The sequence below is a fragment of the Streptomyces sp. Ag82_O1-12 genome (assembly GCF_900182715.1).
In the GTDB taxonomy this organism is placed as follows: Bacteria; Actinomycetota; Actinomycetes; order Streptomycetales; family Streptomycetaceae; genus Streptomyces; species Streptomyces massasporeus.
Window position 1 is genome coordinate 558,980 of the sequence record NZ_FXUW01000001.1, and the last position, 748,521, is coordinate 1,307,500.

Here is a 748,521-nt window from a genome sequence, read left to right on the forward strand (position 1 = left end):
CCTGGCACGTCTGCGCGAGCACCGGCCCGAAGACCCGCTGTTCTGCGCCGAGTTCTGGATCGGCTGGTTCGACCACTGGGGCGGGCCCCACCACGTGCGGGACGCGGCCGACGCCGCCGCCGACCTGGACCGGCTGCTGTCGGCCGGGGCGTCCGTGAACATCTACATGTTCCACGGCGGCACCAACTTCGGCTTCACCAACGGCGCGAACCACAAGCACGCCTACACCCCCACCGTGACGTCCTACGACTACGACGCCGCACTCACCGAGTGCGGCGACCCGGGCCCGAAGTACCACGCCTTCCGCGAGGTCATCGCCCGCCACGCGACCGTCCCCGACGAGCCCGTCCCGGCCCCGAGTCCCAAACTCCCGTCCACTTTCGTGGAGTTGAGCAGCCGGGCTCCGCTCCTGCCGCTCGCCGGTTCGCTCGCCCCCGCCGTACGCACCGACACGCCCGTGACCATGGGCGAGCTCGGGCAGCGCACCGGCTACGCGCTCTACCGCACCACCCTGCCGGCCGACGGTGACGGAGTGCTGCACTTCGCCCGCGGCGTCGGCGACCGCGCCCAGGTCTTCGTGGACGGCGCACCCGTCGGCGTGCTGGAGAGCGAACGCCACGACGAATCGCTGCCCGTGCGCGTGCCGCGCCCCGGCGCGACGCTGGAGGTCCTCGTCGAGAACATGGGCGGCGTCAACTACGGCCCCCGCATCGGCGCGCCCAAGGGCCTGCTCTGCCCGGTCTCCCTCAACGGCACGGACCTGACGGGCTGGGACTGCCACCCACTGCCTCTGGGTGACCCGGGGGCGGTGCCGTTCGCCCCGGCCGGCGAGACACCGGTCACCGTCCCGGCCTTCCACCGCGGCACCTTCGACGTCGACACCCCCGCCGACGCCTTCCTCTCCCTGCCCGGCTGGTCGAAGGGCCAGGCCTGGGTCAACGGCTTCCATCTGGGCCGCTACTGGAACCGCGGCCCGCAGCGCACGCTGTACGTTCCCGCTCCGGTGCTGCGTGCGGGCTCCAACGAACTCGTCCTGCTGGAGCTGCACGGCACGACCGCCACCCGCGCCCTGCTCACCGACACCCCCGACCTCGGCCCGGAGAACACGTGGTGACGCGTCTCCTGCGGGTTCCTCCGCCCGCCGCTCCCCCGCTGACCGGTCACCTGCCGTTCGCGGACGCCCCCGGCGTGCCCGACCCGATCGAGGTCACCAGCCGTTGGCTGACCCGGGGCGGCCGGCCCTGGTTCCCGGTCTCCGGCGAGTTCCACTACTCCCGCTACCCGAACGGGGCGTGGGAGGAGGAGCTGCTGAAGATGAAGGCGGGCGGGGTGAGCGCCGTCGCCTCCTACGTCATCTGGATCCATCACGAGGAGGCCGAGGGGCGGGTCCGCTTCGACGGCGACCGCGACCTCAGACGCTTCGCCGGGCTGTGCGCCCGCCACGGCCTGGACTTCATCCCCAGGATCGGCCCCTGGTCCCACGCGGAGGTACGCAACGGCGGCCTGCCCGACTGGGTCCTGGCGCGGACGCCCGCACCGCGCACCGACGACCCCGCCTATCTGTCGCCCGTACGCGCCTGGTTCACGCGGGTCGCGGCTCAACTGCGGGGTCTGGAACGCGCGAGCGGCGGCCCGATCGTCGCGATCCAGATCGAGAACGAGCTCTACGACCGGCCCGGCCACCTGCGCACGCTGAAGCGCCTGGCCCAGGAGGCCGGGCTGAGCGCGCCGTTGTGGACGTCGACCGCGTGGGGCGGGGTCCGGCTCCCTGGCGAGGAGCTGCTTCCGCTGTACGGCGGCTATCCGGAGGCTTTCTGGACGGAGGCCGACGGGGGCTGGCCCGACACCTGCCGCAAGCACTTCTTCTTCACCCACCAGCGCGACGACGAAGCCATCGACCCCGATCTGCGGCCCACGGGTGTGCCGGACGCCGGGCCCTGTGCCGATCGATTCCCCTGGGCCACCTGCGAGTTGGGCGGCGGCATGGCGGTGGCCTACCACCGGCGGCCCCGGGTGGAGGCCGCCGACATCGGTGCCCTCGGGCTCACGAAGATCGGCTGCGGGTCGGTGTGGCAGGGCTATTACATGTTCCACGGTGGCACGAACCCGCCCGGCGAGCCGGCCTCCCTCCAGGAGTCGCACGCCACCGGCTACCCCAACGACCTGCCCGTCCTGACCTACGACTTCCAGGCCCCGCTCGGCGAGTACGGACAGTTGCGGCCCTCGTACCACGAACTGCGCCTCCAGCACCTGCTGCTGGCCGACCTGGGACACCGGATCGCGCCGATGCGGTCCGTGCTGCCCGAGCAGACGCCGACCGGGCAGCACGACCGGGACACCCTGCGCTGGGCCGTGCGGACCGACGGCACCTCCGGATTCCTGTTCGTGACCAACCACCAGCCGCACGAGCCGCTGCCGGACCACCCCGGCACGGCCTTCACCGTCGACTTCCCGCTCGCGCCCCCGCTGACGCTGCCGAGCACCCCCGTCACCGTCCCCTCCGGCGCGTACTTCTGCTGGCCGCTCCGGCTGGACGTGGCCGGGCTGCGGCTGGAGTGGGCCACGGCGCAGCCCGTGTGCACCGTCGAGGCGGACGGTCGTACGGTCCTGGTGCTGGCCGCGACCGACGGCATCGCGCCCGAACTCGCCCTGGACGCGGACACGGTGGCGTCCGTCACCGTGCCGTCCGGGGAGATCACGCCGGTCGCCGGGCGGGTCCTGGTCAGCGGGGTGCGTCCCGGAACCGACGCCTTGGTCGAGGTGGAGGCGGCCGACGGTTCGCGCGTCGGGCTGCTGGTCCTGGACGCGGCGACGGCCCGTAGCGTCTACCGGGGCCCGGCGTGGGGTGCCGAGCGGCTGGTGCTGTGCGGGGACGGTGTCGTCTTCGACGAGGGCCGTGACGAGGTGCGGCTGCACAGTCCGGCCGCCGAGCCGTCGTTCGCGGTGCTGCCCGCACCGGATGCCGCCCCGGTGGCGGAGGGCGCCCATGTGCGGCAGGCCGCGGACGGTGTGTTCACGCGCTACACGATCGAGGCCGGGCCCCCCGCCGGCACCGCGGCGATGGTCACGTCCGTCAGACCGGGCGGCGGGGCGCCCCGGCCGGTGACCGGCGTGCGGGGTCGCGCGAGCGTGCCGCGCGAGGAGGACATCGACGCGGCGGCCGCGGCGTACCGGGTCGACGTACCGGAGGACCTGCTTCGGGACCCCGCGGGTGTGCTGCTGCGGCTGCGCTGGACGGGGGACCTGGCGCGGGCCTACGTGGGAGACGTCCTGGTCGCCGACCAGTTCTACTCGGGGCGGGTCTGGGACATCGGGCTGGACCGGCTGCCGGCCGGGGCGCTGCGCACGCAGGGGCTTCGGCTGCGGGTGCTGCCGCTGGCCCGGGACGCGCCCGTGCACGTGCCGGGGCAGTCGGGTGACGCCTGGCGGGAGGCGCGTGTGCTGGAAGCCGCATGGGTGGTCACGCGCCGCTGGAGCGTCCGGACCGGCTGAGACGTTCCGGGCACCCGCCCGGCCTATGCTGAGCTCCTGACGGGCGGGTTCAGCACCGCCGTACCGACATCGAGGATCACCCGCCATGACACCGAGCGCCCCCGACGGTCCCGTTCCCAAGGGCCGCAGCAGGCGCAACTTCGCGGGGGCGCGGCCGGTGATGGCCGACGTGGCCCGGATGGCCGGCGTCTCCAAGCAGACCGTGTCGCGGGTGCTCAACGACCATCCGGCCGTCCGTCCCGAGACGCGCGAGGCGGTCTCGGAGGCCATGCGCACCCTCGGCTACCGGCCCAGCCGCAGCGCGCGGTCCCTGGCCAGTGGCAGGACCCGGATGCTGGGGGTGATCTCCTTCGACGCCGCCCGGTACGGGCCCGCCTCGATCCTGACGGCGATCAACACGGCCGCGCAGGAGGCCGGTTACCTCGTCAGCTCCATCGCCCTCGACACGGCCGACCGCGCCACCGTCGTCGAGGCCGTGAACCGGCTGTCGGCCGAGGGCGCGGACGGTGTGATCGCGATCGCGCCGCAGCTGTGGGTGGGCCGGGCCCTGGCGGAGACGACCGATCTGGGCACTCCCCTGGTGGTGCTGGAGAGCCCGCTCGACGACAGCACTCCCCTGGTCACCGGCGATTCCCGCACCGGTGCCCGCAAGGCCACCGAGCACCTCCTCGCCCTCGGCCACACGACCGTGTGGCACATCGCCGGCCCGGCCGGCTGGACCTCCGCCGACCACCGGCTGACGAGCTGGCGGGCGACGCTCCGGGCCGCCGGAGCCGTCGTACCGGAGCCCCTCGTAGGGGACTGGAGCGCCGACTCCGGCTACGACCTGGGCCGTCGGCTGGCCCGGCGCCCGGAGGTGACGGCGGTGTTCGCCTCCAACGACCAGATGGCGCTCGGCCTGCTGCACGCCCTGCACGAGTCGGGGCGGTCCGTCCCCGGGGACGTCAGCGTCGTCGGCTACGACGACATCCCCGAGGCGGCGCACTTCCTGCCGCCCCTGACCACCGTCCGCACCGACTTCGCGGAGATCGGCACCCGTTCCCTGCGTCTCCTCCTGGACCGGATCGACGGCCCGGGCGAGCGGCCCCGCGCCGACACGCTCGTGCCCGTGGATCTGGTGACGCGGGCCAGCAGCGGTCCCCCACCGGGGCGCTGAGGGGCGTTCGTCAGCCGCTCTCCCCGGCGGCCCGCTGCCAGGCCCCCTCCCTCAGCAGCCGCAGCCCGTTCAGGCCGACCAGGACCGTGGAGCCCTCGTGGCCCGCGACGCCCAGCGGCAGCGGCAGGTCACCGGCCAGGTCCCAGACGACCAGTCCGGCGATGAACACCCCGGCGATCACGAGGTTCTGCACGACCAGCCTGCGGGCGCGGCGGGACAGGGCGACGGTGGCCGGGACCGCGGCGAGTTCATCGCGCACGACGACGGCGTCCGCGGTCTCCAGGGCCAGGTCGGAGCCGGCCCGGCCCATGGCGATCCCGGAGTGCGCGGCGGCCAGGGCGGGTGCGTCGTTGACGCCGTCCCCGACGACCAGCACCTTGCGGCCCGCGCTCTCCAGCTCCCGGACGGCGTCCAGCTTGTCCTGCGGCAGCAGCCCGGCCCGTACGTCGTCGATGCCGGCCTCGCCGGCGACGTGCGCGGCGGCCCGGGGGTTGTCGCCGGTGAGGAGCACCGGGGACCTGCCGGTGAGCCGGGCGAGGGAGGCGACCGTGGCGGCGGCGTCCGGGCGCAACCGGTCGGCGATGCCGAGCAGTCCGGCGGGGGCGCCGTCGACGACGACCAGGACAGCGGTACGGCCGGACTCCTCCAGTTCCGCGGCAGTCCGGCCGAACCTCTCGAGCTTCACGGCCGTGCCTTCGGCGGCGTCCAGCAGCCGGGCCGGTGCGCCCACCGCGACCGTACGGCCGCCGGCGACGGCGGTGACTCCCACGCCGGGCGCGGACGTGAAGTCCTGCGCTTCGGGCAGGTCGAGGCCGCGCTCGCGGGCCGCGTCCACCACCGCCCGGGCCAGCGGGTGCTCACTGGGCCGCTCGGCGGCGGCCGCCAGCGTCAGCAACTCCCCCTCGTCCAGGCCGGATCCGGGCAGCGGCCGGACGTCGGTGACCCGCGGGCTCCCCTCGGTGAGCGTGCCGGTCTTGTCCAGGGCGACCGCGTCCACCTGGCCGAGCCGCTCCATCACCACGGCCGACTTCACCAGCACGCCGTGCCGCCCGGCGTTGGCGATGGCCGACAGCAGGGGCGGCATGGTGGCCAGCACGACCGCGCACGGCGAGGCGACGATCATGAACGTCATGGCGCGCAGCAGCGCGTCGGTGAGCTGTGCGCCGAAGGCGAGCGGCACCAGGAAGACGGCCAGGGTCGCGGCCACCATGCCCAGCGAGTAGCGCTGTTCGACCTTCTCGATGAACAGCTGCGTGGGCGCCTTCGTCTCGGACGCCTCCTGCACCATGCGGACGATGCGGGCGATCACCGAGTCGGACGCGTCGCGCTCGACCCGGACGCGCAGCGCGCCGGTGCCGTTGAGGGTGCCCGCGAAGACCTCGTCGCCCCGCTCCTTCGGCACGGGCAGCGGCTCGCCGGTGATGGTCGCCTGGTCCACCTCGCTCGCCCCGTCCAGCACCCGGCCGTCGGCGCCGACGCGCTCCCCGGGACGCACGAGGACGATGTCACCGACCGTCAACTCCTCCACCGCGACGGCCTGTTCACCGCCGTCGGGAGTCAGTCGGGTGGCCGTGGCGGGGGCCAGGTCGAGCAGCCCCCGGACGGAGTCGGCGGTGCGGGCCGTGGCCAGTGCCTCCAGCGCGCCCGAGGTGGCGAAGATGACGATGAGCAGCGCGCCGTCCATGACCTGCCCGATCGCGGCGGCACCCAGCGCGGCGACGACCATCAGCAGGTCGACGTCGAGCGTGCGGTCCTTGAGCGCCTTGAGCCCCTCCCACCCCGGCTCCCAGCCGCCCGTGACGTACGACAGGGCGTACAGCGGTCCCCATGCCCAGGCCGGGGCGCCGGTCAGCTGCAAGGGCAGCGCGAGCAGGAAGAGGACGGTGGCCGCGGCGGCCCAGCGCGCCTCGGGGAGGGCGAGGACACGGGTACGCCGCCGGGCCACCGCGCCGGGGCGCTCGGGCTTCGTCCGTTCGACCGGCTGCGGCGTGAGGGTGGAGGTCATCAGGGGTCCTTCTGGCGGGGGCGCGTCGGCGCCTCCCACCATACAGGAACACATGAAGACTGATTCATATCTTCATTCGCTGGCCGAGGCGGCCTGCCCTAGTCGACCGTGCAGCGCACCCTGGTCACGCTGAACGAGGCCGGCTGGCTGCGGGCCAACCGCCGGGACACCACCCGCTGGGAGATCGGCGCCCGCGTCCTGGCCGTACGGCCCGCCGCACTCCAGGGCTCCAGCCTGTTCGCCGCCGCACGCGAGCCGATGCTGCGGCTGCGTGACGCGCTGAACGAGACCATCCACCTGTCGGTGCCCGACACCCCGCACGGCACGGTCGTCGTCGACCGCGTCGACTGCGACCACGTCGTACGGACCTTCCACGCCACCGGCGACATCTCACCGCTGCACGCCACGGCGACCGGGCACAGTGTGCTGGCCCACCTGTCCCGGGCCGAAGTCGACGCGGTCGTCGCACGCGGGCTGCAGAGCTACAGCGCGTCCACGCCGGTCGACGCGGCGCGGCTGCGCTCGGAGCTCGCCCGCGTGCGGGACGAGGGGTATGCGGTCAACCGCAACCAGTACCGCCCCGGCGTGTGCGCGATCGCCGCACCCGTCCTCGACGCCGACGGCACACCGCTCGCCTCCGTGGCGGTCTCCATGCCGGACTCGCGCTACGACGAGAGCCGACTGCCCGAGTGGGGCCGCATGGTCGCCGACACGGCGGCCGAGATCACCCAGCGTCGGCCGGGGGTCCAGTGCAGCTCCCGCACACGTGCGTGAACGACCCCGGCACCCCCGCCACCACTAGCGGACGGGCACGGCCACGTACTGGTACTCCAGGAACTCGTCGATCCCCACCCGGCCGCCTTCACGCCCGAGCCCGGACTGCTTGACGCCCCCGAACGGAGCCGCCGGGTTGGAGACGAGGCCGGTGTTCAGACCCACCATGCCCACCTCCAGTCCTTCGCTGACGCGCAGGCCCCGGTCCAGCCCCTGGGTGAAGACGTAACCCACCAGTCCCCAGGGTGTGTCGTTGGCGCGGCGCAGGACCTCGTCCTCGTCGTCGAAGGTGAGGATCGCGGCGACCGGGCCGAAGATCTCCGTGTCCATCAGACGGCTGCCGGGGTCGACACCGGCCAGCACGGTCGGCGGATAGAAGTGGCCCGGCCCTTCAGGCCTCCGGCCGCCCACGAGCACCTCGGCGCCGCGCTCCACGGCGTCGGCGACGAGCTCCTCCACCTTGGCGCGTCCGGTGGCGTCGATCAGCGGACCGACGTCGACGCCGTCCCGGGTGCCGGGGCCCACCACGAGGGCGCCCATCCGCTCGGCGAGCCGTCGTCCGAACTCGTCGGCGACCGAGCGGTGGACGAAGAAGCGGTTGGCGGCGGTGCAGGCCTCGCCCATGTTGCGCATCTTGGCGACCATCGCGGCGTCCACGGCGACGTCCAGGTCGGCGTCGTCGAAGACGATGAAGGGCGCGTTCCCGCCCAGTTCCATCGAGGTGCGCACGACGGCGTCGGCGCACTGCGCGAGCAGCAGCCGGCCGACGGCGGTGGAGCCGGTGAAGGACAGCTTGCGGATCCGGCCGCCGCGCAGCAGCGGCTCGCACACCTCACCGGCGCGGGAGGTGGTGACGACGTTCAGCACGCCGTCCGGCAGGCCCGCCTCCTTGAGGATCCCGGCCAGTGCCAGGCTGGACAGCGGGGTCTGCGGGGCGGGTTTGAGGATCATCGTGCAGCCCGCCGCGATCGCCGGGCCGATCTTGCGGGTGCCCATGGCCAGCGGGAAGTTCCACGGCGTGATCAGCAGGCAGGGGCCGACCGGACGACGCGAGAGCAGCATGCGGTTGCGCCCGTCGGGCAGCAGCCCGCAGCCGCCGTCGATGCGGACGGCCTCCTCGGAGAACCAGCGGAAGAACTCGGCGGCGTACGCCACCTCTCCCCTGGCCTCGGCGAGCGGCTTGCCCATCTCGGACGTCATCAGGTGGGCGAGCTCGTCGGTGCGTTCCAGGATGAGCTCGTGGGCGCGGCGCAGGATCTCGCTGCGGGCCCGGGGCGCGGTGCGGGCCCAGTCGGACTGGGCCTGGACGGCCGCCTCCTCGGCGAGCCGGGCGTCCTTGGGGCCGGCGTCGGCGACGTGGCAGAGGATCTCGCCGGTGGCGGGGTCGTCGACGGGCATGGTGGCGCCGTCCGCGGCGTCCACCCAGGCCCCGCCGATGAACAACTGGGTCAGTACCTCGGTCATGTCGTCTCTCCTGGTTGGTCGGCGGCGGGGTCGAGGAGTTCGGCGAGGTGCAGGGCGCGGACGCCCTGGTCGCCGGCGAGATGGTCGATCTGGGTGGCGCAGCTGAAGCCGTCGGCGATCACCGGCCGTCCGTCGAGGTTGTCGAGGCGGGGCTTGAGGGCCAGGTCGGCCACGGCGAGGGAGGTGTCGTAGTGCTCGGCTTCGAAGCCGAAGTTGCCGGCGAGTCCGCAGCAGCCCTCGGCCTCGTCGACGCTGCCTGCGCCCAGGCGGCGCAGCAGGTCGGCGGGGCGGCGGCCCTTGAAGGTGGCGTACTCGTGGCAGTGGGTCTGGAGCACGACGTTCTCGGGGAGGGGCGGCGGGGTCCAGTCCGGGTCGGCCAGGTCGCTCAGGGCGCCGGTGAAGGTCTGCACGCGGTCGGCCACGCGCCGGGCGGCCTCGGTGCCGAGGAGTTCGGGCACGTCGCGTTTGAGGGCTGCGGCGCAGCTGGGTTCGGCCACGATGATCGGCCGGTCGTCGCCGTCGTCGAGGGCGGCGACCGTGCGGCCCATGATCTTGCGGGCCGTGGCGAGCTGGCCGGTGCTGACCCAGGTCAGCCCGCAGCACAGGCCGTCCCGCGGGGTGCAGGGGACACCGGCGTCGGCGAGCACGCGGCTCGCCGCTCCCGCGACCTGTGGGCGGAAGGCACGGGTGAAGCTGTCGACGAAGAGGATGGCCTTGGCCGGTTCGGTGGTCTTCGCAGCGCGGAGGGACTTGCGCAGGGCGCGGCGGGAGGCGAAGGCGGGGATTGCGCGCTTGGTGGTGACGCCGCCCAAGCGGGCCAGGAGCTTGCCGATCGGTCCGCGCAGCAGCAGGTTGACCGGGCGGGCGGCGTATCCGGCCAGGGCGGAGGTCCGGGGCAGCCAGCCGAGGGAGTAGTGGGAGCGGGGGCGCAGGCGGCCCTTGTAGTGCTGGTGGAGGAACTCCGCCTTGTAGGTGGCCATGTCGACACCGACCGGACAGTCGCTGGAACAGGCCTTGCAGGACAGGCACAGGTCGAGGGCGTCCTTGACCTCGGTGGAGCGCCAGCCGTCGCTGACGGCTTCGCCGCGGACCATCTCCTGGAGCATGCGGGCCCGGCCGCGGGTGGAGTCGTTCTCCTCGCCCGTGGCCCGGTAGCTCGGGCACATCACCCCGCCGGCGTCACTGCGGCAGCGGCCGACCCCGACACAGCGACGCACGGCACCGGCGAAGCCGTCCTCGTCGTGCGGGAAGCCGAACGTCGTGTCCACCAGCGGCAGTTCACGCAGCGCCAAGTCCGCGTCGAGTGGGGCCGGGTCGATGATGACACCGGGGTTGAGCAGCCCTTCGGGGTCGAAGGTCTTCTTGAAGGCGGCGAACGCGGCGATCATGCGGTGGCTGTACATGACCTTCAGCAGTTCGCTGCGGGCACGTCCGTCACCGTGCTCACCCGACAGCGTGCCGCCGTGCTCGACAACCAACGCGGCGGCCTCCGACAGGAACCGGCGCATGACCGTCCGGCCTGCGTCCGTCGCCATGTCGAAGTCGATCCGCACATGGACGCATCCGGCGCCGAAGTGCCCGTACAGCACACCGGTCAGCTCGTGGGCGGCGAGCAGCTTGCGGAAACCGCGCAGGTAGGCGGCCAAGTCCGCCGGGGCGACTGCGGCGTCCTCCCAGCCCGGCCAGGACTCCCCGCCGTCGACGAGCCGGGCCGCCAGTCCGGCCCCGTCCTCCCGCACCCGCCACAGCGAGCGCCGCTCGGCCGGACTCTCCACGAGCCGTCCACCGGTCAGCCGTCCCAGGGCCTTGAGCGCCTCGAGCAACTCTTCGGCCAGGGCGTTCACGGTGGCCTGGTCGTCGCCTTCGAGCTCGACGTAAAGCCAGGCGCGGCCCTCGGGCAGGCCGGTGACGGAATCGGGGCCGCGGCGGGCGCGCATGGTGGCGACGATCGCCTCGTCCATGCCCTCCACCGCACTCGGCGAGAAGCGCAGGATCTCCGGCACGTCCTCGGCCGCCTGGACCACATCCTCGTAGCCCAGGGTCAGCAGGGTGGAGGCCTGTGCGGTCGCCACCAGGCGGACCGTCGCGGCGGTGACGACCGCACAGGTGCCCTCGGTGCCCACCAGGGCGCGGGCCAGGTCGAAGCCGTTCTCCGGCAGGAGGTGGTGGAGCTGGTAACCCGAGACCTGCCGCGGGATGCGGCCCAGCTCGGTCCGGAGCAGCGCCAGGTTCTCCCCGACCAGACGCTTGAGATCGGCTTCCAGCCGGGCGACCGGCCCGGCATCGCCGGGATCGACCGGGTGCAGCCCTGCGTGATCGGCGACGGCCCGCACGCCGTCGGCCGTCACGATCTCCAGCGACACCACATGCCCACTGGTCCGCCCGTCGCGCACCGACCGGTTCCCGCACGCGTCATTGCCGATCATGCCGCCGAGGGTGCAGCGGCTGTGTGAGGAGGGGTCCGGACCGAAGTCCAGTCCGTGCAGCGCGGTCGCACTGCGCAGCGCGTCCAGGACGGCACCCGCCTCGACCCGCGCCGTGCGCGCCTCGGTGTCGATGTCCAGGATCCGGTTCATGTACCGGGAGAAGTCGAGCACCACCCCCGGCCCGACGGCGTTGCCCGCCATGCTCGTGCCGCCGCCCCGGGCCGTGACCGGCACACCCGCCTCACGGCAGGCCCGCAGCACGCCGACCACATCCTCGGCGGAACGCGGGAAGGCCACCGCCCGCGGCGGCACACGGTAGTTGGAGGCGTCGTAGGCGTAGGGGCCGGTGGCCCCAGGGCCGGTCTCCACCCGCAGACCGGGCGCGAGCTCGGCGAGACGCGCCGTGAGACCCGCCAGGTCGCGGGTGGCCGTGGTCATCGCTCTCCGGCTCCCGACGTGCCGGCCTCGACCGCGTTCGCCCAGGCCCGGAGGCCCTCGTCGACGCCCGCCTCGTCGATCACGAGTGCCGGGATCATGCGGACGACCTGGTTCCAGGCGCCGCACAGCAGCAGGAGCAGGCCCTCGTCGATGGCGGCGCGCTGGACGCGGGCCGCGGTCTCCGGGTCGGGGCTGCCGTCCTCGGTGACGAACTCGGTGGCGAGCATGAGGCCGAGGCCGCGGACGTCGCCGATGCCCGGGGTCCGGTCGGCGACGGCTTCCAGGCCCTGGCGGAGCCGCTTGCCCATCGCCTCGGCGTTCTCCACGAGCTTCTCGTCGCGTACGACGTCCAGCGTCGCGCAGGCGGCGGCGCAGGCGACGGCGTTGGCACCGTACGTGCCGCCCTGCGAGCCGGGCCATGCCTTGGTCATCAGTTCCTCGGAGGCGGCGATGCCGGAGAGGGGGAAACCGCTGGCCAGGCCCTTGGCGGTGACGAGGATGTCGGGGGTGACGCCGAAGTGGTCGTGGCCCCAGAAGCGTCCGGTGCGGCCGACGCCGGTCTGCACCTCGTCGAGGATCAGGAGGAAGCCGTGCCGGTCCGCCCGCTCGCGCAGGCCTTCCAGGAAGGCGCGGTTCGCGGGGACGTAGCCACCCTCGCCGAGGACCGGCTCGACGATGATCGCCGCCGTGTCGGCGGGCGAGGAGATCGTCTGGAGGGTGTAGTCGAGTTCCTTCAGGGCGAAGCGGGTCGCGGTCTCCTCGTCCCAGCCGTAGCGGTAGGCGGTCGGGAAGGGGGTGACGACCACGCCGCTCATCAGCGGGGAGAACCCGGAGCGGAAGCGGATGCCGGAGGTGGTCATGGAGGCGGCGGCGACCGTACGGCCGTGGAAACCGCCGTGACAGACGATGACGTTCGGCCGGCCGGTCGCCTGGCGGGCCAGCCGCAGTGCCGACTCGACGGCCTCGCTGCCGGAGTTGGTGAAGAACAGGCTGTCCAGGCCGGCCGGCAGCACCTCGCCCAGCTTGTCGACGAGACGGCGCAGCGGCTGGTGCATCACGGTCGTGTACTGGCCGTGGATCAGCGTGCCCACCTGCTCCTGCGCCGCCGCCACGACCTTGGGGTGGCAGTGCCCGGTGCTGGTGACGCCGATGCCGGCGGTGAAGTCGAGGTAGCGGCGGCCGTCCTCACCGTAGAGGTGGACGCCCTCGCCCCGGGCCGCCACGACGGGCGTGGCCTGGCGAAGGTGCGGCGACAGTGCGGTCATGGTGTCTCCCGGCCGTACGACGAGGTGTGGTTGCTTGGCTCAGCTCCGGTGTCCGAGCATCCAGGCCGCCGCGACGGGCGACAACGCGTGATCTGTCCGGCCGGAACCCGTTGTTCGGACGTTGTGTCAACCGCCGGACCCCCCAGGCACCCCCTGTCCCACCCGTGGACAGCTCTTGCGCAGGTCAGCCCCGCTTGTCAGAGTGACCGGGCACGCAGGGAGGCACCGTGAACCAGCACCCCCCGACGGCCGGCCGTGATGCGGCCCCGGCCGGTCGCGCACCCACCCTCGGCGACGTCCTGGCCCTGCCGGTCCTGGCCGCGGGACAGCCCCAGGTCGTCACGGGGCTGGCTCAACTGGACCGGCCGGTGCGCTGGGTGCACATCACCGAGCTGACGGACCCGGCCTCGTTCCTCAAGGGCGGCGAGCTGGTCCTGACCACCGGCATGCCGCTGCCCGAGGACGCCTCGGGTGTCCGCCGGTACGTCGACGAACTCACCGAGGTGGGGGCGGCCGCCCTGGTCATCGAACTCGTACGGCGCTATCACCGGCCACCCGACGCCCTCGTGCAGGCGTGCCGGGCCCGGGGCCTCCCCCTGGTCACCCTCGCCCGGGACGTCAACTTCCTGGAGGTCACCCAGGTCGTGCACGCGCTGATCCTCGGCAACCAGGCCGACGCGATGCGGCGGACGCAGAGGATCCACGAGGCGTTCACGGCTCTGACGTTGCGCGGGGCGGGGCCACAGGACGTGGTGCGCGCGGCGGCGGAGATGAGCGGCCGGACGGTCGTGCTGGAGAACCTGGTGCACCAGGCGCTGATCTGCGAACCCTCGGGAAGCACGGTGGAGGAGGCGCTCGGGGACTGGGAGCGGCGCTCCCGGGCGGCCGAGCCCGGCGACCGCACCGAGGTGGGCGGCCCGGAGGGGTGGCTCACCGCGCCCGTCTCCTACCAGGGGGAACGCTGGGGACGTCTGGCGATGCTGCCCGCCGACGGGCCGGCCTTCGGTCCGGAGCACGTCACCGTCCTGGAGCGGACGGCGATGGCCCTGACCGTGGCCCGGCTCATCCACTCCACGCCGTGGGAGCACACGGCCCACCGCACCGTCCTGCGGGAGCTGGCGGAGCAGCGCCACCACTCCGCCGAGGACGTCCGCGCCCGCTGCGCCGCGCTGGGCCTGCCCACGGAGGCCGGTGTCTTCCTGGCGATCCTCGTGGATCCGGGGCCCGGCGGGCAGGACGCGGACCCGGAGGCCCGGCTGCACCGGGAGCTGCGGTCGGCCGGGGTCCCGGCCCTGGTCGGCGAGCTCTCCCCCGGCCGCCTCGGCGTCCTGCTGGCCCTGCGCCCCGACCGGCCCTGGCGGCCCGTGGCCGAACGGCTGAGCCGCACCGCGCTGGCTCTGGCCCCCAAGGCGATCATCGGCGTCGGCTCGGAGGCGGCGGACCTCGCCGACACCGCACGTTCCTTCCGGGAGGCGGCCCGGGTCATAGAGGCCACCCCGCCCGGCCAGGCCCCGCCCGAAGGCCGTTCCTTCCACGAGCTGCCGGACATCGACCTGCGCCGGCTGCTGTACGCGCTGCGCGAGGACACCCGGATCCAGGACTACACGGAACGGCGGCTGAGCCGGCTCGTCGACCACGACACCCGGCACGGCACCGATCTGCTGGCGACCCTGGGCCACTACCTCGACGCAGCCGGCAACAAGACGACGGCGGCCCGTCGCGGCGGCCTGTCCAGGGAGACCATGTACCAGCGCCTGCGCACCATCGAGCGCCTCCTCGACACCGACCTCGAATCCGGCGACCGCCGCACCGAACTGCACGTGGCGCTCACGGTGTTGCGGATCCTGCGCGCCGACCGGGGACCGCATCCCCTGTAACGCTTTACGCGTCCCGTTCCAAGAACTTCGACGGGCAGAGCGTGGTCGCCGTGACGGTCGCGCACGCGGTCATGCTCCAGGAGTTGCTGGGGACACCGAATCTGCTGCTCGTCCTGTGGACGCTGTCGTACGAGATGTGCTTCTACCTGCTGTTCGTCGCGCTCTTCACGGTGCGGCGGCATCAGCGGTCGGCGGCGGTCGCCGTCGTCTTCGCCGTGCTCGCGGCGGGAGCGTCACGGCGGGAGCCGGGTTGCCGGTCTCCGCCCTGTCGGGTGCGGTCGGCCACACAGGACGAGCGCCAGGGCTCCGCCCAGCACACCGCAGAACACCCGCAGTCCGGGCGTTCAACGGCACGGTCCCCCTGTGGGAGGGGCCTGGTGGTCCTCGCCGTGATGTTCCTCGGCACGGCCGTCCACCGTGCCGAGCACGGCCTGATCACCTGGCGGTGTGCGGCGGGCACCGCCGTCCTGGTGGTCGGGGGTGCCGTGGGCAGTGCCTACCGGTACGGCGACGGCCACCACTTCACGCGGCGGGGCTGGATCGTGGCCTTCCTGCTGGCCGTGCTCACCTTCACGGCCGCGTCGGCGTCGCGCCACCGCCGCATACCGGCGCTGCTGACCGGTCTCGGCACGATCAGCTACTCGGTCTATCTGGTGCATCCGGTGCTGCTGGCGGCGATCGACGGCACCGCTGGCCGACGGCGGCAGGACAGCCTCGTACACGAAGTGGCGTTCCTCGCCGTGCTGTTGCCCCTGTGCGTGCTGACCCACCGGTACGTCGAGACGCCCGCCCAGGCCTGGGGCCGGAGGCCTGCGTACCACCCGGGGGATCAGGTGTCGAAGTCCACCGTCAGCTCCTCGGACACCGGGAACGACTGGCAGGTGAGGACGTAGCCGGCGTCGACCTCGGACGGTTCGAGGGCGAAGTTGCGGCGCATGTCGGCCTTGCCGTCGGTGACCTGGGCGCGGCAGGTGCCGCAGACACCGCCCTTGCAGGCGAAGGGCAGGTCGGGGCGGGTCTGTTGGGCCCCTTCCAGGATGGTGCGGTCGCGGGGCAGCGGGGACGTGGTGGAGCGGCCGTCGAGGGTGACGGTGACCTGGCTGACCGGGCCGGTGGGGCCGGTCTCGGCGTGGTGGACCTCGCGGACGGGCTCGTCGTCGGCGTAGAAGAGCTCCTGGTGGACGCGGTCGGCGGGTACGCCGAGGCCGGTGAGGACCTCCTGGGCGGCGCGGACCATGCCGTGCGGGCCGCACAGCCACCAGTGGTCGGCGAACTCCACGTCGACCAGGGCGTCGACGAGGGCGGAGAGCCGCTCGGCGTCGAGGCGGCCGGAGAGCATCTCGGCCTCGCGGGGCTCGCGGGACAGGACGTGGGCGAGCTGGAACCGCGTCGGGTAGAGGTCCTTCAGGTCGGCGAGTTCGTCGGCGAACATCACCGTGCCGGTGCGGCGGTTGCCGTAGAGGAGGGTGACGCGCGAGCGGGAGTCGGCGGCCAGGACGGACTCGGCGATGGAGACCATGGGGGTGATGCCGGAGCCGGCGGCGATCAGGACGTGGTGGCCGTGGGTGGTCAGGTCGGGGGTGAAGGCGCCGGTGGGCGCCATGACCTGCACGATGTCGCCTGGGCGCACGTCCCGCACCAGCCAGGAGGAGAACAGGCCGCCCGGCAGCACCCGCACGCCGATGCGCGGTGCCGTGCCGGCGGGGGCGCAGATCGAGTAGGAGCGGCGCTCGTCCCGGCCGTCGATGTCGCGGCGCAGGGTGAGGGACTGGCCGGGCGCGAAGGTGAACTCCTCGGCCAGCTCGGCCGGGATGTCGAAGCTGACGGCTGCCGCGTCCTCGCACAGCGGCTGCACGGCGGCGACCCGCAGCGGGTGGAAGACCGGACGTCGGCGGGCACGCGGGCGCGGCGCCGGTGCGGGGGCCGGCTCGATCAGGTCCTCCATCAGATCTCCTTGACGTACTCGAACGGCTCGCGGCAGGCGAGGCAGCGCCACAGGGACTTGCAGGATGTGGCGCCGAAGCGGGAGGTCTCCTCGGTGTCGGGGTGACCGCAGCGGGGGCAGGGCACGGAGCGGCGGGGCGGCGACAGCACGAGCGGGACCGGGCCGGCGGCGCGCGCGGGGGCGGCGCCGGGTGGGGCGATGCCGTGCTCGGCGAGCTTGCGCCGGCCGTCCGCCGTGATCCAGTCGCTGCTCCAGGGCGGGTCGAGGACCGTGCGGATCTCCACGCGCTCGTACCCCGCCTCGCGCAGCCGGGCGGCCACGCCGGCGCGCATCTCGGCCATCGCCGGGCAGCCCGAGTAGGTCGGGGTGAGGCTCGCGACCACCGTGCCGTCCGGGGCCAGGCTCACCTCGCGCAGCACTCCGAGGTCGGCCAGGGTGAGCATGGGCAGTTCGGGATCGGGCACCTGCTCGGCGATGCGCCGGGCCCGTCGCTCGTCCAGGAGTGCCGTCACCATGTCGCCTCCGGGTGGGCGCGGGCCACACCCTGCAACTCGGCGAGCAGCGGGGCGAGATGCTCGGTGTGCTCCCCGGTGCGGCCCGAGCCGGGCAGCGGGCGGTAGACGGGCATGGGCAGCCCGGCGGCCTCGGTGACCTGGCGCAGCACGGTGACGACCTCGTCCCGGACGTCGTACGCCGTGAACAGCTCGCCCAGGTAGGGCGCGACCTGCTCCTGTGCCCTGCGCATCCGGCGGTGGGACTCCTCGGTGCCGTCTCCCAGGCGCACGGCCCACTCGGCCGCGTACTGGCGGTGGTAGGCCAGTTCCTTCACGCCCTTGGCGGCGATGGCCGCGAGCACCGGGTCGCGGTGTGCGGTGAGCCGCTCGAAGTGCGCGAGGCGCCAGCTGGCGAACACCAGCAGCCGCACGAGGGAGAACGCGAAGTCGCCGCACGGCAGTTCGGCGAGGCGTACGTTGCGGAAGTCGCCGGCGTCGCGGAAGTAGGCGAAGGCGTCCTCGTCACGGCCGGTGCCGTCGGCCTGGCCGGCGCGGGAGTAGAGCAGGCGGGCCTGGCCCAGCAGGTCGAGCCCGATGTTGGCCAGCGCGACCTCCTCCTCCAGCTCGGGGGCGCGCGTGGTCCACTCGGCGAGCCGCTGGGCGGAGACCAGGGCGTCATCGGCCAGGGTGACGCAGAGGGCGGCCAGTTCACCGGCGTCCACGTCGTCGGGCACGGTGGTGTCGACGCCGTGCAGGGGGTCCTCGAAGCCGGTGCCGTAGGCCCAGCGGGTGTCGTCGTCGTGTCCCTCGGCGAGGGTCATGTAGACGTGGTCGTCGCTCATGCCCTCTCCTTCAGATGTGCGGGACGTCGTCGGGGATGTCGTAGAAGGTCGGGTGCCGGTAGACCTTGTCGGCGCTGGGCTCGAAGAACGGGTCCTTCTCGTCGCGGGTGGAGGCGGCGATGTGCTCCGAGCGCACGACCCAGATCGAGACGCCCTCGTTGCGCCGGGTGTACAGGTCACGGGCGTGGGTGAGTGCCATGCGGTCGTCGGCGGCGTGCAGCGATCCCACGTGGACGTGGTTCAGGCCGCGCTTGCCGCGTACGAACACCTCGTACAGCGGCCAGTCCTGCTTGTCGGCGGTCATGCCACCGCTCCCTTCCGCGTCCGGGACGCCTGCTTGGCGGCGTGGGCGGTGGCTGCCTCGCGCACCCAGGCGCCCTCCTCGTGGGCCGTGCGGCGCCGTTCCACCCGCTGGTCGTTGCACGGGCCGTCGCCCTTGATGACTCGCATCAACTCGTCCCAGTCGGGCGTGCCGAAGTCGTGGTGGCCCCGCTCCTCGTTCCAGCGCAGCTCGGGGTCGGGGAGCGTCACGCCGAGCTTCCCGGCCTGGGGCACGGTCATGTCGACGAAGCGCTGACGCAGTTCGTCGTTGCTGTGCCGCTTGATCTTCCAGGCCATGGACTGCGCGGAGTTGGGCGAGGCGTCGTCGGGCGGGCCGAACATCATCAGCGACGGCCACCACCAGCGGTTCACGGCGTCCTGCACCATCTCGCGCTGCTCCGGGGTGCCGCGCATCATCGTCATCAGCAGCTCGTAGCCCTGCCGCTGGTGGAACGACTCCTCCTTGCAGATCCGCACCATGGCGCGTGCGTACGGCCCGTAGGAGGAGCGGCACAGCGGCACCTGGTTGCAGATCGCGGCGCCGTCCACGAACCAGCCGATCACGCCGACGTCCGCGAAGCTCAGCGTCGGGTAGTTGAAGATCGACGAGTACTTCTGGCGGCCCTCGATGAGGCGCTCGGTCAGGTCCGCGCGGTCGGCGCCCAGCGTCTCCGCCGCCGAGTACAGGTACAGCCCGTGCCCGGCCTCGTCCTGGACCTTGGCGAACAGAATGGCCTTGCGGCGCAGCGACGGCGCGCGGGTGATCCACTCACCCTCCGGCTGCATGCCGATGATCTCCGAGTGCGCGTGCTGCGCGATCTGCCGGATCAGTGTCTTCCGGTAGCCCTCCGGCATCCAGTCGCGCGGCTCGATCCGCTGGTCCCGCGCGATCGTCCCGTCGAAGTGCTGCTGGAGATCCGGCTCGGCGGCGTCCGTCCCCGCGGGGCTGGAGCGTGTCGTATCCATCCGTCCCACTTCCCAACCGACCATTCGTTCGGTCCATCGTAGGACACGTCGGCGCGCCTTGGTAAGACCCCTCGGGGAAGTCCTGGACCCTTGACAGGCGTCGAAGCGGCTCGATTACATGGCAACGCCAGCTAACCGAATGTTCGGTCGGTCCATGAGGTGGTGCGAGAAGTGACCCATACCGCTGACGCGACGACGCCACCCGCGGAGGCGATGTTCGCCGCGGACGAGGCCTCCCGCGGGCTCGGGATCGAGCTGCGGGAGCAGGGCGACGGGACCGCCGTGCTGCGGATGACCGTGACCCCGGCGATGGTGAACGGCCATGGGATCGTCCACGGCGGCTACGTCTTCCTGCTCGCCGACAGCGCCTTCGCCTGCGCCTGCAACAGCCACGGCCCGGTGACCGTCGCGGCGGGCGCGGACATCACCTTCGTGGCCCCCGCGTACGAGGGCGACGAACTCGTCGCCCGGGCCGAGGAGCGCACCCGTTACGGGCGCAGCGGCCTCTACGACGTGACGGTCCGGCGGGGCGACGAGGTGATCGCGGAGTTCCGGGGCCGCAGCCGGAGCATCAGGAGCACGAGGCCGGAGGAGTCCTAGATGACCAGCGAGACGACGGCCTCCGGAGCCACGGCGCCCGGGGGACAGCGGCGCGGCGAACCCCTCCCCCACGACCTGCTCGACGACACGGAGCGCCTGACGCGCGAGCAGCTGCGGGAGCTCCAGCTCGACCGCCTGCGCCGGAGTCTGCGGCACGCCTACGACAACGTGGAGACGTACCGGAAGAAGTTCGACGCGGCCGGGGTCTGTCCCGACGACTGCCGCTCGCTGGAGGACCTCGCCCGGTTCCCCTTCACCACGAAGGCCGACCTCCGGGACACCTACCCCTTCGGCATGTTCGCCGTCCCCATGGACCGGGTGCGGCGCGTGCACGCCTCCAGCGGCACCACCGGCCGCCCCACGGTGGTCGGCTACACGGAGCACGACCTGTCGATGTGGGCCGACCTCGTCGCCCGCTCGATCCGCGCCGCCGGCGGGCGCCCGGGCCACAAGGTGCACATCTCCTACGGGTACGGGCTGTTCACCGGCGGTCTCGGCGCCCACTACGGCGCCGAGCGCGCCGGCTGTCTGGTGATCCCGGCCTCCGGGGGCATGACCGCGCGCCAGGTGCAGATCATCCAGGACTTCCGGCCCGAGATCATCATGGTCACCCCGTCCTACATGCTCACCCTGCTCGACGAGTTCGAGCGCCAGGGCCTCGACCCGCGCGCGAGCAGTCTGCGCGTGGGCATCTTCGGTGCCGAGCCGTGGACGGAGGAGATGCGCCGCGAGATCGAGGAGCGGATGGACATCCACGCCGTCGACATATACGGCCTGTCCGAGGTGATCGGGCCGGGTGTCGCCCAGGAGTGCGTGGAGACCAAGGACGGGCTGCACGTCTGGGAGGACCACTTCTACCCCGAGGTGGTCGATCCGATCACGGGTGAGGTGCTGCCCGAGGGCGAGGAGGGCGAGCTGGTCTTCACGTCCCTGACCAAGGAGGCCCTGCCGGTCGTCCGCTACCGGACCCGCGATCTGACCCGGCTGCTGCCCGGCACGGCCCGGCCCGCGTTCCGCCGTATCGAGAAGATCACCGGCCGCTGCGACGACATGATCATCCTGCGCGGGGTGAACGTCTTCCCCAGCCAGATCGAGGAGATCGTGCTGCGCACGCCCGGCGTCGCCCCGCACTTCCAGATCCGGCTGACCCGGCGCGGCCGCATGGACCACATGACCGTCCGTGTGGAGACCCGTCCCGGCACCGGCCCCGAGCAGCGCGAAGCCGCGGCCGGGACGATCGCGAAGGCCGTCAAGGACGGCATCGGCATCACCGCCGAGGTGACGATCGTCGAACCGGAGACCCTGGAGCGCTCCCTCGGCAAGCTCCGCCGGGTCAAGGACCTGCGCGAGGCGTGACCCGGACCGGCCGCGGCTGCTCTCACGGGCAGCACTTCGCCTCGGGCACCGGGGCGGGAGCGGCCGGGCCGGGGCCGAGCGCCCCGGCCTTCTCCGCTTCCGCGAGCCGCGCGGCCGGCTTGCGGATGAGGAGCAGCGCCGCGTCGTCGTGCAGCCGGCCGCCCACATGGGCCAGCAGTTCCTCGTGGAGCGCGCCCAGGGTGTCGGACGGCTCGTGGGAGACGTGCCGTTCCAGGCCCTCGGCCAGGGGGTAGAAGGCGCGGCCGCCGTCGCGGGCCTCGGTGACGCCGTCGGTGTAGAGCAGCAGCTGGTCGCCGTCGGCGAAGGGGAGCACCTGGAGCGCCGGGGGGTGGCCCGTGAGGGCCCGCAGCCCGAGGGGCGGGGCCGGGTGCGCGGGCTCCACCGCGCTGATGCTCCCGGAGGCGCTCACCAGCAGCGGGGGGTTGTGCCCGCAGTTCACGACCTCCAGGTGACCGGCGCGCGGGTATCCGGCGACGACGGCGGTGACGAAGTCGTCGTGACCGAGGTTGCGGGCGAGGCTCCGCTCGATCCTGTCGACGACGGCGAGCAGGTCGGCCTCGTCGTGGGCGGCCTCGCGGAAGACACCGAGCACGAGGGCCGCGGTCCCGACGGCGGGCAGCCCCTTGCCCCGCACGTCGCCGACGATCAGCCGCACCCCGTGCGGGGTGGGTATCAGCGCGTACAGGTCACCGCCGATGCGGGCCTCCGCCGCCGCGGCGCTGTAGCGCACGGCCACCTGGAACGGCCCGACGGTCGACGGCACCGGCCTGAGCAGCGCGTGCTGGGCGGTCTCCGCGACCGAGCGGACGGCGGCGAGCACCCGTTCCCGGCGCCCGCGCAGGGCGCTGGCCAGGCCGCTCGCGAGGGTGACGGCGACCAGGGCCGACAGCACGGCGATCAGTTCCCGGCCCGGTACGCCGTCCCGGATCCCGAGGGTCACTCCGAGCACCGCGGCGAGGAACCCGACGCAGAGGACCCCGCGCGGCCCGTTGGTCGTGGCGGCCAGGGCGGGGCCGGCCACCAGCAGGGGCAGCCAGATCATCCCGGCTCCGCCGGCGAGGTCGGCACACACGACGAGGGCGACGACCAGGGCGGGCAGGGCGGGTGTTCCGACGGCCAGGTGTGCGACGGCGCGTCTGCGGGCCGAAGCCCCGGCACCGGCCACTCGGTTACTGAACGGCCGTACCGGCCGGTGGTCGACGCCATGGTTTCGGGCTTGGCTCATGTCTGGGTCCGCAGTCCTCACCTGTGCCGGGGCACATCCCGGAAATGTCTGACTTATCCAGAAAAAGGGGTGAGGGCAGTTCCCGGCAAGAAGCGGATTTTCAGATAGTGAGCGAGAGGCTCCGGGTCACGCGGCTCGCGGTCGGGAGCAGCCGCTCGCGGATCTCCGGGAGCCGGGCGAGCCGGTTCGACGGGAGCGAGACACCGAGGGAGCCGAGGGTGTCCCCGCTGTAGACCGGCACGGCGACGCAGACCGTGCCGAGGGCGTACTCCTCGAGGTCCGTGATGGCCGGGGCCAGGGGTGAGGTCTCCAGTCGCTGGAGGAGGACCGGGAGGCTGGTGATCGTCCGCGGGGTGAGGTCGGCGAGGTGGTGGCGGGAGAGGTACTCCTGGCGGGCCTCTTCGTCCAGCTCCCGCAGGACGGACTTGCCCAGTGCGGTGGCGTGCCCCGCGTCCTCGAAGCCCACCCAGAGATCGACGCGGGGGATGCCGGGGCCGTCGACGATCTCGGCTACCCGGATCTCTCCGTCCTCGTAGAAGGTGAGGTAGGCGGCCGTCGCGAGCTCGTCGCGCAGCGCGGCGAGGGTGGGCCGGACGCGGCTGAGCAGTGCCTGCGCACGCCCCGTGGACTGCAGGGTCTGGAGTTTGTCGCCGAGGACGAAACCACCGTCGTCCAGCTTCCGCACGTACCCGTCGTGCACGAGCGTGCGCAGCAGGTGGTAGGCGGTGGCCAGGGGCAGCCCGGTCTCGCGCGCCAGCTGCTTGGCCGGCGCACCGTTCTCGTGCGCGCTCACCGCCTCCAGCAGCCGCATGGCCCGCTGCACGGAGTTGATGAGCGTAGGGCCGTCCTGCGCACCCATACGAACAGCGTGCGTCAGGCGCCCGGCCCGGGCAAGGGGAGACTGCGCGCGGGCAGTGCGACAGCGCGCCGTACCGGGTGCGGCCCGGCAGGCGCCACGGGCCCGGGGCGCCACGGGCCCGGCGGGCCGTTGGCGGGTCTCCCGAGGCGTTGGCGCGCCGCGCGCGGTGGGGCCGTGGCGAGCACCCGAGGCGGAGGAGCGACGCGCACGACATGCCCTTGGCTAGCGCCCCGGGACGGTGGCCCGACCTGGGCGATGAGCCCTTGGCGGGCACCCCGGTACGGTGCAGCGGCATGGGCGACAGGGCCTTGGCGAGCTCCCAGGCGCGGTGGGGGCGCCGGTGGGCGACGATCCCGCGGCGGGCACCCCGGTGCCGGTGGAGCCACGCGCACATCGAGCCCTCGGCCGACTCCCCAAGACGGTTCCGCGCCATGGGCGAACGTCCCGCGACGGGCACCCCGGTGCCAGTAGAACCACGCGTACGACCAGCCCATCTCCGACTCCCCAAGGCGGTGGGTCAACCGCCGTAGGCAACGAGCCCGCGGCGGTTGCCCCGGCGCATCCGGGGACGTGGGCGACAGGCCCTTGGGAGCGCCCCTGCGCTCTGATGCCACCGGCACGTCGACGGCGAGGGAGACCGGCCCCTCGTCGATCGGCTCGGAGACGACGAATGCCGTCCACGCCCTGCTCCAGCAGCGACTCCACGGCACCGGCCATGCCTCCCGGGTCGCCTTCCAGGGTGTTGACGAAGCGGAGTGCGTAGCCGGCGTCTCGCGCGGCCCGCTCGACGCCGATCAGCAGCGACGCGGGGCCGTAGAGGGCGGTTCCCATGGTGACGACGCCGATGGAGCGGGTCCGCCCGGAGGCCAGGGCGCGGGCCGCGCCGTTCAGCCGGTAGCCGAGTTCCCCCGCCGCCGCGAGCACCCTGCGGCGTACGTCGTCGGAGACGTACCGCTCCCCGTTGAGGACCCGTGAGACCGTATTCTGCGAGACGCTGGCCAGCCGGGCCACGTCCACACTGCGCGGCGCGCTGCCGGCCCGCCCTCCGGTTCGCGTCATCGCCTGCTCCCCCGTGTTTGGCGGCCTGTCGTGGCCGCTCACGCCCAGCGTTCCGCACCCCCCACGCACCGAGCACACGCTCAGCGTCCGCGCCGGTACGTCACCTCGTCGAAGTCCGCGTGGTGCCCGCCCCCGGTGAGGTCCCAGGCCCACAGGCCGGCGAACGCACCCGTGAAGCCGAGGGAGCGGATCAGGCCGTCCTCGATGTGCTCGGCGTGCTCGTCGGACAGGACCGTGGCGTCCAGGACGGGCCCGAAGGGCTCCCAGCCGCTGCCGCTGTCGTGGCGGAAGCGCAGCTCGGCGCCGTCGACGTCCAGGCCCAGGCGCAGCCGCGTCGTGCGGCCGAGCCGCGCCTGGCCGGCCTCGTCGACGCTGAGCCGGCCGCGGTCGCAGCCCGCGACGCGCAGCACGGGTTCCCCCGCGTCGTCCGCGGTGACGTACAGGTAGTACCAGTTGCCGGTGTTGTAGTACGCGGTGATCCCGGCCAGGTGCTGGAACGTCCCGGGCCGGTACTCCATCGTCGCCTCGAACGAGCAGCGCGCCGCCGTCAGCCGGCGGGCCACCATGCTGGGTCCGATCAGGCTCTGGGGCGACCGGCCGCCGTGCAGCCTCAGGTGGGAGGGGCGTTCGGTGAGGGAGAGCCAGTCGGGGCCGGCGGGACGGCGCAGGGTCGACCACTGGGGGCCGAGGACGGCACCGTCGAATCCGTCGGTGCCGTCCACGTGGTGCGCGGTACCGGGCCCCGGGGGCAGGTCGGGCGCCGGCACCTCCGGGGCGGGCAGCCCGGTCTCGGTGCGCGGCCAGCCGTCGGCGGTCCAGGTGACGGGCGCCAGGGCGGTCTCCCGGCCCAGGACGCACGGCCCACGCCGCCCGTGGGGCCGGGCCACGAGGTAGGCCAGGTACCAGTGCCCGTCCCCGGTCTCCACCAGGCTGCCGTGCCCGGCCTTCTGCAGCGGCAGGTCGGGGTGGTCCCGGGCGGTGAGGAGCGGGCCGTTCGGGTCGCGTTCGTAGGGGCCCGTGAGGGTGCGGGAGCGGGAGACGGTGACCTGGTGGTCGTAGCCGGTGCCGCCGTCCGCGGTGAGCAGGTAGTACCAGGGGCCGCGGCGGTAGAGGTTCGGGCCCTCGATCCAGCCGGCCCGCGGCGGCAGCGCGACGGGGACCGGGTCACCGGTCAGGCGGCGCTCGGCACGGTCGTAGCGCCGCGCCTCGAGACCGGCCGAACCGCCGTGGCCCGGGCGCCAGTCGTGCACCAGGTTGAGCAGCCAGCTGTCCGCCCCGTCGTGGAACAGCGAGGTGTCGAAGCCGCGGGCGTGCAGCAGGACCGGTTCCGACCAGGGGCCCTCGATCGAAGGGGCGGTGATCACGTAGTTGGGACAGTCGGTGAAGCCGCCGGTGTACGTGGAGACGTTGCTGTAGACCAGGTGGAACAGGCCGTCCGCGTGGCTGAGGCTGGGCGCCCAGACGCCGCCGGAATCCGGGCATCCGGTCAGGTCGAGCAGCCGGGTGCCGGTCAGGGCGCCGCCGAGGGGGCGCCAGTGCACCAGGTCCGTGGAGTGGTGCAGGCGTACGCCCGGGTACCACTCGAACGTCGACGTCGCGAGGTAGAAGTCAGGCCCCACCCGCAGGATCGACGGGTCCGGGTGCGAGCCGGGCAGGACCGGGTTGCGGATGAGGCCCGCGGGCCGGTTGTGCATGGAAGGTCCCCTCGTGACGCCCGCCCCGGCGCGCGCCGGGTGATCACCGCAGGACCGTAATGTCGAATACGTTCGCGAGCAACGGCCGATCGGTAATGCGCGCAAGGTCCGCGTACCCGTTCGGCCGGAAGCAGTCCAGGACCGCGAAACGCCGCCGTGGTCCTTCACCGCCCTCCCCCGACCGGCGACCATGCGATGTCATGGACATCTTGCTCGTCGCCAGCGCGTTCAACAGCCTGTCCCAGCGTGTGTTCGCCGAACTGTCGGACGAGGGGCACCACGTGGAGGTCGTGCTCGCCTCGCACGGCCCCGACGCCGTCCGGGCCGCCGTACGCGAGGTGGGCCCGGAGCTGATCGTCGCCCCGATGCTCAAGTCGGCCCTGCCGGAAGACGTGTGGCGCGAGCACACCTGCCTGATCGTGCATCCGGGGCCACCCGGGGACCGGGGCCCGTCGTCGCTGGACTGGGCGATCGCCGAGGAGGCCTCCGAGTGGGGCGTGACGGTGCTTCAGGCCGAGGCGGCCATGGACGCGGGGGACGTGTGGGCCGACGGCACCTTCACGGTGCCTCCGGCGGGCAAGAGCGACATGTACCGCAACGAGGTGGCCGACGCCGCCACGGCCGCCGTGCTGCTGGCCGTGCGGCGCTACGCCGAGGGGTCGTACAAGCCGCGCCCGCAGAGCGAACCCGGGGCCCACGTTCTGTGGCGGGACTACTTCCGCCAGGAACAGCGGCGGATCGACTGGGAGAACGACAGCACGGCGACAGTGGTGCGCAAGCTGCGCGGAGCCGACTCGCAGCCCGGCGTCCGGGACGAGATCTGCGGCCAGGAGGTGTTCCTGCACGGCGGGTACCCCGAGGACCGGCTGCGCGGGGAGCCCGGGGAGTTGCTCGCCACCCGGGCCGGCGCGGTCTGCCGGGCCACTCGGGACGGCGCGGTGTGGATTCCGGAGCTGCGCCCCCGCAAGAGCTCCGGTGACCCCGCGCCGTTCCGTCGCCCGGCGGCCTCCGTGCTCGCGGACTTCCCGGCCCCGCCCGGCAGCAGCCCGGGCATGCCGGGTGCGTACGACCGCCCGTACTGGCTGCCCGAGATCGCCGTTCCGCTCGAACTGCCCCCGGACCGCACCACCTGGACCGACATCCGCTACCGGCAGAGCGGTTCCATCGGGTTCCTGAGCTTCTCGTTCCCGGGCGGGGCCATGAGCACCACCCACTGCCGCCGGCTGCTCGCCGCCTGGCGGTACGCCCTCACCCGCCCCACCTCGGTGCTGGTGCTCGGCGGCGCACGCGACTTCTTCTCCAACGGCATCCACCTCAACGTCATCGAGGCGGCGGGCGACCCGGCGGGCGAGTCCTGGTCCAACCTGAACGCCATGGACGACCTGGTCGAGGCGGTGCTGCGTACCACCGACCGGCTGGTGGTGTCGGCCCTCGGCGGCAACGCGGCGGCCGGCGGCGTCATGCTCGCCCTGGCCGCCGACGAGGTCTGGTGCCGCACGGGCAGCGTCCTCAACCCGCACTACCGGAACATGGGCCTGTACGGGTCGGAGTACTGGACGTACTCGCTGCCCCGCCGGGTGGGCGCCGAGACGGCCGAACGGCTGACGACCGAGGCGTTGCCGGTGAGCTCCGCGACGGCCGAGCGCATCGGGCTGGTGGACCGTCTGGTGCCGGTCGCGGCGCAGGAGTTCGCCCCCGAGGTCGAGCGCCTGGCCGCCGAGCTGGCCGCCGACCCGGACGTTCCGCGCCGGATCACCGCCAAGGCCACGTCCCGTCACGCGGACGAGCTCGCGCGGCCCCTCGCCGAGTACCGGCGGGCCGAACTCGCCCGTATGCGCGCCGTCTTCTTCGACCCGGAGGCTCCGTACCACGCGCTGCGGTCCGCCTTCGTCCGCAAGCTCCCGAACGGCTCCGCCCGGCCGCTGGTCACCGGGGAGGCGCGATGAGCGCGCGGCTCCTCGTGGCGGGGGTCGGCAACATCTTCCTCGCCGACGACGCCTTCGGCCCCGAGGTGATCCGCGCCCTGGACCAGGACCCGCTGCCGCCGCAGGTGCGGGTGCGGGACTTCGGCATCCGCGGCATGGACCTCGCGTACGAGCTGCTCGACGGCTACGACACGGCCGTCCTGGTCGACGCCGCCGTGCGGGGGCACGAGCCGGGCACGCTGTCCCTGATCGAGCCGGAGCTGCCCGACGGCGCCACGGCGGGCGCCCCTCCCGAGGCGCACGGCATGGACCCGGCGAAGGTCCTCGCCCTGGCCGCCCACCTGGGCGACGAGCCGCTCCCCCGCGTCCTGGTGCTGGCCTGCGAGCCCGAGCTGCGGGCACCGGCCGACGAGGACATCGCCCCCGGCATCAGCCCCACGGTGCGCGAGGCGGTCGGGCGGGCCGTCGCGGCGCTGCACATTCTGGTGCCGGTGCTGCTCGCCGACCCGGCGGCCACGCCCCCGTTGAGCCGCCCGGACGAATCCGCAGCCCTGTCCCCGGCCGGGCTGCCGGGCACGGTGAGCGGCGGCGCGGAGGATCGGTAGCGGAACGATTTCCCTACCGACCCGCGAGGAGCGGCGCCCATGTGCGATTCCGTGGACGAGATCACCCAGGCCGTCCTGGCGAAGAACGACGGTCTGGCCGCGGACCTGCGTCAGGAGCTGGCCCGGCGCGGGGTGAGCGTGGTCAACCTGCTGTCCAGCCCGGGCAGCGGCAAGACGGAACTGCTCGGGCGGGTGCTGGCCAGAGCGGTGGAGCGGAGCCTTCCGGTGGCCGCGCTCACCGCCGACCTGGCGACCGAGAACGACGCCGACCGGCTAGCCCGGTCGGGAGCTCCGGTGAAGCAGCTGCTGACGGACGGCCTGTGCCATCTGGAGGCGAGGCAGCTGCGCGGGCACGTGGAGAACTGGCTGCCCGCGGGCACGTCGCTGCTCTTCGTGGAGAACGTGGGCAATCTCGTCTGCCCCGCCTCGTACGACCTCGGCGAGAGCCTGCGGATCGTGCTCATGGCGGTCACGGAGGGCGAGGACAAGCCACTGAAGTACCCCACGGCCTTCGGCTCCGCCCATCTGGTGGTGCTGACGAAGACCGATCTGGCCGGGCCGGCGGGGTTCGACGAGACGGCCTTCGAGACGAACGTCCAGCGGGTCAACCCCGGGGTGGAGGTGGTGCGGTCCTGTGCCCGCACCGGCGCCGGGGTCGACGTTCTTCTGGAGCGCGTGCTGGCCGTCCGGGACGGGGCCCCCGTCCACCGGCCGCCCCTGGCGCCCCGCCCGCACACCCACAGCCACAGCCACACGGACGAGGGCGCCGAAGCCGGCCTCGTCCCGTGACGGCGCCCGCCACCCGGGCGGTGCGCCGGCGCGTCACCGTGCGCGGCACCGTGCAGGGCGTGGGCTTCCGCCCGTTCGTGCACCGCCTCGCCACCGACCTGGCGCTCGCGGGTTTCGTGAGCAACACGGCGAACGGTGTGCTCATCGAGGTGGAGGGCCCGCCGGACGGCGTCGCCGACTTCTGCGACCGACTCGCCGCGGAGCCTCCGCCGCTGGCCACCGTCACCGGCGTCGGCTTCGAGGACCTGCCCGCCACCGGCGCCGACAGCACCTTCGGTATCCGCTCCACCGACCGCTCCCCCGGCAGCACCCTCCTCCCGCCCGACACGGCGACCTGCCCGGACTGCCTGCGGGAGCTGCGCGATCCGGCCGACCGACGGCACCGGCACCCCTTCGTCACCTGCACCCACTGCGGCCCCCGCTTCACCATCGCCACGGGCATGCCGTACGACCGGGCGGTCACGACCATGGCCGGTTTCCCGATGTGCGCCGCGTGCGCCCGGGAGTACGGCGATCCCCTCGACCGCCGCTTCCACGCCCAGCCCGTGGCCTGCCCCGACTGCGGTCCCCGGCTGCGCCTGGTGCCGGCGGCCGGGAGCGGGGTCCGCCCGGCCCGGGACGCCGAAGCCCTGGCGTCGGCACGGGCGTTGCTGGCCGCCGGCCGGATCGTCGCCGTCAAGGGCCTCGGGGGCTATCACCTGGCCTGTGACGCCGCCGACGCCCGGGCCGTCGACGCCCTGCGCACCCGCAAGTCACGCGGCGGCAAGCCGTTCGCGGTGATGTGCGCGGACCTCGACGACGTACGGCGGATCGCCGAGCTCCCCTCGTCCGCACGGGCCGCCCTCACCGGCTCCCGGCGCCCCATCGTCCTGCTGCGCCGGCGCGGGGAGGCGAGCGGGATCGCACCCGGTGTCTGCCCCGGCAGCCCGCACCTGGGCGTGATGCTGCCCTACACGCCCGTGCACACCCTGCTGTTCGGCCTGCCCGGTGACCCGCCCGGCCCGCGCGTCCTGGTCATGACGAGCGGCAACCGCTCCGGGGAACCGATCGTCACGGACGACGACGAGGCGCTGACCCGGCTCGCCGGGCTGGCCGACGCCTGGCTCGCCCACGACCGGCCCATCGCCTCGCCCTGCGACGACTCCCTGCTGCGGGTGCGACCCGACGGCACCGCGCAGGTGCTGCGCCGGTCCCGGGGGTATGTGCCCCGGCCGCTGCGGCTGCCGGTCCCGGTGCGGCCCGCGCTCGCCGTGGGCGGCGACCTGAAGAACGCCCTGTGCCTCGGCGCGGGCGACCAGGCCTGGTTCGGCCCGCACATCGGCGACATGGGCGATCTGACGACCCTGGAGGCGGCCCGGCGGGCGGACGCGCACCTGCGGGCTCTGACCGGCGTGCGTCCCGAAGTGGTCGCCGCCGACCGGCACCCCGGGTACCACTCGACGCGGTGGGCCGCCCGACTGGCCGGGCACGCCCTGGTGCCGGTCCAGCACCACCATGCGCACATCGTCTCCGCGATGGCCGAGCACGGCCTGGACGGCACCACGCCCGTGATCGGTGTCGCCTTCGACGGCACGGGCTACGGCGACGACGGCACCGTCTGGGGCGGCGAGATCCTCCTCGCCGACTACACCGGCTTCCGGCGCTACGCCCACCTCTCCCCCGCCCCGCTGCCCGGCGGCGACGCGGGCGTCGCCAACCCGTGCCGTCTGGCGCTGGCCCGGCTGTGGGCGGCGGGACTGCCGTGGGACGCGGACCTGCCGTGCGTGAGCGCCTGCGCGCCCCAGGAACTCGCGGTGCTCCAGCGGCAGTTGTCCGGCGGACTCGCCTGTGTGCCGACCTCCAGCATGGGCCGGCTCTTCGACGCCGTGTCGTCGCTCGTGGGCGTGTGCCATCGCGCGGGGTACGAAGCGCAGGCCGCGCTGGAGCTGGAGGCGGCGGCCGCGTCGGCGTGGGGCGCCGACAGGGCCACGTACACCTTCGCCGACGGGTTCGACCCGGCGCCCGTGCTGAGTGCGCTGATCGCCGATCAGCGGCGCGGCACCCCCGCCGCCGTGCTCGCGGCCCGTTTCCACCGTGCCGTGGCGCGGGCGGTGGCGGAGATCTGCCGGCGCGCGCGTCAGGACACCGGACTCGCCACCGTCGCGCTCAGCGGCGGGGTGTTCGCCAACGCGCTGCTGGAGGAGGAGTGCGCGCGGCTGCTGACAGAGGACGGCTTCGCGGTGCTCCGGCACGGCGAAGTCCCGCCGAACGACGGCGGGCTGGCACTCGGCCAGCTCATGGTCGCGGCGCACCTACGACAGGAGGAGTGACCCATGTGTTTGGCAGTGCCCGGCAAGGTCGTCGCCATCGACGACAGCGCCGAACCGCTCACCGGGCTGATCGACTTCGGCGGCGTACAGAAGAAGGCGTGCCTGGAGTACGTGTCCGACGTGAAGGTGGGTGAGTACGTCATCGTGCACGTCGGTTTCGCGCTCCAGCGCCTGGACGAGGAGTCGGCCCTGGCCTCCCTGAAGCTCTTCGAGGAACTGGGGCTCCTGGAGGAGGAGTTCGGGGACGCCTGGGAGCAGGCGGCCAAGGAGGCGGGCGGTACCGCGGCGGTGGCGCCCCAGGACGGCGGGAGTGAGGGCCGGTGAAGTACATCGACGAGTTCAACGACCCCCAGCTGGCACGGCGGCTGCTGGACGAGATCCGTGCCACCGCCACCCGGCCCTGGGCCCTGATGGAGGTGTGCGGCGGACAGACCCACTCGATCATCCGGCACGGCATCGACCAACTGCTGCCCGAACAGGTCGAGTTGATCCACGGGCCCGGTTGCCCGGTCTGTGTCACGCCGCTGGAGGTCATCGACAAGGCGCTGGAGATCGCCGCGCGGCCCGGGGTGATCTTCTGCTCCTTCGGCGACATGCTGCGGGTGCCGGGCACCGACCGCGACCTGTTCCGGGTCAAGGGCGAGGGCGGCGACGTACGGGTGGTGTACTCGCCGCTCGACGCCCTGGAGCTGGCCCGCCGCAACCCGGACCGGGAGGTGGTGTTCTTCGCGATCGGCTTCGAGACCACCGCCCCGGCCAACGCGATGGCCGTGCACCAGGCGCGCAGGCTGGGCCTGACCAACTTCAGCCTGCTGGTGTCGCATGTGCGGGTACCCCCGGCCGTCGAGGCGATCATGACGGCGCCCGAGTGCCGGGTGCAGGGCTTCCTGGCCGCCGGGCACGTGTGCAGCGTGATGGGGATGGCCGAGTACCCGGAGCTGGCCGAGCGGTTCCGCGTGCCGATGGTGGTGACGGGCTTCGAGCCGCTGGACATCCTGGAGGGCATCCGCCGGGCGGTCCGCCAGCTGGAGCGCGGTGAGCACCGGGTGGAGAACGCCTACCCGCGTGCCGTGCGCGAGGAGGGCAACCCGGCCGCGGTGCGCATGATCGAGGAGGTCTTCGAGGTCACCGACCGGTCCTGGCGGGGCATCGGGCCGATCCCGGCCAGCGGCTGGCGGCTGACCGACGCCTTCCGCGCGTACGACGCGGAGCACCGCTTCGACGTGAGCGGTATCCGAACCGAGGAACCCGCGGAGTGCCGGGCCGGTGAGGTGCTCCAGGGCCTGATCAAGCCGACCGAGTGCGCCGCGTTCGGCACCACCTGCACGCCGCGCACCCCGCTCGGCGCCACCATGGTCTCCAGCGAGGGCGCCTGTGCCGCCTACTACCTCTACCGCCGGATGAACGCCCCGGCGCCGCAGGCCGGCGGCACCGCGCAGCAGGAGGTGACCCCCGTTGCCTGAGCGACTCGCCGATGTGGTCGACCCGGCCAACTGGACCTGCCCCGCCCCGCTGCGCGACCAGGGGGTGGTGGTCATGGGGCACGGCGGCGGGGGTGCGCTGTCCGCGGAGCTGATGGAGCAGATCTTCACCCCGGCCTACGGCAACGCCACCCTGGCCGGGCTCGCCGACTCCGCCGTCCTCGAACTGGGCGGCGCGCGGCTGGCCTTCTCCACCGACTCCTACGTGGTCCGGCCGCTGTTCTTCCCCGGCGGCTGCCTCGGCGACCTCGCGGTCAACGGCACGGTCAACGACCTCGCGATGAGCGGCGCGCGACCCGCCTACCTCTCGGCCGCCTTCGTCCTGGAGGAGGGGGTGGAGCTCACCGTCGTCGAACGGATCGCCCGCTCGATGGGGGCGGCCGCCGAGGCCGCCGGCGTCACGATCGCCACGGGTGACACCAAGGTGGTGGAGTCCGGGCACGGCGACGGGGTGTACGTCACCACCGCCGGGGTGGGGCTCGTGCCCGACGGGGTGGACATCCGGCCCCAGCGCGCCCGGCCCGGGGACGCGGTCATCGTCAGCGGCCCGATCGGACTGCACGGCGTGGCCATCATGAGCGTGCGGGAAGGGCTGGAGTTCGGGGTGGAGGTCGCCAGTGACACCGCCCCGCTGGCGGACCTGGTGGCGGCGATGCTGGCCGTCACTTCGGACGTGCATGTGCTGCGCGACCCCACCCGGGGCGGCCTGGGCGCGTCGCTGAACGAGATCGCCCGTGCCTCCGGGACCGGTGTCCGGCTTCAGGAGCGGGCGATTCCGGTGCCGGACGCGGTGGCGAACGCCTGCGGGTTCCTCGGGCTCGATCCCCTGTACGTCGCCAACGAGGGTCGGCTGGTCGCCTTCGTGCCGCCGTCGGAGGCGGAGGAGGTGCTGGCCGCGATGCGGGCCCATCCGCAGGGTGCCGGGGCGACACGGATCGGTGAGTGCGTCGCCGAGCATCCGGGGATGGTGGTGGTCGCCACCGGGCTCGGCGGCACGCGGGTGGTGGACCTGCCGCTCGGGGAGCAGCTGCCGCGCATCTGCTGACCGCCGGACAGGAGAAGGGCCCCGCCGACGGATCGGCGGGGCCCTTCTCCTGTCTATGCCGGTACCGGCTCGATCCCGGCGATCTCCAGTTCACGGCCGCTGCGCAGGTCGCTGGAGGGCTGGTCGCAGCGCGGGCACCAGAAGAACGGGGGCATGCCCACCGGGAACTCCTCGGCGCACGGGCCGCACCAGGCCTGCGCGGGAATCTGCTCGACGACGAGGTGCGCCCCCGCGAGGGCGGTGCCGTCGCGGGCCACCTCGAAGGCGAAACCGAGGGCGTCGGGGACGACGCCCGCCAGCTCGCCGACCCGGACGGTCACCTTCGAGACGGCGTCCGTCCCGTCCGCCCGGGCCAGCTCGTCGGCCCGCTCGATGATCGCGGTCGCGATCGACAGTTCGTGCACGGTCGGCTCACGGGTAGCGGTGGCCGGCGCGGAATCCGCCGGCCATCCGCCAGATCCGCACCTCGCGCCTCAGGCTGGGCCACTCCCAGGCAAGCAGGGCCAGAGCCACGCCGCCCATCAGGACGGCCTCGGCCTTCAGCACCCGCTGCCCGCTCATCCCGCCCCGCCTGCGCGCGACGGGTCTGCAACGTGTTCGTTTCATTGCGGCGACTCCCTGCTCGTCCTCATCACGGTGTTCAGCCCGGCGAGATGTTCGGCATGGTCTCCGCGAGGGCGTCATGCCGCTTCCAGTGGATCCCGGTGGAACGGCGCGCGTCGGCGGTGCCGTCCTCGTGGTGGCCCTTCTGCCGCTCGCGCGGTCCCTTGTTGCCCTGGTGCAGTCCGGCGACGTGCCCGGGCGTGTCGGGCTTGGCCTGGGGCCGGCCCACTCTGATGTTGCCCATGGGGTGCTCTCCTTCCTCGCCTCCGACCTGCGGAGTGCGTGGCTATGGCCGCTCGGTGAGGTCCTCGAAGAACTGCTCGACGGCCGGCCAGATCCGGCCACCGCCGGACATGCCGCGCCACTCCCGGCGCACGACGGCGATCATCCGGTAGCAGTCGTCGATCGGCACGATCCAGTGCTCGTCGAGGCCGTGGACGGTGTTCACCAGCAGAGCCTCCACGTCGGGTTCCACGGTTGCGAGCTGCGGACACGTCCCGGCCAGCTGCTGCCAGGCGGCCGTGTCCACCTCCCACCGCATGGCTCCCGCGGGGCTCGGGCCCTCGGCGGTGATGGTGCCGTCCGCCCGGGGCACGAAGAAGACCAGGCCGACGGGTACGCCCAGGACGGCCGTGTCGACCTTGGGCAGCCGGAGCCGGCGCCGGGGCACGAGCCGGTACTGGCCGTCCCCCGCCGCCGCGTCGGCGAACAGCACCGAGCAGGGGCCGCAGACGCAGCGCACCTCCTCCTGGCCGGTGTCGTACAGGTGGGCGTGCTCGTCGGCGACCGGTGCGGCGCACAGGTCGCACACCTCCCGCTCGGCCGCCGCCGTGCGGTCGGCCGAGGAACGGATGAGGCGGGCCAGGGCCCCGTCGGTGGTCACGGTGCGCTCCGGTGCGTCAGCGTGGTCAGCGGGACGAAGGCGGGGGCCGTCTCGGTCAGGGGCTCCACCGCCGTCAGCTCCGGCGCCGCGGCGAGCACCGCCGCACGGACCGCGTCGGTGACCTCGTCACCTCCGCCGCCGCAGCCGGACCCGCATCCGCCGCCGCCCGTGGTCAGACGCACCCGGGCGACCTGCCCCTCCACCCCGGCCCACTCCACGTCGCCGCCGCGTTCCTGCACGGCGGGCCGCAGCCGTTCGACCGCGCGGGCCGCCCGGCGTTCGGCGGGCTCGGGATGGATGTCGTGCAGCACCAGCAGGTGCCCCAGGAGCTCGTCCTCGGCCAGGCGTTCGGCCAGCTGCTCGTCCGCCCGGTCCAGGACACGGGCCAGGGCCTCGCCGTAGACCTCGGTCAGCAGGGCCACCGCCTCGGTCGCGGTGCGCGTCGTGGGGCCGGGTGCGGACTCGAGGCTGTCCAGCGCCCGGTCGAGCCGGACGAGCCGGGCCTCGACGTCCGGGTCCGCCAGCCGTGCCGTGGTGGCCTCAGCCATGGTTCGCCCCGTACGTCGGCGAGTGCAGGGTGGTCAGCGTCTTGCCCTTGCCGACGTACATGTGCACACCGCAGGGCAGACAGGGGTCGAAGCTGCGGACCGTGCGCATGATGTCGACGCCCTTGAAGTCGTCCGGCCCGTTCTCCTCGAAGATGGGCTGGCCCTGGACGGCGTCCTCGTACGGTCCCGGGGTGCCGAACTTGTCGCGGGGGCTGGCGTTCCACGGGGTGGGCGGGTACGGGTGGTAGTTGGCGATCTTCTTGTCCTTGATCACCAGGTGGTGGGAGAGGACGCCGCGCACCGCCTCGTGGAAGCCGCAGCCGATCGCCTCGTCGGGCACCTCGTAGTTCTCGAACACCTTGGTCTCGCCCGCGCGCACCATGCCCATGGCCTCTTCGATGAACTGCAGGGCCATGGCGGCCGCGTAGGCGACGAAGTACGGCCGGGCGCGGTCGCGTTCGATGGTGTTGCTCCACTGCGGGATGCGCCACTCCAGGGTGGTCTCCGGCAGCGACTCGCCCTTGGGCAGGGAGATGCGCACGCTGTGGCCGGTGGCCTTGATGTACGGGGTGTCGACCAGGCCGCTGAGCGCCGTCGACCACAGGCGGGCGAGGGGGCCGCCGCCGGTGTCGAGGGCGAGGTGGTCGCCGGTGCGCTGGTCGAACCAGCGGGGGCTCATCACCCAGCTGTACTTGTCGTCGAAGTCGCGCTTCTGCGGTACCGGGACGGTGGTCTGGTTCCACGGGTGGCGCATGTCGACGGGGTTGCCGAGCGGGTCGTGGGTGACGAAGGGCTGCTCGTTGACCCAGTCCTCGTAGTAGGAGCTGCCCAGCATGATGCGCAGGCCGAGGTTGATGTCCACGAGGTTGTTGGTGACCAGCTCACCGTCGACGATGATCCCGGGGGTGACGTACATCGCCTTGCCCCAGGTGTTCATCGTCTCGTAGCGGTAGTCGACGACCTTGGGGTCCTGGAAGGCTCCCCAGCAGCCCAGCAGGGTACGGCGGCGGCCGACCTCCTCGTAGCCGGGCAGCGCCTCGTAGAAGAAGTCGAAGACGTCGTCGTTCATGGCGACGGCCTTCTTCACGAAGTCGATGACCCTCATGAGGCGGCTGAGGTAGTCGGTGAAGACGGTCGGCTGCGGCATCGTGCCGACGCCGCCCGGGTACAGCGTGGAGGGGTGGACGTGCCGTCCCTCCATGAGGCAGAACATCTCGCGGGTGACCCGGCTGACCTTCAGGGCCTCCTTGTAGACCTCGCCCTCGAAGGGGTTGAAGGCCTTCATGATGTCGGCGATGGTCCGGTAGCCGTGGATCTCGCCGCGGGGGGCCTCGGTGCGTTCGGCGCGGGCCAGGACACCGGGGTTGGTGGCCTTGACCATCGCCTCGCAGAAGTCCACGAAGACCAGGTTGTCCTGGAAGATCGTGTGGTCGAACATGTACTCGGCGGCCTCGCCGAGGTTCACGATGTGCTCGGCCAGCGGGGGCGGCTTGACGCCGTAGGCCATCTGCTGGGCGTAGTCGGAGCAGGTGGTGTGGTTGTCGCCGCAGATGCCGCAGATCCGGGACGTGATGAAGCCCGCGTCGCGCGGGTCCTTGCCCTTCATGAACACCGAGTAGCCGCGGAACAGCGACGAGGTGCTGTGGCATTCGACGACTTCCCGGTTGGCGAAGTCGATCTTCGTGTAGATGCCCAGGTTCCCGATGATCCGTGTGATCGGATCCCAGGACATGTCCACGAGCTGTGGCGGCTTACGGTCCGTGGGACGGGCCTCGGTGGTGGTCATCTGCGGTACTGCCCCTCGCTGTCGGTGGTGTGGGGGTGGGGGGTGTGCCCGGTGGGCTTCATCAGGCGCGCCAGTGCGGGTCGTAACCGCTGGTCAGCTTGCGCTTGTTGTGGCGCCACCTGGGCTCGTGGTTGACCAGCTCGTTGGTCACGCCGCGCAGCCGGCGGATGACGGCTCCGTACGGCTTGATGACCAGGGACGACAGGGTGCCGCCGGGGGGTTCGTCCATGAACGGCATGAACGCGTCGGGGAAGCCGGGCATCGTGCAGCCGATGCAGATGCCGCCGACGTTGGGGCAGCCTCCGATGCCGGCCATCCAGCCGCGCTTGGGCACGTTGCAGTTGACGACCGGACCCCAGCAGCCCGTCTTGACCAGGCACTTGGGCGAGTTGTAGTCCGTGGCGAAGCTGGCCTGCTCGTAGTACGAGCCCCGGTCGCAGCCCTCGTGGACCGTCTTGCCGAACAGCCACTGCGGGCGCAGCATGTGGTCCAGCGGCGGCGGGGGCGCGGAGCCGGCCGCGTGGTAGAGGACCCAGACCAGGGTCTCCATGAAGTTCTCGGGCTGGATCGGGCAGCCGGGCACGTTGACGATGGGCAGGCCGGCCTGGGAGGTGTAGTCCCAGCCCAGGTAGTCGGCGAGGCCCATGCAGCCCGTCGGGTTGCCGGACATGGCGTGGATGCCGCCGAAGGTGGCGCAGGTGCCGGCGGCGACGACCGCCCAGGCCTTGGGGGCCAGTTGGTCGATCCACCAGTTGAGGGTCTGCGGCTCGCCGGTCTCCGGGTCGTTGCCGAAGGACGTCCAGTAGCCGTCGCCCTCGATGATGTTCTGGTTGGGGATCGAGCCCTCGATGACGAGGATGAACGGGCCCAGTTCGCCGCGTACGGCCGCCCGGTAGGGCGCGAGGAAGTCCTCACCGCCCAGGCTGGGCGAGAGCACCTTGTTGACCAGGTTCACCTTCGGCAGGCCCGGGATCAACCCGAGCACCAGGTCCTCGATGGAGGGCTGGTCGGCGGCGGTGAGCGAGACGGTGTCGCCGTCGCAGCTCATGCCCTCGGAGATCCAGAGGATCGTGATCTCGTCTATGCCCTTCCGGTCCTCGGACCGTTCGGGTTCCTTGCTGACTTCGGCGGTGCTGCTGTGGGTGGTCATGTCACTCGGCCTCCGCTGCGGGGGTCTCGGAGTCGGACGTGTGCCGCGCCGGAGCTGCGGCGGGAGCCGGTGCCGACGGCTCGTCCGGGGATCCGGCGGGCTCGAGGGGTTCGAGCTCGTCGGGCCGGAAGTAGTGGAAGCGGCCGTACCAGTTGTTCAGTTCGGCGGCGGGGTCGTCGTCGAGGGTGACGGCGAGGTGCACGCTGCCGTCCACGTCGTGGAAGACGGCGGCGACCTGGGCGGTCCGCCCGGCCAGGAACATGTCCTGGGCGTCCGCGCCGCGTCCCCGGGGGCGCAGCCGCACGCGGCTGCCGCCGCCGAGCGGGACGCCGTCGACGAGCACGGTGTCGGTGGTCGGGGACAGACCGTCGTCGGCACCCTCCTGCCACCAGGCGGGCCGGTCGGCGGACGCCGTGGGGAAGGTGACCGGCGCCGGAGAGCCGGCAGCGCCGGGCAACCGATCGGCGGACGCCGTGGGGGTGACCGGTGCCGGCGAGCCGAAGGCATCGGGCAGCCGGTCGGTGGACGGCGTCAGGGAGCGGACGGCGCCGGGCGACCGGTCGGCAGGCGCCGCGGCGAGGGTGACCGGCTCCGGAGAACGGACGGCATCGGGCAGTCGGTCGGTGGACGCCGCGGAGAAGGTGACCGGCTCCGGAGATTCGACCACGCCCGACAGCCGGTCGGCAGACGCCGTCGGGGTGGACGGCGTCAGGGAGCGGACGGCGCCGTGGAGTCGTTCGAAGACCTCCTGCGGCATGGTGTCGACCCGGTCGAGGATCGCCGCCGCCCGTGGGTCCGTGGCCCGCGCCTCGCGCTTCTCCTCGTCGGTCAGCAGCATCGTGCGCAGCGTGAGGATCTCGTCGATCTCGGCGGCGTCGTGCAGGTCGCCGGGGCTTTCGGGGGCGACCTGGGGGTGGTCGGGCAGGATGATCGGCGCGGACAGCAGGACAGGTCCGGTGTCGCCGGCCTCGCCGCCGAGCACGGGGAAGGTGAACTCGTTGCGGCACGCGCGCACGAGTGCTTCCAGGTCCGCCGGCGGGTCGATCAGCGAGACGAACTCCACCCCGTCGCCGCCGATGAGGGTGTGCGTGGCGATGAGGGCCCGGCGCAGTGCCTCGTCCCGCGGAGTGCGCGGTGCCGGGGCCGGCGCGGTGTTCGTGGTCCGTACGCGGATCCGGCAGAGGCCGTCGGAGAGCCACTCCGCGGTGACGGTGGTCTCGGCGCGGATCTCCTCGCGGCTGCGCACCACCCGCCCGGTGTCGTCGGGCAGCGGCTCGACGTCCTCCCCCGCCGCGGCGCTCACCGCGACGGTGCGTCCGCCCCGGAGGAGTTCGTCGAGCGGGGCCGCGATCTCGCACTCGCGCGGCAGGGCCTCGTCGAAGGTCAGATGCACCGTGCCGTCGTCGCCGCGCAGCGACTCGACGGGCCGGCCTGCTTCCTCCACCTGCTTGCGCTGCATCTGGAGGTAGCGGACCCGCACGCGTACGCGGGCGCTGTCCGGCTGCCGGACCCGCAGCAGGCACTCGGTCTGCTGGTACCAGGAGTCGGCGGAGCCGGAGACACCGGGGGTGACGGGGCCGTCCGCCTCCACCCAGTCCCGGGGGAACAGCACGCCGAACTGCCAGCGGATGCGGTTCTTGGTGGAGGAACGGCGGTAGGGGTAAAGAAGGTAACCCTCGTAGAGGACGGCGTCGGCGACGGCGCCGAGCTGCTCGAAGACGCCCGGGGACGGGCCGGCCCCGCCCGCCGTGGCAGCGCTGTTCGTGCCGCCTTCGGCCAGTGCCTCCGCCATCGCGCCTCCTCGTCACCGTGTGCACGCGCATTCCTTCCACCACGGTCACACCGGTCATCCACGGTCGCCTCCTCCGGCGCAGCGGGATTGGGCCGTTCGGGGTGGTCCGAGGCCGTGGCCGGGCGGCTCGGGTCGGTTCGCCCGGGTCGGGGCGGACAGCGACGGGCCCGTCGGCGCCGAGGCGCGACGGGCCCGTGTCGGTGGTGTGGAGGGCTGGGACGTGTTCAGCGCCGCACGTGGGAGAGCCTGCGCGCCAGCAGCGGGACGACGACCGCGGCGGCCACCGCATGGGACGCGGCGAGGACGATCTGGGTGGAGGTAGCGGTGTGCGGGGCGACGGCCGGGCCGACGAGGGACAGTGTGGTGAGCGCGACGGTCGTCACGGTGAAGGTGCGGGCGGGCCGCTTGGCCCAGCGCGCGAGGACGACCGCGAGGACGATTCCGGCGACCGACCAGAACAGCACCCCGCCGAAGAAGCCGCCGACCGGGATCTCCGCGGCCTCCGTGGCCCCGGGGCCCGCCGCTTCCATCGGGACACCGGCGGCCCGCGCGACGAGCGCGAACGCCTCCGTCACCACGGCTCCGGCGAGGGCGGCCAGAACGCCGACCAGCCACACGGGGCGTGTGGAGAGACGGCCGGACTCGGTCCGCTGTGCCTGGGTCTGAGGCGTCGTCACGCTCATGTCACTGTCTCCTGAGGGGCGTTGGGGCGCGGTGGGGTGTACGGAGAAATAGACCGGACGGCGGCGCGGAACTCATCGGTGACCGCGGGACGTTTTCACGGGGCCGGTGCTCATCAGGATGGTCCACGGAGCCGGTGATTCATCCGGATGGTCCACGGAGCCGGTGGTTCATCCGGATGGCACACGTCACCCGCACGAAACGGCGCGTCACGGGAAGGCGTTACCTCATGGATCAGCCGACGCATCACCCCCGCCCCACCACCAGCCCCGCCGTCACGACCCTGGCCGACCCGTTGGTCAACAGGGGCACCGCCTTCAGCCGGCGCGAACGCGAGGAGCTGGGGATCGACGGGTTGCTGCCGCCCGCCGTGGAGACCCTGGACGAGCAGGTCGCCCGTGCCTACGAGGCGTTCCGCGGCTACGACAAGCCCCTCAACCGGCACATCTACCTGCGGCAGCTCCAGGACACCAACGAGGTCCTGTTCTACCGGCTGGTCACCGAGTACCTGGAGGAGCTGCTGCCCGTCGTCTACACGCCGACGGTGGGCGAGGCATGCCAGAAGTTCAGCGAGATCTACCGGCGGCCGCGCGGGCTGTTCCTGACCTGGGAGGACCGGCACCGCTTCCGGGACATCCTGCGCAACCGCCCGCACCGGGACCACGACGTGGACGTCATCGTCGTCACCGACGGCCAGCGCATCCTCGGCCTGGGCGACCAGGGGGTCGGCGGCATGGGCATCCCCATCGGCAAGCTGAGCCTCTACACGGCGATCGGCGGCATCCACCCCGCCCGCACCCTGCCGATCCTGCTGGACGTCGGCACCGACAACGAGACCCTGCTCGACAACCCCCGCTACCTGGGCCGGCGCGACCGGCGGCTGACGGGCGCCGAGTACGACGAGATGATCGAGGCGTTCGTCTCCGCGGTCGAGGCGGAACTGCCCGGGACGCTGTTGCAGTGGGAGGACTTCGCCACCGCGCACGCCCAGCCGATCCTCGCCCGCTACCGCGACCGGCTGCTCACGTTCAACGACGACATCCAGGGCACCGCGGCCGTCACGCTGGGCGCCCTGTCCACGGCGGCGGACGTGGCCGGCACCCCGCTTCCCGAGCAGCGCGTGGTGATCCTGGGCGCGGGCTCGGCGGCGATCGGCGTCGCCGACATGATCCGTACGGCGATGGTCGACGAGGGTCTGCCGGAGGAGGAGGCGACGGCCCGGTTCTGGATCCTCGACGTCGACGGCCTGCTGGTGTCCTCACGCTCCGAACTGACCCCGCAGCAGCAGGCGTTCGCGCGGGACGAGAGCGAGGTGGCCGACTGGGACGGCACCGGCCTGGCCGAGGTGGTGCGCCGCGTCGAGCCGACGGCGCTCATCGGGTTGTCGACGGCGCACGGCGCGTTCACCGAGGAGATCGTGCGGCAGATGGCGTCGACCTGCGACCGGCCCGTCGTCTTCCCGCTCTCCAACCCCACCTCGCACTCCGAGGCCGAGCCGGCCGACCTCACCCGCTGGACCGACGGGCGGGCGCTGATCGCCACCGGCTCGCCCTTCCCGCCGCTGACCGTCGACGGGCGCGAGGTGCCGGTGGCACAGTCGAACAACGTGTATGTCTTCCCGGCGATGGGCCTCGCGGTGACCGCGAGCCGGGCCACCCGTGTCACTGACCGCATGCTGGTGGCCGCCGCCCGGGCCGTCGCGCGGTGCGCGGTCCGGGCGGCGGACGGCGACGACCTGCCCGTGCCGCTGCTGCCGCCGCTGACCGGGATGCGGGAGTCCGCCCGCGAGATCGCCCTGGCCGCGGCCCTCGCCGCCGTCGAGGACGGGGTGGCCCCGCAGGCGACGGAGGAGGAGTTGCGCGAGGCCGTCGCCCGGGCGCAGTGGACGCCCGTGTACGAGGACTAGGAGCGTATGACGGTGCTCCGGGGGCCGTACTGTCGAACGACACGACCGTCGCCCCCGGAGGCATCGGTTTCACCGTCGGGTCGCGCGGCATCAGGCGGTGGGACACGAAGGCCTCCGTGCGGTGAAGATTCGACACCTCCACCACACACGGAGGCCTTCGCCCTGATCAAGCACGGTCAGCGTCAACAACGCTCGTGATCGATACAGCCGGCGGCCGACGGCGTCCCTCACCCGACCCGGATGCCCACGATGCAGGTGTCGTCGTCGGTGTCCGACCTGCTGTAGGTCAGCAGGCGGTCCAGCTGCTGGTCGAGCGTGCTCGGTGCCGTGCGGGCGGTGGTCAGCAGGTGGGTGAGAGACTCCTCCACGGGCCGGTCACGGCGTTCGACCAGGCCGTCCGTGTACATCAACAAGGTGTCCTCCGGGGCTAGTTGCAGCTCGGTCTCCTCGTAGACGGCCTCGGGGACGGCGCCCAGCAGCAGGCCCTTGACCAGAGGCAGGGGGGCCGCTTCGGTGTCCCGGACGAGGACGGGCGGGAGGTGTCCCGCCCGGGCCCAGCGCAGCGTCCGCCGGACCGGGTCGTACAGTCCGCACACAGCGGTCGCGGTGACGGCGCCGGTCAGATGGTGCGCCACGATGTTGAGCCAGGACAGCAACTGGCCAGGGCCGGCGCCGGTCACGGCCAGGCCGCGCAGCGCGTTGCGCAGGACGACCATGCTGGTGGCGGCCTCGATGCCGTGCCCGGCCACGTCCCCGACGCACAGCAGCACCTTCCGGGACGGCAGGACGACGGCGTCGTACCAGTCGCCGCCCACCAACTGCTCGGTCTCCGCGGGCCGGTAGCGGACGGCGACCTGAAGGCCGGAAACCTGCAACGGCGCCTGTGTGGGAGGCATGATGGCGTGCTGCAACTGCAGGGTCAGCCGGTTGCGTTCGGTGGCCTGCTGCTCGGTGTGCGCCAGCTGGTCGCGGGTGGCCGCGAGCGCCACCTCGGTCCAGTGCTGGGCCGAGATGTCCTGGCAGGCGCCTCGGATCAGGAGCAGCCGGTCGTCGGTGTCCAGCACCGGTTCGGCGACGATCCGGATGTGCCGGGTCACCCCGTCCGGCCGCTGGAGCCGGAAGGCGGCGGCAGCCGGCCGCTGGTGGTGCAGCAGCGTGCGCAGGAAACGGCGGATGGAGACGCCGTCGTCCGGGTGGGCATGGGCCGGCAGCTCCTCCAGGGGCACCGGGGTGCTCGTCTGCGGGCGTCCGTAGAGGTCGAAGAGCTGCCCGTTCCAGGTGATCTCGCCGGTGAGCACGTGCTCCTCGAACCCGCCGATGCGGCCGAGCCGCTGGGCGTGCTGGAGCAGGCTGGCCAGTCGCGCCGTCTCGTCCTCGATGCGCCAGATGAGGAGGACGGACATGCCGTGGCGGCTGATGCTGATGTCCGCGACCGCCGAGAGGGGCACCTGGTCGACGAGGGCGGTGAGGTTCATCCGGCGGGCCCGGAAGGGCTCCCCGGTGGCGTAGACCCGCTCGACGCGCTGGAACAACTCGCTGTCCCCGGCGGCCATGGGGTAGGCCTCCAGGAGCAGCGCGCCGCTCACGACCGCACGCGGCCTGCCCGCCGGGTCGAGGAAGCGGCTGTTCACGTGCTGGATGCGGAAGTCGACCAGGTGTCCGTCGGCGTCGAGGTGCGGCACGAGGACGAGGGCGGGGTCGTGCAGTCCGTCGGCCAGGTCCATCAGCTCGGCGGCGTCCGGCAGGACGCGGGGCTCCTGGGCCGTTCCCTGGGACGGCGCGTGGGTCTCCAGCGTGTGTGCGCACAGTTCGGCGAGCGCTTCCACCTGGCGGACGATCTGCGGGCGCTGTGGGGTGAGCGGCTCCGGCCAGGCGATCTCCAGCACGCCGTGGATGCGGCCTCCGGTGCCGGCGGGCAGGGCGGCCCGGCCGCCGTCCGGGTGGTGGTGCAGGCCGATGGTGGGCAGCCCGGTCGCGCCGAGGGTGGTGATCCACTGCCCCTCGCGCTCGATGAGGCCCCGCCGCGCCACGGTCACCACGTCCGGCGGGACGTAACGCCAGCGCGCTGCCTCGGCCGGTGAGAAACCGGCGCTGCCCGCCAGGGTGAGCGAACCGTCGGCGCCCGCCGCCCATATGGCCACGGCCACCGCGCCGAGAGGGCGCAGCGCCTGCTCCAGCAGGGCGTCGGCGACGGCTTGGGTGTCGTCTGCGGCCAGTACGCCGCTCTCCGCCGCGCGCAGGCGTACGGCGGCCGACTCGTTCTCGGCCTCGTCGGCGGCCCGGGTGGCGGCGAGGAAGGCGTCCGTGACCTCGGACATCCGGTCCCGGGCGGCCTGGTTGATGACGTCGACGGCGAGTTCCAGGGGGGTGACCTGGGCCTGCTCGGCCAACTGGGCGAGCTGCCGGGCGGCCTGGGCCGGTCCGCACTTCAGCCGCTCGACCAGGACACCCTTGGCGAGCTCGATCAGGGCACGCCCTTCGGCCTCCGCCTGGGCGGCCCGCACCTCCCGGCTGAGCCGCTCCACGGTGGCGGCGAGCCGGCCCACCGGGGACGCGGCGCCGAGGTTCTCGAGGTCGGCGGCCGGGGCGTCCGGGGACTCCGACGGCTCCTCGGAAGCCGGCTCGTCCTCATCGGAGGCCTTCGGCTCCCCCTCGATGCTCAGGGGGAACAGGTCGGACGTCACCGACGGCGGAGCGGGCTGCGGGCCGGCGGCCGAGTCGTGCTTCGGCTCACCGCCGCGGCCCGGTTCGCGCGGCTGCTCGGACATGCTCACGGTGTGGAGGCTCCTCGGCTGGGGTGCCCTGGGGCGCGGGACGACGGGCGCTGCGGGGCGCCCGGGCCGCCGGTGCGGTGCTCGGGCGCCGGTGTGCTCATGCGGGCAGCCAGCGGCGGACGCAGGCCATGAGGTCGCGCGTGTCGACGGGCTTGGTGACGTAGTCGCTGGCACCCGAGGCGAGACTCTTGTCCCGGTCGCCCGGCATCGCCTTGGCCGTGACGGCGATGATGGGCAGTTCGGCGTACTGCGGCATCCGGCGGATCTCGGCCGTCGCGGTGTAGCCGTCCATCTCGGGCATCATCACGTCCATGAGCACGATGGCGACGTCCGGGTTGTTCATCAGTGTCTCGATGCCTCTGCGTCCGTTCTCGGCGTGCAGGACACGGAAGCCGTGCATCTCCAGGATCCCGCTCAGCGCGAAGAGGTTCCGCGCGTCGTCGTCGACGACGAGGACGGTACGGCCCGCCGTCGCGTCGTCGACGGAGGGCGGCGTCAGGTGCTGCGGCCCTTCGGTGCGCACGAGGGAGAGCACGTCCCCGGGTTCCTCGGCGGACAGGTGCAGGGCGATGCGCTCGCGCAGTTCGTCGAGGCTGGACAGCAGCTCCAGTGCGCCGCCGGCGGATCGGGAGCGCAGCGTCTCGTCCTGGGACACATCCCCGGGGTGGCTGCTGTGCACCAGCACCGGCACGCTCGTCAGCGCCGAGTCGCCTTCCAGGGCCTGGAGGAAGCGGGACGCCTCGTCGTCGCGCATGCCCAGTTCCAGGACGACGCAGTGGCACGGCTCGGAGGCCAGCGCGCCGGCCGCCTCCTGCGCGCCGACGGCGGTGATGATGTCGACCGCGGGCCGCTGGGCGCCGTCGGCGCGGCCGTGCGTCAGGTCGGCGACCACGCTTTCCGCGACGAGGGTCAGCAGACCGCGCGAGCGCTCCTCCACGACGAGCAGGCGCCGGGGCCGGGGGCCGGGCCCGATCTGGGGCACCGGCACCGAACCGGCCAGCCCCTGCGGCACGGGATCGGCCGAGGTCCGCTCGAGGGGCCTGCCGTGGCTGAGCAGTTCCTCGAAGTCGGGGCGGGCCACGGGCAGGAAGAGCGTGAACGTGCTGCCCTGGCCCGGTGTGCTGTGCACCGATACGGCGCCGCCGAGCAGTTGGGCGATCTCACGGGTGATGGACAGGCCCAGGCCGGTCCCGCCGTACTTGCGGCTCGTCGTGCCGTCCGCCTGCTGGAACGCGCCGAAGATCGTCTCCAGGTGCTGCTCGGGAATGCCGATGCCGGTGTCCTTGACGCGGAAGGCCACCACGGCGGCCCCCCGCACCACGCCCTCGGGCACCTCGCCGTCCGCCGCGGGCTCGATGCTCAGCTCCACGCCGCCCTGCTCGGTGAACTTCACGGCGTTCGACAGGAGGTTGCGCAGCACCTGGCGCAGCCGGGAGTCGTCCGTGAGCACGTCCGCGGGCGCGCCGGGGGCGGTCGTCACCGTGAAGTCCAGGCTCTTCTGCGTCGTCATGGGCCGGAAGGTGGCCTCGACGTACTCGATGAGCTGCCGCAGCGTCACCCGCTCGGGCGTGACGTCCATCTTTCCGGCCTCGACCTTCGACAGGTCGAGGATGTCGTTGATCAGCTGGAGCAGATCGGAACCGGCGGAGTGGATGATCTGCGCGTACTCGACCTGCTTGGGCGTGAGGTTGCGGGACGGGTTCTGCGCGAGCAACTGGGCGAGGATGAGCAGGCTGTTGAGCGGGGTGCGCAGTTCGTGGCTCATGTTGGCCAGGAACTCCGACTTGTACTTCGAGGCCAGCGACAGCTGCTGGGCGCGGGTCTCCAGCTCCTGGCGGGCCTGCTCGATCTGCAGGTTCTTCGCCTCGATGTCCCGGTTCTGCGCCACCAGCAGCGAGGCCTTCTCCTCCAGTTCCGCGTTGGAGCGCTGCAGCTCTTCCTGCTGCACCTGCAACTCGGTGGAGCGGGCCTGGAGTTCGACGGTGAGGCGCTGCGACTCGACCAGCAGCTCGTCGGTGCGGGCGTTGGCCACGATGGTGTTGACGTTGACGCCGATGGTCTCCATCAGCTGCGCCAGGAAGTCCCGGTGGATCTGGGTGAAGCGTGTGACCGACGCCAGCTCGATGACGCCGAGTACCTGGCCCTCCACCACGATGGGGAGCAGCACCAGCGCGGACGGCACCACCTGGCCGAGGCCCGAGGAGATGGTGACGTAGCCGTCCGGCAGTTCCTCCACCATGATGGTGCGCCGGCTGCGCGCGGCCTGTCCGACCAGGGTGCGGCCGAAGGCGATGCGGGCGGGACGGGTGCTCTCCTCCGGGTAGCCGTAGGAGCCGACGAGTCGCAGTTCGGGCCCGTCGTCGCCGTCCTCGGCGAGGTAGAAGGCTCCGTACTGGGCCGACACCAGCGGGACCAGCTCGTCCATGATCAGCTCGGCGACCACGGGCAGGTCGCGATGGCCCTGCATCAGGCTCGAGATCCTGGCGAGGTTCGTCTTGAGCCAGTCCTGCTCCTGGTTGGCCCGGGTGGTCTCGCGCAGGGACTCCACCATCGAGTTGATGTTGTCCTTGAGCTCGGCGACCTCGCCGGACGCCTCCACGTTGATCGACCGGGTCAGGTCGCCTTCGGCGACGGCGCTGGTGACCTCGGCGATGGCCCGCACCTGACGGGTCAGGTTGCCCGCCAGCTCGTTGACGTTCTCCGTCAGGCGCTTCCAGGTGCCGGAGACGCCCTCGACCTCGGCCTGTCCGCCGAGGCGTCCCTCGGTGCCGACCTCGCGGGCGACACGGGTGACCTCGTCGGCGAACGCGGACAGCTGGTCGACCATCGTGTTGATCGTCGTCTTGAGTTCGAGGATCTCACCGCGGGCGTCCACGTCGATCTTCTTCGACAGGTCGCCCCGGGCCACGGCGGTCGTCACCAGCGCGATGTTGCGCACCTGGCCGGTGAGGTTGTTGGCCATCGAGTTGACGTTGTCGGTGAGGTCCTTCCAGGTGCCGGCGACGTTCGGCACGTGCGCCTGGCCACCGAGGCGCCCCTCGGTGCCGACCTCGCGGGCGACACGGGTGACCTCGTCGGCGAAGGCCGACAGCGTGTCGACCATCGTGTTGATGACCTCGGCCAGCGCGGCGACCTCGCCGGCGGCCTCGACGGTGATCCGCTGCGACAGGTCGCCGCGCGCCACGGCGGTGGCGACCTGGGCGATGGAGCGGACCTGGCCGGTGAGGTTGGAGGCCATGACGTTGACGTTGTCGGTGAGGTCCTTCCAGGTGCCCGACACCCCGCGCACCTGGGCCTGTCCGCCGAGGCGTCCCTCGGTGCCGACCTCGCGGGCGACGCGCGTGACCTCGTCGGCGAAGGCGGAGAGCTGGTCGACCATCGTGTTGATGGTGCTCTTCAGCTCCAGGATCTCGCCCCGCGCGTCCACGGTGATCTTCTGCGACAGGTCGCCCTTGGCCACCGCCGTGGCCACCAGCGCGATGTTGCGGACCTGGCCGGTGAGGTTGCCGGCCATGAAGTTCACGGAGTCGGTGAGGTCGCGCCAGGTGCCCTTGACGCCCTTGACGTCCGCCTGGCCGCCGAGGCGCCCTTCGGTGCCGACCTCGCGGGCGACACGGGTGACCTCGTCGGCGAACGCCGAGAGCTGGTCGACCATCGTGTTGATGGTGCTCTTCAGCTCCAGGATCTCCCCGCGCGCGTCCACGGTGATCTTCTGCGACAGGTCGCCCTCCGCGACCGCCGTGGTCACCTGGGCGATGGAGCGGACCTGGCTGGTGAGGTTGCCCGCCATGTGGTTCACGGAGTCGGTCAGATCGCGCCAGACGCCGGCCACGCCGGGCACCTGTGCCTGGCCGCCGAGCCGTCCCTCGCTGCCGACCTCGCGGGCGACACGGGTGACCTCGTCGGCGAACGCGGACAGCTGGTCGACCATCGTGTTGACGGTCTCCTTCAGCTGAAGGATCTCGCCGCGGGCGGGCACGTCGATCTTCTGGGAGAGGTCGCCCTTGGCGACCGCGGTGGCCACCTGGGCGATGTCGCGGACCTGCGTGGTCAGGTTGCCCGCCATGGCGTTGACCGAGTCGGTCAGGTCGGCCCAGGTGCCCGAGACACCCGGCACCTCCGCCTGACCGCCGAGGGTGCCCTCGGTGCCGACCTCCCGGGCCACCCGGGTGACTTCGGAGGTGAACACGGACAGCTGGTCGACCATGCCGTTGAAGACCTTGGCGATGTCGCCCATGAGGCCGTCCGCGTCGTCCGGCAGCCGGGTACCGAAGTCCCCGTCGCGTACGGCCGTCAGGCCGGCCAGCAGCCGCCGCAGCTCCTGGTCGCCCGGCACCGCATCGACGACGCCAGTGCTGTCGCTGGTCATGCCCACCCTCGTTCCGCTCCCCAAGAGCCCTCGACAGCCGAGGACTCGGAACCCCCCGGGCCGATGTACGGCCCGGTTGCCGTGCATGCGTTTCCACGGTCACAGATGTGTATGTGGTGTGGAAATACGCCGCAGGTTAACTCACGTTTCAAGCACTCAACAAAGCAGGAGCCGCCATCCTCGGCCGAACAGCGGGTGCCGCGTCACCAGCCGTTTCCGGCAGCTGTGACACCGCCCCGCTCCGGAAACCCCCGCCCTGCGAAGGGCGACTCAGGAGACGGCGGCGTCATCCAGCGAGGTCCGCGTCTGCAGGACGCCGTCGACTCCGGTGATCTCGAAGAGCCGCTGGAGCTGAGGGGACGGCGCGACCACACGCAGGGTGCCCGCCTGGTGGGTGAGGATCAGCAGATTGAGCAGCATCGAGTCCGCGAAGGTGATGCCGGAGGCGTCCAGGACCACCTTCGGGTGCTTCCTGACCGCGGCCCCCAGGGCGTCCGACAATGGCGCGATCGAGTCCATGTCGTAGGAGCCGCGGGCGACGATGACCCAGGCCCCGAGCCATTCGTACTGCAGCACCGCGGCCCCTTCGGGGGCGTGCGTGGCGGCCTGCTCCGGCAGCGGCTCGGCGCCGGTGTCGCGCGTGAGTGCCGGCGCACCGGCCTCGTCCCAGGGCACCTTCGGGCTCCTTCTGTGGCTCTCCCCGATGGGAGCAGGTCATCAGTTGCATGAAAAGTATGTCACGTATCTACGTTCCGGCAATGCTGCCCCCTAAAATGCTGGGCATGGTAGGAGTGCCCGAGTCCCACAGCGGATGGACGTTCATCACCAGTCACGCGCGTGTACTGGCGGCCATCGCCGACAATCCGAACGCCCGCATCCGTGACATCGCCGCCCATTGCCGGCTGACGGAACGCGCCGTCTCGCGGATCATCTCCGATCTGGAGCAGGACGGTTATCTCTCCCACACCAGGGACGGGCGTACGAACACCTATCGCATCGAGCCGGACAAGGTGCTGCGCCACCCGGCCGAGGCCGGCCTCTCCGTGGCCGCCTTGCTCTCGCTGCTCGTCCAGGACGAGACCGACCGCGTCAGGAAACCCGTCGCCCCGTAGCGGGTGGCGGGGCCGGCCCGCGGACGACCCGCACCGAGGAAGAGGAGAAGCATGCGGTACCGCACGCTCGGCAGTTCCGACCTGAAGGTCTCGGAGATCTCCCTCGGGTCCTGGCTCACCTACTCCGGGGGCATCGAGGCGGACGCCACCCGCGCCTGCACCGAGGCGGCCTTCGACGCCGGCATCAATTTCTTCGACACCGCCAACGTCTACGGGCGAGGAGCCGCCGAGTCGGCATGGGGCGAGATCCTCTCCGCCCATCCCCGCGACTCCTACATCCTGGCCACCAAGGTCTACTTCCCGATGTCGGACGACCCGGCCGACCGCGGCCTGTCCCCCGACCAGATCTCCCGGCAGATCGACGCCTCCCTCGCCCGCCTCAGGACCGACCACGTCGACCTGTACCAGGCACACCGCTTCGACCCGTCCGTGCCGATCGAGGACACCCTCGAGGCGTTCCTCAAGGTGGTGGAGCAGGGCAAGGCCCGCTACATCGGCTTCAGCGAGTGGACGCCCGAGCAGATCCGGGCGGCGATCGACATCGCCGGCCCCGACCTGTTCGTCTCCTCCCAGCCGCAGTACTCCATGCTGTGGCAGGCCCCCGAGGCCGAGGTCTTCGGTCTCTGTGCCGCCCACGGCATCTCCCAGATCGTCTGGTCGCCCCTGGCTCAGGGCGTCCTGACCGGCAAGTACAGGCCCGGGCGGCCCGTTCCGGAGGGCAGCCGCTTCGCCTCCGCGGACATGGCGGTGTCCCAGGACCTCGTCTACAGCGACGCGACCCTCGACGCGGTCCAGCGCCTCGTCCCCCTCGCCGAGGAGGCCGGGATGAGCATGGCGACCCTGGCGCTCGCCTGGGTTCTGCGCCGCGGCGAGGTCGCCTCCGCGATCACCGGAGCCTCCCGCCCCGAGCAGGTCCGCAGCAACGCGGCGGCCTCGGCCGTGGAGCTCTCCGAGGACCTGCTGGCAGCGGTGGACCGGGCACTCGGCGAGGTGCCCGTATCGGAACCGACGCTCGCCCCCGCCGCGCAGCCGGGCGTCAAGCACCGCTGAGCCCGCGCCGGGCCCGGAGATCCCGTGGTCGGCCCAGGAGGAGTCCGCGTCCGCGATCCAGCTCTCCCACCAGCCGTCATCGCCGGACCAGCTGGCGCGCTGACCGGAGAAGTCGGCGTTCTCCCAGACGCGGAACCCACCGCTCGGGCAGTCGGCGGCGCTTGCTGTGCCTGCTGGGGTGGGAACGCCGGTGAAGAGGAGGAACAACGCTGCGACGGCCCGGAACAGCCCCGGCCAGCAGCACCGTGAGCACGGCGGCCACCACCGTCCCGTCCGCGACGCGGGCCCAAGCAGCGCTCATCTCCACGCCGCTCGGACGATCAAGAGCTGGCCGAGCACCGCGCGACGGCCCTTCTTCTCCTGGTCGGCCATCCGGACCGGCGGTGTCGATCGTCCGGTCGGTCCGCCGCGACCAGCGCCTCACCGAGGTCCTGATCGGTGCTCCGGCCGGGGCAACCGGAGTTCGCCGAGTGGGCGACGCTGCTCGGCGACGAGGGCGCCGCGACCCCGTTCCTGCGCTACCTGCCCGAGCGGCTCAACCCCCTCGGTGCACGCGTGGAGACGATCCTGCGCGAGCGCTTGGCGGAAGAGCCCTCCTTCGCCGCCTTCGAGGGCTACGACACGAGCGCGGTCCTGGCCGACGTGCTGCTCGCCGGGGGCGCGGGCCGGGCGCCCTCGGCCGCGGCATGGCCGAGCGTCACGGTCGACGGCACGCGCGGGCGCATCCAGTTCCCGCGCGTACCGGACATCAGCGTCTGGCAGTGGAGCGGTGCGCCGATCCAGGTCGTCGACCGGGATCCGTCGGCACCCGCCTTTCGGGTCCTTCACCGTGGCGGAGGGGACGGTGTCACTCTCCCGGCCCGGTCCGTTCAGGCCTGGCGGATCGCGGCCTCGATCTGGGCGAGGTGGGCGCCGAGGATCTCTTCGAACGCGGCATGACGATCCGCCCCGAGGGGACGGACGTCGCGGGCGAAGTGGGCCAGAGCCGGGAAGCGTTCGGGGTCGGCGCCCAGGACCGCCACGCGGAACAGCTCCATGCCCTGCTCGTGCTCTCCGGGGGTGACGGTGCTGATCCCGGCCTCGGAGGCGATCAGCGCGGCGATGAGGACCGCGAGCCGGTGGTAGCGCGCCGGGATCTCCTCGTCGGGCAGTCCCGACGCGCGCAGGGCCTGCAGCACCTCTTCCATGACCAGCCGGGAGCCGGTGCCGCTTGACGCGTAGCGCCCCCAGACCGCGGCGAGCTGGGGCTGCCGCCCGAAGGCCTCTCTCACGTGCAGGGCCAGCGACGTGATGCGCTGCTTCCAGCCACCCTCGGGGCGGTAGCCGTCCATCGCGGCCAGAAGGATCCGGTCGGCGACCGCGCGCAACAGTTCCGTCTTGCTGCGGAAGTGCCGGTACAGGCTCGAGGAATCGGTCCCGAGCGCCGCCGCCAGCTTGCGCACGCTGAACGAATCCGCGTCGCCCGTGCGCAGCAGTTCCGCCGCCGCGTCCAGGATCTCTTCGGTCGACCAGCGCCTTCGGCCCGCCATCTCGCTCCTCTCGCCGGATTTCAGCCTAACCCATGCACTTGGTGTTGCACGCACCGCGTGCATAATGAGGACATGGGAGCTGACCCCGGGAAACACGAAAGGACGCATGACGTGAAGAACGCACTGGATCACGCGGCACTGAACGCGGCCGTCGAGAACGTCCACCGCGCCGGGATGCCGGGACTGTTCGCCGAGGTGAGAGACGGCGACCAGGTCTGGCGCGGCGCCGCCGGGGTGGCCGATGTCGCCACCGGCCGTCCCGTCACCGCCGACATGCGGCACCGCGTCGGCAGCATCACCAAGACCTTCACCGCCGCCGCGGTGCTGCAGCAGGTCGAGAGCGGTCGGATCGGTCTCGACGATCCGATCGGCCGGTACCTGCCGAAGCTGGTTCCCGGAGCGCGCGGTGGCGCGATCACGGTCCGGATGCTGATCAACCACACCAGCGGTCTCGCCGAGTACCTCCCTTACGCCTACCCCTCCCTCAAGGCGTTCCCCGCCCTCGCGGACACCGACCCCCAGAGCCTGGACGACCACCGGTTCACCCGGTTCGACCCCGTCGAACTGATCGAGATGGGGGTGACCGCACCCGCCGTCGGCACCCCGGGCGGCACTCCGGGGGTGTACTCCAACACCAACTACCTGCTCCTCGTCCAACTCCTGGAGGAGGTGACCGGCACCACGGCCGAGCGGTACATCACCCGGAACGTCATCGAGCGCGCCGGGCTCCGGGACACCGAACTCCCCACCGGGCCGTACGTCGACGGGCCGCACGCCCAGCTCTACGAGGCGTGGTTCGGCATGATCGACCCACCGCGCGACTACAGCGTCTTCGACATGTCCTGGGTGGGGCCGTCGGCCTCGCTGATATCGACCGTCACGGACCTCAACCGGTTCTTCGGCATGCTGCTGGCCGGGGAGATCGTCAGCCCGTCGTCGCTCGCGCAGATGCAACGCACCGTCCCGGTCGTCTCCCAGGAGGGAAAGACCATCGACTACGGCCTCGGCCTGCACCCGATGGAGGGTCCCGGCAAGGGCACCTTCTGGGGCCATGGCGGCACGGTCTGGGGCGGTGGAGCGCTGGCCATGACCCGTGCCGACGGCGGTCGTCAGATGTCCGTCGCGGTGAACCTGCAGCGGTGGAACAGGCTCGACGCCTCCGGCAGGCCGCAGCCCCACCCCATCGACGACGCGCTGGTGACGTTGTACCGCGTGGCCATGTACGGCTGACCGGACGGGCAGCCGGTGACGCCCCTGCCACCGACCGGGGCTCGTCGCGACGGGGCCCGTCCTGGCGCGACCAGCCCGTGGTTCGGCCGAGGGAGGACGAGTACCTCGTCGCACCGCTACAGCTGCGAGAAGAGAATCAAAGGGCGAGCAGGGCGGAGTGAGTCCTCACTCATTGACGGAGTGAGGACTCACTCCGTACTATCGCAGTCATGACGGCACCTCAGGAAAACACGACCACCCGTCGCCGCGCCCCCGCCATGTCGCCGGAGCAGCGCCGCGAAATGATCATCCAGACGGCGATCCCGCTGATCGCCGAGTACGGCGCCACCGTCACGACCGCGAAGATCGCCCGCGCCGCGGGCATCGGCGAGGGCACGATCTTCCGGGTCTTCGCCGACAAGGACGAGCTGCTGCAGGCCTGCGTGGCCGAGGCCCTCTCCCCCGAGCACGCGGTCCGGGAACTCGACGCGATCGACGTGTCCCAGCCGCTGCCCGACCGGCTCGCGGAGGCGGCCGACGCGCTTCAGGCGCACCTGTCCAGGATGGGCGCGATCCTCGGCTCGCTGGGGCATGGCGGCGGCAAGCACCCCGGCACGGTGCGCGGCGCCGGCCGCACCGAGTCGGCGACCCGTATCCGCGCGGCCCTAGCCGAGCTGCTGGAGCCCGACCGGGCCGCCCTGCGCCGGCCGCCGGAGCAGATCGCGGCCCTCTTCTTCGGGCTGCTCTTCACCCAGCCGCGCACGGAGGACGAGCCCGACCTGACTCCGCTGGAGCTGGCGGAGATCTTCCTGCACGGGGCGCTCTCGGGGAGCGCCGGGTGAGTCCTCGGCGACGGCGCCTGGGGGTCACGGCCCTGACCGTCCTGGCTCCCGTCCTGGTGTGGCTGGTCGCGGACCCGTTGCTGGGGCACCGGCTGCGGATCACCGACGGCGAGCAGACGCTCGACATCGGCGCCGTGCCCGTAGCGGTCGTCGCACTGTTCGCGTCGCTCTCCGGCTGGGGGCTGCTGGCCGCCCTGGAGCGGTGCGGAGCACGGCGCGCCCGCGCCATCTGGACCGCGGCGGCCGGCGCCGTACTGGCCGTGTCCTTCCTGCCCCTCCTCGGCGGCGGCATGGACGGCGGCACCCGGACCTCCCTCGCCCTGATGCACCTGGCGGTGGCGGCGGTGCTGATCCCGGGGCTGGGCGGCAGGTTCCCCGAGACGGGAGCCGGAGCGGCCAGGGGGTGACCGCGACACCGAGGCCTTCTACGCCGACGACTCTCGAGACTCCTCGTCGGAGCGCCTGAGCGAGAGGGCCGCGATATCGTCGTCGAGCCTTCCGCCGCCGTGCCGGAGCAGATCCCGGTGCAGCGCGCCGAGCAGCTCGCGGGGCTGCTCCAGGTCCTGCAGCCGCATCCAGTCCGGCAGCGGAAAGAACCGGCCGGCGTGATCCCGGGTCTCCGATACGCCGTCCGTGTAGAAGAGCAACTGGTCCCCCGGGGAGAAGGCGACGCTGTCGACCCAGTAGCGGTCACCGATGAGCGACGCGAGGTTGAGGGGCGGGGAGGGGACGGTGGGGTCCAGAACACGGACCTTCCCGCAGTGCGCGATCATCGGCGGCGGATGACCACAGTTGAGAAGCCGGATCCGACCGCCGTCGGGCGGGATCTCGGCCAGGAGAGCGGTGGCGAAGTGCTCGGGCTGGTCCTGAGTGGGAAACGCGGCGCTGTGGCGGGTGACGGTGGTCTCCAGGCGGTGGATGATGCCCTGCAGGTCGGGCTCGTCGTACGCCGCCTCCCGGAAGCTGCCGATCACCGCCGAGGCCACCCCCACCGCGGACAGGCCCTTGCCCCGTACGTCGCCGATGAGCAGCCGGACCCCGTGCGGTGTACCGAGTGCCTCGTAGAAGTCGCCGCCGATCCGGGCCTGCTCCTGGGCCGCCAGATACAGCGACTCGATCTCGAGGTCCCCGATGCGGCGCGGCAGCGGGCGCAGCAGCACCTTCTGGGCCGCGTCGGCGACGAGCCGGAGCTGGAAGAGCACCTCCTCCCGCTGGAGTCGGACATGACTGCCGTAGGCGGCCGCCAAGGTGACCGCGACGATCGCGGCCGACGTGTACTGCGTCCCCAGATCGGTGTAGAAGAGGCTGAGGACCGTCATCAGCAGCAGACAGAACGCCCCCAGCAGCACCGTGGGGAGCACGGGCCACATAGCCGCGGCAAGGGCCGGAGCGGCGGGCAGCAGGCGGCTGAAGGCGATGTCCCGTGGCGTGGAGAACGCCAGGACGGCGATGAGGACGGTCAGGACCACGGGTGACAGCCGGGCGGCTTCCCATCGGCCGCTGTAGGCGGGGCGGCGGCGCCTCAGCCGTGCAGACATGATCACAAATGCATAATATCGGCCGAAACCGGCATCGGGCGCGGAGAGAATCATGCACCACACGCTCTGCGACGGGCAGCCCTGCCCAGAGGAACCGGCCTCCGCAACAGGCACGCCCGACCCTCGCAGACTCCCGTTGCCGACCGGGCGAGGATCAGGCGGAGCCTGGCCGCTCGGGATCACCAGTGTTAGAAAGGTCGCATGGCGGATCGCCTCGCCCGTCCTCGACGCCTCTCGGTCAAGCGCGTGATCAGCAAGAGCACGCGGAGCGTGGCCGGGCAGGTGTTGATCTTCCAGGTGGCTCTCGTGGTGCTGCTCGTGGCCTGCGGCGTTTTCGCTCTCATTCTGCAGTCGGAGCGGGACTCCGCCGCCGAGGCCAGGCACCGCTCCACAGCCGTGGCGCAGACCTTCGCGCACTCACCAGGCGTTCTTGCGGCCTTGCGGGCCCCGGACCCGAGCAGGATTCTCCAGCCGCTCACCGAGGAGGCCCGCCGGGCCGCCGGTGTCGACTTCATCGTGGTCATGGACACCAACGGCATCCGGTACACGCACCCTTTGCCGGACCGCATCGGAAGACAGTTCGTGGGCGAGATCGGACCGTCCCTGGCGGGCAAGGTCTTCGTGGAGAGCGTCGACGGCCCGCTCGGGCGCGAAGTGCAGGCCACGGTCCCGATCCAGACCGCCGGCGACGAGGTGGTGGGCCTGGTCTCGGCGGGGATGAAGGTCAAGAACGTCGAAAGCCAGTTGAACCGGCAGCTACCGATCATCCTGGGCGCGGGGGCCGGAGCGCTCGCGTTGTCCACCGGTGTGACGGCGCTGGTGGGCAGGCGGCTGCGACGGCAGACGCACAGCCTGGCCCCGGACGAGATGACCCTGATGTACGAGCACCACGACACGGTGCTCCACTCCGTCCGGGAAGGGGTCCTGATCGTGGCCGCCGACGGGCGGCTGATGCTGGCGAACGACGAGGCCAGACGGCTGCTGGAACTGCCCCCGGACGTGGAGGGACGGCTCGTCTCGGGATTGCCGGGCCTCGATCCCGAGACAAGGGCGCTGCTCGCCTCCGGGCGCGAGGCCACCGACGAGGTGCACCGCGCGGGAGAGCGGCTGCTCGCGGTCAATCAGCGGCCCACGGAGCACCGGGGAGGCACCAGGGGCACCGTGGTGACGCTGCGCGACTCCACCGAGCTACAGGCGGTGACCGGCAGGGCGGAGGTGGCACGGGAGCGGCTCGGGCTCCTCTACGACGCCGGGCTCCACATCGGTACCACCCTGGACGTGCTGCGCACCGCCGACGAGCTGGCGCGGGTTCCCATTCCTCGCTTCGCGGACTTCGTCACCGTGGACCTGGCCGACAGCGTCCTGCACGGCGATGAGCCGGCCCCCACGGCGACGGACATGCGACGCGCGGCCGTGTGCGGCATCCGGGACGACCACCCGCTCTCCGAGCAGGGCAAGCTCTTCGACTACGTTCCCTCCACTCCCCAGGCACGCGGCTACGGCAGCGGCCACTCGCAGTTGGTGAGCGATCTGCCGGCCGCCACGGGCTGGCGGTTGCAGGACCCGGAGCGTGCGCAGGCGATCATCGACTTCGGCATCCATTCCCTCATCACCGCGCCGATCCAGGCCCGTGGCGTCGTGCTGGGCATGGCCAGTTTCTGGCGCGGGCGGCAGCACGAGCCGTTCAACGAGGAGGACCTGTCGCTGGCGGAGGAACTGGTGGCCCGTGCCGCGATCAGCATCGACAACGCCCGCCGCTACACCCGCGAGCACGCCCTGGCCGTCACCCTCCAGCAGAGCCTGCTGCCGCAGGCGGTGCCCGAGCAGAACGCCCTCGACATCGCCTACCGTTACCTCCCCGCCCAGGCCGGCGTGGGCGGGGACTGGTTCGACGTGATTCCCATGCCGGGGAGCCGGGTGGCACTGGCCGTCGGCGATGTGGTCGGCCACGGCCTGCACGCCGCCGCCACGATGGGACGGCTGCGCACCGCGGTCCACAACTTCTCCGCGCTGGATCTGCCACCCGACGAGCTGCTGAGCCATCTGGATGACCTGGTCGGGAAGATCGACCAGAACGAGACGGCGGAGACCGCGGCGGGTGTCGTGGGCGCCACCTGTCTGTACGGGATCTACGACCCCGTGACGCGTCGCTACGTCGTGGCACGTGCGGGGCATCTGGTGCCCGCCCTGGTCCACCCCGACGGGTCCGTCACCTTCCCGGACGTGCCGGCCGGGCCGCCTCTGGGCCTCGGCGGCATGCCGTTCCAGACCGCGGAGCTGTGCCTGGCGGAGGGGACTCAGCTCGTGCTGTACACCGACGGCCTCATCGAGGACCGCAGGCGCGACCTGGACGTGGGCATGGAACTGCTGCGCGACGCGCTGACGGGCCACCCCGGCCGGCCGCCCGAGGAGACCTGCCAGGACGTGCTGGACAGCCTGCTCCCTGGGCGCCCCAAGGACGACGTCGCCCTGCTCGTCGCCCGCACGCGGGAACTGCCGCCGGACCGGGTCGCCGACTGGGACGTACCGTCGGACCCGGCCGCCGTCTCCGGAATGCGCGACGCCGTGTCGCAACGGCTCGAAGCGTGGGGCCTGTCGGAGTTCGGCTTCGCCATGGAACTCATCCTCAGCGAGCTCATCACCAACGCCATCCGCTACGGCGCCGGGCCCATCCACGTCCGGCTGATCCGCGACCGCACGCTGATCTGCGAAGTGGCCGACAGCAGCAGCACCTCACCGCACCTGCGGTACGCCGCGACGACCGACGAAGGAGGCCGGGGTCTGTTCCTGGTGTCGCAGATGGCCGAGCGCTGGGGCACCCGGTACACCCCGCAGGGCAAGATCATCTGGGCCGAACAGGCCCTGCCCGAGGGCATGCGGCAGCCTGCCCCGGGTCCGGTGGACGCGGACACACCCCTGGACGCCGAGACAGCCGACCCGTGAGGCAGGTCGTGGCAGGTCGTTGCGCGGTTGGGGGCGCCCGGCGCGTTCGGCGCCACGCTCCCGACCGTGCGCCGGGTGATCACGGCACTGAGCGTGAGGGAGGACGTGCGGGCGTGAGCCGCGTCGCATCGCCAGGGGTGGGACTTGCTATGCAACGAGTTGCATAGCACGATCGCCGTCATGGCGCTCGAGCACGCGATCCTGGTGTCGCTCCTGGAGAAGCCGGGCTCCGGCTATGAGCTGGCCCGGCGTTTCGAACGGTCCATCGGCTACTTCTGGACCGCGACCCACCAGCAGATCTATCGCGTACTGAAGCGCATGGAGAACGACGGCTGGGTCGAAGCCCTGGACGTCCCGCAGCAAGGACGGCCGGACAAGAAGGAGTACTCCGTCGCCGACCTCGGCCGGGCCGCGCTGTCCTCGTGGTTGCACGATCCGATCGAGCCGGAGAGCGTCCGCCACGACCTGGCGGTGAAGATCCGGGGCGCGGCCTTCGACGACCCGGCCGCCCTGATCCGCGAGGTGGAGCGGCACCGGCAGGCGCACCGGGACCGGCTGGCGCACTATCTGGCAGGCGAGGAGCGGGACTTCACGGGGCCCGAAGCGGGCGCGGCCGCCCCGGAAGCGCCGCCGGACGCGGAGCGGGAGCTTCAGCACGTCGTCCTGCGCGGCGGCATCGCGTACGAGCGGATGATGATCGGCTGGCTGGACGACGTTCTCGCCACGCTGGCCCGCTTCGGCCCGGGCCACTGACCGCGCTCCACCGCACCGGCCGCGGCTGCTGTGCCGCTCCGGGCGCCATACCTCTCGATTCTCATCCGTCCACCCGCCGAAAGAGGTCCTCCATGGCTGACCACCTGCTCTTCAACCCGCGCACGTACGACCCCGCGCACTTCGACCCCGAGACACGCCGCTTGCTGCGTGCCACCGTCGACTGGTTCGAGGAGCGCGGGAAGCGGCAGCTGATCGAGGACTACCGGACCCGCGCCTGGCTCGGTGACTTCCTCGCCTTCGCCGCGAAGGAGGGCCTGTTCGCCACCTTCCTGACGCCGTCGTCCAGCGCCGGGGAGGGGGAGACGGACAAGCGGTGGGACACCGCCCGTATCGCCGCGCTCAACGAGATCCTCGGCTTCTACGGCCTGGACTACTGGTACGCCTGGCAGGTCACCATCCTCGGCCTCGGCCCGGTCTGGCAGAGCGACAACACCGCCGCCCGCGCCCGCGCCGCGGAACTCCTCGCGCGGGGAGAGGTGTTCGCGTTCGGACTGTCCGAGAAGGCCCATGGCGCCGACATCTACTCCACCGACATGCTGCTCGAGCCCGACGGCGACGGCGGCTTCCGCGCCACCGGCTCCAAGTACTACATCGGCAACGGCAACGCCGCCGGTCTCGTCGCCGTCTTCGGCCGCCGTACCGACGTCGAGGGCCCCGACGGCTACGTGTTCTTCGCCGCCGACAGCCGTCACCCGAACTACCACCTGGTCAAGAACGTCGTCGACTCCTCCAAGTTCGTCAGCGAGTTCCGCCTGGAGGACTACCCCGTGACGTCCGACGACGTCCTGCACACCGGCCGCGCTGCCTTCGACGCCGCCCTCAACACGGTCAACGTCGGCAAGTTCAACCTGTGCACCGCCTCGATCGGCATCTGCGAACACGCGATGTACGAGGCCGTCACCCATGCCCACAACCGCGTCCTCTACGGCCGCCCCGTCACCGCCTTCCCGCACGTGCGGCGCGAGCTGACCGACGCGTACGTCAGGCTCGTCGGGATGAAGCTGTTCAGTGACCGCGCCGTCGACTACTTCCGCTCCGCCGGCCCCGACGACCGCCGCTACCTGCTCTTCAACCCGATGACGAAGATGAAGGTGACCACGGAGGGCGAGAAGGTCATCGACCTGATGTGGGACGTCATCGCCGCCAAGGGTTTCGAGAAGGACAACTACTTCAGCCAGGCGGCTGTGGAGATCCGTGGCCTGCCGAAGCTGGAGGGCACGGTCCACGTCAACCTGGCGCTGATCTTGAAGTTCATGCGCAACCACCTCCTCGACCCGGTCGAGTACCCGAGTGTCCCGACCCGTCTCGACGCGGCCGACGACGACTTCCTGTTCCGGCAGGGACCGGCCAGGGGCCTCGGCTCGGTGCGCTTCCACGACTGGCGCCCGGCCTTCGAGGCGTACGCGCATCTGCCCAACGTCGCCCGCCTGCGCGAACAGGCCGACGCGCTCTGCGAGTTCGTCGCCACAGCCGGCCCCGACGCGGAGCAGAGCCGTGACCTCGACCTCGTCCTCTCGATCGGGCAGCTCTTCGCGCTCGTCGTGCACGGGCAGCTCGTCCTGGAGCAGGCCGGCCTGACCGGACTCGACGAGGACGTACTCGACGAACTCTTCGCCGTCCTCGTACGGGACTTCTCCGGGCACGCCGTCGAACTGCACGGCAAGGACTCGGCGACCGAGCAGCAGCAGGAGTGGGCGCTGGCGTCGGTCCGGCGGCCGGTCGTCGACCAGGCGCGCACGGAGCGCGTCTGGCAGCGGGTCGAGGCGCTGTCCGGCACGTACGAGATGGCCGAGTAGGGGGGCCATCTCCATCACCGGTGGGCGGGCCGCGTGGGCCCGGCCACCGGTCGGCCCCCAGGCCGCAGTTCTTGATCTTGTAGTAGCCGTCTCCCGTACCTGACGCCTGGAGGGTGCGGTCCTGACAAGCGAAGCCACATGAACCATGCCAGAATGCGCGCATACCATAACCGAAGGGGAATTTTGGACGCCTTGTGAAATGGCCGCGCATCGCAGTGAGGGCAGCCGTCGCCCTGGCACTGGCCGGGACGACGGTGATGGCGTGCGGCGCCGACGGTGACGGTTCGAAGACGTTGACCTGGTCGATGTGGGCCGACGGCGGTGAGGAACAGCAGGTCTGGCACGCATTCGCAGAGCGTGTCTCCCGCGAGGATCCGCAGATCACGATCAAGCTCGAGACCTCGTCCTTCCAAGACTATTTCGCCGGGCTCGGCACCCGTCTGGACAGCGGCGACGGGCCCTGCATCGTCTCGATGCAGTCGCTCCGCACCGCCGGTTACACCCAGGGCATGCTGCCGCTCGACGATCTGATCGCCAAGAACAAGTTCGATGTGACGGACTTCGACAAGTCCGTCATGGAGGGGCTGAGTGCCGATGGGAAGCTGTACGCGCTGCCGTACGACGTCGGCCCGGTGATCCTCACGTACAACAAGAGCATGTTTCGGAAGGCGGGGGTGCCGGAGCCCAAGCCGGGATGGACCCTGGCCGAGTTCGAATCGGCCGCCCGCAAGCTGACCGGAGACCGGAAGTACGGGTTTGTGGCGGCACCTCAGGATGTGTGGATGTTTCCCATGGTGCTGACGAAGACCGGGGCGCAACCCACCGACGGCGCGGGCGGACTGCGACTGACCACCCCCGCCATGACCGAGGGCGTGCAGTGGTACGCCGACCTGGCGGCCAGGAAGAAGGTCGCCCCCCATCTACCGGAGCGCGATTCCGCGTTTTTCGCCGACAGTACTTTCCTCAGCGGCGATGTGGCCATGGGTACCAGCGGGCCGTGGGCGCTGCTGAACCTGAAGAACCAGGCCGGCTTCCAGGTGGGCCTGGCCACGATTCCCGCCGGCCCGGACGGCAGCAGGACGTATTCGGCCGGTTCCGGGTTCGGCATCTCCAAGTCCTGCCCGGACCCGGAGCGGGCGTTCAAGGCGATCACGCTGATGACCGCAAAGAAGCAACTGGAGTGGCTCGGCGGGGTGGGACGTGCCTATCCATCACGCGAGTCGGCACAGCACGCGTGGTACGAGAACGCCCACCTTGCCGGCGCCCGAGAGGTTCTCGAGGCCGCCAACGCCACCTCGATTCCGCTGCGCACGACGAAACACTGGGAGAAGGTCAACCAACTGCTCAACCAGAACGGGGCCAGGCTCTTCAACGGGGCGAGCTCCGCGAAGCAAGTCCTGGAGCAGGTGCAAGACCAGGCCGGGTAGAGGTGATCGGCGCAGGATGCCGCCCGCCGCCGAGCTCTGCCCAGGACGGCGGCGACGAGATCCCGCGGTTGCCGGATCGCACCCTCCCGGCCCGGCTATCCGTGCAGTTCGCGGTAGGCGGAGACCGCGCCCGGATGCAGGGGCACGGCTCCCGTGGAGATGAGGCTGCGGGCGTCGAGGAACTGGGTGCCGAGGGCCGGGGCGGGGACGAGGCGGGTGGCCCGGCGGACCAGGACGTGGGTGAGGGCGGAGGCCACGGGGCCGGGCAGGCCGGGGTGGCAGAGGAGGAGGTTGGCGACGCCGATCGTGGAGACCTCGGGGACGTTCCGGTACGCGCCCGCCGGGACCGTTACCGCCTCCAGGCCCGATCCGTCCCGGCCATCGTCGGCCCGCAGCCGGGGCAGCAGCGCGGACAACGACAGCAAGCGGATGCCGGGGTGCCGGTCGAGCCCGGACAGCACGGGCAGCGGAACACCGCCCGCGACGAGCAGGGCGTCGATCCGGCCGGCCTCCATCGCCCGGGCCGCCTGCGGCATCAGCAGATGCCGGACCTGTACGTCGGTGCCGGGCGTGAGGCCCGCGGCGTGCAGGAGGCGGTCGCCGAGCACGGCACCGCCGGAGTCGGGCGCGCCCAGGGACACGGTCCGGCCCGCCAGGTCGGCCACGGTGCGGACGGGCGCGTCGGAGCGCACGGCCAGTTGGACGTAGTTCTCGTAGACCCGGCCGATCGCGCGCAGCGGCACCCGGCGGCGAAACGGTGCCGTGCCGTCGTACGCAGCCCACGCGATGTCCGACAGGGCCAGCCCCACATCGGCCCGGCGCTCCCCCAGCAGCCGCACGTTGGCCACACTGCCCTCGCTGTTGACCACCGTGCAGGACAGCCGGGGGTAGGCCGCCGTGATCTGGTCGGCGAGGAGCCGGCCGAAGGCCGCGTAGAAGCCGTCGGACTCGCCGGTCGCGATCCGAAGCGTGCCCTGCGGGCCGGGGTCACCGTGCCGGGCGTCGGCCGCCGTAGCGGTCGCGAACAGGCCGGTGCCCGCCGCTCCGAGGGCGGCGCGCAGCGCGTTACGGCGGCTGGGACCGTTCACGGCGTGGGTCCCTGCGGCAGCACGACCCGGACGCGCAGGCCGTGCGGTCGTGCCGCCGCGAACTCGACGCGCCCGCCGCGCCCGGCGGCCAGCCGCTCGGCGATCGCCAGGCCGAGGCCGCTACCGCGCACCTCGCGGTGGCGTTCCGCCCGCCAGAAGCGGGTACCGGCCCGGGGCAGCTCGCCGCTGGTGAGGCCCGGACCGGTGTCGCGCACCTCGAACACCGCGTTCGGGCCCTCGGTGAAGCAGCGCGCCACGACGGCGGCGTCGCTCCCGGCGTACTTGATCGCATTGTCGAGGAGGATGTCGGCCGCCTGAGCCAGTTCCTCCTCCGCGCAGGTCATCGGGACGGCGGGGCCGGGGACGAACTCCAGGCGGACCCCGGCCCGCTCGGCCACCGGCTGCCACAGCAGAGCGCGGGCGGCGGCGACCTCGGTGGCGTCGCAGGACACTTCACGCGCGTCCGTGACGGCCAGTTCACCGGCCCGGTGTTCGGCGTTCGCCAAGGTGAGCAGGTCGTCGAGCAGGTGCTCCATGCGTTCCAGCTCGGCCGTCACCCCGGTATAGGTGCGGGTGCCGGAGGCGGCCAGGTGGGTCTGGAGCGAGTCGATACGCAGCCGCAGGGCGGCCAGCGGGTTGCGCAGCTGGTGCGAGGTGTCGGCCACCAGGCGGCGCTGCTGCTCCAGCGCGGTGGTGACCGACTCGGCCATGCGGTTGAAGCCGGCGGCCAGCTGCCGCAGCTCGGGCGGACCGCCCGCCCGGGCGTGCTCGGGCGGCAGACCGGCCGCCAGGGTCCCGACGGCGTGGTCGAGGCGGTGCAGCGGTCGTACGACCCATTGGGTGGCCCGGCGGGCCAGCATGACGCACGCCGCGGCGAACAGGCCCGCCCCGGCCAGGACGAGCGCCCAGCGCAGGGCGATGTCGTCCGCAGCGGTCCGCACCGAGGCGCGCAGCACCACCGCGCCGGACACCCGGGTGCCGGCGCCCACGGGACGGGCGAGCAGCCGGTCGGACCGGGTCCAGGGCCGCAGGGTCCCGCCGGGGGCGACGGGTTGGTTGCGCAGCGCCGCGTCCACGAGGCGGGCGACGGCCGGGTCGGCGGCGCGCAGGCCGCCTGTCTGCACCACCGGGGCGCGGCGGGCGTCGACGACCACGACGGCTTCGCCGTACAGCTCGGTGTAGCGGCCCACCTCGGCGGTGAGCGCGCCGTTGTCGTCGCTCTCGGCGGCCTGCTCGGCCAGCCCGGCGAACCGGTCCAGGTCGGCGGTGCGCGCCGCGACGAGCTGCTGTGTGCGCTGTGCGGCGGTGACGGCCAGCAGCGGGGCGACGAAGCCGGCCACCGCGAGGACCGCGAAGGCCAGGACGACGGTGAGGACGCGGGTTCGCATGAAGAAGGCCTGTGCGGGGCGCCGGCTCAGTCGCCGAAGCGGTAGCCGAAGCCGCGGATCGTGGTCAGCACCTCGGGGCGGCCGAGCTTGGCCCGCACCTGAGTGAGATGGACGTCGAGCGAGCGGGACACGGCGAGGAAGGCGTCGCCCCACACCTCGTCCAACAGCTGCTGGCGGCTGACCGCCGTGCCGGCCCGGGCCGCCAGCGCGGCCAGGACCTCGAACTCCTTGGTGGTCAGCCGCACCTCCGCGCCGCCGACCAGAACTCGACGGGCGTCGAGGTCGACCTCGACGTCACCTGCGCGCACGGTACGCGGCGCCGGGGCGGCGAAGGCGGTGGCACGACGGGTGACGGCCACGATGCGGGCGAGCAGCTCGGCCAGCCGGACCGGCTTGACCAGGTAGTCGTCGGCGCCCAGCCGCAGGCCGCGCACCACCGACCGTTCGTCGCCCCGCGCGGTGAGGACCACCACCGGCAGGGCGCTCACCGCGCGCAGCTTGCGCAGCACGTCCAGGCCGTCCATGTCGGGCAGGCCGAGGTCGAGCAGCAGCAGGTCCGTCTGTCGGTGGCGGGCGAGGACGTCCTCGCCGCGCCGGACGCGGGTCGGCAGGTGGCCGTTGTCGTAAAGGGCCTCCGTGAGCGCACCCGCCACACCGTCGTCGTCCTCGGCCAGCAGCACCCGCACCGTCGCCTCCTTACCGCGCAGTCAGTCCCGGGACGGGGAGGTGTCCTCGTCCAGCGGCGATCCGTCCGATGTCTCGCGCATCCGAATGTAGACGAGCAGCGAGACGAGGACGCAGGCGGTGACGTAGTAGAAGTACCAGTTCTCGTGTCCGGCGTTCTTGAACCAGAGGGCCACGTACTCGGCGGTCCCGCCGAACACCGCCACGGTCAGCGCGTACGGCAGGCCGACGCCGAGCGCCCGGATCGAGGTCGGGAACAGCTCGGCCTTCACCACCGCGCTGATCGAGGTGTACAGGGAGCTGACGGCCAGCGGCACCACCATGAGCAGGAACGCGTACACCGGGTCGCTGGTGTGGGACAGCAGCGTGAGCGAAGGCACCACCACCACGGTGCCCAGGACCCCGAACGCGATCAGCATCGGACGGCGTCCGACCCGGTCGGAAAGCAGTCCCATGACCGGCTGGAGCACCACGAACACCAGCAGGGCGCAGAAGTTGATCCAGGCCGCCGTCGGCTTGGCGATGCCGCTGGTGTTGACCATGAACTTCTGCAGATACGTCGTGTACGTGTAGAAGAACAGCGTGCCGCCCATGGTCAGCCCGACGACGACCAGGCACTGCCGGGGGTACGACAGCAGCGTCCGCAGGGTTCCGCGGTTCTCGCCGGCCTCGGTGGCCTTCGCGGCCTTCTCGAAGCTCTCCGACTCGTCCATCCCGCGCCGCAGCCAGAGCACGACGACCGCCCCGGCCGCGCCCACGACGAAGGCGATCCGCCAGCCCCACGCCTCCATCTGCGCGCCACTGAGCACCTGCTGGAGGACGATCTGAAGGCCGAGCGCGGTCAGCTGGCCTGCGATGAGCGTGACGTACTGGAAACTGGAGTAGTAGCCGCGCCGGCCGGGCGATGCCACCTCGGACATGTAGGTGGCCGAGGTCGAGTACTCACCGCCGACCGAGAGGCCCTGGAGCAGCCGCGCGGTCACGAGGAGGACCGGCGCGGCGACCCCGATCGAGCCGTACGACGGGGTCAGCGCCACGATCAGCGATCCGGCAGCCATGAGTGTGACCGAGAGCGTCAGTGCCGCGCGGCGCCCGTGGCGGTCGGCGTAGCGGCCCAGTACCCAGCCTCCGATCGGCCGCATCAGGAAGCCGACGGCGAACACCGCAGCGGTGTTCAGCAGCTGGGCGGTCTGGTCGCCGGCGGGGAAGAAGACCGAGGCGAAGTAGACGCTGAACGCGGTGTACGCATACCAGTCGTACCACTCGATCAGGTTGCCGATCGATCCGCGCAGGATGTTGCTGACGACCCTGCGTTCGTCGCGGCGGGGCTTTCGCCCGCGCTCGGTCGTGGTCTGGGTGGCCATCGGTACTCCTTTGTCTGCGGCGGCCGGGAGCACACAGCGTCGATGGCGGAACAGCGCAGCTCAACGCCGTGAACGAAGTCCTAACAGTCCCTTAGGTCGACGTGCGCCGCGCCGTCCGCCGCGCTCGTGCCCGAACGGGGAGGGGCGGCGGCTGTCCACACCGGCAGGGCCCTGACGCGCCCGAGCCGGGCGGAGAAGACACACCGCCGTGCAACGCGACGGGTTTCACCGTGTCCACAGCGGCGGCTGGGCGACCTCGTGGAGACGCGGCGCCGGTGGGCCGAAGTCCACCCGCGGCGTTGGCCGCCGCGCGGGCCGGATGCCTCGTTCATCATCGGCGAGTTCGTCCCGCGCCACGGCGCCGGACCCAGTGAGCCACGGCGCCCGGAGCCGGTGAGCCACGGCGCCCGGAGCCGGGGTCAGGACGCACGCCGACCCGGTTCAGCGTGCCGCGCGTTCGCTCCGACAAATAGTCACCGGAGCGTAACTTTCTCAGGTGTTACCGGCGTTAACTAACACTGCTAGTTTTCACGCACCCTGCAACGAAGCAACGCGAGGAGTGAACTGTGAGCCGCTACAGAAGCCGTCCGCGTTCCGCGGGCCACCGTCTGACCGCCGCCGCGATCGCCACCGTGGCCTGTGCCTGCGTCAGCGTGCCCCAGGCCGACGCCGCCGGGACCGACACCGAACCCGTCGTGTCCCGGGGAGTCACCATCCCGGCCTTCTACACCCCGCCCGCCCAACTGCCCGCCGCCAACGGCACCTTGATCCGGAAAGAGTCCCTTCCCCTGGGGCTCTCGCTGCCCGGCCTCGACGGCCGCCCCCTGCCGGGCACCGCCACCCGCCTGATGTACAAGTCCACCGACTCCAGCGGCCGCCCCGTCGCGGTGACCGGTGCCTACATCGAGCCGTCGGCTCAGTGGAAGGGCAACGGGCCCCGGCCCCTGGTGGCGGTGGCCTCGGGGACCATGGGCCAGGGCGACCAGTGCGCGCCCTCGTACGCCCTGGAACACCCGCTCACCGTCAGCGGGGAGACCCTGTCCGTCGGCTACGACAACCTGGCGATCTACCGTCTCCTGGCCACCGGAGCGGCCGTCGTCGTCACCGACTACGTCGGTCTGGGCGCCACCGACCGGCTGCACACCTACGTCAACCGCGTGGACGAGGGGCACGCGGTGCTGGACGCCGTCCGTGCGGCGCGCGCCCTCCCCGGTACGTCCCTCACCTCCGACTCCCGCGTCGGCCTGTACGGCTACAGCGAGGGCGGCGGCGCCACTGCCTCGGCGGCCGAACTCCAGCCCACCTACGCGCCCGACGTCCACCTCGCCGGCACCTACGCCGGCGCGCCGCCCGCCGACCTGACCGCCGTCATGAAGGGGATCGACGGGAGCGCTCTGGTCAGCGCCCTGGGCTGGGCGATCAACGGCTTCGCCCAGACGTACCCCGAGATGCGCAGCATCGCCGAGGCGAACCTCAACGACGCCGGACGCAAGGCCCTCGCCGGCACGTCGACCATGTGCGTCGGCGACGCGGTCATCCGCTACGGCTTCACCCGGAGCACCGCCTGGACCACCAGCGGAAAATCCGTCGCCGACATCATCGCCGCCGAACCGGGCGCCCAGGCCGTCCTCGACGAGCAGCGCCTCGGGACGCTCAAGCCGACCGGTCCGGTCCGTGTGGCCACCGGCGTCGAGGACGACATCGTGCCGCACCGCCAGGCCCGCCAACTGGCCGTGGACTGGTGTCGTAAGGGCGGCAACGTCACCTACGAGGCCGTCGACCTGCCCAACCTCGGCGACAGGATCCTCACCAACCACCTCGCCCCCCTCATCACCGACCAAGGATCAGCGATCTCCTGGCTCACCGACCGTCTGGAGGGCAAACCGACCGCGTCCAACTGCTGGACGATGCCCGTACAGCGCTGAGCGATCCATCCGGCGCCCTGCCCACCCGGTCTCCGGCGGAGGGCGCCGCACAGGACGCGAGACGGGGAACCCGGAGCGGGAGGAGTACACCTGATGCGCTCTTCCCGGTTCGCCGTTGAGCACACCGCCCTGCGTCTCCCCCGCAGGCGCGTTCTACCAGTTCCCGCGGTACGACCTCGATCTGCCGTCGACCGAGGTCGTGGCGGCGCTGCGCACGGTGTACGGCGTCGCCGTGCGGCCGGGCAGCGAGTTCGGCGCCCAGGACGAGGGGCACCTGCGGTTGTCGTACGCCGCCGACGCGGCGTCCATCACCGAGGGCGTCCGTCGCCTGGCCCACGGCCTCGCGGGCCTTCGGTGCACGCCGTTCCATGCCGACGGGGAGTCGACCCCTGCGCGGTGACACCCAGCGCAACCGCAGGCAGCTCATCAAAGCCGCGGCGCAGCTGTTCGAGAACTCGCCGACGCCGGTCAGCCTGGCCGAGATCGCCAAAGACGGCGAGGTGTCAGGGTCAACGACCGGCTCACGGCCGTCCCCCAGCCCGCCAAGGAACCCATGACCCGCTCACTCACCGTGGGCTCCTACCGGGGCACCAACCACACCTACAGCTACGCCATCCCGGCAAGCGCCTGGATCAGGTCCGCCGACGCCTTACCAGGAGCTGACGATCGACATCGCCAGCGGCTCCGGCGGCACGGACTACCTCAGTCCCGGGGTGTCCTACGACGCCATCGAGCTTGTGCCCTGAGCGGGGCGTCCTCGCGCGGTGGACCGGGATTGCCTCCCAGCGGGTGAAAACATACGTTGAGCACCGTTTCTTGTTCGATGGTTGGAAGGTGCCACCAGGTGGGCCGACGAGAGAAGCCGGTCGACCCGAGTGCCGGTCCGGTCCAGCGCCTCGCGCACGAACTGCGCCTGCTGCGGGATAAGGCCGGGAAGCCGCCGTACCGGGAGATGGCCGAGCTGGCGGGCTACTCCACGACCGCGCTGTCGCAGGCGGCGGCCGGTGACCAGTTGCCGACGCTCGCGGTGGTGCGCGCGTACGTGGAGGCGCTCGACGGCGACCCGGACGAGTGGGAGGCCCGCTGGCGGGAGGCGGACGCCGAGCTGCGCGCTCCCGCGGCCGACGAGCGGGCTCCCTACCGTGGGCTGGCCCGCTTCGAACCGGCTGACAGCGACCTGTTCTTCGGCCGGGACGCACTGGCCCGCGAACTCCTGCACCTGGCCCGCGCGCACCGGTTCGCGGCGGTGTTCGGGCCCTCCGGCACCGGCAAGTCCTCGCTGCTGCGGGCCGGCCTCGTCCCGCAGCTGCGGGAGAGCGACGGCGCCGGCCGACCGGCGGTGATCCGGGTCCTCACCCCCGGCGAGCGGCCCGCCCACACGCACGGGCCGGCGCTCGTTCCCCAGGATGGTGAGCTGGACACCTGGGTGATCGTCGACCAGTTCGAGGAGCTGTTCACCCTCTGCCACGACCGCGAGGAGCGGGACCGCTTCCTGGACCTGCTGCTCGGCGCGCGTGAGCCGGACAGCCGCCTGCGGGTCGTGGTGGCGGTGCGCGGCGACTTCTACGGCCACTGTGCCGAGCACCGCGAGCTGGCGGAGGCGGTCAGTCACGCGAACCTGCTGGTCGGGCCGATGAGCGGGGACGAGCTACGGGAGGTCGTCACAGGCCCCGCCACCGCGGCGGGGCTCAACGTGGAACGAGTGCTGACCGCGCGGGTCATCGAGGAGGTCGGCGACCGGCCGGGCGCGCTGCCGATGCTCTCGCACGCCCTGCTGGAGACGTGGCGCCGTCGCCGTGGCCGCACCCTGACGCTGGCCGCGTACGAGGAGGCGGGCGGCGTGCGCGGGGCGATCGCCGCCACCGCCGAGCAGGTCTACGGCGACCTGGACGAAGGCCAGGCCCGTACAGCCCGGCGCATCCTGCTGCGGCTGATCGCCCCCGGGGACCGCACGGCCGACACGCGCCGCCCGGCGTCCCGCTCGGAACTGGGACCGGAAGCGCTCGACGTCCTGGAACGACTGGCCGCCGCCCGCCTGATCACCCTGGACGGCGACACCGTCGAACTCGCCCACGAGGCCCTGATCACCGGGTGGCCACGCCTCGCCGGCTGGATCGAGGAGAGCCGGGAGCGGCTGCGCGCCCAACGGGCGCTCGGCGAGGCCGCCCGGGCCTGGGAGGAGCTGGACCGTGACCCCGGCGCGCTGTTCCGGGGGGCACGGCTGGAGCGCGCCGAGGAGCTGTTCGGCAGGCAGCGGGAGAAGGACGACACCGACGACCTCACCCTGTCGGAGCGGGCCTTCCTGACCGCCTCGGCCGCGGCCCGTGACGCCGAACGGGACGCCGTCACGCGCACCGCCCGCCGCACACGTGCGCTCACCGTCGGGCTCTCCGTCTTCCTCGTGCTCGCGCTGACCGCGGGACTCGTCGCCTGGCAGCGCGACCGGGTGGGCGAGGAGGAGGCCGCCAAGGCCGCCGCCCGCCGACTGGCCACCGTCGCCGAGAGCCTGCGTGCCACCGACCCCCGTACCGCGTCCCTGCTCGGTGCCGCCGCGTGGCGGATCGCCCCGCTCACCGAGACCCGCTCGGCCCTGCTGGGCGCGCTGGCCCAGCCGGAACGGGACGCCTTCACCGACCCGCAGACCGGCGAGGACGTCCAGCGCTTCCTCACCGACCAGGGCCGCACCCTGCTCAGGGCCGACGGCGGCCGCGTCACCGCCTGGAACGTGGCCGATCACCGCCGTACCAGCGCCTACCACGTGCCGAGCGACGCGGAGGCGTCCGACGCCGGCCCCGGCGGCCGGTTCCTCGTCCTGACCGGGGCGGGCAGCGACACCCTCTGGAACCTCCCCGAGGGGAGGTCCGTCGCCGACCTGGGCGACGCGGACCTCGGGGCGACCGCACCCGACACGGACGCGTACCTCATCCAGCCGTTCGACGGGCCCGGCCAGGTGCAGGTCCGCCGGACGGATGACGGCAAGGTCCTCTTCACCACCGGTGTCTCCCGCAGTATCACCACGGCGGCCCTCGCCGACGGTGGACGTCTGGCCGCTCTCTGCCCTGCCCAGGGGCCGCCCCAGGTGTGGGACACCGTGCGTGGCAGGCAGGTGCCCGGCGCTTGGCAGAAGGCGGACAAGACCGTGTGCGGCACCGGCTCGGGAGCCGACGGCGGGGACCGGCGGCTGCGCCTCAGCGCGGACGGCGGGCGGCTGGCCTCGGTCCACGGGACAGCGGTCACCGTCTGGGACGTCCGCAGCGGCCGCGTCGTCGCCGACTTCGCCAGCGGCGGCACGACCGGGTTCGCCCAGGCCGACCTCTCGCCCGACGGAGAGTTCCTCGCCACCACCGACGACCAGGAGATCGCCGTATGGCAGCTGGCGTCGGGGGGCGGGCAGGTCTTCCACCGGCCACTGGCCGGGGCGGAGGTCACCGGGCTGACCTGGACCCCGGACCACGGCCGCCGCGTCCTGCGCTACCTCGACCGCGCCACCGTCCACACCTTCGACCTCACCGACCGCCTCTCCGCACGCTGGCAGAGCACCCCGGCCGATGCCACGCTCCTCGGCCCGGACGGCACCACCCTCGCCACCGCCACCCGGTCCGGGCACGGCTACCGCTTCGAGCTGCGTTCCACCGGCACCGGCGCCGTCCTCGCCCGGAGCACGCTCGGCCCCCTGCCGAGCGACACCGGCGACGAAACCCCGCAGCTGGCCTTCAGCCCGGACGGCCGCACGCTCGCCGTCGCCGACACCACCTCCTCGGGAGGCTCCCTGCGGCTGCGGTTCTCCGTGTGGGACGTGGAGGACCGCACGGTCCGTACGAGTCTCACCACCTCGGGAGCGGCCGACCGCCCCGTGTCCGCGCTCGCCCTGGGCGCCGGCGGTGGCACGCTGCTGGCCGCGCGCTCCGCGAGTGGCGGCGACGCGGCGGAGGTCTGGGACACCCGGACCCACCGCAGGTCCCGCACCCTGCACGGCCTCTTCGGGCAGGCGGTGGCCGTGCGGCCGGACGGACGGCTGCTCGTCGGCTCCGCCGACCAGTACGCCGACGTGTCCTCCGGAAAGGTCACCGGGTGGGCGCTCGCCGACGGCCGCGAGGTCACCGCGCTCGCGTTCAGCCCCGACGGCACCCGGTTCGCCGTCGGCGACACCACCGGGCACGTGGCCCTCTGGGACGGCGACCTGCGGCACACCACGGGCGTCCTGACCGGCACCGCCGACACGGCCCCGAGCAGCCGGACCGAGGCCGTGGGCGCACTGGCCTTCTCCTCCGACGGCAGCACCCTCGCCGTGGGAGGAGCCGGCGGGACCCTCCGGCTGTGGGACACCGCCGGGCAACGGCTGCTCGGCGGCGACCTGCCCACAGCCGGGGACGAGATCCGCTCGCTCGCCTTCGGAAGGAACGACGGCATGCTCTACGCCACCGGCCCGAACGTGGTGCTGCAACGCCGCCCCATCGCCCCCGACGCGGCCGTCCGCGCCCTCTGCGAACGCGCCGGGGGCGGACTGACCCGGGCGCAGTGGCTGCGGTACGTCCCCGACGCGCCGTACCGGCAGGTCTGCCCAGCAGCACACTGAACGCGCACAAAAGGGGACAGAATACCTCCGGATCCGGCCCTGACATTGTTCACGGTGACCTCGGGGCTCGCTGAAAAACGCCCCTGACCAGAACGATCGGAGATCACAACGGCCGTCGGCGTCCCTCGGACGCGGCGGCCGCCCGGCGTCCGGTCCGCGACGCCCGGAAGGTCTCCTCCTCTCAGGTTCTGGTCACATGCGCTCTCACACCCTGCTCCCTGTCCTCGTGCTGCTCGGCTCGCTCACCGCGGCCTGTGCGCACGACTCGCCCGAACCGCCGGTCACGGCAGCCGACGGCGCACGGCCCGGCGCGTCGCCGTCCCCGGCCCGGACGGTCGACCCGTCGAAGATCAAGGGCCTGGAGATCGTCAGCGACGGAAGCGAGAACGGCTCCTGCTCCTTCGCGACCAGCTACCCGGATGTGCCCGGCGCGGAGGCGATGACGGCCGCGATGAAGAAGGACGTGGAGCGGCGCCTGGCAACCTTCCGCTCGGGGGCGTGCTCGGATTCGGGCGGCGCGGACGGCCGCGAGCTCAACATCAGCCACCAGTTCCTGGTCGCCTCCGGCGACGTGCTCGGCGTCCGCCTCACCACCCGGGACCAGAGCTCGGCGGGCGACGGGCTGTCCGCCAGGATGTACTGGTACGACGGCAAGGCCGGCGCCTACCGCACGACACTCGGACTCGTCGCCGACGGCTCCCGGGACGCCTTCCTCGCCGCCTTGGAAGATCAGCTCAAGGACCGGCAGGGCGTGGATGCGGCAGACCTGGACGACACGTTCTCCGTCCCGGAGAGCCGCGACGCCGCCCTGGACGACATGGCCTTCACCGCCGACGGCGGACTGCGGGTGCATTTCGACCGCGGCGACGTGGGCGTTCCGGCCGCCGGGGCCCAGACGGTGACCCTCCCCAAGAAGACGATCACGCCATGGCTGTCCGCGTTCGGCAAGCGCGCCCAGCGGCAGACCGTGAGCCCCAGCCGTTCACTCGACCTCGGCGCGCCCCACGTCCCCGCCCCGGCGGTCCCCACCCACACCGCCTCCGGCGACGACGACACCGACTGCAAGCAGGTCAAGTGCATCGCCCTGACCTTCGACGACGGCCCCGCCGCCCCCGAGACCGCGCCCCTGCTGACCCACCTCGCCCGGTACAAGGCGCGTGTCACCTTCTTCACCGTCGGCCAGAACGTGGCTGCCCACCCCGACCTCGTCCGCGCCGAGGCGAAGGCCGGTCACGAGGTCGGCAACCACTCCTGGAACCACCCCGATCTCACCAAGCTCTCCCCGGAGCAGGTCGCCTCCCAGCTGGGCCGCACCAGCGCGGCGATCAAGGCCGCCACCGGCAAGGCCCCCACCCTCTTCCGGCCGCCGTACGGCGCGGTCAACGCCAACGTGAAGGCCGCCACCACACTGTCGCCGGTGCTGTGGGACGTCGACACGGAGGACTGGAAGTACCGGGACAGCGCCAAGGTCGCTCAGACGGTCATCGCCAAGGCGCGGCGCAACAGCGTCGTCCTGATGCACGACATCCACCCGACGTCCGTCGCCGCCGTCCCCGAGATCCTTCGCTCCCTCACCGCCGCAGGCTTCCACTTCGTCACGGTGAGCCATCTGCGCGCCACGCTGTGATCAGGGGGTTGACGGACGGCCGACCAAAGTACTCGGCCCGGCGCGGAAAGAGGGAGATTCTTGATCCGGCTGTAGTCCCGGCAGGGCCATTCTGGTATTCCCGGCTGGGCCGACGTCGGCCCTGGTGCCCCCCTCCGTGCGGGGGAGGACGCCTCCCGCGGCGTGGGCCGGTGCGGAGTCTTTCCACCCCGTCAGCAAGTGAAGGAACACCATGGCAGGCATCACAGGCAGGACGGTTCTGATCGTCGGCGCCTCATCAGGGATCGGCGCGGAGGTCGCGCGCCTGCTGGGCCACGGCGGAAACCGTCTGGTCGTCACGGCACGGCGCGCCCCAGAGCTGGCAGCTCTGGCCAAGGACGTACGAGCCGCCGGCAGCGCCTGCCTGGACATTCCCGCCGACGCCCTGGACCCGCGGGCGGCCGCCGATGTGGTGACAGCCTCCGTCGCCGAGTACGGCTCCATCGACGTCGCACTGCTCAACGCCGGCCAGGGACCGGACATGTCGATGGACGAGGTCACCGTGGCAGACGTGGCACGGATCATGGCGCTGAACTACGACGTCGTCGTCAACTACCTCATCCCGCTGATCGCACAGATGGGAAGCCGGCCGCAGGGCGGCCTGATCGCCCACACCAACTCGCTGGCAGGGCTCATGGGCATCCCCCGCCAAGGCCCCTACTCCGCCGCGAAGGCGGCCGCCCGCACGCTCATCGACGCCGCCCGCGTCGAACTGGCCCCCAAGAGCATCCGGTTCACCAGCATCCACCCCGGCTTCGTGGCCACCGACCGGGTCAACGCCGACAGCCTGCCCAAACCCTTCCAGGTCAGCACGGCACGCGCGGCCCGCCACGTCATACGCGCCCTGGAAAAGGAACCGGCACAGGCGTACTTCCCCTGGGCGACGACCGCACTGGTCCGTACGCTGCGCGCCCTGCCCACTCCGGTCTCCTCAAGCGTCCTACGGAGACTGACCTCTCTATAGGCTCGCCCGGCCAGGGGTCGACTGCTCGGCCGGTGGCGTACCGCAAGGTGCCCGCCGATGGGCGCCTCAAGGTCGTCCAGAAGCCCCTGGCCGCTGAAGGGCCAGGGATCCGGCCGCTGTCTGGACATCACCGGCGGCTCCCAGGCCAACGAATTCGACCACGCTCGAACATCGGGTTTCGACAGAATCCTTGACGGCTCCTCAGCACCTCCCTACGCTCCGCGGGAGCGTTCCCATGCTCGTCTGAGTGAATGGTCACCCGCAGACTCTCAGGGATACCGGTCCACTCGACACCCCCCACGCATCGGAGGCCATCGTGACCGACGCGCACCTCGGCACCACGCCACCACCGCCAAGAGCCACGACGCGGTTTCAAGAAGCTGACCGCTCGGCGGCATCAACACCGTCGCACTGACCGGCACGCGCACCCCCGCCGCCGCGCCATGACGCCCGGTACCGCGTCGGCTTGGCATCACACCGCCGAGAACCAGCACCGCACCCTGGGTACTTCCGGGGGCAACCTGCCCACCCCGCCTCGCCCTGACGCCCGCACTGCCTGAGCCCCGCGCACCTGACCAGTGGTGGGGCACGAACCCAGGCGCGCTGACGTCGTGGGCAGCTGCGCGGCGGCGAGGCGGCTCGTCACCGGACCACACCTCTCGGAGCGCTCCCGCTCACATAGGAAGGGACCGGCATGCGCAGCACCCCGCACTTACCGTTCCTCCGCATTCTTCTGACTCTGCTTCTGCTCGCCCTCGGAGTGACCTTCGCGCCCGCGGTCGCTGCCGCCCCCGCGGCTCCCGTACGCATCATGCCGCTGGGTGACTCGATCACCGGCTCCCCCGGCTGCTGGCGCTCGGTGCTGTGGACCCGGCTGCGCAGTGCCGGTCACTCGAACATCGATTTCGTCGGTACCCTCAGCCAACAGGGCTGCCCCAGGCGTTCGACGGCGACAACGAGGGCCACGGCGGTGAGCTCGTGACCAACGTGGCGAACCAGAACCTGCTTCCCGCCCGGCTTTCAGCCACCCGTCCCGACATCGTTGTCATGCATGTCGGCACGAACGACGTCCGGAGCAGCATCGCGCCCGACCGCATTCTCACCGCCTACACCAAGCTGGTGACACAGATGCGGGCGTCGAACCCGAACATGAAGATCCTCGTCGCACAGATCATTCCGATGAACCCCGCCAACTGCACCGGCTGCGCCCGGCGAGTGGTCGACCTGAATACGCGGATCCCCGGCTGGGCCCGGACGACGAGCACAAGCCGCTCTCCGGTGACCGTGGTCGACCAGTGGACGGGCTTCAACACCTCGGGCGACACCTACGACGGGGTGCACCCGTCCGCCTCCGGCAACACGAAGATCGCCGCCCGCTGGTATCCCGCCCTCGCCGCCCTCCTCTGAAGGGCGTGCCGAGCGGCCCGGAGACCAGGATCCGTCTCCGCTGCCCGCACCGCCGCCGTCACCTGCACGGCACGAGCCACCGCCTGCTGAGCACACGGTCCTTCCCCGATTGGAGCCGCAGCCTTGAGATTCCGCACGCGAACCGCCCCACGAACGGCCGCCGTCCTGGCAGCTCTCCTGGGTCTCCTCGTCCCCCTGCTCGGTCTCGCCGCCCCGGCCCAGGCCGCTCCCACCGGCTTCCGCGTCCAGAACGGCCGACTGCTGGAAGCATCGGGCCACGACTTCGTGATGCGGGGCGTCAACCACGCCCACACCTGGTATCCGAACCGGATCAACTCCCTCTCCCACATCAAGACCAAGGGCGCCAACACCGTCCGCGTCGTCCTCGCGAGCGGTGACCGCTGGACTCGCAACAGCGCCGCCGACGTGGCCAACGTCGTCTCCCAGTGCAAGCAGAACCGGCTCATCTGCGTCCTGGAAGTCCACGACACCACGGGCTACGGCGACCAGAGCGGCGCGACCACCCTGTCCCGCGCCGCCGACTACTGGATCAGCCTGAAGACTGTCCTGACCAGCCAGGAGAAGTACGTCATCGTCAACATCGGCAACGAGCCGTACGGAAACGGCAACTACACGAGGTGGACGGCCGACACCAAGGCCGCCGTCCAGAAGCTGCGGAACGCCGGGTTCACCCACACGTTGATGGTGGACGCACCCAACTGGGGCCAGGACTGGGCGTTCACGATGCGCGACAACGCCGCGTCGGTGTTCGCCGCCGACCCGGACCGCAACACGGTGTTCTCGGTCCACATGTACGGCGTCTTCAACACGGCCGCGAAGGTCAATGACTACCTGAACCGCTTCGTGGCAGCGAAACTCCCCATCGTGGTCGGCGAGTTCGGCCACAACCACTCCGACGGCAACCCCGACGAGGACGCCATCCTGGCCACCGCCCAGCGGCTCCGCCTCGGCTACCTGGGCTGGTCGTGGAGCGGCAACAGCAGTGATGTGCGGTACCTGGACCTGGTCACCGACTTCGATCCCAACCAGCTCACCAGTTGGGGCCGGCGCCTCTTCAACGGAGCGAACGGCATCGCCGCCACCTCCAAGGAGGCCGCGGTCTTCTCCGTCGGCGCCACGAGCACCGACCCCCCGGCCGTTGCCCGGCTCCACCCTTGACGTAACTCCTCAGCCTGTCATGCGCACGCCATATCCACCCTGTCACCCGTTCAGCGCGACTCCCGTCACCACGACAAAGGCATGGAGGAACAGGACGATGCACTCGAGCATCACCGACGTCCCGGCGTCCGGCGACGCCCCCACCCGCCCGACGAGATCCGGCACGAGGAGCAGGACGGTGACCTTGAAGGCGGCCGTGGTCGCGGCCGTGACCGGCCTGATCACCGCACTGGTGGCGATCCAGCCGGCGTCGGCGCAATCGCCGTCGGCTGCGGCCAACCCCTACGAGCGGGGCCCGGATCCCACAGTGAGCAGCGTCGCGGCCCAGCGGGGCACGTTCGCCACCGCGGAGGTGACCGTGCCGCCCGGCAACGGCTTCAACGGCGGCAAGATCTACTACCCGACGGACACCTCTCTGGGCACATGGGGAGCGGTCGCGGCCGTGCCCGGTTACACCGCCCGGTGGTCTGCCGAAGGCGCGTGGATGGGGCCGTGGCTCGCGTCCTTCGGGTTCGTCGTCATCGGAATCGACACCAACAGCCCCAACGACTTCGACACCGCTCGCGGCACCCAGCTGCTCGCCGCGCTGGACTACCTGACCCAGAAGAGCCCGGTGCGCGACCGGGTCGATCCCAGCCGACTGGGCGTGATCGGCCACTCCATGGGCGGAGGCGGCGCCATCAGCGCAGCCGAACGCCGGCCGTCACTGAAGGCGGCCCTGCCGCTCGCACCCTTCTCCCCCTCACAAAACCTGTCCAGCCTGCGCGTGCCCACGATGATCATGGGCGCACGGGACGACGGCACGGTCACCCCGTCCTACCTCGACGGCCTCTACGGAGGCATGCCGGCCACCACGCAGAGCGCCTACATCGAGCTCACCGGCGGCGGCCACGGCTTCCCCACCTGGGGCAACTCGAACGTGACACGTCGTACGATCCCGTGGCTCAAGATCTTCCTCGACAACGACACCCGCTACACCCAGTTCCTGTGCCCGTCGCCGGCCGACCGCACCGGCGTCTCCCGGTCCCAGACCAAGTGCCCCTACGTGCCGCCCGGCACGACCACTCCTCCGCCGAGCGGTGGGCAGATCGTCGGCGCCGGCTCCGGCCGCTGCCTGGACGTACCGAACGCGTCGCAGACCAACGGCACCCAGCTCCAGCTGTGGGACTGCTCGGCCAATGCCAACCAGAAGTGGGCACGCACCGGCACTGGGGAACTGCGCGTGTACGGCAACAAGTGCCTGGACGCCGAAGGCGCGGGAACCTCCCCCGGTACACGGGTCATCATCTGGGACTGTCATGGCGGGCAGAACCAGCGCTGGAACGTCAACACCAGCGGCACCATCACCAGGGCGGATCCGGTCTGTGCCTGGACACGCAAAGCGACGGCACCGGGAACGGCACCAAGACGGTCCTGGGGAACTGCGATGGCGGGTCCGGCCAGCGCTGGACCGTCCGGTAGCGAGGACTGAATCCGACCCGAGGCAGATGGAGTCCGAAGCGCCGGTCATCGCCCGGCACTTCGGCCGTTGCAGGCTCTCCAATGGGCGGGTGCAGTCCTGGGCAGGGTCGTCGCACCGTTGTGTGGCTACCCGATGCGGCACGCTCGGTACGGCACTCGCTGTGTCTGACCGCCTCGGCCGCGTCTCGGCGACCGGTGACCGGTGACCGGCAGCGCCCGCAGCGGCGACGGCCGGCCCAGTCGCCTTCACCGGCTCGGGTCGCAAACGGCACGGGCACCCGCTCTCGCAACGGCCCCGACCGACCTCTCCGACTCGTCCCGACCGTCTTCCTCAAACGGCCGGACACAGGGCGACCGACAGGCGCCGAACTGACGCGGTGGCCCTTCGACCGACCGCCCGGTTGGACCTGCCGGTCAGTCCGAACAGCACCACCATCTGGGACGACATCTGCCATCGGCGCACAACGGGCCCGGGCCCACGCCCGACGCCCCCGGACACGCACACCGATCGAGGAGAACCCATGCTCAGACTCATCCGCGCGGTGCTGTCGGCGGCCCTGGTCGCCGCCGCGGTACCTGTCGCCCTCTTGCCGACCCCCCAGGCTCAGGCACTCGACAACGGCCTTGCCCGTACCCCCCAGTTGGGCTGGAACGACTGGAACAGCTTCGGCTGCAACGTGAGTGACCGTCTGATCCGGGAGACCGCCGACGCGATGGTCTCCAGCGGCATGGCCGCAGCCGGCTACCAGTACGTCAACATCGACGACTGCTGGTCGACGCGGAGCCGTGACTCCCGCGGCAACCTGGTCCCGGACCCGGTCAAGTTCCCCAACGGCATGAAGGCGGTCGCCGACTACGTGCACGGCAAGGGGCTGAAGCTCGGCATCTACTCCTCGGCAGGCCTGACCACCTGCGCCGGTTACCCCGCCAGCCTCGGCAACGAGCAGCGGGACGCCAACCTGTGGGCTTCCTGGGGCATCGACTATCTCAAGTACGACAACTGCGGTGACCACCAGGGCCGTAGCGGCCAGGAACGCTACACCGCCATGCGCGACGCACTGGCCAGGACGGGCCGCCCCATCCTCTTCGCCCTCTGCAACTGGGGCCAGGACCAGGTAGGCACCTGGGGCCCCGCCACCGGCAACTCCTGGCGCAACACCGGCGACATCCAGGCCAACTGGAATTCCGTGATGGGCATCCTGGACGCCCAACCCGGCTGGGCGGGCTTCTCCCGCCCCGGTGCCTGGAACGACCCGGACATGCTGGAGGTCGGCAACGGCCTGTCCGACACCGAGTCCCGAGCCCACTTCAGCCTCTGGGCGCTGCTCAACGCGCCTTTGATCGCGGGCAACGACCTGCGCACCATGAGCGCCGCCACCAAGTCGATCCTGACCAACACCGAGGTCATCGGGGTCAACCAGGACTGGGGCGGCCGGCAGGGCAACCGCCTCGTCGACAACGGCAACACCGAGGTGTGGACCAAGCCGATGGCCAACGGCTCCGTCGCAGTGGTCCTCCTCAACCGCGGCAGCGCCACGGCCACCGTCTCCACGTCCGCTCCACAGATCGGCCTCGGCTCGGCGTCCAGTTACTCGGTACGCGACCTGTGGGCGCACACCACCAGCACGACCAGCGGCTCCATCAGCGCCTCCGTCCCCGCCCACGGCGCCGCGATGTACGTGGTCTCCGGCGGCGGCACGCCCCCCGGCAACAGCACCCACTCGCTGAAGGGCCAGGGCTCCGGCCGCTGTCTGGACATCACCGGCGGCTCCCAGGCCAACGGAACCCTCGCCGGGATCTGGGACTGCAACGGCGCCGCCAACCAGCGGTTCACCAGCACCAGCGCGGGCGAACTGCGGGTCTACGGCGGCGCCAAGTGCCTGGACGTCGTCGGCGCCGCCACCGCCAACGGCACCGCCGTGAACATCTGGGACTGCAACGGCCAGTCCAACCAGCAGTTCCGCCTCAATACCGACGGCACCATCACGGCCGTCGGCTCGGGTAAATGCCTCGACGTCAGTGGCGGCGCCACCGCCAACGGCACCAAGGTCCAGATCTGGACCTGCGGCGGCGCACCCAACCAGAAGTGGACCCGCGTCTGACCGATCCTGCCGCCCGACACCGTCCGGGCCGAGACCACGGGTCCGGCCCGGACCGCCCCCTCCAGGATCTACGAACGCATGTGGCTGAGCCCTCAGTTGGCCCGCCTGAGCACCGTCGCCGGCCGGCCCGCCTTGGGGCTATCCGGGGATGGCGCCGAGGTCGACGCCGGTCAGGTCACGGCTTGCGTCCCACAACCGCGCCGCTACGGAGGTGTCGGCGAGGTGGTTCCACACCGGTTCATGTCGGGGCTTGCCCCGCAGGCTGAAGACGCGCGGTCCCCACAGCTGTCCTCCGCGCACGGTCGGGTCGAGCACCGCTCGGACCGCGGGCCATGCACCGGCGTGCTTGCCCTGGACGAGGAGGGCGGCTGGTGTCCCGCAGAGGCGCGCACCAGCGGTCCGCACATGGACTGGCGGCCGTGACGGGGTCAGGGAGTCCAGCGCGCCGCCGGGATGGACCACCACGCTCGCCATCGTGCTGTCGACGGCGCGCAGGTGGCGGTCGAGTTCGAGGCCGAAGTACATCTGCGCCAGCTTGGAGCGTCCGTAGGTGCGCTTGGGCCGGTAGTCCTTCCGGGACTGCAGGTCGTCGAAGTCGAGCCGCTCGGACTTCGCCGCGAAGCTGCCCATGGTCACGATGCGGGCCGCCGGTGCGGCCGACAACAGCGGCATCAGCCAGTGGGTCAACGCGAAGTGCCCGAGGTGGTTCGTGCCGAACATGAGCTCGTGACCGTCCTCGGTCTCCCGGCGCGGCGGGTCGTCGAGTGCGACGCCGGCGTTGTGGACCACCGCGTCGAGGCGTTCCACACCCAGTGATTCCACCGTTGTTCTGAGCGACGAGAGGTCGGCGAGGTCCAGCCGTACGGTCCGCACCCGCGCGCCAGGGACACGCGAGCGGATCGCTACCGTGGCGACTTCGGCCTTCGCGAGGTTGCGGCTGCCCAGTACGACAGTGGCTCCGGTTGCGGACAACTGCTCCGCGACGAAGTACCCGATGCCGGCGTTGCCGCCGGTGACCAGGAAGACGCTGCCATCGGCACGCGGCAGCCGTTGAACATCCCAGGGCAGGATGGAGGATGTGGACGACATGGCGGCAGGGCTCCCTTGCTGGTGAAGGCGGCTGCCCTGCGGGGCAGCTCGACGCCCACGGTTCCAGCGGCCCCCGACACATCGCCTACAGATCACCGACAGCCCCGCCGGACGGCCGAGGCCCTGCCGACGCGGTACTGGTCCGTTGCAGCCCGTCGTTGGCCCTGAGTGTCACAGTGGCCAGCGTCAGACGCGGCGCCGGCCCTCGGCTCCGTCGCGGACCGTTGCCCGCCCGGGTGCGGCCGGCGCCAGCCGGTACGCATTGCCCTCGCGCCGCACATGACCGGCGGTCGGCGGCGGGAAGTGGCTGCCGAGCAGCAGGGTCGAGGTGCCGGCCAGCGAGTCGAGCATCCGGTGCCGGGTCCGGGCGGCGAGCTCGGGTGCGATGTCCACGCAGCTGCAGAGTTCCGGATGTCCTATCTGGACCGGGTGGTGGATGCTGTCGCCGCTGATGAGTGCGCTCTCACCCTGGCTGCTCAACTCCACCGTGACCTGGCCCGGAGTGTGGCCGGGGCTGGGCAGCAGACGGACGCCCGGCGCGATGTCCGTGCCCGCGTCCGCGATGTCGACGAGGTCGAGGAGGCCCGCGTCCCGGACCGGGTGCACCGAGTCCTGGAACATCTGCTGTCGCGCGTCGTCCATCTCGACACCGGCCCAGTAGCTCCATTCGGCATGCGAGGTGAGATAGCGCGCGTTGGGGAAGGTGGGAACCCAACTGCCGCCTTCGAAGCGTGTGTTCCAGCCCACGTGGTCGGTGTGGAGGTGGGTCAGGATGACGAGGTCCACGGTCTCCGGTGAGAAGCCTTCCGCCGTCAGTCGCGCCTCGTAGTCGCTGTTCAGGTTGTGCCAGGCGGGATTGGCGCGCCGCTTTCCGTTTCCGATGCCGGTGTCGACGAGTATCCGCAGCCCGTCCACCTCGACCGCGAAACTGTGGCTTGCCAGCCGGAGGACTCCCGCTTCGTCGGCGAAGTGGGGGCGCAGCCAAGGGGTTCGGGTCACGACGTCCGCAGTCGCCCCGGGCAGCAGCCACGGGCCGGTCGCGGCGGGAAGAGCCGTTTCGTTGATACGTCGCACGGTGTGGTCACCCACGGACCATGCGGGGGCCTGTGCGGTGGCGGGGGCACTGGGTGGCGGGGTCGTGGACACGGTGATCTTCCCTTACGTCTACTAAAAGCAACTGGTTTGCTTTAAGCCACCGTAGGCCCTACCGTCACCTAAGGCAAACGATTCGCTTTTAGGTGTCGCGGGCCGTGGACAGTTCCCGGACCGATGCACCGCACAGAGCTGGAAGGACACCATGACCAGCGAACTCACTCCTCAGCAGGCAGCTCAAGGCGCGCTGCGGGCGGGACTCGCCCTCGGGGACGACCGTCACGAACGGGTGGCTGCGACCGCCAACCACATCCACTCCGTCATTGCCACACTGCGGGAACTCGACTTCGCCGACACGCCCCCTGCGGTCTCGTACCGTGCCGGACAGGAGAACGCCGATGCAGCCCTTTGAACTGTCCCTCGCCGAGGCGGCCCGCGCCCTCCGCGCACGGGAGTTGTCCCCGGTCGAGCTCACCGAATCCGTACTGGACCGCATCGGCGCGGTCGACGGACGGCTCCGCGCCTACGCCACCGTCGCAGCGGACGCCGCCGCGGACGCGGCGGTTCGCGCCGAACGGGAAATCTCCGAAGACGGACCGCGCAGTCCGCTGCACGGGATCCCCATGGGCCTCAAGGACCTGATCGACGCCGCCGGCCTGCCCACCACAGCGAGCTCGGACGTCCGGGCCGGGCACATCGCGGACCACGACAGCCAGGTGGCCGCCCGCCTGAAGGCTGCCGGGACCGTTCTCCTGGGCAAGACGCACACCCATGAGTTCGCCTACGGCCTGACCACCCCGCAGACCAGCAACGCCTGGGACCAGAGCCGCGTCGCCGGAGGGTCGAGTGGCGGCTCGGCGGTGGCGGTCGCCGCGGGCGAGGCGACGTTCGCCCTGGGCACCGATACGGGAGGCTCCATCCGGGTCCCCGCCGCGCTCAACGGCGTGGTGGGCCTCAAGCCGACCTACGGTCTCGTGTCCCGCTCCGGTGTGACCTCGCTGTCCTGGTCCCTGGACCATGTCGGACCCCTCACCCGCAGCGCGACGGACGCGGCTCTGGTACTGGCCGCGACGGCCGGGTACGACCCGCGCGACCCGGCGAGTGTGTCCGGCCCCCCGCTGGAGTTCACCGGCAGCGGAGATCTGAAGGGGCTCAGGGTCGGCATCCCCCGCAACCACTACTTCGACAGAGTCTCGCCCGAAGTCGAGGAGGCCGTACGCCGGGCGATCGATCGGCTGACGGAACTCGGCGCGAAGCTCGTCGAGGTTGAGATCCCGATGGCACGCTACGTCCAGGCCATCCAGTGGGGGCTGATGGTTCCCGAGGCCACGGCCTACCACGAGCAGTCGTTGCGGTCCGTCCCCGATCTGTACACCCCGGACGTACGCGTCCTGCTCGAGGCCGGCGAACTCACATCGGCCGGCGACTACCTGCGCGCCCAGCGGGCCCGCACCATGATGCGCGACGGCTGGGCTCGCATGTTCGACGAGATCGACGTCCTCGCCGCCCCGACGGTGCCGATGACAGCCGCGAAGTCCGGTCAGGACACGGTCGAATGGGCCGACGGCACTGTGGAAGCGGTGTCCGACAGTTATGTCCGCCTCTCCGCCCCGGCCAACATCACCGGCGTTCCGGCCATCACTTTGCCGGTCGGGCACGATCACGCCGGACTGCCGATCGGTATGCAGTTGATGGCGCGCCCCTTCCGGGACGCGACGGTGCTGCGCGTTGGGCGGGTCTACGAGGAGGCGGCCGCCGACGTGGGGCGGATCGCCCCGGTGGTGGCCTGAGGACCGGTGGTGGCCTGAGGACCGGTGACGGCCTGAGGACCGGCGGAAGTCCCTCGCGCTCGCCTCGGGACGCCCGACAGGGCTTCTCGGTCCGCCGGATTCAGATGGTGCGGGCCCAGGGCGGTGGCGGCGCCACCCCGGGCATCTGTCGCGGAGAACGGGACAGGTGCTGCTGCTAGAAGCAACTCATTCGCATTAAGGTGGCATGCATGAGCCCCAAGCCCATGACGCGCCCCGGCGGGCGCAGCGCCCGTGTGCAGGAGTCCGTTCATGCCGCGGTTCGTGAACTTGTCGGTGAGACCGGCCGCGAAGCACTGACCGTTCCCCTGGTGGCGGCCCGGGCCGGCGTGACACCTTCCACGATCTACCGCCGTTGGGGCGACCTGCAGGAACTCCTGTCCGACGTCGCAGTCGAACGGCTGCGTCCGGAGAGTGACCCCGTCGATCTCGGCAGCCTGCGGGCCGACCTCGACGCATGGGCGGAGCAGTTCCTCGACGAGATGGCCTCGCCACCCGGGCGTGCGTACATCAGGGATGCGCTCCTCGGTGACCCGGACGGCACCAATGCCGGCCAGTGCTCCGCCTACGCCGCGGAGCAGATCGACGCCATCCTGAGCCGTGCGACGCGGCGCGGAGAGTCAGTGCCAGAGACGGAAAGGGTGATCGACCGGGTCGTGGCGCCGATGATGTACCGCATTCTCTTCCGCCCCGGGCGACTGGACGCCGCGTACGCGCGCGAACTCGTGACGAACGCCCTCGACCGGCCCTGACAGCGAAGCCCACACCGGAGCGACCCGTACGGGTCGTCAACGCCTGGCGGGCCAGGGCGTAGGCCTCCTCCCCGAGCCACCTGCGGCGCTTCGACGACCCCCTGCGGCACGTCCTGCTCGCGGCCTCGCTTTCCATTGCCCCGGAGGTCGAGAAGCGGCTGCGCTTAGGGAGCGGCGCTCGACCTCCCCAGGCGTTGCGCCGCTCCCGACCAGCCCACGTCAGCTACCCGCAAACCCGCGCCCTACGTCCACTCAGACCGGCGGACACGTCACACGGCTCATCGACCGGGCCGGAGCACAGGATCCACTCGACCCGGCGAAGGCTTTCCCGGTGGCAGACCACCGAAGCTGGGGTGACCCTCAGTACCGGCGTCCACCCAAACACTGGAGGGCCCTGGCGCCGTACGGCGCCAGGGCCCGAAGGATTGCTACACCATCTGCCGGCTCTGGTACTGCGCCGGCCTTCTGTCTCCGCATTCCCGACCGAGATGCCGGCGGGGATGCTGGGATCGCGGTTGCTTGACCGGAGACCACCTCACTATCGATGTCCTGCGGTACCCGGGGCTCGAAAAGCCGCCCGGGCGATCCTGATGGCGTCCAACTCCTCCGTTCTTCCCTCGCTGTTCGTGCTCTTCGGCAGCCAGCCCCGTCAGCCGTCCTGCCACTGCTCTGGCTTGGAACCCCACTGCCGAACCTCCCGGTGCGCGCGTCCGCAGCCGACGCCTTCACCGAGGTACCACTCACTGATTCCACTGCGAGTACAGCGGGTACTGCTCGCGGCGGCCCCTGAAATCTGCGGGCCACCCGGTCCGGTCGTCAGTTCCGTCGCCGTCCTGCAACCACCCTGGCTTCGAAACTCCACCACCGCACCGTCCTGCGCACTGCAACTTCGGTACTGCTGCCCGGCAGTTCATGTCTGCCGGGCCCTTCCGCCTGTCTGGGCTACGAGAGAAACCATAACCACATCACTGACCAATGTCTACTCTGACAAAGATAGATTTTCGTGCGTGGGGGGCGCGGCCCGGTCGCGAGCGGCAAGGGAAGGCCGAGCCCGCCAGGACTCGCCGAGCAGGGCCCCGTCCACCACCGCCCGCCCGTGACCACGTGTCGGCGAGCAGCACTCGGCATATGGTCGTATGACCGTAATCGGCAAGGAGACGGCCCGCGCCTTCGTCACAGCGGGCTTCGAGGTGGTCGGAACCGGCCGCAGGACCTCCGGACTCACCCCGCCCGCCGGCGTGACCTACCTCGATCTCGACGTGGCCAGTGACGACTCCGCCACCGCCGCGGTCGCAGAGGTGATCGACCGGTTCGGGCGTATCGACGTCCTGGTCAACAACGCGGGCGTCGGCTCGGCAGGCACCGTCGAGGAGACCTCTCGCCCAGGTCCAGAACGTGCTGAACGTCAACGTCGTCGGCGTCATCCGCACGACGAAGGCCGTCCTGCCGCACATGCGTGCTCAGGGTGGTGGGCGCGTCATCAACATCTCGTCCGTCCTCGGGGTCGCTCCCCAGCCCTTCATGGCCTCTACGTCGCGTCGAAGCACGCCATTGAGGGCTACTCGGAGTCGCTGGACCACGAGGTTCGCGAGCACGGCGCCCGGGTCCTCCTTGTCCAGCCCGCCCAGCTTCGGCACCAACGCCGCACAGCCCGACACCCCGCTGCCTCTGTACGCGGAGCGGCGGCGCGTCTTCGACGAGGTGATCGCGGATGCGATGAGGGTCGGCGACGACCCCGCCGTCGTAGCCAAGGTGATCGTCACTGCGGCCACCGACAAGAAGCCGAAGCTGCGCTGCACCGCCGGTCCGCTTGCCTCACGCGTCACCGCGGCGCGCCGCCTCGTCCCCGCCGGAGCGTTCGACAGGCAGATCCGCAAGAACAACCGCATGGCCGGCTGACCTGGCTCCCGCCCGGTACATCCCCACGAACGCCCGTGACCAGCACCGACATGTAGAGGCGAGGTGTACTTGGACGACGTCGGCGATCGTCCGTCACATGTTGATCATGTGGCCTGCGAGGCCGTGGACGGCTTCCTTGACGGCCTCACCCAGGGTGGGATGCGCGTGGACGTTGCGGGCCACCTCGTGGACCGTCAGGTCCCACTGCTGGGCCAGGGTCAGTTCGGGAAGCAGTTCGGTGACGTCTGGGCCGATGAGATGAGCTCCGAGGAGCTCACCGTACGTGCCGTCGCTGATCAGCTTCACGAAGCCGGTCGCGTCGCCCAGACCGTGGGCCTTGGCGTTCGCCGTGAACGGGAACTTGGCGACCTGGACATCGAAGCCCTTCTCCCTCGCCTGCGCCTCGGTGTAGCCGAAGCTGGCGATCTGCGGCTGGCAGAAGGTGGACCGCGGGATCATCACGTAGTCCAGCTCCATGGTCTCGGCGTCCGCGATCGTCTCGGCGGCGACCACGCCCATCGCCTCGGCGGCGTGCGCGAGCATCAGCTTCGCTGTGACGTCCCCGATGGCGTAGATGTGCGGAACCGAGGTGCGGCAACGGCCGTCCACGTCGATCGCCCCGCGCTCGGTGACGCGTACACCCGTGTTCTCCAGGCCGTAGCCGGTGACATTGGGCGCGAAGCCGATCGCCTGCAGGACCTTGTCGGCCTCGAGGACCTGCTGGGCGCCGTCCTTGCCGGTGACTGTGACACGGACCTGCGGGCCGGACTCGTCGATCGATTCGACGCGGGTCGAGGTGAGCACGTCGATGCCCAACTTCCGGTACTGCTTGGCCAGTTCGGCGGATACCTCGACGTCCTCCAGCGGGGCGATCCGGTCCAGGAACTCGACGACGGTGACCTTCACGCCGTAGTTGTGCAGCACATAGGCGAACTCGACACCGATGGCCCCGGCACCGGCGATCACGATCGACTGCGGCAGGTCCTCGGCGAGGATCTGCTCCTCGTACGTCACCACGCGGGACGTGCGTCGGGTACCGGGCAGCAGCCTGGGGCTCGCGCCGGCGGCGATGACGCAGTGATCGAAGCCGATGCTGCGGGTGTTGCCGTCGTAGTCGGCCACCTGGAGTGTGTGCGGGTCGAGGAACGTGCCGCGACCGCTGATTTCCGTGATCTTGTTCTTCTTCATCAGGTAGTGGACGCCCTTGACCCGGCCGTCCGCGACCTTCCGACTGCGGCGGAAGGCCTCCCCGTAGTCGAAGGAGACCTGTCCGTCGACCTTGATGCCGAAGGTCTTCGCCTCGCGCGTGAAGATGTGTGCGAGTTCGGCGTTGCGCAGCAGGGCCTTGGTGGGGATGCAGCCCACGTTCAAGCAGACGCCGCCCCAGTACTTCTCCTCGACGACCGCGACGCGCTTGCCCAGTTGGGCGGCCCGGATGGCGGCTACGTATCCGCCGGGCCCCGCGCCGAGTACGACGACGTCGAAGTGTTCACCCTGCTCGTCCACGGACGGCTTCCTTTCCGCTGGGCAGCCGACTCCTGGGAGGGACCGGCTCGCTCCCGATCGTACGATCTGTTCATCAACTCGACAGCGGCCCGCCGGACATCTGCTTCAGCATCCCGGCACCGCGGCCCGCGCCCGCTCAGCCATCATCGACGGCGGGCCGAGGCTCCGCCGGCCTCGTCCGGACGAGACGTTCTCAGCTCACTCGGGCGGCCTCATGCGAAAGGCCGGTCCTGGGACACTCTCGATGTCTCTCGCTTGCACCGGGTGGCCTCGTTCGCAGCGAATCCGGGCGTCGGCATGGCCGCCGCACTCGCGGTGTCGCGCACGTCCCCGCACTGCGAGTCACGACCGAACCGCAACAGCGGCGCGCGGTCCGGCCGCCCCTGACACCCGCTACCGCCCAAGGAAGTCGAGGGCCTCCGCCACGAACTGCTCGTGGAACTGGAAGATGCCTCCGTGACCGGCGTCGGGGTAGACGACCAGGTCGGCGTTCGGCAGCCGTCGGGCCAGTTCGAACGAGTTCTTCGTCGGCACCATCCGGTCGCTCTCGCCGTTGGCGACGAGCACGGGCTGATGGATGACCGAGAGATCCTGGGGCTGCGCGAGTCCCCAGCGGTGAATGGCCTTGAGCTGAGCGAAGTACGACGTGAGGGAGATCGCTTTGTCCCTGTCGTGGGTGCGCTCCTTGAGGCGGGCGAGGAACTGTTTTCCGGCTCGGCGCCCGCCCGCGGTGCGGGTGAAGAAGAGGAACTGTTTCGGGTCCTGGAGGGTGAACAGGGCCCGTACGGTGTCGAGATGGGCCACCCGGCTCACGTTCTCGATGCCCTCGCCGCCCGCGGGGCCGGTGCCCGTGAGGATCAGCTTGCGGACGAGCTGCGGTTCGTCCTGCGCGATCACCTGGGCGATCATGCCGCCCATCGAGAAGCCATGAAGGTCGACATGCTCGAGCCCGAGCCCCCGGATGAACGTGACGGCGTCCTTCGCCATCTCCTCGATGGTCTTCGGTGTCGAGCCGCTGGAGGCGCCGACACCCCTGTTGTCGAAGGTGATGACGCGATGCCTGGCGGCGATGCCATCGACGATCCGGGGGTCCCAGTTGTCGAGGACAGCGGAAAGGTGGGTGAGGAAGACCACCGGGGTACCGGCCCTCGGACCGAGGTCACGGTAGGCGAAGGTCACTCCCCCGGCGGCGAGCGTACGGGTGGGCGCCTTGCTGTACGACGTCACCACGTCGCCTCGTACTCCTTGTGCGTCGTTCATGGCCGTGCCCTTCTCTGCATGGGGGTGTCTGGACTGCGCCTGCGGTCCGTGCGGTCGACGGCGGCAGGCCCGTAGAAGTCGGAGCCCTGCTTCGGTCGAGCCCTCCAGCATCACGCCGACTATTGAAGTATGAACGTAATTCAATGTGGCCGCAAGAGGTGCGCCGCATACGGTGACGGCGAGGCCGCGACACCGCGACACCGCGACACCGCGACACCGCGACACCGCGACACCGCGACAGCGAGTCGATTCCAACGGCGCGGTCCATCTCTCCCTCGCGGGGAGGCGGCCCAGCCGGTCGGTGAGCAAGAGCTCGGACGCGGCGAAGAACTACATGCAGCCACCGCAGGAGGGCAGGCACAGCCTGGGGAATCGGGAGGTGGGTGCGTTAAGCGCGCTGCCCGGCGTCCAGCAGGTCGAGGGCGTTGTTCACTCCCTGATCGAGGAGCTGATCGGACAGCCGGTTGTCGGTCAACGCCCGGGACAGCTGCAGCGTTCCCGCCATCAGGCCGAGGAGACTGAGCGCCTTGACACGAGCGGAGGACGGGTCCTCGGGTGCCATGCGGGCGGCAATGCCGTCGATGAGCACCAGGACGCCGTCGGTGTACGCCTCCTTGGTCGCATCGGCGCAGCGCCCGATCTCGTCGAGCAGAGCAGCGGTGGGGCAGCCCTCGCCAGGACTGTCGCGGTGCTGGGGCGACAGGTACCCGCGCACGATCTGCTCGAGTCCGGCACGGCCGGGCGCGGCCTGGGCGACGACACTCTCGGCCTGCACCTTCAGCTGGTCGGCGATGGCCGTGGCGACGAGGTCGTTCTTGGATTCGAAGTGGGCGTAGAAGGCCCCGTTGGTCAGCCCCGCGTCCTTCATGAGCGTCGAGACGCCGGAGCCGTCGATACCGTCCTGCTTGAACCGGCGCCCCGCCGTCTCGACGATCCGTCGCCTCGTCTCCGACTTGTGCTCTTTTCCGTACCGCGCCACAGCACACGCCCCTTCACCGGCCGCAAGGGCCGGTTGCCCCTCACAGACTTGCCCCAGCCTATGATATTGCGAACGTAATCCAAAGGTTCGTTCAGTGGTGGCGGAGGGCGTCACTCGCCACGTGCGCGCTGCGGACAAGGGCTGTGGTCGGATTTTCATCAGCGAGGTGTACGCCTCCGCACCCGCAGAGCGGGCCGCCACGCTCTGCGCTTCCGGAACCGCTTCCCCGGCCCACAGGCGCCGCTGGTGTTCCATGTCCCGCCGCGCGGCCGAGGACCCTGCTGCAAGGTCACGCCCGAACAGCGCCCACTCGGACAGTGCTCTCGCGGGCTAGATCGAGGCTCTCACAGAGCCTCCGGCGACGCCCTCATGGTGGCCGCACGCCACAGCCCGATACCAGGACGTGCGCATACCCGGCAAATCGGGAGTCACGGCGATGGTTTACCCTTTCGACCGGCCACTCGGCCTCACAGGCGGTGACAGGTTCTCGGACTGCCGGGAGTCATGGCTGAAAATGGTGTGTCGCTGTGTGACAGGTGATGCTTGGTGCTGATGTTACGGATGCGGCGCTTGGTTGTGCCGATCCGGGACTGAACCCGGTCGGCAGTGCATATCTGAGAGGGCGGCGGGGCGTGGAGTTGCTGGACGGGTCGGATCCGGAGACTGTTGGTGGCTATCCACTACTGGCGCGGCTCGGCGAGGGTGGCATGGGGCGGGTCTACCTGTCCCGGACGGTGTCGGGGCGTCCGCTGGCGCTCAAGACGGTGCGCTCCGAGTTCGGACGGGAGCCGGGGTTCGAGGAGCGGTTCGCGCGAGAAATCCGTAACAGCGACCGGGTGCGCTCCCCTTGGACGCCTGCGGTGGTGGACTACAGCCCTCCGGGGCAGCGCCCTCCGTGGCTCGCCACCGAGTACGTGCCGGCGCCGTCCCTGGCGGAGTGGGTGCGACGGTATGGCCCACTGCCGGAGCAGTGCCTCGTAGCACTGGCGGCCGAGCTTTTCGGGGCGCTGGGAGCGGTACACGGGGCGGGACTGGCCCACCGGGATGTCAAGCCGTCCAATGTGCTGTTGGGCCGCCGCAGTCCTCTGCTCATCGATTTCGGGATCGCGCGCGCGAGGGAGGACACACGTCACACGAGGACGGGCGGTGTGATCGGTTCTCCCGGCTATCTGGCGCCGGAGCAGGTGAGTGCCGGGGAATCGGGTGCACCGGGCGACGTCTTCTCGCTGGCTGCGGTACTGGTGTACGCGGCGACGGGACGGGGCCCGTTTTCCAACCCGAAGGACGAGTTCTCGCCCGCGGTGCTGCTCTACCGCATCGTGCATCAGGAGCCGAACCTCGACGGCGTTCCGGCGGCCCTGGTCCCGCTCCTGCGGTCCTGTCTGGCCAAGGACCCCGAGCAGCGGGCCACGCTCGACACCGTCAGCGTGCTGTTGGAACGCATGGGCGGGCGGTGCGGTACCTGGCCGCAGTTGCTGCCCGAAGGGCTGGAGAAAGATCTCGCCGTGCGGGAGGAGGAGGCGCACGCGTTGATCTCCGCAACAGTGCAACCGCCGTCTGTGGCGGCTGTGTCACGTGAGCCCGAAGAAGGCCCGGCTTCCGCCGACGTACAGACCGCCGTCCTGCCGCGTGTCGACGCCGTGCGACGGTGGGTGTCCGGCCGTACCGGCCGGGCGGTCGCCGGAACCATGGCCGTGGCCTTGACGGCCGCGGCGGGCACGTTCCTCGTGTGGCATTTCTCCGACGACGCCTCCGCCGGGACGCCTTCGCCGTCATCCACCGCCACATCGCTTCCCGAGGCCTGGGCAGGTACATGGGTCGGCACCGGGCCGGGCAATCCCACCTCTGACGGCTTCAATGAGCCCCGCACCAACCGGTTCAGCGTCGCTTTGACTCTCCACCCGGCACAACGAGGTGAGCCGGCGGGCAAGCAGGTCAGCAGGGTGACCGAAGTGAACACCAAACGTGAGCTGGGATGCACCGAGACCCTGCGACTGCAGGAGATACGCAAGGACTCGCTGGTCCTCAAGGCAACCACCAGCCACGCCACCGAACAGGGGGCCGAGGTCGCCTGCCCCAGCGGCAGTACCTACGTCGTCACGATGACCGGCCGAGACACCCTGAGCCTGAGTGACAAACGTGACCAGTCCGCCGGGGCGCCGTCCACCCTCACCCGGCGCTGACGGCTGCGCCCGCCGACAAGGCGACGCCGAGCTGTTCTCATCCCGTGCCGGCTTCGCTGAGGGCCGTCGCACTCTGGCGCCTCCGCGCTCGGCACGAACGTACAGCTGCGCCCTCTGAAGGGCGCCGCGTCGAGCCCTGACGGACAATCAGGAGTGGTCGGCAGACAGCCCGAAGCACGACGTCCAGGGGAGTATCCGGGCGACGCGGGAGCGAGGGGCGCAGAGGAAACACCAGGGCGCTGAGCCCGCGCCCCCGCCGCCTCGCACTGCCGCGCGCCGCTCAGTGGGAAGCAGGCCGGGCCCCGGGGCCCGGCCTCGCGCTGACCTGTCCAGGTGCGGTGATCTCGTGTCCTGAGGCGCAGGTCACCGTCGTGCGGACGGGGCTGCCGCAGTCGTGGTGGAGCAGGGAGATCGTGCCGGCGCCGTCCGGGACGATCCAGCGCTCGGCCCAGTCGTTGAGGGCGATCAGGATGGGCAGAAGACTGCGGCCCTTGTCGGTGAGGCGGTACTCGTCGCGTCCGCGCGCACCGGGAGCCCGGTAGCGGGTCTTCTCCAGGATGCCGTCGGTGACGAGGTCCCTCAGGCGGGCGGACAGCACGCTCGGGCTGATGCCGCAATGGCGCTCGAAGTCGTCGAAGCGGCGTGTGCCGTAGAAGGCCTCCCTGATGATCACACCCGTGGTCCGCGGGCTCAGGGACCGCAGGGCGAGATCCAAGTACACCGATGTCACACACCTGGGCACTGCCGGGGCGGTTTCGCCTGCGCGCGGAGATCCCGCCCGTTGGAGCAATCGCGGCGGAGCTACACCCGGCGATTTCACAACCGTTACAGTGATGCCGACCCTGTCCACCGCGCCGGAGCCCACCTTGCCGAACCTGTCCCACCTCGAGGAGATCTTCTCCGACGAGGGTGACGGCGCCGGCGGTTCCGTGCGCTCGCCCGGCTGGCAGAGCGACGTCTCACCCCAGGGACTCACGGTGACATTGATCGCCGACTACACCTTCCCCGGCCGGGCGTGGTTGCCGTCGGCGGCGATCGTGGCATTGCTCGGTGAGTTCCACGTGACCGCGGGCGCCGCCCGTACGACGATCAGCAGGCTGATGCGCCGTGGGGTGCTGGAGCGCAGCCGGCAAGGACGGTACAGCTCCTACCGGCTGACGTCGCAGGCCGCCGTCGACCTGTGGAGCGGCGCCAGTTCGATCGCCACCTTCACCACCCAACCCGACTCATGGGACGGTCGGTGGACACTGATCGCCTTCTCCGTCCCGGAACAGGAGAGCACGCGGCGGCGCGCACTGCGTACCGCGCTGCGCTGGCGCGGATTCGCGCCGCTGTACGACGCGCTCTGGGTGTCGCCGCACCCCCTGACTCCCAAGGGGCGGATCGAGGTGGCCGACCTGGCGCGGGGAGCGGTGACCGTGTTCCGCGCGCGACAGGAGGAACTGGACACGGAGGTCGACCGCAACCCGGTCCAGGCGTGGGACCTGCCCGGCATCGCCGAGCACTACCGGGCTTTCATCGACCGTTGGAGCGGCTTGGTTGCGCACATCAGCGCCGGCCGCGTCACCGGTGCCGACGCGGTGCGCGCACGGACCGAGGTCATGCACGCCTACCGGCACTTCCCCATTCTGGACCCGCTGCTCCCCATCGGGCATCTGCCGCCCGGCTGGCCCCGGTCGCGGGCGCGGGAAGTCTGCGTCGCGGTGTACGACGGTCTGCTTCAGCCGGCCCAGGACCACGTCCGCTCCGTGGTGACCCGATTCGCGCATGGACCGCACCCCGACGTCAGGGCCCATACGATCGCCGGCATGAGTGCGGGTATCGGCCACAGCTGACGGCGGGCCGCCGCGGGTGTGATCGGTCGGGCCTCGAAGACGTCACACCGTGCCTCCTGCGCCTGCGATCTGTCGAATGCGCGTCGAAGACAACAGAGTTGAGCGCCAATGATTGACAGATCCGCACCCGATCGGGAATGTACCTGTTGCAAGACATGTGGGAACGCTCCCAGAGGCGCAGCACACGACGAGCGGAAGGAGAGGCACCCCTGCGCCGTTTCCGCAGAAGCAACACCTCCCGTCAGATAGGTAAGCGGGTGGGCGCGGAGGGGCTACTCCTCGACGAGTCACGGTCCGGCCAGTGTTCAACGGCTCGCCGCGTCTCCTCCGGCAGGGCCACACCACGCCGATGACCACCACGGCCAGGGCCGGAACGTCCCACACCATGCGCGATCCGCCGACCTGACCTCCCCCCCCTCCCCCCCCCAACGACTACTTCCCCACCACCTAGGTCAGTCACCGCAGCGGCACCACCGACGCCTCTTCCTGGCACCTGACCGAGCAGCGCTCCGCCCCCCCACAGCAGGAGTCTTCATGACCATGCAACGGCGTAGTTTCCTGACCCCGAGCGCAGCCGGAGCCGCGGGCACAGGCATGTCCAAGGACGTCTCCGAGGTCATCACCCGGACCCCCGCCCTGAACACGGCCGGGGGCCAGCCGGCCGGACACATCAACACAGCGGTCGGCGTCGGCGTCTCCGGATGCGGTGGAGTCTGTACGGCGACACAGCGGCCCGCGACCGCCCTGGCGCCGACGCCACCTCCAGCACGACCACCTGGGAATCCGCCCTGAGCTGAGGAACCCACGCATGGCCCGGGTGCGCGCGGCTGCCGTGATCGCCGCGCATCCGGGCGGTGCAGGGTGCGGTGGCCGCCCACGAACGGAGGTCAGCCGCTACGCAATCGACTTTGCTCGTTTCCAGGCCGGCGTGGACGCCACCGCCCGAACAGCCGACGGTTCCGGCCGCTCCCATTCGTACAGACAGATCCACTTGAGGGTGCGACGCCCTCGAGGACGCGAGAGAGGAAAGCTCATGGCTTCACTAGCAGGGAAGATCAGAGTCATGTTCCTTGCCGTCCTGTTGGCGGTTGCCGCATCGGTGTACGGTACGGCGCCGCAGGCATCGGCCGATACCGCGGCACAGTCGAGCGCTTCGCAGATCGTGGCCGACATGGGCGCGGGATGGAATCTGGGGAACCAACTCGAAGCCACCACCAACGGATACCCCAGCGAAACAGCGTGGGGCCAGCCGTTGGTGACGCAGGCTCTCATCGACAAGGTGAAGTCGGCAGGGTTCAAGACGATCAGGATCCCGGTCTCCTACCTGGGGTACATAGGGCCCGGCCCGAATTACACGATCAACGCCTCCTGGCTGAACAGAGTCCAAGAAGTCGTCAACTATGCCTACAACAGGGGTCTGCATGTGCTGATCAACATGCACGGCGACGGGTACAAGAGCGTCAACGGCTCCTGGCTGATCTGCGATTCACCTTCCCAGGCGACGATCAAGGCCAAGTACGAGAAGGCTTGGCAGCAGATCGCGAACAGGTTCAAGAACTACGACCAGCGCCTGATCCTGGAGTCCATGAACGAGGAGTTCGACGGGCAGTACGGCCGCCCGACCCAACCGTGCTACTCGAACATCAACAGCTACAACCAGATCTTCGTGGACACCGTGCGGAAAACGGGCGGAAACAACAGTTCGAGGTGGCTGCTCGTGGCCGGCTGGAACACGAACATCGATTACACCGCGGGGAACTACGGCTTCGCGCTTCCGTCCGACCAGTACCGCTCCCCCTCCATTCCGGCAAATGAGCGGCGGATCATGATCTCCGTTCATCACTACGCTCCCTGGGACTTCGCCGGAGAGGAAAACGGCACCATCACGCAGTGGGGCCGAGCAGCGACCAACCCATCAAGGACGTCGACCTGGGGACAGGAGGACTATCTCGACGCGCAGCTCAAGATGATGCGCGATGTGTTCGTCACGAAGGGGTATCCGGTAGTGGTGGGCGAATACGGTGCCATCGACAAGTCATCGTTCGATTCGTCGAACAACAGGTATCGCGCGGACTTCGCACGGGCCGTCGTGGCCACGGCCAAGAAATACGGCGCGGCCAGCGTCTACTGGGACAACGGTGCAACCGATCGGTACGGGTTCGGGCTGTTCAACCGGCGCTCCCTCACGGTCACCCAGCAGGGCATCATCAACGCCATCATGAATGGCGTCAGCGGCAGTGTTGCCGGCTCCGGCCTTGCGTCCGGCACGTAGCAGGACCCGAATCTCGGCGACGAGTACGTACCTCTGCATGCCCTCGTGGGCGCACAGTTGGGCAGGGTGGCGATGCAGCACGGTGTGCCATCTCGTCAACTGCGCGCCGACCAGCCGGAGAAGTCACGCTGCTCCGCATTCGGGGAGCACGTTCGGCAAACGGACGACAGCGCCTTCATTCTGTCGGCTCTTTCTGTTCGAATGTGTGCGGGTGTGAGCCAACGAGAGGTCCCGTGCGCAGCCCCATCCTCGTCGCCGCACTCCTCTTGAAAGGGCACTTGAACTGGGCTGACTCCCGCCGTTCCGGGCAGCTCACGGCCGAGGCACGGCGAGCCCCCGCCCCACAGGGTCACACTTCTTCTTCCATGGATTGGTGAGCAATGGTTGACACCTTCGTGCCCGATCGAGAAGCTGCGCGATGTACCTACCTCTGTGATCGCTCACAGTCCCGCCCCGGAGGAGCGCCCTGGCACGCCATGGCCGCCCCCTTCGACACGTGCCACTCGTAAGCACTCCAGCCTCAGTTGTTGCCACCCCGAGGGAGGCGCATCGGCTGGGATCGCACGCGGCTACACGAACTCCAGGGGCCTGAGCGCCGGTTGCCCCCGCACCCGCCTCGCTCCTGGAGGTCTCTCACTGACCCGCTCTCCGCCCGCGACGTCTCACCCGCGGCCGACGGAAGGAAAAGACCGACCATGTTCCCGCAACCCCCCACACCAGTTGCCGGGCGCATCAGCCGGCGGACCCTGCTCAAGGCCACCACAGCCACCGCCGGAGCGCTCGCCACCGCCGTCGCGTTCGCCGAACTCGAGACTCCCGCCGAGGCCGCGGCGAGCTTCGTCAAGGGCGTCGACATCAGCTGGGCACCTCAGATGGAGGCGCGCGGCTACTCCTGGAAGAACGCCGGCGGGCAGACCCAGGACCTGCTGACCATTCTCAAGGGATACGGCATCACCGCGGTACGCCTGCGTACGTTCGTCAACCCTTCCAGCGACCCGGCCAACGGGCACTGCGGCATCAACGAGGTGGCCGCCTTCGCCAAGCGGGTCAAGGCCGCCGGCATGTCGATCATGCTGGACTACATGTTCGGCGACACCTGGAACTCCGTCGGCGTGCAGAACCCGCCCGCCGCCTGGCGGAACATGGGCTACAGCCAGATGCGCACCGCGATGGGCACGTACGTGAACCAGACCATGACGGTCATGAGGAACAACGACGTGCTCCCCACCTGGGTGCAGATCGGCAACGAGATCAACAGCGGGATCTGCCGCCCGGTCGGCAGCGTCTCCAACGGGGGGCAGATGACCGGGCTGCTCAACGCCGCATACGACCAGGTCAAGGCGGTGTCGCCGAACTCGACGGTGTGCATCCACCTGGCCCAACCGCAGAAGTACGACGTGATGACAACGTTCTTCAGCCGCTTCGCGGCGAGCGGGGGCAAGTGGGACATGTCAGTGTTCTCGTCCTACGGCAGTGCCGACCTCGCGGCCGGGATCGTGGGGAACATGAGGAAGATCTCCGCCGCGTACGGAAAGCCGTTCCTGCAGAGCGAGTTCGGTGGCCGGGTGGACCGGGTCTCCGCCACCCAGGCCTCGCTGGTCGCCTACATCAAGGCCCTCAAGGCCAATGGCGGGCAGGGCATCTTCTACTGGGAGCCGGAGTGCATGTCCCCGTTCACCGGCTACAACATGGGCGCCTGGGACTCCTCCAGCAAGCGGCCCACCGCGATCATGAACGGCTTCACCCAGGCCTGAGCGACCGGCCATGGACCTCAACCCGGGCAACTCTCCGGCCGAGAAGTGGGATTGGTGATTGTAGTGGGCATGACATGGAATCTCGAAGGGCACGGGGTCAGGCTGGGAGCAGTGGGTCTGCTGACCCTTGCGACGCTGGTCGGCACCGGTGCGGCGCATGCCGATGCCGCCACGCGGGCACTGCCGGCCGGTTGTTCCGGCACCGCGCCGATCAAGTGTCACTACGCGGTCTCCCCCGGCACCTACGACGTGACGGTCTCCATCGGTGGTGCCACTGCCGCCGAGACCGACATGTGGGTGGAGGCCCGGCGTCTGATGCTTCCGGCGACGAAGACGGCGGCCGGTGCCGCCGCCACGTACTCGTTCACGGTCAACGTGCGGCAGCCGGAGGGGCAGCCGACCGGCCAGGGCGGCACCGGAAACCCCGGTCTGGACATCCGGTTCGCGGGGACCAACCCGCAGGTGTCGGCCGTCTCCGTGAAACCGGCGGCCCAGCCGCTGGTCGCCTACCTGGCCGGTGACTCGACCGTGTGCGACCAGCCCGTGACCCCGTACACGGGATGGGGCCAGATGATCACGCCGGCGGTGGGTCCCGGAGCTTCCATCGCCAACTACGGGGACTCTGGGGAGAGTTCGGGCAGTTTCCTGAGGAACTCGGCGCTCTTGCCGACGCTGCTGGCGAAGGTCAAGGCACACGACGCGGTCTTCATCCAGTTCGGCCACAACGACAAGCAGACCAGCGCGTCGGCCTTCAGGAGCAACCTCACCTCCATGATCACGCAGGTCCGTGCGAAGGGCGGCGTCCCGGTTCTGGTGACCCCGCCGGTCCGCCGGCAGTTCAACGGCAGCCGGCTCACGGCAACGGCGCTGCATGTCAACGGCGTCGGCGTGAACCTGCCCGCCGAGATGCGCTCGCTCGGCGCGGCGCAGAACGTACCAGTGATCGATCTGACCACCAAGAGCAAGACGCTGGTCGAGTCCCTCGGCCCGTCCGCCTCCGCACAGCTCTTCCTGCGCTCATCCGTCGACGGTGTCACGGACAACACCCACTTCTCGCAGTACGGCGCGAGCCAGATGGGCGGGCTGGTGCTCCAGAGCATCCGCGAGCAGCGCCTGCCCCTGGCCGCGTACCTGCGCTGACCGACGCCCGGCGCCAGTCCCAAGGAGGGACCCGTTGAGGAACTTACGGATTCTCATCACGACCGCGCTCGTGATCGCCTTGTCGAGCCTCGGTCTCAGCGCCGCATCCGCGGCGGACCGCGTCGCCACGAACTGCACCAGTGCCTTCCGCGCCCAGGCACCGGCCGCACGGGCGGTCGCCGCGCCGGTCACCGTGTGGCTGGCCGGCGACTCCACCATGGCCAACCCGAGTTCCGGCCGTTGTCCGGTCGGCTGGGGAAGCCAGTTCGACGCCCTGTTCACCTCCGACGTCACCGTCAAAAACCAGGCCGTGGGCGGCCGCAGCATCCAGACCTGGCTGTACGAAGGGAACGTCAGCAGCACCAAGGGCTCGGACGGCGAATGCCGCCTCACGTCCACCACGTACTCGTCCCGCTGGCAGGCGATGCTGAACGCGAGCACCGGAATGAAGGCGGGCGACTACCTCTTCATCCAGTTCGGCATCAACGACTCCTCCTCGACCTGCCCCCGGCATGTCGGCCCCGCCCGCTACCGGCAGCTGATGACCACGATGGTGCAGGCCGTCCTGGCCCGGGGAGCGCACCCGGTGCTGCTCACCCCGGTGGCGGCCATCACCTGTTCCGGCGGCGCCGCGACGAAGAACCGCGGCTTCGTGAACGAGACCTTCGCCGTCGGATCCGCCACCAGGGCGCCGGTCGTCGACCTGCAGTCGCTGAGCGTCTCGCTCTACAACAGCCTGCGCTTCTGCCCGAACAACGGCGACTACGGGGGCAGCGGTCCCCTGGGCACCTTCTTCTGCAACGACCACACCCACTTCGAGACGTACGGCGCCCAGCGGATCGCCGGGCTCGTCGCCGGAGACGTGCGCCGCCAGAACCTCCCGCTCGCCGCGTATCTCAGGTAGCACGCGGCGGTGGGCGCGAACCGGTGTGGTGACAGGAGGCGAAGTCGGTTCGGCCCCCGCCCGAGCGATCAGGGAGTGGGCCGCTCACTCGGAAGGTGGTACACGCGTCCATGGCAGTGTCACGAAGGCGGTCCGCTCGGGAGATGACGCCGTGAGAACCGCGAAGTTCGGCACCCCTGCCCTTCTGCTCTCGCTGGTCATGGCGAGTTCCGTCGCCATGACCCCCGGCTCGGCGTCCACGAGCGCCGCGGCGGCCGGAAACACCTACTACGTCGCCCCGAACGGGAACGACGGAGCTGCAGGTTCGCAGGCCGCTCCGTGGGCATCGATCGCCCGTGCACAAGCCGTCGTCAAGGCGGGCGACACGGTCTACTTCCGGGGCGGCACCTACGCCTACACCCGCGCGAACAGCGCCTGTTCGAGCCAGACCGCCAAGGTCGACGCGATCGCCCTCAACAAGAGCGGCAGCTCGGGCAACCCCATCCGGTACTGGGCCCAGCCGGGCGAGAAGCCGGTCTTCGACTTCTCGCGGATGACGGACAACTGCCGTATCAAAGGCTTCAACGTCACCGGCAGCTGGATCCACCTCAAAGGACTGGAAGTCAAGGGCGTTCCCCAGAACAACAACCGCAACGCCGAGTCCTGGGGAATCTGGGTTTCCGGCAGCAATGATGTCTTCGAGCAGATCAACACCCACCACCACATGGGTACCGGCCTGTTCATCAACGGCGGGGGCGGCAATCTCGTCCTCAACTCGGACGCGCACGACAACTACGACCCGCGCAGCGTCGACGGACCCGGCGAGAACGCCGACGGGTTCGGTTCGCACTACACGCCGGCCGGCCGGCCCGCGAACGTGTTCAGGGGTTGCCGATCGTGGTGGAACGCCGATGACGGGTTCGACCTCATCTCCACCTACTCGCCCGTGATCATCGAGAACTCGTGGGCCTGGCGCAACGGGTACGTGCCGGGGACGACGACGCCCTCCGGCAACGGAGCCGGCTTCAAGTCCGGTGGCTACGGGGGCGACTACCAGGCCAACGCACCGAAGCACACCGTCAGCTCCTCGGTGGCATTCCTCAACAAGGCGGCCGGCTTCTACGCCAACCACCACCCGGTGGCCAACGACTACTTCAACAACACCGGCTACGGAAACCACCCCAACTTCAACATGCTGGGAATCGACTCACGCGGCGCCGCCGTCGGCCGGGGCAACCTGCGTAACAACATCGCCTACACCGGAACGGCGATGTCGAACATGAGCGGCACGAACGCCGCGTACAACTCCTGGAACCTCGGCGTCGCCCTGTCGGACTCCCAGTTCCGCAGTGTCTCGACGTCCGGCTGGGACGCGCCCCGCCAGGGCGACGGGGACCTGCCCGTGCTGCCCCACCTCCGTCTCGCGGCGAACAGTGCCCTGATCGACAAGGGCACCGCCGTGGGACTGCCCTTCAACGGAAGTGCGCCGGATCTCGGCGCCTTTGAGAGTGACGGAAGGTGACGTCTTGAGGCAACGATCGCGTGTCGTCTCGAAGTTCTGGAAGTTGGCCGCCGCCGCCCTGTTGTCCGTGGCGTTGGCGGCGCCGCTCTCGGCGAGCACCGCCGCGGCGGAGACATCCGCGCCGCAGAGACAGGCAACGGAGCTCCAGGACCAGGGGGCGGCTGCTGGACCGGTGGTGGATCGCGGCCTTGAGTCCCTGGTGTCCGACTACCAGACGCGCACTCCGACGAAATACACGGCTGACTCCTGGAAGCCCTTCGCCAAGGCGTTGACCGCCGCGGCCGAGGTGGCCGGCGACACTTCGGCCACCACGTCGGACGTCGCCGACGCGAAGACGGCACTGATGACCGCCGCCGCCGATCTGAAGGCCGCTGACGAGGGCACGTTCCAGACCATCACGAACAACACCTTCTGGAACGACACCAGCGGCAACCCCATCTACTCGCAGGGCGGCGGGGTCTTCAAGTTCGGCGACACCTACTACTGGTACGGCGTGCACTACACCGGCGCCGAGCTCTACCGGGCCAACGCGACGAGGAAGTACGACGGGAACGTCAGCTTCGTCTCGATCCCCGTGTACTCGTCCAAGGACCTGGTGAACTGGAAGTTCGAGAACCGCGTCGCGACGCGCTCCACCGGCGTGGGCAGCGGCGCCAACCTGAGTGGTGCCGGCTGGGTCGGGCGGCTCGGCGTTTCGTACAACGAGAACACCGGCAAGTACGTGCTCGCCGTGCAGATGTGGCACACGGGCAGGGGCGGCCACGGCGTTCTGCTGCTGCAGGGCGACTCACCCACCGACACCTTCGACTACGGCTACTTCCAGACCCAGATCACCAACTCGCCCACGACCGGCACCGGGGATCAGACCGTCTTCGCCGACGACAACGGCAAGGACTACTTGATCTTCTCCAACCGCGAAGGGCGGTCGCGCGGCTTCGTGGCCAAGTTCCGGGAGTCCGACTCGCTGCGGATCGAGCCAGCCGTGCAGATCCGCAGCGGCGCCGGTCGCGAGGGCAACGCCATGTTCAAACTCGACGGCAAGTACTACCACGCGGCGTCGGACCTGCACGGCTGGAACACCTCGGTCAACTACGTCAATGAGTCGACCAGCAGCAACGTCCAGGGCTCTTACAGCAGCGAGTACGTTCTTGCCGGCACCGAGATGGACTACAGCCACGTGACCCAGACCGGGTTCTTCGTGACGGTCAAGGGCACCAAGCAGAACACGGTGATCTACGCCGGCGACCGCTGGGCCGACTTCGCCTGGAACGGCATCGGGTACAACCAGTGGGTGCCGATAACCAAGACCGGTGCGAGGCCGCAGTTCCACTCGGTGAGCCAGTGGCAGTTCAACGCCACGACCGGAGAGTGGCGCGTCGGGCCGGCCAACAACTACATCCTCAACCCCGACATCCAGGCCGACCGCGTCATCGTCTCCAGCGTACGGGGATGGCGGAACCTCGGCGGTTCGGTGACCAACGTCAACGGTGGTGTGAACGGGTCTCGCTTCGCCCTCCAGGTGAGCAACAGCGGCGGCGTCGAGCAGCGGGTCGAGTCGGTGCCCGCAGGCACCTACGCCCTGGCCCTGCACACTCGGGGTAGCGCCGGACAGGTCGTGATCACCGGCGCCGACGGCAGCCAACGCACCCTCGCCATCCCGTCGTCGAGCGGCTGGACCAAGCGCGAGCTCACCGGCATAGCGCTGCCCGGCGGGGCCGCCACCGTCACCGTGCGGGCGTCGGGCTCGGGCGGCGTCACCGTCGACCAGCTCTCACTGGTCAAGACCTCTGCCGACGCGCCATCGGGACAGCGTTACGAGGCAGAGACCGCACCGGCGGTGTGCCAGGGCACGATCGACTCGAACCAAGCGGGCTATTCCGGTGCCGGGTTCTGCAACGGCACTGCCGCCGCAGGGGCCTACGCACAGTTCACGGTGACCCCGGCGACCGCTGGTACGGCGACGGTGGCGGTCCGGTTCGCCAACGGCTTCAGCAGCGGTGCGCGGCCGGCGAACCTGATCGTCAACGGATCCACGGTGGGGACCGTCTCGTTCGAATCCACCGGTGCGTGGACGACGTGGACGACCAAGACCGTGACGGTCCCGCTGAACGCCGGCAGCAACACCATCCGGTTGGATCCGACCACGGCAGCCGGACTGCCCAACGTCGACTACCTCGATGTCGGTGCCGCGGCCGGCTGACATCCCGTGCTCTGCCGGTCTCCTCGACCGGCAGAGCGTACAGAGCAGCCCATGCCGCACGTACGTCACCTCGTCAGGAGAAGGACATGAGCAGCAAGCGTCTGCCCCGCGCCATCGCGGTCACGACGACGTTGGTCACCATGGTGTCCGCGAATCTACTCATGGTGCCCACGCCGGCCCACGCGACCTTCGGAACCGCGGACATCAAGCCGATCGAAAGCAATATCGCTGCCAAGCCCTGGGCCGCGGCGACGGCCGCCACCGCCTCGTCGAACGCCCGTCTCGCCGTCGACGGCGACCCGGCGACGTCCTGGCGCCCGGATCGTGCCGGCGCCCGTCAGTGGCTCACCGTCGACCTCGGTGGAACCTACGACAACCTGCGCAAGGTGAAGGTGCTCTTCCCGGATCGTGGCGTGGCCCACCGGTACGTCGTCGAGGCTTCATCCGACGGCCGCCGGTGGAAGACCATCGCCGACAGCTCCCACAACCGAGCCGTGTCGCGAGGGGAGGTGCACCTGTTCACCCGGCCGGCAACGCGCTTCGTCCGGCTGACCTTCACAGGTGGGCCCGGCCGTGCCCGGGCAGGTGTCAGCGAGCTCCAGGTCTTCAACTACCTGCGCGACGACCTCACCCTCGGCGCCGATCTGTCCTGGATGGACGACGTCCAGGACCAGCAGTACTGGGTCGACCCCCTGGCCGAAGACCGCGGCGCCGGGCCACACCTGCTCGACGTGGCCAAGGATCGTGGCATGCAGCACACCCGGCTGCGGATATGGAACGAGCCGCGCAGCGAAAGCACCGGCCAACCGACCCCGATCCCGCGCCAGGGCCCGGAGCGCTCGCTGGTCTCAGCCAAGTCGATCAAGCAGCGGGGCATGGGTCTGGGAATCGACTTCCACTACGCGGACTCATGGGCGGACCCGAGCAAGCAACCAAAACCACGCGCCTGGGCCGAGCTGAAATTCGCCGACCTGTCCCATGCCGTGTACGACTACACCGCCGACTATCTGAAGCGGTTGATCCGGCAGGGCACCACGCCGGAGAAGGTGGCCGTCGGCAACGAGATCATCAACGGCTTCATGTACGGCAGCGAGGCGGCCCACATCGGCACACGAACCCGCCGTACTTCGTCGACCAGGCCGATGTGTATCAGTCCCAGCCCGGCGGTGGCCTGCTGTGGAAGTACTGGCGGTCGACCGACCCCTCGGAGCGGCAGCTCTACGACCAGTCGTGGGACCGGTTCACCACCCTGGCCGCGGCCGGGATCAAGGCCGTCCGCGACGCGTCACCGACATCCAAGGTCGAGATACACGTGATCGTCGACAAGGACAAGCTCGCCAAAACCATGGAGTTCTGGAACCAGTTCCTCACTCGGGTGAAGGCGAAGGGCCAGAACCCCGATGTGCTGGCCATCTCGTACTACCCGGAATGGCACGGTACGCCCGAGGCGCTGGATCTCAACCTCAACACCATGGCCACCACCCACCCCGGCTACGAAATCGACATCGCCGAAACCGCCTACCCCGCGTCGGGCGGCGATGGCTCGCCGTTGCCCAACTCGCCGTACCCGCGCACCGTTCAGGGGCAGGCGGACGCGATCCGGAGGGTCTTCCAGGCCGCCAACGACGTGGTCGACAACCGAGGTTCAGGTGTCCTGGTGTGGGAGCCGGCCGGCTACCAGCCCATGTTCCGGGCCGTGCCCGGACTGGCGAATACCTGGGAGCCGCACGCGTCCATCAACGTCTTCAACGCCGGCCGCGCCAAGCACATCCTCCAGGACACCGTCCACACCGCCACCGTGGTGGGAGCCGCCCCGAAGCTGCCCTCCTCACTCCACATGCTCACCACCGCGAACAACAAGATCATCACTGTCCCCGTCCGCTGGCAGCCGTTGCCACCTGGCGCGACCGACAAGCCGGGTGAGGTGACAGTCACCGGGACGACCGGCACAGGACCGGTCACGGCGGTCATCGACGTCATGCCCAGCCTCGGCGAACACGACGTGACCACCTCATAGCCTGCCTGGGAGAACCAGGCCGTGTTCGACCGGAACGGCCACACTCTCCCCGACATCCGGTGCGCCCGACCAACCGCACGCCGCTCCTGTCGCCCCTCGCGGATGACAGGAGCACCCACACCCGCTGTTGCGCCCTGCGCCCCGTCCGCCCGTCGGCCTCTGTCGCCGACGGGACGCACTCCGACAACGGGACCAGTCGAACGCCAAACCCCCCGCCCATCCCCGCACCCAAGGAGTCACCATGACCTTGCGACGACGGACCTTCCTCAGCATGAGCGCGGCCGGAGCGACGGGCGTGGGCCTGTCCCTGCTCGGCGCAGGGCAGGCACCGGCCGCCGCCGGGCCACTGGACACCGCGCCGACCACGCCGTTCGCGGTCGGCGTGCGCCGGTACAACTGGACCCGCGGCAGCCGCCCGTGCACCACCTACGTCTACTACCCGGCCACCGGCACCGCCGGCGGCAACCCGGTGACGGACGCCCCGGTCGCGGGCGGGGTCTTCCCCGTCTACAACATGACCCACGGCTACGGAAGCAGCCCGCAGAACTCCCTGTTCATCATCCGGGCCCTGGCCTCGGCGGGCTTCATCGTCCCCGCCCCGCACTTCAACCACAACTTCAGCGACGTCAACAACGGCAACACCTCCAAGGACGTCTCGCAGATCCTCACCAACACCCTCGCGCTCAACGCGAGCGGACCGCTGGCCGGGCACATCAACACCCGCATCGGCGTCGGCGTCTCGGGCCACTCCCTGGGCGGCATGGTCACCCACGGTCTGCTGACCTCCTGGCCCGACAGCCGGATCATCTCCGCCAACCCCCAGTCCTGCGTGGACATGGGCAACCCGTCCAGCTCGGTCTCGGCCAAGGTCCTGTTCGTCCACGGCGACCGGGACTCGACCACGCAGTACTCCTCGGCCCGGCAGGCGTACGCGGAGATCACCTGGCCCAAGGCGTTCCTCACCTTCGTCGGCGGCAGCCACACCAGTTTCTGGAGCGACCAGCGCTTCCCGAGGACCGTCGTCGACTGGGCCCGCTGGACCATGTACGGCGACACCGCTGCCCGGGACCGCCTCCCGGCTGACGCGTCCGGGTCCAACACCCGGTGGGAAGCCCAGCTGGGCGACTCGCCCGGCGGCCCGGGCCTCTACACCCTGCTGGCCCAGCACAGCGGCAAGGCCGCCGAGATCAACGCGGCCTCCACCGCCGCCGGCGCACAGCTCGTCCAGCGGACCACCAGCAGTCGCCCCAACCAGCACTTCGAGTTCGTCGACGCCGGTAACGGCCACGTCCGCGTCAAGGCACTGCACAGTGGTCTGTTCCTCCAGCCCACGGGCACAGCGACCGGCGCGGACGTCGTCCAACAGGCCGACACCGGTGCCACCAGTCAGCAGTGGCGCGTGGTCGACCACGGCGGTGGCGTGATCAGCCTCGTGAACCGGGAGTCCGGTCTGGCGATGGATGTCTGGGAGTACTCGACCGCCGACGGCGCCCGCATCGCCCAGTACACCTACAGCGGCAACCCCAACCAGCGCTTCACCCGCCGCCGGGTCTGACCGGGACCTGTCGATGGGCGCCGTTCGGGCAGCAGGGCCGGGCGGTGCCCGCGGCATGGGCGCCGACAGCCCTGGGCGAAATGACGATGCTGCCCACGCCATGGCGGCGACGAGGCCCCGGCGGCATACGCCGTATCGCAGGAGGCGCCGACCGGGGCCGGCTGACCGTCCGTCCCCGGACAACAGGGCGGGGCGGGGCGGATCCGGAGATCCAGCCGTGCCCCGCCCAGGCTCACCGCGTCAGGGTCACACGCTCCATGATTCCCTACCGCCGCAGCAGCGCTCGCCCGCGTGGTCCACGACCATCAGGGTCGCGCCGCCCCACTCACCGCCGATGGCGATGCCCTGCACCACGCGCAGGGTGATCAGCAGGACCGGGGCCCAGACACCGGCGTTGCCGTATGTGGGCAGCACGCCGATGAGGAAGTCGGCACCGCCCATCGGGCCCATCGTGAGCAGCAGCATGTTCTTGCGGCCGAGGCGGTCGCCGAAGTGGCCGAAGTGGCCGAAGTGGCCGAAGTGGCCGAAGACGATGCCGCCGATCGGGCGGGCCACGTATCCGGCGGCGAAGGTGCCGAACGCGGCGATCGTGCCCACGGCGGGGTCGCCGGGGAAGAACAGTTCACCGAACAGGAGTGCGGCGACCGTGCCGTAGACGAGGAAGTCGTAGAACTCGACGGCGGTGCCGAGCATGCCGGAGAGGGCGACCCGGCGGAGTTGGAGGGTGCGTTCTGACGCGGTGGGGGCCGGAGGAATCGCGCTCTCCCTTGAGCGGGGGAAGGACACCAGGAACTTAGGCTGTCTGATGACTGCAGTCAAGAATGTGCACAACATTAGCGAGGGTATGCGGGGAGCACGTGATGCGCGCCACTGGAACTCACCGATCTCCAGCGACAGTTACGAGCGTGACCACAGATGTGCGCACCCGGATACGCGCCAGGGGTCCGGACGCCCTTCGCGGAGCTCTACGACGAGTGCGCCCGCTCGGTGCGCGACCACGCCTTTCCAGCTGACCGACGCCGGTTCGCTGCGGCCCTGGCTGCTCGGCGTCGCCATGAACGTCTCGCTCCCACGAGCGCGGCAGCCGGCGGTACCGGGCAGCCGCGGACGCGGCGGCCGGGACGGGTGTCGCGAAGGCCGCCGACCACGCGGAGGAGATCGCCGGGCGGCTGGAGGACCGGCGCCGGACCGTAATCCGGCGGTGCGAGATCGAGACTGGAGAGCGGAACGTTGTCGCAGCCCTTCTGACCAGCGCCGCCGAGTGACCCGGTGTGGTCGAGGCCGCCGTTGAGTCTGCCGCTCGCGTCGACGGCGGCCGCGGTCCCGGTAGACCGAGCATGAATGCACCAAGGCCAGAGGGTCAGGTGAACGGCCGAGCCCTCCATCTACATGGCCGACGGCGCCGTGAAGCGGGAGATGTTGCAGCCGTTCTTCGACTACGACGAGGACGGCTGCTACCCACGTTGCGTGAAGGGGCAGCCGCTGGAAGCGCCTCGATGGCCAGTGGCCTGCCGGGACTTTCCGGTTCCGCTGCTCGCGGGCCCGGGGGCAGAGAAGGCGTGAGATCCACCGCTGCGTGAGCGCCGGCCCGGCCGGCAGCGACCGCAGACGAGCAGGGAAACCCGACGAGCTTGCGTGACGCCGCGCCTGACGTCCCATGAGGAGAAGCGCTTCGACGCGCACCCTTTCGAACTCGATTGAGCTTTCATGCGGATCAGTCCGTTCTCTCCGTCGTCAGGCTGCGCTAGGCTCCCGCAACGCATCGAAGCGCTTCGACGATGACGCGTTCGACATGGGGAAGGACTTTCGACTCAATGGAGAGTTCTATGCCGAGTTCAACCGGTTTCACTCGTCGCCAGGTCATGACGACCTCCGCGGCCCTCGCCGCCACGGCGTTGTCCACCCCGACGGCCGCCCAGGCCGCTGCCCGGTCCACTGCTTCCGCCGCGTCGGCGTCCGCGCTGGACGTAGTCGCGAACATGCAGCCCGGCTGGAATCTGGGCAACAGCTTCGAGGCCATCGGCGCCGACGAGACGGCGTGGGGCAACCCGCGGGTGACCCAGGCGTTTTTCCGCAGGCTGAAGGCGCAGGGCTTCAGAAGCATCCGGATCCCGGTGACCTGGGGCCAGCACGAGGGCCCGGCTCCGACCTATACCCTCGACCCGGTGTTCCTGGCCAGGATCAAGCAGGTGGTCGACTGGGCCTTGGCCGACGGCTTTTACGTTCTGATCAACATGCACGGCGACGCGTGGCAGTGGGTGCCGAACATGCCGACCCGGCATGACGCGGTCCTGGCCCAGTACACGGCCACCTGGCAGCAGATCGCGGCCACCTTCCGGGACGAGCCGCGCCGACTGCTTTTCGAGAGCATCAACGAGCCCTTCTTCACCGGCAGCTCCGGCGATCAGCAGAACGCCGTTCTGATGAACGAGCTCAACACGACATTCCACTCCGTCGTGCGCGCGACCGGCGGAGGCAATGCCGACCGCCTGCTCGTCATGCCGACCCTCGGGGACACCCCGGATCAGCCCAAGATCGACACCCTGCTCGCCACCTTCTCCGCGCTCGACGACCCCAACCTCGTGGCCTCGATCCACTACTACAGCTTCTGGCCCTTCAGCGTGAACCTCGCCGGCTACACGACCTTCAACGCGACCACCCAGCAGGACCTGACCGACACGTTCGACCTGCTGCACAGGGCCTTCGTGGCCAAGGGGATCCCGGTCGTCGTCGGTGAGTACGGGCTGCTCGGCTGGGACTCCGGCCCCGGCACGGTCGAACAGGGCGAGACGCTCAAGTACCTCGAGTATCTCGGCTACTACGCGCGCCACCGGGGCTTGACCACGATGCTGTGGGACAACGGCAGTCGCTTCAACCGCCGCACCCTGCTATGGAACGACCCGAGCCTCTATGCGCAGATACGGTCCAGCTGGACAAGGCGCTCCGGCACCGCGTCCACCGATCAGCTCTTCGTTCCCAAGGGCAGGACCCAAACGGACGCGACGATCACGCTGAACCTCAACGGCACCAGGCTGCTGAGGATCGATGTCGGTACCCGCCCCCTGATCCGGGGCGTGGACTACACCGTCAGCGGCAACACGCTGACGATCGCAGCGGCGACGCTCAGCCGGCTGACCGCGTCGCAGGAGTACGGCACGAATGCCGTCCTGTCCCTCCGGTTCACCGACGGAATACCTTGGACCGTCAACGTCATCACCTATGACAAGCCGGTCCTGACGAGCGCGACGGGTACGACAGCCTCGCTGGTGATACCCACCGCGTTCAACGGCGACAAGTTGGCGACCATGGAAGCCGTTTACGCCGACGGCACCGCCGCCGGTCCGCAGTCCTGGACGACGTACCAGCAGTTCAATGTGGCCTTCACACCGGACTACACCGCAGGCACGATCACCTTGCCGACCGCGTTCTTCGACGGTGTCACCGACAACACCACCGTGACCCTCACCTTCCACTTCTGGAGCGGGGCGATCTTGACGTACACGCTGACCAGGTCCGGCACCGCGGTCACGGGCACCTCTGCCTGAAAAACGGGTCCACCAGGAATGCGGCGATATCACGTGGTGAGTTCGGCACGTCTCTTGTAGCAGTCAGGCCGGCGGCGAGGCCAAGGAAGACGAGGAGGTGGCTGCCTTTTCGGTGCCCGCCTCGGACTGCGCGTTGCCGAACCTCCTGCCGCCCAGAGGCGGACAGCCGCTCCACCTCCGCGTGCGGGAGCCTGCGCAGCGAGTCCCGCTCGGTGGCCTTTTCCCGGAAGTCGGCGGCCAGTTCGGCGGCGACGGCGGGGGCCTCGTCGTCGCCGCCGATCACGGTCACTGCGCTTATCCGGTGACCGCCAGCAGGGTCGGGCGGCCCCCGAGAGCGAGCGAGAAGTGGTCGGTGACCTGGGCCAGGGCCCCGGCAGCGCCGGGCGCAACGGTCAGGGTGCCGTCGTCGTTCACGGAGATGTCCTTGTCGAGGGTGAACCAGCCCGGCGTGATGTGGGCGGCGCCCATGGAGTTCAGTACGGGGCGCAGGGCGTAGTCGATGGCCAGAACGTGGGCGGTGGTGCCGCCGGTGGCCAGCGGGAGGACGGTCTTGCCCGCGAGCGCGTACTGCGGGAGCAGGTCGAGCAGGGCCTTGAGCAGGCCGGAGTAGGCGGCCTTGTAGACGGGCGTACCGATCACGATGCCGTCCACGCGTTCGAACAGGGCGGTGGCCTCGACGATCGCCGTATGCCGGAAGTCGGCGTGCAGCAGGGCCTCGGGCGGGAGCGTGCGGACGTCGAACGGGATCACGTCGTGCCCCTGGGCCCTGAGCCGGTCGTCCAGGTGGCGCAGCAGCCGGGCGGTGCGGGAGGTGGCGGAGGGGCTTCCGGAGACGGACAGGATGGTGGCCATCGGAGGACCTTTCAGGAGTACCAGGTGGGCTGCGGCAGTTCGCCGGTGAGGACGTGGCGGCCGATCTCGCGGCGCTTGTAGGCCACCGGGTCGTGAAGCGTGTGGGTGCGGACATTGCGCCAGAAGCGGTCGAGGCCCTCGGCGGAGGCGGTGGCGCGGGCGCCGGTCACCTCGAAGATCCGGTTGGTGACCTCCAGGGCCACGTCGGTGGCCCGGGCCTTCACCGCGGCCACCCGCACCTCGAACTCGCCGCGGGCCTGCTCGGTGACCGCGTCCGGGGCGTCGTGCAGTTTCTGGCCCTCGACGGCCACGGCGTCGGCCAGCGCTTCGACGGCCCACAGCTTGGCGGTGAGGTCGCCGTAGGTGTCGATGACGTACGGCTCGTCCACGGCGTGCTCCTGACCGCTGTGCAGCCAGGCACGGGACTTGGTCCGGGTGTAGGTGACGGCGGTCTCCAGGGCGCCGGCGGCGATGCCGAGGTAGAAGTTGACGAAGACGAGCTGGATGGTGGGCACGTTCAGGGTGTTGTAGATGCGCGGCTGGAACTGCTTGTCCACGTAGCCCGCCGCGGCCGACCAGGGGACGCGTACGGCGTCAATGGTGACGCCGCCGCTCTCGGTCAGACGCTGGCCGATGTTGTCCCAGTCGTCGTGGAAGGTCAGGCCCTCGCTGTCGGACGGGACAATGGCGAAGACGTGGTCGTCGGTGCCCTCCAGGACGCCTTCGAGGACGGTGACGTCGGAGACCTTGCTGCCGGTGGAGAAGGACTTGCGTCCGGTGAAGGTGAGGGTGTCGCCCTCGTCCTTCACCGTCACGTCCTCGTCGCGCGGATTGACGGCGCCGCCGAAGAACCACTGATTGCGGGCGGCCTCGGCCTCCACGTGCTCCCACTGTTCGCGGGTGGCGACCAGACGGGCGGCCCAGTTCCACAGGTAGTGGTAGCCGAGCAGCTGGCCGATGGAGCCGTCGGCCTTGGCGACCTCGCGGACGACGCGGTAGGCGGTGGGCCAGTCCTGGCCGGCGCCCCCGTGCTCGACGGGGCCGAGGAGGGTGACCAGGCCGGAGTCCTTCAGCAGCTGGACCTCGGCGTACGGGGTGGCCGCGGCCTTGTCGCGGGCGACGGCGTCGGTGGCGAGGACGGCGGCGACCTCTGCGGCGCGGGCGATCCAGTCCTGGGTGGTCCGCGGGGCGGGGGCGGTCTTCCAGTCGGACGGTGTGGCGGTGCTCATGGTGAAGTCCATTCGTCTTGGGTGCGGATGCGGGTGCGGGTGGTGCGGTCAGGCGCGGGCGACGGCGACGGGCTCCGACTCGGCCTCCTGTGCCTCCAGTTCGCGCACGAGGGGCAGCACGCGCTTGCCGAAGTACTCGACCTCCTCGTGGTAGTGCAGGAAGCCGAGGAGGAAGAGGTCGACGCCGAGTCGCTTGTAGGCGACGATCCGTTCGGCGATCTGCTCGGGCGTGCCGATCAGGCCCGTACGGAAGCCGTCGTTGTACTGGACCAGGTCCTCGAAGCTGGAGTCCTGCCACATGCCCTTGCCGTCGGCGGTGGACGGACCGGCCTGCTGGACGGCGTCGCGGAAGCCGTGGACGGCCTCGGTGTTGGCCTTGGCGACGATCTCGCGGAGCGTGTCGCGGGCCTCGGTCTCGGTGTCGCGGGCGATGAGGAAGCCGTTGAGACCGAACTTCGGTGGCGTACGGCCCGCTTGGGCGGCCGAGGTGCGGACGTCGTTGATCTGCTCGGTGACGCCGTCGAAGTCCTTGCCGTTGCTGAAGTACCAGTCGGAGACGCGGCCGGCCATGGCGCGGGCGGCGGTGGAGTTGCCGCCCTGGAAGATCTCCGGATGCGGTCGTTCGGGTGTGTTGAGCGGCTTGGGCTTGAGGGAGAAGTCGCGCACCCGGTAGAAGTCACCGGCGAGTTCGGCGTGGTCCTCGGTCCAGATTTTGCGCAGGGCCGTGATGAACTCCTCGGCGCGCCGGTAGCGTTCGTCGTGCTCCAGCCACGGCTCGCCGAGGGCGGTGAACTCGCCCTTGAACCAGCCACTGACGACGTTGACGGCGAAGCGGCCGCCTGACAGGTGGTCGGCGGTGGCGCCGAGTTTGGCGAGGACGCCCGGGTGCCACAGGCCGGGGTGGACGGCGGCGATGACCTTCAGCCGCTGGGTGGCGAGCAGCAGGGCGAGGCTGAAGCTGGTCGACTCGTGCTGGAACTCGGCACCGTAGCTGGCCATGTAGCGGACCTGGCTGAGGGCGTAGTCGAAGCCGTTGTTCTCGGCGAGGACGGCGAGCTCGCGGTTGTAGTCGTAGCCCCAGTCGGTGCGCTGCTCGATGGTGCTGGTGACCAGGCCGCCGCTGACGTTCGGCACCCAGTAGGCGAAGCGGAGGGGGTCGGATCCGGGCGGTTCGGACATAGAGAACTCCTGGTGACAGAGCATGCAAGAGAGCGCATGCGAAAAGCGCGTGCGGCGACAGGGAAACGTGTTCGGTGCTCGGGATTCAGGCGTGCGGGCGCACTGTTCCCGGGAAAGCCGAAATCACGACGGAAAACGGCCGGCGGCGGAATGCACGAGGGGAGATCGGCGCGAGTGCGAGGATTTCCCTCGGAGGCTCAGCTGGTGCGCTCAGGCCCGACAGCGACAGCAGGAGCTGGAGACACGCGCGAGGTCGACGTGGCGTCGACGCGTGAGGTCCTGTCGCTTCATGTCACCGATAGAACCAGTGGAGAGTCCTGCAGGTCAAGAATTCCTGGCCGTGATTCCACATCCTGAGAGTCGGTATTCACGAGGTTGTGACAGGGTTTCCCTTGAATCCGACGCGGGACCGGCGCCAGTCTCCTGTCGTACGCATCGAACAGCTGGAATACATCGCCGCTGTCACGCGGTTCGGTTCGCTGAGGCGCGCCGCGGAGGAAGTGCATCTGTCCCAGCCCGCGCTCAACCGGACCGTCCGCAATCTGGAGCGCGAGCTGGGCGTGGATCTGCTGGAGCGCAAGCGGTCCGGGGCGAAAGATCAGCGACGAGGGCCGGGAGCTGCTGCCGCACATCATGAGTGTGCTGGACGCGGTCGACCGGTTGCGCGGCGCGGCCGACGAGCAGCACCTCATCAGCCGCATGGTCCGGCTCGGCACGGTCGACACGGCCACTGTCCCGCTGGTCATTCCGACCGTGCGTGAGTTCCGGGCCGCGCACCCGGTCACGCAGGTCGAGCTGGTGGGCGCGCAGCAGAGCGAGATCCACCGTGGGCTGCTGGGGGGCGTGTTCGACCTGGGGCTGGTGAACTACCTTAGCCCGCATCCCTCGCATCTCGACAGCCTCGGACATCTGAGGTGTTCACGCGTCTCGTTCCTCCTTCGTCCGGGCATCGGCGAACGCCGCGATGGCGGCGATCTTCGCCGCCGGGATCAGCGCGATCAGCTCGCTCGCCTCGATTTCGACGCTGCTGTCGCGCCGCCCGCTGCCGCAGTAGATGCGCCCCGCATCCGTCAGTCTCTCGTCGAAGACGACGACCGCCGACTCGTCCGCGCACACCGGGCAGATGCCGCCAGGCTGCATGTCCAGCTTCTCCAGCCGCTCGGCGGGCGCCGGCGTCAGATCCGCACGGCGGACTCCGGCGGCGCGGGCCAGTGGGCCATACCGCAGCCGGGCGTGGCCGGGCAGCGCGGCCAGCACCAGTCGGTCGTCGGGGGCGGTGAACGCCAAGGTCTTGACTGTTTGTTCCAGCGGGATACCCAGCGCGGCGCACACCTCTTGCGGCGTGTCGAGCGCGGGATGCGGGTGGAGGCGGAACGGGACGCCGCGGGCCGTCAGAATCGCCACCGGGTTGGAGTCGTCGACGGTCGGCGGGCCTTCGGGGGCATCGCTCGTGATGCCGGTGCCGGTAGCGCCCGGCCGACGTGCGACGAGGACGACGCTGGCCAGCACGGCGGCCAGGCCGATCAGCATGCTGGGGGTCAGCGGCTCGTCCAGCAGCAGCGCGCCCCACAGCACGCCGAACACCGGGACCAGGAAGGTCACGGTCAGTGCCGTGGCCGGTCCGTGCGCTGCGACGATCCGGTAGAAAAGGGCGAAGCCGAGCGCGGTGCAGGGCAGGGCCAGCGCCAGGACCGCCCAGGTACTGCGTGCGCCGGGCAGCTCCGGGGGTGGCGCGAACGGCAGCAGCGGCAGCAGCAGGGCGGCGGCGGCCAGTTGCTGGCCGGCGGCCACGGCGGTCGGGGGGACCGTGGTGAAGTGCCGGGCCGCGTACACCCCGCCCAGGCCGAGGCACAGCGCGGCCAGCAGGCTGGCGGTTACGGCGAGCAGCAGGGGCGCGTCCGGCCTGACGGGGCCCAGCCCGACGAGGACCGCGACGCCGCCCACGCCCACGAGCACGCCGCCGACGCGACGCGCCGTCAGCCTTTCCTGTCCCCGTGACGCGCCGATGAGCAGGGCGAACAGTGGAGTGGTGGCGTTGAGGGTAGCCGCCAAAGAGGCAGGCAGGCGCAGCTCGGCGGCGGCGATGAGCGTGAATGGCAGTGCTGCTGACACCGCGCCCAGCGTGAGGTAACGCCTCCCGCTCCCGTGCTGCCGCCAGCTGGGGCGCTCGTGGTGCAGCGCTCGCAGTACCAGCCACAGCGCGGCGCCCGCGAGCAGGCACCGGGCCTCGATCAGCGCGACTGGGCCCCACTGAGGTACGGCGACCCTGATGAAGAGGAACGACGCACCCCACAGGGCTCCCAGGGCGATCAGCGACGCGAGACTGCGCAGGTTCATGGGGAGCAGCGTCCAGCCGGATGCGAACATGAGGCAAACAGATGGCCTTCATATGAGGATGAAGAGATTTCATGTCACTTGGGCTTCGGCAGCTGCGTGCTTTCGTCGCTGTCGTGGACGCCGGCGGCTTCACGTCGGCGTCCGACGAGATCGGGCTTACGCAGTCGGCCGTCAGTCATGCCGTGGCCGCTCTGGAACGGGAGATCGGGGCGGCCCTCATCAGCCGTGGGCGTGACGGCGTTCGGCTGACCGGCCTGGGCGAGCGAATTCTGGTGCATGCCAGGGCCGCGCTGCGCCAGGTGGAACTGATCGAGGAGGAGGCGGCCGCCGTTCGTGGCCTGCGCCGCGGACGACTGCGCATCGGCGGCTTTCCTTCGGCCTGCCAACTGCTCCCGCCGCTGATCGCCGAACTGCGCCGGATCCACCCCGGCATTGAGGTCGCTCTGTGGGAGGGGACTGATCAGGAGGTCGCGCAGTGGCTTGCGGATGGGCTGATCGACCTGGGAATGCGCGCGAGCCTTGCGCCGCCGGCTGCCTCCGATCTGGTGCTGGCCGCCGACCGGATGGTGGCCGTCGTCGACAAGCGGCACCCGCTGGCGGCCGAGCCCGATGTAACCCTGGCGGACCTTCAGGATGACCCGCTGCTGCTCTCCGACGGCGGCTGCGAGCCGCTGCTCGACGAGCTGCACGCCGCGGCTGGTCTCCCACTGCGCGTGGCACAGCGGGTGCGGGAGATGGCCACTCTGCTGGCCATGGTGCGAGCCGGCCTCGGCGTCACCGTCGTGCCCGAGCTGAGCCTCGCCTCACGCCAGGGCATCGCGGCCCTGCCGCTCCGCCCGGCGTCCCGTCGCCGGGTCCTGCTCGACACCCCGGCTGGGTCCCCGCCACCTGCTACGGTCCAGGCGTTCCAGGACATACTCCGGAGGAGCGACGATGCCGCTGCCTCCCGCCGCGGCGCTGGTGAATTGGCCCGTGTACAGCACGCCTAGTACTGCCGGTGCTTGTGCTGAGTGCTGGGCAGTTTTCAGGGGCTGTGTCCGCGTCGTTCGTAGTGATTCAAGCGGGCCTGATATAGGCGTCGGCGGCGCCAGGTTGCAGCTTGCCTGACCGTCGGCGTCGGGGACCGCGGCGGGAGCGGATGGGCGGGATGCCACGGACCAGAGGGATGGGGGTCTGGCTGTCGTGAAGGTTGGCGGCGGAGATGCCGATCGACAGGGTCAGGCCCTGCCGGTCGACGATGAGGTGGATAGCCTTTCCACGAGCCAGCATGGTGGCCGCACGCATAGCGAACCCTCGAACTATGTTGCCCCGCCACATGTGCGCCTGACCTGCGGATTCCTACGGTGTGGCGACACGTAAACGTGCCCGTCACACCCCAGGAAGTGGTGCCGATGTCGTCGCCCGCAGCCGCTCCACCAGCCCCCGCCAGCCTCAAGCGCATCGTCGCCGCGTCCCTCATCGGCACCACCATCGAGTGGTACGACTTCTTCCTCTACGGCTCCGCCGCCGCGCTCGTGTTCAACAAGCTGTTCTTCCCGGACTCCGACCCGCTCGTCGGCACCCTGCTGTCGTTCCTGACGTACGCGGTCGGGTTCGCCGCCCGGCCGCTGGGCGCGCTGGTGTTCGGGCACTACGGTGACCGGCTCGGGCGCAAGAAGCTGCTGGTGCTGAGCCTGCTGTTGATGGGCGGGGCCACCTTCGCCATCGGGCTGCTGCCCACGCATGCCTCCATCGGGACGGCCGCACCGGTGCTGCTCACCGTGCTCCGGCTGGTCCAGGGGTTCGCGCTCGGCGGTGAGTGGGGCGGTGCCGTGCTGCTGGTGTCGGAGCACGGGGACGCCCGGCGGCGCGGGTTCTGGGCGTCGTGGCCGCAGACCGGCGCGCCGGCGGGGCAGCTCCTCGCCACCGGTGTGCTGTCGCTGCTCACGGCCCTGCTGTCGGACGCCGCGTTCGGCAGCTGGGGCTGGCGGATCCCGTTCCTGCTGTCCGGCGTGCTGGTGATCGTCGGTTTGTGGATTCGTCTGTCTGTCGATGAATCGCCGGTGTTCAAGGAGGCGTTGGCGCAGGCCGAAGCCCGCAAGGCGGACGTCGCGGCGGAGGCCGAGAAGCTGCCGCTCGTCTCCGTGCTGCGGCACCACTGGCGTGACGTGCTGGTCGCCATGGGCGCACGCATGGCGGAGAACATCAGCTACTACGTCATCACCGCGTTCATCCTCGTCTACGCCACCACCTCGGCCGGCGTCTCCAAGCAGACCGCGCTCAATTCGGTGCTGATCGCCTCGGCCGTGCACTTCGCGGTGATCCCCGCGTGGGGCGCGCTGTCCGACCGGATCGGCCGCCGGCCGGTGTATCTGATCGGTGCGGTCGGGGTCGGGCTGTGGATGTTCCCGTTCTTCTCGCTCATCGACACCGGCGGCTTCGGCAACCTGATCCTCGCCGTGACGGTCGGACTGGTCCTGCACGGGGCGATGTACGCACCCCAGGCCGCGTTCTTCTCCGAGATGTTCGCGACGCGCATGCGCTACTCCGGTGCGTCGATCGGCGCGCAGTTCGCCTCGGTCGCGGCGGGCGCGCCCGCACCGCTGATCGCCACCGCGCTGCTGTCCGACTACGGCAGCTCCACACCGATCGCCCTGTACGTCATCGCCGCCACCGTGCTCACCGTCATCGCGGTGGCGGCGGCCAAGGAGACGCGCAACCGGGACCTGGCCGACGTCGCGGTTCGCCCCGGACAGGGTGCGGACCGGACGGCCACCGCCCCGGAGGACGCCCGCACCGCCTGACCCGCCAGGAGCAGTGAACTCCGGCCCCCGTACGCAGGCCGCGTACGGGGGTCAGTACTGTGCCGGGGCCGACAACTGGTGCAGGCGCAACGCGAGCTGGATCTCCAGGGCCCGGGCCGGGCTCTGCCAGTCGTCGCCGAGGAGACGGCCGACGCGCTCCAGGCGCTGGGCGACCGTGTTCACATGGACGTGCAGTTCGTCCTTGGTGCGGGCGGGGCTCATGCCGCAGGCGAAGTACGCGTCGAGGGTCCGCAGCAGTTCCGTGCCACGCCGCCGGTCGTAGGCGACGACCTGGCCGATGGTGCGGTCGACGAAGCCCGGGATGTCGCGGTCGCCGGCCAGGAGCAGTCCCAGGAAGCCGAAGTCCTCGGCGGCGGCCCCGTCCCCGGCACGGCCGAGGACGCGCAGGGCTTCGAGGCAGCGGCGGGCCTCCGCGTAGGCCGTGGCCACGGTCTCGGGACGGGTGGCGAGGTCCTCGGCGGGCGCGGAAGCGCCGACGGTGACCGGTGCGTGGACCGCCGTGCCCAGCTGCCGGGCGGCGCGCCGGGCCAGGCCGGTCGCCGTGTCCCCGGGGCCGAGGGGCAGCAGCAGGACGGTGCCCCCGTCGCGGGCGGCGGCCAGGCCGTGCCGCGTCGCGGCCAAGTGGGACGCCGCCGCTGCCAGGCGTCTGCGGGCGTCCGCCTCCTGGTCGGCGTCGGCCGCGGTGTCCTCCAGCCGCGCGGCCAGCACCACGTGGAGCGCGTCAAGGTCGGCGTGCAGCCGGGCGGCGCGCTCCCGCAGCAGGCGCGGGTCGCGGTCGCGGGCGTCCAGCAGGTCGTCCAGGAGCTCGCCGCGCACCCGCTGTTCGGCCTCGGCGGCGGATCTGCGGGCCAGGAGCAGCAGGGAGGTGACCATGGCGGCGCGCTCCAGGGTGCGCTGGTCGACGGGGTCGAGCCCCGGGTGCCCGCGCAGGACCAGTGCGCCGAGCAGTTCGCCGCCGGCGGCGACGGCGGCGATCCAGTCGTCCTCGTGCAGCACCGCGTGTCCCTCCGCGCCGGACTTCTCCAGGGCGCCGGCGGGTGCGGCGGCGGCCTCGGCGAATTGCACCGTGCCGTCGAGGATCTCGGAGACCGCGGCGGCCACGTCGTGCACGCCTCCGCCGCGCAGGACGAGTTCGGCGAGACGGTCGTGCACGTCGGAGGCGCGCTCGATGACGCCGCTGCGGTCTCGGATGATCTCGTTCGCCCGCTCCAGGCCGGCGAGGGCCGACCGGGTCTCGGCGAGCAGGTTGGCGGTGTCGATGGCGGCCGCGGCGAGGGCGGCGAAGGAGCCGAGCAGGGCGATCTGCTCCCGCTCGAAGACCCGGGCGCGGCGGTCCGCGGCGAACAGCACGCCGATGACGTGGTGTCCGAGCGTCAGCGGCACACCGAGGATGGCCACCAGCCCCTCGTCCCGCACGCCCGCGTCGATGGTCAGCGTGTGCTGGAAGCGGTCGTCCTTGAAGTAGTCGTCGGTGACATAGGGGCGCGCGGTCTGGGCGACCAGGCCGCCGAGTCCCTCCCCCATGCCGAGCCGCAGCTGCTGGAACCGGGCCGCGACCGAGCCCTCGGTGACCCGCATATAGGTGTCGCCGCGCTCCGTGTCGTTCAGGCTGAGGTAGGCGACGTCGGTGCCCAGCAGCGAGCGGGCGCGCTGCACGATCGCCTGGAGCACGGCGTCGAGGTCGCGCAGCCCCGCGAGGTCGTGGGCGGTCTCGAACAGCGCGGACAGCTCGGCCTCGCGCCGGCGTCGCCCCTCCAGCTCGGCGCGCACGCGCAGGGCGAGCGGCTTGGCCTGCCGGAGCGCGGCGATCCACTCCGCCGGGCGCCCTTCGGCACGCGCGAGCAGCTCCGGCTGCTCATAGGCGTCGGCCGACGCGCCCCGGGCCAGCAGCTCGAGGAACGGCATCTCGGCGGACTGCACGTGATCGCTGGACATGCTCACAGGATTCACCATGACCGGCCGGTCCCGTCAGCCCTGTGGACAACTCCCCCGGGCGGACGGAAGCGGCCGCTCAGTGGGCGGTCCACCCACCGTCGAGCACGAGTGAGGTACCGGTCACGAAGGAGGCCTGTGGACTGCACAGGTACGCCACCGCCTCGGCGACCTCCTCCGGTTCGATCAGCCGTTTGACGGCGCTGTCCTGCAGCAGCACCTCGGACAGCACCCGTTCCTCGGGGATGCCGTGCGCCTGCGCCTGGTCGGTGAGCTGCTTCTCGACCAGGGGGGTGCGCACATAGGCGGGGTTCACACAGTTCGAGGTGACACCGTGGGGCGCGCCTTCGAGGGCAGTGGTCTTGGACAGTCCCTCCAGACCGTGTTTGGCGGCCACATAGGCCGACTTGTAGGCAGAGGCGCGCAGCCCGTGGACGGACGACACGTTCACGACGCGGCCCCACCCCTGCCCGTACATGTGGGGCAGGGCCCCGCGGATGAGCCGGAACGGTGCCTCCAGCATCACGGTGAGCACCGTGTGGAACACCTCGGGCGGGAACTCCTCGATGGGGCGCACCAGTTGGAGTCCGGCGTTGTTGACGAGGACGTCGGTGCCCGCGGCGGCGAGTTCGGCGGCGTCCAGGTCGGTGAGGTCGAGGACGTGCGGCTCCACCGTGCCGGCGAGGCCGCGCCCCTGGTCGGCCAGTGCCTCGAGACCCGAGGCGTCGCGGTCGACGGCTCTCACCTTGGCCCCGGCGGCAGCGAGCCGCAGCGCACAGGCACGGCCGATGCCACCGGCGGCGCCGGTGACGAGCGCGGTGCGGCCGCCCAGGTCGAGCGGGGAGGCGTGGGGGGCCAGGAGGGCACGAGGCGCGGTCATGGTTCGACCCTAGGCAGCGCCCCTACCCCACCCCATGTGGTCACGCCCCATAGTTCAACCGGAGGCAGTGGGGTCGAACCATGTGGGGTCGTCCGACAGGGCCTGCTTGATCCGGAGCAGGTCGGACTCATCCAGCTCGGGCAGCGCGTCGACGTCGAACCAGGCGACGTCCAGCGACTCGTCGTCGTTGACCTTCGCCTCACCGCCGACGGCACGGCAGCGGAAGGTGATGTCCATGTACTGGCAGGTGTCACCGTTCTCGTACGTGACAGGTTGCAGGGCCTGGACGAGGACGACCCGTTCGGCGACGCACCGTACGGCCGTCTCCTCGTAGACCTCCCGCACCGCGCATGCCGCGGGCTGCTCCCCCGGGTCCGGGATGCCGCCGATCACGGACCACTGGCGGGTGTCGGCCCGGCGGTTGAGCAGCAGCCGGCCCTCGTCGTCGAAGACGAGGGCGGTGACCCCGGGGAGCCAGAGCAGCTGATGACCGGCCGAGGCACGGAGGGTGCGGATGAAGTCGGGAGTAGCCATGCCGTCGACCCTAAGGGGCCGCCTCCGGCGCCCTGGCGCGATTCAGACCGCGTGCGGACCGCGTACGGCTACGCGTCACCGGCGCGTCGCCCGCGCAGCCCGGCGCCGACGGCCCAGCCGAGTCCGCCGGCCGCCACCAGCACAAGGGCGATCTCCGGCAGGACTCCGAGGCGTGTGGCGGGGGTCTGCGAGGACCGCAGCGGCACCTTCTGCACCAGCGAGTCGGCCACGAACATGCCGGTCTTCTGCGTGATCCTGCCGTCCGGCATGATGATCGCGCTGACACCACTGGTCACCGGTACCGTCACGGCTCGGCTGTGCTCGACCGCGCGCACGCGGGACATGGCGAGCTGTTGGTAGGTCATCTCGCTGCGGTCGAAGGTGGCGTTGTTACTGGGCACGGAGATCATCTGGGCGCCGTCGGTGACCTCGGAGCGCACGGTCCAGTCGAAGGCGGCCTCGTAGCAGGTGACGAGTCCGACCTTGGCGCCGTCCATGGTGAACACGCCCGGCTCGGTCCCCCGGCTGAAGTCCTGTCGGACCATGGACGTCCAGTTCTCGTTGATGGCTCCGACGAGCGAGCGCAGCGGCAGATACTCGCCGAACGGCTGGATCTGGCGCTTGTCGTAGGTGTCGACGGGGCCCTTCGCCGGGTCCCACAGGATCTGCTCGTTGTACAGCTTGCCGTCCCGCTCGACGACGCCGCCGACCGAGATGGGCACGCCGATGGACCTGGTCGCCGCGTCGATGACGGCACGGGCGTCGGGGTTGGCGAAGGGGTCGATGTCGGAGGAGTTCTCCGGCCACAGCACGAAGTCGGGCCGTGCGACCTTGCCGGCCCTGACCTCGGCGGCCAGTCGCTCCGTCTCACGCGCGTGGTAGTCGAGGACGGCCCGCCGCTGGGAGTTGAAGTCGAACCCGGCGCGGGGCACGTTGCCCTGGATCACCGCGACGGTGGCCTGGCCGTCCTCGGCCGTGTCGCTGACCAGCGGCCGGGCCGCGACGGCGCCAACGACGGGGACGGCCAGGCTCAGCAGGCCCATGGCAGCCGCGGCGCGCCGCACCTCACCGGTCCGCCGCCACCGCACGGCGAGCCGGACGACCTCGTACAGTCCGAAGCCGCACAGGACGACCGCGAAGCCGAGTACCGGGGTGCCGCCCACTGCGGCGAGCGGCAGGAACACACCGTCCGCCTGACCGAACGCGATCTTTCCCCAGGGAAAGCCGCTGAAGGGCGCACGCGCGCGTGCCGCCTCGCCGGCGATCCACACGGCTGCCGCCCACACCGGCCAGCCGGGCAGCTTCGACACGGCCGCGACACCTGCGCCGACCAGGGCGACGAAGAGAGCCTCGATCGCCACCAGGGCGAGCCAGGGGACCGGCCCGACCTCCACTCCCGTCCACACCAGCAGCGGCAGCAGGAAGCCGAGGCCGAAGAGGTAGCCGAGTCCGAGTGCCGCCTTCCAGCCGCGTCCGCGCAGCACCCAGCCGAAGACGGCGAAGGCCGGCAGGGCCAGCCACCACAGGGTGCGGGGCGGGAAGGAGACATAGAGGAGCAGGCCGGAGAGCGCGGCTGCGGCGGCCGGGACGAGACGTACGAGCCGCCGGGCCCACGTCCGCGCCCCGGGCGCGCTCCGCGGCTCCAGCTGGTCCGATTCGCCGACGGAGGTTGCGGTGACGGTCACTCCCGGAGTGTAAGGCGCGTGGCCTCGGGGCCGACAGCGCGGTAGGCGTGACGGGTGTCCTGTTCATTTCGTCACGACACATCCTCAAACCGTCCACAAGCCGTTACGGTGTGCCAAGCCTCAGTCGTACGGCCCGTGGCGGCCGGTGCGGCCGGGGTCTTCACAGGTCGGGGGCTTTGGGTGCGCCGGGGGGCGGGCGGGGTGGGTTCCAGTGGGATGACGTCCGCGTCCGGATCGGACGCGGACGGCGAGAGACGAATCGTTTCTGACGCGGCGGGGGTCGTGGTACTGGGCGCTTGCGCCGCCTGGTCCCTGATCACGGCGGCCCTGCACGACGGCAGGCCGGAGGGGGTTCTCCTGGCGGTGCTGGCCGTGGCAGCCGGGTACGCCGCCGGGCGGATCGGCGGGGCGCTGCTGCCGGTCGGCGCGCCCTTCGCCGGGGCGCTGGCGGGCATCGCGCTGACCGTGGCCGTTCCGCACCTGGCTCCGGGCCCGCAGATCGCCGCGCCCCTCGGGCATGCCGGGGCCACCGCGGCCGTACTGACGTTGTCGGCCGGGGCCGCGTGCTGTGCGGCCTGGGCCGCGCCGGTTCCGGCCGTTCGCCTCGGCCTGCGCCTGCTGGCCGCGGGGGTCGCGGTGCTGGCGGCCCTGCTCGGCTCGGCCAGCGGCCTTGTGGCCTGTCTCGCGGTGCTGGTGTGCTCGCTGGCCGCAGGCCGCACCCGTCAGCGCGGCGCCGCCATGGCCGTACTGGCCGCGGTCGCCGCCCTGGTGACCGGTCTGATCTGGGCGGTCGCCGCGCGGGCCGTACCGGGCGGGTTCGTGGCGGCTCTGGAGGGGCGGCTGACGCCGCACCGGGTGCAGTTGTGGCACGACGCATGGCGCCTGCTCGGCGACGACACCGCGCTGGGGGCGGGCCCGGGCCGCTTCGGGGAACTGAGCGCGACGTCCGCCCAGTCGCTGCTGTCCGACGGCAAGCCCCACTCGGCGCCCCTGCAACAGGCGGCGGAACAGGGGATCGTCGGGGTGGCCCTGCTGGCGGCGGCGTTCGGCTGGGTCCTGTACGCGCTGTGGCGCGGCCCGCGCCCGACCCCGGTGGCGCTCACCGCGGGTGCGGCCCTGACCGCGCTCGCCGCCATCGCCGCGATCGGCAACGCGTTGAGCTTCACGGCGGTGTCGGTGGGGGCGGGCCTGCTGGCTGGCATGGCCACGGCACGCCCCCTCGTCGACGAAGCGGCGGGCCGTACTCCGGAGATGCGGGCACGCGGTGCGGGGCGCGCCGCGGCGCGGTGACCGGTCGGATGCCCGGTGCTCGGCCGCGGGCACAGGACGCCGGTGATCACAGTCAGTGATCACTGCCGTCGATCACAACAGGTGACGAACAGCCGGTGGTTCAGTGCGCGGGAGCGCCCGGCTTGGTGGGCCGCAGCCGCGCCTCGATCACCCGTACGGCCGCCTCCGCGTCGTCCACGGTGACCGTGAAGGTGTGCCCGTCCCACAGCTCCAGTTCGACACCCTCACCGCGTCGCACCACCACCGCGGTGCCCTTCTCGGGCCGCCAGCGGTAGCCCCAGCCACCCCAGTGGCGGGGGGTGACATGGGAGATGTACGTGGCGCCGACCACGCTGGAGAGCGGGATACGGCGGCGGGGAACGCCGATGTGGCCGCAGCGCACCTCGAGGTGCTCCTCGTCGACCCGCAGGGCGACGTGCACGAACGCGAGCGTTCCGAAGAGGACCAGCAGTCCGGCGGCGATGCACCCGACGACGGCCATGACCAGCGGGGCGATGCCGGACGTCCATGCGGAGTCGACGGCGAGCTCGACGCCGAGCGCCATGCAGGCGGCGCCCACGAGCGCCAGCAGCCACTGCACCCGGTTGGTGGCGCGGCCGGTCCACACGTCCGTGTGCGGGTGGGGGGCGTTCTCGCCGTGGCGGTGGTCCCTCATGCCTTGAGGGTACTCAGGATTCGCTCCGCTGGTACCCCGTGGCGGAGCGTGACTGCGCCGGGTGGGCGTCACGCCGATTCGGCCACAGGGTGACCGTCGGTGACGGCTGCGGTCAGCGAGCGGGCGTGATCGCCTGCAGCAGACGCCCTTCGGCGTACGCCAGGGCGGGGGCGGGCAGCGTGCCCTCGCGTCCGCTGAGCAGCACGGTGAGCGTGCCGTGCGGGGTGGCTCCCGGCGCGGGCTGCTCGCCGAGCCGGCGCAGGGCCTGGGCGGCCACGGCTCCCGCGGAGCCGTGCAGCACGAGGGGCGCGCGGCCGGGGCGCTGGACGGCGGTCCGGATGCGCTCGGCGACCAGTTCGTAGTGGGTGCAGCCGAGGACGACGGTGGTCACGTCGTCCGGGGTGAGGGCGGCGGCCGCGGACACCGCCGCGTCGATCGCCGCCTCGTCCGCGTGCTCCACGGCCTCGGCGAGACCCCAGCACGGCACCTCGGTGACGGGCACACCGCCGGCGAAGTCGCGGATCAGGCCCTGCTGATAGGGGCTGCCGGTGGTGGCGGGGGTGGCCCAGATGGCGAGGTGCCCGCCGCCGGCCGCGGCCGGCTTGATCGCGGGCACCGTGCCGATGACCGGGATGTCCGGTTCGAGGCGGGCGCGCAGGGCGGCGAGGGCGTGCACGGTCGCGGTGTTGCAGCCGACGATCAGGGCCTCGGGGCGGCGCGCGGCGGCCGCCTCGGCGACGGCCAGGGCACGCCCGGTGAGGTCCCGCGTGGTACGCGGACCCCAGGGCATGCCGTCGGGGTCGAGGGAGAGCACGAGATCGGCGTCGGGCCGTAGCCGCCGAACCGCGGCGGTGGCCGCCAGCAGACCGATTCCGGAGTCCATGAGCGCGATCTTCACCCGATCACGATAGACGATGAGCCGTCCCGGACCGTCCGGGTGGTGCAGACTGCGCGCGTGAGTGCCGTTGTGTGGACTGCCGCTGGATCGCTGCTCGCCTGGCTGTGGCTGCTGCTCTGTCAGGGCTTCTTCTGGCGCACCGATGTGCGGCTGCCTCCGCGCGCGGAGCCTGACGCATGGCCGTCCGTGTGCGTCGTCGTCCCCGCCCGTGACGAGGCGGCCGTGCTGCCCGCCGCGCTGCCGTCGCTGCTCGCGCAGGACTATCCGGGGCGGGCGGAGGTCTTCCTCGTCGACGACGGCAGTTCGGACGGCACCGGTGATCTGGCGCGCGAGCTGGCGCGTCGGCACGGCGGGCTGCCGCTGACCGTGGGTTCGCCGGGCGAGCCCCCGGCCGGCTGGACCGGCAAGCTGTGGGCGGTGCGGCACGGCATCGCACTGGCACGCGCGCGTGAGCCCGAGTACCTCCTCCTCACGGACGCCGACATCGCGCACGCGCCGGACAGTCTGCGCGAGCTGGTGGCGGCGGCCCGCTCGGGCGGATTCGACGTCGTTTCCCTGATGGCCCGGCTGCGGGTGGAGAGCGTCTGGGAACGGCTCGTCGTGCCGGCGTTCGTCTACTTCTTCGCGCAGCTCTACCCCTTCCGCCGGATCGCCGGGACGGGGCGGACGGCGGCCGCGGCCGGGGGCTGTGTCCTGCTGCGGGCGGAGACCGCCGAGCGGGCGCGGATCCCGGACGCGATCCGGCAGGCCGTGATCGACGACGTGGCGCTCGCCCGGGCCGTCAAGCACGGCGGCGGCCGCGTCTGGCTGGGTCTCGCCGAGCGGGTGGACAGCGTGCGGCCGTATCCGCGGCTGCATGACCTGTGGCGCATGGTGTCGCGCAGTGCGTATGCCCAGCTGCGGCACAACGTCCTGCTGCTGGCCGGTACGGTCGCCGGGCTGGCGCTGGTGTATCTGGTCCCGCCGGTGGCGGTCCTGGCGGGCCTCGCCGCCGGCCGTGCGCCGGCCGCGGTGCTCGGGGGTCTCGCGTGGCTCGTCATGGCGGGGACGTACGCGCCGATGCTCCGCTACTACCGGCAGCCGCTGTGGCTCGCCCCCCTGCTGCCGTTCACCGCGTTCCTCTATCTCCTCATGACGGTGGACTCGGCGGTGCAGCACTACCGGGGGCGGGGTGCGGCCTGGAAGGGCCGCACCTACGCGCGCCCGGACGCCGTGCCCGACGAGGGCTGACGGCCGGCACGGGGAGTCACTTCCTCCCTGGGGTCCAGTTCATGCCCCACCCATAGGCGTGGTCGACGGTCCGCTGCGGGCTCACCCCGCGGTCGGGCACCAGGTAGCGGGCCTCCCGCTGGACGATCAGGTCTCCGCCGGTGTTGGTGATCAGGGCCAGAGCGCACACGAGGGAGGGGACCGTGCACTCGTCGAGGGAGAACTCGATCGGCGCGCCGTGCTGCGGCCGGAGCGTGACCGAGGCGTGCAGGTCGGCGAACGAGCGGGCGCCCTCGTAGATGGTGACGAAGACGAGGATGCGCCGGAAGGCGTTCCTGTGGTCGAGGTTGACGGTGAGGTTCTCACCCGTCGACACCGCGCCGGTGCGGTCGTCGCCGTCGAGGTGGATGTACGGAGGCTGATGCAGCGCTCCGAAGCTGTTGCCGAGGGCCTGGACGACACCCTTGCTGCCGTCGGTGAGTTCGTACAGCGCGCACAGGTCGAGGTCGAGGTCGGAGTGCATCGCCGTCGGGCGCCCGAGCTTGCCGCTCCACCCCGAGAACTGCTTGCGCACCTCCCAGTTGAGGTTCACGTGCAGGGCACCGGAGGTGCCGCCCTGCTTGGTGAGGGAGACGGAGGGGGACGCCTTGGTGAGCGTCACCTTGGTGAGGCGGACGGGCGCGGGCGGCGCGGCAGGCGGGGGCGGCGGCGCGGACCGGGGCATCGGCGGGGGTGTGTACGCGGCGGGCGGTGGGGCGACGGGAGGCGCCGGAGCCGTGACCGGTGCCGGTGCCGGTGCCGGTGCCGCCTGCTGAGGCTCGTCCACCGTGATGCCGTAGTCCGTGGCCAGCCCCTCGAGTCCGCTGCTGTAGCCCTGACCGACGGCGCGGAACTTCCAGGCGCCCTGGCGGCGGTAGAACTCGCCCAGCACGAAAGCGGTTTCCGTGGTGGCGCCCGGGTTGTCGAAACGTGCCACCGGCGCACCCTGGGCCGCATCCTGGACCTCGATGTACAGGTCGGGGACCTGTCCGAACGCGCCGCCGTCGGAGGAGGCGGCGAGGACCAGCGTCTCGATCTCGGGCTCCACGCGCGCGAGGTCGACGAGGAGTGTGTCGGTCACCCGGCCGCCGGCGTCGCGCTTGCCCTCGTGCCGGACGGCACCGGAGGAGTGCGCGGGCTGGTTGTAGAAGACGAAGTCCGCGTCGGAGCGGACCTTGCCGCTCACCAACAGCAAGGCGGAAGCGTCGGCGTCGGGCACTCCGGGTCCGGTTCGCCATCCCAATTCCACCCGCAGCGCCGCGGTGGGCACCGGAGTGTTTGAACCTTTCAGCATTTGCATGTCCGCCCCCCATTGCCTGTCACCGCGCCGGCCTGTCCCGGCCGTTCGTCGAGTTCCGTGCGCACAACCTATTCCTTGCAGCGGCGAAGTCCCATGCGCGACCGCCCGGAAGACCGCGGTCAACCGCTGGTAACCCCGCCCGGAACTCGGCCTTTACACGATCGGAGCCTCGTTCGGCGCCCCTTTTTGCCGAGTTCGCTCGCATTGGGGATCCCGGGTCACTGCGGACACGGAAAACAACCCTCTTATCGGTCTCCCCAACCAGCACATCGTGGGCTTAACTTATGTGCCATGACCTCCCCCCGCTCCACCTATGGCGGCGGCTACTACTCCGCCTCCTTCCCGGACACCCCGATCTACGACAGGCTCGTCGCCGAGCGGGGCACCCCGCAGATCGCCCCGATCCGGGTCCCCGCTCAGTACGACATGCCGGGCAGCCACCTGCCCGCGCTTCCCTCGGCCCTGCCCGCCCTTCCGGCAGCGCCCTCCCAGCCCGCCTACGGCTATCCGCAGGCGCAGCAGCCCGCACCGCTGCAACAGGCGCCCGCGGCGTACATCCCGCAGCAGGCCACCGCTCCGCGCGGCTATCCCGGCCCGCAGCAGCCGCGTCCGGCGGCCCCCGCGGGTTACGAGGCGATGCGCCCCGCCGCTCCCCGGCCGGCCCCGGCTCCCTATCAGGACCCGTACAACCAGCAGTACCGCGGGTACTGAGCCGACCTCCGGGGGCTGTCGGTGCCGGCTGGCACGATGGCCCCATGGGGAACGCTCACCTGCACTCGATCCACGTTCATCCGGTCAAGGCGGTCCGGGGCATCGCGCCCCGGGAGGCCGCCGTGGAGCCCTGGGGGCTTGCCGGAGACCGGCGCTGGGTGCTGATCGACGACGGGGGAAAGGTCGTCACGCAACGCGTGCTGCCGCGCCTCGCACTCGTCGCCGCCGAGCCCCGGCCCGGTGGCGCCGTCCGTCTGTCGGCGCCCGGCATGCCACCGCTGACGGTGCCCGTCCCCCGGCCGTCCGTCACCGTGCCGGTGGAGATCTTCCGCGACAAGGTCGAGGCGGTCGAGGCCGAGGACGAGGCCGCGCACGCCTGGTTCAGCTCCTGCCTCGGCACCGCGGTGCGACTGGCGTACATGGACGATCCGGCCACGCGCCGGCCCGTCGCCCCGGACTACGCGCGTCCCGGTGAGACCGTCTCCTTCGCCGACGGCTTTCCGCTGCTGCTCACCACGACGGCCTCGCTCGACGCCCTCAACTCCCGGATCGCGCAGGGCGAGTACGCCGGCGAGGGCCCACTGCCCATGAACCGCTTCCGGCCGAACGTGGTCGTGGCGGGCACCCCCGCCTGGGCCGAGGACGACTGGTCCCGCCTCGCCATCGGCGACGTGCCCTTCCGCGTGGCCAAGCCCTGCGGCCGGTGCGTGGTGACCACCACCGACCAGGACACCGGCGAGCGCGGCCGCGAGCCCCTGCACAGCCTGGGACGGCACCGCCGCCTCGGCGGCAAGCTGGTCTTCGGGCAGAACCTGGTGCCGCTGTCCCGCGGCACGATCCGGGTCGGGGACCCGGTCACGATCGTCGAATAGCTCTGCGAGCGGGGCGGGAACCGAGCCGCGGGCCCGGGCGTTGGGCTTGTGTGAGAAATTCGTGAGAGGCCCCGGGGAGAGGTGATGTGGCTCTCTCTTCGCCGGGACCGTGCGTGGACGGCTCCGCCGGGGAGTATCACGGAGCGGGAAGGGGGTGCAGGCGGTGCGAGCGATCAGGGGGCTCTGGCGCTGGCGGCGCAATCCGCTGTGCCGCGCGACCGACCTGGCCGAGGCCTGGGTGGCACTGGCCGCCCTGCTGCTGATCCTGCTGGCCGCCCCGGTGGTCGGCTCGCTCGTCGGGGACACGGCTCAGGACGCGCTGCAGCGTTCGGTCCGGTCACAGCACGAGGCACGGCATCTGGTGACGGCCACGGTGGTCCGCAAGCTGGACCGCAACCCGCTGGACTCCGACCCCGAGACCTCGTCGGGCAGGGATCTGCGCAACCGCGTCCTCGCCGACTGGACCGCGCCGGACGGCACCCCGCACCAGGGCCCGGTGCTGGCGAGCCTCAAGGACCCACAGCAGGGCGAAACGTTCCGGATCTGGACCGACCGGCACGGCCGGATGGTGGCCCGCCCGCTCGACTCCGCGACCGCCTCGACACACGCGGTCCTCGCCGGCTTCGGCGCCGCCCTGGCGGCGGGCGGTCTCATCGAGGGCGGCAGACGGCTGATCGTCTGGCGCATGGTCCGCCGCCGGTACGCCCGTTGGGACCAGGCATGGGACAAGGCGGGCCCGGACTGGGGCAGGACGGGCACCGGCAGCTGACCGCCTTCCGGCTCTGGTCAACCCACCACGCGCGCGCACGCTACGGTGGTCCGGCCGAACCGTTCGGCACAACCCGCGCGCGAGCGAGCCTCAGGGACGCGCCGGTGTCGATGCCGCGTGCGCGCCCAGGCCCGGAAGGGCGGGCTCGGCCGCGGTCGCGACCCCGGGGTGGAGCGCCCCGACGGCGGACGAGCCATCAGTACGACCGAGGTGGGGGCACAGCTACACCATGGCACAGGGCACGGTCCAGGTGACGCACACCGGCACGTCGCGGTGGCGGCGCCGCACGGGTGAGTACGCATCGCTCGCCGCCGCCCTGGAGGCCGCGGCCGACGGAGATGTCCTCACCGTCGCGCCCGGCACCTACCGGGAGAACCTCGTCCTGGAGCGCGCGGTGACCCTGCGCGGTCCCGAAAGCTCCCCCGGCTCGGTGCGCATCGCGCCCGTGGACGGTGTGCCGCTGACCGTGCGCGCCTCGGCGGTGGTGCAGGACCTGCACGTGGAGGGCCAGGACGCGACCGCCCCCGCCGTGCTGGTGGAGGAGGGCACCCCGGAGCTGCGGGACGTGCGGGTCGTGACGCGGTCGGCGGCCGGCATCGAGGTCCGTGGCAGCGCCCGGCCCACGGTGCGGCGCTGCGCGGTCGACAACCCGGCGGGCGTCGGCATCGCCGTACTCGACGGCGCGGGCGGGGTGTTCGAGGAGTGCGAGGTCGTCGCGGCCGGACAGGCGGGCGTCGCGGTGCGCGGCGGTGCCCATCCCCGCCTGGAGCGCTGCCGGGTGCACCACACCTCGGGCTCGGGCCTGTCGGCGACCGGGGAGAACTCCGCGCTGGAGGCGGTGGGCTGCGAGATCTACGAAGTCCGGGGCAGCGGTGTGCAGATCACCGGCCGGGCCACCGCACACCTCACCGACTGCGACGTGCACCGCACAACGGCCGACGGGGTCACGCTCGACACGGACGCCGTGCTGACGCTCGCCGACTGCCGGATCCACGACATCCCGGAGAACGCGGTCGACCTGCGTTCCCGTTCCGTCCTGACGCTCACGCGCACCACCGTGCGGCAGTTCGGGCGCAACGGCCTGTCGGTGTGGGACCCGGGCACCCGCGTCGACGCCAACCAGTGCGAGATCTTCGACAGCACGGGCGACTACCCGGCGGTGTGGGTCAGTGACGGCGCCACCGCCGTCCTGGACTCGTGCCGGGTGCACGACGTGCCGGACGCGCTGTTCGTGCTCGACCGCGGCTCGCGCGCCGACGTCGTCGACACCGACCTGTCGCAGGTGCGCAACACGGCCGTGTCGGTGAGCGACGGCGCGACCGCGCAGCTCGACGACTGCCGGATCCGGGACGCGGCGACGGGCGCCTGGTTCCGCGACCACGGCAGCGGTGGCACGCTCAGCAACTGCACGGTCGACGGCACCCAGACCGGCGTGATCGTCACCAAGGGCGCCGACCCCACCGTGGAGCGCTGCACGATCGACTCCCCCGCGGAGGCCGGCGTCTACGTCTCGGCCGGCGGCCGGGGAAGCTTCCTCAACTGCCGGGTGACGGGCAGCGGAGGCTACGGCTTCCACGTCATCGACGGCAGCCGTACGACGCTGCGGAAGTGCCGCACGGAGCGGTGCGCCCGCGGGGGCTACGAGTTCGCGGACAGCGGCGCGGACGCGGCGTCCGCAGCGAGCCCGCTCGTGGAGGACTGCACGAGCGACGAGAGCGCGGGGCTGCGCGCGCCCGCCGCGCCGGAGACGGCCGTGCAGACGGTGAGCCACTCCCCCGGCCTGCTGGGTGCGCTCCCCGGGCAGCGCACCGAACCGCAGCCCCCACTGCCGGCCGCCGAGCCCGAGCAGCCGGCCCGCTCCTCCAAGGACGTCCTCGGTGAACTCGACGCGCTGGTGGGCCTGGAGAGCGTCAAGCGCGAGGTGCGCGCCCTCACCGACATGATCGAGGTCGGCCGGCGCCGGCAGCAGGCCGGCCTGAAGGCGGCCTCGGTCAAGCGGCACCTGGTCTTCACCGGCTCCCCCGGCACCGGCAAGACCACGGTCGCGCGGCTCTACGGCGAGATCCTCGCCTCCCTCGGTGTGCTGGAGAAGGGCCACCTGGTGGAGGTGTCCCGGGTCGACCTGGTCGGTGAGCACATCGGCTCGACGGCGATCCGCACCCAGGAGGCTTTCGAGAAGGCGCGCGGCGGTGTGCTGTTCATCGACGAGGCGTACGCGCTGTCCCCGCAGGACGCGGGCCGCGACTTCGGCAAGGAGGCCATCGACACGCTGGTGAAGCTGATGGAGGATCACCGGGACGCGGTCGTGGTGATCGTCGCGGGCTACACGGCCGAGATGGAGCGCTTCCTGTCCGTCAACCCGGGTGTGGCGTCCCGCTTCTCGCGGACCATCACCTTCAGCGACTACGGCCCCGAGGACCTGCTGCGGATCGTGGAGCAGCAGGCCGAGGAGCACGAGTACCGGCTGGCGCCGGGCGCGGGGGACGGCCTGCGGAAGTACTTCACGGTGCTCCCCAAGGGCCCGGCGTTCGGCAACGGCCGTACCGCGCGGCAGACCTTCGAGGCCATGGTCGAGCGGCACGCGAGCCGGGTCGCCCAGCTTCCGGAGCCGAGCACGGACGACCTGACGCTGCTCTACACCGAGGACCTCCCCGAGGTGCTCTGAGGAGGCGCCCGCCTATGCGGCGGGCGGCTCGGGCTCGTGCCGTGGCGACGGCACGTCCTGCGCCTCCGGTCCCACCGGAGCCTCCCCCTCGGGGGCATCCGGCGCCTGAGGGGCCGTCGGCCGCAATCGGGCCAGTAACGTGCGGCGCTCCTCGGCGAAAACCGGGTCGGCCTGGTAGTCGGAGTGGCCGAGGATCGGGGCGGGCAGCGGCAGAAGCGCGGTGCGGCCGTAGGCGAGGGGGTCCATGAGGGGGGCGTGGTCGACCTGTGCGCCGGGCAGGCGCATCGGGCCGCCGATGGGGTCGGTGAGCCTGTAGAGGTTGCGCCAGCAGTCGACGTCCCGGTGCAGGGAACCGAGCGCGGCCGGCCCGAAGTGCGCCGGGAACCAGCGGCCGTAGAGGCGTTCCAGGGGGGAACCGTAGGTCAGCAGCGCGACCCGTTTGCGGGCGGACGGGGCGAGCTGCCAGGCCGCGGCGGCGGCGAGCACGCTGCCCTGCGAGTGCCCGGAGATGACCAGCCGTCCGCCGGTGGCACGCGTCCAGGTCGCCATGCGCCAGGTCAGGTCGGGCACCGCGCGCTCGGCGTAGCAGGGCGGGGCGAAGGGGTGGGAGGCGCGGGGCCAGAAGGTGCCGACGTCCCACAGGATGCCGATGGTGCGGCGGGCGGCGGCGTCCTTGTAGGCGCGCCGGCCCCAGGTGACGAAGAGTATGAAGCCGAGACCGATCATCCAGGAGCCGAGGGCCTGTGCGGTCTCGGCGGCGCCGTGGAGGACGGGGTAGGTGCCCTGCGCGGCCTCGTCCGGGGTCTCGTCGGTGGCGAGGGCGCCCACGAGGGCTCCGGCGCCGAGCAGCAGGGTGACGCCGGAGGTGACGGCGACGACGCGGGGTCCCCGGTCGGTGAGGGAGGCCATCGCGCGGGTGTAGGCGATACGCCGGGTGCGGGCGCGGTCCTGGGCCTCGTCCGGGTAGTCGAGTGCCACCGCGACGCGCTCGGCGCGGGCGAGCTGCCAGGCACGGTGGGCCAGCCAGCCGAAGAGCCCGAGCAGGACGACGAGCAGCGGCGGGATCACGGACGCCTGCCAGGTCAGCAGCACCGGCGGGCCGTCGATCGACGCCCCGGTGCCGTCCAGCCAGTCGGACACGCGCTGGGACACACCACCGGACATAACTCCGCCCAGGGCGCAGGCCAGCATCGCCACGGCCGGTCCGCCCAGGCCCCGCAGCACCGCCCGCCGGTCGGGGTCGGTGCGGTGCAGGACGTACGCCACGACGCCGAGGACGATCACCAGCAGGCCCTGCACCAGGGCGATCCCACCGAAGGTCGTGTCACCGGGAAGCCGGCCGTCCGACGTCCACCCCGGGCGCTCCCACCCGGCGTACAGCACGGCGAGGACGAGCAGGACGAGTGCGGCGAGCGGCAGGCGCCGTACGAAACGCTCGTCGAGCGTGCGGTCCAGGCGCTTCTCGCTGCGGCCGCGGCGGCAGACCACCCACACCACGGCGACGGCGCAGACGGCGAGAGCCGCTTCGAGCATCAGCCCCAGCGTGTCGAGTACGGCCGAGCCGCCGGGGCGTCGGTCGTGACGGGCGGCCGCGCTGCCGACCGCGGCGGCGACCGTGATCAGGCCGGCGGCGGTGTGTGCCGCACGCAGCCGGGCCACCAGCCGGCGCCCGTACCAGAAGCCGGGCCGGCCGAGTGCGGTCGGGCCGCCCTCCCCCTCGGGCTCGGGAGCACGCTCGATGGGCTGCTGGGACTCGTAGTCGCTCCACGTGCGCCGGGACAGGTACCAGAGCAGGACGGTCAGGGCGGTGGGCACGACGGCGGCGAGGGCGAGCCTGCGGCCGGGGGCGCTCCACCAGCCGCCGTTCGAGACGGTGGGTGAGAGGAAGCCCAGCCAGGAGTGGCGGTCCGCGCAGGCCGCGGTGCCCGCGCACTGCCAGGCCGCCAGGTCGAGCGCGACCTCGCAGGCCGCGGCGACGAGCAGCACCGTCAGCGTGAGCCCCGCGAGCCGCACCAGGAGGCCGTACAGGCGCACGGTGCGGCGGCGGCCGTGGGCGGTGGGGCGCATCCAGTGGGCGAGGTTGACGACCATGAACGGCAGGAGCAGCAGCCACAGGGCGCGGGTGCCGTTGCCGGAGGTGAGGTTGCACCAGACGTAGGCCTCGGGCACCGGTCCGTCGCGGCGGCGGTCGTCCGGGCTGTGCTCGGCGTCGACGTCGTCGGCGCGCCGGAAGACCGCCGCGGTGTGGTCGCCGGTGATCCGCACCGTCCGCGGGTCGTTCAGCATCTCCTGCGGCGTGGTGCCGCCCACGCCGTGGACCAGGAGTTCCAGGGCGGTCCCGGGCTCGCCGGGCCGCGCTGCGGGACCGTCCGGTCCGCCGGTCGAGGCCTCTTCCTGCGCACGTTCCACTGATTCGCACTTCCCCCGTGACACGCCGTCCGCTCCGCCCGTGCGGGCACAAGGATCTCCACTTCCGTGGCGCCCCACACCTGCTGTCACGGAATCTCCCCGATCCGTGATGAAGCGCAACGCGGAGACGAGCCGACTGTGGCGTGTGCGCGACGAGTGGCGCGGTGACGCTCTCCGCTGCGCGACATGCGAGGATGGGACGTCCTCGCACCGGAGCCAGGAAGAATGTCCTGGTCGGAGCCGGTGCAGGGTGTGTCGGACGGCATTGAGGCGAAAGGACCGGAGCGTACGTGAGCGAGAATCAGAACCTCCTCGCGGAGCAGCGGCGATCCCTGATCCTCGACGAGGTCCGCCGCCGGGGCGGTGTCCGGGTCAACGAACTGACCCGCAAGCTCGGCGTGTCGGACATGACCGTCCGCCGCGACCTCGACGCGCTCGCCCGCCAGGGCGTGCTGGAGAAGGTGCACGGCGGCGCGGTCCCGGTGGTCGAGGCGAGTACGCACGAACCCGGCTTCGAGGCCAAGTCGGGCCTGGAGCTGACCGCCAAGGAGGACATCGCGCGCGCCGCGGCCAAGCTGGTCGCGCCCGGCTCGGCGATCGCCCTCTCGGGCGGTACGACGACCTTCGCGCTCGCGCACCAGCTGCTGGACGTCCCGGACCTCACGGTGGTCACCAACTCGGTGCGGGTCGCCGACGTGTTCCACGCGGCGCAGCGCACCTCGGGCCCGCGGCAGGGCGCGGCCACGGTCGTGCTGACGGGCGGGGTGCGCACGCCCTCCGACTCGCTGGTGGGGCCGGTGGCAGACCAGGCGATCGCGGCGCTCCACTTCGACCTGTTGTTCCTCGGGGTGCACGGCATATCGGTCGAGGCCGGCCTGTCGACGCCGAACCTCGCGGAGGCGGAGACGAACCGGCGGCTCGTGCAGTCGGCCCGCCGCGTGGTCGTGGTCGCCGACCACACCAAGTGGGGCAAGGTGGGCCTGAGTTCGTTCGCCTCGCTGGAGCGGATCGACACGCTCGTGACGGACTCCGGCCTGCCGGACGAGGCGCGCGGGGTGGTCACGGAGCATCTGCGGCGGCTGGTGGTGGCCGGGGAGCCCGAGGACGACGCAGACATCTGACGGAGCGCCAGCTAGGGTGACGTTTCCGGCATCACCCGCTCCCGTCCAGGAGGGCTGCGTCCATGGCTCGTCGACTGCGCCCGGTGGGGCTCGACTTCGTCGAGGCCGCGCCCGTCCGGCACGTCTTCGTACGGGAGCTGGCCGCTCCGGTGGAGGCGGTCTACGGGGCGCTCGAGGACGTGCCCGGCTGGGCCGCGTGGTTCCCGCAGGTGACGGCAGCCCGCCCGGTCGACGGCGGTGCCGGGCGCGACATCACGCTCACCGGTGGCGTCCGGTTCCGTGAGTCGATCGTCGCGGCCACGGCGCCCGAGGTGTACGCCTATCGCGTCGACGTCACCAACCTGCCCGGTGTGCGGGCGATAGCCGAGGAGTGGCGTCTCGCGCCGGCCGGCACCGGCACCCGGCTGCGGTGGACGTTCGCCACCGACGGTACGGCCGCGTACCGGCTGGCCCTGAAGGTGGCGCGCGGGGGCCAGGCGCGCGCGTTCCGGGACGCCGTGCGGGCGCTGGAACGGCGGCTGGCGACCTGAGGGACCGGCTTCGGCCGGCCCCGGTCCGGAAAGGCCGGCCCCGGTCCGGAAAGGTCGGCGTCTCGGCCGGACAGGTGCCTGAGTCGGTCAGGTGCCTCAGTCGGGCCAGACGCCCGTCTCCAGAAGCGAGTCGATCGCGGCCGTGTACGGCCTTGTGTCGAGCCCCTGCGTGGCCAGCCATGCGTCCGAGTAGTACTTGTCGAGATACCGGTCCCCCGGGTCGCACAGCAGGGTCACGACGCTGCCCTGCCGGCCCTCGGACACCATCTCGGCGACGATCTTCAGCGCGCTCCACAGCCCGGTGCCGGTCGAGCCGCCGGCCTTGCGGCCGATGGCGCGCTCCAGGGCCCGTACGGCGGCGACACTGGCCGCGTCGGGCACCTTCATCATCCGGTCGATCGCGCCGGGCACGAAGCTCGGTTCCATGCGGGGCCGGCCGATGCCCTCGATGCGGGAGCCGCAGTCGCAGGTGACGTCCGGATCGCCGGTGGTCCAGCCCTCGAAGAAGCACGAGTTCTCGGGGTCGGCCACGCAGACGCGGGTGTCGTACTGCATGTAGTGGACGTAGCGCGCGAGGGTCGCGGAGGTGCCGCCGGTGCCCGCCGTGGCGACGATCCACGCCGGCTCGGGGAACCGCTCCAGGCGCAGCTGGCGGAAGATGGACTCGGCGATGTTGTTGTTCCCGCGCCAGTCCGTGGCCCGTTCGGCGTAGGTGAACTGGTCCATGTAGTGGCCGCCGGTCTCGGCCGCGAGGCGGGCGGACTCCTCGTACATCGTGCGCGGGTCGTCCACGAAGTGGCAGCGGCCGGAGTGGAACTCGATGAGGCGGATCTTCTCGGCGCTCGTCGTGCGCGGCATGACGGCGATGAAGGGCACGCCGATCAGCTTCGCGAAGTACGCCTCGGAGACGGCCGTCGAGCCGCTGGAGGCCTCGATGACGGGCCGGTCCGGCCGGATCCAGCCATTGCAGAGGCCGTAGAGGAAGAGGGAGCGGGCGAGGCGGTGCTTGAGGCTGCCGGTGGGGTGGGTCGACTCGTCCTTCAGATAGAGGTCGATGCCCCAGCGCTCCGGCAGAGGGAACTGCAGCAGGTGGGTGTCGGCCGAGCGGTTGGCGTCCGCCTGGACTCTGCGGACGGCTTCTTTGAGCCAGACCCGGTAGCCGGCGTCGCTGTGGTCGACGTCGAGGGTCACGCCGGTCCGGTTCTGCTGGGGAGTGCTCACGGGGGCTCCTAACGCTGCGCGCCGACGACGCGTCGCGCGGCCGACACCACCGATCATAGACACCCGGCGCACGCTTCTCACCTGCATAAACGCATCTTTGAGCCCCCCAAAGCGCCCCCAGGGGCAGGACCCGGGGCAAGGGGGCGCGCGGTCCCGGGGGCGCATTCGCGAGTGTGCTGCGGGCGCCCCCAGGCAGGGGGCTCGCGGGCACTGGTGCTCGGCGCCGGGCGGGGGCAGACTGCACGGCGGGACCAAGGCCCCGGACGGGGTCGGCGCAGGGCACGACCGCTTCCCGGAGCAGGCTTCCGGGCACCGGCACCACGCCCCCGGGGCGTGGGACGGAGGGGCACACCGCACGGCCGGGCCGGGGTGCGGACCGGGCGGGACGCACCACCCGGAGGGGACCATGCGTCCGAACGGGGCACACTGGATCAGGACACGAGCCCGTACCGGGCACCGCGCGCAGCGGGCCGGTACGCCGACGCGCACTAGGGGGCGGGTGGCATGGGAGAGCCGGAGTTCAGGGCCACGGGCGTGCGGATCGGAAAGCGGCTGCGGTCGCTCACCCGGGCCGGCCAGGTCCGGATCAGTGACGGCCGGCTCGAGCTGCTGACCAGCTACGGCAGTGAGATCGACAGCGCGCCGGTGCAGGCCGTGCGCGCCTCCAAGCCCTGGTTCGGCCCCGATGACCGGGCCACGGCGGATCTCAACGGCAATCGGTACCTGCTCACCCTGGGCGACCACGACCCCGCCCCGGGAGAGCCGGGCCCGCCGGCCGCGCGGCGTTTCATCGAAGCCGTGCGCCGGGCAGCGGGGCGTGGCGACTGAGATGTCCGCGAGTTGCGGTACTTCACACCCTGCGTCACTCTGGTCTCACGTCACTCTGGGTTTACCGGCGATAACGCTGCGAACCAGCCCGCCGGACACGACAGCAGGCGGCAGTGTCACGCAGGCGCCCTGCTGGATCCGAATCCCGTGTTCTTCCGGACCTCACGTCGGGGAGTCGCAGCCGTGATCAGCTACCCAAGCAGGCACTGCACGGTGGAGCTCCAAGCCCTGCCGTCGCGGATCGGCCAGGTCCGCAGAATCGTATCTGCGCAGTTGCGCTACTGGCATCTCGACCCCCTGATCGACCGGGCCTCGCTCGGCGTGACGGAGCTGCTGTCCAACGTCCATCGGCATGCCCAGCCGGACAAGACGTGCACCGTGGAGATGGAGCTGCTGCTCGACCGGCTCACGGTCTCGGTGCGCGACGGGGATCCGCGGATGCCCGTGATCGACGAGGCCGAGCCGCTGGCGACGTGCGGGCGTGGGCTCGCGATGGTCGCCGCCATGAGCGAGAGCTGGGGCGTCCGGCCGGACGGCGAGTCCGGCAAGGTCGTGTGGTTCACCCTGCCGACGTCCGCCCCCGTGGTGACGTCGCCGTCGCTCCGCTCGCGGCGCACGGTCCAGGAGAAGCCGGCGCGCCGGTTCGCCGAGGTCGGCGCTTCCACCGACGGGCTCCGGCCCGACCATGCTCCCGCCCGGTCCGCCGTTGCCGGTTGACCGGGCGGTGACCACCGTCCCCTCGGGGGCACCGGGGGCGCACACCGCAGGGTGTGCGCCCGGGGCGTGCGTCACTCCGCTGCGACGGCCCGCAGCACGTCCAGGCGTGCCGCGCGCCGGGCCGGGCGCAGCCCCGCGAGGGCGCCGGCGGCGAGTCCCACGAGGGCCACGACGGCCAGTTGGGCGGGTGGCATCGCGAAGGCGAACGCACTGTCGCTCGCGCCGTCCGAGGCCCTGACGAGGACCCAGCCGAGGAATGCGCCGAGGGCGAGCCCGCCGGCCGTGCCGAAGGCGGCGACCAGGACCGACTCCCAGCGGACCATGGCCCGCAGTTGGGCGCGGGTCTGGCCGACGGCCCTGAGCAGGCCCAGTTCGCGGGTGCGTTCGTGGATGGCCAGGGTCAGCGTGTTGGCGATGCCCAGGAGCGCGATGAGCACCGCGAGGGCGAGCAGCGCGTAGACGAGGGTGAGCATCATGTCGATGCCGCCCGCCGAGGACTGCGCGTACGCGTCGCGGGTCTGGACCTCCGGGTTGCCGTAGGGTGCGGCGGCCTTCTCCACCGCCGCCGTGCCCGCGTCCGTGCTGACACCGTCCGCGAAGGTGACGGCGACGAGGGTGTCGGAGTCCTGGGTGCGGTGCGGGGCCCAGGCGGCGCGGGTGATCACGTAGTCCCCGGCGAGTTCGGACCGGCTGTAGACCGCGCGCACCGTGAAGGTCTCCTTCGTGCCGTCGGTGAAGGTGAGTTGCGCCGTGCCGCCGGTGGTGAGGTGCTGCCGGTCGGCCTCCTTCTCGGTGACGGCGATGCCGTCGGTGCCGAGTCGGCGCAGCGAACCGTCGACGGTGCCGAGGTCGAAGGTGCGGGCCAGGGCGACCGGGTCGGTGACCGTCAGGACCCGGCCCTCACCGTCGACTTCGGCGACGCCGCGGCCGAGTCCGACGGCGGTGTCCACCTCGGGCAGCTTCTGGATCGACCCGGCCAGCCTCGGGCTGAGTCCGCTGCCGCCCGCGCCGAACGAGGGGGCGCTGACGGCGACATCGCCCGCGAAGGACCGGGACACGGTCTGGTCCATGGTGGCCTTCAGTGAGGCCCCGAACACCGTGAACAGCGACACGACGGCCACGCCGATCATCAGGGCACTGGCGGTGGCGGCCGTGCGCTTGGGACTGCGCAGGGCGTTGCGCCGGGCGAGAGCACCCGTGACACCGCGCAACCGGGCGAGCGGGCCGCCGAGGACCCGTACGGCGGTGGACGAGGCGACCGGGCCGAGCACCACGAACGCGACCAGGGCCAGCACCGCGCCGGTTCCCGCCAGCCAGATCGACGGGGTCACGAGGACGCCGGCGAGTGAGCAGGCGAGGGCCAGGGCCACCAGCGCGGTGCCGGCGATCGCACGCGGGCGGGACGCGCCGGAGGTGTCCACGGCCGTCTCGCGCAGGGCGGCCAGGGGTGCGGTGCGGCCCGCGCGGACGGCGGGCAGCAGGGCGGAGCCCAGACAGACCACGATTCCGACGGCCAGGGGCAGCGCCATCGACAGGCCGGTGACCACCAGGTCGCCCTCGGGGAACGGGAAACCGATGGCCGGGAACAGCGCCTGGAGACCGGCCGCGATACCGATGCCGCCCGCGAGGCCCGCCAGGGACGCGGTCACGGCCACGGCGCCGGCTTCCACGAGGGCGGCGCCGGTGACCTGCCGGCGGGAGGCGCCCAGCGCCCGCAACAGGGCGTTCTCGCGCGTGCGTTGGGCGACGACGATCGCGAAGGTGTTGTGGATGGAGAAGGTCGCGACCAGCAGGGCGACGCCGGAGAACACCAGCAGGAAGAGCGTGAAGACGCTCAGGAACCGGCCGGAGATCATCTCGTTGTTCTCCTCGGCCGACTGCTGGCCGGTGATGGCCTCGACGTCCTGCGGCAGCACGGGCGTCAGCCGGTCGACGAGTTCCCGCTGGGGCACGCCGGGCCCGGCCCGCACCTGGATCGTCGCGGCCTCACCCGGCCGGGCGGTGAGGTACTTCTGCGCGTCGGTCATGGTCATCCCGGTGAAGGTCACCTGTGCCATGCCGTCCTCGCCGCCGAACGTGGCGAGTCCCACGATCGTCACCCGGACCGGGTCCGGGGTGCGCAGGGTCGTGGTGTCGCCGATGGTCAGGCCGCCCTTCTCGGCGGCGCCCCGGTTGACGACGACCTCACCGGACTTCCGGGGCGCGCGGCCCTCGGCGAGCCGGTACGGGTTGAGCTCCGGGTCGGTGATCCAGTTGCCGGCGAGGGTGGGCGGACCCTGGCCGCCGATCGGCTCGCCGTTCGCGCCGACGAGTTGGCCGGCGCCCTGGACGTTGGGCACGGCGGCGGCCACGCCGGGGACCTTCTCGACGGTCCTGGCCAGGTCGGTGGCGACCGGCTGCCGTACGCCCTGGCTCTCGCCGGGTGTGGTGATGGCGTCGGCACTGCGGACGACGGCGTCCGTGCCGCCGGCCGCGTCGCCGAACATCGAGTCGAAGCTCGCGCGCAGGGTGTCGCCCATGACGAGCGTCCCGGCCAGGAAGGCCACGCCGAGGAACACGGCGAGGAACGTCCCGGCGAAGCGCCGCCGGTGGGCGCGCAGGGAGGAGGCGCTCAGGCGTACGGAGGCGTTCATGAGGGCACCTCGAAGGCTTTCATCCGGTCCAGGACGCGGTCGGCGGTCGGGGACTCCATGCGGTCGACCAGGCGCCCGTCGGCGAGGAAGACGACCTCGTCGGCGTGGGCGGCGGCTACGGGGTCGTGGGTGACCATGACGACCGTGCGGGCGGTCTGCCGCACCGCGCGTCCGAGCAGCCCGAGCACCTCGGCGCCGGAGCGGGAGTCGAGGTTGCCGGTCGGCTCGTCGGCGAAGACGACCTCCGGCCGTCCGGCGAACGCCCGGGCCACGGCGACGCGTTGCTGCTGTCCTCCGGAGAGTTCGGCGGGCCGGTGGTGGAGCCGGTCGCGCAGTCCGACGACGTCGATCAGCGCGTCGATCCACTCCGGGTCGCCCCGCCCGCCCGCCAGGCCCAGGGGCAGGGTGATGTTCTCCGCGACGGTGAGCGTGGGCACCAGGTTGTACGCCTGGAACACGAAGCCCACGCGGTCGCGGCGCAGCAGGGTGAGCCGGCGGTCGTCGAGGCCGCCGAGGTCGGTGTCGCCGATCCGGGCGGCGCCGGAGGTGAGGGTGTCCAGGCCCGCCGCGCAGTGCATCAGGGTGGACTTGCCGGAGCCCGAGGGGCCCATGATCGCGGTGAAGCGGCCGGCCGGGAAGGTCACGGTCACGCCGTCGAGGGCGCGTACGGCGGTGTCGCCACCGCCGTACACCTTCACCGCGTCGACGACCCGGGCGGCCGGCGTCGTGGTCGTCGTGGCGGTCGTCGTGGTCATGCCGCGCCTCCCTTGCGGCCGAACTCCTCGTTCAGCACGGACAGTCGGCGCCAGTACTCGTCCTCGTCGATCTCGCCGGAGGCGAAGCGGCGGCCGAGTACGGCGAGGGGCGAGTCGCTCTCGACGGTGGGCCGCCCCCAGGGGCCGCCGCGGCGTCCGCGCCACACCGTGCGGCGCAGCAGTACGATGCCGCCGCCGATCACCAGGGCCCAGATCACCGGGAAGAGCAGGATCCACGGGCCGGGCCCGCCGCCGTCGCCGAAGTTCGCCAGGGTCTGCATGTCGTCCAACTCCTCGATCGCTTCGTGTGCGGTGTCGCTTTCGAGAGTCGTCCGGCGAGGGGTCCCCGGTCGTCGTACGGCCAGCGGCACTGTGCGTACCCCGCGGGGAGTAGACGGGCGGGGCTCTTCTGCTCCCCGCACGCTCGACTTCTGTAACTACTGGTATGTACAGTAGCGCCATGAGCACCCCGGAACGGCTGATCGAGTCCACCCGCGAGCTGCTGTGGGAGCGCGGCTACACGGGCACCAGCCCCAAGGCGATCCTGGAGCGCGCGGACGCCGGGCAGGGCAGCATGTACCACCACTTCAAGGGCAAGCCCGATCTCGCCCTGGCCGCGATCCGGCGGACCGCCGAGGAGATGCGTGCTACGGCCGCGGGAGTACTCGACGGCCCGGGCACGCCCTACGAGCGCATCGAGGCGTATCTGCTGCGTGAGCGGGACGTGCTGCGGGGCTGCCCGGTCGGCCGGCTGACGATGGACCCGGACGTGATCGCGAGCCCCGATCTGCGCGCGCCGGTGGACGAGACGCTCGACTGGCTGCGCGGGCGGATCGCCGGGATCGTCGAAGAAGGCAAGGCGCAGGGCCGGTTCGCGCCAAGCCTGGACGCCGGGGAGATCGCGGCGGCGGTCGTCGCGACCGTCCAGGGCGGTTACGTCCTCGCCCGCGCCTCCGGCTCCCCCGCCGTGTTCGACGCGGGGGTCCGGGGGCTGCTCTCCCTGCTGGCACCCCGGACCTCTTGAGGAGACCTCCATGCACGCCATGCAGTACGAGATCACCCTGCCCGCCGGGTACGACATGGGCATCGTCCGCGACCGCGTCGCCGGCCGGGGGCATCTGCTCGACGGCTGGGAGGGGCTCGGCCTCAAGGCCTATCTGATCCGCGAGCGCGGCCTGCGCGGCTCGCCGGTCAACGCCTACGCCCCCTTCTACCTCTGGAACACGGTCGACGGGATGAACTCCTTCCTGTGGGGCGGCGGGTTCCAGGGAGTCAGCGACGACTTCGGGCGGCCCTCGGCACGCCAGTGGACGGGCCTCGCGTACGAGGAAGGCGACGGCTCGCACGCGCGGTTCGCGGTACGGCACCGCCAACCCGTTGCGGACCGCGCGCCGTTGGCCGCATCCGTGGAGGACGCGGTGGGCGAGGCCCGGCGGCTGGCGGCGGAGGAAGGGGCCCTGTGCGCCGCCGCGGCCGTCGACACGAGCCGCTGGGAGCTGGTGCACTTCAGCCTCTGGGAGCATGACTCGCCCAAGGCGGACGGCGAGGTGTTCGAGGTGCTGCACCTGTCCGCGCCGGGCCGGGACCGGCTGGCCCGGGGACGCCGGTGGTGAGCGCGGTCCGCACGGTGCTGGGGGACGTGCCTCCCGCCGACCTGGGCGTGTGCGACGCCCACGACCATCTCTTCTTCGGCAGTCCCCGGCTGCCCGGCCAGGAGCTGCGCAGCGTGGCGGCGGCGCGGGCGGAGCTGGTGGCGTTCCGGGAGCGGGGCGGTGGGGCCGTCGTGCAGTGGACGCCGTACGGGCTCGGGCGGCGGGCCGCCGATCTGCCGCCGCTGTCCCGGGAGACGGGCGTGCACGTGGTGGCCGCGACCGGTCTGCACCAGGCCGTGCACTACGACGAGGGCACGCTCGCCGGGCTGCGGAGCCGGCTCGCCGAGGTCTTCGTCTCGGAACTCACCGTGGGCATCGGGACGTCGGGGGTGCGGGCGGGGCTCGTCAAGGTCGCGGGCGGCTTCCACGCGCTGGACGCGCACGCCCGCTGGACCATGACGGCGGCGGCCGAGGCGCATCACGCCACGGGCGCGACGATCACCGTGCACCTGGAGATGGGCACCGGCGCGCTGGACGTACTGGACCTGCTGTGCGGGGAGTTGGGGGTGCCGCCGCACCGCGTGGTGCTCGGGCATCTCAACCGCTCCCCCGACCTCGTGGTGCACCGGCAGGCAGCCGAGTCCGGCTGCTATCTGGCCTTCGACGGGCCCTCCCTCACCCACCACGCCACGGACTGGCGGATGCCGGAAGCCGTACGGGCCCTCGCCGACGCCGGGTTCGGCGACCGGGTGCTGCTGGGCGCGGACACCACCACGGCCGCCGCCCGCTCGGTGGACGGCGGCCCCGGGATGCCCTACCTGCTGCGCCGGGTGCGGCCCCGGCTCGTGCACGCCGTGGGCGAGGAGCTGGTCGAGCGCATCCTCACGGAGAACCCGGGCCGGGCGTTCGGGACCGAGTGGCGCTGACCGGCCCGGTCAACGGGTCAGCCGCCGGCCTGGTCGCTGTCCTTCAAGGAGCCCCAGCCGTGCCAGCGGTCGACCTCGATCCAGGCACTGACCCGACGGCGCTCGCGCTCCGGGTAGGGCTTGCCGGTGTAGTGCCGGGCGAGGAGGTCGATGTCGGCCAGGTCCTCGTCGTCGTACATCTCGGTGACGCGACCGATGAGGGTGACGTGGGTGTACCAGTTGTCGCCGGCGAGGACGGTGAGGGTGACGCGCGGGTCGCGGCGCAGGTGCTTCAGCCGTACCCGGCCCTCGTCGAGGTTGATCAGGACACGGCCGTCCTGCCACGCGTACCAGGTGGCGGTGGAGACGGGTGCGCCGTCGGAGCGCAGGGTGGCCATGACGCACGGGTTGGGCCGGCTCAGCAGGTCGTCGGCCTCGGGCGGCAGCGGCGGCTTGGACATGGGGGAACCTCCTAGGAGTCGGTCTTCTCGTCGAAGCTGGCGAAGTAGGCCGCGACCATGTCCTCGTCGGCGTGGCCCTGGGCGGCGGCACGCTCCATGCGGGCGGCGGCCGCTTCGGCGACGTCCAGGCGGACACCGTGTGCGGTGCCGGCCTGGACGATCAGCCGGGCGTCCTTGGCGGCGGTGCTCACGGCGAACTGGGGCGGCGTGAGCTGGTCTTCGAGGACGAGGTCGGACTTGGCGCGCAGATAGCCCATGTCGAGCGGGCCCCCGGCGACGAGGTCGAAGAACCCGTGCGGATCGACGCCGAGGGCCTTGGCCAGGGCGAGGGCCTCACCTGCGGCGGCGGTGACGGCGAGGACCCAGCTATTGGCGACGAGCTTCAGCCGCGTGGCACCGCCCTGCGCCCCGTCCTCGCCGCTCCACACGGTGCGGGCGCCGACGGCGTCGAAGACCGGCGTCACCTTCTCGCGCCCCTCGGCGGGGCCGGCCGCGAGCACGGTCAGCTTCCCCGCCTCGGCGGGCTGGCGGGTGCCCAGGACGGGGGCGTCGTAGAAGACCAGGCCGTGCTCGCGGGCGAAGGCGGCCAGCTCGGCGACGCCCTCGACGCCCGCGGTGGTGGACTGCACCCAGGCGGTGCCGGGGCGCAGGGCGGGGGCGGCCTCGCGCATCGTGTCCAGCGCGGCGGAACCGTCGTAGAGGATGGTCAGGACGACATCGGCGTCCTGGACGGCCCGCGCGGGGGTGTCGGCGATCCGCACGCCCTCGGCGGCCAGCGGCTCGGCCTTGGCCCGGGTGCGGTTCCAGGCGTGGACGGTGTGTCCGGCCCGGGCGAGGTTGCGGGCCATCGCGGCGCCCATGATGCCGGTGCCCAGGACGCTCACGGTGAGTTTGTCGGTCATTGCGTCAACTTCCTCGGTGGTGCGGTGCGGACGGACTGCCTGCGACCCCAGCCTGCCCGCTCAGCGGCGCGCCTTCCCGGAAGCGGCGCGGCCAAGCCTGATACCGGTGGGGTCAGTCTCGCCGGATCACGGCCCGTGTCCGCTCACCCCTGCGCGGTCAGCGCTCCCAACGGGTCGTCCAGGACCGGCTGCCAGGCCAGTTCCGCCGCGCCGACCAGGCTGTTGTGGTCGAGGGTGCAGGGCAGGATGGGGACGCCGCCGCTCTGGCCCCACAGGCTGCGGTCTGCCACGACCGCGCGCAGCCGGCCGGGGTCGGCGTCGAGGAGGGTGCGGTGCAGCCCGCCGAGGACGATGCGGTCCGGGTTGAGGATGTTGACCAGGCCGGCGAGGCCCAGGCCGAGGCGGTCGATGAGGGCCTCGGCGGCGGTGCGGACATCCGGGTCGTCGTAGTGGTGGCGGATCAGGTCGATGGACTGCTGGAGCAGGGACACCTCGGGGCCCGGGTCGCGTCCGGCCTCCGTGAGGAAGGCCAACGGGTCGGTCTCCACGTCGAGGCAGCCGCGGCTGCCGCAGTGGCAGGGCCGGCCCTCGGGGTGCACGGTGAGATGCCCGACCTCCAGCGCGAGGCCCGAACTGCCCCGGTGCAGGCGCCCGTCGAGGACGAGCGCGCCGCCGACGCCGCGGTGGCCGGTGGCCACGCACAGCAGGTCGCGGGAGCCGCGGCCGGCGCCGTGCCGGTGCTCGGCGAGCGCGGCGAGGTTGACGTCGTTCGCGGCGAACGCGGGCCCGTCGAGGCCGGCCGCGCGTACCTGCTCGGCGAAGATGTCCCGGACGGGCGCGCCCGCGGGCCAGGCCAGGTGGAGGGGGTTCAGGGCCAGCCCCTCGGGTTCGGCGACGGCGGAGGGCACGGCGAGACCCGCGCCCACGCACCGCAGTCCGGTCTCGCGCAGCAGCTCGGCGCCGGCCGTGACGACGGAGGCCAGCACCTTGGCCGGGTCGGCGTCGACGACCTCACAGCCGGGCGCGGTGGCGACGATCCTGCCGCCCAGTCCGACCAGCGCCGCCCGGAAACCGTCGGCGTGCACCTGCGCGGCGAGCGCGACGGGCCCGTCGTCGGCGACGGCCAGCTTGTGGGAGGGCCTGCCCTGCGAACCGGCCGCCGCGCCGGGCCGGGCGTCGACCCGGATCAGCCCGAGTGCCTCCAGCTCGGCGGCGACCGCACCGGCCGTCGCCCGTGTCACCCCGAGCTCGGCGGTGAGCACGGCCCGGGTCGGCGCGCGTCCGGTGTGCACGAGTTCCAGTGCGGGCCCGAGTGCTCCGCGCCCCCGGTCCAGCCGCGCTCTCGGAGTGCTCCCGTTCCCCGCCTGCCGGGGGGCCGCCTTCCCGCTCATGAGGGCGAGTCTCCCATGATCCGCCGGGATGGTGGCCGAGCCTGCCTGCCGGGTGGCGGGAAGCGGCGGCGATGCGTGCGGCCGGGCATCACAGGCCGCTGACCCGAAGGGTGATGTTGAGCCGGCCCGTCAGGCCCAGTGGGGGCGGTGCCGTGCCCGCGTGGACGCGTGGGACCCCGTGGTAGGCCAGGCGGGACGGGCCGCCGAAGACGAACAGGTCGCCGCTGCGCAGCTCGACGTCGGTGTAGGGCCGGGTGCGCGTCTCGGTGGTGCCGAAGCGGAAGACGCAGGTGTCGCCGAGACTCAGCGACACCACCGGCGCGTCGGACTTCTCGTCGCTGTCGCGGTGCATGCCCATGCGGGCGTCGGCGTCATAGAAGTTGATCAGTGCGATGTCGTAGTCCGGCGCGGGCCCGCCGAGGGTGTCGCGGACCGCCCGGCGGCCCAGTTCGCCGAGCCACCTCGGGAACGGCTTGACCGGGGCGCCGTCCCCGTCGGCGACGGTGCGGGCGTAGGCGTACGGGTACCAGTGCCAGCCGAGGCTGACCTGCCGGGCGGTCATGGTGCCGCCGCCGGGTGTGCGGACCGTGCGCAGCCCCGCGGGCGGCCGGGCCCAGTCGCGGCAGGCGTCGAGCAACGCGCGCTGTTGTGCGGCGTCCAGCCAGTCGGGCAGGTGCACGGCGCCGGGCGCGACCTGCGTACGGGTCCTGGGGAACAGCTCGGCGTCCATGCCTTCCATGGTGCCCGACACGTCCTGAGCTGGGGCTCGGCTAGCCTGGTCGCACGATGAACGACCGTATGACGACGCCGTGGGGCGAGCCGGCGCTGACCCGTTTCCCCGAGGACCCGCGCGACAGGCTGCGCGCCTGGGACGCCTCGGACGAGTACCTGCTGAGGCACCTGGCCGAGGAGCGGGTGCCGCTGGACGGCTCGGTCGTGGTCGTCGGGGACCGGTGGGGCGCGCTGGTCACGGCGCTCGCCGGGCACCGGCCCGTGCAGATCACCGACTCCCACCTCGCGCAGGAGGCGACCCGGGCCAACCTCGCGCGGGCCGGCGTCGAGCCGGGTGCGGTGCGGCTGCTCACCACGCAGGATCCGCCGCCGGAGCGGATCGACGTGCTGCTGGTGCGGGTGCCGAAGAGCCTGGCGCTGCTGGAGGACCAGTTGCTGCGCCTGGCTCCGGCCGTGCACGCGGGGACGGTCGTCGTCGGCACGGGCATGGTGAAGGAGATCCACACCTCGACGCTGACGTTGTTCGAGCGGATCCTCGGCCCGACCCGCACCTCGCTCGCCGAGAAGAAGGCCCGGCTGATCTTCTGCGCGCCGGATCCCGCCCTGGAGCGGCCCGGCAATCCGTGGCCGTACGTCTACACGCTGCCGGACGGCATCGGTCCCGCCGCGGGAGGCACGGTCGTCAATCACGCCGGGGTCTTCTGCGCCGACCGGCTCGACATCGGGACGCGGTTCTTCCTTCACCATCTGCCCGAGGGGCGGGGCCGCCGGGTGGTGGACCTGGGGTGCGGCAACGGCGTGGTGGGCACCTCGGTGGCGCTGGCCGACCCGGACGCCGAGGTGCTGTTCGTGGACGAGTCCTTCCAGGCCGTGGCCTCGGCGGAGGCGACGTACAAGGCGAACGGCGTGCCCGGGCATGCCGAGTTCCGGGTCGGTGACGGGCTGGCGGGTGTGCCGTCCGGCAGTGTCGACCTGGTCCTGAACAACCCGCCGTTCCACTCCCACCAGGCGACGACGGACGCCACGGCCTGGCGGATGTTCACCGGGGCGCGGCGCGCGCTGCGGCCGGGCGGGGAGCTGTGGGTGATCGGCAACCGGCACCTGGGCTACCACGTCAAGCTGCGGAAGCTGTTCGGCAACAGCCGGCTCGTCGCGAGCGACCCGAAGTTCGTGGTGCTGAAGGCCGTCAAGCGGTAGCGGCGCCGAGGGTCTGGAGGGTCCTCGCCACCGCCCGTGTCATCGACTGCCGCGCGAGGGTCAGGTAGCTGCGCGGGTCGACCGCCTCGGGCCGCTCGGCGAGGAACTCCCGGATCGCACCGGTCAGCGCGATGTTCAGAGCCGTTCCGATGTTGACCTTGGTGATGCCGCCCGCGACCGCCGCCGTAAGTTCGTCGTCCGGGACGCCGGAGGAGCCGTGCAGGACGAGCGGGACGTCCAGTGCGGCCGACAGGCGCCCCAGCAGGGCGTGGTCGAGGGCCGCCGTGCGGGTGGTCATGGCGTGGGAGCTGCCGATGGCGACGGCCAGGGCGTCCACACCCGAGTCGGCAACGAAGACCCGCGCCTCGTCGGGGTCGGTGCGGGCGCCGGGGGCGTGCGCGTCCAGCGGGGGTCTGCCGTTCTTGCCGCCGATCTGGCCCAGCTCGGCCTCGATCCAGAGCCCTTGGGCGTGCGCCCGGTCGACCGCCGCCCGGGTCGCGGCGAGGTTCTCCGCGTAGGGGAGCCGGGCCGCGTCGTACATGACGGAGCTGAAGCCGGCGTCCGCGGCCTGATGCAGCAGGGTGTCGCTCTGCACGTGATCGAGGTGCAACGCGACCGGGACGGCGGCGTGTTCGGCGGCTGCGACGGCCGCGCGGGCGAGCGGGAGCAACTGTCCGCCGCGGAACTTGACCGCGTTCTCGCTGACCTGGAGGACGACGGGGGCGCGCACCTGCTCGGCCCCCGCGATGACGGCCTCGACGTGCTCCAGGGTGATGACGTTGAAGGAGGCGACGGCCGAGCGGGCGGCTGCGGCGGCGGTGACGAGGTCGCCGGTGGTGGTGAGGGGCACGGGGTCTCCAGGGTCAGGGTTCGAGGATCACCGAGCGCGTCAGGTGGCGCGGGGTGTCGGGGTCCAGCCCTCGGGAGGCGGCGAGGGCGACCGCGAGCCGGTGGACGCGGACGAGTTCGGCGAGCGGGTCCAGGACTCCGGCGATCCACAACGCGCCGGTGCCGCGCACCTGTTCGGCGAGACCGTCCGGTGCGTCGCCCAGCATCCAGGTGGCCGTGCCCGCGGTGCTGACGCTGATGGGACCGTGCCGGTACTCCATCGCGGGGTAGGACTCCGCCCAGGCCAGGGCGGCCTCGCGCATCTTCAGCCCGGCCTCGTCGGCCAGTCCGACGGTCCAGCCGCGCCCCAGGAAGGTGAACTGCCCGCACTCCACGATGCCTTCGGGCAGCGGCTCGGCCAGGGCGGTGCGCGCGTCGGTGACGGCGGTGTCGGGGTGGAGGCCGAGGTGGGCGCGGAGCAGGGTGAGGGCCGTGGTCGCGAACCGGGTCTGAACGACGGAGCGTTCGTCCGCGAAGTCCAGGACGGCGAGGGCGTCGGCGGCCGCCTTGACCGGCGTGTCCGGGTCGGCGGTGATCGCGGTGGTGGGGGTGCCGCCCTTCAAGCGGTCCAGCAGGTCCAGGACTTCGGTCGTGGTGCCGGAGCGGGTGAGGGCGACCACCCGGTCGTAGCCGCGGCCGTGGGGGAACTCCGAGGCGGCGAAGGCGTCGGTCTCGCCCTGGCCCGCACCCTCACGCAGGGCGGCGGCGGCCCGCGCCATGAAGTACGAGGTGCCGCAGCCGACGATCGCGACCCGCTCCCTGGGCGCCGGCAGCACCTCCACGAACCGGGGCGCCTCCGACGCGGCGCGCGCCCAGCACTCGGGCTGGCTGGTCAGCTCATCCTCGACATGCGTCATACCGCACCCTCCGCTCTGCTTGTTCCTGCAAGATATCGCCAGCTTTCGAGCATCATCAAGCATTCGGGCGGGATCGGGTGCGCTAAAGTCGCCGGAGATCGATACATGGAGGTGCGGATGTCGCGCGACGCCCGCTGGAAAGCGCTGCTGGAACTGCTCGTGGAGCGCGGCCGGCTGGACGTCGAGGACGCGGCGGCGGAGCTCGGGGTGTCGGCGGCGACGATCCGCCGTGACTTCGACGGGCTCGCCGAGCAGCAGATGCTCGTGCGCACCCGGGGCGGGGCGGTCGTGCACGGCGTGTCGTACGAGCTGCCGCTGCGCTACAAGACGGCCCGCCGCGCCTCCGAGAAGCAGCGCATCGCCAAGGCGGTGGCCGATCTGGTCGCGCCGGGCGAGGCGGTCGGGCTCACCGGGGGGACCACCACGACCGAGGTGGCCCGGGCCCTGGCCGTGCGCGGGGATCTGACGTCCGGGTCGCCCGCGCTGACCGTGGTGACGAACGCGCTGAACATCGCGGGTGAGCTGGTCGTGCGGCCCCAGTTCAAGATCGTGCTGACCGGCGGAGTGGCCCGGCCCCAGTCGTACGAGCTGGTGGGGCCGCTCGCGGACGGGGTGCTCGGGCAGATCACGGTCGATGTGGCGGTGCTCGGCGTGGTCGCCTTCGACGTGACGCACGGCGCCGCGGCGCACGACGAGGCGGAGGCCGCGATCAACCGGCTGCTGTGCGAGCGTGCGGAGCGGGTGGTGGTGGCAGCGGACTCCAGCAAGCTGGGGCAGCGGGCGTTCGCCTGGATCTGCGCGGCCGAGGCGGTGGACACGCTGGTCACGGACACGGCGGCCGACGCGGGAGCGGTGCGGCGCTTCGAGGAAGCCGGGCTGCGGGTCATCACGGTCTGACGGTGACTCCATGGCGGAGACCGTCCGGCGGCGGTCGTGCGGCAGCGGCGGTCTGACAGCGGCCGTCGACAGCAGTCGTCCGACGGCAGGCGTCCGACGGCAGGCGTCCGACGGCGGCCGTCCGTCGGCGCCTCTAGGCTGGGGCTGAGGCGCCTACCGGGCAGGGAGGCCGTCATGGGCGAAGCCGCACAGGACCGGGGCACACCGGGCGGCCGGCGCTATGTGCCGATCGCCGAGCACGGGCTGATCGGCGATCTGCGCAGTGTGGCCCTGGTGGGGACCGACGGCACCATCGACTGGTACTGCTGCCCGGCCTTCGACGCGCCGAGCGTGTTCGCGTCGGTCCTGGACGCGGAGCGCGGCGGCTGTTTCGAACTGGCGGCGTCGGTGCCGGCCCGGACCAAGCAGTTCTACTTCCCTGACACCAACGTGCTGATCACCCGCTTCTTCACCGAGGACGGGGTCGGCGAGGTGCAGGACTTCATGCCGGTCGGCGGTGGGCCGGCCGAGGCCGAGCGGCACCGGCTGATCCGGCGGGTGGTGTGCGTACGCGGCTCGATCCCGTTCCGCACGCGTGTGGCGCCCCGGTTCGACTACGGCTCCCTGCCGCACACCGTCCAGCTGACCGGCGACACCGCGGTGTTCGAGGCGACGGGGCTCGCGCTGGCGCTGACCGCGACCGTGCCGCTGGAGGCCGACGGGGCCGACGTGCGCGGCGACTTCAAACTCTCCGAGGGCGAGACGGCGGTCTTCGCGCTGGACAAGGTCGGCGGCGAGGTGACGCCCCGCCGGTGTGCGCGCACGGAGGCCGAGGAGCAGTTCGCGGCGACGGTGGCGTACTGGCGGCGCTGGCTGTCGGCGTCCCGGTACAAGGGCCGCTGGCGGGAGATGGTGCACCGGTCGGCCCTGACGCTGAAGCTGCTCACCTACGCGCCGACCGGGGCGATCGTGGCCGCGCCGACGACGAGCCTGCCCGAGGAACTGGGCGGCGAGCGCAACTGGGACTACCGGTATGTCTGGGTGCGCGACGCGGCGTTCTGCGTCTACGCCCTGCTGCGGCTGGGCTTCACCGGCGAGGCCGAGGCCTTCATGGACTTCGTGACCCGGCACATCAGCCCGGGCGACGGCAAGACCTCCGGCCCGCTGCAGATCATGTACGGCATCGACGGCCGCACCGAGCTGCCCGAGCGCACCCTCGACCATCTGGAGGGCCACCACGGATCGGCGCCGGTACGGGTCGGCAACGCGGCGGCCGACCAGCTCCAGCTCGACATCTACGGCGCGCTGATCGACTCGATCTACCTCTACGACAAGTGGGCCAAGCCCATCTCCAGCGGCCAGTGGGACGACGTGTGCGCGCTGGTGGACTGGGTGTGCGCGCACTGGGACCAGCCCGACGAGGGGATCTGGGAGACACGGGGCGGGCGCAGGAACTTCCTGTACTCACGGCTGATGTGCTGGGTGGCGATCGAGCGGGCCATCCGGATGGCCAACCGGCGCGGCCTGCCCGCCGACCTGCCGCGCTGGCGGGAGTGCCGCGACACGATCTACCGGCGGATCATGAGCCGGGGCTGGTGCGAGGAGCGCGGGGCGTTCGTCCAGCACGAGGACGGTGACGTGCTGGACGCGGCGGTGCTGATGATGCCGCTGACGAAGTTCATCGCCCCCACCGATCCCAAGTGGCTGTCGACGCTGGACGCGCTCACCGAGGAGCTGGTGTCCGACTCGCTGGTCTACCGCTACGACACCCGGTCCAGCCCCGACGGGCTGCGCGGCGACGAGGGCACGTTCTCCATCTGCTCGTTCTGGTACGTCGAGGCGATGGTGCACGCGGGCCGGATTGACGAGGCGCGTCTGGCCTTCGAGAAGATGCTGACCTACGCCAACCACCTGGGTCTGTACGCCGAGGAGATCAGCCACACCGGGGAGCAGCAGGGCAACTTCCCGCAGGCGTTCACGCATCTCGCGCTGATCAGCGCGGCGTTCAACCTGGACCGGGCGCTCGGCTGACGCTCAGTGCCCGTGGCCGTCCTCCGCATGCCCCTCGGGGGTACCGGAGCCGGCCGCCGCTCCCCCGGCGCGGACGGTGAACGCCGCCGTGTGGACCTTGCCGTCGTGCTTGAAGTCGAGGAACATGCGATAGGCGCCGGAGCTGGGGGCGGCGGCCGTGAACGAGATGTCCGGTCCCGGCTTGGTCGTGCCGTCGCCGGGTTCGCCGTTCGGGTGGACGTGCAGGTAGGCGAGGTCGCCGGAGCGCAGGGCGACCAGGTGGCCGTAGGCGCCGAGGTAGGGCTGGAGGTCGGTGACGGGCCTGCCGTCGCGGGAGACCTTCAGTTTCAGTTCGCTCGCCTTGCCCGGGTGCGGGGCGCCGGACAGCTTCACCTCGTAGCCGTCGACGCGGGCCGTGGCGCTCGCGGGCGGCAGGGGCCGGGCCTCGTACGGGCCGGAGGCGGCGAGGTCCGCGCCGAGGGTGAGGTTCTCGGCGTTCTTCCCGGCGGGGGTGAAGTCGGCGAAGACGCGGTAGTCACCCGCGCGGGGCAGGTCCACGGGGGTGCTCCAGGTGCCGTCGGCGGCGCGGGTGGGGTGCAGGTGGCGGTAGGTGACCAGGTCGCGTGAGGCCACGATGAGGTGCAGCTCCTTGTCGTGCTCGCGCTGGTAGGCCGTGACCGCTCGGCCGTCGGCGCCCCGGACGGTGAAGCGCAGGTCGGCCTGCTTGCCCGCGGTGACGCGCGGGGTGTCGAGGTCGAGCGTGTAGCCGCCCTCGGAGACCTGCAGCCCGCCGGCGGGGGGCGTGTCGTGCCCGCCGTGACCGCCGCCTTCCGCCCGCTCCCGCGTGGGCGGGGTGTGTTCGTCCTCGTGTTTCGGGGGGCTGTCGGCGACGACGGGGTCGATGCCCTGGCCGACGCCGTAGGCCGCGCCGAAGGTCGCTGCCAGTGCGGCGGCGAAGGTGGTGATCCTGAGTCCGGTGTTCATGGCCGTCGGCTCCTTCAGATACCGGCTCCCCGCTCCAATGCGGGGCCTCCATAAAGCTCACCATACCCCTGGGGGGTATCGAGTCAAAGTTGATTCGGCGCTTGCATCGTATACCCCTCAGGGGTATACCTGAAGTCGGTGCGGGAATACCCCCGCCCCGTATGCACCGCATCTGCCGAACCGCCCCGAGGAGGCACCCGATGCCCGCCACCACCTACGCCGTCTCCGGAATGTCCTGCGGCCACTGCAAGGCGACGCTGACCAAGGTCATCGGCGAGCTGACCGGCGTCAGCGGTGTCGAGGTCGACCTCGACAGCGGTCACATCACCGTCACCGGTGCCGCCGAGCCCGACGACGACGTGATCGCGGAGGTCGTCGACGAGGCCGGCTACGAGCTGACCGGGAGGGTCTGAGCCATGAGCACCGGTACATCGCCCGGCACCGACACCGAGGTGGAGCTCGCCATCGGCGGCATGACCTGCGCCTCCTGCGCCGCACGCATCGAGAAGAAGCTCAACCGCATGGACGGGGTCACCGCCACCGTCAACTACGCCACCGAGAAGGCCAGGATCAGCCACTCCGGGGGCGTCTCCGTCGGTGATCTCATCGCCACCGTCGAGGCCACCGGGTACACCGCGCAGGAACCCACTCCCCCCGCCGAGAAGACCGTCCCGCCCGAGGAGCCGGACGAACTGCGGCCGCTGCGCGAGCGGTTGATCACGGCGGTGGTGCTGTCGGTTCCCGTCGTCGCCATGGCGATGGTCCCGGCGCTTCAGTTCGAGTACTGGCAGTGGCTGTCGCTCACCCTGGCGGCCCCCGTCGTGACCTACGCGGCCTGGCCCTTCCACAAGGCGGCGTTCACCAACGCACGGCATGGCGCCGCCACCATGGACACGCTGATCTCGGTGGGCACCTCGGCCGCGTTCCTGTGGTCGCTGTGGGCGCTGTTCCTCGGCACCGCGGGCACACCGGGCATGACCCACCCCTTCGAGCTGACCATCGAGCGCACGGACGGCGCCGGGAACATCTATCTGGAGGCGGCCGCGGGCGTGACCGCCTTCATCCTGGCCGGGCGGTACTTCGAGGCCCGCGCCAAGCGCAAGGCGGGCGCCGCGCTGCGGGCGCTGCTGGAACTGGGCGCCAAGGACGTCACCGTGCTGCGGGCCGACGGCCGTGAGCAGACCGTCCCCGTTGGGGAGTTGAGGGCCGGAGACCGCTTCCTGGTCCGCCCCGGAGAGAAGATCGCGACGGACGGGACGGTCGAGGAGGGTTCCTCCGCCGTGGACGCCTCGATGCTCACCGGGGAGTCCGTCCCGGTGGAGGTGGGCGCGGGCGACCCGGTCACCGGGGCCACGATCAACGCCGGCGGGCGGCTCGTCGTGCGGGCGACACGGGTGGGCTCAGAGACCCAACTTGCCCGGATGGCCCGGCTGGTGGAGGACGCGCAGAACGGCAAGGCCGCCGCGCAGCGGCTCGCGGACCGGATCTCCGCCGTGTTCGTGCCGGTGGTGATCGCCCTGGCGCTCGGCACGCTTGGCTTCTGGCTGGGCAACGGCGCCGGGCTGACGGCCGCCTTCACCGCCGCGGTCGCCGTCCTCGTCATCGCCTGCCCGTGCGCCCTGGGGCTGGCGACACCGACCGCGCTGATGGTGGGCACCGGGCGGGGCGCCCAGCTCGGCATCCTCATCAAGGGCCCCGAGGTCCTGGAGTCCACGCGCCGGGTCGACACCGTCGTCCTCGACAAGACCGGCACCGTCACCACCGGCCGTATGACGCTGCTGGCCGTGCACACCGCCGAGGGCACGGACGAGACCGACGTGCTGCGGCTGGCCGGGGCGCTGGAGCACTCCTCCGAGCACCCGATCGCCCGGGCCGTCGCCGACGGGGCGCTGGAGAAGCTGGGCGCGCTGCCCACGCCCGAGGACTTCGCCAACGTGCCCGGACTCGGCGTCCAGGGCGTCGTCGAGGGCCATGCGGTGCTCGTCGGCCGGGAGCGGCTGCTGGCCGACTGGGCGATGCGGCTTCCCGGGGGCCTGGCCGGGGCGAGGGCGGCGGCCGAGGACGCCGGGCGCACGGCCGTCGCGGTCGCGTGGGACGGCGAGGCGCGCGCGGTGCTGGAGGTGGCCGACGCGGTGAAGGACACCAGCGCGGAGGCGGTCCGGCGGCTGCGGGCCCTCGGCCTCACGCCGATCCTGCTGACCGGCGACAACGAGGCGGTGGCCCGGTCCGTCGCCCGCGAGGTGGGCATCGACGAGGTCATCGCCGAGGTGCTCCCGCAGGACAAGGTCGACGTCGTCAAGCGACTCCAGGCCGAGGGCCGGTCGGTGGCGATGGTCGGTGACGGTGTCAACGACGCCGCGGCCCTCGCCCAAGCCGATCTGGGCCTGGCCATGGGCACCGGCACGGACGCCGCCATCGAGGCCGGTGATCTGACGCTCGTGCGCGGCGATCTGCGGGCCGCGGCGGACGCCATCCGGCTCGCCCGCCGCACGCTCGGCACCATCCGCTCGAACCTCTTCTGGGCCTTCGCCTACAACGTGGCGGCCCTGCCGCTGGCCGCCTCCGGCCTGCTCACCCCGATGATCGCCGGGGCGGCGATGGCCTTCTCTTCGGTCTTCGTGGTCGGCAACTCGCTGCGGCTGCGCACCTTCCGGGCCGCCGGCTGAGGCGCCGGCGGATCAGCGGCGGCGCCACACCAGCGTGTAGCGCCAGAACAGCCGGCGCCGCAGGCGCACGCCGGGGAGGACGGCCCGGGCCTCGCGCGCGATCTCGGTGAAGGTCAGGTCCGCAGGACGGGTGCGGGCCGTCATCGAGACCGGGCGCGGGGCCGTACGGCCCCGGTTCTTCAGCAACGCCATGACGATGTTGAGCGGGATCGACGCGACGCCGAGCAGGTGGTCGACGGGCGTCCGCTCCCGGGCCACACCGACGATCACCAGGGTGCCGCCGGGGGCCAGACGGTCGCGGAAGGTCTCGAGGGCCCGCGTGAACGGCAGATGGTGGACGACGGCGACACAGGTGATGACGTCATACGACCGATCACCGAGCCCGGTCAGCGCGTCGACCGCCGCGTACGTCACCGGGGCCGCCGCGGGCGTCAGCTGCCGCGCCCGGGCCGTGATCTCCGGGTCGGCGTCGATGCCGTGCACGCGCTCCGCCCGGCGGGCCAGCAGGCGGGCCAGGTCTCCGCTGCCGCATCCCACGTCCAGGGCACTGCCCACCCGCTCGGGGAGTCGCCGCAGGATCCAGCGGTGGAAATGGGCGTTGTGGTCCCAGGGGCGGGCGGCGTGGAAACGGTCCAGTGCGCGCAGGGCGCGGTGCGTCAGGAGTGGCATGCGGTCAGTGTCCCGGCTCACCGGGGTGGGCGTCCGCCGTCCGGGCACCCGGGAGGTACCGGCTCGCAGGGGCGCCGAGCGTGCGCCGGGTGTGAGCCGGTACCTTGCTGGGGAAGGCCACTGCGGGGAGAAGCACATGACCGATCCGAGGACCACGAACGCGGACGCCCCCCGTCCGCTCCAGAACACCCGGGACTCCGCGACTGGACCCGGCCGGCTCCTGGGCGCCGTGTTCGGCGATCTCAGGGCCGTGGACGGCGCCCTGTACGCGGCGGTGGCCGCCACCCCCACGCCGACCCTGGACCGCACGCTGCGCCGCCTGTCGCACGCGGCCGACCACTCCAAGATCTCCTTCGCCATCGCCGCCGCACTGGCCCTGGCCGGCAAGCGGCCGCGCAAGGCCGCCCTCGCCGGTGTCGGCGCGATCGCCGTGGCGTCGGCCTCCGCCAACCTCCTCGGCAAGCGGCTGGTGCGCCGGGCGCGGCCGGACCGGGAGGCCGCCCGGGTGACGGTGGACCGACACGTCAAGATGCCGACCTCGGCGTCGTTCCCGTCCGGGCACACCGCGTCGGCGGTCGCGTTCGCCACGGCCGTCGGCGTGGTGCTGCCCCCGGCGGCGGTCCCGCTCGGGGCGCTGGCCGGCGCCGTCGGCTACTCGCGCGTCCACACGGGCGTGCACTACCCGGGCGACGTGGCGGCGGGCGCGGTCCTCGGCATCGCGAGCGCGGCAGCGGCCCTGGCGGCAGCGGCGGCCACACCCTCGGCGCGGACGCAGGCTCTGCTCACGGCTGCCCGTTCCTGGCCGCGGATCGGCATCGCCGGCGCCCTGCGCCGGTGAACCGCGGGTCGGCCGGGCGCGGGGACACACCCCGCCGCCCGGCGCCCTCGCGGTGACGAACCGTCAGCCGAAGGCCCGCACGGCCTGGTAGTACGTCCAGGCCGTGCTGGTGCAGGAGGTCTTCATGCCGCCGCTGTAGGCCGCGCAGACCCTCTTGAGATCCTCGTGGAAGGCGCTGTCGAGCCGGGACTTGTTGGCGCTGAAGGTGCCCGCCGCCTTGTAGTTGCGGTAGCCGAAGTCGTGACGGGCGCAGGACATCGAGAAGGGGAAGCCGAACGGGTTGTCCGGCGAGGAGGAGCAGTAGTCGGTCGACCAGTCGAAGGCGTACGCGGCCCATGTCGCCTGGTTGGCCCGGGCGGCGGCCCAGGCGCTGTGGCTGGACGCGCTGGTCTGCGTCCAGTTCGCGAGCACCTGGGGCTTGTCGGCAGGAGCGGCGCTCGCGCTCGTGGCGGCGCCGACCACGGTGAGGAGGGTCAGAGTCGAGGCGGCAAGACCGGTGGCGAATCTGCGGTGCATCCCACACCTCCATGAGGCTGCGACCCGCCCATCGGGCCACAGGTTCATGACAAGAGGATGACCGGCTCGTCCCCGTACTCACACCTGATGAGCCCCAATAACTCCTGAACGTCCGGCTATTGAGGGAGAACGGCGGCGGACCGGCGCACGTCGACGGCAGTCAGCGCCAGGGCCAACGGTCCGGGGGCGAGGAAGGCCAGCGGCAGCAGCATCCAGGCGCAGAGCGCGGCCGTCGCCACGGCGAGCAGGACCAGGCCGCTGCCGCCCACATCCGCCACGGCGTCCCGCCCGGCCCCGCGCACCGCCGCACGCCAGTCGGTGAGCGACTCGGGGCGCCCGCAGGCCCGCAGGCCGACCAGCGCCGCGCACCCGCCGATCACCGCGGCCACGACCGCGAACAGCGGCGCCCCCGGCAACCCCGCCCGGGCCAGTGCCAGGTCGGCGGCGAGCAGCAGCAGGCCCGCGAGGGCCACGGCTCCCGCCACCACGTCACCCGCGCGCAACCGCCGCCGCAGCAGGGCGAAGTACCGCCCCGCCGTGCCGGGTTGGCCCTGCCCGGCGCCGCGCAGCACCGCACACGCCGTCGACAGCGCGGCCGGGACGGTGACGAGGGGCAGGCAGGCGGCCGCCGTGGCGAGTCCGACGCTCAGCACGTCGGCGAAGAGGGTCATGCGCGGGCCGAACACCTCGCCCGCCTCGCGTGCCGGCATCCCGCTCACCCCTTGACTCCGGAGCTGGCCATGCCCTCCACCAGGAACCGCTGGAAGGCGAGGAAGAACAGCACGATCGGCAGCAGCGCGATCACCGACAGGGCGAACATCGGGCCGAACGCGGAGGTGCTGGAGGCGTCCACGAAGGAGCGCAGGGCCAGGGTGAGGGTGAACTTGTCCGGGTCGAAGAGGTAGATGAGCTGTGTGAAGAAGTCGTTCCAGGTCCAGATGAACGTGAAGATGGCGGTGGTGATCAGGGCCGGCCGGGTGAGCGGCAGTACCACCTGGAAGAAGCTGCGGAAGGGCCCGCAGCCGTCGATCCGGGCCGCCTCCTCCAGCTCGCGCGGCAGGCCGCGCATGAACTGCACGATGAGGAAGACGAAGAACGCCTCGGTGGCGAGGAACTTGGGCAGGATCAGCGGCCAGTAGGTGTTCACCAGGCCGAGCTGGTTGAAGATGATGTACTGCGGGATGAGCACCGCGTGGTGCGGCAGCATGATCGTGGCGATCATGAAGGCGAACAGCGGCCCGCGGAAGCGGAACCTGAGGCGGGCGAACGCGTAGGCGGCCAGCGAGCAGCTGATGACGTTGCCGAGGACCGCGCCGCCCGCGATCAGCAGGGAGTTGCCGAGCAGCCGCCAGATGGAGACGTCGTTGACGCCGTCCAGGGCGGTCTCGTAGTTGGACCATTCCAGGTGGCTGGGCAGCAGGTCGAGGCTCGCGATGACCTCGTCGGCGGGTTTGAGCGAGGTGGCCAGCAGCCAGGCCAGGGGGTACAGCATGACCAGCAGGGCGAGCAGGCAGCCCACGTGCAGGGCGACGCGTCCCCACCGAACGGGCTTGTGCACAACAGTCGTAGAGGTCACCGGTCCCCCTCGGAGGCGTAGAAGACCCAGGAGCGCGAGGTGCGGAACAGCACCGCCGTGACGATGCCGATCACGAGGAGCAGCACCCAGGCCATGGCGGAGGCGTAGCCCATGTGGGAGGCGACGAAGCCGCGGTCGTAGAGGTACATCGTGTAGACGAGGGTCGAGTCGGCCGGTCCGCCCTTGCCCGCGCTGACGGCGAAGGCGGGGGTGAACACCTGGAAGGCCTGGATGGTCTGGAGGACCAGGTTGAAGAACAGCACCGGGGAGAGCATCGGCACGGTGACGGACAGGAACTGCCGCCACTTCCCGGCCCCGTCGACGGCCGCCGCCTCGTAGAGCTCGGCGGGGATCTGCTGGAGCCCGGCGAGGAAGATGACCATCGGGGCGCCGAACTGCCACACCGTCAGCAGGGCGACGGCCAGCAGCGCCCAGCCGGGCTTGTTGACCCAGCCGCCGGTGCCGAGCAGGTTGTCGACCGTGCCACCGTCGTTGAAGACCGCCCGCCAGACGAGCGCGATGGACATCGACGCGCCGAGCAGGGAGGGCGCGTAGAACGCGGAGCGGTAGAAGCCCTTGCCGCGCTTCATACCCTTCAGGGCGAGGGCGACGACGAGGGCCAGCGCGAGTTGCAGGGGCACCGCGATGACGACGTACGTCAGGGTCGTCACGACCGAGCGCCAGTAGCGCGGGTCCTCGGTGAACATCTGCACGTAGTTGCGCAGGCCCACCCACTTCGGCGGGTTGAACAGGTCGTAGTCGGTGAACGACAGGTACAGCGACACGGCCATCGGCAGCAGTGTCAGGACGATCGCGCCGAGCACCCAGGGCGAGAGGAACACCCAGGCGGCGCCCTCGCGTTCGCGCTTGGGGCGGCGCTTCGGGGCCGCGGCGGGGGCGCGCCTCGCCTCCGGGGGGATCGCGGTGGTGGTCATGACCTCAGCTCCGCCTTCGCCTCGGTGACGTAGTTCTCGGCCGCTTCGCGGGGCGACATGCGCGCGTAGGACACCTGGTCGTAGTCGCGCTGGAAGGTGCTCTGGAGGGCGTTGTCGCCCGAGGGCGGCGCCTGGGGCGGGTCCTTGAGTGTGCCCTCCAGGGACGCCTGGAAGCCGGCGATGGTCTTGTCGAAGTCCTTGAGCTGCGGACCGATTTCGGCACGGATCGTCTCGTTGACGGGGATGCCGCGGCTCGCGCCGAGGATCTTCGCGGCCTCCCGGTCGTTGATCATGAAGTCGACGAGCTGGGCCGCCTCCTTCGGGTGACCGGTGTTGGCCGAGACGCCCAGGAACATGGACGGCTTGAAGTACTGGCCGGGCGTGCCGTCCTCGCCGGACGGCATCGGGGCGAGCGCGACGCCGGTGGGGACGAGCGCGAGGAAACCGCTGGCCGGGGCGTCCCAGTTGGCGTCGGTGACGGACGTGCCGCGTCCCAGCGGGGTGTTCTCCACGGAGCCGTCGAGCTGGGTGGTCTGCTCGGCGGGCGAGACGGCGCCCTCGCGGCGCAGCTTGTCGGTGAAGGTCCACCAGCGGGTGAGGTCGCCGGCGCTGAAGCCGAGCCGGCCGTCCTTCGTGTACAGGGCCTTGCCCTGGCCACGCAGCCAGACCTCGAAGGCGTCCTCGCTCTGACCGGGGTCGGTCGCCCCGGGCTTGCCGGTCTTCTTCGCGAGGGCCCGCATGGTGTCGGCCCATCGGCTCCAGGTCCAGCTCTTGCCGGGCAGCGGGACGCCCGACTTCTTCCAGGCCTGGACGTCGTAGGCGACGGTCTCGGTGCCGCGGCCCTGCGGGATCGCGTATTGCACGTCGCCGACGCGGCCGGTGGCGAGCAGGCCCTGGTCGATCTCGGAGGTGCGCAGGACGGACTTCTGTTCCGCCAGGTCCAGCAGGACGCCGCCGGAGGCGTACTGGTCGATCTGGCGGTAGTCCAGCTGCATCACGTCGGGGGCGTCGCCGCCTGCGGCCTGGGTGGCGAGCTTCTGCTTGTAGGCGTCGTAGCCGGAGAACGACGTCGACACGTCGACGTTCGGGTGCTGTTTCTCGAACAGCGCGACAGCCTGCTCGGTGCGTTCCGCGCGGTCGGGGTTGCCCCACCACGTGTACCGCAGCACGACCTTGCCGTCTCCGGCGGACTCCCCGGATCCTCCGCAGCCCGCCAGCACGGCACACAGTGCCAGTGCGGCGGCCGACGCGCAGAACCCCTTCGTCCTGTGTCCGGGCATGCCGAGGTCACTCCTCTCCTCGGAGATTGGCTGAGACCCCCCGGTCCCCCCGTGCCGCCGCTACTCCTCCTGGTACGGCAGCGTGGCGCCCGGCAGCGCGTACTCGTCGCGCCGCCCGCACATACCGAAGCCGCCGAGCCGGGTGGGCGCGGCCTCGTGAGCGGTGGCCTCGCCGAGGTAGCCGGGATCGCCGGCGGCCAGGGCGTCGAGCTGGGCGCCGGTGCGCTCCGCGGTGGCCAGGGCGCCCTCCCGCCACAGCTTCCGCCAGGTGGGCACCTTGTCGCGCACGATCCGTGCGGCGGCGCTCTGGAACTCCAGGTACGGGCCGTTGTCCCCGGCGACGAGGGCCTCGCGCAGCCCGAGGTAGCCCTCGACGGCGAGGTCCCTGCGGCGCCGGGCGGCCGCCGCCGTCTCCGGTCCGGTGCCGGGCGGCAGGGCAGCGGCGGCGGCGTACCGGTCGGGGTCGGCGAGCACCTCGGGCGGGAAGGTGAACACGGCGTCCCCGGCCTCGGGCAGGCCGCTGTTCTGCATCAGTACGGTGATGCGCAGATCGCCGCCCTGCACCATGCGGTGCACGGTGCCGGGCGTGAACCAGGCGATCGAGCCCGCTTCGAGGGGGATGTCCCGGTAGCCGTCGGGGCTCAGCGTCTGGACCGCGCCCCGGCCGCCGGTGACGACGTACGCCTCCGTGCACACCAGGTGCAGGTGCGGACTGCCGCCGCAGACGCCGTCGGCGGCCTCCCAGTCGTAGGCGCTGAGGTGGGACAGGCCGATCGCGCCGGGCAGCGGATGCGGAAGGCCCGCCGGTTTCGGCTCGCTCACCACGGCAGGCCCTTCAGGTGGGTGCCGACCCGGTCGCGGTCCCAGGCGCCGTCGGCGACGACGATGCGGTACCGGTATCCGAAGGACTCGCCCGGCGGCAGCTCGAACTCCTCGAAGAACGCCCAGGAGAACGCGACCGTCGGGAAGGGCTCGGAGCGGACGAACCAGTGCGACTCGTGGATCGGGGACGTCCCGTCGAGGTTCTCGGGCGCGTGCGCGAAAACGAGGGTGGAGTGGCCGTCGACGTCGTCGTGCTCGGTGGTGAAGGCGAGCCAGGGGCCCTGGGTGCCCATCAGCTGGCCCGCGTCGGCGTCGGTGTCCGGGGCGAAGACCGTGCCGCCGGTGAAGTCGCGCGGGCCGCGCCACTGGAGTCCCGTGTAGCCGGCCATGTCACGGCCCGCGGTGGTCGGGGAGCCGAAGGCCAGTGGTTCGGCGCGGGTGTTGGTGAGGCGGATCGACCAGTCCAGGGCCCAGGAACCGGCCTCCTCGTCCACCGAGTGGACCGTCAGGCCGCGCTCCTCGCGCGCCCACTCCTCGCCGCCGTTCTCGATCCAGGTGAGGTTCTCGGTGAGGGCGAGGCGGTCGTCCTCGACGGTGAAGTCCGCGAAGCCGTCGTGCCGCATCGAGCCGACGCGCTCGGGCAGGGGGAGGTAGCCCTGGCCGTGGACGTAGCAGTTGCCGCCCCAGAAGTTCTGGCCGGACAGATGGCTCGCGGTCATCTGCAGGCCCTTGTGCCAGCGGTGGTCGTTCGGGCGGTAGCCGGTGACCGTGCGGCCCGAGAGGGTGCGCACGGGGTGCGCGTAGGGCTTGCGGGACTCGAAGGGGTCCGGGTCGGGGCGGTAGACGTAGCGGAGGATCTCCGTGCCGCCTGCGGTGACGGCGATGTCCTCGCCGTGCGTGTGGGTGACGCGGATGGTCATGCGCGCTCCTTGGGGGCCCAGTCGGGGTACTCGCCGTGCATGGCCTCGTAGAAGGGGTCGCCGGGGCCGATCTCCCCCGCGCGCACCGAGCGGCCGGTGAACGCCGCCTTGTACAGGGCGGCGGCGAACTCCAGGGTGGCGCGTGCGTCGTGGCCGCTGCCCGGGGGGCGGGTGCCGGTGTCGTAGGCGTCGAGGAGCGCGCCCAGCTGCGCGGTGTGCGAGCTGGGCACGTCGGCCGCGGGGGTGCGCCAGGCGGTGGCCCGCTCGGAGTCGACGTGCGGGGCCGGGGTGTAGGCCCAGCTGTCGTTGCTGTGGCCGTACAGGTGGGTGAGCTCGACCGTGGCGTCCGCGCAGTCGATGCGGATGCGGCTCACCTCGTCCGGGGAGAGCACGCTGTTGACGACGGTGGCGAGGGCGCCGCTCCTGAACCGCACCAGGGCGGTGGAGACGTCCTCGCTCTCGGTGTCGTGGACCAGGCGCGCGGCCATCGCGCTGATCTCCTGCCACTCACCGAGCAGGTGCAGCATCAGGTCGTACTGGTGGATGCCGTGGCCCATGGTGGGGCCGCCGCCCTCGCTGGCCCACGTCCCGCGCCACGGCACCGCGTAGTACGCGGCGTCCCGGTGCCAGGTGGTCTGGCAGTGCGCGACCAGTGGGGTTCCCAGCTCGCCGCTCGTGATCAGCTCGCGGGCGTGCACGGCGCCGGATCCGTAGCGGTGCTGGAAGACGACCGCCGCGTACGCGCCGGAGGCCTCCTCGGCGGCGGCGATCTCGTCGTACTCGGCGAGCGACAGGGTCAGCGGCTTCTCGCACAGCACCCAGGCGCCCGCCTTCAGCGCGGCCACCGTCTGGTCCCGGTGCAGGGAGGGCGGCGTGCCGATGAGGACGAGGTCGGGGCGTACGGCGTCCAGCATCGCGTCCACCGAGGCGAACCCGGCTACCTGCGCACCGGCCAGCTCGCGGAAGGCGTCGAGGCGCTCCTGGTCCACGTCTACGGCGGCCACCAGTTCCACCCGGTCGGAGTGGGCCCGCAGCGCGGGCAGATGGCTGCCGCTGACGATGGCGCCGGTGCCGACGACGGCCACGCGGCGGCGGGCGGGAGACCCTGGGGACACGGACATGCGGCGCTCCTCGGACGACCGGCGGACACGCGCTTGGAAAGCGCTTGCACTCGGAAGGGACCCTAGGCGCGAGAGAATGTCTGGACAACCCCCCTGCAGCGACCTGCACAAGGTCTGCCCGAGCGTTGTCCCAGCTTGGGGCGGAGATTCGGGTCGTTGCCGTCGCCATGGAAACGCATTTTCGGCCCGCACACCGAGGCGGTCCGCGCAGGGTGACCCCCCCCCCGCCCGGCCACGAGAAGGGGGCCGATCAGTACACGGTGCGGGACGTCCACGGTTCGGTATGCGCCGACGACACGGTCGAGCGGTCCTCGCCGGGGGGCGCGGCGCCGGCCGGGCACGGGACGTCGTCCGCGCGGCACGCGGGGAGTGGCACCGGCCAGGAGCCGCCGCCTCCGTGACGTCACCTCATACACCACATACAGTGTCCGCCTGTGAACGGAGGGTGACTTCCCGCCGTGCGGGACGAGCCCGTCGCCCTTCCCACCTCATCGGAGTCGCCATGACCCCGCCCACGCACGCTCCCCGCCCACGCCGCGCCGGGCCGTCGATCCTGCTGGTCCTCATCCCCCTCGCGGTCCTGATCCTGGCGGCGGTGTCCGTGGGGTCGTGGCTGCAGTACACCGAGCGGCAGGCGAAGGACACGGTGCACACGGTCGGACCCCGAACCGTCGACCGGGTGGACGTGGAGGCCACCGTCCAGAGCGTCGACGCCGCGGCCGGTGAGCTCGTCCTGCGCGTCAGGGTCAGCCCGCGCGGGGCCCTCGGCGAGGAGGAGGGGACCGCCCCGGTGGCCGACCTCAGCCTCCAGACGTCCGTGGCGACCCTCAGCGACCTGGCATTCGAAGCGCATGAGCGGCTCGCGCCCAAGGACGTACGGGTCGCGATCACGGGTGGATCGATCAGCGACTACCCGTTCGACACCTACGACACCGACATCGAGTTCTGGGCCGTGCAGGGCGGCAAACCGGTGCCGGTGCGGATGCTCTTCTCCAACGCCGACACCCTCTTCTCCGTCTCGGTGACACCCCCGCCCTTGGGGCAGGAGGCCGCCGTGGCGCTGAAGCTGTCCCGGTCGGGCAGCCTGCTCACCTTCGCGGTCTTCATGATGGTCGCGATGTGGGCACTGGCGTCGTCCGTGCTCCTCGGGGCCTGGTACCTGACGACCCGCCGACAGGGCCTGGTCTGGCCCGCCCTCGCCTGGATGGCCGCCACGCTGTTCGCCCTCGCCGCGTTCCGCAACACCGCCCCCGGCACTCCGCCGATCGGCTGCGTGATGGACTGGTTCGCCTTCTTCTGGGCCGAGGCCGTCATCGCTTCGTGCCTGATCGTCGTGGTCACCTTCGGCATCCGGACCGCCCTGCGCGCCGCCGACACGCAACGCGCCTGAGGCCCGTCGTCCGGAGGGCCGCTCGCGACAGCGAACGGCCCTGGTGGTCACCGCACGTGAGCGGTGACCACCAGGGCCGGACCGGCCGGGTCAGGACTTGACGATCTTGCGTACGTTCTCCACGGAACCGCACCCGGCCTTCAAATGACGCTCACGCTCCCGCACGAACGCCAGGCCGAGCTCCTCGCGGCGCTGCATCGCCACGTTCTCCCGGGCACCGTTGAGGATGGTGCGCTCCTCCTCGTCGGCGTGGTGCGTGACGGCCTCCACCAGCTCCTCGAGCTTCGAGTCCCACTCGTCGGAGCCGACCTCCTCGACCTCGAGGAGTTCCAGGAGTGCCTCGTTGCCCTCGTCGTGCTCGTGCTCGCCGTGCTCGACCTCTTCGTCATCGATGTTCTTGTACCGCTTGAGCGCCGGATAGACCTCGGCCTCCTCGGCCTGCGCGTGCGCGATCAGCAGGTCGGCGAACTCCCGCAACGCACCCGCCCGGTCGTCCTCGACGCTCCGCATGCGACGGAACAGGTCCTCCATGCGCCGGTGGTCCTGAAGAATGAGTTCTACGACGTCTTTTGTGTCGGCCATGGAAATGGAACGCCTTTCCCAGGAGAGAATCGGGTCACTTTCGTGTACCCCATTCCTGATGTTTTGCTCGCCGCAGGGCGTCAGCCGGTCTACCAGCGGTACCAGCGGCCCCTACGGCCACCACTGTCGGCGCTGCGCAGCACGAAGCCCAGCAGCCACAGCACCAGCACGATCACCGCGATCCACCACAGGGCCTTCAGCGCGAAACCCGCACCGAACAGGACCAGAGCCAGCAGCAGGACAAGAAGCAGGGGAACCATAGTCATCAACCTCCGATCCTCCTGTTGCCCTGTCCGCAGACGAACACGCAGTCGAATTCCTGAGTTTCTTCACAAGAATCACGGGAACTTGGACCGCTTTGCCCGGACGGGGAGAGCAAGGGAGAACAAGGGCCGGACGGAGTCCGAAGTTCCGCTGTACGCAGTGGAGCTGACCATCGCTCCGGGGGTAATCGGAGCGGCGGCCGGTGCACCGGCCCACTTCATCCGACGCTAGCCTCCGCGTTTCGGTTGGGAGTGATCAGCCGAGCTGATCGCGGCGAACCGTGGTTGTTGGCCGCTTGCCGTCGGGCGGGCATGGCTGAGGCCCGACGCTCGGGTCGGGTGCTCCAGTTCCTCGGGTCGTGGGTGGGCGGGGACGGTGTGCCGGTCAGGTCGCCGGCCGGGGCAGGGTGGCGAGGCGGACGAACGCTCTGACGAGCTCGTCTCGCCAGGGCCAGGTAGCGGAGATCCGCAGGTAAAGGCGGCGGCCGCCGCGGGTGATGCGGGCGGCTGCGTGCAGCAGCCGGTAGCGGAGCTTCTTCGGTTCGGCGGAGGCCAATTCGCCGTCCAGTAGCAGAACTTGGGTCCAGGCGAGTAGGTCGACGGCGGTCAGAGCCAGCTCCAGCCAGGCAGCATTGATGGCGAAGTGGCGGGAGGGGAAGCGGCCGAGACCGGCGTTCTTGCCGCAGCGGATGCGGTCCTCGACGCGGGCGTGCGCACGGTGGCGGACCTCCAGATGCCGCAGGGAGCCTTCGCCGTGGGGGGTGTCGGTGAGGAAGACCTGGTGGCACATGCCCTCGTCGAGATCGAACAAGGACAACTGGGAGCTGAGGGTATGCCCCCGGTGGTCTCGGCGGCCTGGAGCCAGGCGATCTCCCGGGCGACGGCTCTCGCCGAGCGCAGGCGAGTGAGTGCGGCCGAGTAGGCGCCAGGCAGTCGCAGTGGAGGCGACCGGGCCGAAAACCTCTATCTGGTCCCGCAGCAGGGCCAGGTCCGCTATTGCTTCGCCACCGTCGGCGAGCATCACCGCCAGATCGACCGCGATCCGCCCGGGGTCGTGCCCGGTACCGCGCGGTCGCAGCCTGCGCAGCCCGTCCGTGAACGCGCCGGTCAGGCCGATGCCATCGGCGAGATCGGCCAGCAGGCGGGATCCGGCATGGCTGACCACCCATGTATCAGGTGGTCGGGGCAATTGCTCGGGTGACGGCCGTGATCGCCGGGGTGGGGCGGCCGGGGAGCCGCGCCACGAGAACCCGGCGGATCTCGGGAGGTTCGCCTTCGACGTGCAGCAGGCTCACCCCGGGCGGCAGCACCGGCGAGAGCCGCGAGGGCACCGTTGTCACCCCGAAGCCACCGGCGACCAGCTGAAGCTTCGTCAGCCAGTCGCGCGCGCAGTGGACGATGTCCGGCCGACCGGGCAGGCCAGGCCAGACGCCGAGCAGTGGCTCGGCGTTCGACGCCGGGGCGGCAATCCACGGGACGTCGATCAATTCGTCGACGTGCACCGCGGTGCGGCCGGCGAACTCTCCGGTCGAAGGCACCGCCACGACAAGTTCGGTGTCCATGACGGTCTCGACGTGCAGGCGCGGCGACTCGCCGTCCAAGGGCCGGTGGGGCGGGCGGGACGTCAGCACGGCAAGGTCGATCGAGCCCGCGCGCAGTGCCCGGACCAGGGAGGGCGTGGTGCCCTCGGTGGTCGTGACCGTGATCTGCGGGTCGGTCGCCGCGAGGCGGGTGAGTGAGAGGGGCAGGATGGCCGCGCCCGCGCTCAGGAACAGTCCGAGCCGCACCAGTTCGGTACGCGAGACGGTGCCGGTGAGGTCGCGCTCGGCCGCCGACAGACAGTCCAGGATCGTGCGAGCGTGGCGCAGCAGAGTCAGACCCGCGGGGGTGAGCCGCACTCCGTCAGGGCGGCGTTCGAACAGGGTGGTGCCCGCGCTTCGTTCTAGGGCGGCGGCCTGGCGTGAGACCGCCGACTGTGTGTAGCCGAGCCGGGTGGCTGCTGCGGTGAAGCTGCCGCACTCGGCGATCTGCCGCAGGACCCGTAGGCCTGTGCTGGAGATGTCCATGCGGGATACGCATACCACAGATGCTTGATCGTCGCTTCCAGCATGCCCGCCGAGTTCCTAGTGTCGATCCCGACGAACACGGACGAACACGGAGGTCATCACGTGCGAGCAGCAGTTCTGACGCAGTTCGGCGCACCGCTCACGGTGCGGGAGGTCCCCGACCCCGAGGCCGGCGGCGGCGAGGTGGTGGTCGAGGTCCTCGCCGCCGGCGTGGCGCCCTACGCGGCTGAGGTCTTCAGCGGCGAGCGGAACTACCCCCTGGTCCCTCCCGTCGTGCCTGGGGCCGGTGGCGTGGGACGGGTCGTCCACGTGGGCCCCGACGCCACCCGGCTGCGCCCCGGCGACCTGGTGTGGTGCGACTCGACGGTGCGCTCGCGGGATGACGCCCTGACGCCCGACATCACGCTCCAGGGCTGGAGTTCCCGCGGCGAGGGCGGCGCGCGCCTCGCCCGGTACCTGCACGACGGGTCGTTCGCCGAGCTCATGCGGGTCCCGACGGAGAACGTCTTCCCGCTCCCCGCAGCGGCGGGGGACGACCCGGCCCGCTGGGCCGCGCTCGGCATGCACGTCATCCCTTACGGCGGGCTGCTGGCCGGCGGGCTCGCAGCCGGTGAGACGCTGCTCGTCAACGGGGCCACCGGCAACCTCGGCAGCAGTGCGGTTGCGGTGGCACTTGCCATGGGGGCGGGCCGCGTGGTCGCCCCAGGCCGCAACCAGGCCGCGCTCGACCTCCTCGCCGACCGGTTCGGTCCGCTCGTGCGCCCGGTTCCGCTCACCGGGGACGAGGCCGACGACCGCGCGGCGATGTCCGCGGCGGCCGACGGCCCGATCGACATGGTGATCGACCTGCTACCGCCGAGCGCACCCAGCTCGGCAGCACGCACGGCAGCCATGACCGTGCGCGAATACGGCCGCGTCGTTCTCATGGGCGGCGTCGGCATGCTCGGCCGCGACGACCTCGCCCTCCCGTACCCATGGATCATGCGCAACTCGATCACCGTGCGCGGCCAGTGGATGTACCCGCGTACAGCGAACGTCGGCATCATCCGGCTCCTCGCCTCGGGCACCCTGGGCCTCGCCACCGAACGGGTCCGGTCGTTCGGCCTCAACGCCGTCAACGAGGCCGTCACGTACGCCGCCTCACATGGTGGCCCGTTCGACCGCACCACCCTCACCCCACCGGCTCACTGACAAGATGGACTGATCCCTACATGTCAGCGTCACGTCCCCGCCCTCACGAGCGCAGGCCGCCATGCTGCTACTTCTCGCGAACAACCATGAGCCTCGAGATCACCAACTGCTGCCCCAACGGACGAAGATTCGCGCAAAACATTCTTTCACTCCGGCCGCCGCTGGCGTATCACTTCACGGACACTTTCATTCTGAAGAGTTTCTCCGCATTTCGGAACGCGATCTTTTCCTTGTCTTCGCGTGGCAAATCGACTCCGCGGAACCAGTCGGTCTGCTCCTTTATGTCCGCGAACGGGTAGTCGGTTGCGAACATCACTCGATCCACGCTTATGTACTTCAGCAGGAGATCGAGCAGTTCGGTCTGGGGGAATGCGCTGGTTGTGACCCAGAAGTTGTCCTGGAAGTATTGCGCGATGGGCTTCTCGAGCGATTCTTTCGTCGGCTCGCCCATGTCATTGACGATCCGCTCGTAGTAGAAGGGAAGACCTTCACCCATGTGGCCGATGATGATTTTCAGTTTGGGGAACCTGTCGAAAACCCCGTACGTGATCATCCGAATGCATTGGGTCAGCACCTCTTGGTGCCAGCCATATCCAGACCCACTAAAAATGTAGTCCTGGAACTCTTCCGTGTATTTAGACCGTGTGGTGCTGTAGTAGATCTTGAAGACCTCGTCAGCTGGATAGCCGGGATGCAGGTAGATCGGCACATCGAGAGCAACGGCACGTGCCAGCACAGGCTCGAAATCGGGATGATCGAGATACTTCTTCGTGATGTGTCCGTTGGTCAGTGCGCCCAAGAAGCCATCTTCCCGAACCGAGCGTTCCAGTTCGTCCGCCGCCGCCTCCGGGCTCTGCAAGGGCAAGGTGGCGAAAGCCTTGAAGCGACCCGGATATTTGGCGATTGGCCCGTCTACAAGTTGCCGGTTAAGACGATAGGCAAGGTCGATGCCCCTCTGACCAGGGACATTTTGTACGGAGGGTGTATGAGCAGAGAGGATTTGAACGTTGAGTCCCCCCTTATCCATATCGCCGATGCGGCGTTGGCCTAGATCCGAAAGACCAATTTCCTCAAGGAACGCCATGTGATCCTGATTGATGGAGTTCAGCTTCAACAACGTGGGAGTCGAAAAGGTCTCCTCCGTGCCGATGAAGGGCAGGTCCTGGTCCCGCCGTGAAATGTCCGAAGTCTTGTCCGAAGTCTCGTTCTCGCTCACTTCCGAGGCAATGGCGTGCGTGGACAAGCCGGCACCAATGCCAAGTGCCGTGCTGGCGGCGAGAAAGCCGCGGCGTCCCATGGGTTTCATGTCAGTCCCTCTCTTCAGGCGTTTGTGTGGCGAGGTATCCGTACGGCATCCGTCTGCGAGATGCTTCAGGGGGTCTTCGCGTCCTGCTCGCGCACCGCGGCAGCGCTCAGGTCGAGGAACCGCTCGCCGGTGCGCAGCGGCTGTGGTGGAGCTGACGACAGCCCGCGTGCGCGCTGTGCGGGCCGACCGCGGCGGGCCCCGCATGTTGTCGGCGTGTGACCCCGCATGCGGCGAACGCCGTCGCCAGCGCCCTGGTGGCCACCCCGAACCTCCGCAGTGGACTATCAGGTTTCTGCATGGCCTCAACGCTAGGCCCGATTCCGTTCTGTTTCGTCATACTGCGGTCGTCATCCCTCGGGAGACAGGCCTTACGACGTTACTCCGACGGGAGTACTCTCCGGAGCGCCATTCGACACCCGCACGACAATCAAGGCCCGTCGCAACTGGGCCCGAAGTCCAGGGGCTGCCGGAAGATTACGCGGCAAACGAGATCGACTGGTCCCGGGCGGTGATCGACGGCAGCCACATCGACACGAAAAAAGGGGGTCCCGGACCTTGAGTTCGCCCCCATTTCTAGCCCCCACGTGAGCGGAGTCGAGGAGCACGCGCGAGACGTCGATGAGGCCGGCGTCATCGAGTCGGTGCAGCACCGCCTCGTGCGGCCGGCCCCACACCCCGCCGCGACCAGATCGCTCAGACCGCCAAGCGGTCCGCGGAGTTCGCCGACTGCTAACAACGGATCGCGCACCGCCGGGGCAAGAAGATCGCCACCACGGCGATCACCCGCAAACTGCTCGCCCGCGCCTGGCACCTGCTGCACGAGGCGGAAGCCCGTCAACGGGCAGCGTGATGGCCGTTGACCGCCGACCGGACATCTCCGCAGGGAGGGACACTGACCCCGGGTGAGCTCGCATATACCCATGAGACGGCAGCGCCGCGCTCGATGACCTGAATGAGCAGCCCGGTCCCCGGAACCCGGTCATGTCGCAGGCCGCCCGCCGATGCCGAATGGGTGGATGCGAGTCTTTTCCGCACGACCACACCCCGGGGACAGCAAAGGCGTATCGAACCACCCTGCACGCACTACGAGTTCGGCCCTCCGGGCGGGCCGGCATTCCTCCGCCCAGAGGGTGCACTACGCCCTTGACAGGCCCAGCCCTCATGGTGGGTGTATCCGTCAGGTCTGGTGGATCGTGCGGTGGCCGCGTGCAGTCGGACGGAACAACGCAGACGCCTGCTGCCGCCCCGGCTGGTGATGTATTTCGTGCTCGTGCTGGCCCCTTTTCTCGCCGGCGCCGTATCTGGACGTGATGCGGCATTTGGTCGAGGGCCTTCGAGGTCAGGGCCTGCTGGGCGACTGGCACATCCCGGCGAAGTCGTCACTGTTTCGGGCCCGGCAACGGCTCGGCCCGGAGCCGCTGCGAGTGCCGTTCACCACGACCGCGAAACCGATGGGCACCGAGGCCACTCCGGGGGCGTTCTGGCGGGGGCTGCGGCTACTGGCGGTGGACGGGACCTGCTGGGATGTTGCCGACAGTCCCGCCAACGAGGCCGCCTTCGGCCGCCCCGACAACGCCCGCGGCCACGACAAGAGTTCCCTTCCCCAAGTGCGGATGGCCTGCCTGTCGAGGTGGGCACGCACCTCGTGCTGGACGCCGAGCCGGCCGACTGCCGCACCGGCGAAGTCACCCTGGTGGGCCGCCTGCCCCGCTCCTGCGACGCCGGTCAACTGGTCCTGGCCGACCGCGGGATGTGTGTCAGGTGCCAGGGCGAGCACGCCACGCTTCCTGGAGCGCCGGCTGCACGTCTTCCCCGAGAACGAGGTGTGTCGTCCTGCCCGGCAGGGTGGGCAGCTCAGCCCAGTGAGTCACCGTGTCATCGTCGGCAAGGCCGTAGGGCAGACGGACATATCCGTCAGAGTCGACGAAGCAGTCCCTGTGTTCCGTTCCGTCTTCACTGAAGTGCCGAGTCGTGAAGTACATCGGCCTTACCAGCCAGAACGCCTCCTTCACCGGGTTCTCGGACTCGGCGCTGTCAGCTGGGTACCGGCCCGTGACCGCCGCTGCCACCGGTACACCGTCCTGCGGCAGCCTTTCACGTGCGTCGATCCAGGTCGTCTGGGTGTTCAGATTCGCCATCCCTCTCCTCAGTCAAGCGTTCGGATGCCTGTTTTTCGCCCATGCGCCCGCACATCGGCAAGACCGTTGTACCGATCTCGGCATCCGGTAGGACTGCCCGGCGCTTGCGCAGGTTGAGTGAGCCGGGACATACGCGGACCGAACACTTCCGACTGTCTGCCCTCCCTCTCGGATCGCGGCAGATCACCAGCCGACGCCGCGACCTCATTTGCAACGATCAGTAAGAACTCCGGCCAGGGCTTCGCCGTTGTTGTCCAAGGAGCACAGCAGCGGGTGGTAGCCGAAGCCGCGCTTGTAGGTCGCCGCTGCCCGCTCCTTCTCGGAGTGGAAGGTGACCAGGGTGCAATGCCCGTGCAACCACGTGGAGTTGAGGGACCGTTCAACCGACCCCCGGAACGCAACCTGAACCCGCCCCGCAGTCGGCCCGAACTCAGACAGTCCCGGGTATCACAAGCCCCGACTCGTACGCCACGATCACCAGTTGCGCCCGGTCCCGCGCCCCCAACTTGCCCATGATCCGGCTGACATGGGTCTTCGCGGTCAGCGGGCTGAGTCCCAACGCGTCGGCGATCTCCGCGTTGTTGAGACCGCGCGCGACCAGCGCGAGCACCTGCCGTTCCCGTTCGGACAGCCCGCTCGGCCCGCCCACCGCGGGGGTCGTCCCGGTGTTCGGCGTGCGCAGAATGCGGGCGATCAGCCTCGAGGTGGGACCGGGCGAGAGGAGGGACTCCCCCGCGGCCACCGTCCGGATGGCGTCGAGGAGTTCGGCCGGCCCGATGTCCTTCACGAGGAAGCCGGACGCCCCGGCCCGCAGTGCCTCGACGACGTGCTCATCGGTCTCGTACGTCGTCAGGACGAGCACCTTCACCCCCGCGAGATCCTCGTCGGCGGCGATGAGCCGGGTCGCCTCGATCCCGTCGAGGTCAGGCATGCGGATGTCCATCACGATGAGATCGGCCCGCGCCGACCGGGCCAGCGCCACGGCCTCCCGCCCGGTGCCCGCCTCGGCGACGACCTCCATGTCCCCGGCCGACGAGACGAGCATCGCGAAGGAGGCCCGTACGAGGTTCTGGTCGTCGGCCAGCAGCACGCGGATGGTCATCGAACCTCGTCCTCCCGGGACAGCGGCAGTGTGGCGGTCACCTCGAAGCCCTCGGCGGGCCCCGGGCCGGCGTCCAGCGTGCCGCCCACGCTACGGGCCCGCTCCCGCATTCCGATGAGCCCGAACCCCGGCGTGCCGTCGGACCGGCCCGCTCCGCCGCCCGAGCCGTCGTCCCCGCCCGTCCCGTCGTCCCTGACACTCACCCGCAGTGCGCCGTCCGCGGTCCACAGACCCACTCGCACGGTGAGGTCCTCGCGGCCGCCGTGACGTACGGCGTTGGTGAGCGCCTCCTGCACGATCCGGTACGCGGCGGCGCCCACGGAGGGCGGGATGTCGTCCGCGCGGACGGACAGTTCGACCTTGGCCCCGGCCACCCGGCCGGTCTCCGCGAGATCGGCCAGTCCGTCGATCCCGGGCAGCGGCCCCCGCATGTCCCCGGCTCCGGAAACAGAACCGGGCGCCGGATCCGCGTCCACTCCCACGACCGTGTCATGCGCCCGCAGCACCTCCAGCGTCGTACGCAGTTCCCCCCGGGCCATCCGGCAGGTCCCCGCGATGTCGTCCAGTGCCTGGGCGACGGCCTTGCGGTCGAGGCGCTCGGGGTCGGCGGTGAGGACGTGGGCCGCCACGGACGTCTGGACGCCGATGAGCGTGATGCTGTGGGCGAGCAGGTCGTGCAGGTCACGGGCCATCCGCAGCCGTTCCTCGGCGACGCGGCGCCTGGCCTCCTCCTCCCGGGTGCGCTCCGCCCGTTCGGCCCGCTCCACGATGGAGGCGACGTACAAGCGGTAGTAGCGGACGTCGATACCGACGAACAGGACCGCGATGATCCAGCCGGAGATCTCCAGGGACTCCAGCGCCCCCTCCGAGTTGGTGAGGCCGTTGCTGATCAGTGTCGGGCCGAGGACGGCGACACCGGTGAGCAGCGTGCGGCGTACGGTGCCGGTCGCCGCCACGGTGTAGAGCGCCAGGACGATCGCGGGGGCGGGCAGGGCAGGGTTGTAGTCGAAGGCGTAGTACGGAGCCATGCAGGCCACCACCCCGAGCAGGGCCGCCAACGGACTGCGCCGCCGCCATACGAGGGGCACGTGCCCGGCGAGCAGCAGCATCCAGCTGAGATGGTCGGGCCGTGTCCCTTCGCCGCCCGTCAGGGTGATGGCTAAGGCGAGCACGGCGACGCCCAGCGCGAGGACCGCGTCGTTGCGGGTGCGGTGCGGTGCGGTCAGCGGTTCGCGGTTGACGGCGGACAGGATGCGCTCGACGCGACGGGACCGTCCGCCGCCACCGGCCGCCGTCTTCGCCGCCGACCGGTCGCGTACCTCTGTGGTCGTTCCCCGTTCTTCCACGGCTCCATCTTCCGGTACTCGTGCGGGAACCTGGGCGCCCCTACGGAAGGAGAGGCACCCGGGCGGGCCCGCGGATCAGCGTGCTGGATCAGAGCGTTCGATCAGCGTGCTCAGGGTGCGCCGACGGTTTCCGTCTGCCGCGGCGGCTCGGTCGGTCCGGCCGGCCCGGTCCGTTCGGCCGGCCCGGTCCGTTCGGCCGGCCCGGTCCGTTCGGCCGGCCCGGTCCGTTCGGCCGGCCCGGTCCGTTCGGCCGGCCCGGTCCGTTCAGCCGGCCCGGGCTGCCGTGAGAGCACGCCCGGCCACCACACCTTCCGGCCCAGGGCGACGCTGGCACTGGTCACCAGATACGTCCGTACGAGGAAGGTGTCGAGCAGGACGCCGACGGCGATCACGAAGCCGAGCTGGACCAGCTGTACCAGGCCCATGTTCGTCAGCACGGCGAAGGTCGCGGCGAGGACGAGCCCGGCGGAGGCGATGACGCCGCCGGTGGTGCGCAGTGCGGTGAGTGCCGCCGTGGCCGGTTCCGCTCCCGCCAGGGACTCCTCCCTCATCCGGTGCATGAGGAAGATGCCGTAGTCGACGCCGAGGGCGACCAGGAACACGAAGGACAGCAGTCCGAGCCCCGGATCGGTGCCCTTGAGGCCGAGGAGCGGTTCGAAGACCAGTCCACCGATCCCGAGGGAGGCGCCCCACACCGCGACGACCGCGACCACCAGGAGCAGCGGTGCGACCAGACTCCGCAGCAGCCCGATCAGGATGAGCATCACGAAGACGAGGACGAGCGGTACGACGATCTTCGTGTCCCGGGCGTTGGTGACCTCCAGGTCGATCTGCTGGGCGCTGTCCCCGCCGACGTAGGAGCCCTTCAGTTCGTTCCGCAGGGACTTGATGGTGGCGGTCTCCTCCGCCGACTGGGGTGCGCTCTTCGCGAAGACGGCGATCTCGGTCCAGCCGTCTCCCGTGCGCCCTTTCTCCGCGCTGCCGACGCCTGGTGTGCCGCGGACGGTTGCGAGGGTCTCGTCGGCGCGCCCCTGCGGGGTGATCACGTCGATGGGCTGGCTGCCCTGCCCGGGATAGGCCTTGGCGAGGGTCTCCATCGCGACGACGGCCTCCGGCTTCTTGACGAAGGAGTCCTCCTGCTTGAGCGGTCCCGGCAGGTTGAGTGAGCCGAGGGCGAGGGCGCCGAGCAGTACGGCACCGCTCGCGAGTACGGTCAGCGGCCTGCGCCCGGCAGAGCTGCCCATCGCCGAGAACAGACTGCGCCGCTGCTTGGGCGTGCTCCCGAAGGCGGGCACGAGCGGCCAGAACACCCGCCGTCCGGTCAGTACGAGGACGGCGGGGAGCAGGGTCAGCATCGCGATCAGCGCGCACAGCACGCCGACGGCGCCGAGCGGGCCCATGCCCCGGCTGCTGTTGAGGTCGGCGGCGAGCAGGCACAGCAGTCCGGCGGCGACGGTGCCGGAGGAGGCGAGCACGGCGGGCCCGCAGCCGCGCAGGGCGGCGACCATGGCCTCGTACGGTCGCTCGATGCGCCGCAGTTCCTCCCGGTAGCGCGCGATGAGCAGCAGCGCGTAGTCCGTGCCCGCCCCGAACACGAGGATCGTCATCACGCCCGCGCTCTGCCCCGAGACGGGGGTGCCGAACGCCTGATTGAGGCCGTAGGAGACACCCATCGACATGAAGTCGGCGATCCCGGCGACGACGAGGGGCACGAGCCACAGCACGGGGCTGCGGTAGATCAGGATCAGCAGTAGGGCGACGACGGCGACGGTGGTGTAGAGCAGCGGTCCGCCGAGCGAGTCGTAGACCGCGCCGGAGTCGGTGGCCAGCGCGCCGGTGCCGCCCACATCGACGCTCAACCCGCCCTCGTCCTGGGCGACTTTGCGAATGTCGGTTACGAGCTTGTCCTGCTGCTCCTCGTTCGCCCCGGGCTCGTTGCTGGTGACCGGGTACATCAAAGTCGTGCCGTCCTTGGACGGAATCCCCTTGGGAGTACCGCCGATCAGCTTGTGCTGTCGGGTGATCTCCGCTACCTGCCCGGCCGCGGTCTTCCGGTCGGCGGCGCTGAGCCCGCCGTCCCGGTGGTAGACGAGCACCATCTCGGTGGTCTCGCCCCCGGGCAACTTCTCCTCGATCTTCGCTACTTGCGTCGAGTCCGCGCTCGCCGGCAGGTAGTCGGTGACCTTGTCGTGCTGCACGCTGCCGAGCTTCGCCGCGAACGGCCCAACGAGCGCGATCACGGCAATCCACAGCCCGAGCATCGCCCATGGAACGGCTCGCCCGCGCCCCGTCCCCAGCCTCGTCGTAGCGGTTGTCTCTCCGGCCCTCATCGACCGATCTCCCTCCGGGTGACGTCTGCTTCGGTCCCCAGACTTCCGGTGAGAACCACGGCTTTCGTCGGGCGGGAGGGCGAGGTGACGCGTACTGCCGGGGGTGACGGCGGGTGCGGATTACTCCCTCGGGAGTAAGCGGCGGACGGCACGCCGCCCCGGAAGGGACGCGGGGAACCGCGCGACCAGCCCTCACCGACCCGCAGCAGAATCAGCCCCGAGGCTGCTATGTCGTGTCAAGCCGTTTGAGAGAGCTCTTCCTGGTCCGACTGTCCTGGTGGTCGTGGACCAGCCCGCCTCCATCGGTGCCCTGCCGCTGACCGTCGCCCGTGACGCCGGCTGCAAGGTCGCCTACCTGCCCGGACTCGCGATGCGCCGGATCGCCGACCTCTACCCGGGTGAGGCCAAGACCGACGCCCGCGACGCGGCCGTCATCGCGGACGCCGGCCGCACCATGCCCCACACCCTGCGCTCCCTCGAACTGGCCGACGAGATCACCGCCGAGCTGACCATGCTGGTCGGCTTCGACCAGGACCTGGCCGGCGAGGCCAACCGCACCTCCAACCGCATCCGCGGCTTGCTCACCCAGTTCCACCCCAGCCTCGAACGCGTCCTGGGCCCCCGCCTGGACCACCCCGCCATCACCTGGCTCCTGGAGCGCTACGGATCCCCGGCCGCCCTGCGCAAGGCCGGCCGCCGCAAGCTCGTCGAGGTAATACGACCGAAGGCCCCGCGCATGGCCCAGCGGCTCGTCGACGACATCTTCGACGCTCTCGACGAACAGACGGTGGTCGTTCCCGGCACCAGCACCCTGGACGTCATCGTGCCGTCGCTGGCCAAGTCGCTGGCCGCCGTCCACGAACAACGCCGGGCACTGGAAGCCCAGATCGAGACCCTGCTGGAGGCCCACCCTCTTTCCCAGGTCCTGACGTCGATGCCCGGCATCGGCGTCAGGACCGCCGCAGTCCTTCTGACCACCGTCGGTGACGGCAGCTCGTTCCCGAGCGCCGCCCACCTGGCCTCCTCCGCCGGCCTTGCCCCGGCCACTAAGTCATCGGGAACCTCGATCCACGGCGAACATGCTCCTCGAGGCGGCAACCGGCAGCTCAAACGCGCGATGTTCCTCTCCGCGTTGACCACTCCGTGACCGTCGGCCGAGACGACGAACTTGGGACGCGGGTAGTGTGCACGCAGAAAGTGCCTTCCTGCTGTGGTGACAGAGGCCCCTAGGCAAGCCTCAACGTCCCAGCTCACAAGGCACTTTCGTGTTTCCGCTCAAGATCCGGACATGACAGCAAGTGAAACGCGCAGGCTAGGGGGTTTCCATGGGCAGTTCCACGAGACGCGTCGGGGCGAGATCGAGCTGCGTGCTGGCGACGGCACTGGCGGTCCTGGCCGTCGGCGCCGGTCCGGGCGGCGCGGCCACTCCGGCACCGGCGGTCGCTACGGCGATCGCCAGAGCGAAGGCCAAGGTCAAGGCCAGCACGGAACCGGCGGACGCCACACTGGGCTACCGCGCCAACTCCCGTAACGACAGCTTCGTCGCCGGGGCCACGGCGGCCCCGCCGTTCACCAAGGCCTGGTCCGTCGACCTCGGCTCGGCGGTCTCCGCGCCGGTCGCGATCGGCGGGAAGGTCTTCGTGGTGGTGAACGCGGCCCAGGAGGAGGAGTCCGACGGCCCGCGCATGGAACTCGTCGGCCTGGACGCGGCCACCGGCAAGAGGCTGTGGCCGCAGCAGCTGATCACCGACAACGACCCCAAGGCCACCCTGGCCTACGGCGGCGGCCTCCTCTACACCCAGACCGGCAGGGGCGTCGTGACCGCCTGGGACCCGGCGACGGGCACGCAGCGGTGGACCCGCAGCATCGGCTCGGGTTCCTGCGAGTACCCGCCGACGTGGTACGACGGCACGCTGTACACCCAGGACGGCCGGGGCACGGCGCTGGCGCTGCGCCCGAGTGACGGAGCCGAGCTGTGGCGGGCTCCGCTCGTCGACTGGGGATGGTCGCCCGTGGTCGTCGACGACCACGGCGTGTGGTTCGGCTTCGACAACGACTCGTACCAGCTCCTGGACCGGCACACCGGCCGGGAGCTGCGCCGCTACGACGTGCCCGACCTGCTCGCACTCGGCGGCAACCCGATCGCGCGCGGCGCCGGGGCGCTGTGGCTGCGCAGCGACGACATGGACGACGAGCGGACCGTTGCGTACGACCAGAACACGGGCGCCGTACTGCGCTCCTTCCCCGCCGACGCCACGCCGGCGTTCGGCCCGGGCCGGGTCTACGTGGCGTACCGGGGCGTCGTGAAGGCGATCAGCACGACGACGTACAGGACGGCCTGGAGCTATCGCAGCCCGCGCGGGGCCGCGACCGTTCAGCTGGTCGCCGGCGGATACGTGTACGTCAGGGACGGCAACGGGAAGCTGGTGGTGCTGAGCGAGCGCACCGGCGCGGTGGTCTGGTCCCACCAGCTCTGGGCCGAGCCGCACCCGATGGAGAACGTGCTCGCGGAGGAGGACTGGCGCGGCTGGGTCAACCCCGGCATCGCGACCCACGGGGGCCGCGTGTTCGCGCCCGGTCAGGACGGCGTCCTGACGGCGTTCGCGCACTGACCGCCCCGAGGGGGCGCCGGGTGCCCGCACAGGGGACCCGGCGCCCCGGACGTGCCGCCGATCGCGTCCCGCGTCGGGCCGCCTGGCTCCTTCTCAGTCCGTCCCCACGACGATCACCTCGTCGGCGTCGGTCCAACGGCGCCGCTCGGACTTGGGCGGGTTGACCCGCACGCCGTACCCCGGCCCCGTCAAGGCGTCGTCGTGGCCGCGGTAGCCGATGGCGCACTCGCCGCGCCCGCGTGCCGCGGCCACGACGGTGGCGAAGGACGTCTCGCACCCGGGCAGCACGTAGTCGCCGGCCGGCCGCAGGCGGATGCCGGTGCCGTCGGCGGAGAACAGCTCCCCGAAGACCGCCGCGAGATGCCGGTTCTGGGAGATCTGTGCCATGAGCAGGCCGATGAGCTTGCCGCTGATGATCACGTCGGCTCCGGGCCCGAGGGGTGCCAGGGCCCGGTTGCGGTCGTCCACCAGCTCGGTGACGACGGGGAGTTCACGCCCGGAGGCTTCCTCGATCTGTCGCAGCAACAGCAGGGTGACGAGCGTGCGGTTGTCGGGTTCGTCCGGGGCCTGCCCGGGCGCGGGGTCCTCCCCCACGACGATCACGCTGTCGTAGGAGTGCACGTCCAGACGCCTCAGGGTCTCGGGGCGGGTGACGTCCCCCCGGTGGAGGGTGAGGGTCAGGCCGGTGCCGTGGGGCGCGTCCGACTCGCGCGCCTGGCGGATCGTGGCTTCGCCGCCGTCCGCCACCACATCGACGACCGACCCGGGCCGGGCGCGGCGGCGCAGCTGGTCGACCATGAGCGGCGCCCGGCGGTTCCAGCCGAGCAGCAGGACCCGCTCCGGCCGAGCGGGCGTCGCGGGGCCGGAGGCCATCGCCGCCTTCTCCACCCACTGCCCGCACTCCCCCGCCCAGGCGGTGTCGTCGTCGCGGGAGATGACGATGAGCAGATCGTCCTCGGAGAGGGTCGTCTGCGGCGGCGGGTTGAGCAGCGGGGTGTCGCCGCGCACCAGCCCGACGACGCTGGACGTCGGATAGGACAGCAGCGCGTCGCCGAAGGGGCGGCCCGTCAGGGACTCCTCGCCGACCAGGTAGAACTCGTCGCCGGCGAAGTCGAGGAGTTCCTGGTGGACGAGGGAGAGCCCGGGGCGGCGGGCGGCCTGGACGATCAGCCGGGCCGTGACGGTGTCGCTCTCCAGGACGACACCGCCCGGGCCCGCGGCGAGGCCGGCGGCCAGCCGGTAGCGGTCGTCCCGGACGGCGGCGACGACGGGCGGGCGGTTCTCCACCCCGGCCAGGGCCGCCCGCAGCGCCAGCAGCGTCTTGACGACCTCGGCATCGCCATCGGGCTCGTCGCGGGGCAGGACCAGCACGACACCGGCCGTCGCCGGACTGGTCAGGGTCAGCACGGCCGGGTCGGTGGTGGGGCCGCTGCGGCAGATCAGCCGCGTCCGGCCGACCTGTCCCAGCTTCGTGCCGAGTGCCTCCTCCATCGCGGTCTTGTCGCGGTCGGCCAGCACCACCACCGCCGCGCTCCGCTGGTTGGCGTTGGCGGCCACCAGCTCGCCGACGACCGTGAACACCTGTTCCGACCAGCCCAGGACCACGGCGTGCCCGTGTTCGAGCACGGTCGACCGGCCGCGCCGCAACGCGGTGAGCCGCTCCGTGAGCGCCGTCGTGATCAGGCCGACCAGCGTCGAGACGTACAGCAGCGCGACCAGGGCGAGCAGCACCGACATCGTCACGCGCAGCGGCGTGCCGGTCGCCCCGCCCAGCCGCAGGGTCTCCCCCGTGAGGCGCCACACCTGTGCCAGCCGGTCCGGCAGGGACTCCGGCGCGTGCGGGTCGGTCCACACCACCAGCGCACTGGCCGGGACGACGACGGCCAGACACAGCAGCGCCATCCAGCCGACCAGGGCGGAGGCACCGCGAGCCAGCGTGCTGTCGAACCAGTAACGGACCCGGTCACCCCACGCGGTGCGCCGCTGCGCCACCCTTCCCCCCTCGGTCGCCCCGGGCTCTCGTGCGGCCGGCCCGCGCCGCGCGGCGCGGCACGCCGGGCCGGAACGGCCGGAGAGCACGGTTGTGGATACGCAGTCGCAGTGTGGACGCTCGTTCGCGGTGGCGGAGGCGGTTCGCCGCGCGTTCATTCCTTCGGGTCGGGCGGGCACGCCGGGGCGGCGGATTCACCGTGACGTGAGGGTTTTGCCCCTGATTCGCTCCTTAGGGGCAACGCCCGGCCGAACGGCGGCACCACGCCACGACCACCGTTACAAAGATCGCCATGACAGATGATCACGCAGTGGTGCGCTCCGACTCTGGTTTCTCCCGGCGGGAGTTCGCGGCCGTGGCCGGCACGGCGACGGTGGCCACGGCCCTGACCGGCGGTACCGCCACAGCCCTGCCCGCGTCGGCCGCGCCGCTCGCCCCGGCCGCTCCCGGCGGCCCGCGCGGCGCCGACTCCGACCGGTGCCTGGCCGTCGCCCGTGCCCTGCTCGTCCTGGACTCCGACAACCGCCCCCTCGTCCCGCGCTACCTGAGCGTCCTGAAGGACGGACTGCCGGCGCGACAGACCAGGCCCAAGGACGTCCTCGTCATCGGCGCCGGCCCGTCCGGGCTGGTGGCCGCCTGGCTGCTGAAGGAGGCGGGGCACCGGGTGACGGTCCTGGAGGCCAACGGCAACCGGGCGGGCGGCCGCATCAAGACCTTCCGCAAGGGCGGCCACGAGGGCGCCGGGCAGCCCTTCGCCGATCCCGGCCAGTACGCCGAGGCGGGAGCGATGCGCATCCCCGGCAGTCACCCGCTGGTGATGGAGCTCATCGACCGGTTCGACCTGAAGAAGCGGCGATTCCACTACGTCGACGTCGACGAGGAGGGACGTCCCGCCGCCCGGACCTGGATCCACGTCAACGGCATCCGCCAGCGGCGCGCCGACTACGCCCGCTCCCCCCGGCGCGTGAACCGGTCCTTCGGCGTCCCGAAGGCCCACTGGGACACGCCCGCCGCGGCGATCCTGCGGGCCGCGCTGGACCCCGTGCGCGACGAGTTCAGCCACGTCGGCCGGGACGGCAAGCGGGTCGACAAACCGCTGCCGGAGCGGCTGCGGGGCTGGGCGCGGGTGGTGAAGCGGTTCGGCGACTGGTCGATGTTCCGCTTCCTCACCGAGCACGCCGGTCTCGACGAACGGACCGTCGACCTGATCGGCACCCTGGAGAACCTCACCTCACGCCTCCCGCTGTCCTTCATCCACAGCTTCATCGGCTCCTCCCTCATCAGCCCCGACACTCCCTTCTACGAGCTGGAGGGCGGCACGGCCGTGCTGCCGGACGCCCTGCTCGAACGCGTGCGCAAGGAGGTGCGGTTCGACCGCCGGGTGACGCGCATCCAGTACCACCACCCCGACCGGCCGTCCGCGGACGGCGGGCATGTGCGGAGCAAGGGCCCGCACGTGTGGGTGGACACCGTGTCCGAGGGCCGCGACGGCCCGGTCGTCCGCGAACAGTTCACCGCCGATGTCGCCGTGGTCACCGTGCCGTTCTCCGGGCTGCGCCATGTGCAGATCGATCCGCCGCTGTCCTACCGCAAGCGCCGCGCGGTCTGCGAGCTGCACTACGACAGCGCAACCAAGGTGCTGCTCGAGTTCAGCCGCCGCTGGTGGGAGTTCGACGAGGACGACTGGAAGCGCGAGCTGAACGCCGTCGACCCGGGCCTGTACGACGCCTACCGCACCGGCAAGGCCCCCGCGGACGGCAGTCTCCTCGGCGCGCACCCCTCGGTGCCCGGCGGGCACATCACACAGGCTCAGCGCACCCACTACGCCGCGAACCGCGCGATCGGCCGCGACCAGCCGGAGGCGGCCGGTGTCGTGGGCGGCGGCTCGGTGTCGGACAACGCCAACCGCTTCATGTTCAACCCGTCCCACCCGGTCCCGGGCAGCGCGGGGGGCGTGGTCCTGGCGTCCTACAGCTGGGCCGACGACGCGCTGCGCTGGGACTCCCTGGACGACGAGGCGAGGTATCCGCACGCGCTGTGCGGTCTCCAGCAGGTCTACGGCCGGCGCATCGAGGTGTTCTACACCGGCGCGGGTCGTACCCAGAGCTGGCTGCGCGACCCCTACGCCTACGGGGAGGCGTCCGTGCTGCTGCCCGGGCAGCACACCGAGTTGTTGCCCGTCATCCCCGAGCGCGAGGGCCCGTTGCACTTCGCCGGTGACCACACGTCCGTCAAACCGGCCTGGATCGAGGGGGCCCTGGAGTCGGCCGTGCGGGCCGCCCTGGAGGTCCACACGGATCGGTGACCGTTGATCGCGGGGGCCCCGGCGCGCGTGCGCGCCGGGGCCCCCGCACGTTCGGCCTCCACCCGTCGGCGCTTCCGGCGACCGCAACGACCACAACCTCCGTTGGTTCCGCAAGGCAGACAGTGCGGCGAAGCCCGGGCACGATGTGGCCCACGTCACCCTCCCCCACAGGGCCGTTACCTACCCGCATCGACGTACCGACAGGTGGTGGCACTCGTGCGCCTGCGCACCCCCCTCGCCCTGCTCGGGGCCGCCGTGCTCGTGCTCGTCGGACCACCGCTGCTGACCACCGGCAGCGGCTCCGAGACCGGCACGCAGATCCCGGGCCTGCGTTTCATGGTCCCCAACACCCCCGGCGGCGGCTACGACATCACGGCCCGCACGGCCGCGAAGAACGCCGAGGACGCCGGGCTCACCCACAACATCGAGGTGTTCAACCTGCCCGGCGCCGGCGGCACGGTGGGCCTGAGCCGGCTGGTGAGCGAGCACGGCAACGGCAAGCTCGCCATGTCCATGGGCCTGGGGGTCGTGGGCGCCGTCCGATCCAACGACGCGCCGAAGACGCTCGGAGACACCACGCCGATCGCCCGGCTCACCGAGGAGCAGGACGTGGTGGTCGTGGGGAAGGACTCGCCGTACAAGACGATCGACGACCTGATCGGCGCTTGGAAGGAGAACCCGGGCAAGCTCCCCGTGGGCGGCGGCTCGTCGCCCGGCGGACCCGACCACCTCGCGCCGATGCTGATGGCCCGGGCCGCCGGGATCCCCCCGAAGCAGGTCAACTACATCCCCTTCGACGGCGGAGGCGAACTGCTCGCCTCGATCCTCGGCAACAAGGTGGCCTTCGGTGTCTCCGGGGTCGGCGAGTACCAGGACCAGATCAAGGCGGGCGAGCTGCGCCTCCTCGCGGTGACCGGCCCCGAGCGCGTCGACGGGCTCGACGCGCCCACGCTGAAGGAGACGGGCTACGACGTGAACTTCACCAACTGGCGCGGCATCGTCGCCCCGCCCGGCCTGAACGACGGGGAGCGCGACAAGCTCGTGAAGCTGATCGAGGAGCTCCACGACTCGGACGAGTGGCGCACCTCCCTGCGGCAGAACGGCTGGGACGACGCCTTCCTCACCGGCGAGGAGTTCGGCGCGTTCCTCGACGCCGAGGACAAGCGGGTGGTTTCGGTGCTGAAGGAGCTGGGACTGTGACGACTCAGACCGACATTCCCCCCGCCGAGACCGGCGGCGAGCGGCGCTCGTGGCTGCGGGAGCACTCGGAACTCGGCGTCTGCGTCCTGCTGCTGGCGCTCGGCGTCCTCGTCCTGACCGACGCGCTCACCATGGACGTCGACATCGCCCAGCGCGGCCCGGTCGGCCCGAAGACCGTGCCGATCGTGGTCGGCGCCGGGCTGCTGGTCATCGCCGCCCTGCTCGCCCTGGACGTGCTGCGGGGCGGCCGGGGCCAGGCCGAGGGCGGTGAGGACGTCGACCTGTCCGAGCCCGCCGACTGGCGCACGGTACTGCTGCTCGCCGGCGTGTTCCTCGGCGCTGCCGTCCTGATCGAGCCGCTCGGCTTCCCCGTCGCGGGCGCGCTGCTGTTCTGGGGCGCCGCGTTCGCGCTCGGCAGCCGCAGGATCGACCGGGATCCGCTCATCGCGGCCGGGCTGTCCCTGGTCACCTACACCGTCTTCAACAACCTGCTCGGAGTGCCCCTGCCCGGTGGTCCGTTGATGGGAGTGCTGTGACATGAACGCCCTCAACTCCCTTCTGGACGGCTTCGGTACGGCCCTCACGCCGATCAATCTCCTCTGGGCCGTGATCGGTGTGCTGCTCGGCACGGCGATCGGCGTGCTGCCGGGCATCGGCCCGGCGATGGCGGTCGCCCTGCTGCTGCCGGTGACGTACGGGCTCGACCCGATCGGCGCGTTCATCATGTTCGCCGGCATCTACTACGGCGCGATGTTCGGCGGCTCGACCACCTCCATCCTGCTCAACACCCCAGGTGAGAGCGCGGCGGTGGTGGCGGCCATGGAGGGCAACCCCATGGCCAAGTCCGGGCGCGGTGCCCAGGCCCTCGCGGCGGCCGCCGTCGGGCATTTCGCGGGTGGTCTGATCGGCACGCTGCTGCTGGTGGCGCTCGCGCCGACGGTAGCGAAACTGGCCGTGGACATCGGCGCGCCGGACTACTTCGCCATCATGGTGCTGGCGTTCATCGCGGTGACCTCGGTGCTGGGCTCGTCCCGCATCCGGGGACTCGCCTCCCTGCTCATCGGCCTCACCCTGGGGCTGGTGGGCCTGGACCAGATGACCGGCCAGCAGCGCCTGACGTTCGGCTCGCTCCAACTCGCCGACGGCATCGACGTGGTGATCGTGGCGGTCGGGCTCTTCGCGATCGGCGAGGCCCTGTGGGTGGCGGCCCATCTGCGGCGCAGGCCGCCTGAGCCGATCCCGGTGGGGCGTCCGTGGCTGGGGCGCGACGACGTGAAGCGGACCTGGAAGTCGTGGCTGCGCGGCCCGTTCATCGGCTTCCCGTTCGGCGCGATCCCGGCCGGGGGCGCGGAGATACCCACCTTCCTGTCGTACGTGACGGAGAAGCGCCTGTCCAGGCACAAGGACGAGTGGGGCAAGGGCGCCATCGAGGGTGTCGCAGGTCCGGAGTCGGCGGCGTCGGCCTCGGCGGCGGGCACGCTGGTGTCGATGCTGACCCTGGGCCTGCCGACCACGGCGGTCGCGGCCGTGATGCTGGCCGCCTTCCAGCAGTACGGCATCCAGCCCGGTCCGCTGCTCTTCGAGCGTGAACCGGAGCTGGTGTGGGGCCTGATCGCCTCCCTGTTCGTCGGCATGGTGCTGCTGCTCGCGCTGAACCTGCCGCTGGCTCCGGTGTGGGCGAAGCTGCTGCGCATCCCGCGGCCGTATCTCTACGCCGGGATCATGTTCTTCGCGGCGGTCGGCGCGTACGCGGTCGGCGGTGAGGTGATCGACCTGGTGATCCTGCTGATCATCGGTCTGATCGGCTTCGGCATGCGCCGCTACGGGCTGCCCGTGCTGCCCGCCGTGATCGGTGTGATCCTCGGGCCGAACGCCGAGCAGCAGTTGCGGCGCGCCCTGCAGATCAGCGACGGCAGCGTGACGGGTCTGGTCAACACGCCGTTCGCGATGACCGTGTACGCGGTGATCGTGCTGCTGCTGGTGTGGCCGCTGCTGAGGAAGGCGGTGACGCGGAGCCGCGCGGCGGCCTGACCCGGTGTCACGGCACCCGTTCCCGGGTGCCGTCCGGGAAGCGGATCTCCACCTCCCCGGCCACGGCGACCCGCACGCGCGTTCCTGAACCTCGCGCGTGCGGGTCGCCGTTCACGTCCGGGTCGGCGCTCAGCACGACGAGGGTCACCAGGAGGTGCGTGCCGCCCGGGTGGGCGGACAGGGTGAGGTACGGGGTCGCCGAGTGGTGGCCGCAGGCGTTGGTGCCGACCGCGTGGGCCACGGCCGCCTCGGCGCCCTGCCATCCGTGCAGTCCGACGACCGTGCTGGTCAGCCCGTCCGCGCGCCGGGCCAGCGCCCGGGCCGGGCCGGTCCGGCCGGTCGGGGGTCCGGTGTCGTCCGCGACGGCCCAGCCGCCCTCGCGCACGGGCGTGCCGGGCGGCGCGTCGACGCGGTGCACGCGCACCTCCCAGGGGCCGTGGACCACGCTGACCGTCTCGATGCGATGCCCCTCACCGCTGCCCGGGAGCACGGCCCGGTGCCAGGAGGCGGCGCGGGCGCCTTCGGCTCCGAGGGGGTGGATCCGGCCGCGCGGGGTGGGTGTGCCGTCGGGGGCGAGCAGGGCGATGTGGTTGTCGGGGCCGGTGTGCGGTGGCGGTGGTGTCTCGGGGGCGGTGGTGCTGCTGTAGGCGAGCCGGGCGTAGTGCGGGCTGTCGTCCGATGTCGCCGGCGGGGGTGGGAGGCGGTCGCTGCCGTGGTTGACGAGCCGGGTGATCCCGTCGGACGCGGTGGAGTGCAGCAGCCAGCCGGGGGCGGGTAACGCGCGGCGGACGTCGCCCGTCTCGACCGGGCCGGGTTCCTCGGGCGCGGTCCACACGGGGTGGTCGGCGGGCAGCAGCAGGCCGAGGAAGGCCTTGCTCGCCCAGTACGGGGAGGCGGGGCCCGAGTACCGCTGGGTGACGGGGAGGAAGGGCCGGTACCAGCCGAGGGTGAGCAGCCCCCGCTCGTCGGGCACGCCCCGCTCCGCGAAGTGTTTCAGCGCCCCGGAGGCGAGGCGGCGGGTGCGGCCGGGCGGCAGCGGAGTGGCGTCGGCGAGCACCCCCGCCCACAGGGGCGCCGTCGTGCCGAACCGGTAGGTGAGGGAGCGGCCTTGGTGGACGGGAGCGCCGTCGGCGCCGAAGAAGTGCTGGTGGTCGTGGAGGAACGAGCGCAGGCGCGTGCGATGCTCCGCCACCAGCCGGGGGTCGGCGCGCGGCCCCGCGATACGGGCCCACAGCACGGGGTACAGGTGCAGGGCCCAGGCGTTGTAGTAGTCGAACTTGCGCCCGTCGCCGTCGGTGTACCAGCCGTCGCCCCGGTACCAGTCCTCCAGGCGGGCGAGCCCGGCGTCGATCTCCCGGCGGTCGTGCCGGGCGCCGACGGAGGCGAGGAACTCCTCGGTGATGACCTGGAACAGCCGCCAGTTGGAGTCGTTGACGACCGCTCCGACGAAGCCGCCCAGCCAGTCGGCGGTGCGCTGCCGTACGCGGTCGTCGAGCCGGTCCCAGATCCATGGGCGGGTCTCGTGCAGGGCGATCGCGAGGGACGCCGCCTCGACCATGGGCTGGCCGCGGTCGGTGATGGGCGGCCAGTGGTCGGGGCTGCGCGGGTCGGTGCCGGAGGCGAGTCCGGCCGCGTACCGCTCGATCAGGCCGGGGGTCTGACGCCCGCCCGAGCCGGCGATGCGGAACGCCGCCAGCAGGAAGGAGCGGGCGAAGCCCTCCAGCCCGTCCGACCAGGGCCCGGAGTGGCTGGGCGGCCCGGGGAGGCGGTACTGGGCCAGCCCCGGGGAGGCGTAGGGCGTCAGGGCGTCCAGGAGGCGGTCGGCGACGGCCTCCCAGTGGGCACGGGTCCAGCCGGTGACGGGCGAGGTCAGCGGGTCGGCGGGGGGCAGATGGGGCAGGTTGGGGAGGTGCTTCGGGTCGGGGAGCGACACGTGCGGCGCGCTCATACGGGTGCGGTTCCTCCGTTGGTCACAGGGCACGCCCGGGCGGGGGCGCGCCGACGCTGTCGCGGACGACGATGTGGGTGCCGAGCAGATGGTGGGCCCCGGCGGCGTGCTCGGGGTCGCGCAGGGCGATGCGCACGGCGGCACGCCCGAGTTCCTCGGCCGGGGTGCGGACGGTGGTGAGGGGCGGGTTGAAGTCCTCGGCGAGCGGGATGTCGTTGTAGCCGACGACGGAGAGGTCACCGGGAACGCTCAGCCCGGCGTCGGCGATGGCGCGCAGGGCCCCGGCGGCGACCATGTCGTCCCCGGCGAAGACGGCGGTGAACTCCCGTTCCTTCTTGAGGAGTTCGGTCATCGCGCGGTGGCCCGCGGCGCGTCCCAGTCCGCAGTCGACGACGTGCGCGGCGCCCGGCGGCAGTCCGTGCTCGGCGAGGGCGGCCCGGTAGCCGGCGACGCGGGCGTCGAGGGCGGTGTTGCCGGGCAGCCCGCCGAGGAAGACGATTCCGCGGTGCCCGGCCGACAGCAGATGGCCGGTGGCGGCGCGGGCTCCGGCCTCGTTGTCGAACTCGACGACCAGCGCGGGGATCTCGGGGCCGGGCGCGGGCCGGCCGCAGAGCACGAGGCGGGCCCCGGAGGAGTCGAGGGCGTGGGCGTAGTGGGCGACGCGCTCACGGTAGGCGTCGTCCTCGACGACCCCGCCGACCAGGATCACCAGCCGGGCGCCCTCCTCCCGCATGAGCTGCACGAACTCCATCTCGCGCTGCGCGTCGCCGCCGGTGGCGCCGACCACGCAGAGCCAGCCTCGGTCGGCGGCCTCCGCCTCCACGCCTTCGGCGACCTGGGCGTAGAAGGGGCTGGTGACCTGGCGGACCACGACGGCGGCCATCTTGCGGCCGCCGCCGACCAGGGCGCGGGCGTGCGCGTTGGCCACGTAGTCGAGGTCGCGGGCGGCGCGCAGGACCCGGGCCCGGGTCGCGGCGGGCACCGGGTGGTTGCCGCTGAGCGCGCGGGAGGCGGTCGCCGTGGACACGCCCGCCCGCTCGGCGACCTCGCGGATCGTGACCCGCCCCTTGGACCCCATGTCGTTCCCCATCCCCCGCGTCTCCTCTTCCGCCCACCGCTGTTCAGGTGTTGGCCGCGTAGTCCTTCGCGTACTCGTCGGCCATTCTGTCGCCGCCCCGGCTCCGCCACTTCTTCACCGCCGCGTCCCATTCCGACAGCGGCAGGCGTCCGGCGACGATCCCGGTGACGGTGTCGTCGAGGAAGGTCTTGAGGGTGGCGCCCTGGGAGTTGTTCGTGGCGGACTGCAGCCCGAAGGAGGCGTCGCGGATGGCGTGCGGCACGACCTCGCGCTGCCAGGTGTGCAGCGCCCGTACGGCGTCGGGCATGCCGGGCACGAACAGCACCTGGGGGCCTTCGGCGAGGTACTTCAGCGGCAGGTTCGTGTTGTTCTCGACCTCGCCGAGACGGGTGGGTTCGGGTGAGCCGTCCTCGCCCCGGGTGAAGTGGACGCCCTCGACGCCGTAGTGGACGAGCTCCCACTCCTTGCTGCCGAACGGCGCGGCGAGGTAGTCGAGGATGCGCAGGAGCAGCTGGACGCGTTCCTTCTTCGCCTTCTTGAGGACGGTGTAGCCGAAGGAGCGGCGGGCGGCGACGATGCCGCCGGGCTCCCCTCCGGCGCTGTACGGGAGGGCGGCCGCCGGCTTCATCTTGCCCCGGGACTCGCGGTACTTGGGCAGGTAGGCGCCGAACCCGTCCTGCATGGAGCCGACGGTGCCGTTGTAGTAGAGGGTCGTCAGGTCGATCTGGGAGATGGACGTGGCGTCGGGGTGGTAGGAGCCGTTCTTGCGCAGCTGCGCCTGGAAGGCGATCGACGCCTTGTAGCGTTCGTCGGCCGCCGCCGTCAGGAAGGTGCCGTCCGCGGTGACGGCCCAGCGCTGGGGCGCGTTGTGGGCGGCGGAGTGGAAGCCGTTGCCGAAGAGGGACCCGTTGGCGGCGCCGAGCATGTAGGTCCTGCCGCGTGTACCGCGTCGGGCCACGGCAGTGAAGTCCTGGGCGCTCCAGCCCTCCTTCATGCCGGCGTCGGCGAACATGTCCTGGTTGATCCACAGGGTCGATCCGGGCAGCGGTCGTTCCAGCGGGATGCCGTAGATGCGCCCGCCGATGCGGCCCATGTCGCGCCAGGCGTGGGTGGGGATGTTGGCGAGGTTGGGGTAGTCGGCGATCGCGTCGCCCGACAGGTACGAGGTGAGGTCCTGGGCGCGGCGCTGTACGAACTGCGCCTCCCGGGGCAGTGTGAAGCCGGTGAACATGTTGATGATGTCGGGCAGGGCGTCGGCGTCGCCGGCCATGACGGTCGCCATCTTCTTCTGGTAGTCGGCCTGGGAGATGATCGTGTACTCGATCTTCACGCCGAGGGCCTTCTCGACCGCCGCCCAGAAGCGGTTCGCGGAGGCGGGCTTGGGCGGTGTGCCGAAGGAGACGGTCATGACACGCACGGTGGAGCCGTCGCCGGGGGTGCGGGAGACCGACGTGACCAGGTCGGAGGGGTAGGAGGTGTATCCGGCCTGGACACCGGCGGCGGTGGGGGCGAGGTCGGGCTTCGGGCCCGTCGCCGGTTTGTACGCCGGCCACGGCGCGAGCTTCTTCCCGGCGTTGGAGACGTCGCCGTCGCCGGAGCCCGAGGAGCAGGCGGTCAGCAGAGCGGGGGCGGAGACGGCGGCGCCGCCCACGGCCAGGGAGCGCAGGAGGGTGCGTCGGGACATGCGGGGCATGGATGAACCACCTCGTGTCAGCTCTTGACGGCGCCGGTGAGTACGCCCTTGGTGAAGTACTTCTGCAGGAAGGGGTAGACCAGCAGGATCGGGACGGTGGCGATCACGAGCACCGCCATCTGCACGGTCTGCGGGGCGGTGGCGGTGGCCTCGCCCGTGGTCGCGTCGGTGAGTCCGGCCCCGGCCACCACGTAGGTGCGCAGCACCTGCTGGAGCGGCCAGTGGTCACTCTCCAGATACAGCGAGGCGTAGAACCAGGAGTTCCAGTAGGCGACGGCGTAGAACAGGCCGACGACGGCGAGTGCGGCCTTGGACAGGGGCAGCACCACCGACACCAGTACCCGCCAGTCCCCCGCCCCGTCCAGCCGGGCCGCCTCGTACAGCTCCTCGGGGATCGACTGGAAGAAGCCGCGCAGGACCACCAGGTTGAACACGTTGACCAGGACGGGCAGGACGAGCGAGGCGTAGGAGTCGAGCAGGCCGAGTTCCTTGACGAGCAGGAAGCTCGGGATCATGCCCGGCGGGAAGAGGAACGTGAACAGCACCAGCAGCAGTGCGGGTTTGCCGCCGAAGACGCCCGGGCGGGACAGCGCGTAGGCCAGGGTGACCGTGCAGGCGAGGCTGAGCAGGGTGCCGGCGATCGTCACTCCGGCGCTGACGCCGAGTGCGTGGGTGACGATGCCGCCGTCGAAGATGTCGCGGTAGGCGTCGAGCGTGGGCTCGCTGGGCCAGAGCACCCAGCCGCCGTTGTCGACGACCTCCCGGGTGGAGGCGAGGGACGTCGACACGATGACCAGGAACGGCACGCACACCAGGAGCACGACCGCGGTCAGGGCGAGGGCCTTCGCGGCCTGGGTGAGCGGCCGGGGTTTCTCCATCCAGCCGGGACGGGCGGACGCGCTCACCGGTAGACCCCCTGTTCGCCGAGGCGGTGGGCGGCCTTGTTGGCCGCGTAGACGAGGAGGGCGCCGACGAACCCCTTGAAAAGGCCGGCCGCCGCCGCGAACCCGTAGTCGCCGCCGACGATGCCCTGGTAGTAGACGAAGGTGTCGATGACCTCGGCGGCCTGCGGGCCGACAGCGTCGCGTTGCAGCAACATCTGTTCGAAGCCGACGGAGAGGATGTCGCCGAGCCGCATGATGAGCAGCAGCACGACGACCGGGCGGATGGCGGGCAGGGTGACGTGCCAGAAGCGCCGCCAGGGACCGGCACCATCGATGGCGGCCGCCTCGTACTGCTGCTCGTCGACCTGGGCGAGGGCGGCGAGGAAGATGATCGTGCCCCAGCCGGCGTCCTTCCAGATGACCTGGGCGACGACGAGCGGCTTGAAGGCGTCCGGGTCGCCGATGATGTCGACGGTGTGCAGGCCGGCCCCGCTGAGCCCGCTGTTGAGCAGGCCGGTGTCGCCGAGCACCTGCTGGAACAGCGCGACGACGATCACCCACGAGATGAAGTGCGGCAGATACGCCACCGATTGCACGAACCGGCGTACCGAGCTCCAGGTGAGGGTGTGCAGCAGCAGGGCGAGGCCGAGCGGCACCGGAAAGTAGAAGACCAGCTGGAGGACGGCGATCCAGAGGGTGTTGAGGACCGCGTCCCAGAAGGCGCCGTCCTCGAACATGCGCCGGAAGTTGCCGAACCCGGCCCACGGGCTGCCCCACAGGCCGTCGAACGGCACGTACTCCTTGAACGCGATGACGTTGCCCGCGAGGGCGCCGTAGTGGAACAGCAGGAAGTAGACGACGCCGGGGAGCATCAGCAGGAACAGGGTCCGGCTGCCACGTCCATGAAAACCTTTACGCTCGCGCTGCGACCCTCCGGACGGGCGGCGACCGGGACTCACCCCCTTCGCACCTGCTCGTTCCCGTAAGCCAGTTGCCACGGTTCCCCCTCACGTCGGCGAGTCCGGTGAAGGGAAGCTAAAACGCTTTCATTGCGCGGTCAACACTTCTGACACAGCCGGGACTTCGGCCCGTGGGCCCGGTCCGACGCGTCAGGCTGAGAGCAACTGGGCATCACGCCCTCGCGCTCTAGGCCGGTCCCCTCAGGGCGGGCGTCACGCCCCCACCGTCGGGGCCACTCCCCTCGGGGCGGGCGTCACGCCCCCACCGTCGGGGCCACTCCCTTCGGGGCGGGTGTCCCCCCCACCCCCCACCGTCGGGGCCGGTGTCACGCCCCACGGTCGGGGCCGGTTCCCCACGGCCTTGCGTCGGCTGCCACCCGGGCCCGCGTCAGCACTCACCCTGCCGCGCGGACGCGCACGGCCAGGACACGAGCGGGCGGGCCTCAGGCTGCCGTCCCAACCCTCCGCAGCAGACCCGGCGTCAGTCGGCGGAGTCGCCGAAGACCTCCGCGGTGTGCTCGCCGAGCGCCGGCGGCGGCAGCAGGTGGTGCGCCGGTGACGCGCCCAGCGTGATGGGGCACGCCACCTGCCGGGACCCCGCTCCGCCGTCCGTCCCGGGCACCGTGACGATGCCGGGCAGTCCGAGCCGCTCGGCGAAGGCGAACGCCTCGTCGAGTGAGTTCAGGGGCCGGCGGGGACACCGGCCGCCGACAGCACGCCGGTCCAGTGGTCGGCGCCCGCCGTGCGCAGCCGTGCGGCCAGCGCCCGACGCAACTCGGCGCGGTGGGCCACCCGTTCGGGATTCGTACGGAACCGGGGGTCGTCGGCGAGGTCCGGGAGGCCGAGCGCCCCGGCCAGTGCCGCGAACTGACCGTCGTTGCCCACCGCGAGGGCCAGCGGACGGTCGGCGGTGGGGAAGGTCTCGTACGGGGCGATGCTCGGGTGCGCGTTGCCCATCCGCCCGGGCACGACGCCCGCGACGGCGTACGCGGAGGCCTGGTTGACCATCGCCGACAGCAGCGAACTCAGCAGGTTCACCTCCACGCGCTGCCCCTCGCCCGTGGCGTCCCGGTGCCGCAGGGCCGCCATGATCCCGAGCGTCGCGTGCAGTCCGGTGATCACGTCGACCAGGGCCACACCGGCCTTCGTCGGCTCGCCCTCGGGCTCCCCGGTGACGCTCATCAGTCCGCCGACCGCCTGGACGAGGAGGTCGTAGCCGGGGATCGCGGCCCCCGCGCCCGCCCCGAAGCCGCTGATCGAGCAGTAGACCAGGCCGGGGTGGCGGACCCTCAGGTCGTCGTAGCCGAGGCCGAGCCGCTCCATGGTGCCCGGCCGGAAGTTCTCCACCAGGACGTCCGACTCGGCGACGAGGGCCAGCGCGTGTTCGCGGCCGGACTCGTCCGACAGGTCCAGGGCGACCGAGCGCTTGTTGCGGTTGACGCCGAGGAAGTACGTGGAGGTGCCGTGTTCGTCGGCCGGCGGACGCCAGTGCCGGGTCTCGTCACCCGTTCCCGGGCGCTCGACCTTCACGACGTCGGCGCCGAGATCGGCGAGGAGCATGGTCGCGTACGGCCCGGCCAGGACCCGCGAGAAGTCCGCGATCCGCAGCCCGCTCAGGGCGCCACGCTCCAGGTCCACGTCTGCCTCCGGGTGATCGTCGTTGATCGTTCTCGGTCGCCGGACCTCACCCTCTCATCACCACACCTCTTGACGCGTCAATGACAACGATGGCTTGATGTTGTGGGAGCGCTCCCACCTCCAGGGAAGGGATCACCATGCGCAGCACCCCTCACTCGTCCCCGCACTTACGGGTCATGTCCGTTCTCGGCCTGCTGGCCGCCCTGCTCCTCCCCCTCGGCATGACGCTCGCACCCCCCGCGACGGCCGCCCCCGCCGCCGCCCCCGTCCGCGTCATGCCGCTCGGCGACTCGATCACCGGCTCGCCGGGCTGCTGGCGGGCGGTGCTGTGGAACCGGCTGGTCGACAGCGGGTACACGGACATCGACTTCGTCGGCACCCTGCCCCCGCAGGGCTGCGGACAGGCGCACGACGGGGACAACGAGGGTCACGGCGGCGAGCTGGTCACCAACGTGGCGGACCAGAACCTGCTGCCCGGCAGGCTGGCCGCCACCCGTCCGGACATCGTTGTCATGCACTTCGGCACGAACGACGTCTGGAGCAGCATCTCCCCCGACCGCATCCTCGCCGCCTACACCACACTCGTGGCGCAGATGAGGGCCTCGAATCCGGACATGCGGATCCTCGTGGCGCAGCTGATCCCCATGAACCCGAGCAGTTGCGCGGCCTGTGCGCAGCGGGTCGTCGACTTCAACGCGCGGATTCCCGGATGGGCCCGGGTGACCGGCACCGACCGCTCCCCCGTCACCGTGGTCGACCAGTGGACGGGTTTCAGCACGGCCACCGACACCTACGACGGCGTGCACCCCAACGCCTCCGGCGACGACAAGATCGCCGCCCGCTGGTTCCCGCCCCTGGCGGCGGCCCTCGACGCCGGCGTACCGCCGGACCCCGGCGGTCCGGGTGGGCCGGGCGGGGACCCCGTCGCGTGCACCGCGCGCTTCCGGGCCGTCTCCACCTGGCAGGGCGGCTACCAGGGCGAGGTGACGGTGACGAACACGTCGGCCTCCGCGGTCCCGGGCTGGACGGCGACCGTCGTACCGGCGAACGGCGCACGTCTCACCCAGGTCTGGAACGGCGCCCTCACCACGGCCGCCGACGGTACGGCCACCGTCACGAACGCGGCGTGGAACGGCACGCTCGCCCCCGGCGCGAGCGCCACGTTCGGCTTCGTCGCCTCCGCCCCGGCAGCGGCCGGCACCCCGGCGGCGACCGTCACCTGCGCGGGCAGGGCACCGGCGGGATGACGACCGTGCCGGGGCGGCGACGTCCCGGCACCGGGCCCGTCCGCACCGAGCCCCGACGGCAGGACCCCGTTCAGCACGACAGCGCGACCGTCAACGCGCCCCACCCGACCCCCACTTCTGGAGCCCGTCATGAGACTCCGCCCCACACCCGCCGCCGCACGCCCGGCCACCGTGGCCGCCGCCCTGCTCGCCCTCCTGCTGTCCTTCCTCGCCCTGACCCCGCCGGCCGAGGCCGCGCCCACCGGCTTCCGGGTGCAGAACGGCCGGCTGCTGGAGGCCAACGGGAACGACTTCGTGATGCGCGGCGTCAACCACGCCCACACCTGGTATCCGGACCGGATCAGCTCCCTCGCCCACATCAAGGCCAAGGGCGCCAACACCGTCCGCGTGGTCCTCGCCAGCGGTGACCGCTGGACCCGCAACGACACCGCCGACGTGGCGAACGTCGTCGCCCAGTGCAAGCAGAACCGGCTCATCTGCGTCCTCGAAGTCCACGACACCACCGGGTACGGCGAGCAGAGCGGAGCGACCACCCTGTCCCGTGCGGCCGACTACTGGATCAGCGTGCAGAGCGCCCTGGCCGGCCAGGAGGACTACGTCATCGTCAACATCGGCAACGAGCCGTACGGCAACACGAACTACACGGCGTGGACGGCCGACACCAAGGCGGCCATCCAGAAGCTGCGGAACGCCGGGTTCGATCACACGCTGATGGTGGACGCACCCAACTGGGGTCAGGACTGGGCGTTCACCATGCGCGACAACGCCGCCTCGGTCTTCGCCGCCGACCCCGACGCCAACACCGTCTTCTCGATCCACATGTACGGCGTCTTCGACACCGCAGCCGAGATCAGCGACTACCTGAACCGGTTCGTCACCGCCAAGCTGCCCATCGTCGTCGGAGAGTTCGGCCACGACCACTCGGACGGCAACCCCGACGAGGACACCATCCTGGCCGTGTCCCAGCAGCTCCGCCTCGGCTACCTCGGCTGGTCGTGGAGCGGCAACGGCGGCGGGGTCGAGTACCTGGACATGGTCACGAACTTCGACCCGAACCAGCTCACGTCCTGGGGGCAGCGCCTCTTCAACGGCGCGAACGGCATCGCCGCCACCGCCGAGGAAGCCGCTGTCTACTCCGGCACCGGGGGCGGCGACACGACTCCCCCGACCGCTCCCGGCACCCCGACCGCCTCCGGGGTGACCTCGTCGTCCGCCACCCTGACCTGGGCCGCCGCCTCCGACGCGACCGGCGTCACCGGCTACGACATCGTGCGGGTCAGCGGCGGCACGGAGTCGGCCGTCACCAGCAGCACGCGGACCACCGCCACCCTCACCGGCCTGTCCCCCGCGACCTCCCACACCTTCGCCGTCTACGCCCGCGACGCCGCCGGCAACCGCTCGCCCCGCTCGGGCACGGTGACCGTCACGACCTCGTCCGGCGGCTCGTCGGCGGCCTGCGGCGTCGGCTACCGGGTGACGGGCAGCTGGTCCGGCGGCTTCCAGGGCGAGATCGTGCTGCGCAACACCGGCACGTCGGCGATCAACGGCTGGACGCTGCGCTGGACCTTCCCGGACAGCCAGCGCATCACCAATCTGTGGGGCGGTACGGCGACGCAGAGCGGCTCGGAGGTGAGCGTCGCGGCGGCGTCGTACACGGCGACGATCCCGGTGTCGGGCTCGGTCGCCCTCGGCTTCACAGCCTCCCGGTCTGCCGCCAACCCCAGCCCGACGGCCTTCACCCTGAACGGCGCGGACTGCTCTGTGAGCTGACCGGGCCCGGTGCGCGGACTGCTCCGCGAGCTGACCGGGCCCCGTGCGACGGTGCCGCCGCGCTCCGGCCCTGCGGCACCACCCTCGCTCTCCGTGCCGGCCGCACCACCCTCGCTCTCCGGCCCGGCGGCACCGTCGTTGCGCTCCGCCCCGGTGACACCGCCGCTGCTCTTCGGCCGGTGACACCGCCCTCGCTCTCCGGCCCCGGTGACACCGCCGATGTGCTCCAGCCCGGTCACCGCTGTTGATGTGATCCGCGCTACAGCAACGCAGAAAGCGGTTTACACCGCCCCGCAGTGGTCAGGCGGCGGGGATGTCGCACCGGCTCCCCACCGCCGTATTTCCGGCAGCACGCGTATCCGCCCGTCCGGGTTGCCCGAACCCCGCCCGGGAGGCGTGATGAGCGAGGACACCCTGCGCATGCGCGCGATCGCGACCGGCAAGGCGGAACGCAAGGCGCCGCCCGTGACGGAACCGGCCGCGCGGCGGGACGCGTTCTTCGACAACGCCAAGTACCTGGCGATCGTGCTGGTGGCGATCGGGCACTCCTGGGAGCCCCTGCGGGACGGCAGCCGGGCGGCCGGCGCGCTCTACATGGTGGTGTACGCGTTCCACATGCCGGCGTTCATCGTGATCTCCGGCTACTTCTCACGCTCCTTCGACGCGAGCCCCGGCCGGATCAGGCGGCTGATCACCGGGCTCGCGGTGCCCTACGTCGTCTTCGAGACGGCGTACACCCTGTTCACGCGGTGGACCGACCAGGAGCCGGACCGGCCGGTGAGCCTGCTGGACCCCCTCTACCTGACCTGGTTCCTGGCCGCCCTGTTCATCTGGCGGCTGACCACGCCGATCTGGCAGCGCGTGCGGTGGCCGCTGCCGATCGCCCTCGTCATCGCGATGCTGGCGACGCTCTCGCCGTCGATCGGCAACGACCTCGATCTCCAGCGCACGCTGCAGTTCCTGCCGTACTTCGTCCTCGGTCTGCTGTTGCGACCCGAGCACTTCCACTTGGTGCGGCGCCGCGCGGCGCGGATCCTCGCCGTGCCGGTGTTCGCCGGCGCGCTGGCCGTGGCCTACTGGGCGGTGCCGCGGATGAGCGGCGCCTGGTTCTACCACCGGGACAGCGCCGCGGAGCTCGAGGCGCCCTCCTGGTACGGGCCCGTCATGACCCTGGTGACCTTCGGCTGCTCGATGGTCCTGGTCGCCTGCTTCCTCGCCTGGGTGCCCGGTCGCCGCACCTGGTTCACCGTGCTGGGGGCGGGCACGCTCTACGGCTACCTGCTGCACGGCTTCGTCGCGCAGGGGTCCAAGTTCTGGGGCTGGTACGAACCGGCGTGGGTGCACCGGCCCCTGGGCGAGATCCTCGTGACGGTCGCCGCCGCGCTGCTCGTGACCGTCCTGTGCACCCCGCCCGTGCGGCGGGTGTTCCGCTGGGTGATGGAGCCCGACATGGCGTGGGCGTTCCGCAGTGAGGCGCGCGATCAGGCACGGGAGCGCAACGCCGTACGCGCGTGAGCGGACCGTCTCACGGCTCCTGACCGAGCCGGATCAGCAGCGCCCCGGGCGTGCGCGGCACGGACACCGTCAGTCCCTCCCCGTCCCATGCGGCCCCGCCCGCGTCCGCCGACGACGGGTGCAGGACGTCCGCCCGGACGTCCCTGCCCGCCAGGTGCCGGACGGGGATGCGCAGTTCCGCCGGTCTTCCTCGCCGCCAGACGGAGAGGTACGTCGTGGCGTCGCCGGGGGTCCGCAACCCCAGGGTCAGCCACTCGTCCGTCCAGCCGGGCAGTCCGAGCGGCCAGAACGGCAGGGCCCGGGCGAGGTCCCCGCGGATCGACTTGTAGACGTCGACGGCGTCCCGGACGAGGGCTCGCTGGTGGTCCGACATGCGGTCCAGATGGCCGGAGAGGTGAATGCGTCCCAGGAGTGCCCCGCCGAGGGTCCAGGTGATCAGGCCGTCGTCGTACTCGGGCTGCGGATACGCCCAGACGGCGCCCTGCTCGGGCGGGACGACGGTCGGCGCGGCGGCGGCGATGGGCGGGTAGCTCAGCGGGTCCTGCTGGTCGCTGGTGGACTGGAGCTGGGCGACCGCGAGGGTGGCGCCGTCCATGCGCATGCCGCCCGAGGCGCAGTTCTCGACGACGAGGCCGGGGTGGCGGTCCAGAACTCCGGAGAGCCAGTCCAGGTAGGCCTCTGCGTGGCCGAGCAGGCCCGCTCCCGGTGCGAGATCGCCGGGGGCCTGGGTGCCGGGGTCGACCACGATGTTGTAGTCGAGCTTGAGGTAGCCCACGCCCCAGTCGCCGGCGATGCGGTCGACCGTCTTGTCGAGGTGGGCGCGGGCGGCCGGGTGCCGCAGGTCGAGCTGGTGGCGGCCCTGCTCGGTGAGGCGTACGCCGTCGCGCCGGAAGAACGCCTCGGACGGCAGTTCGGCCGCGACGGGACTGCGCACCCCGACGACCTCAGGCTCCAGCCACAGCCCGGGCACCATTCCGCGCTCCCGGATTCGGTCCAGGACCGCCTGGAGGCCGCCGTCGGGGAAGCGGCGCGGCGAGGGCTGCCAGGCGCCGACGCTGTCCCACCAGCCCCGGGTGTCGTCGTCGTACCAGCCGGAGTCGATGCAGAAGTACTCGGCGCCGGCGTCGGCCGCGGCGTCGATCAACGGCAGCAGCTTGGCCGTGGTGGGGTCGCCCATGAGGGTGTTCATGTAGTCGTTGAAGACCACGGGGAGCGCGGTGTGGTCCGGGTGGGGGCGCCGGATCGCCCGGCGGTAGGAGGTGAGGGCGCCGAGCGCGCTGTCGAGGTCCGGGCCGAGGGCCAGGACGCCGGGGACGGTGGTGAACTCCTCGCCGGGTACGAGGCGGATCCGCCACTGGTGTTCCGCGTCCGTGGGGCCGTTCAGCGCCAGGTAGGTGCCGTGGGCGCGTTCGCCGAGGTCCCAGCGCCAGCCGGCCGGGGACTCGACCTGCCATGCCCAGGCCCGGCCGCCGTCCCGCTCGGTCAGCGCGCCCATGGCGAGATGGCCGTCGGTGGGCCAGCTGCCGCGCCCGGTGAGGGCGAGGGCGGCCCGGCTGTCGTGCTCGTGGACGTCGGTGTGGATGTCGGCGACGGAGGCGCGCAGCGGCTCGGCGTACCAACGGCACTCGGCGAGCCAGTCGTTGCGGGCCCGGTGGACGTCGAGGGCGTCCGGGGCGGGCAGGCCGCCGAGGAGCAGGCTGCTGACGGACTGGACGACCAGGGGCGCGCGGCCGTCGTTGCGGAGCCGGACGCGGGAGCGCAGGACGGGCAGGCCGGCGGGTGAGCTGAATTCGGCGTAGGCCGTCAACCCGGTGTCCGGGTCGTGGAGTTCGACGCTCAGCCGTTCCCAGCCGTCGCCGCTGCTCGTGTGATGGGCACGGTGGGCGAGCCGGCTGCCGAGGGCCGTGCCGGTGAAGCGGGGGCCGGACCAGCCGCTGCCGTGACCGAGGGCGGTGAGCTCCACCAGGGGCAGGGCGGACTGCGGCGTGGCCGCGCGTTCGTCGCCGGGGTGTGCCAGCCGGACCAGTCGCGGTGTTCCGTCGGGGGCGACGGCGAACCGGGCGTCGAGCGCCTCGTGTCCCCAAGTGAACTCGTGTGGCTGCTGGTTGGAGGCCATGTGCGCCGCATCCGCCGTGCCGGTCAAGGTGCTCCCCCTCCTGACCCCGCCCCGTTGCCGGGGAGCGGAGGCCCGCGTGAATCCCTCGTTACGGTCTCTTGACGACCCAAGTGTGACCGGTCACAATCCTCGCATGAATGTGACCGGTCACACAAGGCGCCCGGCGAGCATCAGGGACGTCGCCACGGCCGCCGGGGTCTCGTACCAGACGGTCTCGCGGGTGATCAACGGCCACCCCAGCGTCCGGCCCTCCACCCGGGAGCGCGTGCTGGCCGCCATCGAGGAACTGGGCTTCAGGCGCAACGCAACCGCCCTCGCCCTGGCCAGTGGCCGCACCCGCACGGTGACCGTACTGACCGCGAACACCACGCACTACGGCTACGCCTCGATCCTCCAGGGCATCGAGGAGTCCGCCCGCGCCGCGTCCTACGCGGTGGGGATCGGCGTTCTGGAGTCCGCCGAGGACGCGGCCGTCGCCGCCGAGGTGCAGCGGGCGGCGGACGCGGGCGGCGGGATCATCGTGATCGCCTACGATCCGGCCGGTGTGCGGGCGCTGGGAGCCGTGCCCGCCGGTCTGCCGGTCGTGGGGGTGGTCGAGACCCCGGCGAGTCCGCCCGGCGGCGAGAGCCCCTGGGTGTGGACGGACGACCGCGAGGCCGCCTACCAGGCGACCCGCCATCTGCTGTCCCTGGGCCACGAGACCGTGCACTACGTCGCCATCCCGTCCAGCACCCGCCGCACCAGCGCCCGCACCAGCGGCTGGCGGCAGGCGCTGAAGGAGGCGGGCGCCCCGGAACCCCGCCCGGTGCAGAGCAGTTGGGGACCGGCGGGCGGACACGCGGCGGCCCTGAAGCTGGCGCGGGACCCGTCCGTCACCGCGATCCTGTGCGGCAACGACGACCTCGCGCTCGGCGTGCTCCGCGCCCTGCACGAGGCGGGCCGCCCGGTGCCGGGCGAGGTCAGCGTGGCCGGGTTCGACGACGCCCCGCACTCCGCCTTCCTCACCCCGTCCCTGACGACCGTGCGCCTGGACTTCACCGGCCTCGGCCGGGCCGCCTTCGCCCTGCTGCACGGCGCGCTGGAGGAGTCCGCGCCGGTCGCCCCGCGTCCCGTGTCCGTGCCGGAACTGGTGGTGCGGGAGAGCTCGGGGCCACCGCCCGGCGACCGCTGAACAGCACCAGAGAGCACCGCAGTCGTGAGTCCCGCTTCCTGAACCGAACCGCCTGCTCGGAAAGGCTCGAGATGAACAGAAGAGTTCTCCCCGCCCTGGCGCTGATATGCGCCGCCGGCCTGACCGCCACCGCGTGCAGTGATCCGACGGCCGGGGACTCCGGTGCGGACGACGCCAAGCGGACGGCGGTCGACCCGACCGCACGGCTGGACGGCGTGAACCTGACCATGTGGACCGCGCAGAACACGGTCGACGCGCCCAAGCAGGTCATCGACGCCTTCGAGAAGGCCACCGGCGCCAAGGTCGAGACCCAGGCGATCCCGGACCTCTACGAGCAGAACGTGCCGACGAAGCTGGCCTCCGGCGACCGCCCCGACCTGATGTTCTGGCAGCCGTCCGTCTCCACCCTGCCGTTCGTCCAGCCGCGGCAGAACCTGCTCACCCTCGACGGCGAGCCCTGGGTCTCCAGGCTCGGTGACACCGAGAAGTCTCTCGGCGTCATCGACGGCAAGCGCTACGCGGCGATCGTGACCAGCCCCGCCATGCTCGGCGTCTACTACAACAAGGACGTCTTCAAGCAGGCCGGGCTGAGCGAGAAGGACTTCCCGACGTCGTACGACGAGCTGCTGGCGCTCGGCCGCAAGGTCACCGACAAGACCGACGCGGCCGCCTTCTACGAGGCCGGCGGCGACAAGTGGCCGCTCCAGTGGCAGATGCAGCTCCAGCTCACCGACCTGGACCGGCAGTGGTGGGCGGATCTCAACGCCAACAAGAAGAAGTGGACCGACCCGATCGTGGTCGGCGCGATCAAGAAGTACAAGGAGAAGCTGCTCGACGCCGGACTCGCCCAGAAGAACTATCGGACGGGGACGTTCACCGGGCAGGCCGACGCCCTCTGGAAGGGCGAGGCCGGCATGGTCCTCAACGTCACCTCCTTCCAGAGCCAGTTGCAGGCCAAGCATTCCACCGCCGAGATCGACAAGAAGATCGGCTGGTTCCCGGTCGCCAACTCCTCGGCCACCGGCCTGTACTCCCCCGACCAGACCAACGGGGTCGTCGCCTTCAAGACCGGTGACGACAAGCGGCAGGACGCGGCCCGGCAGTTCCTCGCCTTCTGGCTCGGGCCGGACTACCCGGACTACATCAAGGCGATGAAGATCCCGTCCGTCCAGCCGTCCGTGCCCACCCCCGGCGGACTTCCCGACACGTCCAAGGCCCAGGTCGCGGCCCTGCCCAAGGCCGTCGGCGTCTTCCAGGCCAAGGCCATCGTCGCCCCCGACACGCACCTCTACCTGGCCGACATGATCTTCGGCAAGAAGAGCCCGCAGCAGGTCGCGCAGGCGATCCAGGACCAGTTCGCGCAGGTGGCCAAGGCCCAGGGCGCGCCCGGGTTCTGACGATGGCGGACACGGTCGTACGTACACGCAAGCAGCCTGCCGCACCGGGCGCGCCCAAGGGCGTGGGGCGGCTTCCCCGGGCCGCCGTGCACCACCCCTGGTGGTTCGCGCTCCCCGCGATCGCCGTCTTCGCGGGCTTCTTCCTGGTGCCCAACCTGCTCAACTTCTACTACCCGTTCACCGACTGGTCCTCCTACCACGCGGACATCACCTTCACGGGCCTGGACAACTTCAGGACCATCGCCGAGGACGGCTCACTGCTGCGCGCCATCCGTACGACGCTGGTGTACGCGCTGCTGGCGGCGGTGTTCCAGAACGGTTTCGGGCTGGTGCTGGCGCTGCTGCTGGAGGACGACAGCCGCTTCAACCGGTTCTTCCGTGCGGTCTTCTTCCTGCCGGTGCTGATCTCCGCGCTCGCGACCGGTTATGTCTTCCGGGCGCTCCTCGACCAGGACGGGGCCGTCAACTCCGTGCTGGGCACGGACGTTCCGTGGCTGGGCTCGACGACCTGGACGCTGGTGATCGTCACCCTCATCCACGGCTGGAAGTGGATGGGCCTGTCCATGCTGATCTACCTCGCGGGACTGAAGGGCATCCCCGGCGACATGCTCGAGGCCGCCCGGATCGACGGCGCCGGGCCGTGGCGGACGTTCTGGTCGGTGCGCCGGCCGATGCTCGCGCCGGCCGTCACCTTCAATGTCACCACGGCGCTGATCGGCTCGATGAACACCTTCGACATCGTGCAGGCCACGACCGGCGGCGGGCCCGCGGCCTCCACCGAGGTCTTCAACATCTACATGTTCCGGATCTTCGGGCAGGGCCTGTACGCCCAGGCCTCCGCGATGAGCCTGGTGCTCTTCCTGGTCGTGGTCGCCGTGGCGATCCCGCTGGTCGTCGGGCTCCGGCGAAGGGAGCAGATGCTGTGACCCCGGTCTGGCGTTACGGGCGTCCCGTCCTGGTCCTGCTGCTGGCCGGGCTGGCCGTCGGCGTGCCGCTGTGGCTGGTCGCCGTCACCTCGGCCAAACCGCAGGCGGAGGCCATCAAGCCGAACCTGGATCCCCCCGGGCACTGGCAGCCCGCCGCCAACTACGCGGACGCCGTCAACGAGGGCGAGATGCTGCGCGGTCTGTTCAACTCGCTGCTGGTCGTGGTGCCTTCGGTGGTCCTGGTGCTGATCCTGGGCGCGGGCGCCGCCTGGGTCTTCGCGCGCCGGAAGTCGAAGCTGGTGTCGGCGGCGTACGCGCTGTGCATCAGCGGGCTGCTGCTGCCACCGGCCGTCATCACCATCGTGATGGAGCTGCGGCAACTGGGTCTGGCCAACTCCCGGCCCGGCATGATCGCCGTCTACACCGGCATGTACCTGTCGACGTCGATCTTCTTCATGACCGGCTTCATCCGCGCCATCCCCCTGGAGCTGGAGGAGGCGGCCCGGATGGACGGGGCGACGCCGTCGCGGATCTTCTGGCGGATCGTCCTGCCCCTGCTCCGGCCGGTCGTCGCCACCGCCACGATCATGGTGATGCTCTACGCCTGGAGCGACGTCTTCTACGCGTTCTTCGTCCTCGGCGGCGGAGACCGGGCGACCCTGCCGCTCAACCTCTACCAGGTCGCCAGCGCCCAGCTCTATCTCGAGAACTGGCATCTCGTCTTCGCGTACGTCGTGGTGATGAGCCTGCCCATGGTCGCCGTGTTCCTCGTCGGCCAGCGAAAGATCGTGTCCGGAATCACCAGTGGAGCCGTCAAGTGACCGGAGGTCCAGCGTGATCACCACCGCCCGCACGAGATCCCGTACCAGAACCGCCCTGTTCACAGCACTACTTGGAGCAGCCTTCATGGCAGCCACTCTCCCCGCGGCCGGTCCCGCCGCAGCCGCAGCCGCGGCCGACCCGCAACGCCTCACCGTCGACCTGGGCGCGTCCGAGGGCCGGGTGATGCTCGGCGCCAACGGCTCCCTCTACGGGCTCAGTGACGACGGGGTGCCCAGCGACGCCGTGATGGAGCCCCTGAAGATCACCAGCATCTCGCAGAAGCCGGAGGGCGGCGCCCAGCATCCCAACGGCGACGCGCTCACGGTCTCCAGGTCGTTCTTCCGCGCCGGCGGCGGCGAGATCAACGTGATGATGCAGGACATCTACGCGAAGTGGCCGTACGAGGACCTCGGCATCGACGACTACCTGCCCAAGGTCGACAAGATCGTCAAGGAGATATCGGCCGACCCGAACAGCGACCGTTTCGTCTACATCCCGTTCAACGAGCCCGACCAGATCTGGTACAAGCTCGGCGTCGAGGACCAGGCGCAGTACGAGAAAAACCGCGACCGGTTCTTCCAGGACTGGAAGACGGTGTACCGGCGCATCCGCGCGATCGACCCGGACGCGCGGATCGCCGGCCCGAACGAGGCCGCCTACCACTCGCGGCTGCTGAAGGACTTCCTCGCGTTCACCAAGCGGGAGAACGTGCTGCCCCAGGTGATGACCTGGCACGAGCTCGGCTCCGGTTCCCTGCGCGACTTCCAGGCGCACTACGACGACTACCGCTCACTGGAGCGGGCCGCGGGCATCGCCCCGCTGAAGATCAATATCGACGAGTACGCCAACCGCCGCGACCTGTCCGTGCCCGGGCAGTTGGTGCAGTGGGTGTCGATGTTCGAGCGCAACAAGGTGTACGCCAACATGGCGTACTGGGACGCCGCCGGGAATCTCAGCGGCCATGTGGTGCGCTCCAACATCCCCAACGGCGGCTGGTGGCTGTTCCGCTGGTACGCGGGCCTGACCGGGAACACCGTGAAGGTGACGCCGCCACAGCCGAACACCATCGACACCCTTCAGGGCCTCGCGTCCCTGGACACCTCCCGCCGCCAGGCCCAGGTGCTGCTCGGAGGCGCGGACGGCGACTCGGACGTGGTCGTGAAGCGCGTCCCCCGGTCCGTGTTCGGCCGTACGGTCACGGCGACCGTCGCCGAGGCGGCCTGGTCGGGCTACGAGGGGCAGCACGCGGCGCCGCGGGTCCTGGCGCGCACCAAGGTGAAGGTCGCGGACGACGGTTCGGTGACCGTCCCGCTGCGCGGCCTGCACAAGATGTCGGCGTACCGGATCGTCCTCACCCCCGGCGGCTCGGGCACCCCGTCCGCCGCCTCCGTCCCCTGGTCGGCGTCGTACGAGGCCGAGGACGCGGCCATCACCGACGGCACGGTCTACACCCAGGGCACCGTGAGCAACGCCAACGGATACGCGGCCTCCGGTACCAAGGACGTCGGCTCCCTCAACCAGCCCGGCAGCAAGGTCGCGTTCACGGTGAACGTGCCGAAGGACGGCACCTACGACCTGGCGATCCTCTACGGCAACCAGTCCGGCGGACCCGCCACACAGAGACTGCTCGTCGACGGCGCCGACCCGGTGACGGTCACCTACCCCTCCACGGAGAACTGGACCTACCGCGCCAAGCAGGACGTCGGCGTCCGGCTGAAGGCGGGCACGCACCAACTGGTGCTGGCCAAGGGCGCTGCCGAGGTGACGCTCGACCGGATCGACCTGACGACCCGCAGCGGTGCGGCCGTCGCCTCGTACGAGGCGACGCTGGCGGACATCAGCGGCAGGCCGTCGTACGACTACGCCTCCTCGGCGGGGGTGGGCACGGGCGCCCTGGTGCTGCGTTCGGGTGACAAGGCCGTCTTCGACGTCTACGCCCCGCGCGACGGCTACTACACGGTGACGCCGCGGACTTCGGCCGCGGTGAAGCTCGCGCTGCACGGCGAGACCGTCACGGCGGGGCCCGGTCGCCCGCTGCGGCTGTACCTGGTCGCGGGCAACAACCGGGTCGCGGTGACGTCGGGCCACTCCGCCGTCCGCTCCCTCGACGTCTCGGGTGACGGCTCGGCCTCGGGCACCCTCTCCTACGAGGGCGCCTCGGCCACGCTCGCGGGTGGCGCGAAGCTCGTCGACTCCCCGCACGCCTCCGCGGGCTCGTACATCGGATGGCTGGGCAACAGCCCTTCCAGCACAGCCGAGTTCACGGTCGACGCACCCAGGGCCGGCCGCTACATGCTGGTCGTCCACTACGCCCACAACGACCGCCGGGACAACGGCCACGCCTACAACACGGACATCATGTCCCGCACGGCGGACATCGGGGTCGGGGGCGCCGCGCCGCGGAAGGTCACCTTCAAGAACACCTGGAGCTGGGACGACTACTGGACCGTCGGGGTCCCGGTCGATCTGGCGAAGGGCGCGAACAAGGTGACGTTCGGCAACGCCACCGCCTGGGCGCCGAACATCGACCGGATCGAACTGGGCCGCGTCGTGGGCTGAGCCTCCGCAAGGTCAGCGGCTTCTGGTGCCGCGGTCCGCCCAAGGAGGCGGGCTGCGGCACCATCGCGTCGATTTCCCGTTGTCCGCCGGTGCGGCGCCATTGTGGCTTGTCGCGCAGTTCCCCGCGCCCCTGAGGCCGGGCCCGCCGCTCGGACACGCCGGTCAGAGCGGGGTCGCCGCGAGGAGGAAGAGGAGGACTGCGGCCGGGCCTCGGCGGGTTCCGGGGTGGGACTTCCCGTTGTCCGCCGGGTGCGGCGCCATTGTGGCTTGTCGCGCAGTTCCCCGCGCCCCTGAGGGCGCGCCCGTCGCTCAGACACGCCGGTCAGAGCGGGGTCGCCGCGAGGAGGAAGAGGAGGACTGCGGCCGGGCCTCGGCGGGTTCCGGGGCGGGACTTCCCGTTGTCCGCCGGTGCGGCGCCATTGTGGCTTGTCGCGCAGTTCCCCGCGCCCCTGAGGGCGGGCCCGCCAATCGGACACGCCGATCAGAGCGGTGTCGCCGCGTGGAGGATGAGGACCATCGTCACGGCCGCGTTCGCGGAGGACATCGCCGAGACGGCGGTTCCCGCCGCCGCGCCCCAGGCGGCCAGGCCGACCGCCGTGAACACCGGCGGCCAGTCGTGCACGGCGGGGGCCGGGCCCAGCAGTGCCGCAACCCGGCGCGGCACCGGGCCGGGAGCGGCGAGTCCCGCGAGCGTGGGCAGCGGGGTGCCCCGCGAGACGAGCGCGGCCGTGCCGATCGCCCTCGCCACCGTGCGGCGGCTGCCGATCGTCCGGGCCGCCTCCTCGTCCGCCCACCGCTCCGCCGTGTACGCCACGGCGGTACGCAGCGGCCGCAGGAACGGGTTGGCGCGGGCCGCCAGTCGCACGGCGAGCAGGAACCGGTCGTGGCGTGCGGCCAGGTGCGCCCGCTCGTGGGCGAACAGGGCCCGCCGCTCGGCCGGCCTGAGCCGGTCCAGCAGGGCCGTCGTCACCACGACCCGGCCGCGCCCCGCACCGCCGCTCGCCAGGCCCCCGCCCCGGCGTCCCCCGGGCGGCAGCGCGTACGCGTAGGGCACGGCGTCGGGCAGCACCGCCACCTCCGTCCCCCGCAGCCCGGCCAGGGCCAGGTGCGCCTGGCGGCGGACCCGCCCGTGCCGGCGCATCGTCCGGGCGCAGGCGACCACGACCGCGCACAGCGCGGGAATCGCGGCCTTGCCCACGATCTCGTCGTAGGGCACCGCCGCCCGCACCTCGGGGTCGGACCAGCCGTCCGGCAAGGGGTTGCCGGGGAGTTGGGCGGTGCCGACCACCATCACCAGCGCCAGGCACACGGTGCTGCACAGGGCCAGCACCACGGCCAGCACCGTCAGCAGCCGGGTCGCGGTCCGCGGATGCAGATGGTGTTCGGCGAGGCGTGCGACCGGCCAGGCCGTGAGCGGAAGGATCAGTGGCAGAAAGACGAAGACCCCCATGCGGCGTCAGTCTTCCCCTTCGCCCTGGGCCTGATCCAGCAGGTCGCGCAGCAGCCGCTCCTCGTCGGGGCCGAGGCCGGTGACGAAGCTGGCCAGCACGGCCCCGCGGTCGCTCTCGGCGTCCAGCACCTTGCGCATCTTCCGGGCGGCCAGGCCCGCCTGGTCCGAGTCCGGTGTCCAGGCGAAGGACCGGCCGACCCGCTCCCGGGAGACCGCGCCCTTGCCCAGCAGCCGGGTCAGGATCGTGATCACCGTCGTGTACGCGAGGTCACCGCCGAGGCGTTCCTGCACCCAGCCGGCCGTGGCCGGGCCGTCCGCCTCCCGCAGCGCCGACAGCACCAGCGCCTCCAGCTCACCCTGTCCCCGCCGGGGACGCTGCCCGGGATCCGTCACCGCCCTGCCTCGCTTTCGCCGCCCTGCGTTGCCCTTGCGGACATCGTATAGATCCGCAGGCCCGATCCCGCCTACTTCTACATTGCTGTAGATTCAGAGTGACATCCACACTGTCATCCACACCGCACGCGTCAATCGCTCAAGAAGGAGTAACCCGTGGGAGTTTCCCTGTCCAAGGGCGGCAACGTCTCGCTCAGCAAGGAGGCGCCCGGTCTCACCGCCGTCCTGGTCGGCCTGGGCTGGGACGTGCGCACGACCACCGGCACCGACTACGACCTCGACGCCTCCGCCCTGCTCCTCGACGCCTCCGGCAAGGTCCCCTCGGACCAGCACTTCGTCTTCTACAACCAGCTCAAGAGCCCGGACGGGTCGGTCGAGCACACCGGCGACAACCTCACCGGCGAGGGCGAGGGCGACGACGAGTCCGTCAAGGTGAACCTCGCCGCCGTCCCGGCCGAGATCGACAAGATCGTGTTCCCGGTGTCCATCCACGACGCCGAGAACCGCGGCCAGAGCTTCGGCCAGGTCCGCAACGCCTTCATCCGGGTCGTCAACCAGGCGGGCGGCCAGGAGATCGCCCGCTACGACCTGTCCGAGGACGCCTCCACCGAGACCGCGATGGTCTTCGGCGAGCTCTACCGGCACGGCGCCGAGTGGAAGTTCCGCGCCGTCGGCCAGGGCTACGCCTCGGGGCTGGCCGGCATCGCCTCCGACTTCGGCGTCAACGTCTGACACGGACCGACCCCGCCGCCGGGCCCGACCGCGTGTGGCCGGGCCCGGTGGCGGCCCCCAGCAACCGACCGGGAGACCATGTGGCCGACCCGTCCCGCCTCCGCCCGGACGACCGGGCGGACTTCGAAGCCGTACTGCACCACGCGCTGGGCACCGCGGACATCCGTGCCGCCCTGGGCGCCGACCCGACCGGCCGGGCGGCGGCGCACCTGCGCGCCCACGCACTCGCCCACGCCGACGACATCGCGGCGACGGCCGAGCGGCCGTACCGCTCCTACCTGGCCGTGCGCAGGGCCGCCCGCCATGAGACGCGGAGCCTGCTCGGCGCGGGCAGCCTGCTGCCGGCCCTCGCGGTGCTCACGCCGCTCGTGGCGGGCACGTCCGCCGCGGCGCTGCTCCTGATCGGCGGTCTGCTGCACGTCGCCGACGCGCTCGGCGCGCTGCCCGGGTCGCTCGTCGCGGCCGGCTGGACCCTGGCGCTCGTGGCGGCCGTGACCGGCCTCGTCACCCTGGCCGCCGTGCTGCACACGGCCCTGCGCCGGCGCGGTGTGCCACCGGCCGCCGACCAGGTGGAGCACGCCCGGCTGGTCTGGCGGCAGGAACTGCTCGACCGCGGGATGCTGCCGCACCTGCGCCGGCACCTGGGGCCGCACCCCGGGACGGTGATCACACCGTGCTCCCCGCCCGATACGCTCACGCCGTGCCCGGCCCGGGCGAGAGAGGACAGGACACCATGTTCGGACTGAGCGAGTTCGCGATCATTCTCATCGTCGTCATAGCCGTCATCGGGATGAAGAAGCTCCCCGAGCTGACCCGCTCGGCCGGCAAGGCGACCCGCATTCTCAAGGCCGAGGCCCGCGCGGCGAAGGACGAGGAGGCCGGGACGGCCCCCGCGCCGCGGGTGGTCCAGGGCGAGGTCGTCCCGCCGGACACCGGCACCACCCCGCCCGGCGCCCGGCCGGCGGGCGCCCCGGACCGCCCCTGATCCGTCCCCGTGACTACAGCGTGCGCTCCAGGCGGTCCGCCACGAGCCTGACGAAGCGCGCCGGGTCCTTGGGCTGGCCGCCCTCGGCGAGCACCGCCAGGGTGTGCAGCAGTTCGGCGGACTCGGCGAGCTCCGAACGGTCCTCGCTCGCCAGGTACGCCTGGTGCAGGCCCTTCACCAGCGCGTGGCCGGGGTTGAGCTCCAGGATCCGCTTGGTGCGCGGCACTTCCTGGCCCATCGCCCGGTACATGTTCTCCAGGGCCGGGGTCAGGTCGTGCGCGTCCGAGACGACGCAGGCCGGGGAGACCGTGAGCCGCGTGGAGAGCCGGACCTCCTTGATGTCCTCCTCGAGCCGCTCCCGCATCCAGCCGAGCAGCCCGGCGTAGTCCTCGGCCTGCTTCTCCCGCTCCTCGCCGGTCTTCTCCTCGTCCTCGGCGTCGAGATCGATCTCGCCCTTGGCGACGGACCGCAGCTTCTTGCCCTCGTACGTGCCGACGGCGTCGACCCAGACCTCGTCGACGGCGTCGGTGAGCAGCAGGACCTCGATGCCCTTGGCCCGGAACGCCTCCATGTGCGGGGAGTTCTCGATGCTCTGCCGGGACTCGCCGGTGATGAACCAGATGTCGTCCTGGCCGTCCTTCATCCGCTCCACGTACTGCGCGAGCGTGGTCGGCTCGTCGGCGGAGTGGGTGGTCGCGAACGAGGAGACGGCGAGGATGGCGTCGCGGTTCTCGGAGTCGGTGACCAGGCCCTCCTTCAGGGCCGTGCCGAACTCGCGCCAGAACGTGGCGTAGCGGTCGGCGTCCTTGGTCTTGATCTCCTTGACCGTGGAGAGCACCTTCTTGGTCAGCCGGCGCTGCATCATCCGGATGTGCCGGTCCTGCTGGAGGATCTCGCGGGAGACGTTGAGCGAGAGGTCCTGCGCGTCGACGACGCCCTTGACGAAGCGGAGGTAGGGCGGCAGCAGCGCCTCGCAGTCGTCCATGATGAACACGCGCTTCACGTACAGCTGGACGCCGCGCTTGAAGTCCCGCGTGAACAGGTCGTGCGGGGCGTGCGAGGGGACGAAGAGCAGGGCCTGGTACTCGAAGGTGCCCTCGGCCTGGAGCCGGATGGTCTCCAGGGGCTCGCGCCAGTCGTGGCTGATGTGCTTGTACAGCTCGTGGTACTCGTCGTCGGACACCTCGTCGCGCGAGCGCGCCCACAGGGCCTTCATCGAGTTGAGCGTCTCGGGCTCGGGCGTGCCCTCGCCGTCCTTCGCCTCCGGGACCATCCGGATCGGCCAGGTGATGAAGTCCGAGTAGCGCTTGACGATCTCCCGGATCGTCCACTCGGAGGTGTAGTCGTGCAGCTGGTTCTCGGGGTCGGCGGGCTTGAGGTGGAGCGTCACGGACGTGCCTTGCGGCGCGTCGTCGACCCGCTCCAGCGTGTACGTCGCCTCGCCGCGCGACGTCCAGCGCGTCCCCTGGCCCTCGCCGGCGCGCCGGGTCACCAGCGTCACCTCGTCCGCCGCCATGAAGCCGGAGTAGAAGCCGACCCCGAACCGGCCGATGAGCCCCTCGGTCCCGGCCGCGTCCTTGGCCTCCTTCAGCTCCTCAAGGAACGCCGCCGTCCCCGAGTTGGCGATGGTGCCGATGAGCTTGCCGACCTCGTCGTACGACATGCCGATGCCGTTGTCCCGCACGGTCAGGGTGCGGGCCTCCTTGTCGACGTCGAGCTCGATGTGCAGGTCCGACACGTCGGCGTCGAGGGAGTCGTCCCGCAGCTTCTCCAGACGCAGCTTGTCGAGCGCGTCGGAGGCGTTGGAGACGAGCTCCCTCAGGAAGACATCCTTGTTCGAGTAGACCGAGTGGATCATCAGCTGGAGCAGCTGACGTGCCTCTACCTGGAACTCAAACGTTTCGGTCGTCATGGTTCGCGAATCCCTCACAGGTCCCACAGTCGCCTGAACTGGTGGGTGTCACTGTAAAACACCAAGTCAGGCCGGGGCACCGGAAGTCAGACGAGGTGGGCGAAGACGACCAGGTTCTCGGTGTAGTCCCGGGCCTGACGGTCGTAGGAGCCGGAGCAGGTGATGAGCCGGACCTGGGCCGTGGGGGTGTCGCCGTACACGCGGTCACTGGGGAAGGCGTCCTTCTCGAACGAGTCCGTGGCGTCGACGGCGAACGTCGCCTTGCTGCCGTCGGCCCGCGCCACCTGGAACCGGTCACCCTTCTTCAGCGCGCTGAGCCCGGCGAACACGGCCGGGGAGGTCGCGGTGTCCACGTGCCCGGCGATGATCGCGGTACCGGCCTCCCCGGGCGTGTGGCCCTTGGCGTACCAGCCGACGAGGTTGGTGTCGTCCGCCGGCGGCGGCTCCAGCTGCCCGAAATCGTTGATGGCGAGGGCGGTGAAGGGCGCGTCGACCGAGATCTTGGGGATGAGCAGGCGCACCGGCCGGGACCGCGGCAGATGGGGGCCGGACGCGCCGGGCCGGTGAGGTGCCGCGGACGGGGACGGCGTGTCGGGCAGGTCGGGGACGGCCGAGGCGGCGGCCACGGCGGGTGGCGCGTGCGGCGGGCCGGCGGCGTCCGGCGACTCACCGTGGCCGCCGACCAGGTTCACGGTCAGGACGAGGGCGGCCACCACCCAGAGCACCGTCACGACGCGGCGGAACCGTCGCTTCGCCGGGGCGGGGCCGAGGTCGGAAAGAGCGGAGGGACTGGCTGCCATCAGGGACCACCTCATTCAGGCACGGCAGCGGGCACGGCACGCGGGAGGACCAGGAGGCTTCTGACGGATCTCCACGGCGTCGCGGAGATCCGTCAGAAGCCCCCTGGGTCGTGTCCGCGAAATCCCGTCGTTCGCCCCAGCGAGTGGGGGTACCCCCTGCTCGAGCGGAGTCGAGAGCTTGAGGGAGCGGGCCCGGCGTCGCGGGGCGGGCGGACGTTGCGGACACGGCCCAGGCCGGGCCGCCGCGACGCGAGGAGCACGTGCGGCGGCCACGGCTGCTATGTCAGGCACCGGTCAGGCGGCGCCCTGCGAGGCCCGCTGGCGACGCAGCGCGAACAGGCCGGTGCCGGCCACCGCCAGCACCGCCAGGCCGCCCGCGGTCACGCCCGGAGCGGAGGCCAGGCCGCCGCCACCGGTGTGCATGCCGCCGCGCGGCTTCTCGTGCTTGCCCTCCCAGGAGCCCTTGTCGTGCTTGCCCCCCTCTTCCTGCTTGTCGCCCCAGTCGCCCTTGTCGCCGGAGCCGCCCTCTTCCTGCTTGCCGCTCCAGTCGTCCTCGCCGTCCTTGTAGGTCTCCGGGTCGTACTTGGAGCCCTCCCAGTCGTCCGAGTTCACGGAGGCCAGCGCGCCGCCGCCGGTGTGCATCCCGCCGTGCGGCTTGTGGTGCTTGTCCTGCTTGCCCTCCCAGCTCTTCTCCTGCCCGTCGTCCTTGCCCTGCTCCTCGTGCTTGCCCTCTTCGTCGCCCTTGCCGCCCCAGTCGCCCTTGTCCTTCTCGGAGCCCTCCCAGTCGTCCGCGGTCACCGCGGACAGCGCTCCGCCACCCGTGTGCATCCCGCCGTGGGGCTTGTGGTGCGTGCCGTCCTTGTGGTGCTCCTTGCTGTAGGAAGTGGTGTCGTGGTCCCCGTCACCCATCGCGTCGGCGTAGGCGGCGGGTGCGGCGATCGCGAGGGCGGCCGTGGCGGTGGCCGTCGCGAGCATCATGCGGGCAGAGCGCATCGGTGAGTCCTTTCGTCGCGAGCCGGGCAGCTGACGCCTCGCCAGCTCACGAGACCCGGCCTCGACGTGAACCACCGTCAGTCGAGCCGGGCCGTCCCACCATCCAGGGCGTGCACACGGGTTAAGACGACACTCTGACGGCGGCACACCGCGGCTGTAGGGCCGCCTCCGGAGGGCCCCGGAAGAGCGCCCGCGTCAGCGCCGCCCGAACCCCCGGTGCGTCATGCGGGCCGGGTCCGGATCGGCCAGCTGCGCCGCCATGCCGACGAGGACGAGCCCGCCCGCGATGAGCAGCCCCTGGGCCAGGACGATGCCGGTGCCGAGCACGACGACGCCGAGTGCCAGCCCCCACCATGCGCCGGTCCGCCGGTACTCGCGGGGCCGGGCCGGCCGGCCGGTTCTCATGGCCCGGGTGAAACGGGGATCCTCCCGCTCGAGTCGTGCTTGGAGATCGGCCAGACGCTGGTCTTCGGACTGGGGCACGGCTTCTCCTTCCCGGAACCCGAGCGCTGCGAGGCAGGGCACGGCCGAGGCCATGACACGTCCTGGGGGGTCGGGCCCTGTGCGGTGCGGAGGGAGACAGGCCTGGGATGCGGCGGTACGCCCGGCCGCGGCTGTCTCACCAGGGCTTCAGCTTCTCCCCCCTCCAGGGGCTTCCACCATCGGGCCCCACCCTCATCCTTCCCGGTGGCCGCCCCCCATGAACGCCGGTCCGAAAGGCGTGTGTTCGGCCCGAGGATGGGTGCTGTCACGGATGGCGGCCCGGGCCCGGCGGCGTCCACGCTGCGTGCGGACGTCTCGAGGAGGAGCGGGCCACCAGCAGCGCCCGGGTGCTGTCCGCCCAGGAGGCCGAGCGGCGCCGTGTCGCGCAGGAGCTGCACGACGAGGTGGACCAGACCCTCACCGCCGTCCTGCTCGAACTCGAGCGCGTGGCCGGGCAGGCGCGACCCGGGCCGCGGGATGAGGTGCGCCCGGTGCAGGAGACGACCCGGGCCGGTCTGGACGAGGTCCGGCGGATCGCCCGCCCGCTGCGCCCCTGGGGTGCTGGACGAACTCGGCCTGGCCAGTGCGCTCAAGTCGCTCGCCACCGACTTCGGCGGGCCGTGTCCGTCCGTACGCCACCGGCTCGACGCGGATCTGCCGCCGCTCGGCCGGGAGGCCGGACTCGTCCTCCACCGGGTCGCGCAGGAAGGGCTGACCAACGTGGCCCGGCAGGCGCGGGCGCGGCACGCCGAGATCGTGCTGCGGCGTGCCGACACGGGGGGGCGCTGTGTGTCCGCGACGACGGGCACGGCACCGGCGACGCGGCGGAGGGCGCCGGCATCCGGGGTACGCGTGCGCGTGCGCTGCTCGTCGGCGCCGGTCTCGCCCTGGTCCCCGGCCCCGGCGGAGGCACCGAGGTCCGCCTCGCCGTCCCCACCCCCGTACACGATCCCGACCGGAACGGCCGATCATGACCGACTCCCCCACCCGCATCCTGCTCGCCGACGACCACGCCCTGGTGCGGCGCGGCGTCCGGCTCATCCTGGACGCCGAGCCCGACCTCACCGTGGTCGCCGAGGCGGACGACGGCGCCGAGGCCGTCGCCCGGGCCCGGGAGCACCGGCCCGACCTGGCCGTCCTCGACATCGCCATGCCGCGTCTGACGGGGCTCCAGGCCGCCCGGGAGCTGTCCCGGACCTGCCCGGAGACCCGGATCCTCATCCTGACGATGTACGACAACGAGCAGTACTTCTTCGAGGCGCTCGGCGCCGGCGCCTCGGGCTACGTCCTCAAGTCGGTCGCGGACCGCGACCTGGTCGAGGCGTGCCGGGCCACGATGCGGGGCGAGCCGTTCCTGTATCCCGGTGCCGTCGAGGCGCTGATCCGCGACCACCTCGACCGGGTCCGGGAGGGCGGCACGGGCTCCTCCCGGACCCTCACCGACCACGAGGAGGAGATCCTCAAGCTCGTCGCCGAGGGCCACACCTCGCGGCAGATCGCGGACCTGCTGGTCATCAGCCCCAAGACGGTGGAGCGACACCGCGCGAAAGTGCTCCAGAAGCTCGGTCTGAGGGGCCGTCTGGAACTGACCCGCTACGCCATCCGCGTCGGACTGATCGAACCCTGAGCACGCCGGGGGACGGCCGCCGCCCCGCTACCGTTCGGCCTCGGCGGGCTGGGGGACGGACGGTGTGCCGTCGCTCTCGGGCCCGACGTCGTACGCCGGGGCCGTACGGCGGCCGGGCAGGAGGTCCTGGCCCGCCCGGAGCGCGCGGGCGAGCAGGTGCGCGCGTCCGGCGGCGATGGGTCCGAGGACCGCGAGGACGAGGACGTACCCGGCGATGAACGGGGCGAGCCGGGTGTCGAGTCCGGCGCTGGCGGCCATGGCGGCCAGGATCAGCGCGAACTCCCCGCGGGCCACGAGGGTGGTGGCGATCTCGGCGGCGGGGTCGATGCCGTAGCGGTACACCCGGGCGACGAGGAGACCGGCGAGGACGTTCATGACGAGGGTCAGTGCGGCCGCCGCGGTGACCGGTCCGACGACGGAGACGATGTCGCCGGGGTCGATGGAGAGGCCGAAGGCGAAGAAGAAGATGGCCGCGAAGGCGTCGCGCAGCGGGTGCACCAGGTCCCGGATGCGCGGGCCGGAGGGGGTACCGGCCAGGATCAGGCCGACCATGAACGCGCCGATGGCGTCGGCGACTCCGAGGACCTCGGCGACTCCCGCCACCAGGACGGCCGCGCCGAGGAAGCTGATGACGAGCAGTTCGTTGTCGCGGGTCGCGATGAGCCGCCCGACCAGTGTGGTGCCGTAGCGGGCCGCCGCGGCCAGCAGCAGCAGGAAGCCGAAGGCCTTGGCGCCCTGCAGGACCATGTCGCCGACGCCCTGGGCGCCGCTGATGACGGGCTGGAGGGCGGCCAGGTACAGCGCGAGGAAGATGTCCTCGACCACGATGACGCCCAGGATGAGGCGCGTCTCCGGGCGGCCGATGCGGCCCAGGTCGATGAGGATCTTGGTGACGATGGCGGACGAGGAGATCCCGAGGACACCGGCGAGGACCAGCGCCTCCCGGACGCCCCAGCCCAGCACGAAGCCGAATCCCAGGCCCGCGCCGACGTTGAGCAGCAGGTAGATCCCGCCCGCTGTCAGCAGCCGCCGGCCGCCGCTCTTGAGGTCGTCGAGGTGGAACTCCAGGCCGAGGTAGAACAGCAGCAGCACCAGTCCGAGTGCGGAGAGCATCTCGAAGTCGTGTGCGTCCTGGACGATGACGAGGCCGGGGGTGTGGGGGCCGAGCAGGATGCCCGCGAGCATGAACAGCGGGATCGTGGGGAGGCCGATTCTGCCGCCGAGGCGGGCGAGGAAGGCGGCGGCCAGGAAGGCTCCGCCCATGGCGAGAAGGCTGTCAGCGTGTCCCACGGATCACCACCTTCGAGGGCGCGCAGGCAGATCGTTTCACCGAGCGGGGGTGGATAGGGGCTCCTCCTCCAGGGGAGTGTGACGGGCAGTGTCGTGCGCCTCTCCGGCGCATCCCCGAGGCCGCGGCCATGCCGATCGGCGCGGCAGCTCGGGCGGTGCTGCCAGCCTCACACGGCCCCGGGCCCGCCACCATCGGTGCCCGCACCCACATCCGGGTGGGGACGACACCCATCCTCGACGGCACCCGTCCTCGGCGAGGTGCGGCCCGTCACACCTGCCGGTGGTCGATGCCCAGCAGGCTCGCGGCCGCCCGGAAGTCGGCCGTGTGGTGGCCGACCGCGAGGGACCAGTGGTGGCCGACGCCCGTGGCGCTCCAGGCGTCGACCCATTCGCCGGGGTCGCGGCCGAAGGCGACGCGGCTGGTGGTGTTGCCGATCTCCAGCAGCGGTCCCGGTACGACGGTGCCCTCGGAGGTGACGAAGGACAGGCTGCCATCGGCGTCCTGGCCGAGGCCGAGCAGGGTGACGGGGCCGTGCCGGACGTCGAGCTCGACGCTCACGCCCCAGCCGCGTTTGCCGTGGTAGACGCCGAGGCCGCGCAGCAGGGGGTCGCGGGCGCCGAGCGCGAGGTGGGCGGGGCCGTCGTGGCCCATCTCCACGACGCCGTCCTCGAAGTCGAGGGCCTGAATCTCGGTGAAGGAGCCTCCGGCACCGACGCTCTGGGAGGCCAACTGGGCGACGGAGGTGCGCAGTTCGTACTCCCCTGCCGCGGGCACGCCCCGGGCGGTCAGCAGGGAGGCGCCGAGGATCATGCCGGCGGCGAGCCGCTCGTGCAGTTCGCCGTCGAGCCCGCGGTGGTAGTAGGCGAGGCTGTCGAGACCGAAGTCCGTGACCAGCCGGTCCAGGGCGACGGACACGGTCGCACCCCAGGCGAAGTCCTCCTCCACCACGCTCTCGTCGAGGGTGAACACCTGCCGGGCGAGCGCCATCCGCTCCCGGGTCTCCGCCTGCGTCACCTGTTCCACGCGGTGCCGCAGGTCGTCGAACTCCAGGACCTCCACGTGCGAGCCGAACGTCGTGGCGAGCAGCGTCGGGTCGGTCTGCACGTCGAGCATGCCCGGGTAGACGTGCCCCATGAGGCCGTGCCGGGCGTGCCGGAGCGCGGCCCGGATGTGCGCGGCCCGGATCCACTGCTCGATGCGCCGCCAGGCGGACTCCTGGTGCAGCCAGCCCGAGACCGACCGGAAGGGGATGCCCGCACGGCGGAAGACGTTGCCCACCTCGGGGACGGAGCACTGGGCGCAGTAGGCCAGCCAGTCCCCCGTGCCGAAGGTCGCGTGGTCCATCCTCTCCGACGGCTGGAGGTCGATGACCAGGACCGGGGTGTGCGAGCGCTGTGCGATCGGCAGCACCATCGAGGAGGTGAGGTACGTGGTGAGGAACAGCACGATGAGGTCGCAGTCGGCCCTGCGCAGCTCCTCGGCGGCGCGGGCGCCTTCCCGGGCGTCGGAGACGAACCCCGCGTCGGTCACCTCCGCGTCCATCTCCCGGAAGCGGTCGGCGACATACGCGGCCGATTCCTTCAGTTGCGGGAGAAGGCCGGGGAACTGGGGCCAGTACGTGCCGAGTCCGCCGGCGACCAGTCCGATCCGGGTGCGGCGCCGGGTGACCGGGGGGAGCAGGTCGCGCAGGGCGGCGGCCCGTACGGTCGTGCGGTCCGCGGTCGTCGCCATGGTCAGTGCTCCTTGTCGGAGAGGCCGGCGGGCCAGGTGCTGGGGACGCGCTGTTCGGCCGCGTCCCGCGTGGGGCTCGCGGATCGCGGGACCAGGACGCGGATGATGAACACGCCCGCGAACGCCGCCGCCGTCATGCAGGCGGTGATCGTCCAGAGCAGGACGGACGGGCTGTGGTCGGCCAGGGCCGGGGTGAAGAACGCCGCGACCGCGAAGACGCCCCGGGACAGGGCGTAGGTCAGGCCCTGGGTGGTGGCTCGGGTGTCCGCGGGCAGCGTGAGCTGCGACCACACCTTGTAGTTGGTCTCTCCGGCGAAGGGGTGGGAGAGCTGGTAGAGCACGAAGAAGACGAGCATGCCGGCGAGCGCGCCCGCGGTCAGTGACGCGATGACGAAGGCCAGGATCTGCACCACCGCGGCCACGTGGAACAGCCGGTCGCGCCAGGGGCTGTCGGCGACGCGCACGAAGGCGAAGGTGAGCAGCACGCCGACGGGGATGAAGGCCAGGTTGATCCCGGTGGCGAGGCTCTGCGAGGCGTCGCTGACGGTGACGAGCAGATAGGTGCCGAACTGGCCGAAGGTGTTGGCCCCGAGGCCCCAGGTCACGTAGAAGACGAAGGTCGCGGCCATCGGCAGCAGGGCGGCGCGGGTCCACACGCGCTTCAGGGGGACGCTCTCCGGCGCGGTCGCGGTGTCCGGCTCCGACAGCGCGTCGGGCAGTTTCAGCCGGGATCTCAGGGCCCAGGTGACCAGTGCGGCGACGGTGAGTTGCCCGGTGATGAGCCGGGCCCCGGTCATACCCGTGGTGGACAGGACGAAGCCGAGGAAGATGGCGACGGCGATGCCCAGCATCCACATGACCTGCGTGAACGCCACGAGTCTCCCCCGGGCCCAGGCGGGCGCGGCGTCCGACACCACGGCCAGCGACGTCGGCAGGTCGGCGCCGGCCGCGAGCCCCGCGACGAGGACGCCGACGAGCAGCGTGATGTCGTCCGGCGCGAGCGTGATGACGAGGGCGCCGATCGCGAAGCAGAAGATGTCCCAGTTGTAGACGCGGCGGCGGCCGAAGAGGTCGGCGAGCCGTCCGCCGACGAGGGACCCGACGGCGATGCAGCCGGTGACGATCGCGCTGATCGCCCCGGCCATCCACACGCCCATGTCGTAACTGTCGCGATAGATGGCCAGGTTGACGGAGATGCTCACGATCAGCCCGGCGTCGAGGTAGGAGGCCATGCCCGACAGGGCGGCGGCCTTCCAGAGTGGTGGGGGGATGGGGCGGGTACCGGCCATGATGCGACTCCGTCGTCTGGTGACATCGCGGTTCCGGGGGCCTGGTCGCAGCGAATATAGGGCGAGAAAAACGTTGCAACAAGGTGTCGCGCACGCATGGGCGACATGACGCCGAAATCCTCGGCCCTGTACGGGGATATGGCGTGGCAGCCCCAGCTCGCCTACGGTGAAAGCGGCCTGAAAACGTTTCAGGGGAAGGACCGTGTCCGTGATCTCCCCCGAGCTCCGGCGACTGTTCGACGATCCGCCCCGCGACTTCGGCCCCACTCCCCTGTGGTGGTGGTCGGGGGCGAAGGTGACCCGCGAGCGACTCGCCTGGCAGATGCGGGCGTTCGCGGAGGGCGGCGTCCACAACCTGGTCGTCATCAATCTGGCCCCGGCCGGCCCGACGTTCGGGGCCCGGGCCGACGATCCGGCATGGTTCGGCGAGGAGTGGTGGGCGCGCTTCACCGACACCTGCGAGATCGCCGCCGAGCTGGGCACGCGGCTGTGGTTCTACGACCAGATCGGGTTCTCCGGGGCCAATGCGCAGGGCGGTGTGACACGGCGTCATCCCGAGGCCGCCGGACTCGCGCTGCGCTGCCGTGACGTGCGCGTCTCGCGGGGTTCACTCGCCCTGACGGATGCCGAGACGCCACTGGCCGCGTACTCCCGGCAGGGCCGGCGGCTCGACCTCGACGCGGACGGGCGGACGGCCGCCCCCGACGGAACCGAGGTGCGGCTCGTCACCGCCGTCCCGACGGCGTTCGACTACCTGGACCCGCACGCCGTGGGCCTGTTGATGGACACGATCCACCACGAGTACGACCGCCGCGTGCCGGAGTACCTCGGCAACGTCATCGCGGGCAGCTTCCAGGACGAACTGCCCGGCACCAACGCCTGGAGCCACCGCTTCGCCGACGAGTTCCGCGCCCGGCGCGGCTACGACCTGCTCGACCACCTGCCGGCCCTGTTCGGCGCGGACGCCGGGGTGCCGGAGGGGAAGATCCGCTCCGACTACTACGCGGTCCGCGCGCAGCTGACCGAGGAGGCCCTGTTCCGGCCGCTCGCCGCCTGGCACCGCGAGCGCGGTCTGCTGCTGGGCAGCGACCAGAGCCATCCCGCCCGCGCGGGCTACCCGGCCCAGTGCACGCAGATCTACACCGACTACTTCCGCACCCACCGCTGGTACGGCGCGGCGGGCAGCGACCATCACGGCGACGCCAAGGTGCACTCCTCCATGGCCCACCTCCACGGCCACGAGCGCGTGTGGATCGAGGCGTTCCACTCCTCCGGCTGGGGCGGCACGCTGGAGGACACCTACGACTGGCTGCTGCCGTTCCTGCGCAGCGGCGCCAACCTGTACAACCCGCACGCCAGTTACTTCGGCACCGCGGGTGGCTGGTTCGAGTGGGCGCCGCCGTCCACCGACTGGCGCCAGCCCTACTGGAAGCAGTACCCGGCGTTCTCCCGGGCCGTGGCCCGGATCTGCTCGATCATGTCGTGGGGCGGCTACGCGGCCGATGTGGCGGTGTTGCATCCGACCGCCACCATGCAGGCGCTGATCCCGCTGGACGCGCCTGTCCGGCACTTCGGCGACGGGCGGCTGGGCGAGGGCCATGCCGAAGCCGACGAGACCCAGCGCCACTACCTGGACCTGTGCGGCTCGAACAACTGGCTGGGGCCGCACGCCGGTGCCCTGGACCGGCACGGCATCTCCTTCGACATCGTCGACGACGACTCCGTGCAGCGCGCCGAGGCCACCGGCGGCTCCCTGCGGGTCATGGGCCTGGCGTACAGGGCGGTGTTGCTGCCCTCGGCGAGCGTGCTGGAGGGGCGGACGGCACGGCGGCTGTCCGAACTGCTCTACGCGGGAGGGCGGGTGGTGGTCGTGGGCCGTCCGCCGGGGACGGCCGCGGGTCTGTCCGGTGACGACTCGGTCGTGGCGGCCCTTGTGTCGCATCCCCGGCTGGAGCGGGTGCGTGACCCCGAGGCCGCCGCCGAGGCGGTGGCCGACGCGGCCGGGCACGCGACGGGCGAGGTACCGCTGCTCGTCCGGAGAAGGGGGAACGAGGCGGTGGCCCTGGTCACATCGGCCTTCCCGGAGATCGGCGCGCATCCACTGCGCCCGCCCGGCACCGCGCCCGAGCCGGTCCGCGATGCGTCCGTCACCGTCCGGGCGTGCGTCGCGGAGGCCGAGGTCTGGAACCCGGCGACCGGCTCCCGGGACCCCGCCCGTGTCACGGTCTCCGACAACGGTGCCGTGTCGACCATCGAGGTGCCCCTGGACGGCGCCCCAGCGGCCCTGGTCGTCTGGCGGGAGGGCCGTCCGGCTCCGGCCCCGGCCCCCTCCGCGAGGAGGACCGCGGTGCGGACGGTCGACCTCTCGTCGGGCTGGCACGGCCGGCTGGTCCCCACGATGGACAACACCTGGGGCGACCTGGCGCTGCCCCCGGGAGCGTCCGTGGCGGAGCCGCAGATCTGGACCATGGAGTGGACCGAGGGCTCGGTGTGGGAGCGGATCCGGGTCACCTACGGCAACCGGGTCCGGGTCCTGCCCCCGGTGTCTCCCGATCGGGCTCCCGAACCTCTGGACGCCGCAGACGCGGAGCGGGTCCTGGCCGGTGAAATGCCCCTCGTGCCGCCGGACTCGGACTGGGAGAGCGGGGTGTACTCGTCGAGCCGCGGCCTCCCGGACCAGGGCGGACTGCTGGGCACCAAAGGGCTGGTGAACGAGGAGTTCGTACGGGTCCCCGTGCCCCTCGGCGGCAGGGCCGCCCGGGTCCGGGCGATCGTGGAGACCGGCCATCGGGGACCCGCCGAGCTGCACGTCGGCGCGGAGGCGGTCAAGCGGGTGTGGTGGAACGGGCAGCCGTTGAACCCGTACGACGGCGGATACCTCGCCTCCGCCCCGGTCACCGTGGCCCGCGACCTCAATGTGCTGGAGTACGAGCTGTCGGACGCCCAGGACCGGCCCTCCACCATCTCGGCAGCCGCCGGCACACCGCTCGGCAGCTTCTTCTGTCTCTCCGAACCGGGCGGGCTCGGTCCCCGGCCACGGTTCATGCGGCCGCCCGACGGGGTCCGGCCCGACGGCCGGGTCTCCTGTCGCGGACGGATCCGGGTGCCGGCCGGACAGGCGCGGGCGGTGCTCGTCGTGGGTGCCGCCTCGGCGGTGACCGTGTTGGTCGACGGGGAGGTGGTGGCACGGCAGGAGAAGGTGGAGTACTACGCGGCGGACTGGGGCGCCGTGCCGATGTTCTTCCGCCATGAGCCTCAGCTCGGGGCGGGCGAGCACACGCTGGAGGTCGTGGCCGACACCGCCGATGTCCGGGACGCCGTGTTCGTCGATCTCGTGGCGACTTCCGGGTCCGAGGTGACATCCCTGGTCAGTGGCGCCGGCTGGGAGGCCGGGACGGGCGGGTGGCGGGGCCTGACCGTCGAGGACACGTGCAGGCGGGGCGAGTTGCAGCATTGTCACGCCGCTGTACGGCCCCACCCGCTGCCGGACACCGCCTGGCTCAACGGGCGCCCGCTGCTCGGCGGTGCCGTACGGCCGTCGCGGACCACCGACGACGTCCGGCCGTCGCCGCAGCGCTTCCGGTTCACGGTGCCGGCGGGAACGGTGTCGCTGGAGCTGCCGCTGGCGCTGCCCGCGCGGGTGCGGGTCGGGGAAGGAGCGGAACCGGCCCGGGCAGGCGGCCGGCTGACGCTTCGGGAGCCGCTTCCGGCACCTGCCCGGGTCGAGGTGGTCACCGAGCCCACGGCGGTGCTGCGGGGTGGCTCCGCCTGGCACGGTCCGGTTCGGGTGCGGACCGTGGCGGCGCCGCTGGAACTGGGTGACTGGCGCGAGCAGGGGCTGGGCGGCTGGAGCGGGGGCGTTGCCTATGCGCGTGCGGTGGAGGTTCCGCCCGGGCCCGATCCCGTGCTGGATCTCGGGCGGGTGCGGGGCAGCGTGGAGGTGTCGGTCGACGGGGAGTTCGCCGGTGAGGCGTTCTGCGCGCCGTACCGCTTCCCGTTGCGCGGCACCGCGGGGCGGACCGTCCGGCTGGAGGTGACGGTCCGGGGCACGCTGGCGCCGTACCTCGCGCAGGCCACGCCGACCGACTGGGCTTTCCCGTGCCAGCTGCCGTCGGGGCTGTGGGGGCCGGTGACGCTGCGGATCCCGGCCGGGGGTCAGTCGTCGTAGGGCGACCGGGTGGAGTCGCGCAGGACGAGGCCGGGGGCGAAGACGCGGGTCTCGTGGAGGTGGTCGGCGCGGGCCTCGATCTCGTCGAGCAGCATCTCCACGGCCGCCCGGCCGAGGTCCTCGACCGGCTGCCGGACCGTGGTCAGGGTCGTCGCCCCGAAGGTCGCGGCGTCGAGGTCGCCGTAGCCGACGACCTGGACGTCCTCGGGGATGCGCACACCCCGCTCGGTCAGGCCCCGGCACAGGCCGGCGGCGAGGAAGTCGTTGGTGCAGAACACCCCGTCGGGCAGGTCCTTCAGCCCGCGGGCGATCTCCGTGCCGTACGCGACGGTCATCCGCTCGGCGACGACCTGGTCGAGCCGGGCCCCGCGGCGGCTGCGCACGGCCTGCCGGGCGCCCTGGTAGCGGTCGGCGCACTGGCGTATGCCGCGCTCGCCGTTGACGACGAGGATGTCGCGGGCCCCCCTGTCGAGGAGGTGCTGTACGGCGATGCGGCCGCCGGCGATGTCGTCGACGGAGGCCGAGCAGCCCTCCCGGTCGGGCATCGCGCGGTCGGCCAGGACGAGCGGGATACCCCGCTCGCGCAGCCGGGCCAGCCGTCCCGGGTCGGCGCTGAGCGGCACGACGACGACTCCGACGGCCCGCTGCCCGACGAGCATGTTGAGGTAGCCCTGCTCCCGTTCCGGGGCGTCGCCGCTGTGGCAGAGGACGAGGGCGTAGCCGTGGTCGTAGGCCGCGTCGGCGGCGCCCCGGGCGATGCGCGCGTAGAAGGAGTTGGTGACATCGGGCAGCACCAGCCCGATCGCGGAGGAGTGACCGGTGCGCAGGCCCGCGGCGCCCGGGTGGGGAACGTAGTCCAGCGCGGCCACGGCGCTGCGGACCCGCTCGGCGGTATGGGCGTTGACCCGCTCGGGCCGGTTGAGCACGTTCGACACCGTCGACACCGAGACACCGGCGGCCGCGGCGACGTCCTGGATGCGGGCGGGGCGTGCCGGAACGGCGTCCACCCCCTCGCTGTTGCGGCCGCGCGACCAGGCACGACGATGGCCTTCATGGGCGCCGCAAGTATAACGTGACCGGGCTTGGAACGTTTTTCTCGCCGGTGGTCGAGTGATCTCGTCGTAGAGGGAGACCCTGCGGGCGCGCGGGGTGACGACCGTGGCGACGACACCGGAACCGGGCGGCGCCACGGACGGGCAGGGCGAGCACGCGGCGCTCAGGACTGCGCCGTGCCGGTCGCCGCACCGCTCGGCGCCGCCGCCGAACCGCTCCCGAAGCGGATCCCCTTGGCCTCCTTGCCGAGGGCGCTCAGCAGGATCACCACGGCCAGGGTGGGCACGATGGTCCACGCCATCGCCGACGGGTACCCGTGGCGCTCGGCGAGGGCCTCCTGGATCGGCAGGTTGAGCGCGGCGATCAGATTGCCCAACTGGTAGGTGACGCCCGGGTAGAAGCCCCGGACGGCGTCCGGGCTCATCTCGGTCAGATGCGCCGGGATGACACCCCACGCGCCCTGCACGCACACCTGCATCAGGAACGACGACAGCATCAGCCAGCCGACGGTGGTGGACAGCACGAAGAACGGCACCACGACCAGGCCCCCGGCCGCCGCGACCATGATCGTCCGGCGGCGGCCCAGCCGCTCGGAGTACGCCCCGAGCAGCACCCCGCCGATCATGGCGCCGATGTTGTAGACCACGGCGATCGCGATCGCCGTGTTCGCAGACAGGTCGAGGCCCTTCTTCACGAAGGTCGGGTAGATGTCCTGGGTGCCGTGCGACATCCAGTTGAACGCGGTCATCAGCGCGACCAGGTAGACGAAGCGCCGCAGCACCGCCGGATTCCTGAACACCTGGTGTGCCGGTGTGCGGTTGAGCCGGACGCTCTTCTCCCACACCTCGCTCTCCTCCACCCGGCCGCGCACCCACAGCGCGACCAGGGCGGGCAGCAGGCTGAAGGCGAACAGGCCGCGCCAGCCGAAGGCGGGCTCGATGACGAAGAACGCCACGGCGGCCAGCAAGTAGCCCAACGAGTAGCCGCTCTGCAGCAGGCCCGACCAGAATCCGCGCCGTTCGGCGGGGATCTTCTCCATGGCCAGGGCCGCGCCCAGGCCCCATTCGCCGCCCATGCCGATGCCGTAGAGCAGGCGCAGCACCAGCAGGACCGTGTAGTTCGGCGCGAAGGCGCAGGCGAAGCCGACGATCGAGTAGAAGACGACGTCGACCATGAGGGGGACGCGGCGGCCCCGGCGGTCCGCCCACATGCCGAAGATCAGGGCGCCGACCGGCCGCATCACCAGGGTCGCGGTGGTGAGGAAGGCCATGTCGGTGAGGGAGACATGGAAGTCGTCGGCTATCTCGCTGTAGACGAGCACGACCAGGAAGTAGTCGAACGCGTCCATCGCCCAGCCGAGATAGGCGGCCACGAAGGCGTTGCGCTGGTCCTTGGTCAGACCCGCCGCCTGCCCTTTCACGGCATTCAGCACTGCGGCCTCCCGGAGTTCGCAGCCGAGGCTAGGCACGCGGTGGCGGGAATCGGGTAAAGCGCGGCCCAGTTTTGGACCAAGAGCGCAGGTGGGCCGTCAACGGCGTTCCGGGGGCCGTCTTCCCGGCGCCGCGACACCGCCGGAGGCAGCCGCGTCGAGCAGGCGGCGGAAGGTGGAGCACTCCAGGTGGCTGGGCGCGGGGCAGGCGGCGGCGTGCCGCAGGGAGTCCCGCAGGACGCCCAGGTCGCGGATCGTGCGGTCGAGTTCGTCAGCCTTGGCGGACAGCATGTCCCGGTCGATGCGCGGCCGCCCGTCCGGGGCGAACATCTGCGCGATCTCGTCGAGCGAGAACCCCGCCGTCCGCCCCAGCGCGATCAGCGCCAGCCGCTCCAGCACCCCGGGGTCGTACTGGCGGCGCAGGCCGCGCCGGCCGGTCGAGGAGATCAGCCCCTTCTCCTCGTAGAAGCGCAGCGTCGAGGCGGGCACTCCGGCGTGGTGCGCCACTTCTGCTATGTCCAGGTCTGTCATTGTCTTGACCTCAAGTCGACTTGAAGTAGAACGCTGTCATCCCGTCCCGCCGAAGACAAGCAGAGGGAGAAACGACGATGGATGCCTCACGCAGGTCCTACGACGAGCAGGCCGCCCGCTGGAACGGGCCCGCCGGCCACGCCTGGGTGGATCTCCAAGGGGTGCTGAACGAGATGTTCGGGCCGATCGAGAAGCTGCTCGTCGAGGCGGTGTCAGCCGAACACGCGGCCAGTGTGCTGGACGTCGGCTGCGGCACCGGCAGCATCACCCGGGCCGTCGCGCGCAGGGTCGGAAGTTGCGTGGGTGTCGACATCTCCGGCCCGATGATCGAGGAGGCGCGAGCGCGGGCCGAGCAGGAGGGTGTACCGGCGACCTTCGTCCAGGCCGACGCGCAGGAGTACGCGTTCGAACCCGCCGCCTTCGACGCCGTCATCTCGCGCTTCGGCGTCATGTTCTTCAGCGACCCCGTGCGGGCCTTCGCCAATCTGCGGAGCACGGTGAAGGACGGGGCCGGTCTGCGGTGCGTCGTGTGGCGGGGGCCCGAGGAGAACCCGTTCATGACGACGGCGGAACGCGCCGCGGCCCCCTTCCTGCCGGAGCTTCCCGTCCGCCGGCCGGACCAGCCGGGCCAGTTCGCCTTCGCGGCCCCGGAGCGGGTCCACCACATCCTGGCGGAGAGCGGCTGGGCCGGAATCGACATCGAGCCGGTCGACGTGGTCTGCACCCTGCCCGAGAAGGAGCTCGTCACCTACTTCACCCGGCTCGGCCCCCTGGGCACGGTCCTGCCCGACGCCGACGAACAGACCCGGGCGGAGATCGTCGAGGTGGTCCGGCCCGCCTTCGACCCGTTCGTGCGGGGCGCGGAAGTCCGCTACACCGCGGCCTGCTGGATGGTCTCGGCGCGGGCCGCCAACGCGAAACTTTCGTGAGGTCCGGCCCTCTTTTCCGATCGCGGGCGCCCGGCGCATAGTGAGATCACGATGACGCAGAAGAGAGCCCTGGTGGTCCGAGGCGGCTGGGAAGGACATCAGCCGGTCGAGGCCACGGAACTGTTCCTGCCCTTCCTCCGGGACAACGGATACGCGGTCCGTGTCGAGGAGTCGACCGAGATCTACGCGGACGCCGCCGAGATGGCCGGCACGGACCTGGTCGTGCAGTGCGTGACCATGTCGGAGATCACGCGCGACCAGCTGGCGGGGCTGAGCTCCGCGGTCGAGGCCGGTACCGGCTTCACCGGCTGGCACGGCGGCATCGCCGACTCGTTCCGCGCCTCCTCCGACTATCTCCACCTGGTGGGCGGCCAGTTCGCCACCCACCCCGGCAAGGAACCGTGCGAGCGTCGGGGGGCGGCGGACGACAACTTCCTGCCCCACATCATCGTTCTCACCGAGGCCGGTCGCGCGCACCCGATCACGGCCGGCATCGAGGACTTCGCGCTGGACACCGAGCAGTACTGGGTGCTCCACGACGACCTGATCGACGTCCTGGCCACCACCACGCATCCCGTCCGGCCGTGGCAGCCCTGGCACCGGCCGGTCACCTCACCGGCGGTCTGGACCCGTCGCTGGGGTGCCGGGCGGATCGTGGTGACCACTCCGGGGCACAGCGTCGACGTGCTGGAGAACCCCCAGGTCCGCACCGTCATCGAGAGGGGCATGCTGTGGGCGACGCGCACCGCGTCGGAGTCGTAGGGCTCGGTGTCATCTCCCGCGCGTACCTGGACACGCTCGTCGGCCGTCCCGGCGTGCGCGTCACCGCGGTCGCCGACCTCGACGCCTCCCGGTCGGCCGCGGCCGCCGCCGAACTGCCCGGCGCCCGGGCCCTGACGGTCGAGGAGCTGCTGAGCAGCCCGGACGTGGACACGGTCCTGAACCTGACCACGCCGGCCGCCCACGCGGAGATAGCCCTCGGGGCGATCGGGCACGGCAAGAACGTCTACGGGGAGAAGCCCCTGGCCGCGGGCCTGGAGGACGCCCGGGCCGTGCTGGAGGCCGCCGCGAAGGCGGGCACCGGTGTCGGCTGTGCCCCGGACACCGTGCTGGGCACGGGAGTTCAGACCGCGCGGGCGGCCGTGGAGGCCGGGGAGATCGGACGCCCCCAGTTCGCCTCGGCCGTGATGGTCACCCCGGGCCACGAACGCTGGCACCCCCACCCCGACTTCTACTACACGGCCGGCGGCGGCCCGCTGCTGGACATGGGGCCGTACTACCTCTCGTCCCTGGTGCACCTGCTGGGTCCGGTGCGTGCCGTGACCGGGGCGGCCGGGCGGCTGCGCGCCGAGCGCGTCATCGGTTCCGGCCCGCGCGCCGGCGAGCGCATTCCGGTCGAGGTGGACAGCCATGTCTCCGGAGTGCTGGAGCACGTGAACGGGACGCTGACGACGCTCACGACGAGCTTCGACGGCGTGGCCACCACGGCCGCGCCCATCGAGGTGCACGGCGAGAGCGGCACCCTGTCGGTCCCCGACCCGAACCGCTTCGACGGCGAGGTCCGCCTCCACGCGCTCGGCGACACCCGGTGGCGCGCCCTGCCGACGTCGGCGGGCTACGAGGACGGCGCACGCGGCGTCGGACTGCTCGACTTCCTCACCGCCGACGGACAGCGGGCGCCGCGCGCGAACGGTGAACTCGCCCTGCACGTGCTGGAGACGATGACCGCTCTGCTGCGGTCGGCGGCCGAGGGGCGGCGGATCGAGCTGACGACGTCGGCACAGGTGCCCGCGCCCGTGCCCCTGACCGCTGCCGCTCAGTGGCACGGCCGGCCTGGATGAGGTCAGTCCACGGGCCACGTGTGCGCGGGCGCGTTCATGTGCATGTAGTCCATGTACGTCCTGGTCATCTGCCGCAGTGCCTCCCGCCGGTCGGAGATGCCGGCCTTCTCCAGGTGGTGCACCATCTCCGCCTGCCACAGGGCGCCGTTGCGGCCGGCGACGCAGCGCTGCTCGATGATGCCCAGCAGGGGTTCGCGCCACGCGGCGTCCATGCCGGTCAGCTCCAGGCCCCGGTGGGCCAGGGGCAGCAGCCGCCGCAACACCAGTTCCGTGACCGGCACTTCGCCCACGCCGGGCCAGTACAGGCGGGCGTCGATGCCGTCGCGGGCCGCGGTGTGGAGGTTCTCCTCGGCGACCGAGAAGGACATCCGCGTCCACACCGGCCGGTCCTCGTCGACCAGGGCGCGGGTCAGTCCGTAGTAGAAGGCGCCGTTGGCGATGATGTCGGCCACGGTGGGACCGGCGGGCAGCACGCGGTTCTCGATGCGCAGATGCGGGCCGCTGTCGGTGACCGCGTAGATGGGCCGGTTCCAGCGGTAGATCGTGCCGTTGTGCAGGGTCAGTTCGCCCAGCTGCGGAACTCCGCCGCTGTCCAGTTCCTTCTGCGGGTCCTCGTCCTCGCACAGCGGCAGCAGGGCCGGGAAGTAGCGCACGTTCTCCTCGAAGAGGTCGAAGACGCTGGTGATCCAGCGCTCCCCGAACCACACCCGGGGCCGTACGCCCTGGGCCTTGATCTCCTCGGGGCGGGTGTCGGTGGCCTGCTCGAACAGGGGGATGCGGGTCTCGCGCCACAGCTCCTTGCCGAACAGGAAGGGCGAGTTCGCCGCGAGGGCGATCTGCACGCCCGCGATGGCCTGGGCCGCGTTCCAGTAGTGCGGGAACTCCTTCGGGGCGACCTGGAGATGGAACTGGGTGCTGGTGCAGGCGGCCTCGGGAGTGATCGTGTCGGCGTACGTCGACAGACGCTCCACGCCGTCGACCCTGATCCGCAGGTCCTCGCCCCGGGCCGCGAAGATCTGCTCGTTGAGCAGCCGGTAGCGCGGGTCTCCGGAGAGGGCGGACCCGCTGACGTCCGACTCGCCCAGGGTCGGCAGGATGCCGACCATGATCAGGTGCACGCCCACCGCGGCTGCGCGGTCCTCGGCGTGGTTGAGGGCGTCGCGGATCTCCTGCTCCCAGGAGCCGGGGCCGCCTGCCGTGAGCTGCCGGGGCGGGATGTTGATCTCCAGGTTGAAGCGGCCCAGCTCGCTGGACCAGGCGGGGTCGGCGATCGCCTGGAGCACGTCGGTGTTGCGCATCACGGGCAGCCCGGCGTCGTCCACCAGATTGAGCTCGATCTCGAGGCCGACCTGGGGGCGCTCGCTCTCGAAGCCCGACTCGTGGAGCATCCGAGCGAGCACCTCGAGGTCGGTGTGCATCTTCTCCCGGTACCGACGGCGGTCCTCCCGGGTGAACACCAGGGCCGGCACGTCACGTCCCATGTGCCCTCCTGCGCTCCTGCGGCGGCTGTGTCCGCTCCTCGGCGATGGGTCTCGTCCCAGAGTCGCACCTTGTCCTCGCCCCCGCACCCACCTAGCCTGCATTTGTGCCGCAAATAAACAAACCCCGAACGCACAGTGCCGTGCCGGGCAACGGCAACTCTCTGACCCGACTCCGCATCGCCCTCACCGTCTTCTTCGCCCTCGACGGCTTCGTCTTCGCCGGCTGGGTCGTGCGCATCCCCGCCATCAAGGCGCAGACCGGCGCCTCCGCCAGTGCTCTCGGCCTCGCCCTCCTGGGCGTCTCCGCCGGGGCCGTCATCACCATGACCCTCACCGGGCGCCTGTGCCGCCGCTACGGCAACCACCAGGTCACCGTCGTCTGCGCGGTGCTGCTCTCCCTCTCCGTAGCCTTGCCCCCGCTGACCCACTCGGCGCTCGCACTGGGCCTCGTCCTGCTGCTCTTCGGCGCCGCGTACGGCGGGATCAACGTCGCCTTCAACAGCGCGGCCGTCGAACTCGTGGCCGCGCTGCGGCGGCCGGTCATGCCGAGCTTCCACGCGGCCTTCAGCCTGGGCGGCATGGTCGGAGCGGGGCTGGGCGGGCTGGTCGCGGGGGTCCTCTCCCCCACCCGGCACCTGCTGCTGCTCACGCTGGTCGGCCTGCTCGTCACCGCGGCGGCGGGCCCCACCCTCCTGCGGCACGAGCCGCCGACGCCCCCGGAGCGGGACGTTCCCACCGGGGGAGCCCCGCGCCGCCTGGACGGCCGCACCCGTGCGCTGGTGATCGTCTTCGGCCTCATCGCGGGGTGCACGGCGTACGGCGAGGGGGCGCTGGCCGACTGGGGCGCCCTGCACCTCGAACAGGACCTGAACGCCTCGGCGGGTGCCGCCGCCGTGGGCTACTCCTGCTTCGCCCTCGCCATGACGGTGGGGCGACTGACCGGTACGACGCTCCTGGAGCGCCTGGGGCAGACCCGGACCGTCGTCGCCGGCGGCACCACCGCGGCGGCCGGCATGCTGCTCGGCGCCCTCGCCCCCTCCCTCTGGGCGGCCCTCCTCGGCTACGCGATCACGGGCATCGGCCTCGCGAACCTCTTCCCCGTGGCCGTGGAACGGGCCGGGGCCCTCGCCGGCCCCGACGGCGTCGCCACGGCCTCCACCCTGGGCTACGGCGGCATGCTCCTCGGCCCGCCCGCGATCGGCTTCATGGCGGACTGGTTCTCCCTGCCGGCCGCACTGACCAGCGTGGCGGTCCTGGCGGCGGTGGCGGCGGCCGTCGGAGCCCTGGTGGGGGCGTCCGCGCGGCGGACGGCCGGGGGCTGAGAGGAGGGGCACTGCCGGGGGGGATGCCGGTGATCCTGGGTACCCGTGGCCACGCCCGGCGTGATCACCGGGCCGTACGCCGCGGACGAGGAGGCAGACCCATGACCGAACAGCAGCATCCCGGAGAGCAGCACCCGACCCCGGAGTTTCCCTCCCAGGACCAGCCGCACCCGGGCTGGACGGGCCCGATGGACCCGCCGCCGGACCACGGCGAGGACTCCTACCGGGGCAGTGGCCGGCTGGCCGGTCGCAAGGCGGTGATCACCGGTGGGGACTCCGGGATCGGCCGGGCGGTCGCCCTGGCGTTCGCCCGTGAGGGAGCCGACGTGCTGTTCACCCATCTGGATGACGAGAAGGACGACGCCGCCGAGACGGCCCGGCTCGTCGAGGAGGCCGGCCGGCGTGCCGTGGCCGTCTCGTGCGACGTACGGGAGGAGGAGAACTGCCGGGCGCTGATCGACCGCGCCGTGGAGGAGTTCGGCCGGATCGACGTCCTCGTGAACAACGCGGCGTACCAGATGTCGCAGCCCGACGGCATCGAGGCGATCACCACCGAGCAGTTCGACCGGGTGCTGCGCACGAACCTGTACGGGATGTTCTGGCTGTGCAAGCTGGCCCTGCCGCACATCCCGGAGGGCGGCAGCATCATCAACTCCACGTCGGTGCAGGCGTACAAGCCCAGTCCGCATCTGCTGGACTACGCGACGACGAAGGGCGCGATCGTCACGTTCACACAGGGGCTGGCGCAGATGCTGATCGAGAAGGGCATCCGCGTCAACGCGGTGGCGCCGGGCCCGGTGTGGACGCCGCTGATCCCGGCGACCCTGCCGGACACGCAGACGTTCGGCAAGCAGGCCCCCATCGGACGGCCCGCACAGCCCGCCGAGATGGCTCCGGCGTACGTCTTCCTCGCCTCGCAGGAGGCGTCGTACATCACCGCCGAGATCGTCAACGCGACGGGTGGGACGCCGCTGCCGTAGCCCCCGGGGGCGGCCGCCGGAAATCCCCGGGCTTCGAGAGCGCTTCATGCGGCAGACTCGGCGCCATGGAGACCGCCGAGTTCCTTCAAGCACTGGAGACGGAAGGCCGGCTGCTGGCAGCGGCCGCCGAGGAGTCCGGGACGGAAGCGAAGGTGCCGACCTGCCCCGAGTGGCAGGTGCGCGATCTGCTGCGGCACACGGGCGCCGTGCACCGCTGGGCCGCCGCCTACGTCGCCGAGCAGATCACCGAGCGCCGCCCACTGGTCGAACCCACGGACCTCGACGGTGCGGAGCTCATCGCCTGGTACCGCGACAGCCACCGTCGGCTCGTGGGTACGCTGGCCGGCGCCTCGCCCGACGTGGAGTGCTTCGCCTTCCTGCCCGCGCCGTCCCCGCTGGCCTTCTGGGCCCGGAGGCAGGCGCACGAGACGGCCGTGCACCGGGTCGACGCGGAGTCCGCTCGCGGCGGCGCCCCGACGGAGGTCACCCCCGAGTTCGCGACCGACGGCATCGACGAACTGCTGCGCGGTTTCCACGCCCGCTCCAGGAGCCGCGTACGCACCCCCGGGCCGCGCGTCCTGCGGATCCGCACCGAGGACACCGGCGCGGTGTGGACGCTACGGCTGTCGCCGGAGCCGCCGGTGACCACGCGGGACGAGGCCGGGGAGGCGGAGTGCGAACTGTCCGCCCCGGCCGGGCAGTTGTACCTGGCGCTGTGGAACCGGGCGCCCCTGCCGAGCGCCACGGGCGACCAGGCACTCGCCACGCTGTGGCGGGAGGCGTCGGCGATCTGAGCGGCCACCGACGGACGGTCAGTCGTCGGTGAGCATCCTCGCCAGCACCGCGCGCTGCACGGGAAGCACCTCGCCGTGCAGCGCGCGCCCCTTCGCCGTGAGGCAGACCTTCACGCCGCGCCGGTCCTCGGAGCACATGCCGCGCTCGACGAGGCCCTCCTTCTCCAGCCGGGCGATCAGCCGCGACAGCGCGCTCTGGCTCAGATGGACCCGCTCGGAGATCTCCTGGACGCGGTAGGACGGCGTGCCCTTCGGCGTCCGGCATCCGGCGAGGACGTCGAGCACCTCGAAGTCGCTGGCGCACAACCCGTGGCCGTGCAGCGCTCGGTCGAGCTCGCACTGGGTCCGCGCGTGCAGCGCCAGAATGTCCCGCCACTGTTCCACGAGCGCCTGCTCGGCCTGCTGAGCCATGCGCCGCACCGTAACAGAGAACCGAGATTGTTGCACCTGAATTAAATGCGCTTGCATTTCATGCATGCGCATGTAGTGTCCGGGGTATGACCTCTCCGCTCATCTCCCCCACGTCCGACGGGCGTTGGACGCCACGGCTCTGGGGCACCCTGCTCGTGCTCTGCGCCGCGATGTTCCTGGACGCCCTGGACGTGTCCATGGTCGGCGTCGCCCTGCCGTCCATCGGCGCCGACCTCGGCCTGTCGACCTCGGCGCTGCAATGGATCGTCAGCGGCTACATCCTGGGCTACGGCGGTCTGCTGCTGCTCGGTGGACGCGCCGCCGACCTGCTGGGCCGGCGTCAGGTCTTCCTGGTGGCCCTGGGCGTCTTCGCGCTCGCCTCGCTGCTCGGCGGGCTCGTCGACTCGGGGCCGCTGCTCATCGCCAGCCGCTTCATCAAGGGCCTGAGCGCGGCCTTCACGGCGCCCGCCGGCCTGTCGATCATCACCACGACGTTTCCCGAAGGCCCGCTGCGCAACCGCGCCCTGGCCATCTACACCACCTGCGGCGCCACCGGCTACTCGATGGGGCTGGTCTTCTCCGGCCTGCTCACGGAGGCCAGTTGGCGGCTCACCATGCTCCTGCCCGCCCCCATCGCGCTCATCGCCCTGCTCGTGGGCCTGAAGCTGCTGCCGCGCACCGAGCGCGAGCGCGGCCAGGGCGGCTACGACGTCCCCGGCGCCGTCCTGGGCACCGCGTCGATGCTGCTGCTGGTCTTCACCGTCGTCGAGGCGCCCGAGGTGGGCTGGGGCGCGGCCCGGACCATCCTGTCCTTCGTCACCGTGGCGGTGCTCCTCGTGGCCTTCATCGCCGTCGAGCGGCGCAGTCCCAGCCCGCTGATCCGGCTCGCCGTGCTGCGCTCGGGGCCGCAGGTGCGGGCCCAGCTGGGCGCGTTGACGTTCGTCGGCAGCTACATCGGCTTCCAGTTCCTGGTCACGCTGTACATGCAGCAGCTGCTCGGCTGGTCCGCGCTGCACACGGCCCTGGCCTTCCTTCCGGCGGGCGCGCTGGTGGCGCTGTCCGCGACCAAGGTCGGCGCCGTCATCGACCGGTTCGGCACCGCCCGGCTGATGGTGCTGGGCTTCGCCCTGATGGTCACCGGGTACGTGCTGTTCCTGCGCATCGACCTGAACCCGGTGTACGCGGCGGTGATCCTGCCGACGATGCTGCTGGTCGGCTCCGGCTTCGCGCTGACCTTCCCGTCGCTCAACGTCCAGGCCACCAACGGTGTCGACGAACACGAGCAGGGCATGGTCTCCGGGTTGCTCAACACCTCCGTCCAGGTCGGCGGCGCGATCTTCCTCGCCGTGGTGACGGCGGTGGTGACCGCGAACTCCCCCGAGGGCACCCACCCCTCGCCGCAGGCCGTGCTCGACAGCTACCGGCCCGGTCTGGTGGTCGTGACGCTCGTCGCCCTCGCCGGTCTGCTGATCACCCTCACGGGCCTGCGCCCCCGCCGGGACCGGCCGTCCGGGCCGTCCGTCGTGGTCGCCAAGTCCACCCCCAAGGAGGCGGAGCGCGTCGCCGTGCGCGACTAGCGCGACCCGGGGGACGCCTCCGGCCGTGCGCCCGGCGGGCTGCCTTGCCCGCCGGGCGCACCCCTGCTTGACTCACCGTATGACCAGTCACGGGGGACGGCGCAGTCAGGCCGAACGCGACGCGATCACCGTCGAGATCGGGTACGCGCTGTGCAGCGCGGCCTTCGCCGCGGCGGTGGTGTTCGGGGCCGTGGCCGGGCCCGCGTTGCTCTTCGACCTGCCGGACATGGCCGCGCACCTGCTGCTGCGCGCCGGGGTGGTGCTCGCTCCGGTCCTCTTCGTCGCGCGGGTCGTCAGTGTCCTCGTCCGGTTCCGGACGGCGGATCAGCCCAGCCAGCCCGGCCGCACCAACCCCGACTCGTAGGCGAGCACGACCAGTTGGGCCCGGTCGCGGGCGCCGAGCTTCACCATCGTGCGACTGACGTGGGTCTTCGCGGTGAGCGGGCTGACGACCAGGCGGCGGGCGATCTCCTCATTGGACAGGCCGATCCCGACCAGCGCCATCACCTCCCGCTCCCGCTCGGTGAGCCGGGCCAGGGCTCCGGCCGCCGCCGGTTCCTTGGAGCGGGACGCGAACTCGGAGATCAGCCGCCGGGTCACGCCCGGCGACAGCAGCGCGTCGCCCGCGACCACCGCCCGGACGGCGCGCAGGAGTTCCTCCGGCTCGGTGTCCTTGACCAGGAAGCCGGAGGCGCCGGAGCGGATCGCCTCGAAAACGTACTCGTCGAGCTCGAAGGTGGTGAGCATGACGACCCTGACGTCCTCCAGGTGGGGATCGCCGGTGACCTGCCGGGTCGCGGCCAGGCCGTCGAGGGCGGGCATGCGGATGTCCATCAGGACGACGTCGGGGCGCAGTTCGCGGATCCGGCGCACGGCCTCCTCGCCGTCGGCGGCCTCCCCGGCCACCTCGATGTCGGGCTGCGCGTCGAGCAGCGCCCGGAACCCCGCCCTCACCAGTGACTGGTCGTCGGCCAGCAGTACGCGGATCAACGGTCCTCCTGTGTCGGGCTCGTCGGCCCCCCGGGGGATGTGCCGGCGGATGCCGTCAGCGGCAGCACGGCGAGCACCCGGAACCCTCCGTCCGGGCGGGGGCCCGCCTCGATGGTGCCACCCAGGGCCGCGGCCCGCTCCCGCATCCCGGCGAGGCCGTTGCCACTGCCGCCGGCGTCGTCCCCGGTCGCGGGCCCGTCGTCGTCCACGCGCAGCCGCAGCACGCCCGCATCGGACGCGAGGTGCACGCGCGCGTGCCGCGAACCCGAGTGCCGTACGACGTTGGTCAGGGCCTCCTGGACGATTCGGAAGGCGGCGAGGTCGGTGCCGGGCGCGAGGCGCGGCGGCTCCCCCTCGACGTCCACCGTGAGGCCCGCGCTCCCGGCCTGCTCCACCAGCTCGGGCAGCCGGTCGAGGCCGGGCGCGGGGGCGCGCGGCGCGTCACCGGGGGTGCGCAGGGTGTCGAGCACCTGGCGCACCTCGCCGAGCGCCTCCTTGCTCTGGTCCTTGATCGTGGTGAGGGCCGTGCGGGCCTGCTCGGGGTCGGTGTCGAGGAGTGCGAGGCCGACTCCGGCCTGCACGTTGATGACGGAGATGCTGTGGGCGAGGACGTCGTGCAGCTCCCGCGCGATCCGCAGCCGTTCCTCGTCGGCCCGCCGCCGCGCGGCCTCGGCCCGTTCGGCCCGTTCCCGGACCCACTGTTCGCGCCGGACGCGGAACAGCTCCGACACCGCCGCGATCGCCACGACCCAGGTGGCGACCACGATCTCCTCGCCCCAGGAGGCGGCCAAGTCGCCGGACGGTGGCAGCCACCGGAAGAGCCAGTGCGCCACCAGGACGTGTCCGGCCCAGAGCATGGCCATCGCGGCCCACGCCGCCCGGCGGTGCCCGGCGACGATCGCGCTGAAGCAGGCGAGGGCGACGGTGAAGAGCACCGGCCCGTAGGGATACCCGGCCCCCAGGTAGACCATGACAGCGGCCGCCGTGCCGAACACCACGGCCACCGGATACCGCTTCCGCCACAGCAGCAGCCCGCCGGCCACCAGCAGCAGCGCCCGCGCGAAGAGATCCAGCTGCGCCCGCTCGCCCTGCTGCCCGTGGGCGGCGAAGTTCGACCCGATCAGGACGAACGCGGTCACGAGGACCGTGGACCGCCACGGCCATCGCGGCTCGCGCCCCTCCCACCGGTCCCACCACGCGGGCCCGTGCCGCCACCACCGCGGCGAACCGCCCCGCGCCCGCTGTTCGTCCATACCGGCCACGCTAGACGCCACGCTCCCGCGGCCGCGTCACCCCGGCGTGGTGATCACGCGTACTCCCCGGGAAGTACGCCCGTTCACCGGGCCGGTGGCCTACGGGGAGGTGGGAACCAGCCCGACCCCTCGGGCGAGTTGCCCCGCCGCGTGCCGGAAGAACGTCTCCCGGTCCTCCACCACCCGGTTGAACTGGCCGAACAGCTCGAAGCCGACCAACCCGTAGAGCTGCGCCCAGGCCGCGACGAGTGCCGTCACGACCGCCGGGGGGAGGTCGGGGGCGAGGTCGGCGGCCATGCGTTCGGCCTCCGGCCGGAGGTCGTCCGGAGGCGAGGGAAGGGCGAGACCAGGACCCTGGTGGACGTCGCGGGCGATGCCGATGAGCAGGAGTCCGACGCGGGCGGCGGCCGGGACGGTGGCGTCGGGGGCCGTGTAGCCGGGGACGGGCGATCCGTAGATCAGCGCGTACTCGTGCGGATGCTCCAGCGCCCAGCCGCGTACCGCCTCGCAGACCGTGATCCAGCGTTCGAGGGGGCCGGCCGCCGGCTCGTGGGCCGCCTCGGCGCTCTCACCGAGGGAGTCGTAGGCGTCGATGATGAGGGCGGTGAGCAGGTCGTCACGGCTGGGGAAGTAGCGGTACAGCGCGGAGGAGACCATGCCGAGCTCACGGGCCACGGCCCGCAGCGAGAGCCGGGCGGCGCCCTCCGCCGCGAGCTGTCTGCGGGCCTCGTCCTTGATGGCCGCGGTGACTTCGATCCTGGCCCGGGCACGGGCGCCGTGTGCGGTGCTCATGCCGAGCAGTCTCCCATGGAAGAAGAGCAGTGCACACAAAAGAGAGCGGTGAACACATTCGAGAGCAGTGCTCTTGCTTTGACGCACGGCCCCGTGCAGACTGACACCAGAGCGAGAGCGGTGCTCACAGAAGAGAGCACCGCTTCGCCGCCACCCGAGGGGGCCCATGTCCACGCACGTCCAGAAGCCCGGCTGGTTCACCGTCAACGTTCTCAATCCCTTCGTGGCGTGGCTGACCCGCCGCGGCGTCAGCGTCTGGGGCTCCCGCGTCCTCGCCGTCCGCGGCCGCAAGAGCGGCCAGTGGCGCACCACCCCGGTCAACCTGCTGACCCTGGACGGCAGGCAGTACCTGGTCGCACCCCGAGGCCATGTGCAGTGGACGCACAACATGCGCGCCGCGGGCGGCGGCGAGCTGCACCTCGGCAAGCACGTGGACCCCTTCACCGCGGCCGAGGTGGCCGACGACGACAAGACCCCGATCCTGCGCGCCTACCTCAAGCGCTGGAAGGCGGAGGTCGGGGTCTTCTTCAACGGGGTCGGCCCCGATTCCCCGGACGACGAGCTGCGCCGCATCGCCCCGGACCACCCCGTCTTCGAGATCACTCGGACGAGCTGACCTCCGCGGCCGCGGAGGGACGGCGGTCCATCGCGGCCAGGGCACGCTGGGCGATCGGATACGTGCGGACGATCTCGCCCAGCGACGTCGAGCCCTGCGTGATCTCCTTGAACGCCCTCCACGCGGGGCGCAGGCCCGTCAGCGCCGCGTGGAACAGCCCGGGACGGCGCTCGAACGCCGTGAGCAGCCGCTTGCCGACGCTCATCTCCACCCCGAGCCCGGCCTTGACCGCGAACGCGTAGTTGAGAGCCTGCCGGCGCGTGTCCACGGCGTCGTGCGCCTCGGCGATCCGCACCGCCCACTCCCCCGCCAGCCGGCCGGACCGCAGCGCGAAGGAGATGCCCTCGCGGGTCCACGGCTCCAGCAGCCCCGCCGCGTCACCGCACACCAGCACCCGCCCGCGGGAGAGCGGCGAGTCGTCGGCGCGGCAGCGGGTCAAGTGCCCCGAGGAGATGCTCGGTTCGAAGCCGGCGAGGCCCAGCCTGCCGATGAACTCCTCCAAGTACCGCTTCGTGGCGGCGCCTTCGCCACGGGCCGAGATCACCCCGACCGTCAGGGTGTCGCCCTTGGGGAAGACCCAGCCGTAACTGCCGGGGATGGGGCCCCAGTCGATGAGCACCCGGCCCTTCCAGTCCTCGGCGACGGTCTCCGGCACCGGGATCTCCGCCTCCAGGCCGAGATCCACCTGGGCGAGCTTGACCCCGACATGCGCCCCTATGCGGCTGGCGCTGCCGTCCGCGCCGACGACGGCCCGGGCGAGCACGACCTCGCCGCCCTGCAGGACCACGGCGACCGTGCGCCGGTCCGGCACCGTCGAGCCGTGCTGCTCGACCCGCTGGACCGTGACACCTGTGCGCAGCTCGGCGCCCGCCTTCTGCGCGTGCTCGACGAGTTGCTGGTCGAACTCGGGCCGGTTGATCAGCCCGAAGAGCATCTGCCTGGAACGGCGCGTGCGGGTGAAGCGGCCGTTGTTCGAGAAGGTCACCGCGTGCACCCGGTCCCTGAGCGGCAGCTCGAAGCCGGGCGGCAGGGCGTCGCGCGAGGGGCCGATGATGCCGCCGCCGCACGTCTTGTACCGCGGCAGCTCGGCCTTCTCCAGCAACAGCACGCGTCTGCCGGCCACTGCCGCCGCGTACGCGGCCGAAGCGCCCGCGGGTCCCGCGCCCACCACGACGACGTCCCACACCTGCCGCGCGTCGTCCGCCGAAGAGTTCTCGCTGCTCACGATGGTCTACTGCTCCCGATCAAGCCGCCTGCCGCTGTCTCCCGCATCCTACGGCGGCGGTCACCGCAGGCCGCTGTGGGAGGATCGGCAGCGTGGGTGGCCCTTACACGGGGCCGCGCCCACACCACACGATCACCGCGTACCGAGAGGTACGCATCCGTACAACGTCGCACCCACGAGGAGCGTGCCCATGTCGTCGAATCCGGTCGCCGAGACCGTCGCCTCGCTGATGCCCAGGGCGAAGGAGGAGCTCGCCGAACTGGTGGCCTTCCAGTCGGTGGCGGACTTCGACCAGTTCCCCAGGAGCGAGAGCGAGGGCGCCGCCCGCTGGGTCGCGGACGCGCTCGCCGCCGAGGGTTTCCAGGACGTGGCCCTGCTCGACACCCCCGACGGCACACAGTCGGTCTACGGCTTTCTGCCCGGCCCGAAGGGCGCGAAGACCGTCCTGCTCTACGCCCACTACGACGTGCAGCCGCCGCTGGACGAGGCCGCCTGGACGACCCCGCCGTTCGAGCTGACGGAGCGGAACGGCCGCTGGTACGGGCGCGGGGCCGCCGACTGCAAGGGCGGCCTGATCATGCACCTGCTGGCGCTGCGCGCGCTCAAGGCGAACGGCGGCGTGCCCGTCCACGTGAAGGTGATCGCCGAGGGCTCCGAGGAGATGGGCACGGGCGGCCTGGAGCGGTACGCCGAGGAGCACCCGGAGCTGCTGGCGGCGGACACGATCGTGATCGGCGACGCGGGCAACTTCCGGGTCGGCCTGCCGACCGTCACCTCCACCCTGCGCGGCATGACCATGGTGCGCGTCCAGGTCGACACGCTCGCGGGCAACCTCCACTCGGGCCAGTTCGGCGGTGCCGCTCCCGACGCGCTCGCCGCGCTGATCCGCGTGCTGGACTCGCTGCGCGCCGAGGACGGCTCGACGACCGTCGAGGGGCTCTCCGGTGACACGGGCTGGGAAGGGCTCCAGTACGAGGAGGAGCAGTTCCGCCGGGACGCCAAGGTGCTCGACGGCGTCGAACTGATCGGCTCCGGGACGGTCGCCGACCGCATCTGGGCGCGGCCGGCCGTCACGGTCATCGGCATCGACTGCCCGCCGGTGGTCGGCGCCACCCCGTCCGTGCAGGCGAGCGCCCGTGCGCTGATCAACCTGCGGGTGCCGCCGGGGGTGGACGCGGGCGCGGCGACCAAGCTGCTCCAGGCGCACCTGGAGGCGCACACGCCGTGGGGTGCCCGGCTGAGCACCGAGCAGATCGGCGAGGGGCAGCCGTTCCGCGCCGACACCACCAGCCCGGCGTACCAGGCCATGGCGGCCGCGATGGCGGTCGCCTACCCGGGGCAGGAGATGCAGTACGCGGGGCAGGGCGGTTCGATCCCGCTGTGCAACACGCTGGCCGCGCTCTATCCGCGTGCCGAGATCCTGCTCATCGGGCTGAGCGAGCCGGAGGCCCAGATCCACGCGGTGAACGAGAGCGTGTCGCCCGAGGAACTGGAGCGGCTGTCGGTGGCGGAGGCGCTGTTCCTGCGCACCTACGCGGCGAGCTGACCGCTCTGCCCGCAGCAGAAGGCCCTCGTCCTCGGACGGGGGCCTTCCCTACGGTCGTCCCATGGACGTCATCGAAGTGTCCCCCCGCCTGCACCTGCTGCGCTTCCCGGTCGGCCAGGCCTACCTCTGGCGCGACGGCGGCGAACTCACCCTGGTCGACGCGGGGCCGGCCGGTTCCGGCGCCCCGATCGCCGAGGCGGTGACCGCCCTCGGCCGGCGTCCCCGGGACGTACGGCGGATCGTGCTCACCCACTTCCACGAGGACCACGCGGGCGGGGCGGGCGAGTTCGCCGCGCTGAGCGGCGCCGAGGTGCTGGTCCACCGGCTCGACGCGCCGTTCGTGCGCGGGGACCTGCCGGGCCCGCCGCCGGTGTTCGAGGACTGGGAGCGGCCGCTGCACGAGCAGGCGGCGACGTTCCTGCCCGAGGGGGACTTCGCCCGTCCGCCGCGGCTCACCGAGGTGTCCGGCGGTGAGGTGCTGGACATCGGCGGCGGGGCGCGGATCGTGCATGTCCCGGGGCACACGCACGGCAGCATCGCGCTTCATCTCCCGGAACACGGGGTGCTGTTCACGGGCGACACGGTCGCCGCGTCCCCCGTCGACGGCACGGTGATGCCGGGGGTGTTCAACCTCGACCGCCCGCAGGTCCTCGCGGCCTGCCGGCTCCTGGCCGAACTGGACGCGGATGTGGCCTGCTTCGGTCACGGAGCCCCGGTGACGAGTCGGGCGGGCCGCGCGCTGCGGAACGCGGCGCGCGGGTGATCCACCCCGTGGGTGACCCGCTCTAGTCGAGGGCCGGGTCCAGGACGATGTCCTCCTCGCGGGCGGTGAGGGACGGTTGCTCGGGGAAGTGGCAGGCGGTCAGGTGGCCCGAGGGGCTGCCCTCGACGCGCACGAGTCGCGGTTCCTCCAGGGCGCACTTCTCCTGTGCCTTCCAGCAACGGGTGCGGAAGCGGCAGCCGGAGGGCGGGTCGATCGGGGAGGGCACGTCGCCGGCGAGCCGGATGCGTTCGCGCCGGTCGACGGCGTCCGGGTCGGCCTCGGGCACGGCGGACAGCAGTGCGTGCGTGTAGGGGTGCCGGGGCCCGGTGTACAGCGACTCCCGCTCGGCGACCTCGACGATCTTGCCGAGGTACATCACGGCGACCCGTTCGGAGAAGTGCCGTACGACGGCGAGGTCGTGGGCGATGAAGACGAACGCGATGCCGAACTCCCGCTGGAGGTCCTGGAGCAGGTTGACGACCTGCGCCTGGATGGAGACGTCCAGCGCGGAGACGGGTTCGTCGGCCACGATCAGCTTAGGTCGCAGGGCCAGGGCGCGGGCGATGCCGATGCGCTGGCGCTGTCCGCCGGAGAACTCGTTCGGGTAGCGGTTGTAGTGCTCGGGGTTGAGGCCGACCGTCTCCAGGAGTTCCTGGGCGCGCTTCTTGTGGCCCTGGGGCGGGTTGACGCCGTTGAGCCGCATCGGCGTCTCGATGATGGTGCCGACGGTGTGCCGGGGATTCAGCGAGGAATACGGGTCCTGGAAGATCATCTGGAGGTTGCGGCGGGCCTGACGCATCCGCCCGGGCGGCTGGTGCGTGATGTCCTCGCCGTCGAAGACGACGCAGCCGCCGGTGGGTTCGAGCAGCCGGGTGATCAGGCGGCCCGTGGTCGACTTGCCGCAGCCGGACTCGCCGACCAGGCCCAGCGACTCGCCGGGTCCGACCGAGAAGTCGATGCCGTCGACGGCCCGGACGGCCCCGATCTGCCGCTGGAAGATGATGCCCTGGCGGATGGGGAAGTGCTTCCGCAGACCGCGTACCTCCAGGAGGCTGTCGCCGGCTGCGCGGTCGGTGCTCTGCCCGGTGAGGGGCTCGGTGGTGCTCACGGCATGGTCCCTTTCGTCCGCCGCCGTCACTGCGCGGCCCGTGCGGCCGCGGTGCCCCGGTCGTCCGGACCGGCCCCGACGCGGATCTCGTGTTTGGCGTCGTCGCTGAGATGGCACGCGGCGAGGTGCCGTTCGCTGCCGGAGACGAGACGCAGCTCGGGCCGCTCCGCCGTGCAACGGCCCTGAGGCACCCAGCCCTTGTAGGCGCAGCGGGGGTGGAAGGAGCAGCCGTCCGGCAGGTTGATCAGGCTCGGCGGGGTGCCGGGGATCGGGTCGAGCCGCTCGCCGACGTCGCCGTTGAGGTGTGGCATCGACTGCAACAGGCCCCAGGTGTAGGGGTGCTGGGGCTGCTTGAGCACGTCGCGGGTGGTGCCGTACTCGATGCGGCGGCCGCCGTACATCACCAGGATGTCGTCGGCGACGTCGGAGACCACGCCGAGGTCGTGCGTGATGATGACGACGGCCGAACCGAACTCCTGCTGGAGGTCGCGGATCAGGTCCAGGATCTGCGCCTGGACGGTGACGTCCAGGGCGGTGGTGGGCTCGTCGGCGATCAGCAGCTCCGGGTCGCACACCAGGGACATGGCGATCATGGCGCGCTGGCGCATGCCGCCGGAGAACTGGTGCGGGTAGTCCCTGACCCTGCGCTCGGGCTGCGGGATGCCGACCCGCTTCAGCATCTCCACCGCGCGGTCCCTGGCCTCCTTCTTGGAGACCTTGTGGTGCACCCGGTAGGCCTCGGCGATCTGGGATCCGACGGTGAAGAAGGGGTGCAGCGCGGAAAGCGGGTCCTGGAAGATCATGGAGACGGTGCGGCCGCGCAGGTCGCGCATCCCGGCCTCGGGCAGGGCGACGAGTTCCCGGCCGTCCAGCCAGATCTCGCCGGAGACCCGGGCGCGGGTGCCCTTGTGCAGTCCGAGCAGGGCCAGTGAGGTCACCGACTTGCCGGATCCGGACTCGCCGACGATGCCGAGGGTCCTGCCCTTCTCCAGGGTGAAGGAGACGCCGTCGACCGACTTGACGAGGCCGTCCTCGGTCGGGAAGTGCACCTTCAGGTCGCGTACGTCGAGGAAGGGTGCGGGCGCGGGTGCGACGTCCGCGGGCTGCGGTGAGGTCGATACGGACACGGGTGTTCCTAAGGACGAGGAAGGGCTCAGGCGAGGCGCACGCGCGGGTCGACGAGGCCGTAGACCAGGTCGACGACGACGTTGGCGATGACGACGAACGTCGCGGCGAAGAGCGTGGTGCCGAGGATGACCGGCAGGTCGGAGTTCTGGACGGAGTCGACCGCGAGTTTGCCGATGCCGTTGATGCCGAACACCGACTCGGTGATGACCGCGGAGCCGCCGATCAGGGAGCCGACGTCCATGCCGAAGATGGTGATGATCGGGGTGATGGCGGCCCGCAGTCCGTGCTTGAGGACGACGGTGGCGGCCGGCAGGCCCTTGGCGCGGGCGGTGCGCATGTAGTCCTCGGCGAAGACCTCCAGCATGGAGGAGCGGGTGAGCCGGGTGTACATCGCGAGGTAGACGATGACCAGGGTGGTCCACGGCAGGATCAGCCCCTGGAACCAGCCGGCCGGGTCCTCGGTGATCGGCGTGTAGCCGGAGGTCGGCAGGAGCTGGAAGTTGTCGACGAAGAGGTAGAGCAGCAGCAGACCGATGAAGTAGATCTGCACCGACACGCCGAACAGGGCGACTCCGACCGCGGCCTTGTCGGCGGCCCTGCCCCGGCGTACCGCGGCGACGGTACCGAGGCCGACGCCCAGGACCAGGAAGGCCACCGCGGCACCGAGGCCGAGGGAGAGGTCGGCCGGGAAGTCCTGGAGCAGGGTGGTCAGGACAGGGGTGTCGGTCTGGAAGGAGACGCCGAGGCAGGGCGCGCCGCAGTGGATGCGGACGCTCTGGTCGCCGAAGACACGGCCGGCGAACAGCCCCTTGAGGAACTCCCAGTACTGCGTGAGGTAGCTCTGGTCCAGGCCCAGCGAGTGCTTGATCTCCGCGAGGCGCGAGGGCGAGCAGGTCTTTCCGCAGGCCAGGAGTGCGGGGTCGGACGGCAGTGCGAAGAAGATGAAGAAGGTGATCGTGGTGATCACCAGCATGATCACGGCCGCTGCCAGCAGGCGTCTGATGAGGTAACGAAACATGGGGTGCCGGGACCTGACGTGAGTGGGATGCCCGCCGGCGGCCGGGGCCGCCGGCGGGGTGTGGTGGAGACGGTTCCGTCAGTGCTTGATGGAGACGTGGACCAGGCTCGGCTCGGCCAGGATCGTGTCCGAGATGACCCCGCCGACCTTGGAGCCGGACATGTCGCTGAAGTTCATGTACATCAGCGGAACCACGGCGGCGTCCTTGAGGATCTGCTCGTCCATCTGCCCGTAGGTGGCGTTGCGCTGGGCGACGTCGGTCATCTTGGCGGCCTTGTCGATCAGGACGTTGACCTTCGGGTCGTTCAGGTAGGAGAGGTCCTGGTTCGACTGCGGGTTCTTCTTGATCAGCCGGCCGTCGAAGAGGGTGGGCAGCACCGTGGAGGCGTTGGGCCAGTCGGCGATCCAGTCGCCCCAGGTCAGGTCGTACTGGTTCTTGGTGTTGTTGACGGTGCTGAAGTAGTTCGACGCGTCGATCGGGGAGATGTTGACGTGGATGCCGATGTGCTCCAGCGAGGTCTTCACGGCGTCGGCGAAGTGCTCCTCGGTGGGGGTGTTCTCCACGGCGATCGACATGGTCGGCTTCGGGTTGCCCGCCTGCTTCATCAGCTCCTTCGCCTTGGCGAGGTTCCCCGCCGGGTTGGCGCTGTACAGGTTGAACTTCTGGTAGCCGCCGATGCCGGGGCTCAGCATGGTGGTGGCGTAGTCGCCGTAGGCGGAGCCGCCGAAGGCACCGCGCACGGTGGTCTTGTCGATGGCGTACTCGATCGCCTCGCGGACGTGGATGTCCTTGACGCGGGTGGTGTTGATCGCGAGGTAGTTGATGCCCGGCGCGGCAATCTTGTAGTAACGGCTCTTCAGGGACGGGTCGCCCGCGAGCTGCGCCAGGTCGGATCCGGCGATGGGCCACTGCTGGATCGAGGTCTGGGCGGTGCCGGCGTCGGCCTTGATCTGCTGGTCGATGGCGGACTCGTCCTGGCCGAACCTGACGTCGATGCCGTCGACGTTCTGCTGCCGGATCGGGTCGGTGGCCTGGGACCAGTGCGTGTTGCGGGTGAGGACGAGTTCCTTGTTCTTGGTGTACGACTTGATCATGTACGGCCCGTCGGACCAGACCTTGGTGTCGTAGGTCGAGCCGGTGTCGTGGGCCTTGGGCACGGCGGACCAGCCGGTCATCGTGGTGGTCTCGTTGAAGTCGGCCACCGGCTGCTTCAGGTGGAAGACGATCGTGTACGTGTCCGGCGTCTGGATGGAGTCGAGTTGCTTGCCCTGGTAGGGGCCCTTGTAGTCGGAGCCGCCGACGAGCCACTGGGCCGCGTAGGGAGGGCCGCCGTTGATGTCGGAGGAGAAGCCGCGCTCGACGCCGTACTTGACGTCCTGCGCGGTGACCTCGGTGCCGTCCTGGTACTTGACGCCGTGCCTCAGGTGGAAGGTCCAGACGGTGGCGCCCTTGCTCGGCGTTCCGGTGTCGGTGGCCAGGTCGCCGACCAGCTTCGGCTTCGAGCCGCTCTCGTCCCAGCCCGTCAGGGTCCGGAGGATCTCCTGGTCCATGCTCTGGCCCTCGGTCGTATAGACGCGCTGGGGGTCCAGGTGGTCGAAGTCGGCCTTGTTCAGGACGGTGAGGGTGCCGCCCTTGCCGGGGGTGCCGCTGCCGCTGTCGCTGGAGGACCCTCCGCATGCGGTGGCTCCGAGGGCGATCACCACGGCGGTTGCCGCGAGAGCGACCGTACGGGATCTGCGCGTTCTGCGCGTCATGGGGGAAACTCCGTTCTTGCTACGGGATCGGCGGCCGTTCGTGGGACCGCCGGGCCGAAAACTCCGGGGTGGCTCGTCAGCCGCGCCGGGCTCGGGGGTCCAGGGCGTCCCGGACGCCGTCCCCGAGCAGGTTGAGCGCCAGGACCAGCAGGAGGAGCAGGACGCCGGGCACGAAGAGGTACATCGGGTCCTGGAGGAAGAACTGGGAGGCGTCCGACAGCACGGCTCCCCAGTCGGGGTTGGGCGGGATGACACCGACGCCCAGGTACGACAGCGCCGCCTCGGTGGTGATGTTCTGCGGGACGGCGAGCGCGAAGGAGATCAGGATCGGCGCCCACAGGTTGGGCAGCAGCTGGCGGAAGAGGATGTGCAGGCGTCCGGCGCTCATCAGCCGCGCGGCGTCGACGAACTCCCGTTCGCGCAGGGACAGTACCTGCCCGCGCACCAGCCGGGCGGTGTACGCCCAGGCGAAGACCGCGATGTTGAGGACCAGGACGAGCAGCCGGAGGTTCTCGTCGGTGCCGCCGTGGGTGTTGGTCTGGAGCGCGTTCTGGATCACCGGGGTGAGCGCGATGATGAACAGCAGCTGGGGGAACGCCAGCATCACGTCCATGGTCCGGGACAGCAGGGAATCGACCCAGCCGCCGAAATAGCCGGCGGCGAGCCCGGCCACGACTCCGACCGCGGTGGACAGTACGGCCGAGGCGAATCCCACGTAGAGGGAGGTGCGCAGGCCGTAGACGATGCGGGCGAACAGGTCGTAGCCGGTGCCCGGTTCGACGCCGAGCAGGTGCTCGGCGCTGATACCGCCCAGCGATCCATAGGGGAAATTGCCCGTGTCCGGATTGATCGCCTTGTTGTCGGGGGTGATCGGTCCCCAGCCGGTCACCGCGGTGAGGACCGGCGCGAGGAGCGCGATCGTGATGAACAGGAGGGTGGCCACCAGAGCGGCCGTGGTGACCTTGTCCCGCCTGATCCGCCGCCAGGCCATCCGGGCCGGTGAGCGGCCGGCGACAACCGTGCCGCCGGGTCTGGAGTCCTGCGTCGACGGCTCGGTCAGCAGCGCGGTGCCGCCGCCGGTGTCGACCGGCTGGTGTTGCGTGGTCATCGTACGGACATCCCGGATCTGCCCCTGGGGCAAGGAAATTGGGTGGCGGTCGTTGCTTCCGCCATGAGACTCTGCGGACTTTCGCAACGGCGTGCGAGTCCGGTCAAGCCGCGCAGGGGCGAGAAAAGGGATTGTTTGCGGACATGGAAAAGTGTTGACGAGAGTGGGGAATGCGATTACCCGCCGCGTGAGTGTTCGCGGGAGATTCCTTGGGCAGCGATTGGCCGTACCCCGGGGGCCGTTTCCTTTTGCTTTTCCCTCGGAATCTCCCGCGCCGGGTAAAGGGCGCGCGCGGCGGGCCTGGTGTCAGCCGACCGGCACCCCGGCCTCCAGATAGAGCGCCGCTCCGCGTTCGCGGGCCCGCAGGGCCCAGCGCAGCCGCTCGTAGCGCACCGGGGGCAGCAGGTCGGCGGCCTCCTCCTCGGTGACGAACCGCCAGGCGCGCAGCTCCGGGCCGGGCAGCAGCAGTCTGCCCGCCTCGGCGGAGCGCAGGAGGCCGCCGTCGAAGAGGAGCCGCAGTCCGCCGAACCCGGGGGGTGCGGGGCGCTCCCAGTCCACGACGAGCAGGCTCGGCACCTCGTCGAGGCTGATGCCGGTCTCCTCGGCGACCTCGCGGATCCCGGCGCGCGCGGGAGCCTCCCCGGGTTCGACGACGCCGCCGGGGAACTCCCAGCCGGCCTTGTACGTGGGGTCGACGAGCAGCACCCGGTCCTGCTCGTCGAAGAGGAGCACTCCGGCGGCGACGGTCTCGGCGGTGGGCTCGGGCGTCTGCACGATGTCGCAGACCGGCACAGTACCGCCGGCGACGGCCTCGGCGATCTTGACGGCCGTCTCGTACGGCGTGAGGTCGCTGGTGTCGACGGGATGGGCGTCGGCGGTGAGCCAGGAGGCGAGAGCGGCTCGGTACGGCTCGATGTGGTCGAAGGACCACTGGCGTATTCGCATGTCGCCGTCGGGGAGGTCGCGCGGGACCTCACGGCCCGCTATGCGCTCCCGCAGTATCGTTTCGGCCGGAGCGAGCAGGATGTGGCTGACCGGGATCCTGCGCGCGGCCAGGCCGCCGAAGATCTCGTCGCGGTACTCCTGGCGCAGCAGGGTCATGGGGACGACGAGGGTCCCGCCGAGCTCGGCGAGCATCGCGGCCGCCGTGTCGATCACGAGCCGTCGCCAGATCGGCAGGTCCTGGAAGTCGCCGACCTCGGCGAGGCGTTTCGGCGGCAGCAGGTGGGCGAGCGCGCCGCCGATGACCTCCGGGTCGAAGAGCGTGCTGTTCGGGATCAGTTCGATCAGTTCCCGTGCGGTGGTGGTCTTCCCCGCACCGAACGCGCCGTTGATCCAGACGACGGTCACAGGTCCCCCTCTTCTGTTGGCCCCCTGAGGCTTGCCCGCTCCACCCTGCCATGAAAACCAGCCGCAGTTGAGGGCGCATGACGACGGCGCCGGGCCCCCTCACGCGGGAGCGCCGGCGCCGTGGCTGTGAGGCCGTGCGGCTCGTCAGCCCTTCTTCTTCGCCTGGGCGCCGTCCTCCCGGTCCAGGGACAGGCTGTCCTTGGCGACGGTGTCGTCGAGGGTCTTGAGGGTCTCGTCGACGCTGAGGGTGCCGAGGCCCTCTCCGAGGGCCCCGAGGGCGTGGGAGGGGGTGACCGCCGCGACGACGAAGCCGGTGGCGAGGGAGGCGATGGCGAGCATGCTGCGCTTCTTCATGCCCGGCTCAACTGCCGGACCCGCCCCGGGGTCACGCCGCCGCGTACGACCGGGACGGAGCCGGCGCTACGCCGAGTCGCCGTCCCGGTCGGCCGCCCACGCTCCGGGACCGCCGCCGCGCCACTCGATCAGGCCCGTGGCCGCCACGTACGCCTCGTCCGCGTCCTCGATCCCGGCTCGCCGCAGGAACTCCGCGATGTCGAGGGGCCCGTAGGCGATACCGAGGAACTGGTCGTCCACACGGACCCGCCGTCCGCCGTCCGCGGCGGGCGGGTAGACCACGACGGGTTTCACGGACGCCATGGCACCAGGGTGCGCGGGGACGGCGCCGGCCGCGCGCCGGGATGGGCCGTTCAGCCCGCCTTCCGCGTCGGCCGGAACTCGTGGACGTCGGCGGTGAGGGTGCCGTCCTGCTGCTCGTAGTGCGACAGGGCGAGGCCGAGACCGAAGAAGGTGGGTGCCCACTCACCGACGAAGATGCCCCAGCGGTCGGCACGGGCGACACCGGTTCCTGCTTCCATCTTCCTGGAGCCCATCCAGGCGACGACGCTGAGGCCGATGGAGGCCATGCCGGCCAGGTAGGCGTGCTCGCTGCGGACGCCCATCTCATGCATCTTCTTGATGATCATCAGTGGCTCCGTTCCGTGGGGGATTCAGGAGACGGAGTGCCCTCACCGGATGCCAATATTCGCCCTATTTGTTCTCAATGTCCGACATGGCGGCCGTCAGGCCGTGAGGCGGGTCCCGGAGCACGCCGGGCGGCTCGCCTCGCGGCCGTACGGACATCCCTCAGGCGCCCACGTAGGCCGCCAGATGCTCCCCGGTCAGCGTGGAGCGGGTCTCGACGAGGTCGGCCGGGGTGCCCTCGAAGACGATCCGGCCGCCGTCGTGACCCGCACCGGGGCCGAGGTCGATGATCCAGTCGGCGTGCGCCATGACCGCCTGATGGTGCTCGATCACGATGACCGACTTGCCGGAGTCGACGAGCCGGTCGAGCAGGCCGAGCAGCTGCTCCACGTCCGCCAGGTGCAGACCGGTGGTCGGCTCGTCGAGGACGTAGACGCCGCCCTTGTCGCCCATGTGCGTGGCCAGCTTGAGGCGCTGCCGCTCGCCGCCGGACAGCGTCGTGAGCGGCTGGCCGAGGGTGAGGTAGCCGAGCCCGACGTCCGCGAGCCGCTCCAGGATCTTGTGCGCGGCCGGGGTGCGGGCCTCGCCGCTGCCGAAGAACTCCACGGCCTCGGACACCGGCATCGCCAGCACCTCGCTGATGTCGCGGCCGCCGAGGCGGTACTCCAGCACCGACGCCTCGAACCGCCTGCCCTCGCACTCCTCGCACGGGGTGGCGACGCTCTGCATGATCGCCAGGTCGGTGTAGATGACACCGGCGCCGTTGCAGGTGGGGCAGGCGCCCTCGGAGTTGGCGCTGAACAGCGCCGGCTTGACCCCGTTGGCCTTGGCGAAGGCCTTGCGGATCGGGTCGGCCAGACCGGTGTAGGTCGCCGGGTTGCTGCGCCGGGAGCCGCGGATCGGGGTCTGGTCGATCGCGACGACACCCTCTTCGGTGGGGATCGAGCCGTGCACCAGCGAGCTCTTGCCGGAGCCCGCGACACCGGTGACGACGGTGAGGACGCCGAGCGGGATGTCGACGTCGACGCCCTGGAGGTTGTTCGCCGAGGCGCCCCGGATCTCCAGCGCGCCGGTGGGCTTGCGAACCGTCGCCTTGATCTTGGCGCGGTCGTCGAGGTGCCGGCCGGTGACGGTGCCGCTGCCCCGCAGCCCTTCCAGGGTGCCCTCGAAGCAGACGGTGCCGCCCGCCGTGCCGGCGCCGGGGCCGAGGTCCACGACATGGTCCGCGATGGCGATCGTCTCGGGCTTGTGCTCCACGACCAGCACGGTGTTGCCCTTGTCGCGCAGGCGCAGCAGCAGGTTGTTCATCCGCTGGATGTCATGGGGGTGCAGGCCGATGGACGGTTCGTCGAAGACGTACGTGACGTCCGTGAGCGAGGAGCCGAGGTGGCGGATCATCTTGGTGCGCTGCGCCTCGCCGCCGGAGAGCGTGCCCGAGGCCCGGTCGAGGGAGAGGTAGCCGAGGCCGATCTCCACGAACGAGTCGAGGGTGTGCCGGAGCTTGGCGAGCAGCGGTGCCACCGACGGCTCGTCGAGTCCCCGGACCCACTCCGCGAGGTCCCGGATCTCCATCGCGCAGGCGTCGGCGATGTTCACCTTGCCGATCTTCGAGGAGCGGGCGAGCTCGCTGAGCCGGGTGCCGTCGCAGTCGGGGCACCGGCTGAAGGTGACCGCCCGGTCCACGAAGGCCCGGATGTGCGGCTGCATCGACTCTCGGTCCTTGGAGAGGAAACTCTTCTGGAGCTTGGGGATCAGCCCCTCGTAGGTGAGGTTGACCCCGTTGATCTTCACCTTGACCGGCTCGCGGTACAGGAAGTCGTGCCGCTCCTTCTTGGTGTACTCGCGGATCGGCTTCTCCTTGTCGAAGAGGCCCGACTCCGCGATGACCCGTACCACCCAGCCGTCACCGGTGTAGGTGGGGATGGTGAACGGGTCCTCGGACAGCGACTTGGAATCGTCGTAGAGCTGGGTGAGGTCGATGTCGGAGACGGTGCCCCGGCCCTCGCAGTGCGTGCACATGCCGCCGGTGCGACTGAAGGACACCTTCTCGGTCCTGGTCTTGTCGGCACCGCGGTCCACCGTGAAGCCGCCGCTCGCCGAGACCGAGGCGGTGTTGAAGGAGAAGGCGCCGGGCGGGCCGATGTGGGGCGTGCCGAGCCGGCTGAAGAGGATCCGCAGCATCGCGTTGGCGTCGGTGGCGGTGCCGACGGTGGAGCGGGGATCGGAGCCCATGCGCTGCTGGTCGACGGCGATCGCGGTCGTCAGCCCGTCCAGCACGTCGACCTCGGGCCGGGCCAGGTTCGGCATGAACCCCTGCAGGAAGGCGCTGTAGGTCTCGTTGATCAGCCGCTGCGACTCCGCCGCGATCGTGTCGAACACCAGCGAGCTCTTGCCCGAGCCGGAGACGCCGGTGAACACCGTGAGCCGGCGCTTGGGGATCTCGATGCTGACGTCCCTGAGGTTGTTCTCGCGCGCGCCGTGCACGCGGATCACGTCATGGCTGTCGGCAACGTGCGGCCCGGGCGACTGTCTGTCCGTCGTCGTGGCCTTGCTCATGGTGTCTCCATCTGTCGGGCGGGGCTGCCGTGCTCGGACGTTGTCGTTCCCCCGCGCCGCTCCCTAGGGGCGGCGCGGGGGGGTGCGGTGCGGGGCTGTTATGACGCCTTGAGCTGCTGGATGCGGACCATGTTGCCCGCGGGGTCGCGGAAGGCGCAGTCGCGGACGCCGTAGGGCTGGTCCACCGGCTCCTGGACCACCTCGGCGTCGCCCGCCTGCACCCGCTCGAAGGTGCCGTCGACGTCGCTGGTGGCCAGGACGATGCTGGCGTAGGTGCCCTTGGCCATCATCTCGGCGATGGTGCGGCGCTCGTCCTCGGTGATGCCGGGGTCGGCGGCCGGCGGGTGCAGCACGATGTTCGTGCCGGGCTGGCCGACGGGGCCGACGGTGATCCAGCGCATGCCCTCGTATCCCACGTCGTTTCTGACCTCGAAGCCGAGGGTGTCGCGGTAGAACGCCAGGGCGGCGTCCGGGTCGTCGTGCGGAAGGAAGCTGGCGTGAATGTGAAGGTCCATGGCCCTCACGCTAGTTTCGGCTCGCGGTGGGCGCTTCTCGATTCCTGACCGGTCGGGTCACCTGCTTCGACACGCACGAGGGAATGCCCGCCGTGGCGCGCGCCGCCTCCCGCCGGTAGGCACTGGGCGGCATGCCGACCAGCTCGGTGAAACGGGTGCTGAACGTGCCCAGTGACGCGCAGCCGACCTCGAAGCACACCTCGGTGACACTGAGGTCGCCCCGGCGCAGCAGCGCCATCGCGCGCTCGATGCGCCGCGTCATGAGGTAGCTGTACGGCGACTCGCCGTACGCCTGCCGGAACTCGCGGCTGAGGTGCCCGGCCGAGATGTGCACGCCGCGGGCGAGGGCCTCGACGTCGAGAGGCTTCGCGTACTCCCGGTCGATCCGGTCCTTGACGCGACGCAGTCGGGCGAGGTCACGCAGGTGCTCCGAGGCGGGTCTGCTGCTCACACATGCGATCGTGCCACATCACACGGACATGCGGTCGATTTCCGGAGGTCCCGGACCGGGCCCTCCCGGAGGGGGAGAGCGGGGTGGGAGGACACGGTCAGGACTCCGGGTTCTCCCGGACCGGGCCCTCCCGGAGGGGGAGAGCGGGGTGGGCGGACGCGGTCAGGACTCCGGGTTCCCGCCGCGCGCCTGCGTCAGGAACCGCGGCGCCTCGGGGGACCGCCGCCTCGAAGCCCCGCCGCACTGCCCTCTGCTGCCCGGCCGCCTCACCAGACCACCGCGCCGGACCACCGGATCGCCGCCCCACTGGGCCGACGCACCGGTCTGCCCGGCCGCCCGAGCACCGGACCAACCACCCGACCGCCCGACCAACCACCCAACCACCCGACCGCCCGGCCACCGCCCCACCGGCCCACCGGCCCACCGGCCCACCGGCCCACCGCAGGCTGAACGTTCCTGCCGGACCGGCCGCGCCCCCGGCTCACACCCCGGCCGCCGCCTCCGTCCGCTTCGCCAGTGCGGCCGCCGCCGCGCCCACCAGCCCGGCGTCGGTGCCCATCTGGGCCGGCGCCACGGTCAGGTGCCGGACGAAGGACAGCGTCGCGTAGGTGCTCAGGGCCTTGCGCAGGGGGTCGAACAGGACGTCGCCCGCCTTGCCCACTCCCCCGCCGATCACCGCGATGTCGATCTCCACGAGGGTCGCGGTGGCGGCGATCCCGGCGGCCAGCGCCTGGGCCGCCCGCTCGAAGGAGGCGACGGCCACCGGATCGCCGGACCGGGCGGCGGCGGCCACCGCGGCGGCGGAGGTGTCCCCGTCGGGGCCGGGCAGCCAGCCGTTCTCCAGCGCGCGCCGGGCGATGTTGGGGCCGCTCGCGATGCGCTCCACGCAGCCGTGCGCGCCGCACGGGCACAGATCGCCGTCGAGGTCCACGCTGATGTGACCGATGTGGCCCGCGTTGCCGGTGGGCCCGGGGTGAAGCCGGCCGCCGAGCACCAGACCGCCGCCGACGCCCGTGGAGACGACCATGCACAGCGCGTTGTCATGGCCCCGGGCGGCGCCCTGCCAGTGCTCGGCCGCCGTGATCGCCACGCCGTCGCCGATCAGCTCGACGGGCAGGTTCCCGGCGGCGGCCCGGACCCGGGCGACGAGCGGGTAGTCGCGCCAGCCGGGCACGTTGACCGGGCTCACCGTGCCCGCGGAGGCGTCCACGGGCCCGGCGCTGCCGATCCCCACAGCCGTGGCACGACCCCACAGCGGCGACGCGGTGAGCTCGCCGAGCACCTCCTCCACGGCCCGCATCACGGTGTCGCCGTCCTCCCGGGCGGGCGTCGGCCGCTGGGCGCGGACCTGTATCCGGCCGCGGCCGTCCACCAGAGCGCCGGCGATCTTGGTGCCGCCGATGTCGAGCGCGGCCACGAGGTCGGTGTGCATCAGAGTCGGATCTCCCCGTCGGGCATGCATGAGAAAAACGCCGAGAAAGCCATCAAGCAGGGCAAGCAGCAGACCGGCCCCGTGGCGGTGCGCGGGTCCGGAGAGTGCGGTGGACAGTCTCCCCCGAGCCTGACAACGTTGTCCAGGCTCTATGCTCGACGCCACATCCTCATACAAACCCAGGATCGACGCACCCCCCGTGGACGACAGGACAGGACACCGCACCGTGCCCCAGACCCCCCTCCGATCCGCAACGCGCTACGGCACCCGGCCGACCATGAAGGACGTGGCGGCACGCGCCGGAGTCGGCCTCAAGACGGTCTCCCGTGTCGTGAACGGGGAGCCGGGGGTCACCCTGGAGACGGAGCGGCGGGTCCAGGAGGCGATCGACGCGCTCGGCTTCCGCCGCAACGACAGCGCGCGGGTGCTGCGCAAGGGCCGCACGGCGAGCATCGGCCTGGTCCTGGAGGACCTCGCGGACCCGTTCTACGGACCCCTGAGCCGGTCGGTCGAGGAGGTGGCCCGCGCGCACGGCGCCCTGCTGATCAACGGCTCCAGCGCGGAGGACCCCGAGCGTGAGCAGGAACTGGTACTGGCCCTGTGCGCGCGGCGGGTGGACGGGCTGGTGGTGATCCCGGCCGGGGACGACCACCGGTACCTGGAGCCCGAGCTCAAGGCGGGTGTCGCCACGGTGTTCGTGGACCGGCCGGCCGGGCACATCGACGCCGACGTGGTCCTGTCGGACAACTTCGGCGGCGCCCGCGACGGCGTCGCCCACCTCATCGCCCACGGGCACCGCCGGATCGGCTTCATCGGCGACATGCCCCGCATCCACACCGCCGCCGAGCGGCTGCGCGGGTACCGGGCGGCGATGGAGGACGCGGGCATACCGGTGGCGGGCTCCTGGATGTCCCTCGGCGTCACCGACCCCGAGCGGGTGCGCAGGGCCGCCGAGGAGATGCTGACCGGCGCGGAGCCGGTCACGGCGATCTTCGCGGGCAACAACCGCGTGACGGTCACCGTCATCCGGGTGCTCGCCGAGCAGGCCCGCCGTGTCGCCCTGGTCGGCTTCGACGACATCGAGCTCGCCGACCTGCTCCAGCCGGGCGTCACGGTCGTCGCCCAGGACGCCTCGGACATCGGCCGCACCGCGGCGGAACGTCTCTTCCGGCAGCTGGACGGCACCCTCGTCACCCCCGAGCGCATCGAGCTGCCGACCCGGCTGATCACCCGCGGCTCGGGCGAGATCCCGCCGGCGGACTGAGCGGCCCATGGACGACGCCACCGATCGCACCCTGCGGGCACTCGGCCTGGCCGAGGCGCCGCGTGAGCACCCCCTGCTGTATCCGGGGGCGTGGCCCGCGGATTCCGGGCTCCTCGACGGCGACCGCTTCCTGCCGCCGGAGCGCCTTGTGTACGAGGACCGCACACCCGTCATCGCCATCGGCTCCAACGGCTGCCCGGGGCAGTTGCGGCACAAGATGACGGAGTTCGGGATCAGGTCACCGCTGCCGATGGTGAAGGCACGGGTGACGGGCCTCGACGCGGGTGTCTCCGCGCACGTGAGCCGCATGGGATACGTGTCGGCGTCGCCGGTCGGCGCCCCGGGCACCGTGCGGGAGTTGTTCGTCCTGTGGCTCGACGCCGAGCAGCTCGCGGTGATCGACGCGAGCGAGGGCGTGCCGGTGCCGGGCGGCAACTTCGACCGGGCCTGGCTGCCGTCGCCCGATGTCCGGATCGACCTCGCGGACGGCACCCGCCTGCCCGGGGCCTACGCCTACGTCAACCGGCACGGCGTCCTCCACGACGGCACGGGCACGCCGCGCACACACCCGGGTGAGCGGCAGTTGCTGACCGAGCTCCTCGTCGGACTGCCGCGCCTGCGGGAGCTGTTCGGTGTCGTGCCCGAGGAGTTCTGCGCACGGGCACGCGGCGACCGTCGGCTGTGCGAGCGGGGCACCCGGTTGTTCATCGAGGAGAAACTGGTGACGGCCTCCGGTCTGGAGCGGTACGTGGCCGCCTCGGCGCGGACTCAGCAGAGCGGGAGCCCGGGGACGGGCGCGTCGTTGTCGCCGCCCTTGATGTAGACGTCGCTGACCCAGACGTCCGTGTTGCCGCTGTCGTCGTCGGTCTTCGCCCACCAGACGTTGGTCCACTGGCCGGAGGTCTCGCGGCGGCCCAGATTCTGCTGGCAGTAGAAGTAGTTGGTGCCCGCCTTGAGGATGCCGGCCTTGGTGCCGGAGGCGGTGTAGGAGTCGGCGGTCTTCCAGACCTGGCAGTTGTACGTGCCGCCGCCGATGGGGTGGCAGACCGGGGCCGGGGTGGTCGAGCCGCCGCCCGTCGTGGCGCCGCCCCCGGAACCGCTGCCGGAGGTGCCGCCGTCCGGCGCCCCAGCGCCGCCGGTCGACTTCCCGGGGGCCGGGGTGGTCGTCCGGCCGGTGGGCTCGGGGTCCTTCTTGTCGGCCGGTTTCTCCGTGGGAGCTGTGCCCTTGTCGTCGCCCTGTTGGGTGGCCCTCGGGGCGTTCGAGCCGTCGTCCGCTGCGCCGGGCTCGGAGGACCCGGCCTCCCCGCGGGCCGCGTCGGTCCGCGCGCCGGTCTCCTTGCCTCCGGAGTCGTTGAGGAGGGCGATCGTGGTCCCGGCGGCGGCTAGGACGAGGGCGACGGCCGCGGCGGCCGGCAGGAGGCGCGCCCTGCGGCGGGAGGCGGTGCGGTCGGGGGTCATCGGGGTGGTCGGGGCGGAGGCGCCGGGGGTGGCGCTGCCGGGGTCGAGCGGTCCGAAGCCCTGAGGGCCGGTGCCCGGGTTCTGCGCGCCTGGGCCCGCCGGAGCGGGGTGACCGGGGCCCGGGGCCTGCGCGCCGGGGTCGGTGCGTCCTGGCCCGCCACGGTCCACGGTCCCCGCCGCCCCCTCGGACGCGCCCGCCGTGCCGAAGCCCGGGGTGTTCGTCCCCTCCTGAGGCCCGGCCGCGCCCTGCTGCGGAGGCCCGAACCCCGGCGGCACCGACGGGACGCTGCGTTCCGTCTCCGCGCGCGGGGGTGTGGCCGCCGGACCCCGCAGGGTGGACGTCGGCGTGTCGGTGCCGCCCGTGTCCGCGACCGCCTGGAGCAGTGCGCGGGCCTGGTCGGCCTCCGGGCGGGACTCGGGGCGCTTGTCCATCAGCCGTTGGAGGACCGGCCCGAGGGGACCGGCGCGGCGGGGCTCCGGCAGCGGCTCGGAGACGATCGCGGTGAGCGTGGAGAACGTGGACGTGCGTCGGAAGGGCGAGGAGCCCTCGACGGCCGCGTACAGCGTGGCGCCCAGGGCCCAGATGTCGGAGGCGGGGCCCGGGTCGGCGCCCTGGGCCCGCTCGGGGGCCAGGTAGTCGAGGGAGCCGACGAGTTCGCCGCTGCGCGTGAGGTGCGTGGCCGAGCCGTCCCCCGGATCGTCCATCGTGGCGATGCCGAAGTCGGTGAGGACGACCCGCCCCGAGCGGTCGAGCAGGATGTTGCCGGGCTTGACGTCCCGGTGCAGGACGCCCGCGCGGTGGGCGGCGGCCAGCGCGTCCATGACCTTCGCGCCGATCCCGGCCGCCTCACCCGGGCCGAGCGTGCCGCGCTCGCGCAGGACGTCGTCCAGTGACGGCCCGTCGACCAGTTCCATGACGATGAGCGGGCGGCCGTCGACCTGGGCGATGTCGTGCACGGCGATGACACCGGATTGGCGTACCCGGGCCGCCGCGCGGGCCTCGCGCTGCATCCGCAGCTGAAGAGCGGCCAGTTCGGGGCCGGCCGCGTCGGTGTAGGTGCGCAGTTCCTTGACCGCGACCTCACGGCCGAGGACCTCGTCGACAGCCTTCCAGACGATGCCCATGCCGCCGCGCCCCAGCGCCGCCGTGACGCGGTAGCGGCCCGCCAGCAGCCGCCCGGCCCCGTCCGTCTGCCCGTGCTCCCCCGTCGACACCGCTGCCCCGTTCCTGTGACCCCACCGGATGCGCCGGCGGACGACTCCGCCGGTGCGTGGCGTACAGACTAAGGGGCGGCGGTGACGGCGACAGCCGCCGACGACGGCTGTGACAGGGCCGGTACGTGCCGGCGGATCCGGCGTGCGGAAGCCGTCAGGCGGAGGCCGTCAGGTCCCCGCGCCGGGGCGCCGCGAAGCTCTCCAGGTCCGCCCGGGTCAGGCCGGCCAGGCGGGCCACCTCCCCGATGTCGAGGGCGCCGCAGTCCAGGCCCCGCAGCAGGTAGCCGCTGAGGGCCTTGGCGGTGGCGGGCTCGTCCATGACGTCACCGCCGGTGCCGTTGGCGTAGCGGGACAGTCGGGCGGCGGCCTGCTCGAAGCCCTCGCGGTAGAAGGCGAAGACGGCCGCGTAGCGGGTGGGGAGGTGGCCGGGGTGCATGTCCCAGCCCTGGTAGTAGGCGCGGGCCAGGGCGCGGCGGGTGAGGCCGTAGTGCAGGCGCCAGGCGTCGTGGACCTTCGCGGTCGGGCCGACCGGGAGGACGTTCGTCGAGCCGTCCGAGACGCGCACGCCCGTACCGGCCGCCGCGACCTGCATGACGGCCTTGGCGTGATCGGCCGCGGGGTGGTCACTGGCCTGGTGGGCGGCGGAGACGCCGAGGCAGGCGCTGTAGTCGAACGTGCCGTAGTGCAGTCCGGTGGCGCGGCCGTCGGCGGCCTGGATCATGCGGGCGACGGTGGCGGTGCCGTCGGCGGCGAGGATGGACTGGCTGGTCTCGATCTGGATCTCGAAGCCGATCCGGCCGGGCTCGAGCCCGTGCGCCTTCTCGAAGGCGTCCAGGAGTCGTGCCATGGCGGTGACCTGCTCGGCGTAGGTCACCTTCGGCAGGGTGAGGACCAGGCCGTCGGGCAGGCCGCCGGCCTCCATCAGGCCGGTGAGGAAGATGTCGAGGGTGCGGATGCCCCGGGCGCGTACGGGCGCCTCCATGCACTTCATGCGGATGCCCACGTAGGGGGCGGCGGTGCCTCCCCCGGCCTCCGTCCGGGAGGTGCCCCCGGCGTGGGCCTCGGCGACGATGCGGGCGGCGCGAGCGGCGGCCTCGTCCTCCTCGGCGTCGGGGCGGTTGCCGTAGCCGTCCTCGAAGTCGACGCGCAGGTCCTCGATCGGCTCGCGCTCCAGCTTGGCGCGCACGCGCGCGTGGACGGGCTCGGCGAGTTCCTCGGAAAGGCCGAGGACGGCGGCGAAGGCCGCGGCGTCCGGGGCGTGCTCGTCGAGGGCCGCGAGGGCCCTGTCGCCCCAGGAGCGGACGGTGTCGGCGGCGAAGACGTCGCCGGGTACGTAGACGGTGTGGACGGGCTGGCGGGTGCCGGGGTCCCCGGGGTAGCGGCGCTCCAGCTCCGCGTCGACCGGCGCGAGGGAGGCGCTGATCTCCTCGCTGACCGCGCCCGCGAGGCTCGTCGCCACCTTCTCCTGCTGGCCCTGACCCATTCCGAGACCCTCCTCTTTTCCGCTGTACGGAATCAACAATCCGTAGAGCGAAGCTATCGGCCGACCTTCGGCCTGGTCAACACCGTCGTGAAGTGGGGTTCCCCATCCTTCACCCGTGGTCACCGCCGACCCGCCCTCATCTTCCGTATTCAGAGGGCAAGCTTCATCCTGACGTGCAAGGGGAGGGAGACCACGTGCCGAACGAGGCCGGAGTGACGCGCCGCCACGGGCTCAAGGCGGCTGCGGCCGCCGCCATCGCAGGACCGCTGCTCACCACCGCGGGCCCCACACAGCCCGCTGCCGCCGGCGAGCACCCGGGCGCTCTGGACGTCATGACGTTCAACGTCCGCTTCGGGACCGTCGTCGACACGACACCGCGCTGGGAGGTGCGCCGGCCGGTGATGCGAGAACTGCTGCGCCGCGAGCGACCGCACGTCATCGGCACCCAGGAAGGGCTCTACCGGCAAGTGCGCGCGATCGAGAAGGATCTCGGCGAGCATTACGACTGGATCGGCACCGGACGCGGGGGCGGCAGCAAGGACGAGTTCATGGCGGTCTTCTACGACACGCGCAGACTCGAGCCGATCGAGTTCGATCACTTCTGGCTGTCCGACACCCCGTACACGATCGCCTCGAACACCTGGGGCGCGGACTGGCTGCGCATGGTGACCTGGGTCCGTTTCGTCGATCTCGGCGACGGGGGACGGGAGTTCTACGTCCTCAACACCCACCTGGACAGCGTCAGCCAGTACGCCCGGGAACGCGCGGCCGGACTCATCGGCGAGACGATCGCCGGGTGGGACCGGTCATTACCGGTCATCGTCACCGGCGACTTCAACGCGGCCGCCCACGACAACCGGGCGTACGACCTCATGCTGGACATCGGGCTGGTGGACGCCTGGGACGCGGCGGCCTCGCGGGGTCCGGCGTACGGGACGCACCACGGCTACCGGGCGCCCAGGCCCGGCGGGCGGCGCATCGACTGGATCCTCACCACCCCCGGGGTGACCACGCACCGGGCCGGGATGAACACCTTCAGCAGGGACGGGACGTATCCGAGCGACCATCTGCCGGTGCAGGCCTCGATGACCCTGGGATGAGAAGAGCCCCCGTGACCGTTCGCGCGGTCACGGGGGCCTTGCACGGCCGGGGGCCGATCAGCCCTTGCGGGTCTTGATCTCCTCGGTGAGGGCCGGGACGACGTCGAAGAGGTCGCCGACGACGCCGTAGTCGACGAGGTCGAAGATCGGGGCCTCGGCGTCCTTGTTGACCGCCACGATCGTCTTCGAGGTCTGCATACCGGCGCGGTGCTGGATCGCGCCGGAGATGCCGTTGGCGATGTACAGCTGCGGCGAGACGGACTTGCCGGTCTGGCCGACCTGGTTGGTGTGCGGGTACCAGCCGGCGTCCACCGCGGCACGCGAGGCACCGACGGCCGCGCCGAGGGAGTCGGCGAGGGCCTCGATGATCGCGAAGTTCTCCGCGCCGTTGACGCCACGGCCACCGGAGACCACGATCGCGGCCTCGGTCAGCTCCGGACGGCCCGTCGACTCACGCGGCGTACGGCCGGTGACCTTGGTGCCGGTGGCCTGCGCGGAGAAGGTGACGTTCAGGGCCTCGACCGCGCCGGCGGCCGGGGCGGCCTCGACGGCGGCGCTGTTGGGCTTGACCGTGATGACCGGGGTGCCCTTGGAGACACGGGACTTGGTGGTGAAGGACGCGGCGAACACCGACTGCGTGGCCACCGGGCCCTCGTCGCCGGCCTCGAGGTCGACGGCGTCGGTGATGATGCCGGAGCCCAGACGCAGCGCCAGACGCGCGGCGATCTCCTTGCCCTCGGCGGAGGACGGCACCAGCACGGCGGCCGGGGACACGGCCTCGTGCGCGGCCTGGAGGGCGTCGACCTTCGGTACGACCAGGTAGTCGGCGTACTCGGCGGCCTCGTGGGTGAGGACCTTGACCGCGCCGTGCTCGGCGAGGGCGGCGGCGGTGTCACCGGCGCCGTTGCCCAGCGCGACGGCGACCGGCTCGCCGATGCGGCGGGCCAGGGTCAGCAGCTCCAGGGTGGGCTTGCGGACGGCGCCGTCCACGTGGTCGACGTAGACGAGAACTTCAGCCATGGGACTTCTTCTCTCCTGCTTGCGAAAGATGAGGGGCGGTCAGCGAAAGGGCTCAGATGAACTTCTGGCCCGCGAGGAACTCAGCGAGCTGCTTGCCGCCCTCGCCCTCGTCCTTGACGATCGTGCCCGCGGTGCGGGCCGGACGCTCGGACGCGCCGTCGACCTTGGTCCAGGCGCCCTCCAGGCCGACCTCCTCGGCCTCGATGTCGAGGTCGGACAGGTCCCAGGACTCCACCGGCTTCTTCTTGGCCGCCATGATGCCCTTGAAGGACGGGTAACGGGCCTCGCCCGACTGGTCGGTCACGGACACGACCGCCGGGAGGGAGGCCTCCAGGCTCTCGGAGGCGGCGTCGCCGTCGCGGCGGCCCTTGACGGTGCCGTCCTCGACGGAGAGCTCGGAGAGCAGGGTGACCTGCGGGACGCCCAGGCGCTCGGCGAGCAGGGCCGGGACGACGCCCATGGTGCCGTCGGTGGAGGCCATGCCGGAGATGACCAGGTCGTAACCGGCCTTCTCGACGGCCTTGGCCAGGACCAGGGAGGTGCCGATGGCGTCGGTGCCGTGGATGTCGTCGTCCTCGACGTGGATCGCCTTGTCGGCACCCATGGACAGCGCCTTGCGCAGGGCGTCCTTGGCGTCCTCGGGGCCCACCGTCAGAACGGTGATCTCCACGTCGTCGTCGGAGTTCTCGGAGATCTGCAGCGCCTGCTCGACCGCGTACTCGTCGAGCTCGGAGAGCAGACCGTCCACGTCGTCCCGGTCGACGGTCAGGTCATCGGCGAAGTGCCGGTCGCCAGTGGCGTCGGGCACGTACTTCACAGTGACAACGATCCTCAAGCTCACGCCGGCTCTCCTACTGCATCGTCATTTCCATGCTGCCTACTTGCAGGCAGCATAGGCGCCTCTAGCGTCCGATCCCGGTCGGGGCGAACCCACGCCTCGAGCGAAATATTACTCGTCAGTACACCCAGTTCGTTCCCGCTAAGCAAGCGCTTTGAACTGTGACCTTCGCAACGCAGCGTAACCGGAACTCGACGGTCACGCAGCCCGGGGGACGCCCCGTTCAGTCACGCAGGCGCTGGAATCGTCCCTGGTGGTAGAGGAGCGGACGGCCGGCGCCCGAGGGGTCGCCGTGCACCACCTCGGCGAGCACGATCCGGTGGTCCCCGGCGGGTATGCGCGCCACGACCCGGCCCACCAGCCAGGCCACCACCCCGTCGAGGACCGGGACGCCCTCGGGCCCTTCCCTCCAAGCGGTGGGCGGGCCGAAGCGGTCGGCGCCGCTGCGGGCGAAGGTGGCGGCGAGTTCCTGCTGGTGCTCGCCGAGGATGTGGACACCGACGTGGTCCGCCGCCGCGATCGCGGGCCAGCTGGAGGAGCCCGTGCCGACGCCGAAGGACAGCAGGGGCGGCTCGGCGGAGACGGACGACAGGGAGGTGGCGGTGAAACCCACCGGTCCGGCCTCGCCACGAGCGGTGATGACGGCGACTCCCGCCGCGTGCCGCCGGAAGACCGAGCGCAGGAGGTCGGGCGTGGCGAGAAGGTCCGCAGGCATGGGGTCAGGCTGACGATAAATGGTATGCGCAGTCAAGTTCGTTCCGTGATGTGGGAGATGACTCACTGGCGGCGTCACACCCGTCACACCGCCTCCCCCAGCGCGGCGATCACGTCGGCCTTGCGCGGCTGCCCCGTGGCCCGCCGCACGACGCGGCCGTCGGCGTCGAGGACCAGCACCGTCGGCGTCTTGAGGATGTCCAGCCGCCGCACCAGGTCCAGCTGGGCCTCGGCGTCGATCTCGACGTGGGTCACGCCGGGCACCACCGCGGCGACCTCGCCGAGGACCCGCCGGGTCGCCCGGCAGGGCGCGCAGAACGCACTCGAGAACTGCACGAGCGTGGCCCGCTCGCCGAGTTCCGCACCCAGTTCCGCCGCATCGAGCCGCTTGCCGTCGTCCCGCCCGCGCACCCGCGCTCTCCCGCTCCGCCGCCGTTGCAGCACTCCGTAGGCGCTCGCCACCGCGAGCACCACCACGCACACCACCAGTCCGGTCATCACCTGCTGCAAGCGTTCACGAGACCGCAAAGATTCCCGGCCCCTGCGCACGGCCGGGCTGCGGAATGCTTGGTTCTCATGGACATCGATGTGAGGGGGCCGCGCTTCGGCGCGGCCGTCACGGCCGCCGTGCTGGCGGTCGTTCTGGTCACCGGGAGCGCCTGGCTGCTGGCCTGGCAGACGCTGGCGTTCCTGCTCGGCGCGGCGGGCGGGGTCCGACGCTCCCCCTACGGCCTGCTGTTCGCCAAGGCCGTACGGCCGCGGCTCGGGCCGCCGAGGGAGTTCGAGGCGCCCGAACCACCGCGCTTCGCCCAGGCGGTGGGGCTGCTTTTCGCCGGACTCGGGCTCGTCGGCCTCACCCTGGGACCCGGCTGGCTGGGACTCGCAGCGACCGGCGCCGCGCTCGCCGCCGCCTTCCTCAATGCTGCGTTCGGGTACTGCCTGGGATGCGAGTTGTACCTGCTCGCGCGGCGGGTGACGGTGCGCGCGGGGTAATGGGAGAGCAAAAGCACGAGGTGGGAAGCGCGGGGCGACGTGACGAGAATCTCGCCGCCGTCGGGCACGAGGACTGGCTACCCGGCCGTTCTTCGGGCACGATCTGCGACAAGCCGTAAACCTACGGCTGCGTAACTTCCACTGGGAATCCCTTCCCAGGCAGAGCAGGAAGGGTCCGACCCGCCCATGGCAGAGCTCGTCTACCGTCCCGTCGTCGGTTTCGCCCGCACGCTGTTCAAGGTGTGGGACCTCAAGATCGACCTCCAGGGTTCGGAGAACATCCCGCGCTCGGGCGGCGCCGTGCTGGTGAGCAATCACATCAGCTACCTGGACTTCGTCTTCGACGGCCTGGCGGCGCTGCCGCAGAAACGTCTCGTGCGTTTCATGGCGAAGGAGTCCGTCTTCCGGCACCGGATCTCCGGCCCGCTGATGCGCGGCATGAAGCACATCCCGGTGGACCGCAAGCAGGGCGAGGCGGCCTACGCGCACGCCCTGGACTCGCTGCGATCGGGCGAGATCATCGGGGTCTTCCCGGAGGCGACGATCTCGCCGTCCTTCACGCTGAAGAGCTTCAAGTCGGGCGCGGCGCGCCTGGCCCAGGAGGCCGGCGTCCCGCTGATCCCGATGGCGGTGTGGGGCACGCAGCGGCTGTGGACCAAGGGCCACCCGCGCAACTTCAAGCGCAGCCACATCCCCATCACCATCCGGGTGGGCGAGGCGATCGAGGCCTCCCGCGACAAGTACGCGGGCGCCATCACGCGCCAGCTGCGGGAGCGCGTCCAGGAGCTCCTGGAGGCCGCTCAGCGCGCCTACCCGGTCCGCCCCAAGGGTCCGGACGACACCTGGTGGATGCCCGCGCACCTCGGCGGCACGGCCCCGACGCCGGAGCAGGTGCGGGCGACCGAGGCGCACTGACGCCCGTCCCGCCGGGGCTCAGGCCGTGGGCTCCGGAGCCCGGACGGAGATGTCCGCTCCGGGGCTGAACTGCGCCAGCAGTCCGGCGAGTTCCGCCGCGGCCGCCGTCACCTCGGCGACCGGCATCGGCGCCAGGCTCTCCAGCAGGAAGACGCCCGACGTCGTCTTCTCGGTGAGCCGGGTGCGCGGGCCCTGACGCCAGTTCCAGCGCCGGCAGGTCACGCCCGCGTCGTCGCACCACACCACTTCGCCCGCGTCGGGGTGCTCGACGCTCTCCTCGCCCCCGGCGACGGTCACGAACTCCTCCCGCCCCGTGGCGCGGATGAGCCGCATGCCGCCCTCGATACGGTCGATGTCCTCGCCGCCCACGGGGATCAGATGGGCGACGGAGACGGCGTTGTAGAGGTCGGCCAGCGCCTCCGCCGAGTTGCGGGTCCGGGACGGCTTCGAGCCGAACGCCGTGTAGACCTGGCGCCAGGCGGCCATGTGCGGGTCCTCGTGCGGGGCGCGGCCGTCCAGTCGTGCGGCGAGCCGGCGGGCGGCGTCGTCCAGCAGGGCCGAACCGGCCTCGCTGCTCGGCCCGTTGACCAGGCCGTGCGCCTCGATCGCGACGTGGGTGAAGCCGGGCGCGAGGGCGCGTACGTCGTCGGACACGGTCAGCGTGAGCGTCATGGTCGTCGCCTCAGAGTGCGGTGGGGAGCGTCTGCCACAGGTGCCGCCGGTCGCGAGCCGCCGTGAGGGCGTCCAGCACGACCGGATGCGGTGCTGCATACAGTACCGGGTAGTCCAGTTCACTGGACGCCGGGTCGGGCGTGAAGGCGAGCCGCTCACCGTCGAGGGAGAACCGGGCGTCGACACCGGGTTTGTTGCCCCGGGGGTCCTGCCGGTGCCACGCGCCGTTGAACCGCACGGCGACCAGCCCGTGCACCACGTCGAACTTCTGGTAGCACAGCGCGGTGGGGATGTCCTCGGCCCGCAGCAGGGCGGTCAGCGCGTGGGCCTTGGCGTAGCAGATGCCGGTGCGCCGCTCCAGGACGTCGGAGGCGCGCCAGGTGACGCGGAGATCACCGGAGTCCTGTGAGTGCGGGATGGTGTCGCGCACGAACTCGAAGGCCATCCGCGCATACTCATACGAGTCGGCCACCCCGTCGGCGAGCCTCGCCGCCGTCTCGCGCACGAGCGGGTGGTGGTGGTCGATCACCTCGTCGGCGGCCAAGTAAGCGGAGAGGTCGGGCGCCTGCTGGATCATCTGCATGCGCGCAGAGCTTAGGAAGTGACCCACTCCCGAGTCAATCACTTTCCGTACTTCCGTATACCTATGCATCACGGAGAAGAACGGCTGAACACCGCCGCAACCAGTCGCGCCGTCACAACCCTTCCGCCGGGCCGCGGGTCTCGGGACCGCGGACCAGTGACGAGGAGAAGACATGAGACATCTACAGCGCATGCTCGGAGCGGCTGTCGCCTGTGGCGCACTGGCGGCGGCCGCTGCCGGGACCGGGCCCGCCCACGCCCTGGACAACGAGTTGTGGATCAGCGCGCCGTACGAGACGGTGCTGCCCGGTGCGGACGCGGGCGGCGGCGCGCCGGAACGCAGCCTGGACGTGGCGGTCAGTCGCGATGTCGCCGACGGCCGAGCGCCCGCCGGGCAGCTCACCGTCGACGTGAGCGAGATCGCCGGCTTCGCGCGGGTGTCGTGGCCCGCGAACTGCGAGCCCGAGTCGGAGACCCGGGCGGTCTGCGCCTTCCCGGAGATGCCGACCGGGACGGACAGCGTGCGGGCGGCCACGTTCGGGCTGCGCGCGCTGCCGGGGGCGGATGTCGGCTCCTCGGGCCAGGTGCGGTATTCGGCCACCGCGGGCGACCTGACGTCCCACGCCGGTGAGACCCGGGTAGGCGTGGGCAACGGACCGGACCTCGGGCTCAGCGAGGCACCCCACCAGCGGGACCTCAGACCGGGCACCGTGACGAGCGTCCGCGCGACGCTGTCCAACAGCGGGAACCGCACCGCGGAGCGCACCCTGCTGTGGCTCGACGCCTCCTACGGGCTGCGCTTCACGGAACGGCACGCGAACTGCGAGTACCGGGAGCACGACACCGGCACGGGAGCCCTGTGCGTGCTGGACGAGGCGGTGGCACCGGGACAGCGGTTCGCGCTGGACACGGAACTCGGCGTCGGCCGGAAGGCGTTGTACGAGCGGTTCGACCACTCCGTGCAGCCCTACTCGGACGAGGCCCTGGCCGAGGCCCGCGGCGAATGGACATGGACCCGGGGCACGGGCACCGAACTGGACCTGCGCCCCGCGGCCGGTGCCAGGGCCTCGGCGGCGGAGCCCGACATCGACCCGCAGGACAACTACGGGTCCGTCATCCTCGACGCCCGCAACACCGCCGACCTGAAGCTCACCGGCAGCCGGGTGCGCGGGGCCGCCGGTGACACGGTGACCGCCAAGATCACCGTGCACAACCGCGGGCCGGCCTGGGTGGCGTCGCTGGGCGCGGGCGCCGCCGTGGCCACCGTGCGCTTCCAGGCCCCGGAGGGCACGTCCGTCGGCACCCTGCCGGAGGACAGGTGCTGGACGGCGGAGGACGGCACGTCCCCCACCACGCACTACTGCCGGACGCCGATCCACCTGCACGACAAGGCGTCCTACACGTTCGAGATCCCGCTGCGGATCGACCGTGTGGTGCGCGGGGCGCACACCACTGTCGTCACCCTCAACGACGATCCCGAGCTGAGCATCAGGAAGTTCGACCCGGACCTGCGCAACAACAGGACGGAGATCGTCGTCAACCGGTGAGCCCGCGGGTCAGCGGGCCATCTCCTCCTTCAGTGCCGCCACGAACGTGTCCACGTCCTCCTCGGTCGTGTCGAAGGCGCACATCCAGCGGACGTCGCCCGCGGCCTCGTCCCAGAAGTAGAAGCGGAACCGCTTCTGAAGGCGCTCGCTCACGTCGTGGGGCAGCCGGGCGAAGACCGCGTTGGCCTGCACGGGGTAGAGGATCTCCACCCCGTGCACGGCCCGCACGCCCTCGGCGAGGCGCTGGGCCATCTCGTTGGCGTGACCGGCGTTGCGCAGCCACAGGTCCCGGGCGAGCAGGGCCTCCAGCTGCACCGACACGAAGCGCATCTTGGAGGCGAGCTGCATGGACAGCTTGCGCAGGTGCTTCATGTGGCTGACGGCGTCCTGGTTGAGGACCACGACGGCCTCACCGAACAGGGCGCCGTTCTTCGTGCCGCCCAGGGAGAGGATGTCGACGCCGGCCGCGTTGGTGAGCGTCCGCATCGGGACGTTCAGGGTGGCGGCGGCGTTGGCCAGCCGCGAGCCGTCCAGGTGCACCTTCATGCCGTGCGCGTGGGCGTGCTCGCAGAGGGCGCGTATCTCGTCCGGCGTGTAGACCGTGCCCAGTTCGGTGGCCTGGGCGAGGGAGACGACCTGCGGCATCGCGCGGTGCTCGTCGTCCCAGCCGTACGCCTGCCGGTCGATCAGCTCGGGCGTGAGCTTGCCGTCGGGCGCCGGAACGGTCAGCAGTTTCAGGCCGCCGACCCGCTCCGGGGCGCCGCACTCGTCGACGTTGATGTGCGCGCTCTCCGCGCAGATCACCGCGCCCCAGCGGTCGGTGACCGCCTGGAGCGCGACGACGTTCGCGCCGGTGCCGTTGAAGACCGGGAACGCCTCGGCCGTGGGCCCGAAGTGACTGCGGACGACCTGCTGGAGGTTCTCGGTGTAGGCGTCCTCGCCGTAGGCGACCTGGTGCCCGCCGTTGGCCAGGGCCAGGGCGGCGAGCACCTCCGGGTGCGCCCCGGCGTAGTTGTCGCTGGCGAAACCGCGGACCTCGGGGTCGTGATGACGGCGGGCGTCGGTCTTCGGCGGGTTCACGGCTTCTCGGTGAGCCACAGACGGTTTCCGTTCACTTCGGCGGCGGGCTTGTCCCAGACCTCGGTGATGGCCTCGGCCAGGTCCTTGACGTCGGTGAAGCCCGCGAACTTCGCGTTGGGCCGGTCGGCGCGCATCGCATCGTGGACCAGCGCCTTCACCACCAGGATCGCAGCAGCCGACGTCGGCCCCTCGGCGCCCCCGGCCTTGCGGAAGTAGTCCGCCATGGCCAGCGTCCAGGCCTCGGCCGCCGCCTTGCCGGCCGCGTAGGCGGCGTTGCCCGCGGTGGGCTTGCTGGCGCCCGCGGCGCTGATCAGCACGTACCGACCGCGGTCGCTGCGCTGGAGCCCCTCGTGGAAGGCGAGGGACGTGTGCTGCACCGTGCGGACCAGCAGCATCTCCAGGAAGTCCCAGTCGTCGAGGCTGGTCCGCGTGAAGGTCTCGCTGCCGCGCCAGCCGCCCACGAGGTGGACCAGGCCGTCGACGCGGCCGAAGTCCTTCTCGATGCGGGTGGCCCAGTCGCGGGTGGCCCCCAGGTCCAGCAGATCGACCGTGTCACCGGTGACGGTGGCGCCGCCGGACGCGAAGCTCGCCGCGTCGACCGCCTCCGCCAGCCGCTCCGGATCGTTGTCCGAGCCGATGACGGTGGCTCCCGCCTCGGCCAGCCTGAGCAGCGCGGCCCGGCCGGCGGGTCCGCCCGCTCCGGCCACCGCGATCACCGCACCGCTGAGCGCCCCGTTCCCCATGATCTTCGCCTCCTGAGCAGTGTTCCCGGTACGCCGATCGCTCATGCGGCGATCCGCTCTGCGCCGTCCGCCGTGATGCCCTTGGTGGAGGCGATCACGTTCTTCAGCTTCTTGGACAGTGCCTCATAGAACATGCTCAGCGGAAACTCGTCCGGAAGCACGTCATCGACGAGTTTGCGCGGCGGCTGCGTCGTGTCCAGGGCGTCGGGACCCTTGGCCCACTTGGAGCCCGGGTGCGGGGAGAGGTAGGTCGAGACCAGCTCGTACCCGGCGAACCAGTGGACGAGCTTCGGGCGGTCGATGCCGTCCCGGTACAGGTCCTCGATCTCGGCGCACAGCTGGTTGGTGACCTGCGGGGCGCGCTCCCAGTCGATGGTGAGCCTGTTGTCGGTCCAGCGGACGACGTCGTGCTTGTGCAGGTAGGCGAAGAGGAGCTGGCCGCCGAGACCGTCGTAGTTGCGGACGCGCTCGCCGGTGACGGGGAAGCGGAACATGCGGTCGAAGAGGACCGCGACCTGTACGTCACGGGCCTGCGGGACGCCGTCCGCCGCCAGCTTCACGGCCTCCTTGAAGGCGGTGAGGTCACAGCGCAGCTCCTCCAGGCCGTACATCCAGAACGGCTGGCGCTGCTTGATCATGAACGGGTCGAAGGGCAGGTCGCCGTGGCTGTGGGTGCGGTCGTGGACCATGTCCCACAGGACGAACGCCTCCTCGCAGCGCTTCTGGTCGTGGACCATGGCGGCGACGTCCTCGGGCAGCTCCAGGCTCAGGATGTCGACGGCGGCGTCGGTCACCCGGCGGAAGCGGGCGGCCTCGCGGTCACAGAAGATGCCGCCCCAGGTGAATCGTTCCGGCGCCTCGCGCACGGCGATGGTCTCGGGGAACAGCACGGCCGAGTTGGTGTCGTAGCCGGAGGTGAAGTCCTCGAACTTGATGCCGCAGAACAGCGGGTTGTCGTAGCGGGTGCGCTCCAGCTCGGCCAGCCAGTCCGGCCAGACCATCCGCAGCACGACCGCCTCGAGGTTGCGGTCCGGATTGCCGTTCTGCGTGTACATGGGGAAGACGACGAGGTGCTGGAGGCCGTCCGCACGGTTGGCGGCGGGCTGGAAGGCCAGCAGCGAGTCGAGGAAGTCGGGCACCTGGAAGCCGCTGTCGGCCCACCGGGTCAGGTCCTTGACCAGGGCCTCGTGATAGGCGCCGTCGTGCGGGAGCAGCGGAGAGAGCTCCAGGACGGCGTCGGCGACCTCGCGGACCGCGAGCTCGGCGTCGGCCGGGTCGGGCGCGCCCTCGGCGTCGAAGTGGATCGACCCGTCCTTGGACTGCCATGGCCGGATCCGCTCCACGGCATCCTTGAGCACGGGCCATGCCGGGTGCTCCACCACCCTGGCCACGGGAGGAAGACCTTCCTCCGAACCCACCTGCACAAGAATTTCCGTCATGTCCCACCTTCCACGGGAGAATCTCACGTATGCAGACCGTATACACACGAGGTTCCTCCCAGCAAGGGTGAACCCGGGAAATTATCCTGCCTGACCCTCTCCTTCACCGCACTTTTTCCTGTCGGTCATGCTTCTGCCCGGATGCACAGCGACCATGCCCTCACTCTCTGCACAGGGCGGGTCCAGGCGATACGGTCAGGGGGGCCGTCAGGCCCCCAGTGCCGCCTGTCGACGGAAGAGAGTCGCGTCTTGAACTTCCTCACCATCGGTCACCGCGGAATCATGGGTGTGGAACCCGAGAACACCCTCCGGTCCTTCGTCGCCGCCCAGGAGGCGGGGCTCGACGCCATCGAACTCGATCTGCATCTGAGCAAGGACGGCGCGCTCGTCGTCATGCACGACACGGATGTGGACCGCACGACCGACGGCACCGGCCCGATCGCCGAGAAGACCCTCGCCGAGCTGCGGGCCCTGGACGCGGGCCGGGGCGAGCGGGTGCCGGTCTTCGAGGAGGTGCTGGACGCCGTCCACACGCCGCTCCAGGCGGAGATCAAGGACAAGCAGGCGGCGCGGGCGCTGGCCGAGGTGATGAACCGGCGCGGGCTGGCCGACCGGGTGGAGGTGTCCTCGTTCCACGACGAGGCGATCGCCGAGATCAAGCCGCTGGTGCCGGGCGTGCGCACCGCGCTCATCGCCAGCCGCTACGGCACGGACATCGTGGACCGCGCCGTCGAGGCCGGTGCCGAGACCGTCTGCCTGAACATCCGCCGGCTGACCCTGGAGATCGTGGAGCGGGCCCGCAAGGCCGACCTGAGGATCATCGGCTGGGTGGTGAACACCCAGGACCAGCTGCGGCTGGTCCGGGCGTTCGGCCTGGACGGCGCGACCACTGACCACCCGGACATCAAGCGCACGGGCCGATTCACGGCGTAGCGGTTAGGGGGGCTTCTGACGGATCTCCGCGGAGGAAGGAGCGGCGTCCGGTGCGGCGAGAGCGCGTGCCGGGCGTCGCGACGCCGCGGAGATCCGTCAGAAGCCCCCTAGGCCAGTTCCTTGACCAGCAGCTCGAACTGCAGGTCGTCGCGCTGTGGGACGCCGAAGCGCTCGTCGCCGTACGGGAACGGGGTCATCCGTCCCGTACGGCGGTAGCCGCGCCGCTCGTACCAGGCGATGAGGTCGTCGCGCGCGGAGATCACGGTCATCTGCATCTCCCGCACGCCCCAGGTCGCGCGGGCCTGCCGCTCCGCCTCCGCGATGATCACCTTGCCGAGTCCCGCGCCCTGGAGCAGGGGACTGACGGCGAACATCCCGAAGTAGGCGTTCTCGCCCTGGTGCTCCAGCTGGCAGCAGGCGACGATCCTGCCCTCCCGCTCCACGGCCATGAGCCGGCTGTCGGGGGACTTGATGACCTCCAGCACCCCCTCCGGGTCGGTCCGCTGCCCTTCGAGGATGTCGGCCTCGGTGGTCCACCCGGCTCGGCTGTCGTCGCCCCGGTACGCCGACTCGATCAGGGCGACCAGTTCGTCGACGTCGGCGTCGGTGGCATCGCGGAAGGTCAGGGCGGTGGTGGCGGTCTCCATGGGCGTACGTCTCCGTTGTCCGGCACGGCTCGGGCAGGGATGAGCGTAACGCCGCCACTAAGCTCCGCTGCATGGTGCATGTACTCAGCAGCCGGATCCTGCTCCGCCCCACCGACCCCGAGCGTTCCCGGGCCTTCTACGGCGAGCAGCTCGGCCTCGCCGTCTACCGCGAGTTCGGCACGGGAGCGGAGCGCGGCACGGTCTTCTTCATGGGTGGCGGCTTCCTGGAGGTCTCGGGCCGGTCCGAGAGGCCCCCGGAGCCCGCGGTACGGCTGTGGCTGCAGGTGGACGACGTGGCCGCGGCACAGGAGGAACTGCGGGCGAAGGGCGTGGACGTCGTGCGGCCGCCGGTCAAGGAGCCCTGGGGGCTGGTCGAGATGTGGATCGCGGATCCGGACGGGACGCCGATCGTGCTGGTGGAGGTGCCGGCGGATCACCCGATGCGCTACCGGCCGGGCATCTGAGCTCGCTCCGGGCGGTGCTCCCACCCTCGGTCGGTGCGGGTGAGTTCGCGAAAGCCCGCCCCGGCCAGGAGGGCGAGCGGGACACTGTCGGCGGCCGATTCGTAGGCGGCGAGCCGGTCGACGCCGCACAGCCGCAGCCAGTCGGCTGCCCGGGCGAGGAGCCAGTGCTCCAGGCCGGTGCCGTGCTGCGCGGGGTCCGTCGCGGTCGGTCCGGCTGAAAGGGCGCACCTCGGGCGCGGGCGTGGGGACCTCCGGGCCGGGTGAAGGGAGCTGGAGGCCGTCACGCGGTGCGGTACGGGGCGAGGGTACGCCGGGGCCGCGGCGGCACACCAGTGGGTTTCCCCGGATGGCAGGCAGGCCGGGGAGCGGCTTAGCGTGCTGGAGGGGGACCCCGGGGGTCTGCCCCCGCCGCTCGTGGAAGGAACGCCATGAAGCTCGACGCACCGGTGACCGGTGGCCCCTGCTGGAGCGAGCTGGGGACCAGCGACCTGGACGCGGCCCGGCGGTTCTACACGCGGCTGTTCGGCTGGCGGCCCGAGACGGACGCGCGTCAGGAGGCCGGCGGCTACACCGTCGCGCACCTCGGGGACGCGGCCGTGGCCGCGCTCGCCCCGCTGTACCAGCCGTCGCAGCCGGTCGCGTGGAACGTGTCGTTCGCGGTGACCGACGCGGACGCCACCGTCCGCGCGGTGACCGAGGCGGGCGGGACGCTGCTGCTGGGCCCGATGGACGTGTTCGACGTGGGCCGTTTCGCGGTGGCCGCCGATCCGGGCGGTGCCGTGTTCCAGCTGTGGCAGGCGGGGACCTTCCCGGGTGCCGGGCTGTTCAACGCGCCAGGCTCGCTGGGCTGGGTGGAGTTGATGACACGGGATCCGGAGGGGGCCGTGTCCTTCTACACGCGGGTGTTCGGCTGGACGGTGGCTCCGTCGGACCGCTACACCCAGTTCGGCATCGGCGGCGCGGACTTCGGCGGCATGGTGGCGATGGACGAGAAGTTCCCGCCCGAGGTCCCGGCCCACTGGCTGCCGTACTTCGCCGTCGCCGACGTGGACGACACCACCGCCGTCGTCCAGCGGCACGGCACGGTCCTGATGGTGCCCACCTCCGTTCCCGACGGGCCGCGCATCGCGGTGCTCCGGGACCCGCAGGGGGCGATGTTCGGCGTGTACCGGGCGGGCGACGAGGGCTGAGACGGCTGTGTGCGACGCGGGGGGCTGCTGTGACTTGCGCTGAAGTGCGCTCCAGCACCTAGCGTCCTGCGTACGACCTGCTCGGAGGGGACGAGAGCGTGCGTTACACACTGTTCGGCAAGACCGGTCTGCGCGTGAGCGAGCTGAGCCTCGGCGCCATGACCATCGGGGACGACTGGGGCTGGGGCGCCGGAAAGGAGACCAGCGCCCGGATCGTCGACGCCTACGCGGAGGCCGGCGGCAACTTCGTCGACACCGCCAACAACTACACCGACGGCAGCTCGGAACGGATCCTCGGAGAGCTGCTCGACGGGCGGCGCGACAGGTTCGTGCTGGCCAGCAAGTACACCTGCGCCATCCGCGACGGCGACGTCAACGCCGCGGGCAACCACCGCAAGAACCTGGTCCAGTCGGTGGAGGCGAGCCTGCGACGGCTGCGCACCGACCGGCTGGACGTGCTGTGGGTGCACGCCCGGGACAACTTCACACCGGTCGAGGAGGTCATGCGGGCCCTGGACGACCTCGTCCGCACGGGCAAGGTGCTGTACGTCGGTGTCTCCGACTGGCCCGCCTGGGAGATCGCCCAGGCGAACACCCTGGCGGAGCTGCGCGGCTGGACCGCGTTCGCCGGTTCGCAGCTGCGCTACAGCCTGCTGGAACGGACCCCGGAGCGCGAACTGCTGCCGCAGGCCCGGGCGTTCGACCTGGCCGTGCTCGCGTGGGCACCGCTCGGGGCCGGGAAGCTCACCGGCAAGTACCGCAAGGGCGAGGCCGGTCGGCTGGACACCACCGGCGCGGACGCCGACCCGCGCGAGGAGGCGGTGATCAGCGCCGTGCTGGAGGTCGCCGAGCAGGGCGGCTGGAGCCCGGCCCAGGTGGCGCTGGCCTGGCTGCTGGCCCGGCCGGGCAACGTGGTGCCGATCATCGCGGCGACCAGGGAGAGCCAGCTCGCCGACAATCTGGGCAGTGTCGGCGTCCGCCTCGACGCGGACGCCCTCGCCCTGCTCGACGAGGTGAGCGCGGTGCCGCTCGGGTTCCCGCACGACTTCGTCCGCGAGCCTGCCATCACCCGGAACATCTACGGCGACCGCTGGGCGGCCGTCGACGACCGCCGCTCCACGCATCGCCGCACCGTGCACGAGGTGCTGTGACCGGTACGCCGACACGCCCCGGCCGGGGCCGGTTCAGGTCCGCAGCGCGCCGAGCCGCCCTTCGAGCTGGCTGAGCAACTCCCCGAGCAGTGCGGAGAGTTCGCCCTGCTCGGGGCCGTCCAGGCCGGACAGCACGGCGGTCTCGTAGGCGAGCTGGACGGGCAGGATGCCGTCGACCAGGTCGCGTCCGGCGTCGGTGAGGCGGAGGTGGACGACCCGGCGGTCACGGGTGTCCCCGCGCCGCTCGACCAGACCGCGCTCGGTCAGCTGCTTGAGGCGTTTGGTGACGGCGGCCCCCGAGGAGAAGGTCTCCCGGGCCAGGTCCCCGGGCGTCAGCTCGTGACCGGTGCGACGCAGCGCACCCAGCAGATCGAACTCGGGCCGGCTGAGCCCCGCCCGGCGCAGCGGAGCGTCCTCGGCCTGCTGCAGCAGCGCGGCACAGCGGTTGATGCGCCCGATGATCTCCATCGGCCCGGTGTCGAGCCCGGGCCGCACGGCCTGCCACTGCCGGACGACGGCGGCCACGGTGTCGCCCCTGCGGCCGTCGCCGGGATCGGCTCCGCCGTGGAGCCCGACGTCCGGGCCGGCTTCGCCGGTCATGTCGCGAGCCGGATCCCCGGCGGCGGTTGCCCGCTCCTCGGCCGAAGGCCCGCCGGGAACATCGCCCGCGGCGGCCCGGGCGCCGCCGACGGGCTCCCCTCCGGCCGCCGCGTCGGTCGCCCGTCCCTCCGCCACCGGTTCCGCCTCGTCGCCCGGCTGCTGGGCCCGTCCCCCGGCGCTCCCCGTGGGCGATGGTCCTTCGGTCGGCGTCATGGCCGTGCGTCCTCCGTTTCGGTGGCCGGGTCCCGGTCCGGGAGCAGGCCCTGGCGTCGGGCCGTCGCGGCGAGCGTACGGTGTCCGAACTGTTCGGCGAGCACGACCCGCTCCTGGGGCAGGGCCCGCTGCCACCATTCACCGGCGGCGGCGTCGGCCGTGGCGCGCAGGTCGGACAGGGCGACGGCGAGGCCGCGGCGGGCGGATTCCAGGGCCGCGGGGCCGGGGTCCGGCTCGGCCAGGAGACGGGCGGCGTGCTCACGGGCCCGGTCGGTGGTGGTCAGCGCGCGTTCGACGCGGTCACCCGCGCGCCGGTTGGTGACCGCGACGGCGGCGACGAACCCGACCAGCGCGCCGACGACGGTGTCCACGATCCGTTCCGTCATCAGCGTCCCGGCCGTCTGGTATCCGGCGAACTCCGTGATGAGCAGTGCCATGGGCGTCACGCAGACGCTGCCGAGCCAGTAGTTCCGGCTGATCAGCACCTCCGCACCGAAGCTGAACGCCAGGCAGCACAGCACGAGCGCCGGCGGGCCCAGGTGCGCGAGCGGCACGACGGCAAGGAAGACGAGCACGCCGACGACGTTGCCCACGACCCGCTGGACGGCCCGGCTCCAGGTCAGCGCGATGTTCGCCTGGTACAGCGAGGCGGCGGTGACCAGGGCCCAGTAGGGGCGGCCGATCCCGAGGGCGAGGGAGGCGTAGCCGGCGAGCGCGCAGCCGAGCGCGGTACGTGCCGCGAGCGGGGTCAGCGGGCCCAGCCGCGCCCAGAGGGGCCGGGCCGCGTCCACGCCGAGCAGTTCGTCGGCGGCCGCGCGCGGAAGTCCGGCCTCCGGGACGGGGCCGGTGCCGCGTAGCGAGCCCGCCCACGTGCGCAGCCGGCCCGCCTCCGCCTCCGTCGGCGCCGCGAGGGCGACCTCGGCGCGGACGACGAGCCGTTCGAGGGCCCGCCGGGTCCGGGAGGGGGCGCTGGTGGACAGCAGTGACTGCCAGGCGGCCTGTACGGCGGCGTAGCCCGCGGCGCGGGCCCGGGCGTGGCCCTCCCCGGTGCCGCCGGTGTCGGCGTACGCGGCGGCGGCCCTCAGGGCCGTGGCGGTGGCGCGGCGCTCCGGTCCGTGCGGCCGGACCAGCGCGGGCGCCATGCAGACCAGCCAGGCCCACGTGCCCGTCGCGGCGGTCAGAGCCAGATGGCCGGGCACCTGGGCGAGGGTCTGCGGTGCGAACAGGGAGGCGGAGCTGACGAAGGTGAGGACGACGTTGCCCGGCGGGCCGACCCGGGTGGCGTCGCACAGCACCTTCTGGGCTGCGGCGAGCAGCGCGCCGACGGTGACCAGGACGGCGGCGCTGCCGGTGAGCGAGGCCGAGACCAGCGCCACGGCCACCCCGCCGAGCATGCCCAGCACCACCCACACCAGGACCCGGGCCCGGGCGGCGTAGGGCCGGTTGTGGGCGTACAGCGCGCACAGGGACCCGGCCATGGCGTACATCACGAGGTCGAGCCGCCCGAGCGCCAGGAGGGTGAAGGCGGGCGGGGCGATCGCCGCGACCACGCTCAGCGCGGGCTTGAACCAGATCTCCGAGGGCCTGCCCAGGCGCAGCACACCCGCCAGGGAGAGTCGCCGGGCGGGTGGGGCGGAGGGGGTGGGGGGCGCACTGCTCATGACGGCAAGATTAACAGGTGTTTTATCAGTAAAGCACCTGCGCCCGGCTGGCGTGCTCCGTCGAATGCTCCCCGTGTACATCCTTGCGCTCGCGTGCGCGCCGCATGACCCGGGCATCGAATGACCGACCGTCGAACGGGGAGGTGCGCGTGCACGGACCGGCTTCGTCCGGCTGGCTGCTGGTGGCGCTCTGCGCGGTGACCGGCACCTACTGCCTGGCGCGGATGCGCAACGGCGCCGAGGAGCAGCGCGGTGCCGCGGGTGGCGAGGCGCTGATGGGATTCGGGATGGCCGCGATGGCCGTCCCCGCGGCGGTGTTCACTCCGCCCGCGTGGGCCTGGCCCGTCTACGCGGCGGTGTTCGGGGCGGCGGGGGTCCACGCGCTGTGGGCGGCGCGGACCGGCCCGCACCATCTCCACCACCTGGTGGGAGCCGCGGCGATGGTCTACATGTCCCTCGTCATGGCCGACTCCCCCGGACACGCGCACGGTCGGGGCGGATCGGGAGTCCCGCTCCTGACCGGGGCGCTGCTGCTCTACTTCGCCGCTTACGTGCTGCTGACCGGCGTCCGTCTGGTGCCGGTCGCCGCCGTGGCCGGGGGCGGTGTGCGAGCCGGATGGGGCGACCGGCCGGAACTGGCGCGCGCCTGCCGTCTGTCCATGGGGATCGCGATGGTGGCGATGCTGCTGGCGTTGTGAGTGGGACCGTCCCGCGCCCCACGGATCCGTTGCCTGCGTCACTTTGACACCACAAGGCGTACCCCTGGGCGGGGCCGCGCTCATAGGCTGCCCTCATGATGCTCACCGCCGCGCTGCTGCTGCTCGGCGCCGTGACCGCCGTGGTCGCCCCCCGGCTGCTCGCCCGGGCGGACTGGCCGGACCGTGAGCCGGTGGTGGCGCTGTGGGTGTGGCAGTGCGTGGTGGCGGCCGTCCTCGTGTGCTGCGCGCTGTCCATGACGCTCAGTGCGGCGGCGGCCTGGCACGCGGTCGGCGGGCACCTCTTCGCGACGGCCCCGCGCGCGGTCGTGGAGGCCTACGCCCTCGGCACGGCGGGGCCCTGGGCCGCGACCACGGCGGTCGCGCTGGCCGGCGCCGGGCTGTGGAGCGCGGCGATGCTGGTCCACGAGATCGGCAGGGCCCGCGCCCGGCGCCGCCGCCGCCGTGCCGATCTGCTGGTCCGGGCCCCGCTGCTGCCGGGCGAGGTGGCCGTCTCCGGCCGGCTCGTCGTCCTGGAGAGCGAGCAGCCCGACGCCTGGTGGCAGCCCGGCACTCCCCCGCAACTGGTCGTCACCACCGCCGCGTTGCTCCGGCTGAAGGGCGGGCAACTGGACGCGGTGCTGGCCCACGAGCAGGGCCACGCCCGGGCCCGGCACGACTGGCTGCTGAACTGCTCCTCGGCTCTCGCCGGCGGCTTTCCTCAGGTACCGGTGTTCGCCGCGTTCCGCGACGAGATGCACCGTCTGGTCGAACTCGCCGCCGACGACACGGCATCGCGCCGCTTCGGCCGCCTCACGACGGCCCTGGCTCTGGTCGAACTGAACGAGCACCGCGGCGTGTTCGGGCCCTGCCCCACTCCGCAGGCCCATGTCCCGGCCCGGGTGCACCGGTTGCTCACTCCCCCGGACCGGCTGACCGCGACCCGGCGTCTGCGGCTGACGGCGGCGGCCGCGCTGGTGCCCGTGGTGCCGGTGCTGGTGGCGTTCGTGCCGGGGCTGCGGGCGCTGGGGTAGCCGAAATGCCCGAGCCCGGCCCGCTCCTGGCGGCCGCGGGCTCGCTCGGCACGGGCGCTGGACGCCGGGCCGCTGCCCTCGCGTGCCCGAGCGCCCCGAGCCTCCCAGCACGGGGCGCCCGGTCGCCCTCCGGCGGGTCCGGCCTGGCCGACACATGCCGTCCCGGTGACGGAAGATCTTCCCCGTACTGGATCCGGACCCCCCGGTTCGGCGAGGATCGCTGTATGCACACCTCGTCCGTCGATTCCCCGCCCCGTCCGGAGCACCGCGCCACCGCCGGTCTCGCCGGCGCCCTGGCCCTGTGCTCGGCGCTGTTGCTGACCCTCGTCGCGGCGAGATGGAGCCCGTTGATCAGCGCGGACGGGGAGATCGCCGACACCACCCACCGCTGGGCGGTCGACGAACCGGCCCTCACCCAGGCGTGCCGCATCCTCACGGACTGGGTGTGGGACCCGTGGACGATGCGCCTGCTGTGCGCGGCCGTCGTCGTGTGGCTGGTGGTGCGCTGGGCGGCGCGCTGGACGGCGCTGTGGCTGGCGCTGGCCGTCGCGCTGGGCACGCTGCTGCAGCAGGGCGTCAAGGCCGCGGTGGACCGCCCCCGCCCCGTTTGGCCCGATCCCGTCGACTCGGCCCACTACTCGGCGTTCCCGTCGGGCCACGCCATGACCGCCACGGTGGTGTGCGGTCTGCTGCTGTGGCTCCTGCACCGGCACGGCGTCGGCCGGGCCGTGTGGCGTACGGCCGTGGCCGTGGCTGTCGTCTCCGTGGTCGGGGTCGGGCTGACCCGGATCTGGCTCGGTGTCCACTGGCCGTCGGACGTGGTGGGCGGCTGGCTGCTGGGCACGATGGTGGTGGCCCTGGCGGTGTGGGTGCACCGGCGCCGGCAGCCCTGAACCCGTCGCCGCCTCACCGGTCTTCGTTCGCGGCGCACCGCGGCCTCGTAGGATCGCCCCATGACCGCCGTGCTCTTCGACTTCTCCGGAACGCTCTTCCGCGTCGAGTCCACCGACTCCTGGCTGCGGGGCGCCCTGGCTGCGGCCGATGTCCGGCTCACCGAGGCCGAGTCGACCGCCGCGGTCCGGGCTCTGGAGGCGGTGGGGGCGCTGCCCGGCGGCGGTGATCCCGCGCGCGTGCCGGAGGAACTCGCGGACGCCTGGCCGCTCCGGGACCGCAGCGCCGCCCTGCACCGGGCGGCCTACACCGGTCTCGCCCGGCAGGTGCCGCTGCCCGACCCGGCGCTGCACGACGCGCTGTACGACCGCCACATGACCCCGGCCGCGTGGGCCCCGTACCCGGACGCCGCCGAGGTGCTGCGCGCGTTGCGGGAGCGGGGCGTTCCCGTCGGGGTGGTCAGCAACATCGGCTGGGACCTGCGACCGGTCTTCCGCGCGCACGGCCTGGACCCGTACATCGACGCGTACGTCCTGTCGTTCGAGCACGGCGTGCAGAAGCCCGACCCGCGGCTGTTCGGCATCGCCTGCGAGGCGCTCGGCGCCGACCCGCGCACCACCCTCATGGTCGGCGACGACCGCCGGGCGGACGGCGGTGCCACCGCTCTGGGATGCGGGGTGCACTTCGTGGACCATCTGCCGGCGGCCGACCGGCCGGACGGGCTGCGGCCGGTCCTGGACCTGGTGAGCTGAGACGGACGCGCCGCCCACGGGGACGGTCAGCCGCTTCGGAAAGTAGCCCAAGGCCACTACTGGGGCGGAGTGCTCGCCCGCCTCGGACGATCCCCCGCGTCGCCCGAGGCAGACGGCATCACCGGCCCAGACCTGACAGGTCCTGGCCGGATCCCTCTGAGTATAGTTGGCTGGCAGCCAGTCAACACAGGAGTTGCAGCATGTCTCCGCGTAGCGCCTCGGTGAACGAAGAGTTGCGGCGGCGTTCCCGGGAGCGGCTCCTGCAGGCGGCGGTCGAGCTGGTGGGTGAACGCGGTTACGAAGCGACCACGCTCGGCGACATCGCGGACCGGGCCGGATCGGCCCGGGGCCTGGTGTCGTACTACTTCCCCGGCAAGCGCCAGCTGGTGCAGTCCGCCGTGCACCGGTTGATGCACCGCACGCTGGAGGAGGCGCTGGAGCGCGAGCCGCGCACGGAGGACGGCCGGGAGCGGATGGCCCGGGCCATCGACGCGATCCTGGGGCTGGCCCGGGACCGGCCCGTGCTGATGCGCCAGCACATCGCGGGGATCCTGCAGGCCGAGGGCTTCATGCAGTGCCCGGAGCAACGGCGGCTGGCCGAGCTGCTGCGGGAGACCGTGGCCGGGCACGGGTCACCGGACGTCGACAGCGACTACCCGATGATGCGCGCCCTGCTGATGGGCTCGGTGTACGCGGCCCTGGTGCCGGGGGCACCGATGCCGGTGCCGGTGCTGCGCGCCGAGTTGTTCAAGCGCTACCGGCTCGGCTGGGAGCTGGGCCTCCCGCCGGAGACCGGAGCCTGCGGCGGGAGGGACGACAAGGATCTGTCGCGGTTCTTCGCGACCGGGGCCGCACCGGAGTGCGACCCGCGGGGTCAGTCGAAGTAGTCCGGCTGAGTCTGGACGTTGAGCTCACGCTGGTGGACCCGGCGGGCCGGGTCCGTGCGCCGGTCGTCGATCTTCAGCACGTCGAAGCCCCGGGCGTACTCGTTCGAGTAGATGTAGCCGTTGTAGTAGTACGCGGACCACGAGCCGCCCGACTTGATCGTGTCGGTGGTCAGCGGGCCGCGGTCGAAGTAGGCGATCTCCTTCGGCTTGGCCGAGTCGGTGAACTCCCAGACGGAGACGCCGCCCTGGTACCAGGCCTGGACCATGATGTCCTTGCCCTTGACCGGGATCAGCGAGCCGTTGTGGGCGACACAGTTCTCGGTGTCCGCCTGGTGGCGGGGGATCTTGAAGTAGCTGCGGAAGACGAGCTTGCGCTTGTCGCCCTTGCCGACGATGTCGTAGATGCCGTCGGCACCGCGGTCCGGGCCGATCTCCGCGTTGCAGGTGGCCGCGCCGCCACCGCCCAGCTCGTCGGTGTAGACGACCTTGTTCGCCTTCTGGTTGAAGGTCGCCGAGTGCCAGAACGCGAAGTTCACGTTGTCCTGCACGCGGTCGATGACCTTCGGGCGTTCCGGGTCCTTGATGGAGAACAGGATCCCGTCGCCCATGCAGGCGCCCGCGGCCAGGTCCTTCGACGGCAGCACGGTGATGTCGTGGCAGCCGGTGGTCTTGGACACGCCCGGGTTGGTGGGTCCGCCCGGGTTGCCGCCGCCGTCCGGCCCCTCACCGGGGAACAGCACGGGGAAGCCCACGACCTTCGCCTTCTCGGGGGCCTTGCGCGGCACCTTGATGACGGAGATGCCGTCGTGCGGCGGCCGGCAGTCGGGGTAGGCGGCGTTCGGCGAGTACGAGGAGACGTACACGTAGACGTTGCGGCGCTCGGGCACCAGCGTGTGGGTGTGCGAGCCGCAGGCGGTCTCGACGGCGGCGACGTACCTCGGGTTGCGCTTGTCGCTGATGTCGAAGACCTTCATGCCCTCCCACGAGGACTTCTCGGTCGCCGGCTGGGTGGTGCTGGAGCAACTGCTGTCGCTGCGCGAGGAGTCGGTGGACAGGAACAGCAGGTCGCCGGAGACGGAGATGTCGTTCTGCGAGCCGGGGCACAGCACCTGGGCGACGGTCTTCGGCGCCTTGGGGTTGCTGATGTCGAAGATGCGGAAGCCGTCGTAGTTGCCCGCGAACGCGTACCTGCCCTGGAAGGCGAGGTCCGAGTTCGTGCCCTGGAGCACGTCCTTGGGGACATGGGCCAGGTGCCGGATGTTGTCGGAGTGGACGATCTCGTCCTGGCCGGGTATGTCGCCGTCCCGGATGGCCTCCCGGACCTCTGCCTGGTCACTCTTGGAGACCTTCTTCGGCGCGGGCGGCGCGTCCCCCGGGTCGGGGGTGGCCCCTGCCGGTGCCGCTGTGAGGAGCGCGGCCAGCAGCCCGGCGGCGGCAGCGGCAACTCCCAAGCGTCTGCGGCGTGTTCTACGGTCGTTCAACAGGATCACTGTTTTCCTCCCTGGTTCCGTTCACTGCGGAACGGTTCACGCACCACGCAGTATCGTCTTCGCCATGCACATACCAACAGAGGGCAACAGAATCGCAATGAAGTTTTCCGATCAATGACCCGCGGAAACGTGCGTGTACGTCGTCCGCAACCCGCGGTGCGTCCCAACCCGCTTGCCACAGGAGGTCGTTGTGCTCTTCCGCCGTGCGTCCCGGGCGTCCGCCGTCACGACGGGGCTGGTCGCCCTGGCCGTACTCGCGGCCGGGGGCTGTGACTCCGGTCCGGACCGGGGGCCGGCCGCCGCGGACGGGCCCGCCGTGATCGCGCCGGGGGAACCCGGCGAGGCGAACCGCACCCTGTCCGCCGAGGAGGCCGCCGTCCGGCGCTCGGAGAACGACTCCCCCAACTCGGCCGACGTCTCCTACGTCCGGATGATGATCGAGCACCACGCGCAGGCCCTGGTGATGACCGAACTCACCCCGGAGCGCGCCGAGTCGAAGGACGTGAAGCGGATCGCCGAGCGCATCGCGGCCGGCCAGAAGCCGGAGATCGAGGCCATGAAGGGCTGGCTGAAGTCGTACGGCAAGCCGCTGAAGGCCGGGCGGCACGAGCACGCCGCGATGCCCGGCATGGCCACGCAGGCCCAGCTGAAGAAGCTCCGCGCAGCCGACGGAAAGGCCTTCGACCACCTCTTCCTGACCCTCATGACGACCCATCACCAGGGTGCGATCACCATGGCCACGGACGTGAAGGGGCAAGGCAACAACATCCGCGTCGAGGAGATGGCCGACGAGGTGATCGCGCAGCAGACGAGCGAGATCACACGGATGCGGAACATGCTCTGATCTTGTCGTTCAACCTCGCCGCTCAATGAGACGGGCGAGCGATTCTGTGGGCCAGCAGAGCCACTGTAGGAGTGGGTCGGTGACCACGAAGTAGTGGACACTGACCCACCCTCGCTTCTTGTCCAGGAGCTGCGGGGCCTCATCGCGGTAGACGTAGCGGAAATAGCGGCGGCGGATCGGTGCTCCTGCTATCAGCAGTACTGGAGAGGCGACAAGGATGGCCAGCGGGATCAGGGTTTGCAGGGCCGTGAGCTTGGCTCTCTCCTCATAGCGCATGCGTTCAGTGTGCTGGTCCTCTGTGTCGCTCGTCAGCCTGTTCTGCGGGGCTTGGTGCCGACCTTGTGGTGGGTGGGACGGCTGTATGCCTCGCCGGTGGCGAGGACACGTCCCACGTCATGACGGATAGCCGGATTGCGGTTCCTCGAGCCGAGCGGTCGGCCGGGGCCGGGACGAGAGGGTTTCGGTGCACCGGTCGGCGAGCCGGTCTTCGCGCTGATCGCGCTCGGAGGTCGGGCCCTCGTCCCGGTTCAGCGTCGGGCGCGGCGCGGCGACAGCAGGCCCGCGTCCCGGGCCTGGCCGATCAGCCTGAGCGACGTACGACGACTGTGCCCGGTCGCGTCCATCACGGCGAGGACCGGGTCGGCGCCGTCCCGCTGGGCCGCGCGGTACTCCCGCGCCACCAGCAGCCTCCCCTCCGCCCCGCGCGGCCGGGCGGGCCGGGCTCGGCGCCCCTCGCTCCCGCGGCCGTCGGTACCGGGCCCGGTACCGCACGCCTCGGCGACCGACTCCTCGATCCAGTCGGCGAGCACCGCCATGTCGTCGAGGGACAGCGCGGGCTGAGCGCGCACCTCCTCGACGCAGACACATCCGCCGCCCACGACGGCCAGCGCGTCGACCCGGGCGCCGTCCGCGAAAACCAGCCGGAACTCGAACCAGCGGGTGGCGCCCTCGTTCTCCCGCACTTCCCAGGCGGGGCGCACGGCCACCGCACCGTCCGCCGGAGAGCGATCAGAAAGATTCAGAAAGGATGCTTCCAGCACACACCGTACGTAACCGCATGATCACATTCCCTATAGATCGGACACGCGCCGCGGGCGGAGCACTGCACCCTGTCAGCGGAGCCCGGCCGGTGCGATGCTGGAGGTGTCAGCGCTCTCCCGAGATCCGCCGGATCCCCCGGGTAAGGAGTTCTCCGTGCTGCGAGTCGCCGTCGTAGGCTCCGGGCCGAGCGGGTGCTACACCGCCCAGAGCCTGGTCCAGCTGGACTCCGAGGTGCGCGTCGACGTCCTGGACCGGCTGCCGTCCCCCTACGGCCTCGTCCGCTACGGCGTGGCACCCGACCACGAGAAGATCAAGTCCCTGCAGAACAACCTGCGCGCGGTCCTGGAGCACGAGCGGGTCCGGTTCCTCGGCGGTGTGCAGATCGGCCCCGGCGGCGTGACCGTCGGCGGGCTGCGGGAGCTGTACCACGCGGTGGTGTACTGCGTGGGCGCCGCAACCGACCGGCATCTTGGCGTTCCCGGGGAGGACCTGCCGGGGAGCTGGTCGGCGACGCAGTTCGTGTCCTGGTACAGCGCCCATCCGGATGCCGTGGACGCCGATTTCCTGCGGGATGCCCGGTCGGCCGTGGTCATCGGGGTGGGGAACGTCGCCGTGGACGTCACCCGGATGCTGGCCCGGGGACTGGCCGAGCTGACCCCCACCGACATGCCACAGGCGGCCCTGACCACCCTGGCGGACAGCCGGGTCACCGAGATCCACATGGTGGGCCGGCGCGGCCCGTCCCAGGCCCGGTTCACCACCAAGGAGCTGCGCGAGCTGGGCACCCTGCCGGAGACGGACGTCGTCGTGGACCCGGCGGAGCTGGCCCTGGATCCGGGATACACGGACCCGTCCGCACTGCCCGCCCCGCAGCGCCGCAACGTCGAGGTGCTGCGCGGCTGGGCCGCCACTCCACCGAAGGGCGCCCCGCGCCGCATCCATCTCCGGTTCTTCCTCCGCCCGGCCGAGCTGCTCGCCGAGCGGGGCCATGTGGGCGCGGTCCGGTTCGAGCGGACGGCCCCGGACGGCCAGGGCGGCGTGACGGACACGGACCGCCATGAGGTCATCGAGGGGCAGCTGGTCCTGCGCTCGGTGGGCTACCGCGGAGTTCCCCTGGAGGGCCTCCCCTTCGACCCGGTCACCGGCACCGTCCCGAATACGTCCGGGCGGATCCTGCGCGAGGGCGCTGTCGCCCCGGGCGAGTACGTGGCGGGCTGGATCAAGCGCGGCCCCACGGGCGTGATCGGCACGAACCGCCCCTGCGCGAAGGAGACGGCCACCTCGCTCCTGGAGGACGCGCCGGCCCTCGCTCTGCGGGCCGTGTCCGACGACCCCCTCCCGGCGCTGCGCGCGGCGGGAACCGACCCGGTGGAATGGCCGGGCTGGCAGTCGATCGAGCGGGCGGAGACCGAACTGGGAGCCTCACTGGGGCGGGGCGTGGTGAAACTTCCGGACTGGCCGTCCCTGCTGAAGGCCGCGGCGGACAAGGCTCCCTGAGGGCGCTCAGCCACCGAGCCGGGTGGCCTGCCGGGCGGCGGCGTCGAGCAGGGCGTCCAGCAACCCGGGGAACAGCCCGTCCAGGTCATCCCGCCGCAACCCGTTCATCTTGGCCGTCCCCCGGTACACCTGCCGGATCACCCCGCTCTCCCGCAGCACCCGGAAGTGGTGCGTGGTGGTCGACTTGGTGACGGGCAGATCGAAGTGTGAGCAGGACAACTCGCCCGGCGCGTCGGCGAGTTCTCGCGCGATCCGCAGCCGCATCGGATCCGAGAGCGCGTGCAGGAGGTCCTCCAGCCTGATCTCGCCGGACGCGGGATGCGGCAGGTCACGACTGCTGACGGCGGGGGACGGCACGGCGGGCTCCACTTCCTCGGGGACTCCATAGTACGAGAACCCTCGTAGTTTGACATCTACCGTACTACGATGCCTATCGTACGAGTCGACATCGGCCCCGTGACGAATGGAGTCCGCCGTGACCGCGCTCTTCGAGCCCTGCACCCTGCGCGAGCTGACGATCCCGAACCGCGTGTGGATGCCCCCGATGTGCCAGTACTCGGCGGCGCCGGAGGGCCCGGAGACCGGGGCCCCCACCGACTGGCACTTCGCGCACTACGCCGCCCGCGCCACCGGCGGGACGGGCCTGATCATCGTCGAGGCGACCGCGGTGTCGGCGCAGGGCCGCATCTCCCCCTACGACCTGGGCATCTGGAACGACACGCAGGTCGACGCGTTCCGCCGCATCACCCGCTTCCTCACCGCCCAGGGGACGGTGCCGGCGATCCAGCTGGCCCACGCAGGACGCAAGGCGTCGACGGACCGCCCCTGGAAGGGTGGCGCCCCGGTCGGCCCGGACGCCCACGGGTGGGACTCGGTCGCCCCGAGCCCGCTCGCCTTCGACGACAGGCACCCGGCCCCGGCCGAGCTGACCGTCGACCAGATCCATGACGTCGTCGAGCAGTTCGCGGCCGCGGCCCGTCGCGCGCTCGCCGCGGGCTTCGAGGTCGCCGAGATCCACGGCGCCCACGGCTACCTGATCAACGAGTTCCTCTCCCCGCACTCCAACCACCGCACCGACGCCTACGGCGGCTCGTACGAGAACCGCACCCGCTTCGCCCTCGAAGTCGTCGACGCCGTACGGAAGGTGTGGCCGGACGACAAGCCGCTGTTCTTCCGCGTCTCGGCGACCGAATGGCTCGAGGACGGCGGCTGGACCGCGGACGACACGGTCCGCTTCGCAGCCGATCTGCGGGCCCACGGCATCGACCTGCTGGACGTCTCCACCGGCGGCAACGCCTCCGGCGTCCGCATCCCCACCGGCCCCGGCTACCAGGTGCCCTTCGCCGCCCGGGTGAAGAACGAGACGGCCCTGCCGGTCGCCGCGGTCGGGCTCATCACGGACGTCGAGCAGGCCGAGAAGATCCTGGCCAACGGCGAGGCGGACGCGGTCCTGCTGGGCCGCGAGCTGCTGCGCAACCCCTCGTGGGCGCGGCACGCGGCGCGGGAGCTCGGCGGCGAGGTGCGGGTGCCGGACCAGTACCACCGGTCGGTCTGAACCGACCGTCCGGCCCGGTACCCGCCCGGGCACGTCAACCGGCCGCGCACGCCGTTCCGTTGAGCGTGAACGCGGCCGGGGCGGCGCTGTTGCCGCCGTGACTCGCCTGGTAGCCGATGCTCACGCTCGCGCCCGGCGCGATGGTGCCGTTGTACGCGACGTTGGTGGCGGTGACCGACCCGGACGACGGCGCGTACGTAGCACCCCAGCCGCCGGTGACCGTCTGCCCCGCTGGCAGCGTGAAGCCGAGCTTCCAGCCGTCCACGGCCGTCGTTCCGGTGTTGGTGAGGGTCACGGAGGCGGTCAGACCGGTGCTCCAGGCGTTCACCGAGGCCGTCACCCTGCACGCGCCGGGCTGGGGCTGGGGAGCCGGGCCGGAGCTGTCCAGGCCGAAGAAGGTGAGCACGCGGGACGCCATGCCCTGGGCGTACAGGTTGTGCCCGACGCCCTGGAGGCTGATGGCCTCCACGGGGGCCCGGTCACCCGTGCCGCCGTACCGGGTACGGGTCCAGCCGGACTGGGGCGTGTCGGTCGTGGTGGGGGTCTGGCTCGCGCCCCGCACATCGGTCCACTGCTTGATCTGCTCCCCGAAGTTGGGGTAGCGCAGGACGTCGTCCTCGGTGCCGTGCCAAATCTGCATCCGGGGCCGGGCGCCGGTGTAGCCGGGGTACGCGCCCCGGGCCAGGTCGCCCCACTCCTTCGGGGTGCGGATGACCGAGCCGCCCGAGCAGGCGCTGTTCCACTCGGAGCCGTCGGTGGTGGCGAAGCAGCCGAACGGGACGCCGGAGAAGGCGGCGCCCGCCGCGAACACGTCCGGGTAGTCCCCGAGCAGGACGTTCGTCATCATCGCGCCGGAGGAGATGCCGGTGGCGAAGATCCGGCCGGTGTCGGCGTTGTAGGTCCGGGTGGTCCAGTCGATCATCGACTTGATGCCGACGGGGTCGCTGCCGCCGCCGCGGCGCAGGGCCTGGGGCGAGGAGACGTCGAAGCACTTGCTGCTGCGGGTGACGGACGGGTAGAGCACGATGAATCCGTAGCGGTCGGCGAGCGTGTCGTACTCGGTGCCGTTGTACATGTCCGGGCCCGAGCCGGTGCACCAGTGCACGGCCACCACGACGGCCGGCTTCGGCGTGACGCTCTCCGGTACGTACAGGTACATGCGCAGGCTGCTGGGGTTCGTACCGAAGTTCGTGACCTCGGTGAGGGCCGCGGCGGGGACGGCACCCGCGCGGGCGGCATCGGGTGCGGGTTCGCCCGCGGCGGCCGCGGGCGCGATGAGCGCGGTGGCCGCGAGTAACGGCAGCAGCGCGGCGACGAGCGCGAGGAGCATCGACCGCAGGCGTCTCGGCGCCGTGGGGCGGGGGGTGGCAGACACGTCCGGGTTCCTTCCGTCGTGAGGTGCGGTTCAGGAAGCATCCGTTCGGCATGGTGACATGGACATGGTTTCCATGGAAGCGCTCCCACATCGTCGTCACCCTGACCAGGAGCGGCCGAACGCGTTCTGCGTGAGGCGTTGACTAGAAAGCGCTTGCCCTCTACGTTCCGTTCAGCAGCGTGACCCGCCGAAGCGAACACACCTCTACGGGAAGTCGTTTCGGACGTAACACTGAACTGCGTTCAGTTATATGAACAGCTCACTGAAGGCACTCCCCGACGGGACGCTCGGGCTCCTCGAGGAGCGCGACGCGCCTCCACCCCCACGACAGAAGGAATCGGGACATGACTTCTGCGACACGCCCGCGCGCCCGCCGGCGCGCACTGACCGGCGCACTGGCCACCCTCGGCCTCTCGGTTGGCATGATCATGACGACCAACGCGCCCACCGCGAGCGCCGCGACCTGGCCGACCCCCAACGGGAGCCAGGGCACCTCCTCCACCATCTCCGTGTCCGGCACCAAGGACTACGGGATGAAGCGGTTCTACGGCACCGGAGACCTGGCCGGTGACGGCCAGGAGGAGGGCCAGGACCCGATCTTCAAGCTCGCGAACGGCGCGGTGCTGAAGAACGTCATCCTCGGCGCGCCAGCGGCCGACGGCATCCACTGCGAGGGCAGCTGCACGCTGCAGAACGTCTGGTGGGAGGACGTCGGCGAGGACGCAGCGACCTTCCGCGGCGGCAACGGCGCGACCTACCAGGTGATCGGCGGCGGAGCGAAGAAGGCCGCGGACAAGGTCTTCCAGCACAACGGCGGCGGCACGCTGACCATCTCCAACTTCGCGGTGCAGGAGTTCAAGACGCTGTACCGCTCGTGCGGCGACTGCTCCACGCAGTACACGCGCAAGGTCAACCTCAACACCGTCGACGTGACAGGCACCGGCTCCACCGCGCGGCTCGTCGGCATCAACGTCAACCGCAACGACGTGGCGACGCTGCGGAACATCACGATCCGCAACGACTCCGGCCGCAAGGTCGTGCCCTGCCAGAAGTACAACAACAACACGGCCGTCGGCTCCGGACCGGACAGCAAGAACTGTCTCTACTCCACCTCGGACGTCACCTACAGGTAGTCCCGGGCAGGTCATCCTCCCCCCACGGTGAAGGCGGCCGTGCGAAGCGTCCCGGCGGGCGCTGCGCACGGCCGTCCGCGTCAGGTGCCGCGCACCCGCGCGCGCACCTCCCCGACCAGCTCCCGCTGGTAGTCGGTGTAGGCGGCGCGCAGTCCGGTGCCGGGCCAGTCGGCGGGCAGGAGTCCGGGCGGCAGGACGGGGTCGGTGAGCAGGTGCCGTACGACGGCGGCGAAGGCGGTCAGGCGGTCGGCCGGGCGGGGAGCGCCGGCGATGTGGTCGAGCAGGGACCGGGCCGTGGCGGACCAGGCGTCCAGCGGCCACAGTGTGTCGGCCAATTCGCCCGAGGGCCGGTCGGGGCGGGCCGTGTAGCGCTGGACCACCCGGTTCAGGTCACCGGGCAGGGCGCGGGTCAGGTTCGCGGGGCGGAGCCAGACACCCTCGCGGAGTTCGGCGAGCCGGAGGGCGTTCAGCCGGGTGCGCAGGTCGGCCCGTTCGGCGGGGCCGCGTCCCGTCGCGGTGACCACGACCATCTCCCAGTCGCCGTCCCACGCGCGCGTGCGCGGGTGCACGGCGTCGTCCTGACGGCGCTGGCGCTCCAGCAGCCGGTCGCTGAGGCGGTAACCGCCGTCCGTGCGCCGCAGATCCCCCGCGGCCACCATCCTGCTGAGCGCCGCCCGCAGGGTCGAGCCGCCGACGTCGAAGCCCTCCACGAGCCGCACCAGTTCCCTGGCCGGCAGCTCGGGCGGATGTGTCCCGAGGAGCAGGCTCAGCACGACCGACCGCGCGGACAGCGGACGCAGATCGAGCGCGCCGGACCGCGCCGGGACGTTCATCGGCATGGTCACGTACTGTACGCGGCGGAATTCCGTGTTGCAGGATTGCTGCGGTCGTAGTCAGAGTGCAACACTCGCGGCATGGTCTCGACACCGGACGAACAGCGGGCGCACGGCGGTCCCGGCACGCACGACGTCACCAACCAGGCCCCGCCCCTCACCCCCTACGACGCATCCGACGACACGGCCCTGCTGGAGGGGCTGCGGCGGGAGGGTGCAGGGTGGGCCGAGGAGGACCTGCGGCGGCTCGGCCGGCAGGCCGGGAGTGCCCAGGCGCAGGAGTGGGCCGACCTGGCCAACCGGCACGAGCCGGAGCTGCGGACGCACGACCGGTACGGCAACCGCGTCGACGAGGTCGAGTTCCACCCCAGCTGGCACCACCTGATGCGCACGGCGATCGGGGAGGGCCTGGCCGCCTCGCCCTGGGCGGACGACCGGCCCGGCGCCCATGTCGTGCGCAGCGCGGGCGGACTGGTGTGGGGGCACACCGAGGCCGGGCACGGCTGTCCGACGTCGATGACCTACGCGGCCGTTCCGGCGCTGCGCAGGCAGCCGGAGCTGGCGAAGCTCTACGAACCACTGCTGACGAGCCGGGAGTACGACCCCGTCCTCCGGGAGCCCACAGAGAAGCGCGGGCTGCTGGCGGGCATGGGGATGACCGAGAAGCAGGGCGGTTCGGACGTCCGCACGAACACCACGGCGGCCACGCCCACGGCCGAGCCCGGGGTGTACACGCTGCGCGGGCACAAGTGGTTCACCTCGGCGCCGATGTGCGACGTGTTCCTGGTGCTGGCCCAGGCACCGGGCGGGCTGTCCTGCTTCCTGGTACCGCGGGTGCTGCCCGACGGGACCCGCAACACCTTCCGCGTCCAGCGGCTGAAGGACAAGCTGGGCAACCGGTCCAACGCCTCCTCCGAGCCCGAGTTCGACGGGACGGTGGCCTGGCTGGTCGGGCCGGAGGGCCAGGGCGTGAAGACCATCATCGAGATGGTCAACTGCACGCGGCTGGACTGCGTGATGATGTCGGCCGCGCTGATGCGCAAGTCGCTCGTCGAGGCGGGGCACCATGCGCGCCACCGCAGCGCGTTCGGCTCACGGCTAGTGAACCAGCCGCTGATGCGCAACGTTCTCGCCGATCTGGCGCTGGAGTCGGAGGCCGCCACGACGCTCACCCTGCGGCTGGCGGGGGCGGCCGACCGGGCGATCCGCGGGGACGAGGGTGAGGCGGCGTTCCGCCGGATCGCCACCGCCGTCGGCAAGTACTGGGTGACCAAGCGCGGCCCGGCCTTCACCGCGGAGGCCCTGGAGTGCCTCGGCGGCAACGGCTACGTCGAGGACTCGGGCATGCCCCGGCACTACCGGGAGGCACCCCTGTTGTCGATCTGGGAGGGCTCGGGGAACGTCAACGCCCTCGACGTGCTGCGGGCGCTGAGCCGTGAACCGGGCACCGCCGAGGCCCTGTTCGGGGAGCTCGCCCTCGCCCGGGGCGCGGACGCCCGGCTGGACGCGGCCGTGACGCGGCTCAGGACGGGGCTGTCCGAGGCATCCGCGACGACGGCACGGCGTCTCGTGGAGCAGATGGCGCTGACCCTCCAGGGCTCCCTCCTGGTCCGGCACGCCCCGCCGGCGGTCGCCGACGCGTTCTGCGCGACGCGGCTCGGGGGCGACTGGGGGCATGCGTTCGGGACGCTGCCGGAATCGGCGGGCCTGGACGCGATCGTGGAGCGGGCGCTGCCCGGCGGCGAGGACTGAGGCGCCGGGACGGGCTGACGCCGGGCGGCTTCGCGGACCCCGGGCGGGTCGGCCGGGTCGGCGCGCCCGGGCGGGGCCGACTCGAACTCAAGCCATCGTGCGCACAGTTCGCGCACAGTCATCGCCCGATTCCGCTTCGTTGTCAGTGCCGTGGTGCAGACTCCCCGTCAGTTGGCAGTTCGCCTGGGGGAGGACACCGTGTTCAGGGGGATCGACGAGGTCGACTGGGCCTCGCTGCGCCACGCGTACGGCAGCGCGGAGGACGTGCCCGGACTACTGCGGGGGCTGGCCTCCGCCGACCCGGCCGAGCGACAGACCGCGCTCGACGGGATGTACGGCGCGGTGCATCACGAGGGCGGGGTCTACGACGCGACACTCGCCTGTGTTCCGTTTCTCCTCGCGCTCGCCGGCCGTGAGGAGGTGCGGGACCGGGCGGAGGTGGTGGAGCTCCTCGTCAGCATCGGTGACATCGACGGTGCCCCCGATGGTCCCGCGGCGAGCGTCCGGGAGGCCCTGCGGGCGCGTGCCGACGTCTTCGAACGGCTCGCGGGGGACGCGGACCCCGGCGTACGCCGGGCAGCCGCCGGGGCGCTGGTGCGGTTCCTCGGCCGGCCGGCGCGGGTGCTCGCCCTGGTGCGGGAGCGGATCACCGTGGAGCGGGACGACCGGGTGCTGCTCGCCCTGGCGGAGAGTCTCGGCCTGTTCGCGCGGCGGTTCCGTCCGACCGATGCCGCCCACACAGCCGAGGCGGTGCGCCTGCTGACCGAGCTGAGCGGGCCCCCTCACGGCCCCGGCCTGAGGCTCGCCGCGCTCGGGCAGCTCGCAGGGTGTGCCGAGGACCGGCTCCCCGCCGATCTCGTACCGACCGTCGTCCGCCTGCTCAGGGACAGATCCGAGCAGCGGGGTCGGGCGGGGCAGCCGTACGACGGTGCCGGTCCGGACACGCTCGCCGGCCGGCTGCGGAGGCTGCGCCCCTCGGACGAGGAGGGGTCCCGGCTGCTGCGGACCCTGCACTCGGCGCTCGGCAGCCGGGTGCCCGACCGGGTCGCCCTGCTGTGCGGCCAGTTGACCAGCCCGGATCCCCTCGACCGGTGCAACGGCGTGTGGATGTCGGCCGGGCTGATCCGGGAGTGGCGCACCGGCCACGCGGAGCCGGTCGTCCTCATCGGCAACCAACTGGGAGCGGGGGAAGCCAGGTTGCACGACGCGGCGGTTGCCGTCCTGGTGGAGCTCCTCGCGCTGGCCGCGCCCGCCGCCGACCCTCTCCACGCGCTGGTGACGTACCGTCCCGAGCTCCGGATACGGCACGCGGAGCGGGGTGCGCCGGCCCTGGGCGGTCCGCTCAAGGCACTGGCCGGGGCCGGGGACGCGCGGGCCGTACCGGTGCTGGCGGAGGTGCTGGCGGGCCCGGTCGTCCCGAACGATCTGGGGCTGGTGATACCCCACTTGGGCGGCGCGGCCGTTCCGCTCGCCCCGGCGCTGCGGCGACGGCTCGCCCGCGTGCCGCTCGACGCCTCCGACGTGCGCGAGCGGGCCGTTCCCCTGCTGTCGGCCCTCGCCGCACTGGGCGACGTCGAGTCCATGCCGGCGGTGCTGCGTCTGCTGCGGGGCATGCCGGACGGTGTGCGGCAGCGCGACGCCGTCACCGCGGCGGCGGTGCGTGCCCTCGGCGTGCTCGGCGGCGCGGCGCGCGAGGCGATACCGGAGCTGCGCGGGCTGCTGGGGACCGCCGGCGCGGTCGCGGCGGCCGACGCGCTGTGGTCGGTCACGGGCGACGCCGACGCCGTGCTGCCCGTACTGCTGCGGGAGTTGTCGGACACCGGGAGCGGTCACCGACGCCATGCCGCGGCCGTTCTGGGGCGGTTGGGCGCGGCGGCGCGTCCGGCCCTGCCCGCGCTGCGCGAGATGGCCGCCTCCGGCGACGAGTGGGCGCGGGTCACGGCCGCGTGCGCGGTATGGCGCGCGGCCGGGGAACCCGAGCGGTTCCTCCCCGTCCTGCGCTCCGCGTGGGCGGAACACCCGCGTACGCGCACCACGATCGCGGAGTGCGTCTCGGCGTTGGGGCCCGCGGGAGCACCCCTGCACGACGTGCTCCGGGCGGAGCTCGCCGCCCCCCGGCGGCATCGCAGCGACTGCGGCGGCCACCGCATACGCGAGGACCTGGCGTTGCTGCGGACGTGCCGGGAGGCGCTGGCCGGGCAGGGGCACCCGTAGGCCTCACCCGGCCGTACGCCCCCACATCGGGCCGAAGCGGGACCACTCCGCGTCCCACTGGTCGATGCGGCGGCGCTCCAGGCGGCTGCGGAGGCCTCGGCCGGCGCCCAGCGGGACGACCGCGGCGCACAGGCCCGACACGCCCCCGATCAGGGAGGCCCGTACGCGGGCCTGGGGCTCGGTGACGGGCCGGGTGACCTGGCGGCCCTCGGGGTCCGTCCACACGGTGACCGGGGCGCCGGCGGCGCTGCCCGCCGGGACCCGCAGCTGGCCGGAGTGCTCGGAGCCGTCCGCGGCATTCCACCGCGCCGTGGCCCACACCTGCTCGGCCCGGGACACGTGGGCGTTCTCGGAGGCCGTCCCCGGAGCGCGCTCGGCGAGCCGTGCCATGAGCGGGCGCCATTCGGCCCGTTCCCGGGCCAGCCCGTCCTCCACGGAGCGGCTCACCGCCGTCCCGGCCAGCACCCCGACGAAGACGGTGAGCAGCCACACGCCCAGGACGACCCAGGCCTCCACCCTGTCGGCGCGGCGCTTGAGCGGATTGCGCCGCCAGCGCCACAGCCACACCCTCGGACCACGTAACGCCATCGAAGGCCTCCTCCTCACGAGCCCACGACCATTCCGCCGCTCTCCCCATACGGACCGCGGTGCCCGGATGCTCAGTGCACCTGCCCGACGTGACGGTCCCCACGGGCCGGTGCCCTGTGGGGGCGGTCTGCGGGAGGCTGCGACCACAGCGTCGACACCCCTGCTGACCTGCGCCGGAACCCTTTCCGGAGGTGACTGTCAGTGGTCGGGTGCAGACTGGCCGGTGTTCGGGACGAAGGCGTCAAGGACGACGCCGCGGAGGTGATCGGCATGACCGAGGTACTGCTCGCCGTGGGCACGCGCAAAGGCCTGTTCATCGGGCGCCGGCGAGGTGGTGGCGCCTGGGAGTTCGACGAGAGCCCCTACTTCAACGCGCAGGCCGTGTACTCGGTCGCCATCGACGCCCGGGCCGGCACCCCGCGGCTGCTGGCGGGCGGCGACAGCGCGCACTGGGGCCCCTCGGTGTTCCACTCCGACGATCTCGGCCGGACCTGGACCGAACCCGCCCGCCCGGCGGTCAAGTTCCCCAAGGACACCGGGGCGTCCCTGGAGCGGGTGTGGCAGTTGCACCCGGCCGCCGCCGAGCCTGACGTGGTGTACGCGGGCACCGAACCGGCGGCGCTGTACCGCTCGGAGGACCGCGGGGAGACGTTCGAGCTGGTCCGGCCGCTGTGGGAGCACCCCACGCGGTCGAAGTGGGTGCCGGGCGGTGGCGGTGAGGGCCTGCACACCGTGCTCACCGACGCGCGCGACCCGAAGGCGGTGACGGTCGCCGTCTCGACCGCCGGAGTGTTCCGCACCCTGGACGGCGGCGCGAGCTGGGCGCCTTCCAACTCGGGTGTCTCGGCGGTGTTCCTGCCCGACCCGAACCCGGAGTTCGGCCAGTGCGTGCACAAGGTCACGCGGGACGGCGCCACCCCGGACCGGCTGTATCTGCAGAACCACTGGGGGGTGTACCGCAGCGACGACGCGGGCGCGCACTGGACGGACATCGGCGAGGGCCTGCCGTCCACGTTCGGCTTCGCGGTGGCGGCGCATCCGCACAGAGGCGACACGGCGTACGTGTTCCCGATCAACGCCGACGCCGACCGGGTCCCGGCCGACCACCGGTGCCGCGTCTACCGGACGGCGGACGCAGGCAAGAGCTGGGAGCCGCTCTCCGCGGGGCTGCCCCCGGAGGACCACTACGGCACGGTGCTGCGCGACGCGATGTGCACGGACGACGCCGACCCGGCGGGCGTCTACTTCGGCAACCGCAACGGCGAGGTGTTCGCGTCGGCGGACGACGGCGACAGCTGGCAGCAGCTCGCCTCGCACCTGCCGGACGTGCTGTGTGTGCGTGCCGCGCTCGTCGGCTGAGGCGCGGACGGGGCGGGGGGCGAGGGAGCGCTCAGGCGTTGGCCACCGGTTGATCGCCGCTGCCCGTACGGCAGTAGGGTGACGCCCGTGGCACCACGACCCTTGCATGAGATCGTCGAAGCGGGCTGGGCGAAGGCCCTGGAACCGGTGGCCGAACGCGTCGCCGCGATGGGGGACTTCCTCCGCGCGGAGATCGCCGCCGGACGCACCTACCTCCCGGCCGGGGCGAACGTCCTGCGGGCCTTCCAGCAGCCCTTCGACGACGTACGCGTCCTGATCGTCGGTCAGGACCCGTACCCGACTCCGGGGCACGCGGTGGGGCTGTCCTTCTCGGTCGCGCCCGAGGTACGGCCGTTGCCGGGCAGCCTCATCAACATCTACCGCGAGCTGAACGCCGACCTGGGGCTCCCCCAGCCGTCCAACGGCGACCTGACGCCGTGGACGCAGCAGGGCGTACTGCTGCTCAACAGGGCCCTGACCACCGCCCCGCGCAAGCCCGCCGCGCACCGCGGCAAGGGCTGGGAGGAGGTGACGGAGCAGGCGATCCGGGCCCTGGCGGGGCGCGGCAAGCCGCTGGTGTCCATCCTGTGGGGCCGTGACGCCCGCAATCTGCGCCCGCTCCTCGGCGACCTGCCCTCCGTCGAATCCGCCCACCCCTCCCCCATGTCGGCCGACCGCGGCTTCTTCGGCTCCCGCCCGTTCAGCCGGGCCAACGACCTGCTGATCCGCCAGGGCGGCCAACCGGTCGACTGGCGCCTGCCGTGACCGGAGTGTCGGAGGGTTCCGGGTTCCTCGCCGTGGACTCCGGCGGCTCCGGACTCCGGGCCGTGGTGGGAACCGCCGAGCGAGGACCGCTCGCCCGGCGGGAATCCCGTGAGCCGGTCCGCACCGGCGAACGGGGCATCGACCCCGAACACTTCATGGCGCGACTCGTGCCGTTGGTGCGCGCGTTGACCGCCGAGGCGGGGGCGGTGCCGCTGACCACCGTCGTCGTCGGCGCGACCGGGCTGGCCTCTCTGGGGGGCGGGCTGCGTGCCGAACTGCCGGGCGCCCTGTCCCGGGAGTGGGGCGTGCGCAGGGTCGCGCTGGCCGCCGACGCCGTGACCGCGTACGTGGGTGCGCTCGGCACACGCCCCGGTGCCGTGATCGCCGGGGGGACCGGACTGATCGCGATCGGCACCGACCTCACCGGCTGGCGGCGGGCGGACGGCTGGGGGCATCTGCTCGGCGACTGCGGAGGTGGTGCGTGGATCGGGCGGGCCGGTCTCGAGGCCGCGCTGCGCGCCCACGACGGGCGTGAGGGCGGCTCTGCCGGGCTGCTGGCCTGCGCCGAGGAGGTGTTCGGGCCGGTGGCGGGGCTGCCCGGCGCGCTGTATCCCCGGCCCGACCGGCCGGCCGTGCTCGCCTCCTTCGCGCCCCGCGTGGCCGCCTGCGCGGACGAGGACCCCGTCGCGGCGGGCATCCTGCGTGCGGCCGCCCGGCACATGGCCGACTCCGCGGCAGCCGTGTGCCCCTCCGGCGGCGCGTCGCGCATCGCCGTCACCGGCGGCCTGTTCAAGCTGGGCGAGCCGTTGCTCGGCCCTCTGGACGAGGAACTGGCGCGGCGGCTGCCACAGATGCAACGGGTTCCGGCCGAAGGTGATCCCCTGCACGGCTCGGTACGCATGGCGGCCGAACTGAGCAGCGGTTCACTCGTGCTGCCGAGTGACGGGACGATGCTGTCCGTGACCACCCGTTCGGGTGATTGATCCGTTCCTTTCCCCTCCGTACGTAACTCATCAGACAAAACAGGACGGATACCGCTCACCTGCACCCTCCCCGAACAGGGGAACCCGAGAAGCCAGTAACATGCGGCGCCATGAGTTCCCCCACTGGGCCCGCGGATGGCCTGCCTGTACGAATGCCGCGCCCCCGCCAGCCCGGACGGCACCGCCGTCCCGAGCCGCTGGTTGCTCCCGAGGGCGCGCCCGCGCTCGTCCTCGCCGTGCCGGGGACGCCCAGTAGCGCCACGCGCAGCCTCGCCGAGGAGGTCGTGAGCATCGCCCGCTCCGAGCTGCCCGGCCTCGACGCCCGCATCGGTTACCTCGACGGGGACAACGCGGAGTTCCCCTCGCTGCAGGCCGTGCTCGTGCACACCGCCGAGGAGCGCACGGCCCGTTTCGAGCAGGCCCGCGCCGCCGGCCTGGACGTCAAGATGCCCGACGGCCCCGTAGCCGTCGTCGTGCCGCTGCTCGCCGGGCCGGACAGCGCGCTGCTGCGCCAGGTCCGCCAGGCCCTCATGGAGAGCCGTGTCGCCGCCGAGCTGACCGATGTCCTCGGTCCGCACCCGCTGCTCGCCGAGGCGCTGCACGTGCGGCTGTCCGAGGCCGGTCTGGCACGCGCCGACCGCGCCCGGCTGTTCACCGTGGCGACCGCCGCGGACGGCATCGTCCTGGCGTCGGTGGGCGGTGACGAGGCCGTGCAGGCGGCGGGGATCACCGGCATGCTGCTCGCCGCGCGCCTCGCCGTGCCGGTGATGGCCGCGGCCCTGGACCAGGAGGGCTCCATCGCCTCCGTCGCCGAGCAGCTGCGCTCCTCGGGTTCGCAGCAGCTGGCGCTCGCGCCGTATCTGATCGGTCCGGAGATCGAGCCGGGTCTGATCGAGGAGGCCGCGAAGGAGGCGGGCTGCTCCGCCGCCGAGTCGCTCGGCCCCTATCCGGCGATCGGCAAGCTCGCCCTGGCCAAGTACACGACGGCGCTGGGCATCGCGCCGCAGCAGGCGCAGAGCACGCCGGCCCGCTGACGCGAGGCGCTGCGCACGACGCCGAGAAGGCCCGCTCCGGTTCGGAGCGGGCCTTCGCCGTCGGGGGTGGGCTCATGGGCTTCCGGGGCATCGGGCCGGATGCGGGCGCGTTCGGTCCGTGGCCCTCGGTCCTCAACCCTCGGTCCTCAACCCTCGGTCCTCAACCCTCACCCCTCAGCCGAGGACCACGCACGAGGCCGCCGTCACCCGGATCGAGCCGCCTCGTCGCGGGACGCCCGTGAGTGGATCGACCGCGAACCACGTCACGTCGCCGGAGCGCTCGTTGGCGACGTACAGGGAGCCGCCGGAGGCGGTGAGGGCGCGCGGCCAGTGGCCGCCGCAGTGGACCGTGGTGACCAGCCGCAGCTCCTCGCCCTCGGCGCCCTCGACGGCGAGCACGGACAGGACGTCCTCGCCGCGGGTGGCGGTCCAGACGAAGCGGCCGTCGGGCGAGGTGACGATGCCCGAGGGGTAGGCGTCGCGCGCCGGTGCGCCCGGCAGCACCGGGGTCTCGGACAGCGGCGTCAGGACGCCCGACGCGGCGTCCCAGCGGCAGACGGTGACGGACGGGCTCAGTTCGTTGACGACGTACGCCCGCGAGCCGTCCGGGTGGAAGGCGAGGTGGCGCGGTCCCGAGCCGGGGCGCAGAGCGGTCTCCCGGTGCAGGGCCAGGGCGCCGTCCGTCAGCGTGCACACCCGTACCGAGTCCGTGCCGAGGTCGACGCTGATGGCCCAGCGGCCGCTCGGGTCGGGCTGCACGTGGTGGGCGTGCGGCGCCTGCTGGCGGGGGGTGTGCGGCCCCGCGCCGCGGTGCCGGAGCACGCTGGAAGCGGAACGCGCGAGGGCGCCGTCGGGGCGGACGGGGACCGCGGTGACACTGCCGGAGCCGTAGTTGGCGGTCAGGACGTGGTCGTCGAACAGGCCGAGGTGGGTCGGGCCGCTGCCGCCGACCGGCACGGGCCGCCCGGCCGGCACGGGCTTGTCCCCGTCCACCCGGTACGCGGCCACCGCGCCGTCGGCGGTCTCACTGACCGCGTAGAGCGTCCGCCCGTCGGGCGCGAGGGTCAGGTAAGAGGGGTCCTGCACGGCGTTCACGCTGCTCAGCACGGTCAGCGCGCCGCTGCCGGGGTCGACCTCCGCGGTCACGATCCCGGGGCCGCCGGCCGCCGTGAACGACCCGATGTACGCCCGCCGCCCGCCGTCCGCCACCGCTGTCCCCTCTCACCCGCGCCGCCCGGAATGACCGCGCAGCCGATCATGCAAGGTCTAGACCAAACGGTCAAGGGTGCTTCGCCCGCCTGGACCCGTGCCGGACGCGGTGGGCACCGGCGGGAGGGGACGGCCCCGGCCCCGCCGAGGCAGGCTCCGGGCCACGCCGGACAGCGGCCCGTCAGGCGCTCACCAGCCGGCGGCGTGCACAGCCGGGCGGGCCAGGTCGGCTGTGCGCGCCGGGCCTGTGGGAATGCTCCGCCAAGCAAGCGGGCCTGCGGCGGCCTCTGAGTGACCTGGCTGATGGACTGGATACGCGCTGGAGGCCCCGCCGACCAGCGCGGAGTGCGAGTCAGCTCGGGTCAGAGGCGCTCCACGTCACACCCCCCGGCCCGGCCGCCAGAGGGCGGGCCGACGGGCTCCGTCGGCCGGTCCGGTACGCCACCGTCCGCGCCCGGCCTCGCGGAGCGCTTCCGTCAGGCGCCCACCAAAGGGGAGCCCGACGGCGTGCGCAGGGGGCGGGCCAGTTCGGACAGGGCTCGTTCCAGGCCGTGCAGGTGAGCCAGGGCCGGTTCCGCGTGGGGCGGTCCGTCCGCGTGGACCGCGATGTCCCTGCCCTCGGTGAGGGCCTCGACAGCGGCCTCCACCCGTCCGCAGGCCACGGCCAGACGCGCGTCGTGGGAGGCCTCCGGGTCGGCGGCGACCGCGACCAGGCCGCGGACCTCCCGGGCGCAGTCGTCGAGGAGGGCGAGCACGTGCCGGGCCCGGCGCTTGCGGCCGAGCATCGGGTTCAGCGGGTGCACGAGCGGGGCGACCGAGAGTCGTACCCGGGCGAGGAGCTGCTCCAGCTCCGCGACCCGCGGGGCCGGGTCGGCGTCCGCCGCACCCGCCAGGCGCCGGGCGGTCTCGACGGCACAGGCGTGCACACAGCCCAGGGCCCGCCGGATCCAGGCGTCGGTGATGCTGTGGGTGGTGACGGGCAGGACGAGGATCACGGCCAGGGCGGCGCCGAGCGCCCCGACGCCGGTCTCGACGAGCCGCAGGGCGAGCAGCCCGGGGCCGAGCACGCCGAGAAGGCCGTAGAGCAGGCCGGCCAGGAGGGTGACCCAGAGCATCATCCAGGTGTAGGACACGGCGGCCGTGTAGAAGATGCCGAAGACGCAGACGGCGGCGAGGGCGGCCGTGACGGCCGGGTCGCCGTGCACGGGCACCGCCACGAGCAGGCCGAGGGCGATGCCGATGACCGTGCCGAGCAACCGCCGGAAGCCGCGGACCAGGGTCTCGCCGCGCGAGGTGGTGTTGACGAAGATCCACCAGGTGGCGCCGACGGCCCAGTACCAGCGCTGCCCGGACACCAGCTGACCCACGACGAGCGCGAAGCCCGCCCCGGCGGTGGCCTGGATCGCCTGCCGGGTGGTGACCCGGGCCAGGCCGGTGCCGCCCGGCGGTGCGGGCACGGCGGGTGGCGGCAGGCGGCGCTCGTAGCACCACAGGCCGAATCGCACAGCGGCGGCGGCGAGGACGGACAGCAGGACCGCGACGTACAGCTGGGGCAGCTGGTCGGTGGTGGCGTGCAGGAACTGCGCGACGAAGAAGGTCATGAAAGCGAACACGCCGAGGCTGTGCCCGCGCGGTCCCCAGCGGCGCGCGTACACGCCCGCGCCGACCACGGCGAGGAAGGTGAGGTCGCGGGCCACCGGGTGGTCGTGCAGCTCGGCCGCGGCGGTGAGCACGGGCAGGCCGACGGCGGGCAGCAGCGCGGTCGTGACCGCCTGGCCGCGGACCGTGGCGTCGGTGACGGTGAACAGGGCGAGCAGGGCGGCGAGACCGCCGGTGACGGCACCCGTGAGGGAGTGCCCGGCGAGGCCGCACAGAGCGACCGCGAGCGCGATGCCGAGCACGGCCCGCGCGCCGAACCGCAACCTCGTCCGCCCCGGATCCGGAGCCATGAACACCCTCTTCAGCACCGCTTACCGCCCCTCTCGCAACACCGGCCATGAGTGCGCATGAAAAAGGCGCCGCGGGGTCCGCAGCGCCATCGACGCGTCCATATCAGCATCTCGGGGGCCACTGGCTCAAGCGGCTCCTCCTAGACTGTGCCATTGGCGCAACCAGAGAGGCCGTGGGACGGCCGCGGCAGAGCCAACGGACGAGGAGGACGCGTCATGCCCGTGGACGAGCTCGACACCCGCATCCTGCGGTTGCTGCTGGAGCAGCCGCGCACGAGCGTGCGCGAGTACGCCCGGATCCTCGGCGTCGCCCGGGGCACACTCCAGGCCCGGCTCGACCGACTGGAGCGCGACGGCGTGATCACCGGCACGGCCCCGGCCCTCTCCCCCGCCGCGCTCGGGCATCCGGTCCTGGCGTTCGTGCACATCGAGGTCACCCAGGGGCATCTCGACGAGGTGGGTGACGCGCTGGCGGCGGTGCCGGAGATCGTGGAGGCGTTCTCGATCACGGGGGGCGGGGATCTGCTGGCCCGGGTGGTGGCGCGGGACAACGCCCATCTGGAGGACGTCGTCCAGAAGCTGATCAGCATGCCCGGGGTGGTGCGCACCCGAACCGAGGTCGCCCTGCGCGAGCGCGTCTCCCACCGGATGCTGCCGCTGGTGGAGTCGATCGGGCGGTCGGCCCGCGGATGATCTTTGAGAGCATGGCCCCATGAGCACGCTCCATGGAATATCGGTCATCTTCGATCTCGACGGAACACTCGTGGACAGCGAGCCGAACTACTACGAGGCGGGCCGGCAGACGCTGGCCGACCACGGCGTCCCGGACTTCACCTGGGCGGACCACGAGCGGTACGTCGGCATCAGCACGCAGGAGACGGTCGCGGACTGGAAGGACCGCTACGACCTGCCCGACTCGGTGGACGAACTGGTCGCCGCCAAGAACCGCCGCTACCTGGAGCTGGCCCGCGGCGCCACGCGCGCCTACCCGGAGATGCGCACGTTCGTCGAACTGCTGGCGGCCGAGGGCGTGCCCATGGCCGTGGCCTCGGGCTCCTCCCCGAAGGCCATCACCGCGGTACTGACCGCCACCGGACTGGACGCACACCTGCGCACCGTGGTCTCCGCCGACGAGGTCGCGCACGGCAAGCCGGCGCCGGACGTGTTCCTGGAGGCGGCCCGCAGACTCGGCGCGGCACCGTCCGACTGTGTCGTACTGGAGGACGCCGCCCCGGGCGCGGCCGCCGCGCACGCGGCCGGCATGCGGTGCATCGCGATCCCGTACGTCCCGGCACAGGCGGACGCACCGGAGTTCGCCACGGCGGGGCTGCTTCTGCCGGGAGGCCAGGGGGAGTTCACGGCGCGGTCCGCGTACGACTGGCTGGTGAACTCGGCCGGCCTTTCCTGAACTCGCCGCTCCCGACCCGTTGACGCTCCCCCGTCCCCTCTCTAGGGTCTGGTCGATCATCCGCACAGCGTTCGAGATATCGACCACTCGATGACCCGTGAGCACCGTTGACCCGTGGAGGAGCACCCATGGCACGGCCCCTCTCCAGACGATCCCTTCTTCAGGCCGCGACCGCCGCCGCGGCCGTACCCGCGCTGTCGCAGGCGGCGACGGGGCGGGCCTCGGCCGCTCCTGCCGCTGACGCGGCCGCCGCCGCTGAGGTCCCGTCCGCCTGGACCGTCCGGCCCTTCGGGCTGGAGGACGTGCGCCTCGGGCAGGGCGTCTTCGCCGACAAGCGGAAGCTGATGCTGGATCACGCCCGCGGCTACGACGTGCACCGGCTGCTCCAGGTGTTCCGCGCGAACGCCGGTCTCTCCACGGGCGGGGCGGTCGCGCCGGGCGGCTGGGAGGGGCTGGACGGCGAGGCCAACGGCAATCTGCGGGGTCACTACACCGGCCACTTCCTGACCATGCTGGCGCAGGCGTACCGCGGGACGAAGGAGCAGGTGTTCGCCGACCGGATCGCCACCATGGTCGGGGCGCTGACCGAGGTGCGCGCGGCGCTGCGGCGGGATCCGGTGGTGCTGAGCGTCGCGGGGAGGTTCGGGAGCGCGGCGGACCAGGTCCGGGGCTCCTACCAGTACGTGGACCTGCCGGCCGCCGTCCTCGGCGGGGCCTCGGCGGTCACGCTCTCCGTCTGGGTCCGGCCCACGCACGACGCCGCCTGGGCGCGGATCTTCGACTTCGGCAACGGCACCGACCGCTATCTGTACCTGGCCGCCCGCAACCAGGCCGGAGTGCCGCGCTTCGCCGTCACCACGTCGGGAGCCGGCGGCGAGCAGGGTCTCGACGGCACGGCCGCGCTGCCGCTGAACCAGTGGAGCCACCTGGCGGTCACGATCGCCGGCGGCACCGGCACTCTCTACGTCAACGGCACCGCCGTGGCGCGCAACACCGCAATGAGCCTCACCCCGGCGGCCCTCGGCACGCTCAAGAACAACTGGCTGGGGCGCTCGAACTACTCCGCCGACCCGGTCTTCGCGGGCGCCTTCGAGGAGTTCAACGTCTTCTCGCGAGCGCTGACCGCCGCCGAGATCACGGAGTTGCACAGCCACCGGGCCGCCGACGCCTCGACGGGCCGGGGCGATCTGGCGTCCTACGCCTTCGACGAGACGGCCGGCGGGACCTTCGCGGACGCCTCCGGCCGCGGCCTGGCCGCCACCCTGCGCCGCACCTGGGGCGGGCCGAGCCACCCCGGGTTCCTCGCGACGTACCCGGAGACACAGTTCATCGACCTGGAGTCGAGGACCACCTCCGACTACACCAAGGTGTGGGCGCCCTACTACACCGCGCACAAGATCCTCAGGGGTCTGCTCGACGCGTACACCGCCACGGACGACGACCGGGCGCTCGACCTCGCGTCGGGCATGTGCGACTGGATGTACTCGCGACTGTCGAAGCTGCCGGAGGCCACGCTCCAGCGCATGTGGGGATCTTCTCCAGCGGCGAGTTCGGCGGCATCGTCGAGGCCATCTGCGATCTGCACACGATCACCGGCAAGGCCGAACACCTCGCGCTGGCCAAGCTGTTCGACCTGGACCGGCTGATCGACGCCTGCGCCGCGAACACCGACATCCTCGACGGGCTGCACGCCAACCAGCACATCCCGATCTTCACCGGCTACGTGCGGTTGTACGACGAGACCGGCGAGCAGCGCTACCTCACCTCGGCGAGGAACTTCTGGGACATGGTCGTCCCGCACCGCATGTACGGCATCGGCGGCACCAGCACCGGGGAGTTCTGGAAGGCGCGGGACGTGATCGCGGGCACGATCGGCGCGACCACCGCCGAGACCTGCTGCGCGTACAACATGCTGAAGCTGAGCCGGACCCTGTTCTTCCACGAGCAGGAACCGAAGTACATGGACTACTACGAGCGGGCCCTGTACAACCAGGTGCTCGGCTCCAAGCAGGACAAGCCGGATGCGGAGAAGCCGCTCGTCACGTACTTCATCGGGCTGACGCCCGGTCACGTCCGGGACTACACGCCCAAGCAGGGCACGACCTGCTGCGAGGGCACGGGCATGGAGAGCGCCACGAAGTACCAGGACTCGGTGTACTTCGCGAAGGCCGACGGCAGCGCGCTGTACGTCAACCTGTACAGCGCGTCCACGCTGACCTGGGCGGCGAAGGGCATCACGGTCACGCAGACGACCCGCTTCCCGCAGGAGCAGGGCAGCACGCTGACCTTCGGGGGCAGGAGTGCTTCCTTCACGCTGCGGCTGCGGGTGCCGTCCTGGGCGACCGCCGGGTTCCGGGTGACCGTCAACGGGCGTGTGGTGTCGGGGAGTCCGAAGCCGGGGAGCTACTTCGACGTGTCCCGGGCCTGGCGGGCCGGTGACACCGTCCGCATCGCCGTGCCGTTCCGGACGCGGGTGGAGAAGGCGCTGGACGACGCGTCCCTGCAGACCCTGTTCCACGGGCCTCTCAACCTGGTCGCCCGCCACGCGGCCACGGAGTACCTGAAGGTGGGGCTGTACCGCGACGCCGGGCTGTCCGGCGATCTGTCGCACTCCCTCTCACCGGTGCCGGGCCAGCCGCTGCACTTCACGCTGGACGGGACCGAGTGGGCGCCCTTCGCCGAAGGGACGGAGGATCCGACGCACGCCTGCTTCCGGCGCGCGGAACCGAAGGTCGTGTTCGGCGGCCGGGACTCGGGCGTCGCCAACCCGGCGAAGTCCGGCGGTACCACGCTGCTGGACGAGATCTGGGCCGGGGCGCCGTTCCGGGACAAGGGGGCGCTGGTGGCGCGGGTGCGGTCCACGGTGAACGCGTGGGTGAGCGCGGGGCTGCTGAGCAGGGCGGACGGGGACACGGTGGTGGCGACGGCGGGAGCGGCTTCGTACAAGCCCTGAGCGCCCGCCCGGCCGGGTGTGTGCGACGTCCGCGGCGGGCGCCGCACACGCCCGAACTTTTTTACGGCGGGGGTGATTGTTTCGCCCCTGGCATCCGTACCTCTTGGTGTTGGGCCGGTTGACATTCCCAGGAGGCACGATGCGCATCTCGCGCAGCACGGCAGGAACCGCGTTCGTGGGCGGTGCGTTGATCCTTACACTGACCGCGCTCGCCTACCCGAGCATGCTGGGCGTGCAGAACACGGCTTCCGGCCAGGACCGGATCATCGCCAACACCCAGTACGGTCCGCTGACCGAGGCGGACCGCGACTTCGTGGTGCGGGTGCGCGCGGCCGGACTGTGGGAGTACCCGCTGGGGCAGCTGATCAAGGAGCGGAGCACGACGCCGGAGATGCAGGAGGTCGCCAAGCATCTGCTCGTGGGCCACGGCCGGCTCGACGCGGGCTGCCGCAAGGTCTCCACGGAGCTGGGCATCACCCTGCCGAACGAGCCGTCGCCGCAGCAGCAGCAGTTCGTGGCGACGGCGGAAGGCAGCGCCGGCAAGGAGTTCGACTCCACGGCCGTGACCATCATGCGCGTCGCGCACGGGGGCATCTTCCCGACGATCGCCAAAATCCGGGCGACCACCCGGAACAGCCTCGTGCGGGAGCTCGCCGACACCACCAACGACACCGTTCTCGACCACATCACGATCCTGGAGAAGACCGGCCTGATCAACCAGGAGCAGGTCAGCTTCCAGATCACCGCCCCGCCCAAGCTGCCCCAAGAGCAGACGACACCGCCGCCGCCGCAGCAGGGTTCGCCGGTACGTGTGCTGCCGGTCCCGGAAGACCTGAAGGATTTCCAGACGGTAGCCCCCAATCCGTCCTACGGGGCGCCGTCTCCGTCTCCGTCGGCCGGCTGACCCGGGGGCGGGGTTTCGGGCGCCGCGGTCTCGCCGCGGCTCCCCGTCCTACGAACGGCGGCGGGGCTTGCCCCGCTTGCCGCTCTTCGCCGCACCGCCCTTCGCCGCACCGCCGGAGGCTCCGCGCCGGTTCGCGCCCGCCGACCTCGACGGCTGCGGCTTGCGGCGGTCGTCGCGCTTGGGCTTCTCCTGGGCGGGAGGCTGCTGACGGCCCCGGGTGCTGTTGACCGTGCGGCCGCGGACGATGCCGATGAAGTCCTCGATCCGGTCCGTCTTCGCGTCCTCGGGCCAAGCCAGGGCCACGCTCGACTCGGGGGCGTCCCTGAGGGGCCGGTGGGTGAGGTCCTTGCGGTGGTGGAGGCGGGCGAGCGACAGCGGGACGACGAGGACGCCGATGCCCGCCGCGACCAGTTCGACGGCGTCGGCGGTGGTGGCCGGTCGTTCGAGCGCGGGCCGCCCGGGGAGGCTCTCCCAGTCGAGGACGTCGTCGAGGGGGTGCAGCACGATGTCGTCGGCCAGGTCTTCCGGCGCGACCTCGTCGACGGCGGTGACCAGGTGGTCCTTGGGCACGACGACGACCGTCTGCTCGGTGTAGAGGGGGATCGCGCTGAAGACCTCGCGGTCCACGGGCGTACGGACGAGGCCCGCGTCGGCGTCCCCGCCCAGCAGCCGCTCGGCCGCCGCTCCGGGGGGCACCTGCGTGAGGGTCAGGGGGACGTCGGGCTGCCGCTCGTTCCAGATGCGCACCCATTTGTCGGGCATCACCCCGGGGACGTAGGCGAGCCGGAACGAGGGGGTTGCATCCGAGCCTGTCACCTGGCCAGGTTACCGGCCGTGGTCGGAGGTCGTGCACACGCTCGATACGCTGGTCCGCATGACGTCGCACCAGAGCACCCAGACGATGAAGCCCGCGACCGCGGCGAAGAAGCTGGGTGTGTACCTCGAGGCCACACCCGCCGAGTTCCGGGAGGGTGTCGTCTCGCGAGCCGAGCTGAACGAGCTCCAGGCGAACCCGCCGCAGTGGCTGCAGGACCTGCGGCTCAACGGCCCGCACCCCCGGCCCGTGGTCGCCGCGAAGCTCGGCGTCTCCATCGCGGGCCTCGCCCGCGCGGGTGTCACCGAGCCCCTCACCACCGAGCAGATCGAGGCACTGAAGCAGGAAGGGCCCGAGTGGCTGGTGCGGGAGCGCGCCACCCAGGCGGAGGTCCGCAAGGAATCGGCCCGGATCAAGAAGAAGAACGCCGAACGTCAGGCCTGACCTGGGCACCCCGCACTTTTCGGACGGCCCCCACCGGATGATCCGGTGGGGGCCGTCGCCGTTTCCTTGGTGCCTCAGGCCGCCGTGTGACCTCGGTGAAACCTTTCGGCCATGTCTTGACATGGCGAGGAAGCGATCCGTAGCTTGGCCGATCATTTAGATTCGTGAAGGGCGTTCACGAATATGAACGGAGAACCACCATGCGGGATCGCCGACGCTGCGTCGACATGCGGCTCCGCCGCGTGCGCCGCCTGACCGCCACCCTCGCCGTCTCGGGGCTCCTGTTCGGAACGGCCGCCTGCGGCTCGGGTTCCGGCAGCGCCCGGGCCGGCGACCCGAACACCCTGGAGGTGTGGACCCGGAGCGATCCGGAGTCCGCCAAGACCTACGACCGCGTGTTCGCCGCCTTCACCAAGAAGACCGGCATCAAGGTCGATTTCCAGCCGGTCATGAACTTCGACCAGCAACTGCAGAGCCGCGCGTCCATCAAGGACCTGCCGGACGTCATGATCAACGACACGGCCCTGATGGGCAGCTACCAGGCCCAGGGCCTGCTCAAGCCGATCACCCCGGCCTCGATATCCGGACATGACGAGATCACCGCCAAGTCCTGGTCGTCCACGGTGGGCCTCGACGGCAGGCACTACGGCATCCCGTACTCCCGGCAGGCCATGACGCTGTTCGTCCGCAAGGACTGGCGCCAGAAGCTCGGCCTGCCGCAGCCGAAGACCTGGCAGGACACCCTCGCCCTCGCCCAGGCCTTCGCCACCCGCGACCCCGACGGGGACGGCAGGAAGAACACGTACGGCATGGTCGTCCCGGGCAGCGCCCAGAACGGCTACGTCGCCTGGTGGGGCGCCAGCTATCTGTGGCAGGGCGGCGTGCGGATCCTCCGGAAGGAGGGGTCGGGCTACCGGCCCGCCATGGACTCGGCGGCGGCCCTGCGCACCGTCACCTGGATGAAGAAGAACCTCTTCTGCGGCGACAACGGTGTCATCCAGCCCAGCGCCCTGACCTCGGTCACCGCGAACACCACCAACTTCCAGGACGGCAATGCCGGGATGTACCTCACCGGCCCGTACAACATCTCCACCTTCGACAAGGCGCTCGGCAAGGACAAGTACGAGGTGCTCCCGGCGCCCTCGGGCCCGGCCGGGAACAACAACGTGCTGGCCGACGGCGAGAACATCTACTTCGGCGCCCGGACCGGCAAGACGAAGCAGGAGCAGACGCTCGCCGCGTTCCTCGTCTCCCCCGAGGGCCAGGAACTCGCCATGACCGGCGACCACCAGCCCGTCGTGCGCATCCCGGTCAACTCCACGCTCGACGCTGCGAAGGTGCGCCACGACCCCCGCTGGAGCGTGGTGCAGAAGGCGTACGAGACCGCCTCCGTGCAGTTCCCGAACGCGCCGAACTTCGCCCCGATCAAACAGGACACCGCCGACGCGCTCAACGCGATCTTCACCTACTGCGGCAGCGACGTCCGCTCCGGCCTGAAGGAGCTCAACGACACCCTCGCCGGTGACCTCAAGGACCAGGAGCTGCTGAAATGACCGCGACCGCGACGACGCCCGGGCCGCGCAGAGCCCGGATCATCAGCAAGAAGGCCGTACTGCCCTGGCTGTTCCTCGCCCCGGCTCTGCTGCTGGCCCTCGTCTTCAAGTTCCTGCCCATGGGCAAGGGCGTCTGGCTCAGCTTCTTCGACGTGCGGCCCTTCCTCGGCGACAAGTGGGTCGGCCTCGACAACTACACGCGGGTCCTCACCGACCACCGCTTCCAGGACGCCATCGGCCACACCCTGCTCCTCGGCGTCGGGATGTCCCTCGGCGGGATCGTCGTCGGCTCCGCGCTGGCGCTGCTGCTGGAGGGCCAGGCCCGGTCGCTGAAGATCATCCGTACCGCCGTGTTCCTGCCCGTCGTCACCGCCACCGCGGTGGTCGGCGAGATGTGGCGGCTGATGTACTACCCGACCTCCGACGGTCTGATCAACAGCGGTCTGGGGCTCCTGGGACTCGGGCCCGTGCCCTACCTGGACAACCCCGACACCGCGCTGTGGGCGACGATGGCCATGGGCATCTGGATGCTCGCCCCGTACAACATGGTGATCATCCTCGCCGGGCTGGCGGGCGTGGACCGGTCGCTGTACGAGGCCGCCGCGATGGACGGCGTCTCGCTCTGGCAGCGGCTGCGGCACATCACCCTGCCGGCCATCCGGCCCGCCCTCGGCATCGTCCTCACCCTCGCCGCCATCCGCGGACTGCGCGTCTTCACCGAGGTCTACGTCCTCACCGGCGGCGGCCCGGCCGGCTCCACCGACGTGTGGATGACCCGCGCCTACACCCTCGGCTTCACCCGTAACGACATCGGCGGCGCCTCGGCCGCCTCCGTGGTTCTGCTCTGCGTGACGCTGCTGCTCACCGTCACGGTCAACTACCTCCGCAAGAGGGGAGACGTGAGATGAGCGCCCCCGCCATCGATCCCGTCCGGACCCCGGTGACCGCCTCTCCCACGCGGACGTCCGCCGGGAAGCAGCGCACCACCCCCGCCCGTTTCGACACCGCCCTCGGCTGGAGCGACCGGCCGGGTCCCGCCTGGGCGCTGCGCATCCTGCTCTGCCTGCTCGCCCTGGGCGTCTTCGCGGCCCCGTTCCTGACGGTCTTCTCCGGTTCCTTCAGCGAGAAGGCCAGCGGTTCGACCCTGTCGTTCCTCCCCCACCACCCGACCCTGCTGAACTTCCAGGTCGCGGGCGACCGGGGCATATGGGACTACTTCGGCAACTCCCTGGTCATCGCGGGCGGTGGACTGCTGCTCCAGCTCACCGTGTGCACGCTGGCCGCGTACGCGCTGGCCCGGCACAAGTTCCGCGGCCAGGCGCTGATCCTGACCCTGTTCATGCTGACGATGATGCTCCCGGAGGAGGTCATCGCCATCCCGCTGTCCCTGGTCCTCGGTCATGTGCCGGTGGTCGGCGTCGACCTCAAGGGCACCGTCTGGGGCGTGATCCTTCCGCTCGGTGCCTGGGGTTTCTCCGTGATGCTGCTGACGGAGTTCATGAAGGACATCCCCACCGAGATCGAGGAGGCCGCCCGCATCGACGGCGTCGGAGAGCTGCGCATGCTGTGGCAGGTCGTCCTGCCGCTGTGCAAGCCCGCGCTCGGTGTGGCCGGGGTGCTCGGTTTCATCATGATCTGGGACCAGTACCTGCTGCCCCTGATCGCCGCCAAGGACCCCACCGACTACACGGTCACCGTCGCCCTGTCCATCCTGCGCACCGACCCCGAGGTCGGCTCCGGGGTGGTGCTCGCCGGTGCGGTCATCGCCCTGGTACCCAGCCTGATCGTCTATCTGCTCCTCCAGCGCTCGCTGGTCACCGGCATCGCCGCCGGGGCCACCAAGGGCTGACAACCCCCACGTATGAGGGATACATGAAGTTCCACGGAGTGCTGTTCTTCCCGGTCACGCCGTTCGCGGCGGACGGTTCACTGGACGAGGGACGGCTGGCCCAGCACATCGAGTCGGGTGTCGCCGCGGGCGCGGGAGGTGTGTTCGTCGCATGCGGCACCGGCGAGTTCCACGCGCTGTCGGCCGAGGAGATCGAGCGGGCCACCCGGGTCGCCGTCGAGACCACGGCCGGACGCGTGCCGGTCCTCGCGGCCGCCGGTGGCCCCAGCCCGGTCGCCCGTGACCAGGCCGCCCGAGTCGAACGCGCCGGCGCCGACGGCATCCTGCTGCTGCCGCCCTACCTCGTCAGCGCCCCGCAGCAGGGCCTCGTGCGCTACGTCGAGGACGTCATCGCGGCCACGGACCTGCCCGTGGTCTTCTACCAGCGCGGCACCGCCCGGCTCACCGCCGAGACAGCCGCCGAGATCGCCGCCCTGCCCGGGGTCGTCGGCCTGAAGGACGGCATCGGGGACATCGAGCGGATGCACCGCATCGTCCGCGCGGTGCGTGCCGTGCCGGGCACGGAGGGCTTCCAGTTCTTCAACGGTCTGCCCACCGCGGAGATGACCGCGCCCGCCTACAAGGGCGTCGGCGTGGAGCTGTACTCCTCGGCGGTGTTCGCCTTCGCCCCGGAGATCGCCCTGGCCTTCCACCGGGCACTCGCGAAGGACGACGACGCCCTGGTCTCACGGCTCCTCGACGAGTTCTACGGCCCGCTCGTCGCCCTGCGCGACGAGGTCCCCGGGTACGCCGTGTCCCTCGTCAAGGCGGGAGTGACCCTGCGCGGCCTGGACGTCGGCGGCGTACGGGCACCGCTGCTCGATCCGACACCTGAGCATGTCGCCCGGCTCTCGAAACTCCTCGACCACGGACTGGAGGTGGTCGGCGCATGAGCTCCACGCGTATCCGTGAGCTGATCGTCACCCCCATCGCGTTCGGCGACCCGCCGCTGCTCAACTCCAACGGCGTGCACGAGCCGCTCGCCCTGCGGGTGATCCTCCAACTCGTGCTGGAGGACGGCACGGTGGGGCTCGGCGAGTCCACGGGCGGCACCGTCCGCCTGGAGCGGCTGCACGCCGCCGCGAAGGCCGTCGTCGGCCTGGACGTGTTCGACAGCACCGCCGTCACCGCCGCGATCGACGCGGAACTGCTGCCCACCGTGCCCAGCTCCCACGAGCGCGGCTGGACCACCTCGGCGGTCGAGGTCGCCTGCCTGGACGCGCAGGGCAAACTGCTCGGCCGGCCGGTCAGCGACCTGCTGGGCGGCAAGGTCAGGGACGCGGTGCCGTTCGCCGCGTACCTCTTCTACAAGTGGGCCGAGCACCCCGCACTCGACGGCCGTGCGGCCATCGGCGACGACTGGGGCGAGGCCCTCGACCCGGCCGGGATCGTCGAGCAGGCTCGGCTGATGCAGGAGCGGTACGGCTTCCGGTCCTTCAAGCTCAAGGGCGGTGTCTTCCCGCCCGACGAGGAGATCGCCGCGATGCGGGCGCTGGCGGCGGCCTTCCCCGGGCAGCCCTTGCGACTGGACCCGAACGTGGCCTGGACGGTGGAGACGTCGACATACGTCGCCCGTGAACTCGACGGTGTCCTGGAGTACTTGGAGGACCCCACCAGGAGCATCGAGGGCATGGCGAGGGTGGCGAAGGACTCCCCCATGCCGCTCGCGACGAACATGTGCGTGATCGCCTGGGAGCACCTGAAGCCGGCTGTCGAGCAGGACGCGATCCAAGTGCTGCTCACCGACCACCACTACTGGGGCGGACTGCGCCGCACTCGTGAACTGGCCGCTGTCTGCGAGGCGTTCGGGCTCGCCCTGTCGATGCACTCCAACTCGCACCTGGGCATCAGTCTCGCCGCGATGACCCATGTCGCCGCCGCCATCCCCAACCTCGACCACTCCTGCGACACGCACTACCCGTGGAACTCCGCGGACGACGTGATCGTCCCCGGCGTGCTGGAGGTGCGCGACGGCGAGGTCAGGGTGCCCACCGGCCCGGGGCTGGGTGTCGAGCTCGACCACGACCAACTGGAGCGCCTGCACCGGAGGTACGTCGACTCCGGGATGCGCGGCCGGGACGACACCGGCTACATGCGGCGGTTCCAGCCGGAGTACGAGCTGAAGCTCCCCCGCTGGTGACACGGTGCGCCCCGCCCCTGGCGGGCGGGGCGCCCGCGCTCACCCCCTACGACTTGGGCACCTTCAGCCGGTCCCAGGTGACCTTGCCGGGGATGCCGTCGGCGTCCTTGCCGGAGAAGCCCTGCTTCTGCTGCCACAGCGCGTAGGACCGACGATCGGCCTCGCTCCAGTCGGGGCTGGGCCCCTCCTCGTAGCGGCTGCACCCCTCGGCGACCAGGCGACGGCCCATCGCCGTGATGATCGGGGAGCGCTGCCCGACGTGGAAGAACCCCACGCCGGGGAACGGCTCGTGGGACGGCTTGGGCGACGGCTTCGGGTCGGGGGCCGGCTCGGTGCTGCCCCCGACGCCCTTGAGCCGGTCGCGTATGCGCCCCCGCATCCCGTCCATGGTGAAGCCGCGCGGGTCGACCTTGCCCGGCTGCCACTCCTTGTGTCCGATGACGGAACGCTCGGACCAGCCGTGGTGGCGGCAGATCGCGGCGGACACCCGCTCGATGGCCTCCTTCTGCGCCTCGGGCCACGGGTCGCTGCCGTTGCCGAGGTTGATGCACTCGAAGCCGTAGAAGTGCCGGTTGCCGTCGGTGTCGGCCTCGTTGTCGGCGGGCAGCTTCGACTCGTTGATCACGGCGCGCAGGACGTCGCCGTCGCCGAGGCCGGCGTGATTGGCCCGGCCGTTGCCGACCAGATGGACATGGCCCTTCTTGTCGATGACGCCGTGGCACAGCGGGCCGGGGAGGTTGGCGTGGCCGTCGTAGCAGAGGTCCACGGAGGAGGCCGTGCCGGAGGTGACGGTGTGGTGGATCATCACTCCGTTCACCGGGCCCCAGGGGCCCTTGCTGTTGCGGTTGTGGGTGCGCCAGCTGCGGACCTCGTGGACGGTCACGCCCTCGGCCCTCAAGATCTCCACCAGCTTGGACGCGCTCAGGGGCTTGGCCATCAGTTGTCTCCTTCCACGGCGGCTTCCGCCTCCGCTGTGGTCTGCGACCGTCCCTGGGAAGGGTCGGCCTCGGCGGCCCGCTCCTCGCGGCGGGCCTGTTCCTCCGCGGCGAGCGTCGCCTCGTCCGCGGCCGGCATGTTGCTCGCCAGCGGTCCGAAGGCCAGGCGCAGGTCGACCGCGCTGCCCTCGCCCTTGATCAGGGCCAGCGGGGCGAAGTGCCGGGCGATGCCGGCGGGTGCCTGGAGCAGCGGACGGCGGGCCTGGTCGGTCGGCCATTCGACGCTGCCGGTGGCCGTGCGGGCCGGCACGATCCAGTGGTCGCCGGTGCGGTAGGCGCCGCCCCGGGCGAAGTGGACCTCGACGCCGTCCTCCAGGGGCAGCCACTCCCCCTCGGTGACGGGGACGGCCCCGCCCTTCAGCGCCGTGCTGCGGCCCTTGCGCTTCGGGCCGCCCGTGTGGTCCCAGCGGCGCAGGTACGGGTTCAGGTGCGCGAGCCGTCCGACACCCGGGGCGGGTTCGGCGGACAGGCGGACCCGGCGGCCGGGCAGGTCGAGTTCCTCGACGCGCAGCAGCGGCAGGGGCTCCAGACGGGAGGCGTAGGCGGTGTCCACGAACTCCACGTGGTCGCCGACGTCCAGGTCCAGCTTGCCGTCATGGCCGAGGGACGCCAACTGCACCCAGGTGCCGTCGAGTTCGTCGACGGAGAAGACGACGGAGCCGTTCTCCCGGGACCACTTGAACGTGGCGTCCTTCGCCTCGCCGCCCTCGTGGATCTCCACCCGGTACAGCTGGTTCTCCGGGCCTCGGTAGCGGGCGTCCGGCCTGACCAGGCACGGGTCGTCGTCCGCGTGGTCGGGGCGCTCGCTGCGGGCGGCGAGCCGGGCCGAAGGGGCCGCCCGGCGCTGCGCCCAGCGGGTGAAGGCGGCCCGCACGGTCTCCCTGGACGGGTCGGTCTCCTCGATCTCCAGCGCGGTGAGGGACAGCGCCAGCACCTGCCAGACGACCTTCACACGGGCGGCGGTGTCGGGCAGGGCCGCGCCCAGGGCGACCTCGCGCAGCGCCGGGTCCTCGGCGGCACTCACCGAGCGTTCCCACACCTGGAGGTAGGCGACGAACGGCGACTGGGCGGGTGACGGCAGCCGGTCGCCGGGCTTCTCCGGGTCGCGGAAGCCGTCGGGCTGGTCCCAGTAGGTCCAGTGCCCGGGCGGCTCCGGCGTGGACTCCTCGCTCTCCTCCTCGGTGACGGGCACTGCGGCCACCGGCCGGTCGGCGTCGCACAGGACGCCGTCGACGTAGTACCGGCCGCCGTGGATCAGAAGAGTGTCGATCTCGTGCTTGCCGCCCACGTACTCGATGCGGAAACCGGCGCCGTCGCGCGGTCCGCCGTGCGGTCCGATCAGGGCGGCGGCGAGAGTGCGGGCCTGGTGGAGCTGGATCGCGGTCTGCTCGTTGAGGTCGGCGTCGAGCTGGACGCGGCCCTGCTGGGCGACGACCGCGGAGTAGTGCCGCTCCGGGCGGAAGGTGGAGCGGGAGAGGTCTGCGTGCATGAAGGGTGTCCCCCTGGTTCGGAAGTGCGGGTTCACGAAGTCGGTGGCGAGTGCGCGCCGCGCGCCGTCGGCCGGTGTGCGCTGCACGCCGTCGGCCGGTGTGCGCCGCGCGCCGTCGGCCGGTGCGCGCTGCACGCCGTCGGCCGGTGCGCGCCGCGCGCCGTCGGCCGGTGTGCGCTGCACGCCGTCGGCCGGTGTGCGCCTCACGTCACGAAGAAGATCCCGGCGTCGGTGCCGGCCGGCGTGTACTCGGCGAGCCGGGCCCTGAGGCCGTCCTCGCGCTGCGGCCGGTACAGGTCGTGGAAGACGCCGAGTTCGGCGCCGTCGTCGGCGCCACGCCGGATCTCCTCGGGGCAGCGGTCCGCGAGCAGCCCGTACCAGGGCGTGCCGTAGCGCTGGGAGGTGAACAGCGGCCTGGTGTCCGGGCAGCGGTGGCGGCGCGGGGTGCGCGAACCGGTGGGGACGTAGGAGTACCGCAGGCAGCCGACGCCGCGCCGGGCCACGTGGAGCCGGCCGGTGAAGACGCTGTTCTCCGCGATCTCCACGGCGTGCGTGTGGATCTCGCCGATGACGGTGGTGCGGTGCAGGTGGAGCACGGCGTGGGCGTGGCGGCAGTCGGGGGCGGACAGGGCCTCGCGGTCGTCGGCGGTGGCGTCCAGGACGCTGTCGCGGATGTGGATGTCGAGGGGGTCCTCGCTCACCTCGTCGCCGATGACCTCGATGGTGCCGAGGATGCTGTGCTCGATCTGGAGGCAGGCGGTGGTGCGGTCCAGGACGATGCTCGGTTCCTCGGGCGAGTGCGGTGCGCACTCGGGCTCCAGCGACCAGCCGGGCACGAGCGTGCTGTGCCGTACGACGACGGCGCCCATGGCGCCGGTGACGTTGATGCCGCGCCCGGCGACGAGCAGTCCGTCGAGCACGATCCGGGGCCGCTCGTGCGGGGCGCAGTCGTCGGACACCGCACGGATGTTGAGGGCGTCGGGGCGGTTGCTGTACCAGTCGAGCAGCCGGATGGCCGGGCGGGTTCCCTCGGCCGCGCGCACCTCGAGCCGGTCGCCGGGGTCGAGGTCGAAGTCCAGCTGCTCCTGGTAGGCGCCGCTGTGGGTGATCTCGATGATGCCGGCGGGGCCGGTGCGGCCGGCCCGGCGGTCGTGCTGCCAGGCCCGGTAGGCGTCCATGATCTGCCGGTGGGGCTGCCCGGGCCCGACCCGGTACACCTCGGCGTCCGGCCGCGGCTCCCGGTCGCGCTCGTACTCGCCGCCGCCCAGGTCGGCGGCGAAGGCGTAGTGGTGGTCCACCCACACGCCCTGCCGGGGCGCCGACCGCGAGCCGAACGCGATCCGGCCCAGCTCCGGGTCGACGGCCACCTGCCCGCGCCGGGGCCGGTAGCGCCAGTCGGACAGGTCGGCGACCACGATGTCGGACGGCGGGACGGGGTTGTCCTCGCCGTCGCGCCGGATGACGAAGCTCTTGCCGGGGCCGTAGTAGTCGAGCAGCCGGTCGTGCAGGAGGCGGCGGGTGATGAACGCCGGGACGTTGTCGACGGTGGCGATGTGGGTCGGCGAAGGCTCCGGGAACGGCTTGGTGACCAGGGGGGTGTCGTTGCCGAGGATCGAGAAGGTGTACAGGTTGCGGGCCCGGTCGACGCAGTAGGCCGGGGTGCGGGTCAGGGCGTACGCCTTCAGCCGCCACACGAACAGGGCGACACCGGCCGGGCTCCAGCCGCCCTGACGGTGCCGGGAGTCGGCGCGGCGGACGTCGACCGTACGGGCCGTGTTCGCGAAGGGCCCGCCGCCGAGGGCGAGTTCGGCGCCGTCGCGCAGGTCGGTGAGGCGGCCGCGCTCGCCGCGGTGGGTGCCGGTGCCGTGCAGCTTCACGGGCTGCGTGTGGGCGATCTGCCGGGACAGTTCGACGGCCCGGGCCGGCCAGGCGGCGACCTGCTCGGACAGTTCCTCCAGCAGGTGCAGGGTGCCCTTGCGGCGGCGGCTCGCGACCGTGGCGGCCACGTCCCGGCGGGGGGCGACGGCCTCGGCGAGGGCGGCCCGGCCGCCGTCGTGCAGGCCGGTGGTGAGGACCCGTTCGTAGCCGGGCAGGGTGCGGTAGCCGACGAGATCGCCCAGGTACGGCAGCACCCAGGGTGCCGCCGTCTCCACGAACAGGTCCTCGTAGCCCTGCTGGACGCCGTCGCGGACGCGGTCGATCTGCTCGGCCATCACGGCGAGCAGCGCGCGCAGCGGCTCGCCCTCCTCGGCGTCGCGCAGCCGGTGCCGGCGGGGCAGCAGGTCGGCGAGACCGTCCGGCTCCCGGGGCGCCGCAGGGGCCGGGGTCTCCAACCGGTGGTCCGGGGACATCACTTGGCCTCCGTAAGGATCAGGGTGTCAGCGGCGCGGGGCGACAGCAGTGCGAGCTGGGCCGGGCGGATACCGCGGAAGACGAACACCGGCCGGCCCTTGGGCAGGCGCCGGGTGTCGGTGACGTCGGGGTTGAGACGCAGGAGTTCGGCGAGCGGGATCCCGTGCCGGGCGCAGATCTCCGACAGCGTCTCGCCGTCGTCGGCGCGGACCGTGTGGATCTTCTCGTCGTACGCCGCCGGGTGCGCCGGGACGGACGCCCGGGGCGGGCCGGGCCGGGTGAGCAGCGCGGTGAGTTCCTCCGCGGTGGCGGAGGCGGGGACGCCAGTGAAGACGTCGACGTCCACGTGGTCGACGCCGGGCACGGTGTGGGCGGTGGCCAGGACCTCGGAGAGGCGGGCGGGCCGGCCCAGCTCCCGGCCTTCGAAGCCGAGCCGGCGCAGCAGGGCCTGCCGCAGCCGGGGTTCGACGTACTGCCAGGCGTGGTCGGGGGCGACCTTCACCTTCGCGGCGATCAGCAGCAGGACCAGTTCCCGCCCGTCCACACGGACCGGGAGGCCGGGGTCGCCGTACTCGGCGAGGGCGCCGCGCAGGGCGGTGAGCGTGTTCGAGTCGGGGGCGATCGGCACGTCGTCCGTGCCGGCGACCGTCACGTGCAGCACGCGCCGCCGCCCGTCGAAGAGTTCGCGTGCGGCGGCCCGGCCGATGCCGGCGCGGGAGCGGGCGAAGTCCTCGTAGTCGGACTCGGACACCAGCCGGTCCAGGGCCGAGACGGCCAGCGGGACCGTACGGCGGGTCAGGCCCGGGCCGTCGGCGTCGGCACCGCCGGTGACCGGGCGCGGGTTGGTGACCGCCGTGACGCCGAGCGGCCGGGTGAGGGGCTGCGTGATCCGGTCCGCTGGCATGTTGGCGGCCTTGCCGGTGCCGAAGCGGTAGCGGGCGCGGATGTTCTCGTGCCCGGAGGGCAGCCGGGCGCCGTGCACGCCGTCGCCGAAGGTCACGGTCGTCCGGCCGTCGGCCGTGGAGCCGGTGATGTAGACCCGCTCGGCGGGCCCGCGTCCGGCGAGACTGTCGACCTCGTGCCACAACACCCCGTCCACCCGGATCTCCAGCACGGGGGTGGCGCCGAGGGGGTTGTCGTCGGAGAGCCAGGTCAGCGGGGACTGCCAGAGCGCGAAGGTCTGGTTGACGCGGTCCGAGTCACCGCTGCCGATGGCCTCCTCGCGGCTCTCGCCGTGGGTGGCCTCGACGACGTTGCCGAGCACGCGGACCGTCTCGCGGCGGTAGCGGTGGGCCAGGTCACCGGTGAGCACGAGCCGGGTGTGGACGTGGTCGCCAGGCAGCCGGGGGTCGACGGCCGGGTCGGCGGAGGCGATGGTCACGATCTCCGTGGCCTTGAGGCCGGCCACCCCCGGGATGTCGCTGCGCTCGCCCGCGACGACGAGCGTACGGCCGGGCCGCAGACCCTCGTACAGCTCGGCGAGTTCGATCTCGTTGCCGTGCACATCCTCGCCGAGGGGTTCGTCCGCGAGGCGCAGGGGCTCTCCCGCGGCGTGCACGGTGGTGTCGCGGATGTGCGACAGCAGGACGTCGAACTCGTCCAGCCAGGGGTCGGCGAGGGTGAGTTCGGTGCCGCGGCCGGTGATGCCGTAGTTGGTGTACGCGGCCGTGCGGGCGGCCACCACCCGGGTGGTGACGAACGCCAGCTTCGGGTCGCCGGGGACGCCCTGGTCGTCGCCCTTGGCGGGCCGTTGGACGGCCACCCAGCTGCCGACGGTGATGCCCTCGTGCACGGTGTCCAGCTGGAGGGTGCGGCGGTTGACCGGCTCCGGCTTGCTGGCGATGACGACCTCGACGCCCGGCTCGGCGCTGCCCACCGTGTACGTGAGGCTTACCTCGTACTCGCCGTGGGTGAACTGCTCCCGGGCCCCCGGCCGGAGGGCGATCTGCTGGGAGGTGCCGTTGTGCACGCCGACGTGGACCAGGCCCTCGTCGTCGGGCCGGGACACGAACAGCGTGCGCTCGGGCAGGCCGGCGGAGAGCCGGGCGGTGACGCCGGGTTCCTGGGAGTCGGCGGGCCGCCGATTGAGCCAGTTCAGGTCGCGGTCCTGGCCGGAGCGCACGGACAGCTCGATCAGGCCGGGCCCCAGCGTGAAGGTGACCGGCTGGGTGACGGGCAGGTTCTCGGCGCGCTGGTCGGAGCTGCTGCCCTCGACGTACTGGAACTCGGCCCGGACCGGTGTCCTGCCGGCCGTGTCGTACACGACCCGCATGGTCGCCAGCACCGCGCCGGTCAATGGCCAGTCGGCGGTGCGGATGACCCGGCCGCGATCGTCCTGGACCGGCTTGAGCGGTGCCGTGGCGCCGAAGGGGGCCGCGGTGACGCGCAGGGCGAGCAGCTCGCGCAGGAGCTGCGGGGCGCCGGGGGCGGCGGCCGTGCGCCAGGCCGGGTAGAGGCTGCCGAGGCCGGGGTCGAGGGCGGACAGGAGGCGTGCGGTGTCGGTGCCGGGAAGCTGACGACCGGTGGGACTCGCGGGGGCGGCGGGCGTGGTGCCGCGCAGGGCGGGAAGCAAGGCGCCCAGGGCTTTCAATGCGGCGGCCCGCGCATCGCCCTCCAGGGGCGCGGGGAACCGCGCGACCAGCCCCGACGGCGCCGCAGACGGCCCGGAACCCATCGAGGCACCCTCCTCAGCCGATTGTGCCGGCGCCAACTCCAGCGCGCGCTCCGCGAGTTCGGCAAGCACCGCTTCCAACTGCCCGAACCACGCCGCCACACCCTCATACGGAGCAGCCAGCACCTGCGCCTCACCGAGGCGGGCAAGAGGCTCGGCGAGTCGCGCCACGAGCCGCTCGGGCGTCTTGACCCCGTCCAGGTCATGACGGAGCGGTTCGAGGACCTGGTCCTCGAAGTCCTCGATCAGCCGGCTGACCGGGCGCGGGTTGGGAGCCTCCGGCGTGGGCGGCTCCTCCCCCGGCTCTCCCGGCTGAGCGGGCGCAGCCGTCCAGCGCCGTACCTCGTCGACGAGCTCCTTCAGGCTCGGCGGCGCCGACTTCGGCAGGGAGATCGCCGTGACGTCGTCGTCCCGGTCGACCCGCGTCTTCGCCACCGGCAGCAGCTTGCGGGCGCCGCCCGCGCCCTCACCGAAGACGAACAGCAACTGGTCGCCGGTCTGGAGGGAGAGCCCCGTGCCCTCGACGAACAGCTCGGAACGCTTGTCGAGGTCCTGCGGCGTGACGAGCGAGGGACGGCGGCGTCGGACCTTCAGCTCGTTGAAGTCCCAGCGGGCCGTCAGGTCCTGAGCGGTCTCGAAGGTGAGCGACGCCTCGTCGGCGGACGCGGGCACGCTGTGGCTGCGCGCACCGCGCGGGATCAGCACGTTCTGGGCCTCGGCGCGCGGATCGCGTTCGAGGGTGTACGCCAGGTGGGTGGCGGCGGCGACCCCGGGACGCGGGCGGTGTCCGACGAGCCGGCCGAGCAGCACCAGGGAGCGGTGTTCGTTGGCGGTGCGGATGTAGGCCTCGTCGGCGATCCGCTCGGAGTGGAAGGTGAGCAGGTCGCCGAGGACGGCCGTGGCGTCGAGCAGGCCGATCGCCGGGTCGTCCGGGGTGCGGACGGTGAGGTCGTCCAGCGCCGGGTGGGCGGGCGAGGCGAGCCGGTCGAGCAGGGCGGCCCGGAAGGAGCCGTACGCGCCGACGCGGTAGTCCAGAGCGGTGCGGCCGGGCGCGTTGTGCGGCGGGGCCGGAGCGAGACGCTCGTCGTGGCCGCCGCGGCAGGCGCCACCGCAACCGCACGCGTCGCTCGCGGTGACCGGGTGCGTGTCCGTCATCGGGGACCTCCGAGGGATATCGCCAGCAGGCCGTTCTCCGGCCGGTCCGGGTCGTTGTCGCAGGTGGCGATCTCCAGGGGGCCGAGCCGCAGCACGCCGTCCTCCCTCTCTCCTCGGTCTTGTTCGGACAGCCGCCGCAGCCTCGTGACCTCGACGCTCTCCACTCCGGGCACGGCCGCGGCGGCGGCGACCAGCCGGCTGAGCCGGACCGGTCCGCCGAAGGTCAGCGCGTCGGGGTGGAAGAAGCCGAGCCGCCCGCCCGGCAGCCGTCCGCTGCCCAGCACGCGGTACAGCTCGGCGAGGATCTGCCCGTACTGGTGGCCGGGTTCGGCGCACACGCGCAGGGCGATGTCGAGCGGCACCAGCCGGGCGGCCCCGACCACGAGGTCGTGGCCGATGCGCCGGTATGTCTCCAAGGCCTGCGCGACCGAGTCGAGCAGTTCGCCCGACGGGGCGGCGGTGCCGTACGCGTCGATCGCGACGTGTGCCTCCTGGACGCTGCCCGTCCAGCGGAGCTCGGCCGCCGCCCGCTGCACGCCCGGCAGGGCGCCCGCGAGGGCGGCGTAGTCCTCGGCGGTGACCGCGCGCAGCCGGGTACGGCGCAGGTCGAGCGGGGCCAACTGGCGTACCTGCTCGACGGTTTCGGGCTGCGTGCCCCCGGTGGCCGGCAGCGGGTTGCGCACGACGGCGACCGGCGCCTCGCACGCGCCCCGCACGACGAGGTGGTTGATGGCTTCGGCGCCGACGTTGCCGGCCGTGCCGCCGCCGAGCCGGTGGCGCGGTTCCAGTCGGGATCCGGGTGTGGGTCGCGCGCCGTGTCGGCCGTCGCCGAAGCGCAGGGCCAGACGGCCGTCGTCCTCCAGTTCGCCCACGAAGTGCCGGTCACGGGGGCCGCTGTCGAGCAGATCGCGGCGCGGCACCCAGGTCTCGTCCGTGCCGTGCAGGCGTACGGCGGGCAGTGCCCGGCGCGGGTCCTGGGCGAGGGCGGCGGTCGCGGGTCCGCGCAGCACCGTCTCCTCGGGGTGGAGCCCGGCCGCGTACGCCGGGCCCCAGGCGTGGGCGATCTCCCAGGCGGTGGGCCCGTCGAGCACGGTGCCCGCGCGGGCCCGGGCGGCCAGGACCTCGGCGCGGCGCACCTTGGTGGCGAGCAACTGGTCGCTGCGGTAGAGGAGTTCACGCAGGGCGCGGACCGGATGGGTGCGCAGTTCGAGGCGTTCCAGCACGTCCAGCCCGTAGACGACGGCGAGTTCGGCGATCTCCCGTTCGCCGAGGCCGTCCCGGTCGCGGGCGCTGCGCCACAGCTCGACCAGCCGCTGCCGGACCCGGCCCGGGATGGCCGCGATGCGGGCCGCCTGCCCGGCGGCGACGGTGCCGGGGTCGGGGTAGGGCACCGCCTGGGTGACGGGTGCGCGGCCGAGGACCGGGCGGAAGCGGGGCGCGATGCCCGGGTAGACCGACTGGGCGAGCAGGGTGCGCAGTGCGGCGGCCTGGGCGTACGCCGTGCCGGGCACGACCTGTTCGTGCCGCTGGCCGGCGCTCTCCAGGCCGAGACCCGCACGGTGGGTGGCGGCCTCGCCGACGACGTCGAAGAGCTCGCGGACGTCGTCCGGCACGAGGGCGCGGCCCGAGCCGGCCTGGTCCGTGAGGGCGTTGATCAGACGCGCGGGCGCGTTGCCCTCCTCGGTGTCGTGACAGCCGAAGGCGGGCCGGTCGCACACGGCGGCGATCGCGGGCGCGGGCGGCACGGTGACCGCCTCGGGGAGACCGGTCAGGGTGCGTCCGTGGTCGACGAGGACGACGTTGCCGCGGGCGAGGGTGACGTCCTCCACGGGCAGGCAGTCGCGGCCGGCGCGAGTGGTGAGGCAGAGGGGGAAGCGCAGCGCGTCCTCGGCGGCCCAGGTGACCTCCAGCACGGGCTGGTCCTCGATCCGGTCGAGGCCGGGTGTGACGGAGGTGAGGCGGACGGCCTGGCGGTGTGCGGGGTCGGCGTCGCCCGGGGTCCCGGTGCGCGGGCCCCTCACCTCCTCCAGGACCAGCACGTCACCCGGCCGCAGGGCCAGCCGGCGTTCCCGGCACGTCTCGGGGTCCGCCCACGCGTCCCGCAGGGTGGCGGCCGTGGCGCCGCGGGGCAGGGTGCACACCTCGCCGCCCCAGGTCCACAGCCGGATGGCGTTGTGCGCGACCCTCAGCTCCAGCGGGTCGGTGGCGACGACGGGTTCGAAGACCTCCACCGAGCCGCGCTCGTCGAGGTCCCCGAGGTCGGTTTCGTCGATCACGACGCCCGGCTCGGGGCGGTCGTGCGGGTCGAGGCTGCGCACGTCGACGGAGGCGAAGCGGAAGGTGCCCGGGGCGAGCACCTGGTTGTCCGCCGTCTGGACGGTGACGTACGCGCGGGCGTTGCAGCCGTCGTGCATCGCGTAGTCGATGAGCCGCACGTGGCGGCGCACGGAGACGCGGCGGCGGGCGGTGTCGAGGTAGGCCTCGGTGGCGACGGCGTCCTGCTGGTAGCTGATCTGGTCGCCGGTGTAGGCGAGCAGTTCGACGAGGGTCACGCCCAGGTCGGCGGGGTTGCGCTCGATCCAGTCGGGGGTGGTGAGCGCGAGCCGGTCCAGGAGGAGCTTGCGGATGGTGTCGTAGTCGCGGGCCGTGTAGTCGATGACGGGCGCGGCCGGGAAGGGCGGCTCCTCGCCCGGGGCGTCCTCGCAGTCGAAGGGGGTGGGGCAGTCGGACCGGAAGGTGAACGGGGCGCTGTGGTAACGCTGGTCGAAGCCGCGGTACGGCTCGGTGCCGGGCCGGCCGTACGGGTCGGTCTCGACGAGCGAGAGCCGGTAGCGGGAGGTGTCGCCGACGCGGTCGAGCGTGACGTAGAGCCGGTCGTCGAGCTCCGGGTCCTCCTCGCGTTCGACGCTGACGTCGACAACGGTGATGCCGGTGACGCGGCGGCCGCCGTCGATGCGGACGTTCTCGGGGCCGAGGCCGTGCGGGGCCTTGCCGAGGAAGGTGACGGTGAGCAGCAGCCCGCCGTCGTCGGCCTCGACGGTGTCGACGCCGTTCAGCCGGGCGGCCCTCACCTTGCCGCGGCGGGACGCGCTGGTGCCGGTGGTCATGCGGCGGCCCTCCCTTCGAAGACGTCGTCGCGCCGGGCGCCGGTGGCCCGGACGGCGTACGACAGGTACACGCGCACGGAGTGGTCCTCGCTGACGATGTCCAGGGCCGTCACCTCGATGAGGTCGCCGAGCCAGCGTTGCAACGCGGCCTGCACGGACAGTTCGAGCGTGCTGATCAGCTCGGGGCTGCTGGGGGCGAACACCAGGTCCAGCAGCCCGCAGCCGAAGTCGGGGCGCATCACGCGCTCGCCGGGGCTGGTGAACAGCAGCTGCTCGACCAGGTCGTGGACGTGCTCCCCGTGCCGGGCGTGCGCGGTGCGGCCGCGGCGGTCGGCGCGGAACGGGAACGCGATGTCGGAACGGGGCCTGACGGCCCGGCTGTCGGGGCTCATCGGACGGTGACCTTTCGCTGCGCGGCCTGGACGACGGGCGGTCCCTGCGGGACGAGGGCCGCGCTGAAGCACTGGGCCGCCGAGGTGTCGAGCAGCACGGGAACGCCGTCGGCGGTGATGCCGGTGCGGCCGGCGGTCCAGCGGACGGTGACGCACGGCGACGGCACCCGGTCGACGGTGTGCGGGCAGCCGGTCACCACATAACCGTGCGCGGCCGTGGCGACGGCGGCGCCCGCGACGCGCAGGCCCCCGGCGGGCGGTGTGGCGGCGGTGACGCGGCCGCCGTGCGGGCAGCCGATCACGGCGCCCGTGTCGAGCAGATTCCCGGACACGTTCTGTCTCCCCGTCTATCGCTTCGAGAGCACGGTCAACTGGCCCTCGTTGATGGTCACTTCGCGTCCACGCAGCACGATCTCGGCGCCCGCGCCGGTCGCGATGACCACGGCCTCCCTGGTGATACGGATGGAGGCGCCGCCCTGGGCCTGCAGGAGGATGCCCTGTTCGGTGCCGGGCGTGTCGTTCATGACGAGCTTGTGCGCCCCCGGCGTCTGCACCACGACCGGCTTGCTCGGCGAGCCGGCCTGGAGTTCGCGGCGCGCGTCGGGCGGCAGCTCGTCGGCGGCCCCGTACCAGCAGCCCGTCCACACCGGGAAGCTCGGATCGCCCTGCTCGAACTCCACCCACACGCCCGCGCCGGGCGGCGGCACCACGAACTGCCCCGACTGCGGCCCGGTGAACGGCAGGCAGGGCAGCGCCCAGGTGGACGGCTCGTCGCCGAGTACGTCCGGGACCTCGACGGTGACGCGGCCGATGCGCAGGGGGTCGTCGTTGTCGACGACCCGGCCGCGGAACTTGCCGAGGTAGCGATTGCTGGGTGCCGCCATGCTGAACTGCTCCTGTTTTCCGTTGGGTCGGCCGCTACGGCCGGACGTAGTCGCTGCGGGCTTCGAGGCCCTCCCGGGAGAGGGTGAAGTTCTGCTGGAACGAGCCCGGCCGCAGGTTGTGCGTGACGGACTTGACGTAGTAGTCGCCGTCGTAGGCGCGCCCGGCGCCCCGTACGCCGACGAGCTGGCGCGGCTGGAGGATGTAGCCGTGCCGGTTGACGTCGAGGGAGCCGGAGCCGGAGACGACATCGGCGGAGACGGCCGCGCGGGCGAGCAGCTCGGCCTCGGCCTGCTCGCGCTGCTGCTTGGCGGTGCCGGACAGCGTCCTGCGCTTCAGGGCCGGGGTGGGACGGCGGCCGAGGGGCGGACGCAGCGGGCTGATCGCCGGCTGCGGCAGCAGGGTGGACTGCCGGGTCCCCGGATCCTGCCAGCGGGCCTGGGGTTCCTCCCGGGCCGTCCCGTCGTAGGCGAACGTCATCTGGTCGACGGTGGAGTGGGCGTCCAGGTTGACGTTGAGCGCGTGCTGGCGGATGCCGAGCCGGACCTCGGGGCCCCAGCGTGCCGATGACCGGCCGGGGTCGGGGCCCGGCTCCAGGTAGAAGGTGTAGCCGTTGGCGCGGGCGAGCTCGGTGACGTACTGGAGGTCGGTGCCGGTCTGGTAGTGCACGCGCAGGTCCTGGTGCGGGGGCTGGGCGACCTTCTCGGTGTAGACGTCGGGCCGGATGCCGTAGTCGGAGTAGCGGCGCAGGATGGCGAGCACGCGCTCGGACGGCGGCAGGTTGGGGTAGCGGGCGGTGCGCTCCTCCAGGTCCATGAGAAGGGTGAGGTCCTCACCGGTGACCGTGAGGGTGGAGTGGCCGGGCCGGTTGCTGGCGCCGACCTCCTGCCGTACGACGAGCCCGTCGAAGAGCACGGCGGGCGTGCCCCGCACGGTGACGGTCACGATCAGCCGGGTCTTCGGGTCGAAGAACCCCTCGGGCAGCAGCCGGCGGCTGATGATGCCGTTCTTGGTGAGGTCGAAGGCGAGCTGGAAGCCACTGCGTTCGCCCGCGGTGGCGGTGATCTGGGCGGAGAGCAGGGCCTCGGTGACCTCGGCGGGCACGGGGCGGGCGAGCTTGGGCCCCATCAGGAGGGTGATGTGGACGGGGCCCTGCCCCACGGGCAGGTCAAACACGCCGGTCCCCCTGCGGGAAGCCGCCGGCGAGGGGGATGTCGATGACGCGCCCGGCCTCCTCGGTCAGCTCCCGCGGATCGAGTACGGGGTTGGCGTCGGCGATCTGCCACCACTGGCCCGGGTCGCCGAAGTACCGCTGGGCGAGCAGGTCGGGGCGTTCCCCGGCGCCGACGGCATGGGGTACGGCGTCCTGCCCGGTGTCGTCGAGCGGGGGCAGCAACCGGCGCTTGGTGTAGCGCACTTCGGTGCCGTCGGCCTGCCGGTGCACCCCGATCTCGGCGTCGTGGTAGCGGCTGGTGCGCGGGTAGGGGTGAGCGCCGGGTATGGCGTCCAGGGCGCTCTCGTACGGTTCGATGTCGGCCATGGTGTGGCTCAGCCCCTCCTGATCGATGCGCTCGCGCCCGCCGCCGTGCCGAGGCCGCCGCCGAGCCCCAGGGCGCCGAGGCTGCCGCCCCGGGCCGCGGCGGCCAGCCGCTCCTTCTGCGCGAGGTGTGCCATGTACAGATCGGCACCGCGGTGCCCGGCGGGCAGGTCGCTGACGGTGAGGATCTTCATCCCGATGCTGAGCGAGGCGCGGATCGGGTTGAGGTTCACGTCGAACGCGGACTCGTTGACCGAGAGCTCCGTCAGGCGCACGGGCATGACCCGCTTGCTGCCCCAGGTGAACAGCGTCAGCGGCATCTCGATCGGGCTGATCTCGATGGCGCCCTTCTGCGACAGCCTGCTCGCGGCGCGCAGTTGGGCGGTGGTCGGCTGCACGAGCATCTCCAGCGTGGCCAGCTGGGGATGGATCCCGTCGGGCGCGGCGATCTCGAACTGATCGGTCGCGTCGATCTCGGCGGTGAACTTCCAGTTCTCCTGCGCGGGGCCCTTCAGCCGCAGCGCCTCGTTGCGGTCTCCGCTGCCGGTGCCGCCGCCTCCCGCGTCCCCACTGTCACCGGCCGACTGGGGGCTGACACTTCGTTCGAGGGTGTCGGGGTTGAATTGCAGCACGATGATGCGCTGCGGGGTCCCGGTGTCGGGGTTGACGACGACGATGCCGGAGCGGATGGGTTTGGGGATGTCGGCGTAGCGGGTCATGTGCGGGCCTCCAGACGGGTGCGGAGGTCTGTGTAGTCGTGGTCGGGGAAGAGGCGGGGGAAGACGTCGAGCATTTCTCCCAGTTCGTCCCCGAGACCCACGAAGTCGTCGTCCGCGAAGGAGACGTCGCAGAACAGGAACTGCCAGCCGAACGTCCCTTTGGTGAGCGTGAGGGCGTCGAGATAGCGGCAGTGGTCGAGGGCCATCCGGAAGCCGCCCAGGTTGTAATGGAAGTCGTGGTACCAGATCTCCGGGGTGGGGGTTTCCGGGGTCAGGCGCAGCGCCGCGAAGGCGCCCGTCCCGCTCACCGGGTGATCGTCCAGCACCCTGAACTCCGCGTACCGCTGCCGTTCGTCCTGGGTCATCAGCTCGGTCGCCGTCGGCGGCGCCTCGGTGGCAACCACGGCCGGCAGGTGCACGATGCAGAACTCTCCGGAGAGGCCGTTCTCCGAATCCTCCATGCTCCAGCTGGCCGAGCACTGCTCGAAACGGACGAAGCAATCCTTGAGCGCGCTGTCCAGGGAGATACCCGTGGACGCCGTGATGGCGGCGAATGCCCCGTCGATGTCCTCACACGCGGGGTCGACGACACCGGGCAGGGCGTCGTACACCTCGAATGCGGATGCCTCTCGCAGTTCGCTCATCATCATCCGCAGTCGTCGTTCTGCGGGGTTCAGGTCGGTCATGGGCTAGCTCCGTTCGTCGGGCGCGGGCGGCGCCGTGGTCAGTAGGAGATCAGTCCTTCGATATGCCGTGCGCGGATCTCCGCCTTGACCGTGCTGAACTCGCCCTGCAACGGACTGCTGGTCGCCTTCAGGTGTTTCTCGAGCCGCGTGGTGAGATCGCCGACGTTTCGGAACCGCCTCTGGCGGGCCAGCTTCCTGATCTCCGCGGCCATCTTGGTCGATGCCTTGAAGTACTTCGAGAACATGCGGTCCTCTTCGCTCTGCCGGTTCACCTCGATGAACTTCGGCAACGGAATGTCCTCGGTGAAGTGGTGCTTGGGCGCCATGGTCGGCGGCCTTTCCTTCCACGTGTTCCCAGACTTGTAGTGGTAGTTCCACCTGGTCATGACGTTCTCCGGGAAGAACTCGTGCGGATTGCTGCGGAACTTGACCCGGACCGTGTACCAGATCGCCTTGCCCGCCGCCGACCTCGCCGTGTTCGCTTCGTCCTCGACGCCGTAGTGGAATCGCGTGTTGATGTCGCCCGGCGCCGGTACGAGGTTCGATCCGGATGCCAGACCGCCCAGCTTGAAGGGCAGGAGGTGCATCTTGACGAAATGGTTCGGGGCCTGGGAAAGGGCTTGGCTCCACCCGACGGGGTTGGGTGGCTTCTTGTTGTGCAAGCCTGCCGGTTGCCCCTTCGGAATGCCCTGTTGCAGGTAGTAGGCCTTGAAGTTCCGTGCCCGCACGTTGTCCACGAACGGCGGGAACACCGCGGGCGGGATGTCATTGTTGTTGCTGGTGTCGCGTTCTTCGAGGAGGCGGGCGAGTTTGACCATCGCCGCCTGGAGTCGCTTGTACTGCCAGGACCGGATGTTCGTGGGGATCGGACGGCTGCCGTAGTTGGCGGTCGTGTACCGGGGCGACATGCCGTTCTGCATTCCGTCGACGCTCTGAGCCAGTGCGTCCGCCTTGTTGAGGGCAGTCGTCTGGGCGTTCTTCTCGGTACCGGTGGGCATCGTCGCGATGTCCGACTGCCAGTCGGCGAAGAACGCGCTCATCGCCTGCTGCACACTGCGCACCACGAGGTCGGCGCTCTGCGTACGGCCGTTGAACAGCAGGGTGTGCCGCTCGCCGTCGGCCGTGCGGAAGCGCACCTGGGGCAGCGGCGGCGCCTGCTGTTGCCTGGTCTCCTCGCGCCGCCTGTCGTTGTCGCGGCGCCGCTTGCGGTCCCTGTCACGTGTGCGGTCCCGATCGTGCCGGCGCCGCCATCGGTCGCGCAGTCGGCGCAGCCGGTCGTTCAGCCGGTTGCCGAGCCGGCGGCGGGCCTTGCCGTAGAGCTTGCGCGCTGCCCGGCGGGCGCGGTTGACGGCCGCCTTGACCGTCTGGCGGGCGCGCCGGAGCGGGCTGCGGCGAGGCCGGTCACCGGGCTGACGGTCCCGGTCCCGGTCGAGCGAGCGGCGGTCGGGCGTGCTGTCGGTGTCCCGGCGGCGCTCGTCGGGGCGCCGCCTGTCCGCGGTGCGGCGGTCGTCGGGGCGCGTGTCGCGGGCGTCGCGGTCACGGCCGTCCCTCCGGTCGGCGCCGGGCCGGCGCCGGTCGCGGAGCGTGTCCCGGGCCGGGCCGTTGCGGTCGGCCTCGCGGCGGCGCTCGTCCTTGTCGTCGTCGCGCAGCCTGCGCTCGGCGTCCCGTGCCCGGCGCCTGGCCGCGTTCACCTCGCGGCCCTCCGCGCGGCGTTCGTCGTCGTCCCGGCGCTTCTTCGGGCGGGTGGCGTGCGAGGGGCGCGGCTTCTTGTCCGGGGAGGAGCGCTTGCCGGGGCGGGGCTTGGGTGAGGGCCGGGAGGTCTTGTCGGGCGAGGGCTTGCGCGGGGCGGCGCGGTCGGCCGGCTTGTCCGTGTCGGTGTCGTCGTCCTTGGGCCTGTCGTGCTTCGGCTTGTCGTCGTCGGGCTTGCCCGGTGCCTCCGGGCGGTCCGGTCCGGGCTTGTCCTTCTTCGTGCGGAGCTTCTTCAGCATGTCGCCGAGCCGGTCGGCGACCTTGCCCATGAAACGGCCCACTCCCTCGACCAGGAACGTGTAGACCAGCTCGAGCAGGGCGACGACACCGGCGGCGACCGCCTTCGCGAACGGCAGCGCACCGTTGCCGCTCTTGACGGACTTGAGGAAGTCCATGAACAGGCCAAACGCGGCGAGGATCTCGCTCAGCGCACCCCAAGCGGTCTGGAGGGCGTCGATGACGGCCATCACCCAGCCGGCGCCGGGGATGAGCTTGGCGACGACCTTCTCGACGACCATCACGCCGATGATGACCGGGAGTTGGGGCAGCGCCTCGTCCCACGCCATCTGCGCCATCTGCTCGACGGAGACGCCCCCGGAGATCAGCTCCTGGAAGTCCTCCAGGGGGATGCCGATGATCTCCTGGACCTTCTGGTTGAACCAGGCCCGGACGGCGGTCTTGACCTCCTCGAAGAGGTGCTCCTTCGCACCCGTCTCCGCGGCGGCACCGGCCTTGCTGATCCAGTCGCCCGGGTCGGAGACGATGTCGTTGAAGATGGCCGCCCACTCGCCGAGCGCGGCGACGGCCGCGGCGCCGAACTCCAGCGCGCCGACGGTGACCGTCTCGGCGATGTCGACCGCCGCCAGCAGGCCGCCCTCCAGCGCGTCGAGCCCGGCCAGCAACGCCCCGCAGAGGCCGTCGAGGAGCTTGCCCGCGACCTCCTTCAGCGCGTCCGCGGCCTCGTTGACCTTCTGCACGGCCCAGTCGCGGGCGCCGTCGATGGTGTTGCGCCACTTGTCGCGCATCGCCGGGTAGTCGGCGAGGAGTTCGTCACCGAGGGCGATCAGCGCGTCGGCGAAGGTGTTGATCTGGTCGATGACCCAGTTGCGGGCGTCGTCGATGAGCTTGAAGACCTGCTGCTTGAACTTGTCGATGAGGTCGGTGACGACCTGGCGGGCCTTCTCGAAGACGCTCTTGATGGCGTTCTTGAGGGTCTCGAAGAACTCCTTCAGCTTCTCGATGGCCTCTTCGAGCCAGTTGTCGGCGTCGTCCTTGCCGTCCTCCTGCTTCTTCTCCGCCTCCTTCTCGGCGCCCGTCTGCTCGTCGTCGATCTTCTTGTTGTCGTCCTCGGTCCGCTTGTCGACGTCCTTGTCGGTGTCCTCCTCCTTCTTCTTGATGTCGTCGCGGACCTTGTCGTACTTCTTGCCCTTCTTGCCGTCGATCTCCGAGACCTTGTCGTCCTGTTCCTTGCGCCACCGGTCCCGGGAGTCGGCGATGTCGGAGCGGCCCTTGTCGCGGGTGTCCGACTGCTTCTTGCCGCTGGCGGAGACCTCCCTCTGGAGGTCCTGGTCGTGCTGCTTGCGGTCGTCCGCCGCCTTCTTGTCCTTGGCCTGGCGCTCCTGCCCCATCCTCTGGCGGCCCTGGGAGAAACCCGCCTGGATCTGCGGGCCCCGGTCGTGCTCGGCGACCGCGGAGGCCGACTCGATCGGCACACCGCCGCCGGACACCGACCGCGCACCGCCGCCCTTCGCGCTCTTCTTCCCGCCGGCCACCTTGCCGGTCAGGGTCTCCTTGGGCACGTCGGGGTAGATCTGGTCCTCGCCCATGGGGCGGGCCGCGTCGTCACGTCCCGACTGGTGCAGCTCGTTCTTCCGCTCGTCGAGCTTGCGGCCCTGCTCGTCGGTGCGCTGCGGGTCGGAGTCGTTCTCCAGCGGAAGCCGCGGGGCGTCGCCCACGCGTGCGTTCCGCAGGCCCTCGTCCTTGGTCGGCAGGCCCAGGATGGAGTCGATCAGATCGTCGAGCGGCAGGATCTCCTTCAGGAGCTTGCCGAACAGCTGAGCGCCGATGGTGACGGCGATGTCCCACCAGCTCGGTTCCGGTACGTTCGCGCCCGGAACCTCGCCCTGCGGCTTCTGCTCGCCCTTGATCTCGGGCGTCTTGCCCTGGGCCGCGTCCGTACGGGCGACCTTGGCGTTCGTGTACGTGCCCGGGGCCGCCGCCCGCGGGCCGCCGGGGACCGTGCGCGGGGAGCCGGAGGGCCGCTGCATCCTCGGCGGCGCCTTGCGCAGGGTGGTGCGTTCCTTGTCGACCGAGCGGCCGACCGCGCTGCCGACGCCCTTGAGGGTTTCCAGGGCCTGGTGCGGCTTCAGCCCGGCGGCCGTCGACAGGCCGGACTCGGGGGTGGCGTTGGAGACGTCCGGGGGCGGGGTCTCCTTCTTGGCCCCGGCCTTGGAGCCGCCGGACGCGGCGGGGCGGCCTCCGCCACCGGCCCGGCCGCCGGAGCGAACGGCTGCGGACGCCGGGGACTTGCGGCCGCCGCCTCCACCTCCACCACCGCCGCCACGGCGCGACGCGGTCTTCGCGGCCTTTCGTGCCGCCTGGCGCTTGCTGCCGGCCGGGCGGGAGCGCGAGCCCGTGGCACCGCCGGAGCCCGGGGACTCCGCGCTCCGGGAGGTGTTGGTCTTCGCCTCCGGGCCCGCGGCCATGGGTGAAGGCCCGTTGCCCGGTGCCAGTTTCGGCGCGCTCGCTGGTCCCGGCGTGGAGACCTTGTCCGGGCCGCTCGCCGTGCCGGGAGTGGTGGCCGGGCCCTTGCCTTCGGTGGTCTCCTGACCACCGGCGGTCGGGTCAGGTGCGGGAGACGTGTTCCCCTGGTCACCGGCGGTGTCGCGTGGGCCGGTCGACGCGCCGTCGGGCTTGTCGGCCTGCACGTCCTTGCCCCTGCCCTTGTCCGCTCCGGAGTCCCCCTCCTTGCCGCCACTGCGTTCGGGAGCTCCGGCTTCCGGTTTCCGGGCGGCACTCTGGCTCTGGCTCACGCCGTCCGTCCCGGCCCCGGTGCCCGACGGTGAACCGGCGCTCTGCGTACGGGCGTCCTCGTTCGCCTTGGCCAGCCGGTCGGGTGCGGCCGCCTCACCGGACTGCGGCGCCTCGCCCGACGTGGCGCCGTCGGCGGCCCGGGCCTCCTCGTCGCGCCGTCGGGCGTCGGCGTCCTGGGCGCGGTCCTCCGCCTGCTGCCGGTCCCGGTCGCCACCGGCCGCGGCAACGGCACGGGCGGCCCCGGTGTCCGCCCCCGCCGCTTCGGTGGGCCCGTCGGCCTCGGGCCGCTGTCCCGAGCCCGGTCCGAAGGTGACGGCGTCCGAAACCTCGTCACCCGCCGTCGTCTCCTCGGCGGACGACGGAGCGTCCTGACCGGTCCCGGGCCGTTCGTCCTGCCGCGCACCGTCCGACACCGAGGCGACGTCCGTGGAGGGAAGCGGGGGCCGGGGAGCCGTGCCCTTCTGCCGTTCCTCGACGAGGCTCGCGTTCCTGGCCGCGTCGGTGTGCCCGAGGAGGTCGGCTTCCGATGGGGGTGCCTCCTCGGAAGCCGGCGCCTCGTCCGTCCGAGCGGGCTCATCAACCTCGTCCTGCTCGGACTCAGGTTCGAGTCCCAACGGCTCGTCGTCGGCGTCCTGTTCGTTGTCCGGGTCGCCCACCGCACGGGCCGGTCCGGTGCCTCCGCCGGTCCGGGACCTCTCGCCGGGCTCTGCTCCGCTGCGGTCGACAGTGCCCGGGGCGGGGGCCCGGCGGCGGGTCGCCTCGGCCGGGGCCTCGTCCTCGCGCCGTTCCTGTTCGCCGGCCTGCTTCTCGGGCTCCTGGGCCGCCTCGTCCTCGGGGCCGCCCTGGTCCTCCTCGGTGTCACGCTCGTCCTGCTTGTCCTGGTCCTGCTGGTCGCGTTCGGTGTCCGAGGTGTCCTTGCGTTCGTCGGCGGCGTCCTCCTCGGCGTCCCGGCCGGAGGCGTCCTTGTCGTCCTGCTGCTCCTGCGAGCGCTCCTGCTCCTCCTCGGAGCCCTTCTGCTGCCGCCCGGCCGCGCCGGCGCCGCCCTGGGCGTTCTCCCGGTCGGCCTCTGCGGAGGCGGACTCGCCGTCCTGGCTCCCGGCCTCCTCTTCCAGGTCGCCGCCGGGCGTGGGCCGGCCGTCCTGCTGTTTCCCGCCGGGCTCGCCGGGCTGGTTCGGCCGTGCGTCCTGTCCGGGGGCGGGCTCGGTCCCGGAGTCCTCGCGAGCGCGCTCCGCCTCGATCTCCTCCGTCGCGCCCGGCAGCGCGTGGGGAGCCGCCGCGGCGTCCAGCGGCAGCGGTCCCGCGTCCTGGGTCTCCTCCACGCTCTCCAGCAGCCGGTCCACGACCGGTGCGGGCAGCCGCAGTTCCAGCCGGTCCAGGACGCTGTCCTGCACCTCGGGCGCCATGCGGGCGAGTTGGACGCGCACGCGGCCCGACCGGTCCTCCGGGTCGCCGCGCAGGGAACGCAGCAGGCCGCCCGCGATGCGGTCGACGAGCGTCGCCGGGTCCAGCTGCTCCATGCGGCGGCGGTCGGCGTCGACGGTCGCGTAGCGGAGCCAGCCGGGGGTGGCCTGCCCCTCTTCGACGTCCGGAGCCGCTTCGGCCGCGCCGGGACCCGGGTCGCGCACCAGGTCCTGCGCCGTCGCCTCCGCCTCCCGCTCGATGGCCTGCTGCGGCAGGCTCACCGCGCCCAGTTCCCGTCCGGCCCGCAACGCACCGAGGCCGTGCGGGTTCTGGACCGTGTGCAGGAGCTCGTGGGCGAGCAGCCGGCGGCCCTCGTCCGTGCCGGGCCGGTACGCCCCCTCGCGGAAGAGGATGTCCTGGCCGACGGCGACCGCGTCCGCTCCGAGCAGCTCGGCCAGCCGGCCGGCGTCCGGGCCGGTGTGCAGGCGTACGCGGCTCAGGTCGTGCCCGAGGCGCTCCTCCAGCTCCCGCCGTACGCCCGGGTCGAGCGGCTGGCCCGCGCCGCTGACGATGTCCCTGGGCTCGGGAGCGCGGGCCCTGGCCGCCCCCTCCTTGCGCTTGCGGCGGCGCTGCTCGGCGGACTGCTCCGAACGACCGTCTTGCGTACGCGAGTTGCTCACGAGGTCACCTCCCCGCGGCCACTGAGGCCCTCGTGCACGGCACGCGCCAGTTCCTGGCCGAGCCGGCGCGCGGACAGCCCGGCGGGCAGCGGCGGCAGTCCGGACAGGACGTCGGCCGTCCACGGTCCGTCGGCGGGCACGCCGCGCTCGCGGACGAGTCGGGTCAGCTCGTGTTCGAAGGCGGCCGCCACCCGGTCGGGGTCGGCGCGGAAGCCGTCGAGGACCAGTTCGCCTATGTCCACGCGGATCTCGCGCGGAGCCCGGGCCGGGCCCCCCGCGGCCGGGCCGCTCTGTGTCACACCCATCCGCGGACCTCCGTCGGCGTCAAGGAGCGTTCCAGCTTGAGGTATTCGGTGCGGGCGGCGGCGAGCATGTGCCGCATCCGCAACGCCTCGCCCTCCTCGGCGGCGAGGAACGCCCCGGACAGGGCGATGTTGCGGATCGAGCCGCCCGCCACTGTCAGCCGCGCGAGCAGTAGCGGGTCGATGTCCTTCACCGGCGCCTGCGGCGGCAGTACGCGACGCCAGATCTCGGCGCGCTCGTGCTCGGCCGGGAAGGGGAAGTCGACGACGAAGCGGATGCGCCGCAGGAAGGCGTTGTCCAGGGCCTTCTTCATGTTGGTGGTGAGGATGGCGAGGCCGCGATAGGCCTCCATCCGCATGAGCAGGTAGCTGACCTCGAGGTTGGCGTACCGGTCGTGGCTGTCCTTGACCTCGCTGCGCTTGCCGAACAGGGCGTCGGCCTCGTCGAACAGGAGGAGGGCACCGCCGCGTTCGGCGGCGTCGAAGACCCGGCGAAGGTTCTTCTCGGTCTCGCCGATGTACTTGCTGACGACCTGGGAGAGGTCGACGACGAACAGGTCGAGACCCAGTTCCTTCGCCATCACCTCGGCGGCCAGGGTCTTGCCGGTGCCGGAGCCGCCCGCGAAGAGCGCGGTGACGCCGAGGCCCCGGCGCAGGGTCGCGCCGAAGCCCCACTCCTGGTGCACCACCGACCTCTGCCGTACATGGGCGACGATCTCGCGCAGCACCCCCGTCTGCCGCTCGTGCAGCACGAGGTCCTTCCAGCCGGCCTGCGGTTCGATGCGCCGGCCGAGTTCGTCCATTCCGATGCGGGCCTCGTCCATCCCGGCCCGCCAGGCGAGACCGGCGGCGTCGAGCTGCTCCTCGTGGGGCAGTTCACGCCGTACGGTCGCGGCGGCGGACCGCACGACGTGCGGCGGCAGCTGAAACTGGGCGATCAGCGACCGCAGTTCGCCCTCCCCCAGGCCGGCGACGTCGCTGAACGCATCGCTCCACAGCGCCAGTTGCTCCTCGTCGCCGAGGCTCGGCACGGTCACCCGGGTGCCGTGCGGACGGTCCGTGCGGCGCGGGTCGGCGCTCGAGACGACGACCGGCACGGCGGCCCCGGCCAGGAACGCCTCGGCGGCCGCCTGCTGCTCCCGGTCGGGCTCGCCGAACTCCACGAGCAGGGCGGCGGGCAGCAGGATCGCCTCGCGCTGCCACAGCCGGGCGAACCGGTCGCGCTCGGCGGGGTCGACGGGGATGTCCTCGGCGCTCACCGTGTACAGCCCGAGCCCGGCGCGGGCGGCGGCCGCGGCGGCGATGTCGGCGCGACTGCGCAGATCGCCGCCGACGAGTTCGACGAGCAGCGGCGCGTCGGGGCGGGCACCGTCCGTCCAGCCGCCCGCGACCCGGCTCGCGGCCAGGTCGTACGACGACGGCAGCCGGTCCGGCACGGGAGTGCGGAGCGCCTGGCCGTGCAGCCTGGCGTCCAGGTAGGGCGAGCCCAGGAGGAAGTGCAGGATGCGTTCGTCGAGCCGCAGCCGGGTGGTCGTCAGCCGTGACGCGTCGTCCGGTTCCAGGATCCGCCAGCGCCGCAGCGGCGACACGGGCGGCAGGGCGCTCCAGTGCGGCTCGTCCAGGGCGGCCAGGGCGAGGGAGAACGTCGGGTGGGCCCGCTCCGGGTCGCCGCAGGCGGCGGCGCAGCGCGCGGCGGCGGTGGGCTCCAGCTCCTGCGCGGCCGTGAGCAGGACGAGGTCCCGCTCGAACGCGGTGAGCCCGAAGCAGGCGACCAGGGCGTCGAGGGGGGCGGTGCCGGGGCCGTCGGTGGACTCGGGCACGGGGACCGGCGCCTGGTGTTCCTCGCCCTTCGTGCCGCGCAGCGCGTGAGCGTCGACGCGGGCCAGGACACGCCGGATCTCCGCCGTGAGCGTGGTGCCCTCGCCCAGGGCGGCTGCGACCCCGCTCTCCGCCGCGGCCGTCGTGTGCGGTCCCATGTCCTCACCTGCCCCCGTCGTCCCCATGTGCCTCAGTTCTCCGTGCCCTCACTGCCGTCCGCGTGCGCTGCCCCGTCCCCGTCCTTGTTCCTCGAAGCCGGTGGCGTCCGCGCGGACTTGGCGGCCGTCTTCTTCGCGCTCCTGGCCGGCTGTGCCGCCTTACGGCTCCGAGCCGTCTTCGCGGGCGCCTTCGCCTCGGTCCTGGCCGTCGCCTTCGTGGGCGGGTCGGCGGGCTGGTCGGCCTCTCTCGAGGGTGACGGGGCCGGCTCTTCCCGGACCGGGCCCGGCGACGGCACCGGGCCGTGCGACGGCGCTCCCGGCGCCCCGAACGGCAGCACCCGTACCTCCGGCCGTTCCACCAACTTCGCCGGCACCGGCGTCTCGCGCCCGTCGATGAGGACCAGCGCGGCCTGGTAGACGACCGACAGCGCGTACGGCGTCTGGTGCAGCATCCCCCACAGCTTGGACGTCTCGTCGATGTCCATCGCCGTCGGAGTGAACCGCACCCGCTGCACCGCCTCGGCCAGGTCGCTGCCGTTCAAGTGGGGCCGCTGACCAGCGAGTTCGATGATGTCCCGGGGCAGCACGGGTATCTCGTGCAGGGTGCGCACCACCGAGCCGATCAGCCGCTGTCCGACCAGCTCGGCCTCCTCGCCGTACGCGCTGATCAGGTAGTGCAGGTCGAGCGCGGCGGCGGGCCTGCGGACCAGGGTGCCGTCGGACGCCCGGGTCGGCAGGTCGTTGTTGCGCTGCGAGGTGTTGGGCGTGACCTGGTAGAGGAACACGGTGATGGTCGGTTCGAGCGGCGGGTCCACCGGCGGCCTGCGCGGCTCGACCTTGACCGCGATGTCGATGTCCGGCGGCAGGTTGGCCTCGATCAGCAGGGCGAGGGCCTGGGTGACGTGGGCGAGGGCAAGTGCGTTGCTCATGGTGTCAGTTCCTCGGTCCCTCTCCTCGTCGTCCCGCTTCTCGCAGCCGACCCGCCTGCTTCTCGTCGTCTCGCGTCTCGTCGTACGTCCGCCTGCCGGTGCCCGCTCACTCGCGCCCCCCGGCCAGGTAGTCCGCCAGGCTGACGGTGGCCCCCGGCCGCTCCGCCCGCCGGGGCCGGGGCGTGCCGCCGCCCTGGGGCGCGCCGCCCGCGGTCACCTCCAGCCGTCCGATCTGCACCTGCACGACCCGCTCGGCCGGTCGCCCCGGGCGCCGGGCCGCGACCTGCCGGACGGCGTCCCGGGCGGCCGCCGTGTCCGCCACGCTGGGGAGCAGCGGGGCGGACACGGCGGGGGGAACGACGTCCGCACCAGGGGGGGTTGGTGCGGACGCCGCGCTCATGGGGGCCGCCCCCTCCGGACGGCCTCGGACAGCCGCGCGGCGCGCGGTGTCGGGGACCGGCCGCGGGGCGGGGCGGACCGGTGCGGCGGGACGCAGCAGCGGCTCCCCGGCCTCGTCCCTCCGGGCCGTACGAGTCGCGGGCTCGGCGGGCGCAGGGGCCTGCTCGGTCCGTACGACCGTCCGCTCACGTTCCGTACGGACGACCTCGCGGGCCGCCGGGCGTGCCGGGTCCGGCCGGGCTCCCGGCACCGGGGCGGCGACGGGCCACAGCGGCTCGGCGTCGTCCGGGCCCGGTGCGGCGGCCCGGACCGCCTCGGTCCGTTCGAACGGCCCGGCCAGCCGCGGCCGTACCCGCACCACGCCGGGGCGCTGCGCGGCGGGCGCCGCGTGCCGGGCGAGCAGCCGGTCGAGGAAGTCGGGCTCCGGCCGCCCTCGCGAGGTGGACTCAGACATCCGCACACAGCTCCAGGTAGTAGCGGCGCCGCAGCGGGCTGAGCGCCAGGATCTCCGGCTCGCTCCAGCCGTACGCGGTGGCGAGCAGATGGACGTCGAGCAGGAGGTCCCGGGCCCAGGCGTCCAGTTCGGTCCACAGGTAGGAGGCGATGTCCAGCTCGGCACGGGTGCCCTCCCCGCATTCGGGGCAGGCGATGGTGAGCGTGACGTCGCCGCCCGGGTCGGCCGCCTGGGCCGCCTGGGCGATCCGGCGCTGCACGGCGGCGGGCAGCGCGTCCGCGGACACGGACCGCCCGTCGCGTACGGCGTCGGTCACGCACCGCGCCAGCAGGGCCCGGCGCGGGTCGGCCGCACCGGCCGCCGCCGTCAGGTCGGCGACGCCGGGCACCCGGAACTCGACCTCCCAGCCGTCCTCGGCGATCCGCACCAGCGGTTCACCCCGGTCGGCCAGGGTCCGGGCGAACTCCCCGGCGTCCAGCTCGAACTCCATGTCCGCGCCGCACGCCCCGCACTCCAGGCGCACCTGCATCCGCTCGCCGAACAGGGCCCGGCGCAGGGCGAACAGATCCGCCTCGCGCTCCCCGACCGGCAGCTCCAGCAGAGTCCGCTGGTCACCGCCCAGGTCGGGCCGCGCGGCCCGGTGCAGGAGCAGAGCGCGCCCGGCCGGCCCCTGGGCCAACCCGCTCTCCCAGGTGGCCAGGACGTCGGCCGCCCGCGTGATGGCCATGCCTCCCCCAGTACCCGTGTCTCAGCAGTTTCGGGTGCGCCCCCGAAGGGGTGCGGGGAACCGCGCGACCAGCCCCCACGAACCCGCGGACGAACGACAGCCCATCCCCCCGCGGCCCTCAGCGGAGCGCTACGCCGGGTTCAGGAACGAGGGTTCCTCCGGCTCCGGCACCTCGTAGTCCCGCTCCCAGCCCTCGCACTCGAGCTTCAGGGACTGGATGGCCACCGCGTTGGCGTTGGCGTCCAGTTCGCCGAGGACCTGGTACTCGCTGGGCCAGGTCCGGTACAGCTTGTGGGAGACGGCGACCTGCCCGGCCTCGTTGAGCACCTGGATCACGATGTCCTTGCGGAAGTCCGCGAGGGACACCTCGGAGCCGAGGCCCGCGCCGACCTGCCAGACCTTGTTGGCCCAGCGGTCGAACTCGGGGTCGTGGGTGACGCCGCGCTCCAGGGTGATGCCCTCGAACTCGGAGCGGCCCGGCGACTTGCGCGGGGAGGAGGGGTCGCCTCCGTGCCGGTGCTTGACGACCTCGGTGGTCCGCTTCAGCGGACTGATCTTGCTGATGCCGGCGACCGTCCGACCGTCCCACAGGACCAGGAACTTGAAGTTCTTGTACGGGTCGAAGCGATGGGCGTTGACCGTGAACTCTGCCATCGAAAATGTCCTCAGGGGTTCCTTGGATCGGTTCCTTCGAGCGTTCCCTAGAGCGCGAACTGCCCGGACGTCTGCTGGATCTTGACGACCACGAACTCGGCCGGGCGGACCGGCGCGATGCCGACCAGGACGTTGACGATGCCGCTCTCGATGTCCTCGGTGGTCGTGGTGTCGCTGTCGCACTTGACGAAGTAGGCCTCGCGGGGCGTGCCGCCCTTGAAGGCGCCCTGGCGGAACAGCGTGTGCAGGTAGGAGGAGGCGGCGAGCCTGATCTGCTGCCACAGGTTCTCGTCGTTGGGCTCGAACACCACCCACTGCAGACCCCGCTGGAGGCTCTCCTCGACGTGCAGCGCGAGCCGCCGGACGGGCACGTACTTCCACTCGCTGTCGAGGGCGTCGGAGCCCTCCAGGGTGCGGGCGCCCCAGACCACGGGGCCGGTCACCGGGAGCGTGCGCAGGCAGTTGACGCCCAGCGGGTTGAGCAGGCCGGTCTCGCGGTCGGTCAGGTCGACCGCGAGCGAGTGCACGCCGGCGAGCCGGGCCTCGGTGCCGGCCGGGGCCTTCCACACGCCGCGCTCGGAGTCGGTACGGGCGATGACGCCCGCGACGGCGCCGGACGGCGGGAAGGAGCGCAGCCGGCCCGTGAGCGGGTCGGTGAGCTGGAGGTGCGGGAAGTACAGGCCGGCGTGGTTGCCGCGCACGGCGTCGAAGGCGGCGAGCCCGGCGCGGGCGGTGTCGACGCTGACCCAGGTGCCGGGCGCGTCGACGAGGAGGAAGATCCGCCGCTCCTGGCACAGGCGCTGGGCGGCGGAGACCACGGTGAGGGTGTCCTCGATCTTCTCGTACGCCGCGAGTTCGGGCAGCGCGAGCAGGTTGACGTCGGCGACGCCGCGCAGCGCCTGGATGCCGGACTTGTCGGCCTCGGAACCGATGAGGTCACGCGGCCCGGGCGCCTCTCCGTCCTCGCCGCCCTTCAGCGGGAAGACGGGCGGGTTGACCGAGGCCTCCAGGCCCAGGTCGTTGGCGCACTCGCCGAGGAAGCGGACGACGTCGTCGGGGTCGGTGGAGCCCGCGACGACCTGGACGCGGCGGCCGAAGGCGGTGACCTCGGCGCCGGCGAAAGCGTGCTTGCCGGGCGCGTCGGGCAGAGCGCGCAGCTTGCGCTCCAGCAGCAGCGCCAGCTCGGCGACGGAGGACGGGGACTCGCCGTCGCAGTCGGGGTCGTAGAGGGTGAACTCCCGCTCGACGTCGCCGATCTTGACGGTGAGATCGACGGCGAGGTCGGGCAGTTCGTGCCCGAACGGCTTGGAGACGGTGCCGGACGGATCGGGCCGGCCCTCGCCGACGACCTCGACACGGATCAGCCGGGAGCCGGCATTGACGACGGTCTGCACGAACCGGCCGCCGGCCGGGTCGGTCGACAGGCCGGTGAAGCTCTCGCGGGCCTCGCCCTTGGCGTCGAACACGCGCAGGTTGAAGGTCTCGTCGGGGCAGGGCGTGTCGTGGTCGACGGCGACCCGCAGCCCGTTGCCCCACACGCCGGGCTCCTTGGCGTGCACCGCGAGGACGTCGCACTCGCTGTGGCCCTCGGTGGACTCCAGCGTGACGCGGGCGGCCTGACCGCTGCCGGCCCTGGCGACCCGGACGATCACGGCGACGGTGCCGCCGTTGCCGAAGAACTGGTGAACGGCGTAGCCGACGGCGCTCTGGGCGCTCAGTCCCCCGAAGCGGCGCTCGAACTCCGTGAAGCTGGTGACGCGCACCGGCTCGTTCAGCGGACCGCGGCGAGTGTGGCCCACGAAGGCGGTCACCGACGTGGTCAGGGTCGAGATGGTGCGGGTGCTGCTGGGAAGCTCTTCGACGTAGACACCGGGATACGTCGGCTTGGCGGCGCTCACCGCGCTCATCGGCATTCCCCCTCCTATCCCTGTCTCGGGCACCCGATGAAGGCACCAAGAGGCGGTGAGGGAGGGACGTGACAGCCGTGCGCGAAGACTCCGCCCGACCGGTCGGCGGCGGGCACGCGCACCTCATCAGTTCCCCCGTCGTACCCGTGCGGTTCGGTTCGCACAGGTCAAGCAGCGCGCTTGTGACCCCTGATGCTCAAGTGCTCAACCCACCTTCTTGCGTGCGGAGTTGACCGAACAAGACGGGTTCTGGCCAGCACGGAGGGAGGTTTCGTGAAGGCAAAAGTTCCCGGATCCGCACATCGCGCCCGCGCGCCGCCGTGAACCGGTCCACACCTCCTGCGCGCCGAAGGGCCGACGGCGCGGACGGCAGGCCTGCGAGACCCGCATGTCCGGCGACGCCCCCGGCGCTCCTCGAGTTCTCCCCGAGTCGCACACACTCTTCAGTGGCCGATTTCCTCGGGGGCAGCATGGATGCGCACGAAGTTGATCGCGACCTTACGGGACGCACCTTCGAGTGCCCTCTTTCGACCGGGACATGTCCGACCCAAACGCCAGACCGCGCCACCCCTTCCGGCCCGTAGAAATATCTACGAGCATGGCTACGGCCGTGCGGCACGCGGAACCCCGCGGGTCACCGGCCCGTGTTCAGCGCGCGCCCGACCGTGGCGCCGTCGACTGTGCCTGGGGTGGCCATGCAGAGCGTCATGTGGAAGCAAGCCGTCGAGTGGCTCGCCGCGGCCGCCACGGACCCCCAGGAGTGCAAGCGGGAGTGGGACTACGGCGCGGGAACGGTGCTCGTGGAGTCCGGGCGGTACTGGGACGTGCTCAGCGTCCCCGACCGGCTCGGCCTGCTCGCGCTGGACCTCCTGTGGCGCGACCCGCTCAAGGTGCCCGGCCCCACCCTGGTGGACTCCGCGGCCCGCAGAGTGGGGTTCTTCCTGCCGCCCGATCCGGTCAGCGAGTGGATCGGCTTCGGGGTGCGGCACGTGGGCCGGGGCTCCTGGGTCGCTGTACCGCCGCCGTACCGGCCCGCCGGTCGCCTGGAGTGGCTCGTCCCGCCGGACGGAACCGGCACCCTGCACACCCCCGGCACGCTCGAGGCGGCTCTGCGGGAGGCGAGTGGAACCCTCGCGGTGCTGGCGCCGGTCAGCGCGGAGCCGGTGGCGTCGGACGGCTGGTGAGGCGGGCGCCGGACGAGGGCACCGTCGCCGCGGGGTGACGGCCGGGGCCGGGCCGGGTGCCCGCGGGCCCGACCTGGCCCGGGTGCCGGCCGGCGGCGGGGTGGGGACTGACGGCCGGGTGAGGAGCGGCGCCCGAGTGGGCGGCGACGGCCGGGTGAGGAGCGGTGGGCTGGTGAGAAGCGCCCGCCGGGTGAGAAGCGGCGGGCGAGTGAGGACTTGGGGCCGGACGGGGGCCGCCGCCGGGGACGACCGGCCCCATGTGCCGGCCGGCGGCCCATGAGGTGACGGCGGCCCATGAGGTGACGGCGGTCCAGGTCTCGCTCTCGGCCGGCGCGGCGAAGGAGACCCACTGGCCGTCGCGGTGCTCCGGGACCGTGTGGCCCAGCGCCTCCCACTCGGCGACCAGGGCCGCGTAGATCGGCGGATGTCCCGCGTACCCGCTGGTGAGTTCGGCGTACGAGCGGGGCGCGGCGTCGTTCCCCGGAAGGCGCCGGGCCGTCTCCGTGCTGTCCATGCCAGGGGAACGCGGCGCCGCACACCGGTGGTACGCGGGCCGGGCCCCGTCCGTCGGGTCGAGTGAACCCGTCACCCGTACGGCGGCACGCGGGCACCGGACAAACATCCAGTCAGGCGGTCGCCCGTTCAGGGGTGGGGACGGTTTCCGGCCACACGGCGGTTCCAGGCCAACCGGTCGCCGCCGGCGACCTCATATCGGCCCTGGCCGCCTCATGTCGCCCCCCGACCTCCTCATGCGGAACAGTTCTGCCGGATCCGACGGACTTCTCGACCGGGACGGGCCCGTCCGGTCAGACTGACCTCACGCCGAGAATCCGGTACGACGGCAGGGAGAGGCCATGTCACAGCGCCCTGACCTCCGGCGGCGCAGGGCCGTGCTGGAGCACGAGTGGTCCCGCTGGGTGCCGAGGCTGAGCGCCCCGGGCGCACGGCCGGGCGGCACCGCGACGCTGCGCCACGAGGTGACCGAGTCCTGGGCGCGTTCGCTGGGCAGCGTGGACCCGGGCCGGGACAGCGCCCCGGTCACGGACGGCGGCCAGGTGCACCGGCGCTGGACGTCCTCACCGTTGTACCGGCCGGTCTCCGCCCTCGCCGGGGAGCTGCACAGCATCGCCAAGGACGCCGGGTTCGTCACGGCGGTCACCGACGAGTCGGGCACCATCCTGTGGACCTGTGGCGGCCCGACCATGCGGCGCCGGGCGGAGCGGGTCAACTTCGCGCCGGGTGGCCGCTGGGACGAGCAGGCCATGGGCACCAACGCGCTGTCCCTCGCCCTGCGCACCGGCCGCCCCAGCTCCGTCTTCTCGGCGGAGCATCTGGTGTCGGCCCTGCACGGCTGGGTCTGCTACTGCGCCCCGGTGTACGGCCGGGACGGCCGCGTCCTCGGCGTACTGGACCTGTCCACGACCTGGGACCGCTCACACCCCCTGGCCATGTCGACCGTACGGACCCTGGTGTCCAGCATCGAGGCCCGCCTCACCGCGCAGGAACCCGGTACGGGACACCTCCGGCTCAGCTGCCTGGGCGCCGAACGGGCCGTGCGGGACGGAAGGCAACTGCACCTGCGTCCACGCCAGTTGGAGACCCGTCGCCCTGGTTGAGCATCCCTTGCTCATGAGTTTCGGGACCGGAATGTGAAGAGTGTCGGGCATTAGGCCATAAACCCTCGGAACGCGCTCACGCGCCGCCCATGAACCCTGCAGGGAGTAGACGCCATGTACGCCATCGCCCGTCGCCCGGTAGCGGCGCGGACCGCAGCGGCACCCTCCGCCATGAGGGCGACAGGAGCGAAGTACTGGAGCACCGCCCCGAAGTCGCCTTTTCTGCCCGCCGCACCACGCAGGCCGTCATGAAGCGATGGCGAGTGGACACCGACACCACCGAAAGCGTCACCCTCATCGCGTCCGAACTGGTCACCAACGCCATCGAGCACGCGGGCCCACCCTTGGCACTCCACGTGCGCCGCGAAACCCAGGGCGGCGCCATCTTGCTCGGCGTTACCGACGGCGGCCAAGCCGACTCCGAAGGCACCTGGACCATCTCCTGTGCCGAAGACGAGCACGGCCGTGGGCTCACCATCATCGGCACCCTCGCCGACTCCCACGGCACTCACACTCACCGTAACGGCGCCACCACCCACCGGGCGCGCCCCACCACCTGAAAGGGCCATCCCTTTCGCATGGTTCGCCGGGCCAACCGCGCGGTCCGCGATCAGGCCCTCTCAGACGGATTCACCCACAGACATTGACGCGAAGGCCGCCGATTGGTTGAGTGGATGATCCACTGAGTCACTGACGGCAGGAGCCGAACCGTGCAGACACCGCTCCCACGCGAGACCATCGTGGACGTCCTGGAGGGTCGGCTGGGCGAAGACATCGTCGCCGGTCTGCATCCTGCGGGAAGCTATCTGCCTCCCGAACGGCAGCTAGCCGAGGGGTACGGCGTCACTCGCACCACCCTCAAACACGCTTTCGGCAGGCTGATTCAGGCTGGACTGCTGGAGACCAGGCACGGCATCGGCACACAGGTACGCGATTTCGCCCGCCTGGGCGGCGCCGACCTGCTCCCCCTTCTGGTTCGCCACAGCCCCGACTGGCTCGACGAGATCTTCGAAGTCCGCCACAGCGTGGGCACTCTGATCGCGGAGCGCGCCGCCCTCCGCGCCACCGAGGAGCAGCTCGGCGAACTCACCGTGCTCCTCGATGCCGTTCGCACCGCCGAGGGCGGGGAGAAAGCGCAGCTCGCCGATATCGAGGTCCATCGTTCGCTCGCCCGCGCGACTGGTAACCGTGTATACGCACTGCTGACCAACACGCTCTTCAAGGCCTATCTGCCGATGCGCACTTCTTTCGACGCCCCCTTCACCGACCCGGCGGCGGCCTACCGCCGCTTGAGCCCCGTAGTCGAAGCCGTGCTGGCCCGTGATGCGGACTCGGCCCGATACGCCGCTGACATGTATCTGACAGAAACTGGGCGGATGATGTTGGAGGAGCTCTCGTGAGCGCGAGGGAAAGCCATTTCCGCGAGGCCATGTTCGGGTCCATGCGGCTCGACAGTGACACCCGGGCCCGCTCGGTCCGTCTGGATCTCTCCGTAGCGACGGATGGATTCCTGCGCCCCATGGGCAGCACAGAAGCCCGCGCTTCGGGGAAGATACGCGTATCAGGGCTGGCAGGCCATGCGCCTGTCGACGGGACGATGGAGATCTCCCCGCTCGCCAGGCGCCGCATCCGGTACCAGCTCGCCTTCGTCGTCGACAACCGTCATCTGACTCTCGACGGCTGGAAGTCGGTGAGTCTGCTGCACCCCATCACATCGATGACCCATCTGCCGTTCACGCTGTACGAAGCGGGTACACGGGTCGGTGAGGGGACCCTCACCTTCCGTATGAGGCACCTAGCCTCCTTCCTCGGAAGTTTTCGTCTGTCCCGGGGCGAGGGTGCCGACACTTTCTCGGCACCCCGTTGGCAGGGTGAGTCGGGCCGGACGGAGGTGTGGTATACGACGCTGACCGATCCCCACACCGGCACGGGCGTATGGCTGCATCACGAGCTGGTCGCGCCGACCGACGGATCGGCCGCCTTTGCACACGGCTGGGCCGCGGTATTCCCCCCGGACGAGCCGGTGCAGCACGAGCGCTTCGGCCCCGAGGAGTGGTCGGGTGCCAAGGAGGGCTACACACTCAGTGCCGTGACCGCGGTTGCCGGCAAGCTTTCGGGAACGGCCGGGGGGTTGCGGTGGGACTTGGCCGAAAGGGCGTCCGACGCCCCGCTGTTCACCTTCCCCCGGTGGTCGTGGCGCCACCCACTGCTGCCCGCGGCCCATATGCTGCCAGCTGCTCGGGCGACCTACAGCGGGACGGTCTCGTACAACGGCACCACCGTGAACGTAGTGGGGGCGCCCGGGGCTTCGGCCCGCATCTACGGTCACGGCAACGGACAGAAATGGGCATGGCTGCATGCTGATCTGGATGATGAAAACGTGCTGGAGGTCGTGGCGGCGACCTCACGCAAACCCGGGCTGAGGCGCCTTCCCCCCATGGTCTTCCTGCGTCTGCGCACCAGGGGACAGACTTGGCCACGACGCGCCGAGCGCTCCGCCGTCGGCTGGGCCGGTCTCGGTCGCTTCCGCTGCGCCATCGGGCTCCCGTCCTGGTCTGTGGCCGGACGCGTCGGTCTGCGACGGATCCGCGTGGTGGTCACCCAGCCCGAAGAACGCACCCTGGCCCTTGACTACGCCGACCCGGACGGCTCACCGGCGACCTGCCACAACAGCGAACGGGCTGACGTCCACGTCGTGGTCGAGCGCTGGTGGGGATCCTGGCGCACAGCGGCCGAGTGGCAACTGTCCGCGACAGCACATGCAGAGGTGGGAATCCGATGAACCTGCACGGGCTGGTGGCCGCGCTCATCGCGGACGACAGGACCGAAGAGTGGCCCGGCAAGGTCCCGAGCAGGCTGGAAACAGTACTGCGCTCGATGCCGCCGCACGCCCGGACCGGGTTCACAGCCGCGGTGGGCGCCATCGACGCGTACGCCGTGGCCCACTCCGGCCGTCGGCTCACCAACCTCTTGCCGGCCGAACGCGAGAACGTGATGCGTTCGCTCGGAGCACGGAGCACGCTGCTCCCGCTGCTCGATGTGCTGAAGCTACCTGTCCTGCTGGCCGCAGGTACGGAAAGAATGCTGGCGTACGGGATAAAACCCGCGCCCTCACCTCCCGACGACCCACAGCTGAACCTCACCGCGGCCCACGATTGGCCCACGTGCTCAACAGCAGACGCAGTAGTGATCGGTTCCGGTGCGGGTGGAGCGATCGCAGCACGAACACTCGCGCGGGCCGGACTTGACGTGGTGGTGCTCGAGGAGGGACACCACCACTCCACGGCGTCCTTGGGGAAACGTACTCCGCTGGACCGGTTCGCTGAGCTGTACCGGGATGGTGGAGCAACGTTCGCCATCGGCGCCCCACCGCTCCTGATGCCGATCGGCCGTGCGGTGGGAGGCACCACCATCGTCAATTCCGGCACGTGCTACCGGACGCCGCAGCACGTGCTGACCCGCTGGAGTCGTGACTTCGGCTTCACACTCGCCGAACGCTTCGGGCCCTGCTTGGACGAGGCGGAACGTTCCCTGCGCGTGGCACTCCAGCCCCTCGATGTGATCGGCCGCAACGGCCGGCTCGCGCTGGCCGGTGCGTCGGCTCTTGGTTGGAAGGCCGCACCTCTGCGACGGAACGCTCCCGGCTGCCAAGGATCCTGTCAGTGCGTTGTGGGCTGCCCCACGGGTGCGAAACAGAGCGTGCAACTGTCCGTCCTGCCTGACGCCTGCTCGGCCGGGGCCCGCATCGTCACTGGTGCGCTGGTAACCCGCATTCTGTCGGACCCCGATCGTCCGGGCGGCCCACGCGCAACAGGGGTGCACGCACGACGAGAGGACGGAAGCACGTTCGAGATCATCGCTCCCCTGGTCGTCGTCGCCGCAGGAGCGCTCCAAGCACCCGCTCTCCTGCGCCGATCCGGTCTCGGCAAGCACCCTCGCATCGGCCGGAATCTCTCTGTTCACCCCGCTACAAGCGTCGCGGGCCGCTTCGCTGACCCCGTCACAGCCTGGGACGGGGTCCTCCAGAGCGTCGGGGTCGAGGAGCTGCACGCCGAAGGCGTACTGATCGAAGCCACCGCTACTCCACCGGGGATGGGGTCGTTCCTCCTCCCTGGTCTAGGCTCCGATCTGCGCCGTGAACTAGAATCCACGGATCATCTGGGAACCCTGGGGGCGATGATCGCCGACCAGCCTTCCGGCAGTGTGCACGGGCGCAACCGCGCTCTCATTCGCTACAACCTGAGTCGCCGGGACGCGGCTCGGCTCATGCGGGCGGTGCGGGCTATGGGCAGGTTGCTCTTCGCGGCTGGTGCCGAAGAGGTACTCACCGGCGTCCCGGCGGCGCCTCTCGCCCGTAGTACGAGCGAACTTGATGTGGTCCTGTCCGGCGTCACCGCACGGCAACTGCACCTGTCCGCCTATCACCCCACAGGAACGGTGGCAGCCGGCCACGACCCTGAGCAGGCTCCAGCAGACCCGACAGGTTTGCTCAGGGGCGTGGAGGGAGTACTGATCGCCGACGCGTCGGTGCTGCCGAACTGCCCGGAGGTCAATCCCCAGCTCAGCATCATGGCGGCGGCGCTGGCCGTGACGGAAGCACACCTGGCCGCCCGCCCAGGGTGAATACCGAGAGCGTCTCAGGTGGCAACGGCTGCGTGAGTCGGGTACGGCACCGAACAGGGGCGGCTCGGGAAGCTCAACGATTGATCTCGGACAGTCGGCGCTTCACTGGCCGCCGGTCGGTTCATACCTGTCAGCGACCCACCTCCTCCTCGGGTCCTGGCCCCCTGCCGGCTCGGGCGAGGCAGGACACCCCGTCCGTGCGGAGCGCGCCGTCCCAGATGCTGACCCACCTGGCCGGTCACGCCCGCCACGACTTCCTGTCCCAGCACCTTCGGACCTGCCAGTGCTGCTCACACGGCTGCCGGTGGCCCAGAGCAGTGCTCAAGACCTGTGGATCGGACTGGGAGAGGTGCCTCGCGGAATGCGGTGGGCGTACCTTCCCGAGTGATCGACTTCTGGTCATCGAGTAGGCCGACGTTGCACCGTCGGTCGGGAAGGCACGCCCGGTGCGACGTGAAGTCACATCGCACGCAGAGTCCGCAGAAGAGGAGACGTGTCATGCGGAGGCGGATGTCTTCGCCTCGGTGCCGCGTAGGGATCAGCGGGCCAGGGTGAGTGTTGGTCCAGGCACCGCCCCGAGCCTCTACCAGACCCTCGGCACACTCCAAGACCTGCTGAGGTGCTGGCCCCGCACCTGCACCACCTGTGGCCGCCCCCTCACCACAACAGGCCCAGAACAAGAACCTAACGAAGCACTACCAGCCTCCCCCTCGCGGACCCACCGCCACCCGCCGGTTCGGCACAGACCAGCGTTCGGATCCGCGACCGGCTGGTTTCGGGGCACGACACGTGAGCCTCACCGGGCGCCTCGGAACGCGGTCTCCGCTGCCCGGCGGGCCCGTAGAGCCGTCGAGGCCCGCCTGCGCAAAGGCTCGGCGCCCAGGCGGCGGACGCGGTGAACGTGCCTTGCAGGCCGTGGCGGAGAGCACCGGCGGGCTGGAGCTGCTCGGCCGACGACCACGGCGGGCCACGGCGTCCTCAGCCGCGCAGACCCGGCCCCGGGTCGCTTCCGGGGTGGCGTTGACCCACTCCGCACGGCGGTCGGCGCGCGTCCAGATGAGCCAGGGCGGCCACCGTCAGGGCGGATATCCCAGTGGGCAGTGCGGTCCGCACATACGGTGCGAACCTCGGGGAGTGATTGGGCGGCGGGCCGTGCTCCCGGTCCCGCTCCGGCGGGACCGGACCCGCGGCAGGCGGCGGTGCGGCGCAACCCAGCATCCAGTAGGCGCTCGTCACCCCGCTCCTGCCATGCAGGGAGTGTCCCGCGTCCCCGTAGAGCGGGAAGTCCTCAGTCGCCATCGACGGCGGCGAAGTGGCCACCCGTCGCGCGCCGAAGTGGGCTTCGTGGGCGGCCCGCACGACCGCGGAGGCCGAGGGATCGGGGGCGTTCACCGGTGACCGGGAGACGACGCGGATGTCCGGGTCCTTCTCGCACCCCGAGGCCGCGCACTCCGCCCGTACGATCCTGCGGACCGCGTTCGTCATGCGGTCGAGCACGGCTTCGGAGAATCCTCGGACGGTGAGCCCCAGGGTCGCGCGCTCCGGCACCACGTTCACGCTGGTTCCCGCATGCAGGGACCCGACGGTGAGCGTGACGGGCTCGGCAGGGGCGGTCTCCTGAGAGACCACACCCTGCAGACGCAGGACGACGGCCGCGGCGGTGAGCACCGGGTCCACTGCCAGATGGGCGGTGGCCGCGTGCCCTCCGCGGCCGTGGACGACGATCTCCAGCGACACGCTGCCGGCCATCAGCGGTCCCGCCCCGTGCGCCACCAGGCCGGAGGGAAACGGCGCCGCGTGCTGGGCGAGCACCACGTCGGGAGCCGCGCAGCGGGTGTACAGACCGTCCTCCAGCATGGCCCGCGCCCCGCTGAGGGTCTCCTCCGCCGGCTGGCCCACGACCATCAGCGTGCCTCGCCACCGATCCGCCGACCGGGCCAGCAGGGCCGCCGCTCCGGCCGCGGCGGCCAGATGCAGATCGTGCCCACAGGCGTGCATCACCGGGATCCGCCCGCCGTCGGGCCCCGGAACGGTCACCGAGCTCGCATACGCCAGCCCGGTGCGCTCCTCGACGGGCAGGGCGTCGAGTTCCGCGCGGAGCAGCACCACCGGGCCATCACCGTTGCGCAGGACACCGGCCACCCCGTGGCCGCCGATCCCCGTGGTCACTTCATAGCCCTCGGACCGCAACCGCACGCCGAACTCCCGCGCGGTCCGCTCCTCACAGCCTGACAGTTCGGGGTGCCGGTGCGTGTCGAGGTAGAAGATGGTCGCGGACAGCAGAATGTCCGGAAGGGCCGTCTGCGCGGACTCGTACCCGTTCTTCTGATGCGGCATCAACGGCTTCCGTTCTCACGGCCCTTGCCGATGCCGTGTCGATCGGGTGGTGAAGGACAGAGGTGTGACAGCGGAATGACTGCTTCCATGACAGCGGGGCCCGTTGGAATGGAGTCGTCAATCAACGACGGGCGGCACACCGTTGCGGCCGGTCCACAACCGATGGAGACGACATGGCACCGAAGAGCGAGCTGGCTTCCCTTGCCCAGGAGATCCTCGAGCTGGAGTCCGAGACCTTCGAGATCTCGGACTACTCGGACGAGAGCGAGGTCCTCCTCGCCGGGTCGACCAGCTGCAGCAGCACCAGCACCACCAGCAGCACGACCAGCACCACCAGCTGCAGCGCCTGAGCAGTGACGCCACGGGCGTCCGGGGCCGGGAAACCGGTGCCGGGCGCCCGTCCGCCGTCTCCCGGCGCACCCGTCCGTACGGCATGCTCCGCCGGACGGGGCGCCGCGTACACCCCCGGTGATCCCTTCCCCGGTCAGGGGAAGGGGTGCGGTACACAACGGATCTCGGCGTCGGAGAGATCGGTGTCCCGCCACCCCGCCCGGCGGAAGGCGGAGCGCAGTCGCGGCATCCGCAGGGCGCGCTGCCGGGGCCATCCGAAGTCGATGGGCAGCAGCCCGGGCACGATCGTGCAGACGGTCCGCAGCCCGATGCGCTCCTGCTCCGGTGTCGTCTGGTCGACGACGACGACGTCGAACCCCGCTTCCACCAGGGCGTCGCGGCAGTGCCGTACGTCGTCGAGCAGATCCGGCCGGCCGCCGGTGCCGCGGCGCGTCCGTCCCGTCCCGTAGAGCTCCGCCATCGGCAGCGTGCGCGCGGGTGCGAGGTACTCCGGAGCGTGTCCGGCCATCCCGGGCAGCCCGAACAGCCTGGGGTGGTCGCTCAGATTCCGGACGAGGGAGAAGTCGTTCGCCATCGCTTCGAGCGCGTCGCGCTCCTCCTGGACCTGCCTCGGAAGATGCGGGATGTAGGTAAGGACCTCGGAGAGGGCCGCGTCGACGGCGAGTTCGGGTTCGAGCGCGGAGCCGGCGGCGAAGGAGAGCCTCCCGGGACCGCCGTCCCGGCGCGAGGCGAGGGCGGTGACCACCGGTACGGGCAGGTCGATCCGGTTGTCGAAGACGTGGATGTCGTAGCCGAGGAGCGCCGCACGGTCCACCATGCCCCGGATGACGGCGCTGTCCAACGTATCCAGGTCGATCCGGGGAAGTTCCGCCCGGCCGTACCAGGCGAGCAGGAAGGCGTCCCGTTCGATGAGTTCGAGGAGCCCGTGCAGCACGGCTTCCTCCAGGCAGCTGCCGATGGCGCAGCCGTTGGAGCACTCGAAGACGAAGTTGTCCGCGGCGATCCCGGCGCTGTAGTGGGCCAGCCGCGCAGGCACCAGGATCGGCCGCTCGTCCCGCAGCGAGTACCCCCGCACCCACGGGATGGCTGCCGCGGGGTCGAAGGGGCTGACCATCGGGTCGTCCCGGTAGGTCTCCTCTCTGTACTCCCCGCAGCTCCTCGGGTCGAGGGCCGCGTCCGCCAGGTTGTCGTAGGAGTCCACCAGGAGCGGCCCCCTGCGGCGGCGATGAGTGCCGGCGTACCGTTCCAGGCCTTCGAGGAAGGCCAACCCCCTGCTGGTGGCGAAGGAGTTGGCCTGGCCGCTCCAGGTCACGTCGGAGAGGCCCGCGTAGCCGCGTACGAACACGCTGCCCGCCACCGGGGAGGTGGTCGGTGACGTCACATTGATCCAGGTGCCGGCGCCGAGCGCGCCGCAGACGGGGTTGGCCAGCGCGAGGCTGGGCAGCTCGTAGGCGGTCACCGGGCGCAACCGGTAGGTGTCTTCCGCGGGCTTGGGCCGGGAGCGCAGAACGGGTTCGGTCGCCTCCGCCGCCGGGTGCAGGGGATCGCAGGCCGGGCAGAGGGGTTCCGGCAGCAGGGGGAAGGTCCGGACCCGCAGTGTCTCCAGGTCGATCCGGGAGACCCGCGGCAGCCCCGCGTCTCCCGGTCCCCACGGCCCGGCGAACTCCTCCGCCGGCGTGGCCGGCGCCAGGACGACGGCCTCGTACAGGTCCCACACCGCGTCCACGAGGTACCCGGGGAGCAGCGGCCAGCCGGCCGGCGGTGTGCAGGGGGCCGGCTGCCACCCCTGCCCCGGGGCGGCGTGCGGGGCGGCGAGTCGGGTCCGGCCGCCCGTCTCCAGGGCGTCCCGCTCGGAGCGGGAACGCAGCCGTTGCCAGCGCATCGCCAGGCACTGGCCGCAGGCCTCGGACGCGCCACCGCCCCAGGGGCCGACAAGCACGGCCTGGGCCGTCAGATGGACGTCGGCCGCGCGGCGCAGCGCGATGTCCTGCCCTGCCGCGGCGTCGAGCGCGTCGGCCGCGCCCAGGGCCGCGACCCGGGGCGGTGATGTGCCGGGCGGGCGGGCTGACGGGGAGGCGGCGAAACGATCGGCCAGCCCCCGTTGCAGGGTGTGCCGGGCTGTCTCCAGTGGCGTTTTCGCGTCGTGCGCCGCCAACGGGAGATCGGCTTCGAGAGTCGACGAGTCAGTGTTCATGTGGAGTTGCTCCAGCGGAAGGTCTTGGCGGCGATCACGGAGAAGACGATCCCGAATACGGCCAGGACACCGCAGGACACGGCGATGCCCGCAAGGTCGTGGCGGTCGGTGAGCGCACCTGCCACCGCATCGTTCATGGGACGCAACGGCAGGATGTTCGACAGCGTCCGCACCCATGGCGGCAGGTACTCCAGGGGCAGGAACGATCCGGAGAGGAAGGCCATCGGCACCATCAGGCAGTTGGCGACCGCCGCGACCGCCTCGGGCGTGTTGGCGAGGGAGCCGATCACGGCACCGATGGCGAGGAAAACGGTGACACCAAGGATCATCACGGGGACGAGCAGCGGCCAGGGTCCGTCGATGCGCAGACCCAGCAGAACGCCCACGGCAACGGTCAGCAGGGTCTGCCAGCCGGCGACCTGCAGTGCCACGGTGTAGCGGGCACCGAGCACGGAGCGCAGCGGTGCCGGCGACATCCTGATCAGCCGCAGCAGGTCGTTGTTGCGCCACTGCATGAGCGTGAAGCCCACACCGAAGACAGCGGCGTTGGCCACGCCCCAGGACAGGACGCCGGAAGCGATGTTGTCGATGTATGCGCCGCCGTTCTCCGACACCTCCTGCCCCCGGTAGAGCAGCCCGAAGATGCAGAGGAAGACGAGGGGGAAGACGAAGGTGAAGAACCGCGCGGTCCAGTCGCGGGAGGCGGCGCGGGAGGTGGCCCGGGTCAGGACGGAGTAGGCGCTCATGATGCGTTCCTCGTTCCGGTGAGTTGCAGATAGACGTCCTCGAGCGTCGTGGACCTGGTCCGGATTCCGTCCAGCCCCGCGATCTCGCCGATCTCAGCGAGAACGGTGCCGCTGCTGCGGGTCCGCAGGACCACCGCGCCGCCTTCGACGGTGACTTCCTCGACACCGGCAATGGCCTGCGCGCGTTCCACCGAGAGCCGCTCGGCCGGAACCAGGAGGCTGGTGGCACCCGAGTGCTCGCCCACCAGGGCGTGCGGGGCTCCGAGGGCGACGACCGAGCCGTCGACGACTATGGCCACCCGGTCGCACAACGCCTCGGCCTCGTCCAGGTGGTGAGTGGTGTAGACGATGGTGCGGCCCATCGCCTTGAGCGTGCGCAGCGTCTCCCACAGGGCGCGGCGCGCCTGCGGGTCCAGTGCGGCGGTCGGTTCGTCGAGGAACACCAGCTCCGGCCCGTGGACGAGGGCGGAGGCGATGGCCAGCCGCTGGCGCTGGCCGCCGGAGAGGTCCTCGACCCGTTCCTCGGCCTTGCTCTCCAGCCCGACCAGGGACAGCGCTCCGTCAGCGGCGGCGGCCTCGCAGCCGAAGAGCCCGGCGACGGTGACCAGGTGCTCCCGGGCCGTCAGCCGGGGGAAGAAGGCGGACTTCTGCGTCTGGGCCCCGATCCGCGGCAGCAGGGCCGGGTCGCGGGGCCACGGCTTCCGTCCGAGGACCGAGATCTCGCCGGAGTCCGCGATGCGCAGCCCCTCCATGAGTTCGACGAGGGTGGTCTTCCCTGCGCCGTTGGGGCCGAGTACGCCGAAGAACTCGCCGCGTTCGACCTCCAGCGATACCCGTTCGAGGGCCTGCACCTTCCCGTACCGTTTGCTGACGCCGTCGAGCATCAGGGCCGGTCCCGAAGTGGTGTCCACTTCGCTCACCTCATCCATTCGTTCCGTTGCTGCGCGGTACTGCGGGTTCACGCGGGCTCTACCGTCCTTCCTCGTGGCCTTGCGACCGTGGCCGCCACCATCAGCGCGAGCAGCACGGTCGGCACGACCGTGGCTGCCGCACCGAACCGGTCGGTCAGGAAGTGCCGGCAAAGCAGCACCCCTCCCGTACAGGCACCGAGGACCAGCAGCGCGGAGCCGATCGCGTAACCCAGATAGGCGAGCCGGACAGGGCGTGGATAGCCGGACACCATGGACCTGGAGGCCTGTTGACGTCTCGTCAGCAACAGCAGGTACGTGCGGCTCTCGGCCGCGTAGTCCGACATCCCCAGGACATGGCTGAGGATCTGGTAACCGTCCAGCGGGGGCAGCGGGACCAGGTTCAGCAGCGCCTGGCCGGTACCGGCCAGGAGCAGGGCCGCGGTGGCGTCGCGTACGGGGTGGCATGGCGGCAGGAGAGCCCAGAGCGGGTAGAAGGGAAGCAGGAAGAGCAGGTTCGCCGCGGCGCCGGCGGCGGCGGTCGCCACCTGGTGTCGGCGGCGCGGGAGATACATGTAGTTCTCGACCCTGCAGTACATGATGATCACGGGCAGCCGCCAGCGCAGGCCGATCTCCGAGATGGAGCCGCCGAACCAGCCGGCCACCACACCGTGCGCGAGTTCGTGCAGGGCGAGGCTCACCCAGAGCAGGACCGCCACCGCCGCCAGGGACGGCAGGTGCAGCACGGCCCGCAGCCCTTCCCTGCCGAGTTCGCTCCCCCGCAGGGCCATCCCGATCTCCATCGCGGTGACCAGCACCGGCGCGAGGACGAGGAAGAGCGGGGTCCGGGCGAAGCCGGTGAGCCGGTTCAGGCGGTCCACGCAGGCAGCCGGGTCGGCGACGAGACGAACGTCGCCCCGCAGGAGGGTGTTGCGCCGGTGCGCACCTCTGCGCCCCGCGGGCCGCACCGTCCCGCTGCCCGGCCGCCCCGGCGGCGAACCGACCAGGAGTCCGCGGCTGTGGAGCAGTCCGAGCATCCGCCGCCAGTGGGCCTGCGACAGTGCGAAGCCGAACTCCCGGGCGTAAGCCTGCTCGATCTCCGCGAGGCTCCGCGTCCCGTCGAGCCGCGCGATGATGAAGTGCTCCTTCACGCCGACGCGGAAGGCGCGCCCGTTGCGCGGGTCCTTGAGCATGTGCACCCGGACCGCCCCACGCCGCAGGGCCGGGCTGATCAGGATGTCCGACCGCAGTGCGGGCTGCCAGCCCGCGTGCGCGACGCCCCCGGCGTGCCCGGCCTCATCCATCGCCGCCACCGGAGCCACCGGCCTCTTCCAGGGTCTCCCGGAGCGAGCGGCCGAGGATGTGCGCCAGGTACGCCTCGTCGCGGATCGTGACATGGAGCCGGTTGTTCGTCATGTGCATGTACGGCGACAGCAGCCGCGGCAGCACGGCCCGCGGGTCGGTGAGCGTCCCGCCGGGGGCGCCGTCGCGCGAGGAGAAGACCAGGTCGCCGCGGAGCGCGAGAGCCGTGGCCCGCTCGCGGAGCTCCGCGCAGTGCGCTGCCCAGCCGCGCAGGAAAGACGGCAGATGCGCGGTGGCACCGTCGGCGATGCAGGTGCGGATGACCGTGAAGCGGTGGCGCAGCTGCTCGGCCATCCGGTCGTAGGTGCGGTCGTACTCCTGCGTCCCGATGAAACCGGTGTCGGGGAACGCCTCGTGCCAGAAGGCGTAGTAGCGGTCAAGGTAGTTCGCCAGCGCGTCCGGTCGGTCCACGAAGGTGGCGGCCATGACCATCATCAGCTGCGACGATGTGCCGAGCAGCACGGTCCGCAGATGGAGGTTCTTGGTGCGGAGTGCTTCGATGACCATGTCGCTGGAGTGGCGGAAGTGCCACTCCGCGAGGTCGATCCCGGCCGGGCCACCGTACTTGTCGAACTCGGGTTCGTAGACCTCGCGGTGGCAGGTGTTGTTGGGCCGCAGCTGCATCCGGCCGTCGGCGCCGAGGAACCTGGGACGGTCGTCCTCGGGGATCTCCAGGTCGAACAGGGTGTTGTACAGCTCGTTGAGGAAACCCGGGCCGACCTCGTAGAGCGCGGGACGCGCCCGGAGGAAGGACTCGACGGCCCGCTCCGTGCGCTCGCGCACCTCATCGGCGGCCGCCTCATCGACCGGCCGGAGCCGCAGACGAACGTGCGGTCCCTCCAGCCAGTAGTTGATGAAGAAGTAGCCGGCGAGCAGCCGGTCCGCCGTGAGCGATTCCACCAGGGGTCTCACGCATTGGAGGAGGAGGGGCTGCGGATTGGCGGCGTAGAAGATGTGGAAGGCCTGCCAGGCGCCGGGCTCGCCGGTGCGCGTGGTCTGCGGCTGGTGCGTCGCTGTCATGTCAGGAAGTCCGAGTCGTGAAGGTCTCGACGGCAATCTCGGCCACGTGGCGGCCGCGTCCGGAGCGGGCGGGCAGGTTGTCCTCGTCGGGGAGCATCTCCCGGAGCACCACGGTGGCCCCGGGGTCCTTGGCCAGGCTGTGGAAGGCGCCCAGCGACAGAGGGCTGTCGAAGTCGACGTACTGGGGCTTGGAGCCGCCGGCCCCTCCCCGGGTGAAGGAAGCGAACACCCGGCGGGGGATCCGGTGACCGCGACGCCAGCGGTTCCAGTCGAGGAAGGCCTCGTCCTCCGCCGTGTGGGGGGTCGGCAGGGGGAGGTCCCGGACCGTCACCGTCCAGCTCCGCCGGCTCAGCACGATGGAGTCGTGGCGCACCCGCGGCCGGAAGGTCACCCCCCGGTCGGGCCTCCCCTCGGGCACACCGTCCCAGAGGTCGAGCCGGGCACGGGAGGTGGGCGAGAGCAGGAGCAGCGTCCGCGGGATCTCGGGTAGCGCGATGGGCACCAGGTACCCGAAGTACAGCGGCACGACCTTCCGTTGCAGCCTCGTCGAGTGCAGGACGAGGCGGTCCGACTCCTCGTCGTGCCGGAGGCAGAGGTCGTCCAGGTGGATGCGGTTCTCCTCCGGCACCGAACTCGTCTCGCCCGGGCAGACGATCTCGTAGTCGGCCAGCTGCCCGTGCAGATTGAGGTTGCTGCTGACGGGGCCGCCGGTGAGTTCGGCGAACACCGTCCCCTCCGGTTGGAGTTCCCGCGCCGAACGGCGCAGTACATCGCTCAGCGACGGACTCCGGGCCCCGGCGCCAGCCGGGGGGTCGAAGCAGTGGGTGAAGCGACTGAAGGGGAAGGACAGCGCCCCGAAGGACTGGTTGAGCACCAGGAGCGGCTCCCCGTCCTGTGCGGCGGGTTGCAGGAAGTGTGTCTGCGCCGTGAATTCCGCCTTTTGCGGGCCCAGTTCGGCCGCCACTTCAGCCAGCAGGCCCGCATCGAGGAGGAGCTCGTCGTCACCGTCCTCACGGCCGTCCCACGCTCGGCGCATGCCCTCGACGAAGCGTTCACGAGCCCGGTCCAAGGCGGTGATCCCGGGCAGCCCGAGCCAGTTCTCCTCGGCCAGGTGGGTGCCGTCGTCGTCGAACCTCTTCCGGCGGGAGACCACGGTGAGGTACTGGTCGAAGAAGTCCTCGTGGAAGTCGTGGACCAGCTTCAGCAGGTCGTCGCACCGGCCGCCGCGGCCGTAGCGTGTGACGAAGAAGCCGGTGAAGGTGATGCGCTGCGCCAGGGTCAGGTCGAACGCCGGCATGGCCGCCTCCAGACGGCGCAGCGGGTCCGCGACCGCCTTCTCCCACGCGCTGCCGGCCACCGGCACCGGCTCGTCGCCGACCCGTACGTCCTCGTACAGCAGGGTTTGCGGGAGCGCTGCGCCGCCTTCCCCGACGGCTTCCAGAGCGGCGCCCAGTCCGCTCCTGAGGTCGGAGAGCAGCGCCCGGCGGGTCGCGGCGTCGGCCGCCGGATAGCGGTCGATGCAGGCGATCGGCGCATCGAGCGCGGCCGCGAGTTGCCGGCCCCAGGGCCGGTCCAGGGCGCTCACGGCGTCGCGGAAGGACTTCAGCGGATCCGGGCTGTGGACGTCGGTGTGCAGGGTGGGCACCTGCATCATGCCCAGGTCCAGCAGGGCCGCGAGATAGCGTTCGCACTCCTCCGGTTCCGCTCCCGCGTCGGTCCCGAGCCAGTGCACGAGCTCCTGGTACCGCATCGTGGGACGTTCCTCGAACCGGGCGAGCATGCGTTCCAGGGTGCCGCTGCGGCGAAGGAAGAACAGTTGGTCCCGTACCGCGTCGAAGGTGACGGCCGCAGTGTCGTCGCCCGCGGCCACCCAGCGGCGGACATACCGCACGCGGTCGTCGTCCCGGACCCAGCCGGAGGCCGGTGCGAGCGGCAGATCCGCCCGCCGCACGGGGTCCGCGGCGATCCGGTCGGCGAAGCGGCCCAGCACAACGGTGTTGAGCCGCGGGTGGCTGGACCAGGTGGACGGCAGCTCCAGGCCGAAGGCATCGTCCGAGGTGGGCGGGGCGAACTCCCCCAATGCCACCCCGGTGAAGGTGCTGAAGGGGCTGGTCTTGCAGGCGGTGCGGTAGAGGTACGCCAGCAGGGAGCGTTCGATCTTTCGTCCGCGCTTGTCCGGCCGCGCGGGATCGCTGCGGACGAAACGGTCGAGCTGGGCCTCCAGGGTCGGCGACGCCAGCAGCAGTCCGAGCCGCAGTCGCTCCTCCCCCGCCAGCACGCGCAGTTCGGCCCGGGTCGCGGCCAGTTCGCGCTCGAGCAGACCGGCGCCCTCCGCGCGCAGTTCGTCCAGGGCTCGCCGCGCGTCGAGCCAGAGCGCCACCCCGTCCGCCGCGGACGCGCTGATCAAGGTGAGAAGCGCCAGGTCCGCGTCCGGGGTGGCCGGCATCCGGTTGTTGAACAGGTCCCGCCGCAACCGCAGCAGGTCCCGGCGGGCCCGGTCGTCCGGGTGTCTGTTGACGAGGGGGTGGAGCAGCTCGCTGAGGTCCGCCCCAGCGGCGGTCAGCCGTTCCTCCTCGTCGAGCACCAGGTCCGCCCAGCGCCGGGTGTCGGGGCAGCGAAGGGCCTGCACCATCTCGATGGGCAGGCCCGCCAGGCGCAGCATGCAGCGGCGGGACAGCGCCCAGGAAGCACTGCGCCCCCCGGCGCCGACCGGCTCCCGGGATGCCTCGGAAACGTCGTGTGTCACTGTTCCTCTTCGGTCCATCGGCTCAGGCGATCTCGTAGCGGACGTCGGCAGCGAGCGGGTCCTCGCGGCCGATCATCGTGATCAGCAGCGGCGCCTCCCCTGTTCCGGCGAGCCCCAGCTCCTCGATGTAGGAGCAGTTGTCGAAGCCCAGGGCCACACCGCCGCCCAGGCCCAGGGCGGCGGCGACCGTGTAGAGGGTCTGCGCCAGGGCCCCGACCGTTCCGTTCACCAGCCGGTATCCGCGGTCGCCGACGGCGTCCAGCACTGCTTCCGCTCGGATGGTGGGCACGATGACGGCGCCCGCTTGCTCCAGGTTGTAGTTGGAGAGGAAGTAGTTGCGCTGGAGGAAGTCGCCCGAGTCTCCGGGGCGGACGATCCGGAGGTCACGGTCCACGCTGTCGTAGGCGTACACGGCGGGCTCGATGTCCCGCACATGGTTGACGAAGGCGTAGACCTTCAGCAGGGCCGGGCCGTCGGCACCGGTCGCGTCGCTGTCCAGCGACACCGCCGCGAGCGCGGACAGCACGGTCGACAGCTCTTCCGCCCTCATGGGCCGGCGTGCGTCGAACCGCCCGAAGCTGCTGCGGCGTTCGCGCAGTGCCTGCCGAACCTCCATGCCGACGGGCAGGGGCGCGGGCAGCGACCTGCGTCCCATTCCGGCGGCAGCACTCGTCGCCGCGGCGGGGGCGAGTGCGGTGGGCTCCGGCCGGTCCGCCGCACCGTCGAGGGTCGCCTCGTGCATCCGCTGGACCGCTTCGAACCGCTGAGTCCGGCGGGAGCGTTCGCTGTCCCGATACCGGACGGTCGCCGTGGCAGGCCGGTTGTCGCCGCGGCGCGACTTCGCTGCCGGAGCAGCACGCCGGGCCGCCGGCGCCCTGACCCCGGTGGGGGTGCGCCGTTGCACCGGCTCCGCCCCGCCGGTGGCTCCGGGGCCCTCCCAGGTCAGCGGGATGACCGCGAAGACCCCTTCCTCGCCGTCCGGAAGTCCCAGCAACCGCCCCAACTCGCGTTCGTCGAACCACAGAGCGGGCTCGATACGCAGCCCGCGGGCCCGCGCCCAGAGCCGCCAGGTCTGCAGCAGGGCACCGACGTCCATGCTGACGACGTGGTAGCAGAAGCTGTTGTACTTGAAGGAGTTTGTCCAGTACTTGACGCCGAGCACGAGGAACTGGTCGGTGTGCTGGGCCGCTTCCAGCCCGCCCAGCGTGTCCCGGACGATCCCGGACACATCCCCGGTCAGCAGCCGCTCCATGGCGTGATGCGTGGTGGAGTAGTGGTGCACACCGGGCGTCATCGGGCCGCCGGGCCCCGACACCCAGTAGGTGCTGACGGGGTACAGGGCTCCTCCGGAAGCGGTACCGCGGGACCAGTTGGCCTCCGTGTAGAAGGGCAGGGCGGGCAGGTCCGAGTTGCTCTGCACGCCGAGCCGACGGCCCATCAGTCCGTATGAATGGAGCAGCATGTCGCCGAGGAGCGGCAGACTGAAGCGGCTCTCCGGCATCGCGGGCGGCGGGTAGAGGCCCTGTTCCAGGGTCGCACCGGTGAGTGGTCCTGCGTCGGGCAGGGGGAAGGAATCCACCCCCGGGTAGAACTTGCCCTTGCGCGGGCGGTCGGACCAGTCCGGCTCGAACCGGGCGGGCTCCATGGGGACTCTGGCGCGCTGAAGAACAGCGGACAGATAGTCATGAGCGAATCCCATGACGTCCTTCCTTTCTCGTTCGTGGGCCGGTGGATCCCTCGGCGCATGCGCCGTGCGACCGCCGGTTCATGGGAAGGGGTGCGGAGCGGGGTTGACCTCCTCGGGTGCGAGGTCGTGGCCCCGCAGCCCCGCCTCCCGCAGGGCCGTACGCATCCGCGGCATATGGGGAGCGCGCTGCCGCCGTCGGCCGAAGTCGATGGGGATCAGGCCCGGCACGATGACGCCGACCGTGTGCAGCCCCAGGTCCCGCTGCTCGGGGAGTGTCTGGTCCACGGCCACGACGTCGTAGCCCGCCCCGGTCACCCAGGACACGCACTGCCGCAGGTCGTCCCGGAGGTCCGTGGAGACCGGCGGTACGGACCCGTTGCCGTAGAGGTCCGCCATGGACCGGCGCGGCCGGCGGGATCTGCCGGGCTCGGCCAGCAGGAAGTCCGTGTACCGCGCCATCTCCGGCAGCCCGTAGAGCAATGGATGGTCGTGCAGGACCTCGACCCGGTCGAAGTCCGCGGCCATCCGGCGCAGCCGGGCCTCGTTCTGCAGGGTCCTGTCGACCAGGTTGACCGCGTCGGTGGCGATCTCGCAGAGGGCCGAGTCGAGTGCGGACTCGGGGTCGAGCCCCGCACCGGCGCCGAAGCACAGAGTGCCCATGCCCCGGTCCCGGCGGACGGCGACCGCGGTGACCACCGGAACCGGGAAGGTGATCCTGGTGTCGAAGAACCGGGCCTCGTAGCCGTACATGGCCAGCCGGTCCACCATCCGACGGGTGGCCGGCCGTGCGCTGGTCCGCGGATCGATCTCCGGAAGCCGTGCCTGCCCGTACCAGGAGAGGAGGAACGCGTCGCGCTCGACGACTTCCATCAGCCCGAAATAGAGGGCCTCTTCGAGGCAGCCGCCGGAAGCGCAGCCGTTGGAGCTCTCCTGGACGAACCGGTTCTCCAGGCCGCCCGGCGCGTGATAGTACGTCAGGATTTCGGGTACGAGCACCGGTTGTTCGTCGCGCAGGGACCACCCCCACACCCAGGGGATCTCCCGGTCGGGTGAGAACGGCTTCACTTGCGGGTTGTCGCGGTGGAAGGCGTCGGAGTACAGACCGCACTCCCGCGGGTCGACCCGCGCCCGGTCGCCGAGGGCGTTCAGCGAGGCGACCACCTCGGTCCGCTTCGCCCGCGGCCGCATCCCGGCAGCGCGCTCCAGCCCTTCCAGGACGCCGATCCGTGTGCTGCGGCGGAAGCTGTCGGCGTGCCCGCCCCAGAAGGTCTCGCGCAGATAGTTGCCGGACCGCAGGGTGAAGCAGCCGACGGTGGCCGAGGTGGTCCTGGAGGCGACATCGTGGACGACGGACGGCCCGAGCGCCCCGCAGACAGGGTTGGCGAAGGCATCCGCATCCAGGTCGTAGTCGTCGATCTCCCGCAGCCGGAAGGAACCGGGGGCGTGCTTCGGCGCGGCACTGAGCGTCAGACGTGCCCCCTCCGCGGTGTCCGGGACGCTGCGTCCGCACGCGGGGCACTCCGGATCGGGCACCAGCGGGTAGCTCCGTACGGTCAGCCGCTCCAGGTCGACCAGGCAGATCTTCGGGAGGGCGGCGCTCCCGGACGCCTCCGCGCTCCCCTCCCTCGCCCCGTCCCCCGGCAGGGCGCTTCCGCCCGGCCCTCCCCTGCGTTCCAGGTGCGCCGCGATCAGCGCCGCGAGGGTGTCGGCGGCGAACGGGACACGGTACGGGGACGGACCGGCAGCAGCTGTTTTCCCGCCCTGTTCCAGGGCGTCCCGCAGGGAGAACGAGCGCACCGCCTGCCATCTGCGCGCCAGACAGCGCGGACAGCCGGGGCCGTCCGAGCCAGGCCGGGGCAGTGGACCCACGACGGCGTGGTGCCCGTAGAGGTGGATCGCGACGGGTTGCTCCCCGGACGGTGGTGCTGACTCGTCAGCAGGTACGGACAGTTCGTCCCGGATGCCCAGCAGGGAGATTCCCGCAGCGTCCGGGACCAGGCCGTGTGCGGTCAGACTCGGGCCGAGCAGGGCGGACATACCGGCCCACGGGCCGCCTGGCGGGCCCGCCTCGGACGCTGCCGTCCGGCGCGGCAGCGGGTCAGCAGTCACGGCCGTCCTCGCTGCTGAGCAGCACCCGGACGGTGGTGATCCGGCACCCGCTCAGGTCGGCGGACGTGGTCGGAACGATCCACGCGTCGCGGCCGCTCCCGTGCAGTCCTCGCAGCGCCATCCGCCACGAACCGTCGGCCGCCGACAGGGCTTCCTGTTCTCCCCCGCAGACGAGCGTGCCGGCGTCGAAGGCGGCCATCAGTGGATCACCGGTGTCGACTCGCTCCCCGTCGGGCAGTTCGCGTGCCAGCTGCACGCCCCCGAGGAGGTCGCGTACGGCACCGACCGCCGCGGCATGCAGGCTGAAGTCCGACCCGAGGGCCCATTCCCAGTGCCCGTTGTCGGCGTTCCTGGTCCGTGCCAGCAAGACGTGCGCCGAGGAACGGCCGGCCTCGCCGAGGTCCAGCAGCTCTACCTCGACTCCGAGGTTGTCCGCCGTCCGGCTCAGGAAGGTGAGTTCGGGGTCCGCCTCGGTCGGCCGGAAGGAGACCCGGCGCACCCCGCTGCCGTCGCGGACGGCCCGTTGCAGAGCGTCGTGGGACAGGGCCGAGAGCAGCCCCCGCCGGGCGGCTTCTGCGGGCGATGTGCCCGCTCCGGTCCCGGCCCGGGTGGCGGTGAACACCGCGTCGCGGTTGTACGGGCCGAAGGGGTGCACGGCGGCCGTGGGCAGCAGCGCCGGCCGCTCGGTGACCAGCGAGGTGGCCCGCATCCACGCCGATACCTCCGGGGCGGCCGACATGGTGGCGCCCTGCGCGGTGGCCAGCGCCGGGACCTCGACACGGATCGGCGGCTCCTGTTCCGCCTCCGTCCCGGCCCGGGTCAGCACTCCGTGGGTGGGGACCACATGGTCGGCGTACAGCTCGGCCGCGGAGAGCAGCGCACGCATCCGGGCGCCCGCGACGTGGTGGACGTCGAAGGCGGCGATACGGCGCGAGGACCGGTGGCCGACCGAGAGCCGAAGTGTGCTGATCTTGAGCGGCGTCTGGGTCAGCGACTCGTCGTCGAAGGAGCGGAACACCCCCGTGCCCGGCTGCACCAGCGCGGCTCGGGCGTTCAGTTCCTCCATCACCGTCTCGGCCCCGCTGTCCTTCTCGGAGGATCCCGGCCCCGACGCGGCGGCCACGGCAGGGGCCGGTGCGCCGGATGCCCAGGCCGAGGGGTCGGGCGACGCCGGTGCGCAGGCGCAGAAGGGGCACCGGGGATGCGGCAGCAGCGGCTCGGAGACCACATCCAGTGAGGCCATGTCCTGGATGAGAACCTGACCGGCCGTCTCCGCCCGGAGCGCTCCGCTGGAGGCCCGGAAAATCTCGTAGCCGAGCAGGTTGCCGATCATGGCGGCGAGCGGTCCGCTGGGAGCGGCCTGGTCGGGCCCGGTCTCCCGGCCCAGGCAGACACTGCTCCAGACGTCCGCGGCTTCCCGGGCCCCGCCGTTGCCGCCGAGCCGCAGCACCGCGCACGCCCAGCACCCCGCGGTGCCCCGGCCCATCGTGGGCCCCACAACGATCCGGTCCCCGAAGGTCCATGCGGGAAGCAGGGTCCGCCCCTCCGGGACACCGGCCTCCAGCAGGGCATGGATCCGGCGCGGGCCGCTCGGACCGCCGGTCACCACGACGGTGTCGTACCCGTCGAGGTCCGACCAGGAGAGCGGGCCGCCTCCGGTGACGACCGTCGCCAGCTCGGCGGGACAGGCTTCGCGGGTCAGCCGCACGGCCTCCGCCCGCACTTCGGCGAACGCGTTCTCGGGGGTGTCGATGTCCGGGAGCACCCCGACGGTGGCGCATCCGTTGCGCAGCAGGCTCACCACGCACCAGCGGGCCACCGGATCGTCGCCCAGCACGGCCACCGCGGTGTTGCGGAACTGCTGGAAGCGCCGGTGCGCGCCGTCCGCGTAGTGGTCGATGTACGCGATCTGGGGAGCGAAGCGGCCGACCACCGCAGGCTCCATCCCTGCAGGGTTGTCGTCGCCCGGGGGTACGTCGCGGGCGAACCCGTGCTCGTACAGCGTGCTCACCAGCCGGGCGACCATGCCGCGACGGTCCTCGGGAAGCCCCGCGCAGAGATCCGCCACGCGGTTCTCACCGTTGAGGAACGGCACGATCAGGGAGGTGAACCGATAGGCAGAGGCGGCCTGCAGATGGAAGCCGCCCTGGGCGTTGTGGAACAGCACGCCCCGCGGCGTCTCGGTGTAGAGCACGTCCCGCTGGATCCGCGGCCGGGTGTCGGCGACCGCTTCGTAGGCTGCAGCCATGGATTGTCACACTTCTCTCGTGGGCGGATCGCATCCGCCCGATTCAGGGACGGCGCGGGTGGACCGGCCAGGCACTGGTCGGTCCGCTGTCCGAGCCGGCGGGGGACACATCTCTCGCCTCCGGCGGACCGACGGCGTCCGGATGGCAGGCGAAGGCACGGAGCAGACCGTGCATGGTGTAGTGGCGCGGCCCGCCTTCGAGGAGCCCGGCCTCGGCCAGGTGCTCCAGGACAGCTCCGGCAGTCCGGTCGGCGACGCCCAGCGCGGAAGCGCAGTCGTCGGCCGAGAACCGCTGCCGCGCTGACCGGGCGATCAGCAGGAACTGCTCGGCGAACCACCGGTCGACGCGGGCCAGGGCACCGCCAAAGACCTGCCGTACGGACAGCGCGGAGTCGTCCGGCAGCGAGAGCCGGGAGACCGGGTCCTGCCGGAGCCAGTCGGCGCCCTCCTCGACCGTCAGCTCCGGGCGGGTGAGCAGGAAGGCCGCCGCGATCCGCAGAGCGAGGGGGTAGTGACCACAGACCTCCGAGAGTGCCCGTACGGCCCCCGGTTCCCGTTCTGCCCGCGTGCCGCCCAGTATCGCGGTCACCAGGGCGAAGGAGTCGTCCGGCGCGAGAGTGCCCAGCCGGTGCACCCGGCAGCCGTGTCCTGCCGCGAGGCCTGCCAGCCGCAGCCGGGTTGTCACGACGACGGCGCTGCCGGGTTCGGTGGGAAGGAAGGGCAGCACCTGTTCCGTGCGTACGACCTCGTCGAGAAGGAGCAGCATGCCCGCGGGTACCGGTGGCAGCGGCCCGTGGGCCTCTCCCCCCGTTGGATGCCGAGGGCCGGTTGTGCCGGCCAGGGCCTCCCGCCAGGCGTGCGCAGCCTCGGCCGTCGGAAGCGGTGCCCCGTCGTCCCGGCTCATCCGCAGCAGCACCCGGCCGCCGGGAAAGGTCTCGCGCACCTGGTGGGCCGTGTGGAGCGCGAGAGCGGTCTTGCCGATTCCCGGCGCACCCGACAGCACGACAAGAGCCGGTTCGGATTGCGTGCCCGTCAGTTCCCTTGCTATCGCGCTGCTTTCAGCCTCGCGTCCACGGAAGGAGGGGACGAGGGGCAGCGACGGCGAACATCGGGACCGATCCGGCGCCGGACCCGCCGGCAAGGCGGTCGGAACATGTCGGGAGAGGGCCGGGGGGCCGAGGTCGTGGCCGCGGAGGATGGCCATTTCCAGCCTCTGCAGGCGGGCGCCCGGATAGACACCGAGTTCATCCCGCAGATATTCCTTGACCCTGCGGTACTCGGTCAGCGCGTCCACCTGCCTGCCGCTGCGGTGCAGAGCCTCGATGAGCTGCTCCCAGAAGCGTTCCCGGCCGGGGTGGGAGCGGATCACCGCCCGCAGGTCGGGCAGCACTTCCAGGCAGCGTCCTGCGGAGAGTTCGAGGTCGGCCAGCCGCTCCACGACGGACAACCGTTCCTCCATGAGCTGCGACACCTCGTCCCGGTGCAGGGCGTCCGAGGGGACGTTGGCCAGCAACGGGCCGCGCCACAGCGAGAGGGCCTCACGCAACAGACCGGTCTCGGCCGGCGATGCCTTCCGGGCCTGCGCCGTGCGGACCAGGGAACGGAACCGCAGCAGGTCCAGGCTCTCCGGCACGGCCGCGATGCGGTAGCCGCCGGGGACGTACTCGATGGTGTGGTCGGCTATCCCGTAGCGGGCGAAGACCCGTCGCAGCCGCTGGATGCAGGTGTGCAGGGCCGCATTCGCCGTGGACGGTTGACGCTCCCCCCAGATGCTCTGCCGGAGGTGGTCCGTGGGCACCACACTGTTGGGATGCAGCAGCAGGGTGGCCAGTAGCGAGGTGGGCTTGGAGGGTTGGAGGATGACCTCGTCGGTGCCGTCCACGATGGCGAGCGGTCCCAGGACCCGGAAGCCGAGCGCCGGGGGCCGGCAGAGAGGGTCGTCGGCGGGCTGGTCAGGTGCATGAGTCATGAGGTCGGTCCACTTCGTGCGGTCCCGTACGTGCCGTCACACCGTCGTCACGTCGGGCACGGAGATGTGCTTGATGTAGGCGTCCCCGCTGGGCCAGTCGTTGTCCAGGCGACGGCGCACCACGGCATGGAGTCGCCCTGTGGACGGGGCCCGCTGCCGGCCAGCGGGCACGACGCGGACCGTTGCGGCGCTCGCCCCGGCGACAGCCACCTCCTACACATGGGCCGGTTCCAGGGCCGCATAGAGTCGGTGGCGGGCGAAGTCGAAACCGATGTCACCGAGATGGAAATCCGGTTTGGCATTCCTGATCATCGGGGCACGGTTCGCGAAATCCGGCGTCATCCGCCAGAGCCCTTCGGTGGAATCGTCCGCATTGTTGGCGAGGTACCAGTAGTACGTCCCTGCCGTGATTCCTTGCAGTTCCTCGCTGTAGTCCTCGTTGTTCCAGACGTGTTCGTTCTCGACGTGCCACCGCGACATCGCGGGATCGGGGTCGGCTGCCCGGGCTGTCTGCCCCAGGGCGGTTCCGGCTCCGGCCGACACGGCGACGGCCGCCGCGGCGCACAGGGCGTGCCGTCTGGTGAGCATGAGGGGGGTTTCCGCACAGCGCACATTCCTTTTCTCGCCGGATGAATTGTCGACTTCTGTTACTTCGCGGGACACCTCGGTCGAAGCGAGGGTCAATCTGTCAGGCGCCCCGGTTCACGGGAACACCTGGTCAGCAGAGTGAGTGGCACCTACTCACCGCCATCGGTCCGGGCCCGCCGCGCGGGACGGTGGCAGCTGTAGTCGAGGTCCACCGAGGCGGTGGGGCCGGGTGGGGAGGTCACTTCGAGAAGGGCACGGGCATGCAACCGGCCGCGTCCGTGGAAGGACCACGTCGTCTGCACGGAGACGGCCCTCTCCCCCTCCCGTACGGCCTCGTGCAGCGGAAGCGACCTGCTGCCGTCACTGCGCTTCCACCGGTAAGTGAGCGTTCCACCCCCTCCGTTGGTGCGGATCGTCCCGTGTACGGTCACGGTCTGGTCGCAGCCCGGATTCCGGATGTCGGCGGCCACTCGCACGTCGCCGACGTAAAGGTCCGCCGGGTGGCGCGGCCAGAAGTGAGATACGACGGCACCGGCGACGAGGGCTGCGACGAGATACCAGCTCAGGCCCGGGAGCAGCGGTCTGCGTTCCGCGCGGCGGCGGCCGCGCCCACGGGCGCCGCGGACCGCGAGCCGCTGTCGCTCCCGGACGGCGGCGCCGTCGGGGACGCCCGGGCCGAATCCGGTCCGGGTCTCCCCGACCGTCGGTGGCCCGGTGTCGACCAGCGTCGCGGAGAGAGCCCCATGATCCGTGCGAAGAACACCGGGTGACGGCCCGTCCGCCAGATCGACCGTTGGGATCTCCGCCGCACGGGCCCTCGCGAGGGGGAAGGGCTGCTCCCGGGCCAGGGTCTCCAGTTCGACCGTGACGTCGAGCGAGGAGTCCGCCAGCAGGTCCAACGGCGCCGTGTCCCGTGGAAAGATCTGCAGTCGGGGGTCGGGCCGGCCGCGGTCCCCCGGCTGCGAAGCCCCCGGACCTACCGCACCGGCCCCGCTCCCCCGTCCGACCGGGTCCACAGTGGCGTCTTCGGGCCCGTTCACCGCGGCAGGCATGCCTGGGTCCAGCCCGATCTGTACGGCCTGGCGGCCTGGGCGCCGGGCGATGTGGTGGCCAGAACCCCGCGGTACGACGTGCAGTTGAGAGTGTCGAAGAAGTGCTCGACGGCGATCGTGTAACTGGTGCGTCCCTGGAGCACGAAGGTCTGCGAGCCACCGTCCCGGTCGCCGGGTGCCCGGGCCGCACTGCCCTGGTACGCGTCGTACCAGTTCACCGTCAGCCGCACCGGCTCCGAGCTGTCGGTGGTGACGCTGACGGTGGCGCTGGCCCGGCTGTTGGCCCCCGCCGTGAAGTTGGTGACCCCGAGGAAGCCGACGCGGGCCTCCGACACGCTGTCGGTGGTGGGCTTCTCCGACTCCGGTGCGGGGTCCTCGGACTCCCCCTGCGGATCGGCCGACGGGCCGGTCCCGGTCTCCGCCGGGGCACCGGTGATGGTTGCGGAAGAGGTTTCTGCGGCCCCCGGATCGTCCTGGACGGTGACCGCTTCCTCGGTGGCCCCCGACGTGGTGGCGACGCCGCCGGTCGGGCTGCCGGTGCCTTTGGTCGGCCGCCCCGAGGCGGAACCGGATGCCGGAGGGGACTCGGCGGGCGCCGTGTCCACCGGCCCGGCGACCTGTTCGGCGGCCTGCTGGCGGTGGCTCCCGCCGTCATTGCCCTGGGCTGCCATCGAGGCGACCGCGCCGAGAGCCAGGACTGCGGAACCGGCCGCGAGACTTATCTGCATCCGCTTACCGGGCATTCTGCGCCGGCGGGCACCCGCCGTCACGGCCGAGATGCCTTCGGGCCCAGTGAGCAGCGTGGCGGAGCTGTCGGACCCCCCGGAGCCGCCCGTGCCGGGCTCCGGGAGCAGGGCGAGGAGTGAGACCAGTGCGGCGAGGGCGCGGCGCCCTCGCTCCTCCCAGTCACCGCCGCACACCGAGCGCGCCACAGGTTCGAGCTCGGCGATGAACTCCTCGGCCGACGCGGGGCGTTCACTGGAATTCTTGGCCAACCCCCGAAGGACCAGACCCCGCAGCTCTTCCCGGATTCGGTCCACGGGCACCGGCGCCTCGATGTGCTGCACCGCCAGTTCGGAGACCGTCGTACTGAGAAACGGCGGTGTTCCTGTGAGGCATTCGAAGAAGGTGGCCGTCGCCGCGTACACATCGGCCTGCGGGGAGGGCGGCAGTCCCTGCCACTGCTCGGGCGGCATGTAGGCGGGTGTGCCGGCAGCGTTCGCGCTGTCCCCCTGCCGCACAGCGATGCCGAAGTCCACCAGCCGGGAAATGCCGTCCTCGGTGACGAGGACGTTCCCCGGCTTGTAGTCGCGGTGCACCAGGCCCCGTTCGTGGGCCGCCGCCAGCCCCAGCAGCGACCCCTTGAGGACCGCGAAGGCAGCCTCGGCGGGCAACGGCGCATGCGTCCGCAGCATGGCCCGCAGCTCCCCGCCCTCAACCAGCTCCATCACCAAGGCGACGCCCTCGTGCGTCTCCAGGTACTCGTACAGGGCGACGACGTGCGGGGTGTCCAACCTCTCCAGCGTCCGTGCTTCCGCACGGAAGCGGTCGAGCAGTTGCACGTCGTCGCGGACCCCGGCACTGAGGTACTTGATGGCAACCGGAAGGCCCGTCCCTTCGTGCACGGCCTGGACCACCCGGCCGGTCCCCCCGGTCCCGAGCTCCCGGACCGGGTGGTAACCCGGTGCCGTCCACCCGGCCTTCACGTCCTTGCTCAACCGATCGTTCATCTGCGGCTCCCCCCGGCCAAACTGCGTGTGCTGTGGTGTTGTGGCAGAAATCCCGGGCGCCACGCGGCACCCTCGGGGCGTCAGGTCGTTGCCCTGTGATGTCTCATCGTGTCGATCTCCGGCAGGCCTGGCATGAGTAGTGACTACGCATTTCGTCCGGGGGCGGGTTTGAACGCCGAGGCGATGGCCGCGGCCCCGCGCGGACGCCCGGGGATGTCGCCGGGAGGAGCCCGAAGGCTCCGGCGCGATCTGCCGGCCGGCGTCGAGGGGCCCTGTGACCCAGCACCTCGAAGGGTGTTCGTTCTGCGGCCACATCGTGGTCGCCGATGACGACCTTGCCCGGGTCGAGGCGGCCCTCGCCGCACGCGGCGAGGCCGGCATCCGGTTCTCCGCGTTCCGCTCGACACCTCGGACGCGGCCGCCGTGGCGGCGGCCCTCGCCGAGCACCGCTGCGACATCCTGCGCAACGCGACCGACCCCGCTTCGTCCTGCCGCTCTTCAAGGCGGCCGGTACGCACGGGGCGCACTATCTGGACATGGCGATGTCCTTGTCCCGGCCGCGTGGCGACCGCCGCTACGAGGAGTGCGGCGTGAAGCTGGGCGACGCCCAGTTAGAGCAGGCGGCCCAGCGGGAGAAGGACGGCCTGCCGGCACTGGTCGGCATGGGCGCGGAGCCCGGCCTGTCCGACGTCTTCGCACGCTACGCGGCGGACGAACTCTTCGACGAGATCAAGGAGATCGGCGTCCGCGACGGTGCCGACCTGGTGGTGGACGGCTACGACTTCGCGCCGTCCCTCAGCATCTGGACCACCATCGAGGAGTGCCTCAACTCTCCGGTGGTCTACGAGGACGGCCGCGGGTGGTACACCACCCCGCCCTTCAGCAAGCCCGAGGTTTTCGACTTCCCCGAGGGCATCGCTCCGGTGGATTGCGTCAATGTCGAGCACGAGGAGGTGCTCCTCATTCCCCGCTGGGTGCCGGCCCGGTGCGTCACGTTCAAGCACGGCCTCGGCAACGAGTCGGCTCCGCGACCATGCCGCCCAAGCCATTCCTCGATCTGCTGACGGAGTACGGCTCCTCATGGAGTCCGCGGGAGAAGTGACACAGCACGCCCGGCCGCACCGCCCCGGGGCGGTGCGGCCGGGCGTCACCTCCTCACCGGGGCTCCCGGTTCATCGGCGCCCGCTGTTCACAGGGTGCTCTCGATGGCGACTGTCGCGGTGTCGCGACCGATCGTCAGCTTGCTCTGCGGCAGATTGCTGGCGTAGCAGCTGTACTGCGCGATGCAGAGGTTCACCGACCGGGCCATGTGCGAGTAGTAGGGCGAACCCGCACCCGTGGGGTTGAACCCGATGGGCCCACCCACCGGAGCAAAGGTCACATCGGTCACCAGCGCCTGCGGATAGGCAACGGACGACTTCTCGGTGAAGTAGTCACTCCGGTTGTACGGGGACGCGGTGATGACGCGAGTGGCCTCCACCGTGTTGACCTGGTTCGCGGTGCACCAGGAGAAGGAGTGGTGCCATGTGTAGAGCGTGTCGCCCAGGTAACTCTTCAGCGTGATCGGACGGTCCACGCTCCGGCACACCTCCTGGAACGCGGAGAGCCCCGCCGGACGGGCTGCGGCCGACGACCGGGAACCGGCCCCGGCCTTGCCGGACGGCGCTTCGGCCTTCTTGTAAACCGCCTTGCCGACCTCGACCGACACCGGCACCGTACGGGCCAGTTGCGGGTCGTTCTTGATGATGGCGAGATCGGCGGGCGTCGCCTTGCCGTTGACGGCATGCCGGATCGCGGTTTCGACCTCGGCGCCCCCAGGCTTGTCGGCAGCCGATGCGATGCCCGGATGACCCAGGACCGCCAGAGCAGCAGTGGCCGCCAAACCGACGAAAGCAGTACTCGTCCTCATATTCCCCCCTTGGGAAATCTACGGTGGTATTTACCTCTCACCGCAGTTTTGATCGGATCTGACGAGAAAGATGCTCACATAGGCGGGAAAGCAGGCACGAGAGTAACCGCTACTCAACTCCTGATCACTCCGAAGTCCCCCCTGCCCACTCTTCCGTGCCCTTTCGGGGATCAACACTGCTGACTGACAGGAGAAATGACGGGTTATCAACTCGCGGTCGGTCCGACCCAGGGGCGGCATCGGCCGGCGAGGAGGCCGAGCGCCCTCAGCGAACGAAGTCTCAGCACGTCAGGACGATGGAGGAGCGCCACGGCACGGTGTCCCCCGCCCGCCCCTCCGTACGGCACTCGGACACGAAGACACCGCAGGAGACACGACTCGCCGCCGACGAAAGACCGGCCAGGCCCCTTGATCGCTCTGAGTAATGACGGCTCATGTGCGGTGCCACTGGGACAGATACGTTCGGCAAGCCGTAACGAAAGCGGGTGGCACGCGTGCCACCGGCACCGCGCCCCGTCCTGCAATGCCCGTCACCGGACGGCAGCCTCTCCCCCACCTGAAAGGGCGAACCGTGTCCCGCAGGCTCTCCCGCAGCACACTGACGACTTGGGGATGCGCGGTCCTGCTCTGCGCTTCCGCCACCCCCTGCGCGGCGGCGCAGAATCCGGCGCACACCACGATGACCGCAGTCACTGCGGATGCCCAGCAGGACGAACGCAGGGCGATCGCCGACCGGTCGCGATCCGCACTCACGACGCCTGCCGGCTTCCGTCTCACCGCGGGTGGCGAGACCTTGCTCAGCGAACCGGCCCCCGGAACCAACTACCTCGGCCGGGACGGCAGCAACGCCAACCTCAACGCCTACAACAACTACAACGGCCTCGCTTGGTGCGGCTATTTCGCCGCAGCCATGTGGGACCACCGGGGCACGCCGGCGAACTACCCCGGATCGCAGTCCTGGCGCACGGACCTCGGCAGCCGCTTCCACGCCTATGCACCGGGCGAGTTGCCGGAGACCGGCGACGTCCTGGTCTGGACGGATACGGGCGACAGCAGCCACGGCCATGTCGGAGTGGTGGTGGAGGTCGACGGCACCACGGTCATCACCGTCGAGGGAAACACGGGCGATCACAGCGACAGCGTGTCGGAACGTAGCTACACCTGGTACGGTGCCGGCCCCGAGCGTGCCGGGAAGACCTTCCGAGGCTTCGCCTCCCCCTTCTGACCCGCCCCCGTTCCGACGTACACCCGTCTCCCAGAACGCTCGTCCCGGGACAGGCTGCCCCGGTCCCGTCCGCCCGGGACCGTCCGGCTCCCGCGCCGCGCGTACTGATCCCCCTACAGCTGCTCGTCCCGATTGCCCGCGCCGTCCGTTCCGATCCGTTCCGGCCCGCAGCTGCTGATGCGGTGGGCCTTCAGCTCCGTGGACCGACCGTACCCCCGCGGTCAGCGGTCCACGGTGGTGGCGCCCGGTCCCGCGTCAGGGGCCGGGCGCCTGGGTTTTCCGCGTTGGTTCTGTTCAGCGGGAGGCTGCGGCCGCCGCGGCAGTGAGGTGCGGGCCCACCGGGGCACCTGCGTTCCGCTTGGGACAGCGAGCGGGGACGAGCGGATACCACCTGCCCGGATCCGGGCTCGGCGCGCCGGACGGTCCAGACAAGGAGGGCGGGGCTGCCGTCATGATGCGTGCGGTGTCCGCCATGTACGCCTCGGACGCCGCACGGTTCAGGACGGGGAGGGCAGGGCCGCCGTCATGATGCGCGCGGTGTCCGCCATGTACGCCTCGGACGCGTCGCGTGCCGCCTCCGCTTTGCCCGCGCACACAGCCTCCGCGAGAGGGTGCAGCCGGCCTGCGGCCGCTTCCGCGTCCCGGAACGGTTCTGCCAGCAGGCTTCGGACCGGTAGATAGGCGTTGAGCAGTGTGTTCGTCAGCAGCACGTACACCCGGTTGTGAGAGGCCACGGCCAGGATGCGGTGGAACTCGGCGTCGGCGAGCTGGGCCTCGTCCACGGACTCCGCAGCCTCGACGATCTTCACCTGCCGGCGCAGTTCACCGCGATCCCGGTCGGACGCCTCCGCCGCGGCACGGGCCGCGATCAGCGCGCCGACGCTCTGCCGCGCCTCGAACACCTCGGCCATCCACGTCGGATTCTTCATGACAAGGGCGGGCAGCAGGTCCGCGCTACCGAGGCGCAGGAAGTCCCGCACCCGGGTGCCGACACCGTGACGGGTCTCGACCAGACCTGCATGAACGAGACGGACGAAGGCGTGTTTGAGCGTGGTCCGGTTCACCCCGTACCCGGCGGCGAGTTCACGCTCCGGCGGAAGCAGGCTGCCGACGGCGTACCGGCCTTCGAGAATGTCCTCCTGCAGGCGGCGTTCGAGCTGGTCGACCGCAGAATCCCGAGGGATCGGATCCACTGCCACCACTGTCCTCTTTCCGGTTGTCCAAGGCGGTTGAGCTGTGATTTTCGCAGTGGCCGAGTCACCGCACAAGCGACTCCGGGACAGCGTGCGGAGTCCACTACAGGAGCAAGCAGGAATCTTGACGCTCTGCGTGGATGTGTGCGTGACTTGAACAGACCACCCAGTGGCTGGACCACTGAGCCACCATGGCGCAGAGGAGCTGATCATGTCCTTGTGCTCGGGACGATTCCCGGCATCGGGCACGCGGGGACCCCTCGCCGCAACTCGCCCCCGGCGTGCTCCGATTCTGGAGTCGATCGCCTTTCGGTACGCGATCGGCTGGGTCTAGCTGCTTTCACCGGCTACTGGCCCGGACGCCTGCCCCGGGCCGATCCCGCCGCGGTTGCACCACGTCCCCCCTCGCGCCCGCGGGTCGAGGACCGCCGCGCCATCCCCCCGGGCCCCTCCCCGTTCTGCCCGCCCTTGCCACCCCGCGTGCCTTTCCTACTGCCACGACCCCCACGTCCCCGGGCGACGACGCCGTGCGGCGAACTGGCGCACGACCCGTCGCTCCCTGGAGGAGCACATGACCACACTCCCCCTCGCACCGCCGTGGCCCCTCGTCGGCAGGGCCGACGAACTCGGCGAAGTCACCGGGCTCCTCAGCACTCCGCACACCCGCGGAATCGTCATCTCCGGACCGACGGGCGCAGGCAAGACCCGCCTCGCGCACGAGGCCTGGGAATGGGCCGGACGGCGCGGGCACCCCGTCGTCCGCGCGGCGGCGACCCGGGCCTCGCGCTCCGTACCGCTGGGAGCGCTGGCGCCGCTGCTGTCCCCCCGCCCGCGGGACCGGGTCGCGCTGCACGTCAGGCGCCCTCGGCCTGCCGGGGGCCCGGAACAGCACCGGCCCGTACTCCTCATCGACGACGTCCACCTGTTGGACGACGCCTCCGCCGAACTGCTCCGACCGCTTCTGGCATCCGGGGAACTGCTGCTGATCGCAACCACGAGCGCCGAAGGCAGCGGGGGGACCGCCGGCGGCCGGATCGCGGAGGACCTGCACCCGGTGAACCTCCGGCCGTTGTCCGGCAAGGTCGTGCAGTCCCTGCTCGAAGACGTTCTGCGCGGCCCGGTCGAGCGGCGTACGGCGCGGCTTCTGCACGGTGCCAGCGGGGGACGGCCGCTTTACCTCAAGGAGCTCGTCACGGGGGCTCTGACGGGTGGCGAGCTGGTGTGCGAGACAGGTCTGTGGCGGCTGGCCGCCACCCTCGCACCACCGCCCCGCCTGGTGGAACTCGTCCGGTACCGGCTCTCGACCATTGGCGAGCCGGGACGCGCCGTGCTGGAGGACCTCGCCCTGTGCGGACCCGACGCACTGATCCACTTCCCGCGGGACGTCGTGGAATCGCTGTGCGCGGCAGGGCTGATCCGCATCCACGGCAGCGGGCGGGAAGCCGTTGCGGAGCTGGCGGACCCGCTGGACGGCGAGGTCCTGCGGACGACCGTCCCCGTGCACCGGTCGCGCCGGACGATGCTGGCGCGGGCCGAACGCACCGAGACGGGAGGCGGCCCGGCCGACGCGGAGCTGTTGCGCTCGACGCTGTGGCGGCTCGACGCGGCGGCCGGGGTGCCACCCGAGCGTCTGACCGCGGCTGTCGAACTCGCCCGCGCGGTACACGACTTCCCGGCTGCACTGCGCCTCGCCGGCGCCTTGGTCAGGGTCCGCCCGGATGCCCTGTCCCATCTGCTGCTGGGAGAGTTCCGGCATGCGTGCGGCTACCCCGAGGATGCCGAACAGGCACTGGCCCGCGCCCTGGAGCTGGCGACCACCCCCGACGAGCGGCTGCTCGGGGTGGTGCTGCGCACCCAGAACCTGGCCCAGGGCCTGCTGCGGACCGGCGAGGCGTTCGAGGTCAATGCCGCCGAGCTCCGCAACGCCCGCGACCCCGCGATCCAGGCCGTGCTCAGTGCCAACGAGGCCTCGCTGTGGACACTCATCGGCGACATCGACCGGGCCGGTGCCCTGTTGGAGAGCGTCGCGGCCGAGGGCGGTGATCGATCGGCTCTGATCGCCGCGGTGCCGAGCGTCTACTGCTTGTCCGAAGCGGGCCGCCCCGACGAGGCGCTGGCCGCCGCGGAACGGCGCCGCGAGCGGCCCGAGTGCGCGCGCGCCGACAGCGTGGCCCATCCCGCGCTGCTGCAGAGCGCCGGCGCCCGGGCACTGGCCGAGGCGGGCCGGCTGAAGGAGGCCGAGAGCCTGGCCCACCAGGCATACGACCACGCAGTCGACACCCGTGCGGTGACGGCGCAGATCCGGTCGGCGACCGACCTGGGCTGGATCTGCTATCTGCAGGGCAGCATGACCCGGGCCAGGTACTGGTTCGCCTCCGTGGTGTCGTGCTCCCGGGATCAGGGATTCCTGTCCGGGCTCTGGGCCGGTCTGGCCGGGCGGGCGCTGGTGGATGCCGTGACCGGCCACCTCGACGACTCCGACGACGCCTGGGCCGAGGCCCGGCGCATGCTGCCCGACCGGTGGCAGCGTCCCGAATGCCTGCTCGTCGAGGCCTGGCGGACCGCTGCTCTGGGACGGTTGGGCGAGGCGCGGGCCGTGCTGCGCACCGGGGCGCAGTCGGCCGCCGGGAAAGGACTGCTGACGCTGGCTTCCCACCTGCTCTTCGACATCGCCCGGCTGGGGGACGCCCACGGAGCACTGACGGAGCTGACCGAGCTCGCCGACCGCTGCCCCAACCCGTTCATCGCCCTCCGTGCCCGCACGGCCCGGGCGCTGGCCGCGGACGCGGGGGACGAACTGGAGCGGTGCGCACAGGACGCGGAGTCCATGGGCGCCCTGCTGGTCGCAGCCGAGACCTGGACCGCGGTGGCGGGTACGCACACCGCGTCCGGAGCGCACCGGAAGGCCGCGCGATGCCGGGCCGAGGCGGAACGGCTTGCCGCGCACTGCAGGGCCAGCACCCCGGGCCTGACCCCGCACGCGGTCCGCGACAGTCTGACCGGCCGGGAGATGGAGATCGCTCTGCTGGCGGCCAGCGGTCTGGGCAACGCACAGATCGCCGAACAGCTGGCGCTGTCGGTCCGCACCGTCGGCAACCACCTCCAGCGCGTCTACTCCAAGATCGGCATACGGGGCCGACGGCTGCTCAAGGAGGCGCTGCGGCGCCAGCCGGTGCTGCCCGGGGAGGGCGTGAACCGCAGCCGGTCGGCAGGGGCAGCGATCGTCCGGCGATGAGCAGCGGGCGGGCGGGCCGGATGAGTAAAGAGTGCTCATGTGCACGACGGACGTAACGGTCATGCTCTTCAAGTTTGGTAGCAGTCGGACCGCCGTGATCCCGGGTCTCGTACCCGGACGGCATGGAGTAGCACGTGAAGCCCAACCGGTTCACCTCCCCACCCATCGGTCGGCCGGGGGCCGGTTTCGGCAACCCGCCGGAGCCGTCCTCCTCTGGCCGCGAACGCTGGCCCTTCACGGCCAGAGCGGAAGAACTCGACGCGTTCACCGCCGCCCTCGACGACCAGGCCACCACGGCCGTCATCGTCCACGGGCAGGCGGGGGTGGGCAAGAGCCGCCTCGCCGACGAGTGCCTGCGGCTGGCGGCGCGCAGAGGTCACCGGGTCGAGAAGGCGGTGGCCACGCCCTCCCTCGCCGCACTGCCGCTCGGGGCACTGGCACATCTGCTGCCCGCCGACGCCGTCTCGCACGACCCCGTCGCCGCCTTCCACGCGGCGGCCCGGGCGTTCGGTCTGCGCCCGGAGCCGAAGCACCGGCCGGATGCACCGGACCGGCCGGCGGTCCTCTTCATCGACGACCTGCACCTGCTGGACAATGCCTCGGCGGTGCTGCTCGGCCATCTGCTGTGGGCCCGCGCGGTGTTCCTCATCGCCACCGTCCGCGACGGCGCGCCCCCCTCCGACGCCGTCGAGGCGATCGACCGCAGCGAATCGACCCGCCGCATCGCGGTACGGCCCTTCAGCCGCGCCCAGGTCCGCAATGTCCTGCGCCGCTGCCTCGGCCACCCCATCGAACACGCCGCCCTGGATGCCCTGGTCGCCTCCTCCCAGGGCAACGCCCTGTTTCTCTACGAGCTCGTCAGCGGGGCGGTCGACGACGGCACACTCGAACTGGGCGACGGCCTGTGGCGCCTGAACGGCCGCCCCACCGGCACCCGCCGGCTCTCGGCGATCATCCGGCAGCGCCTCCAGGGCCTGTCCGGCCCGCGCGAGGAACTGTTCGAACTGGTTGCGCTTTGCGAGCCGATCCCCCTCTCCGCGCTGCGCCCGGCGGGCTCCGGGGCCGGCGATGTGGAATGGCTGGAGAAGCAGGGTCTGATCCAGGTCCACGCCAACGGCAGACGCACGTACTGCACCCTGGGCCACCCTCTGTACGGCGAGGTCGTGCGACGCCACATCTCCCCCCGCCGACGCCGGGAGGTCTACACCGCGCAAGTGCGGAGACTGCGCTCACACGGCGTGCGACGCCGGGAGGACGCGCTGTGCCTCGCCTCCTGGCAACTTGCCGCCGAACTGCCCGTGGACACGGAGCTGTTGGTGTCCGCGGCGGCCATGGCACGGCACGTACGCGACTTCCCGACCGTACTGGAACTGCTGTCCAGGCACCCGGATTCCCAGGCACCGTTCGCCGTGTGGCTGATGCGCGGCGAGGCCTACCACCACACCGGCAACTGGGAGCGCGCCGAGCAGTGCCTGTCCAGGGCGCAGCAGTCGGCCGGCGGGGAGGCCGAGCTGCTGACCGCGGTCATGGAGCGGACCCAGAACCTGTTCTGGGGCTTCGGGGACACCCGGCGGACCCTGGAGGTGAACGCTGCCGCGGAAGCGGGGCTCGGCGCGAGCGGCCGACGGATCCTACGCATCAACGAGGCGGGCTACCTCATGTACTGCGGGGACATCCGCACCGTTCTGCATCTGCTGGAGGATGCGGAGAAGGTGCATGTCCCGCGGCTGCGGATGTGGGGTCAGTTGCAGATGTCCCTCGCTCTGTCGTACGTGGGCCGCACCCGGGAGGCCGCGGAGCTGAGCCGGCGGGTCCACGAGGAGCTGACCGGCGCGGCGGCTGAGGAAGGGCGCTACGATCCCTCCTCGCACTGCAGCGGTCCCGCCATCTACCGGGTAGTCGCACTCACCGAAGCCGGGCGTCCGGACGAGGCACGGACGATCGGCGAGGACGCCTTCACCCGCGCGGTGGGTGCCCAGGCCGTCTATGTGCAAGCATGGATCGCGGCCCATATGGGGCGCTGCGAGCTGATGGCCGGGCGGCTGGAGCAGGCACGGGACTGGTACGCCGAGGCCATCTCGCTGGCCCGGGCGAACGACTACCCCCGTCCGCTGGTGCTGAGCTGCGCCGGACTCGCCGCTGTCCAGGCCCAGTTGGGCGCCGTCGCGGAGGCACGGTCGGCACTGGAGGGCGCCCGGAGCGCACCGGATCTGCAACAGGCGTCGAACCTGTCGGTCCAGCTCGCCGCCGCTTGGATCGAGGCGGCCGACGGACACCTTCCGGAGGCCCGCGCCCTGCTGACCGCCGCCGCCCACCGAGCCGGCGAGGTGGGCATGCACTCCTACGAGGGCTGGCTGCTCAGCGATGCCGCCCGGCTGGGCGGCGCGGCTCAGGCACAGGACCGGCTGGGGGAGTTGGCGCGGACAAGCGACAGCGATCTGGCGCGGGCCCGGGCGATCAGCGCGCGGGCGCACGCGACCGGATCGGCCGACGCGCTGCACACCGCGGCGGACCAGTGTCTGCTGGTGGGTGCGGAGCTGCTGGCGGCCGAGACCGCCTGCGAGGCGTCCCGGGCAGCCGAACGGGAGGGGGACCAGCGGGGCGCAGCCGCCGCGGCCGTCCTGGCCGGACGCTCCCTGGCCCGCTGCGGTGGAGCGCTGACCCCGGCGCTGGGCGTCGGGACGGCCCGCCCGCTCACCCGCCGGGAGTCCGAGATCGCCGAACTGGCGGCGGAGGGGCTCACCAGCCAGGAGATCGCGGGTCGGCTCGTGCTCTCGATCCGTACGGTCGACAACCATCTGCAGCGCGTCTACAGCAAACTCGGGATCGCCTCGCGCACCCAACTGGCTGACGCACTGGCGGGCCTGGCCGAGATCCGGACACCTGCCGCCCGGCGCAAGGGGAATGACGCGTACTCATGAAGCCCGGTCCCGTTCGGCCGGGACTGTTCGGGCTCTGAGCCGGGCGCCTGCTCCGGCTACATCCCGCTCTGCCGCGACGTCGAATCCTTCGTGTACGCACTCGTCGAGCTCCGGAACCTCGAGATCAACCTCGACAACGACGGGGATCCCGAAGAGCTCTCGGCACGCCTCAAGGAAACCGTCGGCGCCTTCGACCCCACGCCCTTCACCGACGAGGACTCCCAGTGGAACCTCTGACTGGAAGAGCAGGAACCCCCCTGGTCTTCACCCGTCAGGCGCCCTTCACTCAACCCGCTCTCGACCGAGCCCGGCGTGCGCGCTGACTCCCGGCATCCGGGCCTGGAGCTGCTCGGAGCGCAGACCGCCCTAGCGGGCCCGCACCTCCGCGGTCACCGGCTGGACCGCGATGAAGCACGGGTCGGGCGGCTGCTCGGGACGGGTCCCGGGACCGGCGGGCTAGAAATGCCGAGCGGAAGTCCCGTACGACAGGAGGTCCAACTGATGAGTGTGGGTATGCGCCGGCGAGCCGCGACGACAGGCGTGACGCTGACCCTGGCGGGCGCGCTCGGATTGGGGCTGACGACGCCTGCGGCGTATGCCGCCGGCCAGGGGCCCTGCTACGACGGCCGGTGCGACATCACCGTGTCGGCGCCCAAGACCATCAAGGTCAACAGCAGGAAGTTCGGGTTCGGGACGCTGAAGGTCAACAGCGTCAGTTCCCGTTCCGTGAAGTTCTCGGCCACCTCGGGCGGGGTGTACTTGAGCGGCAGCACCAGTCCGGGCGGCACCGTCAAGCTCAACAATCTGAAGATCTGGGTGAAGTCGGTCTCCGGCCACAAGGCCAAGCTCAGCCTGTTCCCCACCCGGTACTGAACTCGTCCCTGAACCCTGGCGCCGTCGTCTCGCGGCGGGGTTCGTTTCCCGGACGGCACCGGTCAGAGCCTCCCGACCTGCCGAACCCGAGCCGGACCACGGGCGGTGTCGGAGTGCTGTCGGCGCCGCCCGTACCGGAACCGGGGGCCGATGCGTCAGGACGCGAGGTACTCCCATTTCTTGGTGGCTGCGCAATCCGTGAATCCGAAGCGCTTCGCCGCCGGGCCGACGGCCTCCGCCGCGTCCTTGTTGACGGCCGACTGCATGATGAGCACCAGGTCCGTCCCGAGCCGGTAGTTCTGTATCTGGCCCTTGAGGTCCTCCAGGCCGGTGATGTAGGTGCCGAGCTTGTCCGACCAGGCGTCCAGGGCCTTCCGACCGCTCTCCGGCTTCGGCATCTTGCGGACCTTTGCGCGGAGGCCCTTCAGCAGGACCACCCGTTCGCCCATCTTCGGTACGTCGCTCTCGTCGATGCCCGCGCCATACGCCAGGTCACCGGTGAACCGCTCGTTGATCTCACGGCATGACGCGTCGGCGCTCCGGATCAACTCCTGCTTCGGTGACGCCGGGGAAGAGGAACAGCCGGCGACAACCGGCACCACGAGCCCCATGACGGCGGCTGCCACACGCATGACCTTCGACATGCCTTCACGATGGCGTGCCCCGGCCGGGAGGGGTCCCGGCGCGCTGTGTGGGTTCTGAGCGGGTCCGCATGAAGTCCGGTGAAACAGATCACTGCCAAGCCTGCGCTGGGTAAACTCCGTCACCTGGCAGGACCGTGCGCGGTGGGGCGAGGGGTGGGGCGGTGCTGGTGACCCCAGAGGCCGGGGACAAGATCGCCGACCGGTATCTCTTGCAGGAGCCCGTCGGCACCGGCGGGATGGGCGTCGTCTGGCTCGCCTGGGACGAGCGGCTCGAGCGACGGGTCGCGGTCAAGTGCGCACGCCTGGACGACGATCGGGCCGCGCGACGGCTCATGGGCGAAGCGCGCAACTCCGGGCGGCTGCACCACCCGAACATCGTGGGCGTCTTCGACTTCGTCGACGAGGGCTCCACCTGCTGGATCATCATGGAATACGTCCCCTCGCGCAGCCTCGCGCAGATCATGACGGAGAGCGGCCCGCTCACACCCGAGGAGGCCGGGTCGATCGGCTGCCAGATCGCGGACGCGTTGGCGAAGTCCCACGGTGAGGGCGTGGTGCACGGCGATGTGACGCCGGAGAACATCCTCGTCACCGACGAAGGCGTCGCGAAACTGACCGACTTCGGAATCTCGCGGGCCCTGTGGAACGACGTCACACACAGCACTACGGGCAGTGTGCGCGGCAAACCCCGGTACCTGGCCCCAGAGTTGGCCAAGGGGCGGCCCGCGGGCGAGAAGTCCGACGTGTTCTCCCTGGGCGCCTCCCTGTTCGCGGCGGTCGAGGGCCAGTCGCCGTACGGGGAGGCCGAACACCCGATGGCCTACCTGGCTCGGGCCCTCGAGGGTCACATCGAGCCCATGCGCCGGGCCGGTCCGCTGGACGGGCCGCTCACCGCTCTGCTGGAGGTGGAGCCCCGGCACCGGCCCGATGCCGCCAAGGCGCGGAAGCTGCTGACGCACGCCGCACCGCCGCCCCGGCCCGTGCAGGAGCAGCTGCACGACAGCCGCACCCGTGACCTCACGTCCCACACGTTCAGGCTGCCGCGACTCGTACGCCGCGTGCAGGACTTCACGCCTTTCATGCTTCCACTGCCACGGCCCGTACGCCGACGCCGCCTTCCCTTGGCGATCACGGCGGTGGCGCTGGTCACAGCGGGCGCGATCACGGTCGGGCTCGTCCTCTACGGCCCGTGGGCCGCGAAGGACAAGGGTGGCCGTACCGGTGTGCCCGATGCGAAACCCTCGGCCACGGGGCGGGCCGGCACCATCGGCGACGAGCGTACGGCGGACCCCTGCGGCCTGCTCGACGCCGCCTCGCTGAGCCGCTTCGGCGACACCGCGCTCGACCCGGCCTACGGGGAGATCGACCGGTGCGACGTCCTGGTGCGCAACAACAGCGGCGACGACAACGCGGATGTCCAGGTCAACCTCGACTCGGACCGGGACGACTTCGACGACATCGTGTCCAGCCATGTGGTCCGCGGCCTCACGGTCGTGACACTCAAACGGGACGGGAGAGCCTGTGTACGGGCCGTCCTGACCGCCGACGGCAAGCAGATCCGCGTCATCGGCAAGCAGCTCTACAAGGTGGCGCCCGACCCGTGTCACATGGCCGACGCCGCCACCGATCGCGTGGTCGGCGTGCTGGCGGCGGGCCCGGTACCCCGGCGTTCGTCGTCGCCGGCCGCCAACTCCCTGGCCCGGCTGAACACGTGCACGCTCCTCGACGCCGCCGAGCTCAAGCGGCTTCCCGGCGTCACGGTGGGCAACCAGGACCGCGGCTTCGGTTCCTGGGACTGCGAGTGGTCGAGCGACGACGGCAACCGCGGGGTGGAGATCCAGTTCAGTCGGGACAACTCGCTGGACGCCGACGACGGAACGCTCGTCGACGTCGCCGGCACGAAGAGCTACTTCACCGCGAACGACGTCGAGGACGACAGCTGCACCGTACGCACCCCGCACCGCAGCTACACGGACTCCGCCGGCGAGCGCACCACCGAACTGTTCGAACTGACCGTGTACGCCCCGAATCCGACCAAGCAACTGTGCGACACCGCCACGGAGTTCGCGACCGTCGCCGTACGGAACATCGCGAAGCAACTGCCGGAGCAGTGACATGACCGAGCCGGGAACCTCACGGAGAGGGCCGAGGGAGGGGGCAGTGCCCGCTCCGGGCGGCCGTCTGCTGCCCGCCACCCACGGGAGCCTCGCCCGGGGCGCGTCCGCGCCGCTGCCCGGCACCGTCTTCGCGCTTGCGCTAACCGGCGGCATGACGCTGGGGCCCGGGGAGGGCCGCGAGGTCCTGTTCGGCCGCAACCGGCCCGAAGTGCACGTCTGCCTCGGCGAGGACGACCCCCAGGTCAGCCGCCACCAGGGCACGCTCACCCACCAGGACGGCCGCTGGTGGGTGAGCAACGCCGGGCGGCTGCCGATCCGGTGCCTCGGGGGCCGGCTGCTGTTCCGGGGCGAGGAGCCGCTGCCGCTCGACACCGGTTACACCCCGCTGTTCGCCGGCGGTTCACGTGGCCGCGAGCACTTGCTGGAGGTCTTCGTCACCGGCCCCGAGGGCGAGAGGCCGGTACCGCGGCACGGGGACGTCACCCGCCCGCCCCGGGTGTGGGCGCTGACCGAGCAGGAGCGGCTCGCCCTCGTCGTACTCGGCCGGCGGTACCTGCTGCACGAGCCCCGGCCGCAGCCGCTGACCTGGAGGCAGACCGCCGCCGAGCTCGCCGAGTCGCAGCCCTGGGCGGGCTGGACCGACAAGCGCGTCGAGCACCTGGTCAACGGCGTGCGCACCCGGCTGTCCCGCGACGGGGTGCCCTGGCTGACCCGCGAGGAGCTCGGCGAGCCGGTGGGCAACGCGCTCAACGACAACCTGATCCGGGCGCTGCTGGCATCGACCACCCTCGTGCCGATGGACCTGGCGCTGATCGACGCCGCCTGACGCCGAACCCACCGGGCAGCCGTGGCGCCTGGCCTGGTCTTCCACCGAGTCGGGCGCCTCGCGCGAAGACGCATCTCCTGCGGGTCTTCGCGAAACTCGACGTCAGCGGCCGCACGCGCGCCGTCGTGGTCGCCCTGGAACGCGGGCTCCTCGCGCGCTCGTGAGGCCCGCGCGCCCCGGGCCGGATCCAGGCGCTGTCCGGCACTCCGGGGAGCCGGGCTCAGCCGCCGCGACGTACCCGGGCCGCCCTGCGGGCCTCGGCCAGCTTGCGCGCCTCATTGCTCTTGCGGGACGGCCTGCCACCGGAGCCGCTCTTCGCGTCCTTGGTGCTGCCCAGGCCGCCGAACGGGACGTTGTGGTTCTTGGGGCGCGGTACGGCCGACCCGCCGTCGAGCGGAGCCCCGGAGGGGGCCTTGGCGCCGGTGATCCGGCTGAGCTCCGCCTCCCCGGACCGCACCTTGGTGACCTTGGGCGTGACGTCGGCGTCCGCCATGACCTGGCTCGTCTCGCGGCGCTGTCCCGACAGCACGAGTGTCACGACGGTGCCGGAGCGGCCGGCCCGGGCCGTGCGGCCCGCGCGGTGCAGATAGTCCTTCGGGTCGGTGGCCGGGTCGACGTTGACCACGAGGTCGAGGTCGTCGACGTGCAGGCCGCGTGCGGCGACGTTCGTCGCCACCAGCGCGGTGACCTGCCCGTTCTTGAACTGGGCCAGAGTCCGGGTGCGCTGCGGCTGGGACTTCCCGCTGTGCAGGGCGGCGGCGGCCACGCCGCTGGCCCGCAGGTGCCGCGTGAGCTGGTCGACGCCGTGCTTGGTGTCCAGGAACAGCAGGACGCGGCCGTCCCGGGCGGCGATCTCCGTGGTCACGGCGTACCGGTCCGGGCCGTGGACGACGAAGACGTGGTGCTCGATCGCGGACACCGCGCTGGAGGAGGGGTCCACGGAGTGGACGGCGGGGTCGCGCAGGTAGCCCTGCACCAGCTGGTCGACGTCGCGGTCGAGGGTGGCGGAGAACAGCATCCGCTGCCCGTCGGGACGCACCTGGTCCAGGATCTCGGTGACCTGCGGCAGGAAGCCCATGTCACACATCTGGTCGGCCTCGTCCAGGACCGCGATGCGCACCCGTCCCAGTCGGCAGCCCTTGCGTTCGACGAGGTCGTGAAGGCGGCCGGGCGTGGCGACGACGATCTCGGCGCCGTCCCGCAGCGCGGCGGCCTGCCGTCCGATGGACACGCCGCCCACCACGGTCGCGAGCCGCAGCCGCAGGGCCTCGGCGTACGGGGTGAGGGCCGCGCCGATCTGCTGCGCCAGCTCCCTGGTGGGCACGAGGACGAGCGCCAGCGGCTCTTTCGGCTGCGCGCGCCGCCCGGCCGTCCGGGCGAGCATCCCCAGGCCGAAGGCGAGCGTCTTGCCGGATCCGGTGCGGCCCCGGCCCAGGACGTCCCGTCCCGCGAGCGCGTCCGGCAGCGCCGCCACCTGGATGGGGAAGGGCACAGTCACGCCCTGTTCATCGAGCACCCGCAGAGCCTCGGCCGGCAACCCCAGCTGGGCGAAGGACGTCGCCGTGGGCACTGCCGAAGCGGCACCCGACGCCTCGGACACATCGCCCTGCTGCCGGGCATCGGCACATGTTGATTCGCTCACAGAGAGCCTTCCTCCGAAGGGACCGTACCGAGGAAGGCGCGGCAGTGACGCGGCCGCCGACCAGAGGCACCCAACGGAGCACCGACACAGCGACACAGCAAAAGCGCAAGGGTAGCACGGGGAACACCGTCCAGGCCCCCCGTGCCGCGCCGCTCAGCCGAGGAACGACAGCCCGACCTGCCTGTGCGGAGCCATGTGGTACCCCGGGGACACTCCCGGCATCGACGCCCAGCGCGGCCCCGACAGACGTCGACGGAGTGGAGCCAGGATCATCCTGGCTCCACTCCGTGCGGGCGTGTCACTGGAACTGTGCGAAGAACCTCCAGATCTCTGCTTTGGTCCAGGTGGTGACGCCGCTTTCGCCGGAGGAGCCGTCGACCGGACCGGGCATGTGGCCTCCGTCGAACGCGGCCCATTGGACCGGGTATCCGGCACGGCAGCCCGAGTAGGTGGTGGTGATGTGCGTTCGGCTGCCCGGCGCGGGCTCGCGCGGGCTTTGGGCGGTGCAGCCGTTGTTGGCGACGAACTTGTCGCGCAGGGACCGCCCTTGCCCGATGTTGAGGACGTTGTCGCTGATGCCGTGGATGCCGAAGTAGGCGATGGGCTGGGTGCCGCCGCCGCACCCGCTGATCTGGGCGCCGGACATGACCGCGACGGCCCTGAAGACGTTCGCCCGGCTGCATGCGAGTGCGTAGCTCATGCCGCCGCCCCAGCTGAAGCCCGTGGCAAAGCGCTGTGCCGGGTTGACACAGAGGCCGCCCTCGATGCGACGGATCATGTCGTCGACGAAGGTGATGTCCTCACCGCCCGAATTGGCCCAGCCGTTGCCGAGGCCCTGGGGGGCGACGAGGATCGCTCCGTTGTTCGACTGTTCCTGTTGGCCGTAGTAGGACCAGGCGTTCCCGCTCGTGCCGCCCGAGGCGACGTCGCCGGCGGTTCCGCCCCGCCAGTGAAACGCGAAGATCAGCCGGTAGCGGTGGCTGTTGTCGTAGTTGGCGGGAACCCTGAGGATGAAGCTGCGGCTCTTGCCGCCGCTCTGCATCGTGTGCGTACCGCTCGCCAGGGCCGGGGCGCTGCCGCATCCGCCGCCGCCACCTGACGACAGCTTGATCATCTGCCATTGCTGGTTGGCGCCGCCCCAGTCGGAGTACTGGACGACGTTGCCGCCGTCGGCGGTGGAGGCGCCCTGCACCTCCACCGCCTTGCCGCTGGTGCGGTTGATCAGCCGCACATGGCCCGCGTCGGAGTCGGCCAGGCGGAACTGCTGGTTGGCCCCGTTGCCGTCGGCCCACTGCTGGATCGCGGCACCGTCTGCGGTCGAGGCGCCGGCCACGTCGAGAACCTTGCCCGAATGCCGGGCCTTGAGGCGGTAGAAGCCACCGCCGGAGTCCACGAACTGCCATTGCTGGTTGGCTGCGTCGTTGCGCGTCCACTGGCTGACCCGCGCGCCGTCGGCGGTGGACGTGCCAGAGACGTCCAGCGCCTTGCCGCTGTTGCGATTGACCAGGACATACCAGGCATTGGTGTCCACCGTCGCCGCCTCGGCGGGCGCCGGGTTCACCGCGGCGAGCATGCCGATCGCGAGGGTCGCCGCCACCACGGCGGCGACCCGGGACCACCAGCGATGTCCACGTGGAGGGGCGGGGGAAGCCGCACCGTAGGTCTTCATCGAATCACGCCTTCGCTTGTGGCAGGTTCCATCAGGTGCGGGTCCAGCGTTGGTTGCTGCCGTTCGAGCAGGAGTAGAGCTGGATCAGGGTGCCGTTGGCGGTGCCGGCTGCGGCGGCGTCGAGACAGAGGCCGGACTGGACGCCGACGATGGATCCGTCAGAGTTGAGGCGCCATTTCTGGTTGTCGCCGCCCCAGCAGCTGTAGATCTGGACTTTGGTGCCGTTGCCGGTGCCGGCGGCGTCCAGGCACTTGTTGCCGTAGACCCTGAGCTCGCCCGCGGCGGTGTAGGCCCACTGCTGGTTGGTGCGGTTGTTGCAGTCCCACAGGTGGAGCTGGGTGCCGTCGGTGGTACTGGTGCCGGGCACGTCCAGGCAGCGGCCCGAACCGACGCCCTTGATCGACCCGGAGTCCGAAGGGGGCGTAGTGGAGCCGCCGTTGAGCGCGTTGAGGACAGCGGTGTAGGCGGGCTTCTTGCTCCCGTCGCCGTTGAACAGCAGCGGCGTGTGCTCCGGTCGCCAGGAGTCGCTGTCGCGCACACCCCAGACGGTGATGCCGAGACAGCGCGGGACGGCCAGACAGTCGTTGGTCACGTTGGCGTAGGTCGTGGCCGGGGCGCCCTGGATGTCGAGTTCGGTGATGGCCACGTCGACGCCGAGGGCGGCGAAGTTCTGCAGGGTGGTGCGGAAGTTGCTGTTGTAGGGGCTGCCGCTGTTGAAGTGCGACTGGAAGCCGACACAGTCGATCGGCACGCCGCGCTGCTTGAAGTCCCGGACCATGGCGTACATGGCCTGGGTCTTGGCCCAGGTCCAGTCCTCGACGTTGTAGTCGTTGTAGCAGAGCTTGGCGGCCGGATCGGCGGCGCGCGCGGTGCGGAAGGCGACCTCGATCCAGTCGTTGCCGGTGCGTTGCAGGTTGGAGTCGCGCCGGGCTCCGGAACTGCCGTCGGCGAAGGCCTCGTTCACGACGTCCCACTGGGCGATCTTGCCCTTGTAGTGGGCCATCACACCGTTGATGTGGTTGATCATCGCCTGGCGCAGCGTGCTGCCGCTGAGGCTCTGCATCCAGCCGGGCTGCTGGGAGTGCCAGGCCAGGGTGTGGCCGCGCACCCGCTTGCCGTTCTGCACCGCCCAGTTGTACACGCGGTCACCGGCGGTGAAGTTGAACTGGCCCCGCTGCGGTTCGGTGGCGTCGATCTTCATCTCGTTCTCGGCCGTCACCATGTTGAACTCACGGCCCGCGATCGTCGTGTACGCCGAGTCGCCCAGCCTCCCCGAGGCGATGGCGGTACCGAAGTAGCGGCCGCTCTGCGCCGCCGCGGCGCCGAGCGTGTTCTCGGCGGCGGCTGCGGTCGGCGGTGCCACCAGTGTGGCGACCGCACCGAGGGCGCCGACGACCAGGGCCGACAGCAGGCCGCGGATCCTTCGTCGGACAACGGATCTGGGTAGGGCATACGAGCCCATGACGGTGCCTCCAAGGTAGACATCACGGAAGGACTGAAGCGCAGGGAAACGCGTCGTCCGCTCCCACTCGGCAGACGGACGGGGCGGGCCGGAACCCGCGGAGCACGGAATCACCGGAACCTGACGGGGTGGCGCAGGTGCTGGGGTGCGTGGATCTGTCGTGCGGCTGTGCGTGGATCTGCCGTGCAGCACAGATGGCCCAGGACCGAAGTGGTTCGATATTTCGCACTGGGGCCGGGTGCTCAGACACGGATGATTGAGGTGCTGACGATGGTCGTCAATAGTCCCCGCAGAACAAGTTTCGATTCATCACCCGAAACTTTCCGGAACACCGGCGGGCCGGACGGCCAACCCCCGGCGCCACCGCGGGCCGGGCGTGACTGCTTCTCAAGCCCAACGGGGAGGCGCTGTTTGTGGACAGATCGGCGACAGGCCTTGACCAGAGGGCGGCGCATTCCTAGCTTGTGGCGTCGAAGCATCCGGGAATTCTTCGAAACATTCGAGATTCTCCCTGCCCCGGCACGTCCGCTCCGCGGCTCATCAGGGTCACCTCACCCCACCCCACAAAGGAGGCCTACTGATGCGGTTTCGTCACCCGTCCCCGGTCCGCCCAAGACACTTACTCGCCGTCCTCGCGCCCTTGCTGTTCATGGCCACCTTCCTCGGCGCCCAGCCCGCCCGCGCGGCGACCGTAGACCCCAGCGCCTCGTATGTCCTGGTCAACCGCAACAGCGGCAAGGCCCTGGATGTCCACAACATGGCGACCAACGACGGCGCCCGCATCACCCAGTGGACCAGGAACAGTCAGAACCAGCAGCAGTGGCAGTTCGTCGATTCCGGGGGCGGCTACTACCGCATCAAGTCCCGCCACTCGGGCAAGGTGCTGGACGTCCACAACTGGTCCACCGCGAACGGCGGCTCGATCGTCCAGTGGGCCGACCTGAACGCCACCAACCAGCAGTGGCGGCTGGCCGACAGCTCTGAAGGCTACGTGAGGCTCATCTCGCGCCACAGCAACAAGGCCCTCGAAGTACAGGGCGCGTCCACCGCGGACAACGCGAACATCGTCCAGTACGACGACTGGGGCGGCACCAACCAGCAGTGGCAGCTCGTCAAGGTCGGCGGCGACAATCCCGGCTCGTGCGATCTTCCGTCGACGTACCGCTGGACATCAACGGGCGCGCTGGCGCAGCCTAAGCCGGGGTGGGTCTCGCTCAAGGACTTCACCGTCGTCCCGTACAACGGCAGGCAACTCGTCTATGCGACGACGCACGACACGGGGACGAGTTGGGGTTCGATGAACTTCGGCCTGTTCACCAATTGGTCGGAGATGGCCTCGGCCGGCCAGAACACGATGTCGTCCTCCACCGTCGCGCCCACGCTCTTCTACTTCGCGCCGAAGAACATCTGGGTGCTCGCCTACCAGTGGGGCGGGACCGCCTTCTCCTACCGGACGTCGAGCGACCCCACCAACCCCAACGGCTGGTCCGCGGCGCAGCCGCTGTTCACCGGAAGCATCTCGGGCTCCGGAACAGGACCCATCGACCAGACGCTCATCGCAGACGGATCGAACATGTACCTGTTCTTCGCCGGTGACAACGGCAAGATCTACCGGGCCAGCATGCCGATCGGGAACTTCCCGGGCAGCTTCGGCTCGTCGTACACGACGATCATGAGCGATACGACGAACAACCTGTTCGAAGCCCCGCAGGTCTACAAGCTGCAGGGCCAGAACCGCTACCTCATGATCGTCGAGGCGATCGGCTCTCAGGGCCGCTACTTCCGCTCGTTCACGGCCACCAGCCTCAACGGCTCATGGACACCCCAGGCCGCGACCGAGAGCAATCCCTTCGCCGGCAAGGCGAACAGTGGCGCCACCTGGACCAACGACATCAGCCATGGCGAACTGATCCGCACCAGCGCCGACCAGACCATGACCGTCGATCCCTGCAATCTGCAGTTGCTCTACCAGGGGCGCAGCCCCGACTCCGGCGGCGACTACGGCCTGCTGCCCTACCGTCCGGGGCTGCTGACCCTGCGGCGCTGACGGTGTGACACGAGTCCGGCTCCGGTAGGGAGCCGACGTGGCGGGCTCGGCGGAAGGCCGAGCCCGCCCGTTTCCAGTCCGAGGGCCGTCCCGTGACGCGGTGCGCGGCAGTAGCGCTCTGATCGCGGCTCATGCCAAGGGAGGTGTCCGAGGCGGAGTTGCCGTCCCGCAGAGAACCCTTGGCCCGAAGGGGCCGCGCCCATGAACGCCGGTCCGGCCGGCCCGAGGGCGACCGGATACAGTGCGCGGGACGGCAGCCCGGTCAGGGAGGGGAAACGTGACCGACACCAGCAACACCCGACCCGCCGACAGCGAAGCGGGACCTCCGCGGCAGAGCCGACTGCACCGCCTGATGCGCTACCTCCCCCTGATCGCCCCCGTCCTGCTGTGGGCCGTGCCCTGCTGGGTGCTCCTGCACACCGGCCAGCACTGGCCGCTGCCCGTCACACTGGTCGGCACCGCCCTGTTCGCCCTCGGCCTCGTCGGTATGCCGCTCGCTATGGCGCGCGGCCACGGCCGCCGCCAGCAGGACCGGGCGGCGATCGTCGGTGACACCCTGCTTGGGGTCAGCTGGGTGCTGTTCACCTGGTCCGTCCTGCTCGGCGTCCTGCTGCGCCTCGCCCTGACCGTGGCCGACGTAGGCGACGGTCGGAACCGGGCCCGGATCGTCACGTGGGCCGTCCTCGGCGTTACCGCCGCACTACTCGCCTGGGGGTACGCCGAAGCCCGCCGCGTTCCGCGTGTACGCCGACTCGACGTGCAACTCCCGCGCCTGGGAGCCGGATTGGACGGCACCCGTGTCGCCCTCATCACCGACACCCACTACGGCCCGCTCGAGCGCACTCGGTGGTCGGAGCGGGTATGCGAGACGGTGAACACGCTGGAAGCCGACCTGGTCTGCCACACCGGCGACATCGCGGACGGCACGGCCGAACGCCGCCGCGCCCAGGCCGCCCCTCTCGGCACCGTCCGGGCCACCCATGCCCGGGTCTACGTCACCGGCAACCACGAGTACTACAGCGAGGCCCAGGGCTGGGTCGATCTGATGGACGAGCTGGGCTGGGAGCCGCTGCGCAACCGCCATCTGCTGCTCGAACGCGGCGGCGACACCCTCGTGGTCGCCGGCGTGGACGACGTCACTGCGGAGTCCTCCGGCCTGGCAGGTCACCGGGCCCACCTCGCCGGAGCCTTGGACGGCGCCGACCCCGACCTGCCCGTCCTGCTCCTGGCACACCAGCCCAAGTTCGTGGACCGGGCGGCAGCCGACGGCATCGACCTCCAGCTCTCCGGCCACACCCACGGCGGCCAGATCTGGCCCTTCCACCACCTGGTCCGTATCGACCAGCCCGCCCTCGCCGGCCTCAGCCACCACGGCACCCGCACCCTCCTCTACACCAGCCGCGGCACCGGCTTCTGGGGCCCGCCGTTCCGCGTCTTCGCCCCCAGCGAGATCACCCTGCTCGTGCTCCGCTCCCCGCATCTGCCCACCTCGCCGTAGCACTGGGTGGGCCAACACATCGGCGTTCAGCGGATGGTCGCGCGAGAAGATGTCATGGGCCTCCTCGGCGACGCCCAGCGCGACGGCGCCGAGGGTCAGACCGAGGGTGTGTAACCGCTGAGCCGGGTCAGCCCGGTCGCCGAGCGCATTGCGATACGGGGGAATGACAGCATGCACACGCCTGCGGAGGAGCTGCTCTGCCGACTCGTGGCGGCCGATTTGGTGGGGCGAGCCCGGGCCGCCGCCGACGACCGGTTCTTCGACCTCGGCGGAGACAGCATCACGGCCACGATCTGGCCCGCATGGCACGGGAGGTGGTTTCGTCCGCAGGCGCCGACGCCGGGCAGTGCGACGGCAGTGCGAGGCAGGCCGGAGACGGTGTGGGCAGCGCGCCTCTGACCCCGGTGATGGCCACGAAGAGCTGAACATCGCGGCAGAGGGGCCCGGCCTCATCGGCCGGGCCCCTCTGCCGCACCAGGGCGGATGCCCGTCGGGTGCCCCTCGTTGTGGACGGGTCTAGCGCCGGTGGTTTCCGATGGTGACGGTGCCCTTCGTCGTGGCGCCGGTCCTGTTGTCGTAGAGGACATCGCCGGTGGACTTCTTCCAGATCTTGATGCGGAAGGTGTCCGGGCCGTCGGTGGCGGTGACTCTGAAGGCGTAGCCTCTCTTGCCGCCCACCGTGCCGGTGCCCTGGTAGACGGCCTGGGAGCCGTTCACCACGAGCCAGTCGGAGCCGGTCGAGCGGAAGGTGAGCCGGGCGGGCCCGAAGACGAACGAGGCCTTGCCGGTGGGGACGGTCGCTCCCTTCCGGTACTGGGCGGCCAGGGTGAACGCCGCCTTTCCGGTCAGTCCCGGCCTGCCCGGGTAGGCACCGGCCGGCGAGGTGATCGTGCCGGCTCCGGCGGCGGGCCCGGCGGACCGGTCGTAGACGATCAGTTCCGCGAGGGTGGTGGTGTCCGTGCCCGCGTCGTCGTCGGTGACCGTGACGGCCGGGCGGTGGATGCCCGCGTCGTCGTAGACGTGTGCGGCGCGGCAGCCGGAGCCGGTGACCGTGCCGGTCGTCGGCCGGCCGCCGTCCTTCCAGTCGACCTTGCAGGTGTGGCTGTCGGACGTGCCCGGGTCGTCGAAGGACGCGGTGACCACGGCGGCCTTGCCGACCGGGAGCGGCGAGCCGGGGCCCTTGGCGGACGTGATCGTCGGGGCCGCGTTGGAGACCTTGACCGTGGTGGTGTCGGTGGAGCGCCCGCCGGTCAGGGTCGCCCGGAAGGTGCCGTCGTCGGTGCAGGTGACGGTCGTGCGGGCCGCCGCGGGGTCGTCGACGGTGCACGGGGCGCCGCCCTCGACGGTCCACTCTGGGGTGCCCGCCCCGGAGACGGTGCCCCCGAGGGTGATCGCCTCGCCCTCGGCCCCGGTGGCGTCGGGCCCGGCGTGGACGACAGTGACCGGGTCGATGCCGCCGAGGGTCGGGACGACCTTCTCGATCAGGCCGTCGGAGCCGAACTCCAGCTTGTCGATGGTCGTTTCGCGGTGGGTGCCGTCGCCGCCGGGGATGGCGAAGCGGTGGTAGGCGATGTACCAGTCGTCGGTGTTCGGGACGTGCACGACGGAGTGGTGTCCGGGTCCCTTGATGCCCAGGGACAGGTCCTTCTCCAGGATCACGCCCTGCTTGGTCCACGGGCCGGTGGGCGAGGGGCCGGTCGCGTAGGCGACGCGGTAGTTCTCGTCCCGGGTGTCGTTCTCCGACCACATGAAGTAGTAGGTGCCCTTGCGCTTGATGACGAAGGTGCCCTCGTTGTAGCCGCTCGGGGTGATGTCCGTGACCTTCGCGGTGTCGATGGAGGTCATGTCGTCGCCCAGCGGGACGACATAGGCGCGGCCGTTGCCCCAGTAGAGGTACTGCTTGCCGTCGTCGTCGGTGAAGACCGCCGGGTCGATCATCTGGCCGCGGAAGTCACCGGCCTTCAGCAGGGGCTTGCCCAGGGCGTCCTTGAAGGGGCCGGTGGGCGAGTCGGATACGGCCACGCCGATGTTCGCGTCGGCGCAGAAGTAGAAGTAGTACTTCCCGTCCTTCTCGGTCATCGCCGGCGCCCAGGCCCGGCTGTCCGCCCAGCTGACGTCCGGTCCCAGGTCGAGGATGACGCCGTGGTCCTTCCAGTGGACCAGGTCCGTGGACGAATAGGCCTTGAACTGCGTTCCGCTCCAGCCCTCGAAGCCGTCGGTCGTCGGGTAGATGTAGAAGGTGTCGCCGAAGCGCACGATGTTCGGGTCGGCGTTCAGCCCCGGCAGGACCGGGGTCTTCATGATCAGCGCCGAGACCTTCCAGGTGCGCTTCTTGCCGTCAGCCCCGGTGACCTCGTAGGTCACGGGCTTGGTGAAGTCGTGCGCGCTGCCGGATGCCGGGCTGACGGTCGCGCCCTCGGCGAGGGTGAACTCCGGTGCCAGCGCGGTGAGATCGGTGCCCGCCTTCATCGGCAGGGTGATCGTCCCGGCCGCGTTGTCGACGAGCGCGTCGACCTTGAGCGCCGGGTGCGTCGCCTTGGCGATGCCCGCCGTGTTGCCGCTCAGGCGCATGACCTCGGTGCCGGTGAGGGCACGGTCGTAGATGCGGAAGTCGTCGACCTCGCCGCCGAAGTACGGGTCGGCCGCGTAGAAGGACCGGCCGATGTAGCCGCTGTAGTCCTTGGCCGCGCTGTACAGCTCGGACGGCTTGATGGTGGTCGTGGTGCGGGCCGCCTCGATGCCGTCGGCGTAGAGGACCATCGTGCCGGTGGCACCGTCCAGCGTCACCGTGACGTGCCGCCACTGGCCGGGCGTCAGCTGAGAGCCGGCTGTGAGCTTCGACTCCGCCGACCAACTCGCCTTCGTGATGGCCGAGTAGAGGCTGGAGCCGCCGTTGGACGGAGTGGCGAACAGGTACCTGTCGCTGTCGGGGCCGAGCCCGAACAGCCACTGGAAGCTGCTGCCGCCCTTCCACTTGGCGTACGTCGACACCGTCACGCTGTCGGCGTTCTTCAGCACGCCGTTCGGGATCTTCACATACGGCGAGTCCGAGCCGCCGGACATCTTGAACGAGCCGCCGTCGACGCCGGTGCCGAAGTCGGGGGTGCGCACATAGGTGCCGTGGTAGCCGTGCCCGCTGGAGTCACGGGCGATGGTGCCGCCCGTCTCGTCGAAGTCGTAGTGCAGCAGCAGGCCGGCCGGGGCGTCCGGCCCGTCGTCGGACACGGTGACCTCGGCCCGGACCGGGATCGCGGTCCCGTCCGGCAGGCTGCCGGTCACGGTGAAGGTGCCGGCCTGGGCGTACTTCGACGCCGGTACGTCCTCCCAGGTGACCGCGAGGGGACGCTTCACGCCGTCGGCGTACTCGGCGATCACCGTGGCCGGCAGGACCGGGGCCTGGCCGACCCGCGTCTTGACCGACACGTCCTCGACGCTCTTCACGATCTGGTCGGGCTGGTAGGCGCGCAGCAGCCGGTCGTACTCGGCCTGCGTGACCGGCAGCACGGTGCCGTGACGGGGCTTGGCGGGCAGGTCGTAGCCGGTGGAGGGGGTCCAGGTACCGGAGTCGAGGTCGGTCGACTCGAACGGGATGTAGCCGCGGCCGCCGAACTCGTCGAGGAACGCGTACCACTTCTCCTCGGTGTTGGACTTGAACACCAGCGGTCCCTCGGCGGCGTTCATCGCGCCCTTGCCGATGCCCTCGGCGACGGCGGTCCAGGACGGGTTCAGGATCGAGTCGCTCTTCTCCTCGAAGATGAACTTGCTGTTGGGGGTGGAGGAGCTGTTGTTCCGCTCGTCCTTGGACAGCCGGTAGTACGTGCCGTCGTGCCGGATCATCGTGGAGTCGATGACCGAGTAGCCGCGGTCGATCCAGACCTTGGGCTCGCTGAAGGTGTAGAAGTCGCGGGTGGTGGCGTACATCATGCGGTTGTACGTGTCACCGGAGTGGTCGGCGTCGTCGTACAGCTTCGACGCCCAGAAGACGACGTATTCGCCGCGCTCGGCGTCGTAGAACGCCTCCGGCGCCCAGGTGTTGCCCGCGCTGTCGGGTGAGACCTTGACCAGGCGCTGGTTCGTCCAGTGCACCAGATCGGTGGACTCCCAGACCATGACGGACTTGCTGCCGGTGCGCTGGGAGGCGTCCCAGTCGCCATTGCCGTAGATCCTGAGGTCGGTGGCGATCTGGTAGAACTTGTCGCCCTCCGGGGAGCGGATGATGAACGGGTCGCGCAGGCCCTTCTCGCCCAGCGTGGAGGTGAGGACCGGCTTGCCGTCGTTCAGTTCGCGCCAGTGCAGCGGGTCGTTGCCCTTGCTGAGGGCGGCGTAGAGCTGTTCGCCGTCGGAGGTGCCCTCGCCGGTGAAGTAGCTGAACATGTAGCCCTTGAGGGCCGCCTCGGCGGGCAGTTCGGGCACCTTGGCCCTGAGGACGCGGGTCGCTTCGGCCTCGCCCTTGGTGACGGTGGCGGTCAGTTCGACGGTGGTGGCGCCGTCGCCGTGCGCGGGGCGGTGGACCTCGCCGTCGGCGGAGACGACGTCCGGCTTCGCGGAGGACCAGGTGACGGTCGTGCCGTAGTCGCCGCTCGCGGGCAGGGTGAGGTTGCCGCGGGCGTCGTCGAGGTTGTGGACCGTGAGCGCGTCGGCGGCCTGCCGGGTGGCGGCCGCGTCGTCGAGCGCGGGCCGGACCGTGACGTCGAAGGTCTTGGTGCCGGTCACGGTGCCCTTCTTCAGGGTCGCCGTGAGCGTGGCGTGGCCGTCGGGTGAGCCGGCCTCGGGGCGGATGACCTTGCCGGTGTCGGACACGACGGAGGGGTTGTCGCTGTCCCAGCTGATGGAGGAGCCGCCCGCCGGGCCGGTCTTCGGCAGGTCCAGGTCGGACGTGATGCCGGTGGTGTCACCGAGGCTGAGGGCGTCCTTGTCGTCGGCGACGCCCTGCGTGGCGACGGGGAGGGAGAGCTGCTCGACCTCCGAGCCGTCCAGAGCCCGGTCGTACACGCGGAAGTCGCGTATCCGGCCCTTGAAGAGCTTGTCGCCGTCGTAGACGGACTTGCCGATGTAGTTGGCCTTGGTGGTGCCGGAGCCGATGGCGCCGGGCGTGGTGGTGACCGAGGTGTTGCGGCCGACTTCGACGCCGTCCTCGTAGAGCACGCCCGTGGAGCCGGTCTGGGCGTAGGTGATGTGCTTCCACACGCCGCGGGTCAGGTTGTGGGAGTCGGACGGCTTGGTGGTCTGCTCGGTCGACCAGTTGCCCGTCGCGAGAGAGGTGCGGAAGGAGTTGCCGGTGGTGAACAGGTAGCCGTTGCCGGTGCCCGCGCTGGTGTTGCCGAAGCCGTAGAGGAAGTAGGGGGTGCTCTGGGCGGAGTCGATCAGCACGTCCATGGAGACGGTGATCGCGTTCATGCCCTTCATGACGTCGTCCGGCACCTTGATGTAGGTGTCCGATCCGTTGAAGGCGAGCCCCTGGCCGGATGCCGACCAGTCTGCGGTGCCGTTGACCGTGCCGTTCCGGCCGTTGCCGGAGGCGTCGGTGGCGGTGCCGCCCGAGGTCGCATCGAGCTTGTACCAGAGGGCCAGGCCGTCGGTGATGTCCGCGGTTTCGGCCGCCGGGGCCTGTGGGGCCGTCGGTGCGGCGTGTGCGGAAGCGGTGGGTCCGGCGAGGGTGAGCAGCAGCGACGCGGCGGTCAGTCCGGCGAGATGGCCCGCCCGGCGTCTCGCGCGGCTGCGAAGTCGTGCGACGTGCGTCATGTCGAGGTTCCCTGCTGAGGCATGGCTGATGACGGACAAGGCGGAACGGAAAGGACGAGCGGCCGACGAGGCGACGGCAAGTCCTTGCCGTGGGCCTGCCGTTGCACGCAGGTGATGTGCGTGGCGAGAGTCTCAGCGACGCCCGGGGCAGCGTCAAGAGGTTTCGAACAATGTCCGACAGGTCGAACACCCGTGATGCCGCGCCCCGGGTCGCCGAGTGCCGTCGGTCAGCGGGGGCGGACGCCTCGCGGGCGTGTCAGTTCTCGCCTCTCGTCGCCACCACGGCCCAGGTGCGGTGCGGGACGTGGACGACCTCGCCGGGGAACCGGTCACGCAGCACCCGTCCGAGGGCCTCGTCGAAGCGCTCCACCTCGTCCGGCGGCAGGCTGGCGCCGACCCCGGCACTGGCCCGGATCCGGCCCCGCCACACCTCGGGCGGGTACGGCACGTCCAGGTTTATCGGCACCGGGGAGCCGGGACTTTCGCGGACGAGGGCTGGCAACTTCTACAGTGCTGTAGAAGCTACTGACACTTATGGAGTTCTCATGGCCCTGTGGGACCGTCTCAAGGAATCCGCCTCGACGATGCAGACCCAGCTGATCGCGAAGAAGAACGACCTGAAGAGCGGCGCCTTCCGCGACTCCAGTATGGCCATGTGCGCCCTGGTGGCCGCCGCCGACGGCACGGTCGACCCGTCCGAACGGCAGCGCGTCGCCCAGCTCATCGCCACCAACGAGGTGCTGCAGAACTTCCCGGCCGACGACCTGCGCCGCCGCTTCGAGGACAACCTCGACAAGCTGACCGCCGACTTCGACTTCGGCAAGGTGAGCGTCATGCAGGAGATCGCCAAGGCGAAGAAGAAGCCGGCCGAGGCGCGGGCCGTCGTCCAGATCGGCATCGTCATCGGCGGCGCCGACGGCGACTTCGACAAGGACGAGCAGGCGGTGGTCCGCGAGGCGTGCTACGCCCTCGACCTGCCGCCGCACGAGTTCGACCTCTGACCGACCGGGCCCGGGGGCCGAGGGGCCAACGTGGTGTCCCCCGGCTGTGTCGAGCGGCAGGGGCGCGGGGATTCGGCCATGCTGGGGCTGCGCGGCGCCTTTTGGTGCTGTTTTGCGCGGTTTGGCACTCCCTCCACACGACAAGGAGCCCCGCATGCCCACGGACCCGCTCGGACGATTCCTGGCTGCTCTGGACCCGGAGCACCGCGAGGCGATCGGCACCAGGCCGCGCCAGGAGCAGGAGCGCCTCGCGGCGGCCTGGGAACGGGAACTGGAGGCGGACGACGAGCTCGACACCCTCGACGAACTGTCGCCGCCCGCGGCTGAGGCGGAGGCGGCCCGCCGCGTCCTGGAGCGCGAGACCTACTAGGGCCGCGTCGTGGGGCAGGCGGGGCTGTGCGGGCACGGCCCAGGGCGCGCCGGCTGCCCCTCCTTGCCGCCCGGTCGGCGTGCGGCACGACTCCGCCCGTTCGCGTGGGCTCAACTTCGTTGTGCCGCACAGGACTTGAGGCGCGGGGAACATGACCCGGGACGAGCTGATCCGGCCGGTGCCGGCGCTGTCGCGGGAGCACGGTCGGACGCCCGAGCCGGTCACCGCGCCGCCGCTCCTCGCCCGGGCCTCGCACCCCGCCCTCCGCTATGACCGCCTCCGTGGCCGGCGACGCCTGGCGTGTGTCCTGGCCGTCGGCGCACGACATGCTGGACGTCCCCGGCGAACATCTGACGATGACGCGGGAACACGCGGACACCGCGGCTGCGGGCGTCCGCGCCTGATCGGGGGGTGTCCGCGGACCTGGCGTGAGCGTGCCGAGCGGGCCGTCGGGATACCGCCGAGCAGCAGGATTGTCCGTGATCCGTAACAGACGCATCCGTCGGCCGCCTTCCGCCCTCTTGCCGTATGCACGGGCTCCACGGCGACGGCGAAGGAACAAAGGACATGGTGCGAAGTGGCGAGCGGGGATGGTACGCCAAGGTACTGGCGGCGGCGCTCGGGGTGACCGCGGTGGCCGGCCTCAGCTCGTTCTGGAACGCGCAGGTCGGCAACGGCGGTGAGCGACCCGGCCAGGGCGTCGCGGCGCCCCCCGCCCAGTCGCAGGACCGGAAGGCGACGCCCGTGGCGGCGGGCATCGCGCACGCCTCGGACGCGGGTGCCCGTGGCGTCAACATCACCATCGACGACGGACCGGACCCCGCCTGGACCCCCGAGGTGCTGCGGGTATTGCGGGACTACGGCGTGAAGGCCACGTTCTGCATGGTGGGCACGCAGGCCCGCGCCCACCCGGACCTGGTCAAGGCGGTGGTGGCGGCCGGGCACCGGCTCTGCGACCACACGGTCTCGCACGACGTCACCATGGACCGCAAGTCCGAGGCCTACCAGTCACAGCAGATCCTGGACGCCGAACGCATGATCACCAAGGCGTCCGGAGGCGTCCGCCCGCTGTACTACCGGGCGCCCGGCGGAGCCTTCACCCCCTACAGCCGTCAGCTCGCCGCGTCCCACGGGATGCGCCCGCTCGGCTGGAACATCGACTCCAAGGACTTCGAACGACCCGGCACGGAGGCCATGGTGGCCACGGTCAAGAACGAGATCTCCAACGGCCCGACCCTGCTCTTCCACGACGCGGGCGGAGACCGCTCGCAGACCGTCGCCGCCCTGCGCGAGGTGTTGCCGTGGCTGAAGGAGCAGGGGTACTCCTTCGGCTTCCCCGTGCGCTAGCCGCGGCCGGCGGAGCCGGACGGCGGTCGCGGGCCGCCGAAGCCGCCAGGGGCGCTCCGGCGTCCGTTCCATCACGGCCAGAGCGTGCGCGGTGGTGAGGGGCCCCGTCCGGGGCGCTGACGGTGCGGACCGGGTGGGTGCGGGGCGCGGGTGACCACGGACCGGGTGGGTGGCGGCGATGCCCGGAGCGCCGCGCTCTGCTGCGCCGTCCGCCGGGCCGGTACCGGCCTTCGGGGGAATTTCGGGCCGGTTCCGCTGTCCGACGGCCGGTGGGTGGTACGGGCATGAGGTGTCGACGCCCCCCGATCCACCCGTCTCGGTGCTGCCGGACCTGAACGACGTCGAGTCGCGCGTGCCGGGCGTATTGCGGACCGCGGCCGCGTACGCGTGGCGGCTCATCGCGGTCGGCATCGTCGTCCGGGTCGCGTTCTCCCTGCTCGGGCAGTTCCACCGGGTCGCCGTGGCCGTCTTCCTCGGCCTGGTCATCACGGCGGTGCTCCGTCCCGCGGCCGGTCTGCTGGCGCGGTTCATGCCCCGTCCGCTCGCGGTCGCCACCGCCCTCATCGGCGGCATCGTCCTCGTCCTCGGGGCGCTGGCCCTGGTGGGTGAGACCGTGGCGGATCAGCGGACCGGGCTGGAGAAGGAGTTCGTGGCGGGGATCGACCGGATCGAGCGCCGGCTGGAGGAACCGCCCTTCCGGCTGCCCGCGGACGCGTTCGACGATCTCCGGTCCCGGATCGGCAAGCTCCTGTCGAACCACCGCTCCACCCTCATCAGTACGGCGCTCAGCGGCGCGAGCAGGCTGGTCGAGGTGCTGACCGTGCTCGCCCTGGCCCTGTTCTGCGCGGTCTTCTTCACGCACTCCGGCGAGAAGCAGTGGCAGTGGCTGTGCGACCAGCTCCCCGAACGGGCCCGGCAGCGGGTCGCGGTCGGGGCGGGGGCGGCGTGGCGGACCTTCACCGGGTACACCCACGGCATCCTGCTGGTGGCGGCGACCAACGCGGTCCTCGTGGGCATCGCGCTGTTCGCCCTCGGGGTGCCGCTCGCCGTGCCGTTGGCCCTGCTGGAGTTCACGGCCGCGTTCATCCCCCTGATCGGCTCGCCCATCGCCCTGGCGGTGGCGGCGGTCGTCGCCCTGGCGTCGAAGGGACCGCTCATCGCCCTGGTGGTCGTCGCCCTGATCGTGGTCATCGGCCAGATCGAAGGCCACCTCCTGCACCCCATCGTGATGAGCTGGGCCGTCCGTCTGCACCCGGTGGTGGTCGCCCTGGCGGTGGTCGGCGGAGCGGTCGCGGCGGGGGTGATCGGCGCGGTGGTGGCCGTACCGCTGGTGGCGGTGGTGTGGTCCGTGTACCAGGCGCTGCGGGGACCTGCGGGCGAACCGGCCTGAACACCCCCTCCCGCGGTGCCGTTCCGGGTCGGCACCGCGGGAGGGGAGGCCGGATCAGGCGCCGCAGTACTGGCGCAGGTACGCGCCGGTCACGGAGGCCTCGGACTTCAGCAGTTCGCGCGGGGTGCCGGTGAAGACGATCTCGCCGCCGTGCTTGCCGCCGTCCGGGCCGAGGTCGACGACCCAGTCGGCCTGCCGGACGACGTCGAGGTTGTGCTCGATGACCACGACGGTATTGCCGCGGTCCACGAGCCGGTTCAGCAGGGCGACCAGGGTGTCGACGTCCGACATGTGCAGCCCGGTGGTGGGCTCGTCGAGGACGTGGACGGCCCCGGTGCGGTGCAGGTGTGCGACCAGCTTCAGCCGCTGCCGTTCACCGCCGGACAGGGTGCTCAGCGGCTGGCCCAGGGTGAGGTAGCCCAGGCCCACGTCCAGCAGCCCGGCCAGCTTGTCGTGCACCTCGCGCTCGTGGAAGAACGCCACGGCGTCCTCCGCGGACATCTCCAGCACGTCCGCGATGGACCGGCCGCGCAGGGTGTGCGCCAGCACCTCGTCCTTGAACCGCCTGCCCTCACAGGCCTCGCAGCGTGTCCGCACCGGATCCATGTAGGCGAGCTCGGTGACGATCTCACCACGGCCCTTGCACTCGTCGCAGGCGCCCGCCGAGTTGAAGCTGAACAGGGAGACCGGTGTCCTGGTCGCCTTGGCGAACAGCTTGCGGATCGCGTCCATCACGTCGAGGTGGCTGGCGGGTGTGGACCGGGAGGACGCCTTGATGGGCGACTGGTCCACGAACACGGCCTCGGGGTACGCGGCCATGAAGGCACCGGCCATCAGGGAGCTCTTGCCCGAGCCCGCCACGCCCGTGACCGCGGTGAGCGTGCCGGTGGGGATGCCCACGGAGACGTTCTTCAGGTTGTGCAGAGCGGCGTTCTCGACGCGCAGTTCACCGGCCGGCTCGCGCACCGGCTCCTTCACCCCGCCGATGGCGCGCAGTCCGGCACCCGTCGGGGTGTCGGCGTGCCGGAGGGACTCGAAGGGCCCTTCGAAGACGACCTCGCCGCCGTGCACACCGGCGCCCGGTCCCATGTCGACGACGTGGTCGGCGATGGCGATGACGTCCGGGTCGTGCTCGACGACCAGGATCGTGTTGCCCTTGTCGCGCAGCTCGCGCAGCATGTCGTTGAGCCGGCCCACGTCCCGCGGGTGCAGTCCGGTACTCGGCTCGTCGAACACATAGGTCATCCCGACGAGGCTGCTGCTGAGGTGGCGTACCGTCTTCAGGCGCTGCGCCTCACCGCCGGACAGGGACGTCGTCGCACGGTCCAGGGACAGATAGCCCAGGCCGACCGTCTCGATCCGCCGCAGTGCGCTGAGGACTCCCTCGGCGATCGCGCCTGCGACCGGGTCCTCGACGCCGCCGAGGACCTCGATCAGGTCGCTGACCTCCATGCGCGTCCAGTCGGCGATGCTGTGGGACCCGGCCCGGGCCTCGAGAGCCGTCGCGTTGAGGCGGGCCCCTTCGCAGGCCGTGCACACGCCCATGGTGATGAACCGTTCGATGTTGGCCCGTCCCCGCTCGCTCAGTGAGCTCAGGTCGCGCTTGAGGTTCGTGCGGGTGAAGCGCGCCACCACTCCTTCGTAGTTGAGGGTGGCCGTGCTGTTCGCGGTGCTCACCGTGACTTTGCCGCCGCTGCCGTACAGCAGCATCCGCCACTCGTCGTCCGTGTACTCGCTCAGGAGTTTGGCGGTGTCGAAGTGGCCCGAATTGGCGTACTGCTGCCAGTCCATGCTCCCCACCTTGTGGGTGGGGAGCTGGATGGCGCCCTCGTCGAGGGACTTGGAGCGGTCCAGCATGCGGTCCACGTCGACGCGGCGCGCCTGGCCGAGGCCGTCGCACTCGGCGCACATCCCCTGCGGGTCGTTGAACGAGTAGAGGGACGGCGGGTGGTAGGGGGTGGCCAGGCGGGAGAAGAGCACCCGGACGCTGGAGTAGATGTCGGTCATCGTGCCGACCGTGGACCGGGCGTTCCCGCCGACCGGCTTCTGGTCGACCACGACGGGCGAGGTCAGGTTGGCGATGACGTCCGCGTGCGGGCGCTGGTACTTGGGCAGCTGGTTGCGGATGAACCAGCTGAACGTGCCGTTCAGCTGCCGCTGCGCCTCCACCGCGATGGTGTCGAACACCATGGAGGACTTGCCCGAGCCGGACACACCAGTGAAGACGGTGATCTTGTTCTTGGGCAATCGTAAGGAGACGTCCTTGAGGTTGTTCTCGCGGGCGCCGACGATGACGATGTCGTCTTCTGTGTTTCGCATGCGACGGTGTACCGGAATGCCTTTCAGTTCAAGGGGACGGAGGGCCGGAAGGGGTTGAGGTCGGTGGGGCCGATGGCCCGGCGCCGCTCGGGGTCGGTCACCCCGAGCCCTTCGCGCGGCGCGAGGCACAGGACGCCCACCTTGCCGGTGTGACGATTGAGCTGGACCCTGCGGGCCGCCTCGCCGACCTCGTCGAGGGTGTGCACCTCGGACAGCACGGGGACGAGCTTGCCGAGGTCGAACAGCCGGTTGCACTCGGCCTGTTCCATGAGGTTGGCGGCGTGGCTGCCGACGACGCGCTTGGAGTGCATCCACAGGTAGCGGTTGTCGAACTCGTGCTGGTAGCCGGTGCTGGAGCCGCAGGTGACGACCGTGCCGCCGCGCCGCAGCACGAAGACGGAGAGTCCGAAGGTGGCCCGGCCGACGTAGTCGAAGACGACCGCCGGGTCCTCTCCGACGGCATCGCGGATGGCGCGTCCGAGTCGTTTGCCCTGGGCGATGATCTCGTCGCCCGTGCCACCGCCGCCCAGCCCGAGTTCCGTGCGGTCGAGGACCACGTCGCAGCCGAGGGCGCGCACCGCACGGGCCTTGTCGGGTGAGCCGACCACGGCGACGGGTATGCCGCCGGCCTGCTTGACCAACTGCACCGCGAAGGCGCCCAGTCCGCCGGCCGCGCCCCAGATCAGCACGACGTCGCCGAGCTTGATCCGGGCTCCCTTGTCGCTGATCAGCATGCGGTAGGAGGTGGCCGCGGTGAGCATCGAGCTCCCGGCCTCCTCCCAGGTGAGATGCCCCGGCTTCGGCAGCAGCTGGCTCGCCTTCACCACGGCGTAGTGGGCGAGGCCGCCGAAGTTGGTCTCGTAGCCCCAGATGCGCTGGGCCGATCCCAGCATGGCGTCACCGTGGGTCGCCGGTTCGTGGTCGTCGACCTGGACGCAGCTGACCACGACGTGGTCGCCGGCGCTCCACCGGGCGACGGCGGCGCCGGTGCGCACCACCACGCCCGCCGCGTCCGAGCCGACCACGTGGTACGGCAGGTCGTGGCGTGCCGCGAAACCGCCCTGCCGCCCGAGGCGGTCGAGGAAGGCGAAGGTGGGCAGCGGTTCGAACGTCGCCGACCAGACGGTGTTGTAGTTGACGGCGCTCGCCATCACGGCCACCAGCACCTCGTCCGGGGCCGGTTCGGGCAGGGGCACGTCGTCGACGCGCAGTGTCTTGCGTACGTCCTTGTCATCGACACCGGTGAAGATCCCGGTGTCCTCGGCCCGCAGGCAGGCTGCCCGGTAGCTCTTCGGCAGGGGGGTGTTCAGCAGATCGGCGGGCGGCGCGTCCGCCAGCACTGCCGCGCTCAGCTCGTCCACGGGGACCGCTCCTCTCGTCTCGCCGAAGCGCCGGCCGCGACCGGCGCGGTGGGGCGCCCGGGTGTCATGCCGCCGGTGCGCCGTCGCCGAGGTAGCGATGCCGTTCGACATACAGCTCGGAGCTGGACTCGGCCAGTTGCCGCAGCTCTTCCACGTGCTCGCGGAAGCCCGGCCGGGTGACCGCGGCCCGCAGGGCCGGGGCGTTCTCCCAGCGGGCGATGTTCACGTAGCGCTGGGGGTCGTCGACGTCCCGGGACAGGGTGTAGCCGAGGATGCCCGGCTGCACCGTCATGAACTCGGCGACGCGGGCGAACGCCTTCTCGAAGGCGTCCGGATCGCCGGAGACGGTGAACCTGTTGACGAACGTGACGCTTCCCGCGCTGTCGCCCGGAGCGGCCATGGTGGTCTCCTCTGTGGTGGGGATCGCTGAGGTCGAGACGGTGGTCAGTGTCGGGACGCGGTCTCGAGGTCCGGTCGAAGTCCGGCGGACAGCGCGTGCAGGCAGGCGACGAGGCTGCGGGCCTCGACGTTGAGGTAGTGGCTGTGGCACAGCAGTTCGGAGAGCTGCGCCATGGTCACCCAGCGGTAGCCGGGCCGCGGGGCGTCGTGGTCCTCGCCGGTCTCCACGACGAGGTACCGGTTGCGGGCCTGGAAGAACCGCCCTCCTTCCTCGGCGAGGACGGTGTCGAAGCGGATCTGCTCCGGCCGGGCGGACAGCACCTCGGTCAGGTACGGGGGCCGTGCGCCGTCCGGCAGCACGTCGTAGTTGGACGGTGTGCACTGCACGGTGGGCGCCAGTTCGGCGGTGTCGACGAACCCGGGCTGGGCCTTGGCCTGCACGAGCAGTTCCAGGACTCCCTCCCGTTGCCGTACGAGGAAGGCGCACACGCCCTGGTCGCACGGCTCGATCAGCGGCTGGGACCAGCTGCGGACCTCCCGTCCGGCCGCGGAGACGGTCACGCCCATCACGCTGAAGAAGGCGCCGTCCTCGTGCACGATCCTGCCGTCGGCGAGCCGCCACCGGTCCACGTCCCGCAGGGGGACGGGGAGGACGCGGTCCTCGCTCCCGGAGCGGATCCCGCTCAGCCAGCCGAGCAGTTCCCTGCTCTCCTGCCGGTCCGTGGCCCCCGGCTCGCAGGACCGGACGAGGGCGGCCGTGAAGGGGTCCGGCGCGGGCCCGCCGTTCAGGTCCGAGAGGCCGGCGGCGGCGAAGGGCAGGCAGGACAGCACGGTGCGCGCGTCCATGTTCACCAGATCGTCGACGGCCAGGAGCCGGTGCAGCTGGCCCAGGGTCAGCCAGCAGAAGCCGTCCAGCGCCTCGAGGGACTCGGTCACGAGCACCACCATGTTGCGGTTGCGCTTGCGGTAGAACCAGGCCCCCTGTTCGGACTGGCGGACGTCGGCCAGCACGTGGTGGCGGGACGTGTCGAGGAAGTGGTCGAGGTAGGGCACCCGGCTGCCGCCGTGCACCCGCGTGAAGTTGCTGCGGGTCGCCTGCACGGTCGGTGACAGCTGCAGCCCGCCGGGGTTGCCCGGCTCGTTCTTGGCCTGCATCAGGAAGTGCAGGACGCCGTCGAACTCCTTGGCGAGGATGCCGAGGACGCCCACTTCCGGCTGGTCGAGGATGGGCTGGCGCCACCGGCTGACCGGCGCGCCCGGGGTGTGCACCTCCAGCCCGGTCACGGCGTAGAACCGTCCCGATTCGTGGCGCAGGTCGCCGGTGGCCGGGTCGGTGCGCCAGCCGGCGAGCGCGTCCAGGGGTACCACCCCGACCTCCATCGCGAACCGCCGTCCGCAGTCGGTGAACCAATCGTGGAAGGCGTCCAGGTCCGCGAGGTGACCGGAGGTCGCCAGGGCGGACCGTGCGATCCGCAGGGACGGGGAGTCCCCGGGGGACTCCGGCCGGCGCGCGGCCGACGGGACGGTTGCGGTCAAGGCGGACTCCCGAAAGATGCCTGATGGCCTGACAGGTCGTCCGCCACGGTGGTCACGGCTGCTCGACGATGCCCACAGCGGTGGTCGAACTCGCGGCACGGGCCGGAAGGGGGCCGGGCGGGCGGGGGATCCCCGCCCGGCCCTGTCCGGGTGCGGTACCGGCCGGCCCAGGTGCCGTCGGTACCGGGCGGCGCGCTGTGTTCGCGCCGTGGTCAGCCGCCGAAGGCGGCCGCGTTCTCCCGCACCCACTGGGCGAAGGTGCGGGCCGGCTTGCCCGTGACCTTCTCCACCGTCGGCAGCACGGTGTAGCCGGCCTCCGGCGGGTTGGTGCGCATCATGATGAAGAACTCGATGTCCTCGTCCGAGTAGCCCTGTTCGCGCCACTGCGCGACGATCTCGTCCTGGGACAGCTCGACATAGCGCACCTCGCGGCCGAGGGCCTCGGCGATGATGCGGACCTTGTCCGAAGGGGTCAGCGCCTCTGGGCCGGTGAGCCAGTACTCCTGGCCCGCGTGGCCGTCCGCGGTCAGGGCGACCGCGGCGACCGCGGCGATGTCCGCCTCGTGCACCATGGCGCTCTTGGCCTCGGCGAACGCCTCGCGGACGACGCCCTCGGAGGCGATGGACTCGGCCCACTCCAGCGCGTTGGACATGAACTCCACCGGCGAGAGGTGGGTCCACTCCAGGCCGCTGGCCTCGACCGCCTCCTCCAGCGGGCTCTTCTCCACATCGCCCTTGAGCACCGTCACCCGCCGCACCCCGGCCTTGCGCGCCAGTTCGGCGATCTCCGCACCGTTGGTCAGCGGGGAGAAGTCCTCGCCGTTGAAGCTGATCAGGTGTGCGGCGGTCACTCCGTCGAAGGCCCGGGCCAGGCCGGCGGTGTCCGCCAGATTCCCGGCGACGGCCTCGGCGCCGGCCGGCAGATCGGCCTTGGCGGGATTGCGGGTAAGGGCGCGCACCTGGTGTCCCGAGGCGAGCAGCTGCTCCACGAGGGGACGTCCGACGTTGCCCGTGGCACCGGCTACGAGAATGGTCATGGGGGGTCTCCTTCCGTCTGGGAGCGACGTTAGGAGCATTCGCGGTCACCTATTGACCGCCATTGATGCCAAACTCTCGCCATGTTGGAAACCTCGGCGCGGCTGCTGCGTCTGCTCGGGCTGCTGCAGACACAACGTGACTGGTCAGGGCAGGAATTGTCGGACCGGCTGGGCGTCAGTGCGCGGACCATCCGGCGCGACGTGGACAAGCTGCGCGCGCTGGGCTACCCGATCAACGCCATCGGCGGTGTGGGCGGCGGGTACCAGCTGGGGGCCGGTGCCTCGCTGCCGCCGCTGCTGCTGGACGACGAGGAGGCGGTGGCCGTGGCGGTGGGGCTGCGTACGGCGGCGTCGGGCGCGGTCACGGGCATCGCGGAGACGTCCGTCAGGGCGCTGGCGAAGCTGGACCAGGTACTGCCGTCCCGGCTGCGCCACCAGATCAACACGCTCGGCGCGGCCATGGTCACCATGCCGACGCCGGGCCGCACGATCGACGCTTCGGCGCTGAGCGCGATCGCCTCGGCCGTGCGTGACCGCGAACGGCTCCGGTTCGACTACGTGTCCTACGACGGGGAACGCACGGTGCGTGACGTGGAGCCGTACCGGCTCGTCCACGACGCGCGGCGCTGGTACCTCTTCGCGTGGGACACCCAGCGGTCGGACTGGCGCAGGTTCCGGGTCGACCGGCTGGAGCTCAGGGTGCCGACCGGGCCCCGTTTCAGCCCGCGGCCGTTGCCGACCGAGGACCTGGTGAGCTATCTGTCGACGGGGCGCACCACCGCGCAGTACCGCTACCGGGCCGTGCTGACGATGCGCGGCTCGGCGACGGAGGTGGCCGACGAGGTGCCGACCACGCTGGGCACCGTGGAGCCCATCGACGACGAGTCGTGCGTGCTGCGCATCGGCTCGGACAGCCTGGACCATCTGGCGGTGTGGGTGGCCGCGTTCGGGTTCGACTTCGTGGTGCACGAACCGGAGGAGCTGGTGGAGCGGTTGCGGACGCTCACCGGGCGGCTGCAGCGGGCGGCCTGGCCGGAGAGCGACGAGTGGGCCGGACGCGTCCGCGATCCGGCGGCCGAGGGGCGGCCTGCGTGAGGGTCGTCCCCCACGCGGCCGCTCTCGGTCAGGCGCGGGCCGGCACCGCGGCGGTCGTCCGGGCACGCTCCGCCACCGCGCTCTCCGCCTCCCGCAGCGAGACGGCGGCCTTCTCGTGCTCGGCCGGGTCCTGGGAGGTGAACGGGGCGACGGTGTGGGAGGCGGTGATGATCTCCAGGTCGTAGCCGAGGACCTGACCCAGCACGGTCCGCAGGTAGGGCGCGCAGTGGTCCATCGCATGGTCCGGCGAGGCGGGTCCGTAGTCGCCGCCGTACGCCAGGACGACCGTGGCCGGCCGGCCCGCGAGCGGGTTCATGGACGGGTCGAAGGGCAGGGTGCGGCCCATCAGCAGGGACTGGTCCAGCCACGCCTTGAGGTGGGAGGGGATGGTCCAGTTGTGCATGGGCGCGCTGATCAGCAGCGCGTCCGCGGACAGCACCTCCTCGACGAGTTCGTCGTGCAGCGCGGCGGCGGTGCGCTGGGCGTCGGTCTCGGGGGCGTTGAGAAGGGTGTGGACCCCGTCGGCGTCCAGGTGCGGAAGCGGGGTCGCCACCAGGTCCCGGTGGGTGATGTCGCCGTCGGGCAGTTCCTTGGCCCAGGTCTCCCGGAAGACGCCGGCGAGGCGGCGCGAGACGGAGTAGGGCGAGGGCGAGGAGTCGATGTGCAGCAGGCGGGCCACAGGCCACCTCTCATGAGGATCGGTGAGCGCCCGGGTCCGGCGCTCGGCTGGACGCATGTTCCGGTGCCGCGCTCGAACCCGGTCGGAGTGCTGCTTGCGCCCCGTTCGCCTCACTCACGGACGCCGGTGAACAGCCCGCGGCCGGACAGCACCCCCGGCACGTACTCGGGCCGCAGGCCGGCCTGCCGGAAGGCGTTCTCGTACTGGTCGCGGGTGAAGAGCATCGCCCGGTGGACCTCGGTGACGTACCGGACACCGCCGTCGGGCGAGGCGATCAGGTAGTGGACGCTCATCCGGGAGGCGTCGCCGTCCCGGACGGTGTGCGCGACGCGGGCGATGGTGGTGCCGTCCGCGTCGATGACGTCGCTGGAGACCCAGCGGTCGACGTAGGTCTCGGGGAACCACCACGGTTCGACGGCCACCACTCCCCCGGGCACGACGTGCCGGGCGAAGCACCGCAGCGATTGGTGCAGTTCGTCCTCGGAGCCGACGTAGCCGATGGAGGCGAACAGGCAGGTGACGGCGTCGAAGGTGCGGCCGAGGTCGAAGGAGCGCATGTCGCCGGTGTGCAGCGGGACATCGGGCAGGTCGGCACGGGCGATCTCCAGCATGGGCTCCGAGAGGTCGATGCCCTCGGCGTTGCCGATGAGTTCGGTGAACGCCCCGAGGTGCCCGCCCGTGCCGCAGGCGACGTCCAGCACGCTGGAGGCACCGGGCAGCCGCTCGCGGATCTGCTCGGCGACGAGTTCCGCCTCAGCGGCGTAGTCCTTGCCCCGTGCGGTGTGTTGGGCGTGGTAGATCTTGGCCGAGTCGGCGCCGTACATGCTGCCTCCGTTGCCGGGCGGTGAATGTCCTTCTGACTCCCGGCAGACTCCCCGCTCCGCATCGAGCGCCGCTGGAACCCGGCCGGGGCTTGAGCGAGTCGCGATCGAGACGGTCCACGATGCCCTCGGCACGCCGTCGTCCCTCGGTGGGGCAGGACCGCACGGGCACCGACCGGCGACGGCACAGGCAGCGGAAGGAAGGACACCATGTCCGCGAACGGCAGGGTCGTCGTCCTGGGCGGTACGGGTTTCCTCGGGCGGCATGTGTGCGCCGCCCTCGACGAGCGGGGCGTCGAGGTCGTGTCCGTGGCTCGCGGAGCACCGGCCGATCTCCCGCCCTGGCGCTTCCTCGCCCTCGATCTGGTCACCCGGCCCGCGCGCGAACTGGCCCGTGAGCTGGGCGAGACGGGGGCCGGGGTCGTGGTCAACGCCGTCGGAAGCATCTGGGGGCGGCGGGACGACCAGATGTGGGAGGCCGCCGCGGTCCCGACGCTGCGACTGCTGGACGCCCTGGAGACGCTGCCCGTGCGTCCGCGACTGGTCCACCTCGGTTCGGTGCTCGAGTACGGCCGGATGCGGGAGGGCAGTTCCACGACCGCGGTCGCCGAGACCCGGCCGACCAGCGCGTACGGCCGGGCGAAACTCGCCGCGACCCGGGCCGTGCTGGACCGGTTCCACACCGGGGAGCTGACCGGGATGGTGCTGCGGATCAGCAACATCGCCGGGCCGGGCAGCCCGGACGTGAGCCTGCTCGGGCAGGTCGCGGGGCAGCTTCTACAGGCCCGGGGCGGCCCCGCGGTGATCCGGCTCGACCCGCTGCTGGCGCACCGCGACTACGTGGACGTGCGCGATGTCGCCGAGGCCGTGGTGGCCGCCGCGATGTCGCCGTGTTCCGGGGAGCTGATCGACATCGGCAGTGGCGAGAGCACCTCCGTGCGGTCGCTGGTCGACCTGCTGATCCAGCGCAGCGGGCTGCCCGCCGTCGTGGAGGAGCACAGCGGGACCGGGAGACAGCACTCCACCGAGACCTGGTCGCGCGTGGACACCGGTCCCGCGTGGCGGTCGCTCGGCTGGCGGCCGCGCAGGCCGCTCACCGACGCGGTGGAGGCCTATTGGCGTGAGTTCACCGAGCGACAAGACGTCGCGACGCGAAAAGGAGAGCCGTCGGCATGACGACCTATGTGTGGGACTACCTGCCGGAGTACGAGGCGGAGCGCGAGGACCTGCTGGACGCCGTCGAGACCGTGTTCCGCTCCGGCAGGCTGGTGCTCGGGCCGAGCGTGGCGGGTTTCGAGGAGGAGTTCGCCGCCTACCACGGCAGCGCCCACTGCACCGGCGTGGACAACGGCACCAACGCGGTCAAACTCGGTCTGCAGGCACTGGGCGTGGGCCCCGGCGACGAGGTGATCACCGTGTCGAACACGGCGGCACCGACGGTGGTGGCCATCGACGGGGCCGGGGCGACGCCGGTCTTCGTCGACATCCGCGAGGACGACTTCCTGATGGACACGGACCAGGTCGCCGCGGCCGTCACCCCGCGCACCAAGGCCCTGCTTCCCGTGCACCTGTACGGGCAGTGCGTCGACATGGCGCCGCTGCGCGCGATAGCCGAGCGGCACCGGTTGGTGATCCTGGAGGACTGCGCACAGGCGCACGGTGCCCGGCACCACGGCGAACGCGCCGGCGCGATGGGGGACGCGGCCGCGTTCTCCTTCTACCCCACCAAGGTGCTCGGCGCGTACGGCGACGGCGGGGCGGTGCTCACCTCCGACCCGGACGTCGACGCGGCGCTGCGGCGGCTGCGCTACTACGGCATGGAGAAGACCTACTACGTGGTGCAGACGCCCGGGCACAACAGTCGGCTGGACGAGGTGCAGGCCGAGATTTTGCGCCGCAAGCTGCGCCGGCTGGACGCCTATGTCGCGGGCCGCCTGGCGGTGGCCGACCGGTATCGCGAGGGGCTGGGCGACCTCGCCGAACACGGGCTGCTGCTGCCGTCGGTGACCGAGGGGAACGACCATGTCTACTACGTCTACGTGGTGCGCCACCCCCGCCGTGACGCGATCATCGAGCACGTCAAGCGTCACGACATCGCCCTGAACATCAGCTATCCGTGGCCGGTTCACACCAACGAAGGTTTCCGGCACCTCGGTTACCAGCGCGGTTCGCTGCCCGTGACCGAGCGGCTCGCCGACGAGATCTTCTCGCTGCCGATGTATCCGTCGCTGCCGGCCGGTCTGCAGGACAAGGTGATCTCGGCCGTGCGGGAGGCCGTGCTCAGCGTCTGACCGCTCGCGGCGGCCGCGGACGACACGATGGTGCCCACCCCCTCGCAGGGGGTGGGCACCATCGATGGTTCAGGGGTGCCGCCGGAGGCGTCTCAGACCAGGGCCTCGATCGCCTTGACGACCTCGGCGGGAGCCGGCAGCCCGGCGATCTCGTCGGCGAGATCGCGGGCGCGACGCCGGTAGGAGGTGTCGGACAGCATCTTCGAGATGTCCGCGGCCACTTCCTCGGGCGGCTCCTGGTGCGAGGCCAGCGTGTGCGTGGCGCCGTACTCGTCGACCCGTCGCAGCGGAATCGCCGAGGCCAGGATCTCGGGGAGGACGAGCTGCGGCACCCCGGCGCTCAGCAGCGTCATCACGGTGACGCCGCCGCCGTGGTGGACGGCGAGGTCGAGGGTGGGTGCGATCACGTCCAGGGGGACGAATCCGGCCTTGATCTCCGGGTAGGCCTCCCGGATCTGCCCGGCAAGCGGCTCGCCCGTGGCCACGACGACCTCGATGTCACCGGCGTTCAGGAGCGGGTTGTCGAGCAACGGCCGGAAGAAGTCCATGCCGAGCGCGGGAATGAAGGCACTGCGCGAACCGGAGGTGATGAGCACGCGGGGGCGGTCGCCCTTGGTGTACATCCAGGGCTCGAGCGGTATCTGCGGGTTGCCCGCGGTCCAGCGCATGGCCTGGGCGGGTTCGGCGTGGTCGGGTCGCACGCTGGGCGGGGTGATGTCGACGAAGAGGGCCGCGTCGGGGATCGTGTCGAGGCCGAACTGTGCGAGTTCGGGGCGGAGTTCGTCCGTGGCGCCCTGCCAGTCGACCTCGGTGCGGTCGTAGATGGCCCAGGTGTGACGGACGAGGGGAATGCCCAGTTTGTGGGCGACGAGCGGACCGGCCAGGTTGTACTCGCCGCCGATCACCACGTCCGGGCGCCATGCCTCGGCGAGTTCGAGGGTACCCGCGAGACCGGCCGCGGACAGCCGGGCGAAGCCGCGTCCTCCGAAGTCCATCTCGTCGGCCTCGCCCGTGGGCATGGGCAGCCAGTTGCCTTCCCGGTCCTTGAGCATGGCATCGGCCATGCCCAGGGCGGTCACGCCGCGGGCGGGCAGACCGAGACCGGTGATGAGGTCGAGGTTCTCCTCGGGCGCGGCCACGATGACCTCGTGGCCGGCCGTGCGGGCCGCGGAGGCGAGCGGCACGCTGGCGTGCACGGGCGCGGCACCTCCCCCGGCGACGAACAGGAATCGCATGCTTCTCCTTCGGATCGTCCGGGGGCCGCCGGCCACGGCGGTTGCCGTGGCCGGCGGCCCGCCGTTCACTGGCTCACGGCCTTCTTGTAGCGCTGGACGGCCAGCGGCACGAAGATCGCGAGAATCAGCGCCACCCACAGGAACGAGGCGAGGACCGGGTTCTGCAGGGGCCACACTTCGGGTTCGGGCCGGCCGGCCGGGATGTTCCCGAACAGTTGCCGGCACGCCTCGACCACGGCCGAGACGGGGTTCCAGTCCGCGACCACCCGCAGGACACTGGGCAGTCCCTCGCTCGGCACGAACGAGTTGGAGATGAAGGTGAGCGGCAGCAACACCATGAGCATGGCGTTGCCGAGCACCTCGGGCGACTTCGCCGTCAGGCCGATGGCCGCGGTGATCCACGAGGCGGCGTAGGCGAAGAGGAACAGCAGCAGGAAGGCGATCGCCGCGTCGACGACACCGCCCCGGATCCGCCATCCCATCAACAGGCCGGTGAGCGACATCAGCACGATGACCAGCAGGTTGTTGACCGCGTCGCCGTTGGTCCGGCCGACCAGCACCGCCGACTGCGAGATGGGCAGCGAGCGGAAGCGGTCGATCAGTCCCAGCTTCATGTCGTGGGCGATGCCGACGCCGGTGTTCGTCGCGGTCAGCAGCATCGTCTGGGTGAGGATGCCGATGACCATGAACTCGCGGTAGTTGGAGCCGTACACGTCGATCGCGCTGCCGAAGACGAAGCCGAAGAGCAGGGCGAAGGCGATCGGCGCGGCGCTGGCGAAGACGACGATGTCGGGGTTGCGCAGGTTCTTGATGACGTTGCGCTTGGTAAGGGTGACGCCGTCCTCGACGGCCTGGCTGAGGGCGCTCACTTCACTTCCTCCTTCGCCCGGTCCGCGGCCTGTTCGCCGGCCGGCGGACGTTCGGTGAGGGCGAGGAAGACCTCGTCCATGCTGGGCCTGCGCAGCGTGGTGCCCACCAGGCGCACCTGTGAACGGTCCAGCAGCCGCACGCTGTTCACGAGGGCCTCCGGTCCGTCGGCGACGGGCACGATGACCCGGTTGTTCTCCTCGTCGACGGACGTCTCGCCGCCCTGGGCGATGTCGCGCAGCAGGGTGCCGGCCTCGGCCGCATCCGAGGCGCTGCCCACGGTGATCTCCAGGCGCTCCCCGCCCACCCGGTCCTTCAGCTCGTCGGGGGTGCCCTCGGCGATGACCCTGCCCTGGTCCATCACGGTGATCCGGTCGGCCAGTTGGTCGGCCTCCTCCAGGTACTGGGTGGTGAGCAGCAGCGTGCTGCCGCCGCGCACCAGTTCCGAGATGACGTCCCACATGGCCATCCGGCTGCGTACGTCCAGTCCGGTCGTGGGTTCGTCGAGGAACAGCACCTGAGGTTTGGAGACCACCGCGCAGGCGAGGTCGACCCGGCGGCGCATACCGCCCGAGTAACCCTTCACCGGCCGGTCGGCGTCCTTGGTCAGGCCGAACCGCTCCAGCAGTTCGTCGGCCCGCTGCCTGCTCGCCGTGGCGCCCAGGTGGTACAGCCTGGCCACCATCCGCAGGTTCTCCCGGGCGGTCAGGTCCTCGTCCACGGCGGCGTACTGTCCGGACAGGCCGATCAGCCGGCGCAGTTCGGGCGCTTTGGTCAGCACGTCGAGGCCGGCCACCGTGGCCCGGCCCGCGTCCGGCCTGAGCAGGGTCGACAGCACTCGCACCGTCGTGGTCTTGCCCGAGCCGTTGGGGCCCAGCAGCCCGTGGACCGTGCCCTCCCGCACTGTCAGATCGAATCCGTCCAGTGCCGTGTTGGGGCCGAAACTCCGCCTCAGCCCCTCGGCAACGATCGCGTTCGTCATTGCTCCTCCCTCACCCGCGTGGCGCGAGCTCGCATTGGTGCCCCGACGGCTCCGCCAAGGCGCTCACACCGTAGGACCGATCGCGGACAGCTTTTGTCCGCCGTCGCCGGGTGCCACGGGAAACCATTGTCTTCCGCGGGATCGAGCGGTTCACATTCTTGGCCGAGCGCACTGGACAGCGAGTCGAATAACGCCGGATCCACGAGCGGCTGGGGCGGCTTCCGCGGTTAAGTCACCGGTCGATCATGCCCAGAGGGGGATTTCGACCGAGGCAAAAGGAAGGTAATGCAAAGATCAAGCAGAAATCCCTGTTCCGGCGCCTCCGTGGGCGATCGAAACCGCAAAGACATCCGGCGCCCCCGGGTGAAAGCACGTGCCGGGCTCCTCCGCAGGCGAGGGGAACCGGCCACGGTTCGGCGGGGGAAAGCGCCTGCTGCGGGCCGGGCACGCGGGCGGTGCCGCCCGGTCGAGGCGCAATCCAGGCAGTCCATAGCGCGGGGCCGCACCGTGTCGGCACCGCGTCACGGGAGGCGCGGGGCCGCTCACCGCCCCGCCGTCCGTGACCGGTTCCGTCCACCCCTTGCCGCACCAACGGTCCGTCACGGACCGGGAAACGGATGACTGACGATGAGCCGGAGACTCGGCGCCCTCACCCTCGTGGGCGCGCTCGCCCTCGTGCCTCTTCTCCCCTCGGCCGCGGGAGCCGCCGAGACTCCGGCGGCTCCGCCCGTCGGCGCCGTAGCGCGGCTCAAGGCCGCTCCCGTCGGCGTGTGGAACGGCATCGTGACCTTCCCGACCGGGCAGGTCGAGGCGCGGATGTCGCTCCGGCCGAACGGCACGCTGTGCCTGATCGCCCCACCCCCCGGGCCCGACGGGGGCATCGAGGGGCGGGGGATCTGGCACAGCACCGGCCGCAACACCTTCACCTTTACAGTGAAGGAACGGTTCTTCGACGGCGCGGGGACCACCACGGGCTATCTCACTGCCACCCACCGGGCCACCCAGCACGGTGACCGCTTCACGACGGTGGGCGAGGGGGCGTTCCTCGACGCGGCCGGACACGAGCAGGACTCGTTCTCCGTCACGTCCCAGATGCGCCGCGAGAGCCGTACCGACGCCTGCTGAACCCGTCCGGCCTGAATCGCTCAGGCCGCCGCGGGCCGGTCCCGGAGCAGCGTCCGGGACCGGGTACGCAGCCGGCCGTCCACGCGGACCAGGACGTCCGTGACGGCGTAGGTCGACTCGAACCTGACCTGGCCCTCCTTGTCCGTGAGCGTCACGAGGGAGCCGTAGGCCACCGTCAGGGAGCCGTCCCCGGCCTGCTCCATCCGGTAGTTGTCGTTCCAGTGCCGGACCACGACCTCCCGGTAGCGGGGCAGGGCCGCGCGGGCGTGCTCGAGCAGGGCTCCCCTGCCCTCCAGCTTCTGCCCGCGGTGCACATGGTGCGTGACGCCGTCCTCGGTGAACGTGTCGGCGTATCCGTCGAGGTCCAGCGAGTCCAGCAAGGCCATCTGCCCCGCGTAGAAGCGCAGCACCTCCACGTAGAGCTCGGTGCTCACCGCTGCCATCCGTTGCCCCCCATCCTGGTCATCAGGTGTCCCGTCCCCGCCGGTTCGCCGATGGGAACGCCGCTCGTCTCCTCGTCACGGCCCGCTCCGGGCACCACCGCGGCCGGAACGGCCTCGGCTCGCATCCGCCGCACCGGCGGCGGCGCCTCCAGGTCCAGTTCGGAGCGCAGAACCGCCCGTTGCAGTTTCTGCAGCCGGACCGACGGCTCCACGCCCAGCTCCCGGTTCAGGGTCTGGCGCAGGTTGCGGAACACTTCCAGTGCCTGCGACTGCCGCCCGGCCCGGTAGAGCGAAACCATGTGGTGGGCGCAGAGGTTCTCGTGCATCGGGTGCTTGGCGGTCAGCACGGTGAGTTCGCTGAGCACGGCGTTGTGCCGGCCGAGCCGTATCTCCGCGCCGATCCGGTTGTCCAGAGCGATGAGCCTGCTCTCCTCGAGCCTGGCCACCTCGATGCTCAGTGGCATGCCCACGCGCACATCGGCGAGCGCGTGCCCCTGCCACTGGTCCAGCGCCCGGCCCAGGTGACGCGAGGCGGCCTCGTAGTCGCCGCGCTCGATGGCCTGGTTGCCGGCGTCCACCAGCTGTTCGTAGACCCACACGTCCACATCCTCGGCCGCGACGTCGAGCAGATAGCCGTCGAAGCGGGTGACCAGGACATCCTTGGCGCGGGTCGGCGCTCCCGCCGGCAGGGCCGAGTCGATCAGCCTGCGCAGCTGGAGTATGTAGGTCTGCAGTGTGGTCCGGACACTCATCGGCGGGCGGTCACCCCAGAGTTCCTCGATGAGGGCGGGCACCGAGACAATGCGTCCGGCACTCAGAGCCAGCATGGCCAGAACCTGACGAGGCTTCGCGGCGGTCGGTGTCACCGATCGGCCGTTTAAGGTAGCGTTCAGCTCTCCCAGAAGACGTATGCTCACGAATTCCCCCAGTAAAGTGCAGCTCCACGGATGGTCAGACCGCGGGACGGTGCCGAGCACTTGCACGTTTGGCCACGTCCTGGCTCAAGGCGCTGTATGTGGTGGATCAGGCAACCCCCCGTCATTACCTGCGTCAGCGACGACCGTCAGCCTATGTACGCCCTGTCAGCCGGTCAACCAATCGACCTGGGCGGGCAATGCGTCACCGACGATCGGATTCCTTCCTAAAACCGTCCTGGAATATTCATCAGCCAACTCGAATCTGACTCGATCGGCGTGTCACCCAGGGCCCTGCTTGACATGCGCAGAACAACATTCGGGCCCGCATCCGGCTGGTCCGGGTGCGGGCCCCACGCCGTTCGTATACGCGCTCAGTAGTTCCCGAGCCCCCCGCAGACATTGAGCGCCTGCGCGGTGATCGACGCGGCGGAGTCCGTCACCAGATAGCCGACCAGCCCCGCCACCTCCTCCGGGGTCGCGTAACGGCCCAGCGGGATCTTGGCGTTGAACCGGTCGAGGACCTCCTGCTCCGTGATGCCCCAGTGGGCCGCGTAACCCTGCCGTACCCGGACCGCCATGGGCGTCTCCACGTAGCCGGGACACACCGCGTTCACCGTGATGCCGCGCTGGGCCAGTTCGAAGCCCACGGACTTGGTGAAGCCGACGACACCGTGCTTGGACGCCGTGTACGGAGCCGCGTACATGACGCCCTGCTTGCCGGCCGTCGAGGCGATGTTGACGATGCGTCCCCACCCCGCCTCCAGCATGCCACCGGCCCGCAGCACCTCCTTGGTCACCCGGAACACGCTGGTCAGGTTGGTTTCCAGGACGTCCAGCCAGAGGTCCTCCGCCAGATCGGCGATCTCCCCGCCACCGCCGCGGCCGGCGTTGTTGACGAGGATGTCGATCCGGCCGAAGCGCTCGGTCGCTGCCGCCACCGCGGCACTGATCTGTTCACCGGAGGTGACGTCGCAGGAGGTGCCGTCCGCCGTGCAGCCGGCGTCGCGCAGTTCCTCCACGACTTCGGCGACCTTCTTGCCCTCGCGTGCGCAGCCGAAGACGGCGACGCCCTGGCGGGCCAGCGTACGGGCCGTGGCGAGCCCGATCCCGCTGCTGACGCCCGTGATGAAGGCGGTTCGCGCACTGGTCATGTTGTCTCTCCTTCTCGTCGGCACGTCGGCTCGTCGGCTCGGGCCGACGGCTCGTCTCCGGGCCACCGGTCAGGCGGCGCAGTGCGGCAGTCCACCGTTGAACTCGGCCATCTCCCGCAGGGAGGCGCCCACATCGACGCGCTCCCCCGGGGCGAGTCCGTCGAGTTCCGCGAAGGCGCGATGCAGATTGCCCACCAGGCGCTCGGCGTCGACGAGCGCGGCGAACGGCCCGAGGTCCGCGTGCTTGGCCGTCTCCAGGACGGTCCTGCCCTCCCGCCGGCCGCCCTCGGCCAGCCGGCGCAGCCACCGCAGATACGCCTCGGTGGCGTCGAGGACCTCCGGCCCGCCCGCCGGCCCATGGCCGGGGACGACGATCTCCGGTCCCAGGCCGCGCAGTTCGGCCAGGGCCCGCAGGGACCCCTCCACGGAACCCATCAGGACGTACGGGGTGACGCCCGACCAGGCGACGTCCCCGGTGAAGAGCACGCCGCGCCGCGGCACCCAGGCGACCACGTCGCTCGCCGTGTGGGCCGGACCCACCCGTGACAGTTCCACCGTCAGTTCGCCCAGCCGCAGCGTGAGCCGGTCGGTGAACGTCGTGTCGGGCAGGGTGAGTTCGGGCTCGCCCCAGTCGACGTCAGGCCAGATGCCGCACAGCGCGAGGCCCGCTTCCGCCATGTCGGAGCGGGTGAGCTCGTGGGCGATGACGGAGGCCCGCGGTGCGAACTGGTCGTTGCCGAAGACGTGGTCACCGTGGAAGTGGGTGTTGACCACGGCGTCCGGCCCGCCGGGGGCGACCCGTTCCACGGCCTCGCGCAGGCGTCGCGCCCGTGCCCGGGTGGCCGCCGTGTCGATCAGCACCGCCTGCCCGCCGGCCGCGATCAGCCCCGCGTTGTTCACGCACCAGCCGCCGGGCAACTGTTCGTAGACATGGACGCCTTCGGCCACTTCACGCAGGGCCGGGGGCGCCGCCGTGCCGGCGGCCACGCTCAGACCACCTCCGAGAAGCGCTGCAGCGTCTCACCGGGGCTCGGCCCGTCCAGCGCCTGGAAGATGCGCTCCGCGTCAGGGCCGTGCTTGTCCAGCCGGACGTGCGCGAGCTCGATCCGGGTGCGGCCGGGGCCGGCCGGTGTGAAGACGACCTCGATCTCGCTGGCCCGCTCGTCGTCCGGCACCGACTGCCACCGGCCGTCCACCCGCCAGGTCAGACGCAGTCCGTGCGGGGGGTTCCACTCGAGCACGGTGCCCCAGTCGATCTCGGTGCCCTCCTCGTCCCACTCGTAGTAGCGACCGCCGGCCTTCGGCTCCATGGCCAGACCGGCCCGGGGCTTCGACAGCAGCACGTGCGAGGGCGGCCACCAGTCCGCCATTCGCTCGGTGAACACCTCGAAGCAGCGCTGGGGGTCGGCGTCGACCTCGACCCACTTGCGGACATCGGGTACGGAACCGTGCGGCATGAACTCTTCCTTCCGCCGGGTGCAGGAGTGTGCCGCCACCGTCATCGGGCCGCCTCGACCTCGTGTGGAGCACGGCTCGAACCCCCCGGGGCCGTCCCTCGGCGCGTGGCGCGTTCCAACGCCACTGGACCGTGAGTCGAGGACCGCGGCGCAGGCTGGCGGGCGAGCACGGTCCGTCCGTCCCGAGTGGTGCCGCGAGCGGCACGGAACGACACCGGCCCGCGCCATCCGACTCATCGTCACCGCGAAGGAGCCTCATGGCCCGAAGGGCAGTCATCACCGGAATCGGCGTCGTCGCGCCGGGAGGGATCGGAACCGAATCCTTCTGGCGGCTCCTCGTCGAGGGCAGGACGGCGACCCGTACGATCACGCAGTTCGACGCGAGCGGACACCGCTGCCGCGTCGCCGCCGAGTGCGACTTCGATCCGCTCGCCCTCGGTCTGACCCCGCAGCAGGTACGCCGCACCGACCGGGTCTCCCAGCTTGCCATGGTGGCGGCCGGCGAGGCCCTCGCCGACAGCGGCCTGGAGATCGACGGTGCGCTCGCCGAACGCACCGGGGTGGCCCTCGGCAGCGCCGTGGGCGGCACCACCACCATGGAGCGGGAGTACTCCGTGCTCTCCGAGGGCGGCCGGAACTGGGTCGTGGACCCGTCGTTCGCGGTGCCCCACCTGTACGACTACTTCCTGCCCAGTTCCATCGCCTCCGAGGTCGCCCGCACCACGGGCGCCCTCGGGCCCGCCTCGGTGGTGTCCACCGGCTGCACCTCGGGCATCGACTCGGTGGGCTACGCGGCCGAGCTGATCCGGGACGGCGAGGCCGACGTGATGGTCACCGGCGCGACCGACGCCCCCATCTCGCCCATCACCGTGACCTGTTTCGACGTCATCCGGGCCACATCCGCGCGCAACGACGACCCGGCCACGGCGTGCCGCCCCTTCGACCGGACCCGCACCGGCCTGATCCTGGGCGAAGGGTCGGCCGTACTGATCCTGGAGGAACTGGAGCACGCCCGGCGGCGCGGGGCGACGGTCTACGCGGAGGTGTCCGGGTACGCGGCGCGCTGCAACGCCTACCACATGACCGGACTGACGGCGGAGGGCCGGGAGATGTCCGAGGCCATCGACCTGGCCCTGGCGGACGCCCGGGTCGATCCCGGTGCGGTGGACTACGTCAACGCCCACGGCTCCGGCACCAAGCAGAACGACCGGCACGAGACGGCCGCCGTGAAGCGGAGTCTCGGGCAGCACGCCTACGACACGCCCATGAGCGGCATCAAGTCCATGATCGGACACTCCCTCGGCGCGATCGGATCGCTGGAGATCGCGGCGTGCGCCCTGTCCATGCGGCACGGCGTGGTCGTCCCCACGGCCAACCTGCACGAGCCGGATCCCGAGTGCGACCTGGACTACGTGCCGAACACCGCCCGGGAGAAGCGGCTGGACGCGGTCCTCACGGTGGGCAGTGGTTTCGGAGGTTTCCAGAGCGCGATGGTGCTCACGAGTCTGGAGCGGACCGCAGCATGACCAAGGACGTCGTTGTCACGGGTGCGGACACCGTCGCACCGAACGGAGTCGGCCTGGAGACCTACTGGGCCGCAGCCCTCAAGGGCGTCTCGGCGATCCAGCCCATCAGCCGGTTCGACGCCACCGGCTATCCGGTGCGGCTGGCCGCCGAGATACCCCCGTCCGGCGCGGAGAGCACCTTCCCCAGGAAGCTGCTGCCGCAGACCGACCGGCTCACCCAACTGGCCATGATGTGCGCCGACAACGCGCTGGCCGCCGCCGTGGTCGACCCCGCGGACCTCCCCGAGTTCGGCGCCGGGGTGGCCGTCTCCAGCGCCAGCGGCGGTCTGGAGTTCGGCCAGCAGCAGTTGCAACGGCTGTGGGGCACGGGGTGGGAGTCGGTCAGTCCCTACATGTCGTTCGCCTGGTACTACGCCGTCAACACCGGGCAGATCTCCATCCGGAACGCGCTGCGCGGCCCCAGTGGTGTCGTCGTCTCGGAGCAGGCCGGTGGCCTGGACTCGATCGCCTTCGCCCGCAGGAGGGTCCGCCGCGGGACGCCGGTCATGCTCACCGGCGGATTCGACAGCGTGCTCTGCCCGTACGGCGTCTCGACCGTGTCCGTGGCCACCGGAGTGAGCCACGGGACCGACCCCGAGCGGGCCTACCTGCCGTTCCACTCCTCGTCCTCGGGGTTCGTGCCCGGGGAGGGCGGTGCCGTCATGGTGCTGGAGTCCCGTGCGTCCGCCGCCGAACGCGGTGTGCCCGTGCTGGGCTCGGTCGCCGGTCACGCGGCCGCCTTCGACCCGGACCCCTCGGGCTCCGGCGGCGACGGACTGGCGCGGGCCGCGCGCGGTGCGCTGGCGGACGCCGGACTGCCGGCCGGGGCCGTCGACGTGGTGTTCGCCGATGCCGCGGGCAGCCCGGATCTCGACCGGGCCGAGGCGGAGGCCCTGACCGGTCTGTTCGGAGCCGGCGGGGTGCCGGTGAGCACGCCCAAGGCGCTGGTGGGACGGCTGATGTCCGGGGGGTCGGCCCTCGACGCGGTCACGGCCCTGCTCAGCATGCGCGACGGGCTCGTCCCGCCCGTGCCCGGCCTCGCGCCCGAGGAGGTGGACCCGCGCATCGACTTGGTGGTCGGGGAGCCTCGCGGTGGGGAGTTCCGCACGGCGCTGGTGCTGGCGCGCGGCCACGGAGGCTTCGCCTCGGCGATGGTCCTCACGGCGCCCTGAGCGCACAGGCCTGGGGCCCGGCTCGTACGAGCCGGGCCCCAGGCCTGTGCGGGCCCTCCTGTTCGGCGGCCGGCGCCGGAAGGTCAGCGCCGTTTGCCCGTCGGAACGACGTACCGGGTGAACAGCAGCTCCCGGATCACGTCGTCCCCGCCCTCCACCAGACCGACGTAGCGCAGGTCGCGGACCAGCTTCCCGATGGGGTGCTCGTGGGTGTAGCCGAGACCGCCGAACATCTCGGAGCCGATGGTCGCCACCTGCCAGCCGGCCTGGCCGCAGTACATCTTCGCGGCCAGCGCGGAGCGCAGCGTGCCCACCCGGTACAGGGCCCCCGCGGCGTCGCCGCCGGCCAGGTAACCGTCGAACTCCTCAGCGGCCGCGCGGCACTGGTTGCGCATCACGTCGATCAGCATCTCGATCTGGCCGAGCTTTCCGGCGAAGACCGCGTTGCGTGTGAGCGGTGCGCCGTGCACCCGTTTGGACGCCGCGTACTCCATGGCCAGGTCGCGCACCCGGCGGGCCATGCCGATGGCGGTCGCGGCGATGAGGATGCGGCTGGCGTTGAGCCCGATCTCCAGCAGCCGCAGACCGTTCCCGGGCAGACGGTGATCGGCCGGTACGGCACAGTCGCGCAGCGCGACCCGGTAGGTGGCCGAGCCACGCATGCCGATCATGTTCCAGCGCTGGTCCAGTTCCACGCCCTCGGTGTGCCGGGGCACCAGGACCACGCCGAAGTCGGCGTCGTCGGCGGCGTCCCGGGCGACGACCAGCAGCAGGCCGGCGGCGTCGGTGTTGGTGGAGAAGTACTTGTCGCCGGTGACGACCACGCTGTCCCCGGCGCGGCGGCAGGTCGTCGTGATGCGTCCGAGTTCGCTGCCCGCCTCCTCCTCACTGGCGAGGATGCCGAGGACGCCGCCGTCCCGGGCCAGGCGCTCCAGGTGCGGCCTGGTCAGGTCGTCGGCGCCGGAGAGCTGGAGCATGGTGGTGCCGAGCACGGACAGGAAGGAACCGAAGGCGAAGCCGGCGTCTCCGTAGGACAGTTCCGAGACGATGTCCACGCTGTCACGCAGCGAGACGCCCTGGCCCCCGTACTCGCCGGGTATCCACCAGTTGGCCAGCCCGGCCTCGGCCAGGCGGACCGAGGCCGGGGTGGGAGCGGGCGGGAGGGTGTCGAAGTGGTCCGCCGCCGGGAGGACCTCGGCGTGTACGAACGTCCGTACGCGGTCGAGGATGTCAGCGGCCCGCGCCCCGGTACCGGGGGACGCGGGCTGGACCGAAGCGGGCGCGGCCACCGTCACGCGGCCTGCGTCAGGCGGCGGTTGAAGACGTCGAGGAAGTCCCCGGGCGTGTCGAGGCCGGAGGCGTCGTCGTCCCCGAGCTTGACCTGGAAGTGCTGTTCCAGCGCGCTCGTCGTGGCGATGACGGCGAGCGAGTCGAAGCCCAGGTCGGCGAGGGGGGTGTCGCGGATGTCGCCGGACAGGTCGATGGTCTCGTCCTCACCGACGGCGCGCAGCAGGAATCCCTTGAGTTCGTCGATGGTCAGCTCTGCCATGGGGGCTCTCCTCGGTGTGGTTCTCGGGTGGTGGGGTGCGGCACGGATCGCGTGGGCGGGCCGTGTGGGTCGGAGCGGATCCGGCCGGATCCGGTCAGCGGGATTCGGCGAAGGCGCGGGCCCTGGCCAGCGTGGCCCGGCTGTTGGAGCTCAGGGAGTGCTGTACGGCGTCCCGGGCGGCCTGGAGGGTGGCGGGGGGCGCGGGGAGGGCGGCGATGCCCTCGGGGTCGAGGAGCACCTGGTGGCGGGCGGTGACCCGGACCGTGCCGTCGGCTGCGTCCTCCACCAGCCACTCGCCGTTGTGGGCGCGCAGCACGGGGGGCAGCTTGGTCTGCTTGTAGACGATCTGCCGCTGCGGGAAGCAGACCCGGCCGGAGACGGTGGTGTGCACGGAGCCGTCCGGTGCGCGGGTGTCCATCTCCATGTACTGCAGGCCGGGCTCCTTCTCCCGCAGGTCCAGCCGGACGACGTGCCCGAGACGGTCCGGCCACTTCGCCGCGTCCTGGAGGAAGTCGTAGACGTCGGCGGCCGAACCGGTGATCACCTCGGTGTCGGAGAAGTCCAGCAAGAGGTCCTCCTCGGTCCCGGACCGCTCGGCCGCCAGGCGCAGGTGGTCCAGCTCCGAGACGCTGTTGGTCTCGACGGCCTCGGCGATGCGCGCCAGGGCGGCCGGGTCGTCGCCGACGGCCCGGTAGTGGTGGTCGAGGACCACCGTGCAGGCCTTGTCGCCGCGTTCACGGACCTCCCAGCGGCCGCCCATCGCGGCCACCGGATCGGCGGGCCGGGTCTGTTCGAAGCGCACGCTGCGCGCGGCGGGGTCCAGTCGGCGCCGGGACTCCCAGGTGCGCACCTCGCCGTGGGCCACGGCCCAGATGCGGATGTGTTCGTCGCTGTCGTCGCCCCGCGTCCGTTCGGCGCGAACGGTGGGCGGGAAGTACAGCGGCCACAGGCGCACATCGGAGACGACGCGGTACACGGCGTCCGCCGGTGCCTCGATGTCGATCCTGTGCGTCACCTGCGTCGCCTCGGTGTCGCTCATGACGGGCTCTCTCCTCACCATCGGGTGTCGTCGGGCGGGTTGGGGCCGGGGGGCCCGGCGCTGTGGGGGCCGGCGCGTTGGGGGGACCGGCGCGCGTGGGGAGGCGGCGTGTGGGGGCCGGGGACGGTCGCTCGCCGGTCCGGGCGCGGGCGTTCCTCGGCGGGTTCACACGGTCGTCTCCGGTGCGGTGCCGGGGCGTTCGCCGGTCCTCGCGGCGCGCATGTATGCCGCCAGGGCTTCGGGCGTGGGGTTGTTGAGGACCGCCTCGGCCGGCATCCGTAGACCGGTGGCCGCGTTGAGCCGGTTGCGCAGGTCCACGCTGAGCAGCGAGTCGAAGCCGAGTTCCTTGAAGGAGTCCGACGGTGCGACGGTCACGGCCTCGGTGTACCCGAGGACTTCGGCTGCCTGGGCGCACACCAGGTCCACGAGGCTTCCCGCCGTTGGGCCGGCCGCCCGGGGTGCGCTGTCCGTGGTGGCCGTGGCCGTGGCCGTGGCCGCCGGGCCGGGTCGGGGGGCCTCCCCCAGTCCGCGGAAGAGGGCGGCGGCGCGGGTGCCGGGGCGGATCCGCTCGGGCACGGGGCTGAATGCGGTCACCGCCGGCCGCGGCGACGCCATGGCCTCGTCGAGCAGCCGCAGCGCGCTCTCGGTCGTCATGGGCGCGATCCCGATGGCGGCCAGAGCGGCCACGTCCGTGTCCGTGAGGTGGGCCGTCATGCCGGTGCGGTCCTCCCAGAGCCCCCAGGCCACGGAGGTCGCCGCCAGCCCCTGGGCCCGGCGGTGCTGGGCGAGGGAGTCGAGGAAGGCGTTGGCCGCCGCGTAGTTGGCCTGGCCCGGTCCGCCGATGACCCCGACGGCGGAGGAGAACAGCACGAAGGCCGACAGGTCGAGGTCGCGGGTGAGTTCGTGCAGGTGCCAGGCGGCGTGCGCCTTGGGCGCCAGCACCGCGCGCATGCGGGCCGGGGTCATCGCTCCGATCAGCCCGTCGTCGAGCACGCCCGCGGTGTGGAAGACGCTGCCCGGGGCGTACTCCGCGATCACCTTGGCGAGTGCGTTCCGGTCGGTGATGTCGCAGGCCAGGACATGCGCGGTGGCGCCCAACCCGGCGCATTCCGCGACCAGTTCGGGAGCTCCGGGCGTGGCGGGTCCGCGGCGGCTGAGGAGGACGACCTCGCGGGCGCCGTGGGCCGTGACGAGATGGCGGGTCAGGACCGCGCCCAGGCCGTCGGCGCCGCCGGTGACGAGGACGGGGCGGCCGGTGTCGAGGGTGCGGGGCATGCTGAGGGCGAGCTTGCCGTGCTGCCTGGCCCGGCTGAGCAGCCGCAGCGGACGCTGCCCCGCGCGGACGTCCCAGGTGCGCAGCGGCAGATGGGCCAGGGCCCCGCCGCGGAAGAGGGCGATGAGCTCGTCCAGCACCTCGCCGATCCGCTCGGGGGCGACGCCCAGGATGTTGTACGCCTGGTAGGTGACGCCGGGATACTGCTCCTGGATCCGATCCTTGTCCCTGATGTCCGTCTTGCCCATCTCGGCGAAGCGTCCGCCGGGGGCCAGCAGGCGCAGTGAGGCGTCGACGGCCTCGTTGGCCAGGGAGTTGAGGACGACGTCCACGCCCCGGCCGGCGGTCGCGTCCCGGAACTCGTGCTCGAAGGCGAGGGAGCGGGAGGACGCGATGTGGTCGCCGGGCACACCCCGGTCCCGCAGGATGCCGTGCTTCGCGGGCCCCGCGGTGGTGAAGACGTCGGCGCCGAAATGGCGGGCGAGCTGGAGGGCGGCGAGGCCGACTCCGCCGGTCGCGGTGTGGATGAGCACCGACTCGCCCGGCCGGACGGCGGCGACGTCCACCAGGCATTGGTAGGCGGTGATGAACACGATGGGCACGCTCGCGGCCTGCGCGTCGCTCCAGCCGTCGGGAACCCGCCGGACCATGCGTTCGTCGGCCACGGCGACCGGTCCGAGGGAGCGTTCGAAGACACCGAAGACCCGGTCCCCGGGCACGACCCGGGTGACGTCGGCGCCGACCTCGGTGACCAGGCCGGCTCCCTCGCTGCCCATGGTCTTCTCCGTGGCGACCAGCCCCAGACCCACCGCGATGTCACGGAAGTTGAGGCCCGCCGCCCGCACCTCGACGCGGATCTCCCTCGGGCCGAGGGGCCGGGTGGCCTCCGGGTGCGGGATCAGTGCCAGGTTGTCCAGGGTGCCCTTGGCCGTGACGTCGAGTCGCCAGGCGGAGTGGCCCCGCGGTACGGGCAGGCCGTCGTCGGTCGCCGGCCGCAGTCTCGGTACGTGGACCCGGCCCTGGCGGATCGCGGTCTCGGGCTCCGCCAGCGCGAGGGCCGTGGGCAGGGCGGCCACGGAGGCCGGGTCGTCGTCGATGTCGACCAGTTGGAAGGCGCCCGGGTGCTCGGCCTGGGCCGCCCTCACCAGTCCGCCGACGGCGGCTGCCGCCAGGCCCGGCAGGGTTTCGCTCCCGGTGACGTCCAGCGCTCGGCGTGTCACCACGGCCAGGCGGGCCCGGGTGAACCGGTCGTCGCCGAGCCACTGCTGGAGCAGGTCGGTGACCTCCCCCGTCAGTCGCTCCACTGTGGCGGGCAGGGCTTCCCCGGCGGTCCGCGGCACCTCCGGGTGGACGACGAGGACGGGCGGGACCGTCGTGGGCAGTGTCTCCAGACCCGGGACGTCACGCGCGGCTCCCAGGCCGGGTGCCGAAAGGCTCGCCCAGTCCGGCAGCGGAGGCAGGTCGTCCACGGCCGCCCGCTCCCAGGTGAGTTCGAGGCTTGTGGCGCCGCCGTCGGGCCCGGTGGTGCCGGTCAGGGGACGCAGGACGAGCGAGCCCACCGTGGCGACCGGCCGGCCCTGTTCGTCCGTGCAGAACACCGAGAGACCTGTCGCGCCGGCCGTCGTGCGCACCCGGAGCGTACGGGCCGTGGAGGGCGGCAAGGTGACGTCCCGCCAGGTGAAGGGGACGTTCAGGTCGTCACCGGTGCCGAGGAGCGCGGCGTGCAGGGCGGCGTCGAGCAGGGCAGGATGCGCCGTGGCGGCCACGCCGCCGGGCACGTCCTGCTCGAGGGTCACCTCGGCGTACGTCTCGTTCCCGCGCGTCCAGGCCCGCCGCAGGCCCCGGAACGCCGGCCCGTAGTGGTAGCCGCGCCGGGCCAGCCGGTCGTACGCGTCGGCCGGTTCGACGGGTTCGGCGTCCACCGGCGGCCACGTGCCCGGCGGCACCTCGGGGGCGGTGCCCCCGGCGGGGGCCAGGACGGCGGTGGCGTGCTCGGTCCAGGCGGTCGTGTCCGGGGCGCGGCCGTGCACCGAGGCGGTGCGGCGGCCCGACGCGTCGGCGGGCTCCAGCAGCACGCGGATCTCCACGGTTCCCTGTCCGGGGACGGGCAGCGGCTGCGCGACGGTCAGCTCCTCGATCCGTGGGCAGCCGACGCCGGCTCCCGCCTCCGTGGCCAGGGACAGCAGGGCGGTGGCCGGGACCAGGGCGGTGTCGCGTACGACGTGATCCGTCAGCCAGGGCTGCCGGGCCGGGCCGAAGGCGGCCGACAGGACGGCCCGGCCGTCCGGCAGGGTCACGGGACCACCGGCGGGGGCCGCCTGCGCGGAGCCGGCCGGCGGTGCGCCGGTGACCCAGTACCTGCTGCGGCTGAAGACGAAGCCCGGCAGCTCGATCCGGCGGCCCTCCGGCTGGACGGAGGAGAGGTCGGCCGGCACGCCGGCGGCGTGGGCCGCGGCGGCCGAGGTGAGGAATTGACTGAGCCCGGTCCCCCGGCGGATCGAGCCGATGACCGTGCCCCGCACGCCGGCGGCGTCCAGGATGTCGGAAAGGGCCATGGTGAGAACGGGGTGCGGACTGATCTCCAGGAACGTGCGGTGCCTGCGCGCGACGAGCCGTTCCACCGCGGTCCTGAAGCGCACCGTGCCGCGCAGGTTGTCGTACCAGTAGGAGGCGTCCAGGACCGTGGGGTCGACGGCCTCGCCGGCCAGAGTGGAGTACACGGGCACGGCGGAGGGGCGTGGGAGGACGCCCGTCAGCTGCCGGGCGAGCGGTTCCCTGAGGACCTCGACGGCCTCGGTGTGGGAGGCATAGTCGACATCGATGCGGCGGGCGTCGACGTCCCTGCGCGCACACTCCGCGAGGAGCGTGGTGAGCGCCTCCTGGGGCCCGGCGACGACGGTGGCCCTCGGGCCGTTGAGGGCCGCGACGCCGATGCCGGCGGCGCCGTCCACGGCATGGAGCAGGTCCCGGGTCTCGTCGGCGCCCAGCGGAACGGAGACCATTCCCCCGGTGCCGGCGAGGGTGTGCAGGGCCTTGCTGCGCAGGGCGACGATCCGGCAGGCGTCGGCGAGGCTCAGCGCGCCGGCCACGTGGGCGGCGGCGATCTCGCCCTGGGAGTGGCCGACGACGGCCGCCGGGCGGACACCGACGCTCTCCCACAGCCGCGCCAGCGACACCATCACGGCGAACAGGGCGGGCTGTACGACGTCCACCCGCTCGAGCGCCTCCCCGCGCAGCGCGTCCTGGAGCTGCCATCCACAGTAGGGCAGGAGCGCTTCGGCGCACCCGGCCATGCTGTCGCGGAAGACCTGGGACTCCTCGCACAGCGCGAGCCCCATCTCCCGCCACTGCGAGCCCTGTCCGGGGAAGACGAAGACCGGGCCGGTGGAGTCGCAGCGGGCCTCGCCGCGGAGCACGGTCGGGGACCGGTAGGTGCCCGGGACGGCCGGGACGGTGTCGCCGCGGGCGAGCCGCTCGAGCCCAGCGGACAGGTCGTGTGCCGTGTCGGCGACCACGGCGGCGCGGTGGGTGAAGCGGGTGCGGCCGCGCAGGACGTGGGCGACATCCTGCGGGGCGGTGCCGGGAGCCCGGGTCAGGAAGTCGGCCAGTGCGGACGCCTGCAGGCGAAGGGACTCCGGGCCGGGAGCGGACAACGGCCACACAAAGGGGCCTTCGGCCGGGCCGCCCGCGGGTCCGGGTTCGGCGTCGCCCTCCTCCAGGACGAGGTGGGCGTTGGTTCCGCTGATCCCGAACGAGGACACGGCGGCCCGCCGGGGCCGCTCGCCGCGCGGCCAGGGACGTTCCTCGGTGAGCAGGGCGAGGCCGCTGTTCTCCCAGTCCACGTGTGGGCTGGGACGGTCGCAGTGGAGGGTGGCGGGGAGGACCCCGGCCCGCAGGGCCTGGACCATCTTGATCACGCCGCCGACCCCTGCGGCGGCCTGCGTGTGCCCCAGGTTCGACTTCAGGGAGCCCAGCCACAGCGGGGACCCGCCGGTGCGTTCGCGGCCGTAGGCCGCCGCCAGGGCCCGCGCCTCGATGGGGTCGCCGAGGGGGGTTCCGGTGCCGTGCGCCTCGACGGCGTCGACGTCCTCGGCCCGCAGGCCGGCCGCGCGCAGGGCGCGGTCGATGACGTCCTGCTGGGCCGTCATGTTCGGGGCGGTGAGCCCGTTGCTGGCGCCGTCCTGGTTGACTGCGCTGCCGCGGATCACGGCGAGGACCCGGTGGCCCCGGGCGACCGCGTCGGGCAGGCGTTCCAGGAGGAGCAGTCCGGCGCCCTCGGACCACGCGGTGCCGTCGGCGTCGGCGGAGAAGGACTTGCACCGCCCGTCCGGGGAGAGGCCGCCCTGGGCGCTGAAGTCGATGAACATGCCCGGGGTGGGCATCACCGCGACGCCTCCGGCCAGGGCCATGTCGCACTCCCCCTGGCGCAGCGACTGCGCTGCCAGGTGCAGGGCGACCAGGGACGAAGAGCAAGCCGTGTCCACGGTGATGGCGGGGCCGCGCAGCCCGAACCAGTAGGCGATGCGGCCCGAGGCCACGCTCGGGGTGCTGCCGGTGATGCGGTAGCCGCCGGCGCCCTGGTTGTCCTCGTGCAGCCGTGGTCCGTACTCCTGCGCCATGGCGCCGACGAAGACCCCGACGTCGGCGCCGGCGAGCGACTCGCGCCCGAGTCCGGCCCGTTCGAAGGTCTCCCAGGCGACTTCGAGGAGGACGCGCTGCTGCGGGTCCATGCCGGCCGCCTCACGCGGTGCGATGCCGAAGAACTTGGCGTCGAACAGGTCCGCGTCGTGCAGGAACCCGCCGTGCCGCGTGCTGGACGAGGCGGTGGAGTCGGCGGTGGTCCCACCGGCCGCCTCGAGGTCCCAGCCGCGGTTGCCGGGGAACTCGGTGATCGCGTCGCCGCGCGAGGCGACGAGGCGCCAGAGGTCGTCCGGGGTGGTGATGCCCCCGGGGTAGCGGCAGCCCATGGATACGATCGCGATCGCGTCCTGCTCGCCGTGCGGAGAAGCCGGTTCGCGGTTCATGTGTGCAGCAGGCCTTTCGGTCAGAGCGGCGTGTCCGCGCGGAACGCCTCGATCAGCGAGGCGGGGGTGGGCCGGTCGAAGAGCAGCGTGGTCGGCAGGGAGCGCCCGGTGATCCTGGCGAGGGTGGTGCGCAGGGCCACGGCCATGCGGGAGTCCAGCCCCAGTTCGCTGAAGGAACGGCCCACGTCGAGGTCGGATTCCGGACCGAGTCCGAGGGCCTGCAGCGTGCTGGTCACCACGAGGTCGAAGGGGTCCCCCCTCCACTGCGGGCCCGCGGCCGCGGACGGTGGCGGTGTGGTCCGGTCGGCGGTGTCGAGCCAGTGGCGCCGCCGCTGGAACGGGTACGGCGGGAGGTCGACGCGCCGGGCGGGTCCGCCGAGCACCTGTTCCCAGCGCAAGGGGAGGCCGAACACATGGGCGCCCGCGGCGGTTTCGGCGACGTCCGCGGCCTCCTGGCGGGTGGCCATCGGGGCGCTGAAGCGCTCCGTGCCGTGGCCTACGGTCTCCGCGGCGAGGGTGGTCAGCGCCCTGCCCGGCCCGATCTCGACGAAGTAGCGGGCTCCGAGCCGGTGTGCCGTGCCGAGCGCCGGGCCGAATCGCACGGGGGCGCACACGTGGTGGACCCAGTACTCCGGGTCGGCGAAACGGTGGGGTTCCACCGGCTCGCCCGTGACGGTGGAGATGATCGGCGGACCGGCGGGGAGGTTCCAGGTGAGGCCTTCGGCGACGGACCGCAGCCCCTTCTGGACGGGGGCCATGAGCGGGGAGTGCCCGGCGACGGAGACCCGGAGCCGGCGGGTGCGGCGGCCCAGGTCCTCGAAGTGCGCGGCCGCCTTCAGCGTGGCCGATTCCTCGCCGGACAGGACGACGGAACGGGAGCCGTTGACGGCGGCGATTCCGACGAGTCCCGGGGAACGGTCCACCACCCGGCGGGCCTCCTCCTCCTCGGCCTGCACCGCCACCATGACGCCGCCCGGCGGGAGTTCGCCGATCAGCCGGGCCCGGTGGGCGATCAGCGTGGCCGCGTCCTCCAGGGACAGCGCGCCCGTCAGGTGGGCGACCGCGACCTCGCCGAGCGAGTGGCCGATCAGCAGGTCCGGCACGATGCCGAAGGACTCCAGCAGCCGGTAGAGGGCGACCTCGACCGCGAACAGGGCGGGTTGCGCGTGCTCGGTCCGGTCCACCTCCTGGCGTTCCCACATGGCGTCGGCGAGGTCGGCGCCGAGCACCGGTTCGAGCCGTGCGCACGCCTCGTCGAAGACCTGGGCGAACACGGGGAACTCCTTGTACAGCCCCTGTCCCATGCCGAGGCGTTGGGCGCCCTGCCCGGCGAACAGGAAGGCGGTGCGGCCCTCACCGCGCGGCCCCTGGACGAGGCCCCCCTCGCCGTCGTCGGGTGAGCCGTCCGCCAGGGCGCGCAGCCGCTGGGCGAGTTCGTCGGGGTGCGAGGCGATCACGCCGGCGCGGTGGCCGAACGCGGTGCGGGCCGTCGCTGCCGTCCAGGCCAGGTCGGCGAGCGGCAGCGCCCGGCCGGGGCCTTCGACCGCGTCGGCGAGGTCGCGGGCCCGCCTCCTGAGGACCGTGGGCGTCGGGCCGGACAGGACGACGGGCACGGCCGAGACGGGAGCGTCCGTGTGCTCGTGACCGGCCGGGGCCGGTGCCTCGCCGAGCACCACATGGCAATTGGTGCCGCCGAGACCGAAGGAGGAGACACCCGCGATGCGCGGCGCGTCCCCCGCGGGCCAGTCCCGGTGCCGCGCGCACACCTGTACGCGTAGTGCCTCCAGGTCGATGGCCGGGTTGGCGGTACGGAAGTTGAGGCTCGCCGGAAGCCGGCGGTGGAACAGGGCGAGCGCGGTCTTGATGAACCCGGCGATGCCTGCGGCGGCTTCCAGGTGCCCGATGTTGGTCTTGACCGAGCCGACCAGCAGCGGCCGGTCGTCCGGGCGGCCATGGCCGAGGACTCCGCCCAGTGCGGCGGCCTCGACGGGGTCGCCCAGCGCGGTTCCGGTGCCGTGCAGTTCGACGTAGCCGACCTCGGCGGGTGTGATGTTGGCCTGCCGGCAGGCCGCGGCGAGGACCTCGCGCTGGGCGGCCTCGCTGGGCGCGGTCAGCGCCGTCCGGGCGCCGTCGCTGTTCATCGCCCCGCCCAGCAGGGTGCAGTAGACGCGGTCGCCGTCCGCGAGGGCCCGCTCCAGTGGTTTGAGGACCACGACGCCTGCGCCTTCACCGCGGACGATGCCGTCGGCCCGGGCGTCGAAGGTGTGGCAGCGTCCGCGGGGTGACAGGGCGCCCAGCGCCTCCACCACCTCGTCGCCCTCGGCGGTGAGGTTGAGCTGCACGCCGCCCACCACGGCCGCGTCGCATTCGCCCCGGCGCAGGGCCTGCACGGCCTGGTGCACGGCGGCCAGGGACGAGGACTGGCCCGTGTCGACGACGAGGCTCGGGCCGGTGAAGCCGTGGAAGTGGGAGAGCCGGTTGGCCAGGAAGGCGCGGCCGGTGCCGGTCATCGTGTAGGTGGAGGGCGGCCCGTCACCGGCACGGCTGAGGAAGGCGTACTCGTCGGAGCCTGCGCCGACGAAGACGCCGACAGGCCCGGTCGACAACTCGCCCGGCGTGGTGCGGGCGTCCTCCAGCGCGTGCCAGGTGAGTTCGAGGAGCAGCCGCTGCTGCGGGTCGAGTGCGGCGGCCTCGGGGGCGGGCACGCCGAAGAATTCGGCGTCGAACAGGTCGACGTCCGGCAGGTAGCCACCGGGGCGGCGGCCGGCGCGGGTGCCGGTGCCGGGGCCGATGGCGTCCTCACCCGCCAGCAGCAGCCGCCAGAACGCGTCGAGTCCGTCCGCGCCGGCGAACCGGCACGCCATGCCCACCACCGCCACCGGGGCGTCCTGCGCCCCGGCGGTGGGCCGTCCCGGGCGGGTACGCGCGGCCTCCGGCTCCTGGCCGGGCTCGTGTGCGGGGCTCATGGCTTCCTCCCTGTCTCGGCGGGCGTGCGCGGGCGCGGGCCTGTCACCGCGCCGGCGGGTGCGGCCGGGCCGGACAGCACGCACCAGGCCTGCTCCACGGACCGGATGTCGGCCTCGTCGCCGCGGGCGCGGTCGGGCAGGAGGGGCAGGACCGCGCTCTTCCGGCCGGCGATCGCGCGCTGCCGCCTGGCGAGGGTCGACAGGCTGTTGCCGGGCCCCGCCTCGAGGAGCAGGCATCCCGGGTGGTCGTCGAGCACGGCCGTCAGCGTGGTGGCGAAGTGGACGGTCTCGGCGGGCTGCCGGGCCCAGAACTCCGGGTCACGGGCCCGATCCGGGTCGAGCGGGCCGCGGGTGTAGGCCGAGTAGAGGGGCAGTCTCGGCGCGGCGAGGCGCACGGCGTGCCAGGCGCGGAGCGAGGCGTCCACGGCGGGTGCGACGACGGGGCTGTGGAAGGCCTGGTGGGCACGGACGTCCTGGCAGACCAGTCCGCGCCCGGTGAGGATCCGTGCCGCCTCGTCCAGCGGGGCGCGCTCGCCCGCGAGCAGCAGCTGCCGGGCGGCGTTCACCGCGGCCAGGTGCACGGTGGGCCCCAGGACGTCGGCGACGTCGTCGACCGAGGCGGCGACCGCGAGCATCCCGCCGGGCGGGGTGTCGGCGAACAGGGCCATGCGGTCGCGCATCAGCCGCATGCCGTCGGCGAATTCCAGGACGCCGGCGAGTGTCGCGGCGACCAGCTCGCCCACGCTGTGCCCGAACAGCGCCGCCGGCCGCACCCCCTGCTCCAGCAGCATGCGGCCCAAGGCGTGCCCCACCGCGTAGAGCAGGGGCTGCGCCACGGTCACGTCGTCGTACTCGGGTGCCGGCGCGGGGGCGAGCCACTGCTCCCGCAGGCGCGGACCGTCCGGGCCGAGGAGCCGGAACGCTTCGTCCATCCAGGCCGTGAACGTCTCGTCGTGCCCGTGGAGTCCGGCCGCCATCCTCGGGTGTTGCGCGCCCTGACCGGCGAACATCAGGACGACGGGCCTGGCCCGCCCTGCCGTGTCCGGCATCTCCACCCCTTTCCTCGTGTCGAGCCGACGGTCGTTCCCGGGGGTCGAGGCGCGCCGGAGGCCCGTTCGAACCTCGGTGATCCGTCGCGGCTCGAGCCTGCTTCGACACCGCGGACCGACACTCCCCCCTCGGTGGCGGACGGCCGCCGCGGATCCGAGCGCTACACGGGGGAGAGCTGTGGACATCGCGGACGTGTACGTGTCCGGGGTCGGGCTGCATCTGGCCCGGCGCATGCCGGTCGGCGAGGTCGTCGAGCGGGGCATCGCCGACCTGCGGACGGTGCGCCGCTCGGGGATGCTCTCGGTGTGCGTCGGGGAGCGGTCGGGGCCGGAGATGGCCGTGCGGGCCGCGCGAGCCGCCCTGCGCGGGTCGGGGCGGGTGCCGTCCGACATCGGGGTGGTCCTGCACGCGAGCACCTGGTTCCAGGGGCACGACCTGTGGGCGCCGGCGTCGTATGTGCAGCGCGAGGCGGTGGGCAACAACTGTCTGTCCCTGGAAGTGGGGCAGTTGTCCAACGGCGGCATGGCGGCGATGGAGATGGCCGTGGCCTGGTTGCGGGCGGGCACCGACGCAGGCCCGGGCAGTGCGCTCATCACCACCGGGGACCGGTTCTGCCTGCCGGGTTTCGACCGGTGGCACACCGACCCCGGCACGGTCTGCGGGGACGGCGGGACCGCGCTCGTGCTGTCGCGGGGCTCGGGTTTCGCCCGGCTGCGCAGCCTGGTGACGGTGTCCGATCCGACCCTGGAGGCGATGGGCCGCGACGGCGACGGCTTCGCCCCGGCGCCGCTGACCGCCCGGACGCCGATCGGTGTCGCCGCGTCACGGGAGCGGCTGGTCAAGGAGATCGGGCTGACCCGGTTGCTGGATCTGCTCCAGGCGGGTCAGCGGGCCGCGTTCGACGGGGCGTTGGAGGAGGCCGGCGCCAAGGCGTCCGACGTCTCCTGGTTCGTCCTGCCGAACCTCGGACGCCCCAAGATGGACGCCCAGTTCTTCCAGGTGCTGGACATCGACCCGGAGCGCACGACCTGGCTCTGGGGCTCGGGGGTGGGCCACCTGGGAGCCGGTGACCCTTTCGCCGGTCTCGCCCGGCTGGCGGGCACCGGGGCCCTGCGACCGGGGCAGTTGTGCGCGTTGATCAGCGCGGGCGGCGGCTTCGCCTGGTCGGTCGCCGTCCTGGAGGTGACCGCCGAGCCCCCAGCGACACCGTCGTTCGAGGAGTGAACGGGTGCCGCCGCCCAGTCCCGACCGACGCGGTCCACCACCTCCGCCTTCATCGACCGTCCTTCCACGCCGATTCCAGTGCCCGCCCCGAGGCTTTGAGCCGATCACCGCACGTCCCGCCGACACGGAGGCCCTCCGACGACATGACGACCAGTCACCTCTCTCCGGACGCCCTGAACGGGTTCCGCGGCCGACGCCCCACCTGGTCGCCCGCGCCCTCGGGCGACGGCAGTGAACAGTGCACCGTCGAGGTGCCGCTCGACTACGCCCGGCCCGACGGGCCGCGGATCTCCCTGGCCCTGACCCGCATACGGGCCAAGGACCCGGCCCGGCGTCGCGGCATCCTGCTCGCGCTCAACGGCGGCCCCGGCGGCTACTTCGGCCTGGGCCGGGGTTTCCCCGCGGTCCTGGCCCGCACCCGTCTGCCCGAGGCGTACGACCTGATCGGGTTCGACCCACGCGGCACCGGCGCGTCCACTCCGCTGACCAGCGAGATCACCCCGCCCAAGGCGCCGTTCGACTCGCGGCTGCCCGACGCCGACTTCTCCCTGCTCGCGGAGGACGCGCGGATCCGTGAGGAGGGCAACCAGCGGCTGGGCGGCGAGGCCCGCCGTCACCACAACACCCCGAACATCGCGCGGGACATGGACGTGATCCGGCAGGTGCTGGGCGAGGACAAGCTCACCTTCGTCGGCTATACCTACGGCACGTACCTGGGCGCGGTCTACGGCGCCCTCTTCCCTGAGCGGCTCGACCGCTGCGTCCTCGACTCCTGCGTGCACCCGGACTGGTCCTGGCGGGAGCAGTTCATGGCCCAGGGCCGGGCCAACCGGGCCAATGTGGACGCGTGGGCGGCGTGGGTGGCCGACCGCGACGGGGAGTTCCGGCTCGGAGGAACCCGGGAGGCGGTGCTGGCGGCCGTCGAGGAGGCCGCGCGCAACACCGTCGAGCGGGCCGGCACGCAGCTGCGTACCCTCTTCGACGGAGCCATGGGATCTCGCTCGGCGAACCGGGCCCGCTGGGCCGAACTCGGGCATCTCGTGCGCGAGTTGCGCACGGGGGACGCGGCGGTGGCGGGTCGGTGGCTGTCCGACGAGCGGGTGTGGCCGCCGGCCGAGACGGAGGGCACCACGCGGTGCGGTGTGCTGGACGCGGTCACCCTGGAGAAGGACTGGCCCACCGACCTCGAGGTCTACTACGAGGACATGCGCCGCTTCCGCGAGAACCACCCCTACGGATACGGCATGTTGCGTGCCGCGCCATGGGTGGGCGCCTTCCGTGCCTTCACTCCCCCGCAGCCGCCCGTGCGGCCGACCGGCGAGGGCCTCTCCCCCGGGCTGGTGGTGCACGCCGACGGCGACCCGACCGACCACTACGAGGGCGGGGCCGCGATGGCCGAACGGCTCGGCTACCGGCTGATCACCGTGGCCGACTCCGGCCAGCACGAGATCTACGGGCTGGGCGGAAATCCCGCGGTGGACGCCCTGGTCGACGCGTACCTCGTCGACGGCGTCGTGCCCGAGGACACCGTGTGCGCGAGCACGGTGCTCCGCCCCGACGTCCCCTCCGACGGCACGCCCCGGGCCACCGGTCGCGTCTGATCCGGACCTGGTCCGACGAGCGAAGGAAGAACCCATGGCACGCGCACTCGTGATCGGCGCAGGCATCGCCGGCACAGTCACCGCGATCGCACTGCAGAAGGCCGGACTGGACCCGGTCCTCTACGAGGCGTACGACCGGACCGCCGACGGCATCGGCAACTTCGTCAACATCGCGCCGAACGGGATCGACGCCCTGGACAGCATCGGCCTGGGCCACCTCGTGCGCGAGCACGGCTTCGACACCCCCGGGATCGCGTTCTACAGCCACACCGGGCGGGCGCTGACCGGCGACGTACGGACCGACCGGCTCGCCGCCGACGGTCAGATCATCCAGACGATCCGGCGCTCCGACCTCTACGTGTCGCTGCGCGACGAGGCGGCACAGCGCGGGATCCCCATCGAGTACGGCAAGCGGATCGTGGACGCCACCACGGCGGGAGGCGCGGTCCGGGCTGTCTTCGCGGACGAGTCGCAGGCCGAGGGCGACCTCCTCGTCGGCGCCGACGGGCTGCGCTCGCAGGTGCGCCGCATCATCGACCCGGCCGCTCCCCTGCCGCGCTACCTCGGGGTGCTCAACGCGTTCGGCTGCGCGCGGGGCTTCCCCGCCGAGGGCCCGCCCGGAGTGATCCGGATGTTCTTCGGCAAGAAGAGCTTCTTCAGCTACACCAAGCACCCCAACGGCGATCTGTGGTGGTTCGCCAACCCGCCCTGCGCCGCCGAGCCCGACGGTGCGCAGCTGAAGGCCTTGCGGCGGGACTGGCGCCGTTACCTGCTGGAGCTGTTCGCCGGCGACCGGACCCCGGCGGCGGCGATCATCGCGGCCACCCCCGATCCCGCGCCGCCCTCCCCGACGTACGACCTGCCCCGGGCACCGCTCTGGTTCCGCGACGGCCTCGTGGTGATCGGCGACGCGGCCCACGCCGTCTCGCCCACGGCGGGACAGGGCTGCTCGGTCGCCATGGAGGACGCCGTGGTGCTGGCCAAGTGCCTGCGCGACGCGCCCACCGTCGACCGGGCGTTCGTCACCTACGAGGCGGTGCGGCGCAAGCGCGTCGAGGACATCGTGGCCCAGGGCAAGTACAACAACGAGGGCAACATGCGCCGCGGCCCGGCCGGCCGCTTCCTGCGCAACTACTTCATCGCCCGGGCCTTCAAGAACGCCGGCGGCACCGATCCCACCTGGATGAGCAGCCACCACATCGACTGGCACGCACCGGCCGACGGCGACGGGCGCGGACTGCGGACCTCGTCGTGACCCGTTCAGCAAGCAGAGGAGACACCTGATGACCAGCACCGCGGACGTCTCGGGCGCGCCGGAGACCTTCCCCTTCGTCCGGCCCGGCCCGTTCACCCCTCCCGAGCAGTACGCGGGCATGGTGGCGCAGGGCGTCACCCCGGTGACCCTCGCCAACACCGGTCTGCGCGTCTGGACGGTCACCGGGCACGAGTCGGTGCGCCGGCTGCTGACCGACCCGCGGGTCAGCGCCTCGCGCAAGCACCCGGGCTTCCCCTTCTACTTCGTGGCACCGCCCGAGGCCCGTACGGAGACCTCCTTCATCGGCTACGACCCGCCCGAGCACACGTCCGCGCGCGGCAAGGCGGCCGCGGCGTTCACCTACCAGCGGGTGCAGAAACTGCGCCCGCGCATCCAGGAGATCGTCGACGAGCACGTCGACCGGCTGCTGGCCCTGGCGCCGCCGGTGGACTTCCACCGCCTGTTCTCCCTGTCGCTGCCCACGACGATCATCTGCGACATGCTGGGCATCCCCCAGGGCGACCACGACTTCATCATCGAGCACAGCAACAACATGTTCGGCATCCACAGCACGCCCGAGCAGCGGGTCGCGGCGATCGTGGAGGTCAACGCCTATGTCGAGAAGCTGGTCGAGGTCCGGGAGGCAGAGCCGGGCCAGGACCTGACGAGCCACATCATCGCGGAGTACCGGGCATCGGGCGAGGAGTACACCCGGCGGGATCTGGTGAACATGGTCCGGATGCTGATGAACGGCGGTCACGAGACCACCGCGAGCATGCTGTCCCTGGGCACCGCGTGCCTGCTGGAGCACCCGGACCAACTGGCGGAGCTGATGGCCGACCCGGAGACGCTGATCGGCCCGGCGACCGAGGAACTGCTGCGCATGGTGACCATCGGGGACATCGGGGTGCCCAGGGTCGCCCTGGAGGACATCGAGATCGACGGCACGGTCATCCCGGCGGGCGACGGCATCCTGTGTCTGCTGCTGACCGCCAACCGTGACCCGGAGGTCTTCCCGGAGCCGGAGAAGCTGGACCTGCGCCGGGGCAGCCGCAAGCAGATGGGCTTCGGCCACGGCGCGCATCTGTGCATCGGCGCCGAACTGGCCCGCCTGGAGATGCAGGTCGCCTGGACGACGCTGTTCCGGCGCATCCCCACCCTGCGGCTCGCCGTACCGCTCGACGAGGTGCCGCGCAAGGAGGGCGCCATCGTCTACGGGGTGCGCGAACTGCCCGTCACCTGGGACGTGTGAGGGGCGGCGGGATGCAGCAGGAAGCGTACGGCCCCCAACTGGCGGAGATCTACGAACTCGTCTACGCCGCGCGCGGCAAGGACTACGCCGCCGAGTCGGCCGAGGTGACCGCCCTGGTCCGGGACCGCAGGCCGGACGCCTCGTCGCTGCTCGACGTGGCGTGCGGGACCGGCGGCCATCTGAGGTTCTTTCAGGAGCACTTCGCGACCGTGGAGGGGCTGGAGCTGTCGGAGCCGATGATCGCCCAGGCGGCGGGCCGGCTGCCCGGGATCCCCGTGCACCCGGGCGACATGCGCGACTTCACCCTCGGCCGCCGCTACGACGCGGTCAGCCTGATGTTCAGCTCGATCGGCTACACGCAGTCGGTCGACGAGCTGGAGAGCACGCTCGCCAGTCTGGCCCGGCACCTCACCCCGGGCGGGGTGATCGTCCTGGAACCCTGGTACTTCCCGGAGGCGTTCCTGCCCGGCTACATCGCGGACGATCTGGTGCGCACCGAGGACCGGGTCACCGTGCGGGTCTCCCACTCCCAGCGGCACGGGGACGAGGTGCCGATCGTCGTGCACTACATCGACGCGCGGAAGGAGGCGGGCATCCGGCACTTCACCGACGTCCACCGCATGCGGCTGTTCACCAGGGAGCAGTACGAGACGGCCTTCGACAAGGCCGGCTGCTCGGTGGAATACGTGGGTCCGGGGCGTTTCAGCTGCGGTCTGTTCGCCGGCGTACTGAAGTGACACCGACGTGACGCCGGTGCCCTGAGGCGCGGCAGGGGCGAGCGGCCCCCTTCAGGCTTCCGCCTGGAGGGGGCCGTCCTTCGTCGCCGCGGTCCACATGGCGGCGAGGGACTCCGCGAGACCGATGCGGGGGTGCCAGTCGAGCAGCCGCCCGGCGAGGCGGATGTCGGCTCGGGTCCAGGCGCCGCCGAGGCCGGAGACGTCCCGGGTGCGTTCGTCGATCAGGTCGGTGGAGTGCCCGGCCGATGTGACGAACAGCCGGACCAGGGTGCGCATGTCGGTCGCCCGGCCGCTGCCGATGTTGAGCGCGTGCCCCGTCGCCGGGGAGTGGACGGCCCTGACGACGGCGTCGGCGAGGTCGCGGACGTCGACGAAGTCCCGCCGGGCCCCGGTGAGGACGACCGTCATGGGCTCCCCGGTGCTCAGGGCCCGGCGCAGCATGCCGACCAGCTTGCCGGGGAAACTCGCCGGTGAGGGATGGGGCCCGCAGACGTTGGCCGCCCGCAGCACCAGTCCGTCGGCCCGGCCCGCGCGCACGGCGTCGAGCACGGCCTGCGACCCGGCGAGTTTCGTCAGCGCGTAGGCGCTGCCGGGGCGCGGGGGGATCCGTTCGTCGATGAGCGTCCCCGGAGGGACGTCGCCGTACTCGTGCAGCGTGCCGAGGTGCACGACGCGGGACGGCCAGGGCAGTTCGTCCAGGGCCGCGAGCAGCCGGTGCACGAGGGCGATGTTCACGGCGTCCAGGTCCTCGTCGGCCCGGGCCCAGCCGTCCGTCGCGTTGAGGGCGTCCGTCGCGTTGACGACCGTGTCGATCCGGCGGGCTCTCAGCAGCTCGGTGATGCGCTCCCGGCCGGCGTGGGCGAGGTCGAGGGGTTCGAAGGCGTACGAGCGGATGTGGGGCGCCGGGTGGCGGGCGACGACGAGGATGTCGTCACCGCGGCCGGCCAGGGCGGCGCACACGTGCCGCCCCACCCAGCCCGTTCCGCCGAGGACGGCCACGCGCCTCCGTGGGTCCGCGGGCCGGTGCGGTGTGGTCATGCCGTTTCTCCCCGTCCTGCGGGCGGCCGGTGGCCGGCCGCCCGGTTCCCCCTCAGGCGCCGGCGGTGTGCCCGGTGACGAGTTCCTCCAGTACCGGCACGGTGAGCCCCGGGGACGGCCGGCGGGCGATGTCGTCCGCCACGGTCCGGGCCCGGTGCGCGTGCGAGGTGTCGTCCAGCAGCGCGCGGACGGCCTCCAGCATCGACTCGGGTGACAGCTCGGGCGGGTGGATACGGCGTACCGCGCCGAGGTCGGTGAGGCGGGCGATGGCGTCGAGCGGCTTTCCGCGTCCGGGCACCACGACCTGTGGCACCCCGTGCACGAGGCACGCCATCATCGTGCCGGGGCCGCCGTGGTGGACAGCGGCGTCGCAGCCCGGCAGCACAGAGGTCAGCGACTGCCAGCCGGTGGCGATGACGCTGTCGGGCAGCTCGCCGAGTTGTCCGACGAGGTGGTCCGCCACCGCGACGACCAGGTCCACGTCCAGCGCTCCGAGCGAGCGGACGATCTGCCCGAGCATCGGGGCGCCGCCGATCTGCGGCTGCACGGACCCGAGGGTGACCAGCAGCCGGGGGCGGGTGCGGGGGCGCAGCACCCACTCGGGCACGGTGCCCGGCTCCCCGTAGGGCACGTAGCGCAGCGGCCTCGTGCCGGGGGCCGGATCACCCAGCAGGGGCGGGCAGTTGTCGAGTATCAAGGCGGGCTCGGGGAGGGCGCCGAGTCCGAGTTCCTTGAGTTCCGGGGCGAGTTCGTCGGCGATCCAGGGGTCGACGGGCAGGTCGCCGGGGCCCACGACGTGCTTGACCCAGGGGATGTCGTGCCGGGCGGCGGCCGCAGCGGCGGCGGCGTAACCGTACGACTCGGCGACGATCAGGTCCGGGCGCCAGCGTTCGACGAGCTGGGCCGTGCCCTCCAGGGTGCGGGCGGCGAGCCGGCCGAAGCCGCGGCCGATGCCCTCGGCCATCTCCTCGTCGGTGTCGGGCACCTGGACGCGCCCGCCGTCCCGGTCCTTGGCCATGACCTCACCCATGTCGAGGGGGCCGTAGACCGGCGCCATGGGCAGGCCGGAGCCGCGGACGGGCCCCTCGAAGCTCTCGGGAGCCGCCACGAGCACCTCGTGGCCTGCCGCGCGCAGCGCCCACGCGAGGGGCACGATCGGGTAGTACAGCGGGTGAGCTGGGCCGGTGGCCACCAGTGTCTTCATGCCCGGGAACGTAGGAGGGCGGGCCGGAATGGCGCTCGAATCCGGCTGGGACGGTCCGTGCTCCGCGATCAGGCTCCGGCGCGCGGTGCCGTGAGGGCGTCCTCGAGCTTCAGGCACTCCTCGTAGTCCGGCAGCAGGCCGGCGTCCCGGGCCCGGGCGAGTGTGGGCGCCGCCCGGTCCCGTTCGGAGACGATCGGCCGGATGTCCCCTGGCAGTGGCAGACCGAGCTCGGGGTCGAAGAGGGACAGCGCCAGTTCGTTGTCCGGGTCGTAGCCGAGGGAGAGGGTGTACGCCATGGCGGTGTCGTCCTGGAGCGCCACGAAGGCGTGTCCGACGCCGACCGGGAAGTACACGGCCCGGAAGTCCACCGGGTCGAGGACGACGGCGTCCCAGCGGCCGAAGGTGGGCGAGCCGAGGCGGAGGTCCACGACGATGTCGAGGGCCTTTCCCCGGACGCAGTACACGTACTTCGCCATGCCGGGCGGGGTGCGGGTGAAGTGCACGCCGCGGACGACACCGCGCCGGGAGAAGCTGCAACTGGTCTGGGCCACGGGGAAGAGCGGCCGGCCGGTCGTGCGGACGAACGCCTCCGACTGGAAGGGCGACACGAACAGCCCCCGGTCGTCCCGGAACACCTCGGGGGTGAAGACGCGCGCACCGGCGACCTCGAGCTCTCTCGATTCCATGGCTGGGGACTGTGGTCCGGCCGCCTCGAAGCGCGCTACAGGTCCGCTCCAGGCAGTCGCCCTATCGCGGTCAGCGGCTGACCGCGATCGAGGCTAGGTTGGCCGGGCGGGACACCGATTGCCCGTCGCCGTGCTCGGCGCGTACACAGGCGAAAGGACGCCATGGCCGAAGTTCTCACGCGCCGGGCCCTCAACCGGGCCACGCTGGAACGCCAGTTGCTGACGGGGCGCACGGACCTGTCCGCCCCTGCCGTCATCGAGCGGCTGGCCGGTCTGCAGGCGCAGGATCCCGATCCGCCCTACATCGGGCTGTGGAGCAGGATCGAGGGCTTCCGGCTGGACGAGCTGACGAAGCTGCTCGAGGAGCGTGCGGTGGTGCGCGCGACCCTGTTCCGGGGGACCCAGCACCTGGTCACGGCGGAGGACTATCTGTGGGTGCGGCCGCTGCTGCAGCCGATGCTGGACCGCTGGCAGAAGGCCGCCTTCGGCAAGCAGACGGCGGGTGTGGACCTGGCCGAGCTCGCCTCCGTGGCCCGCTCGGCCCTCGTCGGCGGCTCGCTCGCGCGGCCGGAGCTGGGCCGGCTGCTGGCGGAACGCTGGCCCGGGCGGGACCCGGTCGCCCTGGCCCGCTCGGTGCAGGGGCTGCTCGCGATCGTGCATCCGCCGCCGGACGGCACCTGGGGGCGCCGGGGCACGACGCCGTTCACCCTGGCGGAGGAGTGGCTCGGCCGTCCGCTCGCCGGAGATGCCTCCCGGCGGCAGCTCGTGCTGCGGCATCTCGCCGGATTCGGGCCGGCCACCGTGAAGGACGTCCAGGCCTGGAGCGGCACCACGCGGCTGCGGGAGGTCGTCGAGGAGCTGCGGCCGGAGTTGCGTGTGTACCGGGGCGAGGGCGGGGAGGAGCTGTTCGACCTCCCCGGGGCGCCGCTGCCCGACCCGGACACGGTGGTGCCGGTGCGGTTCCTGGCCGCGCTTGACAACGTGGTGCTCGGTCACGCCGACCGCTCCCGGCTGATGACGGAGGACCAGCGTCGGCACATCATCGTCGAGGCGGCGGTGCTCGTGGACGGCCGCGTGCGGGCCCTGTGGGTGATCAAGCGGGAGGGGCGCGGCAGGACGACGGCGGTGCTGACCGTGAAGTGTTTCTCCCCGCTGAACCCGCGCGAAGAGGCGGAGGTCACCGAGGAGGGCGAACGCCTGCTGCGGTTCGCGGCCGAGGACGCCGAGCGGCACGACATCCGCTTCGTCCCGGTGGCGCCCGGGAGTTGAGCCGGCCGGCGCCTGCTCCGGTCTGCCGGAAGCGGGCGCCGGTGCCTCAGCCGTCCGCCAGTTCCATGGCGATGGTCCGCACATACTCCCCGTACTCCGAGGGACCGATGCGTACGCCCAGCCGGTAGCACTCGTCGCTGTCGATATAGCCCATGCGCAGGGCGACTTCCTCGATGCAGGCGATGCGTACACCCTGCCGGGCCTCCAGCGTGCCCACGTACTGGCCGGCCTGGAGCAGGGACTCGGGGGTGCCGGTGTCGAGCCAGGCGAAGCCCCGGCCCAGGTTGACGAGCCGGGCCGCGTCCCGTTCCAGGTACCAGCGGTTGACGTCGGTGATCTCCAGTTCGCCGCGTTCCGAGGGCCGGAGGGTGCGCGCGACGTCGATCACGTCGTTGTCGTAGAAGTACAGCCCGGTGATCGCCGTGTTGGAGCGGGGCTTCTCGGGCTTCTCCTCGATCGACAGGAGTCTCCCGTCGGCGTCGACCTCGCCCACGCCGTACCGCTCGGGGTCGTGCACCGGGTAGCCGAACAGCACACAGCCGCGCACATCCGTGCTGTGCTCGGCCAGGACGGAGTAGAAGTGGTGGCCGTGGAAGATGTTGTCGCCGAGGATCAGGGCGACCGAGTCGTCACCGATGTGGTCGGCGCCGATGACGAACGCGTCGGGCAGGCCCGCCGGCCGCTGCTGGGCCCGGTAGGTGAGGGACAGGCCGAGCTGGGAGCCGTCGCCGAGCAGCCGCTGGTACTGCGGCAGGTCGAGCGGCGTGGAGATGACGAGGATGTCCCGGATGCCCGTGAGCATCAGCACGCTGAGCGGGTAGTAGATCATCGGTTTGTCGCCGACCGGTAGCAGTTGCTTGGAGACGCCGAGGGTGAGCGGCCTCAGCCGCGTTCCCGAACCGCCCGCCAGAATGATCCCCTTCACGGGTGTCTCCCGCCCTCCGCTCGCGGTGAATCGGTACGCCGCTCATTCAGTCACCCGGTATTCGAGGGCGCCTCGACGACGACTCGACAGGGATTCCGCCGACCAGCTGCACCGGTAATTCCAACGGCATCTAGCAGGCGTCTAGTTCCTTTCAAGGAACCCGTCCTACCGTGCGAGCATGACCACTTGCCGAGTCTGCCGGAGTTCCGTCACCGAGTTCTTCGATTTCGGTCGCCAGCCGCTGTCCGATGCTTTTCGCCGACCCGAGGAGAAGTCGGAGGAGTTCTTCTACCGACTCGCGGTCGGCGTCTGCGAGGAATGCGCCATGGTGCAGCTCATGGAGGAGGTCCCGCGGGAGCGCATGTTCCGTGAGGACTACCCCTACCGCTCGTCCATGTCGTCGGTGATGCGGGAGCACTTCTCCACGACCGCGCGTCGACTGCTGGCGAACGAGTGCCAGGGCAAGGACGCCTTCGTGGTCGAGGTCGGGTGCAACGACGGCGCCATGCTGAAGACCGTCGCCGCCGCCGGCGTCCGCCACTTGGGCGTCGACCCCTCGCGCGACGTGGTGGAACTGGCGGCCGCCCAGGGCGTGCGGGTGCGGTTCGACTTCTTCCAGGAGTCCACCGCCCGGGAGATCAGGGCCGCGGAGGGGCCGGCGGACGTCATCTACGCCGCCAACACCATGTGCCACATCCCCTACCTGGACTCGGTGTTCCGCGGCGTGGACGCGCTGCTGGCCACGGACGGCGTGTTCGTCTTCGAGGACCCGTATCTCGGCGACATCGTGGAGCGGGCGAGCTTCGACCAGATCTACGACGAACACTTCTACCTGTTCTCCGCCTCGTCGGTGCAGGCCGCCGCCCGGCAGTACGGCTTCGAACTGGTCGATGTGGAGCGGCTCCCGGTGCACGGCGGCGAGGTGCGCTACACCCTGGCCCGCGCAGGGCGCCGGCAGCCGAGCCCGGCCGTGGCCGAACTGACCGCCGAGGAAGGGCGCCGGCAGCTCACGGACAGCACGATCCTCGAACGGTTCGGCATGCAGGTGAAGCGGAACTGCGAGGAGCTGACCGCGCTGCTGCACCGGCTGCGCGACGCCGGGCACACCGTCGCCGCGTACGGGGCCACGGCGAAGAGCGCCACGGTGACGAACTACTGCGGCATCGGCCCCGACCTGATTCCCGCGATCTACGACTCGACGGCCGCGAAGCAGGGCCGCCTCTCCCCCGGTGCGCACATTCCCGTGAAACCGATCGAGGAGTTCTCGACGCCCTATCCCGAATACGCGCTGCTCTTCGCGTGGAACCACGCCGAGGAGATCATCGCCAGGGAGACCGCTTTCCGGGAGCAGGGCGGAAAATGGATCCTCTACGTGCCGGACGTCCGCGTCGTCTGAAAGCGCGAACTGCCATGACCAGAGTGCTCGTCACGGGCGGAGCGGGTTTCATCGGCTCCCATTATGTGCGTACCGTCCTCGGCCCCGGCGGCCCGGGCGACGTCACCGTCACCGTGCTGGACGCCCTCACCTACGCCGGCAACCGGGCGAACCTCGCGCCGGTGGCGGACCATCCGGGGCTGACCTTCGTCCAGGGGGACATCTGTGACACCGAGTTGGTCGACGCGCTGATGCGGGCGCACGACCACGTGGTGCACTTCGCCGCCGAGTCCCATGTCGACCGGTCCATCGACAGCGCGGCGGACTTCGTACGGACGAACGTGACGGGTACGCAGGTCCTGCTGGACGCCGCGCTGCGCCATCGGGTCGGGCCGTTCGTCCACATCTCCACCGACGAGGTCTACGGGTCCATCGACCAGGGCGCGTGGAGCGAGGACTCCCCGGTGCGGCCGAACAGCCCCTACGCGGCGTCCAAGGCGGCCGGGGACCTGCTCGCCCTCGCCCAGCACCGCACACACGGCCTGGACGTGCGGGTCACCCGCTGCTCCAACAACTACGGCCCGTACCAGTTCCCGGAGAAGCTGATCCCACTGTTCATCACCCGGCTGCTCGACGGCCGGGAGGCCCCGCTGTACGGGGACGGTGGCAACGTGCGGGACTGGCTGCACGTAGAGGACCATGTCCGGGCCGTGGAACGGGTGCGGACGCGGGGGCGCCCGGGCCGGGCCTACAACATCGGCGGCGGTACACCGCTGGCCAACCGAGATCTCGTCGACCGCCTGGTGCGGGCCTGCGGCGCCTCGTGGGAGCAGATCCGCTGGGTCGAGGACCGAAAGGGCCACGACCGGCGCTACTGCGTCGACCACTCCAGGATCACCCGCGAGCTCGGCTACGGACCGACCGTCCCGCTGTCGACGGGTCTGGCCGAGACGGTGGCGTGGTACCGCGCCAACCGCGCGTGGTGGGAACCGCTCCTGCTCCCCGCGGGCCGCGCCGTGTGACCCCCGCGACCTGCGGCCGAAGGGCGCGCGGGCCGCCGGACGTATCATCGCGCGGTGGGCACTGGGGTGGGGACCACGGCGCCGTTCGGCCGGCTGCTGCGCGGATTGCGGCAGAGTCGCCGGCTGACGATCGAGGAACTGGCCGAGGCGTCGGGCATCTCGGGGCGGGCCATCGGGGACATGGAGCGGGGCCGGAGCAGGCGTCCGCACCGGGGCACCATCACCGCGCTCGCCCAGGGCCTGGACCTGGACCTGGACGAGGCTGCGCACGTGGCCCGCCCCGGCGCGCGGTCCGCCGAGTTCGCCAGGCCCTCGCCCCACACACTGCCGAGGGGTGTAGGGGGACTTCGTCGGCCGGCAGGCGGAACTGGCCGTGCTGCGCTCCCTCGCCCACGAGGCCGCCGAGGGGCAAGCGGTCGCGCCGCCGGCGGCCGTGGTGTCGGGTCCGCCCGGCAGCGGCAAGACCTCGCTCGCCGTCCGGCTGACCGAAGAGCCGAGGTCGCCCCGTCCCGACGGGGCGTTCCTGGTCGACATGCGAGGACTGGACGAGCGGCCGCTGCCGGCGGAGCAGGCCGTGGCGGACGGCCTCCTCGCTGATCCGGGTGCCGAGGTTCTCGTCGAGGTTGTAGAAGTCCTTGTAGAACTCGGTGCAGTAGGCGTAGCGGTCGGCCTTCACCGCCCACGACCCCGTCGAAGAACCCGGGGGTGCACAAACGGGTCGAGCATCGACAGGTCCTGGGGCCCGTCAGCGCCGAGTCGAGCGCACGGAGCTGCTTGCGGCGCTCGAGCAACCGCCGGTTCTCGGACGTCAGTTGCCGCAGGCGTTCATCTGCCGACAGCTAGGCAGGCCGGGGAAGCCGACGGTCGAAATTCACGAGAAGTGAGCGCCCGCCCATGACACCCTCAGGGGCATGGAAGGCTTCTTGACACCTGATCAGGTATCCGCCCGCACCTCCCGCGCCCTCGCCGCCGCCGTCGCCGCCGGGCGGGAGCTGGGGCTCGACGTGGGTGACGCGAGGGTCATCTACGACGTGTTCTCGGTCGTGGTGCACCTGGCTCCGTCACCCGTGGTGGTCAGGGTGCCTACCGTGCTGCCCTCGTACACCGACGCCGAGTCCCAGGCCGCCCGGCAGCGGCAGGAGCTGGACGTGGTGGGATGGCTCGCGGATCACGGGCATCCGGTGATCCCGCCGAGTCCGCTCGTGCCCCGGGAGCCGGTGACGCGCGACGGGTTCTCGATGACGTTCTGGCAGTTCGTCGAGCTGGACCAGAGCGCCGAGCCCGACTATGTGCGCCACGCCGGCCTGGTCGCCGACCTGCACGCCGCGCTGCGCGCCTACCCGGGCGAGCTGCCGTTCCTGTCGGCGGCCGAACCGCGGTTCGTCACCGACGGGCTCGCCGTGCTCGAAGGCCGCCCCGATCTCCTGGATCCGGCCGATCTCGACCGGGCGCGGCGCGAGTGGGAGGTACTGGAGCCGGTCGTCGGCTCACGCGCGGGGTTCGAGGCCGTGTTCCCCGGCGTCGGGCTCCAGCCGGTCCACGGGGACGCCCCGGCGGCCAACATCGTCTCCGGGCCGGACGGCGCGCTGTACTCCGACTTCGAACTGACCACGCTCGGGCCGGTCGAATGGGATCTGGCGGCCTTCGGCCCCGAGTGCGAGGCCGCGTACGACGCCGCCGCCGGGCGCCTGGGGCTGCGCCGACTGGACCAGGACGTGCTGCGGGTCGTCACCGCGGTGGGCATGTCCCGCGCGGTGGCCTGCCTCGCCCTCGCGCCGCAGCTGCCCCTGCTGGTGGACGCGCTGAAGCCGGCCGTCGAGCAGTGGCGGACGATGCCGTTCGCCGGAGGGCTGGACGCCTGAGGCCTGCCCCACGCGCGACGTCCGCTCACTCGGGCAGCGGGCGGTCGTCGACGATGTGCTTCATGACGAGGGTGGAGTTGAGGCGCTGCACGCCGGGCAGCCGTGCGAGCTGCTGGTCGTAGAGCTGCTGGAAGGCGCCCAGGTCGGTGGTGGCGACGCGCAGCAGGTAGTCGGGGTCGCCGAACAGGCGCTGGGCCTGGAGCACGTGCGGGACGGCGGCCACGGCCTCTTCGAACGCGGAGACCGTGTCGGCGTCCTCCCAGCGGAGGGTGGCGAAGACCAAGGCCTCGAAGTTCAGGCCCACGGCGGCCGGGTCCACCACCGCGCGGTAGCCGCGGATCGCACCTTCGCGTTCGAGATCGCGCAGCCTGCGGTGGCAGGGCGAGACGCTCAGCTTCACGCGTGCGGCCAGCTCGGTGACCGTGAGACGGCCGTCCAGCTGCAGCTCGGTAAGAATTTTCCGGTCCAGGGCATCCATGGAGAAGATTCTGCCCCAGATCCCGCGATCAAGGAGTAAAGAAGGGAACACCTTCGGGCCGAACCGGCCTAGCCTTCCTCTCGCACCACAGCACGTGAGAGGGAACGATCGATGGACACGACCACGCTGGCGGCCTTCTTGGCAGTGGATCTGCTGCTGATATTCACGCCCGGCGCGGACTGGGCCTACGCGATCACGGCGGGCCTGCGGGACCGGTCGGTCGTGCCGGCGGTCGCCGGGCTGGTGGCCGGATACGCGGGGTACACCCTGCTCGCGGTGGCCGGACTGGTGGTGATCGTGGCGAGTTCCGGGACGCTGCTCACCGCGCTGACCGTGGCCGGGGCCGGCTACCTGGTGTGGCTCGGCTGGGGAGTGCTCCGCCGGCCGGCGACCCTGACGGCCTCCGAGGCGGAGGTGAGTACCGAAGGCTCCTCCCGGATGCGGGTCATGCTCAGGGGAATCGGGATCAGCGGCCTGAATCCCAAGGCGCTCCTGCTGTACTTCTCCCTGTTCCCGCAGTTCATCGATCCCGCGGGGGCGTGGCCGGTCGCCGGTCAGACCGGCCTGCTCGGCTCGCTGCACATGACCGCCTGCGCCGTCGTCTACCTCACCGTCGGAGTTCTCGCCCGCACGGTCCTGAGGACCAGGCCCGCCGCGGCCCGGGCGGTGACCCGGATCTCCGGTGCGATGATGATCGTCATCGCCGGGTTCCTGCTCGTGGAACGCCTGGCGGGCTGACGGACCCGAGCATCCGCCCCTGCCGAAGGCAGCGTACGTGGACGAGACGCCCCCGGAGGTGCTCGGCGTCGAGGGCGCCCGGCGGGGCTCGTCGCGACCGGGCCGGGCGATTCAGGGCAGTCCAGGGTGAGGACGTACTCGGCCGGTTCCATCACGGCACCTCCGGTCGGCTGAACTCGCTCATCGCGTCGACGAGCCAGCGCGCCAGGTAGTCGGCGAACGAGGAGCGCGGCAGCAGCCGGTACGTCGGTGCGTCGTCGACCTGCCAGAGCAGTACGGCGACGGGCCCCACCGTGGTCGACATCGCCCGGCCCGGACCGAAGGCCCGGGGATGCAGGTCGAGCGGGCACCCCTTCTCCAGCACCTGCCGGGCGCAGGGGCCACTCAGCTCCAGCGTGGTGCGGTTCGCGGAGACGTCCACGACCGCCCCCGGATCCGACCCCAGCGCGTCCCGCAGCGCGACGGCCCCCGACTCCCACGACGCGGCGGCCTCCTCGGGCGGGGAGAGCACGAGCCATTCGTCGGGGCCCAGCCAGAGGATCGTGCGGGGGCCGGACGCGGCGGTGTCACCACACCGGCGCGGGAGCGGCGCCCCCAGGGCCGTCTCGATCCGGCCGGCCGTCCCGGAGGCGGGGTCGACACGCAGGTTGACCATGGTGAGGAACGGCAGTTCCGTCAGCGTGACGCCGCGTGCGCCGGTGACGGCGGCCTCCCGCATCCGCTCCTCCAGATGGGCCAGGGGGCTCCGGCGCAGCGTCTCGGGGCCTGTCTCAGCCATCACGCTTGGTCCCTTCGGGGTCGTAGAGGACGCAGTCGGTCACCTCGACGGGCACCAGGTCCTCGCCCACCGGGGCGAGCAGGGTCTCGCCGATCCTCGCCCGTCCGCCGACGACGAGGGCGAGGGCGAAGGGGCGGCCGAGTGCCGGGCTGTGGTAGCTGGAGGTGACGTGCCCGAGCATCGGCACCGGCACCCTGTCCAAGGTGACGTCCGGCGCGACGAGTTGGGTGCCCTCGGGGAGCCGGGTCGTGCGGTCGCTCGGGAACAGGCCGACCAGGTGCTTGCGATCGGCGCGGGCGGTGTCGGCGCGGGAGAAGGACCGCTTGCCGATGAACTCCTTCTGCTTCGACACCACCCAGGACATGCCCGCGTCCTGCGGGGTGACCGTGCCGTCGGTGTCCTGCCCGACGATGATGTAGCCCTTCTCGGCCCGCAGGACGTGCATGGTCTCGGTGCCGTACGGGGTGATGCCGTACGGCTGCCCGGCCTCGTGGACCTGCTCCCAGACGGCCAGGCCGTACCACCCCGAGACGTTGATCTCGTAGGCCAGTTCGCCGGAGAAGGAGATCCGGCAGATGCGGGCCGGGACGCCGCAGGCCAGGGTGGTCTCACGGAAGGCCATGAACGGGAACGCCTCGGCGGACAGGTCGACGTCGGGCGCGAGCCGGGCCACGACCTCCCGTGACTTCGGGCCGACGACGGCGATCGTCGACCACTCCTCGGTCACCGACGTGCAGTGGACGTCGAGTTCGGGCCACTCGGTCTGGAGCCACTCCTCCAGCCAGTCCAGGACGCCGGCGGCACCACCCGTCGTGGTGGTCATGAAGTAGCGGTCGTCGTCGAGGCGCAGGGTCACGCCGTCGTCGAAGATCATGCCGTCGGGCTTGCACATGACGCCGTAGCGGGCGGTGCCGGGCTTCAGCTTCTTGAAGGCGTTGGTGTAGATCCGGTTGAGGAACTCGCCCGCGTCCGCGCCCCGGATCTCGATCTTGCCGAGGGTGGAGGCGTCCATGAAGGCCACGCCCTCGCGGGCCGCGCGGCACTCGCGGGCCACGGCGGCGTCCATGTCCTCCCCCGGCCGGGGGTAGTAACGGGGGCGCTTCCACTGCCCGACGTCCTCGAACTCGGCGCCGTGCGCCACGTGCCAGGCGTGCAGGGGCGTGGTCCGCTCCGGGTCGAAGAGGTCCCCGCGTTCCCGCCCGGCCAGGGCGGCGAAGGCGATCGGTGTGTAGGGGGCCCGGTAGGCCGTGGTGCCGATCTCGCCCATCGAGCCCCCGAGGGCCTCGGCGATGACGCCGATCGCGTTGACCCCGGACGTCTTGCCCTGGTCGTTCGCCGTGCCGAGGGACGTGTAGCGCTTGACGTGCTCGACGCCGCGCATGCCCGCGCCGGTGGAGCGCCAGATGTCGGCGACGGTGACGTCCCGCTGGAGGTCGACGAAGTGACGGTCCCAGGTGCCGGATTCGCCATCGGGGCCGGGGACCAGCCACAGCGCGCGGGTCTGGCCGGCGGGGAGCGGCGCGCCCTCTGGCGGTACGGCGGTCGGGAACCCGGCCTCCGTCGCGGCCACCGCGCCCGCCCGGGCCCCCTCGGCACGGCAGCCGTCGACGTCGTACGTCCCGCGCGCCGCACCGACGACCTGCTGGCCGCGCACGGCACCGTCGGGCACGAAGGCCACCAGCGTCTCGTCCCAGCGCAGCCGGCCCTGCCGCTGGCTGTGCAGATGCACCACCGGGCTCCATCCGCCCGAGACGGCGAGCAGGTCGCAGTCGAACCGCTCCGGTGCGCCGGTGAGCCGGCCATCGGTGTCGAGGGCCCGGACGGTGACACCGGTGAGCCTGTGGCCGCCCTCGGTGTCGATCACCGCGCTGCCCGTCAGCACCCGCACACCGGTGGCCCCGGCCAGCTCGGCCGCCCGCCGGGTCGGTTCGGGCCGCGCGTCCACGACGGCCGCGATGTCGATCCCGGCCGCGAGCAGATCGGCGACCGTGTCGTAGGCGCTGTCGTTGGTCGTGCTCACCACGGCCCGCGAACCCGGCGCCACGGCATACCGGTTGAGGTACGTCCGCACGGCCGAGGAGAGCATCACCCCGGGCCGGTCGTTGCCGGCGAAGACCAGCGGACGCTCGTGCGCACCGGTCGCGAGCACCACCTGGCGGGCCCGGATGTGCCAGAGCCGCTGGCGTGAGACCCCCTCGGGGGCGGCTGTTCCCAGGTGGTCGGTGCGGCGCTGGAGGGCGAGCACGTAGTTGTCGTCGTAGGAGCCGAAGGCCGTGGTGCGGGGCAGGACGACGACCTCGGGGGCGGCGTCGAGGGCCGCCCGGACAGCGGCGACCCACGCGGTGTCGGAGCACAGCGAGCCGCCGGGCTCGGGCTGGTCGTCGAGGAGGATCACCCGCGCCCCGGAGCCGGCGGCAGCGGCGGCGGCCGAGAGCCCCGCGGGTCCCGCGCCGACGACCAGGACGTCGGTGTGGGCGTACTTCTTGTCGTGGACGGCGGGGTCCGGGGCCGGGTCGAGCCGGCCCATCCCGGAGAGCGTGGTGGCGGACAGGCCGTCGTACAGCTCCACGGTCGTCGCGGGGAGCATGCCCTCGGAGCAGGAACCGTCCAGCTGCACGAGGGCGTTGGGCTCCTCGACACCGGCGGCGACGATGCCGCGCGGGCGGCCGCGGTAGAGCGAGGGGGCGACTTCGACGAGGCCGTTCGCCAGCATGGCGGAGGCGAGGGTGTCGCCGGGGTGGCCGGTGAGCTCCCGGCCGTCGACGGTGAAGCGCAGCACGGTGCCGCGGTCGACGCGGCCCCCCTGCGGCAGCCGGAAGGGCTGGTCGGTCATCGGGTCCCTCCGGGGCGCGGCTCGTCGAGCCGGTAGGTGGTCAGCACCTCGTGGGTGGCGGTGTCGCGCAGGACGTTGAACCAGCGGCGGCAGCCGGTGCCGTGCATCCAGCGTTCGGCGAAGGGGCCCTTGGGGTTGTCGCGGTAGAAGACGTACGCGGCCCACTGCTCGTCGGAGAGGTCGGCCGGGGTCTCGGGATGGGGGACGTGGGCCTGTCCGCCGTAGTGGTACTCGGTCTCGTCCCGCGGCCCGCACCACGGGCAGGTGATCAGCAGCACGGTGGGGTCCTCCTCAGTGGGCCACGGCCGCCGCGCCGTGTTCGTCGATCAGGGCGCCGGTGGTGAAGCGTTCGAGGGCGAAGGGGGTGTTCAGCGGATGCGGCTCGCCCGTGGCGATGGTGTGCGCGAAGGTCCAGCCGGCGGCCGGGGTGGCCTTGAAACCGCCGGTCCCCCAGCCGCAGTTGACGTACAGGCCCTCCACCGGGGTGCGGCCGATGATCGGCGAGGCGTCCGGGGTGACGTCGACGATGCCGCCCCAGGTGCGCAGCACGTGCGCCCTGGCGAAGACGGGGAAGAGTTCGACGGCGGCGGCCATCTGCCGCTCGATGACGTGGAAGGAGCCGCGCTGGCCGTAGCCGTTGTAGGAGTCGACGCCCGCGCCCATCACCAGCTCGCCCTTGTGGGCCTGGGACACGTAGACGTGCACGTGGTTCGACATGACGACCGTCGGGTGGACCGGCTCGTGGAGCTCCGAGACCAGCGCCTGGAGCGGATGCGACTGCACCGGCAGCCGTACGCCGGCCCGTTCGGCCAGCACGCTGCTGTGCCCGGCGGCGGCGAGGCCGACCCGGCCCGCGTGGATGCGGCCCCGGTTGGTGTCGACGCCCACGACCCGGTCGCCGTCCTTGAGGAAGCCGGTGACCTCGCAGCCCTGGATGAGGTCCACGCCCAGCTCGTCGGCGCGGCGGGCCAGCGCCCAGGCGACATGGTCGTGCTTGGCGATGCCGGCCCGGGGCTGGAAGGTGGCGCCGAGGACCGGATAGCGGGTACGGGGCGAGACGTTGAGGATGGGGCAGACCTTGGCGACCTGGTCGGGGTCGAGCCACTCGGCGTCGACTCCGTTGAGGCGGTTGGCGTTGGCCCGGCGCATGCCCTCGCGGACGTCCTGGAGGGTGTGGGCGAGGTTGAGGACGCCGCGCTGGCTGAACAGGAAGTCGTAGTCCAGTTCCTCGGGGAGCCGCTCCCACAGCTTGAGCGCGTGCTCGTAGATCGCGGCGCTCTCGTCCCAGAGGTAGTTGGAGCGGATGATCGTGGTGTTGCGGGCCATGTTGCCGCCGGCCAGCCAGCCCTTCTCCAGGACGGCGACCTTGGTGATGCCGTGGTTCTTGGCGAGGTAGTAGGCGGTGGCCAGGCCGTGACCGCCCGCGCCGACGATGACGACGTCGTAGGAGGAGCGCGGTTCGGGGTTGCGCCAGAGGAAGTCCGGGTGCTCCGGGAGCGGTCGGGCGGTCATACCGGGGCTCCGTCCAGGTAGAGGGGGAAGGCGGCGGGCCTGTCGACCCGCTCGCGCAGTGCGTCGTCCGGCTGTTCGCCCTTCAGGGCCTCGGCGATGACGTCGGCGACCTCCCGGAACCGCGTGGCGCCGAAGCCGCGGGTGGCCAGGGCCGGGGTGCCGATGCGCAGGCCCGACGACACCGTCGGCGGGCGCGGGTCGAACGGCACGGCGTTGCGGTTGACGGTGATGCCGATGCGGTGCGGCCGGTCCTCGGCCTGCTGTCCTCCATGTCGACGCGCAGGTCGGACTCGCGCACGTGGTAGGGCACGACGTCGTACAGCGTGCCGGAGTAGTCGATCCGCATGCCGTGGGTCAGGTGACCGCCGTGCGCCAGGTCGAGGCCGAGGATCGTGTCGCCCGGCCGGAGCAGGGCGAACATCGCGGCGGCGTTGGCCTGCGCCCCCGAGTGCGGCTGGACGTCCTTGGTGGTGAGGACCGGGCCCCGCGCCTCCATGACCGCGGCCGTGGCGACGTTCTCCGAGGCGATCTCCCGCGTCGACTGCCGGCGGTGCGGCTCGGCCCGTACGGCGGTGGCGACGTCCGGGTCCAGTTCACCGAGCGGGAGGGCGAGGGGGGACGCGAGTGTGCTGGTCGACGGGCTGGTCGCCATGAGTGCACCATCCTGGGAGCCAACTAATGCGCAACTGATATATCAGTCTGTGCGGTACGGTATGGGAGCTCGCCGGACAGGTCAAGGGGGCATTCATGCAGCAGCTGGCGACCGGGCCCATGAGCGGGGATTCCCGGGGCCGAGAGCCCGGCGGCGAGGAGCTGTCCCTCGCCGAGCGCGCCTACCGCGCCATCCGCGACCGCCTCGTCATGCTCGAGATCCGCCCGGGCGCCCCGATCCACGAGGAGCAGCTCGCGCAGTCCCTCGGCGTCGGGCGGACGCCGGTCCGCGAGGCGCTGAAGCGGCTCCAGTACGAGCGCCTGATCACGACCTACCCCCGGCGCGGCACCTTCGCCACCGAGGTCAACATCACCGACCTCGCCCATATCTCCGAGGTGCGCCAGGAACTCGAACCCCTGGCCGCCGCCCTGGCCGCGCGGCGTGCCACGGCGGCGGACCGGACGGTCCTGACGGCCCTGCGGCAGGAGCTGGAGCGCGCGGATCCCGCCCGGCAGGACGCCGGCGAGCTGATGCGCCTGGATCTCCAGGTCCACCGCGCGGTCTACGCCGCCGCGCACAACCCGTACCTGGAGGACACCCTCGTCCGCCACGACAACCTCGCCACCCGCATCTGGTGCCTGTTCCTCGACCGCCTGTCCGACATGGCGGGACACGTCGAGGAGCACGGGCCCCTGATCGAGGCGATCGTCGCGGGTGAGCCGGAGCGGGCGGCGCGGCTCGCCCGAGGCCACGTCGAGGGGTTCGAGCGGGCGATCCGCGCGGCCATCTGAGCGTTCGGGCTGGTCACCGAGGCGCTTCGCGGCAGACGAGCCCCGGCGGGCCGGTAGCGGGACAATCGGGTGCAGGGACTGGTGAGCAGGCAGGGGCGGCACACCCGGAGGCACCGTGCAGGGACGCGTACCGGAGGACTTGGCGTTCGTCGTCGACGCCGGTGGAGCGATCACGGTGTGGAGCGACGGGGCCCGCCGCCTGCTCGGCTACGAACCCGCCGAGCTCGTGGGCAGGCCCGTCGACGACCTGCTCGCCGCCCGTCTCCCGGAGTCCACGCGGCGGCACACGGCCGAGGGCCGACCGTGGGCCGGGGAGGTGGCGCTGCGGCACCGCGACGGCAACCGGGTCGTGGTCCGGTTGCGGGGGACGCCGCTGCTGGACGCCGAGGGCGGCCGGCTCTGGCTCGTGACCGGCACCGTGCCGGTGTACCCGGGCGCGCGGGGCGAGCACGGGGCCCCGCCCCTGTGGGACCTCACCCTCGCCCAGCTCCCCGTACCCGTGGCGGTCTACGACCGGGACGCCCGGCTGGTGGGCGCCAACGAGATCATGACCGAGGTGATGGGCAGGTCCGAGGAGGAGATGAAGGGCCTGACCCTGTGGGAGATCGAGCCGAACCCGCCCTTCGACACCTACGACCGCCTCCAGCGGGAGGTCCTGCGCACCGGCGAGATGATCTTCTACGAGGAGCACGGCAAGGCCCCGGGCGAGATCCGGCCGCACGCCTGGTCCATGTTCATGTCGCCGCTGAAGGACGAGGCGGGCGTGGTCCAGGGCATGTCGGCGACCGTGTTCGACACGACCGAGCAGTACTGGGCCCGGCGCCGGCTGGCGGTGCTCAACGAGGCCAGTCTGCGCATCGGAAGCACCCTGGACGTGACCCGGACGGCCGAGGAGATGGCGGAGGTGGCCGTCACCGGGGGATTCGCGGACTTCGTCACCGTGGATCTGCTGGAGTCCGTCGCCCGGGGCGATGAGCCGGGACCTCTGCCGACACGCACGCCGGCCGTCGTGCGGCGCACCGCCCAGCGATCGGTGCTGGAGGGCTGCCCGGAGTCGGTGGTGGCCACGGGCGACACGATCGGCTACCCGGTGGGGACGTTGCCGCTGCGGGTCCTGGCCGCCGCGCGGGGCGCCCGGCACCGGCCCGGGGATCCGGAGCTGCTGGAGTGGCTCGAGTCCTCCCCCGCCCGCGCCCAGACCGTGACCAGGTACCTGATCCACTCGGTGATGATGGTGCCGCTGCGCGCCCGCGGCGTGACCCTGGGCCTGGTGCACTTCCTGCGCCACCGCACCCCGGACTCCTTCAGCGAGGACGACCTGCTGCTCGCGGAGGACATCGTCGCCAGGGCCGCGGTCAGTGTGGACAACGCCCGCCGTTTCACCCGGGAACGCCGCACGGCCCTGGCGCTCCAGCGCAGCCTGCTGCCCGAGCGGCTCCCGGAGCTGGCGGCGATGGACATCGCCTACCGCTATCTGCCCACCGGGACCGGTGCGGACATCGGCGGCGACTGGTTCGACGTCATCCCGCTGTCCGGTGCCCGTGTGGCCCTGGTCGTGGGCGACGTGGTGGGCCACGGCATCCAGGCGTCGGCCACGATGGGCCGGCTGCGGACCGCCGTACGCACGCTCGCCGACGTCGATCTCGCCCCCGACGAGCTCCTCACCCAGCTGGACGACCTCGTCATCCGGCTCGACCGGGAGGAGGGCCCGGAGGTGCGCGGGGAGCAGGAGGCGTCGGGGCAGATCGGCGCCACCTGCCTGTACGCCGTGTACGACCCGGTGTCCCGCCGCTGCACCATGGCCCGCGCCGGGCATCCGCCGCCCGCCCTGGTCACGCCCGACGGCAGCGTCCGGTTCGTGGACCTGCCGGCCGGGCCGCCGCTGGGCCTGGGCGGCCTTCCGTTCGAGGCCGCCGAGGTGCAGCTGGAGGAGAACAGCCTGCTCGCCCTCTACACCGACGGTCTGATCGAGGCGCCCGGCCACGACATCGAGGTCGGGATCGCCCTGCTGCGCCAGGCATTGAACGGCCCCGCGGTGACGCTCGAGGAGACCTGCGAGCAGGTGCTGAGCACGCTGCTGACCGGCCGGCCCGCCGATGACGACGTCGTGCTGATGCTGGCGCGCACGGCCGTGCTCGACGCCGGCCAGGTCCGCACCTGGCAGCTGCCACCGGACCCCGCGGCCGTGGCCCGGGCCCGCAAGATGGCGGGCGAGCAGCTGGCCGAATGGGGCCTGACGGAGGCGGAGTTCGCCACCGAACTGATCGTCAGCGAACTGGTCACCAACGCGCTGCGGTACGGCGGCGCCCCCATCGAGCTGCGGCTGATCCGCGACTCGACCCTCATCTGCGAGGTGTCCGACGGCAGCAGCACCGCCCCGCATCTGCGCCGGGCCCGGGTCTTCGACGAGGGCGGCCGGGGACTGCTGCTCGTCGCCCAGCTCGCCGAACGGTGGGGCAGCCGCCAGACGGCGACGGGCAAGACCATCTGGGCGGAACAGGACCTGCCGACCGGAGTGTGAGCCTGAACACGCGTGCCGACCATGTCCGGCTCAGGGCGGGCATGTTCCCCGCCGTCCGGTACGGGCGCGGTGTCCGAAGCGGCATGCCCGCAGGTGGCAGGGGTACTCCGACGATCTTGCAAGCCGGCCTGCGGGCCTTACATCATCGGAAGGAGAACCGTGTCTGACGAGACGGCGAAGAACATCTTCGTGATCGGGCTCGACGAGGCCAACCTGCCCACGCTCCAGCAGGTCCCGGGAGCCGACAAGCTGCGTTTTCACCAGTTGCTGACGATCGAGGAGCTCCAGGTCGGTGAAGTGGACCTGCCCAAGCTGCTCGAGAAGGCTCAGGGCGTGCTCGACGCGTTCGACGGGAGCATCGACGCGATCGTCGGCTACTGGGACTTCCCGGTCAGCACCCTCGTCCCGATGCTGAGCGAACGGTACGGCACCCGCAGCACCAGCCTGGAGTCGGTCGTCAAGTGCGAGCACAAGTACTGGAGCCGGCTGGAGCAGCAGAAGGCCACTGACCGGCACCCGCCCTTCGGCCAGGTCGACCTGTCGGCCGAACCGCCGCGGCCGCCGGAAGACGTGACCTTCCCGATGTGGCTCAAGCCCGCCCTCTCGTACTCCTCCGAACTCGCCTTCGGAGTGGATGACGAGGAGGAGTTCAGCAAGGCGGTCGCCGAGATCCGCGCAGGCATATCCCGCATCGGCCGCCCCTTCGAGCACGTCCTCGAGCGCATCGACCTGCCGCCGGAGATGAACGGCGTGGGCGGCCGGGTCTGTCTCGCGGAGGGGGCCATGTCCGGCGTCCAGGTGGCCGTCGAGGGCTACGTCCACCAGGGCGAAGTGACCGTCTACGGCGTGCTGGACTCCATCCAGTACCCGGACTCCCCGTGCTTCCTGCGCCACCAGTACCCCTCGATGCTGCCGCCCCCGGTCATCGCGCGACTGCACGACGTCAGCGAGCGGGTGATGCGGCAGATCGGGATGGACTCGGCCACCTTCAGCATCGAGTACTTCTACGATCCGCGGACCCAGGAGATCAACCTGCTGGAGATCAACCCCCGGCACTCCCAGTCGCACGCGGAGCTGTTCCAGTACGTCGACGGCGTGCCCAACCACCACTGCATGGTCCGCCTCGCCCTCGGCGAGGACCCGCACATGCCGCACCGCGAGGGCGAATACGCGATGGCCGCGAAGTGGTACCACCGCTGGTTCACCGACGGTGTGGTGCGCCGGGTGCCGAGCGCCGAGGAGATCGCCCGCATCGAGCGGGAGACCCCGGGGGTGCGCATCGAGGTGATCCCCGCACAGGGCGACCGGCTCTCGGACCTCCCCGGGCAGGACAGCTACAGCTACGAGCTGGCACACATCTACACCGGCGGGGCAGACGAGGCGGAGCTGCGGGAGAAGTTCGACCATTGCGTGGCCGCCCTGGGCCTGGCCTTCGAGGACGCCCCGGCCGAGGCCGACGCCACGCGTTAGTGAGGAGCACGTCACTTCCATGCGTTACGTGACAAATTTGCCGTACGAGACGAAGGAAGAAGAGCACGTCACGATCCCGATGTCCGACGGGGTCCGGCTCTCCGCGCACATCTGGCGCCCCACCTCCTCGGACCAGGAGCCGGTGCCGGCGGTGCTGGAGTACATCCCGTACCGCAAGCGCGACCTGACGGCCGTACGGGACTCGATCCACCACCCCTATCTCGCCGGGCACGGCTACGCCTGCGTCCGTGTCGACCTGCGCGGCACCGGCGACTCGGAGGGCGTGCTGCGCGACGAGTACCTGGAACGGGAGCAGGCGGACGCCGAGGAGATCCTGGCCTGGCTGGCGGAGCAGCCCTGGTGCGACGGCGGCACGGGCATGATGGGCATCTCCTGGGGTGCGTTCGCCGCACTCCAGGTGGCGGCTCGACAGCCGCCGTCCCTGAAGGCCATCGCCATCGCGTCGTTCACCGACGACCGGCACGCCGACGACATGCACTACATGGGCGGCGCCCTGCTGTCGGACAACCTGGCCGAGGCGGGCACCATGTTCGCCTACGGCACCTGCCCGCCCGATCCGGCCGTGGTCGGCGATCGCTGGCGCGAGATGTGGCACGAGCGGCTGGAGAACACCGAGCCGTGGGTGCTGGAGTGGCTGCGCCACCAGCGGCGCGACGACTACTGGCGGCACGCCTCGGTGTGCGAGGACTACACGAGCGTGCGCTGCCCGGTGCTGGCCTCCAGCGGCTGGGCGGACGGCTACTCCAACGCCGTGACCCGGCTGCTGGGGAACCTGGACGTGCCCCGCAAGGGGCTGATCGGGCCCTGGTCGCACAAGTTCCCTCACCTCGGGGAGCCCGGTCCCGCGATCGGCTACCTCCAGGAGCTGGTGCGGTGGTGGGACCACTGGCTCAAGGGCGTCGACAACGGCGTCATGGACGGCCCCATGCTGCTGGCGTGGATGCAGGACAGCGTGCCGCCTTCCACGTCCTACGAGGAGCGGCCGGGCCGCTGGGTCGGCGAGCCGGACTGGCCGTCGCCGCACATCCGGTCCGAGACGCACCCGCTCACGCGGCACACGATCGGACCCGCGCGGGACGCCACGGCTGCGCCCTGCGAGGGCGGCGCGGCCATGACGGTGCGCTCGCCGCTGTCCGTCGGCCAGTTCGCGGGCAAGTGGGCCTCCTACAACGCTCCCCCGGACCTTCCCTACGACCAGCGGGAGGAGGACGGCGGTTCGCTCGTCTTCGACAGCGAGCCGCTGACCGAGCCGGTGGAGATCCTCGGCTCGCCGAGCGTGGAGCTCGACCTGTCGGTCAGCGAGCCGGTGGCCCTGGTGGCGGCGCGGCTGTCCGACGTGAGCCCCGACGGCTCCGCGACGCGCGTCTCGTACGGCATCCTGAACCTGACCCGCCGTGACAGCACCGAGTCTCCCGAGCCGTTGGAGCCGGGCCGGCGCTACCGGGCCACCATCCCGCTCAACGGTGTGGCGCAGGCGTTCCCGCCGGGCCACCGCATCCGGCTGTCACTGTCGACGTCCTACTGGCCGCTGGCCTGGCCGGCGCCCAAGCCTGCCCTGCTCAGCGTCCACGAGCACTCCAGCACGCTCACCCTGCCGGTGCGGCCGGTGGAGGAGCCGGACGAGGTGCCGTCGTCGCCCTTCGGCGAACCCGAGGGCACTCCCCCGCTCGCCACGACCCAGGTGACGCCCCCGGAGGAGCGCTGGGACGTCAAGCGGGATCTGATCGACTACCGCTCCGAGCTGGACATCGTGAAGGACCGGGGCACGGTCCGCTTCGAGGACATCGGCCTGGAGGCCGACCGGCGCGCCCATGAGCGCTACACGGCGGTCGCCGACGACTTCACCTCGGTCGGTGGCGAGACCACGTGGACCATGCGGTTCCGGCGGGACGACTGGGACGCCCGGGTGGTCACCCACACCCGGCTCACGTGCGACGAGACGGACTTCTTCGTCGACGCGACCCTCGACGCCTACGAGGCCGACCGGCGGGTCTTCTCGCGCACCTGGAACGAGAAGGTCCCCCGCGACCTGTTGTAGTGCGTGTCACCGCAGCAGGGCGGCGCACCAGCGGAAGTGCCCGTCGTGCGGGCCCGTGCCGAAGAGGTCGTACGTGATGAGGGCGTAGGCCTTCCGGTAGAGGTCCAGGACCTCTTCGGCATGGCCCAGTTCGCGGGCGAACAGACGGGTCAGCTCGGCGGTGTGGTGCGCGGCGTCGGGTCCGTACATGTCCCAGACGGCGGCCGTGACGGCGGCCTCGAAGGCGGGGTCGCCGGCGGTGGTGCAGAACCCGAAGTCGAGGACGGCGACCGGGTGCCCGCCCTCGTCCAGGTGGATGTTGGGCGGCACCAGGTCGCCGTGGACGACGCTCTCGGGCCGGTCGGGCAGCGCCCGCAGCGAGGCGGCGGTACGGGACACGACGCCGGCCAGTTGCGGTACCTGCGCGGCGAGGGCGTCCCGGTTGCGGCCGACGGCCCTTTCCACGAGGGCGGCGAGCGCGTCGGAGAAGCGGGAGTGGCCCTGCCACAGCGGCCGGTCGTCGCCCTGGACCACCAGGCGCCGCATGACCTCGCTGCCCGGCACGGAGGCCAGTGCGCGCAGGACGGTGAGCAGGGCGTCGGTCTCCCGGCGGGGCAGGTCACGGGCGGGCCGCCTGCCGTCTCCGTCGGAGCGCAACGGGCGTCCGCCGAGCTCCAGTTCATAGCTGACGAGCACCCCGTCGTACTCCTCGGCGTCGAGGATCCTCGGCGTGCCGAAGGGCAGGGGGTGCCGGGCGATGTCGGCGTAGAGCCGTCGGGTGAGGTCGAAGTTCTCGGGTGCCCGCCCGGTCCACACCTTCGCGACGGTCCCGTCCCGGAGCCGGTAGACGGTCCCTTCCATGCCGGAGGCGAGCCGCCGGGCGCCGGGGTATCCGCGCCGGGCGAAGTACTCGACCCAGCGCTCGGGCCCGTGCGCGTCGGTCTCGGTCATGCCCGGCATTCAATCAGCGTCCGTGATCAGGTTCCCGGCCGGGCGGCAGGGGCGCGGGGCGGTCGTGGATCTCGATCTCGGCGTGCCGGACGAAGTCGTCGACGAGACGGCCGAACAGCCCGGCCAGCCGTCCCAGGTCCTCGGACGACCAGGCGGCGAGGGTGGCCTCCATGCCCCGGCGGCGCACCTCGCGCATGCGCTCGACCGCGTCCAGTCCTGCATCGGTGAGCTGGACGCGCTGGGCGCGCCGGTCGTCCGGGTCCGGGACGCGGACGACGTGGCCGGCCTGCTCCAGCTGCCGCAGCTGCCGGGTGACGTGGGACGCCTCCACCGACAGCCGGACGGCGAGGACCCCGGGGCGCAGCGGCTCGCTCTCGGCGATGTGCCGCAGGATCGCCACGGCGGCCCGGTCCAGGGACAGGCCCGACTCCGCCATCAGACGCTCGTGCTGCCGGGACCGGCCCGCCAGGTAGGTGATCCGGGCGAGGGCTCGCTCGATCTCGACCGTGGCCGAACGGGCGGGATCCTCGCGGGGGTGCGGCGTGGACATGTGACCACCCTAAAGGCGCTTGCCTAAGTCAAGCAATATGTAAAGTTGCTTGACTTCGGCAACGGACTCCTGCTTGCCTAAGTCAAGCAATCCCGCTCCCCGTCAGCACGGAGTCACGTCCATGTCCCACACCCTTGCCCGCCGCCGCCAGGCCGGCCCCTCCGCCCCGAGCAGACCGAACGGCGTCGTCGCCGTGCTCGCCCTCGCCGGGATCGTGGTCTCGCTGATGCAGACCCTGGTCATCCCGATCGTTCCCGAGCTGCCGAACTACCTCGACGCCTCGGCGGCGAACGCCGCGTGGGCGGTCACCGCCACCCTGCTGGCCGCCGCCGTCGCCACCCCGGTCGTCGGGCGCCTCGGCGACATGTTCGGCAAGCGCCGCCTGCTCCTGGTCAGCATCGTGCTGCTGGTGTCCGGATCGGTGGTCTGCGCGCTGAGCGACTCGCTCGTCCCGATGATCGTGGGCCGGACGCTCCAGGGCCTGTCGGCGGCGGTCGTCCCGCTCGGCATCAGCATCATGCGCGACGTGCTGCCCGCCGAGCGGCTGGCCGGCTCCACCGCCCTGATGAGCGCCTCCCTCGGGGTGGGCGGCGCGCTCGGACTGCCCGCGGCCGCCTTCATCGCCGACCACTACGACTGGCACATGCTGTTCTGGATCTCCGCCGTCCTCGGTGTCGTGGCCCTCGCGCTCGTCGCGCTGGTCGTGCCCGAGTCGACGGTCCGCACCGGCGGCAGCTTCGACCTGCTCGGCTCCCTCGGCCTGTCCACCGCGCTGGTGTCCCTGCTGCTGGCCGTCTCCAAGGGCGGCGACTGGGGCTGGACCAGCGGCACGACCCTGGGGCTGTTCACCGGCGCGGCCGTGGTCTTCCTCGCCTGGGGCCGGTACGAACTGCGCACCGACCGGCCGCTGGTGGACCTGCGCACCACAGCCCGCCGCCAGGTGCTGTTCACCAATCTCGCCTCGGTCGCCCTCGGCTTCTCGATGTTCGCCATGTCGCTCGTGCTGCCGCAGGTCCTCCAGCTGCCCGAGCAGACCGGCTACGGCCTGGGCAGGTCGATGCTGGCCGTCGGCCTGATCCTGGCGCCGCAGGGCCTGGTCATGATGGCCATGTCCGCCGTGTCCGCGGGCATCACCAGGGCCAAGGGGCCGAAGGTCACGCTGATGATCGGCGCTCTCGTCGTGGCCGCCGGGTACGGCCTGAGCATCGTGCTGATGTCCGAGGTCTGGCACATCGTGCTCGTGGCCTGCGTCATCGGCGGCGGTGTCGGCTTCGCCTACGGCGCCATGCCCGCCCTGATCATGAGCGCGGTGCCCGCCTCCGAGACGGCCGCGGCCAACAGCCTCAACACCCTGATGCGCTCCATGGGCACGTCGTTCGCCAGCGCCCTCGCCGGCGTCATCCTGGCGCAGCTGACCACCGACTTCGGCGGCCACGCCCTGCCCTCCGAGAACGGCTTCAAGTCGGTCATGGCCCTCGGCGCCGGCTCGGCCGTCCTCGCCTTCGCGCTCGCCTCCTTCCTCCCGCGCCAACGGACCGCCGCCGAAGGCGCGGAATCCGCCGACGCGCAAGCCTGAACCACCCTCCTGCCCCCCCCCGAGAGAGGTACCTCCATGTCTCCGTCTCCCTCCACCACCAGGTCCGTCGTCGCCAACCTGCTGCTCTGGGCCTTCTTCGGTGCCGGTCTGGCCGTAGCCCTCGGCGCCGGTGCCGTCCTCGACGGCACGCCGCAGGACGTGGCCACGATCACCGGGTCCGCCGTCGCGCTCGTCACCGGTACGCGTCTCGCCAGGAAGCCGGGGATCTCCGCCTTCCTGGCCAGGCCCGGCACGCTGTGGTTCCTGTTCCTGTTCAACGGCGGCGCGGCCACGGCGATGTACGTCGCCCTGGACGGGGTGAAGGGCACCGCCGCCGCTGCCGCGATGGGCCTGGTCTCGCTCGGCGCGGCGGGCGGGATCGTCGCACGGCGCCGCAGAGTGGTTTGTCCGTAGGCACGGCGCCGCGGAGTGGCCTGTCCGTAGGCACGGCGCCGCGGAGTGGCCTGTCCGTAGGCACGGCGCCGCGGAGTGGCCTGTCCGTAGGCACGGCCGAGGACCACCGTCCCTCGTGCGACGTGGGCCAGGTCCGCTTCACGTCAAGGAGCCGCCCGGACGATACCGGCCCGCTCCGCTTCCCCACCGGTGGACCAGTTCTTCCACCGCCTCCGCGTCGACTCCGGCCTTCGAAAGTCCCATCCCGCCGGAGAATCCCCCACCGCACCTCACGAGGAGATGCCATGTCCGATGTCCCGTCCTGCCCCGTCACCGGTGCTTCCGGGCCGCTGCCCGAGTATCCGCTGCCGCGGGCGGCCGAGTGCCCGCTCGCCCCTGCCCCGGCCGCGCAGGAGCTGCGGGCCGAGAATCCGATCACGCGCGTGCGGATCTGGAACGGCAGCACGCCCTGGCTGGTCACCCGGCATGCCGACCAGCGGGCCCTGCTGCCGGACCCGCGTGTCAGCGACGACGACCTCGACCCCGGCTTCCCGTACGTCAACGCGCACCGGGCGGAGATCGCGCCGGTCACACCCCGGCTCATCACCAACACCGACGCCCCGGAGCACACGCGGCTGCGGCGGACCGTCAACGGTCCGTTCGTGGTCAAGCGGATCGAGAAGATGCGGGAGCCGGTCCGGAAGATCGTCGACGAGCTCGTCGACCGGATGCTGGACGGCCCCAACCCGGTCGATCTGCTCCAGGCGTTCGCCCTGCCGGTGCCGTCGCTGGTGATCGCCGAGCTGCTCGGGGTGCCGTACGCGGACCATGACTTCTTCCAGCGCAGCAGCAGCCTGGTGCTGGACGGGGCGGCTCCGCCGGAGGAGGCCCGGCGGGCCGGCGGCGAACTGGCCGCCTACCTCGACGAGTTGATCAAGCGGAAGACGGCCGACCCGGGCGAGGACGTGCTGTCGGAGATGGCCGGCCGGGTGCGGGCCGGGGAGATGGCGCACACCGAGGCCGTGCACATGGGCGTCGCCATGCTGATCGCCGGTCACGAGACCACGGCGACGATGATCAGCCTCGGCACCATCGCCCTGCTCCAGCACCCCGCCCAGCTCGCCCTGCTGCGCGGGAGCGACGACCCGAAGCTGATCGCCAACGCCGTGGACGAGGTGCTGCGTTACCTGTCCATCGTCCAGACCGGCGTGCGCCGTGTCGCCAAGGACGACATCGAGATCGGCGACGTCGTCATCCGCAAGGGCGACGGCATCATCTTCGACCTGCACGCCGCGAACTGGGACCCGGAGGTCTTCCCCGAGGCCGAACGGCTCGACCTCACCCGCCCGGCCCGGGTCCACCAGGCGTTCGGCTACGGCCCCCACCAGTGTCTGGGCCAGAACCTGGCCCGGCTGGAACTCCAGGTCGTCTACGGCACCCTCTACCGCCGCATCCCCACCCTGCGGCTCGCGGTGCCCGTCGAGGAGCTGGAGTTCGACCACACCGGGACCACCTACGGCGTGCACGGCCTGCCGGTGGCCTGGTGACCCCTCCCACCCCCACTGATTCCCCCACCGAGAGAACCGGGATGACAAGCATGCGTGTGGAACTGGACGTACCGAAGTGCGTGGCGTCGGGCCAGTGCGTGATGGCCGCCCCCGGCGTCTTCGACCAGCGCGACGACGACGGCGTCGCGATTCTGCTGGAGGAGAGGCCGGGCGAGGACCTGCTCGACGATGTGCGCGAGGCCGTGGCCGTCTGCCCGGCCGCGGCGATCCGGCTGGTGGAGCGGTGAGGCACGTCGTGGTCGTCGGCGCCTCGGCCGCGGGGCTCGCGGCGGCCGAGACGCTCCGCCGGACGGGCTTCGACGGCACGCTGACCCTGGTCGGCGACGAACCGCACGCCCCCTACGACCGGCCCCCGCTGTCCAAGCAGATCCTCTCCGGCGCATGGACCACCGGGCAGCTCCCCCTGCGCCCCCAGGCCGACCTCGACGCACTCGGCCTCGACCTGCGGCTCGCAACGGCGGCGACGGGCCTCGACCTGACGGACCGTACAGTGCGGCTGGCCGACGGCTCGGACCTGCGCTACGACGGGTTGATCGTGGCCACGGGCGTCCGGCCCCGGCGGCTGCCCGGTGACCGGGGCGCGCATGTGCTGCGCACCCTGGACGACGCCCTCGCGCTGCGCGAGCGGCTGCGGCCCGGCCGCCGTCTGGTCGTGGTGGGCGCCGGGTTCCTCGGTGCCGAGGCCGCCGCGGTGGCCCGGGGGCTGGGCGCGCGGGTGACCCTGCTGGAACCGGCTCCCGTGCCGCTGGCCCACGCCGTCGGCACCGAGGTCGGCCGGCTGCTCAGCCGGACGCACCTCGACCACGGCGTGGAACTGCGGACCGGCGTCACCGTGACCGGGGTGACCGACGGCGGCGTGCGGGTGGCCGGCGGCGAAGTGGTCGGGGCCGACGAGGTCCTGGTCGCCGTCGGTTCGCTCCCCAACACCGAGTGGCTGGCGGACAGCGGGCTGCCGGTCGGCGACGGCGTGCTGTGCGACGCGTACTGCCAGGCGGCGCCGGGTGTCTACGCGGCCGGTGACGTGGCCCGCTGGGACAACCCGCTGTTCGGGACGTCGATGCGGATCGAGCACCGCACCCACGCCGCCGAGCAGGGCATGGCCGCCGCCCGCAACCTGCTCGCCGCGCCGGCGGACCGCCGGCCGTTCGCGCCGGTGCCCTACTTCTGGTCGGACCAGTACGGCACGAGGATCCAGGCGTACGGCTTGCTGCGCGGACACGACGAAGTCGCCGTCGTGGAAGGGGACCTGGCCGAGCGGCGGTTCGTGGCCGCGTACCGCAGGGGTGACCGGCTGACCGGCGCCCTGGCGATGGGCATGCCGCCCAGGGATGTGCGCGCCTGGCGGCAGGCCGTCGCCGGCGGAGCGGCCTGGCGGGAGGCGGTTCAGGCCGCGGCGGCCTGAGCCGTACGCCGGGCGGGAGCGGACAGGTGTACCGCTCCCGCCTTGTGGCCCTCCCCCTACGGCGGCGGATACTGGGGGACTCGCGATAGGGACCGGTTCCCGACCACCGTCACCGCCAGGAGGAACTCATGAGGAGGAACTCATGACCGTGCGCACAGGACGTGTCGAACTGACCCCCGCCGCCGAGGAGATGCTGCGGCGGCTGACCGGGACGCACGGTCCGGTGATGTTCCACCAGTCCGGCGGCTGCTGCGACGGCAGCGCCCCGATGTGCTACCCGCGCGGCGAGTTCCGGGTCGGCGCCTCGGACATCCTGCTGGGGCACGTGGCCGGGGACACCCCGTTCTGGATGAGCGCGGACCAGTTCACGTACTGGTCGCACACCCATCTCACCGTGGATGTGGTCCCCGGCCGGGGCAGCGGCTTCTCCCTGGAGGCCCCGGAGGGCGTCCGCTTCCTGCTCCGCTCCCGCCTGCTCACCGACGAGGAACTGCGCCACCTCGAGTCGGAGCCGCCACTGCCGAACGGGGCGGACCACAGCGCCTAGGTGTGCTGGCCATAACGTTGGTGACGCCCCACGTCGATGTTGACCTTCGAGTTGGTTGAAGCTCAATGATGGCGAGGTGCCAAATTCTGAGCTGATGCCCATCGGGGTCTTTGCCCAGCGCAGTGGTCTGACCTCCAGCGCGTTGCGGTTCTACGCCGACTCCGGGCTGCTGCCCCCTGCCGAAGTAGACCCGGTCTCGGGCTACCGCTACTACGGCGCTGACCAGGTGGCGCGGGCGACCGCGCTGCGTCAGCTCCGCGAGATCGCCATGCCCCTCGCTGCGGTCGAGGCGGTTCTCGACGCCGGGGCCGACGAGGCAGCGCGGCTGCTCGACGAGCATGTTGCCAAGATCGTCGATGACGCGGCGACGGCTCGGCAGAAGGCTGCTGTCATCAAGTCCGCGCTCGGCGGCAACGTGCTCGGTCTGCTGATCGCCACGTTGAAGGGGCCCGTGCTGGCGGATGCGGTCGATCAGGTCCTGACCGCGACCGCGCACGAGCCGGGGATGGCGGTGCTTGCTGGCTTGCCATCGGGCAAGCCGTTACCGAAGGCCGAACGGGCAACACTCTTTCCGCCCGCCGCAAGCTCCTGAACCTGTGGTCGGCGATCGGCGTCACCGGCGACCCGCTGCACCGTTGCTCACTCGCCCACTACCTGGCGGACCTCTACGAAGATCCCGCCCAGGCCCTCGCCTGGGACGTCCGGGCCCTGGACGCTGCGGACGCCGTGACCGAGCAGCGCGTCCAGGAGCACCACGCCAGCCTCCACATCGCCGGGTTCTACCCCTCCCTCCACCTCAACCTGGCCGACAACTACCGCCGACTCGGGTCCTTCGATGCGGCCACCGAGCACATCAACGCGGCCAAAGAGCACGCGCCCAACCTCCCACAGGACGCATACGGTGCCCTCCTGCGCACCGCCCTCGACGAGGTGGCAGAGGCCATCTCCCGGCGGGATATCACCAAGCGGCCCTCCGCACCTGGTCCCACTGCATGACGCACCGGAACGCGCCCCTCACCGTCGAGGGGCGCCGTCGACTGGTCGAGCGTTGCCGGACGAGGCCGATCGCGCATGTCGCAGCCGAGATGGGGGTGTCCCGGGCGTGCGCTTCGAAGTGGGTCAATCGCTATCGGGCCCGCGCCTGGCTGGCCGCCCACGGGATCACACGCATCGAACGGCTCGTGACAGACAACGGCGCCTGCTGTCGAGCCGAGAGCTTCACCCGGGCCCTCCTCGGCGCCAGGCACCAGCGCATCGCGCCCAACACGCCACGCCACGCCACAACGGCAAAGTCGAGCGATACAACATCCTGGCCGAAGAGTTCCTCTATGCCCGGACGTGGACGTCGGAAGCCCAACGCGCCAACCTCCTGGGCCGGTGGATTGTCCACTACAACTACCACCGCCCGCACACCACGCTCGGAGACCAACCACCCGCAGCTCGACTACCGGGCGGCGTCACCAACGTCATGACCTCCTACACCTAGAGGTTGACCCGTATTACCTGGCACAGGCTGCCTGACAAGGCGCTGATTGCCCAGCACGCCCCTGCTCAGTCGTTTCAGATGAGGTTCGGCCTGAGCGGGACCTGCGTGATCGGCTAGGGTCTTCGTCTTGGGCTTGGCCCTGATCGGGTCCAGCGGACATAGAGGAGGGTGGCCGTGGCTGTCCCGTGGGAGATAGTGATTTCGACCGCGGGTGGTGTAGCCGCCACGGTCGTCGGTGTCTTCGCAGGTGGTGTTGTCGGACGGCGTGGTCAGAACGAGCAGTGGGTCCGGGACAATCGGACAGCCACGTATGCGACCTTCCTGCGGGAGTTCGTCGCGGTTGAGATCGAGCTTCGTACGGCGTTCCTCGCGGACCGGCCCCACAGGCTTGACTGGGCGCCGTGGAACGCGGCGTTGGTCGCGCTCAGTCTGGTCGCTACGCGGGAGGTGGCGGCAGCAGCCGCGGAGTTGACCGGCGCGGTGGGGCGTTTCGCGGAACTGGTCGCCCGCTCCCCGAAGACCCGCGAGGACCTGCGGGAGGTCCAGGAGGCGCTCGCCGCAGGTCAGCTGCGGTTCGTGAACGCGGCCCGCTCGTCCTTGAACGGCTCACAGGCGCCGCTCGACTGGCAACTCGGAGGACCACCGGCCTGGGCGATGACCGAGCCGTATGCTCCTGAGTCGGCGGCCGAAGGTTCCGCCTAGAAGCTGTCCGTATGGGGTGTGAGTTATCCGGTGAGGGCCAGGTTGTGCAGCCGGGCGATGCCGAGCATGGCCTGATGAACGCCGTTGCCCTTGAGTCCGCAGTCGCGCAGGATCTTCCAGTTCTTCAGCCGGGACAGCGCGTGTTCCACCCGGGCTCGGGCTCGGCGATGAACGGTGTTCCCCGCCTCCGGCTGCGGGCTGAGACGCATCTGGCCACGCCGTTTGCGGTGCGGGATGAGTAGGCCGGTTCCCTGGTAACCGCCATCGGCGATGACCGGGGCTCCGCGGCAGGACCGGTTGACACCAGACTCCGTGAACGCCCGGCAGTCATTGCGATTGCCGGGCAGCGGGAGGCCGATCGCCACGACCAGGCGGCTGTTGGCGTCGATGACGACCTGCAGGTTGGTCGAGTACCGATAGTTCTTGCTGGAGGCGGCGACGCTGCGGTCACGGGTGGGCACCAGGGTGCCGTCGACGATGTAGACAGTGTCCTTGCGCGGTCGCGGCGCTGGCGAGATGGCCAACAGCGGTGCAAGGTGATCGAGGATGCGATCAGCCGCAGATTTCGAGACCCCGAACAACGGTGCCACCTGCCGCAACGTGAGGTTCGTGCGCCAATACGTCGCCACCAGCAGCACCCGGTCCGCCAGCGTCAGCCGCCAAGGCCGACCCCGCTGAACTTCGCCACCACGACGCCGCACCAAAGCCACCAGCCTGGCGAACTGAACCTCGGTCAACCCGGAGAACGGCTCGATCCACTTCGGATCATCCGCTGAGATCACCCCACCCATGCCCGGCAAACGCACCAACCGCGACACCGGTTACGGGACAACCTCTAGGGTGGGCCCATGTACACGTCCCGGGTCTCCGGCCATGTCGACGCTCCCCGTGCCGCTGTCTACCGGGCGCTGCTGAGCGCGGAGGCGATCGCGCGCTGGCGGGTGCCGACCGGGATGCGCGCCGAGGTGCACGAGTTCGACGCCCGCGAGGGCGGCGGGTTCCGTGTCTCGCTCACCTACGAAGCAGCGGACGCCTCCGGGAAGTCGGCCGCGCACACCGACACCTACCACGGGCACTTCGCGCGGCTGGTGCCGGACGAGCAGGTGGTCGAGGTGCTCGAGTTCGAGACGGCCGACCCCGCGCTGGGCGGCGCCATGACGCTGACGACCACGCTCACCGACGCCGAAGGCGGCGGCACCGACGTCCTCATGGTCCACGAGGGCCTCCCCGACGCCGTGCCCGCCGCCGACAACGAGACGGGCACGCGCATGGCCCTGGCGAACCTGGCCCGGCTCGTCGAGGCCGACGGCCCCTTCTGAACCGACGGCCCCTTCCGAGCGGCGGGGCTACCGGGAGCCGGCGCACGCGGACGGCAGCGCCCGCCCGAGTCCCTCCAGGTGCAGGATGTCGAGCCGGTGGGTGGACGCGGACCAGCCGGCGGCCACGGCCAGGCGCGGACCGCACGACGGCACCGCCCGGTCCCGATCCGTCTCGGCCAGCGCGGCCAGCAGTCCGGTGGTGATGCGGTCCAGGGCCGGGCGGACCTCCTTGGCCAGGTCGGGGCGCTCGGTGGGACGCTCACCCGGGTTCGCGTCCCAGTGGGCGTGGAGACCGCGCTGCACCAGCTTGTTCGCCTCGATCTGGTCCCGGAAGACAGCGGCCACGGCGTCCGGGTCGAGGCCGAGGCCGGCCGCCCGGGACCGGACGTCGGCCAGGATCTGCGCCTCGCGCGCCGGGTCGTCGATCGGCGTGTCCGTGCCGTACTTGGCGGCGGCGACCTTGTCGGCCAGCAGCAGCCGCTGGGCGAACAGGTCGGTCACCGAGGCGAGGCCGTGGGCGGTGGTCGACTGGCGTGTCGGGGCGGGCCGCTGGGTGTCGGCGGTGGCCGGGCCGGCCGGGCCGAGGATGAGAGCGGCCGCCGTCGCCACTGCGCCGAGGGGGGTGAGAGCGGAACGGAGACGTCGAGGGCGCACCAGGTTGGCCTTCCGTGTGGGGGCGAGGCAAGCGCCAACCTATCGATCACCCTCGGGGCGCTCGACAGCGCCCGCCCCGGCACGCACCCGCCTTGATGGCTCATGTCCCGCCGTACATCGTGGTGTTGGCCGGGATCCTCCCGACGGACGCGGTGTCCCAGCGGACCCACCGCCCACATCTGGACGCCCTCACGGGCCTCGCCTAGGGTGCAATGGCAAGCGCTTTCTGAGCTGCCCGTGCCAACCCCGCCCCTTCTCCTGTGCGCGCAGCCCCGCCGACGGCCGTACGAGGAACCGCTGCGGAGCCGGCGCGGAAAGGCAGTGCCCTGTGCCGCAGAAACCGTCGCTCCCCTCCGTGACCCGCAAGTCCTTCTTACGGGGAATGGCAGCCGTAGGCGCCGCCCCCCTGCTCCCCGTGACCGCCGCCGAGGCCGCTTCCCCGGCCGACCGCTCCGGCTTTCCCCTGCTCCGGGACGGCACCGCCGTCGACGTGTTCGTGGATGCGGCGGACGACCCCGCCGTCCTCCGCGCGGCCGGAGACCTCCAGGCGGACGTGGAACGGGTCGGCGGTGTGCGGCCAAGACTCCTGCACACCGTGCCGCGGCGCGCCGAACTCCTGGTCCTGGTGGGGACGATCGGTGCCAGCCCGGTGATCGACCGGCTCGTCGCGCAGCGGCGCCTGGACGTCTCCCGGGTGAAGGGCCGCTGGGAGGCGTCCGTCACCCAGGTCGTGGACCGCCCGCTGCCCGGCGTGGGCCGTGCCCTGGTCATCGCGGGCAGCGACCGCCGCGGCACGGTCTACGGCGTCTACGACACCTCGGAACGCATCGGCGTCTCGCCCTGGTACTGGTGGGCCGACGTCCCCGTGGCCCGCCGCGACACCGTGACGGTCCCGGCCGGCCCCCTCGTCCGCCCGGAGCCGGCCGTCCGCTACCGGGGCGTCTTCATCAACGACGAGCAGAACCTCACCACCTGGTCCCACCGCACCCAGGAGCCGGACAAGAACATCGGCCCGAAGACCTACGAGCGGGTCTTCGAGCTGCTGCTCCGTCTCAAGGCCAACTACCTCTGGCCCGCGATGCACCCCTACTCCGACTTCTTCAACAAGCACCGCGAGAATCCCGAACTGGCCCAGCGCTACGGCATCGTGGTCGGCTCCAGTCACCCCGAGGCCATGCTGCGCAACGGCGTCCACGAATGGGAGCCGTGGGCCGAGGAGCACCGCGCCGAGGACGGCACGCTCCCCCTCTACGACTACACGGTGAACCCGTCGGTCATCTCCGGCTACTGGCGGGCCCGGGCCCGCCAGAACGCCGCCTACGAGAGCAGCTGGACGATCGGCATGCGGGGCCTGCACGACTCCGCGCTGGAGACGAAGTACGCCACCACCGTCCCGGAGAAGGTCGCGGTGATGAACGACATCATCGCCGACCAGCGCCGCATCCTGGCCGAGGAGGTCGGCCCGGCGGTCGAGCCGCAGATCTTCATCCCGTACAAGGAGGTCCTGGAGCTGTACAACGCGGGCGTCCAGGTCCCCGAGGACGTCACCCTGATCTGGCCGGACGACAACCACGGCAACATGCGCCAGCTTCCGAACGACGCCGAGCGGCGCCGCCCCGGCGGCAACGGCATCTACTACCACCTCTCCTACTGGGGACGCCCCCGGAGCTATCTGTGGCTGGACACCACGCAGTTGAGCAAGGTCTGGCAGGAGCTGCGCCGGGTCCACGAGCACGGGGTGGACCGCATGTGGATCTTCAACGTCGGTGACGTCAAGTCGATCGAGACGGGCCTGTCCTTCTGCCTGGACATGGCCTGGGACGTGGACCGCTGGGGTCCCGGCGACGTCGAGGACTTCCTGGTGGAGTGGGCCGGCCGCCAGTTCGGCCGGCGGTACGGCGTGGAGATCGCCGCGATCCGCACCGAGTACTACCGCCTGGCGGCGCAGCGACGCCCGGAGTTCATCGACCGGGCGGTCTTCTCGACGGTGCACCACGGCGACGAGGCGGGCCTGCGCATGACGGCCTACGAGGAGTTGCTGGGCCGGGTACGGCGGCTGGGTGCGAAGCTGCCCGAGGCCTACCGGGACGCGTACTACGAGCTGGTCGAGTACCCGGTCCACGGCGCCTGGCTGATGAACCTGAAGTACTACTGGGCGGACCGCAACGCGCTCGCCGTCCGCCAGGGCCGCGGGGCCGGCACGAACCGCTTCGCGGACCTGGCCGAGGCGGCGCACGCCGAGGAGCAGGAGATCACCCGGCGCTACAACACCCGGATCGCGGGCGGGAAGTGGGACGGCATCGTCAACCCCTACCCCTCCGAGATCCCGAAGGCGCCGGGGCGACCGGCCGTCACCAGGCTCCCCCGGCAGGAGACGTCGGGCCTGGGGCTGGCCTCCGAGGGCAACGAGACGGGGACCGACCGCCCGCTGTCGTTCTCCTCCTACACCCGGGACCGCCGCTTCGTGGACGTCTTCAACACCGGCTTCCTGCCGCTGGAGTGGCGGGCCGAGGCGAGTGTGCCCTGGGTCCGGCTGAGTGCGACCGGCGGTGAACTCACCGACCAGGTCCGGGTGTGGGCCGAGGTCGACTGGGCCCGGGTGCCGCAGGGCACGCACCGTCCGACGCTGACCTTCTCCGGTGCCGGCCGGAGCATCCAGGTGCCGTTGCTGGTGGTCGACGACGGGGAGCGGGCGCGTCGGCGCGCCCGCGGCTTCGTCGAGGCCCACGGCTATGTGTCGATCGACGCCGCGCACTTCGACCGCGCGGTGCCGCGCGGCGGGGCGCGGTGGCGGATCGTCAGCGGCCTGGGCCGCGGTACGGGGGCCGTCGAGGCCGTACCGACGACGGCACCACCCGTCGCCGAGGACCTCGCCACCCGGTCGCCGGAGTTGCGTTACCGGGTCCGTTTCACCACGGCCGGAACGTTCCCGGTGACGGTCTTCCGGCTGCCTTCCCTCGACGAACGCGGCAAGCGGCGCCTCGCGGTCGCCCTGGACGACCAGCCCCCGACGGTCCTGTCGGGCCAGGCGGTCGCCACCGGCAACCGGGGCGACGCCTGGGCCCGCAACGTGGAGGAGGGCATCGAGAAGCTGACGGCCCGGGTGACCGTGTCCGCGCCCGGTGAGCACGTGCTGAGGGTGTTCATGGTGGATCCGGGGATCGCGGTGGACCAGATCGTGATCGACACGGGCGGGGTGGCGGGCGGGTATCTGGCGCCGCCCGAGAGTTACCGCCGCACCTGATCCGGGGACCGGGCGGCCCGTCCGCCGGCCATCGAGGCCGCCCGGTCCTTCGCGACGGCATTCTTCTCCTGATCCGTGGATACGGAAATGACGCAAAGGTGCTTCGAGACGCCGAAGTGACGGAAGACGACCACCTGTTCGCTGGGCGTGCTTCGAAAGTGATTCATCCAGCGCTTCCCCGTGCACCTGTGCGCCCCCTTGGAGAAAGGGTTCACCAAGACGGCGGCCGACGGGACTGGGCAGGACATGGGGCAAGCACCATGTCGTTGAAACGTCACCGTTTTCCCAGTTCGACTGAAGCAGGTGGTATTCGATGAACGGCTGCGTTCCTGAATCGGAACAGGCATGGACGGTCGGTACTGCTCCAGGCATATTCCCATCCATCGGCCACGGTATCGCCTTGTTCCGCCGGCCGCTGGAGTTTCTGAATTCTCTTCCCGCACAGGGTGATCTGGTCGAGATACGCCTGGGCCCTCAGCGGGCGTGGATGGTGTGTCACCCGGAGCTGGTCCACCGGATGCTCCGCGACACCCGCACATTCGACAAGGGCGGACCGCAGTACGAGAGGCTGCGGGCGCTGATGGGCGACGGCGTCGTCACCTGCCCGCATGCCGAGCACCGGCGTCAGCGCCGGTTGCTGCAACCCACCTTCCGCCCCTCCAGCGTCGCCGCGCAGACGGACGTGATGGCCGAGGAGGCCGCGGCGCTGTGCCGTGACTGGCGCACGGGACAGGAGGTCGATGTCAGTGCTGCCACGCTGGGTCTGACGACCCGGCTGATCAGCCGGCTCCTGCTCTCCGACTCGCTCGCCCCGGCCGCGGCCGACGAGGTGCGGCACTGCCTCGCCGCCATCGTGCGCGGCCTGTTCGTGCGCACGGTCGTGCCGGTGGACGCGCTGTTCCGCCTTCCCACGCCCGCGAACCGCCGCTACCGGCGCGCGGTGGAGCGGGTGCGCGAGCTCATCGACGCGGCCATCGCCGAACGCCGCCGGGGCACTCCCCGCGACGATCTGCTCGGGCTGCTGCTGATGGCCGCCGAGGCCGGGGACGGCGGGGCCCCGGTCACCGACCGGGAGGTCCACGACCAGTTGGTGTCCCTCCTGCTCACCGGTTCCGAGAGTCCGTCGATGTGCCTGGCCTCCACTTTCAGCCTCCTCGCGCAGCACCCGGAGGTGGAGCGGCGGTTGCACGGGGAGGTCGACACCGTGCTCGCCGGCCGGTTACCGGACGTCCACGACCTGCCGCGCCTGGTCTACACAAGGGCCGTCCTCACCGAAACGCTGCGCCACTCCCCGCCCGGCTGGCTCTTCACACGGGTCACGACCCGTGAGGCGGAGCTGGCCGGACGCCGCTTGCCGCGGGGCACCACGGTCCTGTACAGCCCGTATCTCCTGCACCACGACCCCGCGTCGTTCCCCGAGCCCGACCGGTTCCTGCCCGAGCGCTGGCTGGAGGGTGAAGCCGCCACCGGCCCGCACGGGGCGCTGATCCCGTTCGCCGCGGGCAACCGCAAGTGCATCGGCGACCTGTTCTCCCTGGCCGAGATGACCGTGGCCCTGGCGACCGTCGCCGGTCGCTGGCGGCTGCGGCATCCGGCCGGGCGTGCCGCGCCATCGCGCCCCGGGGCGACGCTGGGACCGAGGTCCCTGACGATGATCTGCACGTCACGGACGGACGCACCGGGCGGTGCCGCGCCGCACGCCGCCGCCCTCGCGCCCGGAGCCGCGCCGGCGGCGTCCGGGGTGGAGAAGACCCGGAGGGACGGTGACAACGGTGTCCACCACGCATGAGGAGAGGGCGGCCGTCGCGCAGGACGTGATTCCCGCTGCCACCCTGGTGGAACTGATCGACGCCCACCTCTACATGCCCTTCCCGTTCCGGCGCCATCCTCAGGAGCAGGCGGCCGCGGCGGGGGTCGACCACTGGCTGCGCGTGACCGGGCTGAGCGACGAGCCCGGGGTCGCGGCCATGATCTCCCACACCCGCCCGGCCGAGCTGGCGTCCTACAACAGCCCGGACGCGGATCCCGGCATCCTGCAACTCGTTGCTCACCAGATCGCCTACCAGTTCGTCTTCGACGACCGGGCCGAGGAGGTCGGCCGGCACCGGCCCGGCCAGTTGCTGCCGATGCTGTGCGAGAGCATCGCGGTCCTGCGGGACGGCGCGGCGCCCAGCACCCCGCTGGGAACGGCCCTGTCCGACCTCTACCGGCAGATCCGCGAGCGGTGCACACCGGCGCAGGCCGCGCGCTGGGCGTGGAAGAGCCGTGAGTACGTGCACGGCCTGCTGTACGAGGCGGTGGCGCAGGCCCACCCCTCGCCCCCGCGGTCCGGGCTGTGCACCTCGATACGGTCCCTCACCGCGGGCGTCGAGCCCTTCCACCCGCTGTGCGAGGCCGCGCAGCCGTGCGAGCTGACCTCCGGGGAGCTCCACCACCCGCTCATGCGACGCCTGAGCCGGCTGTCGGCCGACGCGGCGGTGTGGATCCCCGACCTCTTCTCCGCGGTCAAGGAGCAGCGGTCCGGCGAAATGATCAACCTTGCCCTCGCCTACCAACGGGCCCACCACTGCTCCCTGCCGGTGGCCGTCACCCTGGCCATCCAGCAGATCAACCGCACGATCCGCGAGTTCGAGAGGCTCTACGCGGAGATCGAACCGGAGTTGAGCCCATCGGGCGTCGGCTACGTGGAAGGCATGGCCGGCTGGATCCGCGGCTGCTACTACTGGTCGCGCATCGTGCCGCGCTACGCGGACGCGGCGGCCCCGGCGCTGCCGTGAGGAGGCGCTTCGTCAGGCCGCGGACGGGGTGCCCATTCGAGCCACGGTACCCGCTGAACCCGCACTTCACGCGGCTTTAGCAGGTCATTCACCCTTCTTCGTCGTGCTCGTTCCGGATCCCGGAACGGGGCCCATCGGGAGGCGTACGCTCTCGCTGCCTCCCGATGGCCGACGACAGGAAGCGGTACGGAACATGGCGCATGAGCTGCGGCAACCCACGCCCGAGAAGCGGCCGTTGCTCGAGCGCCGCAAGGAGCTCCGGGCGCTCGACTCGGCGCTGACGGGCCTGCGGGACTCCGTCGACGGCGTGCCCCAGGCGCCCCGGGGCGGGCTCCTCGCCTTCACCGGTCCCGGTGGCATGGGGAAGACGGCCCTGTTGAACCAGGCCCGGTCCCGCGCCCGGGCGCAGGGATTCACCGTGCTGTCGGGCAGGGGCGGTGACAAGGAGCAGGAGCTGGCCTTCCACCTGGTGCGCCAGGTCGTCCAGCCCGCGCTGGCGTCGATGGACGAGCAGGAGCTGCGCACCGTCCTGGGCGGCTGGTACGACATCGTCGCCGCCGCGCTCGGCCTGGTCGCGACACCGAGCGGCCATGCGCCGGACCCGACCGGGGTCCGCGACGGTCTCGACTGGGTGATGACGCGCCTCGCCGTGAAGAAGGCGCCCGTCGTCCTGCTGCTGGACGACCTGCACTGGGCGGACGTGGAGTCGCTGAGCTGGCTCGCCTCGTTCGCGCCGCGGGCCGTGGACCTGTCGATGCTGATCGTCGTCGCCTTCCGGCCCGAACTGCCCCTCGAGGCCGCCGCCTTCAGCGCACCCTCCACCGATCTGGGGAATCGTCCCTTCACCCTGGCACCGCTCAGCGCCACGGCCGTGGCACGGATCATCCGGGACGAGGTCGGCGAGGAAGCCGAGGACGCGTTCTGCGAGGAGTGCTGGGAGGTGACCGGAGGAAGCCCGTTCGAGGCCGTGGAACTTGCCATCAGGCTCGGCGAGCGCAACCTCAGGGGCACCGGTGACGATCTGCCCGCGATGCGCGACCTGGCGGCCGCGGTGAAGGGGCCAGGCCTGATCGAGCGGCTCCAGGGCTTCGGCACCACCACCGTCCGCTTCGCCTACGCGGCGGCGGTCCTCGGGCAGGCCATCTCGCCGGAACTGGCCGCCCGGATCGCGGCGATCGGCAGCACGGCGGCGGCCGAGGCCACGGATAAACTGCGCGGCGCCCGCATCCTGGCCGACGGCGAGGGGCCCGGTGGGAGTCTGGAGTTCGTCCACCCGCTGATCGCCACCACGATCTACCGGTCCATCGGCGCGAGCCTGCGGGAGGGCATGCACAACTCGGCCGCCGAGGCGGTCCGGGCAGCCGGGCTCGGCCACGCCGCCGCAGCCCGGCACCTGCTGGAGGTGCCCTGCGAGGGCAGCTCCGAGGCGGTGGACTGTCTGCGTCAGGCCGCGCGTGAAGCCCTGCACTCGGGTGCCCCGGAGGCGGCCCGGCGGCTGCTGAACCGCGCGCTGCAGGAGCCGCCGCTGCCGGAGGATCGCGCCGCGCTGCTGCACGAACTCGCCTGCGCGACCTTCCTCATCAAGCCCACGGCCACCGTGCAGCATCTGCGGGAGGCGCTCGCGGAACCGGGCATCGATCCCGAGCTGCGTGCCTCGATGGTGTACCGGCTGACTCAGGCGCTGGCCCACACCGACCGGATGGCGGAGGCCGCGACGGTGGCCGCCGAGGAGGCGCAGCGGGCCGCCGCCCATCCCAGGATCCGGCTGCGGATGCAGGGGGACCACTTCGTGTGGAGCGCGTTCCGCACCGACGAGGCGGACTCGTCGGGCCGTTCGCGGACGCTGGCCCGGCTCGCCGACCGGCTGTCCGGCCGCGGTCTGGAGGAGCGCTACATCCTGGGGTCGCGCGCCTGGGACGCCATGATGTGCGGCGAGCCACGGCACAAGGCGCTCGCCTACGCCGAGGAGGCCCTGCGCGGCGGTCTGAGCTGGACGCATGAGAACCGGGGCTTCGAGGTGCCCGTCTCGGTCGCGCTGGTGTTCATGTACTGCGACCAGCCGCGACGGGCAGAGGAGCTGTTCGCGAAGGGCATGGCCGAGTGCGAGTCGAAGGGCTGGCGCGGCTCCCACCTGGCCCTGGGCCAGACGCTCTCCGGGTACATCCGCTACCGCCGCGGCTGCCTGGCCGAGGCCGAGAACCTGGTGCGGGAGGGCCTGCGCATCGCCGACCGGGTGGAAGGCGGGGTACCGGCCCAGTGGTTCGCCATCGGCATCCTGATCCAGACCCTCCTGGCCCGCGGCCGCGTCGTGGCCGCACGCCGGCTCGCCGACACGTACCACTACGGCGACATCATCCCGAACGCCGTCATCTATCCCGACCCGCGCACCGTCTACGCCGAGCTGCTCCTGGCGGAGGGCCGGCCCGACGACGCCGCTCCCCTGCTGTCCCGCGTCGGCGAGTGGCTGGAGGGCCGGGACTGGCGCAACCCCGCGTGGTGCCCCTGGCAGCTGGGACTGGCCTCGGCGCTGTCCCGCAGTGCGCCCGACCGGGCGGTGCGCCATGCGCAGGACGCCGTGAAGCGGGCCCGGGACTTCGGCGCGGCATCGGCGATCGGCCAGGCCCTGCACACCCAGGCGGAGGTGACGGGCGGTGAGGCGGGGCTCGATCTGCACGCGCAGGCCGTCGACCACCTCCAGCGGTCGCCCGCCGCGTACGAACTGGCCCGTGCCCTGGTGGGGCACGGCGCCGCGCTGGCCCGCGCCGGGCGGTTGCACGACGCCGCCGACCGGCTCTACCAGGGTCTGGAAGGAGCCGTGCACTGCGGTGCCGAGGGTCTGGCCGCCCGGGCGAGGCGGGAGCTGTCCGCGGCCGGGCTGCGGCCGCTGCCCCTGCGCTATCCGCAGACGGACACACTCACCGCGCCGGAGCGCAAGGCCGCCGAGATGACGGCCCGGGGCCAGGCCGCGTCTGTCGTCGCCAAGGCATTGCACCTCACCGAGCAGGGTGTGCGGCAGTTGCTGTCGTCCGTGTACCGCAAGGTCGGAACGGACGCGGCGGGCCTGGCCGAGGCCCTGGAGACGTTCCCCCGGTCGCGCCAGTGACGGCCGGTCGAGAATGCCTCAACTTCCTTTCCTGAATGACCACTTGACGTTGAACCGTTTCACTGCTTCTCTCGAAAGGCTGCCTATGGGAGCGCTCCCAGTCCACCCCCACGTGAAGGGAACCCCGTGCAGACCTCCCCCCGCACCTCCCCGAGACGCGCCCTGCCGGCCCTCGCCGCGGCCGTGCTCATGGCGTGCCTGCTGTCCTGGACCGGCGGCTCGCCCGCACAGGCCGCGGCCGCCCCCGGACAGCCCGGCGACCCGAACATCAAGTTCATCGGCCGCTGGGACACGACGAGCTCCTCCACCGCCTACACCCCGTACTGGGCGGGCGCCTACTACCGGGCCGGCTTCACCGGCCGGACGGTCAAACTGAAGCAGCGCGGCACCATCGACCTGTGGGCGCGGATCGACAACGGTCCCGTGACGTTCTACGACGACGTCAAGGGGACCGTGAACCTGACCCCGGCGGCGCTCTCGCCGGGCAACCACACCCTCCAGGTCAACTACCAGGTGGTGGCCGGGTCGTACAAGGGCGACGCAGTGTTCCAGGGCCTGGTCCTGGACAGCGGCGCGACGACGTTCGCACCACCGACCCCGGCCAGGACGGTCGAGTTCGTCGGAGACTCGATCACCGTGGGCACGACGAGCTCGCAGAACGCCCGTACCGCGTACGGCTGGCTGATCGGGGAACGCCTGGGCGTCGAGCACACGCAGATCGCGCAGGGCGGGGCGTGCCTGGTGGCCGCGGCGGACGGATGCGTGGGGCTGGAGCGGCAGTTCACCAAGCTCAACCCGAACGCGGCGACGCCCGACTGGAACTTTTCCCGCTACCGGGCCGACGCGGTCGTCATCAACCTCGGTACCAACGACGTCGGTCACGGGGTGAGTTCGGCGCAGTTCCAGTCGGCGTACAGCAGTCTGCTGCGCAAGGTGCGGGCCGCGTACCCGCAGGCGTGGATCTTCGCCTTGGAGACGTTCCGCGGGCGGTTCGTCCCGCAGACCGAGGCCGCGGTGAAGGCCGCAGTCGCCGGGGGTGACGCGCGCGTCTCCTTCGTGGACACGACCGGCTGGCTGGGGTCGGGCGATCTGACGGACTCGGTGCATCCCAACGACCGGGGGCACCGGGTCATCGCCGACCGGCTGGCTCCGTTCATCGCGGCGCGGATCGGGTCCTAGCGGGCCCGAGGGGTTCGGGGGCGGGCCTCATATCGGGCCGGGGCCCGCTCCTCCCTTGAGGCGTTCCAGGTCGGAGGGGCGGACCTGGATGACGACCAGGGCGATCAGCGCGGCGACCGCGGTGAAGATCGCCGCCACGATGAAGGCGGCCGAGACTCCGGCGGTGAGGATCTCGTCGGACCAGGGCTTGGGCAGTTGCCCGGTGCGTTCGAACCGGATGCGTTCGGCCGGGGTCGCCTGCCGGAGAAAGTCCGGGACCTGCTGGTCCGCCTCGTTGGTGCTGGCCGTGCCGTACATCGTGACCAGGATGGACAGGCCGAGGGAGCCGCCGACCTGCTGGGTGGCGTTGAGGAGACCCGAGGCCGCGCCGGTCTCCCGCGTGGGCACGTTGGACAGCGCCATGAGGGTCAGCGACACGAATTCCATGCCCATGCCCAAGCTGAAGACGAGCATCGGGCCGAGCACGCTGCCCGCGTACGTGGAGTGGACGTCGGTCAGGGTCAGCCAGCCCAGGCCCGCCGCCGCCAGGATCGCGCCGCCCACCATGAACGGCTTGGGTCCGTAGACGGGCAGGAACCGCGAGGCCAGTCCGGCGCCGACGGCGATGACCGCGCTGACCGGCAGGAAGGCCAGTCCGGCCGCGAGCGGGCTGAACCCCAGCACGTTCTGCACGAAGAGCGTGAGGAAGAAGAACATGCCGAAGATGGCGGCGGCCAGGCACAGCATGATGCCGTAGGTGCCCGCGCGGTTGCGGTCGGCGAACATGTGCAGCGGCGTGATGGGTTGTTTCGAACGCCGCTCGACCAGGATGAAGGCCGCCAGGACGATGACCGCCCCGGCGAACGAGGCGAGGGTCAGAGGGTCCCGCCAGCCGTCCTGCGCGGCTCTGATGAAGCCGTAGACGAGCAGCACCATGCCCGCGGTGGAGGTCAGTGCGCCGGTGATGTCGAAGCGCCCGGGGTGGCGTTCGGACTCCCTGATGAAGCGCGGTGTGGCGAGCACGATGAGCAGGCCGATGGGCACGTTGACGAACAGCACCCACCGCCAGTTCAGCCACTCCACCAGCATGCCGCCGGCGAGCAGGCCGATCGCGCCGCCGCCGGCCGAGACCGCGGCGAAGACCCCGAAGGCGCGGTTGCGTTCCGGTCCCTCGCGGAAGGTGGTGCTGATCAGGGCGAGGGAGGTGGGGGAGGCGATGGCGCCGCCGACGCCCTGCAGAGCGCGGGCGCCGAGGAGTTGGCCGGCGTTCTGCGCGAATCCGCCGAGCAGGGAGGCGAGCACGAAGAGCAGCACGCCGAAGACGAAGACGCGCCGCCGGCCCAGGATGTCTCCGGCCCGGCCGCCGAGCAGCAGCAGGCCGCCGAAGGTGAGGGTGTAGGCGTTCACCACCCAGGACAGGCTCGTGGTGGAGAACCCCAGTGAGCTCTGGATGTGCGGCAGCGCGATGTTCACGATGGTGATGTCGAGGACCACCATCAACTGGCAGGAGGCGATGACCAGCAGCGCCATCGCGTTTCCGCCACCACCGGATTCCCTGGTGGTGGTCGCCTGTGGTGAAGCCGGCTGCGGGCTGCTGCCTGCGGTGTCCACCGTTCGACGGTACGCCGGGCCCCCACACCCCACCACTCGGACTGAAATATCAGCGAGGTGCGGCGATAATCCGATCAAGGTGGCCCAGCGGCCCGCGTACCGCACAGTGGGAGGAACAGTGATCCGTGTTCTTCTCGTCGAGCAGACCCGACTCGTGCGGGGAGCGTTCGCCGCTCTGCTGTCGCGGGAGGACGACATCGACGTCGTCGCCGAGGCCGACGGCAACGGTGACGTCCTCGCGCGTGCCCTGGTGTACCGGCCGGACGTGGCGGTGATCGGCGTGGACTCCAGGGAGGGCGAGGAGATCGCCGTCCGGGGCGAGCTGCGGGCGCGGCTGCCGGAGTGCCGGATGCTGCTGATGATGGCCTCGACGACACCCGAGCGGCTGCGCCGCATGCTCGATGTGCACGCCGCCGGTGTCATCAGCACGAACGCCCCGCCGGACCGGCTGGTCCACGGTGTCCGCAAGCTGGTGAGGGGGCAGCGGTTCGTCGACCCCGAGTTCGCGCTGGCCGCGCTGGACGCGGGAGCGAACCCGCTGACCCCGCGCGAGGTCGAGGTGCTGCGGCTGGCCGCCGACGGTACGCCCACCCGGGAGATCGCCGAGCGGCTGTGCCTGTCCGCGGCGACGGTCCGCAACCATCTGTCGGCGATCACCCGGAAGACGGGCGGCCGCAACCGGATCGACGCGATCAGGATCGCCACGGAGTCGGGCTGGGTGTGAGTTCCACGCCCCCGCTCCCCGGCTTCCCGCCGGTCCCCGCCCGCTTCCCGCCTGTCTGTCGCCGGCTCCCCGTCCCGTTCCGGGACCCCGTTCCGCGCCCGGACAGAAGAACGGCCGGGCAGGTCATCGAGGTGCACCTGCCCGGCCCCCGCGGGCCCTCGCGCCCGGTCCCGGGATCTGATACGAGCATCCCAGAGCGGGGGCGCCGCCCACCAGCACCGTTTGTCACGCGTCCGGCGTGAAAGCGTCATCCCGGAACCGTGACGAACGCCGGGGCCGGGTGGGCGTTCGGTTCGACCCCCCTGGTCAGCGGCCGCCGCGGATGAGGCCCGTCAGATAGCGCCACAGCGAGGAGCGCTGCCGGGCGGACGGGTCCGGCAGGACCTCCTCGGCCACCCCCGCGGCGGGTTCCTCCGCCCAGGGCCGCGGCGGCGGCGCGGAGGCCAGTTCGTAGTGCACGGGCAGGGAGCGCAGGCCGCGCATGAACGGCGAGGAGCGCCACGGCAGTTGGTCGGCCGGCAGGGCCAGGTCGAGGTAGTCGAACCGCTCGAAGAGGCGCCCTACGCCGGCTGCCGCGACCGCCGAGGCGAGCTCGCGGGCCGGGCACTGGCGCGGCCCTGCCCCCCAGGACAGGTGGGCCCGGGTGCTGATGGTGGTGCCCGACGCGACGTGGTCGGCGAAGAGCGGGTCGGCGTGGGCGGCGCCCGGGGAGACCCACACCGGGTCGCCCGCCCGGATGGTGTAGTTGCCGAGCGGGGTGTCCCGGGCCGCGAAACGCGGGACGAAGTTGACCAGGGGCGGCTTGCGCATGACCACCCGGTTCATGCTCTCCCGGACCATCCCGGCGGACAGGCTGGCGCGCACGCTGCCCTCACCCGAGATGACCTCCACGACGGTGTTGGAGATGAGGATGCCGACGTGGTCGGAGGTCATGCCGAGCAGCATGAACAGCTCGCGGGCGAGGTGGTCGAGCGACAGGTCCGGGTGGGCGGCCAGCAGGTAGGAGGGGAAGTCGTCGCCCGGCTTCTCCAGTTTCAGCGCGGCCAGTTCGGCCAGCGTCGCCAGCAGGCGCTCCAGGGCCGCCTCGGCGTCCGGGCCCGCGTCGAGCACGCGCCACATGTCCATCAGCGCGTCGTCGCCCTGCGAGCCGGGGAAGCCCAGCAGGTGGCTGGCCACCATCAGCGGCAGCGGCCGGGAGAACTGCGCGGACAGGTCGGCCACGCCGGTCTTGCCGCCTTGGCCGACCAGGGTGATCAGTTCGTCGGCGTAGGCGGTGACGGCGGCCTTCAGGCGCTTGGCCTGGGGGTGGCGGGGGTCCTGGAAAGGCTTGAGGGCGACGTCCCAGGCGGTGCGCAGCGGCCGGTAGCCGGCGCCGCCCTGGATCAGGATGTGGTTGACCTCCAGGGAAGGGCCGAGCGGCCAGTCGGCCGGCACCCTGCCCTCGGAGCGGGCCCGCCAGTTCTCCAGGCCCTTGGGCCAGCCGTCGTCGTCCTGGAGCACCTGGAGCGACTCGCGGTAGCCGAGGACCAGCCAGGCCGGCACCCCCAGCAGATCGACGGGCGCGACCGGGCCGTGCCGCTGCCGCAGCCGCTCGTAGACGAGCGCGGGACGCGTCTCGTAGTCCCTGGTCAGCAGCGGTTCGGGAGCGAGTTCCTCCAGATTCGTGTCGTCCAGGTCCACGGGTCCGCCGTCGCCCCGCTGCGATTCCATCGTCTTGCCACCCTCCGACACGCCCTGTACCGGCACACCATCAGCCGGTAGCCGGAAACGGTGGGGACCCTACCCCAGGCTGAACCGCGGGTAATGACGGGGGTGGGTGGTGAGGAAGGCTCAGGGTGCGGGTCAGGCCGCCGTGTAACCGAGTTGACGGCGCATGTAGGGCGTCATGAGGCTCTTCGCCTTGGCCAGGGTGGTGGTGCGGCTGCCGAGGACCGCGGACTCGCCGCCCGGGACGGGCAGCACGGTCAGTCCGTCGGCGGGGCCGAACGGCACGATGAGCGGGGTGCGCCGGATCGGCCGGTAGAAGCGCGGTTCCCTGCGGTGTTTACCGGAACTCTGCAGGTAGGCGCGGATGTTGTGGGCGGCTGTGTCGGCCTGGGCGAGGGCGGCGGGGGTGATCTTGAGTTCGCTGACGTCGTTCACGTCGCCGACGGCGAACACGTCCAGCCTGCCCTCGACCCGGAGCGTCCGGTCGACCTTCACGTGCCCGGCTTCGTTGAGCCAGTCGCCGTGTCCGGCCAGGCGCAGCCAGAGGGTGTTGGGGGTGGTGCCCGTCGCCCAGAAGGACAGGTCGGCCTCGACGATCGTGCCGCGGGCGTCGCGGTAGGTGCCGAAGTCGTTGCCGGGCGACATGAAGGAGTCGAGCCGTACGTCGATGTCGTGGGACTCCAGCCAGGCCAGGGCCTTCCGCCCGGGGCGGGCGCTGCCCGCGGAGTCGAGCAGCGCGGGCCCGGAGTGGGCGAGCGTGACCCGGGCGTCCGGGCGGGCGAGGCGGATCTCGGCGCTGAGTTCGACGCCGCCGGGGCCGCCGCCGACGACCAGGACGTGCCCGGCGGTGGCGATGTTGCGCTGGTGCTCGGCGAACGACTTGGCCGCTTCCTCGGTGGTGGTGCCGGTGAAGCGGGCGGGCTCGGGGTAGTCGGCGCCGGTGGCGATCACGACCACGTCGTAGGGCAGTCGTTCGCCGGTGGCGAGGACGACCTGCCGTTCGGCGGTGTCGATGCGCACGACCTTGCCGCTGACGACCCGGCCGTGGCGCAGCAGGCGGTCGTAGGGGATGAAGGGGGTGTGCGTCCACTCGGGGTGCACTCCGGCGCGCAGGGAGGCGATGCGGTGGAAGAAGACCTCCTTGCGGTCCACCAGCGTGACCCGGGCCGTGTCGTCGAGCCGTCGGGCCAGCCGGACACCGGCGTAACCGCCGCCGATCACCACTACGTCGCCGTCGTACACACCGAGTCTCCTGTGCCTGGTGGGGGGAGAGCGAGGGCCGCCGCGGACGGGCCCCGCTCGGATCGACCCCCGGCGGCCACTCGACTGACGTGACAGTAGCGCTTGAAACCTAAAGGGATTCCGAGGTTCCGTGCATGTTCCGTGAAGAGATCGGAACCTGACCGGCCGTCACTTTCCCCAGATCTTCCGGTAGGCCTCCCGGTAGCCCGACGGGTCCCAGGTCGAGGCGCCTTCGCTGTTGCGGGCCGTGGCGATGTGCACGGGGGCCACGTATCCGCTGTCGGGCCGGCCGGAGAAGGCGCGGTTGAACTCGTCGACGATCTGCCAGCCCTGGAGGGACAGCGGCTCGGGCACGGTGGCGGCCTGGTACTGCTCGTTGTTGACGCGCTGGAAGGCGGACGGATCGCCGTCGCCGGCCCCGATGTTGTAGGGCGGCCCTGATCCCTGCTCGCCGGCGGCGCGGAAGGCGGGTGCGGCGTCGGCGAAGTACAGGTCGTTGATGGCCACGGAGTGGGTCCAGCGGTCCTGGAAGCGGGAGAGCAGGGAGGAGATCTCCCGGGGGGTGCGGCTGCTGGCGTCGGGGATCGGGATGTTCTCCACCGACAGCAGCCGCACGCCCTGACACCTCGCCAGCTCCTTGCGGATCAGGTCGGACTTGTTGCGCGCGAAGGGGATCGACGCGTCGGTGATGAGCACGACCCCGGCGCGGCCGTTGGAGTCCGAGATGATCCACTGCGCGCTGATGCGGGCCACGTCCTGGACGCGGGTGGTGACGTTGGTGAAGAGGTCGGGCTGCCGGCTGGGGCCGGGCTCGGGGACCGCGTGCCAGCCGATGAGCTCGATGCCCTGCGCGCCGGCCCGGGCGGCCTGCTGGGCCGTCGAGTCGGGGTCGAACCCGCCGATGACGATCCCCGAGGGCCGCAGGGCGACGGCCTCGCTCATGGCCGCCTGGATGCCGGCCGGGGTGCCGCCGCCGTCGATCACCCGCACGTCCCAGCCGATGGTCCGCGCGGCCTCCCGCACCCCGTTCGCGGCGCCCGCGACACCGGGGTTGGTCATGGTCTGGGCGACGAAGACGAGGGTCCTGCCGGACACCGCCTCGGGGCCGTCGGTGGGCCCTCCCCAGGGGATGTCGGTCTGCTCCGCCCGGCCGACGGCTTCCCGGGCCCGGGTGTGGACGGCGGGGCAGCCGCTCGGGCCCGTCGCGGTCTCGTCCGCGCCGTCGGAGGAACCGCGTTCGCAGCCGGTCAGGGCGGCGGCCGTGGCCAGCAGGGCGCAGCAGGCGAGCCGCGCGGTGCGGACTGCGGGTGCGGCCTTGCGGGTGCGGTGCACGGGAGCTCCAGTGGGGGGATCGAAGCGGCGGGGCGGTGCCGGGAGGGGTCAGGGCGGGGCCGCGCCGCCGTCCGGCGCCGGGGAGGACGGGGGCGGCGCGGCGGGTGTGCCGCGGGCGGCGCCGCCGCGCAGCCGGCGGCGGGCGGCGTATCCGGCCAGGCCCACGGCGATGAGCAGGGTGCCGCCGTTGAACAGCGGGACCGTCCAGAACTCGGCACCCAGCTGGGCGATACCGGTGAGACCGACGGCGAGGACGGCGACGGCGACGACGGTGCCGAGGGCGTTGGGCCGCCCGGGTTTGATCGCCGTGGAGCCGAGGAGGGCGCCGACGAAGGCGGGCAGCAGGTAGTCGAGGCCCACGCTCGGGTTGCCGATCTGCTGCTGGGCGGCGAGCAGCACGCCCGCGAAGCCGACGATCAGGCCCGAGGCGGCGAACGCGTAGACGGTGTACCGGCGGGTCGGGATGCCCACGAGGTCGGCCGCGCGCGGGTTCGACCCGACGACGTACAGGTACCGGCCGAGCGGCAGCCGTTCCAGCACCAGCCAGAGCACGGCCGCGAGGGCGAGCACGTAGAAGGCGGGGACCGGCAGGCCGAGGAACGAGGAGTCGTAGAGGTCGGTGAACGCGGGCGGCAGGCCCTGCGGGCCGGGGACGATCCGGCCGCCGTCGGTGATCCAGCCGGTCACGGCGTACATCATGCTGCCGGTGCCGAGGGTGGCGATGAAGGAGTCGATCCGGCCGAACTCGACGACGACGCCGTTGAGAACGCCCACGACCAGTCCCCCGGCGAGCACGGTGAGACAGGCGAGCGGCCAGGGCCAGCCCTCGTTGACGACGAGCTGCAGCACCATCACATGGGCCAGGCCGAGGCCGTAGCCGATGGAGAGGTCGAAGGCGCCGGTGACGACGGGCACCATGGCGGCGAGCGCGAGGACGGCCGGGATCGACTGGTTGGACAGGATCGAGTCGACGGTGTCCAGCGTGGGGAAGGTGTCGGGCAGGGCGAGGGAGAAGACCAGGTAGAGCAGGGCCGTGAGGACCAGCAGGCCGTAGGCGCCGATGTGGTGGCCGCCCGGGCGGCGGCGGGGCCGGGGCGGCGGCGTCACGGGTGCCCGTCCGTGGACGGGGGCATGGCCGAGGCCGCCCGGGTGAGTCCGGCGACGGTGAGGGCGGGGCCGCTCAGTTCGGCCGTCACGGTGCCGCGCACGAAGACCAGCGTGCGTCGGCACACGCTCGCCACCTCCTCGAAGTCTGTGGACAGCAGCAGCACCGCGAGACCCGCCTCCAGCGCCTCGTGGAGCAGGCGGTGGATCGCGGCCTTGGCGCCGACGTCGACGCTCGCGGTCGGTTCCTCCAGGATGAGCAGCCGCAGGTCCGTCCGCAGCCAGCGGCCGATCATGACCTTCTGCTGGTTGCCGCCGGAGAGCGTGGCGATGGGCGTCTCGGTGTCGCGGGGGCGCACCGAGAAGCGTTCCATCAGGGCGGCGGCCCGGACCCGTTCGCCGCGGGGGCCGATCCAGCGCGGGGCCCGGGGGCCTCCCGCGCGGGGGTTGGCCAGGAGGTTCTCCCGCACGGTCAGCTCGGTGAGACAGCCCTCCCGCAATCGGTCGCCCGGCACGAGCCCGACCCCGAGACCGACGGCCTCGGCGACCGAACGGGGCCGGTACGGCCGCCCGTCCAGCAGGGCCCGCCCGCCCAGCAGGGACCCGGCCCCGGCGAGGGCGCGGCCCAGGTCCGTGTGACCGGCGCCGGAGAGTCCGACCAGGCCGAGGACCTCCCCGGGCGCGAGCTCCAGGTGGACGGGTCCGGCCCGGGCGGTGCGCACCCCGTCGAGGGCCAGGACGGGGGGTGCGCCGGCCGTGGTCCCGGCGGGACGGTGAGGGGCCGGCTCGTCCGCCTCGCCGACGATGTCGCGGACCAGGCGCTCGGGGCTGTGGCCGGCGAGCCGGCCGTGGCTGACGACGCGGCCGTCCCGCAGGACGACGAAGGTGTCGGCGACCCGGTACACCTCGTCCAGGCGGTGGCTGACGTAGAGAATGGCGTGTCCGCGGTCGCGCAGATCGTGCAGGACGCGGAAGAGCCGGGCGCAGTCCGCGGCGGGCAGGCGGGCGGTCGGCTCGTCGAGGACGATGAGCCGCGCGCGGGCCGCCAGGGCCCGGGCGATCGCGACCAGTGAGCGGTCGGCCGGCGGCAGGCCGGAGACCGGCGCGTCCGGATCGAGGTGGGCGGCGACGACCCGCAGCGCCTCGACACAGCGCGCGCGGGTGCGCCGCCAGGAGATCAGCCCGGTCCGGCGCCCGTACCCGGTGGTCAGGGCGATGTTCTCGGCGACCGTCATCCACTCCACGAGACCGAGGTCCTGGTGGATGAACGACATGCTCCGGGTGGCGGTGGGGCCGCCGAGGGGCTCCCCGGCGACGGTGACCTGCCCCGCGTCGGCGCGGTGGACTCCGGCGAGGATCTTGATGAGCGTGGACTTCCCGGCGCCGTTGGGCCCGAGCAGGGCGAGGACGCTGCCGGGGTGGACGTCGAGGTCGGCTCCGGCCAGCGCGACGGTGCCGCCGAACCGCTTGCCGAGTCCGCGGATCCGGACCAGGGGTTCGGGCCCGAAGGGCGAAGCCATCTCCGGGGGTGAGTCGGGAGCGTCACGCACCCGATCAAATTACAGCATTTCGGGCATTCTTCGGCTCGCCGCCCGGGTGGGTGGCCGCGTCAACGCCGCATCACCACGCCGCATCACGCCCGTCGAGCCCGCACTCGGCCCAGATGACCTTGCCCTCCGGCAGGTAGCGCGTGCCCCAGCTCTGCGAGAGCTGCGCCACGAGGAACAGACCGCGTCCGCCCTCGTCCGTACTGGCGGCCCGGCGCAGGTGCGGCGCGGTGTTGCTCGCGTCGGAGACCTCGCAGATCAGTGTCCTTCGGTAGAGCAGCCGCACCCGGATGGGTCCGGCGCCGTGCCGGATGGCGTTGGTGATCAGCTCGCTGAGGATCAGCTCCGCGGCGAACGCGGTCTCGCCGAGCCCCCGGTCGGACAACCACCGCATGGCGGACGCCCGGACCTCTCCGACGAGGGCCGGGTCGGCGGACAGCTCCCAGGTCGCGATCCGGTCGGGGTCCAGGGCGTGCACACGGGCGACGAGCAGGGCGATGTCGTCGTGCGGGTGGGCGGGTGCCACGGTGTCCAGGACCGCCTGACAGGTCTCCTCCGGGGCCCGCTCGGGATGGGCCAGGGCCTCGCGCAACTGCTCCAGGACCAGGTCGACGTCGCGGTGCCGGTCCTCGATGAGCCCATCGGTGTACATGACCAGCTGACTGCCCGCGGGAAGGCCCACCTCGACGGCGTCGAAGGGCAGGCCGCCGAGGCCGAGCGGGGGCCCGGCGGGGAGGTCGGGGTAGTTCACGGTGCCGTCGGGACGGACGACCGCGGGCGGCGGGTGTCCGGCGCGGGCCATCAGGCAGCGCTGCACGGTCGGGTCGTAGACGGCGTACAGGCAGGTCGCACCGATGACACCGGCGCCCTTGCCGTCCGGGTCGTCCCGGTCCAGTCGGCCCACGAGGTTGTCCAGGTGGGTGAGGACCTCCTCCGGCGGGAAGTCGAGCTCGGCGAAACTGCGGGCGGCGGTGCGCAGCCGCCCCATGGTGGCCGCGGAGAGCATGCCGTGGCCTACGACATCGCCGACGAGGAGGCCGACTCGGGCGCCGGACAGGGGGATGACGTCGTACCAGTCGCCGCCCACGTCGGATTCGGCGGGCAGGTAGCGGTGGGCCACTTCGACGGCGTCCTGGTCGGGCAGGCCGTGCGGGAGGAGCCTGCGCTGGAGGGCCAGGACCATGGTGCGCTCGTGGGTGTAGCGCCGGGCGTTGTCGATGGACAGGGCGGCGCGGGAGGCGAGTTCCTGGGCCAGGGAGCGGTCGTCGTCCCCGAAGGGGCTTCCGGCGCGGTAGAAGCCGGCGACGCCCAGGACGACACCGCGGGCGACCAGGGGCACCGCGATGAGGGAGTGGACGTGGGCCAGCAGGCGCGCGGTGTGCTCGGGGTCCTGGGCGAGCCAGCCCGCGGCGGCCTTCAGGTCCGGCTCCAGTACGGCTTCGCCGCTGCTGAGGCAGCGCAACTGGGGCGTGGTCGGGCCGAAGTCGACGCGCTTGCCGGGCGGCGTGAAGGGCAGGCCCTCGCGGATGCCGTGGACGACGGTGCGGCGCAGGTCGGCGAGGGGGTCGGCGGACTCCTCGCCGCGCAGCACGGCGTCGGGCAGGTCGATGGTGACGAAGTCGGCCAGCCCGGGGACCGCGGTCTCGGCCAGTTCCTCGGCGGTGCGGCGGACGTCCAGGGTGGTGCCGATGCGGGTGCTGGCCTCGGACAGCAGCTCCAGACGCCGACGGGCGGCCAGCGCGTAGGCCCCGACCTGCGGCTCCCCCAGCATCACCAGCCCTCGGGCCGGGAACGCCGCTTCGGAGTGCTCAGCCGCCGCGCCCCCGCCTCCGGCGGCTGCGAGGCCCTGGGCCGGCTGCGCGCCGGTCGGGGCTCCGGCGGCCGTGGGGGGCGCTTCGGGCTCTGGGAGGGTGCTGTCGGGTGCGGCTTGGGCGCGAGTGCCTGCGGTTGTGACGGGCTCGGCTTGGGCGCGGGTGCTGTCGGGTGCGGGCGCGGCTTGGGCGTGGGTGCTGTCGGGTGTGACGGGCTCGGCGGTACCCGGCGTGACGGGCTCGGCGGTACCCGGGTGGCTGCCGGTCGGGGTGAGCCCTGCGGTGCGTCCCTCCGCCGCGACGGACCGCGCGGCGCTTCTATCGCCGTCCTCCGGCTCGACAGGCTCGACGGGACTCCGGCCGCTGTCGGCCGTGGCGGGCTCGATCGGGGCCTGGACTCCGCCGGCGGCGGGCACGGCCGGGGCCTGGACTCCGTCGCCGGCGGCGGGCACGGCCGGGGCCTTGCCGCCGTCGGCTGTGGCGAACCCTGCGGTGGGCCGACGGCTGTCCGCCGTGACGGGTTCCGGGGCATTCGGGGCGGTGCCATCCGCCATGACGGCCTCCGGGACGTTCGCGACGGTGCCATCCGCCGCGGCCGGCTTCGAGACGGTCGCGACGCTCGGGGCGCCGGTCGCCGTGGCCGGCTCCGAGGCACCGACGGTGCTCAAGTCGGCCCTGCCATCCCTGTGGGGCGTCACGACCGGGTCGACGGAGGCGGCGACGTGTCCGGACGGCAGGGCGAGTGCCGGGCGCGCGGAGAGCGGGACGGCGAGGGCGGTGAGGCCGGACAGCTCGTCCATCTGGTGCGGTATGGCCAACGGCTCCCCCGCCGGGGAAACGGACAGAACGGCCTCGATGACGATGCCCCGGACGCCGGAGGCGCTCGTCACCGGACGGCTCATCAGCGTCACCCGTCGGCCGTCGGGCAGGGTCACCTCGGCGGCACCCAACTGCGCCCCGGAGATCAGCTCAGCGGCCTTCGCTCTGAGGATCGCCTGGTCACGGGGGTGAAACTCATTCGCCAGCGCGTCCAACGCCACACCGCGGTGCGGACCGGCCGTGTCGGCCCCGGTGGCCAGGTACGTCCGCAGCAGGGCCCGCTCGCGCGCGGAGCTCTGTCCCAGCAGCCGCCGCTCGATGCCCTCGGCCGCCCGGCGGATGGCGATGCCCAGTGCGGGCCGCTCGAAGCCACGGGGGTAGCCGAGGCACAGGACGCCCTCGATGCACCCGCTGAGCGGGTCACGGACCGGCAGGGCGACGCAGGCGCTCTGCTGGGAGCGTTCCGCGAAGTGCTCGGCGCCGTAGACGCGGATGAGCTGTCGCTCCGCCAGGGCCAGCCCGATGCCGTTGGTACCGGCGACCTGCTCGGCGAACACGAACCCCGGAACGACCTGGATGGCCGGGAGGCTTCTGGTCATCGCCGGATCCCCGAAGCGGCGCAGCAGTACCGTCCCGTTCGCGTCGGCGACCGAGATGTTGACCTGGCTGCCGGCGAACGTGGCCTGCAGCCGGTCGAGCACCGGCAGGGCCGCCCGGACGATACGGCCGCCCGGGTCGAAGTCCTCCCGGTATGGCAGGTCGGACGTGTCCGGTGACAGCCCGAGGGACCGGGAGCGTCGCCAGGAGTTCAGGATGGACGTCCGCACGCCCGTCTCGACCGGATCGCCCTGGAGGAACAGCTCACGAAGACTGGCGGGCCCCGTGCCGTCCGTCGCACGCCCCGCCGGCCTGGGTTCCTCGCCGGACCGAACCACGCTTCGCCTCACTTGCGCCCGCGGTACTCCGCAGCTCGGAAGAGAATCTGGCATTGATGAGGATACGGGCATTACGGGCGGGCGTCACGGCGCGCCGAGACCCGGCCGCCCCGGCGTCCGGCAGGCAGGGCCCGAGGGGCCGCGCTCACCCCAGGAAACTCAGGCGCACCTTCCGTTCCGGCCTGTCCTTGCTGGTGTCCGCCAACCTCCGCAAGGACCACCCCGCCCCCCGCTCCCACCAGCGCAAGTGCTCCGCGCGAGTGCGGCTTGGCTTCGTCATGCGGCCGATGCGAAGGTCATGCGCCAGGTGACGAAAGAGCGTCGCACGCTCCGGATGCCGTCTCAGCATCGACGCCACCACACTGGCTGAGGTGGCAGTCCAGGATCTCGCGGGCTTCCTTCCGGCGGGAGCGGCGGGGGTGGAACAGCGCGACGCCGACGATGACGACGTACACGCCGGTCCAGATACAGAGCCGCGTGACCACCGTCCAGGCGGCGGGGGTGCCGGTCAGCGGCGGGAGCAGAGTGATGATGGGCATCGCTGGGCGCTCCCTGGCCGCAGCACGCGGAAGGCCTGCCCCACAAGGTGGTCCGGGCCCAAGCCGAGGCCGGCATGCGCCGTCTGGGCACCGACCATCACGACGTCTACTTCGCCCACATCGAGGACCGTCACACACCGTTGGACGACACCGTCGCCACCTTCGCCTCGTTGGTGACCGACGGCCCGGTTCGGGTTATCGGGTGCAGCAACCACGCCGCCTGGCGCATCGCCAAGGCCCGTGAGATCGCCAGGGCCGCGGGGCTGCCCGGCTTCACCTGTGTCCAGCAGCGCCACACTTACCTGCGGCCGCGGCCGGGCGCCGATTTCGGTGTGAACCCGCACATCAGCGACGAGCTGCTCGACTACGCGCGCGAAGAGCCCGACCTGACAGTACTCAGCTAGTCGGTGCTGCTGTCCGGCGCGTACCGGACTCGTGTGAGGCTCCGGGTTCAGGGCGCCTGCGCGACTGCGGAGGGCCGAGGACGCGAAAGGCTGCGGCCTCATGGAACCTCACCTGCCGCTTCGGCGAACAAGCTGCGGCGCCCGGCAATTCAGGCGTGGACCAGTTCCAGCGCCTGCTTCAGGTTGTACTCGGCGACCCCAGCGGCCGGTAGGCGTCGTGCCGTCGCAGGCTTGAATGAGGCCCCGCTCGTTCCTCCAGGCCAGGCCCAGGACGATCTTGCTCAGCCCAGGAAGCTCAGTCGAACCCGACGGTCGGGATTGTCCTTGTTGGTGTCCACCAGGCACACCGACTGCCAGGTGCCGAGCTCCAGCCGGCCACCCAGCACCGGCAGGGTCGCGTGGGGCGGGACGAGGGCGGGCAGGACGTGGTCGCGGCCGTGGCCGGGGCTGCCGTGCCGGTGCTGCCAGCGGTCGTCGGCGGGCAGCAGGGTGTGCAGCGCGGCCAGGAGGTCGTCGTCGCTGCCGGCACCGGTCTCCAGAACGGCGATACCGGCCGTGGCGTGCGGGACGAAGACGTTGAGGAGGCCGTCACGGCCGCCCGCCGCCTCCCGCAGGAAGGACTCGCAGTCGCCGGTGATATCGAGGACCTTCTCGGCGGCGCCGGTGCTGACGTTCAGAACTCGGGTGGTGAAGACATCTGACATGCCCCCATCCTGACGCACACGCCGGGCTTCCACCGGCCCCGCCAGGCCGAGCGCCGGGCTTCCACCGGCCCCGCCAGGCCGGGCACCAGGCTCCCCAGGTCCCGCCGGGCCGCTTGGCGATATGGACGTCCCACTGATCGAGACGCCGTTGACCGTGCGCATGCCAGCTGGCTAGGTTCGGCCACATGTTGCGTTCAGCTCTGCTCACCACGCGCGGTCACATCGACCTGCTGCGGGTGGCCTCCGCCGCGTGTCGCCGCGGCTGCTGACGCCCTCTCCCTCCTCTCTCTTCCCGGCTTCCTCGCCCTCGTTCCGCCTGCCCGCTGATCGCTCCTGATCGCGTCGGCACGGCGGTGGCGAGGCGTGCCTCGCCCGGCCCGCGCTCTCCCCCTGTGGAGCCCTCATGAGCATCAGCCACGCCCCACCCGTGTCCGAAAAATCCGATATCTCGCCTGTATCGGTTCCCGATCTCGACCTCCAGCCCCTCGTTCCCGCCTCCTCCCGGCGCACCCGCGTCCCGCGCTGGCTGCGCCGCGCCGCCGGCCCGGTACTGCTGCTGGTGTTGTGGCAACTCCTCAGCGGCACCGGCGCGTTGCCCCCGGACGTGCTCGCCTCGCCGGGCCGGATCGCCCGGGTCGGCGGTGACATGCTGGCGGACGGCTCCCTGCCCGCGGCCATGGGCACCTCGCTCCAGCGGGTCGCCGGCGGGCTGCTGCTCGGCCTGGTCGTCGGCACCGGACTCGCCCTGGTCGCGGGCCTGTTCCGGATCGGCGAGGACCTCGTGGACGCGCCCGTTCAGATGCTGCGGACGGTGCCGTTCGTCGGGCTCATCCCGCTGTTCATCATCTGGTTCGGCATCGGCGAGGCTCCCAAGGTCGCCATCATCACGCTCGGCGTGACCTTCCCGCTCTACCTCAACGTCTACGCCGGAATCCGCGGCGTGGACGCCCAGTTGATCGAGGCCGGGGAGTCCCTCGGACTGTCGCGGTGGGGTCTCGTACGGCATGTCGTGCTGCCGGGTGCGCTGCCCGGCGCGATGACCGGCCTGCGCTACTCGCTCGGCATCGCCTGGCTCGCGCTGGTCTTCGCCGAGCAGGTCAACGCCGACTCAGGCATCGGCTTCCTCATGGTGCAGGCGCGGGACTTCCTGCGGACCGACGTGATCGTGGTCTGCCTCGTCGTCTACGCCTTCCTCGGCCTGCTTGCCGACTTCATCGTCCGCTCTCTCGAAAAGGTGCTGCTGCAATGGCGACCGACGTTCACCGGCCGGTGACCTCCCAGGCGGTCCACGTCGAGGGCCTCACCCGTTCCTTCGACGGCCGAGCCGTCATCGACGATCTGCGACTGGACGTCCGGCCGGGCGAGTTCGTGGCCCTGCTCGGCCGCAGCGGCTGCGGCAAGTCGACGCTGCTGCGCATCCTCGCCGGGCTCGACCGCGAGATCGAGGGCACCGTGCTGGTGCCGCGCCGCAAGGCCGTCGCCTTCCAGGCGCCGCGGCTGATGCCGTGGAAGAAGGTGTGGCGCAACGTGCTCCTCGGCCTGCCCGGCAAGCCCGAGCGCGCCGTCGCCGAACAGGCCCTGGACGAGGTCGGCCTCGGCCACCGCACGGACGCCTGGCCCAAGACCCTCTCCGGCGGCGAGGCTCAACGCGCCTCGCTGGCCAGGGCGCTGGTGCGCGAGCCCGATCTGCTGCTGCTCGACGAGCCGTTCGGCGCGCTCGACGCGCTCACCCGTATCAAGGCCCAGCGGCTCGTCGGCGAGTTGTGGCAGCGCCGCGGCTGCGCGGTCCTCCTCGTCACCCATGACGTCGAGGAGGCCGTACTGCTCGCCGACCGCGTCCTGGTGATGGACCGCGGGGTCATCGCCCACGAGCAGCGCATCGACCTCGACCGCCCCCGCGACATCACCGATCCGCGCTTCGCCGCCCTGCGCGCCGCTCTCCTCGAACGCCTCGGCGTCGAGGCGACCGCCGCCGAAGCCGCCTGAACCTCCCCGGACACGCGTACGCGTACCGCCCGTACGCCCCGTACGACCCACACGAACGGAACCACCACCATGCGACGACGACGCCTCGCCCCCGCCGCCCTGCTCCTCCCCCTCGCCCTGCTGCTCTCCGCCTGCGGCGGCAACTCGGCGGCCAGTACGTCCGGGGGCCGCGTCGACGGCAAGGGCTCCGTGACCCTGAACGTCGGTGACCAGAAGGGCGGTTCGGAGGCCATCCTGCGGGCAGCCGGGGAACTGAAGGACCTCGACTACAAGATCAAATGGTCGACGTTCACCTCCGGCCCGCCGCTGCTGGAGGCCGTCAACGCCGGGGCCGTCGACACCGGAGGCGTGGGCAACACCCCGCCGGTCTTCGCGGCCGGTGCGGGTTCGAAGATCAAGGTCGTGGCCGCCTGGCACGGCACGTCCAAGGGCGACACCATCCTCGTCCCGAAGGACTCGCCCCTGAAGAACCCCGAGCAGCTGAAGGGCCGTTCGGTCGCCGTCGCCCAGGGGTCCTCCGCCCACTTCCAACTGGTCGCGTCCCTGAAGAAGGCCGGGCTGAAGCTGAGCGACGTCAAGGTCAAGTACCTTCAGCCGGCCGACGCTCTCGCCGCGTTCACCTCCGGCAAGGTCGACGCGTGGGCGGTGTGGGACCCGTACACCTCCCAGATCCTCCAGGGCAAGCAGGGGCGGGTACTGACCGACGGCGACGGTGTGACCAACGGGCACACCTTCCAGGTCGCGGCCCCGGCCGCGCTGAAGGACAAGAAGAAGTCGGCCGCCCTCAAGGACTATCTGGAGCGGCTGCGGCGCGCCTACACCTGGGTGTACGACCACCAGGAGGAGTGGGCGAAGGTCTGGGCCGAGGACACCGGCCTCCCCGAGAACGTGGCGCTGGCGGCGGTGAAGCGCACCTACACGACCCGGATCGCGGTCGCCGTCGACAAGCCGCTGATCGCCTCCGAGCAGGAGATCGCCGACACCTTCACGTCGTTGAAGCTCATCCCGCGCACGGTGGACTTCGCCGAGTTCACCGACACCCGGTTCAACGGCGACCTGCCCCCGTCGACGACCCCGGCGCGCCCTTCCACCGGGTCGTGAGGCGGCGGCAGGGGCCCCCGCCGACGGGCGGGGGCCTCGCGCGTCACGGCCTGGTGACGACCGAGCCGTCGTAGACGTTGTCGGGGGTCGCGACCGCGGTGATCGCCCGGGCGAGCAGCGTCGACGGTTCCTGGCCGTCGACCACGACATCCGAGTTGATCATGATGACCAGGGTGGCCTTCTGCGAGGGCAGGTAGACGGTCACGGTCTCGTAGCCCGGGATCGAGCCGTTGTGGCCGATCCAGCCGTTGGTCTCGAAGATGCCGAGGCCGTAATCGGTGCCGGGGTAGCCGGTGGGCTGCATCCTCAGGCGCTGGGCCTGGGTCTGCGGGCTGAGCAGTTCGCCGGTGGCGACGACCTTCGCCCAGCGGCGCAGGTCGTGCAGGTCCGAGATCATCGCTCCGGCCGCCCAGGCCCAGCTGGGGTTCCAGTCGGTGACGTCCTCGACCTCGCCGCTGAGCGTCTGGTCGGTGTAGCCGCGCGGGTGCGGCTCGGGGAACTCGTCGTCCTGCGGGAAGAGGGTGTGGCGCAGGCCGGCCGGGCGGAACACCCGCTCCTGGAGGACATCGGCGAGCTTGCGGCCGGTGACCTTCTCGATCACCAGGCCCAGCAGGACGAGATTGCTGTTGGAGTACTGGAAGTCCTCACCCGGCCCGAAGGTGTTCGCGTGCCGGAAGCCGTAGGTGAGGACCTCGCGGGGGTTGAAGTACCGCTCCGGGTCGCTCAGCAGGTCGTGGATGAAGTCGGCGTCGGCGGTGTACGGGTACAGGCCGCTGCGCATCCCGGCGAGCTGGCGCAGGGTGATCCGGTGTCCGTTCGGCACGCCCCTGACGTACTTCGCGATGGGGTCGTCCAGCCCGACCCTGCCGTCGTCCACGAGTTCCAGCAGCGCGGTGACCGTGAAGGTCTTGGTCTCGCTGCCGATCCGCACGTAGGAGTCGGCGGTCATCGGCAGGCGGGTGACGGTGTCGGCCACGCCGGTGGCGCGGACGTAGCTCCCCTTGCCCGGCACCCACAGCCCGACGACGACACCGGGGATGTCCGCCTGCTCGCGGGCCTGGGCGACGGCCCGGTCGAGTCGTTCGGTGAGTTCTGGTCCGAGACCGTGCCGCGGGGAGTCGCCGCGGTCGTGACGGGCGGCGCCGGGGGCCGGGGCCGCCGTGGCGGGCATCACCGCCATCGGGGCCAGCACGGACGCCACGAGCAGTGCTGCGGCGAACAGACGACGGGAGGGAGTACGTCGCATCGGGGCGCCTCTTCCGGAGGGGGCGGGACGAAGGAACATCACCACCCGCATCGGTGGCGGGGACCGCCTTGCGGCTCGGGCGGGGAGGAGTCCACTCGTTCGGAGCCACGCCCTCCGCCGAGAAGATCCACCGTGGGAAGATCCAGCGTGGGAAGATCCACGACCCCGTCCCGGTTAGTAGAAGAGTGAACAATACGCGCGAGGTCCAGGTAGTCGTCATAGGCGCTGGTCAGGCCGGTCTGGCAGGCGCCTATCACCTGCGCCGGTCCGGTTTCGAGCCGGGCCGCGACTTCGTGGTGCTGGACCACTCCCCCGGCCCCGGGGGCGCCTGGCAGTTCCGCTGGCCGTCGCTGACGTACGGCAGGGTGCACGGGATGCACGCCCTGCCGGGCATGGAGCTCACGGACGCGGACCCTGAGCGCCCGTCCGCCGAGGTGATCCGCGAGTACTTCGACCGCTACGAGCGGACCTTCGACCTGCGGGTCAGGCGCCCGGTGGACGTACGGGCCGTGCGCGAGGGGTCCGGCGGGCGGCTGCTGGTGGAGACCTCGGACGGTGTGTGGTCGACCCGGGCGCTGATCAACGCGACCGGCACCTGGGACCGGCCGTTCTGGCCGCGCTACCCGGGCCAGGAGACCTTCCGGGGGCGGCAGTTGCACACCGCGCGGTACCCCGGCCCCGAGGAGTTCGCCGGGCAGCGGGTCGTGGTCGTGGGCGGCGGCGCCTCGGGCACCCAGCACCTGCTGGAGATCGCCTCCTACGCGGCGGCCACCACCTGGGTCACGCGGCGCCCGCCGGTCTTCCGCGAGGGCCCCTTCGACGAGGACGCCGGCCGCGCGGCGGTGGCGCTCGTCGAGGAACGGGTGCGGCAGGGGCTGCCGCCCCGCAGTGTCGTCTCGGTCACCGGGCTGCCGCTCAACGACGCGATCCGGCAGGGCATCGAGGACGGGGTGCTCGACCGTCAGCCGATGTTCGACCGCATCACGCCCACGGGAGTGGACTGGGGGGACGGCCGCCACATCGACGCCGACGTCATCCTCTGGGCCACCGGCTTCCGCGCCGCCATCGACCACCTCGCGCCACTGCGGCTGCGCGCCCCGGGCGGTGGCATCCGCATGGAAGGCACCCACGCGGCCGCGGACCCCCGGATCCATCTGGTCGGCTACGGACCGTCGGCCAGCACCATCGGAGCCAACCGCGCCGGCCGCGCGGCCGTACGGGACATCCGGCGGCTGCTGGAGCGGGAGCCGGCCGCGGCGTGACACGGGGTGAGGCCCACCAGGGCCTCACCCGGCCGCCCGCGACCCGCTCTTCTTCTTCGCCTGCGCGTTGAACTCCGCGACGTTGCGCTGGTGTTCCTGGTAGTCCGCGGTGAAGCGGGTGTCGCCCGGGCGGACGGTGACGAAGTACAGCCAGTTGCCCGGGGGCGGGTTGATGGCCGCGCGCATCGCCTCCTCGCCGGGGTTGGCAATGGGCGTGGGCGGCAGGCCCATGCGCTGGTACGAGTTGTAGGGGCTCTCGATCCGGGTGTCGCTCTCCGTCGTACGCAGGGTGGAGCGGTTGAGGGCGTAGTTGATGGTGGAGTCCATCTGCAACGGCATGCCGCGCTCGAGACGGTTGAAGATCACCCGGGCCACCTTGCCCATGTCGGCCCTGGTGGCCGCCTCCGCCTGGACGATGCTCGCGATGGTGACGGCCTGGTACACGTTCATGGCGTTGCGCTGCGCCCCGGCGGCGATGGGCGCGCCGTTGAACTTCTCGTTCGCGGTGTCGACCATCAGCGCGAGGAGCTTGTCCGGCGTGACCTTCTCCTGGAGCGGATAGGTGGCCGGGAAGAGGTAGCCCTCCGGATTGCCCTCGGCGTCGTTCGGCAGTTTGAGGGCGGCCTTGTCCAGGGACTTCTTCGTGCTGCCGGCGGGCAGGGCGAGGGCCTTGTCGACGGCCGCGTACACCTGGCTGGCGCGCCATCCCTCGGGGACCGCCAGGGTCGTGGGCCGGCTCTCCTCCTCGGTCCCCAGGGTCAGCAGCGGCACCGCCACGGCGGTACCGACCACGACGGCTCCGGTCGCGACGAGGGCGATGCGGCCCCTGCGCGTCAGTCGAATCGTGCTCCGTGGCGGAGTGTTCTTCTGCATGCGGGCACGGTAACCCGCATAGCGTCACAAACCCGGCATATTTTCAGCTTGTCGGTTCCAGTTGAGCGTCCCGGCGTACCAGCGCCGCGTACCGGCCGCCCTCCTCCAGGAGCTCCTCGTGCGTGCCGCGTTCGACCGCACGGCCCGAGTCGAGGACCACGATCTGGTCGGCGCCGCGCACGGTGGACAGCCGGTGGGCGATGGTGAGGGTGGTGCGGTTGGCCGACAAGGCGTCGATGGCGTCCTGGACGGCGGCCTCGGTACGGGTGTCCAGCGCGCTGGTGGCCTCGTCGAGGATGAGCACCGGCGGGTCGCGCAGGATGGTGCGGGCGATGGCCAGGCGCTGCTTCTCACCGCCGGAGAAGCGATGGCCGCGCTCGCCGACGACGGTGTCGTAACCGTCGGGCAGGGCCGCGATGTGGTCGTGGATCTGGGCGGCCTTCGCCGCCTGGCGCAGTTCCTCGTCGGTGGCGTCGGGCTTGGCGAAGCGCAGGTTCTCGGCGACCGAGGCGTGGAAGAGGTACGTCTCCTGCGAGACGACGCCGACCGCGCGCGCCAGGGTGTCGAAGTCGAGGTCGCGGACGTCGGTCCCGTCGAGGGTGACGCGGCCTCCGGTGACGTCGTAGAGACGGGGCACCAGATAGCCCAGCGTGGACTTGCCGGCGCCGGTGGAGCCGACGAGGGCGAGGCTGCTGCCCGCGGGGACGGTGAGGTCGATGCCGTCGAGGACCGGGCCGCCCTTGTCGTCGTAGCCGAAGGAGACGTTCTCGAAGCGGACCTCTCCCTTGATCCGGTCGAGTCGCACCGGGTCGGGACGCTCGGTGATGTCGATCGGCAGGTCGAGGTACTCGAAGATGCGCTGGAAGAGGGCGAGCGAGCTCTGGATCTGCACACCGGTCGACAACAGGCTCACGGCCGGGCGGAACAGGCCCTGCTGGAGCGAGACGAAGGCGACGATCGTGCCGATGGAGACTTCCGGGCCGCCCAGTTGCAGGGCCATGCCGGCGGTCCAGTAGATGACGGCGGGCAGGGCGGCCATGACGATCGTGATGACGGCCATGCGCCACCGGCCTGCCATGTTCGACCGCACCTCCAGGTCGACGAGTTCCTCGGACTCGTCGGAGAAGGACTTCGTCAGCGAGTCGGAGCGGCCCATCGTGCGGCCCAGCAGGATGCCGCTGACGGAGAGCGACTCGGTGACGGTGGCGGCCATGGCGGCCATCTGCTTCTGGCGTTGGGTGGTGATCTTGCGGCGTTCGTTGCCGACGCGGCGGCTGATCCACACGAACACCGGCAGCAACAGCAAGGAGACGACCGTCAGGCGCCAGTCGAGGGCGATCATCGCGACGATGGTGGCGACCACGCTGGTGACGTTGGAGACCAGGGAGGTCGCGGTGGAGGTGACGGTGGCCTGCATGCCGCCGATGTCGTTGGCGATGCGGGACTGCACCTCGCCCGTGCGGGTGCGCGTGAAGAAGGCGAGGGACATGCGCTGGAGCCGGCCGTAGACGGCGGTGCGCAGGTCGTGCATGACGCGCTGGCCGACCGTCGTGGAGATCAGGGTCTGGAGGACTCCGAAGACGCTGGTCAGAACGGCACTGAGGATCATGCCCAGGGCGAGGAGACTGAGCAGGCCCGTGCGCCCCTCGGGGATCGCGACGTCGAGGATCTCCTTCAGCAGGAAGGGCGTGGCGACCGAGACCAGCGACGCGGCGCCGACCAGCAGGCCGACGATCGCGAGACGGCCCCGGTAGGGGCGGAAGAGGCCGAGGATGCGGCGGACCTGCCGGGGCTGCTCCTTCGAGTCGGCCGGTGGGGTCCAGGGGGCTTCACGGTCGGGATGCATGGGCTCCTACGAGAGACGCGGCGGATCGGATCACAGCTCATTGTTACCTATGCTCACAATGAACTGCATCCTGATATTGTTCCCGCATGACCACGCCCGACCCCGACGGTCTGCTCGCCGAGCAGTTGCTACGGCTCACCCGCCGGGTGCACCGCATCCAGAAGCGCCATCTGGAGCACCGCGACCTCGGCATCACCCCGGCCCAGTCCCGGCTGCTGCGCACACTCGCGCACTGGGGGTCGCCGCCGCGTATGGCCGATCTGGCCGAGCGCCTGGAAGTGGTGCCGCGGGCCGTGACGACGCTGGTGGACGGCCTTGAGGCGAGCGGCAAGGTGCGGCGGGTCCCGGACCCGGCGAACCGGCGGGTGATCCGCATCGAGCTCACGGACGACGGCCGGGACGCACTGCGCGAGCTGCGGGCGGCGCGCAGGTCGGCAGCGGAGGAGATCCTCGCGCCGCTGACGGGGTGTCAGCGGGAGGCGCTCGGAGGGTTGTTGAACACCCTGGTCGACGGCACGCCGGCGGAGCCCTGCTGACGGACCGGGACACGACAGCGGGCCGCGGCCTCCGCTCGTCCTGCTGAAGCGGCGGCCGCGGCCCACTCGGTTCCGGTCAACCGGCCTCGGGAACGGGCTCTTTGGGCTCCTTGGGCTCCTTGGACTTCTGGGCCGGGATGCCCGGCGCCAGCGCCTCGGTGCCGGTCTCACCGCCCGTTTCCTTCGCACCGCCCGGGTCCTTCGCACCGCCGGGGCCCTTCTCAGCGCCGAGGTCCTGGTCGGCGCCGATGCCCTTCTCGCCGTCGTCCGGCGTGGAGGGGTCCTCCCCGTCGAGCACCTTCTTCGCCCGGTCCGTGTCCAGGGCGCCCTCCCAGCGGGACACCGCGAAGACGGCGACGCAGTTGCCGAGCAGGTTCGTGACGACGCGCATCGAGTCCATGATGCGGTCCACGCCGAGCAGCAGCGCGACCGCACCGGCCGGGATCGCCCCGAGGGACGAGGCGGTCGCGGACAGGGCGAGGAACGCCGATCCGGGGATGCCCGCCATGCCCTTGCTGGTCAGCATCAGCACCAGCACCACGGTGATCTGCTGACCGAGGCTCAGGTCCACACCCACCGCCTGGGCGATGAACAGCGTGCCGATGGACAGGTAGAGCGAGGCGCCGTCGAGGTTGAAGGAGTAGCCGGTGGGGAGCACGAGTCCCACGGCGTCGTCGCGGGCACCGGCCCGGCGCAGCTTCTGCATCACGCGCGGCATGACCGACTCGGTGGACGCGGTGCCGAGCGCGAGCAGCATCTCCTCGCGGATGTAGCGCAGGAACTTCCACAGGCTGAGGCCGGTCACCAGCTTCAGCGCGACGGCCAGCAGCGCGACGAACAGCGCGGCGGCCACGTAGCAGAGCACGATGAGTTTGGCGTACGTCTGCATCACGCCCAGGCCGTAGCTGCCGACCAGGTGGGCCATGGCGCCGAACACCGCGAGCGGGGCCAGCCGCATGATGAAGCCGACGACGGCGAAGATGATGTCCTGGGCCTGCTCGATCGCGGGCAGGACCTTCGGCACCTTGGTGTGCCCGAGGTGCAGCAGAGCGGCGCCCACCAGGCAGGCCAGGATGAGGACTTGGAGCAGCTCGTTCTCGGCGAAGGATCCGATGAAACTCTGTGGAAGCGCGTTCAGGACGAACTCGGTCGTCGTGGGCAGGTGGCCTCCGCCCGTCGTCTCCTCCACCGCCGCGGCGTCGAGCGAGGAGGGGTCGACGTTCATGCCCTTGCCCGGGCCGACGACGTTGGCGGTGACGAGACCGATGATCAGGGCGGCCGTCGAGGCGATCTCGAACCAGATGAGGGCCTTGACCCCGATCCGGCCGAACGCCTTCAGGTCACCGGCCTTGGCGATGCCGACGACGACCACGCAGAACACCAGTGGCGAGATCACGGTCTTGATGAGCCGGGTGAAACCGTCACCGAGCGGCTGGAGAGCCGTGGCCGTGTCCGGCCACAGCTTTCCGACGACGATTCCGAGGACGAGCGCGCAGGTTACCTGCGCGAAAAGCGAGGTGCGTAGAGTGCGTGCGGCACGTCGCGGGAGAGACGGTACGGACGGGGGCACGAAGCCTCCTCGGGGGACGGGGCGCACAGAAGCCGGAAGAGACTTCTGTGATACGGAAAGCGGCTTCCGTTTCCGACACTCTGGAGGCTGTCTTGATCGCGCACAAGACCGCTGCGTTTCAGCCAAGTAAAAGTGTCATAAGTGACACACGTCACACACACCCCACTGGTCACCTCAGCACCGGCTGCGGTCCTCGGTGAGCACCCCCTGCACGGTGGTCAGGGTCCGGTCGTGGCAACCGCGCGAGCCGTACAGCCGGTAGCGCTCACTCGTGGTGCCGACCGCATGGCGTTGGTCGCGCGGCACGTTCGCCGTGTACGTCGCATCGCCCGTGTAGGAGTTGTCGAGCCGCGACCACGCGGTCCGTCGCCCGCCGTGGGTGCCGACGACCGTGGCGCGGTCGCCGAGAGTCAGCACGGTGCGCAGGCGATCGCCCGCACCGAGGGTGGTCGTGCCGTCCATCGTGTAGGCGCGGTGGGTCCGCGTGGTGCGACCGCCGACGGTCACCGACTCGTCGTCCGTCCAGCCGGCTTCGAGAGCGTCACGCGTCTCACCGTCGGTCCACCGGTGCGTGGACGTGTTGGCGAGCGAGCGGCTGACGGTGGTCCTCACGCGGCCGTGCGATGTGTCGACGTAGCCGCCGACGGTCAGCCGGTGGGCGCCGTCGGTGTCGACCCGGTGCTCCGAACCGGGCGTGTGAACGGAGGAGTTGGTGAGGTCGCCTGCCGTGTGCACGGTGAGCTTCCCGGTGACCCGTGCGCGCTGCTCGTCCTGCCAGACGAGGACGTTCACGGGCGTGCTCCAGCCGGCCTGCCCCTCGGGTACGCCCACGACCGAGACCTCGACGCGGTGCGGGCGGCCGTCGTTGAGGATCCCGGCGAAGGGGGTGAGGTCGTAGGTGATGGGCTTGATGTCGAAGGCGCGCGGGCCTGGGATCACGTACCAGAGGAACGGGTTGGACCAGCCTCCGGTCCACACCGTCGGGAACGGGGCGGCGATGCCGGCGAGCCTGCCGTCCACGCTGATCTGCACCTCCCGGTAGGGGCCTTGACCGGCCTTGCAGGAGTAGGGGGCCGGATCGGGCACTGTCAGGTACCAGTACTCCTCGCAGCCGCCGCCGGAGCCGGTCGCGTACACCTCGGCGACGATGCGCTCGCTGTTGCGCGGTGTGCTGAGGGCCGAGTCGCCGTCGAGGGTGAGGACCCGGTCGGGGCTCAGGCCGTCGGGCCGGCCCCGGTAGAACGTCAGTGTGGCCTTGACGTCGAGGACGCCCGTGTAGGTGTCGTCGACGACGTTCCCGATGAGCATCTCGACGTCCCGGCCCGTGCGGAAGGTGTCGCTGTAGCGCGTGACGTCCTTCTCCACGGACCACTCGATGCCGTCGGGCGAGGGCTGCGGCGTCGACGTCCGGAGGATCTCGACCCCGCCGACACGGAGGTAGCCGAGCCGGTCGTACTGGCGTCCCTTGACCTTGCCGTCGAGCCGCAGCACCACCTTGCTCCAGCGGTCGCCGCAGCCGTCCGGCGGTGTGTACGTGCCGCGATAGGGGGTGAAGTCACGGAACTGCGCCTGGGCGAGGGTGACTTCGCAGGACTTCCCGGAGGGCCGTTCCACCGGTGGTGCGGCCGTGACCGGGTCGTGCCAGTCGGTGCCGAACTCGGCGGGGGCGCCGGCCGCCGGGGCCGGGACGTCCGCCGCCCCGGCGGGTCCGCTGCCGAGGAGGGTGCTCGCCAGGAGGGTCGCTCCGGCAAGCATGGACATGACGATCCGTCTCTTCATGGGCGGTGTTCTACGGGGAGTCGGCCACCCGCGCAATGACGACTAGGCAGCCAGATCCGCCCTGTCCCCCATCACCACCACGGGACGCTGTCGCGGGTCCAGCGTGCGCAGGAGGTACCTCATCGCCTGCTCGGACACGCTGACACAGGCCGACGTGCCGCTGCCGTGGTCCATGTGCAGCCAGATCCCGCCACCCTTCTTCTCACCCTCGGGGCGGGTCGGGTCGTTCGGCGGGGTGCCCTTGACGCGGTTGTAGTCGATGGCGATGACGTAGTCGAAGTCGTGCCAGTGCGACGTGGCCCACCAGCGCGGGGCGGCGAAGGCCGCGGAGCGGGTGTACGGCAGCCCGGAGCCCGGGTCCGGCAGGACGCCGCCCGCGTCGCTGAGGGTGAACACACCCACCGGGCTGCGGCCGTCGTCCTCGTGGTGGTCGGTGGTCCAGCCCTTCTTGCCGTTGTGCCCGGCCCAGCCGCGCTCCCGCTTCCAGGTCGAGCCGTGCTTCGTGTACAGGACGACCGTGGAGTCGGCGGAGTCCTTCCCGTCGCCGTAGACCGCGACGACCTGGCGGGAGCCGGACGGGATCCGCCGCTGGAGCCGGTCGCCGACGCCGGGGACGCGCGTCGGGGCGGCCGTGGCCGCATGAGTGCGGGCCGCCCGGCCCTCGGCTTGTGTCGCCCCACTGCCCCGCGCGCCGCCGCAGGCGGACAGAGCGGTCAGGAAAGAGGCGAGAACCGCCGTCGCGGTCACGGCTCGTCGTACGCCACCACTGTGCATCGCTCCATGGTCGCACCGCGATCCGGGCGACGGTGGGCCGAGGCCCGGAGAGTCGGTGGCGCACGGCGAACGGCCGGTTCCGTTCGGTGGGCGGAAAACCTGTTGCCCGCCACCTCGCGCCAGGGCGAACCTGTCACGGTTTGCTGCCTTCGGCCGGACTCCACCCCCTGACACGAGCCACTGGGACGTCATGCAGATTCAAGACCTTCCGTACCCCGACCCGGGCGTGCCGGACGCGCGTTCGGGGCCCCGATTCCTGTGGTGGCTCTTCCGCAATCAGCGGGGCGGTCAGCTCAAGTCGCTGGCCTGGGGACTGCTGCACTTCGCCTCCGTGGCCGCCCTGCCGTTCTGTGTCGGGGTCGCCGTGCAGGCCGTCGTCGACCGCTCCGGCACCGGGCTCGCCCTGGCCGGCGGCCTGCTGGCGCTGGCCTGCGTCGGCAACGCGGTCGGCGACACCTTCCTGCACCGCACCGCGATCACCAACTGGATCACGGCGGCCGCCCGCGTCCAGCAACTGCTCGCCCGCAAGGCCGCCCATCTGGGCTCGGCGCTGACGCGGCGCGTCGCGGCCGGGGAAGTGGTGGCGGTCTCGACCGGCGACGTCGAGAAGATCGGCTGGTTCGTCGAGGCCCTGTCTCGCTTCACCGCGGCTCTGGTCACGATCGTGCTGGTCTGCGTGGGCCTGCTCGTCTACCAGCCGGCGCTCGGCGTGGTCGTCGCCGTCGGACTGCCCGCGCTGGCGCTCGCCGTGCTGCCGTTGCTGCCCCGCGCCACCCGGCGTGCCGACACCCAGCGCGAGAAGGCCGGACGCGCCACCGAACTCGCCTCGGACACCGTCGCCGGCCTGCGCGTGCTGCGCGGCATCGGTGGCGAGGAACTGTTCCTCGACCGCTACCGCAGCGCCTCCCAGGAGGTACGCCACGCGGCTGTGCGCAGCGCCCGGATGTGGGCCCTGATCTCCGCCATCCAGGTCCTGCTGCCGGGACTGCTGCTCATCGCGGTCGTCTGGTACGGCGTGGGGCTGGCGCGCGAGGGCCGGATCACCGTCGGCGAACTGGTCACCGTCTACAGCTCGGTCATGGTCCTCACCTACCCGCTGCGGCACTTCGAGGAGATCGCCATGGCGTACTCCTTCTCCCGGCCTTCCGCCAAGCGGGCCGCGGGAGTGCTGTCGCTGCGACGGCCCACCGACACCGCCGGATCGCGCGCGGCCGACGTCCCCTGCGGCGACCTGTACGACCCGCAGACCGGGCTGCTCGTGCCCGCCGGCCGTCTCACGGCGGTGGTGTGCGGCGATCCGGACGCGGCGGGCCTGCTGGCGGAACGGCTGGGGGGACACCCGTCCCAGGAGGGCACCTCGGTTCTGCTGGGCGGAGTGCCGCTCGACGAACTGCCGTTGGACAGCGCCCGTACGGCCGTCCTCGTCCAGGACAAGGACCCGGTGCTGCTGTCCGGCACGCTGCGCGAGCTGCTCGACGTGCCCGCGTCGGGCGCCGTCCGGCCGGAAGCGGCACTGGCGGCCGCGCAGTGCGACGACGTGCTGGCGGCCCTGGTGCAGGGCTCACTGGACGCCACCGACCCCATGGACGCCCGGATCACCGAGCGCGGCCGGTCCCTGTCCGGCGGTCAGCGCCAGCGGCTCGCGCTCGCCCGGTCGCTGATCACGGACCCGGAGGCGCTCGTCCTGGACGAGCCGACCTCGGCCGTCGACTCGCACACCGAGGCACGGATCGCGCAGGGCGTGCGGGAGTTGCGCGCCGGGCGCACGACCGTGGTGTTCACCTCCTCGCCGCTGCTGCTGGACCGCGCCGACCGGGTCGTGTTCCTGCACGACGGCGAGGCCGTGGCGGTCGGCGCCCACCGCGAACTGGTGCGTACCGAGCCCCGCTACCGGGCGGTGGTCACCCGCGAGACGGACGACGAGGCCGCCCTGAACGGCTCCGTCGCCGTGAACGACGTCCTGCACGAACTGGAAGAGATCGAGGAGAAGGCATGATCGGCGTCGCGCCACCGGCGTACGACCCGGCGGCCCCGACGACGGCGAACACCCTGCCGGTCGGCGCCCCCGAGACCGTCCGCACCTACGTGGCCGAACTGCTGCGCCGGCACCGGCGGGCGTTCCTGCTGCTGGTCGCCGTCAACACCGCTGCCGTGATCGCCTCGATGGCAGGTCCCTGGCTGCTGGGCGGACTGGTGGAGCGGGTGTCCGACGGGGCGCGGGACCTGCGGCTGGAACTCACCGCCGGGCTCTTCGTGGCCGCACTGGCGGTCCAGGCCGTGTTCGTCCGTCAGGTACGGCTGCGCGGCGCGATGCTGGGCGAGCGAATGCTGGCCGACCTGCGCGAGGACTTCCTCGTCCGCTCGGTCGGGCTGCCGCCCGGGGTGCTGGAGCGGGCCGGGACCGGCGACCTGCTGTCGCGCATCACGACGGACATCGACCGCCTCGGCAACGCCATGCGCGAGGCTGTGCCACAGCTGTCGATCGGCGTGGTGTGGGTGTTCCTGCTGATGGGCGGCCTGGTGATCACGGCGCCGCCGCTGGCGCTCGCCGTGCTGCTCGCCCTGCCGCTGCTGATCGTCGGCTGCCGCTGGTACTTCCGGCGGGCGCCCTCCGCCTACCGTTCAGAGTCCGCCGGGTATGCCGCCGTGGCCGCCGCGCTCGCCGAGACCGTGGACGCCGGGCGCACCGTCGAGGCCCACCGCCTGGGCGAGCGCCGCGTCGGGCTGTCCGAGCAGCGGATCCGGGAGTGGACGGCCTGGGAGCGGTACACACTCTGGCTGCGGTCGGTGCTCTTCCCGGTCATCAACACCACCCACGTGACCGTACTCGCCTCCGTCCTGATGATCGGCGGTGTGTTCGCCCTCCACGGGTGGATCGACGTCGGCCAGCTGACCACCGGCGCGCTGATCGCCCAGATGCTGGTCGACCCGGTGGGCATGATCCTGCGCTGGTACGACGAGCTGCAGGTGGCCCAGGTGTCGCTGGCCCGGCTCGTCGGGGTCCGGGACATCGAGCCGGACGCCGGGGATCCGTCGGTGACCCCCGAGGGACGCCACGTGCACGCCGACCGGGTGCACTTCGGCTACCTGGAGGGCGTGGACGTCCTGCGCAAGGTGTCCCTGGAGGTCTCCCCCGGCACCCGGCTGGCCCTGGTCGGCCCCTCGGGCGCGGGCAAGTCCACGCTGGGCCGGCTGCTCGCCGGGATCTACGCGCCCCGGGACGGCCGGATCACCCTGGGCAGCGCCGAGCTGTCCCGGATGCCCGCCGAACGCGTCCGCTCCCATGTGGCCCTGGTCAACCAGGAGCACCACGTCTTCGTGGGCTCCCTGCGCGACAACCTGCGGCTCGCGCGGACCGGTGCCGTCGACGCCGAGCTGTGGGCGGCGCTGGGCGCGGTCGACGCGGACGGCTGGGCCCGTGCGCTGGAGGAGGGCCTGGACACCGAGGTCGGCTCGGGCGGGCTGGCGCTCACCCCGGCCCAGGCCCAGCAGATCGCGCTGGCCCGCCTGGTGCTGGCCGACCCGCACACGCTGGTCCTCGACGAGGCGACGTCCCTGCTCGACCCGCGCGCCGCCCGCAACCTGGAACGGTCCCTGGCCCGCGTCCTGGACGGCCGCACCGTCGTCGCCATCGCCCACCGGCTGCACACGGCCCACGACGCGGACGTCATCGCCGTCGTCGAAAGCGGCCGCATCAGCGAGCTGGGCAGCCATGAGGAGCTGGTCGCGGCGGACGGGGCGTATGCGGCGCTGTGGAGGTCGTGGCACGGCTGAGCACCGCGTCGTGCGAGACGGCCGCCCTCCTCCCAGGGGGGCGGCCGTGTCCTTGGCGTTGCGCGGTCCCGAGCCGGGGTGGAAGGCTGGAATCAGGCACCGGCTCGGGGACCGCCCGGGAAGCAGTGGTTCGGGCGGAGTCTGTGCTCCGTGCGGCGGCGGCCCGGAGCGGGTCCCGTGACAACGGGCTCGTCCCCACCCCCTGGAGGTACCCGTGAACAGCTCCGACGGCTGGGGAGACGACGTCTACCAGCCGGACCAAGACGAGCAGAGGGAGGACACGGGGCTGCTCGACGCCGAGGACACCCTGGAGAACGACGGCGTCGACGATCCCCTGGACCGGGGCTGGTCCCCTCCCGATCGGCCCTGGGCCGTCGAGCACCTCGGTGTGACGGCCGCCGAGCGGCAGCGGGGCGAGACGCTGGACCAGCGGCTGTCCGAAGAGCTGCCGGATGCCGCCGCCCCTGACGGTGACGGCCTCGGGGACTGTGCGGGCACCGACGGGGAACTCCTGGACAACGAGGTCGGCGCCGCGCGCTCCGGCCGGCTCGTGGCACCCGACGAGGGCGCCCACGAGGACGAGGAGGAGGCACTGGTCGCCATGGACGTGGGCATCGACGGTGCCGCGGCGTCGGCCGAGGAGGCCGCCGTGCACATCGTCGACGAGGACACCCTGTCCGGCTGATCGCAAGGCCGTCCCGAGCCGTTCGAGGAGCATCCATGCAGCAGGACAAGCACCCCGACTACCACTCCGTCGTCTTCCGTGACCGCGCCGCCGGGTACGCGTTCCTCACCCGGTCCACCGCGACCAGCGACCAGACCATCGAATGGGACGACGGCGAGACCTACCCGGTCGTGGACGTGGAGATCTCCTCCGAGAGCCACCCCTTCTACACGGGCAAGGCCCGCACGGTGGACTCGGAGGGGCGGGTCGCCGCGTTCGAGCGGCGCTACGGCGGCGGCTGAGGCCTGCGGGGCGGAGCTCCTGGGGCGGCGGAGCTCTTGGGGGCGGCGGAGCTCCGCGGGGGTCAGATGAAGTTGAGCGCCGCCGCGCAGCCCACCCCGCCGAGCAGCATGAACACCGGCATCAGCACCTTGAGCTCGACCCAGCTGCCCGCCCGGAACCGCATGGCCTTGGGCGGCCCGATCGGGTACCAGCGCTTGCGCCCGACCGGGATGGGCCACAGGATCGGGCAGCCGGACACGGTCAGCGCGTCCCCGATGTCGTGCACGATCGCGCCCAGCACCACCGGCAGCCCCAGCCACAGGTACTCCTGCCCCGGCGCCGTGAACAGCCAGTCCGCGCCGTTGCCCGGCTTGTCCAGGACCCCCGCGAGGATCCAGGCGGTGGTCGCGGCCAGCAACCACACCAGGACATCGCTGCTGGAGCCGCGTGCCGCCCGCCACAGCAGGCCCTCGATGGCCAGGACCAGGTGGACGAAGAGGACCGCGAGCACGCCCCAGCGGTCACTGGTGATCGCCACGGCCGAGGTGCCCGCACCGATCAGGACCGCCCACAGCCAGGTGTGCGTCAGCGTGCGGTGCCCGCCGGAGCGGCGCGGGTCTCCCTGCTTCTTGGTGGCCTTGTAGATGGCGTACGAGAGCTTGTCGACGATCTCGCACAGCCAGCGCGACAGCGGTCCGAAGGACCGGGAGATGGTGGCCGCCTTGTGGTCGAGATCCGGGGCGAGTGCGGCTCCGGCGCAGATCAGGGCGCCGACGAGGAGGACCGGCCAGGGCATCGGGTGCCCGGCCGCCGCGGCGGCCGCGCCGACGCCCAGCCAGGCGGCGGCTCCCGACAATGAGTGTGCTGGTCCCATCATGGCGCTGCTGGCCCCATTCCTCGTGTGCCGCCGTCCAGTTGACCGGGCGCGCTGACGTCCCGTCGGCGCCCCAGCGTAGCGTTCGTGATCTTCGGGCCCGCAGCCGATTCCCGCATCGGGCATCGGGCCAGGCAAGATGGGGGCGTGACCCTCATCGATCAGCTGCCGCGGACCCCCGACCCCGATGCCTTGTACGAAGCCTTCGAGTCGTGGGCCGGCGAGCGGGGTCTCACGCTCTACCCCCACCAGGAGGAGGCGCTGATCGAGGTGGTCTCCGGCGCGAACGTGATCGTGTCGACGCCGACCGGCTCCGGAAAGAGCATGATCGCGGCGGGCGCGCACTTCGCCGCATTGGCCCGGGACGAGGTCACCTTCTACACCGCCCCGATCAAGGCGCTGGTGTCGGAGAAGTTCTTCGAGCTGTGCAAGATCTTCGGCACCGAGAACGTCGGCATGCTCACCGGTGACGCGTCCGTCAACGCCGACGCCCCGGTCATCTGCTGCACCGCCGAGGTGCTCGCGTCGATCGCGCTGCGCGACGGCAGGCACGCGGACGTCGGCCAGGTCGTGATGGACGAGTTCCACTTCTACGCCGAGGGCGACCGCGGCTGGGCGTGGCAGATCCCCATCCTGGAACTGCCGCAGGCGCAGTTCGTGCTGATGTCGGCGACGCTCGGCGACGTCTCCTTCTTCGAGAAGGACCTCACCCGCCGCACGGGCCGCCCGACCGCGGTGGTCCGCTCGGCGACCCGCCCGGTGCCGCTGTCCTACGAGTACCGGTACACCCCGCTCACCGAGACGCTCACCGATCTGCTCTCCGCCAGGCAGGCGCCCGTCTACATCGTGCACTTCACGCAGGCGCAGGCCGTGGAGCGGGCGCAGGCGCTGATGAGCATCAACATGTGCTCGAAGGAGGAGAAGGAGCAGATCGCCGATCTGATCGGCAACTTCCGCTTCACCACCAAGTTCGGCCGCAACCTCTCCCGTTACGTCCGGCACGGCATCGGCGTGCACCACGCCGGCATGCTGCCCAAGTACCGCCGCCTGGTGGAGAAGCTCGCGCAGGCCGGTCTGCTGAAGGTCATCTGCGGCACGGACACGCTCGGCGTCGGTGTCAACGTCCCCATCCGCACCGTGCTGTTCACGGCCCTCACCAAGTACGACGGCACCCGTGTACGCACCCTGCGGGCCCGGGAGTTCCACCAGATCGCCGGCCGGGCCGGGCGGGCCGGCTACGACACGGAGGGCTTCGTCGTCGCGCAGGCTCCCGAGCACGTCGTCGAGAACGAGAAGGCCCTCGCCAAGGCGGGCGACGACCCGAAGAAGCGCCGCAAGGTCGTCCGCAAGAAGGCCCCGGAGGGCTTCGTCGCGTGGTCGGAGCAGACCTTCGAGAAGCTCATCGGCTCCGAACCGGAGCCGCTGACCTCCCGGTTCCGGGTCACGCACACCATGCTGCTGTCGGTGATCGCCCGCCCCGGCAACGCCTTCGAGGCGATGCGCCGCATGCTGGAGGACAACCACGAGCCGCGCAAGCAGCAGTTGCGGCACATCCGCCGGGCCATCGCGATCTACCGTTCGCTGCTGGACGGCGGCATCGTCGAGAAGCTCGACCAGCCGGACGCCGAGGGGCGCGTCGTCCGTCTCACGGTCGACCTCCAGCAGGACTTCGCCCTCAACCAGCCGCTGTCCACGTTCGCGCTCGCCGCGTTCGAACTGCTCGACCCCGAGTCGCCGTCGTACGCCCTCGACATGGTGTCCGTGGTGGAGTCGACGCTGGACGACCCGCGGCAGATCCTCGCCGCCCAGCAGAACAAGGCGCGCGGCGAGGCCGTGGCCCAGATGAAGGCGGACGGGGTCGAGTACGAGGAGCGCATGGAGCGACTCCAGGACATCACCTACCCCAAGCCCCTGGAGGAGCTGCTCTTCCACGCGTACAACACGTACCGCAAGAGCCACCCCTGGGTCGGCGACCATCCGCTGTCGCCGAAGTCCGTCATCCGTGACATGTACGAACGGGCCATGTCCTTCACGGAGTTGGTGTCCCACTACGAGCTGGCCCGCACCGAGGGCATCGTGCTGCGCTACCTGGCCAGCGCCTTCAAGGCCCTCGACCACACCGTCCCCGACGACCTCAAGTCCGAGGACCTTCAGGACCTGATCGCCTGGCTGGGCGAGATGGTGCGCCAGGTCGACTCCAGCCTGCTGGACGAGTGGGAGCAGCTGGCCAACCCTGCGGAGATGACCGCCGAGGAGGCCCAGGAGAAGGCCGACGAGGTCAAGCCGGTCACCGCCAACGCGCGCGCCTTCCGTGTCCTGGTCCGCAACGCCATGTTCCGCCGGGTGGAACTGGCCGCCCTCGACCAGGTCGGAGAGCTGGGCGAGATGGACGGGGAGTCCGGCTGGGACGCCGACGCGTGGGGCGAGGCGATGGACAAGTACTGGGACGAGTACGAGGATCTCGGCACCGGACCCGACGCCCGCGGCCCGAAGCTGCTGCTCATCGAGGAGGAGCCGGAGAACGCCCTGTGGCGGGTCCGGCAGATCTTCCACGACCCGAACGGCGACCACGACTGGGGCATCAGCGCGGAGGTCGACCTCACGGCCTCGGACGCGGAGGGCCGCGCGGTCGTCCGCGTGACCGACGTCGGCCAGCTGTGACGGGCCGGGCAGCAGCGAGCACAGGAGAATCCCACCCATGACGACGAACCCGGCCGAGAAGCTCGTCGACCTCCTCGACCTGGAGCAGATCGAGGTCAACATCTTCCGCGGCCGCAGCCCGCAGGAGTCCCTGCAGCGGGTCTTCGGCGGGCAGGTGGCGGGGCAGGCGCTGGTCGCCGCCGGCCGCACCACGGAGGGCGACCGCCCGGTGCACTCGCTGCACGCGTACTTCCTGCGCCCGGGCCGGCCGGGCGTGCCGATCGTCTACCAGGTCGAGCATGTGCGCGACGGGCGGTCGTTCACCACCCGCCGGGTCACGGCCGTGCAGCAGGGCCGCACGATCTTCAACCTCACCGCCTCCTTCCACAAGCCGGAGGAGGGCAGCTTCGAGCACCAGCTGCCGCCGGCCCGCGCGGTCCCGGACCCGGAGTCCCTGCCCACCGTCACCGACGAGATCCGGGAGCACCTGGGCTCGCTGCCCGAGCAGCTGGAGCGGATGGCCCGGCGCCAGCCCTTCGACATCCGCTACGTGGACCGGCTGCGCTGGACCGCCGAGGAGGTCGAGGACGCCGAGCCGCGCAGCGCCGTGTGGATGCGCGCGGTCGGGCCGCTCGGCGACGACCCGCTCGTGCACACCTGCGCCCTCACCTACGCCAGCGACATGACCCTCCTGGACGCCGTCCGCATCCCGGTCGAGCCGCTGTGGGGCCCGCGTGGCTTCGACCTGGCGTCGCTGGACCATGCGATGTGGTTCCACCGTCCGTTCCGCGCGGACGACTGGCTCCTCTACGACCAGGAGTCGCCGATCGCGGTCGGGGGCCGCGGTCTGGCCCGGGGGCGGATCTACGACCGTGAGGGCCGGCTGGTCGTGTCCGTGGTGCAGGAGGGGCTCTTCCGGAAGCTGGGCTGACCCGGCCCTTCGCGGACCGGGACCCCGCGTGCGCCGGTCCGATCGCGCGCCCGACCGGTTCCGGCGACCATGGCAGGAGCAGGCACCGCCGACGTCACACGCCCGCCGATCCGGGAGGTGGCCACGCTGCACACCGTGCTCCCCGTCGTGTTCGCGATCTGCGCCGCCTTCAGCAACGCCGTCGCGACCGTGCTGCAACGCAAGGCCGCGCTCACCGTGCCCGCCTCCCAAGGGTTGCGGGCCGGGCTGATCGCCGACCTGCTGCGCCGGCCGGTGTGGCTGGCCGGGATCCTGGCGGTGATCGGCGCCGCCGTCTGCCAGGCGCTGGCGCTGGCCACCGGCCCGCTGACGATCGTGCAGCCGCTGTTCGTGCTGGAACTGCCGCTCACCCTCATCGTCGCGTCGCTGCTGATGCACCGGCATCTGCCGGGCACGGGCTGGCTGGCCGTGACGGTGGTGGTGGCCGGTCTGGCGGTCGCGCTCGCCGCCGCCTCCCCCGCCGGCAACCGCACCCATGTGGCGCTGGACCGCTGGATTCCCGCGCTCGCTGTGTGCGCGGGGGCGGTCGTCGCCCTCGCCGTAACGGCCCTCCGGCGGCCACAGGGCCGGGCCCGGGCGGCCTGCCTGGGCGCCGCGACGGCGATCAGCTACGCGGTGACCGCGGCGCTGATGAAGGCCGCCATGCACATCCTCGACGAGCAGGGCCTCGTGGGCTTCCTCACCGCCTGGCAGACCTACGCCTTCGCCGCCACGGGCGTGTGCGCGCTGTTCCTGCTGGAGAACGCCATGCAGGCCGGTCCGCTGGTCGCCTCGCAGCCCGCCCTCACCCTCGGCGACGCCCTGGTGAGCCTCACGTTGGGCATCACCCTGTACGAGGAGACCATCCGCTCCGGGTGGTGGCTGCTGCCGCAGTTGTTCGGCGTCGCGCTGATCGCCGCGGGGGTGTTCGCGCTGGCGCGGATTCCGTTCACGCAGTCGCTGGTGGCTCCGGACGAGGAGCGCGAGACCGCGGCGGCACCCTGAGCGCAGAAGGTCCATGAGGGGACGCCTCAGCGAGCGGGTGGCGATCGTCACCGGCGGGGCCGGAGGCATCGGAAGCACGGTGGCTCGTGCTCTCTCGGGCGAGGGTGCCTCTGTCGTGGACGGCGGCATCCTGGCCGGGGCGGACAGCGGCATCCTGGCCGAGGCGGACGGCGGCATCCTGGCCGGGTCAGACGGCGGCATCCTGGCCGAGGCGTCGGCCGTCCTGACGCCGGATGTCTGAGCCGCCGGGCAGCTTCTCCGGGCCGCCGTCGCTGCGACGAGGGCCACGGCTGCTGCCCTTGTCCGGCCGCCCACGCTGTTTCGCTCTGCACTGCTCGGCGCTGCTTTGCCCAGGTCATCCGTCAGGCTGGCACTGCGGGCACCACACCGTGCCCCGCCCGCCCATCCGCGACCTGCGCAGCCCGGTGCCGCACCTCGGGCACCGCGGGTCCCGGTCGTCCCGGTGGCCGGTGAGCCAGGAGCCACGCGGCGGCACGCAGCCGGCGCTGACGGACGAGCGCACGGTGCGGCGCATGGCGTCGTACAGCCGGCGGCGGTCCTCCCGGCTCAGGTCGCGCGCCCCGCGATCGGGACGCAGCCGGGCCCGCCACAGGATCTCGTCGGCGAGCAGATTGCCGAGGCCGGCGAGAACGGACTGGTTAGTCAGGGCTGTCTTGAGATGCCCGCGGCGCGACGACAGCACCTCCTCGAACTGCGCACGGTCCACCTCCAGTGCGTCGGGCCCCTGCCGCCGCAGCAGCGCCTCGACGTCGGACTCGTCGTGCGCCAACCAGAGTCCCCGCAGTTTGCGCTGGTCACGGAAGCGCAGCTGGCGGCCGCCGCCCAAAGTGAACAGGACGCGGTCATGCGCTTCGACCGGGTCCTCGGCACGCCCGCAGACCAGACGCCCGGTCATGCCGAAGTGCAGGGCGAGAGTGGGGCCGCCGGTGCGGGCGAGCAGCCACTTGCCGTGCCGCTCCGGCGTCCCGAACCGACGCCCCTCCAGCGCGTCCCGCAGCCGCCGGGTGTCGACGCCGTGCAGGACGCCTTCGTCCCACACGTCGACGCGCCGGATGACGCGTCCCTTCGCGCAGGACTCGAGAACCTGCCGGAAGCCCTCGACGTCGGGGAGTTCGGGCACGACCGGTGGGTCAGGTTTCCTGGAGGACGGACAGCACGTTCCCCGCGGGGTCGGTGAACCAGGCGATCAGCGGACCGCCGCCGCGGAAGATGCCCTTGTCGTCCGTCTTGAGGTGGTCGTAGCGCTCGAAGCGCACCCCTCTCCTCGCCAGCTCGTCGACCGCGGCCTCGATGTCGTCGACCGGGAAGTTGAGGACGGTGAACGTCGCCGGGGTGTGGTCGGGCTTGAGGTAGACCAGGGTGTCCCGGTCACCCGCGATGTGCAGGAACAGCAGCCCGTTCTTCTCCGACACCCGGAGCCCCAGCGTGTCGGCGTAGAACGCCCTCGCCGCGTCGATGTCGTCCACCGAGAAACCGCTGAACGCCTTCGTCGTACCGAACATGATCGCCTCCCGAAACCAGTCTCCTCAGGGTCGGACCCGGGCGCATCCGGAAACTCATCGGTCGGCGGACCGGTCAGCGGGGCCGCGGTACCGCGAGGTCATCCGGCCGGCCGTCGGCGCCTGCGGCGGAGCCGGCTCAGCAGGCCGTGGGGAGGGGTGGGGTCGGTGGGCTCGGGCCGGCGCTCTGCCGCCGGAGCCGGGCGTGGCGCGAGCGGATCTGGTCCGGTCGGTGGCGCCGGGAGTGGCACGAGCGGATTCGGTGCAGCCGGTGGTGCCGGCAGCGGCATGAGCGAAGAGGGGCCTGCCGGGGGCTCCGGGAGTGACACGAGTGAAGAGCGGCCTGCCGGGGGCTCCGGGAGTGACACGACCGAAGAGGGGCCTGCCGGTGGTGCCGGGGAAAGTGTGGCCGCCACGGGGTGGTGCCGTCGGGCCGTTTCCATCGTGTGCGCCAGGTCCGCGCGGAACCAGGCCACTTCGTCCGGCTCGCTCGCCGTCATCAGCGTCTCGGCCAGCTCGGCGGTGGGGGAACCGGGGGTGCCGTGGGCCGGGAGCCGGGGGTGGCAGCGGGCCAGGTGGATGCGCTCGCCGGGGTCCCGCACGACGTCCGCCACATCGGCCGGGTCCAAGAGGCAGGCGACCGCTCCCGCTCGCGCCCAGGGATCGTCCCCCGCCTGGCGTGTCAGGAATCCGAGGTGCCGCCCCCGCCAGTTGCGGGGCCGCCGGTCCATTCCGGCCTTCAATTTCTCCCGGATCTCGGTGGGCGTGCGGCGGGCGGTCAGCAGCTGGGCATGGCTCCCCTCGGCCGCGAACTGCCGTAGCTCCTCGGCCAGATACAGCCAGACGACCGTCCGGTAGCGGTTCAGGTAGAACGTGACCGGGATCAGCAGGCCGTAGCGCGCGAGGCTCGTGAACCTGGTGGGCGTCACGCCCATGAGCTCGGCGCCCGCTGTGGTGCCGACGGTCGCGACGCGTCCGCGCAGGGCGTCCGGGAAGCCGTCCCCGGAGCGCAGGCGGTCGATCTCGGCCGAGGCCACGCGCGGGCCCCCGCCTCCTTCGTCGGGCACGGTCCGGATGAGCCCCAGGTTCACCGCAAGGTCGAACTCGCCTCGCTTGAGGCCCAGTTCTCGGGCGGCCCGGCTCGGGGCGCAGGTAGGGCGGTCGGACGTCGTGCCGGTGCGTGACATGGTCGGTCTCCCCCGTGGAGTCGGCGGCTCACGCCCTGTGCGGTCGCCGTGCAAAAACCGTAGCCGCTGCGGCGGATCTCGTGGCGAGCCTGTGGATAACTCCACGGAGGATGACGAACGTGCAGGTCAGAGGTCTGTGATCGGTTTTGGATCAGGCTGGCGCGCATCCACGTCGAGGTGCTCCCCGACCCGGTTGACCAGCAATGTCATTTCGTAGGCGATCTGGCCTATGTCGGCCTCCGCGCCGCTGAGGACGCACAGACAGCTGCCCGTTCCGGCCGCGGTGACGAAGAGCACCGCGTCGTCGAACTCGATCATCGTCTGGCGTACGCTGCCCGCGCCGAAATGCCGTCCGGAGCCCTTGGCCAGGCTGTGCAGCCCGGACGACACGGCCGCGAGGTGCTCCGCGTCCTCGCGGCGCAATCCGGTGCTCGCGCCGGTCACCAGGCCGTCGTTGGACAGCACCAGCGCGTGCCGCACCTCGTGGACACGCTCGGTCAGGTCGTCCAGCAGCCAGTCGAGTCCCTGGTTCTGCACCATCTTCCGTTCTCCCCGTTTTCTCCCCGTGCGATTCCCCTCCTGGCCGGAGGATCTCCATCTCAGCCTTCCCCACGACCGCGGCCGGGGCAAGGAGGATGGGAGCCATGGCAGAGAAGATGACCGACGCGCAATGGCGGGAGTTCGTCTCCCACGGCACCCGCACCGCAAAGCTCTCCACGGTCCGGGCCGACGGCAGCCCGCACGTGGCTCCGATCTGGTTCCTGCTGGACGGGGACGAGGTGGTGTTCAACACCGGCAAGGAGACCGTGAAGGGGAGCAACATCGTCCGGGACGGCCGGATCGCCCTGTGCGTGGACGACGACCGGCCGCCGTACTCCTTCGTGGTGCTGCAGGGGCGCGCACGTGTCTCGGAAGACCTGGACGAGGTGCGGCACTGGGCCACCCGGATCGGCGCCCGGTACATGGGCGAAGAGCGCGCGGAAGAGTTCGGCGCGCGCAACGGCGTCCCCGGCGAACTCCTCGTCCGTGTCACGGTCAACAGGGTGCTGGCGGAGCGGGACATCGCGAACTGATAGCGGGGAAGGCCCTGTCGGGCTCCGGCCAAACCCCCGTCCCCGGTCAGCCGACCGAGTCGAGCAGCCGGGCGGTGTGCATCCGCCCGGCGTACTCGACGAGCCGGATCAGCACCTCCTTTCCCGAATCGCGGTCGCGGGCGTCGCACAGCACCACGGGCGTGCCGCTGTCGAGGTCGAGGGCGCGCGAGACGTCCGGGGCGCCATGCCGCCGGGCGCCCGCGAAGCAGTTGACGGCCACGACGAACGGGATGCGCCGGTGCTCGAAGTAGTCGACCGCGGGGAAGCAGTCCTCCAGGCGGCGGGTGTCCGCGAGGACCACCGCGCCGAGCGCTCCCTGCGACAACTCGTCCCACAGGAACCAGAACCGGTCCTGACCCGGCGTGCCGAACAGGTACAGGGAGAGGCCGGAGCGGATGGTGATGCGTCCGAAGTCCATGGCGACGGTCGTGGTGGTCTTGTGGTCCACGCCGTCGGTGTCGTCGACCGACTGGCCCGCTTCGCTGAGGAGTTCCTCGGTGCGCAGTGGCCGGATCTCGCTGACGGCGCCCACCAGCGTGGTCTTGCCCACGCCGAATCCGCCCGCGACAAGGATCTTCAGCGCCAGTGCGGCGGTGTCGCCGCCCGGGGCTTCGGAGTGCTCGGAGACCATTGATCACTTCTCTCGGGAGTGCCGGGTGTCGGGCAGGCGTGGGTGGTGTGGTGGTGGGTCTGGTGGGTGGTATGGGTGTCGTGGGCGGTGTGGGGCTGGGTGCCGGCAGGCGGGTGTGCAGCCGCTGTGGTGCGTTGCGGCTACAGCGCTCTCAGGCCCTCGATCACCTCGCGCAGGATGCGTTCGTCGGGCAGTTGCGCCGGTGGTACGGGGCGGCTGACGGTGACGCAGCCGAGTTCCAGGAGGTCGCCGAGGAGGACCCTGACCACGCCCACGGGCAGGTCCGCACCTGCGGCGAGTTCGGCGACCGACTGGGTCTCCGGGCGGCACAGGTCGAGGAGGTTGCGGTGTTCCGGGCCGAGCGGGGCGTCGTCCACGCCCGGTGCGCCCGGGTCCAGCGTGACCAGGGCGATCAGGTCGAACCGTACGCCGGTGGGGCCGGGCCGGGTGCGTCCGCCCGTCATGGCGTAGGGGCGGACGAGCGGGCCCGCCTCGTTGTCGTACCACTGGCTGCCCTGCTCGTGCTGGGCGTCCGTCATGTCCTCGGTCATCTGCGCGGACCGTTCTCCCGGTTCATCGGGCTGCGGGTGGCTGCGCGGCCACCCGGGGTGCCGTGCCGAGGTGTTCGCCCACGCGTTTGACCAGGCGGGCCATCTCGTAGGCCACGAGGCCGATGTCGGCGGTGACGGCGGTGAGGAGGGCGAGGCAGGAGCCGTCGCCCGCGGCGGCCACGAACAGGAAGGCCTCGTCCATCTCCACCATGGTCTGGCGCACCCCTCCGGCGCCGAAGTGCCGGCCCGCGCCCTTGGCGAGGCTGTTGAAGCCCGAGGCGACCGCGGCGAGGTGCTCGGCGTCCTCACGGCGCAGTCCGGTCGACGCGCCCACGGCGAGGCCGTCGTTGGACAGCACCACGGCGTGCCGGATGTCGCTCACGCGGAGCACCAGATCGTCCAGCAGCCAGTCGAGTTCTCCGGAGCGCCGGGCGGACTGGGTGCTCGGGTCCTGAATCATGCGGGGTCTCCTTCGCTGCTGTCGCTGCCGGTCGCGGGGCCGGGAGTGGTGCCGCGGCCGGGGCGCCGGCCGCCGCCGCGCGCCCAGCCGTCGCGGTAGGCGGCCATGCGGTTCCGGACGAGTTCGGGGGTGCGCTCGTCGTCCCGGGGGGCGGGCGCCGACGGCTGCTCCTCGGGGCGCCTTTCACGCAGTTGGGGAGCGAGGCTTGCCTGCCGCACGCGGCGCGGAAGGTCGTCGGAGTCTTCGGGCTGCTGCGGTGGGCGGTGCAGTCGCAAGGTGGCGACTCCTGGGGGTGGGGTCTGGCTCGGGGTCTCCAAGTGGCGCGGACTGTCCACGTGACGCGAGGTCTCCGCATGGCGCGAGGCCTCCGTCTGACGCGAGGCCTCCGAGTGACGCGAGCTCTCGGGCTCCGCGGTGGCCGGCACGGGCGCCACGAGGGCGCGTCGGTCGGCCTGGGCCGGGACCGCGTCCTGGAGGAAGATGTCGTCGGGCACGCGCGCGTAGGCGCGTTCCTCCGGCTGCCGCGCGGGTTCCGCCACCTCCGGGGATCGTTCGGCCGCCCCGGTGTGGAGCAGGGCGGTGGGCAGCAGGACGACCGCGGTGGTGCCGCCGTACGGGGAGGTCCGCAGGTGGACCTTGACGTCGTGCCGGGCGGCGAGCCTGCTGACCACGAAGAGGCCGAGCCTGTCGCTGTCGAACAGGTCGAGCGCCTCGGACTGGGCGATGCGGCGGTTGGCCTCGGCGAGGGTCTCCTTTCCCATGCCGAGGCCGCGGTCCTCGACCTCGACGGCGTAGCCGTTGCCGACGGGTTCGCCGGTGACGCGCACCCGCGTGTGGGGCGGGGAGAACTGGGCGGCGTTCTCGATGATCTCGGCCAGCAGGTGCGTGAGGTCGGCTACGGCCGCGCCGACGACGGCCGCCTCGGGGAGTTGCCGTACCTCCACGCGCGCGTAGTCCTCCACTTCGGAGACGGCCGCGCGGACCACGTTCGTCAGGGAGACCGGCATGCGCCAGGCACGGCCGGGGGCGGCCCCGGAGAGGATGATCAGGCTCTCGGCGTGGCGCCGCATGCGGGTGGTGAGGTGGTCGAGACGGAAGAGGTCGCTCAGCTCGTTCGGGTCGTCGGAGCGGCGTTCCATGCTGTCGAGGAGGGCCAGCTGCCGGTGGACGAGGATCTGGCTGCGGCGGGCGAGGTTGACGAAGACGCCGGAGATGCCGCTGGCGAGTTCGGCGCGTTCCACGGCGGCCCGCAGCGCGGCGCGGTGCACGGTGGTGAGGGCCTCGGCGACCTGCCCGGTCTCGTCCTCGGCGGGCGCTTCCGGTGGGGCCTCGGCACGGATGTCGATCTCTTCGCCCGCCCGTAGTCTCCGCATGGCGTCGGGGAGTTTGCGGCGGGCGATCTCCAGGGCGCTGTTGCGCAGGCTGACCAGTTCCACCACGAGGCCGCGTCCGATGCGGACGGAGATGACGAGCGAGGCGGCCACAGCGGCGAGGCCGAGCAGGACGGCGGCGCCGGCCGGGGTGAGCAGTCCCCGGGTGAACGGGTCGGCCCGCTCGGCGACTCCGCGTGCCGCGTCGTCCTCGATGGTGCGCATGCCGTTCTGCACGCGCTCGTAGGGCGTGTTCCAGGTGCTCTCGGGTGCCGCCTCGACCGCCTTCGCGCCCGGCCCGCGGGCCAGCACCCCGTCCTCGACCTCGCCGAGGCCCGTGTAGGCGCCGCCGGCGGCGAGGGCGTCCCATGCGAAGCGTTCGGTGCCGCTCAGGTCCGCGACGGCCGACTCGGTGAGCGTGCGGCGCAGATCGACGGCGCCGGTGAAGTGCCGGAGCCGCTCCCCGGTCAGGGTGCCGTCCAGGCGGGCGCTCGCCAGCACCGCGTCCTCCTGGGCCAGCGCCTCGCCCGCGCGGGCGAATTCGAGCAGGACGCGCGCGTCGGAGCCGAGGTCGGCGTCCCGGATGCCGGTGAGTGCCCCTCCGACCTCGAACGCGGCCGAGATGGTCCCGGTGTAGCGGTCGTACGTCTCGGCCCAGCCCGCGTGCCCGTCCTGCACGGCCGTGCGTACCGGCCGCAGTTGCTCGGCATCGGAGACGAACGCCTTCAGCCGCTGGGCGACTCCGGCGGGCAGCTCCCCGCTGTCGGCGACGGTGGTGCCGTTGCCGAGTCGTAGCTTCGCGACGGCCCGGTCGGTGCGCCGGGCGAGTTCGTCCAGTTCGCCGGCGCGGACGGCGGACGGGTCGGTGGCGTGGCGTACGGCGGCCGCCCGTTCGGCCTGGAGGGCGGCCACAGCCGCGGAGACGGGGGCGCGGACCGTGGCGTCGACGCGCTGGACCTGGCGGAGCCGGGAGACGTCCTGGGCGGTGGTGACCGTGGCATAGGCCCACAGGGCCAGGAGGGAGACGACCGGCACCATCAGCAGGCAGATGATCTTGGCGCGCACGGTGCGGGGGCGTATGTGCCAGCGCTCCGCGGGCGAGGGCGCCACCTCCGGCGCGGCGTCCGAAGGCGTGTCGGGGCCTTCGTCGGCCGGTGGTCCGGCGTGCGCGCGGCGGCCTCGCACGGGGGAGGGCGGCGCGTCGGCGCCGGCTGTGGGGGTCCTACGGGGTGTTCGCATGGACTCCTCGCTCGGGAGTGGTTCGGGGCGTACGGGCCGGGGCCCTGGCCGGAGCGGCCCTCGTGGCTCATCGGCCCTCCGAGACGCGGCCGACGTCTGCCCGCTAGGGGACGACGCTCTGGACCGGCCGCTGGGCCGAGGCGGACGCCGCACGCTCCCCCGCCGTCGGCGAGAGGGCGACGAAGGCCGAGGTCAGGAAGAGATAGGAGCCGAGGCCGACGGCGAGGGGGAAGATGAACTGCATCGCCGTCGCCCCCGGCAGGGCCGCCCCGGAGGGCGTCACGCGCACGCCCACCGCGAACATGCCGGTGTAGTGCATGCTGCTGACGGCCGCGCCCATGATCAGGGAGGCGATGGTGACCGCCACGGGCGACTTGATGTTGAGGGCCGCCCACAGGGCCGCCGTCGCGGCGACGACGGCGATCAGGACGGAGAGTCCGACGAGCAGCGGATCGTAGGTCACGTCGCCGTGCAGCCGGACGGCCGCCATGCCCAGGTAGTGCATGCTCGCGACGCCGAGGCCGGTGGTGAGTCCGCCGACGAGCAGGGCCCGGCCGCGGTCCTTGCCGTAGCCGACGGCGAAGACGCCGGCGCAGACGACGACCATGGCGACGAGGAGACTCAGGAGGGTGAGCGGCACGTCGTAGCGGATGTCGGTGCCGGTGACGCCGAAACCGAGCATGGCCACGAAGTGCATGGTCCAGATGCCGGTGCCGATCGCCGAGGCCGCGGTGACGAGCCAGTTGCGGCGCGAGCGCCCGGTGGTGGCGAGCGCGCGGACGGTGCAGCGCAGACCGAGCGCGGCGCCTATGCAGGCCATCACGTACGACAGTGCGGGGGTCAGCCACCCCAGGGCTGCGTGGTCCAGGTGTCCCATGGCCCCGGGACGCTAGACCCGGCAGGGGCGCGCGAAGGGGGCGCAGTTCGAAAGGTGTTGGAATATGACCCAAGGATGTACCGGAGCGATCGGGTCACGCTCGAACATGTGCGCCGAGACGTCATCCGTGCCTGCGCAGCGTCATCCGTGGCGGTGAGGCGTCATCCGTACCGGTGAGGAATCATGCGGTACATGAGCGACGAGCAGACGCGTGTTCAGGAGTTCTTCACAGCCCGCGCCGCCGACTGGGACAGCCGGTTCCCGGACGACGGTCCTGCCTATGCGGCCGCGGTCGCCGAACTCGGGCTGCGGACGGGCGACCGGGTGCTCGACGCGGGGTGCGGCACCGGACGCGCCCTGCCGCCGCTGCGAGCCGCCGTGGGGGCCTCGGGGGTGGTCCTCGGGGCCGATCTGACCCCGGCCATGCTGCGGGAGGCCGTGCGGGCCGGACGGGACCGTGACGGGCTGTTGCTCCTCGCGGACGTCGCCGCGCTGCCCCTGCGCTCGCGGTCGCTGGACGCCGTGTTCGGGGCGGGCCTCATCTCGCACCTCGGGAACCCGGCCGAGAACCTGCGGGAGCTCGCGCGTGTGGTGCGCCCCGGCGGGGTGCTGGCGCTGTTCCACCCGATCGGCAGGGCGGCTCTCGCGGCTCGCCATGGTCGCCCGCTCACCCCGGAGGACCTGCGCGCCGAGCCCAACCTCCGCCCGCTGCTGGCCGGTTCCGGGTGGCGCCTGACGTCGTACGTCGACGAGGACTCCCGTTTCCTCGCGCTCGCCGTGCGCGAGGACTGAGCCGCCGCCTCACCCGGCCTCGGCGCCCGGCGCCCCGTGCCGCACGGGGCAGCCCCGCAGGCCCGGCACCGGGCGGGTGCCCAGGTCGGCGATCCGGTAGCCGTACGGGTAGCCCTTGATCTCCCGGTTCTGGCGGGCGAAGTGCGGGGCGCGCCGGGGCGGCAGAAGACGGACGGCACGGCCCCGGAGCCGGACTGCGCGACGCACCCACGCGCGCGTGGCGGCACTCGGCGGGGTGTAGCGGAAGGCGCGCAGCAGCGAGTCGTCGAGCAGCGCGAGGGTCGCGGTGCGCAGCAGGGGCGCGAGCGGGCCGGGGTACCAGGAGGCCATCAGGTCCAGTGTGGCGTCCGAGACGCGCCGGGCGTCCTCGTCCCAGGCGAAGTGGGCGGCCTCGTAGGAGTCGAGGCAGGTCTCGAACTCCTCGTAGGTCTTGGGGATGTCCTTGATGCCCATGTGCCGGCCCAGGGTGCGGTAGTGGACGACACTGGCGACGGTCTCGTGGCGTGACATCCTGCGCCAGCCGTAGGCGTCGATCCACCGTTTCGGCATCACGACGAACGTGCAGAGCACGTAGCGCATGTCGTCGTCGCTGATGTCGTAGCTGCGGTGCATCTGGTTGATACGGCGGATCGCGGTCCGGCCCGGGTCGCTGCCGAAGCCGTGCTCGACGATGGCGTCCAGGAGCAGCGAGGTGTCGTCGTAGCGCTTCTGCGCCCGGTCCGTGAGCTCCGCGGTGCGCGCGAGCAGCCGGCCGATGCCGGGGACGGCGTACGTGCGGTACAGGGCCAGCTCCAAGGCGCGAGTGAAGTCCCATGGGAACTCGTACGCCACGCTGAGCCGGTAGATCTCTGTAGCCTCCTCGTACGGGTCCATTCGCCGGATCCGTTCGAGCCGCTCATAGCGCTGCACGTGTCGTACCCCTTCTGCCGCAGGTTCTCCAACTTTACGTTGGTGAGCGGGAGATGGATGATCAGGCACGGCAGGAGCACACGGGGAAGGTGGTCAGCATGTGGGGCAGGTTCCGCAAAGCCGGGGGAAGGGTCGCCGATGTCTTGCGCACGGAACCGAAGGCCGAAGGGGACAAGCGTCCGCACAACCTCTTCGAGGCCGCGGCGACGTACGTGACGGCCGGCGCGGCGGACGACCAGGAGCGGGCCGACGAGGCGGCCGGCTGGGTGTCGCCGGAGGCGCTGTCGTTCGGCGTGAACGAGCTGGCCTGCCGGGCCGTGATCGCGCTGGCCCGGGAGCGCGGCGAGTCGCCGGAGACCGTGGCGCGCGAGCTGCTGGGGCTGCCGGCGGCATGATGCGCGCGGGCCGGACGGCCGATTCGCCCCGTCCGCCGGAAAACTGCAGCTCGGCGTGCGCATGCGAGGCCGTGACAAGGGGCTTGTGGGCGCACTAGGGTGCGCGCCGGTGGACGAACCGATGGGGAGGCTGGGATGGCCGGGACGGACGAGGAAGCCGTCGCCGCCGCGGACGATGCGCTCTATGTGCTCACGGCGGTGCTGCTGACGCCGGCGAAGTTCCCGAGTGTGCTGGGCGACGACTACCCCGAGGCATGCGCGGCGCTCGGCCTCGCGCCGCTCGCCGACGGGTACGGGCTGGTGCTCGGGCAGGACGGCGAGGGCGCCCGGTGGACGGTGGCCATCGACGATGTCTCCCTGGTGGCCGTCGCGATCGCGTCCTGGGACTGCGGCATGGAGTACGAGCTGTCGCCCGACGAGAGCACGGTCGTCGCGGCCCTGCCCGGCTGGCCCCTCGCGGTCGCCGTCGCGGCCCCAGGGGTGCCCGCGCCGCACGATCCGGGTCCGGAGGCGGACGACCGGCCACCGCTGGCTCCGCCGGACACCAGCGTCTGGGGGCCGGCCCAGCGGCGCCTGGGCGCGGACGAGATCGCGCTGCAGTGGGCGGCGTGGCGGGAGCAGGTCGACGACACGGAGTTCCCGACGCCCGCGCCCTCCGGAGCGCCCGGTGACGAGGGCGGGCCGGACGGCGAGCGGGACGGGAGCGGGGAGAACGGGCAGAAGGGGGGCCGCAGCGGCATCCGGCGCGTCCTCGCGGAGGCCCGCACGTACCTCGACTCGCCACCGCCGCTGGGCCGGGTCCGGTCGTCCTTCGCGTCGGGTGACGCCCGGACCCTGCGGGCCGACGGTCCGGGCTGGTCGCTCGTCGCCAGGACCGACGACATCGCCTTCGTGCTGCTCGACGAGGAACCCGGCGAGGTCCTGCCGGTGGGCAGGGGACCGGAGCTGCCGGGTCTCCTCGACGCGCTGGACAAGATCGCCGTACGGCCGAACTGAGCCGGTCGGGCGGGGCTGAGCCGATTCAGCCGGGCCTGGCCGCACGGCTGGACCGATCCATTACGGCTGGACCCCTCCATCACGGCTGAGCGACCCGGTACGGCCGCCTCGGGTCGCTCGGCCACCTCGAGCCGGTTCGGCCCGGCCGACGCCGTACGCGGAGGCCGCGTCGCTTCGGCGCCTCAGCGGCCGAGCTCCTTGCGTGTGGTGCGGCGCAGCCTGCGCCGCTGGGATGGATCCAGCGTCAGGTACGCGGCGGTCGGGACCCCCAGGATGATCAGGAGCGATGCCCACCAGGGCAGCCAGATCAGCAGGATGAGCCCGACCGCCACACCGCCCGCGGCGATCTTGGCGTTCTTCGACATGTCTGTCGCCTCCTTCGCGGCCACTGCCGCTCTCTGTCTCGAAAACGGACCCGCCTCCACGGTGGTTCCGGACCGCGACCCTGAGACATCCCTGAGGTGCGACCCCGACGCACCCCCGAGACCTCCATGGTGACCCAGCTCACAGCCCGGCCGCACCCATGCACACCGGAAGTGCTGTACTCTCGGCGACTCCGCTCCCACTAGTCAAATTTGAGGAATCAGCCATAGCCGAGCATCCGCCTGTCCCGGCATCCTCCTCCGACCTCTCCGAACTGGCCATGTGCCGCTCGGTGTTCCTGCCCGATGACCCCGCGCGCACGGGCTATGTCGCCTTCTGGCGGCCCGACGGCGTCGCCCCTGCGGTGGCGGCCGCTGCGTCCGTCGCCGACCTGACCGTCGTACTGCCCCGTGACGGCGGGATCGAGGCGGTCCGAGTCCCCGCCGCCCTGCTCCCGGTGCGCTCGGCCCTGCCGGTCCTCACCCGTGCGCGTGCCGACGGGCACGGGCACCGGTCCACCGTCTTCTGGGGCGCGGCCGCCCTGCACGCCCTGCACCTCGTGGCGCGCGGACTGCTGCTGCCCGGACTGTCCCCGGGCGACCACGACGCCTGGCGTACGGGCCCGCTGCGCGCCCAGGACATCGAGGCCGTTCGCCGCCTCGCCGCAGCGATGCCGCCCGAGGCGCACGCCACGCCTCTGGAAGCCGCCGGGCCGCTGCTGCTGCCCGACCCGGAGCAGCTCCTGCGCGCCTTCCTCGACGCGGTCGCCGACACCCTGCCCCGCTCCCCCGCGGCGCCCCTGGTGACGGGCGGCCCCGCCTACGCCGGGCCGGAACCGGTGCAACTGCCCGAGCAGCGCGCCTGGGCCGCCGATGTCGCCGCGGGCCACGACGCGGGCGTGCGGCTGTCGCTGCGGATCGAGGCGGACGGTCTGACGGACGCGGCGGACGAGGGCGCAGACGTGAGGTTCCGGGCCGTGCTGCAGGTGCACAGCGTCAGCGATCCGGCACTCGTCGCGGACGCCGCGGACGTCTGGGCCGGCGCCTCGGGCGAGGCCTTCGGTCCGCGTGCGCGGATGGACGCACTGCTGGCGCTGCGCCGGGCGGGCCGGGCCTGGGCCCCGCTGACGCCCCTGCTGTCGGCTGCCGTGCCGGACGCGGCCGAACTCGCCGACGAGGAGGTCACCGACCTTCTCGGCGCGGGTGCCCGCGCGCTGGGGACGGCCGGGGTCGACGTGCACTGGCCGAAGGGGCTGTCCCGTGAGCTCAGCACGCACGCGGAGGTGGGGCCAACCGACGGCGAGCCGGAGTCCGGCAGGGAATTCGCCGCCCTGCCGTCGTTCCTGTCCGCCGACGCGCTCCTCGCCTTCACCTGGTCGTTCGCCGTGGGTGACAGGCGGCTGGACCGTGCTGAGCTGGACCGTCTCGCCGAAGCGAAGCGCCCGCTGGTGCGGCTGCGCGACCAATGGCTCCTGATCGACCCTCGGGAGGCGCACCTGGCCCGCTCCGGGCAGGACCGCAAGGTGACACCGGTGGACGCCCTCGGGGCGGCCCTGACGGGCTGGGCGGAGGTGGAGGGCCGCCGGGTCGAGGTGCGGCCGACCGGGTGGCTGGCGACGCTGCGGGAGCGGCTCGCGGACCCCGAGGCGCAGCAGCCCGTGGAGCAGCCTGCCGCCCTCGCCGCTACCCTGCGGGACTACCAGCGGCGGGGCCTGAACTGGCTCGCCGGTATGACGTCCCTCGGCCTGGGCTGCTGCCTCGCCGACGACATGGGGCTGGGCAAGACGATCACGCTGATCGCCCTCCACCTGCACCGGCAGTCCGACGCCGGGTCCGCCGGACCGACCCTGGTGGTCTGCCCCACGTCCCTGATGGGCAACTGGCAGCGGGAGATCGAACGGTTCGCGCCCGGTACACCGGTACGCCGCTTCCACGGTGCGCGGCGCGGCCTGGACGGTCTGGCCGACGGGGAGTTCGTGCTCACCACGTACGGCACGATGCGCCTGGACGCGCCCCGGCTGGCCGACGTGCCGTGGGGCATGCTCGTGGCGGACGAGGCCCAGCACGTGAAGAACCCGTACTCGTCCACCGCCCGGGAGTTGCGTTCCATCGGTGCACGCGCGCGTGTGGCGCTCACCGGCACCCCGGTGGAGAACAACCTGTCGGAGCTGTGGGCGATCCTCGACTGGACGACTCCGGGGCTGCTGGGCCGGCTCGGCACCTTCCGCCGGCGGTACGCGGAGGCCGTCGAGGGCGGTCAGGACCCGGCCGCGGCCGACCGGCTGGCCCGGCTCGTACGGCCCTTCCTGCTGCGGCGGCGCAAGTCGGACCCCGGCATCGCGCCCGAGTTGCCGCCGAAGACGGAGACCGATCACGCCGTGTCGCTCACCCGGGAGCAGGCGGCGCTGTACGAAGCCGTCGTGCGTGAGGCTCTCGCGGAGATCTCCGGCGCCGGCAGCATGGCCCGGCGGGGTCTGATCGTGAAGTTGCTGACCGGCCTCAAGCAGATCTGCAACCACCCGGCGCAGTACCTCAAGGAGGAGCGGCCGGTGATCTCCGGGCGGTCCGGGAAGCTGGAGCTGCTGGACGAGTTGCTCGACACGATCCTCGCCGACGATGCGGGCGTGCTGGTGTTCACCCAGTACGTGCAGATGGCCCGCCTCATCGAACGGCACCTGGCAGCCCGCGGCACGCCCACGCAGTTCCTGCACGGAGGGACGCCCGTCGCCGAGCGCGAGGCCATGGTGCGCCGCTTCCAGGACGGCGAGGTGCCGGTGTTCCTGCTGTCGTTGAAGGCGGCGGGCACCGGGCTGAATCTGACCCGGGCCGAGCACGTCGTGCACTACGACCGCTGGTGGAACCCGGCCGTCGAGGCGCAGGCCACGGACCGCGCGTACCGCATCGGCCAGCTGCGGCCCGTGCAGGTGCACCGGATCATCGCGGAGGGAACGATCGAGGACCGCATCGCCGAACTGCTGCTGCGCAAGCGGAAGCTCGCGGACGCGGTCCTGGGGGCCGGCGAGGCGGCACTCACGGAACTGACGGACGCGGAACTGGCGGATCTGGTCGCACTGCGAGGGGGCCTGGGATGACTCGGCACGATGACGGCGACATGGAACGCACCTTCTCGGCACTGCCGCCCGCGCACGGGAAGGGCTTCGCGCAGACCTGGTGGGGCCAGGCCTGGCTGACGGCCCTGGAGGGCACGGCGCTGGACACGGCGCAGCTCAAGGCGGGCCGCCGGCTGGCCCGCGCGGGTGCGGTCGGGGCGGTGTCGGTGCGCCCCGGGCGGCTCACGGCCGTCGTCCTGGACCGCGACCGCACGGCGCACCGGGCCGACGTCCTGCTGGAGGAGCTCTCTCCCGAGCAGTGGGATCGCTTTCTGGACATGACAGTGGAGCGGGCCGGTCATGTGGCGGCGCTGCTGGACCGGGAGATGCCGCCGCATCTGGTCGAGGACGCGGCGGACGCGGGTGTGCAACTGTTGCCGGGCCTGGGTGACCTGGAACCGGAGTGCGACTGCGAGGCATGGGACCACTGCGGGCACACGGCGGCGCTCTGCTACCAGGTGGCCCGGCTGCTCGATCAGGATCCGTTCGTGCTGCTGCTGATGCGGGGTCGCGCCGAGGGTTCGGTGCTGGACGATCTCCAGAGCCGTAGTGGTACGTCCGCGGCGGAGGCCTCGGCTCCGGAGGGTGTGGACGCCGCAGAGGCCTACGCGGCCGGTGACATCCTGCCCCCGCTGCCGCCCCTGCCCGAGCTCCCCGTCGAGCCGGGCGTACCGCCGTCCCTCGACACCGAGACGCCACCGGCCTCCGGCATCGACCCGGCCGCGCTGGAGTTCCTGGCCGCGCGGACCGCGGTACAGGCCCACGGCCTGCTCCGGGGAGCGCTCCAGGCGGGGCCCGACGTGGAGTTGACGTCGGCTCAGGACGCGGTACGGCTGGCCGCGGGTGCTCCCGGCCCGGAGACGACCGACCGGCTCGCCGCCGGGTCGGGACGCGGCAGGGAGGGGCTGGCGACGGCCGTGTGCGCCTGGCGTCACGGCGGTACGGAGGCACTGTCCGTCCTGGACGAGGAGTGGCAGCCGCAGGACGAGACGCTCGCACGCGCGCGTGCCGCCCTGGACTCGGCCTGGGACACCGGCGAACGGCCGGAGTTGCGTGCCCGGGCCAACCGCTGGACGGTGGCCGGCGCACCGGTCCAGCTGCGCCTCGGACGGGACGGCCGCTGGTGGCCCTACCGCAAGGAGCGCGGCCGCTGGCAGCCCGCCGGAGGCGCCGCCCAGGATCCGGCGACGGCGCTGGCCTCGGTGACGGCTCAGGCGTCGGCGGAACTGGCCTCCGAGGAAGGGAACTCCCTGTGAGGCCGGAACTGGCCTCCGAGGAAGGGAAATCCCTCTGAGGATGGAGCGGCCCGTACCGGGTGAGGAGACGGACAGGGCGGTGTTCGTCGCCCCAGCCGGCCTTCGACCCGAGGCGCAGGTGTCAGGGCACCAGCTCGCCGGGAGCGAGGGAGGGCAGAAGTGATTCGAGGTCGCTGGGCAGGTCGCTCGGCAGCTTGGTCGGGAAGCCCGACGGCAGCCGGGTCGGCAGCTCGCTCGGCAGCCGGGTGGGGATGCCGAAGGACGGGGTGGGAGTGGCGCTCGTGCTCTCGCCGGACGGCTCCTTGTCCGACGAGTCGCCCCTGTCCGAGGCCATCAGCACCACGAGCGACACGGCGGCGACGGCCACGAACACGACGAGCAGGAGGAACAGCGGGTTCCGGCGCCGGGGAGGGCCGGGCGGATGCGGCGGTACGGGCGGCATGGCCATACCGACCACAGTCGCCGCGCGCCCCTCGGGCCGGGAGGGGCGCACGGAAGCTGATACGGACTCATGGCGTGGACCGCATGATTCCGCAGCATGCCGGGCCCGCCGGCCGGCCGGAGTGACCGGCCGACGGACCGCACGCACCGCCGACGAGGCCGAGGCCCTCTTCCTCGCCTGTGCCCCGGCCCCGCCGCCCAGCGCGCGTGGACTCAGCCACGTGCCCCCAGCAGATGGTCCATCGCCAGCTGGTCCAAGTGCTCGAAGGCCATGCCGCGCGCGGCAGCCGCATCCACGTCGAACGCCTCGAACGCCGTCCGGTCGGCGAGCAGCGCCTGGAGGCCGTCCGCGGCGGTGGGCTGGGCCAGCTCGTCCAACCGGGCCGCGCGCAGGGCCTCCTGGACCTCCGGGTCGGCGCGGAAGGCGGCGGCGCGCTCCTTGAGGATGAGGTAGTTGCGCATGCAGCCGGCCGCCGAGGCCCACACGCCGTCGAGGTCCTCGGTCCGCGGCGGCTTGAAGTCGAAGTGCCGCGGACCGGTGTATCCGGCCGACTCCAGCAGGTCGACCAGCCAGAACGCGGCACGCAGGTCGCCGGCGCCGAAGCGCAGGTCCTGGTCGTACTTGATGCCGGACTGGCCGTTGAGGTCGATGTGGAACAGCTTGCCCGCCCACAGCGCCTGCGCGATGCCGTGCGGGAAGTTCAGCCCGGCCATCTGCTCGTGCCCGACCTCGGGGTTGACGCCGTACAGCTCCGGCCGCTCCAGGCGCTCGATGAACGCCAGGGCGTGGCCCACGGTCGGCAGCAGGATGTCGCCGCGCGGCTCGTTCGGCTTGGGCTCGATCGCGAAGCGCAGGTCGTAGCCCTGGGAGGTGACGTACTCGCCGAGCAGGTCGAAGGCCTCCTTCATCCGGTCCAAGGCCGCGCGGACGTCCTTGGCCGCGCCCGACTCGGCACCCTCACGGCCACCCCAGGCCACGTACACCTGGGCGCCGAGCTCGGCGGCGAGGTCGATGTTGCGGATGGTCTTGCGCAGGGCGTAGCGGCGCACGTCGCGGTCGTTGGCGGTGAACGCGCCGTCCTTGAAGACGGGGTGGGTGAAGAGGTTGGTCGTGGCCATCGGGACCTTCATGCCCGTGGCGTCCAGCGCCTGACGGAAGCGCTTGATGTGCGCCTCGCGCTCGGTGTCGCCCGAGCCGAACGGGATCAGGTCGTCGTCGTGGAAGGTCACGCCGTGGGCGCCCAGCTCGGCCAGGCGCTGCACCGTCTCGGCGGGGTCCAGGGCACGCCGCGTGGCGTCGCCGAAGGGATCCCGTCCCTGCCAGCCGACGGTCCACAGGCCGAAGGTGAACCTGTCCTCGGGGGTGGGCTGGTAGCTCATGCCGCGGCTCCTTGCTCGCTGAGGCTATTTCGTCATGCCGATTTACAAATTAGTATGCAGGCACCTCTCTGGGAAGAGACAAGGTGCCTCCGAACGGAGACACGTGCCGCGCGCAGTAGGGAGAAGCCCGATGTCAGCAGCCGAGGGTCCGCTCGTCGTCGGTGTGGACTCGTCCACCCAGTCCACCAAGGCGCTGGTCGTCGACGCGTCCACCGGCCGGGTCGTCGCGAGCGGCCAGGCGCCGCACACGGTCTCCTCGGGGGCCGGACGGGAGACCGACCCGCGCGAGTGGTGGGACGCGCTGTGCGAAGCCCTGCGCCAGTGCGGTGAGGCGGCGCACGAGGCCGCCGCTGTGTCGGTCGGCGGGCAGCAGCACGGCCTCGTCACCCTGGACGGCCGGGGCGAGCCGGTGCGGCCGGCCCTGCTGTGGAACGACGTGCGCTCGGCGCCGCAGGCCCGGCGGCTGACGGAGGAACTGGGCGGAGCGAAGTTCTGGGCCGAGCGCACCGGAAGCGTGCCCGCCGCCTCGTTCACGGTCACCAAGTGGGCCTGGCTGGCCGAGCACGAGCCGGAGGCGGTGCGCGCCACGAAGGCCGTGCGCCTCCCCCACGACTACCTCACCGAGCGGCTCACCGGGCAGGGCACGACCGACCGCGGCGACGTCTCCGGGACCGGCTGGTGGGCGTCCGGCACGGAGGCGTACGACGAGGAGATCCTGGCGCACGTGGGACTCGACCCGGCCCTGCTGCCCCGCGTGGTCCGGCCCGGCGAGGTGGCGGGCACGGTGCGCGACGGCCACGACCTGCCGTTCTCCCGGGGCACCCTGGTCGCGCCCGGCACGGGTGACAACGCCGCCGCCGCGCTGGGCCTCGGGGTGCGGCCGGGTGTGCCGGTGATGAGCCTCGGAACCTCGGGCACGGTGTACGCCGTGTCCCGGCACCGGCCCGCCGACCCGAGCGGCACGGTGGCGGGTTTCGCCGACGCCCGCGGCGACTGGCTGCCGCTGGCCTGCACCCTGAACTGCACGCTCGCCGTCGACCGGGTCGCGGCGCTGCTGGGCCTGGACCGCGAGTCCGTGGAGCCCGGCACGGCGGTGACCTTGCTGCCCTACCTGGACGGCGAACGCACCCCCAACCTGCCGAACGCCTCGGGCCTGCTGCACGGCCTGCGCCACGACACGACCGGCGGCCAACTCCTCCAGGCCGCCTACGACGGCGCCGTGCACTCCCTGCTCGGCGCCCTCGACCTGGTCCTCGACGAGGACGCGGACCGTTCGGAACCCCTGCTGCTGATCGGCGGCGGAGCCCGGGGCACCGCCTGGCAGCAGACCGTGCGGAGGCTCTCAGGACGTCCCGTGCAGGTGCCCGAGGCCAAGGAACTGGTCGCGCTCGGCGCCGCGGCGCAGGCTGCCGGGCTGCTGACCGGCGAGGATCCGGCGGCTGTCGCGCGGCGCTGGGACACGGCGGCCGGGCCGGTGCTCGACGCCGTCGAGCGGGACGAGGAGACGCTGGCCAGGATCGCCGGGGTACTCTCCGACGCGGCTCCGCTGCTGGAGCGGCCCACGAACACCCACTGAGGACTGGCGTCAGGCATGACCGCACCGCTGCACGAGGCCCGTCGCGCCGGGCCGGGACGCGCCCTGCCCGACACCCAGCAGGGCATGCGCCGCCGCAACCTCGCCCGTGTCCTGCACACCGTCCGCGACGAGGGTCCGCTGTCCCGGGCCGCCGTCGCCTCGCGGATCGGTCTGACCCGGGCGGCGGTCTCGACGCTCGTCGACGAGCTCATCCGCTCGGGGCTCCTCGAAGAGCTGGGGCCCGAGCGGCCCGGCCGGGTGGGACGGCCCGGTTCCGCGCTCGCCGTCAGCGGTCGCGGCCCGGCCGGGATCGGCGCGGAGGTCGGCGTCGACCACCTCGCGGTCTGCGCCGTCGACCTGCGCGGCACGACCCGGTCGCGGGCGATACGGCAGGGAGCCAACCGCGGCCGCTCCCCAGGGCCCGTACTCGCGGAGCTCACCGGGCTGATCCGGCAGGTCGTCACCGAGGCGGAGGACGAGGGTCTGTGGCCGGCCGGACTCGCGGTGGCCGTGCCGGGCCTGGTGGCGCGCGACGCCCGGACCGTCGTACGGGCCCCGAACCTCGGCTGGCACGACACGGACCTCGGCACACTGCTGCCGGCGGACCTCCCGCTGACGGTGGACAACGAGGCCAACTTCGGCGCCCTCGCCGAACTCTGGCTGGGTGACGGCACACCCCGCGACTTCCTGCACGTCTCGGCGGAGATCGGTATCGGTGCCGCGGTCGTGGTGGACGGTGGACTGCTGCGCGGAACCCGCGGTTTCGCGGGCGAGTTGGGGCACATGCCGGTCCGGCCGGACGGGCCGGAGTGCGCCTGCGGCGGGCGGGGCTGTCTGGAGCAGTACGCGGGTGAGGAGGCGGTGCTGCGTGCGGCCGGTCTGGAACCCGACGAGGACCGGGTCGGGCTGCTCGCGGGGCGCGCCGCGGAGGGCGACGAGTCCGTGCGGCGTGCCCTGCGCGACGCGGGTACGGCGCTGGGTGTGGCGCTGACGGGGGCGGTCAACCTGCTCGACCCGGAGAGTGTGGTCCTGGGCGGGGAACTGTCCGGCCTCGCTCCCTGGCTGCTGCCCTCGCTGCGGGAGGAGCTGGCGCGGCGCACGGCAGGTCCGGCCTGCCCCGTGTCCGTGTCCGGGCTGGGCCCTCAGGGACCTCTACTGGGGGCCGCGCACTCGGTGGTCCGGGCGGTGCTGGACGATCCCGCGGCCGTCGCCGGGCAGGCCTGAGCCGGGCCGTCGACCCCGCTCGCCGGCATGTCCGGACTCTTCCAATCACCCGACCGGGTGAGGGAGTTGTCCACATCCGAGGGCCCGTCCACCGATTCGGACCGTATCCTCCCGACCGACCGGCAGGCGCCGTAACTTGATCACGGCGGGCCGCGACCGCACCGGCCGCGGCTCCGCGCAGTTGAGCAAGAGCCCCTCCCGTCGAGCCCGGAAGGCACACACCCATGCAACGGACCACCCCCCTCCCCAGCAGGCGAGGCATCCTCGCGGGCGCCGCCCTCACCGCTCTCCCGGCGGCCCTGCTCCACAGCACTCGGGCGGACGCCAGGCCCCAGGCCGTCGACCACCCCGGAGCGGCATGGCAGCCGGCGAGCCGCGGCAACTACACGCCGTCGAACCGGCCTCGTGCTCATCCACTGCACTACGTGGTCCTCCACGTGGCGCAGACGACCTACTCCGGCACCCTGAACGTCTTCCGGAACCCGGAGAAGAAGGTGTCCACGCACTACGTGGTGCGCTCCCGCGACGGACGCGTGGCGCAGTGCGTGCGCGAGTCCGACATCGCCTGGCACGCGGGGAACTGGGACTACAACACCCGCAGCATCGGCATCGAGCACGAAGGCTGGGTGGACCGGCCCGGGTACTTCACCGACGTCATGTACGAGCGGTCGGCCCGGCTCACCGCCGCGATCTGCGAGAGGTACGGCATCCCGAGGAACCGCGCGCACATCATCGGCCATCACGAGGTACCGGGCAGTGACCACACCGACCCGGGCCGGCACTGGGACTGGAAGCGCTATCTCAGACTCGTCAAGTCCGCCTGAACACCTGGTCGGTACCCCCGTCATCCACCTCACGTCCCGGTTACAAATCGCTCAACCCCTGGTTGCGGGCCGGTAAGCAGGCGACGATGGGGTCATGACTCTGGCCCAGCGCGCCATGGAGCGCCTGCAGGCCTGGCCCGACCTGATGGCGGGCCCGGCGAGTTGCGGTACAGGACGGGCGCTCCGTTCCGTCCGTGACGAGATCGTCCACTTCCACTCCGCACGGGACGTGGACCTCCACCTCACCCGCCGGGCCATCCAGCGCTTCCACTACGACCTCGCCGGTTCGAGTGCCATCCATCTGCTGCCCGGATCCTGCTGGGTGACGGTCCACCTCGACTGCGAGGCGGACGTCGACCTGCTGCTGAGCCTGGTGAGCATCGCCCTCAAGGCCCATCAGACGCCGCCCGACGACGACGGCGAGCCGCGGCTCGTCGGGTGCAACTTCCATCGGGTCACGGTGCTGCCCCGTGACGCCGTGGCGGGCGGCTGAGCCTTGGCGGAGGAACCGGAGGCGGTCAACGCCGAGGCCTGGGACGCGTACGGGGCGCACCATGTGCGACGGGGCACGGCGCTGCCCGAGGCGGCCCGGATCGACTGGGGATTCGAGGGCGGCGGGCCGGACAGCGAGGTGCTCGGGGAGCTGACCGGCCGGCGGGTGCTGGAGCTCGGCTGCGGTCCGGCCCGGCACGCGGCCCATCTGGTCCGGTACCACGGTGCACTGGTGGACGCGGTCGACGCCTCGGCCGGGCAGTACGAGCGGGCCCGCGCCCGCTACGGCTCGCTGCCCGGGCTACGGCTGGTCCTGGGCGACGCGGTGGATCATCTGCGCTCGGCCGAGCCGTACGACGTCGTCTATTCAGTCAACGGCGTTCCGTACATCGATCCGCACCGGCTGCTGCCCGCTCTCGCCGGGGCGCTGCGGCCGGGCGGCAGGCTCTGCTTCACGGTCCTGCACACGAACAGTCGTGGTGACGGGCCGTCGGACCGGGTGGTGGCCCGGCCCGAGATCCTGCGGCTGGCGGGCGGCGGCGGTGAGGTCACCGTCCACATGTGGGTTCTCACCCCGGAGCTGTGGACGGCGTTGCTCACCGAATCCGGGCTGCGGGTGGAGGGGATCGACGTCCTCGACGCCCCGGAGGATGGCAACCAGGCCTCCTACCGGCTCTTCCGGGTGACCCGGCCGGTCCGGGTCTCCTCCCGGCCGCGCGTCGACAAGCCGCCGCCCGCGCACGCCGCGCTCGGGGTGGGTGCCATCCTGTACGGGCCTCGCGGACTGCTGTTGGGCCGGCATCGGCGCGGGACCTGGGAGCTGCCCGGCGGGACGGTGGAACCCGGGGAGTCGTTGCGGGAGACGGTCGTGCGCGAGCTCGGCGAGGAGACCGGGCTCGCGGCCCGGCCCGAGGACGTCCGGCTGCTCGGGACGCTGCTGGACGACGCGGGCGGTGTCGTCCGCATGACCGTGGCCGCCCGGGTCACCGCCTGGCGGGGCGAGCCGTCGGACCAGCCCGGGGAGAGCGTGGGCCGCTGGCGCTGGTTCGCCCTGGACCGGCTGCCGGAGCAGCTGTTCGTGTGCAGCGCACAGGCCCTCACCGCTTGGCGGCCCGACCTGCCGATCGACCACACGCCCGCGCACCACACGCCGTACACCACCGGAACGGGCGACAGCTGAAGCACCCAGAGGGGTGTGTTTTTTCAGCCGTTCCCGCGTAGTCCGCGCTCAGCCACCCTGCCGGACCCCGCGGTCTGGTGCACTGCCCCTGAGGATCCCGACAGTTGACGAGGCATCAGGGGGCACGGTGGCAGGTCGTCGCAGGCGACGGGGAGCAGGCAGAGCGGCACTGGCGTGTGTCACGGCGTTCGCCGCACTGACCGGTGCGGCCCTGGCGGGGGCGGCTCCGGCCGCCGCCGTCCAGAAGGGCGGACGAGTCGCGCCGGGCGTGACGTACGAGGAGTTCGACATCAAGGCGGCCAAGGGGGTGACGCACGCACATCTGCTGAGGGTCGACCTCAACAATCCGCAGGTACGGGTCGATCTGCTGTACCCGGGGGCCGTGGCCTCACGCGCGCGGGTCTCGGCGATGGCGAACACCCAGGGCGCGGTCGCCGGCGTCAACGGTGACTTCTTCAACATCAGCGAGACGCAGCACCCGGGCGTCGAGGCGACCGGAGCGAGCGTGGGTCCGGCGATCGCGGCCGGGCGGACGCTCAAGGCGGCGGTACCCAAGGGCCAGCGTTTCGGGCCGGCGCTGCCGCCCGGCACGACCACGGAGGACGTCTTCGGCGTCGGCACCGACGGGCGGGCGCGCCTGGACCGGCTCGCACTCTCCGGTTCGGTCCGTACGGCCGAGGCGCAGCTGCCTCTGGGCGGGCTCAACCAGTACGCGCTGCCGGTGGGTTCCGTCGGCGCGTTCACCTCCGAGTGGGGCAGCGTCTCCCGGGTGCGTGCCACATGCGGCACGGACACGGACCGGGCCGCTCCGTGCAGCTCGGACACCTACGAGGTGACGGTTCGCGACGGCAAGGTCGTCTCCGCCGCCGACGCCCCGGGCAGCGGCCCCATCGCCGCGGGGACGACCGTGCTGGTCGGCCGGGAGGCGGGCGCCCAGCAGCTGCGCAAGTTCTCCACCGGTGCATCGGTCGAGGTCGAGCACAGCCTCGTGGCGGCCACGGACGGCGTCGCGTACCGGCTCGCCCTCGGCGGCTACCCGGTGCTGTCGGGAGGGCAGCCACTGCCGGGGCTCGACAACACGACGTCGGCCGTCCGTACGGCCGTGGGGATCGCCGACGGCGGACGGCGCGTGCTGCTGCTCGCACTGGACGGCGCCGCCGCCTACCGCAGCGGTCTGACGATCTCCGAGGTCGCCGGCGCCATGCGGAAGCTGGGCTCGGAGGACGCCTTCAGCCTGGACGGCGGCGGCTCGTCGACCCTGGTCGCACGGAAGGCCGGCGCGAGCACCGTCTCCGTGCGCAACCACCCCAGCGACGGCGCCGAACGTCTCGTGCCGAACGGTATCGGCGTCTTCTCGGGGTGACTCAGGGACGCAGACCGCTGACGATGTCCGCCGTCGCCGTGACACCGCTGTGGATGGTGGGGGCGATGCTGGTGCTGGCCAGGTAGAAGCCGAGCAGCAGACAGACCAGCGCATGGGAGATCTTCAGCCCGCCGCTGCGCAGGAAGATCACCGCAAGGATCACGAGCAGCAGCACCACAGAGATGGAAATGGCCATCGTCAACTCCTCCGCCACGCCGCCACGTCCGGTTCACGGCGTTCGGGCGCAAGTGTGGCGTAGCGGAGGGTTCGTCCGGGCGGCTGACCTGTCCGCCGAACGTGTGGTCTTCTCCCGTGCGCCTAAGCCGTCCGGCGGGCGTCGAGGAACGCCTCCAGTCCGGCGAGGTCGTCGGTGTTGAGGTGATCGACGCCCGCGGCGAGCAATTCGCCCCAGAGCGCGTCGCGGGCGGGTCCGGCCAGGTCCGGGGTCGCCCAGAACCGCACCTTCTGCCCGCGGTGGTGGGCAGCCTTCATGATGCCCCGCAGCTTCTGCCGTTCGGCGTCCGGGAAGGCGCCGACTCCCTGCCAGGTGAAGTTGAGCGCCCAGTTGTCGCTGATCAACGGGATGAAGGAGGCCGGCGCCTGGCCGCCGAGGTCGGCGAGGCGGCCGTCGTAGAAGGCGTGCCGGACGGCCTGGGCCTCCATGGGGGCGCGGGCCGCGCGGTCGCCGGAGATCACGGCGGTGACCGGCCCGCGGTGCACGCGACCGCGGGCGTAGGTGGTGAACAGGTGGCGGTAGCGCCGGAGGTGGCGGTCGAGTTCGAGGTAGGTCGCGGCGCCCTCGGTCTTGATGTCGATGAGCAGTTGCAGCGAGCCGCGGTACCCCCGGTACACCGAGCCATGGTGGGCGCGCACGCGGGCGGCGAGCGGATCGAGGTAGAGGGACTCGAGGGTGCGGGTCGGGTCGAGGTCCTCCGGGTCGTGGGCGACGAGGAGTTGGCCGTCGACGAGGTAGATGTCGGCCTCGACGCTGCCGAAGCGGTGGTCGAGGGCGTCGAGCAGCGGGCGCGGGTGCTCGTAGTCGTTGTGGGCGTGGGCGCGCCACAACGGGCGGCGCCCGGGCGTGCGTTCGCCCGCCGACGCGGGGGCGGCGGGGAGGGCGATCGAGCCCGCGAGGGCTGCGCCGAGGGTGGTGAGGGCCGTGCGACGGGTGGTGAGGGCCATGCTCTGCCTCCCTTGAGGTGCCGTACGGGAACCCTGTGAGTATGGGTCCCGGCAGGCTCAAGGAGCAGGCCCGCGCACGGAGTTGGCCGGACTGCCGTCACACGTTCACTTCTCCGGAGAAGGGGGCGCGAAAGCACCGCCCCTGGTGGCCGAGGCGCGCGAAGGAACCCGCCCGTAGTGGCGGAGGGGCGCGAAAGAACCCGCTCCTGGTGGCCGAGAGGTGACAGAACCCACCCCTCGTGGCCCAGGCGCGCGAAAGAACCCACCCGTCGTGGCCGAGGCGCACGGAAAGGCCCGCCCCTGGTGGGACGGGCCTTTCCGAACGCTTCCCGGGTGGCTCCCCGCGTTGAGGAGCCGGACCTCAGGGGGCCTGGAGGTCGACCAGCGCGGCCAGTGCCTCGCGGTGGGCGCCCGGTGTGCCGTAGGCGATCGAGTCGGCCTTGGCGCGCTTGAGGTACAGATGCGCGGGGTGCTCCCACGTCATGCCGATGCCACCGTGCAGTTGAACGGCCTCCTCGGCGGCGTGCACGGCCACGGGCGCCGCGTAGGCCTGGGCGACGGTGACGGCCACGTCCACGTCCTCGCCGTTCGACAGCGCGTCGGCGGCGTTGCGGGCGGCCGCGCGGGTGTTGACGACCTCCAGCCACAGCTGGGCCAGCCGGTGCTTGATCGACTGGAAGCCGCCGACGGGCCGGTTGAACTGCTTGCGTTCCTTCAGGTAGCGGACCGTCTCCGTCAGGGTCCACTCGGCCAGCCCGAACTGCTCGGAGGCGAGCAGCCCGGCGCCGGCGCGCAGGGCCCGGCGTACGGCGGGTTCGGCGTCGCCCAGCAGCCGGCCCGGCACGCCGTCGAGGGTGACGGTCGCGAGCGGGCGCGTCAGGTCCAGGGAGGTCTGGGGCGTGACGGTCGCGGCGGTGGCGTCGACCGCGTACAGACCGCCGTCGTCGGCCGGCACGAGCAGCACGTCCGCGACGGCGGCGTCCGCGATGCCGGTGAGTTCGCCGTGCAGCAGCCCGTCCGCGTGCCGGACGACCCGGTAGGCGGCGCCCGGCGCGACGTTCAGGGCGACCGCGAGGGCGCCGATCGTCGTGCCGGCCGCGAGGTCGCGCAGCAGGTCGTCGGCGCCGCAGGCCAGCAAGGCCTCGGTGGCGACGACCGCGCTCGTCAGATACGGCACGGGCGCGACCGCACGGCCCAGCTCCTCCAGCACCACGGCGGCTTCGCGGTGCGTGGCGCCCTGGCCGTCGAGTTCCTCGGGCACCAGCAGGCCGGCGAGGCCCATGCCCTCGGTGAGGGCCTTCCACAGGGCCAGGTGGTGGGGGCTGTCCGACTCGGTCCGGGCGATGACGCCGGGTGCGTCGCAGTGGTCGTTGAGCAGGTCGCGGACCGCGGCGCGCAGCGCGTCTTCCTCTTCCGAGTACAACAGGTCGCTCATCGGGCGAGGTCCTTCCAGGCGACGTCCTTGTCGGTGCGCGGCTCGGCGGGCAGGCCCAGGACGCGCTCGGCGACGATGTTCAGCAGGACCTCGCTGGTCCCGCCCTCGATGCTGTTGCCCTTGGAGCGCAGGTAGCGGTAGCCGGCGTCGCGGCCGGTGAAGTCGACCAGCTCGGGTCGCCGCATGGTCCAGTCGTCGTACAGCAGGCCCTCCTCGCCGAGGAGTTCCACCTCCAAGCCGCTGATCTCCTGGTTGAGGCGGGCGAAGGCCAGTTTCATGCCGGCGCCCTCGGGGCCGGGCTGGCCCGCGACGAGCTGCTGGCGCAGCCGCTCCGCGGTGAGGCGGGAGACCTCGGACTCCACCCAGAGCTTCAGCAGCCTCTGGTGCAGGTCGTGGGTGCGCAGCTCGGGCCGCTCGCGCCAGGTTTTCGAGATCGGGCCGATCATGCCGCCTTCGCGGGGCAGTCGCATGCCGCCGATGGCCACGCGCTCGTTGTTCAGGGTGGTCTGCGCGACCTTCCAGCCCTCGCCGACGGCGCCGAGGCGCCGCGCGTCCGGGATGCGGACGTCGGTGAGGAACACCTCGTTGAACTCGGCCTCGCCGGTGATCTGCCGCAGCGGCCGCACCTCGACACCCGGGTCGGTCATGTCGCAGACGAAGTACGTGATGCCCCGGTGCTTGGCCACGTCCGGGTCGGTGCGGGCGATGAGGATCGCCCAGCGGGCGACGTGGGCGCTGGACGTCCACACCTTCTGCCCGTTGACGACCCAGTCTCCCCCACTCTCGCCTTCGCTCGAGCGGGAGGGGCCCCCATCCTCGCGCACGGCCCGGGTGCCCAGCGCGGCGAGATCGGACCCGGCGCCCGGCTCGCTGAAGAGCTGGCACCAGACCTCCTCGCCGGTCCACAGGGGCCTGAGGAAGCGCCGCTTCTGCTCCTCGGTGCCGAACTGAAGGATCGTCGGTGCGGCCATGCCGAGGCCGATGCCGATGCGCCGCGGGTCGTTGTCGGGCGCCCCGGCGGCCTCCAGCTCGGCGTCCACCACGGCTTGGAGGGAGCGGGGAGCGCCGAGCCCGCCGAGGCCCTCCGGGTAGTGCACCCAGGCCAGTCCGGCGTCGAAGCGGGCCCGCAGGAAGTCCAGGCGGTCGGTGGAGCCCGGCGGATGGGCGGCCAGCAACTCCTCGGTGCGGTTGCGCAGTTCCTCGGCGCCGGTCATGCCACCTCCTCCAGGACGACCGCGATGCGGCCGGTGGTCAGGCCGTCCGCCACCTTCTGCACGGCGGCGGCCGCCCCGCCGAGCGGCACGCGCTCGCTCACCAGGGGCTTGATCGCGCCCCGGGCGGCCAGCTCGGTGAGCTGCTCGTGGCAGTGCTGGACCAGCTTGGGGTTCTTGGTGTTGTACAGGCCCCAGTGCAGGCCGAGGATCGAGTAGTTCTTCACCAGGGCGTGGTTCAGGCCCGGGTTGGGGATCGTGCCGCTCGCGAAGCCGACGACGACGATGCGCCCCTCGAAGGCGACGGCCTTGGCGGACTGGGTGTAGGCCTGGCCGCCGACCGGGTCGTAGATCACGTCGGCGCCCCGGCCGCCGGTGGCCTCCTTGACGGCGGCGACGACGTCCTCGGAACGCCGGTCGATCACGACGTCGCAGCCCAGCTCCCGGGCGACGGCCGCCTTCCCGGAGCCGCCGACGACACCGATGACGGTGGCGCCGGCGGCCTTCCCGAGCTGCACGGCCGCGCTGCCGACCCCTCCAGCGGCAGCGTGGACGAGCAGGGTCTCGCCGGCCTCCAGACCGGCCCGGCGGTGCAGACCGAACCAGCCGGTCTGGTAGCCGATGTGCAGGGCCGCGGCCTCGGCGTCGTCGAGGGCGTCCGGCGCGGGCAGGAGCGCTGCGGCGTCCGCGACGGCGTACTCGGCGAAGCCGCCGTGGGGCAGCGCCGGGTTGGCGATCACCCGGCGCCCGTCCTCGGTCTCGCCGCAGATCTCCACACCGGGGGTGAACGGCAGCGGCGGCCTGACCTGGTACTGGCCGCGGCACAGCAGGGCGTCCGGGAAGTTGATGTTGGCGGCCCGTACCTTCAGCAGGACCTGGCCGTCACCGGGCGTGGGCCGCTGAACGTCCTCGAGCCGCATCACCTCGCCCGGCTCACCGTTCTCGTGCACTTGCCATGCCTGCATGCGGGGCCTCCACGGGGGACTGCTTCGTCTGACCGGGGTCGCTTCGCATACTAAGCGGTCGCTTGCCCATCAGGGAACAGTCTCCGGGCAAAGTCACGCGCCGAGGGTCCCCCTACGTCACGCGCCCTTCGGCCGGGCCCGCACATGCATCCGCTCACCCTGCGGCCCGAACAGGCTGAGGAACTCCACGGGCCCCTCCCCCGTCGACCCGAACCAGTGCGGCACCCGGGTGTCGAACTCGGCCGCCTCCCCCGCCGTGAGCACCACGTCGTGCTCGCCCAGCACCAGGCGCAACTTCCCGGACAGGACGTACAGCCACTCGTAGCCCTCGTGTGTGCGCGGATCCGGCTCCTGCCTGCGCTTGGGTTCGAGGACCTTGTAGGCCTGCGGGCCGCCGGGCTGGCGGGTGAGGGGCCAGTGGGTACGGCCGCCCATGACGATCGGCTTCGACCGCACGCGCGGATCGCCGGCGGGCGGGGTGCCGACCAGTTCGTCCAGCGCCACCTGGTGGGCGCGCGCGATGGGCAGCAGCAGTTCCAGACTGGGTTTACGCAGGCCGGACTCCAGCCGCGAGAGGGTGCTGACGGAGATGCCGGTGGTCTCGGAGAGCGCCGCCAGGGTCACCTCCCGGTCCTTGCGCATCTGCCGCAGCCGGGGGCCCACGCCCGCGAGTACCTCGTCCGTCGTCATGGTCGTATTGCAGGTTCGGCAAAGGCGTTTGTCAATCCCGCAGGCCCGGGGTGACGCTCGGCAGCGGAGGTGGTCACATGACCGAGAAGTACGCAGTGGTCGTCATCGGCGGGGGTGCGGCGGGCCTGTCCGCGGCGCTGGTGCTGGGGCGGGCCCGGCACCGCACGCTGGTGGTCGACGCGGGCGAGCCGCGCAACGCGCCCGCCGCGCACATGCAGGGCTACCTGACGCGGGACGGCATGTCGCCTGCCGAGTTCCTGGCGCTCGGCCGGGCGGAGATCGCGCGCTACGGCGTGGAGCTCGTGCGGGACCGGGTGGTGGAGGTGACGCGGGGCAAGGACCTCACCGGGGTAGAGGACAGGGCCTTCACCGAAGCTCAGGGCGAGGGCTTCACCGTGGTGCTGGCCGGCGGCCGGACCGTACAAGCCCGGCGGCTGGTCGTCGCGACCGGGCTGAAGGACGAGCTGCCCGCCGTCGCCGGGGTCGCCGAGCGGTTCGGCCGGGACGTGCTGCACTGCCCGTTCTGTCACGGCTGGGAGGTGCGCGACCAGCCGTTCGGGGTGCTGGCGTCGAGCCCGGCGAGTGTGCACCAGGCGCTGATGGTGTCCCAGTGGTCGAAGGACGTGCGGTTCTTCCTGCACACGGTGGCCGAGGAGGAGCTGTCCGGCGAGGATCTGCGCCGGCTCGGCGCGGCCGGGGTGGAGATGGTGCCCGGCGAGGTAGCGGGGCTGGTGATCGAGAACGACCGGCTCACCGGCATTCGCCTCGCGGACGGTACGGAGCACGCGCGCTCGGTGCTGTTTCTCGCCCCCCGGGCCGTTCCGCGGACCGGCCTGCTGGAAGGGCTCGGCGCCGAGCTGCACGACACGCCGTTCGGCGCGTATCCGGTGGTCGACGCGACCGGCCTGACGAGCGTGCCGGGCGTGTGGGCCGCGGGCAACGCGATCGGCTTCGCCGAGCAGGTCGTGCACGCGGCCGGCGGCGGGTACCGGGCGGCGTCGGCGATCGTCGGGGATCTGCTGATGACCGACCTCGACGCGGCCGCCCAGGTGTAGAGGCATCGCCTCCGGTGCACCATGGCTGCATGCTGCTGCACCGGCTGGCCCGAGTGTCCCAGGAGGTCGCCGCCACCTCGGCGCGGTCCCGCAAGACGGCCCTGCTCGCGGAGCTCTTCCGGGACGCGGAGGCGCAGGACGTGCCGATCGTCATCCCGTATCTGGCGGGACGGCTGCCGCAAGGGCGGATCGGCGTCGGCTGGAAGGTGCTGAGCCGCCCGGTCGATCCGGCGGCCGAGCCAGGCCTGACCGTGCGGGACGTGGACGCCCGGCTGGCCGAGCTCGCCACGGTGTCAGGCCCCGGCTCCCAGGCGGAACGGGCCCGGCTGGTCGGGGAGTTGATGGGCGCCGCCACCAAGGACGAGCAGCGGTTCCTGCTCGGGCTGCTCACCGGTGAGGTGCGGCAGGGCGCCCTGGACGCCGTGGCGGTGGAAGGGCTGGCCCAGGCGACCGGGGCGCCGCCCGCGGACGTACGGCGGGCCGTGATGCTCGCGGGCTCCCTCCAGACGGTCGCGCAGGCCCTGCTCTCGGACGGCCCCGCCGCCCTCGACCGGTTCCGCCTCACCGTCGGCCGTCCGGTCTGGCCGATGCTCGCGCACAGCGCCTCCTCGGTGGCCGAGGCGGTGGACAAGCTCGGCGCCTGCGCGGTCGAGGAGAAGCTGGACGGCATCCGCGTCCAGCTGCACCGGGACGGCGACACCGTGCGGCTCTACACCCGCACCCTCGACGACATCACCGACCGGCTGCCCGAAGTGACGGCCGCCGCACTCCGGTTGCGGGGCGAGCGGTTCATCCTGGACGGCGAGGTGATCTCCTTCGACGAGGCCGGGCGCCCCCGCTCGTTCCAGGAGACCGCCGGCCGCGTCGGCTCCCGCACGGACGTGGCGAGTGCCGCCCGCGCGGTGCCGGTCTCCCCCGTCTTCTTCGACGCGCTGTCCGTCGACGGCCACGACCTGCTCGACCTGCCCTTCGCCGAGCGGCACGCCGAACTGGCCCGGCTGGTGCCCGAGCCGATGCGGGTGCGGCGCACCCTGGTGTCCGGGCCGGACGACACGCCCGCCGCGGAGGAGTTCCTCGCCGAGACGCTGAAGCGCGGCCACGAGGGCGTCGTCGCCAAGGCGCTCGACGCCTCCTACAGCGCGGGCCGGCGCGGGGCCTCCTGGCTGAAGGTCAAGCCCGTCCACACCCTCGACCTGGTCGTCCTGGCCGCCGAATGGGGCCACGGCCGCCGCACCGGCAAGCTCTCCAACCTCCACCTCGGCGCCCGCACCGCCGACGGCGGCCTCGCCATGCTCGGCAAGACGTTCAAGGGCATGACCGACGCGATGCTCACCTGGCAGACCGAACGCCTCCAGCAGCTCGCCGTCGAGTCCGACGACCACGTGGTGCGAGTCCGCCCCGAACTCGTCGTCGAGATCGCCTACGACGGACTACAGCGCTCCACCCGCTACCCCGCGGGCGTCACCCTCCGCTTCGCCCGCGTCGTCCGCTACCGGGAGGACAAGCGCCCCGAGGACGCCGACACGGTCGAGACGCTGCTCGCCGCGCACCCGGAGGTGACGCCGTGAAGCGCAGCGCCGGCCTGCTGCTCTTCCACCCCGGCGACGACGGCCTCGACGTGCTGCTCGGCCACATGGGCGGCCCGTTCTTCTCCCGGCGCGACGCCGGGGCGTGGACCGTGATCAAGGGCGAGTACGAGCCGGACGAGCCCGCCTGGGAGGCCGCCCGCCGCGAGTTCCAGGAGGAACTGGGGCTGCCCCCGCCCGACGGTGAGGCCATCGACCTCGGCGAGGTCCGGCAGACAGGCGGCAAGATCGTCACGGCCTGGGCGATCCGGGCGGACCTCGACCCGGCGACCATCACGCCCGGCACCTTCCGGATGGAGTGGCCGCCGAAGTCCGGACGGCTCCAGGAGTTCCCCGAACTGGACCGGGTGGCCTGGTTCGGCCTCGACCGGGCCCGCTCGGTGATCGTCAAGGCGCAGACGGCGTTTCTCGACCGCCTGGCGGAGCACTCGCCCTGAGGAGACGCTCCCGCGTTGCGGTCCCCTCCGCCGCGCGGGAAGGTCGAGACACAGCCCGCTCCGAGGGAGGTCAGCCATGCCCATCGCAACGGTGAACCCGGCGAACGGCGAGACGCTCAAGACGTACGAGGCCATGGACGAGCAGGAGATCGAGCGCCGGCTCCAGCTCGCGGAGGCCACGTTCCGCACGTACCGGACGACGACCTTCGACGAGCGCGCCCGGCTGCTGCACCGGGCCGCCGACCTCCTCGAAGAGGACCAGCAGGACATCGCCCGCGTGATGACCACCGAGATGGGCAAGCCGATCCAGCAGGCCCGGGCCGAGGCGGCGAAGTGCGCCAAGGCGATGCGCTGGTACGCCGACCACGCCGAGGAACTCCTCGCCGACGAGGAACCCGCCGACTCCGACGTGAAGGACTCCGGCGCCTCGCGCGTACGGGTCCGCTACCGGCCGCTCGGTCCGGTGCTCGCGGTGATGCCGTGGAACTTCCCGCTGTGGCAGGTGATCCGCTTCGCCGCGCCCGCGCTGATGGCGGGCAACGTGGGCCTGCTCAAGCACGCCTCGAACGTCCCGCAGACCGCCCTCTACCTGGAGGACCTCTTCCACCGGGCGGGTTTCACCGAGGGCACCTTCCAGACCCTGCTGATCGGCTCCGGGGCGGTCGAGGAGATCCTGCGCGACGAGCGGGTCAAGGCCGCCACGCTCACCGGCAGCGAGCCGGCGGGCCGCGCGGTCGCCTCCACCGCCGGAGAGATGATCAAGAAGACGGTACTGGAGCTGGGCGGCAGCGACCCGTTCGTGGTCATGCCCTCCGCCGACATCGACCGGGCCGCCGAGGTCGCGGTGACGGCGCGGGTGCAGAACAACGGGCAGTCCTGCATCGCCGCGAAGCGGTTCATCGTGCACACGGACGTCTACGACGCCTTCGCCGAGCGGTTCGCGGCGGGCATGAAGGCGCTGAAGCTCGGCGACCCCATGGCCGACGACACCGAGGTCGGCCCGCTCGCCAGCGAGCAGGGGCTGCGCGATGTGGAGGAACTGGTCGACGACGCGGTACGCAGTGGAGCGCAGGTGCTGTGCGGTGGCGAACGGCCGGACGGGCCCGGCTGGTACTACACGCCGTCGGTCCTCGCCGGCATCACCCGCGAGATGCGGATCCACCGGGAGGAGGCGTTCGGACCGGTCGCGACGCTGTACCGGGCGGCCGACCTGGACGAGGCCGTACTGATCGCGAACGACTCTCCGTTCGGGCTGAGTTCGAACGTCTGGACGCGGGACGAGGAGGAGGTCGACCGGTTCGTACGGGACCTGGAGGCCGGCGGGGTGTTCTTCAACGGCATGACCGCGTCCCATCCGGCGTTCCCGTTCGGCGGTGTGAAGCGGTCCGGGTACGGGCGTGAGCTGTCCGGGCACGGAATCCGCGAGTTCTGCAACATCACCACTGTTTGGCATGGTGCGTGAGTGTTGCGGGGCTACGATCCCGTCTGTGAACCGCGAAGTGACTCTGCCTCTGATCGTCGACGACCGCGGGACCTTGCAGGTGTCTGCGGCGGATGTCAGCAAGCTCTTGCGGACGGTGGGGGGTCGGTGGGTGCGGCTCGTGGAGGGCGGGGAGTCGGGGCTGGACGAGGACACGGTGGCCGAGCTGGCCATCGAGCTGGCGAAACTGGCCGATCGCATCGATGTGGCGTGCATCGCGCACAGCAGTGGGACCGCGACGTAGTCAGGGCACTCGAGTCAGCGCGTTCCAGAACATCGCCTCGTAGGTCTGCAGGAGGCGGCCGTACGTGTGGGCCCGCCGTTCGTCGAGGCGGCCGCCGTCCAGGGCCTCCCGGACCGCCGCCACCGCCAGCCGGTCCAGCTCCGGCGACGGCTGCGCGAAGAAGTCGAAGAAGGCGCAGGCCTCGTCGGGGAAGCCGTACCGCTCCCGCAGCGCGGTCGCGATCGTCGCGCAATAGCCGCCCCACGCCGAGAAGTTGGCGGTCAGCGCCAGGACCACGTCCGCCGGTGAGGCGTTCAGGGCCAGCCAGGCCACGTATGCGGGGTACGCCTGGCCGCCGGGCAGGGGCTCGTACGACCTCTCCCCCGGCTCGTCCACGCCGCACGCTCGTGTGAACGCCGTCAGTCGCTCACCCGCCAGTGCCTCGCCCTCGGCCAGCACCGTGAAGAAGGCCGCGGCCTGCGGGTCGGTCGCTTCGCCGCGCGCCGCCAGGAACTCGAACGCCCTGCGGTCCGCGGGAATCACCCAGGTCTGTTCCAGGGCGAGCGCGGCGAGGGTGGTGAGGGGAGCCGTGCCGTCGGCGATCCGGGGGACCAGCGGGTTGGCCTGCGGATCGGGGGCGAGGGTCGCGGTGGTCGTCTCCAGCAGGGCCCGGGCCGGGTGCGTCATCGCGTCCTCCGTCGTAGCGGTGTCGGGACGAGCCTGGCACGGCATCCCTGATACGGAGTAGTCCGGCGCGAAGTCGGCGAACGGGCGGGTGATCGTGGGTGGACCACCCTTGAGGTGAACCACCTTCTGACCGGGGCCGAAGGGCCTTCCGGGAGGCGAAAGCAGGCACGGTTCATGGCGACTTTGTGCAGACCCTCGGTGTCCGTTCCAGAGCACGTGATCACGATGGAGGAGACGCTGGAGCTGGCGCGTGAGCGCCACGCCGGCCACCCCCAACTGCCGCTGGCCCTCCGGCTGATAGAGAACACCGGCGTGCGCACGCGGCACATCGTGCAGCCCATCGAGGAAACACTGAAGCACCCCGGGTTCGAGGACCGCAACAAGCTCTACGAGGCCGAGGCGAAGGCCCGGGTGCCGGCGGTCGTGCAGCGGGCGCTGGACGACGCGGAGCTGCTCACGGCCGAGGTGGACCTGATCATCTACGTGTCGTGCACGGGCTTCATGATGCCCTCGCTCACGGCCTGGCTGATCAACGAGATGGGCTTCGACCCGACCACCCGTCAGCTGCCGGTGGCCCAGCTGGGTTGCGCGGCCGGCGGCGCGGCGATCAATCGTGCCCACGACTTCTGCACGGCGTACCCCGAGGCCAACGTGCTGATCGTGGCCTGCGAGTTCTGCTCGCTGTGCTACCAGCCGACCGACATCGGCGTCGGCTCGCTGCTGTCGAACGGCCTGTTCGGTGACGGCATCGCCGCCGCCGTGGTCCGCGGCCGGGGCGGTGAGGGCGTCCGCCTGGAACGCAACGGCTCGTACCTGATCCCCAAGACCGACGACTGGATCATGTACGACGTGAAGGCGACCGGCTTCCACTTCCTGCTGGACAAGCGGGTCCCCTCGACCATGGAGCCGCTGGCACCGGCCCTGAAGGACCTGGCCGGCGACCACGGCTGGGACGCCTCCGGCCTGGACTTCTACATCGTCCACGCGGGTGGGCCCCGCATCCTCGACGACCTCAGCACCTTCCTGCACGTCGACCCGCACGCCTTCCGCTTCAGCCGGGCCACGCTCACCGAGTACGGCAACATCGCCAGCGCCGTCGTCCTGGACGCGCTGCGCCGGCTGTTCGACGACGGCGGCCCCGGGGACCAGGCGCGCGGGCTGCTCGCCGGGTTCGGTCCCGGCATCACCGCCGAGATGTCCCTGGGCCGCTGGCACGGCGCGGACGAGACGAGGTGACATGAGCGAGGAGACGGTGGACCGGCAGGTCACCCGGCCGGCCCCGCGCTTCGACCCGGCCCGGGGCGCGGTGGGTTTCCCGGACCCGGCGGACCAGGTCCGGCTGCGCCGCGGTGTCGCCGCCGCGTTCACGGCGCGCGGGGTGGAGCGGGCGCGCGAGCGGTCCCGGCGCATGCTGGCGGAACTGGTCGACGAGATGCTCCAGGACGGCCCGCCCGCCGACCTGTGCGAGGCCGTGCTCGGCCCGTTCTCCGTCGCGGTCGTCTGCGAGCTGATGGGCGTCCCGGCGGCCGACCGGCAGGGCATGCACACGTGGACGCGGCAGATCCTGTCCTCCTCGCCCGGCGCCGAGGCCGGCGAGAAGGCCACGAGGGAGATGGGCGCCTACTTCTCCGACCTCATCGGGCTGCGCGAGGGTGGCACGGGCGAGGACGTCGCCTCGCTGCTCGGTGCCGCCGTGGGCCGCGAGGAGGTCACCCTGGACGAGGCGGCCGGACTCGCGGTCCTCCTCCAGATCGCCGGCGAGACGGTCGGCGACACCTGCGGCCAGATGTTCTACGTCCTGCTGACCCGCCCCGGGCTCGCCGAATGGTTGCGCACCGAACCGGAGATCCGCCCCCGGGCCGTCGACGAACTGCTGCGCCCGCTCCCCCACCGGGACCCGGTCGGGCTGTCTGAGATCGCCGGGGAGAACTCCATGCCGGTCCGGATGGAGGCGGAGCTCCTGGTGGACGCGCTCCTCGACGGCGTACCGGGCCTGCGGCTCGCCGTCCCGGCCGAGGACGTGCGGTTCAGGAGGGGCTCGCCGATCCGTGGGCCCGAGGCCCTGCCCGTGACGTGGTGAGACGGCGATGACGGCGTCCGAGGGGCTGCTCGTCCCGCCCGGCCAGGGCCGGATCATGCAGACCCCCGCCCAGCACGTCACCTTCAAGGTGACCGGCACGCACTCGCGTGCGGCCTCCACGTTCGAGGTGGTCGTGCCGCCGGGCTTCGACGTCGGCGCCCATGTGCACACCCGCAGCGAGGAGTTGTTCTACCTGCTCGAAGGCGAGCTGGACGTCCTCGCCTTCGAGCCGCGGATCCGCACGCCCGACCACTGGCAGAGGTGGGAGTCCCCTTCGGGCAACCGGGTGGTACGGGCGACTCCGGGCACGGTGATCGTCGTACCCCCGGGGTGCCCGCACGCCTTCGCCAACCCGACGGACACCCCGGCGAAGATGCTCTTCCAGGCCAGCCCGCCGCCGGACCACGAGCGGTACTTCGAGGAACTGCTGGAGATCCTCGGCGGCGGAGGCCCGCCGGACCACGCGGCGATCGAGGAACTGCGGGCGCGCTACGACATCGAGCAGCTGACGCCGCTCAGACACCGTTAGCGGATCGGCACACCGGCGAGGGTGCGGGCGATGACCAGGCGCTGGATCTCGCTCGTGCCCTCGAAGATGGTGTAAATGGCCGCGTCGCGGTGCATCCGCTCCACGGGGTACTCCCGGGTGTAGCCGTTGCCGCCGAGGATCTGGATCGCCTGGCCCGTGACCTTCTTGGCCGTCTCGCTCGCGAACAGCTTGGACATCGAGCCCTCGGCCGCCGTGAACGGCCTGCCGTTGACCGCCATCCAGGACGCGCGCCACACCAGCAGCCGGGCCGCGTCGATGGACGTCCGCATGTCCGCCAGCTGGAAGGCGACACCCTGGTTGTCGACGATCGGCCGTCCGAACTGCTCCCTGGTCGTGGCGTAGTCGAGGGCGACCTCGTAGGCGGCGCGGGCGGTGCCGACCGCCATGGCGCCGACCGCCGGGCGCGAGGCCTCGAACGTGGCCATCGCCGCGTTCTTCACCCGCTCCCCGCCCTGCTTGGCCTTCTCCCGTGCGCGGGCCAGCCGCTCGTCCAGCTTCTCCTTGCCGCCGAGCAGGCAGGAGCCGGGAACGCGCACGTTGTCGAGGATGACCTCGGCGGTGTGGGAGGCGCGGATGCCGTGCTTCTTGAACTTCTGGCCCTGGGCCAGACCCGGCGTCCCCGGCGGGACGATGAAGGAGGCGTGTCCCTTGGAGCCGAGGTCGGCGTCGACGACCGCGACGACGACGTGGACGTTGGCGATGCCGCCGTTGGTCGCCCAGGTCTTGGTGCCGTTGAGCACCCACTCGTCCTTGGCCTCGTCGTACACGGCCCGGGTACGCATGGAGGCCACGTCGGAGCCGGCGTCGGGCTCGGAGGAACAGAAGGCGGCGACCTTGACGTCGTTGGCGTCGCCGTACATCTGGGGGATCCAGGTGCCGATCTGCTCCTCGGTGCCGTTGGCGAGGACGCCGACGGCTGCGAGGCCGGTGCCGACGATGGACAGGGCGATGCCCGCGTCGCCCCAGAACAGCTCCTCCATCGCCATGGGGATGCCGAGGCCGGTGGGGTCGAAGTACTGCTGGGCGTAGAAGTCCAGGGAGTAGATGCCGACCTTGGCGGCTTCCTGGATGACCGGCCAGGGAGTCTCCTCACGCTCGTCCCATTCGGCGGCCGCGGGGCGGATCACCTCGGCCGCGAAGCCGTGCAGCCAGTCCCGGACCTCCTTCTGTTCGTCGTTGAGCTCCATGGTGAACTCGGCCATGTCGTCCCCTCCAGCGGCACACGTGCATGTTACTTGCGGTAACACCAGTCTGTTACCGGCGGGTAGTCGAAGTCAACTCCTACCGACCGGTCGGCACCCTTTCGGTGTCCTGGGCATGCTTCAGTGTTAGTTTGCGCAGGCGTCATCGAAACAGCACGGGTGGGGAGAGATCATGGACACCACGCAGCGGACCGATCAGCAACGGTCCGCCGACCGCCGCCGGCGTGAGCTGCTGGAGGCCGCCGACCGAGTGGTGCTGCGCGACGGCCCGCAGGCCTCGATGAACGCGATCGCGGCGGAAGCCGGCATCACCAAGCCGATTCTGTATCGCCACTTCGGCGACAAGGGCGGACTTTACGCGGCCCTTGCCATGCGGCACACCGACGCGCTGCTCGACTCGCTGCGGGCGGCGCTGGACGCGCCGGCGGACCGACGGGAGCGAGTCGAGGCGACGTTGGACACGTACCTCACGGCGATCGAGTTGCGGCCCCAGGTGTACCGGTTCCTGATGCACCCCGCGGAGGGGGGCCAGCCGGGAGACGCGGGGTTCGATGTCGGCAAGCACAGCGCGCCGTTGCTGCGGCGGATGGGCGAGGAACTGGCGCAGGTCATCGAGGAGCGGCTGGATCTCGGGCCGGGCGGGCAGCAGCTGGCGCGGGTGTGGGGGCACGGGATCGTCGGCATGATGCACGCGGCCGGGGACTGGTGGCTGGGGGAACGGCCGTGTTCTCGTGCGGAGTTGGTGCGGAGTCTGGCTGATCTGCTGTGGGGGCGGCTTGCCGCGGCGGGGGATCGGGTCGGAGGCCCGGGGTTCTGACCGTCGGGTCTCGACTGCGGGCCGGTGGGGGTTGTTCGCGCCCACGCGGCGGAGCCGCATATCGGACACAGCCCCGCGCCCCTGAGGCGACAGCGCCCCGCGCCCCTGAGGCGACGGCGCTCAGGCACTCCAAGAAGCCCGGGCCACCTGGCGCATCAGCTTGCGATGGCGCCGGCCCTTGAGGTGGTCCGCGTAGATGCGGCCCTCCACGTGGTCGCACTCGTGCTGCAGGCAGCGGGCGAAGAAGCCCGTGCCGTGGACCGTGACGGGGTCGCCGGTCATTGTGAAGCCCTCGACGACCGCGTGGTCGTGGCGTTCCGTGCCCGCTTCCAGGCCCGGCAGGGACAGGCAGCCCTCCGGGCCCCGGATCACCACGCCGTCCTGCTCGGTCAGGCGCGGGTTGATCACATGGCCCACGTGGCGGACGTCCTCGTCGTCGGGGCAGTCGTAGACGAAGACCCGCACGGCCTCGCCGACCTGGTTGGCGGCGAGGCCGACCCCCTGGGCCGCGTACATGGTCGCGAACAAGTCCTCGACGAGTCGGGCCAGTTCGGGGCCGAAGTCGGTGACCTCCGCGCAGGGGGTGTGCAGGACCGGATCGCCGTGCAGGGTGAGGGGTCTCACGCGGCCGTGGGCGCCGGGGATGGAGCTCTTTCGCATGGCGGCAAGAGTAAGGTCCTGTCGGTCCGCGTCTCCCACACGAGTTCGCCACAGTGCCACGGTTCGGGAGTGCGAAGGGATCTCGATAGGCTGAGGTCCACACCACGTGGCCGTCAGGCTTCAGAGCGCGGCGCGTACGCAAGGAGGATCGAGAACTTGATGGCAGGCAACTCGGACCCGCTCTCGCCGCGGGCCAAGCTGGCCGTGACCGCGGGCAAGGCGGTCGCGGCGGCATCGCGCGCCGCAGGGCGCGGCAGCGGTTCGGTGATCGGCGGCCGGGTCGCGCTCAAACTCGACCCCGACCTCCTCGCCCGGCTCGCCCAGAACCTGGACGTGATCCTGGTCTCCGCGACGAACGGCAAGACCACCACGACCCGGCTCATCGCCGAGGCACTGCGCGCGGCGGGCCCCGTCGTCTCCAACGCGCTCGGCGCCAACATGCCGGCCGGCATCACCTCGGCCCTCGCCGGCAGCTCCGACGCCCGCTACGGCGTCATCGAGGTCGACGAGAAGTACCTCGCCGGCGTCGCCCGGGACACCGCCCCGAAGTGCATCGCCCTGCTCAACCTCTCGCGCGACCAGCTCGACCGGGCCGCCGAGACGCGCATGCTCGCCGAGAACTGGCGGGAGGGGCTCGCGGGTTCCAAGGCCGTGGTCGTGGCCAACTGCGACGACCCGCTGGTGGTGTGGGCGGCGTCGTCCTCCCCCAACGTGATCTGGGTCGCAGCCGGGCAGATGTGGAAGGACGACGCCTGGTCCTGCCCGTCGTGCGGTGGCGTCATGCAGCGCCCGGGCGACGACTGGTTCTGCGGCGAGTGCGGCTTCCGCCGCCCAACGCCGAGCTGGGCGCTCTCGGGCGACCATGTCCTCGACCCGCACGGCTCGGCCTGGCCGATCCACCTCCAGCTGCCGGGCCGCGCCAACAAGGCCAACGCCGCCTCCTCGGCCGCCGTCGCCGCCGTGTTCGGGGTGCCGCCGCAGGTCGCGCTGGAGCGCATGTACCAGGTGCAGGCGGTGGCCGGGCGTTACGACATCGTCCAGTTCCAGGGCCGTGACCTGCGACTCCTGCTCGCGAAGAACCCGGCCGGCTGGCTGGAGACGTTCTCCCTGATCGACCCGCCGCCCACGCCGGTCATCCTCTCCGTGAACGCGCGCGGCGCCGACGGCACCGACACCTCCTGGCTGTGGGACGTGGACTACACGCGCCTGACCGGCCACCCGATCTGCGTCGTCGGCGACCGGCGACTGGACCTGGCGGTGCGCCTGGAGGTCGCCGACCAGCACTTCCAGGTCTACGAGAACCTCGACCAGGCCGTGGCGGCGTGCCCGCCGGGGCGCATCGAGGTCATCGCCAACTACACGGCGTTCCAGGACCTGCGCCGCCGCGTCGGCAACTGAGCACGAGACGTCAGGGGACTTTTGTGAGCGACAACCAACTGCGGGTCGTCTGGATCTATCCCGACCTGCTCAGCACCTACGGCGACCAGGGCAACGTCCTCGTCGTGGAGCGCCGGGCGCGGCAGCGCCGCCTGGACGTGGCCCGGCTGGACGTGCGCAGCGACCAGCCGATCCCGACCTCCGGCGACATCTACCTGATCGGCGGCGGTGAGGACCGGCCGCAGCGGCTCGCCGCCGAGCGGCTGCGCCGGGACGGCGGACTGCAGCGGGCCGTGGAGAACGGCGCCATCGTGTTCTCCGTGTGCGCCGGCTACCAGATCCTCGGCCACGAGTTCATCAACGACCTCGGCCAGCGCGAGCCCGGTCTCGGCCTGCTGGACGTGGTGTCGACGCGCGGCGAGGGCGCGCGGTGCGTCGGTGACGTGCTGGGCGACGTCGACGCCCGCCTCGGCCTGCCCCCGCTGACCGGCTTCGAGAACCACCAGGGCGTCACCCACCTCGGCCCCACCGCCCGCCCGCTCGCCCAGGTGCGCTTCGGCAACGGCAACGGCACGGGCGACGGCACGGAGGGCGCGTACAACGACACCGTCTTCGGCACGTACATGCACGGGCCGGTGCTCGCGCGCAACCCGCTGATCGCGGACCTGCTGCTGAAGCTGGCCCTCGACGTCAACGCGCTGCCGCCGACCGACGACCACTGGTACGAGGCCCTCCGCAACGAGCGCATCGCGGCTGCTCAGCAGCCTGCCTGAGCGCGTCCGGGCAGCGTGCGGGGAGCACGCGTCAACCTGCTGGTCAACAGCCCGTCTGTCGGCCCATCCGCACAGGTGAGCGGGGTCGTCCAGCAGGCGGACGCGTGCTTCGGTCCGGCCCCTCGATGCCGCTAGGGTGGCGGGGATTCCAGCCGGACAACGTGGTCCGGTCCCCGGCCCACGTTGAGAAGGTATTTCGGGCTATGCGCATTGGTGTCCTCACGTCCGGCGGCGACTGCCCCGGCCTGAACGCCGTCATCCGGTCCGTCGTGCACCGTGCCGTCGTCGACCACGGCGACGAGGTCATCGGCTTCCGGGACGGCTGGAAGGGCCTCCTGGAGTGCGACTACCTCAAGCTCGACCTCGATGCGGTGGGTGGCATCCTCGCCCGCGGCGGCACGATTCTCGGGTCCTCCCGGGTCCAGCCCTCCCATCTGCGGGACGGTGTGGAGCGGGCGAAGGGCCATCTTGCGGAGCTCGGCCTGGACGCGATCATCCCCATCGGCGGTGAGGGCACGCTCAAGGCCGCCCGGCTGATGTCGGACAGCGGTCTGCCCGTCGTGGGCGTGCCGAAGACGATCGACAACGACATCGCGGTCACGGACGTCACGTTCGGCTTCGACACGGCCGTGGGGGTGGCGACCGAGGCCCTGGACCGGCTGAAGACCACCGCCGAGTCCCACCAGCGGGTCCTGGTCGTCGAGGTCATGGGCCGGCACACCGGCTGGATCGCGCTGCACTCCGGCATGGCGGCCGGTGCGCACGCCATCGTGGTGCCCGAGCGGCCCTTCGACATAGAGGAGCTGACCCGTCGGGTCGGCGAGCGGTTCGAGGCGGGCAAGCGCTTCGCGATCGTGGTGGCGGCGGAGGGGGCCAAGCCCCGCGCCGGGAGCATGGAGTTCGACGAGGGCGGCAAGGACATCTACGGGCACGAGCGATTCGCCGGGATCGCCCGGCAGCTGTCCGTGGAGCTGGAGGGACGGCTGGGGAAGGAAGCCCGGCCGGTGATCCTCGGGCACGTGCAGCGGGGCGGTACGCCGACCGCCTACGACCGGGTGCTGGCCACGCGGTTCGGGTGGCATGCGGTGGAGGCCGTGCACCGGGGTGAGTTCGGGCAGATGACCGCGCTGCGGGGCACCGACATAGTGATGGTGTCGTTGGCCGAAGCCGTGAAGACGCTGAAGACCGTGCCGGATGAGCGGTACGCCGAGGCGGAGACCGTTCTCTGAGGCTGAGCTGATCTGCCGGGTGCGGGTGGTGTGTGACGTGTCGCGCCCACGCGGCGGAGCCGCATGGTGAACACGGCCCCGCGCCCCTGAGGGCCGACGGACCGCCCCCGGTCGTCACCACGACCGGGGGCGGTTCTACTCTTGTGGGCGGACAGATGGCTGCACACCCCCACGAAACAGGAGCCGGCGGAATGGATCACAGCGGGCACGGCATGACCATGGATCTGCCGCCGTTCACGCTGGGGCGAGGGCTGGAGTGGTCCACGGACCCGTTCTTCCTGGTCGCCTGCCTGGCCGGGCTCGCGCTGTACGGGTGGGGAGTCGTGCGGCTCGTCCGGCGCGGGGACAAGTGGCCCGTGGGGCGGACGGTCGCCTTCACCATCGGCGTGCTGAGCATCGTGCTCATGATGTGCACCCGGCTGAACGACTACGGCATGGTCATGTTCAGCGTGCACATGGTGCAGCACATGGTCATCAGCATGGTGTCGCCCATCCTCATCCTGCTCGGCGCGCCGATCACCCTGGCGCTGCGGGCGCTGCCGCCGGCGGGGCGGGGGCGCAAGGGGCCGCGTGAGCTGCTGCTGATGTTCCTGCACAGCCGGTACATGCGGATCATCACGCACCCGGCGTTCACGATCCCGCTGTTCATCGCGAGCCTGTACGGGCTGTACTTCACGCCCCTCTTCGACACCCTGATGGGCTCCAAGGCGGGCCACATCGCGATGATGGTGCACTTCCTCGCCGTCGGCCTGGTGTTCTTCTGGCCGATCATGGGCGTCGACCCGGGCCCGCACCGCCCGGGCTACCTGATGCGGATGCTGGAGCTGTTCGCGGGCATGCCGTTCCACGCGTTCTTCGGGATCGCGCTGATGATGGCGTCCGAGCCGATGGTCCAGACGTTCAAGAACCCGCCCGGCTCGCTCGGCATCGAGGCGCTGTCCGATCAGAACGCGGCGGGCGGCATCGCCTGGGCGTTCAGCGAGATCCCCTCCGTGCTGGTGCTGGTGGCCCTGCTGTTCCAGTGGTACGCGTCGGACCAGCGGCAGGCCAAGCGCACGGACCGGGCCGCCGAGCGCGACGGGGACAAGGAACTGGAGGCGTACAACGCCTATCTCGCCTCGCTGAACACGCAGGGGCGCTGAAGACCTCTTCGGTACGGGCCGTGCGCGCCGGGCGTCCGCCGGGCACCATGGAGGGACCGAACCTGAGGAGGGTGCCGCGATGCCCGGTTCCACGAACGGTTCCAACTCCACGAAGACCATGGGAGCGCTCACGCTGGGCGGGCTGGTCGTGGTGACGGCCTACACGGTGGCGCTCGGCAGCAACGGCTGGCTGTGGTTCGGCTGGGTCGTGCTGGGTCTGATCACGCTGGGACTGGTGGCCACCACGCGCAGCACCTGAGGACTCGCCGCCCGGCCGACCGGTGGGGGCTCACTCCCCGGCCTGGCCGGTGGGGCGGCTCACTCCCTGGTCAGCCGCCCCGCCGAGTGCACGCCCGGCTGGTACTTCGGCAGCCGGACAGTGATCTTCATGCCGGCTCCCACGGCGGTCTCGATGACGAGCCCGTGGTCGTCGCCGTAGACCTGGCGGAGCCGGTCGTCGACGTTGGAGAGGCCGATGCCGCCCGAGGGGCTGACCTCGCGGGCGAGGATGCGGCGGAGCAGGCCGGGGTCCATGCCGGCGCCGTCGTCCTCGATGACGACGAGGGCCTCGGCTCCCGCGTCCTGGGCGGTGATCTGGATGTGGCACTTGCCGGAGGGCACGGCCTTGCCCTCCAGACCGTGCTTGACGGCGTTCTCGACGAGCGGCTGCAGGCACAGGAACGGCAGGGTCACCGGCAGCACCTCCGGCGCTATCTGGAGGGTGACGGACAGGCGGTCGCCGAAGCGTGCCCGCACGAGCGCCAGGTAGTGGTCGATGGCGTGCAGTTCCTCGGCGAGGGTGGTGAAGTCGCCGTGCCGGCGGAACGAGTAGCGGGTGAAGTCGGCGAATTCGAGGAGCAGCTCGCGGGCGCGCTCGGGGTCGGTGCGGACGAACGAGGCGATCACCGCGAGCGAGTTGAAGATGAAGTGCGGGGAGATCTGGGCCCGCAGCGCCTTGATCTCGGCCTCGATGAGGCGCGTGCGGGACTGGTCGAGGTCGGCCAGTTCCAGCTGGACCGAGACCCAGCGGGCGACCTCGCCGGCGGCGCGGACGAGCACGGCCGACTCGCGGGGTGCGCAGGCGACCAGGGCGCCGTGCACCCGGTCGTCGACGGTGAGCGGGGCGACGACCGCCCAGCGCACCGAGCAGTCGAGGCGGTCGCAGGTGAGCCGGAAGGCCTCGCCGCGGCCGGTCTCCAGGGAGTCCGCGAGGCGTTCCATGATCTCGGTGCGGTGGTGGGCGCCGTCGCCGTCCCAGACCAGGACCTGCCCCAGGTCGGTGAGGCAGAGGGCGTCCGTGCCGAGCAGGGAGCGCAGTTTGCGGGCGGACTTGCGGGCGGTCTCCTCCGTCAGGCCGGACCGCAGCGGGGGCGCGGCGAGGGAGGCCGTGTGCAGGGTCTCGAAGGTGGCGTGCTCGACGGGAGTGCCGAGGCCGGCGAGGCTCTTGGCCCGGGCGGTGCGGCGGCCGAGCCAGACTCCCAGGGCGAGCACCGGGAGGACGGCGACGCACAGGCCCGCCAGGAACCCGCTCATGCCGTCACCTCCGTGCGCAGTTCCTCGGGCAGGTGGAACCGGGCCAGGACCGCCGCGGTGCCGGGCGGGACCCGGCCGGGGGTGGCCAGGGACACCAGGATCATGGTGAGGAAGCCCAGCGGCACCGACCACAGCGCGGGCCAGGCGAGCAGGGCGTGCAGGGCGGCGCCCTCGCCCGGGTAGCCCGCCATGGTCGCGGCGACGGCGAGCAGCGCGGATCCGCCGCCGACCAGCATCCCGGCGGCGGCGCCGGGCGGGGTCAGCCGCCGCCACCAGATGCCGAGGACGAGCAGCGGGCAGAACGAGGACGCCGACACGGCGAAGGCGAGGCCGACGGCGTCGGCAACCGGCAGTCCGCCGACCAGACCGCTCGCCGCGAGGGGCACGGCCATGGCGAGGGCCGTCCCGAGCCGGAAGTGCCGTACGCCCCGGGACGGCAGGACGTCCTGAGTGAGGACGCCCGCGACCGCCATGGTGAGGCCGGAGGCCGTGGACAGGAACGCGGCGAAGGCGCCCCCGGCGACCAGTGCGCCCAACAGGTCACCGCCCACTCCCCCGATCATGCGGTCGGGCAGCAGGAGGACGGCGGCGTCCGGGTCGCCGGTGAGGGTGAGTTCGGGGGCGTAGAGGCGACCGAGTGCGCCGTAGAGGGGTGGCAGGAGGTAGAAGGCGCCGATCAGACCGAGGACCGCGACGGTGGTGCGGCGGGCGGCGACGCCGTGCGGGCTGGTGTAGAAGCGGACCACGACGTGCGGCAGGCCCATGGTGCCGAGGAACGTGGCGAGGATCAGGCCGTACGTGGCGTACAGCGGGCGTTCCTCGCGGCTCTCGGCCTGCGACGGGGAGAGATCGCCACCGCCGCCGCGCTCGGCCCGGGGGACGGGGGCGCCCGCGGGGAAGGTGAGGCGGGTGCCGCGTTCGATGCGGTGGGTGCCGGCGGGGAGTTCGAGGCGGGTGCCGGTGTGCGTCCGGCCGTCCACGGTGCCGGTCACGGTGACGCTCAGGGGCCGGTCGAGGGTGAGGTCGACGGTGCCGTCGACGCGGACGGCGCGCTGCTCGCGGAAGGTGGCCGGTTCGTCGAAGGCGTGCCGGGGTGCTCCGTCGCTCTGCCAGGTGAGGACCAGGAACAGGGCGGGGACGAGCAGGGCGGTGAGTTTCAGCCAGTACTGGAAGGCCTGCACGAAGGTGATGCTGCGCATGCCGCCGGCGGCGACGGTGGCGGTGACGACGACGGCGACGATCACTCCGCCGAGCCAGTCGGGCGCCCCGGTCAGCACGGTCAGGGTCAGTCCGGCGCCCTGGAGCTGGGGCAGCAGGTACAGCCAGCCGACCCCGACGACGAAGGCACCGGCCAGCCGCCGCACGGCCTGGGAGGCGAGGCGGGCCTCCGCGAAGTCGGGGAGCGTGTAGGCGCCGGAGCGGCGCAGCGGGGCGGCGACGAAGAGCAGCAGGACCAGGTAGCCGGCGGTGTAGCCGACCGGGTACCAGAGCATGTCGGGGCCCTGGACCAGGACGAGTCCCGCTATGCCGAGGAAGGAGGCGGCGGAGAGGTACTCGCCGCTGATGGCGGCGGCGTTGAGGCGGGGGCCGACGGTGCGGGAGGCGACGTAGAAGTCGGAGGTGGTGCGGGAGATGCGCAGGCCGAAGGCGCCGACGAGGACCGTCGCGACGACGACGAGGGCGACGGCCGGGATGGCGTAGCTGGAGTTCATCGGTGGGGCTTCAGCGGTCTTCCACGAGGCGTATGAAGTCGCGTTCGTTGCGCTCGGCCCGGCGGACGTACCAGCGGGCGAGCAGGACGAGGGGGGCGTAGAGGCCGAAGCCGAGGACGGCCCATTCCAGGCGGCGGGCGTCGGGCATCGCCGCGAACAGCAGCGGGAGCGGTCCGACGAGCAGGCCGAGGATGGCGAACACCGTGAGGGCGGCGCGCAGTTGGGTGCGCATCAGGGAGCGGACGTAGGTGTGGCCGAGGGTGGTCTGCTCGTCGATCTCGGTGCGCGGGCGGTAGTAGCCGGAGGAGGTCCGGCTGCTCTGCCGGGGCGGGCCGGTGACGACGACACGGCGTTCGGTGTGGTCCGGGGGCACGGTCACGGCCTCCTCATGAGCAGGTCGCGCAGTTCGCGGGTGTGGCGCCGGCTGACCTGGAGCTCCTCGGAGCCGACGAGGACACTGACGGTGCCCGCGTCGAGGCGGAGTTCGCCGATGTGGCGCAGGGCGACGAGGTGGCGGCGGTGGATGCGGACGAAGCCGCGGGTGCGCCAGCGCTCCTCCAGGGTGGACAGCGGGATGCGGACCAGGTGGCTGCCCTTGACGGTGTGCAGGCGGGCGTAGTCGCCCTGTGCCTCGACGTGGGTGATGTCCTCGACCGCGACGAAGCGGGTCACGCCGCCGAGTTCGACGGGTATGTGGTCCGGGTCGGGTTCGTGCACGGGGATGCGCGGGGCGGCGCCGCGCAGTTCCGCGGCCCTGCGGACGGCCTCGGCGAGACGCTCCTTGCGGACCGGTTTGAGGAGGTAGTCGACGGCCTTGAGGTCGAAGGCCTGCACGGCGAAGTCCTCGTGGGCGGTGACGAACACGACAAGCGGCGGCCGGGCGAAGCCGGTGAGCAGCCGGGCGAGGTCGAGGCCGTCGAGGCCGGGCATCTGGATGTCGAGGAAGACGACGTCGATGGTCTCGGGCCCGCCGGGGCCGGACTCCAGGGCGCGGTTCATGCGGCGCAGCGCCTCGGTGGCGTCGCCGGCGCCCTCCGCGCTGGCGATGCGGGGGTCGGCGTGCAGGAGGTAGAGCAGTTCCTCCAGGGAGGGGCGTTCGTCGTCGACAGCCAGGGCGCGCAGCATGCCCCGGAGTGTAGGGGTGATCCGTACGTCTGGACATGTGCCGGGTGTGGGCGTATCCGCTGGACACGGTGCCCGCGCCGGGCGGGGGCGGGCGGGGGTGCCGGTGGATACAGTGCCCGCATGAGCAGCAGGTCCACGGCGTTCGACGAGCTCGACCGGAAGATCATCACGGCGTTGATGGCGAACGCCAGGACGTCGTTCGCTGAGATCGGCACGGCGATCGGGCTGTCGGCCACGGCGGTCAAGCGGCGGGTCGACCGGTTGCGCGAGACCGGTGTGATCACCGGGTTCTCGGCGACGGTGAAGCCGTCGGCGCTGGGCTGGCGCACGGAGGCCTACGTCGAGGTGTACTGCGAGGGCGCGGCGCCGCCGCGGCGGCTGGCGGAGGTCGTGCGCGACTACCCGGAGATCGCGGCGGCGATGACCGTGACGGGCGGCGCGGACGCGTTGCTGCACGTGCGGGCGCGGGACGTGGAGCACTTCGAGGAGGTGCTGGAGCGGATCCGGCAGGAGCCGTTCATCCGGAAGACGATCAGTGTGATGGTGCTGTCCCATCTGCTGCCGGAGAGTCCGGAGGCCGGGGCGAGTCAGCCGGCTCCGGAGGGGGTCGCGTAGGGCGCAGCAGACGTGCGCCTAGCGGCCGTAAGACGCAGTGTTCCTGCGTGAACGCGCAAGCTTTGTTTCTTGTCGGGCACCGACGCCAGTTCCTACCGTTGTGTCAACCACCCGTCACACACCGTGAGGAAGCGGAGGGACCCCTCTGTGCCCGACTCCCGTGTGCCGCGCCGGCGGCGCTACCTCGTCTGCGAACCCAGACACTTCGCCGTGCAGTACGCGATCAACCCGTGGATGCATCCTGACGAACCCGTCGACGTCCTGCGCGCCCTGGACCAGTGGCAGGCGCTGGTCGACACCTACCGTGTCCACGGCCATACCGTGGACAGTGTGAAACCGGTCCCCGGCCTGCCCGACATGGTGTTCGCCGCGAACGCGGCGGTCGTCGTCGACGGCCGCGTCTTCGGCTCGCTCTTCCACGCGCCCGAGCGCCGTCCCGAGTCCGTGCCGTTCGAGGCGTGGTTCAAGGCGGAGGGCTACGAGGTGTACCACCCCGAGTCGGTGTGCGAGGGCGAGGGCGACCTGGTCCCGGCCGGCCGCTGGATCCTGGCCGGGACAGGCTTTCGTACGACGCGGGAGGCCCACAGCGAGGTGCAGGAGTACTTCGGTAGGCCGGTGATCAGCCTGACCCTGGTGGATCCGTACTTCTACCACCTGGACACGGCGCTGTTCGTCCTCGACGACGGGCACGACGGGAACATCGCCTACTACCCCGAGGCGTTCTCGCCGGGCAGTCGTGAGGTGCTGGCCCGGCTGTACCCGGACGCGGTGCTCGCCACCCGCGAGGACGCGATGGCGTTCGGGCTCAACTCCGTCTCCGACGGGCGCCACGTGTTCATCTCACCGGGGGCGACGGCCCTGGCCGAGCAGCTTTCCGACCGAGGCTATGTCCCCGTCCCCGTCGACGTGTCCGAGTTCCAGAAGGCCGGTGGCGGCATCAAGTGCTGCACCCAGGAGATCCGGGAGATCCGCTCATGACCGCACCCGTCCGCACCGAGGACTCGCAGGGGGACCGCGGCTCGCGGGAGACCCGTGGCTCGCAGGAGCTGATCCGCGCGGAGGAGCCGGTCCTCGCGCACAACTACCACCCGCTGCCGGTGGTCGTCGCCCGCGCCGAGGGCACCTGGGTGGAGGACGTGGAGGGGCGGCGCTACCTCGACATGCTCGCCGGGTACTCGGCCCTCAACTTCGGCCACCGGCACCCGGCGCTGATCGAGGCGGCCCATCGTCAGCTCGACCGGCTGACCCTCACCTCGCGCGCCTTCCACAACGACCGGCTCGCCGAGTTCGCGGAGCGGCTGGCCGCGCTGACCGGCATGGACATGGTGCTGCCCATGAACACCGGTGCGGAGGCGGTGGAGAGCGGCGTGAAGGTGGCCCGCAAGTGGGCCTACGACGTGAAGGGCGTACCGGCCGACCGGGCGACGATCGTGGTCGCGGCGGACAACTTCCACGGGCGTACGACGACGATCGTCAGCTTCTCCACGGACGAGACGGCCCGGGCGGGCTTCGGGCCGTTCACGCCGGGTTTCCGGGTGGTGCCGTACAACGACCTGGCCGCGATGGAGGCGGCGGTCGACGAGACGACGGCGGCGGTGCTGATCGAGCCGATCCAGGGCGAGGCGGGGGTGATCATTCCCGACGACGGCTACCTGTCCGGCGTGCGGGAGCTGACCCGCCGCAAGGGCTGTCTGTTCATCGCGGACGAGATCCAGTCCGGGCTCGGCCGCACGGGCCGCACGCTCGCGGTCGAGCACGAGCCGGTGGTGCCGGACGTGCTGCTGCTGGGCAAGGCGCTGGGCGGCGGCATCGTGCCGGTGTCGGCGGTGGTCGGGCGCCGGGAGGTACTCGGCGTGCTGCACCCGGGTGAGCACGGCTCCACCTTCGGCGGCAATCCGCTGGCCGCTGCGGTCGGTACGGCGGTGGTGGAGCTGCTGGAGAGCGGCGAGTTCCAGCGCCGGGCGGCCGATCTGGGCGTGATCCTGCGCGACGGCCTGACGGGGCTGGTCGGCAAGGGAGTGGTCGGGTTCCGCTCCCGCGGCCTGTGGGCGGGCGTCGACATCGACCCCGCGCTCGGCACCGGCCGCGAGATCAGCGAACGCCTCATGCGGGAGGGCGTCCTGGCGAAGGACACCCACGGCTCCACGATCCGCCTGGCCCCACCGCTCACCATCACGGCCGAGGAACTGACGGGGGCACTCGCGGCGCTGGAGAAGGCGCTCGGGTAAGAGGCGCCCGAAGTACGGGGCAGGGGCGGAGGGCTCGACACGGGCCGACTGCCCTGCCCGCGTACGGGCGTCCTCAGGGGGCCGGACCACCGAGGCGATGTGCGGCTCGGCACCGGTAGGGGCCGGACCACCGGGGCGAGCGCGGCTCGGCACCGGTGGGGGCCGGACCACCGGGCCGAGGCGGGGCTCGGCGCCGGCCGCAGGACCGGTGAGGCGGGGGACAGTCACACAGGGCCGCCGCTCCCTCGCCGTACCGACCGAAGCCGCCTGCTCAGCCCGGATGCCCGGGTCTCTCCCCGTCCCGACCACAGCGGCCTCCATCCCACCCGGCCCCCTCGCCCCCACCGGCTCCCGCGGCCCCGACCGGCCCTCCACAAGCCGCCCCTCGGCGCCAGAAGGGTGAAGATTGGGGCAAGAGGTGGTAGACCACTCTCAGCGACAGAGAGGTCGGCCGTGGGCGGAGACGAGGTGTACGGCGTTGCCCGGCAGCGGTTCGATGTGGCCGACGCGGCGCCCCTGTTGCTCGATCCACAGGGCGTGGTGACGGGCTGGACCAGCGGTGCCCGGCGGCTGCTCGCGTACCCGGCGTCCGAGGCGGTCGGCAGGAAGCTGGCCGATCTGCTGGCCGCCGAGGACGCCGAGCGCGTGCCGGACCTGGTCGAGCGCTGCCGCAGGGACGGTGGCTGGACGGGACTGCTCACGGCCCGCCGCCGGGACGGGCACCCCGTGAAGGTCGCGGCGCGGATCACCTCGGCCGAGGAGGCGCACGGCGGCTCGCGCTGGCTGATGCTCCTGTCGGAGCTGGCGGACGCCCCCGGCTGGGACATGAGCCGCACGGTCCTGGAGCAGATGGCGGCGGGCGCCCCGGTCGGTATCGCCATCGTGGACACGGACCTGCGCTTCGTGTGGTCGAACGCGGCCCTGGAACAGTTCGGCGGCGGCCCGGCGCCACGACGGCTCGGACTGCGCTTCGCGGACGTCCAGCCGGGCATGGACGGGCAGGCGGTCGAGGCACAGATGCGGCACGTGCTGGAGACCGGCGAGGCGGTGGTCGGCTACGAGCACGTGGGTCACGTGCGCTCGGCCCCGTTGCGCGAGACGGCGCACATGCTGTCGTTCACGCGGCTGGAGGACGAGCGGGGCCATCCGATCGGCGTGTACTACACGGTCGTGGACATGACCGACCGGCACCGTGCGCGGCAGCGGCTGGCGCTGCTCGACCGGGCCGGCGAGAGCATCGGCCGCAGCCTGGACCTCACGCGCACCGCGCAGGAACTCGCCGACGTGGCCGTGCCGGGGCTGGCCGACTTCGTCACCGTGGACCTGCTGGAGTCGGTACTGCGGGGCGCCGAGCCGACGCCCGGCCCGCTCGCGGACGCGGAGGAGCCGGTGGAGCTGCGCCGCGCCGGCTACCGGTCCGTGCAGGACCTCGCGGAAGCCGTCATCGAGATCGGCGAGGTGGTGGCCTTCCGCGCCGGAACGCCGCCCTTCCGCTGTCTGGCCACGGGACGGTCCTGGCGCGCGGAGCGGCTCGCCCCGCTGACCCGGGACTGGACCACGGACACCCCGAGCGGCCGCCGGGCCACGTTCCGGGAGCTGGGACTGCACAGCGTGATGACCGTGCCGATCCGTTCACGCGGCATCACCCTGGGCATCACGACGTTCTACCGGCGCCACGACCGGGAGTTCTTCGACGAGGAGGACCTGCGGCTGGCGGAGGATCTCGTCGCCCGCGCGGCCGTCTGCGTGGACAACGCCCGCCGCTACACCCGTGAGCGGGACGCCGCGCTCGTCCTGCAGCGCAGTCTGCTCCCCCACCGGCTGCCCGAGCAGGACGCCGTCGAGGTGGCCGCCTGCTACCGGCCGGCCGACGAGCTGACCGGTCTCGGCGGCGACTGGTACGACCTCATCCCGCTGTCCGGGGCGCGCGTCGCGCTGGTCGTGGGCGAGGTGCCCGGTCACGGCATCGACGCCGCAGCGTCCATGGGACAGTTGCGGACCGCCGTACGGACCCTGGCGGCTCTGGACCTGCCGCCCGAGGAGGTGCTGGCGCACCTCGACGACCTGGTGGCGCGGTCGGCGCGGGAGGAGGGTGCGGAGCCCGGGACGGTGGGCTCCGCGGGCACGCCAGGCGTGGGCTCCGGGTGCCTGTACGTCGTCTACGACCCGGTCGACGGCGGGTGTTCGATGGCCGCGGCGGGGCATCCGGCCCCGGCCGTGGTGATGCCCGACCGCTCGGTGGTGTTCGTCGACCTGCCGCAGGGGCCGCCGCTCGGCGTGGGCGGCCCGCCGTTCGAGGCGGTCGAGCTGCCCCTGGCGGAGGGCAGCACGCTCGCGCTGCACACCGACGGGCTGCTGGCCCGGGGCGAGACCTGGGCCGTCGACGCGGGCCGGGAGCGGCTGCGCCGGGCGCTGGAGCGGACGGGCCCGCTCGAGTCGTACTGCCGGTCCGTGGTCGACGCGCTGGTCCCGGCCCGGCCGTACGACGACGTGGCCCTGCTGATGGCGCGGACGAAACGTCTCGGCACCGGGCAGGTCGCGGCCTGGGAGCTGCCCTCGGACCCGGCCGTGGTCGCCGAGGCCCGCCGCACGGCCACCCGGCAGCTGGCGCACTGGGGCCTGGAGGAGCTGGCCTTCACCACGGAGCTGGTGGTGAGCGAGCTGGTCACCAACGCCATCCGGTACGCCACCGGGTCCATCCGGCTCCGGCTGATCCGGGAGCGTGCCCTGGTCTGCGAAGTGCTCGACGACGGCGCCACCGCTCCCCATCTGCGCCACCCCCGTACGACGGACGAGGGCGGGCGCGGGCTGCTGCTGGTCTCCCAGCTCACGCAGCGGTGGGGCACGCGCTTCGTGCCCGAGGGAAAGGTCATCTGGGCCGAGCAGGCCCTGCCGGATCTCCCGGAATGAACCCGGTTGAGGTTCGCTCATACCGTGCGAAACTGGTGTGATCCCGGCAGCGGTGAGGCGGCGGCCATGGCGGAGACGACGATCGACTACGGTGCGGTGTTCAAGGCCCTGCCCGGCATGGTGGCGCTCCTGACACCCGAACTCGTCTACGCGGACGTCAACGAGGAGTTCGCCCGCGTCTCCGGCCGCTCGCGCGAGCAGCTCATCGGCAAATACCTGTTCGACGTCTTCCCGGACAATCCGAACGATGCGGCCGCGACGGGCATGCGCAACCTGGAGGCCTCGCTGTACCGCGTCCTGGCCACCGGGGAGCGCGACACCATGGCCCTGCAGCGTTACGACGTCGAGGACCCGGAGCGGCCCGGCGAGTGGTCGAAGCGCTACTGGAGCCCGGTGAACGCGCCGCTGCTCGGCTCGGACGGCAAGGTCGTGCTGATCCTGCACCGCGTGGAGGAGGTCACGGAGCTGATCCGGGCCCGGGGCGGTTCTCCGGGGAACGGGAACAGCCGGGCCCGGGTGCTGGAGGCCGAGCTGTACACCCGCGCCCGTGAGCTGCAGGAGCTCAACGAGCGGCTGCGCCAGGCGCACTCCCGGGAGCGGGAGGTGGCACTGGCCTTGCAGGAGGCGATGCTGCCCGCGCCGCGGCAGGTCCGTCACCACCGGGCGGCCGTCCGGTACCGGCCCGCCGTGGGAGCGCTCAACGTGTGCGGGGACTGGTACGACCTGGTCGATCTGGTGGACGGCGACCGGATCGGCGTGGCGGTCGGCGACGTGGTGGGGCACGGGCTGGAGGCGGCCGGGGTGATGGGCCAGCTGCGCAGTGCGCTCAGCGCGGCCTCCCGGGTGGCCGCAGGGCCGGCCCAGGCCTTGGACGTGCTGGGGCGCTACGCCCACGTGATCGACGGGGCCGAGTCGGCGACCGCCGTGACGACCTTCATCGACTTCGACCGCCACGTCATCACGTACAGCAGCGCCGGCCATCCCCCGCCCGTGCTCGTCCACCAGGACGGCCGTACGGAGTTCCTCGACCAGGCGACGGACACGCCGCTGGACGCCCGCCCGGACCCGATCCCGCGGCCCCAGGCCGAGACGACGTTCACGCCGGGCGCCACACTCGTGCTGTACACCGACGGTCTGATCGAACGGCGTCGGGAGGACATCGACAAGGGTCTGGAGCGGCTCGCCGGCGCCCTGCACGACCATCGGGGCCAGGATCCCGAGGCCCTCGCCGACACGGTTCTGCAGGAGTTGCTGCCACCCGGCGGCGCCACCGACGACACCGCGCTGATCATCGTGCGGCTGTGACTACATGCGGGTCTTTCCGTGGTCGAGCAGCCGGATGCGGTCGACGTTCTGCCGGTCCTCGGCGTCCGCGCTGGGCGCACCGGCGAACCACGCGTCGAGGATCTCCGTCAGCAGCGGCTCCGACGTCAGCCGCAGACTGAGCGCGAGCACGTTGGCGTCGTTCCAGCGGCGCGCCCCGTCGGCCGTGTAGGCGTCCGCGCACAGGGCGGCCCGCACGCCGGGCACCTTGTTCGCGGCGATCGAGGCACCCGTGCCGGTCCAGCAGCACACCACCGCCATGTCGGTCGTGCCGTCGGCGACCTCGCGGGCCGCGGCCTCGGAGCACACCGCCCACTGCGGGTCGCCGTCCGGGCGCAGCGCGCCGTGCGGGCGCACCTCGTGCCCCCGCTCGCGCAGGGCGGCCACGAGGGAGCGGGCGACCGGTTCGTCCATGTCGGAGGAGACAGAGATCCGCATGCCTGGCAGGTTACTCGTCGCCGCGGCCCGGGCCACCGCCCACAGCAGCCGTCCGCCGGCAAGAGCCACCGGCCCGCCACGCACCCCCGCTATCGCGCCACGCCCCCCGTTCGGCTTGCCCGTCACCCGGGTGGCGCAGCACGCTGGTCGCGTGGTCCTCCCCAGCCGCATGAACACCACCGGACGCCGACGTCTGACTGACCATCAGTCAGTTGGCGAAGGATCTGTGCGGTCCGCCCGCACCAGGTGCCCGGTGGCCGCGTCTGCACCTACACTGGCACCCCACGACATGCCGGTTGACCTGCTGGAACGCGGCGGTTGAGTCCACTGCGAGAGTCGAGGAGCGCCCGCTTTGTTCTACTACCTGCTGAAATACGTACTGCTGGGCCCGCTGCTGAGACTGGTCTTCCGGCCTCGGATCGAGGGCCTGGAGCACGTTCCCTCGGAGGGCGCCGCCATCGTCGCCGGGAACCACCTGTCGTTCTCGGACCACTTCCTGATGCCCGCGATCCTCAAACGGCGCATCACCTTCCTCGCGAAGGCCGAGTACTTCACGGGCCCGGGCCTCAAGGGCCGCCTGACGGCGTTCTTCTTCCGCAGCGCGGGGCAGATCCCGGTCGACCGCTCCGGCAAGGACGCGGGCCAGGCCGCGATCCGCGAAGGCCTCGGCGTGCTGAGCAAGGACGAATTGCTCGGCATCTACCCCGAGGGCACCCGCTCGCACGACGGCCGGCTCTACAAGGGCAAGGTGGGCGTGGCGGTCATGGCCCTCAAGGCCGGCGTCCCGGTGATCCCCTGCGCGATGATCGGCACCTTCGAGGCCCAGCCGCCCGGCAAGGTCATCCCCAACATCCACCCCGTCGTGATCCGCTTCGGCGAGCCCCTGGACTTCTCCCGCTACGAGGGCATGGAGAACGAGAAGGCCATCCTGCGCGCCATCACCGACGAGATCATGTACGCCATCCTCTCCCTGTCGGAGCAGGAGTACGTCGACCGGTACGCGGCCGTGGTGAAGGCCGAGGAGGCCGCCGCCACGAAGGAGCGGAAGTTCCGGCGCATGCCCCTCAGTTGAGCTCTGCTGTCGGCAGAGGCAGGTTCCCCGGCGGCCCCCGGCGATCTACGGTCGCCGCATGAGACATGCTGTGGTGATCGGGGCGGGCGGACAGATCGGGAAACCGGCGGTGGAGGCGCTGGCGCGGGACGGCTGGGAAGTGACGGCCGCCTCGCGCGGCGGCGCCCGGCACGAGAACTGGCCCGGCGAGGTGCGGACACGGCGGCTGGACCGCGACGACGACGCGGCGCTCGGCGCGCTCATCGGTGACGGCTGCGACCTCGTGGTCGACATGGTCGCCTACGGGGCCCGGCACGCACGGCAGTTGACGGGACTGGCCGACCGGATCGGCGCGGCCGTGGTGGTGTCGTCCGTGTCGGTGTACGAGGACGGCAAGGGCCGCGGCTTCGACACCATGGGCGAGCCGGACGGACTCCCGCAGTACCCCGTACCGATCGCGGAGGACCAGGTCACGGTCCCGCCGGGGGACGCCACGTACAGCACCCGAAAGGTGGCCCTGGAGCGTGAACTCCGCGCGGTGGGCGACCGGTTGCCCACCACCGTGCTGCGCCCGGGTGCGATCCACGGGCCGTACGCTCCGCTCCCCCGCGAGCTGTACTTCGTCAAACGCAACCTCGACGGCCGGCGCAGGCGGGTGCTCGCCTTCCGGGGCGAGAGCCTCTTCCACACGTCGGCGGCACGCAACATCGCCGAACTGATCCGGCTGGCTGCGGCCCGGCCGGGCTCCCGGGTGCTCAACGCCTGCGATCCGCTGCCACCGGCCGTGTCGGAGATCGGGGCCGCCGTGGACGCGGTCATGGGGGTGGAGACGCAGACCGTGCTGCTCGACGGGCCTGCGCAGGGGTCCGTGGGCGGTTCCCCCTGGTCGGTGGAGCTGCCGGTGGTGTGTGACATGTCGGCCGCGGAACGGGAGCTGGGGTACCGGCCGGTCGTGTCCTACCCGGAGAGCCTGCCGGAGACGGTCGAGTGGCTCGTCCGCCGGCTGTCCGGCCAGGACTGGCGGGAGGCGTTCCCCACCCTCGCCCGCGCCTACCCGGACCTCTTCGACTACGCGGCGGAGGACGCCTGGTTCGCGGCCCGGTCGGCATGAGGAAGGGGCGGCCGGTGTCCCGGCCGCCCCTCACCACCCGACGGAGCCGGTGACGACTACGGCTTCGGCGTGGCGTGCGGCGCGCAGGTCACGTCGGCGCCGTCCAGCTTGCCGGTGAGCAGGTAGCTGTCCACGCGGGGGTTGATGCACGGGTTGACCAGGCCGGTGACACCGTGGGAGCCCGCGTCCTTCTCCGTGATCAGGCGGGAGCCCTCGAACCGCTTGTGCAGCTCCACGGCGCCCTCGTACGGGGTGGCCGCGTCCCGCTCGGACTGGACGATGAGCACGCCGGGCAGGCCCTTGCCGGTCTTGACGTCGACCGGGGTCTGCTGCTTGGCCGGCCAGGTGGCGCACGGCAGGTTCATCCAGGCGTTGGCCCACGTCATGAAGGGGTGGTCCTTGTGGAGCCGCGTGTTGTCGCGGTCCCACTTGCGCCAGCTGGTGGGCCACTTGGCGTCGGCGCACTCGACGGCGGTGTAGACGGCGTTGCCGTTCTCCGAGGACGCGTTGCCCGCCGTGTCGGACAGGTCGGGGGCGGCGGCGTCGACGAGCGCCTGGGTGTCGCCGGCGACGTACTTGCTGAAGACCGAGGCGGTCGACGCCCAGGCGGAGTCGTAGTACGGGGCGCTCTGGAAGAAGGAGATGAGCTCGGCCGGGCCGACGACCCCGCCGATGGGGTTCTTCTTCGCGGTGGCGCGCAGCTGAAGCCACTTCGCCTGGACGGCGGCGCGGGTGGTGCCGAGGTGGTAGGTCGCGTCGTTCGTCGCGACCCAGTCCTGCCAGTCCTTCCAGCGGCCCTCGAACGCGACGTCCTGGTCCAGGTTGGCCTGGTACCAGATCTTGTCGCGGGAGGGGTTGACGACGCTGTCGACGACCATGCGGCGCACGTGGCCCGGGAAGAGCGTGCCGTAGACGGCGCCCAGGTAGGTGCCGTAGGAGACGCCGAGGAAGTTCAGCTTCTTCTCACCGAGGGCGGCGCGGATGACGTCGAGGTCGCGCGCGGTGTTCGGCGTGGTCATGTGCGGCAGCATCGCGCCGCTGCGCTCCTGGCAGCCCTCGGCGTACTCGCGGGCCAGCTTGCGCTGGGCGAGCTTGTCGGCCTCGGAGTCGGGCACCGGGTCGGCCTTGGGTGCCTTGACGAACTCCTGCGGGTCGACGCAGGAGATGGGCGCGGACTTGCCGACGCCGCGCGGGTCGAAGCCCACGAAGTCATAGGCCTTGGCCGCGTTGGCCCAGACGGCGTTCTTGCCGGTGACCCGGGTCGGGAAGCGCAGCCCGGAGCCACCGGGGCCGCCGGGGTTGTAGACGAGCGCGCCCTGCCGCTCGGCCTTGGTGCCCGTGTTGCCGATGCGGTCGACGGCGAGCTTGATCTGCTTGCCGTAGGGCTTGGCGTAGTCGAGCGGAACGGTGACGTACCCGCACTGGATCGGCTTGGCCAGGTTCCAGTCGGCGGGGCAGTCCTGCCAGTCGATGCCGGCCTTCGCGGCCCGGGCGGCGGCGATCGCGGCGCCGCGGGCCTCGCGGTCCTGGCCGTAATCGCTGCCCGCGCTCGCGTTCGCGGTGGGCGCCGCGACGGCGCCGGCTATCAGCGTGGCCGTGACGAGCGCGCCGGCCGAACCGAGCGCCGCCACCCGCTTCTTCGGTCTCGAACCCCTCAAGGGGGACCTCCCCGTACCTCGTTGCGATCAGTACGGGGGATCCTTCCTGTTGTGAGGTCCCTGACAACAGGGCCGGACACCCTTCTTTGCCAATCCGATAAACGGAGAGGCCGTGCTGCTCTACGGACGCCTACGTCCGCGGGAGCGACGCGAATGCCTCGTCGAGCAGTCGCCGCAGCCTGAGGGCGTCCGGCGCCACCGCGGTCACCAGCGCGGCGGGGCCGGCGAGCGGTACGACCGAGGCCCCCTCCCCCAGCACCGTCGCGGCCACCGGCTCGGCGGCGAACTCCGGGCGGACGACGACCAGTTGCCCGACGGCCCGATGCCCCGCCAGGACGGCGGGCCCGTCCCAGCCGCCCGGCGCGCCGGGCCCGCAGGCCAGTTCCTGGTCGAGTACGGCCTGCCCGGCGACCCGCACGGTCAGACGGCTCGTGAGGCGCCCCGGTTCCTCACCGACGCGTCCGAGCACCTGCTCCTCACGCAGCACGAGCCGGGCGGTGGGCGCGAGCTCGACGCGGGTGGTGACGTAGAGGTCGCTGCCCCGGGCGGAGATCAACTGCTCCGGCAGCCAGTGCAGTTCGCCGTGATCGGCGACCTCGAGCCGGACGTCGTAGCGGGCCTCGCCCTTCGCCTGCCCGGGCAACGCGATGGTGGCGGCGGCCGACCCGACGGACAGCCGCGCCCCCTCCTCCACCCGCCCCTCCACGGCGAAGTGGTCACCGCCGAGCGGCCCGCTCATCGCGCCGACCAGCATGACCCGGGCCTCGGAGCCGGTGGCCCGGGTGCGCCGCAGCGCCAGAGGCCCGTCGCTCTCCAGCACCGGCAGCGAGGTCCCGCCGCGCCCGTCGTCCCCGGCGACGATCCGCGCGAGGGACCGCACCCCGGCACCGGTACGCACGTTCACGCGGTCCACGCGGCGAGTTGCGCACGCACCCACGCGGCGACGTCCGCCACCCCGGCCTCGCTGCGCAACGACTGGAAGACGACCGGCAGTTCGGCGCGCTGCGCCTTGGCGTCGGCGGCCATCCGGGCGAGGTCGGAGCCGACGTACGGGGCGAGGTCGGTCTTGTTGACGACGAGCAGGTCGGCGGTGGTCACGCCCGGTCCGCCCTTGCGCGGGATGTCGTCGCCCCCGGCGACGTCGATCACGAAGATCTGCGCGTCGACGAGCCCCTTGGAGAAGGTCGCGGTGAGGTTGTCCCCGCCGGACTCCACGAGCACCAGGTCCAGCGGCCCGACCGCGTCCTCCAGGTCCTCCACCGCTTCCAGGTTCGCGGAGATGTCGTCGCGGATCGCGGTGTGCGGGCAGGCGCCCGTCTCCACGGCGGTGATCCGCTCGGGCGGCAGCACGGCCTCGCGGAGCAGGAACTCGGCGTCCTCGCGCGTGTAGATGTCGTTGGTGACGACGGCGAGCGCCAGCTCGTCCCTGAGCGCCCGGCAGAGCGCGGCGACGGTGGCGGTCTTCCCGGATCCGACGGGGCCGCCGAGTCCGATGCGGAGCGCCCTGCGGGTGCCGTCGCGGCGGTGGGCGTCCGCGCTGAGGGCGGCAGGACCGTGGTCGGTGTGGTCGAGGTGCATGTGCGGCTCCTGGTGAGGCGGGCCCGGCTTCGCGGACGACGGGTACGGGTGGCGGGCGTGGAGTGCGGGTGAGCGGGCGCTGATCGCGCGGTTCCCCGCGCCCCTGAGGGGGTCGGTCTGCGCGGCGTTCGGAAGGCGGCTACGACGCGAACAACCGCACCGACCAGGCCGCATGCACCTCCGCCCCGATCTCCAGGAGCGGTGCGGACCCCGCGGGCAGGGCGTCGACCCCTTCGTCGACCACCTTCCGGGCCGCCTCCACGGCCCGGTCGGCGACCCGGTCCACCTCCGGGGCCAGCCGGGCCAGCACCCGTGTCGCGTCGAAGGGGTCCAGACTCAGCAACCGCACGGTCGCCGACGCGGGCCCGCTCACGCTCTCGTAGGCCGCGCAGTACGCCGCGTCCACCGGCCCCAGCCCCGCCGCGCGGGCCGCCAGCCCCAGCACCACCGGCTGATGCGCCCCCTTGGGGAACTCCCTGCCGAGCGCGTCCAGTTCGGCGGACGGCCAGGTCGCCCGCGCGGCCCGCAGCAGTTGCCGTCCCAGCTTCCGCGCGGCGACTCGCAGCGCGGGCGACGGCGTGCGCGCGTCCGCGGCACGGTCCAGCGCGACGGGGTCGATCCCGAGCGCCGCGGCCGCGGACAGTCCCGCCGCCGTCAGCCCCGCCGTGTGCAACCGCCCCCGGCAGAACTCCCCCAGGCTCGCCGCCCCACTGATCCGACCGGCCTTGACCGCCGCCTCGGCACCGCCGGAGTGCGCGTGCCCCCCGGCGGGAAACCGCCCGTCGGCCAGGACGAGAAGCGCTGCACGCGACATCAGACCACCCTCAGAACAGGAAGTACCGCTGGGCCATGGGGAGTTCGGCCGCGGGCGCCGCCTCGACCAGTTCCCCGTCGATGTGCACGGCGAAGCTGTCGGGATCGACCCGCACGTCGGGCCGGGCGTCGTTCTCGCGCATGTCGGCCTTGGTGACACCGCGGGTCGACTCGATCTCCGCGAACCGCTTGCCGAGCCCCAGCCGCTCCGGCAGTCCTGCCTCGATGGCCAGTGGGGCGACGAAGTTGAGGGAGTTGGAGGCAGGCGCCCGCCCGATCGCCCCGTACATCGGCCGCGGCAGGATCGGCTGCGGCGTGGGGATCGAGGCGTTCGCGTCGCCCATCTGCGCGTAGGCGATCTGCCCGCCCTTGATGACGAGCTGCGGCTTGACCCCGAAGAACGCCGGTTCCCACAGCACCAGGTCGGCCAGCTTGCCGCTCTCCACCGACCCGACCTCTCCGGCCAGCCCCTGGGCGAGCGCGGGGTTGATCGTGTACTTGGCGACATAGCGACGTACCCGGCGGTTGTCGGCGCGTCCGTCCCCGGGCAGGGCGCCCCGGCGCCGCTTCATCACATGGGCGGTCTGCCAGGTGCGCATGACGACCTCGCCGACGCGCCCCATGGCCTGGGAGTCGGAGGAGATGATCGAGATCGCGCCCAGGTCGTGCAGCACGTCCTCCGCCCCGATCGTGGAGGGGCGGATCCGGGACTCGGCGAAGGCCAGGTCCTCCGGCACCGCGGGGTTGAGGTGGTGGCACACCATCAGCATGTCGAGGTGTTCCTCGGCGGTGTTGACGGTGAACGGCCGGGTCGGGTTGGTGGAGCTGGGCAGCACGTACGACTCGGAGACCACGGTCATGATGTCCGGCGCGTGCCCGCCGCCCGCACCCTCGGTGTGGTACGCGTGGATGCCCCGCCCGGCGATGGCGGCCAGGGTGTCGCCCACGAATCCGGCCTCGTTGAGGGTGTCGGTGTGGATGGCGACCTGGATGCCGGTCCGCTCGGCGACGGTGAGCGAGGCGTCGATGACGGCCGGGGTGGAGCCCCAGTCCTCGTGCAGCTTCAGACCGAGGGCGCCGCCCCGGATCTGGGACAGCATCGCCTCGTGGGAGACGGTGTTGCCCTTGCCGAGCAGGCCGATGTTGAGCGGGAAGGCCTCCATCGCTTCCAGCATCCGGGCGAGGTGCCAGGGGCCGGGGGTCACCGTGGTGGCCTTGGAGCCCTCCGCGGGGCCGGTGCCGCCGCCGACGAGGGTCGTGATCCCGGAGGAGAGGGCCTCGTCGGCGATCTGCGGGCAGATGAAGTGGACGTGCGCGTCGATCGCGCCCGCCGTGAGGATCCGCCCGTTGCCGGCGATGATCTCGGTCTCCGGGCCGATGACCAGGTCCGGGTGGACGCCGTCCATGGTGTCGGGGTTGCCGGCCTTGCCGATGCCGGTGATCCGGCCGTCGCGGATACCGACGTCGGCCTTGACGATCCCCCAGTGGTCGATGATCACCGCACCGGTGATCACGGTGTCCGGCGTGCCCTCCGCGCGGGTGGCCCGGGCCTGGCCCATGGACTCGCGGATGACCTTGCCGCCGCCGAAGACGGCCTCGTCACCGGCCAGACCGGGGCCGCCGGAGCGGTCCTCCTCGATCTCGACCAGCAGGTCGGTGTCGGCGAGGCGGATCCGGTCGCCCGTCGTCGGGCCGAACAGGTCGGCGTACGCGGCACGCGAGATCTCAGGCATCGAGGGCACCTCCGGTCTCCCCGCGAAGGCCGGGCACCACACGGGCGCCGGCCAGCGGCACGAGTTCGACGTCGACGGGGATCCCGGGCTCGAAGCGCACGGCCGTGCCGGCGGCGACGTTGAGCCGCCTGCCGCGCGCCGCGGCGCGGTCGAACTCCAGGCCGGGGTTGGCCTCGGCGAAGTGGTAGTGGGAGCCGACCTGGACGGGCCGGTCGGCGGCGTTGAGGACGGTCAGGCGGACGACCTCGCGGCCCTCGTTGTAGGCAATCGGCCCGTCGGCGAAGAGGATCTCTCCGGGAATCACGGCGGCTCCCCGTCAGACGATCGGGTCGTGGACGGTGACGAGCTTGGTGCCGTCCGGGAAGGTGGCTTCGACCTGGACGTCGTGGATCATCTCCGGGATGCCCTCCATGACGTCGTCCCTGGTCAGGAGCTTGCGTCCGGAGGACATGAGTTCGGCGACGGTACGGCCGTCCCGGGCGCCCTCGAGGATGTGCGAGGTGATGAGCGCGACCGCCTCGGGGTGGTTGAGCTTCAGCCCGCGGGCCCGGCGCTTCTCGGCCACGTCGGCCGCCACGTGGATCAGCAGCCGTTCTTGCTCGTGCGGGGTCAGTTGCACGTCCCACCTCACAGTCGTCACTCCGGGCCGTGCGGGGCCCGGTTGCCGCGGCCACGGGGCAAAGTGCCAGGTGGCGTGGATCGGCAGGCTAATTGGACCGCGTTTCGGGCACGTTAACCGAGCTGTGATCCGCCGGGGACCTCGCCACGCATGCTCATCAGGGCCCGCAGACCGTCCCGGAGCACCTCGACCGGGGCGGGACCGAAGAGGGACTGCTGTGCGATGAAACCGAGCACGGAGGCGATCATCGTGCGGGCCACGTGGTCCGGCGCCACGTCCGCCCGCATCATGCCGGCCTCCTGATAGCCCTCGACGACCTTCCCCCAGGCCGCGCGGACCGAGCCGTAACCCTCCCCCAGGAGAGCCGCAAGCTCCTCGTTGCGCAGCGTCTCCGTCCACACCTGGATGACGAGCCGCGGAAAGGCGGGCCGGCCGTCGACGACCAGGGACTCGCGGGCGGCGAGCGTCCTGCCGAGGACCGAGGTGACGAGTTCGTCCGGGGGCGGAGGCGGACTCTGCCGCGCCGCCTCCTCGAAGGCCTCGCGGACGGAACCGAGCGTCTCGGCGACGATCGCGCCGATCAGCTCCTCCTTGCCGCTGAAGTAGCGGTACACCGCCCCCGCCGAGAGGTCGACCTCCTTCAGCACGTCCTGCATGGACGTGGCGTGGAAGCCGTTGCGGGCGAAGCAGAGCGCGGCGCCGTCGAGGATCTGGCGGCGGCGGGCGTCGAGATGTTCCTGGGACACGCGAGCCATGATCCCAACGTAAAACGAATATTCATTCTTGACAAGACGCCGCGACGGGCGCACGGTGAGAACACAGCAAAACGAACGATCCTTCTTTTTACTCGATCCCGCTCCCTCCCGGTCCCGCTCGCTTCAGGAGACCCTCATGCCTTCCCGCAACCGCCATGTGATCGCGGTCGTCGTCCTCGTGCCCGTCCTGGCCGCCCTCGCCCTGTGGGCCTTCGCCTGGCCGGCCTCCCGTATCGCGCCCCGCGACCTGCCCCTGGGCGTGGCCGGACCGCCCGCCGCGGCGGCCCAGGTCGAGCAGCGACTGGAGCGGCACGAGGGCGCCTTCGAGATCCACCGCTACGCCGACGAGGCCGCCGCCCGGGGGGCCATCGAGGACCGGAGCGTGTACGGCGCGGTCGTGGTCACACCCCAGGGGCCCGAACTGCTCACCGCCTCCGCGGCCGGTCCGGTCGTCGCCCAGTTCCTCCAGCAGGCCATGGCCCAACAGGCCTCCGCCCAGGGCACAGAGGTCAAGACGGTCGACGTCGTGTCCACCCCGGCCGGTGATCCGCGCGGCGCGGTGCTGAACGCCGCCGCACTGCCACTCGCCCTGGCCGGCATCGCGGCGGGCGCGGTCGTCACCCTGCTGGGGCTGCGCGGCTCCCGGGCCGTGATCGCGCTGCTCGGCGCGTCCGCCCTGGTGGGTGTGATCGCGGCCGGGATCGCACACAGCTGGCTCGGCGCGCTCAGCGGCGCGTGGTGGACGGAGGCGTCGGTGCTCGGCCTGTCCACGCTGGCCGTCGGCGGTGCCGTCGCCGGACTCGCCGCCCTGATCGGCACCGCCGGCGTGGGCGTCGGAGCCGCCATGGTGATGCTGATCGGCAACCCCTTCTCCGGCGCCACCTCGGCCCCGCAGATGCTGCCCGAGCCGGCCGGTGCGATCGGCCAGTGGCTCCCGCCGGGCGCGGGGACGACGCTGCTGCGCTCGGTGTCGTACTTCGACGGCGCGGCGGCGACCGGGCCGGCCCTGACCCTGGCCTGGTGGGCGGCCCTCGGCCTGGGCGCCGTACTGCTCGGCAGCTCGCTGCGGGCCCGGAAGGCGGGCAGTGCGCCCGCGGCCGAGCGGCAGGAGCTCTCGGCCGTCGGCTGACCCCCGCCCGCGCCCCCGGGGCGACCGAGGAAAGCGACCGTGCGTCCCCGCCGTAGCGGACGGGAGCGCACGGTCTTTCCGTCTGTCCCGCCCTAGGCCGGGCCGGCCCTGCGGTGCTCCGCCGCGATGCCGAAGCGCTGGGGTTCGCCAGGAGCGGACGCGACCTCGCGGACCGTGGAGACCGCGCTGACCACCTGCTCCTCCGCGACCTCTGCGACCTCGGCGAGCTCCTGGGTCTCTTCGAGGCGCCGCAGGTCATCGGCCGAGACGAGGGCGACGAGAGGCTTGCCGTGCCGGGTGACGACGACGCGTTCGCCGGCGTACACCACGCGGTTGATCAGATCGGCGAGCTCAGCCCTGGCTTGCGTCACCGGAATCTCGTAGGCCATGTCCCCATCCTAACGCGACGTACGTCCTGTACATTTTTTACAGACGAGCCGTCGCCGGAGACGGCTCTGCCGCGAGGAGGGGTTCGTCATGACCCGACCGTCCGCCCGCTACGTGCTGCCCGAGTTCACCGAACGCACGGGGGCCGGGCAACGGACGATGGATCCGTACTCGAAGCTTCTGGAGGAGCGGATCGTCTTCCTCGGGGCACCGGTGGACGAGACCTCGGCGAACGACGTGATGGCCCAGTTCATGTACCTGGAGCACCAGGCCCCGGAGCGCGACATCTCGCTCTACATCAACTCCCCCGGCGGCACCTTCCACGCGATGACGGCCCTCTACGACACGATGCGGTACCTCTCCTGCGACGTGGAGACGATCTGCCTGGGCCAGGCCGGTGCGGCGGCCTCGGTGCTGCTGGCGGCGGGCACGCGAGGCAAGCGATTCGCGCTGCCCGACGCCCGCCTGGTGATCCATCAGCCCGCGCTGCCCGAGCCGGTCCGGGGGCAGGCCAGTGATCTGGCGATCCAGGCCGACGAGTTGACGCGCATCCGGAGCCGGATGGAGGAGATGCTCGCCCTGCACACGGGCCGCGCCCCGGAGCAGGTGAGGGCGGACATCGAGCGGGACAAGATCCTCACCGCGCAGGAGGCGGTGGAGTACGGCCTGATCGACGGGATCATCCCCAGCCGCAAGGCCACCCTGGCCCCGCCGACCGGTCGGTGAGGCTCCGGTGCTCCCGCCCGAACTGCCGCCCCTGCCCGCCCTGACGCGCGCCGAAGCGGAACTGATCGACCGTTACCTCGAGGTCGTCGACCTGCTCGGCCGCATCAATCCGGCCCAGGACGGCGACACCTACCGCGGACTGCGCGCCGCCCAGGCCCTGGTCGGCAAGGCGACGGCGCTGCGTGACGCGCTGGCCCTGATGCACCGGCGGGGCGAGACGGAACTGCACGCCGGCACCCTGGCCCGGGCCCTGCGGGTGCTGGACGGCGAGCGGCGCACGGCCCGGCTCACCCTGCCCCCGGAGTCCGTCAGTTGACGCGGAACCGTCGGCCCGGGCGCATGCGCCGCCGACGAGGCGTCCGGAGCTGAGTTGAAACGGACCAAAAGACGTACCCCTGTTCGGAGTAGGCGGGAAACGGATTTCGGGACCGTTCCGGTTGCGCCTCGTGCGTGGCCGACGGACGGAATGGGGCATTCCAGCCCTGGTCCGGAGCTCAGCGACCCCGTGGACAGTGGCTCGAACGCACGCATGTCCACCCGAACGGGTGAGTGGTGAGTAACAACACAAATCCCCGGTTCAGTTGGGAAATGCGGACAGGCATGCGCCAAGATCCCTGTCTGACGACAAGCCCCCGCCGCTGTGGCGGGGCGATCCGGGCGGACGCCGAGTCCTGCCGCCGCCCGGATGACCGGTCGACAGGAGTGGATCGGCAGGAGTGGAGGACCCAAGCACGACGGGTCGCCGGGACGGTCACGCCATGACCGGACTCGAGCAGCCCTTGGGGTGAAGCCGCGTCAGCGGCCGGGCAACTTTGTCAGCCCGAATCCGACAGGTCATCCTTCACAGGCGGCTGACGAAGGGTTGCGCATGACTGCGCTCAATCGTGTCCCGTCGCTCATGGCCCGGGCCGGCACGGCCTCGGCGCTCACCATCGCCGCGGTGGGCGGCTCCATCGTGGCGCCCGGCTTCGCCTCCGAGGCGGCGGCGGCCACACCGGCGACCAAGGCACTCCAGATAGCGGCCTCCAAGAAGGGTTCGCCCTACAGGTACGGGGCCACCGGTCCGCACCGGTTCGACTGCTCCGGGCTCACGCTCTACTCGTTCAAGAAGGCCGGCAAGAAGCTCCCCCGCACGGCTGCCCAGCAGTACAACAAGACGCACCACATCTCCGCCACGAACCGCAAGGCGGGCGACCTGGTGTTCTTCCACTCGGGCAGCAACGTGTACCACGTCGGTATCTACGCGGGTAAGAACAAGCTCTGGCACTCCCCGAAGAGCGGGGACGTGGTGCGACTGCAGAAGATCTGGACCAAGAGTGTCTGGTACGGACGCGTGAAGTGATCCGCCCGGCGTGCGGCGGCGTCCTTGACGCGCCGCCGCACGCCGGAGCGTGACACGGGCTCATGTGGATACCCGTGACCCCATGGCCGAGCACCGCCCCTGCACCGCGCGCAACGAGACGCCGCTGCAACGCGCCGACCGCAACTTCGTCGAGCTGCTCCAGGAACTCCGCGTCACCCAGACGGGCGTGCAGATCCTCTTCGCCTTCCTGCTGTCACTGGCCTTCACCTCGCGCTTCGAGGACCTCGACACGGTCCAGCGCGTCACTACTTCGTCACGCTGCTGCTTGCGGTCCTTGCCGCCGCTCTCTTCACCGCTCCGGCCGCGCTGCACCGCTCCCTCTTCCAGCAGGGCGCCAAGCCCCGCATCGTGCAGGTCTCCTCGCGCCTGGCCACCACCGGCCTGAGTGTGCTGGTGTTCGCGTTCAGCGGTTCCGTGCTGCTCGTGGTCGACGTGACCACGGGCCGGACCGGCGGTGTCGCCGCGGGCGCCGCGACCTTCCTGGTCTGTGTCGGCCTGTGGGGGCTGCTCCCGCGGCTGGTGCGGCGGGCGGGGCCGCGTGCGGAGGCGGACGGCGCCGGGGAGACCACCCAGACGGAAACGGCCGGGGGCGACGGCGGGATCCCCGCACCGTTGCGGCACACCGTCGGTCAGCCGTCAGGGCTCCGAGGGGCGGCTGCGCACCGGGAGGCGTCGGCACGGCACCGGTGACGGCCGCGGGCTCCGGCGGGGCGCGAGGCGCGGAGCGGGCGTCATGGCCGCGGGGGTGGCCCGGATGCGGGTCGCGCGGGCCGGGGTGCGCTGAGGGCACCCGCAGGACATGCGTTTCGGGTCCTGCTGTGGGTCAGCAGGGCTCCTGCTGCACCGCGGTCGTCACCGGCTGGACCGGGACGACCCAGGGAAGTTCGATCGAGATGGTCTTGCCGCCCTCGCGAGTGGGGCGGATGCGGAGCCTGCCGCCGCATTCCGCGGTCAGCCAGCGAATGATGACCAGGCCTCGGCCGTTGTCCTGCTGGACGGCGGCCGGCAGACGTCTGGGGAAGCGCGGATGACTGTCCGTGACACCGATGCGCAGGCGCTCGTCACGGTCCAGTGCGATGTCCACGGTGAACGTGGGCGACTGACCGAAGGTGTGCTGGACGGCGTTGGTGGCGAGTTCCGAGATGATGAGCCGGACGGTGTCGGACCCTTCCGTGTCCGCCGGCAGCCCCCACTCCGCCAGCGTGCCCACCACGTAGGCACGCGCTGCGGAGACCGAGGCGGGATCGCTCGGCAGAGTGACGGATGCTTCCAGATGGTCTGCCATGGCGACCTCGTCCCTTTCCCACGGGACCACAGCCCGACACGGAGCGGATGGTTCGAGTACGGTCCCGGACTGGTGCTTCGTCGCCAGACTGCCACCAGAACACCCCTGAAGGACGGCGATCCACCAAGATATGCATATATCTGTCGCTCAAAGCGGTGAACTCTGCGACGCGAGACCGTATTTGGGTGGCTCGGAAGGAGTAAGGAGGAGCCCATGCAGCACGGTCCCGCGGTGCGCCGCCGGAAACTGGGCGCCGAACTGCGTGCGCTGCGCACCTCCGCGGGGCTCACGAGCGGTGAGGCGGCCCGGCTGGTGGGCTGGCACCAGTCCAAGGTCAGCCGGATCGAGACGGGCACGAGCGGGGTGAAACCGGCCGATGTGCGGTTACTTCTCGACGCCTACGGTGTGGCGGACTCCCAACTTCGCGAACTGCTCATGGCGTTGGCGGGGGCCGACGACAGCGGCGGCCGGCACCACTGGTGGCACGCCTACCGCGGGGTACTGCCGCCGACCTACCGGGACTTCATCAGCCTGGAGTCGCAGGCCGGCACGATGCGCACGCTGGAGACCAGCGTCGTCCCGGGCCTGCTCCAGACGCCCGAGTACGCGCGGGCGGTGACGAAGGCCGCGGTGGAGGGACTCCCGGAGGACCGGCTCGACACGCTGGTCGAGGTGCGGCTGGCCCGGCAGGACGTGCTGCGCGCGGATCCCCCACTGAACCTCAGTGCCGTCCTGGACGAGGCGGTGCTGCGGCGCGAGGTGGGCGGACCCGGGGTCATGGCCCGCCAGCTGGAACGACTGGTCGAGGCTGCCCGGCTGCCTCAAGTGCGCCTCCAGGTCCTGCCGTTCGCCGCCGGGGCGCACATCGGCGTCACCGGCCCTTTCGTAATCTTCTCATTTTCGAGCACTTCTGATCTGGATGTGGTTGTTCTCGACCACTTGACGAGTAGCCTCTACCTCGAACGGAAAGAAGACCTCCAGGCCTACACGGAGGCCTTCAACACCCTTCAGATCCACGCCCTTTCGCCCGAGGACTCGTTGGATTACATCGCCGGGACAGCCGCCGGCGCGTAAGGAGGCACCATGCGTGCACTGCCTCGTCACGTCCCCTCAAGCATCGAACTGCACGGTGTGCGGTGGCTGCGCAGCAGCTACAGCACCGGCGCGAACAACTGCGTCGAGACCGCGCGTCCGGATGCCCCGCCCTGGGCCGGACTGCTCGCCGTGCGCGACTCCAAGGACCCGGCGGGACCCGCGCTGCTCTTCTCCCCGAGGAGCTGGGCGGGGTTCACGGCCGCGGTCGACCGCATCTGACCGTTTCTGATCAGTTCGTCATCGTTCTCAGTCCGTCATCATTCTCAGTCGGTCATCGTTCTCAGTCCGTCATCGTGCGACGCACGGCCGTGTCACGCCGACTCATGGCCGCGCCTCGCCGATCAGCCGTACAGCGCGTTCGATCTGCTGAGCGGTCAGGTCCGCGCGTGCGGTCAGCCTGAGCCGTGAGATGCCGTCCGGCACGGAAGGAGGCCGGAAGCACCCCACAGCCAGGCCCGCCGCGCGGCACTGCGCCGCCCAGCGCACGGCGTCCTCGGGAGAGGGCGCCCGCACCGAGACCACCGCGGCGTCCGGACGCACCGCTTCCAGACCCGCGGCGGTCAGGCGTGCGTGCAGTTCGCCCGCCACCGCACGGGCCCGCTCAGCCCGCTCCGGCTCGCGGCGCAGCAGCCGCAGGGCCGCGAGGGCCGCACCGGCCGCCGCCGGGGCGAGCCCCGTGTCGAAGATGAACGTCCGGGCGGCGTTGACCAGGTGCTCGACGACCCTGGCCGGACCGAGGACGGCTCCACCCTGGCTGCCGAGCGACTTGGACAGCGTGACCGTCGCGACGACGTCGTCCGCGCCCGCGAGCCCCACCGCCTGCGGGGCGCCGCGGCCGCCGTCGCCGAGAACGCCCAGCCCGTGGGCGTCGTCGACGACCAGCCCCGCGCCGTGCTCCCGGCAGGCCTCGGCCAGGGCGGTGAGGGGGGCCGCGTCGCCGTCGACCGAGAAGACCGTGTCGGACACGGCGATGGCCGTGCCCTCGTGGGTGGCCAGCGCCTTGCGCGCGGCGTCCGGCTCGGCGTGCGCCACGACCTGGGTGGTACCGCGGGCGAGTCGGCAGCCGTCGATGAGCGAGGCGTGGTTGCCCGCGTCGGAGACGATCAGGGAGCCGTGCGGGGCCAGCGCGGTGACCGCCGCGAGGTTGGCCGCGTAACCGGAGGAGAAGACGAGAGCCGCCTCGAAACCGCAGAAATCGGCCAGTTCCCGTTCGAGTTCGGCGTGCAGTTCGGTCGTGCCGGTGACGAGCCGGGAGCCGGTCGCGCCACCGCCCCAGGTCCGCGCCGCCCGGGCCGCGCCCTCGGTGACCTCGGGGTGGCGGGCCAGGCCGAGGTAGTCGTTGCTCGCCAGGTCCAGAAGCGGCGAATCGGCCGGACGGGGGCGCAGAGTCCGTACGAGTCCGGCGCGGGCGCGCAGCTCCGCCTGCTCGTCGATCCAGCCGAACGCCATGGGTGGTCCTCCGGGGAATTTGTAGGCAGTGCACAGACACTAGCGGGACGACCAGCAGGTCAGTGTGTGGCAATACCCACACCTCGAAGCGACTCTGTTGTGCGAACTCTCCTTTGCCCCGGGCACCTCCTTAGGACAGGATCGGCTTCCATGGACCTGCTGAACACGCTGGTGGACAAGGGGCTTCGGCGCGAGCTGCCGACCCGTGACGAGGCTCTGGCCGTCCTCGCGACGTCCGACGACGACCTGCTCGATGTGGTGGCCGCGGCCGGAAAGGTACGTCGGCACTGGTTCGGCCGACGGGTGAAGCTGAACTATCTCGTCAACCTCAAGTCCGGTCTGTGCCCCGAGGACTGCTCGTACTGTTCGCAGCGGCTCGGCTCGACGGCCGGGATCCTGAAGTACACCTGGCTGAAGCCCGACCAGGCGTCCGACGCGGCGGCGGCCGGTGTGGCCGGAGGGGCCAAGCGGGTGTGCCTCGTGGCGAGCGGGCGCGGCCCGACCGACCGGGACGTGGACCGGGTCTCCGAGACGATCAAGACGATCAAAGACAACAACGAGGGCGTCGAGGTCTGCGCCTGCCTGGGGCTGCTCTCCGACGGCCAGGCCGAGCGGCTGCGCGAGGCCGGCGCGGACGCCTACAACCACAACCTCAACACGTCCGAGGCGACGTACGGGGAGATCACCACCACGCACACCTACGAGGACCGGGTCGACACCGTACAGAAGGCGCACGCGGCCGGTCTGTCCGCCTGCTCCGGGCTGATCGCCGGCATGGGCGAGACGGACGAGGACCTGGTGGACGTCGTCTTCTCCCTGCGTGAGCTGGACCCGGACTCGGTTCCGGTCAACTTCCTGATCCCGTTCGAGGGCACCCCGCTCGGCAAGGAGTGGAACCTGACCCCGCAGCGGTGTCTCAGGATCCTGGCGATGACGCGGTTCGTCTGCCCGGACGTCGAGGTGCGGATCGCGGGCGGGCGCGAGGTGCATCTGCGCACGATGCAGCCGCTCGCGCTGCACCTGGCCAACTCGATCTTCCTCGGCGACTACCTCACCAGTGAGGGCCAGGCCGGCAAGGCCGACCTGGAGATGATCGCGGACGCGGGTTTCGAGGTGGAGGGCACCGACCAGGTGACGCTGCCGGAGCACCGGGCCGCCGGTGGCTGCCACGACGGTGGCGGCGTCTGCGGTTCCGGGGGTGGCGGAGCCTGCGGCTCGGACGCCGCGCCGGAGGCCTCCGAGCCCCGTACGGCCGCCGATGCCCGTACCGATCTGGTCGCCGTGCGCCGCCGGGGCGCCGGAACGGACCTCGCGCCCAATGCCTGAGCTGACGGTGCCCGAGCTGCTGGAGCTCGACCGGCGGCACGTGTGGCATCCGTACGGCCCGATGCCCGGACGGCAACAACCGCTCGTCGTTGAGTCGGCGAGCGGGGTACGGCTGCGGCTCGCCGACGGCTCCGGAGCGCCGGGCGGCTCGGGAGTGCCGGGCGGCGCGGGAGTGCCGGGCGGTTCGGGAGTCGCCGACGGTCCTGGCGGGCCGGACGGTCCGCGGGAGCTGGTCGACGGGATGTCGTCCTGGTGGTCGGCGATCCACGGTTACAACCATCCGGTGCTCAACGAGGCCGCGCGCGGCCAGTTGGAGCGGATGAGCCATGTGATGTTCGGCGGGCTCACCCATGAGCCCGCCGTACGCCTGGCGAAGCTCCTTGTCGACATGTCGCCCGAGGGCCTGGAGCATGTCTTCCTCGCCGACTCCGGTTCGGTGTCGGTCGAGGTCGCGGTCAAGATGTGCCTGCAGTACTGGCGTTCGCTGGGCCGGCCCGGCAAGCGGCGGCTGCTGACCTGGCGCGGGGGCTACCACGGCGACACCTGGCAGCCCATGTCGGTGTGCGACCCGAAGGGCGGGATGCACGACCTGTGGACCGGGGTCCTGCAGCGTCAGGTGTTCGCCGGCCCGCCCCCGGCGGACTACGACGAGGCGTACGCCGAGCAGCTGCGGTCGCTGATCGAGCGGCACGCCGATGAGCTGGCCGCGGTCATCGTCGAACCGGTGGTGCAGGGCGCGGGCGGGATGCGGTTCCACTCCCCCGCGTATCTGCGGGTGCTGCGCGAGGCGTGCGACGCTCACGACGTACTGCTGGTGTTCGACGAGATCGCGACCGGGTTCGGCCGTACGGGTGCGATGTTCGCGGCGGAGCACGCTGCCGTGACGCCGGACGTGATGTGCCTGGGCAAGGCGCTGACCGGCGGCTACATGACGATGGCGGCGACCCTGTGCACCGCGCGGGTGGCGGACGGCATCTCGCGGGGCGAGGTACCGGTGCTCGCGCACGGCCCGACATTCATGGGCAATCCGCTGGCGGCGGCGGTGGCCTGCGCCTCGATCGAGCTGCTGCTCGGTCAGGACTGGCTCGCCGAGGTGAAGCGGATCGAGGCGGGACTGCGGGACGGGCTCTCGGCGGCCTCGGACCTGCCGGGCGTGACGGACGTGCGGGTGCTCGGCGCCATCGGCGTGGTGCAGCTGGACCACGCCGTGGACATGGAGGCGGCGACGGCGGCGGCCGTGCGCGAGGGCGTGTGGCTGCGGCCGTTCCGCGATCTGATCTACACCATGCCGCCGTACGTGACGGGCGAGGAGGACCTGGCCCGGATCGCTCGGGCCGTGTGCGCGGCCGCGCGGGAGGGATGACATGCCGGTACTGGTGATCACGGGCACGGGCACGGAGGTCGGTAAGACGGTCGTGACCGCTGCCGTGGCAGCGACGGCGGTCGCCGCCGGCCGCTCCGTCGCCGTGCTGAAGGCCGCGCAGACGGGCGTCGGGCCGCACGAGCCCGGGGACGCCGCCGAGGTGGCGCGCCTCGCGGGCCCGGTGACGACGGCCGAACTCGCCCGCTTTCCCGAGCCGTTGGCGCCGGCCACGGCAGCGCGCCGGGCCGGGCGGACCCCGGTCCATCCGCACGAGGTCGCGGAGGCCGCCGCCAAGCTGGCCACCGAGTACGACCTGGTGCTGGTCGAAGGGGCCGGTGGACTGCTCGTCCGGTTCGACGCGGCCGGCGGCACCCTGGCGGACGCGGCCCGGCTGCTGTCGGCGCCGGTGCTGGTCGTGACCCCGGCGGGGCTCGGCACCCTGAACACGACGGAGCTGACGGCGCGTGAACTGCGGGCCCGGGGGCTGGACCTGGCCGGGATCGTGATCGGCAGCTGGCCCACGGCCCCCGATCTCGCCGCACGCTGCAATCTCGCGGATCTGCCGGACGTGGCCGAAGCCCCCCTGCTGGGCTCGGTTCCGGCCGGCTCGGGCACCCTCTCCCCCGCCGCCTTCCGGGCGAACGCGCCACATTGGCTGGCGCCCCGGCTGGACGGCTCGTGGGACGCGGAGGCGTTCCGGATCCGGGAGGCGCCCGAGGCGTTCTGAGGGCTGGGGCGGGCTCGCGGTGAAACCGGTACGGGTGTGATTGCGTGTTGAAGTACGTACGTGATCACCTCCGAAGGGACCACCTTGTACTCGAACGGATCACGCCCGTCCCGCCGTACGGCCCTCGTGCTGGGCACGGCCGCCGCTCTCTCGCTGGGCGGCGGCACGGCCCACGCCTTGTCCGGCACCGGCGGCGTCACCGCTCGGCTGCGGGACCTGGAGCGGGAGCACACCGCCCGGCTGGGCGTGTACGGCCGGAACCTGCGCACCGGCCGGACGGTGGTGTACCGGGCCGGCGAACGCTTCCCGATGGCCTCGGTGTTCAAGACGCTCGCCGCCGCGGCCGTCCTGCGCGACCTCGACCGCGACGGCGAGTTCCTGGCGCGGCGCGTGCACTACACCCAGGAGTACGTCACCAAGTCGGGCTACTCGCCCATCACCAAGGACCACGTCGCGACCGGCATGACCGTCGGCGAACTGTGCGACGCCACCATCCGCTTCAGCGACAACACCGCGGGCAATCTGCTCCTGAAGGAGCTGGGCGGGCCGACCGCCGTCACGCGCTTCGCCCGCTCGGTCGGTGACCGGGTCACCCGGCTCGACCGCTGGGAGCCCGAGCTCAACTCCGCGGAGCCATGGCGCGTGACCGACACGACGACCCCGCGCGCCATAGGCCTGACGTACGCCCGGCTCGTGCTCGGCACCGCGCTGGAGCCCCGGGACCGGGCGCGGCTCACGGACTGGCTGCTGCGCAACACCACCAGCACCGAGAAGTTCCGCAAGGCCCTGCCCGCCGACTGGCTGATCGCCGACAAGACCGGCGGCGGACGCTACGGCGGCAACAACGACGTCGGGATCACCTGGCCGCCGGACGGCCCGCCGATCGTGATGTCCGTCCTGACCACCCAGCCGGAGGAGGATGCCCCGGCCGACAATCCGCTGGTGGCCGGCGCTGCCGCCCTGCTGGCGGCGGAACTGGCGTAGGGGGCGCGTGGTCGGCACGGGCGGGCTGCGGCCACGGGACGCCTGGCTCGTCGGCGGCGCCCTCGGTGTCGCCGGTCTGCTCGCCCTGCACTCCGTCGTGCCCAACGGGGTCGGGCGGCTGGGGAGCCTGCTGGAGACGTTCCTGCCGTGGCTGGGGGCGGCGGTGCCCGGGCTCGGCTGCCTCGCCCTGCTCGGGCGGTCGTGGGCGGGGCTGCTCGCCTGCCTCGCCCCCGTGGCGGTGTGGCTCTGGATGTTCGGCGGGATGTGGTTCTCCTCGCCCCCGGCCGCGTCCGACCTGACCGTCGTCCAGCACAACGTGGCCGACGACAACGCCGACCCCGCCGGCACCGCGCGGGCCCTGCTCGCCACCCGCGCCGGACTGATCGCCGTCGAGGAACTGACGCCCGCGGCGCGGCCCGCGTACCAGGACGTCCTGGGCGGGTCCCATCCGCACCGGGCGGTCCACGGCACGGTCGGGCTCTGGTCCGCGTACCCGCTGTCGGACGTGCGGCCCGTGGACATCCGGCCGACGGGCTTCCCCGAGAGCCGGCGGCGCGGTCTGCGGGCCACGGTGTCCGCGCCCGGCGGCGAGCCGGCGGTGTACGTGGTCCATCTGCCGTCCGTGCGCCTGGGTGTGACGGGCCTCGCCTCGGCGGCCCGTGACGAGAGCGCGGCCCTGCTCGCGAGGCGGATCGCCGACGACCCGGCCGGCCGGCTCCTGGTGGTGGGCGACCTCAACGGCACCGTGCGGGACCGCGGGCTCGGGCCGCTCACCTCCCGACTCGGCGCCCCTGCCTCGGGGTTCGCGTTCAGCTGGCCGGCCGGCCTGCCGGTGGCGAGGATCGACCAGGTGCTGGGGCGAGGGGTCGAGGTGCCGGAGGTGTCGGCACGGGAGGAGACCGGGAGCGACCACCTTCCCGTGCTGGGCCGGGTACTCCTTCGGTAGCAGGCAGGGGTGCGACGGGCCCGTCCGGGGGACAATCGTCCTGAGGCGCAAGGCCGGCATCGTCCGGGAGGTCCCCATGCCGCTCCGCTCCGGCAAGGTGCCACGGGACGCCGTGCACCATCCGCTGTTCGCCCGCTGCTACGCCCGGGTCAGTGTCGCCGCCGAGACCCGGATGGGCATGGGCCGGATCCGCGGGAGACTGCTCGACGGGCTGTCCGGGCGGGTGATCGAGATCGGCGCGGGCAACGGGCTGAACTTCGCGCACTACCCGCGTGCCGTCGCGGAGGTCGTGGCGATCGAACCGGAGCGGCGGTTGCGGCACCTGGCCGTGGAGGCCGCGCTGCGCGCCGAGGTGCCGGTGGACGTGGTGCCGGGTGCGGCCGAGGCGCTGCCGGTCAAGAGCGAGGGCTTCGACGCGGCCGTGGTGTCGCTGGTGCTGTGCAGTGTGCGGGACGTGCCCCGGGCGCTCGGGGAGCTGCGGCGGGTGCTGCGGCCGGGCGGCGAGGTGCGGTTCTTCGAGCACGGCCGGGGCGGTGGCCGGGCGATGACCTTCGCTCAGCACGCCCTGGACCGGACGGTGTGGCCGGTGCTGAGCGGGGGCTGCCACGTGGCACGGGAGCCGGTGCGGGCGCTGCGGGACGCCGAGTTCGAACTCGGCCCCTACCGGCAGGTCCTGATGCCCGAGGAGGGGCCGCGGCTGCCCAGCTCGTACTGCGTGCTGGGCACGGCGTGGCGTCCGGTCAGCGGGTAGTCCGGCCGGTGGTCACAGGCTCCACTGGCGCAGCTCCTGCTCGATGTCCCGTACGGACGCCGCACCGTTCTTGACCAGCCGGGCGAGGTCGCGGACCTGCTCGGGCGAGGTGATGACCTTGACACCGCTGGCGACGAGGTAGGCGTAGGCCACGGCGGAGGCGAACAGGGCGTTGGAGCGCTCCAGCGCGGGCACGTGGGGCAGGAGCTGGAGCAGGGCGGCGGCTCGGGCGTGCGGGCTGTCGTAGACGGGGACGTCGAATATGGCGGCCCGGTGGCGGGCGACGGCGGCGACGAGGGCTCCCCAGTCGGTGACCTGGGGGTCTCCGGGGGTGTGGTGCTCGGCGAGCATCAGCAGCCAGGCGAGGTCGATGTCGAGGTTGTTCAACGGTTCAGTGGCGACCTTCGCGCGTGCCCTCACGGTCTGCGCCGAACTCCTCGGCGAAGACGGACTCGTACTGCTTCATGAAGTCGGCGGCGGCTTCCACGAAGGTGTGGCCGACCTCGCCGGTGTCCTGCCTGACCAGTTCCTCGATGTAGCGGTTGACGCTCATGCCGCGGGCCAGGGCGCGTTCCCGGGCGGCGCGGGCGGTGCCCTCGTCGACGCGCACGTTCAGCTGGGTCTTCGCCATACCTCGAAGCTAGCGCTCAGGTGCTAGCACCGGCAAGGGCCGTGTCCGACCCGCGGAGGATACCGAGTGTGGGCCGGGTCACATTACGCTCGGGCAGGGCCAGGAGGTCCTGACGTCCACCCAGAGGAGGCGGCCTTGTCCACACCTGCTGCGGAGCACGCTCCCGGCCTCGCGCCGGCCGACGGGATCGCGGCCCGCGCCCGCGGTCTCACCAAGGCGTACGGCTCCGGCGAGACGGCCGTGCTCGCACTCGACTCGGTGGACGTGGACGTCGTCCGGGGCCGGTTCACCGCCGTGATGGGACCGTCGGGTTCCGGGAAGTCCACCCTGATGCACTGTCTGGCGGGGCTCGACACCGTCTCGGCCGGTCAGGTGTGGCTCGGCGACACGGAGATCACGGGGCTGAGGGAGCGTGAGCTGACACGGCTGCGCCGGGACCGGATCGGGTTCATGTTCCAGTCGTTCAACCTCATCCCGACCCTGAACGCGCTGGAGAACATCACCCTGCCGATGGACATCGCGGGCAGGAAACCGGACGAGAAGTGGCTGGACCAGGTGATCGACACCCTGGGCCTGAGGGACCGGCTCCGGCACCGGCCGTCACAGCTGTCCGGCGGGCAGCAGCAGCGCGTGGCCTGCGCGCGGGCGCTGGCCTCCCGGCCCGAGCTGATCTTCGCGGACGAGCCGACCGGCAACCTCGACTCGCGGGCCGGCCTGGAGGTGCTCGGCTTCCTGCGCGAGGCGGTCGACCAGCTGGGGCAGACCGTCGTCATGGTCACCCACGACCCGGGCGCCGCCGCCCACTCGGACCTGGTGCTCTTCCTCGGGGACGGCCGGATCGTCGACGAGATGCCACGCCCCACGGCGGAGGCGGTCCTGGAGCGGATGAAGCGGTTCGACGTGATCCGCACCCGGTACGAGGACGCCCCCGCGTCATCCGAGGAGAACTGAGCCCGTGCTCAAGGCGACCCTGCGGAGCTTCCTGGCACACAAGGGACGGCTGCTGCTCTCCGCGCTCGCCGTCCTGCTGTCCGTCGCGTTCGTCACGGGGAGCCTGATCTTCTCGGACACCGTCAGCCGCACGTTCGACCGGCTGTTCGCCTCCACCGCGGCCGATGTCACGGTCAGCCCGAAGGAGGACCTCGACGAGGCGGTGCCCTCCGGCCGGACGGCCACCCTGCCGGCCGCGCTCGCCGAACGGGTCCGGCAGGTCGACGGGGTCGCGGCGGCCCGCGCGGACGTGAAGGTGAACGGCCTGACGGTCGTCGACGAGGACAACCGGCCGGTGGGCCCGACCACCGGGGCCCCGACGCTCGGCCACGCCTGGAACCCGAGTGAGCGCAGCCCGGTCGAGCTGGCCTCGGGCCACGCCCCGCGCGGACCCGCCCAGGCGCTGCTCGACGCCGAGACCGCCGACCGCAGGAACGTGCGCATCGGCGACCCCCTCACCGTCATCGCGCCCCCCGGGTCGTTCAAGGTGCGGGTCGTCGGCATCGTCACGTTCACGACGACGAACCCCGGTTCCGCGCTGCTCTACTTCGACACGCCCACGGCTCAGACGAAGCTGCTGGGCCGGCCGGGGACGGCGACCGCCATCTCGGTCGACGCGGCGGCGGGCATCGGCGACGATCGGCTCAAGCAGCGCGTGGCCGCCGCGCTCGGCGCACACACCTACGACTTCAGGACGGCCGGCGAACAGGCCGAGTCGGACGTCGAGCAACTGGGCGGGTTCCTCGACGTCATCAAGTACGTGATGCTCGGCTTCGCCGGGATCGCCGTGCTGGTCGGCGTGTTCCTGATCGTCAACACCTTCTCCATGCTCATCGCCCAGCGCACCCGGGAGCTCGGTCTGCTGCGCGCCCTCGGTGCCGACCGGCGCCAGGTCCGCGGCTCGGTGCTCACCGAGGCCCTGCTGCTCGGCCTGGTCGGCTCCACGCTGGGACTGGCCGCTGGCATCGGGCTCGCGGCCGGGCTGATCGCTCTGATGGGCCTGCTCGGCATGAACATCGACGCCGACGAGATGGAGATCGGCTGGGTGACCCCGGTGGCGGCGTACGTCGTCGGGCTCGGCGTCACGTTCGTCGCCGCGTACCTCCCGGCGCGGCGGGCCGCGGGCGTCTCGCCGATGGCCGCGCTCTCGGACGCCGAGGTCGCCGGGGTGGGCCGGCCGCTGCGGATGCGCGCGGTGGCGGGCGGGATCGTCGGGGCGGTCGGGGCGGCGGCGTTCGCGGGCTGCGCGGTGTCGCGGCAGACCTCGTCGGCGGCGTCCCTGCTGGGCCTCGGCGTGGTGCTCACCCTGATCGCGACCGTGATCGCCGGACCGCTGCTGGTGCGTCCGGTGATCCGGGTACTGGGCGCGGCCTTCCCCGCGTTGTTCGGGTCGATCGGACGGATGAGCCAGCGCAACGCCCTGCGCAATCCCCGCCGTACCGGAGCCACGGCCGCGGCCCTGATGGTGGGGATCGCCCTGGTGGGCGGGATGTCGGTGGCGAGCGAGTCGATGACGGCGTCGTTCGACCGGCAGATCGACAAGACGCTGGGCGCCGACTTCGTGATCCAGAACGCCAACTTCCAGCCGTTCCCGGGGGAGGTCACCGGCAAGGTGCGCGGCACCGACGGGGTGGGCCTGGTCGTGCGCGGGCGGTTCACCCCGGTCGCGGTGCGGCTCCCGGACGGCGATCGTGTGGAGACCACCGCCGCGGGCTACGGGCCGCGGCTCGACGACGTCGCCAACATCACCTACGCGCCAGGGGACTCCGCGTCCGCGCTCGCGCCCGGGCGGCTCGCCATGGACCGGGACTTCGCGCGCGACCACGGCGTGCGGGTGGGCAGCACCCTCCCGGTGGAGTTCCCGGGCGGGCGCTCGGCCGAGCTGACCGTCGGGGCGCTCACCGACCAGGACTCCGCCGAGGGATTCGGCACCCAGGGCGGGCTGTTCTTCGGGCTGGGCACCCTGGAGCGGTACGCGCCGGGCGGGCAGGATTCCGCGCTCTACGTCAACGCCGCCGCCGGCACGGGTGACGACGACCTGCGCGCGAACCTGGAGGAGACGCTGGAACCGTACCCGCAGGTGCAGGTGCGGGACCTGGCCGACTACAAGCGGCTGGTCCACGACCAGATCGCGGTCCTGCTGTACCTCGTGTACGCGCTGCTCGGGCTGGCGATCATCATCGCGGTGCTCGGCGTGGTCAACACCCTCGCGCTGTCGGTGGTCGAACGCACCCGGGAGATCGGGCTGTTGCGGGCGATCGGGCTGGCCCGGCGTCAGCTGCGGCGGATGATCCGGCTGGAGTCGGTGGTGATCGCGGTGTTCGGCGCGGTCCTCGGGCTGGTGCTGGGGCTGGTGTGGGGGGTGTGCATGCAGCAAGTACTGGCGCTCCAGGGCATGACGGCGCTGGCGATCCCCTGGGTCACGATCGTGCTGGTGGTGGTCGGCTCGGCGGTGGTCGGGGTCGTGGCGGCGCTGCTGCCCGCGCTGCGTGCCTCCCGCATGAACGTACTGGCGGCCATCGCGCACGAGTGACGTCCGCATGGTGAAACGGTCTGACGGGGCTCGGCGCGGATGATGTGATCTTGGGATGAACGACTTGCGCATCCGGGCCGCGACGCCCGAGGACATCGATGCCGTGCTGGCCTTCTGGAAGGTGGCCGCCGAGGGCACGAGCATCAGCGACGACCGCGGTGGTGTGGAGCGGCTCGTCGCCCGTGATCCCGAGGCGTTGATCCTCGCCGAAAGCGGCGGCGAACCGGTGGGCACGGTGATCGCCGGGTTCGACGGCTGGCGCTGCCATCTGTACCGGCTGGCCGTGCACCCGGGCCACCGCCGCCAGGGCATCGCGTCCGCGCTGCTCGCCGCGGCGGAGGAGCGGTTCGTACGGCTCGGCGGGCGCCGCGCGGACGCGATGGTGCTCACGCGCAACGAGATCGCGCACCGGGCGTGGGGTGCCGCCGGATACGGGGCAGAGGAGCAGTGGCGACGTTGGGTGAAGCCCCTCACCGAGTAGGTGCGGTCACGACGGTGTGAGCGCACCCGGAGAGCGGACTTTGCTCATCCTTTACTCTCGAATGGCCACTCGGTCCTGCATGAAAGGTTGTGAGCGTCCGCCCATGGGCGAGCCTCCCCGTGCGCGACACCGCGCGTTCCGCCCCGTCCTGGAGAACCATGGAACGGGGGTGAACCGATGACCGAAGTGCTCCTCCTCCTGGCGGCGATCCTGCTCTCGCTCGCCTGCGGCGCCTTCGTGGCGGCCGAGTTCTCCCTCACCACGGTCGAGCGCGCCGAGCTGGAGCAGGCCGTGGAGCGCGGCGAGCGGGGTGCGCAGGGCGCGCTGAAGGCCGTACGGAATCTGACGTTCCAGCTCTCCGGCGCGCAGCTCGGCATCACCGTCACGAACCTGGTGGTCGGCATGCTCGCCGAGCCGTCGATCGCCGCCCTGATCGCCGGGCCGCTGGAGGACCTCGGTGTCTCGCGCTCGGCGTCGCACAGCGTCGCGCTGGTGCTCGGTACGGCCGCGTCGACGGTGTTCCTGATGGTCGTCGGTGAGCTGGTGCCGAAGAACTGGGCGATCTCCTCGCCGCTGGCCGTCGCCAAGACCGTGGGCAACGCGCAGCGATGGTTCAGTGCGGCGTTCCGGCCCTTCATCCGGCACCTCAACAACACGGCGAACCGGGTCGTGCGGCGGATCGGCGTCGAGCCCGCGGAGGAGCTCGCCTCGGCGCGCGGGCCCCAGGAGCTGGCGGCCCTCGCCCGGCACTCCGCGAAGGAGGGCGTCCTGGAGGCCGACACCGCCGAGCTGTTCGTGCGGACCCTGAACCTCGCCGACCTGACCGCGGAGAACGTGATGACGCCCCGGGTGCAGGTCGTCGCGCTGGAGGTGCAGGCGACCCTGGAGGACGTCGCGAACGCGACCCGGGCGACCGGCCTGTCCCGGTTCCCCGTCTACCGCGGGACCCTCGACTCGGTCGTCGGAACGGCCCACGTCAAGGACGTGCTGGCGGTGCCGGCCGAGCGTCGCACGCGGATCTACGTCTCCGAGCTGATGCGCGAACCGCTGCTGGTCCCGGAGTCGCTCACCGTCGACCGGCTCCTGGACCGGCTCTCCGGCAAGCGGACGATGGCCGTCGTGATCGACGAGTACGGCGGCACGGCGGGCGTGGCCACGCTGGAGGACATCGTCGAGGAGGTCGTCGGCGAGGTCCGTGACGAGCACGACCCGCACGAGACGCCCGACCTGGCCGCGGCCGGCACGGACGAGTCCGGGCACGCGCTGTACTCGGCCGACGGCTCCGCCCGCGTGGACCACCTGGAACGCGTCGGGCTGCGCGCGCCGGAGGGGCCCTACGAGACGCTCGCCGGACTGGTGGCCACCGTGCTCGGCCGGATACCGGCCGCCGGGGACACGCTGGAGGTCGCCGGCTGGCACCTGGAGGTCCTGGACGCGACGGGACGCAGGGCCGCCCGCGTCCGGCTGCGCGCCCCCCTCGACGACCACGAGCCCGACGAGAAGGGGGTGGAGCTGTGACCGCCGTGCAGCTGCTGATCGGACTGGCGACGCTCGTCGTCAACGCCTTCTTCGTCGGCGCCGAGTTCGCGCTGATCTCGGTGCGCCGCAGCCAGATCGAGCCCTACGCCGACCGGGGTGACCGGCGCGCGAAGAGTGTGCTGTGGGGCTTGGAGCACGTGTCCGCGCTGATGGCCGCCGCACAGCTCGGCATCACGCTGTGCACGCTGGTGCTGGGCGTGGTGGCCGAGCCGGCCATCGCGCATCTGCTGGAGCCGGTGTTCCACGCGGTGGGCGTGCCCGAGGGCGCGGGGCACGCGGTGTCCTTCGTGATCGCGCTGTCCCTCGCGACCTATCTGCACATGCTGCTCGGCGAGATGGTGCCGAAGAACATCGCGCTCGCCGAGCCGGTGCGCAGCGCGCTGGCGCTCGGGCCGCCCCTGGTGGCGCTGTCCCGGGCGCTGCGCCCGGTGATCTTCACGGTGAACGCGTTCGCGAACGCCCTGCTGAAGCTGCTGCGGGTCGACGCCCGGGATGAGGTCTCCGCCTCCTACTCGGACGCGGAGATAGCGCAGATCGTGAAGGACTCCAGCGAGGCCGGCCTGATCGACGACCGGGCCCAGGAGCGGCTGCGGGACGCGTTGGAGCTGGGCCGCCGTCCGGTGCGGGACGTGGTGATGCCGCTGGAGGACGTGGTGTACGCGAGCGTCGGCATCACGCCGGAGGAGCTGGAGCGGCTGTCGGCGGAGTCCGGGTTCTCGCGTTTCCCGGTGGTGGACGAGGGGCGGCGGATCGTGGGCTATCTGCACGTGAAGGACGCCCTGGACGCCGTCGGGCGGGACACGCCGTTCCGGCTGCGGGACATGCGCCCCATCGCACGCGTGCGGGAGCACACACCGCTGGACGACGTCCTCACGGCCATGCGGGGCAGCCGCACGCACCTCGCGGCCGTCATCGGGGCGGACGGGCGGATGGCAGGGCTGGTGACCATGGAGGACGTGCTGCGGGAGCTGTTCGGCCAGCGGGCGTGAGACGCGGGACGGGATGGCGAGGGCGCCGTGCGGGGTCCTCGGGCGGGAGCCTGCAATTCACCGAGGGCGCCCTGCGGCACCCACCGAGCGGCGGGCGCCGAGGCCCTGCCTGAGCCCGAGGCAGTCCGCCCCCGGCAGGCGGATCCCCGGACCGACCGACTGCTGGGTATGTGCACGGGATACCATTTCCGTCGCCATGCAGACGAACCCCACCTACAGCAGCCTGGTCGCCGTCGGCGACTCCTTCACCGAGGGCATGTCGGACCTGATGCCCGACGGCACCTACCGGGGCTGGGCCGACCTGCTCGCCGCGCGGATGGCGGCCCGCACGCCCGGCTTCCGGTACGCCAACCTCGCCGTGCGCGGCAAGCTGATCCAGCAGATCGTCGACGAGCAGGTCGACGTCGCGGCGGCCATGGGTGCCGACGTGATCACCCTGGTCGGCGGGCTCAATGACACGCTGCGGCCCAAATGCGACATGGGCCGGGTCCGCGGACTCCTGGAGGAGGCCGTGGAGAAGCTGGCACCCGCCTGCCGGCAGCTCGTCCTGATGCGCAGCCCGGGCCGGCAGGGCCCCGTCCTGGAGCGGTTCCGGCCCCGCATGGAGGAGCTGTTCGCCTGCGTCGACGAGCTGGCCGCCCGGCACGGCGCGATCGTCGTCGACCTGTACGGCGCGCCGTCCCTGAGCGACCCGCGGATGTGGGACGTGGACCGGCTGCACCTGACGGCCGAGGGCCACCGCCGGGTCGCGGAGGCGGTGTGGCAGACACTGGGCCACGACCCCGAGGACGCCGAGTGGCACACGCCGATGGCGGCGACCCTGCCGCCGGGCTGGGTCATGCGGCGCGTGGCGGACGCCCGGTTCGCCCGGCAGCACCTGTTGCCGTGGATAGGCCGCCGCCTGACGGGCCGCTCCTCGGGTGACGGACTGCCCCCGAAGAGGCCCGAGCTGCTGCCGTACGAGGACCGGGTGTAGCCCCAGGTGGAGAGGGCCCGGAGCTCTCGTAGGTTCCGACAAGGACACCCGCGGCGCTGGCCTGCACGAATCGCCAGTAGAATCCGTGCACGTGACTTCCGCTCCCGCCAAGCCCCGCATCCCGAACGTCCTCGCCGGACGCTACGCCTCCACCGAGCTCGCCACGCTCTGGTCGCCCGAGCAGAAGGTGAAGCTGGAGCGCCGGCTCTGGCTCGCCGTGCTGCGGGCCCAGAAGGACCTCGGGATCGAGGTGCCGGACGCGGCGCTCGCCGACTACGAGCGTGTTCTCGACACCGTCGACCTGGCCTCGATCGCCGAGCGCGAGAAGGTCACGCGGCACGACGTGAAGGCGCGGATCGAGGAGTTCAACGACCTCGCCGGGCACGAGCACGTGCACAAGGGCATGACCTCCCGCGACCTCACCGAGAACGTCGAGCAGCTCCAGATCCGCCTCTCGCTGGAGCTGGTGCGCGACCGCACGGTCGCCGTCCTGGCCCGGCTCGGCAAGCTGTCCGGCGAGTACGGCGAGCTGGTCATGGCCGGCCGCTCCCACAACGTCGCCGCGCAGGCCACCACCCTCGGCAAGCGCTTCGCCACCGCCACCGACGAACTGCTCGTCGCGTACGGCCGGGTCGAGGAGCTGCTGGGCCGCTACCCGCTGCGCGGCATCAAGGGCCCGGTCGGCACCGCGCAGGACATGCTGGACCTGCTCGGCGGGGACGCCGGGAAGCTCGCGGAGCTGGAGCAGCGGATCGCCACGCACCTGGGCTTCTCGCAGGCGTTCACCTCGGTCGGCCAGGTCTACCCGCGCTCGCTGGACTACGAGGTCGTGACCGCGCTGGTGCAGCTGGCGGCGGCCCCGTCGTCGCTGGCCAAGACGATCCGGCTGATGGCCGGGCACGAGCTGGTCACCGAGGGCTTCAAGCCCGGCCAGGTCGGCTCCTCGGCGATGCCGCACAAGATGAACACCCGCTCCTGCGAGCGCGTCAACGGCCTGATGGTGATCCTGCGCGGCTACGCCTCGATGACCGGCGAGCTGGCGGGCGACCAGTGGAACGAGGGCGACGTGTCCTGCTCGGTGGTGCGCCGGGTCGCGCTGCCGGACGCGTTCTTCGCCCTGGACGGCCTGCTGGAGACGTTCCTGACGGTCCTCGACGAGTTCGGCGCGTTCCCGGCGGTCGTCGCCCGTGAGCTGGACCGCTACCTGCCCTTCCTCGCCACCACCAAGGTGCTCATGGGCGCCGTGCGCGCGGGCGTCGGCCGGGAGCTCGCGCACGAGGCGATCAAGGAGAACGCCGTCGCCTCCGCGCTCGCCATGCGCGAGCAGGGCGCCGAGCGCAACGAGCTGCTCGACAAGCTGGCCGCCGACGCGCGCATCCCGCTGGACCGGGACCAGCTGGACGCGCTGATGGCCGACAAGCTGTCCTTCACCGGTGCCGCCGGCGACCAGGTCGCCGCCGTCGTCGCCCGGGTCGAGGAGATCGTGAAGCAGCACCCCCAGGCCGCGGGCTACACGCCCGGCGCGATCCTCTGACGCCCCTGTCCTGATGGCGCGTTTCACGCCAGAGGAGTTGGAGGCCGCCCGCGACCGCGTCGTGCCCGACGTGGTCGCGGAGGGTCTGCACGTCCTGTTCTGCGGCATCAACCCGGGCCTGATGACGGCCGCGACGGGCCATCACTTCGCCCGCCCGGGCAACCGCTTCTGGCCGGTGCTGCACCGGTCCGGTTTCACGCCGCGGCTGCTGAAGCCGTCCGAGCAGCGGGAGTTGCTGTCGTACGGGCTCGGCATCACCAATGTGGTGGCGCGGGCCTCCGCGCGGGCCGACGAGCTGAGCGCCGAGGAGTACCGGGAGGGCGGGCGGCTGCTCGCGGCGAAGGTGGAAGGGCTGCGGCCGCGTTGGCTGGCCGTGGTGGGGGTGACCGCGTACCGCGCGGCCTTCGACGACCCTAAGGCGCAGGTGGGGCCGCAGACGCGGACGATCGGGGACACACGGGTGTGGGTGCTGCCGAATCCGAGCGGGCTGAACGCGCACTGGACGCTCGACACGATGGCCGAGGAGTTCGGACGGCTCCGGGAAGCCGCCGGAAGCTGATCGCCTACGGGGGGTCCGTCTCCGTGACCAGGGCCAGCAGTTGGACCTCCCGCGAGGGGTCCCGGTCCGCGACCGCCACGGCGACCCAGCGGCCGGTGCCCTCCACCTCCCACAGGTGCGCGACGCCCGCCCGGGCACTCAACTCCGCCCATGGCGCGGGTATCTCCTCCCGCTCGGTGCGCAGCAGGACGGTCCGCAGGTTGTACGGAGGGGTGTCGCCCCAGCGGGAGGCGAGGAGCTCGTGGACGGCGTCGCGGTCCTTCTCGAACTGGTCGATCGTCACCGCTCTGGTCGCCGGGTCGTCGTCGGTCGCGGCCTCTAACACCGCGATGTGGTGACCGGGCCCCGAGGCACCGACGTCCGACGGGCCGTGCTCCGCCGGAAAGGGGCGGTAGCACAGCTCGTCGATGAGGGCGATGTGCTGTGCGATGTTCATGGGTCCAGTAAACCCGCCGCCGCTGACACGTGGCGGGGCATCAACCGGCTCGCCCTCAGGCGTCCCTGCGGCGCACGCTCCAGGCACCCGCGAGCAGCGCCGCGGCCGTCCACAGCGCGGTCACCGCGAGCCCCGACCACGGCCCGAGCATGCCGTCGTAGGTCTCCCTGAGGACCAACTGCCCGGCCTTGTCGGGCAGGAAGTCGGCGACGGTGCCCGAGGCGTCGCCGATCACGAACGACACGACGAGGATGAACGGCACCAGCAGGGAGAGGGTGGCAACGCCGCTGCGGAGCAGGGCGGCGACACCCGCGGCGAACAGGGCCATCAGCATGAGGTACACGCCGCAGCCCAGGACACCGCGCGTCTGCTCGCCGGTGCTGAGCGTGTCGGCCGCCGGGCCGAGGCCCGCCCGGCCCACCAGAAGGGCGGCGAGGGCCGTCACCAGCCCCGTGAGGAGCGCGGGTACGGCGATGACGGCCGTCTTGGCCGCGAACCACCGGCCGCGCCGCGGCACCGCGGCCAGCGAGAGCCGGAGCGCGCCCTGGTGGAACTCCGACGACACGGCCATGGCCCCGAACGAGATGGCCGCGATCTGGCCCGGGAGGACGCCGGACAGGGACGTGAACAGCGGATCGAAACCGGGGTCCGAGGCATCGGAGACTCCGGCGAGCGCGGAGAACGCCGTGGTCGCCGCGAACAGCGCCAGCAGCGCCCCCGGCAGCGAGCGCAGGGTGCGGATCTTCAGCCACTCGGAGCGCAGTACGGGCGTGAATTCCATGGTCAGGCCTCCTGGTGCTGTGCGGTGAACTCGGTCTCGGCCCCGGTGAGGTCGAAGTAGGCCTGCTCCAACGTGCCCTCCTCGGCGGCCAGTTCCAGGATGGGCACCCCCGCGGCCGAGGCGATGCGGCCGATGTCCTCCACCCGTGCGTCGTGCACGGTCCAGTGCCCGTCCGTGTGCTCCTGCGCGTCGTGGCCGTGCCGGGCGAGGGCCGACTCGAGCGCGACGGGGTCGGTCGTGCGGATGCGCACGCGGGGCTGCACGCGCGCGTGGATGAAGTCCCGCATGGGGGTGTCGGCGAGGAGCCGGCCCCGGCCGAGGACGACGAGGTGGTCGGCGAAGGACGCGGTCTCGTTCATCAGATGGCTGGAGACCAGGACCGTGCGGCCCTCCTGCGCGAGCCGGCGCAGCAACCGCCTGATCCACACGATGCCTTCGGGGTCGAGTCCGTTGGACGGCTCGTCCAGCATGACCACCTCGGGGTCGCCCAGCAGGGCGGCGGCGATGCCGAGCCGCTGGCGCATGCCCAGGGAGTACGTCCGCACGCGGCGCCGGGCCACCGACGCCAGGCCCGTCTCCTCCAGGACCTCGTCGGCCCGCCGGTCCGGGATGCGGTTGCTCGCCGCCAGGACGCGGAGGTGGTCGCGGGCGGTGCGGGAGCCGTGCGCGGCCTGCGCGTCGAGCAGGGCTCCGACGTGGCGCAGGGGTTCGTGGAGCGTCGCGTAGGGCCGGCCGCCGATCGTGGCGGAACCGGCGGTCGGCCGGTCGAGGCCGAGCACCAGCCGCATGGTGGTGGACTTCCCGGCGCCGTTCGGGCCGAGGAAGCCGGTGACGCGGCCGGGCTGCACACGGACGGTGAGCCGGTCCACGGCTCGCCGGCCGCCGAACTCCTTGGTGAGGTCCTGGACGTCGATGCTGGTCATGGCAGCAGCGTGGCGGTCGGACCGGGGTGCGGTCCTCCCCCGGCGGTGGAGATCGTCTCCCCCGCGCGGGGGAGGCTCGCTGTCGGTGCCGGCTGGCACGATGACGCCATGGTCCGCATGGTGCGCCCCTTCACCCGGGCGGTGACGTACACGCGGTGGCTGCATCTCTCCATGGCCATCGTGTGGCCCGCCCTGTGGCTGTTCATCGACGAGGCGTGGTGGACCGTGGGCACGGCGACCGTGGTGCTCGGACTCGCGGGCCTGCTCCCCGCCATGCGGGTCGTGGAGGGGTTGCAGGCCAGGCTGCTGCTGACCGGCCATCGGAACGGCAGCGAGAGCGCGGAGATCGTGGTCACGCCCTCGGCCACATGGGGCGATCGCGGGCGGACGGTGGTGTGGCTGGGGGCGCGGCTGCTCCTCGGCGTCCTGGTGTCGCATCTCTGCGTCCATGCCCTTCTCCTCGCGATGGACCTGGTGTCGACGGCGCTCGGCGGCGAGCGCGCGGGCGGCGCCTGGCTTCGCGTCGAGGGCCCTCACTGGTGGCACGCCCTGCTCGCGCCCCTGCCGCTGGCCCTGGCAGCCGCTGTCGTGGTCGGTTCGGGGCACCTCATCACGCGGATCGCTCTGCGCCTGCTCGGCCCGTCCCCCGCGGAGCGGCTCGCCGCCCTGGAGGAGCGCACCGAGCAGCTGCTGGAACGCACCCGGATCGCCCGCGAGTTGCACGACTCCATCGGCCACGCGCTCACGGTCGCCGTGGTGCAGGCGGGGGCCGCCCGGGCGGCGGGCGATCCCGCCTTCACCGACCGGGCCCTGGGCGCCATCGAGGAGACGGGCCGGGCCGCCCTGGAGGACCTGGAGCGGGTGCTGGGCGTCCTGCGCGAGTCGGAGAAGCCGGTGAGCGGCAGACCGACCCTCGCGGACGCCGACCGGCTGCTGGAGTCGGCCCGGGCCTCCGGGGCGAAGGTCGACGCCGAGGTGACCGGTCCCGTGGAGACCGTGCCGGGGCCGGTGTCCAGGGAGGGCTACCGGATCCTCCAGGAGTCGCTGACCAACGTGCTGCGGCACGCGGGGGCGGTCCCGGTGCACGTCCGTGTGCGGGTCGCCGACGGCACCCTCGTCCTTGCCATACGCAACCCACTGCCCGCCGGGGGCACCGGCTCCGGGCGTGGCAGCGGTCTGCGCGGAATACGGGAACGCGCGGCGCTGCTCGGCGGCCGGGCCCGGACCGGCCCCGACGAAGGCGACTGGCAGGTCCATGCCGAACTGCCGCTGAGTTGATCTACGCTGGTCCGATGCCGGTCACCGTTCTCCTCGTCGACGACGAACCCCTCGTACGCGCGGGTCTGCGGGCCGTGCTGGAGGCGCAGCCCGACATCGAGGTCGTCGGGGAGGCCGCGGACGGGGCGGCGGTGATCCCGCTCGTACGACGGTTGCGGCCGGACGTGGTCGCCATGGACGTACGGATGCCACTGCTGGACGGCATCGAGGCCACCCGGGCGCTGCTGCGGACCGTCGACGATCCGCCGCGGATCCTCGTGGTGACGACCTTCGAGAACGACGAGTACGTCTACGAGGCGTTGCGGGCGGGAGCCGACGGGTTCCTGCTGAAGCGGGCCCGGCCCGCCGAGATCGTGCACGCGGTGCGGCTGATCGCCGAGGGCGAGTCGCTGCTGTTCCCGGCGTCGGTGCGGCAGCTCGCCGCCGAGTACGGCGACACCGGCGGAAACCGTGCGGCACGGGCCGTGCTGGAGCGGGCCCAGCTGACCGAACGCGAGGCCGAGGTGCTGCGGCTGATGGCGCGGGGCCTGTCGAACGCGGAGATCGCCGCCCGGCTCATCGTCGGGATCGAGACGGTGAAGTCGCATGTCAGCGCGGTGCTGTCGAAGCTGGGTGCGCGGGACCGCACCCAGGCGGTGATCGCGGCGTACGAGTCGGGCTTCGTGGCGCCGGGCTGATCACCGAGGACCGGCGCCCGCCCCTCGCCGGGGTGTGCCCTGCCGAAGTACGATCCGGCCAACACGCGCACGACCTGGGAGGACGGACCGTGGGGCGGCTGACCGGCGGGGATCCCTCGCTGCTGCGAAGGATCAACTCCGCGGTGGTGCTGCACGCGCTGCGCGCCACGGACTGCGCGACGCTGACCGAGATCACCCGGGTGACGGGTCTGTCCCGGCCGACCGTGGAGGGCGTCGTCGAAGGGCTCATCGAGGCCGGGCTCGTCGTCGAGCAGGCCGCCGAGGAGGGCGCCGCCCGACGGCAGGGGCGTCCGGCGCGGCGGTTCCGGTTCCGGGCGGAGGCCGGGCATCTGCTCGGGCTGGAGATCGGGGCGCACCGGGTGGCCGCGCTGCTGTCCGACCTGGACGGCCGGGTGATCGGCGCCCAGGCCAAGGAGGTGCCCGAGACGGCGGGGGCCGACGAGCGGCTGGAGCGGCTGCGCGGGGCCGTCGCCGAGCTGCTGCGGCGGGCCGGGGTCGCGCGCGGCTCGCTGCGGGCCGTGGGCGTGGCGACGCCCGGGATCGTCGAGGCCGACGGCACGGTCCGGCTGGGCACGGCGCTGCCGGGGTGGACGGGGCTGCGGCTGGGCGAGCGGCTGGGCCGGTCGTTCAAGTGCCCGGTCCTGGTCGAGAACGACGCCAACGCCGCGGCCGTCGCCGAGCACTGGAAGGGCGCGGCCACCGAGTCGGACGACGTGGTGTTCGTGCTGGCGGGGCTCAGCCCGGGGGCCGGTTCGCTGATCGGGGGCCGGCTGCACCGGGGCTACGGCGGCGCGGCGGGCGAGATCGGCGCGCTGCACCTGCTGGGCCGGGGGGTGACGCCGGAGACGCTCCTGTCCACCACGGACGAACCTCTCCACCCGCTCGACGAGCAGGCCGTCGCCGCGGTCTTCGCGCAGGCCCGTGAGGGCGACCAGCGGGCCCGCGCGGCCGTCGAACGCTTCAATCAGCGCCTGGTCCACGACGTGGCGGCCCTCGTCCTCGCCCTGGACCCCGAGCTGGTCGTCATCGGCGGCTGGGCGGCGGGCCTGGACGGTGTCCTGGCCCCCCTCCGCGAGGAGCTCGCCCGCTACTGCCTGCGCCCCCCGGCGGTGACCCTCTCCGCCCTGGGAGACGCGGCAGTGGCGACCGGCGCCCTGCGCCTGGCCCTGGACCATGTGGAGGAGCAGCTGTTCGCGGTGGAACAGCGTCCCCTTTAGGGGCGCGGGGGCTCCCCCCGCGCCCGAAAGGTCAGGACGCCTTCTGCCGAGGTCCGGCGTGAATCTCCACGCCACCCGAGTCACCGAAGGTCAACCGGCACGTGTCAGCCCGGTACGTGGCCACCGACAACGCGGACGTACGCCCCCCGGCCACGAACCGAGTGGTCACCACCAGCACGGGCGCTCCCGGCAGCCGGTCCAGCTCCTTCGCCTCCTCGGCCCCGGCGGAGCCGAGCTCCACCGCGTTCTCCTGCCGTTCCAGCTCCAGCCGTTGCAGCTCCCGCAGCACCGCACGCGCGCGTGCCGCTCCGGACGGCGCGTCGATGCCGGAGAGCTCGGGCACCGAGGGCTGCGGGATGTACAGCAGTTCCGCGGCGACCGGCCGGCCGTGCGAGACGCGGGAGCGCCGCACGATGTGCACCGGCTCGTCGCGGCCGGTCTCCAGCGCGTCGGCGACGGCCGCCGGCGGCACGGCCGTGGTGCAGTCGGCGGGCTGCCAGTCGTCCTCGGGGCCGCCCGGCCAGGTGTGCGGGCCGGTGCCGAGGGAGACGCCCACGCGGGGCGGCGCGACGGTCGTACCGACACCGCGGCGGCGCTGCAGCCTGCCTTCGAGTTCGAGCTGCTCCAGTGCCTGGCGCAGCGTGGCGCGGGCGACGCCGAAGCGGGCCGCGAGGTCGCGCTCGTTGGGCAGGATCTCGCCCACCGCGAACTCCGAGTCGAGCGCTTCACTGAGCACCGTCTTGAGATGCCAGTACTTCGGTTCCTGCACCGATTCCAGCTGCGTGGTCCCCACCCTGTCCTCCGCAATCGCCTGGTCGGCGGCGTTTTAGAGCCCTTGTTTATTAAAGGTTGTTGCACTTCTCTGCGACCATAGGGCGGCCCTGATCCTTGGTCAAGACCAATGGCCGGGAACGTTCACGGGGCCGGTACCGAGGGGCCGCTGACCGGCTCGGCGGCGGTCTAGGCTGCGGCCAGCGACCGCAGTTTGTCGGGGTTGCGGACGATGTAGACCGACTGCACGCGGCCGTCGGCCACGTCGAGCTGGAAGACGGAGTCGGGCCGGCCGCCGGACAGGATCAGCGCGGCCGGGCCGCCGTTGAGCTCCAGGAACCGCACGGACAGGCCGGGGAGGCTCTTCTGTGCGACGCCGACGAGGAAGCGGCCCACCTTGTCGGCGCTCTGCAGGACCCGCAGCGGCGCCTGTGACTTGCCGCCGCTGTCGCCGACGAGCCGGACCTCGGGGGCGAGCAGTGCCATCAGGCCTTCGAGGTCGCCGTCGGCCGCAGCGGCGAGGAACCGCTCGGTGAAATCGCGACGCTGGGCGGGGTCGACCTCGTAACGGGGGCGCCGCTCCTCGACGTGCTTGCGGGCCCGCCCGGCCAGCTGACGCACCGCCGGTTCGCCGCGGTCGAGCATGGCGGCGATGTCGGCGTAGGGGAAGGCGAAGGCCTCGCGCAGCACGAACACGGCCCGCTCCAGCGGTGACAGCGACTCCAGCACGACGAGGACGGCGACGGAGACGGAGTCGGCGAGCACGGCCCGCTCGGCGGTGTCGGGCACGGTGTCGCCGAAGTCGGTGACGTACGGCTCGGGCAGCCAGGGGCCGACGTACGTCTCGCCGCGTGCCTTGATCTGGCGCAGGCGGTCGATGGCGAGCCGGGTGGTGATCCGCACGAGGTAGCCGCGCGGTTCGCGCACGTCCTCGCGAGGTGCGCCGGACCAGCGCAGCCAGGCCTCCTGGACCACGTCCTCCGCGTCGGCGACGCGGCCCAGCATGCGGTACGCGACGCCCAGCAGGACGGGACGGTGGGCTTCGAAGACGTCGGTCACGGTCTCGGTGGTCACGGCTCCATCCCAGCCCACCGACGGTGCTCTGTCCAGGCGGAACCACTCCTTCCCGGACAGAATGGCCGACAGGACGCCGGTGATCGGCGGCACGGCTGCGGAGGTGGCGATGCGGTACGCGGTGCTGGGCACGGGGCAGGTCGGGCGCACGCTCGGCGGACGGCTGGTGGAGCTGGGTCACGAGGTGCGGCTCGGCTCGCGCACGCGGGACAACACGGCCGCCGTGCAGTGGGCCGCTTCGGCCGGCCCGAACGCGGGCGCGGGCACGTTCGCCGAGGCGGCGGAGTTCGGTGAGGTCGTGGTGAACGCGGTCGGCGGGCGGGTGGCGCTCGCCGCGCTGGAGGCGGCCGGGGCGGAGAACGTCGACGGGAAGGTCGTCGTGGACGTGTCCAACCCGCTGGCGTTCGAGGAGGGCGAGCTGCGGCTGTCACCGGTCGAATCGGACAGCGTGGGCGAGCAGATCCAGCGGGCGTTTGCGCACGCGCGCGTGGTGAAGTCGCTCAACACGGTCAACTGCCGGGTGATGGTGGATCCGGCCAGTGTGCCGGGCGAGCACCATGTCTTCGTCTGCGGGGACGACCCGGGCGCCAAGGAGCAGGTGACGGCGCTGCTCGGGGAATTCGGCTGGCCCGCGGAGCGCGTCCTCGACCTGGGCGGCATCCGGGCGGCTCGCGCCGTGGAGATGTGGCTGCCCCTGTGGGTCGGCCTGTTCCAGAAATTCGGGCACGGTGAGTTCAACCTGGAGGTGCGGCGGGCCCGTTGAGCGGACCGGCGCCGTGATGGCGCCCCCGTGGGGCTACCCGTGGGTAGCAATTGCTGACAAGCTGTCTACGGAGTCCGTCAGCGAGTACAGCCGAGGAGCACCCCATGTCCGCCACCGTCTCCTTCAAAGTCGCCTCCGCGCAGGGCGAGCAGAGCGTGACCCTGTCCTACACACGCCGGGGCAGCGGCGAACCGCTGCTCCTGCTGCACGGCATCGGCCACCACCGGCAGGCCTGGGAACCGGTGATCCCCGCGCTCGCGGCCGAACGCGACGTGATCGCCGTGGACCTGCCCGGCTGCGGCGATTCACCGGCGCTCCCGGACGGCATGGCGCACGACCTGCCCACGATGAGCACGGTCCTCAAGGCGCTCTTCGGGGCGCTGGAGATCGAACGGCCGCACGTCGCGGGCAACTCGCTCGGCGGCCTGCTGGCGCTGGACCTGGCGCGGGCCCAGCTCGTCCGCTCGGTGACCGCGCTGTCCCCCGCCGGGTTCTGGAACGAGGCCGAGCGCCGCTACGCCTTCACCGTGCTGTCGACGATGCGGCAGATCGCCCGGCGCCTGCCGCCGCCCGTGGTCGAGCGGCTGGCCCGCCCGGCCCTCGGCCGCACCCTGCTGACCAGCACCATCTACGCCCGCCCGGGCCGCCGCTCACCCGAGGCCGTGGTCGCGGAGACGCTCGCGCTGGCGAACGCCCAGGGCTTCTCCGAGACACTGCGCTCCGGGCGGACCGTGCAGTTCACCGACGACATCGTGGGCACGCCGGTCACCGTGGCGTGGGGCAGCCGGGACCGGCTGCTCATCCCCCGCCAGGGCGTGCGCGCCAAGGGCGTGATCCCGCGGGCCAGGCTGGTGCGGCTGCCCGGCTGCGGCCATGTCCCGATGAACGACGACCCGGCGCTGGTGGCCCGGGTGGTCCTCGACGGCAGCCGCTGACCCGCCCCGGGGGGCGGCGAACCTTCCAGGGTCTGCTCAGCGGCCGGGGCGCCGGGACCGGGGTGGGCGCGGCCGTCAGGGCCGCGCCGCCGCGGGCGCACGACCTGGCTCCGCGCATCCCCGGCGCCCGCGCGGACTTCGTGCCCGGGACGCCGGACCTGGCCCTTTTCCCGCGCGCCGCGTGGGCCGCCGCGCAGCGCGGTGTGCTGGCGGAACTGCCGAACCAGGAGCTGGGCTACCCCGACCGCGCGGGCCGGCGAGGCTGCGGACCGTGCGGGCCGGCGAGGCTGCGGACCGCGCTGGCCGAACTGCTCGCCCGGCGGCGGGGCGTGGTGGCCGACCCGGAGCGGATCGTGGTCGTCTCCGGAGTGGCCCGGGCAACGGCACTGCTCGGTTTCGCGCTGCACGCGCGCGGGGTGCGCACCGTCGGTGTGGAGGACCCGGGCGGTCCCCAGCACGACGCGCTGTACGCCTCGGCCGGTGTCACCGCCGTGGCGCGCTGCCGCTGGACGACGAGGGCCCGCCCTGGAGCCGCTGCGGTCCTCGGGCGGGCGGGCCCTGGTGACGACTCCGGCCCACCAGTTCCCCACCGGCCTCGCCTACTCGGCCCGGCGGCGCGCGGAACTGCTGGACTGGGCGCGGTCGGTGGACGGCATCGTCCTGGAGGACGACTACGACGGTGACTTCCGTTACGACCGTGCTTCCGTCGGCGCGCTCCGGGGCCTCGACCCGGACCACGTGGCGTACACGGGCTCGGTCAGCAAGTCCCTCGCGCCGGGCCTGCGGCTTGGCCGGCTGCTGGTGCCGGAGTCCTGGACGGAGGAGGTCGTCGAACGCAGGCGCACGATGGATCTCGGCCACCCGGCCCTCGACCAGGTCCTGTTCGCCCGGTTCCTGGAGCGCGGCGACTACGACCGCCAGTTGCGCCGCTGCCAGCGCGCCTACCGCGACCGGCGCGACGCGCTGGTCACCGCCCTCGACGCGCACTTCCCCGAGGGGTCCGGGATCGCCGCGGGCCTGCACGTGATCGCCACGCTGCCGCAGCGGTACGGGCCCGAGGAGCGGTTCCTCGCGTGTGTGGCGGAGGCGGGGGTCACGGTGCGCCCGCTCTCGGCCTACGCCCACGCGGCGGCCGGGCCCGAGGGGGACAAGGAGATCCGGCTCGTCCTGGGCTACGCCCATGTGCCGACCGCCCGGATCGCCGAGGGCGTGCGTCTGATGGCCGAGGCGGCGACCGGGTGAGCCGACCGGTTCGCGCGTTCCCTCACCCTGCGGTCAGTTGTTCACTTGGGGTTCGTGTGTGCGCTGCGGCGTGCCAGTAGTTGTGGCTCTGCACACTTGGCCGGATCCCGTCCCTGGAGGCGCATCCATGTCACACCGTCCGTTGCCCGGGCGCCGTAGCGTCCTGCGTGGCTCTCTCGCCGTGTCGGCGGCCCTGTCCCTGCCCACCGCTCTCGGTGCGGCGCCCGCCCTCGCCCGCTCCGGGCGCCCGACAGCGGGGTGGGGTGTGCAGGCGGGAGACGTGACCTGCGACTCCGGGCTGGTGTGGGTGCGTTCCGACCGGCCGGCCCGGATGATCGTCGAGACGTCGGCGACCGAGTCGTTCCGCAACCCCCGCAGATGGCACGGGCCGCTGCTGGGCGCCGGCACCGACTTCACCGGCACGACCCGGCTGCACGGCCTGCCGTCCGGCGAGCAGATCCACTACCGCGTGCTGCTCGCCGACCCGGACGACCCGCGCCGCACCGGCGAGCCGGTCACGGGCACGTTCCGCACGGCATCCGCCAAGCGCCGTGACGGCGTGCGGTTCGTATGGTCCGGCGACCTGGCCGGGCAGGGCTGGGGCATCAACCCGGAGCTCGGCGGCTACCGCATCTACGACGCGATGGGCGCCCTCGACCCCGACTTCTTCCTCTGCAGCGGCGACAACATCTACGCCGACGGCCCGATCACCGGCACCGTGGCCCTGCCCGACGGCCGGACCTGGCGGAACATCACCACCGAGGAGAAGTCGAAGGTCGCCGAGACGCTCGCGGAGTTCCGCGGCAACTTCCGCTACAACTTCCTGGACGAGAACCTGCGGGCCTTCAACGCCCGGGTCCCGTCCATCGTCCAGTGGGACGACCACGAGGTCCTCAACAACTGGTACCCGGGCGAGATCCTCACCGACCCCCGGTACACCGAGAAGAACGTGGACGTGCTCGCGGCCCGCGCCCGCAGGGCGTTCTCCGAGTACTTCCCGATCTCCACGCTGCGCCGCCCCGACGGCCGGGTCTACCGCGTGCAGCACCACGGCCCGCTGCTGGACGTGTTCGTCCTGGACATGCGCACCTACCGCAACGCCAACTCGCCGGACGACCAGCCGGTCGACCCGCAGGGCATCCTCGGCCGCGAGCAACTGGAGTGGCTCAAGCGCGAGCTGTCCCGCTCCCGTGCGGTGTGGAAGGTGATCGCCGCCGACATGCCGATCGGCCTCGTCGTCCCGGACGCGCCGAACATCGAGGCCGTCGCCCAGGGCGACCCCGGAAAGCCGCTCGGCCGCGAGCTGCAGATCGCCGAACTGCTGCGGTTCGTCAAGCACCGCCGGATCACGGGCACGGTGTGGCTGACCGCCGATGTGCACCACACCTCGGCGCAGCACTACCAGCCGTCCAGGGCCGACTTCACCGACTTCGAGCCGTTCTGGGAGTTCGTCTCGGGCCCGCTCAACGCCGGTGCCTTCCCCGCGAGCGCGCTCGACGGCACCTTCGGCCCGGACCGCGTGTTCGTGAAGGCGCCGACGACCGCCAACGTCTCCCCCGCCGACGGCTTCCAGTTCTTCGGCGAGGTCGACATCGACGGTCACAGCGGGGAGCTGACGGTGCGTCTGCGGGAGCAGGACGGCACCGTGCTGTTCACCCAGACCCTTCAGCCGGGCCTGGTCGGCCAGTAGGCACGGAGCGCAACGTTTGAAGCATTGACAAAGGGGGCAGACTGCGCCCTTTACCCGCCGGTCACAATGCGTTCGCGATCACGCAACACCGTTCCGTCACAGTGGGTGCATGACGCGAGAAGTGACTCAAGTGACGCACCCTGACGACAACTGCCGCCCCGCCACCTCGTGGCAGCGGGCCACGGCGGCGTTCCACGCCTGGCGGACACGACGCCAGGAACACGCACCGCCGACGAGTGATACCGGGTCCCCGGCACCGGAGCCGGTGCCGGGGGCGAACACGCTGTGGCGGATGCGGACCACGGTTCAGGACGAACCGGGGTCACTGGCCGCGCTGTGCGGTGCCCTGGCCGGGCGGCGCGTGGACATCCTGAGCCTGCAGACGCACCCGCTGGCCACGGGCACGGTCGACGAGTTCCTGCTGCGGGGCCCGGCCGGTCTGTCGGCGCCCGAGGTCACCACGGCCGTCGAGTCGGCCGGCGGCACCGACACCTGGATCGAGCGGGCCGACGCTCACGACCTGGTGGACGCGCCGACCCGGGTCCTCGGGCTCGCCGCCCGCACCGCCCTGGACGCGGCGGAACTTCCGCTTGCTCTGCGGCAGTTGCTCGGCCGGTGCACGATCCGTTCCCGTCCCGCTCCGGCCGGCGGCGGGGCCGCAGGGGGCGTTCCCGTGGAGGGGGCCCTCGACGACACCGTGATGCGGCTGCGCGGCCCGGAAGGCGGCGTGATCACCGTCGAGCGGCCGTATCTGCCCTTCACCCCCACCGAGTTCGCCCGGGCCAGAGCCCTGGTGGAACTCGACGCCCGGCTCGGACCGCGTCTGCCGCACGGCCGGGATGTGCTCACGCTCGCCGAGGGCAGCGACATCACCGTGCGGCGGGCCGACACCCGTGACCTCGAAGCGGCCCGCGCGATGCACGAGCGCTGCTCGGCGCGCACGCTGAAGCTGCGCTATCACGGGCCCGTCGGTGACGCCGACCGGTACCTCAACCACCTGCTCAGTCCGCGCTACGGCCGCACCCTCGCCGTGCAGACGGCCTCCGGGCGGGTCGTCGGGCTCGGTCACCTCCTGTGGGACGGGGACGAGACGGAGGTCGCGCTGCTCGTCGAGGACGCGTGGCAGCGGCGGGGCGTCGGGGCGGAGTTGCTGCGCAGGCTGGTGGGGATGGCGGTCGATGCCGGGTGCTCGAGTGTGTATGCCGTGACGCAGGCGTCCAACACGGGGATGGTCGCCGCTATGCGGGGACTGGGACTGCCTCTCGACTACCAGGTCGAGGAAGGGACACTGGTCATCACGGCGCGGTTGAGTGAAGCGGTCGTGACAGGTGCGGAGGGACTCGGGAGCTCCTCCGCACCGTAGCGGTATCCGTCAGTGTGCGGGCGCGGGTTCGTCGTGGCTTGTCGCGCAGCTCCCCGCGCGCCTATCGGGGCGTCGTCCCAGCGCCGCGTCCAGATCGGACCACAGGTCCTCCACGTCCTCCAGGCCCACCGACATGCGCAGCAGCTGGTCGCTCACGCCGGCTCCCCTGCGGTCGTCCGCGTCGACGATGCGGTGGCTGATGGAGGCCGGGTGCTGGATGAGGGTGTCCACGCTGCCGAGGCTCACCGCCGGGGTGATCAGGCGGACCGCGCCGATCACCTCGTGCGGGTCGCCGTGCACCTCGAAGGCGACCATCGCGCCACCGATGCGCGGGTAGTGGACGCGGGCGACGCGCGGGTCGGCGGCGAGGCGGCGGACGAGTTCGGCCGCCGTGGCGGAGGCCGCCCGGACCCGGACGGGAAGAGTGGACAGGCCGCGCAGCAGCAGGTAACCGGCCAGCGGGTGCAGGACACCGCCGGTGGCGAAGCGCACCTGCCGCAGCCGGCCCGCGAACTCCTCGTCGCAGGCGACCACCCCCGCGAGGACGTCACCGTGCCCGCCGAGGTATTTGGTGGCGCTGTGCAGGATCAGCCGGGCCCCTTGCTCGGCGGGGCGCTGGAGGACCGGCGTGGCGAAGGTGTTGTCGACGAGCAGCGGCACCGAGCCGCAGGCGTGCGCGACGGCCCGCAGGTCGACCTCGGCGAGCGTGGGGTTGGCCGGGGACTCGACCAGGACGAGTCCGGTGTCCGGGCGCAGGGCGTCGGCGACGCCGGCGGGGTCGGTCCAGGTCACCTCCGAGCCCAGCAGCCCGGCGGTGAGCAGGTGGTCGCTGCAGCCGTACAGGGGGCGTACGGCGACGACGTGCCGCAGGCCCATGGAGCCGCGAACGAGCAGGACGGCGCTGAGTGCGGCCATGCCGCTCGCGAACGCCACCGCCGCCTCGGTGCCCTCCAGTCGGGCCAGGGCGGTCTCGAAGCGGGCGACGGTCGGGTTGCCCAGCCGTCCGTAGACGGGCGGGCCGTCCGGCTCCGCGCCGGTGGTGGCGAACGCGTCGATCCGGGCCGCCTCGCCCCGGCTGTCGTACGACGGGTAGGTGGTGGACAGGTCGATGGGCGGGGCGTGCAGACCCTGCCGGGCGAGGTCGTCCCGTCCGGCGTGCACGGCCTCGGTGGCGAGGGCTCGCGGTGCGGTGCGTACGTCGTCGTGGGCGCGCGTGCTCGTTGTGTCCATGTCCATGGTGGGTAAGGGTGAACATCGAGCGGGCTGCCGGGTGCGAGTCCCGTGCTACGTTCGGCCGATGGCTGAATCTGTCGTACTCGATCCGGTGGATCTCCATCTGTTGCGGCTGTTGCAGAACGACGCCCGGGCGACCTACCGGGATCTCGCCGCGCAGGTCGGGGTGGCGCCGTCGACGTGTCTGGACCGGGTCACGCGGCTGCGCCGGTCGGGCGTGATCCTCGGGCACCGGCTGGAGCTGGATCCGGCCAAGCTGGGACGGGGACTGGAAGCCCTGCTGTCGGTGCAGGTCAGGCCGCACCGCCGGGAGCTGGTGGGCCCGTTCGTGGAGCGGATCCGGGTCCTGCCGGAGTCACGGACGGTCTTTCACCTGACCGGTCCCGACGACTATCTGGTGCATGTCGCGGTCGCCGACATGGCCGACCTGCAGCGGCTGGTGCTGGACGCGTTCACGTCGCAGCGGGAGGTGGCGCGGGTGGAGACCCGGCTGATCTTCCAGCAGTGGGAGTGCGGGCCGCTGCTGCCGCCTTCGCCCTCGGCTCAATCGGCGTGACGTGCGTGGTCCGCCGTACGAGGATGGCGGCATGTCTGAGATCAAGAGCCCGCTGCCCCGAGAGGTCGCCGACGCCTACGTCGACGAGCTCGTCGCCCTCGACCCGATCACCGGCACGTTCCTCGGCGACAAGGAGAGTTCGAGCAGGCTGCCCGACACCTCGCCCGCTGGGCAGGAGGCGCTCGCGGAGCTGGCGCGGCGGACGCTGGCCCGGCTGGACGAGGCCGAGCGGCTGCCCGGCGCGGACACTGACATCGAGCGCCGGTGCGCGCGGCTGCTGCGCGAGCGGCTGGGAGCCGAACTCGCGGTGCACGAGGCCGACGAGAGCCTTCGTTCCGTCAGCAACCTGAGCTCCGTCGCGCACGCGGTGCGGCAGGTGTTCACCGTGACGCCCGCGCAGTCGGAGGAGGACTGGGCGGCGATCGCCGAGCGGCTGCGCGGCGTCCCGGCCGCGCTGGAGGGCTACCGGGAGTCCCTGGCGCTCGGCCTGGAGCGGAAGCTGTACGCCGGCCCCCGCGCCACCGCCACCTTCGTGACGCAGCTCGGTGAGTGGGCCGACGCGGACGGCGAGGGGCACGGCTGGTTCGAGCAGTACGCGGCGGCCGGCCCCGAGGCCCTGCGGTCCGAGCTGGACACCGCCGCCCGCTCGGCCACCGAGGCCGTCGTGCGGCTGCGCGACTGGATGCGGGACGTGTACGCGCCGGCGATCGAGGGCACCCCGGACGTGGTGGGCCGGGAGCGGTATGCGCGCTGGGTGCGCTACTTCAACGGCACGGACCTCGACCTGGACGAGGCGTACGCCTACGGCTGGTCCGAGTACCACCGGCTGCTCGGCGAGATGAAGAGCGAGGCCGAGAAGATCCTGCCGGGCGCCGGCACGCCGTGGGAGGCGCTGTCCCACCTCGACGCGCAGGGCACGCACATCGAGGGCGTCGACGAGGTTCGCGACTGGCTGCAGAGCCTCATGGACGAGGCGATGGACGCGCTCGACGGCACCCACTTCGACCTGGCCGAGCGGGTGCGCCGGGTGGAGTCGCGCATCGCCCCTCCGGGCAGCGCCGCGGCCCCCTACTACACGCCGCCGTCGGACGACTTCTCCCGGCCGGGCTGCACCTGGCTGCCCACGATGGGCGAGACGCGCTTCCCGGTCTACGACCTGGTGTCGACCTGGTACCACGAGGGCGTACCCGGGCACCACCTCCAGCTGGCCCAGTGGAAGCACGTGGCGCAGAACCTCTCCCGCTACCAGGCGAGCGTCGGCATGGTGAGCGCCAACGCCGAGGGCTGGGCGCTGTACGCGGAGCGGCTGATGGACGAACTGGGCTTCCTGACCGACCCGGAGCGCCGGCTCGGCTATCTGGACGCCCAGATGATGCGCGCGGTGCGCGTCATCATCGACATCGGCATGCACCTGGAGCTGACGATCCCGGACGACTCGCCCTTCCACCCCGGCGAGCGCTGGACGGCCGAGCTGGCGCAGGAGTTCTTCGGCTCGCACAGCAGCCGGCCGGCGGACTTCGTGGAGAGCGAGCTGACCCGCTACCTGTCCATGCCGGGCCAGGCCATCGGCTACAAGCTCGGCGAGCGAGCCTGGCTCCTGGGCCGCGAGAACGCCCGCGCCCGCCACGGCGACGCCTTCGACCCGAAGGCCTGGCACATGGCCGCGCTGTCCCAGGGGTCGCTCGGTCTGGACGACCTGGTGGACGAACTGTCGCAGTTGTAGGCGCGTCGGCGGGGCGCCGCTGTCGCGGAGCGAGGATGTAGGCGCGTCGGCGGGGCGCCGCTACCGCGGAGGCAGGGTGCAGGCGCGCCGCTACCGCGGAGGCAGGAGGCGCAGCTCGATCAGGTCCAGCCAGGTCTCCGGGCCCGGCTGGACCCTCGCCGCGCGGACCGCGTATCTGCCGGGTTCCAGGGCCACCCGGACCTGGTCGGTGTCCGCGAGGCCCGTCCCGGGCCAGGCCGCGTCGAAGAGGCGGACCGGCCCGGGCACCTTCCAGGTCGTCTCCGGTCCCCACTCCGCCGTGGCGGTCGCCGGCGGGACGCTCGCCAGCAGTTCGTGCTCGGAGTTGCCGGCGCACCACCGGACGAACATGCCCCGGGCGGGCAGGTAGGCGGTCGAGGCGGGCTCGTCGCCCAGGACCAGGGCCGTGGAGTCGCCGACCGGGAGGAGGCCGACGTGGCCGTCCACCTCGCAGGCCCGGTCGTAGTCCGAGGCCGTCTCCTCGCCGTCGGCCCCCGCCCAGAACGGCAGGACGGCCTCCGGCACCGCTATCAGCGGTCCGCCGCCCGACTCCACCCATTCCACCGCGCCCGGTTCCGCGTATCGCACCATGGCGCAAGAACCTACAGGGTCAACTCGCGGCAAAGGATCGGGGGTTCAGCAGCCGCAGTCGCCGGCGTCCACGGGCGCCGTCAGGGGGTCCGGGGCGCTGCGCTCTCCCCCTGCCAGGTCTCGAAGGCCAGGCGCTCGCGCACCCAGTACTCGAAACCGCCGAGTACCTCCTTGACCGCGTAGGCGAGTTCGGCGAGGGCCGGGGCGGCGCGGGTCACGGCCCGCTCGATGCGCCACCTGGAGGAGGTGTCGGGGAAGATCGGGGCGCTGGGCTCGGTGACGACGAGCGTGGTGTACTCCTCGCCTCTCCCCCGGCGTCCCCTGGGGCGCTGACGTCAGCCGGTGCCGCGCTGGCGCAGTGCCGAGCCGGACCGGCCCTTGACCACTTCGAGCTGGGCGTGGATCCGCCGCCGCAGGTCGGCGACGTGGCTGACGATGCCGACGCTCCGGTCGCGTTCGCGCAGGGAATCGAGGACGTCGAGGACCTCGTCGAGCGTCTGGTCGTCGAGGCTGCCGAAGCCCTCGTCGATGAAGAGGGTGTCCAGCCGCACCCCGCCCGCCTCGTCCGTGACGACGTCCGCGAGGCCGAGGGCCAGGGCGAGCGAGGCGAAGAACGTCTCGCCGCCGGACAGGGTCGCGGTGTCGCGTTCGCGGCCGGTCCAGGCGTCGACGACATGCAGTCCGAGCCCGCTGCGGCCGCGTCCGGTGCGGTCGTCGGAGTGGACGAGGGTGTAGCGGCCGGAGGACATGCGGCGCAGCCGGACGGTCGCGGCGGCGGCGACCTGCTCCAGCCGGGCCGCCAGGACGTACGACTCCAGGCGCATGCGGCGTTCGTTGTCCGACGAGGTGCCGGCGGCGAGGCCGGCCATGCGGGCGACGCGGTCGTACTCCTCGCGCAGCGGCGCCAGCCGGCGCACGGAAGCGGTCGCCCGGGCGGAGAGCCGGTCGAGTTCGGCGCAGCGCCGGCCGGCGGCGTCGTGCGCGGAGGCGGCGTCGCGCAACCGCCGGGCCGCCTCGTCGGCGGCCTGCTGGGCCGATTCCAGGCCGGCCCGCGGCTCGCGGGCCGCCGCGGCCGTGTCGGCCTCGGCGAGGACGGCCCGCACGGCGGCGTCCTCGTGCTGCCAGGCGTCCAGACGGCGTTGCAGTTCGCGGTGGGCGGCGTGGTCGAGGAGGGCGGCGGCCGCGGCCTGCGGGGTCTCGAAGCCGGCGCGGAAGGCGGCGTCGGCGAGCCTGGCGTCGGCGTCCTTGAGCCGCTGGGCGGTGTCCTCGGCGACGCGGGCGGTGTCGGCGGCGTCCGTGAGGAGCGCGGTGCGCCGCTCGAGCTGTGCGGCCCGCGCGGCGACGCTGTCCAGGGAGCCGCGCGCCCGGTCCAGCTCCTCCTCCAGCAAGGCCCGTTCGCGGTCCAGCCGCTCCCGGTGACCGACCCGGGAGGCGGTCCGGACGGCGGTCTCCTGCCGGGCGGCGAGGCGCCGTTCGTGCTCCAGCCCGGCCTGCCGCAACCGTTCCTGCGCGGCGTGCAGCTCGGCCGCCGCGCTGCGGGCCTGCGCGTACCGCTCCTCCAAGTCAGCCAGCTCGTCGTCGAGTTGCTGGGTCGGCGTGTCACCGGCCTCCGCGGTGGCCGCGGCGAGGGCCTCCCTTACGACGCCGAGGCGCCGCTCGTCCTCGGCGCGCTGCTCGTCGGCGCGCTGGTAGGCGGTGAGGGCGTGCTCCTCCGCCTCGCGGTCGACGTGCCCGGCGATCTTGCGGGCGGGGTCGGGGTGTTCGGTGGCGCCGCAGACGGCGCAGGGTGCGCCGTCGGTGAGGTGTGCGGCCAGTTCGGCGGCGATGCCGTTCAGGCGCTGCTCCTTGAGGTCGAGCCAGTGCTGCTTGGCCCGCAGCGTCTCGTCCTGCGCGGTGCGCACTCGTTCTACGGCACGGTCCGTGTCCTGGACGAGCTGGTCGCGCGTGCGGGCCGCCCGCAGCCGCTGCTGCGCGGGCTCACGCCGTGCGCCGAGCTGCTCGGCGAGTGCGGCGGCCTGCTGCGCGGAGTCGACGCTGGTCTGGAGTGCGGCGCGTCGCTCCTCCCAGCCGTCGAGCCAGGCCTCCGCCTCATGGAGCAGGTCGGCGTCGGCGCGTTCCTGGCGGTCCAGGCCGGCGCGCTCGTCGAGGAGTTCGGCCAGGCGCCGCTCGGCCCGGCGGGCCGAGTCGAGCCCGCCCAGTTCCTCGGCGGCCCGGCGTGCGGCGGCGGCCAGCCCGGCCGCGCCCGCGTCGGCGAAGGAGTCCGGGAGCAGGGCACGCGCGCGTGCCTCGGCGGCGGCCGCCCGGCGGTGTTCGGCTTCGGAGGTCTCGCGCAGGTCCAGGGCGGGCGCTACCGCTTCGGCCTTGCGGGCCCGCTCCATGAGCGTCTGGGCCTCCCGGTAGGCCTCGGCTCCCTGCTCCAGGCGCGCCGCCCGCTCCCGTGCCTCCACGAACCGCCGCTGGAGCCGGGCGAGTTCACGTACGTCGTCCAGGGCGCGGGCGGCTGCGGCCTGCGCGGACTCGGCGGCGGTGAGCGTGCAGGCGGCGACGGTGAGCTGCTCGCGGGCGGTGCTGCGGGCGACGGCGGCCGCGTTCAGTACGGCCTCGGCGAGTCCCGGTTCGCCCGGGGCCAGTTCGGGCAGCTCCATGGCGTCGCCCGCGGCCTGCTGCATGCGGTGGGCGTCGGCCAGTAGCTCCGCGTCCCCGTCCCGCACCTGGGTCTCGGTGGTGCGGCGCCGCTCGGCGAGGCGCTTCTCGACGTCGGCGAAGCGGCGGGTGTCGAACAGGCGGCCCAGCAGTTTGCCGCGGGCCTCGGCGTCGGCGCGCAGGAACCGGGCGAAGTCGCCCTGCGGCAGCAGCACGACCTGGCAGAACTGCTCCCGGCTCATGCCGAGCAGCTGGGTGATCTCCTCGCCGATCTCCTGGTGGGAGCGGCTGAGGTCCTTCCAGGTCCCGGCTGTCGCGTCGTACTCGCGCAGCCATGTCTGGGCCTTGTCCAGTGTGGTGCCGGTGCCGCGCTTCTTGGGGCGCTCCCAGGGCGGCTGGCGGGTGACCTCCAGGCGGCGTCCGGCGACGGTGAGGTCGAGGGTGACCTCGGTGCGGGTCGCGGCTGCGGCGTGGTCGCTGCGCAGGGCCGTGCCCTGTGCTCCGCCCTGCCGGGCGCCCGGCACCGAGCCGTAGAGGGCGTAGCAGACGGCGTCGAGGACGGATGTCTTGCCCGCGCCGGTGGGGCCGTGCAGCAGGAACAGCCCGGCCGTCGACAGGTCGTCGAAGTCGACGGTCTGGGTGCCGCCGAAGGGGCCGAAGGCGGTGAGGGTGAGCCGGTGGAGCCTCACCGGGCCACCTCCCGTACGGTCTCGTCGGCCCGGACCGCGTCGAACGCGTCCCGCAGCACGCCCTGTTCGTGCGGGTCGGGCCCGGCGCCGCGCACATGGGCGACGAAGTCCTCGGCGATCTGCTGGTCGCTGCGGCCGGCGAGGCGCCGGGCGTACGACACCTCGGACTCGGCGTCGTCGCGGTCGGGGTCGAAGACGAGGCTGAGGGTGTGCGGGAAGCGCTCGGTGAGCCGGGCCATCGGGTCGGCCGGGCGGACGGGGTCGGTCAGGGTCGCCTCGACCCACGCCTCCTCGTGCCGTGTCAGGTCCGGGTCGGCGAGCAGGTCCTCCAGGGTGCCCCGGATCCGGGCCAGGGGGCGGGGCACCGGGCAGTCGACGCGCTCGGCGTCGACGGAGCCGTCCGCGGCCAGGTCGACCAGCCACATGCTCTTGCGGTGGGCGGCCTCGGAGAAGGAGTAGGGCAACGGGGAGCCGGAGTAGCGGACGCGGGCGGTGAGGGTCTGGCAGCCGTGCAGGTGCCCGAGCGCCACGTAGTCGACGCCGTCGAACACCCCGGCCGGCACCGCGGCGACGCCGCCGACGGTGATGTCCCGCTCACTGTCGCTGGGTTCGCCGCCGGTGACGAAGGCGTGGGCGAGGACGACGGAGCGGGTGCCGGGCGCGCGGGCGGCGAGGTCGGCGCGGACCCGGTCCATGGCGGCGGCGAGCACGGACTCGTGCCCGGCCTTCTCCACTCCGAACTCGTCCTTCACCAGGGCCGGTTCGAGATAGGGCAGCCCGTAGAAGGCGACGTCGCCGTCGCCGTCGGCGAGCACCACCGGGGTGCCGGACGCGGACGGCTCGGTCCGCAGGTGGATGCCGGCCCGCCCGATCAGCCCGGCTCCGACGCCGAGCCGGCGGGGCGAGTCGTGGTTCCCGGAGATCATCACCGTGGGCACGCCGAGAGCGGCGAGGCGGTGCAAGGCGTCGTCGAAGAGCTCGACCGCGGCGAGCGGCGGCACGGCGCGGTCGTAGACGTCTCCCGACACAACCACCGCGTCCACGGCGCGCTCCCGCACGGTGGTGACGAGGTGGCCGATGAACTCGGCCTGGGCGCCGAGCATGTTCACCCGGTGGAAGGCGCGGCCGAGATGCCAGTCGGAGGTGTGCAGCAACCTCAAGACGCCGCTCCGACCTGCATGTCTCCCCCCTACTGTCCTCTTCTGCTGCCGCGAGCCGGTCCGGCTCGCCGTCAGACCCACCACGCTAACGCGTGTGAGCACCTGGTCCACCACGAACCCCGGAGCGCCACGCCCCTCCGGCGCCAATTCAGGGGAAATGTCCAGGAAATGTCCAGCAACGTGAGGGCCTCGTGCTCTCCACCAAGGCCTGCCACCCCGTGGGCCCCGGCCCCAACGACCGCGGCCTGTCCCGCAAACACGTCGCCGAGGGCTGCGACGCCTCGCAGCCGTGCGAGTGGTTCAGCCCCGCTCCGGGCGGTCGAGGCCCTCGTGCCCCATCTGAGGCAGACCCCGCTGGCCGCGAGCCTGGTCTTCGTGCCGCTCGGCCTCGGGTTCATCGTCGCCCCGGCCGCGTGCCGCAGGCTCGCCGCCCGGCACGGCGCTGCTCGCGTTCCGGCTGGGCCGCGTCCCGGCGGGTGCGGTGGTCGAGGACGGGGAGGGGGCCGAGGGCCGGACCGGAGCCGGGCCCGCTGACGTCGGCGGGCCGACCGGACCCCCACCCGTGCCGCACCGCCGTCTGCGAGGCGGAGCCGGCGTCACGCGTCCCCGTACGCCTCCCCGCCCGCCTCGAAGCCGGCCGTGCCGGCGGTGACGTCGGCAAGCCAGGAACGGAAGGCGGGCACGTCGGCGTCCGGGAGGGCGATCTCGATGGTGACGGCCTCCCCGTAGCGCACGTCCCGGACGTCGCGCCCGCCGGTGCGCAGGTCGTTCTCGAGCTTGCCGGCCCGCTGGTGGTCGACGGTGACCGTGGCCAGCCGGTACTTGCGGCGGGTGCGGGTGCCGAGGGTGTCCAGGGCCTCGCCGACCGCTCCGCCGTACGCCCGGATGAGCCCGCCGGCGCCGAGTTTGACCCCGCCGAAGTAGCGGGTGACGACGGCGACGACGTACCGCATGTCGCGGCGCAGCAGCATCTGGAGCATGGGGACGCCGGCGGTGCCGCCGGGTTCGCCGTCGTCGCTCGCCTTCTGGACGGAGGCGTCGGCGCCGATGACGTAGGCCCAGCAGTTGTGAGAGGCGTCGGCGTGCTCCCTGCGGACCGCGGCGATGAAGTCCTGGGCCTCCCGCTCGGTGGCCGCCGGGGCGAGGGCGCACAGGAAGCGTGAGCGGTTGACCTCGGTCTCGTGCACGCCGGCGCCGGCGACCGTGCGGTATTCGTCGGGCATCCGGCCAGCCTATGCGCGGGCCCGGGGCTACTTCTTCGCGCCCCGGGGCACGGTGACGGAGGTGAGCAGGGCGGTGCCGGGGGCGAGGTCCCGCCAGGCCGTGCCGCGCCAGGACAGAACGGCGATCGCCGACGTGGGGAACTTCGTGCGGACCTGCTCCAGGGTGTCGTCGAGGCCGTCACCGGCGAGGGCCAGGACCAGTTCCTCCAGGCCCGGGTTGTGCCCGATCAGCAGCAGCGTCTCCACCGCGGCGGGTACCTCGTGCACCACGGCCAGCAGGCCGGAGGGTCCGGCGGCGTACAGCCGCCGGTCGTGCCGGACCGGCGGAGGCGTTCCCCACTCGGCCGCGGCGAGGTCCCAGGTCCGCCGGGCGCGGACGGCGGTGGAGCACAGCACCAGGTCCGGCAGGAGGTCGGCGTCGGCCAGGGCCCGCCCGGCCGCGGGGGCGTCCCGGCGGCCGCGCGGGGCGAGGGGGCGTTCGTGGTCGACGACGTCCAGAGGCCAGGCGGACTTGGCGTGCCGCAGCACGATCAGGCGGCGCAGCGGGCCCGCTCCGGAGCGTTCGATCATGACGGGGATCCCAGGTCGCGGGCGAGGTCGAGGCCGAGGAGCCGGTCGGCGTAGGCGTAGGTCTCGAAGCGGGCGCCGTCCGCCAGTTCCGGCGCGGTCTCGACCTGACGCAGGACGTCCAGCACCCGCGGCACGTCCAGGTCGTCGTCCCAGGCGTCACGCAACCGGCCCCGTACGTCGTCGGGGACCGGCCGCGAGGGCTGCCGCGCCCAGCAGGCGACCGCGCCGCGCCAGCGGGCGAGGGTGGCCTGGGCGTCGTCGAGTCCGGCCGCCTCCAGCCGGACGGGGGTGCCGTGGTGCCGGCTGATCAGGGCGAGGCGCAGGACGGAGGGGTCGCAGGGGTGCGGCGGGCCCGGCTCCGCGGGCGCGACGGCGATCCGCACCCCGTCGGGTGCCGCCCCGCCCTCGGGGGTGACGTGGACGACCTGGGACTCGCCCAGACCGGCACCGACGTCGGGGCTGGCCTCGAAGGGGCGGATGCCGAGCGTCGCGGCGTCCGCGCGCAGCTCCGCCTGCCGGTGGCCGCCGGTCAGCAGCGCCCACACCGGCGTGCCGCCGAGCTCCAGGGTCCGCACCAGCAGGTCCCCGACGAGCAGCACCCGCAGGTTCGTCGTGTCGGAGCCGGGTGCGTGCACCTCGACACGGGTCAGGCTCCGGCGGGCCGGAGCGGCGTCGACCGGCTCACGGGTTCGGGCGTCGATGATGCGCAGCACGAGGCGAGCGTAGGCGGGTGGACGGGTACGCGCAGGCAGGTTCGGCGTTTTCCGGCCGCCGTGGCGCGATCGCCACACCTATGGCGTGTCCGGCCGCTCCTGTCGGGCCAGCGTGCCCAGGAACCGCACATGGGGCCGCCCCTCGGGCCCTTCGCGGCTGACGGCGGCCCGCACCCCGTACACGTCGGCGACGAGCTCCGCCGTGAGGACGTCGCCCGGAGTGCCCGCGGCCACGACCCGCCCCGCGGACAGCACGACGACCCGATCGCAGTACATCGCCGCGAGGTTGAGGTCGTGCAGGGCGACGACGGTGGTGACGGGCAGGCCCGTGACCAGGGTGAGGAGGTCGAGCTGATGGTGGATGTCGAGGTGGTTGGTGGGCTCGTCGAGGAGGAGTTCGCGGGGCTCCTGGGCGAGCGCGCGGGCGATCTGCACCCGCTGGCGTTCGCCGCCCGAGAGGGTGTGCCAGCGCTGTCGGGCCCGGCCGTCGAGGCCGGTGCGCTCCAGGGCGGCGCGCACCGCCCGTTCGTCGTCCGCGCAGGCGGGTGTCCAGGCGCGGCGGTGTGGGACGCGGCCCAGCCGTACGACGTCCTCGACCGTCAACTCGACCTGGGTGTCGGACTGTTGCTCGACCACGGCGAGGCGGCGGGCGACCGTTCGGCGGGGCAGGTCGCCCAGCGGTGTGCCGTCGAGGGTGACCACTCCGGAGGTCGGCGTGAGCAGCCCGGCCAGCAGCCGCAGCAGCGTGGACTTGCCTGAACCGTTGGGTCCGAGGACGCCGATCGTGGAGCCGGTCTCCGGCGCGAGGGTGACGCCGTCCAGGATGAGACGCCCGTCGGCGCGGCGGCTGACCCGCTCGGCCCGCAGCCCCGCCCCCACCTGTGCCTCCGCCCCGCTCACCGCGCCCTCCGCCTCCACCGATGCCCCTGCGCCGCTCGCCGCGCCCTCCGCCACCGATACCTTCGCGCCGCTCACCGCGCCCTCCTCGTCCGGTACAGCACCGCCACGAACGCGGGCACCCCGATCAGCGACGTCACGACCCCCACCGGGACCTCCTGCGGATCGAGGACGGTCCGGGCCAGGGTGTCCACCCACACGAGGAACACCGCTCCCGCGAGGGCGGTGACCGGCAGCAGCCGCGCGTGCCCGGGTCCGGTCAGGGCCCGGGCGGCGTGCGGCAGGACCAGGCCGACGAAGCCGATCGCCCCGGCCGAGCTGACCAGCGCGGCCGTGAGCAGGGCCGTGACGCACAGCAGCACCAGGCGGGTCCGGGCGAGGGGCACCCCCAGCGCGGCCGCCGCGTCCTGCCCGAAGGCGAAGGCGTCGAGGGTACGGGCGTAGGACAGGCAGACGACCAGGGCCACGGCCAGTACGGCCAGGCACAGCCACACGTCGGTCCAGCCGGCGCCGCCGAGCGAGCCGAGGAGCCAGAACAGCACGCCCCGGGTCGTCTCGGCGTCGGCGGAGGTCATCACGACGAAGGAGGTGAGGGCGGAGAAGAGCTGCATGGCGGCGACGCCCGCGAGGACGACCCGGTCGGTGGTGCCGCCGAGGGTGTGGCTGAGCAGCAGCACCAGCCCGAACGACAGCAGGGCGCCGAGGAACGCACCCCCGGACACCGACAGGGCGCCGCCGCCCACGCCCAGCACGACCACGAGGACCGCTCCGGTGGAGGCGCCCGAGGACACCCCGAGCACGAAGGGGTCGGCCAGCGGGTTGCGCAGCAGCGACTGCATCACCGCACCGCACACGGCGAGTCCGGCCCCGCACACGGCCGCGAGCAGGGTGCGCGGCAGCCGCAGCTGCCAGACGATCCCGTCCCGGATCGGCGTCAGCTCCGAACTGCCGAGGCCGAGATGGGCGGCCACGACGGACCACACGTCGCCGACGCGGATGTCGGCGGGACCGATGGTGATGGCCACGGCGAGGGAGGCGACGAGCGCGACGGTCCCGGCCGCGCCCAGCGCGAGTCCCGCCCGGCGCCGGGGCCCGGTCCCGGCGGCGGGCAGCCCCCGGGCGGTCACTTCACCAGTCCGAACCGGCGCAGCCCGGCGGCCACCTGCTCCACACCCTCGACGGTGCGGATGGTCGGGTTCATGGCCTGTCCGCTGAGCAGCACGTACCGCTTGTGCCGGACGGCGTCCATGTTCCTGGTGACGGGGTTGGACTCCAGGAAGGCGATCTTCTTCGCGGCGGACTCGGCGGTCTGGGACTTGCGGGTCAGGTCGCCGATGACGAGGACGTCGGGGTCCCGGTCGGCGACGGTCTCCCAGTTGACCTGCGGCCACTCCTGGTGCGTGTCGTCGAAGACGTTCTTCGCGCCGAGGGCCCGGGTGATGATGCCGGGCGCCCCGCAACAGCCGGCCAGGTAGGGCGACTCGGAGTTCGCGAACCAGTAGAGGAGCGTGACGTCGGAGGCGTCGATGCCGGCCGTGGCCTTCTTCATGCGCTGCCGGAGGGAGCCCACGAGGGCGTCGCCGCGCTCCTTCACCCCGAACACGGTCGCGAGGTCCCGGACTTCGCCGTAGACGGTGTCGATGCCCAGGGCCTTGGCGCGGGCGCCGTCGCCGCCGCCCGAGTTGTCCTTGCCGGCGCAGTCGGACGGGGAGACGTAGGTGGGGACGCCGAGCTTCTCGAACTGCTCGCGGGTGGCGACGCCGCCCTTGCCGAGGGTGGAGACGAAGGAGGCGGCGACGAAGTCGGGCTCGGTGTCCAGGACGCGTTCGAAGGACGGGGTGTTGTCGGCGAGGCGCGGCACCGTCGCGTCGGCCTTCTCCAGCCCCTTCATCACGGGGTCGGTCCAGGTGGCCGTGCCCGCGAGGCGGTCGGCCAGGCCCAGGGAGAGCAGGATCTCGGTGGTGCCCTGGTTGAGGGACACCGCGTGCCGCGGCGGGGCGGCGACGCGGACCTCGTGCCCGCAGTTGGTGAGGGTGACGGCGGCCTTGGCGTCGGTGGACGCGGTGTCGCCGCAGCCGGTCAGGAGCAGGGAGCCGGCGGCGAGCAGCGCGGCGGCACGGGCGGGTCGGGCGAGGGGCACGGGAACCAGTCCTCAGGCGTCGAGGGCCCATTCGCGGAGCCCGGTCGTACGGTGCTCCCCCGCCGCACGCGGCCGCGGGGGCCGCCAGCAGGTCTTCGGACTCGGGTTCACCCGGATCGGGGCGCCTTCCCGGACGTCCGCGAGGGAGTCCAGTGGCCGAGGCCCCGCCCGTCCCCCTCACCGCTGCGCGTCAGTTCCGGATTCGCACCGGATTCCCTGACCCACGTACATGGGTTCGACTGGCCTCGGCAAGCTATCACGGAGGCCGCCCGGGGAATCACCGCGCACCCGGCGCCGTTTCACCAGGAGCAGTTCGTCCACGACTTCCGAGGAGGCCGCCGGTGTACGGCGACGAGGCAACGGTCCGCAGGATCCTCACCGAGCTCGGCGACACCTGGGCCGTGGTGGGCCTGTCGTCGAACCAGCGGCGCGCGGCGTACGGCGTCGCCGCCGTGCTCCAGCGCTTCGGCAAGCGCGTCGTGCCGGTGCACCCGAAGGCGGAGACGGTGCACGGGGAGAAGGGGTACGCGAGTCTGGCGGACATCCCCTTCGACGTGGACGTCGTCGACGTGTTCGTGAACAGCGACCTCGCCGGGGCCGTCGCGGACGAGGCGGTCGCCAAGGGCGCGAAGGGCGTCTGGTTCCAGCTCGACGTCGTCGACGAGGCGGCGTACGGCCGGGTTCGCGATGCGGGCCTGGAGATGGTGATGGACCGCTGCCCGGCGATCGAGATCCCACGGCTGTCTCATCACGGCGTACAGAAACCCTGAAGCGTTCGCCAGGAAATACCCGCGCCCGGTCAAGGCTGCACAACTCGTCTTCTTCGGTCGGATGACCGATTCCTAACCTGAGGCCTCCTGCTCGCTGAACTCCGCGAGTTCATCTATGAGAGGCCCCTGAATCCATGGAAAGAGACGGTCTGCGCCGGGAGGTCGGGCTGATCGGGCTCATGTGGGCGTCGGTCGGTTCCATCATCGGCTCGGGCTGGCTGTACGGCGCCGAGAAGGCCGTCGTGGCGGCCGGCCCCGCGGCGATCCTGTCCTGGCTCATCGGCGCGGTGGCGATCGTGCTGCTGGCCCTGGTGCACGCGGAACTGGGCGGCATGTTCCCGGTCGCGGGCGGCACCGCCCGGTATCCGCACTACGCGTTCGGCGGACTGGCCGGCATGTCCTTCGGCTGGTTCGCATGGCTCCAGGCGGCGACCGTGGCACCGATCGAGGTCGAGGCCATGATCGGCTACGCCGGGCACTGGCACTGGGCGCAGGGTTTCCAGCACGCGACGGACGGGACGCTCACGACGAGCGGTTTCGTCGTCGCCGTCGTCCTGATGGCCGTGTTCGTCGTCGTCAACTTCCTCGGCGTGCGGATCCTGGCGCACACCAACAGCGCCGCCACCTGGTGGAAGGTGGCCGTGCCGCTGGCCGCGATCTTCATCATCGCGGCCGGCAACTTCCACCCGGGCAACTTCACCGAGCACGGCTTCGCCCCGTTCGGCGCCCACGGCGTGCTGAGCGCCGTCAGTTCCAGCGGCATCATCTTCGCCCTGCTGGGCTTCGAGCAGGCGATCCAGCTGGCGGGCGAGAGCCGCGACCCGCGGCGGGACCTGCCGCGCGCGACGATCGGCTCGGTCGCCATCGGGGCGGCCATCTACGTCCTGCTCCAGGTCGTCTTCATCGCCGCCCTGCCACTGGGCGCCTTCGCGCACGGCTGGACCAGGCTCGACTACCCCGGCATCAGCGGCCCGTGGGCGGGGCTCGCAACCCTGGTGGGCCTCGGCTGGCTGAGCGCGGTGCTGTACCTGGACGCGGTGGTCTCCCCGGGCGGCACCGGCCTGATCTACACGACGGCCACGTCCCGCGTCTCCTACGGACTGGCCCGCAACGGCTACGCGCCGAAGCTCTTCGTCCGCACCGACGCGCGCGGCGTCCCGTGGTTCGGGCTGATCGTGTCCTTCGTGACCGGCGTGGTCTGCTTCCTGCCGTTCCCGAGCTGGCAGCAGCTGGTCAGCTTCATCACCTCGGCGAGCGTGCTGATGTACGCGGGTGCCCCGCTGGCCTACGGCGTCTTCGCGGACCGGCTGCCGCACCGGGAGCGCCCCTACCGCCTGCCCGGCGGGAAGGTCCTCTCGCCGCTGTCGTTCGTGGTGGCCAACCTCATCATCTACTGGTCCACCTGGGACACCCTGTGGCGGCTGGGCGTGGCCATCGTCCTCGGTTACGTCCTGCTCGGCGGCTACGCCTGGTACGCCACGCGCAAGGGTCTGCCCGACGCGCCCCGGCTCGACTGGAAGGCCGCCCAGTGGCTGCCTGTCTACCTGCTGGGCATGGGCGTCATCTCCTGGCAGGGCGGCTTCGGCGGCCAGGGGCACCTCGCCCTGTGGTGGGACATGCTGGTCATCGCGGTGTTCTCGCTGGCGATCTACTACTGGGCCCGGGCCTCGGCCTCCGTGTCCGGGGAGATCGAGCGGAGCATCGAGGAGGTGGCCGTCGCGGAGGTGCCCGTCCACTGACGGCGGCCTCCATAATGTGCGCATGACCCACCCCCTTCCGCCCGCCGACTCCGGCGCCCCGCAACGCTTTCCCGTCGTCGTCGTGGGCGCCGGCCCCGCGGGTCTGACCGTCGGAAACATCCTGCGGGCCGCGTCCGTGGACTGCTTGGTGCTGGAGACCGGGACCCGGGAGTTCATCGAACAGCGGCCCAGGGCCGGGGTCATCGAGGAAGGAGTCGTGCGGGGCCTTGAGAAGCGTGGCCTCGCCCGGAACCTGCTGGACCGCGCGGAGCTGCACACCGCGTGCGAGTTCCGCTTCGAGGGGGAGCGGTACCGGTTCCCGTACGGCGAACTGACGGGCAGTCATCACTTCGTCTACCCACAGCCGTTGCTGGTGTCGGACCTGGTGCGTGAGTACGCCGACGTGCGGGGCGGCGCGATCCGCTTCGGCGTCCGGGACGTACGCGTCCACGACGTCGACGGTGACCGGCCGTCGGTGTCGTACACCTGCCCCGAGACGGGCGAACACCGGGTCGTGCACTGCGACTTCGTCGCGGGATGCGACGGGGCGCGCGGGGTGAGCCGGGCCTCGCTCCCGCCCGACCGGGTCCGGATAGCGCGGCACGACTACGGCATCGGCTGGCTGGCCCTGCTCGCCGAGGCGCCGCCGTCCACCGACTGCGTGCTGTTCGGCTGCCACGAGCGCGGCTTCGCCGGCCAGATGCCCCGCAGCCCGGAGGTGACCCGCTACTACCTCCAGTGCCCGCCGGGCGACGACGTGGCGAACTGGCCGCACGAGCGCGTCTGGTCGGAGCTGCGGGACCGGCTCGGAGCGGCCGGTGTGCCGCCGCTGACCGAGGGCCGGCTGATCGAGAAGCGCGTGCTGGACCTGCACGACTACGTGGTCGAACCGATGGCGCACGGCCGGCTCTTTCTCGCCGGCGACGCGGCCCATCTGGTCGCCCCGATCGCCGCCAAGGGCATGAACCTCGCCCTGCACGACGCCTTCCTGCTCGGCGACGCCCTGGTCGCGCGGCTCACCACCGGTGACGGCAGCGGCCTCGACGGCTACGCGCGAACGTGTCTGCGGCGCGTGTGGGACTACCAGGAGTTCTCGCAGTGGCTGTCCGAGGTGTACCACGGCACGGCGGCGGGCGACCCGTTCCGCGCGGGCACCGCGCTCGCCCGGCTGCGCCGTCTGTTCACCTCGCCCACGGCGGCCGCCGCCTTCGCCGAGCAGTACCTCGGGACGGCGGCGCACCACTGAGCGAGCCGTGCTCAGTCGTGCGGGGGCCGGTCGCTGAGCCGGTGGTCGGCCACGTTCAGCGCCTCGTCGACGAGCCTGCGCAGATGGCCGTCGCGCAGTGAGTAGATCACCCGGCGGCCCTCCTTGCGCGTGTCCACCAGACCCGCGAGGCGCAGTCGCGCCAGGTGCTGGCTGACGGCCGGCCGGGCCGCCCCGCACGCCTCCGTGAGCGTTGTGACGTCGGCCTCTGACCCGGTCAGCGCGTGCAGCAGGGCGAGCCGGGTCCGGTCCCCGAGCAGGGCCAGCAGTTCGGCGGCGAGCGCGAACTGCTCCTCGCCGGGACTGCGCGGATGCGCATCATGCGCAGCTGACAGGTGCATGCGTGCGCTCATACGCACATAATGGCGCCACGGCACGGGTACGTCCACTCTCGCGCGCACCGGAAGGGGATCCACGTGAGCGACCGGCACGAGCACTCCCACCCTCAGGAGCACACCCACGGGCACGATCACGGGAGCCCGCCGGGGCAGGACCACCGGCACCACCACGGGCACCCGCCCGATCACGAGCACCGGCACCACCACGGACACTCGCCCGGCCACGAGCACCGGCACGACCGGGGCCACGACCACGGGCACCGGCACGGTCTGCGTCACCGGATGGCCCATCTCCTCGCCCCGCACTCCCACGAGACGGCCGACAAGGTCGACTCCGCCCTGGAGTCCTCGGCCCGCGGAATGCGGGCCCTCTGGGTCTCGCTCGTCGTCCTCGGCGTGACGGCACTCGCCCAGGCGGTCGTGGTGGCGCTCTCCGGGTCGGTGGCGCTGCTCGGCGACACGGTGCACAACACCGCGGACGCGCTGACCGCCGTCCCGCTCGGGATCGCCTTCGTGCTGGGCCGGCGCGCGGCCACGCGCCGCTTCACCTACGGCTACGGGCGGGCCGAGGACCTGGCCGGTCTCGTGATCGTGCTGACGATCGCCGCGTCCGCGGTCTTCGCGGGCTGGACGGCCGTGGACCGGCTGCTGGATCCGCGCCCGGTCCAGCACGTCCCGGCGGTCGCCGTGGCCGCCCTCGTCGGCTTCGCCGGCAACGAGTGGGTGGCGCGCTACCGCATGCGTGTCGGCCGCTCGATCGGCTCGGCCGCGCTGGTCGCCGACGGGCTGCACGCCCGCACCGACGGCTTCACCTCGCTGGCCGTGCTGCTGGGCGCCGGAGGCTCGGCCCTGGGATGGCACCTGGCCGACCCGATCGTCGGGCTGGCGATCACCGCTGCGATCGCGCTGGTGCTGCGGGACGCGGCCCGGGAGGTGTTCCGCCGGGTGATGGACGCCGTCGACCCGGCCCTGGTGGACCGCGCCGAGCGGGCCCTGACCGAGGTGCCCGGGGTGCGCGGGGTGGGTGAGCTGCGGCTGCGCTGGATCGGCCACCGGCTGCGCGCCGAGGTGGCGGTCGTGGTGGACGGCGGCGCGACGGTGCGCGAGGCCCATCGCATCGCCGTGGACGCCGAGCACGCGCTGCTGCACGCGGTACCGCGGCTGACCGCGGCCCTGGTGCACGCCGACCCCGAACCGGCCCCGGGCGAGAGCGACCCCCATCTGCCGCTGGCCCACCACATCGCGGCGTAGGCCGGGAGACCCCGAAGCCGCCGCCGGATCCACCGCCGGCCGGCTCATCGTGGCGTCAGGTCAGCAGCCCCCGAGCCCCTCCACCACCACGGCGTGCGGCAGTTCGGCGAAGGCCTTGCCCGGGACCAGCAGCTTGCCGCGCCGCCGCCCGCTGCCGACGAGCACGTACGGCAGGTCGACGACGGCCGCGTCCACCAGGAGGGGCCAGCCGTCCGGCAGCCCGAGCGGGGTGATGCCGCCGTACTCCATGCCGGTCTCGCCGGTCGCCGTGTCCATCGAGGCGAAGGAGGCCTTGCGGGCGCCGAGCCGGCGGCGCACGACCCCGTTCACGTCGACCCGGGTGGTGGACAGCACGACGCATGCGGCGAGCGTGGACTCGCCGCCCCGCTTGCCCGAGACCACCACGCAGTTCGCCGACCGTTCCAGCAGATCCTGCCCGTAGTGCTCCACGAAGGTGGCGGTGTCGGCCCACTCCGGGTCGGTGTCGACGTAGACGATCTGCTCGGCGGGGACGCTGCCCTGCCAGTGGCGTACGGCGTCGGCGACCGGGCCGGTGAGTTCGTCGAGGCAGGCGGGGGCCGGCCGGGCGTCGTCGAAGTGTCCGATGGGTGCGCGCATGCCCGCACGCTAACAACAGCGGCCCGGCGGCGGTCCGCGCGTCTCAGGTCACGGGCGGCACCGAGACGGCCATGACCATCTCCATGGGGGCGTCACCGGTGTTGCCGTAGGTGTGCGGGACGTTGGCCTCGAAGTGGACGCTGGAGCCGGCGGGCACACGGTGCTCGACGCCGTCTACGGTGAGGGTCAGTTCGCCCGCCGTGACGTGCAGCAGTTCGGTCGTGCCGGCGGGGTGCGGGTCCGACGGGCTGCTCTCGCCGGGCATGAGCCGCCAGTCCCACATCTCCAGCGGGCCGGGCGCCTCGGTGCCCGCGAGGAGCCGGTTGTAGCTGCCGGCGTCGGTGTGCCAGAGCCGTACGGCCTGGTCGGCCGGGATGACGCGCACGTTCGGGCCCTGCTCGTAGTCGAGCAGGGTCGTGATGCTGACGCCGAGCGCGTCGCCGATCTTGACGACGGTGCCGAGGCTGGGGTTGGTGCGGGCCTGCTCGATCTGGATGAGCATGCCGCGGCTGACGCCCGCCCGGGCTGCGAGCACGTCCAGGGTGAAGCCGCGCACCGCGCGCCAGTGCTTGACGCTCCGCGCCAGGGACTGGGTCAGCAGGTCGAGGTCCGACACATTCCGTCCAATATTCTGTATGACACAGTGCAATGCACCGCACTATGGTGTGGTTCACCTGATCGTTCACTGAACTGTACTGCGAGGTATCCGTCCCATGACAGCGCTCTTCGCCCTGGCCACCAGCCTGCTGTGGGGGCTGGCCGACTTCGGCGGCGGTCTGCTGACCCGGCGCACGCCCGCGCTCACGGTGGTGGTGGTCTCGCAGTCGATCGCGGTCGTGGTGCTCGGCGCGGTCGTGGTGGCGACCGGCGGCTGGAGCGAGGCGGGGCCGCAGCTGTGGTTCGCCGTGGCGGCCGGGCTGGTCGGTCCGGTGGCGATGCTCGCCTTCTACAAGGCGCTCGCGCTGGGCCCGATGGGCGTGGTCTCGCCGCTGGGGTCGATCGGCGTGGCGGTGCCGGTCGGGGTGGGCCTGATGCTGGGCGAGCGCCCCGGCCTGCTGCAGTTCACCGGCATCCTGGTGGCCGTCGCGGGAGTGTGCCTCGCCGGCGGTCCCCAGTTCCGCGGCGCTCCCGTCCAGCGGCAGGCCATCGTCCTGACCCTGCTCGCGGCGTTCGGCTTCGGCGCGGTGATGGCCCTGATCGCAGAGGCGTCGACGACGCTGACCGGCCTGTTCCTCGCCCTGTTCGTGCAGCGGGTGACGAACGTCGCCGCGGGCGGGCTCGCGCTGTTCGTGTCGGTGCGGCGCGGGGCGCCCGCCCTGCCGGCGGACGGCTTCCCCTGGCGCACCCTGCCCGCCCTCGCCTTCGTCGGCCTCGCGGACGTCGCCGCCAACGGCACGTACTCGATCGCGGCACAGCACGGCCCGGTGACGGTCGCGGCCGTGCTGGCCTCCCTGTACCCGGTGGTGACGGCCGCGGCAGCACGGGGCTTCCTGCGCGAACGGCTGCGGGCGGTGCAGGCCGCGGGCGCGGGCCTGGCCCTGGTGGGGACGGTCCTACTGGCCTCGGGCTGAACCCGGCCGCGGCTCCGGGGGGCGTGACACCGGGCTGAAGCGGCTGTTGCGCCGAGGTCTCGTGGCATCGGGCGAGCGCTGCTGCGGCTCCGAGGCCTGGTGGCGTCAAGCTCTCGTGCCATCGAGCGACCCCGGCGGTTCAGGCCCCCGGTTCCAGCTCCGCGAGTCCCGCCGCCGCCTCCTCGTCCAGCTCCGCCAGCCGGGCCGCCGTCTCCTCGTCCAGGCCCGACAGGGCACGGAGCTGCTCGGGGGTGACGCCCTCCGGTATCGGGACCGGCGCCGGGGTGCGCAGCGGCGGCTGCCAGCCGTCGGCAGCGGTCCAGCGCCGTACGACGCGGGCGGGCGCGCCCGCGACCACGGCGTGGTCGGGCACCGTGCCCCGTACGACCGCACCCGCGGCCACCACCACGTTCCGCCCGATCCGGGCGCCCGGCAGGATCACCGCTCCCGTGCCGATCCAGCAGCCGGGCCCGATCTCCACGGGCTCCATCCGCGGCCACTGCTTGCCGATCGGCTCGTGCGGATCGTCGTAGGAGTGGTTCGTGGACGTGACGTAGACGTAGGGGCCGAAGTAGCAGTCGCTGCCGATCGTGACCGTCGTGTCGGCGATGACGTGGCTGCCGCGGCCCAGGACGACGCCGTCGCCGAGGCGCAGGATCGGGTCCGGGCCGAGGTCGAGGTCGGGCATCAGGCCCGCGGTGAGGGTGACCTGCTCGCCGATGATGCAGTGGGAGCCGAGATGGATCCAGGGCTCGCCGAAGACCGTGCCGAGCGGGAAGGCGAGTCTGGTACCTGTTCCCATCGCGCCGAAGCGGTACCGGCCGGGGTGCTCGGCGGTGACGGAGGCCGTCCGCTGCAACCAGGCCCAGCCCGCGTGGACGGCGCGCTGCGTGAGGCTCCGCCGCCAGGATGAGAACGTGTTCTTGCGCTTCGGCACGAGCTCACGGTACTCAGCGGTAGCTCCACCCGCGGCGTCGGTGGCCTGTGATCTTCGCCCCACCGGGTGGCGTACGGTGTGCGCGTGTCTACGACGTTTCGGGAGGCGGACATGGCACAGCGGGCGATGATCACCGGGATCGGCGGCAGAGAGCCGGAGATCGACGCGACGGCGTTCGTGGCGCCGACGGCGTCGGTGATCGGGGGCGTGACGCTGGGGGCGGGTGCGAGTGTCTGGTACGGAGCCGTGGTGCGCGGCGACGTCGAGACGATCTCGGTCGGGGCGAGCAGCAACGTGCAGGACAACTGCACGCTCCACGCCGACCCGGGATTCCCCGTGAACGTCGGGGAGCGGGTGAGCATCGGGCACAACGCGGTGGTGCACGGGGCGACCGTCGAGGACGACTGTCTGATCGGGATGGGCGCGACGGTGCTGAACGGGGCGGTGATCGGAGCCGGATCCCTCGTCGCCGCGCAGGCGTTGGTTCCGCAGGGGATGGTCGTGCCGCCCGGGTCACTGGTGGCGGGGGTTCCCGCGAAGGTGCGGCGGGAGCTGTCGGAGGAGGAGCGGCAGGGCGTCACCCTCAACGGCACGATGTACGCCGAGCTGGCGAAGGCGCATCGCGAGGTGCATGCCTAGGTTCATCGGCGGGTGCGGCGTCGTGGGAGCTGGTCGCGCCCACGCGGCGGAGCCGCACATCGATGCAGCCCATCGATGCAGCCCCGCGCCCCTACGGAACCTGCGCTTCTGCCGCTTCCAGGTTCCGGTCCGCCTTCTTCGCCTTGCGCTTGATCACCAGCATGGACGTGAGGCCCACCAGGACCGCCGCGACCAGGCCCAGCCACGAGAAGCGCTTCAGCCAGGACTCCGCGACGATGCCGACGTAGTAGATGACCGCGGTCGTGCCGCCCGCCCAGACGATGCCGCCGAGGACGTTGGCGATGAGGAACTTCCAGTACGGCATGCGCAGCACACCGGCGAGAGGGCCGGCGAAGATCCGGAGCAGGGCGACGAACCGGCCGAAGAAGACGGCCCACATGCCCCACTTCTCGAAGGAGCGTTCGGCGGTGGCGATGTGGCCCTCGCTGAAGTGCTTGGGGAACTTCTCGCCCAGCCAGGCCAGCAGGGGCCGCCCGCCCTTGCGGCCGATGGCGTAGCCGATCGAGTCGCCGATGATCGCGCCGGCCGTGGCGCTGGCGCCGAGGACGACGGGGTCGATCTCGCCGTTCTGGGACGCCAGCAGGGCGGAGGAGACGAGGATGATCTCGCCCGGCAGCGGGATACCCAGGCTCTCCAGGCCGATGACCAGCCCCACCAGTGCGTATACGGCGACGGCGGGTACGGTTTCGAGCCACTCCTGGACGTGCAACGCCGGTTCCTTTCCCTGGGCTTCCTGCGAGCTTCCCTGCGGGCACGGGAAGCCTACCGGCTCCTAGGACGTCCCCTGCGGCTCAGGCGTTCCAGCTCCACTCGGCGACTTCCGGCAGGTCGGTTCCGTGCTCGACGATCCAGGCGTGGTGGCGGGTGCGGGCGTCGGCCATCCGCTGGCGTACGGCCGTGGCGCGGACCGCGAGGCCGGGGACGCGGTCGATGACGTCCATGACCAGGCGGTAGCGGTCGAGGTCGTTGCGGACGACCATGTCGAACGGCGTGGTCGTGGTGCCGGCCTCCTTGTAGCCGCGCACGTGCAGGTGCTGGTGGCCGGTGCGGCGGTAGGCCAGGCGGTGGATCAGCCAGGGATAGCCGTGGTAGGCGAAGATCACCGGCTTGTCGGTGGTGAACAGGCCGTCGTACTCGAAGTCGCTCATGCCGTGCGGGTGCTCTCCCTGGGGCAGCAGCCGGGCGAGGTCGACGACGTTCACGACCCGGACGGACAGCTCGGGCAGATGGCGGCGCAGCAGGTGCGCGGCGGCCAGGGTCTCCTGGGTCGGGACGTCACCGGCGCAGGCCAGCACGACGTCGGGCTCGGCGCCGTCCTCGGTGCCCGCCCACTCCCAGATGCCGGCGCCGCGGGCGCAGTGGACCCGGGCCTCGTCCATCGACAGCCAGTCGAAGCAGGGCTGCTTCCCGGCGACGATCACGTTCACGTAGTCGCGGCTGCGCAGGGCGTGGTCCGCGACGGACAGCAGGGTGTTGGCGTCCGGCGGGAGGTAGACCCGGACGACCTCGGGGCTCTTGTTGAGGACGTGGTCGACGAAGCCGGGGTCCTGATGGGAGAAGCCGTTGTGGTCCTGCCGCCACACATGGGAGGTCAGCAGGTAGTTGAGGGAGGCGATGGGGGCCCGCCAGGGCAGCCTGCGCGAGGTGCGCAGCCACTTGATGTGCTGGTTGACCATGGAGTCGACGATGTGCACGAAGGCCTCGTAGCAGGAGAACAGTCCGTGCCGGCCGGTGAGGAGGTAGCCCTCCAGCCAGCCCTGGCAGAGGTGTTCGGAGAGGACCTCCATCACCCGGCCGTGCCGGTCGAGGTGCTCGTCCACGGGCAAGGTCTCGGCCTGCCAGGACTTGCCGCTGGCCTCGTAGACGGCCTGGAGCCGGTTGGAGGCGGTCTCGTCCGGGCCGACCAGGCGGAAGTCGCGGCGGTCGGCGGTGTCGCGCATGACCCGGGCGAGGAGATCGCCGAGGACCCGCGTCGGCTCGTGCATGGTCGTGCCGGGCTTGTCGACGGGGACGGCGAAGTCGTCCAGGGAGGGGACCGGCAGGTCGCGGACGAGCAGGCCGCCGTTGGCGTACGGGGTGGCGCCGAGCCGCCTGGTGCCGTCGGGGACGCAGGCGAGCACGTCGGCGACCGGGCGGCCCTCGGCGTCGAACAGTTCCTCGGGCCGGTACGAGCGCAGCCAGGACTCCAGCTGCCGCAGGTGGTCGGGGTTGTCGCGGACGCCGGACAGCGGCACCTGGTGGGCGCGCCAGGTGCCCTCGACCGGTTCGCCGTCGACCTCGGCCGGGCCGGTCCAGCCCTTGGGGGTGCGCAGCACGATCACCGGCCAGTGCGGTCGGTCGGTCACGCCGTCCTCGCGGGCGGCGCGCTGCGCGGCGGCGATGCGGTCGAGCGCGGTGTCCATGGCCCCGGCCATGGCGCGGTGGACGGTGGCCGGATCATCGCCGGCGACGTGGATCGGCTCGTGGCCGTAGCCACGCAGCAACGCGTCGAGCTCCTCCTCGGGGATGCGGGACAGCACGGTCGGGTTGGCGATCTTGTAGCCGTTGAGGTGCAGGATCGGCAGGACGGCGCCGTCGTGGACGGGGTCGAGGAACTTGTTGGCGTGCCAGGACCCGGCGAGCGGGCCCGTCTCCGCCTCGCCGTCGCCGATCACGCAGGTCACCAGCAGGTCCGGGTGGTCGAGGGCGGCGCCGTAGGCGTGGGCGAGGGAGTAGCCGAGTTCGCCGCCCTCGTGGATCGAGCCGGGCACCTCCGGGGCGACGTGGCTGGGCACGCCGCCGGGGAAGGAGAACTGCCGCATCAGCAGCTCCATGCCCAGCGCGTCCCGGGAGACGTCCGGGTACTTCTCGCTGTAACTGCCCTCCAGCCAGGAGTTGGCGAGGACCGACGGCCCGCCGTGGCCGGGGCCCCAGATGCACAGGGCGTCGAGCTCGCGTGCCTTGATCACCCGGTTGAGGTGGGTGTGGACGAGGTTCAGCCCGGGTGAGGTCCCCCAGTGGCCCAGCAGCCGCGGCTTGATGTGCTCGGGCCTGAGCGGCTCGGTCAGCAGGGGGTTCGCCAGCAGATAGATCTGACCGGCCGCCAGGTAGTTGGCGGCCCGCCAGTGGGCGTCCAGCGTGCGCAGTTCCTCGTCGGTCGGCGCGGTCCTGCTGCCGGTCCTGCCGTCCTGGCGCGGGGCCTCGGACATGAGTGACTCCCTGGGTTCTGCGGGCGGACTCAGGAGGAGTACCAGTTTGTTCCGGTTCGATGCCAGGCGCCTCTCGGCCATGCCTTGCCTTCGATGCCAGGCGCCTCTCGGCCATGCCTCGCCGCCCGCGCGGTCCCGGCCGACCGCCCTCGCGTGCAGTCCCGGCCGGCCGCCCCTCGCGTCCCGTCCCGGCCGCAGATCCCGGGACGACGGGGTCGCCGACCCGGGCGACCCCGTATCCGTTCTACGGCAGTGCGACGGAGCGCACTGCCGTCACGGCGTCGACCGGCGGCGCGAGGGAGTGCACCGTCGTCACGGCGTCGGCCACGGTGGCGGTCGCCGGACCGATGACGTCGGGTCCGGGCCCCGTGACCCCCTGGTCAGCGCCGGGCTCGGCGTCCTCGCAGCAGCCGACCTGCGCGAACCTCGCCTCGTAGCGCTCCTGCGGCAGATCCCCGGACCCCGTGTCCGGCCGCCCGGGCGGGGCGTCGTCGTGCGGTCGCCGCGTGCGCTGACCACTGCTCTCGCGCGGAGCGTCCTCGGTCCGCTTCTTCCGGGACTCCCCCGAACCTCCGGGCGCGGCGGCCGGTTCCAGCGCCCAGCGTTGCGCCTCGGACCCGTCGCGGCCGGTGACGATCACGTCCCGGCCCTTGCCGGGGGCGACGGCCAGCCCCTTGGCGCCGCGGGGCAGGAGTTCGCCGCGCACGGTCAGGTCGTAGCGGACGACCCCGGCGTGCACGAGGCAGCCGGCCAGGACGACCGAGCCCTCGGCCGTGTCCGAGCCCAGGCACAGGGTGGGGTCGGCGGCGCTGCGCAGGACCCCGTCGTCCTGGTACGACCACAGCTGGGATCCGCCCGAGGAGCAGGCGGCCAGCACGATGCGGGCGTCCGCCCGGATCCGCCCGCCCAGGACGTCGAGGCACCGGCTGCCGTCGAGGTTGCGCAGCCGCCCCCGGGCCACTTCGGCGGGGCTGTCGACGGAGGCGGCCGACGGCGAACCCTCGGACGAGGACCGTGTGGAGTCCGGTTCCACGGACGAGGGGCCCACGCTGTCCGGGGCGACGGAGTGACCGCTGACCGCGCCCCAGGTGACCTGCGGGTCGGCGGTGCCGCTCTCCTCCGTCCAGCCCCGGGCCGCGAGCAGGGTGGCGAGCAGCACGAGGGAGGTCACCCCGATCGCCGCGGCCAGCGCCTTCGTGTGCCTCCTCGGCGCCCCGGGCAGGCCGGTCGCCGGCAGGTCACGGGGCCGCAGGCGGTGGCGTCCGCCCGCGGGCAGGACCGGCCGGCCCTCGTCGCGGCCCGGCCGTGACTCCAGGTAGCGGCGGGCGCCCCAGCCGAGCACCGTCTCGACGAGCAGGTCTTCGAGACCGCCCTCGAAATGACTGAGTTGTTCGGCGGCGTGACGGCAGTAGCGGCAGGCCATGAGATGCCGCTGCACGTCCGGCAGCAACGCCCCGCCGCGGCGCATGGGAACGTCCAACAGGCGGTTGTAGTGGCGGCATTCCTGCGTCGGTGCGAGTTCCCGGTGCGCGCGTACGCACCCGGTGCGGAATTGCTCGCGCGCCTGCTCCAGGGCGGCCGACGCGGTGGCGGCGTCCACCCCGAGCAGACCGGCCGGTACGGATATGGACTCGGCCTCGACCTCCGCGTGCCAGAGCAGGCATTGGGAAGCCCCCGGAAGGCCCCGGAAAGCGCGCTCCGCGAGGCGCCGCCTTTCGGGCGTCCCCGGCCGGGCGGCCCGCAGTCCCCGGGCGCCGACGGTTTTGCGGAGTTCCGGCAGCACGGTGGAAATGCCGTCGTCGGCGGCCCACTCCCCGACCGTCTCCCGGACCGCGGTGAGCAGCCGCGGACGCAGGGCGCCGCCGCCCGGCCGGGCCAGTTCCCTGCGGAAGGCGGCTGCGGCCGCCATGGACGCGGAGTCCTCCGAGGACGCGAGGCAGATCACGGCGTACTCGTAGACCGCGCGCCAGTGCCGCGCCAGCAACAGCGCGACGGCACGCGGCCCTTCGGCGGGTTCGCCGACCCGGGCGAGAAGATTGCGATCGGACTCCGCGGGCCCCGCTCCGGGTCGTGGCGGGTACGGCGGGCGTGGGGGGTTGGGGGATTGCACGGAACCATTTCCTTCCAGCCGCAGAACGGCATGCGAATTGCGCGTCCGTCGGAAAGCAGGTGGGTGATTGGTGCATACCTATGCCGCGTCAGCTGCGGACTCGGCTGTGAGGCGGCTCACTTTCGCACACGCGACTGAGAGGTAACAAGGAGTTCGGATGACCCAGGTTCAAAACGAGGGGAATTCAGATATGTTACCGGCGGTATCCGCACCGGCTTTCGAAAACATGGCCGCCGCAGCGCGCAAGTTGTGCGCACACAAAGGCGGTTGGTCCACGAAATCTCCAGATCCACAGCCCGCTCCCATGCGGCTCTCGGCCCGCTCTCAGCCCCGCGCGCCAGCATGAGCCGCATGATCGCCCCCCACCCTTCCACCCCGGCCACCCCGGCCCGCAGCGTCCGCAAGGCGGTGGTCCCGGCCGCCGGCCTCGGCACCCGCTTCCTGCCCGCCACGAAGGCGACGCCCAAGGAAATGCTGCCGGTCGTCGACAAGCCCGCCATCCAGTACGTCGTCGAGGAGGCGGCAGCGGCGGGACTCGACGACGTCCTGATGGTCACCGGTCGGCACAAACGGGCCATCGAGGACCACTTCGACCACGCCTTCGAACTGGAACAGGCCCTCGCGACCAAGGGCGACACCGTACGGCTGGACGCGGTGCGCGACCCGGCGCGGCTGGCGAGCATCCACCACATCCGCCAGGGCGACCCGCTGGGCCTCGGGCACGCCGTGCTGTGCGCCCGCCGCCATGTCGGCGACCAGCCCTTCGCGGTCCTCCTGGGCGACGACCTGATCGACCCGCGCGAGAGCCTGCTGAGCCGGATGCTCGACGTCCGCGACCGCCGACTGGGCAGCGTGGTCGCCCTGATGGAGGTCCCGCCGGAGCAGATCCACCTCTACGGCTGCGCCGCCGTCGAACCGACCGGCGAGGAGGACGTCGTCCGTGTCACGGGCCTGGTCGAGAAGCCGGCCCGGGAGCACGCGCCGAGCCGCTACGCCGTCATCGGCCGCTACGTCCTCGACCCTGCCGTCTTCCCCGTCCTGGAGCGCATCCCGCCGGGCCGGGGCGGCGAGATCCAGCTGACGGACGCCCTGCAGGAGCTGGCCTCGGGCGGCACGGTGCACGGGGTCGTCTTCAAGGGCCTGCGCTACGACACCGGCGACAAGGCCGACTACCTGCGCACCGTGGTCAGGCTGGCGTGCGAACGGCCCGACCTGGGGCCGCAGTTCGTCGCATGGCTCAGGGAGTTCCTCGGAGAGCTGGACGGAGCGCGCCCCGGACGCCGGGACATGGCAGCCTGACATGCGAAAGCCCCGGCACCCGGCCGGGGCCCCGCACCCGCGGCCACCTGATCAGCCGCCGGGCCGCAGGGCATGGACGCCACCTCTCCAGCCGTCGGGCCGCAGAATACGGGCGGCCACCTCTCCAACCCTCGGGCCGCAGGGCATGGACGCCACCTCTCCAGCCGTCGGGCCGCAGGATACGGGCGGCCACCTCTCCAGCCGTCGGGCCGACAGCTCCCACGCGACCGCCTGATCAGCCGTTCGGCCGCAGGGTCCACACCACCGTCATCTCGCCGGTCACGGCACCGTCGGCCCGCTGGATGGCGATGGTCACCGGGAACTCGGGGCGCTCACCGGCGTCCAGCCGCGCGACGACCTCGGTGGCCGGGCGGCCCAGGGTGGCCGTGGCGGTGACGGCGCCCATCGCCAGCTTCTTGTAGGAGATCTCGGCGCTGACGGCGAGCGGTACGGCGCGCGAGAGCTGGTCCCCGAACGCGGCCAGCACGATCGCCCCACTGGCGGACTCGCCGAGCGTGAACATCGCACCGGCATGCGGGCCGCCCACGTGGTTGTGGTACTCGCTCTGGTCGGGCAGCGACACCACGGCCCGCTCCGGCGAGGTCTCGAGGAACTCGAGGTTCAGGGTGCGGGCCATGGGCACCGTGGCGGCGAGCATCTCGCCGATGGACATCTGGTCTGCGCTCATGGCCGCATGTTACTCACGAGTAGAGACGGCTGGCCAGGCAGGTGTGACGACCGCCGCATCGGTCCTCACGACATCCACACCGCCCTGTCCCCGGGTTGCTACGTCTCCGTCCACGGGCAGTGACCGAAACGTGTCGGAGCGCGGCTAGGGTGGCTGCCCATGTGGCCAGGACAGCAGCCGCCCGGGGGCGAGCAGAACCCGCAAGCGAACAACCCGTACCAGCAGCCGGGGTACCAGCAGCCGAATCCGTACCAGCAGCCGGGGTACCAGCAGCAGCCCAACCCGTATGGGCAGCAGCCGCAGTGGGGCACCCCCGCGTCGGCCGGCGCACCGCAGTCCCCGCAGGGCGGTGGCGGCGGCGGCCGGACGAAGCTGGTCGCGATCATCGCCGCCACGGCGGTGATCGTGGCTGCCGGTGTCACCGGTTTCCTGGTGCTGGGCGGCGACAAGGACGACACGGCGGACGGCGGCAAGAAGGGCAAGGGCGGCACGACGTCGTCAAGCCCGTCGGCCGAGGAGCCCAGCGCCCCCGCCACGGGCGACAACCCCCGCGGCGGCGAGGACGCCAAGCCCACGGTCAAGGGCTGGAAGGTCGTCATCAACCCCAAGTGGGGCACGGCCTTCGACGTTCCGGCCGACTGGGAGGTGGCGTCCCCGACGTCGTCCGTCTTCTTCGAGGACGAGAAGTCCGACGACGGCAAGCCGCTGATCACCATGTCGGCCCCGGCGTTCTACAAGTCCGAGTGGTGCACGAGCGACGAGGACAAGGACGGCAGGACCGAGACCGAGTCCCTGGCCGGGGCGGGTACCAAGGGCGCCGACGGAGCCAAGGACACGAACGAGGTCGCGGTCAACCAGGTGGCCTGGTGGGTGTACGGCGGCTACACCCAGCCGGACAAGAAGAGCGTCAAGACCGACGACAAGGCCAAGCCCTACACCACCGCCTCGGGCGTGAAGGGCAGCGTCGCCTGGGCGCACTCGGAGAACACGCCCGACACGGGCAAGTGCGCGAGCGACGGCAAGGCGATCACGTTCGGCTTCAAGAACTCCGCCGGTGACTTCGTGGCGTGGAGCTTCTACGGCGCCAAGGGTGTCAAGGGCGAGGTGCCCGAGAAGACCGTCATGAAGATCCTCAGCACGGTCCGGCTGCACGGCGAGCCGACCGGCGGCTGACACGGAAACCGGAACGGGCCCGCACCTGCGCAGGTGCGGGCCCGGCTCACTCCAGCGTCGTGGCGGGCGTCAGCCCTTCCGGTACCCGAACTGGAGACCCCGTCTTCTTCCCCGTTCCAAGGTCAATTCAAGATCAACTCAGCTTTGCGTCATGACGCCGCGCAAACGGTTTGGCAGGGCGGGCCCCCAGCGGCGATAGTCGGCCGGTGACGTCCCCGACCGCCTCCTCCCGGAGCCCCCGCAGACCCGCCTGGGCGGGCCGCAACTACTCCCTGCTGACCGCCGCCGCGGTCGTCACTGGCCTGGGCAGCCACGGCGCCCTGGTGGCGGCGGCGTTCGCGGTCATCGAAACGGGCGGCGACGGCGGTGACGTCGGCCTGGTGGCGGCGGCGCGGACCCTGCCGCTGGTGCTGTTCCTGCTGATCGGCGGCGCCGTCGCGGACCGGCTGCCCCGGCACCGGGTGATGGTCGCGGCCAACGTCCTGAACTGCCTCTCGCAGGCGGCCTTCGCCGTGCTGGTGCTGACCGGGGAGCCCCGGCTGTGGCACATGATGCTGCTCGCCGCGCTCGGCGGCACCGGCCAGGCCTTCTTCGGCCCGGCCGCCGAGGGCATGCTGATGTCCTCGGTCGAGGGCGAGCACGCGGGTCGCGCGTTCGCCGTGTTCCGGATGGCGATGCAGGGCGCGGTCCTCGGCGGTGCCGCGCTCGGCGGCGCCATGGTCGCGGTGATCGGGCCCGGCTGGGTGCTCGCGGCGGACGCGGCGGCCTTCGCGCTCGCCGGGGCGCTGCGGGCCTTCCTCGACGTCGGCCACATCCCGCCCCGCGCGCCGGGCGGCGGCCTGATCGCCGATCTGCGGGACGGCTGGCAGGAGTTCGCCGGCCGCCCCTGGCTGTGGGGCATCGTCGTCCAGTTCTCCGTCGCCAACGCCGTCGTCGCCGCCGCGGACGCGGTCTACGGCCCGCTCGTCGCCCGTGACCACCTCGGCGGCGCGGCCCCCTGGGGACTGGCCCTGGGCGCGTTCGGCGCGGGCACGGTCGCCGGCGCCCTGCTCATGACCCGCTGGAAGCCCCGCCGTCTCCTCCTCGCCGGCACCCTCTGCGTGTTCCCCTTGGCTCTGCCTTCGGCCGCCCTCGCCGTGCCGGTGCCGATCGGCGTCCTGTTCGGGGTGATGTTCGTCGCCGGCGCGACGGTGGAGGTGTTCGGCGTCTCCTGGATGACGGCACTCCACCAGGAGATCCCCGAGCACAAGCTCTCCCGCGTCTCGGCGTACGACTGGTTCGGCTCCGTCGCGCTGGTGCCTCTCGCCACGGCAGCGGCCGGCCCGGCGGAGGTGGCCTTCGGCCGCACGGCGGCCCTGTGGGGCTGCGCCGGCCTGGTCGTCCTGGTCACGGCGGCCGTGCTGTGTGTACCGGACGTCCGCGATCTGCGCCGCCGGACCACGCCGGTGGCGCGGGGCGGTACGGACCGCGCGTCAGCCGATGCCGAACGCCCCGTCGGGGGGCTCGGGTGACGGCACGGCGTCCTCGTCCCGCACCGCCCGCGCGCCTCCGATGAACTTCCGTAGCCCGGTGCCGTCTTCGACCCGGGCCGGGAAGGCGTCGGCGGCGGTGAGCCGGGCCAGGGCGGCGACGTCGATCGGCTGATGCCCGGCGACGAGCACCGCGTTCCCGAACCGCCGCCCCCGCAGCACACCCGGCTCGGCGATCAGCGCCAGTTCCTCGAAGGCGGTGCCGAGCGTGGCGAGTTGCGACCGCAGGAAGGCGAAGGGCGCGGCGTCGGGGAGATTGGCGAGATACACGCCGCTCCCCCGCAGCACCCGCGCGGCCTCACGGACGTAGGCGACGGAAGTCAGGTGTGCCGGCACCCGCGACCCGGTGAAGACGTCCGCGAGGAGGACGTCCGCCGAGGCCGCGGGAGCGTGCTCCAGCCAGGCCCGGGCGTCCGCCGCGTGCAGGGCGATGTCCGCGCCCTGAGGCAACGGCAGATGCTCGGACACCAGCTCCAGCAGCCCCCGGTCGGCCTCGACGACGTCCTGCCGCGAGCCCGGCCGGGTCTCGGCCAGGTACCGGGGCAAGGTGAGCGCCCCTCCCCCGAGATGCACCACGTCCAGCGCCCGCCCCGGCTCGGCCACGACATCCAGCACATGCCCGAGCCGCCGCGTGTACTCGAACTCCAGATGCCCGGGTTCGTCGAGATCGACGTAGGACTGCGGCGCCCCGTCCACGGTGAGCAGCCAGGCCCGTTCCCGGTCGACGTCGGGCATCAGCTTGGCAAACCCGTGGTCGACGGACCGGGCGACTGGTACAGGCTCGTTCACCCCTTCATTGTGCCTGCGCGGCAACGCCCGCAAGGGGCGCGGGGCTGTTCCGATATGCGGCTCCGCCGCGCGAGCGCGACCAGCCACAAGGGCCCCGCAGCCCCCCACGACCTCAGCCGACTACGGTGACTGTCCCCGCCCCCACCGTGCGGCCACCTTCACGGATCGCAAAGCCGAGACCGGGCTCCAACGGCACCTCCCGCCCCAGCTCCACGGTCAGGGCAACGGTGTCGCCGGGCCGGGCCACCGCCACCTCACCGAGGTCGACCACCCCGACCACGTCCGCGGTCCGGATGTAGAACTGCGGCCGGTACCCGGAGGAGACGGGCGTCGTCCGCCCGCCCTCCCGGGCCGACAGGACGTACACCTGCGCCGAGAAACGCCGCCGTGGTTTCACACTCCCCGGCGCGGCCACCACGTGCCCCCGCCGGACGGCATCCCGCGGGACACCCCGCAGCAGCAACGCCACGTTGTCCCCGGCCTGCGCCTCCTCCATCGGCTTCCCGAACGTCTCCAGCCCCGTGACCACCGTCTCGACGGAGGCCCCGAGCACCTCGACCCGGTCGCCGACGCGCACCACACCCCGCTCGACCGCCCCGGTCAGCACGGTCCCCCGCCCGGTGATGGTCAGCACGTTCTCCACCGGCAGCAGGAACGGCGCGTCCAGATACCGCTCCGGCATCGGCACATACGTGTCCACCGCGTCGAGCAGCGCCTCGATCGACGCCGTCCAGCGCGGGTCCCCCTCCAGCGCCTTCAGACCCGAGACGCGTACGACGGGTACGGAGTCGCCGCCGTAGCCGTGCGCGGTGAGCAGGTCGCGGACCTCCAGCTCGACCAGGTCGGTCAGCTCCTCGTCGCCCGCGTCGGCCTTGTTGAGGGCGACCACGACGTGGTCGACGCCCACCTGCCGGGCGAGCAGGACGTGTTCGGCGGTCTGCGGCATGATCCCGTCGAGCGCGGAGACGACGAGGATCGCCCCGTCGAGCTGGGCGGCGCCGGTGACCATGTTCTTGACGTAGTCGGCGTGGCCCGGCATGTCGACGTGCGCGTAGTGCCGGGTGTCGGTCTCGTACTCCACGTGCGCGATGTTGATGGTGATGCCGCGCGCCGCCTCCTCGGGCGCTCGGTCGATCCGGTCGAACGGCACGAACGCGCCACTGCCGCGGTCGGCGAGGACCTTGGTGATGGCGGCGGTCAACGTGGTCTTGCCGTGGTCGACATGACCCATCGTGCCGATGTTGAGATGCGGTTTCGTGCGGATATAAGCCGTTTTGGACATGGCTGTACCTCGAAGCGTCTGCTCAGCGAAGAAGAAGTGGGACCCCGAGGACCTGCCCGACCCTCCCCTTGCGGGGTCCGCCGGACGAACCGGAGAGGGTCAGCTTCGGGCGCCGTCCATGACGGCCGTGAGATCGACGACGGCAGCCTTCGGGGCACCCGTGACCACGGATGCTGCGAGGGCGAAGGCGTGCCGGAACATGTCGTCGATCATTGCCGACGCTTTACCGCACGTCGAATGGTTTTCGGTTGCCCGCGTAGGGGGTTGGGCACCGCCGGTTGTGACGCTCGTGAGACGAACCATACGGCGATCACACACATGTGTCGGTTAGTGTCACCGGATGCTCGATGCCACCACTCGCTCTGGGGGCACCGCCACGGCCTCTCCCCGGGCCACCGCCGCGGAGCTCGCCGTCGCCGTTCCCCCGGCAACGACCGTCTCGCCCGCCGTACCGACCCATTTCGCCGCTCGCTGCACGAGAGTTCTGCTCTCCCCGTGGTCGCGGCTGTCCCTGCTCGTCGTGCTGCTCGCCGCCGGCGCGTGCGGGGTGCTGCTGTTCGAGCCGCAGCGGCTGCTGACGGAGGGCTGGCCGCCACAGCTCGGTGGCGCCGCGGCGGCGGCCGTGTTCACGGTGGCGTACGGCGTGTGCACCGTGGCGTTCGTGCCGAGGCCGCTGCTGAACCTGGCGGCCGGCGCCCTGTTCGGTTCACAGCTCGGCCTGGGCGTGGCCCTGACGGGCACGGTGCTCGGCGCCGGGATCGCCTTCTGCCTGGGCCGGACCCTGGGCCAGGACGCCCTGCGGCCGCTACTGCGGGGGCGCTGGCTGAAGGCCGCGGACGGCCAGCTCAGCCGGCACGGCTTCCGGTCGATGCTGATGGTGCGCCTGTTCCCGGGGGTGCCGTTCTGGGCCGCGAACTACTGCGCCTCCGTCTCCCGCATGGGCCTGCTGCCGTTCCTGCTGGCCACGGGCCTCGGCTCGATCCCGAACACCGCCGCCTACGCCGTCGCGGGCGCCCGTGCCTCCACCCCGACCTCTCCCGCCTTCCTGATCGCCATGGCGTGCATCGCCCTGCCCGCGCTGGGGGGCGTGGTGGTGGCCTGGCGCAAGCGGCACCAGCTGCGCCGCCTCTGACGCCCTGTCACACCCGGCTAGACCCGCTCCAGCACCATGGCGTTGGCGAGTCCACCCGCCTCGCACATGGTCTGGAGCGCGTACCGGGCGCCTCGTTGCCGCATCGCGTGCACCAGTGTCGTCGTCAGCCGGGTGCCGCTCGCGCCGAGGGGGTGCCCGAGCGCGATGGCCCCGCCGTGCACGTTGACCCGGGCGAGGTCGGCGCCGGTCTCCTGCCGCCAGGCCAGTACGACGCTGGAGAACGCCTCGTTGACCTCGAACAGGTCGATGTCGTCGAGGGTCAGCGAGGCCCTGCGCAGCACCTTCCCTCATGGCGTGGGGCGACCGTCATCTCCGGGCGGACGGCGACCGGCCGATGGTCCTGGAGCACTCCTGCGGCCGTCCCCTCACCCCCCGGCCGTCACCTGCCGGGCCTGCGGCGACGAGGTGCGCCACGAAGACCTCACGGCCCGCCCCCAGGCACCGGGCTGGACGGTGACCGGATCCACCGTCGCCTGATCGCCCTGGTCAACGGCGGCTTCCAAACCCCTGTGTCCTGGCGGCCTCCCGGGGACGCTACGCTTCCCCCTCGGCGCACATGATCCCCCGTTCCTCGCAACGGCGGCCCGGTGCGCCCGTCGTCCGTTCCCACGATCGGCACTTGGACTCCGCTACCTCATGTCTTGGTTCGAATCACTCATCCTCGGACTCGTCCAGGGGCTGACCGAGTTCCTCCCCGTCTCCTCCAGCGCCCACCTGCGGCTGACGGCGGCCTTCTCGGGCTGGGAGGACCCGGGCGCGGCCTTCACGGCGATCACGCAGATCGGCACCGAGGCGGCCGTGCTGATCTACTTCCGCAAGGACATCGGGCGGATCATCTCGGCGTGGACGCGTTCACTGACGAACAAGGCGCTGCGCAGCGACCCGGACGCCCGGATGGGCTGGCTGGTCATCGTCGGCTCGATCCCGATCGGTGTGCTCGGCGTGACGCTGAAGGACCAGATCGAGGGGCCGTTCCGCGATCTGCGGATCACCGCGACGATGCTGATCGGCATGGGCATCGTCCTGGGCGTCGCCGACCGGCTCGCGGCCCGCGACGAGAGCGGCGGCAAGCACCGCGCGCCCAAGCAGCGCAAGGCCCTGGAGGACCTGGGCGTCCGGGACGGCCTGATCTACGGCGCCTGCCAGGCCATGGCGCTCATCCCGGGCGTCTCCCGCTCCGGCGCCACCATCAGCGGCGGCCTGTTCATGGGCTACAAGCGCGAGGCCGCGGCCCGCTACTCCTTCCTGCTCGCCATCCCCGCGGTGCTCGCCTCGGGCGCGTTCGAGCTGAAGGACGCCACGGAGGGCGGCCATGTGTCGTGGGGTCCGACGATCTTCGCGACGATCATCGCCTTCGGCGTCGGGTACGCGGTGATCGCGTGGTTCATGAAGTTCATCTCGACCAAGAGCTTCATGCCGTTCGTCTACTACCGCATCGCGCTCGGCATCCTCATCATCGCCCTGGTCAGCATGGGTGCCCTGAGCCCGCACGCGGCCGAGTCGGCGGGCTGATCCGGGGCGTGTTCCGGGGCCGTGTGACCCCGCTCTCGTGACCAACCGCATAGGCATCGGGTAGCCGTCCGGTAGCGGGCTGTCAGTGGCTGCCCCTAGGCTTGTCCGCATGTCCCCCGATTTCGTGACCCCTGGTTCCGTGCGGTCCGCTGCCGAGGTCAACGACGAGATCCGTGCGCTGTGGCAGCGCACGGGCGGCACCCTGTCGGCCGAGGAGCGCGCGGAGTACGAGCTGCTCGTCGTCGAGTGGGCGGCCGCGATCCGTGGCAGCGTCGTCAAGGCGGCCTGAGCAGCCCCCGCAGTCGCCTTTCCCCCCGTCCCTTCCCCCCTCTAGGCGCGCAGCCGCGCCAGCACCTCGTCGTCGAGGTCCAAAGGCCGCTCCTCGGGCAACAGACCCGCGGCCGAATCCAGTCGACCCGCCCGCACCAGCCCGTGGATCTGCGTGGCGAGCGGCGTGACGTCCTCGATCCCCATGATCCACTCGTCCGCGTAGCGCGCGGCCGCCTCCCCGGCGAGCCCCAGCTGAAGCGACCGGTGCGGCAGCGGGTCGAGGTGCAGGTCCCGTTCCGGATCCCACTGCACCCGCGCGGGCGCCTGCCTCAACTGCCGCTTCCAGGAGGCGTGGTCGCCGTGCAGGGCGGGGACGTGATGGGACAGGCAGGCATTGCGCAGCGCCCAGAGGAAGCCCTCGCGGTCGATCTCGATCGCCAGGACCGTCTCCTGGCCCTCCTTGGAGCCCCAGCCGCAGCGGTACATCATCCACAGGAACGACGGCTTGATCCATGTCATGCGCTCCCGCTTCCATGCGGCCGGGAAGCGGCCGTGACGGGCGGCGGGGCCGCCGATCTCCGGGCGGTAGGCCTGGTAGACGGTGATCGTGGACCCGGTGTGGCGGGCGCGCACCTGGAACCTGGGTTCGTGTCGTTCGTTCACGAAGGACAGGCTGGGCCCGGTCGCCGGTCGGCGGCCACCGAATATCGCTCACGCACGGCTCTTGGCCCGGCCCCCGCCATGCCCAACACTGATCCGATGACGCAGCGCGTGGAGCTCGCTACCGTGAGAGACCGGCTGGCCGTGGACGGGCTGATCACCGACTACGCGGTGGCGGTCGACGACGGCGACTGGGAGGCGTACCGGGGGCTGTTCGCCCCTCGCGGGCGGGCGGACTACCGCTCGGCCGGCGGCATCGAGGGAGAAGCCCGGGCGGTCGCCGCGTGGCTCGCCGAGAGCCTGCGGCTGTTCCCGATGCGGCAGCACCTGATCGTCAACCGGCGGGTGCGCTTCGGGATCTGGGAGCAGGACACCGGTGACACCGCCGCGGTCCAGGCCGACTACGTCAATCCCATGGCCACCGCCGGGCCCGCCCCGGACTTCGTGTGCGGCGGCCGGTACGCCTTCGCGGCCCTGCGCACGGCCGACGGCTGGCGGCTGAGCGAGGTGGTCGTACGGGAGAAGTGGCGGCGTCTTCCCGAGCCGAAGAGCGCACCCGTGGCCACCTGACCGGGCTCGGGAGCAGCGGTCGGCGCCTTCCCGAGCCGAAGAGGGCACCTGTGGTCAACTGACCCGGCGTCCTGTGCCCTAGATCGTCCGCAGGGCGCACACTGGAGGCACCCGCGGGTAGGAGGCGCCCATGAAGACGCTCGGCCACTCGCTCGCCTCCCCCTGGCGCCGCTCGGCCGCCGCGGCGGTCGCGGGCGCCCTCCCCGTCCTCGCCTTCCCCGCGCCGTCGCTGTGGTGGTGCGCGTACGCCGCCCTGGTCCCCTGGATCCTGCTGCTGCGCACCGCGCCGACCGGGAAGCGGGCCGCCCTCGACGGCTGGTGCGGCGGCCTCGGCTTCATGCTGGCCATGCACCACTGGCTGCTGCCGAGCCTGCACGTGTTCACGATCGTCCTCGCCGCCCTCCTCGGCGCCATGTGGGCCCCGTGGGGCTGGCTGGTGCGCCGTCTCCTCGGCGGCCTCCCCTCCCCCGGTCAGGTCGCGGTGGCGCTCGTGGTGCTGCCGTCGGGCTGGCTGGCCGTCGAGCTGGTCCGCTCCTGGCAGGGGCTCGGCGGCCCCTGGGGCATGCTCGGCAGCAGCCAATGGCAGGCGGAGCCCGCGCTGCGGCTCGCCTCGGTCGGCGGGGTGTGGCTGCTCAGCTACCTGCTCGTGGCCGTCAACGTCGCGGTCGCCGTCCTCGTCGCGGTCCGCCGGGCCCGGGTGCCCGCCGTGGCCGGTCTGGTCGCCACGGCCGCCGCCACCTCGGCCGCCTGGGCCTTCTCACCCCGCCCGCCCGTCGACGGCCAGGTCAGGATCGCCGTCGTGCAGCCGGGCGTCATCGTCGGCCCGGACGTCCGGTTCGCCCGCGAGGAGCAGCTCACCCGCCGACTCGCCGGCCAGGACGTCGACCTGATCGTCTGGGGCGAGAGCAGCGTCGGCTTCGACCTCGGGGACCGGACCGACCTCGCCCGGCGACTGGCGGACCTGTCCCGCGCGACGGGTGCCGACATCCTGGTCAACGTGGACGCCCGGCGCTCCGACAAGCCCGGTATCTACAAGAGTTCGATCCTGGTCGGGCCCGAGGGCCTGACCGGCGAGCGCTACGACAAGATGCGGCTCGTGCCGTTCGGCGAATACATTCCGGCCCGGTCCCTGTTCGGCTGGGCCACCTCCGTCGGCAAGGCCGCGGGCGAGGACCGCAAGCGCGGCTCGCAGCCGATCGTGATGAACGTCGGGGACGACCTGCGCGTGGGCCCGCTGGTGTGCTTCGAGACCGCCTTCCCCGACATGACCCGCCATCTCACGCGGGAGGGCGCCGACGTGATGATCGGCCAGTCGTCGACCTCCACGTTCCAGCACAGCTGGGCGCCCGAGCAGCACGCGTCGCTGGCCGCGCTGCGCGCCGCCGAGACCGGCCGCCCCATGGTGCACGCGACCCTGACGGGCGTCTCCGCCGTCTACGGCCCGGACGGACAGCGCATCGGTTCATGGCTCGCCACGGACGCCTCGGCCGCGCGGATCTACGACGTCCCCCTCGCCCACGGCACCACGCCCTACGTCCGCCACGGCGACTGGACGGTGCACGCGGCGATGGTGATCCTCGCCCTGTGGGCCGTCGGCGAGGGCTCACGGACCCTGCGGCTCAGGCGGTCCGCTCCTGAACCGCGCGTACCACCCGCTCGCACAGTTCATGGGTCTCCAGCGCGTCCCGGGCGCTGAGCACCTTGCCCGCCCGGACCGCGTCGAGGAACGCGAGCACCGCCTGCTCGATCCCGCGCTGGCGGGCCACCGGCACCCAGTCCCCGCGCCGCCGCACGGTCGGCTGCCCCTTGTGGTCGACCACCTCGGCGAGATTGACCACCTGCCGTTTGGTGTCCTGCCCGGACACCTCGAGGATCTCCTCGGCGGAACCGCTGAGCCGGTTCATCACGCCGAGCGCGGTGAAGCCGTCCCCGGCGAGCTGGAGCACCAGGTGGTGCAGCAGCCCGTCCCGGACCCGGGCGCGCACGGTCACGTCGTCGATCTCGCCGGGCACCAGGAACCGCAGGGTGTCGACGACGTGGATGAAGTCGTCGAGGATCATCGAGCGGGGTTCCTCCGGCAGCCCGATGCGGTTCTTCTGCATCAGGATCATCTCGCGCGGATGGTCCGCGCACTGCGTGTAGCCGGGGGCGAAGCGCCGGTTGAAGCCGACGGCGAGGCTCACGTCCCGCTCCTGCGCGAGCGCCACCAGCCGCGCGGAGTCGTCGAGTTCGTAGGCGAGCGGCTTGTCGACGTAGGTGGGTACGCCGGCCTCCAGCAGCCGCGTCACGATCTCCGGGTGCACGAGCGTGGGCGCGTGCACGAAGGCCGCGTCGAGGCCCGTAGCGAGCAGGGAGTCGAGGGTGGTGTGCCGCCGCTCCCGCGGGATGTGCAGGCCCTGTGCGACCCGGTCCAGCGTGGCGGGCGTACGGGTCTGCAGGTGCAGTTCGACCCCGGGCTGGACGGCGAGGACCGGAAGGTAGGCCTTCTGCGCGATGTCACCGAGTCCGATGCAGCCGACCTTCACGGGGTCATCTCCTCCAACGGTTGCCTGCCGGGGTCTGCCCGGAAGCATACGGCCGCTGCGGGGGCGCCCAGTCGGCGATGCCGTCGAAGCCGCGCAGGAACAGGGCGGGCCCGGCCTTCGACAGTGCGGCGACGGCCGTGTCGCGCACGGCGATGCCGGCCCGGCTGCTCATGAGGCTGAGCCGGGCGGCCTTCACGGCCTGGCGTGCGATGGCGGTCGTGCGCGGCAGCCGGGCGGCGGTGTAGGCGGCGAGGTCGTCGCAGTGGTGGGCGAGCACGACGGCGTCCTCGATCGCCTGGTTGCCGCCCTGGCCGAGGCTCGGGGGCATGGCGTGTGCGGCGTCGCCGAGCAGGGCGGCCCGGCCCTGGTGGTAGGCGGGCAGGGGTTCGGCGATGTGGTGCACGTCGTGGCGCAGGACGTCTTCGGGCCGGGCGGCGGCCAGCACGGCGGGGATCGGGTCGTGCCAGTCGCCGAAGCGGCGCAGCAGCTCGGACTTCTCGTCGTCGGGCGCCCGCCCGCCGGCCGGTGTCAGGGCGGCGCCGTAGGCGTAGACGCGACCGTCCTTCAGCGGGTGGGTGCCCCAGAGGCGGCCCCGGCCCCAGGTCTCGTGCGAGGCGAACCGGGCGCCGGGGACGGGAACCACGACCCTCCAGGTGGTGAAGCCGGAGTAGACGGGCCCCGGATGGGCGGGGAAAAGCGCCCCGCGCACGGCGGACCGGACGCCGTCCGCACCGACCACCAGGTCCGCTTCGAGGTCGCCGTCCGCGGTCGTGACGCGGGCCGCCCGGCCGGGTCCTCCGCTGTCGGCGAGCACCGCGGCGGCGTCCGTGCGGACGGCGTCCGCCGGGAGCAGGGCGGCGAGACGCTCGATCAGGGTGGCGCGGGGCAGCAGCACGAGCGGGCCGCCGAAGCGCTCGGCGGCGGCCTCGGCGGAGGAGCGGGAGAACCACCGCCCGCTCGGAGCGCGCAGGCCTCCGTCCCCCGACCAGGCGGCGAGGTCGCGGATCTCGTCGCCGAGGCCGATGACGTCCAGTGCGCGCAGGGAGTTGGGCGCGAGGGAGATCGCCGCGCCGACCGGCTCCAGCGAACGGGCCCGCTCCAGCACGGTGACCCGCAGGCCGCGCCGGTGCAGGGCGACCGCCGCGGTCAGGCCTCCGATACCGCCGCCGATCACGACGGCGTGCCGACGTGGTGCCATGGCTCCTCCTCGTATGCGACTACATCTGTAGTGACGCCGCCGACGTTACTACAGCTGTAGTCGGACGGATAGCGTGAGCCCCATGTCCGTAAGCAACGCCGGTCCCAGCCGCTCCGACCTCGTCGCCGACGCCGCCCTCGCCCTGCTCGCCGAGCGCGGGATGCGCGGTCTCACGCACCGGGCGGTCGACGAGGCGGCCGCACTCCCCCAGGGCTCCACGTCGAATCTCGCCCGGACCCGGCAGGCCCTGCTGGAACTGGCGGTGCGGCGGCTGGCCGACCGTGAGGCGCGAGTGCTGGCCCTGCACGAGCTGCCGGATCCGGCGGCCGGGACCGGCTCGCTGGTGGACGCACTGGCCCTGGCGGCCCACCGGGCCCTGACGAACAACCGCGCGCTGACCCTCGCCCGGTACGAACTGGCCCTGGAGGCGACGCGCCGCCCCGAGCTGCGGGCGTTCTTCGACGCCACGGGCGCCCGCTTCCGGGACCAGCTGACCGCCCTGGTCACCGGCATGGGCTCGACGGACCCGGCCCGGCACACCCTGTCGCTGATCGCCTGGGCGGACGGGCTGATGTTCAGCTGCGTGGCGGGGTCGTTCGGCGCGGACACACCGAGCCTGGAGGAGGTCCGGGCCGGACTGCGGGAACTGCTGGAGGGGATGCTCGGGAGCTGAAAATCTTGTGGTGCGGCGGAGGCCGGTCGGAGAGGATGCGTCCATGACCAACGAACGCCGAGAGCCCGCCACCACCGCCGACGAGCGCACGATGCTGGAGGGCTGGCTGGACTACCACCGCCAGACCCTCGCCTGGAAGTGCGAGGGCCTGACCGACGCCCAGCTGCGCACCGCCGCGGTGGAACCGTCCGAGCTGAGCCTGATGGGACTGGTGCGGCACATGGCGGAGGTCGAGCGGAACTGGTTCCGCAAGGTGCTCGCGGCCGAGGACGCCGGCCCGATCTACTACACCGAGGAAGATCCGGACGGTGAGTTCCATCTGTCCGAGTCCGACACGTGGGAGGAGGCGTACGCCACCTGGCAGTCCGAGATCGAGACCGCCCGGCGCAACGCGGCCCGCTTCGGCCTGGACGACATCACCGAGGGCAAGCACCGACGCACCGGCGAGCGGTTCAACCTGCGGTGGCTCTACACGCACATGATCGAGGAGTACGCACGGCACAACGGCCACGCCGACCTGCTCCGCGAGCGCATCGACGGCGCGACCGGCGACTGACGCCGCCCCAGCCGTCACCCCTGTCGCACCGGCGCCCTCCGTACGGGGCGCGGGATCACCCGTGCGGGGCATCCTCCGCCTGTCCGCCGCCCCACCGCGGGCCGGACGCACCAGAGTTGCGGGGTGCATCGAACGACGACCACAGCGACGCTCCTGGTGACCGTGGCGGTCTCGGCCCTCTCCGGCTGTACGACGGTCCCGCACCCCTCCGCGCCGGCGCCCTCGGCGGCCCCGTCCCGGCCGTCGGCGCCTCAGCCGGAGGGCGAGGCGGAGACACAGATCGTGCAGGCCCCGGCCCGGGAAGCCCTGCAACTCATCGAAGAGGCGTCGCACCGCCCGACACCGGCCGCGTCGGCTCCCCGCCCCGCCACCACGCCCGCGGCCGTCTCGCCGGAGCACGGGACCTCCCAGCCCGGCCACCACGACGCCCGCCCGCGCCCCGCCCGTCCGGGACACCCCGACCCCGCCCCGCGCAGCCCCCAGCGGTCGCACCACCGCCCTGCGGACGGGTCGGAGTCGGTACGGCAAGACGTCCACGGGAGCGTCCCGGACAGCTCGGACGTGTGCGCGCTGGGCAGGCGCTACGGGGGGTGGCGGGCGGACAGCCCGGAGGCGACGATCTGCCGCGACACGTACGGGCGTTGACCCGCCGCACCCGCCTCAGGGACGCTGCCGCGGCGGCGTCCACGACCCCGGGCCGTCCTCCCCCAGCCGGGACTCCAGCCGTCCGATGGCCGCCCACACACCCTCGCCGTAGCTGTCGTCGGCGAGGGCCAGGGCGGCTTCCCGGGCCCACCGCAGGTGCGTGCGTGCGGCGTCGCGGCGATCGAGCCTGATGTAGTCGTTGGCCAGGTTCAGGTGCAGGGAGGGGTAGAGCGCGATCACCGCGGTCACCGCGAGCGCCTCCTGCCTCGCCTCCTCGGCCGCCGTCAACGCGCGCAGGTCCCAGGCCAGTTCGTCCGCCGGGTCGTCCTGGGTGTCGGCCAGGTAGTGGGCGAGGGTGCAGCGGTGCAGCGGGTCGCCGTGCTCGCCGAGCTCCGTCCACAGGCCGAGGAGCCGGTGCCGGGCCTCCTCCCGGTCACCGGCGTGGTGCAGCATGACGACCTGCCCGATCCGGGTCAGCACGGCATCCGGCGCCGTCTGCTCCTGCCGCTCCGCCACGACGCCCTCCGCGCACTCGTCGGCTGTTGCAGCCGACGCTAACCGCAGGCGGGGGCGATCCGGCTCAGGCGGCTCCGGACGGCGCCGGGCCCGTGACGGCACGGCCGTACGGCTCCGGGCCTCAGCCCAGGTTCGGGATCGTCCAGTCGATCGGCGTGTGCCCCTGCGCCGCCACCGCCTCGTCGATCTGTGTGAAGGGGCGCGAGCCGAAGAACTTCTTCGCCGACAGGGGCGAGGGATGCGCGCCCTTGACCACGACGTGCCGGGACTCGTCGATCAGGGGCAGCTTCTTCTGCGCGTAGTTGCCCCACAGCACGAAGACGGCCGGGTCGGGGCGCTCGGCCACGGCCCGGATCACCGCGTCGGTGAACTTCTCCCAGCCGCGGCCCTTGTGCGAGTTGGCCTCGCCCGCGCGGACCGTGAGCACCGCGTTGAGCAGCAGGACGCCCTGCTCGGCCCACGGCATCAGATAGCCGTTGTCCGGGATCGGCGTGCCCAGTTCCTGGTGCATCTCCTTGTAGATGTTGCGCAGGGACGGCGGGATGCGCACACCCGGCCGGACCGAGAAGCACAGCCCGTGCCCCTGCCCCTCGCCGTGGTACGGGTCCTGACCGAGGATCAGGACCTTGACCCCGTCGTACGGCGTGGCGTCCAGCGCCGCGAAGACCTCCTCGCGCGGCGGATAGACGGGACCCTTCGCCCGCTCCTCCTCGACGAACTCCGTCAGCTCCTCGAACCAGGGCTGCTGCAGCTCGTCGCCCAGAACCCCGCGCCAGGACTCGGGCAGCATGGCGATGTCGGTCACGTCAACGTCCTCACGATGTGCGGTCACTTCCCGGCCACAGAACCTACAGGCGACCACTGACAACGCGCCCGGGAGCGCCCGCCGGCGGACCGCCTACCAGGCGGTCTTGCGGTGCAGCTCCCACATCATCATGATCGTCGACGGGTCCATGGCCCGCTCCGCGCCCGAGACGTCCCGGCTGGCCGCCACGTACTGCCGGCCCTGCCACAGCGGCAGCAGCCGCGCGTCGTCCACGAGGACCTGCTGGGCCTCCTCGAACTCCTTCACCACGTTCGCGCGGTCGCTCTCCCGGCGCGAGCGGGGCAACAGATCGCCGGTGATCTCGGGGGCCGGGTAAGGCGTGCCGAGGGCGTTCTGGTCGCCGACGAACGGCGCGATGAAGTTCTCGGCGTCCGGGAAGTCGGGGAACCAGCCACGACCGAACACCGGGTACTCGCCCTTCTGGTAGCCCTCGACGTAGGTCTTCCAGGGGCGGCTCTTCAGGCTGATCGAGAACAGGCCGGACGCTTCGAGCTGGCGCTTCAGCTCCTTGAACTCCCCGGCGGTCTCGGAGCCGTAGCGGTCGCTCGTGTACCAGAGGGTGAGCGGGACGCGCTGGTTGATGCCCGCCTCGGTGAGGATCTTGCGGGCCTTGGCGATGTCGGGGTCGCCGTAGTCGTCGAAGAAGCCCGTGGTGTGGCCGGTGAGGCCCTTGGGGACCATGGAGTACAGGGGGTCGACGGTGTCCTTGTAGACCTTGTGGGCGATCGCCGCCCGGTCGACGACCTGCGCGATGGCCTGGCGCACGGCCTTCTTGTTCGCCCAGGAGTCCTTCGGGTTGAACACCAGGTAGTTGATGTCGGTGCCGGTGCCCTCGACGAGCTGGATCTCCTCGTTTGCAGAGGACTTGCTCTGGAGCTCGACGACGTCGCCCGCGGCCAGACCGCGGTAGGTCACGTCGATCTTCTCGTCCCGCAGGGCCTCCACCATGGTGGCGGAGTCCTGGAAGTAGCGGACGGTCACCGCGTCGTTCCGGCGCTCCGCGTAACCCTGGTAGGAGTCGTTGCGGACGAGGGCGGCTTCCTTGCCGTCGGAGTACGAGTCGAGGGTGTACGGCCCGGACCCGACCACGTCACTGCCCTTGCGCAGGCTGTTCTCCGGGTAGGCCGCCGGGGACACGATCGACATGGCGGGGGTGGCGAGCACGAACGGGAAGGTGGCGTCCGGCTTGTTGAGGTGGAAGATCACCTCGCGATCGTTCGGCGCCTGGACCCGCTCGAGGCTGCCCAGCAGACCCGCGGGGCCGCCGTTGACGTTGATCTTGCGGATCCGGTCGAACGAGTACTTCACCGCCTGGGCGTTGAGCGCGTCTCCGTTGGAGAACTTCAGGCCCTCGCGCAGCTCACAGCGGTAGACCTGGTTCGAGGCGTCGCTGAAGCCGCACTTCTCTGCGGCGTCCGGCTGGGGCGTGCTCGCACCCGTCGGATAGCTCAGGAGCGTCTGGTAGATGTTGCGGAACAGCTCCCAGGAGCTGTCCCACGAAGCGGCAGGGTCGAGCGTGCTGGGCGCACTGGTGGTGCCCACGACGATCGGTCCTTCGTCCTCCGGCGTATCGGACGACAGCACGCCACACCCGGCGAGCAGGGCCGATATGGACGCGATGGCCGCCACCCGCCGCAGGCATCGGTTCCGGTTGAACACGCGCACGCTCCTCGATCTGCCATACCAAGGGTCGGCAGACCATACCGCAGTGCCACGCCCGCCGGCCCTCCCCCGTCCATGACCTCTTGATCGATAAACCTGTGACGACGTTGTCATCGCCCTGTGCGGTGCCTGTACGCCGGCACGGGCGCCGTTCGTGTCGACGGGCGCCCGTGCCGATCCGTGTACGCGGTCCTCGTCAGCCGGTTCCGGCGTTGAGGAAGATGCCGCCGTCCACCACGAGCGTCTGCCCGGTGACCCAGTCGGACTGCTCGGAGGTGAGGAACGCGGCAGCGCCCCCGATGTCGGAGGGCACGCCCAGCCGGCCCAGCGGGTAGGCCGCCGCGGCCTCCTCCTCCCGGCCCTCGTACAGGGCCTGGGCGAACTTGGTCTTCACGACCGCCGGGGCGATCGCGTTGACCCGCACCTTGGGCGCGAACTCGTGCGCGAGCTGCACGGTCAGGTTGATCATCGCGGCCTTGCTCACGCCGTACGCGCCGATGAACGGCGAGGGCGACAGGCCCGCGACGGAGGCGATGTTGACGATCGCGCCGCCGTTGTCCTTCTGCCAGGCGTGCCAGGTCCGCTGGGCGAAGCCGAGCGCCGAGACGACGTTGGTCTCGAAGACCTTGCGGGCGACGTTCAGGTCGAGGTCGGCGATCGGCCCGAACACGGGGTTCGTGCCCGCGTTGTTGACCAGGTAGTCGACGCGGCCGAAGGCCTCCATCGTGCGCTCGACGGCGACGGCCTGGTGGGCCTCGTCGTGCGCCTTGCCCGCCACGTAGACCGCGCGATCGGCGCCGAGCTGCTCGACGGCCTCCTTGAGGGCGTCCTCGTTGCGGCCGGTGATGCACACGCGGTCACCGCGTGCGATGAGGGCCTCGGCGACGCCGTAGCCGATGCCGCGGCTGGCGCCCGTGACGAGGGCGACCTTGCCGGAGAGTTCCACGGAAGTCATGTCTGTTCGTCCTCTAGTCGAGCGGTCCGCCGGCCACGTACAGCACCTGGCCGGAGACGAATCCGGCCGCCTCGCCGGTGAAGAAGGCGATGGCGTTGGCGATGTCCTCCGGCTCACCGACCCGGGCCACCGGGATCTGGGTGGCGGCGGCGGCCTTGAAGTCCTCGAAGCCCATGCCGACGCGGTCGGCGGTGGCCTTGGTCATCTCGGTCGCGATGAAGCCGGGGGCGACGGAGTTGGCGGTGACGCCGAACTTGCCGAGCTCCTTGGCGAGGGTCTTGGTGAAGCCCTGCAGACCCGCCTTGGCGGCCGAGTAGTTCACCTGGCCGCGGTTGCCGAGCGCGGACGACGACGACAGGTTGACGATCCGGCCGAAGCCCGCGTCCACCATGTGCTTCTGGCAGGCCTTGGACATCAGGAAAGCGCCGCGCAGGTGCACGTTCATGACGGTGTCCCAGTCGGAGACGCTCATCTTGAACAGCAGGTTGTCGCGCAGCACGCCCGCGTTGTTGACCAGGATCGTCGGCGCGCCGAGCTCCTCGGCGATCCGCGCGACGGCCGCCTCGACCTGCGCCTCGTCCGAGACGTCGCACCCGACGGCGATGGCCTTGCCGCCGGCGGCGGTGATCTTCTCGACGGTGTCCTTGCAGGCCGCCTCGTCGAGGTCGAGCACGGCGACCGCGCGGCCCTCGGCGGCCAGTCGTACGGCGGTGGCGGCACCGATACCGCGCGCGGCACCGGTCACGACGGCAACCCGCTGGTCAGTGGTGGACATGCTGCTACTCCTCAGGTGAGCGACCGCTTAGTACCTTCAGTGGGTGTGACGCTAGAAGCCCTGGCACGCGGTGTCAACGGCCCAGGGCGGCATGTGATCCATCACCCCGGCCCCACCCTGCCCGGCAGCCTCCTCCGGGACACCCGATCGGCCTACGGCCACGCGCCGCCGCACCTGTCGGCGCCTAGCGTCGGAGCGCGAGCCACCCGTGGCCGAAGGGAGGCGTTCCACGCGCCGTCGCACCGGTGCCATCGGCACGCTGTTCGCGATCGCCGCGATCGTGCCGCTGGCCGACCCCGCTCATGCCCGGCAGGACCTGGACTGCCGCGACTTCGCCTTCCAGGAGGACGCGCAGGCCGTCTTCGACGCGGATCCGAGCGATCCCAACAGGCTGGACGAGGACCAGGGCCGCGACGACGGCGTCGCGTGCGAGGCGCTGGCCCGCCGCGGGATCATCGACCCCACGACGTCGCCCACCTCGTCCAGCCCTTCCGCCAGTCCGTCCCTGAGCCCCTCGGGCAGCCCCTCCGCTCCCGTGACCGCCACTCCCAGCGGCGCTCCGAGCCAGGGTGTGCGTGGCGGGCTCGGGGGCGCGGTGGTCTCGGGACCGAGCGACTGGGACCTCGCCATCGGTCTGGCCTTCGCGGCGGGTGCCGCCGTCGCCGCCGGCTGCGTGGTGAGGCGCCGCCGGCGCTGACGGCCGGGCGGGGCAGCCGTTGGGGCGGCCCCCGGGAAACGGCCGTCACCTCACCAGCGGGTCACCTCACCGGCTGGTCACCTCACCAGCAGGTCCAGCAACCGACCGGTCTCCGCCGCCGGGTCCGTGGTCAGGCCGGTGTGCACCGGGCCGGGCTGGACGATCGTGGAGCGGGGGGCGACGAGCCAGCGGAAGCGGCGCCCCGGGTCGTCGGCCGCCGCCTGGCCCGCCGTCGGGCCACCCGCGCACAGCCCCTCCACCGCCCGCAGTGCGGCGCGGACCCCTTCCACGTCGGCGCGGGGGTCGAGGGCCAGCAGCCGGGTCTCGTCGAGGTGGGTGCGGGCACCGACGTAGGACGCGGCGCGGCAGTAGACGAGGACGCCGGCGTTGATGCACTCGCCGCGTTCGACGCGTGGGACGACGCGCAGGACGGCGTACTCGTAGACATGGCGGTCCCGGGGCCCGCCCTTGATGATGTGCCGGTCGTTCACGTCAGCCCCTGGATGCGGTCGTGGATGTCGGCGGCCCGTGCCAGCAGCGGGCGCGCGTAGGCCTGCCGGAGGTCGTCCGGCGTGGCGAAGCCGGGTTCGTCCAGGAGCCAGGCGTCGGGGATCTGTGCGGTGACGTCGGCGAGGAGTTCCTCGGTGACCAGGGGCGCCAACTCGGCCGCGGCGGCGGTGACATCGGGCGCGAAGGACGCCAGCGCGTGGTCGGAGGCGTCGTAGGGGCGGGCGGCGGAGGCCTGGACGCCGGGCCAGTTGTGGTGCCAGATCATCGTCGCGCCGTGGTCGACGAGCCACAACTCGCCCCGCCACCGCAGCAGGTTGGGGTTGCGCCAGGACCGGTCGACGTTGTTGATCAGGGCGTCGAACCAGACGACCCGGCCGGCCTCCTCGGGGCTCACCGGGAACGCTAGCGGGTCGAAGCCGAGCGCGCCGGAGAGGAAGTCCATGCCGAGGTTGGTGCCGCCGCTGGACCTGAGCAGGCTCTGCACCTGCTCGTCCGGTTCGCCGAGACCCAGTTCCGCGTCGAGTTCGACGGTGACCAGGCGCGGCATCCGCAGCCCCAGCCGGCGGGCGAGTTCCCCGCAGACCACCTCGGCGACGAGTGTCTTGCGGCCTTGTCCGGCACCGGTGTACTTCAGGACGTAGGTGCCGAAGTCGTCGGCCTCGACCAGGCCGGGCAGCGAACCGCCCTCGCGCAGGGGCGCGATGAAACGGGTCGCGATCACTTCCTTGAGCATCGCCCCAGGTTACTGACGCACGCGGTGGCCGCGGTGACGGCCTCGCGGCGGGGCGGGCCGGAACCCGACAGCGAACCGACAGCTCCGCTTTACCCGTGTCCTTCCCGGATCGGGTCAGGATTTCGACATGGTCTGAACAGCCGGTCCGCAAGGGCCGTACCTCTCCGCAGATCACGAATCCCCGGAAGGAACGTCAGCATGACCAGCGAATCAGTTCAGCCGATGTCGGGACCGAGCCGCCGCACCGTCGTGGCGGCGGTCGGCGCGGCGGGGCTCACCGTGGCGCTGACGGCGTGCGGGTCGGAGGACAAGGCGTCCGACCCGTCCACCGAACAGGGCGCCGCCGGCGGCGGCGCGACGAACGACGCGGGCGGCTCGTCCGGCGGAGCGGGAGCCGGTGGCACGGCGCTCGCGAAGACCGCCGACATCCCCGAGGGCAGCGGCAAGATCTTCAAGGACGAGAAGGTGGTGGTCTCGCAGCCGGCCGCGGGCGACTACAAGGCCTTCTCGACGATCTGCACCCACCAGAAGTGTCCGATGGTGGACCTCAAGGACGACATCATCTCCTGCGCCTGCCACGGCAGTCGGTTCTCCGTCCTCGACGGCAGCGTGAAGAAGGGACCGGCTGTCCAGCCGCTGGAGGCGAAGCAGATCAGTGTGAACGGCGACTCCATCACGCTCGCCTGACCCCACGCGGATGCTCCAGGCACGCCAGCACCTCGTCCGTGGTCGCGACCGTGGCGACCAACGCGAGGGTGTGGCGGATCATCGCGGGCGTGTAGTCGGACGGCACTCCCGCGATGGCGTCCGCCGGGACGACGACGGTGTAGCCACGGTTCACGGCGTCGAACACGGCATTGGGGACGGCCACGTTGGCCGAGACCCCGGTGACGATCAGCGTGCGGCAGCCGAGGTTGCGCAGCAGTGGGTCGACGTCGGTGCCCTGCACGGGTGACAGCCCGTGCAGGCGCCGTACGACGAGGTCCCCCTCGGCGACCTCGATCGGGGCGGCCACCCGCACCGCTGGTGTGCCGGCCAGCTGTTGGACGGGCAGCCGTGCGGCGGCGCGGAACAGACGAGCGTTGCTGTTGGCGCCGCGGCCGTCGGGGCGGCGCTCGGCGACGGCGTGGACGACCTGGACGCCGCCGTCGTGGGCGGCCGCCACCAGCCGGGCGACGTTGGCCAGGGCCCCGCCGGCGCGTGCCTGTTCGGCGAGTTCGGGCAGGGCACTGTCCTCCCCGACGACGCCCTCCTGGCACTCGACGGTGAGCAGCACGGTGGTGCGCGGTTCGAGGAGCTCGCTGAGCGCTTCGTACGAGGGCACGGGTTTCCCCCTGTCACCGGCGGCCGGGCGGGCGAGCGTAACCACCATTGCGCACGGACGGAAGAGCACTCATCCTTTTCTGACGTGATGTCAGAGGATCTCCTCTGGCACGACGTGGGAGAAAGAGGGGGCGCATGACCGTCACGCAGCAGCGCAGAGGCCGGAAGATCATGATGACGCCGGGCGAGCTGGACGACTTCCTGACCACCCAGCGCACCTGCCGGGTCGCCACGGTGTCGGCCGACGGGGCGCCGCACGTGAGCACGCTCTGGTTCGCCTGGGACGGCGCCTCGATGTGGCTGTACTCGGTCGTCCGCAGCAAGCGGTGGACCGACCTGCGGCGCGACCCGCGGGTGGCGATCGTGGTCGACACCGGCGAGGACTACGACGAACTGCGCGGCGCCGAGCTGTCGGGCACCGTCGAGTTCGTGGGCGAGACACCGCGCACGGGTGAGCTGCGCGCCGAACTCGACGTGCCGGAGACGCTGTTCGCGCGGAAGAACTTCGGCCTGGAGGAGATGCCGCACGACGGCCGGCACGCCTGGATCCGGCTGACCCCGGAAAAGATCGTCTCCTGGGACTTCCGCAAGCTGGCGGGGCAGTAGCCGGTCCAGGAACTCCGGCCGCGGGCCGGGCGGCGGCCGCTCCCCGGAAGACGACAGCCGCGCGGCCCGGGCGGCGCCAGCCACTCCCCCGGGACCACACCCGTGGCCCGGGCGGCAGCAGCGCCCCGAAACAACAGCCACGCGTCCCAAGCGGCGCAAGCCGTTCACCCTGCACCACCGCCGCGGACCCGGGCGGCGGCCGCACCCCCCCAAACCACAGCCACGCGGCCCAGGCGGCGCAAGCCACTCCCCCGGCGGCCACACCCGTGGCCCGGGCGGCAGCCGCCCCCCAAGAAAAAGGGAAGCCACAGCCACGGTCCGGGCGGGGCAGCCGCTCCCCCGAAACGACAACCGCGCGGCCGGGGCCGCAGCCGCTCCCGGGCCTCAGCCGACGCTCTCCCCCGCCGCCCGCAGGGCCGTCACCGCCGCCCGGATCGACGGGCGGCGGTCCGCGTCCGCGCGCCAGACGACGTACACGTGCCGCCGGACCCGCTGCCGGAGGGGGACGGTCACGACCCCGGCGGGCACGGGGTGGCGGCCGAGCAGCGGGGCGATGCACACACCGAGGCCCGCGGCGACCAGCGCGAGCTGGGTGTGGTTCTCGGCGGCGCGGTGGCCGACGATCGGCTCGACGCCCTTGGAGCGCAGCGTGAACATCAGCCATTCGTGGCAGAACTCGCCCTCGCCCCAGGTGATCCACTCGTCGTCGGCGAACTCGGCGAGGTCCACCTCCGCGCGCTCCGCGAGCCGGTGGCCCACCGGCATGGCGACCTCGGCCGGGTCGTCCAGGATCGACGCCTTGACCAGCCCGTCGGGCAGCGCCATCGGCTTGTTGTACCAGTCGAGCACCACGGCGAGGTCGAGGTCGCCGCGCACGACCCCGGCGATTCCCTGCTCCGGTTCGAGTTCGCAGGAGCGCAGCCGGAGCGCCGGGTGCTGCTCGCGCAATGCGGCCAGGGCGTGCGGGAACAGCCCCCGTGCGGCCGTCGGGAACGCCGACAGCCTGAGCTCGCCCACGACCTGCCCGCGCTGCGCCTCCAGGTCGGACTGGGCCAGTTCCACCTGGGACAGGATGCGCCCGGCGTGCTCGGCGAGCAGCCGGCCCGCGTCGGTGAGCCGCACCCCGCGGCCGTTCTTGGCGAGGAGCTGCTGACCGACCTCCCGCTCGAGCTTGGACAGCTGCTGCGAGACGGCGGACGTCGTGATGTGCAGCCCCTCGGCCGCGCCGCTCACCGATCCGTGCCGGGCGAGGGCGTCGAGGGTGCGCAGGCGCTCAAGGTTCAACATGTAAGCAATGCTACGTGGTACCGAGTGCGAAATCTCGATTGTGCTACGAGGTTCCTGTACCGCATCGTGGCTGGCATGAGCACCGTCACCACCCCGGCCGACCGGGTCACCACCGCCCCGTCCGCACCGCCCCGCCGCCGCCTCGACTGGCGCCTCCGGTTCGCCGCCCTGTCCCTGATCTGGGGTTTCAGCTTCCTCCTCATCAAGGTGGGCACCGAGGGGTACGCGCCGTTCCAGGTGACGCTCGGCCGGCTGGTGTTCGGTACGGCGGTGCTGGCCGCCGCGATGGCGGTGCGGCGCGAACGGCTGCCGCGCGGGGCGCGCACGTGGGGGCATCTGGCGGTCGCCGCGTTCCTGCTCAACGCCCTGCCGTTCTCCCTGTTCGCGTACGCCGAGCTGACCATCCCGTCCACGCTGGCGGGCATCTGCAACGCGACCTCGCCGCTGTGGGGCATGGCGCTGTCGCTGGTCGCCCTGTCGGAGGACCGGCCTACCCGGGTGCGGGTCGCCGGGCTCGGTCTCGGCTTCCTCGGCGTGCTCACCGTGCTCGGCGCCTGGCAGGGCTTCCACGGTCTGGACGCCACCGGGACGGCACTGGCCCTGCTCGCCTCCCTCAGCTACCCGATCGGCTGGATCTACGTCCGCCGCACCCTGGCCGGCACCGGCCACTCGCACCTGTCGATGACCGGCGCCCAGCTGCTGCTCGCGACGGTCCAGCTGACGGTCGTCACCTCGCTGTTCACGACCCTGCCCACCCGGGTGTCCGTCGTGCCGCTGCTGGCGATCGCCGCCCTGGGCGCGCTGGGCACGGGCCTCGCGATGCTCCTCCAGTACGGCCTGGTCGCGGAGGTGGGCCCGACAACCGCGCAGATGGTCACGTACTTCGTCCCGGTCATCGCCACGGCCGCGGGCGTCGCCCTCCTCGGTGAGGCGCTCGCCTGGTCGACGCCGGTGGGGGCGGTGATCGTGCTGACGGGGGCGGCGCTCACGCAGGTGCGGCCGAAGCCCCGGAAGGTGTCTCAGCCGTAGCTCCGCGCACCCGAGGGTCCCGGCCGGCGCCTCCTCAGTCGTAGCTCCGAGCCGGGGCGGGTTCGAGGGCCGCGGCGATCGCGTCGGCCAGCGCCTCGATCTCGTCCCGGGCGAGCGTGGAGACGGTGACCCGGATGCCGGGCGGGGCGCTCAGCCGGAAGCGGGCGCCGGGGGCCACGGCCCAGCCGGCGTGCAGCAGCCGGGCGACGGCGCCGGTCTCGTCCGGTACGGGCACCCACACATTCATCCCGCTGCGCCCGTACGCGGCCACACCGCGCCGTTCGAGCGCGCCGATCAGCGCGTCCCGCCGCCGCCCGTACGACGCCGCCACCTCGGCGGTGTCCACCGCGCCGTCCGCCCACAGCCGGACCAGGGCCCGCTGTGTCAGCCGGCTGACCCAACCGGGCCCGAGCCGGTGCCGACCGCGTACGCGGTCGACGGTGACGGCGTCCCCGGTGAGCACGGCGAGGCGCAGATCGGGGCCGTAGGCCTTGGCGGCGGAGCGTACGAACGCCCAGTGCCGGGTGATTCCGGCCAGCGGGTGCAGGGGCACGTCGACGATGCCGTGGCCGTGGTCGTCCTCGATCAGCAGGACCCCGGGGTGCTCCCGGAGCACGGCGCGCAGGGCACGCGCGCGGGCGGCGCTCACCGCGGCGCCGGTCGGGTTCTGCGCGCGGTCGGTGACGATCAGGGCCCGCGCCCCGGCCTCCAGCGCGTCGCGCACGTCCTGCGCGCGAGGCCCCTCGTCGTCGACGCCGACGGGGACTGTCCGCAGCCCGAGGGCGGGCACGAGATCGAGGGTGCGGCCCCAGCCGGGATCCTCGACGGCGACGGTGTCACCGGGCTTGAGGTGGGCCGCCAGCACTCGTTCGACTCCGTCGAGGGCGCCGCAGACCACGGCGAGCGGCCCGTCCGGCACGCCGTCGGCGTCGAGTCCGGCCCGCGCGATCCTGGCCAGCTCCGGCTCCAGAGGGGTGTCCCCGTAGAGCACGGGCGCCCGGTCGCCCTCCTTGGCCGCCGCGGCGAACGCGCCCGCGAGGGGCGGCAGCAGCGCCGGGTCCGGATTCCCCTGCGCCACGTCCCGCACGCCCTCGGGGACCTCCACCCGGAAGTGCTCCCGCCCCGTCGTCGCCGGGGCGGGCCGCACCCGGCTGCCGCGCCGGCCCGCCGTCTCGATGACCCCGCGCTCGCGCAGGGTGCGGTACGCGGCCGCGACCGTGTTGGGATTCACCCCCAGCCGCTCCGCCAACTCCCGCATCGGAGGCAGCAGTTGACCGGGCCGCAGCTCACCGGCCCCCACCGCTCGCTCGATGCTCGCGGAAATGTCCGCTGCGCGACGCCCACTGATCCGATACTCTCCTAGCACAAAGCAAATTATGCACTAGTGCAATGGAGAGCGCCATGCAGGGGACCACGCAGACGCAGACGCCGTCGCAGCCCGGCACCGCCTACACCCCGTCCGACCGCACCGTCCCCACCCGCTCCCCGGACCGGGCCTCCTACGACAGGGACCTGGTGCACGCGATACTCGACGAGGCCTACGTCTGCCATCTCGGGTTCGTCCGCGACGGGGCGCCGGTCGTGCTGCCCACGCTGTACGCCCGGGTCGGCGAGCGGCTGTACGTGCACGGCTCGACGGGCTCGCGTCCGCTGCGGGCGGCCGGTCAGGCCGACCCGGGTCTTCCGGTCTGCCTGACGGTCACGCACGTCGACGGTCTGGTCCTGGCCCGCTCGGCCTTCCACCACTCGATCAACTACCGCTCCGTGATGGTGCACGGCGTCGCCCACGACGTGACGGACCCCGAGGAGAAGCGACAGGCGCTGGACGCGTTGGTCGACCACGTCGTGCCCGGCCGCTCCGCGGACTCGCGCCCCGCCAACAAGAAGGAGCTGGCCGCCACCGCCGTGATCCGCCTGGACCTGGACGAGGTCTCCGCGAAGCTGCGCACCGGCGGCGTGAACGACGAACCGGAGGACCTCGCCCTTGCGCACTGGGCCGGCGTCGTCCCGGTGCGGCGCGCCTACGGCACACCGGACTCCGACCCCGGCCTGGCCCCCGGCACCGAACTGCCCGGCTACCTCGCGGCCCTGTGATGCTGATCCACCCCTGGGACACGCCCCGCGACGACGCCGAATGGCAACGGTGGCTGGCCGAGCACGACTTCGGCCAGCTCGCCGTCAACGGCCTGCCGGGCGAACCGCCCCACGTTCAGCCCCTGCACTTCGTCTACGACGCCGGGCGCGGCGAGGTCGTCACCCATCTCGCCCGCCCGAACCCGCTCTGGCCCGCACTGGAGGCCGGCCCGGACGTCCTGCTGAGCGTGGTCGACGACTACGTGTTCGTGCCCGGCCCCTGGCAGGCCGCCCCGGACGTCCCGCCCGAGCACGGCACCCCGACGAGCTTCTACGCGGCCGTACAGCTCCGCTGCCACGCCCATGTCGTGGACGACCCGGCGGAGAAGGCCGCGCTCCTCAACCGCCAGGTCGACCACTTCCAGCCACGGGGCGGCTCCGCACAGGCGGCGGTGGGCGAGGCCCCGTACGGCAGGATGCTGGCCGGCATCCGCGGTCTGCGCCTCGAAGTGACGGACGTGCGCGCCAAGTTCAAGTACGCGAACCACAGACCCGCCGAGGTCCGGGACCGGATCGCCGCGGGCCTGGCGGACCGCAGCGGTCCGGGCGACTCCAGGGCGCGCGACCATCTCCTGCGAAGGCAGGAGGCCTAGGCCTTCCACGCCGGCCCGGGCGGCGCCTCACACGGCCGTCACCGGTTCATCGGCCGTCCGCGCGCCCCGGGCCTCCCCCACCGCGAGGCCGGCCACCGAGGCCAGCATCAGCAGGGTCCCGGCCAGCGTCGCCGCCGTGAGGTGCTCGCCGAGCAGGACGACGGCGAGCACCGCCGCGCTCACGGGTTCGAGCAGCATGATCACCGAGACGGTGGCCGACCGTACGACTGCCGCGCCCGCGAAGTAGAGGCCGTAGGCCAGCGCGGTGGGGACGGCGGCGACGTAGAGCAGCAGGAGCAGGAGCCGGCCGGGCTCCTCGGTGTGCGGCAGCAGTCCCTCCGCCAGGGCGAACGGCAGCAGGCACAGGCTCGTGACGGCGAAGGCCCCGGCGGTCGTCCGGGTGGCGTCGCCCTCGCCGTCGCGGCCCCACCGGCGGGTGAGCAGCGTCATCACGCAGTACCCGGCCGCGGACAGCAGCGCGAGCAGCACCCCCGCGGGGCGTACGGTCGCACCCCCGCTCCCGAGGACGAGCACCCCGAGCCCGGCGAGGGCGCCCAGCACGGCGACGGCACCGCCCCGCCCCAGGCGCTCGGACAGGGTCAGCCGGGCGCCCAGCGCGATGAGGACGGGACCCGCGCCCAGGGTGACGACGGTGGCCACGGCGAGGCCCGTGGCGGAGACGGCCGCGAAGTACGCGGTCTGGAAGACGGCGAGGCCGAGCCCGGTGACCCCGGTCCGCAGGGCCCGGCGGCCGAGCGGTTCACGCACGGGGGCCGCGGCGCTCGGGCGCAGCAGTCGGACGGCGAGCAGCAGCACGAGCCCGGCGGCGCAGCGCCAGAAGGAGAGGGCGACGGGCCCCATGTCGCCGGCCCGGTAGACCAGGGAGGCGGCCGCGCCCGCGGTACCCCAGGCGACACCGGCGACGATCAGATAGAGGAGGCCTCGCCCGGTGGGCAGGCCGGAGGCGGTGTTCGACACGTGTTCTCTCCGCAGTCGCGCACGGCGCGCCGCACGCGACAAGCGGCGGCGGGTGCGCGGAAGTTCGGGAAGGGCCCCGGATCAGTGGGGATCAGGGGTCCACGGACTTCGTCTGCGGGCAGCACCGTTCTGCGCGGCGGCGCATCGCCGGGCGCGGTTTCCGGAGGGCCCGCCTCAGGCGGCCGGAGGCGGAAGAACGCGTGCGGAAGGCATGATCGGCACTTTAGGCGCTGGTCCCTCGCCGGGACAATTCCCTTTCCGGGCCGCCGCTCGCCACCGGCTGTTCGGACCCCTTCGAGGGCGTCGAGGACTGCGCGATGAAGGCGCCCACCAGCACGATGGCCCCACCGGCGATCTGCGGCGCCGAGAGGTGCTCGCCGAGCAGGACCCAGGCCAGGACGGTGGCGATGACCGCCTCGAGGCAGGCGACGACCCCCGCGACCTGCGGGGAGAGCCGCCGCACGGAGACCACTCCGGTGACGTAGGCGACGACCGTGGCGACGAGGACGATCCACGCCAGCAGCACGACGGCGGCGACGGGCCTGCCGTCCATGTCGGCGGTGCCCTGGAGCACCGACCAGTCCATGGTCCAGGGCCGGGCGACGACGGTCAGCACGGCGGCGCCGACGAGCAACCCGTAGGCGATGACGCCGAGCGGGTCGGGCGCCTCGTCCCCCGCGTCGCTGCCCTGGTCGGACAGGACGAAGTAGCCGACCTGGCAGCAGGCCGCGCCGAGCGCGAGCAGCAGTCCGAGGGCGTCGAAGCCGAGGCCCGACCAGACCTCGACGACACAGGCCAGTCCGCCGACCGCGAGGACGACACCGACGGCCGCGGCCCGCGTCACCGGCCGCTTCTGCACGAACCGCACCCAGCCCAGCACGAGCGCGGGTGCCAGGTACTCGATGAGCAGCGCGACCCCGACGGGGATCCGGGAGAGCGCGGCGAAGTAGCAGGCCTGGACACCGGCGACGGCCAGCAGTCCGAACCCGGCGAGCAGCCCAGGACGCCGGCGCAGCAGCGCGCGATGGCGCACGGCGAGCGGCAGCATCACCAGGGCCGCCCCGGCCACCCTCAGCCACACCACGTGCAGCGGGTCCAGACCTGCTTCGATCAGCGGCTTGGCCGCGACGCCGGATCCGCCGAAGGCCACCGCGGACAGCAGCGCGAGGCCGAGCCCCGCACCCTTGCCGCGCCCGCTCACGCTGCTGTCAGAGGTACGCACCGGCACATGATGGCAGGCCATGACAGGAGCGTCATCCCCTATGGCACCTGTCTCACAGCCTGGACGGGGCGATCGGTCCGCGCCGCTCAGCAGGTGGCTTCGCCGCACTCCTCGGTGAGGCCGGACCAGCCGTCGAGCCGGGCGCTCACCTCGTGCGGGTCGATGCCGGCTCGTTCGAGCACCTCGACCGCGCGCGCCTGCGGATCGACGACGATCGCAGCGAGCAGGTCGATGCCGCGGGCCGAACCGCCGCGCCCGGCGGCGCGCTCGCAGGCGTATTCCATGCACGCGGCGGCGAGCGGGGAGAAGCCCGCCGTCTCCGTCACCACGGGTACGGCGCCGGAGTCCTCGACACCGCTCTGCCAGCGCAGGCCGTAGCCGATGCTGCGCTGGACGAGGTAGCCGAGCAGCCGCGCGATCTGCGGCCCTTCGCCGAAGACGGCACGCGCCTGGGGGTCGGATTCCAGCAGCGAGTGGAGCAGATGGGCGGTGTCGATCTGCCGGTCCCCGTCCCGGACGGCCCGGCGCCGGGCACCGCCGACCACCGACGCCAGCTCGTCACTGAGCCTGGCATCGTTGTCCACGCGCTGAATGCCGTGCTCATGGGCCGACTGCCGGGGGATACGGGGTTGCACATCCTCTACCCCATCAGTCCCGCGGACCCGGGTCATCCCCGGCGGGGAGCATTTTCGCGTCCCACGGGAAGTGGACTCCAGCGTGTGGAATCTCCTCCTTACGGAGGAGATCAGGCAGATTCAGGCGGAGACCACCACACGGCTGACGGTTCGTCAGTATTGAACATTGCGGCCGCCACGGCTACGTTCCGCGACACCCAGCCCGACACGAAGAGGTGGTCGCATGGCCGAAGTCAGCGCGGAGGCACGCATCGGGGCGCCGGCCGAGAAGGTGTGGGCGAGGCTCACGGACTGGTCCGCGTACGGCGAGTGGAACGCGACCCACACGAGTTTCCCGGCGGGCGGCCCGGAGCCCCTTGAGGTGGGCGCGACGTTCCAGGAGAACATGCGGCTGATGAACTTCCCGGCCGAAGTGGCGTGGACCGTCGAGGAGCTGGAACCGGCCCGCGTGCTCGCCATCCGCGGCAAGGGCCCGATGGCGGTGACCGTCGCGACGCGCTACACCCTCACACCCGACGGTGACGCCACGACGGTCCGCATCGACGGCGAGTTCACGGGCGCGACGGTGTCGCTGATGGCGGGGAAACTCAAGGACTCGGCCACGGCGGCCCTGCACGAGTCGCTGCGCAAGCTGGACGGGCTGGTGACCTGACATCCCGGCACGCCGAAGCGCCCCCGGACCACACCGGGGGCGCTTCGTCTGCGCGCTTCGCGCTTCAGTCCTCGTCGGCGAGGATCAAATACAGCTTCTTGCGGGCCTCGTTGATGACGCCGACCGCCTTCTCCCGCTGCTCCTTGCTGCCGGTCTTCCAGACCTGGCCGAAGGCCTCCATCAGACCGAAGCCGGCCTGGCGGATCTCGCCGAGAGCTTCCCAGTCGACCCCGCGGGAAGCCTCTTCCCAGGGCGCCTCGGGACCTTCCTGGGCGGCCTCGCGGCCCGCCTCGGTGAGCGAGAACAGCTTCTTGCCGCCCTCGGACGCGCTGGCGATCAGCCCCTCGTCCTCCAGCAGTTGGAGGGTGGGGTACACCGAGCCGGGGCTGGGCTTCCAGGCCCCGCCGCTGCGCTCGGCGATCTCCTGGATCATCTCGTAGCCGTGCATCGGCCGGTCCTTCAGCAGGGCCAGGATCGAGGCGCGTACGTCACCGCGCCGCGCCCTCCCCCGTGGCCCCCCGCGCCCTCGTCCACCCCAGGGGCCCGGGCCGAAGCCCGGTCCGCCGGGTCCGCCCCAGCCGGGGCCGGGGCCACCCGGCCCGCCCGGCCCGAAGGGACCGAAGGCCGCACGCAGCCCTTCGAAGCCACCCCGACCGTGATGCGGGCCGCCGTGCCCATGTCCACGCTCGAATCCGTGGGTACGCATCGCAACCACTCTCCATTCCATCGTTGATCTGTCGCGATGCTTCAACGATATATCGGCACCACTCGCCTGACAAGGCTCTGCCCGTCACGCCCGGCCGACGGAACCGGGCCAGCACTCGCGAATTGGCCTTGGCCTGCGGCTTCGTGGGAGCCCTAGCGTCGGGGCATGAGGATCCGAATCGTCGACGCCTTCACCGATCGCCCCTTCTCCGGCAACCCGGCCGGGGTCCTGCTCCTGCCCGGCGCGGACGCCTTCCCGGACGACACCTGGCTGCAGAACGTCGCCCTGGAGGTCAACCACGCCGAGACGGCCTTCGCCCACCCGCTCCCCGAGGGCGCCGAGGCGGACTGGGCGCTGCGCTGGTTCACACCGGCCACCGAGGTCGCGATGTGCGGCCACGCGACCCTCGCCACCGCCCACGTCCTGCACACCACCGGCGCACACACGGGCCCGGTGCGGTTCGCCACCCGCAGCGGCGTCCTCGTCGCCACGCCCGCCGCGGACGGCTCCGTCACGCTCGACTTCCCGACGGCCCCGCTCACCCGGGCCGACCCGCCCCAGGGCCTCGCCGAGGCCCTGGGCGCCGAGCCGCTCACGGTCCTCGACACCGGTCCGAACATCGGCGACCTGCTCGTCGAGGTAGCCGACGAGAAGACGGTGCACGGCCTCCGCCCCGACCTGAGGGCCCTCGCGGCTCACTCCGAGCGCGGCGTCATCGCCACCGCCCGCGCCGAGGACCCGGCCCGGGGGTACGACTTCGTCTCGCGCTGCTTCTTCCCGAACGTCGGCATCGCCGAGGACCCGGTGACGGGCAGCGCCCACACGGCGCTCGCCCCGTTCTGGTCCGAGCGCCTGGGCCGCCCCGGCCTCACCGGGCTCCAGGCCTCGGCCCGCTCCGGCCGCGTCCGCACGGAGTTGCGTGGCGACCGCACCCTGCTGACCGGCACGGCGGTCACCGTCATCGAGGGCGACCTGCTGGCCTGAGACGAACGACGGGGCGTACGACACCGTCGTACGCCCCTGCCCGTGTCACGTCACGCCGTCGGCAGCCAGCCCACCTTGCCCGCCAGCAGCGCGTAGCCGACGAACGCCCCGATGTCGAGGAGCGCGTGGGCCACCACGAGCGGGCCGACCCGCCCCCAGCGGCGGTAGAGACAGACGAAGACGACGCCCATGACCATGTTCCCGACGAAGCCGCCGATGCCCTGGTAGAGGTGGTACGAGCCGCGCAGAACGGAGCTGCCGACCAGCGCCGCCGTCGGGGTCCACCCCAGTTGGCCCATGCGGCGCAGCAGGTAGCCGACGACGATCACTTCCTCCAGCACGGCGTTCTGGATCGCCGAGAGGATCAGCACGGGGTACTTCCACCACACCCCCGGAAGCGCCTCGGGCACCACGGTGAGGTTGAAGCCGAGACCGCGGGCCGCGAGGTAGAAGGCGATGCCGGTGCTGCCGATGACCGCCGCGATCGCCGCCCCGCGTCCGAGGTCGGGCCAGGGGCGGGTGCGGTCGAAGCCGATCGTGCGCAGGCTCGCGCCCTCCCGCAGCAGGAAGTGCGCGACGAGCGCGACGGGCACGAGCGCCGTGGTGATCCCGAAGAGCTGCCAGGCGAGGTCGAGCCAGGGCCGCCCGGGCGCCGCCGAGGCGTTCATCGTGGCCGCCTGGTCCCTGAGGCCGCCCGGCTTGGTGACCGACCCGATGAAGCTGATCAGCGCGGACACTCCGCTCGCGCCCAGCGACAGAGCGAGGACCAGCAGCGTCTCGTTGCGGAGCATCCGCCGTGAGAGCCCCTGCTGGGGAATGGAATCGCCCACCGGGCTCGCCTCCGCCTGCACACCTGCCTCCACTTCACCGACCTGTCGGATCAGTATGGCGGCAGCGGGATCCCGTCCCGGCGGCGGAGTCAGCCCAGCGACAGCGGCTCGGGCAGTCCCACCGGCCAGGTGTGCACCGGGTCGCCCTTGTGCATCAGCTCGCGGTAGCGCCGGGTGGTGGCGGCCAGCGCGTCGTCCCGGGAGAGGCCGACGTCCAGTGCCGTGTGGAACGTGGCGGCCTGCCAGCTCGCTCCGTTCACCCGGCGCCGGCACCGCTCCTCGATCACGCCCAGGTACAGATCGCGGTCGGCCGGCTCGACTCCCCAGGCGTCCAGCCCGGCCTCGGCGAGCGGCAGCAGCTCGTCGCGGATCAGGTTCACCGCGTCGACCTCGGCCATGCCGCTGTACCGGCCGCGCCGGGGCCAGGTGAAGCGGGCGTCGATGCCGTCCTTGCACGCGGCGTCGAAGTTGGCGGCGGCCGCCTCGAACGGCAGCCGGGTCCACACCGGCCGGGACTCCTCGGCCAGGGCCCGGACGACCCCGTAGAAGAAGGCCGCGTTCGCGATGACGTCGATGACGGTGGGTCCGGCCGGCAGGACGCGGTTCTCCACACGCAGGTGCGGGACGCCGTCGGCGATGCCGTAGACCGGGCGGTTCCAGCGGTAGATCGTGCCGTTGTGCAGGACGAGTTCGGCGAGCGACGGTGTGCCGCCCTGGTCGAGGACCTTCAGCGGATCCTCGTCGTCGCAGATCGGCAGCAGGGCCGGGTAGTAGCGCAGGTTCTCCTCGAAGAGGTCGTACGCCGAGGTGACCCAGCGCTCCCCGAACCAGGTGCGCGGCCGGACACCCTGGGCCTGGAGCTCGGGCGGGCGGGTGTCGGTGGACTGCTGGAACAGCGGGGGCCGCGACTCGCGCCACAGCTCGCGGCCGAAGAGGAAGGGCGAGTTGGCGCCGACGGCGATCTGCGCGGCGGTGACCGCCTGGGCCGCGTTCCACACGTCGGCGAAGCGGGCCGGGGTGACCTGGAGGTGCAGTTGCACCGAGGTGCAGGCGGCCTCCGGCGCGATGGACTTCGAGGTGCAGCTCAGGTGCTCCACGCCGTCGATGTCGAGGGTGAACTCCTCGCCGCGGGCGGCCACGATCTGGTCGTTGAGGAGGGTGTACCGGTCGACGTCGGAGAGGTTCGACGACACCAGGTCGTCACGGTCGAGAGTCGGCAGAATACCGATCATCACAATTCCCGCGTCGACCTCGCCGGCTTTTCGGTCGGCATATGCCAGTGACGTACGGAGTTCCTCCGCGAGACGGTCGAAAACCCGGCCCCCCAGACGGTGTGGGGGAATGTTCACTTCCAGGTTGAACATGGCGAGTTCTGTTTGGAAGTCGCGGCTCGCGATGCGCTCGAGGACTTGCCCGTTCAACATTTTCGGCATGCCGTCGGCACCCGCGAGATTCAATTCGATCTCCAGCCCCATGAGATTCTTCGGGCGATCGAACCGCTGCTCCGCCAGGAGTCGCTCCAAGCCCGTCAGACACTGACGCAGCTTGTCGCGGTAGCGCTGGCGATCGGACAGGTCGAACCGGCCTGCCGCGACCTTCTCCCCCATCGAAGCGTCCCTTCTCGGATGACGCGGGCCATGATCCCGCTGCCGGGGTCCCGGTCAGGTGAGGATGCCCAGTGAAAGCGATCGATAACGTCCCGGGCGGACCCGTCGGCCGCTACGCTGGCCATGTGTGACCGGTGGCACATTCACTCGGCATGTCGCACAGGACGGGTAACGGGCCCCTGGAACTCGTGAAAAACGCCGACGAGAATGGGCCGACCGGTTCGCGGACATGCACCGAGGTCATCGCAGTGCACCCCCGCCTGGAATCGGGATAATTCTCGCGTAACGCCGACCGAATGTACCCTTGTTCTACTCACCGGAAACGGCTAGACGAAACACAGTCTGAACCCGTGTCGTATAAACTCCGCGAACAAGGCAGAAGGTTGGCGCCCACGGTCGATGGGTCCTGCCGTCGAGGCGACGCGGACCCCACCCCCCCTCTCGTTCACATGACCCCGGCCCCTGCCTCTCTGACCCTCGTGAGCTGACAGCGCCGTCCGCCCCCGCCCTCGCGCCACCGTGCCTTTGAATGAGAGGCGACCCACCATGCCGCTGCATGTCCCGCCGGCTCCCGCGCCCGCACTCCGTTCTGTCCTCACCGCGCTCTCCTCGCCCACCGCGGTCCGCGAAGCCCGAACTCCCTCGCTGCTCGGCACCCAGGGACCCGCCACACCCGAGCTCCCCCTGCCCGTGCACGTCCTCGACCACGTCACGGCCGAGGGCGTGTCCGCGACCCGGCTGGCCGGGTGGCGCTTCCTGATCCGCTGCGGCGACCACGCCGTGGCCGCGGCGGAGACCATGCTGACTCCCGACGGCTGGGCCTTCTCCCACTTCTTCGAGGGCCCGTACATCACCTCCACCGAGCGCGCCCTGCGCCAGGCCGAGACGATGCCGCAGCCCTACCAGCCCCGACTGCTGTCGGTGCCCAGCCTGTACATGCTGACGCTCTGGCTGCACGAGGACTGCACCGCGGACGGTGCCACCGGCCACCCCGCCGCCACCGACCTGCTCGTCCCGCTGGCGCCGGCGCCTCCCGGCATCGCGGCCCACCGCCCGCACCGCGTCGCCGAACTCCTTCCGGTGCTTTCCCACCGGGCGGCTCCCACCAGACTCCTCGGCTCGCCCGCCTGAAACACCCCGCAGTTCCCCGCACCCCGTCGCCGAATTTCCGGCGGCGGGGTCGTTCATTTACCGCACGTTCGACCACGAACCGCTCGCACGATCGCTTTATCGCTCACACGATCGCTCGTACGAGCGTTCATCGGCTCGTACGAGCCGGAAAGGGGGCCGACTCTAGCGGACTAGCCCTATCCGACCAGTGCGAACCACCCGAAGGGACAGTGCAGTTGGGATGAACCGTCCGCGCGGGTGACGCGTCCTGAACCTGTAAGAAGCGGTGCCGCGAAATCCCTGCGGATTGACGCCCGTGGGGCAACACTGGGTTCCGACGACTAATCACAACGGGGGGCGGCCATGAACGACACTTCTAGCCGCGAAGCAGACACGACATCCGACTCAGTCGACGCAATCCCATCGTCCATCTCGACCCAGCGAAAGATCCCACCCATGTGCCAGCACCAGACCCAGTGCCCCTCAGCCGACTCCGCCGACCGGGAATCCGCCCGTCTCGTGGCGCACCACCCGGAACAGGGATGGAGCCTGCTGTGCAACGGCGTGGTGCTCTTCGAGGACACCGGCGAGCTGCTGCCGGACGGCCGGGCCATCGCCCCGCACCGCCCGCCGGCCGGCCAGGCGATGACGGCCGCCTGAGGCCGTTCGGCGGGGTGACGCCCCGCCGGCAGACATGAGGGGCCGGCCGCAGGACACTCTGCGCACCGGCCCCGACGCATGTCCGCGGGCCGTCACTTTCCGTCACCCGCAGCCACGCCCCGTTTCCGTCACGCACGGCTTCCCACGGATGCCCGTTTTCCGGAAGACTCCTGGAAGTTTCGCGATCACCCGTCGACGGAGGTGGGGCAAGTGGGAGCACGTGGGGCCGACGCCGAGGGCAAGGTCACCATCACGGAGATCGCCCGGCAGGCCGGTGTGTCCGTGCCGACCGTGTCCCGGGTCGTCAACGGCCGGTCCGACGTGTCGCCGCAGACCCGGGCCCGGGTCGAGGATCTGCTGCGCCGGCACGGCTACCGCAAGCGCCCCGCGGCCCCGGGCACCCGTGCCGCCCTGCTCGACCTGGTCTTCAACGACCTCGACAGCCCCTGGGCCGTGGAGATCATCCGCGGCGTCGAGGAGGTCGCTCACGCATCCGGGGTCGGCACGGTGGTCTCGGCCATCCACGGGCGTTCCGGCGACGCCCGCGAGTGGATGCGCAACCTGAGAGCCCGCGCCTCCGACGGCGTCATCCTCGTGACGTCCGCCCTGGATCCGACCCTGCACGAGGAGCTGCGGATCCTCGGCGTTCCTCTGGTGGTCGTCGACCCGGCGGGCGCCCCCGCCCTGGACGCCCCCACGATCGGCGCCGCGAACTGGTCGGGCGGCATGGCGGCCACCGAGCACCTGCTGTCCCTCGGTCACCGCCGGATCGGCCTGATCGCCGGACCGCCCCGGCTGCTGTGCTCCCGGGCCCGCCTGGACGGCTACCGCGCGGCCCTGGAGGGCGCCGGCATCACGATGGACGCCTCCCTGGTCGTCCCCGGCGACTTCCGCCCCGAGTCGGGGTTCACCGCCTGCACCACCCTGCTCGACCTTCCCGAGCCGCCGACCGCGCTGTTCGCGGCCAGCGACCAGATGGCACTCGGCGCGATCGAGGCACTGCGCCGGCGTGGGCTGCGGGTGCCGCAGGACATGAGCGTGGTCGGCTTCGACGACCTTCCGGAGGTCCGCTGGTCGGCCCCGCCCCTGACGACGATCCGCCAGCCCCTGGCCGACATGGGCAAACTCGCCGTGCGCACGGTGCTCCGCATGACCCGCGACGAGCAGCCGGACTCGCCACGGGTGGAGCTGGGCACCGACCTGGTGGTCCGGGCGAGCACCGCGCCCCCGGCCTGACCTCCGCCGCGAGGTAGGGCGCCCCGCCACCCCCTGTCCGGCGGGGCGCCCGCCCCCGCTACCTCCCCCCGAGCGCCTCACGCAGCGCGAAGTAGGCCGGCTTGCGCCGCAGTTCCTCGTCCCACGGCAGCGCCGCGCCCTCGCCCGGGAAGAACGCCGGGATCCACGAGTACTTGTCGGTGTAGTCCCACAACGTGATGCCGACGCACCGCCGTACGGCCAGGCACGCCTCGGTCACGTCGGCGTACCACTCGGCCTGCTGTGCCAGCTTCTCCTCGGTCGCGGGCAGTTGCATCCGGATGTCGACCTCGGTGAGCGCGGTGTCGAGACCGAGCCGGGAGAAGCGGCGGAGGTTGTCCTCCAGGGTGGCCGGATAGCCGTACTGCAGGGCCAGATGGGCCTGGAGGCCGATGCCGTGCAGCGGGACGCCCGCGGCCTTCAGCTCCTTGGCCAGGCGGTGGTAGGCGTCGCTCTTCGGGCCGATCCCCTCGATGTTGTAGTCGTTGAGGTAGAGCTTGACGCGCGGATCGGCCTGGTGTGCCCAGCGCAGGGCGTCGGCGATGTAGCCGGGCCCGAGCGTCTTGTAGAAGACCGACTCCCGGTAGGTGCCGTCCTCGTTGAACGCCTCGTTGACGACGTCCCAGGCGAACACCTTGCCCCGGTAGTGCCGTACCTCCGTCTGGATGTGTTTCTTCAGTACGGCCCTCAGCTCGGGGGCCGTCCATTGCCTGCTGGTGAGCCACTCGGGGAGCTGGCTGTGCCAGACCAGGGTGTGGCCGCGCACCTTCTGGCGGTTGGCCCGGGCGAGGTTCACGATCTCGTCGCCCTGGGAGAAGTCGAACACGCCCTGCCGGGGCTCCGTCGCGTACCACTTCATGCCGTTGCCGGGCGTGATCTGGTCGAATTCGCTGCCGAGCAGGGCCTTGTACGGTCCGTCCACGAGCTCGGGGTTGTCGGTGGCGCTGCCGAAGTAGCGGCCGTGCCGCTGGGCGAGGTCGGCGAGGGTGGGCTGCTGGTGCCCCGCCTGGGCGGGTGTGCCGGCGCCGATGCCGGCGGCGACCAGGAGCGCGGCGACGGCGCCGGCGAGTCTGAGACGGGTGGTGCGCATGGTGCGACTCCTCACGACGGGTGGGTGGGTAGAGCCGTACGTTCGTGGCGCGGGTCAGCCCTTGGTGGCGCCTGCGGTGAGGCCACCGACGAGCTGGCGCTCGGCGACCGCGTAGAAGGCGAGGGCGGGGACCATGGCCAGCACCAGGTAGGCGAAGACCTTGGCGTAGTCGGCGGAGTACTGCCCCTGGAACTGCTGGACGCCGATCGGCAGCGTCCACCACTGGGAGTCGGTGAACACCAGCAGCGGCAGGAAGAAGTTGTTCCAGCTGGTGACGACGGCCAGCACGGAGACGGTGCCGAGCGCGGGCCGGGCCATGGGCAGCAGCACCCGCCAGAAGAAGCCGAAGGAGCTGCACCCGTCGAGCGTGGCCGCCTCCTCCAGCTCGCCCGGGATCTGCCGGAAGAAGCCCCGCAGGATGATGATCGTCATCGGCAGTCCGAAGGCGGCCTGCGGAAGGATCACGCCGAGGGGGTTGTCCAGCAGGTCCAGGGAGCGCAGCAGCAGGAACAGCGGCAGGGCGGCCACCGCGAACGGGAACATCAGCCCCATGGTGAACAGCGTGAACAGCGCTTCACGGCCCCGGAAGGCGAACCGTGCGAAGGAGAAGGCCGACAGGGCGGAGACCGCGACGATCAGGACGGTCGTGCCGATCGCGATCAGCGTGCTGTTGCCGATCTGTCGCCAGAAGTCCCCCGAGCCGAGGATCTGGGTGTAGTTGGAGGCCACCCACGACTCGGGCAGACCGACCGGGTTGCGGGAGAGTTCGTCGGTGGACTTGAAGCCGGAGAGCGTGGCGTAGAGCAGGGGGACGGCCATGACCGCGCCGACGACGGTCAGGACGAGGTGCAGGCTCCAGGCCCTCCCCCGCGCCCGGGTCTTCTGACTGGCTGTCATTTTCCGTCACCCCGCATGGTCGTGGTGGCCCCCTCCAGGTCGCGCCGGAGGACGAACCGCTGGTAGGCGAGGGCGAAGACGAGACTGATGCCGAACATGACGACGCTGATCGCGCTGGCGTAGCCGACCTGGTAGCGCTTGAAGCCGTACTGGAACATGGTCACGGCCATGGTCTCGGAGTGGTGGTCGGGGCCGCCCGCGGTGGTCACCCACACCAGGTCGAAGAGCTGGATCGATCCGATGACCGCCAGGAACACGCTGATGCGCAGGGTGGGCGCGAGCAGCGGCAGCGTGACGTTGCGGAACCGCTGCCAGGCACTCGCCCCGTCGATGAGCGCCGCCTCGGTCAGTTCCCTCGGGACGGCCTGGAGGCCGGCCAGGTACAGCATCATGTGGAAGCCGAAGTACTTCCAGGTCATGACCAGGAACACGGTCGCCATGACCGTGGACGGATCCGCGAACCACTCCCCGCCCAGCCCCTCAAGCCCGATCTTGCCGAGGACCTGGTCGGCGAAGCCGTCGTCCGGGGCGAAGATCATGCCGAAGAGGATTCCGGTGATGGCCTCGGACAGGACGTACGGGGCGAAGAACAGCATCCGGTACACCGCCCGGCCGCGCATCCGCTGGTTGAGCAGGACGGCCATGGCGAGGGCGAACGGCAGTTGGAGGGCGAGCGACAGCACCACGAGCACGAGGCAGCGCCACAGGTCACCGAGGAAGACCTCGTCCTGCAGGAGCCGGGTGAAGTTCTCGCCGCCGATGTAGTCGGAGGGCATGCCGAAGCCGCCCCAGCGGAAGAACGCGGCGTACAGGGCGAACAGCATCGGCAGCAGCACGAGCCCCAGGAACAGCACCAACGCCGGGAGTTGGAAGCCGGCCGCGGTGAGCCAGTGCAGCGTGCGGCGCCGGGCCCGACCCCGGGGACGGTCCGCGGCCGGTGTCGGGGAACCGGCGCCGGGGCCGGTCCGTTTGTCCGGCAGGAACGTGGAGGTCATCGCCGGCTACTGCTCTTCCTTCGCGGTCTTCGTGATCGACTGGGCGACCTGCCCGGGCGACTTGGAGCCGGCGATGAGCGCGGCCACGCTGTCGTTGACCTCCTGGCCGACGGCGGGCGCGTACGCCTGGTCGAGGTAGAGCTGGAAGCCGGTGGCCGCCTTCAGCTGCGCCTGTACGGCCTTGATGTTGGGGTCGGCGATGGCGCTCTCGGCCGCCGGGACCACGGGCAGCACACCGGTCTTCTTGACCAGTTCCAGGTCGGTGGCCTCGGACGCGAAGAACGTGAGGAAGTCGACGGCCTCCTGCGGTGCGCCCCGGCGCAGTGCGTGCCCACCGCCTCCGCCGAACACCTCCGTGATGGCACCCTTGCCGCCCTCGACCGCGGGGAACGGGAAGTAGCCGAGGTCCTTGCCGAGGCCCTTGCCCGCGTCGGCCTGGACCGTGGGCGCCCACTGGCCCATGAGCTCCATCGCCGCCTTTCCGTTGCCGACGGTGGCGGCCTGGCCGGTGGGGGTGGAGTAGGCGGCGCCGAGGAAGCCCTTCTGGAACGGGCGCAGGCCGACGAGTTCCTTCAGGTGCTCGCCCGCCTCGACGAAGGGGGCGGTGGTGAAGTCCTTGTCGTCGTAGGCCTTCTGGAGCGCCTCGGCGCCGGCGGTGCGCATCGCGAGGTAGGCCCAGTAGTACATGCCGGGCCACTTCTCCTTGCCGGCCAGGGCCAGCGGCGTGACCTCGGCGGTCCTCAGCTTGCGTATGGCGTCGAGGAAGTCGCTCCAGGTGGTCGGGGGCCCGGCGATGCCGGCCTTCTCGAAGAGCGCCTTGTTGTACCAGAAGCCGATCATGCCGATGTCGAACGGGATGCCGTAGACCTGGTCATCGAGCAGGTACGGCTCTCGGGCGACCGGCAGCAGGGCGTCGCCCCACGGCTTGGTCCGGTCCGTGAGGTTCTCGACGAGCCCGGCGTCGACCTGCTGCTTCAGCACGCCGCCGCCCCAGGTGTGGAAGATGTCGGGCAGCTTCCCGGAGGCGGTCAACGCCGTCATCTTCGACTTGTAGGCGTCGTTCTCCATCTGGACGATCTTTATCTTGACCTTGGGGTTCTGCGCCTCGTACTTCCGGGCGAGAGCGGCCCAGACGCCCTTGGCCGGCTGGGTGGTGGAGATGTTCCACCATTCGATCGTGGTCGTCCCCGACGACCCTCCGTCCGAGTCCCCGCCGCATGCGGTCAGTGCCGTCATCCCCAGACCGGCCGCGGCGGAGGCCGCCAGGAAGCCGCGGCGGGACAGTGCCGGGTCGCCCATCATGCCCTCCTCGAAAGTTTCGAATTAGATCCAGAAAGCTTCGTTGCTGCCGCACCCTAAAGACAGCGGCCAAAGGGTGGCAACCCCTTGTGCGCGGTCAATCTCTCAGCGGAGTAGGGGCCGGGGCGCGGTGACGAAACATTCGGATCAGCAGGCGAACGTTACGAAGGCCGCTCGGTCGTGATCACACAGGGTGTCCGCGTTCAAGTCGCCGCTCGGCAGCGCTCATCTCGTGGTCGGAGGCGTCCCACGGGGTCTCATCTCGCGTTTTCACCTCTGCGGCCGCCCAGCCCGCCAGTCTTAACGGAAGCTTGACGTGCCCACCCCCCTCTTTCATGGGCCACCGCATCACGCTCCGCTTACGCTGATCGGGCCGTCCAGTGATGGCCGGAAAACCACGCTGAGCCGCACATCGGGAGCACGTCGATGGCCACCACCGAGCACCCAGTACCGAGCCGTCCGGAGCCCATCTCACCCGGCCGTCTGCGCGCCTGGATGCTGGAAGGCCTGTCCGACATGGGCAAGGACGGTGGCCACACCGGGCCCCACGCCCAGCCGGAGCCCCCGCACCGGGGACAGCGCTGGTGGCGGGTGATGTGCCTGACCGGCGTCGACTACTTCTCGACCCTCGGCTATCAGCCAGGCATCGCCGCCCTGGCCGCCGGGCTGCTGTCACCGATCGCGACCATCGTCCTGGTCGTCGTCACCCTGGCCGGCGCCCTGCCCGTCTACCGCCGCGTGGCCGAGGAGAGCCCCCACGGCGAGGGCTCGATCGCGATGCTGGAACGGCTGCTCTCCTTCTGGCAGGGCAAGCTGTTCGTGCTGACTCTGCTGGGGTTCGCCGCCACCGACTTCCTCATCACCATCACGCTGTCGGCCGCCGACGCCTCCACCCACCTCGTGGAGAACCCCCATCTGACCGGTGCCCTGCACGACAAGCAGATGCTGATCACCCTGGTCCTGGTGGCCCTGCTCGGGGCCGTGTTCCTCAAGGGCTTCCTGGAGGCGATCGGCGTCGCGGTCGCCCTCGTCGGCGCCTACCTCGCGCTGAACGCGGTCGTGGTGGCCGTCGGCCTCTACCACGTCATCACCGCCGGCCATGTGATCACCGACTGGTCGAGCGCCCTCACCACCCAGCACAGCAACGTCCTCGCCATGATCGGCGTCGCCCTGCTCGTCTTCCCGAAACTGGCGCTCGGGCTCTCCGGGTTCGAGACGGGCGTCGCCGTGATGCCGCACGTCCAGGGCGACCCGGACGACACGGAGGCACGGCCGACCGGCCGCATCCGCGACACGAAGAAGCTGCTCACCACGGCCGCGCTGATCATGAGCGTCTTCCTGATCACGACCAGCTTCATCACCACCCTGCTCATCCCGGAGAAGGAGTTCGAGGCGGGTGGCCAGGCCAACGGCCGCGCGCTCGCGTACCTGGCGCACGACTATCTGGGCAACACCTTCGGCACGGTCTACGACGTCTCGACGATCGCCATCCTCTGGTTCGCCGGTGCGTCCGCGATGGCCGGCCTGCTCAACCTGATGCCGCGCTACCTGCCCCGCTACGGCATGGCCCCGCACTGGGCCCGCGCCGTGCGGCCCATGGTCATCGTCTTCACCCTGATCGCCTTCCTGGTGACCTGGATCTTCGACGCCGACGTCAACGCGCAGGGCGGTGCCTACGCCACCGGCGTGCTGGTCCTCATCAGCTCCGCCGCGATCGCGGTGACCATCGCCGCCCGCAAGGCCCGGCAGCGGAACTGGACCATCGCCTTCGCGGTGATCTCCGCGGTGTTCCTCTACACGACCGTGCTCAACGTCATCGAGCGCCCGGACGGCGTGAAGATCGGCGCCTGCTTCATCGCCGGCATCATCCTGGTCTCCCTGCTGTCACGGCTGGCCCGGGCCTTCGAGCTGCGCGTGACCAGCGTGACGCTGGACGACATGGCGGAGCGCTTCGTCCGCGACATGGCCAGCCGCCGGATACGGTTCATCGCCAACGAGCCCGACCGGCGCGACATCGCCGAGTACCGCGACAAGATCGAGCAGATCCGGCACGACAACGACGTGTCCGGCCAGGAGGACTTCGTCTTCGCCGAGGTGACGGTGACCGACCCCTCCGAGTTCGAGGCGGGCCTGACCGTACGCGGTGAGGTGCTGCACGGCCGCTACCGCGTCCTGACCCTGGAATCGTCCTCGATCCCCAACGCCCTGGCCGCGCTGCTGCTGCACGTCCGCGACGCGACGGGCCGCACCCCGCACATCTACTTCGAGTGGACCGAGGGCGGGCCCTTCGCCAACTTCCTGCGCTTCTTCCTGTTCGGGCAGGGCGAGGTCGCCCCGGTGACCCGCGAGGTCCTGCGTGAGGCGGAGCCTGACCGCAAGCGGCGGCCGAGGGTGCACGTGGGCTGACTCAGTCCGTCGCGCCCTTCCTGCCGAAGCCCCTTCGCGGCGGGCGCGCCACGACCTGCCCGTAGTGGATCTCGCCCGTGATCCGTATCCGCAGCAGAACGGGGGCGTCGGCCGGCCGACGGGCCTTGATCTCGGAGTAGTTCAGCCCGAGGCCGCCCGTGTCGACCACGACACCCGGCCGGGTCAGCAGCTTCAGGGCGCCCGCCCGCAGATCCAGGTCGATGTCCAGGATGTCGTGGGTGATCACCGCGTCGGTGAAGTCCAGAGTCACCTCACCCCACGCCGAACGGATCTCCAGCCGCCGCGGCACCACCCAGCCGTCACCCCGGCGGGTCGAGGCCCCCTCCTGCCGGATCCGGACGACGCCCTCGGCCTCGCCGGACGCCTGACCGGCCAGCGCGGGCAGATCCGCCGTCAGCACGGCGAGCTCGCCCACCGTGCGTGCGGACAGCGCCGTCTCGAGCCGCTCCTCGAGCTCCTCCAGGGTGAGCCGTCCGTCACCCGCGGCGACGCGCAGCACGTCCACGACCCGGTCCCGGTCCGCGTGCGACGCCCTCACCTCGGGTGATCCACCGGCCCGCGCGATCTCGGCCGCCATCACTCCACCCCCGATCCCCCGGGCACGCCGCCCGGCCCACCCACTCGACCACTAACGCTATATCGCGTTATACCCAACGGCCAACCCCGCAGCCGCAGTTCCCTCCCGACGCCCCTATCGTGACCGGCATGCAGTCCTACACGATCGGCCAGGCAGCACGGCTGCTCGGCGTCAGCCCGGACACCGCCCGCCGCTGGGCGGACGCGGGCCGCATCACGACCCACCGCGACGAGGCCGGGCGACGGCTCGTCGACGGGCGTGACCTGGCCGCCTTCTCGGTCGAACTCGCCCGGTCCGGCACCGCCGAGGAGGACACCGCCTACACCTCGGCCCGCAACGCCTTTCCCGGCATCGTCACCGCGATCAAACTCGGCGACGTCGCCGCCCAGGTCGAGATCCAGGCCGGCCCGCACCGCCTCGTCTCCCTGCTCACCCGCGAGGCGGTGGAGGAACTGGGCCTGGAGGTAGGCGTGGAGGCGACGGCCCGCGTGAAGTCGACAAACGTTCATATCGACCGCGTCTGAGGCCTGGACAGGAGAGCAGGGGGCACGCAAAACGCGCATACCAGGCCCAAAACCCCCTGTCGGACTACCGTGCAGCCATGAGCCTGAGCATTCGCAACCAGCTCCCCGGCACCGTGACCGCCGTCACCACGGGCGAGGCCATGGCGGCGGTCACGGTCCGCCTCACCGGCGGCCAGGACCTCACCGCGGCGATCACCCGCGAAGCCGCGGAAGACCTCCGTCTCGCCCCGGGCACGGCCGTGCGCGCCCTGATGAAGTCGACGGAGGTCTCCTTGGCGACCGCGCCCATCGAGGGCCTGTCGATCCGCAACCAGCTCCCTGGTACGGTCACCGACCTCGCCGCCGGCGCGGCGATGGCATCCGTCCGCGTCACGGTGGAGGGCGGCGAACTGACCGCCGCGATCACCCGGGACGCCGCGGAGGACCTGGCCCTCTGGCCCGGGACCCCCGTCGTCGCGCTGATCAAGGCGACCGAGGTGTCACTCGCCACCGCGTGACTCGCCCGTACATGGCGAGAGGGGCCCCGCACCGCGGAGCCCCTCCCTGTGACCGGCCGGCCGGTCGTCAGTCCTCGTACGCGTCCAGCGGCGGGCAGGAGCAGACGAGGTTCCGGTCGCCGTAGGCCTGGTCGATGCGGCGCACCGGCGGCCAGTACTTGTCGGCTGTCGACATCCCGGCCGGGAAGACGGCCTCCTCACGGCTGTAGGCGTGCTCCCACTCCCCGGCGAGCGCGCCGGCGGTGTGCGGGGCGCCGCGCAGCGGGTTGTCCTCCGCGGGCCACTCGCCGGAGCCGACCTTCTCGATCTCCGCGCGGATGGCGATCATCGCCTCGCAGAACCGGTCCAGCTCGGCCAGGTCCTCCGACTCGGTCGGCTCGATCATCAGCGTCCCGGCCACCGGGAACGACATGGTCGGCGCGTGGAAGCCGTAGTCGATCAGCCGCTTGGCGACGTCGTCGACGCTCACGCCGGTCGTCTTGGTCAGCGGGCGCAGGTCGATGATGCACTCGTGCGCGACGAGACCGCCGGGGCCGGTGTAGAGCACCGGGTAGTGCGGCTCCAGCCGCTTGGCGATGTAGTTGGCGCTGAGCACGGCCACCTGCGTGGCCCGCTTCAGCCCCTCGCCGCCCATGAGCCGGACGTACGCCCACGAGATGGGCAGGATGCCGGCGGAGCCCCACGGGGCCGCCGAGATGGGCCCGACGCCCGTCTTCGGGCCGGCCTCGGGCTGCAGCGGGTGGTTCGGCAGGTAGGGCGCGAGGTGCTCGCGCACCGCGACCGGGCCGACCCCGGGGCCGCCGCCGCCGTGCGGGATGCAGAAGGTCTTGTGCAGGTTCAGGTGCGAGACGTCGCCGCCGAAGTGCCCCGGCTTGGCGAGCCCGACGAGCGCGTTGAGGTTGGCCCCGTCGACGTAGACCTGCCCGCCCGCCTCGTGCACCTGCGCGCAGATGTCGGCGACGTGCTCCTCGAACACACCGTGCGTGGACGGGTACGTGATCATGAGCACGGCCAGCTGGTCGCGGTACTGCTCGATCTTGGCCCGCAGGTCCTCGACGTCGATCTCGCCGTCCTCGGCGGTCTTCACGACGACGACCTTCATGCCGGCCATCACGGCGCTGGCGGCGTTGGTGCCGTGCGCGGACGACGGGATCAGACAGACGGTGCGCTGCTCGTCCCCGTTGGCCCGGTGGTACCCGCGGACGGCGAGCAGACCGGCCAGCTCGCCCTGCGACCCGGCGTTCGGCTGGAGGGAGACCTTGTCGTAGCCGGTGACCTCGGCGAGCCGGTCCTCCAGCTCGTGGATGAGGGTGAGGTAGCCCCCGGCCTGCTCGGCGGGCGCGAAGGGGTGCAGCTGCCCGAACTCGGGCCAGGTGATCGGCTCCATCTCGGTGGTCGCGTTGAGCTTCATGGTGCAGGAGCCCAGCGGGATCATGCCGCGGTCGAGCGCGTAGTCGCGGTCGGCCAGCTTGCGCAGGTAGCGCAGCATGGCGGTCTCGGAGCGGTGCTGGTGGAAGACCGGGTGCGCCAGGTAGTCGTCGGTCCGCAGCAGCGCGGCCGGAAGCCCGTCCTCGGTGGCCGCGTCCAGCGCCTCGACGACGCCGTCGACACCGAAGGCGGCCCAGACGGCACGCAGCTGGGCGCGCGTGGTGGTCTCGTCGCAGGCGATCGAGACGTGGTCGGCGTCGACGTGCCGCAGGTTGACCCCGTTGTCCCGGGCGGCGGCCACGACCTCGGCGGCCCGGCCCTGGACCCGCGCGGTCAGGGTGTCGAAGTACGCCCCGTGCACGATCTCGACGCCGCCGCCCGCGAGGCCGGCGGCCAGGACCGTGGCGTACCGGTGGGTGCGCCGCGCGATGCCCTTCAGGCCCTCCGGGCCGTGGTAGACGGCGTACATGCCGGCCATGACGGCCAGCAGCACCTGCGCGGTGCAGATGTTGCTGGTCGCCTTCTCACGGCGGATGTGCTGCTCACGCGTCTGCAGCGCCAGCCGGTAGGCCTTGTTGCCGTCGGCGTCCACGGACACGCCGACGAGCCGCCCGGGCAGGCTGCGCGCCATCTTGTCCTGGACCGCCATGTAACCGGCGTGCGGTCCGCCGAAGCCCATGGGGACGCCGAAGCGCTGCGTCGTGCCGACGGCGATGTCCGCCCCGAGCTCGCCGGGCGACTTCAGCAGCGTCAGCGCCAGCAGATCGGCGGCGACGGTCACGAGCGCGCCGAGCTCGTGCGCCCGGTCGATGACCGGCTTGAGGTCCCGCACGACACCGGAGGCGCCCGGGTACTGGAGCAGCACGCCGTTGATCTCGCGCTCGGCGATCTCGGCGGGGATGCCCTCGCTGAGGTCGGCGACGACGATCTCGACGCCGGTCGGCTCGGCGCGGGTCCGGATCACGGCGATGGTCTGCGGCAGCGTGTCCGCGTCGACCAGGAACAGGCCCTTCTTGTTCTTGCCCAGGCGCCGCGACAGCGCCATGGCCTCGGCGGCCGCGGTGCCCTCGTCGAGCAGGGAGGCGCCCGAGGTCGGCAGTCCGGTCAGTTCGGCGACCATGGTCTGGAAGTTGAGCAGCGCCTCGAGCCGGCCCTGCGAGATCTCCGGCTGGTACGGCGTGTAGGCCGTGTACCAGGACGGGTTCTCCATGACGTTGCGCATGATGACCGGCGGCGTGAACGTGCCGTGGTAGCCGAGGCCGATCATGGAACCGAGGACCTGGTTGCGGTCGGCGAGGGAGCGCAGCTCGGCGATCACCTCGGCCTCGCTGCGGGCCCCCGGGAGGTCCAGTGCCTCGGCGCTCTTGATCACGGCGGGGACCGCGGCGGCCGTGAGCTCGTCGAGCGAGCCGTAGCCGACCTGGGCGAGCATCTTGGCGCAGGCCTCGTGGTCGGGGCCGATGTGGCGCTGCTCGAAGGGGACTGCCTCTTCGAGCTCGGAGAGCGGAATGCGGTGGGCGGTCATTACGGAGGCCTCCTGGTCGACACGACCTGCGAGGGGCACCACGGCACGGGTACCCGGACGGCCTCCCCCTCTGTCATCTCAACCTGAGAGCTTCACCGGATCGCCCGAAGACGTCCGGCTTTCACCGTCGGTGAGAGCGGAAGCCGTCGACACCCGCCCTGCTTTCCAGAGTGACCTCGTCCGTGCGGTACGTGAGCCTGAGAGATTCCGGGGAGGATTTGCTCCTTCGGCGCCTCCGATGGTGTCCGGAGGACTCTCCCGCACGGGGTCAACAGCCGCTGCCAGCGTACCAGCGAGGTCAACGCACGAACCTTCGAGTGGCCGCATCCCTACTTGTACCGTTTTGTAGTGTTTACGGATGAGGTGCGACCATGTGGAGGGCCCGTGCGAACCGACATCGATCCGCGCAACCTGATCGGCCGCAAGGCGTTCGACCGCAACGGGACCAGGATCGGCACGATCGACGAGGTCTACCTCGACGACGCCACCGGCGAACCGGAGTGGGCGGCCATACGGACCGGCCTGTTCAGCAGGGACGCCTTCGTCCCCCTGGAGCCCAGCGAACTGATCGAGGGCGCCCTCCACGTCCCCTTCGAACGCGCCCTGATCAAGGACGCCCCTGACTTCGGCGTGGGCCGCCACCTCTCCCCCGAGCAGGAACTGCAGCTCTACCACCACTACGGTCTCGACGTCGCCGCCCCGCCCCCGCTGCCGGACCACGACTTCGGCAAGCTCGCGGGCACCGATGAGACGGCCTGAGACACCGCCCCGGGCACGCCGCCTCCCCCATCCGGCCCCCGTAACACCAACGGCAACGGATCCGCCGCCTCCAGGTCCGGATCGTCGACCCGGAACGTCCGCACCCGGCCGGGCTCCGAGTGGGGCGTCTCGAACCGTACGGTGACCCGCCCGAGGCCGCTGCCCTGCACCCACCCGTGCCCGAACTCGGCGTGCCGCACGTCGTGCCCGGCGGGCCACCGCCGCTCGGCGAGCGACGGCTGCTCCTCGGCCGCCGCCACGGCGTGCTCCTCGACCGGGCCCTCCGCGACCGCCCGCTCCCCCGCCGCCTGGGCGAACAGGTCCTCCTGCGTGTAGTCGGCGAGTCCGCTGACCCCCACACCGAGGAGCCGCACCCCACCGGTCGTATCGACCGAGTCCAGCAGTCTGGCCGCCGCCTCGCGGATCACCGCGGGATCGTCCGTGGGCCCGCGCAGCGTCTCGGACCGGGTGAGCGTCGAGAAGTCGTAGCGCCGCACCTTCAGCACGATCGTCCGCCCCGACAGCCCGGCCCCGCGCAACCTGCGCACACACCGCTCGGCGAGCCGCTGCACCTCCAGGCCGACCCGTGTCCGGTCATGGATGTCCACGTCGTAGGTGTCCTCGACCGACACCGATTTCGTCTCGCGCTCCGCCACCACCGGCCGGTCGTCGCGCGCCAGGGCCATGGCGTACAGACCGTGCCCGTGCGCCTTCCCCAGCAGCCGGACCAGTTCGTCCTCGCCCGCCTCGACGATCTCCTCGACCGTGGTGATCCCGGCCCGCCTCAGATGGTCCCCCGTCGCCGGCCCCACCCCGGGCAACGTCCGCACCGACATCGGCCCGAGCATCGCCCGCTCGGTGCCCGGCTCGATCACCACCAGCCCGTCGGGCTTGGCCTCCTCCGAGGCGATCTTCGCCAGCATCTTGGAGGCGGCGAGTCCCACCGACCCCGTGAGCCCCGTGACGGTCCGTATGTCCGCGCGCAGCTTGATCCCGGCCAACCGCGCCGACGGCTCGTCCCAGGCCACTCCCCCGGCTTCCAGGTCCACGAACGCCTCGTCCAGGCTCAGCGGCTCCACCAGAGGCGACAGCGCACGCAGCAGCTCCATCACCCGCTCGCTGATCGACTTGTAGAGCGTGAAGCGCGGCACGAGATACGCGGCGTTGGGAGCGAGCCGCCGGGCCTGCCCCATGGGCATCGCCGAATGCACCCCGAAGACCCGCGCCTCGTACGACGCGGTCGCCACCACCCCACGCGGCCCGAGCCCGCCCACGACCACGGCCTTCCCACGCAGGCTCGGCTTGGACGCCTGCTCCACCGAAGCGAAGAAGGCATCCATGTCGAGATGCAGGATCGTGGGCGCGGTTCTCACAACTCCGATGCTGCCCTACGCCACTGACAACGCCCCGCGCGGCAACCCCGGACACCCCACCGGAAACCGTTGCGGCACCCCTGGCACCCCTGGCACCCCTGGCACCTCACCGGAAACCGCTTACGGCCGGGCGCGGAAACGTCCCGCCTCCTGCGACCGCGTACATCCCGCGCCGCCCGAGGGATCAGACGGCCCGGTTCCGGCGGCGCGCCAGCTCGTCCGCCGGGTTGGGCCCCACCAGGGTCTCGCCGGTGTCGATGCGCTCACCGTGCAGCTGGGACAGGGCGCTCTCGACGTCCCGCCACACCACGCCCACGGCGATCCCGAACACACCCTGGCCGCCCTGGAGCAGGGCATGGACCTCATCGGGCGAGGTGCACTCGTAGACCGTCGCGCCGTCGCTCATCAGCGTCATGCGCTCCAGATCACTGAAACCGCGTTCCCTGAGGTGCTGGACGGCCGTGCGGATGTTCTGCAGCGACACCCCGGTGTCGAGGAACCGCTTGACGATCTTCAGGACGACCACGTCCCGGAAGCTGTACAGCCGCTGCGTCCCGGACCCGTAGGCGGGCCGCACGCTCGGCTCGACGAGCCCCGTGCGGGCCCAGTAGTCCAACTGCCGGTAGGTGATACCGGCGGCCGCACAGGCCGTGGGGCCGCGATAGCCGATCTGCTCGGACGCCATGGACGTCGTCCCTCCGCTGCTCGCCACCGCTGTCGGCCGCTGCGGAGCGTGATCGGCCGCACCACCCGGCTGGGGGCATCCCCCGCCCGGGAGGGGCCGTGAGCCGGGGGGAGGGTACGGACCGCTCGCCCTGAGACTGCGCTCGGGGCCGCCCCCAGCCGTACCGTCGCCGCTGCTTCTCACGCCGACCTCCGTCCTTGACCTGCCTTCTCGACGGTAGGCAGTCACCAGGGGTGCGTCAACGATCGCCACACTCGCCACGCCGAGTGATAATCACCCTGAGAGTGGTTTCCCGTGCCCCACCGCGGGGAAAGGCTAGCCGAATGTGTGCGGCACGAACCGTATGACGCTCTCACGCGCCACCGGCACATGCGGGCATTTCACCCTTTGCGCAAACGTCGGGCGGCCCGGTCACGGACCACACCGTCCGCCGGGCCGCCCACACGACTGTTCCGACCGCTGCCGCTCCTCGAGCAGCTCACTGACTGCTGGTGCCGAAGTCCTCCGGAGAGATCTGGTCGAGGAACTCGCGGAACTTCTCCACCTCGTCCTCCTGCTCGTCCGGGATCGCGATACCGGCGTCGTCGAGCACCGTGTCACTGCCGTAGATCGGCGTCCCGGTGCGCAGCGCGAGCGCTATGGCGTCGGACGGGCGGGCACTCACCTCGACGCCGCTGGCGAAGACCAGCTCCGCGTAGAAGACGCCCTCACGCAGGTCCGTGATGCGCACTTCCGTGAGCTCCTGGCCGACGGCTTCCAGCACGTCCTTGAACAGGTCGTGTGTCAGCGGCCGCGCGGGAGCCATCCCCTGCTGGGCGAAGGCGATCGCCGTCGCCTCCCCCGGTCCGATCCAGATGGGGAGGTAACGGTCGCCTCCCACTTCACGCAGCAGCACGATCGGTTGGTTGGAGGGCATTTCGACCCGGACACCTACGACATCGAGCTCGTTCACACAGCAACCCTAGGCCGTGCTCGGGACGTTTGGGTAGTCGGGCCGGGATAGGGCGCCTGATCCGGCCCTGGTAGCCGGCCGCCTCAGGGCAGTCGCACCCCGAGCGCCGTCTGCACCAACGCGGCGTGCAGCTTCACCGTGAGCCCCGCCAGCTCCCTGGTGCGGGCCTCGGCATGGGCCCTGGTCTGCGGGTTGCGGTGCCGCCTGAGCGGGGCCACCACCTGGTCCACGAGACCGGCCTCCCGCTCCGCGGCGGCCTTCATGGCCCGCAGGTGCCTCGGCTCGATCCCGAACCGCCCGAGTTCGACGACGAGCAGGGCGACGGTGACCGCCTCGGCGTCGTACGCCCCGTCCTCCAGTGGAGTGAGGAGGCCGTAGGACTCCCAGTCCTTGAGCTCTTGCTCGTCGACGCCGACGGCGGCGAGCAGCTCATCCCGCCCGATCCTGGCCGCTGTGGGCCCCTCGGGCGGCTCGCAGGCGGACGCACCGTCCCGCTGACGCCCCACGACCGGCAGCTGCACGGCCTCACCGCGCTCCATGGCCTCCAGGTGCTCCCGGATCACCTTCAGAGGCAGATAGTGGTCCCGCTGCATCCTCAGGACGTGACCGAGGCGTTCGACGTCATCGGCGCTGAACTTGCGATACCCCGACGGGGTCCGCCGCGGCTCGATGAGCCCTTCCGACTCCAGGAAGCGGATCTTGGAGATGGTCACTTCGGGAAACTCGTCGCGCAGCGCGTTCAGCACCGCGCCGATGCTCAGCAGCCCACTGTCCGTGGCGGCGGTGCCGTGTCCGGCGCCGCCGCTCGGTGTTTGAAGCATGGACCTTCCCTGACGGATGGACCTTCGCCGAGGCCTGTCCGGACCGAGCCCGGTCAGTAGCCCCGCTGGCTGGCGTAGAAGACCAGCCGGTACTTGCCGATCTGCACCTCGTCGCCGTTGTTCAGGGCGACCTGGTCGATCCGCTCCCGGTTCACATACGTGCCGTTCAGGCTGCCCACGTCGGCCACCGTGAACGAACCGTCCTGGCCACGGCGGAACTCCACGTGCCGCCGGGACACCGTCACGTCGTCCAGGAAGATGTCGCTCTGCGGGTGCCGGCCGGCCGTGGTCAGGTCGCCGTCCAGCAGGAAACGACTGCCCGAGTTCGGCCCGCGGCGCACCACCAGGAGCGCGGAGCCCAGCGGCAGCGCGTCGACGGCGGCCTGAGCCTCGGGCGACAGGGTCGGCATCGGCGTCTGGCCGGTGGTCTCGCTGTCGTAGGCCTCGAGACCGGAGATGGAGATCGTGGAGGTCGTCTCGGACGGACGCTCCGGCGTAGCCCCCGCCCTCAGCGGCGCGCCGCAGTTGGAGCAGAAACGGCTGTTCTCCGCGTTGCGGTTACCGCACCTCGTACACACCAGGGCCGACATCGGATCCTCCTGCCGCGGCTGCCCACCCGGGGCGTTGGACGCATACGGGTCGGAAAACCCTCCACCCGCACTTGAGGTTGACGGTTGCCCGAAACCTATGCCGCCGGCCTGCGCAGGGTCAACCGACGGCGCGCCCTGACCACCGGAAACATCGCCGCCCGGGCCGCCGACCTGGTCCCGGAACAGCGGCCGCTGGCCCTCCGCGTCAGGCTGGGCGCGATGGCGAGCGGTCGCATTGTCGCTGCCTTCTCGCGCGCTCTTGCCGAACAACTTCGCAAACAACTTCACGGGCGATTCCCCTTGACCGAAACAGACCCGCCCGTGGGGCAGGACGAACCCTGACTGAACACTCTGGCCGACCCGGACATCCTGACAACGTCCGTCTGCACCAGACAGTTTCCACCACGCACCGCCCATTCGGTGCGCCGACCCCCCGCAACCTCATGCCCTCGCCGAACGCCGCCCATGCACCCCCGGTTCACCGCGAGGACGACCGAGCGTAGTCAGGCCGCTTCGCTGCTCGCAAGGCGTCCACGACGATGTCGGTGGACCGCTCGATCGTGACGGTGGCCTGTTCCTTCTCGAGAGTCTGCACCACACCTCCGGGGATGTTGAGCGCCGGCTCGAGGTCCTGCGACTTGCCGATGACCTTGAAACGATAGGGCGCGTTGATCTTGTTCCCGTCGACGCCCACACCCTTGCCCGAGTCCGTGAGATACGTGCTCGCGACGACCCGTACGCCGTTGACCTGGATCGCCTCCGCACCCGCCGCGCGCAGCTCCTGGATCGCGTCGAGCAGCATGTCCGCCTCGACCGTCCCCTTCGTGTCCTGGATCGTCATGGTGATGCCGGGCCCCCGCGCGGCCACCGTGCCCGCGAGGATGCCGAGTTGCCTCTCCTTCTCGATCGTCTGCTTCCGGGCCTCCTCGGCCTGGTCAGAGCTGTTCTCCAGCTCGTCGCGCTGCTTCTCGAGACCCTGCTTCTCGTCCTCAAGACGTTGAGTACGGTCATCCAGTTCATCGAGGATGCGAACAAGATCTTCCTGACGTGCGCCACGCAGGGCACTGTCGCTGTCGCTGTTCGAGGCCACCTGCACGGCCAGCCCGAATCCGAGACCGAAGAGCAGCACCGCGACGATGAGTTGTGCCCGGGTGACACGCGGCGGCCACACCCCCTGCACCAGCCGCTGCCGCCCGGTCAGCCGCGGCTCGGGGTCCGGCTTCGGTTCCGGCGCCTGCTGTGGTTCCGCTGCCTGCCGGCGCTCCGGCTCCCCGGGAGTCTCCTCGGCGGCGGGCGCAGCCGCGGGCACCTCCTGGGGCAGCTCCTTGCGCAGCCCGTTCCCGGACCCTGCGCTGTCGTCGCGCGCGTCGTCCCGCTCCTCGGCGGGCTTGTCCGGCTTCTCGTCGTGATCGCTCATCGGCCTCACGCCCGGAACACGTGCCGGCGGATCGCCGCGGCGTTGGAGAAGATCCGGATGCCGAGGACGACCACCACACCGGTGGACAGCTGGGCGCCCACGCCCAGCTTGTCGCCCAGGAACACGATCAGCGCGGCCACCACCACGTTCGACAGGAACGACACCACGAAGACCTTGTCGTCGAAGATGCCGTCGAGCATGGCGCGCAGTCCGCCGAAGACGGCGTCGAGCGCCGCCACGACGGCGATCGGCAGATAAGGCTCGACCACCGCCGGAACCTCAGGCCGGACCAACAGGCCGGCCACGACTCCCACGACGAGGCCCAGTACGGCGATCACGATGTGCCTTTCTCGCTCTTCTCAATGCTCGGCTGTGCTGTACGTACGGTCACACTCGGTGCGGCAGGCAGCCGGAGGTCGTCCTCCACGGAGATGCCTGTCCTGATGCCGTAGCTCTCCTGCAGCGCGTTCAGATACAACCCGTCCGCGCTGTCCTGGAACCGCTTGCTCAGCCGCGGACCGTCCCCCACCGCCAGCACCGTGTACGGCGGTACCAGCGGCTTGTTGTCGACCAGTATGGCGTCCCCCGCGGCCCTGATCGCGGACAGCGCCGTCAGGCGCTGCCCGTTGATCGAGACGGCCTCGGCGCCCGACTCCCACAGCCCGTTGACCACACGTTGCATGTCCCGGTCACGCACCCGGCCGGTGTCGGAGAAACCGGAGGTCTCACGCGGGTTGCCGTCGCCACCCGAGGCGGCTTCCTTGGCGTCGTTCACCACGAGCTTCACACCGGGGCCGTGCACCGCGACCGCGCCGGACAGGAGGCCCGCAAGATCGGAGTCCGCGCTGCCACCGCTGTGCTTCAGTGCCTCGCGCTGCCGTGCGCTCACGTCCCCGCGCAGCTCGTCGACGGAGTCCTCCAGCTTGTCCGCCGCCTCGGTCTCCCGGTCGATGCGGTCGACCAGCTCTTCCCGCTCCTTGGCCACGACCGGGGCGGCAACCCGCGCCTGCGCCGCTCCGACGGTCACGACCAGGGCCGCGAGCACCAGTCCGGCGGCGAGCCCCAGCTTCGCCCTGAGGGTCTTCGGCATGCCGCTGTCGCCCGCGGCCTTCTTGCGCTCGGCGGCCTCGGCGTATCCGTCGTCGAGGCTGTGGTCCATGACGTTGGTGAGCAACGACATGGACGCATCCGGGCGCCGGGGCCGCGTGGGTGTGCTCCGAATGGGGGGTTGCTGCGGCATGCCGCACATCGTCGCACGTCGCGAGCACTACCTCCGAACGGCCCCACCGGCGTGCCGGACAGGCCCCGTTGGGGACACATGTCCGGCACGCACGCGTGCAGCCCGTTCTACCGGCCGGCGCTGTCCACGACCGCCGACCATTCGTCCAGCAGGGCCTGCGCGGAGGCGTCGTCCGGCCCTTCGGCCCACAGGTGGGTGACGGCCTCGGCCGGGTCGGGCAGCACCATCACCCAACGGCCGTCGGTCTCCACCACCCGCACACCGTCCGTGGTGTCCACGAAGCGATCTCCGGCCGCTTCGACGACCCGCCGCATCACGAGCCCCTTGACGGCCCACGGGGTCGCCAGATCGCGCTTCAGGACGTGCGCCCGCGGAATGCGCGCGTCGATCTGGCTGAGCGTGAGCTGCGTCCGTCCCACGAGTCCGATGAGACGTACGAAGGCCGCGGTGGCGTCGTACACGCTGCTGAACTCGGGGACGATGAAGCCGCCCTTGCCGTCACCGCCGAAGATCGTCCCTTCCTCGCCGCCGACGCGCGTGAGGTCGTCGGGAGAAGTGGTCGTCCACTCGACCTGCGTCCCGTGGTACGCCGCCACCTGCTCGGCGATCCGGGTCGTGGTCACCGGAAGCGCGACCCGTCCGCTGCGCCGCTCGGCGGCGACGAGGTCCAGCATCACGAGCAGTGCCCGGTCGTCCTCGATGATCCGGCCCTTCTCGTCGACGAGCGACAGCCGCTCACCGACGGGGTCGAACCGCACACCGAACGCGGCTCCCGAGGACGCCACGATCTCGCCGAGCCGCACCATCCCCGACCGCCGCATGTCGGCCGTCTCGGTCGGCCTGGACTCGTCGAGACCGGGGTTGATCGTCAACGAGTCGACCCCGAGCTTGCCGAGCAGGCTCGGCAGCACCAGTCCCGCGCTTCCGTTGGACGCGTCCACGACGACCTTCAGCCCGGAGTCCGCGATCCCGGTGGTGTCGACGTTCCGCAGCAGCGACCCGGTGTACGAGTCGAAGACACTGGCCGGGAAGTGCAGGTCACCGATCTCACCGGGGAAGGCTCGGCGGTACTCCTGCCGCGCGAACACCCGGTCCAGCTTCCGCTGGCTCCCCTGCGAGAGGTCGGCACCCTGCCCGTCGAAGAACATGATGTCGACGGAGTCCGGCACGCCGGGCGTGGTACGGATCATGATGCCGCCCGCACTGCCACGCGCGGTCTGCTGCCGGGCCACGGGCAGCGGCACGTTCTCCAGGTCCCGCACGTCGATCGCGCTGGCCTGCAGCGCGGAGATCACCGCCCGCTTCAACGCACGAGCACCACGCGAGTGGTCCCGGGCCGTGGTGACGGTCGAGCCCTTTTTCAGCGTCGTGGCGTACGCGCCCGCGAGACGCACCGCGAGTTCCGGCGTGATCTCCACGTTGAGGATGCCGGAGACACCACGGGCACCGAAGAGATGCGCTTGGCCCCTGGATTCCCAGATTACCGAGGTGTTGACGAAGGCACCGGCCTCGATGGTCTTGAACGGGTAGACCCGAACATTGCCCTGGACGATCGATTCTTCACCGATCAGGCACTCATCACCGATGACCGCCCCGTCCTCGATCCGCGCCGCACGCATGATGTCGGTGTTCTTACCGACCACGCAGCCGCGCAGATTGCTGTGGGGCCCGACGTAGACGTTGTCGTGGACGACGGCCTTGTGCAGAAACGCGCCGCTCTTGACGACCACGTTGGAGCCTACGACGGTGTGCTCACGGATTTCGGAGCCGGCCTCGACCTTGGCGTAGTCACCGATATAGACGGGTCCACGGAGAACGGCGTCCGGATGGACCTCCGCTCCTTCGGCGACCCACACGCCCGGGGAGATCTCGAAACCGTCGATGTCGACGTCGACCTTGCCCTCCAGGACGTCGGCCTGCGCCTTCACATAGCTCTCGTGCGTGCCGACGTCCTCCCAGTACCCCTCGGCGATGTAGCCGTAGACGGGCTTGCCTTCCTTCATGAGCTGCGGGAAGACGTCACCGGACCAGTCGACGGGCACATCGGGCTCGACGTAGTCGAAGACCTCGGGCTCCATCACGTAGATTCCGGTGTTCACGGTGTCGGAGAAGACCTGGCCCCAGGTGGGCTTCTCGAGGAAGCGCTCCACCTTGCCTTCTTCGTCGACGATGGTGATCCCGAATTCCAGCGGATTGGGCACACGCGTCAGGCAGACCGTGACCAGCGCGCCCTTCTCCTTGTGGAAATTGATGAGCTCGGTGAGGTCGAAATCCGTCAGCGCATCGCCGGAGATGACGAGGAAGGCATCGTCCTTCAGCGCTTCCTCGGCGTTCTTGACGCTTCCAGCGGTACCGAGTGGCTTCTCCTCGTTGGCATAGGTGAGCTCCATACCGAGCTCTTCGCCGTCACCGAAGTAGTTCTTGACGAGCGACGCCAGGAACTGGACAGTCACGACTGTTTCGTTGAGCCCATGCCTTTTGAGCAGCCGAAGAACATGCTCCATGATCGGCCGGTTGGCCACCGGCAGGAGCGGCTTGGGCATGCTTGAGGTCATGGGACGAAGGCGTGTGCCTTCGCCTCCGGCCATCACGACGGCCTTCATGTCGGAAGCGTCCTCCTCAAAGAGACGGTCTAGCCGACTTCCCCCGCCAGGATTGTCCCTCACTTATCCAGCACGGGCCATCGCTCCGCTTCGGCAGCGGGACCATCCGAGAGTTCAATCGGCCATGGCGTCCGCACGGACCAGGCGGCGGACTTGTACCACGTAGAGGACTCCTGCCCACCAGTACAGCGTTGTACCCCATCCGGCGAACGCCCATCCGAAAATGGCAGCCAGTGACGAGATCCAGCCGGTTCCGTCACTGAGCAGGAGCAGGGGGAAGGCGTACATCAGGTTGAAGGTGGCTGCCTTACCCAGGAAGTTCACCTGGGGCGGTGGATAGCCGTGCCGGCGGAGGATGCCCACCATCACCAGCAGAACCAGCTCCCGCGCCAGAAGTACAGCGGTCAACCAGAGGGGCAGAATCTCCCGCCAGGTGAGGCCGACCAGGGTCGAGAGAATGTAGAGCCGGTCAGCCGCGGGGTCGAGGAGCCGGCCGAGGCTGCTGATCTGATTCCAGCGCCGCGCGAGCTTGCCGTCCAGATAGTCGCTGACGCCGCTCAGGGCCAGTACCAGAAGGGCCCACCCGTCACTCTTGGGCCCACCGAACTCAGGACGCAGGATCAGCCACAGGAAGACGGGCACGCCGATGAGGCGGGCCATGCTGAGGATGTTCGGGATGGTGAGCACACGGTCCGTCTGGACGCGAGTCTCCTGAACCTCCACCCGGGGGCCTCCTGTGGGAAACGAGCCAACGATGCTCCCTGACCCTACCTCAACGCAAAAAAGCTCTGGCTCTTGGGCTGGGCGCCCAAGAGCCAGAGCTATAAAAGGAGTTCGGCGGCGTCCTACTCTCCCACAGGGTCCCCCCTGCAGTACCATCGGCGCTGTAAGGCTTAGCTTCCGGGTTCGGAATGTAACCGGGCGTTTCCCCTACGCTATAACCACCGAAACACTATGAAACTGTCGAACAATGCCGCACCACACCATCAACGATGGCATGGGGCCGTTCGTGGTTTCAGAACCAACACAGTGGACGCGAGCAACTGAGGACAAGCCCTCGGCCTATTAGTACCGGTCAACTCCACACGTTACCGTGCTTCCATATCCGGCCTATCAACCCAGTCGTCTACTGGGAGCCTTACCCTCTCAAGGAGGTGGGAATACTCATCTCGAAGCAGGCTTCCCGCTTAGATGCTTTCAGCGGTTATCCCTCCCGAACGTAGCCAACCAGCCATGCCCTTGGCAGAACAACTGGCACACCAGAGGTTCGTCCGTCCCGGTCCTCTCGTACTAGGGACAGCCCTTCTCAATATTCCTACGCGCACAGCGGATAGGGACCGAACTGTCTCACGACGTTCTAAACCCAGCTCGCGTACCGCTTTAATGGGCGAACAGCCCAACCCTTGGGACCGACTCCAGCCCCAGGATGCGACGAGCCGACATCGAGGTGCCAAACCATCCCGTCGATATGGACTCTTGGGGAAGATCAGCCTGTTATCCCCGGGGTACCTTTTATCCGTTGAGCGACGGCGCTTCCACAAGCCACCGCCGGATCACTAGTCCCGACTTTCGTCCCTGCTCGACCCGTCGGTCTCACAGTCAAGCTCCCTTGTGCACTTACACTCAACACCTGATTGCCAACCAGGCTGAGGGAACCTTTGGGCGCCTCCGTTACTCTTTAGGAGGCAACCGCCCCAGTTAAACTACCCATCAGACACTGTCCCTGATCCGGATCACGGACCCAGGTTAGACATCCAGCACGACCAGACTGGTATTTCAACGACGACTCCCCCTGAACTGGCGTCCAGAGTTCACAGTCTCCCAGCTATCCTACACAAGCCGAACCGAACACCAATATCAAACTGTAGTAAAGGTCCCGGGGTCTTTCCGTCCTGCTGCGCGAAACGAGCATCTTTACTCGTAGTGCAATTTCACCGGGCCTATGGTTGAGACAGTCGAGAAGTCGTTACGCCATTCGTGCAGGTCGGAACTTACCCGACAAGGAATTTCGCTACCTTAGGATGGTTATAGTTACCACCGCCGTTTACTGGCGCTTAAGTTCTCAGCTTCGCCCCACCGAAATGGAGCTAACCGGTCCCCTTAACGTTCCAGCACCGGGCAGGCGTCAGTCCGTATACATCGCCTTACGGCTTCGCACGGACCTGTGTTTTTAGTAAACAGTCGCTTCTCGCTGGTCTCTGCGGCCACCCCCAGCTCGAACAGCAAGTGTTCTCACCAGGTGTGGCCCCCCTTCTCCCGAAGTTACGGGGGCATTTTGCCGAGTTCCTTAACCATAGTTCACCCGAACGCCTCGGTATTCTCTACCTGACCACCTGAGTCGGTTTAGGGTACGGGCCGCCATGAAACTCGCTAGAGGCTTTTCTCGACAGCATAGGATCATCCACTTCACCACAATCGGCTCGGCATCAGGTCTCAGCCTTATGTGATCCGGATTTGCCTGGATCACGGCCTACACCCTTACCCCGGGACAACCACCGCCCGGGATGGACTACCTTCCTGCGTCACCCCATCACTCACCTACTAACCGCTTGGTCCGGCGGCTCCACCACTTTCCTTTCCCCGAAGGGTCCGGAACGGCTTCACGGCCTTAGCATCACGATGCTCGATGTTTGACGCTTCACAGCGGGTACCGGAATATCAACCGGTTATCCATCGACTACGCCTGTCGGCCTCGCCTTAGGTCCCGACTTACCCTGGGCAGATCAGCTTGACCCAGGAACCCTTAGTCAATCGGCGCACACGTTTCTCACGTGTGTATCGCTACTCATGCCTGCATTCTCACTCGTGAACCGTCCACAACTCGCTTCCGCGGCTGCTTCACCCGGCACACGACGCTCCCCTACCCATCACGATCCCCGTTGGGGGTATATATCGCAATGACACGACTTCGGCGGTACGCTTGAGCCCCGCTACATTGTCGGCGCGGAATCACTAGACCAGTGAGCTATTACGCACTCTTTCAAGGGTGGCTGCTTCTAAGCCAACCTCCTGGTTGTCTCTGCGACTCCACATCCTTTCCCACTTAGCGTACGCTTAGGGGCCTTAGTCGATGCTCTGGGCTGTTTCCCTCTCGACCATGGAGCTTATCCCCCACAGTCTCACTGCC

Annotated in this window: 634 protein-coding genes, 2 rRNA genes, 34 pseudogenes and 3 riboswitches (2 of these 673 only partly in view); of the genes and pseudogenes, 319 read left to right on the forward strand and 351 right to left on the reverse strand. The window is 71.8% G+C overall.

What is annotated here, in order from left to right; genetic code table 11:
• The 3 genes from QOL88_RS02730 to QOL88_RS02740 all read left to right on the forward strand — a co-directional run.
• On the forward strand, positions 1-1,114 hold the 3' portion of the coding sequence (locus QOL88_RS02730; protein ID WP_097214908.1) for a glycoside hydrolase family 35 protein. It extends 653 nt beyond the left edge of the window; 1,114 of the gene's 1,767 nt are visible here — the last part of the coding sequence; its start codon lies off the left edge, out of view; the stop codon is at positions 1,112-1,114.
• On the forward strand, positions 1,111-3,492 hold the full coding sequence (locus QOL88_RS02735; protein WP_097222830.1) for a beta-galactosidase: 2,382 nt from the start codon (positions 1,111-1,113) through the stop codon (positions 3,490-3,492). Before QOL88_RS02730 ends, QOL88_RS02735 begins: the two co-directional genes overlap by 4 nt.
• Before the next feature lie 85 nt (positions 3,493-3,577).
• Positions 3,578-4,648 carry a LacI family DNA-binding transcriptional regulator gene (locus QOL88_RS02740; protein ID WP_097214909.1) on the forward strand — a complete coding sequence of 357 codons (1,071 nt, stop codon included), beginning with the start codon at positions 3,578-3,580 and terminating at the stop codon, positions 4,646-4,648.
• 10 nt (positions 4,649-4,658) lie between these two features.
• Here QOL88_RS02740 and QOL88_RS02745 read toward each other — a convergent pair whose 3' ends face one another.
• Complete coding sequence (locus QOL88_RS02745) at positions 4,659-6,653, reverse strand: heavy metal translocating P-type ATPase (RefSeq protein ID WP_097214910.1); 1,995 nt, start codon at positions 6,651-6,653, stop codon at positions 4,659-4,661.
• Positions 6,654-6,761: 108 nt separating this feature from the next.
• Here QOL88_RS02745 and QOL88_RS02750 point away from each other — a divergent pair, with 108 nt between their 5' ends.
• On the forward strand, positions 6,762-7,427 hold the full coding sequence (locus QOL88_RS02750) for an IclR family transcriptional regulator (protein WP_257027433.1): 666 nt from the start codon (positions 6,762-6,764) through the stop codon (positions 7,425-7,427).
• Positions 7,428-7,451: 24 nt separating this feature from the next.
• On the opposite strand, the gene QOL88_RS02755 is transcribed toward QOL88_RS02750, so the two are convergent.
• Genes QOL88_RS02755 through QOL88_RS02765 form a run of 3 tightly spaced genes read right to left on the reverse strand, consistent with a single transcriptional unit; the run spans position 7,452 to position 13,020 of the window.
• A complete protein-coding gene (locus tag QOL88_RS02755; protein WP_097214911.1) occupies positions 7,452-8,891 on the reverse strand; it encodes an NAD-dependent succinate-semialdehyde dehydrogenase in 1,440 nt (479 codons plus the stop codon).
• Positions 8,888-11,755 (reverse strand): FAD-binding and (Fe-S)-binding domain-containing protein, encoded by a 2,868-nt coding sequence (locus QOL88_RS02760; protein ID WP_097214912.1) that lies wholly within the window; start codon positions 11,753-11,755, stop codon positions 8,888-8,890. The genes QOL88_RS02755 and QOL88_RS02760 overlap by 4 nt, the downstream gene beginning before the upstream one ends.
• A complete protein-coding gene (locus tag QOL88_RS02765) occupies positions 11,752-13,020 on the reverse strand; it encodes an aspartate aminotransferase family protein (RefSeq protein ID WP_097214913.1) in 1,269 nt (422 codons plus the stop codon). Before QOL88_RS02765 ends, QOL88_RS02760 begins: the two co-directional genes overlap by 4 nt.
• A gap of 227 nt (positions 13,021-13,247) precedes the next feature.
• Between QOL88_RS02765 and QOL88_RS02770 the strand changes: the two genes are divergently transcribed.
• Together QOL88_RS02770 and QOL88_RS02775 are read left to right on the forward strand one after the other, a co-directional pair.
• Entirely contained in the window at positions 13,248-14,897 is a 1,650-nt protein-coding gene (locus tag QOL88_RS02770) for a PucR family transcriptional regulator (protein ID WP_097214914.1), read from the forward strand.
• 20 nt (positions 14,898-14,917) lie between these two features.
• Positions 14,918-15,790, forward strand: a pseudogene (locus QOL88_RS02775) (acyltransferase family protein); the annotation flags it as partial.
• Here QOL88_RS02775 and paaE read toward each other — a convergent pair.
• Genes paaE through paaA form a run of 5 tightly spaced genes read right to left on the reverse strand, consistent with a single transcriptional unit; the run spans position 15,727 to position 19,465 of the window.
• Complete coding sequence (paaE, locus tag QOL88_RS02780) at positions 15,727-16,842, reverse strand: 1,2-phenylacetyl-CoA epoxidase subunit PaaE (RefSeq protein ID WP_179878746.1); 1,116 nt, start codon at positions 16,840-16,842, stop codon at positions 15,727-15,729. The pseudogene QOL88_RS02775 and the gene paaE overlap by 64 nt on opposite strands.
• Positions 16,842-17,357, reverse strand: a complete 516-nt coding sequence (paaD, locus tag QOL88_RS02785; RefSeq protein ID WP_097214916.1) for a 1,2-phenylacetyl-CoA epoxidase subunit PaaD — start codon at positions 17,355-17,357, stop codon at positions 16,842-16,844. Before paaD ends, paaE begins: the two co-directional genes overlap by 1 nt.
• Entirely contained in the window at positions 17,351-18,178 is an 828-nt protein-coding gene (gene paaC, locus QOL88_RS02790) for a 1,2-phenylacetyl-CoA epoxidase subunit PaaC (RefSeq protein WP_097214917.1), read from the reverse strand. The genes paaD and paaC overlap by 7 nt, the downstream gene beginning before the upstream one ends.
• 10 nt (positions 18,179-18,188) lie before the next feature.
• A complete protein-coding gene (gene paaB, locus QOL88_RS02795; protein ID WP_031142175.1) occupies positions 18,189-18,482 on the reverse strand; it encodes a 1,2-phenylacetyl-CoA epoxidase subunit PaaB in 294 nt (97 codons plus the stop codon).
• Positions 18,479-19,465 carry a 1,2-phenylacetyl-CoA epoxidase subunit PaaA gene (gene paaA / locus QOL88_RS02800; RefSeq protein WP_097214918.1) on the reverse strand — a complete coding sequence of 329 codons (987 nt, stop codon included), beginning with the start codon at positions 19,463-19,465 and terminating at the stop codon, positions 18,479-18,481. Before paaA ends, paaB begins: the two co-directional genes overlap by 4 nt.
• A gap of 213 nt (positions 19,466-19,678) precedes the next feature.
• Between paaA and paaI the strand changes: the two genes are divergently transcribed.
• The gene (gene paaI, locus QOL88_RS02805; protein WP_097214919.1) at positions 19,679-20,065 is read left to right on the forward strand and encodes a hydroxyphenylacetyl-CoA thioesterase PaaI; all 387 of its coding nucleotides are present in this window, start codon (positions 19,679-19,681) and stop codon (positions 20,063-20,065) included.
• Positions 20,066-21,421 carry a phenylacetate--CoA ligase PaaK gene (gene paaK / locus QOL88_RS02810; protein WP_097214920.1) on the forward strand — a complete coding sequence of 452 codons (1,356 nt, stop codon included), beginning with the start codon at positions 20,066-20,068 and terminating at the stop codon, positions 21,419-21,421.
• 22 nt (positions 21,422-21,443) lie between these two features.
• Here paaK and QOL88_RS02815 read toward each other — a convergent pair whose 3' ends face one another.
• The 4 genes and pseudogenes from QOL88_RS02815 to QOL88_RS02830 form a co-directional block, all read right to left on the reverse strand.
• Positions 21,444-22,667, reverse strand: a complete 1,224-nt coding sequence (locus tag QOL88_RS02815) for a PP2C family protein-serine/threonine phosphatase (RefSeq protein WP_097214921.1) — start codon at positions 22,665-22,667, stop codon at positions 21,444-21,446.
• A 100-nt stretch (positions 22,668-22,767) separates the two neighbouring features.
• Positions 22,768-23,526, reverse strand: a complete 759-nt coding sequence (locus tag QOL88_RS02820) for an IclR family transcriptional regulator (protein WP_097214922.1) — start codon at positions 23,524-23,526, stop codon at positions 22,768-22,770.
• Positions 23,527-24,137: 611 nt separating this feature from the next.
• Positions 24,138-24,585: pseudogene (locus tag QOL88_RS02825) on the reverse strand (LacI family DNA-binding transcriptional regulator); the annotation flags it as partial.
• Positions 24,586-24,665: 80 nt separating this feature from the next.
• Positions 24,666-26,279 (reverse strand): glycoside hydrolase family 43 protein, encoded by a 1,614-nt coding sequence (locus QOL88_RS02830; RefSeq protein WP_097214923.1) that lies wholly within the window; start codon positions 26,277-26,279, stop codon positions 24,666-24,668.
• A 200-nt stretch (positions 26,280-26,479) separates the two neighbouring features.
• On the opposite strand from QOL88_RS02830, the gene QOL88_RS02835 reads away from it, so the two are divergent.
• The 7 genes from QOL88_RS02835 to hypE are packed head-to-tail and all read left to right on the forward strand — an operon-like array spanning position 26,480 to position 34,433.
• A complete protein-coding gene (locus QOL88_RS02835) occupies positions 26,480-28,225 on the forward strand; it encodes an enoyl-CoA hydratase-related protein (protein WP_097214924.1) in 1,746 nt (581 codons plus the stop codon).
• Positions 28,222-28,809 carry a hydrogenase maturation protease gene (locus QOL88_RS02840; protein ID WP_097214925.1) on the forward strand — a complete coding sequence of 196 codons (588 nt, stop codon included), beginning with the start codon at positions 28,222-28,224 and terminating at the stop codon, positions 28,807-28,809. Before QOL88_RS02835 ends, QOL88_RS02840 begins: the two co-directional genes overlap by 4 nt.
• A 39-nt stretch (positions 28,810-28,848) precedes the next feature.
• A complete protein-coding gene (hypB, locus tag QOL88_RS02845) occupies positions 28,849-29,598 on the forward strand; it encodes a hydrogenase nickel incorporation protein HypB (RefSeq protein ID WP_097214926.1) in 750 nt (249 codons plus the stop codon).
• Positions 29,595-31,907: a carbamoyltransferase HypF gene (gene hypF, locus QOL88_RS02850; protein WP_097214927.1), complete on the forward strand. Its 2,313-nt coding sequence runs from the start codon at positions 29,595-29,597 to the stop codon at positions 31,905-31,907. The genes hypB and hypF overlap by 4 nt, the downstream gene beginning before the upstream one ends.
• Before the next feature lie 3 nt (positions 31,908-31,910).
• On the forward strand, positions 31,911-32,231 hold the full coding sequence (locus QOL88_RS02855) for a HypC/HybG/HupF family hydrogenase formation chaperone (RefSeq protein WP_097214928.1): 321 nt from the start codon (positions 31,911-31,913) through the stop codon (positions 32,229-32,231).
• A complete protein-coding gene (hypD, locus tag QOL88_RS02860; RefSeq protein WP_097214929.1) occupies positions 32,228-33,370 on the forward strand; it encodes a hydrogenase formation protein HypD in 1,143 nt (380 codons plus the stop codon). The genes QOL88_RS02855 and hypD overlap by 4 nt, the downstream gene beginning before the upstream one ends.
• Positions 33,363-34,433: a hydrogenase expression/formation protein HypE gene (gene hypE / locus QOL88_RS02865; protein WP_097214930.1), complete on the forward strand. Its 1,071-nt coding sequence runs from the start codon at positions 33,363-33,365 to the stop codon at positions 34,431-34,433. Before hypD ends, hypE begins: the two co-directional genes overlap by 8 nt.
• 53 nt (positions 34,434-34,486) lie before the next feature.
• Here hypE and hypA read toward each other — a convergent pair whose 3' ends face one another.
• From hypA to QOL88_RS02910, 9 genes are all read right to left on the reverse strand, one after another.
• Positions 34,487-34,837, reverse strand: coding sequence for a hydrogenase maturation nickel metallochaperone HypA (gene hypA, locus QOL88_RS02870; protein WP_031111009.1), 351 nt, complete (start codon positions 34,835-34,837; stop codon positions 34,487-34,489).
• 7 nt (positions 34,838-34,844) lie between these two features.
• The gene (locus QOL88_RS02875) at positions 34,845-35,039 is read right to left on the reverse strand and encodes a hypothetical protein (RefSeq protein WP_143668834.1); all 195 of its coding nucleotides are present in this window, start codon (positions 35,037-35,039) and stop codon (positions 34,845-34,847) included.
• A gap of 34 nt (positions 35,040-35,073) precedes the next feature.
• Positions 35,074-35,280 (reverse strand): hypothetical protein, encoded by a 207-nt coding sequence (locus QOL88_RS02880; RefSeq protein WP_097214931.1) that lies wholly within the window; start codon positions 35,278-35,280, stop codon positions 35,074-35,076.
• A 42-nt stretch (positions 35,281-35,322) separates the two neighbouring features.
• Complete coding sequence (locus tag QOL88_RS02885) at positions 35,323-35,919, reverse strand: DUF5947 family protein (protein WP_097214932.1); 597 nt, start codon at positions 35,917-35,919, stop codon at positions 35,323-35,325.
• Complete coding sequence (locus QOL88_RS02890) at positions 35,916-36,467, reverse strand: NifU-related iron-sulfur-binding protein (protein ID WP_097214933.1); 552 nt, start codon at positions 36,465-36,467, stop codon at positions 35,916-35,918. Before QOL88_RS02890 ends, QOL88_RS02885 begins: the two co-directional genes overlap by 4 nt.
• A complete protein-coding gene (locus tag QOL88_RS02895; protein WP_097214934.1) occupies positions 36,460-38,253 on the reverse strand; it encodes a nickel-dependent hydrogenase large subunit in 1,794 nt (597 codons plus the stop codon). Before QOL88_RS02895 ends, QOL88_RS02890 begins: the two co-directional genes overlap by 8 nt.
• Positions 38,254-38,314: 61 nt before the next feature.
• The gene (locus tag QOL88_RS02900) at positions 38,315-39,403 is read right to left on the reverse strand and encodes an NADH-quinone oxidoreductase subunit B family protein (protein ID WP_097214935.1); all 1,089 of its coding nucleotides are present in this window, start codon (positions 39,401-39,403) and stop codon (positions 38,315-38,317) included.
• 1 nt (position 39,404) lies between these two features.
• Entirely contained in the window at positions 39,405-41,195 is a 1,791-nt protein-coding gene (locus QOL88_RS02905; RefSeq protein WP_097214936.1) for a hypothetical protein, read from the reverse strand.
• Between the two features lie 224 nt (positions 41,196-41,419).
• Positions 41,420-41,878, reverse strand: coding sequence for a DUF6069 family protein (locus QOL88_RS02910; RefSeq protein WP_097214937.1), 459 nt, complete (start codon positions 41,876-41,878; stop codon positions 41,420-41,422).
• Positions 41,879-42,105: 227 nt separating this feature from the next.
• Between QOL88_RS02910 and QOL88_RS02915 the strand changes: the two genes are divergently transcribed.
• The gene (locus QOL88_RS02915; RefSeq protein ID WP_097214938.1) at positions 42,106-43,782 is read left to right on the forward strand and encodes an NAD-dependent malic enzyme; all 1,677 of its coding nucleotides are present in this window, start codon (positions 42,106-42,108) and stop codon (positions 43,780-43,782) included.
• Positions 43,783-44,009: 227 nt separating this feature from the next.
• On the opposite strand, the gene QOL88_RS02920 is transcribed toward QOL88_RS02915, so the two are convergent.
• From QOL88_RS02920 to QOL88_RS02930, 3 genes are all read right to left on the reverse strand, one after another.
• The gene (locus QOL88_RS02920; RefSeq protein ID WP_257028028.1) at positions 44,010-46,550 is read right to left on the reverse strand and encodes a SpoIIE family protein phosphatase; all 2,541 of its coding nucleotides are present in this window, start codon (positions 46,548-46,550) and stop codon (positions 44,010-44,012) included.
• Between the two features lie 103 nt (positions 46,551-46,653).
• Entirely contained in the window at positions 46,654-50,925 is a 4,272-nt protein-coding gene (locus tag QOL88_RS02925) for a HAMP domain-containing protein (protein ID WP_097214939.1), read from the reverse strand.
• A gap of 270 nt (positions 50,926-51,195) precedes the next feature.
• Complete coding sequence (locus QOL88_RS02930; protein ID WP_097214940.1) at positions 51,196-51,600, reverse strand: STAS domain-containing protein; 405 nt, start codon at positions 51,598-51,600, stop codon at positions 51,196-51,198.
• 107 nt (positions 51,601-51,707) lie between these two features.
• Between QOL88_RS02930 and QOL88_RS02935 the strand changes: the two genes are divergently transcribed.
• Both QOL88_RS02935 and QOL88_RS02940 read left to right on the forward strand, forming a co-directional pair.
• Positions 51,708-52,037: a helix-turn-helix transcriptional regulator gene (locus QOL88_RS02935; protein WP_097222833.1), complete on the forward strand. Its 330-nt coding sequence runs from the start codon at positions 51,708-51,710 to the stop codon at positions 52,035-52,037.
• 51 nt (positions 52,038-52,088) lie between these two features.
• Positions 52,089-53,087: an aldo/keto reductase family protein gene (locus QOL88_RS02940; protein ID WP_097214941.1), complete on the forward strand. Its 999-nt coding sequence runs from the start codon at positions 52,089-52,091 to the stop codon at positions 53,085-53,087.
• 6 nt (positions 53,088-53,093) lie between these two features.
• Here QOL88_RS02940 and QOL88_RS02945 read toward each other — a convergent pair.
• Positions 53,094-53,315: pseudogene (locus QOL88_RS02945) on the reverse strand (peptidase inhibitor family I36 protein); the annotation flags it as partial.
• Positions 53,316-53,411: 96 nt separating this feature from the next.
• Between QOL88_RS02945 and QOL88_RS02950 the strand changes: the two are divergent.
• Positions 53,412-53,921, forward strand: a pseudogene (locus QOL88_RS02950) (ABC transporter substrate-binding protein); the annotation flags it as partial.
• A 35-nt stretch (positions 53,922-53,956) separates the two neighbouring features.
• Here QOL88_RS02950 and QOL88_RS02955 read toward each other — a convergent pair.
• A complete protein-coding gene (locus tag QOL88_RS02955) occupies positions 53,957-54,616 on the reverse strand; it encodes a TetR/AcrR family transcriptional regulator (protein WP_097214942.1) in 660 nt (219 codons plus the stop codon).
• Between the two features lie 111 nt (positions 54,617-54,727).
• Here QOL88_RS02955 and QOL88_RS02960 point away from each other — a divergent pair, with 111 nt between their 5' ends.
• The 3 genes from QOL88_RS02960 (at position 54,728) to QOL88_RS02970 (ending at position 57,074) form a co-directional block, all read left to right on the forward strand.
• Positions 54,728-55,846 (forward strand): serine hydrolase domain-containing protein, encoded by a 1,119-nt coding sequence (locus QOL88_RS02960; protein ID WP_097214943.1) that lies wholly within the window; start codon positions 54,728-54,730, stop codon positions 55,844-55,846.
• Positions 55,847-56,055: 209 nt separating this feature from the next.
• Positions 56,056-56,667 (forward strand): TetR/AcrR family transcriptional regulator, encoded by a 612-nt coding sequence (locus tag QOL88_RS02965; RefSeq protein ID WP_097214944.1) that lies wholly within the window; start codon positions 56,056-56,058, stop codon positions 56,665-56,667.
• Complete coding sequence (locus QOL88_RS02970) at positions 56,664-57,074, forward strand: DUF6069 family protein (protein WP_179878748.1); 411 nt, start codon at positions 56,664-56,666, stop codon at positions 57,072-57,074. Before QOL88_RS02965 ends, QOL88_RS02970 begins: the two co-directional genes overlap by 4 nt.
• Positions 57,075-57,092: 18 nt before the next feature.
• On the opposite strand, the gene QOL88_RS02975 is transcribed toward QOL88_RS02970, so the two are convergent.
• On the reverse strand, positions 57,093-58,205 hold the full coding sequence (locus tag QOL88_RS02975) for a PP2C family protein-serine/threonine phosphatase (protein ID WP_097222835.1): 1,113 nt from the start codon (positions 58,203-58,205) through the stop codon (positions 57,093-57,095).
• 201 nt (positions 58,206-58,406) lie between these two features.
• Here QOL88_RS02975 and QOL88_RS02980 point away from each other — a divergent pair, with 201 nt between their 5' ends.
• The 4 genes from QOL88_RS02980 to QOL88_RS02995 all read left to right on the forward strand — a co-directional run bounded on the left by QOL88_RS02980 (position 58,407) and on the right by QOL88_RS02995 (position 65,145).
• Complete coding sequence (locus tag QOL88_RS02980) at positions 58,407-61,148, forward strand: SpoIIE family protein phosphatase (RefSeq protein ID WP_097214945.1); 2,742 nt, start codon at positions 58,407-58,409, stop codon at positions 61,146-61,148.
• 180 nt (positions 61,149-61,328) lie between these two features.
• A complete protein-coding gene (locus QOL88_RS02985; protein ID WP_097214946.1) occupies positions 61,329-61,901 on the forward strand; it encodes a PadR family transcriptional regulator in 573 nt (190 codons plus the stop codon).
• Between the two features lie 92 nt (positions 61,902-61,993).
• The gene (locus QOL88_RS02990) at positions 61,994-63,718 is read left to right on the forward strand and encodes an acyl-CoA dehydrogenase family protein (protein WP_097214947.1); all 1,725 of its coding nucleotides are present in this window, start codon (positions 61,994-61,996) and stop codon (positions 63,716-63,718) included.
• 194 nt (positions 63,719-63,912) lie between these two features.
• The gene (locus QOL88_RS02995) at positions 63,913-65,145 is read left to right on the forward strand and encodes an ABC transporter substrate-binding protein (protein WP_143668835.1); all 1,233 of its coding nucleotides are present in this window, start codon (positions 63,913-63,915) and stop codon (positions 65,143-65,145) included.
• 95 nt (positions 65,146-65,240) lie between these two features.
• Here the strand turns inward: QOL88_RS02995 and QOL88_RS03000 are convergent, their stop codons facing one another.
• From QOL88_RS03000 to QOL88_RS03015, 4 genes are read right to left on the reverse strand one after another with little or no spacing between them, the layout of a single operon-like run.
• A complete protein-coding gene (locus QOL88_RS03000; protein ID WP_179878749.1) occupies positions 65,241-66,233 on the reverse strand; it encodes a TAXI family TRAP transporter solute-binding subunit in 993 nt (330 codons plus the stop codon).
• Positions 66,230-67,621, reverse strand: coding sequence for a sensor histidine kinase (locus tag QOL88_RS03005; RefSeq protein WP_097214949.1), 1,392 nt, complete (start codon positions 67,619-67,621; stop codon positions 66,230-66,232). Before QOL88_RS03005 ends, QOL88_RS03000 begins: the two co-directional genes overlap by 4 nt.
• A gap of 26 nt (positions 67,622-67,647) precedes the next feature.
• The gene (locus tag QOL88_RS03010; protein ID WP_097214950.1) at positions 67,648-68,307 is read right to left on the reverse strand and encodes a response regulator transcription factor; all 660 of its coding nucleotides are present in this window, start codon (positions 68,305-68,307) and stop codon (positions 67,648-67,650) included.
• Between the two features lie 21 nt (positions 68,308-68,328).
• Positions 68,329-69,669, reverse strand: a complete 1,341-nt coding sequence (locus QOL88_RS03015) for an MFS transporter (protein WP_097214951.1) — start codon at positions 69,667-69,669, stop codon at positions 68,329-68,331.
• Positions 69,670-70,301: 632 nt separating this feature from the next.
• Between QOL88_RS03015 and QOL88_RS03020 the strand changes: the two genes are divergently transcribed.
• From QOL88_RS03020 to QOL88_RS03050, 7 genes and pseudogenes are all read left to right on the forward strand, one after another.
• The gene (locus QOL88_RS03020; protein ID WP_373559337.1) at positions 70,302-71,594 is read left to right on the forward strand and encodes a lipase family protein; all 1,293 of its coding nucleotides are present in this window, start codon (positions 70,302-70,304) and stop codon (positions 71,592-71,594) included.
• A 115-nt stretch (positions 71,595-71,709) separates the two neighbouring features.
• Positions 71,710-71,994: an aminotransferase class I/II-fold pyridoxal phosphate-dependent enzyme gene (locus QOL88_RS03025; protein ID WP_283445872.1), complete on the forward strand. Its 285-nt coding sequence runs from the start codon at positions 71,710-71,712 to the stop codon at positions 71,992-71,994.
• Between the two features lie 444 nt (positions 71,995-72,438).
• Entirely contained in the window at positions 72,439-76,170 is a 3,732-nt protein-coding gene (locus tag QOL88_RS03030; RefSeq protein ID WP_097214953.1) for an nSTAND1 domain-containing NTPase, read from the forward strand.
• 196 nt (positions 76,171-76,366) lie between these two features.
• Entirely contained in the window at positions 76,367-77,797 is a 1,431-nt protein-coding gene (locus QOL88_RS03035) for a polysaccharide deacetylase family protein (protein WP_097214954.1), read from the forward strand.
• A gap of 211 nt (positions 77,798-78,008) precedes the next feature.
• The gene (locus tag QOL88_RS03040; protein ID WP_097214955.1) at positions 78,009-78,779 is read left to right on the forward strand and encodes an SDR family NAD(P)-dependent oxidoreductase; all 771 of its coding nucleotides are present in this window, start codon (positions 78,009-78,011) and stop codon (positions 78,777-78,779) included.
• A gap of 694 nt (positions 78,780-79,473) precedes the next feature.
• Positions 79,474-80,183, forward strand: a pseudogene (locus tag QOL88_RS03045) (SGNH/GDSL hydrolase family protein); the annotation flags it as partial.
• Positions 80,184-80,309: 126 nt separating this feature from the next.
• The gene (locus QOL88_RS03050; protein WP_097214956.1) at positions 80,310-81,365 is read left to right on the forward strand and encodes a glycoside hydrolase family 5 protein; all 1,056 of its coding nucleotides are present in this window, start codon (positions 80,310-80,312) and stop codon (positions 81,363-81,365) included.
• Between the two features lie 42 nt (positions 81,366-81,407).
• On the opposite strand, the gene QOL88_RS03055 is transcribed toward QOL88_RS03050, so the two are convergent.
• Positions 81,408-81,644, reverse strand: coding sequence for a hypothetical protein (locus QOL88_RS03055; RefSeq protein WP_218892945.1), 237 nt, complete (start codon positions 81,642-81,644; stop codon positions 81,408-81,410).
• Between the two features lie 28 nt (positions 81,645-81,672).
• On the opposite strand from QOL88_RS03055, the gene QOL88_RS03060 reads away from it, so the two are divergent.
• Both QOL88_RS03060 and QOL88_RS03065 read left to right on the forward strand, forming a co-directional pair.
• Positions 81,673-82,836, forward strand: coding sequence for a poly(ethylene terephthalate) hydrolase family protein (locus QOL88_RS03060; protein WP_257027446.1), 1,164 nt, complete (start codon positions 81,673-81,675; stop codon positions 82,834-82,836).
• A gap of 511 nt (positions 82,837-83,347) precedes the next feature.
• Entirely contained in the window at positions 83,348-84,928 is a 1,581-nt protein-coding gene (locus tag QOL88_RS03065) for a lectin (protein WP_097214957.1), read from the forward strand.
• 138 nt (positions 84,929-85,066) lie between these two features.
• On the opposite strand, the gene QOL88_RS03070 is transcribed toward QOL88_RS03065, so the two are convergent.
• Together QOL88_RS03070 and QOL88_RS03075 are read right to left on the reverse strand one after the other, a co-directional pair.
• Entirely contained in the window at positions 85,067-86,017 is a 951-nt protein-coding gene (locus QOL88_RS03070) for an SDR family NAD(P)-dependent oxidoreductase (protein ID WP_097214958.1), read from the reverse strand.
• Between the two features lie 186 nt (positions 86,018-86,203).
• The gene (locus QOL88_RS03075; RefSeq protein ID WP_097222837.1) at positions 86,204-87,106 is read right to left on the reverse strand and encodes an MBL fold metallo-hydrolase; all 903 of its coding nucleotides are present in this window, start codon (positions 87,104-87,106) and stop codon (positions 86,204-86,206) included.
• Between the two features lie 208 nt (positions 87,107-87,314).
• Here QOL88_RS03075 and QOL88_RS03080 point away from each other — a divergent pair, with 208 nt between their 5' ends.
• The 4 genes and pseudogenes from QOL88_RS03080 to QOL88_RS03095 all read left to right on the forward strand — a co-directional run bounded on the left by QOL88_RS03080 (position 87,315) and on the right by QOL88_RS03095 (position 91,568).
• Entirely contained in the window at positions 87,315-87,521 is a 207-nt protein-coding gene (locus QOL88_RS03080; protein WP_097214959.1) for a hypothetical protein, read from the forward strand.
• Positions 87,508-88,899: an amidase gene (locus QOL88_RS03085; RefSeq protein WP_097214960.1), complete on the forward strand. Its 1,392-nt coding sequence runs from the start codon at positions 87,508-87,510 to the stop codon at positions 88,897-88,899. The genes QOL88_RS03080 and QOL88_RS03085 overlap by 14 nt, the downstream gene beginning before the upstream one ends.
• Before the next feature lie 224 nt (positions 88,900-89,123).
• On the forward strand, positions 89,124-89,669 hold the full coding sequence (locus QOL88_RS03090; protein ID WP_218892909.1) for a TetR/AcrR family transcriptional regulator: 546 nt from the start codon (positions 89,124-89,126) through the stop codon (positions 89,667-89,669).
• Positions 89,670-90,805: 1,136 nt separating this feature from the next.
• Positions 90,806-91,568 (forward strand): annotated as a pseudogene (locus QOL88_RS03095) (oxidoreductase).
• A 93-nt stretch (positions 91,569-91,661) separates the two neighbouring features.
• On the opposite strand, the gene lpdA reads toward QOL88_RS03095, so the two are convergent.
• From lpdA to QOL88_RS03110, 3 genes are all read right to left on the reverse strand, one after another.
• Complete coding sequence (lpdA, locus tag QOL88_RS03100; RefSeq protein ID WP_097214962.1) at positions 91,662-93,074, reverse strand: dihydrolipoyl dehydrogenase; 1,413 nt, start codon at positions 93,072-93,074, stop codon at positions 91,662-91,664.
• 393 nt (positions 93,075-93,467) lie between these two features.
• Complete coding sequence (locus tag QOL88_RS03105) at positions 93,468-94,334, reverse strand: alpha/beta fold hydrolase (protein ID WP_179878751.1); 867 nt, start codon at positions 94,332-94,334, stop codon at positions 93,468-93,470.
• Positions 94,335-94,722: 388 nt separating this feature from the next.
• Positions 94,723-95,313, reverse strand: coding sequence for a TetR/AcrR family transcriptional regulator (locus tag QOL88_RS03110; protein ID WP_097214963.1), 591 nt, complete (start codon positions 95,311-95,313; stop codon positions 94,723-94,725).
• Positions 95,314-95,945: 632 nt separating this feature from the next.
• Between QOL88_RS03110 and QOL88_RS03115 the strand changes: the two genes are divergently transcribed.
• Positions 95,946-97,496, forward strand: coding sequence for a serine/threonine-protein kinase (locus tag QOL88_RS03115; RefSeq protein ID WP_179878752.1), 1,551 nt, complete (start codon positions 95,946-95,948; stop codon positions 97,494-97,496).
• A gap of 280 nt (positions 97,497-97,776) precedes the next feature.
• On the opposite strand, the gene QOL88_RS03120 is transcribed toward QOL88_RS03115, so the two are convergent.
• On the reverse strand, positions 97,777-98,217 hold the full coding sequence (locus QOL88_RS03120) for a winged helix-turn-helix transcriptional regulator (RefSeq protein WP_257027448.1): 441 nt from the start codon (positions 98,215-98,217) through the stop codon (positions 97,777-97,779).
• Positions 98,218-98,329: 112 nt separating this feature from the next.
• Between QOL88_RS03120 and QOL88_RS03125 the strand changes: the two genes are divergently transcribed.
• The 10 genes from QOL88_RS03125 to QOL88_RS03175 all read left to right on the forward strand — a co-directional run bounded on the left by QOL88_RS03125 (position 98,330) and on the right by QOL88_RS03175 (position 112,674).
• The gene (locus tag QOL88_RS03125) at positions 98,330-99,331 is read left to right on the forward strand and encodes a PaaX family transcriptional regulator (protein WP_097214966.1); all 1,002 of its coding nucleotides are present in this window, start codon (positions 98,330-98,332) and stop codon (positions 99,329-99,331) included.
• Between the two features lie 808 nt (positions 99,332-100,139).
• A complete protein-coding gene (locus QOL88_RS03130) occupies positions 100,140-101,603 on the forward strand; it encodes a glycoside hydrolase family 5 protein (protein WP_257027449.1) in 1,464 nt (487 codons plus the stop codon).
• Positions 101,604-102,298: 695 nt separating this feature from the next.
• Complete coding sequence (locus tag QOL88_RS03135; protein ID WP_097214968.1) at positions 102,299-103,357, forward strand: glycosyl hydrolase 53 family protein; 1,059 nt, start codon at positions 102,299-102,301, stop codon at positions 103,355-103,357.
• A gap of 69 nt (positions 103,358-103,426) precedes the next feature.
• The gene (locus tag QOL88_RS03140; RefSeq protein WP_257027450.1) at positions 103,427-104,497 is read left to right on the forward strand and encodes a rhamnogalacturonan acetylesterase; all 1,071 of its coding nucleotides are present in this window, start codon (positions 103,427-103,429) and stop codon (positions 104,495-104,497) included.
• 34 nt (positions 104,498-104,531) lie between these two features.
• Positions 104,532-105,401, forward strand: a complete 870-nt coding sequence (locus tag QOL88_RS03145) for a GDSL-type esterase/lipase family protein (protein WP_097214970.1) — start codon at positions 104,532-104,534, stop codon at positions 105,399-105,401.
• A gap of 151 nt (positions 105,402-105,552) precedes the next feature.
• The gene (locus QOL88_RS03150; protein WP_097214971.1) at positions 105,553-106,902 is read left to right on the forward strand and encodes a right-handed parallel beta-helix repeat-containing protein; all 1,350 of its coding nucleotides are present in this window, start codon (positions 105,553-105,555) and stop codon (positions 106,900-106,902) included.
• A gap of 4 nt (positions 106,903-106,906) precedes the next feature.
• On the forward strand, positions 106,907-109,102 hold the full coding sequence (locus QOL88_RS38765) for a family 43 glycosylhydrolase (protein WP_373559268.1): 2,196 nt from the start codon (positions 106,907-106,909) through the stop codon (positions 109,100-109,102).
• A gap of 86 nt (positions 109,103-109,188) precedes the next feature.
• Positions 109,189-110,418, forward strand: coding sequence for a glycosyl hydrolase 53 family protein (locus tag QOL88_RS03165; RefSeq protein WP_097214973.1), 1,230 nt, complete (start codon positions 109,189-109,191; stop codon positions 110,416-110,418).
• A complete protein-coding gene (locus QOL88_RS03170) occupies positions 110,367-111,119 on the forward strand; it encodes a glycosyl hydrolase 53 family protein (protein WP_257028029.1) in 753 nt (250 codons plus the stop codon). Before QOL88_RS03165 ends, QOL88_RS03170 begins: the two co-directional genes overlap by 52 nt.
• Before the next feature lie 241 nt (positions 111,120-111,360).
• Complete coding sequence (locus QOL88_RS03175) at positions 111,361-112,674, forward strand: RICIN domain-containing protein (protein WP_097214975.1); 1,314 nt, start codon at positions 111,361-111,363, stop codon at positions 112,672-112,674.
• A 279-nt stretch (positions 112,675-112,953) separates the two neighbouring features.
• Here QOL88_RS03175 and QOL88_RS03180 read toward each other — a convergent pair.
• A pseudogene (locus tag QOL88_RS03180) lies at positions 112,954-113,430 on the reverse strand (MFS transporter); the annotation flags it as partial.
• Positions 113,431-114,536: 1,106 nt separating this feature from the next.
• Here QOL88_RS03180 and QOL88_RS03190 point away from each other — a divergent pair.
• Positions 114,537-116,219: a cellulase family glycosylhydrolase gene (locus tag QOL88_RS03190; RefSeq protein ID WP_283445873.1), complete on the forward strand. Its 1,683-nt coding sequence runs from the start codon at positions 114,537-114,539 to the stop codon at positions 116,217-116,219.
• Here the strand turns inward: QOL88_RS03190 and QOL88_RS38570 are convergent.
• From QOL88_RS38570 to QOL88_RS38770, 5 genes are all read right to left on the reverse strand, one after another.
• Positions 116,200-116,508 (reverse strand): hypothetical protein, encoded by a 309-nt coding sequence (locus QOL88_RS38570; protein ID WP_306456167.1) that lies wholly within the window; start codon positions 116,506-116,508, stop codon positions 116,200-116,202. The two genes, QOL88_RS03190 and QOL88_RS38570, sit on opposite strands and share 20 nt — an antisense overlap.
• 5 nt (positions 116,509-116,513) lie before the next feature.
• Positions 116,514-117,071 carry an NADPH-dependent FMN reductase gene (gene ssuE, locus QOL88_RS03200; RefSeq protein ID WP_097214977.1) on the reverse strand — a complete coding sequence of 186 codons (558 nt, stop codon included), beginning with the start codon at positions 117,069-117,071 and terminating at the stop codon, positions 116,514-116,516.
• Between the two features lie 11 nt (positions 117,072-117,082).
• Positions 117,083-118,300: an acyl-CoA dehydrogenase family protein gene (locus QOL88_RS03205; protein WP_097222839.1), complete on the reverse strand. Its 1,218-nt coding sequence runs from the start codon at positions 118,298-118,300 to the stop codon at positions 117,083-117,085.
• Between the two features lie 48 nt (positions 118,301-118,348).
• Positions 118,349-119,479: a dimethylsulfone monooxygenase SfnG gene (sfnG, locus tag QOL88_RS03210; protein WP_097214978.1), complete on the reverse strand. Its 1,131-nt coding sequence runs from the start codon at positions 119,477-119,479 to the stop codon at positions 118,349-118,351.
• A 210-nt stretch (positions 119,480-119,689) separates the two neighbouring features.
• Positions 119,690-119,770 (reverse strand): putative leader peptide, encoded by an 81-nt coding sequence (locus tag QOL88_RS38770; protein ID WP_358839838.1) that lies wholly within the window; start codon positions 119,768-119,770, stop codon positions 119,690-119,692.
• Between the two features lie 101 nt (positions 119,771-119,871).
• Between QOL88_RS38770 and QOL88_RS03215 the strand changes: the two are divergent.
• Positions 119,872-120,352 (forward strand): annotated as a pseudogene (locus QOL88_RS03215) (LysR family transcriptional regulator); the annotation flags it as partial.
• Positions 120,353-120,397: 45 nt separating this feature from the next.
• On the opposite strand, the gene QOL88_RS03220 reads toward QOL88_RS03215, so the two are convergent.
• Positions 120,398-121,816, reverse strand: a complete 1,419-nt coding sequence (locus tag QOL88_RS03220) for an EamA family transporter (RefSeq protein ID WP_179878754.1) — start codon at positions 121,814-121,816, stop codon at positions 120,398-120,400.
• Between the two features lie 71 nt (positions 121,817-121,887).
• Between QOL88_RS03220 and QOL88_RS03225 the strand changes: the two genes are divergently transcribed.
• Positions 121,888-122,805 carry a LysR family transcriptional regulator gene (locus tag QOL88_RS03225; protein ID WP_097214980.1) on the forward strand — a complete coding sequence of 306 codons (918 nt, stop codon included), beginning with the start codon at positions 121,888-121,890 and terminating at the stop codon, positions 122,803-122,805.
• 106 nt (positions 122,806-122,911) lie between these two features.
• Here QOL88_RS03225 and QOL88_RS38775 read toward each other — a convergent pair.
• Positions 122,912-123,076: pseudogene (locus QOL88_RS38775) on the reverse strand (IS5/IS1182 family transposase); the annotation flags it as partial.
• Between the two features lie 131 nt (positions 123,077-123,207).
• Between QOL88_RS38775 and QOL88_RS03235 the strand changes: the two are divergent.
• On the forward strand, positions 123,208-124,599 hold the full coding sequence (locus QOL88_RS03235) for an MFS transporter (RefSeq protein ID WP_179878756.1): 1,392 nt from the start codon (positions 123,208-123,210) through the stop codon (positions 124,597-124,599).
• A gap of 51 nt (positions 124,600-124,650) precedes the next feature.
• On the opposite strand, the gene QOL88_RS03240 is transcribed toward QOL88_RS03235, so the two are convergent.
• The 4 genes from QOL88_RS03240 to lnt (QOL88_RS03255) form a co-directional block, all read right to left on the reverse strand.
• Positions 124,651-126,555 carry a helix-turn-helix domain-containing protein gene (locus tag QOL88_RS03240; protein ID WP_097214982.1) on the reverse strand — a complete coding sequence of 635 codons (1,905 nt, stop codon included), beginning with the start codon at positions 126,553-126,555 and terminating at the stop codon, positions 124,651-124,653.
• A gap of 76 nt (positions 126,556-126,631) precedes the next feature.
• Entirely contained in the window at positions 126,632-127,432 is an 801-nt protein-coding gene (locus QOL88_RS03245) for a 3-hydroxybutyrate dehydrogenase (RefSeq protein WP_097214983.1), read from the reverse strand.
• A 54-nt stretch (positions 127,433-127,486) separates the two neighbouring features.
• A complete protein-coding gene (locus QOL88_RS03250; protein ID WP_097214984.1) occupies positions 127,487-127,966 on the reverse strand; it encodes an NUDIX hydrolase in 480 nt (159 codons plus the stop codon).
• Positions 127,967-128,034: 68 nt separating this feature from the next.
• Positions 128,035-129,651, reverse strand: a complete 1,617-nt coding sequence (gene lnt, locus QOL88_RS03255; protein WP_097214985.1) for an apolipoprotein N-acyltransferase — start codon at positions 129,649-129,651, stop codon at positions 128,035-128,037.
• 216 nt (positions 129,652-129,867) lie between these two features.
• Here lnt (QOL88_RS03255) and QOL88_RS03260 point away from each other — a divergent pair, with 216 nt between their 5' ends.
• On the forward strand, positions 129,868-130,941 hold the full coding sequence (locus QOL88_RS03260) for an O-antigen ligase family protein (RefSeq protein ID WP_097214986.1): 1,074 nt from the start codon (positions 129,868-129,870) through the stop codon (positions 130,939-130,941).
• Between the two features lie 100 nt (positions 130,942-131,041).
• Here the strand turns inward: QOL88_RS03260 and QOL88_RS03265 are convergent, their stop codons facing one another.
• Positions 131,042-131,596, reverse strand: a complete 555-nt coding sequence (locus QOL88_RS03265) for a hypothetical protein (RefSeq protein ID WP_097214987.1) — start codon at positions 131,594-131,596, stop codon at positions 131,042-131,044.
• A gap of 112 nt (positions 131,597-131,708) precedes the next feature.
• Positions 131,709-132,494 (reverse strand): glutamate racemase, encoded by a 786-nt coding sequence (locus QOL88_RS03270; protein WP_179878757.1) that lies wholly within the window; start codon positions 132,492-132,494, stop codon positions 131,709-131,711.
• A 39-nt stretch (positions 132,495-132,533) separates the two neighbouring features.
• Here QOL88_RS03270 and QOL88_RS03275 point away from each other — a divergent pair, with 39 nt between their 5' ends.
• Positions 132,534-133,724, forward strand: coding sequence for a glycosyltransferase (locus tag QOL88_RS03275; RefSeq protein ID WP_097214988.1), 1,191 nt, complete (start codon positions 132,534-132,536; stop codon positions 133,722-133,724).
• 16 nt (positions 133,725-133,740) lie between these two features.
• Here QOL88_RS03275 and QOL88_RS03280 read toward each other — a convergent pair whose 3' ends face one another.
• On the reverse strand, positions 133,741-135,036 hold the full coding sequence (locus QOL88_RS03280) for a TerD family protein (RefSeq protein ID WP_097214989.1): 1,296 nt from the start codon (positions 135,034-135,036) through the stop codon (positions 133,741-133,743).
• Positions 135,037-135,333: 297 nt separating this feature from the next.
• Here QOL88_RS03280 and QOL88_RS03285 point away from each other — a divergent pair, with 297 nt between their 5' ends.
• The 4 genes from QOL88_RS03285 to QOL88_RS03300 all read left to right on the forward strand — a co-directional run bounded on the left by QOL88_RS03285 (position 135,334) and on the right by QOL88_RS03300 (position 140,059).
• Positions 135,334-135,753: a DUF6643 family protein gene (locus QOL88_RS03285; RefSeq protein ID WP_097214990.1), complete on the forward strand. Its 420-nt coding sequence runs from the start codon at positions 135,334-135,336 to the stop codon at positions 135,751-135,753.
• Between the two features lie 44 nt (positions 135,754-135,797).
• The gene (locus tag QOL88_RS03290) at positions 135,798-136,625 is read left to right on the forward strand and encodes an MOSC domain-containing protein (RefSeq protein ID WP_097214991.1); all 828 of its coding nucleotides are present in this window, start codon (positions 135,798-135,800) and stop codon (positions 136,623-136,625) included.
• Positions 136,626-136,788: 163 nt separating this feature from the next.
• Positions 136,789-137,394 carry an Rv1733c family protein gene (locus QOL88_RS03295; protein WP_097222841.1) on the forward strand — a complete coding sequence of 202 codons (606 nt, stop codon included), beginning with the start codon at positions 136,789-136,791 and terminating at the stop codon, positions 137,392-137,394.
• A gap of 229 nt (positions 137,395-137,623) precedes the next feature.
• Positions 137,624-140,059, forward strand: a complete 2,436-nt coding sequence (locus tag QOL88_RS03300; protein ID WP_097214992.1) for a right-handed parallel beta-helix repeat-containing protein — start codon at positions 137,624-137,626, stop codon at positions 140,057-140,059.
• A 12-nt stretch (positions 140,060-140,071) separates the two neighbouring features.
• Here QOL88_RS03300 and QOL88_RS03305 read toward each other — a convergent pair whose 3' ends face one another.
• Positions 140,072-142,468 carry a hypothetical protein gene (locus tag QOL88_RS03305; protein WP_097214993.1) on the reverse strand — a complete coding sequence of 799 codons (2,397 nt, stop codon included), beginning with the start codon at positions 142,466-142,468 and terminating at the stop codon, positions 140,072-140,074.
• Positions 142,469-142,758: 290 nt separating this feature from the next.
• Between QOL88_RS03305 and QOL88_RS03310 the strand changes: the two genes are divergently transcribed.
• Positions 142,759-143,589, forward strand: coding sequence for a DeoR/GlpR family DNA-binding transcription regulator (locus QOL88_RS03310; protein WP_097214994.1), 831 nt, complete (start codon positions 142,759-142,761; stop codon positions 143,587-143,589).
• A gap of 62 nt (positions 143,590-143,651) precedes the next feature.
• Positions 143,652-144,119 carry an SRPBCC family protein gene (locus QOL88_RS03315; RefSeq protein WP_097214995.1) on the forward strand — a complete coding sequence of 156 codons (468 nt, stop codon included), beginning with the start codon at positions 143,652-143,654 and terminating at the stop codon, positions 144,117-144,119.
• Positions 144,120-144,215: 96 nt separating this feature from the next.
• Here the strand turns inward: QOL88_RS03315 and cds1 are convergent, their stop codons facing one another.
• Positions 144,216-145,340 carry an L-cysteine desulfhydrase Cds1 gene (gene cds1, locus QOL88_RS03320; RefSeq protein WP_097214996.1) on the reverse strand — a complete coding sequence of 375 codons (1,125 nt, stop codon included), beginning with the start codon at positions 145,338-145,340 and terminating at the stop codon, positions 144,216-144,218.
• A gap of 504 nt (positions 145,341-145,844) precedes the next feature.
• Between cds1 and QOL88_RS03325 the strand changes: the two genes are divergently transcribed.
• Entirely contained in the window at positions 145,845-146,168 is a 324-nt protein-coding gene (locus QOL88_RS03325) for a hypothetical protein (RefSeq protein WP_097214997.1), read from the forward strand.
• 183 nt (positions 146,169-146,351) lie between these two features.
• Positions 146,352-146,885, forward strand: coding sequence for an ATP-binding protein (locus tag QOL88_RS03330; RefSeq protein WP_179878758.1), 534 nt, complete (start codon positions 146,352-146,354; stop codon positions 146,883-146,885).
• Between the two features lie 71 nt (positions 146,886-146,956).
• On the opposite strand, the gene QOL88_RS03335 is transcribed toward QOL88_RS03330, so the two are convergent.
• The 3 genes from QOL88_RS03335 to QOL88_RS03345 are packed head-to-tail and all read right to left on the reverse strand — an operon-like array spanning position 146,957 to position 150,554.
• On the reverse strand, positions 146,957-149,518 hold the full coding sequence (locus QOL88_RS03335; RefSeq protein ID WP_097214998.1) for an ABC transporter permease: 2,562 nt from the start codon (positions 149,516-149,518) through the stop codon (positions 146,957-146,959).
• Positions 149,515-150,273: an ABC transporter ATP-binding protein gene (locus QOL88_RS03340; protein ID WP_097214999.1), complete on the reverse strand. Its 759-nt coding sequence runs from the start codon at positions 150,271-150,273 to the stop codon at positions 149,515-149,517. The genes QOL88_RS03335 and QOL88_RS03340 overlap by 4 nt, the downstream gene beginning before the upstream one ends.
• Entirely contained in the window at positions 150,270-150,554 is a 285-nt protein-coding gene (locus QOL88_RS03345; RefSeq protein ID WP_097215000.1) for an SHOCT domain-containing protein, read from the reverse strand. Before QOL88_RS03345 ends, QOL88_RS03340 begins: the two co-directional genes overlap by 4 nt.
• Before the next feature lie 164 nt (positions 150,555-150,718).
• Here QOL88_RS03345 and QOL88_RS03350 point away from each other — a divergent pair, with 164 nt between their 5' ends.
• From QOL88_RS03350 to QOL88_RS03360, 3 genes are read left to right on the forward strand one after another with little or no spacing between them, the layout of a single operon-like run.
• On the forward strand, positions 150,719-151,297 hold the full coding sequence (locus QOL88_RS03350) for a TetR/AcrR family transcriptional regulator (protein ID WP_179878759.1): 579 nt from the start codon (positions 150,719-150,721) through the stop codon (positions 151,295-151,297).
• Positions 151,298-151,307: 10 nt separating this feature from the next.
• Entirely contained in the window at positions 151,308-151,886 is a 579-nt protein-coding gene (locus QOL88_RS03355) for a DUF4865 family protein (RefSeq protein ID WP_097215002.1), read from the forward strand.
• On the forward strand, positions 151,883-152,791 hold the full coding sequence (locus QOL88_RS03360) for a phosphotriesterase family protein (protein WP_097215003.1): 909 nt from the start codon (positions 151,883-151,885) through the stop codon (positions 152,789-152,791). The genes QOL88_RS03355 and QOL88_RS03360 overlap by 4 nt, the downstream gene beginning before the upstream one ends.
• A 17-nt stretch (positions 152,792-152,808) precedes the next feature.
• Here the strand turns inward: QOL88_RS03360 and QOL88_RS03365 are convergent, their stop codons facing one another.
• From QOL88_RS03365 to QOL88_RS03380, 4 genes are all read right to left on the reverse strand, one after another.
• Positions 152,809-153,231, reverse strand: a complete 423-nt coding sequence (locus QOL88_RS03365) for a PPOX class F420-dependent oxidoreductase (RefSeq protein WP_097215004.1) — start codon at positions 153,229-153,231, stop codon at positions 152,809-152,811.
• Positions 153,232-153,242: 11 nt separating this feature from the next.
• Entirely contained in the window at positions 153,243-154,133 is an 891-nt protein-coding gene (locus QOL88_RS03370) for an NAD(P)-dependent oxidoreductase (protein ID WP_097215005.1), read from the reverse strand.
• A gap of 143 nt (positions 154,134-154,276) precedes the next feature.
• Positions 154,277-155,524, reverse strand: a complete 1,248-nt coding sequence (locus tag QOL88_RS03375) for an ROK family protein (protein WP_097215006.1) — start codon at positions 155,522-155,524, stop codon at positions 154,277-154,279.
• A gap of 88 nt (positions 155,525-155,612) precedes the next feature.
• Positions 155,613-156,254, reverse strand: coding sequence for an alpha-ketoglutarate-dependent dioxygenase AlkB (locus QOL88_RS03380; RefSeq protein ID WP_097222843.1), 642 nt, complete (start codon positions 156,252-156,254; stop codon positions 155,613-155,615).
• 68 nt (positions 156,255-156,322) lie between these two features.
• Here QOL88_RS03380 and QOL88_RS03385 point away from each other — a divergent pair, with 68 nt between their 5' ends.
• On the forward strand, positions 156,323-157,453 hold the full coding sequence (locus QOL88_RS03385; RefSeq protein ID WP_097215007.1) for a methyltransferase: 1,131 nt from the start codon (positions 156,323-156,325) through the stop codon (positions 157,451-157,453).
• Here QOL88_RS03385 and QOL88_RS03390 read toward each other — a convergent pair.
• Positions 157,443-158,303 (reverse strand): class II fructose-bisphosphate aldolase, encoded by an 861-nt coding sequence (locus QOL88_RS03390; protein ID WP_097215008.1) that lies wholly within the window; start codon positions 158,301-158,303, stop codon positions 157,443-157,445. The two genes, QOL88_RS03385 and QOL88_RS03390, sit on opposite strands and share 11 nt — an antisense overlap.
• A gap of 13 nt (positions 158,304-158,316) precedes the next feature.
• Entirely contained in the window at positions 158,317-159,198 is an 882-nt protein-coding gene (locus QOL88_RS03395) for an SIS domain-containing protein (RefSeq protein WP_097215009.1), read from the reverse strand.
• Positions 159,199-159,315: 117 nt separating this feature from the next.
• On the opposite strand from QOL88_RS03395, the gene QOL88_RS03400 reads away from it, so the two are divergent.
• Positions 159,316-160,095: a DeoR/GlpR family DNA-binding transcription regulator gene (locus tag QOL88_RS03400; RefSeq protein WP_097222844.1), complete on the forward strand. Its 780-nt coding sequence runs from the start codon at positions 159,316-159,318 to the stop codon at positions 160,093-160,095.
• Between the two features lie 174 nt (positions 160,096-160,269).
• Complete coding sequence (locus QOL88_RS03405; protein ID WP_097215010.1) at positions 160,270-162,105, forward strand: glycoside hydrolase family 15 protein; 1,836 nt, start codon at positions 160,270-160,272, stop codon at positions 162,103-162,105.
• Between the two features lie 3 nt (positions 162,106-162,108).
• On the opposite strand, the gene QOL88_RS03410 is transcribed toward QOL88_RS03405, so the two are convergent.
• On the reverse strand, positions 162,109-163,068 hold the full coding sequence (locus QOL88_RS03410) for a DUF8832 domain-containing protein (RefSeq protein ID WP_097215011.1): 960 nt from the start codon (positions 163,066-163,068) through the stop codon (positions 162,109-162,111).
• Positions 163,069-163,268: 200 nt separating this feature from the next.
• Here QOL88_RS03410 and QOL88_RS03415 point away from each other — a divergent pair, with 200 nt between their 5' ends.
• Complete coding sequence (locus tag QOL88_RS03415) at positions 163,269-163,481, forward strand: heavy-metal-associated domain-containing protein (RefSeq protein ID WP_097215012.1); 213 nt, start codon at positions 163,269-163,271, stop codon at positions 163,479-163,481.
• A gap of 3 nt (positions 163,482-163,484) precedes the next feature.
• Complete coding sequence (locus tag QOL88_RS03420) at positions 163,485-165,734, forward strand: heavy metal translocating P-type ATPase (RefSeq protein WP_097215013.1); 2,250 nt, start codon at positions 163,485-163,487, stop codon at positions 165,732-165,734.
• 12 nt (positions 165,735-165,746) lie between these two features.
• On the opposite strand, the gene QOL88_RS03425 is transcribed toward QOL88_RS03420, so the two are convergent.
• Positions 165,747-166,403: a class I SAM-dependent methyltransferase gene (locus QOL88_RS03425; protein WP_097215014.1), complete on the reverse strand. Its 657-nt coding sequence runs from the start codon at positions 166,401-166,403 to the stop codon at positions 165,747-165,749.
• Positions 166,404-166,539: 136 nt separating this feature from the next.
• Between QOL88_RS03425 and QOL88_RS03430 the strand changes: the two genes are divergently transcribed.
• On the forward strand, positions 166,540-167,241 hold the full coding sequence (locus QOL88_RS03430; protein ID WP_097215015.1) for a phosphatase PAP2 family protein: 702 nt from the start codon (positions 166,540-166,542) through the stop codon (positions 167,239-167,241).
• Positions 167,242-167,304: 63 nt separating this feature from the next.
• Here QOL88_RS03430 and QOL88_RS03435 read toward each other — a convergent pair whose 3' ends face one another.
• The 8 genes from QOL88_RS03435 to QOL88_RS03470 form a co-directional block, all read right to left on the reverse strand.
• Positions 167,305-167,757 carry a phospholipase gene (locus QOL88_RS03435; RefSeq protein WP_097215016.1) on the reverse strand — a complete coding sequence of 151 codons (453 nt, stop codon included), beginning with the start codon at positions 167,755-167,757 and terminating at the stop codon, positions 167,305-167,307.
• 116 nt (positions 167,758-167,873) lie between these two features.
• Complete coding sequence (locus QOL88_RS03440; RefSeq protein WP_097215017.1) at positions 167,874-168,467, reverse strand: hypothetical protein; 594 nt, start codon at positions 168,465-168,467, stop codon at positions 167,874-167,876.
• Between the two features lie 5 nt (positions 168,468-168,472).
• Positions 168,473-169,333 carry a carbohydrate ABC transporter permease gene (locus QOL88_RS03445; RefSeq protein WP_097215018.1) on the reverse strand — a complete coding sequence of 287 codons (861 nt, stop codon included), beginning with the start codon at positions 169,331-169,333 and terminating at the stop codon, positions 168,473-168,475.
• Positions 169,330-170,268: a carbohydrate ABC transporter permease gene (locus QOL88_RS03450; RefSeq protein WP_097215019.1), complete on the reverse strand. Its 939-nt coding sequence runs from the start codon at positions 170,266-170,268 to the stop codon at positions 169,330-169,332. Before QOL88_RS03450 ends, QOL88_RS03445 begins: the two co-directional genes overlap by 4 nt.
• Positions 170,265-171,548: an ABC transporter substrate-binding protein gene (locus tag QOL88_RS03455; RefSeq protein ID WP_097215020.1), complete on the reverse strand. Its 1,284-nt coding sequence runs from the start codon at positions 171,546-171,548 to the stop codon at positions 170,265-170,267. Before QOL88_RS03455 ends, QOL88_RS03450 begins: the two co-directional genes overlap by 4 nt.
• A 60-nt stretch (positions 171,549-171,608) precedes the next feature.
• Entirely contained in the window at positions 171,609-172,373 is a 765-nt protein-coding gene (locus QOL88_RS03460; protein WP_097215021.1) for a cupin domain-containing protein, read from the reverse strand.
• A complete protein-coding gene (locus tag QOL88_RS03465; protein WP_097215022.1) occupies positions 172,367-173,290 on the reverse strand; it encodes a DUF6807 domain-containing protein in 924 nt (307 codons plus the stop codon). Before QOL88_RS03465 ends, QOL88_RS03460 begins: the two co-directional genes overlap by 7 nt.
• Positions 173,287-174,411, reverse strand: a complete 1,125-nt coding sequence (locus tag QOL88_RS03470; RefSeq protein ID WP_179878760.1) for a Gfo/Idh/MocA family protein — start codon at positions 174,409-174,411, stop codon at positions 173,287-173,289. The genes QOL88_RS03465 and QOL88_RS03470 overlap by 4 nt, the downstream gene beginning before the upstream one ends.
• A gap of 502 nt (positions 174,412-174,913) precedes the next feature.
• Between QOL88_RS03470 and QOL88_RS03475 the strand changes: the two genes are divergently transcribed.
• Positions 174,914-175,801 carry a DUF4436 family protein gene (locus tag QOL88_RS03475; protein WP_097215023.1) on the forward strand — a complete coding sequence of 296 codons (888 nt, stop codon included), beginning with the start codon at positions 174,914-174,916 and terminating at the stop codon, positions 175,799-175,801.
• A 90-nt stretch (positions 175,802-175,891) separates the two neighbouring features.
• Here the strand turns inward: QOL88_RS03475 and QOL88_RS03480 are convergent, their stop codons facing one another.
• The 4 genes and pseudogenes from QOL88_RS03480 to QOL88_RS03495 all read right to left on the reverse strand — a co-directional run bounded on the left by QOL88_RS03480 (position 175,892) and on the right by QOL88_RS03495 (position 178,712).
• Positions 175,892-176,383 carry a hemerythrin domain-containing protein gene (locus QOL88_RS03480; protein ID WP_097215024.1) on the reverse strand — a complete coding sequence of 164 codons (492 nt, stop codon included), beginning with the start codon at positions 176,381-176,383 and terminating at the stop codon, positions 175,892-175,894.
• Positions 176,384-176,472: 89 nt separating this feature from the next.
• Positions 176,473-176,643 (reverse strand): DUF5670 family protein, encoded by a 171-nt coding sequence (locus QOL88_RS03485; protein ID WP_031139394.1) that lies wholly within the window; start codon positions 176,641-176,643, stop codon positions 176,473-176,475.
• 388 nt (positions 176,644-177,031) lie between these two features.
• Positions 177,032-177,835: pseudogene (locus QOL88_RS03490) on the reverse strand (transposase).
• Complete coding sequence (locus tag QOL88_RS03495; protein WP_097215025.1) at positions 177,819-178,712, reverse strand: LysR family transcriptional regulator; 894 nt, start codon at positions 178,710-178,712, stop codon at positions 177,819-177,821. Before QOL88_RS03495 ends, QOL88_RS03490 begins: the two are co-directional and overlap by 17 nt.
• Positions 178,713-178,814: 102 nt before the next feature.
• Here QOL88_RS03495 and QOL88_RS03500 point away from each other — a divergent pair, with 102 nt between their 5' ends.
• Complete coding sequence (locus tag QOL88_RS03500; RefSeq protein WP_179878761.1) at positions 178,815-179,903, forward strand: alcohol dehydrogenase catalytic domain-containing protein; 1,089 nt, start codon at positions 178,815-178,817, stop codon at positions 179,901-179,903.
• Positions 179,904-180,072: 169 nt separating this feature from the next.
• On the opposite strand, the gene QOL88_RS03505 is transcribed toward QOL88_RS03500, so the two are convergent.
• Both QOL88_RS03505 and QOL88_RS03510 read right to left on the reverse strand, forming a co-directional pair.
• On the reverse strand, positions 180,073-181,209 hold the full coding sequence (locus QOL88_RS03505) for an amidohydrolase family protein (RefSeq protein ID WP_097215026.1): 1,137 nt from the start codon (positions 181,207-181,209) through the stop codon (positions 180,073-180,075).
• A 560-nt stretch (positions 181,210-181,769) separates the two neighbouring features.
• A pseudogene (locus QOL88_RS03510) lies at positions 181,770-181,892 on the reverse strand (IS5/IS1182 family transposase); the annotation flags it as partial.
• Between the two features lie 485 nt (positions 181,893-182,377).
• On the opposite strand from QOL88_RS03510, the pseudogene QOL88_RS38780 reads away from it, so the two are divergent.
• A pseudogene (locus QOL88_RS38780) lies at positions 182,378-182,476 on the forward strand (transposase domain-containing protein); the annotation flags it as partial.
• A pseudogene (locus QOL88_RS38785) lies at positions 182,469-182,630 on the forward strand (transposase domain-containing protein); the annotation flags it as partial. The pseudogenes QOL88_RS38780 and QOL88_RS38785, both read left to right, overlap by 8 nt.
• 336 nt (positions 182,631-182,966) lie before the next feature.
• Here the strand turns inward: QOL88_RS38785 and QOL88_RS03515 are convergent.
• From QOL88_RS03515 to QOL88_RS03535, 5 genes are all read right to left on the reverse strand, one after another.
• Positions 182,967-183,347 carry an AQJ64_40280 family protein gene (locus QOL88_RS03515; protein ID WP_097215027.1) on the reverse strand — a complete coding sequence of 127 codons (381 nt, stop codon included), beginning with the start codon at positions 183,345-183,347 and terminating at the stop codon, positions 182,967-182,969.
• A gap of 204 nt (positions 183,348-183,551) precedes the next feature.
• On the reverse strand, positions 183,552-183,704 hold the full coding sequence (locus QOL88_RS03520; RefSeq protein ID WP_179878710.1) for a hypothetical protein: 153 nt from the start codon (positions 183,702-183,704) through the stop codon (positions 183,552-183,554).
• A 73-nt stretch (positions 183,705-183,777) separates the two neighbouring features.
• Entirely contained in the window at positions 183,778-184,449 is a 672-nt protein-coding gene (locus tag QOL88_RS03525; protein WP_097215028.1) for a response regulator, read from the reverse strand.
• On the reverse strand, positions 184,446-185,795 hold the full coding sequence (locus tag QOL88_RS03530) for a sensor histidine kinase (protein ID WP_097215029.1): 1,350 nt from the start codon (positions 185,793-185,795) through the stop codon (positions 184,446-184,448). The genes QOL88_RS03525 and QOL88_RS03530 overlap by 4 nt, the downstream gene beginning before the upstream one ends.
• Positions 185,796-185,905: 110 nt before the next feature.
• Positions 185,906-188,125 (reverse strand): MMPL family transporter, encoded by a 2,220-nt coding sequence (locus QOL88_RS03535; RefSeq protein ID WP_306456168.1) that lies wholly within the window; start codon positions 188,123-188,125, stop codon positions 185,906-185,908.
• Positions 188,126-188,228: 103 nt separating this feature from the next.
• On the opposite strand from QOL88_RS03535, the pseudogene QOL88_RS03540 reads away from it, so the two are divergent.
• Positions 188,229-189,257: pseudogene (locus QOL88_RS03540) on the forward strand (IS110 family RNA-guided transposase); the annotation flags it as partial.
• 193 nt (positions 189,258-189,450) lie between these two features.
• Positions 189,451-190,737, forward strand: a complete 1,287-nt coding sequence (locus tag QOL88_RS03545; protein WP_097215030.1) for an outer membrane protein assembly factor BamB family protein — start codon at positions 189,451-189,453, stop codon at positions 190,735-190,737.
• A 93-nt stretch (positions 190,738-190,830) separates the two neighbouring features.
• Here QOL88_RS03545 and QOL88_RS03550 read toward each other — a convergent pair whose 3' ends face one another.
• Positions 190,831-192,729: a CASTOR/POLLUX-related putative ion channel gene (locus QOL88_RS03550; protein WP_097215031.1), complete on the reverse strand. Its 1,899-nt coding sequence runs from the start codon at positions 192,727-192,729 to the stop codon at positions 190,831-190,833.
• A gap of 290 nt (positions 192,730-193,019) precedes the next feature.
• Between QOL88_RS03550 and lgoX the strand changes: the two genes are divergently transcribed.
• The 4 genes from lgoX (at position 193,020) to QOL88_RS03570 (ending at position 198,263) form a co-directional block, all read left to right on the forward strand.
• Complete coding sequence (gene lgoX, locus QOL88_RS03555; protein WP_097215032.1) at positions 193,020-195,032, forward strand: L-glutamate oxidase LgoX; 2,013 nt, start codon at positions 193,020-193,022, stop codon at positions 195,030-195,032.
• A 216-nt stretch (positions 195,033-195,248) separates the two neighbouring features.
• Positions 195,249-196,232 (forward strand): Bug family tripartite tricarboxylate transporter substrate binding protein, encoded by a 984-nt coding sequence (locus QOL88_RS03560; RefSeq protein ID WP_179879089.1) that lies wholly within the window; start codon positions 195,249-195,251, stop codon positions 196,230-196,232.
• Complete coding sequence (locus QOL88_RS03565; RefSeq protein ID WP_097215034.1) at positions 196,229-196,768, forward strand: tripartite tricarboxylate transporter TctB family protein; 540 nt, start codon at positions 196,229-196,231, stop codon at positions 196,766-196,768. The genes QOL88_RS03560 and QOL88_RS03565 overlap by 4 nt, the downstream gene beginning before the upstream one ends.
• A gap of 1 nt (position 196,769) precedes the next feature.
• The gene (locus QOL88_RS03570; RefSeq protein WP_097215035.1) at positions 196,770-198,263 is read left to right on the forward strand and encodes a tripartite tricarboxylate transporter permease; all 1,494 of its coding nucleotides are present in this window, start codon (positions 196,770-196,772) and stop codon (positions 198,261-198,263) included.
• Between the two features lie 7 nt (positions 198,264-198,270).
• On the opposite strand, the gene QOL88_RS03575 is transcribed toward QOL88_RS03570, so the two are convergent.
• The 6 genes and pseudogenes from QOL88_RS03575 to QOL88_RS03600 all read right to left on the reverse strand — a co-directional run bounded on the left by QOL88_RS03575 (position 198,271) and on the right by QOL88_RS03600 (position 206,457).
• Positions 198,271-200,211, reverse strand: coding sequence for a DUF2264 domain-containing protein (locus QOL88_RS03575; RefSeq protein WP_097215036.1), 1,941 nt, complete (start codon positions 200,209-200,211; stop codon positions 198,271-198,273).
• 22 nt (positions 200,212-200,233) lie between these two features.
• Entirely contained in the window at positions 200,234-201,289 is a 1,056-nt protein-coding gene (locus QOL88_RS03580) for a LacI family DNA-binding transcriptional regulator (protein WP_097222847.1), read from the reverse strand.
• A gap of 43 nt (positions 201,290-201,332) precedes the next feature.
• The gene (locus QOL88_RS03585) at positions 201,333-202,982 is read right to left on the reverse strand and encodes a type 2 periplasmic-binding domain-containing protein (RefSeq protein ID WP_097215037.1); all 1,650 of its coding nucleotides are present in this window, start codon (positions 202,980-202,982) and stop codon (positions 201,333-201,335) included.
• A 17-nt stretch (positions 202,983-202,999) separates the two neighbouring features.
• Positions 203,000-203,887, reverse strand: coding sequence for a carbohydrate ABC transporter permease (locus QOL88_RS03590; RefSeq protein ID WP_097215038.1), 888 nt, complete (start codon positions 203,885-203,887; stop codon positions 203,000-203,002).
• Entirely contained in the window at positions 203,884-204,738 is an 855-nt protein-coding gene (locus tag QOL88_RS03595) for an ABC transporter permease (protein ID WP_097215039.1), read from the reverse strand. The genes QOL88_RS03590 and QOL88_RS03595 overlap by 4 nt, the downstream gene beginning before the upstream one ends.
• A 568-nt stretch (positions 204,739-205,306) precedes the next feature.
• Positions 205,307-206,457: pseudogene (locus QOL88_RS03600) on the reverse strand (CaiB/BaiF CoA transferase family protein).
• A 143-nt stretch (positions 206,458-206,600) separates the two neighbouring features.
• Between QOL88_RS03600 and QOL88_RS03605 the strand changes: the two are divergent.
• The 3 genes from QOL88_RS03605 to QOL88_RS03615 all read left to right on the forward strand — a co-directional run bounded on the left by QOL88_RS03605 (position 206,601) and on the right by QOL88_RS03615 (position 210,995).
• On the forward strand, positions 206,601-207,710 hold the full coding sequence (locus tag QOL88_RS03605; RefSeq protein ID WP_283445874.1) for a GDSL-type esterase/lipase family protein: 1,110 nt from the start codon (positions 206,601-206,603) through the stop codon (positions 207,708-207,710).
• A 129-nt stretch (positions 207,711-207,839) separates the two neighbouring features.
• On the forward strand, positions 207,840-209,480 hold the full coding sequence (locus QOL88_RS03610; protein ID WP_097215040.1) for a cellulase family glycosylhydrolase: 1,641 nt from the start codon (positions 207,840-207,842) through the stop codon (positions 209,478-209,480).
• Between the two features lie 399 nt (positions 209,481-209,879).
• Positions 209,880-210,995, forward strand: a complete 1,116-nt coding sequence (locus QOL88_RS03615) for an acyltransferase family protein (protein WP_179878762.1) — start codon at positions 209,880-209,882, stop codon at positions 210,993-210,995.
• 10 nt (positions 210,996-211,005) lie between these two features.
• Here QOL88_RS03615 and QOL88_RS03620 read toward each other — a convergent pair whose 3' ends face one another.
• Positions 211,006-213,111: a glycoside hydrolase family 36 protein gene (locus QOL88_RS03620; RefSeq protein WP_097222849.1), complete on the reverse strand. Its 2,106-nt coding sequence runs from the start codon at positions 213,109-213,111 to the stop codon at positions 211,006-211,008.
• Between the two features lie 133 nt (positions 213,112-213,244).
• Between QOL88_RS03620 and QOL88_RS03625 the strand changes: the two genes are divergently transcribed.
• From QOL88_RS03625 to QOL88_RS03645, 5 genes are all read left to right on the forward strand, one after another.
• Positions 213,245-214,282 (forward strand): LacI family DNA-binding transcriptional regulator, encoded by a 1,038-nt coding sequence (locus QOL88_RS03625; protein WP_179878763.1) that lies wholly within the window; start codon positions 213,245-213,247, stop codon positions 214,280-214,282.
• Positions 214,283-214,353: 71 nt separating this feature from the next.
• Positions 214,354-215,679 (forward strand): ABC transporter substrate-binding protein, encoded by a 1,326-nt coding sequence (locus QOL88_RS03630; protein ID WP_097215042.1) that lies wholly within the window; start codon positions 214,354-214,356, stop codon positions 215,677-215,679.
• Between the two features lie 2 nt (positions 215,680-215,681).
• Positions 215,682-216,605 carry a carbohydrate ABC transporter permease gene (locus tag QOL88_RS03635; RefSeq protein ID WP_097215043.1) on the forward strand — a complete coding sequence of 308 codons (924 nt, stop codon included), beginning with the start codon at positions 215,682-215,684 and terminating at the stop codon, positions 216,603-216,605.
• Entirely contained in the window at positions 216,602-217,426 is an 825-nt protein-coding gene (locus QOL88_RS03640) for a carbohydrate ABC transporter permease (protein WP_097215044.1), read from the forward strand. The genes QOL88_RS03635 and QOL88_RS03640 overlap by 4 nt, the downstream gene beginning before the upstream one ends.
• 85 nt (positions 217,427-217,511) lie before the next feature.
• Positions 217,512-219,986: a CBM35 domain-containing protein gene (locus QOL88_RS03645; RefSeq protein ID WP_097215045.1), complete on the forward strand. Its 2,475-nt coding sequence runs from the start codon at positions 217,512-217,514 to the stop codon at positions 219,984-219,986.
• Between the two features lie 481 nt (positions 219,987-220,467).
• On the opposite strand, the gene QOL88_RS03650 is transcribed toward QOL88_RS03645, so the two are convergent.
• Both QOL88_RS03650 and QOL88_RS03655 read right to left on the reverse strand, forming a co-directional pair.
• Entirely contained in the window at positions 220,468-221,436 is a 969-nt protein-coding gene (locus tag QOL88_RS03650) for a M56 family metallopeptidase (protein WP_097215046.1), read from the reverse strand.
• 6 nt (positions 221,437-221,442) lie between these two features.
• A complete protein-coding gene (locus QOL88_RS03655) occupies positions 221,443-221,829 on the reverse strand; it encodes a BlaI/MecI/CopY family transcriptional regulator (RefSeq protein ID WP_031112169.1) in 387 nt (128 codons plus the stop codon).
• A 156-nt stretch (positions 221,830-221,985) separates the two neighbouring features.
• On the opposite strand from QOL88_RS03655, the gene QOL88_RS03660 reads away from it, so the two are divergent.
• The 3 genes from QOL88_RS03660 to QOL88_RS03670 all read left to right on the forward strand — a co-directional run bounded on the left by QOL88_RS03660 (position 221,986) and on the right by QOL88_RS03670 (position 223,546).
• A complete protein-coding gene (locus tag QOL88_RS03660) occupies positions 221,986-222,561 on the forward strand; it encodes a TerD family protein (protein WP_097215047.1) in 576 nt (191 codons plus the stop codon).
• An 80-nt stretch (positions 222,562-222,641) separates the two neighbouring features.
• On the forward strand, positions 222,642-223,307 hold the full coding sequence (locus tag QOL88_RS03665; protein ID WP_097215048.1) for a hypothetical protein: 666 nt from the start codon (positions 222,642-222,644) through the stop codon (positions 223,305-223,307).
• Positions 223,295-223,546 carry a twin-arginine translocase TatA/TatE family subunit gene (locus QOL88_RS03670; protein ID WP_097215049.1) on the forward strand — a complete coding sequence of 84 codons (252 nt, stop codon included), beginning with the start codon at positions 223,295-223,297 and terminating at the stop codon, positions 223,544-223,546. Before QOL88_RS03665 ends, QOL88_RS03670 begins: the two co-directional genes overlap by 13 nt.
• Before the next feature lie 13 nt (positions 223,547-223,559).
• Here the strand turns inward: QOL88_RS03670 and htpG are convergent, their stop codons facing one another.
• The 4 genes from htpG to QOL88_RS03690 form a co-directional block, all read right to left on the reverse strand.
• On the reverse strand, positions 223,560-225,458 hold the full coding sequence (htpG, locus tag QOL88_RS03675) for a molecular chaperone HtpG (protein WP_097215050.1): 1,899 nt from the start codon (positions 225,456-225,458) through the stop codon (positions 223,560-223,562).
• An 86-nt stretch (positions 225,459-225,544) separates the two neighbouring features.
• Positions 225,545-226,258 (reverse strand): class F sortase, encoded by a 714-nt coding sequence (locus QOL88_RS03680; RefSeq protein ID WP_097215051.1) that lies wholly within the window; start codon positions 226,256-226,258, stop codon positions 225,545-225,547.
• A gap of 294 nt (positions 226,259-226,552) precedes the next feature.
• Positions 226,553-227,251 (reverse strand): hypothetical protein, encoded by a 699-nt coding sequence (locus QOL88_RS03685; RefSeq protein WP_097215052.1) that lies wholly within the window; start codon positions 227,249-227,251, stop codon positions 226,553-226,555.
• Positions 227,252-227,446: 195 nt separating this feature from the next.
• Positions 227,447-227,734 (reverse strand): DUF3040 domain-containing protein, encoded by a 288-nt coding sequence (locus QOL88_RS03690; protein ID WP_097215053.1) that lies wholly within the window; start codon positions 227,732-227,734, stop codon positions 227,447-227,449.
• A 311-nt stretch (positions 227,735-228,045) separates the two neighbouring features.
• Between QOL88_RS03690 and QOL88_RS03695 the strand changes: the two are divergent.
• Together QOL88_RS03695 and QOL88_RS03700 are read left to right on the forward strand one after the other, a co-directional pair.
• Positions 228,046-228,708, forward strand: a pseudogene (locus QOL88_RS03695) (sensor histidine kinase); the annotation flags it as partial.
• Complete coding sequence (locus QOL88_RS03700; protein WP_097215054.1) at positions 228,705-229,361, forward strand: response regulator; 657 nt, start codon at positions 228,705-228,707, stop codon at positions 229,359-229,361. The pseudogene QOL88_RS03695 and the gene QOL88_RS03700, both read left to right, overlap by 4 nt.
• Positions 229,362-229,388: 27 nt before the next feature.
• On the opposite strand, the gene QOL88_RS03705 is transcribed toward QOL88_RS03700, so the two are convergent.
• The 3 genes from QOL88_RS03705 to QOL88_RS03715 form a co-directional block, all read right to left on the reverse strand.
• Complete coding sequence (locus QOL88_RS03705; protein WP_097215055.1) at positions 229,389-230,651, reverse strand: cation:proton antiporter; 1,263 nt, start codon at positions 230,649-230,651, stop codon at positions 229,389-229,391.
• A 268-nt stretch (positions 230,652-230,919) separates the two neighbouring features.
• Positions 230,920-232,383: an L-fucose/L-arabinose isomerase family protein gene (locus tag QOL88_RS03710; RefSeq protein ID WP_097215056.1), complete on the reverse strand. Its 1,464-nt coding sequence runs from the start codon at positions 232,381-232,383 to the stop codon at positions 230,920-230,922.
• A 2-nt stretch (positions 232,384-232,385) separates the two neighbouring features.
• Positions 232,386-233,672, reverse strand: a complete 1,287-nt coding sequence (locus QOL88_RS03715) for an MFS transporter (RefSeq protein ID WP_097215057.1) — start codon at positions 233,670-233,672, stop codon at positions 232,386-232,388.
• Between the two features lie 208 nt (positions 233,673-233,880).
• Here QOL88_RS03715 and QOL88_RS03720 point away from each other — a divergent pair, with 208 nt between their 5' ends.
• Positions 233,881-237,840: a glycosyl hydrolase family 2 protein gene (locus QOL88_RS03720; protein WP_097222850.1), complete on the forward strand. Its 3,960-nt coding sequence runs from the start codon at positions 233,881-233,883 to the stop codon at positions 237,838-237,840.
• Here the strand turns inward: QOL88_RS03720 and QOL88_RS03725 are convergent.
• The 3 genes from QOL88_RS03725 to QOL88_RS03735 form a co-directional block, all read right to left on the reverse strand.
• Positions 237,828-238,847 (reverse strand): LacI family DNA-binding transcriptional regulator, encoded by a 1,020-nt coding sequence (locus tag QOL88_RS03725; RefSeq protein WP_097215058.1) that lies wholly within the window; start codon positions 238,845-238,847, stop codon positions 237,828-237,830. The genes QOL88_RS03720 and QOL88_RS03725 overlap by 13 nt on opposite strands.
• Positions 238,848-239,056: 209 nt before the next feature.
• Positions 239,057-240,325, reverse strand: a complete 1,269-nt coding sequence (locus QOL88_RS03730; RefSeq protein ID WP_097215059.1) for an MFS transporter — start codon at positions 240,323-240,325, stop codon at positions 239,057-239,059.
• A gap of 96 nt (positions 240,326-240,421) precedes the next feature.
• Complete coding sequence (locus QOL88_RS03735; protein WP_097215060.1) at positions 240,422-240,853, reverse strand: helix-turn-helix domain-containing protein; 432 nt, start codon at positions 240,851-240,853, stop codon at positions 240,422-240,424.
• A 77-nt stretch (positions 240,854-240,930) separates the two neighbouring features.
• Here QOL88_RS03735 and QOL88_RS03740 point away from each other — a divergent pair, with 77 nt between their 5' ends.
• The 3 genes from QOL88_RS03740 to QOL88_RS03750 are packed head-to-tail and all read left to right on the forward strand — an operon-like array spanning position 240,931 to position 243,623.
• On the forward strand, positions 240,931-241,782 hold the full coding sequence (locus QOL88_RS03740; RefSeq protein ID WP_097215061.1) for a class I SAM-dependent methyltransferase: 852 nt from the start codon (positions 240,931-240,933) through the stop codon (positions 241,780-241,782).
• A 51-nt stretch (positions 241,783-241,833) separates the two neighbouring features.
• Positions 241,834-242,544: a ThuA domain-containing protein gene (locus QOL88_RS03745; protein WP_097215062.1), complete on the forward strand. Its 711-nt coding sequence runs from the start codon at positions 241,834-241,836 to the stop codon at positions 242,542-242,544.
• Complete coding sequence (locus QOL88_RS03750; protein ID WP_097215063.1) at positions 242,514-243,623, forward strand: Gfo/Idh/MocA family protein; 1,110 nt, start codon at positions 242,514-242,516, stop codon at positions 243,621-243,623. The genes QOL88_RS03745 and QOL88_RS03750 overlap by 31 nt, the downstream gene beginning before the upstream one ends.
• Positions 243,624-243,625: 2 nt before the next feature.
• Here QOL88_RS03750 and QOL88_RS03755 read toward each other — a convergent pair whose 3' ends face one another.
• Positions 243,626-245,104 carry a glutamate-cysteine ligase family protein gene (locus QOL88_RS03755; protein ID WP_097215064.1) on the reverse strand — a complete coding sequence of 493 codons (1,479 nt, stop codon included), beginning with the start codon at positions 245,102-245,104 and terminating at the stop codon, positions 243,626-243,628.
• A gap of 140 nt (positions 245,105-245,244) precedes the next feature.
• Here QOL88_RS03755 and QOL88_RS03760 point away from each other — a divergent pair, with 140 nt between their 5' ends.
• The 3 genes from QOL88_RS03760 (at position 245,245) to QOL88_RS03770 (ending at position 248,200) form a co-directional block, all read left to right on the forward strand.
• Positions 245,245-246,426: an MFS transporter gene (locus QOL88_RS03760; protein WP_097215065.1), complete on the forward strand. Its 1,182-nt coding sequence runs from the start codon at positions 245,245-245,247 to the stop codon at positions 246,424-246,426.
• 101 nt (positions 246,427-246,527) lie between these two features.
• Positions 246,528-247,406: an SDR family oxidoreductase gene (locus QOL88_RS03765; RefSeq protein ID WP_097215066.1), complete on the forward strand. Its 879-nt coding sequence runs from the start codon at positions 246,528-246,530 to the stop codon at positions 247,404-247,406.
• A gap of 65 nt (positions 247,407-247,471) precedes the next feature.
• A complete protein-coding gene (locus QOL88_RS03770; protein ID WP_097215067.1) occupies positions 247,472-248,200 on the forward strand; it encodes a maleylpyruvate isomerase family mycothiol-dependent enzyme in 729 nt (242 codons plus the stop codon).
• 18 nt (positions 248,201-248,218) lie between these two features.
• On the opposite strand, the gene QOL88_RS03775 is transcribed toward QOL88_RS03770, so the two are convergent.
• Positions 248,219-248,611, reverse strand: a complete 393-nt coding sequence (locus QOL88_RS03775; protein WP_097215068.1) for a MarR family winged helix-turn-helix transcriptional regulator — start codon at positions 248,609-248,611, stop codon at positions 248,219-248,221.
• A gap of 86 nt (positions 248,612-248,697) precedes the next feature.
• Here QOL88_RS03775 and QOL88_RS03780 point away from each other — a divergent pair, with 86 nt between their 5' ends.
• Together QOL88_RS03780 and QOL88_RS03785 are read left to right on the forward strand one after the other, a co-directional pair.
• On the forward strand, positions 248,698-250,188 hold the full coding sequence (locus QOL88_RS03780; RefSeq protein ID WP_097215069.1) for an MFS transporter: 1,491 nt from the start codon (positions 248,698-248,700) through the stop codon (positions 250,186-250,188).
• Positions 250,189-250,267: 79 nt separating this feature from the next.
• Positions 250,268-250,552 carry a DUF6332 family protein gene (locus QOL88_RS03785; RefSeq protein WP_097215070.1) on the forward strand — a complete coding sequence of 95 codons (285 nt, stop codon included), beginning with the start codon at positions 250,268-250,270 and terminating at the stop codon, positions 250,550-250,552.
• Here the strand turns inward: QOL88_RS03785 and QOL88_RS03790 are convergent.
• The 3 genes from QOL88_RS03790 to QOL88_RS03800 all read right to left on the reverse strand — a co-directional run bounded on the left by QOL88_RS03790 (position 250,513) and on the right by QOL88_RS03800 (position 253,223).
• The gene (locus QOL88_RS03790; protein WP_097215071.1) at positions 250,513-251,178 is read right to left on the reverse strand and encodes a response regulator; all 666 of its coding nucleotides are present in this window, start codon (positions 251,176-251,178) and stop codon (positions 250,513-250,515) included. The two genes, QOL88_RS03785 and QOL88_RS03790, sit on opposite strands and share 40 nt — an antisense overlap.
• Entirely contained in the window at positions 251,175-252,431 is a 1,257-nt protein-coding gene (locus QOL88_RS03795) for a sensor histidine kinase (RefSeq protein ID WP_097215072.1), read from the reverse strand. Before QOL88_RS03795 ends, QOL88_RS03790 begins: the two co-directional genes overlap by 4 nt.
• A 99-nt stretch (positions 252,432-252,530) precedes the next feature.
• Positions 252,531-253,223, reverse strand: coding sequence for a TetR/AcrR family transcriptional regulator (locus QOL88_RS03800; RefSeq protein WP_097215073.1), 693 nt, complete (start codon positions 253,221-253,223; stop codon positions 252,531-252,533).
• A 166-nt stretch (positions 253,224-253,389) separates the two neighbouring features.
• Between QOL88_RS03800 and QOL88_RS03805 the strand changes: the two genes are divergently transcribed.
• Positions 253,390-253,839: a nitroreductase family deazaflavin-dependent oxidoreductase gene (locus QOL88_RS03805; RefSeq protein WP_097215074.1), complete on the forward strand. Its 450-nt coding sequence runs from the start codon at positions 253,390-253,392 to the stop codon at positions 253,837-253,839.
• Here the strand turns inward: QOL88_RS03805 and QOL88_RS03810 are convergent.
• Positions 253,823-255,064 carry a geranylgeranyl reductase family protein gene (locus QOL88_RS03810; protein ID WP_097215075.1) on the reverse strand — a complete coding sequence of 414 codons (1,242 nt, stop codon included), beginning with the start codon at positions 255,062-255,064 and terminating at the stop codon, positions 253,823-253,825. The two genes, QOL88_RS03805 and QOL88_RS03810, sit on opposite strands and share 17 nt — an antisense overlap.
• A 190-nt stretch (positions 255,065-255,254) precedes the next feature.
• Between QOL88_RS03810 and QOL88_RS03815 the strand changes: the two genes are divergently transcribed.
• Both QOL88_RS03815 and QOL88_RS03820 read left to right on the forward strand, forming a co-directional pair.
• Entirely contained in the window at positions 255,255-256,610 is a 1,356-nt protein-coding gene (locus QOL88_RS03815) for a dipeptidase (protein ID WP_097215076.1), read from the forward strand.
• A 61-nt stretch (positions 256,611-256,671) separates the two neighbouring features.
• A complete protein-coding gene (locus tag QOL88_RS03820) occupies positions 256,672-257,373 on the forward strand; it encodes an MBL fold metallo-hydrolase (protein WP_097215077.1) in 702 nt (233 codons plus the stop codon).
• A gap of 22 nt (positions 257,374-257,395) precedes the next feature.
• On the opposite strand, the gene QOL88_RS03825 is transcribed toward QOL88_RS03820, so the two are convergent.
• The 13 genes from QOL88_RS03825 to QOL88_RS03885 form a co-directional block, all read right to left on the reverse strand.
• On the reverse strand, positions 257,396-258,481 hold the full coding sequence (locus tag QOL88_RS03825) for an ABC transporter ATP-binding protein (RefSeq protein ID WP_097215078.1): 1,086 nt from the start codon (positions 258,479-258,481) through the stop codon (positions 257,396-257,398).
• A 26-nt stretch (positions 258,482-258,507) separates the two neighbouring features.
• Positions 258,508-259,608, reverse strand: coding sequence for an ABC transporter ATP-binding protein (locus QOL88_RS03830; protein WP_097215079.1), 1,101 nt, complete (start codon positions 259,606-259,608; stop codon positions 258,508-258,510).
• Positions 259,609-259,634: 26 nt separating this feature from the next.
• Positions 259,635-260,627, reverse strand: a complete 993-nt coding sequence (locus QOL88_RS03835) for an ABC transporter permease (protein WP_097215080.1) — start codon at positions 260,625-260,627, stop codon at positions 259,635-259,637.
• A gap of 78 nt (positions 260,628-260,705) precedes the next feature.
• On the reverse strand, positions 260,706-262,382 hold the full coding sequence (locus QOL88_RS03840) for an ABC transporter substrate-binding protein (RefSeq protein WP_097215081.1): 1,677 nt from the start codon (positions 262,380-262,382) through the stop codon (positions 260,706-260,708).
• Between the two features lie 76 nt (positions 262,383-262,458).
• The gene (locus QOL88_RS03845) at positions 262,459-263,490 is read right to left on the reverse strand and encodes an ABC transporter permease (RefSeq protein ID WP_097215082.1); all 1,032 of its coding nucleotides are present in this window, start codon (positions 263,488-263,490) and stop codon (positions 262,459-262,461) included.
• 306 nt (positions 263,491-263,796) lie between these two features.
• A complete protein-coding gene (locus QOL88_RS03850) occupies positions 263,797-264,840 on the reverse strand; it encodes an NUDIX hydrolase (protein ID WP_097215083.1) in 1,044 nt (347 codons plus the stop codon).
• Between the two features lie 144 nt (positions 264,841-264,984).
• Positions 264,985-265,194, reverse strand: coding sequence for a hypothetical protein (locus QOL88_RS03855; RefSeq protein ID WP_097215084.1), 210 nt, complete (start codon positions 265,192-265,194; stop codon positions 264,985-264,987).
• A 66-nt stretch (positions 265,195-265,260) separates the two neighbouring features.
• Positions 265,261-265,497 (reverse strand): hypothetical protein, encoded by a 237-nt coding sequence (locus QOL88_RS03860; RefSeq protein WP_097215085.1) that lies wholly within the window; start codon positions 265,495-265,497, stop codon positions 265,261-265,263.
• Positions 265,498-265,547: 50 nt separating this feature from the next.
• A complete protein-coding gene (locus QOL88_RS03865) occupies positions 265,548-265,823 on the reverse strand; it encodes a hypothetical protein (RefSeq protein ID WP_097215086.1) in 276 nt (91 codons plus the stop codon).
• A gap of 160 nt (positions 265,824-265,983) precedes the next feature.
• Entirely contained in the window at positions 265,984-268,377 is a 2,394-nt protein-coding gene (locus QOL88_RS03870; RefSeq protein WP_097215087.1) for an ATP-binding cassette domain-containing protein, read from the reverse strand.
• A 98-nt stretch (positions 268,378-268,475) separates the two neighbouring features.
• Positions 268,476-268,892 carry a VOC family protein gene (locus tag QOL88_RS03875; RefSeq protein ID WP_031106776.1) on the reverse strand — a complete coding sequence of 139 codons (417 nt, stop codon included), beginning with the start codon at positions 268,890-268,892 and terminating at the stop codon, positions 268,476-268,478.
• Positions 268,893-268,902: 10 nt separating this feature from the next.
• Complete coding sequence (locus QOL88_RS03880; protein ID WP_097215088.1) at positions 268,903-269,343, reverse strand: helix-turn-helix transcriptional regulator; 441 nt, start codon at positions 269,341-269,343, stop codon at positions 268,903-268,905.
• Between the two features lie 481 nt (positions 269,344-269,824).
• Complete coding sequence (locus tag QOL88_RS03885; RefSeq protein WP_097215089.1) at positions 269,825-270,775, reverse strand: ROK family protein; 951 nt, start codon at positions 270,773-270,775, stop codon at positions 269,825-269,827.
• Positions 270,776-271,052: 277 nt separating this feature from the next.
• Between QOL88_RS03885 and QOL88_RS03890 the strand changes: the two genes are divergently transcribed.
• Together QOL88_RS03890 and QOL88_RS03895 are read left to right on the forward strand one after the other, a co-directional pair.
• Entirely contained in the window at positions 271,053-272,039 is a 987-nt protein-coding gene (locus tag QOL88_RS03890; protein WP_257028032.1) for a LacI family DNA-binding transcriptional regulator, read from the forward strand.
• 7 nt (positions 272,040-272,046) lie between these two features.
• A complete protein-coding gene (locus QOL88_RS03895) occupies positions 272,047-272,862 on the forward strand; it encodes a hypothetical protein (RefSeq protein ID WP_097215091.1) in 816 nt (271 codons plus the stop codon).
• Here the strand turns inward: QOL88_RS03895 and QOL88_RS03900 are convergent.
• Positions 272,808-274,712, reverse strand: a complete 1,905-nt coding sequence (locus QOL88_RS03900) for a serine/threonine-protein kinase (RefSeq protein ID WP_097215092.1) — start codon at positions 274,710-274,712, stop codon at positions 272,808-272,810. The genes QOL88_RS03895 and QOL88_RS03900 overlap by 55 nt on opposite strands.
• A 154-nt stretch (positions 274,713-274,866) precedes the next feature.
• Positions 274,867-276,195 carry a DUF6986 family protein gene (locus QOL88_RS03905; RefSeq protein ID WP_097215093.1) on the reverse strand — a complete coding sequence of 443 codons (1,329 nt, stop codon included), beginning with the start codon at positions 276,193-276,195 and terminating at the stop codon, positions 274,867-274,869.
• A 194-nt stretch (positions 276,196-276,389) separates the two neighbouring features.
• Here QOL88_RS03905 and QOL88_RS03910 point away from each other — a divergent pair, with 194 nt between their 5' ends.
• Positions 276,390-277,295, forward strand: coding sequence for an endonuclease/exonuclease/phosphatase family protein (locus QOL88_RS03910; protein ID WP_097215094.1), 906 nt, complete (start codon positions 276,390-276,392; stop codon positions 277,293-277,295).
• Between the two features lie 57 nt (positions 277,296-277,352).
• Here the strand turns inward: QOL88_RS03910 and QOL88_RS03915 are convergent, their stop codons facing one another.
• From QOL88_RS03915 to QOL88_RS03930, 4 genes are all read right to left on the reverse strand, one after another.
• Positions 277,353-278,315, reverse strand: coding sequence for an electron transfer flavoprotein subunit alpha/FixB family protein (locus tag QOL88_RS03915; RefSeq protein ID WP_097215095.1), 963 nt, complete (start codon positions 278,313-278,315; stop codon positions 277,353-277,355).
• A gap of 52 nt (positions 278,316-278,367) precedes the next feature.
• Positions 278,368-279,156, reverse strand: coding sequence for an electron transfer flavoprotein subunit beta/FixA family protein (locus QOL88_RS03920; protein ID WP_097215096.1), 789 nt, complete (start codon positions 279,154-279,156; stop codon positions 278,368-278,370).
• 220 nt (positions 279,157-279,376) lie between these two features.
• Positions 279,377-279,868 (reverse strand): flavin reductase family protein, encoded by a 492-nt coding sequence (locus tag QOL88_RS03925; protein ID WP_097215097.1) that lies wholly within the window; start codon positions 279,866-279,868, stop codon positions 279,377-279,379.
• Between the two features lie 83 nt (positions 279,869-279,951).
• On the reverse strand, positions 279,952-280,365 hold the full coding sequence (locus QOL88_RS03930) for a TlpA family protein disulfide reductase (RefSeq protein WP_097215098.1): 414 nt from the start codon (positions 280,363-280,365) through the stop codon (positions 279,952-279,954).
• 78 nt (positions 280,366-280,443) lie between these two features.
• Between QOL88_RS03930 and QOL88_RS03935 the strand changes: the two genes are divergently transcribed.
• Complete coding sequence (locus QOL88_RS03935; protein ID WP_097215099.1) at positions 280,444-280,860, forward strand: DUF4395 domain-containing protein; 417 nt, start codon at positions 280,444-280,446, stop codon at positions 280,858-280,860.
• A 186-nt stretch (positions 280,861-281,046) separates the two neighbouring features.
• Positions 281,047-281,775, forward strand: a complete 729-nt coding sequence (locus tag QOL88_RS03940) for a lysophospholipid acyltransferase family protein (protein ID WP_097215100.1) — start codon at positions 281,047-281,049, stop codon at positions 281,773-281,775.
• 18 nt (positions 281,776-281,793) lie between these two features.
• Here QOL88_RS03940 and QOL88_RS03945 read toward each other — a convergent pair whose 3' ends face one another.
• On the reverse strand, positions 281,794-282,447 hold the full coding sequence (locus QOL88_RS03945; RefSeq protein ID WP_097215101.1) for a B3/B4 domain-containing protein: 654 nt from the start codon (positions 282,445-282,447) through the stop codon (positions 281,794-281,796).
• A gap of 10 nt (positions 282,448-282,457) precedes the next feature.
• Positions 282,458-283,030: a transglutaminase-like domain-containing protein gene (locus tag QOL88_RS03950; protein ID WP_097215102.1), complete on the reverse strand. Its 573-nt coding sequence runs from the start codon at positions 283,028-283,030 to the stop codon at positions 282,458-282,460.
• Positions 283,031-283,202: 172 nt separating this feature from the next.
• Here QOL88_RS03950 and QOL88_RS03955 point away from each other — a divergent pair, with 172 nt between their 5' ends.
• Entirely contained in the window at positions 283,203-284,576 is a 1,374-nt protein-coding gene (locus tag QOL88_RS03955) for a hypothetical protein (RefSeq protein ID WP_097215103.1), read from the forward strand.
• A 9-nt stretch (positions 284,577-284,585) separates the two neighbouring features.
• On the opposite strand, the gene QOL88_RS03960 is transcribed toward QOL88_RS03955, so the two are convergent.
• The 3 genes from QOL88_RS03960 to QOL88_RS03970 are packed head-to-tail and all read right to left on the reverse strand — an operon-like array spanning position 284,586 to position 287,838.
• Positions 284,586-285,656, reverse strand: coding sequence for a threonine aldolase family protein (locus QOL88_RS03960; protein ID WP_097215104.1), 1,071 nt, complete (start codon positions 285,654-285,656; stop codon positions 284,586-284,588).
• Complete coding sequence (locus tag QOL88_RS03965) at positions 285,653-286,399, reverse strand: SDR family NAD(P)-dependent oxidoreductase (protein ID WP_097215105.1); 747 nt, start codon at positions 286,397-286,399, stop codon at positions 285,653-285,655. The genes QOL88_RS03960 and QOL88_RS03965 overlap by 4 nt, the downstream gene beginning before the upstream one ends.
• A 41-nt stretch (positions 286,400-286,440) precedes the next feature.
• A complete protein-coding gene (locus tag QOL88_RS03970; RefSeq protein WP_097215106.1) occupies positions 286,441-287,838 on the reverse strand; it encodes a DUF6421 family protein in 1,398 nt (465 codons plus the stop codon).
• 249 nt (positions 287,839-288,087) lie between these two features.
• On the opposite strand from QOL88_RS03970, the gene QOL88_RS03975 reads away from it, so the two are divergent.
• A complete protein-coding gene (locus QOL88_RS03975) occupies positions 288,088-288,771 on the forward strand; it encodes a glycerophosphodiester phosphodiesterase (RefSeq protein WP_097215107.1) in 684 nt (227 codons plus the stop codon).
• 107 nt (positions 288,772-288,878) lie between these two features.
• On the opposite strand, the gene QOL88_RS03980 is transcribed toward QOL88_RS03975, so the two are convergent.
• Complete coding sequence (locus QOL88_RS03980; protein WP_097215108.1) at positions 288,879-289,418, reverse strand: GNAT family N-acetyltransferase; 540 nt, start codon at positions 289,416-289,418, stop codon at positions 288,879-288,881.
• Positions 289,419-289,489: 71 nt separating this feature from the next.
• Here QOL88_RS03980 and QOL88_RS03985 point away from each other — a divergent pair, with 71 nt between their 5' ends.
• On the forward strand, positions 289,490-289,882 hold the full coding sequence (locus QOL88_RS03985; RefSeq protein ID WP_097215109.1) for a VOC family protein: 393 nt from the start codon (positions 289,490-289,492) through the stop codon (positions 289,880-289,882).
• On the opposite strand, the gene QOL88_RS03990 is transcribed toward QOL88_RS03985, so the two are convergent.
• Positions 289,864-290,166, reverse strand: a complete 303-nt coding sequence (locus tag QOL88_RS03990; RefSeq protein WP_306456169.1) for a hypothetical protein — start codon at positions 290,164-290,166, stop codon at positions 289,864-289,866. The two genes, QOL88_RS03985 and QOL88_RS03990, sit on opposite strands and share 19 nt — an antisense overlap.
• Positions 290,167-290,310: 144 nt before the next feature.
• Here QOL88_RS03990 and QOL88_RS03995 point away from each other — a divergent pair, with 144 nt between their 5' ends.
• Together QOL88_RS03995 and QOL88_RS04000 are read left to right on the forward strand one after the other, a co-directional pair.
• Positions 290,311-291,072, forward strand: a complete 762-nt coding sequence (locus QOL88_RS03995; RefSeq protein WP_097215110.1) for a VOC family protein — start codon at positions 290,311-290,313, stop codon at positions 291,070-291,072.
• Between the two features lie 98 nt (positions 291,073-291,170).
• Complete coding sequence (locus QOL88_RS04000; RefSeq protein ID WP_097215111.1) at positions 291,171-292,223, forward strand: aldo/keto reductase; 1,053 nt, start codon at positions 291,171-291,173, stop codon at positions 292,221-292,223.
• A 33-nt stretch (positions 292,224-292,256) separates the two neighbouring features.
• Here the strand turns inward: QOL88_RS04000 and QOL88_RS04005 are convergent, their stop codons facing one another.
• A complete protein-coding gene (locus tag QOL88_RS04005) occupies positions 292,257-292,823 on the reverse strand; it encodes a MarR family winged helix-turn-helix transcriptional regulator (RefSeq protein WP_097222851.1) in 567 nt (188 codons plus the stop codon).
• A gap of 209 nt (positions 292,824-293,032) precedes the next feature.
• Positions 293,033-294,697 (reverse strand): FUSC family protein, encoded by a 1,665-nt coding sequence (locus QOL88_RS04010; RefSeq protein WP_097215112.1) that lies wholly within the window; start codon positions 294,695-294,697, stop codon positions 293,033-293,035.
• Positions 294,698-294,846: 149 nt separating this feature from the next.
• Between QOL88_RS04010 and QOL88_RS04015 the strand changes: the two genes are divergently transcribed.
• The 5 genes from QOL88_RS04015 to QOL88_RS04035 all read left to right on the forward strand — a co-directional run bounded on the left by QOL88_RS04015 (position 294,847) and on the right by QOL88_RS04035 (position 298,956).
• Complete coding sequence (locus tag QOL88_RS04015) at positions 294,847-295,395, forward strand: DUF5134 domain-containing protein (RefSeq protein WP_097215113.1); 549 nt, start codon at positions 294,847-294,849, stop codon at positions 295,393-295,395.
• A 95-nt stretch (positions 295,396-295,490) separates the two neighbouring features.
• On the forward strand, positions 295,491-296,426 hold the full coding sequence (locus QOL88_RS04020) for a M56 family metallopeptidase (RefSeq protein WP_097215114.1): 936 nt from the start codon (positions 295,491-295,493) through the stop codon (positions 296,424-296,426).
• A gap of 224 nt (positions 296,427-296,650) precedes the next feature.
• Positions 296,651-297,319: a phosphatase PAP2 family protein gene (locus tag QOL88_RS04025; protein WP_097215115.1), complete on the forward strand. Its 669-nt coding sequence runs from the start codon at positions 296,651-296,653 to the stop codon at positions 297,317-297,319.
• A 60-nt stretch (positions 297,320-297,379) separates the two neighbouring features.
• On the forward strand, positions 297,380-298,069 hold the full coding sequence (locus tag QOL88_RS04030) for an HAD family hydrolase (RefSeq protein ID WP_097215116.1): 690 nt from the start codon (positions 297,380-297,382) through the stop codon (positions 298,067-298,069).
• 200 nt (positions 298,070-298,269) lie between these two features.
• Positions 298,270-298,956: a TetR/AcrR family transcriptional regulator gene (locus QOL88_RS04035; protein WP_097215117.1), complete on the forward strand. Its 687-nt coding sequence runs from the start codon at positions 298,270-298,272 to the stop codon at positions 298,954-298,956.
• Here QOL88_RS04035 and QOL88_RS04040 read toward each other — a convergent pair.
• Complete coding sequence (locus tag QOL88_RS04040; RefSeq protein ID WP_097215118.1) at positions 298,944-300,446, reverse strand: LVIVD repeat-containing protein; 1,503 nt, start codon at positions 300,444-300,446, stop codon at positions 298,944-298,946. The two genes, QOL88_RS04035 and QOL88_RS04040, sit on opposite strands and share 13 nt — an antisense overlap.
• Before the next feature lie 190 nt (positions 300,447-300,636).
• Between QOL88_RS04040 and QOL88_RS04045 the strand changes: the two genes are divergently transcribed.
• The gene (locus tag QOL88_RS04045; protein WP_097215119.1) at positions 300,637-301,290 is read left to right on the forward strand and encodes a DUF305 domain-containing protein; all 654 of its coding nucleotides are present in this window, start codon (positions 300,637-300,639) and stop codon (positions 301,288-301,290) included.
• A 9-nt stretch (positions 301,291-301,299) separates the two neighbouring features.
• On the opposite strand, the gene QOL88_RS04050 is transcribed toward QOL88_RS04045, so the two are convergent.
• The 3 genes and pseudogenes from QOL88_RS04050 to QOL88_RS04060 all read right to left on the reverse strand — a co-directional run bounded on the left by QOL88_RS04050 (position 301,300) and on the right by QOL88_RS04060 (position 302,276).
• A complete protein-coding gene (locus tag QOL88_RS04050) occupies positions 301,300-301,566 on the reverse strand; it encodes a hypothetical protein (protein WP_097215120.1) in 267 nt (88 codons plus the stop codon).
• Between the two features lie 32 nt (positions 301,567-301,598).
• A pseudogene (locus tag QOL88_RS04055) lies at positions 301,599-301,787 on the reverse strand (NF041680 family putative transposase); the annotation flags it as partial.
• Between the two features lie 30 nt (positions 301,788-301,817).
• Positions 301,818-302,276, reverse strand: coding sequence for a DUF6214 family protein (locus QOL88_RS04060; protein WP_097215121.1), 459 nt, complete (start codon positions 302,274-302,276; stop codon positions 301,818-301,820).
• 208 nt (positions 302,277-302,484) lie between these two features.
• On the opposite strand from QOL88_RS04060, the gene QOL88_RS04065 reads away from it, so the two are divergent.
• Positions 302,485-303,828, forward strand: a complete 1,344-nt coding sequence (locus tag QOL88_RS04065; protein WP_097215122.1) for an FAD-dependent oxidoreductase — start codon at positions 302,485-302,487, stop codon at positions 303,826-303,828.
• Between the two features lie 6 nt (positions 303,829-303,834).
• Here the strand turns inward: QOL88_RS04065 and QOL88_RS04070 are convergent, their stop codons facing one another.
• Positions 303,835-304,185, reverse strand: a complete 351-nt coding sequence (locus QOL88_RS04070; protein ID WP_283445875.1) for an ArsR/SmtB family transcription factor — start codon at positions 304,183-304,185, stop codon at positions 303,835-303,837.
• Positions 304,186-304,303: 118 nt separating this feature from the next.
• Here QOL88_RS04070 and QOL88_RS04075 point away from each other — a divergent pair, with 118 nt between their 5' ends.
• Positions 304,304-305,383: an NADH:flavin oxidoreductase/NADH oxidase gene (locus QOL88_RS04075; RefSeq protein ID WP_097222852.1), complete on the forward strand. Its 1,080-nt coding sequence runs from the start codon at positions 304,304-304,306 to the stop codon at positions 305,381-305,383.
• Positions 305,384-305,417: 34 nt separating this feature from the next.
• Here QOL88_RS04075 and QOL88_RS04080 read toward each other — a convergent pair whose 3' ends face one another.
• A complete protein-coding gene (locus QOL88_RS04080) occupies positions 305,418-306,713 on the reverse strand; it encodes an extracellular catalytic domain type 1 short-chain-length polyhydroxyalkanoate depolymerase (protein WP_097215123.1) in 1,296 nt (431 codons plus the stop codon).
• A 389-nt stretch (positions 306,714-307,102) separates the two neighbouring features.
• Here QOL88_RS04080 and QOL88_RS04085 point away from each other — a divergent pair, with 389 nt between their 5' ends.
• The gene (locus QOL88_RS04085; protein WP_097215124.1) at positions 307,103-307,891 is read left to right on the forward strand and encodes a pectate lyase; all 789 of its coding nucleotides are present in this window, start codon (positions 307,103-307,105) and stop codon (positions 307,889-307,891) included.
• A gap of 80 nt (positions 307,892-307,971) precedes the next feature.
• Here the strand turns inward: QOL88_RS04085 and QOL88_RS04090 are convergent, their stop codons facing one another.
• The gene (locus tag QOL88_RS04090) at positions 307,972-308,730 is read right to left on the reverse strand and encodes a PaaX family transcriptional regulator C-terminal domain-containing protein (protein ID WP_097215125.1); all 759 of its coding nucleotides are present in this window, start codon (positions 308,728-308,730) and stop codon (positions 307,972-307,974) included.
• Between the two features lie 75 nt (positions 308,731-308,805).
• On the opposite strand from QOL88_RS04090, the gene QOL88_RS04095 reads away from it, so the two are divergent.
• A complete protein-coding gene (locus QOL88_RS04095; protein ID WP_097215126.1) occupies positions 308,806-310,476 on the forward strand; it encodes a DNA alkylation response protein in 1,671 nt (556 codons plus the stop codon).
• Positions 310,477-310,674: 198 nt separating this feature from the next.
• Positions 310,675-312,690, forward strand: a complete 2,016-nt coding sequence (locus QOL88_RS04100; protein WP_097215127.1) for a PBS lyase — start codon at positions 310,675-310,677, stop codon at positions 312,688-312,690.
• A gap of 3 nt (positions 312,691-312,693) precedes the next feature.
• Here QOL88_RS04100 and QOL88_RS04105 read toward each other — a convergent pair whose 3' ends face one another.
• A complete protein-coding gene (locus QOL88_RS04105; RefSeq protein ID WP_097215128.1) occupies positions 312,694-313,278 on the reverse strand; it encodes an Rv1733c family protein in 585 nt (194 codons plus the stop codon).
• A gap of 201 nt (positions 313,279-313,479) precedes the next feature.
• Between QOL88_RS04105 and QOL88_RS04110 the strand changes: the two genes are divergently transcribed.
• The 4 genes from QOL88_RS04110 (at position 313,480) to QOL88_RS04125 (ending at position 317,419) form a co-directional block, all read left to right on the forward strand.
• The gene (locus tag QOL88_RS04110; protein ID WP_097215129.1) at positions 313,480-314,637 is read left to right on the forward strand and encodes a WD40/YVTN/BNR-like repeat-containing protein; all 1,158 of its coding nucleotides are present in this window, start codon (positions 313,480-313,482) and stop codon (positions 314,635-314,637) included.
• 87 nt (positions 314,638-314,724) lie between these two features.
• Positions 314,725-315,402, forward strand: a complete 678-nt coding sequence (locus QOL88_RS04115) for a uracil-DNA glycosylase (protein ID WP_031110561.1) — start codon at positions 314,725-314,727, stop codon at positions 315,400-315,402.
• A complete protein-coding gene (locus QOL88_RS04120; RefSeq protein ID WP_097215130.1) occupies positions 315,399-316,385 on the forward strand; it encodes an N-acetylglucosamine kinase in 987 nt (328 codons plus the stop codon). Before QOL88_RS04115 ends, QOL88_RS04120 begins: the two co-directional genes overlap by 4 nt.
• Positions 316,386-316,495: 110 nt before the next feature.
• A complete protein-coding gene (locus tag QOL88_RS04125; RefSeq protein WP_097215131.1) occupies positions 316,496-317,419 on the forward strand; it encodes a sirohydrochlorin chelatase in 924 nt (307 codons plus the stop codon).
• A 174-nt stretch (positions 317,420-317,593) separates the two neighbouring features.
• Here the strand turns inward: QOL88_RS04125 and QOL88_RS04130 are convergent, their stop codons facing one another.
• The gene (locus tag QOL88_RS04130; RefSeq protein WP_097215132.1) at positions 317,594-318,628 is read right to left on the reverse strand and encodes a lactonase family protein; all 1,035 of its coding nucleotides are present in this window, start codon (positions 318,626-318,628) and stop codon (positions 317,594-317,596) included.
• Positions 318,629-319,104: 476 nt separating this feature from the next.
• Positions 319,105-320,595: an FUSC family protein gene (locus tag QOL88_RS04135; RefSeq protein ID WP_097215133.1), complete on the reverse strand. Its 1,491-nt coding sequence runs from the start codon at positions 320,593-320,595 to the stop codon at positions 319,105-319,107.
• Between the two features lie 198 nt (positions 320,596-320,793).
• On the opposite strand from QOL88_RS04135, the gene QOL88_RS04140 reads away from it, so the two are divergent.
• The 4 genes and pseudogenes from QOL88_RS04140 to QOL88_RS04155 all read left to right on the forward strand — a co-directional run bounded on the left by QOL88_RS04140 (position 320,794) and on the right by QOL88_RS04155 (position 325,842).
• Positions 320,794-321,270, forward strand: a complete 477-nt coding sequence (locus QOL88_RS04140; RefSeq protein WP_031111300.1) for an Lrp/AsnC family transcriptional regulator — start codon at positions 320,794-320,796, stop codon at positions 321,268-321,270.
• A gap of 19 nt (positions 321,271-321,289) precedes the next feature.
• On the forward strand, positions 321,290-321,985 hold the full coding sequence (locus QOL88_RS04145) for an HAD family hydrolase (RefSeq protein ID WP_097215134.1): 696 nt from the start codon (positions 321,290-321,292) through the stop codon (positions 321,983-321,985).
• 128 nt (positions 321,986-322,113) lie between these two features.
• Positions 322,114-324,938 (forward strand): annotated as a pseudogene (locus tag QOL88_RS04150) (beta-L-arabinofuranosidase domain-containing protein).
• Between the two features lie 139 nt (positions 324,939-325,077).
• Positions 325,078-325,842, forward strand: coding sequence for a DUF4142 domain-containing protein (locus QOL88_RS04155; protein ID WP_097215135.1), 765 nt, complete (start codon positions 325,078-325,080; stop codon positions 325,840-325,842).
• A gap of 48 nt (positions 325,843-325,890) precedes the next feature.
• On the opposite strand, the gene QOL88_RS04160 is transcribed toward QOL88_RS04155, so the two are convergent.
• Entirely contained in the window at positions 325,891-326,658 is a 768-nt protein-coding gene (locus QOL88_RS04160) for a LysR family substrate-binding domain-containing protein (RefSeq protein ID WP_097215136.1), read from the reverse strand.
• Positions 326,659-326,716: 58 nt separating this feature from the next.
• Here QOL88_RS04160 and QOL88_RS04165 point away from each other — a divergent pair, with 58 nt between their 5' ends.
• The 6 genes from QOL88_RS04165 (at position 326,717) to QOL88_RS04190 (ending at position 332,681) form a co-directional block, all read left to right on the forward strand.
• Entirely contained in the window at positions 326,717-327,100 is a 384-nt protein-coding gene (locus tag QOL88_RS04165) for a DUF5997 family protein (RefSeq protein WP_031103267.1), read from the forward strand.
• A 200-nt stretch (positions 327,101-327,300) separates the two neighbouring features.
• Positions 327,301-328,653: a sugar ABC transporter substrate-binding protein gene (locus tag QOL88_RS04170; RefSeq protein ID WP_257027478.1), complete on the forward strand. Its 1,353-nt coding sequence runs from the start codon at positions 327,301-327,303 to the stop codon at positions 328,651-328,653.
• Positions 328,650-329,561: a carbohydrate ABC transporter permease gene (locus QOL88_RS04175; RefSeq protein ID WP_097215138.1), complete on the forward strand. Its 912-nt coding sequence runs from the start codon at positions 328,650-328,652 to the stop codon at positions 329,559-329,561. Before QOL88_RS04170 ends, QOL88_RS04175 begins: the two co-directional genes overlap by 4 nt.
• Entirely contained in the window at positions 329,558-330,502 is a 945-nt protein-coding gene (locus QOL88_RS04180) for a carbohydrate ABC transporter permease (RefSeq protein WP_097215139.1), read from the forward strand. Before QOL88_RS04175 ends, QOL88_RS04180 begins: the two co-directional genes overlap by 4 nt.
• A 23-nt stretch (positions 330,503-330,525) precedes the next feature.
• Positions 330,526-331,434: a 5-dehydro-4-deoxyglucarate dehydratase gene (locus QOL88_RS04185; protein WP_097215140.1), complete on the forward strand. Its 909-nt coding sequence runs from the start codon at positions 330,526-330,528 to the stop codon at positions 331,432-331,434.
• The gene (locus tag QOL88_RS04190; RefSeq protein WP_097215141.1) at positions 331,431-332,681 is read left to right on the forward strand and encodes a glucarate dehydratase family protein; all 1,251 of its coding nucleotides are present in this window, start codon (positions 331,431-331,433) and stop codon (positions 332,679-332,681) included. The genes QOL88_RS04185 and QOL88_RS04190 overlap by 4 nt, the downstream gene beginning before the upstream one ends.
• A gap of 46 nt (positions 332,682-332,727) precedes the next feature.
• Here QOL88_RS04190 and QOL88_RS04195 read toward each other — a convergent pair whose 3' ends face one another.
• The 20 genes from QOL88_RS04195 to QOL88_RS04290 form a co-directional block, all read right to left on the reverse strand.
• Complete coding sequence (locus QOL88_RS04195; protein ID WP_097215142.1) at positions 332,728-333,618, reverse strand: peptidoglycan-binding protein; 891 nt, start codon at positions 333,616-333,618, stop codon at positions 332,728-332,730.
• Positions 333,618-335,165: a DUF6519 domain-containing protein gene (locus tag QOL88_RS04200; RefSeq protein ID WP_097222853.1), complete on the reverse strand. Its 1,548-nt coding sequence runs from the start codon at positions 335,163-335,165 to the stop codon at positions 333,618-333,620. The genes QOL88_RS04195 and QOL88_RS04200 overlap by 1 nt, the downstream gene beginning before the upstream one ends.
• Positions 335,166-335,368: 203 nt before the next feature.
• The gene (locus QOL88_RS04205; protein WP_097215143.1) at positions 335,369-337,516 is read right to left on the reverse strand and encodes a hypothetical protein; all 2,148 of its coding nucleotides are present in this window, start codon (positions 337,514-337,516) and stop codon (positions 335,369-335,371) included.
• A complete protein-coding gene (locus tag QOL88_RS04210; protein ID WP_097215144.1) occupies positions 337,516-341,343 on the reverse strand; it encodes a putative baseplate assembly protein in 3,828 nt (1,275 codons plus the stop codon). Before QOL88_RS04210 ends, QOL88_RS04205 begins: the two co-directional genes overlap by 1 nt.
• Positions 341,340-344,450, reverse strand: a complete 3,111-nt coding sequence (locus QOL88_RS04215; RefSeq protein ID WP_097215145.1) for a putative baseplate assembly protein — start codon at positions 344,448-344,450, stop codon at positions 341,340-341,342. The genes QOL88_RS04210 and QOL88_RS04215 overlap by 4 nt, the downstream gene beginning before the upstream one ends.
• Positions 344,447-344,842: a GPW/gp25 family protein gene (locus tag QOL88_RS04220; protein WP_097215146.1), complete on the reverse strand. Its 396-nt coding sequence runs from the start codon at positions 344,840-344,842 to the stop codon at positions 344,447-344,449. Before QOL88_RS04220 ends, QOL88_RS04215 begins: the two co-directional genes overlap by 4 nt.
• The gene (locus QOL88_RS04225) at positions 344,839-345,174 is read right to left on the reverse strand and encodes a hypothetical protein (protein WP_097215147.1); all 336 of its coding nucleotides are present in this window, start codon (positions 345,172-345,174) and stop codon (positions 344,839-344,841) included. Before QOL88_RS04225 ends, QOL88_RS04220 begins: the two co-directional genes overlap by 4 nt.
• A gap of 15 nt (positions 345,175-345,189) precedes the next feature.
• Positions 345,190-345,726, reverse strand: coding sequence for a phage baseplate assembly protein V (locus QOL88_RS04230; protein ID WP_097215148.1), 537 nt, complete (start codon positions 345,724-345,726; stop codon positions 345,190-345,192).
• A 34-nt stretch (positions 345,727-345,760) separates the two neighbouring features.
• Positions 345,761-346,900 carry a hypothetical protein gene (locus QOL88_RS04235; protein ID WP_097215149.1) on the reverse strand — a complete coding sequence of 380 codons (1,140 nt, stop codon included), beginning with the start codon at positions 346,898-346,900 and terminating at the stop codon, positions 345,761-345,763.
• Positions 346,893-347,264 (reverse strand): LysM peptidoglycan-binding domain-containing protein, encoded by a 372-nt coding sequence (locus tag QOL88_RS04240; protein ID WP_097215150.1) that lies wholly within the window; start codon positions 347,262-347,264, stop codon positions 346,893-346,895. Before QOL88_RS04240 ends, QOL88_RS04235 begins: the two co-directional genes overlap by 8 nt.
• A gap of 8 nt (positions 347,265-347,272) precedes the next feature.
• On the reverse strand, positions 347,273-347,980 hold the full coding sequence (locus tag QOL88_RS04245; protein WP_097215151.1) for a hypothetical protein: 708 nt from the start codon (positions 347,978-347,980) through the stop codon (positions 347,273-347,275).
• On the reverse strand, positions 347,977-348,666 hold the full coding sequence (locus QOL88_RS04250; protein ID WP_097215152.1) for a hypothetical protein: 690 nt from the start codon (positions 348,664-348,666) through the stop codon (positions 347,977-347,979). The genes QOL88_RS04245 and QOL88_RS04250 overlap by 4 nt, the downstream gene beginning before the upstream one ends.
• Positions 348,667-348,704: 38 nt before the next feature.
• Positions 348,705-355,529: an eCIS core domain-containing protein gene (locus QOL88_RS04255; RefSeq protein ID WP_097215153.1), complete on the reverse strand. Its 6,825-nt coding sequence runs from the start codon at positions 355,527-355,529 to the stop codon at positions 348,705-348,707.
• Positions 355,526-355,834 (reverse strand): hypothetical protein, encoded by a 309-nt coding sequence (locus QOL88_RS04260; RefSeq protein WP_097215154.1) that lies wholly within the window; start codon positions 355,832-355,834, stop codon positions 355,526-355,528. Before QOL88_RS04260 ends, QOL88_RS04255 begins: the two co-directional genes overlap by 4 nt.
• Positions 355,825-357,807, reverse strand: a complete 1,983-nt coding sequence (locus tag QOL88_RS04265) for an ATP-binding protein (RefSeq protein ID WP_097215155.1) — start codon at positions 357,805-357,807, stop codon at positions 355,825-355,827. The genes QOL88_RS04260 and QOL88_RS04265 overlap by 10 nt, the downstream gene beginning before the upstream one ends.
• 32 nt (positions 357,808-357,839) lie before the next feature.
• Positions 357,840-358,736, reverse strand: a complete 897-nt coding sequence (locus QOL88_RS04270) for a Pvc16 family protein (protein ID WP_097215156.1) — start codon at positions 358,734-358,736, stop codon at positions 357,840-357,842.
• 106 nt (positions 358,737-358,842) lie between these two features.
• Entirely contained in the window at positions 358,843-359,589 is a 747-nt protein-coding gene (locus tag QOL88_RS04275) for a hypothetical protein (protein ID WP_097215157.1), read from the reverse strand.
• Positions 359,582-360,316, reverse strand: coding sequence for a T4 family baseplate hub assembly chaperone (locus QOL88_RS04280; RefSeq protein ID WP_097215158.1), 735 nt, complete (start codon positions 360,314-360,316; stop codon positions 359,582-359,584). The genes QOL88_RS04275 and QOL88_RS04280 overlap by 8 nt, the downstream gene beginning before the upstream one ends.
• A gap of 129 nt (positions 360,317-360,445) precedes the next feature.
• The gene (locus QOL88_RS04285; protein ID WP_004003113.1) at positions 360,446-360,970 is read right to left on the reverse strand and encodes a phage tail protein; all 525 of its coding nucleotides are present in this window, start codon (positions 360,968-360,970) and stop codon (positions 360,446-360,448) included.
• Between the two features lie 47 nt (positions 360,971-361,017).
• Positions 361,018-362,883, reverse strand: coding sequence for a phage tail sheath subtilisin-like domain-containing protein (locus tag QOL88_RS04290; protein ID WP_097215159.1), 1,866 nt, complete (start codon positions 362,881-362,883; stop codon positions 361,018-361,020).
• 689 nt (positions 362,884-363,572) lie between these two features.
• Here QOL88_RS04290 and QOL88_RS04295 point away from each other — a divergent pair.
• Positions 363,573-364,061, forward strand: a complete 489-nt coding sequence (locus QOL88_RS04295) for a hypothetical protein (protein WP_097222854.1) — start codon at positions 363,573-363,575, stop codon at positions 364,059-364,061.
• Here the strand turns inward: QOL88_RS04295 and QOL88_RS04300 are convergent.
• Complete coding sequence (locus QOL88_RS04300; RefSeq protein WP_097215160.1) at positions 364,027-364,575, reverse strand: hypothetical protein; 549 nt, start codon at positions 364,573-364,575, stop codon at positions 364,027-364,029. The genes QOL88_RS04295 and QOL88_RS04300 overlap by 35 nt on opposite strands.
• Before the next feature lie 340 nt (positions 364,576-364,915).
• Here QOL88_RS04300 and QOL88_RS04305 point away from each other — a divergent pair, with 340 nt between their 5' ends.
• The 5 genes from QOL88_RS04305 (at position 364,916) to QOL88_RS04325 (ending at position 370,300) form a co-directional block, all read left to right on the forward strand.
• Positions 364,916-365,677 carry a GAF domain-containing protein gene (locus QOL88_RS04305; protein WP_257027485.1) on the forward strand — a complete coding sequence of 254 codons (762 nt, stop codon included), beginning with the start codon at positions 364,916-364,918 and terminating at the stop codon, positions 365,675-365,677.
• Positions 365,678-365,766: 89 nt separating this feature from the next.
• Positions 365,767-366,237: an ATP-binding protein gene (locus QOL88_RS04310; protein WP_097215161.1), complete on the forward strand. Its 471-nt coding sequence runs from the start codon at positions 365,767-365,769 to the stop codon at positions 366,235-366,237.
• 150 nt (positions 366,238-366,387) lie between these two features.
• Positions 366,388-367,077, forward strand: coding sequence for a FadR/GntR family transcriptional regulator (locus tag QOL88_RS04315; RefSeq protein WP_097215162.1), 690 nt, complete (start codon positions 366,388-366,390; stop codon positions 367,075-367,077).
• Positions 367,074-368,459: a tocopherol cyclase family protein gene (locus QOL88_RS04320; protein ID WP_257027486.1), complete on the forward strand. Its 1,386-nt coding sequence runs from the start codon at positions 367,074-367,076 to the stop codon at positions 368,457-368,459. The genes QOL88_RS04315 and QOL88_RS04320 overlap by 4 nt, the downstream gene beginning before the upstream one ends.
• A complete protein-coding gene (locus QOL88_RS04325) occupies positions 368,456-370,300 on the forward strand; it encodes a GMC family oxidoreductase (RefSeq protein WP_097215163.1) in 1,845 nt (614 codons plus the stop codon). The genes QOL88_RS04320 and QOL88_RS04325 overlap by 4 nt, the downstream gene beginning before the upstream one ends.
• Before the next feature lie 978 nt (positions 370,301-371,278).
• Here QOL88_RS04325 and QOL88_RS04330 read toward each other — a convergent pair.
• Positions 371,279-372,637 (reverse strand): amidohydrolase, encoded by a 1,359-nt coding sequence (locus QOL88_RS04330; RefSeq protein ID WP_097215165.1) that lies wholly within the window; start codon positions 372,635-372,637, stop codon positions 371,279-371,281.
• A gap of 173 nt (positions 372,638-372,810) precedes the next feature.
• Between QOL88_RS04330 and QOL88_RS04335 the strand changes: the two genes are divergently transcribed.
• The gene (locus QOL88_RS04335) at positions 372,811-372,987 is read left to right on the forward strand and encodes a thiazolylpeptide-type bacteriocin (protein WP_097215166.1); all 177 of its coding nucleotides are present in this window, start codon (positions 372,811-372,813) and stop codon (positions 372,985-372,987) included.
• A gap of 134 nt (positions 372,988-373,121) precedes the next feature.
• Here QOL88_RS04335 and QOL88_RS04340 read toward each other — a convergent pair whose 3' ends face one another.
• From QOL88_RS04340 to QOL88_RS04405, 14 genes are all read right to left on the reverse strand, one after another.
• Positions 373,122-375,182 (reverse strand): TOMM precursor leader peptide-binding protein, encoded by a 2,061-nt coding sequence (locus QOL88_RS04340; protein ID WP_097215167.1) that lies wholly within the window; start codon positions 375,180-375,182, stop codon positions 373,122-373,124.
• Positions 375,179-375,928 carry an ABC transporter permease gene (locus QOL88_RS04345; RefSeq protein ID WP_097215168.1) on the reverse strand — a complete coding sequence of 250 codons (750 nt, stop codon included), beginning with the start codon at positions 375,926-375,928 and terminating at the stop codon, positions 375,179-375,181. The genes QOL88_RS04340 and QOL88_RS04345 overlap by 4 nt, the downstream gene beginning before the upstream one ends.
• The gene (locus tag QOL88_RS04350) at positions 375,925-376,857 is read right to left on the reverse strand and encodes an ABC transporter ATP-binding protein (RefSeq protein ID WP_179878764.1); all 933 of its coding nucleotides are present in this window, start codon (positions 376,855-376,857) and stop codon (positions 375,925-375,927) included. The genes QOL88_RS04345 and QOL88_RS04350 overlap by 4 nt, the downstream gene beginning before the upstream one ends.
• 29 nt (positions 376,858-376,886) lie before the next feature.
• Positions 376,887-378,140 (reverse strand): zinc metalloprotease, encoded by a 1,254-nt coding sequence (locus QOL88_RS04355; RefSeq protein WP_257027489.1) that lies wholly within the window; start codon positions 378,138-378,140, stop codon positions 376,887-376,889.
• The gene (locus QOL88_RS04360) at positions 378,133-379,218 is read right to left on the reverse strand and encodes a lantibiotic dehydratase C-terminal domain-containing protein (RefSeq protein WP_097215169.1); all 1,086 of its coding nucleotides are present in this window, start codon (positions 379,216-379,218) and stop codon (positions 378,133-378,135) included. Before QOL88_RS04360 ends, QOL88_RS04355 begins: the two co-directional genes overlap by 8 nt.
• A gap of 1 nt (position 379,219) precedes the next feature.
• Positions 379,220-381,880 carry a lantibiotic dehydratase gene (locus QOL88_RS04365; protein ID WP_097222857.1) on the reverse strand — a complete coding sequence of 887 codons (2,661 nt, stop codon included), beginning with the start codon at positions 381,878-381,880 and terminating at the stop codon, positions 379,220-379,222.
• Positions 381,881-381,986: 106 nt separating this feature from the next.
• Positions 381,987-383,663 carry a nitroreductase family protein gene (locus QOL88_RS04370; protein ID WP_097215170.1) on the reverse strand — a complete coding sequence of 559 codons (1,677 nt, stop codon included), beginning with the start codon at positions 383,661-383,663 and terminating at the stop codon, positions 381,987-381,989.
• 66 nt (positions 383,664-383,729) lie between these two features.
• Positions 383,730-385,688, reverse strand: coding sequence for a TOMM precursor leader peptide-binding protein (locus QOL88_RS04375; RefSeq protein ID WP_097215171.1), 1,959 nt, complete (start codon positions 385,686-385,688; stop codon positions 383,730-383,732).
• A 61-nt stretch (positions 385,689-385,749) separates the two neighbouring features.
• Positions 385,750-388,008, reverse strand: coding sequence for a TOMM precursor leader peptide-binding protein (locus QOL88_RS04380; protein ID WP_097215172.1), 2,259 nt, complete (start codon positions 388,006-388,008; stop codon positions 385,750-385,752).
• Positions 388,009-388,051: 43 nt separating this feature from the next.
• Positions 388,052-389,977, reverse strand: coding sequence for an AfsR/SARP family transcriptional regulator (locus QOL88_RS04385; RefSeq protein ID WP_097215173.1), 1,926 nt, complete (start codon positions 389,975-389,977; stop codon positions 388,052-388,054).
• Between the two features lie 36 nt (positions 389,978-390,013).
• Complete coding sequence (locus QOL88_RS04390; RefSeq protein WP_257027491.1) at positions 390,014-390,148, reverse strand: hypothetical protein; 135 nt, start codon at positions 390,146-390,148, stop codon at positions 390,014-390,016.
• Between the two features lie 42 nt (positions 390,149-390,190).
• On the reverse strand, positions 390,191-390,640 hold the full coding sequence (locus QOL88_RS04395) for a hypothetical protein (RefSeq protein ID WP_283445876.1): 450 nt from the start codon (positions 390,638-390,640) through the stop codon (positions 390,191-390,193).
• Positions 390,641-390,714: 74 nt separating this feature from the next.
• A complete protein-coding gene (locus QOL88_RS04400) occupies positions 390,715-391,464 on the reverse strand; it encodes a hypothetical protein (RefSeq protein ID WP_097215175.1) in 750 nt (249 codons plus the stop codon).
• A 137-nt stretch (positions 391,465-391,601) separates the two neighbouring features.
• Positions 391,602-393,347 (reverse strand): serine/threonine-protein kinase, encoded by a 1,746-nt coding sequence (locus tag QOL88_RS04405; RefSeq protein WP_179878766.1) that lies wholly within the window; start codon positions 393,345-393,347, stop codon positions 391,602-391,604.
• A 274-nt stretch (positions 393,348-393,621) separates the two neighbouring features.
• Between QOL88_RS04405 and QOL88_RS04410 the strand changes: the two are divergent.
• Positions 393,622-394,366: pseudogene (locus QOL88_RS04410) on the forward strand (saccharopine dehydrogenase family protein); the annotation flags it as partial.
• A gap of 170 nt (positions 394,367-394,536) precedes the next feature.
• Here QOL88_RS04410 and QOL88_RS04415 read toward each other — a convergent pair.
• Entirely contained in the window at positions 394,537-395,256 is a 720-nt protein-coding gene (locus QOL88_RS04415) for a hypothetical protein (protein ID WP_143668841.1), read from the reverse strand.
• Between the two features lie 523 nt (positions 395,257-395,779).
• Between QOL88_RS04415 and QOL88_RS04420 the strand changes: the two genes are divergently transcribed.
• A complete protein-coding gene (locus QOL88_RS04420; RefSeq protein ID WP_179878767.1) occupies positions 395,780-396,481 on the forward strand; it encodes a CHAP domain-containing protein in 702 nt (233 codons plus the stop codon).
• Between the two features lie 497 nt (positions 396,482-396,978).
• Here QOL88_RS04420 and QOL88_RS04425 read toward each other — a convergent pair whose 3' ends face one another.
• Positions 396,979-397,674, reverse strand: a complete 696-nt coding sequence (locus tag QOL88_RS04425; RefSeq protein WP_097215178.1) for a FadR/GntR family transcriptional regulator — start codon at positions 397,672-397,674, stop codon at positions 396,979-396,981.
• A gap of 571 nt (positions 397,675-398,245) precedes the next feature.
• Between QOL88_RS04425 and QOL88_RS04430 the strand changes: the two genes are divergently transcribed.
• The 4 genes from QOL88_RS04430 (at position 398,246) to QOL88_RS04445 (ending at position 404,703) form a co-directional block, all read left to right on the forward strand.
• Positions 398,246-400,909, forward strand: coding sequence for a LuxR C-terminal-related transcriptional regulator (locus tag QOL88_RS04430; protein ID WP_097215179.1), 2,664 nt, complete (start codon positions 398,246-398,248; stop codon positions 400,907-400,909).
• Positions 400,910-401,043: 134 nt separating this feature from the next.
• Positions 401,044-403,830, forward strand: a complete 2,787-nt coding sequence (locus tag QOL88_RS04435; protein ID WP_097215180.1) for a LuxR C-terminal-related transcriptional regulator — start codon at positions 401,044-401,046, stop codon at positions 403,828-403,830.
• A gap of 90 nt (positions 403,831-403,920) precedes the next feature.
• On the forward strand, positions 403,921-404,067 hold the full coding sequence (locus QOL88_RS04440; RefSeq protein WP_179878768.1) for a hypothetical protein: 147 nt from the start codon (positions 403,921-403,923) through the stop codon (positions 404,065-404,067).
• Between the two features lie 264 nt (positions 404,068-404,331).
• On the forward strand, positions 404,332-404,703 hold the full coding sequence (locus QOL88_RS04445) for a hypothetical protein (protein ID WP_097215181.1): 372 nt from the start codon (positions 404,332-404,334) through the stop codon (positions 404,701-404,703).
• Positions 404,704-404,858: 155 nt separating this feature from the next.
• On the opposite strand, the gene QOL88_RS04450 is transcribed toward QOL88_RS04445, so the two are convergent.
• Complete coding sequence (locus QOL88_RS04450) at positions 404,859-405,347, reverse strand: hypothetical protein (protein WP_097215182.1); 489 nt, start codon at positions 405,345-405,347, stop codon at positions 404,859-404,861.
• A gap of 161 nt (positions 405,348-405,508) precedes the next feature.
• On the opposite strand from QOL88_RS04450, the gene QOL88_RS04455 reads away from it, so the two are divergent.
• From QOL88_RS04455 to QOL88_RS04465, 3 genes and pseudogenes are all read left to right on the forward strand, one after another.
• The gene (locus QOL88_RS04455) at positions 405,509-407,461 is read left to right on the forward strand and encodes a serine/threonine-protein kinase (RefSeq protein WP_097215183.1); all 1,953 of its coding nucleotides are present in this window, start codon (positions 405,509-405,511) and stop codon (positions 407,459-407,461) included.
• Positions 407,462-407,507: 46 nt separating this feature from the next.
• Entirely contained in the window at positions 407,508-408,290 is a 783-nt protein-coding gene (locus QOL88_RS04460; protein ID WP_218892910.1) for an FHA domain-containing protein, read from the forward strand.
• Positions 408,291-408,355: 65 nt separating this feature from the next.
• Positions 408,356-408,454: pseudogene (locus tag QOL88_RS04465) on the forward strand (DNA-binding response regulator); the annotation flags it as partial.
• Positions 408,455-408,510: 56 nt separating this feature from the next.
• On the opposite strand, the gene QOL88_RS04470 reads toward QOL88_RS04465, so the two are convergent.
• The 3 genes from QOL88_RS04470 to QOL88_RS04480 all read right to left on the reverse strand — a co-directional run bounded on the left by QOL88_RS04470 (position 408,511) and on the right by QOL88_RS04480 (position 413,063).
• Positions 408,511-409,890, reverse strand: coding sequence for a DEAD/DEAH box helicase (locus tag QOL88_RS04470; RefSeq protein ID WP_257028035.1), 1,380 nt, complete (start codon positions 409,888-409,890; stop codon positions 408,511-408,513).
• Positions 409,891-410,230: 340 nt separating this feature from the next.
• Entirely contained in the window at positions 410,231-411,601 is a 1,371-nt protein-coding gene (locus QOL88_RS04475; protein ID WP_373559269.1) for an RICIN domain-containing protein, read from the reverse strand.
• A gap of 31 nt (positions 411,602-411,632) precedes the next feature.
• Positions 411,633-413,063 (reverse strand): endo-1,4-beta-xylanase, encoded by a 1,431-nt coding sequence (locus QOL88_RS04480; protein ID WP_097215186.1) that lies wholly within the window; start codon positions 413,061-413,063, stop codon positions 411,633-411,635.
• A 580-nt stretch (positions 413,064-413,643) separates the two neighbouring features.
• Between QOL88_RS04480 and QOL88_RS04485 the strand changes: the two genes are divergently transcribed.
• Together QOL88_RS04485 and QOL88_RS04490 are read left to right on the forward strand one after the other, a co-directional pair.
• Positions 413,644-415,110: a non-reducing end alpha-L-arabinofuranosidase family hydrolase gene (locus QOL88_RS04485; protein WP_097215187.1), complete on the forward strand. Its 1,467-nt coding sequence runs from the start codon at positions 413,644-413,646 to the stop codon at positions 415,108-415,110.
• Positions 415,111-415,387: 277 nt separating this feature from the next.
• Entirely contained in the window at positions 415,388-416,608 is a 1,221-nt protein-coding gene (locus QOL88_RS04490; RefSeq protein WP_097215188.1) for a metallophosphoesterase, read from the forward strand.
• A 516-nt stretch (positions 416,609-417,124) separates the two neighbouring features.
• Here the strand turns inward: QOL88_RS04490 and QOL88_RS04495 are convergent.
• Together QOL88_RS04495 and QOL88_RS04500 are read right to left on the reverse strand one after the other, a co-directional pair.
• The gene (locus tag QOL88_RS04495) at positions 417,125-422,350 is read right to left on the reverse strand and encodes a family 43 glycosylhydrolase (protein ID WP_097215190.1); all 5,226 of its coding nucleotides are present in this window, start codon (positions 422,348-422,350) and stop codon (positions 417,125-417,127) included.
• A gap of 256 nt (positions 422,351-422,606) precedes the next feature.
• Positions 422,607-422,798, reverse strand: a complete 192-nt coding sequence (locus QOL88_RS04500) for a hypothetical protein (RefSeq protein ID WP_257027494.1) — start codon at positions 422,796-422,798, stop codon at positions 422,607-422,609.
• Positions 422,799-422,895: 97 nt separating this feature from the next.
• On the opposite strand from QOL88_RS04500, the gene QOL88_RS04505 reads away from it, so the two are divergent.
• The 5 genes from QOL88_RS04505 (at position 422,896) to QOL88_RS04525 (ending at position 426,458) form a co-directional block, all read left to right on the forward strand.
• Complete coding sequence (locus QOL88_RS04505) at positions 422,896-423,351, forward strand: tellurite resistance TerB family protein (RefSeq protein WP_097215191.1); 456 nt, start codon at positions 422,896-422,898, stop codon at positions 423,349-423,351.
• A gap of 154 nt (positions 423,352-423,505) precedes the next feature.
• Positions 423,506-423,721, forward strand: coding sequence for a hypothetical protein (locus QOL88_RS04510; RefSeq protein WP_097215192.1), 216 nt, complete (start codon positions 423,506-423,508; stop codon positions 423,719-423,721).
• A 269-nt stretch (positions 423,722-423,990) separates the two neighbouring features.
• Positions 423,991-424,125, forward strand: a complete 135-nt coding sequence (locus tag QOL88_RS04515) for a hypothetical protein (RefSeq protein ID WP_257027495.1) — start codon at positions 423,991-423,993, stop codon at positions 424,123-424,125.
• Between the two features lie 163 nt (positions 424,126-424,288).
• Positions 424,289-425,068 carry a polysaccharide deacetylase family protein gene (locus QOL88_RS04520; RefSeq protein ID WP_097215193.1) on the forward strand — a complete coding sequence of 260 codons (780 nt, stop codon included), beginning with the start codon at positions 424,289-424,291 and terminating at the stop codon, positions 425,066-425,068.
• 289 nt (positions 425,069-425,357) lie between these two features.
• Complete coding sequence (locus QOL88_RS04525; RefSeq protein WP_257027496.1) at positions 425,358-426,458, forward strand: AI-2E family transporter; 1,101 nt, start codon at positions 425,358-425,360, stop codon at positions 426,456-426,458.
• Between the two features lie 54 nt (positions 426,459-426,512).
• On the opposite strand, the gene QOL88_RS04530 is transcribed toward QOL88_RS04525, so the two are convergent.
• The 5 genes from QOL88_RS04530 to QOL88_RS04550 all read right to left on the reverse strand — a co-directional run bounded on the left by QOL88_RS04530 (position 426,513) and on the right by QOL88_RS04550 (position 433,110).
• Entirely contained in the window at positions 426,513-428,777 is a 2,265-nt protein-coding gene (locus tag QOL88_RS04530; protein WP_097215194.1) for an ATP-binding cassette domain-containing protein, read from the reverse strand.
• 23 nt (positions 428,778-428,800) lie between these two features.
• On the reverse strand, positions 428,801-430,138 hold the full coding sequence (gene ccrA / locus QOL88_RS04535) for a crotonyl-CoA carboxylase/reductase (protein WP_097215195.1): 1,338 nt from the start codon (positions 430,136-430,138) through the stop codon (positions 428,801-428,803).
• Positions 430,139-430,202: 64 nt separating this feature from the next.
• A complete protein-coding gene (locus tag QOL88_RS04540; RefSeq protein ID WP_037818769.1) occupies positions 430,203-430,538 on the reverse strand; it encodes an antibiotic biosynthesis monooxygenase family protein in 336 nt (111 codons plus the stop codon).
• A 44-nt stretch (positions 430,539-430,582) separates the two neighbouring features.
• Positions 430,583-432,073, reverse strand: coding sequence for an NDP-hexose 2,3-dehydratase family protein (locus QOL88_RS04545; RefSeq protein WP_097215196.1), 1,491 nt, complete (start codon positions 432,071-432,073; stop codon positions 430,583-430,585).
• A 212-nt stretch (positions 432,074-432,285) separates the two neighbouring features.
• The gene (locus QOL88_RS04550) at positions 432,286-433,110 is read right to left on the reverse strand and encodes an SDR family oxidoreductase (RefSeq protein WP_097215197.1); all 825 of its coding nucleotides are present in this window, start codon (positions 433,108-433,110) and stop codon (positions 432,286-432,288) included.
• An 81-nt stretch (positions 433,111-433,191) separates the two neighbouring features.
• Here QOL88_RS04550 and QOL88_RS04555 point away from each other — a divergent pair, with 81 nt between their 5' ends.
• On the forward strand, positions 433,192-434,205 hold the full coding sequence (locus QOL88_RS04555; protein WP_051853315.1) for a helix-turn-helix transcriptional regulator: 1,014 nt from the start codon (positions 433,192-433,194) through the stop codon (positions 434,203-434,205).
• Between the two features lie 28 nt (positions 434,206-434,233).
• Here QOL88_RS04555 and QOL88_RS04560 read toward each other — a convergent pair whose 3' ends face one another.
• On the reverse strand, positions 434,234-434,884 hold the full coding sequence (locus QOL88_RS04560) for an FMN-dependent NADH-azoreductase (RefSeq protein WP_179878769.1): 651 nt from the start codon (positions 434,882-434,884) through the stop codon (positions 434,234-434,236).
• A 110-nt stretch (positions 434,885-434,994) separates the two neighbouring features.
• The gene (locus tag QOL88_RS04565; protein WP_097215199.1) at positions 434,995-435,708 is read right to left on the reverse strand and encodes a class I SAM-dependent DNA methyltransferase; all 714 of its coding nucleotides are present in this window, start codon (positions 435,706-435,708) and stop codon (positions 434,995-434,997) included.
• A 207-nt stretch (positions 435,709-435,915) separates the two neighbouring features.
• Between QOL88_RS04565 and QOL88_RS04570 the strand changes: the two genes are divergently transcribed.
• Positions 435,916-436,881, forward strand: coding sequence for an NAD-dependent epimerase/dehydratase family protein (locus QOL88_RS04570; RefSeq protein WP_097215200.1), 966 nt, complete (start codon positions 435,916-435,918; stop codon positions 436,879-436,881).
• A complete protein-coding gene (locus QOL88_RS04575; protein ID WP_097215201.1) occupies positions 436,878-437,996 on the forward strand; it encodes a DegT/DnrJ/EryC1/StrS family aminotransferase in 1,119 nt (372 codons plus the stop codon). The genes QOL88_RS04570 and QOL88_RS04575 overlap by 4 nt, the downstream gene beginning before the upstream one ends.
• A 92-nt stretch (positions 437,997-438,088) precedes the next feature.
• Here QOL88_RS04575 and QOL88_RS04580 read toward each other — a convergent pair whose 3' ends face one another.
• The 3 genes from QOL88_RS04580 to QOL88_RS04590 form a co-directional block, all read right to left on the reverse strand.
• Entirely contained in the window at positions 438,089-439,231 is a 1,143-nt protein-coding gene (locus tag QOL88_RS04580; protein ID WP_097215202.1) for a glycosyltransferase, read from the reverse strand.
• Between the two features lie 65 nt (positions 439,232-439,296).
• Entirely contained in the window at positions 439,297-440,100 is an 804-nt protein-coding gene (locus QOL88_RS04585; RefSeq protein ID WP_031103238.1) for an ABC transporter permease, read from the reverse strand.
• Positions 440,097-441,080: a daunorubicin resistance protein DrrA family ABC transporter ATP-binding protein gene (locus tag QOL88_RS04590; protein WP_031103237.1), complete on the reverse strand. Its 984-nt coding sequence runs from the start codon at positions 441,078-441,080 to the stop codon at positions 440,097-440,099. The genes QOL88_RS04585 and QOL88_RS04590 overlap by 4 nt, the downstream gene beginning before the upstream one ends.
• 627 nt (positions 441,081-441,707) lie before the next feature.
• Between QOL88_RS04590 and QOL88_RS04595 the strand changes: the two genes are divergently transcribed.
• Complete coding sequence (locus tag QOL88_RS04595) at positions 441,708-442,205, forward strand: hypothetical protein (RefSeq protein ID WP_097215203.1); 498 nt, start codon at positions 441,708-441,710, stop codon at positions 442,203-442,205.
• Between the two features lie 20 nt (positions 442,206-442,225).
• Here the strand turns inward: QOL88_RS04595 and QOL88_RS04600 are convergent, their stop codons facing one another.
• The 5 genes from QOL88_RS04600 to QOL88_RS04620 all read right to left on the reverse strand — a co-directional run bounded on the left by QOL88_RS04600 (position 442,226) and on the right by QOL88_RS04620 (position 446,173).
• Positions 442,226-442,639, reverse strand: coding sequence for a nuclear transport factor 2 family protein (locus QOL88_RS04600; protein WP_218892911.1), 414 nt, complete (start codon positions 442,637-442,639; stop codon positions 442,226-442,228).
• Positions 442,636-443,565: an AfsR/SARP family transcriptional regulator gene (locus QOL88_RS04605; protein ID WP_097215205.1), complete on the reverse strand. Its 930-nt coding sequence runs from the start codon at positions 443,563-443,565 to the stop codon at positions 442,636-442,638. The genes QOL88_RS04600 and QOL88_RS04605 overlap by 4 nt, the downstream gene beginning before the upstream one ends.
• Before the next feature lie 371 nt (positions 443,566-443,936).
• A complete protein-coding gene (locus QOL88_RS04610) occupies positions 443,937-444,716 on the reverse strand; it encodes an SDR family NAD(P)-dependent oxidoreductase (protein WP_097215206.1) in 780 nt (259 codons plus the stop codon).
• Between the two features lie 69 nt (positions 444,717-444,785).
• Positions 444,786-445,703, reverse strand: a complete 918-nt coding sequence (locus QOL88_RS04615; protein ID WP_257027501.1) for an MBL fold metallo-hydrolase — start codon at positions 445,701-445,703, stop codon at positions 444,786-444,788.
• A gap of 2 nt (positions 445,704-445,705) precedes the next feature.
• Entirely contained in the window at positions 445,706-446,173 is a 468-nt protein-coding gene (locus QOL88_RS04620) for an SRPBCC family protein (protein ID WP_179878770.1), read from the reverse strand.
• A 257-nt stretch (positions 446,174-446,430) separates the two neighbouring features.
• On the opposite strand from QOL88_RS04620, the gene QOL88_RS04625 reads away from it, so the two are divergent.
• Positions 446,431-447,699, forward strand: a complete 1,269-nt coding sequence (locus QOL88_RS04625; RefSeq protein WP_097215208.1) for a beta-ketoacyl-[acyl-carrier-protein] synthase family protein — start codon at positions 446,431-446,433, stop codon at positions 447,697-447,699.
• A complete protein-coding gene (locus QOL88_RS04630; protein ID WP_097215209.1) occupies positions 447,696-448,910 on the forward strand; it encodes a beta-ketoacyl synthase N-terminal-like domain-containing protein in 1,215 nt (404 codons plus the stop codon). Before QOL88_RS04625 ends, QOL88_RS04630 begins: the two co-directional genes overlap by 4 nt.
• Before the next feature lie 83 nt (positions 448,911-448,993).
• Here QOL88_RS04630 and QOL88_RS04635 read toward each other — a convergent pair whose 3' ends face one another.
• The 6 genes and pseudogenes from QOL88_RS04635 to QOL88_RS04660 all read right to left on the reverse strand — a co-directional run bounded on the left by QOL88_RS04635 (position 448,994) and on the right by QOL88_RS04660 (position 461,810).
• A complete protein-coding gene (locus QOL88_RS04635) occupies positions 448,994-450,205 on the reverse strand; it encodes an acyl-CoA dehydrogenase family protein (protein ID WP_257027502.1) in 1,212 nt (403 codons plus the stop codon).
• Positions 450,202-450,459: an acyl carrier protein gene (locus QOL88_RS04640; RefSeq protein WP_031110855.1), complete on the reverse strand. Its 258-nt coding sequence runs from the start codon at positions 450,457-450,459 to the stop codon at positions 450,202-450,204. Before QOL88_RS04640 ends, QOL88_RS04635 begins: the two co-directional genes overlap by 4 nt.
• A 94-nt stretch (positions 450,460-450,553) precedes the next feature.
• Positions 450,554-451,498: an aromatase/cyclase gene (locus QOL88_RS04645; protein WP_097215210.1), complete on the reverse strand. Its 945-nt coding sequence runs from the start codon at positions 451,496-451,498 to the stop codon at positions 450,554-450,556.
• A 165-nt stretch (positions 451,499-451,663) separates the two neighbouring features.
• Positions 451,664-457,783: pseudogene (locus QOL88_RS04650) on the reverse strand (type I polyketide synthase); the annotation flags it as partial.
• 32 nt (positions 457,784-457,815) lie between these two features.
• Positions 457,816-460,761 carry a type I polyketide synthase gene (locus QOL88_RS04655; RefSeq protein WP_097215212.1) on the reverse strand — a complete coding sequence of 982 codons (2,946 nt, stop codon included), beginning with the start codon at positions 460,759-460,761 and terminating at the stop codon, positions 457,816-457,818.
• On the reverse strand, positions 460,758-461,810 hold the full coding sequence (locus QOL88_RS04660) for an acyltransferase domain-containing protein (RefSeq protein WP_097222863.1): 1,053 nt from the start codon (positions 461,808-461,810) through the stop codon (positions 460,758-460,760). The genes QOL88_RS04655 and QOL88_RS04660 overlap by 4 nt, the downstream gene beginning before the upstream one ends.
• 178 nt (positions 461,811-461,988) lie before the next feature.
• Between QOL88_RS04660 and QOL88_RS04665 the strand changes: the two genes are divergently transcribed.
• From QOL88_RS04665 to QOL88_RS04685, 5 genes are all read left to right on the forward strand, one after another.
• The gene (locus QOL88_RS04665; RefSeq protein ID WP_097215213.1) at positions 461,989-463,035 is read left to right on the forward strand and encodes a ketoacyl-ACP synthase III family protein; all 1,047 of its coding nucleotides are present in this window, start codon (positions 461,989-461,991) and stop codon (positions 463,033-463,035) included.
• 143 nt (positions 463,036-463,178) lie between these two features.
• The gene (locus tag QOL88_RS04670) at positions 463,179-464,636 is read left to right on the forward strand and encodes an alpha/beta fold hydrolase (protein ID WP_097215214.1); all 1,458 of its coding nucleotides are present in this window, start codon (positions 463,179-463,181) and stop codon (positions 464,634-464,636) included.
• 34 nt (positions 464,637-464,670) lie between these two features.
• Positions 464,671-465,891: an FAD-dependent oxidoreductase gene (locus QOL88_RS04675; protein WP_097215215.1), complete on the forward strand. Its 1,221-nt coding sequence runs from the start codon at positions 464,671-464,673 to the stop codon at positions 465,889-465,891.
• A gap of 28 nt (positions 465,892-465,919) precedes the next feature.
• A complete protein-coding gene (locus QOL88_RS04680; protein ID WP_097215216.1) occupies positions 465,920-467,143 on the forward strand; it encodes a cytochrome P450 in 1,224 nt (407 codons plus the stop codon).
• Positions 467,144-467,154: 11 nt separating this feature from the next.
• Entirely contained in the window at positions 467,155-467,880 is a 726-nt protein-coding gene (locus QOL88_RS04685) for a class I SAM-dependent methyltransferase (RefSeq protein ID WP_097215217.1), read from the forward strand.
• Positions 467,881-467,931: 51 nt separating this feature from the next.
• Here the strand turns inward: QOL88_RS04685 and QOL88_RS04690 are convergent, their stop codons facing one another.
• The 3 genes from QOL88_RS04690 to QOL88_RS04700 all read right to left on the reverse strand — a co-directional run bounded on the left by QOL88_RS04690 (position 467,932) and on the right by QOL88_RS04700 (position 470,808).
• Positions 467,932-468,918, reverse strand: a complete 987-nt coding sequence (locus tag QOL88_RS04690; protein ID WP_097215218.1) for an NAD-dependent epimerase/dehydratase family protein — start codon at positions 468,916-468,918, stop codon at positions 467,932-467,934.
• Positions 468,919-468,970: 52 nt separating this feature from the next.
• Positions 468,971-470,122 (reverse strand): nucleotide disphospho-sugar-binding domain-containing protein, encoded by a 1,152-nt coding sequence (locus QOL88_RS04695; protein WP_143668843.1) that lies wholly within the window; start codon positions 470,120-470,122, stop codon positions 468,971-468,973.
• Between the two features lie 68 nt (positions 470,123-470,190).
• Complete coding sequence (locus QOL88_RS04700) at positions 470,191-470,808, reverse strand: dTDP-4-dehydrorhamnose 3,5-epimerase family protein (protein ID WP_097215220.1); 618 nt, start codon at positions 470,806-470,808, stop codon at positions 470,191-470,193.
• A gap of 162 nt (positions 470,809-470,970) precedes the next feature.
• On the opposite strand from QOL88_RS04700, the gene QOL88_RS04705 reads away from it, so the two are divergent.
• On the forward strand, positions 470,971-472,077 hold the full coding sequence (locus QOL88_RS04705; protein ID WP_097215221.1) for a winged helix DNA-binding domain-containing protein: 1,107 nt from the start codon (positions 470,971-470,973) through the stop codon (positions 472,075-472,077).
• 46 nt (positions 472,078-472,123) lie between these two features.
• On the opposite strand, the gene rfbA is transcribed toward QOL88_RS04705, so the two are convergent.
• Complete coding sequence (rfbA, locus tag QOL88_RS04710) at positions 472,124-473,002, reverse strand: glucose-1-phosphate thymidylyltransferase RfbA (RefSeq protein WP_097215222.1); 879 nt, start codon at positions 473,000-473,002, stop codon at positions 472,124-472,126.
• Between the two features lie 178 nt (positions 473,003-473,180).
• Between rfbA and QOL88_RS04715 the strand changes: the two genes are divergently transcribed.
• The 4 genes and pseudogenes from QOL88_RS04715 to QOL88_RS04725 all read left to right on the forward strand — a co-directional run.
• Positions 473,181-474,398, forward strand: a complete 1,218-nt coding sequence (locus QOL88_RS04715) for a class I SAM-dependent methyltransferase (protein WP_031102942.1) — start codon at positions 473,181-473,183, stop codon at positions 474,396-474,398.
• 14 nt (positions 474,399-474,412) lie between these two features.
• The gene (gene rfbB / locus QOL88_RS04720; RefSeq protein WP_097215223.1) at positions 474,413-475,399 is read left to right on the forward strand and encodes a dTDP-glucose 4,6-dehydratase; all 987 of its coding nucleotides are present in this window, start codon (positions 474,413-474,415) and stop codon (positions 475,397-475,399) included.
• A gap of 66 nt (positions 475,400-475,465) precedes the next feature.
• Positions 475,466-475,657 (forward strand): annotated as a pseudogene (locus QOL88_RS38790) (helix-turn-helix domain-containing protein); the annotation flags it as partial.
• Positions 475,658-475,757: 100 nt separating this feature from the next.
• A pseudogene (locus tag QOL88_RS04725) lies at positions 475,758-475,904 on the forward strand (hypothetical protein); the annotation flags it as partial.
• A 69-nt stretch (positions 475,905-475,973) separates the two neighbouring features.
• On the opposite strand, the pseudogene QOL88_RS04730 reads toward QOL88_RS04725, so the two are convergent.
• A pseudogene (locus QOL88_RS04730) lies at positions 475,974-476,097 on the reverse strand (alpha/beta hydrolase); the annotation flags it as partial.
• 225 nt (positions 476,098-476,322) lie between these two features.
• Here QOL88_RS04730 and QOL88_RS04735 point away from each other — a divergent pair.
• Entirely contained in the window at positions 476,323-477,261 is a 939-nt protein-coding gene (locus QOL88_RS04735) for an aminoglycoside phosphotransferase family protein (RefSeq protein WP_257027505.1), read from the forward strand.
• A gap of 25 nt (positions 477,262-477,286) precedes the next feature.
• On the opposite strand, the gene QOL88_RS04740 is transcribed toward QOL88_RS04735, so the two are convergent.
• Positions 477,287-477,739: an Lrp/AsnC family transcriptional regulator gene (locus tag QOL88_RS04740; RefSeq protein WP_097215225.1), complete on the reverse strand. Its 453-nt coding sequence runs from the start codon at positions 477,737-477,739 to the stop codon at positions 477,287-477,289.
• 111 nt (positions 477,740-477,850) lie between these two features.
• Here QOL88_RS04740 and QOL88_RS04745 point away from each other — a divergent pair, with 111 nt between their 5' ends.
• A complete protein-coding gene (locus QOL88_RS04745) occupies positions 477,851-478,477 on the forward strand; it encodes a LysE family translocator (protein WP_097215226.1) in 627 nt (208 codons plus the stop codon).
• A 151-nt stretch (positions 478,478-478,628) separates the two neighbouring features.
• Here QOL88_RS04745 and QOL88_RS04750 read toward each other — a convergent pair whose 3' ends face one another.
• The 5 genes and pseudogenes from QOL88_RS04750 to QOL88_RS04770 form a co-directional block, all read right to left on the reverse strand.
• Entirely contained in the window at positions 478,629-479,255 is a 627-nt protein-coding gene (locus tag QOL88_RS04750; RefSeq protein WP_097215227.1) for a sarcosine oxidase subunit gamma, read from the reverse strand.
• Positions 479,248-482,088 carry a sarcosine oxidase subunit alpha family protein gene (locus tag QOL88_RS04755; protein ID WP_097215228.1) on the reverse strand — a complete coding sequence of 947 codons (2,841 nt, stop codon included), beginning with the start codon at positions 482,086-482,088 and terminating at the stop codon, positions 479,248-479,250. Before QOL88_RS04755 ends, QOL88_RS04750 begins: the two co-directional genes overlap by 8 nt.
• Positions 482,085-482,366: a sarcosine oxidase subunit delta gene (locus QOL88_RS04760; RefSeq protein WP_031102929.1), complete on the reverse strand. Its 282-nt coding sequence runs from the start codon at positions 482,364-482,366 to the stop codon at positions 482,085-482,087. The genes QOL88_RS04755 and QOL88_RS04760 overlap by 4 nt, the downstream gene beginning before the upstream one ends.
• Before the next feature lie 13 nt (positions 482,367-482,379).
• Positions 482,380-483,600 (reverse strand): sarcosine oxidase subunit beta family protein, encoded by a 1,221-nt coding sequence (locus QOL88_RS04765; RefSeq protein WP_097215229.1) that lies wholly within the window; start codon positions 483,598-483,600, stop codon positions 482,380-482,382.
• Positions 483,597-484,252 (reverse strand): annotated as a pseudogene (locus QOL88_RS04770) (PLP-dependent aminotransferase family protein). The gene QOL88_RS04765 and the pseudogene QOL88_RS04770 overlap by 4 nt, the downstream one beginning before the upstream one ends.
• Before the next feature lie 95 nt (positions 484,253-484,347).
• Here QOL88_RS04770 and QOL88_RS04775 point away from each other — a divergent pair.
• The 4 genes from QOL88_RS04775 (at position 484,348) to QOL88_RS04790 (ending at position 491,093) form a co-directional block, all read left to right on the forward strand.
• The gene (locus QOL88_RS04775; RefSeq protein ID WP_179878771.1) at positions 484,348-485,043 is read left to right on the forward strand and encodes a GntR family transcriptional regulator; all 696 of its coding nucleotides are present in this window, start codon (positions 484,348-484,350) and stop codon (positions 485,041-485,043) included.
• A 115-nt stretch (positions 485,044-485,158) separates the two neighbouring features.
• Complete coding sequence (locus tag QOL88_RS04780; protein ID WP_097215230.1) at positions 485,159-487,564, forward strand: SpoIIE family protein phosphatase; 2,406 nt, start codon at positions 485,159-485,161, stop codon at positions 487,562-487,564.
• A gap of 159 nt (positions 487,565-487,723) precedes the next feature.
• Positions 487,724-489,034 (forward strand): ATP-grasp domain-containing protein, encoded by a 1,311-nt coding sequence (locus QOL88_RS04785; protein ID WP_257027507.1) that lies wholly within the window; start codon positions 487,724-487,726, stop codon positions 489,032-489,034.
• 19 nt (positions 489,035-489,053) lie between these two features.
• A complete protein-coding gene (locus QOL88_RS04790) occupies positions 489,054-491,093 on the forward strand; it encodes a CocE/NonD family hydrolase (RefSeq protein ID WP_097215231.1) in 2,040 nt (679 codons plus the stop codon).
• A 6-nt stretch (positions 491,094-491,099) separates the two neighbouring features.
• Here QOL88_RS04790 and QOL88_RS04795 read toward each other — a convergent pair whose 3' ends face one another.
• Together QOL88_RS04795 and QOL88_RS04800 are read right to left on the reverse strand one after the other, a co-directional pair.
• Positions 491,100-492,023 carry a phosphotransferase family protein gene (locus QOL88_RS04795; protein ID WP_097215232.1) on the reverse strand — a complete coding sequence of 308 codons (924 nt, stop codon included), beginning with the start codon at positions 492,021-492,023 and terminating at the stop codon, positions 491,100-491,102.
• Positions 492,024-492,036: 13 nt separating this feature from the next.
• Complete coding sequence (locus QOL88_RS04800) at positions 492,037-492,573, reverse strand: MarR family winged helix-turn-helix transcriptional regulator (RefSeq protein ID WP_097215233.1); 537 nt, start codon at positions 492,571-492,573, stop codon at positions 492,037-492,039.
• Between the two features lie 121 nt (positions 492,574-492,694).
• On the opposite strand from QOL88_RS04800, the gene QOL88_RS04805 reads away from it, so the two are divergent.
• The 11 genes and pseudogenes from QOL88_RS04805 (at position 492,695) to QOL88_RS04855 (ending at position 500,247) form a co-directional block, all read left to right on the forward strand.
• A complete protein-coding gene (locus QOL88_RS04805; RefSeq protein ID WP_097215234.1) occupies positions 492,695-494,149 on the forward strand; it encodes an MFS transporter in 1,455 nt (484 codons plus the stop codon).
• A gap of 36 nt (positions 494,150-494,185) precedes the next feature.
• Positions 494,186-494,563, forward strand: coding sequence for a hypothetical protein (locus tag QOL88_RS04810; RefSeq protein ID WP_097215235.1), 378 nt, complete (start codon positions 494,186-494,188; stop codon positions 494,561-494,563).
• 284 nt (positions 494,564-494,847) lie between these two features.
• Positions 494,848-496,089, forward strand: coding sequence for a cytochrome P450 (locus QOL88_RS04815; RefSeq protein ID WP_097215236.1), 1,242 nt, complete (start codon positions 494,848-494,850; stop codon positions 496,087-496,089).
• 50 nt (positions 496,090-496,139) lie between these two features.
• Complete coding sequence (locus tag QOL88_RS04820; protein ID WP_097215237.1) at positions 496,140-496,337, forward strand: ferredoxin; 198 nt, start codon at positions 496,140-496,142, stop codon at positions 496,335-496,337.
• The gene (locus QOL88_RS04825; RefSeq protein WP_179878772.1) at positions 496,334-497,512 is read left to right on the forward strand and encodes an NAD(P)/FAD-dependent oxidoreductase; all 1,179 of its coding nucleotides are present in this window, start codon (positions 496,334-496,336) and stop codon (positions 497,510-497,512) included. The genes QOL88_RS04820 and QOL88_RS04825 overlap by 4 nt, the downstream gene beginning before the upstream one ends.
• A gap of 142 nt (positions 497,513-497,654) precedes the next feature.
• The gene (locus tag QOL88_RS04830) at positions 497,655-498,059 is read left to right on the forward strand and encodes a DUF779 domain-containing protein (protein WP_097215238.1); all 405 of its coding nucleotides are present in this window, start codon (positions 497,655-497,657) and stop codon (positions 498,057-498,059) included.
• Between the two features lie 76 nt (positions 498,060-498,135).
• Positions 498,136-498,585: pseudogene (locus tag QOL88_RS04835) on the forward strand (MerR family transcriptional regulator); the annotation flags it as partial.
• 2 nt (positions 498,586-498,587) lie between these two features.
• Complete coding sequence (locus tag QOL88_RS04840; protein ID WP_097215239.1) at positions 498,588-499,055, forward strand: hypothetical protein; 468 nt, start codon at positions 498,588-498,590, stop codon at positions 499,053-499,055.
• A pseudogene (locus tag QOL88_RS38795) lies at positions 499,052-499,195 on the forward strand (helix-turn-helix domain-containing protein); the annotation flags it as partial. The gene QOL88_RS04840 and the pseudogene QOL88_RS38795, both read left to right, overlap by 4 nt.
• A pseudogene (locus QOL88_RS04850) lies at positions 499,190-499,545 on the forward strand (integrase core domain-containing protein); the annotation flags it as partial. The pseudogenes QOL88_RS38795 and QOL88_RS04850, both read left to right, overlap by 6 nt.
• A 174-nt stretch (positions 499,546-499,719) precedes the next feature.
• Positions 499,720-500,247 carry a hypothetical protein gene (locus QOL88_RS04855; protein WP_097215240.1) on the forward strand — a complete coding sequence of 176 codons (528 nt, stop codon included), beginning with the start codon at positions 499,720-499,722 and terminating at the stop codon, positions 500,245-500,247.
• A gap of 23 nt (positions 500,248-500,270) precedes the next feature.
• On the opposite strand, the gene QOL88_RS04860 is transcribed toward QOL88_RS04855, so the two are convergent.
• A complete protein-coding gene (locus tag QOL88_RS04860; protein WP_097215241.1) occupies positions 500,271-501,038 on the reverse strand; it encodes a transposase in 768 nt (255 codons plus the stop codon).
• Between the two features lie 57 nt (positions 501,039-501,095).
• Here QOL88_RS04860 and QOL88_RS04865 point away from each other — a divergent pair, with 57 nt between their 5' ends.
• Positions 501,096-501,566, forward strand: coding sequence for an SRPBCC domain-containing protein (locus tag QOL88_RS04865; RefSeq protein WP_097215242.1), 471 nt, complete (start codon positions 501,096-501,098; stop codon positions 501,564-501,566).
• A gap of 27 nt (positions 501,567-501,593) precedes the next feature.
• On the opposite strand, the gene QOL88_RS04870 is transcribed toward QOL88_RS04865, so the two are convergent.
• Positions 501,594-502,220 carry a chorismate mutase gene (locus tag QOL88_RS04870; RefSeq protein ID WP_097215243.1) on the reverse strand — a complete coding sequence of 209 codons (627 nt, stop codon included), beginning with the start codon at positions 502,218-502,220 and terminating at the stop codon, positions 501,594-501,596.
• A 382-nt stretch (positions 502,221-502,602) separates the two neighbouring features.
• Here QOL88_RS04870 and QOL88_RS04875 point away from each other — a divergent pair, with 382 nt between their 5' ends.
• The 5 genes from QOL88_RS04875 (at position 502,603) to QOL88_RS04895 (ending at position 512,523) form a co-directional block, all read left to right on the forward strand.
• Positions 502,603-505,464 (forward strand): glycosyl hydrolase 115 family protein, encoded by a 2,862-nt coding sequence (locus QOL88_RS04875; RefSeq protein WP_097215244.1) that lies wholly within the window; start codon positions 502,603-502,605, stop codon positions 505,462-505,464.
• 313 nt (positions 505,465-505,777) lie between these two features.
• Positions 505,778-507,253, forward strand: coding sequence for a cytochrome P450 (locus tag QOL88_RS04880; RefSeq protein WP_097215245.1), 1,476 nt, complete (start codon positions 505,778-505,780; stop codon positions 507,251-507,253).
• Positions 507,237-508,241 (forward strand): (-)-alpha-amorphene synthase, encoded by a 1,005-nt coding sequence (locus QOL88_RS04885; RefSeq protein WP_097215246.1) that lies wholly within the window; start codon positions 507,237-507,239, stop codon positions 508,239-508,241. The genes QOL88_RS04880 and QOL88_RS04885 overlap by 17 nt, the downstream gene beginning before the upstream one ends.
• A gap of 193 nt (positions 508,242-508,434) precedes the next feature.
• On the forward strand, positions 508,435-511,344 hold the full coding sequence (locus tag QOL88_RS04890) for an ATP-binding protein (protein ID WP_097215247.1): 2,910 nt from the start codon (positions 508,435-508,437) through the stop codon (positions 511,342-511,344).
• 126 nt (positions 511,345-511,470) lie between these two features.
• On the forward strand, positions 511,471-512,523 hold the full coding sequence (locus QOL88_RS04895; protein ID WP_257027509.1) for an SGNH/GDSL hydrolase family protein: 1,053 nt from the start codon (positions 511,471-511,473) through the stop codon (positions 512,521-512,523).
• 27 nt (positions 512,524-512,550) lie between these two features.
• Here QOL88_RS04895 and QOL88_RS04900 read toward each other — a convergent pair whose 3' ends face one another.
• Positions 512,551-514,032 (reverse strand): MFS transporter, encoded by a 1,482-nt coding sequence (locus tag QOL88_RS04900; protein ID WP_097215248.1) that lies wholly within the window; start codon positions 514,030-514,032, stop codon positions 512,551-512,553.
• 199 nt (positions 514,033-514,231) lie between these two features.
• On the opposite strand from QOL88_RS04900, the gene QOL88_RS04905 reads away from it, so the two are divergent.
• The gene (locus tag QOL88_RS04905) at positions 514,232-514,837 is read left to right on the forward strand and encodes a response regulator transcription factor (protein ID WP_257027511.1); all 606 of its coding nucleotides are present in this window, start codon (positions 514,232-514,234) and stop codon (positions 514,835-514,837) included.
• Positions 514,838-515,143: 306 nt separating this feature from the next.
• Here the strand turns inward: QOL88_RS04905 and QOL88_RS04910 are convergent, their stop codons facing one another.
• The 7 genes from QOL88_RS04910 to QOL88_RS04940 form a co-directional block, all read right to left on the reverse strand.
• Positions 515,144-516,547 (reverse strand): cytochrome P450, encoded by a 1,404-nt coding sequence (locus QOL88_RS04910; protein ID WP_097215249.1) that lies wholly within the window; start codon positions 516,545-516,547, stop codon positions 515,144-515,146.
• Between the two features lie 132 nt (positions 516,548-516,679).
• Positions 516,680-517,786: an NAD(P)/FAD-dependent oxidoreductase gene (locus tag QOL88_RS04915; RefSeq protein ID WP_097215250.1), complete on the reverse strand. Its 1,107-nt coding sequence runs from the start codon at positions 517,784-517,786 to the stop codon at positions 516,680-516,682.
• A gap of 168 nt (positions 517,787-517,954) precedes the next feature.
• A complete protein-coding gene (locus tag QOL88_RS04920) occupies positions 517,955-519,118 on the reverse strand; it encodes a substrate-binding domain-containing protein (protein WP_097215251.1) in 1,164 nt (387 codons plus the stop codon).
• A gap of 48 nt (positions 519,119-519,166) precedes the next feature.
• Positions 519,167-520,225, reverse strand: coding sequence for an ABC transporter permease (locus tag QOL88_RS04925; RefSeq protein WP_097215252.1), 1,059 nt, complete (start codon positions 520,223-520,225; stop codon positions 519,167-519,169).
• Complete coding sequence (locus tag QOL88_RS04930; protein WP_097215253.1) at positions 520,222-521,742, reverse strand: sugar ABC transporter ATP-binding protein; 1,521 nt, start codon at positions 521,740-521,742, stop codon at positions 520,222-520,224. The genes QOL88_RS04925 and QOL88_RS04930 overlap by 4 nt, the downstream gene beginning before the upstream one ends.
• Positions 521,743-521,842: 100 nt before the next feature.
• Complete coding sequence (locus QOL88_RS04935; RefSeq protein ID WP_257027512.1) at positions 521,843-525,334, reverse strand: SpoIIE family protein phosphatase; 3,492 nt, start codon at positions 525,332-525,334, stop codon at positions 521,843-521,845.
• 296 nt (positions 525,335-525,630) lie between these two features.
• Positions 525,631-525,873, reverse strand: a complete 243-nt coding sequence (locus tag QOL88_RS04940) for a hypothetical protein (RefSeq protein ID WP_097215254.1) — start codon at positions 525,871-525,873, stop codon at positions 525,631-525,633.
• A 47-nt stretch (positions 525,874-525,920) separates the two neighbouring features.
• Here QOL88_RS04940 and QOL88_RS04945 point away from each other — a divergent pair, with 47 nt between their 5' ends.
• Positions 525,921-526,277 carry an aldo/keto reductase gene (locus QOL88_RS04945; protein WP_097215255.1) on the forward strand — a complete coding sequence of 119 codons (357 nt, stop codon included), beginning with the start codon at positions 525,921-525,923 and terminating at the stop codon, positions 526,275-526,277.
• 281 nt (positions 526,278-526,558) lie between these two features.
• Here the strand turns inward: QOL88_RS04945 and QOL88_RS04950 are convergent, their stop codons facing one another.
• Positions 526,559-526,981, reverse strand: coding sequence for a secondary thiamine-phosphate synthase enzyme YjbQ (locus QOL88_RS04950; RefSeq protein ID WP_097215256.1), 423 nt, complete (start codon positions 526,979-526,981; stop codon positions 526,559-526,561).
• Positions 526,982-527,166: 185 nt separating this feature from the next.
• Here QOL88_RS04950 and QOL88_RS38800 point away from each other — a divergent pair, with 185 nt between their 5' ends.
• The 4 genes from QOL88_RS38800 to QOL88_RS04965 all read left to right on the forward strand — a co-directional run bounded on the left by QOL88_RS38800 (position 527,167) and on the right by QOL88_RS04965 (position 530,068).
• Positions 527,167-527,250: a putative leader peptide gene (locus QOL88_RS38800; RefSeq protein ID WP_349817350.1), complete on the forward strand. Its 84-nt coding sequence runs from the start codon at positions 527,167-527,169 to the stop codon at positions 527,248-527,250.
• Positions 527,251-527,384: 134 nt separating this feature from the next.
• Complete coding sequence (locus QOL88_RS04955) at positions 527,385-528,254, forward strand: ABC transporter permease (RefSeq protein ID WP_097215257.1); 870 nt, start codon at positions 527,385-527,387, stop codon at positions 528,252-528,254.
• The gene (locus tag QOL88_RS04960) at positions 528,227-528,967 is read left to right on the forward strand and encodes an ABC transporter ATP-binding protein (protein WP_097215258.1); all 741 of its coding nucleotides are present in this window, start codon (positions 528,227-528,229) and stop codon (positions 528,965-528,967) included. Before QOL88_RS04955 ends, QOL88_RS04960 begins: the two co-directional genes overlap by 28 nt.
• Positions 528,968-529,036: 69 nt before the next feature.
• A complete protein-coding gene (locus QOL88_RS04965) occupies positions 529,037-530,068 on the forward strand; it encodes an ABC transporter substrate-binding protein (protein ID WP_097215259.1) in 1,032 nt (343 codons plus the stop codon).
• A gap of 43 nt (positions 530,069-530,111) precedes the next feature.
• Here the strand turns inward: QOL88_RS04965 and QOL88_RS04970 are convergent, their stop codons facing one another.
• Complete coding sequence (locus QOL88_RS04970) at positions 530,112-531,314, reverse strand: serine hydrolase domain-containing protein (RefSeq protein WP_097215260.1); 1,203 nt, start codon at positions 531,312-531,314, stop codon at positions 530,112-530,114.
• Between the two features lie 185 nt (positions 531,315-531,499).
• Between QOL88_RS04970 and QOL88_RS04975 the strand changes: the two genes are divergently transcribed.
• Positions 531,500-532,576, forward strand: coding sequence for an NAD(P)-binding domain-containing protein (locus QOL88_RS04975; RefSeq protein WP_097215261.1), 1,077 nt, complete (start codon positions 531,500-531,502; stop codon positions 532,574-532,576).
• A 24-nt stretch (positions 532,577-532,600) separates the two neighbouring features.
• On the opposite strand, the gene mltG is transcribed toward QOL88_RS04975, so the two are convergent.
• Together mltG and QOL88_RS04985 are read right to left on the reverse strand one after the other, a co-directional pair.
• Positions 532,601-533,449 carry an endolytic transglycosylase MltG gene (gene mltG / locus QOL88_RS04980; protein ID WP_097215262.1) on the reverse strand — a complete coding sequence of 283 codons (849 nt, stop codon included), beginning with the start codon at positions 533,447-533,449 and terminating at the stop codon, positions 532,601-532,603.
• A gap of 43 nt (positions 533,450-533,492) precedes the next feature.
• Positions 533,493-535,295, reverse strand: a complete 1,803-nt coding sequence (locus QOL88_RS04985) for an ABC transporter ATP-binding protein (protein ID WP_097215263.1) — start codon at positions 535,293-535,295, stop codon at positions 533,493-533,495.
• Between the two features lie 86 nt (positions 535,296-535,381).
• Here QOL88_RS04985 and QOL88_RS04990 point away from each other — a divergent pair, with 86 nt between their 5' ends.
• Complete coding sequence (locus tag QOL88_RS04990; RefSeq protein WP_097215264.1) at positions 535,382-535,831, forward strand: MarR family winged helix-turn-helix transcriptional regulator; 450 nt, start codon at positions 535,382-535,384, stop codon at positions 535,829-535,831.
• A gap of 76 nt (positions 535,832-535,907) precedes the next feature.
• Here the strand turns inward: QOL88_RS04990 and QOL88_RS04995 are convergent, their stop codons facing one another.
• From QOL88_RS04995 to QOL88_RS05005, 3 genes are all read right to left on the reverse strand, one after another.
• Positions 535,908-537,401 carry a cation:dicarboxylate symporter family transporter gene (locus QOL88_RS04995; RefSeq protein ID WP_097215265.1) on the reverse strand — a complete coding sequence of 498 codons (1,494 nt, stop codon included), beginning with the start codon at positions 537,399-537,401 and terminating at the stop codon, positions 535,908-535,910.
• 174 nt (positions 537,402-537,575) lie between these two features.
• A complete protein-coding gene (locus tag QOL88_RS05000; RefSeq protein WP_097215266.1) occupies positions 537,576-539,180 on the reverse strand; it encodes a peptide-N4-asparagine amidase in 1,605 nt (534 codons plus the stop codon).
• Between the two features lie 42 nt (positions 539,181-539,222).
• Positions 539,223-539,954, reverse strand: a complete 732-nt coding sequence (locus QOL88_RS05005) for a L,D-transpeptidase family protein (protein WP_097215267.1) — start codon at positions 539,952-539,954, stop codon at positions 539,223-539,225.
• Positions 539,955-540,144: 190 nt separating this feature from the next.
• Here QOL88_RS05005 and QOL88_RS05010 point away from each other — a divergent pair, with 190 nt between their 5' ends.
• The 4 genes from QOL88_RS05010 to QOL88_RS05025 all read left to right on the forward strand — a co-directional run bounded on the left by QOL88_RS05010 (position 540,145) and on the right by QOL88_RS05025 (position 544,694).
• Positions 540,145-541,950 carry an ABC transporter ATP-binding protein gene (locus QOL88_RS05010; RefSeq protein ID WP_097215268.1) on the forward strand — a complete coding sequence of 602 codons (1,806 nt, stop codon included), beginning with the start codon at positions 540,145-540,147 and terminating at the stop codon, positions 541,948-541,950.
• Positions 541,947-543,728: an ABC transporter ATP-binding protein gene (locus QOL88_RS05015; protein WP_097215269.1), complete on the forward strand. Its 1,782-nt coding sequence runs from the start codon at positions 541,947-541,949 to the stop codon at positions 543,726-543,728. Before QOL88_RS05010 ends, QOL88_RS05015 begins: the two co-directional genes overlap by 4 nt.
• Before the next feature lie 214 nt (positions 543,729-543,942).
• Positions 543,943-544,413, forward strand: a complete 471-nt coding sequence (locus QOL88_RS05020; RefSeq protein WP_097215270.1) for a DUF5709 domain-containing protein — start codon at positions 543,943-543,945, stop codon at positions 544,411-544,413.
• A 35-nt stretch (positions 544,414-544,448) separates the two neighbouring features.
• On the forward strand, positions 544,449-544,694 hold the full coding sequence (locus QOL88_RS05025) for a type B 50S ribosomal protein L31 (protein WP_097215271.1): 246 nt from the start codon (positions 544,449-544,451) through the stop codon (positions 544,692-544,694).
• A 62-nt stretch (positions 544,695-544,756) separates the two neighbouring features.
• On the opposite strand, the gene QOL88_RS05030 is transcribed toward QOL88_RS05025, so the two are convergent.
• On the reverse strand, positions 544,757-545,551 hold the full coding sequence (locus QOL88_RS05030; protein WP_097215272.1) for a metal-dependent hydrolase: 795 nt from the start codon (positions 545,549-545,551) through the stop codon (positions 544,757-544,759).
• Between the two features lie 144 nt (positions 545,552-545,695).
• Here QOL88_RS05030 and QOL88_RS05035 point away from each other — a divergent pair, with 144 nt between their 5' ends.
• From QOL88_RS05035 to QOL88_RS05050, 4 genes are all read left to right on the forward strand, one after another.
• Positions 545,696-548,209, forward strand: a complete 2,514-nt coding sequence (locus tag QOL88_RS05035; protein ID WP_179878774.1) for a DEAD/DEAH box helicase — start codon at positions 545,696-545,698, stop codon at positions 548,207-548,209.
• Positions 548,210-548,246: 37 nt separating this feature from the next.
• On the forward strand, positions 548,247-549,119 hold the full coding sequence (locus QOL88_RS05040; RefSeq protein ID WP_097215273.1) for an acyl-CoA thioesterase: 873 nt from the start codon (positions 548,247-548,249) through the stop codon (positions 549,117-549,119).
• A gap of 69 nt (positions 549,120-549,188) precedes the next feature.
• Positions 549,189-550,142: a DMT family transporter gene (locus tag QOL88_RS05045; protein WP_257027518.1), complete on the forward strand. Its 954-nt coding sequence runs from the start codon at positions 549,189-549,191 to the stop codon at positions 550,140-550,142.
• A 13-nt stretch (positions 550,143-550,155) separates the two neighbouring features.
• On the forward strand, positions 550,156-550,383 hold the full coding sequence (locus tag QOL88_RS05050) for a hypothetical protein (protein ID WP_179878775.1): 228 nt from the start codon (positions 550,156-550,158) through the stop codon (positions 550,381-550,383).
• Between the two features lie 114 nt (positions 550,384-550,497).
• Here the strand turns inward: QOL88_RS05050 and QOL88_RS05055 are convergent, their stop codons facing one another.
• The 4 genes from QOL88_RS05055 to QOL88_RS05070 all read right to left on the reverse strand — a co-directional run bounded on the left by QOL88_RS05055 (position 550,498) and on the right by QOL88_RS05070 (position 553,389).
• Positions 550,498-551,283, reverse strand: a complete 786-nt coding sequence (locus QOL88_RS05055; protein ID WP_097215274.1) for an Fpg/Nei family DNA glycosylase — start codon at positions 551,281-551,283, stop codon at positions 550,498-550,500.
• 10 nt (positions 551,284-551,293) lie between these two features.
• Positions 551,294-551,665 (reverse strand): VOC family protein, encoded by a 372-nt coding sequence (locus QOL88_RS05060; RefSeq protein ID WP_097215275.1) that lies wholly within the window; start codon positions 551,663-551,665, stop codon positions 551,294-551,296.
• A 98-nt stretch (positions 551,666-551,763) separates the two neighbouring features.
• A complete protein-coding gene (locus QOL88_RS05065) occupies positions 551,764-552,849 on the reverse strand; it encodes a DUF6397 family protein (protein WP_257027520.1) in 1,086 nt (361 codons plus the stop codon).
• Positions 552,850-552,975: 126 nt separating this feature from the next.
• Entirely contained in the window at positions 552,976-553,389 is a 414-nt protein-coding gene (locus QOL88_RS05070; RefSeq protein WP_097215276.1) for a roadblock/LC7 domain-containing protein, read from the reverse strand.
• Positions 553,390-553,493: 104 nt separating this feature from the next.
• Between QOL88_RS05070 and QOL88_RS05075 the strand changes: the two genes are divergently transcribed.
• Positions 553,494-553,922, forward strand: a complete 429-nt coding sequence (locus tag QOL88_RS05075; protein ID WP_097215277.1) for a PPOX class F420-dependent oxidoreductase — start codon at positions 553,494-553,496, stop codon at positions 553,920-553,922.
• Between the two features lie 46 nt (positions 553,923-553,968).
• Here the strand turns inward: QOL88_RS05075 and QOL88_RS05080 are convergent, their stop codons facing one another.
• The 5 genes from QOL88_RS05080 to QOL88_RS05100 all read right to left on the reverse strand — a co-directional run bounded on the left by QOL88_RS05080 (position 553,969) and on the right by QOL88_RS05100 (position 559,071).
• On the reverse strand, positions 553,969-554,574 hold the full coding sequence (locus QOL88_RS05080) for a GTP-binding protein (RefSeq protein WP_097215278.1): 606 nt from the start codon (positions 554,572-554,574) through the stop codon (positions 553,969-553,971).
• A gap of 140 nt (positions 554,575-554,714) precedes the next feature.
• Positions 554,715-555,125, reverse strand: coding sequence for a DUF742 domain-containing protein (locus QOL88_RS05085; RefSeq protein ID WP_097215279.1), 411 nt, complete (start codon positions 555,123-555,125; stop codon positions 554,715-554,717).
• A gap of 22 nt (positions 555,126-555,147) precedes the next feature.
• On the reverse strand, positions 555,148-555,585 hold the full coding sequence (locus QOL88_RS05090; protein ID WP_097215280.1) for a roadblock/LC7 domain-containing protein: 438 nt from the start codon (positions 555,583-555,585) through the stop codon (positions 555,148-555,150).
• The gene (locus QOL88_RS05095) at positions 555,582-558,194 is read right to left on the reverse strand and encodes a sensor histidine kinase (protein ID WP_097215281.1); all 2,613 of its coding nucleotides are present in this window, start codon (positions 558,192-558,194) and stop codon (positions 555,582-555,584) included. Before QOL88_RS05095 ends, QOL88_RS05090 begins: the two co-directional genes overlap by 4 nt.
• Before the next feature lie 103 nt (positions 558,195-558,297).
• On the reverse strand, positions 558,298-559,071 hold the full coding sequence (locus tag QOL88_RS05100; RefSeq protein ID WP_097215282.1) for an MHYT domain-containing protein: 774 nt from the start codon (positions 559,069-559,071) through the stop codon (positions 558,298-558,300).
• Between the two features lie 192 nt (positions 559,072-559,263).
• On the opposite strand from QOL88_RS05100, the gene QOL88_RS05105 reads away from it, so the two are divergent.
• Positions 559,264-559,863: a class I SAM-dependent methyltransferase gene (locus QOL88_RS05105; protein ID WP_097222871.1), complete on the forward strand. Its 600-nt coding sequence runs from the start codon at positions 559,264-559,266 to the stop codon at positions 559,861-559,863.
• 9 nt (positions 559,864-559,872) lie between these two features.
• On the opposite strand, the gene QOL88_RS05110 is transcribed toward QOL88_RS05105, so the two are convergent.
• The gene (locus QOL88_RS05110; protein WP_179878776.1) at positions 559,873-560,772 is read right to left on the reverse strand and encodes an oxygenase MpaB family protein; all 900 of its coding nucleotides are present in this window, start codon (positions 560,770-560,772) and stop codon (positions 559,873-559,875) included.
• A 98-nt stretch (positions 560,773-560,870) separates the two neighbouring features.
• On the opposite strand from QOL88_RS05110, the gene QOL88_RS05115 reads away from it, so the two are divergent.
• Positions 560,871-561,167 (forward strand): hypothetical protein, encoded by a 297-nt coding sequence (locus QOL88_RS05115; protein WP_097222872.1) that lies wholly within the window; start codon positions 560,871-560,873, stop codon positions 561,165-561,167.
• 135 nt (positions 561,168-561,302) lie between these two features.
• Positions 561,303-562,163 carry a hypothetical protein gene (locus QOL88_RS05120; protein WP_097215284.1) on the forward strand — a complete coding sequence of 287 codons (861 nt, stop codon included), beginning with the start codon at positions 561,303-561,305 and terminating at the stop codon, positions 562,161-562,163.
• A gap of 182 nt (positions 562,164-562,345) precedes the next feature.
• Here the strand turns inward: QOL88_RS05120 and QOL88_RS05125 are convergent, their stop codons facing one another.
• Positions 562,346-562,528, reverse strand: a complete 183-nt coding sequence (locus QOL88_RS05125; RefSeq protein WP_097215285.1) for a tail-anchor membrane protein — start codon at positions 562,526-562,528, stop codon at positions 562,346-562,348.
• 278 nt (positions 562,529-562,806) lie between these two features.
• On the opposite strand from QOL88_RS05125, the gene QOL88_RS05130 reads away from it, so the two are divergent.
• Positions 562,807-565,617, forward strand: coding sequence for an SCO1167/SCO6262 family helicase (locus tag QOL88_RS05130; RefSeq protein ID WP_257027521.1), 2,811 nt, complete (start codon positions 562,807-562,809; stop codon positions 565,615-565,617).
• A complete protein-coding gene (locus tag QOL88_RS05135; RefSeq protein WP_097215287.1) occupies positions 565,614-566,891 on the forward strand; it encodes an SWIM zinc finger family protein in 1,278 nt (425 codons plus the stop codon). The genes QOL88_RS05130 and QOL88_RS05135 overlap by 4 nt, the downstream gene beginning before the upstream one ends.
• Before the next feature lie 121 nt (positions 566,892-567,012).
• Here the strand turns inward: QOL88_RS05135 and QOL88_RS05140 are convergent, their stop codons facing one another.
• Both QOL88_RS05140 and xylA read right to left on the reverse strand, forming a co-directional pair.
• Positions 567,013-567,339 (reverse strand): hypothetical protein, encoded by a 327-nt coding sequence (locus QOL88_RS05140; RefSeq protein ID WP_097215288.1) that lies wholly within the window; start codon positions 567,337-567,339, stop codon positions 567,013-567,015.
• 206 nt (positions 567,340-567,545) lie between these two features.
• Positions 567,546-568,712, reverse strand: coding sequence for a xylose isomerase (xylA, locus tag QOL88_RS05145; protein ID WP_097215289.1), 1,167 nt, complete (start codon positions 568,710-568,712; stop codon positions 567,546-567,548).
• A 130-nt stretch (positions 568,713-568,842) separates the two neighbouring features.
• Here xylA and xylB point away from each other — a divergent pair, with 130 nt between their 5' ends.
• The 6 genes from xylB (at position 568,843) to QOL88_RS05175 (ending at position 575,371) form a co-directional block, all read left to right on the forward strand.
• Complete coding sequence (gene xylB, locus QOL88_RS05150) at positions 568,843-570,288, forward strand: xylulokinase (protein ID WP_097215290.1); 1,446 nt, start codon at positions 568,843-568,845, stop codon at positions 570,286-570,288.
• A gap of 15 nt (positions 570,289-570,303) precedes the next feature.
• On the forward strand, positions 570,304-571,512 hold the full coding sequence (locus QOL88_RS05155) for an ROK family transcriptional regulator (protein WP_097215291.1): 1,209 nt from the start codon (positions 570,304-570,306) through the stop codon (positions 571,510-571,512).
• A 224-nt stretch (positions 571,513-571,736) separates the two neighbouring features.
• Positions 571,737-572,336, forward strand: a complete 600-nt coding sequence (locus tag QOL88_RS05160; protein ID WP_097215292.1) for an N-acetylmuramoyl-L-alanine amidase — start codon at positions 571,737-571,739, stop codon at positions 572,334-572,336.
• A gap of 94 nt (positions 572,337-572,430) precedes the next feature.
• A complete protein-coding gene (locus QOL88_RS05165; protein ID WP_097215293.1) occupies positions 572,431-572,829 on the forward strand; it encodes a luciferase domain-containing protein in 399 nt (132 codons plus the stop codon).
• 3 nt (positions 572,830-572,832) lie between these two features.
• Positions 572,833-574,008, forward strand: coding sequence for a bifunctional class I SAM-dependent methyltransferase/NUDIX hydrolase (locus QOL88_RS05170; protein ID WP_097215294.1), 1,176 nt, complete (start codon positions 572,833-572,835; stop codon positions 574,006-574,008).
• A 127-nt stretch (positions 574,009-574,135) separates the two neighbouring features.
• Entirely contained in the window at positions 574,136-575,371 is a 1,236-nt protein-coding gene (locus tag QOL88_RS05175) for a phosphodiester glycosidase family protein (protein WP_097215295.1), read from the forward strand.
• A 1-nt stretch (position 575,372) separates the two neighbouring features.
• On the opposite strand, the gene QOL88_RS05180 is transcribed toward QOL88_RS05175, so the two are convergent.
• The 6 genes from QOL88_RS05180 to QOL88_RS05205 form a co-directional block, all read right to left on the reverse strand.
• Positions 575,373-575,567 carry a hypothetical protein gene (locus QOL88_RS05180; protein WP_097215296.1) on the reverse strand — a complete coding sequence of 65 codons (195 nt, stop codon included), beginning with the start codon at positions 575,565-575,567 and terminating at the stop codon, positions 575,373-575,375.
• 122 nt (positions 575,568-575,689) lie between these two features.
• Positions 575,690-576,553, reverse strand: coding sequence for a phosphatidylinositol-specific phospholipase C/glycerophosphodiester phosphodiesterase family protein (locus QOL88_RS05185; RefSeq protein ID WP_097215297.1), 864 nt, complete (start codon positions 576,551-576,553; stop codon positions 575,690-575,692).
• Positions 576,554-576,914: 361 nt separating this feature from the next.
• Positions 576,915-577,988 (reverse strand): acyl-CoA dehydrogenase family protein, encoded by a 1,074-nt coding sequence (locus QOL88_RS05190; protein ID WP_097215298.1) that lies wholly within the window; start codon positions 577,986-577,988, stop codon positions 576,915-576,917.
• Positions 577,985-579,202, reverse strand: a complete 1,218-nt coding sequence (locus QOL88_RS05195) for an acyl-CoA dehydrogenase family protein (protein ID WP_097215299.1) — start codon at positions 579,200-579,202, stop codon at positions 577,985-577,987. The genes QOL88_RS05190 and QOL88_RS05195 overlap by 4 nt, the downstream gene beginning before the upstream one ends.
• On the reverse strand, positions 579,199-580,164 hold the full coding sequence (locus QOL88_RS05200; protein ID WP_097215300.1) for an NADPH:quinone oxidoreductase family protein: 966 nt from the start codon (positions 580,162-580,164) through the stop codon (positions 579,199-579,201). Before QOL88_RS05200 ends, QOL88_RS05195 begins: the two co-directional genes overlap by 4 nt.
• Positions 580,165-580,281: 117 nt before the next feature.
• A complete protein-coding gene (locus QOL88_RS05205; RefSeq protein ID WP_097215301.1) occupies positions 580,282-580,854 on the reverse strand; it encodes a helix-turn-helix domain-containing protein in 573 nt (190 codons plus the stop codon).
• Between the two features lie 77 nt (positions 580,855-580,931).
• Between QOL88_RS05205 and QOL88_RS05210 the strand changes: the two genes are divergently transcribed.
• The 5 genes from QOL88_RS05210 (at position 580,932) to QOL88_RS05230 (ending at position 585,656) form a co-directional block, all read left to right on the forward strand.
• Positions 580,932-581,909 (forward strand): NAD(P)/FAD-dependent oxidoreductase, encoded by a 978-nt coding sequence (locus tag QOL88_RS05210; RefSeq protein ID WP_097215302.1) that lies wholly within the window; start codon positions 580,932-580,934, stop codon positions 581,907-581,909.
• 29 nt (positions 581,910-581,938) lie between these two features.
• Positions 581,939-583,477 (forward strand): ATP-dependent DNA ligase, encoded by a 1,539-nt coding sequence (locus QOL88_RS05215; RefSeq protein WP_097215303.1) that lies wholly within the window; start codon positions 581,939-581,941, stop codon positions 583,475-583,477.
• Positions 583,474-583,932, forward strand: coding sequence for an NUDIX hydrolase (locus tag QOL88_RS05220; RefSeq protein WP_097215304.1), 459 nt, complete (start codon positions 583,474-583,476; stop codon positions 583,930-583,932). Before QOL88_RS05215 ends, QOL88_RS05220 begins: the two co-directional genes overlap by 4 nt.
• Before the next feature lie 76 nt (positions 583,933-584,008).
• Positions 584,009-585,394, forward strand: coding sequence for an NADP-dependent succinic semialdehyde dehydrogenase (locus QOL88_RS05225; protein WP_097215305.1), 1,386 nt, complete (start codon positions 584,009-584,011; stop codon positions 585,392-585,394).
• Between the two features lie 25 nt (positions 585,395-585,419).
• Entirely contained in the window at positions 585,420-585,656 is a 237-nt protein-coding gene (locus QOL88_RS05230) for a DUF6213 family protein (protein WP_030835344.1), read from the forward strand.
• Here the strand turns inward: QOL88_RS05230 and QOL88_RS05235 are convergent, their stop codons facing one another.
• The gene (locus QOL88_RS05235; RefSeq protein ID WP_097215306.1) at positions 585,657-586,322 is read right to left on the reverse strand and encodes a heme oxygenase-like domain-containing protein; all 666 of its coding nucleotides are present in this window, start codon (positions 586,320-586,322) and stop codon (positions 585,657-585,659) included.
• 126 nt (positions 586,323-586,448) lie between these two features.
• Between QOL88_RS05235 and QOL88_RS05240 the strand changes: the two genes are divergently transcribed.
• The 3 genes from QOL88_RS05240 to QOL88_RS05250 are packed head-to-tail and all read left to right on the forward strand — an operon-like array spanning position 586,449 to position 588,931.
• Positions 586,449-587,558: a type III polyketide synthase gene (locus QOL88_RS05240; RefSeq protein WP_283445923.1), complete on the forward strand. Its 1,110-nt coding sequence runs from the start codon at positions 586,449-586,451 to the stop codon at positions 587,556-587,558.
• A 1-nt stretch (position 587,559) separates the two neighbouring features.
• Positions 587,560-588,402, forward strand: a complete 843-nt coding sequence (locus QOL88_RS05245) for a cytochrome P450 family protein (RefSeq protein WP_257027527.1) — start codon at positions 587,560-587,562, stop codon at positions 588,400-588,402.
• A 7-nt stretch (positions 588,403-588,409) separates the two neighbouring features.
• On the forward strand, positions 588,410-588,931 hold the full coding sequence (locus QOL88_RS05250; protein WP_097215308.1) for a cupin domain-containing protein: 522 nt from the start codon (positions 588,410-588,412) through the stop codon (positions 588,929-588,931).
• Here the strand turns inward: QOL88_RS05250 and QOL88_RS05255 are convergent.
• Positions 588,928-590,154, reverse strand: a complete 1,227-nt coding sequence (locus QOL88_RS05255) for an acyl-CoA dehydrogenase family protein (protein WP_097215309.1) — start codon at positions 590,152-590,154, stop codon at positions 588,928-588,930. The genes QOL88_RS05250 and QOL88_RS05255 overlap by 4 nt on opposite strands.
• A gap of 172 nt (positions 590,155-590,326) precedes the next feature.
• On the opposite strand from QOL88_RS05255, the gene QOL88_RS05260 reads away from it, so the two are divergent.
• Entirely contained in the window at positions 590,327-590,971 is a 645-nt protein-coding gene (locus QOL88_RS05260) for a TetR/AcrR family transcriptional regulator (protein ID WP_053674268.1), read from the forward strand.
• A 120-nt stretch (positions 590,972-591,091) separates the two neighbouring features.
• On the opposite strand, the gene def is transcribed toward QOL88_RS05260, so the two are convergent.
• The gene (gene def / locus QOL88_RS05265) at positions 591,092-591,631 is read right to left on the reverse strand and encodes a peptide deformylase (RefSeq protein ID WP_097215310.1); all 540 of its coding nucleotides are present in this window, start codon (positions 591,629-591,631) and stop codon (positions 591,092-591,094) included.
• A gap of 159 nt (positions 591,632-591,790) precedes the next feature.
• On the opposite strand from def, the gene QOL88_RS05270 reads away from it, so the two are divergent.
• From QOL88_RS05270 to QOL88_RS05290, 5 genes are all read left to right on the forward strand, one after another.
• The gene (locus QOL88_RS05270) at positions 591,791-593,029 is read left to right on the forward strand and encodes a MurT ligase domain-containing protein (RefSeq protein WP_097215311.1); all 1,239 of its coding nucleotides are present in this window, start codon (positions 591,791-591,793) and stop codon (positions 593,027-593,029) included.
• A 23-nt stretch (positions 593,030-593,052) separates the two neighbouring features.
• Positions 593,053-593,781, forward strand: a complete 729-nt coding sequence (locus tag QOL88_RS05275; RefSeq protein ID WP_097215312.1) for a type 1 glutamine amidotransferase — start codon at positions 593,053-593,055, stop codon at positions 593,779-593,781.
• 203 nt (positions 593,782-593,984) lie between these two features.
• Entirely contained in the window at positions 593,985-595,010 is a 1,026-nt protein-coding gene (locus QOL88_RS05280) for a 6-phosphofructokinase (RefSeq protein WP_097215313.1), read from the forward strand.
• Between the two features lie 191 nt (positions 595,011-595,201).
• Entirely contained in the window at positions 595,202-596,152 is a 951-nt protein-coding gene (locus QOL88_RS05285) for a cytochrome c oxidase assembly protein (RefSeq protein ID WP_097215314.1), read from the forward strand.
• Positions 596,153-596,231: 79 nt separating this feature from the next.
• The gene (locus tag QOL88_RS05290; protein ID WP_097215315.1) at positions 596,232-596,411 is read left to right on the forward strand and encodes a hypothetical protein; all 180 of its coding nucleotides are present in this window, start codon (positions 596,232-596,234) and stop codon (positions 596,409-596,411) included.
• Positions 596,412-596,470: 59 nt separating this feature from the next.
• Here QOL88_RS05290 and QOL88_RS05295 read toward each other — a convergent pair whose 3' ends face one another.
• From QOL88_RS05295 to QOL88_RS05310, 4 genes are read right to left on the reverse strand one after another with little or no spacing between them, the layout of a single operon-like run.
• The gene (locus tag QOL88_RS05295; RefSeq protein WP_097215316.1) at positions 596,471-597,685 is read right to left on the reverse strand and encodes a sensor histidine kinase; all 1,215 of its coding nucleotides are present in this window, start codon (positions 597,683-597,685) and stop codon (positions 596,471-596,473) included.
• Positions 597,682-599,397, reverse strand: coding sequence for a sodium/solute symporter (locus QOL88_RS05300; protein ID WP_283445877.1), 1,716 nt, complete (start codon positions 599,395-599,397; stop codon positions 597,682-597,684). Before QOL88_RS05300 ends, QOL88_RS05295 begins: the two co-directional genes overlap by 4 nt.
• 10 nt (positions 599,398-599,407) lie before the next feature.
• Positions 599,408-599,770, reverse strand: coding sequence for a hypothetical protein (locus QOL88_RS05305; protein WP_097222873.1), 363 nt, complete (start codon positions 599,768-599,770; stop codon positions 599,408-599,410).
• Positions 599,771-599,772: 2 nt separating this feature from the next.
• Complete coding sequence (locus QOL88_RS05310; protein WP_097215317.1) at positions 599,773-600,522, reverse strand: LytR/AlgR family response regulator transcription factor; 750 nt, start codon at positions 600,520-600,522, stop codon at positions 599,773-599,775.
• 120 nt (positions 600,523-600,642) lie between these two features.
• Between QOL88_RS05310 and QOL88_RS05315 the strand changes: the two genes are divergently transcribed.
• The 5 genes from QOL88_RS05315 (at position 600,643) to QOL88_RS05335 (ending at position 607,580) form a co-directional block, all read left to right on the forward strand.
• Positions 600,643-601,137: an Lrp/AsnC family transcriptional regulator gene (locus tag QOL88_RS05315; RefSeq protein WP_097215318.1), complete on the forward strand. Its 495-nt coding sequence runs from the start codon at positions 600,643-600,645 to the stop codon at positions 601,135-601,137.
• A 147-nt stretch (positions 601,138-601,284) separates the two neighbouring features.
• A complete protein-coding gene (ddaH, locus tag QOL88_RS05320) occupies positions 601,285-602,115 on the forward strand; it encodes a dimethylargininase (protein ID WP_097215319.1) in 831 nt (276 codons plus the stop codon).
• Entirely contained in the window at positions 602,112-603,365 is a 1,254-nt protein-coding gene (rocD, locus tag QOL88_RS05325) for an ornithine--oxo-acid transaminase (protein ID WP_097215320.1), read from the forward strand. The genes ddaH and rocD overlap by 4 nt, the downstream gene beginning before the upstream one ends.
• A gap of 453 nt (positions 603,366-603,818) precedes the next feature.
• A complete protein-coding gene (locus QOL88_RS05330; RefSeq protein ID WP_097215321.1) occupies positions 603,819-606,275 on the forward strand; it encodes a SpoIIE family protein phosphatase in 2,457 nt (818 codons plus the stop codon).
• 66 nt (positions 606,276-606,341) lie between these two features.
• Complete coding sequence (locus tag QOL88_RS05335) at positions 606,342-607,580, forward strand: PP2C family protein-serine/threonine phosphatase (protein ID WP_097215322.1); 1,239 nt, start codon at positions 606,342-606,344, stop codon at positions 607,578-607,580.
• Here QOL88_RS05335 and QOL88_RS05340 read toward each other — a convergent pair whose 3' ends face one another.
• Complete coding sequence (locus QOL88_RS05340; RefSeq protein WP_097215323.1) at positions 607,581-608,036, reverse strand: RpiB/LacA/LacB family sugar-phosphate isomerase; 456 nt, start codon at positions 608,034-608,036, stop codon at positions 607,581-607,583. It abuts the gene before it with no gap.
• 352 nt (positions 608,037-608,388) lie between these two features.
• Between QOL88_RS05340 and QOL88_RS05345 the strand changes: the two genes are divergently transcribed.
• Together QOL88_RS05345 and QOL88_RS05350 are read left to right on the forward strand one after the other, a co-directional pair.
• A complete protein-coding gene (locus QOL88_RS05345; RefSeq protein ID WP_097215324.1) occupies positions 608,389-609,108 on the forward strand; it encodes a lysophospholipid acyltransferase family protein in 720 nt (239 codons plus the stop codon).
• 58 nt (positions 609,109-609,166) lie between these two features.
• Positions 609,167-610,198: an NAD-dependent epimerase/dehydratase family protein gene (locus QOL88_RS05350; protein ID WP_179878777.1), complete on the forward strand. Its 1,032-nt coding sequence runs from the start codon at positions 609,167-609,169 to the stop codon at positions 610,196-610,198.
• A gap of 56 nt (positions 610,199-610,254) precedes the next feature.
• On the opposite strand, the gene QOL88_RS05355 is transcribed toward QOL88_RS05350, so the two are convergent.
• The 8 genes from QOL88_RS05355 to QOL88_RS05390 form a co-directional block, all read right to left on the reverse strand.
• The gene (locus tag QOL88_RS05355; RefSeq protein ID WP_097215326.1) at positions 610,255-611,856 is read right to left on the reverse strand and encodes an alpha/beta hydrolase; all 1,602 of its coding nucleotides are present in this window, start codon (positions 611,854-611,856) and stop codon (positions 610,255-610,257) included.
• Positions 611,857-611,986: 130 nt separating this feature from the next.
• Complete coding sequence (locus tag QOL88_RS05360; protein WP_097222874.1) at positions 611,987-612,760, reverse strand: urease accessory protein UreD; 774 nt, start codon at positions 612,758-612,760, stop codon at positions 611,987-611,989.
• Positions 612,757-613,434, reverse strand: a complete 678-nt coding sequence (gene ureG / locus QOL88_RS05365) for an urease accessory protein UreG (protein ID WP_097215327.1) — start codon at positions 613,432-613,434, stop codon at positions 612,757-612,759. Before ureG ends, QOL88_RS05360 begins: the two co-directional genes overlap by 4 nt.
• Before the next feature lie 139 nt (positions 613,435-613,573).
• Positions 613,574-614,248, reverse strand: a complete 675-nt coding sequence (locus QOL88_RS05370) for an urease accessory protein UreF (RefSeq protein WP_097215328.1) — start codon at positions 614,246-614,248, stop codon at positions 613,574-613,576.
• Positions 614,249-614,258: 10 nt separating this feature from the next.
• The gene (locus QOL88_RS05375) at positions 614,259-615,980 is read right to left on the reverse strand and encodes an urease subunit alpha (protein WP_097215329.1); all 1,722 of its coding nucleotides are present in this window, start codon (positions 615,978-615,980) and stop codon (positions 614,259-614,261) included.
• A complete protein-coding gene (locus QOL88_RS05380) occupies positions 615,973-616,284 on the reverse strand; it encodes an urease subunit beta (protein ID WP_097215330.1) in 312 nt (103 codons plus the stop codon). The genes QOL88_RS05375 and QOL88_RS05380 overlap by 8 nt, the downstream gene beginning before the upstream one ends.
• 12 nt (positions 616,285-616,296) lie before the next feature.
• Positions 616,297-616,599, reverse strand: coding sequence for an urease subunit gamma (locus QOL88_RS05385; protein WP_010988499.1), 303 nt, complete (start codon positions 616,597-616,599; stop codon positions 616,297-616,299).
• Positions 616,600-616,712: 113 nt separating this feature from the next.
• On the reverse strand, positions 616,713-617,354 hold the full coding sequence (locus QOL88_RS05390; RefSeq protein WP_097215331.1) for a TetR/AcrR family transcriptional regulator: 642 nt from the start codon (positions 617,352-617,354) through the stop codon (positions 616,713-616,715).
• 136 nt (positions 617,355-617,490) lie between these two features.
• Between QOL88_RS05390 and QOL88_RS05395 the strand changes: the two genes are divergently transcribed.
• On the forward strand, positions 617,491-618,483 hold the full coding sequence (locus QOL88_RS05395; protein WP_097215332.1) for an ABC transporter permease: 993 nt from the start codon (positions 617,491-617,493) through the stop codon (positions 618,481-618,483).
• Between the two features lie 92 nt (positions 618,484-618,575).
• Here the strand turns inward: QOL88_RS05395 and QOL88_RS05400 are convergent, their stop codons facing one another.
• Positions 618,576-618,872: a type II toxin-antitoxin system Phd/YefM family antitoxin gene (locus QOL88_RS05400; RefSeq protein ID WP_097215333.1), complete on the reverse strand. Its 297-nt coding sequence runs from the start codon at positions 618,870-618,872 to the stop codon at positions 618,576-618,578.
• 88 nt (positions 618,873-618,960) lie between these two features.
• On the opposite strand from QOL88_RS05400, the gene QOL88_RS05405 reads away from it, so the two are divergent.
• From QOL88_RS05405 to QOL88_RS05420, 4 genes and pseudogenes are all read left to right on the forward strand, one after another.
• Entirely contained in the window at positions 618,961-619,596 is a 636-nt protein-coding gene (locus tag QOL88_RS05405) for an ATP-dependent Clp protease proteolytic subunit (RefSeq protein WP_097215334.1), read from the forward strand.
• 7 nt (positions 619,597-619,603) lie between these two features.
• The gene (locus tag QOL88_RS05410) at positions 619,604-619,912 is read left to right on the forward strand and encodes a hypothetical protein (RefSeq protein WP_031108881.1); all 309 of its coding nucleotides are present in this window, start codon (positions 619,604-619,606) and stop codon (positions 619,910-619,912) included.
• 349 nt (positions 619,913-620,261) lie between these two features.
• A riboswitch (cyclic di-AMP (ydaO/yuaA leader) is annotated at positions 620,262-620,461 on the forward strand.
• 3 nt (positions 620,462-620,464) lie between these two features.
• Positions 620,465-620,938, forward strand: a complete 474-nt coding sequence (locus tag QOL88_RS05415) for a C40 family peptidase (protein ID WP_097215335.1) — start codon at positions 620,465-620,467, stop codon at positions 620,936-620,938.
• 82 nt (positions 620,939-621,020) lie between these two features.
• Positions 621,021-621,649: pseudogene (locus QOL88_RS05420) on the forward strand (DUF6328 family protein).
• Between the two features lie 133 nt (positions 621,650-621,782).
• On the opposite strand, the gene QOL88_RS05425 reads toward QOL88_RS05420, so the two are convergent.
• Positions 621,783-622,244 carry an ATP-binding protein gene (locus QOL88_RS05425; protein ID WP_097215336.1) on the reverse strand — a complete coding sequence of 154 codons (462 nt, stop codon included), beginning with the start codon at positions 622,242-622,244 and terminating at the stop codon, positions 621,783-621,785.
• 213 nt (positions 622,245-622,457) lie between these two features.
• On the opposite strand from QOL88_RS05425, the gene QOL88_RS05430 reads away from it, so the two are divergent.
• Together QOL88_RS05430 and QOL88_RS05435 are read left to right on the forward strand one after the other, a co-directional pair.
• The gene (locus QOL88_RS05430; protein WP_097215337.1) at positions 622,458-623,318 is read left to right on the forward strand and encodes a helix-turn-helix domain-containing protein; all 861 of its coding nucleotides are present in this window, start codon (positions 622,458-622,460) and stop codon (positions 623,316-623,318) included.
• Between the two features lie 9 nt (positions 623,319-623,327).
• A complete protein-coding gene (locus QOL88_RS05435) occupies positions 623,328-623,558 on the forward strand; it encodes a DUF397 domain-containing protein (protein WP_097215338.1) in 231 nt (76 codons plus the stop codon).
• Positions 623,559-623,660: 102 nt separating this feature from the next.
• Here QOL88_RS05435 and QOL88_RS05440 read toward each other — a convergent pair whose 3' ends face one another.
• Positions 623,661-624,788, reverse strand: coding sequence for an 8-amino-7-oxononanoate synthase (locus QOL88_RS05440; RefSeq protein ID WP_097215339.1), 1,128 nt, complete (start codon positions 624,786-624,788; stop codon positions 623,661-623,663).
• 150 nt (positions 624,789-624,938) lie between these two features.
• On the opposite strand from QOL88_RS05440, the gene bioB reads away from it, so the two are divergent.
• The 6 genes from bioB to QOL88_RS05470 all read left to right on the forward strand — a co-directional run bounded on the left by bioB (position 624,939) and on the right by QOL88_RS05470 (position 630,885).
• Complete coding sequence (gene bioB / locus QOL88_RS05445) at positions 624,939-626,114, forward strand: biotin synthase BioB (RefSeq protein WP_097215340.1); 1,176 nt, start codon at positions 624,939-624,941, stop codon at positions 626,112-626,114.
• Positions 626,107-627,477 carry an adenosylmethionine--8-amino-7-oxononanoate transaminase gene (locus QOL88_RS05450; RefSeq protein ID WP_097215341.1) on the forward strand — a complete coding sequence of 457 codons (1,371 nt, stop codon included), beginning with the start codon at positions 626,107-626,109 and terminating at the stop codon, positions 627,475-627,477. The genes bioB and QOL88_RS05450 overlap by 8 nt, the downstream gene beginning before the upstream one ends.
• A gap of 1 nt (position 627,478) precedes the next feature.
• Positions 627,479-628,204 (forward strand): dethiobiotin synthase, encoded by a 726-nt coding sequence (gene bioD, locus QOL88_RS05455; protein ID WP_097215342.1) that lies wholly within the window; start codon positions 627,479-627,481, stop codon positions 628,202-628,204.
• A 60-nt stretch (positions 628,205-628,264) separates the two neighbouring features.
• Positions 628,265-629,188 carry a class A beta-lactamase gene (bla, locus tag QOL88_RS05460; RefSeq protein WP_097215343.1) on the forward strand — a complete coding sequence of 308 codons (924 nt, stop codon included), beginning with the start codon at positions 628,265-628,267 and terminating at the stop codon, positions 629,186-629,188.
• A 7-nt stretch (positions 629,189-629,195) separates the two neighbouring features.
• Positions 629,196-630,134 (forward strand): endonuclease/exonuclease/phosphatase family protein, encoded by a 939-nt coding sequence (locus QOL88_RS05465; protein ID WP_097215344.1) that lies wholly within the window; start codon positions 629,196-629,198, stop codon positions 630,132-630,134.
• 76 nt (positions 630,135-630,210) lie between these two features.
• Complete coding sequence (locus QOL88_RS05470) at positions 630,211-630,885, forward strand: class I SAM-dependent methyltransferase (RefSeq protein WP_097215345.1); 675 nt, start codon at positions 630,211-630,213, stop codon at positions 630,883-630,885.
• 12 nt (positions 630,886-630,897) lie between these two features.
• On the opposite strand, the gene QOL88_RS05475 is transcribed toward QOL88_RS05470, so the two are convergent.
• Positions 630,898-631,272: a fic family toxin-antitoxin system, toxin component gene (locus QOL88_RS05475; RefSeq protein WP_097215346.1), complete on the reverse strand. Its 375-nt coding sequence runs from the start codon at positions 631,270-631,272 to the stop codon at positions 630,898-630,900.
• Positions 631,273-631,276: 4 nt separating this feature from the next.
• Entirely contained in the window at positions 631,277-631,516 is a 240-nt protein-coding gene (locus QOL88_RS05480; protein WP_020270799.1) for a hypothetical protein, read from the reverse strand.
• Positions 631,517-631,651: 135 nt separating this feature from the next.
• On the opposite strand from QOL88_RS05480, the gene QOL88_RS05485 reads away from it, so the two are divergent.
• The 8 genes from QOL88_RS05485 to mug all read left to right on the forward strand — a co-directional run bounded on the left by QOL88_RS05485 (position 631,652) and on the right by mug (position 641,117).
• Positions 631,652-632,467, forward strand: coding sequence for an ABC transporter ATP-binding protein (locus QOL88_RS05485; protein ID WP_097215347.1), 816 nt, complete (start codon positions 631,652-631,654; stop codon positions 632,465-632,467).
• 4 nt (positions 632,468-632,471) lie between these two features.
• The gene (locus tag QOL88_RS05490; RefSeq protein WP_097215348.1) at positions 632,472-635,039 is read left to right on the forward strand and encodes an ABC transporter permease; all 2,568 of its coding nucleotides are present in this window, start codon (positions 632,472-632,474) and stop codon (positions 635,037-635,039) included.
• 55 nt (positions 635,040-635,094) lie between these two features.
• Complete coding sequence (locus QOL88_RS05495) at positions 635,095-635,520, forward strand: GNAT family N-acetyltransferase (protein WP_097215349.1); 426 nt, start codon at positions 635,095-635,097, stop codon at positions 635,518-635,520.
• A gap of 177 nt (positions 635,521-635,697) precedes the next feature.
• A complete protein-coding gene (locus QOL88_RS05500) occupies positions 635,698-637,038 on the forward strand; it encodes a hemolysin family protein (protein WP_097215350.1) in 1,341 nt (446 codons plus the stop codon).
• Positions 637,035-638,048 carry a hemolysin family protein gene (locus tag QOL88_RS05505; RefSeq protein ID WP_097215351.1) on the forward strand — a complete coding sequence of 338 codons (1,014 nt, stop codon included), beginning with the start codon at positions 637,035-637,037 and terminating at the stop codon, positions 638,046-638,048. The genes QOL88_RS05500 and QOL88_RS05505 overlap by 4 nt, the downstream gene beginning before the upstream one ends.
• A 196-nt stretch (positions 638,049-638,244) precedes the next feature.
• Complete coding sequence (locus tag QOL88_RS05510; RefSeq protein ID WP_097215352.1) at positions 638,245-639,024, forward strand: SGNH/GDSL hydrolase family protein; 780 nt, start codon at positions 638,245-638,247, stop codon at positions 639,022-639,024.
• Positions 639,025-639,115: 91 nt separating this feature from the next.
• A complete protein-coding gene (gene purB / locus QOL88_RS05515) occupies positions 639,116-640,558 on the forward strand; it encodes an adenylosuccinate lyase (RefSeq protein ID WP_097215353.1) in 1,443 nt (480 codons plus the stop codon).
• A 13-nt stretch (positions 640,559-640,571) separates the two neighbouring features.
• Positions 640,572-641,117: a G/U mismatch-specific DNA glycosylase gene (gene mug, locus QOL88_RS05520; protein WP_097215354.1), complete on the forward strand. Its 546-nt coding sequence runs from the start codon at positions 640,572-640,574 to the stop codon at positions 641,115-641,117.
• Positions 641,118-641,121: 4 nt separating this feature from the next.
• Here the strand turns inward: mug and QOL88_RS05525 are convergent, their stop codons facing one another.
• From QOL88_RS05525 to QOL88_RS05535, 3 genes are read right to left on the reverse strand one after another with little or no spacing between them, the layout of a single operon-like run.
• Positions 641,122-641,553 (reverse strand): hypothetical protein, encoded by a 432-nt coding sequence (locus QOL88_RS05525; RefSeq protein ID WP_097215355.1) that lies wholly within the window; start codon positions 641,551-641,553, stop codon positions 641,122-641,124.
• A 55-nt stretch (positions 641,554-641,608) separates the two neighbouring features.
• The gene (locus QOL88_RS05530; protein ID WP_097215356.1) at positions 641,609-642,334 is read right to left on the reverse strand and encodes an ABC transporter permease; all 726 of its coding nucleotides are present in this window, start codon (positions 642,332-642,334) and stop codon (positions 641,609-641,611) included.
• 2 nt (positions 642,335-642,336) lie between these two features.
• Entirely contained in the window at positions 642,337-643,257 is a 921-nt protein-coding gene (locus QOL88_RS05535; protein ID WP_097215357.1) for an ABC transporter ATP-binding protein, read from the reverse strand.
• 108 nt (positions 643,258-643,365) lie between these two features.
• Here QOL88_RS05535 and QOL88_RS05540 point away from each other — a divergent pair, with 108 nt between their 5' ends.
• The 3 genes from QOL88_RS05540 to QOL88_RS05550 all read left to right on the forward strand — a co-directional run bounded on the left by QOL88_RS05540 (position 643,366) and on the right by QOL88_RS05550 (position 646,450).
• Positions 643,366-644,535 carry a sensor histidine kinase gene (locus tag QOL88_RS05540; RefSeq protein WP_097215358.1) on the forward strand — a complete coding sequence of 390 codons (1,170 nt, stop codon included), beginning with the start codon at positions 643,366-643,368 and terminating at the stop codon, positions 644,533-644,535.
• Positions 644,536-644,549: 14 nt separating this feature from the next.
• A complete protein-coding gene (locus tag QOL88_RS05545; protein WP_097215359.1) occupies positions 644,550-645,212 on the forward strand; it encodes a response regulator in 663 nt (220 codons plus the stop codon).
• Between the two features lie 89 nt (positions 645,213-645,301).
• Positions 645,302-646,450: an ROK family transcriptional regulator gene (locus QOL88_RS05550; protein WP_097215360.1), complete on the forward strand. Its 1,149-nt coding sequence runs from the start codon at positions 645,302-645,304 to the stop codon at positions 646,448-646,450.
• Between the two features lie 31 nt (positions 646,451-646,481).
• Here the strand turns inward: QOL88_RS05550 and QOL88_RS05555 are convergent, their stop codons facing one another.
• Positions 646,482-647,243: a GntR family transcriptional regulator gene (locus QOL88_RS05555; protein ID WP_097215361.1), complete on the reverse strand. Its 762-nt coding sequence runs from the start codon at positions 647,241-647,243 to the stop codon at positions 646,482-646,484.
• Between the two features lie 167 nt (positions 647,244-647,410).
• Positions 647,411-648,295, reverse strand: coding sequence for an RNA polymerase sigma-70 factor (locus QOL88_RS05560; RefSeq protein WP_097215362.1), 885 nt, complete (start codon positions 648,293-648,295; stop codon positions 647,411-647,413).
• 109 nt (positions 648,296-648,404) lie between these two features.
• On the opposite strand from QOL88_RS05560, the gene QOL88_RS05565 reads away from it, so the two are divergent.
• From QOL88_RS05565 to QOL88_RS05585, 5 genes and pseudogenes are all read left to right on the forward strand, one after another.
• The gene (locus QOL88_RS05565; protein ID WP_097222875.1) at positions 648,405-649,058 is read left to right on the forward strand and encodes an NADPH-dependent F420 reductase; all 654 of its coding nucleotides are present in this window, start codon (positions 648,405-648,407) and stop codon (positions 649,056-649,058) included.
• Between the two features lie 104 nt (positions 649,059-649,162).
• Positions 649,163-649,993 carry an alpha/beta fold hydrolase gene (locus tag QOL88_RS05570; protein WP_097215363.1) on the forward strand — a complete coding sequence of 277 codons (831 nt, stop codon included), beginning with the start codon at positions 649,163-649,165 and terminating at the stop codon, positions 649,991-649,993.
• Positions 649,990-651,235: pseudogene (locus QOL88_RS05575) on the forward strand (aminotransferase-like domain-containing protein). The gene QOL88_RS05570 and the pseudogene QOL88_RS05575 overlap by 4 nt, the downstream one beginning before the upstream one ends.
• A 127-nt stretch (positions 651,236-651,362) precedes the next feature.
• Positions 651,363-652,925, forward strand: coding sequence for an alkaline phosphatase D family protein (locus QOL88_RS05580; protein WP_097215364.1), 1,563 nt, complete (start codon positions 651,363-651,365; stop codon positions 652,923-652,925).
• A gap of 109 nt (positions 652,926-653,034) precedes the next feature.
• On the forward strand, positions 653,035-654,288 hold the full coding sequence (locus QOL88_RS05585) for a GNAT family N-acetyltransferase (RefSeq protein ID WP_097215365.1): 1,254 nt from the start codon (positions 653,035-653,037) through the stop codon (positions 654,286-654,288).
• A gap of 9 nt (positions 654,289-654,297) precedes the next feature.
• Here the strand turns inward: QOL88_RS05585 and QOL88_RS05590 are convergent, their stop codons facing one another.
• Complete coding sequence (locus tag QOL88_RS05590) at positions 654,298-655,518, reverse strand: trans-sulfuration enzyme family protein (protein WP_179879092.1); 1,221 nt, start codon at positions 655,516-655,518, stop codon at positions 654,298-654,300.
• A 67-nt stretch (positions 655,519-655,585) separates the two neighbouring features.
• On the opposite strand from QOL88_RS05590, the gene QOL88_RS05595 reads away from it, so the two are divergent.
• Together QOL88_RS05595 and QOL88_RS05600 are read left to right on the forward strand one after the other, a co-directional pair.
• Entirely contained in the window at positions 655,586-656,077 is a 492-nt protein-coding gene (locus QOL88_RS05595) for an Lrp/AsnC family transcriptional regulator (RefSeq protein ID WP_097215367.1), read from the forward strand.
• A gap of 31 nt (positions 656,078-656,108) precedes the next feature.
• On the forward strand, positions 656,109-657,800 hold the full coding sequence (locus tag QOL88_RS05600; RefSeq protein ID WP_097215368.1) for a DUF885 domain-containing protein: 1,692 nt from the start codon (positions 656,109-656,111) through the stop codon (positions 657,798-657,800).
• A 90-nt stretch (positions 657,801-657,890) separates the two neighbouring features.
• Here QOL88_RS05600 and QOL88_RS05605 read toward each other — a convergent pair whose 3' ends face one another.
• Positions 657,891-658,409 carry an immunity 21 family protein gene (locus QOL88_RS05605; protein ID WP_097215369.1) on the reverse strand — a complete coding sequence of 173 codons (519 nt, stop codon included), beginning with the start codon at positions 658,407-658,409 and terminating at the stop codon, positions 657,891-657,893.
• A gap of 45 nt (positions 658,410-658,454) precedes the next feature.
• Positions 658,455-658,624 (reverse strand): annotated as a pseudogene (locus QOL88_RS05610) (rhodanese-like domain-containing protein); the annotation flags it as partial.
• Here QOL88_RS05610 and QOL88_RS05615 point away from each other — a divergent pair.
• Positions 658,620-658,742, forward strand: a pseudogene (locus tag QOL88_RS05615) (Lrp/AsnC family transcriptional regulator); the annotation flags it as partial. The pseudogenes QOL88_RS05610 and QOL88_RS05615 overlap by 5 nt on opposite strands.
• Before the next feature lie 2 nt (positions 658,743-658,744).
• On the opposite strand, the gene QOL88_RS05620 reads toward QOL88_RS05615, so the two are convergent.
• From QOL88_RS05620 to QOL88_RS05655, 8 genes are all read right to left on the reverse strand, one after another.
• Positions 658,745-661,741 (reverse strand): AAA family ATPase, encoded by a 2,997-nt coding sequence (locus QOL88_RS05620; protein WP_097215370.1) that lies wholly within the window; start codon positions 661,739-661,741, stop codon positions 658,745-658,747.
• Positions 661,738-662,901, reverse strand: a complete 1,164-nt coding sequence (locus tag QOL88_RS05625) for an exonuclease SbcCD subunit D (protein ID WP_097215371.1) — start codon at positions 662,899-662,901, stop codon at positions 661,738-661,740. Before QOL88_RS05625 ends, QOL88_RS05620 begins: the two co-directional genes overlap by 4 nt.
• 596 nt (positions 662,902-663,497) lie before the next feature.
• On the reverse strand, positions 663,498-664,124 hold the full coding sequence (locus QOL88_RS05630; protein ID WP_097215373.1) for a YigZ family protein: 627 nt from the start codon (positions 664,122-664,124) through the stop codon (positions 663,498-663,500).
• Between the two features lie 27 nt (positions 664,125-664,151).
• Positions 664,152-664,694, reverse strand: a complete 543-nt coding sequence (locus tag QOL88_RS05635; protein ID WP_097215374.1) for a SixA phosphatase family protein — start codon at positions 664,692-664,694, stop codon at positions 664,152-664,154.
• Positions 664,691-665,407 (reverse strand): hypothetical protein, encoded by a 717-nt coding sequence (locus tag QOL88_RS05640; protein ID WP_257027545.1) that lies wholly within the window; start codon positions 665,405-665,407, stop codon positions 664,691-664,693. The genes QOL88_RS05635 and QOL88_RS05640 overlap by 4 nt, the downstream gene beginning before the upstream one ends.
• Before the next feature lie 78 nt (positions 665,408-665,485).
• Positions 665,486-666,307, reverse strand: a complete 822-nt coding sequence (locus QOL88_RS05645) for an ABC transporter ATP-binding protein (protein ID WP_097222877.1) — start codon at positions 666,305-666,307, stop codon at positions 665,486-665,488.
• Positions 666,308-666,378: 71 nt separating this feature from the next.
• The gene (locus QOL88_RS05650) at positions 666,379-667,431 is read right to left on the reverse strand and encodes a FecCD family ABC transporter permease (RefSeq protein WP_097215375.1); all 1,053 of its coding nucleotides are present in this window, start codon (positions 667,429-667,431) and stop codon (positions 666,379-666,381) included.
• Entirely contained in the window at positions 667,428-668,444 is a 1,017-nt protein-coding gene (locus QOL88_RS05655; protein ID WP_097215376.1) for an ABC transporter substrate-binding protein, read from the reverse strand. Before QOL88_RS05655 ends, QOL88_RS05650 begins: the two co-directional genes overlap by 4 nt.
• Before the next feature lie 83 nt (positions 668,445-668,527).
• Positions 668,528-668,688: riboswitch (cobalamin riboswitch) on the reverse strand.
• A 97-nt stretch (positions 668,689-668,785) separates the two neighbouring features.
• Between QOL88_RS05655 and QOL88_RS05660 the strand changes: the two genes are divergently transcribed.
• The 3 genes from QOL88_RS05660 to QOL88_RS05670 all read left to right on the forward strand — a co-directional run bounded on the left by QOL88_RS05660 (position 668,786) and on the right by QOL88_RS05670 (position 672,199).
• The gene (locus QOL88_RS05660; protein WP_097215377.1) at positions 668,786-669,214 is read left to right on the forward strand and encodes a CoA-binding protein; all 429 of its coding nucleotides are present in this window, start codon (positions 668,786-668,788) and stop codon (positions 669,212-669,214) included.
• A gap of 134 nt (positions 669,215-669,348) precedes the next feature.
• Positions 669,349-670,953 (forward strand): APC family permease, encoded by a 1,605-nt coding sequence (locus QOL88_RS05665; RefSeq protein WP_097215378.1) that lies wholly within the window; start codon positions 669,349-669,351, stop codon positions 670,951-670,953.
• 22 nt (positions 670,954-670,975) lie between these two features.
• Positions 670,976-672,199: a 4-hydroxybenzoate 3-monooxygenase gene (locus QOL88_RS05670; RefSeq protein ID WP_097215379.1), complete on the forward strand. Its 1,224-nt coding sequence runs from the start codon at positions 670,976-670,978 to the stop codon at positions 672,197-672,199.
• Positions 672,200-672,210: 11 nt separating this feature from the next.
• Here the strand turns inward: QOL88_RS05670 and QOL88_RS05675 are convergent, their stop codons facing one another.
• Positions 672,211-672,570, reverse strand: coding sequence for an ArsR/SmtB family transcription factor (locus QOL88_RS05675; protein WP_179878778.1), 360 nt, complete (start codon positions 672,568-672,570; stop codon positions 672,211-672,213).
• On the opposite strand from QOL88_RS05675, the gene QOL88_RS05680 reads away from it, so the two are divergent.
• Complete coding sequence (locus QOL88_RS05680; protein ID WP_373559270.1) at positions 672,553-673,806, forward strand: cation diffusion facilitator family transporter; 1,254 nt, start codon at positions 672,553-672,555, stop codon at positions 673,804-673,806. The two genes, QOL88_RS05675 and QOL88_RS05680, sit on opposite strands and share 18 nt — an antisense overlap.
• A gap of 60 nt (positions 673,807-673,866) precedes the next feature.
• Here the strand turns inward: QOL88_RS05680 and QOL88_RS05685 are convergent, their stop codons facing one another.
• Positions 673,867-674,424: a YbaK/EbsC family protein gene (locus QOL88_RS05685; protein ID WP_097215382.1), complete on the reverse strand. Its 558-nt coding sequence runs from the start codon at positions 674,422-674,424 to the stop codon at positions 673,867-673,869.
• A gap of 43 nt (positions 674,425-674,467) precedes the next feature.
• Positions 674,468-675,040, reverse strand: coding sequence for an XRE family transcriptional regulator (locus tag QOL88_RS05690; protein ID WP_097215383.1), 573 nt, complete (start codon positions 675,038-675,040; stop codon positions 674,468-674,470).
• A 97-nt stretch (positions 675,041-675,137) separates the two neighbouring features.
• On the opposite strand from QOL88_RS05690, the gene QOL88_RS05695 reads away from it, so the two are divergent.
• Positions 675,138-675,995, forward strand: a complete 858-nt coding sequence (locus QOL88_RS05695) for a DMT family transporter (RefSeq protein WP_097215384.1) — start codon at positions 675,138-675,140, stop codon at positions 675,993-675,995.
• Between the two features lie 139 nt (positions 675,996-676,134).
• On the opposite strand, the gene QOL88_RS05700 is transcribed toward QOL88_RS05695, so the two are convergent.
• A complete protein-coding gene (locus tag QOL88_RS05700) occupies positions 676,135-676,932 on the reverse strand; it encodes an acyltransferase (RefSeq protein ID WP_097215385.1) in 798 nt (265 codons plus the stop codon).
• A gap of 111 nt (positions 676,933-677,043) precedes the next feature.
• Between QOL88_RS05700 and QOL88_RS05705 the strand changes: the two genes are divergently transcribed.
• Positions 677,044-677,571 (forward strand): gamma carbonic anhydrase family protein, encoded by a 528-nt coding sequence (locus QOL88_RS05705; RefSeq protein WP_031107055.1) that lies wholly within the window; start codon positions 677,044-677,046, stop codon positions 677,569-677,571.
• A gap of 91 nt (positions 677,572-677,662) precedes the next feature.
• Here QOL88_RS05705 and QOL88_RS05710 read toward each other — a convergent pair whose 3' ends face one another.
• From QOL88_RS05710 to QOL88_RS05720, 3 genes are all read right to left on the reverse strand, one after another.
• Positions 677,663-678,301, reverse strand: a complete 639-nt coding sequence (locus QOL88_RS05710) for a DedA family protein (RefSeq protein ID WP_097215386.1) — start codon at positions 678,299-678,301, stop codon at positions 677,663-677,665.
• Positions 678,302-678,383: 82 nt separating this feature from the next.
• Entirely contained in the window at positions 678,384-680,780 is a 2,397-nt protein-coding gene (locus QOL88_RS05715; RefSeq protein ID WP_097215387.1) for a phosphoketolase family protein, read from the reverse strand.
• A 244-nt stretch (positions 680,781-681,024) separates the two neighbouring features.
• The gene (locus tag QOL88_RS05720; protein WP_257027547.1) at positions 681,025-682,890 is read right to left on the reverse strand and encodes an RICIN domain-containing protein; all 1,866 of its coding nucleotides are present in this window, start codon (positions 682,888-682,890) and stop codon (positions 681,025-681,027) included.
• Between the two features lie 351 nt (positions 682,891-683,241).
• Here QOL88_RS05720 and galU point away from each other — a divergent pair, with 351 nt between their 5' ends.
• Complete coding sequence (gene galU / locus QOL88_RS05725; RefSeq protein ID WP_097215389.1) at positions 683,242-684,189, forward strand: UTP--glucose-1-phosphate uridylyltransferase GalU; 948 nt, start codon at positions 683,242-683,244, stop codon at positions 684,187-684,189.
• 235 nt (positions 684,190-684,424) lie between these two features.
• On the opposite strand, the gene QOL88_RS05730 is transcribed toward galU, so the two are convergent.
• Positions 684,425-684,862 carry a DUF4442 domain-containing protein gene (locus QOL88_RS05730; protein ID WP_097215390.1) on the reverse strand — a complete coding sequence of 146 codons (438 nt, stop codon included), beginning with the start codon at positions 684,860-684,862 and terminating at the stop codon, positions 684,425-684,427.
• A gap of 174 nt (positions 684,863-685,036) precedes the next feature.
• Here QOL88_RS05730 and QOL88_RS05735 point away from each other — a divergent pair, with 174 nt between their 5' ends.
• Both QOL88_RS05735 and QOL88_RS05740 read left to right on the forward strand, forming a co-directional pair.
• Positions 685,037-686,050: a DUF8017 domain-containing protein gene (locus QOL88_RS05735; RefSeq protein ID WP_097215391.1), complete on the forward strand. Its 1,014-nt coding sequence runs from the start codon at positions 685,037-685,039 to the stop codon at positions 686,048-686,050.
• Positions 686,051-686,256: 206 nt separating this feature from the next.
• Complete coding sequence (locus QOL88_RS05740) at positions 686,257-687,561, forward strand: MFS transporter (protein WP_097215392.1); 1,305 nt, start codon at positions 686,257-686,259, stop codon at positions 687,559-687,561.
• Here QOL88_RS05740 and QOL88_RS05745 read toward each other — a convergent pair.
• Together QOL88_RS05745 and tuf are read right to left on the reverse strand one after the other, a co-directional pair.
• A complete protein-coding gene (locus tag QOL88_RS05745; protein ID WP_097215393.1) occupies positions 687,523-688,368 on the reverse strand; it encodes a spermidine synthase in 846 nt (281 codons plus the stop codon). The genes QOL88_RS05740 and QOL88_RS05745 overlap by 39 nt on opposite strands.
• Positions 688,369-688,480: 112 nt before the next feature.
• Positions 688,481-689,650, reverse strand: coding sequence for an elongation factor Tu (gene tuf, locus QOL88_RS05750; RefSeq protein ID WP_097215394.1), 1,170 nt, complete (start codon positions 689,648-689,650; stop codon positions 688,481-688,483).
• A gap of 340 nt (positions 689,651-689,990) precedes the next feature.
• Between tuf and QOL88_RS05755 the strand changes: the two genes are divergently transcribed.
• Positions 689,991-690,782, forward strand: a complete 792-nt coding sequence (locus QOL88_RS05755; RefSeq protein WP_097215396.1) for a TVP38/TMEM64 family protein — start codon at positions 689,991-689,993, stop codon at positions 690,780-690,782.
• Positions 690,783-690,799: 17 nt separating this feature from the next.
• On the opposite strand, the pseudogene QOL88_RS05760 reads toward QOL88_RS05755, so the two are convergent.
• A pseudogene (locus QOL88_RS05760) lies at positions 690,800-691,087 on the reverse strand (steroid 3-ketoacyl-CoA thiolase); the annotation flags it as partial.
• Here QOL88_RS05760 and QOL88_RS05765 point away from each other — a divergent pair.
• The 3 genes and pseudogenes from QOL88_RS05765 to QOL88_RS05775 all read left to right on the forward strand — a co-directional run.
• Positions 691,087-691,280, forward strand: a pseudogene (locus QOL88_RS05765) (winged helix-turn-helix transcriptional regulator); the annotation flags it as partial. The pseudogenes QOL88_RS05760 and QOL88_RS05765 sit on opposite strands and share 1 nt — an antisense overlap.
• A 159-nt stretch (positions 691,281-691,439) precedes the next feature.
• A complete protein-coding gene (locus QOL88_RS05770; RefSeq protein ID WP_097215397.1) occupies positions 691,440-692,315 on the forward strand; it encodes an undecaprenyl-diphosphate phosphatase in 876 nt (291 codons plus the stop codon).
• 109 nt (positions 692,316-692,424) lie between these two features.
• Positions 692,425-692,604 carry a hypothetical protein gene (locus QOL88_RS05775; protein ID WP_097215398.1) on the forward strand — a complete coding sequence of 60 codons (180 nt, stop codon included), beginning with the start codon at positions 692,425-692,427 and terminating at the stop codon, positions 692,602-692,604.
• Between the two features lie 41 nt (positions 692,605-692,645).
• Here QOL88_RS05775 and QOL88_RS05780 read toward each other — a convergent pair whose 3' ends face one another.
• Positions 692,646-693,248: a DUF4291 domain-containing protein gene (locus tag QOL88_RS05780; protein WP_097215399.1), complete on the reverse strand. Its 603-nt coding sequence runs from the start codon at positions 693,246-693,248 to the stop codon at positions 692,646-692,648.
• Positions 693,249-693,344: 96 nt separating this feature from the next.
• On the opposite strand from QOL88_RS05780, the gene QOL88_RS05785 reads away from it, so the two are divergent.
• Both QOL88_RS05785 and lnt (QOL88_RS05790) read left to right on the forward strand, forming a co-directional pair.
• Complete coding sequence (locus QOL88_RS05785; protein ID WP_097215400.1) at positions 693,345-693,815, forward strand: nuclear transport factor 2 family protein; 471 nt, start codon at positions 693,345-693,347, stop codon at positions 693,813-693,815.
• Positions 693,816-693,945: 130 nt separating this feature from the next.
• Complete coding sequence (gene lnt, locus QOL88_RS05790) at positions 693,946-695,511, forward strand: apolipoprotein N-acyltransferase (protein ID WP_097215401.1); 1,566 nt, start codon at positions 693,946-693,948, stop codon at positions 695,509-695,511.
• Here lnt (QOL88_RS05790) and QOL88_RS05795 read toward each other — a convergent pair.
• Complete coding sequence (locus QOL88_RS05795) at positions 695,435-696,340, reverse strand: Gfo/Idh/MocA family protein (RefSeq protein ID WP_097215402.1); 906 nt, start codon at positions 696,338-696,340, stop codon at positions 695,435-695,437. The genes lnt (QOL88_RS05790) and QOL88_RS05795 overlap by 77 nt on opposite strands.
• Before the next feature lie 4 nt (positions 696,341-696,344).
• Positions 696,345-697,538, reverse strand: a complete 1,194-nt coding sequence (locus QOL88_RS05800) for an FAD-dependent monooxygenase (protein WP_097215403.1) — start codon at positions 697,536-697,538, stop codon at positions 696,345-696,347.
• Between the two features lie 82 nt (positions 697,539-697,620).
• On the opposite strand from QOL88_RS05800, the gene QOL88_RS05805 reads away from it, so the two are divergent.
• From QOL88_RS05805 to QOL88_RS05815, 3 genes are all read left to right on the forward strand, one after another.
• Positions 697,621-698,211: a TetR/AcrR family transcriptional regulator gene (locus QOL88_RS05805; RefSeq protein WP_097215404.1), complete on the forward strand. Its 591-nt coding sequence runs from the start codon at positions 697,621-697,623 to the stop codon at positions 698,209-698,211.
• A 43-nt stretch (positions 698,212-698,254) separates the two neighbouring features.
• Complete coding sequence (locus QOL88_RS05810) at positions 698,255-698,767, forward strand: DinB family protein (RefSeq protein ID WP_097215405.1); 513 nt, start codon at positions 698,255-698,257, stop codon at positions 698,765-698,767.
• A gap of 123 nt (positions 698,768-698,890) precedes the next feature.
• Positions 698,891-699,412 carry a hypothetical protein gene (locus tag QOL88_RS05815; protein WP_097215406.1) on the forward strand — a complete coding sequence of 174 codons (522 nt, stop codon included), beginning with the start codon at positions 698,891-698,893 and terminating at the stop codon, positions 699,410-699,412.
• 15 nt (positions 699,413-699,427) lie between these two features.
• Here the strand turns inward: QOL88_RS05815 and QOL88_RS05820 are convergent, their stop codons facing one another.
• The 5 genes from QOL88_RS05820 to fabG form a co-directional block, all read right to left on the reverse strand.
• Positions 699,428-699,928, reverse strand: coding sequence for a hypothetical protein (locus QOL88_RS05820; protein WP_097215407.1), 501 nt, complete (start codon positions 699,926-699,928; stop codon positions 699,428-699,430).
• Between the two features lie 121 nt (positions 699,929-700,049).
• Entirely contained in the window at positions 700,050-700,733 is a 684-nt protein-coding gene (gene ung, locus QOL88_RS05825) for a uracil-DNA glycosylase (protein ID WP_097215408.1), read from the reverse strand.
• Between the two features lie 93 nt (positions 700,734-700,826).
• On the reverse strand, positions 700,827-702,413 hold the full coding sequence (locus tag QOL88_RS05830) for an ABC transporter substrate-binding protein (RefSeq protein WP_179878780.1): 1,587 nt from the start codon (positions 702,411-702,413) through the stop codon (positions 700,827-700,829).
• Between the two features lie 199 nt (positions 702,414-702,612).
• Positions 702,613-703,371, reverse strand: a complete 759-nt coding sequence (locus tag QOL88_RS05835) for an SDR family oxidoreductase (protein ID WP_097215410.1) — start codon at positions 703,369-703,371, stop codon at positions 702,613-702,615.
• A 13-nt stretch (positions 703,372-703,384) separates the two neighbouring features.
• Positions 703,385-704,146 (reverse strand): 3-oxoacyl-ACP reductase FabG, encoded by a 762-nt coding sequence (gene fabG, locus QOL88_RS05840; RefSeq protein WP_097215411.1) that lies wholly within the window; start codon positions 704,144-704,146, stop codon positions 703,385-703,387.
• Positions 704,147-704,354: 208 nt separating this feature from the next.
• On the opposite strand from fabG, the gene QOL88_RS05845 reads away from it, so the two are divergent.
• Positions 704,355-704,843 (forward strand): excalibur calcium-binding protein, encoded by a 489-nt coding sequence (locus QOL88_RS05845; protein ID WP_097215412.1) that lies wholly within the window; start codon positions 704,355-704,357, stop codon positions 704,841-704,843.
• Positions 704,844-704,920: 77 nt separating this feature from the next.
• On the opposite strand, the gene QOL88_RS05850 is transcribed toward QOL88_RS05845, so the two are convergent.
• Together QOL88_RS05850 and QOL88_RS05855 are read right to left on the reverse strand one after the other, a co-directional pair.
• Positions 704,921-705,334, reverse strand: a complete 414-nt coding sequence (locus tag QOL88_RS05850; RefSeq protein ID WP_097215413.1) for a DUF3037 domain-containing protein — start codon at positions 705,332-705,334, stop codon at positions 704,921-704,923.
• Positions 705,331-706,086, reverse strand: a complete 756-nt coding sequence (locus QOL88_RS05855) for a HipA family kinase (RefSeq protein WP_097215414.1) — start codon at positions 706,084-706,086, stop codon at positions 705,331-705,333. Before QOL88_RS05855 ends, QOL88_RS05850 begins: the two co-directional genes overlap by 4 nt.
• Positions 706,087-706,284: 198 nt before the next feature.
• Here QOL88_RS05855 and QOL88_RS05860 point away from each other — a divergent pair, with 198 nt between their 5' ends.
• Positions 706,285-706,773 (forward strand): Rieske (2Fe-2S) protein, encoded by a 489-nt coding sequence (locus QOL88_RS05860; protein ID WP_097215415.1) that lies wholly within the window; start codon positions 706,285-706,287, stop codon positions 706,771-706,773.
• On the opposite strand, the gene QOL88_RS05865 is transcribed toward QOL88_RS05860, so the two are convergent.
• The gene (locus tag QOL88_RS05865) at positions 706,760-707,410 is read right to left on the reverse strand and encodes a cysteine hydrolase family protein (RefSeq protein ID WP_097215416.1); all 651 of its coding nucleotides are present in this window, start codon (positions 707,408-707,410) and stop codon (positions 706,760-706,762) included. The genes QOL88_RS05860 and QOL88_RS05865 overlap by 14 nt on opposite strands.
• A 134-nt stretch (positions 707,411-707,544) precedes the next feature.
• Between QOL88_RS05865 and QOL88_RS05870 the strand changes: the two genes are divergently transcribed.
• Positions 707,545-708,015, forward strand: a complete 471-nt coding sequence (locus QOL88_RS05870; RefSeq protein WP_097215417.1) for a pyridoxamine 5'-phosphate oxidase family protein — start codon at positions 707,545-707,547, stop codon at positions 708,013-708,015.
• A 384-nt stretch (positions 708,016-708,399) separates the two neighbouring features.
• On the opposite strand, the gene QOL88_RS05875 is transcribed toward QOL88_RS05870, so the two are convergent.
• Entirely contained in the window at positions 708,400-709,302 is a 903-nt protein-coding gene (locus QOL88_RS05875; RefSeq protein WP_097215418.1) for a LysR family transcriptional regulator, read from the reverse strand.
• Positions 709,303-709,377: 75 nt separating this feature from the next.
• Between QOL88_RS05875 and QOL88_RS05880 the strand changes: the two genes are divergently transcribed.
• A complete protein-coding gene (locus tag QOL88_RS05880) occupies positions 709,378-710,331 on the forward strand; it encodes a DMT family transporter (RefSeq protein WP_097215419.1) in 954 nt (317 codons plus the stop codon).
• A gap of 34 nt (positions 710,332-710,365) precedes the next feature.
• On the opposite strand, the gene QOL88_RS05885 is transcribed toward QOL88_RS05880, so the two are convergent.
• Positions 710,366-711,697, reverse strand: a complete 1,332-nt coding sequence (locus QOL88_RS05885; protein ID WP_097215420.1) for an aminotransferase class I/II-fold pyridoxal phosphate-dependent enzyme — start codon at positions 711,695-711,697, stop codon at positions 710,366-710,368.
• 35 nt (positions 711,698-711,732) lie between these two features.
• Between QOL88_RS05885 and QOL88_RS05890 the strand changes: the two genes are divergently transcribed.
• Complete coding sequence (locus tag QOL88_RS05890; protein ID WP_097215421.1) at positions 711,733-712,425, forward strand: pyridoxamine 5'-phosphate oxidase family protein; 693 nt, start codon at positions 711,733-711,735, stop codon at positions 712,423-712,425.
• Entirely contained in the window at positions 712,425-713,057 is a 633-nt protein-coding gene (locus tag QOL88_RS05895) for an FMN-binding negative transcriptional regulator (RefSeq protein WP_097215422.1), read from the forward strand. The genes QOL88_RS05890 and QOL88_RS05895 overlap by 1 nt, the downstream gene beginning before the upstream one ends.
• A gap of 27 nt (positions 713,058-713,084) precedes the next feature.
• Here the strand turns inward: QOL88_RS05895 and QOL88_RS05900 are convergent, their stop codons facing one another.
• From QOL88_RS05900 to QOL88_RS05910, 3 genes are all read right to left on the reverse strand, one after another.
• Complete coding sequence (locus QOL88_RS05900; protein WP_097215423.1) at positions 713,085-714,035, reverse strand: DMT family transporter; 951 nt, start codon at positions 714,033-714,035, stop codon at positions 713,085-713,087.
• A 223-nt stretch (positions 714,036-714,258) separates the two neighbouring features.
• Complete coding sequence (locus QOL88_RS05905; RefSeq protein ID WP_097222878.1) at positions 714,259-715,263, reverse strand: EamA family transporter; 1,005 nt, start codon at positions 715,261-715,263, stop codon at positions 714,259-714,261.
• A gap of 80 nt (positions 715,264-715,343) precedes the next feature.
• Complete coding sequence (locus QOL88_RS05910) at positions 715,344-715,892, reverse strand: Clp protease N-terminal domain-containing protein (RefSeq protein ID WP_097215424.1); 549 nt, start codon at positions 715,890-715,892, stop codon at positions 715,344-715,346.
• Between the two features lie 223 nt (positions 715,893-716,115).
• Between QOL88_RS05910 and QOL88_RS05915 the strand changes: the two genes are divergently transcribed.
• Positions 716,116-716,544, forward strand: a complete 429-nt coding sequence (locus tag QOL88_RS05915; RefSeq protein ID WP_097215425.1) for a type II toxin-antitoxin system Rv0910 family toxin — start codon at positions 716,116-716,118, stop codon at positions 716,542-716,544.
• 64 nt (positions 716,545-716,608) lie between these two features.
• Here the strand turns inward: QOL88_RS05915 and QOL88_RS05920 are convergent, their stop codons facing one another.
• Positions 716,609-717,250 carry a PadR family transcriptional regulator gene (locus QOL88_RS05920; protein ID WP_097215426.1) on the reverse strand — a complete coding sequence of 214 codons (642 nt, stop codon included), beginning with the start codon at positions 717,248-717,250 and terminating at the stop codon, positions 716,609-716,611.
• Positions 717,251-717,415: 165 nt separating this feature from the next.
• Between QOL88_RS05920 and QOL88_RS05925 the strand changes: the two genes are divergently transcribed.
• Positions 717,416-718,234 carry a PhzF family phenazine biosynthesis protein gene (locus QOL88_RS05925; RefSeq protein ID WP_097215427.1) on the forward strand — a complete coding sequence of 273 codons (819 nt, stop codon included), beginning with the start codon at positions 717,416-717,418 and terminating at the stop codon, positions 718,232-718,234.
• A gap of 50 nt (positions 718,235-718,284) precedes the next feature.
• Here the strand turns inward: QOL88_RS05925 and QOL88_RS05930 are convergent, their stop codons facing one another.
• Entirely contained in the window at positions 718,285-719,085 is an 801-nt protein-coding gene (locus tag QOL88_RS05930) for a CPBP family intramembrane glutamic endopeptidase (RefSeq protein ID WP_097215428.1), read from the reverse strand.
• A 68-nt stretch (positions 719,086-719,153) separates the two neighbouring features.
• Complete coding sequence (locus tag QOL88_RS05935; RefSeq protein WP_097215429.1) at positions 719,154-720,671, reverse strand: glutamate-cysteine ligase family protein; 1,518 nt, start codon at positions 720,669-720,671, stop codon at positions 719,154-719,156.
• Between the two features lie 546 nt (positions 720,672-721,217).
• On the opposite strand from QOL88_RS05935, the gene QOL88_RS05940 reads away from it, so the two are divergent.
• The 3 genes from QOL88_RS05940 to QOL88_RS05950 all read left to right on the forward strand — a co-directional run bounded on the left by QOL88_RS05940 (position 721,218) and on the right by QOL88_RS05950 (position 723,677).
• Complete coding sequence (locus QOL88_RS05940) at positions 721,218-721,802, forward strand: hypothetical protein (protein ID WP_179878781.1); 585 nt, start codon at positions 721,218-721,220, stop codon at positions 721,800-721,802.
• Between the two features lie 435 nt (positions 721,803-722,237).
• Positions 722,238-722,441: a DUF5999 family protein gene (locus QOL88_RS05945; protein ID WP_097215431.1), complete on the forward strand. Its 204-nt coding sequence runs from the start codon at positions 722,238-722,240 to the stop codon at positions 722,439-722,441.
• 210 nt (positions 722,442-722,651) lie between these two features.
• Positions 722,652-723,677, forward strand: a complete 1,026-nt coding sequence (locus QOL88_RS05950) for a LacI family DNA-binding transcriptional regulator (RefSeq protein ID WP_257027556.1) — start codon at positions 722,652-722,654, stop codon at positions 723,675-723,677.
• A 58-nt stretch (positions 723,678-723,735) separates the two neighbouring features.
• Here QOL88_RS05950 and QOL88_RS05955 read toward each other — a convergent pair whose 3' ends face one another.
• Genes QOL88_RS05955 through QOL88_RS05970 form a run of 4 tightly spaced genes read right to left on the reverse strand, consistent with a single transcriptional unit; the run spans position 723,736 to position 727,976 of the window.
• Complete coding sequence (locus tag QOL88_RS05955; protein WP_097215433.1) at positions 723,736-724,785, reverse strand: endo-1,4-beta-xylanase; 1,050 nt, start codon at positions 724,783-724,785, stop codon at positions 723,736-723,738.
• Between the two features lie 54 nt (positions 724,786-724,839).
• On the reverse strand, positions 724,840-725,682 hold the full coding sequence (locus QOL88_RS05960) for a carbohydrate ABC transporter permease (protein WP_097215434.1): 843 nt from the start codon (positions 725,680-725,682) through the stop codon (positions 724,840-724,842).
• Complete coding sequence (locus tag QOL88_RS05965; protein WP_097215435.1) at positions 725,679-726,677, reverse strand: carbohydrate ABC transporter permease; 999 nt, start codon at positions 726,675-726,677, stop codon at positions 725,679-725,681. The genes QOL88_RS05960 and QOL88_RS05965 overlap by 4 nt, the downstream gene beginning before the upstream one ends.
• A 6-nt stretch (positions 726,678-726,683) precedes the next feature.
• The gene (locus QOL88_RS05970) at positions 726,684-727,976 is read right to left on the reverse strand and encodes an extracellular solute-binding protein (protein ID WP_097215436.1); all 1,293 of its coding nucleotides are present in this window, start codon (positions 727,974-727,976) and stop codon (positions 726,684-726,686) included.
• Between the two features lie 426 nt (positions 727,977-728,402).
• On the opposite strand from QOL88_RS05970, the gene QOL88_RS05975 reads away from it, so the two are divergent.
• The gene (locus tag QOL88_RS05975; RefSeq protein ID WP_097215437.1) at positions 728,403-730,382 is read left to right on the forward strand and encodes an APC family permease; all 1,980 of its coding nucleotides are present in this window, start codon (positions 728,403-728,405) and stop codon (positions 730,380-730,382) included.
• A 1-nt stretch (position 730,383) separates the two neighbouring features.
• Here the strand turns inward: QOL88_RS05975 and QOL88_RS05980 are convergent, their stop codons facing one another.
• Positions 730,384-730,980 carry a DUF1707 SHOCT-like domain-containing protein gene (locus tag QOL88_RS05980; protein WP_097215438.1) on the reverse strand — a complete coding sequence of 199 codons (597 nt, stop codon included), beginning with the start codon at positions 730,978-730,980 and terminating at the stop codon, positions 730,384-730,386.
• Between the two features lie 128 nt (positions 730,981-731,108).
• Between QOL88_RS05980 and QOL88_RS05985 the strand changes: the two genes are divergently transcribed.
• Together QOL88_RS05985 and QOL88_RS05990 are read left to right on the forward strand one after the other, a co-directional pair.
• Complete coding sequence (locus tag QOL88_RS05985) at positions 731,109-731,504, forward strand: TOBE domain-containing protein (protein ID WP_097215439.1); 396 nt, start codon at positions 731,109-731,111, stop codon at positions 731,502-731,504.
• A 77-nt stretch (positions 731,505-731,581) separates the two neighbouring features.
• A complete protein-coding gene (locus tag QOL88_RS05990; protein WP_097215440.1) occupies positions 731,582-732,001 on the forward strand; it encodes a TOBE domain-containing protein in 420 nt (139 codons plus the stop codon).
• Positions 732,002-732,068: 67 nt separating this feature from the next.
• On the opposite strand, the gene gcvP is transcribed toward QOL88_RS05990, so the two are convergent.
• The gene (gene gcvP / locus QOL88_RS05995; protein ID WP_097215441.1) at positions 732,069-734,954 is read right to left on the reverse strand and encodes an aminomethyl-transferring glycine dehydrogenase; all 2,886 of its coding nucleotides are present in this window, start codon (positions 734,952-734,954) and stop codon (positions 732,069-732,071) included.
• Positions 734,955-735,129: 175 nt separating this feature from the next.
• Positions 735,130-735,225, reverse strand: a riboswitch (glycine riboswitch).
• A gap of 113 nt (positions 735,226-735,338) precedes the next feature.
• Here gcvP and QOL88_RS06000 point away from each other — a divergent pair.
• Positions 735,339-735,713 carry a PRC-barrel domain-containing protein gene (locus tag QOL88_RS06000; protein ID WP_031104789.1) on the forward strand — a complete coding sequence of 125 codons (375 nt, stop codon included), beginning with the start codon at positions 735,339-735,341 and terminating at the stop codon, positions 735,711-735,713.
• Here the strand turns inward: QOL88_RS06000 and QOL88_RS06005 are convergent.
• The 12 genes from QOL88_RS06005 to QOL88_RS06060 form a co-directional block, all read right to left on the reverse strand.
• Positions 735,632-737,086 carry a DNA polymerase IV gene (locus QOL88_RS06005; protein ID WP_097215442.1) on the reverse strand — a complete coding sequence of 485 codons (1,455 nt, stop codon included), beginning with the start codon at positions 737,084-737,086 and terminating at the stop codon, positions 735,632-735,634. The genes QOL88_RS06000 and QOL88_RS06005 overlap by 82 nt on opposite strands.
• 184 nt (positions 737,087-737,270) lie before the next feature.
• Positions 737,271-737,954, reverse strand: coding sequence for a MerR family transcriptional regulator (locus tag QOL88_RS06010; RefSeq protein WP_097215443.1), 684 nt, complete (start codon positions 737,952-737,954; stop codon positions 737,271-737,273).
• A 295-nt stretch (positions 737,955-738,249) separates the two neighbouring features.
• Positions 738,250-738,723, reverse strand: coding sequence for a bifunctional nuclease family protein (locus QOL88_RS06015; protein ID WP_026253112.1), 474 nt, complete (start codon positions 738,721-738,723; stop codon positions 738,250-738,252).
• A gap of 83 nt (positions 738,724-738,806) precedes the next feature.
• Complete coding sequence (gene ftsR / locus QOL88_RS06020) at positions 738,807-739,544, reverse strand: transcriptional regulator FtsR (RefSeq protein ID WP_097215444.1); 738 nt, start codon at positions 739,542-739,544, stop codon at positions 738,807-738,809.
• 53 nt (positions 739,545-739,597) lie between these two features.
• On the reverse strand, positions 739,598-740,551 hold the full coding sequence (locus QOL88_RS06025) for a zinc-ribbon and FHA domain-containing protein (RefSeq protein WP_097215445.1): 954 nt from the start codon (positions 740,549-740,551) through the stop codon (positions 739,598-739,600).
• A 61-nt stretch (positions 740,552-740,612) separates the two neighbouring features.
• Positions 740,613-741,551: a DUF881 domain-containing protein gene (locus QOL88_RS06030; RefSeq protein ID WP_257027560.1), complete on the reverse strand. Its 939-nt coding sequence runs from the start codon at positions 741,549-741,551 to the stop codon at positions 740,613-740,615.
• A 5-nt stretch (positions 741,552-741,556) separates the two neighbouring features.
• On the reverse strand, positions 741,557-741,889 hold the full coding sequence (locus QOL88_RS06035) for a small basic family protein (RefSeq protein WP_003988855.1): 333 nt from the start codon (positions 741,887-741,889) through the stop codon (positions 741,557-741,559).
• Positions 741,886-742,800, reverse strand: coding sequence for a DUF881 domain-containing protein (locus QOL88_RS06040; protein ID WP_097215446.1), 915 nt, complete (start codon positions 742,798-742,800; stop codon positions 741,886-741,888). The genes QOL88_RS06035 and QOL88_RS06040 overlap by 4 nt, the downstream gene beginning before the upstream one ends.
• A 98-nt stretch (positions 742,801-742,898) precedes the next feature.
• Positions 742,899-745,394, reverse strand: a complete 2,496-nt coding sequence (locus tag QOL88_RS06045; protein WP_030835876.1) for a mannose-1-phosphate guanyltransferase — start codon at positions 745,392-745,394, stop codon at positions 742,899-742,901.
• Positions 745,395-745,508: 114 nt separating this feature from the next.
• The gene (clsA, locus tag QOL88_RS06050; protein ID WP_097215447.1) at positions 745,509-746,117 is read right to left on the reverse strand and encodes a cardiolipin synthase ClsA; all 609 of its coding nucleotides are present in this window, start codon (positions 746,115-746,117) and stop codon (positions 745,509-745,511) included.
• Between the two features lie 109 nt (positions 746,118-746,226).
• A 5S ribosomal RNA gene (rrf, locus tag QOL88_RS06055) occupies positions 746,227-746,343 on the reverse strand.
• Positions 746,344-746,439: 96 nt separating this feature from the next.
• Positions 746,440-748,521 (reverse strand): 23S ribosomal RNA (locus tag QOL88_RS06060); it runs 1,039 nt beyond the window's last position.

What these genes read in the sequence shown, in the direction of transcription:
- QOL88_RS04550 (WP_097215197.1), bottom strand. Translation starts at nt 433,110, where the DNA reads ATGACCATTCTCGTAGCCGGTGCCACGGGCAACGTCGGACGTCCCCTC.
- QOL88_RS04865 (WP_097215242.1), top strand. Translation starts at nt 501,096, where the DNA reads ATGTACACGTCCCGGGTCTCCGGCCATGTCGACGCTCCCCGTGCCGCT.
- QOL88_RS04820 (WP_097215237.1), top strand. Translation starts at nt 496,140, where the DNA reads ATGCGTGTGGAACTGGACGTACCGAAGTGCGTGGCGTCGGGCCAGTGC.
- QOL88_RS04540 (WP_037818769.1), bottom strand. Translation starts at nt 430,538, where the DNA reads ATGGCCGCTCCGGGCGACAGCGCGGGAAGCGTCACGTTCGTCAACAGG.
- QOL88_RS05280 (WP_097215313.1), top strand. Translation starts at nt 593,985, where the DNA reads ATGCGCATTGGTGTCCTCACGTCCGGCGGCGACTGCCCCGGCCTGAAC.
- QOL88_RS03580 (WP_097222847.1), bottom strand. Translation starts at nt 201,289, where the DNA reads ATGGGGTCCAAGGGGCGGGTCACGATCCGCGAGGTCGCCGAGCGGGCG.
- QOL88_RS04415 (WP_143668841.1), bottom strand. Translation starts at nt 395,256, where the DNA reads ATGAGGACGAGTACTGCTTTCGTCGGTTTGGCGGCCACTGCTGCTCTG.
- QOL88_RS04185 (WP_097215140.1), top strand. Translation starts at nt 330,526, where the DNA reads ATGAAGTTCCACGGAGTGCTGTTCTTCCCGGTCACGCCGTTCGCGGCG.
- QOL88_RS04450 (WP_097215182.1), bottom strand. Translation starts at nt 405,347, where the DNA reads ATGTCGAAGGTCATGCGTGTGGCAGCCGCCGTCATGGGGCTCGTGGTG.
- QOL88_RS05015 (WP_097215269.1), top strand. Translation starts at nt 541,947, where the DNA reads ATGATCGGCGTCGCGCCACCGGCGTACGACCCGGCGGCCCCGACGACG.
- QOL88_RS02910 (WP_097214937.1), bottom strand. Translation starts at nt 41,878, where the DNA reads ATGAGCGTGACGACGCCTCAGACCCAGGCACAGCGGACCGAGTCCGGC.
- QOL88_RS03895 (WP_097215091.1), top strand. Translation starts at nt 272,047, where the DNA reads ATGGACGACGCCACCGATCGCACCCTGCGGGCACTCGGCCTGGCCGAG.
- QOL88_RS05195 (WP_097215299.1), bottom strand. Translation starts at nt 579,202, where the DNA reads ATGACCGGCGCCGAGGAACTGCGCAACCGCACCGAGGAGTTGCTGGCC.
- QOL88_RS05210 (WP_097215302.1), top strand. Translation starts at nt 580,932, where the DNA reads ATGACCGAGAAGTACGCAGTGGTCGTCATCGGCGGGGGTGCGGCGGGC.
- QOL88_RS05585 (WP_097215365.1), top strand. Translation starts at nt 653,035, where the DNA reads ATGACGCGAGAAGTGACTCAAGTGACGCACCCTGACGACAACTGCCGC.
- QOL88_RS38800 (WP_349817350.1), top strand. Translation starts at nt 527,167, where the DNA reads ATGTTGCGTTCAGCTCTGCTCACCACGCGCGGTCACATCGACCTGCTG.
- QOL88_RS03885 (WP_097215089.1), bottom strand. Translation starts at nt 270,775, where the DNA reads ATGCACACCGACCTCGTGGCCGCGCTCGACATCGGCGGCACCAAGATC.
- QOL88_RS03835 (WP_097215080.1), bottom strand. Translation starts at nt 260,627, where the DNA reads ATGTTTCGTTACCTCATCAGACGCCTGCTGGCAGCGGCCGTGATCATG.
- QOL88_RS03125 (WP_097214966.1), top strand. Translation starts at nt 98,330, where the DNA reads ATGCCGACCCTGTCCACCGCGCCGGAGCCCACCTTGCCGAACCTGTCC.
- QOL88_RS04940 (WP_097215254.1), bottom strand. Translation starts at nt 525,873, where the DNA reads ATGCCCATCATCACTCTGCTCCCGCCGCTGACCGGCACCCCCGCCGCC.
- QOL88_RS04555 (WP_051853315.1), top strand. Translation starts at nt 433,192, where the DNA reads ATGTTGGAAACCTCGGCGCGGCTGCTGCGTCTGCTCGGGCTGCTGCAG.
- QOL88_RS04900 (WP_097215248.1), bottom strand. Translation starts at nt 514,032, where the DNA reads ATGGCGCTGCTGGTCATCGCCTCCTGCCAGTTGATGGTGGTCCTCGAC.
- QOL88_RS05310 (WP_097215317.1), bottom strand. Translation starts at nt 600,522, where the DNA reads ATGCTGCGCGCCCTGGCTGTCGACGACGAACGCCCCTCCCTGGAGGAA.
- QOL88_RS04860 (WP_097215241.1), bottom strand. Translation starts at nt 501,038, where the DNA reads ATGGGTGGGGTGATCTCAGCGGATGATCCGAAGTGGATCGAGCCGTTC.
- QOL88_RS04190 (WP_097215141.1), top strand. Translation starts at nt 331,431, where the DNA reads ATGAGCTCCACGCGTATCCGTGAGCTGATCGTCACCCCCATCGCGTTC.
- QOL88_RS02920 (WP_257028028.1), bottom strand. Translation starts at nt 46,550, where the DNA reads ATGTCCGAGCAGCCGCGCGAACCGGGCCGCGGCGGTGAGCCGAAGCAC.
- QOL88_RS05860 (WP_097215415.1), top strand. Translation starts at nt 706,285, where the DNA reads ATGACCAGCGAATCAGTTCAGCCGATGTCGGGACCGAGCCGCCGCACC.
- QOL88_RS04355 (WP_257027489.1), bottom strand. Translation starts at nt 378,140, where the DNA reads ATGGATGAGGCCGGGCACGCCGGGGGCGTCGCGCACGCGGGCTGGCAG.
- QOL88_RS05580 (WP_097215364.1), top strand. Translation starts at nt 651,363, where the DNA reads ATGTCACACCGTCCGTTGCCCGGGCGCCGTAGCGTCCTGCGTGGCTCT.
- QOL88_RS02740 (WP_097214909.1), top strand. Translation starts at nt 3,578, where the DNA reads ATGACACCGAGCGCCCCCGACGGTCCCGTTCCCAAGGGCCGCAGCAGG.
- QOL88_RS05675 (WP_179878778.1), bottom strand. Translation starts at nt 672,570, where the DNA reads ATGAGCGCACGCATGCACCTGTCAGCTGCGCATGATGCGCATCCGCGC.
- QOL88_RS05425 (WP_097215336.1), bottom strand. Translation starts at nt 622,244, where the DNA reads ATGGCAGACCATCTGGAAGCATCCGTCACTCTGCCGAGCGATCCCGCC.
- QOL88_RS05430 (WP_097215337.1), top strand. Translation starts at nt 622,458, where the DNA reads ATGCAGCACGGTCCCGCGGTGCGCCGCCGGAAACTGGGCGCCGAACTG.
- QOL88_RS03240 (WP_097214982.1), bottom strand. Translation starts at nt 126,555, where the DNA reads ATGTCCAGCGATCACGTGCAGTCCGCCGAGATGCCGTTCCTCGAGCTG.
- QOL88_RS04670 (WP_097215214.1), top strand. Translation starts at nt 463,179, where the DNA reads ATGACGACCAGTCACCTCTCTCCGGACGCCCTGAACGGGTTCCGCGGC.
- QOL88_RS03685 (WP_097215052.1), bottom strand. Translation starts at nt 227,251, where the DNA reads ATGCGCTCTGCCCGCATGATGCTCGCGACGGCCACCGCCACGGCCGCC.
- QOL88_RS03380 (WP_097222843.1), bottom strand. Translation starts at nt 156,254, where the DNA reads ATGGACGCCGAGCTGTTCCCCAGGACCCGTACGCAGGTCGCGCCCGGC.
- QOL88_RS05300 (WP_283445877.1), bottom strand. Translation starts at nt 599,397, where the DNA reads ATGAACTCCAGCTACGCCATCCCGGCCGTCGCCCTCGTCGTCGTCGCG.
- QOL88_RS03340 (WP_097214999.1), bottom strand. Translation starts at nt 150,273, where the DNA reads ATGACCACGACGACCGCCACGACGACCACGACGCCGGCCGCCCGGGTC.
- QOL88_RS04875 (WP_097215244.1), top strand. Translation starts at nt 502,603, where the DNA reads ATGGCAGCCGTAGGCGCCGCCCCCCTGCTCCCCGTGACCGCCGCCGAG.
- QOL88_RS04705 (WP_097215221.1), top strand. Translation starts at nt 470,971, where the DNA reads ATGGCCGAAGTTCTCACGCGCCGGGCCCTCAACCGGGCCACGCTGGAA.
- paaD (WP_097214916.1), bottom strand. Translation starts at nt 17,357, where the DNA reads ATGGTGACGGCACTCCTGGACGAGCGACGGGCCCGGCGCATCGCCGAG.
- QOL88_RS04740 (WP_097215225.1), bottom strand. Translation starts at nt 477,739, where the DNA reads ATGGATGCCCTGGACCGGAAAATTCTTACCGAGCTGCAGCTGGACGGC.
- QOL88_RS03875 (WP_031106776.1), bottom strand. Translation starts at nt 268,892, where the DNA reads ATGGACCTTCACATTCACGCCAGCTTCCTTCCGCACGACGACCCGGAC.
- QOL88_RS05205 (WP_097215301.1), bottom strand. Translation starts at nt 580,854, where the DNA reads ATGACGACGGACGAGGTACTCGCGGGCGTGGGCCCCCGGCTGCGGCAG.
- QOL88_RS04800 (WP_097215233.1), bottom strand. Translation starts at nt 492,573, where the DNA reads ATGTCCACGCCGCACCCCCGCGAGGATCCCGCCCGTTCGGCCACGGTC.
- QOL88_RS03860 (WP_097215085.1), bottom strand. Translation starts at nt 265,497, where the DNA reads ATGGCGTCCGTGAAACCCGTCGTGGTCTACCCGCCCGCCGCGGACGGC.
- QOL88_RS04745 (WP_097215226.1), top strand. Translation starts at nt 477,851, where the DNA reads ATGGACACGACCACGCTGGCGGCCTTCTTGGCAGTGGATCTGCTGCTG.
- QOL88_RS03535 (WP_306456168.1), bottom strand. Translation starts at nt 188,125, where the DNA reads ATGAGGGCCGGAGAGACAACCGCTACGACGAGGCTGGGGACGGGGCGC.
- QOL88_RS05920 (WP_097215426.1), bottom strand. Translation starts at nt 717,250, where the DNA reads ATGCGTACCCACGGATTCGAGCGTGGACATGGGCACGGCGGCCCGCAT.
- bioB (WP_097215340.1), top strand. Translation starts at nt 624,939, where the DNA reads ATGGACCTGCTGAACACGCTGGTGGACAAGGGGCTTCGGCGCGAGCTG.
- QOL88_RS04305 (WP_257027485.1), top strand. Translation starts at nt 364,916, where the DNA reads ATGTCACAGCGCCCTGACCTCCGGCGGCGCAGGGCCGTGCTGGAGCAC.
- paaE (WP_179878746.1), bottom strand. Translation starts at nt 16,842, where the DNA reads ATGGAGGACCTGATCGAGCCGGCCCCCGCACCGGCGCCGCGCCCGCGT.
- QOL88_RS04270 (WP_097215156.1), bottom strand. Translation starts at nt 358,736, where the DNA reads ATGAGCAACGCACTTGCCCTCGCCCACGTCACCCAGGCCCTCGCCCTG.
- QOL88_RS05500 (WP_097215350.1), top strand. Translation starts at nt 635,698, where the DNA reads ATGACCGAAGTGCTCCTCCTCCTGGCGGCGATCCTGCTCTCGCTCGCC.
- QOL88_RS03935 (WP_097215099.1), top strand. Translation starts at nt 280,444, where the DNA reads ATGGACATCGATGTGAGGGGGCCGCGCTTCGGCGCGGCCGTCACGGCC.
- QOL88_RS04275 (WP_097215157.1), bottom strand. Translation starts at nt 359,589, where the DNA reads ATGTCTGAGTCCACCTCGCGAGGGCGGCCGGAGCCCGACTTCCTCGAC.
- QOL88_RS04775 (WP_179878771.1), top strand. Translation starts at nt 484,348, where the DNA reads ATGCAGCAGCTGGCGACCGGGCCCATGAGCGGGGATTCCCGGGGCCGA.
- QOL88_RS05605 (WP_097215369.1), bottom strand. Translation starts at nt 658,409, where the DNA reads ATGGTGCGATACGCGGAACCGGGCGCGGTGGAATGGGTGGAGTCGGGC.
- QOL88_RS03495 (WP_097215025.1), bottom strand. Translation starts at nt 178,712, where the DNA reads ATGGACATCTCCAGCACAGGCCTACGGGTCCTGCGGCAGATCGCCGAG.
- QOL88_RS03485 (WP_031139394.1), bottom strand. Translation starts at nt 176,643, where the DNA reads ATGGTTCCCCTGCTTCTTGTCCTGCTGCTGGCTCTGGTCCTGTTCGGT.
- QOL88_RS02990 (WP_097214947.1), top strand. Translation starts at nt 61,994, where the DNA reads ATGGCTGACCACCTGCTCTTCAACCCGCGCACGTACGACCCCGCGCAC.
- QOL88_RS04335 (WP_097215166.1), top strand. Translation starts at nt 372,811, where the DNA reads ATGGCACCGAAGAGCGAGCTGGCTTCCCTTGCCCAGGAGATCCTCGAG.
- QOL88_RS03870 (WP_097215087.1), bottom strand. Translation starts at nt 268,377, where the DNA reads ATGAGCAAGGCCACGACGACGGACAGACAGTCGCCCGGGCCGCACGTT.
- galU (WP_097215389.1), top strand. Translation starts at nt 683,242, where the DNA reads ATGATCGCCCCCCACCCTTCCACCCCGGCCACCCCGGCCCGCAGCGTC.
- QOL88_RS04715 (WP_031102942.1), top strand. Translation starts at nt 473,181, where the DNA reads ATGACCACTTGCCGAGTCTGCCGGAGTTCCGTCACCGAGTTCTTCGAT.
- QOL88_RS05235 (WP_097215306.1), bottom strand. Translation starts at nt 586,322, where the DNA reads ATGACGCACCCGGCCCGGGCCCTGCTGGAGACGACCACCGCGACCCTC.
- QOL88_RS03090 (WP_218892909.1), top strand. Translation starts at nt 89,124, where the DNA reads ATGACGCGCCCCGGCGGGCGCAGCGCCCGTGTGCAGGAGTCCGTTCAT.
- QOL88_RS03915 (WP_097215095.1), bottom strand. Translation starts at nt 278,315, where the DNA reads ATGGCTGAAGTTCTCGTCTACGTCGACCACGTGGACGGCGCCGTCCGC.
- QOL88_RS05135 (WP_097215287.1), top strand. Translation starts at nt 565,614, where the DNA reads ATGACTCGGCACGATGACGGCGACATGGAACGCACCTTCTCGGCACTG.
- QOL88_RS04810 (WP_097215235.1), top strand. Translation starts at nt 494,186, where the DNA reads ATGTCTCCGTCTCCCTCCACCACCAGGTCCGTCGTCGCCAACCTGCTG.
- QOL88_RS05395 (WP_097215332.1), top strand. Translation starts at nt 617,491, where the DNA reads ATGCCTTCCCGCAACCGCCATGTGATCGCGGTCGTCGTCCTCGTGCCC.
- QOL88_RS05090 (WP_097215280.1), bottom strand. Translation starts at nt 555,585, where the DNA reads ATGATTCAGGACCCGAGCACCCAGTCCGCCCGGCGCTCCGGAGAACTC.
- QOL88_RS03470 (WP_179878760.1), bottom strand. Translation starts at nt 174,411, where the DNA reads ATGTCCGTGTCCCCAGGGTCTCCCGCCCGCCGCCGCGTGGCCGTCGTC.
- QOL88_RS03040 (WP_097214955.1), top strand. Translation starts at nt 78,009, where the DNA reads ATGGCAGGCATCACAGGCAGGACGGTTCTGATCGTCGGCGCCTCATCA.
- paaA (WP_097214918.1), bottom strand. Translation starts at nt 19,465, where the DNA reads ATGGATACGACACGCTCCAGCCCCGCGGGGACGGACGCCGCCGAGCCG.
- QOL88_RS04030 (WP_097215116.1), top strand. Translation starts at nt 297,380, where the DNA reads ATGACCGCCGTGCTCTTCGACTTCTCCGGAACGCTCTTCCGCGTCGAG.
- ureG (WP_097215327.1), bottom strand. Translation starts at nt 613,434, where the DNA reads ATGCACCTCGACCACACCGACCACGGTCCTGCCGCCCTCAGCGCGGAC.
- QOL88_RS04200 (WP_097222853.1), bottom strand. Translation starts at nt 335,165, where the DNA reads ATGCACGCAGACCTCTCCCGCTCCACCTTCCGCCCGGAGCGGCACTAC.
- QOL88_RS03350 (WP_179878759.1), top strand. Translation starts at nt 150,719, where the DNA reads ATGTACAGTAGCGCCATGAGCACCCCGGAACGGCTGATCGAGTCCACC.
- QOL88_RS05050 (WP_179878775.1), top strand. Translation starts at nt 550,156, where the DNA reads ATGAGGGGACGCCTCAGCGAGCGGGTGGCGATCGTCACCGGCGGGGCC.
- QOL88_RS03070 (WP_097214958.1), bottom strand. Translation starts at nt 86,017, where the DNA reads ATGTCGTCCACATCCTCCATCCTGCCCTGGGATGTTCAACGGCTGCCG.
- QOL88_RS04260 (WP_097215154.1), bottom strand. Translation starts at nt 355,834, where the DNA reads ATGGGTGTGACACAGAGCGGCCCGGCCGCGGGGGGCCCGGCCCGGGCT.
- QOL88_RS05025 (WP_097215271.1), top strand. Translation starts at nt 544,449, where the DNA reads ATGCAGCAGGACAAGCACCCCGACTACCACTCCGTCGTCTTCCGTGAC.
- QOL88_RS03615 (WP_179878762.1), top strand. Translation starts at nt 209,880, where the DNA reads ATGAGCGAGGACACCCTGCGCATGCGCGCGATCGCGACCGGCAAGGCG.
- QOL88_RS02815 (WP_097214921.1), bottom strand. Translation starts at nt 22,667, where the DNA reads ATGAGCCAAGCCCGAAACCATGGCGTCGACCACCGGCCGGTACGGCCG.
- QOL88_RS02940 (WP_097214941.1), top strand. Translation starts at nt 52,089, where the DNA reads ATGCGGTACCGCACGCTCGGCAGTTCCGACCTGAAGGTCTCGGAGATC.
- QOL88_RS05100 (WP_097215282.1), bottom strand. Translation starts at nt 559,071, where the DNA reads ATGGGACACCTGGACCACGCAGCCCTGGGGTGGCTGACCCCCGCACTG.
- QOL88_RS03740 (WP_097215061.1), top strand. Translation starts at nt 240,931, where the DNA reads ATGGATGCCTCACGCAGGTCCTACGACGAGCAGGCCGCCCGCTGGAAC.
- QOL88_RS05335 (WP_097215322.1), top strand. Translation starts at nt 606,342, where the DNA reads ATGGCGGAGACGACGATCGACTACGGTGCGGTGTTCAAGGCCCTGCCC.
- QOL88_RS04220 (WP_097215146.1), bottom strand. Translation starts at nt 344,842, where the DNA reads ATGAGCCCCGACAGCCGGGCCGTCAGGCCCCGTTCCGACATCGCGTTC.
- QOL88_RS05955 (WP_097215433.1), bottom strand. Translation starts at nt 724,785, where the DNA reads ATGCGCACCACCCGTCTCAGACTCGCCGGCGCCGTCGCCGCGCTCCTG.
- QOL88_RS03925 (WP_097215097.1), bottom strand. Translation starts at nt 279,868, where the DNA reads ATGCCTGCGGACCTTCTCGCCACGCCCGACCTCCTGCGCTCGGTCTTC.
- QOL88_RS05350 (WP_179878777.1), top strand. Translation starts at nt 609,167, where the DNA reads ATGAGACATGCTGTGGTGATCGGGGCGGGCGGACAGATCGGGAAACCG.
- QOL88_RS04580 (WP_097215202.1), bottom strand. Translation starts at nt 439,231, where the DNA reads ATGCGATTCCTGTTCGTCGCCGGGGGAGGTGCCGCGCCCGTGCACGCC.
- QOL88_RS04230 (WP_097215148.1), bottom strand. Translation starts at nt 345,726, where the DNA reads ATGGCGGCACCCAGCAATCGCTACCTCGGCAAGTTCCGCGGCCGGGTC.
- QOL88_RS04575 (WP_097215201.1), top strand. Translation starts at nt 436,878, where the DNA reads ATGACGACCTATGTGTGGGACTACCTGCCGGAGTACGAGGCGGAGCGC.
- QOL88_RS04640 (WP_031110855.1), bottom strand. Translation starts at nt 450,459, where the DNA reads ATGGCAGAGCTGACCATCGACGAACTCAAGGGATTCCTGCTGCGCGCC.
- QOL88_RS05400 (WP_097215333.1), bottom strand. Translation starts at nt 618,872, where the DNA reads ATGGCCTACGAGATTCCGGTGACGCAAGCCAGGGCTGAGCTCGCCGAT.
- QOL88_RS03280 (WP_097214989.1), bottom strand. Translation starts at nt 135,036, where the DNA reads ATGCTGAAAGGTTCAAACACTCCGGTGCCCACCGCGGCGCTGCGGGTG.
- lgoX (WP_097215032.1), top strand. Translation starts at nt 193,020, where the DNA reads ATGACAGATGATCACGCAGTGGTGCGCTCCGACTCTGGTTTCTCCCGG.
- QOL88_RS05895 (WP_097215422.1), top strand. Translation starts at nt 712,425, where the DNA reads ATGCTGATCCACCCCTGGGACACGCCCCGCGACGACGCCGAATGGCAA.
- QOL88_RS03440 (WP_097215017.1), bottom strand. Translation starts at nt 168,467, where the DNA reads ATGCCGGCACGCGAGGCGGGCGAGGTGTTCGGCCCGCGCATGACCCTC.
- QOL88_RS04085 (WP_097215124.1), top strand. Translation starts at nt 307,103, where the DNA reads ATGACTTCTGCGACACGCCCGCGCGCCCGCCGGCGCGCACTGACCGGC.
- QOL88_RS05800 (WP_097215403.1), bottom strand. Translation starts at nt 697,538, where the DNA reads ATGGCACCACGTCGGCACGCCGTCGTGATCGGCGGCGGTATCGGAGGC.
- QOL88_RS05835 (WP_097215410.1), bottom strand. Translation starts at nt 703,371, where the DNA reads ATGACTTCCGTGGAACTCTCCGGCAAGGTCGCCCTCGTCACGGGCGCC.
- QOL88_RS05980 (WP_097215438.1), bottom strand. Translation starts at nt 730,980, where the DNA reads ATGGCGGCCGAGATCGCGCGGGCCGGTGGATCACCCGAGGTGAGGGCG.
- QOL88_RS03630 (WP_097215042.1), top strand. Translation starts at nt 214,354, where the DNA reads ATGAACAGAAGAGTTCTCCCCGCCCTGGCGCTGATATGCGCCGCCGGC.
- QOL88_RS03605 (WP_283445874.1), top strand. Translation starts at nt 206,601, where the DNA reads ATGCGCAGCACCCCTCACTCGTCCCCGCACTTACGGGTCATGTCCGTT.
- QOL88_RS03970 (WP_097215106.1), bottom strand. Translation starts at nt 287,838, where the DNA reads ATGACGGAAATTCTTGTGCAGGTGGGTTCGGAGGAAGGTCTTCCTCCC.
- QOL88_RS03610 (WP_097215040.1), top strand. Translation starts at nt 207,840, where the DNA reads ATGAGACTCCGCCCCACACCCGCCGCCGCACGCCCGGCCACCGTGGCC.
- QOL88_RS04090 (WP_097215125.1), bottom strand. Translation starts at nt 308,730, where the DNA reads ATGCCGATGAACGTCCCGGCGCGGTCCGGCGCGCTCGATCTGCGTCCG.
- QOL88_RS05480 (WP_020270799.1), bottom strand. Translation starts at nt 631,516, where the DNA reads ATGGCGAAGACCCAGCTGAACGTGCGCGTCGACGAGGGCACCGCCCGC.
- QOL88_RS02985 (WP_097214946.1), top strand. Translation starts at nt 61,329, where the DNA reads ATGGCGCTCGAGCACGCGATCCTGGTGTCGCTCCTGGAGAAGCCGGGC.
- QOL88_RS03645 (WP_097215045.1), top strand. Translation starts at nt 217,512, where the DNA reads ATGGCAGCCACTCTCCCCGCGGCCGGTCCCGCCGCAGCCGCAGCCGCG.
- paaK (WP_097214920.1), top strand. Translation starts at nt 20,066, where the DNA reads ATGACCAGCGAGACGACGGCCTCCGGAGCCACGGCGCCCGGGGGACAG.
- QOL88_RS05155 (WP_097215291.1), top strand. Translation starts at nt 570,304, where the DNA reads ATGACCGCACCGCTGCACGAGGCCCGTCGCGCCGGGCCGGGACGCGCC.
- QOL88_RS05065 (WP_257027520.1), bottom strand. Translation starts at nt 552,849, where the DNA reads ATGTCACGCACCGGCACGACGTCCGACCGCCCTACCTGCGCCCCGAGC.
- QOL88_RS04815 (WP_097215236.1), top strand. Translation starts at nt 494,848, where the DNA reads ATGTCCGATGTCCCGTCCTGCCCCGTCACCGGTGCTTCCGGGCCGCTG.
- QOL88_RS04025 (WP_097215115.1), top strand. Translation starts at nt 296,651, where the DNA reads ATGCACACCTCGTCCGTCGATTCCCCGCCCCGTCCGGAGCACCGCGCC.
- QOL88_RS03745 (WP_097215062.1), top strand. Translation starts at nt 241,834, where the DNA reads ATGACGCAGAAGAGAGCCCTGGTGGTCCGAGGCGGCTGGGAAGGACAT.
- ssuE (WP_097214977.1), bottom strand. Translation starts at nt 117,071, where the DNA reads ATGGCCACCATCCTGTCCGTCTCCGGAAGCCCCTCCGCCACCTCCCGC.
- QOL88_RS05295 (WP_097215316.1), bottom strand. Translation starts at nt 597,685, where the DNA reads ATGAGCGGGTTCCTGGCGGGCCTGTGCGTCGCCGTCCTCCCGGTGCTC.
- QOL88_RS05115 (WP_097222872.1), top strand. Translation starts at nt 560,871, where the DNA reads ATGTGGGGCAGGTTCCGCAAAGCCGGGGGAAGGGTCGCCGATGTCTTG.
- QOL88_RS03015 (WP_097214951.1), bottom strand. Translation starts at nt 69,669, where the DNA reads ATGGCCACCCAGACCACGACCGAGCGCGGGCGAAAGCCCCGCCGCGAC.
- QOL88_RS04095 (WP_097215126.1), top strand. Translation starts at nt 308,806, where the DNA reads ATGGTCTCGACACCGGACGAACAGCGGGCGCACGGCGGTCCCGGCACG.
- QOL88_RS03670 (WP_097215049.1), top strand. Translation starts at nt 223,295, where the DNA reads ATGTTCGGACTGAGCGAGTTCGCGATCATTCTCATCGTCGTCATAGCC.
- QOL88_RS05450 (WP_097215341.1), top strand. Translation starts at nt 626,107, where the DNA reads ATGCCTGAGCTGACGGTGCCCGAGCTGCTGGAGCTCGACCGGCGGCAC.
- xylB (WP_097215290.1), top strand. Translation starts at nt 568,843, where the DNA reads ATGTCAGCAGCCGAGGGTCCGCTCGTCGTCGGTGTGGACTCGTCCACC.
- QOL88_RS05045 (WP_257027518.1), top strand. Translation starts at nt 549,189, where the DNA reads ATGGCAGGAGCAGGCACCGCCGACGTCACACGCCCGCCGATCCGGGAG.
- QOL88_RS03780 (WP_097215069.1), top strand. Translation starts at nt 248,698, where the DNA reads ATGACCTCTCCGCTCATCTCCCCCACGTCCGACGGGCGTTGGACGCCA.
- QOL88_RS03635 (WP_097215043.1), top strand. Translation starts at nt 215,682, where the DNA reads ATGGCGGACACGGTCGTACGTACACGCAAGCAGCCTGCCGCACCGGGC.
- QOL88_RS03260 (WP_097214986.1), top strand. Translation starts at nt 129,868, where the DNA reads ATGACGTCCGCGTCCGGATCGGACGCGGACGGCGAGAGACGAATCGTT.
- QOL88_RS03465 (WP_097215022.1), bottom strand. Translation starts at nt 173,290, where the DNA reads ATGACCATCCGCGTCACCCACACGCACGGCGAGGACATCGCCGTCACC.
- QOL88_RS03715 (WP_097215057.1), bottom strand. Translation starts at nt 233,672, where the DNA reads ATGGCCGGTACCCGCCCCATCCCCCCACCACTCTGGAAGGCCGCCGCC.
- QOL88_RS04690 (WP_097215218.1), bottom strand. Translation starts at nt 468,918, where the DNA reads ATGACCACACCGCACCGGCCCGCGGACCCACGGAGGCGCGTGGCCGTC.
- QOL88_RS02925 (WP_097214939.1), bottom strand. Translation starts at nt 50,925, where the DNA reads ATGACCAGCGACAGCACTGGCGTCGTCGATGCGGTGCCGGGCGACCAG.
- QOL88_RS03995 (WP_097215110.1), top strand. Translation starts at nt 290,311, where the DNA reads ATGAAGCTCGACGCACCGGTGACCGGTGGCCCCTGCTGGAGCGAGCTG.
- QOL88_RS03680 (WP_097215051.1), bottom strand. Translation starts at nt 226,258, where the DNA reads ATGGCAGCCAGTCCCTCCGCTCTTTCCGACCTCGGCCCCGCCCCGGCG.
- QOL88_RS03865 (WP_097215086.1), bottom strand. Translation starts at nt 265,823, where the DNA reads ATGATCATCAAGAAGATGCATGAGATGGGCGTCCGCAGCGAGCACGCC.
- QOL88_RS03765 (WP_097215066.1), top strand. Translation starts at nt 246,528, where the DNA reads ATGACCGAACAGCAGCATCCCGGAGAGCAGCACCCGACCCCGGAGTTT.
- mug (WP_097215354.1), top strand. Translation starts at nt 640,572, where the DNA reads ATGGCGCGTTTCACGCCAGAGGAGTTGGAGGCCGCCCGCGACCGCGTC.
- QOL88_RS05270 (WP_097215311.1), top strand. Translation starts at nt 591,791, where the DNA reads ATGGCAGGCAACTCGGACCCGCTCTCGCCGCGGGCCAAGCTGGCCGTG.
- QOL88_RS03165 (WP_097214973.1), top strand. Translation starts at nt 109,189, where the DNA reads ATGAGCAGCAAGCGTCTGCCCCGCGCCATCGCGGTCACGACGACGTTG.
- QOL88_RS03475 (WP_097215023.1), top strand. Translation starts at nt 174,914, where the DNA reads ATGACCCCGCCCACGCACGCTCCCCGCCCACGCCGCGCCGGGCCGTCG.
- QOL88_RS02745 (WP_097214910.1), bottom strand. Translation starts at nt 6,653, where the DNA reads ATGACCTCCACCCTCACGCCGCAGCCGGTCGAACGGACGAAGCCCGAG.
- QOL88_RS04430 (WP_097215179.1), top strand. Translation starts at nt 398,246, where the DNA reads ATGACCACACTCCCCCTCGCACCGCCGTGGCCCCTCGTCGGCAGGGCC.
- bioD (WP_097215342.1), top strand. Translation starts at nt 627,479, where the DNA reads ATGCCGGTACTGGTGATCACGGGCACGGGCACGGAGGTCGGTAAGACG.
- QOL88_RS03755 (WP_097215064.1), bottom strand. Translation starts at nt 245,104, where the DNA reads ATGGGACGTGACGTGCCGGCCCTGGTGTTCACCCGGGAGGACCGCCGT.
- QOL88_RS03950 (WP_097215102.1), bottom strand. Translation starts at nt 283,030, where the DNA reads ATGCAGATGATCCAGCAGGCGCCCGACCTCTCCGCTTACTTGGCCGCC.
- QOL88_RS03190 (WP_283445873.1), top strand. Translation starts at nt 114,537, where the DNA reads ATGACGACCTCCGCGGCCCTCGCCGCCACGGCGTTGTCCACCCCGACG.
- QOL88_RS04955 (WP_097215257.1), top strand. Translation starts at nt 527,385, where the DNA reads ATGAGCATCAGCCACGCCCCACCCGTGTCCGAAAAATCCGATATCTCG.
- QOL88_RS05545 (WP_097215359.1), top strand. Translation starts at nt 644,550, where the DNA reads ATGCCGGTCACCGTTCTCCTCGTCGACGACGAACCCCTCGTACGCGCG.
- QOL88_RS05965 (WP_097215435.1), bottom strand. Translation starts at nt 726,677, where the DNA reads ATGACCTCCACGTTCCTGCCGGACAAACGGACCGGCCCCGGCGCCGGT.
- QOL88_RS02895 (WP_097214934.1), bottom strand. Translation starts at nt 38,253, where the DNA reads ATGACCACCACCGAGGCCCGTCCCACGGACCGTAAGCCGCCACAGCTC.
- QOL88_RS02980 (WP_097214945.1), top strand. Translation starts at nt 58,407, where the DNA reads ATGGCGGATCGCCTCGCCCGTCCTCGACGCCTCTCGGTCAAGCGCGTG.
- QOL88_RS04495 (WP_097215190.1), bottom strand. Translation starts at nt 422,350, where the DNA reads ATGACGCACGTCGCACGACTTCGCAGCCGCGCGAGACGCCGGGCGGGC.
- QOL88_RS05535 (WP_097215357.1), bottom strand. Translation starts at nt 643,257, where the DNA reads ATGACCAGCATCGACGTCCAGGACCTCACCAAGGAGTTCGGCGGCCGG.
- QOL88_RS04165 (WP_031103267.1), top strand. Translation starts at nt 326,717, where the DNA reads ATGACGTCGCACCAGAGCACCCAGACGATGAAGCCCGCGACCGCGGCG.
- QOL88_RS02965 (WP_097214944.1), top strand. Translation starts at nt 56,056, where the DNA reads ATGACGGCACCTCAGGAAAACACGACCACCCGTCGCCGCGCCCCCGCC.
- QOL88_RS04660 (WP_097222863.1), bottom strand. Translation starts at nt 461,810, where the DNA reads ATGCCGGACACGGCAGGGCGGGCCAGGCCCGTCGTCCTGATGTTCGCC.
- QOL88_RS03840 (WP_097215081.1), bottom strand. Translation starts at nt 262,382, where the DNA reads ATGACGCGCAGAACGCGCAGATCCCGTACGGTCGCTCTCGCGGCAACC.
- QOL88_RS03570 (WP_097215035.1), top strand. Translation starts at nt 196,770, where the DNA reads ATGAACGCCCTCAACTCCCTTCTGGACGGCTTCGGTACGGCCCTCACG.
- QOL88_RS05530 (WP_097215356.1), bottom strand. Translation starts at nt 642,334, where the DNA reads ATGGAATTCACGCCCGTACTGCGCTCCGAGTGGCTGAAGATCCGCACC.
- QOL88_RS05705 (WP_031107055.1), top strand. Translation starts at nt 677,044, where the DNA reads ATGGCACAGCGGGCGATGATCACCGGGATCGGCGGCAGAGAGCCGGAG.
- QOL88_RS05440 (WP_097215339.1), bottom strand. Translation starts at nt 624,788, where the DNA reads ATGGCGTTCGGCTGGATCGACGAGCAGGCGGAGCTGCGCGCCCGCGCC.
- QOL88_RS03735 (WP_097215060.1), bottom strand. Translation starts at nt 240,853, where the DNA reads ATGACAGACCTGGACATAGCAGAAGTGGCGCACCACGCCGGAGTGCCC.
- QOL88_RS04205 (WP_097215143.1), bottom strand. Translation starts at nt 337,516, where the DNA reads ATGTCCCCGGACCACCGGTTGGAGACCCCGGCCCCTGCGGCGCCCCGG.
- rocD (WP_097215320.1), top strand. Translation starts at nt 602,112, where the DNA reads ATGACCGCACCCGTCCGCACCGAGGACTCGCAGGGGGACCGCGGCTCG.
- QOL88_RS04750 (WP_097215227.1), bottom strand. Translation starts at nt 479,255, where the DNA reads ATGGCTGAGACAGGCCCCGAGACGCTGCGCCGGAGCCCCCTGGCCCAT.
- QOL88_RS03370 (WP_097215005.1), bottom strand. Translation starts at nt 154,133, where the DNA reads ATGACCGACAAACTCACCGTGAGCGTCCTGGGCACCGGCATCATGGGC.
- QOL88_RS02975 (WP_097222835.1), bottom strand. Translation starts at nt 58,205, where the DNA reads ATGTCTGCACGGCTGAGGCGCCGCCGCCCCGCCTACAGCGGCCGATGG.
- QOL88_RS05985 (WP_097215439.1), top strand. Translation starts at nt 731,109, where the DNA reads ATGCAGTCCTACACGATCGGCCAGGCAGCACGGCTGCTCGGCGTCAGC.
- QOL88_RS03905 (WP_097215093.1), bottom strand. Translation starts at nt 276,195, where the DNA reads ATGGGTCAGGGCCAGCAGGAGAAGGTGGCGACGAGCCTCGCGGGCGCG.
- QOL88_RS04325 (WP_097215163.1), top strand. Translation starts at nt 368,456, where the DNA reads ATGAACCTGCACGGGCTGGTGGCCGCGCTCATCGCGGACGACAGGACC.
- mltG (WP_097215262.1), bottom strand. Translation starts at nt 533,449, where the DNA reads ATGCAGAAGAACACTCCGCCACGGAGCACGATTCGACTGACGCGCAGG.
- hypB (WP_097214926.1), top strand. Translation starts at nt 28,849, where the DNA reads ATGTGCGATTCCGTGGACGAGATCACCCAGGCCGTCCTGGCGAAGAAC.
- QOL88_RS03300 (WP_097214992.1), top strand. Translation starts at nt 137,624, where the DNA reads ATGGCACAGGGCACGGTCCAGGTGACGCACACCGGCACGTCGCGGTGG.
- QOL88_RS03235 (WP_179878756.1), top strand. Translation starts at nt 123,208, where the DNA reads ATGTCGTCGCCCGCAGCCGCTCCACCAGCCCCCGCCAGCCTCAAGCGC.
- QOL88_RS04655 (WP_097215212.1), bottom strand. Translation starts at nt 460,761, where the DNA reads ATGAGCCCCGCACACGAGCCCGGCCAGGAGCCGGAGGCCGCGCGTACC.
- QOL88_RS02830 (WP_097214923.1), bottom strand. Translation starts at nt 26,279, where the DNA reads ATGCACAACCGGCCCGCGGGCCTCATCCGCAACCCGGTCCTGCCCGGC.
- QOL88_RS03515 (WP_097215027.1), bottom strand. Translation starts at nt 183,347, where the DNA reads ATGGCGAATCTGAACACCCAGACGACCTGGATCGACGCACGTGAAAGG.
- QOL88_RS03245 (WP_097214983.1), bottom strand. Translation starts at nt 127,432, where the DNA reads ATGACCGCGCCTCGTGCCCTCCTGGCCCCCCACGCCTCCCCGCTCGAC.
- QOL88_RS05570 (WP_097215363.1), top strand. Translation starts at nt 649,163, where the DNA reads ATGTCCGCCACCGTCTCCTTCAAAGTCGCCTCCGCGCAGGGCGAGCAG.
- QOL88_RS04680 (WP_097215216.1), top strand. Translation starts at nt 465,920, where the DNA reads ATGACCAGCACCGCGGACGTCTCGGGCGCGCCGGAGACCTTCCCCTTC.
- QOL88_RS03335 (WP_097214998.1), bottom strand. Translation starts at nt 149,518, where the DNA reads ATGAACGCCTCCGTACGCCTGAGCGCCTCCTCCCTGCGCGCCCACCGG.
- QOL88_RS03545 (WP_097215030.1), top strand. Translation starts at nt 189,451, where the DNA reads ATGGGCAGTTCCACGAGACGCGTCGGGGCGAGATCGAGCTGCGTGCTG.
- QOL88_RS02935 (WP_097222833.1), top strand. Translation starts at nt 51,708, where the DNA reads ATGGTAGGAGTGCCCGAGTCCCACAGCGGATGGACGTTCATCACCAGT.
- QOL88_RS04180 (WP_097215139.1), top strand. Translation starts at nt 329,558, where the DNA reads ATGAGCGCCCCCGCCATCGATCCCGTCCGGACCCCGGTGACCGCCTCT.
- QOL88_RS04970 (WP_097215260.1), bottom strand. Translation starts at nt 531,314, where the DNA reads ATGCGACGTACTCCCTCCCGTCGTCTGTTCGCCGCAGCACTGCTCGTG.
- QOL88_RS03220 (WP_179878754.1), bottom strand. Translation starts at nt 121,816, where the DNA reads ATGAACCTGCGCAGTCTCGCGTCGCTGATCGCCCTGGGAGCCCTGTGG.
- QOL88_RS02840 (WP_097214925.1), top strand. Translation starts at nt 28,222, where the DNA reads ATGAGCGCGCGGCTCCTCGTGGCGGGGGTCGGCAACATCTTCCTCGCC.
- QOL88_RS05000 (WP_097215266.1), bottom strand. Translation starts at nt 539,180, where the DNA reads ATGAAGAGACGGATCGTCATGTCCATGCTTGCCGGAGCGACCCTCCTG.
- QOL88_RS04700 (WP_097215220.1), bottom strand. Translation starts at nt 470,808, where the DNA reads ATGGAATCGAGAGAGCTCGAGGTCGCCGGTGCGCGCGTCTTCACCCCC.
- QOL88_RS05070 (WP_097215276.1), bottom strand. Translation starts at nt 553,389, where the DNA reads ATGGTGCAGAACCAGGGACTCGACTGGCTGCTGGACGACCTGACCGAG.
- QOL88_RS05105 (WP_097222871.1), top strand. Translation starts at nt 559,264, where the DNA reads ATGAGCGACGAGCAGACGCGTGTTCAGGAGTTCTTCACAGCCCGCGCC.
- QOL88_RS03945 (WP_097215101.1), bottom strand. Translation starts at nt 282,447, where the DNA reads ATGACGCTCACGCTGACCGTGTCCGACGACGTACGCGCCCTCGCGCCC.
- QOL88_RS04050 (WP_097215120.1), bottom strand. Translation starts at nt 301,566, where the DNA reads ATGCGCTATGAGGAGAGAGCCAAGCTCACGGCCCTGCAAACCCTGATC.
- QOL88_RS05470 (WP_097215345.1), top strand. Translation starts at nt 630,211, where the DNA reads ATGCCGCTCCGCTCCGGCAAGGTGCCACGGGACGCCGTGCACCATCCG.
- QOL88_RS03855 (WP_097215084.1), bottom strand. Translation starts at nt 265,194, where the DNA reads ATGAAGAAGCGCAGCATGCTCGCCATCGCCTCCCTCGCCACCGGCTTC.
- QOL88_RS05960 (WP_097215434.1), bottom strand. Translation starts at nt 725,682, where the DNA reads ATGACAGCCAGTCAGAAGACCCGGGCGCGGGGGAGGGCCTGGAGCCTG.
- QOL88_RS04265 (WP_097215155.1), bottom strand. Translation starts at nt 357,807, where the DNA reads ATGGGACCGCACACGACGGCCGCGGCGGAGAGCGGGGTCGCAGCCGCC.
- QOL88_RS05810 (WP_097215405.1), top strand. Translation starts at nt 698,255, where the DNA reads ATGACCAACGAACGCCGAGAGCCCGCCACCACCGCCGACGAGCGCACG.
- QOL88_RS04330 (WP_097215165.1), bottom strand. Translation starts at nt 372,637, where the DNA reads ATGCCGCATCAGAAGAACGGGTACGAGTCCGCGCAGACGGCCCTTCCG.
- QOL88_RS05630 (WP_097215373.1), bottom strand. Translation starts at nt 664,124, where the DNA reads ATGCCCGACGAATACCGCACGGTCGCCGGCGCCGGCGTGCACGAGACC.
- QOL88_RS05200 (WP_097215300.1), bottom strand. Translation starts at nt 580,164, where the DNA reads ATGCAGGCATGGCAAGTGCACGAGAACGGTGAGCCGGGCGAGGTGATG.
- QOL88_RS04370 (WP_097215170.1), bottom strand. Translation starts at nt 383,663, where the DNA reads ATGGGATTCGCTCATGACTATCTGTCCGCTGTTCTTCAGCGCGCCAGA.
- QOL88_RS03225 (WP_097214980.1), top strand. Translation starts at nt 121,888, where the DNA reads ATGTCACTTGGGCTTCGGCAGCTGCGTGCTTTCGTCGCTGTCGTGGAC.
- QOL88_RS03265 (WP_097214987.1), bottom strand. Translation starts at nt 131,596, where the DNA reads ATGAGGGACCACCGCCACGGCGAGAACGCCCCCCACCCGCACACGGAC.
- QOL88_RS04375 (WP_097215171.1), bottom strand. Translation starts at nt 385,688, where the DNA reads ATGTCCGCCCTGCTCGGCCCGAGTCTGACCGCACACGGCCTGGTCCCG.
- QOL88_RS04765 (WP_097215229.1), bottom strand. Translation starts at nt 483,600, where the DNA reads ATGACCGCCCGACCGCTCCCGGAGCACCCGGACTTCCTCTGGCGCAAC.
- QOL88_RS03425 (WP_097215014.1), bottom strand. Translation starts at nt 166,403, where the DNA reads ATGCCACTCCTGACGCACCGCGCCCTGCGCGCACTGGACCGTTTCCAC.
- QOL88_RS04300 (WP_097215160.1), bottom strand. Translation starts at nt 364,575, where the DNA reads ATGGACAGCACGGAGACGGCCCGGCGCCTTCCGGGGAACGACGCCGCG.
- QOL88_RS03250 (WP_097214984.1), bottom strand. Translation starts at nt 127,966, where the DNA reads ATGGCTACTCCCGACTTCATCCGCACCCTCCGTGCCTCGGCCGGTCAT.
- paaC (WP_097214917.1), bottom strand. Translation starts at nt 18,178, where the DNA reads ATGAGCGACGACCACGTCTACATGACCCTCGCCGAGGGACACGACGAC.
- tuf (WP_097215394.1), bottom strand. Translation starts at nt 689,650, where the DNA reads ATGTCCAAAACGGCTTATATCCGCACGAAACCGCATCTCAACATCGGC.
- QOL88_RS05415 (WP_097215335.1), top strand. Translation starts at nt 620,465, where the DNA reads ATGACTGCGCTCAATCGTGTCCCGTCGCTCATGGCCCGGGCCGGCACG.
- QOL88_RS04195 (WP_097215142.1), bottom strand. Translation starts at nt 333,618, where the DNA reads ATGGCCAAGCCCCTGAGCGCGTCCAAGCTGGTGGAGATCTTGAGGGCC.
- QOL88_RS04345 (WP_097215168.1), bottom strand. Translation starts at nt 375,928, where the DNA reads ATGAGCGCCTACTCCGTCCTGACCCGGGCCACCTCCCGCGCCGCCTCC.
- QOL88_RS03420 (WP_097215013.1), top strand. Translation starts at nt 163,485, where the DNA reads ATGAGCACCGGTACATCGCCCGGCACCGACACCGAGGTGGAGCTCGCC.
- def (WP_097215310.1), bottom strand. Translation starts at nt 591,631, where the DNA reads ATGCGAAAGAGCTCCATCCCCGGCGCCCACGGCCGCGTGAGACCCCTC.
- QOL88_RS02835 (WP_097214924.1), top strand. Translation starts at nt 26,480, where the DNA reads ATGGACATCTTGCTCGTCGCCAGCGCGTTCAACAGCCTGTCCCAGCGT.
- QOL88_RS05250 (WP_097215308.1), top strand. Translation starts at nt 588,410, where the DNA reads ATGACGGCGTCCGAGGGGCTGCTCGTCCCGCCCGGCCAGGGCCGGATC.
- QOL88_RS03620 (WP_097222849.1), bottom strand. Translation starts at nt 213,111, where the DNA reads ATGGCCTCCAACCAGCAGCCACACGAGTTCACTTGGGGACACGAGGCG.
- QOL88_RS03805 (WP_097215074.1), top strand. Translation starts at nt 253,390, where the DNA reads ATGTCCACGCACGTCCAGAAGCCCGGCTGGTTCACCGTCAACGTTCTC.
- ftsR (WP_097215444.1), bottom strand. Translation starts at nt 739,544, where the DNA reads ATGCTTCAAACACCGAGCGGCGGCGCCGGACACGGCACCGCCGCCACG.
- QOL88_RS04570 (WP_097215200.1), top strand. Translation starts at nt 435,916, where the DNA reads ATGTCCGCGAACGGCAGGGTCGTCGTCCTGGGCGGTACGGGTTTCCTC.
- QOL88_RS04475 (WP_373559269.1), bottom strand. Translation starts at nt 411,601, where the DNA reads ATGAAGACCTACGGTGCGGCTTCCCCCGCCCCTCCACGTGGACATCGC.
- QOL88_RS04385 (WP_097215173.1), bottom strand. Translation starts at nt 389,977, where the DNA reads ATGACTCATGCACCTGACCAGCCCGCCGACGACCCTCTCTGCCGGCCC.
- QOL88_RS04565 (WP_097215199.1), bottom strand. Translation starts at nt 435,708, where the DNA reads ATGTACGGCGCCGACTCGGCCAAGATCTACCACGCCCAACACACCGCA.
- QOL88_RS04830 (WP_097215238.1), top strand. Translation starts at nt 497,655, where the DNA reads ATGACCGTGCGCACAGGACGTGTCGAACTGACCCCCGCCGCCGAGGAG.
- QOL88_RS03595 (WP_097215039.1), bottom strand. Translation starts at nt 204,738, where the DNA reads ATGCTCCCCGGCGTCGTCTACTTCCTGCTGTTCCACTACGGCGCCCTC.
- QOL88_RS04010 (WP_097215112.1), bottom strand. Translation starts at nt 294,697, where the DNA reads ATGAGCAGTGCGCCCCCCACCCCCTCCGCCCCACCCGCCCGGCGACTC.
- QOL88_RS03775 (WP_097215068.1), bottom strand. Translation starts at nt 248,611, where the DNA reads ATGGCTCAGCAGGCCGAGCAGGCGCTCGTGGAACAGTGGCGGGACATT.
- QOL88_RS04630 (WP_097215209.1), top strand. Translation starts at nt 447,696, where the DNA reads ATGACCAAGGACGTCGTTGTCACGGGTGCGGACACCGTCGCACCGAAC.
- QOL88_RS03205 (WP_097222839.1), bottom strand. Translation starts at nt 118,300, where the DNA reads ATGAGCACCGCCACACCGTCCGACTGGAAGACCGCCCCCGCCCCGCGG.
- QOL88_RS04350 (WP_179878764.1), bottom strand. Translation starts at nt 376,857, where the DNA reads ATGGATGAGGTGAGCGAAGTGGACACCACTTCGGGACCGGCCCTGATG.
- QOL88_RS03940 (WP_097215100.1), top strand. Translation starts at nt 281,047, where the DNA reads ATGGCAGAGCTCGTCTACCGTCCCGTCGTCGGTTTCGCCCGCACGCTG.
- QOL88_RS04125 (WP_097215131.1), top strand. Translation starts at nt 316,496, where the DNA reads ATGAGTTCCCCCACTGGGCCCGCGGATGGCCTGCCTGTACGAATGCCG.
- QOL88_RS05255 (WP_097215309.1), bottom strand. Translation starts at nt 590,154, where the DNA reads ATGGCCGAGTTCACCATGGAGCTCAACGACGAACAGAAGGAGGTCCGG.
- QOL88_RS04930 (WP_097215253.1), bottom strand. Translation starts at nt 521,742, where the DNA reads ATGGCTTCGCCCTTCGGGCCCGAACCCCTGGTCCGGATCCGCGGACTC.
- QOL88_RS05880 (WP_097215419.1), top strand. Translation starts at nt 709,378, where the DNA reads ATGAGCACCGTCACCACCCCGGCCGACCGGGTCACCACCGCCCCGTCC.
- QOL88_RS02820 (WP_097214922.1), bottom strand. Translation starts at nt 23,526, where the DNA reads ATGGGTGCGCAGGACGGCCCTACGCTCATCAACTCCGTGCAGCGGGCC.
- QOL88_RS03585 (WP_097215037.1), bottom strand. Translation starts at nt 202,982, where the DNA reads ATGCCCCGCATGTCCCGACGCACCCTCCTGCGCTCCCTGGCCGTGGGC.
- QOL88_RS05715 (WP_097215387.1), bottom strand. Translation starts at nt 680,780, where the DNA reads ATGTCCGAGGCCCCGCGCCAGGACGGCAGGACCGGCAGCAGGACCGCG.
- QOL88_RS03930 (WP_097215098.1), bottom strand. Translation starts at nt 280,365, where the DNA reads ATGACCGGACTGGTGGTGTGCGTGGTGGTGCTCGCGGTGGCGAGCGCC.
- QOL88_RS05130 (WP_257027521.1), top strand. Translation starts at nt 562,807, where the DNA reads ATGTGCCGCTCGGTGTTCCTGCCCGATGACCCCGCGCGCACGGGCTAT.
- QOL88_RS04880 (WP_097215245.1), top strand. Translation starts at nt 505,778, where the DNA reads ATGAACGGCTGCGTTCCTGAATCGGAACAGGCATGGACGGTCGGTACT.
- QOL88_RS04340 (WP_097215167.1), bottom strand. Translation starts at nt 375,182, where the DNA reads ATGAACACTGACTCGTCGACTCTCGAAGCCGATCTCCCGTTGGCGGCG.
- QOL88_RS03770 (WP_097215067.1), top strand. Translation starts at nt 247,472, where the DNA reads ATGGAGACCGCCGAGTTCCTTCAAGCACTGGAGACGGAAGGCCGGCTG.
- QOL88_RS02890 (WP_097214933.1), bottom strand. Translation starts at nt 36,467, where the DNA reads ATGGCTGAGGCCACCACGGCACGGCTGGCGGACCCGGACGTCGAGGCC.
- QOL88_RS04360 (WP_097215169.1), bottom strand. Translation starts at nt 379,218, where the DNA reads ATGACAGCGACGCACCAGCCGCAGACCACGCGCACCGGCGAGCCCGGC.
- QOL88_RS05525 (WP_097215355.1), bottom strand. Translation starts at nt 641,553, where the DNA reads ATGAACATCGCACAGCACATCGCCCTCATCGACGAGCTGTGCTACCGC.
- QOL88_RS05075 (WP_097215277.1), top strand. Translation starts at nt 553,494, where the DNA reads ATGGCAGAGAAGATGACCGACGCGCAATGGCGGGAGTTCGTCTCCCAC.
- QOL88_RS05935 (WP_097215429.1), bottom strand. Translation starts at nt 720,671, where the DNA reads ATGGGGGAGAAGGTCGCGGCAGGCCGGTTCGACCTGTCCGATCGCCAG.
- QOL88_RS03890 (WP_257028032.1), top strand. Translation starts at nt 271,053, where the DNA reads ATGAAGGACGTGGCGGCACGCGCCGGAGTCGGCCTCAAGACGGTCTCC.
- QOL88_RS05890 (WP_097215421.1), top strand. Translation starts at nt 711,733, where the DNA reads ATGCAGGGGACCACGCAGACGCAGACGCCGTCGCAGCCCGGCACCGCC.
- QOL88_RS04380 (WP_097215172.1), bottom strand. Translation starts at nt 388,008, where the DNA reads ATGGCTGCAGCCTACGAAGCGGTCGCCGACACCCGGCCGCGGATCCAG.
- QOL88_RS05735 (WP_097215391.1), top strand. Translation starts at nt 685,037, where the DNA reads ATGTGGCCAGGACAGCAGCCGCCCGGGGGCGAGCAGAACCCGCAAGCG.
- QOL88_RS05970 (WP_097215436.1), bottom strand. Translation starts at nt 727,976, where the DNA reads ATGGGCGACCCGGCACTGTCCCGCCGCGGCTTCCTGGCGGCCTCCGCC.
- QOL88_RS05010 (WP_097215268.1), top strand. Translation starts at nt 540,145, where the DNA reads ATGCAGATTCAAGACCTTCCGTACCCCGACCCGGGCGTGCCGGACGCG.
- QOL88_RS03135 (WP_097214968.1), top strand. Translation starts at nt 102,299, where the DNA reads ATGTTCCCGCAACCCCCCACACCAGTTGCCGGGCGCATCAGCCGGCGG.
- QOL88_RS04620 (WP_179878770.1), bottom strand. Translation starts at nt 446,173, where the DNA reads ATGCCGCACGGTTCCGTACCCGATGTCCGCAAGTGGGTCGAGGTCGAC.
- QOL88_RS05510 (WP_097215352.1), top strand. Translation starts at nt 638,245, where the DNA reads ATGCAGACGAACCCCACCTACAGCAGCCTGGTCGCCGTCGGCGACTCC.
- QOL88_RS05285 (WP_097215314.1), top strand. Translation starts at nt 595,202, where the DNA reads ATGGATCACAGCGGGCACGGCATGACCATGGATCTGCCGCCGTTCACG.
- QOL88_RS03355 (WP_097215002.1), top strand. Translation starts at nt 151,308, where the DNA reads ATGCACGCCATGCAGTACGAGATCACCCTGCCCGCCGGGTACGACATG.
- QOL88_RS04645 (WP_097215210.1), bottom strand. Translation starts at nt 451,498, where the DNA reads ATGAGCGACACCGAGGCGACGCAGGTGACGCACAGGATCGACATCGAG.
- QOL88_RS05755 (WP_097215396.1), top strand. Translation starts at nt 689,991, where the DNA reads ATGCTCGATGCCACCACTCGCTCTGGGGGCACCGCCACGGCCTCTCCC.
- QOL88_RS03455 (WP_097215020.1), bottom strand. Translation starts at nt 171,548, where the DNA reads ATGCCCGGACACAGGACGAAGGGGTTCTGCGCGTCGGCCGCCGCACTG.
- QOL88_RS03575 (WP_097215036.1), bottom strand. Translation starts at nt 200,211, where the DNA reads ATGAGCGCGCCGCACGTGTCGCTCCCCGACCCGAAGCACCTCCCCAAC.
- QOL88_RS04515 (WP_257027495.1), top strand. Translation starts at nt 423,991, where the DNA reads ATGACCGCCTCCGTGGCCGGCGACGCCTGGCGTGTGTCCTGGCCGTCG.
- QOL88_RS05215 (WP_097215303.1), top strand. Translation starts at nt 581,939, where the DNA reads ATGCTGCTGCACCGGCTGGCCCGAGTGTCCCAGGAGGTCGCCGCCACC.
- paaB (WP_031142175.1), bottom strand. Translation starts at nt 18,482, where the DNA reads ATGACCGCCGACAAGCAGGACTGGCCGCTGTACGAGGTGTTCGTACGC.
- QOL88_RS03985 (WP_097215109.1), top strand. Translation starts at nt 289,490, where the DNA reads ATGGTGCATGTACTCAGCAGCCGGATCCTGCTCCGCCCCACCGACCCC.
- gcvP (WP_097215441.1), bottom strand. Translation starts at nt 734,954, where the DNA reads ATGACCGCCCACCGCATTCCGCTCTCCGAGCTCGAAGAGGCAGTCCCC.
- QOL88_RS05005 (WP_097215267.1), bottom strand. Translation starts at nt 539,954, where the DNA reads ATGCACAGTGGTGGCGTACGACGAGCCGTGACCGCGACGGCGGTTCTC.
- QOL88_RS02855 (WP_097214928.1), top strand. Translation starts at nt 31,911, where the DNA reads ATGTGTTTGGCAGTGCCCGGCAAGGTCGTCGCCATCGACGACAGCGCC.
- QOL88_RS04950 (WP_097215256.1), bottom strand. Translation starts at nt 526,981, where the DNA reads ATGTCAGATGTCTTCACCACCCGAGTTCTGAACGTCAGCACCGGCGCC.
- QOL88_RS03395 (WP_097215009.1), bottom strand. Translation starts at nt 159,198, where the DNA reads ATGACGCATGTCGAGGATGAGCTGACCAGCCAGCCCGAGTGCTGGGCG.
- QOL88_RS04610 (WP_097215206.1), bottom strand. Translation starts at nt 444,716, where the DNA reads ATGACCAGTGCGCGAACCGCCTTCATCACGGGCGTCAGCAGCGGGATC.
- QOL88_RS03130 (WP_257027449.1), top strand. Translation starts at nt 100,140, where the DNA reads ATGGCCCGGGTGCGCGCGGCTGCCGTGATCGCCGCGCATCCGGGCGGT.
- QOL88_RS06040 (WP_097215446.1), bottom strand. Translation starts at nt 742,800, where the DNA reads ATGTGCGGCATGCCGCAGCAACCCCCCATTCGGAGCACACCCACGCGG.
- QOL88_RS03700 (WP_097215054.1), top strand. Translation starts at nt 228,705, where the DNA reads ATGACCGACTCCCCCACCCGCATCCTGCTCGCCGACGACCACGCCCTG.
- QOL88_RS02955 (WP_097214942.1), bottom strand. Translation starts at nt 54,616, where the DNA reads ATGGCGGGCCGAAGGCGCTGGTCGACCGAAGAGATCCTGGACGCGGCG.
- QOL88_RS05180 (WP_097215296.1), bottom strand. Translation starts at nt 575,567, where the DNA reads ATGGCCATTTCCATCTCTGTGGTGCTGCTGCTCGTGATCCTTGCGGTG.
- QOL88_RS03405 (WP_097215010.1), top strand. Translation starts at nt 160,270, where the DNA reads ATGGGCGAAGCCGCACAGGACCGGGGCACACCGGGCGGCCGGCGCTAT.
- QOL88_RS03140 (WP_257027450.1), top strand. Translation starts at nt 103,427, where the DNA reads ATGACATGGAATCTCGAAGGGCACGGGGTCAGGCTGGGAGCAGTGGGT.
- QOL88_RS04530 (WP_097215194.1), bottom strand. Translation starts at nt 428,777, where the DNA reads ATGCGAAACACAGAAGACGACATCGTCATCGTCGGCGCCCGCGAGAAC.
- QOL88_RS04105 (WP_097215128.1), bottom strand. Translation starts at nt 313,278, where the DNA reads ATGGCGTTACGTGGTCCGAGGGTGTGGCTGTGGCGCTGGCGGCGCAAT.
- QOL88_RS03435 (WP_097215016.1), bottom strand. Translation starts at nt 167,757, where the DNA reads ATGCACCGCAGATTCGCCACCGGTCTTGCCGCCTCGACTCTGACCCTC.
- QOL88_RS03325 (WP_097214997.1), top strand. Translation starts at nt 145,845, where the DNA reads ATGGGAGAGCCGGAGTTCAGGGCCACGGGCGTGCGGATCGGAAAGCGG.
- QOL88_RS03980 (WP_097215108.1), bottom strand. Translation starts at nt 289,418, where the DNA reads ATGGAGACCGCCACCACCGCCCTGACCTTCCGCGATGCCACCGACGCC.
- QOL88_RS04240 (WP_097215150.1), bottom strand. Translation starts at nt 347,264, where the DNA reads ATGGCCGACATCGAACCGTACGAGAGCGCCCTGGACGCCATACCCGGC.
- QOL88_RS04505 (WP_097215191.1), top strand. Translation starts at nt 422,896, where the DNA reads ATGGCCCTGTGGGACCGTCTCAAGGAATCCGCCTCGACGATGCAGACC.
- QOL88_RS03785 (WP_097215070.1), top strand. Translation starts at nt 250,268, where the DNA reads ATGACCAGTCACGGGGGACGGCGCAGTCAGGCCGAACGCGACGCGATC.
- QOL88_RS03080 (WP_097214959.1), top strand. Translation starts at nt 87,315, where the DNA reads ATGACCAGCGAACTCACTCCTCAGCAGGCAGCTCAAGGCGCGCTGCGG.
- QOL88_RS02755 (WP_097214911.1), bottom strand. Translation starts at nt 8,891, where the DNA reads ATGACCGAGGTACTGACCCAGTTGTTCATCGGCGGGGCCTGGGTGGAC.
- QOL88_RS05540 (WP_097215358.1), top strand. Translation starts at nt 643,366, where the DNA reads ATGGTCCGCATGGTGCGCCCCTTCACCCGGGCGGTGACGTACACGCGG.
- QOL88_RS04405 (WP_179878766.1), bottom strand. Translation starts at nt 393,347, where the DNA reads ATGAACGATCGGTTGAGCAAGGACGTGAAGGCCGGGTGGACGGCACCG.
- QOL88_RS05185 (WP_097215297.1), bottom strand. Translation starts at nt 576,553, where the DNA reads ATGGCCCTCACCACCCGTCGCACGGCCCTCACCACCCTCGGCGCAGCC.
- QOL88_RS04365 (WP_097222857.1), bottom strand. Translation starts at nt 381,880, where the DNA reads ATGCTGCGCCTGGCGGGCCTGCCCATCGAGATGGTGCAGGCCCTTCGC.
- QOL88_RS05290 (WP_097215315.1), top strand. Translation starts at nt 596,232, where the DNA reads ATGCCCGGTTCCACGAACGGTTCCAACTCCACGAAGACCATGGGAGCG.
- QOL88_RS03035 (WP_097214954.1), top strand. Translation starts at nt 76,367, where the DNA reads ATGCGCTCTCACACCCTGCTCCCTGTCCTCGTGCTGCTCGGCTCGCTC.
- QOL88_RS04990 (WP_097215264.1), top strand. Translation starts at nt 535,382, where the DNA reads ATGACCACGCCCGACCCCGACGGTCTGCTCGCCGAGCAGTTGCTACGG.
- QOL88_RS03820 (WP_097215077.1), top strand. Translation starts at nt 256,672, where the DNA reads ATGGACGTCATCGAAGTGTCCCCCCGCCTGCACCTGCTGCGCTTCCCG.
- QOL88_RS05095 (WP_097215281.1), bottom strand. Translation starts at nt 558,194, where the DNA reads ATGCGAACACCCCGTAGGACCCCCACAGCCGGCGCCGACGCGCCGCCC.
- QOL88_RS03965 (WP_097215105.1), bottom strand. Translation starts at nt 286,399, where the DNA reads ATGGGGAACGGGGCGCTCAGCGGTGCGGTGATCGCGGTGGCCGGAGCG.
- QOL88_RS02760 (WP_097214912.1), bottom strand. Translation starts at nt 11,755, where the DNA reads ATGACCACGGCCACCCGCGACCTGGCGGGTCTCACGGCGCGTCTCGCC.
- QOL88_RS05120 (WP_097215284.1), top strand. Translation starts at nt 561,303, where the DNA reads ATGGCCGGGACGGACGAGGAAGCCGTCGCCGCCGCGGACGATGCGCTC.
- QOL88_RS04485 (WP_097215187.1), top strand. Translation starts at nt 413,644, where the DNA reads ATGCGGTTTCGTCACCCGTCCCCGGTCCGCCCAAGACACTTACTCGCC.
- QOL88_RS05165 (WP_097215293.1), top strand. Translation starts at nt 572,431, where the DNA reads ATGACTCTGGCCCAGCGCGCCATGGAGCGCCTGCAGGCCTGGCCCGAC.
- QOL88_RS05870 (WP_097215417.1), top strand. Translation starts at nt 707,545, where the DNA reads ATGACCGTCACGCAGCAGCGCAGAGGCCGGAAGATCATGATGACGCCG.
- QOL88_RS05665 (WP_097215378.1), top strand. Translation starts at nt 669,349, where the DNA reads ATGGAAAGAGACGGTCTGCGCCGGGAGGTCGGGCTGATCGGGCTCATG.
- QOL88_RS05245 (WP_257027527.1), top strand. Translation starts at nt 587,560, where the DNA reads ATGAGCGAGGAGACGGTGGACCGGCAGGTCACCCGGCCGGCCCCGCGC.
- QOL88_RS05925 (WP_097215427.1), top strand. Translation starts at nt 717,416, where the DNA reads ATGAGGATCCGAATCGTCGACGCCTTCACCGATCGCCCCTTCTCCGGC.
- QOL88_RS04695 (WP_143668843.1), bottom strand. Translation starts at nt 470,122, where the DNA reads ATGAAGACACTGGTGGCCACCGGCCCAGCTCACCCGCTGTACTACCCG.
- QOL88_RS05080 (WP_097215278.1), bottom strand. Translation starts at nt 554,574, where the DNA reads ATGGTCTCCGAGCACTCCGAAGCCCCGGGCGGCGACACCGCCGCACTG.
- QOL88_RS03290 (WP_097214991.1), top strand. Translation starts at nt 135,798, where the DNA reads ATGGGGAACGCTCACCTGCACTCGATCCACGTTCATCCGGTCAAGGCG.
- fabG (WP_097215411.1), bottom strand. Translation starts at nt 704,146, where the DNA reads ATGTCCACCACTGACCAGCGGGTTGCCGTCGTGACCGGTGCCGCGCGC.
- QOL88_RS03815 (WP_097215076.1), top strand. Translation starts at nt 255,255, where the DNA reads ATGTCGTCGAATCCGGTCGCCGAGACCGTCGCCTCGCTGATGCCCAGG.
- QOL88_RS04965 (WP_097215259.1), top strand. Translation starts at nt 529,037, where the DNA reads ATGCGACGACGACGCCTCGCCCCCGCCGCCCTGCTCCTCCCCCTCGCC.
- QOL88_RS05190 (WP_097215298.1), bottom strand. Translation starts at nt 577,988, where the DNA reads ATGAGCGACCTGTTGTACTCGGAAGAGGAAGACGCGCTGCGCGCCGCG.
- QOL88_RS02880 (WP_097214931.1), bottom strand. Translation starts at nt 35,280, where the DNA reads ATGGGCAACATCAGAGTGGGCCGGCCCCAGGCCAAGCCCGACACGCCC.
- QOL88_RS03005 (WP_097214949.1), bottom strand. Translation starts at nt 67,621, where the DNA reads ATGCGAACCCGCGTCCTCACCGTCGTCCTGGCCTTCGCGGTCCTCGCG.
- QOL88_RS04035 (WP_097215117.1), top strand. Translation starts at nt 298,270, where the DNA reads ATGTCTCCGCGTAGCGCCTCGGTGAACGAAGAGTTGCGGCGGCGTTCC.
- QOL88_RS03955 (WP_097215103.1), top strand. Translation starts at nt 283,203, where the DNA reads ATGAGACATCTACAGCGCATGCTCGGAGCGGCTGTCGCCTGTGGCGCA.
- QOL88_RS05225 (WP_097215305.1), top strand. Translation starts at nt 584,009, where the DNA reads ATGCCCATCGCAACGGTGAACCCGGCGAACGGCGAGACGCTCAAGACG.
- QOL88_RS05805 (WP_097215404.1), top strand. Translation starts at nt 697,621, where the DNA reads ATGTCCGTAAGCAACGCCGGTCCCAGCCGCTCCGACCTCGTCGCCGAC.
- QOL88_RS03710 (WP_097215056.1), bottom strand. Translation starts at nt 232,383, where the DNA reads ATGGCGACGACCGCGGACCGCACGACCGTACGGGCCGCCGCCCTGCGC.
- QOL88_RS05670 (WP_097215379.1), top strand. Translation starts at nt 670,976, where the DNA reads ATGACCCACCCCCTTCCGCCCGCCGACTCCGGCGCCCCGCAACGCTTT.
- QOL88_RS04595 (WP_097215203.1), top strand. Translation starts at nt 441,708, where the DNA reads ATGAGCCGGAGACTCGGCGCCCTCACCCTCGTGGGCGCGCTCGCCCTC.
- QOL88_RS05595 (WP_097215367.1), top strand. Translation starts at nt 655,586, where the DNA reads ATGGCTGAATCTGTCGTACTCGATCCGGTGGATCTCCATCTGTTGCGG.
- QOL88_RS04910 (WP_097215249.1), bottom strand. Translation starts at nt 516,547, where the DNA reads ATGGAATCGCAGCGGGGCGACGGCGGACCCGTGGACCTGGACGACACG.
- QOL88_RS03800 (WP_097215073.1), bottom strand. Translation starts at nt 253,223, where the DNA reads ATGAGCACCGCACACGGCGCCCGTGCCCGGGCCAGGATCGAAGTCACC.
- QOL88_RS03410 (WP_097215011.1), bottom strand. Translation starts at nt 163,068, where the DNA reads ATGAACACCGGACTCAGGATCACCACCTTCGCCGCCGCACTGGCAGCG.
- QOL88_RS04445 (WP_097215181.1), top strand. Translation starts at nt 404,332, where the DNA reads ATGAGTGTGGGTATGCGCCGGCGAGCCGCGACGACAGGCGTGACGCTG.
- QOL88_RS04175 (WP_097215138.1), top strand. Translation starts at nt 328,650, where the DNA reads ATGACCGCGACCGCGACGACGCCCGGGCCGCGCAGAGCCCGGATCATC.
- QOL88_RS05040 (WP_097215273.1), top strand. Translation starts at nt 548,247, where the DNA reads ATGACGACGAACCCGGCCGAGAAGCTCGTCGACCTCCTCGACCTGGAG.
- QOL88_RS04145 (WP_097215134.1), top strand. Translation starts at nt 321,290, where the DNA reads ATGAGCACGCTCCATGGAATATCGGTCATCTTCGATCTCGACGGAACA.
- QOL88_RS04285 (WP_004003113.1), bottom strand. Translation starts at nt 360,970, where the DNA reads ATGGCAGAGTTCACGGTCAACGCCCATCGCTTCGACCCGTACAAGAAC.
- QOL88_RS04590 (WP_031103237.1), bottom strand. Translation starts at nt 441,080, where the DNA reads ATGACGAACGCGATCGTTGCCGAGGGGCTGAGGCGGAGTTTCGGCCCC.
- QOL88_RS03450 (WP_097215019.1), bottom strand. Translation starts at nt 170,268, where the DNA reads ATGACCACCACCGCGATCCCCCCGGAGGCGAGGCGCGCCCCCGCCGCG.
- QOL88_RS05915 (WP_097215425.1), top strand. Translation starts at nt 716,116, where the DNA reads ATGGCCGAAGTCAGCGCGGAGGCACGCATCGGGGCGCCGGCCGAGAAG.
- QOL88_RS05990 (WP_097215440.1), top strand. Translation starts at nt 731,582, where the DNA reads ATGAGCCTGAGCATTCGCAACCAGCTCCCCGGCACCGTGACCGCCGTC.
- sfnG (WP_097214978.1), bottom strand. Translation starts at nt 119,479, where the DNA reads ATGTCCGAACCGCCCGGATCCGACCCCCTCCGCTTCGCCTACTGGGTG.
- QOL88_RS03385 (WP_097215007.1), top strand. Translation starts at nt 156,323, where the DNA reads ATGACGACGCCGTGGGGCGAGCCGGCGCTGACCCGTTTCCCCGAGGAC.
- rfbB (WP_097215223.1), top strand. Translation starts at nt 474,413, where the DNA reads ATGACCAGAGTGCTCGTCACGGGCGGAGCGGGTTTCATCGGCTCCCAT.
- QOL88_RS04985 (WP_097215263.1), bottom strand. Translation starts at nt 535,295, where the DNA reads ATGCATCCCGACCGTGAAGCCCCCTGGACCCCACCGGCCGACTCGAAG.
- QOL88_RS05390 (WP_097215331.1), bottom strand. Translation starts at nt 617,354, where the DNA reads ATGGCTCGCGTGTCCCAGGAACATCTCGACGCCCGCCGCCGCCAGATC.
- QOL88_RS05030 (WP_097215272.1), bottom strand. Translation starts at nt 545,551, where the DNA reads ATGATGGGACCAGCACACTCATTGTCGGGAGCCGCCGCCTGGCTGGGC.
- QOL88_RS03415 (WP_097215012.1), top strand. Translation starts at nt 163,269, where the DNA reads ATGCCCGCCACCACCTACGCCGTCTCCGGAATGTCCTGCGGCCACTGC.
- QOL88_RS03175 (WP_097214975.1), top strand. Translation starts at nt 111,361, where the DNA reads ATGACCTTGCGACGACGGACCTTCCTCAGCATGAGCGCGGCCGGAGCG.
- QOL88_RS05775 (WP_097215398.1), top strand. Translation starts at nt 692,425, where the DNA reads ATGTCCCCCGATTTCGTGACCCCTGGTTCCGTGCGGTCCGCTGCCGAG.
- QOL88_RS03625 (WP_179878763.1), top strand. Translation starts at nt 213,245, where the DNA reads ATGAATGTGACCGGTCACACAAGGCGCCCGGCGAGCATCAGGGACGTC.
- QOL88_RS04420 (WP_179878767.1), top strand. Translation starts at nt 395,780, where the DNA reads ATGCCCGTCACCGGACGGCAGCCTCTCCCCCACCTGAAAGGGCGAACC.
- QOL88_RS05435 (WP_097215338.1), top strand. Translation starts at nt 623,328, where the DNA reads ATGCGTGCACTGCCTCGTCACGTCCCCTCAAGCATCGAACTGCACGGT.
- QOL88_RS04625 (WP_097215208.1), top strand. Translation starts at nt 446,431, where the DNA reads ATGGCCCGAAGGGCAGTCATCACCGGAATCGGCGTCGTCGCGCCGGGA.
- QOL88_RS04020 (WP_097215114.1), top strand. Translation starts at nt 295,491, where the DNA reads ATGATGCTCACCGCCGCGCTGCTGCTGCTCGGCGCCGTGACCGCCGTG.
- QOL88_RS05405 (WP_097215334.1), top strand. Translation starts at nt 618,961, where the DNA reads ATGACCCGACCGTCCGCCCGCTACGTGCTGCCCGAGTTCACCGAACGC.
- QOL88_RS06030 (WP_257027560.1), bottom strand. Translation starts at nt 741,551, where the DNA reads ATGAGCGATCACGACGAGAAGCCGGACAAGCCCGCCGAGGAGCGGGAC.
- QOL88_RS04170 (WP_257027478.1), top strand. Translation starts at nt 327,301, where the DNA reads ATGCGGGATCGCCGACGCTGCGTCGACATGCGGCTCCGCCGCGTGCGC.
- QOL88_RS04480 (WP_097215186.1), bottom strand. Translation starts at nt 413,063, where the DNA reads ATGGGCTCGTATGCCCTACCCAGATCCGTTGTCCGACGAAGGATCCGC.
- QOL88_RS04685 (WP_097215217.1), top strand. Translation starts at nt 467,155, where the DNA reads ATGCAGCAGGAAGCGTACGGCCCCCAACTGGCGGAGATCTACGAACTC.
- QOL88_RS05695 (WP_097215384.1), top strand. Translation starts at nt 675,138, where the DNA reads ATGACAGCGCTCTTCGCCCTGGCCACCAGCCTGCTGTGGGGGCTGGCC.
- QOL88_RS05340 (WP_097215323.1), bottom strand. Translation starts at nt 608,036, where the DNA reads ATGCGGATCTCTGTCTCCTCCGACATGGACGAACCGGTCGCCCGCTCC.
- QOL88_RS03365 (WP_097215004.1), bottom strand. Translation starts at nt 153,231, where the DNA reads ATGTCCAAGCCGCCGCTGCCGCCCGAGGCCGACGACCTGCTGAGCCGG.
- QOL88_RS04155 (WP_097215135.1), top strand. Translation starts at nt 325,078, where the DNA reads ATGCGCATCTCGCGCAGCACGGCAGGAACCGCGTTCGTGGGCGGTGCG.
- htpG (WP_097215050.1), bottom strand. Translation starts at nt 225,458, where the DNA reads ATGACGACCGAAACGTTTGAGTTCCAGGTAGAGGCACGTCAGCTGCTC.
- QOL88_RS03650 (WP_097215046.1), bottom strand. Translation starts at nt 221,436, where the DNA reads ATGGGGGTCTTCGTCTTTCTGCCACTGATCCTTCCGCTCACGGCCTGG.
- QOL88_RS05315 (WP_097215318.1), top strand. Translation starts at nt 600,643, where the DNA reads ATGAGCAGCAGGTCCACGGCGTTCGACGAGCTCGACCGGAAGATCATC.
- QOL88_RS04140 (WP_031111300.1), top strand. Translation starts at nt 320,794, where the DNA reads ATGCCCGTGGACGAGCTCGACACCCGCATCCTGCGGTTGCTGCTGGAG.
- QOL88_RS05370 (WP_097215328.1), bottom strand. Translation starts at nt 614,248, where the DNA reads ATGTCGCGTGCAGCGCTTCTCGTCCTGGCCGACGGGCGGTTTCCCGCC.
- QOL88_RS05125 (WP_097215285.1), bottom strand. Translation starts at nt 562,528, where the DNA reads ATGTCGAAGAACGCCAAGATCGCCGCGGGCGGTGTGGCGGTCGGGCTC.
- QOL88_RS04805 (WP_097215234.1), top strand. Translation starts at nt 492,695, where the DNA reads ATGTCCCACACCCTTGCCCGCCGCCGCCAGGCCGGCCCCTCCGCCCCG.
- QOL88_RS05565 (WP_097222875.1), top strand. Translation starts at nt 648,405, where the DNA reads ATGCGGTACGCGGTGCTGGGCACGGGGCAGGTCGGGCGCACGCTCGGC.
- QOL88_RS05160 (WP_097215292.1), top strand. Translation starts at nt 571,737, where the DNA reads ATGCAACGGACCACCCCCCTCCCCAGCAGGCGAGGCATCCTCGCGGGC.
- QOL88_RS03085 (WP_097214960.1), top strand. Translation starts at nt 87,508, where the DNA reads ATGCAGCCCTTTGAACTGTCCCTCGCCGAGGCGGCCCGCGCCCTCCGC.
- QOL88_RS05085 (WP_097215279.1), bottom strand. Translation starts at nt 555,125, where the DNA reads ATGACCGAGGACATGACGGACGCCCAGCACGAGCAGGGCAGCCAGTGG.
- QOL88_RS03105 (WP_179878751.1), bottom strand. Translation starts at nt 94,334, where the DNA reads ATGAACGACGCACAAGGAGTACGAGGCGACGTGGTGACGTCGTACAGC.
- QOL88_RS03480 (WP_097215024.1), bottom strand. Translation starts at nt 176,383, where the DNA reads ATGGCCGACACAAAAGACGTCGTAGAACTCATTCTTCAGGACCACCGG.
- QOL88_RS03400 (WP_097222844.1), top strand. Translation starts at nt 159,316, where the DNA reads ATGTCGCGCGACGCCCGCTGGAAAGCGCTGCTGGAACTGCTCGTGGAG.
- QOL88_RS03285 (WP_097214990.1), top strand. Translation starts at nt 135,334, where the DNA reads ATGACCTCCCCCCGCTCCACCTATGGCGGCGGCTACTACTCCGCCTCC.
- QOL88_RS05600 (WP_097215368.1), top strand. Translation starts at nt 656,109, where the DNA reads ATGTCTGAGATCAAGAGCCCGCTGCCCCGAGAGGTCGCCGACGCCTAC.
- QOL88_RS04280 (WP_097215158.1), bottom strand. Translation starts at nt 360,316, where the DNA reads ATGGCCATCACGCGGGCGGCCGACGTCCTGGCCACCTGGGAGAGCGGG.
- QOL88_RS04080 (WP_097215123.1), bottom strand. Translation starts at nt 306,713, where the DNA reads ATGCTCCTCGCGCTCGTCGCCGCGCTGCTGCCGTTACTCGCGGCCACC.
- QOL88_RS04675 (WP_097215215.1), top strand. Translation starts at nt 464,671, where the DNA reads ATGGCACGCGCACTCGTGATCGGCGCAGGCATCGCCGGCACAGTCACC.
- QOL88_RS04960 (WP_097215258.1), top strand. Translation starts at nt 528,227, where the DNA reads ATGGCGACCGACGTTCACCGGCCGGTGACCTCCCAGGCGGTCCACGTC.
- QOL88_RS04510 (WP_097215192.1), top strand. Translation starts at nt 423,506, where the DNA reads ATGCCCACGGACCCGCTCGGACGATTCCTGGCTGCTCTGGACCCGGAG.
- QOL88_RS03065 (WP_097214957.1), top strand. Translation starts at nt 83,348, where the DNA reads ATGCTCAGACTCATCCGCGCGGTGCTGTCGGCGGCCCTGGTCGCCGCC.
- QOL88_RS03375 (WP_097215006.1), bottom strand. Translation starts at nt 155,524, where the DNA reads ATGAGCGGGAAGGCGGCCCCCCGGCAGGCGGGGAACGGGAGCACTCCG.
- QOL88_RS04210 (WP_097215144.1), bottom strand. Translation starts at nt 341,343, where the DNA reads ATGACGGACACGCACCCGGTCACCGCGAGCGACGCGTGCGGTTGCGGT.
- QOL88_RS04290 (WP_097215159.1), bottom strand. Translation starts at nt 362,883, where the DNA reads ATGCCGATGAGCGCGGTGAGCGCCGCCAAGCCGACGTATCCCGGTGTC.
- QOL88_RS03505 (WP_097215026.1), bottom strand. Translation starts at nt 181,209, where the DNA reads ATGAAACCCATGGGACGCCGCGGCTTTCTCGCCGCCAGCACGGCACTT.
- QOL88_RS03430 (WP_097215015.1), top strand. Translation starts at nt 166,540, where the DNA reads ATGACCGATCCGAGGACCACGAACGCGGACGCCCCCCGTCCGCTCCAG.
- QOL88_RS05945 (WP_097215431.1), top strand. Translation starts at nt 722,238, where the DNA reads ATGTGCCAGCACCAGACCCAGTGCCCCTCAGCCGACTCCGCCGACCGG.
- QOL88_RS05260 (WP_053674268.1), top strand. Translation starts at nt 590,327, where the DNA reads ATGGACACCACGCAGCGGACCGATCAGCAACGGTCCGCCGACCGCCGC.
- lnt (WP_097215401.1), top strand. Translation starts at nt 693,946, where the DNA reads ATGAAGACGCTCGGCCACTCGCTCGCCTCCCCCTGGCGCCGCTCGGCC.
- QOL88_RS06045 (WP_030835876.1), bottom strand. Translation starts at nt 745,394, where the DNA reads ATGAAGGCCGTCGTGATGGCCGGAGGCGAAGGCACACGCCTTCGTCCC.
- QOL88_RS05685 (WP_097215382.1), bottom strand. Translation starts at nt 674,424, where the DNA reads ATGCGCGCACCCATCGGACACTTCGACGACGCCCGGCCGGCCCCCGCC.
- QOL88_RS06025 (WP_097215445.1), bottom strand. Translation starts at nt 740,551, where the DNA reads ATGGGCGGTGCGTGGTGGAAACTGTCTGGTGCAGACGGACGTTGTCAG.
- QOL88_RS03525 (WP_097215028.1), bottom strand. Translation starts at nt 184,449, where the DNA reads ATGACCATCCGCGTGCTGCTGGCCGACGACCAGAACCTCGTACGGGCC.
- QOL88_RS02765 (WP_097214913.1), bottom strand. Translation starts at nt 13,020, where the DNA reads ATGACCGCACTGTCGCCGCACCTTCGCCAGGCCACGCCCGTCGTGGCG.
- QOL88_RS05730 (WP_097215390.1), bottom strand. Translation starts at nt 684,862, where the DNA reads ATGTCCATCGGCGAGATGCTCGCCGCCACGGTGCCCATGGCCCGCACC.
- QOL88_RS03315 (WP_097214995.1), top strand. Translation starts at nt 143,652, where the DNA reads ATGGCTCGTCGACTGCGCCCGGTGGGGCTCGACTTCGTCGAGGCCGCG.
- xylA (WP_097215289.1), bottom strand. Translation starts at nt 568,712, where the DNA reads ATGAGCTACCAGCCCACCCCCGAGGACAGGTTCACCTTCGGCCTGTGG.
- QOL88_RS04755 (WP_097215228.1), bottom strand. Translation starts at nt 482,088, where the DNA reads ATGACCGACCAGCCCTTCCGGCTGCCGCAGGGGGGCCGCGTCGACCGC.
- QOL88_RS02905 (WP_097214936.1), bottom strand. Translation starts at nt 41,195, where the DNA reads ATGGCGGAGGCACTGGCCGAAGGCGGCACGAACAGCGCTGCCACGGCG.
- QOL88_RS05375 (WP_097215329.1), bottom strand. Translation starts at nt 615,980, where the DNA reads ATGCCTGAGATCTCGCGTGCCGCGTACGCCGACCTGTTCGGCCCGACG.
- QOL88_RS05140 (WP_097215288.1), bottom strand. Translation starts at nt 567,339, where the DNA reads ATGGCCATGCCGCCCGTACCGCCGCATCCGCCCGGCCCTCCCCGGCGC.
- QOL88_RS04245 (WP_097215151.1), bottom strand. Translation starts at nt 347,980, where the DNA reads ATGACCCGCTACGCCGACATCCCCAAACCCATCCGCTCCGGCATCGTC.
- QOL88_RS04295 (WP_097222854.1), top strand. Translation starts at nt 363,573, where the DNA reads ATGCAGAGCGTCATGTGGAAGCAAGCCGTCGAGTGGCTCGCCGCGGCC.
- QOL88_RS04310 (WP_097215161.1), top strand. Translation starts at nt 365,767, where the DNA reads ATGAACCCTGCAGGGAGTAGACGCCATGTACGCCATCGCCCGTCGCCC.
- QOL88_RS04215 (WP_097215145.1), bottom strand. Translation starts at nt 344,450, where the DNA reads ATGACCACCGGCACCAGCGCGTCCCGCCGCGGCAAGGTGAGGGCCGCC.
- QOL88_RS05875 (WP_097215418.1), bottom strand. Translation starts at nt 709,302, where the DNA reads ATGTTGAACCTTGAGCGCCTGCGCACCCTCGACGCCCTCGCCCGGCAC.
- QOL88_RS04795 (WP_097215232.1), bottom strand. Translation starts at nt 492,023, where the DNA reads ATGACCGAGACCGACGCGCACGGGCCCGAGCGCTGGGTCGAGTACTTC.
- QOL88_RS04790 (WP_097215231.1), top strand. Translation starts at nt 489,054, where the DNA reads ATGCGTTACGTGACAAATTTGCCGTACGAGACGAAGGAAGAAGAGCAC.
- QOL88_RS05060 (WP_097215275.1), bottom strand. Translation starts at nt 551,665, where the DNA reads ATGTTCGGTACGACGAAGGCGTTCAGCGGTTTCTCGGTGGACGACATC.
- paaI (WP_097214919.1), top strand. Translation starts at nt 19,679, where the DNA reads ATGTTCGCCGCGGACGAGGCCTCCCGCGGGCTCGGGATCGAGCTGCGG.
- QOL88_RS05635 (WP_097215374.1), bottom strand. Translation starts at nt 664,694, where the DNA reads ATGATCGAACGCTCCGGAGCGGGCCCGCTGCGCCGCCTGATCGTGCTG.
- QOL88_RS03795 (WP_097215072.1), bottom strand. Translation starts at nt 252,431, where the DNA reads ATGGACGAACAGCGGGCGCGGGGCGGTTCGCCGCGGTGGTGGCGGCAC.
- QOL88_RS03845 (WP_097215082.1), bottom strand. Translation starts at nt 263,490, where the DNA reads ATGACCACGCAACACCAGCCGGTCGACACCGGCGGCGGCACCGCGCTG.
- QOL88_RS05770 (WP_097215397.1), top strand. Translation starts at nt 691,440, where the DNA reads ATGTCTTGGTTCGAATCACTCATCCTCGGACTCGTCCAGGGGCTGACC.
- QOL88_RS38770 (WP_358839838.1), bottom strand. Translation starts at nt 119,770, where the DNA reads ATGAAGCGACAGGACCTCACGCGTCGACGCCACGTCGACCTCGCGCGT.
- QOL88_RS05855 (WP_097215414.1), bottom strand. Translation starts at nt 706,086, where the DNA reads ATGCTCAAGGAAGTGATCGCGACCCGTTTCATCGCGCCCCTGCGCGAG.
- QOL88_RS04005 (WP_097222851.1), bottom strand. Translation starts at nt 292,823, where the DNA reads ATGACCGGCGAAGCCGGCCCGGACGTCGGGCTCCACGGCGGAGCCGAT.
- QOL88_RS04520 (WP_097215193.1), top strand. Translation starts at nt 424,289, where the DNA reads ATGGTGCGAAGTGGCGAGCGGGGATGGTACGCCAAGGTACTGGCGGCG.
- QOL88_RS04890 (WP_097215247.1), top strand. Translation starts at nt 508,435, where the DNA reads ATGGCGCATGAGCTGCGGCAACCCACGCCCGAGAAGCGGCCGTTGCTC.
- QOL88_RS02915 (WP_097214938.1), top strand. Translation starts at nt 42,106, where the DNA reads ATGGATCAGCCGACGCATCACCCCCGCCCCACCACCAGCCCCGCCGTC.
- QOL88_RS05785 (WP_097215400.1), top strand. Translation starts at nt 693,345, where the DNA reads ATGACGCAGCGCGTGGAGCTCGCTACCGTGAGAGACCGGCTGGCCGTG.
- QOL88_RS05975 (WP_097215437.1), top strand. Translation starts at nt 728,403, where the DNA reads ATGGCCACCACCGAGCACCCAGTACCGAGCCGTCCGGAGCCCATCTCA.
- QOL88_RS03345 (WP_097215000.1), bottom strand. Translation starts at nt 150,554, where the DNA reads ATGCAGACCCTGGCGAACTTCGGCGACGGCGGCGGGCCCGGCCCGTGG.
- QOL88_RS05590 (WP_179879092.1), bottom strand. Translation starts at nt 655,518, where the DNA reads ATGGACACAACGAGCACGCGCGCCCACGACGACGTACGCACCGCACCG.
- QOL88_RS05940 (WP_179878781.1), top strand. Translation starts at nt 721,218, where the DNA reads ATGCCGCTGCATGTCCCGCCGGCTCCCGCGCCCGCACTCCGTTCTGTC.
- QOL88_RS02900 (WP_097214935.1), bottom strand. Translation starts at nt 39,403, where the DNA reads ATGACCACCCACAGCAGCACCGCCGAAGTCAGCAAGGAACCCGAACGG.
- QOL88_RS04250 (WP_097215152.1), bottom strand. Translation starts at nt 348,666, where the DNA reads ATGACCGACCTGAACCCCGCAGAACGACGACTGCGGATGATGATGAGC.
- QOL88_RS02875 (WP_143668834.1), bottom strand. Translation starts at nt 35,039, where the DNA reads ATGAAACGAACACGTTGCAGACCCGTCGCGCGCAGGCGGGGCGGGATG.
- QOL88_RS05495 (WP_097215349.1), top strand. Translation starts at nt 635,095, where the DNA reads ATGAACGACTTGCGCATCCGGGCCGCGACGCCCGAGGACATCGATGCC.